Origin of the sequence: Rhizobium sp. ZW T2_16 (assembly GCF_044987325.1) — a bacterium.
GTDB classification, from domain to species: Bacteria; Pseudomonadota; Alphaproteobacteria; order Rhizobiales; family Rhizobiaceae; genus Neorhizobium; species Neorhizobium cellulosilyticum.
The window spans coordinates 338,076-1,133,193 of the sequence record NZ_JBJDRG010000001.1 but is presented as its reverse complement, the minus strand read 5'-3'; the positions used below and the strand labels follow the sequence as shown (position 1 = coordinate 1,133,193).

At 58.7% G+C, this 795,118-nt stretch carries 775 protein-coding genes, 4 tRNA genes, 2 other RNA genes and 3 pseudogenes (1 of these 784 running past the window's edge); 407 read left to right on the top strand and 377 right to left on the bottom strand.

The annotated features are described in order from the left end of the window. Positions 1 to 76: 76 nt before the first annotated feature. Positions 77 to 1,024, top strand: coding sequence for an ABC transporter permease (locus ACI3K0_RS05530; RefSeq protein ID WP_404945103.1), 948 nt, complete (start codon positions 77 to 79; stop codon positions 1,022 to 1,024). Next, positions 1,024 to 1,848 carry an ABC transporter permease gene (locus ACI3K0_RS05525; RefSeq protein ID WP_404945102.1) on the top strand — a complete coding sequence of 275 codons (825 nt, stop codon included), beginning with the start codon at positions 1,024 to 1,026 and terminating at the stop codon, positions 1,846 to 1,848. Before ACI3K0_RS05530 ends, ACI3K0_RS05525 begins: the two co-directional genes overlap by 1 nt. Positions 1,849 to 1,961: 113 nt before the next feature. On the opposite strand, the gene ACI3K0_RS05520 is transcribed toward ACI3K0_RS05525, so the two are convergent. Beyond that, complete coding sequence (locus ACI3K0_RS05520; protein WP_404945101.1) at positions 1,962 to 2,165, bottom strand: hypothetical protein; 204 nt, start codon at positions 2,163 to 2,165, stop codon at positions 1,962 to 1,964. Between the two features lie 13 nt (positions 2,166 to 2,178). On the opposite strand from ACI3K0_RS05520, the gene ACI3K0_RS05515 reads away from it, so the two are divergent. Both ACI3K0_RS05515 and ACI3K0_RS05510 read left to right on the top strand, forming a co-directional pair. After that, positions 2,179 to 2,523, top strand: a complete 345-nt coding sequence (locus tag ACI3K0_RS05515) for a DUF883 C-terminal domain-containing protein (RefSeq protein ID WP_206823882.1) — start codon at positions 2,179 to 2,181, stop codon at positions 2,521 to 2,523. A gap of 6 nt (positions 2,524 to 2,529) precedes the next feature. Further along, on the top strand, positions 2,530 to 2,979 hold the full coding sequence (locus tag ACI3K0_RS05510) for a hypothetical protein (RefSeq protein ID WP_404945100.1): 450 nt from the start codon (positions 2,530 to 2,532) through the stop codon (positions 2,977 to 2,979). Positions 2,980 to 3,307: 328 nt separating this feature from the next. Here the strand turns inward: ACI3K0_RS05510 and ACI3K0_RS05505 are convergent, their stop codons facing one another. Together ACI3K0_RS05505 and ACI3K0_RS05500 are read right to left on the bottom strand one after the other, a co-directional pair. Continuing rightward, positions 3,308 to 3,889, bottom strand: coding sequence for an RNA polymerase sigma factor (locus ACI3K0_RS05505; protein WP_148143172.1), 582 nt, complete (start codon positions 3,887 to 3,889; stop codon positions 3,308 to 3,310). Beyond that, positions 3,886 to 4,080: a NepR family anti-sigma factor gene (locus tag ACI3K0_RS05500; protein WP_148143174.1), complete on the bottom strand. Its 195-nt coding sequence runs from the start codon at positions 4,078 to 4,080 to the stop codon at positions 3,886 to 3,888. Before ACI3K0_RS05500 ends, ACI3K0_RS05505 begins: the two co-directional genes overlap by 4 nt. A gap of 165 nt (positions 4,081 to 4,245) precedes the next feature. On the opposite strand from ACI3K0_RS05500, the gene ACI3K0_RS05495 reads away from it, so the two are divergent. Beyond that, entirely contained in the window at positions 4,246 to 5,040 is a 795-nt protein-coding gene (locus ACI3K0_RS05495) for a response regulator (RefSeq protein ID WP_148143644.1), read from the top strand. 382 nt (positions 5,041 to 5,422) lie between these two features. Next, a complete protein-coding gene (locus ACI3K0_RS05490; RefSeq protein ID WP_404945099.1) occupies positions 5,423 to 6,364 on the top strand; it encodes a sensor histidine kinase in 942 nt (313 codons plus the stop codon). A 404-nt stretch (positions 6,365 to 6,768) separates the two neighbouring features. On the opposite strand, the gene ACI3K0_RS05485 is transcribed toward ACI3K0_RS05490, so the two are convergent. From ACI3K0_RS05485 to ACI3K0_RS05475, 3 genes are all read right to left on the bottom strand, one after another. Beyond that, complete coding sequence (locus ACI3K0_RS05485) at positions 6,769 to 7,695, bottom strand: ABC transporter permease (RefSeq protein ID WP_148143178.1); 927 nt, start codon at positions 7,693 to 7,695, stop codon at positions 6,769 to 6,771. Beyond that, the gene (locus ACI3K0_RS05480) at positions 7,688 to 8,698 is read right to left on the bottom strand and encodes an ABC transporter permease (protein ID WP_183820973.1); all 1,011 of its coding nucleotides are present in this window, start codon (positions 8,696 to 8,698) and stop codon (positions 7,688 to 7,690) included. The genes ACI3K0_RS05485 and ACI3K0_RS05480 overlap by 8 nt, the downstream gene beginning before the upstream one ends. A gap of 177 nt (positions 8,699 to 8,875) precedes the next feature. Then, positions 8,876 to 10,585, bottom strand: a complete 1,710-nt coding sequence (locus tag ACI3K0_RS05475; protein WP_206823338.1) for a peptide ABC transporter substrate-binding protein — start codon at positions 10,583 to 10,585, stop codon at positions 8,876 to 8,878. A 325-nt stretch (positions 10,586 to 10,910) separates the two neighbouring features. Between ACI3K0_RS05475 and ACI3K0_RS05470 the strand changes: the two genes are divergently transcribed. Together ACI3K0_RS05470 and ACI3K0_RS05465 are read left to right on the top strand one after the other, a co-directional pair. Then, positions 10,911 to 12,074: a M20 aminoacylase family protein gene (locus ACI3K0_RS05470; protein WP_404945098.1), complete on the top strand. Its 1,164-nt coding sequence runs from the start codon at positions 10,911 to 10,913 to the stop codon at positions 12,072 to 12,074. Between the two features lie 36 nt (positions 12,075 to 12,110). Next, the gene (locus ACI3K0_RS05465; RefSeq protein WP_404945097.1) at positions 12,111 to 13,958 is read left to right on the top strand and encodes an ABC transporter ATP-binding protein; all 1,848 of its coding nucleotides are present in this window, start codon (positions 12,111 to 12,113) and stop codon (positions 13,956 to 13,958) included. Positions 13,959 to 13,974: 16 nt separating this feature from the next. Here the strand turns inward: ACI3K0_RS05465 and ACI3K0_RS05460 are convergent, their stop codons facing one another. The 4 genes from ACI3K0_RS05460 to ACI3K0_RS05445 all read right to left on the bottom strand — a co-directional run bounded on the left by ACI3K0_RS05460 (position 13,975) and on the right by ACI3K0_RS05445 (position 16,502). Further along, a complete protein-coding gene (locus ACI3K0_RS05460; protein WP_148143187.1) occupies positions 13,975 to 14,574 on the bottom strand; it encodes a dual specificity protein phosphatase family protein in 600 nt (199 codons plus the stop codon). Between the two features lie 98 nt (positions 14,575 to 14,672). Continuing rightward, positions 14,673 to 14,918 carry a PilZ domain-containing protein gene (locus ACI3K0_RS05455; protein WP_404945096.1) on the bottom strand — a complete coding sequence of 82 codons (246 nt, stop codon included), beginning with the start codon at positions 14,916 to 14,918 and terminating at the stop codon, positions 14,673 to 14,675. Between the two features lie 136 nt (positions 14,919 to 15,054). Further along, positions 15,055 to 15,936: a methylated-DNA--[protein]-cysteine S-methyltransferase gene (locus ACI3K0_RS05450; RefSeq protein WP_404945095.1), complete on the bottom strand. Its 882-nt coding sequence runs from the start codon at positions 15,934 to 15,936 to the stop codon at positions 15,055 to 15,057. A gap of 68 nt (positions 15,937 to 16,004) precedes the next feature. Next, the gene (locus ACI3K0_RS05445) at positions 16,005 to 16,502 is read right to left on the bottom strand and encodes a DUF2244 domain-containing protein (RefSeq protein ID WP_148143192.1); all 498 of its coding nucleotides are present in this window, start codon (positions 16,500 to 16,502) and stop codon (positions 16,005 to 16,007) included. A 21-nt stretch (positions 16,503 to 16,523) separates the two neighbouring features. Here ACI3K0_RS05445 and nth point away from each other — a divergent pair, with 21 nt between their 5' ends. After that, positions 16,524 to 17,315: an endonuclease III gene (nth, locus tag ACI3K0_RS05440; protein WP_404945094.1), complete on the top strand. Its 792-nt coding sequence runs from the start codon at positions 16,524 to 16,526 to the stop codon at positions 17,313 to 17,315. On the opposite strand, the gene ACI3K0_RS05435 is transcribed toward nth, so the two are convergent. Then, positions 17,293 to 17,871 carry a TetR/AcrR family transcriptional regulator gene (locus ACI3K0_RS05435; protein ID WP_404945093.1) on the bottom strand — a complete coding sequence of 193 codons (579 nt, stop codon included), beginning with the start codon at positions 17,869 to 17,871 and terminating at the stop codon, positions 17,293 to 17,295. The genes nth and ACI3K0_RS05435 overlap by 23 nt on opposite strands. Positions 17,872 to 17,961: 90 nt before the next feature. Here ACI3K0_RS05435 and ACI3K0_RS05430 point away from each other — a divergent pair, with 90 nt between their 5' ends. After that, positions 17,962 to 18,387 carry a VOC family protein gene (locus tag ACI3K0_RS05430; protein WP_404945092.1) on the top strand — a complete coding sequence of 142 codons (426 nt, stop codon included), beginning with the start codon at positions 17,962 to 17,964 and terminating at the stop codon, positions 18,385 to 18,387. Here ACI3K0_RS05430 and ACI3K0_RS05425 read toward each other — a convergent pair. Beyond that, on the bottom strand, positions 18,384 to 19,097 hold the full coding sequence (locus ACI3K0_RS05425) for a sulfate transporter family protein (protein ID WP_404945091.1): 714 nt from the start codon (positions 19,095 to 19,097) through the stop codon (positions 18,384 to 18,386). The genes ACI3K0_RS05430 and ACI3K0_RS05425 overlap by 4 nt on opposite strands. 409 nt (positions 19,098 to 19,506) lie before the next feature. On the opposite strand from ACI3K0_RS05425, the gene ACI3K0_RS05420 reads away from it, so the two are divergent. Beyond that, positions 19,507 to 21,603 carry a methyl-accepting chemotaxis protein gene (locus ACI3K0_RS05420; RefSeq protein WP_404945090.1) on the top strand — a complete coding sequence of 699 codons (2,097 nt, stop codon included), beginning with the start codon at positions 19,507 to 19,509 and terminating at the stop codon, positions 21,601 to 21,603. Positions 21,604 to 21,681: 78 nt separating this feature from the next. Here the strand turns inward: ACI3K0_RS05420 and ACI3K0_RS05415 are convergent, their stop codons facing one another. Beyond that, positions 21,682 to 22,611 carry a LysR family transcriptional regulator gene (locus tag ACI3K0_RS05415; protein ID WP_404945089.1) on the bottom strand — a complete coding sequence of 310 codons (930 nt, stop codon included), beginning with the start codon at positions 22,609 to 22,611 and terminating at the stop codon, positions 21,682 to 21,684. A gap of 114 nt (positions 22,612 to 22,725) precedes the next feature. Between ACI3K0_RS05415 and ACI3K0_RS05410 the strand changes: the two genes are divergently transcribed. Next, a complete protein-coding gene (locus ACI3K0_RS05410) occupies positions 22,726 to 23,478 on the top strand; it encodes an SDR family NAD(P)-dependent oxidoreductase (RefSeq protein WP_404945088.1) in 753 nt (250 codons plus the stop codon). Positions 23,479 to 23,552: 74 nt separating this feature from the next. Next, positions 23,553 to 23,954, top strand: coding sequence for a nuclear transport factor 2 family protein (locus tag ACI3K0_RS05405; protein ID WP_404945087.1), 402 nt, complete (start codon positions 23,553 to 23,555; stop codon positions 23,952 to 23,954). A gap of 27 nt (positions 23,955 to 23,981) precedes the next feature. Here ACI3K0_RS05405 and ACI3K0_RS05400 read toward each other — a convergent pair whose 3' ends face one another. The 9 genes from ACI3K0_RS05400 to ACI3K0_RS05360 all read right to left on the bottom strand — a co-directional run bounded on the left by ACI3K0_RS05400 (position 23,982) and on the right by ACI3K0_RS05360 (position 34,350). Then, complete coding sequence (locus ACI3K0_RS05400) at positions 23,982 to 25,562, bottom strand: FGGY-family carbohydrate kinase (RefSeq protein ID WP_404945086.1); 1,581 nt, start codon at positions 25,560 to 25,562, stop codon at positions 23,982 to 23,984. 53 nt (positions 25,563 to 25,615) lie between these two features. Further along, positions 25,616 to 26,335: an HAD family hydrolase gene (locus ACI3K0_RS05395; RefSeq protein ID WP_404945085.1), complete on the bottom strand. Its 720-nt coding sequence runs from the start codon at positions 26,333 to 26,335 to the stop codon at positions 25,616 to 25,618. 20 nt (positions 26,336 to 26,355) lie between these two features. After that, on the bottom strand, positions 26,356 to 27,840 hold the full coding sequence (locus ACI3K0_RS05390) for a mannitol dehydrogenase family protein (protein WP_404945084.1): 1,485 nt from the start codon (positions 27,838 to 27,840) through the stop codon (positions 26,356 to 26,358). 45 nt (positions 27,841 to 27,885) lie between these two features. Then, positions 27,886 to 28,890 (bottom strand): ABC transporter ATP-binding protein, encoded by a 1,005-nt coding sequence (locus ACI3K0_RS05385; protein ID WP_404945083.1) that lies wholly within the window; start codon positions 28,888 to 28,890, stop codon positions 27,886 to 27,888. A gap of 12 nt (positions 28,891 to 28,902) precedes the next feature. Then, on the bottom strand, positions 28,903 to 29,727 hold the full coding sequence (locus ACI3K0_RS05380) for a carbohydrate ABC transporter permease (protein ID WP_183820989.1): 825 nt from the start codon (positions 29,725 to 29,727) through the stop codon (positions 28,903 to 28,905). A gap of 11 nt (positions 29,728 to 29,738) precedes the next feature. Then, positions 29,739 to 30,611 carry a carbohydrate ABC transporter permease gene (locus ACI3K0_RS05375; RefSeq protein ID WP_148143216.1) on the bottom strand — a complete coding sequence of 291 codons (873 nt, stop codon included), beginning with the start codon at positions 30,609 to 30,611 and terminating at the stop codon, positions 29,739 to 29,741. A gap of 203 nt (positions 30,612 to 30,814) precedes the next feature. Beyond that, positions 30,815 to 32,131, bottom strand: a complete 1,317-nt coding sequence (locus ACI3K0_RS05370) for a sugar ABC transporter substrate-binding protein (protein WP_183820991.1) — start codon at positions 32,129 to 32,131, stop codon at positions 30,815 to 30,817. A gap of 146 nt (positions 32,132 to 32,277) precedes the next feature. Further along, on the bottom strand, positions 32,278 to 33,231 hold the full coding sequence (locus ACI3K0_RS05365) for a sugar-binding transcriptional regulator (RefSeq protein WP_404945082.1): 954 nt from the start codon (positions 33,229 to 33,231) through the stop codon (positions 32,278 to 32,280). A 114-nt stretch (positions 33,232 to 33,345) separates the two neighbouring features. After that, positions 33,346 to 34,350, bottom strand: coding sequence for a sugar-binding transcriptional regulator (locus tag ACI3K0_RS05360; protein WP_404945081.1), 1,005 nt, complete (start codon positions 34,348 to 34,350; stop codon positions 33,346 to 33,348). A 198-nt stretch (positions 34,351 to 34,548) separates the two neighbouring features. Between ACI3K0_RS05360 and tal the strand changes: the two genes are divergently transcribed. The 3 genes from tal to ACI3K0_RS05345 all read left to right on the top strand — a co-directional run bounded on the left by tal (position 34,549) and on the right by ACI3K0_RS05345 (position 37,708). Next, positions 34,549 to 35,514, top strand: coding sequence for a transaldolase (tal, locus tag ACI3K0_RS05355; RefSeq protein WP_206823289.1), 966 nt, complete (start codon positions 34,549 to 34,551; stop codon positions 35,512 to 35,514). A gap of 194 nt (positions 35,515 to 35,708) precedes the next feature. Continuing rightward, positions 35,709 to 37,418, top strand: a complete 1,710-nt coding sequence (locus tag ACI3K0_RS05350; protein WP_404945080.1) for a methyl-accepting chemotaxis protein — start codon at positions 35,709 to 35,711, stop codon at positions 37,416 to 37,418. A 101-nt stretch (positions 37,419 to 37,519) separates the two neighbouring features. Beyond that, a complete protein-coding gene (locus ACI3K0_RS05345; RefSeq protein WP_404945079.1) occupies positions 37,520 to 37,708 on the top strand; it encodes a hypothetical protein in 189 nt (62 codons plus the stop codon). Positions 37,709 to 37,712: 4 nt separating this feature from the next. Here the strand turns inward: ACI3K0_RS05345 and ACI3K0_RS05340 are convergent, their stop codons facing one another. From ACI3K0_RS05340 to ACI3K0_RS05315, 6 genes are all read right to left on the bottom strand, one after another. Next, a complete protein-coding gene (locus tag ACI3K0_RS05340) occupies positions 37,713 to 39,008 on the bottom strand; it encodes an MFS transporter (RefSeq protein ID WP_404945078.1) in 1,296 nt (431 codons plus the stop codon). 92 nt (positions 39,009 to 39,100) lie between these two features. Then, a complete protein-coding gene (locus ACI3K0_RS05335; protein ID WP_404945077.1) occupies positions 39,101 to 39,502 on the bottom strand; it encodes a MarR family winged helix-turn-helix transcriptional regulator in 402 nt (133 codons plus the stop codon). A gap of 61 nt (positions 39,503 to 39,563) precedes the next feature. After that, positions 39,564 to 40,397, bottom strand: coding sequence for a metal ABC transporter permease (locus ACI3K0_RS05330; protein WP_404945076.1), 834 nt, complete (start codon positions 40,395 to 40,397; stop codon positions 39,564 to 39,566). Further along, positions 40,394 to 41,254 (bottom strand): metal ABC transporter permease, encoded by an 861-nt coding sequence (locus ACI3K0_RS05325; RefSeq protein WP_183821000.1) that lies wholly within the window; start codon positions 41,252 to 41,254, stop codon positions 40,394 to 40,396. Before ACI3K0_RS05325 ends, ACI3K0_RS05330 begins: the two co-directional genes overlap by 4 nt. Then, on the bottom strand, positions 41,235 to 42,146 hold the full coding sequence (locus ACI3K0_RS05320; RefSeq protein ID WP_404945075.1) for a manganese/iron ABC transporter ATP-binding protein: 912 nt from the start codon (positions 42,144 to 42,146) through the stop codon (positions 41,235 to 41,237). Before ACI3K0_RS05320 ends, ACI3K0_RS05325 begins: the two co-directional genes overlap by 20 nt. After that, complete coding sequence (locus ACI3K0_RS05315; RefSeq protein ID WP_404945074.1) at positions 42,143 to 43,042, bottom strand: metal ABC transporter substrate-binding protein; 900 nt, start codon at positions 43,040 to 43,042, stop codon at positions 42,143 to 42,145. The genes ACI3K0_RS05320 and ACI3K0_RS05315 overlap by 4 nt, the downstream gene beginning before the upstream one ends. A gap of 226 nt (positions 43,043 to 43,268) precedes the next feature. On the opposite strand from ACI3K0_RS05315, the gene ACI3K0_RS05310 reads away from it, so the two are divergent. The 3 genes from ACI3K0_RS05310 (at position 43,269) to ACI3K0_RS05300 (ending at position 45,134) form a co-directional block, all read left to right on the top strand. Then, positions 43,269 to 44,564, top strand: a complete 1,296-nt coding sequence (locus tag ACI3K0_RS05310) for a hypothetical protein (protein WP_404945073.1) — start codon at positions 43,269 to 43,271, stop codon at positions 44,562 to 44,564. A gap of 67 nt (positions 44,565 to 44,631) precedes the next feature. After that, positions 44,632 to 44,814, top strand: a complete 183-nt coding sequence (locus tag ACI3K0_RS05305; RefSeq protein ID WP_206823253.1) for a hypothetical protein — start codon at positions 44,632 to 44,634, stop codon at positions 44,812 to 44,814. After that, a complete protein-coding gene (locus ACI3K0_RS05300; protein WP_404945072.1) occupies positions 44,814 to 45,134 on the top strand; it encodes a hypothetical protein in 321 nt (106 codons plus the stop codon). Before ACI3K0_RS05305 ends, ACI3K0_RS05300 begins: the two co-directional genes overlap by 1 nt. 74 nt (positions 45,135 to 45,208) lie before the next feature. Here the strand turns inward: ACI3K0_RS05300 and lysS are convergent, their stop codons facing one another. From lysS to ACI3K0_RS05285, 3 genes are all read right to left on the bottom strand, one after another. Next, on the bottom strand, positions 45,209 to 46,708 hold the full coding sequence (lysS, locus tag ACI3K0_RS05295; protein ID WP_404945071.1) for a lysine--tRNA ligase: 1,500 nt from the start codon (positions 46,706 to 46,708) through the stop codon (positions 45,209 to 45,211). Between the two features lie 201 nt (positions 46,709 to 46,909). Then, entirely contained in the window at positions 46,910 to 48,367 is a 1,458-nt protein-coding gene (gene gltX / locus ACI3K0_RS05290) for a glutamate--tRNA ligase (RefSeq protein WP_404945070.1), read from the bottom strand. 126 nt (positions 48,368 to 48,493) lie between these two features. Then, positions 48,494 to 50,263, bottom strand: coding sequence for an SLC13 family permease (locus ACI3K0_RS05285; protein WP_404945069.1), 1,770 nt, complete (start codon positions 50,261 to 50,263; stop codon positions 48,494 to 48,496). 245 nt (positions 50,264 to 50,508) lie between these two features. Here ACI3K0_RS05285 and ACI3K0_RS05280 point away from each other — a divergent pair, with 245 nt between their 5' ends. The 4 genes from ACI3K0_RS05280 (at position 50,509) to ACI3K0_RS05265 (ending at position 54,194) form a co-directional block, all read left to right on the top strand. Continuing rightward, complete coding sequence (locus tag ACI3K0_RS05280) at positions 50,509 to 51,630, top strand: ABC transporter substrate-binding protein (protein ID WP_404945068.1); 1,122 nt, start codon at positions 50,509 to 50,511, stop codon at positions 51,628 to 51,630. 208 nt (positions 51,631 to 51,838) lie between these two features. Continuing rightward, the gene (locus ACI3K0_RS05275; protein ID WP_206823878.1) at positions 51,839 to 52,828 is read left to right on the top strand and encodes an iron ABC transporter permease; all 990 of its coding nucleotides are present in this window, start codon (positions 51,839 to 51,841) and stop codon (positions 52,826 to 52,828) included. Beyond that, positions 52,828 to 53,586 (top strand): ABC transporter ATP-binding protein, encoded by a 759-nt coding sequence (locus tag ACI3K0_RS05270; RefSeq protein WP_404945067.1) that lies wholly within the window; start codon positions 52,828 to 52,830, stop codon positions 53,584 to 53,586. Before ACI3K0_RS05275 ends, ACI3K0_RS05270 begins: the two co-directional genes overlap by 1 nt. Positions 53,587 to 53,651: 65 nt before the next feature. Next, on the top strand, positions 53,652 to 54,194 hold the full coding sequence (locus tag ACI3K0_RS05265; RefSeq protein ID WP_206823240.1) for a glutathione peroxidase: 543 nt from the start codon (positions 53,652 to 53,654) through the stop codon (positions 54,192 to 54,194). A gap of 41 nt (positions 54,195 to 54,235) precedes the next feature. Here the strand turns inward: ACI3K0_RS05265 and ACI3K0_RS05260 are convergent, their stop codons facing one another. Both ACI3K0_RS05260 and ACI3K0_RS05255 read right to left on the bottom strand, forming a co-directional pair. Next, on the bottom strand, positions 54,236 to 55,006 hold the full coding sequence (locus ACI3K0_RS05260) for a TerC family protein (protein WP_183821011.1): 771 nt from the start codon (positions 55,004 to 55,006) through the stop codon (positions 54,236 to 54,238). Positions 55,007 to 55,113: 107 nt separating this feature from the next. After that, positions 55,114 to 55,809 carry a TetR/AcrR family transcriptional regulator gene (locus tag ACI3K0_RS05255; RefSeq protein WP_148143251.1) on the bottom strand — a complete coding sequence of 232 codons (696 nt, stop codon included), beginning with the start codon at positions 55,807 to 55,809 and terminating at the stop codon, positions 55,114 to 55,116. A 133-nt stretch (positions 55,810 to 55,942) separates the two neighbouring features. On the opposite strand from ACI3K0_RS05255, the gene ACI3K0_RS05250 reads away from it, so the two are divergent. The 5 genes from ACI3K0_RS05250 (at position 55,943) to xylA (ending at position 62,893) form a co-directional block, all read left to right on the top strand. Next, entirely contained in the window at positions 55,943 to 57,148 is a 1,206-nt protein-coding gene (locus ACI3K0_RS05250; RefSeq protein ID WP_206823234.1) for an HlyD family secretion protein, read from the top strand. Positions 57,149 to 57,206: 58 nt separating this feature from the next. Next, positions 57,207 to 58,808 carry a DHA2 family efflux MFS transporter permease subunit gene (locus tag ACI3K0_RS05245; RefSeq protein ID WP_404945066.1) on the top strand — a complete coding sequence of 534 codons (1,602 nt, stop codon included), beginning with the start codon at positions 57,207 to 57,209 and terminating at the stop codon, positions 58,806 to 58,808. 148 nt (positions 58,809 to 58,956) lie between these two features. Then, on the top strand, positions 58,957 to 59,982 hold the full coding sequence (locus ACI3K0_RS05240; protein ID WP_404945065.1) for a LacI family DNA-binding transcriptional regulator: 1,026 nt from the start codon (positions 58,957 to 58,959) through the stop codon (positions 59,980 to 59,982). A 22-nt stretch (positions 59,983 to 60,004) separates the two neighbouring features. After that, positions 60,005 to 61,459: a xylulokinase gene (xylB, locus tag ACI3K0_RS05235; RefSeq protein ID WP_404945123.1), complete on the top strand. Its 1,455-nt coding sequence runs from the start codon at positions 60,005 to 60,007 to the stop codon at positions 61,457 to 61,459. A 123-nt stretch (positions 61,460 to 61,582) separates the two neighbouring features. Continuing rightward, positions 61,583 to 62,893: a xylose isomerase gene (gene xylA / locus ACI3K0_RS05230; protein ID WP_404945064.1), complete on the top strand. Its 1,311-nt coding sequence runs from the start codon at positions 61,583 to 61,585 to the stop codon at positions 62,891 to 62,893. Positions 62,894 to 63,441: 548 nt separating this feature from the next. On the opposite strand, the gene ACI3K0_RS05225 is transcribed toward xylA, so the two are convergent. Then, the gene (locus ACI3K0_RS05225; RefSeq protein ID WP_404945063.1) at positions 63,442 to 64,335 is read right to left on the bottom strand and encodes an aldo/keto reductase family oxidoreductase; all 894 of its coding nucleotides are present in this window, start codon (positions 64,333 to 64,335) and stop codon (positions 63,442 to 63,444) included. A gap of 135 nt (positions 64,336 to 64,470) precedes the next feature. Here ACI3K0_RS05225 and ACI3K0_RS05220 point away from each other — a divergent pair, with 135 nt between their 5' ends. The 8 genes from ACI3K0_RS05220 to ACI3K0_RS05185 all read left to right on the top strand — a co-directional run bounded on the left by ACI3K0_RS05220 (position 64,471) and on the right by ACI3K0_RS05185 (position 73,894). Next, complete coding sequence (locus ACI3K0_RS05220; RefSeq protein ID WP_404945062.1) at positions 64,471 to 65,367, top strand: LysR family transcriptional regulator; 897 nt, start codon at positions 64,471 to 64,473, stop codon at positions 65,365 to 65,367. A gap of 140 nt (positions 65,368 to 65,507) precedes the next feature. Then, complete coding sequence (locus tag ACI3K0_RS05215; RefSeq protein ID WP_404945061.1) at positions 65,508 to 65,849, top strand: DUF6665 family protein; 342 nt, start codon at positions 65,508 to 65,510, stop codon at positions 65,847 to 65,849. Positions 65,850 to 66,012: 163 nt separating this feature from the next. Then, positions 66,013 to 67,548, top strand: coding sequence for a sugar ABC transporter ATP-binding protein (locus ACI3K0_RS05210; protein ID WP_404945060.1), 1,536 nt, complete (start codon positions 66,013 to 66,015; stop codon positions 67,546 to 67,548). Then, positions 67,545 to 68,546, top strand: a complete 1,002-nt coding sequence (locus ACI3K0_RS05205; protein WP_404945059.1) for an ABC transporter permease — start codon at positions 67,545 to 67,547, stop codon at positions 68,544 to 68,546. The genes ACI3K0_RS05210 and ACI3K0_RS05205 overlap by 4 nt, the downstream gene beginning before the upstream one ends. Before the next feature lie 82 nt (positions 68,547 to 68,628). Next, positions 68,629 to 69,594 carry a substrate-binding domain-containing protein gene (locus tag ACI3K0_RS05200; protein WP_404945058.1) on the top strand — a complete coding sequence of 322 codons (966 nt, stop codon included), beginning with the start codon at positions 68,629 to 68,631 and terminating at the stop codon, positions 69,592 to 69,594. A gap of 79 nt (positions 69,595 to 69,673) precedes the next feature. Further along, positions 69,674 to 70,726 (top strand): sugar phosphate isomerase/epimerase family protein, encoded by a 1,053-nt coding sequence (locus tag ACI3K0_RS05195; RefSeq protein WP_404945057.1) that lies wholly within the window; start codon positions 69,674 to 69,676, stop codon positions 70,724 to 70,726. A gap of 228 nt (positions 70,727 to 70,954) precedes the next feature. Then, on the top strand, positions 70,955 to 72,127 hold the full coding sequence (locus ACI3K0_RS05190; RefSeq protein WP_404945056.1) for a Gfo/Idh/MocA family protein: 1,173 nt from the start codon (positions 70,955 to 70,957) through the stop codon (positions 72,125 to 72,127). Between the two features lie 171 nt (positions 72,128 to 72,298). Next, the gene (locus tag ACI3K0_RS05185; protein WP_404945055.1) at positions 72,299 to 73,894 is read left to right on the top strand and encodes an ABC-F family ATP-binding cassette domain-containing protein; all 1,596 of its coding nucleotides are present in this window, start codon (positions 72,299 to 72,301) and stop codon (positions 73,892 to 73,894) included. Between the two features lie 27 nt (positions 73,895 to 73,921). On the opposite strand, the gene ACI3K0_RS05180 is transcribed toward ACI3K0_RS05185, so the two are convergent. The 5 genes from ACI3K0_RS05180 to ACI3K0_RS05160 all read right to left on the bottom strand — a co-directional run bounded on the left by ACI3K0_RS05180 (position 73,922) and on the right by ACI3K0_RS05160 (position 79,387). Beyond that, positions 73,922 to 74,311 carry a DoxX family protein gene (locus ACI3K0_RS05180; RefSeq protein ID WP_404945054.1) on the bottom strand — a complete coding sequence of 130 codons (390 nt, stop codon included), beginning with the start codon at positions 74,309 to 74,311 and terminating at the stop codon, positions 73,922 to 73,924. Between the two features lie 97 nt (positions 74,312 to 74,408). Next, positions 74,409 to 75,332 (bottom strand): HD-GYP domain-containing protein, encoded by a 924-nt coding sequence (locus ACI3K0_RS05175; protein ID WP_404945053.1) that lies wholly within the window; start codon positions 75,330 to 75,332, stop codon positions 74,409 to 74,411. A 247-nt stretch (positions 75,333 to 75,579) separates the two neighbouring features. Beyond that, the gene (locus tag ACI3K0_RS05170) at positions 75,580 to 76,899 is read right to left on the bottom strand and encodes a c-type cytochrome (RefSeq protein WP_404945052.1); all 1,320 of its coding nucleotides are present in this window, start codon (positions 76,897 to 76,899) and stop codon (positions 75,580 to 75,582) included. An 11-nt stretch (positions 76,900 to 76,910) separates the two neighbouring features. Next, positions 76,911 to 78,680: a GMC family oxidoreductase gene (locus ACI3K0_RS05165; protein WP_404945051.1), complete on the bottom strand. Its 1,770-nt coding sequence runs from the start codon at positions 78,678 to 78,680 to the stop codon at positions 76,911 to 76,913. A gap of 5 nt (positions 78,681 to 78,685) precedes the next feature. Next, positions 78,686 to 79,387 carry a gluconate 2-dehydrogenase subunit 3 family protein gene (locus tag ACI3K0_RS05160; RefSeq protein WP_404945050.1) on the bottom strand — a complete coding sequence of 234 codons (702 nt, stop codon included), beginning with the start codon at positions 79,385 to 79,387 and terminating at the stop codon, positions 78,686 to 78,688. Between the two features lie 452 nt (positions 79,388 to 79,839). Between ACI3K0_RS05160 and ACI3K0_RS05155 the strand changes: the two genes are divergently transcribed. The 6 genes from ACI3K0_RS05155 (at position 79,840) to ACI3K0_RS05130 (ending at position 87,252) form a co-directional block, all read left to right on the top strand. Further along, on the top strand, positions 79,840 to 81,213 hold the full coding sequence (locus tag ACI3K0_RS05155; RefSeq protein WP_404945049.1) for a GH1 family beta-glucosidase: 1,374 nt from the start codon (positions 79,840 to 79,842) through the stop codon (positions 81,211 to 81,213). A 334-nt stretch (positions 81,214 to 81,547) separates the two neighbouring features. Next, entirely contained in the window at positions 81,548 to 82,582 is a 1,035-nt protein-coding gene (locus ACI3K0_RS05150) for a methionine ABC transporter ATP-binding protein (protein WP_404945122.1), read from the top strand. Beyond that, positions 82,572 to 83,240, top strand: coding sequence for a methionine ABC transporter permease (locus tag ACI3K0_RS05145; RefSeq protein ID WP_148143316.1), 669 nt, complete (start codon positions 82,572 to 82,574; stop codon positions 83,238 to 83,240). Before ACI3K0_RS05150 ends, ACI3K0_RS05145 begins: the two co-directional genes overlap by 11 nt. A 21-nt stretch (positions 83,241 to 83,261) precedes the next feature. Beyond that, entirely contained in the window at positions 83,262 to 84,041 is a 780-nt protein-coding gene (locus ACI3K0_RS05140) for a MetQ/NlpA family ABC transporter substrate-binding protein (protein ID WP_404945048.1), read from the top strand. Between the two features lie 86 nt (positions 84,042 to 84,127). Further along, positions 84,128 to 84,904 carry a MetQ/NlpA family ABC transporter substrate-binding protein gene (locus ACI3K0_RS05135; protein ID WP_148143321.1) on the top strand — a complete coding sequence of 259 codons (777 nt, stop codon included), beginning with the start codon at positions 84,128 to 84,130 and terminating at the stop codon, positions 84,902 to 84,904. Between the two features lie 149 nt (positions 84,905 to 85,053). After that, on the top strand, positions 85,054 to 87,252 hold the full coding sequence (locus ACI3K0_RS05130) for an EAL domain-containing protein (RefSeq protein WP_404945047.1): 2,199 nt from the start codon (positions 85,054 to 85,056) through the stop codon (positions 87,250 to 87,252). A 16-nt stretch (positions 87,253 to 87,268) separates the two neighbouring features. Here ACI3K0_RS05130 and ACI3K0_RS05125 read toward each other — a convergent pair whose 3' ends face one another. From ACI3K0_RS05125 to ACI3K0_RS05110, 4 genes are read right to left on the bottom strand one after another with little or no spacing between them, the layout of a single operon-like run. After that, a complete protein-coding gene (locus ACI3K0_RS05125; RefSeq protein ID WP_206823174.1) occupies positions 87,269 to 87,589 on the bottom strand; it encodes a low molecular weight protein tyrosine phosphatase family protein in 321 nt (106 codons plus the stop codon). A gap of 11 nt (positions 87,590 to 87,600) precedes the next feature. Continuing rightward, positions 87,601 to 88,557, bottom strand: a complete 957-nt coding sequence (locus tag ACI3K0_RS05120) for a rhodanese-related sulfurtransferase (RefSeq protein WP_148143329.1) — start codon at positions 88,555 to 88,557, stop codon at positions 87,601 to 87,603. A 17-nt stretch (positions 88,558 to 88,574) separates the two neighbouring features. Next, the gene (locus ACI3K0_RS05115) at positions 88,575 to 89,561 is read right to left on the bottom strand and encodes a CHAD domain-containing protein (protein WP_404945046.1); all 987 of its coding nucleotides are present in this window, start codon (positions 89,559 to 89,561) and stop codon (positions 88,575 to 88,577) included. Further along, a complete protein-coding gene (locus tag ACI3K0_RS05110) occupies positions 89,536 to 90,033 on the bottom strand; it encodes a CYTH domain-containing protein (protein ID WP_404945045.1) in 498 nt (165 codons plus the stop codon). Before ACI3K0_RS05110 ends, ACI3K0_RS05115 begins: the two co-directional genes overlap by 26 nt. Before the next feature lie 155 nt (positions 90,034 to 90,188). Here ACI3K0_RS05110 and ACI3K0_RS05105 point away from each other — a divergent pair, with 155 nt between their 5' ends. The 3 genes from ACI3K0_RS05105 to ACI3K0_RS05095 all read left to right on the top strand — a co-directional run bounded on the left by ACI3K0_RS05105 (position 90,189) and on the right by ACI3K0_RS05095 (position 92,037). Beyond that, entirely contained in the window at positions 90,189 to 90,827 is a 639-nt protein-coding gene (locus ACI3K0_RS05105; RefSeq protein ID WP_404945044.1) for a 2-dehydro-3-deoxy-phosphogluconate aldolase, read from the top strand. Positions 90,828 to 90,947: 120 nt separating this feature from the next. Beyond that, the gene (locus ACI3K0_RS05100; RefSeq protein ID WP_148143340.1) at positions 90,948 to 91,685 is read left to right on the top strand and encodes a tellurite resistance TerB family protein; all 738 of its coding nucleotides are present in this window, start codon (positions 90,948 to 90,950) and stop codon (positions 91,683 to 91,685) included. An 88-nt stretch (positions 91,686 to 91,773) separates the two neighbouring features. Continuing rightward, positions 91,774 to 92,037 carry a hypothetical protein gene (locus tag ACI3K0_RS05095; protein WP_404945043.1) on the top strand — a complete coding sequence of 88 codons (264 nt, stop codon included), beginning with the start codon at positions 91,774 to 91,776 and terminating at the stop codon, positions 92,035 to 92,037. 48 nt (positions 92,038 to 92,085) lie between these two features. Here ACI3K0_RS05095 and ACI3K0_RS05090 read toward each other — a convergent pair whose 3' ends face one another. Beyond that, entirely contained in the window at positions 92,086 to 92,397 is a 312-nt protein-coding gene (locus ACI3K0_RS05090; RefSeq protein WP_148143343.1) for a hypothetical protein, read from the bottom strand. 195 nt (positions 92,398 to 92,592) lie between these two features. Between ACI3K0_RS05090 and ACI3K0_RS05085 the strand changes: the two genes are divergently transcribed. Together ACI3K0_RS05085 and ACI3K0_RS05080 are read left to right on the top strand one after the other, a co-directional pair. Continuing rightward, a complete protein-coding gene (locus ACI3K0_RS05085) occupies positions 92,593 to 93,273 on the top strand; it encodes a GNAT family N-acetyltransferase (protein WP_404945042.1) in 681 nt (226 codons plus the stop codon). A 10-nt stretch (positions 93,274 to 93,283) separates the two neighbouring features. After that, a complete protein-coding gene (locus tag ACI3K0_RS05080) occupies positions 93,284 to 93,484 on the top strand; it encodes a hypothetical protein (protein ID WP_404945041.1) in 201 nt (66 codons plus the stop codon). A 2-nt stretch (positions 93,485 to 93,486) separates the two neighbouring features. Here the strand turns inward: ACI3K0_RS05080 and ACI3K0_RS05075 are convergent, their stop codons facing one another. From ACI3K0_RS05075 to ACI3K0_RS05065, 3 genes are all read right to left on the bottom strand, one after another. Next, positions 93,487 to 94,554 (bottom strand): nickel/cobalt transporter, encoded by a 1,068-nt coding sequence (locus ACI3K0_RS05075; protein ID WP_404945040.1) that lies wholly within the window; start codon positions 94,552 to 94,554, stop codon positions 93,487 to 93,489. After that, the gene (locus tag ACI3K0_RS05070) at positions 94,548 to 95,192 is read right to left on the bottom strand and encodes a DUF1007 family protein (protein WP_404945039.1); all 645 of its coding nucleotides are present in this window, start codon (positions 95,190 to 95,192) and stop codon (positions 94,548 to 94,550) included. The genes ACI3K0_RS05075 and ACI3K0_RS05070 overlap by 7 nt, the downstream gene beginning before the upstream one ends. A gap of 111 nt (positions 95,193 to 95,303) precedes the next feature. Continuing rightward, positions 95,304 to 96,197, bottom strand: a complete 894-nt coding sequence (locus ACI3K0_RS05065) for a LysR family transcriptional regulator (RefSeq protein WP_148143353.1) — start codon at positions 96,195 to 96,197, stop codon at positions 95,304 to 95,306. 546 nt (positions 96,198 to 96,743) lie between these two features. Between ACI3K0_RS05065 and odc2 the strand changes: the two genes are divergently transcribed. From odc2 to ACI3K0_RS05050, 3 genes are all read left to right on the top strand, one after another. Beyond that, positions 96,744 to 97,877 carry an ornithine/lysine decarboxylase gene (gene odc2 / locus ACI3K0_RS05060; RefSeq protein ID WP_312406639.1) on the top strand — a complete coding sequence of 378 codons (1,134 nt, stop codon included), beginning with the start codon at positions 96,744 to 96,746 and terminating at the stop codon, positions 97,875 to 97,877. Between the two features lie 110 nt (positions 97,878 to 97,987). Further along, positions 97,988 to 98,557 (top strand): GNAT family N-acetyltransferase, encoded by a 570-nt coding sequence (locus tag ACI3K0_RS05055; RefSeq protein WP_404945038.1) that lies wholly within the window; start codon positions 97,988 to 97,990, stop codon positions 98,555 to 98,557. Between the two features lie 296 nt (positions 98,558 to 98,853). Continuing rightward, positions 98,854 to 99,513 carry an OmpW/AlkL family protein gene (locus ACI3K0_RS05050; protein WP_404945121.1) on the top strand — a complete coding sequence of 220 codons (660 nt, stop codon included), beginning with the start codon at positions 98,854 to 98,856 and terminating at the stop codon, positions 99,511 to 99,513. A gap of 74 nt (positions 99,514 to 99,587) precedes the next feature. On the opposite strand, the gene ACI3K0_RS05045 is transcribed toward ACI3K0_RS05050, so the two are convergent. Both ACI3K0_RS05045 and ACI3K0_RS05040 read right to left on the bottom strand, forming a co-directional pair. Continuing rightward, a complete protein-coding gene (locus ACI3K0_RS05045) occupies positions 99,588 to 99,806 on the bottom strand; it encodes a 4-oxalocrotonate tautomerase family protein (protein WP_206823147.1) in 219 nt (72 codons plus the stop codon). A gap of 25 nt (positions 99,807 to 99,831) precedes the next feature. Continuing rightward, on the bottom strand, positions 99,832 to 100,572 hold the full coding sequence (locus tag ACI3K0_RS05040) for an SDR family oxidoreductase (RefSeq protein WP_404945037.1): 741 nt from the start codon (positions 100,570 to 100,572) through the stop codon (positions 99,832 to 99,834). Between the two features lie 97 nt (positions 100,573 to 100,669). On the opposite strand from ACI3K0_RS05040, the gene ACI3K0_RS05035 reads away from it, so the two are divergent. Together ACI3K0_RS05035 and ACI3K0_RS05030 are read left to right on the top strand one after the other, a co-directional pair. Then, positions 100,670 to 101,563 carry a LysR substrate-binding domain-containing protein gene (locus ACI3K0_RS05035; protein WP_404945036.1) on the top strand — a complete coding sequence of 298 codons (894 nt, stop codon included), beginning with the start codon at positions 100,670 to 100,672 and terminating at the stop codon, positions 101,561 to 101,563. A 99-nt stretch (positions 101,564 to 101,662) separates the two neighbouring features. Continuing rightward, positions 101,663 to 102,679, top strand: coding sequence for a serine hydrolase domain-containing protein (locus ACI3K0_RS05030; protein ID WP_404945035.1), 1,017 nt, complete (start codon positions 101,663 to 101,665; stop codon positions 102,677 to 102,679). Between the two features lie 274 nt (positions 102,680 to 102,953). Here ACI3K0_RS05030 and ACI3K0_RS05025 read toward each other — a convergent pair whose 3' ends face one another. The 5 genes from ACI3K0_RS05025 to ACI3K0_RS05005 form a co-directional block, all read right to left on the bottom strand. After that, the gene (locus tag ACI3K0_RS05025) at positions 102,954 to 103,940 is read right to left on the bottom strand and encodes a WD40 repeat domain-containing protein (RefSeq protein ID WP_404945034.1); all 987 of its coding nucleotides are present in this window, start codon (positions 103,938 to 103,940) and stop codon (positions 102,954 to 102,956) included. A gap of 97 nt (positions 103,941 to 104,037) precedes the next feature. Continuing rightward, positions 104,038 to 105,174, bottom strand: coding sequence for a CobW family GTP-binding protein (locus tag ACI3K0_RS05020; RefSeq protein ID WP_404945033.1), 1,137 nt, complete (start codon positions 105,172 to 105,174; stop codon positions 104,038 to 104,040). Between the two features lie 123 nt (positions 105,175 to 105,297). Beyond that, a complete protein-coding gene (locus tag ACI3K0_RS05015; RefSeq protein ID WP_404945032.1) occupies positions 105,298 to 105,696 on the bottom strand; it encodes a type II toxin-antitoxin system VapC family toxin in 399 nt (132 codons plus the stop codon). Continuing rightward, positions 105,693 to 105,950, bottom strand: a complete 258-nt coding sequence (locus ACI3K0_RS05010) for a type II toxin-antitoxin system Phd/YefM family antitoxin (RefSeq protein ID WP_183821052.1) — start codon at positions 105,948 to 105,950, stop codon at positions 105,693 to 105,695. Before ACI3K0_RS05010 ends, ACI3K0_RS05015 begins: the two co-directional genes overlap by 4 nt. Positions 105,951 to 106,008: 58 nt before the next feature. After that, entirely contained in the window at positions 106,009 to 106,800 is a 792-nt protein-coding gene (locus ACI3K0_RS05005) for a creatininase family protein (RefSeq protein WP_404945031.1), read from the bottom strand. Positions 106,801 to 106,882: 82 nt separating this feature from the next. Here ACI3K0_RS05005 and ACI3K0_RS05000 point away from each other — a divergent pair, with 82 nt between their 5' ends. Together ACI3K0_RS05000 and ACI3K0_RS04995 are read left to right on the top strand one after the other, a co-directional pair. Then, positions 106,883 to 107,377, top strand: coding sequence for a MarR family winged helix-turn-helix transcriptional regulator (locus ACI3K0_RS05000; RefSeq protein ID WP_148143372.1), 495 nt, complete (start codon positions 106,883 to 106,885; stop codon positions 107,375 to 107,377). Positions 107,378 to 107,496: 119 nt separating this feature from the next. Then, positions 107,497 to 108,540, top strand: a complete 1,044-nt coding sequence (locus tag ACI3K0_RS04995) for a LacI family DNA-binding transcriptional regulator (protein WP_404945030.1) — start codon at positions 107,497 to 107,499, stop codon at positions 108,538 to 108,540. Positions 108,541 to 108,547: 7 nt separating this feature from the next. Here ACI3K0_RS04995 and ACI3K0_RS04990 read toward each other — a convergent pair whose 3' ends face one another. Next, positions 108,548 to 109,324 carry a gamma-glutamyl-gamma-aminobutyrate hydrolase family protein gene (locus ACI3K0_RS04990; protein ID WP_404945120.1) on the bottom strand — a complete coding sequence of 259 codons (777 nt, stop codon included), beginning with the start codon at positions 109,322 to 109,324 and terminating at the stop codon, positions 108,548 to 108,550. A 231-nt stretch (positions 109,325 to 109,555) separates the two neighbouring features. Between ACI3K0_RS04990 and ACI3K0_RS04985 the strand changes: the two genes are divergently transcribed. Continuing rightward, entirely contained in the window at positions 109,556 to 109,696 is a 141-nt protein-coding gene (locus ACI3K0_RS04985; RefSeq protein WP_404945029.1) for a hypothetical protein, read from the top strand. 247 nt (positions 109,697 to 109,943) lie between these two features. Next, entirely contained in the window at positions 109,944 to 111,050 is a 1,107-nt protein-coding gene (locus tag ACI3K0_RS04980) for a TRAP transporter substrate-binding protein (protein ID WP_404945028.1), read from the top strand. 103 nt (positions 111,051 to 111,153) lie between these two features. On the opposite strand, the gene ACI3K0_RS04975 is transcribed toward ACI3K0_RS04980, so the two are convergent. Both ACI3K0_RS04975 and ACI3K0_RS04970 read right to left on the bottom strand, forming a co-directional pair. Continuing rightward, positions 111,154 to 112,638, bottom strand: coding sequence for a TRAP transporter large permease subunit (locus tag ACI3K0_RS04975; RefSeq protein ID WP_148143377.1), 1,485 nt, complete (start codon positions 112,636 to 112,638; stop codon positions 111,154 to 111,156). Positions 112,639 to 112,657: 19 nt separating this feature from the next. Next, entirely contained in the window at positions 112,658 to 113,197 is a 540-nt protein-coding gene (locus tag ACI3K0_RS04970) for a TRAP transporter small permease subunit (RefSeq protein ID WP_404945027.1), read from the bottom strand. Positions 113,198 to 113,528: 331 nt separating this feature from the next. On the opposite strand from ACI3K0_RS04970, the gene ACI3K0_RS04965 reads away from it, so the two are divergent. The 4 genes from ACI3K0_RS04965 (at position 113,529) to ACI3K0_RS04950 (ending at position 118,389) form a co-directional block, all read left to right on the top strand. Then, positions 113,529 to 115,850: a GGDEF domain-containing phosphodiesterase gene (locus ACI3K0_RS04965; RefSeq protein WP_148143381.1), complete on the top strand. Its 2,322-nt coding sequence runs from the start codon at positions 113,529 to 113,531 to the stop codon at positions 115,848 to 115,850. 172 nt (positions 115,851 to 116,022) lie between these two features. After that, positions 116,023 to 116,781 carry an N-acyl amino acid synthase FeeM domain-containing protein gene (locus ACI3K0_RS04960; protein ID WP_148143383.1) on the top strand — a complete coding sequence of 253 codons (759 nt, stop codon included), beginning with the start codon at positions 116,023 to 116,025 and terminating at the stop codon, positions 116,779 to 116,781. A 159-nt stretch (positions 116,782 to 116,940) separates the two neighbouring features. Further along, complete coding sequence (locus ACI3K0_RS04955; RefSeq protein WP_404945026.1) at positions 116,941 to 117,165, top strand: aa3-type cytochrome c oxidase subunit IV; 225 nt, start codon at positions 116,941 to 116,943, stop codon at positions 117,163 to 117,165. 201 nt (positions 117,166 to 117,366) lie between these two features. Then, on the top strand, positions 117,367 to 118,389 hold the full coding sequence (locus ACI3K0_RS04950; RefSeq protein WP_404945025.1) for an LLM class flavin-dependent oxidoreductase: 1,023 nt from the start codon (positions 117,367 to 117,369) through the stop codon (positions 118,387 to 118,389). Between the two features lie 93 nt (positions 118,390 to 118,482). Here ACI3K0_RS04950 and ACI3K0_RS04945 read toward each other — a convergent pair whose 3' ends face one another. After that, positions 118,483 to 119,319, bottom strand: a complete 837-nt coding sequence (locus ACI3K0_RS04945) for a tetratricopeptide repeat protein (RefSeq protein ID WP_404945119.1) — start codon at positions 119,317 to 119,319, stop codon at positions 118,483 to 118,485. Between the two features lie 178 nt (positions 119,320 to 119,497). Continuing rightward, positions 119,498 to 119,728 (bottom strand): 30S ribosomal protein S21, encoded by a 231-nt coding sequence (rpsU, locus tag ACI3K0_RS04940; protein WP_112457677.1) that lies wholly within the window; start codon positions 119,726 to 119,728, stop codon positions 119,498 to 119,500. Positions 119,729 to 120,105: 377 nt separating this feature from the next. On the opposite strand from rpsU, the gene ACI3K0_RS04935 reads away from it, so the two are divergent. From ACI3K0_RS04935 to ACI3K0_RS04905, 7 genes are all read left to right on the top strand, one after another. Further along, a complete protein-coding gene (locus ACI3K0_RS04935; protein ID WP_404945024.1) occupies positions 120,106 to 120,834 on the top strand; it encodes a hypothetical protein in 729 nt (242 codons plus the stop codon). 158 nt (positions 120,835 to 120,992) lie between these two features. Continuing rightward, a complete protein-coding gene (locus ACI3K0_RS04930) occupies positions 120,993 to 122,246 on the top strand; it encodes a sarcosine oxidase subunit beta family protein (RefSeq protein WP_404945023.1) in 1,254 nt (417 codons plus the stop codon). Between the two features lie 17 nt (positions 122,247 to 122,263). Then, positions 122,264 to 122,620, top strand: coding sequence for a sarcosine oxidase subunit delta (locus ACI3K0_RS04925; protein WP_183990610.1), 357 nt, complete (start codon positions 122,264 to 122,266; stop codon positions 122,618 to 122,620). Further along, the gene (locus ACI3K0_RS04920; protein ID WP_404945022.1) at positions 122,617 to 125,592 is read left to right on the top strand and encodes a sarcosine oxidase subunit alpha; all 2,976 of its coding nucleotides are present in this window, start codon (positions 122,617 to 122,619) and stop codon (positions 125,590 to 125,592) included. Before ACI3K0_RS04925 ends, ACI3K0_RS04920 begins: the two co-directional genes overlap by 4 nt. Continuing rightward, positions 125,585 to 126,157 (top strand): sarcosine oxidase subunit gamma, encoded by a 573-nt coding sequence (locus ACI3K0_RS04915; protein WP_404945021.1) that lies wholly within the window; start codon positions 125,585 to 125,587, stop codon positions 126,155 to 126,157. The genes ACI3K0_RS04920 and ACI3K0_RS04915 overlap by 8 nt, the downstream gene beginning before the upstream one ends. An 83-nt stretch (positions 126,158 to 126,240) precedes the next feature. After that, positions 126,241 to 126,546, top strand: a complete 306-nt coding sequence (locus tag ACI3K0_RS04910; RefSeq protein WP_183821063.1) for a hypothetical protein — start codon at positions 126,241 to 126,243, stop codon at positions 126,544 to 126,546. A 71-nt stretch (positions 126,547 to 126,617) separates the two neighbouring features. After that, positions 126,618 to 127,745 (top strand): zinc-dependent alcohol dehydrogenase family protein, encoded by a 1,128-nt coding sequence (locus ACI3K0_RS04905; RefSeq protein WP_404945020.1) that lies wholly within the window; start codon positions 126,618 to 126,620, stop codon positions 127,743 to 127,745. 98 nt (positions 127,746 to 127,843) lie between these two features. Here ACI3K0_RS04905 and ACI3K0_RS04900 read toward each other — a convergent pair whose 3' ends face one another. From ACI3K0_RS04900 to ACI3K0_RS04850, 11 genes are all read right to left on the bottom strand, one after another. Beyond that, entirely contained in the window at positions 127,844 to 128,329 is a 486-nt protein-coding gene (locus tag ACI3K0_RS04900; RefSeq protein WP_404945019.1) for a MaoC family dehydratase, read from the bottom strand. Positions 128,330 to 128,380: 51 nt separating this feature from the next. Further along, a complete protein-coding gene (glgX, locus tag ACI3K0_RS04895) occupies positions 128,381 to 130,330 on the bottom strand; it encodes a glycogen debranching protein GlgX (protein WP_404945018.1) in 1,950 nt (649 codons plus the stop codon). Between the two features lie 220 nt (positions 130,331 to 130,550). Then, positions 130,551 to 132,179: an alpha-D-glucose phosphate-specific phosphoglucomutase gene (locus tag ACI3K0_RS04890; protein ID WP_404945017.1), complete on the bottom strand. Its 1,629-nt coding sequence runs from the start codon at positions 132,177 to 132,179 to the stop codon at positions 130,551 to 130,553. A 2-nt stretch (positions 132,180 to 132,181) separates the two neighbouring features. Then, a complete protein-coding gene (glgA, locus tag ACI3K0_RS04885) occupies positions 132,182 to 133,639 on the bottom strand; it encodes a glycogen synthase GlgA (protein ID WP_404945016.1) in 1,458 nt (485 codons plus the stop codon). Further along, the gene (gene glgC, locus ACI3K0_RS04880) at positions 133,639 to 134,904 is read right to left on the bottom strand and encodes a glucose-1-phosphate adenylyltransferase (RefSeq protein WP_404945015.1); all 1,266 of its coding nucleotides are present in this window, start codon (positions 134,902 to 134,904) and stop codon (positions 133,639 to 133,641) included. Before glgC ends, glgA begins: the two co-directional genes overlap by 1 nt. Before the next feature lie 12 nt (positions 134,905 to 134,916). Beyond that, complete coding sequence (gene glgB, locus ACI3K0_RS04875) at positions 134,917 to 137,133, bottom strand: 1,4-alpha-glucan branching protein GlgB (RefSeq protein WP_148143411.1); 2,217 nt, start codon at positions 137,131 to 137,133, stop codon at positions 134,917 to 134,919. Beyond that, on the bottom strand, positions 137,133 to 139,595 hold the full coding sequence (locus tag ACI3K0_RS04870; protein WP_404945014.1) for a glycogen/starch/alpha-glucan phosphorylase: 2,463 nt from the start codon (positions 139,593 to 139,595) through the stop codon (positions 137,133 to 137,135). Before ACI3K0_RS04870 ends, glgB begins: the two co-directional genes overlap by 1 nt. Positions 139,596 to 139,800: 205 nt before the next feature. Next, complete coding sequence (locus tag ACI3K0_RS04865) at positions 139,801 to 141,054, bottom strand: pilus assembly protein TadG-related protein (RefSeq protein ID WP_404945013.1); 1,254 nt, start codon at positions 141,052 to 141,054, stop codon at positions 139,801 to 139,803. Between the two features lie 133 nt (positions 141,055 to 141,187). Continuing rightward, complete coding sequence (locus ACI3K0_RS04860; RefSeq protein WP_404945012.1) at positions 141,188 to 142,066, bottom strand: transglutaminase domain-containing protein; 879 nt, start codon at positions 142,064 to 142,066, stop codon at positions 141,188 to 141,190. A gap of 21 nt (positions 142,067 to 142,087) precedes the next feature. Continuing rightward, positions 142,088 to 144,478 carry a circularly permuted type 2 ATP-grasp protein gene (locus ACI3K0_RS04855; RefSeq protein ID WP_404945118.1) on the bottom strand — a complete coding sequence of 797 codons (2,391 nt, stop codon included), beginning with the start codon at positions 144,476 to 144,478 and terminating at the stop codon, positions 142,088 to 142,090. Positions 144,479 to 144,514: 36 nt separating this feature from the next. Next, positions 144,515 to 147,868 (bottom strand): DUF2126 domain-containing protein, encoded by a 3,354-nt coding sequence (locus ACI3K0_RS04850; RefSeq protein WP_404945011.1) that lies wholly within the window; start codon positions 147,866 to 147,868, stop codon positions 144,515 to 144,517. A gap of 350 nt (positions 147,869 to 148,218) precedes the next feature. Here ACI3K0_RS04850 and ACI3K0_RS04845 point away from each other — a divergent pair, with 350 nt between their 5' ends. Beyond that, complete coding sequence (locus ACI3K0_RS04845) at positions 148,219 to 150,024, top strand: ABC transporter ATP-binding protein/permease (protein WP_404945010.1); 1,806 nt, start codon at positions 148,219 to 148,221, stop codon at positions 150,022 to 150,024. Further along, positions 150,021 to 150,755: a DUF1003 domain-containing protein gene (locus tag ACI3K0_RS04840; protein ID WP_206823108.1), complete on the top strand. Its 735-nt coding sequence runs from the start codon at positions 150,021 to 150,023 to the stop codon at positions 150,753 to 150,755. The genes ACI3K0_RS04845 and ACI3K0_RS04840 overlap by 4 nt, the downstream gene beginning before the upstream one ends. A 4-nt stretch (positions 150,756 to 150,759) precedes the next feature. Here ACI3K0_RS04840 and ACI3K0_RS04835 read toward each other — a convergent pair whose 3' ends face one another. Next, on the bottom strand, positions 150,760 to 151,641 hold the full coding sequence (locus tag ACI3K0_RS04835) for a DMT family transporter (protein ID WP_353654149.1): 882 nt from the start codon (positions 151,639 to 151,641) through the stop codon (positions 150,760 to 150,762). Between the two features lie 114 nt (positions 151,642 to 151,755). Next, complete coding sequence (locus ACI3K0_RS04830) at positions 151,756 to 152,328, bottom strand: TetR/AcrR family transcriptional regulator (protein ID WP_206823106.1); 573 nt, start codon at positions 152,326 to 152,328, stop codon at positions 151,756 to 151,758. 138 nt (positions 152,329 to 152,466) lie between these two features. Here ACI3K0_RS04830 and ACI3K0_RS04825 point away from each other — a divergent pair, with 138 nt between their 5' ends. Next, complete coding sequence (locus tag ACI3K0_RS04825; RefSeq protein ID WP_206823101.1) at positions 152,467 to 153,024, top strand: DUF308 domain-containing protein; 558 nt, start codon at positions 152,467 to 152,469, stop codon at positions 153,022 to 153,024. On the opposite strand, the gene ACI3K0_RS04820 is transcribed toward ACI3K0_RS04825, so the two are convergent. Continuing rightward, a complete protein-coding gene (locus ACI3K0_RS04820; RefSeq protein WP_206823871.1) occupies positions 153,021 to 155,090 on the bottom strand; it encodes an ATP-dependent helicase in 2,070 nt (689 codons plus the stop codon). The genes ACI3K0_RS04825 and ACI3K0_RS04820 overlap by 4 nt on opposite strands. 438 nt (positions 155,091 to 155,528) lie before the next feature. Here ACI3K0_RS04820 and ACI3K0_RS04815 point away from each other — a divergent pair, with 438 nt between their 5' ends. The 4 genes from ACI3K0_RS04815 (at position 155,529) to ACI3K0_RS04800 (ending at position 159,450) form a co-directional block, all read left to right on the top strand. After that, positions 155,529 to 156,500 (top strand): iron ABC transporter substrate-binding protein, encoded by a 972-nt coding sequence (locus ACI3K0_RS04815; RefSeq protein WP_404945117.1) that lies wholly within the window; start codon positions 155,529 to 155,531, stop codon positions 156,498 to 156,500. A gap of 88 nt (positions 156,501 to 156,588) precedes the next feature. Continuing rightward, positions 156,589 to 158,157: an ABC transporter permease gene (locus ACI3K0_RS04810; RefSeq protein ID WP_404945009.1), complete on the top strand. Its 1,569-nt coding sequence runs from the start codon at positions 156,589 to 156,591 to the stop codon at positions 158,155 to 158,157. Next, the gene (locus ACI3K0_RS04805) at positions 158,154 to 159,203 is read left to right on the top strand and encodes an ABC transporter ATP-binding protein (RefSeq protein WP_404945008.1); all 1,050 of its coding nucleotides are present in this window, start codon (positions 158,154 to 158,156) and stop codon (positions 159,201 to 159,203) included. Before ACI3K0_RS04810 ends, ACI3K0_RS04805 begins: the two co-directional genes overlap by 4 nt. A gap of 73 nt (positions 159,204 to 159,276) precedes the next feature. Beyond that, positions 159,277 to 159,450: a DUF1328 domain-containing protein gene (locus ACI3K0_RS04800; protein ID WP_112457707.1), complete on the top strand. Its 174-nt coding sequence runs from the start codon at positions 159,277 to 159,279 to the stop codon at positions 159,448 to 159,450. A gap of 74 nt (positions 159,451 to 159,524) precedes the next feature. Here the strand turns inward: ACI3K0_RS04800 and ACI3K0_RS04795 are convergent, their stop codons facing one another. Then, positions 159,525 to 159,761 (bottom strand): hypothetical protein, encoded by a 237-nt coding sequence (locus tag ACI3K0_RS04795; RefSeq protein ID WP_183685251.1) that lies wholly within the window; start codon positions 159,759 to 159,761, stop codon positions 159,525 to 159,527. Positions 159,762 to 160,147: 386 nt separating this feature from the next. Between ACI3K0_RS04795 and ACI3K0_RS04790 the strand changes: the two genes are divergently transcribed. After that, a complete protein-coding gene (locus ACI3K0_RS04790; RefSeq protein ID WP_183821075.1) occupies positions 160,148 to 160,348 on the top strand; it encodes a hypothetical protein in 201 nt (66 codons plus the stop codon). Between the two features lie 129 nt (positions 160,349 to 160,477). Here the strand turns inward: ACI3K0_RS04790 and ACI3K0_RS04785 are convergent. Then, positions 160,478 to 160,552: transfer RNA gene (locus tag ACI3K0_RS04785), tRNA-Val, on the bottom strand. A gap of 216 nt (positions 160,553 to 160,768) precedes the next feature. Next, positions 160,769 to 161,134: a response regulator CpdR1 gene (gene cpdR1, locus ACI3K0_RS04780; RefSeq protein ID WP_112457710.1), complete on the bottom strand. Its 366-nt coding sequence runs from the start codon at positions 161,132 to 161,134 to the stop codon at positions 160,769 to 160,771. A gap of 180 nt (positions 161,135 to 161,314) precedes the next feature. On the opposite strand from cpdR1, the gene ACI3K0_RS04775 reads away from it, so the two are divergent. Both ACI3K0_RS04775 and hisN read left to right on the top strand, forming a co-directional pair. Next, positions 161,315 to 162,202, top strand: a complete 888-nt coding sequence (locus tag ACI3K0_RS04775) for an N-formylglutamate amidohydrolase (protein WP_404945007.1) — start codon at positions 161,315 to 161,317, stop codon at positions 162,200 to 162,202. Positions 162,203 to 162,542: 340 nt separating this feature from the next. After that, positions 162,543 to 163,319 (top strand): histidinol-phosphatase, encoded by a 777-nt coding sequence (gene hisN, locus ACI3K0_RS04770; protein ID WP_148143443.1) that lies wholly within the window; start codon positions 162,543 to 162,545, stop codon positions 163,317 to 163,319. Positions 163,320 to 163,328: 9 nt separating this feature from the next. On the opposite strand, the gene ACI3K0_RS04765 is transcribed toward hisN, so the two are convergent. Beyond that, positions 163,329 to 164,315, bottom strand: coding sequence for an alpha/beta hydrolase (locus ACI3K0_RS04765; RefSeq protein WP_148143445.1), 987 nt, complete (start codon positions 164,313 to 164,315; stop codon positions 163,329 to 163,331). A gap of 137 nt (positions 164,316 to 164,452) precedes the next feature. On the opposite strand from ACI3K0_RS04765, the gene aztD reads away from it, so the two are divergent. Further along, the gene (aztD, locus tag ACI3K0_RS04760) at positions 164,453 to 165,688 is read left to right on the top strand and encodes a zinc metallochaperone AztD (RefSeq protein WP_404945006.1); all 1,236 of its coding nucleotides are present in this window, start codon (positions 164,453 to 164,455) and stop codon (positions 165,686 to 165,688) included. A 398-nt stretch (positions 165,689 to 166,086) separates the two neighbouring features. Beyond that, positions 166,087 to 166,569: an Hsp20 family protein gene (locus ACI3K0_RS04755; RefSeq protein ID WP_148143449.1), complete on the top strand. Its 483-nt coding sequence runs from the start codon at positions 166,087 to 166,089 to the stop codon at positions 166,567 to 166,569. Between the two features lie 88 nt (positions 166,570 to 166,657). Here the strand turns inward: ACI3K0_RS04755 and ACI3K0_RS04750 are convergent, their stop codons facing one another. Next, on the bottom strand, positions 166,658 to 167,656 hold the full coding sequence (locus ACI3K0_RS04750; protein ID WP_404945005.1) for a bile acid:sodium symporter family protein: 999 nt from the start codon (positions 167,654 to 167,656) through the stop codon (positions 166,658 to 166,660). Between the two features lie 103 nt (positions 167,657 to 167,759). Here ACI3K0_RS04750 and ACI3K0_RS04745 point away from each other — a divergent pair, with 103 nt between their 5' ends. Beyond that, entirely contained in the window at positions 167,760 to 168,614 is an 855-nt protein-coding gene (locus ACI3K0_RS04745) for a LysR family transcriptional regulator (protein ID WP_148143454.1), read from the top strand. 15 nt (positions 168,615 to 168,629) lie between these two features. On the opposite strand, the gene ACI3K0_RS04740 is transcribed toward ACI3K0_RS04745, so the two are convergent. Next, positions 168,630 to 169,682, bottom strand: coding sequence for a low specificity L-threonine aldolase (locus ACI3K0_RS04740; RefSeq protein ID WP_404945004.1), 1,053 nt, complete (start codon positions 169,680 to 169,682; stop codon positions 168,630 to 168,632). Between the two features lie 464 nt (positions 169,683 to 170,146). On the opposite strand from ACI3K0_RS04740, the gene gltB reads away from it, so the two are divergent. The 4 genes from gltB (at position 170,147) to ACI3K0_RS04720 (ending at position 178,229) form a co-directional block, all read left to right on the top strand. Then, on the top strand, positions 170,147 to 174,874 hold the full coding sequence (gene gltB / locus ACI3K0_RS04735; RefSeq protein WP_404945003.1) for a glutamate synthase large subunit: 4,728 nt from the start codon (positions 170,147 to 170,149) through the stop codon (positions 174,872 to 174,874). Positions 174,875 to 174,879: 5 nt separating this feature from the next. Continuing rightward, positions 174,880 to 175,038: a hypothetical protein gene (locus ACI3K0_RS04730; RefSeq protein ID WP_404945002.1), complete on the top strand. Its 159-nt coding sequence runs from the start codon at positions 174,880 to 174,882 to the stop codon at positions 175,036 to 175,038. Positions 175,039 to 175,050: 12 nt separating this feature from the next. Continuing rightward, positions 175,051 to 176,505 carry a glutamate synthase subunit beta gene (locus ACI3K0_RS04725; RefSeq protein ID WP_148143458.1) on the top strand — a complete coding sequence of 485 codons (1,455 nt, stop codon included), beginning with the start codon at positions 175,051 to 175,053 and terminating at the stop codon, positions 176,503 to 176,505. A 218-nt stretch (positions 176,506 to 176,723) separates the two neighbouring features. Then, positions 176,724 to 178,229, top strand: a complete 1,506-nt coding sequence (locus tag ACI3K0_RS04720) for a DASS family sodium-coupled anion symporter (RefSeq protein WP_148143460.1) — start codon at positions 176,724 to 176,726, stop codon at positions 178,227 to 178,229. Between the two features lie 55 nt (positions 178,230 to 178,284). Here ACI3K0_RS04720 and ACI3K0_RS04715 read toward each other — a convergent pair whose 3' ends face one another. Both ACI3K0_RS04715 and ACI3K0_RS04710 read right to left on the bottom strand, forming a co-directional pair. Beyond that, on the bottom strand, positions 178,285 to 179,481 hold the full coding sequence (locus tag ACI3K0_RS04715) for a GDSL-type esterase/lipase family protein (protein ID WP_404945001.1): 1,197 nt from the start codon (positions 179,479 to 179,481) through the stop codon (positions 178,285 to 178,287). Between the two features lie 58 nt (positions 179,482 to 179,539). Then, positions 179,540 to 180,757, bottom strand: coding sequence for a lytic murein transglycosylase (locus ACI3K0_RS04710; RefSeq protein ID WP_148143464.1), 1,218 nt, complete (start codon positions 180,755 to 180,757; stop codon positions 179,540 to 179,542). A gap of 200 nt (positions 180,758 to 180,957) precedes the next feature. Between ACI3K0_RS04710 and galU the strand changes: the two genes are divergently transcribed. Next, positions 180,958 to 181,848, top strand: a complete 891-nt coding sequence (gene galU, locus ACI3K0_RS04705) for a UTP--glucose-1-phosphate uridylyltransferase GalU (protein WP_183821085.1) — start codon at positions 180,958 to 180,960, stop codon at positions 181,846 to 181,848. Positions 181,849 to 181,950: 102 nt separating this feature from the next. Here the strand turns inward: galU and ACI3K0_RS04700 are convergent, their stop codons facing one another. Continuing rightward, on the bottom strand, positions 181,951 to 183,234 hold the full coding sequence (locus ACI3K0_RS04700) for a sugar MFS transporter (RefSeq protein WP_286193988.1): 1,284 nt from the start codon (positions 183,232 to 183,234) through the stop codon (positions 181,951 to 181,953). A 373-nt stretch (positions 183,235 to 183,607) separates the two neighbouring features. Continuing rightward, a complete protein-coding gene (locus ACI3K0_RS04695) occupies positions 183,608 to 185,167 on the bottom strand; it encodes an outer membrane beta-barrel protein (RefSeq protein ID WP_404945000.1) in 1,560 nt (519 codons plus the stop codon). Between the two features lie 146 nt (positions 185,168 to 185,313). Between ACI3K0_RS04695 and ACI3K0_RS04690 the strand changes: the two genes are divergently transcribed. Together ACI3K0_RS04690 and ACI3K0_RS04685 are read left to right on the top strand one after the other, a co-directional pair. Then, on the top strand, positions 185,314 to 186,309 hold the full coding sequence (locus tag ACI3K0_RS04690) for an SIS domain-containing protein (RefSeq protein ID WP_148143472.1): 996 nt from the start codon (positions 185,314 to 185,316) through the stop codon (positions 186,307 to 186,309). A gap of 11 nt (positions 186,310 to 186,320) precedes the next feature. Then, complete coding sequence (locus tag ACI3K0_RS04685) at positions 186,321 to 186,686, top strand: DUF4440 domain-containing protein (RefSeq protein ID WP_404944999.1); 366 nt, start codon at positions 186,321 to 186,323, stop codon at positions 186,684 to 186,686. A 6-nt stretch (positions 186,687 to 186,692) separates the two neighbouring features. Here the strand turns inward: ACI3K0_RS04685 and ACI3K0_RS04680 are convergent, their stop codons facing one another. From ACI3K0_RS04680 to ACI3K0_RS04670, 3 genes are all read right to left on the bottom strand, one after another. Then, positions 186,693 to 186,974: an Atu4866 domain-containing protein gene (locus ACI3K0_RS04680; protein WP_394353634.1), complete on the bottom strand. Its 282-nt coding sequence runs from the start codon at positions 186,972 to 186,974 to the stop codon at positions 186,693 to 186,695. A gap of 77 nt (positions 186,975 to 187,051) precedes the next feature. Continuing rightward, positions 187,052 to 187,543, bottom strand: coding sequence for a carboxymuconolactone decarboxylase family protein (locus ACI3K0_RS04675; RefSeq protein WP_404944998.1), 492 nt, complete (start codon positions 187,541 to 187,543; stop codon positions 187,052 to 187,054). 47 nt (positions 187,544 to 187,590) lie between these two features. Beyond that, the gene (locus tag ACI3K0_RS04670) at positions 187,591 to 188,313 is read right to left on the bottom strand and encodes an SDR family oxidoreductase (RefSeq protein WP_404944997.1); all 723 of its coding nucleotides are present in this window, start codon (positions 188,311 to 188,313) and stop codon (positions 187,591 to 187,593) included. A gap of 111 nt (positions 188,314 to 188,424) precedes the next feature. Between ACI3K0_RS04670 and ACI3K0_RS04665 the strand changes: the two genes are divergently transcribed. From ACI3K0_RS04665 to ACI3K0_RS04625, 9 genes are all read left to right on the top strand, one after another. After that, positions 188,425 to 189,339: a LysR substrate-binding domain-containing protein gene (locus ACI3K0_RS04665; protein ID WP_404944996.1), complete on the top strand. Its 915-nt coding sequence runs from the start codon at positions 188,425 to 188,427 to the stop codon at positions 189,337 to 189,339. Positions 189,340 to 189,460: 121 nt separating this feature from the next. Continuing rightward, positions 189,461 to 190,624: an aminodeoxychorismate synthase component I gene (locus tag ACI3K0_RS04660; protein ID WP_404944995.1), complete on the top strand. Its 1,164-nt coding sequence runs from the start codon at positions 189,461 to 189,463 to the stop codon at positions 190,622 to 190,624. Next, positions 190,609 to 191,241 carry an aminotransferase class IV family protein gene (locus ACI3K0_RS04655; protein WP_404944994.1) on the top strand — a complete coding sequence of 211 codons (633 nt, stop codon included), beginning with the start codon at positions 190,609 to 190,611 and terminating at the stop codon, positions 191,239 to 191,241. Before ACI3K0_RS04660 ends, ACI3K0_RS04655 begins: the two co-directional genes overlap by 16 nt. 72 nt (positions 191,242 to 191,313) lie before the next feature. Then, positions 191,314 to 192,225 carry a heme-dependent oxidative N-demethylase family protein gene (locus ACI3K0_RS04650; protein ID WP_404944993.1) on the top strand — a complete coding sequence of 304 codons (912 nt, stop codon included), beginning with the start codon at positions 191,314 to 191,316 and terminating at the stop codon, positions 192,223 to 192,225. 153 nt (positions 192,226 to 192,378) lie between these two features. After that, positions 192,379 to 193,830: a homospermidine synthase gene (locus ACI3K0_RS04645; protein WP_206823076.1), complete on the top strand. Its 1,452-nt coding sequence runs from the start codon at positions 192,379 to 192,381 to the stop codon at positions 193,828 to 193,830. A 173-nt stretch (positions 193,831 to 194,003) separates the two neighbouring features. Next, positions 194,004 to 194,366, top strand: a complete 363-nt coding sequence (gene omp10, locus ACI3K0_RS04640) for an outer membrane lipoprotein Omp10 (protein ID WP_148143492.1) — start codon at positions 194,004 to 194,006, stop codon at positions 194,364 to 194,366. Between the two features lie 217 nt (positions 194,367 to 194,583). Continuing rightward, positions 194,584 to 196,497 carry a 5'-nucleotidase C-terminal domain-containing protein gene (locus ACI3K0_RS04635; RefSeq protein ID WP_404944992.1) on the top strand — a complete coding sequence of 638 codons (1,914 nt, stop codon included), beginning with the start codon at positions 194,584 to 194,586 and terminating at the stop codon, positions 196,495 to 196,497. Positions 196,498 to 196,668: 171 nt separating this feature from the next. Further along, the gene (hemH, locus tag ACI3K0_RS04630) at positions 196,669 to 197,703 is read left to right on the top strand and encodes a ferrochelatase (protein WP_404944991.1); all 1,035 of its coding nucleotides are present in this window, start codon (positions 196,669 to 196,671) and stop codon (positions 197,701 to 197,703) included. Between the two features lie 228 nt (positions 197,704 to 197,931). Next, the gene (locus ACI3K0_RS04625) at positions 197,932 to 198,621 is read left to right on the top strand and encodes an SDR family oxidoreductase (protein ID WP_404944990.1); all 690 of its coding nucleotides are present in this window, start codon (positions 197,932 to 197,934) and stop codon (positions 198,619 to 198,621) included. Positions 198,622 to 198,636: 15 nt separating this feature from the next. Here ACI3K0_RS04625 and queE read toward each other — a convergent pair whose 3' ends face one another. From queE to queC, 3 genes are read right to left on the bottom strand one after another with little or no spacing between them, the layout of a single operon-like run. After that, positions 198,637 to 199,371 carry a 7-carboxy-7-deazaguanine synthase QueE gene (gene queE, locus ACI3K0_RS04620; RefSeq protein ID WP_404944989.1) on the bottom strand — a complete coding sequence of 245 codons (735 nt, stop codon included), beginning with the start codon at positions 199,369 to 199,371 and terminating at the stop codon, positions 198,637 to 198,639. Then, positions 199,368 to 199,724, bottom strand: coding sequence for a 6-pyruvoyl trahydropterin synthase family protein (locus ACI3K0_RS04615; RefSeq protein WP_404944988.1), 357 nt, complete (start codon positions 199,722 to 199,724; stop codon positions 199,368 to 199,370). Before ACI3K0_RS04615 ends, queE begins: the two co-directional genes overlap by 4 nt. Beyond that, positions 199,724 to 200,449 (bottom strand): 7-cyano-7-deazaguanine synthase QueC, encoded by a 726-nt coding sequence (gene queC / locus ACI3K0_RS04610; protein ID WP_404944987.1) that lies wholly within the window; start codon positions 200,447 to 200,449, stop codon positions 199,724 to 199,726. The genes ACI3K0_RS04615 and queC overlap by 1 nt, the downstream gene beginning before the upstream one ends. Before the next feature lie 137 nt (positions 200,450 to 200,586). On the opposite strand from queC, the gene ACI3K0_RS04605 reads away from it, so the two are divergent. Then, the gene (locus tag ACI3K0_RS04605; protein WP_148143507.1) at positions 200,587 to 201,618 is read left to right on the top strand and encodes an SPFH domain-containing protein; all 1,032 of its coding nucleotides are present in this window, start codon (positions 200,587 to 200,589) and stop codon (positions 201,616 to 201,618) included. Between the two features lie 4 nt (positions 201,619 to 201,622). After that, positions 201,623 to 202,087 (top strand): NfeD family protein, encoded by a 465-nt coding sequence (locus ACI3K0_RS04600; protein WP_206823057.1) that lies wholly within the window; start codon positions 201,623 to 201,625, stop codon positions 202,085 to 202,087. A 58-nt stretch (positions 202,088 to 202,145) separates the two neighbouring features. Here ACI3K0_RS04600 and ACI3K0_RS04595 read toward each other — a convergent pair whose 3' ends face one another. Next, a complete protein-coding gene (locus ACI3K0_RS04595) occupies positions 202,146 to 204,008 on the bottom strand; it encodes a M3 family oligoendopeptidase (protein ID WP_404944986.1) in 1,863 nt (620 codons plus the stop codon). A gap of 178 nt (positions 204,009 to 204,186) precedes the next feature. Between ACI3K0_RS04595 and ACI3K0_RS04590 the strand changes: the two genes are divergently transcribed. Together ACI3K0_RS04590 and ACI3K0_RS04585 are read left to right on the top strand one after the other, a co-directional pair. Further along, complete coding sequence (locus tag ACI3K0_RS04590) at positions 204,187 to 205,767, top strand: sigma-54-dependent transcriptional regulator (protein ID WP_404944985.1); 1,581 nt, start codon at positions 204,187 to 204,189, stop codon at positions 205,765 to 205,767. 201 nt (positions 205,768 to 205,968) lie between these two features. Continuing rightward, a complete protein-coding gene (locus ACI3K0_RS04585) occupies positions 205,969 to 207,825 on the top strand; it encodes a DUF882 domain-containing protein (RefSeq protein ID WP_404944984.1) in 1,857 nt (618 codons plus the stop codon). A gap of 51 nt (positions 207,826 to 207,876) precedes the next feature. Here the strand turns inward: ACI3K0_RS04585 and ACI3K0_RS04580 are convergent, their stop codons facing one another. From ACI3K0_RS04580 to ACI3K0_RS04565, 4 genes are all read right to left on the bottom strand, one after another. Continuing rightward, positions 207,877 to 209,145 (bottom strand): flavin monoamine oxidase family protein, encoded by a 1,269-nt coding sequence (locus ACI3K0_RS04580; protein ID WP_404944983.1) that lies wholly within the window; start codon positions 209,143 to 209,145, stop codon positions 207,877 to 207,879. A gap of 83 nt (positions 209,146 to 209,228) precedes the next feature. Continuing rightward, on the bottom strand, positions 209,229 to 209,507 hold the full coding sequence (locus tag ACI3K0_RS04575; protein WP_112454363.1) for a DUF2312 domain-containing protein: 279 nt from the start codon (positions 209,505 to 209,507) through the stop codon (positions 209,229 to 209,231). A 93-nt stretch (positions 209,508 to 209,600) separates the two neighbouring features. Further along, entirely contained in the window at positions 209,601 to 209,909 is a 309-nt protein-coding gene (locus ACI3K0_RS04570; protein ID WP_206823047.1) for a DUF1244 domain-containing protein, read from the bottom strand. A gap of 24 nt (positions 209,910 to 209,933) precedes the next feature. Beyond that, positions 209,934 to 210,728 carry an N-formylglutamate amidohydrolase gene (locus ACI3K0_RS04565; RefSeq protein WP_206823866.1) on the bottom strand — a complete coding sequence of 265 codons (795 nt, stop codon included), beginning with the start codon at positions 210,726 to 210,728 and terminating at the stop codon, positions 209,934 to 209,936. Between the two features lie 322 nt (positions 210,729 to 211,050). On the opposite strand from ACI3K0_RS04565, the gene ACI3K0_RS04560 reads away from it, so the two are divergent. Both ACI3K0_RS04560 and pyk read left to right on the top strand, forming a co-directional pair. Next, complete coding sequence (locus ACI3K0_RS04560) at positions 211,051 to 211,434, top strand: DUF1036 domain-containing protein (protein WP_223218398.1); 384 nt, start codon at positions 211,051 to 211,053, stop codon at positions 211,432 to 211,434. Next, positions 211,434 to 212,873, top strand: a complete 1,440-nt coding sequence (pyk, locus tag ACI3K0_RS04555; protein ID WP_148143521.1) for a pyruvate kinase — start codon at positions 211,434 to 211,436, stop codon at positions 212,871 to 212,873. The genes ACI3K0_RS04560 and pyk overlap by 1 nt, the downstream gene beginning before the upstream one ends. A 123-nt stretch (positions 212,874 to 212,996) precedes the next feature. On the opposite strand, the gene ACI3K0_RS04550 is transcribed toward pyk, so the two are convergent. From ACI3K0_RS04550 to ACI3K0_RS04525, 6 genes are all read right to left on the bottom strand, one after another. Beyond that, the gene (locus tag ACI3K0_RS04550; RefSeq protein WP_404944982.1) at positions 212,997 to 214,037 is read right to left on the bottom strand and encodes an alpha/beta fold hydrolase; all 1,041 of its coding nucleotides are present in this window, start codon (positions 214,035 to 214,037) and stop codon (positions 212,997 to 212,999) included. Between the two features lie 22 nt (positions 214,038 to 214,059). Then, positions 214,060 to 214,692 (bottom strand): hypothetical protein, encoded by a 633-nt coding sequence (locus ACI3K0_RS04545; protein WP_404944981.1) that lies wholly within the window; start codon positions 214,690 to 214,692, stop codon positions 214,060 to 214,062. A gap of 92 nt (positions 214,693 to 214,784) precedes the next feature. Next, positions 214,785 to 214,910 carry a type B 50S ribosomal protein L36 gene (gene ykgO / locus ACI3K0_RS04540; protein ID WP_006726873.1) on the bottom strand — a complete coding sequence of 42 codons (126 nt, stop codon included), beginning with the start codon at positions 214,908 to 214,910 and terminating at the stop codon, positions 214,785 to 214,787. 129 nt (positions 214,911 to 215,039) lie between these two features. Further along, the gene (locus ACI3K0_RS04535; RefSeq protein ID WP_404944980.1) at positions 215,040 to 216,119 is read right to left on the bottom strand and encodes a 5-(carboxyamino)imidazole ribonucleotide synthase; all 1,080 of its coding nucleotides are present in this window, start codon (positions 216,117 to 216,119) and stop codon (positions 215,040 to 215,042) included. Then, a complete protein-coding gene (gene purE / locus ACI3K0_RS04530) occupies positions 216,116 to 216,610 on the bottom strand; it encodes a 5-(carboxyamino)imidazole ribonucleotide mutase (RefSeq protein ID WP_119941029.1) in 495 nt (164 codons plus the stop codon). Before purE ends, ACI3K0_RS04535 begins: the two co-directional genes overlap by 4 nt. A gap of 10 nt (positions 216,611 to 216,620) precedes the next feature. Beyond that, positions 216,621 to 216,824, bottom strand: coding sequence for a YdcH family protein (locus ACI3K0_RS04525; protein WP_112454343.1), 204 nt, complete (start codon positions 216,822 to 216,824; stop codon positions 216,621 to 216,623). A 229-nt stretch (positions 216,825 to 217,053) separates the two neighbouring features. On the opposite strand from ACI3K0_RS04525, the gene ACI3K0_RS04520 reads away from it, so the two are divergent. Continuing rightward, positions 217,054 to 217,230: a YdcH family protein gene (locus tag ACI3K0_RS04520; protein ID WP_148143532.1), complete on the top strand. Its 177-nt coding sequence runs from the start codon at positions 217,054 to 217,056 to the stop codon at positions 217,228 to 217,230. 149 nt (positions 217,231 to 217,379) lie between these two features. Here ACI3K0_RS04520 and ACI3K0_RS04515 read toward each other — a convergent pair whose 3' ends face one another. Beyond that, positions 217,380 to 218,147: a sulfite exporter TauE/SafE family protein gene (locus ACI3K0_RS04515; protein WP_404944979.1), complete on the bottom strand. Its 768-nt coding sequence runs from the start codon at positions 218,145 to 218,147 to the stop codon at positions 217,380 to 217,382. 128 nt (positions 218,148 to 218,275) lie between these two features. Between ACI3K0_RS04515 and ACI3K0_RS04510 the strand changes: the two genes are divergently transcribed. Beyond that, on the top strand, positions 218,276 to 218,929 hold the full coding sequence (locus tag ACI3K0_RS04510; RefSeq protein ID WP_206823039.1) for a thiamine phosphate synthase: 654 nt from the start codon (positions 218,276 to 218,278) through the stop codon (positions 218,927 to 218,929). A gap of 7 nt (positions 218,930 to 218,936) precedes the next feature. Further along, a complete protein-coding gene (locus ACI3K0_RS04505; RefSeq protein WP_246435700.1) occupies positions 218,937 to 220,016 on the top strand; it encodes a tetratricopeptide repeat protein in 1,080 nt (359 codons plus the stop codon). Here the strand turns inward: ACI3K0_RS04505 and ACI3K0_RS04500 are convergent. Next, positions 220,013 to 220,363 carry a DUF1648 domain-containing protein gene (locus tag ACI3K0_RS04500; protein ID WP_148143539.1) on the bottom strand — a complete coding sequence of 117 codons (351 nt, stop codon included), beginning with the start codon at positions 220,361 to 220,363 and terminating at the stop codon, positions 220,013 to 220,015. The genes ACI3K0_RS04505 and ACI3K0_RS04500 overlap by 4 nt on opposite strands. A gap of 182 nt (positions 220,364 to 220,545) precedes the next feature. On the opposite strand from ACI3K0_RS04500, the gene ACI3K0_RS04495 reads away from it, so the two are divergent. The 4 genes from ACI3K0_RS04495 to ACI3K0_RS04480 all read left to right on the top strand — a co-directional run bounded on the left by ACI3K0_RS04495 (position 220,546) and on the right by ACI3K0_RS04480 (position 223,769). After that, complete coding sequence (locus tag ACI3K0_RS04495) at positions 220,546 to 221,346, top strand: inositol monophosphatase family protein (RefSeq protein WP_148143541.1); 801 nt, start codon at positions 220,546 to 220,548, stop codon at positions 221,344 to 221,346. A 119-nt stretch (positions 221,347 to 221,465) separates the two neighbouring features. Beyond that, the gene (locus ACI3K0_RS04490) at positions 221,466 to 222,512 is read left to right on the top strand and encodes a flagellar motor protein MotA (protein WP_206823038.1); all 1,047 of its coding nucleotides are present in this window, start codon (positions 221,466 to 221,468) and stop codon (positions 222,510 to 222,512) included. A 3-nt stretch (positions 222,513 to 222,515) separates the two neighbouring features. Beyond that, positions 222,516 to 223,547 carry a peptidoglycan -binding protein gene (locus tag ACI3K0_RS04485; protein WP_404944978.1) on the top strand — a complete coding sequence of 344 codons (1,032 nt, stop codon included), beginning with the start codon at positions 222,516 to 222,518 and terminating at the stop codon, positions 223,545 to 223,547. 3 nt (positions 223,548 to 223,550) lie between these two features. Further along, positions 223,551 to 223,769, top strand: coding sequence for a hypothetical protein (locus ACI3K0_RS04480; RefSeq protein WP_404944977.1), 219 nt, complete (start codon positions 223,551 to 223,553; stop codon positions 223,767 to 223,769). 9 nt (positions 223,770 to 223,778) lie between these two features. Here the strand turns inward: ACI3K0_RS04480 and ACI3K0_RS04475 are convergent, their stop codons facing one another. Continuing rightward, complete coding sequence (locus ACI3K0_RS04475) at positions 223,779 to 225,035, bottom strand: glucoamylase family protein (protein WP_404944976.1); 1,257 nt, start codon at positions 225,033 to 225,035, stop codon at positions 223,779 to 223,781. A 23-nt stretch (positions 225,036 to 225,058) separates the two neighbouring features. Next, complete coding sequence (locus ACI3K0_RS04470) at positions 225,059 to 226,846, bottom strand: ABC transporter transmembrane domain-containing protein (RefSeq protein ID WP_404945116.1); 1,788 nt, start codon at positions 226,844 to 226,846, stop codon at positions 225,059 to 225,061. A 276-nt stretch (positions 226,847 to 227,122) separates the two neighbouring features. On the opposite strand from ACI3K0_RS04470, the gene rpmE reads away from it, so the two are divergent. Both rpmE and ACI3K0_RS04460 read left to right on the top strand, forming a co-directional pair. Continuing rightward, positions 227,123 to 227,344: a 50S ribosomal protein L31 gene (gene rpmE, locus ACI3K0_RS04465; RefSeq protein WP_112454588.1), complete on the top strand. Its 222-nt coding sequence runs from the start codon at positions 227,123 to 227,125 to the stop codon at positions 227,342 to 227,344. Positions 227,345 to 227,431: 87 nt separating this feature from the next. Beyond that, a complete protein-coding gene (locus ACI3K0_RS04460) occupies positions 227,432 to 227,962 on the top strand; it encodes an AAA family ATPase (RefSeq protein ID WP_286193986.1) in 531 nt (176 codons plus the stop codon). On the opposite strand, the gene ACI3K0_RS04455 is transcribed toward ACI3K0_RS04460, so the two are convergent. The 3 genes from ACI3K0_RS04455 to ACI3K0_RS04445 all read right to left on the bottom strand — a co-directional run bounded on the left by ACI3K0_RS04455 (position 227,963) and on the right by ACI3K0_RS04445 (position 230,368). Next, positions 227,963 to 228,475: a DUF1465 family protein gene (locus tag ACI3K0_RS04455; RefSeq protein ID WP_183821114.1), complete on the bottom strand. Its 513-nt coding sequence runs from the start codon at positions 228,473 to 228,475 to the stop codon at positions 227,963 to 227,965. Between the two features lie 427 nt (positions 228,476 to 228,902). Further along, the gene (locus ACI3K0_RS04450; protein WP_183821115.1) at positions 228,903 to 229,094 is read right to left on the bottom strand and encodes a DUF1192 domain-containing protein; all 192 of its coding nucleotides are present in this window, start codon (positions 229,092 to 229,094) and stop codon (positions 228,903 to 228,905) included. A gap of 2 nt (positions 229,095 to 229,096) precedes the next feature. Then, positions 229,097 to 230,368: an MFS transporter gene (locus ACI3K0_RS04445; RefSeq protein ID WP_404944975.1), complete on the bottom strand. Its 1,272-nt coding sequence runs from the start codon at positions 230,366 to 230,368 to the stop codon at positions 229,097 to 229,099. A 199-nt stretch (positions 230,369 to 230,567) separates the two neighbouring features. Between ACI3K0_RS04445 and ACI3K0_RS04440 the strand changes: the two genes are divergently transcribed. Next, a complete protein-coding gene (locus ACI3K0_RS04440; protein WP_183821117.1) occupies positions 230,568 to 230,729 on the top strand; it encodes a hypothetical protein in 162 nt (53 codons plus the stop codon). Here the strand turns inward: ACI3K0_RS04440 and ACI3K0_RS04435 are convergent, their stop codons facing one another. From ACI3K0_RS04435 to ACI3K0_RS04420, 4 genes are all read right to left on the bottom strand, one after another. After that, positions 230,730 to 231,647, bottom strand: coding sequence for a PhzF family phenazine biosynthesis protein (locus ACI3K0_RS04435; RefSeq protein WP_183821118.1), 918 nt, complete (start codon positions 231,645 to 231,647; stop codon positions 230,730 to 230,732). Between the two features lie 186 nt (positions 231,648 to 231,833). Beyond that, positions 231,834 to 232,859 (bottom strand): class I fructose-bisphosphate aldolase, encoded by a 1,026-nt coding sequence (locus ACI3K0_RS04430; protein ID WP_148143565.1) that lies wholly within the window; start codon positions 232,857 to 232,859, stop codon positions 231,834 to 231,836. Between the two features lie 197 nt (positions 232,860 to 233,056). Then, positions 233,057 to 234,259 (bottom strand): phosphoglycerate kinase, encoded by a 1,203-nt coding sequence (locus ACI3K0_RS04425; protein WP_148143568.1) that lies wholly within the window; start codon positions 234,257 to 234,259, stop codon positions 233,057 to 233,059. A gap of 135 nt (positions 234,260 to 234,394) precedes the next feature. Beyond that, entirely contained in the window at positions 234,395 to 236,218 is a 1,824-nt protein-coding gene (locus ACI3K0_RS04420; RefSeq protein ID WP_183821119.1) for a potassium/proton antiporter, read from the bottom strand. Between the two features lie 684 nt (positions 236,219 to 236,902). On the opposite strand from ACI3K0_RS04420, the gene ACI3K0_RS04415 reads away from it, so the two are divergent. The 3 genes from ACI3K0_RS04415 (at position 236,903) to ACI3K0_RS04405 (ending at position 238,682) form a co-directional block, all read left to right on the top strand. Continuing rightward, on the top strand, positions 236,903 to 237,532 hold the full coding sequence (locus ACI3K0_RS04415; RefSeq protein WP_183821120.1) for a GntR family transcriptional regulator: 630 nt from the start codon (positions 236,903 to 236,905) through the stop codon (positions 237,530 to 237,532). 119 nt (positions 237,533 to 237,651) lie between these two features. Next, positions 237,652 to 238,242 (top strand): biotin transporter BioY, encoded by a 591-nt coding sequence (locus ACI3K0_RS04410; protein ID WP_183821121.1) that lies wholly within the window; start codon positions 237,652 to 237,654, stop codon positions 238,240 to 238,242. Beyond that, positions 238,239 to 238,682 carry a DUF1284 domain-containing protein gene (locus ACI3K0_RS04405; protein WP_183821122.1) on the top strand — a complete coding sequence of 148 codons (444 nt, stop codon included), beginning with the start codon at positions 238,239 to 238,241 and terminating at the stop codon, positions 238,680 to 238,682. The genes ACI3K0_RS04410 and ACI3K0_RS04405 overlap by 4 nt, the downstream gene beginning before the upstream one ends. Positions 238,683 to 238,736: 54 nt before the next feature. Here the strand turns inward: ACI3K0_RS04405 and gap are convergent, their stop codons facing one another. Both gap and tkt read right to left on the bottom strand, forming a co-directional pair. After that, positions 238,737 to 239,747 (bottom strand): type I glyceraldehyde-3-phosphate dehydrogenase, encoded by a 1,011-nt coding sequence (gap, locus tag ACI3K0_RS04400; protein ID WP_148143578.1) that lies wholly within the window; start codon positions 239,745 to 239,747, stop codon positions 238,737 to 238,739. 82 nt (positions 239,748 to 239,829) lie between these two features. Further along, positions 239,830 to 241,803 (bottom strand): transketolase, encoded by a 1,974-nt coding sequence (tkt, locus tag ACI3K0_RS04395; RefSeq protein WP_404944974.1) that lies wholly within the window; start codon positions 241,801 to 241,803, stop codon positions 239,830 to 239,832. 323 nt (positions 241,804 to 242,126) lie between these two features. On the opposite strand from tkt, the gene ACI3K0_RS04390 reads away from it, so the two are divergent. The 11 genes from ACI3K0_RS04390 (at position 242,127) to ACI3K0_RS04340 (ending at position 250,498) form a co-directional block, all read left to right on the top strand. Beyond that, entirely contained in the window at positions 242,127 to 242,399 is a 273-nt protein-coding gene (locus ACI3K0_RS04390) for a DUF4164 domain-containing protein (RefSeq protein WP_148143582.1), read from the top strand. Between the two features lie 12 nt (positions 242,400 to 242,411). After that, positions 242,412 to 242,789, top strand: coding sequence for a cell division protein ZapA (locus tag ACI3K0_RS04385; protein ID WP_148143584.1), 378 nt, complete (start codon positions 242,412 to 242,414; stop codon positions 242,787 to 242,789). Positions 242,790 to 242,851: 62 nt separating this feature from the next. After that, positions 242,852 to 243,010, top strand: a non-coding RNA gene (gene ssrS / locus ACI3K0_RS04380) — 6S RNA. Positions 243,011 to 243,122: 112 nt separating this feature from the next. Further along, positions 243,123 to 244,622: an ATP-binding protein gene (locus ACI3K0_RS04375; RefSeq protein ID WP_246435706.1), complete on the top strand. Its 1,500-nt coding sequence runs from the start codon at positions 243,123 to 243,125 to the stop codon at positions 244,620 to 244,622. Then, entirely contained in the window at positions 244,619 to 245,062 is a 444-nt protein-coding gene (locus ACI3K0_RS04370; RefSeq protein WP_148143588.1) for a response regulator, read from the top strand. The genes ACI3K0_RS04375 and ACI3K0_RS04370 overlap by 4 nt, the downstream gene beginning before the upstream one ends. 9 nt (positions 245,063 to 245,071) lie before the next feature. Further along, a complete protein-coding gene (locus tag ACI3K0_RS04365) occupies positions 245,072 to 246,103 on the top strand; it encodes a sensor histidine kinase (protein WP_148143591.1) in 1,032 nt (343 codons plus the stop codon). A gap of 206 nt (positions 246,104 to 246,309) precedes the next feature. Further along, the gene (locus ACI3K0_RS04360) at positions 246,310 to 247,596 is read left to right on the top strand and encodes a hemolysin family protein (protein WP_183821124.1); all 1,287 of its coding nucleotides are present in this window, start codon (positions 246,310 to 246,312) and stop codon (positions 247,594 to 247,596) included. After that, on the top strand, positions 247,596 to 248,195 hold the full coding sequence (locus ACI3K0_RS04355) for a 5-formyltetrahydrofolate cyclo-ligase (RefSeq protein WP_183821125.1): 600 nt from the start codon (positions 247,596 to 247,598) through the stop codon (positions 248,193 to 248,195). The genes ACI3K0_RS04360 and ACI3K0_RS04355 overlap by 1 nt, the downstream gene beginning before the upstream one ends. A 2-nt stretch (positions 248,196 to 248,197) precedes the next feature. Next, positions 248,198 to 249,022 carry a TIGR00282 family metallophosphoesterase gene (locus ACI3K0_RS04350; protein WP_183821126.1) on the top strand — a complete coding sequence of 275 codons (825 nt, stop codon included), beginning with the start codon at positions 248,198 to 248,200 and terminating at the stop codon, positions 249,020 to 249,022. Positions 249,023 to 249,117: 95 nt separating this feature from the next. Next, a complete protein-coding gene (locus tag ACI3K0_RS04345; protein WP_404944973.1) occupies positions 249,118 to 249,477 on the top strand; it encodes a hypothetical protein in 360 nt (119 codons plus the stop codon). A 172-nt stretch (positions 249,478 to 249,649) separates the two neighbouring features. Beyond that, a complete protein-coding gene (locus tag ACI3K0_RS04340) occupies positions 249,650 to 250,498 on the top strand; it encodes an MBL fold metallo-hydrolase (RefSeq protein ID WP_183821128.1) in 849 nt (282 codons plus the stop codon). A 22-nt stretch (positions 250,499 to 250,520) separates the two neighbouring features. On the opposite strand, the gene ACI3K0_RS04335 is transcribed toward ACI3K0_RS04340, so the two are convergent. Further along, complete coding sequence (locus ACI3K0_RS04335) at positions 250,521 to 251,033, bottom strand: pyridoxamine 5'-phosphate oxidase family protein (protein ID WP_183821129.1); 513 nt, start codon at positions 251,031 to 251,033, stop codon at positions 250,521 to 250,523. Between the two features lie 169 nt (positions 251,034 to 251,202). Between ACI3K0_RS04335 and ACI3K0_RS04330 the strand changes: the two genes are divergently transcribed. Next, complete coding sequence (locus ACI3K0_RS04330) at positions 251,203 to 251,949, top strand: YebC/PmpR family DNA-binding transcriptional regulator (protein WP_183821130.1); 747 nt, start codon at positions 251,203 to 251,205, stop codon at positions 251,947 to 251,949. 63 nt (positions 251,950 to 252,012) lie between these two features. Here the strand turns inward: ACI3K0_RS04330 and ACI3K0_RS04325 are convergent, their stop codons facing one another. Beyond that, positions 252,013 to 253,008 (bottom strand): LLM class flavin-dependent oxidoreductase, encoded by a 996-nt coding sequence (locus tag ACI3K0_RS04325; protein WP_183821131.1) that lies wholly within the window; start codon positions 253,006 to 253,008, stop codon positions 252,013 to 252,015. 103 nt (positions 253,009 to 253,111) lie between these two features. Next, positions 253,112 to 254,482, bottom strand: coding sequence for a methyl-accepting chemotaxis protein (locus ACI3K0_RS04320; RefSeq protein WP_404944972.1), 1,371 nt, complete (start codon positions 254,480 to 254,482; stop codon positions 253,112 to 253,114). A gap of 181 nt (positions 254,483 to 254,663) precedes the next feature. Here ACI3K0_RS04320 and ruvC point away from each other — a divergent pair, with 181 nt between their 5' ends. The 8 genes from ruvC (at position 254,664) to ACI3K0_RS04280 (ending at position 258,836) form a co-directional block, all read left to right on the top strand. Next, on the top strand, positions 254,664 to 255,173 hold the full coding sequence (gene ruvC, locus ACI3K0_RS04315; RefSeq protein WP_183821133.1) for a crossover junction endodeoxyribonuclease RuvC: 510 nt from the start codon (positions 254,664 to 254,666) through the stop codon (positions 255,171 to 255,173). A 69-nt stretch (positions 255,174 to 255,242) separates the two neighbouring features. Next, complete coding sequence (locus ACI3K0_RS04310; RefSeq protein ID WP_183821134.1) at positions 255,243 to 255,494, top strand: AbrB/MazE/SpoVT family DNA-binding domain-containing protein; 252 nt, start codon at positions 255,243 to 255,245, stop codon at positions 255,492 to 255,494. A gap of 4 nt (positions 255,495 to 255,498) precedes the next feature. Beyond that, a complete protein-coding gene (locus ACI3K0_RS04305) occupies positions 255,499 to 255,930 on the top strand; it encodes a type II toxin-antitoxin system VapC family toxin (protein ID WP_183821135.1) in 432 nt (143 codons plus the stop codon). Continuing rightward, positions 255,927 to 256,541, top strand: coding sequence for a Holliday junction branch migration protein RuvA (gene ruvA, locus ACI3K0_RS04300; RefSeq protein WP_183821136.1), 615 nt, complete (start codon positions 255,927 to 255,929; stop codon positions 256,539 to 256,541). Before ACI3K0_RS04305 ends, ruvA begins: the two co-directional genes overlap by 4 nt. A 71-nt stretch (positions 256,542 to 256,612) precedes the next feature. Next, the gene (gene ruvB / locus ACI3K0_RS04295; RefSeq protein ID WP_183821137.1) at positions 256,613 to 257,653 is read left to right on the top strand and encodes a Holliday junction branch migration DNA helicase RuvB; all 1,041 of its coding nucleotides are present in this window, start codon (positions 256,613 to 256,615) and stop codon (positions 257,651 to 257,653) included. Positions 257,654 to 257,684: 31 nt separating this feature from the next. Beyond that, positions 257,685 to 258,173 carry an NUDIX hydrolase gene (locus ACI3K0_RS04290; protein ID WP_343062370.1) on the top strand — a complete coding sequence of 163 codons (489 nt, stop codon included), beginning with the start codon at positions 257,685 to 257,687 and terminating at the stop codon, positions 258,171 to 258,173. A 53-nt stretch (positions 258,174 to 258,226) separates the two neighbouring features. After that, a complete protein-coding gene (locus ACI3K0_RS04285; protein WP_183821139.1) occupies positions 258,227 to 258,448 on the top strand; it encodes a DUF2945 domain-containing protein in 222 nt (73 codons plus the stop codon). Further along, positions 258,441 to 258,836: a hypothetical protein gene (locus tag ACI3K0_RS04280; RefSeq protein WP_183821140.1), complete on the top strand. Its 396-nt coding sequence runs from the start codon at positions 258,441 to 258,443 to the stop codon at positions 258,834 to 258,836. The genes ACI3K0_RS04285 and ACI3K0_RS04280 overlap by 8 nt, the downstream gene beginning before the upstream one ends. Here the strand turns inward: ACI3K0_RS04280 and ACI3K0_RS04275 are convergent. The 3 genes from ACI3K0_RS04275 to ACI3K0_RS04265 form a co-directional block, all read right to left on the bottom strand. After that, the gene (locus ACI3K0_RS04275; RefSeq protein WP_404944971.1) at positions 258,830 to 259,711 is read right to left on the bottom strand and encodes an NAD-dependent epimerase/dehydratase family protein; all 882 of its coding nucleotides are present in this window, start codon (positions 259,709 to 259,711) and stop codon (positions 258,830 to 258,832) included. The two genes, ACI3K0_RS04280 and ACI3K0_RS04275, sit on opposite strands and share 7 nt — an antisense overlap. Continuing rightward, complete coding sequence (locus tag ACI3K0_RS04270) at positions 259,708 to 260,535, bottom strand: glycosyltransferase (protein WP_183821142.1); 828 nt, start codon at positions 260,533 to 260,535, stop codon at positions 259,708 to 259,710. Before ACI3K0_RS04270 ends, ACI3K0_RS04275 begins: the two co-directional genes overlap by 4 nt. Before the next feature lie 130 nt (positions 260,536 to 260,665). Next, entirely contained in the window at positions 260,666 to 261,886 is a 1,221-nt protein-coding gene (locus tag ACI3K0_RS04265) for an NAD-dependent epimerase/dehydratase family protein (protein WP_183821143.1), read from the bottom strand. 122 nt (positions 261,887 to 262,008) lie between these two features. Here ACI3K0_RS04265 and ybgC point away from each other — a divergent pair, with 122 nt between their 5' ends. Further along, the gene (ybgC, locus tag ACI3K0_RS04260; protein WP_183821144.1) at positions 262,009 to 262,458 is read left to right on the top strand and encodes a tol-pal system-associated acyl-CoA thioesterase; all 450 of its coding nucleotides are present in this window, start codon (positions 262,009 to 262,011) and stop codon (positions 262,456 to 262,458) included. A gap of 30 nt (positions 262,459 to 262,488) precedes the next feature. On the opposite strand, the gene ACI3K0_RS04255 is transcribed toward ybgC, so the two are convergent. Beyond that, positions 262,489 to 262,974: a hypothetical protein gene (locus tag ACI3K0_RS04255; RefSeq protein WP_183821145.1), complete on the bottom strand. Its 486-nt coding sequence runs from the start codon at positions 262,972 to 262,974 to the stop codon at positions 262,489 to 262,491. A gap of 444 nt (positions 262,975 to 263,418) precedes the next feature. Between ACI3K0_RS04255 and tolQ the strand changes: the two genes are divergently transcribed. The 9 genes from tolQ (at position 263,419) to glmM (ending at position 274,030) form a co-directional block, all read left to right on the top strand. Beyond that, positions 263,419 to 264,138, top strand: a complete 720-nt coding sequence (gene tolQ / locus ACI3K0_RS04250; protein WP_148145895.1) for a protein TolQ — start codon at positions 263,419 to 263,421, stop codon at positions 264,136 to 264,138. Between the two features lie 26 nt (positions 264,139 to 264,164). Next, positions 264,165 to 264,623, top strand: a complete 459-nt coding sequence (gene tolR, locus ACI3K0_RS04245) for a protein TolR (protein WP_148145893.1) — start codon at positions 264,165 to 264,167, stop codon at positions 264,621 to 264,623. A gap of 9 nt (positions 264,624 to 264,632) precedes the next feature. Beyond that, complete coding sequence (locus ACI3K0_RS04240) at positions 264,633 to 265,778, top strand: hypothetical protein (RefSeq protein ID WP_404944970.1); 1,146 nt, start codon at positions 264,633 to 264,635, stop codon at positions 265,776 to 265,778. 30 nt (positions 265,779 to 265,808) lie between these two features. Next, positions 265,809 to 267,116 (top strand): Tol-Pal system beta propeller repeat protein TolB, encoded by a 1,308-nt coding sequence (gene tolB, locus ACI3K0_RS04235; RefSeq protein WP_183821148.1) that lies wholly within the window; start codon positions 265,809 to 265,811, stop codon positions 267,114 to 267,116. 183 nt (positions 267,117 to 267,299) lie between these two features. Next, complete coding sequence (pal, locus tag ACI3K0_RS04230; RefSeq protein ID WP_148145888.1) at positions 267,300 to 267,833, top strand: peptidoglycan-associated lipoprotein Pal; 534 nt, start codon at positions 267,300 to 267,302, stop codon at positions 267,831 to 267,833. Between the two features lie 198 nt (positions 267,834 to 268,031). After that, positions 268,032 to 269,039 carry a tol-pal system protein YbgF gene (gene ybgF / locus ACI3K0_RS04225; RefSeq protein WP_183821149.1) on the top strand — a complete coding sequence of 336 codons (1,008 nt, stop codon included), beginning with the start codon at positions 268,032 to 268,034 and terminating at the stop codon, positions 269,037 to 269,039. A gap of 11 nt (positions 269,040 to 269,050) precedes the next feature. After that, positions 269,051 to 270,406, top strand: coding sequence for a tRNA lysidine(34) synthetase TilS (tilS, locus tag ACI3K0_RS04220; protein ID WP_183821150.1), 1,356 nt, complete (start codon positions 269,051 to 269,053; stop codon positions 270,404 to 270,406). Positions 270,407 to 270,508: 102 nt separating this feature from the next. Continuing rightward, the gene (gene ftsH, locus ACI3K0_RS04215; RefSeq protein ID WP_148145882.1) at positions 270,509 to 272,443 is read left to right on the top strand and encodes an ATP-dependent zinc metalloprotease FtsH; all 1,935 of its coding nucleotides are present in this window, start codon (positions 270,509 to 270,511) and stop codon (positions 272,441 to 272,443) included. A gap of 231 nt (positions 272,444 to 272,674) precedes the next feature. After that, the gene (gene glmM / locus ACI3K0_RS04210) at positions 272,675 to 274,030 is read left to right on the top strand and encodes a phosphoglucosamine mutase (RefSeq protein ID WP_183821151.1); all 1,356 of its coding nucleotides are present in this window, start codon (positions 272,675 to 272,677) and stop codon (positions 274,028 to 274,030) included. A 12-nt stretch (positions 274,031 to 274,042) separates the two neighbouring features. Here the strand turns inward: glmM and ACI3K0_RS04205 are convergent, their stop codons facing one another. Then, complete coding sequence (locus ACI3K0_RS04205) at positions 274,043 to 275,965, bottom strand: glycoside hydrolase family 15 protein (protein WP_246435708.1); 1,923 nt, start codon at positions 275,963 to 275,965, stop codon at positions 274,043 to 274,045. 142 nt (positions 275,966 to 276,107) lie between these two features. Here ACI3K0_RS04205 and ACI3K0_RS04200 point away from each other — a divergent pair, with 142 nt between their 5' ends. The 4 genes from ACI3K0_RS04200 (at position 276,108) to ACI3K0_RS04185 (ending at position 281,367) form a co-directional block, all read left to right on the top strand. After that, entirely contained in the window at positions 276,108 to 276,947 is an 840-nt protein-coding gene (locus tag ACI3K0_RS04200) for an outer membrane protein (RefSeq protein WP_148145879.1), read from the top strand. 200 nt (positions 276,948 to 277,147) lie between these two features. After that, positions 277,148 to 278,329 (top strand): phosphoserine transaminase, encoded by a 1,182-nt coding sequence (locus tag ACI3K0_RS04195; RefSeq protein WP_183821152.1) that lies wholly within the window; start codon positions 277,148 to 277,150, stop codon positions 278,327 to 278,329. Positions 278,330 to 278,407: 78 nt separating this feature from the next. Then, positions 278,408 to 280,003 carry a phosphoglycerate dehydrogenase gene (serA, locus tag ACI3K0_RS04190; protein ID WP_183821153.1) on the top strand — a complete coding sequence of 532 codons (1,596 nt, stop codon included), beginning with the start codon at positions 278,408 to 278,410 and terminating at the stop codon, positions 280,001 to 280,003. Positions 280,004 to 280,281: 278 nt separating this feature from the next. Beyond that, entirely contained in the window at positions 280,282 to 281,367 is a 1,086-nt protein-coding gene (locus tag ACI3K0_RS04185) for a Tim44 domain-containing protein (RefSeq protein WP_148145876.1), read from the top strand. A 9-nt stretch (positions 281,368 to 281,376) separates the two neighbouring features. Here the strand turns inward: ACI3K0_RS04185 and ACI3K0_RS04180 are convergent, their stop codons facing one another. After that, positions 281,377 to 281,811, bottom strand: coding sequence for a DUF1810 domain-containing protein (locus ACI3K0_RS04180; protein ID WP_404944969.1), 435 nt, complete (start codon positions 281,809 to 281,811; stop codon positions 281,377 to 281,379). Positions 281,812 to 281,909: 98 nt separating this feature from the next. On the opposite strand from ACI3K0_RS04180, the gene ACI3K0_RS04175 reads away from it, so the two are divergent. The 5 genes from ACI3K0_RS04175 (at position 281,910) to ACI3K0_RS04155 (ending at position 285,973) form a co-directional block, all read left to right on the top strand. After that, positions 281,910 to 283,031 carry a mechanosensitive ion channel family protein gene (locus tag ACI3K0_RS04175; RefSeq protein ID WP_404944968.1) on the top strand — a complete coding sequence of 374 codons (1,122 nt, stop codon included), beginning with the start codon at positions 281,910 to 281,912 and terminating at the stop codon, positions 283,029 to 283,031. Between the two features lie 135 nt (positions 283,032 to 283,166). Beyond that, positions 283,167 to 284,363: a tRNA 2-thiouridine(34) synthase MnmA gene (gene mnmA, locus ACI3K0_RS04170; RefSeq protein ID WP_404944967.1), complete on the top strand. Its 1,197-nt coding sequence runs from the start codon at positions 283,167 to 283,169 to the stop codon at positions 284,361 to 284,363. Between the two features lie 163 nt (positions 284,364 to 284,526). Continuing rightward, a tRNA-Met gene (locus tag ACI3K0_RS04165) sits at positions 284,527 to 284,603 on the top strand. A 62-nt stretch (positions 284,604 to 284,665) separates the two neighbouring features. Then, the gene (locus tag ACI3K0_RS04160) at positions 284,666 to 285,334 is read left to right on the top strand and encodes a pseudouridine synthase (protein WP_404944966.1); all 669 of its coding nucleotides are present in this window, start codon (positions 284,666 to 284,668) and stop codon (positions 285,332 to 285,334) included. Positions 285,335 to 285,346: 12 nt separating this feature from the next. Continuing rightward, positions 285,347 to 285,973: a class I SAM-dependent methyltransferase gene (locus ACI3K0_RS04155; protein WP_404944965.1), complete on the top strand. Its 627-nt coding sequence runs from the start codon at positions 285,347 to 285,349 to the stop codon at positions 285,971 to 285,973. Between the two features lie 36 nt (positions 285,974 to 286,009). Here the strand turns inward: ACI3K0_RS04155 and ACI3K0_RS04150 are convergent, their stop codons facing one another. Next, positions 286,010 to 287,371, bottom strand: a complete 1,362-nt coding sequence (locus ACI3K0_RS04150; protein WP_404944964.1) for an amidase — start codon at positions 287,369 to 287,371, stop codon at positions 286,010 to 286,012. A gap of 161 nt (positions 287,372 to 287,532) precedes the next feature. Here ACI3K0_RS04150 and ACI3K0_RS04145 point away from each other — a divergent pair, with 161 nt between their 5' ends. Together ACI3K0_RS04145 and ACI3K0_RS04140 are read left to right on the top strand one after the other, a co-directional pair. Further along, a complete protein-coding gene (locus tag ACI3K0_RS04145) occupies positions 287,533 to 287,829 on the top strand; it encodes a hypothetical protein (protein ID WP_404944963.1) in 297 nt (98 codons plus the stop codon). 138 nt (positions 287,830 to 287,967) lie between these two features. After that, positions 287,968 to 288,372, top strand: coding sequence for a DUF983 domain-containing protein (locus ACI3K0_RS04140; protein ID WP_404944962.1), 405 nt, complete (start codon positions 287,968 to 287,970; stop codon positions 288,370 to 288,372). Positions 288,373 to 288,757: 385 nt separating this feature from the next. Here ACI3K0_RS04140 and treY read toward each other — a convergent pair whose 3' ends face one another. From treY to ACI3K0_RS04115, 5 genes are all read right to left on the bottom strand, one after another. Then, positions 288,758 to 291,307, bottom strand: coding sequence for a malto-oligosyltrehalose synthase (treY, locus tag ACI3K0_RS04135; protein ID WP_404944961.1), 2,550 nt, complete (start codon positions 291,305 to 291,307; stop codon positions 288,758 to 288,760). Continuing rightward, positions 291,304 to 293,115, bottom strand: coding sequence for a malto-oligosyltrehalose trehalohydrolase (treZ, locus tag ACI3K0_RS04130; protein ID WP_404944960.1), 1,812 nt, complete (start codon positions 293,113 to 293,115; stop codon positions 291,304 to 291,306). The genes treY and treZ overlap by 4 nt, the downstream gene beginning before the upstream one ends. 294 nt (positions 293,116 to 293,409) lie before the next feature. Next, the gene (locus tag ACI3K0_RS04125; protein WP_183821159.1) at positions 293,410 to 294,168 is read right to left on the bottom strand and encodes a metallophosphoesterase; all 759 of its coding nucleotides are present in this window, start codon (positions 294,166 to 294,168) and stop codon (positions 293,410 to 293,412) included. Then, the gene (locus ACI3K0_RS04120; RefSeq protein WP_148145950.1) at positions 294,165 to 294,959 is read right to left on the bottom strand and encodes a nucleotidyltransferase family protein; all 795 of its coding nucleotides are present in this window, start codon (positions 294,957 to 294,959) and stop codon (positions 294,165 to 294,167) included. The genes ACI3K0_RS04125 and ACI3K0_RS04120 overlap by 4 nt, the downstream gene beginning before the upstream one ends. Positions 294,960 to 295,134: 175 nt before the next feature. Further along, a complete protein-coding gene (locus ACI3K0_RS04115) occupies positions 295,135 to 295,356 on the bottom strand; it encodes a hypothetical protein (protein ID WP_148145862.1) in 222 nt (73 codons plus the stop codon). Positions 295,357 to 295,508: 152 nt separating this feature from the next. Between ACI3K0_RS04115 and ACI3K0_RS04110 the strand changes: the two genes are divergently transcribed. Next, complete coding sequence (locus ACI3K0_RS04110; protein ID WP_148145861.1) at positions 295,509 to 295,697, top strand: DUF3008 family protein; 189 nt, start codon at positions 295,509 to 295,511, stop codon at positions 295,695 to 295,697. Positions 295,698 to 295,777: 80 nt separating this feature from the next. On the opposite strand, the gene hutX is transcribed toward ACI3K0_RS04110, so the two are convergent. Beyond that, on the bottom strand, positions 295,778 to 296,296 hold the full coding sequence (gene hutX, locus ACI3K0_RS04105; RefSeq protein WP_404944959.1) for a heme utilization cystosolic carrier protein HutX: 519 nt from the start codon (positions 296,294 to 296,296) through the stop codon (positions 295,778 to 295,780). A gap of 9 nt (positions 296,297 to 296,305) precedes the next feature. Beyond that, positions 296,306 to 296,653: an antibiotic biosynthesis monooxygenase family protein gene (locus ACI3K0_RS04100; protein ID WP_404944958.1), complete on the bottom strand. Its 348-nt coding sequence runs from the start codon at positions 296,651 to 296,653 to the stop codon at positions 296,306 to 296,308. Between the two features lie 218 nt (positions 296,654 to 296,871). Between ACI3K0_RS04100 and ACI3K0_RS04095 the strand changes: the two genes are divergently transcribed. Genes ACI3K0_RS04095 through ACI3K0_RS04085 form a run of 3 tightly spaced genes read left to right on the top strand, consistent with a single transcriptional unit; the run spans position 296,872 to position 299,566 of the window. Beyond that, complete coding sequence (locus ACI3K0_RS04095; RefSeq protein WP_404945115.1) at positions 296,872 to 297,702, top strand: hemin ABC transporter substrate-binding protein; 831 nt, start codon at positions 296,872 to 296,874, stop codon at positions 297,700 to 297,702. A gap of 14 nt (positions 297,703 to 297,716) precedes the next feature. Next, positions 297,717 to 298,787, top strand: a complete 1,071-nt coding sequence (locus ACI3K0_RS04090) for a FecCD family ABC transporter permease (RefSeq protein ID WP_404944957.1) — start codon at positions 297,717 to 297,719, stop codon at positions 298,785 to 298,787. Next, a complete protein-coding gene (locus ACI3K0_RS04085; RefSeq protein WP_206822978.1) occupies positions 298,784 to 299,566 on the top strand; it encodes a heme ABC transporter ATP-binding protein in 783 nt (260 codons plus the stop codon). The genes ACI3K0_RS04090 and ACI3K0_RS04085 overlap by 4 nt, the downstream gene beginning before the upstream one ends. Positions 299,567 to 299,568: 2 nt before the next feature. Here ACI3K0_RS04085 and ACI3K0_RS04080 read toward each other — a convergent pair whose 3' ends face one another. Next, complete coding sequence (locus ACI3K0_RS04080) at positions 299,569 to 299,925, bottom strand: YbaN family protein (RefSeq protein WP_404944956.1); 357 nt, start codon at positions 299,923 to 299,925, stop codon at positions 299,569 to 299,571. A 189-nt stretch (positions 299,926 to 300,114) separates the two neighbouring features. Here ACI3K0_RS04080 and galE point away from each other — a divergent pair, with 189 nt between their 5' ends. The 7 genes from galE to ACI3K0_RS04045 all read left to right on the top strand — a co-directional run bounded on the left by galE (position 300,115) and on the right by ACI3K0_RS04045 (position 307,604). Next, positions 300,115 to 301,104 carry a UDP-glucose 4-epimerase GalE gene (galE, locus tag ACI3K0_RS04075; RefSeq protein ID WP_148145854.1) on the top strand — a complete coding sequence of 330 codons (990 nt, stop codon included), beginning with the start codon at positions 300,115 to 300,117 and terminating at the stop codon, positions 301,102 to 301,104. A 13-nt stretch (positions 301,105 to 301,117) separates the two neighbouring features. Further along, positions 301,118 to 301,513 (top strand): VOC family protein, encoded by a 396-nt coding sequence (locus tag ACI3K0_RS04070; protein WP_183821164.1) that lies wholly within the window; start codon positions 301,118 to 301,120, stop codon positions 301,511 to 301,513. A gap of 12 nt (positions 301,514 to 301,525) precedes the next feature. Continuing rightward, positions 301,526 to 302,218, top strand: coding sequence for a uracil-DNA glycosylase (gene ung, locus ACI3K0_RS04065; protein WP_148145852.1), 693 nt, complete (start codon positions 301,526 to 301,528; stop codon positions 302,216 to 302,218). Between the two features lie 145 nt (positions 302,219 to 302,363). After that, a complete protein-coding gene (locus ACI3K0_RS04060; protein ID WP_206822971.1) occupies positions 302,364 to 303,293 on the top strand; it encodes a ring-cleaving dioxygenase in 930 nt (309 codons plus the stop codon). Positions 303,294 to 303,347: 54 nt separating this feature from the next. Continuing rightward, a complete protein-coding gene (locus ACI3K0_RS04055) occupies positions 303,348 to 303,968 on the top strand; it encodes an alpha/beta hydrolase (protein WP_206822969.1) in 621 nt (206 codons plus the stop codon). An 88-nt stretch (positions 303,969 to 304,056) separates the two neighbouring features. Continuing rightward, positions 304,057 to 305,481, top strand: a complete 1,425-nt coding sequence (locus ACI3K0_RS04050; RefSeq protein WP_404944955.1) for an aldehyde dehydrogenase family protein — start codon at positions 304,057 to 304,059, stop codon at positions 305,479 to 305,481. A gap of 206 nt (positions 305,482 to 305,687) precedes the next feature. Continuing rightward, positions 305,688 to 307,604: a diguanylate cyclase gene (locus ACI3K0_RS04045; RefSeq protein ID WP_404944954.1), complete on the top strand. Its 1,917-nt coding sequence runs from the start codon at positions 305,688 to 305,690 to the stop codon at positions 307,602 to 307,604. Between the two features lie 111 nt (positions 307,605 to 307,715). Here the strand turns inward: ACI3K0_RS04045 and ACI3K0_RS04040 are convergent, their stop codons facing one another. Continuing rightward, positions 307,716 to 308,285, bottom strand: a complete 570-nt coding sequence (locus ACI3K0_RS04040) for a transglycosylase SLT domain-containing protein (protein WP_148145949.1) — start codon at positions 308,283 to 308,285, stop codon at positions 307,716 to 307,718. Between the two features lie 214 nt (positions 308,286 to 308,499). On the opposite strand from ACI3K0_RS04040, the gene ACI3K0_RS04035 reads away from it, so the two are divergent. Both ACI3K0_RS04035 and ACI3K0_RS04030 read left to right on the top strand, forming a co-directional pair. Continuing rightward, positions 308,500 to 309,825 carry a DUF3422 family protein gene (locus tag ACI3K0_RS04035; RefSeq protein ID WP_404944953.1) on the top strand — a complete coding sequence of 442 codons (1,326 nt, stop codon included), beginning with the start codon at positions 308,500 to 308,502 and terminating at the stop codon, positions 309,823 to 309,825. A gap of 181 nt (positions 309,826 to 310,006) precedes the next feature. Then, a complete protein-coding gene (locus ACI3K0_RS04030) occupies positions 310,007 to 310,237 on the top strand; it encodes a hypothetical protein (protein ID WP_183821171.1) in 231 nt (76 codons plus the stop codon). 70 nt (positions 310,238 to 310,307) lie between these two features. Here the strand turns inward: ACI3K0_RS04030 and ACI3K0_RS04025 are convergent, their stop codons facing one another. Then, positions 310,308 to 311,195: a DMT family transporter gene (locus ACI3K0_RS04025; protein ID WP_404944952.1), complete on the bottom strand. Its 888-nt coding sequence runs from the start codon at positions 311,193 to 311,195 to the stop codon at positions 310,308 to 310,310. A gap of 273 nt (positions 311,196 to 311,468) precedes the next feature. On the opposite strand from ACI3K0_RS04025, the gene ACI3K0_RS04020 reads away from it, so the two are divergent. The 4 genes from ACI3K0_RS04020 to ACI3K0_RS04005 all read left to right on the top strand — a co-directional run bounded on the left by ACI3K0_RS04020 (position 311,469) and on the right by ACI3K0_RS04005 (position 317,258). After that, positions 311,469 to 312,767 (top strand): adenylosuccinate synthase, encoded by a 1,299-nt coding sequence (locus tag ACI3K0_RS04020; RefSeq protein WP_148145843.1) that lies wholly within the window; start codon positions 311,469 to 311,471, stop codon positions 312,765 to 312,767. A 58-nt stretch (positions 312,768 to 312,825) separates the two neighbouring features. Further along, on the top strand, positions 312,826 to 315,138 hold the full coding sequence (locus ACI3K0_RS04015) for a hypothetical protein (protein WP_404944951.1): 2,313 nt from the start codon (positions 312,826 to 312,828) through the stop codon (positions 315,136 to 315,138). Between the two features lie 151 nt (positions 315,139 to 315,289). Then, complete coding sequence (locus ACI3K0_RS04010; protein WP_404944950.1) at positions 315,290 to 315,733, top strand: DUF2946 family protein; 444 nt, start codon at positions 315,290 to 315,292, stop codon at positions 315,731 to 315,733. Positions 315,734 to 315,848: 115 nt separating this feature from the next. Continuing rightward, complete coding sequence (locus tag ACI3K0_RS04005; protein WP_404944949.1) at positions 315,849 to 317,258, top strand: PepSY-associated TM helix domain-containing protein; 1,410 nt, start codon at positions 315,849 to 315,851, stop codon at positions 317,256 to 317,258. Positions 317,259 to 317,337: 79 nt separating this feature from the next. Here the strand turns inward: ACI3K0_RS04005 and ACI3K0_RS04000 are convergent, their stop codons facing one another. The 7 genes from ACI3K0_RS04000 to ACI3K0_RS03970 form a co-directional block, all read right to left on the bottom strand. Then, positions 317,338 to 318,393: a 2,3-butanediol dehydrogenase gene (locus tag ACI3K0_RS04000; RefSeq protein WP_206822955.1), complete on the bottom strand. Its 1,056-nt coding sequence runs from the start codon at positions 318,391 to 318,393 to the stop codon at positions 317,338 to 317,340. 195 nt (positions 318,394 to 318,588) lie between these two features. Next, positions 318,589 to 319,491, bottom strand: coding sequence for an RNA polymerase sigma factor RpoH (gene rpoH / locus ACI3K0_RS03995; RefSeq protein WP_148145838.1), 903 nt, complete (start codon positions 319,489 to 319,491; stop codon positions 318,589 to 318,591). 196 nt (positions 319,492 to 319,687) lie between these two features. Further along, on the bottom strand, positions 319,688 to 320,473 hold the full coding sequence (locus tag ACI3K0_RS03990) for a class I SAM-dependent methyltransferase (protein ID WP_404944948.1): 786 nt from the start codon (positions 320,471 to 320,473) through the stop codon (positions 319,688 to 319,690). Between the two features lie 363 nt (positions 320,474 to 320,836). Beyond that, on the bottom strand, positions 320,837 to 321,142 hold the full coding sequence (locus tag ACI3K0_RS03985; protein WP_404944947.1) for a DUF1127 domain-containing protein: 306 nt from the start codon (positions 321,140 to 321,142) through the stop codon (positions 320,837 to 320,839). Between the two features lie 86 nt (positions 321,143 to 321,228). After that, a complete protein-coding gene (locus tag ACI3K0_RS03980; protein WP_206822950.1) occupies positions 321,229 to 321,402 on the bottom strand; it encodes a hypothetical protein in 174 nt (57 codons plus the stop codon). A gap of 119 nt (positions 321,403 to 321,521) precedes the next feature. Then, entirely contained in the window at positions 321,522 to 322,358 is an 837-nt protein-coding gene (locus ACI3K0_RS03975) for a helix-turn-helix transcriptional regulator (protein WP_404944946.1), read from the bottom strand. Between the two features lie 123 nt (positions 322,359 to 322,481). Further along, entirely contained in the window at positions 322,482 to 323,507 is a 1,026-nt protein-coding gene (locus ACI3K0_RS03970; protein WP_148145835.1) for an RluA family pseudouridine synthase, read from the bottom strand. A gap of 27 nt (positions 323,508 to 323,534) precedes the next feature. On the opposite strand from ACI3K0_RS03970, the gene ACI3K0_RS03965 reads away from it, so the two are divergent. After that, the gene (locus ACI3K0_RS03965; RefSeq protein ID WP_148145834.1) at positions 323,535 to 323,921 is read left to right on the top strand and encodes a hypothetical protein; all 387 of its coding nucleotides are present in this window, start codon (positions 323,535 to 323,537) and stop codon (positions 323,919 to 323,921) included. Then, entirely contained in the window at positions 323,921 to 324,742 is an 822-nt protein-coding gene (locus ACI3K0_RS03960) for an RNA methyltransferase (RefSeq protein ID WP_148145833.1), read from the top strand. Before ACI3K0_RS03965 ends, ACI3K0_RS03960 begins: the two co-directional genes overlap by 1 nt. A gap of 12 nt (positions 324,743 to 324,754) precedes the next feature. Here ACI3K0_RS03960 and ACI3K0_RS03955 read toward each other — a convergent pair whose 3' ends face one another. Both ACI3K0_RS03955 and ACI3K0_RS03950 read right to left on the bottom strand, forming a co-directional pair. Continuing rightward, complete coding sequence (locus ACI3K0_RS03955) at positions 324,755 to 325,894, bottom strand: hypothetical protein (RefSeq protein ID WP_404944945.1); 1,140 nt, start codon at positions 325,892 to 325,894, stop codon at positions 324,755 to 324,757. A 108-nt stretch (positions 325,895 to 326,002) separates the two neighbouring features. Further along, complete coding sequence (locus ACI3K0_RS03950) at positions 326,003 to 326,512, bottom strand: DUF1134 domain-containing protein (RefSeq protein WP_404945114.1); 510 nt, start codon at positions 326,510 to 326,512, stop codon at positions 326,003 to 326,005. A gap of 230 nt (positions 326,513 to 326,742) precedes the next feature. Here ACI3K0_RS03950 and ACI3K0_RS03945 point away from each other — a divergent pair, with 230 nt between their 5' ends. From ACI3K0_RS03945 to ACI3K0_RS03935, 3 genes are all read left to right on the top strand, one after another. Continuing rightward, positions 326,743 to 327,048, top strand: coding sequence for a hypothetical protein (locus ACI3K0_RS03945; RefSeq protein WP_404944944.1), 306 nt, complete (start codon positions 326,743 to 326,745; stop codon positions 327,046 to 327,048). Further along, the gene (gene chpT, locus ACI3K0_RS03940) at positions 327,021 to 327,668 is read left to right on the top strand and encodes a histidine phosphotransferase ChpT (RefSeq protein ID WP_148145830.1); all 648 of its coding nucleotides are present in this window, start codon (positions 327,021 to 327,023) and stop codon (positions 327,666 to 327,668) included. Before ACI3K0_RS03945 ends, chpT begins: the two co-directional genes overlap by 28 nt. 105 nt (positions 327,669 to 327,773) lie before the next feature. Continuing rightward, entirely contained in the window at positions 327,774 to 328,136 is a 363-nt protein-coding gene (locus ACI3K0_RS03935) for a PleD family two-component system response regulator (protein WP_148145829.1), read from the top strand. A gap of 147 nt (positions 328,137 to 328,283) precedes the next feature. Here the strand turns inward: ACI3K0_RS03935 and ctrA are convergent, their stop codons facing one another. Beyond that, on the bottom strand, positions 328,284 to 328,985 hold the full coding sequence (ctrA, locus tag ACI3K0_RS03930) for a response regulator transcription factor CtrA (protein ID WP_046794530.1): 702 nt from the start codon (positions 328,983 to 328,985) through the stop codon (positions 328,284 to 328,286). A gap of 422 nt (positions 328,986 to 329,407) precedes the next feature. Between ctrA and ACI3K0_RS03925 the strand changes: the two genes are divergently transcribed. Beyond that, the gene (locus ACI3K0_RS03925) at positions 329,408 to 329,758 is read left to right on the top strand and encodes a flagellar export protein FliJ (RefSeq protein ID WP_112454130.1); all 351 of its coding nucleotides are present in this window, start codon (positions 329,408 to 329,410) and stop codon (positions 329,756 to 329,758) included. A gap of 121 nt (positions 329,759 to 329,879) precedes the next feature. On the opposite strand, the gene ACI3K0_RS03920 is transcribed toward ACI3K0_RS03925, so the two are convergent. After that, a complete protein-coding gene (locus ACI3K0_RS03920) occupies positions 329,880 to 330,158 on the bottom strand; it encodes a GNAT family N-acetyltransferase (RefSeq protein WP_404944943.1) in 279 nt (92 codons plus the stop codon). A 111-nt stretch (positions 330,159 to 330,269) separates the two neighbouring features. Here ACI3K0_RS03920 and ACI3K0_RS03915 point away from each other — a divergent pair, with 111 nt between their 5' ends. After that, complete coding sequence (locus ACI3K0_RS03915; RefSeq protein WP_404944942.1) at positions 330,270 to 330,740, top strand: paraquat-inducible protein A; 471 nt, start codon at positions 330,270 to 330,272, stop codon at positions 330,738 to 330,740. A gap of 63 nt (positions 330,741 to 330,803) precedes the next feature. Here ACI3K0_RS03915 and ACI3K0_RS03910 read toward each other — a convergent pair whose 3' ends face one another. Together ACI3K0_RS03910 and ACI3K0_RS03905 are read right to left on the bottom strand one after the other, a co-directional pair. Beyond that, positions 330,804 to 331,079, bottom strand: a complete 276-nt coding sequence (locus tag ACI3K0_RS03910; protein ID WP_105414767.1) for a DUF1153 domain-containing protein — start codon at positions 331,077 to 331,079, stop codon at positions 330,804 to 330,806. Positions 331,080 to 331,322: 243 nt separating this feature from the next. Next, entirely contained in the window at positions 331,323 to 332,354 is a 1,032-nt protein-coding gene (locus ACI3K0_RS03905) for a DUF2793 domain-containing protein (RefSeq protein ID WP_404944941.1), read from the bottom strand. A gap of 273 nt (positions 332,355 to 332,627) precedes the next feature. Between ACI3K0_RS03905 and ACI3K0_RS03900 the strand changes: the two genes are divergently transcribed. From ACI3K0_RS03900 to ACI3K0_RS03845, 12 genes are all read left to right on the top strand, one after another. Beyond that, positions 332,628 to 333,881: a sarcosine oxidase subunit beta family protein gene (locus tag ACI3K0_RS03900; protein ID WP_404944940.1), complete on the top strand. Its 1,254-nt coding sequence runs from the start codon at positions 332,628 to 332,630 to the stop codon at positions 333,879 to 333,881. 8 nt (positions 333,882 to 333,889) lie between these two features. Beyond that, positions 333,890 to 334,162, top strand: coding sequence for a sarcosine oxidase subunit delta (locus tag ACI3K0_RS03895; protein WP_404944939.1), 273 nt, complete (start codon positions 333,890 to 333,892; stop codon positions 334,160 to 334,162). After that, the gene (locus ACI3K0_RS03890; protein WP_404944938.1) at positions 334,159 to 337,116 is read left to right on the top strand and encodes a sarcosine oxidase subunit alpha family protein; all 2,958 of its coding nucleotides are present in this window, start codon (positions 334,159 to 334,161) and stop codon (positions 337,114 to 337,116) included. Before ACI3K0_RS03895 ends, ACI3K0_RS03890 begins: the two co-directional genes overlap by 4 nt. A 6-nt stretch (positions 337,117 to 337,122) precedes the next feature. Beyond that, positions 337,123 to 337,674 carry a sarcosine oxidase subunit gamma gene (locus tag ACI3K0_RS03885; RefSeq protein ID WP_404944937.1) on the top strand — a complete coding sequence of 184 codons (552 nt, stop codon included), beginning with the start codon at positions 337,123 to 337,125 and terminating at the stop codon, positions 337,672 to 337,674. A gap of 173 nt (positions 337,675 to 337,847) precedes the next feature. Then, positions 337,848 to 340,274 (top strand): FAD-dependent oxidoreductase, encoded by a 2,427-nt coding sequence (locus ACI3K0_RS03880; protein ID WP_183821187.1) that lies wholly within the window; start codon positions 337,848 to 337,850, stop codon positions 340,272 to 340,274. A 267-nt stretch (positions 340,275 to 340,541) separates the two neighbouring features. Next, positions 340,542 to 341,444 (top strand): branched-chain amino acid ABC transporter permease, encoded by a 903-nt coding sequence (locus tag ACI3K0_RS03875; RefSeq protein ID WP_148145820.1) that lies wholly within the window; start codon positions 340,542 to 340,544, stop codon positions 341,442 to 341,444. Between the two features lie 37 nt (positions 341,445 to 341,481). Further along, positions 341,482 to 342,834, top strand: a complete 1,353-nt coding sequence (gene livM / locus ACI3K0_RS03870; RefSeq protein ID WP_404945113.1) for a high-affinity branched-chain amino acid ABC transporter permease LivM — start codon at positions 341,482 to 341,484, stop codon at positions 342,832 to 342,834. Next, on the top strand, positions 342,834 to 343,712 hold the full coding sequence (locus tag ACI3K0_RS03865) for an ABC transporter ATP-binding protein (RefSeq protein WP_148145818.1): 879 nt from the start codon (positions 342,834 to 342,836) through the stop codon (positions 343,710 to 343,712). The genes livM and ACI3K0_RS03865 overlap by 1 nt, the downstream gene beginning before the upstream one ends. Continuing rightward, entirely contained in the window at positions 343,712 to 344,440 is a 729-nt protein-coding gene (locus ACI3K0_RS03860) for an ABC transporter ATP-binding protein (protein WP_404944936.1), read from the top strand. The genes ACI3K0_RS03865 and ACI3K0_RS03860 overlap by 1 nt, the downstream gene beginning before the upstream one ends. Positions 344,441 to 344,479: 39 nt before the next feature. Continuing rightward, entirely contained in the window at positions 344,480 to 344,833 is a 354-nt protein-coding gene (locus ACI3K0_RS03855) for a DUF6867 family protein (protein ID WP_112454103.1), read from the top strand. 140 nt (positions 344,834 to 344,973) lie between these two features. Further along, positions 344,974 to 346,098 (top strand): branched-chain amino acid ABC transporter substrate-binding protein, encoded by a 1,125-nt coding sequence (locus tag ACI3K0_RS03850; protein ID WP_404944935.1) that lies wholly within the window; start codon positions 344,974 to 344,976, stop codon positions 346,096 to 346,098. A gap of 187 nt (positions 346,099 to 346,285) precedes the next feature. Continuing rightward, positions 346,286 to 346,786: a hypothetical protein gene (locus tag ACI3K0_RS03845; RefSeq protein WP_404944934.1), complete on the top strand. Its 501-nt coding sequence runs from the start codon at positions 346,286 to 346,288 to the stop codon at positions 346,784 to 346,786. A gap of 316 nt (positions 346,787 to 347,102) precedes the next feature. Here ACI3K0_RS03845 and ACI3K0_RS03840 read toward each other — a convergent pair whose 3' ends face one another. The 5 genes from ACI3K0_RS03840 to ACI3K0_RS03820 form a co-directional block, all read right to left on the bottom strand. Beyond that, positions 347,103 to 348,029, bottom strand: coding sequence for a response regulator (locus tag ACI3K0_RS03840; protein WP_206822936.1), 927 nt, complete (start codon positions 348,027 to 348,029; stop codon positions 347,103 to 347,105). Continuing rightward, positions 348,022 to 351,408 (bottom strand): ATP-binding protein, encoded by a 3,387-nt coding sequence (locus ACI3K0_RS03835; RefSeq protein WP_404944933.1) that lies wholly within the window; start codon positions 351,406 to 351,408, stop codon positions 348,022 to 348,024. The genes ACI3K0_RS03840 and ACI3K0_RS03835 overlap by 8 nt, the downstream gene beginning before the upstream one ends. 183 nt (positions 351,409 to 351,591) lie before the next feature. Next, positions 351,592 to 351,936, bottom strand: coding sequence for an SMR family transporter (locus ACI3K0_RS03830; protein ID WP_148145812.1), 345 nt, complete (start codon positions 351,934 to 351,936; stop codon positions 351,592 to 351,594). Positions 351,937 to 351,939: 3 nt separating this feature from the next. Beyond that, on the bottom strand, positions 351,940 to 352,500 hold the full coding sequence (locus ACI3K0_RS03825; protein ID WP_148145811.1) for a TetR/AcrR family transcriptional regulator: 561 nt from the start codon (positions 352,498 to 352,500) through the stop codon (positions 351,940 to 351,942). Positions 352,501 to 352,575: 75 nt separating this feature from the next. After that, a complete protein-coding gene (locus ACI3K0_RS03820; RefSeq protein WP_404944932.1) occupies positions 352,576 to 353,307 on the bottom strand; it encodes a DUF1194 domain-containing protein in 732 nt (243 codons plus the stop codon). Between the two features lie 254 nt (positions 353,308 to 353,561). Here ACI3K0_RS03820 and ACI3K0_RS03815 point away from each other — a divergent pair, with 254 nt between their 5' ends. From ACI3K0_RS03815 to ACI3K0_RS03725, 19 genes are all read left to right on the top strand, one after another. Next, the gene (locus ACI3K0_RS03815) at positions 353,562 to 355,454 is read left to right on the top strand and encodes a phosphatase PAP2 family protein (protein ID WP_404944931.1); all 1,893 of its coding nucleotides are present in this window, start codon (positions 353,562 to 353,564) and stop codon (positions 355,452 to 355,454) included. Positions 355,455 to 355,662: 208 nt separating this feature from the next. Continuing rightward, positions 355,663 to 356,952, top strand: a complete 1,290-nt coding sequence (gene urtA, locus ACI3K0_RS03810) for an urea ABC transporter substrate-binding protein (protein WP_404944930.1) — start codon at positions 355,663 to 355,665, stop codon at positions 356,950 to 356,952. A 188-nt stretch (positions 356,953 to 357,140) separates the two neighbouring features. Further along, positions 357,141 to 358,745, top strand: coding sequence for an urea ABC transporter permease subunit UrtB (gene urtB, locus ACI3K0_RS03805; protein WP_404944929.1), 1,605 nt, complete (start codon positions 357,141 to 357,143; stop codon positions 358,743 to 358,745). Beyond that, entirely contained in the window at positions 358,742 to 359,917 is a 1,176-nt protein-coding gene (gene urtC / locus ACI3K0_RS03800) for an urea ABC transporter permease subunit UrtC (RefSeq protein ID WP_404944928.1), read from the top strand. The genes urtB and urtC overlap by 4 nt, the downstream gene beginning before the upstream one ends. A gap of 4 nt (positions 359,918 to 359,921) precedes the next feature. Further along, positions 359,922 to 360,683: an urea ABC transporter ATP-binding protein UrtD gene (urtD, locus tag ACI3K0_RS03795; protein ID WP_206822923.1), complete on the top strand. Its 762-nt coding sequence runs from the start codon at positions 359,922 to 359,924 to the stop codon at positions 360,681 to 360,683. A 265-nt stretch (positions 360,684 to 360,948) separates the two neighbouring features. Next, complete coding sequence (gene urtE, locus ACI3K0_RS03790) at positions 360,949 to 361,644, top strand: urea ABC transporter ATP-binding subunit UrtE (protein ID WP_148145804.1); 696 nt, start codon at positions 360,949 to 360,951, stop codon at positions 361,642 to 361,644. A gap of 128 nt (positions 361,645 to 361,772) precedes the next feature. Further along, positions 361,773 to 363,005, top strand: coding sequence for an alpha/beta hydrolase family esterase (locus tag ACI3K0_RS03785; RefSeq protein WP_404944927.1), 1,233 nt, complete (start codon positions 361,773 to 361,775; stop codon positions 363,003 to 363,005). Further along, a complete protein-coding gene (locus tag ACI3K0_RS03780; protein WP_404944926.1) occupies positions 362,942 to 363,763 on the top strand; it encodes an urease accessory protein UreD in 822 nt (273 codons plus the stop codon). The genes ACI3K0_RS03785 and ACI3K0_RS03780 overlap by 64 nt, the downstream gene beginning before the upstream one ends. A gap of 33 nt (positions 363,764 to 363,796) precedes the next feature. Beyond that, complete coding sequence (locus tag ACI3K0_RS03775) at positions 363,797 to 364,099, top strand: urease subunit gamma (RefSeq protein WP_112454072.1); 303 nt, start codon at positions 363,797 to 363,799, stop codon at positions 364,097 to 364,099. A gap of 11 nt (positions 364,100 to 364,110) precedes the next feature. Continuing rightward, a complete protein-coding gene (locus ACI3K0_RS03770) occupies positions 364,111 to 364,374 on the top strand; it encodes a DUF1272 domain-containing protein (RefSeq protein WP_183821201.1) in 264 nt (87 codons plus the stop codon). Between the two features lie 11 nt (positions 364,375 to 364,385). After that, positions 364,386 to 364,691: an urease subunit beta gene (locus ACI3K0_RS03765; RefSeq protein ID WP_183821202.1), complete on the top strand. Its 306-nt coding sequence runs from the start codon at positions 364,386 to 364,388 to the stop codon at positions 364,689 to 364,691. Between the two features lies 1 nt (position 364,692). Then, positions 364,693 to 365,052, top strand: coding sequence for a GFA family protein (locus ACI3K0_RS03760; protein ID WP_183822299.1), 360 nt, complete (start codon positions 364,693 to 364,695; stop codon positions 365,050 to 365,052). 4 nt (positions 365,053 to 365,056) lie between these two features. Continuing rightward, on the top strand, positions 365,057 to 365,473 hold the full coding sequence (locus tag ACI3K0_RS03755; protein WP_183821203.1) for a lysozyme inhibitor LprI family protein: 417 nt from the start codon (positions 365,057 to 365,059) through the stop codon (positions 365,471 to 365,473). A gap of 71 nt (positions 365,474 to 365,544) precedes the next feature. After that, positions 365,545 to 367,254 (top strand): urease subunit alpha, encoded by a 1,710-nt coding sequence (ureC, locus tag ACI3K0_RS03750; protein ID WP_183821204.1) that lies wholly within the window; start codon positions 365,545 to 365,547, stop codon positions 367,252 to 367,254. An 11-nt stretch (positions 367,255 to 367,265) separates the two neighbouring features. Beyond that, positions 367,266 to 367,709 (top strand): GNAT family N-acetyltransferase, encoded by a 444-nt coding sequence (locus ACI3K0_RS03745; RefSeq protein WP_183821205.1) that lies wholly within the window; start codon positions 367,266 to 367,268, stop codon positions 367,707 to 367,709. 10 nt (positions 367,710 to 367,719) lie between these two features. Next, positions 367,720 to 368,391, top strand: a complete 672-nt coding sequence (locus ACI3K0_RS03740) for a TIGR02117 family protein (protein WP_183821206.1) — start codon at positions 367,720 to 367,722, stop codon at positions 368,389 to 368,391. Between the two features lie 175 nt (positions 368,392 to 368,566). After that, complete coding sequence (locus ACI3K0_RS03735) at positions 368,567 to 369,109, top strand: peroxiredoxin (RefSeq protein ID WP_183821207.1); 543 nt, start codon at positions 368,567 to 368,569, stop codon at positions 369,107 to 369,109. A 185-nt stretch (positions 369,110 to 369,294) separates the two neighbouring features. Further along, positions 369,295 to 369,813 carry an urease accessory protein UreE gene (gene ureE, locus ACI3K0_RS03730; RefSeq protein ID WP_183821208.1) on the top strand — a complete coding sequence of 173 codons (519 nt, stop codon included), beginning with the start codon at positions 369,295 to 369,297 and terminating at the stop codon, positions 369,811 to 369,813. 93 nt (positions 369,814 to 369,906) lie between these two features. After that, positions 369,907 to 370,539 carry an urease accessory protein UreF gene (locus ACI3K0_RS03725; protein WP_183822302.1) on the top strand — a complete coding sequence of 211 codons (633 nt, stop codon included), beginning with the start codon at positions 369,907 to 369,909 and terminating at the stop codon, positions 370,537 to 370,539. Positions 370,540 to 370,574: 35 nt separating this feature from the next. On the opposite strand, the gene ACI3K0_RS03720 is transcribed toward ACI3K0_RS03725, so the two are convergent. Continuing rightward, positions 370,575 to 370,766, bottom strand: coding sequence for a hypothetical protein (locus ACI3K0_RS03720; protein ID WP_183821209.1), 192 nt, complete (start codon positions 370,764 to 370,766; stop codon positions 370,575 to 370,577). Between the two features lie 289 nt (positions 370,767 to 371,055). Between ACI3K0_RS03720 and ureG the strand changes: the two genes are divergently transcribed. Further along, complete coding sequence (ureG, locus tag ACI3K0_RS03715) at positions 371,056 to 371,667, top strand: urease accessory protein UreG (RefSeq protein WP_148145792.1); 612 nt, start codon at positions 371,056 to 371,058, stop codon at positions 371,665 to 371,667. Between the two features lie 178 nt (positions 371,668 to 371,845). Here ureG and ACI3K0_RS03710 read toward each other — a convergent pair whose 3' ends face one another. The 11 genes from ACI3K0_RS03710 to ACI3K0_RS03660 form a co-directional block, all read right to left on the bottom strand. Further along, positions 371,846 to 372,529, bottom strand: a complete 684-nt coding sequence (locus ACI3K0_RS03710; protein WP_183821210.1) for a Crp/Fnr family transcriptional regulator — start codon at positions 372,527 to 372,529, stop codon at positions 371,846 to 371,848. 152 nt (positions 372,530 to 372,681) lie between these two features. Next, positions 372,682 to 376,020 carry an efflux RND transporter permease subunit gene (locus ACI3K0_RS03705; protein ID WP_404944925.1) on the bottom strand — a complete coding sequence of 1,113 codons (3,339 nt, stop codon included), beginning with the start codon at positions 376,018 to 376,020 and terminating at the stop codon, positions 372,682 to 372,684. Next, positions 376,017 to 377,228 (bottom strand): efflux RND transporter periplasmic adaptor subunit, encoded by a 1,212-nt coding sequence (locus ACI3K0_RS03700; RefSeq protein WP_183821212.1) that lies wholly within the window; start codon positions 377,226 to 377,228, stop codon positions 376,017 to 376,019. Before ACI3K0_RS03700 ends, ACI3K0_RS03705 begins: the two co-directional genes overlap by 4 nt. 300 nt (positions 377,229 to 377,528) lie before the next feature. Further along, positions 377,529 to 378,506 (bottom strand): ABC transporter substrate-binding protein, encoded by a 978-nt coding sequence (locus ACI3K0_RS03695; protein ID WP_148145788.1) that lies wholly within the window; start codon positions 378,504 to 378,506, stop codon positions 377,529 to 377,531. Between the two features lie 56 nt (positions 378,507 to 378,562). Continuing rightward, a complete protein-coding gene (locus tag ACI3K0_RS03690) occupies positions 378,563 to 379,690 on the bottom strand; it encodes an ABC transporter permease (RefSeq protein ID WP_404944924.1) in 1,128 nt (375 codons plus the stop codon). Next, complete coding sequence (locus ACI3K0_RS03685) at positions 379,687 to 380,586, bottom strand: ABC transporter permease (RefSeq protein WP_183821213.1); 900 nt, start codon at positions 380,584 to 380,586, stop codon at positions 379,687 to 379,689. Before ACI3K0_RS03685 ends, ACI3K0_RS03690 begins: the two co-directional genes overlap by 4 nt. Then, positions 380,586 to 380,921 carry a hypothetical protein gene (locus ACI3K0_RS03680; RefSeq protein ID WP_183821214.1) on the bottom strand — a complete coding sequence of 112 codons (336 nt, stop codon included), beginning with the start codon at positions 380,919 to 380,921 and terminating at the stop codon, positions 380,586 to 380,588. Before ACI3K0_RS03680 ends, ACI3K0_RS03685 begins: the two co-directional genes overlap by 1 nt. Positions 380,922 to 381,176: 255 nt before the next feature. Next, complete coding sequence (locus ACI3K0_RS03675) at positions 381,177 to 381,968, bottom strand: ABC transporter ATP-binding protein (RefSeq protein WP_183821215.1); 792 nt, start codon at positions 381,966 to 381,968, stop codon at positions 381,177 to 381,179. 7 nt (positions 381,969 to 381,975) lie between these two features. Next, positions 381,976 to 383,430, bottom strand: coding sequence for a dihydropyrimidinase (gene hydA / locus ACI3K0_RS03670; protein WP_183821216.1), 1,455 nt, complete (start codon positions 383,428 to 383,430; stop codon positions 381,976 to 381,978). A 112-nt stretch (positions 383,431 to 383,542) separates the two neighbouring features. Next, positions 383,543 to 384,019 carry a GNAT family N-acetyltransferase gene (locus tag ACI3K0_RS03665; protein WP_404944923.1) on the bottom strand — a complete coding sequence of 159 codons (477 nt, stop codon included), beginning with the start codon at positions 384,017 to 384,019 and terminating at the stop codon, positions 383,543 to 383,545. Further along, complete coding sequence (locus ACI3K0_RS03660; RefSeq protein WP_210303561.1) at positions 384,016 to 385,269, bottom strand: Zn-dependent hydrolase; 1,254 nt, start codon at positions 385,267 to 385,269, stop codon at positions 384,016 to 384,018. The genes ACI3K0_RS03665 and ACI3K0_RS03660 overlap by 4 nt, the downstream gene beginning before the upstream one ends. Positions 385,270 to 385,518: 249 nt before the next feature. On the opposite strand from ACI3K0_RS03660, the gene ACI3K0_RS03655 reads away from it, so the two are divergent. Continuing rightward, the gene (locus ACI3K0_RS03655; protein WP_183821218.1) at positions 385,519 to 386,157 is read left to right on the top strand and encodes a TetR family transcriptional regulator C-terminal domain-containing protein; all 639 of its coding nucleotides are present in this window, start codon (positions 385,519 to 385,521) and stop codon (positions 386,155 to 386,157) included. A gap of 79 nt (positions 386,158 to 386,236) precedes the next feature. Here ACI3K0_RS03655 and ACI3K0_RS03650 read toward each other — a convergent pair whose 3' ends face one another. Beyond that, positions 386,237 to 387,271, bottom strand: coding sequence for a glutamine synthetase beta-grasp domain-containing protein (locus ACI3K0_RS03650; RefSeq protein WP_148145780.1), 1,035 nt, complete (start codon positions 387,269 to 387,271; stop codon positions 386,237 to 386,239). 92 nt (positions 387,272 to 387,363) lie between these two features. On the opposite strand from ACI3K0_RS03650, the gene ACI3K0_RS03645 reads away from it, so the two are divergent. Continuing rightward, positions 387,364 to 387,636: a hypothetical protein gene (locus ACI3K0_RS03645; RefSeq protein WP_183821219.1), complete on the top strand. Its 273-nt coding sequence runs from the start codon at positions 387,364 to 387,366 to the stop codon at positions 387,634 to 387,636. Between the two features lie 52 nt (positions 387,637 to 387,688). Next, on the top strand, positions 387,689 to 387,880 hold the full coding sequence (locus ACI3K0_RS03640; protein ID WP_183685231.1) for a DUF2735 domain-containing protein: 192 nt from the start codon (positions 387,689 to 387,691) through the stop codon (positions 387,878 to 387,880). A 46-nt stretch (positions 387,881 to 387,926) separates the two neighbouring features. Here the strand turns inward: ACI3K0_RS03640 and ACI3K0_RS03635 are convergent, their stop codons facing one another. Next, a complete protein-coding gene (locus ACI3K0_RS03635; RefSeq protein ID WP_183821220.1) occupies positions 387,927 to 388,964 on the bottom strand; it encodes a YeiH family protein in 1,038 nt (345 codons plus the stop codon). Between the two features lie 114 nt (positions 388,965 to 389,078). Between ACI3K0_RS03635 and ACI3K0_RS03630 the strand changes: the two genes are divergently transcribed. Further along, on the top strand, positions 389,079 to 389,999 hold the full coding sequence (locus ACI3K0_RS03630; RefSeq protein WP_183821221.1) for a LysR family transcriptional regulator: 921 nt from the start codon (positions 389,079 to 389,081) through the stop codon (positions 389,997 to 389,999). Between the two features lie 68 nt (positions 390,000 to 390,067). Here the strand turns inward: ACI3K0_RS03630 and ACI3K0_RS03625 are convergent, their stop codons facing one another. From ACI3K0_RS03625 to ACI3K0_RS03615, 3 genes are all read right to left on the bottom strand, one after another. Next, complete coding sequence (locus tag ACI3K0_RS03625; RefSeq protein WP_148145775.1) at positions 390,068 to 390,688, bottom strand: acetate uptake transporter; 621 nt, start codon at positions 390,686 to 390,688, stop codon at positions 390,068 to 390,070. Positions 390,689 to 390,941: 253 nt separating this feature from the next. Beyond that, a complete protein-coding gene (locus ACI3K0_RS03620; RefSeq protein WP_148145774.1) occupies positions 390,942 to 392,849 on the bottom strand; it encodes a methyl-accepting chemotaxis protein in 1,908 nt (635 codons plus the stop codon). A 390-nt stretch (positions 392,850 to 393,239) separates the two neighbouring features. Further along, positions 393,240 to 393,644: a rhodanese-like domain-containing protein gene (locus ACI3K0_RS03615; RefSeq protein WP_183821222.1), complete on the bottom strand. Its 405-nt coding sequence runs from the start codon at positions 393,642 to 393,644 to the stop codon at positions 393,240 to 393,242. Between the two features lie 81 nt (positions 393,645 to 393,725). Between ACI3K0_RS03615 and ftrA the strand changes: the two genes are divergently transcribed. Beyond that, positions 393,726 to 394,727, top strand: a complete 1,002-nt coding sequence (gene ftrA, locus ACI3K0_RS03610; RefSeq protein ID WP_404945112.1) for a transcriptional regulator FtrA — start codon at positions 393,726 to 393,728, stop codon at positions 394,725 to 394,727. 42 nt (positions 394,728 to 394,769) lie between these two features. On the opposite strand, the gene preA is transcribed toward ftrA, so the two are convergent. Together preA and ACI3K0_RS03600 are read right to left on the bottom strand one after the other, a co-directional pair. After that, complete coding sequence (gene preA / locus ACI3K0_RS03605; RefSeq protein WP_183821223.1) at positions 394,770 to 396,083, bottom strand: NAD-dependent dihydropyrimidine dehydrogenase subunit PreA; 1,314 nt, start codon at positions 396,081 to 396,083, stop codon at positions 394,770 to 394,772. A gap of 15 nt (positions 396,084 to 396,098) precedes the next feature. Then, positions 396,099 to 397,460: an NAD(P)-dependent oxidoreductase gene (locus ACI3K0_RS03600; RefSeq protein WP_404944922.1), complete on the bottom strand. Its 1,362-nt coding sequence runs from the start codon at positions 397,458 to 397,460 to the stop codon at positions 396,099 to 396,101. Positions 397,461 to 397,682: 222 nt separating this feature from the next. On the opposite strand from ACI3K0_RS03600, the gene ACI3K0_RS03595 reads away from it, so the two are divergent. The 5 genes from ACI3K0_RS03595 (at position 397,683) to ACI3K0_RS03575 (ending at position 400,720) form a co-directional block, all read left to right on the top strand. Then, entirely contained in the window at positions 397,683 to 398,678 is a 996-nt protein-coding gene (locus ACI3K0_RS03595; RefSeq protein ID WP_183821225.1) for an MDR family oxidoreductase, read from the top strand. Between the two features lie 359 nt (positions 398,679 to 399,037). Then, the gene (locus ACI3K0_RS03590) at positions 399,038 to 399,463 is read left to right on the top strand and encodes a hypothetical protein (protein WP_183821226.1); all 426 of its coding nucleotides are present in this window, start codon (positions 399,038 to 399,040) and stop codon (positions 399,461 to 399,463) included. Between the two features lie 159 nt (positions 399,464 to 399,622). Then, on the top strand, positions 399,623 to 399,946 hold the full coding sequence (locus ACI3K0_RS03585) for a FliM/FliN family flagellar motor switch protein (RefSeq protein WP_148145768.1): 324 nt from the start codon (positions 399,623 to 399,625) through the stop codon (positions 399,944 to 399,946). 161 nt (positions 399,947 to 400,107) lie between these two features. Next, the gene (locus ACI3K0_RS03580) at positions 400,108 to 400,518 is read left to right on the top strand and encodes a DUF2325 domain-containing protein (protein ID WP_183821227.1); all 411 of its coding nucleotides are present in this window, start codon (positions 400,108 to 400,110) and stop codon (positions 400,516 to 400,518) included. Next, a complete protein-coding gene (locus ACI3K0_RS03575; RefSeq protein ID WP_183821228.1) occupies positions 400,499 to 400,720 on the top strand; it encodes a hypothetical protein in 222 nt (73 codons plus the stop codon). Before ACI3K0_RS03580 ends, ACI3K0_RS03575 begins: the two co-directional genes overlap by 20 nt. 22 nt (positions 400,721 to 400,742) lie before the next feature. Here the strand turns inward: ACI3K0_RS03575 and ACI3K0_RS03570 are convergent, their stop codons facing one another. The 4 genes from ACI3K0_RS03570 to ACI3K0_RS03555 form a co-directional block, all read right to left on the bottom strand. Then, on the bottom strand, positions 400,743 to 401,093 hold the full coding sequence (locus ACI3K0_RS03570) for a DUF423 domain-containing protein (protein ID WP_183821229.1): 351 nt from the start codon (positions 401,091 to 401,093) through the stop codon (positions 400,743 to 400,745). Positions 401,094 to 401,115: 22 nt separating this feature from the next. Continuing rightward, positions 401,116 to 401,505 carry a group II truncated hemoglobin gene (locus tag ACI3K0_RS03565; RefSeq protein WP_404945111.1) on the bottom strand — a complete coding sequence of 130 codons (390 nt, stop codon included), beginning with the start codon at positions 401,503 to 401,505 and terminating at the stop codon, positions 401,116 to 401,118. Positions 401,506 to 401,627: 122 nt separating this feature from the next. After that, positions 401,628 to 401,807: a hypothetical protein gene (locus ACI3K0_RS03560; RefSeq protein WP_404944921.1), complete on the bottom strand. Its 180-nt coding sequence runs from the start codon at positions 401,805 to 401,807 to the stop codon at positions 401,628 to 401,630. 86 nt (positions 401,808 to 401,893) lie between these two features. Next, on the bottom strand, positions 401,894 to 402,196 hold the full coding sequence (locus ACI3K0_RS03555; RefSeq protein ID WP_404944920.1) for a hypothetical protein: 303 nt from the start codon (positions 402,194 to 402,196) through the stop codon (positions 401,894 to 401,896). A gap of 423 nt (positions 402,197 to 402,619) precedes the next feature. On the opposite strand from ACI3K0_RS03555, the gene ACI3K0_RS03550 reads away from it, so the two are divergent. From ACI3K0_RS03550 to ACI3K0_RS03540, 3 genes are all read left to right on the top strand, one after another. Next, positions 402,620 to 403,342 (top strand): response regulator, encoded by a 723-nt coding sequence (locus ACI3K0_RS03550; protein WP_148145762.1) that lies wholly within the window; start codon positions 402,620 to 402,622, stop codon positions 403,340 to 403,342. A gap of 3 nt (positions 403,343 to 403,345) precedes the next feature. Further along, positions 403,346 to 404,713 (top strand): ATP-binding protein, encoded by a 1,368-nt coding sequence (locus ACI3K0_RS03545; protein WP_148145761.1) that lies wholly within the window; start codon positions 403,346 to 403,348, stop codon positions 404,711 to 404,713. A gap of 361 nt (positions 404,714 to 405,074) precedes the next feature. Further along, entirely contained in the window at positions 405,075 to 406,199 is a 1,125-nt protein-coding gene (locus tag ACI3K0_RS03540; RefSeq protein ID WP_404944919.1) for a porin, read from the top strand. 251 nt (positions 406,200 to 406,450) lie between these two features. Here the strand turns inward: ACI3K0_RS03540 and ACI3K0_RS03535 are convergent, their stop codons facing one another. Next, positions 406,451 to 407,338, bottom strand: a complete 888-nt coding sequence (locus tag ACI3K0_RS03535; RefSeq protein WP_183822312.1) for an AraC family transcriptional regulator — start codon at positions 407,336 to 407,338, stop codon at positions 406,451 to 406,453. 133 nt (positions 407,339 to 407,471) lie between these two features. Between ACI3K0_RS03535 and ACI3K0_RS03530 the strand changes: the two genes are divergently transcribed. The 5 genes from ACI3K0_RS03530 (at position 407,472) to ACI3K0_RS03510 (ending at position 410,504) form a co-directional block, all read left to right on the top strand. Continuing rightward, the gene (locus ACI3K0_RS03530) at positions 407,472 to 408,215 is read left to right on the top strand and encodes an SDR family NAD(P)-dependent oxidoreductase (protein ID WP_183821234.1); all 744 of its coding nucleotides are present in this window, start codon (positions 407,472 to 407,474) and stop codon (positions 408,213 to 408,215) included. Positions 408,216 to 408,231: 16 nt separating this feature from the next. After that, entirely contained in the window at positions 408,232 to 408,627 is a 396-nt protein-coding gene (locus tag ACI3K0_RS03525) for a VOC family protein (protein ID WP_183821235.1), read from the top strand. Position 408,628: 1 nt separating this feature from the next. After that, positions 408,629 to 409,609, top strand: coding sequence for a trans-acting enoyl reductase family protein (locus ACI3K0_RS03520; RefSeq protein WP_183821236.1), 981 nt, complete (start codon positions 408,629 to 408,631; stop codon positions 409,607 to 409,609). Between the two features lie 10 nt (positions 409,610 to 409,619). Beyond that, the gene (locus ACI3K0_RS03515) at positions 409,620 to 409,946 is read left to right on the top strand and encodes a nuclear transport factor 2 family protein (RefSeq protein WP_148145755.1); all 327 of its coding nucleotides are present in this window, start codon (positions 409,620 to 409,622) and stop codon (positions 409,944 to 409,946) included. Positions 409,947 to 410,033: 87 nt separating this feature from the next. Further along, positions 410,034 to 410,504, top strand: a complete 471-nt coding sequence (locus ACI3K0_RS03510; protein WP_404944918.1) for a nuclear transport factor 2 family protein — start codon at positions 410,034 to 410,036, stop codon at positions 410,502 to 410,504. Between the two features lie 68 nt (positions 410,505 to 410,572). On the opposite strand, the gene ACI3K0_RS03505 is transcribed toward ACI3K0_RS03510, so the two are convergent. Further along, positions 410,573 to 411,196, bottom strand: a complete 624-nt coding sequence (locus tag ACI3K0_RS03505; RefSeq protein ID WP_183821238.1) for a hypothetical protein — start codon at positions 411,194 to 411,196, stop codon at positions 410,573 to 410,575. 102 nt (positions 411,197 to 411,298) lie between these two features. Between ACI3K0_RS03505 and ACI3K0_RS03500 the strand changes: the two genes are divergently transcribed. From ACI3K0_RS03500 to arsH, 6 genes are read left to right on the top strand one after another with little or no spacing between them, the layout of a single operon-like run. Next, positions 411,299 to 411,652: a helix-turn-helix transcriptional regulator gene (locus ACI3K0_RS03500; protein ID WP_183821239.1), complete on the top strand. Its 354-nt coding sequence runs from the start codon at positions 411,299 to 411,301 to the stop codon at positions 411,650 to 411,652. Continuing rightward, positions 411,646 to 412,089 (top strand): arsenic resistance N-acetyltransferase ArsN2, encoded by a 444-nt coding sequence (gene arsN2 / locus ACI3K0_RS03495; RefSeq protein ID WP_183821240.1) that lies wholly within the window; start codon positions 411,646 to 411,648, stop codon positions 412,087 to 412,089. The genes ACI3K0_RS03500 and arsN2 overlap by 7 nt, the downstream gene beginning before the upstream one ends. A gap of 14 nt (positions 412,090 to 412,103) precedes the next feature. Beyond that, positions 412,104 to 412,631: an arsenate reductase ArsC gene (locus ACI3K0_RS03490; RefSeq protein WP_183821241.1), complete on the top strand. Its 528-nt coding sequence runs from the start codon at positions 412,104 to 412,106 to the stop codon at positions 412,629 to 412,631. After that, a complete protein-coding gene (gene arsB / locus ACI3K0_RS03485; RefSeq protein WP_183821242.1) occupies positions 412,631 to 413,689 on the top strand; it encodes an ACR3 family arsenite efflux transporter in 1,059 nt (352 codons plus the stop codon). The genes ACI3K0_RS03490 and arsB overlap by 1 nt, the downstream gene beginning before the upstream one ends. A 2-nt stretch (positions 413,690 to 413,691) precedes the next feature. Beyond that, on the top strand, positions 413,692 to 414,117 hold the full coding sequence (gene arsC, locus ACI3K0_RS03480; RefSeq protein ID WP_183821243.1) for an arsenate reductase (glutaredoxin): 426 nt from the start codon (positions 413,692 to 413,694) through the stop codon (positions 414,115 to 414,117). Beyond that, positions 414,095 to 414,820 carry an arsenical resistance protein ArsH gene (arsH, locus tag ACI3K0_RS03475; protein ID WP_183821244.1) on the top strand — a complete coding sequence of 242 codons (726 nt, stop codon included), beginning with the start codon at positions 414,095 to 414,097 and terminating at the stop codon, positions 414,818 to 414,820. The genes arsC and arsH overlap by 23 nt, the downstream gene beginning before the upstream one ends. A 4-nt stretch (positions 414,821 to 414,824) precedes the next feature. On the opposite strand, the gene arsK is transcribed toward arsH, so the two are convergent. Further along, a complete protein-coding gene (arsK, locus tag ACI3K0_RS03470) occupies positions 414,825 to 416,033 on the bottom strand; it encodes an arsenite efflux MFS transporter ArsK (protein WP_183821245.1) in 1,209 nt (402 codons plus the stop codon). Continuing rightward, positions 416,026 to 416,382 carry a helix-turn-helix transcriptional regulator gene (locus ACI3K0_RS03465; protein ID WP_183821246.1) on the bottom strand — a complete coding sequence of 119 codons (357 nt, stop codon included), beginning with the start codon at positions 416,380 to 416,382 and terminating at the stop codon, positions 416,026 to 416,028. The genes arsK and ACI3K0_RS03465 overlap by 8 nt, the downstream gene beginning before the upstream one ends. Before the next feature lie 43 nt (positions 416,383 to 416,425). Between ACI3K0_RS03465 and ACI3K0_RS03460 the strand changes: the two genes are divergently transcribed. Both ACI3K0_RS03460 and ACI3K0_RS03455 read left to right on the top strand, forming a co-directional pair. After that, complete coding sequence (locus ACI3K0_RS03460; protein WP_183821247.1) at positions 416,426 to 416,941, top strand: DUF6428 family protein; 516 nt, start codon at positions 416,426 to 416,428, stop codon at positions 416,939 to 416,941. 412 nt (positions 416,942 to 417,353) lie between these two features. Then, entirely contained in the window at positions 417,354 to 417,575 is a 222-nt protein-coding gene (locus tag ACI3K0_RS03455; RefSeq protein WP_183821248.1) for a GNAT family N-acetyltransferase, read from the top strand. 196 nt (positions 417,576 to 417,771) lie between these two features. Here the strand turns inward: ACI3K0_RS03455 and ACI3K0_RS03450 are convergent. Further along, positions 417,772 to 417,984 (bottom strand): annotated as a pseudogene (locus ACI3K0_RS03450) (SDR family oxidoreductase); the annotation flags it as partial. A 30-nt stretch (positions 417,985 to 418,014) separates the two neighbouring features. Then, a complete protein-coding gene (locus ACI3K0_RS03445) occupies positions 418,015 to 418,926 on the bottom strand; it encodes a LysR substrate-binding domain-containing protein (RefSeq protein WP_404944917.1) in 912 nt (303 codons plus the stop codon). A 117-nt stretch (positions 418,927 to 419,043) separates the two neighbouring features. On the opposite strand from ACI3K0_RS03445, the gene ACI3K0_RS03440 reads away from it, so the two are divergent. From ACI3K0_RS03440 to ACI3K0_RS03425, 4 genes are all read left to right on the top strand, one after another. Further along, the gene (locus ACI3K0_RS03440) at positions 419,044 to 419,748 is read left to right on the top strand and encodes an SDR family oxidoreductase (RefSeq protein ID WP_183821250.1); all 705 of its coding nucleotides are present in this window, start codon (positions 419,044 to 419,046) and stop codon (positions 419,746 to 419,748) included. Positions 419,749 to 419,815: 67 nt separating this feature from the next. Then, positions 419,816 to 420,100, top strand: coding sequence for a DUF1330 domain-containing protein (locus ACI3K0_RS03435; RefSeq protein WP_183821251.1), 285 nt, complete (start codon positions 419,816 to 419,818; stop codon positions 420,098 to 420,100). Positions 420,101 to 420,174: 74 nt separating this feature from the next. Further along, positions 420,175 to 420,759: a TetR/AcrR family transcriptional regulator gene (locus tag ACI3K0_RS03430; protein ID WP_404944916.1), complete on the top strand. Its 585-nt coding sequence runs from the start codon at positions 420,175 to 420,177 to the stop codon at positions 420,757 to 420,759. A gap of 27 nt (positions 420,760 to 420,786) precedes the next feature. Continuing rightward, positions 420,787 to 421,812 (top strand): NAD-dependent epimerase/dehydratase family protein, encoded by a 1,026-nt coding sequence (locus ACI3K0_RS03425; protein WP_404944915.1) that lies wholly within the window; start codon positions 420,787 to 420,789, stop codon positions 421,810 to 421,812. Here ACI3K0_RS03425 and ACI3K0_RS03420 read toward each other — a convergent pair. Continuing rightward, the gene (locus ACI3K0_RS03420) at positions 421,803 to 422,198 is read right to left on the bottom strand and encodes a MerR family transcriptional regulator (RefSeq protein ID WP_404944914.1); all 396 of its coding nucleotides are present in this window, start codon (positions 422,196 to 422,198) and stop codon (positions 421,803 to 421,805) included. The genes ACI3K0_RS03425 and ACI3K0_RS03420 overlap by 10 nt on opposite strands. 70 nt (positions 422,199 to 422,268) lie before the next feature. Between ACI3K0_RS03420 and ACI3K0_RS03415 the strand changes: the two genes are divergently transcribed. Then, positions 422,269 to 423,252, top strand: a complete 984-nt coding sequence (locus ACI3K0_RS03415) for an aldo/keto reductase (RefSeq protein WP_404944913.1) — start codon at positions 422,269 to 422,271, stop codon at positions 423,250 to 423,252. A 778-nt stretch (positions 423,253 to 424,030) separates the two neighbouring features. Here ACI3K0_RS03415 and ACI3K0_RS03410 read toward each other — a convergent pair. The 6 genes from ACI3K0_RS03410 to ACI3K0_RS03385 all read right to left on the bottom strand — a co-directional run bounded on the left by ACI3K0_RS03410 (position 424,031) and on the right by ACI3K0_RS03385 (position 432,494). Next, complete coding sequence (locus ACI3K0_RS03410) at positions 424,031 to 424,351, bottom strand: hypothetical protein (RefSeq protein ID WP_404944912.1); 321 nt, start codon at positions 424,349 to 424,351, stop codon at positions 424,031 to 424,033. Between the two features lie 573 nt (positions 424,352 to 424,924). Further along, complete coding sequence (locus tag ACI3K0_RS03405; RefSeq protein WP_404945110.1) at positions 424,925 to 425,008, bottom strand: hypothetical protein; 84 nt, start codon at positions 425,006 to 425,008, stop codon at positions 424,925 to 424,927. Between the two features lie 866 nt (positions 425,009 to 425,874). Continuing rightward, positions 425,875 to 427,011 carry a DNA adenine methylase gene (locus tag ACI3K0_RS03400; RefSeq protein ID WP_404944911.1) on the bottom strand — a complete coding sequence of 379 codons (1,137 nt, stop codon included), beginning with the start codon at positions 427,009 to 427,011 and terminating at the stop codon, positions 425,875 to 425,877. Beyond that, positions 427,008 to 428,258: a hypothetical protein gene (locus ACI3K0_RS03395; protein WP_404944910.1), complete on the bottom strand. Its 1,251-nt coding sequence runs from the start codon at positions 428,256 to 428,258 to the stop codon at positions 427,008 to 427,010. The genes ACI3K0_RS03400 and ACI3K0_RS03395 overlap by 4 nt, the downstream gene beginning before the upstream one ends. Continuing rightward, on the bottom strand, positions 428,259 to 429,803 hold the full coding sequence (locus tag ACI3K0_RS03390) for a DGQHR domain-containing protein (RefSeq protein ID WP_404944909.1): 1,545 nt from the start codon (positions 429,801 to 429,803) through the stop codon (positions 428,259 to 428,261). Between the two features lie 522 nt (positions 429,804 to 430,325). Further along, positions 430,326 to 432,494, bottom strand: coding sequence for a nuclease-related domain-containing protein (locus ACI3K0_RS03385; RefSeq protein ID WP_404944908.1), 2,169 nt, complete (start codon positions 432,492 to 432,494; stop codon positions 430,326 to 430,328). A gap of 253 nt (positions 432,495 to 432,747) precedes the next feature. Between ACI3K0_RS03385 and ACI3K0_RS03380 the strand changes: the two genes are divergently transcribed. Continuing rightward, on the top strand, positions 432,748 to 433,317 hold the full coding sequence (locus ACI3K0_RS03380; protein ID WP_404944907.1) for a tyrosine-type recombinase/integrase: 570 nt from the start codon (positions 432,748 to 432,750) through the stop codon (positions 433,315 to 433,317). A gap of 30 nt (positions 433,318 to 433,347) precedes the next feature. Here ACI3K0_RS03380 and ACI3K0_RS03375 read toward each other — a convergent pair whose 3' ends face one another. Then, complete coding sequence (locus tag ACI3K0_RS03375) at positions 433,348 to 433,773, bottom strand: DUF6626 family protein (protein WP_404944906.1); 426 nt, start codon at positions 433,771 to 433,773, stop codon at positions 433,348 to 433,350. 100 nt (positions 433,774 to 433,873) lie between these two features. Here ACI3K0_RS03375 and ACI3K0_RS03370 point away from each other — a divergent pair, with 100 nt between their 5' ends. From ACI3K0_RS03370 to ACI3K0_RS03355, 4 genes are all read left to right on the top strand, one after another. Next, the gene (locus ACI3K0_RS03370) at positions 433,874 to 434,341 is read left to right on the top strand and encodes a hypothetical protein (protein WP_404944905.1); all 468 of its coding nucleotides are present in this window, start codon (positions 433,874 to 433,876) and stop codon (positions 434,339 to 434,341) included. Positions 434,342 to 434,942: 601 nt separating this feature from the next. After that, positions 434,943 to 435,764 carry a hypothetical protein gene (locus tag ACI3K0_RS03365; RefSeq protein WP_404944904.1) on the top strand — a complete coding sequence of 274 codons (822 nt, stop codon included), beginning with the start codon at positions 434,943 to 434,945 and terminating at the stop codon, positions 435,762 to 435,764. Positions 435,765 to 435,819: 55 nt separating this feature from the next. Continuing rightward, positions 435,820 to 436,464, top strand: a complete 645-nt coding sequence (locus tag ACI3K0_RS03360) for a hypothetical protein (RefSeq protein WP_404944903.1) — start codon at positions 435,820 to 435,822, stop codon at positions 436,462 to 436,464. A 1,170-nt stretch (positions 436,465 to 437,634) separates the two neighbouring features. Beyond that, positions 437,635 to 437,883, top strand: a complete 249-nt coding sequence (locus tag ACI3K0_RS03355; protein WP_404944902.1) for a DUF982 domain-containing protein — start codon at positions 437,635 to 437,637, stop codon at positions 437,881 to 437,883. A 992-nt stretch (positions 437,884 to 438,875) separates the two neighbouring features. Here the strand turns inward: ACI3K0_RS03355 and ACI3K0_RS03350 are convergent. Next, positions 438,876 to 439,658 carry a DUF2958 domain-containing protein gene (locus tag ACI3K0_RS03350; protein WP_404944901.1) on the bottom strand — a complete coding sequence of 261 codons (783 nt, stop codon included), beginning with the start codon at positions 439,656 to 439,658 and terminating at the stop codon, positions 438,876 to 438,878. Between the two features lie 830 nt (positions 439,659 to 440,488). Between ACI3K0_RS03350 and ACI3K0_RS03345 the strand changes: the two genes are divergently transcribed. Together ACI3K0_RS03345 and ACI3K0_RS03340 are read left to right on the top strand one after the other, a co-directional pair. Next, positions 440,489 to 440,734: a DUF982 domain-containing protein gene (locus ACI3K0_RS03345; protein ID WP_404944900.1), complete on the top strand. Its 246-nt coding sequence runs from the start codon at positions 440,489 to 440,491 to the stop codon at positions 440,732 to 440,734. A 129-nt stretch (positions 440,735 to 440,863) separates the two neighbouring features. Next, positions 440,864 to 441,106: a hypothetical protein gene (locus tag ACI3K0_RS03340; RefSeq protein WP_404944899.1), complete on the top strand. Its 243-nt coding sequence runs from the start codon at positions 440,864 to 440,866 to the stop codon at positions 441,104 to 441,106. Between the two features lie 683 nt (positions 441,107 to 441,789). Here ACI3K0_RS03340 and ACI3K0_RS03335 read toward each other — a convergent pair. The 3 genes from ACI3K0_RS03335 to ACI3K0_RS03325 form a co-directional block, all read right to left on the bottom strand. Beyond that, positions 441,790 to 442,236 (bottom strand): hypothetical protein, encoded by a 447-nt coding sequence (locus ACI3K0_RS03335; RefSeq protein WP_404944898.1) that lies wholly within the window; start codon positions 442,234 to 442,236, stop codon positions 441,790 to 441,792. Positions 442,237 to 442,564: 328 nt separating this feature from the next. Beyond that, positions 442,565 to 442,849, bottom strand: coding sequence for a type II toxin-antitoxin system ParD family antitoxin (locus tag ACI3K0_RS03330; RefSeq protein WP_404944897.1), 285 nt, complete (start codon positions 442,847 to 442,849; stop codon positions 442,565 to 442,567). A gap of 49 nt (positions 442,850 to 442,898) precedes the next feature. Then, on the bottom strand, positions 442,899 to 443,426 hold the full coding sequence (locus ACI3K0_RS03325) for a flagellar hook-basal body complex protein (protein WP_404944896.1): 528 nt from the start codon (positions 443,424 to 443,426) through the stop codon (positions 442,899 to 442,901). Between the two features lie 101 nt (positions 443,427 to 443,527). Between ACI3K0_RS03325 and ACI3K0_RS03320 the strand changes: the two genes are divergently transcribed. Further along, complete coding sequence (locus ACI3K0_RS03320) at positions 443,528 to 445,087, top strand: flagellar hook-basal body complex protein (protein ID WP_404944895.1); 1,560 nt, start codon at positions 443,528 to 443,530, stop codon at positions 445,085 to 445,087. 49 nt (positions 445,088 to 445,136) lie between these two features. Continuing rightward, a complete protein-coding gene (locus ACI3K0_RS03315; protein WP_404944894.1) occupies positions 445,137 to 446,813 on the top strand; it encodes a recombinase family protein in 1,677 nt (558 codons plus the stop codon). Positions 446,814 to 446,836: 23 nt separating this feature from the next. On the opposite strand, the gene ACI3K0_RS03310 is transcribed toward ACI3K0_RS03315, so the two are convergent. Further along, positions 446,837 to 448,183, bottom strand: coding sequence for a tyrosine-type recombinase/integrase (locus tag ACI3K0_RS03310; protein WP_404944893.1), 1,347 nt, complete (start codon positions 448,181 to 448,183; stop codon positions 446,837 to 446,839). 203 nt (positions 448,184 to 448,386) lie between these two features. Further along, positions 448,387 to 448,463 (bottom strand) — tRNA-Arg (locus ACI3K0_RS03305). Between the two features lie 263 nt (positions 448,464 to 448,726). Here ACI3K0_RS03305 and ACI3K0_RS03300 point away from each other — a divergent pair. Further along, entirely contained in the window at positions 448,727 to 448,939 is a 213-nt protein-coding gene (locus tag ACI3K0_RS03300; protein ID WP_148145743.1) for a DUF3329 domain-containing protein, read from the top strand. A 17-nt stretch (positions 448,940 to 448,956) separates the two neighbouring features. On the opposite strand, the gene ACI3K0_RS03295 is transcribed toward ACI3K0_RS03300, so the two are convergent. The 4 genes from ACI3K0_RS03295 to ACI3K0_RS03280 form a co-directional block, all read right to left on the bottom strand. After that, positions 448,957 to 449,460 carry a hypothetical protein gene (locus ACI3K0_RS03295; RefSeq protein ID WP_183821269.1) on the bottom strand — a complete coding sequence of 168 codons (504 nt, stop codon included), beginning with the start codon at positions 449,458 to 449,460 and terminating at the stop codon, positions 448,957 to 448,959. Between the two features lie 65 nt (positions 449,461 to 449,525). Next, positions 449,526 to 450,347: a transglutaminase domain-containing protein gene (locus tag ACI3K0_RS03290; RefSeq protein WP_404944892.1), complete on the bottom strand. Its 822-nt coding sequence runs from the start codon at positions 450,345 to 450,347 to the stop codon at positions 449,526 to 449,528. A gap of 32 nt (positions 450,348 to 450,379) precedes the next feature. Continuing rightward, entirely contained in the window at positions 450,380 to 451,324 is a 945-nt protein-coding gene (locus ACI3K0_RS03285; RefSeq protein ID WP_183821271.1) for an alpha-E domain-containing protein, read from the bottom strand. Between the two features lie 12 nt (positions 451,325 to 451,336). Then, on the bottom strand, positions 451,337 to 452,746 hold the full coding sequence (locus ACI3K0_RS03280; protein ID WP_183685228.1) for a circularly permuted type 2 ATP-grasp protein: 1,410 nt from the start codon (positions 452,744 to 452,746) through the stop codon (positions 451,337 to 451,339). Between the two features lie 305 nt (positions 452,747 to 453,051). Between ACI3K0_RS03280 and ACI3K0_RS03275 the strand changes: the two genes are divergently transcribed. Beyond that, on the top strand, positions 453,052 to 453,960 hold the full coding sequence (locus ACI3K0_RS03275; protein ID WP_183822324.1) for a DMT family transporter: 909 nt from the start codon (positions 453,052 to 453,054) through the stop codon (positions 453,958 to 453,960). Here the strand turns inward: ACI3K0_RS03275 and ACI3K0_RS03270 are convergent. From ACI3K0_RS03270 to ACI3K0_RS03245, 6 genes are all read right to left on the bottom strand, one after another. Then, complete coding sequence (locus tag ACI3K0_RS03270; protein ID WP_404944891.1) at positions 453,932 to 454,480, bottom strand: hypothetical protein; 549 nt, start codon at positions 454,478 to 454,480, stop codon at positions 453,932 to 453,934. The two genes, ACI3K0_RS03275 and ACI3K0_RS03270, sit on opposite strands and share 29 nt — an antisense overlap. Before the next feature lie 85 nt (positions 454,481 to 454,565). Next, entirely contained in the window at positions 454,566 to 456,356 is a 1,791-nt protein-coding gene (locus ACI3K0_RS03265) for a DEAD/DEAH box helicase (protein WP_404944890.1), read from the bottom strand. A 321-nt stretch (positions 456,357 to 456,677) separates the two neighbouring features. Next, the gene (locus ACI3K0_RS03260) at positions 456,678 to 458,012 is read right to left on the bottom strand and encodes a solute carrier family 23 protein (protein ID WP_183821274.1); all 1,335 of its coding nucleotides are present in this window, start codon (positions 458,010 to 458,012) and stop codon (positions 456,678 to 456,680) included. 252 nt (positions 458,013 to 458,264) lie between these two features. After that, positions 458,265 to 459,626 carry a HAMP domain-containing sensor histidine kinase gene (locus tag ACI3K0_RS03255; protein ID WP_183821275.1) on the bottom strand — a complete coding sequence of 454 codons (1,362 nt, stop codon included), beginning with the start codon at positions 459,624 to 459,626 and terminating at the stop codon, positions 458,265 to 458,267. Next, positions 459,623 to 460,282, bottom strand: a complete 660-nt coding sequence (locus tag ACI3K0_RS03250) for a response regulator transcription factor (RefSeq protein ID WP_183821276.1) — start codon at positions 460,280 to 460,282, stop codon at positions 459,623 to 459,625. Before ACI3K0_RS03250 ends, ACI3K0_RS03255 begins: the two co-directional genes overlap by 4 nt. Before the next feature lie 5 nt (positions 460,283 to 460,287). Further along, on the bottom strand, positions 460,288 to 460,608 hold the full coding sequence (locus ACI3K0_RS03245) for a PepSY domain-containing protein (RefSeq protein WP_183821277.1): 321 nt from the start codon (positions 460,606 to 460,608) through the stop codon (positions 460,288 to 460,290). 135 nt (positions 460,609 to 460,743) lie between these two features. Between ACI3K0_RS03245 and ACI3K0_RS03240 the strand changes: the two genes are divergently transcribed. Further along, a complete protein-coding gene (locus ACI3K0_RS03240) occupies positions 460,744 to 461,034 on the top strand; it encodes a PepSY domain-containing protein (RefSeq protein WP_183821278.1) in 291 nt (96 codons plus the stop codon). Between the two features lie 72 nt (positions 461,035 to 461,106). Here the strand turns inward: ACI3K0_RS03240 and ACI3K0_RS03235 are convergent, their stop codons facing one another. Then, positions 461,107 to 461,454 (bottom strand): hypothetical protein, encoded by a 348-nt coding sequence (locus tag ACI3K0_RS03235; protein ID WP_183821279.1) that lies wholly within the window; start codon positions 461,452 to 461,454, stop codon positions 461,107 to 461,109. A 205-nt stretch (positions 461,455 to 461,659) separates the two neighbouring features. Further along, the gene (locus ACI3K0_RS03230; protein ID WP_404944889.1) at positions 461,660 to 463,249 is read right to left on the bottom strand and encodes a trimethylamine methyltransferase family protein; all 1,590 of its coding nucleotides are present in this window, start codon (positions 463,247 to 463,249) and stop codon (positions 461,660 to 461,662) included. Between the two features lie 268 nt (positions 463,250 to 463,517). Here ACI3K0_RS03230 and ACI3K0_RS03225 point away from each other — a divergent pair, with 268 nt between their 5' ends. Then, positions 463,518 to 467,156, top strand: a complete 3,639-nt coding sequence (locus tag ACI3K0_RS03225; protein WP_183822326.1) for a response regulator — start codon at positions 463,518 to 463,520, stop codon at positions 467,154 to 467,156. Positions 467,157 to 467,165: 9 nt separating this feature from the next. Here ACI3K0_RS03225 and ACI3K0_RS03220 read toward each other — a convergent pair whose 3' ends face one another. From ACI3K0_RS03220 to mnmD, 4 genes are all read right to left on the bottom strand, one after another. Continuing rightward, the gene (locus ACI3K0_RS03220; protein WP_206826869.1) at positions 467,166 to 468,302 is read right to left on the bottom strand and encodes an acyltransferase; all 1,137 of its coding nucleotides are present in this window, start codon (positions 468,300 to 468,302) and stop codon (positions 467,166 to 467,168) included. A 182-nt stretch (positions 468,303 to 468,484) separates the two neighbouring features. Beyond that, positions 468,485 to 469,054: an NADPH-dependent FMN reductase gene (locus tag ACI3K0_RS03215; RefSeq protein WP_183821282.1), complete on the bottom strand. Its 570-nt coding sequence runs from the start codon at positions 469,052 to 469,054 to the stop codon at positions 468,485 to 468,487. Positions 469,055 to 469,177: 123 nt separating this feature from the next. Next, positions 469,178 to 469,576: a hypothetical protein gene (locus ACI3K0_RS03210; protein ID WP_183821283.1), complete on the bottom strand. Its 399-nt coding sequence runs from the start codon at positions 469,574 to 469,576 to the stop codon at positions 469,178 to 469,180. Between the two features lie 83 nt (positions 469,577 to 469,659). Further along, positions 469,660 to 470,424, bottom strand: coding sequence for a tRNA (5-methylaminomethyl-2-thiouridine)(34)-methyltransferase MnmD (gene mnmD, locus ACI3K0_RS03205; RefSeq protein ID WP_183821284.1), 765 nt, complete (start codon positions 470,422 to 470,424; stop codon positions 469,660 to 469,662). On the opposite strand from mnmD, the gene ACI3K0_RS03200 reads away from it, so the two are divergent. Next, entirely contained in the window at positions 470,423 to 471,646 is a 1,224-nt protein-coding gene (locus ACI3K0_RS03200) for an FAD-binding oxidoreductase (protein WP_183821285.1), read from the top strand. The genes mnmD and ACI3K0_RS03200 overlap by 2 nt on opposite strands. Before the next feature lie 126 nt (positions 471,647 to 471,772). After that, positions 471,773 to 472,480, top strand: coding sequence for a DUF1045 domain-containing protein (locus ACI3K0_RS03195; RefSeq protein WP_183821286.1), 708 nt, complete (start codon positions 471,773 to 471,775; stop codon positions 472,478 to 472,480). 8 nt (positions 472,481 to 472,488) lie between these two features. Here the strand turns inward: ACI3K0_RS03195 and ACI3K0_RS03190 are convergent, their stop codons facing one another. Beyond that, positions 472,489 to 473,205: a TetR/AcrR family transcriptional regulator gene (locus ACI3K0_RS03190; RefSeq protein ID WP_183821287.1), complete on the bottom strand. Its 717-nt coding sequence runs from the start codon at positions 473,203 to 473,205 to the stop codon at positions 472,489 to 472,491. Between the two features lie 159 nt (positions 473,206 to 473,364). On the opposite strand from ACI3K0_RS03190, the gene ACI3K0_RS03185 reads away from it, so the two are divergent. The 10 genes from ACI3K0_RS03185 to ACI3K0_RS03140 all read left to right on the top strand — a co-directional run bounded on the left by ACI3K0_RS03185 (position 473,365) and on the right by ACI3K0_RS03140 (position 479,243). Beyond that, positions 473,365 to 474,318 carry a homocysteine S-methyltransferase family protein gene (locus tag ACI3K0_RS03185; protein WP_183821288.1) on the top strand — a complete coding sequence of 318 codons (954 nt, stop codon included), beginning with the start codon at positions 473,365 to 473,367 and terminating at the stop codon, positions 474,316 to 474,318. 13 nt (positions 474,319 to 474,331) lie between these two features. Next, positions 474,332 to 474,547: a hypothetical protein gene (locus ACI3K0_RS03180; protein ID WP_148145721.1), complete on the top strand. Its 216-nt coding sequence runs from the start codon at positions 474,332 to 474,334 to the stop codon at positions 474,545 to 474,547. An 88-nt stretch (positions 474,548 to 474,635) separates the two neighbouring features. Beyond that, positions 474,636 to 475,580 carry an allantoinase PuuE gene (gene puuE / locus ACI3K0_RS03175; RefSeq protein WP_210297826.1) on the top strand — a complete coding sequence of 315 codons (945 nt, stop codon included), beginning with the start codon at positions 474,636 to 474,638 and terminating at the stop codon, positions 475,578 to 475,580. Continuing rightward, positions 475,577 to 476,074 carry a 2-oxo-4-hydroxy-4-carboxy-5-ureidoimidazoline decarboxylase gene (gene uraD, locus ACI3K0_RS03170; protein WP_148145720.1) on the top strand — a complete coding sequence of 166 codons (498 nt, stop codon included), beginning with the start codon at positions 475,577 to 475,579 and terminating at the stop codon, positions 476,072 to 476,074. The genes puuE and uraD overlap by 4 nt, the downstream gene beginning before the upstream one ends. A 60-nt stretch (positions 476,075 to 476,134) precedes the next feature. Then, on the top strand, positions 476,135 to 476,428 hold the full coding sequence (locus ACI3K0_RS03165) for a nucleotidyltransferase family protein (protein WP_148145719.1): 294 nt from the start codon (positions 476,135 to 476,137) through the stop codon (positions 476,426 to 476,428). After that, positions 476,425 to 476,784: a DUF86 domain-containing protein gene (locus ACI3K0_RS03160; RefSeq protein WP_210303565.1), complete on the top strand. Its 360-nt coding sequence runs from the start codon at positions 476,425 to 476,427 to the stop codon at positions 476,782 to 476,784. Before ACI3K0_RS03165 ends, ACI3K0_RS03160 begins: the two co-directional genes overlap by 4 nt. Position 476,785: 1 nt before the next feature. Beyond that, positions 476,786 to 477,286 (top strand): ureidoglycolate lyase, encoded by a 501-nt coding sequence (locus ACI3K0_RS03155; protein ID WP_183822329.1) that lies wholly within the window; start codon positions 476,786 to 476,788, stop codon positions 477,284 to 477,286. Next, positions 477,283 to 477,639, top strand: a complete 357-nt coding sequence (gene uraH, locus ACI3K0_RS03150; protein ID WP_183821289.1) for a hydroxyisourate hydrolase — start codon at positions 477,283 to 477,285, stop codon at positions 477,637 to 477,639. Before ACI3K0_RS03155 ends, uraH begins: the two co-directional genes overlap by 4 nt. After that, on the top strand, positions 477,639 to 478,385 hold the full coding sequence (locus ACI3K0_RS03145; protein WP_183821290.1) for a metallophosphoesterase: 747 nt from the start codon (positions 477,639 to 477,641) through the stop codon (positions 478,383 to 478,385). The genes uraH and ACI3K0_RS03145 overlap by 1 nt, the downstream gene beginning before the upstream one ends. Before the next feature lie 93 nt (positions 478,386 to 478,478). Further along, positions 478,479 to 479,243, top strand: a complete 765-nt coding sequence (locus ACI3K0_RS03140) for a hypothetical protein (protein WP_183821291.1) — start codon at positions 478,479 to 478,481, stop codon at positions 479,241 to 479,243. Positions 479,244 to 479,250: 7 nt separating this feature from the next. Here the strand turns inward: ACI3K0_RS03140 and ACI3K0_RS03135 are convergent, their stop codons facing one another. Together ACI3K0_RS03135 and ACI3K0_RS03130 are read right to left on the bottom strand one after the other, a co-directional pair. After that, complete coding sequence (locus ACI3K0_RS03135; protein ID WP_404944888.1) at positions 479,251 to 480,183, bottom strand: lytic transglycosylase domain-containing protein; 933 nt, start codon at positions 480,181 to 480,183, stop codon at positions 479,251 to 479,253. Between the two features lie 54 nt (positions 480,184 to 480,237). Further along, a complete protein-coding gene (locus tag ACI3K0_RS03130) occupies positions 480,238 to 481,383 on the bottom strand; it encodes an L-lactate dehydrogenase (protein WP_404944887.1) in 1,146 nt (381 codons plus the stop codon). A 178-nt stretch (positions 481,384 to 481,561) separates the two neighbouring features. On the opposite strand from ACI3K0_RS03130, the gene ACI3K0_RS03125 reads away from it, so the two are divergent. Next, a complete protein-coding gene (locus tag ACI3K0_RS03125) occupies positions 481,562 to 481,807 on the top strand; it encodes a type II toxin-antitoxin system Phd/YefM family antitoxin (RefSeq protein ID WP_183821294.1) in 246 nt (81 codons plus the stop codon). Continuing rightward, positions 481,797 to 482,078, top strand: a pseudogene (locus ACI3K0_RS03120) (type II toxin-antitoxin system RelE/ParE family toxin). Before ACI3K0_RS03125 ends, ACI3K0_RS03120 begins: the two are co-directional and overlap by 11 nt. Before the next feature lie 3 nt (positions 482,079 to 482,081). Here ACI3K0_RS03120 and guaD read toward each other — a convergent pair. Together guaD and puuD are read right to left on the bottom strand one after the other, a co-directional pair. Continuing rightward, a complete protein-coding gene (guaD, locus tag ACI3K0_RS03115; RefSeq protein WP_183821296.1) occupies positions 482,082 to 483,392 on the bottom strand; it encodes a guanine deaminase in 1,311 nt (436 codons plus the stop codon). Between the two features lie 22 nt (positions 483,393 to 483,414). Next, positions 483,415 to 484,644 (bottom strand): urate hydroxylase PuuD, encoded by a 1,230-nt coding sequence (gene puuD, locus ACI3K0_RS03110; protein WP_183821297.1) that lies wholly within the window; start codon positions 484,642 to 484,644, stop codon positions 483,415 to 483,417. A 315-nt stretch (positions 484,645 to 484,959) separates the two neighbouring features. On the opposite strand from puuD, the gene ACI3K0_RS03105 reads away from it, so the two are divergent. Further along, the gene (locus tag ACI3K0_RS03105) at positions 484,960 to 485,418 is read left to right on the top strand and encodes a hypothetical protein (protein WP_183821298.1); all 459 of its coding nucleotides are present in this window, start codon (positions 484,960 to 484,962) and stop codon (positions 485,416 to 485,418) included. A gap of 18 nt (positions 485,419 to 485,436) precedes the next feature. Here the strand turns inward: ACI3K0_RS03105 and ACI3K0_RS03100 are convergent, their stop codons facing one another. Next, the gene (locus tag ACI3K0_RS03100; protein ID WP_183821299.1) at positions 485,437 to 486,924 is read right to left on the bottom strand and encodes a S10 family peptidase; all 1,488 of its coding nucleotides are present in this window, start codon (positions 486,922 to 486,924) and stop codon (positions 485,437 to 485,439) included. Between the two features lie 339 nt (positions 486,925 to 487,263). On the opposite strand from ACI3K0_RS03100, the gene ACI3K0_RS03095 reads away from it, so the two are divergent. Further along, on the top strand, positions 487,264 to 487,635 hold the full coding sequence (locus tag ACI3K0_RS03095) for a hypothetical protein (RefSeq protein ID WP_394353617.1): 372 nt from the start codon (positions 487,264 to 487,266) through the stop codon (positions 487,633 to 487,635). Positions 487,636 to 487,653: 18 nt separating this feature from the next. Here the strand turns inward: ACI3K0_RS03095 and ACI3K0_RS03090 are convergent, their stop codons facing one another. Continuing rightward, positions 487,654 to 488,550 (bottom strand): LysR substrate-binding domain-containing protein, encoded by an 897-nt coding sequence (locus ACI3K0_RS03090; RefSeq protein ID WP_206826892.1) that lies wholly within the window; start codon positions 488,548 to 488,550, stop codon positions 487,654 to 487,656. Positions 488,551 to 488,665: 115 nt separating this feature from the next. On the opposite strand from ACI3K0_RS03090, the gene ACI3K0_RS03085 reads away from it, so the two are divergent. Continuing rightward, entirely contained in the window at positions 488,666 to 488,902 is a 237-nt protein-coding gene (locus tag ACI3K0_RS03085; protein ID WP_183821301.1) for a hypothetical protein, read from the top strand. A gap of 13 nt (positions 488,903 to 488,915) precedes the next feature. Here the strand turns inward: ACI3K0_RS03085 and ACI3K0_RS03080 are convergent, their stop codons facing one another. Further along, entirely contained in the window at positions 488,916 to 489,860 is a 945-nt protein-coding gene (locus tag ACI3K0_RS03080; RefSeq protein ID WP_183821302.1) for a LysR substrate-binding domain-containing protein, read from the bottom strand. Between the two features lie 125 nt (positions 489,861 to 489,985). Here ACI3K0_RS03080 and ACI3K0_RS03075 point away from each other — a divergent pair, with 125 nt between their 5' ends. Next, the gene (locus ACI3K0_RS03075; RefSeq protein WP_148145706.1) at positions 489,986 to 490,240 is read left to right on the top strand and encodes a hypothetical protein; all 255 of its coding nucleotides are present in this window, start codon (positions 489,986 to 489,988) and stop codon (positions 490,238 to 490,240) included. Here the strand turns inward: ACI3K0_RS03075 and xdhC are convergent. Then, the gene (xdhC, locus tag ACI3K0_RS03070; RefSeq protein ID WP_183822336.1) at positions 490,214 to 491,068 is read right to left on the bottom strand and encodes a xanthine dehydrogenase accessory protein XdhC; all 855 of its coding nucleotides are present in this window, start codon (positions 491,066 to 491,068) and stop codon (positions 490,214 to 490,216) included. The two genes, ACI3K0_RS03075 and xdhC, sit on opposite strands and share 27 nt — an antisense overlap. Before the next feature lie 199 nt (positions 491,069 to 491,267). Between xdhC and ACI3K0_RS03065 the strand changes: the two genes are divergently transcribed. Further along, positions 491,268 to 492,212 (top strand): sensor domain-containing diguanylate cyclase, encoded by a 945-nt coding sequence (locus ACI3K0_RS03065; protein WP_183821303.1) that lies wholly within the window; start codon positions 491,268 to 491,270, stop codon positions 492,210 to 492,212. Between the two features lie 119 nt (positions 492,213 to 492,331). Here the strand turns inward: ACI3K0_RS03065 and ACI3K0_RS03060 are convergent, their stop codons facing one another. The 6 genes from ACI3K0_RS03060 to ACI3K0_RS03035 all read right to left on the bottom strand — a co-directional run bounded on the left by ACI3K0_RS03060 (position 492,332) and on the right by ACI3K0_RS03035 (position 499,201). Continuing rightward, positions 492,332 to 492,583, bottom strand: a complete 252-nt coding sequence (locus tag ACI3K0_RS03060; protein WP_183821304.1) for a hypothetical protein — start codon at positions 492,581 to 492,583, stop codon at positions 492,332 to 492,334. Between the two features lie 195 nt (positions 492,584 to 492,778). Further along, on the bottom strand, positions 492,779 to 493,279 hold the full coding sequence (locus tag ACI3K0_RS03055; RefSeq protein WP_394353632.1) for a GNAT family N-acetyltransferase: 501 nt from the start codon (positions 493,277 to 493,279) through the stop codon (positions 492,779 to 492,781). Positions 493,280 to 493,353: 74 nt separating this feature from the next. Then, positions 493,354 to 495,690, bottom strand: a complete 2,337-nt coding sequence (xdhB, locus tag ACI3K0_RS03050) for a xanthine dehydrogenase molybdopterin binding subunit (RefSeq protein WP_404944886.1) — start codon at positions 495,688 to 495,690, stop codon at positions 493,354 to 493,356. Position 495,691: 1 nt separating this feature from the next. After that, the gene (gene xdhA, locus ACI3K0_RS03045) at positions 495,692 to 497,164 is read right to left on the bottom strand and encodes a xanthine dehydrogenase small subunit (protein ID WP_183821307.1); all 1,473 of its coding nucleotides are present in this window, start codon (positions 497,162 to 497,164) and stop codon (positions 495,692 to 495,694) included. A gap of 207 nt (positions 497,165 to 497,371) precedes the next feature. Further along, on the bottom strand, positions 497,372 to 498,148 hold the full coding sequence (locus tag ACI3K0_RS03040; RefSeq protein ID WP_404944885.1) for a 3-hydroxybutyrate dehydrogenase: 777 nt from the start codon (positions 498,146 to 498,148) through the stop codon (positions 497,372 to 497,374). Between the two features lie 111 nt (positions 498,149 to 498,259). Beyond that, a complete protein-coding gene (locus ACI3K0_RS03035) occupies positions 498,260 to 499,201 on the bottom strand; it encodes a GGDEF domain-containing protein (RefSeq protein ID WP_183821309.1) in 942 nt (313 codons plus the stop codon). Between the two features lie 268 nt (positions 499,202 to 499,469). On the opposite strand from ACI3K0_RS03035, the gene ACI3K0_RS03030 reads away from it, so the two are divergent. Beyond that, positions 499,470 to 500,711, top strand: a complete 1,242-nt coding sequence (locus tag ACI3K0_RS03030) for a D-alanyl-D-alanine carboxypeptidase family protein (protein WP_183821310.1) — start codon at positions 499,470 to 499,472, stop codon at positions 500,709 to 500,711. Positions 500,712 to 500,715: 4 nt separating this feature from the next. Here the strand turns inward: ACI3K0_RS03030 and ACI3K0_RS03025 are convergent, their stop codons facing one another. From ACI3K0_RS03025 to ACI3K0_RS02980, 10 genes are all read right to left on the bottom strand, one after another. After that, positions 500,716 to 501,294 carry an SH3 domain-containing protein gene (locus ACI3K0_RS03025; protein WP_183821311.1) on the bottom strand — a complete coding sequence of 193 codons (579 nt, stop codon included), beginning with the start codon at positions 501,292 to 501,294 and terminating at the stop codon, positions 500,716 to 500,718. A gap of 43 nt (positions 501,295 to 501,337) precedes the next feature. Next, complete coding sequence (locus ACI3K0_RS03020) at positions 501,338 to 501,832, bottom strand: invasion associated locus B family protein (protein ID WP_148145695.1); 495 nt, start codon at positions 501,830 to 501,832, stop codon at positions 501,338 to 501,340. Positions 501,833 to 502,077: 245 nt separating this feature from the next. Continuing rightward, positions 502,078 to 502,608, bottom strand: a complete 531-nt coding sequence (locus tag ACI3K0_RS03015) for a hypothetical protein (protein ID WP_183821312.1) — start codon at positions 502,606 to 502,608, stop codon at positions 502,078 to 502,080. Beyond that, positions 502,605 to 503,123, bottom strand: a complete 519-nt coding sequence (locus tag ACI3K0_RS03010; protein ID WP_404944884.1) for a TadE/TadG family type IV pilus assembly protein — start codon at positions 503,121 to 503,123, stop codon at positions 502,605 to 502,607. Before ACI3K0_RS03010 ends, ACI3K0_RS03015 begins: the two co-directional genes overlap by 4 nt. Then, the gene (locus ACI3K0_RS03005) at positions 503,120 to 504,061 is read right to left on the bottom strand and encodes a hypothetical protein (protein WP_404944883.1); all 942 of its coding nucleotides are present in this window, start codon (positions 504,059 to 504,061) and stop codon (positions 503,120 to 503,122) included. Before ACI3K0_RS03005 ends, ACI3K0_RS03010 begins: the two co-directional genes overlap by 4 nt. Positions 504,062 to 504,063: 2 nt before the next feature. After that, on the bottom strand, positions 504,064 to 504,372 hold the full coding sequence (locus tag ACI3K0_RS03000; protein WP_404944882.1) for a TadE/TadG family type IV pilus assembly protein: 309 nt from the start codon (positions 504,370 to 504,372) through the stop codon (positions 504,064 to 504,066). 199 nt (positions 504,373 to 504,571) lie between these two features. Beyond that, on the bottom strand, positions 504,572 to 505,054 hold the full coding sequence (locus ACI3K0_RS02995; RefSeq protein WP_404944881.1) for a GFA family protein: 483 nt from the start codon (positions 505,052 to 505,054) through the stop codon (positions 504,572 to 504,574). 71 nt (positions 505,055 to 505,125) lie between these two features. Continuing rightward, a complete protein-coding gene (locus tag ACI3K0_RS02990; protein WP_404944880.1) occupies positions 505,126 to 505,833 on the bottom strand; it encodes a glutathione S-transferase N-terminal domain-containing protein in 708 nt (235 codons plus the stop codon). 29 nt (positions 505,834 to 505,862) lie between these two features. Then, the gene (locus ACI3K0_RS02985) at positions 505,863 to 506,222 is read right to left on the bottom strand and encodes a type II toxin-antitoxin system RelE/ParE family toxin (protein WP_404944879.1); all 360 of its coding nucleotides are present in this window, start codon (positions 506,220 to 506,222) and stop codon (positions 505,863 to 505,865) included. 5 nt (positions 506,223 to 506,227) lie between these two features. Then, positions 506,228 to 506,479, bottom strand: a complete 252-nt coding sequence (locus ACI3K0_RS02980; protein ID WP_206826922.1) for a transcriptional regulator — start codon at positions 506,477 to 506,479, stop codon at positions 506,228 to 506,230. A 126-nt stretch (positions 506,480 to 506,605) separates the two neighbouring features. Between ACI3K0_RS02980 and ACI3K0_RS02975 the strand changes: the two genes are divergently transcribed. Next, positions 506,606 to 506,998 (top strand): YciI family protein, encoded by a 393-nt coding sequence (locus ACI3K0_RS02975; RefSeq protein WP_404944878.1) that lies wholly within the window; start codon positions 506,606 to 506,608, stop codon positions 506,996 to 506,998. Then, entirely contained in the window at positions 506,995 to 508,248 is a 1,254-nt protein-coding gene (locus ACI3K0_RS02970) for an RNA polymerase sigma factor (RefSeq protein WP_404944877.1), read from the top strand. The genes ACI3K0_RS02975 and ACI3K0_RS02970 overlap by 4 nt, the downstream gene beginning before the upstream one ends. A gap of 12 nt (positions 508,249 to 508,260) precedes the next feature. Here the strand turns inward: ACI3K0_RS02970 and ACI3K0_RS02965 are convergent, their stop codons facing one another. After that, entirely contained in the window at positions 508,261 to 509,424 is a 1,164-nt protein-coding gene (locus ACI3K0_RS02965) for an ATP-binding protein (protein WP_183821318.1), read from the bottom strand. Further along, positions 509,421 to 510,113, bottom strand: coding sequence for a response regulator (locus ACI3K0_RS02960; protein ID WP_148145935.1), 693 nt, complete (start codon positions 510,111 to 510,113; stop codon positions 509,421 to 509,423). The genes ACI3K0_RS02965 and ACI3K0_RS02960 overlap by 4 nt, the downstream gene beginning before the upstream one ends. 192 nt (positions 510,114 to 510,305) lie before the next feature. Between ACI3K0_RS02960 and ACI3K0_RS02955 the strand changes: the two genes are divergently transcribed. After that, the gene (locus ACI3K0_RS02955) at positions 510,306 to 511,064 is read left to right on the top strand and encodes a phosphatase PAP2 family protein (RefSeq protein WP_404944876.1); all 759 of its coding nucleotides are present in this window, start codon (positions 510,306 to 510,308) and stop codon (positions 511,062 to 511,064) included. 65 nt (positions 511,065 to 511,129) lie between these two features. Here ACI3K0_RS02955 and ACI3K0_RS02950 read toward each other — a convergent pair whose 3' ends face one another. Next, positions 511,130 to 511,429: a DUF1905 domain-containing protein gene (locus tag ACI3K0_RS02950; protein WP_404944875.1), complete on the bottom strand. Its 300-nt coding sequence runs from the start codon at positions 511,427 to 511,429 to the stop codon at positions 511,130 to 511,132. Positions 511,430 to 511,559: 130 nt separating this feature from the next. Further along, positions 511,560 to 513,269 carry a malate dehydrogenase (quinone) gene (gene mqo / locus ACI3K0_RS02945; RefSeq protein ID WP_404944874.1) on the bottom strand — a complete coding sequence of 570 codons (1,710 nt, stop codon included), beginning with the start codon at positions 513,267 to 513,269 and terminating at the stop codon, positions 511,560 to 511,562. A 204-nt stretch (positions 513,270 to 513,473) separates the two neighbouring features. Between mqo and ACI3K0_RS02940 the strand changes: the two genes are divergently transcribed. From ACI3K0_RS02940 to ACI3K0_RS02925, 4 genes are all read left to right on the top strand, one after another. Beyond that, positions 513,474 to 514,499, top strand: a complete 1,026-nt coding sequence (locus ACI3K0_RS02940; RefSeq protein WP_404944873.1) for an ABC transporter substrate-binding protein — start codon at positions 513,474 to 513,476, stop codon at positions 514,497 to 514,499. Between the two features lie 17 nt (positions 514,500 to 514,516). After that, on the top strand, positions 514,517 to 515,548 hold the full coding sequence (locus ACI3K0_RS02935) for a FecCD family ABC transporter permease (protein ID WP_404945109.1): 1,032 nt from the start codon (positions 514,517 to 514,519) through the stop codon (positions 515,546 to 515,548). Next, entirely contained in the window at positions 515,545 to 516,306 is a 762-nt protein-coding gene (locus ACI3K0_RS02930) for an ABC transporter ATP-binding protein (RefSeq protein ID WP_404944872.1), read from the top strand. Before ACI3K0_RS02935 ends, ACI3K0_RS02930 begins: the two co-directional genes overlap by 4 nt. A 111-nt stretch (positions 516,307 to 516,417) precedes the next feature. Beyond that, positions 516,418 to 516,879, top strand: a complete 462-nt coding sequence (locus tag ACI3K0_RS02925; RefSeq protein WP_404944871.1) for an SRPBCC family protein — start codon at positions 516,418 to 516,420, stop codon at positions 516,877 to 516,879. Positions 516,880 to 516,947: 68 nt separating this feature from the next. On the opposite strand, the gene ACI3K0_RS02920 is transcribed toward ACI3K0_RS02925, so the two are convergent. Continuing rightward, entirely contained in the window at positions 516,948 to 518,489 is a 1,542-nt protein-coding gene (locus ACI3K0_RS02920; RefSeq protein ID WP_404944870.1) for a cation:proton antiporter, read from the bottom strand. Positions 518,490 to 518,681: 192 nt separating this feature from the next. On the opposite strand from ACI3K0_RS02920, the gene ACI3K0_RS02915 reads away from it, so the two are divergent. Then, on the top strand, positions 518,682 to 519,743 hold the full coding sequence (locus ACI3K0_RS02915; RefSeq protein ID WP_404944869.1) for an LLM class flavin-dependent oxidoreductase: 1,062 nt from the start codon (positions 518,682 to 518,684) through the stop codon (positions 519,741 to 519,743). 28 nt (positions 519,744 to 519,771) lie between these two features. Beyond that, entirely contained in the window at positions 519,772 to 520,527 is a 756-nt protein-coding gene (gene map, locus ACI3K0_RS02910; protein WP_148145679.1) for a type I methionyl aminopeptidase, read from the top strand. Between the two features lie 47 nt (positions 520,528 to 520,574). On the opposite strand, the gene ACI3K0_RS02905 is transcribed toward map, so the two are convergent. Next, positions 520,575 to 520,793 carry a hypothetical protein gene (locus ACI3K0_RS02905; protein ID WP_183821323.1) on the bottom strand — a complete coding sequence of 73 codons (219 nt, stop codon included), beginning with the start codon at positions 520,791 to 520,793 and terminating at the stop codon, positions 520,575 to 520,577. A gap of 195 nt (positions 520,794 to 520,988) precedes the next feature. Between ACI3K0_RS02905 and ACI3K0_RS02900 the strand changes: the two genes are divergently transcribed. Together ACI3K0_RS02900 and sbmA are read left to right on the top strand one after the other, a co-directional pair. Then, on the top strand, positions 520,989 to 522,167 hold the full coding sequence (locus ACI3K0_RS02900) for a YbfB/YjiJ family MFS transporter (protein WP_183821324.1): 1,179 nt from the start codon (positions 520,989 to 520,991) through the stop codon (positions 522,165 to 522,167). Positions 522,168 to 522,290: 123 nt separating this feature from the next. Further along, positions 522,291 to 523,565 carry a peptide antibiotic transporter SbmA gene (gene sbmA, locus ACI3K0_RS02895; protein WP_183821325.1) on the top strand — a complete coding sequence of 425 codons (1,275 nt, stop codon included), beginning with the start codon at positions 522,291 to 522,293 and terminating at the stop codon, positions 523,563 to 523,565. 435 nt (positions 523,566 to 524,000) lie between these two features. Here sbmA and ACI3K0_RS02890 read toward each other — a convergent pair whose 3' ends face one another. The 3 genes from ACI3K0_RS02890 to ACI3K0_RS02880 form a co-directional block, all read right to left on the bottom strand. Then, positions 524,001 to 524,360 carry a VanZ family protein gene (locus tag ACI3K0_RS02890; protein ID WP_183821326.1) on the bottom strand — a complete coding sequence of 120 codons (360 nt, stop codon included), beginning with the start codon at positions 524,358 to 524,360 and terminating at the stop codon, positions 524,001 to 524,003. 127 nt (positions 524,361 to 524,487) lie between these two features. Next, positions 524,488 to 525,492, bottom strand: a complete 1,005-nt coding sequence (locus tag ACI3K0_RS02885; RefSeq protein WP_183821327.1) for a polysaccharide deacetylase — start codon at positions 525,490 to 525,492, stop codon at positions 524,488 to 524,490. A gap of 115 nt (positions 525,493 to 525,607) precedes the next feature. After that, complete coding sequence (locus ACI3K0_RS02880; RefSeq protein ID WP_183835313.1) at positions 525,608 to 526,090, bottom strand: hypothetical protein; 483 nt, start codon at positions 526,088 to 526,090, stop codon at positions 525,608 to 525,610. A gap of 539 nt (positions 526,091 to 526,629) precedes the next feature. On the opposite strand from ACI3K0_RS02880, the gene ACI3K0_RS02875 reads away from it, so the two are divergent. Then, positions 526,630 to 527,301 carry a tetratricopeptide repeat protein gene (locus tag ACI3K0_RS02875; protein ID WP_404944868.1) on the top strand — a complete coding sequence of 224 codons (672 nt, stop codon included), beginning with the start codon at positions 526,630 to 526,632 and terminating at the stop codon, positions 527,299 to 527,301. A gap of 33 nt (positions 527,302 to 527,334) precedes the next feature. Continuing rightward, positions 527,335 to 528,762, top strand: a complete 1,428-nt coding sequence (gene der / locus ACI3K0_RS02870; protein ID WP_183821330.1) for a ribosome biogenesis GTPase Der — start codon at positions 527,335 to 527,337, stop codon at positions 528,760 to 528,762. Between the two features lie 325 nt (positions 528,763 to 529,087). Here der and ACI3K0_RS02865 read toward each other — a convergent pair whose 3' ends face one another. Then, positions 529,088 to 530,125: a glycosyltransferase family 1 protein gene (locus ACI3K0_RS02865; RefSeq protein WP_148145669.1), complete on the bottom strand. Its 1,038-nt coding sequence runs from the start codon at positions 530,123 to 530,125 to the stop codon at positions 529,088 to 529,090. Positions 530,126 to 530,360: 235 nt separating this feature from the next. Between ACI3K0_RS02865 and ACI3K0_RS02860 the strand changes: the two genes are divergently transcribed. After that, on the top strand, positions 530,361 to 530,924 hold the full coding sequence (locus ACI3K0_RS02860; RefSeq protein ID WP_343062204.1) for a dual specificity protein phosphatase family protein: 564 nt from the start codon (positions 530,361 to 530,363) through the stop codon (positions 530,922 to 530,924). Between the two features lie 27 nt (positions 530,925 to 530,951). Here the strand turns inward: ACI3K0_RS02860 and ACI3K0_RS02855 are convergent, their stop codons facing one another. Then, the gene (locus ACI3K0_RS02855; RefSeq protein ID WP_183821331.1) at positions 530,952 to 531,866 is read right to left on the bottom strand and encodes a sugar kinase; all 915 of its coding nucleotides are present in this window, start codon (positions 531,864 to 531,866) and stop codon (positions 530,952 to 530,954) included. Between the two features lie 146 nt (positions 531,867 to 532,012). Between ACI3K0_RS02855 and ACI3K0_RS02850 the strand changes: the two genes are divergently transcribed. Continuing rightward, positions 532,013 to 533,671 (top strand): alpha-glucosidase family protein, encoded by a 1,659-nt coding sequence (locus ACI3K0_RS02850; RefSeq protein ID WP_183821332.1) that lies wholly within the window; start codon positions 532,013 to 532,015, stop codon positions 533,669 to 533,671. A gap of 195 nt (positions 533,672 to 533,866) precedes the next feature. Here ACI3K0_RS02850 and ACI3K0_RS02845 read toward each other — a convergent pair whose 3' ends face one another. The 4 genes from ACI3K0_RS02845 to ACI3K0_RS02830 form a co-directional block, all read right to left on the bottom strand. Then, positions 533,867 to 535,108, bottom strand: a complete 1,242-nt coding sequence (locus tag ACI3K0_RS02845; RefSeq protein WP_183821333.1) for a saccharopine dehydrogenase family protein — start codon at positions 535,106 to 535,108, stop codon at positions 533,867 to 533,869. A 68-nt stretch (positions 535,109 to 535,176) separates the two neighbouring features. After that, entirely contained in the window at positions 535,177 to 536,274 is a 1,098-nt protein-coding gene (locus ACI3K0_RS02840) for a carboxynorspermidine decarboxylase (RefSeq protein WP_183821334.1), read from the bottom strand. 151 nt (positions 536,275 to 536,425) lie between these two features. Then, the gene (locus ACI3K0_RS02835; protein WP_183821335.1) at positions 536,426 to 536,959 is read right to left on the bottom strand and encodes an SRPBCC family protein; all 534 of its coding nucleotides are present in this window, start codon (positions 536,957 to 536,959) and stop codon (positions 536,426 to 536,428) included. Between the two features lie 21 nt (positions 536,960 to 536,980). Further along, positions 536,981 to 537,373 (bottom strand): helix-turn-helix transcriptional regulator, encoded by a 393-nt coding sequence (locus ACI3K0_RS02830; protein WP_183821336.1) that lies wholly within the window; start codon positions 537,371 to 537,373, stop codon positions 536,981 to 536,983. Positions 537,374 to 537,585: 212 nt separating this feature from the next. On the opposite strand from ACI3K0_RS02830, the gene ACI3K0_RS02825 reads away from it, so the two are divergent. Next, positions 537,586 to 538,428, top strand: coding sequence for an alpha/beta fold hydrolase (locus tag ACI3K0_RS02825; RefSeq protein ID WP_183821337.1), 843 nt, complete (start codon positions 537,586 to 537,588; stop codon positions 538,426 to 538,428). A 172-nt stretch (positions 538,429 to 538,600) separates the two neighbouring features. On the opposite strand, the gene ade is transcribed toward ACI3K0_RS02825, so the two are convergent. Together ade and ACI3K0_RS02815 are read right to left on the bottom strand one after the other, a co-directional pair. After that, complete coding sequence (ade, locus tag ACI3K0_RS02820; RefSeq protein ID WP_183821338.1) at positions 538,601 to 540,295, bottom strand: adenine deaminase; 1,695 nt, start codon at positions 540,293 to 540,295, stop codon at positions 538,601 to 538,603. A gap of 80 nt (positions 540,296 to 540,375) precedes the next feature. Next, positions 540,376 to 541,335: a threonine/serine dehydratase gene (locus ACI3K0_RS02815; protein WP_183821339.1), complete on the bottom strand. Its 960-nt coding sequence runs from the start codon at positions 541,333 to 541,335 to the stop codon at positions 540,376 to 540,378. Between the two features lie 98 nt (positions 541,336 to 541,433). On the opposite strand from ACI3K0_RS02815, the gene ACI3K0_RS02810 reads away from it, so the two are divergent. Continuing rightward, complete coding sequence (locus ACI3K0_RS02810; protein WP_183685215.1) at positions 541,434 to 541,895, top strand: Lrp/AsnC family transcriptional regulator; 462 nt, start codon at positions 541,434 to 541,436, stop codon at positions 541,893 to 541,895. 97 nt (positions 541,896 to 541,992) lie between these two features. Here the strand turns inward: ACI3K0_RS02810 and ACI3K0_RS02805 are convergent, their stop codons facing one another. The 6 genes from ACI3K0_RS02805 to ACI3K0_RS02780 all read right to left on the bottom strand — a co-directional run bounded on the left by ACI3K0_RS02805 (position 541,993) and on the right by ACI3K0_RS02780 (position 547,804). Further along, positions 541,993 to 543,096, bottom strand: coding sequence for a branched-chain amino acid ABC transporter substrate-binding protein (locus tag ACI3K0_RS02805; RefSeq protein WP_183821340.1), 1,104 nt, complete (start codon positions 543,094 to 543,096; stop codon positions 541,993 to 541,995). Between the two features lie 453 nt (positions 543,097 to 543,549). Then, on the bottom strand, positions 543,550 to 543,870 hold the full coding sequence (locus ACI3K0_RS02800; RefSeq protein ID WP_112456745.1) for a metalloregulator ArsR/SmtB family transcription factor: 321 nt from the start codon (positions 543,868 to 543,870) through the stop codon (positions 543,550 to 543,552). Positions 543,871 to 543,998: 128 nt separating this feature from the next. Continuing rightward, positions 543,999 to 544,715, bottom strand: coding sequence for a HugZ family protein (locus tag ACI3K0_RS02795; RefSeq protein ID WP_183821341.1), 717 nt, complete (start codon positions 544,713 to 544,715; stop codon positions 543,999 to 544,001). A gap of 132 nt (positions 544,716 to 544,847) precedes the next feature. Beyond that, a complete protein-coding gene (gene choV / locus ACI3K0_RS02790; RefSeq protein ID WP_183821342.1) occupies positions 544,848 to 545,921 on the bottom strand; it encodes a choline ABC transporter ATP-binding protein in 1,074 nt (357 codons plus the stop codon). Then, positions 545,918 to 546,778, bottom strand: a complete 861-nt coding sequence (gene choW / locus ACI3K0_RS02785; RefSeq protein WP_183685214.1) for a choline ABC transporter permease subunit — start codon at positions 546,776 to 546,778, stop codon at positions 545,918 to 545,920. The genes choV and choW overlap by 4 nt, the downstream gene beginning before the upstream one ends. A gap of 72 nt (positions 546,779 to 546,850) precedes the next feature. Next, positions 546,851 to 547,804 carry a choline ABC transporter substrate-binding protein gene (locus ACI3K0_RS02780; RefSeq protein WP_183821343.1) on the bottom strand — a complete coding sequence of 318 codons (954 nt, stop codon included), beginning with the start codon at positions 547,802 to 547,804 and terminating at the stop codon, positions 546,851 to 546,853. Between the two features lie 233 nt (positions 547,805 to 548,037). Here ACI3K0_RS02780 and ACI3K0_RS02775 point away from each other — a divergent pair, with 233 nt between their 5' ends. Beyond that, the gene (locus ACI3K0_RS02775; protein WP_148145653.1) at positions 548,038 to 548,751 is read left to right on the top strand and encodes a L,D-transpeptidase; all 714 of its coding nucleotides are present in this window, start codon (positions 548,038 to 548,040) and stop codon (positions 548,749 to 548,751) included. Between the two features lie 101 nt (positions 548,752 to 548,852). Next, complete coding sequence (locus tag ACI3K0_RS02770) at positions 548,853 to 549,194, top strand: YciI family protein (RefSeq protein WP_183821344.1); 342 nt, start codon at positions 548,853 to 548,855, stop codon at positions 549,192 to 549,194. A gap of 11 nt (positions 549,195 to 549,205) precedes the next feature. On the opposite strand, the gene ACI3K0_RS02765 is transcribed toward ACI3K0_RS02770, so the two are convergent. Then, positions 549,206 to 550,033, bottom strand: a complete 828-nt coding sequence (locus tag ACI3K0_RS02765) for an oxidoreductase (protein WP_183821345.1) — start codon at positions 550,031 to 550,033, stop codon at positions 549,206 to 549,208. Between the two features lie 92 nt (positions 550,034 to 550,125). Between ACI3K0_RS02765 and ACI3K0_RS02760 the strand changes: the two genes are divergently transcribed. Further along, positions 550,126 to 551,034 (top strand): AraC family transcriptional regulator N-terminal domain-containing protein, encoded by a 909-nt coding sequence (locus ACI3K0_RS02760; protein WP_404944867.1) that lies wholly within the window; start codon positions 550,126 to 550,128, stop codon positions 551,032 to 551,034. Positions 551,035 to 551,044: 10 nt separating this feature from the next. Here the strand turns inward: ACI3K0_RS02760 and ACI3K0_RS02755 are convergent, their stop codons facing one another. After that, entirely contained in the window at positions 551,045 to 552,076 is a 1,032-nt protein-coding gene (locus tag ACI3K0_RS02755) for a trans-3-hydroxy-L-proline dehydratase (RefSeq protein WP_183821347.1), read from the bottom strand. A gap of 123 nt (positions 552,077 to 552,199) precedes the next feature. On the opposite strand from ACI3K0_RS02755, the gene ACI3K0_RS02750 reads away from it, so the two are divergent. Then, positions 552,200 to 552,727: an AAA family ATPase gene (locus ACI3K0_RS02750; RefSeq protein ID WP_183821348.1), complete on the top strand. Its 528-nt coding sequence runs from the start codon at positions 552,200 to 552,202 to the stop codon at positions 552,725 to 552,727. Positions 552,728 to 552,733: 6 nt separating this feature from the next. On the opposite strand, the gene ACI3K0_RS02745 is transcribed toward ACI3K0_RS02750, so the two are convergent. After that, the gene (locus ACI3K0_RS02745) at positions 552,734 to 553,261 is read right to left on the bottom strand and encodes an NUDIX hydrolase (protein WP_183821349.1); all 528 of its coding nucleotides are present in this window, start codon (positions 553,259 to 553,261) and stop codon (positions 552,734 to 552,736) included. A 104-nt stretch (positions 553,262 to 553,365) separates the two neighbouring features. On the opposite strand from ACI3K0_RS02745, the gene ACI3K0_RS02740 reads away from it, so the two are divergent. The 6 genes from ACI3K0_RS02740 to ACI3K0_RS02715 all read left to right on the top strand — a co-directional run bounded on the left by ACI3K0_RS02740 (position 553,366) and on the right by ACI3K0_RS02715 (position 558,560). After that, the gene (locus tag ACI3K0_RS02740; protein WP_183821350.1) at positions 553,366 to 554,010 is read left to right on the top strand and encodes a DUF47 domain-containing protein; all 645 of its coding nucleotides are present in this window, start codon (positions 553,366 to 553,368) and stop codon (positions 554,008 to 554,010) included. Further along, a complete protein-coding gene (locus ACI3K0_RS02735) occupies positions 554,010 to 555,014 on the top strand; it encodes an inorganic phosphate transporter (protein WP_183821351.1) in 1,005 nt (334 codons plus the stop codon). Before ACI3K0_RS02740 ends, ACI3K0_RS02735 begins: the two co-directional genes overlap by 1 nt. A gap of 83 nt (positions 555,015 to 555,097) precedes the next feature. Beyond that, positions 555,098 to 555,679: a thymidine kinase gene (locus ACI3K0_RS02730; RefSeq protein WP_148145645.1), complete on the top strand. Its 582-nt coding sequence runs from the start codon at positions 555,098 to 555,100 to the stop codon at positions 555,677 to 555,679. 129 nt (positions 555,680 to 555,808) lie between these two features. Then, a complete protein-coding gene (locus tag ACI3K0_RS02725; RefSeq protein ID WP_148145644.1) occupies positions 555,809 to 556,258 on the top strand; it encodes a pseudoazurin in 450 nt (149 codons plus the stop codon). Positions 556,259 to 556,390: 132 nt separating this feature from the next. After that, entirely contained in the window at positions 556,391 to 557,254 is an 864-nt protein-coding gene (locus ACI3K0_RS02720) for a hypothetical protein (protein ID WP_183821352.1), read from the top strand. Between the two features lie 142 nt (positions 557,255 to 557,396). Further along, positions 557,397 to 558,560, top strand: coding sequence for a DUF2333 family protein (locus ACI3K0_RS02715; protein ID WP_148145642.1), 1,164 nt, complete (start codon positions 557,397 to 557,399; stop codon positions 558,558 to 558,560). A gap of 116 nt (positions 558,561 to 558,676) precedes the next feature. On the opposite strand, the gene ACI3K0_RS02710 is transcribed toward ACI3K0_RS02715, so the two are convergent. The 4 genes from ACI3K0_RS02710 to ACI3K0_RS02695 all read right to left on the bottom strand — a co-directional run bounded on the left by ACI3K0_RS02710 (position 558,677) and on the right by ACI3K0_RS02695 (position 562,233). After that, positions 558,677 to 559,147, bottom strand: coding sequence for a diguanylate cyclase (locus tag ACI3K0_RS02710; RefSeq protein ID WP_183821353.1), 471 nt, complete (start codon positions 559,145 to 559,147; stop codon positions 558,677 to 558,679). Between the two features lie 33 nt (positions 559,148 to 559,180). After that, a complete protein-coding gene (locus tag ACI3K0_RS02705; protein ID WP_343062206.1) occupies positions 559,181 to 559,882 on the bottom strand; it encodes a LuxR C-terminal-related transcriptional regulator in 702 nt (233 codons plus the stop codon). 361 nt (positions 559,883 to 560,243) lie between these two features. Next, the gene (locus tag ACI3K0_RS02700; RefSeq protein WP_183821354.1) at positions 560,244 to 561,578 is read right to left on the bottom strand and encodes a diguanylate cyclase; all 1,335 of its coding nucleotides are present in this window, start codon (positions 561,576 to 561,578) and stop codon (positions 560,244 to 560,246) included. A 121-nt stretch (positions 561,579 to 561,699) separates the two neighbouring features. Further along, positions 561,700 to 562,233 carry a TIGR00645 family protein gene (locus ACI3K0_RS02695; protein ID WP_183685211.1) on the bottom strand — a complete coding sequence of 178 codons (534 nt, stop codon included), beginning with the start codon at positions 562,231 to 562,233 and terminating at the stop codon, positions 561,700 to 561,702. Positions 562,234 to 562,525: 292 nt separating this feature from the next. Here ACI3K0_RS02695 and ACI3K0_RS02690 point away from each other — a divergent pair, with 292 nt between their 5' ends. The 3 genes from ACI3K0_RS02690 (at position 562,526) to ACI3K0_RS02680 (ending at position 567,049) form a co-directional block, all read left to right on the top strand. Continuing rightward, complete coding sequence (locus tag ACI3K0_RS02690; protein WP_404944866.1) at positions 562,526 to 564,748, top strand: TonB-dependent hemoglobin/transferrin/lactoferrin family receptor; 2,223 nt, start codon at positions 562,526 to 562,528, stop codon at positions 564,746 to 564,748. A gap of 167 nt (positions 564,749 to 564,915) precedes the next feature. Then, the gene (locus ACI3K0_RS02685; protein ID WP_183821356.1) at positions 564,916 to 566,595 is read left to right on the top strand and encodes a formate--tetrahydrofolate ligase; all 1,680 of its coding nucleotides are present in this window, start codon (positions 564,916 to 564,918) and stop codon (positions 566,593 to 566,595) included. Between the two features lie 142 nt (positions 566,596 to 566,737). Continuing rightward, positions 566,738 to 567,049, top strand: coding sequence for a hypothetical protein (locus tag ACI3K0_RS02680; RefSeq protein ID WP_183821357.1), 312 nt, complete (start codon positions 566,738 to 566,740; stop codon positions 567,047 to 567,049). 6 nt (positions 567,050 to 567,055) lie between these two features. On the opposite strand, the gene ACI3K0_RS02675 is transcribed toward ACI3K0_RS02680, so the two are convergent. After that, positions 567,056 to 568,321, bottom strand: a complete 1,266-nt coding sequence (locus ACI3K0_RS02675; protein ID WP_404944865.1) for an extensin family protein — start codon at positions 568,319 to 568,321, stop codon at positions 567,056 to 567,058. Positions 568,322 to 568,647: 326 nt separating this feature from the next. On the opposite strand from ACI3K0_RS02675, the gene ACI3K0_RS02670 reads away from it, so the two are divergent. Continuing rightward, positions 568,648 to 570,837, top strand: a complete 2,190-nt coding sequence (locus tag ACI3K0_RS02670) for an anthranilate synthase (RefSeq protein WP_183821359.1) — start codon at positions 568,648 to 568,650, stop codon at positions 570,835 to 570,837. A 1-nt stretch (position 570,838) separates the two neighbouring features. Beyond that, positions 570,839 to 571,339, top strand: a complete 501-nt coding sequence (locus tag ACI3K0_RS02665; RefSeq protein ID WP_404944864.1) for a GNAT family N-acetyltransferase — start codon at positions 570,839 to 570,841, stop codon at positions 571,337 to 571,339. A gap of 48 nt (positions 571,340 to 571,387) precedes the next feature. Here the strand turns inward: ACI3K0_RS02665 and ACI3K0_RS02660 are convergent, their stop codons facing one another. The 3 genes from ACI3K0_RS02660 to ACI3K0_RS02650 are packed head-to-tail and all read right to left on the bottom strand — an operon-like array spanning position 571,388 to position 573,078. Then, positions 571,388 to 571,861: a cupin domain-containing protein gene (locus ACI3K0_RS02660; RefSeq protein ID WP_404944863.1), complete on the bottom strand. Its 474-nt coding sequence runs from the start codon at positions 571,859 to 571,861 to the stop codon at positions 571,388 to 571,390. Between the two features lie 48 nt (positions 571,862 to 571,909). Further along, positions 571,910 to 572,590, bottom strand: coding sequence for a GNAT family N-acetyltransferase (locus ACI3K0_RS02655; protein WP_404944862.1), 681 nt, complete (start codon positions 572,588 to 572,590; stop codon positions 571,910 to 571,912). After that, the gene (locus ACI3K0_RS02650) at positions 572,587 to 573,078 is read right to left on the bottom strand and encodes a MarR family winged helix-turn-helix transcriptional regulator (protein ID WP_183821363.1); all 492 of its coding nucleotides are present in this window, start codon (positions 573,076 to 573,078) and stop codon (positions 572,587 to 572,589) included. The genes ACI3K0_RS02655 and ACI3K0_RS02650 overlap by 4 nt, the downstream gene beginning before the upstream one ends. 229 nt (positions 573,079 to 573,307) lie before the next feature. On the opposite strand from ACI3K0_RS02650, the gene ACI3K0_RS02645 reads away from it, so the two are divergent. Then, entirely contained in the window at positions 573,308 to 574,267 is a 960-nt protein-coding gene (locus ACI3K0_RS02645) for a cation diffusion facilitator family transporter (protein ID WP_404944861.1), read from the top strand. Then, positions 574,264 to 574,728 carry a preQ(1) synthase gene (gene queF / locus ACI3K0_RS02640; protein ID WP_404944860.1) on the top strand — a complete coding sequence of 155 codons (465 nt, stop codon included), beginning with the start codon at positions 574,264 to 574,266 and terminating at the stop codon, positions 574,726 to 574,728. The genes ACI3K0_RS02645 and queF overlap by 4 nt, the downstream gene beginning before the upstream one ends. 160 nt (positions 574,729 to 574,888) lie before the next feature. Here queF and ACI3K0_RS02635 read toward each other — a convergent pair whose 3' ends face one another. Beyond that, positions 574,889 to 575,725, bottom strand: a complete 837-nt coding sequence (locus tag ACI3K0_RS02635) for a DUF2076 domain-containing protein (protein WP_404944859.1) — start codon at positions 575,723 to 575,725, stop codon at positions 574,889 to 574,891. A gap of 151 nt (positions 575,726 to 575,876) precedes the next feature. Beyond that, entirely contained in the window at positions 575,877 to 576,464 is a 588-nt protein-coding gene (locus ACI3K0_RS02630; protein WP_183821366.1) for a HupE/UreJ family protein, read from the bottom strand. A gap of 178 nt (positions 576,465 to 576,642) precedes the next feature. On the opposite strand from ACI3K0_RS02630, the gene ACI3K0_RS02625 reads away from it, so the two are divergent. Next, positions 576,643 to 577,272 (top strand): ATP-dependent Clp protease proteolytic subunit, encoded by a 630-nt coding sequence (locus ACI3K0_RS02625; RefSeq protein ID WP_246435729.1) that lies wholly within the window; start codon positions 576,643 to 576,645, stop codon positions 577,270 to 577,272. 133 nt (positions 577,273 to 577,405) lie between these two features. Here the strand turns inward: ACI3K0_RS02625 and ACI3K0_RS02620 are convergent, their stop codons facing one another. Then, positions 577,406 to 580,081 carry an EAL domain-containing protein gene (locus tag ACI3K0_RS02620; RefSeq protein WP_183821367.1) on the bottom strand — a complete coding sequence of 892 codons (2,676 nt, stop codon included), beginning with the start codon at positions 580,079 to 580,081 and terminating at the stop codon, positions 577,406 to 577,408. Positions 580,082 to 580,305: 224 nt separating this feature from the next. On the opposite strand from ACI3K0_RS02620, the gene ACI3K0_RS02615 reads away from it, so the two are divergent. From ACI3K0_RS02615 to leuA, 5 genes are all read left to right on the top strand, one after another. Next, the gene (locus ACI3K0_RS02615; RefSeq protein WP_148145624.1) at positions 580,306 to 580,989 is read left to right on the top strand and encodes a helix-turn-helix domain-containing protein; all 684 of its coding nucleotides are present in this window, start codon (positions 580,306 to 580,308) and stop codon (positions 580,987 to 580,989) included. Positions 580,990 to 581,109: 120 nt separating this feature from the next. Further along, positions 581,110 to 581,955, top strand: coding sequence for a class I SAM-dependent methyltransferase (locus tag ACI3K0_RS02610; RefSeq protein WP_183821368.1), 846 nt, complete (start codon positions 581,110 to 581,112; stop codon positions 581,953 to 581,955). A 264-nt stretch (positions 581,956 to 582,219) separates the two neighbouring features. Then, entirely contained in the window at positions 582,220 to 583,656 is a 1,437-nt protein-coding gene (locus ACI3K0_RS02605) for a family 16 glycosylhydrolase (protein ID WP_183821369.1), read from the top strand. A gap of 110 nt (positions 583,657 to 583,766) precedes the next feature. Continuing rightward, complete coding sequence (locus tag ACI3K0_RS02600; RefSeq protein ID WP_183821370.1) at positions 583,767 to 584,948, top strand: benzoate/H(+) symporter BenE family transporter; 1,182 nt, start codon at positions 583,767 to 583,769, stop codon at positions 584,946 to 584,948. Positions 584,949 to 585,301: 353 nt separating this feature from the next. Next, on the top strand, positions 585,302 to 587,014 hold the full coding sequence (gene leuA / locus ACI3K0_RS02595; protein WP_404944858.1) for a 2-isopropylmalate synthase: 1,713 nt from the start codon (positions 585,302 to 585,304) through the stop codon (positions 587,012 to 587,014). Between the two features lie 76 nt (positions 587,015 to 587,090). On the opposite strand, the gene ACI3K0_RS02590 is transcribed toward leuA, so the two are convergent. The 3 genes from ACI3K0_RS02590 to ACI3K0_RS02580 all read right to left on the bottom strand — a co-directional run bounded on the left by ACI3K0_RS02590 (position 587,091) and on the right by ACI3K0_RS02580 (position 589,475). Next, the gene (locus ACI3K0_RS02590) at positions 587,091 to 587,945 is read right to left on the bottom strand and encodes an anti-sigma factor family protein (protein ID WP_404944857.1); all 855 of its coding nucleotides are present in this window, start codon (positions 587,943 to 587,945) and stop codon (positions 587,091 to 587,093) included. Continuing rightward, a complete protein-coding gene (locus tag ACI3K0_RS02585) occupies positions 587,942 to 588,424 on the bottom strand; it encodes a sigma factor-like helix-turn-helix DNA-binding protein (protein ID WP_404944856.1) in 483 nt (160 codons plus the stop codon). Before ACI3K0_RS02585 ends, ACI3K0_RS02590 begins: the two co-directional genes overlap by 4 nt. Positions 588,425 to 588,515: 91 nt before the next feature. Continuing rightward, a complete protein-coding gene (locus ACI3K0_RS02580; protein ID WP_404945108.1) occupies positions 588,516 to 589,475 on the bottom strand; it encodes a metallophosphoesterase family protein in 960 nt (319 codons plus the stop codon). Positions 589,476 to 589,540: 65 nt separating this feature from the next. Here ACI3K0_RS02580 and ACI3K0_RS02575 point away from each other — a divergent pair, with 65 nt between their 5' ends. Beyond that, a complete protein-coding gene (locus ACI3K0_RS02575) occupies positions 589,541 to 590,029 on the top strand; it encodes an NUDIX domain-containing protein (RefSeq protein WP_404944855.1) in 489 nt (162 codons plus the stop codon). Between the two features lie 75 nt (positions 590,030 to 590,104). Here the strand turns inward: ACI3K0_RS02575 and ACI3K0_RS02570 are convergent, their stop codons facing one another. Both ACI3K0_RS02570 and ACI3K0_RS02565 read right to left on the bottom strand, forming a co-directional pair. After that, positions 590,105 to 590,554, bottom strand: a complete 450-nt coding sequence (locus ACI3K0_RS02570) for a hypothetical protein (protein WP_148145616.1) — start codon at positions 590,552 to 590,554, stop codon at positions 590,105 to 590,107. A 188-nt stretch (positions 590,555 to 590,742) separates the two neighbouring features. Continuing rightward, on the bottom strand, positions 590,743 to 591,726 hold the full coding sequence (locus ACI3K0_RS02565; RefSeq protein ID WP_404944854.1) for a glutathione S-transferase family protein: 984 nt from the start codon (positions 591,724 to 591,726) through the stop codon (positions 590,743 to 590,745). Positions 591,727 to 592,026: 300 nt separating this feature from the next. Between ACI3K0_RS02565 and ACI3K0_RS02560 the strand changes: the two genes are divergently transcribed. Further along, a complete protein-coding gene (locus ACI3K0_RS02560; protein ID WP_148145926.1) occupies positions 592,027 to 592,527 on the top strand; it encodes a GNAT family N-acetyltransferase in 501 nt (166 codons plus the stop codon). A 70-nt stretch (positions 592,528 to 592,597) separates the two neighbouring features. Further along, positions 592,598 to 593,911 carry an MFS transporter gene (locus tag ACI3K0_RS02555; protein ID WP_404944853.1) on the top strand — a complete coding sequence of 438 codons (1,314 nt, stop codon included), beginning with the start codon at positions 592,598 to 592,600 and terminating at the stop codon, positions 593,909 to 593,911. A 42-nt stretch (positions 593,912 to 593,953) separates the two neighbouring features. Here ACI3K0_RS02555 and ACI3K0_RS02550 read toward each other — a convergent pair whose 3' ends face one another. Continuing rightward, positions 593,954 to 594,928: an MBL fold metallo-hydrolase gene (locus ACI3K0_RS02550; RefSeq protein ID WP_183821373.1), complete on the bottom strand. Its 975-nt coding sequence runs from the start codon at positions 594,926 to 594,928 to the stop codon at positions 593,954 to 593,956. 93 nt (positions 594,929 to 595,021) lie between these two features. On the opposite strand from ACI3K0_RS02550, the gene ACI3K0_RS02545 reads away from it, so the two are divergent. Beyond that, on the top strand, positions 595,022 to 596,008 hold the full coding sequence (locus tag ACI3K0_RS02545; RefSeq protein ID WP_183821374.1) for a LysR family transcriptional regulator: 987 nt from the start codon (positions 595,022 to 595,024) through the stop codon (positions 596,006 to 596,008). Positions 596,009 to 596,011: 3 nt separating this feature from the next. On the opposite strand, the gene ACI3K0_RS02540 is transcribed toward ACI3K0_RS02545, so the two are convergent. From ACI3K0_RS02540 to ACI3K0_RS02515, 6 genes are read right to left on the bottom strand one after another with little or no spacing between them, the layout of a single operon-like run. After that, a complete protein-coding gene (locus ACI3K0_RS02540) occupies positions 596,012 to 596,425 on the bottom strand; it encodes a GNAT family N-acetyltransferase (RefSeq protein WP_404944852.1) in 414 nt (137 codons plus the stop codon). 38 nt (positions 596,426 to 596,463) lie between these two features. Continuing rightward, the gene (locus tag ACI3K0_RS02535; RefSeq protein WP_404944851.1) at positions 596,464 to 596,883 is read right to left on the bottom strand and encodes a GNAT family N-acetyltransferase; all 420 of its coding nucleotides are present in this window, start codon (positions 596,881 to 596,883) and stop codon (positions 596,464 to 596,466) included. Further along, the gene (locus ACI3K0_RS02530; RefSeq protein ID WP_183821377.1) at positions 596,883 to 598,949 is read right to left on the bottom strand and encodes a hypothetical protein; all 2,067 of its coding nucleotides are present in this window, start codon (positions 598,947 to 598,949) and stop codon (positions 596,883 to 596,885) included. The genes ACI3K0_RS02535 and ACI3K0_RS02530 overlap by 1 nt, the downstream gene beginning before the upstream one ends. A 12-nt stretch (positions 598,950 to 598,961) precedes the next feature. Next, positions 598,962 to 601,805: a DUF4159 domain-containing protein gene (locus ACI3K0_RS02525; RefSeq protein ID WP_404944850.1), complete on the bottom strand. Its 2,844-nt coding sequence runs from the start codon at positions 601,803 to 601,805 to the stop codon at positions 598,962 to 598,964. Next, positions 601,802 to 602,719, bottom strand: coding sequence for a DUF58 domain-containing protein (locus ACI3K0_RS02520; RefSeq protein WP_183821379.1), 918 nt, complete (start codon positions 602,717 to 602,719; stop codon positions 601,802 to 601,804). Before ACI3K0_RS02520 ends, ACI3K0_RS02525 begins: the two co-directional genes overlap by 4 nt. Before the next feature lie 39 nt (positions 602,720 to 602,758). After that, on the bottom strand, positions 602,759 to 603,772 hold the full coding sequence (locus ACI3K0_RS02515; protein WP_183821380.1) for a MoxR family ATPase: 1,014 nt from the start codon (positions 603,770 to 603,772) through the stop codon (positions 602,759 to 602,761). Between the two features lie 195 nt (positions 603,773 to 603,967). Between ACI3K0_RS02515 and ACI3K0_RS02510 the strand changes: the two genes are divergently transcribed. Genes ACI3K0_RS02510 through ACI3K0_RS02500 form a run of 3 tightly spaced genes read left to right on the top strand, consistent with a single transcriptional unit; the run spans position 603,968 to position 606,497 of the window. Then, positions 603,968 to 604,591: a DUF1285 domain-containing protein gene (locus tag ACI3K0_RS02510; RefSeq protein WP_183821381.1), complete on the top strand. Its 624-nt coding sequence runs from the start codon at positions 603,968 to 603,970 to the stop codon at positions 604,589 to 604,591. After that, positions 604,588 to 605,238, top strand: a complete 651-nt coding sequence (locus tag ACI3K0_RS02505) for a CoA pyrophosphatase (RefSeq protein ID WP_183821382.1) — start codon at positions 604,588 to 604,590, stop codon at positions 605,236 to 605,238. Before ACI3K0_RS02510 ends, ACI3K0_RS02505 begins: the two co-directional genes overlap by 4 nt. Then, a complete protein-coding gene (locus ACI3K0_RS02500; RefSeq protein ID WP_183821383.1) occupies positions 605,235 to 606,497 on the top strand; it encodes a CCA tRNA nucleotidyltransferase in 1,263 nt (420 codons plus the stop codon). The genes ACI3K0_RS02505 and ACI3K0_RS02500 overlap by 4 nt, the downstream gene beginning before the upstream one ends. A 61-nt stretch (positions 606,498 to 606,558) precedes the next feature. Here ACI3K0_RS02500 and ACI3K0_RS02495 read toward each other — a convergent pair whose 3' ends face one another. From ACI3K0_RS02495 to hemF, 3 genes are all read right to left on the bottom strand, one after another. Next, the gene (locus ACI3K0_RS02495; RefSeq protein WP_148145602.1) at positions 606,559 to 606,747 is read right to left on the bottom strand and encodes a DUF1059 domain-containing protein; all 189 of its coding nucleotides are present in this window, start codon (positions 606,745 to 606,747) and stop codon (positions 606,559 to 606,561) included. Positions 606,748 to 606,857: 110 nt separating this feature from the next. Further along, entirely contained in the window at positions 606,858 to 607,130 is a 273-nt protein-coding gene (locus ACI3K0_RS02490) for a hypothetical protein (RefSeq protein WP_183821384.1), read from the bottom strand. A 127-nt stretch (positions 607,131 to 607,257) separates the two neighbouring features. Then, on the bottom strand, positions 607,258 to 608,172 hold the full coding sequence (gene hemF / locus ACI3K0_RS02485) for an oxygen-dependent coproporphyrinogen oxidase (RefSeq protein ID WP_148145925.1): 915 nt from the start codon (positions 608,170 to 608,172) through the stop codon (positions 607,258 to 607,260). Positions 608,173 to 608,351: 179 nt separating this feature from the next. Here hemF and ACI3K0_RS02480 point away from each other — a divergent pair, with 179 nt between their 5' ends. Further along, on the top strand, positions 608,352 to 608,609 hold the full coding sequence (locus ACI3K0_RS02480; protein WP_183821385.1) for a hypothetical protein: 258 nt from the start codon (positions 608,352 to 608,354) through the stop codon (positions 608,607 to 608,609). Between the two features lie 24 nt (positions 608,610 to 608,633). Here ACI3K0_RS02480 and ACI3K0_RS02475 read toward each other — a convergent pair whose 3' ends face one another. Both ACI3K0_RS02475 and ACI3K0_RS02470 read right to left on the bottom strand, forming a co-directional pair. Then, the gene (locus tag ACI3K0_RS02475) at positions 608,634 to 610,286 is read right to left on the bottom strand and encodes a Na/Pi cotransporter family protein (protein WP_183821386.1); all 1,653 of its coding nucleotides are present in this window, start codon (positions 610,284 to 610,286) and stop codon (positions 608,634 to 608,636) included. A gap of 126 nt (positions 610,287 to 610,412) precedes the next feature. Then, on the bottom strand, positions 610,413 to 610,877 hold the full coding sequence (locus ACI3K0_RS02470) for a tRNA (cytidine(34)-2'-O)-methyltransferase (protein ID WP_183821387.1): 465 nt from the start codon (positions 610,875 to 610,877) through the stop codon (positions 610,413 to 610,415). Positions 610,878 to 611,234: 357 nt separating this feature from the next. Here ACI3K0_RS02470 and ACI3K0_RS02465 point away from each other — a divergent pair, with 357 nt between their 5' ends. The 3 genes from ACI3K0_RS02465 to ACI3K0_RS02455 all read left to right on the top strand — a co-directional run bounded on the left by ACI3K0_RS02465 (position 611,235) and on the right by ACI3K0_RS02455 (position 617,227). After that, on the top strand, positions 611,235 to 613,088 hold the full coding sequence (locus tag ACI3K0_RS02465) for an ABC transporter ATP-binding protein (protein WP_183821388.1): 1,854 nt from the start codon (positions 611,235 to 611,237) through the stop codon (positions 613,086 to 613,088). Between the two features lie 210 nt (positions 613,089 to 613,298). Beyond that, entirely contained in the window at positions 613,299 to 615,230 is a 1,932-nt protein-coding gene (locus tag ACI3K0_RS02460; RefSeq protein ID WP_394353615.1) for a methyl-accepting chemotaxis protein, read from the top strand. Between the two features lie 131 nt (positions 615,231 to 615,361). Continuing rightward, positions 615,362 to 617,227 (top strand): ABC transporter ATP-binding protein, encoded by a 1,866-nt coding sequence (locus ACI3K0_RS02455; RefSeq protein WP_246435732.1) that lies wholly within the window; start codon positions 615,362 to 615,364, stop codon positions 617,225 to 617,227. Between the two features lie 4 nt (positions 617,228 to 617,231). On the opposite strand, the gene ACI3K0_RS02450 is transcribed toward ACI3K0_RS02455, so the two are convergent. Continuing rightward, positions 617,232 to 618,176 (bottom strand): endonuclease/exonuclease/phosphatase family protein, encoded by a 945-nt coding sequence (locus ACI3K0_RS02450; RefSeq protein WP_183821391.1) that lies wholly within the window; start codon positions 618,174 to 618,176, stop codon positions 617,232 to 617,234. A 378-nt stretch (positions 618,177 to 618,554) separates the two neighbouring features. Between ACI3K0_RS02450 and petA the strand changes: the two genes are divergently transcribed. From petA to ACI3K0_RS02430, 4 genes are all read left to right on the top strand, one after another. Further along, the gene (gene petA, locus ACI3K0_RS02445; RefSeq protein WP_148147486.1) at positions 618,555 to 619,133 is read left to right on the top strand and encodes a ubiquinol-cytochrome c reductase iron-sulfur subunit; all 579 of its coding nucleotides are present in this window, start codon (positions 618,555 to 618,557) and stop codon (positions 619,131 to 619,133) included. Between the two features lie 11 nt (positions 619,134 to 619,144). After that, positions 619,145 to 620,479: a cytochrome b N-terminal domain-containing protein gene (locus ACI3K0_RS02440; protein ID WP_183821392.1), complete on the top strand. Its 1,335-nt coding sequence runs from the start codon at positions 619,145 to 619,147 to the stop codon at positions 620,477 to 620,479. Between the two features lie 20 nt (positions 620,480 to 620,499). Further along, on the top strand, positions 620,500 to 621,381 hold the full coding sequence (locus ACI3K0_RS02435; protein ID WP_148147488.1) for a cytochrome c1: 882 nt from the start codon (positions 620,500 to 620,502) through the stop codon (positions 621,379 to 621,381). Positions 621,382 to 621,563: 182 nt separating this feature from the next. Beyond that, positions 621,564 to 622,109: an adenine phosphoribosyltransferase gene (locus tag ACI3K0_RS02430; RefSeq protein ID WP_148147489.1), complete on the top strand. Its 546-nt coding sequence runs from the start codon at positions 621,564 to 621,566 to the stop codon at positions 622,107 to 622,109. A gap of 37 nt (positions 622,110 to 622,146) precedes the next feature. On the opposite strand, the gene ACI3K0_RS02425 is transcribed toward ACI3K0_RS02430, so the two are convergent. Further along, positions 622,147 to 622,560 carry an NUDIX domain-containing protein gene (locus tag ACI3K0_RS02425; protein WP_183821393.1) on the bottom strand — a complete coding sequence of 138 codons (414 nt, stop codon included), beginning with the start codon at positions 622,558 to 622,560 and terminating at the stop codon, positions 622,147 to 622,149. Beyond that, positions 622,557 to 623,378, bottom strand: a complete 822-nt coding sequence (locus ACI3K0_RS02420) for an arginase family protein (protein ID WP_183821394.1) — start codon at positions 623,376 to 623,378, stop codon at positions 622,557 to 622,559. Before ACI3K0_RS02420 ends, ACI3K0_RS02425 begins: the two co-directional genes overlap by 4 nt. 205 nt (positions 623,379 to 623,583) lie before the next feature. Here ACI3K0_RS02420 and ACI3K0_RS02415 point away from each other — a divergent pair, with 205 nt between their 5' ends. After that, positions 623,584 to 624,195, top strand: coding sequence for a LysE family translocator (locus tag ACI3K0_RS02415; RefSeq protein WP_148147492.1), 612 nt, complete (start codon positions 623,584 to 623,586; stop codon positions 624,193 to 624,195). Here ACI3K0_RS02415 and ACI3K0_RS02410 read toward each other — a convergent pair. The 3 genes from ACI3K0_RS02410 to ychF all read right to left on the bottom strand — a co-directional run bounded on the left by ACI3K0_RS02410 (position 624,192) and on the right by ychF (position 626,303). After that, positions 624,192 to 624,659, bottom strand: a complete 468-nt coding sequence (locus ACI3K0_RS02410) for a MaoC family dehydratase (RefSeq protein ID WP_148147493.1) — start codon at positions 624,657 to 624,659, stop codon at positions 624,192 to 624,194. The two genes, ACI3K0_RS02415 and ACI3K0_RS02410, sit on opposite strands and share 4 nt — an antisense overlap. Beyond that, positions 624,656 to 625,129 (bottom strand): MaoC family dehydratase, encoded by a 474-nt coding sequence (locus ACI3K0_RS02405; protein ID WP_148147494.1) that lies wholly within the window; start codon positions 625,127 to 625,129, stop codon positions 624,656 to 624,658. The genes ACI3K0_RS02410 and ACI3K0_RS02405 overlap by 4 nt, the downstream gene beginning before the upstream one ends. Positions 625,130 to 625,199: 70 nt before the next feature. Further along, on the bottom strand, positions 625,200 to 626,303 hold the full coding sequence (ychF, locus tag ACI3K0_RS02400; RefSeq protein ID WP_148147495.1) for a redox-regulated ATPase YchF: 1,104 nt from the start codon (positions 626,301 to 626,303) through the stop codon (positions 625,200 to 625,202). 181 nt (positions 626,304 to 626,484) lie between these two features. Here ychF and clpS point away from each other — a divergent pair, with 181 nt between their 5' ends. Next, positions 626,485 to 626,793, top strand: coding sequence for an ATP-dependent Clp protease adapter ClpS (gene clpS / locus ACI3K0_RS02395; protein WP_148147496.1), 309 nt, complete (start codon positions 626,485 to 626,487; stop codon positions 626,791 to 626,793). Between the two features lie 10 nt (positions 626,794 to 626,803). On the opposite strand, the gene ACI3K0_RS02390 is transcribed toward clpS, so the two are convergent. From ACI3K0_RS02390 to ACI3K0_RS02370, 5 genes are all read right to left on the bottom strand, one after another. Beyond that, complete coding sequence (locus tag ACI3K0_RS02390; protein ID WP_394353630.1) at positions 626,804 to 627,682, bottom strand: oxygenase MpaB family protein; 879 nt, start codon at positions 627,680 to 627,682, stop codon at positions 626,804 to 626,806. Positions 627,683 to 627,833: 151 nt separating this feature from the next. Next, positions 627,834 to 628,562, bottom strand: a complete 729-nt coding sequence (pth, locus tag ACI3K0_RS02385; RefSeq protein WP_183821396.1) for an aminoacyl-tRNA hydrolase — start codon at positions 628,560 to 628,562, stop codon at positions 627,834 to 627,836. Positions 628,563 to 628,629: 67 nt separating this feature from the next. Beyond that, the gene (locus tag ACI3K0_RS02380; RefSeq protein ID WP_148147499.1) at positions 628,630 to 629,367 is read right to left on the bottom strand and encodes an ABC transporter substrate-binding protein; all 738 of its coding nucleotides are present in this window, start codon (positions 629,365 to 629,367) and stop codon (positions 628,630 to 628,632) included. A 158-nt stretch (positions 629,368 to 629,525) separates the two neighbouring features. After that, positions 629,526 to 631,901 carry an EAL domain-containing protein gene (locus ACI3K0_RS02375; RefSeq protein WP_183821397.1) on the bottom strand — a complete coding sequence of 792 codons (2,376 nt, stop codon included), beginning with the start codon at positions 631,899 to 631,901 and terminating at the stop codon, positions 629,526 to 629,528. Positions 631,902 to 632,094: 193 nt separating this feature from the next. Next, complete coding sequence (locus tag ACI3K0_RS02370) at positions 632,095 to 632,703, bottom strand: 50S ribosomal protein L25/general stress protein Ctc (protein WP_148147501.1); 609 nt, start codon at positions 632,701 to 632,703, stop codon at positions 632,095 to 632,097. Positions 632,704 to 633,068: 365 nt separating this feature from the next. Between ACI3K0_RS02370 and ACI3K0_RS02365 the strand changes: the two genes are divergently transcribed. After that, positions 633,069 to 635,846, top strand: coding sequence for an EAL domain-containing protein (locus ACI3K0_RS02365; RefSeq protein WP_183821398.1), 2,778 nt, complete (start codon positions 633,069 to 633,071; stop codon positions 635,844 to 635,846). Positions 635,847 to 635,877: 31 nt separating this feature from the next. Here the strand turns inward: ACI3K0_RS02365 and ACI3K0_RS02360 are convergent, their stop codons facing one another. The 8 genes from ACI3K0_RS02360 to lgt form a co-directional block, all read right to left on the bottom strand. Further along, positions 635,878 to 636,135, bottom strand: a complete 258-nt coding sequence (locus ACI3K0_RS02360; RefSeq protein ID WP_183821399.1) for a hypothetical protein — start codon at positions 636,133 to 636,135, stop codon at positions 635,878 to 635,880. A 107-nt stretch (positions 636,136 to 636,242) separates the two neighbouring features. Further along, on the bottom strand, positions 636,243 to 636,695 hold the full coding sequence (locus ACI3K0_RS02355) for a Kazal-type serine protease inhibitor domain-containing protein (protein WP_404944849.1): 453 nt from the start codon (positions 636,693 to 636,695) through the stop codon (positions 636,243 to 636,245). A gap of 114 nt (positions 636,696 to 636,809) precedes the next feature. After that, positions 636,810 to 637,742, bottom strand: coding sequence for a ribose-phosphate pyrophosphokinase (locus ACI3K0_RS02350; protein WP_148147504.1), 933 nt, complete (start codon positions 637,740 to 637,742; stop codon positions 636,810 to 636,812). A 128-nt stretch (positions 637,743 to 637,870) separates the two neighbouring features. Beyond that, positions 637,871 to 638,656, bottom strand: a complete 786-nt coding sequence (locus tag ACI3K0_RS02345) for a hypothetical protein (protein WP_343062209.1) — start codon at positions 638,654 to 638,656, stop codon at positions 637,871 to 637,873. A gap of 80 nt (positions 638,657 to 638,736) precedes the next feature. Next, the gene (locus ACI3K0_RS02340) at positions 638,737 to 639,888 is read right to left on the bottom strand and encodes a Xaa-Pro peptidase family protein (protein WP_148147506.1); all 1,152 of its coding nucleotides are present in this window, start codon (positions 639,886 to 639,888) and stop codon (positions 638,737 to 638,739) included. A gap of 1 nt (position 639,889) precedes the next feature. After that, on the bottom strand, positions 639,890 to 640,687 hold the full coding sequence (pgeF, locus tag ACI3K0_RS02335; protein ID WP_148147507.1) for a peptidoglycan editing factor PgeF: 798 nt from the start codon (positions 640,685 to 640,687) through the stop codon (positions 639,890 to 639,892). Positions 640,688 to 640,820: 133 nt separating this feature from the next. Continuing rightward, the gene (locus ACI3K0_RS02330; RefSeq protein ID WP_183821401.1) at positions 640,821 to 641,933 is read right to left on the bottom strand and encodes a class I SAM-dependent methyltransferase; all 1,113 of its coding nucleotides are present in this window, start codon (positions 641,931 to 641,933) and stop codon (positions 640,821 to 640,823) included. 15 nt (positions 641,934 to 641,948) lie between these two features. Next, on the bottom strand, positions 641,949 to 642,800 hold the full coding sequence (lgt, locus tag ACI3K0_RS02325; protein ID WP_183821402.1) for a prolipoprotein diacylglyceryl transferase: 852 nt from the start codon (positions 642,798 to 642,800) through the stop codon (positions 641,949 to 641,951). A 189-nt stretch (positions 642,801 to 642,989) separates the two neighbouring features. Here lgt and ACI3K0_RS02320 point away from each other — a divergent pair, with 189 nt between their 5' ends. From ACI3K0_RS02320 to ACI3K0_RS02305, 4 genes are all read left to right on the top strand, one after another. Further along, a complete protein-coding gene (locus ACI3K0_RS02320; RefSeq protein WP_183821403.1) occupies positions 642,990 to 643,250 on the top strand; it encodes an accessory factor UbiK family protein in 261 nt (86 codons plus the stop codon). A gap of 445 nt (positions 643,251 to 643,695) precedes the next feature. Beyond that, positions 643,696 to 644,196, top strand: coding sequence for a YbjN domain-containing protein (locus tag ACI3K0_RS02315; protein ID WP_112456667.1), 501 nt, complete (start codon positions 643,696 to 643,698; stop codon positions 644,194 to 644,196). Between the two features lie 2 nt (positions 644,197 to 644,198). Continuing rightward, entirely contained in the window at positions 644,199 to 645,014 is an 816-nt protein-coding gene (proC, locus tag ACI3K0_RS02310) for a pyrroline-5-carboxylate reductase (RefSeq protein ID WP_183821404.1), read from the top strand. Positions 645,015 to 645,032: 18 nt separating this feature from the next. Next, on the top strand, positions 645,033 to 645,374 hold the full coding sequence (locus ACI3K0_RS02305; RefSeq protein ID WP_183821405.1) for a tRNA-binding protein: 342 nt from the start codon (positions 645,033 to 645,035) through the stop codon (positions 645,372 to 645,374). A 59-nt stretch (positions 645,375 to 645,433) separates the two neighbouring features. Here the strand turns inward: ACI3K0_RS02305 and ACI3K0_RS02300 are convergent, their stop codons facing one another. The 4 genes from ACI3K0_RS02300 to ACI3K0_RS02285 are packed head-to-tail and all read right to left on the bottom strand — an operon-like array spanning position 645,434 to position 648,487. After that, entirely contained in the window at positions 645,434 to 645,913 is a 480-nt protein-coding gene (locus ACI3K0_RS02300) for a GNAT family N-acetyltransferase (RefSeq protein WP_343062210.1), read from the bottom strand. After that, entirely contained in the window at positions 645,910 to 647,289 is a 1,380-nt protein-coding gene (locus ACI3K0_RS02295) for an ATP-binding protein (protein WP_148147512.1), read from the bottom strand. Before ACI3K0_RS02295 ends, ACI3K0_RS02300 begins: the two co-directional genes overlap by 4 nt. Before the next feature lie 31 nt (positions 647,290 to 647,320). Then, a complete protein-coding gene (locus ACI3K0_RS02290) occupies positions 647,321 to 648,016 on the bottom strand; it encodes a response regulator (RefSeq protein ID WP_148147513.1) in 696 nt (231 codons plus the stop codon). 9 nt (positions 648,017 to 648,025) lie between these two features. Continuing rightward, positions 648,026 to 648,487, bottom strand: a complete 462-nt coding sequence (locus tag ACI3K0_RS02285; RefSeq protein WP_183685845.1) for a MarR family transcriptional regulator — start codon at positions 648,485 to 648,487, stop codon at positions 648,026 to 648,028. Between the two features lie 279 nt (positions 648,488 to 648,766). Here ACI3K0_RS02285 and ACI3K0_RS02280 point away from each other — a divergent pair, with 279 nt between their 5' ends. Both ACI3K0_RS02280 and ACI3K0_RS02275 read left to right on the top strand, forming a co-directional pair. Continuing rightward, the gene (locus ACI3K0_RS02280; RefSeq protein WP_148147514.1) at positions 648,767 to 648,949 is read left to right on the top strand and encodes a hypothetical protein; all 183 of its coding nucleotides are present in this window, start codon (positions 648,767 to 648,769) and stop codon (positions 648,947 to 648,949) included. 70 nt (positions 648,950 to 649,019) lie between these two features. After that, positions 649,020 to 649,676, top strand: coding sequence for an MBL fold metallo-hydrolase (locus tag ACI3K0_RS02275; RefSeq protein WP_183821406.1), 657 nt, complete (start codon positions 649,020 to 649,022; stop codon positions 649,674 to 649,676). 160 nt (positions 649,677 to 649,836) lie between these two features. On the opposite strand, the gene ACI3K0_RS02270 is transcribed toward ACI3K0_RS02275, so the two are convergent. Next, positions 649,837 to 650,052 carry a cold-shock protein gene (locus tag ACI3K0_RS02270; protein ID WP_112456660.1) on the bottom strand — a complete coding sequence of 72 codons (216 nt, stop codon included), beginning with the start codon at positions 650,050 to 650,052 and terminating at the stop codon, positions 649,837 to 649,839. A gap of 734 nt (positions 650,053 to 650,786) precedes the next feature. On the opposite strand from ACI3K0_RS02270, the gene ACI3K0_RS02265 reads away from it, so the two are divergent. Beyond that, on the top strand, positions 650,787 to 651,989 hold the full coding sequence (locus ACI3K0_RS02265) for a pyridoxal phosphate-dependent aminotransferase (RefSeq protein WP_148147516.1): 1,203 nt from the start codon (positions 650,787 to 650,789) through the stop codon (positions 651,987 to 651,989). Positions 651,990 to 652,061: 72 nt separating this feature from the next. On the opposite strand, the gene ACI3K0_RS02260 is transcribed toward ACI3K0_RS02265, so the two are convergent. The 6 genes and pseudogenes from ACI3K0_RS02260 to ACI3K0_RS02235 form a co-directional block, all read right to left on the bottom strand. Next, a complete protein-coding gene (locus ACI3K0_RS02260; protein WP_404944848.1) occupies positions 652,062 to 654,527 on the bottom strand; it encodes a TonB-dependent hemoglobin/transferrin/lactoferrin family receptor in 2,466 nt (821 codons plus the stop codon). 111 nt (positions 654,528 to 654,638) lie between these two features. Further along, positions 654,639 to 654,887: a hypothetical protein gene (locus ACI3K0_RS02255; RefSeq protein ID WP_404945124.1), complete on the bottom strand. Its 249-nt coding sequence runs from the start codon at positions 654,885 to 654,887 to the stop codon at positions 654,639 to 654,641. 162 nt (positions 654,888 to 655,049) lie between these two features. Then, a pseudogene (locus ACI3K0_RS02250) lies at positions 655,050 to 655,538 on the bottom strand (FecR family protein); the annotation flags it as partial. Between the two features lie 56 nt (positions 655,539 to 655,594). After that, positions 655,595 to 656,383, bottom strand: a complete 789-nt coding sequence (locus ACI3K0_RS02245) for an RNA polymerase sigma factor (RefSeq protein WP_404944847.1) — start codon at positions 656,381 to 656,383, stop codon at positions 655,595 to 655,597. After that, entirely contained in the window at positions 656,322 to 657,548 is a 1,227-nt protein-coding gene (locus ACI3K0_RS02240; RefSeq protein ID WP_404944846.1) for a PQQ-dependent sugar dehydrogenase, read from the bottom strand. The genes ACI3K0_RS02245 and ACI3K0_RS02240 overlap by 62 nt, the downstream gene beginning before the upstream one ends. A 165-nt stretch (positions 657,549 to 657,713) precedes the next feature. Then, positions 657,714 to 658,856: a calcium:proton antiporter gene (locus tag ACI3K0_RS02235; protein WP_183821411.1), complete on the bottom strand. Its 1,143-nt coding sequence runs from the start codon at positions 658,854 to 658,856 to the stop codon at positions 657,714 to 657,716. 219 nt (positions 658,857 to 659,075) lie between these two features. On the opposite strand from ACI3K0_RS02235, the gene ACI3K0_RS02230 reads away from it, so the two are divergent. Beyond that, positions 659,076 to 659,342 (top strand): DUF2188 domain-containing protein, encoded by a 267-nt coding sequence (locus ACI3K0_RS02230; protein WP_112505080.1) that lies wholly within the window; start codon positions 659,076 to 659,078, stop codon positions 659,340 to 659,342. Positions 659,343 to 659,426: 84 nt separating this feature from the next. Here ACI3K0_RS02230 and ACI3K0_RS02225 read toward each other — a convergent pair whose 3' ends face one another. The 4 genes from ACI3K0_RS02225 to trxB form a co-directional block, all read right to left on the bottom strand. Next, on the bottom strand, positions 659,427 to 660,548 hold the full coding sequence (locus ACI3K0_RS02225; protein WP_148147522.1) for an alkene reductase: 1,122 nt from the start codon (positions 660,546 to 660,548) through the stop codon (positions 659,427 to 659,429). A gap of 46 nt (positions 660,549 to 660,594) precedes the next feature. Further along, positions 660,595 to 660,891: an ArsR family transcriptional regulator gene (locus ACI3K0_RS02220; RefSeq protein ID WP_148147669.1), complete on the bottom strand. Its 297-nt coding sequence runs from the start codon at positions 660,889 to 660,891 to the stop codon at positions 660,595 to 660,597. Between the two features lie 556 nt (positions 660,892 to 661,447). After that, positions 661,448 to 662,350, bottom strand: a complete 903-nt coding sequence (locus ACI3K0_RS02215) for a LysR family transcriptional regulator VtlR (protein ID WP_148147523.1) — start codon at positions 662,348 to 662,350, stop codon at positions 661,448 to 661,450. 2 nt (positions 662,351 to 662,352) lie between these two features. Next, positions 662,353 to 663,327, bottom strand: a complete 975-nt coding sequence (gene trxB, locus ACI3K0_RS02210) for a thioredoxin-disulfide reductase (protein ID WP_183821412.1) — start codon at positions 663,325 to 663,327, stop codon at positions 662,353 to 662,355. Positions 663,328 to 663,644: 317 nt separating this feature from the next. Here trxB and ACI3K0_RS02205 point away from each other — a divergent pair, with 317 nt between their 5' ends. Genes ACI3K0_RS02205 through ACI3K0_RS02190 form a run of 4 tightly spaced genes read left to right on the top strand, consistent with a single transcriptional unit; the run spans position 663,645 to position 666,901 of the window. Then, entirely contained in the window at positions 663,645 to 664,112 is a 468-nt protein-coding gene (locus ACI3K0_RS02205; protein WP_148147525.1) for an Lrp/AsnC family transcriptional regulator, read from the top strand. A 52-nt stretch (positions 664,113 to 664,164) separates the two neighbouring features. Continuing rightward, positions 664,165 to 665,004, top strand: a complete 840-nt coding sequence (locus tag ACI3K0_RS02200) for a glycosyltransferase family A protein (RefSeq protein WP_183821413.1) — start codon at positions 664,165 to 664,167, stop codon at positions 665,002 to 665,004. A gap of 44 nt (positions 665,005 to 665,048) precedes the next feature. Continuing rightward, on the top strand, positions 665,049 to 665,966 hold the full coding sequence (locus tag ACI3K0_RS02195; protein ID WP_183821414.1) for a glycosyl transferase: 918 nt from the start codon (positions 665,049 to 665,051) through the stop codon (positions 665,964 to 665,966). Between the two features lie 23 nt (positions 665,967 to 665,989). After that, on the top strand, positions 665,990 to 666,901 hold the full coding sequence (locus ACI3K0_RS02190; RefSeq protein WP_183821415.1) for a glycosyltransferase family 92 protein: 912 nt from the start codon (positions 665,990 to 665,992) through the stop codon (positions 666,899 to 666,901). Positions 666,902 to 666,926: 25 nt separating this feature from the next. Here ACI3K0_RS02190 and ACI3K0_RS02185 read toward each other — a convergent pair whose 3' ends face one another. Together ACI3K0_RS02185 and greA are read right to left on the bottom strand one after the other, a co-directional pair. Continuing rightward, complete coding sequence (locus ACI3K0_RS02185) at positions 666,927 to 668,018, bottom strand: glycosyltransferase family 4 protein (protein WP_343062212.1); 1,092 nt, start codon at positions 668,016 to 668,018, stop codon at positions 666,927 to 666,929. A 5-nt stretch (positions 668,019 to 668,023) separates the two neighbouring features. Continuing rightward, positions 668,024 to 668,500 carry a transcription elongation factor GreA gene (gene greA / locus ACI3K0_RS02180; RefSeq protein WP_148147529.1) on the bottom strand — a complete coding sequence of 159 codons (477 nt, stop codon included), beginning with the start codon at positions 668,498 to 668,500 and terminating at the stop codon, positions 668,024 to 668,026. A 241-nt stretch (positions 668,501 to 668,741) separates the two neighbouring features. Here greA and ACI3K0_RS02175 point away from each other — a divergent pair, with 241 nt between their 5' ends. Continuing rightward, on the top strand, positions 668,742 to 669,974 hold the full coding sequence (locus tag ACI3K0_RS02175; protein WP_183821416.1) for a putative DNA modification/repair radical SAM protein: 1,233 nt from the start codon (positions 668,742 to 668,744) through the stop codon (positions 669,972 to 669,974). Then, positions 669,974 to 671,422, top strand: a complete 1,449-nt coding sequence (locus tag ACI3K0_RS02170; RefSeq protein WP_183822372.1) for a UdgX family uracil-DNA binding protein — start codon at positions 669,974 to 669,976, stop codon at positions 671,420 to 671,422. Before ACI3K0_RS02175 ends, ACI3K0_RS02170 begins: the two co-directional genes overlap by 1 nt. Before the next feature lie 395 nt (positions 671,423 to 671,817). Here the strand turns inward: ACI3K0_RS02170 and ACI3K0_RS02165 are convergent, their stop codons facing one another. The 3 genes from ACI3K0_RS02165 to carB form a co-directional block, all read right to left on the bottom strand. Continuing rightward, a complete protein-coding gene (locus ACI3K0_RS02165) occupies positions 671,818 to 672,666 on the bottom strand; it encodes a phospholipase effector Tle1 domain-containing protein (protein ID WP_404944845.1) in 849 nt (282 codons plus the stop codon). Positions 672,667 to 672,779: 113 nt separating this feature from the next. Next, positions 672,780 to 673,238, bottom strand: coding sequence for an SRPBCC domain-containing protein (locus ACI3K0_RS02160; protein WP_183821417.1), 459 nt, complete (start codon positions 673,236 to 673,238; stop codon positions 672,780 to 672,782). A 103-nt stretch (positions 673,239 to 673,341) separates the two neighbouring features. Continuing rightward, positions 673,342 to 676,824, bottom strand: coding sequence for a carbamoyl-phosphate synthase large subunit (gene carB / locus ACI3K0_RS02155; RefSeq protein ID WP_183821418.1), 3,483 nt, complete (start codon positions 676,822 to 676,824; stop codon positions 673,342 to 673,344). A 205-nt stretch (positions 676,825 to 677,029) separates the two neighbouring features. Here carB and ACI3K0_RS02150 point away from each other — a divergent pair, with 205 nt between their 5' ends. The 3 genes from ACI3K0_RS02150 (at position 677,030) to ACI3K0_RS02140 (ending at position 680,552) form a co-directional block, all read left to right on the top strand. Continuing rightward, positions 677,030 to 678,190, top strand: a complete 1,161-nt coding sequence (locus ACI3K0_RS02150; protein ID WP_404944844.1) for a phosphatase PAP2 family protein — start codon at positions 677,030 to 677,032, stop codon at positions 678,188 to 678,190. A 155-nt stretch (positions 678,191 to 678,345) separates the two neighbouring features. After that, the gene (locus tag ACI3K0_RS02145) at positions 678,346 to 679,557 is read left to right on the top strand and encodes an MFS transporter (protein WP_148147535.1); all 1,212 of its coding nucleotides are present in this window, start codon (positions 678,346 to 678,348) and stop codon (positions 679,555 to 679,557) included. 89 nt (positions 679,558 to 679,646) lie between these two features. Then, complete coding sequence (locus ACI3K0_RS02140) at positions 679,647 to 680,552, top strand: neutral zinc metallopeptidase (protein ID WP_183821420.1); 906 nt, start codon at positions 679,647 to 679,649, stop codon at positions 680,550 to 680,552. Between the two features lie 422 nt (positions 680,553 to 680,974). Here ACI3K0_RS02140 and ACI3K0_RS02135 read toward each other — a convergent pair whose 3' ends face one another. Both ACI3K0_RS02135 and ACI3K0_RS02130 read right to left on the bottom strand, forming a co-directional pair. Next, complete coding sequence (locus ACI3K0_RS02135; RefSeq protein ID WP_183821421.1) at positions 680,975 to 682,753, bottom strand: diguanylate cyclase; 1,779 nt, start codon at positions 682,751 to 682,753, stop codon at positions 680,975 to 680,977. A 187-nt stretch (positions 682,754 to 682,940) separates the two neighbouring features. Next, positions 682,941 to 683,420, bottom strand: a complete 480-nt coding sequence (locus tag ACI3K0_RS02130; protein ID WP_183821422.1) for a DUF2938 domain-containing protein — start codon at positions 683,418 to 683,420, stop codon at positions 682,941 to 682,943. 164 nt (positions 683,421 to 683,584) lie between these two features. On the opposite strand from ACI3K0_RS02130, the gene ACI3K0_RS02125 reads away from it, so the two are divergent. Both ACI3K0_RS02125 and ACI3K0_RS02120 read left to right on the top strand, forming a co-directional pair. Further along, a complete protein-coding gene (locus tag ACI3K0_RS02125; protein WP_404944843.1) occupies positions 683,585 to 684,832 on the top strand; it encodes a TCR/Tet family MFS transporter in 1,248 nt (415 codons plus the stop codon). Positions 684,833 to 684,959: 127 nt separating this feature from the next. After that, positions 684,960 to 686,357 carry an MATE family efflux transporter gene (locus ACI3K0_RS02120; RefSeq protein WP_148147540.1) on the top strand — a complete coding sequence of 466 codons (1,398 nt, stop codon included), beginning with the start codon at positions 684,960 to 684,962 and terminating at the stop codon, positions 686,355 to 686,357. A 36-nt stretch (positions 686,358 to 686,393) separates the two neighbouring features. Here the strand turns inward: ACI3K0_RS02120 and carA are convergent, their stop codons facing one another. Next, the gene (carA, locus tag ACI3K0_RS02115; RefSeq protein ID WP_148147541.1) at positions 686,394 to 687,599 is read right to left on the bottom strand and encodes a glutamine-hydrolyzing carbamoyl-phosphate synthase small subunit; all 1,206 of its coding nucleotides are present in this window, start codon (positions 687,597 to 687,599) and stop codon (positions 686,394 to 686,396) included. 302 nt (positions 687,600 to 687,901) lie between these two features. On the opposite strand from carA, the gene ACI3K0_RS02110 reads away from it, so the two are divergent. The 4 genes from ACI3K0_RS02110 (at position 687,902) to ACI3K0_RS02095 (ending at position 694,445) form a co-directional block, all read left to right on the top strand. Beyond that, complete coding sequence (locus ACI3K0_RS02110) at positions 687,902 to 688,354, top strand: GatB/YqeY domain-containing protein (RefSeq protein WP_183821424.1); 453 nt, start codon at positions 687,902 to 687,904, stop codon at positions 688,352 to 688,354. A gap of 132 nt (positions 688,355 to 688,486) precedes the next feature. Beyond that, a complete protein-coding gene (gene dnaG, locus ACI3K0_RS02105) occupies positions 688,487 to 690,505 on the top strand; it encodes a DNA primase (protein WP_148147543.1) in 2,019 nt (672 codons plus the stop codon). Positions 690,506 to 690,986: 481 nt separating this feature from the next. Next, a complete protein-coding gene (rpoD, locus tag ACI3K0_RS02100; RefSeq protein WP_148147544.1) occupies positions 690,987 to 693,047 on the top strand; it encodes an RNA polymerase sigma factor RpoD in 2,061 nt (686 codons plus the stop codon). Between the two features lie 114 nt (positions 693,048 to 693,161). Then, a complete protein-coding gene (locus tag ACI3K0_RS02095; protein WP_183821425.1) occupies positions 693,162 to 694,445 on the top strand; it encodes a DUF930 domain-containing protein in 1,284 nt (427 codons plus the stop codon). 8 nt (positions 694,446 to 694,453) lie between these two features. Here the strand turns inward: ACI3K0_RS02095 and ACI3K0_RS02090 are convergent, their stop codons facing one another. From ACI3K0_RS02090 to ACI3K0_RS02075, 4 genes are all read right to left on the bottom strand, one after another. Next, entirely contained in the window at positions 694,454 to 694,678 is a 225-nt protein-coding gene (locus ACI3K0_RS02090; RefSeq protein ID WP_183821426.1) for a hypothetical protein, read from the bottom strand. A gap of 305 nt (positions 694,679 to 694,983) precedes the next feature. Next, complete coding sequence (locus ACI3K0_RS02085; RefSeq protein ID WP_183821427.1) at positions 694,984 to 695,274, bottom strand: hypothetical protein; 291 nt, start codon at positions 695,272 to 695,274, stop codon at positions 694,984 to 694,986. A gap of 695 nt (positions 695,275 to 695,969) precedes the next feature. Beyond that, a complete protein-coding gene (locus tag ACI3K0_RS02080; protein WP_183821428.1) occupies positions 695,970 to 696,479 on the bottom strand; it encodes a hypothetical protein in 510 nt (169 codons plus the stop codon). Continuing rightward, positions 696,476 to 696,775: a DNA-binding transcriptional regulator gene (locus tag ACI3K0_RS02075; RefSeq protein WP_246435736.1), complete on the bottom strand. Its 300-nt coding sequence runs from the start codon at positions 696,773 to 696,775 to the stop codon at positions 696,476 to 696,478. Before ACI3K0_RS02075 ends, ACI3K0_RS02080 begins: the two co-directional genes overlap by 4 nt. Here ACI3K0_RS02075 and ACI3K0_RS02070 point away from each other — a divergent pair. Continuing rightward, positions 696,774 to 697,163 carry a hypothetical protein gene (locus ACI3K0_RS02070; protein ID WP_183821429.1) on the top strand — a complete coding sequence of 130 codons (390 nt, stop codon included), beginning with the start codon at positions 696,774 to 696,776 and terminating at the stop codon, positions 697,161 to 697,163. The genes ACI3K0_RS02075 and ACI3K0_RS02070 overlap by 2 nt on opposite strands. Positions 697,164 to 697,223: 60 nt before the next feature. Here ACI3K0_RS02070 and ACI3K0_RS02065 read toward each other — a convergent pair. Then, positions 697,224 to 697,299 (bottom strand) — tRNA-Ile (locus tag ACI3K0_RS02065). Positions 697,300 to 697,515: 216 nt separating this feature from the next. Between ACI3K0_RS02065 and ACI3K0_RS02060 the strand changes: the two genes are divergently transcribed. Then, complete coding sequence (locus ACI3K0_RS02060; protein WP_404944842.1) at positions 697,516 to 698,259, top strand: SIMPL domain-containing protein; 744 nt, start codon at positions 697,516 to 697,518, stop codon at positions 698,257 to 698,259. Positions 698,260 to 698,354: 95 nt separating this feature from the next. Here the strand turns inward: ACI3K0_RS02060 and ACI3K0_RS02055 are convergent, their stop codons facing one another. Both ACI3K0_RS02055 and ACI3K0_RS02050 read right to left on the bottom strand, forming a co-directional pair. Next, on the bottom strand, positions 698,355 to 698,708 hold the full coding sequence (locus ACI3K0_RS02055; protein WP_148147551.1) for a hypothetical protein: 354 nt from the start codon (positions 698,706 to 698,708) through the stop codon (positions 698,355 to 698,357). 134 nt (positions 698,709 to 698,842) lie between these two features. Beyond that, positions 698,843 to 699,265: a secondary thiamine-phosphate synthase enzyme YjbQ gene (locus tag ACI3K0_RS02050; protein ID WP_404944841.1), complete on the bottom strand. Its 423-nt coding sequence runs from the start codon at positions 699,263 to 699,265 to the stop codon at positions 698,843 to 698,845. Between the two features lie 241 nt (positions 699,266 to 699,506). On the opposite strand from ACI3K0_RS02050, the gene ACI3K0_RS02045 reads away from it, so the two are divergent. Further along, complete coding sequence (locus tag ACI3K0_RS02045) at positions 699,507 to 700,232, top strand: phosphatase PAP2 family protein (protein ID WP_148147553.1); 726 nt, start codon at positions 699,507 to 699,509, stop codon at positions 700,230 to 700,232. Positions 700,233 to 700,315: 83 nt separating this feature from the next. After that, positions 700,316 to 701,104: an SDR family oxidoreductase gene (locus ACI3K0_RS02040; RefSeq protein WP_183821432.1), complete on the top strand. Its 789-nt coding sequence runs from the start codon at positions 700,316 to 700,318 to the stop codon at positions 701,102 to 701,104. A 36-nt stretch (positions 701,105 to 701,140) separates the two neighbouring features. Here ACI3K0_RS02040 and ACI3K0_RS02035 read toward each other — a convergent pair whose 3' ends face one another. The 3 genes from ACI3K0_RS02035 to ACI3K0_RS02025 are packed head-to-tail and all read right to left on the bottom strand — an operon-like array spanning position 701,141 to position 704,501. Further along, positions 701,141 to 702,352, bottom strand: a complete 1,212-nt coding sequence (locus ACI3K0_RS02035) for a cyclopropane-fatty-acyl-phospholipid synthase family protein (protein WP_183821433.1) — start codon at positions 702,350 to 702,352, stop codon at positions 701,141 to 701,143. Further along, positions 702,352 to 703,149 (bottom strand): DUF1365 domain-containing protein, encoded by a 798-nt coding sequence (locus ACI3K0_RS02030; RefSeq protein WP_183821434.1) that lies wholly within the window; start codon positions 703,147 to 703,149, stop codon positions 702,352 to 702,354. Before ACI3K0_RS02030 ends, ACI3K0_RS02035 begins: the two co-directional genes overlap by 1 nt. Then, a complete protein-coding gene (locus ACI3K0_RS02025; RefSeq protein WP_183821435.1) occupies positions 703,146 to 704,501 on the bottom strand; it encodes an NAD(P)/FAD-dependent oxidoreductase in 1,356 nt (451 codons plus the stop codon). The genes ACI3K0_RS02030 and ACI3K0_RS02025 overlap by 4 nt, the downstream gene beginning before the upstream one ends. A 78-nt stretch (positions 704,502 to 704,579) precedes the next feature. Between ACI3K0_RS02025 and ACI3K0_RS02020 the strand changes: the two genes are divergently transcribed. Genes ACI3K0_RS02020 through ACI3K0_RS02010 form a run of 3 tightly spaced genes read left to right on the top strand, consistent with a single transcriptional unit; the run spans position 704,580 to position 706,366 of the window. Next, positions 704,580 to 705,293 carry a sigma-70 family RNA polymerase sigma factor gene (locus tag ACI3K0_RS02020; protein ID WP_404944840.1) on the top strand — a complete coding sequence of 238 codons (714 nt, stop codon included), beginning with the start codon at positions 704,580 to 704,582 and terminating at the stop codon, positions 705,291 to 705,293. Further along, positions 705,290 to 705,949 (top strand): ChrR family anti-sigma-E factor, encoded by a 660-nt coding sequence (locus tag ACI3K0_RS02015; protein WP_183821436.1) that lies wholly within the window; start codon positions 705,290 to 705,292, stop codon positions 705,947 to 705,949. The genes ACI3K0_RS02020 and ACI3K0_RS02015 overlap by 4 nt, the downstream gene beginning before the upstream one ends. Positions 705,950 to 705,958: 9 nt before the next feature. Beyond that, the gene (locus ACI3K0_RS02010; protein ID WP_183821437.1) at positions 705,959 to 706,366 is read left to right on the top strand and encodes a DUF2177 family protein; all 408 of its coding nucleotides are present in this window, start codon (positions 705,959 to 705,961) and stop codon (positions 706,364 to 706,366) included. Positions 706,367 to 706,453: 87 nt separating this feature from the next. Here ACI3K0_RS02010 and ACI3K0_RS02005 read toward each other — a convergent pair whose 3' ends face one another. Beyond that, the gene (locus ACI3K0_RS02005) at positions 706,454 to 706,843 is read right to left on the bottom strand and encodes a response regulator (RefSeq protein WP_148147560.1); all 390 of its coding nucleotides are present in this window, start codon (positions 706,841 to 706,843) and stop codon (positions 706,454 to 706,456) included. A gap of 114 nt (positions 706,844 to 706,957) precedes the next feature. Beyond that, entirely contained in the window at positions 706,958 to 707,890 is a 933-nt protein-coding gene (locus ACI3K0_RS02000; RefSeq protein ID WP_183821438.1) for a DnaJ C-terminal domain-containing protein, read from the bottom strand. Between the two features lie 418 nt (positions 707,891 to 708,308). Here ACI3K0_RS02000 and ACI3K0_RS01995 point away from each other — a divergent pair, with 418 nt between their 5' ends. Then, a complete protein-coding gene (locus tag ACI3K0_RS01995; protein WP_148147562.1) occupies positions 708,309 to 709,028 on the top strand; it encodes a Crp/Fnr family transcriptional regulator in 720 nt (239 codons plus the stop codon). Here ACI3K0_RS01995 and ACI3K0_RS01990 read toward each other — a convergent pair. Further along, positions 709,025 to 709,369 (bottom strand): response regulator, encoded by a 345-nt coding sequence (locus ACI3K0_RS01990; RefSeq protein WP_183821439.1) that lies wholly within the window; start codon positions 709,367 to 709,369, stop codon positions 709,025 to 709,027. The genes ACI3K0_RS01995 and ACI3K0_RS01990 overlap by 4 nt on opposite strands. Positions 709,370 to 709,588: 219 nt before the next feature. Between ACI3K0_RS01990 and ACI3K0_RS01985 the strand changes: the two genes are divergently transcribed. Continuing rightward, a complete protein-coding gene (locus tag ACI3K0_RS01985) occupies positions 709,589 to 710,305 on the top strand; it encodes a Crp/Fnr family transcriptional regulator (protein WP_183821440.1) in 717 nt (238 codons plus the stop codon). Positions 710,306 to 710,392: 87 nt separating this feature from the next. On the opposite strand, the gene pepT is transcribed toward ACI3K0_RS01985, so the two are convergent. From pepT to ACI3K0_RS01945, 8 genes are all read right to left on the bottom strand, one after another. Continuing rightward, positions 710,393 to 711,628, bottom strand: coding sequence for a peptidase T (pepT, locus tag ACI3K0_RS01980; protein WP_183821441.1), 1,236 nt, complete (start codon positions 711,626 to 711,628; stop codon positions 710,393 to 710,395). A 149-nt stretch (positions 711,629 to 711,777) separates the two neighbouring features. Continuing rightward, complete coding sequence (locus ACI3K0_RS01975) at positions 711,778 to 713,058, bottom strand: TRAP transporter large permease (RefSeq protein ID WP_148147566.1); 1,281 nt, start codon at positions 713,056 to 713,058, stop codon at positions 711,778 to 711,780. Further along, positions 713,058 to 713,579 (bottom strand): TRAP transporter small permease, encoded by a 522-nt coding sequence (locus ACI3K0_RS01970; protein ID WP_148147567.1) that lies wholly within the window; start codon positions 713,577 to 713,579, stop codon positions 713,058 to 713,060. Before ACI3K0_RS01970 ends, ACI3K0_RS01975 begins: the two co-directional genes overlap by 1 nt. An 81-nt stretch (positions 713,580 to 713,660) precedes the next feature. Then, on the bottom strand, positions 713,661 to 714,647 hold the full coding sequence (locus tag ACI3K0_RS01965) for a TRAP transporter substrate-binding protein (protein ID WP_183821442.1): 987 nt from the start codon (positions 714,645 to 714,647) through the stop codon (positions 713,661 to 713,663). A 52-nt stretch (positions 714,648 to 714,699) separates the two neighbouring features. After that, positions 714,700 to 715,581: an amidohydrolase family protein gene (locus ACI3K0_RS01960; RefSeq protein WP_183821443.1), complete on the bottom strand. Its 882-nt coding sequence runs from the start codon at positions 715,579 to 715,581 to the stop codon at positions 714,700 to 714,702. Next, positions 715,581 to 716,729 carry a mandelate racemase/muconate lactonizing enzyme family protein gene (locus ACI3K0_RS01955; RefSeq protein WP_183821444.1) on the bottom strand — a complete coding sequence of 383 codons (1,149 nt, stop codon included), beginning with the start codon at positions 716,727 to 716,729 and terminating at the stop codon, positions 715,581 to 715,583. Before ACI3K0_RS01955 ends, ACI3K0_RS01960 begins: the two co-directional genes overlap by 1 nt. 5 nt (positions 716,730 to 716,734) lie before the next feature. Continuing rightward, positions 716,735 to 717,646: a 5-dehydro-4-deoxyglucarate dehydratase gene (gene kdgD, locus ACI3K0_RS01950; protein WP_404944839.1), complete on the bottom strand. Its 912-nt coding sequence runs from the start codon at positions 717,644 to 717,646 to the stop codon at positions 716,735 to 716,737. A 73-nt stretch (positions 717,647 to 717,719) separates the two neighbouring features. Continuing rightward, complete coding sequence (locus ACI3K0_RS01945) at positions 717,720 to 718,472, bottom strand: FadR/GntR family transcriptional regulator (protein WP_148147572.1); 753 nt, start codon at positions 718,470 to 718,472, stop codon at positions 717,720 to 717,722. Between the two features lie 172 nt (positions 718,473 to 718,644). Between ACI3K0_RS01945 and ACI3K0_RS01940 the strand changes: the two genes are divergently transcribed. The 5 genes from ACI3K0_RS01940 (at position 718,645) to ACI3K0_RS01920 (ending at position 723,886) form a co-directional block, all read left to right on the top strand. Further along, the gene (locus ACI3K0_RS01940; RefSeq protein ID WP_343062214.1) at positions 718,645 to 719,340 is read left to right on the top strand and encodes a DUF922 domain-containing protein; all 696 of its coding nucleotides are present in this window, start codon (positions 718,645 to 718,647) and stop codon (positions 719,338 to 719,340) included. A gap of 110 nt (positions 719,341 to 719,450) precedes the next feature. Then, positions 719,451 to 720,599 carry a M20 family metallopeptidase gene (locus ACI3K0_RS01935; RefSeq protein ID WP_183821446.1) on the top strand — a complete coding sequence of 383 codons (1,149 nt, stop codon included), beginning with the start codon at positions 719,451 to 719,453 and terminating at the stop codon, positions 720,597 to 720,599. Positions 720,600 to 720,679: 80 nt separating this feature from the next. Continuing rightward, complete coding sequence (locus ACI3K0_RS01930) at positions 720,680 to 722,236, top strand: VOC family protein (RefSeq protein WP_183821447.1); 1,557 nt, start codon at positions 720,680 to 720,682, stop codon at positions 722,234 to 722,236. Continuing rightward, the gene (locus ACI3K0_RS01925) at positions 722,236 to 723,180 is read left to right on the top strand and encodes an ROK family protein (RefSeq protein WP_404945107.1); all 945 of its coding nucleotides are present in this window, start codon (positions 722,236 to 722,238) and stop codon (positions 723,178 to 723,180) included. Before ACI3K0_RS01930 ends, ACI3K0_RS01925 begins: the two co-directional genes overlap by 1 nt. Next, complete coding sequence (locus ACI3K0_RS01920) at positions 723,164 to 723,886, top strand: copper homeostasis protein CutC (RefSeq protein WP_183821449.1); 723 nt, start codon at positions 723,164 to 723,166, stop codon at positions 723,884 to 723,886. The genes ACI3K0_RS01925 and ACI3K0_RS01920 overlap by 17 nt, the downstream gene beginning before the upstream one ends. 21 nt (positions 723,887 to 723,907) lie before the next feature. On the opposite strand, the gene ACI3K0_RS01915 is transcribed toward ACI3K0_RS01920, so the two are convergent. After that, entirely contained in the window at positions 723,908 to 725,170 is a 1,263-nt protein-coding gene (locus ACI3K0_RS01915; protein WP_183821450.1) for an AGE family epimerase/isomerase, read from the bottom strand. Positions 725,171 to 725,374: 204 nt separating this feature from the next. On the opposite strand from ACI3K0_RS01915, the gene metH reads away from it, so the two are divergent. Beyond that, positions 725,375 to 729,151: a methionine synthase gene (gene metH, locus ACI3K0_RS01910; protein ID WP_183821451.1), complete on the top strand. Its 3,777-nt coding sequence runs from the start codon at positions 725,375 to 725,377 to the stop codon at positions 729,149 to 729,151. A gap of 170 nt (positions 729,152 to 729,321) precedes the next feature. On the opposite strand, the gene ACI3K0_RS01905 is transcribed toward metH, so the two are convergent. The 6 genes from ACI3K0_RS01905 to ACI3K0_RS01880 all read right to left on the bottom strand — a co-directional run bounded on the left by ACI3K0_RS01905 (position 729,322) and on the right by ACI3K0_RS01880 (position 736,137). Continuing rightward, positions 729,322 to 730,380, bottom strand: a complete 1,059-nt coding sequence (locus ACI3K0_RS01905) for an acyltransferase (protein WP_183821452.1) — start codon at positions 730,378 to 730,380, stop codon at positions 729,322 to 729,324. 316 nt (positions 730,381 to 730,696) lie between these two features. Next, positions 730,697 to 732,046 carry an MFS transporter gene (locus ACI3K0_RS01900; RefSeq protein WP_183821453.1) on the bottom strand — a complete coding sequence of 450 codons (1,350 nt, stop codon included), beginning with the start codon at positions 732,044 to 732,046 and terminating at the stop codon, positions 730,697 to 730,699. A gap of 169 nt (positions 732,047 to 732,215) precedes the next feature. After that, positions 732,216 to 733,277, bottom strand: coding sequence for an ABC transporter ATP-binding protein (locus ACI3K0_RS01895; RefSeq protein WP_183821454.1), 1,062 nt, complete (start codon positions 733,275 to 733,277; stop codon positions 732,216 to 732,218). A gap of 12 nt (positions 733,278 to 733,289) precedes the next feature. Then, positions 733,290 to 734,081: an ABC transporter permease gene (locus ACI3K0_RS01890; RefSeq protein ID WP_183821455.1), complete on the bottom strand. Its 792-nt coding sequence runs from the start codon at positions 734,079 to 734,081 to the stop codon at positions 733,290 to 733,292. Positions 734,082 to 734,092: 11 nt separating this feature from the next. Next, entirely contained in the window at positions 734,093 to 734,968 is an 876-nt protein-coding gene (locus ACI3K0_RS01885; protein ID WP_148147582.1) for an ABC transporter permease subunit, read from the bottom strand. 65 nt (positions 734,969 to 735,033) lie between these two features. Then, entirely contained in the window at positions 735,034 to 736,137 is a 1,104-nt protein-coding gene (locus tag ACI3K0_RS01880) for an ABC transporter substrate-binding protein (protein WP_148147583.1), read from the bottom strand. A 525-nt stretch (positions 736,138 to 736,662) separates the two neighbouring features. Between ACI3K0_RS01880 and ACI3K0_RS01875 the strand changes: the two genes are divergently transcribed. Together ACI3K0_RS01875 and ACI3K0_RS01870 are read left to right on the top strand one after the other, a co-directional pair. Then, positions 736,663 to 738,162 (top strand): amino acid permease, encoded by a 1,500-nt coding sequence (locus ACI3K0_RS01875; protein WP_183821456.1) that lies wholly within the window; start codon positions 736,663 to 736,665, stop codon positions 738,160 to 738,162. Positions 738,163 to 738,365: 203 nt separating this feature from the next. Next, positions 738,366 to 739,082 carry an AAA family ATPase gene (locus ACI3K0_RS01870; RefSeq protein WP_404944838.1) on the top strand — a complete coding sequence of 239 codons (717 nt, stop codon included), beginning with the start codon at positions 738,366 to 738,368 and terminating at the stop codon, positions 739,080 to 739,082. An 84-nt stretch (positions 739,083 to 739,166) separates the two neighbouring features. Here ACI3K0_RS01870 and ACI3K0_RS01865 read toward each other — a convergent pair whose 3' ends face one another. After that, on the bottom strand, positions 739,167 to 740,588 hold the full coding sequence (locus ACI3K0_RS01865; RefSeq protein ID WP_183821457.1) for a L,D-transpeptidase: 1,422 nt from the start codon (positions 740,586 to 740,588) through the stop codon (positions 739,167 to 739,169). A 163-nt stretch (positions 740,589 to 740,751) separates the two neighbouring features. On the opposite strand from ACI3K0_RS01865, the gene ACI3K0_RS01860 reads away from it, so the two are divergent. From ACI3K0_RS01860 to ACI3K0_RS01845, 4 genes are all read left to right on the top strand, one after another. After that, a complete protein-coding gene (locus ACI3K0_RS01860) occupies positions 740,752 to 741,591 on the top strand; it encodes a DUF4432 family protein (protein ID WP_183821458.1) in 840 nt (279 codons plus the stop codon). A 72-nt stretch (positions 741,592 to 741,663) separates the two neighbouring features. Next, positions 741,664 to 742,002, top strand: coding sequence for a TIGR01244 family sulfur transferase (locus tag ACI3K0_RS01855; protein WP_148147588.1), 339 nt, complete (start codon positions 741,664 to 741,666; stop codon positions 742,000 to 742,002). A 69-nt stretch (positions 742,003 to 742,071) separates the two neighbouring features. Then, entirely contained in the window at positions 742,072 to 742,413 is a 342-nt protein-coding gene (locus ACI3K0_RS01850; protein WP_112457847.1) for a RidA family protein, read from the top strand. Positions 742,414 to 742,428: 15 nt separating this feature from the next. Beyond that, entirely contained in the window at positions 742,429 to 742,788 is a 360-nt protein-coding gene (locus ACI3K0_RS01845; protein ID WP_183821459.1) for a hypothetical protein, read from the top strand. A gap of 92 nt (positions 742,789 to 742,880) precedes the next feature. Here the strand turns inward: ACI3K0_RS01845 and ACI3K0_RS01840 are convergent, their stop codons facing one another. The 5 genes from ACI3K0_RS01840 to ACI3K0_RS01820 form a co-directional block, all read right to left on the bottom strand. Next, a complete protein-coding gene (locus ACI3K0_RS01840) occupies positions 742,881 to 743,003 on the bottom strand; it encodes a hypothetical protein (RefSeq protein WP_280518259.1) in 123 nt (40 codons plus the stop codon). A gap of 65 nt (positions 743,004 to 743,068) precedes the next feature. Then, complete coding sequence (locus tag ACI3K0_RS01835; protein ID WP_183821460.1) at positions 743,069 to 744,742, bottom strand: thiamine pyrophosphate-binding protein; 1,674 nt, start codon at positions 744,740 to 744,742, stop codon at positions 743,069 to 743,071. Further along, positions 744,697 to 745,938 carry a CaiB/BaiF CoA-transferase family protein gene (locus ACI3K0_RS01830; RefSeq protein WP_183821461.1) on the bottom strand — a complete coding sequence of 414 codons (1,242 nt, stop codon included), beginning with the start codon at positions 745,936 to 745,938 and terminating at the stop codon, positions 744,697 to 744,699. Before ACI3K0_RS01830 ends, ACI3K0_RS01835 begins: the two co-directional genes overlap by 46 nt. A gap of 2 nt (positions 745,939 to 745,940) precedes the next feature. Further along, positions 745,941 to 746,888: a DMT family transporter gene (locus ACI3K0_RS01825; protein WP_343062216.1), complete on the bottom strand. Its 948-nt coding sequence runs from the start codon at positions 746,886 to 746,888 to the stop codon at positions 745,941 to 745,943. 72 nt (positions 746,889 to 746,960) lie between these two features. After that, positions 746,961 to 747,914: an alpha/beta fold hydrolase gene (locus ACI3K0_RS01820; RefSeq protein ID WP_404944837.1), complete on the bottom strand. Its 954-nt coding sequence runs from the start codon at positions 747,912 to 747,914 to the stop codon at positions 746,961 to 746,963. A gap of 90 nt (positions 747,915 to 748,004) precedes the next feature. Between ACI3K0_RS01820 and ettA the strand changes: the two genes are divergently transcribed. From ettA to metF, 3 genes are all read left to right on the top strand, one after another. Beyond that, positions 748,005 to 749,654: an energy-dependent translational throttle protein EttA gene (ettA, locus tag ACI3K0_RS01815; protein ID WP_148147594.1), complete on the top strand. Its 1,650-nt coding sequence runs from the start codon at positions 748,005 to 748,007 to the stop codon at positions 749,652 to 749,654. Between the two features lie 131 nt (positions 749,655 to 749,785). Beyond that, positions 749,786 to 750,781, top strand: a complete 996-nt coding sequence (locus tag ACI3K0_RS01810) for a metalloregulator ArsR/SmtB family transcription factor (RefSeq protein WP_148147595.1) — start codon at positions 749,786 to 749,788, stop codon at positions 750,779 to 750,781. Between the two features lie 7 nt (positions 750,782 to 750,788). Beyond that, entirely contained in the window at positions 750,789 to 751,679 is an 891-nt protein-coding gene (gene metF / locus ACI3K0_RS01805) for a methylenetetrahydrofolate reductase [NAD(P)H] (protein WP_148147596.1), read from the top strand. Positions 751,680 to 752,103: 424 nt separating this feature from the next. Here the strand turns inward: metF and ACI3K0_RS01800 are convergent, their stop codons facing one another. From ACI3K0_RS01800 to ACI3K0_RS01780, 5 genes are all read right to left on the bottom strand, one after another. Then, entirely contained in the window at positions 752,104 to 753,018 is a 915-nt protein-coding gene (locus tag ACI3K0_RS01800; RefSeq protein WP_183821466.1) for a DMT family transporter, read from the bottom strand. 95 nt (positions 753,019 to 753,113) lie between these two features. Beyond that, positions 753,114 to 754,328, bottom strand: coding sequence for a lytic murein transglycosylase (locus tag ACI3K0_RS01795; RefSeq protein ID WP_404944836.1), 1,215 nt, complete (start codon positions 754,326 to 754,328; stop codon positions 753,114 to 753,116). 163 nt (positions 754,329 to 754,491) lie between these two features. After that, positions 754,492 to 755,274 (bottom strand): GH25 family lysozyme, encoded by a 783-nt coding sequence (locus tag ACI3K0_RS01790; protein WP_148147676.1) that lies wholly within the window; start codon positions 755,272 to 755,274, stop codon positions 754,492 to 754,494. Positions 755,275 to 755,405: 131 nt separating this feature from the next. Next, positions 755,406 to 756,023 (bottom strand): class I SAM-dependent methyltransferase, encoded by a 618-nt coding sequence (locus tag ACI3K0_RS01785; RefSeq protein WP_246435824.1) that lies wholly within the window; start codon positions 756,021 to 756,023, stop codon positions 755,406 to 755,408. A gap of 35 nt (positions 756,024 to 756,058) precedes the next feature. Further along, positions 756,059 to 757,309 (bottom strand): DUF3419 family protein, encoded by a 1,251-nt coding sequence (locus tag ACI3K0_RS01780; RefSeq protein WP_404944835.1) that lies wholly within the window; start codon positions 757,307 to 757,309, stop codon positions 756,059 to 756,061. A gap of 165 nt (positions 757,310 to 757,474) precedes the next feature. On the opposite strand from ACI3K0_RS01780, the gene ACI3K0_RS01775 reads away from it, so the two are divergent. After that, positions 757,475 to 758,815 (top strand): serine hydrolase, encoded by a 1,341-nt coding sequence (locus ACI3K0_RS01775; RefSeq protein WP_343062217.1) that lies wholly within the window; start codon positions 757,475 to 757,477, stop codon positions 758,813 to 758,815. A gap of 3 nt (positions 758,816 to 758,818) precedes the next feature. Here the strand turns inward: ACI3K0_RS01775 and ACI3K0_RS01770 are convergent, their stop codons facing one another. From ACI3K0_RS01770 to ACI3K0_RS01760, 3 genes are all read right to left on the bottom strand, one after another. Then, the gene (locus tag ACI3K0_RS01770; protein ID WP_246435739.1) at positions 758,819 to 759,769 is read right to left on the bottom strand and encodes a lytic transglycosylase domain-containing protein; all 951 of its coding nucleotides are present in this window, start codon (positions 759,767 to 759,769) and stop codon (positions 758,819 to 758,821) included. A 160-nt stretch (positions 759,770 to 759,929) separates the two neighbouring features. Then, positions 759,930 to 760,565 carry a hypothetical protein gene (locus ACI3K0_RS01765; protein ID WP_183821469.1) on the bottom strand — a complete coding sequence of 212 codons (636 nt, stop codon included), beginning with the start codon at positions 760,563 to 760,565 and terminating at the stop codon, positions 759,930 to 759,932. Between the two features lie 40 nt (positions 760,566 to 760,605). Then, the gene (locus ACI3K0_RS01760) at positions 760,606 to 761,817 is read right to left on the bottom strand and encodes a pyrophosphate--fructose-6-phosphate 1-phosphotransferase (protein WP_183821470.1); all 1,212 of its coding nucleotides are present in this window, start codon (positions 761,815 to 761,817) and stop codon (positions 760,606 to 760,608) included. Between the two features lie 354 nt (positions 761,818 to 762,171). Here ACI3K0_RS01760 and ACI3K0_RS01755 point away from each other — a divergent pair, with 354 nt between their 5' ends. The 15 genes from ACI3K0_RS01755 (at position 762,172) to murB (ending at position 778,897) form a co-directional block, all read left to right on the top strand. Continuing rightward, entirely contained in the window at positions 762,172 to 762,915 is a 744-nt protein-coding gene (locus ACI3K0_RS01755; RefSeq protein ID WP_183821471.1) for a DnaJ family molecular chaperone, read from the top strand. Continuing rightward, positions 762,912 to 763,685 (top strand): N-acetylmuramoyl-L-alanine amidase, encoded by a 774-nt coding sequence (locus ACI3K0_RS01750; RefSeq protein ID WP_183685868.1) that lies wholly within the window; start codon positions 762,912 to 762,914, stop codon positions 763,683 to 763,685. Before ACI3K0_RS01755 ends, ACI3K0_RS01750 begins: the two co-directional genes overlap by 4 nt. Before the next feature lie 247 nt (positions 763,686 to 763,932). Then, positions 763,933 to 764,568: a lytic transglycosylase domain-containing protein gene (locus tag ACI3K0_RS01745; RefSeq protein ID WP_183821472.1), complete on the top strand. Its 636-nt coding sequence runs from the start codon at positions 763,933 to 763,935 to the stop codon at positions 764,566 to 764,568. A gap of 100 nt (positions 764,569 to 764,668) precedes the next feature. Continuing rightward, positions 764,669 to 765,071, top strand: an RNA gene (gene rnpB, locus ACI3K0_RS01740) — RNase P RNA component class A. 403 nt (positions 765,072 to 765,474) lie between these two features. Next, positions 765,475 to 766,500: a 16S rRNA (cytosine(1402)-N(4))-methyltransferase RsmH gene (rsmH, locus tag ACI3K0_RS01735; protein WP_183821473.1), complete on the top strand. Its 1,026-nt coding sequence runs from the start codon at positions 765,475 to 765,477 to the stop codon at positions 766,498 to 766,500. Between the two features lie 2 nt (positions 766,501 to 766,502). Further along, a complete protein-coding gene (locus ACI3K0_RS01730) occupies positions 766,503 to 766,967 on the top strand; it encodes a hypothetical protein (protein ID WP_148147606.1) in 465 nt (154 codons plus the stop codon). Further along, on the top strand, positions 766,967 to 768,712 hold the full coding sequence (locus ACI3K0_RS01725; RefSeq protein ID WP_183821474.1) for a penicillin-binding protein 2: 1,746 nt from the start codon (positions 766,967 to 766,969) through the stop codon (positions 768,710 to 768,712). The genes ACI3K0_RS01730 and ACI3K0_RS01725 overlap by 1 nt, the downstream gene beginning before the upstream one ends. Before the next feature lie 56 nt (positions 768,713 to 768,768). Continuing rightward, the gene (locus ACI3K0_RS01720) at positions 768,769 to 770,229 is read left to right on the top strand and encodes a UDP-N-acetylmuramoyl-L-alanyl-D-glutamate--2,6-diaminopimelate ligase (protein WP_404944834.1); all 1,461 of its coding nucleotides are present in this window, start codon (positions 768,769 to 768,771) and stop codon (positions 770,227 to 770,229) included. Next, positions 770,226 to 771,659: a UDP-N-acetylmuramoylalanyl-D-glutamyl-2,6-diaminopimelate--D-alanyl-D-alanine ligase gene (locus tag ACI3K0_RS01715; RefSeq protein ID WP_183821476.1), complete on the top strand. Its 1,434-nt coding sequence runs from the start codon at positions 770,226 to 770,228 to the stop codon at positions 771,657 to 771,659. The genes ACI3K0_RS01720 and ACI3K0_RS01715 overlap by 4 nt, the downstream gene beginning before the upstream one ends. 28 nt (positions 771,660 to 771,687) lie before the next feature. Beyond that, positions 771,688 to 772,788 carry a phospho-N-acetylmuramoyl-pentapeptide-transferase gene (gene mraY, locus ACI3K0_RS01710; protein WP_148147610.1) on the top strand — a complete coding sequence of 367 codons (1,101 nt, stop codon included), beginning with the start codon at positions 771,688 to 771,690 and terminating at the stop codon, positions 772,786 to 772,788. Between the two features lie 16 nt (positions 772,789 to 772,804). Continuing rightward, on the top strand, positions 772,805 to 774,211 hold the full coding sequence (gene murD, locus ACI3K0_RS01705) for a UDP-N-acetylmuramoyl-L-alanine--D-glutamate ligase (RefSeq protein WP_183821477.1): 1,407 nt from the start codon (positions 772,805 to 772,807) through the stop codon (positions 774,209 to 774,211). 4 nt (positions 774,212 to 774,215) lie between these two features. Next, the gene (gene ftsW, locus ACI3K0_RS01700) at positions 774,216 to 775,370 is read left to right on the top strand and encodes a putative lipid II flippase FtsW (protein WP_148147612.1); all 1,155 of its coding nucleotides are present in this window, start codon (positions 774,216 to 774,218) and stop codon (positions 775,368 to 775,370) included. Positions 775,371 to 775,374: 4 nt separating this feature from the next. After that, positions 775,375 to 776,514 carry an undecaprenyldiphospho-muramoylpentapeptide beta-N-acetylglucosaminyltransferase gene (gene murG / locus ACI3K0_RS01695; RefSeq protein ID WP_183821478.1) on the top strand — a complete coding sequence of 380 codons (1,140 nt, stop codon included), beginning with the start codon at positions 775,375 to 775,377 and terminating at the stop codon, positions 776,512 to 776,514. Next, positions 776,511 to 777,920: a UDP-N-acetylmuramate--L-alanine ligase gene (gene murC, locus ACI3K0_RS01690; RefSeq protein WP_148147614.1), complete on the top strand. Its 1,410-nt coding sequence runs from the start codon at positions 776,511 to 776,513 to the stop codon at positions 777,918 to 777,920. Before murG ends, murC begins: the two co-directional genes overlap by 4 nt. Positions 777,921 to 777,922: 2 nt before the next feature. Beyond that, a complete protein-coding gene (gene murB / locus ACI3K0_RS01685; RefSeq protein ID WP_148147615.1) occupies positions 777,923 to 778,897 on the top strand; it encodes a UDP-N-acetylmuramate dehydrogenase in 975 nt (324 codons plus the stop codon). Positions 778,898 to 779,261: 364 nt separating this feature from the next. Here the strand turns inward: murB and ACI3K0_RS01680 are convergent, their stop codons facing one another. Beyond that, a complete protein-coding gene (locus ACI3K0_RS01680; protein WP_183821479.1) occupies positions 779,262 to 780,566 on the bottom strand; it encodes an MFS transporter in 1,305 nt (434 codons plus the stop codon). A gap of 384 nt (positions 780,567 to 780,950) precedes the next feature. Between ACI3K0_RS01680 and ACI3K0_RS01675 the strand changes: the two genes are divergently transcribed. The 8 genes from ACI3K0_RS01675 (at position 780,951) to ligA (ending at position 792,283) form a co-directional block, all read left to right on the top strand. After that, positions 780,951 to 781,877, top strand: a complete 927-nt coding sequence (locus ACI3K0_RS01675) for a D-alanine--D-alanine ligase (protein ID WP_183821480.1) — start codon at positions 780,951 to 780,953, stop codon at positions 781,875 to 781,877. Between the two features lie 8 nt (positions 781,878 to 781,885). After that, positions 781,886 to 782,797 carry a cell division protein FtsQ/DivIB gene (locus ACI3K0_RS01670; protein ID WP_148147680.1) on the top strand — a complete coding sequence of 304 codons (912 nt, stop codon included), beginning with the start codon at positions 781,886 to 781,888 and terminating at the stop codon, positions 782,795 to 782,797. Further along, positions 782,794 to 784,125, top strand: coding sequence for a cell division protein FtsA (ftsA, locus tag ACI3K0_RS01665; RefSeq protein ID WP_148147618.1), 1,332 nt, complete (start codon positions 782,794 to 782,796; stop codon positions 784,123 to 784,125). The genes ACI3K0_RS01670 and ftsA overlap by 4 nt, the downstream gene beginning before the upstream one ends. A gap of 89 nt (positions 784,126 to 784,214) precedes the next feature. Beyond that, on the top strand, positions 784,215 to 785,969 hold the full coding sequence (gene ftsZ, locus ACI3K0_RS01660; RefSeq protein ID WP_183821481.1) for a cell division protein FtsZ: 1,755 nt from the start codon (positions 784,215 to 784,217) through the stop codon (positions 785,967 to 785,969). Between the two features lie 307 nt (positions 785,970 to 786,276). Further along, on the top strand, positions 786,277 to 787,236 hold the full coding sequence (lpxC, locus tag ACI3K0_RS01655) for a UDP-3-O-acyl-N-acetylglucosamine deacetylase (RefSeq protein ID WP_183821482.1): 960 nt from the start codon (positions 786,277 to 786,279) through the stop codon (positions 787,234 to 787,236). A 216-nt stretch (positions 787,237 to 787,452) separates the two neighbouring features. Beyond that, positions 787,453 to 788,295 (top strand): outer membrane protein assembly factor BamD, encoded by an 843-nt coding sequence (locus ACI3K0_RS01650; protein WP_148147621.1) that lies wholly within the window; start codon positions 787,453 to 787,455, stop codon positions 788,293 to 788,295. A gap of 27 nt (positions 788,296 to 788,322) precedes the next feature. Further along, a complete protein-coding gene (recN, locus tag ACI3K0_RS01645; RefSeq protein WP_183821483.1) occupies positions 788,323 to 789,996 on the top strand; it encodes a DNA repair protein RecN in 1,674 nt (557 codons plus the stop codon). Positions 789,997 to 790,117: 121 nt separating this feature from the next. Beyond that, positions 790,118 to 792,283 carry an NAD-dependent DNA ligase LigA gene (gene ligA, locus ACI3K0_RS01640; RefSeq protein ID WP_183821484.1) on the top strand — a complete coding sequence of 722 codons (2,166 nt, stop codon included), beginning with the start codon at positions 790,118 to 790,120 and terminating at the stop codon, positions 792,281 to 792,283. Positions 792,284 to 792,286: 3 nt separating this feature from the next. On the opposite strand, the gene ACI3K0_RS01635 is transcribed toward ligA, so the two are convergent. After that, positions 792,287 to 792,826 (bottom strand): GNAT family N-acetyltransferase, encoded by a 540-nt coding sequence (locus ACI3K0_RS01635; RefSeq protein WP_183821485.1) that lies wholly within the window; start codon positions 792,824 to 792,826, stop codon positions 792,287 to 792,289. A 273-nt stretch (positions 792,827 to 793,099) separates the two neighbouring features. Here ACI3K0_RS01635 and ACI3K0_RS01630 point away from each other — a divergent pair, with 273 nt between their 5' ends. Together ACI3K0_RS01630 and ACI3K0_RS01625 are read left to right on the top strand one after the other, a co-directional pair. Further along, positions 793,100 to 793,711: a 3'-5' exonuclease gene (locus ACI3K0_RS01630; RefSeq protein WP_246435740.1), complete on the top strand. Its 612-nt coding sequence runs from the start codon at positions 793,100 to 793,102 to the stop codon at positions 793,709 to 793,711. A gap of 76 nt (positions 793,712 to 793,787) precedes the next feature. Then, positions 793,788 to 794,297 carry a CreA family protein gene (locus ACI3K0_RS01625; RefSeq protein WP_404944833.1) on the top strand — a complete coding sequence of 170 codons (510 nt, stop codon included), beginning with the start codon at positions 793,788 to 793,790 and terminating at the stop codon, positions 794,295 to 794,297. Between the two features lie 74 nt (positions 794,298 to 794,371). On the opposite strand, the gene ACI3K0_RS01620 is transcribed toward ACI3K0_RS01625, so the two are convergent. Together ACI3K0_RS01620 and ACI3K0_RS01615 are read right to left on the bottom strand one after the other, a co-directional pair. Further along, positions 794,372 to 794,701, bottom strand: coding sequence for a hypothetical protein (locus ACI3K0_RS01620; RefSeq protein WP_183821488.1), 330 nt, complete (start codon positions 794,699 to 794,701; stop codon positions 794,372 to 794,374). A 251-nt stretch (positions 794,702 to 794,952) separates the two neighbouring features. Beyond that, positions 794,953 to 795,118, bottom strand: partial view of a chemotaxis protein CheW gene (locus tag ACI3K0_RS01615; protein ID WP_112503741.1) — the 3' portion only. 302 nt of this gene lie beyond the right edge of the window; the window shows 166 of its 468 coding nt (coding positions 303-468); its start codon lies off the right edge, out of view — the gene reads right to left on this strand; its stop codon occupies positions 794,953 to 794,955.

Below are 795,118 nucleotides of genomic sequence, written 5' to 3'. Positions count from 1 at the left end.
GGGGAGGGTTGGGAGGGGTCCTATTTCCACATGCGGCTGCTCTGCCCTTGTGGTTGAGATCGGGAGCATATGGCTCATGATCTCCATCCTCATCCGTCGCATTGTCAGCCTGATCGTCACGCTGCTCGTCGTCTCGCTATTGATCTTCACCGTTATGAACCTTCTGCCGGGTGATCCGGCGGCGATCATGCTCGGGACTTCGGCGACGCCGGAGACGCTTTCGGCGCTCAGGGCACAGATGGGGCTGGATGAACCGCTCGTCGTTCGATATCTCGCCTGGCTTGCCGGTGTTCTGCAGGGGGATCTCGGGCAGTCCTATACGTATGGCGTGCCGGTTGCGGGGCTGATTGTCGAGCGGTTGACGGTGACGCTGCCTTTAGCCCTGATGGCAGTGGTGATGTCGGTTGCGATTGCGGTGCCGCTCGGCGTGGCGGCGGCGCGGCGGCATAATGGATTGTTCGATTATCTTGCTGGCGCCTTTTCCTATATTTCCATCGCGGTGCCGGCCTTCTGGGTGGGGTTGCTGCTGATCATTGCGTTTTCGACCAAGCTCGGCTGGATGCCGGCCGGCGGGTTTCCGGGCTGGGATGCGGGGCTTGGGGTGGGACTTGCCGCATTGCTGATGCCGGCCATTGCGCTGGCGCTGCCGCAGGCAGGTGTGCTGACGCGGGTGGCGCGCAGCGCGGTGCTGGACGTGATGGGCGAGGATTTCGTTCGCACCGCCCGAGCCAAGGGCTTGAGCGACAAGGCGGCTGTCTGGCAGCATGCGCTGCCGAATGCACTGATCCCGGTCGTGACCATGATCGGGTTGCAGTTCACTTTCCTGATTGCAGGCGCGGTGCTGGTGGAAAACGTTTTTAACCTGCCGGGCCTGGGGCGGCTGGCACTGCAGGCTCTGTCGCAACGCGATATCATCGTGATGCAGGATGTGGTGCTGTTCTTTTCCGCGCTCGTGATCGTGATGAATTTCCTCGTCGATCTCGCATATCTGGTGATCGACCCGAGACTGCGGGTGGCGACGTGATGGCCGGGATCTTTCGTCGTCCCGTGCTGCTGATCGGGCTTGTCGTGACGCTGGCGCTTGTCGGCGTGGCGCTTCTTTCGCTCGTCTGGACGCCGTCCTTGCCGTCGAAGATGAATATTGTGCAGCGGTTGAAGCCGCCGCTCGGGCCGGGCGGTTTGCTAGGCACGGATCAGTTCGGCCGCGACGTCGCCTCGATGCTGATGGTAGGGGCGTGGAATTCGCTCTCGACCTCGTTCCTGGCCGTTGCGATCGGTGCGACGGTCGGGTCTGCGGTCGGTGTTATCGTGGCGATGCGGCGCGGGTGGCTGGAGCTGATCGTGATGCGCGGCTGCGACATCATCTTTGCGGTACCGCCCATTCTGTCGGCGATGATGCTCGGCGCCTTTCTCGGCTCGGGCCGGTTTACGGCGATCATTGCGATCGCGGTGTTCATGGTGCCGGTCTTTGCGCGGCTGACATTGGCCGGGGCGAAACAGATCTGGGCGCGGGATTATGTGACGGCGGCGGTCGGGATCGGCCGGTCGAAGGCGAAGATCACGCTCGTGCATATCCTGCCGAATATTTCCAACCAGATCATCGTACAGGTGACGATACAGCTCGGTCTGGCAATTTTGACAGAGGCCGGGCTCTCGTTTCTGGGGCTCGGCATGCCGCCGCCGGCGCCGACCTGGGGGCGGATGCTCGCAGACAGCCAGACGTTTTTCGGCCAGGCGCCGTGGCTTGCCATCCTGCCGGGCATGGCAATCGCGGTTGCCGTTCTAGGCCTGAACATGCTCGGAGACGGGCTACGCGACATGCTCGATCCGAAAACCAACGCGGGCTGAGACTTTCTCAGTTTTTGCCGTTCATGATTGGAACAAACCCACACCTCTGACGTTGTTCGCGTGCAGTCATTGGCATGCAGGTTTTGTCTTGCCTTGAACCATGGGTAGGGGAGTTATCGATTGAACGACGTTGCAGAAAAGCCAAAGGCGACGAGATCGCGTAGAAAGCTATCCGCCCAGCCGGCTGAGGCATCCGCCACCGTGACTTCGTCCAAGGCCGCGCCGAGGCGTGCGGCTAATGCTCCCGAAAAGGCGACAGCAAATCGTGCCTCGCGCAAAGCCAAAGCATTGCCTGCAGCCAAAACGAACGTGATCAAACAGGAGACCGTCATGCCAGCATCGACCTCGACGACGACGACCGAATTTCCGCGCACCGGTTCTGCAGCTTCGACCAAGGATATCGAACTGCAGCTGGAGCAGCTGCGTGAAGATATCGCGGCGCTGGCAAAGACAGTTGCAGCTGTCGGCAACGAAAAGGCTTCTGAGATGAAGAGCAAGGCGAAGCGTGCCGCAGCCGACGCGAGTGACGCGTCCTACCAGATCGCCGAGGCCGCAAAGAACCAGGCGTTGACCTGGGAGCGTGATCTCGAAGGCCAGATCCGTGCCAATCCGATCCAGTCGGTTGCGATTGCGGCCGGCGTCGGTTTCCTGTTTGCGCTCCTCTCGCGCCGCTGATCCTCGATGCTGACAGCACTGGGGCCGCTGATCGCATCCTTCATCGCAATGGATGTGGCAGCGATGAAACGAAAGATCAGGCGCAACGCGATCCTTTACGGGATCGCGGCTGCGTTTTTGTGGACTGCCTACGGTTTGCTCGTGGCTGCACTCGCCATTCATCTCGGTGAACGATGGGGGCTTGCTGTTGCGATGCTGGTCATTGCTGGCGGCATGATCGTCATGGCACTGTTCATCATTGCCATCGTGATGATGCTCAACGCTGCCGAAGAGCGGCGCAAGAGGCGTGAGGCGGCTGCCAACAGTCAGCGGGCTCTTGCAATGACCGCGGCTGTTTCGGCGTTGCCGTTTCTGATGAAGTCGAAACCGTTGATGCTGCTTGCCGTTGCGGGGGGCCTTGGTTTTCTTGCGACGAAGGGTGGCGGGTCGAGGCAGGGGCCACCGCCGTCGGAGTAAGGTTTTCGCAGGGTTTGTGAAATGAAAGGCCGCTCGGAAATTTCGGGCGGCCTTTTGTTTTGGGTGATGGTTTCGGCAGGGGGGAGTTTGCGGCTTGCCTGGAGTTTACCCGCTTGCCCCTCATCCTAACCCTCTCCCCGCTTGCGGAGTGAGGGTGATATGCAGCGTTCGAGAGCGGTGGAGAAGCTTTGCTACTTATGTCCTTCTCCCCGTCTGCGGGGAGAAGGTTTCGGCAGGCGGATCAGGTGCAATTGTCGCCGCAAGAAGGCCGGTAGAAAAAGAAAAGGCCGCTCGGGGCGGCCTTTCTTAGATACTTGGTGGCAGGCTTTTAGCTGCCGAACGCTCTTGCAGTGATTGCGGCATCACCCGCATCCGGGCCGTAGTCGCTTTCGCCGGAAACGCCGAGCAGTTCCTGCAGACGGGTGCGGGCGCGCGAGACGCGGCTCTTGATCGTGCCGACGGCGCAGCCGCAGATTTCAGCGGCTTCCTCATAGGCAAAACCGGCAGCGCCAACGAGCACGATTGCTTCGCGCTGGTCTTCCGGAAGCTTGTCGAGCGCCTGGCGGAAGTCCTGAAGGTCGAGACGGCCATATTGTTCGGGATGAACGGAAAAACGTTCGGAAAACAGCCCGTCACTGTCCTGCACTTCGCGGCCACGCTTGCGCATCTGGCTGTAGAACTCATTGCGAAGGATGGTGAACAGCCACGCACGCATGTTGGTGCCTGCCGTGAAGCTCTTCTGGTTCGCCCAGGCCTTCATGATCGTATCCTGAACGAGGTCGTCCGCCTTGTCGTGGCGACCGGTCAGGGACACGGCAAAGGCACGCAGGTTGGGTAGCGACGCGAGCAGGTCTCGCTTGAAGACGCGGTCATCCGCATCTGCCTTGGTGGATTCAGCCTGTGCGCTCATTTTGCATCCACCGCCTTGGCGTTTGTTTTTTGAGCGTTTTCAGCAGCTTCCAACCGTTCGAGGAGATCGAGAAAGCGATCCGGAATGCCTTCTTCCTGCACGGCATCATAAAACTCCTTCAACTTCCGCGAGATGGAAGCATTCGGAGCTATGGTTCCTGGCTTGATTTGTGAGGTTTCGGCTGTGGTCATATCATGATTTTTTCTGATCTCGTCACTCATAACGCGGGCGCCTGCTATCAAATTGTCGGGTGGAAAATGCCCGAGTTTAAAAAAAGTTCCGTCTTGCGGAACTTATTTTGCATCGCCACGTTAAACTCAAGTCAATTGCCCAACAGGGTCCAGGGGAGAATTTGCATGTCACTCACCACGCGCGTTGCGTCACACCTTCCTTACCTGCGTCGGTATGCCCGAGCGGTAACCGGATCGCAGACGTCAGGAGACGCTTATGTGGCCGCCGTTCTTGAAGCGCTGATCGCCGATGTTTCCATCTTTCCGGAAAGCTCAAAGGATCGCGTTTCGCTTTATAAACTATTCGTCGCGATTTTTGGTTCCACATCCATAGAGATCAGGCCGATCGAATCCCCGTTCGCGTGGGAACAGCGTGCGGCTGTCAATCTATCGAACATTCCTTCCCAGGCACGTCATGCTTTCCTGCTGATTTCCGTCGAGGGCTTTACGCCTGAGGAAGCTGCAGAGGTGCTGGATGTCAGTGTAGCTGAAGTCAACAAGCTGCTCGACGAAGCATCCCGCGAAATCTCGCGACAGGTGGCGACCGATATCATGATCATCGAGGACGAGCCGCTGATCGCGCTCGACATCGAACAGATGGTCCAGGATCTCGGCCACCGCGTGACAGGAATTGCCCGCACCCACAAAGAGGCGGTGTCGCTGTTCCAGTCGTCGCAGCCGAAGATGGTGCTTGCCGATATCCAGCTGGCCGATGGCAGTTCTGGCATCGACGCGGTCAACGAGATTCTCAAGACGTCCAGCGTGCCGGTCATTTTCATCACGGCCTTCCCAGAACGGCTGCTGACCGGCGAACGGCCTGAGCCTGCCTTCCTCGTTACCAAGCCGTTCAATCCGGATATGGTGAAAGCATTGATCAGCCAGGCGCTGTTCTTCAACGAGGCGGTGAAGGCGGCTGCGTGAGCGGCTCGATCTTTTGATCTTTATGCTTCAGGAACAAAATTATCAGGATAGTGTTGTGGCAAGTCGGCTCACGCGGCATGGCACCCCTTGTTTTAGTTGTCCTGTGCCTATTCTTAATGATGGTCTGACATTGCAGGTTCCGGTGCTTTAGGCACCGGACCAGCGCGTACGAAGTAAAGGCACCTGTCCGTCTTCATCACGCGAAGCATTTGGACATGTTCGATTGCCGTGGCAGCCGGGCGGTCCTAAGAGAGAAACACGAGCATCTGGCGCTGCCATTGGGGCGTTACAGGATGAAGCGGTAGATGGAGTGGCAAGATTGGCGCATCCGCTGACATGGCAGCACGCTGGTCAGAGTGATGACAAGCTGCGGGAATTTTTCATGCCCGCGCTCATCGACCTTGGCGCGAGTATCATTATTCAGAACAAGGCGCTGGACTATCTCTACTTCGCCAATTTACCCGAGGTATGGGCTCCTGAAGATATTCTGAGCCCTTCGGATGCTGCGCTCTTCGGTGATGAAGTTGCAGCAAAGCTGCTCATCCTAAAACAAGGCATGGCGGAAAGCGGCAAAAAAGGGCACATCGAGGTTACTGTCGGTTCCGACCAGATCTTCGAATTTCGCGTTCAGGCAGTAGAGTTCCAATCCGGTGGGCTGCATCTCGTTACGACGATCATCGATCGTTCGGAAGAACGGCATCGCGAGAGGCTGTTGCGCGCGTTGTTGCGCGAGGTGAGCCATCGCTCGAAGAACCTGCTCGCGATCATCCAGAGTATCGCGCTGCAAACAGCGCGTTATTCGGGCTCGCTCGATCTTTTTCTCCATAAGTTCCGGGGTCGGCTTTATTCGCTTTCGCAAAGCCAGGACCTGATCACCGATTCCAGCTGGCGTGGCGCCTATCTGTTCGATCTGGTGCGACAACAGACGGAGAAATATATGCCGGATAACCGGCATATGGTGAAAATCTCTGGCGACAATGTGCTGCTTTCGCCCAATGCCTCGCTGCATCTGGGGCTGGCGCTGCATGAGCTGGTCGTCAATGCCGTGAGCCACGGTTCGATGTTGCGCAACGGAAAGCCGATCGACATCACTTCGACGCGGGTGAATGCCGACGGACATGATTACCTTGAGCTAAACTGGGAAGAGATGTTGAGCGGCTCCAGCGATCGGGATGCCACGGAGGAAGGGCTGAAGGCTCATTTCGGCAGCACGGTTCTGGAACGTGTCGTGCCAGCTTCCGTCAACGGCAAGGCTCAATATGTGATCTCCAGTCAGGGCATCAGCTACAAGCTGCGTTTTCCGCTTGATCACGGCGGCGAGTGACGCCGGGCCAATTTCAAGAATTCTTCCGGGAGTAATCAAACGGGAGCATCGCCCAGAGCGCGTCGCAATCTTTCAGATTCGCTTGCCGCGCTTTAGCTCTTTGTTTTTAAGCATGTCTCCCAAAACCGGTGACCATTTTCGGAATACATGCTGTAGGCGAAGGCATGTCGCCAAAACAGATCCGGCTCGGTTTCCTTGGGAAACCGAGCCGGCTCGTCTCTTCGAGGGGGATTGAAGAGTTTGTCCGAAAGCTTTTGTAGGGCGGGGGACGGGGGGTCGCCTTCGGACACTCGAATAACGGACGACGAAAAAGAAGGTTCCAATTTTTTCACGAAAAATTCTGCATCTTCATAACAGCCAACGGCGGCTTGCGCCGCCGTTGGCTGTTTGAGGCATCGACTTTCTCAACGCTTGACGGCGCGGGGATCCAGCGCGTCGCGGATCGCGTCGCCCATGTAGTTGACGCTCAGAACCGTCAGGGAGATGGCAAGGCCCGGCCAGAGCACGCGCGAGGGCGTTAGCTGCAGAAAGTTCGCGCCATCGAACAGCAGCCGGCCCCAGGTCGGAAAGTCCGATGGGAAGCCGAGGCCAAGGAAGGAGAGCGACGATTCCGTGATGATGGCCGAGGCGATTCCGAGGGTTGCCGAGACCATGATCGAGGAGAGCACGTTCGGGAGAATGTGCCTCAGCACGATGCGGTATTCACGCATGCCGCTCGATTTTGCCGCCAGAACGAACTCCTGGCTTTTGACGGCAAGAACGTCGCCGCGGACGATGCGGGCGGTATGCATCCAGCTGGTAATGCCGATGACCACCACGATCAGGATGAAGATGCCGGTCTCGGGGCCGAAGGCAGCGCGCAGCGTATCGCGGAACAGAAGCAGGATGACGAGCAGCAGCGGCAAGAGCGGCAGCGCCAGGAAAAGGTCGGTCAGGCGCATCAGCGGGCCGTCGAGGCGGCGGAAATAACCCGACAGGACGCCGACCAGCGTGCCGAGGAAGAGTGCAAGCAGCATGGCGGTGATACCGACTGCGAGCGAGATGCGCCCTCCGGCCAGAACTTGTGCCAGCATGTCCTTGCCGAGATTGTCGGTGCCGAAGGGATGCGCCAACGACGGCCACTGGTTCTTGTCGCGGATATTGATCTGGTTTGGCGCGACGCGGTGGATGTAGGGGCCGACATAGACGGCGAGCACGATGAAGGTGAAGACGACGAGACCGGCAACGCCGCCCTTGTGGGCGCGAAACTGTTTCCACATGTCGGCGAATGCCGAGCGGGCCGGAGTGGAGGCTGTCACCGGTGCAGACGAGGTCACGGTTGCGTCAGTCATAACGGATCCTCGGGTCAAGAATGCCGTAAAGCACGTCGGCAATCAGGTTGAAGAGGACGATCAGCACCGCGAAAATGAAGGTGAGCGTCTGCACGAGCGGGATATCCGCGCCCTGAACGGCGGTTATCAGCAACTGGCCCAGCCCGTTCACACGAAAAATCTGTTCGGTAATGATGGCACCGGAAAAGATGGTCGGCACGCCGAGGGCAATGACGGTGACGACCGGAATGAGGCTGTTGCGCAGTACATGGACGAGCAGCACGGCCTTTTCCTTCACGCCCTTGGCGCGGGCGGTGCGGACATAATCCTGATGCAGGTTGTCGAGCATCGAGGCGCGAACGAAACGGGCGATCTGCGAGGCGTTATAGAGCGACAGAACGGCGACCGGCAGAACCATCTGCTTTACCTGCGCAACGAAGCTGGAAAAGTCCGTGACCCGCAGGTTGGTATCGTAGACCGAAGGAAACCACTGCAGATAGGAAGAGAAAATGACCACCAGCAGCACGCCGGTGAAGAAGGTCGGGACCGAATAACCGACCATCGAGATGAAGGTGCCGACCTGGTCGAAGATCGAATACTGCTTGTAGGCCGAAATGACACCGATCGGAATGGCGATCAGGATGCCGAAGACATAAGCGAGGCCAACGACCCAGAGCGTCTGAGGCAGGCGCTGGACGATGAGATCGACGACCGGGCTGCGTGTTGCCCAGGAAAGCACCCGCATGCGTTCGCCATCGCCAAACTGCCAGCCGGTGAGACTTTCAATTATGTTGAGCGGCTCGTTGATGAAAAACTGATGCAGCCAGGCCAGATAACGGAAGAAGAAGGGTTGATCGAGACCCAGCGAGGCGCGGATCTGCTCGCGCACTTCCGGCGGGATCGTCAGCGGCAGGTCGCCGGTCGGATCGTTCGGGGCCAGATCAAGAAGCGCGAAAATGACGAAGCTGATCACCAGCAAGGTCGGTATTGCGAAGAACAATCGTCGCAATGTGAATGTGAACATCTGGAATTTTCTCCGGCTGCACATCCTTAGGCCATGGCTGCGGGCGACCGACTGCATGGGCTATGGGGCGCAGAATTATGTATGCTGGCAAACCTGCCCCGCCGGAGGGCAGGGCGGGCTTTGATCTTCTCGCAGAAGGACAAAGCCGGGCGGATTTCAGCTCACCCGGCCTTGCAATTACTTCTTGCGATACCAGTCAGCGACGTTCCAGAGCTGGCTGTCCCACGAATTCATCCTGACGCCATCCAGCGAAACGGCGAAAGCGGAGAGGTCGCCGCGGTGAACGAGCGGGATATGAGCGCCTTCTTCCGTCAGCATGTCGTTCAGCTGCTTGGCAAGCTCGGCGCGCTTTTCCGGGTCTGCGGTCTTGGAGAGGACGCCGACCATCTTGTCATATTCCGGGTTGCAATAACGCGGGATGTTCTGACCCTGCCAGCCGTTGGACGGGCCGGGCATCTGGTTGCACAGCCATTCCGCCAGATATTTTTCCGGGTCGGTACCGTCGAAGTTGTTCGTGTACATCTCGACGTCGGCATAGAATTTCTGGAACGTATCCGGGCTTGCCGGGTCACCGCCGAAGAAGACCGATGCGGAGGCGTTGCGCAGTTCCGCACCGACACCGATTTCGGCCCACATGGACTTGACCAGTTCCTGGGTCGCCTGGCGGACCGAGTTGGTCGAGGTGGAATAGAGGAAGTTAAGTTTGACGCCTTCCTTGGCGCGGATGCCGTCCGAACCCTTTACCCAGCCTGCATCATCGAGCAGCTTGTTGGCGGCTTCGAGGTCCTGCTTCAGGCACCAGCTGTCATTCTTGGTCGAAGCGACAGCTTCCGGTGCCGGAACGATATTGCAGGTGGCCTTGCCGGCAGCGCCGTAACCGGCCTCAACGATGATATCGCGGTCAATGGCGAGCGAGAGGGCACGGCGCACTGCCGGGTCCTTCAAGGCCGGATGCGGACCTGCTTCCGTGGTGGAGCGCTTATCGCCAAGAGCCGGATCGGGGTTCGTCCAGTTGAGATTGATGCGCTCGACATTCGTGCCGAAGGCCGATTCAAGCCGGCCTTTACCAGCGGCCAGCATCGTCTGCAGCACTTCCGGCTCGACCATGGTGTTCCAGGCATAGTCATATTCGCCGGTTTCCAGCACGGCACGGGCGGCCGATGCAGCATCGCCACCACCCTTGAGGGTGACCGAAGCAAAGGCGGGCTTGGCCGGATCCCGGTAATTCGGATTGGCCTTGAAGGTGATCACGTCGTTCGGCTTGAAGTCGGCGACGACGAAGGCGCCGGTGCCGATCGGGCCGAAATTGGCAGCGGTGCAGCCGGGCGCCTTGGCGCCGACGCAATCGGCGAACTGCTTGGCCTGGATGATCGGCGACTGAGAGCCGACAAAGGCGGAATAGGGGTAGGGTTTCGGTTCGGTGAAGGTGACCTTGACGGTGTGCGGGTCTATGGCTTCGACGTCCTTGACGCCTTCATACTGTGCCTTCTGGGCGCAGCCGCCGTCCGGCGCCGTGCAGTATTTCCAGGTGAAGATCACGTCTTCTGCAGTGAAGGGAGAGCCGTCCGACCATTTGACGTCAGGCTTCAGCTTCCAGGTCAGGCTCAGCAGATCCTTGGCCAGGCCGCCGTTTTCCAAAGTCGGAATTTCGGTTGCCAGATAAGCGACCAGCTTTCCGTTTTCGTCGGTACGGGCCAGAGGTTCGATGACCATCGAAGACGCGAAGACTTCTTTCGTGCCGCCGGACAGGAACGGGTTCATGGTGGAGACGGCCTGCCAGAACAGGATCTTCAGGTCACCATCCGTGCCGCGCTCGGCATGTGCCGTGGCACTTGAAAGCGCCATGGCGGCAACCGTGCCGGCCAACAGAAGTTTCAATCTATGCATGCTGCTGTTCCCCTTTGTGGTTCTCTTTACGAGTTTTGGTGATTGGTGGCGGGCGGTTCCGGTCGGGGCTCCCTGGTTGCGGCTTTTTAGCCTGTCAACCTTCCCGACGGGTGCCAATGCTGCTGCCCGAAAGCTTTGTGTTCAGTCTATTTATGACACGTCCATTCCTTCACGTCTGGCGTGTTTGACCAAATTTTGAGCCATCAAAGCACAAGCCTATTTTTCGTTCAAGAGCGAAAATTGAAGCTTGCAAAAGCTTGCATAAGCGTCGCAATATCCGCTTCAACCCGCATGGGAACTTGAGAAAAATCAACGAGGTGCCGGAATGCCAGTGATCAATCGCGTAGCCGAGATGCAGGAACAGGTCGCCGAATGGCGTCGCCATCTGCACCAGAATCCGGAGCTGCTTTACGACGTTCACGAGACATCACGCTTTGTTGCGGAGAAGCTTAACTCCTTCGGGTGCGACGTGGTCGAAACCGGCATCGGCAAGACCGGTGTCGTCGGCATCATCAAGGGTAAACACGGTGATGGACCGGTGATCGGGTTCCGCGCCGACATGGATGCGCTGCCGATCTTTGAGACCTCTGGCAAGCCGTGGGCATCGAAGACGCCGGGCAAGGCACATTCATGCGGCCATGACGGCCACACGGCCATGCTTCTCGGGGCTGCCCAGTATCTGGCCGAGACGCGCAACTTCAAGGGATCTGTTGCGGTGATCTTCCAGCCGGCCGAAGAGGGCGGTGCTGGAGCGCTGGCGATGATTGAAGACGGTTTCATCGACAAGTTCGGCATCAACGAAGTCTACGGCATGCATAACGAGCCGCGGCTTGCCGTCGGCAATTTCGCCATCCGCAAGGGCGGCATCATGGCGGCGGCCGACGTGTTCGAGATCACCGTCAACGGTCGCGGCAGCCACGCCGCACAGCCGCATAACTCGATCGATCCGGTGCTTGCCGCATCGCATATCGTGATTGCGCTGCAGTCGATCGTCTCACGCGAGACCGACCCGTTGAAGTCGCTGGTCGTCACCGTTGCGGCGATCCATGGCGGGGAAGCCAACAACGTCATTCCCGATACGGTGAAGCTTGTCGGCACGGTGCGCACGCTTCTGCCGGAAACACGCGACTTTGCCCAGACGCGCCTGACAGCCGTTGCCGAGACGACGGCGATTGCGCATGGGGCGACTGCCGAAGTCGTCTATCGTCGCGGATATCCGGTGACTTTCAATCACGAGGCGGAGACCGAATTCGCCATCGACATTGCCGGCAAGGTGGCCGGGCCGAAGGCAGTGAACGGCAACGTCAACCCGCATATGGGCGCCGAGGATTTCTCCTACATGCTGGAACAGCGTCCCGGCGCGTTCATCTTCATCGGCAATGGCGATACGGCCAGCCTGCACAATGCGGCCTATGACTTCAACGACGAGGCGATCCCCTATGGTGTGAGCTATTGGGTGACGCTGGCGGAAACCGCGCTCGCGGCCTGATCCGGGCAAGATCATCGAGATAAAAAGGGGAACCCGATGCTGCTTTCCGGAAATGATATGGAACATGGGGGCGGTTCCGTCGCTCCGGTTCTCTCCGTTCGAAACCTGTCGACCTCGTTTCGCGTCGGCGACGAGTGGAAGACCGTGGTGCGCAACATCTCGTTCGATGTCGCACCGCGGGAAACGGTGGCGATCGTCGGGGAATCGGGTTCCGGCAAGTCCGTCACCTCGCTGTCGATCATGCGATTGCTGCCGAAAAAGACGAGCCGGATCGAGGGACAGGTGTTTCTGCAGGGCAAGGAGCTGGTTTCCCTGCCCGAGGAACAGATGCGCCGGGTGCGCGGCAACGATATCTCGATGATCTTCCAGGAGCCGATGACGTCGCTCAATCCGATCTTTCCGATCGGAAAGCAGATCGCCGAGGCGTTGACGGTTCATACGGATATTTCCAAGGCGGAGGCGAAAGCCGAAGTTTTGCGGCTTCTGGAAAAGGTCCGGATTCCGAACGCCAAGGGCCGGTTCGACGAATATCCGCACCAGTTTTCCGGCGGCATGCGCCAGCGCGTGATGATCGCCATGGCGCTGGCATCGAAACCCAAGCTGCTGATCGCCGACGAGCCGACGACGGCGCTCGACGTGACGATCCAGGGGCAGATCCTCGACCTGATCAAGCAGTTGCAGGACGAGGAGGGCATGTCGGTTCTGTTCATCACCCATGACATGGGCGTGGTGGCGGAAGTGGCCGACCGGACGATCGTGATGTTCCGTGGCGACCAGGTGGAGACGGGTGCGACCGCCGATATCTTTCATCGCGGCAAGCATCCGTATACGCGGGCGCTGCTCTCTGCAGTGCCACGGCTGGGGTCGATGGGCGAGCGCAAACTGCCGCTGCGGTTTCCGATCATCGACGTCAAGACCGGCGAACAGCAGAAGCTCGCCGACGTCACCGACACGGTGGCGAAGGGAAAGACGCCGATCCTCGAAGTTCGTGACCTGACAACGCGTTTCGACATCCATTCAGGTCTGCTCGGTCGCAAAACCGGTGCCGTGCATGCAGTGGAAAACGTGTCTTTCAGCCTGCAGGAGGGCGAGACGCTGTCGCTTGTCGGAGAATCCGGTTGCGGAAAGTCGACGACCGGTCGTTCGGTAACGCGGTTAATCAACCCGACAAGCGGCAATGTCGTGCTTGATGGCTACGAAGTGATGAAGCTCGATCAGCCTTCGCTTCGCCGCATGCGCCGGTCGGTTCAGATGATCTTTCAGGATCCGTTCGCATCGCTCAATCCGCGTATGAGCATCGGCTCTGCGGTGATGGAGCCGTTTGTCGAGCATGCCCTCGGCACGAAGGCCCAGGCGCGTGACAAGGCGGCGGCACTGCTTGAAAAGGTCGGATTGTCAGCTGACATGATGAAGCGTTTTCCGCACGAGTTTTCCGGCGGCCAGCGGCAGCGTATCGCGATTGCGCGTGCGCTGATGCTCGATCCGAAAGTGATTGTCGCGGACGAGGCAGTATCGGCGCTCGACGTCTCGATCAAAGCGCAGGCGTGCAATCTGCTGCTCGACCTGCAGCAGAGCCTGAAGCTCGCCTATCTGTTCATTTCCCACGACATGGCTGTGGTTGAGCGAGTGAGCCACCGGGTGGCGGTGATGTATCTCGGCGAGATCGTCGAGATAGGGCCGCGGGCTGCTGTGTTCGAAAACCCGCAGCATCCTTATACGAAAAAGCTGATGTCGGCGGTTCCCGTGCCGGACCCTGCACGCCGGTCGATCAAGCGCAACATGGCGACCGACGAGATCAAGAGCCCCGTGCGCTCGGTGGATTATGTGCCGCCGGTGCGGCAATACCGTGAGGTCTCCGAGGGGCATATCGTGCAGGTGGCATAAAAGGAACGATGTCTTTTCAGATGGGGGCCGTGAACGGTTCCCGGGAAAGGCCGTAGTGGCGCTCCAGCATTTCCCATGTCCTGTCCATGGCATAGGCTTTTGAGACGAGCGGCAGGCCGACATGGCCGAAATAAAGCGACAGTTGCTGTTCCGCCTTTTCGGTGGGGACGCCGGCTATCTGATGGCTGTAGATAACGGATACGAGGCCTGTGCGGTCGGCACCTGCCTGGCAGTGGATCAGGATCGGTTTCGGCGCATCTTTCAGCAAGGCGACGAGCTGGTCCGCCTGTTCTGCTGTGAGCTCTCTGGAGGACACCATGCGGAAGTCGATATGCTTTATTCCAAGCCGCTGCGTTGTCGCCACTTCATCGGTGTACCATGCGGCGTTTTTGGAGGGGCCGCGCAGGTTAACGATGGTGCGGATACCGTAATTGCGCGCATATTCCTCGATCTGGCCGGCTGTCGGTTGGGCTGACCGGTAGAGTTCACCGGCGATGACGGTGTGGAAGTTGCCGGAAAGCTGAAGGAAGCCCAGATAGGCGCCGATGCTGAGCGCCGCGATACCAATGGCTGCCGCTCCGTTGCGAAGCCACTTCCGCTTGAATGTAACTGCCATTCGCCGATCCACCTTGCTGAACAGGACAGATTTCATCTGTCGTTGTCCGGTGGCATCTGCCTTTAAGCTGACTGTCACCTGAAGACGGGACTTCGATGTCAGTTGGTGCGGAACTCGACGCCGATTGCGTTGATGCGGCGCCAGCGGACGTCACATTCGAACTGGCGTCCATCGGAAAGCTGGAGTGTGAAGTTCTCAGGGACGGACATGGCGCTTTCGGTCCGGATCATCGCGCCGCCTTCCGACATTTCCTTGACGATTCCGTCAAAAGCCGAACGATGATCGTTGAACAGGATTTTTGCGCCGAGGAAGGCCCTCGATCGCGGAAATTTACGTTCTTGCACCCGGCTGGATCTCCAAGGTTCGATTGGAAATCCTGTAGCGTTCCGAGCCAATGTCGGAAAACCCCGCAAAAAACCCCGTAACTTCTTCGGGTAGATTGGCAGATGAGGTTTCTGATAGCCGTTCAGAATCGGGGCATTACGCTCCGCCCGTTTCCCAGCCGAGCATGGCGCGCTTGCGGGTGAGGCCCCAATGATAGCCGGTCAGGGCGCCATTCTTCGCCACTGCGCGATGGCAGGGGACGACGAAGGAGATCGGGTTGGCGCCGACGGCTGCTCCGACCGCCCGGCTTGCGGACGGCTGGCCGATATCGTTGGCGACATCCGAATAGGTGACGGCCTTGCCGTAAGGGATCTTCAGCAGGCTCTGCCAGACGCGCATCTGGAAGTCGGTACCGATCAGTACGACCCGCAGGGGGCGGTCGCATAGCCATTTCGAGCGGTCGAAAACGCGGCCGACATAGGGTTCGGTTGCGGCCTTGTCCTCTACATAGGTTGCGTTTGGCCAACGGCGGGTCATGTCGTCCAGCGCCTCCTGCTCGCCGCCCTGATCGGCAAAGGCGAGGCCGGAGAGGCCGCGATCGGTGGCCATGACGAGCGCCAGACCGAATGGGGAGGGGTGAAAGCCGTAGCGGATCGTCAGGCCACCACCCTTGGCCTTCCATTCGCCGGGCGACATCGCCTCATGGGTGACGAAGAGATCATGCAGGCGGCCGGGGCCGGAAAGGCCAACCTCATAGGAGGTTTCCAGAAGCGGCAAGCCTTCGGTGCCGAGCAGGCGCTTGGCATGGTCGATCGTCACCGCCTGCAGAAAGGCTTTCGGAGACAGGCCGGCCCAGCGGGTGAAAAGCTTCTGCAGCTGGGTCGGCGACTGGCCGATCTCGGCAGCGATAGTCTCCAGCGATGGCTGGTCGCGGTAATCGAGGGTGATCATCTCGATCACCCGGCGCACGGTCTCGTAATCAGAGCCTTCCGGCGTCACGTCGATCGCGGGCGTTGAAAACTGAGCGAGAGCATTCATGGTCTGTCTCCTTTCGCTCATATTTGCATTCTCCGCTTCATCGATACCACCCGTTTCTTGCGGCTTTCTCACAGGCGGCGGGTTACGGTTGCGAGCGCATTGCGGAAGGCGTTGGCAAAGCTCTCCCGGTCATCCGGATTGAGAAAGGAGCCGACATCCGTCGCCCGACCCTCGCCGCTGACGAACATGGAGGTGATGCCGAATTCCTCGTGCCGGTTGATGCGGAAACGCGCCCAGAAGGGATTGAAACGATGCTCGATCATCCTGCCTGTCGGGGAGAATTTGCGGATCAGGATATGGGTTTGCGATACGCTGACTTCCTCGCGCTGGCGGCCTGAACGGTAGCTCATCTTCAGCGCGAAATAGAGAAGCAGGAAATCCGCCCCGAGAAACAGGCCGATCGGCCAGGCGCCGGTTACGGTGAAGAAGATGCCGTAAAAGGCGCAGACGGCGCCGGAGAGCGCAAGCACCAGCTTGAATCCCGTTCGCCCCAGCGACCGGTAGGGTGTGAGTTCGGCGGCAAAGACAGGCCGCTCCTCCACTATGTGCGCGTTGCTTTCCGTCATGGGGCGTGACTATACAGGCTGATGGCCATTTCCAAATCCCGATCCAGCACCGCTTCCTTGCAAAAGTCAAATCGGACGCCTGCAAAGACGGGTGCGACGAAGACGAAACGCTTCAAATCCGCCTATTCGAAGGACGAGATGGTGGAGATCTTTCGCCGCTTCTCGATCCAGCGGCCGGAGCCAAAGGGCGAGCTCGAGCATGTGAACCCGTTCACGCTTGTAGTTGCGGTGGCGCTATCGGCGCAGGCGACCGATGCCGGGGTCAACAAGGCGACGCGGGCGCTGTTTAAAATCGCCGATACCCCGGAAAAGATGCTGGCGCTCGGTGAAGAGGGCGTGATTTCCCATATCAAGACGATCGGGCTTTATCGCAACAAGGCGAAGAACGTCATCGCGCTCTGTCGCATGCTGATCGACGAATTCGGCAGCCAAGTGCCAAAGACGCGTGAGGAGCTGGTACGGCTGCCGGGTGTCGGGCGCAAGACCGCCAATGTGGTGATGTCGATGGCCTTCGGCATTCCGACGCTTGCTGTCGATACGCATGTCTTCCGTATCGGTAATCGCTGCCTGATGGCACCTGGAAAGACACCGGATGAGGTGGAGGAGCAGTTTCTCAAGGTCATTCCGGAACAATATCTCTTCCATGCCCATCACTGGCTGATCCTGCATGGGCGCTATACCTGCAAGGCACGCAAGCCGGAATGCGAGCATTGCGTCATCGCCGATCTCTGTCGCTCGCCGGAAAAGACGTTCGACATACCGGCACCGCTGGCGGAACTGCCGCCTCAGATCATCGGCGGCGCTGCGCAGTGAGGCTGTCCAACAGGGCCGCGATTGCAGCTTCGTAATCGGCGCGCTTTCCGCCGCAATCGATCGCGATTGCGGCTTTCTCAAAGGCCGACGAAATCAGCGATGTCAGCGGGTCGAGAAGCTTGAGGTTTTCCGAGCCTGCAAGCAGATGCGAGAGGCCGACTTTCAGGCCCTCTTCGGCCGGGTCTTCTCCTTCACCGCTATCGATCGCATGCTGCGCCGGGGCTTCTTTCAAGAGCAGCCGTGTGCGGCCCGGCACTGCCATCGCATCGAAATAGGCGGATGCACCCTGCAACAGCGCCTCGCCTGCCGACGAGGCATCCACCGAGCGGGCGTCGATATCGGCTGCTACATCCTTGGCTTCGCGTTCGATCACGGCCCAGAACAGCGCCTTTTTGTCTGCAAAGTGATGGTAGAGCGCGCCGCGCGTGACCTCAGCTGCGGCGACGATGTCCGGGGTTGCCGTTTCGGCATAGCCCTTTTCGACGAACAAGGTCCGTGCGGCATCCAGAAGGGCGGTGCGGGTGGCATCGGTGCGTTCGCGGTTGCTGCGCGGCATGCGACTATCCTCCATTTACATACAGACAGAATGTATTTATAAGAAAACATACAGGCTGAATGTATCTTGGATTTCAACGGAGGAAAAGAGATGAAAGCAGTCAGCTATTATCCCGTCATCATGACCAAGGACGTCACAGGGACGGCGGCGTTCTATATCCGGCATTTCGGCTTCGAAGCGCTGTTTACCGCCGACTGGTATGTTCACCTGCAATCGAAGGAGAGCGAGCATGTGACGCTCGCCATTCTCGACGGCAGCCATGACACGATCCCGGAAGGTGCGCGCGGCCAAGTGTCAGGCCTGTTGCTGAATTTCGAAGTCGAAGATGTCGATGCTGTCTATGAACGGCTGAAGGCGGCGGGGCTGCCGATAAGGCTGGATCTCCGCGACGAGGATTTCGGCCAGCGGCATTTCATTACCGCCGATCCGAATGGGGTGCTGGTCGATATCATCAAGCCGATCCCGCCGATTGGGGAATTCGCCGCGCAGTATGATGTGTCGGCACTTCCGGGCTAGATTTTGAAGCCTGGATCACGCTTGGCCAATGCCTTGTGCAAATGCACCATCAGTCCGGCGGCAAAGAGCGGAGTCAAAAGGTTGACGAACGGGATCGCCAGGAAACCGGCGATCAGCATGCCGGCAAGCAGAACCGTGGAAGCGTGTTTTGCGCGGAATGCGCGGGCCTCTTCCGGTGAGCGAAAACGCATGGCGGCAAATTCAAAGAATTCGCGGCCAAGCAGGTAGCCGTTGACCATGAAGAAGGCGATCAGGTTGACGCCCGGAATGAAGAGGAGAAGAAGCGCGATAAAGTTGAAGACGATGACGACGCCCAGGAACTTTATCGAACCGGCAATCGCCTGACCGAGCGGCAGTTCCTTGCCGGGTGGATCATTCGGGTAATCGCGTTTTTCAACGACGGCTGCGACATCATCGAGAAACAGGCCGGCGATCAGCGCGGTGATCGGGGCGATCAGAAGCGCCAATCCGAGCGCTAGGCCGATGCTGGCGGCAATCGCTGCAATCAGCGTCAGCCAGCCGGTCCATTCCGGCATTGTCGGCAGAAAGGCTGCAAACCACGGCCAGACGTAATAGGCGAAAGTCTCCCTGAGCGCGAACCACAGGCCGACGAGGATGAGCAGGGTGAGCCCCAGCATCTTCCAGAAGGCGGAGCGGGTTTCCGAGGCGAAAAGGTTGACGAGCGCAAGGCGAGCGGCGTCGAGGATCATGAATGGTCTCCGGCGGTTGGCCGGTCAGATGTAGGTGGCGATGCGTGGCGCGACAAGCAGTCCTGCGGCATGACGTCATGGTTGTCTTAAAACATGTGGGGATAGATCGCTTATCCAAGTAAAAGTATGACTAAATGCGGAGTTTGTACCGTCTATTCTTGCGGGCATTCGTAGTTTTGAGCAATTTTGCGATGTATGCTCTTTCGTTGCAATCTTCGCGAGCGCTTTATGGGTTATCCATTTTTAATCAAAGTTTAGATTTCTGTTTTATTCGTGCCGATGCTTGCGGTTTCGGCCGCGTCACGGTCGCATGATGCGTCCCGCCTTCGCCTCGCGGCATGTCTCCCCCATTCAGAACCATGCCAACGATCAGCCGGGTCCACCGGCGTTCATCAGAGGAACACCCCGTTTGACCAAAAGATCAAACCTCATGACGCGCATCCTGCTTGCCGCGTCGCTGCTTGTCGCGGCTGCCTTCGGCGCCTTTTCGATCTACATCGATAGCCTCCAGCGCGATGGCGTTGCCCAGTCCGTTTCACACAACATAGAATCCACCGGCAAACAGGCATCGCAGAGCATTGCCAACTGGCTCAACGGCCGCTTCATGTTGACTGACTCCGTCGCCAAGGCCATGGAGAAGAGCACGGACGTCGCCTCACGCTCTGCCATCCTGCAGAACGAGGTCCTTGCCGACCAGTTCGTCTCCACCTATTTCGGCGGTGAAGCCGATGGCGAGATGACGCAGTGGCCGAACCTGCCCTTGCCGGCCGGTTATGACCCGCGCCAGCGCGGCTGGTACAAGCAGACGGTTGCCGCAAAGGCAGCGGTGCTGACCGAACCTTATGTTTCCGCATCCGACAAAAAGCTGATGATCACGGCCGCCGTTCCGGTGAACAAGGATGGCAAGTTTGTCGGCGTTGCCGCCAGCGATTTTTCGCTAGACACGCTGGTATCGGCGATCAAGTCGGTCGATGCTGGTCCTGGGGGCCATGCCTTCCTCGTCAACAAGGCAGGCAAGATCCTGATCCATCCCGACGCGGCCTTCGTCAATAAGACGCTTGCCGACCTCTTCCCGACGGATACGCCGAGCATCGGTTCGCAGGTTGCGGAAACCGCAATCGGCGACAAGGGCAAGCTGGTCAGCTTTGTGCCGGTCAGTGGTCTTCCGGGTGCCGACTGGAGCCTCGGTTTCGTTGTCGACAAGGACAATGCCTATGCGGCGACGCGCGAATTCCGCCTCGCTGCCGCGATTGCGACGCTGCTTGCCGTTGTCGCCATGATGGTTTTCCTGGCGACATTGCTTAGCCGGATCGTTATCTCGCCGGTGACCGCGATGACGGCTGCCATGGAAAAGCTTGCGAGCGGTAATCTCGACACGACCATTCCCGGCCAGGACCGCCGCGACCAGATCGGCTCCATGGCCGCAGCCGTCGCCGTGTTCCGCACGAATGCGATCGAGCGCCTGCGCCTCGAAGGGGATGCACAGGAGACGCGTACGCTTTCTGAGCGTGAGCGCGGCGAACGCGAGCGGGTTGCCGCCCGCAACGCAGCGGATGTGCGCTTTGCCGTGGATGAACTGGCGAAGGGCCTGTCGCATCTTTCCGATGGCGACCTACAATACCGCATCAATTCGCCTTTCGTGGCCGAACTCGACCGATTGCGCGAAGACTTCAACACCTCGATCGGCAAGCTGAACAGCGCGCTGACTAGGGTGGGCGACAATGCTCGTAATATCGATGCCGGCGCTTCCGAGATCCGCCATGCGGCCGACGATCTGGCCCGACGTACGGAGCAGCAGGCCGCCTCTGTCGAGGAGACCGCTGCGGCGCTTGAAGAGATCACCACGACGGTGCGTGACAGTGCCCATCGCGCCGAGGAAGTCGGCCGCCTCGTCAACCGCACCCGCTCGAATGCCGAGAATTCCGGCGGCATCGTGCGTGAAGCGGTGCGCACCATGGAAGACATCGAACGGTCGTCTTCGGAGATCTCCAAGATCATCGGCGTCATCGACGAGATCGCCTTCCAGACCAACCTGCTTGCACTGAATGCTGGTGTCGAGGCAGCGCGTGCCGGTGAAGCGGGCAAGGGCTTTGCCGTCGTCGCGCAGGAAGTGCGCGAACTGGCGCAGCGTTCCGCCCAGGCCGCCAAGGAGATCAAGGAACTGATCAACGCATCCGGCAATCTGGTTCAGCAGGGCGTGATGCGGGTTGGCGAGACAGGCACCAGGCTGGAGGCCATCGTTGCCGAAGTGCAGGAGATCAACGGCCACATCCAGGCGATCGTAACGGCAACCCGCGAGCAGTCGACGGGCCTGAACGAGATCAACACCGCCGTCAACACGATGGACCAGGGCACGCAGCAGAACGCGGCGATGGTCGAGGAACAGACGGCCGCCAGCCATGGCCTTGCAGCCGAAGCGACGGCTCTGAAGACCCTGCTTTCGCAGTTCCGTCTTGGTGGGGTGGCCACTTCGAGCGAGCGCGGAAGCTATAGCCGCGCTGCCTGAGCGGCAGCAGTTTCATCCGTAAACATGAATGAGGCGGCCCATCGGTCGCCTCATTTGCTTTGATGGCCATACGCGATGTCACGCAGCGGGCAGGCGGTTGCGAAATCGCGGGTCATCCAGTGCATCTTTCGGAAAATTCGCAGCCAGGTGATCGATGAATTTCCGAACCGCCGGCGGCAGGCCGCGACGGGTGGTGAAGACCAGATGCACGATGCCGGTAATGCCGCGCCAGGCGGGCAGGATGCGGACAAGCGTTCCATCTTCCAGCGCCTGGCGGCAGGTGTGGTCGGGCAGGATGGCGACGCCGAGACCCGCAATTGCGGCGGCGCGGACTGCGGAAAAATCGGCGCAGCCCATGCGCGGGGCGTGGCGGAAAATGTGCTTTCTGCCGTCCTCGGTTTCCAAATGCCATTCCAGTTCGCTTGCATCGTCGCTCGTTGCCAGTGTCGGCAATGAGGCGAGCTGTTCGATATCGGCGATCCGGCTGGCGAGTTGCGGGCTTGCGACGAGGATGCGGACGGACTGGCCGAGCGAACGCATGGTCAGCGAGGCGTCGCTGTCGATCGTGGTGCGGACGCGCAGTGCGATATCGATCCGTTCCTCGATGAGATCGACCGGCCGGTCGAGTGCCACGAGCTGCAGCTGGACCTTCGGGTGACGGTCGAGGAATGTGTTGACCAGGCCTGATATCGGTTCGACCAGGCCGGTCGGGCAACTGAAGCGGACGAGGCCTTCCGGTTCCGATTTTGCTTCCGCCACCAGCGCCTGTGCAAGCTCCGCCTCGGCAAGCATCGCCTTGCAGCGCTGATAAAAGACCTGCCCGACATCCGTTACCCGAAAGCGGCGGCTCGATCGTTCGATCAGGCGCACGCCAAGCCGTGTCTCCAGTCCTGCCACGCGGCGGCTGAGCTTGGATTTCGGTTCGCGCAGCGCGCGCCCCGCGGGAGCGAAGCCGCCATGGGTTACCACTTCGGCGAAATAGACGAGGTCATTCAGATCAAGCCGCATTATCGTTCTCCAAATGGAACGATGAGTGTCAATATTGCCGACTTTCGATTGCAGCGTTCCGAATGCATCTTTCATCCAGCGGAAAACAAACCGCAAGATCAAAGGAGAAAGACAATGGCTGCAAGATTTGAAAACAAGGTCGTCATCGTTACCGGCGGTACGAGCGGTATCGGGCTTGCCACTGCCAAGGCGTTTGCCGGCGAGGGTGCTTCGGTGTTCATTACCGGCCGCCGACAGGAAGCACTCGATGCCGCGGTGAAGGCAGTTGGTGGCCGGGTGACCGGCGTGCGGGGCGACATGGGCAAGCTTGAAGATATCGACAGGCTTTATGACGCCGTGCAGCAGAAGCACGGGCATATCGATGTCGTTTTCGCCAATGCCGGCGGCGGTGAATTCGCAGCGCTTGGCTCGATCACCGAAGAGCATTACCAGTCGACCTTTGACAGCAACGTCAAGGGCGTGCTGTTTACCGTGCAGAAGGCGCTGCCGCTGATGCGCGATGGCGGCTCGATCGTGCTGACGTCGTCGACCACCAGCATTTCGGGCACGCCTGCCTTCAGCGTCTATTCCGCCACCAAGGCTGCGATCCGCAGCTTTGCCCGTAACTGGATCCTCGACCTGAAGGACCGGCATATTCGCGTCAATGCGGTCAGCCCCGGGGTCACGGATACGGCCGGCCTGAACGAGCTGTTCGGTGGCGGTGATCAGGCGCAGGGTACGAAGGATTATCTCGCCGGCCTCATCCCAGCAGGTCGCGTCGGCCAGCCGGAAGAGATCGCCAAGGCCGTGTTGTTCCTCGCCTCCGATGATGCAAGCTTCGTCAATGGCGTCGAGCTGTTTGTCGATGGTGGCCAGGTGCAGATCTAATACGATCGAATTTCTACGTTGAAGCTCATCCGCGCGTCCTCAAGGGCGCGTGGCTTTCCTCAAGGAGACTTATGATGACCTACGACATTGCCACACTGCTGAAGCGCAATCTGCAGGAGGTTTTCGGTGAGGCGGACGATGCGCGCCGCCAGGCGGTTGCGGCTGAGATTTTTGCGTCGGATGCAGAATTTCACGAACCGCACGGAGTTTTTCGTGGCCCTGCAGAGATCGCCCGAATTGCGGGCGTTATCCGGGCGTCGCATCCGGATTTCCAGTATCAAGAACTTGGTCCGGCCGAGGTGCTTCATGAAACCGCGGGCAGAGTGCGGTGGGTTTCCGGTGCGCCCGGCCAGCCACCAGCCTATACGGGGACCGACTTCATTATCGCACGCGACGGGCTGATCAACGGGCTTTACCTGTTTTTCGATCCGCTGCCGGGCGAGGGAGATGTGTCGCAGGACAAGACGCGGAGGTAACCGGTCCTGCTTCAGCCATGTGACGGCTCAGGCCATTTCCCGCAATTCCTCACGGTGGCGGACCATGGTGAGGAAACGCCGGTAATCGCGGTCATAAGCTGCCTTGCGGGCCGGATCGGGGAGATATTCGGTGCCGCCTGCCTGCATCGCCGAGCCTGCGGCAAACAGGGATGAGTGCAGGCCGCCGGCGACGGCGGCGGTCATCGCGGTGCCGAGCAGGACTGCATCATTCGTCTGCGGCACCACCACCCGGCAGCCGGTGACATCGGCATAAAGCTCGACGAGCAGCGGATTGTTCACATGGCCGCCGGTGACATGCAGGGTTTCGAACCGATAACCGAAGCCGACCATGGTATCGAGGATATGGCGGATGCCGAGCGCGATCGCCACGCAGCTGCGCCAGTAGCGGCGGCACAGTCCATCGAAGGATGTGTCGAGGGTAAGCCCTGTAATGACGCCGCGCACATGCGGATCGGCGAGCGGCGAGCGATTGCCGTGGAAATCCGGCAGGATATGCAGGTTGGGGGCGATATCGCCGTCCGTCTCGGCGCGCAGCTCGGCAATGCGGGCGATGATGCGGCCATGCAGGTCGGTGGTCGGTTCGCCACCGGCGGCATGCATCTGGACGATATGATCGAGAAGCGCGCCTGCCGCCGACTGGCCGCCTTCGACCAGCCAGTGTTCGGGAAGTACAGCCTCGTAATAAGGCCCCCAGAGGCTGCGACCCGGTTTCGGATCGCGCGAGAAGGCGACGATGCAGCTGGAGGTTCCGCCGATGAGTGCGACGCTGGTTTCGAGGTTTGCGTCGCTGGCGGCTCCGGCCAATGCGCCGAAGGCACCGGCATAGGCGTCGATCAGGCCGGGGGATACTTCGACTTCGATATCGAGGCCAAGCTCGGCCGCGGCTTGTTTCGACAACCTGCCAACGCTTGTGCCGACCTCGGCGGTGCCTTCCGGCAGGCCGGCTTTTTCTTTCAGATCTTCGAGGCCGGCAAGTTTCAGGTAGTCGCTTTTCCAACCAGGCGTCTCATGCGCCAGATAGTTCCATTTGGCCGTGACAGTGCAGCGGGAGCGCTCAGTCGATCCGGTCGCCTTCCAGGTGAGGAAGTCGGCCAGATCGAAGATGAAACCGGATTTTTCCCAGCTTTCCGGCCGGTTCTCCTTCAGCCATTTCAGTTTCGGCATTTCCATTTCGGGCGACAGCGAGCCACCGGAGAAATCCAGAACATGGTGGCCGGAAGCGGAGAGTTCGTCGGCTTCGCGGATGGCGCGGTGGTCGTGCCAGACGATCGTATCCTGTTCAGGGAGACCGGAGGTGGAGACGGAGAGCGGCTTGCCGTTCCGGTCGCGCATGACGAGCGAACAGGTGGCGTCGAAGCCGATCGCGGCGATACTTGAAGGCTTGATGCCGGCGTCGGTCATCGCTGCTTTCACGGCATGGCAGGTGGCGGCCCAGATATCTTCGGAGGAATGTTCGGCATGGCCTTCCTTGGGGCGGAACATCCGGATCGGGTGTTTGGCCTTGGCAAGCATTCGGCCACTGCTGTCGAAAACGCCGGCACGCGCGCTGGTCGTGCCGATATCGACCGCAACGAGATGGTCACGCATCCAGATCTGTTTCCTGTCCCTGTACCGCTCGCGGCAAAATCTTCCTCACGGTGTCAAATTGCCCGCTGGGAAGATGTCGCTCCGCGACCCTCCATGTGGTTTTTTACAAGGTGGAGCAAATCCGGCATGTCGTCAAATATGAGATCCGGCGAAAGTGCGTCGATCCGTTCACGATATCCCGGAACGCAGGCATGCGATCCGCCGGTAAAGGCGAAAACCGACATGCCGGCACGCTGTGCGGCCTCGATGCCGGCGGGGCTGTCCTCGATGACGATGCAGTTTTCCGGCGCGATGCTCATTTGCCCTGCAGCGTAGAGGAAAAGGTCGGGTGCAGGCTTGCCGTTCTTGACCATGGAAGCACTGAAAATATGCGGCTCCAGCTTGTCGAGAATACCGGTGATGCTGAGCGACAGGCCTATGCGTTCCGGCTGGCTGGAGGAGGCGACACAGCGGGGAAGGTTGAGAAGCGCGAGCGCATCGAGCGTCTTGGCAATGCCTTGGATCGGTTTGAGGTCGGTCTTGAAGAGGTCGTAGAGATCAAGACGCAGGGTTTCGAGAAATTCGGGCCCGGTGTGGAAGTCGTATTCCTCGTCCATCACTTGCCGCATGGTGGCGAGGCTGCGGCCGAGGAAGCGCTGATAGGCTTCCTCCTCGGCCATGTCGATGCCGTGGCGGTTCAAGGCTTCGACCAGAACCCGGACCGAAAGCGGTTCGCTGTCGACGAGCACCCCGTCGCAGTCGAAAATCACCAGTGGTCCACTGTTCAGGCTCATCTTATCCGCCACGTTTCACCTCACTCCTGAACCAGCTTGTCGTCGAGATAGAGCTGCAGGGTTTTTGCAGTTCCTTCGCTCCATAGCGTCTTCAGGGCATGGGCGAAACGCTTGCGGAACAGTTCGTTGCCGGAAACTTCGCCGAAGATTTCGTCGAAGACGAGGAAGGCAGCCGGATCGTCCTTGGCCTTGATGGCTGCTGCCTGCAGCTTTTCGGCGCTCGCATCGTTGAAGACGATCTTGCGGCCGCTGTCGGACGTGCCGGCGAAGTAACGGCACCAGAGCGCCGAGACCAGCGACAGGCCGACGATATCCTTGCCCTGGGCGAGGCGATCGCGGGTCGAGGGCAGGATGAATTTCGGCTGACGGTTGGAGCCGTCCTGCGCCAGGCGCGGAATGGTGTCGCCGATCTTCGGATTGAGGAAACGGCGCTCGATCAGGTCGAAATACTCGTCGAGATTGGTATCCGGCACTGGCGGTACGATCGGGATGATCTCTTCCTTTTCCAGCTTGGCGAGGAAGGCGCGGATCAGCGGGTGTTCCATCGACTCGTGGACGAAATGGATGTCGAGCAATTCACCCGGATAGGCGATCGTCGCGTGCCCGCCGTTGAGGATGCGGATCTTCATCAGCTCGTAAGGAGCGACGTCGGAGACGAACTGGACGCCGACCTCTTCCAGTGCCGGACGGCCGGCGGGGAAATTGTCTTCCATGACCCACTGCTTGAACTCTTCGCAGAAGACCGGCCAGTTGTCGTCGATGTTGAAGTCGTTTTTCAGGATGTCGACTTCGCGCTGGCCGGTGGCCGGGGTGATGCGGTCGACCATCGAATTCGGGAAGGCGACGTTTTCATGGATCCAGTCGGCAAAGGCCGGGTCGGACATTTTTGCGAGGCCGATGACGGTGTTTTCGGTGACGTGGCCGTTACCCGGAATGTTGTCGCAGGACATGATGGTGAAGGGCTGCACGCCACGCTCGCGGCGCAGTTTCAGGCCGGCGAGGATGAGGCCGAAGACTGTCTTGGGCGCTGCCGGGTTCTTGCCGTCCTCGACCATGGCCGGATGGGCCGGGTTGAAGTGGCCGGCCGCATCGATGAAGTAGCCGCCTTCGGTGATCGTCATGGACACGATACGGATCGTCGGATCTGCAAGCTTCTCGATCAGCGCATCCTTCTGGTCGGGTGCAATGATGTCGATCATCGGCGCGGTGACGCGGGCGCCGGTCTTGTTATTGTCCTGCTCGACGACTGTGGTCAGGTAATCCTGAGCCTTCAGCTTGTCGCGCATGGCGGCATCCGATGGCAGAACGCCGGCGCCGATCAGCGCCCAGTCATGGCCCTTGCCGGTGTTGAACAGGTCATCGAGGTAGACGGCCTGATGGGCGCGATGGAAATTGCCGACGCCGAAATGAATGATGCCCGGCGTCAGGCCTTTCGGATCGTAATTGGGCACGCCAGCGGTCGCAGCGGCATCCTTGAGGCTTGCCAACGAAAGCTTCACAGTCATTTTCTCATACTCCGGTTGGCCTGTCTGTCAGGCCGGTAGGATCAATCAGGCCCGAATTGCCAGGCCCTTGTCGTCGAAACGATGCAGTTTGGTTTCATCCGGCGTCAGGTAGACGGTATCGCCGTGGCGGGCGCCGAACTCGCCGCTGGCGCGGGCCGTCATCTGGCCGATGCCGTCGACATCGAGATGCAGGAAGGTGTCGGCGCCGAGATGTTCGGCAACGGTGACGCGGCCCTTCCAGGTGCCGCTCTCCTTGGACAGCGTCAGATGTTCGGGACGGATGCCGGCGGTGGTTGCGCCCTTGGACTTGGCGTAGTCGCCGGTGATCAGGTTCATCCGCGGCGAGCCGATGAAGCCCGCCACGAACAGGTTGCGCGGCGTCAGATACAGTTCCATCGGGGAGCCGACCTGCTCGATATTGCCGCGATTGAGCACGACGATCTTGTCGGCCATGGTCATGGCTTCGATCTGGTCGTGGGTGACGTAGATCATCGTCGTCTTCAGCTGGTTGTGAAGATCGCTGATTTCGAGGCGCATCGTGCCGCGCAGCGCCGCATCTAGGTTGGAGAGCGGCTCGTCGAAGAGGAAGGCAGACGGTTCGCGGACAATGGCACGGCCGATCGCGACACGCTGGCGCTGACCGCCGGAAAGCTGCGAGGGGCGGCGTTCCAGATAATCGGTGAGGTTCAAGACCTTTGCGGCGGCCTCGACCTTCTTGTCGATCGCCGACTGTTCCATCTTCGCCATCTTCAGCGGGAAGGCGATGTTCTTGCGCACGCTCATATGCGGATAAAGCGCATAGGACTGGAAGACCATGGCGAGGCCGCGGGCGGCGGGGGCCGCTTCGGTCACGTCCTTGCCGTCGATGGTGATCGTGCCGCCGGTCAGGTCTTCCAGGCCTGCGATGAGGCGCAAGAGGGTGGATTTGCCGCTGCCCGAGGGGCCGACGAAGACGACGAACTCGCCATTCTTGATTTCCAGATCGACGGAAGGAATGACCTTGGCTTCGCCAAAGTGCTTCTGGACGTTCTTGAGGGTAATGCTGCCCATGAGACGATTTCCTTACTTAACCGCGCCAAACGTGAGGCCGCGAACGAGTTGCTTCTGGCTGAACCAGCCGAGGATGAGGATCGGCGCAATCGCCATGGTCGAGGCTGCCGAGAGCTTTGCCCAGAACAGACCCTGTGGTGAGGAGAAGGAGGCGATGAAGGCCGTCAGCGGCGCCGCATTGGTGGTCGTCAGCTGAATGGTCCAGAACGCTTCGTTCCAGGCAAGGATGATGTTCAAGAGCAGGGTCGAGGCAATGCCCGGAACCGCCATCGGGGTCAGCACATAGACGATCTCTTTCCAGAGGCTGGCACCATCCATGCGCGCGGCTTCGAGGATCTCGCCCGGAATTTCGCGGAAGTATGTGTAGAGCATCCAGATCACGATCGGCAGGTTGATCAGCGTCAGCATGATGGTCAGGCCGACGCGGCTGTCGAGCAGGCCGAAGGTGCGGAAGATGATGAAGATCGGCAGAAGAACCGCAACCGACGGCATCATCTTGGTCGAGAGCATCCACATCAGGATGTCCTTGGTCCGCTTGGTCGGCGCAAATGCCATGGCCCAGGCGGAAGGGATGGCGATGATCAGCGCCAGAATGGTGGAGCCGACCGAGAGGATCACCGAGTTCATGAACGGCTTGAAGTAATCGCGCTGCGTCTGAACGGTGATGTAGTTCTCGAACGTGCCGGACGGGATGAGCGAGAAGCCGGCGATGGCCTCCTGCTCGGTCTTCAGGCTGGTGATGACGGCGTAGAGGATCGGAAAGAAGATGAGCAGCGCCACGACCCAGGCGGCAACGCTCCAGCCGATCTTAGCTCCGGTGGAAACTGAACGAGCCATGATCTTCTCTCCTACTTGTCCAGGTTCTTGCCGACGGCGCGCATCAGGAAGATGGCGACGATATTGGCGAGAACGACTGCGATGATACCGCCTGCCGCACCGCCGCCGACGTCGTAACCGAGACGTGCCGTGCGGTAGATGAGGAAGGTGAGGTTGGTCGATGCGTAACCCGGACCGCCATTGGTGGTGACGAGGATTTCCGCATAGATGCCGAGCAGGAAGATCGTCTGGATCAGGATGACGACGGTGACGGCGCGCGAAAGATGCGGGATCGTCAGGTAGATGAAGCGGTTAAAGAAGTTGGCGCCGTCCATTTCGGCAGCTTCACGCTGCTCGCTGTCGAGCGACTGGAGCGCGGTGAGCAGGATCAGGGTGGCAAACGGCAGCCACTGCCAGGCGACGATGATGATAACCGAGAAGAGTGGAAACTGGGCGAACCAGTCGATCGGCTGCACGCCGAAGAACTTGGCGATATCGGCAAATACGCCATAACCCGGATGCATGATCATGTTCTTCCAGATCAAAGCTGCAACCGGCGGCATGACGAAGAAGGGCGAGATGACAAGGATGCGCACGATGCCCTGGCCGAAGATCGGCTGGTCGATCAGAAGCGCAATCGCGGTGCCGCCGATAACGGTGATGGCAAGCACGCCGAGAACCAGCAGAAGCGTATTCCAGATCGACTGGAAGAAGGCCGGGTCGGTGTAGAAATACTGGTAATTGAAGAAGCCTGCGAACGAGACATTCATCGGTGTCAGCAGGTTGTAGTTCTGGAACGAGTAGTACAGCGTCATTGCGAGCGGTACGGCCATCCAGATCAGAAGCACGACGACGGAGGGCGCCATCATAAGGCGTGCCAACGTCCTGGTATTCTGCGTTGCCATCTTAAAAACCCTCCCCGGAGCATTGCGCTCTCATTGCAGGCGTTAGCGCTCTTGACGAACGTCAGCCTGGAAGCACGATCTTGTTTTTATAGGGTAGCTTGCGGATACGACGAGAGGCGCAGCTTCTGGTCGTTCAGGTTTCCGCTTGAGGCGGGCTGCCCGGCAAAAGAGCCGGACAACCCTTATCCTTGGGAGGAAATCCCTTACTTGATGTAGCCGGCGCGGGTCATGTCGCGGGTTGCCGTTGCCTGAGCGGCGGCAAGCGCGTCGTCGACCGTGGACTGGCCGGCGATGACAGCCGAGAAGAGCTGCCCGACAGTGGTGCCGAGAGCCTGGAATTCAGGGATCGCGACGAACTGGCCACCGGTGTAAGGCACCGGCTTGACGGTCGGCTTGGTGATGTCGGCAGCGTCCATGGCAGCAAGCGTCGGCGCGGCGAAGGCTGCTTCCTTCTGGTAGTCCGCGTTCTTGTAGAGCGAGGTGCGCGTACCCGGAGGAACGTTTGCCCAGCCTTCCTTAGATGCGACGAGTGCCGTGTATTCCTTGCTCGTTGCCCAGGAGATGAACTTCTGCGCGGCTTCAGCCTTCTGCGAGGATGCCGGAACGGCTAGGTTCCAGGACCACAGCCAGTTGCCGTGGTTCTTCACGCCTTCCTTGGACGGGAAGATCGCGTAACCGACCTTGTCGGCAACCTTACTATCCTTCGGGTTCGATACGAAGGATGCAGCGACGGTCGCGTCGATCCACATGCCACACTTGCCCTGCTGGAACAGCGTCAGGTTTTCGTTGAAACCGTTCGAAGACGCACCGGCCGGGCCGGCTTCCTTCATCAGGTCGGCATAGAACTGCAGCGAAGCCTTCCATTCCGGCTGATCGAACTGGGGCTTCCAGTTCTCGTCGAACCAGCGGCCGCCGAAGGAGTTGTTGAGCGCAGACACGAAGGCCATGTTTTCGCCCCAACCGGCCTTGCCGCGAAGGCACATGCCCGAGACGTCATTGCCACGATCGGTGATCTTCTTCGCCGCATCGGCGATGAATTCCCAGGTCGGGCTTTCCGGCATCTTGAGGCCGGCCTTTTCGAACAGGTCCTTGCGGTACATGATCATGGCGGATTCGCCGTAGAACGGAGCCGCGTAAAGCTTGCTGTCAACGGACAGACCGCCGCGGATCGCCGGCAGAAGGTCGTCCATGTCATACTTGTCGCCGAGGCCGTCGAGCGGCAGGAGCCACTTCTGCTTGGCCCAGATCGGAACTTCGTAGTTGCCGATGGTGACGATGTCGTACTGACCGCCATTGGCAGCGATGTCCGTGGTGACGCGTTCGCGAAGAACGTTTTCCTCGAGCGTGACCCAGTTTACCTGGATGTCCGGGTTCGCCTTGGTGAACTCCGAGGTCAGGCCCTGCATGCGGACCATGTCGCCGTTGTTGACGGTTGCGATTGTGAGGGTTTCAGCCGATGCGGCGGTGGCAACAAAAGCCATGGCCGAGCAGGCGCCCAGCAAAAAAGTCTTCAATGTCATATCTTCCTCCCGAGAAGATGATTGCGAGCATTCGCTTTGCTCGTGGGCAATTACTTATCAGGACTTGATGGAAGTCAACACGGATTCGTCGCTGCACTGCGATTGAACCGTTTTAAGCGCTTGAATTTGAACGTAAAAATTTTTGCTCACAGGCGGAGCAACTGCTCAGCGGACGCTTCATCGGTGATGATGCCGTTGATCAGCTTGCCCCGAAGCGCTGCCGCGATGGCCTTGATCTTGCGCTGTCCTTTCGCGATTCCAATCACCGCGCTCGTGTAGCGGGACGGGATCGGGACGCTGGCGACGCGTTCGTTGACGGCGTTGTCCAGAAGTCGGCCCTGCTGGTCGTAGACCCATCCGCAGATTTCGCCCGCGGCACCGCTTTCGACGAGGCTCTGCATTTCTTCACGGCCGAGGAAACCGTCGACACAGAGAGGGCCGTCGACGCCCAGTTCGCCGATGCCGACGAAGGTGGCGGCTGCCTCCGCACCGAGCGCCAGCGTCGAACGGACAAGCGCTTGGTCGTGCAAAGTCTCGCGCTCTTCGGCCGAGGAACAGAGGACGGGAAGCGGCATGGGAAAATGGCGTGCCTTGATGGCATCCGCCATCGAGAAGATGACGTTGTAGAAGGCGGCGGAACCGTCAGGCCCGATATTGCCGGTGAGCGACACGATACGATGCTGCGGGCATTCCATCGGCGGCAGCTGATCGACCGCTGCCTTCAGCGTGCGGCCTGTGCCAACCGCAAGCACGATCGGCTCCGGCCGTCTGAGCCAGCGCTCTATCTCCGCGGCGGCTGCCTCTGCAATGCCTATCGTCGATGATGCTCCGGATGTATCGCTCGGCACGACTTCCGCGTGGCGCAGGCCGTATTTTTCCTTGAGCTTTTCGGCCAGTTCCAGGCAGGCGGCGATCGGATGGTCGAGCCTGACCTTGATCAGGCGCTCTGCCACCGCGAGCGAGACGAGACGCTGCGCCGATTGCCGGGAAATGCCCATGGCGGCCGCTATTTCGTCCTGGGTGCGACCGGCGACGTAATAGAGCCAGCCAGCCCTCGCCGCATCATCCAGCCGTCCCTGGGTGTCAGACCGTTTTGCCATGGCAGAAATCTCCTCCTCCAATTTGCTGCCATTTTTTCCGAGTGTCTGTCAAACGGTTGGCAGACCTGTTTCCGGCGCGTCCCATGAAAAGCTGTTTTTGCGGGATCGTGCCGGCTAGTCGGTTTCAGGCGTGGCTGTATCCTCTTCAGCCAGTCGCAGCAGCTCCTTTGCCGCCGTTTCGTCGGTGATCAGCGTGTTGCAGCCGATACGGCGGATGGTGGCGCGGATGGCGACCGCGCGGTGGGAACCGCCTGACGAGAGCACGATATGTCTCGCTTTTTTCAGTGTATCGAGATCGACCGACATGACCCGTTCGTTCAGCGCCTGATCGACGGAATGACCTTCCTCGTTCAGGAAGTTGAACATGGTATCGCAGACACAGCCTGACGCGATCAGGCGGTCCAACTCCTTCTTCGAAATGAAGCCTTCCGAGAGCGAGGTAGAATGCGGGCCGATATCGCCGCAGCTGACGACGGCAAGATCGAGATTCTCGGCAAGGTTGTAGATGGTGTCGAGGCCGCATTTATCGATCAGGGCACGCTTGGTGGCGACCGTATCGACGAGAAGAGGGGCGAGGAACATGTAGCATTCGGCGCCCAACTGTCCGGCAAAACGCCAGGTGAAATCGATCGGGTTCGTCTGGTGAACGGCGACGATGCCGCCGAGCAGGGAGACGACCTTGACGTTGTTATGGCGCGCGGGGCGGAAGCTGGAGAGGGAGGCGGTCATGGTGCGGCCCCAGCCGACGCCGATGGTCATGTCGTCCTGAATGACATCTGACAAGAACTGCCCGAGCGCCAGGCCGACGGCGCCTGCAAGCGCATCGGCACTGCTATCACGCGGGGTCGGGACGACGACCGCCTCATCCAGCCCGTAGGCCTTTTCCAGCCGGATTGCGAGTTCGACGCAGCTTTCGACGCCTTCAGAGATCCAGATCTGCACTTCGGAGCGCTTCATGGCTTCATCGAGCATGCGGATCACGGTCGAGCGGCTGACGCCGAGTTTTTCCGCGACGTCCTTCTGGGTCAGGCCCTGATTGTAGTAAAGCCATGCGGCGCGAAGCCTCTGGGAGGTCGCGTCGGAATAGGTCGTATGGCTCTCGCGTCTTAATCTGGCCAAGGCGCTCAATCCTCCCGAAATGCGGAATATGCAATTCCTGCGCGTCTGGTCATGATATCGTCTTCATTGGAACATATGTCAATTGAGAAGGACAAATGTCTTGACTTCTTTACCTTCCGCGGATGTTATCTAAATAACATGCCAGAGGAGCAAAATCGGTGCCTCCAGCACCGACAGCCATCAGTGAGGACCATTCGGATGACGTCAAAACTAGAGCAACTTCGTTCCATGACCACCGTCGTCGCCGACACCGGCGATATTGAAGCCGTTGCCCGCCTGAAGCCGGTCGATTGCACCACCAACCCTTCGATCGTTCTGAAGGCGATCGGTACCTCGATCTTTGCCGACAAGGTGAAGGAAGGCGTTGCCTGGGGCCGCAAACAGGGCGGCAATAACGACGCGATTGCGGTTGCCGTAGCCGATCGTCTGGCGATCGATGTCGGTGCTGCACTGGCCGGGATCGTTCCGGGTCGCGTCTCGACCGAAGTCGACGCCGACCTTTCCTTCGATACCGAAGCCTCGATCAAGAAGGCGCATGACATCATCGCTGCCTACAAGGCGCGTGGCATCGAGCGCGAGCGTATTCTGATCAAGCTTGCTTCCACCTGGGAAGGTATCAAGGCTGCTGAAGTGCTGCAGGCCGAAGGCATCGATTGCAACCTGACGCTGCTGTTCAGCCATGCCCAGGCCGTTGCCTGCGCGGATGCCAAGGCATTCCTGATCTCGCCCTTCGTCGGCCGTATTCTCGACTGGTACAAGAAGTCGACCGGTCAGGACTACACAGCTGAAACCGATCCGGGCGTCGTTTCGGTCCGTTCGATCTACAACTACTACAAGGCAAACGGCATCTCCACGATCGTCATGGGTGCCTCCTTCCGCAACACGGGCGAGATCGAAGCGCTGGCCGGTTGCGACCGTCTGACGATCGCGCCGAACCTGCTCGATGAGCTGGACAAGGCCGAAGGCACGCTGGAGCGCAAGCTTTCGCCGGAGAAGTTCGAAGCCGTCGCCCCGATCAAGATGGACGAGAAGACCTTCCGCTGGATGCTGAACGAGGACCAGATGGCGACCGAAAAGCTCTCGGACGGCATTCGTCTCTTCAACAAGGATCTGATTGCGCTTCGCAACCTTGTCAGCAAGGAACTGCAGCTCGCTGCCGCCTGATCACAAGAACCACCGCCAACATAGCAGAAAGGCTCGCCGCGAGGCGGGCCTTTTTCATGGCGAACAGCCTTCTGATTGCGGGAGGCGTAGTGCTATTGAACACCGTAAAGTTGAATTCGATCAAGTGCTTAATTAACTTAAACTTTATTAAAGGTGGATAGCCTTCCGGCAAAATTAGCCAAGCGGAGATATCCATGGTCGGTTTGCCTTTCGGCCACATGCAGTCCAACGCAGCCCTTGTCGAGGCGCTCAATCGCTCACAGGCGATCATCGAGTTCGACCTCAACGGCATCATCCTGACAGCCAACGAGAATTTCTGCCGGACGGTCGGCTATTCGCTGTCCGAGATCGTCGGCAAGCACCACCGCATCTTTGTCGATCCGACGGACGCCGCGTCGAAGGGCTATGCGGATTTCTGGGCGGGGCTGGCGAAGGGCAAGTTCGACCAGGGCAAATACAAGCGTTTCGGCAAGGGCGGTCGCGAGGTCTGGATCGAGGCTTCCTACAATCCGCTTTTCAAGGGCAACAAACCCTACAAGGTGGTGAAGATCGCCACGGACATCACGGCATCGCGCAAGGATGCGCTGGAAAACCGCGGCAAGCTGGAGGCGCTGTCTCGGGCGCAAGCGGTGATCGAATTCACGCCGGAAGGCGAGATCATCACGGCGAACGAGAATTTCCTCCACGCGCTGGGCTACCAACTGGGCGAGATCGTCGGGCGGAATCATTCGATGTTCTGCGAGCCGGATTATGCGCGCTCCGCTGAATACAAGCAATTTTGGCACGAGCTTCGCGCAGGCCGGTTCTCCACGGGGCAGTTTACCCGGGTCAACAGACAAGGTGAGCCGATCTATATCCAGGCGTCCTACAATCCGATCATCGACGACAGCGGCCGCGTGTTCAAGGTGGTGAAATTTGCCACGGATGTTTCCGAGCGCATGACCGTGGTGAAGGAGCTGGGCGCAGGGCTCGGGCGTCTTGCCGACTGCAATATCCGCCAGACGATCGATGTTCCGTTCAGCTCCGAGTTCGAGCCCCTGCGGCGGGACTTCAACGCCTCCATCGGCGCGTTTCAGGAAACGCTGATGGGCGTGCTGAGACAGACCGGCATGCTGAACGGCTCCAGCCAGGAGATGCATGAGGCTGCCGATCAGATGTCTGCCCGCACCAAGGAGCAGGCGGTATCGCTTGAGGAGGCCTCTGCGGCATTGGAGCAAGTGACCTCGACCATCCGCGCATCGTCTGCCAACACCGTCGAGACGCGCAAGCTGGTGAAGAATGCATTGGAGGCTGCAACGGCTTCGTCCACAGTCGTCAAGGAAACCATCACGGCGATGAAGCGGATCGAGGATGCGTCGGGCGAGATCACCAAGATTATCGGCGTGATTGACGAGATCGCATTCCAGACCAATCTCCTGGCGCTCAATGCCGGCGTGGAGGCCGCACGGGCGGGTGAGGCGGGCAAGGGGTTTGCCGTCGTCGCGCAGGAAGTGCGAGAGCTTGCCCAGCGCTCGGCAACTGCCGCCAAGGAGATCAAGACGCTGATCGACAAGTCGGGCCGCGAGGTGACGGAAGGCGTGCGGCTGGTGGACGAGACCGGTTCGGCGCTGCATGAGATCGAGACATTCGTCGCGTCGATCGACAGCAATGTTCAGTCATTGGCGACGGCTGCGCAGGAGCAGGCAACCGGCCTTTCGGAGATCAACAGCACGGTTTCGCAGCTCGACCGCATGACCCAGCAGAATGCGGTCATGGTGGAAAAGACGACGACGATCAGCCGGTCGCTGGCGGCGGGTGCAGCGCAGCTTGTCGAACTCGTCAATCACTTCAAGCTCAACCGGCGTAATCGCATCCGCGAACCGGAGGCTGCGGCCGGCCAGGCTGGTTCGAAACGGGCGGCTTGATACGTCCTTTGACAAGGCCGACATATTTTGAAACGAAACGGAAATCAGCCGGTGATGTTGATCGGTAGATTCAATCCGAGGAAACAGGATTGGAGATACAGATGATGGATGCGTTTCACGCCTATTCGGGCTTGCTCAGCGCTTCGGCGATGGTGTTGCTGCTGACGATAATCGTGGCGTTTTATGTCAGTCTGACGCTGGAGGCCTTCAAGAATTCCAAGGACAGCCGGATTGAAGCGACAGTGCTTCGGCGGGGAGGGGCCGGCATGGATTGCCGGCCCGGAGTCTGAGTAGTCAGGCCGGTTGGGATAGCGGGGCAGGGCTTGCCGGCTTCCGGAGCAGCATGACCGAGACTGCGGCGAGCATGCACATGACGCCTGCGATCTGCAGGGCGGGCATATAGGTGTCGTAGTCGCTCTTGAACCAGCCGGCGCCGAAGGCTGCGGTTGCGGCTCCCAACTGGTGACCGGTGAAGACCCAGCCGAAAACCAGGCCGGCCTTTTCGCGGCCGAAGCTTTCCGCGGCAAGCTTGACTGTCGGCGGTACGGTTGCCACCCAATCGAGACCGTAAAAGATCGCGAAGACGGAGAGTTCGAGCGTGCTGAAACCGGACATGGACAGGTAGATCAGCGACAGGCCGCGCAATCCGTAGAACCAGAAAAGCAGGATGCGGTTGTCGTAACGGTCGGAAAGCCAGCCGGCAAAGATCGTGCCGATGAAATCGAAGATGCCGATAACGGCAAGCGTGCCGGCGGCGGTGACTGCCGCCATGCCGAAATCACCGCAGATCGAGATCCAGTGCGTCTGGATCAGGCCATTGGTTGACAGGCCGCAGACGAAGAAGGTGCCGAACAGAACCCAGAAGACCGGGTTGCCGGAAACACTTTTCAGGGTGACGAGCGGGGACAGGAGCGTGGCGAGAAGCTTGTGATCCTGCTTCGGAGCCTTGTTGACGGCGGTTTCGCCATAGGCGGGCAGGCCGACATCGGACGGGTGGTCACGCATCAGGAGCAGGACGAGAACGAAGGTCGTGGCCAAGACGGCGACGGTCAGCGTGAGGGCAGTGCGCCATCCATAGGCTTCGGTCAGGGCTGCGAGTATGGGCAGGAAGACGAGCTGGCCGGTGGCGTTGCTTGCCGTCATCAAGCCGATGAGGAGGCCGCGGCGCTTGGAAAACCAGCGGCTGGCGACGGTTGCGCCAAGGACCAGAGCTGTCATGCCGGTGCCGACGCCGATGACGACGCCCCAGAGCAGCAGCAATTGCCAGACCTCGGTCATGAAGAAGGAGGCGACAATGCCGAACATGATCATGCCCAGTGCCGTCGAGACGACCTGACGGACGCCGAAATGGTTCATGAAGGCGGCGGCGAAAGGTCCGAGCAGGCCGAAAAGCACGAGGCGAACGGCCATGGCGGTGGAGATATCGGCGATATCCCAGCCGAATTCCTGGTGCAGCGGCTGGATCATCACGCCGGCCGAACCCATGGCGCCGGCAGTTGCCAGCATGGTCAGGAAGGTGGTGGCTGCAACGACCCATCCGTAATGCAGTTTTCTCGCCGCCATCCAGCCGGCAACGCCTGTCGATATCATCCTAGTTCCCTTCGTTTGCTGCCGGTGTGAGGCTGCCTTTTGTGGGTATTTGCCCGCATTCGCGGGTAGATACCCGTATCCTGTTCAAAAAATCAGAGTTCTGCGAGGAGGTCCTGCAACTGCCGGGCTTTTTCGTGTCCGAGGCGTGCCTCTATGTCGTCCTGCACGCCATCCCAGAGGGGTGCGCCTTTTTCCAGTATTTCGCGGCCTTTCGGTGCGATGGTCAGCACAGCCTCGCGCTGATCCTCGCCATGGCCGATGGCGATCAGTTTCATCCGTTCCAGCACCTTGGCGTTGCGGCCGACGGTCGAGCGGTCGAGCTCGACCTTGTGCGCCAGATCGGTCAGCGATACCGGCTCCATACGCCGGATGTTTCGAAGCAGGCTGAACTGGCCGATATTGACGCCAAGCGGTGCCAGCGCCTCGTCATAATAGGACGAAACCTTGCGGGTCGCCTTGCGCAACAGGATGCAGTGGCATGTATCGTTCGACATCTTGATGCGTGTGTATACCCGGATTTTCCGTCGCGCAAGCGGGTATATGCCCGCGACCTGATCAGGCCGCGGCGCGGGAGGCGAGCATGGTGCGAATGAAGGTGACGATGAAGGTAATCGTCATCAAAAGCACGATGGTGGGGGCGGGGGCGCTATCGAGGAAGAAGCTGAGATAGATGCCACCGAGGGAGCAGCCGAGCGCCACTGCAACCGCCGTCAACAGCATGGCGGTGAAACGGCGGGTCAGCAGGAAGGCGATGGCGCCGGGGGCGATCAGGAGGGCCACCGACAGGATGATGCCGATCGCCTTCAACGCCCCGACGACCGTCAACGACAGGACGGCGAGCAGGCCGTAATGCAGCAGGCGGGTCGGCAGGCCGATCGCCTTGGCATGCTGTTCGTCGAAGGCGTGCACCAGCAAGTCCTTGCGGAAGATGACGAGGAATATGGTCGCGGCGATGGCGATCACTGTCGTCTCGATCAGATCCTGCGGCAGGATGCCGAGCATGTCGCCGAACAGGATGTGATCGAGATGCACATCGGCCTGGACATTGACGTAGAGCACGAGGCCGAGGCCGAACATGCCGGAAAAGACGATGCCGAGCACAGTGTCTTCCTTGATGCGGCTGTTTTCCTTGAGGAAACCGGTTGCCAGCGCGCAGACCATGCCGGCGATGAAGGCACCGATGGAGAAGGGGATTGCCAGCATATAGGCGATGACGACGCCTGGTAGCACGGCGTGGGAGACCGCGTCGCCCATCAGCGACCAGCCCTTGAGGATGAGGAAGCAGGAGAGGATCGCCATCGGCAGCGCGATCATCAGCGTTACCGCAAAGGCGGTGCGCATGAAGTCGATCTGGAAGGGGAAAAGCAGGAGGTCGATCGTGTCGCTCATATCGCTTCCTCCAGCGATGCCTTTACCCGGCGGCGGGCGGCGAGCATGCCGTGCTTGGGTGCAAAAACGAAAGCGATAAGGAATATGGCCGTCTGCAGCACGACGATGATGCCGCCGGTTGCGCCATCGAGGAAGTAGGAAAGATAGGCACCGAGGAAGCTGGTGGCGGCACCGATGCCGAGTGCGAGCAGAATGACGCGCTGGAACCGGTCGGTGAGCAGATAGGCGGTGGCACCCGGAGTAACGACCATGGCGATGACCAGGAAGGCGCCAACGGTCTGCATGGCGGCGACTGTGGAGGCGGCGAGAAGGGCGAAAAACATCACCTTCAGCGCATCGGGCTTGAGGCCGATGGTGCGGGCGTGGTTTTCATCGAAGAAGGCGACCATCAGGTCCTTCCACTTCAAGGTCAGGACGATGAGGCTGACGGTGCCGATGATGACGAGTTGCAGTGTATCGCCGGGGCTGATGGCGAGAACATTGCCCATGACGATGGTCTGGATATCGACCGAGGTCGGCGAGAGCGACACCATGAACAGGCCAAGCCCGAAAAAGGAGGTGAAGATCAGGCCGATGATGGCGTCTTCCTTCAGTCGGGTACGCTGGTTCAGGAACAGCATGGCAAGTGCCGCAAGGCCGCCGGACATGAAGGCGCCGATGGAAAAGGGGAGGCCGAGCATATAGGCGCCGGCGACACCTGGGACGATCGAATGCGAGAGTGCATCGCCGATCAGCGACCAGCCTTTCAGCATCAGATAGGCGGAGAGAAAACCACAGACGCCGCCGACCAAAGCCGAGACCCAGATGGCGTTCAGCATGTAGCCGTAGGTGAAGGGTTCAAGAAGCGTCTGGAGCATCGACGCCGTCCTTCTTCTTCTTTTTCACCTTTGTTTTTTCCGTGCCGTTCCCATAGGTGACGAAGGGGCGTTCGTCATCGGTGATGACCTTGACGCGGCGCGGATCGGCATCGTCATGCAGGTCGGCACCGCCGAGGATGAAATGGCGCAGCACGCCTCCGAATGCCTTTTCCAGATTGGCCTCGTTGAACGTGTCGGCCGTCTTGCCATAGGCGATGACGGTGCCCTTGACGAAAACCGTGCGGTCGCAGAAATCCGGCACGCTGCCGAGATTGTGGGTGGAGACCAGCATGACACGGCCTTCGTCGCGCAGGGCCTTGAGCAATGTGATGATTTGCTCCTCGGTCGTCACGTCGACGCCGGTGAAGGGCTCGTCGAGCAGGATGACCTGGCCTTCCTGGGCGAGCGCGCGGGCAAGGAAAACCCGCTTGCGCTGGCCGCCGGAAAGCTCGCCGATCTGGCGCTTGCGGTATTCCAGCATGTTCACCCGCTTCAGCGCCTCGGTGACCATGTCGTGGTCGCGGCGCGACGGGATGCGGAGGAAATTCATGTGGCCGTAGCGGCCCATCATCACCACGTCCTCGACCAGAACCGGGAAGTCCCAATCGACTTCTTCAGACTGCGGCACATAGGCGACGAGGTTCTTTTTCAAAGCCTCACGGGCGGGCATTCCAAGGATTTCAACCGAGCCTTCGGTCAGCTTGACGAAGCCCATGATGGCCTTGAACAGCGTCGACTTGCCGGCGCCGTTAACGCCGACAAGTGCGGTAATCGTGCCCTTCGGCACTTCGAAACTGGCATGTTTCAGCGCCGTATGGCCGTTGCGATAAGCGACGCTGACATTGTCGAGCCTGATGCCGGTAGCTACCGGCTTGGTCTTACCCATCCTCATTGCGCGAGACCTTTTGCGATGGTTTCGGAGGTGATGCGCAGGAGGTCGAGATAGGTTGGAACCGGGCCGTCGGCTTCGCTGAGCGAGTCGACGTAGAGAACTCCACCATAGGTCGCGCCGGTTTCGGAGGCGACCTGCTTGGCCGGCTTGTCGGAGACGGTGCTTTCGGAAAAGATCACCTTCACATCATGCTCGCGCATTGCATCGATGACGGCGCGGACCTGTTGCGGCGTGCCCTGGCTGTCGGCATTGACCGGCCAGAGATAAAGCTCCTTGAGGCCGAAATCGCGAGCGAGATAGGAAAACGCGCCTTCGCTGGTGACGAGCCAACGGTGATTCTGCGGCAGTCTTGCCAGCTCATCGCGGATCGGCTGAACCTCGGCCCGTATCTTGTCCGTATAGGCCTTGGCATTTGCGGCATAGGTTTCGGCATTGGCCGGGTCGATCTCGGTCAGGCCCTTGCGGATGTTTTCGACATAGATGACGGCATTTTCGGGCGACATCCAGGAATGCGGGTTGGGCTTGCCCTGATAGGCGCCCCCGGCAATCGACATGGGGGTGACGCCATCCGAAACGGTGACGTTTTTCACATCTCCGAGATTTCTGAGGAAGCGTTCGAACCAGAGTTCGAGGTTGAGGCCGTTGCGCAGAACCAGATCGGCGTCACGGGCGCGCAGGAGGTCGCGCGGCGTCGGCTGATAATTGTGGATCTCGGCGCCGGGCTTGGTGATGCTTTCGACATCGGCCGCATCGCCTGCGACGTTCTTCGCCATGTCGGCGATGATGGTGAAGGTGGTGACGACCTTGGGCTTTTCCTCAGCCGCAGCGGCGAAGGGCAGGGAGATCAGGCCGGCAAGGAGGCCGGTGCCGAGGCATGCAATTCTCAAAAACGACATTCGTGATCCGTTATTGCTGTTGCAAATCATTCGCAATTTAATCTAGCGGCAAAAATCCAGCTGTCAACGCTGTTGCAAATCATTCGCAATAAGCACGGAGTCCCGCTTTGGAACGGCGGCCTGACAAATCCGCTTAAAGTTTCTTCAATAAGATTGGGCGAATATGCCCTCATTGTTCCATGACTTGTATTGCGTAACTGGAGTTGACTATGCCGGGTGTTGGCGAATGAAGATCCGGCTGTCGAAGAAATTCATCTTCCTTCTCAGCGGCGCGTTGGTTCTTTGTGGCGCGAGCGGCTCGGCAGCGGTGCTGATCGGAACCGACAAGATCCTTGGCCCATCCTATAAAGATATAAACGGCCTGACCTGTACGACGCTGCAGACGCAGAAGATGCGCCGCGACGGCAGCATATGGGTGCGCAAATATGTAACCAGCGACCAGGCCGGTGACGGCATTTCGCGGCTGAAGACGGCCTTGCGCGTGGCACGGGCGGTGCAGGAAAAGGAAAAGGCCGGTCTCGTGCAGGTCGCGATGATCGACAGCGCCGGCCCCAAGGATACCGCGGACATGCGCGGCCGCGCGATTGCCGCGCAGGTCGTCTACATTCCAAACCCTGCCAAGATCCCGGCAGGTGGGCAGACCGAGAATTACTCCGCCTATTACCTCGATGGCGCACCGAGCGCCAGCGGCCATTTCTACGGCATGCGGGTCGATCTTCCGCTGGAGGATATCGAGCATCTCGACGCGCATCTGACCGACAAGGCAGACTGCATCGACCCGTCCTTGCCAGAGGGCAGCGAAGCAGCCAAGGTCGAACCAAAGGCGTCCGGACATGGGGCCCCTGCCGCTGGCGGCGAGAAGGCTTCTGGCCATGGTGCAGCGCCGGCGGCAGAAGGTGCCATCGCCGAAAGCGAAGCAAAAAGCGAAGAGGTCGCCGCCGTTGAAAGCGGTGGTTTCCTCAGTTCGATTACCGGCATGGTTTTCGGTGCGAAGGAAGAAGCTTCTGCCGGTCATGAGGCAGGTCAGGGCGAGGAAAAGGCTGCTCCTGCAGCAGCCGCGCCTTCCGGTGAAAACCATGGCGCGCAGGCTGCAAAGACAGACACTTCCTCCACTGACAAGCCTGCCGCAGAAAAAAGCTTTTTCGATCAGGCAAAGAGCATGATCCTTGGCAGTTCTGCCGATGAGCCAGCCGCTCCCGCGCAGAAGGAAGCCAAGGCTGATGCAGCGGATGAAGCCAAGCAGGCCTCAGAACCTGCGCGTGAGCCGAGAACAACGGCCGAGGGTGGCAAGGGTTGGTCGAAGTCGGATGCGGCTGACGAGGTTCATTCCGGGACTGCAGCTGGCGGTGAAGGCCAGCCGAAGGCTACTACTGAGGCTGCGCAAGCAGAAGCTCATGCGGAAGGACCGCAGTCTGCGGCTTCCGGTGCAAGCGCAGCCGATACGGCCGGTGCCGCATGGCTGGAAAAATTCAGGGCGCAACAGGCAGCGCCTGCGGCGAATGCTGCACCGCCAGCGGATTGACGGGCCCCCCTGTACCTTCAAACGGCTGGCGCCTGATCGTTAAGGCCGCGGCTGTGGTGAGGGACATATGGCAAAACGGGACAAGCGCAGCCGCCAAACAGCTGAAATAGAACTCTATCTGCGCCAAGTCGCTAGGCCTGCGCAAAAGGGGCAGGAGCCTGACGATCGTCGATATGATCGTGATGCGGAGCGCCAACTGCGCAAGCTTTTGCCCGAGGCGTTAAATGCACTTCTGAAAGAAGAGCGATAATGACCAACGTCACATATCTGAACCTGCCCATGGCTTTGCTTGGGCGATGGAGAGCAGAGTGGGATAGTGATGACGGCCGCTCTGAGTATCACATCTTTGTTCGTGATGGCCGCGTGGCTGTGGAGGCAATCGACTATGTTGATCGGGAAGCTTATGTCATCTCGAACATAGTCTGCGACAGCAAGAGTGTAGCGTTTGATACGCTGATGCGCTCGACCGGCCGTAAAGGCCATCTCGTTCTGGAGGTGAAATCAGCCAGCCGAGTTGATCTGACTTTCACCTTTACCAACACTTGCGCTGCAGTCAGATGTGAGGACTGATGCCTTTGTTTGATTAGCTGTCTAATCAGGACTGCCTCCCTCCCATAGAGCGGAAGGAGGCAGAGTTTCGTTCCTCAGTCCGCCTTGGCCTTGCGGGCCGGGAAGAGGATGACGTCGCGGATCGACGGGGCGTTGGTCAGAAGCATGACGAGGCGGTCGACGCCGATGCCGAGGCCACCGGCCGGGGGCATGCCCTGGTCGATCGCGTCGAGGAACTCGTCGTCCAGCTGCTTGTCCTTCTCGCCGCGGGCATGGGCCTGTTCGAGCTGCTCGACCATGCGCTTGCGCTGCTCTTCCGGGTCGTTCAGTTCGGAGAAGGCATTGCCTACTTCCCAGGCGTTGCAATAGGTCTCGAAGCGTTCGACGAGGCGCGGCTCGCCCGGAACTTCCTTGGCAAACGGCGAGATGTCCTTCGGGAAGTGGGTGACGTGGCTCGGCTGGATCAGCGTGCCCTCGACCTTTTCTTCAAAGATGAAGGCAAGGCATTCGCCCCAGGTCCAGTCCTTCTCGACCTCGAAACCAGCGGCCTTTGCTGCGGCGCGGGCCTCCTCGTCGGTCTTGATCGACAGGAAGTCGATCCCGGTCGCTTCCTTGACCGCGTCGGGCATCGGCACGCGCTTGAACGGGCCCTTGAAGGAGATCTGCTTGTCGCCGAAGGTGACGTCCGGGGTGCCGTGGATCGAAACGGCGAGCGTTTCGAACAGGCGCTCGACGAGGTCCATGACGTCCTCGTAATCGGCATAGGCCCAGTAGCATTCCATCATGGTGAATTCGGGATTGTGCCGGGTAGAGACGCCTTCGTTGCGGAAGTTGCGGTTGATCTCGAACACCTTGTCGGAAAGGCCCGAGACCAGCGTGCGCTTCAGGAAAAGTTCCGGCGCGATGCGCAGGTACATGTCCATCTTCAGCGTGTTGTGGAAGGTCTTGAACGGATCGGCAGTGGCGCCGCCATAAACCGTCTGCAGCATCGGAGTTTCGACTTCCAAGAAGCCGTCGTTTTCCATGAAGTGGCGGATGCCGGAAACGATCTTCGAGCGCTGCTGAAAGCGCAGCTTCGATTCTTCGTTGCTCATGATGTCGAGGTGGCGCTTGCGATAACGGATCTCGATATCGGCAATGCCGTTCCACTTCTCCGGCATCGGCAGAAGCGACTTGGTCAGCATGGTGATCTGCTGCGCGTTGATCGACAGCTCGCCGCGCTTGGTGCGGCGCACGGTGCCGGTGACGCCGATGATGTCGCCGAGATCGATCAGCGGCAGCATGTTGCGCGCTTCTTCCGGCGTGACGTCCTTGTGGGAGAAGATCTGGATCTTGCCAGAAGCGTCATGGATATCCATGAACATGCCGGAATTGCGCGAGGAATAGACGCGGCCGGCGACCGTGACGACGTCCTGAGTTTCCGTGTCCGGCTCCAGCGCCTCGTATTTCGCAGCCAGTTCCGCATTGGTCATGGTGCGATGGAAATGTGCCGGATAGACATCGCCGATGGTCTCGCGCAGCTTGGCAAGCTTTTGTGCGCGCACTTCGGTGACGTCGGAGGAGAGGGCGGTTTCGGTCTTTGTCGTGTCGGTCATATTCTAGTTCCTGTGACGGCTTGTGGCCTTGTGCCGTGTGACTGCCCCTCACCCTAACCCTCTCCCCGCAGGCGGGGCGAGGGGACGTGCCACGCTCGACGTTTGAGGGTGGCTGCAGAGTTTGCCTCTTGCGTCCTTCTCCCCGTCCTTACGGGGAGAAGGTGCCGGCAGGCGGATGAGGGGCCGGCACTATTTCCTAATTTACTTCCCGTCGCCGACCATTGAGGCGACGACCGTTGCTGCGATCTTCAGGCGCTGGCGAACGACGGAGCGGCCGAGAATGGCCATGCTATCGAACAGCGGCAGCGAGCGGGACGAGCCGGACATGGCGATGAAGAGCGGCGGGGTGACGACGCGGAGTTTCTTTTCCAGCTTGTCGGCAACGGCGCGCAGTTCCGCGTCGATCGCTTCCACGTTCCACTCGACCATCTTTTCGATGTCGGCCTGGACCGTGTTGATGATCAGCAGTGTATCTTCCGGCGAGGTCTTCAGGCCGGCGAAGGATGCCGGCGTCAGGCCGACATCGGCGGCGAGCAGGAAGCCTGCAAGGTTCGGCAGGTCGCCGAGCTTGGTGATGCGGCTCTGCGAGTGCAGCAGGCCCTGCTTAAGGCGATCGTTTTCCATTGCCCATTCGAGCGTGCGGGCGACGAATTCCTCCGGCGTCAGCTTTTCGCGCAGCCAGCGGCCGTTCAGCCATTCGAGCTTTTGCAGGTCGAAGATGGCGCCCGCCTTGGACAAGGCTTCCGGATCAAATTTTCCGGCCAGTTCTTCCATGGTCAGCAGTTCTTCGCCTTCGGCGATCTGCACGAAGAAGAGGCCAAGGAAGTTCATCAGGGCTTCCGGCAGGTAGCCGAGCGCCGAGTAGTAGCTGATCGAGGTCGGGTTCTTGCGCTTGGAGAGCTTGGACTTGTCGGCATTGCGCATCAGCGACAGGTGCATCCAGACCGGCGCTTCCCAGCCGAAATAACGGTAAAGCAGGATGTGCTTCGGCACCGATGCCAGCCACTCCTCGCCGCGGGCGACGTGGGTGATCTTCATCAGGTGGTCGTCGATGACGTTTGCCATGTGATAGGTCGGCATGCCGTCGCCCTTGATGAGCACCTGCATGTCAACACTGTCCCACGGGATCGAGACGTCGCCATAAACGCCGTCGGTAAAGTCGCAGCAGCCCTCGGTCGGGATTTTCATGCGAACGACGGAGCTTTCGCCGGCGGCCATCTTCGAAGTGACTTCTTCCGCAGTCAGATGCAGGCAGAGACCGTCGTATTTCGGTGGCTTGCCGGCGGCGCGCTGGCCTTCGCGCATCTGCTCAAGCCGCTCGGGCGTGCAGAAGCAGCGGAAGGCATGGCCCTTGTCGAGCAGGTCCTGTGCGAAAGGCTGGTACATGTCCTTGCGCTCGGACTGGCGGTAGGGGCCGTAGGGGCCGCCGACATCCGGGCCTTCCGACCATTTCAGACCCGTCCATTTCAGTGCATCCAGAACCCGTTCCTCGAATTCGAGCGTCGAGCGGGTGGCATCGGTATCCTCGATGCGCAGGATGAATTCGCCGCCGTTCTTCTTTGCGAAGAGGTAGTTGAAAAGGGCGATATAGGCGGTGCCGACATGCGGCTCGCCTGTGGGCGAGGGAGCGATGCGGACGCGTGGGGTCGGGTTGATCATTGTGCTGCTCTATTTCGCGGCGCAACTGGATGCGCCAAGCCTGTTCCGGGAATAGGGATTGGGGCAGGCTTAGGCCATATTCAGGCCGAAGCGTCAAGGTTTTTGGGAAGGTGACGCCCCTCGGGGCTAGGCGACCGGCCAAACATAGAGCAGGGCCGGAATGCTGACGAGGATGATGAGGAAGGACAGGGGCAGGCCGAGGCGGGGGTAATCGGAGAATTTGTAACCGCCCGGACCGAAAACCAGCGTGTTGCACTGGTGGCCGACGGGGGTGAGGAAATCGCAGCCTGCGCCGATCGCAACCGCCATCAGGAAGGCCTCGGGCTTGAAGCCGAGACTGGTGGCAAAGCTTGCCGCGATCGGTCCCATGACAAGCACGGTCGCAGCATTGTTGAGGAAGGGGGTAACCGCCATGGCGGTTATGAGGATGAGGCCAAGGGCACCCCAGGCGGGCAGGGTTGCCGCGACCTCGCCGAGCCAGCCGGCGATCAGGTCGCTGCCGCCTGTCGTGCGAAGGCTGTCGGAGACGGGAATGAGCGCTGCCAGCATGACGAGGATCGGCCCGTCGACAGACTTGTAGAAATCGGTGAGCGGTATGCAGCGGAAGACGACCATGCCGAGGGCGGCGGCGAAAAAGGCGACCGGAACCGGAGCAAAGCCGACGGCGGTAGCGGCCATGGCGAGCGCAAGGATGATGAGCGGAATGAAGGCGCGGCGGCGGGTGCCGAGCAGCACTTCCCGCTGGGCGAGTGGCAGGAGGGAGAAATCCTGCATGATGGTGGGCATGGTCTTTCGCGAGCCCTGCAGCACGATCACGTCGCCGGCCGCAAGCGTCAGGCTGCCGAGGCGCTCCTTCAAGCGTTCGCCGTGGCGGCTGATCGCCAGAAGATTGACGCCGCGTGTATAGGAGAGCGCCAGTTCCTTGGCGGACAGGCCTTTCAGAGGCGATTCCTGGCTGATGATCGCCTCGACCGATATGATGTCGCCCTGCGCCTGTTCGCCGGTCAGCGGCTTGCCGGACAATTGCAGCTTGGCGTTCGAGACAATGCGGTCCAGCGCCTTGGATGGGCCTTCGAGCATCACGATGTCGTTTTCCCGCAGGCTCAGGTCCGGGAAGGGCGCCATGCGGGCGGTGCCGCGCAGCACGGCATTGGCAATCACTTCGCCATCGCCGAGTTTCAGCAGTTCGCCCAGCCGTTTTTCGAGCACGGTGGATTGCGCCGTCACCATCACTTCCGAGGTGTAGTTCTTGATCTCGACGGCTTCCTCGATCGAGTGGTTTTCCTTCGTGCGGCTGGGCACCAGCCAGTGGAAAAAGAGCAGGAAGGTGATGCCGATGAGACAGAGGATGACACCCATCGGGGTGAAGTCGAACATGGTGAAGGACTGGCCGGTCAGCTCTTCGCGGATGCGTGAGACGACGATATTGGGCGAGGTGCCGATTTGCGTCATCAGCCCGCCGAGCAGCGCCGAAAAAGCCATCGGCATCAGGTATTTCGACGGCGAGGCACCGGATTTCTTGGCGAACTGGAAGGCGACCGGCATCATGATGGCGAGCGCGCCAATATTCTTGATGAAGGCGGAGAGAACCGCCACGACGATCATCAACAGCGCGAGCTGGGTGTGCAGCGTGTCGAGATTCGGGAAGAACTTCTTGATCGCCAGATCGACGATACCTGAGCGCGCCACACCTGCGGAGACAACCAGAGCGCTACCGACAATGATGACGATGTCATCGGAAAAGCCGGAAAATGCCTGGTCGGTCGGCACGACACCGAGAGCCACGGCCAGAACCAGCGCGCAACAGGCGACCACATCATAGCGAAACCGATCCCAGATGAACACTGCCATCATCGCGGCGATGACGGCGAAGGCGAGGATCTGCTGGGTTGTCATGCGGCTCCGGGGGGTATGCGTACGGCGAGGTGGGCGGTTTCGAGTGACGCAATAATGCCCGAGAGGCCTTATCGTTTCAAACGCGGATGCGAGATATCGCCGATTTGTACAATTCTACTGCGAATTGGGTGGGGTCGTCAGGATCTGTCCATTTTTCAAGTAAAAGTTGATTGTTTTGGTCATGAAATAGGCGTAGGTCCGCAACCGGGAGGAGATCTGATGCAACGGACACACAGAGGACACCCATGAGACCGATCGTATTTTCCGCCTTTGCCCTTGCGCTTGGTGCATCCACCGCGTTTGCCACCGACTATCCGGCAACGATCACCGATGTCGCGGGACGCACTGTGACGATCGCCAAGAAGCCCGAGCGGATCATTCTGCAGGATGGTCGCGACATGCTGACCGTTGCATTGCTCGATCGTGACAACCCGTATGCGCGTGTCGTCGGCTGGAGCTCCAATTTCGTCAAGTCGGATCCGGGCACTGCCAAGCTGATGGACCAGGCTTTCGGCAAGGCGCCGCCGGTGATGAGCCTGTCCGAGGACGGTGAAACCGATCTGGAAGCGGTCATTGCGGCCAAGCCTGATGTTGTCGTCGCTCAGATGCGGGCGCAAAAATCCTTCAAGGAAGGCGGTATCGAGGACAAGCTGAAGGCGCTCGATATCCCGGTCGTCTATCTGGACGTGATGGAAGAGCCGGTCGGCCACACGACGGAAAGCGTCGAAGTGCTCGGCAAGGTCATGGATCGCGAGAAGGAGGCTGGCGAATACGTGTCCTTCTACAAGCAGCACCTCGACCACCTGAACGACGTCATCGCCAGACAGACCGTGTTTCCGAACGTCTTCGTCGAAGCGAAGGCCGGCAACAAGGGCGACGGGTGCTGCTTCACGCATGGCGATACCGGCTTCGGCAAGCTGGTGACCTCGCTGAAGGGCAACAATATCGGCTCGAAGTTGCTGCCGGGCCAGACGGGTACCGTGTCGCTCGAGGCGCTGCTCGGCTCCAACCCGCCGGATGTCTACATCATGTCCGGTTCGCAGTGGACGAACCCGGAGAACTCGGCGGCTCCGTTCGGCTACAACGTCACGCCGCAGCAGGTTTCCGCAGCACTCGGCAAGCTGGAGCAGCGCGACGGCTTTGCCGCGATGAAGGCGGTGCGGGATGGCCGCGTCTACGGTCTCTATCACCAGTTCTACAACCACCCGTATAACATCGTCGGCCTCGAATACATGGCGAGTTTCATGTATCCGGAAGCCTTCAAGGATCTAGATCCCGCCGCAACCTATGCGACGCTGATCAAGACCTTCACCAAGATCCCCGATGCACCTGTCGTGCTCGGCGCGAGCGCGCCGGTAACGCAGTAATCTTTTGGAGCAGCTTCGCTTGATCTTTGAAACGCGAGGCTGCTCCATCTATCTGTTTCCAAGCAATTCCTGATGCAAGACCGGTTCTTTGGCATGCTGGAATTGCTCTCAAGCACCGGAGCATCGTGTGACTATTGCCGAACACAATCCGCCAGTCCTGCTGGCGGAGGCGGAGCGTGCCTATCATGGCAAAATCCGCGTGAAAGTGATGATGCTGATCGTTCTTGCCGTGGCACTTTGCGCCGCTGCAGTGATCGATGTCTGTGTCGGGTCTTCCGGTCTGTCGCCGAGCGACGTTCTGGCCGCGATCTTTGCGCCGGAGACTGTCAGCCGAGGGACGCATGCGATCGTCGTCGACGTGCGGCTGCCCTATTCGCTGATGGCCTTGCTTGTCGGCGCGTCACTGTCGCTTGCCGGTGCCGAGATGCAGACCATTCTCGACAACCCGCTGGCGAGCCCATTCACGCTCGGCGTGTCGTCTGCCGCATCCTTCGGCGCGGCGCTTGCCATCGTGCTGCAGCTCGGTATTCCCGGCTTGCCGCCGGAGTGGTTCATTCCCGCCAATGCCTTCATCTTCGCCTTCGGTTCGGTCCTGTTGCTGCAGGCGCTTTCCGGCCTGCGCGGTGCGGGTGTCGAGACGCTCGTGCTGTTCGGCATTGCGCTCGTTTTCATCTTCAATGCGCTGGTTGCCATTATGCAGTTTGTTGCTTCCGCCGAGGCGCTGCAGCAGCTCGTCTTCTGGAGCATGGGGAGCCTCACCCGCTCGACCTGGACGAAGCTGCAAATCATGGCGCTGGTCATGGCCTGCGTCGTGCCTTTCTCGATGGCTGCCTGCTGGAAGCTGACGGCGTTGAGGCTCGGTGAGGATCGGGCGCGTTCCTTCGGCATCGACGTGACGCGGCTGCGCTTCTTCTCGCTGCTGCGTGTCAGCATTCTGGCGGCCACCTCTGTCTCCTTCGTCGGCACGATCGGGTTCATCGGGCTTGTCGGCCCGCATCTCGCCCGGCTTCTGGTCGGCGAGGATCATCGTTTTTTCCTGCCGGCAAGCATGCTGTGCGGCGCGCTGGTCATGGCGCTCGCATCGGCCGCCAGCAAGATCATCGTGCCGGGCGTGCTGATCCCGGTCGGTATCGTCACCTCGCTGATTGGCGTGCCGTTCTTCCTTGCCCTGATTTTCAGCACGAAGGGGAAGGCGTAATGCTCTCGGTGGAAAAACTCTCTGCCGGTTACGGCAAAAAGCCGGTTCTGACGGATGTCGACATTTCCGCGATGCCGGCCGGGACGATTACGGCGTTTCTCGGCCAGAACGGCGCCGGCAAGTCGACGCTGCTGCGTTCACTCGCCGGCCTGCATAAGGCGGGTGGGATGCTGCATCTGGATGGTGCCGACATCACGCGGCAATCGCCGGCTCAGCGCGCACGGGCGATCACCTATATGCCGCAATCCCTGCCGCAGCGGGTGGCGCTGACGGTGCTGGAGGCAACGATCGGGGCACTTCGCGCCTCGTCGCGCGATCCGGATGCGGTCAAGCGCTCCCTTGCCGTTCTTGATCGGCTCGGCATCAGCAATCTTGCCATGGCGCAGCTGGACTCGCTCTCCGGCGGCCAGCGGCAGCTGGCCAGCCTTGCGCAGGCGCTGGTGCGCAAGCCGCGCGTGCTGCTGCTCGACGAGCCGACCTCGGCGCTCGACGTTGCCCATCAGATCCGCGTCATGCGCACGATCCGCGAGATTACCGAGGAACAGGGGATCATCTCTATCGCAGTCCTGCACGATCTCGGTCTCGCATGCCGCTGGTGTGACCGGCTGGTTCTCCTATCGGGTGGGCGCGTCGTCTCCGACGGAGAACCGCAACATGCTCTGACGCCCGATGTTCTCAATCAGGTCTATGGGGTTACTGGCCGTATCGAGCGCTGTTCGCGCGGATTTATCCAGGTGCTGATCGACGAAGTGGCATGAGTGATGGACAAGCCGGACGCGCGTATTAAGCTGGCGGGCATCTGCATTGCCTTGAGGAGTTTTCCATGACCGAGATTCTTTCCATTCCCGTCAAGCGTACTGACGGGAGCGAGACAACGCTTGCCAGCTACAAGGGGCAGGTCATGCTGGTCGTGAACGTCGCTTCCAAATGCGGGCTGACCAAGCAGTATGAAGGTCTGGAAAAGCTCTATGAGGACAAGAAGGACAAGGGGTTTGTCATCACGGCCTTCCCGGCCAACAATTTCAAGGGTCAGGAACCCGGCACGGATGCCGAGATCGTCGAATTCTGCCAGCTGACCTATGACGTGAAATTCCCGATCTTCTCGAAGATTTCGGTGAAGGGCGAGGACAAGCATCCGCTCTACAAGGCGCTCACCGGCTCAGGCGTCGCGACGACCGGCGACGGCCCGATGAAGGAACGGCTGAGAGGTCATGGAATGGAGGTTGCCGATGACGCGGAGATCGTCTGGAATTTCGAGAAATTCCTGATCGGCCGCGACGGCAAAGTGGTTGGGCGTTTTGCGCCGGATGTGACTGCCGATGACAGCCGGTTGGTCGAGGCTCTCGATCGCGAACTGGCAAAATAGCGGGAATAAAAAAGGGCGCCTCAGGCGCCCTTTTCCATGGATCAATGCAGTTTGGTGCCTCCGCCTTTGGCCTTGTTTTTGGCCTTGGCGTTTCTGGACCACATGTTGAGCATCTCGACCAGAGCCGAGAAAGCCATGGCGGCGTAGATGTAGCCCTTCGGCACATGGACGCCGAAACCTTCTGCGATCAGTGTCGCACCGATCATCAGCAGGAAGCCGAGCGCCAGCATGACGATGGTCGGGTTACGCTCGATGAAGTTGGCGAGCGGGGTGGCTGCAAGCAGCATGACGGTGACGGCTGCGACGACGGCGACGATCATGATCGGCAGGTGCGGCGTCATGCCAACTGCGGTGATGATGCTGTCGATCGAGAAGACGAGGTCGAGGATGAGGATCTGCACGATCGCGGTGCTGAAGCTCATCTTCACAACTTCCGCGCCGGCGCCGACCAGATCTTCCTTGTGGTCAATCGTATCGACCGAGTGATGGATTTCCTTGGTCGCCTTGTAGACGAGGAAGAGACCACCTGCGATGAGGATCAGATCCTTCCAGGAGAAGGGCTGTCCGAACACCTCGAAAATCGGGTTGGTCAGCTGGACGATCCAGGCGATCGTGCCGAGCAGGCCGAGGCGCATGATAAGGGCCAGACCGATACCGATCTTGCGTGCCTTTTCGCGATGCTCAGGCGGCAGCTTGTTGGTCAGGATGGAAATGAAGATCAGGTTGTCGATGCCGAGCACGACTTCCATGACCACGAGTGTTACGAGCGCTACCCAGGCCCCCGGGTCTGCTAAGAGCGCTGCTATGTCCATCCATGTCTCCTGTTTTCAATCAAAGGCGGTAAATGCCCGCCGCATTTGGGGGCTTTCAGCCTAAAAACAAGAGGAGGTTGCGCCTATCAAGCGACAATTTGACTAGTTCAGACGACCTTGGCGATCACGGATTTGTTATCCGATGCATAAGCTGCCATGAAAACGCGGATGGCGCCGCGTATAACACGTTCAATCTCCTGTCGCGACGGTGGCTCTGGCATCGTGCCGAAAAGGCGGAATTTGAAGAAGCTGCCGCTGACGAGATCGAGAAACTGGCCGGCGGCGAGATCGAGATCGTCGATCTCCAGCGTGCCGGCGGCGACGCCCTGACCCAGATAATCGTGCAGGACCGTTCTCAGATTCTGTGGGCCGCGGAAAAAACGGGAACAGAGATCGGGCATGCGTTCACGAACCCCGAGCACCGTGCGCATCGCGGTGACTACCTTTTCGTCGGTCATGTGTTCGAGAAAGGTGACGCCGAATTCGTAAAGGCCCTTTTCGATATTTTCGCTTTTGGCCAACACAGTCCTCATGGAGCCGAGAAAGGCCTCGCGTTCCATCTCTACCATCGCGACGAAGAGGTCTTCCTTATTGGCAAAATAGACATAGATCGTCCCTTTTGAGACGCCTGCCTCCCGGGTAATGTCATTCATGCTTGCTGCATCAAAACCCATGCGCATGAAAACACGCTTGGCACCGTCGAGGATCTGCTCGCGCTTTACGGGGTCCTCGCCCGCTGCAAAGCGGCCGGATACCTTCACGGTTTCCTTAAGCAAGACCTTTTTTAACCCTTTCGGCGTCATTTTTTCCATTTCCAACTTTTTTCGAACCGGTTGGTTCGATCTGGACTTGATATGTGGCAAAGAAGGCTCTATGTCAACGCTCCGAACTGATCGGTTCGATTGGTTTCAACCTCCTTCAACGACGGTTATACCCATGACGGCTTCTAAAAATGCCGGCGCTCTGCGCACAGTAAAAAGCGATGACATCGACGTGAGCAAGACGCAGGAGCAGGGCGATGCAAGCCCTGCTGCGGCTGAGGCTAGTCCGGCTGCGCCGGCACAGTCGCAGGCTCCTGCCCAGACGGCAGATGCACCGAAGAAAAAGAAGCGCGGTTTCGTGCTTCCGGTTGTCGTGCTTGCGCTTCTCGCCGGTGGTGCGTGGTATGGCTATGAATGGTGGACCACCGGCCGTTTCATGGTGTCGACCGATGACGCCTATATTGAAGGCGACATCGCCACGATTTCTCCGAAGGTCACGGCTTTCGTTGCCAAGGTGAATGTGGTTGCCAACCAACAGGTGAAGGCAGGCGACGTATTGGCCACGCTTGACAATGGTGACTATCAGAACGCGCTCGATCAGGCCAACGCGGCGATCGAGACCGAAAAGCTGTCACTCTCGCGCATCGATGCGCAGGTCGAAGGTGCGGAAGCCAGTCTTGCGCAGGCACAGGCTTCGAAGGTTGCGCTCGAAGCCGCCGTTCGTGGCGCAGAGATAACCCAGAAGCGCCAACAGGAACTTGCCACCAAGTCGGTCGGCACGGCTGCCGATCTCGATAGCGCCAATGTGGCTCTTGATCAGGCTCATGCCAATCTTGTCGGTGGCGAGGCGGCGATCAAGTCGGCCCAGGCCAATATCACCATCCTCGAAGCGCAGCGCAACGAAGCTGAAAGCTCTATCCGAACGCTGGAACTGCAGCGTGACAAGGCGGCCCGCGATCTCTCGTTCACGGTGCTCAAGGCTCCTTATGACGGCGTTGTCGGTAACCGCTCGGTTCAGGAAGGCGATCTCGTTTCGCCCGGCCAGCGGCTGATGGCGCTGGTTCCGACCCGCCAGCTCTATATCGACGCCAACTTCAAGGAGACCCAGATCCAGCATCTGGAGCCGGGCTCCAAGGTGAAGGTGCATGTCGATGCCTATGGCGACGACCCGATCACCGGCACGGTGGAATCGATCTCGCCGGCTTCCGGTTCGGTCTTCTCGCTGCTGCCGCCGGAAAACGCGACGGGTAACTTCACCAAGATCATCCAGCGCGTTCCGGTTCGTATCGCACTGCCGCAGGATGCTCTCGACACGGGTCGCCTTCGGGCTGGCTTAAGTGTCGTGGTCGATGTCGATACGCGCACTGCGCCGAAGAACTAACAGCCGATTGTCCGGCTCCTCGTCAAACAGGCCCTGAGCGAAGGGCGGAGGTGGTCCCATGGCTGGGAGCGCAACAACAACTGCAGGATCAGTGCCGGCCGCTTCCATGCCGGCAGACGAGCCAATGGATCGGAGAAAGCTGATTGCTTTCTTCGCAATGGTGCTCGGCATGTTCATGTCGATCCTCGATATCCAGATCGTCTCGGCTTCGTTGTCTGAAATCCAGGCGGGCTTGTCCGCCGGTTCGGACGAGATCGGCTGGGTACAGACATCCTATCTGATCGCGGAGGTCATCATGATCCCGCTTTCGGGTACGCTCGCGCGGATCATCTCGACACGCTATCTCTTCGCCGCTTCCGCTGCCGGTTTTACGGTTGCAAGCGCGCTCTGCGCCACGGCGACGAATATCGATCAGATGATCGTTTATCGCGCCATTCAGGGCTTTATCGGCGGGGGTATGATCCCGTCGGTATTTGCGGCTGCCTTCACCATTTTCCCGCCGTCAAAACGCGCCATCGTCTCGCCTATCATCGGTCTTATCGCGACGCTTGCGCCGACCATTGGCCCGACTGTCGGCGGTTATCTCTCCCATGCTTTTTCGTGGCACTGGCTGTTTCTGGTCAATATCGTTCCGGGCATCATAGTCACGATCGTTGCGTGGAACTTCATCGACTTCGACAAGCCTGAACTATCGCTTTTCAAGAAGTTCGACTGGTGGGGACTGGCCTCGATGGGCGTGTTCCTCGGGGCGCTGGAATATGTGCTGGAAGAGGGGAATTCCAACGACTGGTTTAACGACCACCTGATCGTCATCGGCGCGATCGCTTCGGCTGTCGGCGCCATGGTTTTCTTCTATCGGGCTTTCACGGTCGAGTTCCCGGTGGTGGACCTGACGGCTTTCGCCAATCGAAACTTTGCGCTGGGCTCGATTTTCTCCTTCGTGATGGGGATCGGGCTTTACGGGCTGACCTATATCTACCCGGTCTATTTGAGCCGCGTGCGTGATTATGACAGCCTGATGATCGGCGAGACGATGTTCGTCTCCGGTCTGGCGATGTTCTTCACTGCGCCGATCGCGGGCAAGCTATCGACTATCATGGACCTGAGGGCGATGATGGTGCTTGGCTTCGTCAGCTTCGGCGCAGGCACCTATATCATGACCGGGATCACTGTGGACTGGGATTTCTACGAGCTGTTCATCCCGCAGATCCTGCGCGGTTTCGGCCTGATGATGTGCATGGTGCCGATCAACAACATCGCGCTCGGCACGCTGCCGCCGGCCCGTATCCGCGGAGCGTCGGGCCTTTTCAACCTGACACGTAACCTCGGTGGCGCCGTGGGGCTGGCCATCATCAGCACCGTGCTGTCCAATCGTCAGGACGTGCATTACGAGCGGCTGCGCGAGCATCTCGACTGGGGCAATCCGACCGCTGTAGACCAGTTGAACAGCATGACCTCCAATCTCAACGCAGCCGGACTGGATGGTGCCACCGGCGCAATCCGGCAGATGGTCAATCTTGTTACGCAGCAGGCCGTCGTCATGTCGTTCAGCGACGTCTTCCTGATCCTCACCGTGCTGTTCGGATTGATGGTGCTGGGTGTCGCGATGATCGAGAAACCTTCGCCGCAGATCACAGGGCGAAGTGGCGGCGGTCACTGAGCGTTCAGCGAAAATTTCAGGAAACCACCGCCGAAGAGGGGCCGTTACCGCAGGGTGACGGCCCCTTTTCGGTTTCGTTTCCCGATCGCCGTGATTTTCTGATTTACGTACCTCAAAAACTGAGATAGGACGCTTCACGGAGGAATTCATGAAGCCCACCGTCCATGATATCGCGCGTAGCGCAGGCGTCAGCCTAGCGACGGTCGATCGCGTTCTCAATGGTCGGCCCGGTGTGAGGCATGTTACCCGCGAGCGCGTCGAGCAAGCGATCTCCAGTCTGGGCTACGTGCGCGATGTGGCGGCGGCCAATCTGGCCAAAGGACGGACCTATTCCTTCGTCTTCGTGCTGCCGAATTACGACAATTCCTTCATGATCGGGATCCGTGACGAGGTTCATGCCGCAATTTCGCGGTCTGGCGCGGAACGCACCCAAATCCGTATCGTGGAAGTGCCCCCCTTCGATGCCGCGGCCTTGGCGGACGCCCTCAATCGTATCGTTCCCGACAGGCCTGATGGTGTTGCCTTCGTCGCCGTCGAGGGGCACGAAGTGCATGCCGCAGTGGCAGGGCTGAAGGATGCCGGCATTGCGGTCGTCACTCTGGTATCCGATCTTCCCGGATCGGAAAGGGACCATTTCGCCGGTATCGACAATCATGCGGCGGGACGCACGGCCGCCAATTTGCTCGGCCGGTTCACCGGTGGGCGCGACGGCCGGATCGCCGTCATTGCCGGGTCCATGCTGGTGCGCGACCATCGTGAACGTCTGGAAGGTTTTCTGGCGGTCATGGGCGAGAGTTTTGCGCGGCTCGATGTACTACCGGTGATGGAAGCGCGGGATAATCCGGCGCTTACGGCCGAAGTCGTTTCGGCAGCGTTGGGACGTTATCCCGATATTATTGGCCTTTACAGTCTTGGGGCGGGTAATCGCGGGATGGTGCATGCACTGCGCGAGGTCGCCCGCGACGCGCGGCCTGTGGTCGTTGCGCATGAGTTGACCGCAACGACGCGTGCAGCACTTTCTCATGATCTCATTGATGCCGTGCTCAATCAGGATGCCGGCCACGAGGTTCGCAGTGCGATCCGCGTGCTGAAGGGCAAGGTTGAGGGCTTGTCGGTGATTGCCGCGCAGGAGCGTATCCGTATCGACATATTCCTGAAGGACAACATGCCCTGAAGGCAGGATGAAAGGACAATACATGTATCTCGGTCTCGATCTCGGCACCTCCGGCGTCAAAGCGATGCTGATCGACGGCGACCAGAAAATCATCGGCTCGGCGAGCGGTGCGCTTGAGGTTTCGCGCCCGCATTCCGGTTGGTCTGAGCAGGATCCGGCGCATTGGGTTCGTGCCTGCGAAGAGGCGATTGCCGGCCTCAAGGCCGCGCATCCGGCGGAGCTTTCGGCGGTGAAGGGCATCGGTCTTTCCGGCCAGATGCATGGCGCGACATTGCTCGATGCCGAGGATAATGTGCTGCGGCCGTGTATTTTGTGGAACGACACGCGTTCCTTCCATGAGGCGGCAGAACTAGATGCCGATCCGCGTTTCCGTGCGATCACCGGCAACATCGTGTTTCCCGGCTTTACCGCGCCGAAGCTGGCCTGGGTCAAGAAAAACGAGCCGGAGATCTTTGCCAAGGTCTCCAAGGTGCTTTTGCCGAAGGATTATCTGCGTCTCTGGCTGACGGGCGAGTACATTTCCGAGATGTCGGATTCGGCCGGTACTTCCTGGCTCGATACGGGCGCGCGCAAATGGTCTCCAGAGCTGCTTGCGGCGACCGATCTTTCTGAAGCTCAAATGCCGTTGCTGGTCGAAGGGACCGATCAGGCGGGCAAGCTGCGCGGTGAGCTGAAGTCCAAATGGGGTATTTCCGGCGATGTGGTTGTGGCCGGTGGGGCAGGCGACAACGCCGCTTCGGCCTGCGGCATGGGTACGGTGAAGGAAGGCCAGGCTTTTGTGTCGCTCGGCACGTCCGGCGTGCTGTTTGCTGCCAACGGCTCCTACCTGCCGAAGCCGGAAAGCGCCGTTCACGCCTTCTGCCACGCGCTGCCGAAGACATGGCACCAGATGGGTGTCATCCTGTCGGCGGCCGATGCAATCAACTGGCATGCGAAGGTGATGGGCAAATCGGCTGCAGAACTGTCCGGCGAACTCGGCGATACGCTGAAGGCGCCGACCGGCCTGACCTTCCTGCCTTATCTTTCCGGTGAGCGCACGCCGCATAATGATGCGGTTATCCGTGGTGCGTTTATCTGCCTCGAACACGAGTCGAACCGCGCCGTGCTGACGCAGGCGGTGCTTGAAGGCGTGACCTTCGCGATCCGCGACAATCTCGAGGCGCTGAAATCCGCTGGAACCTCGATTTCCCGCGTGACGGCGATCGGCGGTGGTTCGCGCTCGCGTTACTGGCTGTCCTCGATCGCAACCTCGCTTGGCGTTCCGGTCGATATCCCGGCCGATGGCGATTTCGGTGCGGCCTTCGGTGCTGCTCGCCTCGGTCTGATTGCGGCAACCGGTGCCGATCCGGTTTCGGTCTGCTCTGCCCCGAAGACGGAGGCGACGATCGAGCCGGTGACGGCGCTGTCTGATGCCTATGAGGCTGCCTATTCGCGTTATCGCGCCGCCTATCCGGCAATCCGGGCGATTGCCGGTTGATCTGATCAGGGAGAGGGAAGCCTCTCCCTAAAGACCGGGCCGGGATGAGTGTATTTTTCGGCCTACAATGAGGTACGTACCTCAATCTAAGTTTAGAGAAGGCTTTCCAAGGAGGAAACACATATGGGTACAGGATTTTTCGGGGATATTTCCAAGATCAAATACGAGGGGCCGGACAGCACCAATCCGCTGGCCTATCGCTTCTACAACCCAGATGAAGTAGTTGCGGGCAAGCGGATGGAAGATCATCTGCGCTTTGCGATCGCCTATTGGCACTCGTTTGCCTGGGAGGGCGGAGACCCCTTTGGTGGACGCACGTTCGACCGTCCGTGGTATGACGGGGAGATGGACAAGGCCAAGCTGAAGGCGGATGTCGCCTTCGAGATGTTCTCGCTGCTCGGCGCACCCTATTACTGCTTCCACGATGCCGACGTGCGCCCGGAAGGCAAGACGTTTGCGGAGAACACCAAGAACCTCAACGAGATCGTCGATTACTTCGCAAAGAAGCAGGAAGAGACCGGCGTAAAACTGCTCTGGGGCACGGCGAACCTGTTCTCCAACCGCCGCTTCATGTCCGGCGCCTCGACCAATCCGGATCCGGATGTGTTTGCCTATTCGGCTGCGACCATCAAGACCTGCATGGACGCCACGATGAAGCTCGGCGGCGAGAACTATGTTCTGTGGGGTGGTCGCGAAGGTTACGAGACGCTGCTCAATACCGACCTGAAGCGCGAATTCGACCAGATGGCGCGGATGCTGCATCTCGTCGTCGAATACAAATACAAGATCGGCTTCAAGGGCCAGATCCTGGTCGAGCCGAAGCCGCAGGAGCCGACCAAGCATCAGTATGACTATGACGTCGCGACCGTTTACGGCTTCCTGAAGAAGTACGGTCTGGAAAACGAAGTGAAGATGAATATCGAGCAGGGCCACGCGATCCTTGCCGGCCACACGTTCGAGCATGAGCTGGCGCTCGCTGCCGCACACGGCATCTTCGGTTCGATCGACATGAACCGCAACGACTACCAGTCCGGCTGGGATACCGACCAGTTCCCCAACAATGTGCCGGAAATGGCGCTGGCCTATTATCAGGTTCTGCTGGCAGGCGGGTTTACCACCGGCGGTACGAACTTCGATAGCAAGCTGCGCCGCCAGTCGATCGATCCGGCTGACCTATTGATCGGCCATATCGGCGGCATGGATTGCTGCGCCCGAGGACTGAAGGCTGCTGCCAAAATGGTGGAAGACGGTGCGCTGTCGAAGCCGCTCAGCGATCGCTATGCGAAGTGGGACAGTGCGGATGCGCAGAAGATGCTGCGCGGCGAGTTTAAGCTCGAAGAGATCGCCGCCAAGGTCGAACGCGAAAACATCAGTCCGGAACCGAAGTCGGGTCGTCAGGAATATCTGGAAAACGTCGTCAATCGGTATGTCTGATCTCAGTTGAACAGTCGCAAAAGATCTACATGGCCCGGCAGTTTTCCGCCGGGCCATATTTCGTTCTAGACAGACCGAACGTCAGCAGTTGCGATAACAGCGTTGCTGTACAATATTGAAAGCTCTTCTCGACCCAAACTTCAGTGAGTGGCTGATGAGATCGGTTAGAAGCTTTCCCGATTTCGGAGCCTTGTTCAAAGGAGCCGACCATGAGAAAAGCTGTTGCCTTATTCCTGATCGTATTCCTTGGTCTCGTGCAGCCTGCGGGCGCATTCACCCTGGATGCTATACCGGGTAGCCTGATATATCCGACACAGCCGAAGACGAAGCTGAAGAAGGCGCCAGTCGGCAGCCTCCTGACGCATGAGTTCCAAAGAGATGGATTCAGTTACACCGAGACTTATCGTGTCGGACCCAAACGGGAGTTGCAGCTTTTGAGCCGCAAACAGCGTAGCGGGACGCGATAGGTCAGGAGGCCGTCATATTTAAAACGCGGAAAGCCACTTGCCGGAGAGACGCCGCACCCGTCGAGGCGCGGCGTTGTTTTCTCAGGCTGCCTTCTTGCCGGCGATACCATCCAGTTCGCTCAAGGCGTCTTCCGGCAGTTTCAGTTCACCGGCGGCAAGGTTCTCCTTCAGGTGACCCAGCGAAGACGTGCCGGGGATCAGAAGGATGTTCGGCGAGCGCTGCAGCAGCCAGGCAAGTGCGACCTGCATCGGCGTGGCGTTCAGGCGTGCCGCGACATCCGAAAGTGTCGAGGACTGCAGCGGCGAGAAACCTCCGAGCGGGAAGAAAGGCACGTATGCGGTGCCTTCCGCGGCCAGCTGATCGATAAACGCATCGTCTTCGCGGTGGGCGAGATTGTACTGGTTCTGGACACAGACGATCTCGGTGATTCTGCGCGCCTCAGCGATCTGGGTGGGCGTGACGTTCGAGACGCCGATATGGCGGATGAGTCCCTGACGCTGGAGATCGGCCAGAACCGTCACCTGTTCCTCGATCGATCCTTCCGCCGGGCCGTGAATACCGTGCATCGAGCGGAAGTTGACGATGTCGATGACGTCGAGGCCGAGATTGCGGAGGTTGTCGTGGACGGCGGCGATCAGCTCCTCCTTCGACATGGCCGGCAGCCATTCGGCATTCGGGCCGCGTTTGGCTGAAACCTTGGTGACGATCGTGAGATTGTCCGGATAGGGATGCAGCGCTTCACGAATGATCTGGTTAGTCACATGCGGGCCGTAGAAATCACTGGTGTCGATATGGTCGACGCCGGCCTCGATGGCGGCACGCAAAACGGCGACAGCGGCGGCGCGATCCTTCGGCGGGCCGAAGACGCCCGGGCCGGCAAGCTGCATTGCACCGTAGCCGATGCGCTTGACCGTGTGGCTGCCCATCTTGAACGTGCCGGATTTCGCGAGGTCGAATGTGCTCTGATCGGACATGGGGATGCTCCTTTTGCTGATCGCCGGTTGTTTGCGATCTTCGGTGAAATGGAAATAGCGCGAGGACGTTCCCTTTATAAGTCTGCACAATTCGGATAGTCTGTACGTTGAAACGGACAATCGAAAGCAGGCTTCATGGGCGTGGAAATCAGCGATCTGCAGGGCTTCCTCACCGTGGCACGGGCCGGTGGATTTCGCGAGGGCGCACGCATCAGCGGCGGCAGCGCATCGGGATTGAGCGATGCGGTGCGGCGGCTGGAAACCCAGCTCGGCGTGCGCCTGCTCAATCGGACGACGCGCAGCGTGGCGACGACCGAGGCGGGGCAGGGGCTCATCGATCGGCTGGCGCCGGCGCTGGCGGAAATGGAAGCGGCGCTCGATGTCGTCAACGGGTTTCGCGAGCGGCCTGCGGGTGTGCTGAAGCTGAACGTGCCGGTCAGTGCGGCGCGGTTGGTGTTGCCGTCGATCGTGCCACGGTTTCTGGCGGCCTATCCGGACATTCGGCTGGAACTGATGATCGAGGATAGTTTTGTCGACGTGATTGCCGCCGGCTGCGATGCCGGTATCCGTTACGACGAGCGACTGGCGCAGGACATGATCGCGGTGCCGATAGGACCGCGTACGCAACGTTTTGCCGCGGTTGCCTCGAAGGATTATCTCGACCGGCGCGGTCGGCCCGCGCATCCGCGCGATCTGATGCAGCATTCCTGTATCCGCAACCGTTTCGCCAGCGGTTCAATGCCGGATTGGGAATTCGAGCGGGACGGCGAGACGGTACTGATCGATCCGCCTGCCGTGCTGATCGTGCAGACGGGCGGCGGCGTCGATCTTGCTGTCGATTGCGCCAAGGCGGGGGCGGGTATCGTCACGCTGTTCGAGGATTGGCTGCGCCCGCATATCGACAGCGGGGCGCTGGAACCGGTGCTGGAGGACTGGTGGCCGGAATTTTCCGGGCCATTTCTCTATTATCCCGGTCGCCGGCTGGTGCCGGCGCCGCTCAGAGCTTTTATCGATTTCATCAAGGCAGCTTGAGCAGGGATGGCGCGCAACTTTCGCGTTCAACTTTTCATAACGTAGAGTTGAAGTCTGGCTCGGGCGGCGTTTTGACATGGCGCATTATCGGGGAGCCAATTGGTCGGCTAGAACCTCCCGGCAAACATAAGGAGATCTTCATGTCAGTTCGTGCACCGCAATTCTTCGGTTCGCCATCGCTTCAGAGCGGATTGAGCGCCCTGGAATACGAGATTGCCGAGGAGCGTGCGAGCGCACTTGGACGAAACGGACGGCAGGTAGAAGCCAGCCTTGAAAAGCTTCGTAAATGGGATGCAGATCATGCCGGCAAGGTTGAGGCAAAGCGCCTTGATCTGGTGCAGGACGCCGCCGAAGCCGTCTGGGGGCTTTTTGTCCAACGGGAATTGTGCGGTTTGAGCAATGGTCCCGATGTCGCGAAGGATTATCAGATCCCCGGCGAGGTGATGGCCAAGGTCGGGACCTTCAGACGTTCGGCGTCATGACGCAGAGTTGACGTTCAATTCTGCTTTACGTACCTCATATCTTTGGATAGCCTGAAATACAGGGAGGATTTCAGGTGCACCACATCGCTTGCGAGGAGGCAGGCGTTGGGGGCGTGTCGCATGGCGACCGTTTCACGACGCTCGTGAATTTGAGGTTGGGTGGATGACTATATCCCCCGTACCCGCTGATTCATCCATAAGTCCGCCGCTGCTTGATGCAAGCGGCCTGTCGAAGACGTTCGGGATCATCGAGGTCCTGAAGGATATTTCGTTGACCGTTCGCGCCGGCGAGGTTCATGCGATCATCGGTGAGAACGGCGCCGGCAAATCCACGCTGATGAAGATCCTTGCCGGCAATCATCAGCCGACGCGTGGCGAGATCAATATCGATGGCACTGCGGTTAGTTTCTCCGGTCCGGTGGATGCGGAAAACCATGGCATAGTGCTGGTGCATCAGGAGATACTGCTCGCGCCCGACCTGACGGTGGCGCAGAACATCTATCTCGGTCGTGAGCTGAGGAAGGGGCTGGTCGTCGATGATCAGGCCATGCGTTCTGGCGCACGGCAGGCGATCGTCGATCTCGGTGGGTATATAGACCCGGATACGATCGTGTCGCGGCTTTCCATCGCTCAACGCCAGCTGGTGCAGATCGCCCGCGTGCTTTTGGTCCCGCACCGGATCGTCATCTTCGACGAACCGACCGCATCACTGACGCCTCATGAAACAGAGGCATTGCTGAAGGTCATCCGTGATATCCGCGCCAAGGGTGTCGGCGTGCTCTACATTTCTCATCGTCTGCCGGAGGTGAAGGAGATTGCCGACCGGGTCACCGTTCTGCGTGACGGGAGGCTTGTCGGTTCACATGATGCCGCGGACCTTCAGCCGGCGGACATGGCACGGCTGATGGTGGGGCGCGATGTGGCGAAGCTTTATCCCGACCGGCACGCAGCCGAGGTGCGGCAAGCGGTACTCGAGGTCGAAGGGCTCGACGTTCCGGGTTTTGCGCGGGATGCCGCCTTTACCCTCAGAAAGGGCGAGATCCTCGGTTTCGCCGGGCTGATCGGCGCGGGGCGCACCGAGCTGATGGAAGGGCTGGTTGGCTTGCGCCCGGCCAAGGGCAAGGTGGTGCTGAATGGCCATCCGGTCTCATTCACCGACGTACATTCGAGCCTGAAAGCCGGTGTCGCCTATCTTTCCGAGGACCGGAAGGGCAAGGGGCTGTTGCTCACCAAGGATCTTCGGGTCAACCTGACGCTTGCCTCGCTTGGAAAATTCATTCGCGGCCTGCAGATCGACAGGAAGCGTGAGGCCGAAGCGCTCGACAAGGCGATCAAGGATTTCGATATCCGGACGGGGACGAAAAACATTCTTGCCGGACAGCTTTCCGGCGGAAACCAGCAGAAACTCCTGCTTGCCAAGATGATGATGCTCGACCCGCAGGTTGTTATCATCGACGAGCCGACCCGCGGCATCGATATCGGCAACAAGGAACAGATTTACAAATTCATCGCGGCCTTGGCCGAAGAGGGGCGGTCGATCATCGTCGTTTCCTCCGAGATGCCGGAACTGATCGGCATTTGCGACCGCATTCTGGTGATGCGGGCGGGCAGGATTGTCGGCGAGGTTCAGGGAGAGAACATGACCGAAAACGAGATCGTTGAGCTTGCCACGGGCGTGAATGCGGGGGCGGTGGCATGAGCGCGGCGACGACCGATACGGCCAAGGTGCCGAAGACATCGCGGGATTGGGACATGGCGGCGATTGCGCCATTCGTGGCGCTCGCCCTGCTTCTGGTGCTTGGATATTTCGCCAATCCGAATTTCGTCTCCGTCGCCAACCTGACCAATGTCATCACCCGCAGCGCCTTCATTGCGATCATCGCGCTCGGCGCGACCTATGTGATCTCGTCCGGCGGGCTCGACCTTTCCGTCGGGGCCATGGTCGCTTTCGTGGCGAGCCTGATGATCCTGTTCATGAATACCGGTGCGATCGGCGATCCGATGCTGATGCTGGTTGCCGCGATGCTGGTGGCGCTGGGTCTCGGTGCCGCCTGCGGGCTGGCGAACGGGCTGATCACCACCGTCGGCAGAATAGAACCTTTCATTGCCACGCTCGGAACCATGGGCATCTATCGCGGCCTGACGACCTGGCTCAGCCAGGGCGGTTCGATCACGGTGCGGGACCGCGAGCTGCAGCAGCTTTATCGTCCGGTTTATTTCGGCGATGTCTTCGGTGTTCCGATCCCGATCATCGTCATCTTCGCCACCGCAGCACTGGCAGCCTTCGTGCTTTATCGCACTCGTTACGGCCGGCACCTGATCGCCGTCGGCTCGAACGAGGAAGTGGCCCGGTATTCGGGCATATCGGTGCAGAAGGTGCGCACCATTGCCTATATCGTGCAGGGGCTTTGCGTCGCGGTTGCGGTGATCATCTATGTGCCGCGCCTCGGCTCCACTTCGGCGACGACGGGCATTCTTTGGGAACTGCAGGCAATCACGGCGGTCGTTGTTGGCGGCACGGCATTGAGGGGCGGTGTCGGGCGGATCTGGGGCACGGTCTGCGGGGCGTTCATCCTCGAGATTGTCGGCAATATCATGCTGCTTTCCAACTTCGTCAGCGAATATCTGATCGGCGCAATCCAGGGGGCGATCATCATCATCGCCATGCTGGTGCAGCGGTCGCTGATGCGGAAGTGAGGAGGCATTCGAGAATAGGCCGGGCCATCTGGGGTAGGTCCGGTCAGGAGGAGATCACCCCTTAAAACTTGGGAGAGAGAACATGCACAAGAGATTATTGGGCTATGCCGCAGCGGCGCTGACGGCATTTGCCGTGGCGGTGCCGGCGACGACTTTTGCCCAGGAGGCAAAGAAGGTGACGATCGGCGTTTCCATTCCTGCCGCCGACCACGGCTGGACGGCTGGCGTTGTGTTCCATGCCGAACGTGTCGCCAAGCTTCTGATGGCCGAGCACAAGGGCTTGAACGTCATCGTCAAGACGTCGGCCGATCCGGCAAGCCAGGCGAATGCAGTGCAGGATCTGGCGGTGCAGGGCATTGATGCACTGGTCATCCTGCCGACCGATCCGGATCAGCTCGTATCGGCCATCCAGCAGGTGAAGGACGACGGCAAGTTCGTGGCGCTGGTCGACCGCGCGCCTTCCGTCAACGACAACACGATCCGCGATCTCTATGTCGCCGGTAACAACCCGGCGCTCGGCGAAGTCGCCGGCCAATACATCGCCAAGACGACGCCGGAAGCCGAAGTCGTCATCATTCGCGGCCTGCCGATCCCGATCGACCAGCAGCGTCAGGACGGTTTTGACAAGGGCATTGCCGGCTCGAAGGTGAAGGTTCTCGATCGCCAGTACGGCAACTGGAGCCGCGACGACGCATTCCGCGTGATGCAGGACTATCTCACCAAATACCCCAAGATCGACGTAGTGTGGTGCCAGGATGACGACATGGCTGTCGGCGTGCTGGAAGCCATCGAGCAGGCCAAGCGCACCGACATCAAATATGTCATCGGCGGCGCCGGTTCGAAGGACATGATCAAGAAGGTCATGGATGGCGACAAGATGATGCCGGTCAACGTGCTCTATCCGCCGGCCATGGTGGCGACCGCCATGGAACTGACGGCCGGCAATTTCTATGACCAGGTTCCGGTGAGCGGCAACTACATCCTGGATGCCACGCTGATCACCAAGGATAATGCGGAGAGCTTCTACTTCGCCGACTCGCCGTTCTGATCGGCCTTTTCGAGCGCGCACGGTTGTCAGCCTGCGCGCTCGTACCATGTTCTGAATTGTATAAGCGGAGGAATTTTTCATGAAGACGATCAAGGGACCCGGCATCTTTCTCGGGCAGTTCGCGGGTGATTCAGCGCCGTTCAATACCTGGGACGGGATCACCAAATGGGCGGCGGACAAGGGATATATCGGCGTGCAGGTGCCGACCTGGGCGAGCCAGCTGATCGACTTGAAAAAAGCTTCGACCTCCAAGGATTATTGCGACGAACTGGCCGGCAAGGCGCGGGAAAACGGTGTCGAGATCACCGAACTCTCCACCCATCTTCAGGGCCAGCTGGTGGCCGTGCATCCGGCCTATGACGAAGTGTTCGACGGCTTTGCCGCCCCGGAAGTGCGCGGCAATCCGAAGGCGCGGCAGGAATGGGCGGTCGAACAGGTCAAGATGGCGATCACCGCCTCAAGGCATCTAGGCATCAAGGCGCATGCGACCTTTTCCGGCGCGCTTGTCTGGCCCTATCTCTATCCGTTCCCGCAGCGCCCGGCCGGGCTGGTGGAAACCGCTTTCGATGAGCTGGCGAAACGCTGGACACCGATTTTGAACCATGCCGACGAAAATGGCGTCGATGTTTGCTACGAGATCCATCCGAGCGAAGATCTGCATGACGGCATCACCTTCGAGATGTTCCTGGAACGGGTGAAAAACCATCCGCGCGCCAACATGCTCTACGACCCATCGCATTATGTGCTGCAGTGCCTCGATTATCTCGACAACATCGATATCTACAAGGACCGGATCAAGATGTTCCACGTCAAGGATGCGGAATTCAATCCGACCGGCCGGCAGGGCGTTTATGGCGGTTTCCAGAGCTGGGTCAACCGCGCCGGCCGCTTCCGCTCACCGGGTGACGGGCAGGTGGATTTTGGCGCGATCTTCTCCAAGATGGCCGCCAACGATTTCGACGGCTGGGCCGTGGTCGAGTGGGAATGCGCGCTGAAACACCCGGAAGATGGAGCGCGGGAAGGGGCGGAATTCGTCAAGGCGCATATCATCTGCGTCACCGAACACGCGTTCGACGATTTTGCCGCGGGCGGTACGGACGAGGCGGCCAACAGGCGGATGTTGGGGTTGTAAGGGGAAGTTGGCTTTATCGGCTGATGCATGCCCTAAGTTACCAATTTCAAGATGCCCCTCACCCTAACCCTCTCCCCGTAATGACGGGGAGAGGGGACGTGGCCCACGATGTCTCCTCGATTGAGGCAAGGCGGTGCGGCATCGTCCTTCTCCCCGCGAGCGGGGAGAAGGTGGCGGCAGCCGGATGAGGGGCAACCACCGCGGCAGAACATTTCAAGGAGAATTTTCATGGCAATCGAAGGAAAACAGGAAGATACGCGCGAGCCGCGTATCCGGCTCGGCATGGTGGGTGGAGGTTCTGGCGCTTTCATCGGTGCTGTTCATCGCATGGCAGCAAGGCTAGACGACCAGTTCGAGCTTGTTGCAGGGGCGCTGTCGTCAACCCCGGAGAAGGCTCAGGCCTCCGGTAGGGAACTCGGGCTCGATGCGTCGCGCACCTATGGTTCCTACAAGGATATGGCGATCCGTGAAGCGCGGCTGAAGGATGGCATCGAGGCGGTATCGATCGTCACGCCCAATCATGTGCATTACGAAGCGGCGCGGGAGTTCTTGAAACGCGGCATCCATGTGATCTGCGACAAGCCGCTGACCTCCAATCTGGTTGACGCCAAGAAGCTGAAGAAGCTTGCCGACGAAAGCGATGCGCTGTTCATCCTGACGCATAACTATACCGGTTATCCGATGGTGCGGCAGGCGCGCGAGATGATCGCCAATGGTGATCTCGGCAAGCTGCGTGTGGTGCAGGTTGAATATGCACAGGACTGGCTGACCGAGGCGGCCGAACAGACCGGCGCAAAACAGGCGGTGTGGCGTACGGACCCGGCGCAATCCGGTGCCGGCGGCTCGACGGGCGACATCGGCACGCATGCCTATAATCTCGCTTCCTTCGTAACCGGTTTGACCCTGGAGAGCCTTGCGGCCGATCTCGACAGTTTCGTGCCGGGCCGCAGACTGGATGACAATGCGCATGTGATGCTGCGTTTTGCCGAAGGCGCGAAGGGCATGCTCTGGTGCAGTCAGGTGGCGCCAGGCAACGAGAACGGGCTGAAGCTGCGCGTCTATGGCGAAAAGGGCGGGCTGGAATGGGCGCAGGAGAACCCGAATTATCTCTGGTTCACGCCGTTCGGTGACCAGAAACGGTTGATCACCCGCAATGGCGCGGGAGCAGGGGCCGCGGCGGGGCGCGTCTCGCGCATCCCGTCGGGTCATCCCGAAGGCTATCTGGAAGCTTTCGCAACGATCTACACGGAGGCCGCGCGTGCCATCCATGCGAAGAAGAAGGGTACGAAGCTCGACAAGGCGGTGATCTATCCGACCGTGGATGACGGGGTGAAGGGTGTCACTTTCGTTGAGGCCTGCGTTGCGTCTTCGAAACGGAACGGCGCTTGGGTCAAGCTCTGATTGTGCTCGGACTCGGATGGCAGGACTTACCGGTTCTGCCATTCGCCTTGCTTTGGTCGGTTTCAGCCGATAGATGACTGATCGTCAGCAATACCAACAGGATGTGTGCCGCAATGGATTTCATCTCGATCGCAACGCCGCTTTGCCTTGCAATCCAGGGAAATCATATCCATGCCTGCTTCCATCACACTTTCCAATCTTACGTGGTCCACGCCTGACGGCCGCAATCTTTTCTCCAATATCGATCTGAGCTTTTCGGCTGAACGCGCCGGGCTTGTCGGCCGCAATGGCGTCGGCAAAACGACTATCCTGAAGCTCATCGCCGGGCAGATTCAGCCGCAGACCGGCTCTATTTCCGTTCATGGCAGCATCGGCATGATGCGCCAGAGCGTGCAGCTCGATGATGACCAGACGATCGCGGATCTCTTCGACGCAACTGCCGATCTTGCGCTGCTGAAAAGGGCGGTTGCCGGTGACGCAACTATCGAGGAGATAGGTATCGTCGATTGGTTCGTCGAGGAACGTATTGCCTCCGCACTTTCCGATGCCGGTCTCGATGTGAGGCCGGAGACTCATCTTTCATCCCTTTCCGGTGGGCAGCGCACTCGGGCGGGACTTGCCGCGCTTATCTTTCGCCAGCCGGATTTTCTGCTGCTGGACGAGCCGACCAACAATCTCGACAGGGACGGGCGTAATGCCGTTATCGATCTTCTGTCGCGCTGGAGGGCCGGGGCGATCGTGGTCAGCCATGACCGTGAGCTTCTCGACGGCATGGATGCGATCATCGAACTGACGACGCTTGGCGCCAGGCGGTATGGAGGCAACTGGAGCCGGTTTCGGGAGCGCAAGGCGCTGGAACTGGCGGCAGCCGAACATGATCTGGCGGATGCGGAAAAGACATTCGACGAGATCGCCCGCACTGCCCAGGTTCAGGCAGAACGAAAAGCGCGCAGCGATAGTACCGGCAAGCGCAAAGCCGACCGGGGCGATATGCCCCGTATCGTGGCGGGCGGGTTGAAGATGCAAAGCGAGGCCACCAGTGGCGAGAATGCCCGGCTGGCGGCTCGGCGCAAGCAGCAGGCATCCGAGGTGGTCGCGCAAGCGCGACAGAGGATCGAAATCCTGCAGCCGTTTTCGGCGCATATCGCTTCGACCGGGCTTCCTGCGGCCAAGAGCATGTTGCGGCTCGATCATGTGAGCGTCGGCTATGGCGAAGGGGCGCCCGTTCTGTCGGACATCTCTTTCGATCTGGTCGGGCCGGAGCGAGTTGCCATCGTCGGGTCCAACGGCTCCGGCAAGACGACGCTGATCCGGGCAATTACAGCGGCGATTGCGCCATCCGAGGGCACGGTGTCCATCTTCACGGATTATGCATTGCTTGATCAGACCGTCAGCCTGCTCGATGCGGGAATGACGATCCGGGACAATTTTCGCCGTCTCAATCTGGATGCCGACGAGAATACTTGCAGGGCGGCTTTGGCCCGCTTCATGTTTCGGGCGGACGCGGCATTGCAGGTGGTCTCAACGCTTTCCGGCGGGCAGTTGCTGAGGACGGGGCTGGCTTGCGTGCTCGGCGGGAAAAATCCTCCGCCATTGCTCATTCTGGACGAGCCGACCAATCATCTGGATCTCGATTCCATCGCGACGGTGGAGCGCGGACTTTCGGCCTATGACGGAGCGCTTCTGGTCATCAGCCATGACGAGGTGTTTCTGGATGCGATCGGCATCACGCGCAGGCTGGAGTTGTCTGCGCGAACAAAAGGCTGAGGGGGGGCCTCAGCCTTTTCGACGTTCTTACTTGCTCTGCATCTTGGCATCGACGCTGAGCGGGCCAGGACCGGCGGCGAAGATATAGAGGAAGATGAAGCAGAACAGGATGGCCGCTACGCCGCCGTTTTGCGCCGGATAGATGCCGCGCGGAAAATGGCCGATGAAATAGGCGAAGGCCATCAGGCCGGAAAGCACGAAGGCTGCATAACGGGTCTTGAAGCCGATAAGTACGCAGAAGCCGAGCACCAGTTCCAGCATGCCGGCGATCCAGGACATCGAACCTACCGGCGGCACGCTCTGGGCAGCCGGGAAATGCAGAATCTTTTGGGTGCCGTAGCTGAACAGGACCAATGCCGAAATGGCACGGAGCAGGCTCAGGAAATACGGCTGGGAGCGGTCAAGGTTTTGCAACATGGGTGTTTCCATTTGATTCGAATGGAACGCTTCATCCTTCGCCAAATATTGCAGCGCAACACAACTCGGTTGAAATCGTCGTGATCAGTCGGAAATCTCAACGAAACATTGAACCCAGTCGCAGAACGAGCTTGCGATCGAAGAGATTGGATTTGTCGTACATCCAGGTTAGGGCTTCTGTCGTTGACCAAGCCTTCTTGTAGGGGCGTACGGTAGTCAGCGCGTCGAAGACATCGCAGACGGTGCAGATGCGAACAGCGGTGCCGATCTGTTCGGCCTTCAGGCCAAGCGGATAACCGCTCCCATCCAGTGCCTCGTGATGCAGGCGGCAGACATCGAGGATGAGATCCGACACGCCGCCGAGCTTCTTCATGTGGCGATAGCCAATCTCGGGATGGTTGCGGATCACACGCTTTTCGGCAGCGTTCAGTTCGCCCGGCTTATTGAGAATAGCATTGGGGATAAGCAGCTTGCCTAAATCGTGCAAAATGCCGGCTCGGCCGATCTCGTCGACCAAGGCTTCGTCGAATTCCAGCAGGACCGCCATCTGCGCCATCAGGCCGGCAACGGAGACCGAATGTAGATAGGTTCCCTTGTCTTTGGTTTTCAAGCGTGTGACCTGCATGAAGAGGTCGGGGGCGGCTTCGACGGCCCGGCGCGCCGAGGCTGCCGATTGGGTGATCTGCTCCATGTCGACCCTGCCGGAGACCATGTCCGTCACGCCTTGGCGCATGGTGGTCATGGCGTAGTCTACCGCCCTGTCGGTATGGGTTGCCGTTGGCTTGTCGAGTGAAGCAAGTTTCGCATAACGCGGCGGCGCGCGTTCGAGGAGAGCTGTTGCGTCGATACGGCTTTTCTGGCGACTGACAAGGATGTCTGTAGCGGAGGAGTGGAGGATCGCCTTCATATCCTCTTCGGAGTCGAGCATGAACCGCCGCCGGGAGAACTCACTGCTCGGGCATTCGACCGATTCTATAAAAAGGCCGGGCTGGACAAGATTTTTCGGTAATCGAAGTATCACGCCACTCAATTCCTCGAATTGTGAGGATATTTGGCGCTATCGAGAATGAATAAATCACCTATTTGGGTGATGCCGCGGCTTTATTTTTGCCTGTTGGTGAAGAGTTTATTAGCGGAGGTTGCGGTTTCGTCGTGGGTGAATCCGAATCCTTCACTTCAGATGCTTTCTCTCGTCTCTGTGATGGGAAACAGTTGCGTGACGCTAGGTGAATAGCTCCGCCACCTTAAGATGGCGGAGCCGGATGCAATCAGTGCGTTGCCGCGTCGCGAACAGCCTTGACATCGGCCGCCGAAACGCCCGGTGCCTTGTTGTGCCAGCCTTGTCGCAGGAAGGTTGCGAGAGCCGCGACCTCTTCGTCTGACAGGCGCTGGTCATAACCCTGCATGCGCAGCTTCATCGGACGGTCTGCCGTGGAGGGCAGTTCCGCACCGTGGAGGATGACGCTGATCAGGCCCTTTGGAGACATCGCGGTGACGAGCGAGTTGCCGTCGAGTTCCGGAAAAGTCTCGCCGGCGCCCTTGCCATTGACGATATGGCAGGCCGCACAGTTGTCGAGATAGAGGCGGGGGCCGAGCGGCATATCCGGCTTGGCGTCCGTCAGCAGCTTTTCCGTCTCGGTTACCTCAGGCTTTGCGGAAGCGGCCGAAGCATTTGCCGGTCCAGTCCCGATCTTCTTGAGGTAGGTGGCGATCGCCATGTTGTCCTCATGCGTGAGGTACTGGAGCGAATCGCGCACGACCAGCATCATTTCGCCGGTTGCAGAAGAATGGGCGTTACGGGCAGTCGCCAGGTAGGCCGCGGTCTGCTCGGTGGTCCATTTCTGCGGGCCGCTTTCCGGACCACGAAGGTCAGGAGCGGTGTAACCGTCGATCTCGCCGCCGGTCAGGAAAGCCTTCGACGAGCTGTCGATGCCGTCCTGCGACATGAACAGTGTGCGCGGGCTGTGGCAGGCGGCACAGTGGGCTGCACCTTCAACCAGATATTTGCCGCGGTTGAACTGCTCGTCCTGACCTTCTTCCGGCTTGAAACCGGCCTGATAGCTGGCTGCCAGCCAGTTCCAGGCGCGCAGACCGAAACGCATGTTGAACGGGAAGGAGAGCTTGGTTTCCTCGACCTTGTTGGAAACCGGCTGCACCTCATGCATGAAGTAGTCGTAGAGAGCCACGACATCTTCTTCCGTCAGCTTGCGATAGTTCTCGTACGGCATGGCCGGATAGAGATGCGTGCCGTTCGGAGCAACGCCATCGTAAAGGGCCGTACGAAAATCGTCGAGCGACCAGTTGCCGATGCCGGTTTCCTTGTCCGGGGTGATGTTGGTGGTCCAGATCGTGCCCATCGGGCTCTGGATGGCACGGCCACCGGCAAAGGGCTTGCCGCCCTCGGACGTGTGGCAGGCCATGCAGTCGCCGGCGCGCATGACATATTCACCCTGGCCCTTTGCCGGCTTGAAGTCGGCGGCTAGCTGGGTGACCGGGCCGGTGCGCTGCACCGGCACGAAGATGAAGGCGAGAAGGGCGGCGATGCCCAGAACGACGAGGACGCCGAGAACGCGAATAAGCTTTTTCATCGTTTCTCTCCTCACACCAACGGACGCGGATTGGGCAGGTAGTCCTTGCGGATGGCGTGGGCGGCCCAATAGGCGAGGCCACCGACCATGCCGGTCGGGTTGTACTGCGTGTTCTGCGGGAAGGTGTTGGCACCCATGACGAACAGGTTATGGCAATCCCAGGACTGCAGGTAACGATTGAGAACCGAGGTTTTTGGATCGTCGCCGGTCACCGTGCCGCCGGTGTTGTGGGTGGTCTGGTAAGGACGGACGTCGAACATGGCGCCTTCCTTCTTGAAACCTTCCTGCAGCGTCGTCGGGTTCATCGACTTGGCGACAGGCTCCATCTTCTGCTTCATGAACTGCGTCTGGCGGATCTCGTTCGGATGCCAGTTATAGGTCATGCGCAGCATCGGACGGCCGTGGCGGTCCTTGTAGGTCGGGTCGAGGTCGAGATAGTGACCGCGATAGGACATGACGGAGCCGTGGGCGCCGATGTTCATCGCATGGCCGTACCACTCGCCGATGCCCTTTTTCCAGCCTGCGCCCCAGGAGGGCGTGCCTGCCGGCAGCGGCATGGTGTGACCGGGCTGACCGTTGGTCTGACCTGCACGCCAATAGGCGCCACCGACGAAACCTTCCTTGGCGAAATCGATATTGTCGATGCCGAAATCGTCGATGCAGAAGCCGTTGGCGCCGGTGCCGATGAACGGGTTGAAGTTCTCGTCCTTGAAGAACAGCGTGTAACCGCCGGTGATCTGGTAGGCGTAGTTACGGCCGACGACACCTTCGTTGGTGTTGGGGTCGTAAGGCTGGCCGATGCCCGATACGAGCATCAGGTGGACGTTGTTCAGCGCAAACGCGGTCAGGATGACCAGATCGGCCGGCTGGAAAACTTCTTCGCCGGTCTTGTGGTCGAAATAGGTGACGCCGGTGACGGTCTTGCCATCGGTCGACTTTTCGACGCGCAGCACTTCCGAATTGACGCGGTATTCAAAGTTCTTCTTGCGCTTCAGGGCATCGATGATTGCCGTCTGCGGGGAAGATTTCGAATAGTTGTAGCAGCCGTAACGCTCGCAGAAACCACAGTGGTTACACGGCCCCATCTGCATGTTGTATTCGTTGACATAGTCCTTGGAGGCAATGCCGCCCGGCGAGGGGAACGGGTGGTAACCGGCAGCCTTGGCGGCGTCGCGGAATTTGACGCCATCCCAGGTCGAAGGCATGGCCGGCATCGGGTATTCGTCGGAGCGGGGTGCCTCGAACGGGTTGCCGCCCTCGACGATCTTGCCGTTGATATTGCCGGCCGTGCCGGAAATGCCGGCGACCTTCTCGAAGCGGTCGAAATGCGGCTCCAGTTCCTCATAGGTCATCGGATAGTCCTGGATCGTCATGTCTTCCGTCATGACGTCTGCGCCGAATTTTTCGGTCACATAGGACTTCAGGCGATATTCCGACTGCATCGGACGCCAGTTGAGGCCGTTCCAGTGGGTGCCTGCGCCACCGACGCCGGTGCCGAGCAGGAAGGTACCGAGGCTGCGGTAAGGCAGAGCCTCCTCATCCAGCGAACGGCGGATGGTGACCGTCGTATTGGCCGGCTTTTCCATCATGCCGTAACGGATGCCGTATTTCAGCTCGTCGATCATGTTGGGGTACTGGAAATCGGGAACGGTCGCCTGATCGTGGCCCCGCTCCAGCGCCAGAACCTCGAGGCCTTCATTGGCCAGTTCGATGCCCATGATCGCGCCGGTCCAGCCGAAGCCGACGAGAACGACGTCTTTTTTCTTTTCTGTCCGTGCCATGGTGCTTAACCCCTTTCGCCGGAAATGGAGACGGGGCCGAGCGGATATTTCACGTTATGCTTGCCGACCCATTCCTTGTAGGAGCCGCGGGCGCCCGGGAAGCCGATATATTTCCACGCCGCCATGCCATGGTTGCCGCCATACATCGGGTCGGAGAAATACCCTTCCTTGGTGTTGGCGAGCAGGATGCCGAAGAACTCGCGCAGTTCCGGCTTGATCTTCATCTCGTCCTTCTGGAGCGAGGTCAGCGCCTTGTCCTGGGTTTCCGCATCCAGTTCGGCAAAGATCTTGCCGTGGGTGGTCTTGCACCAGTCGTCGAACAGCGGGATCGCCTGCTGGTAGATTTCCAGCGGTGCCAAGGGCGTTTGCCAGCCGCGCAGCGGGCTGGCCGCCGGCTGATAGGGACCGACCATGTACCAGTCGGACGCCTTGCCGTAATCGCCGGCGAGCTGCTTGTCGATGAAGACGGGAACGCGTGTTTCGATAGCGCCGGGGCCTTCGCCGTCCGACGGGATCAATCTCGCTACCGCTGCCATCACGAAAGCCCACTCACTGGGCTTGAGACAGTCCGGTTGGTATTCTGTGAGGGCGACGGGTTCTGGTTTCTGTTCGGCCTTGGCCGGAACGGCGATACCGGCAATAGCGGCAGTCGCCGCCGAGGCTTTCAGGAAACCTCGACGGGACGGCAGGCCCGGAATATCTCTCATTGTTCACTCCTTCGTGGCTGAGGGGGACAGCCATTGAAATTCATGTGAGGCCTCCGAGACGGGAGAGCGTCACTATGACACCCGCGCTCTATCGTCGCAGGATTGGAGGTTCAAGGATCGAAAGGCTAAACTTTGCCCGATTTTCGCCTGAATTGAGAATGTTTTTCTATATATGAATATTGATCGCTAAAATTGCATGTATTATCGATTGTATTTTGGAATTTTCCACTCATCTTGACGGCTAAATATCTATTTCTGCGTGTGTGTTGATAGGCATCTGCGAGTCTTTGGAGGCGGAGGTGAGCTACCTGCAGCTGTCCGTGCGGGTCTCCTTGCGCGGCATCGTTGCCCCTGCAAAGCGCCGCAATATCTGTTATTGAGGTCGGCGATATCGGGACGGGAGTTCTGATTTTCGTCATCCGACGCGCCATCATAAAGAGGACAGCCTGCTCATGACCGATCCGAAGATTTTCGCGGCGCGTTTCCCCGGTGACTTTCTCTTCGGTGTGGCGACTGCCGCCTTCCAGATCGAAGGCGCGACCAAGGTCGACGGGCGCAAACCATCGATCTGGGATGCATTCTCCAACATGCCGGGGAGGGTGTTCAACCGTGACAACGGCGATGTCGCCTGTAACCACTACAATCGCCTGGAAGAGGATCTCGATCTGATCAAGGAAATGGGTGTCGAGGCCTATCGGTTTTCGATTGCCTGGCCGCGCATCATTCCGGAAGGTACCGGCCGCATCAACGAAAAGGGTCTGGATTTCTATGATCGGCTGGTCGATGGCTGCAAGGCGCGGGGTATCAAGACCTATGCAACGCTCTATCACTGGGATCTGCCGCTTGCCCTGATGGGAGATGGGGGCTGGACGGCACGGTCCACCGCTTACGCTTTCCAGCGTTACGCAAAGGTCGTCATGGCCCGGCTTGGTGACCGGCTGGACGCTGTCGCGACGTTCAACGAGCCGTGGTGCTCCGTCTGGCTATCGCATCTTTATGGCGTCCACGCGCCGGGCGAGCGAAACATGGAGGCGGCACTCGCCGCCATGCACACGACCAATCTGGCACATGGTCTCGCCGTCGAAGCCATTCGGCATGTGACACCGAATGTGCCGGTCGGGCTGGTGCTCAACGCCCATTCCGTCATTCCCGGTTCCGAAACCCCCGAGGACAAGGCTGCGGCCGAGCGGGCCTTTGATTTCCATAACGGGGCCTTTTTCGGCCCGGTGTTCAAGGGGGAATATCCCGCATCCCTCATCGAGGCGCTCGGCAGCCAGATGCCGAAAATCGAGGAGGGCGATCTTTCGATCATCAGCCAGAAACTCGACTGGTGGGGGCTCAACTATTACACACCGATGCGTGTGACCAACGATTCCGCGGAGGAGGCGATCTACCCCGCCACGCAGGGAGCGCCCTTCGTCAGCCAGAAGGTGACGGATATCGGTTGGGAAATCTACGCGCCGGCGATGAAGTCGCTGGTGGAGGATCTTTACCGTCATTACGACCTGCCGGACTGCTACGTGACCGAGAACGGTGCTGCCTATAATGTGGGGCCGCAGAAGGGCGAGATCGATGACCAGCCGCGACTGGATTATTATGTCGAACATCTCTCGGTCGTGGCGGATCTCGTTTCGGACGGTTATCCGGTGAAGGGTTATTTCGCCTGGAGCCTGATGGACAATTTCGAATGGGCTGAAGGTTACCGCATGCGCTTCGGTCTCGTTTACGTCGACTACGAGACCCAGGAACGGACGATCAAAAAGAGCGGAAAATGGTATCGCGAACTGGCGTCGCAATTTCCCGGCGGAAATCATCGGGTGGCTTGATAAAAGCCAGACGTAATAGGGGCTTAGGAAGAGTTTTTCGCTCGCTCGCCAATAATTGAAATTCCATCCCTAGGAATTAGGGTAGGGCCGGGGCATTGATCTGCCACCAACAAGGCTGCTAGGCCTTTTCCAAGAGAAAGCCGATCGAAATGCTCCGGAAAGTCACCTGTCATCGAATGTGCCGTCTGGGCGCGTGATCGAGCGGTATTCTCGCCGCCAAGAATGACCTGACTTAACTCGTGAGTTTCAAATGACCATCCAACATGCCGCGACAACTGTCGCGCCGTCCGTCCGAGCGGAGGGAATAGACCAGGGGGCGTCTTCCGGCACTCCCATGGTTTCCTTCGAGGGCGTTACGAAGCGCTTCGGCGGTACGGGCGGCCAGCCCGCTTTCACGGCCCTTGACGGGATCGATTTCACCGTTGCACACGGCGCGATCACCGGCATTATCGGCCGCTCGGGCGCCGGCAAGTCGACGCTTATTCGTCTGGTCAACGGGCTTGAAAAGCCGACCTCCGGCAAGGTCATCGTTGATGGTACGGAAGTCGGCGGTCTGCCGGAATCAGGCCTGCGGGATCTGCGCCGCCAGATCGGCATGATCTTCCAGCACTTCAATCTTCTGTCGTCGCGCACGGCCTATGACAATGTCGCGCTGCCGCTGGAAATTGCTGGCGTCGATGCCAGGACGATCAAGGCCAAGGTCGGGCCGCTGCTCGATCTGGTCGGTCTCGGCGACAAGGCCCGCAGCTATCCTTCCGAACTCTCGGGCGGCCAGAAGCAGCGTGTAGGCATCGCCCGCGCGCTGGCGACCGATCCGAAGCTTCTGCTTTCTGACGAAGCTACTTCGGCACTCGACCCGGAAACGACGCAGTCGATCCTCGAGCTTCTGAAGCGCATCAATGCCGAGCTTGGCCTGACCGTGCTTCTCATCACCCATGAGATGGAAGTGGTGAAGACGATCGCGACCGATGTTGCGGTGATCGACAAGGGCCTGATCGTCGAATCGGGCCGGGTCTTCGATGTCTATGCCAGCCCGAAACATGATACGACACGGACGCTGCTTGCATCATCCCTGGCGCTGCCTGAATGGCTGCGGACAGGTATCAAGCATTCGCCTTCGGCCGGAGACCGGGCGCTGGTGAGGCTCGTTTTCTTCGGGGAGACCGCCTTCCAACCGCTGACGGCGCGGCTCGTCGCCGAACTCGGTTCGGACGTCAATATTCTTGCCGGCGGGATCGAGGAAATCGGCGGCAAGCCGTTCGGCTCACTGGTCGTATCCTATTCCGCCGATCCTGCGGTTATCGAGCGGGCCAATCGCTTCTATGCCGAAACCGGCCTTTCCACGGAGGTGCTCGGCTATGTCTCCTGATATGCTTCTCAACCTGCTGCTTAAGGCGCTTGGCCAGACCCTGCAGATGGTTGCCGCGGCCGGCGTGATCGGTTCGCTGATCGGACTGCCGATCGGCATCTTCCTTGCTACCAGCGGCCGGGGTGAGCTTTTCCCGGCTCCGGCTATCAACCGCATTGTCGGCCTGATCATCAACGCGGCGCGCTCCACTCCCTTCATCATTCTCGTCGTGGCGATCATTCCGTTCACGCGGCTGATTACAGGTACGTCGATCGGTACCTATGCGGCGATCGTGCCGCTGACGATCGCGACCATTCCCTTCTTCGCGCGCCTCGTCGAAGCTGCAATCCGCGAGATCGACAAGGGGCTGATCGAGGCTGCGCGTGCCATGGGCGCGACACCGACGCAGATCGTCTTCAAGGTGCTTCTGGCGGAAGCCCGACCTTCGCTGATGGCGGCGCTCACCATGACCCTGGTCAGCCTGATCGGTTATTCGGCAATGGTCGGTGCCGTTGGTGGCGGCGGTCTCGGCGACCTTGGTATTCGCTACGGCTACCAGCGCTTCATGCCGGAAATGATGCTCGCCGTTGTCGTCGTGCTGATCGTACTCGTCCAGCTCGTCCAGAGTGCTGGCGATGCACTGGCCCGCCGTTTCGATAAACGTAACCGCAAGAACTGAGTGTTTCAGAGGGACAAGATAATGAAGAAACTGATTGTTGCGGCCACTCTTGCCGCTCTCTTCTCCACCGGTGCGGCGCTTGCCGAAACCAAGAAGGTCGGCGTGACGCCCGGTCCGCATGCGCAGATCGTCGAGAAGGTGAAGGAAGTCGCCGCCAAGAAGGGACTTGAACTCGATGTCGTTGAGTTCTCCGATTATGTCGTGCCGAACCAGGCGCTGTCGGATGGCGATATCGACATCAACTCGTTCCAGCACCAGCCTTATCTGGACAACCAGGTGAAGGAGCGGAAGCTCGATCTCGTGAGCGTGGCGAAGTCGGTCAACTTCCCGATGGCCGGTTACTCGAAGAAGATCAAGGCTCTGTCCGAGCTGAAGGACGGCGCATCGATTGCCATCCCGAACGACCCGAGCAACGGTGCGCGCGCGCTTCTGCTGCTGGCCGACCAGAAGCTGATCACGCTCAAGGACGGTATCGGCGTGAAGGCCTCGGTTGCCGACATTACCGAGAACCCGAAGAAGCTCAACATCGTCGAACTGGATGCCGCCCAGCTGCCGCGCTCGCTCGATGACGTCGATCTCGCCGCCATCACCACCAATTACGCGCTTGCCGCCGGCCTCAACCCGAAGACGGACGGGATTTTCCAGGAAAGCACCAAGGCGCCTTATGTCGGCGTCATCGCTGTTCGCGCCAAGGATAAGGATGCCGACTGGGTGAAGACCTTCGTCGAGAGCTATCACAGCGCGGAAGTGTCGGCCTTCATCGAAGAGAAGTTCAAGGGCGCGATCACCCCGACCTGGTAAGCACCAACGAATTGCGTTTCCGGCCACCTCCCAAGATACGAGGCCGGGAACGCCATAAACCCAATAAAATCGTGAGGAAACATCCAATGAAGAAGCTCGTACTCGCTGCCGCATTTGCGCTTGCTGCCGCAAGCTCCGCACTTGCCGAAGACATCAAGGTCGGCGTCACGCCGGGTGAACACGCCAATATCATGGAAAAGGTTGCCGCCGTCGCCAAGACCAAGGGCCTCAACATCGATATCATCGAGTTCTCCGACTATGTCGTGCCGAACCAGGCGCTGAACGACGGCGACATCCAGGCCAACTCGTTCCAGCACCAGCCCTATCTCGACAACCAGATCGCCGACCGCAAGTTCGATCTCGTTGCCATCGGCAAGACGATCACCACTCCGATGGGCGTCTATTCCAAGAAGGTGAAGAGCCTTGACGAGCTGAAGGACGGCGACACCGTCGCCATCCCGAACGACCCGACCAATGGCGGCCGCGCGCTGCTGGTTCTGGCGTCGAAGGGCCTGATCAAGTTCAAGCCGGATGCCGGCATCAAGGTTACGCCTTCGGACATTATCGAGAACCCGAAGAAGATCGAATTCTCCGAACTGGACGCTGCCCAGCTGCCGCGTTCGCTCGATGACGTCGATGCTGCCGTCATCAACACGAACTACGCCATGGAAGCCGGCCTGAACCCGAAGAAGGATGCGATCGCCATCGAAGGCGAAAAGTCGCCCTACGCCAACATCATCGTAGTACGCTCCGCCGACAAGGACGCTCCCTGGGCCAAGACGCTGGTCGAAGCCTATCACGACGAAAGCATCCGCAAGTTCATCAATGATGAATACAAGGGTGCGCTGATCCCGTCCTGGTAATCTGCTGCGAAGCAAAATATTGATCTGTTACAGCCCCTTACGCGAGAGAACGCGTAAGGGGCTTCTTTTTGAAGTGGTATCTTCCACTTCAATCTTAACTGTATCTGAAGGAATACTCGCGATAAACTTCTGGTTTAGAGAGGGGTTCTATGGGGCTGTTATCATTCCGTTTCCGACGCCCCGTGAACGTTGGGCGCAAGTCCGCCGTGACTTCGATGCTCGGCGCCTTCGCCCTTGTCGTTTTTCTCGTCACCGTTTTCATTCTCACAGCTGTCAACCGGATCACTGACCACACCAACAATCTCGATGAGCAGCGGTCGCGTGCGACCACCAGCGGTGCCGTTCGGACCTTTCAGGATCAGCTTCATGCGACGCTGAACGACTATGCGGCCTGGGACGATGCGGCGAATTTCGTTTATGCGCCGGACGGGCAGGACTGGATCGTCAGTAATTTCGGCGACATGACCGTTAACAGCGATCTTTTCGACGTTGCGATGCTGCTGGACACCCATCGCAATGTTCTGATGGCCTATCAGGACGGTCATCCGGTCGATTGGGCGCCCGGCGACTATTTCGATTCATCGCTCTGGACACTTTTCGACAAGGCGCAGTCGGCCGGCCCGGAGAGCGTGCCGGAGGCGATCGGATTTATCGCTACCAGCAAGGGTGTTTCGGCGATCGGTGTAGCTCTTATCCGCGAGAAGTCGGGTGCTATCGACGTGTCTCCGGAAAACCGGCGCTATCTGGTTTTCGCACGCCATCTGAATGACGAGAAGGTTGCGGCACTCGGGGAGACTTATGTCATCGGCGGGTTGCATTTCGTCGGTGCAGATGAGGCGCTGCCCAATGCAGTCGAGATTCGCAACGTGCATGGTCGGCTTCTGGCAAAGCTTGGCTGGACGCCGCGCAAGCCGGGGGACATCAGCTATCTTCAGGTCCGCTCACTGGTTTACAGCGCGGTGGCCATGGTCGGGCTTTTCTTCCTGCTTCTGCTGGTTGCCGGAACGAATACTCTCAATCGACTGAAAGCTGATGAGGCCTCGGCGCGCCGTCTTGCGATGACCGATAGGCTGAGCGGTCTGCTCAACCGTACGGGGTTCTTCATGGCTCTCGATGACATGGTGGAGGAAGGCGCGCGCAGCGGGCAGAGCGTGACTATGCTTTATCTCGATCTCGACGGGTTCAAGGAAGTCAACGATGCCTATGGGCATGGTACCGGCGACACGCTGATCCGCAGCGTTGCGGCAGGGCTGAGGATCCTCGTGGGCGACGGGGCAGTGCTTGCCCGGGTCGGCGGAGACGAGTTTGCCATCGCAGTTCTTTCGGACGATCCGGGCCGTGAAACGGCGATGCTATGCGAGCGCATTCTCGGCTTTTTCGAGGAGCCCTTTACCATCGGTGAGCGGGTGGCCGTGATCGGGACGAGCATCGGCATCGCGATATCCGAGCGCGGCAGCGTTAATGGTGGAGAACTGGTCCGGCGCGCGGACATGGCGATGTATCGGGCCAAGGACAGCGGGCGCAGCCGCTTTGAGTATTACACGCCGGACATGGATGCCGAGCGGGAGGAGCGCCACAGGCTCGAAATTGACCTCAGGATCGCCATCGAACGGCAGGAGCTGACCGTTGTCTATCAGCCGGTGGTCTCTGCTCAGGATGGCAGGATCGTCGGGGTGGAGGCGCTGGCCCGCTGGAACCGCAGGGGCTATGGCGCGGTCTCCCCGGATGTCTTCATTCCGATCGCCGAAACCTCCGGCCTGATCGATCAGCTCGGTCTCTTTGTGTTGCATCGTGCCTGCGAGACGGTGAAACGCTGGCCAGGCCTCAAGCTGTCGGTCAACATCTCTCCGGGGCAATTCCGCGACCCTGCATTTCCGCAGAACGTTGCCTACGTACTTCGCCAGACCAAAGCCAGCCCCGCAGACATCACGTTGGAAATGACCGAAGGCTATTTCATCCAGAATGCCGACCGGGCGAAAACCTCGATGGCCGAGCTGCGGCGACTGGGCGTTCATATCGCACTCGACGATTTCGGTGCCGGCTTCTCGAGCGTCGGTTATCTTCGCCAGTTCGGTTTCGACCGCATGAAGATCGACAAATCGCTGATCCATGCGCTCGATCAGGAACGGAGCGCGGTCGACCTTCTGCATGCGACGGTAGCGCTTGCGCGCTCGCTGGATATCCCAGTCACCGCCGAAGGTGTTGAGACGGATGCCCAGGTGCTGCAATTGCGGCTGACCGGCTGTGACCAGTTGCAGGGCTACCTGTTCGGTCAACCGATGTCGGCCGACGATATCGATGCCGTTTTTCGGCGCGATGAGCGCAGGGCGATATTTTCGCTGAGGTGAGGTTATTCCTCGCCATTCATAGATGCCGCGGAACCTTGGCTTTGAGAAGCTCCACGAGCCTTGGATCCATGAACTGATAGTCATCGGGAATGTCAAGGCAGACGATGCGTGTGCCGTTCAGCGCGGCCCGGTATCGCGATTGAAGCTTGGCGCGGTGGGCGCGCTCCATCACGAAAATGATGTCGGCCCATTCGACGAGCTCGTGGGAAAGCGGGTTTTCGGCGTCGTTATTGGTCCCCGCCGAAGATGTCTCGACACCTGGCCAGTCGGCGAAGACCTGTTCTGCTGTCGGGCTGCGCAGCTTGTTCTGGCTGCAGACGAACAACACGTTTTTCACCGACCGGTCTCTCAGCTGCCGATATGCTTGACGCCACGCTTCTTGGCGAGGGCGATCTGGTGCTGCCGCTGGCGGTAGCGCAGGCGGTCGGCTTCGCTGCGCGTGTCGTAGCAGTTGGAGCAGGAGACGCCTTCCTCGTATTTAGGAGAGGTGATCTCTTCTGCGGTGATCGGGTTGCGGCAGGCGTGGCAAAGCTTGTGATTGCCCTCTTTCAGGCCATGCTCGACCGAGACGCGTTCATCGAAGACGAAGCAGGCGCCTTCCCACAGGCTTTCCTCTTCCGGCACTTCCTCGAGATATTTGAGGATGCCACCCTTCAAGTGATAGACCTCCTCGAAGCCTTCTTCCTTCATGAAGGCCGTCGCCTTTTCGCAGCGGATGCCTCCGGTGCAATACATGGCGATCTTCGGCTTGTTGTGCAGGCCGGTATTGTTGCGCACCCAGTCCGGAAACTCGCGGAAGGTCTTCGTATTCGGATCGACGGCACCCTTGAAGATGCCGATCGCGGTTTCGTAGTCGTTGCGCGTGTCGATCAGGATCGTCTCGGGATCGGAAATCAGCGCGTTCCAGTCCTTCGGATCGACATAGGTGCCGACGATTTTGTTGGGGTCGATATCCTCGACGCCCATGGTGACGATCTCTTTCTTCGGCCGAACCTTCATGCGCAGGAAAGGCATCTTCGATGCGCGGCTTTCCTTGTGCTCCAGATTGGCGAATTCCGGCTGGGCGCGCAGATGGGCGAGCAGGCGGGCGATCGCATCGTCGGTGCCGGCAACGGTGCCGTTGATGCCTTCGCGGGCAATCAGCAAAGTACCCTTGATGCCGTTCTCGTCACAGAAAGCCTGAAGCGGCTCACGAAAATCCTCAAAACGCTCGAAACGGGCGAAGTGATACAGCGCCGCAACGAGGAAGCCATTGGTTGTTCCGTCGGTCGCCTGGGACCGAGATGTGATCTGATTGTCTGTCATGGGGCTCAAATACAGCGCTATCGCGCGCCACGCAACGCGGATTCTTCCTCGGCCTTTCGAGGTTCAGCCGTGTTCCTGTTGGTCTTGCCGGAGCTGGTTCCCGCCGCTCTCTCCCAAAGGAGTGCGATCAGGGCGGCCTCTTCCTTCGGTGTCTCTGCCAGCAGGCCTTGAGCCTTTTCCATCGCATCGCGCCGCAGCGTCTGCTGGCGATTGATGATTGCCGCGAGCAGGCGTGCAAGCCTGTCGCCACTGCCGAACAGGCTGGGCTCCTTGTCCGCCAATTCGGTCAGAACCGAGAGATCGTGCTCGTGGCCCAGAAGATCCACGAGCGTCTTGCATTCGTTCTGTTTCGCCTGCATCGCAGAGGGCCAGATCTCACGCAGAAGCGACAGGTGCATCCAATAGGCCTGGCCGCTCTTGCGCAGCTCGTGATAGCTTTCGGCGCCGCCCTGCTTCTCGCATTCGCGCACCGCGGCATGGGCTTTCGCCAGCTGCTTCCTCCAGGCCTTTCCAAGGTGCTTTGCCGTCTTGCGCGGGGTATCTGAAAGGTTCAGGGCATCGAGCGCATCGATCGCTTCGCGGCAACCCTCGATCGCTGAGGTGATCTTGGCGGGAAGGTCATGTTCTTCCGCAGCGATGCGATCCCTGCGGGCGGTGAGTGTCGTTCGTGCCGTTTCGAGCGCGGTTTTTTCTTCGGGAGAGGCCGCGAAGTCTGCCAGATAGGTTACGGTTTCGACAAGGGCGGTCGCATCGCGTACGGACGAGAGTTGCCGGGCGATATCGCGGATCCTGGCATTCTCCTGCCTGCGGAAATCAGGAGCATCCGGCTGGATGAGCCGGTAGAGGGAACGAACACGCTTGAAGCGCTTGCGGGCGTCGTGAATGGCTTCGTGCGGGCCGTCGGGCTGATCCTCGAGATAGCTGATCGCTTTCGAAAGCTGCTGCCGGGCGACGGAACAGAATTCGGCGGTGAAGGGTTCAGACGGCCGTAAACGGTAAGCCATGCACGAGTTCCTCGCTCAGGTCTTCAACTGCCATGTTGACGTTCGAATAACGCCGGTCACCGGTGATTTCCTTGCCTATCCAGTCGGGGAGGGGTGGCCGGTCCTTTTCGCTGGCAATCTCGACCTCTGCCACGACCAGACCGGCATAGGCGCCGGCATAGACGTCCACCTCCCAGGTATAGCCTTCATAAGGAACGAAGTAGCGGGTCTTTTCCAGAACGACGCCGAGGGCTTGCTCTGCCATTTCCTTGGCATCGGCAAGCGGAACGTCATATTCGAACTCGTCGCGGGCGAAGAGGTCGCGGCCGATCTTGATCGTCAGTTTCGCCCTTTCGCCATCCATGATGCGAACACGAACGGAACGATCCTTGCCGGAAGAAATGTAAGCCTGCAGGAAGCTGGAGGATGACGAGGCGCCGGAGCGCCAGCCGTCGGTACTGACCAGATACTTCCGCTCGATTTCCTTCGCCATGTCATCTACACCTGTCTTGGAACATCGGCAGCAACCTAGTGCAAACATGACGATTGGAAAATGCGTTCTGTCGCACCGCCCGGTTTTTTCTCGACAATGACCGTGCCGACGTTTATTTCCGGGCCATATTTTCAATCGTTTCAGGGAGAACGTGCATGGCTAGCAAAACCGAGAAAGTCCTTTCCATCCTCAAATTGCAGCCGGTCGTTCCGGTGCTGATCGTCGATGACGCCAAGTCGGCAGTTGATCTAGCCAAGGCACTTGTTGCCGGCGGCCTGCGAGCCATCGAAATCACCTTGCGCACGCCGGCGGCACTCGATGCCATCAAGGCGGTTGCTGCCGAAGTCGAAGGCGCCAATGTCGGTGCCGGCACCATTTTGAACTCGAAGGATTACGAAGCTGCCGTCAAGGCCGGCTCCACCTTCATCGTCTCGCCGGGCGTCGCACCGAGCGTTCTTGCCGCCGCCAAGGATTCTGCCGTTCCGCTTCTGCCGGGCACGGCAACGCCGAGCGAAGTCATGACGCTGCGCGAAGCCGGTTATGACGTGATGAAGTTCTTCCCGGCGGAGCAGGCTGGCGGTGCCGCCATGCTGAATGCCTGGTCCTCGCCGCTTGCAGGTACGTTCTTCTGCCCGACCGGTGGTATCTCGCTGAAGAATGCCAAGGATTACCTGTCGCTGCCGAACGTCGTGTGCGTCGGTGGCTCCTGGGTTGCTCCGAAGGAACTGGTTGCTGCAGGCGACTGGGCCGGCATCACCAAGCTCGCATCGGAAGCCTTCGCACTGAAGGGTTGAGATCACCGGGATTTTTCCCCGGAGCGTTCTGACAATTTCGTTATCGATGACGCGGGAAAATTGTTTTCCCGCGTTTTCGTTCCTATCTCCCACTCGAAATTCAACCGATAGGAGATATCGATGTTCGACGCGAAAAAGCTTCTCGACCAGTTCCTCGGGTCACAGGTTCCCGGGCGCTCGGGAAGCGGCAAATCCGGATCCGCCTCGGGATGGGCCGGGCAGGTCACGGACATCGCCAAGAATAATCCTCTGAAGACTGCGGGTATCGCGGCCGCCATTCTCGGCACCAAGACAGGCCGCAAGCTTGCCGGCAATGCGGTGACGATCGGCGGTATCGCGGCTGTCGCGGGCCTGGGATATCTCGCCTACAAGAATTACAAGTCGGGGCAGTCGCCGCAGACAGCGCCGCAACCGCAGCCGAGTGCAGCCGAGCCGATTGCGCTGCCGCCGCCGGATTCCCCCTTCAGCCTCCAGTCGCCACAGCTTTCCAATGATTTCGCGTTGACGCTCGTCCGGGCGATGATCGCTGCCGCCAAGGCTGACGGCCATATCGACCAAGCCGAGCGCGCCAACATCATGGAAAAGATCCATGCTGTCGATCTCGGGGCGGAAGCCGAAGCCTTCATTGCCGAGGAACTCGCCAATCCGGTCGATATCGACGATCTGGTGGCTGCTGCACGTACCGAGGAGCAGAAGGTCGAACTCTATACCGCAACAAGGCTGACGATCGATCCGGATACGAGAGCGGAGCGCGGTTATCTTGATATGCTTGCCGGCCGTCTCAATCTGCCCGACGCCTTGATCGACCATATCGACGCCACGGTTTCGTCGGCCAAGGTTGCGTCTCCGGCAGTTTAAAGAAGACACGGAAGACGCGTATCGGTTGTGTTTTGTCGGAACAATCCTTGCTCCAGACGCTTTTGTCGGCATTGAAAGGAGAAAGACGATGATGGAAACCGAGAAAATTCCGACCGATATCTGGCTGAAAGTGATGTGCGCGCTGATGATCAATGCCGTGCTCTTCGGTGTCGGCGTTATCACCGTTCTTTCGGTGCCGACCTTTGCCGATCAGGCGAAATATCTGATCCCCGTCGTGATCGTAGCGAGCTTCGTGATCACTCCCTTGCTATGCGGCTTTGTCGCTCGTCGCATGCGGATCAGAAACTGGAAGGCAGGCCAGTGGCGCGAAGGGGATCTGATATCCGGATAACCTAGATTGACAGGAACGGGGGCCGGCTCAGACCGGCTCCCTTGCCGGTCAGCCGTCTGCCCCGCCGATGCGGCGGCGGAAAAGGCCTTCAAGCTTTTTCCAGATGCTTTCGGGTTCGGGTGAGCCGATCATAAGGCGGCCTTCGCGGGTGATCGAGACTACCGCTCCCGTCGACCATTCTCCGCCATGATCGATGGTTATGAGCTTGTTGCGCGCCGCATCCTGAAAGAACGTTTCCGCCTCCAGAAATTCATATTCATCTTCGGAAAGACAGAGGCGTCCCGAGCTTTCGGCGACATGGCCCAGCAATGTCAGCAGGCGAGGGTCTGTCGGAGACTTTTGCGGCAGGTTTACGGGCATCTTTTGCACCCCAAAATCTCAGCCGAATTTAAATCCATCCTGGACCAACAACAATATATCTGCCGAGCCAAATATTGATTGATGATAAATTGGGGCGAGGCACTCGCCCTCCGGCTCCACGCTCAGTGGCAGGTGTGGCATTGCCTTTGGGAGATCCCTGACTTAATCGTCGGGTAGCGAAACAAGGCTATTCCGATGCACGATCTGAAAACCTATAAAGTTGCAGCTCCCAAGCCCGTTACCTTGACTGGCCGGTTCGTCACGCTCGAACCCTATGATCGCGACACGCATCTGCAGGCGCTCTGGGAAGCTCTGGGCGGCGAGGGGATCAACGATCTGATCCGGTATTTCCCCAACGAGGATTATGCCACGGCGGGCGAGTTCGGCGCATGGATTGAGGGTGCACAAGCCAATCTCAGCTTCATCACGCTAGTGGCGCGGGAAAATGCGACCGGCGAGGTCGTCGGGATGGCGAGCTATATGCGGCCCGATCCAAAGAATGGAGTCGTTGAAGTCGGCTCAGTGGCACATGGCGAGGCGATGAAGCGTTCGCCGATGGCGACCGAACTGCATTACCTGATGGCGAAGCATGTCTTCGAGGATCTCGGCTATCGCCGTTACGAATGGAAGTGCCATAACGAAAACGAGCCGAGCAAAAGAACTGCTATCCGTTATGGCTTCACCTTCGAAGGTGTGTTCCGCCAGCATGTGATTTCCCGCGGCGCAAACCGCGATACGGCATGGTTCTCGATGATCGACAGCGAGTGGCCTGTAATCAACGCGGCATTCGAAGCCTGGCTTGCGCCGGAGAATTTTGATGCCGACGGTGGCCAGAAGCGCCGGCTGGAGGATATCCGCGCCGAAATCGGCAGCTGAGGGTATGAGCATGAAGCCGGAGACGAGATCGCAGATGATTGCCGCGGCGCTGATCATGATCGGCGCCGTCGCGGTCATCTATTTCCTGCCGTCTCTGGTGCTCTGGATCGGCCAGTATTCGCCGGCGCTTGCCTTTATCGTCGGCGCGATCCTGCTGCTCGGTTTCTTCTGGATTTTCTGGCTGAGGGCGCGGTATCAGCGTCGGCGTTGACGTTACGCCTGTAGCGACGCGCCTAGCAGCGAGAGCCCCACCAGCAGAACGAAAAGCGCGCCGCCGATCTCGATCGCATGGCCGACGCGGCGGCCTGTTTTTGAACCGGGTCCAGCAACCTTGAGAGCTATATCCTTGGCGCCGACCGCGAGTGAGGCGAGGATCGTAACGGTGATCGCCGTGCCGAGCGACATTGCCAGCACCGACAGGATGCCGCCGAGATAAAGGCCGTTCAGCAGCGAAAAACTCATGACGAGAATGGCGCCGGAGCAGGGGCGCAGGCCGACTGCGATGATCGCCGACCAGGCTTCCTTGAGACTGAAATCCTTGCCGTCCAGCATTTTCGGATCGGGCATGTGGCTGACACCGCAGGCCTCGCAATAGTCGCCGTCGCCTTCATAGTCATGGTCGTCGACTTCGACTGCCTTGAAATTCAGGCCGGTAGAGCTGCGGCTTGCGGCGGGTCCATCGAACAGTGTGCCGGTTGCGGGGTCGGCGTCCGGGACACGCACGACCCGTAGTTTCAGCGCGCGAAGCTTTTTCACCAACAGCCAGGCGCCGAAGAGGGCGACCATGGCGAAGCTTGCGACTTCCATCGCCCATGTCGCCTTTGTCATGGTGATGCCCGAGCCGCGCAGGACGACGAAGGCGGCGCCGACGACGAGGATCGCGACCAGCCCCTGGAGAAGCGCCGAGATAAACGAGATGGCAACGCCGCGGCGCAGTTCCACTTCATTGGCGATCATGTAGGAGGAAATGACCGCCTTGCCGTGACCGGGGCCGGCGGCGTGGAAGACGCCATAGGCGAAGGATAGGCCGATCAGGCCTGCCAAGGCGGAAGGGTCTTCCCGCATCGCTTTCAGCGAGCCGGTCAGGGCGCGATAAAAGGATTGCTGGTAGTAATTGATCCAGCTGAGATAGGGTGCGAACGGCCCGCCGACAGAGAATGAAGGTTCCGCCGATCCGACCCCCAGGGGCGACTGGGCGTGAACGGCGGTGGCGAGATAGAGGCTGGCAAAGGCCGCAGCGGCAAAGGCTGCCGCCACACCGAGCCTTGGAGATTTCAGCATGTCAGCTCCAGACGGGTCGCAAACATTTTCGACATGTCGGTTCCGGTCGGATCGTTGAAGAATGCGTCGGTCAGCGAGGCGCTGTTTTGGGAGAGGACCTCGTCGGGATCCGGACGGATGACTTTGTGCTGGCATTTGGCGAAGGCGGGGCCTTCGGCCACCAGGTCCTTGTCGGTCGGAAAGTCGATCGCGGTATACATGGTCGGGTCGTAGATACCGAACGTCAGTCTGCCCTTGAGCGGCATCGGCTTGTCCGGTTTGACCGAGAAGAAGACGAGGATCTGCCCATCCTTGAAGGTGACGCGGATCACGTCCGGTTTTTGCACGCCGACAGTTGCGCCATTCACCGTCAAAGTGGTGAAGTAGTGGTAGTCGCCAAGCGAGGTGCGCATCGTCTCGCCGAGTTCCGCCAGCTCGCTTTCGTCCAGTTTCAGATCGGTGTTCTTGTCGAAATCCAGCAACACGCTGGACGAGAAGACCTCGTCGAAACGCCAGACATTGCGCAGCTCCTGCACCATGCCATCCGGCCCGCCGATTACTTCCAGCCGCGATTCGACAAAGATATGGGGGTGGGCCGAGGCGGCATAAGGCAGTGTGCAGGCTGCAAGGGCAGTGATGATCGCAAGTCTTTTTTTCATTCGGTCCGGCGCCCTATATTCGTCCCGTGTCATCTGGTCAGCCTGCTGTGCCGTTGAAATGGGACGGAATTTCGACTCACATGTTACACAATTACTGTGACATCTACTGCGTCATCGCGCCTGGCGGAACCAGTTGGCTAGGTAATCGACGAAGCTTCTGACCTTGGCTGGCAGATAGCGACGATGCGGATAAACGGCGTAGATGCCGCGATCCTTGATGATGTAGTCATCGAAAAGCGTGACGAGCTCGCCGGACTGGATATAGGCGTTGGCGATGAAATCCGGGATGATCGCGACGCCGAGCCCCGCGCGAGCGGCCCGCAATGTCGCCTGCGGGCTGTTGACCTCGATCGGGCCTGACACGCCGACGGATAAAGTCGAGCCGTCCTTTTCGACGAAACGGATATTGTTGTGCCCGCGCGTGTTGGTATCGATGATAAAAGGGACATTGCTCAACTGCTGCGGATGTTCCAGCGGGCCGTATTGCGCGACGATATCTGCGGTCGCGACGGCATGTACACGGAAATCATTGAGCTTTTTTGCGATCATGCCGGAATCTTCCAGACGGGTGATGCGGATGGCCAGATCGAAATTTTCCTCGATCAGATCGACGAACCGGTCGTCCGCGACGATTTCCAGCTGAACATCGGGATGAGCCTTGGCAAAATCGATCAGCGACTGGCCGACATCGGCGTCGATGAAAGTGCGCGGCACGGAAACGCGCAATCGGCCCTTGAGGTCCGCATTGCCTTCGCGCACCAGGTCGGCGAGGTTGTCGATCTCCTTCAATATGTCCGAGGCGCTGCGATAATAGGTGTGGCCTGCTTCGGTGAGAGAGAACTGCCGTGTCGTGCGGTTCAACAGCAGCGCACCGAGATCATCCTCAAGCTCGCGGACATATTTGGAAAGAAGCGCCTTGGAGCGGCCGGTACGGCGCGCGGCGGCGGAAAAACCCTCGGCTTCGACCACATCGATGAAGGCGCGCATGCGGGTGAGGGTGTCCAAGGGATGTCTCCTGAATATTGAACGAAAGCGGCTGCTTCGTTCGATGTTTATGGACCAATGTAAAAATATGGTCGAGCGTAAAAAATCTCTTGATTATGACTGCGAATATTCTTATTTCCCGCTTTGCCCAAAGTCGCACGTGCCCATGGGTGTCCGCCGACCCTCGAATTGAGATTTATCTCTAAGGTGAGGTCATCGGTAAGGTACCTGGAACTAACCCCTCCAGTCGCTATTCCGGCCAACCGGAAAATGCGAGGACATCTGAAGCAACGACGGTGCGGGCCTTTCTAGTCTCTGCAGGCTTTCCATCAGCCTGCAATTCTGAAGAGGCACACCATCATTGCCGGAAGTGCGGTAGGGACAACCCTCCAATCCAAGGCAGACAAAGCCGGATCAAAGCTCGTGGCAGGGCGTTGGTCTACATATCGCGCGGTAAAGCGTGCTCACGGTACCAGTGTCTCCAACTACTGGCACCGAGCGCATTCTTATCCGTCCTTTGTCCTCCGGTTCGCAGCCGGAGCTTTGAGATTTCGAAGGGACTGACCCATGACCACTGCTCGCATCCTCGACTTCATCAAGACCCGACGTCCGGAAGGTCCGTGCCTCGTTGTCGATCTCGATGTCGTTCGCGACAATTTCCATGCGTTCCGTCATGCCCTGCCGGACAGCGCCATCTACTACGCGGTCAAGGCAAACCCGGAACCGGCAATCCTCAAGCTGCTCGCCTCTCTCGGCTCGAGCTTCGATTGCGCTTCCGTCGCCGAAATCCAGATGGCTCTCGACGCCGGTGCAACTGCCGACCGCATCTCCTTCGGCAACACGATCAAGAAGGAACGCGACATCGCCCGTGCACACGCACTCGGCGTCGGTCTCTTCGCTGTCGACAGCCATGAGGAAGTCGAAAAGATTTCCCGCGCTGCGCCGGGTGCGAAGGTATTCTGCCGCGTTCTGACCGATGGCGAAGGCGCCGAATGGCCGCTGTCGCGCAAGTTCGGCTGCGTGCCGCAGATGGCCGTCGATGTTCTCGTCTACGCTCACCAGATGGGTCTCGAAAGCTACGGCGTGTCCTTCCATGTCGGCTCGCAGATGACCAAGGTCGATGCTTGGGATTCGGCTCTGGCCGATGCCAAGCGCGTCTTCGCATCGCTGGCCAAGCAGGGCATCGTCCTGCAGATGGTCAACATGGGCGGCGGCTTCCCGACCAAGTACCTGCGCGACATCCCGAAGGCCGAGGAATACGGCCAGGCGATCTCCAACTCGCTGCGCAAGCACTTCGGCAACAACCTGCCGAAGACGATCATCGAGCCGGGTCGCGGCATGGTCGGCAATGCAGGCGTCATCAAGGCGGAAGTCGTGCTCGTTTCGCGCAAGTCGGACAATGACAACCACCGCTGGGTCTTCCTCGACATCGGCAAGTTCGGCGGTCTCGCTGAAACCATGGACGAGGCTATCCGTTACCCGATCCGCACCGAGCGTGACGGCGACGAGATGGAGCCTTGCGTTCTGGCCGGCCCGACCTGCGATTCGGCTGACGTGATGTATGAGAAGAACATGTATCCGCTGCCGATTTCCCTTTCGATCGGCGACGATGTTCTGATCGAAGGCACCGGCGCCTACACGACGACCTATTCGGCCGTCGCCTTCAACGGCTTCGAGCCGCTCAAGGCATACGTTATCTAAGGCACTTCTGCCGACAGTTTCGCGGTTCCCGAACCTCCAGCCGGGGGCCGCAAATCCACAACGAAACCTCGATACCGTCTGAAACGGTTTTAAGTGCGGGAGGCCCAAAGATGGCCACTGTTCTTGATTCTGTCCGCGCATTCTTTGCGCCGAGCCAAACCTACACGATCGACATGGAAAACCCGGCCGATGTGGTCGCGCGTGAAAGCCTGCTCGATCGCGCCATGGGCGCTGACCGCCGCAAGAAGTCGTCTGAAAAGATCCGCCGCAACCGCCTCCCGGCGGAAGGTCTGGCGCTGGTCGCCCGCGATGGCGACGGCCACCTGATCGGTACGGTTCGCCTGTGGAACATCGAGGCGGGCATTTCGCCGGAAGGCAATCCGATCGAGGCGCTGTTGCTCGGCCCGCTCGCGGTCTCCGCGGATCAGGAAGGCAAGGGCATCGGTGGGGCGCTGATGCGTGCCGCCATTGCAGAGGCGCATAACCGTGGCCATGGAGCCATCCTGCTGGTCGGCGACGCTCCCTATTATGAGAGATTCGGCTTTTTTGCCGAAAAGACTGCGCATCTCGTCATGCCAGGCCCTTTTCAGCGCGACCGTTTTCTGGCGCTGGAACTGAAGGCAGGCTGGCTTGAAGGTGCAGCGGGCATGATCGTTGCGAGCGGTCGCAAGCTGGCCTGAAATAGAATTGTTCAGCAAAAAGGCCTCGTGGCCACTCCGATCATCCCGAAGCCCCGCCTCCAGTTCCGGAGGCGGGGCTTTTCCTTTGCGGAATCCCGTGGAACGAGAGGAAATCAGCGGCGCATCGCCACTGCGTCATTTAGGCAACAATCGCCGCCTCCTTGATTAGTGGATGAGCACACTTGATCTCGATCAAGTGTCTGCAACTGCACGAGTTTTAGACCTTTTCCAGAAGATTTAGGCAGGCTGGAAGGAGAGGTTTTATGACAATCAGCAGCAGGAACTATGCGCGTTGGATGGTGGGGATCAGCGCGGGCTTTTTCGCATTCGGGGCCGCAGCCGCGGACATCGCGCCCGCCCAGGTCGCGCCCGTTGCAGAAGAAGCGATTTCTTCTCCGAGCCCGTGGCAGATCCGCGTACGCGCACTTGGCGTCATCACCAAGGATAGCGGTTCGGTTGATCAGAGCAGCGCTTACGGGCTGGAATATAGCGATACAGTCATTCCGGAACTGGATATCAGCTACTTCTTCACCGACAACATTGCCGCAGAACTGATCCTCGGCACGACCTATGCCAAGATCAACACGACCGGTGCTGCAGATCTGGATGTGGGCAAGGCCTGGCTTCTGCCGCCGACGCTGACGCTGCAGTATCACTTTACCGATTTCGGCGCGTTCAAGCCGTATGTCGGTGCGGGCATCAATTACTCGATGTTCTACAATCAGTCCGACAAGGGTGGCTTCAAGAACCTCGACGTCAAGAATGACTTCGGCTGGGCTCTGCAGGCCGGTTTCGACTACATGCTCGACGAGCATTGGGGGATCAATTTCGACGTGAAGAAGATCTTCCTCGAAACGGATTGGAAAGTTGATAACAGCCCGCTGGGTGTTCCGCTTTCGGGCAAAGCCAAGATCGATCCGTGGCTGATCGGTGCAGGTGTGACCTACCGCTTCTGATAGAAGAAAAGGGCGGGGGTATTAGTGCGGCGCGATTTTATCGCGCCGCCTTTTTTATTTTCAGTCGAGAGTGTTCAGGTCCCGGCCGGTGCGCGATAGGCTTCAGGAATGACGAAAATCTCGTCGGCACGGCCATAGCCCCCATCCTTGACTTCCTCGATCAGCACCATCGTGTGGGGGCGGGCGGCCTCGCTCATGTATTCGACCAGCATATCGGTCGTACGGTGCACGATCTCTCGCTTCTGGGCCTTGGTCAGTGCGCCTTCCGGGGTCTTGATATTGACGAACGGCATCGGGGTTTTCCTTCCTATTCGTTTTTCAGATCATGCCGCCATTGGCGCGCAGGATCTGGCCGTTGACCCAGCCGCTTTCCGTGCTTGCCAGGAACGAGACGACAGAGGCGATATCGTCAGGCTGTCCAAGGCGACCGAGCGGGATGTTGCGTATGATGTTCTGGACCAGCTCTTCCGACTTGCCGGTCATGAACAATTCGGTTTCCACCGGGCCGGGAGCGACGGCATTGACGGTGATGCCGCGTTTGCCGAGTTCCTTGGAGGCAACATGGGTCATGGCTTCGACGCCTGCCTTGCTGGCGGCATAGGGGCCGTAACCTGGACCGTACATGCCGACGACGCTGGACGAGAAATTGATGATCCGGCCGCCCTCGCGCAGCCGCTTGCCGGCCTCGCGAATGCCGTAGAATGTGCCGGTGAGGTTAATGGTGATGTGCCGGTCGAATTCGGCGTCATCCGTCTCCATCAGCGGAGACAGCTTCATGACGCCGGCATTGTTGACGAGGATATCGACGCCGCCGAAACTTTTCTCTGCCGCGTCGAAGAGCGCTGTGACGCCAGCTGATGTGCCGACATCCGCCTTGACGGCGATAGCCTTGCCGCCAGCTGTTTCGATTTCGCGGACGACGTCATCGGCTGCAGACTGGCTCGATGCGTAATTGACGACGACGGCAAGTCCATCCTTGGCGAGGCGCAGAGCCAGAGCCTTGCCGATCCCCTTGGAGGCGCCGGTGATGATTGCTACGCGGTTCGTGTTGTCGGTCATGGTAATTCTCCTTTTCTGATCGTGAAAATATGCTGATCTCCAGGGAGAACAATGGCGCCCGTTTGACATGACAATTTGTATGTGATGAACAATTACCATGGACAGATTATTGCGCATGCAGCTTTTCGTGCGGGTGGTGGAACGGGGCAGCTTTCTTGCGGCCGCCGCCGATCTGGGGCTCGCCCGCTCCACCGCCACTCAGGCGATCAAGGCGCTGGAGGCCGATGTCGGCGCGCGACTGCTCGAGCGGACAACGCGGCATGTGGCGGTGACGCTGGATGGTAGCGCATTTTATCAGCGTTGCTTGTCGATCCTTGCCGATGTGGATGAGGCGGAGGCGATCTTTCGGAATGCGAAGCCGCAGGGCATTCTGCGGGTGGATGGGCATCCGATGCTGACCCAGACCTTTCTTCTGCCGCATCTGAGGTCGTTTCTCGATCGCTATCCGTTGCTGGAGATCCAGTTCGGGCAGAGCGATCGGTTCGTCGATCTCGTGCGCGAGGGCATCGATTGCGTGATCCGGGCGGGAGAAGTGAGCGACAGTTCGCTGATCATGCGCAGGCTCGGCTCGATCTGCGAGATGACCTGCGCCAGCCCCGATTACGTCAAGGTTCGTGGTATGCCGAAAACGCCGGACGAGCTGGATGGGCATCAGGCAGTCGGCTTCATTTCTTCACGCACCGGGCAGATCATGCCGCTCGAATTCATGGTGGGGGAAGCCGTGCGTTATGTGACTTTGCCGGCGCGTGTCACGGCCAATAATTCCGATACGGTCATGGACCTTGCCCGCCGGGGTTTTGGCCTGATGCAGGCACCGCGCTATCACCTACAGCGGCATGTCGAGGAGGGCACACTGGTGGAGGTACTGCCGGATTTCCCGCCGCCGCCGACACCGCTCTCCGCTCTTTATCCGCAAAACCGCCAGCTCTCGCCGCGCGTGCGGGTATTTATTGATTGGGTGGCGAAGATATTTGCCGAAGCGGACATCTGAGGAAGCGCAAAGCCCGGAACGTCTCACAGGGGTTCATTTCGGCGTGAGGCTGCAGGTTCTGCCTTATTGCGGCAATCGCATTGCCCTATCTCTCAAACCATGATCACACGCCGTTCCGCACTCCTGTCCGCTCCATTCCTGTTTGCCGCCGGTCGCTCATTTGCGCAGCAGCCGGTGCCGCAACCGCCCGAGACACTGAAAACTGTTCTCGATCAAGCCGCCGGGCTTGAACCGCTGAAGGTGGTTCTGGTCTATCGCAACGGAGAGCCGCTGGCCGAGCGAGCTTTCAATGGACGTTCGCTTAACGCTTCGACCAACATCAAGTCGGCGTCGAAATCGATCATTTCCTGCCTTGTCGGTATCGCCATCGACCGCAAGCTTCTGGAAGGGACCGAGCAGAAGATCGCGCCGATCCTGGAAGCCGATCTGCCGCGCAATCCCGACCCACGCCTTAACGAAGTCACGATCGGCAATCTGCTTTCGATGCAGGCGGGGCTGTCGCGGATGTCGGGGCCGAATTACGGGCGTTGGGTGGCAAGCCCGAACTGGGTGCGTTTTGCTCTGTCGGAAACGTTCGATGGCGAGCCGGGCGGCGAAATGCTGTATTCCACCGCATCAACGCATCTCCTTTCTGCCATTCTTACCCGTGTAGGGTCCAAGTCGACCTTGGCGCTGGCGCGCGACTGGCTGGAGCCTGTCGATGGTTTCAGGATCGGTGCCTGGGAGCGTGATCCGCAGGGCATCTATCTGGGTGGAAACCAGATGGCGATGTCCGCCCGCTCGCTGATGGCTTTTGGTGAGCTTTACCGCAATGGCGGCAAGACCGGGGAGGGGCGGCAGGTCGTTTCGCAAGGCTGGATCGACCAGTCTTGGATGCCACGCACCAATTCCCGTTTCTCGGGCGATGCCTATGGCTATGGGTGGTTCATGCGGGAGATCGGCGGGGAAGAGGTCAAGTTCGGATGGGGTTATGGCGGGCAGATGGTCTATGTCATCCCGTCACTCGCCATGACGGTGGTGATGACGTCGAATGAAAGCGGCCCGTCTGCGCGTAATGGTTATCGTGACCAGTTGCATGATCTTCTGGCGGATATTATCCGCGTCACGCCTGTCTGATCGCCAATCGACAGATCAATATCGAATAAAAGCCGGAATATTAGGGTTACCTGTTCATCATGCAGCGGGCATTCCATTGCATTATCGGCGCCTAATATTAAGAGTGAATTCACAACCAAAGCGAGTAAACTGGCTGCGGTTGGTTTTCGAATTCCTCTCCGGGAGCAACACCGGCCTCACGTCATTAGCGTGGGCCGACGCTTTCCCGTGGGGTGGGTGGGGGAAGTATGGAGCCCCCACCCATTCTTTGCTGTTACTCTGGCCCTGTGAGGAGTTATGCGCTGATGTCGATCACACCGCAGTCGCCAGCTTCAGATGAGAAGGAGAGCAGCTTGCCGCTGGCGCTCCAGCTCAAGCCGGTAATCGCGCCCTTGCCCGGGCGTCGCAGCAGCGCTTCCTTCTCGTCGGCGATCCTCACACCAAGGATCATGCCGTCGATGAAGCCGATGGCGAGAACTTCTTCCGCAGGGTGGAAAGCGACCTGGGTGACCATGATATTGGCGCGGGTGCCGAGTTCCATCGGGGCCTTGCCCATCGGGCCGTCCTTCGATGAGAAGGGCCAGACGATGGCGGCGGGTGCACCCGAGGAGGCGAGCCACTTGCCCTTTACCGACCAGGACAGTGATTTCACCTTGGCGGGATAACCGGTCATGCGCATGTGGCGGTTTTCGCCGGCCTTGCCGTCGAGCTTCCAGCCATGCAGCGCGTTTTCCTGCATCGTGGTGACGAGGAAGCGGCCGTCCGGCGAGAAGGTGACGCCGGTATGGGCACCTTTCCAGTCCAGATCGGCTGCCGGTGCGTTGGTGCCGACCCAGTGCAGCGAGACGCCATTATAGCGGGCGGCGGCGATCCGGAGGCCCTTGTTGGCGAAGGCGATGCCCTCGACACTTCGCTCCTCGGTGAATTCCTTGACCGAACCATCGCCCTGTCGCACGACGCTCGTCTTGCCGACGGCATAGGCAACGGCATTCTGCGGACCGCCAGCGATGACGCTGATCCATTTGCGCGGTACTTCTGCAAGTACGGTCGTTTCGCCATCATGGCCGATGCGCACAACCTTGCCGTCTTCGCCGCCCGAAAGCAGGGTGGCGCTGAAGGGATCGCGAATGCAGGTCAGAAGCCCCTGATGCGCCTCGGTCACCTTTTCGCCGCCATCGAGACGATGAATGCTGCCGGCAGCGGTGGCAAAAAAGGGAATGTCGCCCAGGAAATGCGTGGAGACGACGTGGCCTTCAATATCGAGCGGTGCAACTGTCGGCATCAGACGGCCATCATTCGAGACATTGGTTCACTATCCATATGGTTTTCGGGCGCCGTTTCCGACGCCCGTTTTTCTATATTGAAATCTGCAGCCGATGTCAGGCCGGTGTCTTGGCGGTCGCCTGGCAGGCGAGGAAGCTCTGCTCGATCTTGGCGAAATCCAGATTGCGGCCGATGAAGACGAGGCGGCTTTCGCGCTTCTCGCCATCCTTCCACGGACGCTGGTGATCGCCTTCGACGATCATGTGAACGCCCTGGATGACATAACGCTCATCATCACCGGCAAAGGCGATAATGCCCTTCAGGCGCAGGATGTTCGGGCCTTCCGTCTGGGTGATCTTCTGGACCCAGGGGAAGAAGCGATCCGGGTTCATTTCGCCGCCGCGCAGCGAGATCGACTTCACCGTGATGTCGTGGATCGGCGACATGGAATCATGATGGCCATGGTGGTGGCCGTGATCATGGTGATGATGATCGTGGTCATGATCATGATGGTGGTGATCATGGCCGTGGTGATGGTGGTCATGATCGCAGTCCGGACCGCAGACGTGATCCTCGTGGTCATGATCGAGGAAGTGCGGGTCGTTTTCGAGTGCGCGCTCCAGATTGAATGCGCCTTGATCAAGCACGCGGGAGAGATCGACGCCGGAGCGGCTGGTCTTGTAGATGCGAGCCGTCGGATTGATGGCGCGTACGACATCCTCGACGATCGCCAGTTCTTCCGGCGTGACGAGATCGGTCTTGTTGATGAGAACGACGTCGGCAAAAGCGATCTGGTCTTCGGCCTCACGGCTGTCCTTCAGGCGCAGCGGCAGATGCTTGGCATCGACCAGCGCGACCACGGCGTCGAGTTCGGTCTTGGCGCGAACGTCGTCATCCATGAAGAAGGTCTGGGCAACCGGGACGGGATCGGCAAGACCGGTCGTCTCGACGATGATGCCGTCGAAACGGCCCGGACGGCGCATCAGGCCTTCGACCACGCGGATCAGGTCGCCGCGCACCGTGCAGCAGACGCAGCCATTGTTCATCTCGTAAATCTCTTCGTCCGACTCGACGATCAGGTCGTTGTCGATGCCGATCTCGCCGAATTCGTTGACGATGACGGCGTATTTCTTGCCGTGGCTTTCGGAGAGAATGCGGTTGAGAAGCGTCGTCTTGCCGGCGCCGAGATATCCGGTCAGCACGGTAACGGGAATGGGCTTTGCTGCTGGAGCTTCGGTGGTCTGGTCGGTCATAGGGAAACCTCGAAGGTTAACGGCTTGCGCCGAATGGCATTGGCACGGGGCGCCAGAAATCGTCCGCTCCATATAAGGGTAAGGCCGAGCGAGTTCAAAGGGTTTCGATGTTATAAAATCACGTCAGGAAACGGATCGAGATATAGCAGATGTGATGTCGGTCCGGGCGAAGTCATCTCCTATATAGAGGAGAGGACATTCGAACTCGTTGGCGGTGGCATAGGCAAAACAGTCGCCGAAATTGAGAGAAGCTTTATGGAAGCCCTTGCCCCATCGAGCGTAGGCCACGGCCGCCCTTTCTGCTCTGATGTCGTCGAGCTCTATTACGGTCAGAGGAAGTCGATCGATAAGGGACGTCAGACCTGATAAGCAGTCTTTTCCTCGCGCTACGATCAATGCTTCAGTCAAGGTTGCCGCGTTGATGAGCACTTGGGTTTGATCTGCGAGAACCTCCCGACATGCAAGAGCTTCCGGTTCGTTATTTACGATCGCGATCAAAGCGGACGTATCTATAACGATCATTCGGGAAGGCCGTCCTCGCCATAAAGAAAATCCTGGCTTCGTGCAGCTGAGGTTCGGTCAGACGATTTTTTCGGTGCCATTGCCCTGATTTCATCGATGAGGGCGCGGCGTTCTTCTGGAGATGAGGGCGGTTTCAATGGCACGATCTGGGCCACTTTTTGACCGCGGCGCGTCAATACCACTTCTTCACCGGCCTCGGCTCGATGAAGAAGTTCGGTGAGACTCGCTTTGGCATCGCTTACGGAGATTTCCATCGATACTTTCCATAATGGTCCATGTATATGGTCTAGTATGGCTGTTGCTTGGAAAATCTCAAGATAATTCGTCGACGTCAAACTTTGCCACATCCTCCAGCAGTTCGATAATCCCCTTCACCGTATGGGCGACAAGCTGTTCGCCGCGCTCCGCAGTTGCTGCCGACGCATTGCCGGCGACGCCGATGGGGTTGAGATCCGACATTTTCCAGCCGAAGGCATGCGGTCCGTAAGCGCGTAGATGGGTGAAATCTCGGGCGAACTCGGACTGTCTGGAGGTGAAGGGTTGGGCTTTTGCCATATCTACCCTATCCGGCCATAACGCCAGCATGACGGAGGTCTCGATGTCGCCGCCGTGTATGTCGATCGCCTTGTCTTGCGGGCTGATCCAGCCCTGTGGCTGGCCGAAACGTGTCCAGCTTGTGGCGACTGCGAGCATGCCGAACCTGATGCGGGCCTCAGTCGCGACGATCGTCATCAGCGGCGAATTTCCGCCATGGGCGTTCAGCATGACGAACTTTTTGATACCTTGATTATTCATCTCTTCGGCAATGCCGAGCCAGCGGTTGACGGCTTTGTCGAAGGCAAGGGTCCGGGTGCCGGCGACATGCATATGTTCGACCGAATAGCCAACGGGTTCAGTAGGGAGAAATGTGATGGGGAGCGTCGGCGGAAGCGCCGGGATGAGTCGCTGCACGAGACCCTCCGCAATCAGCGTATCGGTGTCGAAAGGCAGGTGCGGACCATGCTGTTCGTGGGCGCCCAGGGGCAATACCGCGATCCAGTCGCGTCTTTCTGTGGACTCAAGTGTCTGATCATTGTCACAAAAGCGCGGTTTGGGATGCGACATCTGGCGGTGGTTTCCCGGTTTCGTTATGGATAGCGCGCATTACTATAGTGGCGACCTTCACCAAGCAAAGCGGGCAGGACCGATGAGCAAGAAAAAGGGCGAGAAGAAAGCGAAGTCCGGCAAGAAGAAGGAGCTTGCAGCTCTTTCGGCGGCTGATCTCGCACCGGCGATCACCCAGGCCGCCCGCTCGGTTCGTACTGCGCTCAGCCGCAGCATTTCCGATAGCGGCCTTTATGCCGGCCAGGACGGGGTTATCCTCGCACTCTCGGAAGACGACGGGCAGACGCCCGGTCAGCTGGCCGCGCGGCTCGGCGTGAAAGCGCCGACCATGACCCGCACGATCGGGCGCATGGAGGCGCAAGGTTTCGTCGAGCGCAGGGCTGATGGCCATGACGGACGGCTCACCAAGGTTCATCTCACGGAAAATGGCCTGAAGAGCGTTGAGTCGATCGGGCAATCCGTTGCCGATTGCGGCGCGATGGCCGTGCGAGGTTTTTCCGAAAAGGAGGTGCGCACGCTTTTGAAGCTGCTGAGGGCTGTGGAACACAACCTGCAGCCGGAAGCCGACGAAGACTGACGGGCCTCCGGCCCATTCCCCGGCTATTGTGCTTGCAAATTAAATTGTTTATTTAAAAATTTTAGTTTGCAAGGCCGGCGCCAGAAACCGGCTTTCAAGAAAAGCAATCCGGAGGGGTTATGGCGCAGAAGGTGAAGCTTTCTACGATTGCAGACAGCCTTGGGCTTTCGACTGCAACAATCTCATTGGCACTCAGGGACAGCCCGCTCGTCGCAGCTGATACGCGCGAGAAGATCAAAGAGCAGGCACGCGCACTCGGTTATATCTACAATCGTCGCGCTGCCAGCCTCAGAACGTCGCGTTCCGGCATTATCGGCGTTGTCGTGCATGACGTGATGAACCCGTTTTACGGCGAAATCCTCAAGGCGATCGAGACAGAACTCGACCGTAGCAGCCACACATTCATTCTCTCCAACCATTACGACTCGGTCGAGAAGCAGCGCACCTTTATCGAGACGCTGCTGCAACTCGGCGGTGACGGCGTTATCATGTCGCCGGCGATCGGCACGCCGGTCGAGGATATCAGGCTTGCGGAACAGAACGGCATGCCGGCCATTCTGGTTGCCCGTACGATGGATGGCGTCGACCTGCCGACCTATCGTGGCGACGACAGCTACGGCATCTCGCTTGCAACAAATCACCTGATCGGACTTGGTCACCGGGTGATCGCGATGATCGGCGGTACGGACCAGACCTCCACCGGTCGCGACCGTTACCAGGGTTATGTCGACGCGCTGCGCAAGGCCAACATCGATGTCGATCCAAGCCTGCGCATTCCGGGTCCGCGTACCATGCAGGGCGGGTTCGAGGCCGCTGTGAATTTCCTCTCTCTGCCGCAAAAGCCGACGGCGGCCGTCTGCTGGAACGATCTCGTGGCGATCGGACTGATGAACGGCATCGCCCGTGCAGGGCTCATTCCCGGACAGGATATTTCCGTCACCGGTTATGACGATCTGGAGCAGGCGTCGATTTCGACGCCGTCTCTGACCACCGTTTCCAACCAGCAGGCGGATGTCGGCCGGCTTGCGGCACGTGCGCTGCTTGACCGTCTGGCCGGAAGCCACGAGCCGGATGGCCTGCATCTGATCAAGCCGGAAATGCGCATCCGCCAGTCGACATCGCCTTACAAGCCGCTTCGGGATCTCGCCAAGGCAGAGGCTTGATTCGGCCTTATGCCGCCGCGCCTTCGAGGGTCGCCTTGCGGGCAGCATAGGCGCGAACGGCATCGCCGAAAGCTTCGAAAAGGGCGCGGGACGGTGAATCTGTTTCCGCCCAGTATTCCGGGTGCCATTGCACGCCGACGGCAAAATTCTTCGCATCGATAACTGAGACGGCTTCGACCGTGCCGTCCTCGGCGCGGGCTTCCACCTGCAGTCTCGGCGCCGTTTCGGAAATTGCCTGGCGGTGTAGCGAGTTTACCTGCACTTCGCCTGCTGTTCCGAGATAACGGGCGATGCAGGATCCTTCCGCGATAATAACCGGCTGGCGGATGGCATACATGCCGTCGCGTTCCGAAACATCGGGCTTGCGATGATCCCAGATGCCTGGCTGATCCTGGATTTCACTTGCCAGCGTTCCGCCGAGGGCAACATTCAGTTCCTGGATGCCCCGGCAGATAGCGAGAAGCGGAATGCCGCGTTCAATGGCGCGGCGAATGAGTGGCAGCGAGGTCGCGTCGCGGCCGTGATCGAACGGCCCGTCGGCGTCGGTTGCCTCTTTGCCGTAAAGCGAAGGGTGGACGTTGCTGACTGCTCCGGAAATCAACACGCCATCGACTCTGTCGAGAATGGCATCGGCATCATTGCCTGTTTCGAAAGCCGGCACGATGAAGGACATGACGTCGGCGACTTTCAGCGCAGCCGACACATACTGGTTCGGGGCGGCGTGCCAGATGGCACCTTCGATGTCACGAATATCGGCAGGGACGGCGACGATGGATTTCGGCAGATGAGAGGCCATGGTGGTTCCGAATTGATGGGACGAAGCCAGAGAAACAGAGAACGCCTCCAATTGCTAGAGGAATTGAGGTGGCAAAACCAGTCGCAGTGTGACGAGAAATAGATGCAAGGATCTATGGTGTCACCGACCAAATTATCTTCTCATTTCTTGAGTTATGTCATGAAGCGATCTGCTCTTCGGGAGGAGGTTACAGGTGGTCCAATCAAAAGGAGACCTCTCATGTTTGCCGCTCTTTCGCCCTATGTCGCTGGCCTTGTCATTCTCTGGTGGCTGGCCGGTGCCTACGTCATTCCACGCGATTTCATTCGTGTGCAGCGGAACAAGCGTGCTGCAGAGAGTGAGAAGTTCCTCCACGGGTAAGTATATCCATTATGGAGCTTTCTTGATAAATCTGTGGCTGCCGAAATAATGGGCATATCCTGCTGAAAACAATTTATAATTAGAGTTTCGAACACTACAGACGAAAGTCTAATTCGTTATTGGCACTTCAACCCCTCGTTTGCGTTTCCCCTCGCTTGCAAGCCTTTAGGCAACATGTTTACCTCATCGATGATGTCCGGCGGATTGGAGGATGCGCCGGAAGTCGATCGTGATCGGGAGGATATTCATGGATCGTCGTCAGTTCTTCAAGAAAGCTGCAGTCACCGGAGCGGGCGCGCTTGCCGCCGGATCTCTGGCTGCACCTGCAATCGCTCAGGCCAATCCCAAGATTACATGGCGTCTCACGTCGTCGTTTCCGAAATCGCTCGATACGATCTATGGCGGCGCGGACGACATTTCCAAGCATGTCGCGGCGGCTACGGATGGCAACTTTACCATCCAGCCTTTCGCCGCCGGCGAAATCGTACCCGGCTTGCAGGCGGCTGACGCAGTCACGTCCGGCACGGTCGAAATGTGTCACACCTGCTCGTATTATTTCGTCGGCAAGGATCCGACATTTGCGATCGGTACGGCAATTCCGTTCGGCATGAATGCGCGCTTGACCAATTCCTGGTTCTACCAGGGTAACGGCAACACGCTGATGAACGAGTTCTATGCCAAGCACAACATTTACGGTCTGCCGGCCGGCAATACCGGGGCGCAGATGGGTGGCTGGTTCCGCAAGGAAATCAACACCGTCGACGACTTCAAGGGCGTAAAGATGCGCATTGCCGGGATTGCCGGCAAGGTGCTCGAGAAACTCGGAGCCGTGCCGCAGCAGATCGCCGGCGGCGATATCTATCCGGCCCTCGAAAAAGGCACGATCGATGCTGCCGAGTGGGTGGGGCCTTACGACGACCACAAGCTCGGCTTCTTCAAGGTGGCGAAATATTATTATTATCCGGCGTTCTGGGAAGGCGGGCCGACGATCCACTCCTTCATCAACCTCGGCAAATGGAACAATCTGCCGAAGCAGTATCAGGCGGCGCTGACCGATGCCTGCGCGTTTGCCAATACCAACATGATGGCGAAATACGACCAGAAAAACCCGACCGCGATCAAGCAGATCGTCTCGCAAGGCACGACGCTGCGGCCCTTCAGCCAGGATATCCTTGAAGCGTGCTACAACGCCGCGCTCGAAGTCTACAAAGAGATCTCGGCAACGAATGCGGACTTCAAGAAGGTCTATGAGGATCAGGTCGCTTTCAAGAAGGAGGGGTACTTGTGGATGCAGTTGTCGGAATACACGTTCGACACGTTCATGATGATCCAGCAGCGTAACGGCAAGCTCTGATCATCGGCCTCTGATTTTAAGAATAAAGAAACCCCGGAGCTAGGCTTCGGGGTTTCTGCGTTCCGGATAAGAAAAGGCCCGGTTCGATGCCGGGCCTTTGATATCAGTTGAATTTCGGTGGTTCGGACAGATTGGGAGCAGCAGGCTGGGCCGGCGCGCCGTCCATGGGCGGCAGGCCGAAGTTCGGCATGCCATTTCCGCCGCTGTCATTGCCAAAGCCCGGAACCTCGATCTTGATCGTGTTCAAATCCACATCCGGTGCCTTGTCCAGCCAGTAGGTGACGGATTCGGGCCAGAAGATGATGATGGCGACGAGGATGAGCTGCATGCCGAGCCATGGGATCGCACCTAGATAGATATCCTTGGTCTTGACGGTCTTCGGCGCGATCGAGCGCAGGTAGAAGAGTGCAAAGCCGAAGGGCGGGTGCATGAAGCTCGTCTGCATGTTGACGCAGAGCAGGACGCCGAACCAGATCAGGTCGATGCCGAGCGACTGGGCGACGGGCGCCAGAAGCGGCAGGACGATGAAGGCGATTTCGAAGAAATCGAGGAAGAACGCCAGGAAGAAGATGAAGATGTTTACGAAGATCAGGAAGCCGAGCGCGCCGCCTGGAATGTGAGAGAGCAGATGCTCGATCCACAGGCCGCCATCCATGCCCTGGAACACAAGGCTGAAGCAGGTCGCGCCGACCAGGATGAAGACCACCATGGAGGTGATTGTCATGGTGGAATGCATGGCCTGCTTGATCAGATCCCAGGTCAGGCGGCGATGCAGGGCGGCAAGTACCATGGCGCCGACAACGCCGAGTGCGCCAGCTTCCGTCGGAGTTGCAAGACCGAGGAACAGCGTGCCCAGCACGAGGAAGATCAGCACGACCGACGGCACCATGCCCCAGAGGACACGCATGACGAGGGCTGCATTCAACTCGCCGCGCGCCTCCGGTGGCAGAGGCGGGACATCCTTCGGGCGCACGATCGACAGGACGAAGATGAAGCCGAGGAAGATCAGGACCTGGAGGATCGAGGGCCCGATCGCGCCGAGATACATGTCGCCGACCGAACGGCCGAGCTGGTCTGCAAGCACGATGAGAACGAGAGACGGCGGGATGACCTGGGTAATCGTGCCTGACGCAGCAATAACGCCGGTCGCGAGCCGGGGATTATAGCCGTATTTCAGCATGATCGGCAGCGAGATCACGCCCATGGTGATGACTGATGCCGCGACGGTGCCAGTAATTGCACCGAGTATGGCGCCGACGATGATCACCGCATAGGCAAGGCCGCCCGGAATGGCGCCGAACAGCTTGCCCGTGCCCTCCAGCAGATCCTCCGCCAGGCCGCAGCGCTCGAGGATTGCCCCCATGAAGGTGAAGAACGGGATGGCAAGCAACAGGTCGTTGGAGACGATGCCGAAAATGCGCAACGGCAGCGCCTGCAGGAAAGCGAATTCGAAGTGGCCGGTGGCAATGCCGAGCAGACCGAAAAACAGGCCGACTGCCGACAGAGAGAAGGCGACGGGAAAACCGTAGAGCATGAAGATGATCATGCCCAGGAACATGGCTGGCGGCATTATGCCGAATGCGAACATGGCTTAATCCCCCGGTGCCTTATTGAAGCGGTTTTTCGTAGGTCGTGTCGACCTCAAGGGTGCCCGTAAGCCCCGCGATCCGCTTGATCAATTCGGATAACCCCTGCAGCGCGAGCAGCACGAAACCTGCGACAATCACAAGCTTGACAGGCCAGCGAAGAAGGCCGCCGGCGTTGGAGGACATCTCGCCCTGCTGGAAGGAGAGAGAGAAAAACGGCCAGGAAAGCCATGCGAGATAGAGGCAGGCCGGAATGAGGAAGATGATCAGGCCTAGAGTATCGATCCACAGCCGCGTGCGATCCGAAACGGCGCCATAGATAAGGTCCACGCGTACGTGTTCATTCAGGCGCAACGTATGCGAGGCGCCGATCAGTACGATGAAAGCGAAGAGATACCACTGGATCTCAAGCCAGCCATTCGAGCTGTAGTTGAACATGTAACGGATGAAGGCGTTGCCCGCGCTGATCAAACAGCAGGCCAGCACGAGGTAACCGGAAAATTTTCCCAGCACTTCGCTCAAGCGGTCTATCAGGCCGCTAAACCGTAATAACAGTCTCATTCGTTCCCACTCCCAACAGGTCCTTTTATCCCGCCTGTTCTTTGGTGGCGATGTAAACGAAGGTCTAAGGAAAGAAAAGCGGAAACGACTAACGCGAATTGGCGGCGGCTCTCAAGGCGGCGGCTCCGAAATGCTTCTGGCGTCGATCCTTGCGCTGAGAAACGTTGTTTTCGGTATCTCGAATATGGCGCTCTTGCTTTACGTTTCGTTGAACACGTTTGGATGTTCACCCCCCAAAGTCGAAGGGGTTAAACTGAGCAACAATCAAATCTTAAAAGATTTTCTTCAGTGTCGCGCGAAAGCCAAGGGAATGAGACCCGGTGGAGACCCGATGAAGGATTTGGAAGCGAAGACGCTACCGACAGAGCTGTATCTGCCGTTCGTCGAATCGCTATTCAAGAACCGTGGAACATTATGGACTGGAATGGTTGTCCATATCCTGTCCTGCGCGATCATTTTTGCTACGACCGGTTCCCGATTCTATCTCCTCATGATCGCGGTGTTCATCACCGTATTCGGCTATCGCATCTACTGGTTCCGCCGGTTCAGCCTGATCGACCACAGCCAGCTTTCCAAGAGCGAAATCGAAGCGTGGGAATCTCGCTATGTTCACGGCGCGGCTGCCACCGCATTCGTGCTCGGCATTGGTAGTGCCTATGCGGTGCTTGTGCTCAAGGATATGCTGGCGGCATTCATGTGCATCGCCGTCACGATGGCCTCGATGGTCTCCATCGTTGGCCGAAATTACGGTTCCGCCCGTGCGGTCGCGCTCCAGACAATCGGCTGCTGCCTGCCTCTGGTGCTTGCATGCCTGTTGACGGGAGACATCTATCTCGCCCTGATCTCGCTTTTCCTGATCCCGTTCGGGTTGACGACGCAATCCATGGCGAAGGGCGTGCGGGAATTCCTCTACGAAAATGTGCTGGCCTCGCGGGAAATGACGCGGATCGCCGACCAGCTCGATATAGCACTCACTACAATGACCCACGCCTTGATCATGCTCGATGCAGATGGCCGTGTGCAGGTAATCAATCGTCGTGCCTGCGAGCTTCTTGATCTGCCGGACGCGGACGAGCTGAAGGGGGCCGCATTCATCACCGTCTTGAGACGGAGCGGCCAGTCGCTTTCGGATGATATCCTGAAAAAGATAGGACAGCTGTCTGCGGGGCAGGCGGGCAAGACGCTCCTGTGTTTAAAGGAAACCGTCTATCTCGAATTCTCGCTCAGCCACCGCACCGACGGTGGCGTCGTCATGTTGTTCGAAGATGTCAGCGCGCGCGTGGCAGCCGAAGAAAAGATCCTGCATCTGGTGCGCTACGATACGCTGACGGGATTGCCGACGCGCGGCTACTTCGCCGAGCTTGCGGCGCGGCATCTCAGAGAGGCCAATACCGACCTCTTTGCTGCCTTTGTCATCTTTGACGTCGACGGGTTCAAGCATGTCAACGATATGCAAGGCCATGTTGTCGGCGATCGACTTCTTGCCGCGATATCCGACCGGCTTGTGCATGAAGCGGGCGAGGAGATCATCGTCGGCCGGTTGGTCGGCGACGAATTCGTAATTTTTGCCACCGGAAGGGATCGCGCTGCTCTGGAAGTTCGTATCAACGGCATCCAGACCGAAATTCAGGGAAGCTATCGTGTCGACAGGCTCGACCTGCCGGTATTCGTAAATGCCGGCGGAGTGATTCTCGAAGGTCAGGACTTCGACATGGAAGCCTGGCAGATCAAGGCGGATCTGGCTCTCAACGACGCAAAGTCGGTTGGCAACGGAACGTTGACGATGTTCCGGCCGGAAATGGACGCCCGTTATGTGGCGGAACAGCGGCTGAAGGCCGATTTGCGTCTGGCTATAGAGCAGGGAGACCTGACCGTCGTTTACCAGCCGATGTATCGTCCGGACGGCTCTGAGATGGAATGCTGCGAGGCATTGGTTCGCTGGTCGCATCCGGAGCGCGGCTTTATCGGTCCCAACATTTTCATTCCGATGGCCGAGAGCATGGGGCTGATTTCCGAGATCACCAGGTTCGTCCTCGAACGTGCCTGTGCGGATTGTGTTTCTTGGCAGAACGGGATCTCTGTTTCGGTCAACCTCTCCATCCACGATCTCCGTGGTGGTCAGATCGTGCCGCTGGTGGCAGACATACTGGCACGTTCCAAGCTCGATCCGACGCGCCTGCACCTGGAAGTCACCGAAAGCTGCTTTATGGACGAACCCGTGGTTGTCAGCACGACCCTCGGCAGGTTGCGCGCAAGCGGCGTGACGATCGCTATCGATGATTTCGGCACGGGGTTCTCAAGCCTCAGCTATCTCGATTCCCTGCCCATCGATATCGTCAAGATCGATCGTGCCTTCGTGCGAGATATCGGCACCGAGTCGCGTCGCCTGAAGCTCCTCAGCGGTATCGTGCATCTGTCGCGCGAACTCGATCTCAGGATCGTTGTCGAAGGCGTGGAGACGTTCGAGCAGCTTGAACTGGTCAAGAAGCACCGGTTTGCAGATCTCATTCAGGGTTACATTTTCTCCCCGCCCATCCCTGCAAATGCGATTGCGGAACTCAGCCAGAAGACCGCTTCTGCCCGCAAGCTTGCCAGCCGACAAAATCGCCGCGACAAGGGCGCAGAACCGCGCGCTTTCGGTACCGCGGGCTGATCAATCCTCTCATCTCATCGCAAATGAACCGACTAATGTAGGCTGTTCTGAAATGCTACGGTTAACCTGTTGTTAACCATAAGTTTTAAAAGACTGTTAATCATGATCTTCGTCATTGCGATCACGCCCCGTTTCAGGGTTAATCAATCGTTAATAGCGATGGGTAGCCCAAATGTCAGTGGTTCAGAGTTTTTCAGACAAAGCATTTTCCGAAAAACTGCTCTCGGCACTCGACCATATCGAGTATCGACGCATTGAGGGACACGAGGATTTCGAGGATGTGGCGCGCTTGCGCTACAAGGCCTACAAGGCCCAGAACGTGTTGCCTGTCGGGGCGAGCCATCTCCTGGATGAAATCGATTTCGTCCCGCATGCCTATGTCTTCGGTATCTATTACTACGAAGAGCTGATCTCGACGGTACGGGTACATCACGTCACGTCGGAGCATCGGACCTGCCAGTCGGTCGGCGTCTTTCCCGATGCGGTGAACAATCTGCTTGATGCAGGGCTGACATTCATCGATCCGGCCCGTTTTGCCGTCGATCCGGATATTGTCGGTGAATTGCCGGCCATTCCCTACATCACGCTTCGCCCGTCTATCATGGCGGCCATTCACTTCGATGCCGACCGGGTTCTGCAGCACATCCGGCCGCCGCATGCAGCCTTCTACCGGCGGGTCTTCCTCGCAGACACGATCGTGCCGCCGACGATTGCTCCCATATATGGGTTCGAGCTGACGCTACTGGCATCCAGGGTTCGCGAAGTGCGTCCGCAGCTGATGCGCCGCTTCCCGCTTTTCCAATCGGAAGCCTATGAGCGGCGCCTGATGTTTGCCGAGCGGCCGATGGTTCTGTCGCCACCGCTAACGGTGCTGCCAACAGCGCGGTTTGCCAGCAGGCCGACTTCGCCGGAAATGGCATTTCTTCGCTGATTTCGCTTGGGCAGCGCCTCCGCTAACTGATCTCGCAAGCCATTGCACTCGACGGTTGTTCGTGTATTCCTGATATAGCCCGATACTTAAGCGGGCCGCAGGGAGAGTTGGGCTATCAGATCAACGGTAGCCGGATATGCGGACACCAGGGAGAGGCTCATGGACGATCATCACAATGGACCAGTAGAGATTGGCGCGCCGATGGATCACATGGCGCATGAGCAAACTTACGAGTCATTTCTGGCGGCTGCCAAGTGGGGGGCGATGACCATTGCCGCCTTGCTGATTGCCATGGCTGGTGGCTTCTTTGGTGGCCTTGGGCTGATCGGCGGTTTGGTCCTGTTCATCATTCTCAACATTATCGGCGTTTTTCTGCTGCGATAGAGGCTTGCTGGCCCCGTTGATCCAGCCGGCATGCGGGTCGTCCTGATATTGGAAGAGGCGTCGGGCGATGGCTTCGTCTCGTCGTTCAATATCAATGAACAATCCGTTTCGGCCAAGCCGGCACTCGCGGACTAACAGAAGTTACTCCGGCATGCCATGTAAGCGTCAATATCATTTCACACGCTTATGCCGGAGTGCCTCATGAAGAAGATCGGATTTCTCTCTTTCGGCCATTGGACGCCGTCACCCCAGTCGCAGACCCGCTCGGCTGGCGATACGCTTCTGCAGTCGATTGACCTTGCCGTTGCTGCTGAAGAGCTGGGTGCCGACGGCGCCTATTTCCGCGTTCACCATTTCGCCCGGCAGCTTGCTTCGCCTTTTCCGCTGCTTGCGGCCGTTGGTGCCAGGACCAGCAAAATCGAGATCGGTACTGGCGTTATCGACATGCGCTACGAGAACCCGCTTTACATGGCGGAAGATGCCGGCGCCGCCGATCTCATTTCGAAGGGTCGTTTGCAGCTGGGTATCAGCCGCGGTTCGCCTGAGCAGGTCATCGATGGATGGCGCTATTTCGGTTATGAACCGGAAGAGGGAAAGACGGACGCGGATATGGGGCGCCGCCATGCCGAAGTCTTCCTTGACGTATTGAGAGGACAAGGTTTTGCCAAGCCCAATCCGCGTCCGATGTTCCCCAATCCTCCGGGCATGCTTCGGCTTGAACCGCATTCGGAAGGTCTGCGTGAGCGTATCTGGTGGGGTGCCGGTTCGAATGCGACCGCCATATGGGCCGCGCAGAAGGGGATGAACCTGCAGAGCTCGACCTTAAAGGATGACGAGACCGGCGAGGCGTTCCACATCCAGCAGGCCAAGCAGATTCGCGCCTATCGTGAGGCATGGAAGGAGGCCGGCCATGACCGTGAGCCCCGTGTTTCGGTCAGCCGCAGTATCTTTGCTCTGGTTGATGATCGCGACCGGGCCTATTTCGGTCGCGGTGGCAAGGAAGAGGATTCCATCGGCTTCATCGACGAGAAGACGCGGGCGATCTTCGGTAAGTCCTATGCTGCAGAGCCGGATCTCTTGATCGAGGAACTGCGCAAGGACGAGGCAATTGCCGAGGCTGATACGCTGCTGTTGACCGTGCCAAACCAATTGGGTGTCGAATACAACGCCCATGTGATCGAGGCCATCCTGAAGCATGTTGCCCCGGCTCTCGGCTGGCGCTGAAGCTCATTCGATCAGTCCAGAATTAACAATGCCGCTCGAAAGCTTCGGGCGGCATTATTGTTTTAGGGTCTCAAAGATTAGACGTCCTGCATGTCAGGCGCCGCCGCCGCTACGGGTGCGCGCTGCGCCATCGACGGCTGGCTTGTAGTTCGGGTCGAGCCGGACGGCGTGCGAATAGGACTTGTAAGCGCGAGCGCGGTCACCGCGGCGCTCGTAAACCAGTGCCTGGTTGGCCCAGGATTCGGCGATCTTGTCGTTTAGTTCGATCGCACGGTTGAAGTCGGCGAAGGCATTGTCGTCGTCGTTCAGAGCGACATAGGAAATGCCGCGGCCGTTATAGGGTTCCGGCGCGCTTGACGACAGCGAAATGGCTTTGGAGAAATCCTCGATCGCCTGGGCATGCTGACCGCGGACCTGATAGATCAGGCCGCGATTGTGATAGGCACGACCATCGGTCGTATCCAGCTGAATCGCTTTGTTGAAGTCGTTGAACGCTTCGTCGTTGCGGCCGGCCTGGCGATAGATATTGCCACGGCCGATATAGGCGACGTCATAATTCGGGTTGATCTGCAGCGCGCGGTTATAATCGTTGGCCGCATCGACCGGCTTGCCCATGTTGCGATAGACGAGCCCCCGGTTGGCATAGGCCTGATAGAACTGCGGATTGAGTTGGATGGCGCGGTTGAAATCGTCCACTGCGCGCTTGAATTCGCCGGCGCGACCATAAGCGGAGCCGCGGCTGTTGTAACCTTCCGGGTCGGATGGGTTCGACTGGATGACCGATGAAAGCGAGGCGATGTTTTCCTGCGAGCCTTGCGCGCGATCGACGCGAATAACGTCAGTTGTCGTTGGCCCCGTAGCGCATCCCGCCAAGCTCGCCATACCGACGAGCACGCCTGTAATCAGGGTGCGAGAGCGTAGTGTGGTCATGAGCGGCAGGGTGGAAGATTCGATTCCATCGGTAGCAACGGAAGTCTTGGCGGCCATCAGGCGCAGGTCCTTGTATCGGCAGGTTTGAGTCTCAATCGACCCGGTGCAATGAAAAAAGCGGCGGCGCCTAAGTCGCCCCCGCTCCATAATCACATAAAAGCGTCGAAAAGACGGCCGATTAACGAGCCGGACGCGGCGTGGACGGCAGCAGGCCTTCGCGCTGCATGCGCTTGCGAGCCAGCTTGCGAACGCGACGAACAGCTTCAGCCTTTTCGCGAGCGCGCTTTTCAGACGGCTTTTCGTAGTAATCGCGCATTTTCATTTCGCGGAAAACACCTTCGCGCTGCAGCTTCTTCTTGAGAGCGCGGAGAGCCTGATCAACGTTGTTGTCGCGGACAAGTACCTGCACGTGAAATCCCGTTCCTTTGGTTTGTTGTTCGCCTCAGTCACTGTCTGATTTCAAGGCGAAAAAATAGTGATGCCCGGCGAAAGGCCGTGCGATTGGTGAAGGCAGATAACAGATGAGTCTGCGGAAGTCCATATATGCCGACGCCGTTAATGTGAAAAATGGATGCAAGCTTCTCCGGATGCTTCAAAGCGCCTCTTCGGTCACGAGGCGCGCCCACCGTCTCAGTGTATCTATTTTGATGTGTTTATAAAATAGAAAACCATAGGTTGCGTTTCCGTTTTTGCTGATGCAGACTTCGCTTGCGTCAGGGCGCGCAGCAATTCGCATGTCATTTCATCATGAAGGGGAGGCTGGCTCGGCCAGCCCAGGGGCGAAGCATGTTCAGAAACATCATATGTGCGGGGTTGTTTGTCGGTCTTGCCGGTTGTTCGCCGAATATGGCGGTCAAGCCGGTTCAATTCGGGGAAACCAAGGGTGTGGTCAGCGGGGCAAACTTGAGGCTGGTCACGGAGAGACGGCGATCAGCCTATCCGAGCGTGGTATGCAGCGAGCCTAGTCCGGACTATGCCGTAGCATTCGGATCCAACCGGACGCTTAAGGTCACGCCGCCGGCGGGGTCGTCACGTTCTACTGTAGAGACCGGATCCGAGACTTCCGAATTTGTCCTTGAAGGGGAGGGGCGCGCTGAGGCGGTACTTGCGCTGAGGGACGGCCTCTACACTGCATGCCAGAGCTATGCCAACGGCATTATCGGGAAGGATGCCTATGCCATCATCCTCAGTCAGTATGGTAATCTGCTCCTTGGTCTTGTGGGCAAGGCTGGGGCCGGCGCGGTGCCTGCCTCCGGCCCCAATGCGGCGATGTCTGCCATGACTGTTGCGTGCATCAGCGGTCACGATGGATCGCGGCCGGGCTCAACCTCCAATTCGCTGCTTACGCATCAATTCTGCTCCAAGGTATTGCGGGCCGCGCTCGCGCGGTCGGGTCCCTCTGCCGGCGTCACCGTCAACCCGACGAAAAAAGATGATCCGGTCAAAGCCAAGCCCGGCGGGAAAAGTCCCGATAAAGGGGCGGATGGCGAGAAAAAGGCTGAAGCTGCGAGATAACCCTTATCCTTGCGCGGCATTTTCCGTTGTGTCGAAACAATCCTCCGATGCGTCGCAATATGGCCATTGCGGCGCATATTGATTTGCGATGGGTATCATCCTACCCAAGTCTCTGATGGTCGGATGACCAACGGAACCGAGCAAGGAAGAGGGGCGCGATGCGCAAATATTCGGTTTTCGCCATAGCCCGCGAGGCAATGCGTGCCCACAAGGGCTGGGAAGCGCAGTGGACGTCTCCAGAACCCCGTTCGAGCTATGATGTGATCATCGTCGGTGCTGGTGGCCATGGTCTGGGAGCCGCTTATTATCTTGCCAAGGAGCACGGCATCACCAATATCGCGGTGATCGAAAAGGGCTGGCTCGGCGGCGGCAATACCGGCCGCAACACGACAATCATCCGCTCCAATTATCTCTATGAAGAGAGCATGGACATCTACGAGCATTCCCTGAAACTTTGGGAAGGCCTGAGCCAGGATCTCAATTACAACGTCATGTATTCGCCGCGCGGCGTGATGATGCTGTCACACAACATCCATGACCAGCAGTCGTTCAAGCGGCATATCAATGCCAATCGTCTTTACGGTATCGACAACGAGTGGATGACGCCGGAACAGGCAAAGGCTTTCGTGCCGGTTCTCGATATTTCCAAGACCGCGCGTTATCCGATCAACGGTGCGGCGCTGCAGCGCCGCGGCGGCACGGCCCGGCATGATGCGGTTGCCTGGGGGTTTGCGCGCGCTGCAGCGGATCGCGGTGTTCACATCATCCAGAATTGCGAGGTCACGGGCATTCCTCGCGGGCCAGGCGGTGAGGTTCAGGGTGTCGAGACATCCAAGGGCTTTATCGGAGCGAAGAAAATCGGCGTATCGGCCGCCGGCCACTCGTCTGTCGTGATGGAGATGGCGGGCGTGCGCGTACCGCTTGCTTCCAATCCGCTGCAGGCTTTGGTGTCCGAGCCGATGAAGCCGATCTTTCCGTGCGTGGTCATGTCCAATACCGTGCATGCGTACATTTCGCAGTCCGACAAGGGCGAACTGGTGATCGGTGCCGGTACAGACCAGTACAATTCCTATAGCCAGACCGGCGGGCTGCAGATCATCACGCATACGCTGGATGCCATCTGCGAGCTCTTCCCGATGTTTCGCCGGGTGAAGATGATGCGTCAGTGGGGCGGGATTACCGACAACACGCCGGATCGCTCGCCGATCCAGGGTGTGACGCCGGTTTCGGGCCTGTTCGTCAATTGCGGTTGGGGTACCGGCGGTTTCAAGGCAACGCCGGGCTCGGCCAATCTCTTCGCTCATCTGATTGCCAAGGGCGAGCCGCACAAGCTGGCCGCTGGCCTGACGCTTGACCGGTTCCGCACCGGCCGCCTGATCGACGAAGCGGCAGCTGCCGCCGTGGCTCATTGATTGATAGGGGATAGACGATGCTTTTGATCCACTGCCCCTATTGCGAGGAAGATCGCTCGGAGTTGGAGTTTCGCTGGGCCGGCGAGGCGCATGTCGTGCGGCCGGAAAATATCGCGGCGATTTCGGACGAGGAGTTCGCCGAATTCTTCTTCCTGCGCAACAACGAAAAAGGCCTCACTTATGAACGGTGGCGGCATATCCACGGCTGCGGCCGTTTCTTTAACGCGGCGCGCGATACGGTGAGCGACAGGTTTTTGATGACATACAAGGCTGGCTTGCCGAAGCAGCCGGTGCCGGTGGCTGAGAAATTCGCCGCAATCGCCGAGGAAAAGTCCGTGGAAACCTGGGAACAGACGGAAGGAGACGCGAGATGAGCGCTTCCTCCAATTCCGGCGCATTCCGCATCAAGGGTGCGGGCCGCCTGACGCCTGCCCGCACGGCCCGCTTCACCTTCGATGGCAAGAGCTATACGGCGCTCGAGGGCGACACGGTTGCCGCGGCACTTCTGGCGCATGGCGTGCATCTGCTCGGTCGTTCGTTCAAATATCACCGCCCGCGCGGCATCCTGACTGCTGGCCCGGAAGAGCCGAATGCGCTTCTCGACGTCTCGCGTGATGCGGCCCGCCGTCAGCCTAATGTGCGTGCCACGGTGCAGGAAGTGTTCGACGGTGCGAAGATTGCTTCGCAAAACCGCTGGCCATCGCTGAAATACGATATCGGCGCCGCCAATGATGTGCTTTCGCCGTTCTTTGCCGCCGGCTTCTACTACAAGACCTTCATGTGGCCGAAGGAGGCCTGGCACAAGATCTACGAACCGATCATCCGTCGCTCGGCGGGGCTCGGCGTTTCGCCGACGGAGGACGATCCGGATCATTATGCCAGCCGTTATGTGCATTGTGATGTCCTGATCGCCGGTGCTGGTGTGGCGGGCTTGACGGCGGCACTGTCTGCTGCTGCGACGGGTAAAAAGATCATTCTCGTCGATGAGCAGCCGGAAGTCGGCGGGGCGCTGCATTACGACGCTTCGACGACGATCGACGGGCAGAACGGTTATGATTGGGCGCAGGCGACGGCTGCCAAGCTGAAGGCCATGCCGAATGTCACGGTGCTGACCCGCACGACCGTGTTCGGTTATTACAATCACGGTTTTCTTGGTCTCGTCGAACGGGTCACAGACCATGTCGCCAAGCCAACCAAGGATGCGCCGCGCGAACGCTTGTGGCAGGTGCGGACGAAAAAGGTGATCCTCGCGACCGGCTCGATCGAGCGGCACATGGTGTTCGCCAACAATGACCGGCCGGGCATCATGCTGGCATCTGCGGCGCGCAGTTTTCTCAACCATCACGGCGTGACGGTTGGCCATAATGTCGGCGTCTACACCGCTCATGATTCCGCCTATGAAGCGGCCTTCGACCTGAAGCGTGCCGGGGTTTCCATCGCCGCGATCGTCGATAGCCGCGACAAGCCAGGCGAGGCGGTGCTGGCTGAAGCCCGCAAGCTCGGTATTGATGTTCTGTCGGGCTATGCTGTCGTCGACACGTCGGGTCGTCTGCGGATCAATTCGATGACGGTTGCCCGCAACGGCAATTTCGATCGCCGCAAGATCAAGGTGGATGCGCTGATTGTCTCCGCAGGCTGGACGCCGTCCGTGCACCTGTTCTCGCAGTCGCGCGGGAAGCTGAAATTCGACGAGGCTAATCAGCGTTTCGTGCCGGATGTTTACGCGCAGAATTCAGTGTCGGCAGGTGGCTGCAACGGTACGGATAATCTCGCCGAGCTGATCGACGAAGCAATCACGGCAGGCGGTGGCAGGATAGCGCTTTCCGGCGAGAACCGGTTTGAATGGACAGGCGGCATGATCGGTGCGGCTGAAGGAGCCGGCCCGGACCATGCCGTAAAGGCATTCGTTGACTTCCAGCATGACGTGACAGCCAAGGACATTCGTCTTGCCGTCCGCGAAGGCATGCATTCGATCGAGCATATCAAGCGCTTCACCACCAATGGCATGGCCTCAGATCAGGGCAAGCTGTCCAACATGCATGGTCTGGCAATCGCTTCGGAGATGCTCGGCAGACCGATCCCGCAGGTGGGTCTCACCACATTCCGCGCGCCCTATACGCCGGTGACCTATGGCACGCTGATCAACCATTCGCGCGGCGAGTTGTTCGATCCGGCGCGAAAGACGCCGATGCATGCGTTCGAAGAGGCGGAAGGTGCCGAGTTCGAGGATGTCGGCAACTGGAAACGCGCCTGGTATTTCCCCAAGCGCGGCGAGGATATGCACACGGCCGTTAGCCGCGAATGCAAGACGGTGCGCGATGTCGCCGGCATTTTCGATGCCTCGACGCTCGGCAAGATCGAAGTGGTCGGGCCGGATGCGGCAGCGTTTCTCAATCTGCTTTATACAAACGCCTGGGATACGCTGAAGCCGGGAAAATGCCGTTACGGCATCATGACCCGCGAGGACGGCTTCATCTATGACGACGGCGTCGTCGGGCGTCTGGCGGAAGACCGTTTTCATGTGACGACCACGACCGGCGGTGCGCCGCGGGTGCTGAACCACATGGAAGACTATCTGCAGACGGAATTCCCGCATCTGAAGGTGTGGCTGACCTCGACGACCGAACAATGGGCGGTGATCGCGGTGCAGGGGCCGAAGGCGCGAGAGATCATCGAGCCTTTCGTCAAGGGGCAGGATCTTTCCAACGAGGCCTTCTCGCATATGAGCGTTGCCGAGTGCACGGTCATGGGCGTTCCGGCGCGGCTGTTCCGCGTATCGTTCACCGGCGAGGTGGGTTACGAAATCAACGTGCCTGCCGATTACGGCGCAGCAGTGTGGAAGGCGATATGGGAACGGGCGCAAAGCATGGGTGCCTGCCTCTACGGCACCGAGACCATGCATATTCTGCGCGCCGAGAAGGGCTATCTCATCGTCGGGCAGGATACGGACGGAACGGTGACGCCGGATGACGCGGGTTATGGCTGGGCCGTCTCCAAGAAGAAGACGGACTTTGTCGGTATCCGTGGCCTGAAGCGTCCCGACCTCGTGCGCGAAGGCCGCAAGCAACTCGTCGGGATTCTGACCAAGGACCCGAAGGAAGTGCTGGAGGAGGGCGGGCAGATCGTTGCCGATCCGAACCAGCCGAAACCGATGACTATGCTCGGTCACGTCACCTCGTCCTACTGGTCGGAAAATCTCGGCCGCTCGATCGCGATCGCGCTGGTTGCCGGGGGACGGTCGAGGATGGGCGAGACGCTTTATGTGCCGATGGCCGACAAGACGATTGCCGTCGAAGTGACTGACATGGTGTTCTTCGACAAGGAAGGAGGCCGGATCAATGGCTGAGCTTGATTCCAATATCGCAACCCGCAGCCTTCCACTTTCCGGTGTTCACGGCGGTTCTGCCGCTGTGCGGCTGGAGCCGGCGCAACCTGCCGAGCGGATCAATCTGCGTGTAGGCGCCGAGGATGTGTCTGCATTGTCTGCAGCACTTGGCCTCGACCTGCCGGTGAAGCCGAAGACGTCCTCCTCTGCTAACGGGCGCACCGCGCTATGGATCGGGCCGGATGAGTGGCTGGTGTTTGCAGACGGCGGCGGTAGCATCGGAAGCAGCCTCACACAGGCTGCCGCGAGTTCGGGCGTGTTGCATTCGGCGACCGATATCTCGCATCGAAACACAGCTATCCTTGTGTCTGGTCCGGGGGCTGCCGCTACGCTCAACGCCGGTTGCGCGCTGGATCTCTCGCTCGATGCTTTCCCGATCGGCGCCTGCTCGCGCACGCTGTTCGGCAAGGTGGAAATCGTGCTGCTCAGGACCGCGGAGAATACGTTCCAGGTAGAAGTCTGGCGGTCGTTCTCCGATTACGCTTTTGCTCTTCTGGCTGAAGGCGCGAGAGACGCCGCGCTCTGAATATCCGGTCTTCGACCATAGCCTAACTTGATCTTGGCTTATCGATATCGCACCCTCCCGGGTCAAAACGGGAGGGTTTTTCTATGCCGGAGACTCAATGGATCGTGCTTGGGCTGGCGGCGGCGATTGCCGGCGGTGCCATTGCTGCCAAACTGGCGGGTGTCGAACTCTGGAAGGGGCTGCTTGTCGGTGGGGCCGCAGCATTGGCCGCGCTTCTGGCGTCTTTCGCGCCGGGCATCGATCGTGATCTCTCCATGCCGATTGCGGCGCTGATTGCGTCCGGCATTGCCGGTACGACCGTAGGGCTCAGTGCTTCGCGAACCGCTCCAATCCTGATCGGTGCTGCCGTTCCGCCACTTCTCGGCATGATGATGCTGGATCTGAGTTGACAGGTGTATTGCTATTGCAGCCGCTGCCATCTGGCGGCTAGTCTCTTCAGGCAAAACTCTGGGAGGAGTTCGTGAAGATACGTGCAGCCGTCCTGCGGCAATCGCCTGTCATACCGCCTTTTGCAATAAGCAGGCCGCTTTCCATAGAAGAACTTGATCTCGATCCGCCTGGGCGTGAAGAGGTGCTGGTGCGCATCGGTGCGGCGGGGCTTTGCCATTCCGACCTTTCCGTCATCAATGGTGACCGCCCGCGGCCCATGCCGATGGTGCTTGGCCATGAGGCATCCGGTGTCGTCGAAGCCGTCGGTCCGGGCGTACATGATCTGGTGCCGGGCGATCATGTGGTGATGAGTTTCGTACCGATTTGCGGCCATTGCCTTGCCTGCGCCGAGGGCCGTCCGGCACTTTGTGTGCCGGGGGCCGAGGCGAATGGCAGGGGCGTGCTGCTATCGGGAGAGCGGCGGCTGATTTGCGATGAGGTTCCTGTCAATCACCACCTCGGCGTATCCGGTTTTGCCACGCATGCGGTTATCTCCCGTCACTCGGCAATAAAGATCGATCGTGATTTGCCCCTGGCGGAAGCTGCATTGTTCGGTTGTGCGGTGCTGACGGGAGTGGGGGCGGTCGTCAATACCTGCAAGATACAGGCAGGTCAGAGCGTTGCCGTGGTCGGTCTCGGCGGCGTCGGACTCGCTGCCGTGCTCGGCGCGCTTGCGAGTGGCGCGGAGCGGGTGATTGCCGTTGATCTTGCTGCGGAAAAACTGGAGGTCGCCCTTAAACTCGGTGCTACGGATGTTTTTCTGGCGGGCGATGTGGATGTAATCGAAAAGATTCGCGAGGCAACCGGCGGCGGCGTCGATCATGCGCTTGAGATGGCAGGCTCGACCCGGGCCTTCGATCTCGCATATCGCATTACGCGCCGGGGAGGGACGACAGCCACAGCCGGTCTTGCCAATCCTGTCAGTCAGTTCGCCATTCCGGCGGTCAGTCTTGTGGCCGAAGAACGGCGAGTGCTTGGTAGCTATCTTGGTGGATGCGTGCCCGCCCGGGATATACCCCGCTTTATTGCCCTTTACCGACGTGGAAAGCTGCCGGTGGACAGGTTGCTGTCATCAACCGGGCCGCTGGAGAAGATCAATGAGGCTTTCGACCTACTGCATGAAGGCAAGGTCATCCGCCACGTCATTACCTTTGATTAGAGCAATTCCAGCAAAAGTGGGAACCGGTTTTGTGTCCGGAATTGCGTCAAAACAAAGAGATAGAGCCGTTTCGCGTTTCGAAGAAAGGCGGAAAGGCTCTAGACGCCTTCCGGCCTATCCTTAGGGTCGAACTGCACGATGGTGATCCAGGTGGCGGTCAGTGCTGGTTTCTTCTCGTTTTCGATCTCGATCGAAACTTCATAGGTGGTCATCAGCAAGCCGCCGCCCCGGAAACGGCAGTCGGACAGGGTAAAGTGGCCACGCACACGTGCGCCGCATTTGACCGGCGACATGAAGCGGACACGATCGAAGCCGTAATTTATGCCCATGGTCTGCTCGCGGATCTTTGGCACGGTGCCGAAGTTCATCGCGGAAAGAAGGGACAGCGTGAGAAAGCCGTGTGCGATCGTGCCGCCAAACGGACTCTCGGCCGCCGCCCGCTCTGGGTCCACATGAATAAACTGGTGATCGAGCGTCGCATCGGCGAACTGGTTGATCATCGTCTGATCGACGGTGATCCAGTCCGAAACGCCGAGTTCCTGGCCCACAAGTCCTGGCACGTCGGCCAGCGAAATCTCACGCATGCAACACACCGCTTTGTCGTCGTTTTAAGCTATTGCCCGTGGGCCGCAACATTACCCTTTCAGGCAGAAGCTGACGGAGCGGGAAGGAAGGAGGTTCGTCCAAGGCTTATCCGAAAGCAGATCCTGCCAGCCGCTGCCGGGCAGAATAAACTCAACATCTTCATGGCCCCGGTTGAAGAGGATTGCAAGACGAGTCGAGCTGTCCGATGAGCGATCGTCTGTCGCAACGATCATGCCTATCAGCCGGTTCTCGGCATTTTCCCAATCGGATACCTGCATGGGAAGGCCAGAGGGGGCCAACCATTCAATATCGCCGTTTCCGGCGAAGAAATCCGTTTCGGAAAACACCGAGAATCGCCTGCGGATACCGGCAAGCCATGTCGTATGCCGCACCAGTTCTGTATCCGGCTCCTGCCAGTCCATCCATGTAATCTCGTTATCCTGGCAATAGGCATTATTGTTGCCGCGCTGCGACCGACCGGTTTCGTCGCCCATGGTGAGCATGATGGTGCCGCGACTGGCAAACAGCGTGGACAGAAGTGCGCGGACATCACGACGACGGCGTTCCTGTACTGCAGGATCAGCGGTCAGGCCTTCCGCTCCGTTGTTCCAGGAGTAGTTTTCGTTATGGCCGTCGCGGCTATCCTCGCCATTGGCATCGTTGTGCTTGTGGTCGTGGGAGACGAGGTCGAACAGGGTGAACCCATCATGGGCTGCGAGGAAATTGACACTGCGTGTGCGGCCAGATTTTTCAAAGATGTCCGATGATCCGGCAAGGCGGGTGGCGAGCGCACCTGTCATCCATTGGTCGCCGCGCCAGTAGCGGCGCATGTCGTCGCGGGCGCAGTCGTTCCATTCGATGAAGGGCGCGGGGAAATTGCCGAGCTGGTAGCCGCCGGGGCCTATATCCCAGGGTTCGGCGATCACTATACGATCCTTCAGCAGATCATCGGACAACAGTGCCGTCAGCGTTTCCCCATTCGGATCGAAACCCTCTGCCGTGCGACCCATAACCGGCGCGAGGTCGAAGCGAAAGCCATCGACGCCGGCATGCCGAACGAAATGACGCAATGTGTCGACGATCAACTGTCGGACGACCGGATGATCCGCGGCGACCGTGTTGCCGGTGCCGGCGTCGTTGACCAGCTCGCCCGGATCATTCGGCAGATGGCGGTAATAGGCCAAATTGTCGAGACCGCGCATAGAAAGCGTTGCGCCGTATCGGTCGCTTTCGCCTGTGTGGTTGAATACGAGATCGAGGATCACGCCAATGCCGGCTGCGTGCAGTTTCGTGACGGTTTCACGCAACTCCACCATGCCACCGGGGCAGAGGCGTGGATCGAGCGCCATGAAGGCGACCGGATTGTAACCCCAGCCATTGGTGAGGCCGAGAGGTGGAAGATGGCGCTCATCGATCCATGCGGTGATCGGCATGAGTTCGATCGCATCGACACCGATCTGTTTCAAGTGTGCGATAATACTGGGATGGGCGAGGGCTGCGACCGTGCCGCGGATCTCTTCCGGAATATCGGGATGCAGGATGGTGAAGGGTTTTACCGCGATCTCGTAAACGAAGCCGCCGGGGGGCAGGAGCGGAGCCGAGATTTCGGCTTCGAGGTTTTGCGTGACGATAGCTCGAGGCACAAGGTTCGTGGTGTCGATCTCATAGGTCGCAAGGTCGTGATCTGTCTGGAAAGGGCGATCGAGTTCTTTGGCATAAGGATCGACGAGCAGTTTTGCCGGATCGAACCATAGTCCTTTATCCGGATCATAGGGGCCGTAGGCGCGGTAGCCGTAACGCTGGCCGTGTTCAACGCCTTCGATCGAGACGCGGTGGACATCGTCGGTGCCGCGGAGCATGTCGTGACGAACCGTCTCATCACCGCTCTCATCATCGAACAGACAGAGTTGGATTTTTTCAGCGGACGAGGACCAAACGGCGAAATCCACGCCGGTCGAGGTGAGGGTTGCGCCGAGTTTCGGTGTCACTGTTGGGGGCATGTGACACCCCCCTCTGCCCTGCCGGGCATCTCCCCCATAAGGGGGGAGATCAGCTGGAGGCGCGATCCCTGTGTTGCTTTAACAAAGAATGCTGCAATTGATGCTTTGGAGATGGTCGAGGCGTTGCCACGAGTAATCTCCCCCCTCGTGGGGGAGATGCCCGGCAGGGCAGAGGGGGGTAAATTCATCTGCGATCTCCGGGCTTATATGGTCAGGCGGCTTACGTGATCACCGTTGGTGCATCGCGGCCGGAGCGCTTCTTCAGGTCGGAGATCTCGTCGGCGACGGCGATCAGGTCGGCGAGCGCTTCCTGGGTGTCGATGCCGTGTTTGGCCGGATCGGGCTCATAACGTTCGACATAGACGCGGATCGTTGCGCCCGAAGTGCCGGTGCCCGAGAGACGGAAAACGACACGACTACCACCTTCGAAGAGGACGCGGATGCCCTGGTTCTTCGAAACGGAACCGTCGATCGGATCGTGATAGGCAAAGTCATCCGCAGCGGCCACCTTCAGCGCACCGAAGCTCTGGCCCGGCAGGTCGCCAAGCTTTTCGCGCAGCGCGGTCATCATGCCGTTCGCCGCATCCGAATCCACTTCCTCGTAGTCGTGGCGGGAGTAGTAATTACGGCCGTATTCGGCCCAGTGGCTCTTGACGATCTCGGCGACACTTTCGTTGCGGCCGGCCATGATGTTCAGCCAGAAGAGCACGGCCCAGAGGCCGTCTTTTTCACGTACATGGTCGGAGCCGGTGCCGAAGCTCTCCTCGCCGCAGACGGTCGCCTTGCCGGCGTCGAGCAGGTTACCGAAGAATTTCCAGCCTGTCGGGGTCTCGTACATGCCGATGCCGAGCTTTTCGGCCACGCGGTCGGCGGCAGCACTGGTCGGCATGGAGCGGGCGATGCCGGCGATACCTTTCGCATAGCCCGGTGCGAGTGTTGCGTTCGCGGCGATGATTGCGAGGCTGTCCGACGGGGTGACGAACATGCCCTTGCCGACGATCATGTTGCGGTCGCCATCGCCATCGGAGGCGGCGCCGAAATGCGGGCCGTCCTTGCTCATCACATCGTCATAAAGTTCCTTGGCATGGACGAGGTTCGGGTCCGGGTGATGACCGCCGAAATCCGGCAGAGGGGTTGCGTTGCGGACCGAGCCTTCCGGTGCGCCGAGGCGGTTTTCGAGGATCTCCGTGGCGTAGGGGCCGGTGACGGCGCCCATGCTGTCGATGACCACACGTACGCCGCTGGCAATCAGCGCGCGGATGGCGCCGAAGTCGAAGAGCTGTTCCATCAGTTCGGCATAGTCGGCGACCGGATCGATGACCTCGACCGCCATGCCGGCCACTTTGAAGGTGCCGGTCTTGTCGAGGTCGAGATCCGCCGTGTCGGCGATCTTGTAAGTGTCGATTACCTTGGAGCGGGCGTAGATGGCGTCGGTGATCTTTTCCGGTGCCGGGCCGCCATTGCCGATATTGTATTTGATGCCGAAATCTTCGGTCGGGCCGCCGGGATTATGGCTGGCGGAAAGAACGATACCGCCGAAGGCGTGATACTTGCGGATGATATTGGATGCGGCGGGGGTCGACAGGATCCCGCCCTGGCCGACCATGACCTTGCCGAAGCCGGCAGCCGCGGCCATCTTGATCGCCTTCTGGATGACTTCGCGGTTATAATAACGTCCGTCGCCGCCGATCACCAGCGTCTTGCCGTCAAAGCCTTCCAGGCTGTCGAAAATGGATTGGATGAAATTTTCCGCATAGTTCGGCTGGGCGAAGACCGGAACCTTCTTGCGCAGGCCGGACGTGCCAGGCTTCTGGTCCTGGTAGGGGGTGGTCGCGACGGTCTTGATCATTCTCAAATACCTTTTCTTTCAAGGATCTCGGAAAAGAGCGCGGCGTAAAGGCCTGCGCTGCGGTTCCACGAAACATCCGATTTCATGCCCTGCTTCTGGATCACAGTCCATACCTTCTCGTCCTTATAAAGGCGGATGGCGCGACGGATCGCACGGGCAAGATTGTCGGTGGTGATCGGGCCGAAGGATACGCCGGTCGCGGCATTTGCCGCGAGACCTGCATGGCTCGCATCGATTACCGTGTCGTTGAGGCCGCCGACGCGGGCGACGATCGGCACGCAGCCGTAACGCAGGCCATAAAGCTGGGTGAGGCCACATGGTTCGAAGCGGGACGGGATGATGATCGCATCACAGCCCGCCTGCATCAGGTGGGAAAGCGGCTCATCATAGGCGGCAATCACGCCGATCCGGCCGGGATGGCGCAGTGCGGCGGCGTGAAAGGCATCTTCGAGCGTCTTGTCGCCGGAACCGAGGACTGCCAGCGTGGCGCCGTGAGAAACGAGATCGTCCAGCGCTTCGGCAAGAAGATCCATGCCTTTCTGTTCGGTCAATCGCGAAACGACACAGAAAAGCGGGGCATCGTCGATATCCAGGGCAAACCGTTCGGCAACAAGCCGCTTGTTTTGCGCCCGTTCCTTCAGCGTCGATGCGGAATAGGTGCTATCGAGAAGCGCGTCGGTTTCCGGATTCCAGACCTCGGTATCTATGCCGTTGACAATGCCGGTCAGATCCTCGGAGCGATGATGCAGCAGACCTTCGAGACCCATGCCGTATTCGGGTGTCAATATTTCTTCCGCATAGGAGGGGCTTACCGTGGAGATTTCCCAGCTTGCCTGCAGGCCGGCTTTCAGAAAACCGACCTTGCCGTAATATTCGATACCGTCGATCGAAAAGGCGTGTGGTGGCAGTTCCAGTGCAGGAAAAATCTCGGCGTCGAACACGCCCTGGAAAGCGATGTTATGGATGGTGATGACGCTCGGAACTTCCGGTTCTTCGGCGTAGCGCATATAGGCGGGCAGCATGGCCGCTTGCCAGTCGTGCACATGCACGAGATCGGGCCGCCAGCCGCCAGGATCGCTGGTCAGTCCATGTTGGGCGATGATCGCACCGGCCTTGGACAGGGCCGCAAAACGGCGCCAGTTGTCTTCATAGTCCTTGCCGGTTGCGTCGAGATATGGGCCGCCCTGGCGGTCGAACAGTTCAGGGCAGTCGAGGATCAGCAGGTCGAGGCCCTTGTGGTTTATTTCGAGGATGCGGGCCTCCGCGCCGAGCAGATCCGGAAAGGTGCGACGTAGAACGGCGTCCTGAGCGATCCGCATGACGGCCGGGTATCCGGGCATCAGCGTCTTGACCGTAATCCCCCGCTTGCCCAGCGCAATGGGAAGCGCGCCGGCCACATCGGCCAGCCCACCCGTCTTCACCAGAGGATAGACTTCTGAAGCGACCGAGAGGACCTGCATCACAGATCCAACTTGTCGATCATTTTCTGGGTAATAAGGCAGATACCGCTTTCTGTGCGGCGGAAGCGTTTCGCGTCGAGTTCGGGATCCTCGCCGACGATCAGCCCTTCAGGGATGGTTACACCGTGATCGATGACGACATCGCGGAGCTGGGCGCGCCGCCCGATCCTGACATTCGGCAGCACGACCGCGCCTTCGAGCTTCGAATAGGAATTGGCGCGAACGCCGGTGAAGAGCAGGCTCTTGTTCAGCGATGAGCCGGAAATGATGCAGTCGCCGGAAATGACCGAGGACGTTGCCGAACCGCGACGATTTTCGTCGTCATGGACGAATTTTGCCGGTGCGGTGAGTTCCGCGTAGGTCCAGATCGGCCAAGACTTGTCGTAAAGGTCAAGGCCGGGAACGATTTCGGTCAGGTCGATATTGGCCTGCCAATAGGCATCGATCGTGCCGGCATCCCGCCAATAGGGTTCGCGCTCGTAGTCGGAGCGGACGCAGCTGTCGGCAAAACGGTGAGCGACGGCCTTACCGTGTTCGACGATATAGGGAATGATGTCCTTGCCGAAGTCACGGCTGGAGCCGGGGACTTCTGCATCACGCTTCAGGGCGTCGATCAGAAACTTGGTGTGGAAAACGTAGATGCCCATCGAAGCGAGCGCGAAATCCGGCTTGCCGGGAATTCCCGGCGGATCGGCCGGCTTCTCGACGAAATCGATGATCTCGTCCTTCTCGTTGACATGCATGACACCGAAGCCGGTTGCTTCCATGCGCGGCACTTCCAGGCAGCCGACGGTGACGTCGGCGCCGGAATTGACGTGCTGCTGCAGCATCAATTCGTAGTCCATCTTGTAGACATGGTCGCCGGCGAGGATGACCATATATTCGGTCGCATAACCCTCGATTATATCGATGTTCTGGTAGACCGCGTCGGCCGTGCCTTCATACCATTGCGTTTCCGAAACGCGCTGGGAGGCGGGCAGGATGTCGAAGCTCTCGTTGCGCTCGGGGCGGAAGAAGTTCCAGCCGCGCTGCATGTGGCGGATCAGCGAGTGGGCCTTGTACTGGGTGGCGACGCCGATGCGGCGGATGCCGGAATTCAGCGCGTTGGAGAGAGCGAAATCGATGATGCGGGCCTTGCCGCCGAAATAGACGGCGGGCTTGGCGCGCCGATCTGTCAGTTCCTTGAGGCGGCTGCCACGTCCGCCGGCCAGAACATAGGCCATGGCGTCGCGAGACAGAGGCTGGACACGTTGCTTGTCGTTCATTGTTCTCCTCCCCTATGCGTTGTTTTCGAGTTCCAGCATGATTGTCGCCAACGGTGGCAAAGTCACGTCCGCCCAGATGCTTCCTCCCGCATCCACGGCCTGAACCTTGCCGCCATTGCCCTTGCCGCTGCCGCCGTAGATCTCGGCGTCGGTATTCAAGACTTCCCGCCATTTACCGGCATGCGGCAGGGGAAGCCTGTAGTTTGCGCGATAGACGGGCGTGAAATTGGTGATGACCGCGACCGGCTTTTCACCCGGCGCCATGCGCAGCCATGCGAAGACGGAGTTGTCCGCATCGTCGACGACCAGCCAGCGGAAACCTTCACCCTCGCAATCGCGGGCGTGCAGCGCGGGTTTGGAGCGGTAACAGAAATTGAGATCACGCACGAGGCGGCGCATGCCTTGGTGCGGGTGATAGGCGAGAAGGTTCCAGTCGAGAGACTTGCTTTCGCTCCACTCCGCCCATTGGGCGAATTCCTGTCCCATGAAGAGCAGCTTCTTGCCCGGATAACCCCACATGAAGCCGTAATAGGCTCTGAGGTTGGCGAATTTCTGCCAGTCGTCACCGGCCATCTTGGCAATCAACGAGCCTTTGCCGTGGACCACTTCATCATGGCTGAGCGGCAGCACGAAGTTTTCCGCGAAGGCGTAAACGAGGCCGAAGGTGATGGCGTTGTGATGGTGCTTGCGGTGGATTGGCTCGCGCGCGAGATAGCTCAGCGTGTCGTGCATGAAGCCCATGTTCCACTTGAAGCCGAAACCAAGCCCGCCTTCATGCACCGGCGCCGAGACCTTCGGCCAGGAGGTGCTTTCCTCGGCGATTGTCATCACACCCGGATGCGTGCCGTAGGAGAGTGAATTCATCTTCTGCAGGAAACGGACGGATTCGAGGTTCTCTCGCCCACCATATTCATTCGGAATCCATTCGCCTTCGCGGCGCGAATAATCGAGATAGAGCATCGAGGCGACGGCATCGACGCGCAGGCCGTCGAGATGGTATTTTTCCGCCCAGTAGAGTGCGTTGTTGATCAGGTAGGACAGAACCTCGACGCGACCGAAATTGTAGATCGCAGTGTTCCAGTCGGGGTGATAGCCCTGACGCGGATCGGCATGTTCATAAAGTGCCGTGCCGTCGAAATCGCGCAGACCGTGGGCGTCGGTCGGAAAATGCGCAGGCACCCAGTCGAGAATGACGCCGATGCCGACCTTGTGGCAGCCGTTGACGAAACGGGCAAAGCCTTCCGGCTCGCCGAAACGGGCGGAGGGTGCATAAAGTCCGGTTGTCTGATAGCCCCATGACGGGTCATACGGATGTTCGGTGATCGGCAGAAACTCGATATGGGTGAAGCCCATGTCGACACAGTAAGGGATGAGGCGCGAGGCGAGTTCATCCCAGGAGAGAAACGATCCGTCGTCGCGGCGCTGCCATGATCCTGCATGCACTTCGTAGATGGTGATCGGCTGTCGGCGATGATCGGCCTTTTCCCAGAATTCCCGGTGAGCCTGATCTTCCCATACCTGGGCCAGTTCCGGGGATGTTACCGAGGCAGTCTTCGGTCGCATCTCGGCTCGCCGTGCAAACGGGTCTGCCTTCAAGGGCTGCAGCTTGCCATCCTTGCCGATGATCTCGAATTTGTACGCGGCACCAGCGCGAACGTCGGGCGCAAAGATTTCCCAGATGCCGGTATCCTGGCGCAGCCGCATCACATGCCGGCGGCCATCCCAGTTGTTGAATTCGCCAACGACAGAGACACGCCGGGCATTTGGTGCCCAGACAGCGAAATGAAAGCCCTCGACACCCTCATGCTTGAGCGGATGGGCGCCCATCTTGTCGAAGAGCCTCAAATGCGAGCCTTCGCGTAACAGATAGTCATCCATCGGGCCGAGAACCGGCCCGAAGGAGTAGGGATCGGTCACGGCCCATTCCACGTCACCGCGCTGGGCGCGGTAACGGATGGGCTGGAGTTGGCCCGCGTCGACGAGGCCTTCGAAATAACCCGCCTCATGACGGCAGGTCAGTTCGCCGAGTTCCGCGCCGCTGAGCGAAAGCACGGTCACCTCTTCGGCACCGGGAATGAAGCAACGGGCACGATATTTTTCGCCGAGCTTGTGAAGCCCAAGCACGGCGAAAGGATTTGCATGCCTACCTGCCAATATCGCCTCGATCTCGGACAACGGGATTTCTCCAGGAGCTCTCCCGTCATCGAGCGCACTCGGCGATTTTGTCATCAGGCTCTCCAGATTTCCGACGCGTACTGGCGGATTGTGCGGTCCGAGGAGAACCATCCCATCCGGGCGGTATTGCGAATTGTCTTTGAATACCAGGATTTAGGGTCTGACCAGATTTGGTCAACCGTGCGCTGTGCCGCAGCATAGGCATCGAAGTCGGCGGCGACCATGAACCAGTCATGGTTATAGATGCCGTCGATCAATTCCTGGAAGCGCGAACGGTCGTCCGGTGAGAAGACGCCGGAAGCGATGGCGTTCAACGCCTGCACCAGTTCGGGCGATTGCTCGATCACGGCACGAGGATTGTGCCCTTCCGAGCGCACCTTCGCCACTTCGTCGGCGGTCAGGCCGAATATGACGATATTGTCGTCGCCAACATGTTCGCGCATCTCGACATTCGCGCCGTCGAGCGTGCCGATCGTCAGCGCGCCGTTCAGGGCGAATTTCATGTTGCCGGTGCCGGAGGCTTCCATCCCAGCGGTCGAAATCTGCTCTGAAAGGTCGGCGGCGGGCACGATCGTTTCCGCCAGCGAGACATTGTAATTCGGCACGAAGACGACCTTGAGCAGGCCGCGCACCGAAGGGTCGTTATTGATCACACGGGCAACGTCGTTCGCCAGCTTGATGATAAGCTTGGCGTTGTGATAGCTCGGCGCCGCTTTGCCGGCGAAGAGTTTTACCCGCGGCACCCAGTCCAGTTCCGGATGGGAGCGGATCTGGTCATAAAGCGCGACGGCTTCGATGATGTTCAGAAGTTGGCGCTTGTATTCGTGGATGCGCTTGATCTGGATATCGAACAGTGCCGACGGATCGAGCCTGATGCCCATGCGGCTGCCGACGAGATTGGTGAGCGTCACCTTGTTCGCCCGCTTCACGGCGGCAAATTTCTCCTGGAAGCTTGCATCGTCGGCGAACTTGTCGAGTTCGACCAGCGCTTCGGTATCGTCGAGGAACTTGTCGCCGATCGCATCGCGGATCAGCGAGGTTAGGCCGGGATTGCACTGCATCAGCCAGCGGCGAGGGGTAATGCCGTTGGTCTTGTTGTTGATGCGGGTCGGGTAAAGCGTGTGCAGATCGGCAAAGACGGTGACCTTCATCAGGTCGGTATGCAGCGCCGAGACGCCGTTGATCGAATGGGAGCCGACAAAGGCGAGGTTGCCCATGCGCACCCGCCGTTCGCCGCCTTCGTCGATCAGCGAAATGGCGCGGACCTGCGTGTCGGAGAACCGCTTTTCCTTGCGGGCTTCGAGCAGGATCTTGGCGTTGATCGCGTAGACGATCTGCATGTGGCGCGGCAGAAGGCGCTCGAAGAGCGGCACCGGCCAGGTTTCCAGAGCTTCGGGCAGAAGGGTGTGGTTGGTGTAGGAGAAGGTCTGCCTGACGATTTCCCAGGAGACATCGAAATCCATGCCGTGGATGTCGACGAGAAGTCGCATCAGTTCGCCGATCGAGACGGCCGGATGCGTGTCGTTGAGCTGGATCGAAACCTTCTCGTGCAGGTTGGTGAAATCCGGATATTGCTGGAGATGGCGGCGCAGGATGTCCTGCAGCGATGCCGACGAGAAGAAGAATTCCTGGCGTAGGCGCAGTTCCTGCCCGGCCGGGTTTGCGTCGGCGGGATAGAGGACGCGGGTGAGCGATTCCGCCTTGTTGCTCTCGCGCAGCGCGCCGATATGGTCGCCGGCATTAAAGGCATCAAGTAGGATCGGGTCGATCGGCTGAGCCGACCAGAGGCGCAAGGTATTGACGCGATTACCGCGCCAGCCGACGATTGGGGTATCATAGGCCATGGCGATGACGCGTTCGGCCGGCTTCCACACGTAACGAGGCAAATCCTCGTAGCCGCCGATGGTTTCCACCGATCCGCCGAAGCCGATTTCGTAGGAGCTCTCGCGGCGTTCAAACTCCCAGGGGTTGCCGTGGGCAAGCCAGGTTTCGGGCAACTCGACCTGCCAGCCGTCGGCCATCTGCTGACGAAACAGGCCATGGATATAACGGATGCCGTAGCCATACGCCGGAATATCGACCGTTGCCATACTCTCCATGAAACAGGCAGCAAGGCGGCCAAGGCCGCCATTGCCGAGTGCGGCGTCCGGTTCCAGACCGGCAATCACCGACACGTCGACGCCGAGCGAGGACAGCGCGTCGCGAATCTCCTGCATCAGGCCGAGATTGCTGACGGCATCGCGCATCAGGCGGCCGATCAGGAATTCCAGCGATAGATAATAAACGCGCTTCTGCCCTGTCCGGTAGGCCTGGCGCGTACTCTCCATCCATCTGTCGATAATTCTGTCCCGGACAACCAATATGGTTGCCGTCAGCCAGTCATGCGGCTTGGCCACCTTGGCATCCTTGCCGATGCGGTAGGTCAGGCGCTCAATGATTTCTTCCGCCATGATTTCAGGGCGTGACGAGCGCGGGGCGGGATAGGGAATTTCGACGGGGGGAGTTGTGTTGTTCATATAGTCGCCAATTGTTCTCGGTTGAGCGGGTGGAGGAATGTCCGATTCAGTCGATATGGCAGAATGTTACCGGCACAGTTATGCATCGTTGTGAACGGCATGCAACGGCGGAATTGAAGATGGTTGCCGGAGGGTAACTGCATATCCTTGCAGCAGAACGCAAAAAGCCCCGCGGAGGGCGAGGCTTTGCTGCAGTGTCGGCCCATCAGTTGGTCAAGCGGACAGTCTGCTTGGCGGCTTTATCGGCGATGTCACCGAAGGCAGCCACGAGGGAATTCATATCGTCCGGGCTGTAGTAATAATCGCTGGATGTCGCACAGGCACTCAGCAGGCTCTTACCATTATCCGGCGCCATGAAAGCTACCGTGAAGATCATAATGCCGTCTTTCTTGGCGTCAGAGCATTTGGTGCGAACAGCCTTGTCCAGATCGGGATTCCAGTCGCTGCTTCCTCCAGTCATCTCACCATCTGTCATGAGGACGATGTAACGATTGAAGGTATCGTTTTTCTTCGATTTGTGAGCGTCCGCTTCAGTCGAATTGGCTTTCTTCAACGCATCCAAAGCGAGTTGCATCGCACCATTTGCATCGGTTCCACCTGTCGGAACATTTGGCAAATTCTGAACGTATGTCGAGGCCGCTGCCGTACCCCAGGCAATCGACGATGCCTTTTGAGTTTCATCCGTGTATGAAACCGCGCCAACTCGGACCAGTGTTGATGTCGAGTTTGCCGAAGAGATAGAGCTGTCTGCCTTTTTTAGAGAATCGAAGAGAGCGTTTGCCGCAGTTTTCAACGCTTCGATTTTGCGAACGTAGCAGGGGCTCGACGGTGACAGGTAATCTTTATATCTCCAATTCTCAGCCGTGTAGTTTACGCAGCTTGTTCCCTTGCCTTTGCTTGTCGACGTCACGAATGACATCGAGCCTGAGCGGTCCAGTGCCAGATACATGGAAATTCCGGTGCGGGTGTCGTTGCCATCCGTGCCGGTGGTCGAGGTTGCATTAATACCGATGCTCATCGACTTGCCGGCGAAGATGCCGGTGATCGGATTGAGGTTTAGCGCATAAAGCGTGTCGAGCTTTACGGTATAGGTGGGTTTTGCACTGCCGCTAGTGTTTTCTGTCGCTGTGGCGGTAGTCGCAGCACGGAGTTTGGTTTCGGCTGCAGTCTTCTCGTCCGTTGTCGTGGCGTCAGCCAAACCGGAGGCTATGATCTGGGCGACGAAATAATCCTTCGTAAGCTTTTCCGCCTGTGCCTTCGTATAGCCTTGCTGCGACATTGCGGATGCGCCCGCAAGCGATGCGGCGTCAGCTATGCTTTGAAGGTTAGTTTTCACCTGCATGGCATTGGTGAAATCGATGGCGAAACCGGCCGCGCCACACAGCAACGGCAGCATCAGCGCCGTCATCATCCCAAAGTTACCGCCGCGATCGTCTGCAAAACGCTTGAAAATGGTCATGATGGCCGCCGTCCCTGACTGCGACCGGCACATTCGGTCGCTCTAATGGACTATTGCGGCAAAAGCTCTGCAGGATGACTTAAGTAAAATGTTTGCATTTTAGTGACCAGCCAGAATCAGCACCAAAACGGGTCTATTTGACCGGAATTACGTCAACGGCCTGATCGGCCTTCTGATTTCCGTAACCTTTAAGCACTCCGATGACCGGTGCGACATCGGAATAATCACGTCCGTAACCGACGACGATGTGGTCGCTGCCGGCTGGAATATTGTTGGTCGGGTCGAGTTCGACATAGCCCAGTGCATCGCCGCACCAGACGCGTACCCACGCATGCATGGCGTCGGCCCCTTCAAGCCGTTCCTTGCCAGGCGGCGGGATGGTACGCAGGAAGCCGGAGACGTACCCGGCCGGTATGCCGAGGCTGCGCAGCGCCACGATCATCACATGGGCGAAATCCTGGCAGACGCCGCGTTTCAGCTTGAAGGCTTGCTTTGGCGTGGTATCGACCGTCGTTGCCTCGGCATCGTATTTGAAATCCTTATGGATGCGGGTGCAGAGTGCGGCGGCGATCTCGCGCACCGTCTGTCCATGTTTCACTGCTTCGCGCGCGTAAGCCGCAATTGCCGGTTCCGCCGGTAATCTGGGGCTGGAGCCGGTAAAATGATGCGGCGAGGACGGGTCGACGGACCAGACTTCGGCCAGTTCCGTGCGCAATACGTCGAGCGTCGGGGAAAGATCCGCCTGCATGGTCGGCGCCTCTACCATGACACGGGCCTGCATGCGGATGTCCAGTCGGTCATGTGGGGCGCGGACTAGAACCGAAGTCGCCTGCTGGCCGAAGAAATCGATGAAGGTGACCCTTTCGTCGGTTGCCGGCGAGACGGTGACCGAGCCTGCGATCAGGCGCTGGCGATCTGGCAGCGACAGCGGCAGAAGCCGGATGACATGGCGAGCACCGGAGGCTGGCACATCATAGGCATAACCCATGTGCAGAGAGAGGTCGTAGAGCATTCGTCGTTCCTCCCCTTCAACTCAACTGCAATAGGTCCGGCCGAGAAGATCGGAGAGGTTCTCCAGATCCTTTTCCAGCCTGCGATAGACATCCTCGTTCATCGTCTCCGGTGTCATCACCGCCAGCCCGGAATGAAGGCGCATGGCCTCGCGATAGAAGGGCGACATCTGGCCGTTTTCGAAGGCGTTGGGCAGTTTTTCCACTTCAGTGCGGATCTCGTTCAGCTGGAACAGGATCGAGCGCGGGTTGAGCGGATCGAGCGCGAGCAGATCGTTGACCGTGAGACGCGCCGTGTTGACGTTGTAGCGGCGGCGGTGAGTCATGACGCTGTCGCCAATCTCCAGCAGCATGTCGAGCGAACCGTCGGGCGCATCCGGGCCGGAAAGATGGGCAAGCATGCGCGTCATGTGCAGGCCGCGTTCCAGATGGCGGCCGATGGACAGGAAGCGCCATCCGGTGAAGCGATACATGTTTTCATGCACGAGACCGGCAAAACCGGCGAGCTTGCGCAGAAGAATGGTTGCGGCGTGAGCTGCGTCATCACCCGGTTGAGCCGCTTCATGAAAGCGCTTGGCGGTCTTGGCCAGATCGGTCAGCGCCAGCCAGCCATCCGGCGAGAAACGATCGCGGATATTGCTGGCGGAGTAGATGGCGCTGTTGATGTTGGCAAGCAGCGGTTCGGGCACGGCCTTGACCATGTCCATATCGACCGACTTCAGATAGCGGGTTACATCGGCAAGCAGAGGCGCGTTCGGATCCGCCGATTCCGCGTAGCGCAGGTGCCAGGAACGCAGGATGCGCAGTGCTCCTTCGGCCCGTTCGATATAGCGGCCGAGCCAATAGAGGTTGTCGGCGGCCCGGCTCGGCAGCGAGCCCGGCATGTTGCGGGTAAAACTCTCTTCCGGTGGCAGCAGCGTCGATTTCGATACCGGCTTGTCGGAGACGATCCAGACATCGGCTGCCGCACCACCCGACTGCATGGCGATCGCGGCGACATCGTCGCCGGTGCCGATACGGGCAAAGCCGCCGGGCATGATTTCCCAGCCGTTTTCGGTGCGGGCTGCGAAGACGCGCAGCGACATCGGCCGTGGTGTAAGCTTGCCGTCGACCCAGGTCGGCGTCGTTGACAGGGTCACGACTTCCTGGCCGACGAGTTTCCCGCCTTCGCTGGCCAGCCAGTCGCCGACCGCGTCCTTCGCGGTTTCGCGCAGCGACGAGCCGAGTACGGACTGGCTGTTGTCGTCAAAGAAGGGCAAGCGGGAATAGGCAGGGCCGATCACCATGCGCTCGATATTCTTCGCCACATGCTCACGCTCAGATTGCTGGCCGCACCACCATGTGGCGATCGACGGCAGGATCGGGTCTTCGCCGAGCAGGCGACGGCAGATGGTCGGCGCGAAGGCGAGAAGCGCACGGGTTTCCAGAATGCCTGAGCCGAGAGCGTTCACCAGGGTCAGCGAGCCGGAGCGGAGTGCCTGCACCATGCCCGGCGTACCGATATGCGAGTTCTGGTCGAGCTCCAGCGGATCGGCATAGGAGGCATCGAGGCGGCGCCAGAGCACGCCGACCGGTTTGAGGCCGGCGACGGTGCGAACCATGACGCGGTTGTTGACGACGGTCAGATCCTCGCCTTCGAGCAGCATGAAGCCGAGATAACGAGCGATATAGGCGTGTTCGAAATAGGTTTCGTTGGCGGGGCCGGGCGAGAGGACGGCGATCCTGTCATCCGGATATTGCTTGCGCGATTGAAGCGCATCGCGGAAGGCGCCGAAGAAGGAGGCGAGGCGATGGACGTGGGTTTCGCCATAGATGTCGGAGAAGGCGCGGGTGGTGGCGACGCGGTTTTCCAGCGCGAAACCTGCGCCTGAAGGCGCCTGGGTGCGGTCTGCCAGAACCCACCAGTTGCCATCCGGGCCACGGCCAATCTCGAAGGAGCAGAAATGCAGGTAGTGGCCGCCGACCGGCTTTACGCTCACGAGCGGACGCAGGAATTCGGGATTGGCGGCAATCAGTTGCGGTGGAAGAAAACCTTCCTGTACCAGCCGGTTTTCACCATAGATATCGGCAATCATCGCCTCGAGCAGGTCGGCACGCTGCTGCAGGCCGCGAGAGATATTTTGCCACTCGTCTTCCTGAATCAGGACCGGGATATGTGAGAGCGGCCAGTTGCGCTCGCCGGTGCCGGCGGGACCGGTACCACCATAGGTGCGGTAGAAGACGCCGGCATCGCGCAGATAACGGTCGGCGCGGGCAAAACGCTCGTAAAGATCGCCTTCCGAAAGACGGCTCAGATGGGCGATGAGATTCTGCCAGACGGGTTTGATCTCGCCCTTGGCATCGAGCATCTCGTCGGCCACGCCGGGGAGCGCGGCATAACCGAGGATCGGATCGTGTTCGATCTCCTCATCCATGCGTCGTTCGCTCGCCGTGCCAGTCGTCAAATCGCGTCATACTCCTTGCGGCCGGCGGAGATCGAGCGTCAGGGGGAATTCGGGCGAAGGCGTCTCCGGCAAAAGGGGATAAAATCCCGCCGTGTGACCCCAGGGCTCGAACCGCGCCAGACGCCGCGCTTCCGCCTCGTTGCCGTTCACCGGGAAGGTCTCATAATTGCGGCCGCCCGGATGCGCAACATGATATCTGCAGCCGCCAATCGCGCGGCCAGACCATGTATCATAAATGTCGAATGTGAGCGGTGTATTAACCGGCAATACGGGGTGCAGGCCGGACCTCGGCTGCCATGCCTTGAAACGCACACCGGCGACCGAGACTCCGGACTGGGTGGTTTCTCTCAAAGGTACCGCGCGGCCGTTGCAGCTGACGGTGTAGCGAGACGGATTGGAGGTTTCGAGCCTGACCTGCAGGCGCTCGACGGATGAGTCGACGTAACGGACTGTGCCGCCGATAGCGCCCTGTTCGCCCATGACATGCCAGGGTTCAAGCGCCTGCCTGAGTTCCAGTTTGGCACCTTCGTATTCCACCTCGCCGAAGAAGGGGAAGCGGAATTCCAGCTGCGCCTCGAACCATTCGGGCCTGAGGTCAAAACCGTTTTCGCGCAGGTCCTGCAGCACATCCATGAAATCGGCCCAGATGTAGTGGCCAAGCATGAAGCGGTCCGCGAGGGCCGTGCCCCAGCGGGTAAACTTGCCCTGCAAAGGGTTCTTCCAGAAACGAGCGATCAGCGCTCGGACGAGAAGCTGCTGGGCAAGCGACATGCGGGCGTTCGGCGGCATCTCGAAACCGCGGAACTCGACAAGGCCGAGACGGCCGGTCGGGCCATCGGGCGAAAACAGCTTGTCGATGCAGATTTCCGAACGATGGGTGTTGCCGGTGACGTCGGTCAGCAGGTTGCGGAACAGACGGTCGACCAGCCATGGCAGTGGCGGTACGCCTTGACCGGGAGCGGGAACCTGCGCCAGCGCAATCTCCAGCTCGTAAAGACTATCGTGTCGGGCTTCGTCGAGCCGCGGTGCCTGCGAAGTCGGGCCGATGAAGAGGCCGGAGAAGAGATAGGACAGCGACGGGTGGCGCTGCCAGTGCAGGACCAGGCTCTTCAAAAGGTCGGGGCGGCGCAGGAACGGGCTGTCATTCGGATTGGCACCGCCGACCACGACATGGTTGCCCCCGCCGGTGCCGGTGTGGCGGCCGTCGATCATGAACTTGTCGGCGCCGAGGCGGCTCTGGCGAGCCTCCTCATAGATCGCGGTGGTGATGTCTACGGTTTCCTTCCAGCTTGAGGCCGGATGGATGTTCACCTCGATGACGCCGGGATCGGGGGCGACGCGGATGACGTTGATGCGCTCGTCATGCGGCGGTGCGTAGCCCTCGATATGGACCGGCAGGGTCAGCTTGGCGGCGGCATTTTCGGCGGCTGCAATCAGTTCGAGATAGTCCTCGATCTTCTCGACAGGCGGCATGAAGACACAAAGCCGTCCATCGCGCGGCTCGACGGAAATTGCCGTGCGGACCGCGCCGCCAATCTCACCCAGCGTCTGCTCGATACGGCCAAGATTGGTCGGGTCGCCCGCCTTGAAGGAGGATTCCGGCATGGCCCGACCTTGCGATGGATGCCCGGCGGGTACGAACGTATCCGGCAATGCGCCGCGGGGGATCGACGGGTCGGCCTCATGAATATAGGGAAACTGGGATGGCGGAATATAGGGCAGGGTGCCGAGCGGCAGGCGATAACCGACCGGGCTGTCGCCGGGAACAAGGAAGATGCGGCCTCGGCGGGTGCGCCATTTTTCGCTGATCCAGCGACGACTGACAGGCGCCCCGCTAGCCTGTGCATTCCATGCCTGTACGGGAAGCACATGGCCGGTAGGTTTGGTCAGGCCGCGCTCAAAGACGCGGGCGATACGATTGCGCTCTTCCGGATCCTTGAGCTTCGAATTGGAGGGATCGACATTATCCGGAAGCGAGCCTTCCTTGATGATCCACTCCGCCGGGTCTTCATAGGCCGGCACCACCATTTCGGCTGCGATGCCGAGTTCGCCGGCCAATGCCGTCAGAAACTTTTCTGAATCATCCTCGCTGGCGCCATGGTCGCCGCCTTCCTGTGCCACGAGGTTCGGGTCATTCCAGATCGGCTTGCCGTCCTTGCGCCAGTAGAGCGAGAAGGTCCAGCGGGGAAGGCTTTCGCCGGGATACCACTTGCCCTGACCATAATGGAGAAAGCCGCCCGGGGCGAATTTTTCACGCAGGCGGCGGATCAGGATATCGGCCTTTTCGCGCTTGGTCGGGCCAACGGCATCCGTGTTCCATTCCTCCGACTCGAAATCGTCGATGGAAACGAAGGTCGGCTCGCCGCCCATGGTGAGGCGGACGTCCTGTGATGACAGGACGCGGTCCACCTGTTCTCCGAGATCGTTCAGCGCGTCCCAGCTTTCGTCGGAAAACGGCTTGGTGATGCGCGGGTGTTCGGCGACGCGGGTGACGTTCATAGCGAAGTCGAACGAGGTGTTCGCTTCACCGAAGTAGCCGCCGGAAATCGGCGCGGCGTTACGGTAATGCGGCGTTGCGGCCAGCGGAATATGGCTCTCACCGGTCAGTAGGCCGGAGGTCGGGTCGAGGCCGACCCAGCCGGCGCCGGGGAGATAGACCTCGCACCAGGCGTGAAGGTCGGTGAAATCCACCTCGGTGCCGGACGGGCCGTCGAGGGCTTTCAGGTCCGGGGTGAGCTGAATGAGATAGCCGGAGACGAAACGTGTGGCGAAGCCGAGATTGCGCAGGATCTGGACGAGCAGCCAGCTCGTGTCGCGGCAGGAGCCGAGTGCTGCCGTCAGCGTTTCCTCCGGCGTCTGGACGCCGGGTTCCATGCGGATGACGTAACTGATGGCCTGCTGCAGGCGCGCATTGATGCCGACGATCATGTCGACCGTTGGCTGGTCCGGCGACATGTCGAAATGCTTCAGATATTCGACCAGGGCAGGGCCGGGTGGCTCGGGGATCATGTAGATCGAGAGGTCCTCGATCAGGTCTTCAGGATATTTGAACGGCCATCTGGTGGCCTCTTCCTCGACAAAAAAATCGAAGGGATTGTAGACCGTCATGTCGGCGACAAGATCGACCTCGATCTTGAATTCCGTTACCGGGTCCGGGAAAACGAACCGCGCGAGATAGTTGCCGTAGGGATCCTGCTGCAGGTTTACAAAATGGTTTTCCGGCGTGACCTTCAGCGAATGCGACAGCACTTTCGTGCGCGAATGGGCGGCGGGTTTCAGGCGGATGATCTGGGGTCCGAGGCGGACGGGCTTGTCGTATTTGTAATGGGTGAGATGATAGATGCTTGCCTTGATCGACATGCTGTCCCTTCGAATGCCCTTATCCGGGCGCTCCCGTTTTCCCCTTTCGGGGCGTTCCCGCGGATGCTGTTTTTCGGCCTCGTTCAGCGGGCCGGTGCATCACTATTGCAACTAAGTTTGTGCAATGCAGAAGAAGAAAGCAAGGACGATTGCGCGGTTATCTCTCGGATGGAATAGGGCGAGCTCGATTTATTGGAGGGCGTTCTTCCGAATCGTTACGACAATTCCCGATATAAGGTGATGACAATCGGAAACCGAAGGTGAAGCCTCTTCGCCTGTACAACCCTTTACCGCATGGTAAGTCTGCAGGAAGCATAGAGTCATGACATTGCGAGAGGAGACAGTCGCAGATGTCTAAAGCGGCCGCAGCAGCATCCGAACCTTACGAACTTCCGCTTTCCGGCCAACTTCGCATGATGATTGGGGCATTCTGGGCTTCACCGGTGCGTCGTCATCTTCTTCTGCTGGCGGCCGCGTTGCTGATCATCATTATTGCCACAACCTATGCGACCTATCGTCTGAACGAGTGGAACGGGCCTTTCTACGACTCGTTGGAACGGCGTGATATGGCCGGGTTCCTTCAGCAGCTCGGCGTATTCGCCATTATTGCGATTTCACTCACATTGCTCAATGTCATCCAGACATGGCTCAACCAGACCACTGCGCTGAAAATGCGCGAGGGGTTGGCGCGTGATCTTGCCAATGTCTGGCTGACGCCTGGGCGGGCGCTGAAGCTTGCGGGTGCGGGATCGATCGCCAACAATCCTGACCAGCGATTGCACGAGGATACCCGCATCCTGGCGGAGAACACTACTGCGTTGGCTATCGGTCTGGTCAATTCAACCATCCTGCTCGGTAGCTTTATCGGCGTGCTCTGGGCAATCTCGACGGATTTCGGCTTCAATATCGCTGGTCATCACGTCGTCATTCCCGGTTACATGCTCTGGGCAACCATCCTTTATGCGCTGACCGGTTCAGTACTCAGCAATGTCGTCGGCAGCATGCTGGCAAGGCTCAATGCCGATCGTTATGCCCGCGAGGCGGATCTTCGCTCCGCGCTGGTCCGTGCCAATGAGAACCTGAAGCCGATCACGCTTGCCCGGGGCGAGCCGAGCGAGCTTGCCCGGGTGCAGGATGCGATCGGCGGCGTGCTCGCCATGCTGCGCAAGCTTGCCTGGGCGCTGACCAATCTCACATGGGTCTCGTCCGGTTTCGGCTGGCTGGCGCTTGTGGCGCCGATCATCATTGCCTCGCCGATGTATTTTTCCGGCGAACTGACATTCGGCGGTTTGATGATGGCGGTTGGGGCGTTTAACCAGGTGAATACGGCGTTGCGCTGGTATGTGCAGAATTTCAGCGTCATCGCCGACTGGCGGGCCACACTCGCCCGCGTTTCCTTCTTCCGCAATGCGCTGCTGATGGCCGATACACCTGCAAAGGAGGGCCAAATCATCAACTACCAGCATGGCGTAGAAGGCGATGGGGTTTCTGTGACGGGTGTCGAGGTTTATGGCGAGCCGGACAAGGCAGCCGACGGGCACGGCATCAAACTGAAAGAAAATGGGTTCACGGTCGAACCCGGAGAGCGGGTGATGGTCAATGGAGATCCGGGTACGGATCGCCATCTATTCTTCCAGGCGCTGGCCGGGATATGGCCCTGGGGTAAAGGCGAAATCCGGCTGCCACAGGCAGAAAGGATGATCCTGATGCCCCAGGAAGGCTATCTGCCGACTGCGAAGCTGCGTGAGGTCATTACCTACCCATCAGGTATTCCCGATGTTACCGACGAGGCGTTGAAGGCTGCTCTGCTGCAAGTGGGCCTCGATCGTTATGTCGGACAACTGGACAAGGTAGAGCGCTGGGATCGGGTCCTCGACAAGGAGGAGGAGGCGGCGTTGCAGGTGGCGAATGCCGTTCTGCGCAAACCGGACTGGCTCGTCATGGACGACGTCCTGGAAGGGTTGGAACCGGAGGTGCGCGTGCAACTGATCGGTGTTCTCGAAGGCCTTGAGGGCACGACCCTCATCTATGTCGGTCGCTCGGAAGACTTCGCCAATCGGTTCAAGCCGAAGATCTACCATGTTGCGCCGCTTCATCCGAACGGGGGGAATGGAAATGTGCTAGACAGCGCCCCAAACGACGGTGAAACTGCATGAATAATCACTCCTCGCTCGCCAAAAACGGACAGGCCAAGACTGGACAATGTATCGTCTGCGGCCGGACCTTTCCGCTGTCCAAGCTGCACAAGGCCGGCAGTCTCAGGCCGCATCTCTACGAGATGATTGCCGAGGAGGTTAAAGACTGCGCTCCCACCAGTCTGATCTGCGACGAGGATCTTGCGCGCTTTCGGCGCCGCTATGTCGAGCAGCTTCTGGAAGAGGAGCGTGGCGAGCTTTCCGATCTCGACCGACATGTTCTGGACAGTTTCGAGAAGGGCACGCTGACGGTGCAAACGGACTCTGCCGCGGCAGCGGACAGGAAGTCCAGCTTCGGGGAGCGTGTTGCCGACAAGGTGGCTTCCTTCGGCGGTTCGTGGACTTTCATCCTGTCCTTTATCGCCGTTCTGGTGATCTGGATGGCGATGAATGTCGTCGGCGTTTTTGCCAGGCCTTTCGACCCGTATCCGTTCATTCTTCTCAATCTCGTTCTCTCCTGCCTTGCCGCTCTGCAGGCGCCGGTCATCATGATGAGCCAGAAACGGCAGGAGGAGAAGGACAGGCTTCGCGCCGAGAACGACTACATGATCAATCTGCGCGCCGAACTTGAAATCCGGCAATTGCACGAGAAGATTGACCACCAGATGGCCAAGCAATGGGAACGGCTAGCGGAGTTGCAGCAGATCCAGATCGAACTTCTGGAAAAGCGCGACGACCCGAGACATGGATGAACCTCTAATTCGGTGTCTGTGGGATGCGACCGGCGTTCGGCCGGCGCAGGTTGAAGAGGTTGCCGGTCAGGATAAGTGCCGCGCCGACCGCCATTAGGGCGTCTACCCCTTCGGAATACATGAAATAGCCAATTACGGCCGAGAGCGGCACGCGCAGATAGTCCATCGGCATCGCCACCGTCGCATCGGCGTGGGAAAGCGCCTTGGCCAGGCAGAAATGTGCGAAAGTTCCGGTAAATGCGATGATGAAGATCCACGGCCAGACACCGGCTGACGGCCAGGTCCAGACGCGCAGCGCCGGGATGAGGCCGATGATCGACTGGATGATCAGCATCCAGAAGATGATCTTCGTGGCACTGTCCGTTCGCGTCAGGAACTTCGTTGCGATGAACGAGACGGCAAAGAAGAAGGCCGCACCCAGCACGACCAGATGACCGGGATCAAGCGGCACCGCGCCCGGCTTGATGATCAGCAGCACGCCGACGAGGCCGAAGCCGATTGCAACGCATTTGCGCCAGGTCAGGCGTTCGCCCAAGAACGCCGCTGCCATCAGCGCCGCCCAGATCGGTGCGGTGAATTCGATGGCGATCACCTGAGCCAGCGGGATCATGGTGATCCCTATCAACCAGGTGAACTGGCCGACATAATGGGCGATGTTACGGGCGATATGAGCCGGCAGGATGCGTGTGCGCATGGCCTTGAAGCCGCCCTCACGATACACGAACGGGAGAAGCATGACGAAGGCGATGACCGAACGCATTTCCATCGCCTGGAAAACGTCGATCTCACGCGTGACCTCTCGCCCGGAAACCGCCATGAGCAGGAAGAGGGCAATTGATGCCATCATCCATCCGGCTGCCTTTGCGATCGATTGTGTATTCTCCACCCGTATTCCTCCTGCGGCATGCTCGTTCCGGCAATGCCCTATAGGGTTTCAGTGGCTAATGGAAATGGCCTTTTCGCCACAGAGGAAGGCATCGTTCGAGGGCGGAGGAAACTCCTACGCCGAAAGCCGTCGCAGCTGCGAACCGATGATGGCGACAAATATCTCAGGTTTGCCGAGTGCCCGTGCTGAAAGCATCGCGCCATGGACGCATGCCATGAGTATCTGCGCTTCTTCCTCCGGCGTTCCGCTCAATCTGAACTGTCCCTGCTCAGTGCCGGCCTTCAGGACGGAGGTCAGCCAATGGCCCAGATTTTCGAAATGCCGTCTGACATGCAAGGCGACCTCTTCCGGCAAAAGCTCCATTTCGCTTGCCAGCATCGCGCAAACGCAGAAAGGCTCCGAAGCTTCGACGATGCAGGATCGCCAGTGTTGGAAATAAGCCTGTAATTGGTCGGCCGGGTTTGGGAGATTGGCGGAAACAGCATTCAGGCCATCTTCCGCCTGTTTTGCATATCGTTGCAGCAGGACGGACGCGAGATGCGCCTTGGTAGGAAAATGGTGATGAATGCTCGCCTTGCGAATACCGACCGCGGTTGAAATATCGGCATAGCTGAAGCCGTTATAGCCGCCGGCCACGATCAGCGCCTGCGCTGTGTCGAGAATTTTTTCCGAAGTCGTCTGTTCCATAAAGCTGCCTACCTCCCAGTCGGAAGGCCGTCAAGAATTGCGGGCTGCTATGCTCGCAAAGTTGTGAGGGCCGGTTCGGATTGACTCTTTTCAATCTATCTACCTATTAGTAGGTAGGCAGTAAATTAGGATCTTACCGTGTCTGTTCAATCCCCCACGCAGTCGAGCTGGCTGCGATCCTATTATTTCGTACGCGCGCTCTTTTCGATCGCGTGGATTGGCGCTGCAGTTCTGGCTCAAGGCCAGATCGCGGCGGCATCGCTGCTACTGGTGATTTACCCGGCCTGGGATGCGATCGCCAATCTTGCCGATGCCCGCGCCAATGGCGGGCTTGCGGCCAACCGGTCGCAAATGCTGAATGTCGTTGCCAGCAGCATCATGACGGTGGTGGTCATCTTCGCGGTGATGAAGAGCAGTTATGCCGTACTTGCAGTCTTCGGCCTCTGGGCAATCCTGTCCGGGCTGCTGCAGCTTTATACCGGTGTGCGGCGCTGGCGGATTGCCGGGGCCCAATGGGTGATGATCCTCAGCGGCGCACAATCCACGCTCGCAGGCGGGTTTATGATCAGCCGTTCGGTGGCCGATGCCGTGCCGACCATTCTCGATATCGTCCCTTATGTCGGCTTCGGCGCCTTCTACTTCCTGCTGTCCGGCCTGTGGCTGACCGTAGCAGCCTACAGGCAGGCAAAGGCCTAACGCCACATGCCACGCATGCGGGCCGTGACGTCTATTCGCACCTGTTGACGATGCTGCCGTTCGGCATCCGACATGGGGGCGACCACCGGCCAGGCGGAGGTTTCGAAGAACTGCAGCAGTGTTGCCGGAATGAAGCGGGTGCGGGCGGCATAGACATGCCGGTCGCCCTGCGAATGCTGTCCATGAACGAAGAAGCGCTGCGGTGTGATGACGTGGAGATGATCCTTGGCGCGGGTCATCGCCACGTAAAGCAGGCGGCGTTCCTCCTCGATCTCGGCCGTCGATCCGACGCCGAGATCGGATGGGATGCAACCGTCGACGCAGTTCAGCAGGAAGACCGAGCGCCATTCCTGTCCTTTGGCCGAGTGAATGGTCGAGAGGATCATGTAATCCTCATCGAGCAGCGGCACACCAGCCTGATCGCTGGTCGCATCCGGCGGATCAAGCGTCAGTTCGGTGAGGAACCGTTCGCGCGAGGCGTAACCCGAGGCGATCTGTTCGAGTTGCAGAAGGTCCGCCTTGCGGGTCTCCGCATCTTCATGGACGCGTTCGAGATGCGGCTGGTACCATTCGCGCGCCGTGCCGATTTCCGCCGGCCAGCCTTCGTTTTTGCGGATGGCGGTCAGCATTTCGATGAAGGCAGGCCAGTCTGCTCCGGAACGGGGCGGGGCGGGGATTTCCTGCAGGGCCGCGAGCGGCTCCGGATCGGTCGCGATTGCATCGAGGATCTTGCCGGCAGTTTGCGGACCGATGCCGGGGATGAGCTGCATCAGCCGGAAACCGGCAACGCGGTCGCGCGGGTTCTGGGCGAAACGCAGCGCCGCCAGCATGTCCTTCACATGGGCGCTGTCCAAAAACTTCAAGCCGCCGAATTTGACGAAGGGAATGTTGCGGCGGGTGAGTTCCACTTCCAGCGGGCCGGAATGGTGCGAGGCGCGAAACAGCACGGCCTGCTGTTTGAGCGTCATGCCGGTCTCGCGGTTTTCCAGCACCTTTTCGACAATGTAATTGGCCTGCTCCGTCTCGTCCTTGACGGCAACGAGGCGAGGGCGCTCTTCCGACTGGCGGTCGGTCCAGAGGTTCTTGGTAAAGCGTTCGCGCGCAAGCTCGATCACGCCGTTTGCCGCAGCAAGGATAGTGTTCGTCGACCGATAATTGCGGTCCAGCGTGACGATATTGGCCGGCGGATCGAATGTATTGGGGAAGTCGAGAATGTTGCGGATCGTCGCGGCGCGGAAGGAATAGATGGACTGCGCATCATCACCGACGACGGTCAGGCCGCGGCCGCCGGGTTTCAGGCCCATCAGGATCGAGGATTGCAGCCGGTTAGTATCCTGATATTCATCGACCATGACGTGGTCGAAGCGGGCGCCAACATCCTCGGCGATAGACGGTTCGCTCATCATCTGCGCCCAGTAGAGCAGCAGGTCGTCGTAATCGAGGACGTTCTGGGTCTGCTTGGCTTCCACATAGGATGCGAAGAGTTCGCGCAGCTGTTTTTCCCAGGCCTGGCACCATGGGAACGAGGTTTTCAGTACTTCGTCGAGCGGTGTTTCGGAATTGACCGCACGGGAGTAGATGGCGAGGCAGGTGCCCTTGGTCGGGAACCGGCTTTCCATCTTGGAGAAACCCAGCTCGTGGCGCACGAGGTTCATCAGGTCGGCGGAATCTTCCCGGTCGTGAATGGTGAAATCCGGGTCGAGGCCGATCTGGTAGGCATAGATGCGCAACAAGCGCGAGCCGATGCCGTGAAACGTGCCGGCCCAGGCGAGCGCATCGGACATGATGCCGCCATTCGCGCCCATAACCTGCTTGCAGATGCGTTCGACACGGCGGCCCATTTCGGTGGCCGCGCGGCGGGAAAAGGTCATCAGCAGAATGCGGCGCGGATCGGCGCCCGAGACGATCAGGTGGGCAACGCGATGTGCGAGCGTGTTGGTCTTGCCTGAGCCGGCACCGGCGATCACCAGAAGCGGACCGGCAGGACCGCCATTCGGGACGTCCGAACCATGCTCGACCGCACGGCGCTGGGCGTCATTCAGTTTTTCCAGATAGGCGACCGACATCAAATTCCGCACGTTGTTCCCGATGTGTTCGTTAGCTGTAACTGATTCGCTCGGGAACAGGCATATGGTGCTGTGGAGAGAGGAGGTAGTGGTGAAGGCAGGATTGGGATGAGCGGCGTTCAGGTGTCTGTCAGGGTCAAGGCGCAATCGGGGCCGGCATCGATCAGACCAGGGACGCACCGCTACAAGCCAGTTTGTTTTTTCACCAGCCAACCTTCATTCCGCTAGATTTTTTTAGCTGATCGAGATGTTTCGATCGGATGTTTATCTTTTTGTTTTTATTGTTTTAATAGTGATTTGTTGTGTCGATTTCTCTGGATTAAACTTGACCAGCCTTGTCCTGTTTGGATATGAGAACACCGTGAGTTTTCCACGGAGGCGATCTTGAAAACTTCTTCTTTCCTGGCAGGCGTAGCGCCCGCCTTTTCCGTTTTTGCTATTTCCGTCCTGTCTCTTTCGTCGCCGGCATCAGCCCAGGTGGCTGACAGCCTCACCATTTACAACGCCCAGCACGAAGGGCTGACCAAGGAATGGGTGGACGCCTTTACCGAAGAGACTGGTATCGTCGTGACCGTTCGCAATGGTGGCGACATGGAAATCGCCAACCAGATCGTACAGGAGGGGGCAAACTCTCCGGCAGACGTATTCCTCACCGAGAACTCGCCGGCGATGGCGCTGGTGGATGGCAAGGGCCTGTTCGAGCCAATCGACAAGGCCACGCTCGATCAGGTGCCGGAACAGTTTCGCCCGGCGAATGGCCATTGGACGGGCATTGCCGCTCGCTCCACGGTCTTTGCCTACGACAAGACGAAGCTCTCTGAAGACAAGCTGCCGAAATCGCTGCTGGATCTGGCCAAGCCTGAATGGAAGGGTCGTTGGGCAGCATCTCCGTCGGGTGCCGATTTCCAGGCGATCGTCGGTGCCCTGCTGCAGTTGAAGGGCGAAGAAGCGACTGCGGCATGGCTGAAGGGCATGAAGGAAAACTTCACCTCCATCCGCGGCAACTCGACGGCGATGAAGGCGGTCAATGCCGGCCAAATCGAAGGCGCGGTGATCTATCACTATTATTATTTCAGTGACCAGGCGAAGACCGGCGAGAACAGCAAGAACGTCTCGCTGCACTATTTCAAGAACCAGGATCCGGGCGCTTTCGTCTCGATTTCGGGCGGTGGCATTCTCGCATCCTCCAAGCACAAGCAGCAGGCGCAGGCTTTCCTCAAATGGGTTGCCGGCAAGGGCGGCCAGAAGATCCTGCGTGACGGCACCTCGTTCGAATATGCCGTCGACAAGGACGAAGCCTCCAACACGGCGCTTGTGCCGCTCGCCGACTTGCAGGCGCCCAAGGTCGAGCCGACCGAGCTTAACAATGCCAAGGTTACCGACATGCTGACGGCCGCCGGCATTCTCTAAGAGCTGGTGCCTTTCCTGAGCCTATAATTCCAGTTAAAGGGAGAGGTCGCAGATGCATCTGCGACCTCTCGTCATATTCAGGTAATCCATGACGTCTTTCGCCGACAGCAAGCCGCTTTCCATGCCACTTCCCCGTCTCCAGTCGGGAAAGCGCGGAACGTTTGTTTTGGCCGTCATCATCGCGTTTCTGGCGCTGCTGCCGCTCGGTTTCGTTTTCTGGGCAACCGCCGTAACGGGCTGGGAAACCGCGTCGCAGATGATCTTTAGGCCGCGTGTCGGCGAGTTGATGACCAATACGCTGCTGCTGGTGCTGTTTACCGTGCCGCTTGCAACCCTGCTCGCCACCTCGCTTGCATGGCTGACGGAACGCAGCGACCTGCCGTTTGCGAGGGGATGGTCGGCGCTCTGCGTTGCGCCGCTCGCCATTCCCGCCTTCGTCCATTCCTATGCCTGGATCGGCATGTGGCCGGGTTTCCACGGATTGCCTGCCGGTATCGCGATTTCCGTCACGGCCTATTTTCCGTTTCTCTATCTGCCGATTTCGGCGGCGCTCAGGCTTCTCGATCCGGCGCTCGAAGACCAGGCCGCTTCGCTCGGCCTTTCCGATGCGGCCGTTTTTCGCCGTGTGGTGCTGCCGCAATTGAGGCTGTCCATTCTCGGTGGCGGATTGCTGGTCGGCTTACATCTTCTGGCCGAATACGGCCTCTATGCGATGATCCGCTTCGACACGTTTACAACCGCGATCGTCGACCAGTTCCAGTCGACCTATAACGGCGTGGCGGCGAACATGCTGGCTCTGGTGCTGGTTTTATGCTGCCTCGTCCTGCTCGGTTTCGATGCGGGCTTGAGAGGCCGTCGGCGTTATGCCCGCATCGGCTCCGGCGTGGCGAGGAAGGCGAGGAAAGTCTCTCTCGGCCGCTGGCGTTATGTCTGCGTGCTGTTGCCAATTGCAGCGGTCGCTTTTGCGCTGGGGATCCCGGCCGTTACCCTCTCGCATTGGCTGATCGCCGGCGGCGGGGAAATCTGGCGGATGAACGAAATCGGCCTGGCGCTTGCCCAGACGCTCGTGATCTGTGTGGTAGGCGGGCTTGCAACGACGCTTGCAGCGCTTCCCATCGCCTGGCTTTCGGTTCGCCGCCCCAGTCGCGGAAGCCGGATCATCGAGGGGTGTTATTATCTCGCCAGTTCGATGCCAGGCGTGGTCGTGGCGCTGGCGCTGGTGACGATCACGGTCAGGGTGGCGCTGCCGCTTTACCAGACGGTTGCAACGATCGTGCTTGCCTATGTCATCATGTTCCTGCCACGCGCACTTGTCAGTCTTCGCGCCAGCATCGCGCAGGTGCCGGCGGAGCTTGAACAGGCGGCTGCGAGTCTCGGACGCTCGCCGGCCAACGCGCTCTGGTCGACCACCGTCAGGCTGGCGGCGCCAGGGGCCGCAGCAGCAGTGGCGCTCTCATCACTCGGCATCATGAACGAACTGACCGCAACGCAGATGCTGGCGCCGAACGGTATCCGCACGCTTGCCATGGCCTTCTGGGCGCTGACCAGCGAGATCGACTATGCCGGTGCCGCACCCTATGCGCTGCTGATGATCCTGTTCTCGCTGCCGATGACGGCACTTCTCCACCATCAATCGAAAAAGATCGCCGGCCGATGAGTTTTGTAGAGATCCAGAGACTACGCAAGAACTTTGGGCCTGTAGTGGCTCTCGACGGGATCGATCTTACCGTCGAGCGTGGCAGCCGCACTGTCGTCGTCGGGCCTTCCGGTTGCGGCAAGACCACGCTGTTGCGCCTGATTGCCGGTTTCGAGGTGGCGGATGCGGGCCGTATCGTTATCGGTGGCGATACTCTGGCCGATGGTGTGAGTGCAATGCCGGCACATAAGCGCAATATCGGCATCGTCGCGCAGGACGGGTGCCTGTTTCCGCATCTGACCGTTGCCGGTAACATCGTCTTCGGCATGACGGAAGAGCAGTCGGCGAGGCAGCGAAGGGCCGCGGAATTGATGGAAATGGTCGGGCTGGAGCGTTCAATGCTGGTGCGGCGGCCGGACGAGCTTTCCGGCGGGCAGCAGCAGCGCGTGGCGCTAGCGCGCGCGCTTGCCCGCAAACCGCGACTGATGCTGCTCGATGAGCCCTTCTCGGCGCTCGATACGGGCCTTCGGGCTCAGACGCGCAAGGCGATCGGCAACGTGTTGAAAGAGGAGGGGATCGCGACGCTGCTCGTCACTCACGATCAGGCCGAAGCGCTGCTCTTTGCCGATCAGCTAGCGGTGATGCGGGGAGGCATTCTCGTGCAATCCGGCCGGCCGCGTGATGTCTATTCGCGCCCGATCGACCCGGCCACAGCCGCGTTTCTCGGCGAAGCGATCGTCCTGCCGGCCGAGATCGCGGATGGATATGCTCATTGCGTGCTGGGGCGGCTGCCGCTTGCTGCCTCCGTGGCTCCCGCGCGGCAGGTGACGATCATGCTGCGGCCAGAGCAGATCAGCGTCACCGAGCCGGGTGAAAGGGCCTGTGAACGGGAAATTCGCGGACGCGTGGTCGAGGCCGGTTTCCGCGGCTCGACCAGCGATCTGCGCATCGTTCTACGCGAAAACGAGAATATCGTCCTCAACATCGAAGTGCCGAGTTCAGTCGACGTGATCGCAGGTCAGGAAATTGCTCTGCGTGTCTCGGGAGCCGCGCACGTATTCAGCTGATTTTGTTCCAGAGACGGGAACCGGGAACATTGGCAAAACGTTATCCGGCCATCGCAATCAAGGACACAAATCCATGCTGAAATGGGCGCTCATTTTCCTCGTCATTTCCCTGATATCGGGTTTCCTCGGCTTTTCGGGAGTTTCCGCCGCGACGGCAGGCATCGCCAAGATCCTGTTCTTCCTGTTCCTGGTTATCTTCCTGATATTCCTCGTGCTTGCACTTATGGCGGGCAGTGCGATCATGTGATCGCTTGAAAGCCTTAAACGATGAAGCCGCCCTTGCGGGCGGCTTTGACGTGTTCCGGCGAAGCTATATGGACTTCATCGTCCCGGGTGTTTCTGGGCGAAGACGAGCAACTGCCAGACGACCGGCCCCAGAAGCGAATGTTCGTGATGGCTTTTCGGGATGGTTGCCCCCTTGTCGACGACAATCTCGTCACCACAGGCCCGACAGCGATAGATGCCGGCATTGGTGACGGGCTGTCCAGGCTTGTAGTCCTGGTCGAAGGCCCACGAATTGGCCTGAACGAGGCGGTCAGAATATTTGTACTGTGCCATCCTGCTTCTCTCGGATCGATGCCTTTGGTCGACGCAAGACTGCCCAAAACAAGTGACCAAACAGTAATTTAGGTCTGAGGCATTGCAGATTTTTTGCCTTTTGGCAGGTTTCGACAAAGATTTCTTCGCTGCAGGATTGCATGAGCATTCGGCATTGTAATCCAGGGTGAATATACGCGGCCTGATTTGTTATCCTTCAGCGGAATGGGGCGGGCCTTCTGGTTCTGTCAGGGAGAGCAGGAACGAGGTGCAGGCTATGACGACCTGATCTGTCCTGAAGCAACATGGTTGCGCTCTGCGCCGAGGCTTTCATCTGTCCAGACCCATTAAGAAGGCGATTTGTCGACAGGCGCGGAACGTGTACTGACGTCTGCAGGAGATAGTCGATGAACGTCAGTAATCCCGTCGAAGGCGATAAGCAGCCGCCGAAGCGAAAGCCGATATGGCCATGGCTGGTTATGCTGGTTCTCACGCTCGCGATAATTTACACCCATCATCGAATATCTTTGATCATCGATGACCTGGCGCAGATGGCGAGAGATTTTATCCAGTTGCTACGATGGATTCTGGCAAAGCTGGAGGGCTAATCGGAAGGTAGGAAAAACTGGCCGGAGCGGACTTTCCGAGTTGGTTCAGCCGAACCCAGCGGCGCTATTCGTGCGTCTTCCAGAAATGCAAAAGGCCTTGTCATTACAAGGCCTTGCTGAAAGTTCGGATGGTGGGCGTGACAGGGATTGAACCTGTGACCCCTACGATGTCAACGTAGTGCTCTCCCGCTGAGCTACACGCCCATCCGATGTCGGCGCATAGACCATACCGTGATCGGGGCGTCAACTGGTTTTTTGGAAGAAATGCGAAGCTTTTTTGACGGGCCTGCATTTCCGGGATTTTTGTGCCTGTGGATGATTGAAGGCGGGATTGGGGGGGGCGGTTATGTGCCGATCCCAAAACACAAAAGGCGCCCGATTGGGCGCCTCGATCGTTCGTCTGATTCCGAAAAAAATGATTCAGGCTGCAGCGAGCATCTTGTTCACTTCGTCGACGAGGTCACGAAGGTGGAAAGGCTTCGACAGGACCTTGGCGTCCTTTGGGGCCTTCGAATCGGAATTCAGGGCAACGGCGGCAAAGCCGGTGATGAACATCACCTTGAGGTCCGGATCGAGTTCGGTGGCGCGGCGGGCGAGCTCGATGCCATCCATCTCCGGCATGACGATGTCGGTCAGCAGAAGAGAGAAGGGCTCTTCGCGAAGTCGATCATAGGCGCTTGCGCCATTGTCGAAAGAGGCGACCTTATATCCCGCCTTTTCCAGTGCCTTCACCAGAAAACGGCGCATATCGTTGTCGTCTTCGGCGAGAAGGATTTTCTGTATCATCGTCGGGACCGTATCCGTGCATGCCTGAGGTTGTATGAGCCTTCCATAATGCCGGCTTACGGTAAATTTCCGTTTAACCGACGCGGAACGGCGTTTGGTGGGCTATACATAGTATGGACTTGGCGTCGGGCAACTGGCAACATGCCACATCAGACTTGTTCGTGACATGGTAAAGGCAGGATGGATCAGTCGACGGGAGATTTTCAGGAATTCGAAGTCAGAGAACCCGCGTTGCAGACCATTCCATTCGTCTTCAATTCACCGCATAGCGGCAACCATTTTCCTGTGGATTTCCTCGCGAGCAGCCATCTGGACTCGCTTTCGATCCGGCGCTCTGCCGATCACTACGTCGATGAGCTTTTTGCCGATGCCCCTGAACTGGGAGCTCCGCTTCTCGTTGCACACTTTCCGCGTGCATATCTCGATGTCAACCGCGAACCGTACGAATTGGACCCGCGGATGTTCGACGGGCCACTGCCGCCCTATGTGAATATAGGGTCGATGAGGGTTGCAGGTGGTCTCGGGACGATTCCGCGGATCGTTGCGGAGAACATGGAGATTTACCGCAAACGACTTTCCGTCGATGAGGGATTGTCCCGTATCGAGGCGATTTATAAACCTTACCACGCCTGCCTGCGAAAACTGATCGCGCGTACCCATGCTCGGTTCGGCATCGGCATCCTGATCGACTGCCATTCGATGCCGGGCAATGTCCGTCTCTCCGGTTCGGATGTGCGGCCGGATTTCATTATTGGTGATCGTTACGGAACGAGTGCGTCGGCCGAGCTTTCGCGCGCAGCGCTGCAGTTCTTCGATGACATGGGTTTTTCCGCCGTGCGCAACAAGCCATATGCGGGCGGGTTCATTACCGAGCATTACGGTCGGCCGGTTCGCGGGCTGCATGCGCTGCAGATCGAGATCAATCGTGGCCTTTATGTCGATGAGGTGACGCTGGAGAAGAAGGCGGAGTTCCCGCTTGTTGCTGCAGCGCTTTCTACCTTCATGCGGCAGATGGCGGAGTTGGTTGGTGACTTTGCCGACGATGCGGGTGCACTCGCGGCGGAATAGCCGCTTTTCCCTTGGCTCCAGAGAGCAATCCTGACTTTGCGCCTTTGTGCCGGCTTTGGCTGTCATGTGGGCAAAAAAAACCGCGCTCATCGCGCGGCTAAGTCTAGGGAGGAAACACCCAAGGAGGGTATTTACAGTCAAAGACTGTGCTTATGAAAATACGGCCGCATATGCACATTTGTCAAGCAGATTTTTGATGTGATTAAATTTGCGTCATTTTTGGGCTTTTTGATTAACTGGGTGGCAATGAAAGCGGTTTTCTTTGGCAGAAGGACGCCTTAAGAAGGATTTGACCTGCCTACGCTCAACGTTTTCACGCCACAAACCCAAGGATTTGCCGATGTTGCCTGACCGCGATTTCTTCGATGCGCTTGCCGATGCCGCCAAGGGTGAGACGCTGCCGCGGTTTCGCACCGGAATTTCCGTCGTCAACAAACTGGCCGGCGGTTTCGATCCGGTAACAGAAGGTGACCGCGCAGCTGAAACGGCTATCCGTGCGCTGATTGAAGAGCGTTTTCCCGAACATGGCATACTTGGCGAGGAGCATGAAAGCATCGGGCTCGATCGCGAGCATGTCTGGGTGATCGATCCGATCGACGGAACGCGGGCGTTCATTTCCGGCCTGCCTGTCTGGGGCACGCTGATCGGTTTCCGCTCCAATGGACGCGCGACCATGGGGATGATGGACCAGCCGTTCATTGGCGAGCGTTATTTCGCCGATGGCAATCGTTCGTGGTATTCGGGGCCGGACGGCGAGCGGCAGATTTCGGTGCGTGACTGCGGATCGCTTTCCGATGCCATCCTGTTCACGACCTCGCCGCATATCTTTCAGGGGGATGACCTGAAGCGCTATCGGGCCGTCGAGGAGAAGGTGCGGCTGTTTCGGTATGGCTGCGATTGTTATGCCTATGCGCTGCTTGCGGCGGGGCATGTCGATCTCGTCGTCGAAAATAGCCTGCAGCCGTATGATGTCGGGGCGCTGATCCCGATCATCGAACAGGCCGGCGGTATCATCACGACCTGGGACGGTGGCCGACCGGAGAATGGCGGCAATATCATCGCAGCCGGCTCGAAGGCCGTTTACGAGCAGGCTATGGCGTTGCTCGACGGGCGGTGATCAAGATCGTCAGGCGGCGGTTTCTGCCATTTCCAGCCCGCCATCGAGGCCGGGCATGAAGGTCTCGATCGCATCCATGGCCTGGGCGCGATAGATATCCTTCTCCTGAAACAGTTCGTGCCGGCCACCGGTGACGGGGATGAGCTGTCCGGCACGAAAATTCCGCGACAGATTTTCCTGCAGGCGGTAGGGCACGACGCCGTCGAGAACGGGTGCGAGGATCAATGTCGGGATGGTGATTTCCATCAGGTGCGACTGCAGTGATACGCGGGAGGCTGCTTTCAGCGTTTCGTGCACCCAGCGCGCCGTGGGAGCGCCGACAGTCAGGTCTTCGAAACTGCGATAAAGTTCGAGATTACGTTCGAAACGCTTCCGGTCTCCCGTCAGGCCATTGCCCTCGAAGGGGATCAGTCGTCGGTCGCCGCCGAGCTGTACGCCACCGAAGCCGGTCCAGGACATCAGTCGCGCCAGAGGGCGGGCGAATTTTTCCGATGCGGGCTGACCATGGAAGCCGACATAGGGGGATGCGAGCGCCATCCTGCTGATACGGTTCGACAGGCGCGGTGCGACTGAGAGGGCAATCAGCGCGCCGGTGGAATGGGCGACAAGGAAGAAGGGCAGGCGGGCATCCGGCAGAACGACCTGTTCCAGAAAGATCTCGAGATCCTTCTCGTAATCGGAAAAGCGCCGGACATGCCCTTTCCTGGCATCTTTCTTCAGCCGGTCGGATCCGCCTTGCCCGCGCAGGTCATATGTTGCGACCCACAGGCCCATCGCGTTCAGATGGCGGATGGTCTCGAAATATTTCTCGATGAACTCGTTGCGACCCTGCAGCAAAACGATGGTGCCGCGTGCCGGCACGATATCCGAGCGGAACAGGCCGTAGCGGATTTTCACGCCGCGATGGCCGGCAAAATAGCCCGCGGAGTAATTGTCCGGCGCAGGGTTTTCCGGCGTGGGGCGAAGGATGTCGTGGCTGATCTGGTTCTCGCTCATGAATTCAGCGTTAGGCGAGTGCGGCTGCAGGTCAAGCAAAATCGCGTCTTCCAGAATTATGCGTGGAGTGTGGGTGGACATGGGTGACGTAACTGTATAACGCATCATATGTAATGTTATTACATATAGGAGAGGTTATGTCCCATTTGTTGCGTGTTGCCGGATTTACGGCGACCCTTCTCGCCTCGAGCGCGGTGTTTGGATCCGTTGCATTTGCAGAGGAAAAGGATGCGGAGACGTGGCGGTTGTTCGTTGCCGATCACACTCTGCCAGTGGTGCGCGCCATCGATCTTTCGTCCGGCAAGGAGATCGGCAAGTTCGATCTGGAAGGATATGCAGCGCTTTCAGTGAGTGACAGCGGGCGGACGGTTTTCGCCGTTCAGGGTGACGAGAATATCGTTCATGCCTTCTCAACCGGAATTGCGCTGTCGGATCATGGCGAGCATCGCGATATCGAAATCAACGAACCGAAACTGGTCTCGACGGTGATCAGGGGGCAGAAGCCCGGCCATGTCGTCACCCATGGTGATCAGGTCGCCGTTTTCTACGATCGGGAAGCGAAGTTCGATCTGGTCAGCGAAGAGGCGCTTGCGGATGGCGATGCCAAGCTGAAGGCCTTCGACACGATCGCAGCCCATCATGGTGTCGCCGTTCCTGTCGGCAATCATTTCCTCGTTTCGGTGCCGAATACCGAGGTGGCGGTGAAGGAGGGCGAATTGCCGCCGCGTCTCGGCCTGCGTGTCGTCGATGCCGATGGCAAGCAGGTGGGCGAGGTCGCGACCTGCACCGGCCTGCATGGCGAGGCAAGCTCTGCGCGGCTTGTCGCCTTCGGTTGCGAAGAAGGCGTTCTCGTTGCGCGGCCGGGCGGCATGGATGGGCCGAAGCTTGAGATGCTCGGCTATGGCAAGGACCTGCCGAAGGGAAAGGTGTCGACGCTACTGGGCGGAAAATCGATGCAGTTCTTTCTCGGCAATTACGGTGAGGACAATATCGTGCTTGTCGATCCGGACAGCGCTGAGGAGGCTTATCGCCTGATCGAGCTGCCGACGCGACGTGTCGACTTCGCGCTCGATCCTGCCGATCCGCATAGCGCCTATGTGCTGACCGAAGACGGCAAGCTGCATCTCATCGATGTGGTGAAGGGGGAGATCGTCAAGAGCGAGACGGTAACCGAGCCTTACAGCAAGGATGGCCACTGGCGCGATCCCCGTCCGCGGCTGGCTGTTGCTGATGGTCAGATCGCCGTCACCGATCCGCGCAAGAGCCTCGTTCGCGTTGTCGATGGGGACAACCTGAAGGAGGTGCGGACCATCACCGTGGAAGGTAAGCCCTTCGCCATCGTGGCGGCCGGCGGATCTGGCGCGGTGCACTGAGCCACACCATTTCCCGTCAGGGTGAGCGTTGGTCCGGCTGACGCTCACCTCGTTGCGAGGTGAGAAAAGAGGGCCGGAACCGGCGACACGGGGATGACAGCGCGGTTCCGGCAAGGCTGACCGAAGCGACGGGACGAATATGCTTCGGTCCAAGGAGGCATGCCGCCTTCCAGAACCTTGCTTCTAGCAATATGGGGCTGAACCTCAGCAAAACCTGCTGTTCATGCGGTGTTCATTGGCAAAACGGCTGTGACGTATCGGGGTCTTGAAGGGCGTGGCTGCAATTCCCATCTTCACTCTGCAGGCGCCGAAAGGGTCTGCTCAACGGGGTCCTCATCGCCATTACGGGATGTTGACACCCAAGTGAAAACCGCAACGTCGCTTCAATGGAGGACATTATGCGTCACGTCGATTTTTCCCCGCTTTACCGCTCCACCGTCGGTTTCGACCGGCTTTTCAATCTTCTCGACAATCGCAACTTTGGCGATCAGGGGCAGAGCTATCCGCCCTATAACATCGAGCGGACCGGTGAAAATACCTATCGCATCACCATGGCTGTCGCCGGTTTCGACGAAAAGGAACTTTCGATCGAATTCCAGGCCCATGCACTCACCGTGAAGGGTGAAAAGGCCGAAGAAGATGGTGCTGACCAGAACGAGTTTCTCTATCGCGGTATCGCCAAGCGCGCCTTCGAGCGACGCTTCCAGCTTGCCGATCACGTCGAAGTCGAAACCGCTTCGCTGAAGAACGGATTGCTTCATATCGACCTCGTCCGGAATATTCCGGAAGCGATGAAGCCCCGCCGTATCTCGATTGCAGCTGAAGCCGGCGACACGACCAAAACGATCGAAGCCCAGGTCGCTCCGCAGCAGGTGAACTAACGCTTTCGTCTCTGATCCTCCCATCAAGGACCGCAAGCCGCCGCCCCTTCCTTTCGCGAGGAGGGGGCGTTTTTGTATCCGGGCCTGGTTAAGCCGCTGCCGGTTCCGCCTTCAGTTCCTTTGCTTTCAGGCGGTCCGCATATTTCTGCGCCAGCACTGCACAGGTCATCAGCTGGATCTGGTGGAAGAGCATGATCGGCAGAACGATCGCGCCGATCGATGCGGAATTGCCGGAAAAGATTGCATTTGCCATCGGCACGCCTGATGCCAGCGACTTCTTCGAACCGCAGAAGGTGATGGTGATCTCGTCTTCCTTGCTGAATCCGAGCAGTCTGCTGCCGAACATCGTGATGCAGAGTACGGCGGCCAGCAGGACGATATCGAGGCCAATGACGACGGCGATATCGGTGAGCGAGAAGGTTTTCCATATGCCTTCGATGACGGCCGTCGAGAAGGCGAGATAGACCACCATCAGGATCGAGCCGCGATCAAACGGCATCAGCAACTTCTTCTTCGAGCGGATCCAGTTGCCGATCCAGGGCTGCAGGAGCTGGCCGAGGACGAAGGGGGCGAGTAGCTGCAGCGCGATCTTTTCCAGAGCATCAAGCGAAACCCCGCCGCCGCCCGTCGTCGACAGAAGCAATGCGATGAGGGCAGGGGTCAGGAACATGCCGAGAATGTTGGAGCCAGATGCTGCGACGATGGCGGCCGGAACGTTGCCTCCGGCCATTGAGGTGAAGGCGATCGATGACTGCACGGTAGACGGCAAAACGCAAAGGAACAGCATGCCGAGATAAAGCGGTGCCGGCAGTATGCTTTCGGGAATGAAACCTAGGGCAAGCCCGAGAAGCGGGAAGATGGCGAATGTGGTGAGCACGATCGTCAGGTGCAGGCGCCAGTGCAGTACGCCGGCGACAACCGTGTCGCGGGCAAGGCGTGCGCCATGCAGGAAGAAGAGAAGGCCGATGGCGATATCCGTCGCAATGGCGAACCAGTCTGCCCAAGTGCCGTAAATGGGAAAGAATGACGCAAGGATCACGGTTCCCAGCAGCATCATCGTATATAGATCGGGCAGAAAGCGCTTCATCACATGCTCCGCGGGCCTTGGCCCTCAAGGGTGGGTAGATTGCGGTTTCTATTATCGTAAAGTAGAATGCAAACACTAACAGTTATCATGAAGCGCGATAGCAATGCTGAACCTTCATCATCTCGACAGTTTTCTCATGCTGCAGCAGACGGGCAGTTTTACCGAGGCTGCGGCTAGGCTCGGTGTCGGGCAGTCGACCGTAACGCAGCATATTCAGCGGCTGGAAAAATCGCTGGGACGCCAGTTGGTGTTTCGCGACACACATCAGGTGAGGCTGACGGCGGATGGCGAGGCGCTTGTCGGTTATGCGCGGGGGATGCTGGATCTCAATGGTCAGGTCCTGTCGCTTTTCGGTGAAAGCCGGCTGCGCGGGCGGCTGAGGCTCGGTGTGTCCGAGGATGTGGTCGCCAACCGGTTGACGGGGATATTGGAGGATTTCATTCGCCTCCATCCGCTGGTCGATCTGGAGCTGACTGTTGCGCTGTCGGCGGTGCTCAACCAGATGCAGGATGCCGGCGATCTGGATCTGGTGCTCGCCAAGCGGCATGTCGGCGAAACGCATGGCAAGCTTCTGTACCGCGAGCCGTTGGTCTGGCTTGCGCGTGATCCGCACTTCGCTCCGGCCAGGGATGCGGTTCTGCCGCTGATCGCATTTCCGCCGCCCTCCATTACCCGACGGGTGGTGCAGGAGGCGCTGGATCGGGAGAAGCTTGCGTGGCGCGTCGTCTGTACCTGCGGCAGCCTGAGCGGGCTGACCGCTGCGGCGCGCGCCGGCATGGGCGTGATGGTGCAGCCGCGCAGCATGGTGCCTGAGGGCCTGCGTGAGATTGCCGGTGACCGCCTGCCGCGGCTTGAAGACGTGGAGTTCGTGCTGATCCCGCGGCGTGGCGCCGATGCGGTGATGGTTGAGGCCCTGTCGAGCCTGATTGCGGCACGCATCGTGCCGCAATCGATTTAAGCGTCGAATCCGATCTTACGCAGAAGCGCAGATCGACAGGAACTGGTCGACATCCTCTTCGGTCGTAGCAAAAGAGGTGACCATGCGGATGAGAGCTTCATCCTTGCCGACTTTTTCCGGCATGTCGCGCGGTTCCAGCCAGTCGTAGAATTTCGCGCCCTGTTCGGCTGCAGCCTTGGCTGAGGCTTTGGGCAGGACGGCGAAGACTTCATTTGCTTCGGTCGGCCATGCCAGGCGTGCGCTGTTGAGCGAGCTAAAGCCTGTGCGCAGGCGATCAGCCATCGTATTGGCATGCTTGGCCAGGCCTAACCACAGATCATCCTGGAGATACGCTTCGAACTGTGCGGCGATAAAGCGCGACTTGGAGAAAAGCTGGGCGGTGCGCTTGCGCAGAAATGCGAAGTCCTTGGCGAGCTGTGGGTCGAAGAATACGATGGCTTCGGCGCACCAGCAGCCGTTCTTTGTGCCGCCGAAAGAGAGCACGTCTACGCCGCGCTTCCAGGTCATTTCCGCCGGCGTGCAGCCGAGTGAAACCAGAGCATTGGCAAAGCGCGCGCCGTCCATGTGCAGCGGCAAACCATTTTGCTTGGCGATTTTCGAGATCGTGTCGATTTCGTCGAGCGTATAGATGGTGCCGACTTCCGTTGCCTGGGTCATGGTGACGGCGGCGGCGCGGCCATGGTGGACGGCGTCCTGAGGGTAGCGCGCAATCCGCTCCAGAAGGTTTTCCGGAAGCATCTTGCCGGCCGGGCCCTCGACACCAACCATGCGCATGCCGGAGAAGAAGTCCGGGGCGCCGCATTCGTCTTCGATCACATGCGCTTCGGTGTGGCAGAAGGTCAGGCCGCCGGGGCGGGCGATGCTGGCAAGCGAGAGCGAATTGGCGGCCGTGCCGGTGGCGACAAAAAAGACCGCGACCTCTTTTTCAAAGATCTCGTTGAAGCGCTGCTCGATGGAGCGGTCGAGTTCGCTCGTTCCATAGGCTGCGGCGAAACGAGTCGATTCCTTCGACAGGCGTTCGTTGATGGCAGGATGGGCTCCTGCCCAATTGTCGGAGGCGAAGAACATGAATTGACACCTTGGGGTGGTTGGGAGGTGCCGGGAGATTAAGACTTTTTCGCATTCGTGCAACGGCAAAGCCTGTCTCCGACGGGTGGACCTATTCGCATGGCAATGAAAGGGTTTATCGGATCGGCTTTGCGCAATTAAATTACTCAAACCCCTTTGTTTTGCGTAATGGACTGTCGCGTCGCGTGCAGATTTTTGCAGACACGCCCTTGTGAGAAAGTTAAAATCATGCGATATCAGATTGAGAAATAGGTCAGCTTTTCTGTCCTAATTTGTTCGGCGATCAGCTTTGAACTCGTGTCCAGCCGCCGAATTTGACGCCGATCTGGTTTGAGCTTTGAGCCGTTACAGGTTCTTAGCCCGATTCTGGAGCGGCGCCGTTGCGTGACTGGTGATGGCTCTGTCATCTCCAGGATTTGATGGGGTGCCACCTTGCTCGCTGAAGATAGCGGCCAACAGGAGGAATGACGATGACGAAGAAGGTTCTAGATCAGCACTGTCCCACCGACATGGCCTCGGCGAAAGCCGGACAGGGCGTGCCTTTCGTCGCGTCAGGCATTCCTGCCGCCCAAGGCCTTTATGATCCGCGCAACGAGCATGATGCCTGCGGCGTCGGCTTCATTGCCAATATGAAGGGCCAGAAGTCTCACCAGATCGTCAAGGACGGCCTGTTCATCCTGGAAAACCTGACGCATCGCGGTGCTGTCGGTGCCGACCCTCTGATGGGTGATGGCGCGGGTATTCTTGTGCAGATCCCTGATCGTTTCTTCCGTGAAGAAATGGCAAAGCAGGGCATAACGCTGCCGAAGGCCGGTGAATATGCCGTTGGTCATTTCTTCCTGCCGCGCGATGCCGAGCAGATCGAGCATTTCAAGAAGGTCATCATCGATGTGATCGCCGAAGAGGGGCAGCAGTTCCTCGGCTTCCGCGATGTGCCGGTCGATAATTCCTCGCTCTCCAAGGCGCCGGATATTGCCGCCACCGAGCCCTATCATCTGCAGGTCTTTATCGGTGCGGGGCGCGATGCCGCGACCAATGCCGAATTCGAGCGCCAGCTCTTCCTCGTCCGCAAGGTGATTTCCAACCGCATCTACGACCAGTTCGGTGGTCAGGAGACCGGCTTCTACCCGGTTTCGCTGTCGTCCTCGACGATCGTCTACAAGGGCATGTTCCTCGCTTATCAGGTCGGCGCCTATTATAAGGACTTGGCAGATCCGCGTTTCGAGACGGCCGTGGCGCTGGTTCACCAGCGTTTCTCGACCAACACTTTCCCGTCCTGGAAGCTGGCGCACCCGTATCGCATGGTCGCGCATAACGGCGAAATCAACACGCTGCGCTCCAACGTCAACTGGATGGCCGCACGTCAGGCTTCCGTGTCCTCGCCGCTTTTTGGTGAACACATCTCCAAGCTCTGGCCGATCTCCTATGAAGGCCAGTCGGATACGGCCTGCTTCGACAACGCGCTCGAATTCCTGCTTCGCGGCGGTTATTCGCTGGCGCATGCGATGATGATGCTGATCCCGGAAGCATGGGCCGGTAACCAGTCCATGTCGAAGGAGCGCAAGGCGTTCTACGAATATCACGCTGCCCTGATGGAGCCGTGGGACGGTCCGGCTGCCGTCTGCTTTACTGATGGCAAGCAGATTGGCGCGACGCTTGACCGTAACGGCCTGCGTCCGGCCCGGTATCTCGTCACCGATGACGACCGCGTCATTCTCGCATCCGAAGCGGGCACGTTGCCGGTGCCGGAAGAGAAGATCATCAAGAAGTGGCGCCTCCAGCCGGGCAAGATGCTGCTGATCGACATGGAGAAGGGCCAGATCATCTCCGACGAGGAGCTGAAGACGACGCTTGCGACCCGTCACCCTTACGAAAAGTGGCTGGACCGCACGCAGCTCATCCTCGAAGATTTGAAGCCTGTGGAGCCGCGCGCGCTGCGCCGTGACGTTTCGCTGCTCGATCGCCAGCAGGCCTTCGGTTACACGACCGAGGACACGAAGATCCTGATGTCGCCGATGGCGACGACCGGTCAGGAAGCCGTCGGTTCGATGGGCACCGATACGCCGATCTCGGCGATGTCGGACAAGTCGAAGCTGCTCTATACCTATTTCAAGCAGAACTTCGCGCAGGTGACGAACCCGCCGATCGATCCGATCCGCGAAGAACTCGTCATGAGCCTCGTGTCCTTCATCGGTCCGCGCCCGAACATTCTCGACCATGAAGGCATGGCGAATGCCAAGCGTCTGGAAGTGCGCCAGCCGATCCTGACCAATGGCGATCTGGAAAAAATCCGCTCGATCGGTCACACGGAAGATCGCTTCGACACCAAGACGCTCGATTTCACCTATGACATCGAGCGCGGCGCCGAAGGCATGCCGGAAATGCTCGATCGTCTCTGCGAACGCGCAGAGGCTGCGGTCAAGGGCGGCTACAACATCATCGTGCTGTCCGACCGCCAGATTGGCCCTGACCGTATCGCGATCCCGGCGCTTCTGGCGACGGCTGCCGTGCATCACCACCTGATCCGCAAGGGGCTTCGCACCTCGGTCGGTCTCGTCGTTGAATCCGGCGAGCCGCGCGAGATCCATCACTTCTGTCTTCTGGCCGGTTACGGTGCGGAAGCGATCAACCCCTATCTCGCGTTCGACACGCTGACCGACATGCATATGCGCGGCGAATTCCCCAAGGAAGTCGACGCCGGCGAGATGGTCTATCGCTATATCAAGGCGGTCGGTAAGGGCATCCTCAAGGTCATGTCCAAGATGGGCATTTCGACCTACCAGTCTTATTGCGGCGGTCAGATCTTTGACGCCGTCGGCCTGAACTCCGAGCTGGTCAATCAGTATTTCTTCGGTACCGCGACGTCGATCGAAGGCATCGGCCTCACCGAAATCGCCGAGGAAACCGTCAGCCGCCATGCATCGGCCTTCGGCAAGGACCCGGTTCTGGCCTCGTCGCTCGATATCGGCGGCGAGTATGCCTACCGCATGCGCGGCGAAAGCCATGCCTGGACGCCGGATGTGGTGGCGACCCTGCAGCACGCCGTGCGCGGCAACAGCCAGGATCGCTACCGCGAGTTCGCCCAGATGGTGAACGAGAGCGCGGTTCGGATGAACACGATCCGCGGCCTGTTCAAGATCAAGTCGGCGGAAGCGCTTGGCCGCAAGCCTGTGTCGCTCGATGAGGTCGAACCGGCTGTCGATATCGTCAAGCGGTTCTCGACGGGCGCGATGTCCTTCGGCTCGATTTCCCGCGAAGCGCATACGACGCTTGCGATCGCCATGAACCGGATCGGCGGCAAGTCGAACACGGGTGAAGGCGGTGAAGAGAGCGATCGCTATCTTCCGCTGCCGGACGGTTCGATGAACCCCGAGCGTTCGGCAATCAAGCAGATCGCGTCCGGCCGCTTCGGTGTGACGACCGAATATCTGGTCAATGCCGACATGCTGCAGATCAAGGTGGCGCAGGGTGCGAAGCCCGGCGAAGGTGGGCAGCTGCCCGGCCACAAGGTCGATGCGACCGTCGCCAAGACTCGTCACTCGACGCCGGGCGTGGGCCTCATTTCGCCACCGCCGCACCATGACATCTATTCGATCGAAGATCTGGCACAGCTGATCTACGACCTGAAGAACGTCAACCCGACCTCGGATATCTCGGTCAAGCTCGTCTCCGAAGTCGGCGTCGGCACGGTTGCCGCCGGTGTGGCCAAGGCACGTGCGGACCATATCACGGTCGCAGGCTTCGACGGGGGCACGGGTGCATCGCCGCTCACCTCGCTGAAACATGCCGGTTCGCCTTGGGAAATCGGCCTTGCGGAAACCCAGCAGACGCTGGTGCTGAACGGCCTGCGTTCGCGCATCGCCCTGCAGGTGGATGGCGGCCTGAAGACTGGCCGTGACGTCATCATCGGCGCGCTGCTCGGTGCCGACGAATTCGGTTTCGCGACGGCTCCGGTCATCGCTGCCGGCTGCATCATGATGCGCAAGTGCCACCTGAACACTTGCCCGGTCGGCGTTGCCACGCAGGACCCGGTTCTGCGCAAGCGCTTCAAGGGTACGCCGGAGCACGTGATCAACTACTTCTTCTTCGTTGCCGAAGAAGTACGCGAGATCCTGGCATCGCTCGGCTTTACCAAGTTCGACGAGATCATCGGCCTGTCCGACCTGCTCGAGAAGGACGACATGCTGGCGCACTGGAAGTCTCAGGGTCTCGATTTCTCCAAGATCTTCCACAAGGTAGAAGCTCCGAAGAGCGCTACCTACTGGACCGAGCGTCAGAAGCATCCGATCGACGACATTCTCGACCGCAAGATGATCGAGAAGTCGCAGGCAGCCCTTGAAAGCAAGGAGCCGGTTGTCTTCGAAGTGCCGATCAAGAACGTCGACCGTTCTGCCGGCGCGATGCTTTCGGGTGAGCTTGCCAAGCGCTGGGGCCAGAAGGGTCTGAAGGACGACACGATCCATGTGACGCTGACGGGTACCGCCGGCCAGTCCTTCGGCGCCTTCCTTGCGCGCGGCATCACCTTTGATCTGGTTGGTGACGGCAACGACTATGTCGGCAAGGGCTTGTCCGGTGGCCGGATCATTGTGCGTCCGCCGGAAAACTCGAAGATCGTTGCCGAAAACTCGATCATCGTCGGCAATACGGTACTTTACGGCGCGACGACCGGTGAGTGCTATTTCCGCGGCGTTGCCGGTGAGCGTTTCTCGGTGCGCAATTCCGGGGCGATCGCGGTTGTCGAAGGCGTGGGTGACCATGGCTGCGAATACATGACCGGCGGCATTGTCGTCGTTCTCGGCGAAACGGGTCGCAACTTTGCGGCCGGCATGTCGGGCGGCGTCGCTTACGTGCTGGACGAGAAGGGCGATTTCGCCAAGCGCTGCAACATGGCGATGGTCGAGCTCGAGCCGGTTCCGGAAGAAGACGACATGCTGGAGAAGCTGCACCATCACGGCGGCGATATCATGCACAAGGGACGTGTCGACGTTTCCGAGGACATGACGCGTCACGACGAGGAGCGTCTCTACCAGCTGATCTCCAACCACATGCATTACACCGGTTCGACCCGCGCCAAGGATATCCTTGATCGCTGGAGCGAGTTCCGGCCAAAGTTCCGCAAGGTCATGCCGGTCGAATATCGCCGCGCGCTGGTCGAGATGGAACGCATGCGGATGGGCGTGGCTGCGGAGTAAGCCACATGGCTCTCGTTCATCGACTGGTTTCGGTGGGCATCGCGGTCGCTGTGTCAGCGGCCGCATTCTTCGCGAGCGGCAATGTCGCAATAGAGTTTATCGTGCTGGGGGCGGTTATGGGTTTCGCCTACTGGTACTGGGGTCCTTCGGGTACCCTGCTTTGAAGAGGGAATGACATGGGCAAGGTAACGGGTTTCATGGAAATCGACCGGCAGGTGGCGAAGTACCAGCCTGCGTCGGATCGTATCCGCCATTTCCGCGAATTCACCATTCCGATGTCGGATGCGGAAGTAACCAAACAGGCTGCCCGCTGCATGGACTGTGGCATCCCCTATTGCCATGGCCCGACCGGCTGTCCCGTGCATAACCAGATCCCGGACTGGAACGATCTGGTCTATAACAACAAGTGGGAAGAGGCGATCCGCAACCTCCATTCCACCAACAATTTCCCGGAATTCACCGGCCGCGTCTGTCCCGCGCCGTGCGAGGAAGCCTGCACGCTGAATCTCGAGGATGCGCCGGTTGCGATCAAGACGGTTGAACAGGCGATTGCCGACAAGGCCTACGAGCTTGGTTATATCGTGCCGCATCCGGCAACGGTGAAGACCGGCAAGAAGGTTGCCGTTATCGGTTCGGGTCCCGCTGGCATGGCGGCTGCACAGCAGCTTGCCCGCGCCGGTCATGAAGTTCATGTCTATGAGCGCGAGAGCAAGGCCGGCGGCCTGCTGCGTTACGGCATTCCGGACTTCAAGATGGAGAAGAACTTCATCGATCGCCGCGTCGAGCAGATGACCGGCGAAGGCGTTACTTTCCATTACGGCGTCAATATCGGCGTCGACAAGAAGGTCGAAGAACTGACCGCCGAACACGATGCCGTCGTCTATTGCGGTGGTTCGGAAACTCCGCGTCCGGCCGGCATCCCCGGCGCTGACCTGCATGGTGTCTATGATGCCATGCCGTATCTTGTGCAGCAGAACCGTCGCATCGGCCGCGAGAATATCGACAGTGTCGCCTGGGCGGCCGAACCGATCCTCGCCGGTGCCAAGCATGTCGTCGTTGTCGGCGGTGGCGATACGGCGTCAGACTGCGTCGGTACGGCTTTCCGTCAGGGTGCCGTCAAGGTAACCCAGCTCGACATCCGTCCGCAGCCGCCGGAAAAGGAAGACAAGCTTGCTGTCTGGCCCTTTTGGGCGACCAAGATGCGCACTTCTTCCTCTCAGGCTGAGGGCGCTGTCCGCGAGTTTCAGGTCGCGACACTCGAATTCATCGGCGAAGACGGACAGTTGACCGGCGTGCGTTGCTGCGAAGTCGACGAACGCCGCAAGCCGATTGCCGGAACCGATTTCATCATTAAGGCCGATCTCGCCTTCATCGCCATCGGATTCTCGGGCCCGCTGAAGGAAGGCGTGCTGAGCGAACTCGACGGAAAGCTCGATATCAATGTCGACCGTCGTGGCTCGACCAATGTCGTTGCCAACGAGCGCGACTACAAGACTTCGGTCGACAAGCTGTGGACGGCAGGTGACGTGCGCCGCGGTCAGTCGCTGGTCGTCTGGGCGATCCGCGAGGGCCGTCAGGCGGCCCGCGCCATCGATGAAGCTTTGATGGGAAGCTCTCTGCTGCCGCGCTGATATCGGCCTTCGAGCATTTTCAAGTCATCATGATCGAACCAGAGCCGCTACCTTCCCGAAAACCGGGTAGGTGGCGGTTTTGTTTTGTCTGTATCTCATGGTGCCGTCACAATTTTGCAAATTTGACCAACGTCAAGGGGAGGGTGGCCGGATCGTGTAACGCCTTGTTCGAGGGGCCTTGATAAACATCAAGGCTCTGGACACCCGAGGACAAGTTAATGCGCTTCAGTATTCCGGCTATTCTAAGTTATTTCAGGGACATGGTTCCGTTCCGAATCATTCCGGCGATCATCACGACGGTTTTTTTGTTCACCCTTCTGGCTATCCCGGCCCCTGCTGGGCTGGATGAAAACGGCTGGAAGATGCTGGCCATCTTCCTGACCACGATCCTGGCGATCATCCTCAAGGTCATGCCGATCGGCGTGATGGCGCTGATGGCGATCGTCATCGTCTCGCTGATGCAGGTGACATCGCCGAATTCTAAGGGCGCCGTTGCCGATGCGCTCAGCAGCTTCGCCAACCCGCTGATTTGGCTGATCGTCATTGCGGTCCTGATCTCGCTGGGTTTGAGGAAGACCGGTCTGGGGCGTCGCCTCGGCCTCGGTTTCATCGCGCTTCTCGGAAAGCGGACGATCGGCATCGGTTACGGTCTGGTTTTCTGCGAGTTGATCCTAGCGCCGTTTACACCGAGCAACACCGCACGTGGCGGCGGCATCATCCACCCGATCATGAAGTCGATCGCCAATGCCTTCGATTCGGATCCGGCAAAAGGGACGCAGGGCAAGGTCGGCACCTATCTGGCGCTGGTGAACTATCACGCCAACCCGATTTCGTCGGCGATGTTCGTCACCGCGACCGCGCCTAACCCGCTGGTGCTCGAATATATCGCGAAGTCGACCGGCGGCGCGATGCAACTGACCTGGGTTACCTGGGCGCTGGCCATGTTCGTGCCGGGTCTGGTCGCGCTCGTGGTCATGCCGCTCGTGCTCTACATGATCTCGCCGCCTGAGCTTAAGCGCACGCCGGATGCCGTTTCGTATGCCAGGAAGGAATTGGCGGCGATGGGGCCTCTGTCGGGCAAGGAAATGGTGATGATCGGCACTTTCGTCATGCTGCTGATCCTTTGGGCCAACGTTCCGGCGATGATCTTCGGACCTGCCTTCACGCTCGACCCGACCGTGGTCGCAGTGCTCGGTCTCTTCGCTCTCCTGATCACCGGCACGATCAACTGGGATGATGTGCTGTCGGAAAAAAGCGCCTGGGATACGCTCATCTGGTTCGGTGCGCTCGTCATGATGGCCGACCAGTTGAACAAACTTGGTGTGATCGGCTGGTTCTCGAACGGCATGAAGGACATGATCTCGCATGCAGACTTGAGCTGGCAGATGACGGCCGCGATCCTCGTGCTGATCTTCACCTTCGCCCACTACATGTTCGCCAGCACCACCGCGCATGTCAGCGCCATGATGCTTGCCTTCCTCACCGTCGGCGTCATGCTGATCCCGGCAGAATACCATGCCGTCTTCCTGTTGATGATGGCAGCCTCGTCGTCGATCATGATGACGCTGACCCACTATGCGACAGGCACATCGCCGATCATCTTTGGCAGCGGTTACATCACCATGGGCAAGTGGTGGGGCGTGGGCTTCATCATGTGCCTGGTCAATCTCGTCATCTTCGCCGCGGTCGGCGCAGTGTGGTGGAGAGCGCTCGGCTACTGGTGATCCGTCAGCACCGTGCGAGACTGGACATTACAGGCGCCGTAAATGGCGCCTGTTCTTATTGTGTCTTCGAGATCTTGTAGTTGTCGATGCGGCCTGCGGGAGCCGGGTCCATTTCGCCGCGCTTGACCAATCGCTCGCGCGGGGACTGGGTGAGGCTGTTTGTCCTCGGGACCGCTCCTAGCAGTTCCTTGCCGCCGTCGAGGTCGGGGTCGGATAGGCTGATCGGCAGCGCGGGGAGCGTCTTGTTGGGATCCACCGGCAGATTGAGGTCCGGCAGTGTGCCGGGTCCCAGGTTCACCAGTTCCGGGCTTGCCATGTCGCCCAGGTGGCGGCGGGCAAGCTTCTCGACATAGAAGGCCAGTTTCTGCTTGCCGGCTTCGGTAAAGGTAATGCCATCTGCTCCACGCAGACGGACCTGCTGGCCGTTCACGTCGGAGCCGGTCAGGATGAACTTGCCGTCCTCGTCGACGAAACCATCCCAGATGTCGACGAATTCGCCGCCCACGTCTTCCGTGCGTGCACGGTAGATGGCGTTGAGCTTGGCGGCATCCGCCATCATCGACGGCGACTGGAAAGAGGGCAGGCCGACCCAGAGCAGCGGCAGCCGGCGGCTGGTCACGATGCGAGCGACCTCCGATACGCGTCGCCGATATTCGGCAAACCACGCGTCTGTCGGGAATTTTTCCCTTGCCCCCGAGGTCATCTGCTGGCGATCGTTGGCGCCGATCATGACGACGACCATCGCCGGCTTGGCCTCGGTGATGATGCCCGGAAGCTCCTTCAGCCAATCGTAATGATCGTCTCGAACGAGGCCCGAAGAGCCGTCGCTTCGGGTGAATACGGCGACGCCGGGAGATGCTTCAAATGTGGTCTCAAGCTGACCGCCGATATTGCCGGCGAAGAAATCACCGACCACGAGGATCTTGCGGGCATCTTCCAGTTTCGCGACCGGATCGGGTTTAGGCGGTGCAAGTGGGATCGGAGGCCGTGGAGCGGGCGGTCTTGCAGCGCTTCGGTTGCGCTCCCGTCGCGGAGCCGTCTCGATGATCGAGCCGTCACGTCGGTTATAGCGGACCGGAGGCTCTTCCCGTTCGTAACGGGGCCCGCCGAAAAGCAGATCAAACAGGTTCCGGCGTCTTACCGGTTCCTGTGCTCCGGCCGAAACGGGAAAGCTGCCGGCCAAGAGAGCAACCGTCAGCACGCCGCAACCAACGCGCTGAACAAGGTTTTTCTTCATGGGGTCAATAAACATCGTTACGAATCCCGACGGGCTATCATGATCACAAATCTTGCGCCCGCTGGATCACATGTCAACGCAGGGCGCGCAGCAGCGATTGCGATGGCTCGCCGTCTTGGTTCATGCCCAGTCTTTTCTGAATCGCGGAAATCGCGGCCTTGGAGCCGGAGCCGAAATTGCCATCGACTTCGCCGTCATAATAGCCAAGTTCCTTCATGCGGCTCTGCAGTTCAAATTTTTCCCTGATATCGAGCGTGCCTTGTGGGCGCGGCCATGACTGTTGCATGCCGCCATAACCCGCGATCTCGTCGGCAAGAAGCCCGACGGCCAGAGCGTAGCTGTCTGCCGCGTTGTACTTCTTGATGGTGTAGAAGTTTTTCATCATCAGGAAGGCTGGTCCGTTTGAACCGCCCATCAGCTTCAGCGTCGCACGATCCGTACCGCGCGGGAAACCCTTGCCGTTAGGGCGCACAAAGCCGAGTGCGGCCCATTGGGCAAGCGTCTTCGTCTGGCCTTCGTATCTGCCAGCGCCCGATGGAAGAACGGCCTCGTAACCCCATGTCTTGCCGGTAGTCCAGCCGTTCTGGGCGAGAAGGTTGGCGGAGGTTGCCAATGCATCGGGGATAGAGTGCCAGATATCGCGCTTGCCGTTGCCATCAGCATCAACCGCGTAAAGCAGGTAGCTCGTAGGAATGAACTGCGTATGGCCCATGGCGCCGGCCCAGGAGCCAGTCAGCTGCTTTGGCGTCACGTCACCTGCCTGCAGGATCTTCAGGGCGGCGATCAGCTGGGTACGGGCGAATTTTGCTCGCTTTGGATCCGCCCACGCGAGTGTGGCCAGTGCCTGTGGCACGTGATGCAGCCGTTCCGGCTTTTCCAAGACTGCGCCGTAATTGGATTCCATGGACCAGATGGCGAGCAGGATGTTCTTGTCAACGCCGAAATGGCGCTCAATGGCGTTCAGCGTGGCGCCATGGCGAGCGGCCATCTGCCGACCGATCTGGACGGTGTAGGGATTGACGCGGCTATCCAGATATTCCCAGATCTGCGATTTGAACTCGGGCTGGTACTGGGCCTTCTGTAAAGCCTCCGGGTCCGGTTCATTGATGCCGGCAAAAGCCTTCTGGTATGTCGAACGCGTGATGCCACTTTTGGCTGCGGTCTCGTAGAAATCTGCAACCCATCTCTTGAAGCCCGCATCGGCCTGAGCATTTAATGGCATCATGGCCGTCGCGAGACCGGCTGCAAGCAGGAGGGCGAAGCTACGTGAGCGGGTGCGGAATCTGGTCATCGGCAGTCGTATCCATTCCTTCATGCGCCGTTCATGGCGTGTCTGGTATGCGGCTCAACGATGTCTTAACGTAATAGAGTCAACAAATTCTTTACCATAGATCACGGGTTCGTGGGAGCCTTTTGCGAAACAGTAGCAATTGCACACTACAACCCCGAAGGTTTCATATCCGCACAATGAAGTGCATTCAGGAGGCATGAGTGTCTGAACAGCGTAAGATCCGCAAAGCAGTTTTCCCGGTGGCCGGACTCGGCACGCGTTTCCTTCCGGCGACCAAAGCCGTTCCGAAGGAAATGCTGACTGTGGTCGACAAGCCGGTCATTCAGTATGTGGTGGACGAAGCGGCTGAGGCCGGCATCGAGCATTTCGTTTTCGTCACAGGTCGCGGCAAGGGTGTCATCGAAGACTATTTCGATATCCAGTTCGAACTGGAGCAGATGCTGCGCGAGCGCAACAAGAATGCCGAACTGACGCTTCTTTCGCATATCCTGCCTAAGGCCGGCACGGCGAGCTTCACTCGCCAGCAGGTTCCGCTCGGTCTCGGCCATGCCGTGTGGTGCGCCCGTGACATCGTTGGCGACGAGCCTTTTGCAGTGCTGCTGCCCGACATGATCATGTCATCGGAAAAGAGCTGCCTAAGGGGCATGGTCGAGCTTTACGAACAGACTGGTGGCAATGTTCTCGCCGTCGAGGAATGCGATCCGGAACAGGCGCATAAATACGGGATCGTCGGCAAGGGCGCTTCCGTCGGCAATGGTGGTTTCAAGATCACCGAGATGGTCGAGAAGCCGGCCAAGGGCACCGCACCTTCCAACTTCTTCATCAACGGTCGCTACATCCTGCAGCCTGAGATCTTCAAGATTCTGGAGACCCAGGAGCGCGGCGCCGGCAATGAGATCCAGCTGACCGATGGCATGCTGGCCTTGGCGAAGGATCAGGACTTCGCCGCCTATCCGTTCACTGGCGAGACCTATGACTGCGGCGCCAAGGACGGCTTCATTCTGGCAAATCTCGCTTTTGCCCTGCAGCGCCCGGATATCCGCCCGGCCATCGAAGGCCCGCTCAAGGCGCTTGCTGCCAAGCTGAAGTAATCCCGGCGAAAAATACTTCAAAGAAAAAGCCCCCGCGAGATGTCGCGGGGGCTTTTTCGTTTGTCGAATGGCGGGGCAGAAGCCCCGCCAGCATCTTCGCTATCAGACGGCCTTGTGGCCCTTGATGCCGTAATAGAAGATGTAGATGTAGCAAAGGACCGGCATCAGGAAGGCGAGGTGGATACCGATCGTATCGGCAAGAGCGCCCATGATAACCGGAACGATCGCACCGCCGACGATGGCCAGGCAAAGGATGCCCGAGCCCTGGCTGGTGTGACGGCCAAGACCTTTCAGCGCAAGGCTGAAGATTGTCGGGAACATGATCGAGTTGAACAGGCCGATCGCGAGAACAGCCCACATGGCCAGCTTGCCGCCGGCAAAGACCGTTACCAGGAGAAGAACAGCTGCCAGAACGGCATTGAAGGCAAGTGCCTTGCCGTCCTCGATGTAACGCATGGCATAGGCGCCGATGAAGCGTCCAACCATTGCGCCGCCCCAGAAGTAAGCCACATAGTGAGCTGCTTCTGCTTCCGGCAGGTTGGCGATGGTCGGCTCGGCAAGGTAGTTCACCAGGAAGCTACCGATCGAAACTTCGCCGCCGACATAAACGAAAATGCCGATCGCGCCGAGAACGAGGTGGCGGTAGGACCATGCGGAGGCGCGTTCGCCACCTTCGGTTTCAACGGCTTCCTCTTCGATCTGCGGCAGCTTCAAGGCTGCGAAGATTGCCGAAAGCACGAGGAAGGCAATCGCCAGAAGCATGTAAGGGAAGCGAACTGCATCGGCTTCTTCCAGGCGCAGCGTTTCCAGTTGTTGACCGGTAGCGGTGGCGATGTCGCCGGTTGCTGCCGACAGTATCAGGAAGGCGCCGAACAATGGAGCAACGGTCGTGCCGAGCGCGTTGAATGCCTGAGTGAGCGTCAGGCGGCTGGCTGCTGTTTCCGGTGCGCCGAGTTCGGTGACGTACGGGTTCGCGGCGACCTGAAGGACTGTTACGCCGGATGCGAGAATGAAGAGCGCACCGAGGAACAGGCCGTAGACGCGGTAGGCGGCTGCCGGGATGAAGAGGGCGCAGCCGATCGCGGCGATCAGCAGGCCAACGACGATACCCCATTTATAGGTGATGCGCTTAACCAGCGCACCCGCTGGCAGCGATACGATGAAATAGGCACCGAAGAAGCAAAGCTGAATGAGCATCGACTGCGTGTAGTTCAGCGAGAAGACGTTCTTCAGATGCGGAATGAGAATGTCGTTCAGGCAGGTGATAAAGCCCCACATGAAGAACAGCGACGTCAGTGCAATAAGAGCGAACTGATAATTGTTGGCGCCGGCCTTGGAAGACTTCGTGCTTCCGGCCTTTGTGCCGTTGTTGGTAAGACTAGCCAATTTGAAACCTCAAACTTGCGCCATGCGGCAATGCTGCATTGCGGCAAAAATATGCCGAATGGGCCGCTATATGCTGCATCTGCTAACAGATGAAAGAGGTGGGGATCAGGAAACAGCGATATTTCACAGTTCACTTCCGGCTTGATATTGCTGGGCAGCCTTTTAACCATTGCATTTCAAGCATGGGAAACATGATGTCTAAATGTTTGCGCGAAACATTTGTTCATAGGCTTCGAGATTGCGACAAGATGCGACAACTTGTCGTTATGCCATAATTCGTCTGTTGAGCTTTTGCTCATTCTATAGGCAAACTCCAGTTATGGGAGTTGCGACGTATGCTCATCATGCATCACGCCTGTTCACGGAAATGTGATTATCGCCGCAGGGTCAGCCCTATGCCAGCGCGAAGAATGTCCTGATCGGAGCCGCCCCCGGTCGTTGTTTCGTATTCTACGTCGCCGGTCATATCCAGATATCGATTGATACTCCATGTCAGGCCTGCTCCGGTAATCCAGGTGACATTGTTGTTGCCGGATCCCTGAAAATCGCGAAGCGTCGCACTTCCCGTCAGGCGGGCGACGAGATGATCACGCATCTGGTGAGCGAGAGCGGAACTCAGCTGATACTCCGCCCACCCGCCTTGGCCTGCTGCAGTCGAATCCTGGACAGTGCTGCGAAGCCCGATATTGATGTCAGTGCCACGGCGCGGTGACCAGCTGACGTTGCCGTCTGCGGTAAAGGCGTCCACCGCATCCAGCCGGGAGTCCTCATAGGCCACGCGTTGATATCCGCCTGCCAACTCTCCGCGCAGTTTTTCACCGAAATCGAACGCGACGCCGGCGCGTGCTGCATAATTGTCGGAAGAGCGTTCATAACCGGCGCTGTCGCGTCGGCGGTCGTAGGACGTATGCCCAAGTGCCACTTCGGCGAAAGGAATGATTGCCGGCGAAAGCTCGTATCCAAGGCGTAGACGTCCGTCGATGCCGGTGCGGTCTCGATCCTTCATGCTGAAGACGGAGCCATCGGACAGTTTCGCATCCGTATACACATTGCGGCTGGCACCGATGGCCGCCAGGCCGTGGACGCGCCCCACCTCACGTTCTATCGAGGCCTCGGTCTCGAATTGATGGACGCCTGCCTGTTCGGAGGCATTGCCGACTGCGTTGGGGTCCGCGACATCCTCGCGTTCGAAACTGTAATTTCCGGTAATATGTGCAACTGTATCGTCGGCAAGATCCAGCCGAAGATCGGCGCCGATCCGTGCGTTCGGATCGGCGTTGTTCTGGCTACCGTTCAAATTGCGTTCGTAGACGCCCTGACCGGTAATCGTCAGTGCGTGGCGAGACCAGTCGGAGGTCAATGTGCCGCGTATGCCAGTTGCAAGATAATTGCGTGTTTCCTTCGAGCCGTGATCGCGGATCACTTCCGTATTGATGCTCTGATTGACGGATGGACGGAGAACGAACGTGCCCAGACGCATGCCGGGCGCGTCAGCGCCCTCGCGGTACCGTTCTTCCCATTGTGTCCGGTCCAGAGGCCCCGGGTCGTCATCTGCCGGCTGGTCGTATTGCTGATTCAGATCCTGTTCGACAGGTTGGTTCAGGTCATCATTCTCAGCGGTATTTTCCGGCCGGGCAGGTCGTTGCGTCGCTGGAATAGCGGTGGGATCATAAAGGTGGGACGCGCCCTGATCGATATCATCCTGCGTTGTCGGTGTCGGCCATGTCGCCGTTGGGGCACCGCCCGTAACACTTGTGGTTCCTGCTGTTCCGAACTGGCTGTCCGGAAGGCCGGGCAGGGGAGTGGTGTTGCTTGAAAAAACACTCTGAGCATAAGCCGGATGGACGCCGGACACAGCAGCCACTGCGACGACAAAGCCTAAAGCCGTCCGCCGCCCGCGTCGAGCCGTACCTGTCAGAAGCGTTTTTTTCATCGAATGCCCGGCAACCATAAATGCTTACCCAAATGTAAATCACTGTGGTTAAGGATTGGTTGAAATAGCCGGCCGGTAGTGGATGGACAAAGGACCGCGCCGAAAGCCGATGGACTTGAGGCGGAAAAGGGACTAATCCTGCCGCCATGATCAAGCGCGCATTACAACTTGTCGAACATGACGTCGTCGATTCCGCCTTGCGGACAATTGCTTTCGGACAACAAGGGCTTAGCGCTCTTGAGGAGACTCTGAAGGATAGCCTTGGGCCAGCCTTTCGACAGGCTGTGGAGACAATTGGCGCAATCGATGGTCGAGTGGTGATCACCGGTGTCGGCAAGAGCGGGCATATCGGCCGCAAGATTTCGGCGAGCCTTGCCTCGACCGGTACGCCGTCTTTCTTCGTTCATCCCGTCGAGGCAAATCATGGCGATCTCGGCATGATTGCGCCCGGCGATGTGGTGCTGGCCTTGTCGTGGAGTGGCGAGACTGCCGAGTTGCAGGGTATCGTCTCCTTCACCCGTCGCTTCTCCGTTCCCCTGATCGCGCTGACCTCGGGCGAAACATCGACGCTTGCGCGTGAAGCAGACATCGTGCTGTTGCTGCCGAAGGCGCAGGAGGCATGCCCGCATGGATTGGCGCCCACAACGTCTACGCTGATGCAGCTCGCACTCGGCGATGCGCTTGCCGTGGCCCTGCTTGAGGCGCGTGGGTTCTCTGCAGCTGATTTTCGCGTCTATCATCCGGGCGGCAAGCTTGGCGCTATGCTATCTCATGTCAGCGACCTGATGCATACGGGAGATCGCCTGCCGTTGGTGAACAAGGGCGCGTCGATGCCTGATGCGATCCGCGAGCTTTCTGCCAAGCGGTTCGGCTGTGTCGGCGTGATTGATGATGAGGGACGTATCTGCGGCGTCCTGACTGATGGCGACATCGCCCGTCATCTCGATGGCAATCTCGGTACGATGATCGTTGACGAAGTCATGACGGCCAACCCGAAAACGGTCGGCAAGACGACACTTGCGACGGCTGCCATGGCGCTTCTCAACAAGCACAGTATCGGTGCTCTTCTGGTGGTCGACGAGGAAAAGCGACCGATCGGTATCGTGCATTTCCACGATCTGTTGCGGGTCGGAGTGGCCTGAGGTCGGACTCGTTGCTGGATCTTCAAGCCCATCTTCATGCTCTCGAGGTGGCGCTTCAGACGAAGGAGGTGCGGTCTTCAAGGGCGCGTCTGCTTGAGATCCTCGCGCCGGATTTTCGTGAATTCGGCCGCTCTGGCCGGTCTTATGGTCTTGTGGAAATCCTTGCAGGTCTGACGACTGAGGTGACGGTCGCAAAAACGGCCATCGAGGATTTCGCCATATCGCTTCTGAGCGAGGAAATTGTGCTCGCGACCTATCGCGGTATCCGCTTCAATGATGACGGGATCGAACTGCGGACCAATCGCAGTTCGATCTGGCGCCTGGAAAAGGATGGTCGCTGGCGCATGGTTTTTCACCAGGGCACGCCAGCGGCCTGAGCGTCTTCATTTCTCCCGGTAGAATATCATGCCGCCGTGATGCAGGACGTCTTTTTCCACGAATGTCCCGTCGGCGGTAAAGCCGGTATCGTCCCAGTAATCAATATGAGCGCCGGTCACGACATAACGGCCCTGATATGCGCTCTTCCTGTTTCCCCGGGCCTCGTCATAACGACCGGTGGGCAAGAGCTCCTGGCGTATCCGGCCATCGCCGGTTACCCACATGCCGAGATAGGGGTGGTTTTGGGCTTGCGCCTGAGTGCTCATGCTATTCTCTGCTTTTGCCATATGGACAACCGCGCCAAGCGAGGTGGCGGTGGCGATGATAATGCCGACAATGACGGCAAGGGGGTTGTTCAAGATCCTCATGGACGAGCCTCACCGTTTTCCACTTCGTTCACGGCGCGTCTTTCCTCGAATAGCTGCGAAAGCGTCTGTGATGCGGCAATCGCCTTGGGAAAGCCAGCAGGGACCGTGACCATGTAGATGAGTTCCTTCAGTTCTTCTTCGGTCGCACCGATATTGAGCGCATAGCCCGCGTGGACACGCATCATGGCCGTCTCCCCGATGGCTGCGAAGGCTGCCACCGCCGCCAGCTGCCGCGTCCGGTTATCGAGGCCGGGGCGCGCCCAGACATCACCCAGTGCATAAGCCTCGGTTGCCTCCGCAAGGAACGGGAATTCCTGCCGCATGGCTTCCAGATTGGGCTGGGTCTTCCCGTTGTTGAGTTCGCGGATTACGGCTGCGCCGCGTTCACGCCTTTCCTCGGTCGTCTGTCCGAATGCCGGTTGTGAGGCAAGCCCCAGAAGGGCAATTGCGCCGGTAGTGGCGACATGGGATCTGATCTTTTGAAGCATCACTATCTCCTCAATGATTGCGTGATCGGGTCCAGTCCGGATGGGGATCAGTAGGAAGAGCGTGTCGGGCGCACGACGATCTCGTTGACGTCGACATCCTCGGGCTGCTCGATGGCGAAGCGCACCGCGCGGGCGATTGCATCAGGCTTGAGGGCGATGGCCCGGTAGGTCTTCATGCCTTCCGCGGCAACCGGATCGGTGATCGTGCTGGCCAGCTCGCTTTCCACCACGCCGGGATGGATGCAGGTGACGCGCAGCCTGTCGTTTTCCTGCCGTAACCCATCCGAAATGGCCCGCACGGCGAATTTCGTGGCGCAATAGACGGCCGCCGTCGGCACGACCTGGAGTGCACCGATCGAGGCTATGTTGATGATGTGGCCCGAGCCGCGTTCCGTCATCTCGGGAAGGACGGCAGCCACGCCGTGAAGAACGCCCTTGATGTTGACATCGACCATGCGGTCCCATTCGTCGACCTTCATCGAGGCCATGGGTGACAAGGGCATGATGCCGGCATTGTTGACGATGACGTCGACGCGGCCGAATTCTCTTCTTGCAGCGTCGGCAAAGGCTGCGACATCGGCGCGGTTCGTCACGTCGAGCCTGCGGGTCATGACTTTGCCGCCGTTCTGGCGGATTTCATCGGCCAGTTCTTCGAGACGTTCGGTACGTCGCGCGCCGAGCACCACAGTTGCTCCGGCCTTTGCCAGTTCACGCGCAATTCCTGCTCCGATGCCGCTGGAAGCGCCGGTGATGAGAACAACCTTTTCCATGACATTTCCTTCCATGTTTGCCGCTTGATTGCGGTTGCCAGAAAGGTAGTCGCAGTGCATTGTTGCGATAAGTCGCTTAGTGTTTTCCAGTTTGGTAAGTGAAGCTAACCAATGTTGCCTGACTTCAATGCCCTTGCCGCTTTCGTTATCGTTGCCGAGGAGAAGAGTTTTCGCGCTGCGGCGGATCGGCTGGGCGTCACGCGCTCGGCAGTCAGCCAGACGATCCGCAAGCTGGAGGAAGCACTTGGTATTGCTGTGGTTTCGCGCACCACCCGCAGCGTTGCCCTGACCGAAGCGGGCGAGCGGCTTTATGCGGAAGTGGCGCCGGCATTTTCCGGTATGCAGTCAGCTATCGAGACGGCAGCAAGCCTGCGGGACAGGCCGCGCGGGCAATTGCGGCTTGCAGTCTCGTCCATCGCCGAGAGTTTTCTGTCCGGGCCGATGCTTGCTTCCTTTGCGGAAAGCAATCCTGAGGTCAGGCTGCATGTCACGGTCACCGACGAGGAATTCGATATCGTCGAGGAGGGCTATGATGCCGGCGTGAGGCTAGGGGAGGTGATTGCCCAGGACATGATCGCGGTTCCGGTATCGGGCGAGCAGCGCCAGCTTGCCGTCGCATCGCCGGACTATATCAAGCGCTTCGGGGTGCCCGCTCATCCGCGCGAACTGACCGAGCGCCGCTGCATCGGCTGGCGCAAGGCCCCCAACCTGCCGGCTTATCGCTGGGAATTCGAGGAAGACGGGCGGGAAATTTCCGTCGCAGTCAACGATGCGATCACGACGACCGACATGGCGTTGATGATCAAGCTCGCGGTCGCCGGCGCCGGCATCAGCTTCGGCATGGAGGACAGTTTTCGGGCAGCCATCGAACGCGGAGAGCTTGTGCCGGTTCTCGAACGGTTCTGCCCTCAATTTCCGGGTTTCTATCTGTATTATCCCAGCCGCCGCAACATGGCGCCGAAACTGCGTGCGCTGGTGGATCACCTGCGTGGTTTTCGCCAGAGCCAAATGCTTTCAAACGGATGAGATGCGGCAGTGGATTTCGCAGTCCGCGCTTCAAACTGTGCGACGGCGGTGTTATGGCGCGTGAGATCCGCAATGCTGGCGGGATCAGGGAACAGGCAGGGAGCGGTCGCGACTAAGGGACATGGATCGGAATTCTTCTCCCTATATTCTGTTTCGTGATGATCTTGCCGAACGGCAGCTTCTGTTTGCGTCTCCGGTCGAGCTGGTTGTCGCGCGCAGTGTCGATGAGGTCATTCCGGCTTTGCTGCGGCTGGAAGAATGCAGGGCTTCCGGCAAGTGGCTTGCCGGTTATCTCGCTTACGAGGCCGGTTATGCTTTCGAGGAAAAACTTCGAGCGCTTGTGCTGGAGGGGCGTGAGACGCCGCTTGTCTGCATGGGCGTGTTTGATGGACCGGTCGAGGATGGCGATCTCCGGCTGAAGCCGCCGGTAGGGCTCAAGTCCGACGCGACCTTGAGCGAGCCGCATGCGGCCTGGAACGAAGAGAGTTATGCCGCCCGTTTTTCCGTCCTGCATGATCACCTGCGCAAGGGAGACTGTTTTCAGGGCAATCTCACCATGCCGATAGAAGCGCATTGGCCGGGGGATGCGCGGGAGCTGTTCTGGTCGCTGATCGCGCGCCAGCCGGTCCGTTACGGAGCGCTTGCCGAGCTTGGCGGTCCCGCCATCGTCTCGCGGTCGCCGGAATTGTTCTTCTCCGTCGACGAGAATGGCTGGATCGAGACCCATCCGATGAAGGGGACGGCCGCACGCGGCGCTACGCCCGAGGAAGACGAGGCGATCAAGCAGCAGATGCTGGCGGATGAAAAGACGCTGGCGGAAAACCGGATGATCGTCGATCTGTTGCGAAACGATATCTCGCATGTCAGCGAGGCGGGCACGCTTTTGGTGCCGAAACTGTTCGACATCGAGACCTATCCGACCGTGCACCAGATGGTGAGCCATGTCCGCGCCCGGCTTTTGCCGGATGCGGGTCTGCCGGAGATCATGCGGGCGCTGTTTCCCTGCGGGTCGATCACCGGTGCGCCGAAGCTTTCCGCCATGACGATCCTGCAAAAGCTGGAAAGGGTGCCGCGGGATGTCTATTGCGGCGCGATCGGCTGGTGCGATCCGGCGGGGCCGATGCGATTTTCGGTGGCTATCCGCACTATCAGCCTTTTTTCCGGCGGAAGGGCGGTTTTCAATGTCGGCGGCGGTATCGTCTTCGATTCGATGCCGCAGGCGGAATATGAAGAGTGCCTGTTGAAGGCCAGGTTTGCGGTGGGAGACCAATGGATTTCTCGTTGATCGAGACGATGCGCTGGACGCCCGAGGACGGGTTCGTCCGTCTGGAGCAGCATTTGCGCCGTCTCAGCCGTTCCGCGGATGCGCTCGGCTTTCGCCAGCCGCAGGATGCACGCAAAGCGCTCGATGACGCCGTCGATGGCGAGGAACCGCTGCGTGTCCGGCTCGTCATGTCGTTTCGCGGCAAGATAGAGGTGACGACCGCGCCCTTTGTTATCCAGTCTCCGGAGACCGTCTGGAAAGTCAGGATCGGGGCGACGAAGCTGAGGTCTGACGATCCGCTCTATCGTCATAAGACCTCACGGCGCGAGCCTTATGAAGCCGCGCGTGCCGAGTTTTCCGCTGACGAGGCCGACGAAGTGCTTTTGACCAACGAGCGCGGCGAGATGTGCGAGGGCACGATCACCAACCTGTTCGTTGAGGATCTGGAGGGCATGCTCATGACCCCGCCGATCACCAGCGGCATCCTGCCCGGCGTGCTGCGCGCCGACCTGATCCGCGAGCGTCGCGCCAAGGGGGCGGTTCTGAAACCTGCCGATTTGCAGGAGGCAATGACGGCCGGGCGAAAGATTTTCGTCGGTAATTCGCTTCGCGGGCTTATTCGGGCCGAGTTGCTCTGATCTGTTCCAAAGCGCTTGAAAAGACGCGGTCTTAAAACGACACTGCGGCAAACAGGAGACGTCGCGGATCCGATGCCTGCCCCTATAGCCCCGACCTACACACCTTACGACGGTTCGTCGAAACCCTTCACGATCGGTCTTTTGCAACTGGAACCTGAGCGCTGGATCGAGCCCGATGGCGATCTAGCAGAGCAGGTATTGCTGAAACGCAATCTGGTGGCGGAGCATGGCGAGCTTGTGCTGCGCGCCGAGGCGGGTACGCAGGAGGCACAGCAGGAAGTTCTCGATCTCCTGATCGACTATCTGCCGCACTATCATCCGGAGAATTACCGTCTGGTTGGCAATGATGTGCGCATCGCGGGCCTCGATCCGGATATTGCGGATCAAGAGATGATGCCGCTGCATCGGGCCGGACTGCTGGTGCAGGACGATCTGGTGATCATGCGCAAAGGCGAAAACGGATGGCGAATTGCCGCGGCATTTCTGGCCTTCCCATCGTCCTGGCGGCTATCGGAGAAATTCGGCCTGTCGATGGATGAGGTGCATGCACCGGTGCCGGGTTTCGAAGGCGGCAGCCGCAATGCCGGGCTGATCAACCGGATGTTCGACAATCTCTCCGCGGACCGGATCGTGGTTCGCTGGAACTGGTCGGTGAACTGGTCGCATGCGCTGTATCACCCGGATGCGAAATCGGCAGAGGAGAAGCGCGGGGTTTCTGCAGACAGGGCCGTCATCCGGGTGGAGCGTCAGACACTACGCAAGCTGCCGGTTTCGGGCGATATCCTTTTCACCATTCGTATCTATCTCGATCCGGTTTCAGTCATTCTTGCGCAGCCGAATGCAGTGGAACTTGCAGCCTCGATGGCGGAGCAGCTGGAAGCGATGTCGGATGTAGAGGTCGCCTACAAGGGGCTGACGGAAAAGCGCGTCGAGCTTGTCGGTTTGCTGCGCCGAACGGAGCCGGTTAAGACTTTGGCAGAATAGTATGCTGTCCTTGTCGCGATCCCGGCACAAGCCCTTTATTGTGACTGATTTTTGTGATCTAGGGCCGCGCATCAGAACAGCGTCACACTCGCTGATTATGCGTGAAGCCAGGCTGCGGTTTGCATAGAGCAGTCGATTTTTAGGGAGTATGACATGTCGGATACCAACTACCCGGTCCATGCTGAAATTACCGGCCCGATCGTGATGATCGGCTTCGGTTCGATCGGTCGCGGCACGCTGCCGCTGATCGAGCGCCATTTCAAGTTCGACAAGAGCCGGATGGTGGTCATCGACCCGCGCGAAGAACCTTCCGACATGGAAATTCTTGCCAAGCACGGTGTTCGCCACATCAAGGAACACGTCACCAAGGACAATTACAAGACGCTTCTCAAGCCATTGCTGGACGACGGCAAGGGCGGGCAGGGTTTTTGCGTCAACCTATCGGTCGATACTGGTTCGCTTGACCTGATGAAGCTCTGCCGCAAGCTCGATGTTCTTTACATCGATACGGTCGTCGAGCCGTGGCTTGGCTTCTATTTCGACAAGAGCCTGAAGAATTCAGACCGCACCAACTATGCGCTGCGCGAAACCGTGCGCCATGAGAAGAAGAAGAACCCGGGCGGCACGACGGCTGTTTCCACCTGCGGCGCAAACCCGGGCATGGTCTCCTGGTTCGTCAAGCAGGCGCTGGTCAACCTCGCCAACGATACGGGCCTGAAGTTCGACGAGCCGGATCAGAACGATCGCGAAGGCTGGGCCAAGCTGATGAAGAAGCTCGGCGTCAAGGGCGTACATATTGCCGAGCGCGATACGCAGCGCACCAAGCATCCGAAGCCGCTCAACGTGTTCTGGAACACATGGTCTGTCGAAGGCTTCATCTCGGAAGGTCTGCAGCCGGCCGAACTCGGCTGGGGCACCCATGAAAACTGGATGCCGAAAAACGCCAAGAAGCACAAGAAGGGCTGCAAGGCCGCCATCTATCTGGAGCAGCCGGGCGCCAATACCCGCGTTCGCACCTGGTGCCCGACGCCCGGCCCGCAATACGGTTTCCTCGTCACCCATAACGAGTCGATCTCGATTGCCGATTACTTCACGGTCGAGAAGGACGGCGAAGTCGTCTACCGCCCGACCTGCCACTATGCCTATCACCCGGCCAATGACGCCGTGCTTTCGCTGCACGAGATGTTCGGCAATGGCGGCAACCAGCAGCCGGTCCTCCACGTTCTCAACGAGGACGAGCTTGAGGATGGCGTCGATGAACTCGGCGTGCTGCTCTACGGCCACGAAAAGAACGCCTACTGGTTCGGTTCGCGCCTGTCGCTGGAAGAAACCCGCCGCATCGCGCCTTACCAGAACGCCACCGGTCTGCAGGTGACGTCGGCTGTTCTTGCCGGCATGGTATGGGCGTTGGAAAATCCGAAGGCAGGCATCGTCGAGGCCGACGAGGTGGATTACAAGCGCTGCCTCGAAGTGCAGACGCCTTACCTTGGCCCGGTCGAAGGTCATTACACCGACTGGACCCCGCTCGAAGGTCGTCCGGGTCTCTTCCCTGAAGATATCGACGAGAAGGATGCCTGGCAGTTCAAGAACATTCTGGTGCGGTAAGCACTGGCTTGTTGCCGATCTTTTTGTGTATTTTGGAAACGCCCGCGCAAAAGCGGGCGTTTTCTGTAGAGACAGAATGTCCCGACACTGTACAAGCTGGCGGCTTGCCATAGATGAAGCGGGACGCCATGGTCCTTGTTACGTATGACCGAGCGAATCGCGGGAGATAAATCATGAAACTGAAAATGGGCTTTGCGCTGATCGCAGCTGCCAGTCTGAGTGCTTGCGTGTCCTCGCCGCCGCCACGGCAGATGGCTGCGGCCCCGCAGCCGCAGGGCGTCGAAGGAAGCTGGGTCGATCCGAACGGCATCGTCTCGACCTTCCAGGCGGGGACGTTCAATACCCGCGCCAGTGACAGCAACGCGCTGCTGGCATCCGGTACCTATACGACGCTTTCGCCAACGCTGGTTGAGATCAACATGACCTCTCTGGTGCGCAAGACCCAGTCGCGCGTCAACTGCTCGCTCGTGAGCACCAGCCAGCTCAACTGCACCCAGGATAGCGGCGCGCAGTTCTCGCTGACGCGACGCATCTGATTTTAGCGCACAACATTCGAAGTCTCTTGAGAACCCTGCGCAAGCGGGGTTTTCGCGTTATGGAGGCAAAATGATGCAGTGCGCTCTTGTCATATTTGCCTTGAAACCGATTTTGCTTGGTGAAAGCATGCAGTGCACAATCACTGTCACGCTGAAAAGTTAAGACAATCGGGAACAGCCGTGCGTTCTGCACGGTGATTAAACAAGGAGAGAAATGATGATGAAGACTATGGGATTAGGGCTGTTGACCGCATCGGTCATGGCCTTGTCGAGTGGTGTGGCGTTTGCCGACTACGAACTCAATATCCTGCACATCAACGATTTCCACTCCCGTATCGAATCCGTCAACAAATTCGATTCCACTTGCTCGGCCGAAGAAGAAGGCAAGGGTGAGTGCTTTGGCGGTGCAGCCCGCCTGCTGACCGCGATCAACCAGACGCGCGATGCGATGAAGGCCGACAACAAGAATGTCCTGCTACTCAATGCCGGCGACAACTTCCAGGGCTCGCTGTTCTACACGACCTACAAGGGCGCCGTCGAAGCCGAAGTCCTGAATGCTATGAAGTTCGACGCGATGACCGTCGGCAACCATGAATTCGACGATTCGGACGATGTTCTCGCCACATTCCTCGACAAGATCCAGTTCCCGGTTGTGACCGCAAACGTCGTTGCTTCCGCAGCTTCCAAGGTCGGTGACCGCATCAAACCCCATATCGTTCTCGAAGTCGGTGGCCAGAAGATCGGTATCGTTGGTGCCGTGACCAACGACACGCCGGAAATCGCAAATCCCGGTCCGAACATCACCATTGCCGACGATATCGCCAAGATCACCGAAGCCGTACAGGCGGTGAAGGCAGAGGGCGTGACCAAGATTATCGCGCTTACTCATGTCGGTTATCCGCGTGACCTCGCCTACATCGCCAAAATCCCGGATGTCGACGTCGTTGTCGGCGGCCACACGCACACGCTTCTTTCGAACACCGTCAAGGGTGCCGCCGGTCCTTATCCGACCTGGGTGGATAATCCGGGCGGCTACAAGGTTCCGGTCGTGCAGGCCTTCCAGTACAGCCGTTACCTGGGCGACCTGAAGATCGTGTTCGACGACAACGGCGTGGTCAAGTCGGCCGAAGGCGAACCAATCCCGGTCGATGTCAAGTTCCAGCCGAATGCGGACATGGTCAAACGCGTCGACGAGTTGAAGGCGCCGATCGACGAGCTGAAGAAGAAGGTCGTCGGCTCGACCGAAACGGCGATCGAGGGCGACCGCAAGATTTGCCGCGCAGCCGAATGCTCGATGGGCAACCTGCTTGCCGACGCCCAGCTCGATCGCGTCAAGGATCAGGGCATCACCATCTCCATCCAGAACGGCGGTGGTCTGCGCGCCTCCATCGATTCAGGCGAAGTGACGATGGGTGAAGTGCTGACCGTTCTTCCCTTCCAGAACACGATCGCCACCTTCCAGCTCAAGGGCTCCGACATCGTCGTCGCGCTTGAAAACGGCGTCAGCCAGATCGATGATGGCGCAGGCCGCTTCCCGCAGGTCGCAGGCATGAAGTTCTCCTTCGACAAGTCGAAGCCGGTCGGCTCGCGCATCAGCGACGTGCAGGTCAAGGAAGGCGAAGCCTTCGTGGCGATCGATCCGAACAAGGTCTATGGCGTCGTCACCAACAACTATGTTCGTGGTGGCGGTGACGGGTTCAAGATCTTTGCGACTGCTGCGCAAAACGCCTATGACTTCGGTCCCAACCTTGAGCAGGCGGTTGCCGATTATCTTACGGCTCACAATCCCTACAAGCCTTACACGGATGGACGCATCACCGACCTGACGCCGGCTGGCTACACGCCGCCTCCGCCGCCGGCCCCGGCTGCTGCTCCGGCTGCTCCTGCACCGGCAACCACTGCCCAGGCTCCCGCTGCAACGGCTCCGGCCGCAGTCGAAGCGCAGGGGCAGACAACTCCGCCGGCTGCGGGTCCGAGCAAGTACACGGTCGTAAAGGGCGACTCGCTGTGGAAGATCGCTGAAAGCACTTATGGTGACGGCGAGCGCTGGACCGAAATTGCTAAGGCCAACAGCCTGCGTCATCCGAACCTCATCCAGGTCGGCGCAGAGCTGGAACTGCCGGCCAAGTGAGGTTCTTGATCCCGGTCAAGGCCGGGATTGATAAACTAAATCATTGGATCGGGACAAATTGTCTCAGCGACGATTGCGGCTCGGGGTTTCCCGAGCCGTTTTTTGTTTCTAAATGATCCGCAGCCCGTCGATCGCCGTAATGGTTTCGGTTCGCATATCTGGAAAGCTTTCATGAGCACGTCTTCTGCCTCCATGCCCGCATCCCATCCGTCCGTTTCCTTTGGCAAGGTCGGCGTGCTGCTGGTCAATCTCGGCACGCCCGATGGTACCGACTACTGGTCGATGCGGCGTTATCTCGCCGAATTCCTGTCCGATAGCCGCGTCATCGAATGGTCGAAGCTCTACTGGTATCCTATCCTCTACGGTATCGTGCTCAACAAACGCCCTCAGAAGGTCGGCAAGGCCTATGAGGAGATCTGGAACAAGGATCTCAACGAAAGCTATCTGCGCACCTATACCCGCAATCAGGGTGAGCTGATGGCCGAGCGGCTGAAGGATCTGCCGAATGTCGTGGTCGACTGGGGCATGCGCTACGGCAATCCGTCGATCGCTTCGAAGATCGATGACCTGAAGGCGCAAGGCTGCGACCGGATCGTGCTTTTCCCGCTTTACCCGCAATATGCGGCAGCGACGACCGCGACCGTCAACGACAAGGCGTTCGAGCACCTGATGAAGATGCGCTGGCAGCCTGCCGTGCGCACGGTGCCGACCTATCACGACGATCCAGTCTATATCGAAGCGCTCGCCAATTCGGTACGCCAGACGCTTTCTACGCTCGACTGGGAACCGCAACTCCTGATCACCTCGTTCCACGGCATCCCGCAGTCCTATTTCAAGGCCGGCGATCCTTATCAGTGTTTCTGCCAGAAGACGGCGCGGCTGTTGCGCGAAAAACTCGGCTATCGCGAGGATCAGTTACGGATCACCTTCCAGTCGCGTTTCGGCCCGGAAGAATGGCTTCAGCCCTATACGGACAAGACGATGGAAGGGCTGGCGGCAGAGGGCATCAAGCGTGTCGCCATCATGAACCCGGGCTTCGTTTCGGATTGTCTTGAGACGCTGGAAGAAATCGCCGGCGAGGCGGGTGAAATCTTCATGCATAACGGCGGCGAGAAATTTGTTCACATCCCCTGTCTGAACGACAGCAAGGGCGGCATGGATGTGCTGGAAACGGTTGTGCGGCGGGAGCTGCAGGGCTGGGTTTGATTGGTAGAGTGCGCTCTTAGAGAGAGCCTCTGCCCCTCACCCTAACCCTCTCCCCCCAAGCGGGGAGAGGGGACGTGCCCTGCCTGATGCTCGAGAGGGACGGAGGCATTGCGGCTCGCGTCCTTCTCCCCGTCATTACGGGGAGAAGGTGCCGGCAGGCGGATGAGGGGCAGCGCCAACGCTCAAGATGACGCTTACAGCGAAGCCAGTTAGCCAAAGGAATATCCCATGAAAAAGGCAATCATCACCGGCGGAGCAGGGCTGATCGGGGCTGGAATTTGCGAGGCGCTGGTTGCCCGTGGTTTCGAGGTTGCCTCTTTCGACCTCTCCGGCAAGACCCACGCTGTCGAGGGTGTTCGTGCCCTCGAATGTGATGTTGCAGACGAAGCCTCAGTCGAGATCGCGGTTGCCGAACTCGGCTGGGACCGGCTCGATCTGCTGGTCAACAATGCTGGTGCCACAGGCGGGGCGCTCGGCACCTCCATCCTCGAGATGTCCTATCTCGACTGGCGCCGTGTGATCGACAGCCATTTGACCGGCGCCTTTTTGATGACGCGGGCCGTCGTGCCGTTGATGAAAACCGGCGGATCGGTGGTCAACATGGCTTCCACCCGCGCCTTCATGTCCGAGCCGAATTCGGAAGCCTATGCGGCGTCCAAGGGCGGGCTGGTGGCGCTGACCCATGCGCTCGCGGTCAGCCTTGGTCCGACGATCCGGGTCAATGCGATCGCTCCGGGCTGGATCACCAACGAGATAAATCTGAGCCATGAGGACGAGGCACAGCATCCCGCCGGCCGCGTCGGGCGACCGAAGGATATTGCCGATGCCGTGCTTTATCTCGACGGTGCCGGTTTCGTCACTGGTCAGGTGCTGACCGTCGATGGAGGCATGACGAAGAAGATGATCTACGCCGAGTAGGTATCTGGGGCGCCGTCAGACGCCCCGCTTGTTGCCCCAGAGCAGAACGTGAAGCTGCGGCAAAACCGTTGCCGAAAACCAGCGGTCAGCCGTCACCTTGTCGACCAGCCACAACATCCGGTCCATGATGCCGTCGAGATCGATGCGGGCATCGTCGTCTTCCGGCGGCGGCGGCGTGTGGTTGCCGGGCTGCAGATAGACGGGCAGTTCCGGAAAGCGCAGCGACGCTTCCCTGGCGAAGGCATAATCGGCATCGTCGAAAATGACGAATTTGAGCGCGATGCGCGGCGCTTTTCCCGCCGCTTCAAGACAGTCGGCCAAAACGTCCCAATCCGTTTCCATTCCGCTCGAAGGCGGTTTGGGCGAGAGCACGAGCACGTCAAGATCAGCAAACCAGTCGCGGGCGATGCTGCCCTGGGTTTCGATGGCGAAACGGTAGCCGTCGTTCTTGCCCCGCCGGATCAGGGATTTCAGTGGCTGGATGGCCGGATTGCCGCCCGAAAGCGACACCATCAGTGGCATTCCGCCCGAAAGTTCCCGCACTTCCTGCCAGATCGCGTCGGCCTCCATCGGTGTCCAGTCTTGGCGATAGGCGCTGTCGACGGCATGCAGAGTATCGCACCACGAGCAGCGATAATCGCAGCCGCCGGTGCGCACGAAAACGGTCGGCTGGCCGATCAGCATGCCTTCGCCCTGAATGGTCGGGCCGAAGATCTCGCTGATCCGGATCGTTTCTGCGGATGCGGTCATGGTCTGTACTCAGCCCAGGTCTTGGGCGTTTCGCTGACCTTGACGGCCGAAGTTTCGGGCAGGCGTTCCTTGCACCAGTCGTAAAAATGCTTTGCCAGATATTCCGACGTTACGCTGTCGTGGCCCAGAACCTCGTTCAGGTGCCGGTGATCGAATTCGTCATCGATATAGCGCTTCAGCGGTGCCAGTTCGTGATAGTCGCGAACGAACCCATCCTCGTTCAGGTCGGCGCAGGCGAGTTCGACCACGACGATGTAGTTATGGCCGTTCAGGCGGGCGCATTGATGGTCTGCCGGCAGATGCGACAGCTGGTGAGAAGCGGAGAAGTGGAATTCCTTGGTGATGCGATACATCAGCGGACCTCCTCTGCCTTAAATTCCGGGGCCTTGAAACCTTCGGTCGCGGCCTTCCAGAAATCCGGGTCTTCGTAATCGGTCGGGTCGGTGACACCGGCGAGGTGGAAGGCTTCGCGGCGTTCGACACAGGTGCCGCAGCGGCCGCAATGGCGATCTCCGCCCTTGTAGCACGACCATGTCTCGACGAAGGGCGTGCCGCGCCTTGCGCCATCTGTGACGATGTCGGCCTTGGAGCCTGTGACATAAGGAGCGAGCAGTTTTACCGAGGCGTAGCCGTCCAGTGCGTGGCGCTGCATCGTGTCGAAACTGTCGATGAAGCCGGGGCGGCAGTCGGGATAGATGAAATGGTCGCCGCCATGCACGGCGATCGCCACAGCATCGGCGTTTCGGGCGGCTGCAACGCCGAAAGCAATCGTCAGCATGATTGCGTTACGGTTTGGCACGACGGTAATGCGCATCGTCTCTTCGGCATAATGGCCGTCGGGAACGTCGACATCATCGGTCAGCGCCGAGCCGGTGAGCTGGCTGCCGATGGCGCGCATGTCGATGATCTGGTGGAAAACGCCGAGGCGTTCCGCTGCCGCCGCGGCAAATTCCAGCTCCTTCCTGTGGCGTTGGCCGTAGTCGAAGGAGATGAGGCCCATGAGCTCGCCCTTGGCGGCGATGTTGTGGGCAAGCGAAACGGAATCCAGTCCGCCGGAGCAGACGACGATAGTCTTCATGATTGGTGTCCTTGTTTTATCCGGGTAGGCTGCGACCGGTCTTCGGGTGCCTTCTAGACTACCTTCCTGTGCTTGTGAATGGTGCTGTGGTTGAATAGGATTGCCGCGATTTTAAGCAATTCATAAGGGAGGCTCTTATGGGCTTGGGTGGTTTCGATATTTTCGTCATCGTTGTGGTGATCCTCGCGATCCTGCTCCTCTTTGCATTGGTGAAGACGGTACCGCAGGGTTACGCTTATACGGTCGAGCGTTTCGGCCGTTACACGCGTACGCTTCAGCCGGGGTTGAACATTCTCACACCGTTCATCGAACGCATCGGCGCGAAGATGAACGTGATGGAACAGGTGCTCGACATTCCGACACAGGAAGTCATCACCAAGGACAATGCCAGCGTGGCCGCCGATGCCGTGGCCTTCTACCAGGTGCTCAATCCGGCGCAGGCGGCCTATCAGATCGCCAATCTGGAAAATGCTATCCAGAACATCACGATGACCAATATCCGCTCGGTCATGGGCTCCATGGATCTCGACGAATTGCTGTCGAACCGTGATGTCATCAACGACAAGCTGTTGCGCGTGGTCGACGAGGCAGTGCACCCGTGGGGCATCAAGGTCACCCGTATCGAGATCAAGGACATCCAGCCACCGAAGGATCTGGTGGAATCCATGGCGCGGCAGATGAAGGCGGAACGCGAAAAACGTGCGCTGGTGCTCGAAGCCGAAGGTGCGCGTAACGCGCAGATCCTTCGGGCGGAAGGTGCAAAGCAGGCTGCAGTTCTTCAGGCCGAAGGCGAGCGCGAAGCGGCGTTCCGCGAGGCAGAAGCACGCGAGCGTCTGGCCGAAGCCGAAGCGAGGGCGACTCAGTTCGTCTCGGAAGCCATTGCTGCCGGTGACGTGCAGGCGATCAACTACTTCGTTGCGCAGAAATACACAGAGGCGCTGGTGGAGATCGGCAAGGCCAACAATTCCAAGATCGTGCTGATGCCGCTCGAAGCTTCGTCGCTGATTGGCTCGCTCGGCGGCATCGGCGCCATCGCCAAGGAAGTATTCGGCGACGGCAATGGCCCGGCACCGTCCACTCCTCGTACTCAACAGCCACGTCCGGCGCGCAGCACGCCGACGGTAACCGCCGTGGTGCCGCCATTCACCCCGCCGACCTCCGAGAGGTGATGTGATGGTGGTTGAACTCTGGAACAGTCTCGGTCCCTGGGGCTGGTGGATTGTCGGTATTGCGCTGCTGGTGCTGGAACTGCTGGTACCCGGCGTATTCCTGATCTGGATAGGTGCCGCTGCCGTGGTGCTCGGCGCGCTGTCGCTGGCACTCTGGGACGCCGAATTCTGGGGCTGGCATGTCCAGCTTCTGCTGTTTGCCGTTCTGTCGGTCCTGTTCGCGGTGATCGGCCGGCGGATTTATAACGGCAAACGTACGACAAGCGACGAGCCCTGGCTCAACCGTCGCGGCGAAAGCCTCATCGGTCGCACGGCGACGCTTTCCGAACCTATTCAGGAAGGGCGCGGACGGATCAGGCTCGATGATACGATGTGGTCGGTCATGGGCCCGGATCTGCCGGTCGGCTCCCGCGTCCGCGTCGTCGCTTCGAGCGGGCGGGACCTGACGGTTGAACCGGTGGTAAGGTAGACATTCACTTCAAAAAGAAAACGGCCGGGTCTCCCCGGCCGTTTGTCATTTCAGGCCCTCAGCCCAGTTCCTTATCCAGCGCTTCCAGTTCGTCGATCAGGCCTTCGATCATCGACAGGCCCTTTGACCAGAAGGTCGGGTCGGTAGCGTCGAGGCCGAAGGGTTTGAGGAGTTCGGAATGGTGCTTGGTGCCGCCGGCCTTCAGAAGCTCGAAATACTTGTCCTGGAAGCCGGGCGCAGCGTTCTGGTAGACGGCGTAGAGCGAGTTCACCAGGCAGTCGCCGAAGGCATAGGCATAGACATAGAAGGGCGAGTGGATGAAGTGGGGGATATAGGTCCACCAGCTTTCATAACCTTCCGAAATCTTGATCGCCGGGCCGAGGCTTTCGCCCTGAACCGACAGCCAAAGCTCGCCGATCTGCTGCGATGTCAGCTCGCCTTCCTTGCGGGCCATGTGGACCTTGCGCTCGAACTGGTAGAAGGCGATCTGGCGCACGACCGTGTTGATCATGTCCTCGACCTTCTGGGCGAGCATCGCCTTGCGCTCACGCTTGTCCTTGGTTTTCTCCAGAAGCGTGCGAAAAGTCAGCATTTCGCCGAAGACGGAGGCGGTTTCGGCAAGCGTCAGCGGCGTCTGGCACATCAGTGCGCCCTGTCCACCGGCGAGAACCTGATGCACGCCATGGCCGAGTTCGTGGGCAAGCGTCATCACGTCGCGCGGTTTGCCGAGATAGTTAACCAGAACATAAGGGTGGGCAGACGGCACGGTCGGATGAGCAAAGGCTCCGGGCGCCTTGCCGGGACGCGACGGCGCGTCGATCCATTCTTCTGCAAAGAAGCGGCCGGCGATATCGGCCATTTCCGGCGCAAAGGCACCATAAGCGGAAAGCACGGTCTCCTTCGCGGTTTCCCACGGAATGACCGCCTTCGGCATTTCCGGCAGCGGTGCGTTGCGGTCCCAGTAGTTCAGCTGGTCCACGCCGAGCCATTTTGCCTTCATCGCATAATAGCGGTGCGACAGGCGCGGATAGGCATCCTGAACGGCGGCGGCCAGCGCATCGACCACGTCACGCTCGACACGGTTGGCAAGGTGGCGGCTGTCGGCGATATCCTCGAAGCCGCGCCAGCGGTCGGAAATATCCTTGTCCTTGGCGAGCGTGTTGGTGATCAGGGTGAAGACACGCAGGTTGTCGCTAAAGGTTTTCGACAGGGCACTTGCGGCCTTGGCGCGGATGGCCGGATCGGCCTCCTGCAGCATGTTGAGCGTGACTTCGAGCGGCTGCTTTTCGCCGTCGATATCGAAGCGCAGTTCCGCCATGGTCTCGTCGAACAGGCGGTTGAAGGCAGAAGCCGAGGTCATCGATTTTTCGAGGAACAGCTGTTCCAGCTTGTCATCCAGCTGAAAGGGCTTGTCCTTGCGCAGGTCGACGATCCAGGGGCGATAATGGCCAGCCGTCGGATCGCGATCCATGCAGGCATCCATCACGGCGTCGTCGACGCGGTTTAGTTCCAGCGCTAAGAACAGAAGGTGCGACGAGATATCAGTGAGTTTCGACTGCACGTCACCGAAGAATTTGCCGTTGGCCGGGTCGGACGTATCGGAAAAGTAGGTGAGGCCGGCGAATGAGCCGATCTTGCCGAGGAGATCGTCGAGCGCTTCGTATTCCTTGAGCGCTTCGCCGATACCGCCTGCGCCGGTCTTCGTCGCTGCCTCGGCCAGCTTGCCCTTCCACTTGTTTTCAAAAGCGAGCGCGTCTGTTTCGGATTGCTTCAGGTCGGCTGTAAAGGCCGGTGCATCCTTGGCGGCATAGAGATCGGAAAGCTTCCAGACGGGCAGGAGACCAAGCGCGGGATCCGTTGCGCCGCCACCGGCCGCCGGTGCGGCATGTGCAATTTCAGACAGCGCTATGCGATTTTTCATGGTCTTTCCTTCCCTCAACCGGGTACTCGAATGGGTGCCAGATGGGTAGCATTTCAACCCTTCTGCCGCCACCCGTCCGTTTTCCGTTCAGACTGTTAAAATGTGAGCTTTTCTCAAAAGGGGATGTTCAAGCCTATCTGGCACAACTTCCAGCATAAGAGCCCGCAAAGGGTGCACGATGAACGTTGCCGGGAGTTCACAAATGTCTGCTCATATCCTTGTCGTCGATGACGATCCCATTCAGCGCCGCCTTCTGAAGAATGCAGTCGAGCGGCAAGGTTATGTCGCGCATCTGGCCGAAAACGGGAAGGTCGCGCTGGATTTCCTCAGTCGCACCAGCGGCGATGTCAATGTCATCGTACTCGACCTGATGATGCCGGAAATGGACGGGCTTTCCTTCCTCGCCGCACTGCGCGAGATGGGCGTCCAGACCCCGGTCATCGTGCAGACCGGACAGGGCAGCATCGAATATGTCGTCCAGGCCATGCGGGCAGGGGCTTTCGATTTCGTCGTCAAGCCGGTCTCGCCGGAACGGATCGCGACCTCCATCGCCAACGCATTGAAGCTCGATTATCGCGAGGGCAAGGCCAAGGTTGGCCGCCGTCGCGCCGGTGTCGTCGGTTTCAACGACATCGTCTCGGCAAGCCCTGACATGCTGCGTGTCATCGATCTGGCGCAGCGCGCGGCTCATTCCAATATCCCTGTCGTGCTCGAAGGTGAATCCGGCGTCGGCAAGGAAATGATCGCCCGCGCAATTCAGTCGGGCAGCGATCGTGCCGGCAAGCCGTTCATCACCGTCAACTGTGGAGCGATCCCGGCCAATCTGGTCGAGAGCATCCTTTTCGGTCACGAAAAAGGTGCGTTTACCGGAGCGACAGAGCGTCACACAGGCAAGTTCGTCGAGGCCGATGGTGGCACGCTTTTCCTGGATGAAATCGGGGATCTGCCGCTCGAAGTTCAGGTCAAACTGCTGCGCGCGGTCCAGTCGGGCGAGATCGAAACGGTCGGCGCTGGCCGCGTTCACAAGGTCAATGTGCGGCTGATTTCGGCCACCAACAAAGACCTGATCGAGGAGGTTCGCGCCGGGCGTTTCCGCGAGGATCTCTATTATCGCCTCAACGTTTTCCCGATCACAATTCCGGCTCTGCGTCGCCGCAAGGAAGACATTCCGCATCTGGTGCGCGTCTTCGCCGAGCGCTTTTCGCTGGAGCAGAAGCTGCCGCAGAACCTCAATGTCAGCGCCGGTGCGCTGGCGCTGCTGACGGCTTACGACTGGCCGGGCAATATCCGTCAGCTCGAAAACGCCATCTTCCGGGCCATCGTGCTTGCGGAAGGTGATGAGCTTACAGAGCTTGATTTCCCGCAGATTGCGGCCCAGGTGCCGGAATTCCGCACTCCCGAACTGGTCGCGACTGCCACGACACAAATGTCTGCTCCTTCATCGGTCCTACGCCCGATCATCGAAGATCTGGGCTTCCCGCAGCCGATGCTGCCGCCTCGTACCACACGGCCGGATCCACGCGCGCTTCTGGCTGCCGCCTACCCGGCATCGGACAATGTCATCGTCAGCACCGACGACACGGGTGAGGTGAGAAAACTTGCCGATGTGGAAGAGGAACTGATTCGTTTCGCGCTGAAGTTCTACCGCGGCCAGATGAGCCAGGTGGCGCGAAAACTCGGCATCGGTCGTTCGACGCTTTACCGCAAGCTGAAGGATTACGGTATCGATCCGGATGACCCACTCAAGGAAGCAGCCTGATTAGAGAGTGTTAATTTTCAGGCAAGGAAGCGATGGCAATTTCTGTCAATCTCTCTTTAGCACATCATTGACTATAAGAGAGATGCTTGTACATGTGTGGCAGATTTGCCATCGTGTGACCGCAATTGTCAGCCAAATGGGACAACGAGGGACGTTGTCTGCAGGACGGGGATCGCTTTGCCTGATTTGAATGCAAAAGAAATGCCTTCGGGCACAGGCGTTCATCGCCTCGTCCTAAAGGCCTTTCAATCGCTGACCAGGCGTGCCGCTCAAGGTGCGGCACTTGCTGTCGTTGCCGCTTCCATCTGGTCTGTGCATGTGTCCGAGGCGGCTGCGGAAAACCGCAGCCTCAAGCTCTATTTCATCCATACCGGCGAAAAGGCCGAGATTACGTTCAAGCGTAACGGCCGCTTCGATCCCAAGGGTCTCCAGCAGATCAACAACTTCCTGCGCGACTGGCGCAAGAACGAGCCGACAAAGATGGACCCGCGTCTTTTCGATCTCGTCTGGGAAGTCTATCGGCGCAGTGGCGCAAAAGATTACATCCACGTCGTCTCTGCCTATCGTTCGCCGACCACCAACGGCATGCTGCGCGGTCGCTCGCGCAATACCGGCGTGGCGAAGAACAGCCAGCACATGCTCGGCAAGGCCATGGATTTCTACATTCCCGGCGTGAAGCTTGCGACGCTGCGTGCGCTCGCGATGCAGATGCAGGTCGGTGGCGTCGGCTTCTATCCGACATCCGGTTCACCTTTCGTGCATCTGGACGTCGGTGGCGTGCGTGCATGGCCGCGTATGTCGCGCCAGGAGCTGGTGCAGATTTTCCCGAAGGGCAATACGCTGCATCTTCCGGCAGATGGTCAGCCGCTTCCAGGCTATGATCAGGCGCTCGCAGATTACAAGAAACGTGTCGGTTCAAGCTCGATCGAGATCGCATCGACGGCCGGCGGCGCGCCCGCTGCTGAACGCAAGCGCCGCGGCTTCCTCGCAACTCTCTTTGGCGGCGGTGCCGACGAAGAAGAGGATAATGGTGAAAGCAGCACGCCAGCCATTGCGTCGCCGCGGCCCTCCGCGCCTGCAAGCCGGCCGGCTGATGCAGAGGACGAAGCACCTGCCGCCGCTCCGCTGCCGGGTGTGATGGTCGCTTCGGCCCAGCCTCAGCAGGCGCCGCAGCCGGAGAATATCACGGCGCCGGTTCCCGCTTCACGCCCAGCCTTCCGCCAGGACGGCCCGGGTGCACTTGCAACTGCTCTCTATTCGCAACAGCGTAATCCTGCCCAGGAGGCGCTTGCGCTTCAGGCCGCTGCGGCTGTTAACAGCAGGCCTCAAGGTGAAAGCTTCGAAGATCTGACGAAATACGCCGTTCCGGTGCCGACCTTGCTCGGTTCGCGCGGGACGAAGGCTGATGCCGACACATCAAACATGATGGCGTCGCTGGGCGATGTTCCGCCTTCGCTGCAGGATGTGTCGGGCGTACCGCTTCCTGCTCACCGTCCGGCTGTCGCGCAGGTTGCCGCAATGGTGCCAGCTCCGCAACCGGCGGAACGGGCAAGGGAAAATGAGCAAGCCTTGACGCCTGAACTGGTCGCAGCCCTTTCCCGCAGTGTCGATGATGATCGCAGAGCAGCGGCCGGTATTCGTGCTGTCAGCGATGAGGCCGGTGCTACTCCGGCACCTTTGCATTCTCAGGCGCGCAAGCCGACGGAAGTTGCAGCACTACCGAAAAAGGTTATCCAGGCACCTTCGGCTTCCGGTCATTTCGGCGATGGTTTCGATACGCCCAAGTGGGTCGCTGCAGCAGCTTCCGCAGTGCCGACCAAGGGTGGCCGATCGACGAAGCCTGACCTAGCACCGGCTTCCGGCAACCTGACCAAGGATACGCTGGAGAAATGGGCGCTGGACAACAAGCGCTCGGGCGACGTGGTTTCGATGAAGGCGCCGCGGGTGGTGACCCGCACGCTGAACAGCGAATATTCGGCGGCCTATGCGAGCGAGGGCTTCAAGCCGGTTGCTGCCGCAGTGAAGATCGATCCCAATCGTTTCAGCGGCTCCAACTGATCCCCGTTTTGAAGCTGATTGATGCTCGGCTAGGCTTACCCGAGCTGAAGTCTATTCTCTGTCTTTCAAGATAGACTGCGCAGCCAGTTTTCCGGCGACGATCGCACCCTCGATATATCCAGGGAAAGACGGCGACAGCTCCGAACAGGCAAAATGCAGGCGCGGCAGTCCCTTGAGCAGGATCTCTTCCGCATCCGTGGCCTCAAGGTCGGTGATGACGTCGCTATAGGCACCATCGCTCCAAGCATCGTTGACCCAATCGCGAATGCAGACGGAAACCGGTTCGTGACCTTTCCCTCCCAATGCGGCGCTGAGTTCTGACGTGACGAAGTTCGCCAGCTCGGTCTGCGGTCGCTTGTGCCATTCCGAGGCCAGCGGTCCGCCAAGAAAGACGACGATGCCGAAATAATCGTCATGGCTGGCGTCGCAGGCGTAGATGCCCTGCGGATCGCTCCACATGACCGACCCGCTCAGTCCCTTGTCGCGCCAGAATGGTGTCCTGTAGCCGATCTGCAGCTTGATCGCACAACCCGGCTCCCAGGCAGAAAGTGCCCTTTCGAGTTCAGCTGGAAGCGGTGGCGATATTTCTATTCTTCGCGCCATGACGGGCGGTACGGCAATGATCACATGTCCTGCAGTGAGCGCACGTCCCTCGACATCCACTTCAACCTCATCTTCCATGATGGTGATAGAGGTGGCGGGGGCGGATAGTCTCAGTCGGTCATCGAGGCCCGCCGCTAAACGGTCGGCCAGCGCGTGCATGGTGTCACGCATGAACATCTCAAGTTCGGGATAGATATTGGTAATCCGCCGGTCGTTCGAGACGAGATAGGCAAGCGCCACGTCTTCCGGCGCGCGGCACCACAACCCCTTGATCAGTCTTCGGAAGGAGCCGGTGACGTCCGAAGGCATGTCGGTCTGGCCGTCGATCCATTGCCCCACGGTCAGACCCGAGAATGTAGGATCGGCGAGATCGATGGAGCGCATTCGCTCGCGCAACTGCTCCACGCCGTTCCAGATGGCATCACCTTGTTCGGGTGGAATGGCGGGGCGATAGGATTGTTCTCCATCGACATGAGAGAAAACGGTGCGTGCTCCGAAGCGCTGCGCCGTCTCGACCAGATGGGTCATGTCACGGCATAGGAACTGGCCGCCGGTATCGATGCGTGTCCCGTTTGGCAAATATTCCGATTCCACCCGGCCGCCGACGCGGTTGCGGGCCTCGACCACGATGACATCAAGGCCGGCCGCCATCAGGTCCGTGGCCGCGGTAAGGCCGGTAAAGCCTGCGCCGATAACGATGACGTCGTGATCTGCCATTGGAAACTCGCGCGAAGGGAGATTTGCTGCATCAGGCGCAAAAGAAAAAGCCCGCCTTCAAAGGGCGGGCTTTGAAAAGCGGATCAGGCGGCTTCTTCCTCGTCGGTGCCGGCGCCCGGGATCATGCCGAGGGCGCTGAGGTAGGTGTCGAGGATCAGGTCCTCTTCCATGCGCTCCTGGTCATCCTTCTTGCGAAGGGCGATGACCTTTTTCATGATCTTGGTGTCGTAGCCCATCGACTTCGCTTCGCCATAGACGTCCTTGATGTCGTCTGCGATCGTCTTCTTTTCTTCTTCAAGTCGTTCAATGCGCTCTACAAAAGCGCGGAGCTGGTCGCGGGCGACGCCATGAGCATCAGACATCGGTGTCTCCTGATAATGGAAATCTCTATTGGATAGTGGTCAAGTGCCGAAAAGCAGGCGCAAGGTCAAGCCTAATCAATCGCCAATGCCAATTCAGCCATGCGGCGGCTTGTTGATCTCGAATGCGGCTTTTTGAGCGTCGCTTGCTTCCATCTGGTGAAGGTTCTTCCAGTCTTCATAAGGCATGCCGTAGACGATCTCGCGGGAAGCCTCTTTTGAAAGGTCCAGTCCTGCCTCGGTCGCTGCATCGCGATACCAGTTGGACAGACAGTTCCGGCAAAAGCCTGCCAGATTCATCATGTCGATATTCTGGACGTCGCTCCGTTCACGCAGATGCTGGACGAGCCGGCGAAATGCCGCCGCTTCAAGCTCGGTTTGTTGTTGTTTGCTGAGTTCGGTCATGGGAACGTCTCCTGACTGCTCTCGTCACACGGCGGGGTAGGGGCCGGTACGCGACGGGAAAATCCTGTATTCATGCAATTTGGGGTCTGCGTTGAGCGAGGTAAAGATCGGCGCAAGCCTTGCCGCCCAGGCATCCATGCCTGCATCATCGCCGATCAGGTCCTGCCTCACTTCCAGAAGCGTGTGCGGAATGCCGGGGATCATGCAGTGGCGATACATCGTGTCGCCCTTCAAGGCGCCATCATAAGGCTCGTTGTCGCCGATAACGATATCGCCCGGTTCGCGAAGTTTTGACAGAAGTGGCAAGACTGCCCTGTCGTCGCTGTCCCATAACACTGCTGCATGCCAGGGCCTTGCGAAATCCTTCCAGTAGGGAGTGAAGGAATGTATTGAAAGCACCAGAGGCGCCCGGCCGGATGTCGAGGCCTTGGCTATCGTCTGTTCGACGGCGCGGTGATAAGGCCGGTGGTAGGTGTCGAGGCGGGTTTGCCATTCTTCATCGGTAATGGGGTGATTGCCGGGAATGATCGCGCCGTCGGAAATCTTCATGATCAGGGTCGGATCGTCCTCGCCACGGTTCGGATCGATCAATAGGCGCGAGAAGCAACCGAGCACTGCCGGCACGCCGAGCATGGCGGCAAGCCTGCGTGTCAGGCCCTCGACGCCGATATCGAAAGCGATGTGCCTGAGAAAGGCGCTGTCGGGTAGGCCAAGACTGCCATATTTCGAAGGAAGGCGGTTCATGGCGTGATCTGCGAGAAGCACCATGCCTGTGTCATAGTTGCCGTCTATGATTTCGAACGATTGGAAATTCTGCATGCTCACGTACATTTCAAACGATTATGTTGTGAGTTTGGTGATCGCATGACAGCCGTTTTGGCGCAAGAGAGGCGGCCTGTGCTTGTCAAAAAGCAAGCCCGTGCAGGGGGATGAAACAAATTTAAGCAAGCGTAGCGGCAGGGCGACGCAATCAACCACAGCTTCGTTGACTTTCTGCCCGTTGCGCGCGAGAAAGTGCCTCCACGATAACCATGGAGACCTGACGGAAACCGTGCCGATAAAATCGATTAAAATCTATCTTCGTTCGCTCCTTTCCGTTCCGGCGGGTGCTTTTGCTGTTTGCGCAAGCGCACCGCTTCTCATGGCTTCTCCGGCTCATGCTGATTTTCGTGTCTGTAATGGCACGCAGAATCTTGTCGGGGTGGCAATCGGTTATCGTGCCCAGGATGGTTGGAATACCGAAGGTTGGTGGCAGGTTCCTGCTTCTACCTGCGCTACTCTGATCGAAGGGGAACTGCAGTCACGATACTATTATCTTTATGCCGAGGATGCCGCCCGCGGAGGGCGGTGGACCGGAAATATCAATATGTGCGTCGCCGAGAATGAATTCAAAATTGTCGGCGTCAATGATTGTTTCACCCGTGGCCACCAGCGCATGGGTTTCAAAGAGTATGATACGGGTCGTCAGGGAAGCTGGATGGTCCAGCTGTCCGACACGCCCGGTACGCAAGAAGGCCAGAATTGATGAGGCGTAACCGCAAAGTAAAGATCCTTGCCACGCTCGGTCCGGCATCGTCGGAAGAGGCAATGATCCAGAAGCTCCACGAAGCAGGCGCTGACCTCTTCCGTATCAACATGAGCCATGCCAGCCATGAAATGATGCGTACCCTGATCGAGCGCATCCGCTCGGTCGAGAAGAAGTCGGGTCGCCCGATCGGTATTCTCTGTGACTTGCAGGGACCGAAGCTTCGCGTCGGCAAATTTGCCAACACCAAAGTAACACTGACCCCGGGTCAGACATTCACGCTCGACAACAATGAAGCGCCGGGTGACGAAAACCGCGTCTACCTTCCGCATCCGGAAATCCTCGAAGCGGTCAAGGCCGGCGATCGCCTGCTGATCGACGATGGCAAGCTGGCTCTGAAGGCTGTCGAAGCCGACGGCAAGAAGATCGTCTGCACCGTTGTTGCCGGCACCAGCATTTCCGACCGCAAGGGCGTCAGCCTGCCCGACACGATCCTGACCGTCGGCGTTCTGACCGACAAGGACCGCGCCGACCTCGATGCCGTTCTTGCCACCGAAGATGCCGACTGGGTTGCGCTGTCCTTCGTGCAGCGTCCGGAAGACCTGGCGGAAGTCCGCAAGATTGCTCGCGGCCGTGTCGGCATCATGTCGAAGATCGAAAAGCCGCAGGCTATCGAACGCATCGACGAGATCATCGAGCTTTCCGACGCCGTCATGGTTGCCCGTGGTGACCTTGGTGTTGAAATGCCGATCGAAATGGTTCCCGGTATCCAGAAGCAGCTGACTCGCGCCTGCCGCCGTGCAGGCAAGCCGGTCGTGGTTGCCACCCAGATGCTGGAATCGATGATCACGGCTCCGGTTCCGACCCGCGCGGAAGTCTCCGACGTGTCGATCGCCGTCTTCGAAGGCGCCGATGCCGTCATGCTGTCGGCCGAATCCGCTTCCGGTCAGTATCCGGTCGAAGCTGTCTCGATGATGGCGTCCATCGCCCGTCAGGTCGAGCAGGATCCGCTTTATCCGAGCATCATTTACGCACAGCGCGCAACGCCGGAAGCCACTGGCTCCGACGCGATCTCGCTTGCTGCACGCCAGATTGCCGAAACGCTCAAGGCTGCCGCGATCGTCACCTACACCCAGTCCGGCACGACCGGTCTGCGCGCCTCGCGCGAGCGTCCGAATGTTCCGATCCTGGCGCTGTCCCCGAATGTCAAGACGGCCCGCCGCCTTGCTGTCTGCTGGGGCCTGCACTGCGTCGTAACCGAGGATGCAAGCGATCTGGAAGACATGGTGAACCGCGCTGCGCGCATCACCGTTTCGGAAGAGTTCGGCAAGCCCGGCGACCGCGTCATCATCTCGGCCGGCGTTCCGCTCGGCACGCCCGGTTCGACGAACATGCTGCGTATCGCTTATATCGGCGCTGACGGCCAGACCGGCGCATAATCGGCTGACACAATTTGCAATTACCAGACGGCCGGAGCGATCCGGCCGTTTGTCGTTTTGCAATGGGCGTGGAGCAGCAAAGGCGGTCTGTAAGCGCAATCAGTGCGCCAGAGCGGTGACGCTTCACTTTCTTTCGATCGCCATTCCCAATGTTGTCTCGCTCGTAGTTCCCGACTGGGTCAGCCGCGCCTCAGCCATGCGTGCCAATGCCTGCAAGTCGCGGTCCATGCCTGCGATCTTTTCCATTGCGGCGATTGCCACGTCGGGCACCACATAGTCCGGCTTGTGGCCGAGGCCATGGATCTTCACCAGTTCGGAACCGGCTATATCACGCGCAAGCCCTTGGGAATGGATCTCTTCGAGCACGATCGGGTCGCTGTCGCCGGTGATGACAATGGTTGGTGCCGTAATCTCTTTATAACGTGGTGAGATGCGCGTGACATAGTCGTGCAGATTGGCGACGTCGACCGCGTTGTTGCGGAAGTTTTCAGGCCTCAGCACCAGTGCGGGTGCGCCCTTCTCGACATAGCGGTCACGACGGAGGTTGGGGCTGAAGACGGACCTCGTTGCGCCATCCAGCAGAACAAGGCCTGCGGGCAGGCTGATGAGGCGGGTGAACCAGAAGCCCAGATAGGGAGCGGCCGAAATCCTGTAGTACCAGTCCACGCCGCCAGGCCAGGGATGGGTTGCCGGTGCGAGAAACAGCAATCCGGCCGTCTTTTCGGGATGGAAGACGGCAAAGCTTGCAGTAATCGCCCCGCCGAAGGAGTGGCCGACGATGATGGCGCGCTCCATGCCCTTCATATCCATCACGCGGCTGATGGCTACCGCCTGTCCGTCCGGAAAGCCGTTCTCGGGCCTTCCGCGCTCCGAATAGCCATGTCCAGGCCTGTCGATGAAGAGAAGCTCCGCACGGCCTTCCAGGAGCTTGCGGAAGGCCGTTTCCTGGTCCCGCAGGTTGCCGCTTGCTCCATGGATGAAGACGATCGGGGGCAGGGCGGGATTTGGCGGTGCAGGAATGTGCAGGGCGTTGATCCTGTAGCCGCCGACATCGATCAGTTCGCCATGGCGCGGAAACTGCCGCTCAATCTGGCGGCTTTTCCACGCGGTAAAGCTGAAGGCCGCGGCGACAAGAATGGCTACAAGGGCAAGCGGCAGAATCATTGGAGAATAACCTGGGAAAGGCTCAAGTTCTGTTCCCGGCGATCTTTTCCGAGAGTTTCGAGACGGCTTCCTGTGCCTTCCGATCTGCTGGATAGACGTTGAGATAGCGCTCCCAGGCCTTCAGCGCCATATCGTCATCGCCGGCTTCCGTCAGTATTCCCGCTAAGCCGGCAAGAGCGCCGAAGTGGCGCGGTTCACGCTTCAAGACTTCGGCAATATCGGCCATCGCCTTGCGCTGATCCCCCATCGTGTAGTGAAGTGTAGCACGCCTGTTCCAGCCCTCCGTGAAAGCAGGATCGAGAAGGGTTACACGGTCGAGGAAGTCCAGCGCGGCGGCGTTCTTCTTTTCCTTGATGGCGTCTTCGGACCACTGCATCAGAAGGTTGACCGTGGCGCTGCCGGAATCGTTCATCTCGGCAATGACCTGGCTGGCAATACCCTTGGCCTTTTCAGGATCGCGCTCGCGTTTCAGCACCTCGAACAATGTGTCGAGCGGTTTTGCAGCTGCGGTCGTGGGGGCGGCTGATTCTGCTGCGGGGGTGGCCGGTTGCGGAACGGCTTGTGCAGGAGGGGCGGCTTGAGGCGCCTGTGCATGAGCAACAGGGGCGAGAGCGGCCAAAGCCAGAATAGGTGTGCTCAAAAGCAAATAGCGCATCCGGATAAGTTAATCCGGATGCGCCGAAGGTCAAAGCCGAATTGTCGCGCTATCGACAATTTGATTGCCGGCGAGAAACTCGCCTGCAGCAATCAGCCCTGGCGGGCCTTGAAGCGCGGGTTCTGCTTGTTGATGATGTAGATGCGGCCCTTACGGCGAACCAGACGGTTGTCGCGGTGACGAGCCTTCAGCGCCTTAAGCGAGTTCTTGATCTTCATTGTACTGGTCCAGCAGTCTGTGGGCTCATAGAGCCGCTTGTCTCTAACAATCGAAAGCGCGCCGCCTAGTCCCTAGAGATAGGGGCGCGCCTCAGGTTGGGGTGCAGATAACCCGAGGCTTTCTCCATGTCAACCTTGTGACGAGGTTTTCCGGCCTTTCAATTCGGTGACATGGCCCATTTTACGGCCCGGACGGGCTTCCGTCTTGCCGTAAAGATGGACAAGCACATCCTTGGTTGCCAGCCATTGCGGCAGCGTCAGAATGTCGTCGCCGATCAGGTTGGTCATCACGCAATCGGAATGCCTGTCCGGGTCACCGAGCCCAAGACCGGCAACCGCGCGCATATGCTGCTCGAACTGCGAGATGACGCAGGCAGCCTCCGTCCAGTGGCCGGAATTGTGGACGCGCGGGGCAATCTCGTTGGCTATCAGCGTGCCATCGGCCATGGCGAAGAATTCCATGCCGATAACGCCGACGTAACCGAGCGCTGCGAGCAGCTTTTCGGCCGCAGCACGGGCGGTTGCCGCTGTCTCGGCCGGGATGTTTGCCGGCAGGGTCGACGTATGCAGTATGCCGTTGCGGTGGACATTCTCTGCCGGGTCGTAGCACCGAATCGTGCCGTCCTTGGCACGGGCGGCGATGATCGAGATCTCGCGCTCGAATGGAACGAAGCTTTCGAGAATCAGGGGCACGGAACCGAGCGCTTCATACGCGCCTGCGGGTGAGTCGTTGGCTGAGCGGAAAACGCGCTGGCCCTTGCCGTCGTAACCCATGCGACAGGTCTTCAGCACGCCCTTGCCACCGAAGTCGACCAAAGCTGCTTCGAGCTCCTGCTGGCTGTTGACCGCATGGAAACGGGCCGTCTCGATGCCGCAGTCGTTGAGGAAGTGCTTTTCCGTCAGTCGGTCCTGCGCGACTTCAAGTGCCTTGGATGGCGGGTAGACGGGAACCGAGCGCTCCAGCGTCTGGGCGGCCGAAACCGGCACGTTCTCGAATTCGTAGGTGACGATATCGCAGCGTCTGGCCAGTTCCGCGAGAGCGGCAGGATCATCATAGGCTGCGGTGATCTGCTCGTTGGCGACCTGAGCTGCGGGACAATCGGCCTGCGGTTCCAGAATGATGATGGTGAGGTTCAGCCTTGCGGCTGCCATTGCAAGCATGCGGCCGAGCTGGCCGCCGCCGATAATGCCGATCGTCTGCGCCTTCATGCTTCGTCCATCGGGTATTCGGCTACTGCGGCACTCTGGCGGGCGCGCCATTCGTCCAGGCGATAGGCGATGTCCTCGTCGGAGAGGGCAAGCACGGCCGCTGCAAGCAGGGCCGCATTGACCGCACCGGCGCGACCGATGGCGAGCGTGCCGACGGGAATGCCGGCCGGCATCTGGACGATCGACAGAAGGCTGTCCTGGCCGGAAAGCGCCTTGGACTGGACCGGAACGCCGAAGACCGGCAGCGGCGTCATCGAGGCGGCCATGCCGGGCAAGTGGGCAGCGCCGCCGGCACCGGCGATGATGACCTGAAAGCCCTCGTCACGCGCGCCCTTGGCGAAATTGAACAGGCGTTCGGGCGTCCGGTGTGCCGAAATGATGCGTGCCTCGTAGTCGATTTCGAGGGCATCGAGGGTTTCGGCGGCGTTCTTCATGGTCTCCCAGTCAGACTGGCTTCCCATGATGATGGCGACGGGCGGTGTCTCGGCCATTTGAGCGTTCCTAGGCAATTATGTCGGGCAGGATCTGATCTTCGATCTGGGTCATCTTGTCTTTTATGGCGAGCTTTTTCTTCTTCATGCGCTGCACGCGCAACGCATCGCAGCCCACCTTTATCATGGCGTTGATCGCGGCGTCGTAGTCTTCATGCTCCTGCCGGAGCTTTGCCAGCGCCAGCCGGTTGTCCGCCTGTTCCTGATCGGCCATGTCTTAAAGTCCCCATATCGATCCGGGCTTGTGACCCGGCCCAGCTTAATGCGCAAGCTCCTATCACCAAACCGCGTTAACGGGAAGTTCGCCAACGTCACGAATTTGCCGCGCTCTTGTCACGAAAACACCTTCGACAAACAGCTCAGATCGTGTCACACTTCCGTCGTAAACCTGAAGCTTCGGCCGATGGAGTGGCCGGAGCAGGCAATAGGGAAGGACATGCCACATGACCATCCAGGCTCATATAGCATCGCTTGAAAAGAAGCACGGCGATCTCGAGGAGGAGCTCCAGGCGATTCTTTCGTCTCCTTCATCTGACGATCGGGAAATCGCCGATCTGAAGCGTCGTAAGCTGCGTATCAAAGACCAAATGCAGCGCCTCAAGGCGTCTACACGCCACTAAGGCAAGCTAATAGAGCCATAGCCGCGGATCTCGATTTGGATATGATCCGATAGCGGCGCAAAACCCAATTTTCAGTTCTGGTCGTGGTTCATGCGGGCTGCGGCCAGAATTGTTTCCGGAGCCTGGTTTTATCCCCAATCCGGGCCTGTTCAGAACGGGAGGCCATCCCATAGCAGCTTGAGGCCGGCAAGAAAGGCGAGGCCATAGGTCATCGGGTAAAAGGTTTCGGCCTTGAGATGCTTGACGACGGCCGCTCCCATTATTGTCGAGACGAGTGCTACAGGCAGAAGCGTTGCCGACAGGGTCAGGTTCTGCGTATCCAACGCACCCAGAAAGAAATAGGGTATCACCTTCACCGCATTGACGATGGCGAAGAAGCGGATGCTCGCGCCGGTGTAGTTTTTCGGATCAAGCTGCATCGGCAGGACATAGATTTGGAACGGCGGGCCCCCGGCATGGGCAACAAAGCTGGCGTAACCCGAAAGCGATCCCCAGAATGTTGCGGCGACCGGGCGATGCGGGAGAGGGGCAACGATTTCGCCCCGGCGCCCATAGACCTGCCAGAAATAGCGGGCGGCGAACAGAATGGTCGCGGAAGCGATCACCACTTTCAGCGCATTGTCGGAGACATAGGCCGACGTCGCCCAACCGAGGGCGATGCCGATCACACCGCCGGGCATGATCATCAGCAGTGTTTTCGGGTCATTGTATTTGCGCCAGGACCACAGCGCGACAGCATCCATCAGAATAAGGATCGGCAGGAAAATTGCGGCTGCCTGGACCGGCTCGACCGCAAGCGACATGATCGGTACGCCCATCAAGCCGATCGCGCCGCCGATGCCGCCTTTCGACAGACCGACAAGCATGACTGCCGGAACTGCGGCGAGGAAGAACGACAGGCTGGGAAAATCTATCATCGGCGGTTACTGTCGAGGGTGTTGATCCTGCAATCCGTCCGGTCTATCGAATTGTCCGAATAAAACCAGAGCGGAACGTGCTGAAGCGGTACGTCTTCGCTTCAAGGCGAGAATGATCGGATAAGAACATGACAGAACCGGACAACCGCTGCCGCATCGTGCTGATCGTACCGGATGATGCCGATGCCGATCACCAGGCCAAACTTCTAACGGAGGCCATGTCGGGTGGCGATGTCGCATCGGTCATCCTCCCGCAATACGGGCTGGACGATCAGGCATTCCAGAAGCGGGCGGAAGTGCTGGTGCAGATCATCCAGAATGCCGGAGCCGCCGCCATCATTTCCGGTGACAGCCGGGTTGCCGGTCGCGCCAAGGCCGATGGTCTTCACATGTCGGGTTCGCTCGAGGAATTGGGTGAGGCGATCGAGAAGTTCACGCCGAAGATGATTGTCGGAGCCGGCGGTGCGGCGGAACGGCATACTGCGCTCGAGATTGGCGAATTGAGGCCGGACTATATTTTCTTCGGCCGTTTCGATGGCGACATCAAGCCGGAAGCTCATCCGAAGAACGTTGCGCTTGCTGAGTGGTGGGCGTCGATGATCGAGATCCCCTGCATCACTATGGGCGGCAACGATGCCGAATCGGTTGTCGCCGTCGCCGAGAGCGGAGCCGAATTCGTGGCGTTGCGCGATGCCGTTTTTGCCAGTGGTGATGGCCCCGCTGCAGCCGTTGCCAAGGCCAATGCGTTGCTGGACGAAAAAGCGCCACGGTTTGAGGGTTGATGGTCGCATGCCATCGACGAAAAAACTGTATCGCAATCCGGTCAAAGTCTTCACTGCACTGCTCGTTTCTGTGGCTGCGGTCACATCTGTGCATGCCCAGTCCAATCAGGCGGTGACCCGGCCGGTCGGGCCGGAAGCAGGCAAGATGGAGCGGCAGCAGCAGCCTGATGGCTTGGTGCCGTCGGGCGGCGTCGAGCTTTACAGGCGAATGGGTGCTGCATTGCCAGCGCCACCTGAGGAAAAAACTTATAGCGGCAAGGTCGATGAGGCTTATGGCGCCTATCAGCGCGGCATGTATGTCGAGGCGATGAAGCTTGCGCTTGAACGGGCGCAGCAGGGCGATGCAGCGGCGCAGACATTGGTTGCAGAGATGATGACGAAGGGGCAGGGGATCGCGCGCGACCCCAAGGGCGCTGCCTTCTGGTATGGTCAGGCCGCCGAAGGAGGCGATGCCGCAGCAATGTTCCAGTATGCGCTGCTGTTGATGACGGGACGCGATGTTCCGGCCGATAAAAAGAAGGCCGATGATTTCATGCGTCGCGCGGCGGAAGCCGGGAATTCGGCGGCCCAGTTCAACTGGGGCCAGATCCTTATTTCCGACAATCCCGGCGAAAAGGGAATGCAGCTGGCACTGCCGTTTTATGAAAAATCCGCCAGCCAGGGCGTAGCCGATGCGCAATATGCCGTGGCCCAGCTCTACATGGCGCTTCGCGAAGTTGCACCGACCAAGAAGGCGCAGGCGCGTGACTGGATGCTGCGTTCCGCCAAGGCGGGTTATGACACCGCCCAGCTGGACATGGGCATCTGGTATGTAAACGGCGTCGGCGGCGAGCGTGACTACGACAAGGGGTTCGAGTGGTTGAGGATTGCCGCGATGCGCGGCAATGTGGTCGCCCAGAACAAGCTTGCCTATCTCTATATCAATGCGCTCGGCACGCGACCCAACCCCGTGGAAGCCGCCAAGTGGTACGTGCTCTCCCGGCGCGCCGGCCTGCAGGATGCCGGGCTTGAGGATTTCTATCTCGGCATTAACGAAGACCAGCAGAAGCAGGCGATCGATGCCGCCAACAAGTTCCGGCGGAATTAGCCCTGTAGCGCCTGTAATGCAAAGAGCGCGCCGCGGATGATGAAGCCGTGGGCCACGGCCAGCGCCAGAATAACAAACAGCCAGATGGCGGTGTAGAGACCGGGGCGATCAAGCGCCTTGGGATTGATGGACGGCGACACGACAAAGACGGCGACCGCAAACAGCATCGCGCCGGGCAGCAGGAAAAGAGCGATCGTCGGGCGCGCGAAATTATCCGGATTTCCGGAGAAGTCGAAGTGGATCGGCAGCATAGTCTCGGCCGGCAATGCGGCCCATAGGCCCAGCGACAAAAAGGTCATGGTGATGAGCATGCCGAGGCTGATAAAAAGAGGGATGGGCATGCGCATGGGGCTGTCTCCTGTATGAGGTCTGCCCTCCTTTCGCAGGCTGGGCCGCGAATGACAACACTGCCGTGCGACCGCATGACTTGAATTTACCGGCAATTTGTGGTCTTGAAGCCGCCCAATCAACAAAATCAGTATCGCCCGCTCTCCCGGTCATCCGGATTCCGGGGCTCAAGGATTCCGAAATGGCCCGTTCAGCGCTTCTCAATGTCATGGTGCAGGCTGCCTTGAAGGCAGGCAAATCGCTTACCAGAGATTTTGGTGAGGTGCAGAATCTGCAGGTTTCCGTAAAGGGACCGAGCGACTTCGTTTCGCAGGCCGACCTGAAAGCTGAAAAGATCGTCCGTGACGAGCTGATGAAGGCTCGCCCGACCTATGGCTTCCTCGGTGAAGAGGGTGGCGAAGAAAAGGGCACCGACGGTGCGCATCGCTGGATCGTCGATCCGCTCGATGGCACGACCAACTTCCTCCACGGCATTCCGCAGTTTGCAGTCTCGATCGCGCTCGAGCGCAATGGCGAGATCGTTGCCGGTGTCGTGTTCAATCCGGCAGTGGATGAACTCTATACGGCGGAAAAGGGCGGCGGTGCGTTCCTCAACGACCGCCGTATCCGTGTCGCTGCCCGTCGGGTGCTGTCCGATTGCGTCATCGGCTGCGGCATTCCGCATCTGGGCCGTGGCAACCACGGCAAGTTCCTCGTCGAACTGCGTCATGTCATGGGTGAAGTCGCAGGCGTTCGCCGTGCGGGTGCGGCGGCTCTCGATCTTGCTTATGTCGCTGCCGGTCGTCTTGACGGTTTTTGGGAAGCCGAGCTTTCTCCGTGGGATATGGCTGCCGGCCTGCTGCTCATTCGCGAAGCCGGCGGCTTCGTTTCCGACATGAAGGGCGCGCAGAACATGTTCGAGGCCCGCAATGTGATCGCTGGCAACGAACTGATCCGTAATGCACTGGTCGAAGTCGTCAATCGTCCGGTGCCGAGCCGCTGAGGCAATAGGGAATTCAGTGCGCGCTATTGGATAGCGCACTGTTTTCCAATGCTTGCGCACTTCAATTCGTCGCAATTTTACACTAGCCTCCGCTCAATTTAGCGGAGTCGAGGCGTATTATGGCGAATGCGACAGTGGATGATCTGGACGAGTCGGAAACCGGCCGCGGCGGCTATAAACACAAGCTCTCCAATCCTGCGTCGTTCCTCTGGACGATGCTCATTTTTCTCGCGCTTGTCGGCTTCGTCGCGTCGATCCTCTACCGACAGGCGGCGCACGCGTTCCAGACCAATCCGGGCCTGAACGGGCTGATCCTCGGCGTTCTGGCAATCGGTATCCTGCTCGTCTTCGTGCAGGTGATCAGTCTTGCGCGGGAAGTCGGCTGGTTCAATTCCTTCCGGGCCGCCGGCGGCAATGCCGACAAGGTGGGCCGCGAACCGCGCCTGCTCGCCCCGATGCGCACCCTGATCGGTCGCCGCCGCAAGGTGGCGCTATCGACTGTCGCCTATCGCTCCATCCTCGATTCGATCGGCACGCGACTGGACGAATCGCGCGATACTTCGCGCTATCTCATAGGCCTTCTGGTTTTCCTCGGCCTGCTTGGCACGTTCTGGGGTCTGATCGAAACGATCGGTTCGATCAGCGACGTCATCGGTGCGCTTGATCCGTCGTCGGGCGGCTCGAACGACATTCTGAGCGCAATCAAGAGCGGGCTGGCCCAGCCGCTCGCCGGCATGGGCACGGCGTTTTCGTCCTCGCTGCTCGGCCTTTCCGGTTCGCTGATTCTAGGCTTTCTCGATCTGCAGGCCGGCCGCGCACAGAACCGCTTCTATACGGAACTCGAAAACTGGCTCTCTTCGGTAACCGACGTTGGTTACGACGGGCCGATCGCCAATGGCGATAACGGCGCCGCAGACGAGTTGAAGGCTCTGACCGCTGAATTGCGCAAGCTTGCCGCCGTCCAGGCCAAGGCCGGGCGTGACGGTGCCGAGAGCGAGCGTTCGATGGCTGCCATGGCCAATCTGGCGGAAGGTATTCAGGGGCTCGTGAAGAACATGCGCAACGAGCAGCAGATGCTGCGTGACTGGATCGAGGCGCAGCAGGAAGAATCCAAGGCGATGCGCCGCACGCTTGACCGGCTTTCCGACAAGATCGGGGGGAAATAAGCGATGGCGCTCGCCAAGAACCGCCGTCGCGAACGCACAGTCGATTTCTGGCCGGGCTTCGTGGATGCGCTGTCCACTCTTCTCATGGCGATCATGTTCCTGCTGACGGTCTTCGTGCTGGCGCAGTTTCTGCTCAGCCGCGAGATCACCGGTCGCGACGAGGTGTTGAACCGCCTAAACAGCCAGATCGCAGAGCTGACAAACCTGTTGGCGCTGGAAAAGAGCGGCAATCAGGATCTCGAAGATCAGCTTGCCAACCTTCAATCCTCGTTGGCTGCAGTGGAAAGCGATCGCTCGCGTCTGCAGCAGCTTTTGAATGACGGCGCCGGCAGCAGTGCGGCCGCCAATGCAAAAGTCGGTGAGCTAACCAGCGAGTTGAACAGCCAGCAGCAGATCAGCCAGCGCGCGGCAAGTCAGATCGAACTTCTTAACCAGCAGATCGCAGCATTGCGCGCACAGATTGCAGCGGTGGAGCAGGCGCTACAGGCATCGGAAGCCAAGGATGCGACCTCGCAGGCGCAGATCTCGGATCTCGGCCGCCGCCTGAATGTTGCCCTCGCTGCCCGCGTGCAGGAACTCAACCGCTATCGCTCCGACTTCTTCGGCCGTTTGCGTGAAATCCTCTCGGATCGCGAAAATATCCGGATCGTCGGCGATCGTTTCGTCTTTCAGTCGGAAGTGCTGTTTCCGGTCGGTGGCAGCGAGCTGGATGATGCCGGGCATGGTGAAATGGACAAGCTGGCAATGGCCCTGCTTGAGCTTGCCAAGGAAATACCGGCGGAAATCAACTGGGTGCTCAGGGTCGACGGCCATACCGATAATTCGCCGCTCTCCGGTGCGGGGCGTTATCGCGACAACTGGGAGCTTTCATCCGCCCGCGCAACTTCGGTTGTGAAGTATCTGATTTCGAAGGGTGTCCCGGCTAACCGGCTTGTCGCTGCCGGCTTCGGCGAATTCCAGCCGATCGCTCCGGGCGATACGCCAGAAGCGAAGTCTCAGAACCGCCGTATCGAATTGAAGCTGACGGAACGCTGATCGATGGTTGCGCAAAAACGAGATATCAACGCCCTGATCAAGGCGGTGGCTGATACGCCACGCCGTGACAATAGCACCTACCATCAGGTAATTGCCGAAGCGCGCGAAATGTTTGATCAGGCCGAAGCAGCGCTCGGCGGACCGGTCAGGATGAAGACGAAGACCAAGCTGAAGCCGAACGGCAAATATGTGGTGAAATGGGTATTCGAGCGGGCCGAATAGGCCCTGTCCTCATGCCGTATAGTGGCTTGAGGTGAAGCCGAGGCGCTCCAGTCCGCGCCGCACTTCAGGCGCCTTCATGAACAGGCTCCACAAAAGGCCGGAGCGGTGGTTCTCTATCATGGCGATGAGCGGACCCTGGTCTATGGCGATATAGGTTGGCGCGAGCCAGTCTATTGCCGGGGCAAAGGCATCGACGAAACCGAACGATCCGAACAGCTTTCCATGCTCGTAGCGGATCATGGCGCGCAGGGCCTCTTCGGCCTCCGCCGGCTGAAAGGGGAAGCTCGACAGTGCCGCGGTCGGGGCGATGGCGCCCGTGTCTGACGTCGGAGAGTTGGCGTTGTAGCCATTCGGCGCCTCCGAAGCCGTCAGGCCCCAGACATCGTATTGCTTATAGGCCGGGATGCTGAGGCAGTAGTCCCGGTTGATCTTCGTATGCGCCGCGGCCTGCTGCCAATAATCGGCATAGCGGTCCGACAGTCCGCGCGGATCAAGTGCGCAGAAGGAATATTGGGAGAGGAACAGCGGGCCACCAAGAGGCTCACCGAGGGGAAGTTCGGTGCCGAAATAGCTTTCGCCGTTTTTCATCGCGCCGGAGCGCGCCCAGCCTTCATGGTAACTTTCCGGCTTGATCGGATGCGTGTCAGAACCAGCCGCCAGCACATAGGCCGAGAGCGCTTCGTTCCAGCCCTTGATCGGAAGGTTCATGGTCCAGTTGTGGATCGGGCTCCAGTGCCAGTAAAGCGGACCATCGTCCTTGCCGCGTGTGAACCAGTCCCACTCGACTTCGTCGAACAGCCGCGTGACAGTTGCCCGCAGAGCCAGCTCGGTTTCCGATGCGCCGGTGAAATATTCTCGCGCGCAGATCAGGCCCTGAAACAGGAGGGCGGTTTCCACAAGGTCGCCGGCATCGTCATATTGCGAAAACTGGACGGTCTCGCTGGTGGCACCATCGACCATGTGGGGGAAGGCGCCGTGATAGCGGGTTGCGAGGTTCAGGCGGTCCAGAATGAGGCTGATCCGCTCCAGCGCCTCATCGCGGGTCACCCATTGCCGCTCTGCCGCAACAAGGATCGCCATCAGCCCGAAACCGGTGCCGCTGATGGAGATCATGTTGGTGGCAATCGCGCCGTTTACCCAGCGCTTGTCATAGGTGAGCTTGCTATCTGCATGCGCGCCTTCCCAGAAATACAGGAAGGTCTGATACTGAACACTGTCCAGCAATTGCTCGAGCGGGGCATTCGGGTCCAGTGGCTCGACAATCATGCAGTCTCAATCCTGTTTATCGGTCAGATAGCGCTTACGCTGCGCTGTTCCAGATCATGGAACTGCAGGCGCGCCAGCTTGGCGTAAAGTCCACCCTTGGCGACTAGGCTCTGATGGGTTCCTTCCTCGACAACGCGACCGTCCTCAAGCACGAGAATTCTGTCAGCCTTGAGGACGGTTGCCAGGCGATGGGCGATGACGAGCGTCGTGCGGTTTTCCATCAGCCCGTCAAGCGCGCGCTGTACCAGAGTTTCGCTTTCGGCATCGAGCGCGGAGGTCGCCTCATCCAGAAGCAGGACGGGCGCATTCTTCAGGATCGCCCGGGCAATCGCGATACGCTGCCGCTGGCCGCCGGAAAGGGTGATGCCGCGTTCGCCGGCCATGGTGTCATAGCCCTGGTCGAGCTTGCCGATGAACTCGTCAGCCTGGGCGGAAATGGCCGCGGCACGGACGGCCTCGCGGCTAGCACCCGGCATGCCGAAGGCGATGTTGTCGTGGATCGATGCGGCAAAGATCGTCACGTCCTGCGGCACGATTGCCAGGCGCGAGCGGATGTCTTCGATGCAAGCATCGCGAAGATCGACGCCGTCCAGTTTCACCGATCCGGTCTGTGGGTCGTAGAACCGCATAAGAAGCGAGAATATCGTGCTTTTGCCGGCACCCGACGGGCCGACGATGGCGATCGTTTCACCGGCTTTGACATTGAAGGACAGGCTGTTCAGCGTAATCGCGCTGACACGGGCCGGATAGGCGAAGGAGACCTGATCGAACTCGACTTCGCCACGGGCCGGTGAAGGCAGGGTAACCGGTTGTTCCGGGTCCTGAACGGCCGGGATTTCGTGCAGAAGTTCGGTCAGCCGTTCGGCGGCGCCACCGGCGGCGGAAAGCTCGCCCCAGACTTCCGAGAGCTGGCCGAGCGAGCTTGCGGCGATCACCGAATAAAGCACGAACTGGCCAAGCGTGCCGGCACTCATCTCGCCGGCAAGAACGCTCTGCGCGCCATACCACAAGACGCCGACGATCGAGCCGAAGACGAGGAGAATGGCAAAGCCGGTTAGAAGTGCGCGCGAACGGATCGCGACGCGGGCGGCGTCATAGGCATTCTCGACAGCAGAGGCATAACGCACGCCTGCCATCTCTTCGCCGCCGAAGGCCTGAACGGTGCGGGTCGCCGCCACGGTCTCCGATGCGAAAGCCGAGCTTTCTGCCAGCGTGTCCTGTGCGGCGCGGGAGCGGCGACGCACATTGCGGCCAAAACCGACGATCGGAAAGACGATGACCGGAATGGCGCCGAGCACCATGACGGAAAGCCACGGGCTGGTATAGATCATCATGCCCATGGCGCCGAGACAGAGAATGGTGTTGCGCAAAGCCTGGGAGGCGGCCGAACCGAAGGCGGACTTGATCTGGGTCGTGTCGGCTGTCAGGCGCGAGACGATCTCCCCCGATTGGTTGACGTCGAAGAACGATGCGGAAAGGCGGGTGACATGGGCGAAGACTTCGCGCCTCAGGTCGGCCACCACGCGTTCACCGATGGTGATCACGTAGTAATACCGCATGGCACTGGCCAGCGCCAAGAGGATGGCAAGGATCAGCAGCATGCCGAAATAGTTGTTTATGAAATGGCCGTCGGAAGACGCGAATCCATGATCGACCATGCGCCGGACGGCGAGCGGAAGAGCAAGTGTTGTCGCGGCCGCCAGAACCAGAAAGAAAAGAGCCGAAGCAACCAGCCTTCGATAACGGGAAAGATAGGGGATCAGTCGGGCGAGGGGCTTGAGGCTGCGATTCTTCTTTTCGGTCTCAGACATGTCTGCCACGGGAACTCCTGCTTGCGCATCGTCATTTTCACAATACGCGAACTCTAATATTTCAACGCACGCTGCCCGCCATTGATGTCGGACAAAGAACGCTGTAGAGGCCCTCTTATCTTGGCCTTGCGGGTACTTGTGCTAGTCGCGACCTTCCTGTATAGGCTCCGCATCGAATTGGGAAGCCGTGACCGTGCTGGTCTACGGCTTCATTGATTAAAGAGGGTCGGTGATCGCAAATGCGGCATGGAGACCCCGCAGAGCAGGAATATCGACATGAAGGCTGACATTCATCCCGAATACCACAAGATCAAGGTCGTCATGACCGATGGCACCGAGTACGAAACCTTCTCCACCTGGGGTTCGGCCGGTGACACGATGAACCTTGAAATCGACCCGAAGTCCCATCCGGCATGGACTGGTGGCAACCAGCAGCTGATGGACCGTGGTGGTCGCGTTTCCAAGTTCAACAAGCGTTTCGGCGGCCTCGGCCTCTAATAGCCTTAACGTTGGCGGACCAAAAAAAGCCTGGCGAAAGCCGGGCTTTTTTCGTTTGGTGTCATGGCAGGGCTCAAGGGGAGTGCCATGATAAAAGACAAGCAATATGAGGCCCTTCGCCGGGTAGTGATCATGGGAAATGGCGGTTCGGGCAAGACATGGCTCGCCCGCAAGCTGTCGTTATACCTCGACCGCGCTCCCGTGCATCTCGATGATGTCTACTGGCAACCCGGCCCGCATGGCGACGGCATTGCCCGTGACAAGGCGATCGTCATCGAAGAAGTGCGGGAATTGTCGCTGACCTCAGGATGGATCATCGAAGGCGTCTATGGCTGGCTGGTCAATGTCATCCTGCCGCGCGCGACGACACTGGTGTTTCTCGATCTGCCGGAAGACGAATGCATCGCCAATATCAGGGCGAGGGGCAAACAGCGCGGAGAAAGCGACGAGAGCTTCGCAGAATTGCTCGATTGGGTGTCGAAGTATCGGGAGCGGAAAAACAACTGGAATTCGTTCGAAAGTCATTTGCGGATGTTCGAAGAGTTTCCCAACGAAAAAGTGCGGCTGAGAAGCCGCACTGAAATTCTTGAATATCTGGAGCAACTGGCTGATCGATGATCAGTTGCCGAAGGCCGTCTGCAGTAGGTTCAACTGCGAGCGGACGCTGTTTTCGTTGTCCGGAACGGCAACTGCGTCAGACGGACGATAGATCTCGCGATCGAGAAGGGCCACGCGGTTTTGCAGGCGCAAAGAGCGCTCGACGAGATCGCGGAAACCTTCCGGAAGTTCGTTCCAGCCCGGTGCGTTGCGGTCGACGTTGAAACCGTCAAGGCGAACCTTGTTCTTTTCGGCGAGAACCTGATCCTTCGACATTTCGCCATTGTTTACGGCGCGCTGCAGCAGCAGCCAAGAGGCCATCTGCATGAGGCGGGTCGTCAGGCGCATGGATTCAGCGGCGTAAAGAACCGAGGCGATACGCGGCAGGACCTTCGATGCGGCACGACCCGTTCCGTCGAGATAGGTCGCGGTCTCTTCCACCAGGGACATGCCCTCGGAGTAAAGTGTCTTGAACTGCGAGGAATTCGCTGCGCGACCGGCGAAATTGACGGTATTCAGACCCTGTTCTTGCATGAATGTCATCCTGCTAACGCAACCACGATGAGGCAATGGCGGGATGTAGCGAAAGGTTCCATCGCCGCCCTCATTGACTTGAACATGATCTTTATAATTGAAATCCGCAAGGCGTTTATTAAGGAAAGGTTAATACCCACAAGAAGCGGTAAACCGATGCGGATGTTCTTGTTTTGGAACACATTTTCGGAAACTGCAAGAGAGCCTGCGAGGCGTCTCTACACGGCCGAGTAAAGCAGTTTTGCGACGTACCAAAAAAGAAGAGCCGCGGAAAGGCGGCTCTCAAGGTAAAACAGGGAGAAATCAGACCATTCGCCGGGTGGTGAAACTGTCTGAGTCCAGGAAGCCTGGACGGTCTTATAATGTCTGTTAATGATTAATATCCACTTAAAATCCCCAGGCTTTACTTGGGCATTTTCGGATCGTCTCACTTCTTGAAGAAGTTGTCGGCCGCCATCCGGCCGGCCTGTTTCTTCTGCTTGTCGGTTTCCAGCCGCGCGATTTCCTCTCTGAGGAGATCGATTCGAGCATCGAGATCGCCCACCGAAAGCATGGAAAGATCCGAGCCGATCTCATGGGCGAGCTTCTTGGCCGGCCGGTCGTCGTCGAAAAATGTCATCCTCAGTTCCTCCGGTCTTCTGTCGTGCCTTCCGCCTGCGCTGCACGCGGGTCGAGCGCCAGGCTTTCCGGGGTCGTCATCGGCGATGTTGCGGCCGGAGCGACCGTATAGGCATCACGATGCTCTGCCGGTACCGGTGCCCGCTGTCGGCTGCGGATGATGGCATAGGCCGTGATCAGGATATGCGCGATCGCGGTGACGAGGAAGAGCGCATAAGGTCCGGCCCAGGTCATGACCGGGCCGCCGAGTGTCGGGCCGATGATAGTGCCGATGCCGTAGAGCAGGAGCAGGCCGCCGGAAACCTTGACGAAGTCCTCGGGCGAGGCGAAGTCGTTGGCATGGGCAACCGCGATCGGATAGAGCGCGTTCGCCGCGGCACCGTAGATCGAGACCAGCACGATGATCCCGTAGGCGTCAGTCGGCCGCACCATGGCGACAACCAGTCCCGCCAGTGCTGCAGCGGCGGAAAGACCTGCCAGCACGTAGCGACGGTCCATGCGATCGGAGAGGCGGCCCGCCGGAAACTGCATGATCGCGCCGGCAAAGATGGTGATCGTCACCATTGCGGCGACTGCCCCTTGAGAGAGGCCGGCGCGGTTTGCGAACACAGCGGCCAGAGTGCCGTAGGCGCCATTGGCAATGCCGATCAGCAGAATGCCGACGAAGGAGATCGGCGAGTTTTTGAACAGCCCCTTCAGATCCAGCTTGGCGCGTTTGAGCGGCTGGGGAGAGGCGGCTTTTGAGAGCGTCGTGGGCAGCGCTGCGATGCTGTAGAGAATGCCGCAGATCATGAAGAGCGTCGTCGTTGTCACGTCCGAAAAGGGGACCAGCATCTGGCCGCCGACGACGCCGAAGAGCGTGATGGAAATGTAGAAGGAAAAGATCGTGCCCCGGCTTTCCGGTGTTGCGCGCTCGTTCAGCCAGCTTTCGATGATCATCGAGGTGCCGGCGGTGCAGAAGCCGGTGATGGCTCTCAACGTCAGCCATGCCGTCTGATCGACCAGCAGGCCGGTCAGAAGCACGTTCAGGCAGATCAGCGCGAGGAAGCCGGAAAAGGCGCGGACATGGCCGATCCGTCGCACCACGTTCGGTGCAACAAAGCAGCCGATGACAAAACCCGCAGCCCAGGTCGTGCCGAGCAGGCCAAGCGTCTCGTTGGAATAGCCTTCGAGAGAGCCCCTCAAGGGCAGGAGCAGGCCCTGGAGGCCGTTGCCAAGGAATAGAAAAAGGGTTCCGGATAAAAGGGCGAGGACGGGAAGCAGGTTTCGTCTCATCGTCTCACAAATGGGTTCGTGTCAAACAATCAATGGCACATTTCCCTGCCGTCAGACGTGTTGCGCCTTGCCGCAGGGAACGGTAACGAGGGACGGGGCTCGCTGTTGATTTGCTTGCCCCTCCCAAAGCCTATCTGTGGTGGAGTTTAAAAATGTCTACCCTGTGGCGAGACGCGAAAAGATCGCAGCAGGGCGAACAATGACAAAAGCAATCTCCATCCTGCTCATGCTTGGCATGGTCGTTCAGATCATAAGGCCGCTGGGCTTTCCCGGCCTCAAGCGTCGCATGGACTTCTGGAAAATTGCTGTGCTTGCTTTTGTGATCTGGACCATTGCGCTGCTCGCGCGGGAGTTCTTCTGATCAGCATTCGATGCTGCCGCGCATGACGAAGACAGAGCGGCCGCTGATCCGCACATCGGTTACCTTGCCATGTTGCTTGGTAACATCGAGTTCGATGATGCTCCTGCGGCCCATCTCCACGCCCTGCTCGATTGTCAGTTGGGTGTTGATATCCGCCTCGGGCATGTTGGCGACCAGATATGCGCCGAGCGCACCGGATGCACTGCCGGTTGCAGGATCTTCCGGAACATCGTCAAGTGGAGCGAACATGCGTGCACGGATATGGTCCGGCCGCGACGGACCGCGGACATAGAGAAATACTGAAAATCCGAGGCCGTCGCCGGGATGACGGGCGACTGTTTCCCGGAAGGCAGCAAGATCCGGCAGGGCGCGACCAAGGGCGTCTAGGCCATCCAGTTCGGCAAGGACGAAGCCGAGACCGACAGAGGCAAAGACCGGCTGGTGCCGATCGGTGCGGACATTTTCCGTTTCGATAGCGACGCAGCGCGCCACAAGCTCTGCTGCAACCGTCTCTCCGATCTCGAGCGATCTCGGGGCGCGGATCGAGGCGGCGGCGACCTTGCCATCTTCGCGCTTCAATTGGACCTCGACGAGGCCGGCTTTTTCCTCGAAACGAAGGCTGTCGCCGATGGCTTTGCCGAACAGGCTCGTCTCCTGGCCAAGAACGTAAGCGGTGCCGACATTGGGATGGCCGGCGAAGGGAACTTCCAGCGTCGGCGTAAAGATACGGACATGGGCGCTGTTGGCCGGATCTTCTGGCGGCAGCACGAATGTGCTTTCGGAATAGCCGAATTCGGTGGCGATCTCGTGCATCTGCTGCGTGGTCAGTCCGCGTGCATCGGTGATGACGGCAAGCGGGTTGCCGGTGAAGCGTTCGGCAGTGAAAACATCGACGGTGACGAATTCGACTTTGGGCATGGCATCCTCCAAGGGTGAGGGACGATGCTTAAGCGGCTGCGATGCGGCTCACCAGTCAAACTTTGTTATGGTATCAATCAACGGAAAAACCGCGCCGTTGCCGACGCGGTTTTCTCCCTCCCTGCAGCATCCGCGCCAAATCAAGGCTGCGGACCGGCTGCAACGATTTCGGTGAAAAGGCTTGGCTTACGCAGCCTTTTCAAGATCCTTCTTCCATGTGCCCTTGGCGGCGAGCGTGTTCATTTCGGCGCGGTGCGCAAAGGCGCGCTGGCCGGCTGCAACATTCTCGGACTTGCCACCCCATGCCTTAAGAGCGGTTTCCTGCAGCGCGCGGCCATAGGAATAGGTGAGCTTCCAGGGCAGATCGTAACCGGCAACCATGGCTGAGAGGTGCGCCGTTGCTTCTTCCGAGGTCTGGCCGCCGGACAGAAAGGCGATGCCCGGTACGGAAGCAGGAACGGTGGCCTTCAGAACCTTGACGGTGCGTGCGGCGACTTCTTCCACCGAAGCCTTGCGGGCCTTGATGCCATCAATGACCATGTTCGGCTTCAGGATCATGCCTTCGAGATCGACGCGGGCGTCGAACAGGTCGGCGAAGACGGTCTGCAGTACGTGCTGGGTAACTTCGGCGCAACGGTCGATGTCATGGTCGCCGGGAGTGCCGTCCATCATCACTTCCGGCTCGACGATCGGCACGATGTCAGCCTGCTGGCAGAGCGCTGCATAACGAGCGAGAGACTGCGAGTTGGCCTTGATCGAACCCCAGCTCGGACGTTGGTCACCGATGGTGATGACGCCGCGCCACTTGGCGAAACGGGCACCGGCTTCACGATATTTGCGGAGGCGTTCATAAAGGCCATCGAGACCTTCAGTAATGAATTCGTGCGGGTGAAGCGCCATCGGCTTCGCGCCGATATCAACCTTGATGCCAGGAATCGAGCCGGCTGCGGTCATGATGTCGACGAACGGAGTGCCGTCGGCTGCCTTCTGGTAGAGGGTTTCTTCATAGAGGATGACACCGGAAATGCAGTTCTTCATCGCTGCTTCGGTGCGGAAGAGCATCTCGCGGTAGTCACGGCGGCTCTCTTCGGTAGACTCGATCCCGATGCTATCGAAGCGCTTTTTGATCGTCCCGGTGGACTCGTCGGCGGCCAGAAGGCCCTTGCCGTTCGATACCATCTTGAGTGCAATATCTTCCAGACGTTCGGTCATTTGTCGATCTCCAACACTTGATATCTGAGGCGATAACAGATGTAGGGCGGAAGTAAATCCACGGCTAAATATTTGAAACGATTGAATTCAATTCAATCGTTTAAAACATCTAAAAAATTTAAAGGGGTCTTGAAACGCGAATGCGCGGAGCCATGTCCGCGCACTCTGGTTGTGGTCAAGCTGTGGATAAACAGCAATCAGGCCGTCTTGGACAGAACTGCCACGCCGGGCAGTTCCTTACCTTCCATCCATTCAAGGAAAGCGCCGCCTGCCGTCGAGATGTAGGTGAAGTCGTCGGCAACGCCCGCATGGTTCAAGGCTGCGACCGTGTCACCGCCACCTGCAACGGATGTCAGCTTGCCGGCCTTGGTCTGTGCCGCTGCGAACTTTGCTGCCGAAACGGTTGCTGCGTCGAAGGGTGTGATTTCGAAGGCGCCGAGCGGGCCATTCCAGACGAGCGTAGAGGCCTTGCCGATCCATTCGTTGATGGCTTCGACCGACTTCGGGCCGACATCGAGGGCCATGGCATCGGCCGGGATGGCGTCGATGGCGACGATCTCGTTTGCTGCATTGGCCTTGAACTCGCGGGCAACGACAGCATCGACGGGGAGGACGATGGCGCAACCGGCGCTTTCGGCTTCAGCCATGATTGCCTTGGCGGTTTCGCCGAGATCATGTTCGCAGAGCGACTTGCCGACATTGATGCCCTTTGCCGCGATAAAGGTATTGGCCATGCCGCCGCCGATGACGAGCGCGTCGACCTTCTTTACCAGGTTCTGCAACAGGTCGATCTTGGTCGATACCTTTGCACCACCAACGATGGCAACTGTCGGGCGAACCGGTGCGCCAAGACCCTTTTCCAGCGCCTCAAGCTCGGCCTGCATGGTGCGGCCAGCATAGGCGGGCAGATGGTGCGCGAGGCCTTCGGTCGATGCGTGAGCGCGGTGAGCGGCAGAGAAGGCGTCGTTGACGTAGATGTCGCCGTTTGCGGCAAGCGCTTCGGTAAACTCGGCGTCGTTCTTTTCCTCGCCCTTGTGGAAGCGGGTGTTTTCCAGAAGCAGGATGTCGCCGTCCTTCATCGATGCGACGGCCTTTTCGGCGTCGGGGCCGATGCAATCGGCGGCGAAGAGGATCTTGGTGCCGAGCACTTCGTTGATGGCCGGGACGATCAGCGAGAGAGACATGTCGGCGACAGGCTCACCCTTTGGGCGACCGAAATGGGCAAGCAGGATGACCTTGGCGCCTTTTTTCGACAGTTCAAGGATGGTCGGGGCAACACGCTCGATGCGGGTCTTGTCGGTTACCTTACCGTCGGCAACCGGTACGTTGAGATCGACGCGTACGAGAACGCGCTTGCCCGCTGGGTTGCTGATATCGTCAATAGTCTTGAATGCCGGCATGGGCTAATCCACTCCTTGAGTGCTGAAATGGGACCGAGTGCCCTGAAGCGCCCGGCCGCTGAAACTGGCGGACCATACTATGGTTGCGGCCCGACGCAAGGGCGCCAAGAGCCGCAGTGGTCTCTCAAGTATAGCCTATCGCCTTTGGGTGGGCACCGGCTTTCCGCGGTATTTGCGGATGAGGTCACGCACGCGATGCGCGATCTCTCGCATGTTGATGAAGATCGGCAGGTTGATGGTCGGTTCGACCGGTTCCAGTGAAACGCCGATCGAACGGATGTGGTTTAACTCGTCGACTTCGCGGACGATCAGGACGATCGAGCCGAAGCGCATGCGGTCGGCATATTCCGCCTTGCCGCCGAGGCGTGCGATCAGCAGTTCGCCGACCGTCATGGAATGTTCGGCGGGAGACAGAAGGCCCGGACCATAGGCGGCGTCGAGTTCTTTCGCGGGGCGGGCGGGGGAGATGGCGAAGGCGCCGAAAAATTCCTCGTCATTGTCATCCACCGGCGCGCGGGCCGCAAACAGGCGGTCGAGCAGTTTGGTGTAGGTCGGGGCGACGAAGAGATAGACCTGATCGCCCTCCCGCAGCCGTCCGGCATATTGATAACGCATGCTCTTTGCGTCGCGGATGACGAGCGAAGGCATGGCCCAGCGGGGAATGCGCTCGCCGCGCATGATCGGGCTGTCCTTGATGACCTTGTAGGAGATCAGTTCGTGCTGGGCAGCGCCCGGCAGATCGAGCTCGATCTTGTCGACCGCGCCCATGCGCGGCGGAATGATGAGGCCAAGTTTTGTCGCGACCGGCTTGATCGTCCAGCCCTGCAGGCAGAGCGATACGAGGACGATGATGAAGGCGACATTGAAGAAGAGTTCGCCATTCTCGACGCCGCTCAGGAGTGGCATTATCGCGAGCAGGATCGATACCGCGCCGCGCAGGCCGACCCAGGCGACAAAGCCGATTTCCTGCTGAGTGAAATCGAAGGGCAGCAGGCTCAGCCAAACCGCGATGGGCCGGGCGACGAAGATGAGGAAGAGTGCAAGGCCGATCGCCGGCAGAAGAATGGCCGGGAACTGTGATGGTGTGGCGAGCAGGCCGAGAACGAGGAACATGATGATCTGGGCAAGCCAGGTCAGCCCCTCGTTGAAACGCATGATCTGCTGCTTGGCGTACATCTTGCGATTTCCGGCATACATGCCGGCGACATAAACGGCGAGAAAGCCGCTGCCGCCCATGGCGCCGGTGAAGGCGAAGACGAGCAGGGCGAGTGTCAGTACGAAGATCGGCGCGAGGCCGCGGTCTGAGGTGAAGCGGTTGAGGATCGCCACGATCATCATGCCACCGAGCAGGCCGAAGACGAGGCCGAGCCCCATTTCCTCGAAGAAGGTGAAGAAGAAATGCAGGTCGATGCCGGAGAGGCGCTGGCCGGTGCCGATCAACTCGGCAATTGCGATGGTCAGGAAGATCGCCATCGGATCGTTGGTGCCGGATTCGACTTCGAGCGTCGAGCGTACCTTGTCGCGGATATTGATGCCGCCGATGCGCAGAAGAAAGAAGACGGCGGCAGCATCGGTCGAGGCAACGATCGAACCGAGCAGCAGTCCTTCCAGCCAGTCGAGATTCAGAAAAAGGGCTGCGGCAAAGGCGAAGATGCCGGAGGTCAGAAGCACGCCGACCGTGGCCAGCGTGATTGCCGGTACTGCAGCGATCTTGAAGGAGTGAATGGGAGTGATGAAGCCGGAATCGAACAGGATAACGGCCAATGCCAGCGATCCCAGCATGAAGGTGAAGGGATAGTTGGAGAATTGTATTCCGAGGCCATCGACGCCGGCGAGAAGGCCGATCGACAGGAAGACGAGAAGCAGCGGTGCGCCGAAGCGGAAGGCGAGAAGGCTGGAGAAGGCGGAAACCAGCACAAGCAGTGTGCCGATCAACAATACGATATAAAACGCCTCCAAAGACCCCGACCTCTTCGTTTGCCGCTTGCTCCCTTCCCGGGCAGCACGTGCTGGTCGCGAAACCGGTTTTCGGTCGCGGGGCATCTGTCGGGGCGGGGGCAGATCCGGCGCGAGCCGGAGCGAATCGTCACTCTCAGCAATAGGCAGGAACAAATCCGGCAAGAGAAGGGCAGGGTGGAAAAAAGACGGTCTTACCCCTTGGTGCTTTCAGCTTTTCAGAGAACGGAGAGCCCACGCAAATGCGGAACCTCGATTGGGTAGATAAGGCGGCTCCGCATTCGCGTGGCCTTCGGCTGGTATCGGGACTTCCGGTCCTACGGGTGATCTTCTCGCCTCGCTGCATGTGGTTACCCACACTTGGACGGCTCAACCGAACCCGGCATGGCTGCCGGGGGGGGGCTTGATAGGAGGGGCCGGTTTTGACGCCGGACGCTCCATGCGTTTCGCCCCTCTCGTCCTTGCCGCACGTAATGGGGCAAGGACGAGAGCGCCGGCCGCCGCCTGCCCGCGAACGTCTCGCGAAACGCTCCGGCGATGGAGGCGGGCGGATTGTAGATGCAGGTCGGGAGCGCGGGGATGATTGATGCGCTAAAGTATTGAATACGTGCGCAAGGATGGCGCTCACGTCCACATGGTGGTGGTTCAGCGCTCGACGGCTACGTCGTCATCAATTATCTATAATTCATGACGACAGCCAAATCAGACACGATTGCCTCGCGTATCAGTCGAGAGCTTGCCGAGCGCATCGTTACCGGCGTGATTGCCGCCGGTGCACGGCTTCGGCAAGATCATATTGCCGAAGAATTCGGGGCCAGCCATGTGCCGGTGCGTGAGGCGTTTCGGCGGCTGGAGGCGCAGGGCCTGGTTGTCAGCGAGCCGCGCCGGGGGGTGAGGGTTGCGGGCTTCAGTCTCGACGAGGTAAAAGAGGTGGCCGAAATGCGCGCCGCCCTGGAAGTGCTGGCTTTGCGCCATGCCGCGCCTCATTTGACAAGGGCCATTCTCGATGCGGCCGAGGCTGCGAACCATGCCGGTGAAAAGGCTGTCGACGTGCAGGCGTGGGATGAGGCAAATCGGAGCTTTCATCGCCTAATCCTCAGCCCTTGCGGCATGCCGCGCCTGTTGAAGTCCATCGAAGACCTGCAGGTGGTCGGTGCCCGATTGCTGTTTTCCGGATGGCGGGCCGAGTGGGAAGCGCCAACGGACCGGGATCATCGCGCCATTCTCTCCGCGCTTAGGGCCGGAGATGTGGATCAGGCGGCTGCGGTGCTTGCGCGGCATGTGCAGTGGGTCGGCCCTAACCCCCGCAAAAGCTAAAATTCCTTCGCAATTTCAAGGCGTTTTGCTGGCTGTGAATTTCATGGCTTGTCAATTCGTGTGGTCTGTGGACTCATTATCTATAGATTCCTGAAATTATCTATAATTTGGAGATCCGCATGAACTACGCTTCTACCCGCACTGCCAAGCCTGCCTTCAGCCCGCTTGATCTGCAGAATGCTCCGCTCGTCCTGCGTGGCCTGGCTATCGTGCTTGGCACTGGGATACTTGCCGCATCTTCCTACGTCGCGGTGCCGATGATCCCCGTGCCAATCACCATGCAGACCCTGGCTGTCACGCTGATCGGTGCGCTTTACGGCTGGCGTCTGGGGGCGGCGACGGTTGTCGCATGGCTTGCCGAGGCTGCCATGGGCATGCCGGTTCTGGCCAACGGGGCAGGCGGGCTTCATGTTTTCGTCGGGCCGACGTCCGGTTATCTGTTTTCCTTCCCCGTCATCGCAGCCGTCACGGGCTTTTTGGCGGAGAAGGGTTGGAACGGTCATCGCCCGGTTCTGGCGTTCGTGGCGATGATGATCGCCAATCTTCTGTGCCTTGTTATCGGCGGTGTCGTTCTGGCCTTCATGATCGGGGCGCAGAAGGCTTTTCTGTTCGGAGTGCTGCCGTTCCTCGTCGGCGCCGGGTTGAAATCCGCGCTCGGCGCGGCGATCCTGCGTCTGCTGGCGCGAGGCAGGACCAAGCCTGCTGCATGACGGTTCGGCTGAGACCGCATCATCTCCTTTGCCTGCTCACATATGTGGGCAAAGGATACACGCCGGGTTTTGTCGCCAACTACGATCGTATCGCCAAACGGCTATCGAGCGGCGAGGATGTTCTCGTCGTCGACGGTCCGGACGACATTTGCGCAGCACTTTTGTGCGAGCCTGAACCGCATTGTTTTCGTGACAGCGTGCGTGTCCGTGATGCGCAGGCGGCGGCGGATATCGGGGATCTGCTGGAGATGCGCTTGTCGGCGGGTGCGCGGATCGATCTGCATCCGGGGGTGCTTGCTAGAATGCGAAAAGCCTTTGCCGAGGGACAATCGCGGAAAGCCTGTCGCGGCTGCGAATGGTACGATCTCTGCAGCGGTATCGCCAATGATGGTTATGGTACGGTGCGGGTGAGGGCGACTATCGAGACGACGTGTCTCTGATGCAATAAAAAAGGGGCGCTCGAGGCGCCCCTTTCTTCATTCGTATCGGCTCGATCAGATGAGCTTTGCCATTGCTACGGAGGTGTCGGCCATGCGGTTGGAGAAGCCCCATTCGTTGTCGTACCAAGACAGAACGCGGACGAAGTTGCCTTCCAGCACCTTGGTCTGGTCGATCGCGAAGATCGAGGAATGGCTGTCGTGGTTGAAGTCGCGGGAAACCAGCGGCTCTTCGGTGTAGCCGAGGATGCCCTTCAGCTTGCCGTTTGCAGCAGCCTTGATGGCTTCGCTGATTTCGGCAACCGTGGTGTTCTTCTTGGCAACGAACTTGAAGTCGACAACCGAGACGTTCGGGGTCGGCACGCGGATCGAGGTGCCGTCGAGGCGGCCCTTGAGGTGCGGCAGAACGAGACCAACTGCCTTTGCGGCGCCGGTCGAGGTCGGGATCATGGACAGGGCTGCAGCGCGGGCGCGGTACAGGTCCTTGTGCATGGTGTCGAGCGTCGGCTGGTCACCCGTGTAGGAATGGATTGTGGTCATGAAGCCGTGGTCGATACCGACAGCGTCATCCAGCGTCTTGACGACCGGAACCAGGCAGTTCGTGGTGCACGACGCGTTGGAGATGACCAGATGGTCCTTGGTCAGGGCGTCATGGTTGACGCCGAAGACGACGGTCAGGTCTGCGCCGTCGGACGGAGCCGAAACGATGACGCGCTTTGCGCCGGCGGTCAGATGCAGGGCAGCCTTTTCACGGGAGGTGAAGATACCGGTGCATTCGAGCGCGATGTCGACGCCGAGTTCCTTGTGCGGCAGGGTTGCCGGATCCTTGATCGCGGTAACCTTGATCGGCTTGCCGCCGCCAACGGTGATGGTATCGCCGTCAACTTTCACTTCGGCCGGGAATTTGCCGTGGATCGAGTCGTAGCGGAGCAGATGGGCATTGGTTTCAACCGGGCCAAGGTCGTTGATGGCAACGACTTCGATATCGGTGCGACCCGATTCGACGATGGCGCGGAGGACGTTGCGGCCGATACGGCCGAAGCCGTTGATGGCAACCTTTACAGTCATATGAGCTTTACTCCCTGATAATGGGGCTACGTTCTAACGCGGGTTGTGACTGCCCTACTTTGATCTAGGGCAGTCGGTAGCATTAAATTTTTGCTTCGGCGGCAGCGACGACAGCGTCAGCCGTGATGCCGAAGTGCTTGAAGACATCCTTGGCCGGGCCGGAAGCGCCAAAGCCCTTCATGCCGATGAATGTGCCTTCCGGACCGATGAAGGCATCCCAGCCTTCGCGAACGCCGGCTTCGACGGCGATCTTGACCGGGGACTTGCCGATGATTTCCGCGCGGTAGGCATCCGGCTGTTCGAAGAAGAGTTCTGTCGAGGGAACCGAGACGACGCGAACGGTCGTGCCCTTTTCACCGAGCGTCTTTGCCGCAGCTACTGCCAGTTCGACTTCCGAGCCGGATGCGAAGATCGTGACCTTAGCATCGGCATTGCCGGAGAGTGTGTAGGCGCCCTTGGCCGAACGGTTCTCTTCCGAATATTCGGTGCGAACGGTGGTGAGGTTCTGGCGGGTGAGGGCAAGACCCGACGGACGATCCTTGGTCGAGACGGCGATCTGCCAGCATTCGGCAGTTTCGACGGCATCGGCCGGGCGGAACATCATCAGGTTCGGGATGGCGCGCAGCGAGGCCATCTGTTCGACCGGCTGGTGGGTCGGGCCGTCTTCGCCGACGCCGATCGAATCATGCGTCAGGACGTGGATGACGCGGATACCCATCAGGGATGCCAGGCGGATCGGCGGGCGGCAATAATCCGAGAAGATCATGAAGCCGCCGCCGTAAGGGATCAGGCCGCCATGCAGCGCGATGCCGTTCATGGCCGACGCCATGCCGTGCTCGCGGATGCCCCAGTGCATATAGCGACCGGAGAAATCCGTCGGCGTGACGGAGATCATCTGGCTGGTCTTGGTGTTGTTCGACGGCGTCAGGTCGGCGGAGCCGCCGAGCGTTTCCGGCAGGAAGCCGTTGATGATTTCAAGCGCGTCTTCGGAAGCCTTGCGGGTTGCGACCGTCGGCTTGGTTTCGGCGAGCTTCTTCTTGTAGTCGCTGATCGCAGCGTCGAAGCCTGCTGGTAGATCACCGGCGAAGCGGCGATCGAACTCGGCCTTCTTGGCGGACTTTTCGAGGCGGCCTTCCCATGCCTTGACGGCGTCTGCCGAGCGGGTGCCGGCGGCGCGCCATTCGGACAGGACATCGTTCGGGACGACGAAGGGTTCGTATTCCCAGTTCAGCGCCTTGCGAGTTGCAGCGATTTCTTCCGCACCGAGCGGGGAGCCGTGAACCTTGTGGCTGCCGGCCTTGTTCGGAGAGCCGAAGCCGATCACCGTCTTGCAGGCGATAAAGGTTGGCTTATCGGACTTGTGGGCTTCTTCAATCGCGGCGGCAATGGCTGCCTGATCATGGCCGTCGATTTCGATCGTGTGCCAGTGAACGGCCTTGAAGCGGGCGATCTGGTCGGTTGAGTCCGACAGCGAAACGGCGCCGTCGATGGTGATCGAGTTGTTGTCCCAGAAGAGGACGAGCTTGTTGAGCTTCAGGTGGCCGGCAAGCGCGATGGCTTCGTGGGAGATGCCTTCCATCAGGCAGCCATCGCCGTTGATCACGTATGTATAGTGATCCTGCAGGTCGGCGCCGAATTCGTCGCGCAGCTTGCGTTCGGCAATCGCCATGCCGACGGCATTGGCGATGCCCTGGCCGAGCGGACCGGTGGTGGTCTCGATGCCGGTGGCGTGACCGTATTCCGGATGACCGGCGGTCTTGGAGCCGAGCTGGCGAAAGCCCTTCAGGTCCTCGACGGTCATGTCTTCATAACCGGTCAAATACAGCAGCGAATAAAGAAGCATCGAACCGTGGCCGGCCGACAGCACGAAGCGATCGCGGTCCGGCCAGTGCGGTTTCGTCGGGTCGAACTTCAAATATTTGGAGAACAGGACCGTTGCCACGTCGGCCATGCCCATCGGCATGCCCGGGTGGCCGGAATTCGCCTTTTCGACGGCATCCATGGCAAGGAAACGGATCGCATTCGCCATCCGGTCGTTTTGTTCGCGAGAAGTCATGGCTAATCCACTGTATCCGAGTGTCGGTCAGAGGCCCGTTTGGAGGGCCATTTGAGGGAGCGCCTGATCCTTATCAGGTGGCGCGCGCAAGTCAACAAATGTGGGGCTATAGCTATTACATATTGAGCAGGTTTGCGACAGGTCGCCGTTTGTTTGGGCAGATGTGTGCAAAAACGATATAAGGTGATTGATCCACAAGTCGATGACGCACAGAGGGTGGTGGTTTGTTGACCGGCTTTCAAGCGGTGCTTAATCTGTTTTACCTAATGGCGAGGTTTGGCTGCACGATTCGGTCTTCTTCGCATTCTCACGGGATATGATGGATGCCGGCAGAAAAGACGGTTGAGGTGGCGCTTTCGGAACTGCGCGCAGCGGTGGGCAGTCTCGAAAATGCCGTGGATGCCCGTATCGAACGTCAGCGCGAGAGCCGCGACGTCGATAGCGAAGTTCGTCGCGTCCATGCAGATCGTGCCCGTCTGGCACAGGAGCTCGATCAGTCGCAATTTCGCGCCAATCGGCTGGAAGAAGTCAATCGCGAAGTATCGCGTCGACTGGTGACGGCTATGGAAACGATCCGCGCCGTGCTTGATCGTTGACGGGAGAATTTGATGGCTCAGATTACAGTCACGATCGATGGCAAGGCCTATCGCATGGCCTGCGAGGAGGGGCAGGAAGATCACCTGACCCAGCTTGCCGACCGGCTGGACCGCTATGTCGGCCACCTCAAGGGGCAGTTCGGCGAAATCGGCGATCTGAGGATCACCGTCATGGCCGGCATCATGATCATGGACGAACTGTCCGAAATGACGCGTAAGGTTTCGGCTCTCGAGGCGGAACTGGCTTCCCTGCGGTCCAATCGCGACGGATCTATCGAGGTGCAACAGCGCAACGAGCAGGTGCTGGTCTCTACGATCGGCGAGCTTGCTGCGCGGATCGAAGGGCTTGCGGCAAAGCTCAACGGGCGCACACCTGCCGAGATCAATTGATACTTACAAAAATTCGATCCCTGGCTACTGGCGCTGCCCGAGGATCGCACATATATTCTGGTCGCGTTCTGCGCTTCCCGACAGGAACCACAATCCCTGGGGCCATACTCGATCCAAAGGGAGCTGTCCCTGACCAGGCCCGTGGGCTTGGACATATGGCGCCCACCTACGTTTGTAGGCACCCAGGATCGTAAAACTCCATCGGTCGCCGTGGATCGCGCTTTCCTTTTTTAGATTGTCGTTGATGCAGTCCGGCGCTTGCCGGATATGCATTGACAATGCCGGCGTTGCGGCCAAGTTCATTCCGTCCAATTCAATCGACGGTTCCTCTTCATGCTCTTTGCCAATAACAAGTTTGCCCGGTCTTCGCTCTTCATGCTTTTGATCGGTGCTGGACTTCTCGTTGCTATCGTCCTGTCGTCCTTCTTCCTTGCAGGCATGACGCGGACCTATTTCGACGAAGTGACTAAGCTGAGGGCGGTGCGCTCTGTCGCGGCTGACATGCTGGTTCTGCTGAATTCTGCTGAGTCGAGCCAGCGCGGTTATCTTCTGGTGCAAAACGAGGCCTTTCTCGAGCCATACCAAAAGGCGCTCGAAGCGTTGCCGAGTCAGGTCGAGCGGCTGGAGCGCGTTTCCAAAAATCAGAATACGGTCAACGTGCCGCTTGAGGATATCCGTCGCCTGATCGCTGAAAAGGTGACGGAGATGCAGTCGACGCTCAATCTTGCCAGCGAGGGCAAGGTGGCGGATGCCGTTGCCATCGTGCGCAATGAGTCCGGCTTCGTCGTCATGCAGCAGCTTCGGCAGGCGATCGGCGATGTCGTGCAGGAACTGGACGGGCATCTGATCAACGGTATCGGCGAAATCCGCGAAAGCGCGGGATCGCTGCAATATGTGACACTTGGCGGCGGACTGCTGATCATCCTGGTCGTCGGCGGCGCAATTGCCGTCGTGATGCAGCATGTGCGTGAACTCGCTCATGCCCGGGCGGAGGTCGAGGAGCTGAATGTCGGGCTTGAGGAACGCGTCAACGAGCGCACCGAAGACCTGATACAGGCCAATCGTGAAATCCAGCGTTACGCCTATATCGTCTCCCATGACCTGAGGGCTCCTCTCGTCAATATCATGGGCTTTACCAGCGAACTCGATGCGTCTCTCAAGTCGATCAGCGCCTATGTGCTGGCCGATGAGGCGCGCCCAAGCGAAGACGAGGTGCGCGAGGCGCGGCTTGCCGTCGAGGAGGATCTGCCGGAGGCGATCGGGTTCATCCGGTCATCGACCAAGAAGATGGATGCCCTGATCAACGCCATCCTGAAGATTTCGCGCGATGGCCGCCGCGAGCTGAAACCTGAACGCATCGATCTCGGCGAAATGCTGGAGACGACGGCCGCAAGCGTTCATCACCAGGTCAGCGATTCCGGCGGCGAGGTAAGCATCTCCGTGGGCGCAGCCCGTGGTCTTTTGACTGACCGGTTCTCCATGGAGCAGATTTTCGGCAACCTGTTCGACAATGCGGTAAAGTACAAACATCCGGAGCGACCGCTCAACCTTTCCGTGAAGGCATTCCCGATGGGGCGCAGTGCCGTCCGGATAGAGGTGGCGGACAATGGTCGCGGGATCGCGCCGGAAGACCATGAACGCGTCTTCGAACTTTTTCGCCGGGCCGGGGTGCAGGACAAGCCGGGCGAGGGGATCGGGCTTGCGCATGTGCGCTCGTTAGTCAGAAATTTAGGCGGGGAAATTACTGTGACCTCCACATTGGGGGGAGGATCGACATTTGTCATCCGTCTGCCCATGGATCTGTCCCAGTATGTTAGGAGTAGCGGGCCATGAAAGCTGCCGGCAAGGAAGTCACCATCGTCATGATCGAAGATGACGAAGGGCATGCCCGCCTGATCGAAAAAAATGTGCGCCGGGCCGGCGTCAGCAACGATATCGTGCCTTTTACCAATGGTACCGATGCGCTCGATTTCATTCTCGGTGCCGACCGCTCGGGCATGGCCAGCAGCGATCGGCATCTTCTTATCCTTCTCGATCTCAATCTGCCGGATATGTCGGGTATTGACATCCTTGAGAAGGTGAAGTCCAACCCTCATGCAAAACGACTGCCCGTGGTGATCCTCACGACGACGGACGACGAGCGTGAAATTCAGCGCTGTTACGATCTCGGCGCGAATGTCTACATTACCAAGCCAGTGGATTACGATAGTTTTGCACACGCCATTCGACAGCTGGGTCTGTTCTTTTCGGTGATGCAGATACCCGGACAATGATGAGAAGATATGCCGCGAACGATCCTTTATGTTGACGACGATGTCGCTCTGGCCCGTCTCGCGGAACGCCATCTCGGACGCGCCGGTTACAATGTCGTCACTGCCGTCGACGGGGAAAGCGCCATGGCGGCGTTCGAAAAGGGCGGGATCGATGCGATCGTTCTAGACCACTATCTCCGCGCCGAGACCGGTATGGATATCTTCCATCGCCTGCAGGGGCGTGGCTGTTCGGCGCCGGTCATTTACGTCACCGGTTCCAGCGAAGCGACGATCGCCATCGAGGCAATGAAGAACGGCGCATCCGATTATGTCATCAAGACCGTCGGCGACGAGTTCCTGCCGCTGATGCAGAATGCGATCGGCCAGGCGATCTCGACCGCAGATCTGTGGCGCGAGAAGGAAAAGGCCGACCAGGAAATCCGCATCGGCAAGGAACGAGCCGAAATCCTGCTGGCGGAGGTCAATCACCGCGTAGCAAACAGTCTAGCTCTGGTCGCGGCGATGATCCGACTCCAGGCCGGAAGCAGCAAGAACGAGGACGTGAAGGCAGCGCTTGCCGAGACACAGGCTCGGATTGCGGCAATCGCCGGCATGCACCGTAGCCTCTACACATCCGATGACGTGCGGCAGGTGGAGATGGACAAATATCTCGGCACGCTGGTCAACGAGGTGCAAGGAACGGTCACCGACCGTCAGGGGGCGACCATCCATCTATCGGCCGACGAGGTAATGTTGACGTCGGATCGCGCAGTTTCCGTCGGCATGATCGTCACCGAGCTTCTGACCAATGCGTTGAAATATGCTTATGAGCCGGGAACTGATGGCGAAGTGCGCGTCCTTCTGACACGCCAGCCGGATGACAAGGCGTTGCTCGCTGTCGAGGATGACGGGATCGGCTGGAAAGAAGGCGACGTCGTCAGGGGAACCGGTCTTGGAAGCCGGATCGTGAAGTCAATGGCGTCCACGCTCGGATCGGCCATTCAATATGTCGAGCGGCCAAAAGGCACACGTGCGGAGATGACGATCGATCTCTCTATTTGATCGGCGGCAGACATCAGTTGTTCCAGCCATTGCAATAGACGCAAGCCGACCTTATGATTTCTGCTCACAGGTGAAGGTGCGCAGTTCCGAGAACCGGCTGACGGTTTTCCGAACTGCGCGCGAGATCACATCATGAAATCAACGGCAGCCGCCGCAAGCGGTCAACGTTTTGTGCGCAGGATATTGTCCCAGCCTAAGAGCACCTTTTGTTAACCGAAATCCTTATCGTCGTTGCACTCACCATATTGAATGGTGTTCTTGCGATGTCGGAACTTGCCGTCGTTTCATCCCGCCCCATCCGTCTCAAGGTTATGGCAGAGCAGGGAAATCGCGGTGCGGCCACAGCCATCAAGCTTGCCGAAGACCCAGGTCGTTTTCTCTCTTCCGTTCAGATCGGCATCACGCTGGTTGGTGTTCTTTCCGGCGCATTTTCAGGCGCAACCCTCGGTACGCGCCTGACCTCATGGCTCGAGGCACAGGGCATGGCCGAGAACCTTGCCGACTGGCTTGGTGTCGGCGGTGTCGTTGTCGTCATCACCTATATGTCGCTTATCCTCGGCGAACTGGTGCCGAAGCAGATTGCGCTTCGCGCGCCAGAATCTGTTGCCGCCCGCGTCGCGCCTGCGATGAAGCTCGTGGCGATGATCGGCGCGCCCATCGTCTGGTTTCTCGATATTTCCGGCCGCTTCGTGCTGGCCATACTCGGTCAGAAGGGCGAGTCCGAAGACAAGGTGACGGACGAGGAAATCCGCACCGTTCTTGCTGAAGCGCAGAGCGCCGGCGTCATCGAAAGCGGTGAGTCCGAGATGATTTCCGGCGTCATGCGCCTGGCCGACCGCACCGCCCGCGGCCTGATGACGCCGCGCCGCGATGTCGAGGTGATCGATACCGAGGACGAACCGGAGGAAATCCGCGCCCAGCTTCGCGCCACGACACGCTCCCGCCTTCCGGTTCGCAAGGGCAGTTCCGACGAGATCATCGGCGTTCTGTTCGTCAAGGACGCCTATGATTTCATGGCCGGCGGAAAGCAGTTCGATGTTCAGCTTGTTATGCGTGAGGCTCCCGTTGTCTCCGATCTGACTGGCGCTCTCGACGTCATCCAGGCGCTCAGGAAGGCACCGGCGCATATGGTGCTTGTCTATGACGAGTACGGTCATTTCGAAGGCATCATCAGCTCAGGCGACGTGCTGGAGGCAATCACCGGTGTGTTCCAGGAAGACGCGACCGAAGAGCCTGCAATCGTGGTGCGGGACGATGGTTCTTACCTGATCGCCGGCTGGATGCCGGTGGATGAGTTCGGGGCGCAGATGGGGATCTCGATCGAGGAGGATCCGGGTTACGAGACCGTTGCCGGTTTCGTGCTTGACGAATTGAAGCACCTGCCGGAACTCGGCGAAAGCTTCACGACGCATGGCTGGACCTTCGAGGTCGTCGATCTTGACGGTCGGCGTATCGACAAGCTGCTGGTCTCGCGCTCGGGCGACAAGGCCTGATGGCCGGCCAATCGATCAAGGCGTCGCTGCGGGCCGAAAGGCTCGCGGCGCGCGATGCGCTCAGTGCTGCGGAGCGCGTGGAGAAAAGCCTGTCGCTGGCATCGCATGGCATGGCGGCGATCGATCTCAACGACGGAACGCTCGTGTCCGGCTTCCTGCCGATCCGCTCCGAGGTGGATGTCCGTCCTCTTATGGATCTCCTGAGACAACGCGGGGCGCGGATTTGCGTGCCCGTTGTACTCGACAAGGAAATCATCGTTTTTCGCGAGCTGACACCCGGCGCCGAGCTTGTCGCGGGCGTCTTCGGCACGGTCGGGCCGGGGTTGGACGCGGCCGAACTCGACCCCGAGATCATGCTGGTGCCACTTGCGGCGTTCGACCGCAGAGGCCACCGGATCGGTTATGGTGGCGGTTATTATGATCGCGCAATTTACCGTTTGCAGCAAAAAGGCTGCAATCCACGGCTGATCGGCATTGCATTCGACTGCCAGGAAGTGGCATCAGTTCCCGAAGAACCTCATGATATAAGGCTTCACGGGATCCTGACGGAAAGCGGCTTTCGCGATCTGTCCGATGAGGCCATTGTAAAGATTGGATAGGAATGCGCCTTCTCTTTCTAGGTGACATGGTCGGCAAGACCGGCCGCACGACCGTATGGGAAAAACTGCCGGGACTGATTTCCGACCTGAAGCTCGATTTCGTCATCGTCAATGGCGAGAACGCAGCCGGCGGCTTCGGCATTACCGAGGACATCTTTCTTGAGACGATCAATGCCGGTGCCGATGTCGTCACGACCGGCAATCACGTCTGGGACCAGAAAGAAGCGGTGACCTTTGCCGGTCGCCACGACCAGTTCCTGCGGCCCGCGAACTATCCTGCCGGCACGCCGGGCAAGGGGTCGGGTCTCTATTATGCCCGAAACGGTGCGCGCATCCTCGTTGCCAACATCATGGGCCGGGTGTTCATGCATCCGGAACTCGACGATCCCTTCAAGAGCGCCGAGGCAATCCTCGATGCTGCTCCGTTGAAGGAGCAGGCCGACGCGATCATCTTCGATTTCCACGCAGAAGCGACCAGCGAGAAGCAGTGCTTTGGGCATTTCGTCGACGGGCGCGCCTCGCTCGTTGTCGGCACGCATACCCATGTGCCGACCGCCGATTGCCAGATCCTGAACGGCGGCACCGGCTATATGTCGGATGCCGGCATGTGCGGCGACTACGACTCGTCTCTGGGAATGGAGAAGGAAGAGCCGCTCAACCGCTTCATCTCGAAAATGCCTAAGGGCCGGTTCGAGGCGGCGCATGGACCGGCGACGCTTTGCGGTCTCGGTATCGAGATTTCGGACTCGACCGGGCTTGCGGAGAAGATCGAACCTCTGCGGATCGGGCCGCGGCTGGCGGAAACCATTCCCAGCTTCTGGCGTTGATTGGGGAACTGCGGTTCCCATGCTATTATTCCGGCATGTGATCTCCTGACCCGGCGCTTGTGCCGGGCAGGGCGGCATCTGATGGAGGGCATAGCATGGTTGACCCGGTTACCCGCGTTTCTTCGACGTCAGCATCCGCCGCGACTTTGGTCGATAGCAGCGTGGTCAGCCGGGCTGAGCCTGATAATGTCTGGGCAGCCCACCGGCAGGATCAGATCAATGCCGACCTTGCGACCATGAAGCGTTTTCGTGAGCAGCAGGACGAGGCCGGAAGCGAAGAAGAGCCTTCCGCGTCTCTCGATGATCGGCACCCGCACCGCCGACAGGACGCGACTGCTTCGGAAACACTCGACGAGCAGGCAGATGACGCAAGATTGTCGGGTGAAAGCGAGCGTATCGGAACGCGGAATTACGATGACGGGACGCCATTCGGGCATCGCACACTGATCATCTGATCCGGTTTCGTGTGGGACCGTGTTCGGGAGCGCCTTGTGTCGGATCGAACTCAACCTTTGGCCGAATGACGGAATTGTGAGGCGCGGATCGGCAATGTCTGCTGGACCGATCCGCATGCTTGCCCCATCCTTTTCCCCGGAATGAGCATGAACGCGTTTTCCGGAGTGTGGCATGAAGCTGCGAACTCTCGCATTCGGTTTTTCGGCCTTTCTTCTTTCAGCATTCTCTTCGGCCTACGCACAGGAAGGCCTTCCTGTCAGCCAATGTCAGGCAATCGCTCAGAAACTGCCGCATGTGCGGTTTGCGAGCTTCAGCCCGCCGGGTGTTCAGCTAGCGCAGGCGGGCAAGGCGTTGACGCTCGCCGAGCGGGAAGAGGTGAGGATCACCTTCGTCGGGCATTCTACCTATTTCATCGAGACGCCGGGCGGTATCGGGATTGCGACGGACTACAGCGGTGTCTATCGGCCTGACAGATTGCCGGACGTGGTGACGATGAACCGCGCGCATTCCACTCATTACTCTCTGACGCCCGATCCAGGGATTGAGATGGTGCTGCATGGGTGGAGCGATGTGCCGGGTGAAAAGGCTAAACATCAGGAGATGATTGGAGATGTCTATATCCGCAATGTCGTCTCCGACATCCGCAACTGGGGCGGCGGTATAGAGGAGAACGGCAATTCTATCTTCATCTTCGAGGTTGCGGGCCTGTGCATAGGCCATCTGGGGCATCTGCATTTTGAATTGAACGAGGCGCAATATACGGAGATCGGGCGTCTCGATATCCTGATGGTGCCTGTCGACGGTGGTTTGACCATGGGGGCGGACAGCATGAGCCGCGTCGTGCAACGGCTGCGGTCTTCGCTGATCCTTCCGATGCACCGTTTCGGGCCGCCGCTGGATACGTTCCTCGCGATGTTCGACGGGAAGTTCGACATCGCCTATGCGAAGGAAAAAACGCTCAGGGTATCGATTCGGTCTCTGCCCAAGAAACCGACGATCCTAGTGCCGCAGGGGCTTTAACGGCCCCCGCGGCTAAATCAGACTAATGGATTGCCGAGAAGGTGAGGTGCTGCTTGACGCCTACTTCCGGCATCTTCTCGTCGGTCATGTTGGCCTTGGCGATCTCCCAGCCGAATTTCAGCGTGCTGTTGGTCGAGGCCCAGATTTCGGCATCATCTACCTTGAAGGCGAGCATGGTGAGAAGCGGATCGTCCTTGCCCTGCTCGTACCAGGCGGCGGTTACGGCGCTCCAGTATTCGTCGCGCTTTGCGGCATCGAGGCGGACTTCGATCGGGCCCGACAGGCAAGCGTGATAGTCATGGTTCTTGCCGGTGACGCAGAAATGCGCCCGGCCGCCAGCGCCGATGGCGCGCACGAGATCCGTATCCGTCTTGGTAAAGAACCAGATCGTATTGGTCTTGGTATCGACATTCGGCGCCATCGGCTGGAAATGCATGTGTGTGCCTTCCAGACCAAGCATGCCGGCATGGACGCCATTGATCTCGTCCCACATCTGGCGTTCGGGTGCTTCGCGGGCTTCGGTGAGGCTTGCCATTCCTGCGTCTCCTTTGTTGTTTTCGATAGGTCAAACGGAGCTGCAAAGGCTTTGTTCCGGCCCATTTCGTTGAGGCGGGGACGCTTGGGTAATCGAAATGCCTTGAATGGCGGGCGCTTCGAAATTATAAGGCGCCCATTCCAAAACCGGTTAAAGTATCAGGGGTGCCATGGCTGGCCATTCACAGTTCAAAAACATCATGCACCGCAAGGGCAAGCAGGACGGCATCCGTTCGAAGATGTTCTCCAAGCTCGCACGCGAAATCACCGTTGCTGCCAAGACAGGTCTTCCCGACCCGACGATGAACGCTGCGCTTCGCCTTGCCGTGCAGAACGCCAAGGCACAGTCGATGCCGAAGGATAACATCGACCGTGCGATCAAGAAGGCTTCCGGTGCTGACGCCGAGAACTACGATTCCGTGCGTTACGAAGGCTACGGCCCGGGCGGCACGGCCGTCATCGTCGAGGCGCTGACTGACAACCGCAACCGCACCGCATCCAACGTCCGCTCCATCTTCACCAAGGCCGGCGGTGCGCTTGGTGAAACCGGTTCGGTTTCCTTCTCATTCGATCACGTCGGCGAAATCACCTATAAGCTTTCCGTCGGCGATGCGGACAAGGTGATGGAAGCGGCTATCGAAGCCGGTGCCGATGACGTTGAGACGGACGAAGAAGGCCACACGATCTATTGCGGTTTCGAGGACATGAACGAAGTGTCCAAGGCACTGGAAGCCGTTCTCGGCGAAGCCGAGACGGTCAAGGCGATCTGGAAGGCACACAACACGATCGAAGTCGATGAGGAAAAGGCGCAGTCGCTGATGAAGCTCATCGGCAACCTGGAAGACGATGACGACGTGCAGAACGTCTATTCGAACTTCGAAGTGTCGGACGAGGTGATGGCCAAACTCTCGGCCTGATTGTTCTTCAGAATCTGGAAACTGCAACGGGCCGGTTTATGCCGGCCCGTTTTTCGTTGCGCGTCACGCTTTTTCCATCATCGGCAGGCTGGCAAACAGCTCGACCGAATGCAAACGAGCGTCGATGTCGTGGATCGGCATGGAGACGATCAGTTCGTCAGCGCCGGTTTCCGCGAGAAAGTCTTTCAGCTTTGCCTCAATGGTCGGCACCGAGCCGACTGCGGCGTAACGCAGCGTGTGCTCGACGCTCATCTTTTCCATCGGTGTCCAGAAGCCATCCATGCTGTCCAACGGCCTGGGGAAGCGGGTGCGGACATTCTTGCGCAGGTTGACGAATTGCTGCTGCGACGAGGTGAACAGACGTTCGGCTTCTTCATCGGTGTCTGCGGCGACGCCCATGACCCCAACCATGACATAGGGCTTTTCCAGTTCAGCGGACGGTTGGAAGCGTTCGCGATAGATCGCAATCGCATCCAGCAGCATGTCGGGGGCGAAGTGGGAAGCGAAGGCATAGGGCAGGCCGAGCGCCGCCGCGAGATGGGCGCTGTAGAGGCTGGAGCCGAGGAGCCAGATCGGTACATTGGCCTCGGTGCCGGGGACAGCAATGATCGCCTGGTTCTCGATCGGCGTGCCGAGCAGGTGCTTCAGTTCGACGATGTCCTGCGGAAAGTTCTCGGCACCGGCATCCATGTTGCGTCGAAGCGCGCTGGCGGTGCGCATGTCGGTGCCGGGAGCGCGGCCGAGGCCGAGATCGACACGGCCGGGCAACAGCGCTTCCAGCGTACCGAACTGTTCAGCAATCACGAGAGGGGAATGGTTGGGCAGCATGACGCCACCGGAGCCGACGCGGATTTTCTTCGTGGCGGCGCCGACATGGGCGATAACGATCGAGGTCGCAGCGCTGGCTATACCGGGCATGCCATGGTGTTCGGCAAGCCAGACACGCTTGTATCCCTGCTCTTCGGCCTTGATTGCCATGCGGCGAGATTGATCGAGCGCATCGCGCACCGAGTAGCCTTCGCCGACCGGCGAAAGGTCAAGTATCGAGAACGGAATCATGGATCTACCTTGGAAAGGAACAATTCTGTCGTTCCTATCTAGGGAGCCGGAACCGCCGATGCGACCCTTTCGCGCAGAAAAGCATGAGCAGGCGGTTCCGCTTTTACGTCTTCACTAACTTCAGATGGCTGCGGTGGTGGGGCGGGCTGGTGTCTGGCGGTGTGTGGTCATCGTGAAGAACGGTGATATGGATGAAGCGTCCGCAATGCCTATTGATCACCGCAAGCTCCTGCGCCATGCGTTCGAGCGCCGTCTCCAGCATATGGTCGAGCGAGCGGCGCTGGCTGGCATGCTTGAGTGACCCGTCCAGAATGACGCCGCTGCGGGCAACGATATCTGACGACATCGTCGAAGCTTCCGAGATTAACGTGAGCTTGTCGCCGATCGTCTCGAAACTCTCGTGCAGATGCTGTTCCTGCTGCAGGATACGACCTGTTTGTGTGCGCGCTTGCTTGAGGCAGAGAGTGACGTCGCGTTCCAGAAGCGAAGCCTGCTTTGCTGCTGCCGCGCTTGTTTCGGCCATATCGCGCAACTCGGCTGCGAAAGCCGGCAGCGTTTCCTGGGGGCCGGCCATGTTTGCTGCCGCAACGCTGGCGCTGACGGAAAGCATGTTGGTGCGGAATGCCATGTCGCGCATCAGCGCAGCGATGTCTCCAACCTGTTTCTCTGAGCCGCGCATGCTTTCGGATGCCTCTATTTCCTGCGAAACGGTTTCGCGGCTCTGTTGCCAATAGGTCTTGGCATTGGCGGCGATTGTGGCGATCTCTCTCAACGCCGCATCCTGCTCGCGCAGGAGATCCGCGATATCACGCAGGCCATTGCCGGCAACCGAAAGAGCGGGAACTTCATCCGGTATCATCGAACGCTGCTGCGTCAGCCGGATACGCGCCTCGGCGCATTCTCCATGCAGGGTGCTCGCCGAAGTGATGATGGTTGTCAGGCTTTCGTTGAGCGAATTGACTGCCTTGTTGAAATCACCGCGCAATCCTTCGAAGCCATCCGAGAAGGGAGTGTCGAGAGTGACGGAAAGGTCGCCTGTCGCGAGGCGGCGCAAACCGGCATCCAAGGCGCTGAGCGCTTCTTCCGAAGCCTTCTGGCGATCGTTGCCTGCTATTCCATGCTCCTGGTCAATGGTCCTCAACCCAACTAGGCGGGGGGTGGCCGGATTGACGCGTTCAGGAGAAATTTTTGGTTCTGAAGATTTTGGCAGCGGGCCTAAACCGGATGCGATAGCCTTTTCAGGTGCGGCACCGAGCATCAGTCTGGTCGAGACCGGTCGTATCTCATGAGCGCCGGCAATGCGGGTGGCCATCATAGCCGTCGCCATTGAGAAACCAATGACGCCCGCTGCCAGAAGTGCTGTCATGGCGGGGGACATTCCCGGAGAAAAAGTGGATGCGATCACTGCCAGCAGGCCATTCTGCACTAGCAGAAGAGCCGTGATCTTCATGAACAAGCTTTGGCGTTGAGACATCGCCCTCTCTCCCTCTCGTATCATTCGAGAACACCCAGAACGCGGAAAAGCCGCCGTCGTTGCAAAGGTCATATCAGTAGAGCGACATATGGTTAGCGGCGCGTTAACCAGTTGAAATGCGATGTTTCTGTTTTGTTCATATTTCGATGGCTATCAAGGGCGGGTGAAGGTAGGGTGAGACATGGCAGACATCATTCGAATCATCGGCATCGATCCCGGACTTCGACGCACGGGCTGGGGTGTCATCGACACGATCGGCAACAGCCTGAAGTTCGTCGCCTCAGGTACGGTGACTTCGGATGGGGATCTGGATCTCGCTTCGCGCCTGTGCCAGCTGCATGACGGGCTTGCCGAGATCGTGCATGCCTACAAGCCGGATGAGGCTGCAGTCGAGCAGACTTTCGTTAACAAGGATGCGGTCGCGACGTTGAAGCTTGGCCAAGCCCGCGGCGTCGTGATGCTAGTGCCTGCTCGTGCCGGACTGCCTGTTTCGGAATACGCGCCGAATGCCGTGAAAAAATCGGTGATCGGCGTCGGCCACGGCGATAAGAAACAGATCCACATGATGCTGAAGATCCTGATGCCCAAGGTCGAGTTCAAGGGTGACGATGCTGCTGATGCTCTCGCCATTGCCATCTGCCACGCCCATAACCGTGGCGGGAACCGTATGCGTCAAGCGTTGGCCGGATAACCGCTCAATAGGTTTGTTCTTGACTTGTTCTCTAGGTAAGATATTTTCTTACTCAAAGGAGAGCAGTTCATGCGTGTGACATCGAAAGGGCAGGTAACCATACCACGGGATCTTCGCGAGCTGGTCGGCATAGAGCCTAACAGCGAGGTGATCTTCGGTTTGGAAGGTGGCGTGATTACCCTGACACCCAAGCATGGAACCACCGCAGACGCGGACCGTGCGCGGCTTGATCGTTTCATCGCCACGCTTGAAGAACTGGGCGGGACTGGTGACCAGGCCATCGATGCCGACGAATTGATGCGTATAACACGCGATCGATAACAGCATGGCAACGCTCATCGATACCAATATTCTCGTTGACCTTGCCGTGGGAGATCCGCATTGGCTCGAGTGGTCGCGTCGGCAGCTGCTTGCGGCGATGGCGCGCGGCAGCGTGGTGATCAACCAGATCATCTTTTCGGAATTCTCCTACCGATACGATGAGCTGGAAACCGTGGATGCGCTTTTGCCGCGCAACCAGTTTATCCGTGAGAACCTGCCTTGGTCTGCGGCATTCGCAGCCTCTTATGCCTTTCGCCGATATGGGTCGGCAGGCGGACAGCGTGATCGCGTATTGCCGGATTTCCTCATCGGCGCGCATGCGACGATCCGTGGGTATACATTGCTGACGCGTGATCCGTCCGGCTATCGCCGCTATTTTCCGGGTATCGATCTGATCGCGCCCGACACGCACCCTCTTTCAGGAAAACAGACATGATCGGCAAGCTTAAAGGCACTATCGACGAGATCAGAACGGACCATGTGCTCGTTGACGTGCATGGTGTCTGTTACGAAGCCTTCTGTTCGTCGCGCACGCTGTCGCGGCTGAATGTCGGCGAGGCGGCGATCCTGTTTATCGAGACCTATGTGCGCGAGGATCAGCTGAAGCTGTTCGGTTTCGTCTCGGCGCTGGAACGCGAATGGTTCGGTCTGTTGCAGAGCGTACAGGGCGTCGGTTCGAAGGTGGCGCTTGCCGTTCTTTCGACGTTGACACCGGGTGAGCTCGCCAATGCGATCGCGCTGCAGGACAAGACCGCGGTTTCGCGTGCGCCGGGTGTCGGCCCCAAGGTGGCGGTGCGCATTGTCACCGAATTGAAGAACAAAGCGCCGGCCTTTGCGGGTGAAGCCTCCGCCAATATCGGCCTGAAGCAGGAAATTGGCGAGGGCGTCGCCTCCGCACCTATCTCCGATGCCGTTTCGGCGCTGACCAATCTCGGTTATTCGCGCGATCAGGCGGCCAATGCTGTGGCTGCGGCGCTGAAAACTGCAGGTGAGGAGGCGGACAGCGCGAAGCTGATCCGGCTGGGGCTAAAGGAGCTCTCACGTTAACGGCTATCGCGGCTGCGTATTTTGTCCATGTCGTGTATTGACTGGATAACTGGTTCGAACGGAAATACCTTATGACTGACGAAACCCGCCTCATCTCGCCGGAAAAGCGGGGCGAAGATCTTGATACGGCTTTGCGCCCCCAATCGCTGGACGAGTTTACCGGACAGGCAGAAGCCCGCGCCAATCTGAAGATCTTTATCGAGGCGGCGAAGAACCGTGGCGAGGCGCTGGACCACGTTCTTTTCGTCGGCCCGCCGGGACTAGGCAAAACGACGCTGGCGCAGATCATGGCGAAGGAGCTCGGGGTCAATTTTCGCTCGACCTCCGGCCCGGTCATTGCCAAGGCGGGAGATCTTGCGGCGCTTTTGACCAATCTCGAAGAACGCGACGTTCTGTTCATCGATGAAATCCATAGGCTAAACCCGGCGGTCGAGGAAATTCTTTATCCTGCCATGGAGGACTTTCAGCTCGACCTGATCATCGGCGAGGGGCCGGCGGCGCGTTCGGTGAAGATCGATCTTTCTAAATTCACGCTGGTTGCTGCCACCACCCGTATAGGCCTTCTGACCACGCCGCTGCGCGATCGATTTGGTATTCCGGTGCGCCTGTCCTTCTATACCGTAGAGGAGCTGGAGGGCATCGTGCGGCGCGGGGCGCGGTTGATGGGGCTCAAGATGACGGATGACGGCGCTCGTGAAATTGCCCGCCGTGCCCGTGGAACGCCGCGTATCGCCGGTCGCCTCCTGCGCCGCGTGCGCGATTTTGCCGAGGTGGCGCGTGCCGAAGCGGTGACGAAGGAAATTGCCGATGAGGCGCTTGTCCGTCTGAATGTCGACCATGCCGGTTTCGACCAGCTCGACAAGCGTTACCTCAACATGATCGCGGTGAATTTTGCCGGCGGGCCGGTCGGGATCGAGACGATCGCGGCGGGCTTGTCGGAGCCGCGAGATGCGATCGAGGATATTATCGAGCCCTACATGATCCAGCAGGGTTTCATCCAGCGTACGCCGCGCGGGCGAGTGCTCACCGCCGTAGCCTGGAAACATCTCGGCCTGCAGCCGCCCAAGGATATGGAAGCGGCACAGTTCCGCATGAGTTTGGAAGATGATTAAGAAAGACAAGCCGCAGGATCTGCGTATCCGCATGAAATTCAAGCCTAAGCGTATCTTTCAGATGCGCATTGCCGGCCTGGCGTTTCGCGATGGGCATGTGCTCGTCCATCGTGCGGTTCACGAGCCCTTCTGGACTTTTCCCGGTGGCCGGGCGGAAGTGGGGGAGACATCCGAGGAGACGCTCAAGCGGGAGATGGTCGAGGAACTTGGCGTGATAGCCGATATCGGCCCGTTGCTTTGGGTGGCGGAGAACTTTTTTCATTACGAAGGCAAGGACTGGCACGAACTCGGCTTTTATTACCGGATGGAACTGCCGGAAAGCTTTCCGTTTCATCCGAGCGATATCGTGCATCGTGTAGTCGATACGCATGAACTTGAGTTCAAATGGGTTCCGGCGACCAGGGATGCGCTAAAGGCTCTCGATATCCCACCCTACTTCATCGCCGAAGAGATCGAAAATCTGCCGACTTCGCCGCGTCATGTCGTTCAACGGGATGGCGACCTCGATCTGAAGAGCTGATTTCGGAACATCATGCGGCTCCTCGAGTTTCCCAAGGGAGAAAGGAGCCATGCATGCAGAAAATCCAAGTCGGAAATGAAGTCGAATGGAAATGGGGTCGCTCCAAGGCAGAGGGTAAGGTCACCCAGAAATTCACCGAGGACGTGGAGCGCCGGATCAAGGGAAAGACGATCAAGCGCAAGGCGGACGACACGGAACCGGCATTCCTGATCAAACAGGATGATGGCGACCGCGTTCTGAAAAGTCAGTCGGAGGTGAAGAAGAGCCATGGCTGATAAGGATTTCGACAATCGTCCGCCGGCGGACGTTGCGGCTGCTGCTGAAAAGGGGCTGAAACTCAGGGCTAAGTTCCGGCGCGGCGGCACCACTGTTGGCATTGCGCGCGCCCGCGATCTCCAGCATCGCAAGTCGCTCTCCGATCTTACCGTCAAGAGAATGGTCAGCTATTTCGCCCGCCACAAGGTCGACAAGCGCGCCGAGAATTTTGGTGATGATGAAGAGCCTTCCACCGGGTACATCGCGTGGCTCCTATGGGGCGGCGATGCCGGGCAGAAATGGGCGGAAGAGCAGGCCAAGGCCATCGAGGCGAAGAAAAGAGAGAAACAGCCGAGCCGTCATGGCCGAGACGGCAATGTCCAGCGGCATGCTTCACATCATCAGTGATCATCCTCAATCTGGTGAGCCAGTATCGCCATGGTTTCGTCGAACCGCCGCATTCCTCCGGGCCGCCAGCCCATGCGGCGGATCTTTTCGGTAGCCATTGCGTTCGCAGAGAGTGCCGCGAAGGCAACCAGCTGGGCCGAAAGCCCCAGTCTTTCCATGATTGTTCGCGTATCGACTGTGACGTCCGAGATGTTGAAGCTCTGCGCACTTATCGAAGAAGCATCCATTGTCAGCATGAGCTGGACAGCCTGGGCGACATCTGCTCCATGGACCTCCGTGCCTGCACGTGGCGCAACCGGTTTGCCGACAAGCGTATCGGCGATGAGATCATCCCATTTATTTGGACGGAATTCTCCATAGATGCCGGTGGCGCGCAGCGATGCGGTGACGAAATCCTGGCCGGATAAGGTGCTCAGCGCATGCTCACAAGCGAGCTTGATCTCGCCGTAAAGGGATGTCGGTGAGAGCGCCAGCTCTTCCGTGAGGACCGTGCCTATTTCGAGACCATCATAAACGGCGCGGCTGGAGAGAAATACGGTTCGCTGCACGCCTGCTTTTTTTGCCGTTTCGAAGAGTTTGACCGATCCGTCGAGATTTAGACGCCGGAAACGCTTCGGATCCGTGCCTTCACCACCCCGGTATTTTCCCGGAAGGTGATCGAAAGCTGCATGGATAAAAGCGTCGATGCCTTCGAATGTGCTGGACTGATTGAGTTTGGGATCAAGGTGCAGCGGACGGAAATCAGCCGGCTGTGAGAAGAAACCTGCCGGAGGCGGTTTGCGGGCGCCAACTGTCACGGCATATCCTGCCGACAGAAGGCCTTCGACGATATAGCGGCCGACAAGACCTGTGCCGCCGGAAACCAGCACCCTCACGCCGCATCTCCGGGATTGGAGAGCTGTGGGCCGGGTAGGGTGCTGGTATCGGGGATGTTCCTGCCGTCATGAAAGGCATGCCAGAGGTCGATCAGAGCGTGTAACTGATCGGATTTTGGATGATTTGCCTCCCACGGCTTTTCATACTGGTAATGAAGGATGGCGACGCTTTTCCAATCCCACAGGGCAGGCATGGTGAACCAGACGTATTGCAGCATGTTCATGGTGACCGGCAGGCCGTGCCAGTCGGGAAAGAAGCTTTCGAGAAAGGTCTGGTCGGTCCGCCGCCAGAAGGCGTCGGGTTGGTCGAGGGCTGCAAGCATGCGCTCGAAGGTTTCGGCGGACGGTTTTGCAACAAAGACGCCGGAATTGAGCCGGTGGAAATCAGCAAGGCTCTCGTAGACATTCGGGGCTGCGGAAAATTCCGGATAATCGAACAGCTTGTCGATGTTCTTTAACACGATCACGTCTGCATCAAGGAAAACGATAGTGCCGTATTCCTTGAGTTGCCAGAGCCGAAGCTTGCAGAAATTGTCGAGCGGCGTGTGGAAGTCGGGTTTGCGGCCCTTTGTGAAAGGGGCGGCACCATGCAGGTTCTTGCGGGCATGCCGCTCGTTGAAGCCGTCAGACAGGGGAAGGTGCGAGACTTCGATGGTTCGGCAGCCGAGCGTCCTGAGATTGCCCAGCGCCTCAGGCGAAACCGCACCCGTATGCAAAATGACGATGTCAGCCGTGGTGCCGGTCCGGTGCAGCGAGTGGACCAGTGCGGTCGCGCCCATGATGTAATCTGCATTGGTCACGAGGGTGACGAAGGCGTTCCGCATGGCTTGTTGTGGTCCTGTTCGCGTGCCGCGCACGTCATGCTCGGGCCTGTCCCGAGCATCTATCGCCTTGGCAGGATTGTACATCGTCCTCGGGTTTAACCCGAGGACGAGGGGGACGAAATACGGTTTCCTAGGAAACCGACTTCAGCCGCTTGCCTTCCGGGTCGCGTTCGACGGTGGCGGCGATGTCCTTGGTCCAGGCGGAGACGGCTGGAACGCGGCTGCGATCAACGCGATAGGCGTATTTCTTCGCAACGTCGACGATCTCGGACAGCAGACCTTCGCCGAGCGTTGTCGGCTTGAGGCCGAGTTCGATGAACTTCTCGTTCTTCACCACGAGATCGTTTTCCGGTGCTTCCTTGCGCGGATTTGGCAGCCAGGCGATCTTTGCGCCGGTCATCTTCGAGATCATCTCGGCCAGATCACGGACACGGTGGGTTTCGGTCATCTGGTTGAAGATTTCGACGCGGCCACCGCGGGCAGGGGGATTGTTGAGGGCGATCTCGATGCAGCGAACCGAATCCTGAACATGGATGAAGGCGCGGGTCTGGCCTCCGGTGCCATGTACGGTAAGCGGATACCCGATTGCCGCCTGGATGAGAAAACGATTCAAGACCGTCCCGTAATCCCCATCATAATCAAAGCGATTTATCAGTTGCTCATGGATGCGCGTCTCGGCCGTATGGGTGCCCCAGACGATGCCCTGATGCAGGTCGGTGATCCGCATGCGGTCGTTCTTGGCGTAGAATTGGAAGAGAAGCTGATCCAGGCACTTGGTCATGTGATAGATCGAGCCGGGATTGGACGGGTAGAGAATTTCCTGGGATACCGTCTCGCCGCTCATCGTCTCGATGCCGACCGGCAGATAGCCTTCGGGGATGGCTGCGCCGACCGTCGAATAGCCATAGACGCCCATCGTGCCGAGATGGACGAGGTGGGTGTCGAGATCGAGTTCGACCAGTGCATTCAGGAGATTGTGCGTGGCGTTGACGTTGTTGTTGACCGTGTAGTTCTTGTGGCGGTCGCTCTTCATCGAATAGGGGGCTGCGCGCTGTTCGGCAAAATGCACGATCGCATCCGGGCGATGCTCGGCAAGCCAGTTCTTCAGGAGTTCGTAGTCCTTGGCGAGATCGATGAGATTGAAATGGATGCGGCGGCCGGTCTCCGCGTGCCAGATGCGGGTGCGCTCCTGGATACTGTCCATCGGGGTAAGAGACTGCACGCCGAGTTCCGTATCGATCCAGCGGCGGGAAAGATTGTCGAGAATATGGACTTCATGGCCCGCATGGGACAGGTGAAGGGATGTTGGCCATCCGATGAAACCGTCGCCGCCCATGACTGCAATCTTCATAAAAAATCTCCGGTGGTGTTCTAAACTTTTCCTGATAGGGAGGAAATATGACGCCCTTTAAATGGTGGTGCAGAGTGCTCCCAATATCCAGATGGCGATAAGGTTTTTCCAAGGCAAGCCTCATGAGCAGTGATAATTTTCTTCTTTCCGGCGAATTGACCGATCACGGACACCGGCTCGTACAACGCGTCTATTACGAGGACACGGACTTTTCCGGCGTCGTCTATCACGCGCGTTACCTGCACTTCCTCGAAAGGGGCCGGACCGACTATCTGCGCTGCCTGGGATGCGAGCAGAGCGCGCTTCTGGTTGCCGATGAGGAAGGTCTCGTGTTCGTGGTCCACCGGATGGAAATCGACTTCAAGCAACCAGCGCGGATGGATGATGTCCTGACGATTACGACAGCGACGGAAAAGGCGGGTGGCGCCAAGATGGTGCTCAGTCAGGAAATCCGCCGTGGCGACACGCTGCTGATCGCCGCCAAAGTGGTGATCGCAGTGATCAACAAGCATGGGCGACCCCGGCGGTTGCCGGAGACGATTGCAGATAAGTTTCTGGGGCATGGCGCGTAGTGCGCCACGCCTGACGTATAGATCTTGCGGTCAGGGGCGGAGAATAAGGCCGCTCTTGGTCATCCTCTTCATGCCTGGCTTAAGCTCGGCCGGGCATTTTCCGGCATAGGTCACCTTGGCATTGGCATGGAGAGTATTGGTCTTGCCGAGCGCATTCACGAACTGCGTGACTGATTCGAAGCTGTAGCCGGTCTTGAAGTCTCCCGAAAACGTGACCTGCAATTTGGCCTCGGTCTTTTCGGTCAGCTTGCAGGTCGCGTCGATCTTGCCTGATGATTTGCGGGTGCTGGAGTTCGTGACCTTGCACTCATTGGCGAAATTATCCCAGACGTCGGTATCGAGAAAGTCGTTCCTGGCCTCTTCGATGCACATCGACCAGTCCGCGAACGGATTGTCTTCGGCCTTGAGCAGCCACAGGCCGGCTGTTCTCGGAGGGATATCCTTGGCGGCCGCGGGTGAAATCAGAAACACGGACAGGAGAGCGGCACCGATCAGGGTGCGTTTGAAAACAAGCATTTATTCCTCTTTGAAAATGTTCTCCGCCAAGTTGCGCGAGGTCGCCTCAAGGCGGGATGGTGATGGTCGGACGGATAGCCAAGGCATCTGCCGTGCTCAAGCTGCCGGTGGTTGCATGCCGGCATATCTCGCGCTCACCCTGCCGGAATGGCCGGCTAGTGGTGGCGAAAACAATCATCATTTGCGGATTTGTCGAGTCGTTTCAGGAGGATGGGGTGCGCAATTGTAACGCATTATTAACGATAATGTTGTCTTACTCAGGACCGAGGAATTTGTGCAACGCACGCCTTCCTTTGACCAAATTTGAAGGCGAGAAGCCAAGCAGAAAACTCAGGACATCTTGGGGTTAGGGCTGCGCTCTCGGTGGTCAGACAGATATTCGCGAGCATGCGCTTTGGAACCCGCCCGGTCACCATGCCGGGCGTTTGGATTCGGGGATAGTTGATGGAACAGGTAGCTTTGGAAGCCGCAACGCACGACGTCAGTCTGCTGGCGTTGTTTATGCAGGCGGGGCTTCTCGTCAAGCTGGTCATGATCGGTTTGCTCGGGGCGTCGGTCTGGACCTGGGCGATCGTGCTCGACAAGTATGTAAGCTTCTCCAAGGCGCGGAAGCAGTTCGATCAGTTCGAGCAGGTCTTCTGGTCGGGCCAGTCGCTGGAAGAGCTCTACCGCACGCTCGGTGAGCGTCAAAACAATGGTCTCGCTGCCATCTTCGTTGCCGCCATGCGCGAATGGAAAAAGAGCTTCGAGCGCGGCGCACGGTCGCCGATCGGCCTGCAGATGCGTATCGACCGTGCGATGGACGTGACCATGGCACGCGAAGGCGAAGCCTATGAGGCACGCCTCGGATCGCTGGCAACGATCGGTTCGGCCGGTCCGTTCATTGGCCTCTTCGGTACGGTCGTCGGTATCATGACATCGTTCCAGGCGATTGCCGGTTCGAAGTCGACCAACCTTGCAGTTGTTGCTCCCGGTATTGCCGAAGCTTTGCTTGCAACCGCGATCGGCCTTGTCGCCGCTATCCCGGCTGTTATCGCTTACAACAAGTTCATGGCCGAAGCTGGCAAGCTGCATTCCCGCATGGAAGGTTTTGCCGACGAATTTTCGGCCATCCTGTCTCGTCAGATCGACGAAAAGCTGCAGCCGCGCCAGGCCGCGCAATAAGCCGCGCGACGAAGGAGAGCTAGATCATGGGCATGTCTGCCGGAGGAGCGAATGCATCGGGTGGCGGTCGCCGCGGACGTCGTGGTCGCCGCCGTGGCGGTGCCATCAGCGAAATCAACGTGACGCCGCTCGTCGACGTCATGCTGGTGCTTCTGATCATTTTCATGGTCGCGGCTCCGATGATGACCGTAGGCGTGCCGATCGACCTGCCGGAAACGCAGGCGAAGGCGATGAACTCCGATACCCAGCCGATCACCATTTCCGTGAATCCGGCAGGTGAAATCTACCTGCAGGAAACGCCGATCGTGATCGACGAAGTCGTTCCGAAGCTCGAGGCGATTGCCACGACCGGTTATAACGAGCGCATTTATGTGCGTGGCGACACAGCTGCCGCCTATGGCGTCGTGATGAAGGTCATGGCCCGCATTTCTGCTGCCGGTTATAAGAATATCGGCCTCGTTACCCTTCAGGAACAGGACAGGTAATCGAGTGCCATGAAGGGAAGTCTCGGCACATCGCTGGTTCTTCACACGCTGGTTCTGACCTGGGCGATGGTTTCGCTCAGTGCGCCGGCGCCCATGACCGTGGCCGATGTCGAGGCCCTGCCCGTCGACATCGTGCCGATCGAAGACGTCACCCATATGATGCAGGGTGACAAGAAGGCGCCGATGACGGAAAAGCCTTCGGTCAAGGAAACAAAAAACCAGAAGATCATCGAGAACGCCGAGAATGCAGGCGAAAACGATGTCGACCTGAAGGCACCGCCGACACCTTCCAAGAAGCCGACACAAGTGGAAGCTGCAGCCGCGCCGAAACCAACGGAACGCCCGACGCCGACACCAACGCCCGAGCAGAACGAAGTCAAGGATATCGCGCCGGAAGAGACCGCGCCGAAGCCGACCGAGGTCGCCGCGCTGCCACAGCCGAAGCCGGAGCCGACGCCGCCGAAGCCCGAGCCCACTCCGAAGCCGGAGCCGACACCTGCCCCCGCCGAGACCCAGGCGGAGGAAATTCCGCTGCCTTCCTCCATTCCGTTGCCGGCCTCCAAGCCGAAGCCGGAACCGCCGAAGGAGCAGGCAAAGCCGGTTGAAAAGCCAGTCGAGAAGCCGGTCGAGAAAAAACCGGAAACGAAGCCCGCCGAGACTGCAAAGCCGACCGACAAGAAGGAAGGCAAAAAGCAGGAGACTGCAAAGTCATCTTCTTCGCAGAAGAGCGACTTCAACGCCGACGAGATCGCTTCGCTGCTGAACAAGCAGGAATCATCCGGTGGTGGTGCGAAGCGCTCGACTTCGCCGGCATCCACGGGCAGCACCAAACCCTCCACGGGCGCGAAGCTCAGCCTCAGCGAGATGGACGCGTTGCGCGGCCAGATCCAGAACAACTGGTCGACCATCGCCGGCATCGAAGGATTGCAGGGCATGGTGATCCGGGTGACGTTCCGTCTCGACAAGTCCGGCATGATCGTCGGCGAGCCAGAGGTGACATCGACCGGCGGTTCCTCGATGGCACGCAGGACGATGGAAGGTGGCGCGTTGCGCGCGGTGTTGAAGTCGCAGCCTTTCAAGGGCCTGCCGGCCGAGAAATACGACGCCTGGAGCGAAGTCGCCGTCAATTTCGACCCCAGTGATCTGGGGCTCTAGAGAATCAAATAGCTGAAAGGCTTTAGCGATATGATCAGACGTTCCCTCATCGGTATCATGATGGCGATTGCCGGAATGGCGATGACGTTTTCCGCGCCAGCCCATGCGGCGGTGGAAATCAACATCAACAAGGGCAATGTCCAGCCATTGCCGATCGCGATCACGGACTTCCAGTCCAATAATGATCTTGGCGCACAGATTGCCCAGGTGGTTGCAGCCGACCTGCAGCGTTCGGGCCTGTTTGCCCCGGTGAACAAGGCTGCCTTCATCGAGAAGATTTCCGATCCGAACAAGGCACCACGTTTCCAGGACTGGACGGCAATCAACGCCCAGGCGCTCGTCGTCGGTCGCGTCACCCGCGAAGCCGATGGTCGTCTGCGCGCCGAGTTTCGCCTGTGGGATACCTATGCCGGCCAACAGATGACCGGCCAGCAATTTTTCACCCAGCCGGACAACTGGCGGCGTCTCGCCCATATCATCGCCGACGCGATCTACGAGCGCATTACCGGTGAAAAGGGCTATTTCGACACCCGCGTCGTGTTCGTCTCGGAAAGCGGTCCGAAGACCGCCCGCCAGCGCCAGCTTGCGATCATGGACCAGGACGGTTTCAACGTCCGCATGTTGACCAACACCAAGGATCTGGTGCTGACGCCGCGCTTCTCGCCGAGCCGTCAGGAAGTCACCTACATGTCGTTTGAAGGCAATCAGCCGCGCGTCTATCTGCTGCAGCTGGAAACCGGACAGCGCGAAGTGGTCGGCAATTTCCCGGGCATGACGTTCTCGCCGCGCTTCTCTCCCGATGGCCAGAAGGTCATCATGAGCCTGCAGCAGGAAGGCAATGCCAATATCTATACTATGGACCTGCGCTCGCGAACGACGACGCGCCTGACCTCGACGGCCGCAATCGATACGGCACCTTCCTATTCGCCGGACGGTCAGAGAATCACTTTCGAAAGCGACCGTGGTGGCCGTCAGCAGATCTACGTGATGAACGCCGACGGTTCGGGACAGAACCGTATTTCCTTCGGTGACGGTTCGTATTCGACACCGGTCTGGTCGCCGCGCGGCGATCTGATCGCCTTCACCAAACAGTCGGGCGGAAAATTCTCGATCGGTGTGATGAAGCCGGACGGTTCGGGCGAACGTATCCTGACGTCGGGCTTCCACAACGAAGGTCCGACCTGGGCGCCGAATGGCCGCGTGCTGATGTTCTTCCGCCAGGGAGCAGGTGCCGGTGGTCCGCAGCTCTATTCGATCGACCTGACCGGTTACAATGAACAGATGGTCAAGACGCCGTCTTACGGGTCCGACCCGGCGTGGTCGCCGCTCTTGGAATAGGTTGTGTGAACAGGTGCAATCAAGAGTGAGGCGATCTCGCCTCTTTTCCGCCCCAATCCCGGCAGAATGGGGCGGTTACGGGACACCGGAAGGTTTGGTTAACCATAGCCATTTGAATATGGTTAACTCAATTAGGTTAGAGTCTGGCAACTCTGAATTTCATGATCCAAGGAGAGATCGGCCATGAGCCGCACTTATACCCCGGCGATGAGCCGCATGCAGACCCTCGCTCGCAATCCAGCCGTCATCGCACTCACGCTGGCGCTCGCACTTGCTGGCTGCGCCAACAAGAAGAACCTGCCCAACAGCGCAGGTGAACTTGGCCTCGGCGGTGCAGGCTCGGCAACCCCCGGCTCGACCCAGGACTTCACGGTCAACGTTGGCGACCGTATCTTCTTCGATACCGACTCAACCTCGATCCGCGCGGACGCCCAGCAGACGCTCGACCGTCAGGCTCAGTGGCTCGGCCGTTACCCGAACTACGCGATCACCGTCGAAGGCCATGCCGACGAACGCGGTACCCGCGAATACAACCTGGCTCTCGGCGCACGCCGTGCCGCTGCCACCAAGGAATATCTTGCATCGCGCGGCGTTCCGGCAAACCGCATGAAGACGATCTCCTACGGTAAGGAACGTCCGGTCGCCGTTTGCGACGACATCTCCTGCTGGTCGCAGAATCGCCGAGCTGTTACCGTTCTCGGCGGCGCTGGCATGTAATCTTGGCAGAGGCTTCGGCCTCGGCGAAGATGACAATTACGTTAGAAAAGGTGGTCTTTCGGCCACCTTTTTTGTTTTTCCTTAGTTTGGCCCCGATTCCCTAGATTTTGAATGATGGCTTGGTTGCTTTTTGCCGGCAGGTAAGAAAAATCCGTCTCGCGTCATCCCGACGCAAATCAGAGAAGCAGGACGAACGACATGAAGAAAATTGTCTTGGCAGCAATGCTAGGGCTGGCGGCAATGACAGGCCCCGCCGGGGCATTCCAACTGTCTCTGCCGAAACTCTTCCAGGGCGAGCAGAGCGCTCCGCAACAGGCAAAGCCCGAACAAGGCGAAATCATCCTGGCGCAGAGCAATGATGCCGTTCGTAACCAGCAACTCCAGGAAGAACTCCGGCAGCTTAACGGCCGGATCGAGGAAATGAGCTATCAGCTGCTGCAGATGCAGGAGCAACTGCGCAAAACGCAGGAAGATAACGAATTCCGCTTCCAGGAGCTGGAGAAGAAGAAGAGAAGCGATTTGGGCGACACGACCGGGCAACCGGCCGTGGCGTCCAGCCGCCCTTCCTCATCCACCCCGCCTCAGTCTTCCGGAGGTGATGATGTCGCTCGCGCCATCGAGGCGCCATCCGACATCGGTACAGGTGGTCAGCAGAGCAGTAGCGCGCCGGCTCCAACGACGCTTGGCTCAATGGAGTTTGATCAGAACGGTAATCCGGTCGGCGCCAGCCGCAACGACAGTGCCCGCAATTCATCCGCGCTTCCTGGGGTCGACACGGGATCGCCCCGTGCAGGCAAGGACCCTCAGAAAACAGCGTCGCTCGGCAGTGAAAGCGATGCCTACAAGATTGCTTATGATCACGTATTGACTGGCGATTACCAGCTCGCCGAAACGGAGTTTTCCACCTACATCTCTTCCTATCCCAAGAGCGCTCGGCTTGCGGATGCCAATTTCTGGCTCGGCGAGGCGCAGTATTCGCAGGCCAAGTATAACGACGCTGCCAAGACGTTCCTCAATGCACACCAGACATACGGAAAATCGCCCAAGGCTCCGGAAATGCTTCTGAAGCTCGGCATGTCGCTTGCGGCTCTGGATAACAATGAGACTGCCTGCGCGACGCTCAAGGAAGTGCCGCGCCGTTACCCAACTGCTGCCAAGGCCGTGCTTTCGAAAGTCAGCAGTGAGCAGAAGCGCCTCGGCTGCTAGCGAACCGCGCGATGACCGTCGTCCAAGGCTGGCCGATCTCACCACAGGAGGCGGTGCAATCGCTTCTCGAGCGTCTGGTAAGGCCAACCCGTATTCTTGTGGCGGTCTCGGGGGGAAGTGATTCGATAGGCCTGCTTCTTGGGCTTCACGGTGCACTTGCTGCCGATAAGGAAGCGCGACATGAGCTTGTCGCGGCAACGATCGATCACGAATTGAGGGGCGAATCTGCTGACGAAGCCAAGGCTGTGGCACGTCAATGCAAGGAAATGTCTATCCCTCACCGGACCCTCCGCTGGTCAGGCGAAAAGCCCAAGTCCGGAATCTCTGCTGCAGCAAGGGAAGCGCGTTATTTCCTGCTGATGGAGGCTGCCGATGTGCTCGAAGCCGATATCATCGTTACCGGGCACACGCTGGACGACCAGCTGGAAACGATCGCGATGCGGGCTGTCCGCAGCGAGGCGAATGCCAATCTTGGGCTCGCGGGCATGGCGGAGGCCGTTTTGCTCGATCGACGCCGCTGGCTGTTGCGCCCGTTTCTTGCGACGCGGCGCGAGGCCATACGGGAATTCCTGCGCCGGTCGGGTAGGGGATGGATCGACGATCCAAGCAATATCGACCGACACTATGAGCGCGTGCGGGTGAGACAGGACCTTTCGGATCATTCCGCCCAGGCGCTGGAGACAATCCAGCCAGCCGCTCGCCGCCGCAGCCAGTTGGCCGAAGAGGCTGCCGGACTTGCCCGCCGCCATCTGACCGTTGTGCACGGCGTCCTCGCTCAGCTCGCTCCGGAAGTGCTCAACGAGGATGCCGAGACGTTACGGCATCTGCTGGCGAGCCTTGCTGCCATTATCGGTGGACGCCAACACCTGCCGGCCGCAGCAACAATGGAACGCGTCATGACGATGCTTGATCGGCGCAGCATGGGGCGCATGACGGCTGGGCGCGTGATCTTCGACCTGAGGCGGGAAGGCCTTTATATGCATCGCGAAAATCGCGACCTGATTTCCGTTAATATTCCGGGCGGAACAACCGGGATTTGGGACGGCCGCTACCGGATCAGCAACCGGACAGATCAGGTTGTCGAGGTCGGTCCGAGGGTTTCGGAGCGTGCCGTGGCCATGGTCATGTTCCCCGATGCGCCTCCTGCTATCTCGATGCGTGCCATGGGGGTAATGCCGCAGATTGAAATCGACCCGCCGTCATTGACCGAAATCGATAAAGAGAGCGTGATCACCCAGGCGGTTCTTGCCCCATATGACCGTTTTTTGCCGCAGTTTGATCTTATTCTAGGTTGTGAACTCGGGCTTTTGTTCGGATGTGATGAGTTTCCCGCCGCTCCAATTAAGGTTTTCGAGCGGAAAAGCTAAACGGCAGGGCTGCCTTGCCTTGGCAAGGGCGTAACGCAACCTTATGTTATGCGCAAGAAAGGCGGCCGCTTCAGCGGCTGCAATGGCAGTCCGGGGAGTTCGATGAACCCAAACTTTCGTAATTTTGCCCTCTGGGCTATCATAGCCCTCTTGCTGATCGCATTGTTCAGCATGTTCCAGACGGCGCCTTCACAAACCAGTTCCCGCGAAGTTTCTTATTCGCAGTTCCTTAAGGACGTGGATTCTGGTCGTGTGCGCGACGTCGTGGTGACGGGCAACCGTGTGATGGGTACACTTGCCGAAAATGGCCAGAGCTTCCAGACGTATTCGCCTGTAATCGACGACTCGCTGATGTCGCGTCTGCAGGAGAAGAATGTCAACATCGTCGCTCGGCCGGAAACGGACGGTTCTTCAGGTTTCCTGAGCTATCTCGGCACTTTGCTGCCAATGTTGCTCATCCTCGGTGTCTGGTTGTTCTTCATGCGCCAGATGCAGGGTGGATCGCGCGGCGCAATGGGATTTGGCAAATCCAAGGCCAAACTTCTGACGGAGGCGCATGGCCGTGTGACGTTTGAAGACGTTGCCGGTGTTGACGAGGCCAAGCAGGATCTAGAGGAAATCGTCGAATTCCTGCGTGACCCGCAGAAGTTCCAGCGCCTGGGCGGTCGAATTCCGCGCGGCGTTCTGCTTGTCGGCCCTCCGGGTACCGGTAAGACGCTGCTCGCCCGTTCTGTTGCCGGCGAAGCGAATGTGCCGTTCTTCACCATCTCTGGTTCGGACTTCGTTGAAATGTTCGTCGGTGTCGGTGCATCCCGTGTGCGCGACATGTTCGAACAGGCGAAGAAGAATGCACCGTGCATCATCTTCATCGACGAAATCGACGCCGTCGGCCGCCATCGTGGCGCAGGCCTTGGCGGCGGTAACGACGAACGCGAACAGACGCTCAACCAGTTGCTCGTCGAGATGGACGGTTTCGAAGCAAACGAAGGTATCATCCTGATCGCCGCTACCAACCGTCCCGACGTTCTCGATCCGGCTCTGCTGCGTCCGGGCCGTTTCGACCGCCAGGTCGTGGTGCCGAACCCGGACATCGTCGGTCGTGAGCGCATCCTCAAGGTGCATGCTCGCAACGTGCCTTTGGCGCCGAATGTCGATCTCAAGGTTCTCGCTCGTGGTACGCCCGGCTTCTCCGGTGCCGACCTTATGAACCTGGTCAACGAAGCTGCCCTGATGGCTGCGCGCCGTAACAAGCGTCTTGTCACCATGGCCGAATTCGAAGACGCCAAGGACAAGATCATGATGGGCGCGGAGCGTCGCTCGTCTGCCATGACCGAAGCCGAAAAGAAGCTTACCGCCTATCACGAAGCCGGCCACGCTATCACGGCGCTCAAGGTCGCGGTTGCCGATCCGCTGCACAAGGCGACGATCATTCCGCGCGGCCGTGCGCTCGGCATGGTCATGCAGCTGCCGGAAGGCGACCGCTATTCGATGAGCTACAAGTGGATGGTGTCGCGCCTGACCATCATGATGGGCGGTCGCGTTGCCGAAGAACTGACGTTCGGCAAGGAAAACATCACGTCTGGCGCATCATCGGATATCGAGCAGGCCACCAAGCTTGCCCGCGCCATGGTCACCCAGTGGGGCTTTTCCGACATCCTCGGTCAGGTTGCCTATGGTGAAAACCAGCAGGAGGTCTTCCTCGGTCATTCGGTTTCGCAGTCCAAGAACGTCTCGGAGGCAACCGCCCAGAAGATCGACCAGGAAGTGCGTCGTCTCATCGATGAAGCGTATACCGAGGCACGCCAGATCCTCACCGACCATCATGACGGGTTCGTCGCGATCGCCGAAGGCCTGCTGGAGTATGAGACGCTGACCGGCGAAGAGATCAAGGCTCTGCTTCGGGGCGAAAAGCCGGCGCGCGATCTCGGTGACGATTCGACACCAAGCCGTGGTTCGGCAGTGCCCTCGACTGGTAGCAAGAAAGATGAGCCGAAGGGTGGAGAACCCGAAGCAGGTCTTGAGCCACAGCCGCACTAAGGCCGCTCACATTACTTAACAAGACCGCCGTGGACCCGTCTGCGGCGGTCTTTTATGTTAACGATGACTTATCCGGTCACGCGATATGATCGGCTTTGACGCTAATTTACGTGCTTGCGCCACTCGCCTGTGGCAATAGCCAGACATACGCCGATCCGAAGTGATGCGGCAGCGGGCGCTAAATTGATTTTGCCCGCAGCGCATCGATCGCGCGACGACGAAGGAGATTACATGGCACGCCGCTATTTTGGTACCGATGGTATCCGCGGACATTCGAACGTCTTCCCGATGACGCCCGATCTGGCGATGCGGGTAGGCATTGCAGTGGGCACGATCTTCCGCAACGGCAGCCACCGCCACCGCGTCGTGATCGGCAAGGACACGCGCCTTTCGGGTTACATGTTGGAAAATGCCATGGTGGCGGGTTTTACCGCTGCTGGCCTCGACGTTTTTCTGCTCGGCCCGATCCCGACGCCCGCCGTTGCCATGCTGACGCGCTCGCTGCGCGCGGATGTCGGTGTGATGATCTCCGCTTCGCATAATCCTTTCGAGGACAATGGCATCAAGCTCTTCGGCCCGGATGGCTACAAGCTTTCCGACGAACTGGAGATGCGCATCGAGGATCTGCTCGACAGCGATCTGCACGCCCAGCTTGCCAAATCCGCCGATATCGGCCGGGCGAAGCGCGTCGAGGGCGATATCTATCGCTATATCGAGCAGGCCAAACGCACACTGCCGCGTGACGTGACGCTTCATGGTCTTCGCATCGCCATCGATTGCGCCAACGGTGCGGCTTACAAGGTCGCTCCTCTGGCTCTTTGGGAGCTTGGCGCTGATGTCGTGACGATCGGCAACGAGCCGAATGGCACCAACATCAATCTCGGCTGCGGATCGACCAGCCCGGAAGCGCTGCAGAAGAAGGTGCATGAAGTGCGCGCCGATATCGGTATCGCCCTGGATGGCGATGCGGACCGTGTGATCATCGTCGACGAGAATGGCGAGATCATCGACGGCGACCAGCTGATGGCCGTGATCGCTGAAAGCTGGGCACAGGACCAGCGTCTGACGGGTGGTGGTATCGTTGCCACCGTCATGTCGAATCTGGGCCTTGAGCGTTTCCTTGGCGACAACGGGCTGACACTTGCGCGCACCAAGGTCGGTGACCGCTATGTCGTCGAGCACATGCGTAACCACGATTTCAACGTCGGCGGCGAGCAGTCCGGCCATATCGTATTGTCGGATTTCGGCACGACGGGCGACGGTCTTGTCGCTGCGCTTCAGATTCTCGCCTGCGTGAAGAAGCTCGGGCGGCCTGTCAGCGAAGTCTGCCGCCGCTTCGAGCCGGTTCCGCAGCTTCTGAAGAACGTCCGTTTCTCCGGCGGCAAGCCGCTCGAGGACAGCATCGTTCGTCAGGCTATCGCCGATGCGGAAACCGAACTTGGTTCCAAGGGCCGTCTCGTCATTCGTCCGTCCGGCACCGAGCCGCTGATCCGGGTGATGGCGGAAGGTGACGATCGCGCCCAGGTCGAAAAGATCGTCAATGGTCTAATCGACGTGATCGGCAATGTCAGGTCGGAAGCGGCCTGACGCTTCCGGCAGCTAAGGCCGCCACTCCCGAAATTTGCCGTCCAGAGCGCCGTCGAGATAAAAGGCGGCGCTTATCAGGGCGAGATGGGTGAGGGCCTGGGGGAAGTTTCCGAGGAACTCCCCGCGCGGATCGAATTCTTCGGCATAAAGCTGCAGGTGATTGCCGAAGAGCAGCAGCTTTTCCATATTGATCTCGGCTTCCTGCAGTCTGCCAGCACGGGCCAGGCATTCGACAAACCAGAATGAACACGCGCCGAAAAAACCTTCTCGCCCTTCCAGTGCATCCTGCCATTTGTAGCGCATGACGAGGCTGTCATCGGCGAGTTCGCGGGAGATCGCGTCGAGCGTCGCCAGCCATTTGGGATCGGTGGCGCTAATGAAGCGGACAAGCGGCATCATCAGCATCGAGGCATCCAGTTCCTCGCCGCCTTTGGCATGGACAAAGTGACCATGCTTTTCGTTCCAGAAGTTCGCCCAGATGTCTTCTGTAATCGCATTGCGGGCCTCGATCCACTTGCCGAAAGGAGCGGCAAGCGAACGTTTCTGTGCAAGGCGCAAAGCGCGATCGACGGCGACCCAACACATAAGCCGGGAATGCAGGTGTTCCTGCGGTTCACTGCGCGCTTCCCATATTCCAGCATCGGGTTCCTGCCAGACCTCGCAGACATGATCGACGACGTTGCGGACGTTCAGCCAGTTCTCGTGCGAGATGGAGCCGCCATATTTGTTGCTGATATAGATGGAGTCGAGCAGTTCACCGTAGATATCGAGCTGCACCTGGCCGGCGGCGTCATTGCCGATCCTGACGGGTCTGGCACCTCCATATCCGGAGAGATGATCCAGTGATTCTTCACGTGCGACCCTTGAGCCGTCGAGATTATACATGATCTGTACATTGCCGTCGGAGCGGTCGGTCCGTTCGCTGATCCAGCGGCCGAAGGCATTGGCTTCATCCAGGTAGCCGAGCCGCATCAGGGCGTAGATCGAGAAGGAAGCGTCGCGGATCCATGTGGCGCGGTAATCCCAATTACGCTCGCCGCCCGGAGCCTCCGGCAAGCCGAAGGTTCCTGCCGCGGCGATGGAGCCGTATTCGGCCGAGGTCAGCATCTTCAACGCGAGAGCAGACCGGGTGACGGATGAGCGCCAGCGGCCGCGATAGGTCGACTTCTTTGCCCAGCCCTGCCAGTAGCCGGTCGTCTCCTCAAGGAGAGCGTCGATGGCTTCCGTATTCGGCGCATGGCGTGTTTCATCACCATCCAGCGTAAAGTCGATGGTTTCCCCACCCTGCAAGGTAAACTCCGCAAACGCGGCTCCTTGCCTGGTATGAAAATCTACTGCACCCGACAGGCGGAGGGTGAAGTCGCCGCAATGAAAGAAGATATGGCCTTTTCCGGTCTTCACCTTCGGCGTGCTTAGGGCGTAGTCGAATCGCGGCCAGCACTTCAGTTTGAACGCGACCTTTCCTCGCGTGACGGTGACGCGCCTCACGAGTGATGAAGGCTCATCCGGGCCGTGCGGCAGCGGCATGAAATCGACGATCTCGGCACTGTTGCTCGTGCCGAGCCAGCGGGTCAGAAGGACATTGCTTTCCGGGACATACATCTGCAGGCGACGGGCGCCCTCGATCTGCGGCGTCAGTTCGAATGCGCCGCCCTTTTCCGGATCAAGCAGGGAGGCGAAGACGCTCGGGCTGTCAAGATTCGGCCAGCACAGGTAATCGATCGTGCAATCCTTGGCGACGAGTGCGATCGTGCGCATATTTCCAATGGCGCCATGCTCGGAGATGGGGCGGGGGACATCGACTGTGTTTACGATCGATTTGCCCGCATCGTCTTTCAAATGCTTCAAGGCCGGTCCTTTCGTGTTGAGCATGTCAACGCCGGAAAAGAACATCGGCTCCATCACTGGGATGCTGAACTTTGCGTGAAGCGCCAAGTAACGCTTCTGTCGCGTAACGAAGCATATCGGTAAACATCTATGGTTAAGTGGGGCTTAACCTTTATCATTCATTCTCCATGCCAAATAAGGTGGTCGTGCAGGTGGCACGCCATGCATGATGAAGCTTGGAGAAGCGAACATGAAGATGCGCCTTGCAGCGACGGTTGCTGCCGCCATGCTGTCGGCTGGCGTTGCCCAGTCGGCAGATCTCTACCAGCCCCAGCCCGCACCGCTCATGGACGCACCGGAAGTCACGGTGCAGGAAGCGAGCGGCTGGTATCTGCGTGGCGATGTGGGATATTCGTTCAACCGGCTGCGTGGCGCAAACTTCTACCAGGGCGGTTCCTCGGCAAACGAGGTGGATTTCGAATCCACGGATATCGATGACAGCTTCCTGATCGGCGGCGGCGTCGGTTACCAGATCAACAACTATCTCCGCACCGACCTGACGCTCGACTACCTGTCGAAGACCGATTTCCGCGGTTCGACTTCCGGCGGCTGCGGCACGATCCCGGGCAATTGCGTCTCGGACGATCGTTCATCCTTCTCGGCCTACAGCCTGATGGCCAACGTCTATGTCGATCTCGGCACCTACGCCTATTTCACGCCATATGTCGGTGCTGGCTTCGGCGCTTCATACGTGAAGTGGGACAAGCTGCGGAACACCTCCTGCTCGGTCACCGACCCGACGGATTGCGATCCCTCGTCGGATCATGATGGCAAGGGTAAATGGCGTGCGACCGCTGCCCTGATGGCAGGTGCCACGATCGATGTCACCTGTAACCTCAAGGCGGATGTTGGCTATCGCTTCCGTTACATCGACGGCGGCAACATGTTCGGTTACGCCAATTCTGGCGGTCCAGGCCGCGACAAGGGCATCTACAGCCACGAGGCCCGCGTCGGCGCCCGCTACATGTTCAACAACAATTGTGAACAGGCGACTTACGAGCCTGAACCTCAGCCGATCGTCTACAAGTAAGATCAGCGCATGTTGCCAAAGCCGCCTTCGGGCGGCTTTTTTGCGTTTTTGCCTGCCTGTCGATGTGATCACGGCATTTGCGACGAAGATTTTCTTCAAGCGGCGAAACGACCCGCTTGACTGTGAAAGCAGGGAAATATATCCACGACGGCGGGACACCTCTCCCCAACGAGAGGCTAATTACCTGGAAGGGTATCTATATGGCCAATGTCGCCGCGAAGCCGGATGTGCGTCCGGATAACACCCATTTTTCTTCTGGCCCTTGCGCCAAGCGTCCCGGTTGGTCGCTTGAAGCGCTTTCCGATGCCCCGCTCGGTCGTTCGCACCGCGCCAAGGTTGGCAAGGACAAGCTGGCACAGGCCATCAATCTCACCCGCGAAATTCTGAACGTACCAGCGGATTACCGCATCGGCATCGTTCCCGCATCCGATACCGGTGCCGTCGAAATGGCGCTCTGGTCGCTGCTCGGCGAGCGCGGCGTCGACATGCTGGCCTGGGAAAGCTTTGGCGCCGGCTGGGTCACCGATGTCGTCAAGCAGCTGAAGCTCAAGGATGTTCGCAAGTTCGAGGCCGATTACGGTCTCCTTCCGAACCTCAATGAAGTCGATTTCGACCGTGACGTCGTCTTTACCTGGAACGGCACGACGTCCGGCGTCCGCGTTCCGAACGCCGACTTCATTCCGGCAGATCGCAAGGGCCTGACCATCTGCGACGCCACCTCTGCCGCCTTTGCGCAGGATCTGGATTTCGCCAAGCTCGACGTCGTCACCTTCTCCTGGCAGAAGGTTCTCGGCGGTGAGGGCGGTCACGGCATGATCATTCTGTCGCCGCGCGCTGTCAAACGCCTGACGACTTATGTCCCGGCTTGGCCGTTGCCGAAAATTTTCCGCATGACCTCGGGCGGCAAGCTTTCCGAAGGCATCTTCAAGGGCGAAACGATCAACACGCCGTCGATGCTCTGCGTCGAGGACTATATCGATGCGCTCAACTGGGCAAAGACGGTCGGTGGTCTTAAGGGGCTGATCGCCCGTGCGGATGCAAACGCCAAGGTTATCTTCGACTTCGTCAAGGCAAACGACTGGATCGCCAATCTGGCGCAGGTCGACGAGACCCGCTCCAACACCTCCGTGTGCCTGAAAATCGTCGATGCCGAAGTCGCTGCTCTCGATGCCGACGCTCAGGCTGCTTTTGCCAAGGGCGTGACCTCGATCCTCGAAAAGGAAGGCGTCGCTCTCGACGTCGGCGCTTACCGAGACGCTCCGTCTGGTCTTCGCATCTGGGCCGGCGCCACGATCGAGGAGGCCGACATGAAGGCCTTGATGCCGTGGCTGGCCTACGCGTTCGAAACGCAGAAGGCCACACTTTCTAAGGCTGCTGCCTGATCCGATTTCCGGTGTCGCTATAGCGGCACCGTTTCATCCCGCATTCAGAGACTGAACCCTTTATCAGGAGCCCAGACCATGGCACCTCGCGTACTCGTATCCGACGAACTGTCGGAAACCGCCGTCCAGATTTTCCGCGATCGCGGTGTTGAAGTCGATTTCCAGCCAAAGCTCGGCAAGGACAAGGACAAGCTGGCCGAGATCATCGGCAACTACGATGGTCTCGCCATCCGCTCGGCCACCAAGGCGTCCGAGAAGCTGATCGCGGCTGCGACCAACCTCAAGGTCATCGGCCGCGCCGGCATCGGTGTCGACAACGTCGATATCCCGGCCGCTTCCAAGCGCGGTATCATCGTCATGAACACCCCGTTCGGCAACTCGATCACGACGGCGGAACATGCCATCGCGTTGATGTTCGCCGTTGCCCGCCAGCTGCCGCAGGCCGACGCATCGACCCAGGCCGGCAAGTGGGAAAAGTCGAAGTTCATGGGTGTCGAAATCACCGGCAAGACGCTCGGCGTCATCGGCGCCGGCAATATCGGCGGCATCGTCTGCAAGAAGGCCATTGGCCTTGGCATGAACGTGATTGCCTATGACCCCTTCCTGTCTGCCGAGCGTGCACAGGAAATGGGCGTCGAGAAAGTGGAACTGGACGAACTGCTGCCGCGTGCCGACTTCATCACATTGCATGTGCCGATGACCGACAAGACCCGCGGCATTCTTGGCAAGGAAAACCTCGCAAAGACGAAACCCGGCGTTCGCATCATCAACTGCGCCCGCGGCGGTCTCGTCGATGAGGCAGCGCTTGCCGAAGCCATCAAGTCCGGTCATGTCGCCGGTGCCGGTTTTGACGTGTTCGAGGTCGAGCCTGCCACCGAGAGCCCGCTCTTCGGCCTGCCGAACGTCGTCTGCACGCCGCATCTTGGTGCTTCGACCACGGAAGCGCAGGAGAACGTTGCCCTTCAGGTCGCCGAACAGATGTCGGATTACCTCGTCAAGGGTGCAGTATCGAACGCCATCAACATGCCGTCGATCACCGCCGAAGAAGCGCCGATCCTGAAGCCGTTCATTCGTCTCGCCGACGTTCTCGGTGCCTTCGTCGGCCAGGTTTCGGATGATCCGATCAAGGAAATCGAAATTCTGTTCGATGGCCAGACGGCCAACATGAATACGCGCGCATTGACGTCTGCCTTGCTGGCCGGCCTGATCCGCAATCAGGTGGCCGACGTCAACATGGTTTCTGCCCCGATCATGATCAAGGAAAAGGGAATCGTCCTTTCCGAAGTCAAGCGTGACAAGACCGGCGTTTACGACGGTTACATCAAGCTGACGGTCAAGACCGACAAGCAGACCCGTTCGGTTGCCGGCACCGTGTTCTCGGATGGCAAGCCGCGCTTCATCCAGATCAAGGGTATCAACATGGACGCCGATGTCGGCGCCAACATGGTCTACATCTCCAACACCGACGTTCCCGGCATGATCGGCTTCATGGGCACGACGCTTGGTAATGCCGGCGTCAACATCGCCAACTTCCAGCTCGGTCGCGAGAAGGAAGCCGGTGATGCCATCGCGCTGCTTTATGTCGATGCACCGGTTTCGGAAGATGTGCTTGCGCAGCTGACGGCAAACCCGGCAATCCGCCAGGCTCGCCCGCTGGTGTTCAACGTCGAGTAAGCCATCATTCGGTGGGGCGTATTGCCCTGCCTTTTCCTCCCAAGGAAGATGCAGAACGGGTCTGGTGCGATAAGCGCCGGGCCCGTTTTGTTTCGTCTGACGATTATGTGATCACTTTACTGCTAAAAACGCCCCTTGGTTGTATTTCCGTCAATTGGCTCTTGTCCTGAACTTTTGTAACTACTAAAGCGGGAAAAAGTGGACAGGCTACTGAAAACTGCGCCACGGCTCCCCATATCAGGGTCACGGACCGCATAGGGCGGCCAGAGGAGAAATTGATGTTGTTCAAGCTTCGGCGTTTCCAGAAACTCTTCGCGATCGCAGCGATCGGAATGGCAGTTTCGCTAACAGCCGTCGATTTCGCGGAAGCGCGTCGCGCCGGCGGTGGTTCCAGCTTCGGCAGCCGTGGTACGCGTACCTTTGCGGCACCACCGGCCACGAATACGGCTCCGGGTGCAGCAGGCGGCATCAACCGCTCGATGACCCCGAATACACAGCAGAATGCGGCAAGCCCAGCTAACGGCATGGGCGCGCAGGCAGCTCAGCAGCAGCGTCGCCCCGGCATGTTCGGCGGTATGTTCGGCGGCATTCTGGGTGGTCTCGCTCTCGGCGGCCTGTTCGGCATGCTGATGGGTGGTGGTTTCGGTGGAATGGCAGGCTTCTTCGGCATGCTGTTGCAGATCGCGCTGATCGCTGGTCTCGCCATGCTGGCCTTCCGTTTCTTCGCTCGTCGTCAGCAGCAGCAGGCTGCCGGTCCGGCCGCTAATGCCCGCGCTTATGGCGATGGCGGCAATGGTGGCAAGGACGGTTTTGGCCAGAGCCAGAACAACGCCTATGAGGCACCGCAGCAGAACCAGGGCGGTTTCCAGATCCCGAAGATCGGTTCTGGCGCGGGGGCCGCAGCTTTCGGTGGCGGCCAGCAGGCGGTTCAGCGCCAGGCTGGTCCGGATACGGATGAAGTTGGCATCACCAATCGCGACCTCAGCCAGTTCGAAAAGCTGCTGACCGAGGTGCAGGGTGCCTATGCGGACGAAAACTATGCCAAGCTTCGTGACCTCACGACGCCGGAAGCGATGTCCTACCTTGCCGAAGAGCTGGGTGAAAACGCAACCAATGGCGTGAAGAACGAGGTTCGCGACGTGACCCTGCTGCAGGGTGACCTTGCCGAGGCATGGCGCGAAAACGGCCAGGAATATGCGACCGTCGCAATGCGCTATTCCTCGATCGACTTCCTGCGCGACCGCAACACGGGCGAAGTTGCCGAAGGCAATCCGAACGAAATCACCGAAACGGTGGAAGTCTGGACCTTCGTGCGCAAGCCGGCCAATGATTGGAAGCTTTCTGCAATCCAGTCCGCTGCATAAACGCGGCGCCTAAAGTTTGAGGAGTTCGGCGGTCCTGCCGTCGTGCTCACCCTGGTAAAAGATATGAAGGGCTCGCTCGTAAGGCGAGCCCTTTTCGCTGACCAGATGAAAGAGCGTCATCGAACTTCTGAATTTCATATCATCCGTCGCGCCGAGGATATCACCTGCGCTGCGCCCTTCATGCCCGAGCATGGCTGCCGTACATTCGCCGAGCCGCCAGCCGAGCAGGGGATGTTCGAGATAGGCGATGGCTTCCGCCCGCGAGCGTATGGCGAAGCGCTGCGATGTGGCAGATACGCCCAAGCCGCTGATTTGCGGGAATATATACCACATCCAATGGCTGCGCTTCTGTCCGTCGCGCAGCTCCGCGATCACCTGATTATAGATGGATGCCTGCGCCTCGACGAAGCGAGTCAGATCGAAAGGAACAAATTGTTCGTTCATGAAACGCTCCTCACCCCAATTGCGGCATGAAGTCGGAGAAAGATGATATTTTTGCGGCCGCACTTTTCTATGTTGCGCTGCACCCTAACTGAACTCCGATGAACCAGTTTATCGCAGAGTTTCGCCAATATACAGATTGGCTGCCGAACTGGATGGTGAGCCTCGGTGTGCTGGCTGCCGCCATCGCGATCGGCCTTGCCATGCATCGGCTGGCATTCCGGATTCTAACACGCCTGGTCGAGAATAAGGATCTGTTCTGGCGTTCTCTTGTGTCCAGGGGAACTCGGCCGCTCAGGCTTGCCATCCTCACGGCCACGCTATCCTTTGCTGCCACGGTCGCGCCACTTGCCGCGCGCCCTGCCGAGATTATCCGGCATCTCCTTCTGATCGCCTTCATCCTCGTTGTCGGCTGGTCGGCAAAGGCGGCATTGCATATCTGGATGACCGTTTATCTGCGCCGTTTCAAACTGGATGCGGAAGACAATCTGCTTGCACGCACCCACGTGACGCAGTCACGTATCGCGGAGCGTATTGCAGGGGCTATGATCATCGTGCTGACGATCGCCGCCATGCTGATGACCTTCCCGGCGGTGCAACAATATGGTGTCAGCGTGCTGGCGTCGGCCGGTGTCGCCGGTATCGTTCTCGGTCTCGCGCTGCAGCCGATGTTGAAGAACATCTTTGCCGGCATCCAGCTTGCGATTACCCAGCCGATCCGTATCGACGATGCGCTGATCGTCGAAGGCGAGTGGGGCAATGTCGAGGAGATCACCTCGACCTATGTCGTGGTCAAGCTGTGGGACTGGCGGCGGATGATCCTGCCGCTCTCCTATTTCATCGAGAACCCTTTCCAGAACTGGACGCGTGAAAGCTCGGCGCTGATTGGGACCGTGATGATCTATCTCGATTACACGATCCCGGTTTCTGTTGTCCGTTCAAAGGTAGAGGAGATCACGGCTGCCTCTAAACTCTGGGACAGGAAGGTCGTGGCGGTTCAGGTGACGGATTTTCGGGAAAACGTCATGGAAGTCCGTATTCTTGCCTCTGCCAGCAGTGCGCCAAAGGTCTTCGATATCCGCTGCGAGGTGCGCGAAAAGCTTATCGAGTTCATCCAACGGGAATATCCGCAGGCACTGCCGAAGGTGCGGACCGACCGGCCGCTGGACGGCAATGGCGTTGCCCCCGTGCATGCTGCACATCAGGCCGCATTACAGTCCTGATTTGCTGGTGCTTGCATGCGGAAAGAATAGTTTCTATATCCGGTCGACATTGCCCGGCAGGCGGCCGATCCCGCCTCGGGCGCAACGTGCCGCTGATAGATGCGGCGCATAAGATATTGCAGCGAGAGTTGTCCCGTGAATACGCTGGATTTTGACAAGAAGCCGGAAGATACGCGCGTGGTCGTCGCCATGTCGGGTGGCGTGGATTCCTCTGTCGTGGCCGGGCTTTTGAAACAACAGGGCTATGATGTTTTAGGCATCACGCTGCAGCTTTACGATCATGGGGCTGCGGTTCACCGCGCCGGTTCGTGCTGCGCCGGTCAGGATATCGACGATGCGCGCCGCGTCTGCGAAACGCTCGGCATTCCTCATTACGTGCTGGATTACGAAAAGCGGTTCCGTGAGACGGTGATCAATCCGTTCGCCGAAGCCTATGCGATGGGCGAGACGCCGGTTCCCTGCGTTGCCTGCAACCAGACTGTCAAGTTTGCCGATCTTCTGGCAACCGCTCAGGAACTCGGTGCCGATGCGCTGGCGACCGGCCACTATATCCGCTCGGCCGCCAATCCGACTGCCGATAACCCGAACCGCCGTGCGCTCTATCGCCCGATCGACAGCGACCGCGACCAGAGCTGGTTCCTGTTTGCGACGACCCAGGAGCAGATCGACTACCTGCGGTTTCCGCTCGGCGGCATGTCGAAGGCACAGGTGCGCGAGCTTGCTGAAGAGATGGGACTCGTCGTTGCCAAGAAGGCCGACAGCCAGGACATTTGCTTCGTGCCTGCCGGCAAATATGCCGACATCATCAACAAGGTTAAGCCGAACGCGGCGCTTGCCGGCGATATCGTGCACATGGACGGGCGTGTGCTCGGTCGCCACGAGGGGATCGTTCACTACACGATCGGTCAGCGCAAGGGCTTGGGCGTCGCCACAGGCGAGCCGCTTTATGTCGTCTATCTCGATGCCCGTTCGCGTCGTGTCATCGTCGGACCGAAGGAAGCGCTCGATACGCATCGCGTCTATCTGCGCGATATGAACTGGCTCGGCGATTCGTCACTCGAAAGCGATGCGCGCGAAGGCTTCGCGTGTTTCGCCAAGGTTCGTTCCACCCGCCCGCCGACACCGGCCACGCTGCATGTGGATGAGCGCGGTGTCTATGTCGATCTATCGATCGGCGAAGCGGGTGTTGCACCGGGCCAGGCCTGCGTTCTTTATTCGGCACCCGGTGCCGATGCGCGGGTTTATGGCGGTGGTTTCATCGAACGCTCGGAGCGTGCGGAAGAGGCGGAAGCTTCGCTGAAGCAACTTCTTGCACAGCCGGTTGCGGCCTGATCTCCAAGAGTTCCCTACTTCTCAAGGGCGGGGAACTGGATGAAAACGGAGGTTTGAAACTCCTTTGTTTTTCTCCTGTCATATGCTTGACAAGGTTCGCGGCCTGCCTTTATAAGCCGCTCATTCCTCGGAGCGGATGCTTTAAAAGCAGCTTCGTTGGTGTGGCTGGGTAGCTCAGTTGGTGAGAGCGCAGGATTCATAACCCTGAGGTCGGCGGTTCAATTCCGCCCCCCGCTACCAATTTTCTCCAAGCTGTAAGTTTTTGATTTTACGGCTCGCATTTCCCGGATGGCTCCATCGTGATGACTGCGCTTTCCGATGTCTCTCCGATCTATCATCCGCCGCTCGATCCCTATCTGACCATCCTGCACCGTGACCGGGATTTTCTGGTCTGCGACAAGCCGAGCGGTCTTCTTTCCGTTCCCGGCCGCCATCCGGCGCTCAGCGATAGTCTTTTGACACGGGTGCAGAAGGAGTTTCCCAAGGCACTGATCGTCCATCGGCTCGACAAGGATACGTCCGGCATCGTGCTGATGTCGCTGAACCGCAAGGCGCATGCGTTCGTCGCAGCGCAGTTTGAGGCGCGGGAGACGAAAAAGTCCTATGTCGCGGAAGTCTGGGGCAGGGTCGAGGGCGAGGAGGGCGTAATCGATCTGCCGCTTGCGATCGACCCTGACAACAAGCCGCGTCACCGGGTCGATCACGAAAACGGCAAGCCTGCGCTGACGCGATGGCAGGTTATCGGGCATGGCGAGAACAGGACGCGGCTTCGCTTGTTTCCGATGACCGGGCGGACCCATCAGTTGCGGGTGCATATGAAGGCACTCGGCCATGTTATTCTCGGCGACGAGTTTTACGCGGAGGGCGAGGCGCTGGCTGCTGCCGACCGTCTGATGCTCCATGCCGAAGAGCTGAGCTTCCGCAAGCCCGATGGCTCGGATGTGACTTTCACGGCGCCAACCCCGTTCTGAGATCGTTTAATCGTGCAGAAATTCGAAAAATCCGATCTGGTTGTCGATTTTGTCGGTGGGGCGGTAGGTCACCGGTTCCGCTCCAATGAGGGGCGCAAGCAGGGATTGGCGAAGGCTGTCGGATTTTCAGGCAACACGGCGCCGGACGTCGTGGATGCGACCGCGGGTCTCGGCCGCGATGCGTTTCTCCTGGCATCGCTTGGTGCACATGTGACGCTGATCGAGCGTTCCGAGACGATGCATGCTCTTCTTGCAGAGGGACTGGAACGAGCGCAAGCGGAAGGCGGGCGTCATGCGGAGACAGTTGCCCGTATGACGCTGATCCATGGCGATTCCAGCACTCTGCTTGCGCAATTGAAGCCGCAGATCATCCTCATCGACCCGATGCATCCGCCGCGCGACAAGACGGCTTTGGTGAAGAAGGAGATGCGTTTGATCCGGGAGATCGTCGGTGACGACCCGGACTCTCTGGAGCTGATGAAGGTCGCGCTGGAGAGCGCACAAAAAAGGGTGGTTCTGAAATGGCCCCTGCGCGCCGATCCGATGCCGGGCATTCGCAAGCCCAGCCATCAGATCATCGGGAAAAGCACCCGGTATGATGTCTTCGTGACTGCGAAGGCGGTCGGAGATATGGCGTAAGGCATGTGCTGGAGGGGCTTTACCCCTCCAAGCCTATTATCCCCGGATCACATCCTCGTATCGAAGCGCTGCGGTGAGCAGCTTTTCGTCATCTCCGGCAACGCCCGAGAGAAGCAAGCCGACCGGCATTCCTGCATCGCCGGCGCCGCAGGGAATGGAAACGCCGCACCAGTCGAGGAAATTGCCAAAGCCGGTATTGCGCAATGTCTTGCCATTGGCGGCAAAGAAGAGGTCGTCCTCGGCGAGCAGCGGATCGATGGCCGGTGCTACATGGGCGACTGAGGGGAAGGCCACCAGGCGCCCGGCAAGCAGTTGTTCTGTTTCCACGGTCAGTTGGCGGCGGATATCGAGTATGTCGATATAATCCGCCATACTCGTTTTCTGACCGAGTTTGATGCGGGCAACGACGCGCGGGTCGATCTGATCGGCAATGGCGCCCGTCAGCCGTTCGCGGTGCAGGGCAAAGGCTTCCGCCGTGACGAGCGCGCCGCGGGCCTTGACGAGATCGCTGATCGCATCGAATGCCGGGATACGAATGCGTTCGATACGGGCACCGGCTTTTTCGAGGCGGGCAAGGGCGGTTTCGAAAGCGTCAATGACGCCCGGTTCGGCGCCGTCGAATACGCCGTTTTCCGGCACGACGATATCAAGCCTTGCGTCCGTGGCGCGGGTGATCTCCGGCCGGGTAGCGCCACGCATGGCGGCATCGACCCAGATGGCATCCTGGACAGTGCGGCAGAGCGGGCCGAGGCAATCGAGGCTCTTTGCCAGCGGGAATACGCCATCCATCGAATAACGGCCGCGGCTTGCCTTGTAACCGACGATGCCGTTGAAGGCGGCAGGGATGCGGATAGAGCCGCCGGTATCGGTGCCGATTGCGACCGGAACGAGGCCTGCCGCAACCGCAACCGCGGAACCGGAGGACGAGCCGCCGGAGACGCGCGGGACATCGGTGCTTTTCGGGTTATGCGGCGTGCCGTAATGCGGGTTGATGCCGATGCCGGAAAAGGCGAATTCGCTCATGTTGGTTCGGCCGATCGCGACCATACCGGACTGCCGCACGAGTTCGACCACAGCGGCATCCTTCGTCGCCGGCGCATTGGTCGACAGCACGGTCGACCCTGCCGTCGTTGACAGTCCCTCGATGTCGAACAGATCCTTCCAGGCGATCGGGATGCCGTCGAGCAAGCCGAGTGAACGGCCGTCTGCGACACGCTTGGCAGCGGCCGCTGCTTCTTCCATCGCGCGGTCTTTCAAGAGCGATATGAAAACGGATTTGTCGGCGTGGCGATCGATGGCATCGAAAACGGCCTCGGCGATTTCCACGGGACTCATGACGCCCGAGTGAATCAACATCGACAATTCGGCAACGGACATGCCGGAAACAGGTCTTCTCACGAATGCTTCCTTAAATGGGCTGGCTTTGTTTGAATGGCTTGCTCAAAGATGTAGCCGATATCTCCGGCAAGGGTAGCGGAATTATCCGCAGAGCCCTATTTCCATCGTCATAGTCAAAGAGAGGGATCGCTTTGCCGATCCTTCCGTTCAAGGATGACGCCATGAAACCGGCTCTTGTCTTATCCATCCTGGCGCTCGCTCTTGCGGGCTGCTCGGCCTCGGCCACCACTGTCGGCTACAGCTTCAACAGCGGGCCTGGCCTTTCTCCGATACCCGGCAGCATCACCTATGGCGGCCAGCCGCGCACGAGGCTTACCAAATCGCCTGTCGGCAGCACGTTCTCGCATGAATTCACCAACCAGGTGGGTCGCGAGGTGCATGAAACCTATATGATCCAGCCTGATCGCAGCCTGAAGATCGTTGACCGGTACGTAAAGCGCGAGCGAATCTGGGATTAACCCCCAATCAGGGTTGCATTTTTGATGAGTGCATCTTTTGAGATGGGCAGATTGACGCGCTACATCTTGCTACCTTGATGATTGCTAATGTTCAGCGCTAGGCATTCTTCAGATGAATTTCGAGAGGAAGCCGGATCCATGGGACATGAAGCGCACTGGCCGACACTTTCGCCGTCTAATACAGGGTTACGTGGTCGCTGCCCGCGCTGCGGGCAGGGCCATTTATTCGAGGGCTTCCTTTCGATGAAGCCGAGTTGCGAGGTCTGCGGTCTGGACTACGGGTTTGCCGACCCTGCCGATGGACCAGCTTTTTTCGTGGTATGTTTTGCCTGCGTGCCGAGCGTGGCGCTGGCGGTCCTGATCGAGGCTATCTACCAGCCGCCGTTTTGGATGCATTTCTTCACCTCGCTTCCGTTTCTGCTTTTGACCTGCATCCTGCCGCTCAGACCGCTCAAAGGCTGGCTGCTGTCCAACCAATATTTTGACAAGGCAGAGCACGGAAAGCTCGATCGAAATTCGGGCTTGAGGCGGGATGGGCCATAACTTTTCCGCCATTTGCGTTCGTCTGAAAATGACGCCCGACAGCGTGTCGATGCGGGAACCTTTTGGGGTTGCGACCGTTCACTTTTGCGACATCAAAAGGAGAACGTCATGAACAGTATCATTTGGTTGGTCGGAGCAGTCGTGATCGTCATCGCGGTTCTCAATCTTGTCGGTTTTGCGTGACCGGGAGCATGTCGCTTTACGGTTTCAAACCTATCAGGAGAACATCATGAACAGCATTGTCTGGCTCGTTGGAGCCGTCGTCATCGTCCTCGCAATTCTTTCGTTTTTCGGGCTTCGTTAAGCCCGACACAAAGATTTAGCGAGACAGAAAACCGCTGGGCTGAAAAGTCCGGCGGTTTCTTCTTGTGAGATCTCCAGGGTCTCATTCTGCCAGCAGAACTGCGAAAGGATGATCGGAAAATGCCCAGTTGACCGAAGCATCACCGGAAAAATCAAAGATACGGCCCGAAAAAATATCCCGGTAGCGCCGTCCTGCAAGCGGTGGCGGTAATACGACACGCGTCGCGGCCCAGTGGGCGGAGCGGGATGATGCCAGATCCTGCAATGCCTCAAGAACATGGCGTGGTGTCACAACCAGCAAGGCATTGCGATCATTATGCCGCGCGAAAGCGACAATGTTCTTCGCGCGTACGCCGTTCACTTCCAGCGGGATATACTCGCCGTTACGGAAGAGATCGGGTAGGGTGCGGCGGAGCCTCAATATCTTGCCGATAATCTGCTGTTTGAAGTGACCGCTCAACCATCCCTCTTCGGCGGATGTATCTAGCTCTCCAGCTTCCGAAAACTGTTCCGACAGGCTTTCGAAATCCGGTTCGCGCCGGTTGTCAGGATCAACCAGCGACAGGTCGCAGGTCTCGCTGCCCTGATAGACATCAGGCACGCCGGGAGCCGTCAGCTTGATGATTGTCTGGGAAATTGAGTTGACGCTGCCAGCGCGGAAAAATGGGCGGAGAGTGGAGGCGAAGTCCACGAGGAAGACGTCGTTTTCGGGTGAGAGCATCGCATGGATGTAGTTCTTAACGGCTGCCTCGTAATGCGTTTTGCCATCCGCCCAATTGGTTCGCAGCTTTGCCTCGCGGATTGCCTTTTCGGCATATGCCTGAAAACGTTCCTCCAGTTTGGCAAGGCCCATGGCGTCATCCGGCGCCAGGTCGGCTGGCCAGACGCCAGCCAATGCCTGATACAGCATCCATTCCACGGCGGGCTCCGGAGCTGGCCAGTCGTCAAGATGGGTTACGGAAGCACTGTTGGCCCGCCGCCAACGTTCGACTGCGTCAGCCCAGATCTTCGGCGCTTCACTCAATGCATAAAGCCGTGCGCGAGCGTCTTCGCCCCGCTTGGTATCGTGGGTGGAGGTGCCTGAAAGCGCATCCGGCTGGCGCTTCTGCCGCTCGATCATCTGTTCGTGGAAACGGTCCAGCGAAAACTCTCGCGGCAGAGGTTCAGCACCGACCTCATTGAGAGCAATCAAAGCGTGGTGTCGGAAGAAGAGCGTATCTTCCACTGACTTCGCCATCAACGGCCCGGTCAATTGCTGGAAGCGGGTGCGGAATGTCGAGGCCTTGTGTGAAAGCTGGGGCGCGAGGTCGCTGTTCAGGATCTTTGCCAGGAACGGAAGGGCGGAAAGATCTGCTGTCGTCTTGCTGCGCCGGATATCGGTTGCGACCTTTTCCAGCATCTGACGGCCTTCGGGGGGCATGCCATCGGCGGTGCCGTAGGTGCGATACACGGGGAAGGCCACCAGCAGTTCCCTGAGCCCGGCCCTGAGCGCCTCCGATGAAATAGCGGCTGCCTCCGGCCGTTCTTCAAGTATTGATTCAGCAAGCTTCACGAGGGTTGCAACTTCGCCCGCGAAGTTGTTGTCAACCATCAGCAATTTGGCTGCGCGCAGCTCATCTGCCATGTCCGGAGACGCCCCGGTCAATGCCGCATAAGCCGCATGAAGCTGGGTTAACCGTTCGCCGTCCACAAGGGCGTCGCTTAGGGTCGCAATGAACTCGTATCCTGTCGTGCCGGAGACAGGCCAGTCGGGCGCAAGATCCTCTCCTTCGCCAAGGATCTTTTCGACCGTGATGTAACAGTCCTGCCCGGCTTCCTGTCGAAGGCGTTCGAGATAGGCTTTGGGATCGGCAAGTCCATCGATATGGTCGACGCGCAGGCCATCGACGGCGCCTGAGCGAACCAGCTGAAGGATCAGGCGATGCGTGTCGTCGAAGACATCGTCATCCTCGACGCGGATACCTGCGAGCCCGGTGATCTCAAAAAATCGACGATAGGAAAGATCGCGTGATGCATCCCGCCAGGACATCAGCCGATAGGGCTGCCGGTGATGGAGATCGGCAATGACGCCTTTGTCTGCAATCTGCAGCACTCCCTTTTCGCTGCCGGCGCAGGTTTCCGGGCTCAGGGGGTAGAAAGTCTCGAAATAGGCGAGGGCCGGTCTGCCCGTCTTCGGGTCAGGTTTGAGTGCGATTTCACCTGCCTCAAGCACCGCTTCGAACGTGTCACCAAGGAAGGGCAGGGTGAGGCGGCGTGACCAGTCGATATCGAAATGACGGGCGTAGCGGCTCTGTTCTCCATTTTCGATGACGTCGCGCCACCAGGGATTTTCCAGCGACGCCGCCATATGGTTCGGCACAATGTCGAGGATCAGGCCGAGGCCTTCCTGCTTCAGAGCCGCCACCATGCGGTCGAAACCTTCGCGCCCGCCGATCGCCGGATCGATCTCGTTGGCGTCCGTCACGTCATAACCGTGGGTTGATCCGGTCGTGGCGGTGAAGATCGGCGAGGCATAGAGATGACTTATGCCCAGGCGCTTGAGATAAGGCACGAGCGCTGCGGCGCGATCGAAGGTCATGCCATTGCGGAACTGGATGCGGTAGGTCGCGGTCGGGATCATGCGGCGGCTCATGCTTTTTCGAAACTGACGATGATGGAATTGTGGGAAAGTTCGCTAAGGCGCTCCGGATGATCCTTCTTCGGAAAAGCATAGATCGGTCTGCCTGGCATTTCGGGGAGCGGTCTTGCTGCATCACCGATGTTGAGCGCGATCGCGAGCCTGCCCTTGGGGTAATCCCAGGAGACGGCTAGATATCCGGTACCGGTCTCGATCACCTTGCCGGTGCCGCCTTTCGCGGTTGCCAGCAACGGGACGATGATCTCCTGCCGAAGTTTCAGCAGTTCCCTGGTGAACTCGAACCATTCCCGGCCTTTGGGTGATCCAAGTTTCTCCCAGTCGAGTTTTGACCTTTCGAATGTCTTTTTCGCGTTCGGGTCCGGCACCTTTTCGCCGTGACCCGCATGGCCTTCGAATTCTCTTGCCCGTCCTTCGCGAACGGCCTTTGCCAGATCGCCGTGAAAATCGGTGAAGAATAGGAATGGGTTGGTCTCGCCATATTCCTCTCCCATGAAGATCAGCGGGATATGCGGCGACAGTAGAAGATTGGCGAGCAGAATTTTCGTGCGCGTGTCGCCGGCAAGCGAGATCAGGCGTTCGCCTTGCGCGCGGTTGCCGGTCTGGTCGTGGTTCTGGATGAAATCGACGAAGGTTACAGGCGGCTGACTGGTGCTGTCGACGCCGCGCTTTTTGCCCGATTGCGGCGAGACCTCGCCCTGATAGGCAAAGCCTTCCGCCAGGCAACGGGCGACAAGCGTTTCCGGGCTCTCGGCGAAATCCCCGTAATAGGCATGGGTCTCGCCGGTGGCGAAGACATGCACGGCGTTGTGAAAATCGTCGTTCCATTCCCCGGTGAAAAGCGGTGCCGAACCGTCCTCGTCGCGTGGATGCAGGAAGGTGACGTTGCGGCAGTCTTCGGTTGTCAGGTGGATGGGGCGGTCGGTAATCTCAGCGCGGATGCGCTCGGCGATCTCGATCAGGACATATTTGTCGGACGGATCCTCGATCTGGTCGACTGCATCGAAGCGAAGGCCATCGAGATGATACTCTTCCAGCCAGTAGAGCGGTGCCTCCGCGATATAGCGGCGGGCGGCATCGACATCATAGGCGATGCCGGCGCCCCAGGGTGTCATGCGATCCTTGTGGAAGAAGTCGGGTGCCAGAAGGGGGAGATAGTTACCTTCTGGGCCGAAGTGGTTGAGCACGATATCGAGCACAACGGAAATGCCATGCCGGTGGGCGGCATCAACGAAGGCCTTGAAGTCTTCCGGCGGGCCATAGGCCGAATGGGGTGCGTAAAGCAGGACGCCATCGTAACCCCAACCGTGTTTGCCCCCAAACTGGGAGAGGGGCATGACCTCGATCATCGTGATGCCGAGATCGGCCAGATAAGGCAGTTTGTCGATCGCAGCGTGGAATGTGCCCTCCGGCGTGAACGTGCCGAAATGCAGTTCGTAGACGACGGTTTCTTCCCAGGGGCGGCCCGTCCACTCGGTATCCTGCCAATCGTAATTGGTTGGGTCGATGACCAGCGACGGGCCGTTGACGTCATCCTTCTGGGCGCGGGAGGCGGGATCGGGAACCACGGTGCCGTCTGCGAGAACGAAGTTATATTCGGAGCCGGCAGAGACACCGGTCGCGAGAATCTCGAACCAGCCGTCACGGCTCGCGCTCATTTCGGTGTCTTCACCGTCAAGGCGCAGGCTCACCGCCTTCTGGCCGGGTGCCCACAGCCGGAAACGCACTTCGCCGAGAGCGACATATTCCGCTCCCCAAGTCTTTGGAAAAACTCGAAACTCTTCGGCGGAATGTAAGTCCGTCATACGATCCGGTCCTTCGCTGGTGAACGAGACCGGCAAACGGGTGAAGAGGCTTACAGTTCCATGGATGGCGTAAGGGGGGCGCGATTTTCGGTGTAGTCTGGAGATTACAGGTGGCGGCTGCCCCTTACCCTAACCCTCTCCCCCGCATGCGGGGAGAGGGAACGTGTCATACTCGGTTTTGGCGAGGACGGAGAGCTGCAGCTGTGCCTTTATCCCCGTCATAACGGGGAGAGGGTGCCGGCAGGCGGATGAGAGGCTGCCGCCGATCCGGATCGCGGGTGCGGCATCAATCATTCACAACTCGAGCAGCGCATACGCCTTACCGGTTGGCTTCTCTATGTGGGAGGCGACGTTATAGACCGGCGCACCGCCGGGAGTTTTGCCCTCGTAGGTGCCACGATGGGCGTGGCCGTGAACGACGGCTGTTACCGGGAAGCGATCGATTGTCTCGGCTAGGCGGGAAGAGCCGAGGAAGGGGAAGATTTCAGGCGGCTCGCCTTCGACTGTCTGCTGGATGGGCGCATAATGCAGCACCACCAAGGCACGTTCGGACTTCACCTGGCGCAGCGCGTTTTCCAGCCGCATCGTTTCCTCGACGCTTTCCGCCACCATCGCCTTGATCGCCGGTTCGCCGAAGGAGCCGAGCATGTAACGGCCGAAACCGCCGGCAAAACCTTTGACACCGGCGAAACCGACGCCGTTGATCTCGATCGCGGAGCCTTCGAGAAGATGCACGCCGGCATCCTTGATGATGGCTTTCACCTCATCCACATGGCCGCATTCATAATCGTGATTGCCCAAAACGGCGACCATCGGAATGGAGCAGGAGCGAAGGTCAGCCGCAAGCAACTCCGCCTCTTTCGGCTTGCCGAGATCGGTCAGATCACCGGTCAGCACGAGAATGTCGGCCTCCTGCGAAATTTCCGCAAAAAGCTCCTTGTATGAAGGAGAGCCATGTTCCTTGACATGAAGATCTCCCATTGCCGCGACGCGCTGCTTGACGTTGGCCTTTTTCCGGGCGGTGGTGTCCTGGTTATCGGGCGCCTTGCTCATGCCGGGCCTCCTTTTCTGGTTTCCTCGTCAACGCCTTCGCGCAGATCACCTTCGCCACCGACATCGGCAAAACCCCATTCCTTGACGTCGATCTCGAAATCGACGCGGCTGAACATGCGACCGCGGCAAATTTTCATCTGGGGCAGGGGCAGTTCGCGCTGGGCCTTCAGACGGTCGAGCAGTTCATCGAGCAACCAGTCAGGCACCTTGTCGCGCTCGGTCGGGTAGATCCAGCGGAAGTTGAGGAGGTGGATGAGTAGAACCTCCCAATGCACTTCCATGTAGTTGAGCAGCTTTTCCCAATCGATCTGGTCATGAGCGCGCAGGATCATGTGGACCACGTCGCCGCCGTCGTAACGATGGCGAAGCTGCACGAAACATTTCGACCAGATCAGCTCGGTCGGGGCAATGATGCGCACCTTGTGGCCGTTCATTTCGATCTGGCGGGCGTTTTCGAACCAGCTGTCGCTGATCGGCATCGTGCCGTTGGAAGCGGCGAAGATGACATCGCAGAAATGCCGGCCCTTCTTGATCTTGCCAAGCCACCGGTCGTCCTCCACTTCGATCTCGTAACCCTTCTCCTTGAAGTGGGCGAGGATGCGGGCGTAGTCACCTGCCTTGCAAAAGATATCCAGGTCCTTGGTGGGGCGGGTAATGCCGGTATAGGCGCTGATCGCAAATGTTCCCGCCAGAAGGAATGGTATGTGGCAGGCGACCAGATCCTCCAGCGCTTCAGAAACAAAGGATTCTGCGTCCGGGTCAGCAAGCGTGGGCGCAGCTTTCACCTCCATCCCCTGCATCAGATGCAGGGGATGGCTGCCGCGCTCGCGTTCACTTGCCGTAATATTGTTTTCGGTCGTCGGCTCCGGCTTTTTCGTCGGTATCGTGTCGGCGTCCATGGCGTGTCTCCAATTCTCCCAGGTGACTAGCAACACCCGAGAAGCGACGGAGGTTCCGTTTAGCTCGTCAGTCGGCCTCAGGGTTGTCGGCATTTGCCATGGGGCTTGGGCGACCATCTGGCTGGTCGCCGTCTTCGCGTTGATCCGCATCCTCCAGATCTGTTTCGACAAGGTAGGCGTCCCTGTTGCCGAGGCGTGCAGCCTCTTTCAGCGCTTCGGGATTGGTGGTGTCGAGCTGCTCGCGTTCGATGTCCGTTGCAATAGGCTTATTCGGATTTGCAGTGTTCATGGTCGTTTCCTTCCCGTTGAGTGTGCCAACTACAGGTGTGCCGCAGGCTCTCTGAGAAACCCTTGGCGAATGCAGAGGTTCCGCGCTTGTCGATTGGAACGAAAATCGCAGTCGGCGTGTTGGAAATGGAGATAATCCCAAGGAGGAGAAACATGCCGGCGAAATCGAAGGCACAGCAGAAGGCAGCGGGCGCAGCCCTTGCGGCCAAGCGCGGCGATGCAAAGAAAAGCGATCTCAAGGGCGCTTCGAAAGAAATGGAAAAATCGATGAGCGAGAAGCAGCTGGAGGAGTTTGCTTCGACCAAGCATAAGAGCAAACCCGAACACGTCGCGCATCGCTGAATTGCATATTTCCGGTCCGAACCCGGACTTCCCGGAAAGGCGGGTGCTTCAGCAGGCACCCGCCTTTTCCTTTTTGTCGATCAGGCGTAGCTGGCGCGCAATGCGTCGAATTTTGCCAGCTGTTCGGGGAGCAGTTCGCGTGCCTCGTCGCGCTTGACGAAGACCTTGAACATTGGTGCGCCCTTGGCATTCATGAACCAAATGGAACAGGAGCGCCGGCCGTGGAAGGCGCGATCGACAAAAATGATCGAGGCGCAGTTGTCCTTCTTGATGTGACCGCCGATCGGGCTGTCGCCATGAATGTTGAACCAGCCATGGCCTTCCGAACCGACCGGCAATTCGCCATCGATTTCGGCCACAACATCCTCGGTGTGGACGAGGAAGAGGACGATGCCCCAGGTGGTCAGCTCGTTCCAGATGTCGAGAAAGCTCTCTTTCGGCGCAATGACGGCCGAACCCTCGGGCAGAATTTCAAGAATCTCGGCGGGGGTAACGTCTGCAGCGGCAGCGATCGACTCGACGATGCCGTCGGGCTTTTCGGCGAGTGCAGCCAGAGCCCGTTCGCGACGGTCAGCTGTGATTTCGGATACGGCGTTCATCGATGATCCTCAGGCCGCGTCGGCGGCGCGTAAGCCGTTCTTGTCTTCGTGGATGATGACTTCGAAACCCTCGAAATGCGGGCCGGAGAGATATTCCACCTTGCCGCGGTTGTTGCCGGCATTGGCATGGGCTGCGCGGAATTGTTCGGAAGTCGTCCAGGCCTTGAAATGCTCGAATGTTTCCCAGACCGTGTGGGACGCGTAAAGCGAATGGTCTTCGGCCTTGGGGCCTTTCAGCATGTGGAATTCGATATAACCTGGCAGTTCCGCAAGGCGGCCCTGACGGTCACGCCAGATCGCTTCGAATGCTTCTTCGAAGCCCGGAACGACGCGAAAACGGTTCATTGCGATATACATGAAAACTTCCCTCACTTAAGTTTCATTTGCCAGTCAAGATATCTGCCGGCCCTCCCCTTGAAAAGCCAAAAAAACTTGCGTAGTCAACTCAAGTTATTGAAATTTGCAGCGCTGCCCAATCCTGCTTTCATTAGATGTGCGGCAACGCCAAGGGGTGGATCACAATGGTTTCCTGTTCCAAATTCGGGCGTCTTATTGCAATCTTTCTGCTGGGATCGATGATAAGCGCGGGCGGCGTTCTTGCTGCCGACAAGGGCAATCCCGAAGCAAAACGCATCGTCTCGGTCGGCGGAACGATCACCGAAATCCTTTATGACCTCGGTGCTCAGGACCGTATCGTGGCGCGCGACTCGACCAGCTTTTATCCGGCTGACGCCAATTCCAAGCCAGATGTCGGCTATATGCGCCAGCTTTCGGCGGAGGGTATTCTGGGGCAGAAACCAGACCTGATCCTGATGGAAGAAGGCTCCGGCCCGCCGCCGGTGCTGGAGATCCTGAAGGCCAGCGAGGTACCGATGGTCGTGATCCCGACACCTCCGAAGGCGGACAAGATCGGTCAAAAGATCCGTGACGTCGGTGCGGCCGTCGGATTGTCCGACAAGGCGGAGGTGCTGGCGGCGAAAACCGAGGATGGCTTGAAGGCGGTTGCAGCCGATGTGGCCAAGATCAGCGGCGGCAAGAAGAAGGTTCTCTTCGTTCTGTCTATTTCGAATGGCCGCCTGATGGCTGGCGGCGCCGACACCGAAGCGGGTGCGATCATCGAGATGGCAGGCGGCGTCAATGCCGCGCCGACGATCAACGGTTACAAGCCGCTTTCCGATGAGGCGGTGATTGCTGCAGCACCGGATGTAATTCTGTCGATGTCGCGTGGCGATCATTCGATTACGCCGGAACAGATGTTCGCTCTTCCCTCGATGCAGACGACGCCGGCTGCGGCAAACAAGGGGCTGGTTTCGATGGATGGTCTGATGCTGCTGGGCTTCGGTCCTCGCACACCGGAAGCTGCGCGGGCACTGGCAGCCAAAATCTATCCGGGCGTAATCAACTGATGAAGGCGCTCGCCATGCCCTTTCGCCGGACGGGTGAGGGAGACCGGACGTCTCAGGGCGTGCTGGTGCTCTTTCTGCTGGCTGTCCTGCTCGTCTTTTCCTGCCTGCTCTCGCTGCATGTCGGGCCAACAGGTGTGGGTTTGCGAGATCTTTTCTCCTATCTCGCCGGCAATGGTGACAGCCTGACAACACAGGAACGGGTGATCCTCGAAGCGGTGCGCCTGCCGCGCACGGCGCTCGGGTTGCTGATTGGTGCGGGGCTCGCGGTTTCCGGCGCGATGATGCAGGGCCTGTTTCGAAATCCGCTCGCCGATCCTGGCATTGTCGGGGTAACGTCGGGAGCGGGACTTGCCGCCGTCTGCGCCATCGTGCTCGGAGGCGGCGTGCTCGCACCTATAGCCGTAGTGCTTGGCAATCAGTTTTTGCCACTGATGGCATTTTTCGGCGGACTGCTGGTCACGTGGGCTCTTTACGCGATCGCCACGCGCGACGGACGTACATCGACCACCGCGCTTATTCTCTGCGGTATCGCGATTGGCGCGCTTGCAGGAGCTTTCATGGGGCTTCTGATCGTCATGGCAGATGACCGGCAGCTGCGCGATATTACCTTCTGGAGCCTTGGCTCTCTAGGTGGCGCTACCTACGGCCGCGTGCTTTCGATCCTGCCTTTCATTGTTTTCGTCATGGGGATCATTCCTTTCGTCGCCAAAGGTCTCGATGCGTTGATTCTCGGCGATGCGGCGGCCTTTCACATGGGCATTCCGGTTCAGCGGTTGAAGAAAATTGTTATTGTGGCCGTGGCTGCCGCCTGTGGCTCTACCGTGGCCGTAGCCGGATCTATCGGATTTGTGGGCATCGTTGTGCCGCATCTGCTCAGGCTTGCGATGGGGCCGTCCCATCGTTTCCTTTTGCCGGGATCAGCATTGGGGGGAGGAGCATTGCTCCTGATCGCGGACAGTGTTGCGCGCACCGTCGCAGCACCTGCTGAACTGCCGATCGGTGTCATTACCGCACTGTTCGGCGCACCTGTCTTCCTGTTCCTGCTGATCGGCAAGAATGGTATCGGCGCGCGGGATCTGCCATGATCATTGCCGATAAGGTCACCGTCAGCCGTTCAGGTCGCAAGCTGATCGACGACATCTCGATCGAGCTGAAGCCCGGCCAGTTTACCGTCGTCATCGGCCCGAACGGAGCCGGCAAATCGACGTTGATGAAGGTATTGTCGGGCGAGATGCAGCCGGATAGCGGTCTTGTCTCGTATTATGGGACGAGCGTCGATCTCTGCCAGCCGGCCGATCTTGCCAGACGCCGTGCAGTGCTGCCACAGGCGACGCAGCTTGCTTTTCCGTTTACGGCACTGGAGATTGCGCGCATGGGCGCGGTTGCGCATGGCGCACTCAATCCCGGCGAAGAAGCGCGCAAGGCCCTGTCGCGCGTGGGGCTGAGAGGCTTCGAGAGCCGTCCTTATCCGTCAATGTCGGGCGGCGAGCAACAGCGGGTGCAGTTTGCCCGCGCGCTCGCACAGGTGCCGCAGGCCGTCGTCGATGGCGTGCCGCGAGCGCTGTTTCTCGACGAGCCGACGGCAAGCCTCGATCTCGGCCATCAGATTTCGGTGCTCGAGACTGCTCGGGATTTTGCGTCAGCCGGCGGCATGGTGCTTGCCATCCTGCACGATCTCAATCTAGCGGCGGAATTTGCCGATCATCTGGTGGTGCTGCATCACGGCCGCGTGGTCGCGGAAGGCGCCTGCCATGAGACAGTGAGCGACGACATCATTGCTTCGGTCTATGGCATTGCGGGTGCCGTCGGTCGCGTGCCTGCGGCGCATATTCCCTATGTTCTGCCGCAGTCGCGGAACCGGTGATTTTAGGCGCTCGGCCTTGTGATCATAAAAAACGCGGGGCCGATCATAAGGGCTGCGACGAGTATGGCCAGCCATGCCGAAGGGTGGGAGCCAAACCAGAAACCGGCATAACTCAGAGCCATGAGCGAGATCGCCGTGATTTTCGCGCGCCGTGAAATCGCGCCGCGCTCACGCCAGTTTTTCAGCGGCGGGCCGAATGTGTTGTGGTTCATCAGCCAGGCCTCAAGCTTCGGCGAGGAGCGCGCGAAACAGGCGACGGCCAGCAACAGAAAAGGCGTCGTCGGCAAAACGGGCAGAAATGCACCGACCACGCCGAGTGCCACAAAGAACCAGCCGAGACAAAGAAAGACGTAACGCATGAAGGGCCTATGGCGAAAACCTGAACAGGATAGACAAGTTTGCTTGCCGCGTCCTCATGTAAAGAGGTCAACTCGGCCCGACAAGATCGCACCGCAATTTTTAGCTGCTGTGCATGTGCAGCATGCGCCCTTCCCATTTGATCCCGGGGAGCTATATTGCCGCCGGCTTCAACAACCTTTGAGGACATGATGTCGAAGAAGAAAGTGCTTGTGGTGGGCGGTGCCGGTTATATCGGCTCCCATACGTGTCTGGTACTGGCTGAAAGAGGTTACGAGCCCGTCGTTTTCGACAATCTCTCGAATGGACACGCGGAATTCGTCCGCTGGGGCGAGCTCGAACAGGGCGATATCCGTGACCATGCGCGACTGGATGAAGTGTTTGCAAAACACAAGCCCGAAGCGGTTCTGCATTTCGCGGCTCTCATCGAAGTAGGGGAATCGGTCAAGAACCCGGTCGGTTTCTACGACAACAACGTGGTCGGCGCGCTGACGCTGATGTCGGCTGCGATTCAGGCCGGTGTGAAGGCCTTCGTCTTCTCCTCCACCTGCGCGACCTATGGTCTGCCGGTTCAGGTGCCGATGGACGAGAGCCATGGCCAAGCGCCGATCAACCCCTATGGCCGCACGAAGTACATTATCGAGCAGGCGTTGAAGGATTACGGCCAGTATATGGACCTGAAATCGGTCATGCTGCGATATTTCAATGCCGCAGGCGCTGATTTCGAGGGCCGGATCGGTGAGTGGCATACGCCGGAAACCCATGCGATCCCGCTCGCCATCGAAGCAGCCCTCGGCCGTCGTCAGGGCTTTAAGGTGTTCGGCGACGATTACGACACGCGCGATGGCACCTGTGTGCGCGACTATATCCATGTTCTCGACCTCGCCGATGCGCATGTGCGCGCCGTCGACTATCTGCTGGCTGGTGGCGACATGGTTGAGCTCAACTTGGGCACCGGCACCGGCACGACAGTGAAAGAGCTGCTTGCGGCAATTTCGGACGTTTCCGGCAAGCCGTTCCCGGTGGAGTATGTCGGCCGTCGCGAGGGCGATTCCACCTCGCTCGTAGCCAATAACGACAAGGCGCGCGAAGTCCTGGGCTGGGAGCCGCAATATACGCTCAACGACATTATCAAATCAGCCTGGGACTGGCATAAGCGCTCGAACCACGTGATGAGTTAAGGAAAACATAGCCATGGCCAAGATGGTCCATTCGATGATCCGTGTTCTAGAAGAGACGCGGTCAGTCGATTTCTATGACAAGGCCTTTGGTCTGAAAGTCGCCAGCCGCGTGCCCTTCGACGGCTTCACGCTGATCTATCTCTCGAACCCGGAAACCGGGTTCGAGCTGGAGCTGACCGTCAATGCAGGGCGCGAGCAAGCCTATGATCTCGGAAACGGTTACGGCCATCTGGCCGTGACGGTCGAGGATATCGAGGCCGAATATACGCGCTTCACTGATCTGAGCCTCACCGTCGGCAAGCTCGTCGAGATGCCGCATGAGGGCAAGCCGTTTGCGCGCTTCTTCTTCGTAACAGATCCGGATGGCTACAAGACGGAAGTCATCCAGCGTGGCGGACGTTTCCAGTAAAGGGTGAATGGCATGGCTGAAGGTGAGATCAAGCTGGAAGAGAGCTGGAAATTCGCTCTGGAGGGCGAGTTCGCAGACCCGTACATGGCTGATCTCAAACGTTTTCTCGTCTCCGAAAAACAGGCGGGAAAACGAATCTTCCCAAAGGGTTCCGAGTATTTTCGCGCGCTAGACCTTACCCCGCTCGATGAGGTGAAGGTGGTCATTCTCGGTCAGGACCCGTATCACGGGTTTGGCCAGGCGCATGGTTTGTGCTTTTCGGTGCAGCCGGGGGTGAAGACGCCGCCTTCGCTCGTCAATATCTACAAGGAAATGCAGGCCGATCTCGGCATTCCGCCGGCAAAACATGGCTTCCTCGAAAGCTGGGCCGAACAGGGCGTGCTTCTCCTGAACAGCGTACTTACCGTGGAGGAAGGCAAGGCGGCCGCCCATCAGGGCCAGGGCTGGGAAAAATTCACCGATGCCGTCATTCGCACGGTGAACGACGAATGCGACGGGATCGTCTTCATTCTCTGGGGTTCCTACGCGCAGAAGAAAGCGTCCTTCGTCGATCAGGAGCGGCATCTGGTGTTGAAATCCGCGCATCCATCGCCGCTTTCTGCCCATAACGGCTTTCTCGGCTCGCGCCCGTTTTCCAAGACCAACGAGTATCTGCAGTCGATCGGTAAGGATCCTGTCGATTGGCAATTGCCAGAAACCGTCTGATCAGTGAACGGTACGCATTCTTCGTCAACGATAAGCGAACAATCCGTTCGGATGTGTTTATCTATCCAATCTGCGTCTGATCGACCAAATATCACCCCATGAACAGCGGGCCGCGAGGCGGCTCCACAGGAACAAGGGGTTTGATATGATTACCCAGATCAGGGGCCTGCACCACGTCACGTCGATGGCCGCGAGTGCCTCCACCAACAATAAATTCTTCACCGACACGCTCGGCCTGCGCCGGGTCAAGAAGACCGTCAATTTCGACGCGCCGGATGTCTATCATCTCTACTACGGGGACGAAGTCGGCACACCGGGTTCGGTGATGACTTACTTTCCCTTCCCGCATATCGCACAGGGACGTCCCGGCACCGGCGAAGTGGGTACGACCGTGTTTTCCGTGCCTGAAGGTTCTCTCGGTTACTGGACCGATCGGCTGACCAAGGCTGGTGCCGATGGGTTGAAGGCCGATGATGCTTTCGGTGAGAAGCGACTGCATTTTGCCGGCCCCGATGGCGACGGTTTTGCGCTTGTCGAAGTCAGGGATGACAATCGTGCGCCCTGGATCGGCAATGGTGTCGGTGCAGAGGAGGCAATCCGTGGGTTCCACTCCGCCTCGATGCGTCTTCGTGATGATGGCTCAACGGCCGAGCTTCTGAAGTTCATGGGCTATGAGCAGGTCGATGCCAGGGATGGCGTTACCCGCTTCGGCGTTCCGGGCGGCAATGGTGCCGACTTCATCGACGTCGAGACGATGCCGAATATTTCGAGCGCGCGTCTCGGGGCCGGTTCGGTGCATCACATCGCCTTTGCCGTCGACAACCGCGAAAAGCAGCTCGAAGTCCGCAAGGCTCTGATGGATACCGGTTATCAGGTCACCCCGGTAATCGACCGGGATTATTTCTGGGCGATCTACTTCCGCACGCCGGGTGGCGTGCTGTTCGAGATCGCCACCAACGAGCCGGGCTTCGACCGCGATGAAGACACCGCGCATCTCGGCGAAGCTCTGAAGCTGCCGACCCAGCACGAGCATCTGCGCAAGGCGCTCGAAGAACATCTGGAACCGATTGCCTAAGATTATTTCAGGGCAGGGCGTTTGCGTCCTGCCACCGTCATTCAGGAGATTTCAATGGGTTACGACAGCTATCTGCATCGGGTGCGCCCCGGTGCGCCCGGATCGCCGATCCTGTTCGTCTTTCACGGTACGGGCGGCGACGAAAACCAGTTCTTCGATTTCGGTAGCCGCCTTCTGCCTGGCGCTACTGTGGTCTCGCCGCGCGGCGACGTTTCCGAACATGGTGCTGCGCGCTTTTTCCGGCGCAAGGCTGAAGGTGTCTATGACTGCGACGACCTGGCGCGTGCCACGGAGCGGATGGGCGACTTCATTACCGCCAATCGCGAGCGTTACGAGTCCTCAACCGTGCTTGGCCTCGGCTTCTCCAACGGCGCGAACATCCTCGCCAACATTATGATCGAGAAACCCGGCCTTATCGAAGCCGGTGTGCTGATGCATCCGCTGATCCCGTTCCAGCCGGCCGAGCGCAAAGTGGCAGAAAAGGCGCATGTTCTGATTACGGCTGGCGAGCGTGATCCGATCTGCCCGGTGCCCGCAACACTTGAGCTCGGCGAATATTTCAAGCGGCAGGGCGATGCTGTGACGTTCGAATGGCACGCAGGCGGCCATGAGATCCGGCCGAACGAGATCGAGGCGATCAAGGCATTCCTCGCTCCCTATGGCGGACAGGCCTGATATTTCAAAGTCTGCTCTCCGGGCTTGCGGAAGCGCATGGTGTTGGCCGATAGTGCCTTCTTCATAGCGCGCAAGCCCGGAGGACGGCATGAGCAATCACCTGAAATTCTTCATCAATGGCGAATGGGTGGAGCCGGTGGTCCCCGTCGCACTCGATGTCATCGATCCCTCGACGGAAGAGCCCTTCACGCAGATCGCACTCGGCTCCAAGGCCGATGTCGACAAGGCTGTCGCTGCTGCCAAAGCTGCGTTTCCGGTATTTTCGAGATGGACGCAGAGCGAGCGGCTTACGCTCTTGAAACGAATTCTCTGGGAATATGAAAAACGTGCCGAGGATATCGCCCAGGCAGTCAGCCGCGAGATGGGCGCGCCGATTGCGTTCGCTCGCAATTCCCAAGTCGCAGCCGGCCATGGCCATCTGAGTGCAACGATCACTGCGCTCGAAACCTACAAGTTCACCGAGGATCGCGGTACGACGCGTATCGTCAAGGAACCTATCGGCGTCGTGGCGCTGATTACGCCATGGAACTGGCCGCTCAACCAGATTACCTGCAAGGTCGGTCCGGCGATTGCCACCGGCTGCACGATGGTGCTCAAACCCTCCGAGATCGCACCGATCTCCGGCGTTATCTTCGCCGAGGTGATGGAGGCGGCGGGGGTGCCGAAGGGCGTGTTCAACATGGTCAATGGTACCGGCCCGGATGTGGGGCAGGTGATGGCGGGCCATCCGGATGTCGACATGGTGTCCTTCACCGGCTCGACGCGTGCCGGCATCATTGTGGCGAAGACGGCCGCCGACACTGTCAAGCGCGTGGCGCAGGAACTTGGCGGCAAGTCCGCAAACATCATTCTGCCTGATGCTGATCTCAAACAGGCCGTGGCCGATGGGGTCTCCGGTTGTTTCGGCAATTCCGGCCAGTCCTGCGATGCGCCGACGCGCATGCTGGTGCCGCGTGCCTGGCATGAAGAGGCGCTCAACGTTGCACGAGAGGCTGCCGAGAAGCTGGTCACCGGCGATCCTCAAGCTGAGGGAACTGATCTTGGTCCGGTTGTCAGCAAGGTGCAGTTCGACAAGATTCAGCGTCTGATCGAGGCAGGTATTTCGGAAGGCGCTACGCTGGTCACCGGCGGTCCGGGGCGACCGGAGAACCTGAACCGCGGCTATTATATTCGCCCGACCGTGTTCGGTAACGTCAACAATAACATGACGATCGCGCGGGAAGAGATTTTCGGTCCGGTTCTGTCGATCCTGCCTTATGACGGCGAGGAAGAGGCAATCGAGATCGCCAACGATACGCCCTATGGTCTTGCCGCCTATGTGCAGGGCGAGCCGGAACATGCGAGGAAGATCGCGCCGTACTTGAGGGCCGGGTCGGTTTATCTGAATTATCCCGATTGGGATCTGTTTTCTTCCTTCGGCGGCTACAAGCAGTCCGGCAACGGGCGCGAATATGCCGACTGGGGCATTCACGACTTCCTCGAGATCAAGAGCGTCGTCGGTTACGGCAATTGAAGGCTGCTGTCCGCGGGCGGCTTTGCCGCTCGCGGGGATATTCTCGCCGGGTCCGGCGCTCAGGCCGATAAAACTGAGTAAGTTTCTGTTAACTCTGGTTAAAGCTTTTCCCTCCGGCGTCGATCTCCGCTAATCCAACCTTATGGGGGAAACCGTACAATGGGTCGGACAGAAGCCAGCATGATGCTGGTGCGAGGGTTGAAGATTTGAACAGTCTCTGGGTTGGATTGCTTGCGAATATGGCGGTGGTGGCGCTGGTCATATCGCTCTGGTCCAACATTCGCCTGCCGGTTTTCGGTCAGAAAGAATCCATTCGGGGATGGGCTTTCGGTATCCTGTTCGGCCTTGGGGCGATCAGCCTGATGTTGATCCCGTTCCAGCTCGGCTCAGGTTTCTTTATCGATCTGAGGATGACGATGATCGGGACCTCTGCGTTTATCGGTGGGCCTCTTGCGGGTATCGTGACCACGATCATAGCGGCGGCTTTCCGCGTTTATCTTGGTGGAGCAGGGGCTACGATCGGACTGGTCGGAATAGCATTCGCCTGCGCTGCCGGACTTGTCGGTTGGCGTTTGAAGACGAAGGATGCGCCGTCTCTCAAGGCGAGCGTGCTGTTTTCACTGGTAATGGCGATTGGCGCGATGGCGCCGGGTTTTGTCTACGCCCTCTATCAGGATATCGATACCGGCCCTCAGATTCGTTTGCCTTACATGACGCTTGTTTTCGTGGCGACCTTGATGGCTTGTGTCGCGCTTGCCAACGAGATCAGGCGGCGGGAGACGGAGGCGCGAAATCACATGTACCGCCATGTCATCAACAGCCTGCCGGAGGCGCTGAACGTGAAGGATCGTGAAGGCCGGTTCATCATGGCGAACCCGGCCACCGCCACCCTGATGCAGGCGGAGAATGCCGATGCTCTGATCGGAAAGACAGACTTCGATTTCTTCTGCCAGGAAGTGGCCGCAGCTTTTCGTGCCGACGAGGAAAAGGCGTTGAAGGCTGGAACCGCGATAGTCGAAGAGCAGATGCTTGCCCGAATGGATGGCAGCCGGTCTTATCTTTCCACGCTCAAGGCCCCGTTCACCGACATTGATGGTAATATCATCGGGCTCATCACCCATAGCCGCGATACGACCGACAAGAAGCTGCTTGAGGCAGCCCTTACACAGAGCGACAGGCGTGCTGCCGAAGCTCTGTCCAGCATTTCCGATGGTCTCGTGATGTTCGACAAGGATCTCACGCTCGTCTTTTGTAATGAGCGCTACCGGGCAATGTTTTCCGTTACCGCCGATCTGCGCGTTCCCGGCACGCCGGCAGCCGCCATTCTTTATGCTTCGATTGCTCGCGGCGAACTCGTCGGGATACCTCAGGAGCAGGTCGCGCAGTGGGTGGATATCGCGCTTGGCCGGTTGAAACAGGGCGGCACTGTTCAGTTTCCGCTTGCCGACGGACGCTGGATCGAATCCCGTACGCGTCCGACGCCGGAAGGGGCCTGTTTCGTCATCTGCTCCGACATTACGGCCGCCAAACAGCATGAACTGGAGCTGCAGAACCTGAATGACAGGCTTTCCGTGCTTGCCGAGACCGATAGTCTGACCGGGCTTTTGAACCGCCGCGCTTTCGATGCGGTGATGGCCGAGGAGCTCGATCGGGTTGCGCGTGGCGAAGGATCGCTCGCACTTCTGATGATCGATGTCGATTACTTCAAACGCTTCAACGATACCTATGGCCATGGAGCGGGCGATTCCTGCCTCAAGACAGTCGCCGATTGCCTGAGAGCGGCAGCCCGCCGGACCAGTGACCGGGCCGCCCGTTATGGTGGAGAGGAACTCGCACTGGTTCTGCCGGATATCGATGAAGCGGCGGCACTGAAGATTGCGGAGGAGTTCTGCGAGCGATTGAGAGGGCTGCGCATTCCTCATACGGGAAGCGACAAGGGTATCGTGACTGTCAGCATCGGTGTTGCCACGCTTGGGTCTGGTTCAGGGCCGACGGATGCAGTGCGCCTCATTGCTCGCGCTGACGAGGCGCTTTACACGGCAAAGCGTGATGGGCGGGATGGTGTCAGGATCTGGGAACCCAGCCGGCCGCGCATCGTCCATTCCGATAATGCGCGGTCCTGATTATCTTCGGATGTGAGGCAGGTGTTGCGAGAAAGAGCGGGCTGCCCTTTCTCCAGATACGCCGTCGTGTGATCGAAGGGTTCGCAAGCCCGTTTGGCTCCGCCTTCATGCTCAGTATCCGCAACCCTTCAACTGTGCTGCGTAACGTGCTGCCATTCCTGCCGATTTCTGAGCGGTCTGCCTCAGGCTGCCGCTAAAATTGCCGCGGTCATATCCCGCATGTCCGGCGTAGTAGGCGAGGTAAAGATTGTAAGCGTCGTTTCGGGCAACGCCGTTCCGTGCCGCAGTCTGGTTATGATACCAGGCAACGAAACGGATCGCATCGCCGAAGTCATTGCGGCGAGCTGCCCAGCGACCGGTGGCACGCTGATAGGTGGCCCAGGTGCCATCGAGGGCTTGCGCGTAACCATAGGCCGATGATGCCCGCTTGCCGGGGATGAAGCCGAGGAACCATTTGCGGGGCGGACGGGCATTGGCCCGGAAGCTTGATTCGACGTAGATCGTCGCCATCAGGATCGGTACGGGCACGCCGTATTCGCGCTCTGCGGCACGCGCTTGTCGCTCCCAATTGTTGAAGAAACCGTCGCGCTGCTCGAAAATCGCGCAGGCGTTGCTAATCCTGCTGGGTGCGCTGGCGCAGCCGGCGAGAGTGAGGAGCGCGATGAAAAACGCAATACGCATCGCAGAAACACGGGTCATGCCCGATAGATGACTCTTAAGATTTAATGAAAAGTTTAAGGATCGCATGTTCCCCGAAGTTGTGAGCAGCATGGTCCTTGCAAGGATGCTTTGAACAGCGGATTCTGCGGCAAAGCGCCACGTCGTGCAGTCACGCGCATTTGATAATAGTCAAGCATGAAGGTGGGTTTTGAAAAGCCCGATTGGGGAAGCATGCATGTCCAAGCGCAGTTTTTCGTTTCCGGTCGCTGATGTAAGAGCGCGAGCGCTCGGTGAAATCCATGCGCGACCCTACACGCTGCTGCCGCTACCACGGGTTATCTTCCAACTGGCGTTCCTTACGGAAGCCAATCTGTCCGCAGACCACTCCATCCTTGCTGAGCTTTCTCTGGGGCAGGGCGTGCCTGCACCGTCTCCCGATACCAGCCACCACACGATGAGTTGGGGCAGCGGCACGCTGCGCTGGGAACGACATACGGAATTTTCGACCTATTTCTGGGACACGCCTGCGCCGGCGACATTCGGAGGCGAAATTGCGGTCAACCCGTTCGGCGCGAGCTTTGCCGCGCCTGGTCCGTTTATTTCCGGTGTCCGTATCGAGGTTCGGCCTGCGGGCGACGATATGTCGGATATTACCTCCCGTTTCGATCCGACGAGCCTCTGCCAGAGTATGGTGGCCGACAATCAGGCAACGCTGATCACCGATTTCCGGCAGGATGGCGATGGGCTGACGAAGTTTTTAGTGCTTGATCATGGCATGACCGATGCTGCGCGTGGCATGCTCGTCCAGCGTATTCTCGATATTGAGACCTATCGCACGCTGGCGATGATGGGATTGCCGATGGCGCAGAGCCTTTCACCGGAAATCAGGCAGTTCGAGGCCCGGTTTACCGCAATCACGCAACGCATGAAGCAGCATGCGCGTGACGAGGCGGACGAGATGCTTGTGGAAATCACCACGCTTGCGGCGGAGCTGGAAGCCAATGCCGCGCTCAGCCTTTACCGGTTCGGCGCAAGCCGCGCCTATAACGACATCGTTCTCGACCGTGTGGGCATGTTGGCGGAAAAGGCTCTGCCCGGCAGTGAGACGCTGGGCGCCTTTCTCCATCGCCGTCTGGCGCCGGCCATGCGAACCTGCCAGTCGGTCGAAGAGCGGCAAATGAACCTGTCCCGCAAGCTGACCCGTGCTACGGCGCTGCTGCGTAGCTGGATCGATGTCGATCTGCAAAAGTTCAATACCGAGATACTTGCTTCGATGGACAAGCGGTCGCATCTGCAATTGCGTCTGCAGCAAACCGTCGAAGGTCTGTCGGTTGCTGCAATTTCCTATTATGTGATCGGGCTGGTCGGTTATCTTGCGAAGTCGTTGCACTATGTCGGGCTGGCGATCATGCCGGAGGTACTGACCGGGGCTTCCGTGCCTATCGTTGTGATAGCGATATGGCTGCTCGTTCGACGTATCCGCAACAGGCATGATGACGATGGTGGCCGCAAGCTCAACTGGCGTCAACGTCGTGCGGATGGGCGTGATGCCGAAAAATGACCGGTTGCCTATTTTGTTTTCTGCCTGACGGGTGATCTTTCCTGTGCCAAGCCGGGAAAAAGAGCCATTTCAGTAAAATTGCATCTTTCCATTTAAGTCCGCCGAAAAGTTGTCCCGCCTAAAGTCGTGCCAGAACGAAACGCGATGGCCAGAGAGCCGTCCGTAAAACAGGGTTCAGGCAATGATCAGGAAGCTTATTATTTCGGCGGCTGTTCTGGCCGCACTTATCCACGGCAAGGAAGCCAGTGCTGCTGGCCCAGGCGGCTTTGCACGCGAACTTGCATCCGTTGTCGTCAAACAGGCCGAAGTGGACCATGCGATTACCGACGTGGATGTCTATTTCGACATGTTTGGCTCAGATGAAGCCAAGTCGATAGCCGTGCAGGATTGCTTCGACTGCATCGACATCTAGTACTCGCGGATGGTCGGCGCTGATTGTCAGCGGGTGTTGCGCCTGTCTCTATTTCGACATTTGCCGGACCTCAGGTGAGGGCCGGCTTTCCGCGTTCGGCTATGGCTATGCCGCCAAGCGCCAGGACCAGCGCAATGACATGGAACAGCTGTAACTGCTCGCCGAGAAGCATGACCGAGAGAAGCGTACCGAAGACGGGCACGAGATTGATGAACAGCCCGGCGCGGTTGGCGCCAATGTCCGTCACGCCTCTGATATAGAGGACCTGAGCCACGAGTGAGGCAAATACGGCCGTGTAGAGCGCCACCATCCAGCCCGTCATATCCGGCCAGATCATGCCGCCACTCGAATATTCCCAGCCTGCGAGCGGAATGCTGAAGACAAGCGCAAATAGCGCCGGCACTGCCATCAGGCTTTTCCAGCTGATCGGCGGGCGCCATCTGAGCGCAATCGTGTACAAGGCGTAAGCGGCGATCGCTATGATCATGATCGCGTCACCGAAGTTGACCGTCAGGGTGACGAGCGTGGCGAAATCCCCGTGAGCTGCAGTCAACAGACTACCGATTGCGGTCAGGCTGAAACCGACGATCTGGAGCCAGGACACTTTCGTTCTGAACAACGCGAAATTCAGGATGAAGATGAGGACGGGAATCAGCGTCTGCTCGACTGTGACGTTGATCGCGCTTGTATAGGTTACGGCTGTGTAGAGCACCGCGTTGAAGACGACATAGCCCACGATGCCGAGGAAGCCGAGAACGGGAATATTCGCGCGGATCACCGGCCAGTCCCGGCGCAAATCCTTCAGCGAGATAGCGAAGATGATGACGACGGCAAAGAACCAGCGCCAGAAGGTCAGCATCATCGGGCTGATATGGCCGATCGCAAGCTTGCCTGCGACTGCATTGCCGCCCCAGCATAGCGTGGCGATGACGAGAAACAGATAGGCTTGGCGATGCACGTTGCCTCCTAGACACGCCGCCCTGCCGACGCCAGTATGCTCTTACGATTTGGCAAATAGCGTGCGGTTTTGGCCTTTGTCACGCAAAAACCTTGTCGCAGTCACAAACAGGTCGCTTTCCTCACGCCAAGGCATTATAGATGCGCGCGTTTGTGGAGCCGTTGGCCGTGACCGACCGGCTTCGAGAAAAAGAACTTGTGTAAGGCTCGCTGTCGATCGAGGTCATAGACCGGCATCGTCGAGCGGGTTTCGTCCAAAGGGCAGGAAGCAGATATGACGAACTGTGTCGTAGTGGGTTCGCAATGGGGTGATGAGGGCAAGGGCAAAATTGTCGACTGGCTCTCGGAGCGCGCCGACATCGTTGTGCGTTACCAGGGTGGCCATAATGCCGGCCATACGCTCGTCATCGATGGCGTCAGCTACAAGCTGTCGCTCCTGCCTTCCGGCGTCGTTCGTCCAGGCAAGATGGCTGTCATCGGTAATGGCGTCGTCGTCGATCCGCATGCGCTGATTGCCGAAATGGGCCGGCTTGCTGCCCAGGGTGTGACCGTAACACCCGAAAACCTGCGAATCGCTGAAAATGCCACGCTGATCCTGTCGCTCCATCGCGAGCTTGACGGTATGCGTGAAGATGCGGCCTCCAACAGCGGCACCAAGATCGGCACGACCCGTCGCGGCATCGGCCCGGCATACGAAGACAAGGTCGGCCGCCGCGCCATCCGCGTCATGGATCTGGCCGACCGCGATGCGCTGGAAGCCAAGGTCGAGCGTATCCTCACCCATCACAATGCCCTGCGTCGTGGTTTCGGTGCTCCGGAAGTCGAGCACAAGGACATCATGGAGGAACTGACCTCCATCGCCGATACGGTCCTGCCGTTCATGGACAGCGTCTGGCAGTTGCTGGACAAGGAGCGCCGCAAGGGTTCACGCATCCTGTTCGAGGGTGCGCAGGGCTCGCTGCTCGATATCGACCACGGTACCTATCCGTTTGTCACCTCGTCCAATACCGTTGCTGGCCAGGCCGCTGCCGGTTCCGGCATGGGCCCGGGTTCGCTCGGTTATATCCTCGGCATCACCAAGGCTTACACGACACGCGTCGGCGAAGGCCCGTTCCCAACGGAACTGACGGACGAAATCGGACAGTTTCTTGGGGAAAAAGGTCATGAATTCGGCACCGTGACGGGCCGCAAGCGCCGTTGCGGCTGGTTCGATGCTGCTCTTGTGCGCCAGTCGGTTGCAACCAACGGCATTACCGGCATCGCGCTGACCAAGCTCGACGTTCTCGATGGTCTCGAAGAGCTGAAGATCTGCGTCGGCTACATGCTTGACGGCCAGAAAATCGATTATTTGCCGGCTTCGCAGGCCGCTCAGGCGCGTGTCGAGCCGATCTACATCACGCTCGAAGGCTGGAAGGAATCGACGGTCGGCGCCCGCACCTGGGCCGAGCTTCCTGCCCAGGCGATCAAGTATGTGCGCCAGGTCGAAGAGCTTATCGGCGCCCCGGTTGCACTGTTGTCCACAAGCCCGGAACGCGACGACACGATACTTGTGACCGACCCGTTTGAAGATTAATGTCAAGAATTGATTATCCATTCGGCCGGCCGATGCCGGCTACCATGAGAAAGTGCTGATGGCTGATTTTGTAGCGGTGATCCGCCGCGCTGTTGACGGTTTGGCGACCAACACGCCCGAGGCGCGCACGCGGGTTTATGAAAAGGCCCGCGGTGCCGTCCAGCGCCAGCTTGAGAACATGAAGCCTCGTCCGCCGGAGGAAATGCTGCGGCGGCAGATGGACAAGCTGGAAGCGGCCATCATCGAGGTCGAGACCGAGCATGAGGAAGCGCTTCCGGCTGAGCCGGACGTAGCTGTCGCTCCTGCGCCGGTGCCTTATGAGGCGCCGGAACCGGTCGAGGAGTATGCCGAAGAGCCCGCAGCAGCCGCGGAACAACAGCACGCGGACGAGCTTGCCGCTTCGCATTCTCTTGCCGAACCCTATAGGGAAGAGGAACCTGCCGAGGCAGAAACCGTAGCCGAACCATATCGCGAGCCGGAAACGCATTGGGAAGAAGCGCCACATTCCGAGGCCGCAGCGAAATCGGCAGAGCACGACTGGCGGGAAGCCGCCGAAGAGCCTGTGGCCGAGCGTTACGGCGATTGGCGTGACGACGTTCCCGAGGAAAAGGCCGAATATCCGCAGCAGGTCGCTGTCGAGGAGACGACCTATAGTCCTGAAGCCGATTCGCGCGAGGAAGCCTCTCCATTCGCCGAAGAACGCCATGAAACGCATTCCTTTGCGGAACGTGACTCTGCTTCCGCTGAATGGCAGGTAGAACCGCAGGCGCCGACGCAGGATTACGTCGCACCGGAAACCGTATCTGCGGACCACACGACATGGGCCGCCCCGGAACGGGAGCCGGTTCACCAGGCCGAAGAACCTCGTGCAGACTCGGCGTGGAACGAGGTCGACGACCTTACCCGCCATCTCGATGCCGGACATCGCAGCGCGCCGGTTGCCGCCCATTTCGGGGAGGAGATGCATGTCTCCGCCGAGCCGGTCCGCATGCCGCCAGCGACAGATATGCCGCAGACATCCCGGCCGGCGGACGAAGTCGACGAAGACCCGTTCGCAGCCTATGTGAACGCGCAGCCTTCCGCGCCCGTGGAGCAGCCGAAACAGGCTCAGGCACAGCCGCAGTCGCAGCAGGATGAGCAGCGTGACCCGTGGAGCGATCTGGAAGATCTGATCGGCTACACGAAGGATGCACCTTCTTCGGAGCAGAAGCCGCAAAAGGCGGCCGATGAAGATGATTTCAGCGATCTGCTGTCGCCGCCGGCCAAGCCCTATCGGGTGACGCCGGTTCGCAAGCGCAACTATGCCGGCATGATTCTCGGGCTTCTCGGCCTCATCATCATCGGCGGTGGCGCTTATGGTGCCTGGATGTATCGCGACAAGCTCAACGACATGGTTGGCGGTCTGATGCCGTCGGGCTCCAGCACGACCGAAACGGCTCAGCAAACGCCTGCTGCCAGCGCGCCGGCAAATTCCGGTACTGCCGCACAGCCGCCCGCTGCCCAGCCGCAGCCGAGCGCATCAACGCCTGCGCAACCACAGACGACCACGCCGCCGCCGGCTGACGGTTCGTCGACCGCGACGAAGTTCACGCAGAGGCTTCTCGAAAACGGAAGCGAAGTCGATGCAGGCCCGGGTGATGCGGGTAGCCTCGCGCAAAATGCCGAGGGACAGTCTGTTGCCCAGTTGAATGCGCCGCCGGCCGATCCCGCACCTGCAGCACCTTCGACCACCGGTACGGCAACTCCTCCTGCCGGAACTGCGGCACCGGCAACGCCCGGCGCGTCGGCGACCGAAGTGCCTGCTGCTGCCGGCGAGAAGATGTTCCTTTACGAGGAGCGTATCGGGCAATCCGCGCCAACAGCTATCGAAGGTAGTGTCTCCTGGTCTCTCCAGCGTGAGCCGGGCCAGAATGGGGGACCGGCGGAACCCGTGGTCCAGGGCCGTATCACAATTCCGGGTCGTGGTCTGACAGCCCTTCTGACCGTCAAGAAGAACAGCGATTCGTCCCTGCCGGCGAGCCATCTGATCGAGATCGTCTTCGCAGTCCCACCGGACTTTGAAGGCGGTGCCATCGACAGCGTTCTGCGGATTGCGATGAAGCAGACCGAGCAGGATCGTGGAAACGCACTGGTTGCGGTTCCGGCGAAGATCACCGACGATTTCCACATGATCGCGCTCAATGACTTCCCGGATGCGCAGAGGACCAACCTTGAACTCCTGAGATCACGAAACTGGATCGACATCCCGCTTGCCTATCGCAACGGTCGCCGCGCTCTGCTGACCCTGCAGAAGGGACCTGATGGCGTGAAGGCTTTCGACGAGGCGATCCGCGAGTGGAGCCAGAACACGAGTGGTCAGACCGGCCAGTAAGTGTCGCTCAATGAAATCCAAAGGCCCGCGGGTTTGAAAACCTTGCGGGCCTTTTTTCTTTTTATGGGTTGCGGGCCGGCCAAATGTCGCGCGGCGATATGCGCTAATGTCGCATTGACAATCATCAGCTTCGCGGTGATGAGGTTCAGCCATGCGCTTCCTTCGGAAACTTATCAGAGACGGATTTTGCGGCGGCCCGCTGGCCGCTCTGATCGGCGTGCTGATGGCGCTGCAAGCCCTGATCGGAGGCTTCGGCACCGGTGCGATGGCATTTGCCTCCCCCGCGGAAATGGTTATCTGTTCCACCGAGAGTGCCGACGGTCATTCGCAGCATGCGGTTGATCCGCATGCCGGCCATGGCGGGATGCATGGTTCGGGTGAGCCGAAAAACGCCAAACATGCCAAGGATTGCTGTCTGACCGCCTGCCAGGTGGCGGCTGCGGTCCATGTCGGTATTCCGTCCAAGGCGCCGGCACCGGTCGGGCGCATCGCGATCGACGCGGCGACGCTTGTTTCCGTAGTCGAGGCGTCCGTCACCCCGCGGAAGCTCGGCCTTAGCGGCGATGCAAGAGGCCCGCCGATCCTTCCAGTCTGACGTCACGTTTCCCGCCGGTTTCTACCGGCTGTCGTCCTATTGGAGATCATCATGACCTTTTCCCGGATAGTTCTTCCGGCGTCGCTGTGCGCAGCGTCCTTTTTGGGAGGCGCATATGCAGGCTGAGCCCGCGCAACCGTCCTTTGCCGCCATCAGGCAGTTCATCACGCGCCTTCACTTCTATGTCGGCCTGTTCGTCGGGCCTTTCCTGCTTGTTGCTGCGGTAACCGGCACGCTTTACGTGCTCACGCCGCAGATCGAGAGCATGCTTTACAGCGATCAGCTAGTCGCGCGCACTGCCGGCCCCGAGCATCCGCTGTCGGAGCAGATCGCGGCGGCAAGGGCATCGATCGGAGAGGCGCCGCGGCTGTTTGCCGTGAGGCCCGCGACCGCGCCTGGGCTGACAACGCGGGTGATGTTCACCCAGCCTGATCTGGGGGAATCCGAAACCCGCACTGTGTTCGTCGATCCGGCATCGCTGGCGGTTCAGGGCGAGTTGATCACCTATGGTACGAGCGGCATCCTGCCGTTACGCATCACGCTCGATTACCTGCATCGCAACCTGCTGCTCGGTGATATCGGACGGCATTACAGCGAGCTTGCCGCATCCTGGTTGTGGTTCTCGATCCTCGGGGGCCTGCTGCTGTGGTATTGGCAGCGAAGCGTGGCGCGTCCCAAGGCTGCCAAGGTCAGTGGCTGGCAGCGTTCGCGCAGGCTCCATACGCTGATCGGCCTGTGGACGGCGCTGGGCCTGCTGTTTCTCTCCGCAACCGGGCTTACCTGGTCGCGCTGGGCGGGTGGCAATATCGATACGTTCCGCAACGAAGTCGGCTGGATCACGCCGGCCATCACCACGGCGCTCAATCCGCAGGCGGAAGAGCCGGTTCTGGGCGAGCATGCGGCGCACGGCATGGGTGCGGCGGTCGAGACGGCACCGCCGGTTTCCGAAGCGGATATGGTTGCCCGTTTTGATCGAGTGGTCAGCTCAGCTCGCGCAGTCGGTATCGATTCGCCGATGATCGAGATCCGGCCGCCGCGCACCGTTGGCCAGGCATTCCGTGTCAGCGAGTATGATCGCAGCTGGCCGACGCAGGTGGATACGATCGCCGTCGATCCCTCCAATTTCAACGTCACGAGCCGGGCGGATTTCGAAGCGTTTCCGATCGTCGCCAAGCTGATCCGTTGGGGGATCGATGCCCATATGGGCGTGCTGTTCGGTGTTGCCAATCAGCTCTTGATGGCGGTGCTCGGCCTCGCGCTGACAGCGATGATCATCTACGGCTACCGCATGTGGTGGCTGCGCCGTCCCGCGCCCGGCGCATCGGCACGAACGCTGATCCGCAGCTTTTCCTACCTGCCGCCCGTCGCCAAGATCACGGCGCTTGCGGTGGCTCTTGTCTTCGGTATCGCCCTGCCGGTGATGGGTGTCAGCCTGCTGGTCTTCCTGTTGATCGATTTCTTCCGTGCGGCGCTTGCGGAGATGATGGCGGCCGAACGGCGCAACATGCCGCCGGGCATGCGCTGAGGCGAAGAGCTGCAACAAAAAAACAAGCCCGCGGTGATCGCCGCGGGCTTGTCGTTTATCTAAGCGATTTTGGGACCGATCAATCGGGGGAGCGAACCAGAATCTTGATCTGGCTCTTTTCCGCAACCAGCGTATCGAACCCTTGGGCAACGATATCGTCCAGTTCGATGCGCTTGGTCACCAGTTTCTCGGCGGAGAAATAGCCCTGGACCATGAGGTTCATGACGGCCGGGAAGACGTCGCGATAGGCGATCGTGCCCTTCAGGCTCTTTTCCTTCAGGACCACCGTGTTGGGCTGGAAGGGGGCTTCCTTTTCCCAGATCGAGACGATGACCGTCTCGCCCTCATAGCGGGTCGCGTCGATGCATTGCTGAAGGACGGCAGGCACGCCGGTGACTTCGAACGTGACATCAACGCCGCCGGGCGTCAGTTCGCGGATCCGCTGGGCTGCGTTTTCCTTGGACGGGTCGATTATGCTGGTGGCGCCGAGTTCGATCGCCTTGGCGCCACGCTGCGGAGAAAGCTCGACGACATGGATGGCGGAAGCGCCTGCCACCTTCAGGGCTTCGACCACGAGCAAGCCGATCGGGCCGGCGCCGAAGACGGCTGCGGTGCCGCCAGCCTTTAGGCTGGAAATGCGCACGGCATGCAGGGCGACCGCTGCCGGCTCGACGAGAGCGCCCTGTTCGTAAGACAGCCCCTCGGGCATCTTGTGGACCCAGCGCTCGCCCACCGTCGTGTAGCCGGCAAAACCGCCGCCGCCACCGGAAAGGCCGTGGAAGCCGAGATTGTCGCAGAGATTGTATTTGCCGTGGAAGCAGGCATCACACTTGCCGCAGGCGAGGATCGGCTCGACCACGACGCGGTCGCCCGGCTTGACGCGCTCGACACCTTCGCCGATTTCGGACACTTCGCCGGAGAATTCGTGGCCCATGATGATCGGGGCGACGTCGTGGCTGACCGGATGCGGAGCCTTGACCGGCACGAAGATCGGGCCTGCCACATATTCATGCAGGTCGCTGCCGCAGATGCCGGCCCATTTGACCTTGATCTTCACCTGTCCTGCTGCGGGCTTCGGCTCGCTGACTTCCTCGACGCGAATATCCTTGGCGCTGTACCAGCGTGCTGCTTTCATTGCTTATTCTCCTCTAGGCTCTGACTTGCGCAGTCAGTCGGTTCTATCGGGGAAGCATGCGGAACTTGATGCACGACAGCGTGAGGGAAACTCGAAACCTGGTCAAAGTGTCGCAGCTTTGAGACAGGTGCGGATACAAAAAAGCCGCAACCATTTGGCCGCGGCTTTTCTAAATTAGTCTTTATTTTTGGATGATTAGGCGTCGACCACGCGCAGGGCCTGGGCCTGTGCGAGGGCTTCCTTCTGAACGGCGTCCTGCACCTTTTCGAAGGCACGGACTTCGATCTGGCGGACGCGCTCGCGGCTGATGTCGAATTCCGACGACAGCTCTTCCAGCGTGATCGGATCCTCGGTCAGGCGGCGGGCCTCGAAGATGCGGCGTTCACGATCGTTCAGCACGCTCAACGCCTTCGCCAGCATCCGGCGGCGCGTGTCCAGCTCGTCCTGCTCGATCAGCACGTCTTCCTGGCTGTCCGAGTCATCCACCAGCCAATCCTGCCACTGGCCGGCTTCGCCCTCGGAGGCGCGGATAGGCGCGTTCAGCGATGCGTCGCCGGAAAGCCGGCGGTTCATCGAGATGACTTCTTCCTCGGATACATTCAGCTTGGTGGCGATCTCTGCGACCTGATCAGGCTTCAGATCGCCTTCATCAATCGCCTGAATCTTGCCCTTGAGGCGGCGCAGGTTGAAGAACAGGCGCTTCTGGTTGGCGGTAGTGCCCATCTTCACCAGCGACCACGAGCGCAGGATGTATTCCTGGATCGAGGCCTTGATCCACCACATGGCGTAGGTGGCAAGGCGGAAGCCGCGTTCAGCGTCGAATTTCTTCACGGCCTGCATCAGGCCGACATTGCCCTCGGAGACCACTTCGCCGATCGGCAGGCCGTAGCCGCGATAACCCATGGCGATCTTTGCCACGAGACGAAGGTGGCTGGTCACCAGCTTGTGGGCGGCATCACGGTCACCATGCTCGGCGTAACGCTTCGCAAGCATGTATTCCTGCTGGGGCTCCAGCATGGGGAACTTGCGGATTTCGTCGAGATAACGATTGAGGCCGGCTTCCCCGGCGGTAATGGAAGGCAAAGTATTGCGGGCCATAAAGCACCCCTTTCCAAACGTTGTCGGCTCCCTCAGACGTCTATTGTCCCTGCTTGAAGGCGAACCGAATATGGCGCGGATCGTTCCCGATCCCGCACCAATGCAGGTATCAAGTAAGTACGGCGGAACAGTGATTCAAGATATCACGAAGGCGTTATATCATTACGTTTTGGTAATGCTTCTGCGCCTTTTCGGGTCACCGATAGACCCGTTCCGAAAGGGCTCTCATTCCTGACCTGACCATCATTTCATAGACCATGCGGCGGGCTATCGGATTGTGCAATCTTACTGCCTTGGAGCCGAGGAAGTCGGTTTCGACGTGATCGAAGGCGCGAAGGTCGGCGGCATCATCGATGATGCGGCGATAGAAATCGTGAAACTGCTTGCGGCACACATAGGTCTTGTACTTGGTCATGCAGAAGGTTGCGAGTTCGTGCTGTCGTTCCCGCAGAAAGTCGGTCACGCCGACGGTCACTTCCGGCCATGCCGGATTGAACGTGTCGTCGAACGCGATGATTCCGTGCGGAGCGAGCGTGCTGAGCGCCAGCATGCTGTCAGCGCTCACATGATGCAGCATATGTCCGCCGTCAATGCTGAAGAAGCGCGTATGGCCGATCTTGCCGACGATCTCGTCTGGCTGAAGCTGCGTGCTATCGCCGCTGATGACCAGATCCTGATCCACCGGCAGGTTCAGCCTCTCTCCATTGTCGATGAAACGCCGATATTGCGTATCCGTTTCTCCCGCCTTCTGCTCTATGTCGAACAGGTCGATCGCGAGGATCTTTTCGGTGCTGCCGCAGACTTTTTTGAAGAGAAAGTAAGAGCGTCCGTAAAACACGCCGATCTCGGCAATGCCGCCGCTCAAGCCATGTGCGCTTTGCGCCTGCAGCAAGGCCATGAAAACAAGCGCATCGGGCGGATCGATATAGCCCTCGACGGTTTGCAGGTCCTTGAAGATGAATTTCCGGATATCTCCGTTCATATCGCTGGTCCTCTACCGTTCGTAGGGCTGCCCCGGTGAGGCGAATGTGATAAGGAAAGTCGATGCGGACGGATGATCTATGAAGTCCTGATTTCCCTGATGTTCTTGCTGCTCTGCAGCAAAAATGATTGACTCTGGTCTTTATTGCCTGTTTTCAAGGAATCTTCCTCGGTCTAGGCATTCCAAATAAGTACATTATTTTCATAAATTGGAAATGTATTATTTTAATATTGTGTTTATGCAGTTGTTTCAGCCGCTGGTTGCTTTTATCTCTCTGGATACATCGAATTCGGCCGTGCATCGATTTTCAGATGCACGGCCGCCCAATCGGTGGGTGGTTTGGTTGGCATGAACGTATCCGGGCTAGAGGCAGCATTTTTCCACATCATGTGCGCTGCTTCGGCGATAGCGGCTATAGCCGCCCCAGGCCTGGCAGCGGGAAAGGCCGATATCCTTGAGCTGTTCGTCATTCAGGTCCATCAGCGCAAATGCGGTGCGGCGCCGATTGAGCCATGCGGCGATCCTGCCAATGGGATTGGTGAAGAGGTTTTCCTTCTTCGCCGACTCCGATGAGACGCTTGTATTGCCGTCCGCGTCGGGCGGCAGATCGAAGGCATAGTCTATCGGTTCCGGTGCGCGGCCAAAGGCCGCCCGGTTTTCATTCTTCATGATATCCTCCTGGGGTGTCGGCCTTATCTTTTCTGGCCGGGAAGGGGCGGCTGTTCAGCCGCTCCCGTTATTGCCATGCCCGAGGCTCAGCGGCCGGTATGGGCTCCTGTCGATGCGGCTGCGCGTGCTGCAGCTTCCGCTTCACGAAGAACGGTGGCGCATTCCTCGCAGCATACTTCGACGGTCTTTCCGCCTATCCGGACGGCGATGCGGGTGTCATCCAGTTCGCAATCGCACACGGCGCAGGTATTGTCCTTCATCTCATCTCTCCGGTGTTTGGTTTCGATACGCTGAGGAAACACCCATCAGGGATTTTGCGCTGTCAGAATCTTTAGCGATCTGCACTTCGGCGCCGCTGAAACGGTCATGTCGGCGACAGTCAGCGCAGTCCGGCAAAACGCTGGAATTCGGCCGGCGTGCGGCCATAGGCTTGCCGGAAGGCAGAGGAAAAATGGCTGTGGCTGGAGAAGCCGAGATCGAGCCCGAGCTCGGTCAGGTCGTCATAGCTGCCGAGCAGGTCGAGCGCGCGGGCAAGCCGGAGGCGCAACTGGTAGCGATAAAGTGGCATGCCTTCCACCTTGCGGAAGACCTGGGTGAGATAGACGGGCGACACACCGGTCTCGTTGGCAATCTCCGACAATGTCCAGCGTCGCGCGAGGTCGGAGGAAAGCAGTAGCTTGGTGCGGTTGACGAGTTTCTGGGTGCTGAAACCGGGTGTCGGGGGACGTGCGGTCCGCTCGCCGACGGAGCGGCGTACAAGTGTGAGCGCCAGAGCCTCGCCTTCCAGCGGTTCGGCGATACGGTTGAGCAGGCTATGCCGTAAGAGGGCCACTTGCGCCTGTGCGCGGGCATCGATGCCGAGGCGCTGCTTGTTGAAGGCGAATTTTTCTCCCGCGCGGCGATGGAGGGCGGGGACCACTTCGTCGAACAAGGCTTCCGGCAGGCCGACGCTGATCGAGCAGTCGCCACCTTCTACCGGGTGGCTGATTCGATAGACATCGCCCTTGTTGAAGAACAGGACCTGGCTGGCCTCGGCCACCGCCTCGTCATCGCCAATATGGCGCATGAAGACGCCGCGATAGGGGAAGACGAGGCATGTGTTGCTGGCTGTCTCTTCCTCACTCATATGCCGGCATGCGCCGTCGCAAACGACATCCCAAACCGTGACGAGCTCGGTCTCCAGCAGTTTGGTCGATTGCATATGGCTCACGGACATGGCGACAGGGCATTCCCCCGGTAATCATCGCCGAGATATACCCTTGTTCGTGTTTTGTTTCCATCCCCAAAAATGGGGCGTAATCCTTGGCGACGAGGTTGCGCCCGCTTCGCAAGTTTTGTCTTAGCCGCGCAAAGCTTCGACCAGTGCCGCCATGTCGTCTGGCATCGGTGCTTCGAATTCCATGATCTCGCCGGTGCGGGGATGTTCAAAGGCCAGCAGGAAGGCGTGCAGGGCCTGGCGCGGGAAGGCGGCGACGACGCTTCTTACCGGTTCGGGCAGACGGTTCGCCTTGGTGCGGAAGCCGCCGGAATATTCCGGATCGCCGACTAGCGGATTGCCGACATGCGCCATGTGAACACGGATCTGGTGGGTGCGGCCCGTTTCAAGCCTGCATTCGATCAGGGAGGCAAGCGCTGTGGCGTCAGGCGTTTCCTGAAAGCGCTCCATCACCTCGTAATGGGTGACCGCATGACGGGCGTCGGCGGAATCCTCCCGCTTGACCGCGCGCTTGGTGCGGTCGCCCGTGGCGCGGCCGAGCGGCGCGTCGATCGTGCCCTTCAACTGGCTCGGGCGGCCCCAGACGACGGCCTGATAGGCGCGTTCCAGATCTCCCGAACGGCCGTGATCGGCGAATTGCTCGGCGAGATGGCGGTGGGCGATGTCGTTCTTGGCGGCAACCATGACGCCGCTCGTCTCCTTGTCGAGGCGATGAACGATGCCGGGACGCTTGACGCCACCGATGCCGGAAAGGCTTGCACCGCAATGGTGGATGAGCGCGTTGACCAGCGTGCCGGTCCAGTTGCCGGCGCCTGGATGGACGACTAGGCCGGCCGGCTTGGCGATGACGATCAGGTCGTCATCCTCATAGAGAACTTCAAGCGGAATATCCTCGCCCTTGGGCTCCGGATCCTCGGGTTCAGGCTGGACGAGTTCGATCACGTCGCCGGGCTGAATCTTCTTCTTCGGCTCGGTCACGACCTTTCCGTTGATCGTGACCGCACCTTCCTCGATGAGCGCCTTGATGCGGTTGCGGGACAATTCTCCGTCAACCTGTGCCGTCAGCCAGGCATCCAGCCTTCCGCCGTCGTCCTCTCCGGCATTCAGGACTTTCCTTGGCAGCCCGGCTTCGCTAAAGGTCTCGCTCATTCAATCATTCCGTTCAAAGGACAGTCCATGCCGCAGCCCGATCTCGAGGACAAGGAACAGCCACTCGATCCGGCCATGGAGCGTATCCGCCAGAAGATGGTGCGCCTGCAGCTCATTTCGGGCGGTATCTTGGTGGTGTGCTTTATGGCGGTCATTGCCGCCATTGTCTACAAGATCTCCCAGCGCCCGGAAGCGCCTGCGATTGCCGCTACTTCCGGTGGTTTCTCCGTTCCTGCCGATCAGCCGCTTGCCGTAACCGCGGCCCTGCCGCCCGGCTTCGATATCCAGCAGGTTTCGCTTTCGGGTAGCCAGGTGCTGTTTTACGGTGCCCTGAACGGCACTCCGAAACTCTTCATCTTCGATCTCTCCGTCGGTCGCGTGATCGCCGACGTGACCGTTGGCCAGGGGCGGTGATGAATGTGATCCGCATTGAAAATGCGGATGATGCCCGCATCGACGAGTTCCGCTCCATTCGCGAACGGGATCTCGTCGGAAGGCATGGACGTTTCATCGCCGAGGGAACGGTAGTGCTGCGCATGCTGGCGGCGGCGCATAAGCGCGGTGGCGAGTTTTTAGCCGAGAAAATCCTCATTCTTGAAAACCGGCTTGCCGGGGTGGCCGACATTCTGGTCGATTTTCCCGCCGAGGTGCCCATCTATGTCGCCGACAGCGCGGTGCTGGACGGTATCGTCGGCTTTCACCTGCATCGTGGTATCCTTGCTGTCGGCAAACGGGTGAGGGACGTGCAGGCTTCGGAACTGCTTGCTTCGTTGCCGGACCGTGCGCTTGTGGCGGCCGCGATCGGCATATCCAATCACGACAATATCGGTTCGATCTTTCGCAATGCGGCAGCTTTCGGTGTCAGCGCCGTACTGCTAGACGAAAGCTGTTGCGATCCGCTTTATCGCAAGTCCCTGAGGGTGTCGGTCGGTGCCGTTTTGCAGGTTCCTTACGCGCGGGGCGGAACGACACTGGAGTTGGTGTCTGGTCTTTTCGAGAACGGCTTTTCCGTGTGGGGGCTTTCTCCTGCCGGTCGAACGGAAATCCGCAAGGTTCAACCGCAGCCGCGGATGGCGCTTTTGACCGGAAGCGAGGGAAATGGCCTGCCCTCGGCGTTGATGGAAAAAATCGAGACGGCCAGCATCGCTCAGGCGCCAGGTCTCGACAGTCTCAATGCAGCGACAGCAACAGGTATTGCGCTTTATCAAATTGCCAGTGCCCAAGGGGGCATCTGACCGATCCCAGGCTTATTGATTTGTTGTCGATCTGCTGGTCGTTTCGAGCAGCGAGCGGACGCGTGTCGCGAGGCTCCGGCGTTCGTCTCCCGCAGGCTTGCCGGCAATCATGGCATTGATCGGCGATGATTTGCCCTCGGAGAGCGAAGTCATGGCCACCATGTTGGCGGCTATCGTTGCCATTTCCTCGCGCAATACGTCGTCGTTAGTGGTCGTCTTGGCATTCGCCACGCGCTCCGAAAGCGCCGTCGCACGGTTTCGCGAATCACCGGCAAGCTGGGTAATGCGGGCTTGCGTATCGTCATCCGATTTTGCCGGAGGGGCCTTTGTCGAGGGCTTGGCGGGTGTTTCCTTTGCAACTGCCAAGGCCGGCTTTATCTCGCTCTTGACCGTCATCTTTTCACGCAAGCGGGCCAGCTCCTCGTTGCGACGCTCCAGCGCCGTTTCCTTGTCGGTCCTCAGGGACACTTCCTTGGTGAGTTTGTCTTCCAGCTTCGTAGAACGGTATTCCTCGTTGGCAAGGCGCGTTTCGGCTTCCTTGGCCCTTGCCGTCTGGATACGGACATCCTTGCGAAGAGTATCACGTTCCTCTCGCAGAGCACTGATGCGGAATTTCAGGTTCTCGACTTCGGTCTCTCGGGTCGAAAGGTCTATCCGGGTATTGTCCCGCTTGGATACGAGAAGCTCGATCTCCTGTTTCAATTCCTGGATATCTATATCCTTGCCGATGCTCTGTTCTTCCGAGGCCTCCAGCGCGGCCTTCAATTCGGCGATATAGCTTTCTTCCTGACGCAACTGCGATTTCAAGTCTGCGGCAGCAACATCCAGATTTTCGGCAACGGCTTTCAGTTCGATATTGTCGGCAGTGAGCCTGCGCACTTCGTCCCTGAGGTTGTCGCCCTGCAACGTCAGAGAGACGATCTTGTCCTTCTCCTGCACCAGTTCCTGCTTGGTGCGCGCATTTTCTGCTGCGTAGACGGCGCGCGCCATGTCGCGCTGGGCCCGGACTTCCTGCGGGCTGATCGGTACCGTGGCCCTGATGCGGTTTTCGGTGAAGACAACGATGCGGCGATGAATTGCAGGCGCAACCAGCATCGCGATCAGTAGGGCGCTCAGGAAGCCAAGGCCAAAAAGCAGAGCAAATTCGATCACGACGGGGCCGTCTTGGTGTGTATGTGCAGGGATGCACGTTTAAGCATGCAGATCAGAAAGCGGCAAGCACGCAGTTTGTCGTCAACTCGCCTCAACCCACAAGGAAAATCAGAAGGGGTTCCAGGTGGGCGAGCGGGTCAGCTTCAGATAGCCGATATTGACGCCCAGGCGTGCGCCAACACCCGTCCTGATCGGAACGAGGATGACGTTTTCGTTGCGCAGCACGGTCATGCCGACGCCTGCGACGACAAATGCGGAGCCGGATACGCCGCCGAACCGGGCATAAAGCGAATCAACCGATGGGAGATCGTAAACGAGCATCATCACGCGCGTGCCCTGACCACCATAGTCGATGCCAAGCGACGGGCCCTGCCAGAAGCTCGGGTGCTGGCCGGCATTCTTGGTGTAAAGCTGGCCTTCCCCATAGGTGAGGCCGGCGATGAAGGCGCCGGAGCCTTCCTGGCCGAGGATGTAACCATTCGGCAGACCGAATTTCTGGAAGGCGTTTTCCACCACCTTCGCCAGTCCGCCGCTGGTCGAGCCGAAGAAGCCGTGACCTGCATCGACGACTTCCTGCAGCGAATACTGGTTGCTGTTTTGCTGCGCGGTAGCCGGCATGGCGCAAAGCCAGACAGTCGCAAACGCAGCGATCAGGGCATTCAGGCGAAGGGCGAGAGCGGAGACGTGGAGGCGGCGCATGTTCAGGTCCGTTTTTAATTCGTCCGTAAGGCGTAGCATCATGCTTCAGCGCGTACCATTCTGGCGAGATGATATTAACAACCAGTTAAGCATTTCAAATACTAAGATGTTGATATCTTTAAGGATGGGTACTGCTACGCATCGCTGACGTGACTTTTGCCATTCTTCCGGCAACCGTCTCCGACCCGTTACTGCAGCATGATTGGCTCGCTGAACTTGTCATTGTTGAGGCGTTGCCCGCCGTCATGGATGAAGCACAGATTGCCGAAATGGGACAATTCGACAATCTTTGTCATCTTCTTGAGCGTGGGCTTAATGGTCAATTTACCAAACGTAGTGTCATTATGCCGGCCTTATCGTTCCATCCCCGCACAACCTTGCCATGGCAAAAAGCGGCGGTTGGCGCCAGATGCATCAGGAGAACAGCATGCCGAAAAACCCCAATCTCACCCTGAGCGGTCCGGATCTGGCGGCACTCCTGTGCAGCCGTGTCTGCCATGACGTGATCTCGCCGGTCGGTGCAATCAACAATGGTCTCGAGCTCCTCGACGAGGGGGCTGCCGATGCCGACGCGCTCGATCTCATCCGCACTTCGGCGCTTAACGCCTCGGTACGTTTGAAGTTCGCCCGGCTTGCCTTCGGTGCTTCCGGTTCTGTTGGCGCATCTATCGATACCGGTGAAGCTGAAAAGGCTGCCAAGGATTTCGCTGCGGCAGAAAAGAAGACTGAGGTTACCTGGAGCGGTCCGCGGGCGATCATCCCGAAAAACCGGGTCAAGCTGCTGCTTAACCTGTTTCTCGTGGCCTATGCCGGCATCCCGCGCGGGGGTTCGGTGGAGGTCGAGCTTGAGAACCCCGAAACGGACGCCCGTTTCACAATCACGGTCAAAGGCCGGATGATGCGGGTTCCGGCCAAGTTCGTCGAGATCTGCACCGGCGTTCTGGAAGAGGCTGTCGATGCTCACACGATCCAGCCTTATTATACGGTTCTGCTGGCTGAAGAATGCGGCATGGATCTGAAGCACGTCGTTTCCGAAGACAAGATCAGCTTCATTGCGGAAATGGCGACCGAATAAGCTTAGGCGAGGGCGCCCCTTCGGGCGCGCGTAACGTTTCGTTAGCCGCGATCCGCTATATCTGCAGGGTCTACCGCCGTGGCGGTCGCTGAAGGGGAGCGGGTTATGCAACGTCTGATGATCGCAGATAGTACTGATATTGTGCGGAAAGTCGGCAAGCGTATTCTTTCCGAACTGGGATTTCTTGTCGCTGAAGCGGGCGATTCTCGCGATGCGCTGAGAGGCTGCCAGACCGAACTGCCGAATTTCATGATCGTCGATGCGAGCCTCGACGGGGCGCTGGACCTGATTGCGGCCGTGCGTGCGCTACCCAACGGAAAGAGCGTTAAGATTTTCTACTGCGTCATTGAGGCCGATCTGAAGCGGATGATGGCAGGCAAGCGGGCAGGGGCCGACGATTTCCTGCTGAAGCCATTCGACCGCAAGATCCTCACTTCGGTGTTTTCTCCTTACGCTGCCGCAGCCTGATCGCGGCCGAAGTTCTGACGTCCAGGTTTGAACGGCGACCTCGGTCGCCGTTTTTTGTTGGGTGCACTTAACATGCCTAAGGCGGACAAAATAAAACCCGCCTGGCGCACCAAGCGGGTTTTAAGGCAAAGGGGAATGCCGTAGGCGTCAGGCCGTTTCGGCGTATTCCGCACCATCCGGCTCGCGAAGCACGTAGCCGCGGCCCCAGACGGTTTCGATGTAGTTTGCGCCACCGGCAGCGTTTGCAAGCTTCTTACGCAGCTTGCAGATGAAGACGTCGATGATCTTCAGTTCCGGCTCGTCCATGCCACCGTAAAGGTGGTTCAGGAACATTTCCTTGGTGAGCGTGGTACCCTTGCGGAGCGAAAGCAGCTCCAGCATCTGGTATTCCTTGCCCGTCAGGTGAACGCGCTGGCCGCCGACTTCGACGGTCTTGGCGTCGAGGTTCACGATCAGTTCGCCGGTGATGATGATCGACTGGGCGTGACCCTTGGAGCGACGGACGATCGCATGAATGCGAGCAACCAGTTCGTCCTTGTGGAACGGCTTGGTCATGTAGTCGTCGGCGCCGAAGCCGAGACCGCGTACCTTGTCCTCGATGCCGGCCATGCCGGACAGGATGAGGATCGGCGTCTTGACCTTGGACAGACGGAGCGTCCGCAGAACTTCATAACCCGACATGTCGGGCAAGTTCAGGTCAAGAAGAATGATGTCATAGTCGTATAGTTTGCCAAGATCGACGCCCTCTTCACCAAGATCAGTGGTGTAGACGTTGAAGCTTTCCGATTTCAGCATCAGCTCGATGCTCTGCGCTGTCGCGCTGTCATCTTCGATGAGTAGAACCCGCATATTTTTCCCCTTTACCGCCGCGCAAGGTTACCTTTTGCCCCCTCACTCGTTACGGATCCAGACTGTGCCTGATTTGGAAGCTGCCACCAAATGGTTAACAAACTGTGACCTGATTTGGCAAGGTGCATCAATTTATTAAGCAAAATAAGTAGCAGCCTGTTTTCCTTTACGGATTGGACATCACCATGTTGAATCAGCGAACGAGGAAGTTTCGCTAAGTGATTCTTGCGGCTGACACATTGCCGCTGTCCAATTCGGACTTGGTATTTACCGACCCTTAAACGATCGTCTTTATCATTAATGATGCCCGTAAACGAAAAGTTAATGCCGCGTCAAATTTATTAACGCGTCAGAAATTTTTTGATCTGCAGTGTAACAGGCAGATCACGGGCCGGGGTGTTGGTATCCACGGAGTATTGCGTATGAAGTCGCGTGACAGCCTTGTTCGCCTGAAGGGATTTCAGGTTAACGAAAAGCGTCGTCAGCTGCAGCAGTTGCAGATGATGATGGCAGAATTCGAACGGATGGCGAAGGAACTGGAACACCAGATCACGCTTGAAGAGAAAAAGTCCGGGATCACCGATCCGGGTCATTTCGCTTATCCGACCTTTGCAAAGGCCGCACGGCAGCGGGCGGATAACCTGCAGGTCTCGATTCGAGAACTGAAGGTTCAGCAGGATAGTGCCGAACTGGCACTGGAAGAGGCGGAGGCGGAACTCGCCAAGGCTTCGGCGCTCGAAGAGCGTGACGGCGGGATGCGCGCCCGCGCCTAACGCGCGGATGCATCGAGGAGCTGAAGAGGGCGACCCGCAAGGGGCGGCGCCCTTTTTCCATTTTCTGTACGGCTGCAGATCGTTCAGCCGATCGTCTTCTGCTTCGAAGTGAAGCGATGATTTATTTGATGACGTCCTGCCATTCGGGGTAGCGCTCGACCTGGGCCTTGAAGAAGGGGCAAAGCGGAATGATCTTCCAGCCGCCCTGGCGTGCATCATCAACCGCGAATTTTGCCAGAGCCTGACCGACGCCCCTGCCGCGCAGGGCATCCGGAACGCCGGTGTGATCGATGATGATCAGTTGCGGCGAGGTGCGGGAATAGGTCATCTCGGCCTCATGTCCCTCGACACTTGCGGCATAACGTCCACCCGATGTTTTCTCTTCGCGGCTGATTTCCATTTTGTTGCTCCTGTCGCATTCACATGTCGGCTTGGAGCATAAACCGATTTGCGCCATGTTATGAAGCTCAGCTTTCGACTTCAGTTTCGAGGCGTCTTTCAGGGAGTTTGCTTGAGCCGGATTGTACCGTTTTCGATACTGGGTCTGTCGGCAGTGCTGCTCGCATTCGGCGTGAGCCTGCCGATCATGCGGTTCGATCAGCTTTACTTTTTCAGCAGCGAGCCATCACTGCTGCAGCTTGTCGGAGAGTTGTGGGGAGATGGGAATTTCGGGCTGGCCATTGCTGTCGGCGTTTTTTCGCTCGCGTTTCCAGCAGTCAAGCTGATCGCTCTCGGGCTTGAGGTCGCGGCCGGCGAGGGGAGGTCGCAATTGCTTAGCCAAGCGATGCCGCATCTTGCCAGATGGTCGATGATGGACGTGATGCTTGTCGCGATCGTCATCTTCGCGGCGAAGACGAGCGGCGTTGCGACTGCCGTCACGCTTCCCGGTTTCTGGTGTTATGCGGCGTCCGCCGTGATTGCGGCCATCTTTCCCTCTGTGGTCAAACTGGGAAAGACGGATCGGCAATCAGGAAATGGATAAAACAAAGGATGCCGCGACCTTGATCACGGCACCCGGATAAGGGTGGCTTTTCGCCGGATGCGCCTAGTGGCGGTACTGCTGGATACGCGTCGTACGCAGGCCGGCAAGGCCATGATCGTTGATCGACGACTGCCAGGAGAGGAATTCTTCGACGGTAAGCGTATAACGGTCGCAGGCTTCCTCCAAGCTCAACAAGCCACCGCGAACAGCCGCGACAACCTCAGCCTTACGACGGATAACCCAGCGGCGCGTATTGGCCGGGGGAAGGTCCGCAATCGTAAGCGGGCTGCCATCGGGGCCGATGACATATTTAACTCGTGGACGGATCATTTCGGTCATTGGAACTCTCTACACAACACAAGACCACGCCGGAGAGCCTAGTCCGGCAGTTTTAACATTTGACTAAACAGGTTCCGCAAATGTGACCTAACTCGCAAAGGTCGTATTTTTTCTGTGCCTTAGCCCTCAACCCCCTGCAAAATAAGGCTTGCGGGGGAGGGGGAGAGGGCGAGAAAGTCGAATTGATCGTGTCGGGCTGTGCGAATTTGGCACGGGCCTGTATCATTTTTTGAAGTTTTTTCGCTAAATCATTGCGACTGAAAGGATAGTTCCTGTTAGTCCGGCATTGAGCGTGGCGGAACCTGTATGGCTGAATGTCAGCGTATCCCCTTGTTGCAACTGGGCGATAGCGGAAGACGACAATGTCGTGGAATTCCCGGCCGCGCCGGCAAGCGTCAGCAAGCCTGGACTACCATTGCGCGAAACCGTCACGCCATAGGCGGCGGCCGCCGCTGCCATAGAAAGCGTGAGGGCTATAAGATAAAGGCCGGTTGCGGGTATGACGATCGCGTTGCCTCCGCCCGCAACAGCCGCTCCGAGCGTAAAGCCGCCCCGGTTCAAGGCGAAGTCCGACATGCCGCTCTGTTGTCCCGAGGTCGGCGTGAAAGTCGTTCCGCTGCGATAGAGCCTGGCTGCAGGCTGGTTGGGCATGGTGACGCGGCCGGCGCCGTCGATGACTAGGCCGGCCTTCCAGTCTGAGCCCTCGCTGACCTTGATGGAGAAATTGGTGTCTCCTGCCAACCCCATTTCCGCATGGCCCGTCCAGCCGGACTGGAAAAGCAGCGTGGCCGTATCGATTGCCGACGCCTTGTTGATCTTCAGCCGATGGCTGTCGCCTGCATGATTGAACAGGCTGGCGGGAGAGGAGAGGGAGAGCCTGTTGGTGCTGTCGGCTGTGGCAGAGACGCCAATCGTCACGACGCCGGCGTTTTCGGGTAGGGGCATGTCCTGCCATGCCGATCCGTTGAAGACCTTCAGCCTGCCGCCTGTCTCGAACCATGCGCGCCAGCCGATGCCCGGCTTTGCAAAGGCCCAATAGCCATCCTGCCAGATGGCGATCTGGCCGATACGACCGCTCCACGCATCCGTGGCGTCAGTTGCGACTACGAAGCGATTTCCGGGCTCAGGCGTTTCCGGAGGGTTGGCGCTTTCGCCGATCACGGAAAGCTGAACGATCGCATCCAGCACCAGGAGGGCCTCGTTATAGGTGACGTGTTTCTGTGCCTGCGAGGGCATTATGAAGGGCATGTCGAGATTGGTGGTGCGGTCGCTCATGGTCATCTCCGGAAATCGTGTCTGCCGGATTTTATGGCCGTGCCGGTGATGCGGGGACGAAGTTGAGGCCAAGCTATTGAAACCGCTTGCGCGACCTTGCTATTCATCCCCGCGGTCTGCTTCGAGGGACTGCAAAGGGGGCCTGCGTCCTATCGGCGCAAGAACCTGATGATGCAGGGAAAGCTGTCGCAAACGGAACTGTTGGTGTCCTCATTGCGCTTGTCCTTATCCCCGCATATGCGAAGGTGGACCGGACATGAACGGGACGGATGGATGCGATATTCGGCATATTCGATCATCAAGCAGGCGCTTTCGGGCAACCGGCTGTGGAAACCGACCTGGCGTGAGCCGGAGCCGAAATCGCATTACGATGTGATCATTGTCGGTGGCGGCGGGCATGGTCTGGCGACGGCCTATTACCTTGCCAAGGAATTCGGCATCACCAATATCGCGGTGCTGGAAAAGGGTTATATCGGCTCAGGCAATGTTGGGCGCAACACGACGATCATCCGCTCCAATTATCTGCTCGAAGGCAATATCCCGTTCTACGAGTTTTCGCTGAAGCTGTGGGAAGGCCTCGAGCAGGATTTCAACTACAATGCCATGGTCAGCCAGCGCGGCGTGATGATGCTGGCGCATTCCGACGGGCAGCGCGATGCCTATGCGCGGCGCGGCAACGCCATGCGCATGCATGGGGTCGATGCGGAACTGCTGGATCGCAAGCAGCTTCAGGCATTGATGCCCTATCTCAATTACGACCATGCGCGTTTCCCGATCCTTGCCGGCCTGTTGCAGAAGCGCGGCGGAACGGTGCGGCACGATGCGGTCGCCTGGGGTTATGCACGCGGCGCAGATATGCGCGGCGTCGACATCATCCAGCATTGCGAGGTAAATGCCATCCGCCGCGACGAGCAGGGGCGGGCGACGGGCGTCGACACAAACAAGGGCTTTATCGGCTGCAACAAGCTGGCGCTGGCGACGGCCGGCCATTCCTCCGAGACCGCGCGAATGGCGGGGCTTGAACTGCCGATCGAGACCCATGTGCTTCAGGCTTTCGTCTCCGAAGGGATCAAGCCGGCGATTGATCATGTGATCGTCTATGGCGCCGGGCATTTCTACATCTCGCAGTCCGACAAGGGAGGCTTGGTCTTCGGTGCGGATATCGATTATTATTCGTCCTACGCCCAGCGCGGCAATCTTGCGACCGTCGAGCATACGATGGAGGAGGGCGTCTCGCTTATCCCCGGCCTGTCCCGCGGCAAGGTTCTGCGCTCATGGGGTGGGGTGATGGACATGTCGATGGATGGTTCGCCGATCATCGACCGGACGCCGATCGACAATCTCTACCTCAATGCGGGATGGTGTTACGGCGGGTTCAAGGCGACGCCCGCCTCGGGCTTCTGTTTCGCTCACCTGATCGCCAAGAACGAGAGCCATCATGTTTCGCGCTTCCTGCGGCTCGACCGCTTCGAGCGCGGCCACACAATCGATGAAGCGGGCAAAGGCCCCCAGCCGAACATTCACTGAGATAGTCCATGGCAAGCCTGATTACCTGTCCGCATTGCGGCACCAGACCCAAGGAAGAGTTTTCCATTCGCGGCGCGGCGCTTGAACGGCCGCATCCCGCCGCAAGCGAAGAGGACTGGCACGCCTATGTCTATCTGCGGGAAAACCCGAAAGGCCGGTACCAGGAATACTGGCACCACGCCGGTGGCTGTCGCCGCTTTGTGATCGTCGACCGTGATAACGTGAGCCATGACGTGTTCGGCGTTGTCGATGCCGCAGCGATCGGGGGGATGAGCGAATGACCTCTCATCGTCTCGGATCCGCCGGCCGGGTCAATCGCGGCCAGCCGCTGACATTCACGTTCGACGGCAAGACCTACAAGGGTTTCGAGGGAGACACGCTCGCGTCTGCCCTGCTTGCCAACGACCAGATGCTGATGGGCCGCAGCTTCAAATATCACCGTCCACGCGGACCGGTGACGGCCGGTTCTGCCGAACCCAATGCACTGATGACGATCGGGTCCGGCGCTCGTGCCGAACCGAATGTGCGGGCGACCGTTGCCGAGCTTTACGACGGGCTGACGGCCGTCAGTCAGAATCGCTGGCCTTCGTTGTCGTTCGATATCGGGGCGATAAACGGTCTGTTTTCGCCGATGCTCGGTGCGGGTTTCTACTACAAGACCTTCATGTGGCCGGCAGCGCTTTGGGAAAAGCTCTACGAGCCGGTCATCCGTCGCGCCGCCGGCCTCGGCAAGCTGACGATGCAGGCCGATCCGGACCGCTACGAGAAATCCTGGGCGCATTGCGATCTGCTGGTCATCGGATCCGGTCCGGCCGGGCTGATGGCGGCGCTGGCAGCAGGGCGTGCAGGTGCTCGCGTTATCCTCGCGGACGAAGGTTTTCGGCTTGGCGGATCGCTTTTGTCGGAAAGCGCATCTATCGGCGGCGCTGCTGCTGCCGACTTTGCCAAGTCGATGATTGAGGAACTGGCGGCACTTGCGAATGTCACGCTGATGTCGCGCACGACCGTATTCGGCTGGTATGACGATATGGTTTTCGGTGCCGTCGAGCGGGTGCAGAAACATGTTTCGACGCCATCGCCCGACCTGCCGATGGAACGGCTCTGGCGCATCGTCGCCAAGCGCGCCATCCTGGCTTCCGGCTCGGAAGAGCGGCCGCTGGTTTTCGGCGGCAACGACAAGCCGGGCGTGATGACGGCGAGCGCCATGCGCTCCTACGCCAACCGTTACGGTGTGGCAGCGGGCGGCAAGGTGGCCGTCTTCACCAATGGCGGATCGGGTTATCGCACAGCAGTCGATCTGGTGACCGCCGGTGTCGATGTGACGGCGATCATTGATGCGCGCGCGCAGTCTGCTGATGCCGTGCCGGATGGTGTGCGGGTGATCCGCAATGGCGGTGTCGTCGGCACCAAGGGCGGTAATCGCATCGATGCGCTGATTGCCGAACGTTCGGGTTTTCAGGAGGAGATCTCCTGCGATGCGCTCGCGATCTCGGGCGGCTGGTCGCCGGTCGTGCATCTGATGTGCCAGCGCGGCGCAAAGCCCATCTGGTCTGACGAAGCCCAGGCCTTCATGGCGCCGGATGTCGGATCGGCTTTCATCGCCGCCGGTTCTGCCGCAGGGGCCGAGACGATTTCTGCCTGCCTGAAGGATGGGGCCGGTAAAGCCACAGCGCTTGCGCGCGAACTCGGCTTTGCCGCCTACGAGGTGAACATCCCCGAGGTGGAAGGCGAATATGATCCGGCCTTTGCGCCGGTCTGGTACGTGCCGGGCGCAAAAGACAAGGCTTTTGTCGATTTCCAGAACGATGTGGCGGTCAGCGACCTCGGGCTCGCCCAGCGCGAAGGGTTCCGCCATATTGAGCACACCAAGCGCTATACGACCGCCGGCATGGCGACCGATCAGGGCAAGCTTGGCGGCGTCAACACGGTCGGCATCGTTGCCGGCATGCGCGGCGTCTCGCCGGCCGAGATCGGCACCACGACCTTTCGGCCGTTCTACACGCCGGTTTCCTTCGGAGCTTTGGCTGGAACAGCGCGCGGCGAGCACGCGGCTCCGGTTCGCACCTCGCCCTTGCATGACTGGGCGAAAAAGAATGGGGCCACTTTCGTCGAAGCCGGCTTGTGGCATCGCTCCGCCTGGTTTGCGCGGACGGGGGAGAATAGCTGGCGCGAAAGCGTCGACCGCGAGGTCAAGAATGTCCGCAGTAATGCCGGGCTTTGCGATGTCTCGACGCTCGGCAAGATCGAGATTTTCGGCACCCACGCGGCGGAATTCCTCAACCGTATCTATTGCAACAATTTCCTCAAGCTGCCGGTCGGCAGGGCGCGGTACGGCCTGATGCTGCGCGAGGACGGGATGATCTTCGACGACGGCACCACGAGCCGCCTTGCCGAGAACCACTATGTGATGACCTCGACGACGGCCTATGCGGCAGAAGTGATGGGGCATCTGGAATTTGCGTCGCAGACCTTCTGGCCTGACCTCGACGTTCGTTTTGTCTCCACGACCGACCATTGGGCGCAGATGTCGCTCGCCGGGCCCCGCGCCCGGACGATCATGAGCCGGGTGGTGGAAGACGATATTTCCGATGTTGCCTTCCCTTATCTTGCCGCCAGGACAGTGACGCTTCGCGGCGGGCTGAAGGCGCGGCTGTTCCGTATCTCCTTCTCAGGCGAACTGGCTTATGAGCTTGCCGTTCCGGCCGGTTACGGCGAGGCGGTTGCGGACGCGATCATGGAGGCGGGCAAGGGTGAGGGGATCTGCGCCTATGGCGTCGAGGCACTCAATGTCCTGCGCATCGAGAAGGGTTTTGTCACCCATAGCGAGATGGATGGCCGCACGACGCCGGACGATCTCGGCCTTGGCCGGATGATGGCGCTGCAAAAGCCGGATTTCATCGGCAAGCGGCAGTCGAGCCGTTTCGGCCTCACCGCTGCCGACCGGTTGCAGCTCGTGGGCTTGAGGCCGTTGGAAAAGCTCGATGAATTTTTGGCCGGCGCGCATCTGCTGAAGGAAGACGTGCCGCCATCGATGGCAAGCGACCAGGGCTGGGTGTCCTCGGTCTGCCACTCGCCGACGCTCGGTCACACGATCGGCCTTGCCATGCTGAAATCTGGCCGGGAACGCTATGGCGAAACCATCGTCGTGTGGGATGGATTGCGTGGGAAAGAGGTGCTGGCGCAAGTCTGTCCGCCCGTCTTCGTCGATCCCGATAACCGCAAGCTTCAGGGGTAAGCCATCATGTCGCTCACTCTCTATCACCGGCATGTGCTGGAAGATTATCTCGCAGGCTTCGAGGCCAAGGCCAATCCGAACCATCTGTCCGTCATCCGCCGTCCGGCGATTTTTTCGGTGTTGGCGCATCGCGGCAATGAGGCTTCCGTCAAGCAAGCGCTGAATTCGATCGAGGGTGCTCTGCTGCATGACTGCGCGCCGGGTGAGTGGCTGGTCGTCTCGACGGCGTCAGGCGCTGCTGTGGTCGAGAACCTTCTCGGTGAAATCACAGGTGCTTCGGCTGTCGATCAGAGCGATGGCCGGGTGCTGCTTAGGATTTCCGGCCCGAATGTGCGCAAGATCCTGGCGAAATGCGTGGCGGTGGATCTGCATCCCGATGCATTTTCCATCGGCGCTTCGGCCAACATGCTCTGCTGCCACGTGGTTGCCAATCTGGCGCGCACCGGAGCCGAGGCGTTCGAGATTATCGTGCCGCGTTCCTTCGCAGGCTCGGTATTCGAGGAAATGATGGAGATGGGCCGCGAGTTCGCGCTGACTGCCGCTTTTGCGGAGTGGTGAGGCGGATCGTCAGTCAGAGTGATGACTGATGACGCTCACTGGATAAGTATTTTTCGCTAAGCGACATTGGGCTTCGCAGAACGGTCTACTGAGCCGTTCTGATTGTCATTAGGCTGCGGTGAGTTGCAGCATTCAACGCATGACGAAAGTCCTGCTCTCACCGGAGAATTTGAATGAAGAGCCATGCCCGGATTGTGGTGATCGGCGGCGGTGTCGTCGGCTGTTCCGTCCTCTACCATCTGACGAAATTCGGCTGGACGGACGTGGTTCTGGTCGAGCGGTCCGAGCTTACTTCCGGTTCCACCTGGCATGCGGCTGGCGGCATGCACACGATCAACGGTGACCCCAACGTCGCCAAGCTGCAGAAATACACGGTCGAGCTCTACAAGGAGATCGAGGCCTATTCCGGCCAGGATATCGGCCTGCACATGACGTCGGGCCTGATGTTGGCAGCGACCAATGAGCGGTTCGACTGGTTCAAGTCGCTACTCGCCAAGGGGAAATATGCCGGCGGCGAGGCGCGGCTCGTGTCGGTGGAAGAGGCGCATGAGATGATGCCGCTTCTCGATCCCAAGGAATTCGTCGGCGCCGTCTTCGATCCGCATGAGGGCCATCTCGATCCTTACGGCACGACACACGCCTATGCGAAATCGGCGAAGAAGAACGGGGCGGAAATCTATCTCCACACCAAGGTGGAGGAGCTCATCCAGCTGCCGGACGGCATGTGGCGGGTGGTGACGGACAAGGGGGAGATTCGAGCCGAGCACGTCGTCAACGCTGCGGGGCTCTGGGCGCGTGAGGTTGGCCGCATGGTCGGGCTGGAACTGCCGGTGCTTGCCATGGAACATATGTATCTGATCACCGAGGACATGCCTGAGGTGATCGAGTTCAACCAAAAGTCCGGTCGCGAGCTGATGCATTGCGTCGATTTTGACGGCGAGATTTATATTCGCCAGGAACGCAACGGCATGCTGATGGGCACCTATGAAAAGGACTGCTGCCCGTGGTCGCCGATCGAGACGCCGTGGACCTTCGGGCACGAGTTGCTGGCCGAGGATATCGAGCGGATTTCCGGTGAGCTTGAGGTCGGCTTCCGGCACTTTCCGGCCTTCAATACTGCCGGGATCAAGACGATCATCAACGGCCCCTTCACCTTTTCGCCGGATGGCAATCCGCTGGTCGGGCCGGTGCGCGGCATGACGAATTTCTGGTCTGCCTGCGCGGTGATGGCCGGCTTCTCCCAGGGTGGTGGCGTCGGGCTGGCGTTGGCGCAATGGATCATCAACGGAGATCCGGGCTTCGACGTCTTCGCCATGGATGTCTGCCGTTACGGCGACTATGCGACGCTCGGTTATACCAATGCCAAGGTACGAGAAAACTATTCGCGCCGCTTCTCGATCCGTTATCCGAACGAGGAGCTGCCGGGCGCCCGCCCGCTGCTGACGACGCCGATCTGCGACAAGCTGAAGGCTGCTGGTGCCGTGTTCGGCGCATCCTACGGGCTGGAAACACCGTTGTGGTTTGCCCCGGAAGGTGTCGAAGACGCTTTCTCCTGGCGGCGCTCGACCGATTTTGACCATGTCGGAAACGAAGCAAAGGCGGTGCGTGCTTCCGTCGGCATGATGGAAACCTCGGGTTTCGCCAAATACCTGATCGCAGGTGGGGGCGCGCGGAGCTGGCTGGATCGCATGCTTGCCGGCCGTATTCCGCCGGAAGGGTGCATGGCGCTGACGCCGATGCTGAACGAGGCGGGCAAGCTGATCGGCGATTTCACGCTTGCTGCGCTGGAGGATGAGGAATTCCTGCTGATCGGCTCCGGCATTGCCGAGGATTATCACATGCGCTGGTTTGAGCAGCATCTGCCCGAAGATGGTTCGGTCGGGGTGGAGGCGCTCAATCTCGGCCTGCTGGGCCTCTCGGTTGCCGGGCCGAAGGCACGCGAGGTGCTGCAGAAGCTGACGCATCTCGACCTATCGGATAGAGCCTTTCCCTTTATGTCGGTGCGCGAGATCGATCTCGGCATGGCGCCGGTCATTCTCGGCCGGGTCACGTATACCGGTGATCTCGGCTATGAAATCTGGATGAAGCCGGAATATCAGCGCTATCTGTTCGATGCGTTGATGGAGGCGGGTGCGGAGTTCGGCATTTCGCTTTTCGGCCTGCGGGCGCTCAACGCTCTTCGCGTCGAGAAATCCTTCGGCAGCTGGTCGCGGGAATATCGTCCGCTCTACGGGCCGGCGGAGGCGGGGCTTGGCCGTTTCATCTCCTATAGCAAACCGGCCGATTTCATAGGCAAAGAGGCGGTGCTCGACGAAAAGCTTACCGGCGGCGCATTGAGGCTCATCACCCTGATCGTTGATGCCGTGGATGCCGACGTCATCGGCGACGAGCCGATCTCGCTTGATGGAGAGGTGAGGGGATGGGTGACTTCGGGCGGTTATGCTCATGCATCCGGAGTCTCGGTCGCCATGGGCTACGTGCCGAAGGCGATCGCCGAGGTGGTGAATGGATGGCAGATTGAGATTCTGGGAGAAATGCTACCGGCGCGCCTGCAGCCTGTGCCGCTGTTTGACGCAAACGGGTCGCGAATGCGCTCTTGATAGTTGTAAACTCTATAGAAAATCACTGGTTGGATAGGGCGTTATTGCACGCCGAAAACGCTCATTTTCTGTGAGGTTCATGCCGCATTTCTGGCATTCCTGAGTGTATTTGCGCCATCCTGGGCAAAAGCTCGTGAAAATTGATCTGCCTCTTTCTTTTGCACTTCACATTTTTAACGAAACGGATAGGAATCAAAAAAATTGAAGATCTCATCAGGTCTTTGAAAGAATGGTGCGGCCGCAAAGGACCGCATTAGGGGAAACTATATGGAATACTTTATCCAGCAGCTCATCAACGGGCTGACTCTCGGATCCATCTATGGCCTCGTGGCAATCGGCTATACGATGGTTTACGGTATCATCGGCATGATCAACTTCGCCCATGGCGATATTTTCATGCTCGGCGGCTTCGCTGCCCTCATAATCTTCCTGATCCTGACATCCTTCTTTGCCGGCATTCCGGTAGCGCTGTTGCTGCTGCTGATGCTGCTGGTTGGTATGCTGATGACGGGCCTGTGGAACTGGACGATCGAGCGCGTGGCCTACCGGCCGTTGCGCGGATCCTTCCGCCTTGCGCCGCTGATTACGGCGATCGGTATGTCGATCGCCCTGTCGAACTTCATCCAGGTGACGCAGGGACCGCGCAACAAGCCGATCCCACCGCTTGTCACCGACACCTATCACCTCGGCGCGATTACCATTTCGCTGAAGCAGATCCTGATCGTGGTGATTACCTCGATCCTGCTGTTCGCCTTCTGGTACATCGTCAACAAGACACCGCTCGGCCGCGCCCAGCGCGCTACCGAACAGGACCGCAAGATGGCGGCACTACTCGGCGTCGATGTCGACAAGACGATCTCGATAACCTTCATCATGGGTGCAGCACTCGCGGCGGTCGCCGGGGCGATGTACCTGATGTATTACGGTGTCGCATCCTTCAACGACGGATTCATTCCGGGCGTAAAGGCTTTTACCGCGGCCGTTCTCGGTGGTATCGGCTCGCTGCCGGGCGCTGTTCTCGGCGGGCTTCTGATCGGCCTGATCGAAAGCCTGTGGTCGGCCTATTTCTCGATTGCCTACAAGGATGTGGCGACCTTCGCCATCCTTGCTATCGTGCTGATCTTCAAGCCGACCGGCATTCTCGGTCGTCCGGAAGTGGAGAAGGTCTGACATGGCTTACACCACTGAAAACAACCAGTCCGGCCTGATGGCAAAGGCCGTCAAGGAAGGCATTTTCGCGGGCCTGATCGCGTTCGGCATGTTCCTGCTGTTCGTCGGCATCGAGACCTATCAGGACATCAACAACCAGCTGGTCTGGCGGACGCGCTGGGGGCTGCTTGCGGTCTTCGTCGCGGTCGCCGCGATCGGCCGCTTCGTGACGGTCGGTTTCATCAAGCCGCATCTCGACAGCCGCAAGCTCGCCAAGGCGAAGAGCGGCGTTCTGGAGATCTCGGACGAGAAGGGCTTCTTCCGCACGCATTTCCTCAAGATCGCGCTGATCTTCCTGCTCTGCTATCCGTTCCTGGCAATGCTCATCTTCGGCCGTCAGGGCTCGCTGAAATATGTCGACAACTTTGGCATCCAGATCCTCATCTACGTGATGCTCGCCTGGGGCCTCAACATCGTCGTCGGCCTCGCGGGCCTGCTCGATCTGGGTTATGTCGCCTTCTACGCGGTCGGCGCCTATTCCTACGCGCTGCTGTCGGCCCATTTCGGCTTCTCCTTCTGGCTGCTCCTGCCGATGGCCGGTATCTTGGCCGCTCTCTGGGGCATCATCCTCGGTTTCCCGGTTCTGCGGCTGCGAGGAGACTATCTTGCGATCGTGACGCTCGCCTTCGGTGAAATCATCCGCCTCGTGCTGATCAACTGGACGGATGTCACCCGCGGCACGTTCGGCATCTCGGGCATCGAGAAGGCAACCTTCTTCGGCATCTGGTCCTTCGACGCAGGCACGCCGAACAATTTTGCCAAGGCCTGGGGTCTGCCGACCTCGTCGGTCTATTACAAGATGTTCCTGTTCTACATCATTCTGGCACTCTGCATGCTGACGGCATACGTCACCATTCGCCTGCGGCGCATGCCGATCGGCCGCGCCTGGGAAGCACTGCGTGAGGACGAGATCGCCTGCCGTTCGCTCGGCATCAACACCGTCACCACCAAGCTGACGGCGTTCGCCACGGGCGCAATGTTCGGCGGTTTCGCCGGCTCGTTCTTCGCTGCCCGCCAGGGGTTCGTCTCTCCGGAAAGCTTCGTCTTCCTGGAATCGGCGGTCATCCTCGCCATCGTGGTCTTGGGCGGCATGGGTTCGCTCACCGGTATCGCCATTGCGGCGGTGGTCATGGTCGGCGGTACCGAGCTGCTGCGCGAAATGGAATTCCTTAAGCACATCTTCGGACCGGACTTCACGCCGGAACTCTACCGCATGCTGCTCTTCGGTCTGGCGATGATCATCGTCATGCTGTTCAAGCCGCGCGGCTTTGTCGGCACCCGTGAGCCAACCGCCTTCCTGAAGGAGAGAAAAGCTGTCTCCGGCAGCTTCACCAAGGAAGGCCACGGCTGATGACGACCGGGACCATGACAATGACAAAAGACGCTATCCTCAAGGTCGAACACCTGTCGATGAAGTTCGGCGGCCTGATGGCCATCAACGACTTCTCGTTCGAAGCCAAGCGCGGCGAAATCACCGCACTGATCGGTCCGAACGGTGCCGGCAAGACCACGGTGTTCAACTGCATCACCGGCTTCTACAAGCCCACCATGGGCATGATCACGCTGTCACGCGACAACGGCAAGGAGTTCCTGCTGGAGCGCCTGCGCGATTTCGAGATCAACAAGGTCGCGGGTGTCTCCCGCACCTTCCAGAACATCCGGCTGTTTTCCGGCCTGACGGTTCTGGAAAACCTGCTGGTCGCGCAGCACAACGTGCTGATGAAGGCTTCGGGCTTCACGATCCTCGGTCTTCTCGGCTTGCCGACCTACAAGAACGCCGCGAAGGCTGCGATCGAGAAGGCGCAATACTGGCTGGAAATGGCCGATCTCGTTGATCGTGCCGACGATCCGGCAGGCGATCTTTCCTATGGCGCGCAGCGCCGCCTGGAAATCGCCCGCGCCATGTGCACCGGGCCGGAACTTCTGTGTCTGGACGAACCGGCCGCCGGTCTCAACCCGAAGGAATCTCTGACGCTCAATACGCTGTTACGCGCCATCCGCGACCAAGGCACGTCACTGCTCCTGATCGAGCACGACATGTCAGTCGTCATGGAGATTTCCGACCATGTCGTCGTTCTGGAATATGGTCAGAAGATCTCCGACGGTACGCCGGATCATGTGAAAAACGACCCGAAGGTCATCGCAGCCTATCTCGGCGTCGAGGATGATGAAGTTGAAGAAATCGAGGAAAAGCTGGACAAGGGCATTATCGAAGAGGGGACCGTCTGATGGCCGGTGAAACCCTCCTGAAAGTCCAGGGTGTCGAAACCTATTACGGCAATATCCGCGCGCTCTCGGGTGTCGATGTCGAGGTCAACAAGGGCGAGATCGTCAGCCTGATCGGCGCCAACGGTGCCGGCAAGTCGACGCTGATGATGACCATCTGCGGGGCACCGCAGGCCAAGACCGGCCAGGTCATATTCGACGGCGAGGATATCACCAAACTGCCGACGCATCTGATAGCACGCAAACGCATCGCCCAGTCTCCGGAAGGGCGTCGCATCTTTCCGCGCATGACAGTGTTGGAAAACCTGCAGATGGGCGCCAATCTCGACAACCTGAAATATTTCAAGGAAGACGTCGAGAAGGTTTTCGTGATGTTCCCGCGCCTGAAGGAACGCCAGAGCCAGCGCGGCGGCACGCTTTCGGGCGGCGAGCAGCAGATGCTCTCCATCGGCCGCGCGCTGATGTCCCGCCCGAAACTGCTGCTTCTGGACGAGCCGTCGCTCGGTCTTGCTCCGCTGATCGTCAAGGGCATTTTCGAGGCGATCAAGAAGCTCAACAAGGAGGAGGGGCTGACCGTCTTCCTCGTGGAGCAGAACGCATTCGCGGCGCTGAAACTGTCGGACCGCGCCTATGTCATGGTCAACGGCAAGGTGACGATGAGCGGCTCCGGCAAGGAGCTTCTCGCCAATCCGGAAGTCCGTGCCGCCTACCTCGAAGGAGGCCGGCATTGAGCGCGATCACCATCTTTACGGCCAGCGGGGTATACTGACATGCAGGGCCTGTTTTTCGAAACCGATACGGTGGTCCGCTATTTCCTGCGCGGCATCGTGCTTTTGCTCGGCTTCTGGACCGCCTGGCGGTCCGGCAAGGCTGCGGCCGAGGGCTGGAACGGCTATCGCGAAGTCGTGATCTATGCGGTCCTGCTCACCGTCGCCATGCAGTTCCTGCATTATGCGCTGTTCCAGGGGCCGTTCATCAACGCCTTCTACTTCATTCTGGACCTCATTCTCCTGTTCGGCTTTGCCCTTGCGGGTTTCCGCATCCGCCGCACCCGGCAGATGGTCCAGAACTACTACTGGCTCTACGAGCCGACCTCAGCTTTCTCATGGAAGAAGAAAGATTGACACCAGAACAGTTCTGAATTCAGATCGGTTTTGGCAAAGATAAATACACCAAAAGGTGGAACAGCTTCCGGCACAATAATGGTGGGTATTGTGTCGGACCCCAAAAAACCTCTCACCTCATAATAACTGGGAGTTATTCTATGAAGAAGTCTCTTCTTTCCGCAGTTGCGCTGTCGGCCATGGTCGCCTTCGGTGGCAATGCATGGGCTGATATCGTCATCGCCGTCGGTGGTCCGCTGACCGGTCCGAACGCAGCCTTCGGTGCACAGCTGCAGAAGGGTGCCGAACAGGCTATCGCCGACATCAATGCTGCTGGCGGCATCAACGGCGAAAAGCTGACGATCGCGCTCGGCGACGACGTCTCCGACGCCAAGCAGGGTGTATCTGTCGCCAACAAGTTCGTTGCCGACGGCGTCAAATACGTGGTCGGTCACTTCAACTCGGGCGTTTCGATCCCGGCTTCGGAAGTCTATGCCGAAAACGGCATCCTCGAAATCACCCCTGCTGCGACCAACCCGGTCTTCACCGAGCGCGGCCTGTGGAACACGTTCCGCACCTGCGGCCGTGACGACCAGCAGGGTGGCGTTGCCGGCAAGTATCTTGCCGAAAAGTTTGCCGATGCCAAGATCGCCATCATCGACGACAAGACGCCTTACGGCCAGGGTCTCGCTGAAGAAACCAAGAAGGCTTACAACGCCCTCGGCAAGAAGGAAGTCGTCCGCGAAGGTGTCAACACCGGCGACAAGGACTTCTCCGCCCTCATCTCCAAGATGAAGGAAGCTGGCGTTTCGATCATCTATTGGGGCGGTCTGCACACCGAAGCCGGCCTGATCATCCGCCAGGCCAAGGACGCAGGCCTCAAGGCAACGCTCGTGTCTGGTGACGGTATCGTCTCCAACGAACTTGCCTCGATCGCCGGCGATGCCGTCGAAGGCACGCTCAACACCTTCGGCCCCGACCCGACGCTGATCCCGGAAAACAAGGCACTGGTCGAGAAGTTCAAGGCCGCCGGCTTCAACCCGGAAGCCTACACGCTCTACTCCTACGCCGCCGTCCAGATCATTGCCGAAGGCATCAAGGCTGCCGGAAGCGCGGACGATGCCGAGGTCGTTGCCAAAATCCTGCACGAAAAGGGTCCGTTCAAGACCGTTCTCGGCGACATCGCCTTCGACGAAAAGGGCGACCCCAAGCTTCCGGGCTACGTGATGTACGAATGGAAGAAGGGTCCGGACGGCAAGTACAGCTACTTCCAGCAGGGCAGCTAAGCTCCAGCGATATATGATGCTTCATGGAAAAGCCCGGTTTCGACCGGGCTTTTCTCGTTTCCAGGTAAGCAATCGTTCTGTTACCCCCAAAAAAACGGGGCCAATTCTTAATAGGTCATAAACTGTAATTTACGAATTTCTTATATTTCAAATAAGTGATCTGAGAATGTTTCAGAAAAGGATTCGCATGTTCCCGCTGAATACTGAACTCAGTGCTGCATTTTTATCTTGTGGGATGGCTTTTTTCAGTTGGGATCTGGCTGAAGATCGGTTCTACGGCGACGTTGCCTTGGCGGAGCTCTTCGATATTGACGCGAGCGTCATGGCTGCGGGGCTACCAATCCTGTCGCTGATCGAGCGAATATCCGTTGAAGACCGCAGTAGGGTCGCTGCATCCATTCATCGAGCAATTACCAGCGGCCTTGTCTATCAGGAGCAATACCGCATCAATCACGGCAAACGAGGCGCCGTGGATGTGCTTTCCGTCGGTCGTTGTCTCAGGGATGATGCAGGGATCCCGTTCATCTACAACGGCACGATCATGGAAATTTCGAGCAGCGTCGCCTCTTGCATTCCCGACCCGCTTGCCAGTCACTGCAGGTCGGCGCTTGAGCTTGCACAGAAACGAGGCAATGATCTTGCTGCGCGTTATCTTTCTTCAGCGCTGAAGGTCAGCGGTGCCGCTTGAGCGGGAACGGGCGGGAATTTCGCCAGCTTCGCGATTACGTCAAAAATCTTGGCTTCCTTTTCGGAGGCCGACAAGTGTCGTCGGTTGCTGTCCTGTTTCAACGTCTTTACGAGGTTGAGGAGGGAGGCGATGGAAGAGTTGCTATCGTCAGATGTCATCAGCTCGACCTTGTGGGTACCGTGATTCTCTATCCGCTTCGCTGCGGCGCAACAACGAACGTCAGATTGCAATTAGGAATATAATATATTCTATTTGGAGAATGTAACTATGGCGTACATTTTTCCGAGGTTCGCGTGGGTGCCAAGGTCAGGCGTATTCAGCTGTCCTCATGCAGGACATGTGCTGCCCTCACTGCCGCCGATGCCCGGTTTTCCACGCCAAGCTTGACGTAAATCTGCTCCAGGTGCTTGTTGACCGTGCGTGCAGAGAGGCCAAGAATTTCGCCGATGTCGCGGTTTGATTTGCCTTTGGCGATCCAGAGGAGGACGTCGGATTCCCTTGCCGTCAGCGGGAAATGCTGGCGCAGGACTTCAGCGCCGGGCCGGCGATTATTCGCCGTCAGCCGGAACAGGAATTCATCGGCACTCAGGCCTCCCAGATAGGAGAGCTGCAGGCCCTTCTCGTCGCCGTCTTCTAGCGAGAAGGCGGCATCGCGCGAAAAGCCTGGACGATCGCGCTCAGCCATCCATGTCGCAATGCGCCCGGCAATCAGTTCCAAACCGTCATCGCGGTTGGTGGCGGCATTGATCAGCCGGGTTGCCTGTGGCGTCGACCATTGAATGCTGCCGTCAGCCCTGACGGCAAGCAGGTGCCGGCCGGCGGCATCGAGTGCAACTCGGGCGCTCTGAGCAGAACGGGCATTGGTGAGATGAACGCGGATGCGGGCTCTGAGTTCATCGATGTTAATGGGCTTGGTCAGATAGTCGACGCCGCCTGATCCGAGCGCGTGGACGACATGCTCCGTCTCGGTGAGGCCGGTCATGAAAATCACCGGTACCTGTGCCACACCGGCATTGGTTTTTAGCCGGCGGCAGGTTTCGAACCCGTCCATGCCGGGCATGACTGCATCGAGAAGAATGAGATCGGGCGTGATCTTGTCGACGATATTGAGCGCCGACAGACCCGATGTTGCGATCAGTACGGAGAAGCCGGATTGCTCCAGTGCTTCCGTTAGAAAGCCGAGCGCATCGGGGCTGTCATCGACCAGGAGAACGATGTCGCGGGGCGTTGTGGTGTCAGCCATCGCTTATCTCCTCCTTGTCCAGGCGTTCCAGAAACTTCATGTAGCCGGCCATGTCGAAGGCCTTGAGATAGAGACCAAGCTCGTCCGCGAAGGGGCGATTGGTCTCGTCAGCGGCAAGATCGGCAAGCTTGGCTTCTATACCCCGCACGTAACCAATCTCTCCAAGGCGCAGCAAGTCCTGCAGATGGCTCGTCCCCGGACTTATGACCGGTTTTTTCGCCGCAGCGATGGGCAAGGGCGGTGTTTCGCCCTCATAGACCCAGGAGAGCCCGAGATGCGAGGCGAGCTTGTCGGCGAGCCGGCGCAGATTAACCGGCTTGGAGAGCGTATCGTCATGGCCTTCGCCCGCAGCATCGGCCGTCGTTCCGTCGCCGATATTGGCCGAGAGCATGATGATCGGTGCATTCTGCCCTTCATCACGCAGGCGGGTGACGAGCTGCCAGCCGCTCATGCCAGGCATGGAAATGTCGATCAGGAATATGTCGGGCTTCACCCCTTCGATCAGCGTCAGGCATTCCGGGCCGCCGGCAGCGGTCAGCACGACGAAATCCATGGGAGCCAGCACTTCCCGCATCAGGTCACGGTGATCCTGGTTGTCATCAACGACAACCACGGTTCGGCGCGGGCCGGTGTAGGAGACGATCTTGCGCTCGGTGGCGGGTGTGGTGTTCGGCCGCTCGACGGCAGACAGCATCAGTCTCACGCGGAAGGTCGAGCCTTCGTCCTTGACGCTCTTGACCGAGATCTCGCCGCCAAGGGTGTTGGTGAGAAGCTGGGTGATGGTCAGGCCGAGGCCCAACCCCGGCATCGGCCTCACGCTTTCCGCCTCGCCGCGCTGGAACGGTTCGTAGATCCGGCCGAGGTCCTTTTCGGCAATGCCGCGCCCGGTATCGGAGATGGTGAAGGTCGCGACTTGACTGCGGTAGGCGATCTCGAAACGCACCTTGCCTTCGTCGGTGAATTTTATCGCATTGGACAGAAGGTTGACCAAAATCTGCCGCAAGCGCTTTTCGTCGGTGCGGACATAGTGCGGCAATGAGGCCGCGCGGATGTGCTCGAATTCCAGACCCTTGGCCTGAGCCTGAAGGCCAAACATCTCGACGATCTGGTCTAGAAAATCCTGGATATTGATCTCGTTGGAATAGACCTGCAGGCGGCCCGCCTCGATTTTCGATATGTCGAGAAGGCCGTCTATCAGGCCCGAAAGATGGTCCGCCGAACGCTTGATGACCTTGATCGCCGACTGGCGCGGGGCAGGGATGGTCTCGTCACGCTCGAGGATCTGGGCGTAACCGAGCACGGCGTTGAGCGGCGTGCGCAATTCGTGGCTGAGGCCGACGACATAACGGCTCTTGGCGCGGTTGGCTGCCTCTGCCGTTTCCTTGGCGTCCTGGAGTGCTGCGTCGGTCTTCTTGTGGGCGGAAATTTCTTTCAGGAGCAACGTGTTCTGGCGCGAGGATTCCTCTTCCGCCACGACTCGGCTGTCATGGGCGAGCACGTAGAACCACGAGACGATGCCGGCGATGATGGCGAAGACGAAAAAGACGATGGAGATCGTGCCGTAGATGATTTCCGCATTGGCCGGTGCCGCTTCGCCCGCCTGATAGGCGACCATGGCAAGAATCGAGCCGATCAACGAGATCGAGACCACGGCTGTCGTTGCATAACGTCCGAGCCGTGTGGTCAGCTTGTCGATGATCCGGTCGGACAGGAAAGTCCGGGCGACCGTTCCGACCTGGGTGTTGAGGCGCGCATGCGGCTTGCACATGTCGTGGCAGCGGCTGTCGAGCGAGCAGCAGAGCGAGCAGATGGGCGCCGCGTAGGCCGGACACCAGGCCATGTCCTCGTGTTCAAAAGGATGTTCACAGACCGAACAGGTGATCGAGCCGAGCGTCTTCCAGCTTTGGCGCGGTTTGCGGGCCAGATAATATTTGCCGCGGGTGGCGAAGGCGATCGCCGGGGAGATTACGAAAGCGGACAAGGTAACATAGGTCGCGAGCGACACCATCAGCTCGCCAAATGCACCGAAATGTGCGGCAAGCGCAATCGTCGTGGCGCCGAACATGGCGCCAAGGCCGACCGGATTGATGTCGTAGAGATGGGCGCGCTTGAATTCGATGCCGGGAGGGGAAAGGCCGAGCTGTTTGTTGATGAACAGGTCGGCGGAGATCGTGCAGAGCCAGCTCATGGCGACGATCGAGAAAATGCCGAGCGTTTCCTCCAGCAGCCGGTAGATACCGAGTTCCATCAACAAAAGCGCGATGGCGACGTTGAAGACCAGCCAGACGACGCGGCCCGGGTGGCTGTGGGTCAGCCGCGAGAAGAAATTCGACCAGGCGAGCGACCCGGCATAGGCGTTCATCACGTTGATCTTCAACTGCGAAACGACGACGAAGGCGGCCATCAGCAGCAGTGCCGCCGTCTCGTTGGGGATCATGTAGCCGAAGGCTGCCAGATACATGTGCGCCGGATCGGCTGCCTCGTTTGCGGGGACAGCCGTCGACAGGGTCAATACGGCGAGGAAGGAGCCGGCCAGAAGTTTCGGCACGCCCACCACCACCCAGCCGGGGCCGGCGAGGAAGACGGCGAACTTATGCCGCCATTTGCGCATGCCCTCGGGAGGAAGGAAGCGAAGGAAGTCGACTTGCTCGCCGATCTGCGGCATCAGCGCCAGAATGACAGCTGATGCTGCTCCGAATTCCACGAGGTCGAAGGGGGCAGTGCCGCCGATCTCGCCATTGGAATGCCCGATCCCGGCAAAGGCGCGCCAGAGATCGAATTTCTCCCAATCGAGAAAAGCGATGAAGATGAAGGGCAGGACGTTGAGAACGATCCAGAAGGGCTGGGTCAGGAGCTGAAAGCGTGAGATCAGTTGCACGCCGTATATGACGAGCGGGATCACCACGATTGCGCTGATGATGTAACCGAGCCAGAGGGGAATGCCGAAGGCGAGTTCGAGTGCGCCCGTCATGATGGATGCCTCGATGGCAAACAGCATGAAGGTGAAGCTGGCATAGATCAGCGAGGTGATCGTCGAGCCGATATAACCGAAGGATGCGCCGCGGGTGAGAAGATCGATATCGACCCCGTGGCGGATCGCGTAACGGCTGATCGGCAGGCCGACGAGCAGCATTACGACCGCCGCTGCCATGATGGCGAAAAAGGCGTTGGTCGTGCCGTAGGAGAGGGTGATTGCACCACCGATCGCCTCCAGCGCCAGGAAGGAGATCGCGCCGATTGCCGTATGCGAGATACGGCTGGACGAAAACCGGCGCGCGCTCTTGGCGGTAAAGCGAAGGGCGTAATCTTCCAATGTCTGGTTGGCGACCCAGCGGTTATATTCCCGCCGGACCGGAATGATCCGCTGCCGCGCTGCCATGCCTTGTTTTTGATCCCTTGGGAGGAGTGATCGTCAAAAAGGCACTTTCGATGTTGGATCGCGGTTTTGCAACCGAATTGACGCGGTTAGAGCCTTTCGGCTGCCGGAATTGCTAAATCGCTCTATTCTTTATTTCCACGCAGTTCCGGACGCAAAACCGGTGCCCACTTTTACTGGCATTGCTCAGTGCGCAACCGTCTTCGAAAAGACGTTGACGATGACAACGCCGGCGATGATGAAGCCGAGACCGATCATTGCTGCCATGTCGAGGCTCTGGCGAAAGACGATCAGGCCGACTGCCGAGATCAGCACGATGCCGAGACCGCTCCAGATCGCATAGGCGATGCCGACCGGCAGCACGCGCAGCGTGATCGACAACAGATAGAAGGCCGCGCCGTAACACAGAGCCATGCCGAGTGTCGGCAGGATGCGGGTGAACTGCTGGCTCTGCTGCAGAAGTGTTGTGCCGACGACTTCCAGTGCGATGGCGGAGAGTAGAGAGCCGTAGGTGATAAGGGCGGGATTCACGTCTTATGTCTTTCGTGTCATTGATATGAGTTGTTCGATCAGGGCGTCCTGGCCTGTCGCCTCGACGCCCGAATATTCCAGAAGGCCGGCAAGCCAGAGGCCATCGGCGGCATAACGGGCAATGCCCAGTTCAGGTCCGGCATCCGTTTCTGCGTGTCGTGCAAGCCGGGACGCGTACCAGTCGGACCACATCGCCTTCATCTCGGGATCCGTCAGCGAAGAGAGGGGAAGCGCGTTCCAGTTGCTCGCGCCCTGGCTCTCGGCATTGGCAAAGGCCCGGATGTAAGCGCGCGTGAAACGGCCATAGGCGTCCCGGTCGTCTTCCAGAAGCGCATCGATCTGGGCGTCCAGTTGCTCCAGAAGATCGTGAAAAACGGCCTGAACGAGCGCCTGCTTGTTGGGGAAATGGTGCAGCAATCCGCCCTTCGTCACATGCGCAGCATCCGCAACTGCCTGCAGTGTTACTGCAGGCAGACCCTGTTCCTGCGAGATCTGGGCGGCGCAATCCAAGAGTGCGCGACGCACGATTTCCGGCTGTTTCTTGCGTTCGTGAGCTTCAGTCATAGCTAAACATACCAGATGGTCGGTTTGTTTTGCAAGTCGTCGAACGATCACATGTTTTCGTCGTCACTCATCGATTCAATGGGGCGCAGAAGAGGGGTGGGCAACACTTGCAACAAATCTCGGCGACAGTTCGCGTTTCAGCTTCTGACGGATAGCAGCCGCGTAATCGTCCTGACTTCTGATTGTCATTGTGAAGCCGCCGGTGCCGCGTATGACATCCTGCGCATAATATGCGGCAAGACCGTCATCATCATCGGCGATCGCAAGAGCGTTGATCGTCACGCCCATCCTAATCGTCCGTAGGCGGGCCTGATAGAGCGTCGCCCTGACGCGCTGTTTCGGCAGCATCGTCTCGCGGCCGTCGCCGGACAGATTGATGATCAAGCGCCGCGCACAGACGCCGGGCTCGGACAACTTGTCGAGGGCGGACCAGAGGCCGCTGCCGATATTGGTGGCGCCAAAGACGTGCCGTTCGTTTCGCTCCAGTCCCTGGGCAAAACCTTCTGCTCCCACTCCGTCATAGACCACGAACCAGCCGAGATCTTCGGTCGGAAACTCGCCGTCACCCCAGAACACCGCGGAAAGCATCACCGTACCGGCATCTTTCAAGGCCGACACGACGCCATCATCCCTGAGGGCTGCCGCTATCGCCGATTTCTGAAACCGATATTCGCTGTCGGTAACGCTGCCCGATCCGTCGATCGCCAGTACCAGTGCGACATCGGCGCATATTGGCTGAGCCGATGCGACGCTACCGCATGCCGAAAGCAGCAGCGTCAGCGACGCCGCTTTCCCCCATCGAGACATTTCGTTGCCCTCCAACCCCGCTCGATTGGAGTATTTTAGCACATCTTTAAATTCTGGACATGAAGAAATGCGGAGCGGCGGAATACGGTGGTCGGCAGATCTCTACCAAACACCCCGCCGAACTTGCATCCGGTGATACACCTATCTTGATATGGCGATGGAATTGAGCCGGTGAAAGCCGTGTTGCCGCAACATACATGTCACAAAGTCGCGCTAGTTAGCTGATATCCTTTCATGTTTTTAGAGGTTTTACAGTGTCTGTTTCGATCAGGTTTCGCGGTGCAACGGCGCTTCTCACCGTGCTGCTCCTTTCGCCATCCATAGTTTTGGCGGAAACACGAGCGGCACCCTATGTGGATACAGGCGCCAGCAACAAGCGCGGCGATGCCTGTTTTGCGACCAAGGACACGAATGCCGCTGTCCATGTTCTATCCGGTTTTCTTGAAGTCTGGACACCGCGTTCGGCTTTTGTCGATGCAGGGGTGGAAGCGCCTGCGAAGGGTGATTGCCCTGCAATCAGCAAGTCTGACTGGGATGGCATTCCGTACAGCGCCACCGACGGTACGATTGTCAATCAGGCGATGCACAGGGCCAATATCGATTATGTGGTGAAAATCACGCGCGGCCGCACCGCCGAACAAGCATTTGCCGCGTATCTCGATGATCGCCGCGGCAAGAACGCCAGCATTGTCGATGGCCTCGGTCCCCTGGCCGAAGCCTGGAGAGAGGGCGCCAGGCAGACGACGACGATTACCGATGTCGCCGCAGACGCGACCACGGTCAAGCATGATGACGATGGCAACAATCGCGGCCTGGGAAGCAAGCCTGACGAGAAGGCCAAGACTGCGGCCAATCCCGATCTCGGCCTGGCTGTCGATTTCATCAACATGGCAAGCGAAGAAGCTTCGACGGAGCCCGCTAAACGTTATTTCAAATATGCTCGCCCCTATCGCTGGAGCAACGATGTCGTGGTGCTGCCGACGCTGGAGCCGGCCAAAAGCCAAAAGCCTGCCGAAGATGGCGGTTTCCCGAGCGGCCATACGGCAGAAGCCTGGCGCGACGCGATTGCGATGGCCTATCTCGTGCCGCAGCGTTACCAGGAAATGCTTACGCGGGCCGCTGTGATGGGCGACAATCGTATCATCGCCGGCATGCATTCGCCCTTCGATGTGATCGGCGGCCGGGTGCTGGCAACGGCGCAGGTCACCTACAATCTCAACAGGTCGCAGAATGCGGATCTGAAAAAGCAGGCTTATGATCAGGCACAAACCTGGCTGAGCGCAAAGGTCGGTGTGGAAAGCGCAAGCGAATTGGCACGGTTCGCCCAGTCACAGCCGGTATCCAGTGATCGCTTCGCGGATCGCGCCGTCAATGCCGCCCTGATCGAAAAGACGACGACCTACGGCCTGCCAGCAATCCATCCGATCGACCAGCCGGCCCGCGTGCCAGAGGGGGCGGAGGTGCTGCTCGAAACGCGCTTGCCTTATCTCGACGCCGATCAGCGCCGTGACGTGTTACGCACCACCGAGATCCGTTCCGGCTTTGCCGTTCTCGATGACGAAGAAGGCTATGGCCGCCTCAACCTTTTTGCTGCCGCCGATGGTTATGGCGCATTCGATGCGATGACCACGGTGACGATGACAGCCGGGAAGGGTGGCTTCAACAAGATCGATACCTGGAAAAACGACATTTCCGGCAAGGGTGGCCTGACGAAACGCGGTGATGGCACCTTGGGCCTCTCCGGCACCAACACTTATGGTGGCGGCACCATGGTCGAAGCCGGCCTGCTGGTTGCCTCTTCGCAGTCGGCGTTCGGCACCGGCAATCTCGAGATCGCCGGCGGTGAAGTTGTCATGGCCGCACAACAGCCGGTTCTTCTGGGCGGAACTTTCAGGCAGGCCGATGCGGGCCAGCTGACGCTGGTCGTCGAAGGCGGCAAGCCTGTCGTGGCAATCAAGGGGGCGGCACAACTTGGCGGTTCGCTTGTGCTGCGGATGACCGAGGATAACCTGCCGAAGGCTGGCGAAAGCATTCAACTGATCAAGGCAGGCTCGCTTTCCGGAGCCTTCTCGAAGGTTGAGATCAATGGCGTCGAAGGTAATGTCGAATACACGCCGGACGGTGTGATCCTGACCGTTGGCAAGTAATGCTCCGGTAAACCGAACGGACTGATCCGATCGCCGCGACCGCAAGGATTGCGGCGATCGACGTCCCGCCGCAACCTGCTACCACTTTCCCCCTCTGCATACGTCATTTTGCGTATGTGGTTTTGGGCTGTCGCACCCGATAGTCCCCTCAGGCAACGGTCAACGTCACCGTTGTGCCAACAAACCAAAAAAGAGGGGGTTTGATCCTATGAGCTTCAAGGCGAAACTGGGCGGAGCGCTGCTGGCTGCCGCACTTTCCACCACGGCCTTCCACGGCGCATTTGCAGCCGACGATACGATCAAGATCGGCGTTCTTCATTCGCTCTCCGGCACGATGGCGATTTCCGAAACGACGTTGAAAGACGCCATGCTGATGCTCGTCGAAGAGCAGAACAAGAAGGGCGGCGTGCTTGGAAGGAAGCTCGAAGCCGTTGTCGTCGATCCGGCCTCCGACTGGCCGCTGTTTGCCGAAAAAGCCCGTCAGCTGATCTCCCAGGACAAGGTCGCCGCCGTCTTCGGTTGCTGGACCTCGTCTTCGCGCAAGTCGGTGCTGCCGGTCTTCGAGGAGCTGAACTCGATCCTGTTTTATCCCGTCCAGTACGAGGGTGAAGAATCCTCGCGCAACATCTTCTATACCGGTGCCGCTCCGAACCAGCAGGCCATTCCGGCCGTCGACTATCTCGCTTCGACCGAAGGTGTCGAGCGCTGGGTTCTCGCCGGTACCGACTACGTCTACCCGCAGACGACCAACAAGATCCTGAAGGCCTACCTGATGTCCAAGGGCGTCAAGGAAGAGGACATCATGGTCAACTACACGCCGTTCGGTCATTCCGACTGGCAGACGATCGTCTCCGACATCAAGAAATTCGGCTCGGCCGGCAAGAAGACTGCCGTCGTCTCGACCATCAACGGTGACGCCAACGTGCCGTTCTACAAGGAACTCGGCAACCAGGGCATCAAGGCTGAAGACATCCCGGTCGTCGCCTTCTCCGTCGGCGAAGAAGAGCTTGCCGGTCTCGACACCACACCGCTGGTCGGTCATCTCGCTGCCTGGAACTACTTCCAGTCCGTCGATGCGCCGGTCAATGCCGAGTTCATCAAGACCTGGCATGCCTATACCAAGAACGACAAGCGCGTAACCAACGACCCGATGGAAGCCGCTTATATCGGCTTCAACGCCTGGGTAAAGGCCGTCGAGGCTGCCGGCACGACCGACACCGACGCAGTTCTCGACTCGATCATCGGCGTCGCCGTCCCGAACCTCTCGGGCGGCACCTCCACCGTCATGCCGAACCACCACATCACCAAGCCGGTGCTGATCGGTGAAATCCAGGCCGACGGTCAGTTCGACATCGTGCAGGAAACGCCTGCCGTCGTTGGCGACGAGTGGTCTGATTACCTGCCGGACTCCAAGGACCTGATCTCCGATTGGCGCAAGCCGATGTCCTGCGGCAACTTCAACGTCGCCACCGGTAAATGCGGCGGCAAGGGTAGCTGATCTCTCACCGCTCGGGGCAAAGACCCCTCCCAACCCTCCCCACAAGGGGGAGGGCTTAACCTAGCCGCCCCGTCGTAGTTCACCTGAGCCGAGGCGGATGCCGCGAGTTTTCTCCCCCCTTGTGGGGGAGATGGCCGGCAGGCCAGAGGGGGAAGACGCCCCCGCCACGCCATCCGGGGGACAGACACATGCTTATCCGTTTCATCACACTGATCTTTCTGGTCCTTGCATCCGCGGCGACATCCTTCGCGAAAGGCAGCGACCCCAAACCGCTGTTTGACCAGCTGGCGGACGCCAATTTCAACCAGGCGGAAACGCTTGTCGGGGAGATCGCTGCGACCGGGGATCCGCGCGTGGTGCCGGCGCTGAACGCCTTTTCCGAGGGTGACCTTTATTTCCGCAAGTCCGATAAGGCAGTCTTTTCCGCCAAATCTGCCGGTTCTCAGCTTGAGCTGATCGACCCGGTTACCGGTGAGAGCGCCGGCCAGGTGGCAAAAGGTGCGGTCACCAAGATCAAGGTCAACAACAATCTGCGCCGCGCTATCCGCGCGGCTCTCGGCGGCCTGACGCTAATGAGCCCGGATCGTGGTGCGCGCCTTTCCGCCGCCGATGCGATCCTGCGCTCCCCAAGTGCCGAAGCTCTCGAACTCGTCGAGGCCGCACTTGCCAAGGAAACCGACACGGAAGTGAAGGCCCGCATGGAAGAAGCGCGTGCGGTGTCGCTTCTTTCCTCCGATCGCTCGATCGATGAAAAGCGCGCGGCAATCGAAACTATTTCCGGCCTCGGTGCGAGCGGCCTCGGTGTGCTGAATTCCGTTTCTTCATCCATCGATCCCAGCCTGAAGCCGGATCTCGACAAGGCGATCGCCTCGATCCAGAACGCACAGCAACTCTGGAACCTCGCCCAGAATGTCTGGTACGGAATGTCGCTCGGCTCGGTTCTGCTGCTGGCCGCGATCGGCCTTGCCATCACCTTCGGCGTGATGGGCATTATCAACATGGCGCATGGCGAAATGGTCATGCTCGGCGCCTATTCCACTTTCATGGTGCAGGAAGTGATCCGTGAGAACGCGCCCAGCCTGTTCGACTGGTCGCTGGCAATCGCGCTGCCCGTCGCCTTCCTCGTCACCGGCGCCGTCGGTTTCGTCATCGAGCGCGGTGTCATCCGCTTTCTCTATGGTCGGCCGCTCGAAACGCTGCTCGCCACCTGGGGCGTGTCGCTGATCCTGCAGCAGGCGATCCGCACGATCTTCGGTCCGACCAATCAGGAAGTCGGTAATCCGTCGTGGATGTCCGGTTCCTTTCCGCTCGGCGGCATGACAATCACTTATAACCGCATGTGGATCATCGTCTTTTCGCTGACGATCTTTTTCGCGCTGCTCTTCGTGATGAAAAAGACGGCCTACGGCCTCAACATGCGCGCCGTCACCCAGAACCGCCGCATGGCATCCTCGATGGGTATTCGCACGCCTTGGGTCGACGCGCTGACCTTCGCTCTTGGTTCGGGTATCGCGGGGATTGCCGGCGTGGCGCTTTCCCAGATCGACAACGTCTCGCCGAACCTCGGCCAGAGCTACATCATCGACAGTTTCATGGTCGTGGTCTTTGGCGGGGTCGGCAATCTCTGGGGCACGCTGGTGGGTGCCTTGTCGCTTGGCATCCTCAACAAGTTCCTCGAGCCCTCCGTCGGGGCAGTGCTCGGAAAGATCCTCGTGCTGGTCCTCATCATCCTCTTCATCCAGAAACGTCCGCGCGGCCTGTTCGCGCTCAAGGGAAGGGCGGTGGAAGCATGATTTCCGGCTTCATTCTTCGTGCACTCGAAGGCAGGATCGTCGTCGCTGTCGGTATTCTTCTCGCCGTCGCCATCATCGTGCCGGCGCTCAACCTGCTGACCCCGCCGGACAGCGCGCTGCATATCCCGACCTATGCCATGGCGCTGATGGGCAAGTATCTCTGCTATGCGCTGCTCGCCTTGGCACTCGATCTCGTCTGGGGTTATTGCGGCATTCTCTCGCTCGGCCACGGTGCCTTTTTCGCGCTCGGCGGTTATGCGATGGGCATGTATCTGATGCGCCAGATCGGTTCGCGCGGCGTCTACGGCAATCCCGACCTACCGGATTTCATGGTCTTCCTCAACTGGAAGGAACTGCCGTGGTTCTGGTACGGGTTCGACATGTTCCCGTTTGCGATGGCCATGGTGCTGATCGTGCCGGGCCTGCTCGCCTTCGTCTTCGGCTGGTTCGCGTTTCGCTCAAGGGTCAACGGTGTCTATCTGTCGATCATCACCCAGGCGATGACCTATGCGCTGATGCTCGCCTTCTTCCGCAACGACATGGGTTTCGGCGGTAATAACGGCCTGACCGACTTCAAGGATATCCTTGGCTTCCAGGTGCAGGCGGGCGGTACGCGGGCCGTGCTCTTCGCCATGTCGGCGATCATGCTGGCGCTCTGCCTGATCGTCGCCTCGGCCATAACACGGTCGAAATTCGGCAAGGTTCTGGTGGGTGTGCGCGATGCGGAAAGCCGGGTGCGCTTTCTCGGTTTCCGCGTCGAGAACATCAAGCTGTTCACCTTCGTCGTCTCGGCCATGTTCGCCGGCATTGCCGGTGCGCTGTTCGTGCCGCAGGTCGGCATCATCAATCCGGGGGAATTTGCGCCTGCCAACTCGATCGAAGTCGTCGTTTGGACCGCCGTCGGCGGACGCGGCACCCTGATCGGCCCGATCATTGGCGCGATCCTCGTCAATGCGGGCAAGAGCTATTTTACCGGCGCATTCCCTGAATTCTGGCTGTTTGCTCTTGGTGGGCTGTTCATCGCCGTCACGCTGTTCCTGCCTAAAGGCATTGTCGGCACTATCCAGCATGGCTGGAACGCCCGCAAGGCGATGAAGGCTGCGGCAGATGCGGAAAAGGGCAGGAATGCCGGCGCTGCGCCGGTCACGCAACAGGCTCAGGCAGCGGAGTGAAACGATGAACACGATTGCCGAAACCAGAAGCAAAAGCCTGCTTTATCTCGAAGACGTTTCCGTCTCCTTCGACGGGTTCAAGGCGATCAATTCGCTGTCGCTGGTGGTTGAGCCGGGCGAGCTTCGCGCCATCATCGGCCCAAACGGCGCGGGCAAAACGACGATGATGGATATCATCACCGGCAAGACCCGACCGGATACGGGTAAGGTGATCTTCGAGGATACGATCGACCTGACGAAAAAGGACGAAGCCGATATCGCCCAGCTCGGCATCGGCCGCAAGTTTCAGAAGCCGACGGTGTTCGAAAGCCATACGGTCTGGGACAATCTGGAGCTGGCGCTCAACCGCTCCCGCGGCGTGTTTGCCACGCTGTTCTACACGCTGAGCGCCGACGACAAGGCGCGGATCGAGGAAATCCTCTCGACGATCCGCCTGACCCATCGCGCCCACGAATATGCTGCCAATCTTTCCCACGGTCAGAAACAGTGGCTGGAGATCGGCATGCTGCTGGCCCAGGAGCCGAAGCTGCTTCTCGTCGACGAGCCGGTGGCCGGCATGACGGATGCAGAAACAGCCGAGACGGCAATCCTGTTGCGCGAGATCGCCAAGACCCGCTCGGTCGTCGTGGTCGAGCACGACATGGGCTTCATCCGCGATCTCGGGGTGAAGGTGACGTGTCTGGCGGAAGGTTCGGTTCTGGCGGAAGGTTCGATCGATTTCGTCTCCAGCGATCCGAAGGTGATCGAGAATTATCTGGGGCGGTGATGGAGAGCGCAATGGTCTTGATACCCCCCTCTGGCCTGCCGGCCATCTCCCCCACAAGGGGGGAGATCGGCTGGGAGCGATCCTTCTGCCTCAAGCACGCATCTCTTCCGGTTTGGATTTCATCGCGGGATGATGTCTCGCCTCCACTCGACCTTCAAAGGGGGGCGAGTGGTCGCCTTCCTCCGATCTCCCTCCTTGTGGGGGAGATGCCCGGCAGGGCAGAGGGGGGTAATGCCATCCTCCTGAGCAAACAGGGAGGCTCCCCATGCTGACAGTCAACAACGTCAATCTCCACTACGGCGCAGCGCAAGCCCTTCGCGGGGTCTCCGTCAATGCCGAAATGGGCAAGATCACCTGCGTGCTCGGCCGTAACGGCGTCGGCAAATCCTCGCTCTTGCGCGCCGTCACCGGCCAGCATCCGGTCTCCGGCGGCACGATCAGCTTTCAGGGGGAAGTGCTGAACGGGCTTGCGCCTTATTCCCGGGCCAAACACGGTATCGGTTATGTACCGCAAGGGCGCGAGATATTTCCGCTTCTGACCGTTCAGGAAAACCTGCAGAGCGGTTATGCGCCGCTGGCGCGCAAGGATCGATATATTCCCGACGAGATCTTCTCGCTGTTTCCGGTGCTCAAAACCATGCTTGGCCGCCGAGGCGGCGACCTGTCAGGCGGACAGCAGCAGCAGCTGGCGATCGGCCGGGCCATGGTCACGCGACCGAAAATCCTCGTTCTCGACGAGCCCACCGAGGGTATCCAGCCCTCTATCATAAAGGATATCGGCCGTGCGATCCGCTATTTGCGCGATTCAACCGGCATGGCGATCCTGCTGGTCGAGCAGTATCTGGACTTCTGCCGCGAGCTTGCCGACCAAGTCTACATCATGGATCGCGGCGAGATCGTGCATGAAGGCCCTGCCGAAACCTTGGATACGGCAGAAGCAAGGCGGCATCTAACAGTTTAATGGTGAATGTTTGCATTGCTTCTATTGATGCAGGGCATATGAATGCTTCAACAGGTGTGCTAGATGAACCGCAGATGAACGACATCTCCGAACATCGTTGACAACCCGCACCCCATGATGAGGCGCTGATGGTCTTTGCATGCATTCCTGGTCACCGTTCCCGCTCCGCTCTTGTTCGCCTGACCGCGACTGGAGCGTTTTTCCTGGCCGCCGGCTCTGCTTTTGCCGGCTGTGGCCAGTCCATGGCGCCGGGGCGCCACCAGATGACGATCGAGAGCGACGGTGTTGACCGTCAGGCCGTCTATTATGTTCCGTCTTCCTATACCGGCCGCGACAAGGTTGCCGTCGTGTTCGATTTTCACGGCAGCAACAGCAATCCGGATGGGCAGCTGAACCGATCGTCCTGGGACAAGGTTGCCGAGAAGAACGGTTTCATTGCCGTGGCGCTGCAGGGCAGCCTGCCGGGCAAGACGCCGGGCACCTACGCCTGGAACGTGCCTTTCGTGCAGGTGAGCAAGGCCATCATTCCGACCGGCGCGCAGGGCGGTCTCGACGAGATCGCCTTTATCGACGATGCCGTCGATGAGGTGAAGGAGGATTTCTGCGTCGACCCGAACCGCATCTTTGCTTCCGGTTATTCCGGCGGCGGGCGAATGCTGTCGGCTTATGTCTGCTCGGGACAGGATGATTTTGCCGGTGCCGGTTTCGTCAATTCGCTGCGTGCCGGCCGCCCGGTCGAGGTTGATGGCAAATGGGGGCCGGACAAGGCCAATTGCAATCCGGCCAAGCCTATCTCCATCGTCGCCTTCGCCGGCGAAAAGGATGCACAGAACCCCTATGCGGGTGGCGGTTCCGCCTATTGGCAATATGGTTTCAACACGGCGATCCAGCGCTGGAATGATCTCGACGGCTGCAAGGGCAATGGCGACCCTAAAACCGTCGATGGCGTGACCTATACGATGTACGGGACCTGCAAGAACGGCGCGCGGATTGCAACTTACGTCTTCGAAAAGGGCACGCATGACTGGCCGAAGCCGCTTGCTGCCAAGGAAGCCGTCATGGCTGCCGCCAAGGATGGTGCTGCGAGCGTGACTAAGGTTTCAGCCGTGGTACCGGCCAAACAGCCAGCCTTCGACGCCAATGTTGATCCGGCTTTCCGGATGTGGGACTTCTTCGGCAAGGCCGACGCGACGGATGTGGTTGCGACTGTCACTCCCGCCAAGCCGGCTGCGTCTGCGAAGTCTGGCATGGCCATTGCTTCTGACTGCGCAACACAGGCGGAACTTGAAGGTACATCGTGCAGCAATCCTCAGTCGAACACTATGCGCCGCAGCGGGCAAGGGGTTCAGGGCGCCTTGTAACCAAGGCTTTTGACGGGCGTACACGGCTCGACGAGTTCTTCCAGGAAGGCTGCGCAAAAATTCGCCTTCCGGAAACCTTTTCGCCTGAAATGGAGGCGATTCTCATCAATACGTCAGGGGGGCTGACGGGCGGCGACGTGATCGATTGGTCCGTCGCCGCTGCGGCTTCCACCAGGCTTTCGGTCGCCACCCAGGCGAACGAGAAGATCTACAAGGCGTCCTCCGGCACCGCCTCGGTTTCCACCCATATCACCGTCGGCGACAATGCTTCCGTTCATTGGCTTCCGCAGGAGACCATCCTGTTCGACCGGGCATCACTCAGTCGCCGCCTTGATGTCGATCTTGCCGAAAGCGCTGAATTTCTCGCCGTCGAAGCCGTGCTTCTGGGGCGCCGCGCGATGGGCGAGGCGGTCGCCAACGGATTTTTCCGCGATCGCTGGCGGGTGCGCCGCAATGCTCAGTTGATCCACGCCGAGGAGATGCGCTTCGAGGGCGAGATTGCGCAAATGGCGCAGGCCGCGGCCGTGCTTTCCGGCCAGGTCGCCTTCGCCACACTTTTCCATACGGGGCCTTTGAGCGAATCCATGCTGCCCAAGTTGAGGGAGTGCATCGGCAATGCCGGTGGTGCGAGTTACTGGAACGGCAAGCTGATCGCGCGGATCGCCGCACCCACGGGCTTCGATTTGAGAAAAATCCTGGTACCGGCAATTTCCGTATTGCGTAACGGCGCGCCAGTGCCGAAAGTCTGGCATATCTGATTTGCCCTATCCGAAGTCGATTGCGGGATTTCCATGAACCTGACCCCACGCGAAAAAGACAAGCTGCTGATTTCCATGGCGGCAATGGTTGCCCGTCGCCGCCTGGAGCGCGGCGTCAAGCTCAACTATCCCGAAGCGATCGCGCTGATCACGGACTATGTCGTCGAGGGTGCCCGTGACGGCCGTTCGGTTGCGGACCTGATGGAGGCCGGCGCGCATGTCATCTCCCGCGATCAGGTGATGGAAGGCATTCCGGAAATGATCCATGACGTGCAGGTGGAGGCGACCTTTCCGGACGGCACCAAGCTGGTGACCGTGCACGAACCGATCCGCTGAGGAGCCTAGCCATGGCACTGGAACTACGCCCCAACTGCGAATGCTGCGACAAGGATCTTAATCCCGACAGCCGCGAGGCGATGATCTGCACGTTTGAGTGCACATTCTGTGCGGATTGCGCGGCGGATGTGCTTGGTGGGATCTGCCCGAACTGCTCGGGAGAACTGGTGAGGCGCCCGATCCGTCCGGCGGCGGCACTGGTTCGTAACCCCGCATCGACGGTGCGTGTCTTGAAGGCGGAGGGTTGTATCCCCCAAACCGCTTTAACAGCCTGAGGAGCTGATTCATGATTCCTGGTGAAGTCATTGCCGCAAAAGGCGAAATCGAGCTCAATGCCGGCGCGCCGACGATATCCATCGAAGTTTCCAATACCGGTGACCGCCCGGTGCAGGTCGGCAGCCACTATCATTTCTTCGAGACCAATAATGGTCTATCCTTCGATCGCGACAAGGCGCACGGCATGCGGCTCGATATACCTGCTGGAACCGCTGTGCGCTTCGAGCCGGGCCAGACCCGATCCGTCACGCTGATCCCGCTTTCGGGTGCGCGACGGGTCTATGGTTTCCAGCAGAAGATTATGGGAGGACTCTGACATGGCGACCAAACATTATCTCGGCAGCTGCCAGTGCGGCGCGGTCTCCTACGAAGTCGAGGCGGATCTCGACCAGACGGTCACCTGTAACTGCTCGCGCTGCCAGCGACTGGGCATTGTTCTCGCCTTCGCGCCACGTGGTGCATTTTCGCTGACGTCGGGCGAGGGGAACCTTACCGAATACAGGTTCAACACGAAGAAGCTGCAGCATCTGTTCTGCAAGACCTGCGGCATCGAGAGTTTTGCCTATGGGGACTCGCCGAAGGATGGTTCGCCCATGGTGGCGATCAACGTCAACTGCCTGGAAAGCGTCAATCCACGGGCTTTGACGTCGCATCACTACGACGGGGCTGCGGCCTGAGCCGATGCTGAAACTCGCCCTCTTGCCGTTGCTGTGTGGATGCGTGCTTCTTCTCGATGCACCGACATCCGCGCAACAGCCGCGACCGGATTGCAAGGAGCCGCAAACGCAGGCGGATATGACGATCTGCGCCGGCCTTGATCTTGCCGATGCGGATACGGCGTTGAACGCGCAGTATCAGGTGACACGCAAGGCGCTGAAGGAGCGGGATACCGGGGTCTCCACTGAGCTGAAGGGCGGTGAAGAGGCTTTGATCAAGGCGCAGCGCGCCTGGCTCTCCTATCGCGACGCCCAATGTGCTTCCGTCGGGTTTCAGGCGCGCGGCGGCTCGATGGAGCCGATGCTTGTCTCCAGTTGCGAGGCCGATCTGACGCGCAAGCGTACGGCCGAGCTTAAGGCGCTTGTCGATAACATGCTGTAATTTTTGGAATGGCTCGTCGCCATCCAGGTGAAATGTCCGAACTCATATTGCCCGAAGGATTGAGGTAATTCATGTCCTACAAGATGTCCCGCGCCGCTTATGCCTCGATGTTCGGTCCGACCACCGGCGACAAGGTGCGGCTTGCCGATACCGAATTGTTCATCGAGGTGGAGCGCGATTTCACCACCTATGGCGAAGAGGTGAAATTCGGCGGCGGCAAGGTCATTCGCGACGGCATGGGGCAGAGCCAGGCGACACGCGCCGAAGGGGCGGTCGATACCGTCATCACCAATGCGCTGATCGTCGATCATAGCGGCATCTATAAGGCCGATGTGGGCTTGAAGAACGGCCGTATCCACGCGATCGGCAAAGCTGGTAATCCGGATACGCAGCCGGGCGTGACGATCATCGTCGGCCCGTCGACGGAAGCGATCGCCGGCGAAGGCAAGATCCTGACGGCCGGTGGCATGGATGCACATATCCACTATATCTGCCCGCAGCAGATCGAAGAGGCGCTGATGAGCGGTGTCACCACCATGCTTGGTGGCGGTTCCGGCCCGGCGCATGGAACGCTGGCAACGACCTGTACAGGTGCGTGGCATATCGAGCGGATGATCGAAAGTTTTGACGCCTTCCCGATGAACCTCGCACTTGCCGGCAAGGGTAATGCCTCGCTTCCGGCACCGCTCGAAGAAATGATCCTCGCGGGTGCTTCGTCGCTGAAACTGCATGAGGACTGGGGCACGACACCGGCTGCTATCGACAACTGCCTGACGGTAGCCGACGCGTTCGACGTGCAGGTGATGATCCATACCGATACACTGAACGAAAGCGGTTTTGTCGAAGACACGGTCGCCGCCATCAAGGGTCGCACGATCCATGCCTTCCATACGGAAGGGGCGGGCGGCGGGCATGCGCCCGATATCATCAAGGTCTGCGGCAATCCGAACGTCATTCCGTCTTCGACCAACCCCACGCGGCCCTATACGGTCAACACGCTGGCCGAGCATCTCGACATGCTGATGGTTTGCCATCACCTGTCGCCATCGATCCCGGAAGACATTGCATTTGCCGAAAGCCGTATCCGCAAGGAGACGATCGCGGCGGAAGACATTCTGCACGATATCGGCGCCTTCTCGATCATCTCTTCCGACAGCCAGGCCATGGGCCGCGTCGGGGAAGTCGCGATCCGCACCTGGCAGACAGCCGACAAGATGAAGCGCCAGCGGGGTCCTTTGAAGGACGAGACCGGCGACAACGACAATTTCCGCGTCAAGCGCTACATTGCCAAATACACGATCAACCCGGCGATCGCGCATGGTGTGTCCCACGAGATCGGTTCGGTCGAAGTGGGAAAACGCGCCGACCTCGTGCTGTGGAGCCCGGCCTTCTTCGGCGCGAAGCCGGAAATGGTGCTGCTCGGCGGTTCGATTGCCGCTGCGCCGATGGGCGATCCGAATGCTTCGATCCCGACGCCGCAGCCGATGCATTACCGGCCGATGTTTGCGGCCTATGGCAAGCTCAGGACCAATTCATCGGTCACCTTCGTTTCGCAGGCCTCGCTCGATGGCGGTCTGGCGCAGCGGCTTGGCGTCGCCAAGAAGCTGGTTGCGGTGAAGAACGTGCGCGGCGGCATCGGCAAGGCGTCGATGATCCACAATTCGGCAACGCCGCATGTGGAAGTCGATCCGGAAACTTATGAGGTTCGCGCCGACGGCGAGTTGCTCACCTGCAAACCGGCAACGGTGCTGCCGATGGCGCAGCGGTATTTCCTGTTCTGAAGGGAGATGGAATGAGCCTCTCCATCCGGGGATGCGCTGCGGCCGACATTGCCGAGTGGGCCAGGCTGCGACACGCATTATGGCCGGATGGACCGGTTGAAGAGCATCGAGCCGAGATTGCTGCCGCTCTGTCGGACGGTGTTTTGCGGGGCTATCTTGCAGTTGACGAACAGGGGCAGGGGATCGGCTTTGCCGAAGTCTCCATTCGGCGTTACGCCAATGGCAGCACGCAATCTCCAGTGCCGTTTCTGGAGGGGATCTGGATTGTGCCGGAGCATCGGCAGCAAAAGATCGGGCGTTTGCTGATCGAGCGGATTTCGGCGGATTGTGCGGCGGAAGGCTTTGTCGAACTCTGCTCGGATGCCGAGATTGACAATCTCGCATCTCGTCATGCGCATGAGAGTTGGGGTTTTGCCGAGACGGAGCGGGTGGTGTATTTCCGCAAGGCCCTTTGAGTTGTTCGGCATGAGATTTATCCTCCGAATATCGATAGCTGTCGTCGCCGTTGTTGTGTTCGCGGCGGCGGCGGGCACATTCGTGCCGCGACCGCTGTTTGCACTGGACCGATCAGGTTCCTCTGCCGAAACCCGGCGCATTCTGTTGCTCTCCAATCCCATTCACACGGATATCGTCATTCCTCTCGACGAGGAAACACGTGCCGACTACGCGTTTCTCGAAGCGTCCGGCATTCCGATTGCTGATCCGGTCGCGCAGTGGTTGGTGTTGGGCTGGGGAGGTCGCGCATTTTATCTTGAGACGCCGACCTGGAGTGACCTGAAGCCGATGCCGGTGTTTCGGGCGCTGACCATTGATCGCTCGGTAATGCATGTGGACGTGGCAGGGAGCATGGATGAAACGCATCCGGCTATACGCTCCTTCAATATGCGACCGGCAGAATTTCAAACTCTCTCGAACTTCATCAAAGCGAGTTTTGTAAGGGATCGCGGTGAGATCGTGGCCATTCCCGATGCAGGCTACGGAGTTTATGACCAGTTCTTCGAGGCTCATGGCTCATTCAACGCGCTCCTCGGCTGCAATACCTGGACAGCCCAGGCGCTTCGTTCCGCGGGCATTCGCACAGGCTGGTGGAACCCGTTGCCTCAGACGCTGGGTCTGTCTCTGAGACTCTTCAACTGAAAACAAAGTTCACCCTTGGCGATCTCGTTCACTCGCTCCAAGCCCTGCTTTCTGTGAATAGCAGGTTTGCGTTGCGTCAATTTTCGCCTGACTTTGCTGCATCGCAAGAGAAATGCGGTTAAGGGAGTGCATCTGCCTCTTACCGGGGCGAATATTCATTCTCATGGAGGCATTGATGCTGGGCAAAAAGGTTCCGCAAGTCACTTTCCGCACCCGCGTACGCGACGAGGCCGTTGGCGGCCCGAACCCCTTCCGTTGGCAGGACGTTACCTCGGACGATTATTTCGCCGGAAAGCGCGTCGTGCTCTTCTCGCTGCCGGGCGCGTTCACGCCGACCTGCTCGACCTACCAGCTTCCCGATTTCGAAAAGCTGTTTTCCGATTTCCAGGCTGAAGGCATCGACGCGATCTACTGCATGTCGGTCAACGATGCTTTCGTCATGAATGCATGGGCCAAGAGCCAGAATCTTGAAAACGTCACCGTCATTCCGGACGGTTCGGGCGAATTCACCCGCAAGATGGGCATGCTGGTTGCCAAGGATAATCTTGGCTTCGGCATGCGCTCGTGGCGTTATGGCGCGATCGTCAACGACGGCGTCGTCGAACAGTGGTTCGAAGAAGAAGGCTATTCCGATAATTGCGAGAGCGATCCCTATGGTGCGTCCTCGCCGCAGAACATTCTTGAGAACCTCAAGGCCCTGAAGATCGCTGCCGAATAAGCGGCGAAAGACTTCTGCCAATAGGAAGCCCGGTCTCGCGCCGGGCTTTTTGTTGTCCAGCCGCAACTAAGCCTTGTGCGGCAGGCCGGCTTTGGCAATGATGTCTTTTGCACATGTCTCCCAACACCGGTGACCACTTTCGGTAGACATGCGTCAAGAGTTTGCATTTCAACGGGTTATCCATCATGCAGCACATCCATTCCTATCGCCCTGCCGGCGAAATTTCCGACCCGCCGATTGACACCGTCAGCCTGCCGCACGATCTGCGTCACCTGCGCCGCAAGCTGCTGCATCTTTCGAATGGCGATATGGTGATGCTCGATCTCAAGGAAGCCGTTCTTTTCCATAACGGCGACCGTCTGGTGCTCGACAACGGTGACACGGTGGAAGTACAGGCGGCACCGGAAAAGCTTTTCGAGGTCAAGGCGCGCGACACACTGCATCTGATCGAACTCGCATGGCATCTCGGTAATCGGCATCTTTCCGCCCAGATCGAGGAAGGCCGTATCCTGATCCTGCGCGATCATGTGATCCGCTCCATGCTGCAGGGGCTGGGCGCCAGCGTCAGCGATGTCGAGGAACCGTTCCAGCCGGCTCGCGGCGCCTATCACGCGCATGGTTCCCATGGCAGCCATTCGGATGATCATGGGCATTCCCACGACCACGACCATTCCCATGGTCACGACCATCATCATCATGACTGATCGCATATCGTGACAGAGCATCCGCGGCCGGGCGACCCGGCGACAGAGGGGACGATTGGCGGAGCAGTGGACACGAGGGCCTTGCTGCGGCTGATGGCCTGGCTTTCGCCGGCCTTTCCGATTGGCGGCTTCGCCTGGTCCGGCGGGCTGGAGCGTGCTGTCGAAGATGGGCTGGTCAGAAATGCCCAGGGTCTTGAGGACTGGCTGTCGACCGTGCTTCAGCATGGTTCGCTGTGGAACGATGCCGTGCTGTTCTGCGAAGCATGGCGCCAGGCCGATAAACAAGGCCCGCTTGCAGAGGTAGCGGCTCTCGGACTGGCGCTGGCGGGTTCGGCCGAGCGCTTCAACGAGACGCTGTCACTTGGAAAGGCTTTCATTGCTGCAGCTTCGGCATGGCCGCATCCGGTCTTCGAACGGCTTCCGGCCAATGTGCCATTTCCCGTGGCTGTCGGAGCAGTGGCTGCGGGTCATGGCTTGCCTTCTGCGCCGGCGCTTGCCGCATTCCTTCACGCAGCCGTATCGCAGGCCGTTTCGGCCGGAATCCGGCTGAGCGTTGCCGGTCAGGCGGAAGGGGTTGCGATCATTGCGAGGCTCGAAGCCCGGATAGAAGATCTTTCGCTCAGAGCGGCTTCAACCGGCCTCGAAGACTTGGGTGGCGCGGCCGTACAGGCCGAAATAGCGTCTCTTCGTCACGAAACGCAGCATTCCCGGCTTTTTCGATCCTGAAATGCCGGAATTGCATTGTCGTTGGGCAGTTTAGTTCAGGCGTCCTGTGCGATGAGAAGGATCTGGTCGTCAATCGCGTCTGCCAGCGACAGGACAACCTCGGTTCTGTCAAAGCCGTAGGATTCCAGCATTTTCAACATGCTGGAAAGAGCAGCCTCTGCCGCCTTGTGGCAGTCGTGTTGTTTTTCCAATACTTCAGATGTGGATGCAGTCGTTTGATAATCCATTCTGATTTCCCCGTTTCCCAGTTCAGGTAAGGTCTCAGCATGCGATATTAAATTGCAACTACAATACGTATTATGACGGTCTTATCTCGCTACCACAATTTGTGTAATGAGTTTTCTACAGGTATCTAGGGATATACTTAATTCACAAATCTGCGTTGAATGTTTACTTTTGTGATACCCGGCCGCTCGTGGCTGCCGACTGATGAAGCCGCAGGTGGGGCATCCACTTTCCGATTGCGCTGATTTCCCGCGGCATTATTGTGATCTCATCATACCGAAAGGACATTTCATGAAATCGGCAAACGGTCCCCTTCGTGTCGGCATCGGTGGGCCGGTTGGATCCGGCAAGACGCATTTGACGGAAAAACTCTGTAAGGCGATGCGGGACGAATTCTCCGTCGCGGTCGTTACCAACGATATTTACACCAAAGAGGATGCAGATGCGCTGGTGCGGATGCAGGCGCTTTCCTCGGATCGTATCGTGGGCGTCGAGACAGGTGGTTGTCCGCACACGGCGATCCGCGAAGATGCGACGATCAATCTCCAGGCGATTGCGGGTCTCAACGAACGTTTTCCGGATTTGGATGTCGTGTTCATCGAGTCTGGCGGAGACAATCTCGCAGCTACCTTCTCTCCGGATCTGGCGGACATCACGATCTATGTCATCTCCACTTGTCAGGGTGAGGAAATACCGCGCAAAGGCGGCCCTGGCATTACCCGATCTGATCTGCTGGTGATCAACAAGAAGGATCTGGCGCCTTATGTCGGCGTCGACATGGATGTGATGGACCGGGATGCCAGCCGCATGCGGGAAATGAAGCCTCATGTCTTCACCGACCTGAAACGCGGCGAGGGGGTCGGCCATATCGTGGAATTCCTGAAGGTCCAGGGCGGACTTTAAAGCCGGCCTATAACCGGAAAAGAAAAAGGCCGGCGGTCTAATGACCCGCCGGCCTCGCCTGTCGCCGGACACCCCTGTGGCAACAGGCCGCTGCGAAGGCTGCGTCGTCTCGCGCGCCTTCGAGCCTGTAGCAATTCCGCCTTTCTTCGAAACGCGAAACTGCTCAATGTTTTATGCTTCAGATATTTCTGAGCGCCTGAACGTCTCCGACCTGGATGATGCGTCCCCTGACTGTCACGCCGACGCGGCGCAGGCTGGAAAAGGCGCGAGAGAGCGCTTCCGGCGCAAGGCCGAGCATGCCGGCAAGCAGGCTCTTCTGGAATGGCAGGCGGATCGAGGCGGAGCCTCCGTCAACCGGGCAGCGGCTGAGGATGTAGTTGGCGACCCGCTGCGGTGCGGTGAAAAGACGGTCGTTGGCGATGCAATCCATCGTACCGACGAGATGCCGGGATATGGCGGCAATCAGTGCCTTGGCGATTTCTGGATCCTGCTGGGCAAGGTCACGCACGGCCTGCATGTCGAAGCGGGCGAGCGTTGCCGGCTCGGCCGTCTGGGCGTTGCAAAGATAAACGTTGTCGCTGAACAGAAGATGCTCTGCAAATGTGTCGCCCGGGGCGCAGACCATGATGTCGGCTTCGCGACCTTCACGGCTCAGCCGGAAAAGCCGGACATAACCGTTGAGAACGCAATAGAAGGCGTCGGCTGTTTCGCCTTCGCGCATCACGAATTTGCGGGCCGGAAGCGTGCTGATCGTCATCATGGACATCAGCCGGACAAGGGCACTGTTGCCCAGCCCTGCCAGAAACGGTGCCTTCATGAGCACTGCCCGGTCTCGATTGCTGAGTTTCAGACTGCTGTTCATCTCGCTATCTCTTCCCTTTTTTGCGAACACTGCCAAATCCTTGAGAAGCAGGATAGCGTGTGAGGCAAAGAGGGATTTGATACTGATCAATCAATCACGCAATTCGGAGCCTTGTCTGACAATCGGACCGGGGAGATTGCCTCCATCAGGCGTCATTCGGCTGCCATAGGTGGCAACCGAAGCACACGCTGGCCTGCCTGTGCTCCGGGGTGGGAGCCGGAAGCCGTTGTTTTCTCATTGTTTTCCAAGCGGTTTAGCCGTTCTTCCAACTCCGAAAGACTGCGACGATTTTGTCGGGTATGGTGGGCGACTTCTTCCGATGACATCAAATCCTCTTCTTCCTTCTTTCCGACGAAGCGGCCGAAGAGCTTGCCGAGCAGGCGCGACAGATCGTCCATGATGAGGAAGAAGGAGGGAACGACGAGAAGCGAGAGCACCGTCGAGACGATGATGCCGCCGATGACGGCGATCGCCATGGGCGCACGGAAGGAGCCGCCTTCGCCGACCCCCATGGCGGATGGCAGCATGCCGGCCGACATGGCGATCGAGGTCATGATGATCGGCCTTGCGCGCTTGCGGCCGGCCTCGACCATGGCGTGGACGCGCTCCAACCCGTGCCGCTTCATCTCGATCGCAAAATCGACGAGCAGGATGGCGTTCTTCGTGACGATGCCCATCAGCATCAGGATGCCGATGAGGACGGGCATGGAGAGCGCATTCTGTGTCGCGATCAGCGCCACTGCCACGCCGCCGATGGCGAGCGGCAGGGAGAATAGGATGGTGAAAGGCTGGATGACATCCTTGAACAACAGGATCAGGACGACGAGAACAAGCATCAGGCCCATCAGCATCGCATTGCCGAAGCTTTGCGTCATTTCGGCCTGGACCTTGGCGTCACCGCTTTCCGCCAGACGCACCGTCGGCGGTAGCTCAGTCTCGTCGACGATCCGCTTGAACTCGGCGGTTGAGGTGTCGAGCGCCGTGCCGAAGGGAACGTCGGAGCCGATCGCCACGACGCGGTTGCGGTCGTTACGCTTGATTGAGCTTGGACCTTCCGAATAGTCGATATCGGCAACGCTGTAGAGCGGCACCATCGTGCCGGACGATGTCTTGACCTTAAGATTGCGGATCGACTGCAGGTCGCGGCGCGTGTCGAGCGATGTCTGCACGCGGATCGGGATCTGGCGGCTGTCGAGCGAGATTTTTGCGAGGTTGGCGTCGATATCGCCAATCGTTGCGACGCGTACGGTTTCGGAGATCTGCTGCGGGGTGATGCCGAGGCGGGAGGCTTCTGCCATGCGCGGACGGATCTGCAGTTCGGGACGGGGCAGGGCGCCTTCCGACGAGACGTTGACCAGGATCGGCGAGGCTCGTAGCCTGGATTCCAACAGGCTCACGGCATTGTTCAGGTCTTCCTCGTTCGAAGAGAGGAAGTTGAACGAAAGTTCGCGTTCGGCCCGGTCGTTGACCTTGGAGATACGTACGTCGGGGATCGAGCGTACGGCGGCGAAGATATCCTTCTCCACATCCCATTGCGCGCGCGTGCGGCCATGTTCGGGCAGTTTGGGCAACAGGTCGCCGATCAGCGGGAGAGAGCCAAGGCCTTTGTTGACCAAGGTCTTCACCAGCGAATGGTCGATATTCTGCAGGATGATTCGGACGGTTGCCCGGCGCAGTTCGAGATCGCCCTTCGGCGAGGCGCCGCCCAGCGTGAAGACGCTTTCGACGCCGTCGATACCCTTCACCGCATCGTAGACGCTGGTGGAGACCGCATCCGTCTCTTCGAGCGTCGCGTTCGGCGGCAGTTCGAGAGACAGGACCACGCGGGAACTGTCATCCGGCGGCAGAAAGCTGCCCGGCACCTTGCTCAGAAGGAACAGCGAACCGCCCAGGAATGCAACAGCTGCGACCATGGTCGCGTAACGCCAGTACCATTTTCGGGTCGTGGCGGTGACGACGCGGGTATAGGTCTTCATCAGCCTTCCGTCGTTGTCTTGGTGGTCGTCTTCGCGCCCGTCTTCGGCGCGCATCAGATAGGCGGCCATCAGCGGTGTGATCAGGCGCGCCACCGCGAGTGAGAAGAACACCGAGAAGGCGACGGTCAGGCCGAACTGGATGAAATATTGGCCCGGAATGCCGGGCATGAAGGAGACGGGGACGAAGACGGCGATGATGGTGAAGCTGGTGGCGATCACCGCAAGGCCGATTTCGTCGGCCGCCTCAAGCGCCGCCCGATAGGGCGTCTTGCCCATCTTGATATGGCGGGCAATGTTCTCGATCTCGACGATCGCGTCGTCGACGAGGATACCTGTTGCCAATGTCAAAGCGAGGAACGAGACGAGGTTCAGCGAGAACCCCATCATGTGCATGATCCAGAAGGTCGGAATGGCGGACAGCGGGAGGGCGACTGCCGCAATCAAGGTCGCACGCCAGTTTCGCAGGAAAAGGAAGACGACGATGACGGCGAGGATCGAACCTTCCATCAGCGTGTGCAGCGCCGCCTCGTAATTGCCATAGGTGAAATAGACCGAGTCATCGACCATCTCGATCGTGACATCGGGATGCGCCTTGCGGATGCCGTCCAGGCCTTCGGCAACGGTTTCCGCCACAGAGACTTCGCTTGCACCCTTGGCGCGGAAGACGGCGAAGGTGACCGACGGCGTGCCGTTGAAGCGCGAGAAGGATTTCTGCTCCTCATAGGTATCGGTCACCCGCCCGAGTTCTGAGAGTTTTACGAAGCGGCCGTTCGAGAGCGCGATGTTGGTATCGGCAAGTTGCTGGACATTGCGAGCGTCGCCGAGCGTGCGGATCGTCTGCTCGTTGCCGGCGACCTGACCCCGGCCCGAGCCGAGATCGACATTGGTGCCCTTGATCTGCGTATTCACGTCTGCCGCGGTGATGCCGTAGGCGTCGAGCTTTGCCGGGTTGAGGGCGACGCGCACTTCCCGGTCCGCCCCGCCGTAGCGGTCGATACGACCGATACCGGGCTTGCCCTGAAGGTCGCGGGTGATCGTGTCGTCGACGAACCAGGACAGCTCCTCCAGCGTCATGTTGGGCGAGGAGACGGCGAAGGTCTGGATCGCCTGTCCTTCGACATCGACCTTGGTGACGATCGGTTCCTCGATGCCGGCAGGCAGGTCGCTGCGGATCTTGTCGATCTGGTCCTTGGTGTCCTGCACCGCCTCTTCTGTGGGCTTTTCGATGCGGAAGACGATCGTCGTGAGCGACTGGCCGTCGGTCACGGTCGACTGGATCTCGTCGATGCCGCTGATCGAGGCGACTGCGTCCTCGATCTCCTTCGTCACCTGCATTTCGAGTTCAGCCGGTGATGCGCCGCTCTGAACCACCGTCACAGAGACGACGGGAACGTCGATATTCGGGAAACGGGTGATCGGCAGGGCGAAGAAGGATTGCAGGCCGACATAGAGCAGCAGGCCGAAGGCAAGCAGGGGAGCGATCGGGTTGCGGATAGACCAGGCGGAAAAGTTCATTGCGAAGCCTCCGTGCCCTTGGTGGCTGCCGCCTTTTCCGGAACCGGTGCGATATGATCGCCGTCTCGGACGAAAGCGCCGGCCTTGGCGACGACGACATCGCCGGGCTGCAGGCCGTTCAAGACCTGAATGAAGCCGCCGTCCTGGAAGCCGATTTCGATCTTGACCTGCTTGACGACGCCGCCTTCCACCTTGCGGGCAAAGGACCCTTCGCGGCCTGTCGTTACGGCGGAGAGCGGAAGGGCGAGCGTATCTGCCTGATTCACGACGATTGCCGCGCGCCCATACATGCCGGCGCGCGCGCCGCTATCGGGGTCGATCTCGATATGGACGAGGCCGAGCCTGGTTGTCTGGTCGACAGTCGGGGAGACCAGCCGCACACGGCCCTCGATCTCCCGCTGGCCGCCGGCGACGGTCACCAGTGCCTTCTGACCGAGTTTGACCTTCTGAATGTCGGATTCGGAGATGTCGGCAACCAGCTCGATCGCGCCGTCCTTGATGATGGTGAAAAGCGGATCGCCGTTGCCGGACGCGATGGCGCCGACCTTGGCATTCTTTGCCGAGATGACACCGGCAACGGGCGCCTTTACGCCGGTGCGGGCGAGCTGCAGTTCGACATCGGCAAGCTGGGCGTCAATGACGTGGACATCGGCTTCTCCCACCGTCACCGCCTGGCGGGCGGCATTCAGCCGGGCGCGTGCGACATCGACCTGGGCATTCGCCTGTTCAAGCTGAGAGACCGTGCTCGTGCCGCTCTCGTTGAGCTTTTTCGTGCGGTCGCGTTGTTTGACTGCGTCATCGAGGTTTGCTTCGGCCTCGATCACCTGAGCCTGGTATTGCGCGACCGATGCTTCGGCCTTGGCCTTGTTTGCCTGATACTGGCTCTTCTGGAGCAGCAACGCATCGTCGTTCAGGGTGGCCAGAACCGCGTTGGCTTCGACCTCGTCGGAGACATCAACATTGATCGTCTTCACCGAGAGGCCCTCGACAAGCGGCTGCACGTAGATCTCGTCTATGGGACGTATGGTGCCGGTTGCGATGATCCGGTCTGTCAGCGATTTCTTCAAGGCCTCGGTCACGATGATCGACGGGAGCTTTGCTTCCGCGGCGGCAGGCTGGCCGGTTTGCTGTGCCGCAAGCGGTGAGGCTGCGACGGAGGAAAGCAGCAGAACGAGGGCGGGGATCGATTTCGACAAGCTATGCGGCATGCGGCAAATCCACTGTTTGGAGGAACGGGCATGCGCCGACCATCGGCATCCCTCGAGTCATACTTCCTCCCTGTATGACGCGGGACCAAAGCTTCATCCGACACTTCTTTCTGGTTCAACCGAAAAAAGTCGGCGTCGGCTTCGGCAGCTACCTTTACGTGTTCATTCTCAGACGATCAATCCATGCAGGCAGTGACGGGTTGACATGTCCTGATGGCAAAAAAATGCCCGACTAGGAAGCCGGGCAGGAAGAAGTATCAGAGACTTTTGTTGCTGGATTATTTCAGCATGATTTCATCATTATTTCAGGGCTGCGCTAGTGATATCGGCCGTGTAGGCCCCTTCCGGGGCCTTGCTGATGATCTTCTGGTCGGTCAGCGCCTTCACCGTGCGTTCGTAAGTCGCCATGTCGAGCTTGCCATCGCCGATCAGCTTGGCGACTTCGCCCATCATCCGTTTCTGGTGGTTTTCGTCCTGGCCGCCATTTTCCATCACGATCTCGGCGGCTTCATCCGGATTGTCGATGGCGTATTTCCAGCCCTTCATCGAGGCACGGACGAACTTAACCATGTTCTCCTTGAACTTTTCGTCCTTCAGCTTGGTATCGAGGACATAAAGCCCGTCTTCCAGGAGATCGTTGCCGAGCGCCGTGTAGTTGAAGACGACAAGGTCGTTCGCCTTGAAACCGGCATCGATTGCCTGCCAATATTCGTTATAGGTCATGACCGAGATACAGTTTGCCTGTTTCTGGACGAGCGGCTGCACGTCGAAGCTCTGTTTCAGCACGGTCACGCCATCCGTGCCGCCTTCGGTCTTCAAGCCCAGCTTGTTCATCCAGGCGAAGAACGGATATTCGTTGCCGAAGAACCAGACGCCGAGCGTCTTGCCTTTGAAGTCGGCTTCGGTCTTTACCGGGCCGTCCTTGGGGCAGATCAGTTCGAGGCCGGACTTCTGGAACGGCTGGGCGATGTTGATCAGCGGTACGCCCTTTTCACGGGCGACCAGTGCGCCGCCCATCCAGTCGACGATGACATCTGCGCCGCCGCCGGCAATCACCTGTTCCGGTGCGATATCCGGGCCGCCCGGCTTGATCGTGACGTCGAGGCCTTCTTCCTCGTAGAACCCCTTGTCCTTGGCGACGAAATATCCGCCGAACTGGCCCTGAGCCACCCATTTCAGCTGCAGCGTCAGTTTGTCTGCGGCCATTGCTTGGGCCGCCGAAAGCGCCACGGTGGTTCCGATTGCGCCGGCCATCAATGCCTTCATGATCTTTTTCATTGCTGCTACCCTCTCTTTTCCGCCCTTGCGATGTTACGCCAAGCGGTTCGTTGCGCCTAACCCCCACGGTTAGACGGATGCCAGAATGTCAGTGCCCGCTCTCCCAGCGCGACCACACCATAAAAGATCGATCCGACAATCGCTGCAACCGTGATTTCGGCCCAGACCATGTCGACATTCATGCGACCGATTTCGGTTGAGATACGGAAGCCCATGCCGACGATCGGCGTGCCGAAGAATTCCGCAACGATCGCGCCGATCAGCGCCAGCGTCGAATTGATCTTGAGCGCGTTGAAGATGAAGGGCATGGCAGCGGGAAGCCTGAGCTTTGTCAGCGTCTGCCAGTAATCCGATGCGTAGGAGCGCATCAGGTCGCGTTCCATCGAGCCTGCTGCACTTAAGCCGGCGATGGTGTTCACCAGCATGGGGAAAAAGGTCATGACGATGACGACGGCAGCCTTGGACTGCCAGTCGAAGCCGAACCACATGACCATGATCGGCGCGACACCGATGATCGGCAGCGCCGACATGAGATTGGCGATCGGCAACAAGCCGCGGCGGAAAAACGCGATGCGATCGGCAAGGATCGCTACCGCAAAGCCGGATGCGCAGCCGACAAGATAACCGAAGATGACGGCCTTGAAGACGGTCTGCTGCACATCCGCCCAGAGCGTCGGGATAGACGACGCAAACCGGGCGCCGATGGCGGATGGCGGTGGCAGGATGATGAAGGGGATGCCAAGCCCGCGGGTTGCCGCTTCCCAGAGGATGAGGATCCAGGCGCCGAAGATTGCCGGGATGATGAGGCGTAGGAGGCTGTCTATCGCCCTGGAGCGAATCCGGAGTTCGGAGAGGATGCTGACGCAGCGCCAAGCCAGCAGCCAGTTGGCCGTGAGGATGAGGAAGAAGGCCGTAGAGGCCATTCCCTCGTTTCCGGCAAGGCGTGAGATCAGCAGACCGGTAGAGAAATGAGCGCAGACGAGGAGGGTCACTGCGACGAAGACGGGCGGCAGGGAAAGGAGGGAGACGACGGTTGCGCCGATCGTCAGGACGAAGATGGAGAACATCCGGATCGGCTTGTAGGCAATCGGTGCTTCGGCTGAGAGGAGGGGCAAGGTTGCCAGTGCCGCAAGGATAAGGGCGAGTGCCAACCAGGATTGCCAGGAGCGTTTCAGGATCGTCATGCCTGCCTCCTTTCCGGCTTTGCACCCATCGCCCGTTCAACGAGCTTGCCGATCAGTGCGACGATGGCGACCAGAAGGGCTGCAAGCACCGAGCCTGCTATCAGGGCTGCCCAGATGTCTATCGTCTGGCTGTAATAGGCGCCGGCGAGCAGTTTGGAGCCGATGCCTGCCACAGCCCCTGTCGGCAGTTCGCCGACAATCGCGCCGACGAGGCTGGCTGCGATCGCCACTTTCATCGAGGTGAACAGGAAAGGCACGGAGGCGGGGACGCGAAGCTTCCAGAACGTCAGGGCGACGCTGGCATTATAGGTGCGCATCAGGTCGAGCTGAATGAGTTCCGGCGAGCGCAGGCCCTTCACCATGCCGACCGCGACGGGGAAGAAGGAAAGATAGGTCGAGATCAGCGCCTTGGGCAGAAGGCCTGTGATGTTGACCGCGCCGAGCACGACGATGACCATCGGGGCGATGGCGAGGATCGGTACCATTTGCGAGGCGATGATCCAGGGCATCAGGCTGCGATCCAGCGCCTTTACATGGACGATGCCGACGGCAATCAGGATGCCGAGAAGCGTGCCTAGCGTGAAGCCAACGGCGGTGGACGATAGCGTGACCCAGGCGTGGTAGACGAGGCTGCGGTTGGAGGTGACCTTTCTGAGAAACGTGTTTTCGAAGACGTTCGAGGCGACCTGATGCGGAGCCGGCAAGGTCGGCTTCGGTTGCGACATCGTCTTTTCGAGGAATTCGATCGCCGTCGAGGTGACGTTGGCGCGGCGGTCGAGATCGCGCTGGAATGGCGCGTTCATGAAATAGGCGCCGACATACCAGATGGCAATGATGACAAGCACGATCACCGTGACGGGCATGATCCGGTGCTGGATGAGGTGTTCCCGTCCCATCAGCTTTTCGCTCCGACCGGAAACAGCATCAGCACCATGGCGACGACGCCGAGGCCAACGCCCGCAAGCTGGGTGGCGGTCAGGCGTTCACCGAAAATGGCGAAAGCGATGACATTGATCAGCAGCAGCTGGGCAATCGCCGATGCAGAGATCGCCAGCCCCAGTCCGCCTTCACGCATCAGCTTCACCATCATCAGGTTGCCGACACAGTAGAGCGAAAGCGACAGGAGCAGAAGGAGCATGTTGCTGGAGGTGATGTAGGCGCGAGAGGCGGTGGCGGCCGCGAGGAAGGTTGCCATGGCGCCGCTGAGCCAGAGGAGGAAGGTAGGGGTCATGGGGCTGCTCCCGTCAGATATATTATGCTGCCGATTGTGTTCTTGCCCCGAACCTTACCCCCCTCTGCCCTGCCGGGCATCTCCCCCACAAGGGGGGAGATCGGCTGGGCTTTCACTCGCCACTCCATCGGAATCCTTTGAATACCGCGCGGTGTCGTTTTGGGGCAGTGAGCCCGCCGCTTGTGATCTCCCCCCTTGTGGCGAAGATGCCCGGCAGGGCAGAGGGGGGTATCTCTCGCTGACGTGCGGGAAAGATCACTCCTCATAACTATGCCCCGCTCTCAAACCTTCCCGGACCCTATGGGCAATCGCGAGAAACTCCGGTGTCTCGCGGATTTCCAGCGGGCGGTCTTTTGGCAGTGTCGAGGTGATGACATCCGTTACCCGGCCTGGGCGGGGGGACATGACGACGATCTTGGTCGACAGGTAGACGGCTTCGGGGATCGAGTGGGTGACGAAGCAGATCGTCTTTTCCGTGCGTGCCCAGAGTTTCAGAAGCTGTTCGTTCAAATGGTCGCGAACGATTTCGTCCAGTGCGCCAAAAGGTTCGTCCATCAGCAGGAGATCGGCGTCGAAGGCCAGAGCTCTCGCGATCGAGGCGCGTTGCTGCATGCCGCCGGAGAGCTGCCACGGGTATTTTTTGCCGAAGCCTGCAAGATTGACGAGATCGAGGGTGCGGTCAATGCGTTCCTTCCGCTGCGCTGCCGAGTAATTCATGATCTCCAGCGGCAGCGCGATATTCTTTTCGATCGTGCGCCAGGGATAAAGCGCCGGTGCCTGGAAGACATAGCCATAGGACCGCGACTTTCGGGCGTTTTCCGGCGTCATGCCGTTGACGGTGATTTCGCCCGAAGTGGCGCTTTCGAGATCGGCGATGACGCGCAGGAATGTCGTCTTGCCGCAGCCGGACGGGCCGATGAAGGAGACGAAATCGCCCCGCTTCACCTCCAGATCGACATCGGACAGAGCATGGACCGGCCCGTCGCTCGTCTCGAAAGTCAGGCCGAGTTTTTTCGCGGAAACGACGGAGAAATTGTTCTCAGCCATGTCACGATCACACCCCGCTTGCCGGGATCCCCGTTCGTTCGACCTTGCGCGGTGCGGTTAGGTCCTTCCAGGTGGAGAGCGCCTTGCTGACCGCCGGATAGGGCTCGCGGGCGACGAACTGGCCGTGGCCTTCGCGGCTCCTGATCGTACCCTCCTCGACGACGACGACACCGCGCGACAGCGTGTAGCGCGGCAGGCCGGTGACTTGCTTGCCCTCGAAGACGTTGTAATCGATCGCCGACTGCTGGGTTTTGGCCGAGATCGTCTTCGACTTTTTCGGATCGAGTACGACAAGATCGGCATCGGCACCGACGAGGATCGCGCCCTTTCTCGGGTAGAGATTGAGGATTTTCGCGATATTGGTCGAGGTGACGGCGACGAATTCGTTCATGGTGATGCGGCCGGTGGCGACGCCGTAGGTCCAAAGCATCGGCAGGCGATCTTCCAGACCGCCTGTGCCGTTCGGGATCTTTCTGAAATCGCCGACGCCATAGCGTTTCTGGTCGGTGGTGAAGGCGCAATGGTCGGTCGCGACACATTGCAGCGAACCGGAGGCGAGGCCGGCCCAGAGTGAGTCCTGATGCTGCTTGTTGCGGAAGGGAGGCGACATGACGCGGCGGGCAGAGTGATCCCAATCCTTGTCGAAATATTCGCTTTCATCGAGCGTCAGGTGCTGGATCAGCGGTTCGCCATAGACCCGCATGCCATTCTGGCGCGCCCGACGGATCGCCTCATGCGCCTGTTCGCAGGAGGTATGGACGACATAGAGCGGCACGCCTGCCATGTCGGCGATGATGATGGCGCGGTTTGTGGCTTCGCCCTCGACGGAAGCGGGGCGTGAATAGGCGTGGGCTTCCGGGCCGTTATTGCCTTCGTCCATCAATTTCTGCTGCATGGCGGCAACGACATCGCCGTTTTCGGCATGGACGAGGGGCAGCGCGCCAAGCTCGGCGCAGCGCGAGAACGAGGCGAACATCTCGTCATCGTTGACCATCAGCGAGCCCTTGTAGGCCATGAAGTGCTTGAAGGTGTTGATGCCTTTTTCCTGAACGACGGTCTGCATCTCGTTGAAGACCTGCTCGCTCCACCAGGTGACTGCCATATGGAAGGAATAGTCGCAGTGCGCGCGGGTCGCCTTGTTGTCCCAGCGCTTCAGGGCATCCAGCATGGACTGGCCGGGATCGGGAAGACAGAAATCGACCACCATGGTCGTGCCGCCGGCAAGGGCTGCGCGGGTGCCGCTATCGAAATCGTCGGCGGAATAGGTGCCCATGAAGGGCATTTCGAGGTGAACATGCGGATCGATGCCGCCCGGCATGACATAGCAGCCGGTGGCGTCGAGCGTTTCGTCGCCCGCAAGGTCCGGGCCGATCTCGACGATCTTTCCGCCGTCTATCTTCAAATCCGCCTTGTAGGTCAGGTCGGCGGTAACGATGGTTCCGTTCTTGACTACTGTGGCCATGGTTGTTCCCCTTATCGTGTGCCGCAGTCAATCGCCCGAGATCGAGGACCTCAGGGACTGAACATCTCGGGTGGTGATCGTTTTATTTTCGGTTTCGATGCGAAGAAGGCGCTCATTGCGCAGCCTCCCGCTGTTTGAGATCCTTCGTCATGAACAGGCTGTGCGGATTTTCCTCGTAATCCGCAAACGGGCCACAAGATTGGTAGCCGAGCGCTTCGTACAGCCGAACGGCTTCGACATTCAGCGGGCCGGTTTCGAGATAGAGACGGATGACATTGCGCGAAGCTGCCTGCATCTCGAGTTCGGCCATAATCTTCCGGCCGATGCCGTGGCCGCGTGCATCATCATGGACGAAGATGCGTTTCAGTTCGGCACTGCCATCCGTGAACCATTTGATGCCGCCACAGCCGACCGCCTTGCCGTCCAGTCTTGCGACCAGGAAGGAAATGTCGGGCTGGCACAATGCGTCGAGATCCACGGCGAAATTGCCTTCGGGCGGATAAAGCGATGCCATGTAGTCGTCGGAAAGCCCGATCAGGGCGGCGACGTCAGGCTGTTTCGGCTGCTCAATGGCAATCGTGACGGTCACTCGACGATCTCCGCCGTCTCGACAACCGCGTGGAAGAGCACGTCGCAGCCGGCGGCGGCCCAGTCCTTCGAGATTTCCTCGGCCTCGTTATGCGACAGTCCGTCGACGCAGGGGCAGAAGATCATCGTGGTCGGGGCAAGCTTTGCAGCCCAGCAAGCGTCGTGGCCGGCGCCGGAAATGATGTCCATGTGGCTGTAGCCGAGCTTTTCGGCCGCACCGCGCACGCGACCGACCAGCGTCGGGTCGAAGGTGACCGGATCAAAATGGCCGACTGCTTCGACCGAGCAGCCGACGCCGAGGGCTTCGCAGACTTCCGTCGCTGCTGCCTCGATCTTTGCGCGCATGCGGTCGAGCTTTTCCTGGCTCGGCGTGCGCAGGTCGACGGTGAAGACGACCTTGCCGGGGAGGACATTGCGGGAGTTCGGGGTGAAAAAGGCCTGGCCGACGCCTGCGACAGCGCCGGGCTGTTCGGCCATGGCGATCTCCTGCACCTTCTCCATGATACGGCCAAAGGCGAGGCCGGCGTTGACGCGCATCGCCATCGGGGTGGAGCCGGTATGGGCTTCCTTGCCGGTTAGCGTGAATTCCAGCCACCAAAGGCCCTGACAATGGGTGACCACGCCGATCTGCTTGTCTTCAGCTTCGAGGATCGGGCCCTGTTCGATATGATATTCGAAATAGGCGTGCATCTTTCGGGCGCCGACTTCCTCATCGCCCAGCCAGCCGATGCGCTTCAGCTCATCACCATAGGTCTTGCCTTCGGGATCCTTGCGACCATAGGCATAATCGATCGTATGGACGCCGGCAAAAACGCCGGATGCGAGCATGGCAGGCGCAAAACGCGCGCCTTCCTCGTTTGCCCAATTGGTGACGACGATCGGGTGTTTCGTCTTGATGCCGAGGTCGTTTATCGAGCGGACGACTTCAAGACCGGCCAGAACGCCGAGCACGCCGTCGAACTTGCCTCCGGTCGGCTGGGTGTCGAGATGGGAGCCGATATAGACGGGCAGGGCATCCGGGTCAGAGCCGGGGCGGGTGGCGAACATCGTGCCCATCTTGTCGACGCCGACCGTCATGCCGGCCGCTTCACACCAGCGCTGGAAAAGGTGGCGGCCTTCGCCATCGGCATCCGTCAGGGTCTGACGATTGTTGCCGCCGGCAATGCCGGGACCGATCTTTGCCATATCCATCAACATGTCCCAGAGACGGTCGCCGTTGACGCGCAAGTTCTCGCCCGGTGCTGCCACCATTTTGAAATTCCTTATCTGTTTATGCTCTGCTGACCGGCAGCAAATCTGTTCGTTCCCATGGGCCTCATCCGGTCTTGAATCCGGAAGATCGGCATTGCGTTTGAGCCGCTTGTCGCCGATAATTTAACCGCTTGGTAAAAGCTTACAATTTCCCCAGCAGCACTCAAGCTGAAAATCGTCCCACTTCAGATGTTTTGAAGAATTTGGCGATGGGGACCCACGATGGCAGCCACAGGGACACAATACTGAATGGCCATTTCCAGAGCGGCGAAGACACAGCGGCGCACGCGTATCCAGGAGGAGAAGGAAGAGCTGATCCTCGAGGCGGCTCTCGACGTGTTTTCGCAGAACGGTTTTCGCGGCTCGACGATCGACCAGATCGCCGAGGCGGCCGGCATGTCGAAGCCCAATCTTCTTTATTATTTCCGTACCAAGGAAGCAATCCACCGGCAGTTGATCGACCGGGTTCTGACCACATGGCTGGAGCCGCTCAGGGTGTTTGACGCGGATGGCGACCCGGAAAGCGAGATCCGCTCCTATATTCGTCGCAAGCTGGAAATGGCGCGCGACTTTCCCCGCGAGAGCCGGCTGTTCGCCAATGAAATCCTGCAGGGCGCGCCGCGGATCGAGGATGAGCTGAAAGGGCCGTTGAAAGCGCTGGTGGACGAAAAGGCCGGTGTGATCCGTGCCTGGTCGCGTGCCGGCAAGATCGCCAGATGCGACCCCTATCATCTGATCTTCTCGATCTGGTCGACGACACAGCATTATGCCGACTTCGATGTACAGGTAAGGGCGGTGCTGGGCCAGGCGCATTCCGGCGAGGGGCGGTTCGAGGATGCTGCGAGGTTTCTGGAGCAGTTGTTCATGGATGGGTTGCGGGTGCGGTAGTCTGCAATCTCCGTCACCACCAAAAACGAAAACGCCGGCTTGAAGCCGGCGTTTCCGTTTATCCTTGGGAGGACTTTTATTAGGCAGCAGCCGACTTTGCGGTCGGTACTTCCGAGATCGTCTTCAGAACCTGGGAAGCGATCTGGTAAGGGCAGCCCTGGGAGTTCGGACGACGGTCTTCGAGGTAGCCCTTGTAGCCGTTGTTGACGAAGGAATGCGGAACGCGGATCGAAGCGCCACGGTCAGCAACGCCGTAGGAGAACTTGTTCCACGGAGCGGTTTCGTGCTTGCCGGTCAGACGCAGATGGTTGTCCGGGCCGTAAACGTCGATGTGGTCCTGCAGGTTCGTTTCGAACTGAGCCATGAGGGCTTCGAAATATTCCTTGCCGCCAACTTCGCGCATGTACTTGGTCGAGAAGTTGCAGTGCATGCCCGAGCCGTTCCAGTCGGTGTCGCCGAGCGGCTTGCAGTGGAATTCAACGTCGATGCCGTACTGTTCGCAAAGGCGGAGCAGGAGGTAACGAGCCATCCAGATCTGGTCGGCGGCGCGCTTGGAGCCCTTGCCGAAAATCTGGAATTCCCACTGGCCCTTGGCCACTTCGGCATTGATGCCTTCGTGGTTGATGCCGGCTTCGAGGCACAGATCGAGATGCTCTTCAACGATTTCGCGAGCAACCGAGCCGACGTTCTTGTAACCGACGCCCGTGTAATAAGGACCCTGCGGAGCCGGGTAACCCTGTTCCGGGAAGCCGAGCGGACGGCCGTCCTGGTAGAAGAAATATTCCTGTTCGAAACCGAACCAGGCATCTTCGTCGTCGAGGATGGTTGCACGGCTGTTGGACGAATGCGGAGTGACGCCATCCGGCATCATGACTTCGCACATGACGAGCGCGCCGTTGGTGCGGGCCGGATCCGGGTAGATTGCGACAGGCTTCAGGACGCAATCAGACGAACGGCCTTCGGCCTGCATCGTTGAGGAACCGTCAAAGCCCCAAAGCGGAAGCTGCTCGAGCGTCGGGAAAGAATCGAATTCCTTGATCTGCGTCTTGCCGCGCAGGTTCGGGACGGGAGTGTAGCCGTCCAGCCAGATGTACTCGAGCTTATACTTGGTCATGTTTTGTCTCTCAGGCCGTAGTGTTCATCGTTGAGCCAATCCGAGGACGCCTTTCATCAAGGTCAGCATCCCGGGCTTAAACAAATGAATGCATGCTGCGTGCCAGTTTGCGCCTGCGTGAGCCGGCGGCGATGAAAAAAATGTCACTGCCGCTCAAATGGGCCGTTTTCGATAAGCCGTCTTGTTTGGATTTGCTTAATAAACAAGCCGAATTCGAAGATAGACTCCCTCATCCGGAACTCAGGAGGGTGCGTCAACGTTTATTCGGGTTAACGGCGTGCGGCGTTGTGCAAAGTTATTTGATTACAATCTCCGCTGGCGGAAATCATCGGAATGATGTAAAATGCAGCAATTGGATTAAATAATAGGCAGAATATGTGCCTGTCCAATGTGATGCAGTCTTTCAGGAGGCGATTGATGGCAGGCATCCATCGTGAAACAGCAAAAATTTATGAGTTTCCCCTGATGCAGCGGAGACGTCTCGATAACGGGCTGACAGCGCCGGCTTCTTCCAAGGAGGTGATTTTCTCCGTGGTGGATACTTGCTGGTATCACGGCGAGGCCATTCGTGAGGATGAGCACGCGCACGACACGCCCAAACCCTGCTGACCCGGATTTCCAAAGTGTTCGAAGCCACCCGCTCGCGGGTGGCTGATCAGAAGCCGAAGAGCTTCAGTGCGGCATAGCCGAAGGCTGCGATGAAAATCCAGCCGAATGCGCCCAGCGCCAGCGGTCGCCATCCCTCAGCACGCAGTTTGCCGATATTTGCCTGCAGTCCCATTGCAGCAAGCGCCATGGACAGCAGGAAGTTGGTCAGCATCACGATGTGGCGGCTCATGTCGGCCGGGATAGAAACAGCACTATTCACCAGCATCATCGCAATAAAGCCCAGGACGAACCACGGCATGGGTGTCGAGACGCGCTGGCCTTCGCCCGTGTCTGCGCCTGCGTCCGAACGCATCGCGATCGCCAGCGTCATGATCAGCGGCGCGAGCAGGACGACGCGTGTCAGCTTGGAAATCGTGCCGAACTGGCCGGCCACATCACCCGCCTGAAACGATGCCGCGACGACCTGCGCAACTTCGTGAATGGTTGCGCCCGACCAGAGGCCATAGGCGCGTTCGTCCAGACCTAGCGGTACGGCCAGCAGCGGGTAGGCGATCATCGAAATCGAACCGAAGAGGGTGACGCAGGCCACGGCATAAGCGACATGTTCCTGCCTGCCGCGCACGACGGTATTGGCGGCGATGACGGCCGATGCGCCACAGACCGAGGTTCCGGCCGCAATCAGATCCGTCAATTGACGGTCGACGCCCATCAGCCTGCCGGCCAGGCGCATTGCGAGGAAAGTCGCCACCAGCGTCAGCGTCACCATGATGAGGGCCGAGCCGCCGAGCGACAGGATCTGGGTTACCGTGACCTGCAGGCCAAGCAGAATGATGCCTGCTCTCAAGATGCGCTTCAGCGAGAACTGGATGCCGGTTTCGACGATCTGCGGCAGGGCGATGGTATTGCGGATAAGCATGCCGAGGATGATGGAGAGAATGAGCGGACTGAGGGCCATCCAGCCGGTTGCGGACCTGATCGCCAGCGCTACTGCAGCGGTCGTTGCCGTCAGCGCAAGACCGGGCAGAAGCGGCTTCAGTCCGGATAGCGATGAGTAAGGGCGTTCTGCCCAATCTGAAAACGACATCGATAAAATTCCACAAAATCACGGGATTCTCGAATGTCATTCTCCATTTCGTAAAAGAACAAATCCAACTCATAAGTTTTGTGGTATTGTTCGATAAAATCGAATGGTTTGCTGATGACGCTGGAACAATTGAAGATATTTCTGGAGGTTGCGCGGCTTGAGCATGTGACGCGCGCAGCAGAAACGCTCCATCTCACGCAGTCGGCTGTAAGTGCCGCGATCTCGGCGCTGGAAGCCCGCCATGGCGTTATTCTGTTCAACCGGGTCGGACGGCGTATCGGACTAACGGAAGCGGGCCGTCTTTTCGTCGATGAGGCGCGGGCGGTGATGGAGCGGGTGCGGGCGGCCGAGCTGGCGCTTGCCGATCTCGGTGGCTCTGCTTCCGGCGTTCTGCGCGTCCATGCTAGCCAGACGGTGGCGAGCTATTGGCTTCCCTCCCGGCTGGTTGCCTATCACGAGCGTTTTCCGCGCGTCGACCTGCGGCTGATCGTCGGCAATACGCAGGGTGCCGTTGAGGCGGTAGTGAGAGGTGAGGCGGATCTTGCCGTGGTCGAGGGGGAGGTCGTGGTTCCTGACCTGCAGCGCTCGACCGTGGCGGAGGATCGACTTGTGCTCGTCGTCGGCCGTCGCCATGCCTGGGCGGATGGGCGAAAACTTGTGGCGAGTGATCTTCTGGAAACCAACTGGATCATGCGCGAAGCCGGGTCGGGAACGAGAGCCGCCTTCGAGAGCCAGCTTTCTAGCCTCGGTCTCGATCCGCAGGCGCTTTCCGTCGTGCTTGAAATGCCGTCAAACGAGGCGGCGATGGCGGCGGTGGAGGCGGGGCTTTCTGCGACCGTGCTTTCCAGCCGTGCAACGCAGTTTCACTCGATGGCCGGGCGGCTGCATGTGGTGGATTTTCCCATGCCGCTACGGCGATTTTCCGCCGCCTATCATTCCGAGCGGCATGTGACGCGCGCTTTGCGCTCGATGCTGGATCTTCTCGATGAGGATTTTGGAGACGAGGGGCTGGCAGGCGTCGCCGGCGCCGGATGATACAAAAATGGCCCCGTCCTTGAAAAAAGACGAGGCCGTGCAATGTCGGTAGTCTCGGTGGATCTTGTTTAGATCATCGGCTTGCCGACCGGCAGCACGTCACGGCCGAAGGCGTCCTTGTAAATCTGGTGCGCCATGACATAGAGCGCCAGCGCGCCGCAGACCATCAGTTCGTAACCGGCGATGACGTTGAAGACATGCGGTCCGAAATGGCCGATGACGAGCAGAACGAAGCCGATGAACAGGGTGATGAAGACCAGGCCGAGGCCAGTGCTGGCGCGCATCGCGCCGGGGGTCATGATGGCGGTATAGATTGCCCAGATGACTAGGAACCAGCCGAGATCGGTTTCGCTGACTGCGAAGAGGCCCATCGCATTGCCGATCTGGATCAGGCAAAGGGCGATCCAGAAGCAGCCATAGGCGGTGAATGCGCTATAGCCGAAATTGTTGCCGATCTTGCCTTCATGCAGGCCGGCGATCAGCTGGGCCAGGCCGCCGAAGATCAGGCCCATCCAGATGACCGGTCCAAGCGATGCCCAGCCGACATTGTGGAACTGAAGGACAATGGTGGTCATGCCGAAGCCGGCGAGGCCGACGACGGCGGGATTGCCGTGGCCGCCATGCGAGGCTGCCGCGTGTTCGGTTGGTGTTGCTGTGCTGGTGGAGGACGGAGGGACGTTCGCGTTCATCTGAGATCCATGGTTGGGGTGGCTGTGTTCAACATGCTGCCACCCTCCTCATGTGTGCAGCGCGCATTAGGGTGCGCTGACTAGCGCGGCGTTTGCCGAGTGAGAGTGATCTCGATCAAGTGCGGCGGTTGGTCTCATCCGATAGTTGTCTTTTGCAATTTCTGTTGGCGGCTGGTGCTATGGAGGATGTGGTTTGCCACAACGAAAAAAGCCCGGCATTGCCGGGCTTTCTCATGTCTGATGCGTGATGCCGTCAGGCTGCGTAGCGCATGCCGCGAGCGGGGGCGGCTTCCGCGCCGCCGAGCTTGAAGCTCGACAGGATCTGCTGCAACTGGCGGCTTTCCTCTGCGAGCGTTTCGCTGGCTGCAGTGGTCTCTTCGACCATGGCCGCGTTCTTCTGGGTCATCTGGTCCATGTGGTTGACCGAGGAATTGATCTCGGCGAGCGCCGTTGCCTGTTCGCGGGCGGCAGTTGCGATCGATTCCACATGCTCGTTGACCTTGTTGACGAGGCCTTCGATCTCAAGCAGCGCGTCGCCGGTCGAACGGACGAGCGACACGCCGCCTTCGACTTCGGCAGCAGACGCGCTGATCAGGGTCTTGATTTCCTTGGCGGCGTTTGCAGAGCGCTGTGCCAGTTCACGGACTTCCTGTGCGACGACGGCAAAGCCACGACCGGCTTCACCGGCACGGGCAGCCTCGACGCCGGCATTGAGCGCGAGCAGGTTGGTCTGGAAGGCGATTTCGTCGATCACGCCGATGATCTGGCTGATCTTGCTGGATGAATCCTCGATGCGGCCCATGGCGGTGACGGCCGAGCGGACGATGTCGCCGGACTTCGTGGCGCTCTGCTTGGTGGCATGCACCATGTCGCGGGCCTCAGTGGCGCGGGAAGATGCGGCGCGGACGGTCGCGGTGATCTCGTCGAGAGCGGCTGCGGTCTCTTCAAGTGCGGCTGCCTGCTGTTCCGTGCGCTTCGACAGATCGTTAGCGGCCGACGACAGTTCGGCGGAGTTGTTGTTGATCGTGCCGGCTGCGCCGCGGACATTGTTCATCGTGCCGCGCAGGCGCACCATCGTATTATTGACGTTGGTCTGCAGTTCGGCGAACGCGCCCTGGAACTGGCCGTTCATGCTTTGCGTCAGGTCGGCATCGGCGAGCGCGGCGATAACGCGGCGGACTTCGGTGGTGGCGGCGTCGACGCTTCCGACCAACTCATTGACGCCCGAGGCGAAGCGGTTGAGATCTTCGTTCTGGTAGTCCTTGGAGATGCGGCCGGAGAAATCGCCGGCGACGGCGGAGGCAACGACGGTGGAGATGCTCGACTGCAGGTCGCTGCTGTTGCGATGCAGGGCGGCTTCCTGGGCCTTGAGTTCGTTCATGGCGAGCGCATTGGTGCGGAAGACTTCGACCGCGCGGGCCATCTCGCCGATCTCGTCCTTGCGGGCGGCATCAATCTTGAGGTTGTCGAGTTCGCCATTGGCGAGGCGGGTCATGGCCTGGGTCAGCGAACGGATCGGGCTGACGATGCCGCGGGTCGCAACCATCAGGCTGATTGCAGCGCCGATGACGATGAAGATGATGGCGGAGATTGCCGAAATCAGGATGGCGGTCGTCGAGGAGGCGACGGCGGCTTCGCGCGCTTCGGCCAGCGACTTGCCGGAATAGGTGCTGTAGACCTTGACCGTGTCCGTGACGGCCTTCTGGCCATCCAGTGCGGCCTTCAGTCCGCCGGTGATCGCGGCCGTATCTGCCGGGTTCTTTTCGGCGATATCGACCATGCCGCGGATCGAAGTGAAATAGCTGTCGAGAGCGCCGCGGATCGCCTTCAGCTGATCCTTTTCGGCGGCATCGGCGGTGGCTTCGATCTTTGGCAGGCGGGCGAGCATTTCGCCGGCGCGTTTTTCGGCATCCGCGCGAAAATCCTTCGCCTTGTCCGGCGCTGCCGCCAGCTGGTAGGTCATGCGGCTGATGGCAATGATATCGACGCGCAGGTCCATCGCCTCGCGGGCGACTTCCTCGCGGGCGCCGACGGAAATCATTGCTTTCTGAAGGCCGAACAGGCCAGACGCCGCAACGCCCGCAATAATCAGGGAAGAAAGGCCCATCACGACGGTGACTAGACCGAGTTTCTTCGAAATAGCCATATCTCGAAATGCCATAATGCACACCATTTAGTTTGCCCAACACATCAGCTCGCTGCCGTCTTACGAGACGTGTCAGGATGCTGCGCTAAAATATTGTCAGGGTTGAACTAATTGTGAGTTAAAATGCTCTCGATGCTGCATTATTTGCTTGCAGGCTCATTATGCTGTTGTAGTTATTTTTTGAGCAAAACACCGAATATAGGGCATTTGCTCGTAAAAGATGTGGCTAAAATTCATTGTTTGCCCGACACTTCATCTCCGGCGAGTACAACGGAGTGGATGACTTGCTGCAGTGCAGCATAGGGTTGATTTTTTTATTCGGTCCGCTGGGATTCTGTTCGATCTTCCTGCTTTTTGTCAGGAAACGGCTGCCGGCACTGCAACTCCGCAGCCGTTCCTTCCTTGTCATGCCGCTGTAGCGGCCTCATAGACGAAGCCTTCATCGGCCCAACCCGTCATGCCGCCGATCATCACCTTGACCGAAAGGCCGAGGCGGGAGAGGCGCAGCGCGGCCTTGTCCGCGCCGTTGCAATGAGGCCCGGCGCAATAGACGACAAACAACGTATCCGCCGGCCATTGCGACATCTTATGTGCGGTCATCTTGCCGTGGGGCAGATTGAGCGCGCGCGGAACATGCGCCTGGGCGAAGAGTGCGGGAGCGCGCACATCGAGCAGGACGAAATCGACCGTGCCCGAAGCGAAAGAGGCATGCACATCCCAGCAATCCGCTTCAAAGGCGAGCTTGCGGGAAAAGTGTTCGGCGGCATCCTGCGGGGCGGTGGCGGGGAAATCCGAGACGGGGCTTGGCATGACGCGATCCTTTCCTTGTGTCGCTGAGGCTGTGTTGCGGGGGATCATGCCTGATGATAGAGATGGCTGAAATTGGCCATTGTGACTTGCAGCGTAAAAAAAATGCCAAAGCAACTTACTCACCGGACAAGCGGTCCGCATGTCGTCACCCTTGTCTATGACGGGCTCTGCACCTTCGAATTCGGCATCGCCCATGAGGTCTTCGGTCTGGCGCGACCGGAAATGGGGGAGGGCTGGTATCAGTTCTCCGTCGCGGGCGTGGAGCCGGGGCCGTTGCGCGCCGCCGGTGGCTTGACTGTTTCCGTCGATGCCGGGCTGGAGGTTCTGGAGAAGGCCGACCTCATCATCGTTCCAGGTTGGCGCGGGATCGGCGAGCCGGTGCCGGCGCCGCTGATCGAGGCGCTGCAGGCGGCGCATCGGCGGGGAGCGCGGGTGATGTCGCTCTGTTCGGGCGTTGCGGTTCTGGCTGCGGCCGGCTTGCTATCTGGACGGCGGGCCACAACGCATTGGCGGTATGTTGACGCGATCGCCGAGGCCTATCCCGATGCCGCCTTCGATGCTGATGTTCTCTATATGGATGAGGGCAATACGCTGACAGCTGCAGGAAGCGCTGCCGGCATCGATCTTTGCCTGCATGTGGTGCGCGGCGATTTCGGTGTCGAGGCGGCCAACAGCGTTGCCCGCCGGCTTGTCGTACCGCCGCATCGCGAAGGAGGGCAGGCGCAGTTCATCGCCTCACCGGTGCCGCAACAGAGAGAAGGTCTCAGGCTTGGGCCGCTGATCGAATGGATGCGCGAGCGGCTTTGCGAGGAACAGTCGATCCGGATGCTGGCGGAACGGGCCGGGATGAGCATGCGCACCTTCCAGCGCCGTTTCGAGGCAGCGACCGGCGACAGCGTGGGGGAGTGGCTAGTGAAAGAGCGCGTGAGGCTGGCGCGCGAGTTGCTCGAAAAACGGGTTTCATCCTCGCTGGACGATATCGCAATCGCCTGCGGTTTCGGCACACAGGCCACCTTGCGCCATCATTTCCGCAAGCGGCTGGGCACAAGCCCGGCAGCTTACCGGAAGACATTCGGGCAATAGAAGGTCGGTCGAACTGAGGGCGACCGACCTTCTTCTCTAATCCTATTCCGCCGCCTGTCGCGCCATCGGGTTGTTGGGATGGCTTGTCCAGTTGGCGTAGTTGGGATCGACTGGCCGGCCGGTGCGTTTGTCGAGGGTGCCGGCGGGGAGCGCTTCCATGGTGATGCAGTTCTCCACCGGACAGACGTTGACGCAGAGGTTGCAGCCGACGCAATCCTCTTCCTTCACCTCGAAATGCCTGACGCCGTCGACCATCGCGGTGATCGCCTGGTGTGATGTGTCCTCGCAGGCGATGTGACAGCGGCCGCATTTGATGCAGGCGTCCTGATCGATATGCGCCTTGGCGATGTAGTTGAGGTTGAGATACTGCCAGTCGGTGACGTTCTGCACCGCGCGGCCGGTGATGTCGTCCAGGGTTTGATGGCCCTTCGTGTCCATCCAGTTGGACAGGCCTGTGATCATCTCCTCGACGATCTTGAAGCCGTAAGTCATGGCCGCGGTGCAGACCTGCACATTGCCTGCGCCGAGCGCCAGGAATTCGGCCGCATCACGCCATGTCGTCACGCCGCCGATGCCGGAGATCGGCAGGCCGTAGGTTTCCGGATCGCGGGCGATCTCGGCGACCATGTTGAGCGCGATCGGCTTGACCGCCGGGCCGCAATAGCCGCCGTGGCTGCCCTTGCCGTTGATCGACGGGTTGGGCGAAAAGCTGTCGAGATCGACCGAGACGATCGAGGAGATCGTGTTGATCAGCGACACGGCATCGGTACCGCCGCGCTTTGCTGCACGGGCAGGGTGCCGGATGTCGGTGATGTTCGGTGTCAGCTTGGTAATGACCGGCATGCGGGTATACTGCTTGCACCAGCGCACCACCATCTCGATATATTCCGGCACCTGACCGACGGCGGAGCCCATGCCACGCTCCGACATGCCGTGAGGACAGCCGAAGTTCAGCTCGATGCCGTCGACTTCCGTCTCTTCCACCAGCGGCAGGATCGCCTTCCAGGCGTTTTCCTCGCAAGGAACCATGATCGAGGCGACGATCGCCCTATCCGGCCAGTTCTTCTTCACCTGCTTCATCTCGATGAGATTGGTGTAGAGGTCGCGGTCGGTGATCAGTTCAATATTGTTGAGGCCCAAAAGCCTGCGGTCTGCGCCCCAAATCGCGCCATAGCGCGGGCCGTTGACGTTGACGACCGGCGGTCCCTGTTCGCCGAGCGTCTTCCAGACAACGCCGCCCCAGCCGGCCTTGAAGGCGCGCTCGACGTTGTAGGCCTTGTCGGTCGGCGGTGCCGAGGCGAGCCAGAACGGGTTGGGGGATTTGATGCCGATGAAATTGTTGCGGATATCAGCCATGGTTCAACTCTCCCCTCAGGCCACTGCACTGGCCGGTTGAGAACCGGCGGCAAGCATGCGGTTGATGCTTTCGGCGGCGTCGCGCCCTTGAGCGACGGCCGAGACGGTGAGGTCTTCGCCGTGGCCGATACAGTCGCCGCCGGCCCAGACGTTTTCAATCGATGTACGGCCCTGAACGTCAACGACAATCTTGCCTTTCTCGAACTGCAGGGCGCCGAGGCCGGTGGCTGAGAAGGCCTGGCCGATGGCCTTGAAGATCTGGTCGGCAGCGATGATGCCGGTCTCGCCGGTGCCGGCAAGCTTGCCGTCAGTCATCGCGGTATATTCGACCTCGATGCCGGCGACCTTTCCGTCCTTGCCGATGATCGATTTCGGCGCCAGCCAGTGGCGGATGATGACGCCTTTAGAGGCCGCGAGATCCTGTTCGTATTCCGAGGCGTTCATGCTTTCCTTGCCACGGCGATAACAGATCGTCACTTCTTCTGCGCCGAGCAGCTTTGCCTGGATCGCTGCATCGATGGCGGTCATGCCGCCACCGAGCACGACGACACGGCGTCCGACCGGGATCGTTGCCTTGTCTTCAGCCTGACGAAGCGCTGCAATGAAATCGACCGCATCTTCCACACCGGACAGGTCTTCACCCTCAATGCCGAGGCCGTTGACGCCGGACAGGCCCATGCCGAGGAAGACGGCGTCATATTCTTCGCTCAGGTCGGACAGCGAGGAATCGCGACCGAGAGCCTTGCCGTGTTCGATGGTGATGCCGCCGATGGCGGTGACGTAATCCACTTCGCGCTGGGCGAAATCATCGACCGCCTTGTAAGTGGCGATGCCGTATTCATTGAGGCCGCCGGACTTTTCGCGGGCTTCGAGAATGGTCACCTCGTGGCCGTTGACCGCCAAACGGTGTGCCGCGGCAAGGCCTGCGGGACCTGCGCCGACCACCGCGATCTTCTTGCCGCTCGGGGCCTTGCGCTCGAAGAACTGCCGTCCTGTCTCCATGGCGATGTCGGTTGCGTAACGTTGCAGCCTGCCGATCTCGACCGGACGGTCCTCGGCCGTGTTGCGGACGCAAACGTCCTCGCACAGCGTTTCGGTGGGACAGACGCGGGCACACATGCCGCCGAGAATATTCTGGGCGAAGATGGTCTGTGCAGATCCGAGCGGGTTGCCAGTCGATATCTGCCGGATGAAAAGCGGGATATCGATGGCGGTGGGACAGGCCGTCATGCACGGTGCGTCATAACAGAAGTAACAGCGGTCTGCTGCCACCAGTGCCTCATGCTTGTCGAGGCGCGGGTGAAGGTCGGAAAAATTCGATGCGTATTCGTTGGTCGAGAGCCTGCCGGCCTCGATCCCGCTTCCCAGTCGCTCCATCCGAGTTCCCTCATTATATGGTTATGGACAACTATTGGGCAGATCGTAACACGGCTCAAAATTTTATCAAACGGTAAAATTTTTGCCGGCAAGCTTGCCGATGATGCACCATGCGGCGGATCGCTGGGGATCCGGTTCCGACGATCGTGACCTGTATCAATAGCCGGAACCCGCGGCGGCCCTAAATACCGTTCCGTAGATCAAAGCAATTGGAGTGACGAAATGGTTGAAACGTTCAGAGCGATGGTCATCGACACTGTCGACGGCAAGCCGGCCGCGGGCTTTCGGGAGGTTTCCCTCAAAGACTTGCCCGACAACGATGTCCTCGTCGAGATCGCCTACTCGACGCTGAACTACAAGGACGGGCTGGCAATCACCGGCAAAGGTCGTATTGCTCGCCGCACGCCGTTGATCGCCGGTATCGATATTTCCGGCACGGTCGTCGAGTCACGGTCGGCAGAATGGAAGCCGGGCGACAAGGTGATCGTGAACGGTTGGGGCCTTTCGGAAACCGAACCGGGCGCATATGGGCGCTATCAGCGGGTGAAGGCCGAATGGCTGATCCCGCTACCGGATGCATTTTCCCTGCAGCAGGCGATGGCGATCGGAACCGCGGGTTACACGTCGGCGCTTTGCGTCGATGCGCTTGAAAAATGGGGCGCAATCAAGCCGGGTGAGGGCGAAGTGCTGGTGACCGGCGCTGCCGGTGGCGTCGGATCGGTGGCGATCGCGCTGCTTTCCGCCCGCGGCTACAAGGTCACCGCCTCGACGGGTCGGCCCGAAACCCATCCCTATCTTGAATCGCTCGGTGCGACGAATTTCATCGATCGCGCCGAATTGCAGCAGAAGGGCGGACCGCTGCAGAAGGAACGCTGGACTGGCGGCGTCGACAGCGTCGGTTCGACCACGCTTGCCAATGCGCTGGCGCAGACCGCGCGGGGTGGCGCTATCGCTGCTTGTGGTCTGGCGGGTGGTGCGGATCTTCCGGGGACCGTTCTGCCGCATATCCTGCGTAGCGTTGCCCTGATCGGGGTGGACTCGGTCATGGCACCGAAGGAGCAGCGTCTTTCGGCATGGAGCAGGCTGGCGCGTGACCTCGACAAGACCAAGCTCGACGCCATCACGACTGTCGAGCCGATGTCGAAACTGCCGGAACTTGCGCAGGCCATCATCGACGGCCAGATCAGAGGCCGTGTCGTCATCGACGTCACCGCCTAGGGGGCTCGGCGTTTCTATCTTTGCGGTCCTTCGCTGGACTGTGAGGGCATGATCCAAGGGTAATCGGCCGCCTGCCATGCGGGCGGCCTTGCCGCGGAGCGCAAGTCATAAAGCTTGCGGTTGCCCGCATCGGGACAGGCGTCTCTGCCTCCCGTTTTCCGTCAAGCCACCGGCTTGTCGACAGTTTCCAGCCCTCCGATAAGCATTTTCACTATTCACGACGGCCTCCCATCGCGGGCAGACCTACTCTTTTGTGAATGTGCCAAGTATCTGAAATACCCCTTAAATCTGATAATTGAACGTGTTTTCCCAGTTCGGTACGGTGTTAAGATTGTTTTAACCATTTCCGGGTCGCCATCATGTTGGAGAACAGCAAGCCTCGCCATTATCTTGCGCAGTTCTATGGGGCGAACGACAATCCGCACGTCCGATATCGCAGGACTAACATTATCGCGCGTGCCGTTTATCCGAATGGCGGAGTGAAGTCCTTTTCCAGCCTGCAGGTCCGGATTGTCGGGATATGCGAGACCGGTGCTCTCATTCAGACCGGGGCGGTGGAGTTTCTGCCAGACCACTTCTATCTCTGTCTTGGCGAGAACGAGGTCATCTTCACCTGTGCCAAGCGGAACGTAATGAAGGATAAGATGGTCCTTGTGTTTTCGCAGGCGGAAGACACGTTTTTTATCAATTCCCTGGCCAAGGGCGGATTACCGCTGACGACACTGAAGCGCATGCGCGCTTCCACCGTTGTACGGACACGTACGATGCGCAGCGGGCATTCTTAATCGGTTTCGTGATCACCTGTCGTGTTTGCGTCTTTATGATCCGTCAACTGTGGAAGTTAACGACTCGTTAAGGACGGCTGTCTGTCCGGGGCGAATGCGGGGGGCGCAGCGTTTATTTTCGAGTGAGTCGCGCCCCACACATTTCAGAAGGTGACCATTATGATCAACGACCTTGCCGGCAAGCCGTCTCCAGTATTTCCAGAATTTCCGGTGTCGGAGGAAAGCTCAATGCAGCCGGCTCCCTCTCGCGCCCGCCTTGGTGAAATTCCCGTTGAAGTTCAGGTTGTCATCGGTAGGGCGAAGGTTTCTGTCGCTCAATTGGCAGCAGCCAAGCAGGGATCATGGTTCAGGCTCGACAAACGCTTTGGTGAGCCTGTCGAGATTCAGGTGAACGGAAAGACGATCGGCCATGGCGAAATCGTGTCCGACGACCGCGACAATTTTGTCGGTATCCGCATGACGTCGGTCGAGAACCGCCTCTAAGAGACGTTGGAGGGGCGATCTGTGGCTGCTTCCAATGCCGTTCAGATGGCTGAATAAATATGAGTATGATCCTCACGTTTAATCTTTACTCTGATAGTCAACTTATCTAAGGTGCCGCTCACCGAAGGTTCCCGAGACGAGAATCGATCAGGCGAGGCGTGATGGCGAAGAAGCAGAAACGGAAGAATGGCGGCGCAAGCGAGGCGGTACCTGCAACCCAGCAGGCGAAACCGGATCGTGATGCGATCGATGTCCGCAGCTTCCTTTATGTTGGTGGCCGTGACTGTCAGGTCGCTCATCTGCGTGAAATCGCGACTCGTCACGGGGCCGAACTGATCCATCATGACGGTGGCCTGCGTGAGGCCGTCTCCCGTATCGATACCGTGCTTCCCTCCGTCGACTGCGTGTTCTGCCCCATCGACTGTATCAGCCACGATGCGTGTCTGAGGGTGAAGACCGGCTGCAAGAAGTTCGGCGTCACCTTCGTCCCGCTGCGCAACGGCTCGAAATCGAGTCTTGAACGTGCGCTCCAGACGATGAAGGAAAAAAACGATGAGAGACGAGCGTCCTGATCCCAGCCTGTTTATCGGCCTGCACAAGCTGGCGGAGCAGAATGGCGAGGGACTGGTGCCGGAGCTTTACGAAATTCTGGCAAGCCGCAGCCGTGACGACCGGAGTGATGACAATGTCATCCGTTTTCCCGCCCATGCCACTGTAAGCCCGACGACCGTACCGTCATGGGAGGCGGGCAAGGTGCTGTTGTTCCGCCGGTAAAATCGGCGGACGACATGAGGTGTCAGGTGCGGCGGCCAAGAAAGGCGCCTGCCGCTACCAATAGCCAGCCGAGCATCATCAACGAGCCCCCTGCCGGTGCCGCGAATGGAAAAAGCCTGTCTCCGAGATAATGCCGCGACACGAGATCGCCGGCAAACAGGATTGTCCCCAAACCAAGGGTGAGGGCGGAAAGCGTTGCCGTCCTGAATGTTGCGTGACCAAGATAAAGCGCCAGCAGAACCGGCGCGTGGGCAAGGCACATGGTGGAGGCATTGCCAAGGAAATGCGTGTCGCCGCCATGGCTTGATGCGGCTGCGAGCGCCACGCCGGACAGACCCATCAAGCCGCTGACGAAGACAATCAACGGGCGCATTTTCGCTAAATTTTCCAAGAGCCTATTCCCTGTTCTGCATGTGATGGCCAAGGCGCTCGATCGGCGGCCAGATGATGTCGCGTAGTTTTGGATTTTCAATGGTTTCGTCCAGCGCGCGGCTGAAGCATAAAAGCCATTCGTCGCGTTCGGCCGGCCCTATTGCTGCGCCGAAGTGGCGGGAGCGTAGTCGCGGATGGCCATACTTCTCGACATAGACGGGAGGACCGCCGAGATATCCCGTCAGGTATTCATAAAGCTTTGCTTCACTGTCCTGGAGATTCTCTGGATGGATCGCACGGCAATTGCGTGCCTCGGGCAAAATGTCCATCAAATCGTAAAAACGCTTCACCAACGCTTTTACCGCCACATCGCCGCCGATCGCTTCATAAAGAGTGATGGTCCCGCCCGTCATCATGCCCATCCCGCATTACCCTCACGCGGTGTTAACCGGCGGGAGAGGGGCGGGCAAGTGGATTAACCGTTTCGCTCACATGGGAAAGCGGACGCCTGGGAAACGACGACACTGCTTTTGGTTCATTCCGGCCCGGAATCGGTGTCCTTGCTGTCCTTTGCAGGCAGAGATCCTGTGCCCGGTGTCTTATCGTGGTCCGTCAGGCTATCCTTGGCGTGAGGTCCGGCTTCCGGGTGGCGTCCGGTCCCTGCGTAGGCACTGCCACGTTCAATCGCTTCGCGCGCGTCTCTGTCTTCTGCCATTGTGGCCTCCATTTTGTTGGGAGGAAAACGACTGCCGGGGCGGTCTGTTCCGCTAGGTGACAAACGCTGTTGCGCAGATGAGGTAACTAGCGTCCGTGGCTGATGGTGATCGGCGTGATCCGGCGGCTGTAGATGTCGAGGCTACCATCTTCCAGGACGCGATAACGCTCTTCGACGCGGCTTCCGAAGCTGTTGAAAAACTCGTGGGTGAAAGTATAGCCGACAGGCATGTTTCCAAACCGGGCTTTGGCTTTCCCGCCATACGTGAGGCTGCCGGCGATAGGTGCTATGCCGGGTCCATAATCTATTGCACGAAATTCGGGGTTGCCCGTGGAGTTGCAGGCGGTCAGCGTTGCTGCCGCAAGAGCTATGACAAGCAATTGTTTCATTGAACAGCTTCCTTCGCTGGGTGCGGCTTTTGCGATGAACAGAAACCCGTAATACGGGATTTAGTTCAAGCCGAAGGACAAAGGAAGTCAGTTGCCTGTGTGGAGGGGGAGGTTGGAAGCGCAACCGAGTGGTGTCCTGACTGGAGGTCGAGAATAAACCGGCGGTTCCGGTTGCGCTTCCAAAACAAGGAGCTGTGAAAGGTGGTTCTTTTCACGGCGTCAACATCAACGGAGAATTCGACGCTACCGTTGACCGGGTAAGAATTTCGAACTCTTCGACGAAATCCTTATAGCGAATGTTTGTCTCCGGATTATCCCTGACAAAAGCCAGAATGGTATCGGTTTGTCGCAGTCGAAGTATCTGCGACGTGCCGTTACAAAAATCCTGATGCGTGGCGATCTGGCATCGGATAAATCGCTACCATGGCAAGCTCTCCTAATATCCTGATTGTCGACGACCACGCCCAGACCCGTGATGCCCTGAGGCTCTACCTGGAGAAGGTAGGCATGCGGGCGGTTGCGGTCGACAGCGGCAAGGAAATGGACAGGGTCCTGACGTCCGGAGGGTTCGATCTGATCGTTCTCGACGTCATGTTGCCGGGCGAGGACGGATTGGCGATTTGCCATCGGCTCAGAGCCACAAGCAAGATTCCAATCCTGATGCTGAGTGCGCTCAACGAGGAGACGGACCGTATCATCGGCCTTGAGCTCGGAGCGGACGACTATCTCGCAAAACCGTTCAATCCGCGCGAAGTTGTGGCGCGCATCAAGGCGATCCTGCGGCGTTACGAGCCGTCGGCGCCTTCGCTCGGAGGGGAGCATGGGGGTCAGGTGCTTCGTTTCGGTAACTGGTCCCTTCAGATTGATCGCCGTTGCCTCGTCGACGAGGACGGTGTGGAAACACCGCTCACCGTTGCCGACTTTCAGTTGCTGATGGCGTTTCTCGAGCGACCAAGGGTCATCCTGTCACGGGAGAGGTTGCTTGAGCTGACTTCGGCGCGCAGCGCAGGCCCGTTCGATCGCGCCATCGACAATCAGGTCAGCCGATTGCGGCGAAAGATCGAACAGAGTAAGGATCGTCCCGAACTCATCATCACCGTGCGCGGAGGCGGCTACTGCCTCGTTGCGGATGTGACCAAGGTCTGAAACATGAAAATCGGCGTTCCCCAAAGCGTTCGAGGACAGCTTATCCTGCTGCTCCTCGGCTGTCTGCTTGCGGCGCAGATACTCAGCATTTCCTATTTCATGCATGACAAGAACAAGCAGATTCTTGGTTATCGGGCTTTCGATGCAGTCGAGCGACTGCTCAGTACCGCAAAATTGCTGAGGACCTTGCCTGCAGCTGACGATGAAGCGATCATCAAAACCCCCTCAGAATGGGGCATGCAGTTTACGATTACCGATGCGGCTCCACAGGTGCGTGATGAGCTGCTGCCCTCTGATGACATTGCAATCTTTCTCAAGAACAAATTCGGTGTAACCGTCGGGGATGGTTTCATCCTTGCTGCAACAGAAATTGCGCCGAGCCATGAAATAATGGGCCACGCCAGCAAGCCCGGCCGTAATTTGGTGCTTCTGGCTTCCATCACCCTGGATGACGGCCGGTGGCTTACTGCGCGTGACGTGATGCGCCTGCCAAAGACATGGGCATGGCAACTCATGGCAACAATCCTTGTAACGATCCTGATCGTCGTGGCGGTCGTGTGGATCATCGTTGCAAAGATCACCACGCCGCTTCAGCATCTGTCCAACGCCGCCGACAATCTTGGTCGAGGCGAAAGCCCACAGCCCATCTCGGCTTCCGGTCCTTCCGAGCTTAGAAAGCTCACTCATGCCTTCAACGACATGGCGGCGCGCCTTACCAGATTGCTCAACGAGCGCGCCAAGATGCTCGGGGCGATCGGCCACGATCTGAAATCTCCGATCACTGCGATGCGGTTGAGGATCGAGCTTCTCGATGACGGTGATTCCAAGGATCGGCTTGGCGTGTGTCTCGATGAGATCCAGGAACTGGTTGATGGCGCGCTCTCGCTTTCCCGCGGCTATGACACCACGGAGACGGAAACCGTATTTCAGTTCGAAGATCTGATGCAGGAGCTGATTGCGGACCTGGTCGTCGCAGGAGGCGACATTACTCTCGTCAATCCACACCGGTTCTTTATCCATGGCCGCCGGGGCGCCTTGAAGCGTGCTGTTCGCAATGTCGTGGAAAATGCCCTGCGTTACGGCTACCGGGCGAGGATTTTCGTTCGTCCGGCAATGGGAGACGTATGTCTCCTTATCGATGATGACGGCCCGGGCATTCCCGAGGCGGACCGGACCCGCGTCTTCAACCCGTTTGTTCGCCTTGAAGAATCTCGCTGCAGGGATACCGGCGGAAGCGGCCTCGGCCTTGCCTTGGCCAAGTCGATCATTGACGCCCACCAGGGCAAGATCCGTTACGAGGAAGCCGATTCGGGCGGCGCTCGCGCTGTTATCATGCTACCGCGATTGATGGACCAGGCAGGCGCTGCATAAGCCCTGTTTCGCAGTGTTTCTGCGTCTTTGGCAGCTTTTTCCACCAATCTCGGCATCGGGAATCAGGCCGCTATGCGTGGTCGGAATACGAGATAAAGGCCTCCGCGTCTTTGTCGCAGAAACATGGCCGCTTCCCGTCGTTGATACGGTTTGATTACCATCACATTACGTACGGTTACAAACCGATGCGGCTAGGCAACATCCTTGATCACGGCACTCCGTTCTCGCCCTGACGGCAAGTGCTGCTGCTTTCACCTCCCGGCAGCCCCTCGTATTCATTGCTCACCGAATATGCCTTCGGTTTTTCAATTTGGTGGGTGGGGGCTCCGAGCCGCGGTCCATCATCTCAATGGAGATCATAATGAACATCAAGAGCCTCCTTCTCGGCTCCGCTGCAGCTCTCGCAGCAGTATCCGGCGCGCAGGCCGCCGATGCGATCGTCGCGGCAGAGCCCGAGCCGATGGAATATGTCCGCGTTTGTGACGCCTTCGGTACCGGCTACTTCTACATCCCGGGCACCGAAACCTGCCTGAAGATCGGCGGTTATGTTCGCGTTCAGTTGGACGGCCGCAGCGATGACGACTTTGGTGGTGACGCTGGTTATCGCACCAACACCCGCGCTCAGGTTCGCCTCGAAGCCAAGACCGACACCGAATACGGTGCGCTCACCTCGCGCATCACGCTTCGCGCCAACAACAACTCGTCGAACAGCTATTCGGTATCGATTCCTGATGGCGCCGGTGGCACTGACACCTACACCGCATCGCAGGGCAACAGCGACTTCTTCCTGGAAGAAACCTACATCGAGCTGGGCGGCTTCCGCGTCGGTTACTTCTACAACTACTTCGACACCGGACTTCCGGGCGAAACCGTTCTGGCTGACGACCGTCCGTACAACAACGGTGGCGAAGGCGCTGACACGCTGAACAACTCCGTCCGTTACACCTATGACGGCGGCGCTTTCTCGGTTTACGGTCAGGTTGACGCGTTCAACTCGCAGGCCGGCTACAAGACCGACGATGCAGGCAATGCTGACGAAATCGGCATCAACGGCGTCATCACCGGCAAGTTTGGTGGCGTAACCCTCGACTTCTTCGCTGGTTACGACTTCGACAACGAAAATGCTGCTCTCGCTTCCACGCTGACTGCAGACCTCGGCCCGGGCTCGCTTGGCGTCTTCGCTGCCTACGCCTTCGGCCAGAACCGTTACTTCGACGCTGCCGAGTGGACGATTGGTGCAGAATACGCCATCAAGGTCACCGACAAGTTCACCATCGCACCGGGCGCCCAGTACTGGGATAACATCACGCTCGACAACGACGGCGACTTCCAGGATGGCGATGCATGGCGCGTTGGTCTGACGGCTGACTACGCCATCACCCAGAACCTCGCTGCCAAGGCAACGATCAACTACACCGACGTTGATAACGGCACCGACTCCGCTGACAAGTGGGACGGCTTCCTGCGTCTGCAGCGCTCGTTCTAATTCGACCGCTTATTCTAAGCGAAAGCCCGGAGCAATCCGGGCTTTTTGCGTTTGGACACTTACTGGGAAACAGGTCTTGCGACAGCCGGAAATTTGTCGACTGCCTTGACGAGGTCAATCATTTCGCCCGCTGAAAACCTTGGGTAATCTCAGTGAGAGCTGCCTATCGATCGATATCCTTGATGTGATCTGTCGTGAGGCAAGTGCCTGCTACGTGCGGGCACTGCCGACTTCGACAAGCGGATGATCGACTATGCGACGTGCAGATCCCGCATGGCCTTTGCCAGATCCTTCGAGGGCGGGAGCCCAAACAGCCTGGCGTATTCACGGCTGAACTGGTTCGGGCTTTCGTATCCCACCCCGAACGAGATCGATGTCGCATTTCCTTGGCCCGCAATGAGTTGCGAACGCGCGTGCAGAAGGCGTACGCGCTTCTGATATTGGAGCGGGCTAAGCGCCGTCACGGCCTTGAAGTGACGATGGAATGCCGACACACTCAAGGCGGCCATCTCCGCAAGCGCTTCAACTCTGATCGGCTCGGCAAAATTCTGTCGGATCCAGTCGATCGCCACGCTGATGCGCGAGAGTGCAGTGTCAGGCGTTGCTATGTCGCGCAACATCCAGCCAAGTGGCCCCTGCAGGACGCGGAATAGGATCTCGCGCTCGTAGGCGGGAGATAGCACCGTGATTTCGTCGGGACGATCCATCAGCTTGAGCATGCGGATCCAGGCGTCGAGAAAATCCTCGTTGACCGGGGCGACCGAGAACCCTGATCCGAACAGTTCGCTGCAGGCCCTCACCGGAAGGTCGCGGATCAACGCGCCGACAATGGTGGGATCGAGCGTCAGGCTGACGGCGAGATAGGGTTCGCCAGTAGCTGCAGGATGGACTGATCCCACGGCCGGGAGATCGACGGACATCACGAAGTAGGTTGCCGGGTCGTAGTGGAAGGTCCTCTCACCCACAGTCATCGTCTTCGATCCGCTCAGGATTAGGTTGACCATCGGATCATAGACGGCGGCAAGCTGATGTTCGGGGATTTCACCCTGCACCATAGCCACCCGCGGGATGCCCGTCTCGGTGCGCTTGTTCTCGGCCCTAGCGGCCAGTGTGCGTAATTCCTGCAATTTCTTTTCCATGACCCGACCCTGGCAGAGCATGGAGGGACGCACAAGGGCAAGGCAGGAATAGGCAAGTTTCAGAGAGGAATAGGTGAGCGGCGGACGAGGCAGGGGCATAGCTTCAAGTCATGCCAAATGCATGGAGAAACAGATGAAGATCGTCATCGTCACTGGAAGCAGCCGTGGCCTCGGGGCCAGCACCGCCCTCAAGTGCGCAGAGCGCGGCATGGGGGTAATCGTCACCTACAATAGCAACCTGGCGAAAGCTGATGAGGTCGTCGGCGCAATCACAGCGAAGGGCGGCAAGGCCATCGCTCTGAAGCTCGATGTTGCTGACAGCCGCTCGTTCGAGGAATTCCACGATGCGGTCAAGGCATCGCTTGAGACGGTCTGGGGCAGGACGACATTCGACTTCCTGGTCAACAATGCCGGCTACGGCCTCTATGCCCCGTTCTCCCAGGTGACGCAGGAGCAGTTCGACGGTCTCTTCAACGTCCATCTCAAGGGGCCGTTCTTCCTGACCCAGGCTCTTCTCCCGCTGATGGAAGACGGGGGCCACATCATCAACCTGACAAGCGCCACCAGTCGCGTCGCGACCGCCGGCGTGTCGCCGTATGCCTCGTTCAAGGGTGGCCTGGAAGTTTTGACCCGTTACATGGCCAAGGAATTAGGTGAGCGTCGGATCAGGGCGAATTCGGTTGCTCCCGGCGCCATCCGCACCGAACTTGGTGGCGGCTTGAATGACGAATTCGAAGCCATGCTCGCTGCCCAGACCGCGCTCGGGCGCGTCGGCGAGCCGGAGGAGATCGGTGGCGTGATCGCCAGCCTCCTTTCTGAAGAGAGCCGCTGGATCAACGCCCAGAATATCGAAGTGGCAGGCGGCTACATCATTTAAGCAAAAGGAGAGCCGCATGCTCGATCACGTCTTCATCTCGGTCAGCGACATCAATCGTTCGATCGCCTTCTATGAAGTGGCACTAGCGCCCCTGGGAATCGTCCATGCCGTCGACTACGATGGCAGAGACGGACCTCCCGGCCATCCCGATCTCAAGGGGTTCGGCGTGAACGGTCGGGTGTTCTTCTGGCTCCGCGAGGGCATCGTCGAAGGCCGCGCCGCCCATATCGGCTTTGTTGCCGATGGGACGGCACAGGTAGATACCGCCCATGCCGCAGCGATGGCGGCAGGTGCCATCGAGATCCATCCGCCCGGACCACAGCTTCATTACGACCCCCGATATTACGCGGCGCAGGTCCGTGATCCGGACGGCTACTCACTCGAATTCGTCTACAAGGAATGGCAGCACTAAAATGACAAAACTGATGATCTACGGTGCGACGGGTTATACGGGCCGCATGGTGGCGGAGCATGCGACTAGGGCTGGAACGCCTGTTGTCTTGGGTGGGCGAAGCAAAAAGCCACTTGCTGACCTGGCCGCGAAGCTCGGCGTCGAATATCGCGTGTTCGCTCTCGATGACGACGCACTGATCGACCGCTCGCTGACGGATGTCGCCGTCATCGTGAATGCTGCAGGCCCCTTCCTGCGCACGGCGAAGCCGATGATGGAAGCATCCATCCGCAACGGCGTGCATTATATCGACACCGCGGCCGAGCTCGACAGCTACCGCCTCGCAGAACAACTGGGTGCCGAGGCGGTGGCTGCAGGCGTGACGCTTCTGCCGGGCGGTGGGGGCAGCGTGGCGATGTTGGGAAGCCTTGCCGGTCATGCGGTCGCGAGGGTCAAGAATCCCCGCAGCATTCGGATCGCGATGCATGTCGCGGGCGGCATGTCACGGGGATCCGCCATCACCGCGACCGAGAACATTTCGGCTGAAACCCTGGCTCGCGTCGATGGCGAGCTTGTGGCTGTCGCCAACAGCATCCAGAAGCTCGACTTCGGACAGGGGGCTGTCGACAGTTTCCAGGTCACGCTTCCAGATCTCATCACCATCTGGAGAGCCACGGGCGTCTCGAATATCGAGACCTTCGTGCATGTGACAGGCGGAGGATTTCCCCAAGGCGATCTGTCGGCTCTTCCAGACGGCCCGACCGAGGAGGAACGTCGGGAAAACCGTTACAAGGCCGTCGCCGAGGTGACGGATGCTGATGGCGTCGTCGTCCGGTCGATCCTTGATACGGTCAACGGATACTCATTCACGGCAATCGCGGTTGCGGAGGCTGGCCGCCGTGTTCTCAACGGGGAGGCGCGTCCGGGATTCCAGACACCTGCGGAGCTGTTCGGCGATGGTTTCGCCGAGACAATCGCCGACACGACGATCATCGATGTCTGAGGAGCAAATCATGCAGAAGCTCGTCGAAAACTTCATCCGGACCGCAAACGCTTTCGACATCGAGCGCACACTGTCCCTGTTCGCGACCGACGCGGTGATAGACGATGTTTCCGTTGGCAGCGCTTTCAAGGGCAGGGATGGTGTCCGCCTTTATCTCGAACGCTTTTTTGTCGGCTACAGCACCAGAACCAAGCTGCTGGCGATCGAGGAAGAGGACAGTTCCAACGCGCTTGTCCGGGTCGACTTCACGGGCGACTTCGGCCACGAGATCGGGATCCTCAAGATCGTCGTGGGACAGGATGGCCTGATCACCCGCATCGATGCCGATCTCGAGTAGTCGACCCTCAAGGATCCCTCGCCACGACCGCTATTGCCGCGGATGGCTTGCATTCAGCGAGCCTCCGGCCTGAAAAGGACCATGTTCATGACGACTTCACCTTCATTTGCCCAACAGACCGCCGACAAGCTCGCTGTTGTCGAGGCCCTGCATCGTTTCGCCGCCGGCATCGATCTTCGCGACAAGGAGCTTCTTGCGTCCTCGCTGTCGGAGAACGCGGTTTCGGACTTTCGCCCGGCTGCCGCAAAGGCAGGATTCGAGTATCCGGTTATCGAAGGGAGGGAGACCATCGTATCCGCGCTCTTGACTTCCCTCAGCACTCTGGACAAGACGCATTCCATCAGCAATCCGCGCGTGACCATCATTGGCGACATTGCCTGTGTGGATGTGCTCGTTGAAGCACAGCACGTTCTCCGGAACGACGGAACCCGCCACTATCTGATGAAGAACCGTTACGATGTCGAACTGGCTCGAAGCGGCGACATCTGGGTGATCACTCGGAACACGGTAGATAATGTCTGGCGATCCGGCGACCTCGCTGTCCTGTCGGCGATATAGTCGGACTGGTCTGATGAGACCATGTTCATTCTTGATGAGGCGCGGGAATTTTTCCCTTGAGCGGAGCGCTATTTGAGGAAGCCTTCAGCATCGAACTCGTCCCATCCGCGCAATGGCGACGGGTTCGATCCATCCTTGCGCGTCCCCTTCTTCTTCCCTTTCCGAAGCGATCTCGTGAGCTTCGCTTTCATGGCCGACTGACGGCGTTTCTCGGCCGCCGCAGCTATATCGTGCTCGCGCCATTCATCCACGGCACCGCGGTCGAGGATGTCCACTACCACGGCCGGATCGAATACGTGGAAGGTGATCTGACGAGCGCGGCCACGCAGCTTCACGGTTCGCGTGCCTGCTGAGGGGAGGCGACCATCCTCCAGCCAGCGCCGCCGTTCCGAGGTAGAGATCGCCAGGATGTCTTCTATCTCCCGGGGGATGACGGGAAGAGCTTCCATCTCGGCGAGCATCTCGGTTGTCGATGCGGAGGTTGCGCGGAAGATCGCTCTCGATGTCTCAGGCATCGCCAGCGTCAGAATTCCGCCTTCGAGATCCAGCGCCTTCCGAACCGCGAACGGAAGACGGGCGCGGATTTCCTGGAGGATGCCCTTGGCGCGCACCGCTGATCCGATCGTCATCGACGTTGGCAGTGACCACGTCTTCATCAGTTCCGGTTCCGCGCTTTCTTTCTTCTTTGCCATCCTCATCAGATGGATGCTGCGCGCCCTCACGTCAACGGCGGGTCAGCAAGGAGCGCCATATCCGAGGATTGACAATGATATTATATCTATTATTCTGGATATATGGAAAATAACTCTGCGATCGCGGCGCTCGCTGCACTGGCCCAGAACACCCGCCTTGAGACCTTCCGGTTGCTGGTGAGGCACGAACCCGACGGCATTCCCGCAGGCGAACTCGCGCGGTTACTTGACGTACCGCAGAATACGATGTCGGCCCATCTCGCAACGCTTTCGCGGGCTGGACTCGTCAAGAGCGAGCGGCTGAGCAGATCCATCATCTACCGGGCAGATCTGGATGGTCTGCGTGACCTGACGCTGTTCCTGCTCAAGGACTGCTGCGGCGGCTCGATAGAACTCTGCGCACCGCTTATCGCGGAGCTGACGCCGTGTTGCAACCCGGAGGCGAAACCATGTTGAATCCTGTCTCGCTCGAACCAGTGTCCGGTTCCGATGATGATCTCTGCGACGCACTCGCCACAGCGCAGCTTCCGACAGAAGATATCCATGAGGCGGGACGGACATTCTTCAAAGCCCGTTCTGATGGTGTGGAGGTGATCGGCTTCTCCGGGATAGAGCAGTGCGCGAGCGACTTTCTTCTGCGTTCGGTAGTCGTGCTTTCCGGACATCGCGGTCGGGGCTTCGGGAAGGCCATCGTCGAGCAGACCCTTCGAGGTCTGGATCGCAATGGCGACGTCTATCTCGCGACCACCACTGCTGCGCCATTCTTCTCGACTATCGGGTTCTCCGAAGTTCCGCGGGAGAGCGTGCCTCCGGCAGTTCTCGACACCCGCCAGCTTTCCTCCATCTGCCCATCGTCGGCGACCATCATGAAGCTCCAAAGGCCTCCGACCTAAAACGGACAACGACCATGACTGAAAAGACCTACAACGTGCTCTTCCTGTGCACGGGCAATTCCGCTCGCTCTATTCTCGCTGAATCCATCCTCAACAAGGAAGGCGGCGGGCGCTTCAAGGCCTATTCAGCCGGCAGCCAGCCGAAAGGCGAGGTAAACCCTCATGCCTTGGCGGAGCTGACCGTCTTGGGGTATCCGGCAACTGGCTTCTCGTCCAAGAGCTGGGATGTCTTCGCGGAACCCGATGCGCCCGAGATGGACTTCGTCTTCACCGTCTGCGACAGCGCCGCGGGCGAGGCCTGCCCGGTCTGGATCGGGCATCCGATGACGGCGCACTGGGGTGTCGAGGATCCTGCTGCCGCGGTCGGATCCGAGGTCGAGATCCAACGCGCCTTTGCGCAGGCCGCCCGCTTCCTGAAGAACCGCATCTCAGCCTTCATCAACCTGCCGATCACCTCGATCGATCGGATGGCTCTTGAGACGAGGCTCCGGCAGATCGGTGCGATGGAGGGCTCGACCTCGCCGCAAGGGAAGGCATCCTGATGTCCACTTTCGAACGATACCTGACCGTCTGGGTCTTCCTCTGCATCGCCGTCGGTGTGGGTCTCGGCCATCTCATGCCCGGCTTTTTCCAGATCGTCGGGTCCGCCGAGATCGCCAAGGTGAACATCCCAGTCGCCATCCTGATCTGGCTGATGATCATCCCGATGCTGCTGAAGATCGATTTCCGGTCGCTCACGCAGGTTGGTTCCTACTGGCGCGGGATCGGTGTGACGCTGTTCATCAACTGGGCGGTCAAGCCGTTCTCGATGGCGTTTCTGGGATGGCTGTTCGTCGGCTGGTTCTTCCGACCCTATCTGCCAGCGGATCAGATCGACTCCTACATCGCAGGCCTGATCATCCTTGCCGCGGCTCCATGTACCGCCATGGTTTTCGTCTGGAGCAACCTGACGCGCGGAGAGCCGATGTTCACGCTCTCTCAGGTAGCACTGAACGACGCGATCATGGTCATCGCCTTCGCGCCGATCGTCGGTCTGCTGCTCGGTCTTTCCGCGATCACTGTGCCGTGGGCAACGCTTGCCTTGTCCGTTGCCCTCTACATTGTCGTGCCCGTCATCATTGCGCAGGTGCTTCGAAGCCGTCTAATCGCAGACGGAACCACCTGGGCGCTCGACAGCCTGCTTGCCAAGCTTCAACCGATGTCGCTTGTCGCATTGCTAGCCACCCTCGTGCTTCTCTTTGCATTCCAGGGCGAGCAGATCATCGCGCAGCCGACCATCATCGCTCTGCTCGCGGTTCCGATTCTGATCCAGGTCTACTTCAACTCGGGTCTCGCCTACCTCCTGAACCGGATGTCGGGAGAACGCCATTGCGTCGCCGGACCGTCCGCACTCATCGGTGCCAGCAACTTCTTCGAATTGGCAGTCGCCGCCGCCATCAGCCTGTTCGGATTTCAATCGGGCGCGGCGCTCGCCACCGTCGTCGGAGTTCTGATCGAGGTCCCGGTGATGCTGTCCGTCGTCTGGATCGTGAACCGTTCCAAGGGCTGGTACGAGGCATCGCCCGCCGTCGCAAAAACAACCGCTACCGAAAGGACATGATCATGGATGTCACCATCTACCACAACCCGGCCTGCGGCACGTCTCGCAACACGCTGGCGCTGATCCGCGCCGCCGGGATCGAGCCCACCGTCATCGAGTATCTCCAGAACCCGCCGACGCGGGACCGGCTCGCGAAGATGATCTCCGACGCTGGCATGACCATTCGCGAGGCGATCCGGGAGAAGGGCACGCCCTATGCCGAGCTTGGTCTCGACAATCCCGACCTGACCGACGAGCAATTGCTGGATGCGATGATCGTGACACCGATCCTCATTAACCGTCCGCTCGTTGTCACCCCGCTTGGCACCAGGCTTGCCCGGCCTTCGGAGGCAGTTCTCGACATCCTGCCCGCCGACGCATTCACGGGGCCCTTCACCAAGGAAGACGGTGAGCAGGTCCTCGACAATGAAGGAAAGCGCATTGCCTGATACATTCCCCGCACTGAACGACCAGCACATCCAGCCGATCGACATCGCATCCCTGCGGCCCGCCTTCTCCACGCACAAGCCACGGATACTGATCCTCTACGGATCGCTCCGGGAGGTGTCATACAGTCGTCTGCTCGCATTCGAAGTCCACCGTCTGCTCGAACGTATGGGATGCGAGGTTCGAATCTTCGATCCGGCGGGACTGCCGCTACCGGACGAGGCGCCTGTCAGCCATCCGAAGGTTCAGGAACTTCGCGAACTGACCCAGTGGTCTGAAGGCCATGTCTGGATCAGCCCGGAACGGCATGGTGCGATGACCGGGATCATGAAATCGCAGATCGACTGGATCCCGCTGTCGGTCGGTTCCGTGCGGCCGACGCAGGGCAAGACGCTGGCGGTGATGGAAGTTTCCGGCGGCAGTCAGTCCTTCAACGCCGTCAATCAGTTGCGCATTCTCGGGCGCTGGATGCGGATGATCACCATCCCCAACCAGAGCAGCGTGGCGAAGGCGTTCCAGGAATTCGGTGTCGATGGTCGCATGAAGCCGTCGTCCTATTACGACCGTGTCGTCGACGTCTGTGAGGAACTGGTGAAGTTCACCATCATGACCCGCGATGCCTCCACCTACCTGACCGACCGCTACAGCGAGCGGAAGGAAGAGGCGGCCGAACTGGAGAAGCGGGTTTCGCTGAAATCGATCTGACGAACTAGACCGTTGCGGTGTCTGGCCGCCGACAGGATACCGCCACCGCAACGAATGCCGCGATGCTGACGGCACCGAGACATGCGTTTCCAATGAGCGACAGGCTCAGGCCCAGGTTCTCCATCGCCGCCGCGAACGCGAAGGGCGCTCCGGCTCCGAGCGCCAGTCGAGCGGCCGCCATCTTGCCCGTGATCGTGCCATACCCATCTGATCCAAACAGATAGAGCGGCAGGCTTCCCTGCGCGATGCTGTTGATGCCGGAACCGAGCCCGAGGCAGATTGCGAACGCGACAGCGCCCGGCAACCAGTCACCCGTCGCCAGCAGGATCAGAATGCCGAAAACGATCAGCGCCGCGGACAGGACGGCGAGTGCCGGCGGCGACAGGTTCTTTCCGAAGACCATGTTGATAAGGCGGCTCGCGACTTGTGCCGGACCGAACAGGGATCCGATCACCACTGCCGCGGCATCCAGCCCGATCGACCCAAGCATCGGCACCATATGCGCGAGGATTGCGGCAAGCGTGAATCCGAGAAGCGCGAAGGCAAATGACACCATGATCATGCCTCGGCGACGGGCATCGTGGGGGATTGCCCCGATGACCGCCTCGCGAGGCCGGGCGGCCGCATCCGCATTCGATCCGGTCTTGCCGACGCGCATGATCCAGAAATGCAGAGGCATACAGAGGAACAGATTCAGCGCTGCGAAAACCAGATAGATCTCACGCCACGACATCCATCCGGAAAGTGCGGCCGAGATCGGCCAGAAGATGGTTGATGCGAAGCCTCCGATCAGGGTGAGATAGGTAATGCTCCGGGAGGCCGAACGGGGATCGCTCTCGACCAATGTGGCGAATGCCGCCTGATACTGCACCATCCCGGATGACACCTCGAGCAGGATGATGGCTATGGCGAATACGGCGACCGAGGGCGACCAGGCGCACAGAGCGAGCGTCAACGCGGCAAGAACCGAGCCTAGCGTCATGATGGCGGCGGCGCCGATCCGATCCATCTGCTTGCCCAGGTAAGTGGCCGACAGGCCACCGATGAACAGCGAGACGGAAAAGACCCCAAACACCTGGGCAAGCGAGAGGCCCAGATCTACGGCCATGCCAGGAGCGAGAATGCTGAAGCTGTAATAGAGAGTGCCGTAGCCAATGATCTGAGTGATGCCGAGAGCGGAGACGATACCCGCGCGAACCTGTCGACTATGCACTTGCTACCTCATCATCCGGGATGCAGCAGCCGTCACTCTTCTCGACATTCTCACGGATCGCAGGGTGTCCGGCGCAGCAGTCTTCCATCAGGAACTTCACGAGACCGGCGAGTGTCTCGTAGCTGGCGCTGTAGATGATGGAGCGGGATTCCCTACGCTGCGAGATCAGCCCGGAACGCTCCAGCTCCTTGAGGTGAAACGACACGTTCGTTGCCGAAACACCCATGCGCTCCGCGATCACACCTGCTGCCAATCCCTCAGGGCCTGCGACGACCAGCGCGCGGACGATCCCAAGGCGGGTCTCTTGGGAGAGGGCGGCAAATGACGAAAGAGCTTGACGTTCGTCCATACTTCAATATTCCTTGAATAATTGGATAGAAGGGATAGCGCACATGAACGCGATCGACAAGGCAGTTTCTTCTGACATCACGCTCGGCCACCTTCTCGACGTTCTCGCAGTCGCGCCGGATGCGCCACTGGTGTTCACCTATGACGGCAACCCCATTCGGCCGGGATACCATGTCACCGAAGTGAAGGCCGGGCAGTTCTCGGCGCTCGACTGCGGCGCCAATCCGGAAGCCTGGTCCGAGATCTTCGTCCAGCTCTGGGATATCGACGAGGATGGCCGGACACACATGCCAGCGGGCAAGTTCTCTGCGATCATCCGTAAAGTCTCCGATCATGTCCGGCTCGAGCCAAGTGCCAAGCTCACGTTCGAAGTCAGTGACGGCGTGCGGCCGATGGCTCTCTACTGCGCCGCCACGCCGCGCCTTGATGCCGGAACATACCTGGTGAACTTGCAGGCTAGGCCAGCGAGCTGCAAGCCACGGGATCGCTGGCTGGCTGAGGAGCAGGCAAAATCAGCCTGTTGTGGGCCATCCGATAGCGCTTCGAAGTGTTGCCCGTAGACCGCTGGTAGCACAGCCAGCCGGAATCAAGGACTTGATGGGATACGGGCTTACGTGGCCGGGCAGTGATCCGGCTAGGTCAACCGTCTCTGATCGACAGCAATCCATGTGGCACCCCATATCGGATCCGTGTTCAATCGTGATTTCAAGTAGATCATCAGGGAGCTGAAGCATGGAGATGGAAGTCGCGCCGCAGGACGATAGCTTCCTGATGTTCGAGACCGTTTTCCGCAAGCACGGTGACCTCCCTGAGGTGCTCAACTTTTCTGTTCAGTTGAAGAGATACCGTTTCGATTCAGAATCGGGGGGCAATGCTTGCCGAACTCAAGGGGTTCATAGCCCAGCCAGGCTACATTCCCGAACCGGATGACGGGTGGTACTTCGATGTTTTGACATGAGAAGTCAGCACGCAATGAACGCATTCCATGTCCTTGCCGACGAGCATGCCTTGCTGAAGAAGGCATTGGATACACCTGATCTCGATTATCTCGGGGCGGTAGCCCACCTCGAGCGTGTCTGGGTAAGCGAGCCGATGCGGGGGCGCGGTATCGCGCTCCGACTGTTGAGAGAAGCCAATCAGGTACTTGCTCGATACGGTCTTCTGATCGTGTTGAAGTCGCATCCCGACGGCTAAAAGGTTCCGAATGCTGCGTGCCTGAAACTTGCCTCGTACTATCAGAGCGATAAGCGGCTTGGACTGCGAGCGGTGTCGAAGAGGAAATTTCCAGGGTGGCTGGTCGCGATCTGGGACGAGCCGATCGTCAACACCGACGACCAGCTCTTCCTGCATGAAGACGACGAAACGGTCGAGCTTGATGCTTAGCCTACCGCTAGTAGCATACTCCTCGAACGCCGCCCGCCGCGCTTATGGATTCGCCCGTGATCCAGTACGAATCCTCGGATGCTAGGAATACGGCGACGGTTGCTATGTCCTCCGGCTCGCCGAAGCGGTCAAGCGATATCCCGGCGATCAGCTTTTCTCCGAGTTCGCCCGCGAAGTTGCCGTCCGTAGCTGGCGTGTTCGTGTGGCCAAGCAGGATGCAGTTGAGCCTCCATCGCCCGTAAGTTTGCGATCAGTTTTCATCTGGCTCCGTAGATGTCACTGACATCATCCAGGCCTTTACTGCCTCCATCGCGGCCGATTTCCGATGTTTCGGCCAGACTAGGTAAAAGTCCGAGGGGCCGCGAAGTTTGACCTTGTCGATCTGGACAAGGCGATCTCCCTGCAGATCGTTGGCCACGAAATGGCGGGTGGCAAGGACGATGCCCTGACCCGCGATCGCGGCATCGATGGCGTGGGATGTCTGATTGAAGCTGATGCGCCGGAATGCAGGCATCTCGATCTGACCAGACATCCCGAACTGCCGCTCGATGAATTCCGGCCAGAAATTGTGCGTGTCCTGCAGAAGTGCATATCCGGATAGCTCTGCGAGGGTTCTCGGCACGCCGCGATCCCGAAGGAGCATGGGGCTGCAGGCGGCGATGATCTCCTGCTCGAACAGCAATTCCGAAGCAAGTCCCGGCCCGAATGGCTGGTGCCCGTATCGCACGGCAAGATCGACGCCATCCACCTGGAAATTCGAGATGCGGTCGGTCGCTACGATATGGATGTCGAGGTCCGGATGTTTCGCCGTCAGATCCGGCAGGCGGGGGATCAGCCACTTCGATGCGAAGGTCGGTGTCGTGCTGATCGCGAGTCTTACGGGTTGAGGCTTCAGGTCGCCCGTGGCGCGTGCGATGATCTCAAACGCCCGGCTGATATCGGCGATGTAGGCGCGGCCTTCGTCTGTGAGGGCCAGGGTTCGGGGCATTCGCTCGAACAGTTGCAGGCCCAGTTCCGCTTCCAGCCCGCGCACCTGTTGCGCCACTGCGCCCTGGGTAACGCCGAGCTCTTCCGCCGCCAGCCGAAAGTTTAGGTGGCGTGCCGCAGCTTCGAAAGCCTTCAGGCCATTGAGAGAAGGTAGCCTTCCGAGTGCCCTGGTCATTCAGTAGATTTTCTATCGTCAAAATTCAGGAGAACTGATTGGCGTCTTCGATCTTCGCAATGATATCTCTCGTCTCAGTGGTAATCAATCAATGCATCGACGAGAAGGACGACCGCCATGACAATAGAAAAAGTCGCCATCATCACGGCTGGTGGCAGTGGAATGGGTGCCGAGGCCGCCAAGCGGCTTGCGGCTGACGGCTTCAAAGTGGCGATCCTGTCGTCTTCCGAAAAAGGCGAGGCTCTGGCAGCCGAACTCGGCGGTATTGGTGTGACGGGTTCCAACCAGTCGAATGACGACCTGAAGCGGCTTGTCGATGCCACGATGGAGAAATGGGGGCGGATCGACGCGCTGGTCAACAGTGCAGGCCATGGTCCGCGCGCTGCCATCACCGAGATCACCGACGAGCAGTGGCATACGGGCCTTGATGTCTACCTGATGAACGTCATCCGTGCGGTGCGGCTGGTCACGCCGATCATGCAGGCGCAGAAATCGGGTGTGATCGTCAATATCTCCACCGCCTGGGCCTTCGAGCCGACCCCGATGTTCCCGACCTCGGCCGTGTTCCGTGCCGGGCTTGCCTCCTATATCAAGATCTATGCCGACACCTATGCGGCCGACAATATTCGCATGAACAACGTGCTGCCCGGCTGGATCGACAGCCTGCCCGGTACCGAGGAACGTCGCGAAATGGTGCCGATGAAGCGCTACGGCACCAGCGCCGAGGTGGCCGCGACCATTTCCTTCCTTGTCTCGGAAGGGGCCGGTTACATCACCGGCCAAAACCTCAAGGTCGATGGCGGCCTGACACGGTCGGTCTGAGGACCTAACAGATACAGCGGTTTCCATGCAGGGACCGCTGTATCTCGCATTCAAAGGATAGCTGGATATGCCCGGATATTGGATCGTCAAAGGCGGCGATGTTGAGGACGTGGAGGCTCTTGCGGCATATAACGCGATCTTCTCGGTTATCGCCGTGCGATATGGGGTGGAGATTATCGCCGGCAGATCACGGGTCGAGACCGTCGAAGGGCGGCATTTCCCGCGGCAGTTCATCCTGAAGTTCGACAGCTACGAGACAGCAAGGGCTTGTTACGACGACCCGGAGTATCAGGAATCCCTCACGCTTGCGGCTCGGGCATATTCGCGGGAATTGTCCATTCTGGAAGGATAGAGTTCGGTCCACCGGCTTGACATCGTTTAATTCGATTATTTATAACCATCTGGTTGGAAATAATTGGTGAGACGATGGGCAGGAAACGAGTTATCGATCAGCAGGCGGTTCTTGATGCCGCGGAACGTGTCGTGGGGCGCGATGGCGCCGCCAATCTGACGATCGATGCGGTCGCCAGGGAGGCGGGTGTCAACAAGGCGAGCGTGCTCTACGACCATAAGTCGAAGCAGGCTCTGATCGAGGCCATCGTCGACCGCGCGTTCGAGCGCGACAATGCCCATCACTCGGGAATAGAGCGGCAGATCGATGCCCCCGAAGATCGGGCCATCAGGGGGCGAATCCTTGCCGCATCCGCGCCGCTACCCGAAGAGTTCAAGGCGGTTGCGCTGAACCTCAGCGCCGCGCTTGCGCTCGATGCGGGATTGCGCGGTAAGATGCAGCAAAACCAGGCCCGGACAATCGCCCGCATCGAGGAAACCTCCCCATCACCACGCGGGGCGCTCCTGGCCTATCTGGCTCTCGAAGGGCTGAAGTTCCTCGAACATCTCGATTTCCATCATTTCGAGCGTGAAGACCGTGATCGGATCCTTCGCGAGATCAACTGGCTCGTCACAGTGCATCCGGAAGAGACCGATCTTCCTGTTGCCGGGACGAGCTGACACTCCCAATACCATCAGGTGAATGACATGACAGACAGCACTGCCGCCCCTGCCGCGGCCACGGATAAACGCGCCCCGTTCCAGCGCATCTTCCTGACAGGAGGGAGCGGTTATGTCGGCCGCAACCTGATCAGCCATTTTGTCGCCCGCGGCGTCACGGTCACGGCACTGGCCCGCAGTGACGCGTCGGCGGAACGGGTTCTCGCACTCGGAGCGATCCCGTTCCGAGGCGATCTTTTCGATTCCGCCCTGGCCGCCGCAATGGCAGGCTGCGATGCTCTGGTCCACGCCGCGGCCGATACCGATCATGGTCCCGCGACCGAGGCGCAGCGCCGCATCAATGAGGACGGCGCGCGCGCCGTGCTTGATGCCGCGCGCGTTGCCGGCATCGCCAAGGTCATCCATCTCAGCACGGAATCGGTGCTGGCCACGGGCAGGCCGCTGGTCAATGTGGACGAGACCATGCCTTTGCCGCGAAATCCCGCAGGCGGATATTCGCGTACCAAGGCAGAGGCCGAGCGGATCGCGCTTGCCGCCAATGCTCCAGATCTCTCCGTCGTCGTCTTGCGCCCGCGCTTCGTCTGGGGGCGTGACGACACGACGGCACTGCCAATGCTCATGGACGCGGTCCGCTCTGGAAAGTTCGCCTGGATTTCCGGCGGAACCTATCTGACCTCAACGACCCATATCGCCAATCTCTGCCATGCCGTCGAATTGGCGCTTGGCAAGGGGCAGGGCGGTGAGGTGTATTTCATCTCGGATGGAGACCCGTTGCCGTTCCGCACCATGGTCTCGGCCCTCATCGAAACGCAGGGGTACGCGGTGCCGGAGAAGACCGTGCCACGTTTCGTCGTTCGTGCCGTTGCGGCAATCGGGGACCTGCTTGGGGCAATCTCCCGTGGCCGGATCGTGCCGCCGCTCACGCTTCAGACCTATGCGACCTCCGCCGTCGAAGTGTCGTTCGAGATCGGCAAGGCCCGGCGCGAATTGGGCTATGTACCCGTCATGTCAAGGGAAGAGGGGCTGGCCGAATTGCGAGCCCATCAGCACTGATAGTCTTCAAGGCGGGGCGCACCTTGCGGCTTTCCCGCCTTGATCCAGTCCACCTTGCCACGCAGGAAGGACAGGGCCGCATCCAGTGCGGCTTTTCGTTCTTCCAGGCGGGCGATCTGCAACTGTAAGACCTCGATCGTGCGTTCCGGCGAATGCTCGCCGGCACGATATTCCTCATTGAGTTCCAGGATCTCACTGAGCGAATAGCCCAGCGTCTGCTGCAGGCGGATCATGCGGGCGGCCGTCACGTCTTCCTTCCGGAACACCTGGTAGGGGTTCGATCCGCCCTTGGCACTGCGCTCGGGCTTCAGCAGACCTTTGGTGATGTAGAAGCGGATCGTATCGACCGGCAGATCCGCGGCTCTGGCAAATTCCGAAATGAGCATGATTTAACCTTTGACCATGGACTGTACTCCATACTTATAAGAGATGCTTGTCAAGATATGGAGAACCGGAATGACAAGCGAAATCATCACCATGCCGCAGGTGCAACTCGGACGGGGCGGCCCAATGGTCGGTGCCCAGGGACTGGGCTGCATGGGCATGAGCGAATTCTATGGCGAGATCGACGAGACCGAATCCCGGGCAACGCTGGAACGGGCATTGGAACTCGGTGTCACCATGTTCGACACTGCGGACATGTATGGGGTCGGCGCCAACGAGGAATTCCTCGCCCCCTTCCTCGCCGCTCATCGTGACGAGGTCATCATCGGCACCAAGTTCGGTTATGCGAGGTCGCCCGAAAATCCCAACGACTGGAGCCTCGACAATCGTCCCGAATTCATCCGGGCCGCAGTGGATCGCTCGCTGAAGCGGCTTGGGGTCGATGTCATCGACCTCTACTACATGCACCGCCGCGATGGCGTAACGCCTTTGGAGGAATCCGTCGGCGCGATGGCCGATCTGGTGACATCAGGCAAGGTGAAATGGCTCGGACTTTCAGCCGTCAGTGCCGAAGAACTGCGCACCGCCCATGCCATCCACCCGATCGCCGCCCTCCAGTCGGAATGGTCGATCTTCACTCGTGACATCGAGACGGAGATCGTTCCGGTCGCCGTGGAACTTGGGGTGACGATCGTGCCTTATTCGCCGCTCGGTCGCGGCATGCTGACGGGCCAGGCATTCGCCGGAGCCTTGACCGGTGACGATGCACGTCAGAATTTCCCGCGCTTTTCCCCGGAGAACCGCGAAGCCAACATGCGCCTTGTCGCCAAGATCGAGGAGATCGCATCCACCAAGGGTGTGACATCCGCCCAGCTTGCCCTCGCATGGCTTTACGCGCAGTCCAGCAGGTTGGGCGCAAAGACGGTTCCGATCCCCGGAACGCGCAAGCGCGCCCGTCTCGCTGAAAACGTCACGGCGGTCTCCATCAATCTTGGTGCTGACGAGATGAATATGCTGGAGCCGCTTGCGGCGGCCGTGCATGGGATTGCCGTTTAGAGAAGGGACGTTTCAATGCCATCCGCTTCGGAGTTCAACATGAAGCTGAAAATCCTTCTGCTGGTCATCCTGGCATCTTTCTGTCGGCCTGCCACACGACCCGCATGGGGCAGAGCATGGGGTTTCCCTCGCCAGAAGAGCGCCGGTTCTGATTCCGTATAGCCCCACCAAAAGCTCCGCCAGAATTCTTCGATCCTTGTTCTGGTGGGGCCTGCGGTACTACCTTCGCCTCAGATCTCGGCGACTTCGCACTCATTTGAGCTCTGACAACATGAAGTTATCGTCATGCTAGTTATCAGCGATGCCGAAGCAATCGTTCCCGCTTGCGTCGTTCTCCGACCGCGATACGTGTGGTCTTGGCTGGCTGGAATCCGGATTTTGCTAGAGCCTCGGCAAGCGTCGGCTTCTTATGTCGGAAGAGAGCGGCGATCCCCCTAATAAAGATGCCTATTTCATGACTTTCGGACGAGGTTGCGATGCGGACGGTCGCTATTCTGAGAAGCCGGCAATAAATGGCGCACCCGACAGGATTCGAACCTGTGACCTTTGGAATCGGAATTGGATAGTTATGGTTGTAAGCAATTGGTCTTATTAGCTTGAATCTATGAGCGTGCTATTGTTGTGCTTTTTGTATCGCTTTCAGATTTAGCCGCTAGTCTGAGTTTCGCGTGTGTTTAAGCGAGTATATTAGCAGCAGCCCGCCAGGGCGGCAGGTGAGAGGTTACGATGCTCGGACACGACTTAAACAGACGATCCCAGCTGAATCAGCAGGCTAAGATTACTGTCGCAATTTCTGAAAATTGTCAGCATTCCACAAGCCAAGTAAACAGATGGCAGCGATAAGTGCAGCCTGGGCAGCCCAGTAATTTTCAACTTGTGCTAAGCAGTTTTTGTCTGCAAGCTGGCAATAACCTTCGACCTGAGCTGCTTTCATTGTTATTTCAGCACTCAATAGCCAATTAATTCCGCTCCACAAACCCGCAAATGACCCAATCAAGCCAACTGTAAACTTGACAAAATTTAGCCACCATTCAGAGAATTTTCGTGCAGCTAGGACGCAAAACACAGCTAAAAAAATCGTTAAAGTAATCCAATACATCGCGAGACCCTCTCGGCGTAATTCCTGGCAGTCGGCTTAGGAAAGATAGGTTTAAATTTTGAAAATGTCTGACTGCAAGGAATGTGATGATCACGCGATCCGGGCAGATCAGCTGCCTATGGAGCGGCATCATCTTCTGGCGGAGGAAGCAATTCTGAAGCGACGCGGAAGAATTCAGCATTGCTTTCGAAGCGCGTTCAGGCATATCAGGTTATCGTGGTTGCTCCACCCTATCGACAGCGAAATGTCCTTGTTTCGTGCTATAACCGGTGAGGAAGAAGCCGCTACTGGCCTTATGTTAGCACTTATGCAACAGCGGTATCCTGGTGCGACGAAGCTAAATCCCAAGGATCATCGGCACAAGGCGGCAATCACGCCTTACCTAGATGCGGTGAACAATATGATGGCCTCGGTCCAGGCACCCGCGCCCCGGTTGAGTCTTTCGGCAGGGAAACGTGCACAAATATCTCTCTCCATCGACTTGTTTGCACTTGGCTTGGCCGATAAGCCAACCTTCGCCACGCCCGACCATCCGTTCAATTTCGCGATGAAGAAAAACGGCGATGAAGACGTTTACCTCTTCGAAGACGAGCTTCGGGAAATCGCTAGCTTCGCAGGGGCTGCCAGCATCAAGCAGGCGGTGGCCGAGAGAGCCAACTTGAGAAATCGTCTCCTTTATGCGTCGGACCAAGGAATTCCCAACGTTGAGTTTCCAGACAATACACTTTTGCTCTACCGCGACCGAATATATCGGATCTGTGTCATTGCAATTGGAATACTTCAAACAAAACAGCATCAGCTTTTTGCCGCTCAAAACCTCCAAGCATTCCTTTTTATGCTCGACCATGTAGTCGAAGACCCGATAGAATATAATTTAGAAATGCGCCCCTCCGGCCTGTTCAGATCTATTGTACAGCAGCAGGCGGGTGAGTAGTGTGCAGCTTTGGCATTTCGCGGCTTAGTTGAGGCTGAAGGATAGATGCTTCCTATGTCAAGGGCTGCGCGGCGCCACCATGTCAGCCCCAAGCTTAGTCTGGCAACGTATGGAGTGAAAACATCTTCGCCGGTGTATTGGCCCCATAGACAATAGTAAGGGAAGGCTTTTGGAAAAAATAGGAGCGTGGATCTCAGATTATGGCGCACAAATTAGCATTATTATTCCACTGATTACGTTATCGGGCTCGACGGTCGCCTATATAATTAAATTGTTCTTGGATTTGGCCGATCGTCGTCAGAGGCAATTTCTTGATTTGGTTGGCCTACTTGATCAGCCAGGTACGTTGGCGGGTAAATTAGCCGCGGTATATCAGTTAAGCCGATATCGCAGGAGAGCAGACAGAGAGTTTTTGATCCGCTTCTTCGATAATCGCGACACTATTATATCTGGAACATCGGCTGACGTCCTGAAGGACGAAATGAGGATTGCAGCCCAGAAACTCAAATGCAGATAAAGGTGTCATCCCGTAGCAAGCTGTATGCTCAGTCTGATATTAGCGAGAAAACATTGGCCTTCCGCAACACCTTTAACGAGGCGAAAGGCGTAAAATAAGCTCGTGCGTATCATGTCGAGCTATTCTATTCTTCGTATTTCCGCCAAGTGTCGAAAATCGTGAAGAAACCTTCTCAAGATCGATATGAAAATGCTTTTCGGCGATGATTTTTACTGCTTCTCCGCTCAACCCATTAGACGCTATTCCAGCTGGAAATGTGACGATGGCAGATGCGCCCTTTTCGGCAAGAGTATTCAGCAATAGATCGAAAGCTCGCCCTGATTTGGTCGTGATGCTGAAATCAGAGTGAGGGCGCTCACTTGGAGGAGGGTATCTACCAGCTCCCTCGGCGGCCCCAGCTGAGCCACGAGCAACAGTCTCGAGTACATGGTAGAAGCGGCTGTAGTGCACACCTGAATAGGGCGGATCTAGAAAGGCCAAATCACCCGGTTGCGCTAACTCCGCGACTTGTAATGCGTCGCCGCAAATCGCTTGTCCTTTTCTCAGAGCATATTTTGAGCAGATCTCGGCCGCCGAGCTTTTTGCCAAAGCGACCACGTCACGACGCCATGCCTCGAGTAGAAAACGGCCTGCGGTGTCGTTAGCTTTAAATGGCTGAGCAGTGTGCCCTGGCGAAGCCGATGCGCGGCTAGCGGTTTGTATTAGCGATGCCAGCGCCACGCTTTTCAGAATGTCCTCGTCTGGGAGGGTCTGCCGGAGAGCGTCAAGCCATATCGATTGCAAGGGTGACAAATAGTATCCGCCGTAACTAAGCGAGATCGGCAAAGCTTTGGCAGTTGCACATAAAGCACGAGCATTCTCCGATGCTATCTCGATTGGCAATTCGCCTAGTCGAGATTGAAGTGCCTGAGCATCTCGAAAGATGCTTTCCTCAATTAAGCGGGACGAAGCGCGCTCGATCCAACTTTCGATCCAGGTTAGGTCAATGATGGGGGACGTGCGGGATAGTATGGCTGAGGCCAGTGTGGTCGAGTAAAGCTGTAGATCCGATGCAACGACTTCAACAGGATGTCTTTGTGCCACATGCCAAGCTACCGCAGCGGACCCCGTGAATAGGTCGAGAACTCGTCTAGCGCCGTCAATGGCCCCCTCAAGCGTCTCGCCAAGGCCGTTTTTGAGCATGGCGCGCTTGGAGCCCATATATTTCATTTAATTAACGCCCACAGGACAGATCGATCGGTCTCCCATATCCTATTGAAACTCGGCATATCAAGTCGGGCAAAAGCATATGGTGTTGCGGGCGCAGGATCGACCAAATCCTCTAGTGCAATTTCGACATCCGACCACAAATCCGACAGTTCATCCGGTGGCGCTGAGTGATCATAGAAACCACGTTCGGAACCGAACTTGGGCCACCAGAATTGCAGGTCATCGATCGTATTAAGGCCAGCGGCTTCGAAATTCTGATTGTTCATCTGTGTGGCAAGTCGCAGGAGCAGGAGCGCGCGGCTTAATACTGCCTCGGGACGGGCTGGAGGCGTATGGTCACTAGCTAACACGAAGATCGGATGTATTGACCGCTTCAATGGTGCGGTTACGAACTTCCATTCGAAATGCCGGCGAAGCCGTGGATCCAGACTGTTATATTGCGTTTTATAGTGAGGCAGATACGTATCGCCTGATTTACGGATTTGATCCCGCAGCAGGTTCTTCAGCAGGTAGACTTCCAGAGAGTTTCCAACCGGCGCGATAGCTTCCCATATCGTTTTCGCTAATTCGAACCCCTTGGAAAGAGAGGTCGGCAACTCCGTCAGGTCATTCACGCCATAACTCGAGATGTTGCGAGTGGCGCGGTCTTGATGACCCTTCCCAAGGTCATATCCCCATGACCTTATCAGTTGCGTTCCAAGTTGCGCTGAGGGCAGCACTGGAAAAAATGTCTTGATGGCGCTTTCAAGCGATACACCACCAATTTTTAATGCAGCCATCATTACTTCGAACGAGCCGTTAAAGCCGGCCCATTGGGTCAAGGCATTCCAAATTTCTTCATGGGTACTCTGACCTTCCCACGCACGGACGTCCCCGGCTGCATCAACGTAAAAATGATATTTCTTTCCAATGCACACTCCTTGGCTGGCAAGAATGGAGAGTCCTGCGCGTAGTTCCGCATAATATGCTAAATGGCGGCAAGTATGAGCATGACCCGAGAACAAGGCACGCATAGCTTGCGATAGATAACTCCATCCGTCAGCGCAATGGAGCGGCCCACGAATTGATGCAAGCGCAATTTTTTCTGCCGGCGACAGTGTGCTTAACCTGGCCGGGAGCTCGCCGTCTTGACGAGGATGAGCAACGTTGAGCCATGAATTCCGTCCGCTGGCTTTGAGTGTTGCAAAATAGTTAACGACTTCCGCGCTTGATGGCGAAGTAGGCTGAGCGGCTAGTGTTGTAGCCATTTAGTTACCAGAATTTAGGTGCAACCACTCGGTCGCTAGCTGTGCGACGGGGCTAGCCGACTGCTGAAGATGGCGTGCGAGCTCGCTTCTAATTACTACATAACCACCGCTACCGCGAAATGCCCGCTTCTTGAGCTTTTCGTCATCTGGTAGATTGGGGGCGTCAGCGGACTGCCAATCGTATGAACTGGCCGCCTTGGCGAACTCGTCAATATACGAGAAAATTTTGTGGCTCTTGAGCGCGCTGACGGCAAGGTCGATGTGAAGATTTTCCGTTTCGCTGCCGATCGTTTCGTAATCGGGCTCTATTTCGAAATAGCTACGATCCTTGTGGGCCAAGATATAAAATAAGTCATTAGAGAGCGCGAGTATCCCGCGCACGCCTTGGTCTTGGTTAAGTATTGTCTTCGACCCTGTAAAAGCGTCAGTATCTTCAACTTTTACAAGGTTGCCTTGATTGTTTGGGTTAACGAGCTGTCGAACCCAACCGTGATCAGAATTTACTACCCAGTAGCGCAAGCGATCCCATAGGCAGATTAGGAATGCGGCCTGCAGCGGTCGAGCCCACGACAGTGGTCCTTTCTTCGCTACATCGGCGACAAACAACCCTTTGTTGGCTGTGGCACCCTTTCTACCATAGGAGAGGTAAGTACTTGATAGTGCTGCGACCCAGCTATTCTGAGATACTCGCGTTCCCGCTGGCATGTCTGCGCGTGGCAAGCCAAGCATATTGATACGCTTATGCCACGGGCTTCCTGGGTATTGATTTAGTAGGTCAGTTAACTCTTGGGCCCGGGCCTCACGGTAAACTTTAAGCTCAGAAAATGTTTCAAGCCAGTCTTGGGAGCGCAGCAGCGGATAGAGATCAAACGCGTGGCTTGGATTTATCTTTTTGGGCGAAACATTGATGGACCAGAAAAGATAAGCCTGCCAGCCGATATCCAATCCGCGAAAAGCCACAACGGGCAGTTCGAAGTCGTCCGGCAACTTGTTGCCGTACTCATCCTCTCCGAATGCCCACAATCTGTGTTGACCGTCAATTACTTCAAAAGGCTCCAGGCCATTCGGCTCGCTGGGACGCCAATTTGTCTCACCATCGCCAATCGGCAACGTCAGATCGACCTCGTTACCACTAGAGTTAGAGAAAGAGATCTCATCTGCTTCCAACAGCGTTTTACCTCGACGTTCCTCGCCAGCATTTATAATATTGATGACGATGGCTGTCGGAAGCCAGCCGGGTTTTCGGAGCTTTTCGTTATCTGCAGTCTGCTGCTTTTTGGGCAGGCTGCTGTGAGGATATCCCGTACGAACAAAATCGCGAATTTCGACGGAGCGTTCAGGGTTGTGCTTGCGCTGAAGGCCCTCTGCTCCATCATCGTCATGTACGCGATGATATACGCCGCTTAGGGATCTCAATTTTACTGCCGACATGGAAAATAGGTAGGCGAATGGCTCAGGCTTCGCACGGCGGCTTTCTTCAGAAAATTCAAAATGATCCCACTCAGGCAACCATTGATGAAACCTTAGCGCTTTTACTTTCGTCATCAAAATCTCCACCTCGTCAACAGCTATCTCGCTATCGCGAAGGACGTCCACTCGAATATTGCTCTGGTTGTAGTCTCGCTAGAAAATTCACAACATAATATGAAATTCTAGTCGCAATTGGAAAATTTCCTTCAAGCGATTTGCCGCCCGGTCAGAATGGCTTCAGCCAGATCGACATAATAGGGCCATTCGTTGCTCAAACACTTTTTAGGTACCTCCGGACGGTAGCTCGATCGACGTCAATTCGGCACATCTGAATTGGCACATCACAAAATTCGCAGTTTGTGATGTTGCGGGGTGTGATTCCCGCTTTAGGCCTGAGGCGTGCAGAACTATTGAAGCATGCCGCAGATCGGGTTGGAAGCTGCCCGTCCGGTTTTCTAGCCGGACGGAGGAAAGCGAGCCAAAGTCCGCCCCTTTACGCGCCGCCGCGCCGGTCATTCCAATTGCCAAGATCGACCGGAATTTAGACGATTTCTGTGGGTGGGGACGCTCAATGCGTCTGTTTGTTTAAGTTGCTATTCAACCCGTTTCGCCAGTTACATCGGCGTCATGGGCTGCAGAGCTTTCCTGAGTAGGCGATGACGTATACTCTTGATGCTGGCGTTCAGCAAAATTGCCTTCACCGACCCTCCTTTCTTGAAAGGTAGAGTTGAAGATGGAGGCGACAGTTTCAGAATTCGTGGCTTCAGTCCTATCTTCTACCCATGAGTAAACGAGGGACAACAATCCATCGACAGGCCTCTCGGTTCGCACGCAGTCAACAATGACATACCAGCGCTCCCGGCGCTGATCATATTTGTGTTTTCGGCCGATCATCTCTGCCGATGTGCACGTAGGCTCACTGAAGTCTGATGTCACAGCGTAAGTTAGGCCGCCTGTGCCAGTAAGTATGGAGAACGCCTTAATAGCTTTGCGCGTGCGCCGCACCTCGTTTCGGATCGCCAGAATGGTTTTGGACAAGTCCTCCAAGGCCGCTTGCGAGAAATCGTAGAGGTCCACCACGATCGAGGAAAGTTGCGGATCAGCATGTTTCAAAAATTGTAGCAGCTCTGAGATCGCCGGGATCGAAAGCCGTTCTAGGACACCTGCCGGTCGAGCCACGGAAATACCGAAATCGGCGGCCAACATGAAGTCATCAACAACGGTCGCAAAGTCCCGGTCCAGTGTCATGCCATCTACATCTGGAGGAAGCGCTAGCTTGGCTTGGATGTGATAGCCCAGATAATTGTACTCGCTATCGGACATCACCGTCTCAAAAACCTGCGCTCTACATTGCAGATAGAAAAGCAAGTCTATCGGCGCTGGCAGGGTACGGGCCACGCAATCGAGCACACCTATATCCCATATGACGGGCGCACTGCCTGGGCTTCGCTCGAGCAGACTGTGTGAAAGCAGCGTTGATGATGGAAATGGATCACTCAGTATCACAACCGGAAATATGCGCGGCAGATGGGGCAGATCCACATTTTTGCCGTCGGTGCTGATACAGCGCGCGCCGCGTTGAATGAGGTTCCCGCAACTCAATGCCTGTTCATAGGGGGCCTGTATTGCTCCCGTGAAATCTGCGTTCAAAGCATCCAGATCACCTGCACGAGCTTTCATCGTCACGCGCTTGGATTTTGCCTGCACGATGAGAACAAATTCGCCGTAAATGACGAGTACATCGATCTCGCCGGCACGGTCTTTTGAGCCATGATGGAGGATCACGTTTTCAAATACATGATCCGCACCGAAGACTGACCGGAGGATTTGGGCCGTTGTCTGCTCAAGGAAAGCACCGCGGTGGGCTGCCTGGGTGTTCAGATAAGCCTTGTCGAGACCCATCCAGTAGAATGGACTTTCATAAAGGCTCTCGACCAATCGAAATTGGTTAGCGACGTATAGGTGTTGGCCCATGTCGATGAGAGGAGCGATCGCGACAGCGTTCACTGCGAACGGATCGGTGAAGCATTTGTTCGCACAGTTGATGGGTGTCGCAAACTTGCCGATATAGGCATCAACCTTCGAGCCAAACCGTTTGCGCAGATCAGACTTTTCTATCAGGAGACTATTTGTCAGATCGCCATTTCCGAAAATCTGGCCTACTCCACGAAGGTGCCCGATCGCCGACATCTGAGCATTAATGCGATTCAATATGAAGGTTGTGATGTCGATAATTGGCCGGATGGATACGCCGGCGTTTCGCAGTAGCCACGTGGCATCATCCCGGTATCTAACGCGCGTAAACTTCAGCAATTGGTGCGTGTAAAAATTCTCAGCACCATAGTAGATAGCCTCCCGCGCCAGCGGACCAACGTGGTCATGCCCATCCGCGAATGTTCGTGTGACCGAATCAAAGGCGGGTATCGCATCAACCAAAATGCGGTCGTGCAATTCTCGGAGCAAAGTGTCCGTCCTCTCCACAAAATCACCATCAAACGCGACGGTCGAATAGGTGTGATGACTTGGCGATTGCACCATGAGTCCCACTAGCAGCATCAATTCATTCTTGTTTAGACGCGACGTAGACCAACGATATTCAGGATCGTTTGTAACTCTACCGTCCCTCTGGTCGTAAGTGATCACCCAATCGCGGTAAACGAGGCCGGAAATCTCGTGGAGAGCGCCTTCGCTTTGGGCGAGATCCTTCAAATCCGCGAATATTGCGGTGAATGCCCTTGGCTCTGGGCGTTGTCGATCGTTGTTCATGCTTCCCCCCGGCATCAACAGAGTGCCGCGTGCGAACTCCATGTACGCTTATAACGCTGGCCGCAATTGGCGCATAGCGACTTTGCCAGCCAAACCTTGGACCTCATAAAACACGCATTTTCTTAGGTTCCGGCCGTCTCACCCCCTGAGCTATTGGATTTGCTTGGAAATTTTCAGGTGAAATCTGCGCTCGCTCTTTTCCCCATTCGGCAACATAACGAAAAGCAACGACAACAGCTTTTTGTGAGGTTCCATGAAGCAAGCACGCGTTCTGACGGATGCAGAATTCAAGCGGCTGATGGCCGTAGTGTCGCAGAGGAAACATGCGACGCGAGACAAGCTGGCGATCCTACTTTCGCATTTCGCCGGGTTGCGTGTAGGCGAAATCGCCGCGCTGAAAGTCTCCGACATTATTGACGGCGATGGAACGCCTCGTGAGCAGCTACGCCTGAGCGCCGAGATCACGAAAGGCGGCCACGCCCGCGTTGTCTTCCTCAATGACAGGCTGCGTCGGGAGATCGTCCGATATCAGGTCGAATGCCTCGGTGAGCGAGGGGCTGATTGCCCGTTGCTGATTACACAGAAGAAGACCGCATTTTCCGCCAATACCCTCTGTCAGCTCATGGCGCAGATTTACGGAACCGCTGGTCTGGATGGGGCAACTTCACACAGTGGTCGGCGCTGGTTTATCACCCGCCTTGCACATTCCGGTGTCAGTCCCAAGGTCATCATGACGCTTGCTGGCCACAAGAACCTCACGACCACGCAACGCTACATAGATGTGCGAGACGACATGATGAAGGCCGCGGTCGATCTTCTATAGACCGTAACAGAACCTCGTTTACCTGCGGAATCAACCGGCACCCCGTACCGCGTGATCGCGACGGTGCGGTCGCAAGATAGAAACCCAACGGTCAAAGAATGCCGGATTATCTACGGCTATAGTTTTTTGTGCCACCGGATCAGCGATTTCCTCATCGCAGCACTCGGTACCCATCCATGCAATCAGGTCGAGGCGATGCATTTGGCGCAGTTCCTCTTGTTCCAACTGAGCCTTGAGAATTTCAATCCGTGTGCCGTCAATTGTCAGATCGGCCCTCAATCTCGCCCCGAGATAATCGATCACGTCTTGGGAGGCATGGCGTTCACGGGTCTTCATGGATGTCAGGTAACTGGGGGCCTTTCCCAACATCCGCTCTGAAAACTCGGCCTTGGTGTTCACCAGTCCCACGCGCTGCATGCGCTCACATACCTGTTCCAGAAATTCGATAACGCTCATTCCGTCTCCTTTTCAATATTTCCATCGTCCGCACGGCCCGATGCTGCTTTTGCATAAATATTTATTGAAAAAGCTGCTGTGAGAGCAGCGGGAGAGAAATATGAGCCAACCTTCACATGACCATAGAAATGCGCTGCGATCGGCACACATCGAACTGATCGAAAGCTTCAATCCCAATGCCTTCGTCACGCTTGCGTTGAACAAGACGAGCAGTGTCGAAGAGGTCACGCGGCTGATCGGCAAGTTTTGCGGCATGATGGACCGAAAGCTACTTGGACATAAATGGCATCGGCTGCCAGCATCCGACAGAAGTGACGGGATATTTTTCATCGAGCATACCCGCACCAATATCCATGCTCACGGTATCATCCGTTTTCCCACATCCGACTTCTTAGATCTCGCTAGAAAGACGATTTTGACATGGAACTGCCTCACCGAGGCCGGAACTGTAGATTTTCAAGTGATTACCGACTTGGAGCGCTTAGGCAGATATTGCACCAAAGAAATGCCGAACTTCTTGTATGACAGCGATCAAATGGTGTTGCTGCGCCAATTCATGCCGAACTGAGCGGCTACGGCAAAACAATCTTTCCGCGACGAACCGTGTGGCCACGCTTACGTTGCATCGTGCGGAAGGTAGGAACATCGATGCTCCTTCACAGAGGCGCAATTGTTCCTTGCCACTAAATTGGAACAGAAAATGAAATACATGAAATCAACAAAAACATAGATCTTCAGACTAACAGAAATGCACCATCACTCCGCTGCACTTCTCCCGCCCCAAACATCTCTGCGCTGCTTAACCAGTCCAAACACGCTTCACGATTCGTGAAGCCCTCTCCTTAACCCTTAAATACGCCCTCATTTAATCCCCTGAAACCAAACAATACTCAGAAACTGAACCCGGGTTCATCATCCGCATTAGGATCCGTTCAAGCGAAACATTCATGCGGAAAACCTAACGATAACAGCGTTCACCCTATCTTGGTGAAAATGCGAGTAACTATCTTATTTTGTTGATTTTGCTTCGCCATGAGAGCAAATGCGTAGGTGTTCTGATCAAGAGCGCCATGACGGTTCGTTTCGAACAGTTGATTTTTTGGTCGGCCCCTCTGGGGCTGGGGCATCGTGCCCGCAACCATGAACCCAACTTTTGAAAGGAATTCAACATGACGAAACTTGCAAATGAACGCTCTTTGACAACTGAAGAACTGGTCCGGGACGGCGTCTCCGGTGCCCTTAAAATTTTCCAGAACGAGGGAACTCGTCTGGAGGATCGGATCAGGGTGGCGGATACGCAGAAGGGCTACTTGCTGGCGCTTTCCGCTGCTCTTGTTAAGCAGATTGAGGTGTCAGATGAGTTTAAGAAGCAGTTTTACGACGTCATGGCGGAAAAGAACATTACAGTTCCCAAATCCGGTAAAACCGGTGCGCCTGCCAATGAGTATCTCTATTATCTCCGAACGCTGTTCGGGGAAGAAAAAGATAAAAAGTGGGTTCCTAATCGAACCTACGAGAATTGGGCACGTCCGCTGCGGTACCTCGTATCGCTGGATGTGACTGAGGTTTCGGAATTCCGCGACAAGATCGATACTGCGGAAGCTGTCAAAGGCAGCAAAACTCTCCGTCGTATCGAAGCCCTTAGGACACTCGACATGGTGGACACCACGCATAAGGGGCGAACAGGGAAAATCAGCGGCAGCGCTGAGATACCGTTGTCACTACTGCGGGTGAAGCCAGTCGCAACCCTCAAGGTTGCGCCTGACACCATCCACCTGAACGAAGACCACATCGGTTTGGCCATCGTTCATTACAGGGATGGCGGTTTGCATCTCTTGTTCGGCTCAAACGACGAGGATGAGATCAAACGTATCGCCGTCGCATCCTACTCGGCCCAGAAAGAACGGCTCCATGCCGCAGCGAAGGAAAGCTCTCCTGAGAGCGGCCCAGCAACTGCGGGTAGTGCCGATGATGAAATGAGAGCCGCATGATGAGAGGGGATCTTCGGATCCCCTTTTTTCGTGCGTTCCAACAAGGGAGCGAAAAATGGCAACAAATGATTTCTTCATCGAACAATTGGAGCACCGTATCGGATATCTGGAAGAGCATCCAGACCATCTCTATTCGGCTGGCGCCATGCAGGTTCTGCTTGGTGACCAATATGAAGCCTATGCCAGCGGGGCCGATGTGTCGCTGCAAAGCACGGCGGCCAATCTGAGCGATTCCGCGGAGGATTGGTCGAGGCGGGCCAATAAACTGCTCGTCGAGGTGAACCGTGCCCTTAATCTCGGGCACGTCACCATCGAACCCGCGACATCAGCGCAACAACAACGTGCTGAAGCGTTTCGGGACAGGGCCGAACAACTGATGGACCAGTACGACAACAATATTCGTGGTACTGCGGATGAGGGTGGATTTTCGGAACCTGCTTTTGAATATTTGGGTCCCGAAGATCGCTACTATGAGGCCCAGCGATTGCTGGAATATTGGGTTATTCCCCTCAGGCAGCAAAACACCCCCGGTATCGATAAACGCGACTATCTGCGTCATCTTCAGTCAGAGAGCCTCAGGGCCGAACTTGATGCCCTGACACAGGCGCCCGCAACAACTCAATCGCAACAGGCTTCGCCTAGATCACACCCAAATCTCGTCCTTGCTAGGAGATTTGGCGCACGAAGACTGTTGGATTGAGCGGGCCTTTGACAAAGACAAACCGGCTTCACGATTCGTGAAGCCGGTTTTTGCGTCTCAGTTTTCTGCCGTCATAAAAGTCGTAGGCACCCCAGATCACTCCCTAGCAGCGGGCTGCCTTTCGTTGAAAGGTCGCCGTGTGTCAATCCTCAGCCAGTATCGTCTTTTCGTAAGCGGTGTTTTCCTTGCACATTGACCAAGCGCGGCGGGCTGTTCTGAGGACTACCGCTGTGATTTTGACGGCAGGAATGCGCCCAGGGCAATCAACACCGTAACTTTGCGCCGCTTGCGGTCTGACTAGGTTGTCGTAAGCAAGTTTTATTTTATCGAGTCGATTATAGAACCTTCTGAGAAATTCATCCGAGAAGTCTGTGACCCACAACGAGGACGTCAGCCCCACAGTTGGGCAAGCCATAGTCAGACTGGGAACGCTCTTCGCGTTTTTCTCGGCTATCGTCTACGCCTTCTGCTGCATGTTCACGCAAACGGCGGCGTTTGAAAGATTGACGGCGTATGCTGCGACATATCCCTACGAGCGAAGCTGTGACCCAAGTGGAAATTTCATTTCATCTGGGCCGAAAAATTGTGTCGATCTTAGTAGATATGTTTTCTTCAATGGCCCTGTGATGAAGGCGTACCGAAGGGCCTGTAATGGAAAGCCCGAAGCGGTCCTCACCTTCGAGGTCGGCAAAATCACTCGAACTGAATTTGCCTCGGTGAAAAAACATCTTGAGTGGCGCGCTAAATTTGGCAGCAACACGCCTTGCTGATTAGATCATAGAGATAGTGGCCGTGAGAACCTCCAATGTGGTCTCCATGGAGAAACTCCCGTTGCTCGTCCATGGATAGGCGATCACAGATCAGGGCGGCGAAGACAACGTGGGAGCGGAACACCGGTTTCCTCTTTTCTATGCGTTGCGACTGGCAAGTCAGCCAATTAGGCTGCCGTGATACGGCCCTCTCGTTTTGGCTGGCGCCGACAGGCTTCAAGTTCGGTGATCACATCAGTGCATTGACGCATGCCCCGTTACTTCGAAGGCTGCATCGCTAAACCCGGACTCTCAGATGCAAATACGTTGTTTTGCGCAGAACGGTCGAAGGTCAAAAAATGTACGGTGGCATGGTTATTGCGACGTGCGACAAGACAACCACAGCGGAGGGAGTTCTGTTTTGAAACAGAGCATAATTCATGCTTTCAAGCCTGTCAGACTGCAGCATAATGGAAGAAAATGCGACATTTGTTCTGTGCAAGACGCTGCACAGGAACTGCTTATCGAGTGGCCTATCGATGACGGAGAGTATTTTTACGAGGCGGTTAAAGCCTGCCTCGATTGCCTTGAGGAGGAAATTCCGACCGAGGTTGCAAGGTCTGCATTTGTTCAGGCTGCTTTAGAAGCTGGTATCCAGGTTGAACAATAGCGGGACCGATCAAAGCCCGGCTGCAGGAGGCCGCATGAACAAGCCCAAAGAACCTGGACATGTCGAAGACCGGCGGTTGACCTGGAAGGAAGCTCTACTTCCTGTACTCTTTATCCCGGCCGCTGTCCTCGTCTTACCGCCTCTGATCTTTCTAACGACGCTTGTGATTCCTCAGTCGTGGCTTATCGATCTGTGTGGAAGCGCTTGCACACCACACGGACTGGAATTCATCCGAAGATTCTATTCTGATTGAATGACTGAGAAAAACCGTCAATTCCGTATTGAACTGTCAGCAGGCTGATCGTTTGTCGCCTCGTCCAGTGGGCGTTCTGCCGGTCTATTCAGAGCTTTGATGATCACTTTGACCTGCTTGCGTGAAAGTCCCATGATTACGCAGCTTTCTCTGCACGTCTCATCAATAGCCGTGTCCGTGACGGACCACGATTTGTCCCCATCCTGTTGCATCGCATAGCGCGGCGGGTAGTGTTCCATAGTTAGCGCTCCAATTTCCGACCAACAAATTCAGATCTGGCGGGTTCCTATGTCCCGCAGTCAAAAGCAGGAAGAGAAGGAACCTGGTAATACGGCTCAGATTTCCTTCGCCATATATCTTGCTAGCCTCATGGAGACTTCTTGAATATGGCTGGACAAATGTGAGCATTACTCAACTTGGTTAACGAGGAGTTAACTACCCCTCCAGGCGGCGGGTATCGGCGTTGCCAGATCTAGCACTCGTCACAGCTTGACCAATCGTTATCGTGCGCTTCGCGAAGGGTTTAGAAGTGACGAGGCGATTTCGAAATTATCTGCTTGTTCTGCTCATATCGGTCGCGGTGTGGGCGGCCATTATCTGCGCTTTGCTCTGGCTGTGGTGAAGAGAGCTTGGGCTGACCGTCTCTCTTCGATCTATCAGCGATCTCAGTGTGCCAGATTTCCCTCATTCGCAGCCACCGAATGTTTCGGGGACAACCGAGTTGAGCTTTGCTTCTTCGCTATGGTCCCAGGTCGTAGTCGTCATAGATCGAGCGCGAAAGCGGATCAAAGGCGATATTCGATTGCCTTGCGAGAAGCTCCATCAGCCGCAATGCTTGTGCCTGCGGCTGCGGCAAATGCAGGCGCGGTGAACTCGCTTCGATTGGCAAATTGCTTAAATCGATTTTGCTGACCACTTGTCCGGCGATGCTGGCGGCTTTCAAGAAATGGCTTAACGTGCTGGACGTCGAAAAATGCGGATCTCGGACAAGCTCAATGCCCAGCATGGGACGCAACGCGATGATGTCTGAAATCCATAAAGGCTGGAATCTCGGTTCGCCGGATAGATTGTGGAGGGCATCGACGGCGTGGCCACACAGCCTACTGCGAGTTAGAAGGATTTCTATGTCGCCATTGGGATCGCAAAGCCGTGCAACCGGCGGGAAGTTTGCTTTTGGCCGCGAATGCCAGAGTAAGCGGTGCAGCAATGTATTCGGGAACATTTCTTTGTATCGCCCCGGCCGGTCCATCTCCAGCACACGGAAATCCTTTCCCTCCGCAACGTCGAAGAGGATTTTCGCACGCCATGATGCCGGGGAGAGATAGTTCCGTGTGGAAACGATGCCGTCCGTTTCATAGCGAAGGAAAAGAGGATTTTGCTTTTTGATCAACCGTAATGGCTCGTTGCCGACGAAAAGCTCGTTCAAGCATAATAGGGTGAGGTCACGGCGCAGCGCAGATGAAATAAAATGCGGCTGCGTTTGATTGATAAGGTTGGGTTCGTCATTCGCGCTGTCGTTCATATGTTGCCCTGTTGATTACAGGGCAAACAAACAGCCTTTTCAGAAAAAGAGCGAGTGAAGACAAACCCTTAGCTGCAGCCTAACCTAGCGGCGGCATTCGTACGCTTATCACCCCTGCGGTGCCCGTATCGGGTCATACAGCGCGATCGCGGCTATCCGATGCGCTATGCAGCATGAGAGCCCAAAGGCGTGCATACGGGGCTGATTGATGCGTCGTTGCTGTAACGCGAGACGGGCATATAATCCATCGGATTATATGCCCGTTGCCGCCCTGTCCCGATGGGCGGCATCAAAAGGCCTGACAGCTACTGGTTTAGTTTCCGCTCCACTGCAGTCAGGATTTTGTCGAAGGACGATGGCTTGGAAATCCAGATAAAATCGGGAGGGAGGCTTGCGGTTACCTGTGCTTCGATCGGCACGCCCTTATAAACAATCATGATTGAGCCTGTTGCCGACAATCTGTCGAAAAGGGTTCGGCTCGTGGGATTATTGCTTCGGAATTGATGATCGCAGCTGTTGGTGGAGCCACTTAACGGCAAATGCCACGTTCGGGGCGCAAAGTGGAGTGAAGCCGCTGTCGCGAAATCCATCGTCCAACTCAAGGGCGATCAAGGGTTCATTTTCGACAAACAGAATTGTTCCACGCGACATGTGCTACAGATATTAGTCATCGCTTTACAACACAACTCGAATTGACCGGCGAACATCCCGCCAGAAAGGGCGCGCTTCCCAATCAATCGTCCGAAACTCAATGGGCAGGCACTGCAGCGAGCGTTCAGTTTCTGTTCATGCCTAATCGACTGTGATCAGTGCCTGAACATGAGGCACCCATGACAACTTTGAACTTCTCCGAGCCTGTTGTTTTCCTGCGGGAGGATACAGCCAAATCGGTCGCAACCGTGCTTGAGGCCGCAACGTGTTTGATGACTGGTTGGCCGGCAATAACGGGAAACAGCTTTGCCGACTCTCTCACCATATCGTTAGCGGCACTCGAAGGTCGGGACGTTGGGGTGGACGTAGTTCGTGAGGCTTTTATCCTTGCCGTGGTCGAAGCTGGCTATTCGATATACACATAAAGGGGTGCCGATTTTCCAAATCCTCTTAGCCCCCGCCCCAAGGTTCCCTATGCCCTTGAGCAAATGGCTATTGCGCGTACCTAGCCGGTTCGAGAAAATGTGACTTTCTCGTCAACGGATCCGTCCGTTATGACTGTGGAACATCATCGAAACGAGGAGGAAAGCATGTGTGGAGACACCGCTCGAAAAATCGCCTCTGATAATATGATCTCCAACAACCAAATCGAAATCGGCTGCGCCTATATGACGGAGAAGATAACCTCCGCAAAGGTTGCCGGAGAGCCTGTTCCATTTTTGGCCTATCGAAACCTGCGCATCTTCACGGCGGCTTTGAGGATACGACTCCATCTCGCATCCGCCTCGAAGCCTTGACCTGATCGCGAGTACCCGAGAAAGCGCCGCCAAAAATAATTGACAATCCTCATGTTTTTCATGAGGTTCGTATCTGATTGAGAATCGCATTCTAGCGAAAAGACTAGAAGGAGACGGAGATGCGCGCTCAAATTAATCCGCCGTCGGAGCACGGACGGGACCTAGGGCTTATCGCAGAGTGCCGCTTCGCTCTTGAGCCATCTGTGCTCAGATTACTTGACGCGGCTGAAGATGCTGGATGGGACCGCTCGACCGTGGTCACTGCTCTTGCAACATTTTTGGCTGAGATCCCTGGCGGCAAGTCCTCCGCCCGCTATCCTGTTTCCTGATCGGCTTTGCTGCCGAAATCTTCGCTGCCAAGATTCTTGTAGGCCCAGAAGCGCTAACTGGCCCGGCTAGCGACAAAGCCTTTTTTCAATCCTTCCAATGTGGATAGCGTAATGGTGTATGAGTGGAATGCTGCGAAGGCACGGAGAGCATATTTCATAAAATCTGCACTCTTCGGTCTCGTGATCATTACAGTAACGGCAATCATCATCGGCGCGGCCCTTGTCATGGGAATAATTTAGGATGGCTGCGTGAATACGGGCCTTATTGATGCGTTCCGGCCGGAACGCAGGAAGGGCATATAATCCATCGGATTATATGCCCGTTGCAAAACATTCGCGAATTTAAAGTGGGTTTTAACCCGTCTTGCGCAACTGCTTACTGCGTTCGACTGCAGCTTTCGCCAACTGCGCATCCAGTTCCCCCGCCCGAACGGCCTCGGCAAGAGTATCGATAATGCCGGGAAGACCGGCAATCTCACCGACCTCGATAGCATTCTTGTCCTTGGCGAACTCGATTGCCTTACCGGCATACCGGATCGCGAAGAAAATCTTGCCGCTGCCATCCGCGAACCAACCTTGACGAACGCGCTTCGGCTTCTCCACCTCGACACGCTGTCCCTCCGCATTCTTCTGACGAACAATATGTGTTGCCGTGAACGGCTGACCGGCGATCTTGGCTTCAGCCATGCGCTTCTGTTCGAGCAAGCCAGCCACAGCCTTCTCCCTTGCTCGCGCGATAGGATCACCCGACATCGTAGATGCCGAAACTGCTGCAAGTTTCAGATTCTTGAGATGAGACATGCCAACATCCTTTCGTGAGTGTCTTCCATGCCTCTGAAAATAAAGCCTTTTCTAAGAAAGAGCGACTAAAGAGTTTGTTGCCTCTTGCTGATTAGCAATCCATATCGGCGAACGAGATCAAGCAGCGTTTCCGTCATGTCCGATCCGGTCTAGAACATGCGGCAGTCAGGACATTTTGCTGCAACTGATCCACGGCGGCAATCGACAGATACTGCTTCTCTCGTCCGATCGATGTGATTATCGAGCAAAGATCGCGGAAGAGCTGATTGCGTAGAAAATTCGCGCCGCGTTGACATTAGCGGCGGGGGCGCAGGACCAACATGCGATCCTATCGGGCGGTATAATCAAAATCCTTATAGTTTATTTCAATCGTATTAGATGTCGTGCCGCCAGCTTCGGTCGAGATCAGCCAAGAGCCTTCAGACGCGATGCGCTCAAGTTCACGTAATGCATCAACGCGCTCGGCTTCCTCTAAGCGTTGCTGTAGCCAGACGCGTACAGCGTCACTCACGGCTTCGCTGATCGTGGAAAACTCCCCGGACTTAACGCGTTCTTCGATGGCCTGCATTTGCTCGCGTGTCAGGCTAATACTGACGTTTTCGGCATTCTGCATAACAGATTCCTTTAAAATCGATTTGTAAGCGGCAACCTGAGGCCGTTTATCAGCGGACGAGATCAAGCAGCGATCCCATCATGTCTGATCCGGTCTGAAACACCTTTGAATTTGCGGTATAGCTCCGCTGTGCCTCAATGATCTCGGTCAACTCTGAGGCCAGATCGACGTTAGACGTTTCAAGCGCGCCGGATACGATTGAACCGAAACCGGATTGCCCTCCATACCCAAGCGTCACAACTCCTGACGAAGCCGTAGTCCTATAGGCATTTCCTGAGAGGACGGCCAAATTATCGGGGCTTTCGACCGATGCGAGCGCTATGCGATACAGAGCCTCAAGATCTCCGTTGCCGTATTGCGCATAGATCGTTCCATCTTCGGTAATCGAATATCCTATGGTGGCACTTGCGGCACTGCCGTTGACGCTCGCGCTACCAATTACAAAATCAGTCGCCAATTGCGTCGTGCTAGATAAATTTATTGTAAATTCATCACCGTTTGGAATTTCAAAAGTTATATTGGAGTCTCCACCAAGTTTTCCTGTCTGCGTATCAAAATACAGTAATGTTATGTCCATTTACGCCAACGGAATTTCGCTCAGTTATTGTGTGCGTAACGTTTCGCGCAAGGAATCGTTTCTAGCGTCATCAGCAGAAATAAGACTCTGAGAGGCATGAAATGAGTTTGTTCGGCACTATGAAGACCGCTGTTTCCGGCATGAACGCGCAATCAAATCGGCTCTCGGCCGTGGGCGACAACATCGCGAATTCCACCACAACAGCATACAAGGGCGCGTTGGTGTCTTTCTCGTCACTTGTCCTGCCATCCACCTCAGGAAGCTATAATTCAGGTGGGGTTTCGAGCAGCACCAATTATTCGATCAGTGAGCAGGGCGCTCTGACATACACTACTTCGAAGAGTGACCTGGCAATCCAAGGCGAAGGTTTCTTCGTCGTTCAAGATCCAAGTGGCGCGATAGTCCTCACACGCGCCGGCGACTTCACGCCCGATGAAGAAGGTTATCTGGTCAACTCCGCCGGATACACATTGCTTGGTGCGCCTTATGATGGAAGCGCGTCTCCCACCGTCGTCGTGAACAGCTATGACGGCTTGGAGCCCGTGAGAGTCGGCTCGGGAGGGCTATCTGCGTCTGCATCGACGAGAGGAACACTCGTCGCAAATCTTCCGTACGGCGCCGATCCTGTCGGAGGCGTTCGTGTCAATGTTCCGCCATCCGAGAACAGCCCATACAGCGGCTACACCTACAAGATGTCCTATGCTGACGAAACGGGAAACACAGACGTCTATTACACCAAGCTCAGCGAAAACACGTGGGAGGTCACCGTCTATGTGGATTACAGCGGCGCATCCACCGGCTTTCCCTATGACATGTCCAGTGGCGATGTCGTAACGGCGACAACCACCCTGACTTTCGATCCAGATACCGGTAAGATTGTTGACGGTGACACCAAGCTCTATCCCGACGCGAGCGATCCTTATTATCTGGACTTTTCCGGCCTCAAACAGCAGGCCGGTGCATCAAGCTCGATGCTCACTGTGGATTTCACCGCGAACATGCCGTCGGATGCCCCACAGATTGATATAGCAGGCGGCGATCAACCTGCGTCGGCGAATGTCCTCGATGCCGCATACACTATGCAGCAATCTGTCTCCGGTCTTCCGGGGCTTCCCTATGGAACGGCTTTTGACGTCTACTATACCAAGACGGATGATCTAACATGGGAAGTAGCTGTCTATGATGCCGCCGATGCCACTGCAGGTGGTTTTCCGTACGGCGCTGCGGGAAGCGCTCCCCTTGCTTCTCTTGTCCTCACCTACGATCCTTCGTCTGGCGCGTTAACAAGCGGCGGATCGACGGACATCGTTCTCGGCGGTGGTGAAACCCTGACACTCGATTTTACAGGTTCGGTATCTATTCCTGATCTTACCGCTGGATGGGAGGATGGTGTCAATGTCTCGTTCAACCTTCCGGCGAGTGCTCCCGCAGTCCGACCGTCGCTGATCAATGCAACACCGGCAGATAACGTGGCATCCAGCACATTCACCAACAAAACCTCGCTGGCAGCCTATGACTCCTACGGCGGATTGGTGCTGCTGGACGTGTATTACACAAAGGGCGAAGACGGCGTTTGGGAAGTGTCCGTCTTCAACAATGCGGATGCCACGAACGGCGGCTTTCCCTATGCTAGCGCCCCGCTAGCCACAACCTTACACTAATGTAGCCCATTACGCCGGCCTCCTGCGCGCTCGTGCCCAGCACCATCCAGTGCTAGCAGCGCATGAAAAGGAGAAGCCATTGCAAGACAGCCATCCTGGAGCAGCGGGGTCTGCCCCCATCAGGGCCTATTCATACGTGCGGATGAGTACGCATAAGCAATTGCGCGGAGACAGCATGCGCCGACAATTGGAGCGCTCCCGCCAGTTCGCAGACGAATATGGCCTGCTGCTCGACGACAGCCTGCGTGACATTGGTGTCAGCGCATGGAAGGGCAAGAATTTCAGAAGCGGTGCGCTTGGCCGATTTCTCGAAATGGCGGAAAGAGGCGACATCGCCAAAGGAAGCTACCTTCTGATCGAGAGCCTCGACCGGCTTTCACGCGAGGCAGTACCGGACGCTCTGACCTTATTTATGGCGATCATCAACGCCGGTATCATCATCGTCACATTGGGGGATGACAGGCAAATCTACAGCCGGGAGAGCCTGAAGGGTGACTGGACAAAGCTTATTATCGGCTTAGCCGTCATGTCGCGGGGGCATGAAGAAAGCCAGACGAAAAGCGAGCGCATCAGTCTGGCGAATAAGCGTAAACGTGAAAGGGCTCGTGAGGGCCAAGAAAAGATCACCGGCAGGACACCGGCGTGGATCGATGCCAAGCGCATCGAAGGACAGCGGTACGAGTTTTCGCTTAACGACCATGCCAAAACGGTGAAGTTGATTTTCGAGCTCGCCGCCGATGGCCTCGGCACGACCGGGATCGCCAAGCGGCTCAACGCTGATAGCGTGCCGACTTTCAAGAGCAACAACGGTTGGTTTCAGAGCAGCATCAAAAACGTGCTGTCCAAGCAAGACGTCATCGGCATTTTCCAGCCGCACCGGATGGAGGATGGCAAACGTATCCCCGATGGCGATCCTATCGCGAACTATTTTCCCGCTGCTATCGACAACGAACTTTACCTTCGCGTCCAATCGGTGCGCAGCCTCAGTGGCAAGGCCGGACGCAAGGGAAAGACGTTCGGCAATCTATTTTCGGGGATCTGTAGTTGCGCGCATTGCGGGGGATCGATGAGTATCAAGACGAGTCTCATCGGTAGCGGCAATGTCCGGTATCTGGCCTGCAACAATCACGTTCGCGGTCGGCGATGCGAGGACGGACGCAAGAACTTCCGATACGACCTTTTGGAGAAAGCCGTTATCACCCATGTGCCGGAGATCGGCCTGGCTAATGCCGTGGTGTTACAAGACAAATCACCGGCTTTGAAAGTACTGGACGAACAGATTGCCGCGCTCACAGTCGAACTGGAGACCGTGAAGAAAAAGGAAGAACGGCTGTCGCTTGCTATCGAGACTGCCGATGAACCTTTGGAACGGGTTCTTGAACAATTGAAGCTGCGTCAGGACGAAAGGCGGTCACTGGCGGAAGAGCTGCGCGATTGCAAAAGACGTCAGGTTTCGGCTCAGGGATATCGATCGGAAACCATTCAAGATAGTGCTGGCCTTTCCTGGCTGCGCAATGCTTGGGAAAGCGCCAATGACGAGGACGAACGGTTTCAACTTCGCGCCAAGGCTCACGCCGCCATTCGTGAAGTCGTCTACGATATTTTGTTCGACAGCTTCGATGACACCGCCATCCTTGTCGTAGCCAACGGCATCAGCGCCTACAAATTCCGCCAGGGAGAACTGCTCGCGAGCTTCGATATCTCAATGCTCCAAAAAGTTCGCTAGCGAACTTTTCGGTGATCGGAAAATCAAAACCGAACTTCATCGGGCACAAGACGCCCCTTGATGTCCTCCGTCGCGACATGCGCGTAGTGCCTCTCGATCATTTCTAGCGATGTGCGCGTGTTCAAGGCCACATCGTAGATAGATTTTCCCGCGATAAGCATTTGTGAGATGTAGTAGTGCCGGAGCGAATAGGTTGACCGCCGTTTCCCGCGATAGTCGAGTTCAAGGTTGGCGGCTTTCAATAGCTCATTGAAGCCATTCCTAAAGGACTTGATGGCTACGCCTTTGGCGTCTGCAAATACTGGATCGCTGTCTTCCGGCTCGCGGCCGACTTCCGTTTCGAACATCTCCCATAGCATCGAAAATGCTCCGATGGCTGCCGGGAAGGGGAATGCTGTGCCGTGTTTTCCCTTTCCGCGAAGTTGAAGTTTAATCTCCTTCTGCCCGATTGGTTGATTGAGTGTCGCTCTGAAACCGAGGACGTTCCCCCACAGAAGATTCTTTGCTTCCGTGGGCCTCATGCCAGAAAGGGCCATGATCTCGATGTAACAATAGAGACGGATGCGGTCAGCCTTGATGTTCTTCGGCGGGGTCTTTTGTGTTTGAACCCATTCGCGCCCGTCCTTGGCCTTGATGCGGTTAGTTTTCGGTCGCAGTTCGGAAATTCGCTCAATCGCCATAGTGAGCAACTTTTCATATTCGTCGCGCGTGAAGCCGGGGCGCTGGTTGTCGATCCTCTTCCTGACGAGTGGCGCGGGGATAACGATAGGCTGGCAATAGCCCCAACGCACTGCCTGCTGAAACAGGCCACGAATAATGACCATTTCTCCTTTCATCGTGGAAAGTGCGGCAATCTTGCGCGGAGCGGGGCGGCTGAAAATGCGGCCATCCTCTCTTTCGCAGCGGATTTTCTCGATGTCCGATCCAGGCCCTGACGTCCAGTAGGTCTTTCGCCATTCGAGATAGCGTTCGAGATCCGGCGGTGTGATCTTGTCGATGGGCTTGTCCTGAAAATAGCCGATGAGAAAGCGCCGAATCTTCGGGGGCCAGAAATAGGCATGATCCGAGCTACGTTCCTTTCGCTTTGCTTCGGCTTCAATTTTCGTGATGAATTCCTCGGCTACATCGCAAAAGGCATGGTCGACGATGCTCATGCCGTGTTTCAGGCGATAGTTTTGCTCGTGCCAGATCTCGTTGGCGAGTCGGTAGGCTTCGTCGTGATCCGCCGTACCTAGTGACTTCCTGATCTGCTTGCCGTCCATCGTGTAGCGCATGGACCAGTTGGTGCGATCACGCTGGAAGAGAACAAAGGGCTCGTTTCGCTTTTGCGGGGATTCGGAATTTGCGGAATGACTGACGCGCTGCAGCAAGGAACATGGTCTCCAATGGTGTTACTACGGTAGGCAGGGCGCGCTAAAACTGTGCTAACACGCAATCCTGCCGCGATTTCGCAGCACTGAAAACATAGAGTTTTTTTGGATACAGTAAGCGTTGTGCTAACGCTGTGCTAGTGTAATTCCGATCCTTTAGAGATCAAGAATAAAAATAAAATCCAATGATTTCAATGAGATTTTGGCGCACCCGGCAGGATTCGAACCTGCGACCTTTGGAATCGGAATCCAACACTCTATCCAGCTGAGCTACGGGTGCTAACCGTGATGACGATGACTCGTCAGTGTCCGATGGGTGGTTCTTAGCCTAGCTCGGCAAAGGCTTCAATGCCAATCGCGCCATGGATGACGGAAAAATCGATGCTGAGGTGAGCGTCGATGCGGAATGTGAATATTGACGGTGAACGTGAGCAGGAATCGTGCCTGTGAAGAGAGTTTGTCTGCTAGTGATCTTGCATTTTTCCCTGTCAACCCGGATACCCCGTGAAAGCCGAGTGTGTCCGGTCGGAGGAGGCAATTTATATGATCGATCCTAACCATCCATTTTATGATGCGCTCTGGCGCCGAGTGCTTATCCCGGCCGTATGTTTCGTCTGGGTCGGAATCGAGCTTTATGCCGGCGAGGCGGTATGGGCCGGGATCGTCGCCATCGTCGGCTTGTTTGCCACCTACAAGCTGTTCTTTGACCGGAAGGCCTCACAGGATGTGAAGCCGAGGGAGCGGCCAGAGGATTGACCCTCCGCAAAAGCCGTTTACTTGCGCCAGTAAAGAGCGTTTAGGGCCTGATCGATCAAAAGATTGGCGGTTTTCATCCTGATCGTAGCATTGTCGCGAAATTCCGCATCTATCCGATCCGGATGATTGAGCTTGGCAAATTTCCGGCGTTTTTCGTTGAGCGATGCCTCATTATCCAGTGAGGAAATTGCCAGGTCCTCGGCAATTTCCGCTTCCGTCAGGCGATTGAGATGCGCTGGCATAACGGGTTTTTCCGGCGGTGGCGCAGCCTCTTCATCCGTCGCCGCGCCTGAGTTCAGTGTCACGCGGTCAGGCTCGCTTGCGGGCCAATCGGCAAGATAGTCGAAATAGCTACCCGCATCTGCTTTTGCAGATTCCGGGCGACCATCGGGCGTCAGAAAACCGGCGCCAAGACCGCGAATGCGGAAATCCGCCGTATCGGGTACCGTATCCTCTTCGTCTCGCTGTTCTTCCTTCAGCCGGGTCAGGACCGACTGGAATATAGACTGCCCTAACAGCATGCACCCTCCGGTCCAGAAATCTCATTCTGGCAGGCGGACATGGCGCCGGGCTTGCGTTCGTCCATTCAGGACTGCGTCTGGCTTTGTTCCTGGCTCGGTTTGACCGTCAGGCTTACCGTGAGGTTTTCCCCGGCCGGTCCGATCCGCATGCCGGAAACCGGAGCGCAGTCTCGGTAGCAGAGGCCCGACGCGATGCGGACATAACGGTCATCAGGGCAGACATTGTTGGCGGCATCGAAGCCAACCCAGCCGAGGCCTGGGACATGGGCTTCCGCCCACGCATGGGTTGCCACTTGTTCCGGCCTATCCTCCATCAAAAGATAACCTGAAACATAACGGGCCGGAATGCCGGAAAACCTCGCGGCTGAAATGAAGATATGGGCGTGGTCCTGGCAGACGCCGGTCTTTGCCGCCAGCGCCTCTTCGGCCGTCGTTTCGGTCGTGGTGGTGCCGGGATTGTAGGCGACCGCCTCGTGGATTGCGTCCATCAGCGCATGCATCTGCGCCAGTTCGCTGTCGCCTTTCACGTTTTTCGCCAGATCCTTGACCAGCTTGCCGGGCTTGGTGCGGCCGGTGTCGCGCAGGTAAAGCCAGAGCGGGGTGCAGCCGAGATGGGCGCCGAAGACGCCCGCCTTGTCGAGCGTATCGACCTCGCCTGTGGCGGTGATGCGGATCACATGTTCCGCGCCCTCCACCGAAACAAGATCGACATGATTGCCGTATTGGTCGAAATACCCCGTCTCGATCTTGGCGCCGTCGACCTTCACACTCCAGTTCAGCACCTTTTGCGTCGGCCCGCTGATCGGGGTCAGCCGCAGGCGCTGCAGCAGATAGGGAACGGGTTCGTCATAGAGATATTCTGTCGTATGCGAAATCTTCAGCCGCATGGGTGGTCCTTCGGGTCGAGCGGTTGGGCTGATTACTGATAAAAGCGGTAGCCGTCGGAAATCTCGGCGCTGAGCTGGTTGTTGCGGTAGACGAAGTCTTCGAGGAATTCGTGCAGGCCCTGGTCCATGATCTCGGTGACTGAGCCGCGCTTGAGCATGGTCCGGATCGCATCGGCCGTGTCATGCGCCGTCAGCCGCTCGCCGCCGTAATCTTCCGACAGGTAATGCAGGTTGCTGACGATCTTCTCGTAACAATAGGCAAGCGAGCGCGGCATCTGCACCTGCAGGATCAGCATATCGGCGATGTTTGAGGCCTGGTATTCGCCGTCATAGACCCAGCCGTAGGAGCGATGGGCCGAGACAGATCGTAGGATCGATTCCCACTGGAAATTGTCGAGCGCCGAACCGACCTGACTGACAGAGGGCAGGAGCACGTAATATTTGACGTCGAGAATGCGGGCGGTGTTGTCGGCCCGTTCGATGAATGTGCCGATGCGGGCGAAATTGTAGATTTCGTTTCTGAGCATCGAGCCGTGAAATGCGCCGCGGATGAGACCGCAGCGATGTTTTATGACGCCGATCAGCTCGGGCAGGTCGGCAGCCTTGGGCTTGCGCGACATGCGGGCCTTGAGGTCGATCCACGCCTCGTTGGTCGCTTCCCAGGTCTCGCGCGTCAGGGCAGTTCTTACCATGCGGGCGTTGTTGCGGCCCGCCTCGATGCAGGACATGACGCTCGACAGGTTGGTACGGTCGCGCAGCAGATAATCGACCGCATCGGCGGCCGTCATCTTGTCGTGGACCTCGGAATAGGCCTCGCGCACCCCCGCACTTTCGAGCACGCCGTGCCAGTCCTCATCCGAGGAGCCGGCGCGGGTCAGCGATACGCGCAGGCCGGCATCGACGAGACGGGCGATGTTTTCGGCGCGCTCGATGTAACGGAACATCCAGTAGAGGCCGTTTGCAGTTCTTCCCAGCATTCTTCTACGCCCTCAATCTTCCAGAACCCAGGTGTCCTTGGTGCCGCCGCCCTGGCTGGAATTGACCACCAGCGAGCCTTGCTTGATCGCCACGCGGGTGAGACCGCCCGGAATGATCTTCACCTTGTCGGAAACCAGAACATAGGGCCGCAGATCGACGTGGCGCGGGGCGATGCCCTTGTTGACGAAGATCGGCACGGTGGACAGAGCCAGCGTCGGCTGGGCGATGTAGTTGGACGGGCGTGCGCTGAGCTTTTCGGCAAAGTCGGAGCGTTCCTTTTTTGTCGCCGTCGGCCCCACCAGCATGCCGTATCCGCCTGACCCGTGAACTTCCTTGATCACTAGGTCCGCGATATTTTCCAGCACGTATTTGAGGCTGGCCGGCTCGGAACAGCGCCAGGTCGGCACGTTTTCAAGAAGCGCCTTGCGACCCGTGTAGAATTCGACGATTTCCGGCATGTAGGAATAGATCGCCTTGTCGTCGCAGATGCCGGTTCCCGGTGCATTGGCGATCGTGACATTGCCGGCGCGGTAGACATCCATGATGCCGGGAATGCCCAGCGCCGAATCCGGGCGGAAGGTGAGAGGGTCGAGGAAATCGTCGTCGACACGGCGATAAAGAACGTCGATCGCCTCGTAACCGCGGGTGGTGCGCATCTGCACCTTGCCGTCGAGCACGCGCAGATCCGAACCCTCCACCAGTTCGACGCCCATCTGGTCGGCGAGGAAGGAGTGTTCGTAGTAGGCGGAATTGTAGATGCCGGGAGTGAGCACGGCAACGCGCGGCTTGCCCTTGCAGCCGGGAGGGGCGACAGCCGCGAGCGACTGGCGAAGCAGGCGCGGATAATCCTCGACCCGCTGCACCTTGTTCAAGGTGAACAGTTCGGGGAACATCTGCATCATCGTCTCGCGGTTCTCCAGCATGTAGGAGACACCGGAGGGCGTGCGTGCATTGTCTTCCAGAACGTAGAACTGGTCTTCGCCGGTGCGCACGATGTCGGTGCCGACGATATGGGTATAAACGCCACCCGGTGGCTTGAAGCCGATCATCTCGGGCAGGAAGGCGACGTTCTTCTCGATCAGTTCGCGCGGGATGCGGCCTGCCTTGATGATCTCCTGCTTGTGGTAGATGTCGTCGAGAAAGGCGTTGAGCGCCAGAACCCGCTGCTCGATGCCCTGGGCCAGCTTGCGCCATTCGCGAGCGGAGATGATGCGGGGAATGATGTCGAAGGGGATGAGTTTTTCTGAACTGTCCGCGTGGCCGTAGACTGCGAAGGTGATGCCGGTCTTGCGAAAAATGTTTTCCGCATCCTGAGTCTTGCGGATCAGATGTGCGGTGTCCTGCGCCGCGTACCACTCGTGGTAGTCTTTATATGGTGGGCGCGGAAGGTTCTCCGCAGTTAACATTTCATCAAATGCCAAAGAAGCGTTCCCCTTTTTTTGGCCATAAGAATACAACGCAGAGGGCAATGCAAGAACCATGCGCAGTTGCCGAAGATAAAATCGAAACTCCACTTGGCGCTTAGGAAATAGGGTATTTGAGGCTGCCGCCCAGAGCTGAAACCGATAGGTCAAGATTTGCTAACATTCGTCAAATCAATGTGTTGCCCGTTAAAGCGCCAAGTGCTCACGGGATGATCAACGTCATTGACGATTGCCGTCAGATTTTCTGCTTTGACCGGGAAATATTGTCCGCCTATGGGAACTAACCTCTTTGACGGAAGCCAATCATGCTTGACCGCCTCGCGCCGGCGATATTTGCCTTTCTATGGTCCACGGGCTGGATCGTTGCGAAATATGCGGCCATGCATGCCGACCCGATCACCTTTCTCGCCGTGCGCCATGCTCTCGCGGCGTGTGCCTTTGCCGGCCTCTGTCTGCTGATCGGGGCAAAGTGGCCCAAGAGCGGGGTGGGATTCGGCAAGGCCATTCTCTCCGGCGTGTTTCTGCACGGGCTTTATCTTGCCGGTGTCTGGTATGCGATCGGGCAGGGGGTGCCGTCGGGCCTGTCCGGCATCATCGCCGGGCTGCAACCGTTGTTGACTGCATTGGCAGCCACCTTCCTGCTTGGCGAACGGCTTTCTTCTCGCCAGCGCATCGGCCTCGGGCTCGGCTTTGCCGGCATACTGATCGCGATTTCACCGCAGCTTCTGGCCAGCCTTGCTGCCGGGCTGACGGGGCTCGGCATTCCACTGATCATCAATCTCGTCGCCATGACATCGGTGACCTACGGAACCATCTATCAGAAGCAGCATCTGCAGCAGGCAGACCTGATGGCGACGGCGACGCTGCAGTTCGTCGGCGCCTTGATCGTCACCCTGCCGATCGCCCTTCTGACAGAGGACATGCGTTTCGACTGGACATGGCAGGCGATCGCGTCGATGGCATGGTCGGTGATCGGCATTTCGATGGGGGCGGTGTTCCTGCTGCTTCGGCTCATTCGGCACGGACAGGTCTCGCGCGCGGCATCGCTGATCTATCTGATGCCGCCCATGGTGGCTATCGAGGCCGCGATCCTGTTCGGCGAACCGCTGACCTTGCCGGTGGTGGTTGGCACGGCGATCGTGGTTACGGGGGTGTATCTGGTGAACCGGAAGGCCGCCAATTTCAAAAAGGAAACAACTTGGCGCGGGTAATGCCAGCTTTGGTAAACGTGTCGAGCAGGTCTGCTTGTCGATCGTGAGTTAAAGCGCGTAGGGGGATAGGGTCCCAAATTGCTCCTCTCCGCAAGATCAGAAGGATACTGTCGTTCATTGCCCAAGATCTGAAATCCTGCAGGGGAACGCGCCAAAGTGAAACGCCTTGTTCGAAGGTAATGGTGTCGTTGTTCCAACTAAGTTCTATAGGCTTGTTTGCTTGAAACCGAGCCTTGAAATTGCGCAATGCCGCCCGTGAGGCGATGAAACCAGCCGCCAAGCTCAAAAGGGCAATGCTCAGAGGAACGCGGACAATTCTCATCAGCATCTGCATGTTGAGGTCATCATACATCAGCTCAGCGTAAGCGCTGATAAGGACGATCAAAATCAGGCAGGATATCAAGTAAACTCGATTGCCCCATTTTGTTCGTCGCCAGAGGCGGTGGGCGCTCAGGATATCTTTGTCTGATAGGTTGTATCTTATCAATTTCGCCCCTTTGGTTGTGGTCCTTATGCTCACCTAGGAGGCTCTATGATCAAAGTAAAGCCGCCTGAGGCAAGACCCGAGGCGGCTTCAATGCTTATTTGTATTTTAGATTTGCAGCTTACGCCGGACGGCGCTTGCGGCCTTGAAAACCGCCGCCGCGCTGTTCGTCGCCACGAGCAGGGCCGGGATTGCCGAAGCGGACGGGGCCGCGACCTTCGCCCTGGCTGGTCTTCTGCGGGGTATGGCGGTTCTGGCCACCGGTCTTTGCCGGAGCCTGCGCACCATCGGTCGCACCTGCCTGATGCTGCTGGCGCTGTTTGCCGGCTTCGTGGGCGCCGTGGGCGGCGCGGTCACGATTGCCGCCATTGTTCGGCTGACGCTGGCCCTGGCCCTGGTGACCACGGTTCTGGCCGCCGCCGCGCTTCTGCTGCTCGCCACGGTTCGGACGGAAGTCCGAGGTCGCTACCAGATCGTTGTCGCCTTCGGAGCGCGGAGCCTCCTCGTTGCGGCGCTGGCCACGAAACTCTTCGTTGCGGCGGTTGTCGCGCTGCGGACGATTGTTGGAGCCACCACGATGTTCCTGGCGCTCTGCGCGCTCTTCCGAAGCACCTTCTGCGCCTTCCGCGAAGAACGGCTTGCGGGCCGGGCGCTCGCGGCGCTTGGACTTGCCGCCTTCGCCGTTGCCACCAGCGTTGCCGCGAGCGTTTCCACTGCGGGCCTTGTTGCCGCCGCGGCTGTTGTTGTTGCCGTTGCCGCGAACGGGACGGTTGAGCGCTTCCGGGCGCTCGCCGGATGCGGACTTGATCTCGATGCCCATCAGCTTTTCGATGTCGCGCAGGAGCAGCGTTTCATCCGGGGCGCAGAACGCGATCGCGATGCCGTCACGGCCCGCACGTGCCGTACGACCGATGCGGTGAACATAGGCATCCGGCACTTCCGGCAGGTCGTAGTTATAGACGTGGCTGACGGCCGGAATGTCGATGCCGCGGGCGGCAACGTCGGTGGCGATCAGTGTCTTGATCTCGCCGTCACGGAAACCCTTCAGTGCCCGCTCGCGCTGGCCCTGGCTCTTGTTGCCGTGGATGGAGGCGACAGAGAAGCCGATATTGTCGAGATGCTTCATCAGCTTCTCGGCAGTGTGCTTGGTGCGCATGAAGACGATCGAGCGGCCATCCGGATTTTCGAGCAGCGACTTGCGCAGAATTTCCGTCTTGTCGCCCTTGCCGGCGACGAAATGGACATACTGTTCGACCTTGTCGGCAGCCTTGCCCGGAGGCGTGACTTCGACCTTGACCGGATCGGTGAGGAAGTCGGCAGCGAGATCGGCGATCGCCTTCGGCATGGTCGCCGAGAAAAGCATGGTCTGGCGCTTCTTCGGCACCATCTTGGAGATCTTGCGCAGGTCATGCACGAAGCCCAGGTCGAGCATCTGGTCGGCTTCGTCGAGAACGAGGAAGCGAACGGTCGTCAGGCCGATGGCGCGGCGGGCGACGAGATCGAGCAGGCGGCCGGGCGTGGCAACCAGAATGTCGGTGCCTTTTTCCAGCTGCAGCTGCTGCTTGTTGATCGAAACGCCGCCGACGACGAGATTGATCTTCAGCGGACGGCCCTTGGCGAAGGACTTCAGGCTGGCGGCGATCTGGTTTACCAGTTCGCGCGTCGGCGCAAGGATCAGCGAACGGGTCGTGCGGTTGTCGGGACGCGTGCCATCGGCAAGCAGGCGCTCGATCAGCGGCAGGCCGAAAGCGGCTGTTTTGCCGGTGCCTGTCTGGGCAAGGCCGATCAGGTCGCGGCCTTCAAGAAGAAGAGGGATAGCCTGCGCCTGGATCGGCGTCGGGGTTTCAATGCCAAGCGCGGTCAGCGTGGCGACGATCTGCTTGGAGACACCAAGAGATTCAAAATTCGTCAAAGCGAATACCTTTCGGGGCGCCAGAAAACGACATGCCTGCATGGCACCATGCCATGTGGGCTGTTTCTGGCGTCAAGAACCCCGCGTGATTTGGGAACTTGTGTGTTGGAAATTGCTTCCCAGCGCTTGAACCCTGAGTGTCAGGGCGATCTATCTGTGCGCCTTGTTCCTTCTTTGCGATCTTTGTTGTCGCAGGGCCAACTCACGCGGCAGCCGGAAGGTGAAAGCATGAGCGGCATTTGGTGGATTTGCCGAGAAAAGTCAAGGATATTTCGCAAATGCGAAGCGCAGGCCAGCCATGCGGCCTGCGCTTTAGTCTCGTCAGGCCTGTTGATCCGGCTTGTTTGCAGCCTTGGTCAGGCCAAGCGCGTGATAGAGCACGATCGCGCCGATCGTAGCGGTGCCGATGCCGTCGAGCGTGAAGCCCGCGACATCGAGCTTGAAGTTGCCGGCGCCGAGAACCAGCGCCACACCGACGGTAATCAGGTTGCGCGGCTCGGAAAAGTCGACCTTGTTTTCCACCCAGATACGGCCGGCAGTGGCGGCGATTAGGCCGAAAACGACGATCGACAGACCGCCGAGAACAGGCCCCGGAATGGTCTGGATCAGCGCGCCGAACTTCGGCGAGAAGCCGAGCAGGATGGCGACGAAGGCGGCGACGAGGAAGACCAGCGTCGAAAAGATGCGGGTGACCGCCATGACGCCCATGTTTTCGGCGTAGGTCGTCATGCCGGTGCCGCCGAAGAAACCGGAGAAGATCGTTGCGACACCGTCACCGATGAAGGCGCGGCCGAGATAGGGGTCGAGATTGCGGCCGGTCATGGCGCCGATCGCCTTGATATGCCCGAGGTTTTCGGCAACCAGGATGACGACGACCGGGGCGATCAGGGTGATCGCGGAGGCCGAGAAGACCGGTGCGGTGAAGGTCGGCAAACCGAACCATGCGGCGGCAGAGACGCCGGAGAAGTCGATCGGCGTGCCATAACCCATTCCGTTGGCCAGCACGAGATAGAGGATATAGGCGAAAGCGCCGCCGAGAAGGATCGGTAGGCGGCGGGTCATGCCGGGAGCGTAGACGGCGACGAGGCCGACAGCCGCGACGGTAGCAATCGCTACCCAGCGCGACAGCTGGCTGCCGTCGGGCGCCGTCGCACCGGTGCCGGATGCGCTAGCGATCGCGATCGGTGCGAGCACGAGGCCGATTGCGGCGACGATCGCGCCGGTCAGGACCGGTGGCATCAGACGCTCGATCCAACGGTGGCCGGCCATCATGACGATGATACCGATCAGGGCGTAAAGCGCACCGGCTGCGATGATGCCGCCCAGCGCCAAGGCGATATTCGGGTTAGGCGCGCCGGCTGCGGCCGCAGTTGCAACCAGAACCGGGCCGATGAAGGCGAAGGAGGACCCGAGATAGCTCGGCACGCGGCCACCGACGGCGATGAAGAAGATGAGTGTCGAAAGGCCGGAAAACAGGATCGATACGTTCGGATCGAAACCCATGATCATCGGGGCAAGCACGGTCGAGCCGAACATCGCCACCACATGCTGGAAGCCCAGCACCACCGTCGGCCCAGCCGGCAGACGTTCGTCGGGCAGGATGCGCCCTTCCGTCTTCAGCCGCCAACGCGGAAAATACCCACCCGTCTCGCTCATGTCTCGCCCTATCCCTGTTGCGTCCCGCCAAGCGACCCGACACGTTTCCGGTGCCGTGCTTTTTCGATTTATAGTCTCATAAGGCGGGAATGAATTTTGCCTGTCGCGCGGGCACGGGATCGCCGCTGTTGCTTCGATGGATCGTGCCGGCTCGCAAAAAGCCTCGTTAACGCTATCATTGGCCGATGTCATCGGCGGGCAAGTGGTTTCCCACAGCGCTGATGCCTTTGAAGGCGGAAATCCTGTCGCAGTTCAAAAGGCGATGGTGACCTGTAACCCGGCTTGCCGCCGGTTTTCGATCGACAGGGTCAATCCGTAGACGGTGCAGATTTCCTTGACGATGGAGAGGCCGAGACCTGTTCCCGGCACCTGTTCGTCGAGGCGTACGCCGCGTTCGGTCATGCTGCGGATCTTTTCGGGATCGACGCCGGGACCGTCGTCGGCTACGGTCAGTCGGCGGTTTTTCCAGGTGATAGTCACTTCGCCTGCGGCCCATTTGACGGCGTTTTCGACGATATTACCGATCATCTCGCGAAGGTCATGCGGATCGAGAGGAACGTCTGCCGGCTCGCCGATCTCGACATTCCATGTCAGCGCTTCACCTTCCGGCGTTCGTTTCAGCGTGCGGACGATCTGGTCGGTGATCTTTTCCATGTCGGCATCGGATTGGCGCAGTTCGGCATTGGCGACGATGCGGCTTCTTGCCAGTTCCGCCTCGACATGGGCGCGCATCAGCGCCACCAGCCGGTCGATCTCGTCGGCCATCCCGGTCTCGCCCTTCTGGCGCAGCGTCAGTGCGTCGTTGGAGAGCACCGTCAGCGGTGTTTTCAGCCCATGTGCCAGATCGCCGGCGCGGGCGCGGGCCTTGGCGATTGCCTGAGCCTGGGCGTCGAGGAGGCGGTTGACCGATGTTTCGACGGGCTCGAATTCCTTCGGCAAAACGCCTTCCAGCCGGCCGCCGCGTCGTTCGCGGATACGGTCGAGGCCGGTGGTCAGTGCTGCCAGCGGCTTCAGGCCGAAGACGACCTGGATCAGCGACGCGCCGATCAGGAAAAGTGCGAGGCCTGCGAGATAGGGCAGGATGTCGAAGGCGAAGCGATAACCGGCTTCCTGCAAGGGTTTGCGATCTGCCGCGACGATGATCTGCAGGGTCTTCAGGCCTGCGGGCGTCGGCACCATGATCTGGCGCTGCTGGGCGGTCAGCGTCGCGCCGTCCGGCCCGGCCATGTCGTAGCGAAGAACCCGCCCGTCGCTCGGCAGATCGGCAGGTGAAGTAAGCGTATAATCCCAAAGCGAGTGGGAACGCAGGCGGGCAGGGGAGGTGTCGTCGCCGATCTGCCAGTAGAGCCCGCCATAGGCATCCTCGAAACGCTTGTCGAAGAAGCCGGCCGGGCGTTCGGGTGTGCCATCGGCGGCAAAACGCAGCGAGGCGGCGAGATTGTTGATATGGCCGGTCAGTTCCGCATCGAGCCGGCGTTCCAGATTGGCGGAAAAGACCGAGACCATAAACAGGCAGGCCAAGGCAAGCGCCGCCGGGACCGTGACCAGCGAGACGATCAGAAAACGGTTGCGGATCGAGAGCGGACGGCGCCCGGCCTTGATGTCTTCGCTCATGTGGTGCCGATCCGGTAGCCGTAGCCGCGGCGGGTGACAATGACTTCCCTGCCGAATTTCTTGCGCAGCCGGGCGACGAGAACCTCGACCGAATTGCTCTCTCGCTCGAAATCCTGTGCGTAGAGTTGCTCGGTCAATTCCATCTGCGAGACATGCCGCTCTGCATTGGCCATCAGAAAATGCAGGCAGCGATATTCGAGCGGCGTCAGTTCCACGGGCAGGCCGTCGACCGAAGCACTCTTTGCGCGCGGATCGAGCTTCAGCCTGCCTGCCTGCATCACTGGAGCCGCTTTGCCCTGCGAGCGGCGGATGATGGCGCGCAGGCGGGCCAGAAGCTCGGGCATCTGGAAGGGTTTTGCCAGGTAATCGTCGGCGCCGGCATCGATGCCCTCGACGCGCTCTTCCCAGTTGCCGCGGGCAGTCAGGATGAGAACGGGCAGTTCCCGCTCAGTGGCGCGCCAGCGTTTGAGAACCGACAGGCCATCGAGTTCGGGCAGGCCGAGATCGAGAATGACGGCGGCGAATTCTTCTGCGTCACCGCGGAACCAGCCGCTCTCGCCGTCACGTTCATGCTCGACCAGATAGCCGGCATGTTCGAGATGGCGGGTGACGTCGCGGGCGATCAACGGGTCGTCTTCAACAAGCAGGATACGCATGGCAATCAATCGTCGTCATCGTCATTATCGACATCGAGAACGCGGCCATCCCTGGCGTCCATCTCGATTTCGACAAGTCGACCATTACTCCTCAGCACCTTGAATTCGTAGATGAAACGCCCGTCGTCTTCATCCAGCTTGACGCGGATGATCTCGCCCGGAAACGCGCGCCGCACTTCCTCCTGCAAGGCGGAAAGCGGCATGACCTCACCGCGGTTCACGGCATCGCGCAAGCGGTCAAGATCATGGTTGTCATCGCCCTTCGAAGGCGGGGCCGTAAAGACCAGAGCAGACAGAAGGGCGAGGGCAGTGAGGCGTTTCAACATCCGCTTCTTCTAACACGGGTTTGCTGAAATTTAGCTGACATCGCCTGTCAGTTATCGCTCAGCGCTAATTTCGTAAGGTCTCACCATCGGTTAGGCAAGGATGCCTCGGCCGGATCAGTTCGAAAGGAACCCGTCATGAAAAGCATTATCCTTGCCGCCGTTGCTCTCTCTTCCGTCGGCTTTGCCTCTGTCGCCCATGCGGATGACGATGATCGTCGCCGTTGCGGCAATGTGCCGATCGCCGACTGGATGAGCGAAGCGGATTTGCGCAACAGGATCGCGCCGCTTGGTCTGGAAATCCGCGATATCAATATCGATGACGGTTGCTATGAGGTCGAGGCCCGCAACAAGGATGGCCGCAAGATGGAAATCAAGTTCCACCCGCAATCCGGCGAACAGGTGTGGATCGACGGCGACGACGATTGATCGCGTAGAATAGATAAAAGAAAAAGGCGGCGGTTCTTTCACCGCCGCCTTCAGCATCTCTGACTTCAGATATTAATAGCAGACGCGGGCGCGATAAGCTTCGCCATATTCGTTTTCCACCCATTCGAGATGGCAACGCGGCGGCGGCGGGGCCGGCTCGTAGTAAGCAGGGCGGTAAACGACCCGCGGCGGCGGCGGTGCGTATTCGTATTGCGGCTCGACATATACCGGTCGCTGCGAACCGGAAATGATTGCGCCTCCGATAAGACCGCCGGCAAGACCTGCGGCGGCGCCGATCAGGACGTCGTCGCCGTGATGATGGCGGTCGCGCGCTTCTGCGGCAGGTGCGGTCGCGGCAAGTGCGCCTGCGACGGACAGGGCGACGAGGCTCGCGGAAACTGTTTTCTTCATGAACGTCATGATCGTGGTCCTTTCCCTCTGGTTCGTTCCAAGGGCACGTTCATAAGATGGTGCTCAATCTCGGCAGATTGATGGAAGGAAACAGGACTTAGTCTGAACGCCTGTTCACACTCGATCATCCAGAGGTTGATTTTTGCCGTTGACGCGCAACCCCTGTCTCGCTTTGTGGCGAGATTGCGGCGACGCTGCGCCGGTTTGAAGGCGTTCAGAAATCGGTTGTCACACCGCCTTCAGCCTTGCGCCTGGTCACGAAAGAATCGAGTTCTTCTCCTATTGCGGGATCAAGTGCCGGCTGCTGGTAATTGGTCAGTGCTTCCTTGTAGATCCGGTTGGCATGGTCATAGGTGGTCGGCCTGCCTGCCTCGGTCCACGTTTCGAAATTGCGCCAATCTGAAAGGATAGGCGAATAGAAGGCTGTTTCGTAACGTGCGAGTGTATGCGGGGTGCCGAAGTAATGGCCGCCGGGGCCGACATCGCGCACCGCATCTAGCGCCAGGGCGTCGGCGCTTACGTCGAGCGGCGTCAGGAATTCCGCCACCATCTGCAACATGTCGACGTCGAGAATTAATTTCTCGAAGGATGCCGTCAGTCCGCCTTCCGTCCAGCCCGCGGAGTGAAGCACGAAGTTGCCGCCCCCTTGCGTCAGCGCCCAGAGCGACATGGAGCTTTCGTATGCCGCCTGTGCATCGAGCGTATTGGCGGCATTGGTGTTGGACGTCCGGTAAGGAATGCCGTAGCGGCGGGCCAGTTGCCCACCGGCAATCACCGCCTTCATATATTCCGGGGTGCCGAAAGCGGGTGCACCGGTCTTCATGTCGACATTGGACGTGAAGCCGCCATACATGACGGGTGCGCCCTTTCGCACCATCTGGGTGAAGGCGATGCCAGCCAGCGCCTCGGCATTCTGCTGCACCAGAGCGCCGGCGATCGTTACCGGCGCCATGGCGCCCGCCAGCGTGAACGGCGTCATGATGACGACCTGGCCGCGCGACGACATTTCGATGATCCCTTGAAGCATCGGCCCGTCGAGACGGAGCGGGGAGGATGAGTTGATGACGGTGAAAAGCGATGGCTCCGTCGCCATCTGCTCCATCGATATGCCTCTTCCGATACGGGCAATTTCAAGTGCATCGAGATTGCGCTGTGCGCCAAGCGAATAACAATGAAAGACCTTGTCGGTCAGTTTCACCAGATCGGACAGGCAGTCGAGGTGACGAACCGAAGCATGAATGTCGATCGGCTCGACCGGATAACCGCCGGTCGTGTGGATGATGTCGTAATGCTGCGCGAGTTTGATCAGCTTGCGAAAGTCTTCCTGATTGCCGGCGCGGCGACCACCCTCGCGATCGGCAACGAAAGGGGCGGAAGCGACCTGCGCGAAGACCAGGTTATTGCCGCCGATGCTGACATTCCGCTGCGGATTTCGGGCATGCATGGTGAAGCTTGACGGCGCGGATGCGATCAGTTCCTCGATCAGGCCACGGTCGAAACGCACCCGGTTGGAGCCGGGCGTAACATCTGCTCCCGCCATCTTCATCCGCTCACGCGCTTCCGGCAGGATGATGTCCATACCGATTTCCTCAAGCACAATCAGCGAGGCGCTGTGAATGTCTTCAATCGCTTCGGGCGAGAGGATACTAGTCTTGTCTATCGTGTTGACCAGGTTGCGGTATTTTGTCCCGCTCAGGCCTGAGCGGAGGCGTTCGCCACCTCTGCCGCCGCTGCGGCGGCGTCTTTCACCGCTCGTCGGGCCAGCATCTGCTTCAGCAGGAGAAGGCGTCGTAATCTCGCTCATGACTATCCCATCTGCGGCGGTCCTTTCGCAGACTGTGTCAAATTCCCTTCACGGTTGCCCTCGCCATTTGCGACGATGTGCCGCCTCTTCCAGGACATCACGCCGCTCCGGCGAAAATTCTGCAATCGCTACATGAAAATCCGGGTATCGACTTGTGGTAAAAACGCGTTGTTAACACTCGCCATGGTGTTATCGTCGCCATCACGGCCGCAGTGAATCGGCCCAAAAAATTGCCCGGGAACATAATAAGGGACAGCAGCGCTTGGATATGCACAGCGACTTGCTCGACAAAGCCTGTGCGCGGATCCAGGATCTGCTGCAACCGGCCTATATCAAGGATAGCGCGCTGCGCTATGTGGCGGTCAATCTCGCCTATGCGGAACTTTTCGATGCTAGTCCGGAGGATTTCGTCGACGGCGCCAGCAACACTCTGACGGGCACTGTCGATGCCGGCGACCGCAAGGAGAAGGAAAGTCGGACTATTGTTTTCGGCAGCGACGAGGTCGCGCGGTTGTTCGATGCCGCCGGTGCGCTTTTATATGAAGTTCATATCGAGCGCTTTCTGACCGAAAACGACCATACCTATCTGTTCGGCACTATCGAGGCGATTGCGCCGAAGGCGGAGCTTTCCTCCGGCACGGCCAAGATCGTCCCATTGCGCGTTGCAGGCGGCACTTCGCCCATGTTCGACAACAAACTTCTCGACGATGCCCTCGACATGTTGGAAATGGGCATCGGCATCTACGACCGCAACGACGTGTTGCTCTATTGCAATTCGCAGCTTACCGAATATGGCCGCACGCTGGATATCGATCTGCAGGTCGGGATGAGCCTGCCCCAGATCCTGGGGCAGGCCTACGACCGCCGCCGAAAGATCTATCAGTCGGACGATCAGGTTCTTGCGCTGGGCCGGGACGGATGGCTCGCAGAGCAGATCAAACCTTTCCGGCAGCCCTATCATGAAAGCATCGATCATCTCGCCGACGGGCGCTGGCTTCGATCGGTCAACAAACGGCTGGAAAACGGTGTTCTGATCGCGATCCGCCAGGACGTCACCGATTTCAAGGAGCAGGAAATGCTGCTCCGCAATCAGGTGGCGGAAACGGAGCTGTTCCGCGCCATCCTCGAGGACCTACCGACGCCGGTCTTCGTGCGCAATGCCAGGCATGAACTGACCTATGCCAACCATGCCTATGAGCGGATGCTCGGCGACAGCCGGGACCGCTATATAGGCCAGACGGAAGCGCAGATGTTTCCCTGGGCCGCCGAACGTTTCTGGGACGAAAATGCCCGGGTTCTGGATGGCGAGAATATCGACAAGTCCGAGGACATGACCTTTCCGGACGGATCGGTCATTCCGGTCCTGACCCGTCTCCGCTCTATCCAGACCGAGGATGGCAGTAACTATCTTCTCTGCTCGCGGACGGATGTCTCGCAGATCAGCGAGGCGCAGGCGAAGGCGGAGAAGGTCAGCCGGGACCTGCAGACTATTCTCGACGCCCTTCCTGTCGGCGTCGCCATCCTGACGGATCAGTTCGATTTCGAATATGCCAATCCCGCTTTCGGGGAGTTCTGGGATACGAAGCGGAGCTTCAACCTCTCCGGCCGTTCCTACCGCGACTTCCTTCTGTTCCTTTTCGAGAGCGGCGTGTTTGCCGATTTCGGTTCCGATTTCGAAGCGATCTACGAGCAGCGAATTGCAGCGCTGACGGAGGACGGGCATCCGCCGCTGGAGATCCGCTCTCTTACCGGCAGGCAGGTGCTGATTTCGCCGTCGCGGCTTTCTGACGGCAAGCTCCTTCTCAGTTATACTGACATCACCGTCATGCGTAAGCGTGATGCGGAAATCCAGGAGGCGCGGGCGGCGCTTGAGCGTCACGGCGCGCTGATGCGCGATGCGACCAGCGCGATGTCGCAAGGGCTGCTCATCCTGCATGATGGAGAGGTCGAGCTTTCCAACGATGCGCTTGCCGCCATGCTGGAAATGCCCGCTGAGATGGTTTCTCCCGGCGCGCAGTGGCGCGATCTGTTCCGTTATTGTGTCCGTCGCGGCGATCTCGGTGCGAGTGGTGAAGCGCTTGGAACTTTCCGGTCGCTGGAAGAGAACATGGCTGCGGGCCGGCCGTTCTATGCCTCGTTCAAGATCGAGAACCGCAAATGGGTTCAGGTCGAAGCGCGGCAGACCGACAGCGACCATTGGCTTGCCGTCTTCACCGACGTTACCGACGTCAAGGCGCGCGAAGAGGACCTGACGCGGCTGCTGCAGCGCGCCGAGGCGGCCGATCGTGCCAAGTCGGAATTCCTCGCCAATATGAGCCATGAAATCCGCACGCCGATGAATGGCGTGCTCGGCATGGCGGAACTGCTGGCCAAATCCAATCTCGACACGCGGCAGAAAACCTTCATCGACATCATCGTCAAATCCGGCAATGCGCTTTTGACGATCATCAACGACATCCTCGATTTCTCGAAGATCGATGCCGGGCAGATGAAGCTTAGAAAGGCGCCATTCGATCCGGTGGAGGCGATCGAAGATGTGGCCACGCTGCTTTCGTCCGCTGCCGCCGACAAGGATATCGAACTCATCGTGCGCGGTGATGCTTCCGTGCGGGAAACTGTGCTCGGCGATGCCGGGCGCTTCCGCCAGATCGTCACCAATCTCGTCGGCAATGCGGTGAAGTTTACCGAGAAGGGGCATGTCTTCATCGACCTGAAGTCGGAACCCGTGGGAGCTTCTGACCTGATGCTGACGATCCGGATCGAGGACACCGGGCTCGGCATTCCGGACGAAAAGCTTGCCTCGGTGTTCGAAAAATTTTCGCAGGTCGATACGTCCTCGACGCGGCGGCACGAAGGCACGGGTCTGGGGCTTGCGATCACGTCGGGTCTCGTCGAACTGTTCGGCGGCTCGGTCAATGTCGAAAGCGAACTCGGACGCGGCTCGGTGTTTACCGTGAGCCTGCCGTTCCCGGTCGTCGCGGAGCGCAAGACGGAAACCGTGCTGCCGGTCAATACGAGCGGCGCGCGCGTGCTGATTGTCGACGACAATGCCGTCAATCGCCGCATCCTTTCCGAACAGCTTTCCATGTGGGGTTTCGATACGGTCGCGGCGGAAAGCGGTGCCGAGGGGTTGGCCGTCCTTGCCGAGGCAACGCGCCTCGGGATCACGGTCGATGCGATCGTGCTCGACTATCACATGCCGGAAATGAACGGGCTTGATTTCGCCAAGTCGCTGCGTGGAGACAATCGCTTCGACCGCACAGGCATCATCTTCCTGACCTCGATGGACATGGCAAATGACGAAAGCATGTTTGCCAGCCTGCAGATCCATGCGCATCTTATGAAGCCGGCGCGGGCCAACCTTCTGCGCAGCACTGTCATCGACGTGGTGCGATCGGTCAGAAGCCGGCGGCAGATGGAGGCAACTGTCGTTGCAGAGGCTATCGCGCCGATTGCAAGTCCTCAGTTGGTGACTGGTGCAAAGTCGACGCCTCCCGTTCAGGCCATGCCGTCGCTCGACGTATTGGTGGCCGAGGATAACGAGGTCAACCAGATCGTCTTCACCCAGATCCTGCAGACTACCGGCTGGTTGTTCCAAATCGTCAAGAATGGTGCGGAAGCGGTCGACGCCTGGCAGGCGCATGATCCGGCGATCATCCTCATGGATGTCTCCATGCCGGTGATGAACGGTCATCAGGCGACGCAGAAGATCCGCGAACTGGAGGAGCGCACCGGCACCCACACGCCGATCATCGGTGTGACCGCGCATGCGCTGGAAAGCGACCGCGAGCTCTGCTTCCAGGCCGGCATGGATGACTATCTGTCGAAGCCGATCAGCCCGGAAGCGCTCGAAGACAAGATCCGCACCTGGATCGGCGGCGCGCGGCTTTCAACGCAATCGCGCTGAGAGAGATGATCAGGCCGCGGCGGTCCGTGGCCGGGTCAGGCTTCTGCCGATCTTCGACCCCTGCATTTCGATCAGACTGTAACCAATCGCCGCCACTGCATAGGTGAGGGGGAGGGTGATGACCAACGTCACCAGCCATCGTGTCGTATCGCTCATTTCGAAATTCCGGATCAGGAAGGCTACGACCGGCTGCATGATCAGCAGGTGGGCGAGATAGGCTCCGAAGGAGAGTTCGCCGAGCGTGTGGAAGAGCCGGTTGCCGAGCTGATTTGAGATCGTCTCCGCCACGCCGGAGATCGCCGACGGTAGGCGGTGTGCATGGACAAGCGCGAAAAAGATGGCGACCAGTGCCAGACGGACGATTTCGTGCATCGGGTTCATCACGCCGCCGACCGGAATGAGCACGAACAGGCAGGCGAGCGCCGCATAGGCAAAGGCACGCCGATTGCTCAAGTCGAGCGCTGCCGCGAGCAACATGCCGGCGGCAAAGACATGCATCTTGAGCGGCAGGAAAGTCGGCATCGGGAAATGATAGCCGATCCTTGTGACGACATAGACGGTGGCGATGCCGGCCGCGACGACACCGATCATGGATCTGACCCAGCCGAGCCGGCCGACGATGATCATGATGAAGGGAAGGGCCGCATAGAACTGCATTTCCAGCCCGATGCTCCAGTCCGGCAGTGCCGTCCGATAGCCGTATGTCGGGCTGAGGCCGAAAAGGAAGCTCAGGTGCAGCAGGTAGTTCGTGAGGCTGTCGTCGATATAGCGGGCTGCTGGCTGTGGCGGAACGGCATTGAAGGCGTCGATCGTCGAGCGGGCGTCATAGATCATCGGGCCGAGCGCCAATGCTGCGAAAAGCATGACGTAATAGAGCGGGGCGATGCGGAAGAAGCGCCTGATCCAGAAGGCGGACCATGTGCCCGGCGCCTCCCAAGGCTCCTTCTTCTTCCGAAGCTGATAGTGAAACACCATCAGGAAGCCGGAGAGCATGACGAACAGGTCGACGCCGAGGTCGGGATCGCCAATGATGGGTATGCGGAAACCCGTCAGAATGTGAGCGTGTCCGACCAGCACCCAGAGTGCTGCCAGGCCGCGTAAGCCATCCAGGCATGCGATACGGTATCCCTGCTCGGCTTTCGCCATAAGATCGTCTCCCGTTGGCATCGGCTACCCCAGCCTCATAGCCTGAAAATGTTGCAGTGCGACAAAAAGGAAAGGGATGTGGCCTCAATATGGCTCCGGTCTGCAGAACCTAACAAAACAATCAAAAAGGGGAGCCGGATGTGACGGCTCCCCTTCGCATTTCTCTGCAGCTTTCAAGCGGCTCAGCCCTGGCGGCCAGCCTTCAGGGCCGTTGCCCACGTTGCCAGCTGGTCGAGTGCTGCGTTCAGGCCCTCGTTCATCGGGGCGGTCGGGTTGAATACCTTCTGCTCGTCGATGAAGTTGGTGAAGAAGGGGATCGGAACCGTCTGTGGGATCGGCATCATGTTGAGATTGGAGATCAGCATGCGCAGTTCCTGGGCGGCACGAAGGCCGCCGGAGACGTGGGCGTAGCTCAGTACGCCGGCAGGCTTGAACGACCATTCGAGCGACAGAACCTGCAGTGCGTTGATCAGCGCGGCATTGGGGTAATAGTCATATTCCGGCGTCAGGAACAGATAGGCGTCGGCGGATGCGACGCTTTCGGCCCAGCGCTTGGTATGCTCATGCTGGTATTTCTGCATGCGCGGATGGTTCGGCTCATCGAGAAGCGGCAGGTTGAAATCGGCGAGATCGACGAGCTCGACTTCGAACTTGCCGTGTGTCTTTGCGTGTTCGGCGGCCCATTTGCCAATGGCCGGGCCCGCACGGCCGGGACGGGTGCTGCCGATGATCACGTTAAGCTTCAATGACATGCTGAAATTCCTATGTTGAACACAGGCATCTGTTTGACCCCTGCGGCACAAGGATGCAGGTGCTCATTGCGAATAGCTGCTATGTGCGGGTGCAGGGGCTATGCGGAATTCCAACGCTGGCCGTCAGATGGCCTCGTCGAATGCGTCTGCCTCGCTTTGGGTCGCGAAGTTGAATGTGACGAGTTCGCTTTCATCATCCTGACGGATGCCAACCGCCGTTACGATCAGCCGAGCAATCTCGTCCTGCGCTTCGCTTGCCGACCGGGACGGTTTCACGGCCTTTTCGATAGCCGCTGCGAATACTTCGCTGATCAGACCGAGGCGCATATTGTGCTTCATGATGATATCCCGGTCCTCAAGGATCGCCACCTGTTCAGCCTGCGGGATACCGGCATTGTCCATTGCAGTCAGCGTGGCATTGGTCGCGAGTTTGATCGGGCCTTCCTGAAGCCAGCGATCGACCATCTGGTGGAACTGACGCATGCGGGCAGCGGGAATTGTTTTCTGTACAGTGATCGACATCTGCGTTCCTTTGTCGGTTTTCAGTCAAACCGATATGCGCTCTTCGGATAGAGGATCGGTTGCGGAATTTCGAGTTTCCGGGATCAGTCGACCGCGGACGAGAGATTGGGCCGCGTGCCGCAGAGCATTTCGCGCTTGCCGGCAAAACCGGAACGGCGTTCGACGATGAAGCCGGCGGCGCCGAGGTTGCGACGGACGAAGCCCGCAGCGGCATAGGTGGCGAAGCCGCCGCCCGGTCTGGTGCGATCAAACAGCGCCTGCATCAGTTCGGGCGACCACATGGCGGGATTGCGTGACGGGGCGAAGCCATCGAGGAACCACGCATCGAAATCAGGCTCCGACGCCGTGACGCCATCGAATGCTGCGCCGCAGACAACGGTCAGGCGCGTCTGTTCGTCGAGCGCAAATGTGACATGACCGGTCGGCTCATCCGGCCATGCCGCAACAAGCGCCTGCCGCTCAGCATCGATTTGTGGCCAGCGGGAGAGCGCGCGATCGATCTCGTCGCGCTTCATCGGGTAAAGTTCGAACGAGGTGAAGTGCAGATGCGTGCCCGGCTTGCGCGTGAGTTTCCACTGCCGCCAGGTCTCACAGAAATTCAGGCCGGTGCCGAAACCGAGTTCGCCGATACGAAATCCATCTCCGGTCGGAGACATTGTCTCCCATCGCTCCGGCAGGCCGTTGCCGGAAAGGAAGACGTGGCCGCATTCCAGCCGCCCGTCGGTGCGGCAATAAAAGTGATCGCCAAATTCCTGGGAATACGGCATATCGCCTTCGTGCCAGTCGAGTGTCTGGAATGCCGGGCTTTCGCCCTCAACTGTCTTCAATTCGGGATCATTGTCGCTCATGAGCAATGCGGATAATCCGGCTGGCGCCGGCGGTCAATCTGGAGAGCGGACTATCGGTTCTGCGCGTGGCGCGGCAACCCTTCCGGCCTTTGCCGATCTGGTCATCCTCGGCGGCGGCATCATGGGCCTGTGGGCCGCGGTAAAGGCCGAGCGGCTTGGCATCCGCACCGTGCTCGTCGACAGCGGAAAACTCGGCCACGGCACGAGCGGCGGGCTGCTCGGTGCGCTGATGCCGCATATGCCGGACAAGTGGAACGACAAGAAACAGTTCCAGTTCGACGCGCTGCTTTCCCTCGAGGACGAGGTGGCGCAAATCGAGGCCGATACGGGGCTTTCATGCGGTTATCGCCGCACCGGTCGCCTGATCCCATTGCCGAAATCGCATCTGCGGGCGATCGCGTTTCGCCATTCCGAAGACGCGGCCACGCACTGGGATCAGGCCGGTCGTCGCTTTCACTGGCATGTTGCCGACCAGACACCGCATCCCGGCTGGCCGGATGCCTCGTTCTGCGAGGCCGGCATTGTGCACGATACTTTTGCCGCCAGGGTCTCGCCGCGCAAGCTGACCGAGGCGCTTGGCGCAAGCCTCAATGCCGGCCGTCACGTTACCGTGGTGGAGGGGCTTTCAGCCTCGCGCATCGACGGCGCATCGAGCCGTGTGGAATTTGCCGATGGAACGAGCATCGCCTTCGGTGCCTGCATTGTCGCCGCCGGCCATCAGGCTTTTCCGCTGATCGAGGGCTTGTCCGATCCGCTGCCACAACCGATCGGCCAGCCGGTCAAGGGACAGGCGGCACTGCTGAGGGCCGGGGCCGATCCGGACCTGCCGCTTCTTTATCTCAATGGTCTCTATCTCGTGCCGCATGACAATGGCGATATCGCGCTCGGCAGCACCAGCGAGGAGGCTTTTGACGAACCGTACTCCACCGATCATCAGCTTGAGGATCTCGTTGCAAAGGCGAGGGCGCTCGTGCCGTCGCTCAGCGATGCTCCGGTTGTGGAACGATGGGCCGGCCTGCGCCCAAAGGCGATCGATCGCGACCCGATGGTCGGGCCGCATCCGGACAACGCGAACGTGATCGCGCTGACGGGGGGCTTCAAGGTCAGTTTCGGGGTGGCGCATCTTCTGGCCGCGGCTGCGCTTGATGCCGTTTCCGGCAGGATAATGCCGGTTCCTGCATCGTTTTTGCTGGAGAACCACCTTTCGGTCGCTTCGCGCTAAACGCGAATCTTCTTCATCTTCGTCGTTAATCTGTCACGCAAATCGCATAGGTCCCTGATCAGGGACTGAATAAGCAAATGCGTAATTAAACAGGGCGGTTGACAGGGATGCACGAGAAGGTGACGCATGCGCTATGCCATATATTTCACGCCACCGGCACATGATCCGCTGACGCTCGCCGCGTCGCAATGGCTCGGCCGTAACGCCTTTTCCGGAGACGCTACCGAGCCGCCTGCCATTCGTGGCGTCGGTCTTCACGAGATCTCCTTTCACACCGCCATCCCGCGCCGCAGCGGGTTTCACGCTGCATTGAAGGCACCCTTCCGGCTTGCGCCCGAGATCAGCGAGCCCATGCTGCTGCGGCACCTGATGCGGTTTGCAGGCTCTCACGAGCCATTCCAGCTGCCACCACTGGAAGTGGCAAGGCTCGGCAATTTCTTCGGCCTCGTGCCGGAAATTCCCTGTGAACGGATGCGACTGTTTGCCTGCGCAGTCGTGCAGGAGTTCGACGTATTTCGCGCACCGTTGTCGGATGCGGAATTCGAGCGCAGCGATCCGGGCGATCTCTCGGCTCCGCAATTCGCCAATCTCTATCGCTGGGGCCATCCTTACGTAATGGACGAGTTCCGTTTCCACATGGCGCTGACGGGGCCGCTCCTGCCGCGCGACAGCACCTTTATCGAACCGGCACTGAGAGATTATTTCTCGCCCTATCTGACAAAGCCGGTCGAGGTCGCCAACCTGGCGCTGTTCGTCGAAGAAGAGCCGGGTGCGCCGCTTCAGGTTCATTCGCTGCACCCGATGGGCCGTGTGGCAGCCCGCAAGATCGCCTGAGTACTGCTTCAGGCTGGCCGATCCGGCTGTTGCTGGCTGAACAGCAGTTTGATGAAGGTGCGGTAGCTCAGGATCTGCCGCTCCAGATGGGTCGGATCGTTCAGGACCTTGGACATGATGATGGCACCATCGAAGGTGCATGACAGCATGTTGGCGAGATCCTTCAGTTCTATCGGCTCCTGCGGCGGGTGCACCGCGGCGATCTCTTCCAGATAACCGAGGAAGCGCCTGTTCCATGAGGCAACAGAGCTGGCGTTAAGCATGTGGATCTCGCGATCGAACAATCGCTCCTGATAACAGATAGAAGCGATGATGCAGCCAGGATGCACGCCCGGCAGGTCGCGCGCCAGTTCCGACAGCAGTTTGAGGCCAATCAGGAAAGCCTGTAGCGGATCATCCGCGAGTTCTCGCCCGCGGTCGAAAATGTCGTCGAAGAGGCGGTCGTTCTCGGTCACGTAGCGGCGCAGCATCTCGCGGGCGAGTTCGTTCTTGTCGTGGAAGTGGTAGAAAAAACCGCTCTTGGTGATACCGGCTTCAGCGATGACTTCTTCGATCGAGGTCGCGGCAAAGCCCTTGGACAGCACGGATATCTGCGCGACCTCGAGGATTCGCTCGCGAGTTGCTTCACCCTTTTTCGGTACGCGGGCGTAGGAAAACTGTACCGGAGGTACGGTTTTTGCGCCATCCAGGCCTTGCCCGGCCAAATCCTCGGTCTTTCGGGACATGGTATCCCCCTGAGCGAGCTCACGTTTTCGATATGTTGCCGTGCTGTACCGCAAGCCGCGTAGATCAAAGCGTCCACCGGGCGCAAAACAAACGGGCAAGCTGCAGCTTCGGGACATGCCTGTTTTCGCGCCGCGGCGATCATATCACAGGAGATGACGATGAAAAACGATCGCCAACGCCTGCCGCATCTGGGGCAAGAGATATATCTGACCGATGGCGGGCTGGAGACGACGCTGATCTTCCACCGTGGTCTGGAACTGCCGTTTTTCGCGTCCTTCCCGCTCATCGATGATGCCAGCGGGCGCGCCGAGCTGGATGCTTATTATGAGGCCTATCTATCGCTCGCACGGAAGTATGGGCGGGGTTTCCTGCTCGATACACCGACCTGGCGGGCCAACCCGGACTGGGCGGCAAAGCTCGGATATGATCTTGCTGCACTCTGGGCGCTCAATATTCGCTCCGTCGACTATGTCGCTGGCTTGCGGGAAAAATGGCAAAGGCCGGGTATGCCCATTCTGCTCAACGGCGTGATCGGGCCGCGGGGAGACGCCTACAAGCAGGGCCGGATGTCCGTGGCCGAGGCGGAGGATTATCACGCCCATCAGATCGATGCCTTTGCCGAAACACCGGTTGATATGCTGAGCGCCATGACGATCAACACGACCGAAGAGGCGATCGGTATCGTGCGGGCTGCCAGGGAGACAGGGCTGCCCGTCGTGATCTCTTTCACGGTCGAGACCAATGGAAGGCTCGCAAACGGCATGTCCTTGCGGGAAGCGATCGAGATGACGGATGACATGACCGCAAATGGTCCCGCCTATTACATGGTCAACTGCGCCCACCCCGTCCACTTCGAACAGGCTTTCGTCGACGGTGATACCTGGCTGCACAGGATCGGCGGTGTGCGCGCCAATGCCTCTTCCAAGAGCCATGCAGAGCTGGACGAGGCGACTGAAATCGATATCGGCGATCCTCAGGAGCTCGGTCGACATTACCGCAGCCTGAGAGCACGTTATCCGTCGATGTGCGTATTGGGTGGCTGCTGTGGCACCGATCACCGGCACGTGGCAGCTATCTGCGAGGCCTGCATGCCACGAGCGGCGGCCGAATGAAGGAGAAGGTTCCATGTCTATATTTGCATTCCCTCCGGCACTATCCACGGCATTCTCTGCCCTGACGCATATTCACTGGCGTGGGCATCACGAGCTCGACATGTCCGCCGAACCGACCGTCGGGCGGCCGCCATTCGCGTCTAAGCTGGAATTCGACGAATATATGCTGCGCGATATAGGTCTCGGCGACGGGGGCTATCACGAGTGGCAGGATGATCGCCTCAACTGATCAACTCGGCTGATCACGGGGACAAGTTTGCATCTCGACATCTGCGGAACCGGTGCGCTACCGTTGCCGTAAATAATCGAGGTGGAACATGCCAATAACCATAAAAGACTACCCGCGCGATCTCGTCGGCTACGGCCGAAACAGTCCCGATCCGAAATGGCCCGGCGGCGCCAATGTCGCCGTGCAGTTCGTCATCAACTATGAAGAGGGTGGTGAAAGCTCGATCCTCGACGGCGATGCGGCTTCCGAAAACCTGTTGTCCGAGATCGTCGGCGCGGCTCCTTGGCCCGGTCAGCGCAATCTCAATATGGAATCGATCTACGAATACGGGTCGCGCGCGGGTTTCTGGCGGTTATTCCGGCTGTTTAACGAACTGAAGATGCAATGCACTGTCTATGGCGTGACACTTGCCATGGCGCGCAATCCGGAAGCGGTCGCCGCGATGAAGGAAGCAGGCTGGGAGATTGCCAGTCACGGTTACCGCTGGCTGGAATACAAGGATTTTCCGATCGACAAGGAGCGTGAGCACATCCTCGAAGCTGTGCGCCTGCACACCGAGCTTGTCGGCGAGCGGCCATACGGCATGTACCAGGGCAAGCCGTCCGACAATACACTGAAGCTTGTGATGGAAGAGGGCGGGTTTCTCTATTCCTCCGACAGCTATGCGGACGATCTGCCCTATTGGGTGCCGGGCAGCGATGGCAAGCCGTTCCTGATCATTCCCTATACGCTCGAGACCAACGACATGCGGTTTGCCACGCCGCAGGGGTTCAATTCCGGCGATCAGTTCTTCGCCTATCTCAAGGATGCCTTCGACACGCTTTACCGCGAGGGCGAGGAAGGCAGCCCGAAGATGATGTCGGTCGGCCTGCATTGCCGTCTCGTGGGGCGTCCGGGCCGTATCGCGGCGCTGCGCCGGTTCATGGAATATGTCGCGTCGCACGACAAGGTCTGGGTTCCGCAGCGTATCGAGATCGCAAAACACTGGCATGAGCACCACAAGCCGGCTCACCGGCCTGCAGGTGCCGCATGACGGCAAGAGGGGATTTCATCGCGACCTTCGGCGGCGTGTTCGAGCATTCGCCTTTCATAGCGGAACGCGCCTATGATGCCGGCCTTATCTTCGTGCCTTTGACCGCGAAGGGCGTGCATGCGGCGATGGTCTCGGAGTTTCGCAAGGCGGGCGCAGGAGAACGGCTTGCCGTGCTGCGCTCGCATCCCGATCTGGCGGGCAGGCTTGCGATCGCCGGCGAGCTGACCGAAGACAGCAAACAGGAACAGGCCGGCGCCGGCCTCGACCGATTGAGCGCCGAAGAGCACGCCCGCTTCACGACCCTGAATGCCGCCTATACGACGAAATTTGGATTTCCGTTCATCATTGCGGTGAAAGGGCTGAACAAGGACGATATTCTGGCAGCTTTCGAGACGCGCATATCCAACAGCGCCGAGGAAGAGTTCGCGACCGCCTGCGCGCAGGTGGAGCGGATCGCGCATCTGCGATTGCTGGCGCTTTTACCCCAAGGGTGAGGGGCACGCTTTCTTCCACATTCGCTGTCGCCTATAGTGGTGATGACAGGAGTAGTGCCGATGCGACCGTCGGAAGTGCTTGAAAAGAACCGCGAGGCGATCCGCGAAGCGACGAAACGCTTCAATGCGGCGAACCCGCGCGTCTTCGGCTCGGTCGCCCGCGGCGAGGATGGGCCTGATAGCGATATCGATATCCTCGTCGATGCCTTGCCGGGAAGCACGCTTTTCAGCCTTGGCGGGCTCCAATACGAGCTGGAGCAGATGTTTGGCGGGATCAAGGTGGACTTGCTCACACCGGGTGATCTGCCGGCCATGATACGATCCCGCGTGCTCGCTGAGGCGAAGCCTTTATGACAGACAAAACACGCTTGTATCTGCATCAAATGCGGACTGCCGCGGCGGATGCCTGTCGCTTTGTTGAAGGCGTGGATCGCGAAGCTTTTCTGAATGATCTGATGATTCAGAGAGCTGTGGGCATGAGCATACTCATGCTTGGTGAAGCCGTTGTCCGCATGGCCCGGGAAAATCCCGAATTTCTCAAAGAACATCCCGAAGTGCCGTGGTCCGAGATCCAGGGCCTGCGCAATCGTATAGCACACGGCTATTTTGAAATAGATCTCAACATAGTCTGGGAGACAGTGCGTGTCTCGCTCCCTGACTTTTTGGAAAAGCTGCAAGTCGTTGAAAATTGGCATGCGCAAGGCGAATGAATTGACCGAAATTCTCGAAATCCTGCCTCTCACCCAAGAAGCCTTCGCGCCCTATGGCGATGTCATCGAGGCCGATCCTTCGAAGATGCGGCTGATCAATAATGGTACGACGGAGCGTTATCATGCGCTGGCAAAGCCGGTGGTGGTCGGCGCGCCCGAGCGGCTGATCTTCAATATCTTTCGTGGCCAGCCGCGGCAGTTTCCCTACGAAGTCGGCATGATGGAGCGGCATCCCTTTGGCAGCCAGAGTTTCGCGCCGCTTTCCGGCCGACCGTTTCTCGTCGGCGTGTCGGATGATGTGGATGGCAAACCGGGGAGGCCGAGAATATTTCTGGCTGCGGCGCATCAGGGGGTGAACTATTTCCCCAATACCTGGCATCATCCGCTGATGGCGCTCGGCGGGGTCAGCGATTTCCTCGTTGTCGACCGTGACAATACCGCCGCCAATCTCGAAGAGTTCTTTTTCGAGATGCCCTATCAGATTTCGGAGCCAAGCCTATGACCGGTCTCACCACTCATGTGCTCGATACGGCAAGCGGCAAGCCGGCCGAAGGGCTTGTGATCGAGCTTTACCGGATCGAGGGAGCCACGCGGACGACGGTCAAGTCGATGAAGACCAATGCGGATGGGCGGGTCGATGGCGGACCTATCCTGATCGGAGAGACTTTTGTCGCCGGAACCTATGAGCTGGTTTTCCATGCGGGCGATTATCTGCGTGCCCAAGGCATCACTCTTGCCGAGCCGGCTTTTCTTGACGTTATTCCGATCCGTTTCGGCATTTCCGATATCACGGCGCATTATCATGTGCCCTTGCTCATCTCACCTTACGGCTATTCCACCTATAGGGGCAGTTGATGCGTTTTGCTGCGATCGCCGATGTTCATGGAAATCGTGCGGCTCTGAAAGCCGTGCTTGATGACATCTCTGCGCTCGGCATTCGCGACATCGTCAATCTCGGCGATTGTTTCAGCGGGCCGCTTGAGGCGGATCAGACAGGCGCGCTTCTGTTGCTGCTCGACCTGAAGGCTGAGCGAACAGTACGTGGCAATCACGATCGCTACCTTGTCGAGAAGACTGCCGATCAACTGGAGGCGTCGGACGCGCATGCGCATCGCCAGATGTCGCCCCGGCATTTCGACTGGCTGCGCAAACTGCCGTTCAGCATGATCTGGCGAGATGAGGTTTTCCTCTGCCATGCGACGCCTAAAGACGACAATCTTTATTGGCTGGAGACGGTCTCGCCGCAGGGGCATGTCACCTTGCGCCCTCAAGATGAGATCGAGGTGCTGGCGGAGGGCATCGAGCAGTCGCTCATTCTCTGCGGCCACAGTCATATTGCGCGCATGGTGTCGCTGTCCGACGGTCGGCTGATCGTCAATCCCGGCAGCGTCGGCCAACCTGCCTATGACGATGACGCGCCTTTCTACCACAAGGTGGAAACCGGCCACGCCATGGCTTCTTATGCGGTGATCGAGAAGACGGGGCACGGCTGGGCGCCGCTTTTCCGCAACGTACCCTATGACCACATGGCAATGTCGAGGCTTGCTGCCGCCAATGGCCGGGCTGAATGGGCAAGCGCGCTAGCAACAGGACGTGTGTAAAACATCCTGATGATCCGGACACGGCTATTTCTGGAAACCATTCGGCAAGGCTTCCTGCCGATACTCCTATCCGATTCGACAGGAGATGATTCCATGGCCCCATCGCGCGCAAAATCAGGCTCGAAACGCAAGAGCAGCAGACGTGCGCCGTCGCGGTCTGGATCCTCGTTCTGGCCGTGGATGGCTGCGCTCGTCGCGATCGGTGGCGGCATTGCGCTTTACGACAATTTTTCACCGGCCCGGAAGTTCGTCGCCAGCCTGACGACAGATAAGCCAGCTCACACGACCACACGGGAAGAGACGCGGGAAAAGGTGGCTGTGGCCAAGCCGCAGCCCGCACCATCACATCGCAGTGTCACTCCCGTTCCACCACGTCCGGTCGGACCGCCGGATCAGACCCAGACAGCCGCAATCATTCCACCGGCGCCGGTCGGCAAGCCGGGTCTGGAGGTTGCCTCCCTGTCTGCTGCTGCTCCGAAATCCGGTGAAAGCCTTGCTGGCGGCTATCAAGGCAAATTCTTTCTCTGTGGCACGGCCAAGCAGGACGATTGCGTGGTGACCGCTGACCGCTTCGTTTTCCACGGCCAGAAAATTCGTCTTGTCGGCATTGAGGTCCCGGATATCAAAAAGCCCCGTTGCGAGGCTGAGCGGATCAAGGCCAGTGATGCGAAACTTCGGGTGCGGGCCTTCCTCGATTCCGGCCCGTTCGAACTCGTCACCTGGCAGGGCAACAATTCCGCGGTTGACGGGCATCAGCTGCGCGACGTGACCCGCAACGGCCGGTCGCTCGCCGACGTGCTGGTCAATGAAGGTCTCGCCAAACGCCCGGGAGCCGGCAAAGGCGGCTGGTGCGGCTGACGGGGCCCTATCTGTTTTTGAAGACGGTGCAGGCACCGCCTGCAGCCTTGATCGCGGCGCAGAGTTTCGTCGCCTCCTGCCGCGTCTCGCGGCCGATCCTTGCGGCATAACGGGGGCGATATCCGAAATTGCCGCCGCGTTGCCTGACGATCAGCGCCCGCTCCTCATTCAGCGGTGCCGGCAGGTCAAGGATCGCGCGGGTGAACAGGCGGTCGACGACGGCGGGGCGATGATGTGCCGCCAGCTGAACGCCCCACGGCGCCCAGTCGGCGGAGGTGGTCAGTACCGGTTCCGTCATCCGACGTGTTGAAGCCAGTGTCGTGCAGGCCTCAAGAAAGGATTGCTGCTTGTCGAGAGGTGGAGCCGCGATTTCCGGCGGGTCGTCACGCCATGTCTCGATCAGCGTGCCGGTAATGGCAAAGACATAGTCGCGTGTCTCGATCGGCAGTCTTTCGGAAGCGAGAAAGCGAGAAAAGCCATTCTCTCCCGCGTTATAGGCTGCAGCCGCAAAGCCGAGATTGCCGAAACGGATGCTCATTTCTTTTAAGTAGGCGGCGGAAGCATCCAGCGCGTCGAGGACATGAAAACTGTTGCCGAGGCCGCGGATCCTTGCCGTCGATGGCATGAACTGGGCGATACCTTCCGCTCCCTTATGGCTGACGGCTTCCGGGCGGAACAGGCTTTCCCGCCAGATAAGACGCGCGAAAAATTCAGGTGGAATGGCGTGGCTATTGGCCGATCTCTCGATCGCGCTGCAAAGATCGGCATTGAAGAAGTCCTTGCGGATGCAGGTCGGCTTGCCGCCGACAGATCGCTCGTAGAGGCAAGCCGATTCTTCGCGCTTGGTGGTCTCGGCTTTTTCGGACGCAATACCGCTCCCTGCGCCGAGCATGGCCAGAGTTGTCGCCGCCACCGCAAATGACTGCAAAAAGCCGCCCATTTAGCCCCCGCCGCATGTGGAGGCATCCTAACCGGCTTTCCGCATTATCCCAAATCAGAAGGGAGAGGAGGCGATGATATTCGTGCCGCAATCCTTGATGTCGCGCTTGCCGCACAGAGCCATGGTGATGTCCATCTCCTTGCTGATGATTTCGAGCGCCGTCGTCACGCCCGGCTTGCCCATCGCGCCGAGGCCGTAGAGGAAGGGGCGGCCGATATAGGTGCCCTTTGCGCCGAGCGCCACGGCCTTCAGCACATCCTGTCCGGAGCGGATGCCGCCATCGAAATGCACTTCCATCCGGTCGCCGACCGCATCGACGATCTTTGGCAGCATGGAGATCGAGGAGGGAGCGCCGTCGAGCTGCCTGCCGCCATGGTTGGAGACGATCAGGGCGTCAGCGCCCGTATCGGCGGCGGCGCGGGCGTCTTCCTCGTCCAGAATGCCCTTGATGATCAGCTTGCCGCCCCATAGGTCCTTGATCCAGCGGATATCGTCCCAGGAAAGCCGCGGATCGAACTGTTCCGCCGTCCAGGCTGAGAGCGAGGAGAGGTCGGAGACATTGCTTGCATGGCCGACGATATTGCCGAAGCCGCGGCGTTTGGTCTGCAACATGTCCAGGCACCAGAACGGTTTGGTGGCCAGCTGGAAGGCGCTGTTCAGCGTCCATTTCGGCGGGGCGGAAAGACCGTTGCGGAGGTCCTTGTGGCGCTGACCCAAAATCTGCAGGTCGGCGGTGACAACCAGCGCTCCGCATCCGGCGGCCTTGGCGCGGCCGATCAGGCGCTCGATGAAGCCGCGATCCTTCATCACGTAAAGCTGGAACCAGAAGGGCTTCGAGGTGACCGATTTCACATCCTCGATCGAGCATATGCTCATGGTCGAGAGCGTGAAGGGCACGCCGAATTCTTCCGCAGCCTTGGCCGCCAGCATTTCGCCATCGGCATGCTGCATGCCGGTCAAGCCCGTCGGTGCGAGCGCGACAGGCATCGAGACATCCTGGCCGACCATGGTGGTCGCCAGCGAGCGGTTGGTCATGTCGACCAGCACGCGCTGACGCAGCTTGATCTTGGAAAAATCGTCCTCGTTGGCGCGGTAGGTGCCTTCAGTCCATGCGCCGCTATCGGCATAATCGAAGAACATTTTCGGCACCCGACGACGGGCCATTGTCTTCAGATCGGCGATGGTAAGCGGCTTGGACATGATAATCGGTTCCTCCTGAAATTGATTTCAGACAGGTAGCATATCGATGCCCGGAGGAAACTGGAATTCGAGCCTTCAGGCATTTTTTGCGGTGCTCGCCGAGAGGTTTCAAATCTGATAAGAGTCCCAATATCGGTACGATATATAGTGCTTAATATAGCTCCAATGAGGTGAGACGATGCAGCGTGTCGAAGCGGAAATGGCAGTCAGCGTATCGGATCTGAAGAAGAATCCGAGTGCGGTGATTGATGGAGCAGCGGGCGGTGCGGTGGCCATTCTCAACCATAACCGGGTTATGGCCTATATGGTGCCGGCCGATACCTATGAAGCCCTGATAGACGCCTTGGATGACCAGGCACTTGTCGAGATTGCCAAGGCGCGCGCCGGTGAAAAGGGTGTGCCGGTCGATCTCGATGACCTATAGGCTCGAATTTCTGCCGGTAGCGCGGAAGGAGTGGGACAAGCTCGGCGCGACCGTGAGGGAGCAGTTCAAACGAAAGCTCTCCGAACGGCTGCAGCGACCGAAAGTGCAGGCCGACGCGTTGCGCGGCCTGCCGGATCACTACAAGATAAAGCTTCGATCCGCCGGATATTGACTGGTTTATCGTATCGAGGATGAGCGGATAACCGTCGTTGTCGTTGCGGTTGGGCGTCGCGAGCATTCCGAGGTCTACAAGAGCGCCAAGACGCGATAGCTATCAAAGCGTATTCTTCATCGCCTTGCCGGCCACGTAGGTTTCCACCACGGCGCGGTCGTCGCCCATGGTCTGCAGCAGGAAGAGTTCTTCCGGCAGCGTGCTTATCGTTTCCATCCGCAGCTTCATCGCCGGCGTGGAGGCTGCATCGAGGATGACGAGGTCGGACACGGAGCCCAGATCCAGCGTGCCGATATCGGTTTCCATCGATAGCGCCTCGGCATTGCCCCTGGTCATCATGTAGAAGCTTTCGAGCGGGTTCAGCCGCTCGCCCAATATCTGCTGGATCTTGTAGGCCTCGTCCATGGTTCTCAGCATCGAATAGCTGGAGCCGCCGCCGATGTCGGTGGCGACCGCGATGCGCACCGGCTTTTCACGGCGTGTCAGCGGTCGCAGCGGAAACAGGCCGGAGCCGATGAAGAGGTTCGAGGTCGGGCAATGGACGGCGATGCTGCCAGTTTCCGACAGGACATCCATTTCCCGCTCCGACAGGTGGATTGCGTGGCCGAGCAGGGTCTTGTTTCCGAGCAAGCCATACCGGGCATAGATATCCGTATAGTCCTTTGCCTCCGGGTAGAGTTCGCAGGTATAGCGGATTTCCTCCCGGTTTTCCGACAGATGCGTCTGGATGAAAAGGTCCGGAAATTCCTGCGCCAGCGCCTGCGTGGCCGACATCTGTTCCGGTGTCGAGGTGATGGCGAAGCGTGGGGTGATGGCAACGTGGCAGCGGCCCTTGCCGTGCCATTGTTCGATCACCGCGCGGGTCTCGTCATAGCCCATTTCCGGTGTGTCGAGCAGGCCCTGCGGGGCGTTGCGGTCCATCATCACCTTGCCGCCGACCATGCACATGTTGCGCTTGATGGCTTCGGCAAAAAAGGCGTCGGCGGAGGTCTTGTGGACGGAGCAATAGGCGACGGCCGTCGTCGTGCCATGGCGCAGAAACTCGTCGTAGAAATGCGTGGCGATGCGCGTCGCATGCTCGCTTTCGACGAAGCGGCATTCCTCCGGGAATGTATAGGTGTTGAGCCACTCCAACAGGTTCGCAGCGTAGGAGGCGATGACCTGCATCTGCGGAAAATGCACATGGGTGTCGATGAAGCCCGGCAGGATCAGATGTGGCCGATGGTCGATCTCGACCACATCCTCCGGCGCGGCGGCCTTCACCCTGGCATAATCCCCCACCGCGGTGATCTTTCCGTCGGCATTGACCAGCAGGCCACCGTCATGCTCGTAAAGATAGCTGTCGCTATCGGTCAGAGACTGAGGCGCGCGCTTGAAGGACAGGAGGCGTCCGCGGATGAGGGTGTCTGTCATGTGAACCTTGGGTCGGTGAACTCTATTGCGAGGCGATGGCGCTTTCATACCATGCAACCAGCAGCTTGCGCTCGTCCGGCGTCAGATCGGTTATATTGCCGGGCGGCATGGCGTGGCTTCGTCCTGCCTGGATATAGATTTCCCGCGCATGGCTGGCAATCTCCGCGTCGGTTTCGAGTTTCACCGACTTGGGCGTGAAGGGAACGCCGTCCCAGACGGGCTCTGCTGCATGGCACATGGAGCAGCGCGCCATGACGACATCGCGGGCGGCCTCGAAATGGGCGTTGGAGGCGAATTTCTGGCTCACGGGTGACAATGCCGTTTCGGTCTCGCCGGTCAGCAGTTTCGGCACCGTCGACAACCAGATGATCAGAATGAAGAGGATCACCGTCACCAGCCATGTCCAGGTCGGCTTGCCCTTCCTGGCATGGGTGGTGTTGAACCAGTGCCGGATGCTGACGCCCATCAGGAAGACCAGCGAGGCGATCACCCAGTTGAAATGGGTGGCGAAGGCCAGCGGATAATGGTTCGACAGCATGAAAAAGATCACCGGCAGAACAAGGTAGTTGTTGTGCAGTGACCGCTGCTTGGCAATGCGGCCGTATTTGGCATCCGGCGTGCGGCCGGCGATCAGGTCGGCGACGACGATCTTCTGGTTGGGAATGATGATGAAAAACACGTTGGCCGACATGATCGTCGCGGTAAACGCGCCTAGATGCAGAAAGGCGGCGCGGCCGGTGAAGACCTGCGTATACCCCCAGGCCATGATGACCAGCAGGATATAAAGCAGGATCATCAGACCCCAGGTATTGTTGCCGAGCTTCGACTTGCAGAGCTGGTCGTAGAACAGCCAGCCGATCGAGAGCGAAGCCAGCGACAGACAGATGGCCTGCCAGTTTTCCAGTTCCATCACCGTGCGGTCGACGAGGAAAAGTTCGGCGCCGCCATAATAGACGATGCAGAGCAGAAGGAAGCCGGAAAGCCAGGTGAAATAGCTCTCGTATTTGAACCAGGTCAGGTGCTCCGGCATCTGGGCCGGTGCGACCAGATATTTCTGGATATGGTAGAAGCCGCCGCCATGGACCTGCCATTCCTCGCCATAGGCGCCCGGCGGCAGATGCGGTCGTTTTACCAGCCCCAGATCGAGTGCGATGAAATAGAAAGACGAGCCGATCCAGGCGACCGCGGTGACGACGTGCAGCCAGCGCACGGCAAAACTCAGCCATTCCCAGGCTATGGCATATTCATACATTGGGTTGTTCCCGTTCTTTTTGTTCCCGACTCGTGAGTGTGAGGAAAAAAACGAGAGGAGGGAAGGGGCAGGAGGACGCAGGGAGGACATATGACCCGTGTCGTTGCACGAGACAAGCAAAGATCTAAAAGCAGGTGACCAACAAGCCTTAGCCGGCGGCTAAAAGCATGAGGCAAGCTCCTTTGGAAAACGATGCTAAAAAATCGAAGCCTCGGTGCGCAATAGAGAACACCATTTCGCCTTTCGATTGGCCCCGTTTCTCTAGGCGATCTACTGACGGCGAACAGAAACTCCGATCTTGCTGGATTTCAAGCTATGGATATCAAGGAAACACCGGATTTGTGGGTGCTGCGCGAAAAACGCCGGCTGCGCATACCGGATATCAGGCAGGTGGCAGCCGATTGCTCCGCAAACATGCAGAAAAATATGATTGAGGAGGGGTTGGAAATCGATGGTCCATGGCTGTTCATATCCTACAATCTTCCCAAGGACGGAAAGACGTTTTTCGACTGGGAAATATGCTGTCCGATAAAGATGCCTGCAGATTATCATGGTAAGGTCGAACTCATCCATCTTGAACCGATCATGGTGGCAAGCCGGGTTTATCAAGGATCTCTGAGGACGCTTTTTACCCAAGGTTATGCGCCGCTCATCGCCGAGCTGGATAGGTCGCGCTACATCTATTCCGGCGAAAGTCGCGAAATCTATCATGGCTGGAATGGTGCCGGCAGTTCATATCACAGAATAGAAATCCAGTTCGGACTGGCGCGCTGACCGCAGCCCCATGCCTGCTCAATCCGGTGCGGCATCGGCGCCGATATAAAACGACCGCATGTCCTCGTTTGCTTGCCGCCGCGAGCCGGGATCGCTGTAGAACATATGGCCGCCGCGATAGAGTTTCAGTTCGGTGCGTCCTCTGGCGAGCTGTTCGGGCAGATGGTCCAGAATGAATTTCGAGACGCCATAGGGTGTCAGGATGTCGCTGTAGCCGTGCAGGACAGAGAGCCTGAAAGATGGGATGACCGAGAGCAGGTCACGGATGTCGTCGGATGCCGAGGCATTCGACCGGCGGCCGTCCCAGTCCCATTGGCGGTTAACTTCGCCGTTCAGCAGCGTATAGGTCATGTCGGTTTCGAAGCGCAGGTCGTTCCTCGCGTAGGCGGCGAAGAGTGCGCCATAGGCACGTGTATATCCGTCCAGAATATTGTCGTCATTGGTAACGTTCGAGCGTTCCGGATAGGCGTCCGCCACCATGTCCGATGCATCATAAAGGCTGACGATCCGGCCGTCCCCGGCAGCCTCCGTCCGATATGCCGAACTGACGAAACCGCGGCTGCGGGCAACGATATCGACCGGCAGTCCAGTCAGGGCCGAAACGCGTGCGTAAAGCGCCTCTGCTTCAGTTCCGGATGGTGCGGGGCCTGCAAGCGAGACGAGATAGGTACTCATCGCATAGGTTTCGGCGGACTGAACCTTCTCTGCCGAGAATTCTCCCTTGCGTTCAAGCTCGGCGGCTGCCAGCGATGGCAGTTGCAGGGCTGCGGTGACTGGATCGGTATCCGCGGCCATCAGGAAGCGGCCATCGATCATCGGCGAGACCATGACAATGCCGGAGACCAGAATGCCCTGGCTGTCCTTCAGGGCCTTCGCCACCTTCGCAGCGCGGAAGCCGCCGTAGCTTTCCCCGGCAAGATATTTTGGAGAGGAGAGACGGTTGTTCTTCTGGGTGTAGAGGGCGATGAACTTGGCCAGGCTCTCGGCATCCTGCCTTACGCCATAAAAGGCGCTCTGTGCGTCGGGTGCAGCCCGGCTCCATCCGGTGCCGACCGGATCGATGAAGACGAGGTCGGTGAAGCCGAGCCAGCTTTCCGGATTGTCTTGAAGCGCCGGCGTCGTGCCGTCCTCCCTGGCGCTGCCGAGATTGGCGACCTTGGGTCCCATCAGACCGAGATGCAGATAGGCTGAGGCCGCACCCGGGCCGCCATTGAAAGCGAAGGTGACGGGGCGGGGCGTTTTCGCGTCCGGAACGGTATAGGCCGTGTAGAAAATCCTGGCGTTTCTTGCGCCGGTCTGGCCGAACAGGTCCATGGTTCCGGCGGTCGCCCTGTAGCGGAGATCGCCGCTCGGCGTCTTCAGCAGGTGCTCGGTGGTGGAATCTGCCGGGATGAGGTCGAAGATCGATCGCCCTGTGGCAGGGCTTCCTGCATCTTGGGCGTGCGCAGGGCCGGCAATGATTGCCAGCAGAACAAGGCCAAGGATCGCGCGGCTGCGGACTGACATGGCAAATCCTCCCTTCCGGATGTTGGCGAAGGATAGGCGATGTCGCCGATCACCGGAACTCAACTCTTGCTCAGTTCGTCGTCGAATTGAACAAGAGCTTCGCCCCCGCCAGATGGTTTCTGTTCCCGCTTTGGAACCGGTCGATGTGACAGGGCGTTGATCGGCGGCCCCAGTGTGCCTTCGAAGTCGCCAAACAAGATAATTGTGCGTTGCACCAATTTGGGGCTTAGCCGGCTAAGGCGACTCGGGTATTGTAGCAGTTGCGAATTCAACCGGCAGTGCCGGGTATTGCGTCCGTCACGCTGCCGGGGATGACATCCATCAACGGAGAACAGGCTGATGCCCAAACACAGGCGATGCATTTCTACAGGTGTGATGATTGCGTTCTTCTCCGGTGCCGGGGCGCTTCCCGCCGCTGCTCACGAAGCCCACAGTCCCATGGGCGTAAAATGGAAATATGACGGTTACTGCTGCAACGGCGACAGCAAGAGCGGCGACTGCCAGATGATCTCGACGCGGAACGTCAAGATCACCAATCAGGGTTACGAAATATCGCTCGGTCCCGGAGATCACAGGCTGATCACGCGGCCGCATCACTTCACGATGCCGCAGAGCGAGGCGCGTCGGTCGAAAGATGAGGAATATCACCTCTGCCTCTATCCGACCGAAGATACGCTGCGCTGTTTCTATGCACCCGACATGAGCTACTGATGTTGCCCGCGGCGGTGATCAGTCGCGAAATGTCGGCATCATCCTGCGCATGAAATCCCGGAAGGCGCTGATCTTTTTCGAGTGTCGACGTGTCTCGGGATAGGCGAACCAGTAATCGCTGCCGTCCGTTGCCCTCAAGTCAAAGGGTTGGATCAGGCGGCCAAGCGCCACGTCATCGGCATAAAACTCCGGTTTGAGGATTGCGACGCCCTGGCCGGCGATCGCAGCTGCCGCCTCGATGGTCTGGGCGCCGAAGCGGCTTATCGGTCGGCCGTGAAGCTCTTCCTCGGGCAGGCCTGCCGCGGCGAACCAGTGCGACCACCAGACATCGCCGGGATCGATGATCCTGAGCTTCAGGATATCTGCCGGCTCATGAACGCCACCGATTGTTTCCGCCAAAGCCGGGCTCAGCATCGGGGTGAAATCGCTCTTCATCAGGAAATGTGATTTCAGGCCCGGCCACTTGCCGCTGCCGCTGCGGATCGCAATATCGGCTTCGGTGCGGGTGAAATCCACCATTTCCTGCGAGGTTTCCAGTCTGACCGCAATCCCCGGATTTTCGAGCTGGAAGGTGCCGAGATGATGTGCCAGCCAGCGCACTGCGAAGGTCGCCGTCGTGTGAATGATCAAAGTGCTGTCGGACTGATTCTTGGTGCCGGCAAGGGCCTCGTCGATCATTTCGAAGGCCGCGGTGATCTTTGGGGCAAGCCTTGCGCCGGCATCCGTCAGCATCACCTGCCGCGGCCGACGCAGGAAAAACTGCTCTCCCAATGTGTCTTCCAGAAGCTTGATCTGATAGCTGACGGCCGTCTGCGTCAGCCCGAGTTCCTCGCCTGCACGGGTGAAGCTCATGTGCCGCGCCGCCGCTTCGAAGACGCGCAGGCTGTTCAGCGGAAATTGCTTCGACATCTTCATGGATCAAATCTCTTTATGTATGCAGACGGATGTTTCGTTGGAAATACATCATAATCCGGCGCATCTTCCAATCATAGACATCAGTTGAATGATGGTGAGACAAGGAGATGCGACCATGGCCAATGGTTTGCTGACTGGCTTTCTGCGCCTTAAAGACAGAAGTGAAAGTCTGGCGGTTGTGTTTTTCGGTATCCGCGCCGGTGCGACCAATCATGTCGATGAGGAGGCTTTGAGCGAGCATGATCTGCGGGATTTGGGCATGCTTGACGGACGGGTGTCGCCAAGCACGGTCGATCGATACGGCCGGTCGCGCGCCTGGGATATGATCGAGCGCGTGCCGCATTCGCTTTGAGGCGAACAACGGGTCAGGCGGTTGCGGGGCGCGCTTCGGGAAGCAAGGTTTGCAGAGCGTGGTCCGCGAGATCGGTTGCCATGGTCTCTTCGATCCATTGCCTGAATGCCTGGATCTTCCGCATGTTGCGCCTTGCGGCCGGATAGGCCAGCCAATAGGTCTTGCCGTCGCCGGCGGACAGGTCGAAGGGCTGGATCAGACGCCCCGACGAAAGATCGTCACGAAAGAAAAAGGGACTGAGCATCGCCACGCCATGGCCGGATATCGCCGCCCTGGCTTCGATATCCTGTGCGCCGAGCGCATCAAGGCTTGTCGGACGGATCGAGGCTGGGCTGATCTTGGCACTTTCGAACCAGTCCAGCCAGGCGCCGTCGATTTCGGAGATCCAGGGTAATTTCAGGAGGTCCGCCGGTTCATGGATTCCCCCGATGCTGGCAGCAAGTTCTGGAGATAGCATGGGAGAATAGCGAAGGCGCATGATCGGATGGCAGACGAGGTTTTCGGGCGGCTTGGCCGAAATTCTGATGGTGATGTCCGGTACCGTGCCCTGCTTTTCCGAAGCGTCCATCATGCGCAGTAGGCGCACGCCGATATTGGGGTGGCGTGCGCGAAAACCGGCGAGGCGAGGTGATAGCCAGTGAGACGCAAATGTTGGCGGAGAGTGGATGTCAAGCGTGGCATCGATGGTGTGCCGGGCCGCCTGCATCGCCTCTGCCAGCAGGTCGAAAGCTTCGGCCACTTTCGGCAGTAGATGTGTGCCGGTCTCGGTCAGTTGCAGAGCCCGCGGTTTGCGGATGAAGACTGTGTCGCCGAGATGTTCCTCGAGAAGCTTGATCTGGTAGCTGACGGCTGTCTGCGTCATGCCGAGTTCTTCTGCTGCCCGGGTGAAATTCTGCAGCCGTGCGACCGCCTCGAAGACCCGCAGGGCATTCAACGGAAGCTGGCGCGACAGTTTCATCTCGTGTGCCTTCAGCGATAAGCTGTCTTTATCGCGGCCGACTGTATTCGAATTGGAAAACTCCCGCAATCGGCGGCATTGCTGGATCCATCAAGACAGTTTCAACAACCGATGTGGAGCAGAACATGCCGTCCGCAAACGCGAATTCTTTGCCTGTTACAGAGGCTCCGCCATCGTTCTCCCGCCCCGCTTTCCCGCAACGTCTTCGCATGCATCTTGCCGGCTTCATCCGTCGCCTGTTGAGGGCCAACAGCAGAGTTGCGCCGACGCTGCCGGAAGAGCTGCATGGCGATATCGGTTTCCAACCGCCATTGCCGGAACGCGGCGAGGCTTTCTGGCAAGACAGGCGGCGTTCAATCGGCCGCGATCTGCCGCTCTGAAAGTGTTGCCGGTGCCGACAGCGGCAGGTGTTGCAGCAATTCTGCGGCAACGAGGGCAGCGATCACTTGCGGACGCTTGTCTCTGATGGCGGAACCGCCGATCGGCAGGACAAGCCGGGACATCATCGCGGCGGTCTCCTGTTTTCTTGTCTCCTCGCCTTGCTGGCGTTGCAGCCAGTGGGAGAAGGTCGCCCGTTTGGTGGCAGAACCGATCATCCCGACATAATTCAGGTCCTGCCTCGCCAGGGCGCGTTCGGCGATCAGGAAATCCAGCGCGTGATCGTGGGTGAGAATAACCGCCGCGCCACCGGCCGGAATGTCATCCACGAACGCTTCCGGCATGGCCGTGAGGCGCGCTGTCACTCCCGAGGACAGGCCTTCCAGCGCCTGTCTGCGCGTCTCGACGACTGTTACGGCAAAGGGCAGGGGCATAAGCGCGGTTGCGAGCGCAAGGCCGACATGGCCTGCACCAAACAGATAGACCGCCGTGCGCTCGTCCCGCTCACGCAACAGCCGATGCTCCAGCGCCTCGGCAATCGCTGGCGTCACGAGAGAGAAGCGGAGTTTCGTGCGGCCGCCGCAACATTGACCGATCTCCGGGCCGAGCGGAATGTCCATGATTGTTTCGCCGCCGCCCCTCAGGATCGCGCGGGCATTGTCGATCGCCATGTATTCAAACTGGCCGCCGCCGATCGTGCCCCAGATCTCGAAGTCCGCAACAAGCATGTAGGTGCCAGCTTCTCGCGGCGTCGAGCCTCTCGTCTCGACTACGTCGACGAGAACCGATCCGTTGCGCGCGAAAAAGCTGGAGAGGGAGTGTTCGCTCATGAAGGAGAACATAGCATCATCGCGACTGACTGCATCGTGCATTTTTTCTTCGCAATTATTGCGGGAAACATCTGTATTGCCGGTCATAACGCGGGAAATTCTATTAAAAATATATCAGTAATTTCGCCTTAGATGTTTGCCGGCGCAAACTTGATTTTTGATAAATGCTGCGCGTCCTACAAGTATACGACGGGATACTATGACCAAGAGAGCATCGATTGCCTCGCTGATTCCAGCCTCCCAGGATATCTACAGGAAAATCGTCTTTGAGATCGCCGATGGCATTATCGGCATCGATGACCATGGCATCATTCGCCTCTGTAATCCTGCCACCGAAAGCATCTTCGGTTGGCAAAGCGGAGAACTACTGGACAAGCCTCTGGAAGTCCTGCTGCCGGAACGGGTTCACGGCTTTCACCAAAGACTTGTGGCCGGGTTTCAGGCGGGAAATACCGAGGCCCGCTATATGGGGCAGCGAAGTGCGACCATTGTCGGCTGCCGTAAGGACGGCACGGAAATCAATCTCGGCATCACCATCCTGAGAACGTCTGCTGCCGGTGCGCCGATGATGGTGGCCGTCATCCGGGATATTTCCGATCACGTCCGTTACCAGAACGATCTCAAGCGGTTGGCCGAAACCGACAGTCTGAGCGGCCTTCTCAATCGCCGGGCGTTTCGCGCAAGTGTGTTGCAAAGCGTGAGCGCCAATGTCGCCAAGTTTTCCTCGATGGCGATCTTCGACCTCGATGGCTTCAAGAGCGTCAATGATCGCTTCGGTCACGACGCCGGAGACGACGTCATTGTCCGTTTTTCGGAGGTTCTTCGCACTTCCATCCGCGCCACGGATGTTGCTGGACGCTGGGGCGGAGAGGAATTCGTGCTGTTCCTGCCTAACCTGAAAGCCAATGAAGCAATCGCGATTGTCGAGCGCATCAGGGCCAATTTTACCAGCGTGGACTTCAATTGGGACGGCCACCTCGCGGCGAATTTCACCGTCAGTGCTGGACTGGCGTTTGCCGAGCCCGGGTTTGCAGACTTTTCCGACATGATCGCATCGGCGGACAAGGCGCTCTACGATGCGAAGCGCGGCGGTCGTGACAAACTGGTTTCGATCGAGATGCAGCAGGAAGCCCTAGCATCCTAAACGAGGTTCTGCCTCGGCATTTATCAATGTGAAGGCCGGCGGTGGGAGGAGCCGCCGGCCTTCTGCAATCCGATCCCTTTCGAGGAGGGGACGGGGAGGCAAGGATCAGATTGCTGTTTTTAGCTCGGGCTGCCCGCGAGTGCCGCAAGCTGCGAGAGCATGACTTCCATATTGTGGTTGTCCTGCTTGAGTGCGTTCAGCAGATTGTCGGCTTCGTTGCCCGCGGCGACGTAGCGATCGGCCTGCTTCATCAGGATCTGTTCGATCGTGGGGATCGGCCCCGGCAGATAGTGCACCCGGCCCGGTGCGGTATCCCCGTTGAAGGCAGGTCGGGCGACAGGCGGCATTTGCTGCAACGAGACAGGGATCATCTTTCGGACCTCTTTCATGCGGTGAACCGAGGATCATCAGGTTCCTCGGCTTCGCATCTTCAATGGGTCCATCATACCGGAGCGCCTGTTATCCGATATTGTGTTGATGTTTATCGTGGATATACGTTGGTATGGGTGTTGCAACCGAAAAGGCACGTTTTCGTGCAGCTATCCTTCCGAATATGTAGCTGTCTGTCACTGTTTTACTGCGAAAGCCGGTGAAAAGGTCAGCACTCCATGGGGCGCATGGCCCGAAAGCGTGAGATGCTGCACATAGATATCCGGCACGCCTTCATGGGTCAGCCGTCCGTCGCTGACAAAGCCGACGCCCTGATAGACCGCCTGATCTCCGACCAGGGCACAGCCTTTGGCGCCTAGCGCCTTCAACTTATGGATCCCTTCTCGGATCAGCGCGTGGCCGATACCCTGTTTCTGCCGGTCAGCTCTCACAGAAATCGGCCCAAGCCCGAACCAGTCGTCGTAATGGCCGTCGATCGTGACGGGTGAAAAGGCGACATGGCCGATGATCTCGTGATTGTCTTCCGCCACCAGTGAAAGCGTCAGGTCACCGCGAGCGCGAAGCGCCCGGATGATCGCCGCTTCGGTTCCTGAACTGTAGGACATGGGCGCGAATGCGGCCTGCGTCAGGTCGTGGATCACGTCTTCGTCGCCCGCACGTTCGGCACGAATGGTGATGGTCATGTTGCCTCCTCGATATTTCGCTCCTCACCCATAAAAATAGGCCCCGGCAGCGAAATATCGAAGCGTTTTTATAAGGCTTTCATCCGTTCCACCGCCATAAGCACCCGCTCCGGTGTCGCAGGGGTGTCGAGGCGTGGGCAGATGGCGTAATCGGCAACGCTTGCGACCGCCATGGAGATCGCCTCCAGAACCGAGATCGCCAGCATGAAGGGCGGCTCTCCCACCGCCTTGGAACGGCCGATCGTCGGTTCCGCATTTTCCGACCATTCGGCGAGCTTCACATTGAAGATTTTCGGCCGGTCGGAAGCAAGCGGGATCTTGTATGTGGAGGGAGCGTGGGTGCGTAAGCGTCCCTTGGCGTCCCACCACAGTTCTTCCGTCGTCAGCCAGCCCATGCCCTGAACGAAGGCGCCTTCGATCTGGCCGATATCCAGCGCCGGATTTAGCGACTTTCCGACGTCGTTGAGGATGTCGGTGCGCTCGACGATATATTCGCCTGTCAGCGTGTCGATCGAGACTTCCGAGACGGCTGCGCCATAGGCGAAATAATAGAAGGGATGGCCACGGCCAGCGGCGCGGTCCCAGTGGATCTTCGGCGTCTTGTAGAACCCGGCGGCCGACAGTTGCACCCGGTCGAAATATGCGGCCTTGATGAAGGTGTCGAAGGGGACGATCTCGTTGCCGATCTTTACCCGGTTGGGCAGGAACTCGATCCGGTCGCGATTGACCTGCCATTGCCGTGCGGCGAATTCGATCAGCCTTTCCTTGATCTGGCGGCAGGCGTCATAGGCCGCCATGCCGTTTAGGTCCGAGCCGGACGAGGCGGCTGTTGCCGAGGTATTGGGCACCTTGCCGGTCGTCGTCGCGGTGATTTTTACCCTGTCGATATCGACCTGGAAACAATCGGCCACGACCTGCGCCACCTTGGTATAGAGGCCCTGGCCCATTTCGGTGCCGCCATGGTTCAGGTGGATGGAACCGTCCGAATAGACATGCACCAACGCGCCTGCCTGATTGTATGCGGTCAACGTAAATGAGATGCCGAATTTCACTGGCGTCAGCGCGATGCCCTTGCGGATGACCGGGCTTGTCTCGTTGAATTTCAGGATCGCCTCGCGGCGTTTCTTGTAGTCGGATGAGGCTACAAGCTCATCGACGATGCGGGCGATCACATTGTCATGGATATCCTGATAATAGGGCGTGACGGTGCGGCCCGATCCGCGTTGTCCATAAAAGTTCAGCTTGCGGATTTCGAGCGGATCCTTGCCGACCGCATAGGCGATCTCCTCGATGATCCGTTCCCCGCCGAGCAAGCCCTGCGGCCCACCGAAACCGCGAAAGGCTGTGTTGGAGACGGTATGGGTCTTCAAAGGCTGCGAGGTGAGGCGCACATGCGGGTAGAAATAGCTACTGTCTGCATGAAAGAGGGCGCGGTCGGTGACCGGGCCGGAGAGATCGGCGGAATAACCGCAACGCGCGGCATAGGTCGCGTCGACCGCGTGGATCCTGCCTTTCTCATCGAAGGCGACGTCGTAATCGACGCGGAAATCGTGCCGCTTGCCGGTGATCGACATATCTTCATCGCGGTCAGGGCGGAATTTTACCGCCCGGTTCAATTTCTTCGCCGCGACGGCGGCGAGAGCCGCAAATTGGTTGCTCTGGGTTTCCTTGCCGCCGAAGCCGCCACCCATGCGCCGGGTTTTGACCTCAACCGCGTGATTGGAAACGCCCAGTATATGCGCCACCATGTGCTGCACCTCGCTCGGATGCTGGGTGGATGACCAGACCGTCACGTCCTCGTCTTCGCCGGGAATGGCAAAGGCTATATGGCTTTCGAGATAAAAGTGCTCCTGACCGCCGATATTCATCGAGGCCTGAATTCGAAGGGGCGGTTTCTCGATTTCGGTTTCAGGCTCACCGCGCCTGAGCGTCATCGGTTCGGTGACAAGAGGCGCGCCGTTCTCCCGCGCACTGTCGATATCCGTCCAATGGGGGAGGTCGCTGTACTCGATCTTCGCAAGCCTTGCTGCACGGCGGGCCTCGTCACGGGTCTCGGCAAATACGGCAAAGATCGGCTGGCCATGGAACTGGACGAGATCGGTTGCCAGCAGCGGTTCGTCATGCTTGCCGGTTGAGGCGACGTCGTTTGCGCCGGGAATGTCTTCGGCGGTCATCACCCAGACAACACCGGGGGCGGCGCGGACGGCATCGAGATCGATCGAAAGGATTTTCGCATGCGCCCTGTCGGCAAGGCCAAGCCCTCCATGCAGCGTGCCTGCCGGTTCGGGAATATCGTCAATATATTCGGCGGTTCCGGTCACATGCTTATGTGCTGAATCATGTTTGCGCGACACATGCATCGGCCCGTCGATCGCAGGCTTCATCTCAAAGGAGGTCTTGTCCATCCTACACCTCCTCCATCTCGAAGCGCTGCAATTGTGCAGGAGCCCCTGCCGTCTCCAGGAAGAAGCGGGTGAGCAGGTTCCTGGCCGTCAGGCTGCGATACTGCGCACTTGCACGCCAGTCGGTCAGCGGCTGGTAATCCTGATCGAAGGCCTCGCCAGCGGCGGCGATCGTCTCCCATCGCCAGGGCTTGCCGATCAGCGCCTGTTCGACATGGACCGCCCGTTTCGGGGTTGCCGCCATGCCGCCGAAGGCGATGCGGATATTGTCCACATGGCCGTCCATGTCGAGCGTCAGGTTGAAGGCGCCACACAGTGCGGAAATATCCTCGTCGCGGCGCTTGGAAATCTTGTACACGGCGAAATGGGCGTTTTCCGGCGGGCGCGGCACGCTGATCTTCTCGACGAATTCACCGGCCATGCGGTCCTGTTTGCCATAGTCCAGAAAATAGCTTTCGAGCGGCATGGTGCGGCGGCCGGAATGGGAGCGCAGCGTCAGTTGGCTGCCGAGTGCAATCAGCGGCGGCGGCGTGTCGCCGATCGGCGAGCCGTTGGCGATGTTGCCGCCGATCGTGCCGGCGTTCCTCACCTGCTGGCCACCAATACGATCTATCAGCGCGCCAAATGCGGGGATGACCGCTTCTAGAAAACCATGCGCCTCGGAGTAGCTCACGCCTGCGCCGATGGTGATGCCGCTCTGCTCGACGGTGATGGTCTGCAGCTCGGGGAGGTGATTGATGAAGATGACCGGGTCGAGCCTGCGCATCTGCTTCGTCACCCATAGGCCGACATCGGTCGCGCCTGCGACGATTGTGGCTTGCGGTTCATCTGCCAGCGCCTCGGCAAAAGCTTCGAGTGATGCGGGGATGATTGAGCGCGCTCCGTCCTTTTCGATGACGACGGTCTCCATGGCCGAGCGGATCGACCAGAGCTTTGCCATGATCTCGGTGCGGTCACGTTCCAACGGGTCGAAGAGCGAGCTCGGCCGCGCCTTCGCCACCTGTTCGGCCGCCTTGACGATCGGCTCGTAACCCGTGCAGCGACAGAGATTGCCCTGCAGCGCGCTTTCGATTTCGGCCCGGCTCGGATTTTCGTTGGAAAGCCAAAGGCCGTAAAGCGACATGACGAAGCCCGGCGTGCAGAAGCCGCATTGCGAGCCGTGACAGTCGACCATCGCCTGCTGTACCGGATGCAGGGTTCCGTCCGATGCCGCCAGATGCTCGATCGTCACGATATGGGTGCCGTGCATGGAGCCGAGGAGCCTGATACAGGCGTTGACGCCTTCGTAGCGCAGGCCGGTTTCAGTCAGGCGGCCGACCAGCACGGTGCAGGCACCGCAATCGCCTTCGGCGCATCCTTCCTTCGTCCCCGTCAACCGCCGCGTCAGGCGGAGATGATCCAGAAGCGTGTCCGTGGGTGAGAAATCTCCAAGGGTCACGTCTTCCCCGTTGAGGATGAAGCGGATGGCTGAATTCATCGGTCTCCTTCGTCCGCCGTTGCCGGCTCCCAGTCAAGAATCACCCGGTCGCCATTTTGGCTGTTCGCGGGCCGATTAGTTTACCCTCATTCCTGTGCTTGTCACAGAAATCCAGCAGCGTCGCGTCTGCGGCGCAAAAGAGTCTTTTTCACGCAAAGGACTTCGCGTGGCTGGATTCCTGTCACAAGGACAGGAATGAGGGGCAGCTTACTGCGCCGTCCAGCCGCCGTCGATGGAGATGTGTGTGCCCGTGATGCTCCTTGCCGCATCGCTGGCGAGATAGATCGCAGCGGCCGCCACTTCGTCTATTCCGACGAATTCCTTGGTCGCCTGCAGCCGCAGCATCACCTCGTCCCTGACCTTTTCCTCGCTGATGCCTTTTTCGCGTGCCTGATCGGGAATCTGCCTTTCGACGAGCGGCGTCAGCACGAAGCCGGGGCAGATCGCGTTGACGGTGATGTTTTCCTGCGCAAGCTCCAGCGCCGCCGTCTTGGTCAGGCCCATGATGCCATGCTTGGCGGCCACATAAGCCGACTTGAACGGGGAGGCGACGAGGCCGTGGGCGGAGGCGACGTTGATGATCCGGCCCTTGCCTGCGGTTTTCATCAGCGGGATTGCATGGCGCATCGTGTGGAAGGCCGATGACAGGAGAATGGCGATCAGCTGATCCCATTTTTCCGGCGGAAACTCCTCGATCCTCGCGACATGCTGGATCCCTGCATTGTTGACCAGAACATCGAGCGTGCCGAAGCTGTCGCGTGCCGTCAGGATCAGGTCTTCGATATCGACCGGTTTCGTCATGTCGGCGGGATGGTATAGGACCGTGCCGGAGCCCGCCGCATCGAGCGACGAACGGATCGCCTCGATCTCGTCCTTGTCACCGAACCCGTTGATGACGACATTGTCGCCCGCGGCCGCAAATGCCTTTGCAATGCCGAGGCCTATTCCGCTGGTGGAGCCGGTGATAACCACGGATCTGTTCATGCTGTTCCTCCCAAGAACGCCTAGAGCGCGGTGTCTCCCTCACCGCGCCGGAACGTTATGCGCAAAGTCGCTAATCTGGCAACGGTCAGTTGCCAGACGGCGTGCAGAGCGTCAGAGGATGTGTTTACCGTTGACCGGAGACGCGGCCTTTGCCGGTGCCAGTTTTGCGGATGCGATTGCTTCTTCGGTATTGGTGTCGTGTGCACGTCTGATGCAGTTTCGGCCATCACGCTTGGCTTCGTAGAGGGCGAAATCGGCTCGCAATAGCATGTCCGGCAGCCGGTCGCCGGGACCGGCGGCGCAGATGCCGAAGCTTGCCGTCATCCGGCCTTGGCGCAATGGCGGTACGGTGGTTGCCGCCAGTGCCGTGCGCAGCCGTTCGCCGATCGCTTCCGCATCGTCGAGCGAGGTTCGCGGCAAGAGAATACAGAATTCCTCGCCGCCGATACGCGCTGCAAGATCATAGGGGCGAAGGCAGGTTCTGACGATTTCGCCGGTTGCCACCAGTACCCGGTCGCCGGTCTCGTGGCCGTGGCCGTCGTTGATACCCTTGAAGCGGTCGAGGTCCAGCACGATGATCGACAACGGCTCTCCCTGCCGTTCGGCGCGTGCCAGCTCTTCGGCGGCGCGTTCGTTCAGCCAGCGGCGGTTGCCGAGGCCTGTCTGGAGGTCGGTCATGGCCTGGTGGCGCAGCTTGTTCATAAGCGTTTCGGTTTCCGCCACCATGGCCGTCACCGTCGATGCCAGAAGGCCGATCTCGTCCTTGCGATCTATCTGCATACGGACAGGAGTGCCGTTGGCGCGGTAGATCTTGATTGCCTGCGCCAGCTGGCTGAGCGGGCGGATCATCCACCAGAGGCTCAGGAGGCATATCGTCGTTCCCGCCACCGTGGCGGCGAGAAGCAGAAGCAGGACCGGTTCGGGCTCTGCCCCATTGCCCCCCGCAAGATAGACGATGAACACCAGTAGCGGTACGTGCACGGACACGAAGCAAATCGCGAAGACCTTGATGGTCAGAGACGTTTGCACCATGCGGGTCAGCCTCGAAGACATCGGAATCATTCCGAGCTTTCCTCCTCTGGAGATTGGATTCGGGGGCAAGCTAGAAAGTTGGCTTTAAAATTCAGGTTAACCATTTCGTTAAAATGCAAACATTCACAGCCCTTGTCGTATTATGATACGGGATCAGTATTTTGCGACTGAAACGAGTTGTGGGCGAGCAGATTAACCATAGGTCAAGAACTTGATTTAATTTCGGATCAGGTCATTTTCGCACCATGTTGGGTCAGTATTCATGGGCCGCAGTAACGAGGGGGAGCAAATGCTTCTAATCCGGCGGATCATGGCGTTCGTGTTTATGGCAGGCGCCTTTCTTTCAATCAGCCGGACGGCCGAGGCCGGTTATGCGCATTACATCTATGATGTGCAGAGCGGGAAGGTGCTTGCCTCGCAGAATGCTGAGGCCATCAATCATCCGGCCTCGCTGACGAAAATGATGACCCTCTATTTGACCTTTGAGGCTTTGCGCACCGGCCGTCTTCGCTGGGACGACAGGATCGTCATGACGAAGAATGCTGCGTCGAAAATTCCCTTTAAACTCGGCGTACCGGCAGGCCAGACGATTACCGTGCGCGAGGCGGTCTATGGAATGGCAATCCGCTCCGCCAATGACGCGGCTGCCGCCATGGGCGATCATCTCGGCGGTTCGGAAGAACGTTTCGGCGTGCTGATGACGAAAAAGGCGCGCCAGCTCGGCATGCGCAATACTGTTTTTCGAAATGCATCGGGACTGCCGGACAATGCGCAGGTGACGACGGCGCGCGACATGGCGGTGCTGGCGCTTTCGCTCATCCGTGATTACCCGCGGGAATACAAGATCTTCTCGCAGCGCTCCTTCAGCTTTCGCGGGCGCACGATCAAAGGGCATAACAACCTGATGTATCGCTATCCGGGCATGGATGGCATCAAGACCGGCTTCGTCAACGCATCGGGCTACAATCTCGCCAGCGCCGTCGTGGTCAACGGGCGGCGTTATATCGGCGTCGTGCTTGGTGGCAATACGGCGCGCCAGCGCGACAACCGCATGGCGGAACTGCTCGATCAGGCTTTGCCGGGCGGCGGTCTTCCAGGTGTTGCTGTCGCGACTTCGGGCCAGCAGAAACGTCCTGCCGAGGGCGTTGCGGCCTTCACCTCCAATGCGCCGACACCTCGACCGCGCACCGAAATCATTCTTGGCGGGACAACGGCGAACGCTGCAAGCGTTACGCCTTACGCCACGGTTCCGCAGGCTGCACCGATACAAAACGTCATCCAGCAGGGCGGGCCGCTTTGGGATATCCAGATCGCTGCGGCTGGAAGCCAGGCCGCAGCCACGGGTGCGCTCAATTCGGCATTGCCGCTGCTTGCCGATTTCGGCCAGATCGCACCAAGCGTCCAGGGATCGAGTTCGGGTGGCCGTGAAGTTTTTCGCGCCCGCCTGACAGGATTTGTCGATCGAGACGCTGCCGCGCGAGCCTGCTCGGTTCTGCAGAACCGGTCAATCGACTGCTTCGTCGTGCGCTAGCAGGTTACTCCACCCTCTCGTGCGGATAGACGCCCCAGAGATCCGCCTGGGCGACGTAACCTGACAGGCGACGTGTCTGCAGCGACACATCGCACCATGAACCGTCGCAGTTGCGGATGTTCAATCGCACGGATGGGGCGAGTTCGGCGATCACCGAAGCCGACGGGCGAGGTGCGTCATGCAGTTTGACGGATTTTGCCATCCACGGGCCGACCACGGCCGTGCGTCTGCCTGACAGGAGAGGCGCAAACATCCAGCCGCTGGTTCCGTCCTGATCCCTGACCTGCCGCCAGTTGCCATATTCCTCGATGATCTCGAGCGGCAATCCACGGGCCGAATAGACCCAGTTGGTCGCATAATCCGTCGACGGGCCGACGCGCATATGGGCATTTGCGGATTTGATCGATGCAAAGCGGGGGACGGGGTAACCCGTCACCCTGCCGGTTCTGAACCCTGCACCAAGACTGCCGGCCGCACTTGCAGACTGTACTTCGCTGGCTTCTATCCTGGCTGCAAGAGGCAGGCAGAGCGCAGCCGCCAGCGTGACGGCGACAAGGCCGCGGCGAATTCCTGTCCGTGTCATACTGGCGTGCAGCTCCGTTCTGCTGATGCTCAAGCCGGTGTCATCAGCGGCACTTGCTCACTTCCTGCAGTGCAGCGGTCACGCCGCTGAGCGAATAGGTGTAGTTGGTGGCGGTGCCTCGGCCGGAGGTTGCCTGTACCGTCATCCGGCTTCCGCCACGCATCGCATTGACCAATACCGGCTCACGGCTCTGGTCGCGCACCCAGGCTGTGTTGTCGCGAGGAGCAAGGTCGAACCTCTCGCTATCCACGGCAACCGTGACATCCGAACCTTGTCTCAGCGCATAGCCCATGATCGCCTGCGGCATGTAGGATTGGCCCTGCGGCGAGATCAGGAAGAAATTGTCGCCGTGATTGACGCTGGAGGGTGCGGAACTGGTTGGAACCGACAGGGCATAACAGCTGGTGCGGCCATTGTTGCTATAGGAATATACGCCCCAGGCTTCGAACTGCTTGATCCGGGTGGGCTGTGCCGCACTGGCGGCGGCTGCCGAGACGAGGGTGAGGGCGAGTGCAAGAGCTGCAGTTTTGGTGCGCATGATATCTCCACAAAAAAACACGAACAGACCCGGGAGATGGGCCTAGCAAATTGAGAGGCCATACAAGGCTTCCACGGTTAGCGAGAGGTTAATTTGTGTGTCAATTCGATGATGCGTGCGGTCACAAAGGGGTGACCGCAGTTTGTGTGGAAGATGGTAATTTATTGTTTTTATATGTAAATTATGCGCATTCGTAATTGCGGCAAGCGTTTTCGCGCAGTCGTTGCCAGTGATTGTGATGCCGATCAGGAGCCTTTGACGACCGCGGTGAAGCGAGGCCGTGTGAAGGCGTTTTCCGAATAGGTGACGGTTCCGAAGCCGAACAGGGCGGAGAACGCGGTATATTGCGTTATGCCCTCAACGAAAATGATCGAGTCACCGGAAGGGATGGTTGGCAAGGTGGTCGTGTCCAGCTTCTGTGTGGGCAGCAGAGCCGTCGTGCCTGCCTTTTTCGTCCAGTCAGCGGTGTATTTTCCATTCTTCCAGATGACGCTGGTGATGCGCAGCGCGTTCGGCATGGACTTGTCTGCCTGTAACGCGGCAAAGGTGCCATAGGTCTTGGTGAAGAAGGTATCGTCCATCGTCATCTGGCGCGCAACAATATCCGCCACGATGCCATTTGCCTCGACGATCCGGTTATAGGAGCGCAGCAGGTCATAGAGCGTCGTTGCGCCTAGAAACAGCAGGATGATGATCGGAACTGTCAGGGCGAATTCGATACCGGACGTGCCGGCCTCGTTCGACAGGAGGCGCTTTGCGTAAAACTGTCTGGTCATATCGGCTCGTTGACGAAGGCGAAGCTGGAGGTGAGGCGCATGGCGCCGGTATTGTCTTTCGGCACGGAAAGCCCGTAGCCGATCCCCGGAATCATCGGATCGACGACAAAACAGGCACGGGCGAAGACAAGCTGCGAGGTCTGCCCGGCCTGATAGGTGGTGACCGGATCGATCGCCACGCTTCGGTCGACGCAAGGCGTGTCTGAGGTGGGGAAGTCCGCTGCTGTATCGATCGGCGTCAGTTCCAGCCGCAGCGCTTTCTCGCAATTGGCCAGGATGAAGGCTTCGGCACAGACCTTTTGCTTGTACTGGGTGTAGCTCATCGAGGTCGTGCCGATCTGCACGGCGCGTGATGCGCGGCTGAGACCACGGTCGAGCATGATCGACTGCGTCATGATCCAGCCGGCCTCAAGCACAGAAAACAGGAGAGCCAGAACGAGCGGTACCAGCAGCGCAAATTCAACGGCGGCACTGCCGCTCTGGTCGGCGAGGTGAAGACGAAGCCGGCGGGTCACTGGGTCAGTCTCAGCTTCTTGATCGAAATGGAGATCGATTTGAAGGCATCGGTGATGTTCGAGCCGGATGTCGGGTAGTAGTGCGCGGGGCTGGTGGCGCAGTTGGTCATCTGCGTTGTCGCATTGCCTGACACTTCAAAACCGATGGTGAAGATGGTGACACCTTTCGACTTGGCCGTGGTGCAGACATTGGCAAGGCGCGTCGCGTTGGTGGAGGAGGAGGATATTTCCTTGTTGTCCGGCTTCTGGGTTACTGGGCGGCTGTAATCCTTCGGCCGAAACTGCTCGGTAATCGCTCCATCGGTCATCAGAACGATGACTTTCATCGTATCGCCATCGTTGAAGGCCGCGGGACGGTTGGCAAATTTGCTGTCCATTTTTCCGGCCGCCAGGACCGCTGCAAAGACGGTCTTGGCTGAGGGGTTGAGCAGCGTATAGCCCCATTGCATGGCATTCTGAGTGCCGGTGCCGTCATGCATTTCGAGTGCATCGATCTTGGCCTTCAAAGCGGTAGCATCATTGGAGAGATAGGTGATCGAGGTGCTTTCCATCGGGCACCACCAGGGCCGCATGTCGGTTCTGCCGAAATTCCAGTGGGTAAAATGTGGCACCTGGGCGGCGCCCTTGAAGACCATCGGGTCGGCGCCATAGGCGGCATTCGTCTCGCCGAGCTCGAAGCAGGAGGAGTTGGAGTGGTCGCGCTTGCCGCCCAGCTTGTCGAACACCGCTGCACCGACATTCACATGGCCGGCGTAAGGCACGATGCTGATCGTCGTGTATTCCTTGGTGTCGTCGGTCAGCATCTGGTCGATGAAGGCTTTTGCCGCCGTTCTCAGGTTCTTGATCCGGTTGTTGCTGATCATCGAGCCGGACATATCGAGCATCAGCGACATCTCGATATTCTGCTTGGCTTCCTGCGCAGTCGAGACGGCACTCACCGTCAGCTTGTCAACGCCGACGACGTGATAAAGGACGTGTCGATCGTATAGCTGGCGGAGGCCTTGACGATGCGCTGGTTGAGGCTGTTCTGCCGCTCGAAATCGAGATTGACTTCATTGGCATAGCTCAGGTTTTTCAGGTAGTCTTGAAGCACGGCCTTGGCCTCGCGGGTCTGCGTCAGCGAGGCGGCTGCGAGCACGCCCCGATCTAGCCCATCCTGAAGCTCGACGCGGATCGTCTCATAACGGGCGACATCGACGCCCGCTCCGCCGAGCGCGATCAGCGGCACCATAGCCAAGCCAAAGATCATGCCCACGTTTCCGCGCGCATCCGCACGGAAAGCCTGAAACCGACGCCAGATCATGAATGCCCCCATCAAATCGTGGAGGATATTCGCGTCCTATAATTTACAAACTCGTGAATAACGCGCCGGGCCCGCAGGCAAATATTAGGGCTTGGTTTCTGACGAGTTACTGAATATTAGGCTTAATATATATCCATAAACATTGTCATATTTCTGTGTTGCTGCCGTCCGCATTGTTCCATTGTGCGAATTCCCTCATCAGCCCTTCGAAGGCATAGAGCGGCGGGAATTCGGGATAGCCGTGCATCGCACCGCTCTGTGCCCAGGGGAATTTCGTCGAGGTGTAGGTTTCAACGAAGGGGGCGAACCATGAGGCATCGTCGAGCATGGTTGGACGCAAGTTGACGAAAAAGTCCATGCCGACCATGCGGGTGAAGATCCAGCTCTTGCAGCGCGGGCAGTGGTAGTGGTGGATGTCATCGCCATGCGCACCGCCGATTACCGGTTCGCCGGCGGTCACTTCGAAACCGGCGGTGGGGATTGCTGCCGAGCAGGAGAAGGCACTGGCGCTCATCTTCTGGCAGCCCCTGCAATGGCAGGCCATGGTGATCATTGGCGGGGCAGTGATCTTTACACGCACCTCGCCGCAGCGGCAGGAGCCTTCGGCGGGCAGTTTCATCTGTGGCATGGCTATCTCCTCCATCTTGGGTGAAGGAGATAGCGCAGGGCGGTTGTGAAGTCAGCCGTTCTCAGAGGATATCAGGCGGGGCGTTTCGGGATTTCCAGGCCACGCTGCACGGCCGGACGAGAAAGCCCAAGTTCCAGCCATTTCGGCACGTTCTTCAGCTCGTCATAGGCGATAAGCTCGCCGGCGCCGTAGAAACCGATCAGGTTGCGCACCCAGCCGAGCATGGAAATATCGGCGATCGTGTATTCGTCACCCATGATCCAGTCGCGACCTTCCAGCCGCGTTTCGAGCACACGGATCAGCCGGGCGCTTTCCTTGGCGTAGCGGTCGCGTGGGCGCTTGTCCTCAATGTCCTTGCCTGCGAATTTGTGGAAGAAACCGAGCTGACCGAACATCGGGCCGATGCCACCCATCTGGAACATCACCCACTGGATCGTCTCGTAGCGTTTTGCCGGATCTGCAGGCAGAAGCTTACCGGTCTTTTCCGCCAGATAGATCAGGATCGCGCCGCTTTCGAATAGCGCCAGCGGTTTGCCGTCCGGACCGTTCGGGTCGAGGATGGCCGGGATCTTGCCGTTGGGATTGAGCGACAGATATTCTGGCTCCCAAGTCTCGTCGGCACCGATATTGATGAAATGCGGCTCATAGGCCAGCCCGGTTTCCTCCAGCATGATGGACACTTTCACGCCGTTCGGCGTCGGGGTCGAATAAAGCTGCAGCACGTCCGAATCCTTCGGCGGCCATTTGGAGGTGATCGGGAAGGCGGAGAGATCGGTCATGGGCAGTTTCCTCACATGTCATTCGAGCTTCAAGACTCATTGGTGTCCTGAGGGGAGATGCGTAATAAATCCTCTGCCAATCTCACCGGCAAATCCATTCGTTCATGCAGAATGCTGATGACACCGATGCGACCGCCCGAGAGTTGGCGGAAGATAATATAGTGATGCTTGTAGCGGCTGAACCAGACGTCGATAGTGAGATCTTTGGGAGCGGACAGCGATGACGGCAGGCGACGCCAGAGGGACTTCTGTCGGGAGATTCTTTCGAGATGGCGATGCAGGCCGATGATATAGGTCTCGGCTTGTGCCTCTCCCCAGGTCGAGACCGTGTCCCGCCAAATTTGGTCCTGAGCCGCGTCTGCCGTAACGTAGAAAAGATAGGCGGCCATCCAATCTAGGCCCGCTTGTTACGGCGAATGACGTCTGCCGCAGATACCTCTCTGAATTCGCTTTCATCCGCCCGCAATCCGGGTTCGATGTGCTGTTTTAGCCAGTCCCAGGCTTCATCGTTTTTCTGGAGATCCTTGCGGATCAGCGCCCGAATATACTCACTGGCATTCTCATACAGTCCATTCTCGCCTGTCTGCTGGCGGATGTGATCCTGGAGCTTGCCCGTTACACGGACGTGAATGCTTTCCGAAGCCATTGCTTGTCCCTTCATTATCGCCCCACTGTCGCAGATATTGCCAATAAATGCGACGCCTAGTTTTTCTGATGCATGCTGTCGGATCGGCGGTTACCTTCTCGTCTTCCAAGGGAGAAGGAGAGTAATATGCTGTATGCCATCCTGTGCTACGCCCATGAGGAAACCGTCTTTGCCTGGTCGAAGGAAGAGGAGGCTTCCGTCATGGAGAGGCTTCATGCGGTGCAGGAGCCGCTGGCGAAGGCCGGCAAGCTTGGCCCGGTCGGGCGGCTGATGCCGACAACGGCGGCGACCACGGTCAGGAAGGGCAAGGACGAGCCATTGGTGCTCGACGGCCCATTTGCCGAGACGAAGGAAGTGCTGCTCGGCTTCTATACGGCCGAGTTCGAAAGTCTGGATGAGGCCGTCGCCTTCTCGAAGGAATTGTCGGAGGTCAATCCGGGCTCCAGTTCTTATGAAATCCGGCCCTTCTACGTCTTCCATCCGAACGAGATCAAAGCGGCGGAAGGCGGATCGTCATGACGGATTTGGCCTATATCGAACTGGCGCTGACGGCGGCGCGGCCGCAGGCGCTTGGCGCTCTTCTGCGCTATTTCCGTGACCTCGATACGGCGGAGGAGGCGTTTCAGGAGGCCTGCCTTCGCGCAATCCGCACATGGCCCGACAAGGGGCCACCGCGCGATCCTGCCGCATGGCTGATCTTTGTCGGGCGCAATAGCGGCGTCGACCAGATCCGCAAGCGGGCGAAAAACGAGCCGTTGCCGGAAGAGGCGGCGTTTTCCGATCTCTCCGATGCCGAAGAAGATATCGCCGACCGGCTCGACAACGCGCATTACCGCGACGATATCCTGCGGCTGATGTTCATCTGCTGTCATCCGGACCTGCCGAACACCCAGCAGATCGCGCTGGCACTTCGGATCGTTTCAGGGCTGACCGTACAGCAGATCGCCCGTACCTTCCTCGTCTCGGAAAGCGCCATGGAGCAGCGGATTACCCGCGCCAAGGGGCGGGTGGCGAAGGCCGGCATTGCCTTCGAAACCCCGGATACCCATGAGCGCGCCGAGCGGCTGAAGACGGTCACGTCGATGATCTATCTCGTGTTCAACGAGGGGTATTCGGCAGGCATCACCAATCCGGAGAGCGCTGCCTTCTGCGATGAGGCGATAAGACTTGTCCGGCTGCTGCTGCGGATCTTTCCAGCCGAGCCCGAGGTCATGGGGCTGACCGCACTGATGCTGCTGCAGCATTCGCGTGCCGGGGCCCGGTTCGACGAACAAGGCCAGATCGTGCTGCTCGAAGATCAGGACCGCAGCCGCTGGGACAGGCAACTGATCATTGAAGCGCTCGCCATGCTCGACAAGGCGATCCGCCATCGCAAGCCCGGCCCGTATCAGGTCCAGGCGGCGATCTCGGCGCTGCATGCCCGCGCAAGCCAATCGGCCGAGACCGACTGGGGCGAGATCACACTGCTTTACGAGCTGCTCGAAAAGCTCGCGCCATCACCTGTCATCACACTCAACCGGGCCGTTGCCTTGTCCAAGCTCAAGGGGCCGGATGTGGCGCTGGACCTGATCGCGCCGCTTGCGGAGAAGCTCGACGGATATTTTTATTTCCACGGTGTGCGCGGCGCCTTGCTGATGCAGACCGGCAGGAGCGGGGAGGCGCGAATTGCCTTCGACCGGGCGATCACGCTCGCCAATTCGCCAGCCGAATGCGCCCATATTCGCCAGCAGCTGGACAAGCTGAACACGCCAGCGGCCGGGACCGTCTAGTCGAGCTCTCTATCAAGGACGCAGGTGGATGGTAACCATAGCGCCTCCGCCTTGCCGATTTTCGAGTTCCAGATACCCGCCGTGAGCGACTGCAATGGCTTTTACAACTGAAAGGCCCAGCCCCGTGCCGCCCGTTTCGCGTGACCGGGACGGATCACCTCTCCAAAATGGATTGACGGCAACCGCCTCCATATCCTCCGGAAAACCGGGGCCTCGATCAAGCACGCGGATGATTACGCTTTCGTCCGGCAGTCGCTCTGTCTCACAACGCAGCCAACCGCCGGTTTCAGCATAGCGGCTTACGTTTTCCATGAGCGCCAGAACGGCCTGACGAATCCGTGAGGGGTCTGCGGATATGGGGGCGGGGTGCAGGCCTGTTTCGACCTCCAACCTGCTGGCGTCAAGCATGGGCTTGGCCGCCGAGAGAACGTTCTCCACGATTTCCGCCACATCGAGAATCTGGCGTTGCATCACGAGTTGCTGACCGATAGCCAGCGACAGGGTGCGCAAGTCTTCCACAATCTTCCCCAGACCTTCCACCTGAAGCAGAAGATCGGCCAAGATTTTTCGATCCAATGGAAAAACGCCGTCGAGCATGCCCTGCAACGCGCCTTGCAGGATGGTAAGCGGTGTACGCAGCTCGTGCGCAACCGCCATGTTGTTGAAATGTAGTCTTTCTTCCATCCTTTCGAGGCTTGTCGCCAGCGCGTTGAATGTCTCGACAAGGCTTGATACTTCGGAAGTCCCGCTCGATGACGCAGAGACGCGAGCTGAAAAATCGCCAGACTTGAGGGCTTCGGCGGCAATCGTCAGATCTTCCAGTGGGCGTGCGATCCGTCTCGCCAGAAAGATGCCGATAACGGCGCAGACCAGGGCCGAAAGCAGGCCGCATATCAGAGCTGCAATCTGAATTTTGAAATCCGCCGGAGCTGCCTGCGCGTCAAAATATTCAACAAGGGTCTTGAGGGAGGCCTCATCCGGAACCCGACCCTCATTCAATATTCTGTATGCGGCCGCTGCTTCCGGCGGAAGACCATCGTTAATGCTCTCGTCTAGGTATTTGGAATACGATGTGACGCCGAGATAGGCGATGCCGACGCTCAGCATGAGCATTGTTGCAATCACAATCGCAGTAAGGGTGGCGAGCGGCAGGGCGCTGTATTTTCTCATATTCATTGGGGATCGGATAAACGATAGCCGACACCGCGCACGGCAGGGAAGAAACCAGTTTCTCCGATCTCTTCCAACTTGCGTCGAAGGTTGGAAATATGGGTGTCTACAGTCCGCACAAGCGCGTCACTTTCAGGCAAGCATGCGTCAAGGATATCGGCACGTCCGAATGCTTGGGTCGGGTGACGGATCATGTGTGCGAGAATCCGGAATTCGCTGAGCGTCAGGGACAAGGGGACTCGCTGCCCGCCCCGGTTGATGAAGACCGCGTAGCTGCCGAAATCTACCTCTATCGTACGGAAACGGCGAATGGCGTCCTGCCGCTCTCCCAAAACTCGCCGCAGAACAGCCTTGACCCGCGCAACGACTTCCTGCGGGTTGAACGGTTTCACAACGTAATCGTCGGCACCCAAATGTAATCCGCTCAAGCGATCAATGTCGTCTGCAAGAGCCGTGACCATGATGACCGGCGTCGAACTCGTCTGTCGAAGGCGGGCCAGCACACCAAACCCATCTATTCTGGGAATGCGTACGTCTAGCAATACAATGTCTGGCTTCAGAAGTGCGTGATGCTGCAGGGCGGTTTCACCGTCAGCGGCCTGCACGGTTCTGAAGCCCTCACGCAGCAGATATCCTTCAATTATCTTTGCTATTGCCGGCTCATCCTCGACGATGAGAACAAGATTGTTATTCATTTTAACGCCTTGCGGCCATTCATCTATTTCACATTGCGCCGCCAATACGTCGGACAATATGGGCTTCCGTAATTGCGGACAATCCTCAGACGGACGGATAACCGATTCCGGACAGGTCCTTGATCCGATCTTCGCCGTTTCTTGACACTCGGGTTCCACCTAGCCGCTGTCCCACAGTCAGGAGAGACCGGCATGCGAAGAACAGAAAACAGCTACTTGTCCGTAGCGTCCGATGACCGGTGGCGGTACGCCCCCCGAACAGGCGTCAATCGAGCGTTGACCGTCATCGCCAGGTCGATAATCTGCGTTAGCTTTGTTTTCATGATATTTCCGACGATCGATCTGGCTGTGTCGCGCTGGTTTGCCAATGGCGCGGTCTTCTTTCTGACGGAACAACCGGTTTTGAAAGGTCTGAGGGATTTCAGCCGCCAGAGCCTGATCTGCATTATCATTGCAATGCTGCTACTTATCGGCTTGCACATCTTCCTGCCAAGACGATACCGGTTCTGCCAACCCCACAAACCACTCTTCGTTCTCCTGAGCTTTTTCGTTGGCCCGATCATCGTTGTTGAAATCCTGAAAGTCTTAATCGGTCGAGCGCGTCCTCGAGATTTGGTCGAATTCGGCGGGAACGCGGACTTTACGCCAGTATTACAGTTTTCCGCCGCATGTGTTCGTAACTGCTCCTTCCCATCCGGAGAGGCTGCTGCTGCTGCTGCTGCGCTTTCCCTTCTGGTGCTCGTTCCTGCAAAGCTGCGCCGGATCGCGGCGATTGTTCTGGCGCCGTGTCTTTTGTTTATTGCATTTAATCGCGTTCTCTTCGGCGCGCATTTCCTTTCAGATGTCGTCTTCGGCTGGCTTCTCACAATGCTGGCGATGGTCTGGATTTGGAGATGGATGGAAGCGCGGGCGAAAGACATCGACAAATTCTTCGCGAGGACACGATCTTAGCAGGCGAAGAAGGTGCCAGAGCTGTATGAAAGGTCCCTTTGACGGAAAGGTTCTGTGTGGGATGTTCAGCGCTTCGGCGGACGCAGCGTCATCACGACCGAGATGATGTCGCCGGCGGTAATGCCGGTTTTCTTCCGAACGGCATCCTTCAAGGGCAGGAAATAGGTGCCGTCCTTGGCGAAGAGTGCCGTGTAGAATTCGGTACCGGAGATCTTAACGTCTACCGGGATCATGCCCCAGCCATAGGTGAGGAGCTTTGACAGGCGGGCGATTTCGTCGGCCTCATACTTCGGTAGCGGGGCGAAGAAGAAAGGGGCGGGGCCGCGCCAGTGGATGACCTCGGCTTCGAACTGGATCGCCTTCATGGGCCGCCTTTTTATCGGTGTTTGCCGTTCATCGGTCTCTGGCGGTGAAAGGTAGTGTTGTGGAGCCGGAAAGCAAAACGGCCCCGCGTGAGCGGAGCCGTTTCCAGTCTCTTTCGAGATATGCCGCGGCTTAGAGGGCGATATCCGGAACTTTCTTGACTTCGCCGGCCGGGGCGGTCGCTGCCGGCTGGCCGTAGGCTGCCGGGTCGATCGTCGGAGCCTTGATGGCGAGCTGCAGGCGATCTTCGGTTGCTGCCCATTCGCGGACCAGCATGTCCGGGTTCTCGTTGAGCTTCTTACCGTAGCTCGGAACGATCGTGTGCAGCTTGTCCTGCCATTGCTGGGTCTTGAGCTTTTCGGCAAAGACCTTCTTCAGCACGTCGAGCATGATCGGCGCTGCGGTCGAAGCACCCGGAGATGCGCCGAGCAGGGCCGCAATCGTGCCGTCTTCGGCAGCGACGATCTCTGTGCCGAGCTTCAGCACGCCGCCCTTTTCTGCATCCTTCTTGATGATCTGGACGCGCTGACCGGCCTGCCAGAAGCGCCAATCTTCAGCCTTGGCGTTCGGGAAATACTTGCGCAGTTCGGCCAGACGGTCGTCGTCGGACATCATCAGCTGGCCGGCGAGATACTGGACCAGCGCAAACTCGTCGGTGCCTACTTTGGCCATCGGCCAGATGTTGTCGAGCGTGATCGTCGAGGGCAGGTCGAACAGCGAACCGTCCTTGAGGAACTTGGTCGAGAAGGTGGCGAAAGGTCCGAACAGGATGTGGCGCTTGCCGTCGAAGACGCGGGTATCGAGATGCGGGACCGACATCGGCGGAGCACCGGTTTCCGCCTGGCCATAGGCCTTGGCGAGGTGCTGGTTGACGATTTCCGGATTGTCGCAGACGAGGAAGGAGCCGCCGACCGGGAAACCGGCATAATCGTCGCCTTCCGGAATGCCGGACATCTGCAGCAGCGGAAGCGCGCCGCCGCCTGCGCCGAGGAAGACGAACTTCGCCTTGATCGAACCGGCCGAACCGCTCTTGGTATCGTCGAAGAAGACGGTCCAGGTGCCGTCCTCACTCTTCTCGATCGCGGTGACTTCCGAGTTGGTGTGCAGTTTGAACGTGTCGCGGCTTTTCAGCGATGCGACATATTGCGTGGTGATCTCGCCGAAGTTGACGTCGGTGCCGAGCGGGCTCCAGGTGGCGGCGAGCTTCTGGGCCGGGTCGCGGCCTTCGATCATCAGCGGAACCCATTTGGCAATCTCTGCCTGATCGGTCGAGAACTGCATGCCGGCAAACAGCGGGCTCGCCTTCAGCGCTTCGAAGCGCTTGCCGAGAAATTCGATATTCTCGTCACCCCAGACAAAGCTCATGTGCGGGGTGGAGTTGATGAAGGAGCGCGGGTCCTTCAGAACGCCGGCATCGATCTGGTGCGCCAGGAACTGGCGGGTGATCTGGAACTGCTCGTTGATGCCGACGGCGCGGGCGATCTGGACGTTGCCGTTCGAATCTTCCGGCGTGTAGTTCAACTCGGCAAGAGCGGAGTGGCCGGTGCCGGCATTGTTCCAGCCGTTGGAGCTTTCCATCGCCACGTTGTCGAGGCGCTCGATCATTTCGATCTGCCAGGTCGGCTCAAGTTCGGAGAGAAGCACGCCGAGCGTGGCGCTCATGATGCCGCCGCCGACGAGAAGGACGTCGACCGTCTTGTCGGAGCTTGCCTGTGCCCAGGCGGGGATTGCAGTGGTGCTGACGACGGCCGCACCGCCGGCTGCTGAACCGAGAAGCTGGCGACGGCTCAGGTTGAGACCGCTTGCAGAGGCTTTGGATGGGGTGTTCTTGCTGGAAGGCAACGGGAACCTCAAAACTGTTTGTTGCTCCTCCCGGCGCGGTGAATAAGGGAAATATGTTTTAGCGACAAGTGGGCGATGCGGCATTTTGTCAGGATGGCGCAGTGTCGCAGTAAAAAAGATGATGAAAACGGTCTTGTTTCAATTCCGGCTCGTGGATATAGCGCGGGGGCGCATTGTCGCGCCACTAACTCAGGAAACACCGTCGTGACTGTATCCAAGTCCATTCTGGCCGTATCCGGCTTCTGCGCGGGTCTGAGCCTGCTTGCCATGAGCCCGGCCAATGCCGCCACTACCTATCCACTGACGATCGACAATTGCGGTGCATCGGTTACCTTCAACAAGGCTCCGGAGCGGGCAGTCGGTCTGGGCCAGAACAGCGCGGAAATCCTGCTGCTGCTCGGCCTCGAGGACAAGATGGTCGGCACGGCATTCTGGCCGAGCAAGGTGCTGCCGCAGCTTGAGGCCGCCAATGCGAAGGTCAAGCTTCTGACCGTCGAATTCCCGACCTTCGAGAGCATTCTGGCGCAGAACCCGGATTTCGTCGCCGCCGCGCTGCCGAGTTTGATCGGTCCGACTAGCAAGGTTGCCAAGCGCGAGGATTTCGACAAGGTCGGCGTGCCGTCCTACATCTCGCCGAGCACATGCCTCTCCACCGAAAAAGTGAAGAACGAATATGGCAGCCGAGAGCATCTGTGGAACATGGACCTGCTCTACAAGGAAATCTCCGAGCTTTCGCAGATCTTTGACGTTACGGATCGCGGCCAGGCCCTGATCGACGATTTCAAGAAGCGCGAGGCCGACTTGCGCGCCAGCGTTTCCAAGGACGGCAAGAAGCTCTCCTACGTCTTCTGGTTCTCCAGCCCGTCGCCGACCGCTGACGCCTATCTCGGCGGCAAGAACGGTGCGTCCGGTTTCATCGCCGATGTGCTTGGCGGCGAAAGTGCGATCAAGACCGAAGCGGAATGGCCGACGCTCGGCTGGGAAAGCATCATTGCCACCAATCCCGACGTCATCGTCGTTGCCAATCTCGACCGCAACCGCTGGGAACTCGACAAGCCGGAAGCCAAGATCAAGTTCCTGACCACCGATCCGGCCGTCAGCCAGATCCAGGCCGTCAAGAATAAGGCTTTGGTCGTGATGGACGGTCAGGCGATGAACCCGACCGTGCGCACCATTTATGGAGCTGAACAGGTGGCCGAACAGCTCAAGGCACTTGGTCTCCTGAAGTGAGCGAGGATCGCCGTTCGATACATTCCCAGGGCCAGCAGTTCGTCGTGTTTTCGGCACTGTTGCTGGTCTCGCTTGCGGCGATCGCGCTGGTCGTCGGTGTCAGTGTCGGGATAGGCGATCTGCCGATCCCGCTGTCGACCACCTACGCGGCGATAAGCAATCGGCTGGGCTGGACGGCGATCGAACTCAACCGCATCCATGAGACGGTGATCTGGGATTACCGTCTCAGCCGCGCGCTGGTCGCGGCTTTCTGCGGCGCGGGACTGGCTCTGTCCGGCGCGATCATGCAGTCGCTGCTGCGCAATCCACTGGCGGAGCCTTATGTGCTTGGCATTTCCGCCGGCGCCTCGACAGGGGCGGTGGCGATCGTCATTCTCGGGCTGGGTGCCGGTACGGTGTCGTTGTCTGCCGGTGCATTCGCGGGCGCCTTTGCTGCCTTCTTCTTCGTGGCGCTGTTGTCCAACGGCACGCGGGGCGGGGCGGATCGCACCATTCTTGCCGGTGTCGCAGCCTCGCAGCTTTTCAATGCTGCAACTTCCTATATCGTCACGACATCCGGCAATGCGCAGCAGGCGCGCGACGTGATGTTTTGGCTGCTCGGCAGTTTCGGCGGCGTGCGCTGGCCGGAATTCATGCTGGTCTCGGTCGTCGTCGGTATCTGTCTGATCGTCTGCCTGTGTTATGCGCGGGTGCTCGATGCCTTTGCCTTCGGGGATGAGGCGGCCGCCTCGCTCGGCGTCAATGTCGCCTGGGCGCGGATCATTCTTTTTGCGCTCACCGCCATGATGACGGCGACGATCGTCTCTATGGTCGGCACGATCGGTTTCGTCGGCCTTGTCGTGCCGCATGTGGCGCGGTTCGTCGTCGGGCCGCTGCATATCCGGCTGCTGCCGGCCTGTGCGGTCGTCGGGGCGATCTTCATGGTGCTGGCTGATATCGCCTCGAGGGCGCTGATCCCGCAGCAGGTCCTGCCGATCGGTGTCGTCACCGCACTCGTCGGCGTGCCATTCTTTGCGGTTATCCTCTATCGTTTCCAGAGGGTGTCATGAGCATCAGGACCGAAAATCTCACCTGGAAGATCGGTGCCAAGACCATTCTCGATAGCGTCTCCTTCGAAGCGCAGCCCGGCCAGATGCTCGGGCTTCTGGGGCCGAACGGTTCCGGCAAAACTTCGCTTCTACGGCTGCTTGCAGGGCTGAAGAAGCCGCATTCGGGCAGCGTCACGCTCGAAGGCCGGGATATCAAAAGTATCGGCCGCCGCGCGATGGCGCAGCGTGTCGCCTTCGTCGAACAGCATGCGACGACCAATTCCAATCTCAAGGTCATCGATGTGGTGAAGCTCGGGCGGTTTCCGCATCGCTCGATGTTTTCCGGCTGGTCCAAGGCGGATGACGATGCGGTAGCGCAGGCACTGGAGCGTGCCGGCATGATCGAGAAGCGCCACGACCGTTGGCAGAGCCTTTCCGGTGGCGAGAAGCAGCGGGCACATATCGCCCGTGCGCTGGCGCAATCGCCGCAGGAGCTCATTCTCGACGAGCCGACAAACCATCTCGACATCCAGCACCAGATCAGCCTGATGCGTTTGGTTTCCAGCCTGCCGGTGACGAGCATCATCGCCCTGCACGACCTCAATCACGCGGCGATGTTCTGCGACCGGCTGATTGTCATGCAAAAGGGCAGGATCGTCGCGTCGGGTGCGCCGGAAGAGATCGTGACGCAGGAACTGCTGCGCGACGTCTTCTCGGTCGATGCACGGGTGGAGACTTCGCCGCATCACGCGCGACCGCATATCCATTATCTGCGATAGTCATTGAGGGCCGGAGAAAAAATCTCAGGCCCTGTCGGTTTCCTGTCTTCTCCTTCGTCCTAGGTTCACCATCCGATGCGATGAACAGGATTTCAGAAGGGAGACAGAACCATGACCGCCAGCTACGCGCTGCAGCTTACCCGCGAATTCGACGTATCCGCCGAAAAGCTATTCAAGGTCTGGACTACGCCGGAGCGGTTCGGCGAGTGGTTCTGCCCGCTTCCGTGGAAGGTGACTGAGGCACGCTCGGACCTTCGCCCGGGCGGTGAGAGTTTTGTGCTGATGGAAGGCCCGAACGGCGAGAAGATCCCCAATCCGGGCGTCTATCTGGAGATCGTTCCGGGCCGCAAGCTGGTCTTCACCGATGCCTACACCGCCGGATGGGTGCCGTCGGAAAAACCGTTCATGACCGGCATTCTCGAATTCGAGGATCTGGGCAACGGGCGCTCGCGCTATACCGCGACTGCGGTTCACTGGAACGAAGAGGATATGAAGGCGCATCAGCAAATGGGCTTCGAAGAAGGCTGGGGCATCGTTGCCGACCAGATGGCCGAAGTGGCGAAGACGATCTGAGGAATTCGGAATCGTTTCAAATGGATATCCCGGCAGGCTGACAAAATGATTCAGTCGCCGGGTTCTTCTCAGATTTCCTGGATCCGGCGATCCTCTTCCGGCAGGACGGAAAGTTCGCGCCAGTCGATCTCCTCAAGGAAGAGATTGTATTCATCGACGGTGAGCTTGTTGTCTTCGCGCAATTGTTCGAGAGCTTCGCGCTGGGCATTGATCGCGTCGAGCGCCAGACGGCGATAGGTTGCGAGCGCGGTTGCGCCTTCCGCATGCAGGTTGCCGTGCTTTTCCAGCTTGAAATTGTTGCGCAGCATCTCCGCTTCCGGTCCGGTGGCGTTTTCGAGCTTCATGAAACCGGCTCGGGCGATATGGGCGCGCAGCTTGGTTACTTCGCGCAGGCTTTGCGCCGTGCGGTCGAGGTCCAGCCATCTGATCAGCGGAATAAGCGTCAGGCCCTGCGCCACGAGCGTTGCCAGAACGACGGCGAAGGCGGCGAGTACGACCATGTCACGCTGGGGGAAGTCTGCCGGCAGGGCAAAGGCTGTGGCGAGCGTGACGAGGCCGCGCATGCCGCACCAGCCGGCAAGCACCGCCTGTTTCATGGTCGCCGGTTCGGGCCGGCCGGCACGGCGGGCGTAATAGGCATGGATGCGGTTGAAGCCGATGCAGACGATCAGCCTGACCATGATGACGGTGACGACGACGAGGCCGGCAAAGGTTATGGCATCGCCCAGATGGCCGGGCTCCATGTCGGACAGGATAGCGCGCGCCTGCATGCCCATCAGCAGGAAGGCCATGACGTTCAGCACGAAGACGGCAGCACTCCAGACCGCATAGGACTGCACCCGCATGCGGGCCGACGAACGCGCCTCAGACATCTGGGCGAGCGTCATGCCGCAGGCAACGACGGCGAGGACGGCGGAGAGATGCAATCTGGTGGCGATGATCCAGAGCAGAAAGGTCTGGGCAAACTGCATGACATTGCCACCGAGCGTGCCGCTGACGGACAGTGTGAGGCGGCGGATCAGGCGGGCGGCGATAATGCCGAAGATGATGCCGCCAGGGACTGCGAGCGCCAGATGCAGCCCGACTTCTGTATCGAGATGACCGGCCGACTGGATCGCCAGCGCTGCATCGAAGATGAGCAGGGCGGCGGCATCGTTGAACAGGCTTTCGCCGCGCAGGATCGTGTCGGTTTCGCGTGGAATGGACACGGCGGAGAGCATTGCTGTTGCCGCTGCCGCATCCGGCGGGGCGACGATCGCGCCGAGCACCACGGCCGCCGCAATCGGCAGGCCGGCAAAGGTGGAACCGACCCAGGCGACGGATGCGGCGGTGACGATGACGCCACCGATGGCGAAGGCGACGAGCGGCAGCCAGAAGCGCTTTGCCGTGCCGAGCGGGAAATCGAAAGCTGCATCGAGAAGGGCAGGCGCAATGAACAGGGCCAGTGCGGTTGCCGGGTCGATATTGATCACCGGCGTGCCCGGAATGAGCGCTACGGCCGCTCCCGCCAGCGCCAGCATGGAGGGATAGGGCATCCTCAGCCGCCGCGACACCTGCAACAGCATGATCGCCACGAGGATCAGGACGAGAAGGCTTTCGAAGAAGCTCATGTCATCTCCCGACTGAGCGAATAGGGGCAGGCGCTTAACTTGATGATTGTCAGTGATCTGGCACCTGAACTTAGGCCAGCTATCGAATTTGTCGAACGGTAAGTTCGATGGTTTGCGGTTTGCGCTTGGAGCCACCGCTCTCTATCTGATGCGTAGAAACATTCCAGCTTTGTCCAGATGACAGGATCTTCCATGGAACTCGGGCTTCATACATTCGGCGATATGGACGCGGCTGCGCTCGACAAGGGTGTCGAGGGCGCAAGACGGCTGAAAAATCTTCTTGAGGAGATCAAGCTTGCCGATGAGGTGGGGCTCGACGTCTTCGGGTTGGGAGAGCATCACCGTCCCGATTATGTGATCTCGTCGCCTTCGACGGTGCTTGCTGCAGCGGCCGCGATCACCAGAAATATCCGGCTGACCAGTTCCGTCACGGTCTTGAGCTCCGACGATCCAGTTCGGGTATTCCAGCAGTTTTCGACCGTCGACCTGATTTCCGGCGGGCGCGCCGAGATCATGGCCGGGCGCGGGTCGTTCATCGAATCCTTCCCGCTGTTCGGTTACGATCTGGGAGACTATGACGAACTCTTCACCGAAAACCTCGACCTGCTGCTCAAGCTTCGCGACGAGGAAGTCGTTACCTGGAAGGGGCAGATGCGGGCGCCGATCAACGGGCATGGCGTCTATCCACGGCCGTTGCAGGAACAGTTGCCGGTCTGGATCGCGGTCGGCGGCACACCGCAATCGGTCGTGCGCGCCGGTTCGCTCGGCCTGCCATTGGCAATCGCGATCATCGGCGGCGAATATCCGCGCTTCAAGCCGTTTGCCGATCTCTATCGCGAAGCAGGCGAGAATGCCGGCCACGATCCGGCGAAGCTGAAGACGAGCATCAATGTCCACGGTTTCATTGCCGATACGACGCAGGCCGCGGCAGACCAGTTCTACGGTCCGCAGTCCGAGGTGATGAACCGGCTTGGCCGCGAACGGGGCTGGGGCCCGACGAGCCGGGCACATTTCGATCAGGCTCGCTCTGCGCTTGGCAATCTTTTCGTCGGCGAGCCGGAACTGGTGGCCGAAAAGATCATTGCCGCCCACAGCGTGTTCAAGATGGACCGGTTCCTGCTGCAGATGGCGATCGGGCTTATGCCGCACGACCAGATCATGCGCGGCATCGAGCTTTACGGCACGAAGGTGGCGCCGATCGTCAGAAAGGAATTGACCGGATCGGCTGAGCGGGCCACATCGCAGGCGAACTAAAAAGACGAAGACAAGGAAACGACCCGCAATGGTAATCTCCAGTGAAGATGAACTCGACAAGCTGAAAGCGATCGGCCGGCTCTGCGCCCAGGCGATGGAGACGATGGCGAAGTCACTGGAGCCGGGGATCACCACCAAGGAACTGGACGATATCGGCCGCAAGCTGCTTGAGGACAATGGTGCACAATCGGCGCCGGAGACCTGCTACCAGTTTCCCGGCGCGACCTGCATCAGCGTCAACGAAGAGGTGGCGCATGGTATTCCGGGTGGCCGGGTGATCAAGGCGGGCGATCTCGTCAATATCGACGTTTCGGCCGTGAAGGACGGTTTCTTCGGCGATTGCGGCGCATCCTATGCGGTGCCGCCGGTTCGCCGCGAGATCGAAAAGCTTTGCCGCGACGGCAAGCGCGCGCTCTGGACCGGGTTGCAGCAGGTCAAGGCCGGCAACAAGATCGCAGGTATCGGCAATGCGATCGGCGCGTTTGCCAAGAAGAACCGCTATACGCTGATCACCAATCTTTCCAGCCACGGCATTGGCCTGACCCTGCATGACGAGCCGAAGGAAATCCCGACCTGGCCGGAAAAGAGCGAGCGCCGGATCATGGAAGAGGGCCTGGTCTTCACCGTCGAGCCGTTTCTTTCGCTCGGCGGCACATGGGCGGAAGATGGCGACAACGATGATCCGTGGACGCTCTACAGCGACCCGAACGCCCCGACCGTGCAATACGAACACACGATCGTCGCGACCAAGAGCGGGCCGCTTATCCTGACATTGGCGAATTAAGGATTGTCATAAGCCGGTCGCGGCGAAAGCGGCGACCGGAAACGCTTTTAGCGAACGCAGGATTCGGCGCGATTGGCCGCCTCGATAGCGCAATAGAAGGCGCTCACACGCTCTTCGCCTAGATTATCGATCGAGCGGCGCGCATGAATGCGAGCGGCACTTTCCATCAGTTGAGCGAATGCGGCATTGCCGATCAGGTCCGCCTTGCGCAGCTGCGCGATCAGCGGGTCCACCAGCACTTCCGATACGGTCAGGTCACGATCCATTTTGCGCCTCCCGTCTGTTGATTTGGCACGAAGCAGACAATGACGATCATTCGTGTCAACAACAAGACAAATGACCGCATGCGGCGCACCAATTCGTTACTGCACCTGCTTTTCGCGTAGAATCATTCAAAATATTCCGACAACGATGAATAATGCTGATTTGTGCGGCCTATGTTGCGCTGCCATAAGCAGGCCATGGACACGACCGCTCGCTTGAACCTTCGTCTCGTCGGCCTTTCCGGCGCAATCGCCATGGCTGCGGCCATGGGCTTCGGCCGCTTCTTCTACACGCCGGTCCTGCCGGGCATGATTGCAGGGATTCCGATTTCGTCGGCCGATGCGGGTTATATCGCCGCGGGCAATTTTGCCGGATATCTGGCCGGCGCGATTTTGGCGGGGCAGGGCTGGGCGGCCGGGCGTGAAAGAATGATCGCTTTGTCCTCGCTGATGGCGACCGCGATCCTGCTGGCGGCGATGGCGCTCACCACCTCGGTACCGGCATTCGTGGCGATTCGCTTCCTCGCAGGCCTGGCAAGCGCGCTGGCGATGATCCTGACCTCGTCGATCGTGCTTCCCTTTGCACGCAACTGCGGCAGCCGAGGGCATGTTGTGAATTTCCTGCATTTCGGCGGGGTGGGGGCGGGGATAGCACTGTCCTCGGCGCTGGCGCTGATCGTCAATACATCGGCGGGTGATGCGGCGCATGGCTGGCGGATCAACTGGCTGGCGGGTGCCGCGATCACACTTGCGGCGGTGCTTGTCGTGCAATGGATGCTGCCGCGCCCGCATGGCATGACGGAGCGTCGGGTGGAGCCTGCGCTCAGATGGAAGCTGCCGCTGGTGCTGCTGACGACGTCCTATGGCCTGTTCGGCTTCGGTTATGTGATTACCGCGACATTCCTGGTGACGATCGCAAGGCAGGGCGATGCGGGGCCGGTGATCGAATTTCTCGCATGGTTCGTGACCGGCTGTGCCGCTGCCGTGTCACTTCTCGTCTGGCATCCGCTGGCAGTCCGTGCCGGGCTTGCCAGATCCTACACGGTGGCGATGACGGTGCTTGCTATCGGTGTTGTCTGTTCGGTTCTTCTGCCACCGACCGCCGGTGCGCTGTTTGGCGGATTGCTGCTCGGCGCAACCTTCATGGTGATTACCGCCTACGGGTTGCAGCTGGGCGGCAAGCTTGCGCCTGAAAGCCCGCGCCGGGCGCTTGCCGCAATGACGGCGGCTTTCGGCGTCGGGCAGATCGTTGGCCCGCTGGTGGCCGGCTGGGCTGCCGAAAAGAGCGGCAGTTTCGCGCTTCCGACGCTGATCGCGACGGGCGTGCTCGTCGTCTGCGTCGTGTTGGCGGCAATCGTGGCGAAACGTATTCCTTGAGTAGGAACGTGGTTACAAATGCGTAACAAAGCGGTGCGGCCATTGCCGCATCCACGCGATTGCCATAATTTCGCGCCCTAACACCGCACCCCGCAGCTCCGAACTCAGGAAAGCATCCGCTCCGTGTTCCATTCCTTCTTTCCAAGACCGAAATTCTTCTTCATTTCCGCGGCACTCTGGTCCTTCGTTGCCATTCTCGCCTGGTATTTCATTTTCGCAGGGATAGGCGACCGGGCGGGCTTCGGCCTGCCGGAAGGGGCTTCCGAGCCCTATGATCTGACCTATTTCATCATGCCTTCCAACCTCTACTTCTATGCGTATTTTGCGATCTGCCTGCTCATCTTCGGCGCGGCATGGTCGTTCATCGCCAAGGATAATCCGTGGATCGCTTGGTCGGTGTGGGGCTCGCTGCTGATCATCGCGGTCACCTATTTCGGTGTGCAGGTGTCGGTCGTGATCAACAACTGGCGCAGGCCTTTCGGCGATACGCTGATGAACGCGCTCTCGGGCAAGGGGGGAACTGCCTGGGATTTCTACAGCCTGATGATCATCTTCGCCCAGGTTGCCTTCGTCAGCATGTTCGTCTCGATCCTGACGGACTTTTTCACCAGCCACTACATTTTCCGCTGGCGCACCGCGATGAACGATTTCTACATGTCCAAGTGGGAACAGTTGCGGCATATTGAAGGTGCCTCGCAGCGTGTGCAGGAAGACACGATGCGGTTTTCCTCCACGCTTGAAGGACTGGGCATCAGCCTGATCAATTCGGTCATGACGCTTGTCGTCTTCCTGCCGATCCTGTTCGGCCTTTCCGGATATGTGACGGAATTGCCGATCATCGGTGCCATTCCGCATGCGCTGTTCTGGCTGGCTATCTTCTGGGCGGCTTTCGGTACTGTGCTACTGGCAACAGTCGGTATCAAGCTGCCGGGCCTGAACTTCCGCAACCAGCGCGTCGAAGCCGCCTATCGCAAGGAACTCGTTTATGGCGAGGATCATGCCGACCGCGCACAGCCTCTTACAGTGAAGGAACTTTATGCCAATGTGCGCACGAACTATTTCCGCATGTACTGGCACTATCTGTATTTCAACGTCGCCCGCTATTTCTACATCCAGGCGGATGCGCTGTTCCTGCTATTCATGCTGGTCCCGACCATCGTCGCAGGCAAGATCACCTACGGTATCTACCAGCAGATCGCCACGGCCTTCGGTCAGGTTTCGAATTCTTTCCAGTATCTGGTGAATTCCTGGACGACGATTATTGAACTTCTGTCGATTCACAAGCGCCTGAAGGCGTTCGAGGCGGCGATCGACGGTGGTCCGCTGCCGGATATCGACCAGCGCTATCTGGAGCGCGAAGCCGAAGGCGGCGAGATGGCGGCGAACAGGCCGACCTGATCCTCCGTCATAGAAAGCACGCAGTTTTGGCCGCGCCGGATTTATCGATCCGGCGCGGTTCTGCGTTTCGGGGATCGCGTTGGCCTGATGATCGAGAGTGGCCGGTGCGATCTGCCCGTGTTGGGAATGAGGCAGGCAGATATTCGATTGCATTGAGTGGTTCAGGTTTTGCCTGCCCCGACCGCTTCCGATGGCTTTTGGAGGACTTGTCAGGCTCTCCGCTCACACGGTCTGCGACCATCACCGGAACCTGGCTCTTCGAACCCGTTGAGGAGGCCGGTTCGCGTTCCCGGTTTCCCATCCGATGATGGCCCGATTATCGTGCCGGTTTTAGGGGCGGGGACGAGGCGGGGATGAAAAAGACGTAAGCGATTGAAATTTGGAATGCCGGAACGCCTGATCGCGGCATTTATCCACGGTTGGGTGGAAGATTGGTCAGGCCGCGACGGGTGCGCGAAAACGGGCAATCATGCGGTTGAGCGTCCAGCCCATCAGGCAGCCGATAGCAGCGCCTGCGGCCTTGACCACTGCATCGTCGAGATGGGCATGCCGGGTCGGCGACAGGTATTGCAGCAATTCGATGCCTCCGGCGCCGAGGATGACGAGGATGCCGCAAAGCAGCCATTGCCGCGGGTAGGCCAGCATGAAAAGCAGCGCCATGGCGGCAAATGCACCAGCGCGATCGATGTCCACCGAGGCGAAATCCTGCGGGCGCAGGCGTATCGGCGAGACCGTTGCAAAGATGATGGCCGCGAGCGCCAGCCATGGCAGAAGCTTGATCAGGCGTGACGTCATCAATCGTGTCATGAAATTGTAATACCGTGCGCAGGAGATGGTCGGAAGCGGCGTAAGCTACCGAGACTAGGGACAAGAGATAAATATCGTGTGAGCGGCAATTTTGCGGCAGTGCAGCAAATAGCGATTATCCGGCGGAATTGCTGGCGTTTGCCGGTGACGAATGGCGCTCGCCCAGCATGCGGATCGCTTCCGTATAGCTGACGCAGGCGACATCGGTCTGGTTGCAGACTTCCGAGGCGAGCCGTTCCATCGCCCGCCAATAGGCGCCGGCATTCATCTCGACGAAATGCAGGCCGATCTGCATGGGAATGCGATCTCCGTCATACTGCTTGTCGAATGCGGCGCGGAAGGCGGAATAGGCACGTTCCTCGAATTCCGCCGAGCGGCTGGGATTGTCGATGCCGGCCGAGTGGCGGACGAAGAGATTGTAGTCCATGGCGATGATCGGCCGCTGTTGCGGACCTTCGGGGATCAGCGGCAGGCCGAAGCGGATAAGGTCGCCTTTGGTCTCCGGCATCATTGGTCCCTTGGTGACGAGGCTTGCGTCATACTGGAAGCCCGTCTTCTTCTCCGCCTCCGTCATGCCAGCGCTGGTGGAGAAATAGGGCGCGCGGAAACCGCGAATGTCGTTGTCGATGAAGTCGCGCCAGCCCTGCGGCTCGTCGGACGATGCGCCGATCGCTTTCCATGCGTTGGTCATCACGTCGTGGAAACTGGTCATCTCGTGCCGCCATTCGGCCTCGGACCAGTCCTTGCCGTCGAAATGGCCGCAGGTGTGGCTCGATATGTCGTGGCCTTCCTGATGCGCCTGCCAGATATGGCCGAGACGTTCCTTCGCCTCGGGAATATCTTGGGCAAAACCGATATTGGAGCGGCCGGCTTTTTTGTCCGGCCCCTGATACCGGGCCTTGTCTGCGCGTGGGATGACCAGCGTGCAGGAAAGAAAATAGGTGAAATGGGCGTTGTTGTTGCGGGCAAAATCGCGGCTACGCTGCCAAAGGGCATTCGAGCCCGCACCGTCAAAGGAGATCATCAGCAACTGCTTTGGCCTTTGCCCCATATCTTGCGCCATTGCACCTGTCGATAAGGTGAGTGCGGCAAGCAGGGTGGCCAAGGGTCGAAGACGCATCACTATTTCCTGATTCTACGAATGAACTGGCAATATCCGAGTGCTCTTGACCAGCGAATAAGGCGAAGCTTTGATTGCCTACACAGAGGATGCCGCTTATCTGCAATCAACGGCATCAGAACCGCAGCCGAAGCCCGATCGTCAAATACTGGACGCCACCATCTGCATCGCTGACCAAACCATAGCCACCGGAGCGATGATGGAAGCGGATGACAAGCTCTCTCGACTTGTTCTCAGGTAATGCGAAGGTGATTTCCGGGGCGAGATAATGCAGCAGCCGGTCGCCGCGATCATTGCCTGCGCGAGCCTTTTCCTCCTGTGAAATACCGCTGGCGTAGTTGAGGCCGGTGGAGGCAGCTATGGTCGTGTAGATGTAATCGTTCCAGGGGAAATCGCTGTAGCGGAGAAACAGGGCCGCCCACACTTCGGATTCGTGCATGCTGCCAAACCGCTTGCCGACACCGAGTTCGGTTTCGATCGCAAAACGTTCCCGCCAGAAGCTCGCGACCGTACGGGATGCGGACAGGCCGACGAAACCGCTGTCGCCGTAATCCCAGTTTAAAGGGGAGAGATCACCTCGGAGAAAGATGTCCTCCATGGGTGTTTCGACAAACTTGCCCCCGAAAACCATAACGGCACACTTGTCGTCGCAGGGGCCGGTGATGCCGTACCACTGCCAATCTAACCAATCTCCGGCCTCTGCAGATAGTGGACACATAAACATAGCCAGTGTGGCAAAAGCCAGAGCTGCGTAAACTCTTTGCATCGAGCCGACCTCCCGAGTCTCCTCTGAGCGATCGCAATGACGAGATGCAGTCTGTCGGAACGAAGGCGGCAATAAGAGCTAAACACTGGCCGTCATGTCCAGAGATGCATGTCATTGCGCGAAATTTCGCCTTCGAAAGCATACGCTAATTGATTGTGGCGGCAAGGGGCAGAGTAACGCGTCCGTGATCGGTGGGTTTCGAGCTTTATCAGTGCGTTGCTTCAATAAGCTTCCTCGTTTTGCATGGGGGGCCTTACATCCTAAGGAAAATAGGCTAGAAGGCGCTTTCCCGACCAATTGTTTGCCTCAGGCGGAGCTTTGGCCGGACGACCGACCCAGGATTGGCCCCTTGACGCGGGCCGGAGACTTCGATGGCGCATAACGACGACAGTTTTTTCCGTGAAGTGAACGAAGAGCTTCGCTCAGACCAGCTGAAGAACGCCTGGAGGCGTTACGGCCGGATCGCGATTGGTGTCGCGGTGGCGATCGTCATCGGTACGGCCGCCTGGCGCGGTTATGAATATTGGGACAACCATGCCTCTTCGCAGTCTGGCGACCGCTTCATCGCGGCTCTGACGCTTGCTTCGGAAGGCAAGAACGACGAGGCGCTTTCAGCCCTCGCTGCAATCGAGAAGGATGGCACGGGCGCCTATCCGGTACTCGCAAAGATGCGCGCAGCTTCCGTGCAGCAGGCCAAGGGTGATGCGGCTGCTGCCGTCGAGATCTACCGCCAAGTTGGAAACGACAATGCAGCGCCACAGGCTGTCCGCGATCTCGCCAAGATGCGCGCCGCCTTCATTCTGGTCGATACCGGCACTTACGAGCAGGTTGCGGCCGAAGCGGAAATCCTTTCGGCGCAGGGCCATGTTCTGGCCAATTCCGCACGCGAAGCGCTCGGCCTTTCCGCCTACAAGGCCGGAAACATGTCGCAGGCCAAGCAGTGGTTCCAGCAAATCGTAAACGATGCGGGCGCGCCTCGCAATGTTGTCAACCGCGCGCAAATCATGCTCGACAATATCGCCGCCACCGGCAAGGCGCCCTAATTCCGTTGCGGATAAGGGCTTGAGGAAAACACTATGAGCTTCACCGTCGCCATCGTCGGACGTCCGAATGTCGGCAAGTCCACGCTTTTCAACCGTCTGGTTGGCAAGAAGCTGGCGCTTGTCGATGACACGCCGGGTGTTACCCGCGACCGCCGTCCGGGCGATGCGAAGCTCGTTGACCTGCGTTTCACCATCATCGATACGGCGGGTCTGGAAGAGGCCGGTGCCGATACGCTCGAAGGCCGCATGCGCGCCCAGACGGAAGCCGCGATCGACGAGGCGGATCTGACGCTGTTCGTCGTCGATGCCAAGTCCGGACTGACACCGCTCGACAAGACTTTCGGCGAGCTTTTGCGCCGCTCCGGCAAGCCGGTCGTGCTGGTTGCCAACAAGTCCGAAGCCAAGGGATCGGATGGCGGCTTCTACGATGCTTTCACGCTCGGCCTTGGCGAGCCGGTTCCGATTTCCGCCGAACACGGCCAGGGCATGATCGATCTGCGCGACGCAATCGTCGAGGCGATCGGCCGGGAAAGAGCGTTCCCGGAAGACGGTGACGACTTCGAGGCGATCACGGATGTCGACGTCAGGGATTCCGTTCTCGGCGACGAGGCTGACGATGATGCCGAATATGACGAGACCAAGCCGCTGCGCGTCGCCATTATCGGCCGCCCGAATGCCGGAAAGTCGACGCTGATCAACCGGTTCCTCGGCGAAGACCGGCTCCTGACCGGGCCGGAAGCGGGGATTACCCGCGATTCGATCTCGGTCGAATGGGACTGGCGTGGCCGCACGATCAAGATGTTCGATACCGCCGGGATGCGTCGCAAGGCGCGGGTGACTGAAAAACTCGAAAAGCTGTCCGTCGCAGATTCGCTTCGGTCGATCCGCTTTGCCGAAACCGTCGTCATCGTCTTCGATGCGACGATCCCGTTCGAAAAACAGGACCTGCAGCTCGCCGACCTCGTTTTGCGCGAAGGCCGTGCCGCCGTGCTCGCGTTCAACAAGTGGGACCTGATCGAAGATCCGCAGGCGGTTCTGGCCGAGTTGCGCGAAAAGACCGAACGGCTCTTGCCGCAGGCGCGCGGCCTGCGTGCCGTGCCGATTTCCGGCCAGACGGGCTATGGCCTCGACAAGCTGATGCAGGAAATCGTCGCCACCGACAAGGTTTGGAACAAGCGCATCTCGACGGCCAAGCTCAATAAATGGCTGGAAGGAACGCAGGTCCAGCATCCGCCACCGGCAGTTTCCGGCCGCCGTCTGAAGCTGAAATACATGACCCAGGTTAAGGCGCGCCCGCCGGCCTTCATGGTGTCCTGCACACGTCCAGATGCGTTGCCGGAAAGCTATATCCGCTACATGATCAACGGATTGCGCAATGATTTCCAGATGCCGGGCGTACCGATCCGCATCCATTTCAAGGCAGGTGACAACCCGTTCGAGAACCGCAGGAAGAAGCGCTAAGCTTCTTCACTGGCGGATCTGAACCGCTCCCGATATCGCTGAGGTCAACCATCAGGGCGTCAGCTTGCACTTTTTAGTAAATCGTGATGCACTGCATCTCTGGCTTGTGCGGTTGGAGGACCTGCAAGCCGGATTTCGGTCGGGCTACCTTGCAGCGCCGATTCATGATCGGGAGGGTCATCATGATTGCAGTGGGTCTCGTCGTGGCTATCTGTCTTGGTGTCGGCAGTGTTTTCTATTTTCGCCAGCGTGACGGGAATGGCGGCTGAACCGCTGTAATCCTGAAACTCGTTGAAGTGCCTATCGCATCTGCGATGATGGCAGTTCATTCCGCTGCGGGCAACGCACGGTTGGCCTGGGCTTTGAGGACATTGCCGAGAAACTGTTTCGAGGCCGCTTCCCAGGTGTAGCTGCGGGCAAGCCGGCTTGCGTCCTCGCGACGGCAACCGAGTGCTCTCAGGCATGCGGCCTTGAGATCGTCATCCAGCGCACCTGCGCCGGAACCTTGCTCGATGATGTCGACCGGTCCCATGACCGGATAGGCTGCGACGGGAACGCCGCTCGCCAGCGCTTCGAGAATGGTGTTGCCAAACGTATCGGTCCTGGACGGGAAAACGAACACGTCCGCCTGGGCATAGGCGCGGGCGAGATCCTCACCGGTCTTCATGCCGGTAAAGAGGACGTTCGGATAACGTTTCTTCAGTTCAGCCAGGGCTGGGCCATCACCGACCACGACCTTCGAGCCGGGCAGGTCGAGATCGAGGAAGGCGGGAAGGTTTTTCTCGACCGCAACGCGGCCGACGGTCAGGAAAATAGGGCGAGGGAGGTCGAAGGGACGTTCCTCGAGGTTCATCGGGTGAAACGTGGTCTGGTCGATGCCACGGCTCCAGCGCAGGAGATTGCGGATGCCTATCCTCGAAAGTTCACGCTCGAGGCTTGCGGTCGCGACCATGCAGCCATTGCCGGCATTGTGGAACCAGCGGACAAAAGCCTGCATCCAGCGGATCGGAACCGGAAAGCGAGCTGCCACATATTCGGGAAAGCGGGTGTGGTAGCTGGTTGAAAAGGGCATGCCATTCTTCAGGCACCAGCGGCGGGCCATCAGTCCGAGCGGCCCCTCGGTCGCGATATGCACGGCGGTCGGCAGGGTCTTTTCGATTGCGCCAGCGACCTGCGCAAAGGTGGTGACCGAAAGCCGGATTTCTGGATAGGTGGGGCAGGGGATATTGTGAAAATCCTTCGGCGTGACCATGACCACCTCTACGCCCATGCGGGTCAGTTCGCGGTTGGTGTTCTCGATCGAGCGGACGACGCCGTTTACCTGCGGGTACCATGCATCTGTCACGATGGTAATTCTGGTCATGCGTGGCCCAAAGCCTCGTTGCCGATCCGGTGGTCGCTTCCTTGGCGACTCGCGCGAAAGGATGCGGTTACAGCCCTCTATCGGCAAAGTTCATGACAGGCGGATGAAGCATGCCCTGAAGGTCGTTGCATGGCGCTCCTCATCGCCTTCTCATCTGGTTAAACGACACGCACCGTCATTTCGTGTTTGCAGTGCGGCAGGTGAAGTCTTATCTCAGCGGCATATGATGTTGTGAGTGACTTTAGTGACCCTGCGTTTGATCAAGATTGCCGCTGCCGTTCTTATCGCCCCGATTGCCGCTATCGGCATCCATATGGGCGTCAACCAGATGATCGGTAATTTCCATGAAGTCATTCCGGGCGAGCTTTACCGCTCAGGCCAGCCGGGTGACGCGCAGATTGATAAAGCGGCGACGCGATACGGCGTCAAGACGATCATAAACCTGCGCAATGAGCGCCGCGGGGATTGGTATGAGGAAGAGAAGGCGTCGGCCGAAGAGAACGGCGTAACGCTGATCGATTTTCCGCTAAGCTCCGGAAGATTCGTGCCGGTCGAGCAGAGCGAACGGCTGGCCGAAATCATGAGGACGGCAGAAAAGCCGATCCTGATACACTGCGAACACGGCGCCAACCGCACCGGGCTTGCATCGGCAATCTATGTCGGTGCGGTTGCCAAGCGTAGCGAGCTTTTCTCCGAACTGCAGCTTTCACCCTATTACGGGCATATCCCGATCCGCGGCATCGGCCGTTATGCGATGTACCAGTCCTGGGACGAGTTCGAAGAGACGATCGGTTTCTGACCGTCTCTTCTTCTCTATTGGTCTTCGTTACTTCGGCAGCAGATTCGGGCTGATCAGTGCGCCGTGATGGCAGATGACGGTGGATGCGACAGCGGCACCATATGCGGCTGCTTCTGACGGCGTGCCGCCCTTGGCGAGACTGGCCAGAAAACTGCCGTTGAAGCTGTCGCCGGCGCTTGTCGTGTCGACGACCTTGTCGACCTTGACCGACGGGACATGGACGACGGGCGTGGAGCCGAATGCAAGCGTAACACCACCTGGGCCATCCTTGACCACGACGTTCTCGACACCCAGTGCCTTGTAGCGGGCAATCGTTGCGGCCACGTCCTTGTCGCCGAAATGAACGGCTTCGTCATCGAAGCTCGGCAATACGAGCGTCGAGGCGCGGGCGCCGTCTTCGATCGTCTTCAGCATATAGTTCTTGTTTGACCACAGGCGCGGGCGAATGTTCGGGTCGAAGACGACCGTCTTGCCGGATGCCTTGGCACGGCGGGCCTCCGCGAGAAGCGTATCGACTGCTTCCGGTGCCAGAATGCCAAGCGTGATGCCGGAGAAATAGATGATCTGAGCACTCTCCATCGCGGCACGCAGGTGATCGGCGTCGTCGGCCAGCTTTTTTGCTGCAGCGGTGTCGCGCCAGTAGCTGAAGGTGCGCTCGCCGTCCTTCAATGTGATGAGGTAGAGACCGGGCGTCTTGCCAGCAATGCGCAGGATTTGGCTGGTGCCGATACCGGCGCCGTCCATCATGGCGAGCATTTCATTCGACATCGGATCATCGCCGACTGCGGTGAAATAGTCGATCGACCAGTCTGAAGGGAAGCAGGCGCGGGCATACCAGGCCGTGTTCAACGTATCGCCGGCAAAGCCCTTGCGCAGCAGGCCTTCACCCGCCTGCGACAGTTCCACCATGCATTCGCCAATAGAAAGAAGTCTGCCTGCCAAAATATCGTCCCTCCGGTAAAGTCCTGTGGTCGCATAAGCTTTCGCACCGTGTCTGACAAGTCCGTGCGGGGGGCTCAATACGCGTTGTCTTTTGTCGCAGGGGCTCTAGGTTGGGGCTGGAACATCGCATAAGGGAGCATGATCGTATGGCGACGGAAGTGCAGAAGAAAGCCGTAGGCGCAGGCACGGACTGGTGGCGCGGGGCGGTGATCTACCAGATCTATCCGCGTTCATTCCAGGACACGACCGGCGACGGACTAGGCGATATCAAGGGCATTACCCGACGTCTGGCCCATGTCGCCTCGCTTGGCGTCGATGCAATCTGGCTGTCGCCCTTCTTCACCTCGCCGATGGCCGATATGGGCTATGACGTTTCCGATTATTGCAATGTCGACCCGATGTTCGGCACACTTGCCGATTTCGACGAGATGATCGACGAAGCGCACCGGCTGGGCCTGAAGGTCATCATCGACCAGGTAATCTCCCACACATCCGACCGGCATCCGTGGTTCATCGAAAGCCGCACCAGTCGCACCAATCCCAAAGCCGACTGGTTCGTCTGGGCCGACCCGAAGCCCGACGGCACAGCGCCGACCAACTGGCTCTCCATCTTCGGCGGGCCGGGCTGGGAATGGGATGGCGTGCGCAAGCAATATTACATGCATAATTTCCTGATTTCGCAGCCGGATCTCAACTTCCACAATCCCGAGGTTCAGGACGCGCTGCTGGATACGGTGAAATTCTGGCTCGATCGTCGGGTGGACGGGTTCCGGCTCGATACGGTGAACTATTATTTCCACGACAAGCAACTGCGGAACAACCCGCCGATGGTCTATGACACCGATGGCGCGGGCATGGAGACCGATACCAATCCGTATTCGATGCAGAACCATCTCTACGACAAGACGCAGCCGGAAAATATCGCTTTCCTGAAGCGCCTTCGGGCATTGCTCGATACCTATGATGACCGGATGACCGTGGGTGAGGTGGGTGATGGACCCCGCTCGCTGAAAACCCTTGCGGAATATACGACCGGCAGCGACAAGCTGCATATGTGCTACACGTTCGACTTTCTGGGCCCTGCCTTCGATGCGGGTTACATCCGCAAGATCATGACGACGGTGGCGGACACGGTGAGCGAAGGCTGGGTCTGCTGGGCTTTTTCCAATCACGATGTCATCCGTCACGTCACCCGTTTCATCGAGACGCCTGAGGAACAGGATCGGGTCGCCAAGCTGTCGATCAGCCTGATTTCGGTCTTGCGCGGTTCGATCTGCCTATATCAGGGCGAGGAACTGGGGCTGACCGAAGCGGAGCTTGCCTTCGAGGATCTGCGCGATCCCTATGGCATCCGCTTCTGGCCGGCCTTCAAGGGCCGCGACGGATGCCGTACGCCGATGGTGTGGGAGGCAAAGGCTCCTCATGCGGGCTTTACCGGGGGTTCCACGACATGGTTGCCGGTGCCGAATGAGCATGCCGCCCGCGCGGTCGATGTGCAGGAGAGGCTGGCGACATCCGTGCTCGCTCACTACCGGGCGACGCTCGCCTTCCGCAAGGCGCATGCGTCGCTCGTCGATGGCGACATGGCGTTCATCGAGACCAACCAGGATCTGCTGGCCTTCACACGCGAGAAGGACGGGGAGCGGCTGTTGTTCGTGTTCAACCTGACACGCGAGAGGCAGAAGTTCACGCTGCCGGCACGGTTCGCTTCCGTGACGCCGCTGGACATGCCGGGGTTCGTGTCGCGGCTGGAGAACGAGGCGGTGGTGCTGGATGCAGTGGACGTGTTCTGCGCACGGGTTTGAAGGCTAACTTGGAGGGCGGGCGCCAGTTTGCCACGCTCTTATCCTCGGGCTTGTCCTGAGGATAAGAGCGCATCACCAGAACTGGGACGGCAGTAGATCCTCGGGACAAGCCCGAGGATGACGACCTATCAAATGGAAAGGCCCGCGAGCGATCGCGGGCCTTTGTTATTTTATCATTCAGGCAATCGCCGAATCTCAGTCGAAATGCAGTTCGCGCTCGCCCTGTTCGTCGCGGATGCAGGTCTGCAGGCCGATCTTGTTCAGGATGTTGAGGAACGGGCGCGGGGCCAGTTCTTCGACGTTTGCCATCTTCTTCACATCCCATTCGCCGGTGGCGACTAGCATTGCTGCTGCGACCGGGGGAACGCCGGCGGTGTAGGAAATGCCCTGGGAGCCGACTTCGTTAAAGGCTTCCTTGTGGTCGGCGACGTTGTAGATGAACACCGTGCGTTCCTTGCCGTCCTTCAAACCCTTGACGAAGTCACCGATGCAGGTCTTGCCTTCGTATTCCGGCGCCAGCGACGACGGATCGGGCAGGCAGGCTTTTACGACCTTGAGCGGAACGACTTCGTCACCATTGGCGAGCTTCACCGGCTGCTCGGAGAGAAGGCCGATGTTTTTGAGAACGGTGAATACGTTGATATAGTGATCGCCAAAGCCCATCCAGAAGCGCACATCGGCGCCTTCCATGTTCTTGGCCAGCGAATGCACTTCGTCATGGCCGCAGAGATAGGCGCGACGCGTGCCGACGACCGGCAGGTCGTAGTCCTTGCCAATTTCGAACATCTTGTTGACGTTCCATTCGCCGCCCTGCCACGAATAAACGACGCCCGTGAATTCGCGGAAATTGATTTCCGGGTCGAAATTGGTGGCGAAATACTTGCCGTGGCTGCCGGCATTGATGTCGACGATATCGACGTCGGTGACGGTGTCGAGATACTCGTCCTTGGCGAGGCGCGCGTAGGCGTTGACGACGCCCGGATCAAAGCCGGCGCCGAGGATGGCGGTGATGCCCTTTTCCTTGCATTCGGCAGCACGCTTCCACTCGTAGTTACCGTACCACGGCGGGGTCTCGCAGATTTTGTTCGGCTCTTCGTGGATGGCGGTGTCGATATAGGCGACGCCGGTATCCATGCAGGCGCGCAGCACCGACATGTTCAAGAAAGCGGTGCCGACGTTGATGACGATCTGGCTGCCAGTCTTGGTGATGAGCGCCTTGGTGGCTTCGATGTCGAGAGCATCGAGAGCGTGACCTTCGAGCACTCCAGCCTGCTTCATCGCCTTCTTTTCGTGAACCGAAGCGATGATGGCGTCGCATTTCGACTTGGTGCGCGATGCGATATGGATGTCACCGAGGACATCGTTGTTCTGCGCACACTTGTGGGCAACGACCTGTGCGACGCCGCCGGCGCCTATGATGAGCACGTTCTTTTTCATTCTGGGGACCACTCCTTGCGTCCAATCGTCAGACGAGTCTTTACCTGTGGGCCTTTGGCCCTTTCTGATCAGGAAAGGCTCTGTTCGTAGTCCGTGTAGTCAAACTCACGGACCGTCCTGAGGCTGCCATCCAGTTCCCGGATGGCGATTGCCGGCATTTTCACGCCGTTAAACCAGTTTTTCTTGACCATCGTGTAGCCGGCAGCATCCTGGAACGAGATGCGGTCGCCGACCTTTACTTCTTCGGGGAAATCGAATTCCCCGAAGATGTCTCCGGCAAGGCATGACTTGCCGCAGACCATCGCACGATGGGGTCCCTGGTTGGGGTGAACCTTGGCATTCTCACGATAGATCAGGAGATCCAGCATGTGCGCTTCGATGGAACTATCCACCACGACTAGGTTCTTGCCGTTGTAAAGCGTGTCGAGGACGGTGGTTTCCAGCGTCGTCGATCTGGTGATCGAGGCTTCGCCCGGCTCCAGATAGACCTGGACGCCATATTCGCCCGAAAAACGCTTGAGGCGCTCGGCAAACTGGTCGACCGGGTAATCATCGCCGGTGAAATGGATGCCGCCGCCGAGCGAGACCCATTCGGCCTTTTTCAAAAGCGGTGCAAATTTTTGCTCGATATCGCCGAGCATGCGGTCGAACAGGGCAAAATCCTTGTTCTCGCAGTTGTTGTGGATCATGAAGCCGGTGATCATGTCCATGACCGGTTCGACCTTGGCCAGATCCCATTCGCCCAGCCGCGAGAAGGGGCGGGCGGGGTCGGCGAGGTCAAAGGACGATGAGGATACGCCGGGGTTGAGGCGCAGGCCGCGGGTGATGCCCGACGACTGGCTCTCGAAACGCTGCAGTTGGCCAATCGAGTTGAAGATGATCTTGTCGGCGTGCGACACCACCTCGTCGATCTCGTAATCGGCATAGGCGACCGAATATGCGTGGGTTTCCTTGCCGAAACGCTCGTGGCCGAGGCGGACTTCGTTGAGCGACGAGGAGGTCGTGCCGTCCATGTAGTCGCGCATGAAATCGAAGACGGACCAGGTGGCGAAGCATTTCAGCGCCAGTAACGCCTTGGCGCCCGACTTCTCACGTACAGTGGCAATCCGTTCCATGTTCTGGAGCAGCTTGGACTTGTCGATGAGGTAGTAGGGAGTCTGCAGCATTTCGCGTGATCGGCCTTCTTACGGTTCTTCTAAAACTTGAAGGGGCCTATTGCCTGACGCAGATGACATCTTCAAGACCCTATGGCTTTTCGGGGTAAAGAAAAGCCCCGCAGCGAGGCTGCGGGGCTTGGTGTTTTCTAATTTCTACGTTTCATTCGGGGATAAGCCGTTCGTATTCCTCACGCAGTTTCAGCCAGCCCTGCCAGAAAGGTTCCGGTTTGCGGCCGGAGGCTTTGGCGGCAAGAATATCGAGATGCATGTGCCAGCCGGCGCCGACCATGGTCATGTTTTTGCGGTCGGAAATGCGCTTGTGGACGAGGGTGAGAAGGACGTCCGAACCTATCGCCTTCAACTCGATCGCCACTTCGCCGCGGGGCGGCCAGGTGAAGGCCAAGCGGTGGGGGGCATCGAAGAGGAGGATATCGCTGGTCATCCGCTGTTCTTCCGGAAAACCTTCCGGGCGTGCCTCCGCTCCATCGGTCAATTCATCGTTACGCCAGACGAGTTCGAATGTGCCGCCGGGTGTTTCCGGCATGATGCCGGAGGCAAGCCATTGGCGGCGCAAATCGCTATCGGTCAGGTAATCCCAGATCCTCTCGATCGGGCCGGGCAGCTTACGCTGAATGGTGATCTCGGCAGGTGCCGTCACGGTTCCATATTTTTCCAATAGATTCATGCTGTTCATCGGTCTTCTCCCAGTTTTGATTCAGGTGTCATTTCCAGGTTTCGATGGGGGCATCTTGGCGTTTTGATCGGCTGCGGCCTTGCGAGCGTCGTCCTGCTTCAGCAGGTGCTCCAGCGCATCCAGACGAGTCGTCCAGAAATGTTCGTAGAAAGAGAGCCATTCATGTGCGGTGGCGAGCGGACCGGGATCAAGCCGGCAGAGATGGGTGCGGCCCTGGATTTCCCGCCGCACCAGACCGGCGCCTTCCAGCACCTTGATATGTTTCGATGCGGCCGCAAGCGACATGGCGTGCGGTTCTGCCAGCTGCCCGACCGTGCGTTCGCCTCGCGTCAACTCGCGCAGCATATGGCGACGGGTGGCGTCGCTCAGCGCATGGAAGACGGTGTCGATCTTGTGAGTGTATAATTCAACCATGTGGTTGAATGTGTGCCTCTTTATTTTGATTGTCAACCGATTGGTTTAATATTTGCGAAGTAGAGGAACTGAGTTCGCATTTCAGCCCTTTGTCCCAATTCCCAAAGTCGACAAGCCGTCATATCGTGGCGCCGCGCCGGGGGCTGGGACAGCCACGTGCCGCATCCAAAAGACTTCGCATGCATTTTGCCAGATCAACTTGAGGGAAAATCATGAGCAGCAGTTTCATCACCACCAAGGACGGCACGCAGATCTTTTACAAGGACTGGGGATCGAAGGACGCCCAGCCGATCGTCTTCCATCATGGCTGGCCGTTGTCCGCCGATGACTGGGATGCGCAGATGCTGTTCTTCCTTCACGAGGGATATCGAGTAATCGCGCATGACCGGCGCGGGCACGGGCGTTCCAGCCAGACGGAAACCGGTAACGAGATGAACACCTATGCCGCCGACATGGCGGAACTTGCGGCGCATCTCGACTTGAAGGGCGCAATCCATGTCGGCCATTCGACCGGAGGCGGGGAGGTGACGCGCTATGTCGCCAAGTTCGGCCAGCCGCAGGGCCGTGTTGCCAAGGCAGTGCTGATCGGGGCGGTGCCGCCGATCATGGTGAAAAGCGACAAGAACCCCGGCGGGTTGCCGCTCGAAGTGTTCGACGGGTTCCGCAAAGCGCAGGCGGCGAACCGGGCGCAGTTCTTCCTCGATATCCCGACCGGCCCTTTCTACGGCTATAACCGGCCGGCAGCGGAGGTTTCCGAAGGGGTGATCCGCAACTGGTGGCGGCAGGGTATGATGGGTGGCACCAAGGCCCATTACGACTGCATCAAGGCGTTTTCGGAAACGGATTTTACGGAAGACCTCAAGGTGATCGATGTTCCGGTGCTGGTCATGCACGGGACGGATGACCAGATCGTGCCGTTCGAGGATTCCGCGCCGCTCTCGTCCAAGCTTCTGAAGAACGGGGTGCTGAAAGTCTATGACGGGCTGCCGCATGGTATGGCGACGACCCATGCGGATATCATCAATGCCGATCTGCTGGCGTTTTTTAAGGGGTAGGCGGACGCTGCTGTGGTTTGCCCCTCACCCTAACCCTCTCCCCGTAATGACGGGGAGAGGGGACGTGGCCGATTTCGGCACTGAGGTTGCGGCTGGTGTCCTTCTCCCCGCTTGCGGGGAGAAGGTGCCGGCAGGCGGATGAGGGGCTTTGGGTGAGGCGAATTTGGGCCCCTTAAATCAGCTGGAACTTGTCGACATCGACCATGCCCCTGTCCGAAATCTTCAGGTGCGGGATCACGGGCAAGGGCAAAAACGCCACCTGCAGGAAAGGTTCTTCCAGAGTCGTTCCAAGAGCATAGGCGTGTTTTCTCAAGTCGTGCAGGGTGTCGCGAACCCACTCATACGGTTCGAGGCTCATCAGGCCGGCAATTGGGAGTGCGATCTCGCCGGTGACCCTGCCGTCCTCGACGACGACGAAGCCGCCGTTGATTTCTCCCAGCCGGTTGGCGGCGAGCGCCATGTCGTCTTCGGATACGCCGACGACGCAGATATTGTGGCTGTCATGGCCGACTGTGGAGGCGATCGCGCCCTTCTTCAGGCCAAAGCCCTGGACGAAGCCGTTGGCGTGGTTGCCGTTCTTGCCGTGGCGCTCGATGACGGCGACCTTGATGATGTCGCGATCAAGATCGACGCCTGCCTGGTTTCCGGCGGCGGGAAGGCGGTAGCGGCGGTGTTCGGTGATGATTTTTCCGGGCATGACGCCGATGACCGGGGTTTCCGATTCCGAATAGGGGACGCCGAACTGCATGGCCTGGACGGGACGCGCCTTGACGCTATCAAGGCCGACCGGGGCGATCGGCTTGCGGGTGGCGAAGAGCTCGTCGGTCACGCGGCGGCCGGCGGAGAAAACGATCTCTGCCTTGCAGTTTTCGAGCGTGTCGACAATGACGAGATCGGCGCGCCAGCCGGGCGCGACGAGGCCGCGATCGGTGAGGCCAAAGGCTTTTGCTGCCGAGATCGAGGCGGCGCGATAGATTGCAAGCGGTTCGACGCCCGCCTTGATCGCTGTGCGGATCATGTAGTCGAGATGGCCCTGTTCGGCGATATCGAGCGGATTGCGGTCGTCGGTGCAAAGCGCCAGATAGGGCGACAAGCGCTCGGTGATGATCGGCATCAGGGCTTCGAGATCCTTGGAGACCGAGCCTTCGCGGACAAGCACGTGCATGCCCTTGCGGATTTTTTCGAGCGCTTCTTCGGCGGTGGTGCTCTCGTGTTCGGTGCGGATGCCTGCGGCAAGATAGCCGTTCAGATCATTTCCACGCAGAAGCGGGGCGTGGCCGTCGATGTGATCGCCGTAAAAGGCATCGAGCTTGGCGAGGCAGATTGGATCCTTATGGATGACGCCCGGAAAATTCATGAACTCGGCAAGGCCGATGACTTTTGGATGATCGCGGAAGGGCAGGAGCTTTTCGATTGGCAGATCGGCGCCGGCGGTTTCCAGATGCGTGGCTGGTACGCAGGAGGAAAGCTGGACGCGGATATCCATGATCGTTTCGAGAGATGAATCGAGGAAATAGCGGATGCCTTCTTCACCGATGACATTAGCGATCTCGTGCGGATCGCAGATCGCGGTCGTCACGCCATAGGGCAGGACGCAGCGGTCGAATTCGTGGGGCGTGACGAGAGAGCTTTCGATATGCAGATGCGTATCGATGAAGCCGGGGACGACGATCTTTCCGGAAATGTCGATCTCGGTCTTGCCGGTGTAATCGCCGCAAGTGCCGACAATACGATCGCCGCAGATGGCGATGTCGGAGGCGACAAGCTCACCGGTGACGAGATCGAAGAATTTGCCGCCTTTCAGCACGATATCCGCGGGCTCGCGGCCGGTGCCCTGATCGATGAGGGTTTCGAGGCGCGTGGTCATGGGGTGCTCCTGGCAGTTTCGATTCCCCCTACTTAGCCCTTCAATGTGAAAACGGGGAGAGGGAACCGGAAATACCCTGTTTATGGCGCAGTGACCCTGACATTGCCGCCGCAGAGTATCGTGGCGACGGTCTTTCCCTTGAGGCTGACGCCGTTCTCGATCAGGCCTGCAAGGCCGGCAACGCCTGCCTCTTCGACGACGAGGCCATAATGGGTGAGAGAGAAATCCCGCGCACTGCGGATCGCCTCCTCGCTGACGGCCCAGACCTCATCGACCGTCGTCCTCATGCAATCCAATGCATAGGGCACGCATTCGCGCACGGCGATGCCGTCGGCGGCGGTATCGGCCGTTTCTGTCGAGACGATCCGGCCGGTTTCCCACGACTGTTTCATTGCCGGCGCATTGGAAGCGACGATGCCGATCACTTTGCAGGCTGGTGCCTTGGCCTTGATCCATGTGCCGATGCCGGTCAGCAGTGCGCCATTGCCGAGCGGGACGATGATGGCGTCGAGGGCGACGCCTTCTTGCGACAGGCGTTCGGTGATTTCCAGCGCGATCGTGCCGGCACCATCGGCGATGGTGCGCAGGGCGCCGTCTTCGACGAAGGGGCAGCCGTGTCGGTCGGCATAGGCGCGGGCGGCAGCCTTGGCGGCATCGAAATCATCGCCTTCGAGCCGCACTTCCGCTCCGAGCCGGCGCATAGCCTCCACCTTGCCGGGATTGGCAGTGGTGGCGGAGAAGATCACCACCTTGCGACCGCGGGCGCGGCCGGCATAAGCGAGGCCCTGGCCGAAATTGCCGGCCGAGGCGGAAACGACCGGATGATCGCTAGGCTGCTCGCTCTGCATCCACCAGTCGGTGCCGCGGCCCTTGAAGGAGCGGATAGGGTTGAGCGTTTCCACCTTGGCGAACAGCCGCAGGCCGAGTTCGGCATTGGCCGGCTGCTGTTCGATCAGCGGGCTGTTGGTAAAAACCGGATCAATGGCGCGGAAGGCGGCCAGAATGCCGTCGGCGGAGGGAGCGAGCTGTTGTTGAGTCATTTCAAAAGCATGGCAAGGAAAAGCTGGCGTTATTCCTGAATATATCGGAGCATGCGGAAATATCTCCCGATTACCGATTTGAGATGGGAAAATTACCCATGGCGTTGACCAAGGCGGACCGCAATATCCTCAGGCTGATGCAGCAGGACGCTACCATCACGCTGAGCGAGCTCGCCGAGCAGGTAGGACTGTCGCCGTCCTCGGCACAGAGGCGGCTGCAGAAGCTGCGCGAGGACAAGGTGATCCTGCGCGATGTTTCGATTGTCGATCCGAAGAAAGTCGGCGGCGCTGTCTCGATGCTGGTCGAGGTGGAACTGGAGCGTGACCGGCCCGAGCTTCTGCCGCCTTTCCAGCGCTGGGTGGCGGAGACGCCGGAGGTGCAGGAGGCTTGGGGCACGTCCGGGCGAGGGGATTATACGCTTGTGATTCTTGCTCAGTCGGTGGATCACTTCGATGCGCTGGCCGACCGGATGATGGAGCTCAATCCGAATATCCGCAAATTCACCACCAGCGTGGTGCTGAAGACGCTGAAACGCGGGTTGGTCGTGCCGGTGGAGTGATGTCGCAGGGGGCTGATGGGGTTTCCCTGTGGCGGTGATGAACCTCAAACGAAAACGGGCGCCCGAAGGCGCCCGCTGAGTGTTTTTTTGGATACGATTACTCGGCGGCGACGATCTTGCCGCCTTCCCACTTGTAGAGCGAGAAGCTCTGCGAGGTGAGGTCGCCGGTTTCGCCGTAGGTGAGCTGGCCGATGGCGGTCGGGATGGCGGAGCCGTCCTTCAGGGCTGCGGTCACGGCTTCTGCGTCTTCGGCGGTCTTTGCCTTTTCGATGCCGGCCTTGATGACCTGGACAGCGGCGTAGGCATTCAACGTAAAGGCTTCGGCCGGGATGTTCTTGGCGGCGAGCGAATCTGCTGCTGCCTTCGAATCCGGGCTCTTCAGCGCGTCGGATGCGTTGGTAAACAGCGTGCCGGCTGCCGCTTCGTTGCCGATCGTCCAGTATTCGGAGTTCGACAGGCCGTCGCCGCCGATGATCTGGGCATTGAGCGAGAGATCACGCAGCTGGCGGGCCAGAAGTCCGCCTTCCGGATGGTAGCCGCCAAAATAGATCACATCGACTTTTTCCGACTTCAGGCGGGCGGTCAGCGCGCCGAAATCCTTGTCGCCGGGGGTAACGGCTTCGTTGACCACTTCGGTGGTGCCGCCTGCGTTCAGGGTTGCCTTGAAGGCGTCTGCGAGGCCCTTACCGTAAGCGCCCTTGTCGTTGATGATGGCGACGCGCTTGTCCTTGAGCTTGTCGAGCACGTATTTGGCGGCAACTTCGGCCTGCTGGTCATCGCGGCCGCAGGTGCGCAGAACGTTTGCGAGGTCACGCTTGGTGAGATCCGGCGCGGTTGCGGTCGGGGTGACCATGAGTATGCCGTTTTCGGCAAGGACGTCGGAAACGGGAATGGAAACGCCCGAGGTGACCGGGCCGACGACGAAGTGAATGCCTTCGCCGACGATCTGGTTGGCGGCAGAAACGCCCTGCTTCGGTTCGCCGGCGTCGTCGGCCAGTTTCAGCACGACCTTTTCGCCAAGAATGCCGCCTGCCTTGTTGATGTCGTCAACGGCCGTCTGCGCGCCATTCTTGACCTGATCACCGTAAGCGGCGACCGGGCCGGTCAGCGGTGCGATGAGGCCGATGGTGATGTCGGCATGAGCGAGCGGTGCAAAGGCCAGCGAGGCAGCAAGTGCTGCCGTGATTGTCTTCAATGTCATGTCTGTCTCCTTGGGGCATCGGCAGAATTCTTTGGCGGGCCTCCCTGGCCGCCGTTCACGACGTTCGGCGCGTCCTGCCGCAGCCGCAAACGCGGCGTGCAGGATTGGACGTACAAAACCTCGGCCTCACCGCGGCCATGTTTGGCTCGCGCATCCGGCAGCAATTTTTGTAGAAATCTTGAGGCCGTCGCGCAAGAAGATAACCGAAACTGCGACACTTCGGTGGGGATATTTCAAGGCGAGGTTGAAGAGATGCGGGGATGACCTGCGTCTGCAAATTCAGCACTGCTCGCAGGGCGCTGTTGGATCTCGCCACGAAGCGACGCCGGAGATCAAGCGATGCCCGGTGTATTCGATATCAATCAGACAATCCCTTGTTGTGCGATCTTGATGCACAAAAGCAAAAAAGCCCGGGTGTTGCCCGGGCATCTTTTTTAGACCGATCCAAAAGGATTATGCAGCTGCGGAGGTTTTCCGCTCGGCGGCAATGTAGATGTCCTCAAGACTGTCGAGGATCTTCAGCACCGATTCCGAAGAGCTGGAATAATAGATCGTCTGTGCGTCGCGCCTGGTCTTTACCAGCTTTTGTGCGCGAAGCTTTGAGAGATGCTGTGACAAGGCAGACTGGCTCAAGCCGACGCGCGTCGCCAGTGCACCCACTGCCACCTCTCCCTTAACCAGGCAGCAGAGAATCATCAGCCGCTTGGGGTTGGCCATTGCCGACAGCAGGCCCGCTGCTGCGTTTGAATGCTCAGAAAGTGCTACCTTATCCATAAGTTCTCTTCACCTCGTCTCCAAAGTGGCCGCGCAATTCACCAAATATTCTTATCCGGTGATGTTAGGCGGCACAGGCGGAATTTGTACATCCCCTAAATTTCGGGTAGTTCAAGCTACATTTTAGTTTATTTGCAGATATAATGTATGACGTCTTCCGGCAAGTCTAGTCGATGCTGAAACTCGTGCCGGACGAGTACATCGCTCGAAACGAGGTCAATCCCGGCGGGATCAACCAATCCGAATCTCCAATTCTTGTCTCCAAGCCCCAGGCGATGCGCAAAATTCGCAGCTTCCAAAGGCTTTTCTGCCAGTTCGTTCTGCAGTTTCAGCCACGATGATTCGTCTGCCGAGAGCGGAAAAAGCAAATCTTCGCCACCCAATGCATAGGCGCGCCCGAAGCCTCCGTTCAGCGACGCTTGAACGGGAACCAATCGGTAAAACCTGAAATCAGGAAAATCGACGTAAAGTTGCGCCTTGGCATGGCGTCTCAGGAAACGCGCGCGAATCCTTTGATGGATTACGCTGTCCCTGGCAACCGGCTGGGCCTCGCAGAAAACGGTAATACGGGCATGGGCCAGCGGATCACCCTTACCCGGTTCGCCTGCAAGCAGTGAGCAACGAGAATCGTCCTTCAGGCCTTTGGTGTGGCCCGAGAGGGCAGAAACGAGCACGACCGGAACACCATCGAGATCGATGGCCGTCAATGCCCTGCTCACGGATGGAAAGCCGGTTACCGGATCAAGAACACCGAGTGACATGTAGCGTGCACTGCGCAGAAGCGTGCGAGCAAGCTCGCGTGCCTCGTCATCTGTCGGGCGCAATAACTGGGCCTGTTCGGCCATCCGTCACTCTCTGGTTGAATTTCGAGGTTTGAATTTTGATAATGCTTTATTTTCATATCATTTAATTCACTGCCGCAAAAGAGGCCTTGCCGCGTCAAGTTTGCGCACCATCTACTTGCGGTTAACGTTCATCTATCCACGGTTGTCGCGCAGCCGATGCCGTGTGAGGCCGGTGACAACATCATCGGCGGTTATCGAGCCGACCACGCTGCCGTTATCAACGATGGCGATGGTGCCGCGCTGACGAGCCAGCCCATCCATGATGTCGATGAGAGGCGTATCCGGAGAGGCGGAAGCGGAGATCGGGACCGTGCTTGCCACGGCCGAGACGCCTTTCGTCATGATGTCGCCCGCCGTCAGCATGCTGATCGGGTTCATGTGGCGGACGAAATCGGCGACGTAATCATCAGCCGGATCGCGGACAATTTCCTGCGGCGTGCCGCACTGGATGATCTGGCCGCCTTCCATGATGGCGATGCGATTGCCGATGCGGAAGGCTTCGTCTAGGTCGTGGCTGACGAAGAGGATGGTCTTTTTCAACCTGTGCTGGAATTCCAGCAACTCATCCTGAAGTTTTGTGCGGATCAGCGGGTCTAGTGCCGAAAAGGGCTCGTCCATCAACAGGATGGGAGCGCCGGTGGCGAAGGCACGGGCTAGGCCGACTCGCTGCTGCATGCCGCCTGAAAGCTCTCCGACGCGTCGGTCCGCCCATTGGCTGAGGCCGACCAGTTCAAGCTGTTCACCGATTCGCCGCTTGCGCTCCGTTTCCGATACACCCGCAAGTTCGAGGCCGAAGCCGACATTTTCGGCAACCGACCGCCACGGCAGAAGTCCGAACTGCTGGAAGACCATGGAGACCGTGTGCATGCGCAGTTCGCGCAGTGTTCGGGCGTTGGCCCTGTAGGGATCGACCGGGCCGGCGGGTGTCGCGACGCTGACGTTGCCGCGCACCACGGGAGCAAGGCCATTGACTGCGCGCAGAAGCGTGGACTTGCCAGAGCCGGAAAGTCCCATCAGGACGAGGATTTCTCCTTCGCGGATCGACAGGGAGGCATTGGAGACGCCGACGACGATGCCGGTCTGAGCACTGATCTCGTCGCGGCTTCGGCCAGCATCGAGCAGCGGCAGCGCGGCTTTCGGCTCGTTGCCGAACACGATGTCGACATTGCTGAATGTGACGCAGTCTCGGGTCGAGGTGACGGTCATGGCGCATCTGCCTTTCCGCTCTTGAACAGGCGATCGAGGATGATGGCGAGGATGACGATGCAGAGCCCGGCTTCGAAGCCACGGGCGATGTTGACCGTGTTGAGCGCCCGCACGACCGGCACGCCCAAGCCATTTGCACCGACAAGCGCGGAAATGACGACCATGGACAGGGACAGCATGATGGTCTGGGTCAGGCCCGCCATGATCTGCGGCATCGCGTAGGGGAGTTCCACCTTGCGCAGCACCTGGCCGGATGTGGCGCCGAATGCGACGGCCGCTTCGGTAAGCGCCCCCGGCGTGGAAATGATGCCGAGGCGGGTAAGCCGGATCGGTGCGGGAATGGCGAAGATGACGGTGGCAATCAGGCCCGGCACCATGCCGAGGCCGAAAAGGATGAGTGCGGGGATGAGATAGACGAAGGTCGGGATGGTCTGCATCAGGTCGAGGACCGGGCGCATGCCCTGATAAATCCATTCACGCCGTGCCGCTGCGATGCCGAGCGGTATGCCGATCGCCATGCTGACTACGGTGGCCGCCAGCACGAGCGCCAGCGTCTCTGTCGTTTCCTTCCAGTAGCCGAGATTGTAGATCAGCAACAAGCCGAGACAGGTGAAGGCTGCGACGCCGAATGAGCGGCGCAGGCCGTAGGCAAGGGCGGTGAAGATCGCGATGAGCAGAAACGGGTGCGGATATTGCAGCACCGCCAGAAGCGCGTCGATCACCTTCGACAGAATATGCGACAGCCAGTCGAAAAACCAGCTTGCATTGCCCGTCAGCCAGTCGACGGCATTTTTCGCCCAATTGCCCAGGCGCAGCTTTCCACTCGAGTCAACGAGCCAGTCGGGTAGCCAGTTCACGTCCGGTACCACCTCAAAATATTAAACGGGCAGGGGACAAGGGCCGGAGAACCGGCCCTTGCCGTCGAACGATCAGAGACCGAGTTCTGCCTTGACGGCATCAAGGCCCGGCTTGCCGTCCTTGGTCGTGACACCGGCCAGCCATGGCTCGATCGCTGCGCCATTGGCCTTCAGCCAGTCGGTCGCAGCGACTTCCGGCTCTTCTGCGTCATTCAGGATGCCGCCCATGATCTCGTTTTCCATCGGCAGCGAGAATTTCAGGTTCTTGATGAAGGTGCCAACATTGGGGCATTCCTCGGTGAAGCCGGAGCGCACGTTTGTATAGACTTCCGCACCACCGAAATTCGGACCGAACACGTCATCGCCGCCGGTCAGATAGGTCAGCTTGAAATTGGCGTTCATCGGATGCGGTTCCCAGCCGAGGAAGACGACCGGTTCGCCGGCCTTGTCGGCACGGGCGACCTGGGCGAGCATGCCCTGCTCGGAGGATTCCACCACTTCCAGCTTTTTCAGGCCGAACGTGTCCTTCTCGATCATGCCAAGGATCAGGCGGTTGCCGTCATTGCCCGGCTCGATGCCGTAGATCTTGCCGCCGAGAGCGTCTGCATGAGCGGCGATATCCTTGAAATCCTTGATGCCGAGTTCGGCGCCTTTGGCATTGGTGGCAAGCGTATATTTCGCGCCGGTGAGATTAGGCCCGAAAGATTCGACCGACTTTTCGGTCAGGAACGGACGGACGTCGGCTTCCTGCGTCGGCATCCAGTTGCCGAGGAAGACGTCGATATCCTTGTTCTTCAGCGACGAATAGGTGACGGGCACGGACAGGACCTTGATGTCTGTCTGGTAGCCCAGTGCCTTCAGGAGAACGGAGGCGGTTGCGGTGGTTGCCGTGATGTCTGTCCAGCCGACATCGGAGAAGCGGACGGTGCCACAGGCGGCCGGCTCGGCAGCGGATGCGCTGGCAGCAAAACCGGATAGAGCGGCAGAGACGGCGACGGTGAAGGCCAGCGATTTATGGATGCGCATGAAGTGCTCCCGTTCTTTCTTGTTCCCGGCCATTATCAATAACTTCCTGTTGCAAGCAAGCATGCGCGTTTACGCCGCAGGACACAGGTCATTTGCGACATTCAGTCCGGTATCGGCAAAATTGTCACGATGAGGCGCTTGCTAAGCCCGATGCCCCGGTTGTGACTTGATCTAACTCATGTCAAGGCGGATAGAAGCTGATCGTTATCTGCTCAATCCCGGAAACAACATTGATGCCCACTTCTTTTTCCCTGTCGCGGCGGAGCTTCGTGCTTGGTTCCGTCTCCATGACGGCGGCACTGGCCGGCTGTAGCACCACGAGCCAGCCGAATGTCGTTCCGGTCGCCGCGCAACGGCCGATCGGTCCTCCCGATGAGGCAGAGCTGCAGGCCCGTTATGCGGCTGTGGAAGACGGTGGATACCAGCTTCCGGCAATACCGTATCAGCAGATCGACCCGAAATATTACCGGCAGCGAGTTATCGATCCGACAGGCGAAAAGCCGAACACGATCGTCGTCGATACCCCCAACCGATTCCTTTATGTCGTAGAGCCGGGTGGTACGGCGATGCGTTATGGCGTCAGCATCGGCCGCGATGGTTTTATGTGGGAAGGCGAGGGCGTCATCCAATGGCGGCAGCCCTGGCCGCGGTGGAAGGTGCCGGACGAGATGGTTGCCCGCCAGCCGTCGCTGGCGCGCTATTCGGTCAAGGCCGGCGGCATGGAGCCCGGCATCAAGAACCCGCTCGGTGCGCGCGCGCTCTATATCTTCAAGGATGGTCAGGACACGCTTTACCGCCTGCATGGCTCGCCGGAATGGAAGTCGATCGGCACGGCGGCATCATCCGGTTGCGTGCGCTTCGTCAACCAGGATATTCTCGACCTCTATACCCGCGTTCCCTACCATGCCCGTATCGTCGTGCATCAGGGCTCGCTCCGGACGGCCTGACGTCCGAAATTTTAAGGCAGCGTGTCGGATTTTAATCCGGCCGCTCGTCCTCCGCGTGAAAGGAAGGCAGAGTGCCTTCCGCTCTGCTGGAGGAGAAGATCATGACACGTTACCTGGTCGCCATTCACCACCCCGACGATTACGATCCCGCCGCCCTGGAAGACGAGGCGATGCATCGCGATATTGATGTGCTCAATGAAGAGATGGTTGCGGCCGGCATCCGGTTGTTCGTCGGCGGCCTCCATCCGGTCGCTGTTGCGAAATCGTTGAAAGCCAGGCCAGGCGGCAAGGTCGAAATCACCGATGGGCCTTATCTGAAGACACGCGAACATGTCGGCGGCTTCTGGGTGCTTGAAGCGGCCGACATGGATGAAGCGCTCGAATGGGGACGCAAGGCGGCTATCGCCTGCAGGGCGCCGGTCGAGGTGCGCGCGTTTCATTGACGCGGAGACGGTCAGCCATCGGTGGAGATCGTCACTGCCTTCCACTCGTCGATCTCCTGCTGCAGGCGGGTGATGCGCTCGGAGACAAATTTCAGCGCATCGCTGCCAAGCAGCAATTGCGGTGGCGGTGCATCGGACTGGATCAGGGTGAGGATACCGGCGGCAAGCTTGGCCGGGTCGCCCAGTTGCCTGCCGCTTTTTTCCTGTCGGGCCTGGCGGATCGGGTCGAACAGCGCGTCATAGTCATCAATCGACCTCTCGGTGCGGATCATCGAGCGACCGGCCCAGTCGGTACGGAATGAGCCGGGGCAGAGTGTCGTGACATGCACGCCGAATGGCGCCATTTCCGCACGCATGACTTCCGAAATGCCCTGAAGAGCGAACTTGCTGCCGCAATAATAACCTATGCCGGGCATGGTGATCATGCCGCCCATGGAGGTGACGTTGACGATGAAACCGCGGCGTCTCTGACGGAAGCGCGGCAGGAAGGCTTTGGCGACGGCGACTGCGCCGAAGACGTTGACGTCGAACTGGTGCCGCATCTCTTCAATCGGCGATTCCTCCAGCACGCCTTCGTGGCCGTAACCGGCATTGTTGATGAGAACATCCACGGGGCCGTGATCTTTTTCAGCCTGTTCGACGATCATGGGTATGCGGTCGAAATCGGTGACATCGCAGAGCGTGGTGTGAATGCCCGGCAGTTGCGCGACGAGGCTCGCTCGCGATGCTTCGGATCGGACGGTGCCGATGACGGTGTGGCCTGCGGCGCGGGCGGCGGCTGCAATGGCAAGGCCGAAACCCGAATTAGCTCCAGTGATGAAGAATATCCTGTTCGTCATGGGATGTGTCCTCGATTGTTCGTGGACTTGGCAAATAATAGGGTGGGCTGATATATTCGACGGCGATTTCTCTGAGAAAATTGTCAATTCCTATGAATAAGCATGTGGGTACCACCGGCAGACGGAGATTGGTCGAGCTTGCCGAAAGGCTGGCGCCGCGCCATGGCTACAATGCCACGAGACTTGCAGGCGTCAGGCTGCTGCGCAGTGAAGCCGTGCTTGAGGACGTGCCGGTACTCTATCGGCCCGGAGCGGTGTTCGTGTTGCAGGGACGCAAGCAGGGGGTGCTCGATGATCAGGTCTACCTGTATGACGAGGAGCATTATCTTGCCGTCTCGATGCCGGTTCCGTTCAGGATGCGGTCGATTGCCAGCAGCGAGCGTCCGCTTCTGGCCGTTTATGTCGAGTTCGACATGGCGCTTGCCGCAGAAATCGCGGCGCAGGTCACGGCGCATGGCAATATCGGGGCAAGCCGGCCGCGAAGCCTGATCTCAAGCCGGATGGATGCCGGCATCGCGGACGTGTTGTTGAGGTTGCTGACGGCGCTTGGAGATCCTGTAGAGGCTGCCGTTCTGGGGAGCGGCATTCTTCGCGAGCTTCATTACCGCGTGCTTGTCGGCCCGCAGGGCGGCGCGATGATCGCTGCTCTGCAGCAGGACGGGGCAGCAGGACGCGTTGTCCGAAGCCTCAAATTTCTCAGGGAGAACTACGGCGCAGGCATCTCTGTCGTAGACCTGGCGAGCAATGCCGGGATGAGCGTGCCGTCCTACCATAGCCATTTCAAGGAGCTGACCGGGAGCAGCCCGATACAATATGTCAAGGCGATGCGGTTGCACGAGGCGAGGCTGATGATTGCGCGCCGCGGCAAGATCACCGACGTGGCCACATCGGTCGGATACGCGAGCACCTCGCAATTTGCGAGAGATTTCCGGCGACATTTCGGGCGCACCGCGTCTGAGGAAATGAAGTGGGTTCGCCATCATCTGGGTGAGGTGGAGTAAGGACGATTGCCTATGTGAGCATCGGCCAGGTATCGGAAAGCTTGTAGCCGCCGGGGAAGGGGTCGGAGGGATCGAGCATCAGTTGAGAGGTGCCGCTTATCCAGGCACGGCCGGTGATCGAGGGGATGATGGCCTTGTTCCCGGCGATTTCCGTTTCCCTGACGATCTTTCCGACGAAGCGTGTGCCGATGATCGAGATGCCGGTAAAGGTTTCGCCTTCCTTCATCTGGCCGCGTGCGTGAAGCAGGGCCATGCGTGCCGAGACGGCAGTGCCGGTCGGAGAGCGGTCGATCTTGCCGGGCTGGATGGCGACAACGGATTTCGCGGTAAGCTGGCCGTCCTCATGGTAGGCCTTGCCGGCGAAAAGGCAGAAGGAGATGTGGTTCCAGCCGGTGTCTTCCGGATGCGAAAAGCCCAGCTGCCGGTTTGCCTCATTGGTGATCCTGATGCCGGTTTCGGCGATCAGCCGGGCATTTTCTGGAATGAGATCGATGCCGATCTCATCGGGATCCACGACAACAAAACTGTCGCCGCCATAAGCGGTATCGACCGTGATGGTTCCGAGGCCCGGGACGTCGAGCGATGCGTCGAGCTTCTGGGCGAAACTCTTGACGTTGGTGACGGTGATGCGCTCGGCCTTGCCGTTTGCGCATTCGGCCTCGACCTCGACCAAGCCGGCTGGCGCTTCCAAAACCATTTTCGTAATGGGTTCGGTCATCGGGATGATGCCGCTGTCGAGCAGGACGGTTGCGACGCAGATGGAGTTCGAGCCGGACATGGGCGGCGTGTCTTCCGGCTCCATGATGATCCAGCCCATCTGGGCTTTAGGGTTCTTTGGCGGCACGAGAAGGTTGACGTGGCGAAAGACGCCGCCGCGCGGTTCGTTGAGAACGAAATTCCGCAAGGTCTGGTCTTTTGCGATAAAGCGCGACTGTTCCCAGACCGTATCGCCCGGAGGCGGCGCCACGCCGCCGACGATGACATCACCGACTTCGCCTTCTGCGTGACAGGTGACGATGTGGATGATTTTGGATGAACGCATTGCTTTGTCCTTGGAGATGTCGGGTCGCTTTTCGGAAGAGCTTTGCTTGACGGCGCCGCACTTTCCGCATTCGCAAATATGCTAACCAGCAATTGCTGGTGCGACAACGCATGGAGGATTTGCATGGACCGGTTCGTGGTGATTTCCGGATGTTCGGGTGGGGGAAAGTCCACGCTTCTGGCGGAGCTCGGTGCTCGTGGATTTTCCGTGGTGGAGGAGCCGGGACGGCGGATCGTAAGGCAGGAAATGCAAGGCGAGGGGAGAGCGCTGCCCTGGGTGGATCTTGCTGCCTTTGCGCGGCTGGCGATCGATATGGCGGTTGCCGACAGGCGGGCTGCTGCCGGGAATACAGGCTGGACGTTTTTCGATCGCGGGCTGATCGATGCCGCCGTCGCATTGGAACAGGTGACCGGAGAGCCTATGGCCGAGCGATGGAATGAGATCCATCCGTATCATCCGGCGGTTTTCATGACGCCGCCATGGCCGGAAATTTATGAAGGAGATGCCGAGCGGCAGCATTCGCTGGATGATGCGGTTGCGGAATATGAACGCCTTGCCGCAGCTTATCCCAAACTCGGCTATAAGGTGATGGTCCTGCCGAAGGTCTCTGTTGTCGAGCGTGCCGATTTCGTCCTTTCCGCTCTCGGTTGAGCGGCGCTATTTCTTCTTCGGCTTGAAGTCGATGATCAGCGATTTGAGTTCGACTTCCCGGACGCGATATGCGGCTTCACTGGGTGAAAGCCAGACAATCTCACGCTGGCCACGTTCCTTGAAATCCTTTTCCACCTCCGCCACTTCGACCTGAAAAACGTCGACCACACAGGGCGCAACATCGCCATTGTCCAGCCATTTGAGATAGGTGTAGCGGCCAACCGGCTTTTTTCGCGCTCGCCCGCGCACACCTGCTTCCTGCCAGGCTTCGATCTCTGCCGCCTCATGCGGTTGTTTCTTCTTCATCGGCCAGCCCTTGGGAATTACCCAACGGCCGCTGTCCCGCGACGTGATGACAAGGATCTCGATGGCGTTGCCATCACCCGCCCAGCGAAAGCAGAGCGCGCCGTATTGCTGGCGAAACTCACCGCTGAAAAGCTTCTCCGGCATCTGTGCGAGTTGCTGCAACAGTGTCCGCGGCTTCGGGCTCTGTTTGGTGTTTTGCGACTTCTTGTCTTTGGTGACAGGTTTCATGCCCGTTTAAATGCCGATTTTTGCGGTTGATTCCAGCCGTCCGATGGCTTTTATGACAGTTTTGTGACGGCCCTGATGTTGGTGCCGCAGCAGGGATTATTGCCATGATGAGTATTTTCCGGAAGTTGATGCCGCGCGAAGACAAGTTCTTCGACATGTTTTCCGAACATTCGCGGACCGTCGTAGAGGCGGCCGAGGCGCTGGGCGAGCTTCTCAACGGAAAGGATGTCGATGCGAATTGCGAGCGTATCGTCATGCTCGAGGATCGTGCGGACGATATTACGCGCGACGTTCTGCTTGCAGTCCGTCGCAGCTTCATCACGCCATTCGATCGCGGTGACATCAAGGATCTCATTCAGTCGATGGATGATGCGATCGACATGATGCACAAGACGGTGAAGACCATTCGACTGTTCGAGCAGTCCGAATTCGATCCCCTGATGCGGCAGATGGGCGAAGAGGTCGTCAAGGCGGCGCATCTGGTTGCGGAAGCCATCCCGCTGCTCGACAAGCTCGGCGCCAATGCGCAGCGGCTCAGCGCCATTGCAGAAGAGGTGATGCGTGTCGAAGGCCGCTCAGACGATCTGCATGACCAGGGGCTGAAGGATCTGTTCCAGCGGCACGGTGCTTCCGGCAATGCCATGGCCTACATGATCGGCAGCGAGATCTACGGCGAACTCGAAAAGGTTGTCGACCGCTTCGAGGATGTTGCCAATGAAATCAGCGGTATCGTGATCGAGAACGTCTGATGGACCTGACACTTGCCTTTCCGCTGCTGGTCGGACTGATCGGCATTGCGCTGTTTTTCGATTTTCTCAATGGCCTGCATGATGCGGCGAACTCGATCGCGACGATCGTTTCGACGCGGGTGTTGAGGCCGCAATACGCCGTTGCCTGGGCGGCCTTCTTCAATTTCATCGCCTTCATGTTCTTCGGCCTGCATGTGGCCGAAACGCTTGGAACCGGCATCATCGATCCGGGCATCGTCTCGCCTGTGGTCATCTTTGCGGCGCTGATGGGGGCGATCATCTGGAATATCGTCACCTGGATTTTCGGCATTCCCTCCAGTTCCTCCCATGCACTGGTCGGCGGGTTGATCGGCGCCGGGATCGCCAAGGTGGGCGTTTCCTCGATCGTCTGGAGCGGCTTTCTGAAAACTGCCGGGGCGATTTTCATGTCGCCGGCAATCGGGTTCTTTCTGGCGCTGGTTCTGGTGCTTGCCGTGTCATGGGCCTTTGTGCGTCAGACACCGTTTGCCGTCGACCGTACCTTCCGCATCATGCAGTTCATTTCGGCCTCGCTTTATTCGCTCGGCCATGGCGGCAATGATGCGCAGAAGACGATGGGCATCATCGCGGTGCTTCTGTTCAGCCAGGGCTATCTCGGGTCCGAGTTCTACGTGCCTTTCTGGGTGGTCATCACCTGCCAGTCGGCCATGGCGCTCGGCACGCTGTTCGGCGGCTGGAAGATCGTTCACACGATGGGATCGAAAATCACGCGGCTCAACCCGATGCAGGGGTTTTGCGCCGAGACGGGAGGGGCGCTGACGTTGTTCGGTGCGACATGGCTCGGCATTCCGGTTTCGACCACGCACACGATCACCGGCGCGATCGTCGGTGTCGGGGCGGCTCGGCGCGTATCTGCGGTACGCTGGGGGCTTGCCGGCAATATCGTGATTGCCTGGATCGTGACCATGCCGGCTGCCGCCCTGATCTCGTATCTGACCTATCAGGTCGTGGATCTGTTCGCTTAAACCTCGCGAGGCGATCGCAAATATCTGTGGTTATCCGGCGGCCTGTCTTTCGCTTGCCGCCGGAGGGTAAGAAAACGCCAGCCATGGCCAAGCTCTATTTCCATTACGCGACGATGAACGCCGGCAAGTCGACGATGCTCTTGCAGGCCTCCTACAATTATCGGGAACGCGGCATGCGCACGGTGATCTTTATCGCTGCGCTGGATGAGCGAGCCGGCAAGGGTAAGGTCGCTTCACGCATAGGGCTTTCTTCCGAAGCTATCCCCTTTGGCCAGAACGATGATCTTTTTACGGCCATCGCTGACATGCACACTCAGGAACCGATTGCCTGCGTTTTCGTCGACGAGGCACAGTTTCTTTCGGCAGAGCAGGTATGGCAACTGGCGCGGGTCTCGGACCGGGTCGGTATTCCCGTCATGGCCTATGGTTTGCGCACCGATTTTCAGGGCAAGCTGTTTCCGGGGTCGTATGAACTGCTGGCGATTGCCGACGAGTTGCGGGAAGTCCGAACCATTTGCCATTGTGGCCGCAAGGCGACGATGGTCGTCAGGGTGGACGGGGCAGGCGAGGTGATCCGCGAGGGCGCTCAGGTCGAGGTGGGCGGCAATGAGAAATACGTTTCACTTTGCCGGCGGCATTGGGAAGAAAAGATGCGCTGCGACTAAGCCCTCGGCGCCAGCCCCCTAAAAAAACGGGGAGGCTTCGTTCTATTGACCAATGTCAAAGCGCCAAAGTCCTGCAGCGGTAAAACGCACTCATCGCGGTCGTGCCGCGGACCCTCGCAGGAGAATTCGATGATCAGAACGATACTGAAGACCGCCACGCTGGCTGCTGGCGCGGTTCTGCTGGCCTTGCCGGCACTGTCCGCCGAAATCGAGATCAAGATGCTCAACAAGGGCTCTGACGGTCAGGCAATGGTCTTCGAACCGGCCGCCGTGAAGGCCGCTCCGGGCGATACGATCAAGTTTGTCTCTGTCGACAAGGGGCACGATGCGGCTTCCATGCCAGGTCTGGTTCCGGAAGGTGTGGCCGATATCAAGGGCAAGATCAGCCAAGATCTGGTTGTGACCGTCGATCAGGCCGGGGCCTATGTCTTCAAGTGCACGCCACATTTCGGCATGGGCATGATTGCGCTCGTTGTCGTCGGTGACGCACCATCCAACATTGACGCAGTCAAGGCCGCCAAGATGCCGAAGAAGGCAAAGGAACGCCTCGACGCCGAGATTGCAAAGCTCGGTCTCTGAGCTTGCCGTTTTTCAAACCAGAACTTTTCATCACCTAAGCATTACCCTTTTTATCACCTAGTTATTATTGCAGGGCCGCTGTCGTCAAAATGCGCAGCGGCCCTATTTCTTTCTCCGGGTAGGGAGGAAGAGATGAAGGTAGAGAGTTCCACTCGCTTCGAGGACACGGTGGCCGAAATTCGCGCCGGTCTGAAAGCTGTCGTTGAAGCCGGCACGCATTTGCTGGCAGTGATCCCCGGGCCGATGAGCACGCCGCGGCTGCTGCAAGGCGACGCTTTTGACGAACTTGGCGCGCGACGCTTGGCACTGCTTATGCTGCAGAAAAGCGTCTATCCCGAACTCGCTGCACATGTGGCAGAGATCGGCGCTGCCGTCGACGAGCAGCGGGCAATTTTCAACGACAGGGAAACCCCGCTGGCGAGTGACCTGTTTCTCGGCTTGTTTTCCAGAAAGGCAATGCGCCGCCGGATCGAAAGGCGAGCAGCGAGAGCCGGTGGGGTCGAGCGGTTGCGGACGATCCTTGGCCGGGCGGACAGGCTGGCGGGGCTTGTCGAGACGCATCGCCAGACCGTGATCGGCCAGCGGATAGCGGCTGAAGACGCGCTGACAATGCTCGCAGCTTTCAAGGTGAGTGACGTGGCGGGAGTGTCAGCGAGGCTCGGCGAAGGGAATGAAGGCGCAAGCGAATACGGTCCGGCTTTCGAAAGCATGATTGGCCTGGTCGATCCGGTTTCGCGTGCCTTTAATAGCGGTGTGCGTGATCTGAACCTGCTTTTGCAGAAGCTTGGCTTCGATATCGAGAACCTTCTCGATCTCTATTCGGTCATGCTTTCCTTCGATGGCGAAAGGGAAGCGCATAGCCTTTCGCCTGATGCCTATCCGCACCTTTCCAGGCCGGTCTGGCGCCTCGGAAACGGTCTTTTGCCGGGCGCGAGGCTCGATCGCAGCCGGCAGAGGACCGATATCGCATTTGCCAAGCGTTTCGAGGATGCCTGAAATATCGGCTGTGAAGCCTTCAGAAACGGGAGTGCGACGTTATCCCTTTCGAATTTGTTCCAGTCCTGCCTATGGCAAGTGTTGTACTCGATGGATCGGCATCATATGTCAGCGATGACCGATCGGCTTCCAGGAGGACTAGATGCGCGACCAGATCACCGGATTCTTCAAAGGCGTGGCTGCTGCCATCGGGCGTGGCGTCCGGATATTGGTCGCGTGGTTGATTTGGCCGCTGATGGCGGCGCATGGCTGGTATCGGGGACGCCGTCTCTGGGTGAAGGGTCCGATTGCGATCTTCGCAGTGCTGCTCGTTGCCTTATACGGTTATTTCATCTGGCAGACGCAGGTCTGGCGCGGCTTCGATCCGAATTTCGTTGACACCTATCGATGGAACGAGCGCAACATGCCTGCCGGCCAGGAGTTGCCTGTACCCGGTGTCGAGGCTCAAGCGCAGGCGCAGACTGCCGGCACGTCCGGTATAGCTGCCGCCAAGCAATGCCAGACATCCGCTATCGCGGATGCGGCGGCCGATCTTACCGACATGAACGTCAACCAGAATGCGTGGATATCCTCCATGCTTCTCTACCGTCTCGGCTTTTTCGGGATGGACTGGGACCATACGCCTTTCCTCGATAACAAGGCGTCGTTCCAGCGCGGCGTGAACCAGGCCGTGCGCCGCACCTCGGTGGAGCTGGTCGATACGCTGGCGCGGATGCGGGGAACTTCTGGCGTCAATACCAATCTTCAGGATGCGCGCAGCAATCTGCAGTTCGACGAATATTCCTGGTATTTCGGATTGAGCCCGTTTGGCCCGAAGACGCCGACGCCGAGCTATTATCGGGCGGCGATCAACAGCCTGCACAAGTTCAACACCGAGCTGGGCAACTGCTCGGCAACATTCGACAGCCGCGCCGACAATCTCGTGCAGTTCATTGACCGTGTGGCGAACGATCTCGGCGGCACGTCTGCCATCCTTCGCGAGCGTTCGGAAAACTATAACGGCGGTTGGTTCGACACGCGGGCGGATGACCGTTTCTGGTTCGCCTATGGGCAGATTTACGGCTATTATGCAATTCTGTCTGCTGCCGGCGCTGATTTCTCGCAGGTCATTCGCGAGCGTAATCTCGCTCCGTTGTGGACCGACATGCTGAAACAGATGCAGGCAGCGCTGCGCATCCAGCCGGCCATCATTTCAAACGGTGCCGAAGATGGCTGGATCATGCCGACCCATCTTGCGGTGATGGGCTTTTATACCTTACGGGTCCGCTCCAATCTGGTGGAGATCCGGCTTGTGCTCGACCGCTAAAGCTTGTCGCGAATCTTCCAGATTCGCTTGTCATGGTTTCGCTCTTTGCGTTTACCGCATGTCTTTATCCCGAAAGCGGTGACCACTTTCGGGAGACATGCTGCAAATCAAGGTTGTCAGCCCTTGAGAAGATCTTCGTCGGGGATGAAACCGATCGTCGTACTTGCCTGTGGGAAGAGTTCGTATGTCATGCCGATGACGTCACCCTGTCCCGCACCGTCTGCGCGGAATTTTCCGACGCTGCGGACGAACTTGAAGTTCGTGGGGCCTGTCTTTACCCGATAGAGATTGTGGAAGGTCAGTTGCGAAGCGCTCGCGCGCTCAAAAGTTTCCATCATCACCGTCAGGTCATCGGGATGGATGGCCGCACTGAGCCTGACAAGATCAAGTGGTCCGTCGCAATGTGTAATTCCGAAAATCTGGCAGTATTCGATCGTGCCGAATAGATGGCCGCTGTCGACGTTGAAGCGCCAGAAGCCGCAGAGGCGAAACGAGCCGACAAGTTCCAGAACTTCCCTATCGCTCAAGCCGACAAGCTGGTGTTGGGCCTCGTAAGGTTTGCGCGAATGCTCGATCCAGGATGCCAATTTCAGTTTTTCTCCAGCCGGGGCTGCTTTGATCTATGCAATAAGCCTAAGTCTGAGAGCCTTCGCTACAAGCTGGGTGCGGTTGACACAATCGAGTTTTTTGATGGCGTTGGTCATGTAGGCGTTTACCGTGTGATCGGACAAGGTGAGTATTTGGCCGATCTCGACCGAGGTCTTGCCCTGAGCTGTCCAGCGCACCACTTCGAGTTCGCGAACTGTGAGGGGAGAGGGCGTTGCCTTGCGTTCGTTGCGCCTGATCTTTTCGAACATGTCGAACGAATGCAGGGTGATCATGCCGATCTCGTTGAGCTCGACCTGGGTGAGGCGAGGGCGGGCGCCATCAAAGCGCATGATGAAGCGCTCGCCTTCAAGCGAATGAAGTGTCATTGCGACACTGGTGATCAATCCGTAGCGCCGCTGAAGATCTTCGATAGCGCTGTCGACAGGGAAGGGACGAGATTGAAGCGGATCCCCAATAGACCAGCAGAACGGTAACTTCGACTGGATGATGATATCGGCAAGAGCGCATTTTTCGAGCAGGCGCTTGCGGTCGAATTCCGCAAAATACGGCTCAGGAATGCTGCTTTGCACAATCATACGAGACAGCAGCTTTTCGTCGGGATTATTCAGCGACAGCAATGTGATGTGCTGCAAACTGAATTCATGCGTAACCCGTCGCAAGGCCAAGAATAGACCTTCTTGCGAATGGGCCGCAGATATCTCGCTGCTCAGCACCGACTGCCGTTCGTGAGTTATCATCAGTTTTTCGGGTTCAAAGGAGCTATGTTATTGTTAATAAATATACTACTTACGTTTAATAGCCAGCGGAAAGTCGTCTAAATCCCACCAGTTAACAACTTTTATGACATGTGGTCATGTTGTTTATTTGATTTCAGTCACTTATGGGCAAATGCCGCGCACGGCAAAATAAGCTCGCGGCCGCTTTTCTTAACGTAAAGCCGGAAAGCTGCGCTTCGCCGAGTGTTCTGAAGCGATGGCTTGCTGCAATGCATCGAGCATTCTGCATGAGGTGTGGAAGGCATCACGCAAGAAGCCGATGCCCGTGGCCAAGGGATCAATGCGGTCCCACGTCAACCTAGCCGCCCGCGGAAGCAATCGCATTGATCGCCTCCGGGATCGTGAGCGTGGAGTAAACCCGATTTCTTCCATTTGCCTTTGCCAGATAAAGAAGCTGGTCGGCTGCATTGAGCTGGTTCTCAAAGGTTTCACCCGGCTCGAATTCGACGACGCCGATGGATATTGTCGCTGATATGGAACGGTTACCGACCTCGATCACACGCTCTTCGATCCTTTTGCGCAGTTCTTCGCAGAAGGAGTGTGCCTGAAACGCGTCCAGCTGGCTCAGGCATATGGCGAATTCCTCGCCGCCGATGCGGGCAGGCATGTGCTTTGCCGGAATGCACATGTCAGCCATGACGAGCGAAATCGCCTGCAAGACGGCGTCGCCGGCATCATGGCCGTAGGTGTCGTTCACGGTCTTGAAGTGGTCGATATCGAGAAGGGCGATCGAGCCTTGCGTGGCGTCTCTGCCATGCTGGCGCATGGTCGAGAAGAAATGGCGCCGGTTGGCGAGGCCGGTGAGATAATCCTGTTCCGCCAGGCGCCGGAGATGATTGAGCTGTGTCAGTGTCTCGACATTGTTGTCGATGCGGCATTTGAGCTCTTCATGGACGAAAGGCCGATAGATGAAATCCGACGCTCCGGCTTTCAGGAAGCTCGCAGACAGAAGCCGATCCGACGAGGACGAAATGCCGATGATGCGCAACTGTTCGGAATTACGCGTCTGGCGAATACGGCGGGTCAGCTCGTATCCGTCCATGTCTGCCATGTGGTGGTCGGTGATGACGAGATCGATCGTCTCGTCGCTCGTCAGAATTTCAAGTGCCTGCCTGCCCGAGCGCGCTTCCAGAACGTGGAAATTCTGACGGCTGAGGATTTCGACGAGTTCCGAACGGGCGGCGCGGGCGTCATCGACAACAAGTATCTTATGGGCGCTGTTGGCAAGGATACGGCTGACGGTCTGCACAACCTTGTCTACCGTTTTTGTGCCGTCCTTGACGATATAGTCGACGATCTTTTTCCTGGTGCAGCGCTCCCTTGTGTCCGCATCGAACATTGCCGTGAAGACGATTGTCGGGATTTCCTCTTGCAGCAACATGTCGAGGATTTCGCCATTGGGGGCATCGGGGAGGTTGAGGCCGGTCAGGGCAAGCAGGAACGTGCCTTCGGCGATGTTCTTGCGGGCCGCCGAGAGGGAGCCGCAGCGTGTGACGGTGGCCCCTGTTTCCTCTTCCAGTCTTTGGGTGAGCAAGGTCGAGAGCGCGACGGAATCCTCGACGAGAAGTATCCTTTCCCCCTGCTTCAATCGCAGCCCGTTAATGGAAAGCAAATTCTCGCGGCCAACCGTCATGTCTTTCTCCAGTGCAGTCTATGCATCGGATAAGCGACATGGATTACGAATCAATTATTCAGTTCGAGACTTTGCTCCTGCGGCGGTACTTCTGCCCGTGGCGAAAGGCCGCGAAAGTACATTAAAGATGCGCTTCGTGCTTGCCTTCGTTCTTGTCGGCCTTGGTGGCGGCCATGATCCGTTCCAGCCAGCCGAGCATAACGGCGGAGACGACGAAGGCAAGATGGATGATCGTATACCACATCAGCTGCCCATCGGTGTATTGAGCGGCATTGAGAAAGATCTGCAACAGGTGGATCGAGGAGATCGCGACGATCGAGGATGCGACCTTGATCTTGAGGCTACCGGCATCGAGCTTACCGAGGAAGGAAACGTCCGCTTCAGCCTCATCGAAGCGGCTGACGAAGTTCTCGTAACCCGAAATCATCACCATGACGATAAGACTTGCGACGAGCGCTGCGTCGATAAGGCCGAGCATGGCGAGGATCATTTCGGCTTCACCAAGCGTGAAGACGTTCTGGGCGACCTTCCAGAACTTGAAGGCGAAGGAAAGCGCATAGACTGCCAGCGCGGCGACCAGGCCCATGTAAAAGACGACCAGCAGCCAGCGGCTTGAGAGGATGATCTTCTCGACCAGCAGTTCCAGCGATTTCATCAAGTGCGCTCCGGCTTAATCAGGGGTGCTTCACATAATAGGCCGGAGGTAGTTCCGGCAAGACCGGATACGCCGTGCTTTGTTGCATTTTAATCACTTGGAGTGGATCACAGAAACATGATTCATAGAGTCATGTTTTAATAATTGACAACGATAGTCATGTTTTCTAATGGCATGAATAAGGCAGATTTCAGCTGCCCGCCACATTTTCGACAGATTTTAAATTGGTCCGCCGTTTCCATCGTGCTTTCGTGCGAGGGGTGATGACGTGCGGCCATATAAAGGGATAGCTATGGCCAGCCGGCGTCTTCGATCGATCCTTACCACCTGCACTGCTCTCGCGCTGCTTTCGATGGCTGCAGAAGCATCGGCGCAGCAGGCCGCGACCACGGAGCAGAACGGGACAACATTGAGGCCTATCACGCTTAAGGGAAAGCGCGTGAAGGCAGGGGATCCTGCTGAAAGCAACCCGTTGGCAAGCACGACTACGGCGGATGATATTGCGAAGAGGGATATAGGCAGCCTCAAGGATCTGGGTAACACGACAGAGCCTGGCGTAGACTTTGCCGAAGCCCGACCCGGTAAGCCTGGCGGCCTGTTCATCCGCGGTCTCGGCGGTCCCCGTGTCGTCACCCTCGTCGACAATATTCCGATCGCCTATTTCGAAAACTTCGCTCGTGCAGCCCAGGCGACTAGCACATTGAGCAGCAGTAGTGCGAACTTCGATTTCTCCGCATTGTCCAGCGTTGATGTCATCCGTGGCGCTGATTCCAGTCGCATTGGTTCTGGTGCGCTTGGTGGAGCGCTATCGCTTCACACACTTGAACCCGAGGATCTGATCGGTCCAGAAAAGGACTGGGGCGGTCTCGCCAAGGCGACGTATTCTGGCGATGACAGAAGCATCGGTGGATCCATTGCTGTTGCAAAGAAGATCGAGAACACCTCCATCTTGTTCCAGGGAGCGTACAAGCGCGGTCATGAATTGGACAACAAAGGGGAGAGCAATGTATTTGGTTCTGCACGAACCAAGCCCAATCCCGCGGACGTCAATCAAAGCAACCTGATGGTGAAATTGCGCCAGGATCTCGAGGGCGGCCATCGTATCGGCATAACGGCCGAGCGCTATCTCTCGAAGACCGATACGGACCTGAAGACGCTTTGGGGGACCTATATGCCCAGAGAGTATGCGGGTGACGACGATCGTGAGCGCGATCGCGTGTCAATCGACTACGAATATGAAGCTACTGCTGCTGACGCCCTGATTGATCGTGCCAACCTCTCCGTTTATTGGCAGCGCACGGCGCAGATGTCTCGTTCGGGAGATCAGCGCGCTAACGGAAGCACGTACATTCGTAAAGATTCCATGCAGAACAATGCCTACGGTATTGTCGGCGGTGCAGAGAGCAATTTTGATAGTGGTGGTCTCAACCATACGCTTCGGTTCGGAGGCGCAGCTTCCATCTCCTATTTTGATCAATATCTCTATGCCAATACCGGCGGATCCTCTTCCGCCTCGCAGTCTGACATTCCTGAAGTTACTGGTAAGCATATCGGCCTTTATGCAGAAGACGAGATTGCCTTCGGCGATGGCAGCTTCAAGCTGACACCCGGTATCCGCTTCGATGCTTTCCGGTATGATCCGAAGGGATCGACCAACAGCAACCCTGCCTATGATACGTTCGGCACTCCCGGCAGCAATGATGGTGCGCGCTTCTCGCCGAAGTTGCTGGCGACTTACGATCTGAGCCCAGAGGTTCAACTTTTTGCTCAGTGGTCGATGGCCTACCGGGCGCCTACAATGAACGAACTCTACCTGAACTTTTCGAATGCCAGCTTTGGCTACGCCGTTTTGGGGAATCCAGATCTAAAGCCTGAGATCAGCAACGGGTTTGAAGCCGGAGCCACCTACCAGTCGGGTGACCTTACCGGCAAGCTTACTGTGTTCCATAACAGGTATAAGAATTTCATCGAGCAGCAGACAGAACCCAATACGGCAAATCCGGCATTTCCCGGTGGCTCTGGTACCTATTTCATCTACCGAAACGTGCCGAATGTGCGCATTACCGGTATTGAAGCGAAGGCGAGAAAGGATTTTGCGAATGGTTTCTTCGGAACAGCATCTCTGGCCTACGCCTATGGCGTTGATGTTGACACAAACGATCTCATTCGAACCGTCGCGCCTTTCAAGTCCGTTGTCAGCTTTGGTTATGCCAGCGAAACATGGGGTAGCGAGCTGACGGGGATCTTTGCGGCTGGAATGCGTGATGACGGCGACAGCGCCACCTTCGATGCGCCGGGATATGGCGTCGCCAACCTGACTGCATGGTGGGAGCCGGAGCAGACGAACGGTCTCCGTATCCAGGCCGGTGTCTACAACCTCTTCGACAAGAAATATTGGAATGCCGTCGGTGTACGCGACGTCAATCCTGGATCTTCGTCATCGACCAATCAGCCCGTGGATTTTTATACTGAAGCCGGCCGATCGTTCAAAATCTCTCTGACCCAGCGGTTCTAACAGCCGTTTTTTCAAAATCTCCAGTCGAGGGCGGTGCGAGTGATCGTATCGCCCTTTTTCTTTTGGATCGGCGGTTGACGCCGAAAACCGGCTATTCACAGTGCGGGCGGGCTTCGGTAAAGCATGCCACACAAAATGTTCCTATCAGTCGCCAAGAGGGAAGCCACATGGCAGATGTGAAATCGGATATCGAAATTGCCCGAGCGGCGAAAAAGCAGCCGATCATTGCCATCGGCGAAAAGCTCCGGATTTCGTCCGACGATATCATTCCATATGGTCATGACAAGGCGAAGATCAGCGCCGATTTCATTGCCTCACTTGAGGGCAAAAGAGACGGCAAGTTGATCCTCGTTACGGCAATCAACCCGACGCCGGCAGGCGAAGGGAAAACGACGACGACAGTTGGTCTTGGCGACGGACTGAACCGGATCGGAAAAAAGGCGGTCATCTGCGTGCGCGAGCCGTCGCTCGGCCCCTGTTTCGGCGTCAAGGGCGGGGCGGCCGGCGGCGGCTATGCGCAGGTCGTGCCGATGGAGGATATCAATCTCCATTTCACCGGCGATTTCCATGCGATCACGTCTGCGCATAATCTGCTTTCGGCGATGATCGACAATCACGTCTATTGGGGCAACGAGCTCAATATCGATATCCGTCGCATCACCTGGCGGCGGGTGATGGACATGAACGACCGGGCGCTGCGCGAAATCGTCATGTCGCTCGGCGGTGCGAAAAACGGGTATCCGCGCGAAGGCGGCTTCGACATCACGGTTGCCTCCGAAGTCATGGCTATCCTGTGTCTTGCCGAAAACCTCAGCGATCTCGAGCGCCGGCTCGGCCAGATCGTCATCGGTTATCGCTTCGACCGCTCACCGGTCTATGCGCGTGACCTGAAGGCCGACAAGGCGATGGCGGTGCTCCTGAAAGACGCGATGCAGCCGAACATGGTGCAGACGCTGGAAAACAATCCGGCACTCGTGCATGGCGGTCCGTTCGCCAATATCGCTCATGGCTGCAACTCTGTGATCGCTACCAAGGCGGCGCTCAAGCTTGGCGATTACGTCGTGACGGAAGCCGGTTTCGGGGCGGATCTCGGGGCGGAGAAATTCTTCGACATCAAGTGCCGTCAGGCGGGCCTGAAACCCGATGCGGCCGTCATCGTCGCGACCATCCGGGCGCTGAAGATGAATGGCGGGGTGAGGAAGGAAGATCTTTCTGCCGAGAATATCGAGGCGCTGGTGCGCGGGTGCGCCAATCTCGGCCGGCATGTCGCCAATGTGCGCAAGTTCGGCGTACCGGTGGTCGTCGCCATCAATCACTTCATTTCGGATACGGATGCCGAGATCGCCGCGATCAAGGATTATGTCGACAGGCTGGGCGCCGATGCGATCGTCTGCCGCCATTGGGCAGAAGGGTCGGCGGGTATCGAGGAACTGGCCTACAAGGTGGTCGAGCTCGCCGATGGCGGACAGGCAAAGTTCCAGCCGCTTTATCCGGACGAGACGCCGCTGTTCGACAAGATCCAGACGGTCGCATCGAAAATCTATCATGCGGGCGAGGTGACTGCCGACAAGGCGGTGCGGGATCAACTGAAGGCGTGGGAGGAGCAGGGTTATGGCAATCTGCCGGTCTGCATCGCCAAGACCCAGTATTCCTTCTCTACCGATCCGACCCTTCGTGGCGCGCCGGAGGGGCATGTCGTGCATGTTCGCGAGGTGAGGCTTTCCGCCGGTGCGGGCTTTATCGTGGCGATCACCGGCGAAATCATGACCATGCCCGGTCTGCCGCGGTCGCCATCCGCCGAACGGATCTTTCTCAATGACGAGGGGCAGATCGAGGGCCTGTTCTGATAATATTGTTCAGGTCGATTGCCGTTTGAAACGAATATATCAAGCTGTGGGAAATCATCGCGGGAACCTGAGCTTGAATTTGGAATTGATGATGCGCAGGATGGGCAAAACCGATCCTCGTTCATTTCGTGCGGAGAGTTTCATGTCGATCGTATTTGGGAAATATTCTCTGTCCATCGCCGCAGTCATGGTGTTTGGCGCTGCCGCTGTATTGCCGGCCGGTGCGGCCGATCTCGTTCGGGGCTATTATCCACCGACGGCAAAAAGCCAGCGGCATTATGTTCGCACCGCTTATGCCAATGAGGAATGCGGTCTGTTGAAGGTCACGCAATCCGGATATTCGCGGATCGTCCGCATATGTTCGCCGGTGCTCGATCTGAGGCCTGCTCCGACGAGAGGCACTTCGAGCGGCGATGCCGGCAATGGATCGTCCTTCACTGTTACGCAGCAGTAAGCCCCTTTACCGGCAATAGCGATAACCACCGTTTCGCTCGAGGATGTCCAAGTGAAGATGGTCTTCGTGCGATGCGTCACTGCCCGGTGACAGGACGGTGGTGAAGTGCAGGCATGCTCCGGCAGTGGCGGTGCGCTGGAATGCGCCTTCCAGCGTCGAATCTTCCGTTCTCGGTTTCATCTCGATCTTTTCGCCATTGTCGAGCTTGAAGGCTGCAACATCATAGGCGTTGCCGCGAGCGTGTTCGGAAATCTTTCCGGTTGATGCACTGTTTCTTAAACGGCACTGGTAGGTAGAGCCGGGTACGAGGCCGACGATCTTGCGGCCCGGCATGGCGATGGTCATGGCGGGCTGGACCGTGTCTTTCAGCCAGTGGGCCATGGTAAGCGCCGTCTTGCAGCGCATGGTCGCGCCGCCGAGATCGACGCCGGGCAAGACTTCCGCCACATCGATCGGATGCTCGATGCCGCAGCCATTGCCGTCGTCGATAGGATCGTTGGTTCCGAATTTTGCACCGATCGCCTTCAGGTCAGCAAGGCAAGCCTGCAGCTCCTGTGGATCCTCTTTTACAAGAGGCGGGGGAGGCGGTGTCTCGGCCTTTTCCGTTTCGCCTGCCTCATCCTGCTTGCCGTCAGGTTCTGTTTCAGCCTGAGCGGGTTGTTTCTCTGCTGGCTTCTCCGGTGATCCGGGTTCGGCGCCGTCCGATCTGGCGGCCGCGGTGTCGGTTTCGGGCTTGGGAAGCGGTGTGGGAACCTCGGCCTCGCGCGTCGGTTCGGTGGCGGTCGAGGGTTGTTCGACGACTGGGGGCTTGGTTTGGTCTTCGGTCTCCGGCTTTGCAGGTGAAGAAGCGGCTTTCTCGTCGGGCTTGGCGAGGTCGGACTGCGCCGGTTTGTTTTCAGCGCTATTCGTCTCGGGTGGCGCTGCCTGTTCTTCGGACTTCCGGTTTTCGGCCTCGCCCAGTTTGTCCGCAGGCAAAGGCGTCTCGGGCGTCGCCTGCTGTGCGGTTTCGGCCGGTTTTTGAATGGGTAAGGGAACGGATGCGAGCGGTGGCGGTTTGGGGATGGCATTGCGCGACGTGTTGCGGCTACGGGTTCTCGCCTTCTCCCTGGTCGAAGACTGTTTGCGAATGCCGGTATCCTTGAGGAAGCGGTCGATGACGTTGACCTCGACGATTTCGGCGCTCCTGCCCGGCAGGGCCGGCCGTTCGGGCGGTAAGGCTGCACCAAGCATGAGAGGTGCGGCAAGCGCGATGAGTAAGGTTGACCGCTTCATTCCCTGTCTGTCCTCCGGGCCGGTTCTGCACTGTGCTTCGGCGCAACGGATGCCGGGCGAGAGGGGCAACGCGGATCGACCTGTTTTGGTCGCATCACAGGACAATATTTTTGTGCTTGCGCGGTATGTCCTGCCACGCTAACAATTCCGCCCATGACGATTTCGATGAACAACAACGGTAACTGGTGGTGGGCACGCTAACGCGGCCTTGACCAGTCATGTCCATCGACAAGACCAGACCAAGCCGCCCGAGAACCGAGGCGGCTTTTTTATTGGCCGCTTTGCGGGAACCGGGCGAACCAGATCGAAGAGGCAAGGGCATTACAATGGTGACGATCATTCGCGAGGACGGTTCCGAGACCTACGAGACGCGAGGCGGCATAACCGTCAGCCGGGCTCGCCGTCCGGCGGAATATGCAACGGCAATCTCGTCTTATGTCGACAGGCTGGACGAGCGCCGCGGTGCTGTCTTCTCGTCGAACTATGAATATCCGGGCCGTTACACGCGCTGGGACACGGCGATCGTCGACCCGCCGCTCGGGATCACCTGCAATGGCCGCAAGGTGTGGATCGAGGCCTATAACGAGCGTGGCGAAGTCCTGCTCGGCTTCGTTGCCGACAGGCTCGCCGGTGTCGAGGACCTGACGCTTGGCGAGCGGACAACCCGCCGCCTCGACCTCACAGTTAACCAGCCCTCTCGCGTGTTTACCGAGGAAGAACGTTCGAAGATGCCGACGGTGTTTACCGTTTTGCGCGCAATCGTCGATCTTTTCTATTCCGAAGCCGACTCTGCGATTGGCCTGTTCGGCGCCTTTGGCTACGATCTTGCCTTCCAGTTCGACGCGATCAAGCTTGCCATGCAGCGGCCGGAAGACCAGCGCGACATGGTTCTGTTCCTTCCCGACGAGATCCTCGTCGTCGACCACCATGCGGCCAAGGCCTGGATCGACCGCTACGATTTCGCCACGGGTGGAGTGACGACCGAGGGCAAGGGCCAGGACATCGCGCCCGATCCGTTCGTGCGCACGACGGTGACGCCGCCGAAGGGCGATCACAAGCCGGGTGAATATGCCAAGCTCGTCACCGAGGCGAAGGAGAGCTTTCGTCGCGGCGATCTGTTCGAAGTGGTTCCCGGCCAGAAATTCATGGAACGGTGCGACAGCAAACCTTCGGAGATTTCCAACCGGCTGAAGGCTATCAACCCGTCGCCCTATTCCTTCTTCATCAATCTCGGCAACCAGGAATATCTGATCGGCGCATCGCCGGAAATGTTCGTGCGCGTGTCGGGCCGCCGGATCGAGACCTGCCCGATTTCCGGGACGATCAAGCGCGGCGAAGATGCGATTTCCGATAGCGAGCAGATCCTCAAGCTGTTGAATTCGAAGAAGGACGAGTCGGAGCTGACGATGTGCTCCGACGTCGACAGAAACGACAAGAGCCGCGTCTGCGAGCCGGGTTCGGTAAAGGTGATCGGTCGCCGGCAGATCGAGATGTATTCGCGGCTCATCCACACCGTCGACCATATCGAGGGCCGCCTTCGGCCGGACATGGATGCGTTCGACGGGTTCCTCTCCCACGCATGGGCCGTCACCGTGACCGGTGCGCCGAAACTGTGGGCGATGCGCTTCATCGAAAGCCACGAGCGCAGCCCGCGCGCATGGTATGGTGGGGCGATCGGCATGGTCGGCTTCAATGGCGACATGAATACGGGCCTGACGCTCAGGACCATTCGCGTCAAGGACGGGATTGCCGAAGTGCGCGCCGGGGCGACATTGCTCAACGATTCGAACCCTGAAGAGGAAGAAGCAGAAACCGAACTGAAGGCATCGGCCATGATTTCAGCCATTCGCGATGCGCGCGCCGGCAATTCCGGCAAGGTTTCCCGCGATGTTGCCCGTGTGGGCGAGGGGGTGAAGATCCTGCTCGTCGACCACGAGGACAGTTTTGTTCATACGCTCGCCAACTATTTCCGCCAGACGGGGGCGACGGTTTCCACCGTGCGCACGCCAGTGCCGGACGAGGTGTTCGACCGGATCGATCCCGATCTCGTCGTGCTGTCGCCCGGACCGGGCAATCCGAAGGATTTCGACTGCAAGGCGACGATCAAGGCGGCGCGGGCGAAGAACCTGCCGATTTTTGGTGTGTGCCTTGGCCTGCAGGCGCTGGCTGAAGCTTATGGCGGTCAGCTTCGGCACCTCGCCATTCCAATGCACGGCAAGCCGTCGCGTATAAGAGTGCTGGAGCCGGGGATCGTCTTCTCCGGCCTTTCGAAGGAAGTGACGGTCGGCCGTTATCATTCGATCTTTGCCGATCCGGCGACGCTCGACCGCGATTTCATCATCACCGCGGAAAGCGAGGATGGCACGATCATGGGCATAGAGCATGCCAAGGAACCGATCGCTGCCGTGCAATTCCACCCGGAATCGATCATGACGCTCGGCGGCGATGCCGGGATGCGGATGATCGAGAATGTCGTGGCGCATCTGGCGCGCAAGCGTGAGACGAAGGCGGCTTGATATGACTGATGCAATCCGTATCGAGCCGATACGGGAAGATCATGTCGAGGGGTTTCGCGATGCCCTCGACATCGTGGCGAGTGAACGGAAATACCTGATCTTTCTCGAGGCACCGCCGATCGAGGCGATGCTGGCCTTCGTTAGGGGCAATATCGCCGGCGGTCATCCGCACATGGTGGCCGTGGCGGACGGCAAGGTCGTAGGATGGTGCGATATAAGGCGTGGGAGCCGGGATGCCGAGGCGCATTGCGGCACGCTCGGCATGGGCATCATTCCCGGTTATCGCGACCGTGGGCTCGGCAGGCGGCTGATTACCGCCGTGCTCGATGCCGCAAGGGCGGCTGGCCTGCATCGGGTGGAGCTCAACGCACACGCGGACAATTTTCGTGCCATCGCTCTTTACGAGCGGGTGGGCTTCGAGCACGAGGGAATTGCCCGCCATGCGGTCAGGATCGACGGGCATTATATCGACAGCGTCAAAATGGCGTTGCTCTTCGAGTGACAGTAACTCGGCGGCCTGATGATGTTTCGTTGTTGGGCCGGACTTGGCTCAGCCAGGTGACAGGCCCATGGCGCGCGTGGTCTCGTTGAAGATGCCGAGGCGCGCCTCGATGACCGCGATCTTTTCCGGCGTATCGGCACAGGACGTTTCAATGTCGATGAACAGCTGCTCGTAGCCGCCCGGTGTCACTATGGCAAACATCTGGCCCGGCTCGTTGCTTATGTTTTTCCAGCTGTGCCGGACGTGGGGTGGCAGGGCCACCACCGTGCCGGGTGGCGCATCGAACTCTTCCTCGCCGCACTGAAAGAGGTAGTGGCCGCGGACTACGCGGAAAATCTCGGTTTCGCGCGTGTGCATATGCGGAGCAGGACCTTGGCCGGGCGGCGTAAAGGTTTCCCACATGCCAAAGGCGCCGTTGGTTTCGGCTGCCGTGGCATGAATGACGATCTTCGCGCCGAACGGTGTTTTTGCTATCCGCTCATCGTCCGGGCGAGACACGATCGCCGTCTGAAAGATCGACATGCCTGCCTCCTTTGCTCGTGCCTCTTTTATCATGGAGCTGACTGGCGGTTAATCCTTGCGTTTGACGACCCGAAAATTCATGTCGCTGCGGATGGCAAAGCCGAGCGAGCGGTAGAGGCCGACAGCGCCTTCGTTGTGCTTGTAGGCATGGAGATAAACGGTTTCTCCGCCGGCAGAAATCTCGCCGGCGACGAAGCGCAGCATCAGTTTGCCGAGACCCTTGCCCTGGCAGTCCGGGTGGACGCAGAGGCCGCTCAATTCGGCAAAGCCAGGCTGGCGCATGCGCTGGCCGCCCATGGCGACGAGCCTGCCATCGATGCTGATACCCCAGAAGGTGCCGAGCGACTGCGCCTTCAGCGTGAAGGGGCCGGGCTTGGTCAGCGTCGCAAGCGCCAGCATATCGGCTGCATCCTCTTCGCCCAGTTTTACGATGCGAGGGTCTTCGATACGCTCGAACGGCTTGTCGGCCAGCATCTGCACCAGCGTGGCATCGATGATGGTCTCAAAACCGGGAAGGGCGGGGATCGGCCCCGCTTCTACGAGAGCCATGTTTTCGCTGGCCAACGGCAGGACCGTGATTGCGGCGATGCTTTCCGACGTATCGTCCTGCATCGCGGCGAAGGGCACGATTGAGGGGGCGTAACGTTTGGCGCGCGGGGTGCCTTCGGCGAAGGCCGAATGGACGGTGGCCAGTGCGTTCCAGGCTGGGCGATCGAGGAGATGGGTCATTTCGTTTCCTTGTCTTTATTCATGCGCTCGATCAGCGGGCGGTGCTTGAGGCCGTCTTCGATGGATGCGAGTTGCTCCAGGAAGGAGCCGTCGAGATCGGTGCAAAGGTTTCTGACGGCGGCTTCGACGCCCGGCCAGACCTCGCGGGTGGAATAGTCGACGAGATCCTGTCCTGCCTTGGTCAGCGAGACCTGCTTGCGGCGCTGGTCTCCATCGCTGACGGACAGGTCGAGCAATCCTGCCTCCGCCAACTGGCCGATCGTGCGCGTGGCGCCCGGCTGCGATATGCCAATGACATCGGCAAGTTCCCCGACCGTCAGCGGCCCGTTGCGGTCGATCGCTGCAAGAAAGGGATAATGTGCTGCAGGCAAATCGATGCCATGCTGCTGCATGATCAGCTGGGTATTGGCCTGCACCATTTCCCCGAGGCGGCGAAGCCTCGTTCCCAAGGTAAGGTAACCGAAGTCTTTGACGATGTCGTGAGGCATGCATACCTCTCCATAATATTGTATAACGCATTATATAAATGGTTATGTTTTCTTGCAAGGAGATTTGATCCTGAAAGCGCTTTGACAAAACCGACGCTCTGCGGCATATGCTCACTCATCCGAAACCGCTGCTGCGAGACCGCTCGCCGTGGCGGTTTCGTCGTTTCAGGGCATGGCTTCTGCAAGTCATTCTCACCAGCAAAAAGGCGTCTGGATAATGGCGCAGCGAATGAAGGACAAACCGGTGAACACGGCGCTTAACAAAGATCGAGCCATCATCGAGCGGCTCGCATTCTGGGGTATTCCCATCTCGATCGGGGTGATGGGGCTCAAGATGCTGGCTTGGTGGGTGACGGGTTCCGTGGCGCTGCTTTCCGACGGCATGGAATCGCTGGTCAATGTCACGGCCGCATTCATTGCGTATTTCGTCATCCGATACGCGCAGCGGCCGGCCGATCACGACCACCAGTTCGGCCATCATAAGGCGGAATATATCTCGGCGGTTGTCGAGGGTGTGTTGATCATCGTTGCTGCTATCCTGATCATTCAGGAGGCCTGGGGTGCACTCTTCTCGCCGGAAGTCATGCAGGCACCATGGCTGGGGCTTGCGATCAACGCCGTCGCGGGCGTCATCAACGCCATCTGGGCGACGATCCTGATTCGGGTCGGGACGGCACATCGTTCTCCAGCACTGGCGGCTGATGGTCATCACATCATGTCGGACGTGGTGACGTCGGCGGGTGTCTTTGTCGGTCTGATCCTCGCGGTTGTTACCGGTTACGCGATCCTCGATCCGCTGCTGGCCATTCTCGTTGCGATCAACATTCTCTGGCAGGGATACAAGGTGATCTCGCATTCACTTGGCGGGTTGATGGACAAGGCGCTGGAGCCGGATGAAGAAGCGGCGGTGCGCGATGCGATCACGGCGCATTCGGCTGGTGCGCTCGGGGTTCATGACCTCAGATCCCGGCGGGCAGGAGCGGCCGCCTTCATCGATTTTCATCTGGTTGTACCGGCTTCGATGACGGTAGGCGAGGCACATGATATCTGCGACCGCTTGGAAGATGCGATCAAAGAGGCTATTCCCGGCGCCACACTGGCCATTCATGTGGAGCCCGAAGGTGAGCGCGCCCATGGACAGAAGGTCGAAGTCGAAGGACATACAAGCCTGGAAGGAATGGGCGAATGACGATGACGGATGTCAGCGGGCTGTCGCAGCTCGGAAAACAGGTAGACGCACCGAAGAGCCCGGAAGACGCCGTGCTGGAGCGTGTGCCGAACAGCAACCAGGGCATGGATTACGTGACGCGCTTCACCGCGCCGGAATTCACTTCGCTCTGCCCGATGACCGGCCAGCCGGATTTCGCCCATATCGTCATCGACTATATTCCCGATGCCTATCTGGTCGAATCCAAGTCGCTGAAGCTGTTTCTGACCTCGTTCCGCAATCACGGCGCCTTCCACGAGGATTGCTCGGTCTATATCGCCAAGCGGCTGGTCGAATTGCTTCAGCCGAAATGGCTGAGGATCGGCGCTTACTGGTATCCGCGCGGTGGCATTCCGATCGACGTGTTCTGGCAGACGGGCGCCGTGCCGGAAGGCGTGTGGCTGCCGGATCAGGGCGTACCGACCTATCGCGGACGTGGGTGAAGAACGGTCCGGGGCAGCCGGAGCAATCGATCCAGTGAATCGATTGCAGTGACGAACGCACCGAGCCAAAGCGAGGGGCTGGGATAGGCTGCCGCATTGGCGGAATAAGAAAGCGCCGGAGCATCACTGCCCGGCGCTTTCTCGTTGGTGGCTTCATCGATCAAACGTCGAAGCTATCGTCGTTACTGTCGAAGTCGCCATTGTCCTGATCGGCATCGTCATTCGAATAGCCGGCCTGCTGCCAGGCGTCGTTGTCATTGTCGTTGGTGCCATCGTCCGACTTGTCCGATGCCTCGCGTATCGCGTCGTCGCCATAATAGTTGTTGACGACGGTCTCCTCGACTGCCAGCTGCTCGGAGGCACCGAAGGAGCTGGCGCCGGAGAGCGGGTTGCCGAGACCTGCGCCCGCCATGTGGTTGCTGAAAATGCCTGACAACGAATTGGCAAGCAGCATGCCGCCGGCGACCCCGGCTGCGGTGCCGAGTGCGCCGGTGAGAAAGCTGCTGCCGGCTGACGGTCCGCGGGAGGGGCCGCTGCTCCATGGCCCGTATGGTTGAGGGGCGGATGCCTGTGCGCCATAGGGTGGAGGAGGAGCGCGGTAACCATCGTCATAACCGCGAGGGCCTTCGTATGTCGGACGAGCGCCCCACGGACCGGAGGTTGGAGCGGACGATTGCTGGACTGGCGCCTGGGCACGAGATTGCTGCGATCCGAAGATCGAGCTGAGGAAGCCTCCGCCCTGTTCCGCCTGGCGATTTTCTCCCTGCGCGGCTTCCAGCTCATGGACGCGGTCTTCCAGCTCCCGGATACGGTTGGATGCCGCTTCCAGCCCCTTTTCCTGAACAACAACCGCCTGGGCCAGGTAATAGGTCGCGTAGGGCTGTTTGCGGGTTTCCTGATCGATCAAGTCTTCCGCATCCCGATCCCGCGGTGTTGCCGAGGCGGTACGGACGCGTTCGAACAGAGAATTGAGAAGCTGGCGTTCTTCCGGTGACATTCTTGCCTCCTTGGGCATTTGGGCTGTCCAAGGAGGTAAGCGGCGATTGCGGCATTTCAAATCGCCGCAAGATTAAATCTCGGTAATGCGCAACTCTCTGTTTGGTGCGATTGCGAAGGCAGAACAGGGTTCAACCTTTGCCGGAATTGCTTCAGCCCCCAAATGCGAGCGACAGGCCGAGAAGGGCGGTGATGCCGCCGAGAATGCGGGCGACATAAGGGCTGAAACGCGAGATGCCGAGGCCTGCGGCAATGCCGGCGAGGTGCAAAAACGCAGTTGCAATGACAAAGCCGGCGCCGAACTGGAATGCGCCTGCAGAACCGAGTTCACCGCCATGGGCATGGCCGTGGAAAAGAGCGAAGACGGCGACGATTGCAGCACAAACGGCTGTCGGCAGGCGAACGGCGATGGCGACAACTAGGCCGAGGGCGATGACGGAGGCCAAGATCGCGGGTTCTACGAAGGGAAGTTCAATGCCCAACAATGCGAGGGCAAAGCCGATCGCCATCGTGCCGACGAATGCCGAGGGAACGATCCAGAGCGCCTTCCTGTTGCCACCTTGAGAAATCTGGGCAGCCCAAAGTCCGACCGCGACCATAACGAGGATGTGGTCCATGCCGAAAAGCGGGTGCGAGAAGCCGGCCATGAAGGAGCCGTGCTCTTCCGGATTGAGATGGGCAAAGGCGGGTGCTGTCGCTGTGGCAAAAATGGCGGCGGAGAGCGAAAGGCGTCTAAACATTATGGTCCCCTCAGATTCTGTCTGACTTTAAAATATGATCGAAGATAGGGCGCAGAGCTTTCCGATGTCCACCACAATTGCCAACTGGTCGCCGAAGGTTTCTACGTCATTCACCTTATAGGCGGCCTTAGTCGTGGCTTGCTGCCACTCTCCATTGTTTTGTGGCCGCGAACACATTATGTCCGATGTTATGAATCCCATGCAGGAGACACTGACTGTGCTGAACGACGAAGACGACAACGACGACAAGACCAAGGAATTGCCGCTCGGCAAGGAAACAGAGGCGAATCTTTTCAAGTCGCGCTCGATCTTCATCTACGGTCCGATTACCCAGGAACTGGCGCAGAAGGTCAACACGCAGCTCGTTGCGCTCTCCGCAGCCAGCGACGAAGATATTCGCATCTATGTGAACTCCCCCGGCGGCCACGTCGAATCGGGCGATTCCATCCATGACATGATCAAGTTCATCAAGCCGAAGGTCTGGGTTATCGGAACCGGCTGGGTGGCTTCCGCAGGCGCGCTGATCTATGCAGCCGCGGCGAAGGAACGCCGTATCTCGCTGCCGAACACGCGCTTCCTCATCCATCAACCGTCCGGCGGCACGCGCGGCATGGCATCCGATATCGAGATCCAGGCACGCGAAATCGTCAAGATGAACGAGCGCCTGATCAAGATCTTTGCCAAGGCCACCGGCCAGACCGAAGAGAAGATCGCCAAGGACATCGACCGCGATTACTGGCTCTCTGCAGAGGAAGCCGTCTCCTACGGTCTGGTCTCGAAGATCGTCACATCTCAGAGCGAAATCTGAGATAGCGCTTCGGATCATTGAAACAGAAAGCCCCGCCAGCTTGCCGCTGGCGGGGCTTTTGTGTTCAAGGTTTGCAAATCTTTCATCTTGCAAGATTGGAGCCGGAGGGCGCCTAAATGGCTTGCCTGCACGGTTACCCGTCGGCACATTGCCGCGCTTGCCAGTTTTCGACGAAGGTTATGAACTCGGCAGCGGCAAGGGGCTTGGAAAAAGCGTAACCCTGCAAGACGTGGCATCCGAGGCCGCGCAGGATTTCAATATGTTTGCCGGTCTCCACGCCCTCGGCAACAATCTCGATATCCTGCGACCTTCCGATTTCGATGATGGAGGCGACAAGTCTGCGCTGGGATGCAGAATCCTCGATCGGCGAGATCAATTTGCGGTCTATCTTCAATCGCTTCGGCCCCAGCTCGATCAGGCTCACGATCGAGGCGTGACCGGTGCCAAAGTCGTCGATTTCGATGTCGATACCGAGCGACTTAAGCCGAGTGATTGCCGTACGCAGGTCTTCATCGTGGTCATCGAATGAGATGGATTCCAGAAGCTCGAAAGACAGGCTGCCCGGAGAAAACTGCAGGTCTGCCAGCCGGTCGAACATGCGGCCGTCCTTTATTCTCTGCGCCGATATGTTGACCGAAAGATGCGGCACATCCAGACCGAGCGCCTTCCAGCGAACGGACTGGAAGAGCGCCTTTTCAAGAATCACAGCATCAAGATCGGCTGCGCGATTCAGGCTTTCGGCAATATCGAGAAAGCGATCAGGTGCAAGAGTGCCGCGTTGCGGGTGTTGCCATCGCGCGAGTGCCTCGACGCCGACGATCTGCAACGTCCGTGCATCAAACTGGGGTTGGAAATAAGGGACGATCTGATCGTGCTCCAGTGCCGTCAGGAACTCGTCCGACATCGTTTTACGAAGCACCGCAGCCATACGCAGTTCGTCGGAAAAGATCTCGAAGCGGTTGCGCCCGCGTTTCTTGGCTTCGTAGAGCGCAATGTCCGCATTGACGAGAAGTTCGCGAGGCTCCTCCATCGATGCCGTCTGGCAGGATATTCCTGCGCTGCAGCCGATACGGCACTTGTGGCCGCCGATTTCGATCGGCCGGGCAAGTGACCTGACGATTGCCTGCGCAAGTTCGCGCGATCGACGTTCGACGCAAGGGCCGCTGGTGGCGATGACGAATTCGTCACCGCCTACGCGTGAGGCGAATTCATCCGGTGTGACAAGGTCGAGGAGGCGTGCTGTCGTCTGCCTCAAAACCTCGTCACCAGCGGCGTGGCCGAACGTGTCGTTGACTTCCTTGAAACGGTCGAGGTCCACGTGGATGAAGGCCAATCGATGGCTCTTTTCCGCCTTGCCGCTACCTGCTTCCATGAACTGGTCCAGAAATCGCCGGTTGGGGAGGCCGGTCAGGGCATCATGGAGAGATTGATGTTCAAGCGTCCGCCGCGTTGCTCTGAGCTGGGCATTCTGTTCTTCTGCACGAGAACGCGCCTCGCGCAATTCTGCTTGCAGCAGCATATCCTTGGTCACATCCCAATTCGCACCCACGATCCGCATTTCGCGGCCTGCCGTGCTATAGACCCTGCCATTTGCACGGATGTATCTTATCTCTCCGGTCGGAGACACGATGCGGAATTGAGTTATGTAAGGAACGCCTTCGGCCACCGTCTGGAGCAGTTCTTCCTGTGCGGCTTGAATGTCGTCCGGGTGGATCGCTTTTTTCCAGTCTTCATAGAAAAATGCGTCCCGATCCGGTGAGCCATAGTACATTTCGCGCATCCGACGATCCCAGATAAGCTTTCCGGATTCGGGATGATATTCCCACACGCCAATGCCGGAGGAGTCGAGGGCAAGGCCGAGGCGATGTGAGACTTCCTCCAGTTCCTCCTCACTCTGCTGCAGTATGATGAGATTACGGTGCCGCTGCCTCATCAGCAAACCAGCCCATATCAGCGGCGCAATGATGCCGATGGCAACCATGGCGGCGTAGATCCGGGATACGAAAATTGCCGGTGGTTCCTGAAGCCATCCCCCTTTGGGGACCGCGGCAAGGTACCATGTGTCGTATCCGAGTTCGATGCGCGTACGCACCGCGTCGTCGACGAAGACTGCGGGATCGCCCACAAAGACATCCTTGACGGAGGGTTGCGGTCGGCGCGCGATAGCTATGTTGAGCGTCTGTTGGTCGGAGTTTATATTGCTGTCCCGATACAAGCGCTCGGCATCGATCACGGCCGAGACAACACCCCAGAAATGACCGTTTCCAATAGAAAATACCGGATAGCGTGCCAGCAGGCCGTGCCCGCCCTGCATGAGCTTCACCGGACCTGCAATTGTGGTCTTGCGCCGTTTTATGGCTTCGAAAACAGAGCCGGACTGTTTCGGGTTGGCGTTATAGTCCTGCCCGATCAATTGCTTGTTTTCATCGAATGGATAAACGTTCTGCACCACGAGGTTTGGAGCCGCTACGACGTTTCGCAATTGCGACGGGACACTGAAGATACGTTCAGACAGGGCGCTGAATTGCGCTTGGGTCATATTCGGATTGGCGGCGATTGCTGCAACAAGTCCCTGAATGAGGTTTACGTTGCCGTGAATTTGTGTTTCCAGGCGAGCGGAAACCTGCGCAAGGCGCTCGGAGGCAACAAGTCTTTGTTCTGCCAGAAAGCGCTCATGCTCTTCGTTGTCCGATTGAACAAATCCGATGGCGACTGCAGCAATGACAACGATTGCGGGAATAAAATAGCTCAGGCCAAAAGCCTTCTGGATCGGCCGCATCGATTTGTCCGAATGAGAAAAAGTAGCCATCGAATATTCCGGTCTCATGATGGCAAAGAGTTGCAGAGAAACTTTAATATTATGCTTTTCTAACCGTCATTTGGCGTGAAATATGGTCACTTTACTGTAGACTGAATATCGCTTCAGTGATTGTCTGCATCCATTCCGTGTTTTGTTTTTCGCTGCGCGCTACAGTTTATGGACTGGACCGTGCAAACCCAGAGGCGCATACTTTCCTGCCGGGAGGTTTGGCGATGAAGGACGACGGATACAATCAGTTTTGCCCGATCGCCAAAGCCTGCGAACTTATCGAGCCGCGCTGGACATTGCTGCTGCTTTCCGAAATGTGGTCCGGCTCAACGCATTTCAACGAAATCCGCCGCGGCGTGCCCGGTATGTCGCCGACGCTGATGTCCAAGCGACTTAAGCAAATGGAGGTGAGCGGGCTGGTGACCCGCTCGGCAAACGAGCGGACCGGCGAGATCACCTATATCACCACCAGGATTGCAGACGAACTTGGCCCTATCGTTCGGGAGCTTGGTCGCTGGGCACACCGGAATGTCGACGCCGATGTGACGCTCGAAAATCTCGATGCGCGGCTTTTGATGTGGAATATGCGCCGCAAGATCGATGCCGAAGCGCTGCCCAAGCGCAGGCGCAGCGTTATCGAGTTCAATTACCCCGAGTTGCCTCGGGAGGAACGTCACTATTGGCTGGTCAACAAGCCGGGGCAGCCGATCGACCTTTGCCTGATCGATCCGGGTTACGACGTCGATCTCTATGTCACCGCCGAACTGAAGGCGATGACGGCGGCGTGGATGGGGCTTTCGGGCCTGAAGGCGGAGATTGAACAGGGGCGAATTTCATTGATCGGCGACGCAGACATCGCCTCGCGGATTGATGACTGGATGGTGCGCAGTTCTTTTGCCACCTGCTGATCCGGTGCATTTTCTGTATCGGGTCCGGTTCATTTTCTACACTGGAGCAACCGGCATAGACTGAAGCATCCTCCAATTATTGCCCGCGTCATCGGGCTCTTCGACATGGGAGGAAAGACAATGCAGACAGCAAATCTGGACCTTGCGCATCCCGCCGCGCCAGCGGGAGCGGATTTCAACGCGGTCAAGGCGCGCCAGCAAGGCGCCTGGGCTTCGGGCAATTACGCGGTCGTCGGCACGACCCTGCAGATCGTCGGCGAGAGGCTTTGCGAGGCGCTTGATCTGAGGGCCGGCGAAACGGTGCTGGATGTCGCTGCCGGAAACGGCAATGCGACGCTCGCAGCGGCACGGCGTTGGTGCATCGTCAGCTCGACCGATTACGTGCCGACGCTTCTGGAACAGGGCAGGCGGCGCGCCGAGGCGGAAGGGCTCAGCGTCAATTTTCAGACGGCCGATGCCGAGGCGCTACCCTTTGCCGATAATCACTTCGATGTCGTGCTTTCCACGTTCGGGGTGATGTTCACGCCGGACCAGGAAAAAGCGGCTTCTGAATTGCTGAGGGTTTGCCGCAGGGGAGGGCGTATTGGTCTTGCGAACTGGACGCCGGACAGTTTTATCGGGCAGGTGTTCAAGACGATCGGGCGGCACGTGCTGCCTCCGGCAGGCCTGCGCCCACCGTCGCTATGGGGGACAACCGATCGATTGAACGAACTGTTCGGGTCTGTGGCAGGCGTTTCCGCAAGCCGGGAGACTTTCGTCTTCCGCTACCGTTCTCCAGGCCACTGGGTCGAGGTGTTCCGCACCTGGTACGGGCCGGTACACAAGGCTTTCAGTGCCTTACCAACAGAGAAGCAGGCCGTTCTGGAAAGAGACCTGCTTGACCTCATCGAAAGCTTCAATCGGGCTGAGGATGGGACGATGGTAGTACCCAGTGACTATCTCGAGGTCATCATCGCGAAGCGTTGATGACCGGCGGGCCGGCGTCTGCAAACGAGGATGCAGGCGTTTACGGCGCCGTGTGCCGATTGCGGTGCACGGCGCCGGCCAGCTGTTCCAATTGCGCACAGGTGTTTCAATTCGATAAGAAAAGGCTGCCTGTTAGGCCGGGCTTAACTGTGTAGCCCGTTTGTCCGGGAAAATGACGCGTTATTGAAAATCTGAGCGGGTGAGGCTGTTAGGCTGTGGGTGGGAGGAACTTGGAGGATAGCCACTCAAACAGGAGCAGTTTCAATGACGAACTCCATTTCGAATGCGCTTGGTGTCGCACTTTATTACAGCGCAGGCTCGACAGCCTGGTTTTCCGCAACGGGCTCCGGACCGATCCAGTACGGGACCGCAGGCAATGACTCCATGTGGGGCGACAGTTCCGTCAACGTCACGATGACGGGTGGAACCGGTGACGACATCTACTATCTCTATTCCAGCATCAATCGGGCTGAGGAAAAGCCTGGCGAAGGTGTGGACACGATTGATACCTGGATGAGTTACACTCTTCCGGAGAATTTCGAGAATCTGCGGGTAACCGGCGACAACCGTTATGCTTTCGGTAATTCCGCCGACAATATCATCCGAGGCGGATCGACCCGCCAGACGATCGATGGCGGGGCAGGAAACGATGTGCTGATCGGTGGCGGTGGCGCCGATACGTTTATTATTTCCAAGGGCAACGGGACCGATCTCATTACCGACTTCAGCGGCGATGATACGATCCGGCTCGATGGTTACGGCGTCACGTCATTCGATCAGCTGATCAGTCAATCCTCCCAGCAGGGGACGAATCTCTGGCTCAATCTGGGCAATGGCGAAAGCGTCGTCTTGGCCAATACGACAGCTGACGATCTCAGCGCCGACCAGTTCGAACTCAACCTCGATCGATCGAACCTGACGCTCACCTTCAACGACGACTTCAATTCGCTTTCCCTGTACGATGGTCAGGACGGTGTGTGGGAAGCGAAATACTGGTGGGCGCCTGAAAAGGGGGCTTCGCTGCATACCAATGGCGAGCAGCAATGGTACGTCAATCCTCTATACGGACCGACAGCGTCAGCAAATCCGTTCTCGGTGACAGACGGCGTTTTGACGATCCGGGCAGAACAGACTCCCGATGCGCTTTCCGGCGAAGTCGAAGGTTACGACTACACGTCCGGCATGCTGACGACCCATGCGTCCTTCGCGCAGACCTACGGCTATTTCGAAATCCGCGCCGACATGCCGGACGAGCAGGGGGCATGGCCCGCCTTCTGGCTGTTGCCCGAGGACGGTTCGTGGCCGCCGGAACTGGACGTGATCGAAATGCGCGGACAAGACCCGAATACCTTGATCCTTTCGGCTCATTCGAACGAAACCGGTAAGCAGACTTCGGTCATCAACAACGTTGCGGTGGCCGATACGGAAGGGTTTCACACCTACGGTTTGTTGTGGGACGAGGATCACATCACCTGGTATTTCGACGATGTAGCGGTGGCGCAGACGGATACTCCCGACGACATGCACGATCCGATGTACATGATCGTCAACCTGGCGATCGGCGGCATGGCGGGCACACCTTCGGATGGGCTGCCCGACGGGTCAGAAATGAACATCGACTATATCCGCGCCTATTCGCTCGATGACCTAGAGGCAACGAATGCCGGATCCGCTGCACAAACCAGCGAGTGGCTTCTCTGACCGTGTTTGTCTTCGGCGAACGGTTTTGACGTGACGAGGCTTGCAAGGGGCTGAGGATTTTGATCTGCAGGGATCAGATTTTCACCCTTTACCAGGCCTTTCGGATACCCATGCTCAAGGACTTTTCTCCCTCGACGCTGACGATGGGGCTGCTGACAGCCTTTGTCGGTTTCGTCAGCTCCTTTGCCGTCATCATGCAGGGCCTTCAGGCGATGGGCGCATCGCCTGAAGAGATTGCGTCGGCGCTGCTGGCCGTCTGCATTGCGCAAAGCGTGCTCACGGTGTTTTTTTCGCTTCGCCACCGGATGCCGATCATGATGGCCTGGACAACACCCGGCGGTGCGCTTCTGGCGGCGACCGGCGCGATCGAGGGCGGGTTTCCTGCGGCGGTCGGGGCCTTCGTGCTTTGCGGCGTGATGATCACGCTTTCCGGCCTGTTCCGGCCGCTCGGGCAGATGATCCGCAAGATCCCGGCGCCGATTGCCAATGCGATGCTGGCCGGCATTCTGTTGAGCCTTTGCCTTGCGCCGGTGAAGGCCGTCGCCTTCAATGCTGCGCTCGGGCTTCCGATCGTGCTGACCTGGATGGTCGTGGTCTCGCGCTGGCGGCTCTGGGCGGTGCCGGCGGCGCTCGGTGCCTTCGCGCTTGTGCTGGTCTTCGGCGTCGATCTGCCCGATGACGTGTTCGGCCAGATTGGCGCTGCGATCCATCCGAACCTGATCTGGGTGCCGCCTCTCTTCACCTGGCACGGATTTATCTCGGTGGGGTTGCCGCTGTTCATCGTCACCATGGCATCGCAGAATATTCCGGGCATCGCGATCCTGAAGGCACATCACTATGAGCCGCCGCCGGGACCGCTGTTCGCCTCGACCGGCATATTCTCGACCATCATCGCTTTCTTCGGTAGCGTGCCGGTGAACCTTGCGGCAATCACGGCGGCGATGTGCGCCAGCGAGGACGCGCATCCCGACCCCAAGCGGCGCTATTGGGCAGCCGTTATCGGCGGAGCGACCTATACGGTGCTCGGGCTGATCGCCGGGGGGATTATCGCCTTCGTCTCGATGGCACCACCGATTCTGTTGCAGGCGGTCGCGGGCCTCGGATTGATCGGCGCATTTTCGAATGCAGCCTTTGCTGCATGGCGCGAGCCCGAGACCCGCGAAGCCGCTGCGATCACCTTCCTCGTCACTGCTTCGGGCGCCACATTTGCCGGGATTTCCGGGGCTTTCTGGGGGCTTGTGGCCGGTGCCGTGATGATCGGCCTTTCTAAGGTGATGAAGAAATCCGCCTGACCGGAGGCGTACCGGAAGCGCGAAAGCCGTTCTTGCCGGATGGCTGATGTATCGCTATACATCTCCCCATGACCATGACAGGCGCGATCATGTTTGACCGTTTTGCCGCCCGCAGCACCGCTGCCGGGGCAACGGTTTTCGCGCCTCTCTCGCTTCTTAGCCTCGACCTTACACTCGGTTGCCGGGTCCGTTGAGGAGCGCCCGGCGGCCGAAAAGCCAGCCGGCGTAAGTGCTCCTCGCATCAAATCCCAGATAATGAAACCGGACCACAAGAGGTCCAAAATCCGCAGTCGGATGGTCGAGAACGGCATCGAGCCAAAATGCTCCTGCGGATGCGAGTGAAGGACGAAGACATGGACAACAAGATTTCCGCATCGGTAAAAGGCATGCAGTCCGCAGGCGTGAAGTATCGCGCCTATCCGACGATCAACATTCCGGACCGCACTTGGCCGTCGAAGGCGATCGAGAAGGCGCCGATCTGGTGTTCGGTCGACCTGCGCGATGGCAACCAGTCGCTGGTCAACCCGATGGGGCATGACCGCAAGGCGCGGATGTTCAAGCTGCTGCTCGACATGGGCTTCAAGGAAATCGAGATCGGCTTCCCGTCCGCATCGCAGACCGATTTCGATTTCGCCCGCTGGTGCGTGGAAGAGGGCGGCGTACCGGAGGACGTGTCGCTGCAGGTGCTGGTGCAGTGCCGGCCGGAGCTGATCACCCGCACGTTCGAATCGCTGGAAGGCGCGCACAAGCCGATCATCCATTTCTACAACTCGACGTCCGAACTGCAGCGCCGGGTGGTGTTCGGCAAGGATGTGCACGGTATCAAGCAGATTGCCGTCGATGCCGCAAAGATGATCACCGACATGGCGGCGAAGGCCGGCGGCGGTTATCGTTTCGAATATTCCCCGGAAAGCTTTACCGGTACCGAGCTGGATGTGGCTCTGGAGATCTGCAATGCGGTGATCGAGGTGGTGAAGCCGACGGCCGACAACAAGCTGATCCTCAACCTGCCGTCGACCGTGGAAATGGCGACGCCGAACATCTATGCCGACCAGATCGAATGGATGTGCCGCAATATCGACAACCGTGAGAACGTCATCATCTCGGTTCATCCGCATAACGACCGCGGTACCGGCATTGCCGCGACCGAGTTGGCATTGATGGCGGGTGCGGATCGCGTCGAAGGCACGCTGTTCGGCAATGGCGAGCGCACCGGCAATGTCGACGTCGTGACGCTGGCGCTGAACATGTTCACGCAGGGCATCGATCCGGAACTGGATTGCTCCGATATCGAGCGGATCAAGGAGGTCTACGAATATTCCAACGAGATGGTCATTCCTGAACGCCATCCTTACGTCGGCGAGCTGGTCTATACCGCGTTTTCCGGCTCGCACCAGGATGCGATCAACAAGGGGATGAAGGCGATCAAGGTGGCCAACCATCCGGTATGGGAAGTGCCCTACCTGCCGATCGACCCGCAGGATGTCGGTCGTTCCTATGAGGCGATCATCCGCATCAACTCGCAATCGGGCAAGGGGGGGATCGCCTATATCCTGAGCCAGGATTACGGCCTGAACCTGCCGCGCAACCTGCAGGTGGAATTCCGCGAGGACATCCAGCGGATCACCGATGAAGAGGGCAAGGAACTGTCTTCGAAGCGCATCCACGAGCGCTTTATGGAGCGTTATGTGGAGCAGTCTGGTGCGCGTCTGAAGTTCGTCGATCACCACACATATCCGTCCGAGCCTCACCACAAGGGCGTGCGGGTCGTTGCGGCGGAGATTATCGACAATGGCGAGACCAAGCGCATCGAAGGCAAGGGAACCGGGCCGATCGACGGGTTCATCAATGCGCTGTCGATCTATCTCGGCATCGACCTGTCGGTGAATGATTATTCCGAGCACTCGCTGCAGCACGGCTCGAACGCTTCGGCTATCGCCTATGTCGAGATGCAGCATCCGGGTGGCAAGCTGTTCGGTGCCGGCGTCAACACGAATATCGTCACGGCCTCGCTCGATGCGATCGTTTCCGCGGCAAACCGGGTGTTGGAGGAGGGGGCTCGCTAAGCCCTCTCGTTCCGCATTAAATCAAAAGGCCGCTGCGGTTTCCCGCAGCGGCCTTTTTGTTGAGCTTGAATGGTCGTCAGATGAGACCGGCAGCCTTTGCGGCGATCTCGTCGAGATCGGCGGCCGAAGACGGAGCGACGATCACATAGGTCGCAAGCGGGGTGCTCCAGGATACGAGGCTGGTGTCGAGGCGGATGTCCTCAATCGGCTTGGTCGTTTCTGGCCGCGCTCTTGAGAAGGTCAAGGCCAGAATGTCGCCTTCATTGTCGCCGGTGGTGCGGCGATAGAAAAGTACGCCGGTCGGGGTGTTTTCAGCGGTGACCAGACGTGCGCCGACGAAGGCAAGCCCGCTATCGGTGAGGTCCGGAATGCGGAAGCCGACGCCGGTGCCGGTGGTCAGCCATTCAAGGATATCGGCCGGCCTGTCCGCGCCGATTTCCACCAGCCGGTTCTGCTGGCGGCTGTAGAGGCGGAAATGGGAAACGATATCGTCCAACCAGTCGCGTTGCTGGAATGCCGGGCTTGCCAATGCTTGCGGCGCGTGAGAGCCATCCGGTCGAGCGCCGATCATGTAGCCCAGGCTGCCGCCAACCAAGAGCGTCAGGGCGCAGGCCGACAGAGCCTGCAGGCCCGAAGGACGAAAGGCCCGGTTGCGGCGGGAGGATCCCGGAAGCCGTACCGCCTTGCGGGGAAGGGGGGCGTTCTTGATGCTGCGGACGAGATCGAGCGGCACCGGCTCCTTGAGCATTTCTTCGAGAAGAAGTCGGCCGGTCTGGCTGCCGCGTTTCAAATCGTCGTGCAGTGCGCGGGCATGCGGATCGTTGACGAGCAGGGATTCGATATCCTGACGCTCCGTATCAGACACCTGGCTATCGACAAACGCGGAAAGACGACGTTCCATCGCCGATGGCTCCTTATTTGCCATAGTCACGCTCTCTTTTCCGCAAAACCAGGCGGTTGGGAGGAAAGTGCCAATCGTGCGGCACAAAGGCGTGATGAGACCAGTTCCGGCGTGACGCCGAGGATCGATGCTGCCTCAGAATAATCGAAACCTTCGACATCAACGAGAAGTAGCGTACTTGCCAGACCCTCAGGCATGCCGAGGAACGCCTTGGATTCACAGCCGCTAACGCCAGTTGCTTCGGCATTCTGCTTTGAGAGCGGTTCCTGGCGGTTGCGTTTGCGAAGCTCGTCGCTCCAGCCGATCCTGATCTGATTGAACACCCAGCTTTCCAACCGGCATTCGCCTTTCCAGTGATGGCTTTTGAGAATGACGCGGGCAGAGACTTCGCGCAGGAGAGTGTCCGCTGCATTCGCATCTCCGGTCAGCGTCTGGGCGAACCGCCGCAGCCGCGGCAGCAAAGCCACAAGGTCACGACGGATATCGGTTGAAACTGCTGGCGGATTCATCAGAGGAATATGGCCTTTTTGCTCTCATTCGAATGAATGCGTGAAGGTACTAACTATGAATCGATTGTGACGATTCTGCAACAAGCATCTCCTAACCTTGCAGAACTCTTGCTGCTTCCTCCACCGAGAACTGTAACGGTGCCTCACCGTAAAAGATCTTGGTCTCGTCGAGATGGATGCTGTCGCCGCTTTCGGTCAGTCCATAACGCTCGCAACTGAGGTTCCATGCTCCCGCCTTGCCGGACAGGTTGAAGAGGTTGTAGGCGGCGCGCGGCTTGTGTCCGCCGGGACCTTGCGAGGCCGAGGCGATGCCGACGACAGGCACCGGTCGATCATGGGTCTTCAGCCAGTAGACAGTGTTGAGATGTGTATGCCCATGCAGGATGAGTTCGGCGCCGCCGGTCGAAATGGCCGCGGCAAAGCGTCGGATGCCGATCATGCGTTTATGCGAGGAGGCAGCTCCCTGGATCGGTGGGTGATGGATCAGGACGACGCGGAACAGGCCTTCCTCGCCGGCCTTTTTCAAAAGATTGACTGTCTCGCGGGCCTGTCTGGGGCTGAAAAAGCCAGACGCGGAGAAGGGAGGCGTGGCGTTCGATGTCGAGCAGCCGATGATAGCCAGCGGCCCGCGCTGGCGATAGGTTGGGAATATATGGTCGTCTTTCGGCCACTCGCCCGGGTCATCATCGCTTTTGATGAACGGGTACCAGGCCGCGACCGATTTATCATGGGCACCGGGTACATAAGCGTCGTGGTTCCCGGGGACGACGGTCGTGTCTTCCGGATCTCCGATCGTGTCCAACCATTCCCTTGCCAGTCGGGTCTCGATCTTGGTCGCAAGATTGACCAGATCACCGGTGATGAAGAGCTGATCGGGATGGCGGGTCTTGAGATCGCTCAGCAAAAGATCGAGTGTATTGACGAACAGATGATTGCGCCGGTTTCGATGCCAGTTGATGAAGCCGGTGATACGCTTGGACATGAGTTCCCGAACCGACAGTTTCGGCAGTGGTCCCAGATGGATGTCGGAAATATGGGCGAATTTGAACATGGCCCAGACATAACGCACGAAACGGAAATTCGTTATGAAATTTACGCGAGCGGAGCGGAGAGCAGATGGGCGCTACCGGCATAGCTGAGATCGGGACATGGCGGACGCGTATCGTGGTCTGGCTGCTGCATCGTTTTTTCCTTGTTTCCCGCGGGATGACGATGGGTGTTCGCGCAGCCTGCTTCAACGCGCAGGGCGAAATTTTTCTGGTGCGTCATACCTATGTTCCGGGCTGGTATCTGCCGGGTGGCGGGATGGAACATCGCGAAACGGCGCTTGAGGCTTTGGTCAAGGAATTGCGAGAGGAGGGCAATCTGGTAATGACCGAAAAGCCCGATCTCGTGAACGTCTATTACAACCGCAGAGCCAGCAAGCGCGACCATGTGCTGTTTTACAGGGTCAATGTCGAGCAGACGGCACCGCGCCCGCCTGACCGGGAGATTGCCGAAAGCGGGTTCTTTGCGCTGGACGCGCTGCCGGAGGACGTGACGGATGCGACGCTCAGGCGGCTGCGAGAGTTGAGCGGAGAGGCCGAGCGCGGGGATTTCTGGTGACGGGCCTGATTATCCGCCGCCTCGGAGCGGTTGTCCGAGACGGTGGGTGATGATGTTGTGGGCTTGCGATTGGCGTCAGCTTTTCAGAGCCGTATTGCACAGGCTCCAGTAACCACCACCTTTCTGGATCCACTTGAGGTCGCCGAGCGTGCCGTCGTCTTTGTTCTTGTGATAGGTGTCGACGCAGGTCTTGAGCCGGGCCTTGGCAGGCGTCTCGCTCGAATATTTCTTGTCGATCGCATTCGGGAAAACGACGCTCTTCGGGGCCTTGGTTGTTGCCTTTGCCGGCTCCTTCTCTGTCGTCGCGGCAACTTCCTTGTCGTCGGCTGCGTCTTCGGCGGCAGCGTCTGCGCCGCAGAACTTGGCGCGGTAGTCGTTCCATTTGACGTCCTTGGCGGAACCGTCAGCCTTGGCGGCCTGATACTTGACGCTGCATTCCTTCATTGTGAGTGCGGACGCCGGCGTCACGAAAGCTGCAGAGGCGAGCAGAGCAAAGGATGCAAGAATGATGGTGCGATTGGTCATTGGGGCCTCCAGGTGCATAATTGCGATCGGGGACTATGAACCGGCCATTTGCGTTGTCAATAAATCTCTAAATTAGTAAAATTCAATCCAGTTTTGCGGCCCGGCCCATGTCGACGGTCTCTCAAGGCGAATATCTTTGTCGCGGCCAGGCGACCGGTCGGTGATGTTGGTGAAGACTACGGAGCGTTTCAGCCCCCAAGTCTCTCGCGACCATGAGCTGCCTCGAGATCCAGTGCTGGTCCGACAGGAACGATGCCGGTCGGATTGATGGTCTTGTGGCTGCCGTAGTAGTGGCCTTTGATATGGGCGAGGTTGCAAGTCTCGGCGATGCCGGGATGCTGATAAAGATCCCGCAAATATCCGGAAAGGTTCGGATAATCGGCAATGCGGCGAATGTTGCACTTGAAGTGGCCGACATAGACGGGATCGAAGCGCAAAAGCGTGGTGAACAGGCGCCAGTCGGCTTCGGTAATCTTGTCGCCGAACAGATAGCGGCTTGTTTCGAGGCGCCGATCCAGCGTGTCGAGCGTTTCGAACAGCGACGTGACGGCTTCCTCGTAGGCTTCCTGTGACGTCGCAAATCCCGCCTTGTAGACGCCGTTGTTGACCCGGTCGTAGACGATCGCGTTGAGCGCGTCGATTTCCTCGTGCAAGTCGGCGGGATAGAAATCGAGGTCCGAGCCGGTCAGGCCATCGAAGGCGCTGTTCATCATGCGGATGATTTCGGCGCTTTCATTCGAGACGATGGTATTCTGCTGCTTATCCCACAGAACTGGTACGGTCACGCGGCCGGAATAATGCGGATCGGCTTTGAGATAGACCTGATAGAGATAATCGGTGCCGAAGAGATCGTCGCCGGTTGCCCCGTCGCGGTTCTTGAATTCCCAGCCGTTTTCCAGCATCAGGTAATCGACCACCGAAACGGATATGAGGTCTTCAAGCTTCTTGAGCTTGCGGAAGATCAACGTGCGGTGTGCCCAGGGGCAGGCGTATGAAACGTAGAGATGATAACGTCCGGCTTCGGCCTTGAAACCGCCTTTACCGGATGGGCCAGCTGCGCCATCCGCAGTGACCCAGTTGCGAAACTGCGATTGCGATCGCTCGAAACGCCCCTTGGTTGCCTTCGTATCGTACCAGACATCCTGCCATTTGCCGTCAACGAGCCTGCCCATGGCGCTCTCCTTCTTGTTTCCCGGATAGATACGGCAAGGGCTTGAGATTGCGAGACGCAATTTTTCGAACAGTGCGTTTTTGCATTGGACGGGTGAAAAAAATCCTGCTAGTTGGCTTTTCACATTTTTGTGGGATACCTCAATTACATGACCGAAGCACGGGCACTGCGACGACGCTGAAGATCGACCAAGACGCCAGACGAGGCGTCATCGACTTCGCATGTCCTGTCCGCTCATTTTTACGGCTTCGGTTCTCCCATGTCTTCATCTGCCTCTCTGCACCTTGTCGCCCGGAAATCTCTGGCAAAGCACGATCTCGTCTATCTGACGGAAGACGCATCGCATGATGCGGCGATCGAGCTGATCAATGAGGAAGCTTTCGGGCCAGGCCGTCATGTGCGCGCCGCCGCGCGGATCCGCGAGCAGGGGCCGCATGACCGGTCGCTTTCCTTCATTTGTGCCGATGACGGCGAGACGATTGCTTCCGTTCGCATGACCCCGGTTCTGGCCGGCACGGTGAAGGGTCACATGCTCGGGCCGCTTGCCGTGCGGCCGACACACAAGAACATGGGCATCGGCCGGGAGTTGGTGCGGATCGCGATCGAAGCGGCAAAGCGCAAGGGTTCCGAAGGCGTGATCCTGATCGGCGATCCGCCCTATTACATGCCGCTCGGCTTCGAGAAGGTGGCCTATGACGCGCTGGCGTTTCCGGGGCCGGTCGATCCGGCGCGGGTGCTCGTCGTGCCGCTTGCCGAGGATGTGCATTCTCAGCTCAAAGGCGACATCTGCTGGCGTAAATAACGTAAATCAACTATGCATCTCGCATCGCCGGTAAATAGGGGAACCGGTGCCTCATGAAGAAGGCAGTGGGATGAGAGCAATTACGGTGGACGAGGCGCTCGACCGCGCCGGCGCTGGACGATACCAGCGTAGACTGATCGGGGTTTTTGGCCTCGTCTGGGCGGCCGATGCGATGCAGGTACTAGCTGTCGGGTTTACCGCGGCATCGATCGCCGCCAGCTTCGGGTTGACCATTCCCGAAGCCTTGCAGACCGGCAGCGTTTTCTTTCTCGGCATGTTTCTCGGTGCAATAGGATTCGGCCGCTTGGCGGACCGGATCGGCCGTCGTAATGTGCTGATCATCACCGTTTCCTGCGATGCGTTATTCGGCCTGCTTTCAGTTTTCGCACCCGACTTCACCATTCTCCTGATCCTCCGGTTCCTGACAGGCATTGCCGTCGGAGGCACGCTTCCGGTCGATTACGCGATGATGTCGGAATTCCTGCCGGCGAAAAATCGTGGACGCTGGCTGGTGGCGCTGGAAGGGTTCTGGGCGATCGGCACGTTGATTGTGGCACTTACTGCATGGATCGCGAGCGTTGCGGGCATGGCCGATGCCTGGCGTCTTATTTTTGCCGTGACCGCGCTGCCGGCGCTGATCGGGATCGGGATGCGTGTTCTCATCCCGGAATCGCCTATCTATCTTTTGCGCAGGGGCCGAAATGCAGAAGCGCGAGAGGTGATGGACCGGATACTGACCGTCAATAACGGCAAGGGGCTCGCCGATGACGAAGAGATTGCCCCGCCGATGGCATTGGCGCGCGAAGGCATTTTCTCGCCCGCCTTGCGCCGAACCAGTGTCATCATCCTCGCCATCTGGTTTCTGGTGTCTGTCTCCTATTACGGCATTTTCACCTGGATGCCGGCGAAGCTCGCAAGCGAGGGCTTCGGCTTCGTTCGCGGTTACGGTTTTCTGGTTCTGGTGGCACTTGCACAGATTCCCGGTTACGCACTGGCGGCCTACGGTGTCGAAAAATGGGGCCGCAAGCCGACGCTGACGGGTTTCTGTATCCTGTCTGCTGCCGGGTGCCTGCTTTTTGTACTCGGCTCCGGTTCTGTCGTCATCGGAACCTCGCTGCTCCTCATGAGCTTTGCGCTGCTTGGCACATGGGGCGCGCTTTACGCCTATACGCCGGAACTCTTCCCGACACGCTCGCGCGCCACTGGCATGGGGGCGGCCGGCGCGATGGCGCGTCTGGGCGGTCTGCTTGCACCTTCGGCGATGGTCTATGTGGTCAGCCACGGGTTCGGCCTGACGATCGGCATTTTTGCCGCTCTTCTTGCCTTGGCGGCCGTGGCGGCATTGATGATCCGGGTCGAGACGCGTGACGTCTCGCTCTCATGACGATTTCAGGCACCGCCTTGTCCGGCGGTGCCTGAATTACATTCAGTAATTGGCGCTGTAGAGCAGCGGTACCCAGTCGTAATTGGTCTCGTCCCGCCGAACGTGGCCGATGCCTGGGAAAGCGTGGTGAGCACCGGCGACCATATATTTCTGGTCAGCCGCTTCGGCAAAGGCAATCGCACGCGTAGCGGCCGCCTGTTTCTGGTCGACATCGAACTCGACAGTGATCTCAGGCCGATCATATTGCAGCACGTCGCCATGGGCGATATCGCCCCAAAAGACGATCTTCTCGCCCTTGCTTTCAATCGCTATGGCGCTGTGACCCGGCGTGTGGCCCTTGCGCAGGACGGATGTGAAGCCCGGAACGGGAGCAGCGTCATCCGCAAAGGTTTCGAATTTTCCCGCCGCGATATAGGGGCCGACGGCTGCCTCTGCCTGTGCGATCTGTGGGCCGATACCCAGATCGGATTTCGCCGCAGCATCTGCTTTCAGCCAGAAGTTTGCCTCGCGCTCGTTGACGTGAAGGACGGCATTTTCGAATATGCGCTTGCCGTTCCTCGACAGGCCGCCGGAATGGTCGGCGTGGATATGGGTGAGGATGACATCATCGATTTCGCTCGCCTTGTAACCGGCCGCTTCTATGTTGGCGACGAGCTTGCCGAGCGATGGGCCCATCAGATCGCCGGTACCGGCATCGATCAGGACAAGGCGTTCGCCTGTGTTGACGAGAAAGGCATTCACAGAGGTTTCCGTCGGGTTTTTCTGGAAGTAACCGGCGAGATAGGCCTCGGCATCCTTCTCTTCTATGCCTTCATAGATCCTGGCCATGGGAAGCGCCACTGTGCCGTCCGACAGGGCGGTGACTTCGTAGTCGCCGAGCTTCAGGCGGTAGTAACCTGCCGCCTGCCTTCCGACGATTGGTGCTTTGGCCAGAACAGCCGAGGGAAGGGCGGCGATGGCACCGGCGGCGAATGTCAGGCTGGCTGAGGTTTTGAGGAGAGCGCGGCGGGTCTGCATGGAAGAACTCCAGGTTGGTATGACAGGGTGGTCTTGAACTGACCTGGAGAGCACGTATGTATCGTTGTATCAGCAAACAAATCGATGCGGCTCATGACTACTATCGATCATTTCAATCTGCGCTCTTTCGACCTCAACCTGCTCGTCGCCTTTGACGCTTTGATATCCGAGGGTAGCGTTACCAAGGCAGCGAAGCGGTTGAAGATCCAGCAGCCGGCGATGAGCCATTCGCTTTCGACCTTGCGTGTTCTGCTTCAGGACGAGTTGTTCATTCGCGTCGGTCAGGTGATGCAGCCGACATCACGCGCGCGAAGCCTTGCGGTGCCGGTGCGTCAGGCGTTGAAACAGGCACAGCTGGCGCTGAGCGGCGGGGATGCGTTCGATCCGTCAACAGAAGAGCGGACATTCCGTATTGCCATGTCGCCCGAGGTGGAACTGCTGCTGATACCCGACCTTACGGCCCGTCTGCGGCGGCTTGCTCCGGGCATCCGGGTTTTGGCGCGGGTGTTTCCGTATGAGGCGATGGATCCGTCACTCGAGGATGGCAGCATCGATCTTGCGGTCGGCTGTACCTATACGCAAACGAGCCGACGGTCTTTCGAGACACTTTACAAGACCGAATTTGCCTGCTGCCACAATCCCGATCTGCTGACGCTGTCCAAGACTGTCGGCTTGGAAGCCTATCTTGCGGCAGAACATGCAACGATTTCCCAGAACGAGACGCTGCAGGGCTGCATAAAGGACGCGCTGGAAATTGCCGGTGTCGAACTCAATGTCGTTACCGCGGCACCCGGTTATATGTCGGTTCTCTCCGCGGCGCAGAGCAGTCCGCTGATTGCGACCGTGCCGAGCCGGATTGCCGAGCGTTACGCGCCACTGCTCGGTCTGGATGTCAGTCCGCTGCCGGTATCTCTGAGTTTTCCGCCGGTCAACATGGTCTGGGCAAACCATGCGGATGGAGATCCTGCCAATGCATGGCTGCGGCAGCAGATCCGCGATGTCTTTGCCTCCTCCGGTGTTCTTGACGACGACAGAAAACGTGCCTCGCAAATGGCGGAGCCGGAGTTGGAAACCGCCTAGATTTCAGAACATTTTGGCGAGCCATGTCACCACATGACCGCCGGAGAGCGCGTCGAGTTTGCCGATCTCTGTGTAACCGAGCTTCCGATAGAGGCTGAGCGCTTCCGGGTTCATCGTGTCGATATAACCACCGATACAGCCACGCTTGCGGGCCTCGTCCTCGGACATGGTCAGCATGCGGGTGGCAAGTCCCTGACCGCGCAGGTCTTCCGGGATGTAGAGCATCGAGACATAAAGCCAGCCGCGGCCGGTATAGCCGACGAGGCCGCCGCTGATTTCGCCACTGTCATCGTAAAGCGGGATTGTCAGTTCGCGGCGGTTACTTTCGCCGAAGGTGGCGATGTTGAAGGCGCGCAGTTTCTGCAGGATTGCGTCTTCCTCCAACGGCGCGATGCCTTCGGTCACTTTCAGTTCCATTCGGATGCACTCCTCCCAAAGAGGAGCGCATCGATAAACTAAAGGGCCTTTTTAAGGAAGGTGCGGGTGCGCTCGCCGACAAAGGCGGGCAGTTCTCCAAAGATCTCGTAGCCCTGGCGCTGATAGGCTTTGAGCGCCTGCGGGTTGAACGTGTCGATCCAGGCACCCCGGCACCCGCGACGACGGGCTTCGGTTTCCGCCTGCTGGAGAAGTGTTGCGGCCATGCCCTGACCACGCAGCAGTTCGGGAATGAACAGCAACTGGGTGAACAGCCAGCCCCAGGAGGTGTAGCCCGAAAGGCCGCCGATGGTCTGACCCTGTTCATCTCGGATGAGAACGGCAAGAGGCATGCGATCTGAAGGGCCAACCGTGGCTTCGTTATAGGCGGTCAGGCTTTTGAGAATGACATCCAGATCCTCGCCGATTGGCGAAGCGGTCACTTCGATATGCGGCCGCATCACCGTCCCTCGCGCCACCACATGGCAGCGACCGCAAAGAGGAGCGCCGAGAGGCCGGCGAAACCGGCAAACAGCGGCAGGCTGTTGACGCCGCGCAGGACGCTCTCGTCGGTCATGCGGATCGACATGCGGTTGGGATTGCTAACGCGGATTTCGCCACGGACCGGCAGGATATCCGGCAGAGTGATGTTTTCGCCTGAGGCGACGCGGGTAACGAGGCCGTGGGTCTTTTCCGCATAGGGCCTCAAGGTTTCCTCAGTCGAGATCATTGCCTTGAATTCAGGCGCATCGACGGCGCCGACATGCACGAGCGTCGAGAACTCGCCGTTCGACACCTGGAAGAGGCCGACCTCATCCATGCGGCGTTCGAAGCGGTACTGCCCCGGTTCTGCCTGAGTCATGGCGATGGTCTCACTGCGGCCTGACGGGAAGCGGACGGTTGCCGGGCCAGGATCGTCACCGATCGTCTGGCGCGTGGCCTCCAGCGTGCGACCGGAGGAGCGGGCGGTGAGCGCTTCTTCCTCGAGTTCCGGCTCCTTCATCAGCCAGTGGGCGATGCGGCGATAAAGCGCCACATGCGGGCCGCCGCCTTCGAAACCGCGTGCCCAGAGCCAGCCCTGATCGGACAAGAGCATGGCGACGCGGCCCTGGCCCTGACGGTTGAGGACGAGAAGCGGACGGTTGCCGTCGCCTTCCATCACCGTCTGGCCGCGCGGCTGGTCGACATCGATGGTGCGGAACCAGCGGCCCCAGGCGGGCGGTGTCTGGCCGGAACTGTCGAGGCCGCGGGTGACGGGGTGCTTCTGTCCGATTTCGGAGAGATGCGGGTAAAAACCTGCGCTATGGATCTCACCCGTCGGTGAGGCGGGGAGAACCTGTTCGAGCGGGGTAAGCGCGATCGAATCCTCGCTTGCATGTTCGGGGCCAGCGGCGATCAGCAGCGCGCCGCCATTCTGCACATATTGCGAGATGTAATCGTAATAGAGGATCGGCAACACGCCACGATGCTTGTAGCGGTCGAAGATGATCAGGTCGAAATCCTTGATCTTCTCGACGAAAAGCTCGCGGGTCGGGAAGGCGATCAGCGACAGTTCGTTGATCGGCGTGCCGTCCTGCTTTTCCGGCGGGCGCAGAATGGTGAAGTGGACGAGATCGACCGAGGCGTCGGATTTCAACAGGTTGCGCCAGGCGCGCTCGCCGGCATGGGGTTCGCCTGAGACCAGCAGGACGCGCAGGTTCTGGCGGATGCCGTCGATGACATGGACGGCGCGATTGTTGGCGGTCGTCACTTCGCCCGGAAGCTCATCGACGGAAAATTCCATGACATTGTTGCCGGCGCGCGGAACGGTGAAGGGGAAGGGTGTATTGGCGCCCGGCGAGGCGCGGAACGTGGCGATCTGGTCGCCGTTCATGCGCACGGTCACCTGGGCCGGTGTGTTGGTGGCGCGGCCGTCATCGACGACGCGCAGGGTCAGTTCCTGCTCCTCGTTGACGATACCGAAGCGCGGGGCGCGGACGACTTCCACGCGGCGGTCGAACTCGTCCGGTTGTCCGGTGATCAGACCGTGGACGGGGGCGTTGAAGCCAAGCTCCTGATTGGTGCCGGGCAGATCGTGAATCTGGCCATCGGTGACGAAGACTGCGGCACCAAGCCGGGCCGGTGGCACGTCGGACACGGCGGAGCGAAGCGCCGTGTAGAGGCGGGTCGAGGGCGTGTCGCTATCCGGGTCGTCCGCGACTTCGACAATGCGGGTCTCGATATTCGGGTAGCGGGCAAAGCGGTCACGAAGTTCGGCCAGCGCCTCGTCGGTCTGCTGCTTGCGCTCATCGGTTTGCTGGCTCTGGGAGCGGTCTACGACGATCGGCACGATGGTCGAGAGCTGTTCGCGGTCTTCCTGAAGCAGTGTCGGGTTGGCAAGCGCCAGGAGCAGGAAGGCGAGCGCCAGCATGCGCAGGCTTGAACCACGGACGCGGCGCCAGAAGGCAAGCGCGCAGAGGGCGAGTGCAAGGGCACCAAGTCCGATCAGGACAGGCCACGGGAAGAAGGGCGAAAACTCAAGGGTCATCGATGCTCTTTCCTACTGGCCAAGCCGTTCGAGAAGGGCAGGGACGTGCACCTGGTCGGCCTTGTAGTTGCCGGTCAGCATGTACATCATGATGTTGACGCCGGCGCGGTAGGCGTATTCGCGCTGCATGTCGTCCGGGGGAACGGTCGGCAGGACCGGTGCTCCCTGCTGGTCGACAGCCCAGGCACCGGCCAGATCATTGCCGGTGATCATGATCGGCGAGACGCCGTCGCCGCCCGAGGAGACCTGGTTGGCGCTGTTGCGCGCGTCCTGACGTGCCTCGACCCAAAGAGCGCTGCCATTGTAGCGGCCCGGAAAATTCGTCAGCAGATAGAATGACCGTGCAAGGACATGGTTTTCCGGAACGGGTTCGAGTGGCGGAATGTCGATATTGGCAAGAATTTGCTGCAGCCGTTCGCCATTCGGCGTGCTGCCGCCACCGCCAAGCGAGGAATACTGGTCGCGGGTATCGAAGAGCACGGTGCCGCCGTTGCGCATATAGGCGTCGATGCGCGAGATGGCGGCCTGCGAGGGCATCGGCGCATTGGCGGAAACCGGCCAGTAGATGATCGGATAGAAGGACAGTTCGTCCCTGGTGATATCCAGACCGACGGGTGCGCCGGGCTCCAGCGTCGTCCGATAGGTGAGGAACTCGGTCAGACCCGCAAGCCCCTGTTCGGAAATGCGATCGACATCGGCTTCGCCGGTCGTGACATAGGCGAGATGGGTCGTGTCGAGATGTTCGAGGATCTGTTCGTCGCCGGCCTTCGCACCGCTACCTTCCGGCATTTCCTGTGCGGAAACCGGGTGAGGCTGGAATGCGATGAGGCCGAAGGCGATTGCGGCAATTCCTGTTGCTGCAGCACCGGAGCGGCGTCGTGATCCCTTGGGCAGGCGCGAGAAGGCTCCGTTGATGAAAAGCACGATCAGGCTGTCGAGAATGAGCATGGCGAAGGCTGCCGCGAAAAGAGCGGGGCGCAGCGAGACGGCTTCGCCGCCGGCCAGACCTTCACGGGTGACAGCGCGACCGATCGGGGTGGGATCGAAGGCTGCGAGTTCTGCGCCGGGCGGCAAAAGGTTGACCGCGGAAAAGCCGTCTTCGGTGCCGTAGAGGCCCGGAGGATGATCGAAAGTGGCGGATGGCGTTTCGCCGGCGCGGATCATGATCGGGCGCACCCCACTGGTTTCGGTCGACAGCAGGCCGTCGGCAGTCAGCAGGCGATAGGCGGGCAGCGTCGCGGCTGCGTTTTCCGAACCTGCCGATGCGGTGGTTGCACCGCCGGCACGGGCCATCTGGACGACACGGCGAAGCATTTCGACGAAATTGCCGGAGAGCGGCAGATTCGACCATGTGGCTTCGGCGCTGGTGTGGAAGAGCACGAGGCGACCGGCATCGACATCACGGGTGGTAACGAGCGGCGTGCCATCGGCAAGGCTTGCCCAGGTGCGTTCGGCAAGATCCGGAGTCGGTTCGGCAAGAACCTGGCGGGTAACGGTAATGTCGGTTGCGCGGGGCATGCCGGCGAAGGGGCCGATAGTGGGGAAATCCGCCAGCGACTGCGGTTCCGACCAGGACATGGCACCGCCAAGCGCTCGTTCGCCCTGGCGCAGTCTCACAGGAACAAGCGGGTCATCGGCGGGGGCGGCCGCAAGGCGTGGACCGGCGAAGCGGATCAGCGTGCCGCCGCGGGCGATCCAGCGTTCCAGCGGTTCATAGGTCTCGGCCGGAAGACGACCGACATCTGCCATGATGATGGCGGACGGATTGTTTTCCAGGATTTGCGGGATTGCGACCGCAAGGTCCGCCGTATTCGTCTGGATGATATCGGCATAGGGCGAAAGTGCCCGGTTGATATAATAGAGCGGCTGCAGGAGCGGCTGGAAATCGCTGCCGCTCTCGCCGGAAATCAGCGCGATGCGGCGGCGCTTGAAACCGTCGTCGAGCAGATGGGTGGCGCCGGCAGTGGCGAGACCCTCGACGCTCAGCCGGGCGAAATCGTTGCGCAGTTCGAAGGGAGCCGAAATCTCAGCCGTCGCGGTGCCGGAACCGGCTGCAAAATCGACCGTACCGGAGGCGAGCGAGCGGCCTTGCTGGTCGAGTGCATTGACTGTCAGCTGTTGCGGAGCGGCGGTATCGAGGCGGGTTGCGGTGACGGCCATCGTCTCGGAATTGTTGGTGGCGCCGGTAAGCGCGACCGCGCCGCGGCCGTCGCCCTGATAGAGACGAACGTCATTGGGTGCGAAGGAGGCAAGGGCCGTCATCGCGTCACCATCGCCAGGGGCTGCAATGCCGTCGGAGATCAGGGCAACCGTGCCGAGCGGGTTGCCGTCGAGCGCTTCCTGCAGGGTGCGGATTGCGCGCAGGCGATCAGGAACGAGTGGTTTCGGTTCTGCTGCAGCAAGCTTGTCGCGAGCGGCAGACGCGGTGCCTGCGGTGGGCTCGTTGTCCGTGTCGGCGGTGAAGGTTACAGAGACAGGCACATCGGCGCTTTCGGCCTCGTCGATCAGCATGTTGGCCGTCTCGAGGCGGCGTTCCCAGTCGACCGAACTCGACCAGCCATTGTCGATGACAAGCGCGAGCGGGCCATTGGCATTGAGCGAGCTGGCGCGGGGGTTCATGACTGGATCGGCAATCGCGAGAATGACGGCGGCTGCAAGCAGCATGCGCAGAAGCGTCAGCCACCAGGGGCTCTGGGCCGGGGTTTCCTCGCGCTTCAGGACGGTTGCGAGGATGCGAAGCGGTGGAAAGACCTCGGCTTTCGGGCGTGGTGGGGTGAGGCGCAGCAGCCACCAGATGACCGGCAACGAGAGAAGACCAAAAAGGATCAGCGGATTGGCGAAAGCAAGCGCGTTCATGTGCGGCCTCCCGGAAATGCCGCGGGCATGCCTGACAGCTGGCTGTGAACGGCGACGAGTGCTTCGGAGGCGAGATGATCAGTGCGGTGGAAGGTGAAGCTCCAGCCAAGGTGGCGCAGGCCATCGCCGAGCGCTTCGCGGCGGGCGAGATAGGCACGCTGGTAATCCTCACGGATCATTTCTGCGCGGCCGGAGGTTAGTTTTTCGCCTGTTTCCGGATCGGTGAATTCGGTACGGCCGGTATAGGGGAAGGTCTCTTCAGCCGGGTCGGCGACCTCGATCACGTGTCCGCGCAGGCCGCGTTTTCCAAGCGGCGAGATGCGTGACATGACGCTGTCGGCATCATCGAGAAAATCGCCGATCAGAACGATATCGCTCTGGCCGCGGATCATCGCGGTTTCCGGCAGGCCGGTAGTGAGGGGAGCATGCATGATGGCGGTCGCCAACCGCTCCGCAGCGTTGCGGGCCGAGACCGGTTCCATGATGCCGGGACATCCTATCCGTTCGCCGGACCGGGCGAGGATTTCGGCAAGCGCCAGCATCAGAACAAGCGCGCGGCTTTCCTTGGAGACCATGGCGTAGGTCGACTTGTACATCATCGACGGCGACATGTCGGCCCACAGCCAGATCGTGTGGGCTGCTTCCCATTCGCGGTCGCGTACATAGGTATGGTCATCGCGAGCGGAGCGGCGCCAGTCGATGCGCGACAGGCTTTCACCTTCGGCATAAGGCCGGAACTGCCAGAAGTTTTCGCCCATGCCGCGTTTGCGCCGGCCATGCCAGCCGGCGATCACCGTATTGGCGATGCGCTTTGCTTCCACCATACAGTCGGGCACGAGTGCTGCACGCGCCTGGGCGCGGGAGAGGACTTCGCTGCTGGGTGTCTGCTCGACGATCTGGCCGATTGATGCCACGCATTGTCCTTTCAAGGAGGCGAATATTCCCGAGGGAAATTATCCGCGGGCCTGCTTTACCAATCCGGCGATCACGTCGCGCACCGACATGCCTTCGGCACGGGCGGCGAAATTCAATGCCATGCGGTGTTCGAGAACCGGTTCCGCCAGCGCATAGACATCGTCGAGCGAGGGGGCGAGGCGGCCCTGATAGAGCGCGCGGGCGCGGGCGGTCAGCATCAGCGACTGGCCGGCGCGTGGGCCGGGACCCCAGGCGACGTGGCGGTCGGTATCGGCATTGCCATGACCAGGGCGGGCCGAGCGGACGAGCGACAGGATCGCGTCGACCACCTTGTCCGATACCGGCATCTGGCGGATCAGCATCTGGATTTCCTGCAGGCGGGCGCTATCGATGACGCCGCGGGGCTTGGCTTCGGCAAGACCGGTCGTGCCAAGCAGGATCTGCCGTTCGGCATCAAGGTCAGGGTAGAGGACATCGACCTGCAGCAGGAAGCGGTCGAGCTGGGCTTCCGGCAATGGGTAGGTGCCTTCCTGTTCCAGCGGGTTCTGAGTTGCCAGAACATGGAACGGGGCGGGGAGATCGAAACGCTGGCCGGCGACGGTGATGTGATATTCCTGCATGGACTGCAGCAGCGCCGACTGGGTGCGCGGCGAGGCGCGGTTGATTTCGTCAGCCATAAGCAGCTGGGCGAAGATCGGGCCCTTGATGAAGCGGAAGGAGCGGCGACCGGTTTCGTCCGTATCCATGACTTCCGAGCCGAGAATATCGGACGGCATCAGGTCGGGAGTGAACTGAATACGGTTGGAATCGAGGCCGAGAACCGTGCCGAGCGTGGTGACGAGCTTTGTCTTGGCAAGGCCGGGCACGCCGACGAGCAGGGCGTGGCCGCCGGACAGGACGGCGAGGAGCGTGTTTTCCACCACCCGTTCCTGGCCGAAAATGACCTTGGCGATTTCCTCGCGGACGGCGGCTATATCGGACAGCGCCTTTTCGGCGGCAGCGACGATTGCCTTCTCGTCAAGAACGGCCTCGGTTGGATTCATCACGCCCATGTCGTTCCCCATAATCAAGGTCGATATTCATACGCCGGTCGGGTGCTTGCCCTCAGCACGAGTCGTTGCACCGCAGCAAGTACATTAGCCTCAGAAACTATTACCCGAAATAAGGCTGACAAGCTCGTTCCGAATGACTATCTCGTGAGGAATGATCGCGACGGTCAACGATTAATTTCGAACCGGGACTGAATGATGGCAGCAGAGACGATAAATTCGGCGCCCGACGCCGCCGGCCTTGCGGCCCTGATTTCGCGCGCTGCCGAGCAATCGGGAGGCAAAAATCGCGGATTGCCGCCGGTGGACAAGTGGAATCCGCCTTTCTGCGGCGATCTAGACATGGAAATCCGGGCTGACGGTACCTGGTTCTACATGGGAACGCCCATTGGTCGGGCGTCGCTTGTGCGGCTGTTTTCGACAGTATTGCGCAAGGATGACGACGGCAGAACCTATCTCGTCACGCCTGTGGAAAAGGTCGGAATCCGCGTCGTCGATGCGCCGTTCGTGGCGGTCGAGATGCAGGCGGGGGAGCAAAATGGCGCTCCGCTGATCACATTTCGCACCAATGTCGGGGATGTTGTCGAAGTCGATGCGGCCCATCCTCTGAGGTTCGATATTGTTGGCGAAGAGCGGCAGTTGAAGCCGTATGTGCTTGTTCGCAGACGGCTGGAGGCGTTGGTCTCACGGGCGATGATGTATGAGCTGGTCGCGCTTGGGGAGACTGTCACGATCGATGGGACCGAGATGTTTGCCGTTCGCTCAGGGGGCGAGGTCTTTCCGATCATGCGTGCGGACGAACTGGAGCGGCTGGCATCATGAGTGACCTGACCATGGACGAGACGGCACCGTTTTCAGCCGGAGAATTCCGTCGTCGCGCTCTGCATCAAAGCGGCAGGCCGCTCGATGCGGCCTGGGGTGATCATGGTGATCATCGGCTCAATCCGCAATTCGTAAACTTGGCGCGTGACCTCGAGCTGCGCGATGCGGCGGTGCTGGTGCCGGTCATCGATGATGGAAACGAGGCGAAGATCATCCTGACGCAGCGGACGGCAAGCCTGCGCAAACATTCGGGCCAGATCGCTTTTCCGGGCGGAGCCATAGATCCCGAAGACAGTTCGCCCGAGCAGGCGGCGCTGCGCGAGGCGCGTGAGGAGATCGGGCTTGATCCCAGTTTTGTCGAGCCATTGGCGCGACTGCCGAATTATTATGCCCCATCGGGGTTTCGCATCACGCCCGTGCTTTCCCTAGTCAGGCGCGGTTTCGAGCTGACGCTCAACCCGACCGAGGTGGACGATGTGTTCGAGGTGCCGCTGTCGTTTCTGATGAACGCGGCGAACCATCAGCAGGGCAGCCGCCAGTTCGATGGCACGGAGCGGCATTTCTATCTGATGCGCTACGAGGACCGGGATATTTGGGGGATTACCGCCGGTATCCTCCGCACGCTTTATGAAAGGCTTTATGCATGACTTCTGTGGCTGGCGAGACCTGGTTTCAGGACACGGCCCTGGGCCAAGTGATGGCGCTGTTGAATTCCGATGGCGGCGAGGCGCGGGTCGCAGGCGGCGCCGTGCGCAATGCGCTGATGGGGCTTGCTGTCGCCGATGTCGATATCGCGACGACGCTTAGGCCAGAAATGGTGGTCGAGCGGGCAAAGGCTGCCGGTATCAAGGCGGTACCGACAGGTATCGAGCATGGCACGGTGACGCTGGTCGTCGACGGCCGCGGCTTCGAGGTGACGACGCTGAGACGGGATGTCGAGACCAACGGACGCCATGCCGTGGTCGAGTTCGGCACCGACTGGACGGCGGATGCCGAACGGCGCGACCTGACGATCAATGCGCTTTATGCGGATGCCAAGGGCGAGGTGATCGATCTCGTCGAGGGGCTGAAGGATATAGAGACGCGCACGGTGCGTTTCATCGGTGACGCCAGCCAGCGGATCGCGGAGGATCATCTGCGTATCCTGCGGTTCTTCCGGTTCTTTGCCTATTACGGTTCGGGTCGGCCGGATGCGGATGGCTTGCGTGCCTGCGCGCGCGCCAAGGACATGCTTTCGAGCCTTTCGGCCGAGCGCGTCTGGACCGAAACGAAGAAACTGCTCGGGGCACCCGATCCGTCACGGGCGATGCTCTGGATGCGACAGGCCGGCGTTTTGACGGCAATCCTGCCGGAGACGGAAAAATGGGGCATTGACGGCATTCACGCTCTCGTCGCTGCTGAACGGGCGATCGGCTGGAAGCCAGAGCCGCTGTTGCGGCTGGCGGCGATCGTGCCGCCAGATGTCGAGCGGCTCGAAGCGCTTGCAAAGCGGCTGAGATTGTCGAATGCCGACGCGTTGAAGCTGCAACAATGGGCGGCAACGCCCATGCCACCGGATGAGGTAACGGATGTCGGTTTCGCACGGCTTCTCTACCGGCATGACCGGCTTGGCATGATATTCCGATTGAAACTGGCGCTTGCTTCGACCAGGGCGGTCGCCGAGGGCGATCCGGTGGCTATGCGCAAGAGCGCGAGGCTTTCTCAGCTTCTGTCCAAGGCAGAAAAATACCAGAAACCGGTCTTTCCGCTTTCGGGGGGCGATGTAATCGCTGCGGGCGTTCCGGCTGGAAAACGGGTTGGCGAGATACTCAAAGAGCTTGAGGAGTTCTGGATCAGCCGCAACTTTTTGCCCGAGCGGCCCGAACTGGCCGCCCGGTTGGCGAATATGGCCAGCGGCCAAAGCTAACCGCTAAGCCTTCAAGCAAGTCGCCGTCGCCAAGTCGCTGCACCATCTTGCGCGGCCTGTTTCAGGCTGGCGCGATCTCCTCGTTGCGGATACGTGCCTTGATGTTTTCCACCATGTTTTCGCGGATTATCTGTTCACCGTGATCGCTTCGCATATGCGCGACGGCGCGGCGCACGATCTCCGCGTCTTCTTCCGCGCGCGTGTGCCACTGGCAGCCGGGCACAAGCGTACCGCATTCAAAAAGCCGCATGGCCTTTACCTCCCTATGGTTGATGTCGGCCGCCCCGCATCGGGCGACCGAGAATAAACCGTCAGAATGCGTTGAGGTTCCGAAGCAAGGTCTCTGGTCAAGGACCAGAGCTAATCCCGGATGGCCCAGGACTGGAAAACCGAACCCGCTGGCGGGTTGACGGGCATCGACGGGGTCTCATCGGTTGCCGATGCATCCGGCTTAAAGCCGGCCAACTGGCGCTTCACCTGCGCAATGCAGAAGGAAAGAGGGAGTTCACCCCCGCTTTTTACCCGCATCTCCATTGCGAGACGGTCAATGAGTTCGGACTTGCTTGGTGTTTTGGAGTTTGCGTCGCCTTCAACGGGGGCGACGGATCGAGGCATGCTATTCGATGTAGTCATCGGATACTCCTCCCAGTGTATTTTCACAAACTAACACCGGGAGAGACGATTCGTGTATGACATTTATCAAATGTACGATGCCGTACGAAAAAAAGTTCGTGAGCGCTCGTGATCACGCTGGCTGTGGTTACGGCCAGCGTACCGCCGGGGGCAGGGAAGAGAGGATCGATTCCACATTCCCGCCCGTCTTCAATCCGAAGATCGTGCCGCGGTCGTAAAGCAGGTTGAATTCCACATAACGGCCCCGGCGTACCAGCTGTTCGTCACGCTGTTCTTCCGTCCAGGGGTTGTTGAAATTGGCTCGCACGATGCGCGGATAAACGAGGTTGAAGGCGCGTCCGACATCCTGAACAAAGGCGAAATCGGCATTCCAGCCGCCCTTGTCTTCCGAGGACTGCAGCCAGTCGAAAAAGATGCCGCCGATGCCACGTGGTTCGTTGCGGTGTTTCAGGAAGAAATACTCGTCGCACCATGCCTTGTAGCGCGGGTATTCAGCGACGGCCTCATGGCGTCTGCAGGTGATCTCCATGGCGCGGTGGAAGAGCTGGGTATCCGGGTCTTCCTGCGTGCGGCGGTCGTTCAACATCGGGGTGAGATCGGCGCCGCCACCGAACCAGTTGCTGGAGGTCACGACCATACGAGTGTTCATGTGAACGGTCGGGACATTGGGGTTGACCGGATGGGCAATCAGCGAAATGCCGGACGCCCAAAAACGGGGGTCTTCCTCCGCGCCGGGGATCTGGTTGCGGAAGTCCGGTGAAAATTCGCCATGGACGGTGGAGGTATGGACGCCGACTTTTTCGAAGACGCGGCCTTCCATCATCGACATGCGGCCGCCGCCGCCTTCGCCTTCATGGCGCAGCCAGTCCTTGCCGACGAATGCTCCGGGGGGCTGGTCAGAAAGAGAGCCTGTCAATTCGTGCTCAAGCGCTTCGAACGAGGCGCAAATCGTATCGCGCAGGTTTTCGAACCACGCACGGGCTGCCTGCTTCTTATCTTCGATATCCTCGGGCAGGCCTTTCGGCAGGTTCGGTCGTTCCATCATGCGTCCTCTCGTCATTGTGCGGTCGATTCGGCTCCTCTTTCCCCGCCATACCAGCAATGGCTTTAATGGGCCATTCTACCAGCCATTTCGAGGCTTCTCATCCATTGAAAATCGGACTCGCAAAACGTGCGAACCACGCTTATCTTCGTTTATTAGCAAGGTGCGGAGAGGCTTTCATGGCGAAATTCACACCACCGCCGCTCGACGGCTTGAAGCGGCGTATCGATCGCCACCGGCAGCATATGGCTGGCCAGCGCTCGGGCATGTTCGTGCGCGAAACCTACCAGATGTCGCGGATCGACGCGCGCGAAAAGGCGCGAGAATGGTTTGAGGAATTTCCCAAGGCTGCCTACTGGACCGAGGTGGAAAGCTGGCGGCAACTGGAGGGTGACCAGATCGAGTTCACCATGCGGCGCCTGCCGAGCGCGGACTAACCACATACGGTGCTAATCTTGATCTCAGGATCGTTTTTCCGCCTGCCTCAGTCTGCTTTCGATGAGCGAGCCGCTTTCATCCAGAATGGGATGAGCAACCGAGACGATGTGGGCGTTGATGCGTTTGAGATCGCGCAGCATGTCGAGATGTATCGAGCTCGTCTGCAGGCTTTCAAGCCTGCCTGCTCTGAGACGTTCGAGATGGCTTTCCGCTGAGCGTTTTTCCAGCCGCCGGACATCGACCTTTATCTCCATCAGTCGCCTTGCAAGGTTGACGTCGCCGGTGACGAAGACCGTCTGGGCGGTGCGCAGATTGTCGATCGTGAGATCAAAGAGATCGGCCAATTCCTTATAGCCGTCATCGGAGAATTTCAGGCCCTTTTCGATCTTCTTGCCCAGTTGGTCGCAGAGACCCTTTTCGATGATATCGCCCATATGTTCGAGGTTGATGGCGTAGTCGATGATGGCGATCGAACGTCGGGCATTGTCGTCGCCCAGTCCCTTTTGTCCCAGTTTCGACAGATAGAGTTTCACGTCCTGCTGCAGCCTGTCGACACGGCCTTCGAGGAGGGCGATCTCCTTCAAGGGCGCAAGATCGTTGTGCTTGAAGGCATTTTCGGTGCGGATCAGCATGCGTTCGATCTGATCGCCGACACCCAGAACTTCACGCGTCGCATTGGCGAGTGCGCGGATGGGATCATCCAGTTCGTCCGGATCGAGGAATTGCGGGCCTGTTTCCTTCTCTGGCTCCTCAGGGATCAGGCGGGTCATGAGATCCGAGATCAGGCCGCCGAAGGGCCAGGCGATGATTGCCAGAAGAAGGTTGAAGGCGAGATGCGCGTCGACCGGGAGTTTTTCGGGCGAGATCGGCAATGTCTGCAGAAGATCAGCGGCTATGCCGGCAAGCGGGAGAGCAAGAACGCAGCCGATGGCGCGGACAAGCAGGTTACCGCGCGTGATGCGGCGTGCTTCGGGCGGGCTGGTCAGCGTAGCGACCACGGGAGGGATCGCGCCGCCGAGATTTGCCCCGAGAATGAGGACGACGACCAGTCCCGGCGAGGCAATGCCGCTCGATGCCAGCGACAGGACCAGAATGACGATCGCGAGGCTTGACGAGGATACGAAGGCGAGAGCGGCGGAGAAGAGGAGTGCAACCAGCCAGCTGGAATCGAGCAGGTTCAGAAATGCTGCAAGTGCTGGCGATTGCCGCATCGGTTCAGTCGCCAGCCCAAGAACCTGGAGCGACAGAAGCATCAGGCCGATACCGATCAGCGCCGTACCGAAGCCTTTTCGAGCAGCAGAGCCGTTGCGCAACAAGATCACTCCGACGAGCAGCAGCAGCGGCGCAAAGACCTCGGTTCCTGCCGCGACCAGCCAGGCGGTGACGGCCGTGCCGATATTGGCGCCGAGCAGTACGATCTGCGCCATGCGCGGATTGACCAGACCGCGTTCGGCAAAGGAGGCGGTCATCAGCGCGGTGGCGGTGGAGCTTTGCAGGGCGATCGTTGCAACGAGGCCGGAGAGGAGGGAGCGGGGACCGCTTCTCGTACTGTTGGCAAGCCCGGTTCTCAGCCGAGCGCCAAAGGCGCGGGTCACACCTTCCTTTACCTGTGCAAGGCCGAAGAGAAGCAGTGCGACCGCACCCAGGATATTGATGACGACGAGCGTCGATTGCACTCCAAACTCCCCGAAATGATCATGGAAAACAGAGGGCGATTCCGTTGCCGGCTAATGAATGATAGACCTTTTCCGCACGTGATCAAGCCACCGCGCGCGACAGATTTTTGGGTTTTCGCGAAGCGCCTATGGTTGCCAGGATGTCTGGCGCATGGCTTCCCCGGCAATCATCGCAGCGGACATCGCCACATTGATGGAGCGTTGCCCTTCCACCATCGGGATCAGGATACGGCCTTCTACCGCATCGTGAACGTTTTCCGGCACACCGGCGCTTTCTCGGCCGAAAAGCAGGATGTCGTTCAGCCGATAGGCAAATTGTGTATAGGGCTCGGGCGATTTCGTCGTTGCAAGCACAAGCCTGCGTCCGCTCGACCTGCGCCATTCATCGAACTGAGCCCAGTTGACGTGGCGGGTGAGTGAGACCGCCGACAGATAATCCATCCCGGCGCGTTTCAGGTTGCGATCGGAAATATCGAACCCTGCGGGCTCGATGATGTCGACGCCGAGGCCAAGGCAGGCGGCAAGGCGCAGGATCGTGCCGGTATTGCCGGGAATGTCAGGCTGGTAAAGGGCGATGCGCAGGTCGGTCATGCCCTTTGATTAGCGGAGATGATGCTTGCCGCTCAAGTCCTTTCAGCCGTTCGGATGCGGGGATGCGGCTGATTGGGTCTTTTCAATTTTGCCGCGAGCGTGTAGAAGGGCGGCCTGTTTAACGCCCATTACGGAGGCCTACATGGATATGACCGTGCTCTCGCGCCTCCGTCAGTCGGATACTCGTCTGGCCTGAGGCGTTTCGCGGTTCACGCAAAGTCTCTTCTTCACTGATCCGCTTTTTCTGATCCGTTCGTGGCCGCTTGAGGCCATGCCTGATTTTTCTCTCAGTGTCGCAGCCGGGCAGCTTTTCGTCGCCGGATCGCCTGAGAGACGTCCGTCTGCCGGAGCTTATTGATGTTTTCGTGGTTTGAACGCCGTCTCAATCCTTATCCCGACGACCAACCGACATTGCCGCCCAAGGGGCTTTTGGCATTCTGCTGGCATTATACCAAGCCAGCTTGGCCGTGGCTGCTTTTGCTTGGCAGCTGCTCACTGATCATCGCCGTGGCGGAAGTGTTGCTTTATCAATTCCTCGGCAATATCGTCGACTGGCTGGCCTCAGCCGATCGCCAGACCTTCCTTAGCGATGAGGGCGGCAAGCTGATCTGGATGGCTGTGCTGGTGCTCGTCGGCCTGCCGCTTGCCGGGGCCGTCCACACGGTGACCATGCACCAGGTGCTTGCGGGCAATTATCCGATGATCGCGCGCTGGCAGATGCACCGCTTCCTGCTGCGGCATTCCATGGCCTTCTTTGCCAACGAATTTGCCGGCCGCGTATCGACCAAGGTGATGCAGACCTCGCTTGCCGTGCGCGAAGCGACGATGAAGATCATCGACGTCTTCGTTTACGCGATCGGCTTTTTCGTCTCGATGCTGGCGCTTGTCGTTGCCGTCGAGTGGCGGCTGGTGCTGCCGCTGATCCTGTGGTTCGTGTTCTATGTGCTGATCCTGCGCTACTTTATTCCCAGGCTGCGCAAGCTTTCGAGCGAGCAGGCCGATGCGCGCTCAATGATGACCGGGCGGATTGTCGACAGCTATACGAATATCGGCACGGTAAAGCTGTTTTCCCATGCCGGCCGCGAGGAGAGCTATGCTAAGGAAGGAATGAACGAGTTCCTTGGTACGGTTCATAGGCAGATGCGCCAGATCAGCCTCTTGAACATCTTCGTCGATCTCAACAATGCGCTCACCGTGTTTGCCGTTGCCGGTCTCGGGATCTGGCTGTGGATGGGGGGCGGCGTCAGCGTCGGTTCGATCGCGGTTGCCATCGGCCTTGCGATGCGCATCAACGGCATGTCGCAATGGATCATGTGGGAAGTAACCGCGCTGTTCGAGGCTATCGGCACGGTCTATGACGGCATGAACATGATGACCAAGCCGCATGATGTGACGGACGCCAATGGCGCTCGCCCGCTTGCGACCAAGAAGGGTCACATCCTCTATGAAAACGTCCGCTTCCATTACGGGAAGAGCAAAGGCGTGATCGATGGACTGACGCTCGACATTGCTGCCGGCCAGAAGGTCGGCCTGGTTGGGCGTTCAGGCGCCGGCAAGACGACGCTGATGAACCTGCTTCTGCGCTTCTACGATCTGGAAGGCGGCAGGATCACCATCGATGGTCAGGACATTTCGTCGGTGACGCAGGATAGTTTGCGCGGCATGATCGGCGTGGTGACGCAGGATACATCGCTGCTGCATCGTTCCATCCGCGACAACATCGCCTATGGCCGTCCGGATGCGACCGATGCCGAGATCATCCAGGCGGCAAAACGGGCAAATGCCTTCGAGTTCATCGAGGGGCTGTCCGACCTGCAGGGGCGTACCGGTCTCGATGCGCATGTGGGTGAGCGGGGCGTGAAGCTTTCTGGCGGCCAGCGCCAGCGTATCGCAATTGCCCGCGTGTTCCTCAAGGATGCGCCGATCCTGGTGCTCGACGAGGCGACATCGGCACTCGATTCCGAGGTCGAAGCTGCGATCCAGGAAAACCTGTTCGCGTTGATGGAAGGCAAAACGGTGATCGCGATCGCGCATCGGCTGTCGACGCTAACCGAAATGGACCGCCTGATCGTGCTGGACAAGGGGCGCATCGTGGAGACCGGAACCCATGAGCAACTGGCGTCCGGCGGTGGTATCTATGCCGATCTCTGGCACCGCCAGTCCGGCGGTTTCCTGGGCGATCAATCGACGGAAGAAGAGGCGGCGGAGTAATCCGCCGTTTCCTTTTTATGGGGCTCGCGGGCGAAGCCGCTGCGACATAATGCGTAAGGACAAATACACGCCCAGTTCTTTTTAGGGGTATTCGTTGTCGCACTTTTTTCGATGCTATCAATTAGCATCGGCTGGTAAGCCTTTGTTTATCTGTAACTGTCAGGGATGCGTATGGTGCATGGCACCATTGCGTATTGTTGATGGTTTGAGATGATGAACACGATAAAAATCAAATTTCTTCTACCCGCCCTTTTCGGTATCACCGTTCTCATCCTTATTGTTCAGGGCGCATTGGGCATGCGATCGGTCGCTCAGATCGAGACGCAGGCGGACACGATCGGCCGCCGCATGGAGCGCGCTCTCCTGATCGCCAATATGGACCGTGTATTGTCCGATGTCCGGCAGCTTTATCTGATGACGCTTGCCGCGCCGAATGCCGCCGAGAAAAAGCAGATGATCGAGCGGCTTCAGGCGGCCAATAAAGTGCGTGCCGAAGCTTTCGACAATTACGAGCAGGGCATCACTATCCCGGCTGCGAAGGAAAAATACGCGGCCCTTCAGAAGCTCGTTGCCGATTATGACGCCATGGGCGCTCAGTTCGTCCAGCTGGTCAGCTCGTCGCGAGTTTACGAAGCCAGGGATATGATTGCCCAGATGGTGCCGAAGGGTGCCGAGGCTAGCGATGTGCTCAAGGGCCTGATCGATGACAACAAGGTTCGCAGCGTCGAGGACGGCCGGATCACCAAGGAGATGGCGCAGTTCGTCTATGTCTCGACGATCATCGGCGTTCTCTTTGCCGTTGCGATCGCTATCGGCGCAGCCATGCTCAGCCTTTTCCGCGTGACGCGCCCGATTACGGAAATCACCGATTCCATGCAGTCCCTGGCTGCGGGCAACAATCAGATCACCATTCCTTATGCCGGTCGCGCGGATGAAATCGGCGACATGGCAGCTGCTGTTGCCGTTTTCCGCGACAATGCGCTGGAGCGGGTTCGTCTTGAGGAACAGACCGAAGCCAACCGCTCGATGGGCGAGCGGGAGCGGATCGCCAACGAAGAGCGAAAGGCGCGTGAGGCGGCCGAAGTGTCGTTTGCCGTGGAGGCTCTGGCAGGCGGTCTGAAGAACCTTTCCGATGGTAACATGACGGTTCGTCTCGATCAGCAGTTCGCCGGTCAGTTGGATCAGTTGCGTGTCAACTTCAACGAATCGGTCGGCAAGCTGCAGACCGCACTGCGTTCGGTCGGCGACAATGCGCGAATGATCGATGCAGGTGCGAACGAAATCCGTTCTGCGGCCGACGATCTTTCCAAACGCACCGAACAGCAGGCGGCTTCCGTCGAGCAAACCGCTGCGGCGCTGGAGGAGGTGACGACGGCGGTGAAGGATTCGGCTGTGCGTGCCGGTGAAGCAGGCAAGTTGGTCGATCAGACGCGCGTCGGCGCCGAGCGCTCCGGCGAGGTCGTTCGCCAGGCCGTTGCCGCGATGGAAGCGATCGAGCAGTCCTCTGCAGAGATCGGCAATATTATCGGCGTGATCGACGACATCGCCTTCCAGACGAACCTGCTTGCTCTCAACGCCGGTGTCGAGGCCGCACGTGCCGGTGAAGCCGGCAAGGGCTTTGCTGTCGTGGCACAGGAAGTCCGCGAGCTTGCCCAGCGTTCTGCCAATGCCGCCCGCGAGATTAAGTCTCTCATCACCAAGTCCGGCGAAAAGGTGCGGGACGGCGTGACGCTGGTCGGTGAGACCGGCAAGGCGCTGGAGACGATCGTTTCCGAAGTGCAGCGGATCAACACCAATGTCGGCTCGATCGTGGTTTCGGCCCGCGAGCAGTCCACCGGTCTTTCCGAGATCAGTACTTCGGTTCATCACATGGACCAGGGCACGCAGCAGAACGCAGCGATGGTGGAGCAGACGACGGCGGCAAGCCACAGCCTTGCAACCCAGGCCGCGGCGCTGACCGAATTGCTGGCGCAGTTCAATCTCGGTGAAGGCACAAGGGCCGCCGGAACTGCGCCGAGCGCAGCCACACCTGCATCGCGCCCGGCCGTTTCACCTGCTCGTGCTCTTGGCAACCGGATCGCTTCGGCGTTCGGTGGCGGTTCCTCCGCTGCGGCTGTGAAGCAGGAATGGTCGGAATTCTAAGTTTCGCCTGACAAAATATGAACAAACGGCGGCTTCGGCCGCCGTTTGCGTGTCCGGCTCCCGGATATCCTTGCCGAAATGTAATCTCGGTGCCCTTTGCCGCATTGCGGAACCGGCATATATCCGTTGCCATGGCCATTACCCAGTTCTTCCGTTTTTTCGAGACACGTATTCGCCCCTTTGCCGAAAAGGGAGACCTGCGGCCGCCGGAAGGAACGATTGCCTTCATCTGGTTCTATGTACGGCAGGCCAAGACGCCATTTCTCGCCATGCTGGTTCTCGGTGGGCTGACGGCTGCTATCGAGGCAGCGCTGTTCTGGTTTGTCGGCCGTCTCGTCGATATTCTGGCCAGCATCGATCGCGCGCAGGGATGGGACGGTCTTCTGGCCGCGCATGGCTGGGAACTTGGCGGGATGCTGGTACTGATTGGCGTCGTACGCTTCCTGGTGACGTTGGCGACCGCGCTTGTCGATCAGCAGATCATCACGCCGGGGTTCTATAATCTGGTTCGCTGGCAGTCCTATCAGCACGTGGCGCGGCAATCCCTGTCCTTCTTCCAGAACGATTTTGCCGGACGGATCGTGACAAAGGTCTGGTCCGGCGGGCAGGCGGCGGGTGACCTTGTGACCTCGCTGATGGAAAGTGTCTGGTTCGTCTGCATCTATTCGGCGTCGATGCTGATGCTGGTCGGCGGACTCGATTGGCGGCTGGCGGTGCTGGTGCTGGCCTGGGTGGCGATCTTTGCCGCGCTCGCACGTTATTTCGTGCCGCGTATCCGCTACCATTCGAAGGAGACGGCGGAGGCTGCCTCGATGCTATCGGGCCGGATGGTCGACGCCTATAGCAATATCCAGACGCTGCGCCTGTTCGGTCGCGACGAGGCGAATGACCGCTACATGCGAGAGGGCTTCAACACGTTTCAGTCGACGACGCTGATGTTTACTCGGTTCATCACCGGCGTTCGGGCATCTATGGCGCTGCTATCGGGTGTGATGATCACGTCGATGGCGGCGCTTTGCATCCATCTCTGGCTGCAGGGCAATATCAGCGCTGGTGCGGTCGCCTTCACGCTGGCACTGGTGCTGCGGCTGAATTTCCTGCTTGGTCGCCTGATGACGCAGTTCAACGGGATCATGCGCAATTTCGGCACGGTACAGAACGCGGCCGAGCTGATTTCTCAGCCAATCGGGTTGACCGATGTGCCCAGCGCGCAGGCGCTCAAGGTCGAGCGGCCGCAGATCCGGTTCAATGACGTCAGTTTCCACTATGGAAAAGACAAGGGCGTCATCGATCATCTGAATCTGACCGTTCGTGCGGGTGAAAAGGTCGGCATTATCGGCCGGTCGGGAGCGGGCAAGTCGACGCTCGTCAATCTGCTCCTGCGGTTCTACGACCTGGAAGGCGGCCGGATCGAGATCGATGGCCAGGATATTTCCAAGGTCAGCCAGGAAACGCTGAGAGCACAGATAGGCATGGTCACTCAGGACACGTCGCTGCTGCATCGCTCTATCCGCGACAACATTCTTTTCGGCCGCCCGGATGCATCCGATGCGCAACTGCTTGCCGCGTCCGAAAAGGCGCAGGCGGACGAATTCATCGCCAATCTGGTGGACCAGCGCGGGCGCAGAGGTTTCGATGCGCATGTGGGCGAACGTGGCGTGAAGCTTTCGGGCGGGCAGAGGCAAAGGATCGCGATTGCCCGCGTCATGCTCAAGGATGCGCCGATCCTCATTCTCGACGAGGCGACCTCGGCGCTCGATTCAGAGGTGGAGGCCGCAATCCAAGCGAGCCTCGACGGTCTCATGCAAGGCAAGACAGTGCTTGCCATTGCCCATCGTCTATCAACAATTGCCATGCTCGACCGCTTGATCGTGATGGACAAGGGGCGGATCGTGGAAGAGGGGACGCATAGCGAACTGGTTTCCGCAGGCGGCCTTTATGCCGAACTCTGGTCACGCCAGACAGGCGGCTTTCTTGCCGCCGATGCCGCACAATAGGTCTTCACTGGTTGCTGATGACGAGATCTGCCATCAGTCCTGCATGATTTGACCCATAAGCGCTTGGCAGAGTGGAGATCGATCTGATCTTCAACGGCGCCCGGACATAGACATGGTCGATCGGCAGTCCGAACTTGCCGAGGCTGACAGGCCATGTCGGTGGTTCATATGATGCAGTTCTAAGCCCCGTCCAAGTAAAGAAGCTGCGGATATTGGGAGCCAGTGACGAGGCGTTGAAATCACCCGAAAGGACAAGCGGGCCTTGCATCTTTTCCATGGCGAGGGTGGCTTGCACCAGCTCTACGGTCTGGAATTCATCGAAATAGGGTTTGGTCGTGTGGATACCGGCAATATTGACCTTGTGTCCTCTGATTTCCGTTTCGGCCAGAATGAAGCGGTCGCTGAAGAGTGTGCTCAGGCTTCGGATCGTTCCTCGCTCGAGCGGTGTCTTCGACAACATCAGCTGATCGCATCCGGCGGTCAGAACACCGCAGCCAATATGGTAGGGATAGCTCGAGCCAAGCAATGAGAGGTGCGCCTCAAGTGGTTCGGCTTCCATGATGTTGACGACATCGGCGCCCGAATTGGCGATCATCCTCGCAATCGCTTCCCCGTTTTCCTCATTTTCCTTGAGGATGTTGAAGGAGAGCAGGCTGAAGCTCGGGGCATTGGCGTCGTTTTCCATCGCCATCCCTGTGTATTCCCGCCCCATGATTACGGCATGGCCGGCAAGGGCCAGCGATCCGGCGAGCAGAAGCAGGGAGACGATGTTGCGGTGGAGAGCTAGCGCAAAAAGCATGCTCAGGCTGCATGCCACGGCCGCGTGTAATTGGAGGCTGTGAAGCGTGGCGAACATCCAGTGTGGATGCGGGTATCGCGTGCCGATTGCCAGCATTACGAGCGACACGATGACGCAGATTGCAACGGAAAGGATCTTTCTTGAGGTCATGATCGGGTCCGAAGCTTCACTTGATTGATGAATTAGCACGCGCAAATGTCTCTTGCAACGCAACATGTTTGCTTCTCATGGCTGCGAAATGCGCTTGATCCAAATCAAGTTCCTCATTGATATCGCAGGTTAAATCATGGCCGCTGCATAGTGTCGCAAGACAATGTTGCAGTGCCCTGTCGATTACATGCCAAAATAGAAATCGTGTTCCTTCATCCGGTCGTAGGCCTTGCCAAGCGGCAAGTTTATCTGCGATCAAATCAAAGATCGCACTAGCTTGCTGGGGAATCGGTGTTCGATCTATGGTGACGGAGGTTGACCACAGCCAGGAGGAGGCATGCGGATGACAGGGACATTGCATGAGAGGATGGTTGAACCGTGAGTGAGCATAATCCAAGTGAAGGAACGGTGAGCGAACCCACGCGCCGCGATTTCCTCTATCTGACGACCGGCATGGCCGGCGCTGTGGGTGCTGCGGCCGTTGCATGGCCATTTATCGACCAGATGCGCCCGGATGCGTCGACACTGGCACTCGCCTCGATCGAGGTGAATGTCGCAGCGCTGCAACCAGGCATGTCGCTGACCGTCAAATGGCGCGGCAAGCCGGTGTTCATTCGCAACCGCACGCCCAAGGAACTAGAAGAAGCCAATGCCGTTCAACTGTCCGACCTGAAGGATCCCGTCGCCCGCAACGCCAATATCGCGGCGGATGCAGAGGCGACCGGCCTCGACCGGTCTGCCGGCGAAGGCAAGGAAAACTGGATCGTGATGATCGGCTCCTGCACCCATCTCGGTTGTGTTCCGCTTGGCCAGTCCGGCGATTTCAACGGATGGTTCTGTCCCTGCCATGGCTCGCATTACGATACTGCGGGCCGCATCCGAAAAGGTCCTGCACCGCAGAACCTTGCAATTCCGACATTCGCATTCGCAAGCGATACCGTGATCAGGATCGGGTGAGGGGCTGACATATGAGTGGACATTCGTCTTATCAACCGTCGACGGGGATCGAACGGTGGATCGACCAGCGGCTGCCTTTGCCGCGCATGGTGTATGACAGCTTCGTCGCCTATCCGGTGCCGCGAAACCTGAATTACGCCTATACATTCGGTGCGATGCTCTCGGTGATGCTGATCGTGCAGATCCTGAGTGGCGTCGTGCTGGCAATGCATTACACAGCCTCGACGGCCGAAGCTTTCGTCTCGGTTGAAAAGATCATGCGCGACGTCAATCATGGTTGGCTGCTGCGGTATATGCATTCCAACGGTGCATCCTTCTTCTTCATCGCGGTTTATCTGCATATTGCCCGCGGTCTCTATTACGGTTCATACAAGGCGCCGCGCGAAATCCTCTGGATTCTTGGTGTCGTCATCTATCTGCTGATGATGGCGACCGGCTTCATGGGCTATGTGCTTCCCTGGGGACAGATGTCTTTCTGGGGCGCAACGGTCATCACCGGTTTCTTCACCGCCTTCCCGTTGGTCGGCGAGTGGATCCAGCAGTTCCTGCTCGGCGGCTTTGCCGTCGATCAGCCGACGCTGAACCGGTTTTTCTCGCTTCACTACCTCTTGCCGTTCATGATCGCCGGCGTCGTCGTGCTGCACGTCTGGGCGCTGCATGTCACCGGCCAGACGAACCCGACTGGTGTCGAGGTGAAGTCGAAGACCGATACGGTGCCTTTCACGCCCTATGCGACGCTGAAAGACGCGTTCGGCGTGTCGGTCTTCCTGATCGTCTATGCCTGGTTCATCTTCTATATGCCGAACTATCTCGGCCATCCGGACAACTACATCCCGGCCGACGCCCTGAAGACTCCGGCGCATATCGTGCCCGAATGGTACTACCTGCCATTCTACGCGATGCTGCGTGCGATCACCTTCAATGTTGGACCGATTGACAGCAAGCTCGGCGGCGTGCTCGTCATGTTCGGTTCGATCATCATCCTGTTCTTCCTGCCCTGGCTTGATACGTCAAAGGTCAGATCGGCCGTCTACCGTCCCTGGTACAAGCTGTTCTTCTGGATCTTCGTTGCCAACTCGATCTTCCTCGGCTGGCTCGGTGCCATGCCGGCGGAAGGTGGCGGGCTCATCGCGCTGCTGTTCGGCGGCGATCTGAAGGGCAATTACGTCGGTTATTCGCAGCTGGGAACGCTCTATTACTTCGGCTTCTTCCTGGTGATCATGCCGCTTCTCGGCCTGTTCGAAACGCCACGGCGAATTCCGAACTCGATCACCGAAGCGGTGCTGGAGCAGAAGAGCAAGAAGGCAGGCTCGGATACGACCGAACCGGCCAAGGCCACGGCGTGAGCGCGGAGAGGGATCGACACATGAAAAAGCTTGCTACAAGCCTTCTCTCCCTGGCGCTTCTGGCCGGATTGGGCATCGCCCAGGCCAATGCTCAGGAAAACCACGAGGCCGCCGGGGCCGAAGCCCATGCGGAGGGTGCTACACCGCATTATCCGATCCACCATCCAAAGAATGTAAAATGGAGCTTTGCCGGACCTTTCGGCCATTACGACAAGCAGCAGCTTCAGCGTGGTTTGAAGGTCTATACGGAAGTCTGTTCCGCCTGCCATTCTATGGAGCTGGTGCCTTTCCGGACGCTGGGCGATCTCGGATATTCGGAAGCACAGGTGAAAGCCTTTGCCGCCAACTATCAGATCCAGGACGGACCGAATGACGATGGCGAAATGTTCGAACGTGCCGGTGTGCCGTCCGACCATTTTCCGTCTCCGTTCCCCAACCACCAGGCCGCCGCGGCGGCCAATAACGGGGCTGCACCGCCGGACTTCTCGCTGCTCGGCAAGGCACGCGGTATCACGCGCGGCTTCCCGCAATTCGTCGTCGATATCTTCACCCAGTATCAGGAAGGCGGCCCCGACTATATCTACTCGCTGATCACCGGCTATCAGGAGCCGCCAGCGGGTGTGGAAGTGCCGGAAGGTGGGCATTACAATCCCTATTTCGCCAATGCCGCCTCGCTTGCCATGGCCCCGCCGATCGCAGACGATCAGGTGACCTATGACGACGGCTCGCCGCAGACGGTGGACCAGTATGCCAAGGACATTGCTGCCTTCCTGATGTGGGCTGCGGAGCCGCATCTGGAAGAACGCAAGCGGACCGGTTTCATGGTCATGGTATTTCTGGTGATCTTCAGCGGGCTCATTTACCTGACGAAGAAGTCGGTCTATGCCAATAAGGAACATTGATCCGAAGCCGGGTCAAAGATAGAGAAGGCGGCTTCGGCCGCCTTTTTCATGTGCGCATCTTCAACAGGCCGCTCGTTCGACTGGTACGGAAAGATCCTGCCGCAAGACGACGGAGCTTTTTACGCAATTCCGGATGCAAAACCGGTTCCCACTTTTGCTGGAATTGCTTTAACAGGGTTATCATGACTGCCTCGACCAAAGACATTCTCGCCGCTGCGATCCGGTCCATTCCGGATTATCCCAAGCCCGGCATCATCTTTCGCGATATCACCACGTTGCTCGGTGATGCGGCGGCCTTCCGTCTGGCGGTGGATGAACTGGTCAAACCCTACGAAGGAATGGGCGTCGACAAGATCGCCGGCATGGAAGCGCGTGGCTTCATTTTGGGCGGCGCGATGGCACATCAGCTTTCGGCTGGTTTCGTGCCGATCCGCAAGAAGGGCAAGCTGCCCTATCGCACGGTCAGCATGGCCTATGCGCTGGAATACGGTACCGACGAGATGGAAATCCATGTCGATGCGGTAAAGCCTGGCGAAAAAGTGATCCTCTGCGACGACCTGATCGCGACCGGCGGTACTGCTGTCGGCGCCGTCAAGCTGCTGCGCCAGATCGGTGCGGAAGTCGTCTCCGCCTGCTTCGTCATCGACCTGCCGGATCTCGGCGGTCGCAAGAACCTCGAAGCGCTTGGCGTCGAGGTTCGCACATTGGCCGAGTTTTCCGGCCACTGACCTTTTGCAGGCCATGGCATAGTTCAAGCGCGTCGGGCTAACCCCCGGCGCGTTTTTGCAGATAAGCGGGCAGGATGTGGTGCTCGGTTAGTTCTGCCATAACAACGTCGCCCGGTTTCTCCGGATCTATCCAGCGCAGTTCCTCGATCTCGGCGGAACTGGCGATATGGGCATCTCCGCTCTCGATCAGAAAGACATCGGCGGACACGGTAAAACCCGCTTCATTGGCTGCGGGTGCCTCGAAATGGCCAAGCGGGTGCAGGTCGTCGAGCGATGCGTGCAGACCTATTTCCTCCACGAGTTCGCGCAGAAGAGCGGATGCCGGGCTTTCCTGTGGCTCGATCTTGCCTCCGGGCTGCATGAAGGCCGTGGTTGCCCGTTTGCGAACGAGAAGCGTTAAGCCATCGGTGCGGATGATAACGGCGGCTGCGATGCGGATTGTCTGCGTCATGTGGTCGAGCTTTCGAACAATAGCGGTGAGACGATATTCGCGATGAAATCCAGGACTTTCTCATCTTTCGACCATTCGCCGGACGCTTCGAATTCCGCGAGTTCGATGCCTAGGATCCGGTGTGTTGGAAGAGCGGAGAAAATTTCCCGGAGCGTATCGGGCAAGAGACCATCGGCAATCGCGTAGGCGGCCGGAATATGTCCGGGTTCAAGTACGTCCCAGTCGACATGGATACATATCTCCCGATCGCCGATTTCGGAAAGTATCGCCTGCGGCGTCGCGGTTGATGGGGGAATGATGCGCAGCCCGGCCTGTTTCATCAGGTCGGATTCGGCGGGATCGATATCTCTTCCGCCGACGACGATGACATTTTTCGGATCGATACCGCTGCCGTGGCCGCTCTCCCACATGCCGCAGGCTGCTGCCAGAACCATGCCGCCGAGATAACCGCTTTCCGTCGTGAAAGGCGTGTTGAAGTCTCCATGGGCATCGATCCAGAGGACGACCGCTTCCGGATGTGCCCGTGCTGCGACCGGCAGAGAGGCAAGGCTGGCGGCGCAGGTGTTGGCGACCATGAGTGGGCGATTGCCGCGATCGATCGTTTGCGAGATCGCCTGCCGTAACTCCGCCAGTGTGACGTTGGCCTCGGCAAGTGCCAAAGACCAATGGTCATCGCGTGCCGGTGAAATCTGGCCGATCTCGAGTGGTGCAAGTCCGGTGAGGCTGGAAACCAACTTTGCCGTCAATGCGGCTCCGGGAATGGCACCCGATGTCCGGTCGGCGATGCGTCCCTGCGAGACGATAAGTTCAAATGTCATGACAACCCAGGCTGATGATGCGGGAAGGAGGTTTTGCGCGGCCCTGCGGAGAAGAATAGTTCGTGATATTCTGTTGGATATAGCGATAGCCGTGCTTATGGCAAACTCAATTTTGACGCTGTTCCGGTTCTTCTGTTCCCCCAAATCCTTGGGGTTGTGAGAGAAGGCGGCGTTGATAGTCTTTCATTTTCCGAGGGAGAATCAGATGGACGTCACTGCGCTTGCCGGCTTTGCTGCCGCATTTCTCTTCTTCGCGGCCAGTCCCGGTCCGGATAACGTGACGATCGTTGCCCGTACCGTCGCACAGGGCGCCTTGTCGGGGATAGCCTATGGGGCAGGGACGTGCACCGGCATTCTCATGTTTCTGGCGCTGGCGGTTTTCGGCCTGTCGGTCGTCGCCAGCGAGATGGGTGTCGTTATGACTGTCCTGCGCTATGGCGGCGCGATCTATCTCGTGTGGACGGGGATCAGGCTCTGGATGGCTGAACCGGTGGTGCCGGCGCTTACGCCACAGGCGAATGGAAGCCTGTTCGGCGCCTATCTGACCGGCGTGGTTCTCAATCTTGGCAATCCCAAGATGCCGCTGTTCTATATCGCGCTGTTGCCGAATGTTGTCGGTACCGGGTTAGCCGTTGCTGATGGCGTGATGCTGGCCATGATCATTCTCGCCGTGGAAGTCGTCGTCGTGGGCGGGCATGTGGCGCTTGCCAGCCGCGCACGGCATGCGCTTCGCAATCCCCTTATCGTGCGGCGGGCCAATCGCGCTGCGGGGGCAGTGATGATCGGCGCAGGCGCTGCCGTGGTCGTTGCACGTTAATCGAATTCCAGAACGGTGCTCTCGAAGCGCAGAACGGTTTCGCCCTTCTGGTTGACGCCCTGATTGGCCGTCAGGTTGATCGACGTTCCTGGCCGCGACATCAGTGGGCGGCTTTCAATGAGCGTGACTGAATAGGTGATCGTATCGCCGGCATAAACGGGCTTCAGCCATTGCAGTTTCTTGAAACCGGGCGAGGGGCCGAGTTTTGGAGGTTCGATGCCTTCGGCTAGAAGCCGGGCATGTTCCTTGGCCCAGTAGGCGATAAACATCTTCATCCAGCCTGCGCAGGTATGCCATCCGGATGCGCACAGGCCGCCAAAGACAAAGTTCTTTGCTGCTTCCGGATCGGTATGAAAGGGCTGGGGATCGTATTTCTTTGCGAAGGCTATGATGTCTTCTGCGGTGAAGAGAAGCGAGCCGGTGACGACCGTCTGGCCGGGTAGGGAGACGTCGGCGAGTTTCATGCCCTGTCTCCGGCGGTTACTGTTTCGTCGGCAGGGCGGGCGCGGAACATGATCGGGTTTTCGCCGCGCATGACGATTTCGTCGTTCTGGTTGATGACCTCGTGGAGAAATTTGACGAGGCCGAGACCGGGGCGCGAGCGAAGCGGACGTGCCTCGATCACCGTCGAGCGGCCGGAGAGCGTATCTCCCGCAAGAACGGGCTTTTTCCATTCCATGAATTCGATGCCGGGAGAGCCTTCCGACGAAGACTTCGCCAGCCAGCCGTCATACATCATGCGCATGAAGAGGCTTGCCGTGTGCCAGCCCGATGCCGCCAGTCCGCCGAGAATGCTGGCCTTGCCGGCCTCTTCGTCAAGATGCATCGGCTGCGGATCGAATTCGCTGGCGAATTCGATGATTGCCGCCGCATCGAGCGTGCATGACGCAAGCGGCAGAACGCGGCCGGGGGTGAAATCCTCGAGGTAAAGCATGGTGCGCCTCGGCAATGGAGAATGAGGCTACGGTCGGGAAACTCCCGGCCGTAGCGCATGGTTTTCGATCTTAGGTGTTGAAGCGGAAGTGGATGACGTCGCCATCGTTGACGACATATTCCTTGCCTTCGTCGCGGCCCTTGCCTGCTTCCTTGGCGCCGACTTCGCCCTTATAGGCGATGTAATCGTCGTAGGAGATGGTGAAGGCGCGGATGAAACCGCGTTCGAAATCGGTATGGATGACGCCAGCGGCCTGCGGTGCCTTGGTGCCGCGACGGATCGTCCAGGCACGGCATTCCTTCGGGCCGACGGTGAAATAGGTGATCAGGTCGAGCAGGTGGTAACCTGCGCGGATCAGGCGGTCGAGGCCGGCTTCTTCAAGGCCAAGTGCGCCGAGGAACTCCTTGGCTTCCTCATCGGGAAGCTGGGCGACTTCGGATTCGATCGCGGCCGAGATGATGACGCATTCGGCGCCCTGAGCCTTTGCCATTTCGGCGACGGCCTTGGTGTGCTCGTTGCCATCGACAGCATCGCCTTCGGCGACGTTGCAGACATAAAGGACCGGATGCGAGGTCAGGAGGTTGAGGCTCTTGAGGATCTCGATCTCTTCCGGTGCCAGCGTCTTCAGGAGAATACGGGCCGGCTTGCCTTCGTTCAGAAGCTTGATGACTTCTTCCATCACCGGCAACTGGGCGATCGATTCCTTGTCCTTGCCGGTGGCTCGCTTGCGGGTCTGTTCGACGCGGCGCTCCAGGCTTTCGAGGTCGGCGAGCATCAGCTCGGTCTCGATCGTGTCGGCGTCGCCAACCGGGTTGATCTTGCCCTCGACATGGGTGATGTCGTCATCTTCGAAGCAGCGCAGCACGTGGACGACGGCGTCGACTTCGCGGATATTGGCAAGGAACTTATTGCCCAGGCCTTCGCCCTTCGATGCACCGCGCACGAGGCCGGCGATGTCGACGAAGGAGATGCGGGTCGGGATGATTTCCTTCGAACCGGCGATCGTCGCAAGCTTCTGCATGCGCGCATCCGGAACAGCAACTTCACCGGTGTTCGGCTCGATCGTGCAGAACGGATAGTTCGCAGCCTGCGCGGCAGCCGTCTTTGTCAGTGCGTTGAAAAGGGTGGACTTGCCGACATTGGGCAGTCCGACGATACCGCATTTAAAGCCCATCGGGGATGAAACCTATCGTTTAACTGAGTTTGCAGTGGCTATGGGGGAAAGTGCCCTGCGGGTCAAGGCTTGCGATATTCTGCATCCGTCTCAGGAGACGCTATGGCTTGAAATCTTCCTGCTGCGGCGCAAGATAACTCATATGCCCGATTGAGGCTTTCCTCACATGGAGGTCAAGCTGATGGCCGAAGATACGGTTCTCGCCCCGAAAACGAAATCGAAACCAAAGCTGGAGCGGCCCAAGCTCTACAAAGTCATATTGCTGAACGACGACTACACGCCGCGTGGGTTTGTTACGATGGTACTTAAGGCCGTTTTCCGTATGAGCGAGGAGACGGGCTTGCGGGTGATGATGACCGCTCACCGGCTTGGTTCCTGTGTGGTCGTCGTCTGCGCAAAGGATATTGCCGAAACGAAGGCCAAGGAGGCGGTGGATCTCGCGAAGGAAGCGGGCTATCCGCTGATGTTCACCACCGAGCCGGAGGAGTAACTTCTCCCGGCTATTGTGTAATCGGCCGATAGAGGAAATCATCGGGCAGACCCAGCCTTCGGCAAGCCTGGACCGGTGGAGAGAATTTGAGCACCAGTCTATCGGCCGTGCGGGCGGCAATTTTCACGGTGGCGCGTTCGAGATGCGTCAATGACCATTTGCGGCCAAGCTCCAGCCGCTGCCTGATCCACTCCGGCAGGATCTCGATGGCCGCCTTGAGCAGGAGCAATTGTAGCGGGCGTGCCGGCCCTGGAAGGGCTGAGACCGTGCGCATGATGTAGAGAAATTCGCCGATGATGGGTGATGGTTCAAGCCGCGAGCCCTTGGAAGCGAAGAGCAGGTCGAGTTCCATCTGGGATGCAGGCGCGCCACGTGCGCCGTAAAGCTCTGCGGCTGGTCGTGCCTCGCGGAACAGGGAATCGCGTTCATCTGCGGACAATGGCCGCACAAATCGGTGATATGCCTGCATGAAGCCGAAGCCGGTGGTCGCCTGCACCCAATCCAGCAGCTCGCGATCGTTGGCGTTGTAAGCCTCACCATTGCTGGTGCGCCCATCCACCCTGCTGTGGCGCCGTACGACGCCGGCAATCATCGCTTCAGCCTGGCTGCGGGCGCCATAGACTGTGACCATGGCCGCCAGACCTGTTCGCTGGAGGCGTGTCAGTGCATCGTGTCGGAAAGTGCTGTGCTGCCAGACGCCGTCACGAACCTTGGGTTCTGCAAATTCCAGCAGGACGGCGGCAATTCCGCCGATGAACAAGGAGATCTGATTCTTGAAGATACGCCAGGAGACCGAGTCCGCAGCCGTCAGTGCCGCTTCCCCTTTTGGGGTAGAGAAGTCGATGGTCGGACCTGCACTGTTGATAAGCCGTGCGGTCGTGCGATCTATCCGGTCATGCAGCAGGCCGGGAAGAGGCAGGGGGCAGTGTGATGAAACATCGAGAACTCCTTTTCGCGGGAAAGCGGAAAAGGGACATTTGTTCCAGTTTATATGATTTATTGTCGTATTTTAGGGCCGTTTCAAGTGCGCGCGCTTCAACTCAATTTTCCTTGCCTCCGAACATCTTCTTCAGCATTTCGGCCATCGGGCCAGATGTCGGCAGGTTCGGCTTTCCGCCATTACGAGCCTGACGGATGTGGGATTGGCCCGCCGGTTTTGGGGGCTGCGGCTGTTTTGCCGCCGGTTTTTCCGGCTCCGGCTTGCCGCCTACGGCAAGCGTCAGCTTGTTCATCAACTGCGAGTCCTCGCCTTTGACCAGCATCCCGGCATTGTCGGCGATCGCGTTCATCAGCGGTTCCAGCCAGACCTTGTCAGACTTGGCGAAATCTCCCAGGACATGTCCGTGCACCAGTTCCTTGTTTCCAGGGTGACCGATGCCGATGCGCAGCCGGCGATAATCCTTGCCGCAATGGGCGTCGAGCGATTTGATGCCGTTGTGCCCGCCGTGGCCTCCGGCTGTCTTGAGCCGCGTTCTTCCCGGTGGCAGATCGAGTTCATCGTAGATCGCGACGATATTTGCCGGCGTCAGCTTGTAGAAGCGCATGGCCTCGCCAACGGCCTCGCCCGAGAGGTTCATGAAGGTCTGCGGCTTCATCAACAGAACCTTCTCGCCATCGATCTCGCCTTCCGAGATCACTGCCTTGAACTTCTTCGACCAAGGCGAAAAGCCCGCACGTCGCTGAATGGCGTCGACAGCCATGAAACCGACATTGTGGCGGTTGCCTGCGTATTGCGCTCCGGGATTGCCAAGGCCAGCAATGATCAACATTGAAACTCTCCGTCTTTCTGCGCTCTGTCACCACCGCGAAATGACGGCACTGTCAATGTCTATGTGTCTATTTTTCCCACAAGCGGAGGGGCTTCAGTCCGTAGCGCCGGAGAATTTCATCCTGGCCTTTTTCGCGGATGAGTGCATCCAGTCCATCCTGCATGCGGGTGATCATGTCATCGGGCATCTGCTTGTTGCAGGCCATGCCAAAGTGACTTTCCGAAAAGGGCAGAGCGATTTCCACCGGCTTTCCCTCGAGTTTTAGCCTTTCAAAGATGTTGTCCGACATCGGCATCATGTCAACGCGTCGCTCCAGGAGCTTGTTGAGCGTGATTTCGAAATCCGAGCTCAGATCGATCGAGGGAAAACCCCGTTCGCGCAACAGGGTCTCCGTGAAGTCCGCGCGGTGCGTGCCTATTGTGTAGCGCTTGGCTTCGTCGAGTGTGCTTGCCGTAACACTCGACCCCTTAAGGCGTACCAGTACATGCCGGCTGATGCTTAAGGGGGTCACCCATTTGAACCGGTCTTCCCGTTCTGGAATACGCGCAGCGGAAAAGGCGCAGTGCATGGGCAAAGTCTCGGCCAGGGTGATTGCTCTTGCCCAAGGCATTATCTCCATGGTGAACGGAATACCTGCCTTCCCCATCAGAGCGGCGACCTGTTCTACACTGGACCCGCTATATGTTCCGTCTGCGTTACGATAGATGAACGGAGGATATGATTCAGTCGTGAGCGTCACCGCAGTCTGGGCAAGGGCGGGTGCTGTCGCTCCGAGCATGCCGATCAGTGCAATCATCATCTTCATCGCGGGCCTCCGAAATGTTACTGGAAGCGTCGTGCCTCGAAGCTTGAGGCGCTCTGTCATATGCGCTCTGTACGCTTCATGTCTCAATATCACCGCTTGTTCCTACACATGCACAACTGCGCAGTTGGCATGCATATCTAATTGTGACATTTCCCCGTTCAGCTGGCGAGCGATGCCTTGCTGGGATGTCCAGAAAAATCTGCCAGCAAGTCATTGATTTCGCGAGGCCTAGAGAAGTGGTAGCCCTGTGCGTAGTCGACGCCGATCTGCATCAGCTGTTGCCGCTGCTGCGCAGTTTCGACGCCTTCCGCCACGACCTTACACTGCATCTGATGCGAAATGGTCGTAATGCCTTCGATCAGCATCCTGCTTTTTCGCTCCAAATCGCTGTCACCACCAAGGAGCGACTGAACGAAGGATTGATCAATTTTGACGATATCGACAGGGAACCGGTTCAGATAGCTAAGAGATGAATAGCCGGTGCCGAAATCGTCCAAGGCGATGCGGCAACCGAGATCGTGCAGCTCGGAAAGAGTTCTGCGAATCTCCGGGTCGTCATGCATCAATACAGCCTCGGTGATTTCGATCACAAGGCGGGCCGGCAGGATTCCCCCTTCACCCAGCATTCTGGTCAGGCGCGCGGGAAGGCAGCGTTCGAATTGCAAGGGCGAAAAGTTCACGGCGACATATGTGTCGCCAAGGCCAGGAAGGCGAGAAACGCGATTGAGATTGGCGATTGCATCTTCAAGAATAAGATTGCCGATCGCGGCAATCGATCCGTTTTCTTCCGCAACGCTGACTAGCGGACCCGGGGGAAGCAAGCCCTTGCGAGGGTGGCGAAGACGCATGAGTGCTTCGAACCCGACCGGTATGCCAGTTGCCATGCCTACGATCGGCTGAAAATGCGCTTCGAACCAGTTGGCTGCAATTCCTACTTCGATGTCGCTTTCAATTTCGGCTTTTTCCCTGGTTCTTGTCAGGATAGCGGGATCGTAGACTCTGGCGCCGTTCTTACCGTCACGTTTGCGGGCATACATGGCCAGATCGGATTTCTGCAGCAGGTCGGCGGCAGTCGCTGCGTGTTGCGGATAAAAGGCGACACCCACGCTGGCGCTCAGCCTTATGCCGGTTCCTTCGATACGAAACGGCGATTCGAACATGTCGATAATCTGCTGGCACAGATCAGCACTGCGGCTTTCGGCGTCCGGGCCGGCGATTACGATGGCGAATTCGTCGCCGCCAAGTCTGGAGACTGTATCTGTGTCGTGCAGCATGGGTTGCAGCCTTACAACGAACTCCTGCAGAACGAGGTCGCCCGCTGCGTGCCCATGATTGTCGTTGATCGCCTTGAAGCGATCGAGGTCGACGAAGAGGCAGGCGAGCTGGGTCGCCATCCGGTCGGCTTCGACGATATGACGGTCCAGAGCGGCTTCGAAACCCTGCCTGTTCAGCAGTCCTGTCAAATGGTCGGTTATCGCCTGCTGATGGTTGCGGAATTCGGATTGCTTTAGTTCGGTGACGTCGGTCATGACACTCAACGAGCCGGCAAGATGGGTGGTGGTTGCGCCAAGATCAGCTTCGGCGATCAGGACATCAAGGATGCGGCCGTTCTTGCACAGGAAGCGTACGGTAATTTCTATCGTAACGCATTGGGCCGCTGTGTGCCTTCTGCGATTTTCAAAAGAAGCCCGGTCTGGGGCGAAAAGGAAATCCGAAAAATGCTGTCCGATAACTTCTTCTCGCTGGTAGCCTGTGGCCAATAGCCAGTAGTCGCTCACGGCAGCCACTGTGTCGCCCGCGGTCAATGAGAACAGCATTGCCGGCGTGAGGTTGTAAATTTCGATCGTCTGCTGATGGGCTCGCTTCAGTTCCTTTTCCTCGCGCTCCAGAAGGAACTGCATCTCGTTGAAACTCTTTGCCAATCTCCCCATCTCATCGGCGGAGCGCCAGTCGACGTGGTGTCGCGAGCCAAGTCTGCGGGTGGCCTCGATTGCGGCTGTCAGACGTGTCAAAGGGCGAACGACCATGATCCTGTTGCCGAAAACGGCAGCGCCGAACACAGTCAGGATAGCGATGATGAAAATGGATATGAACGCAAACTCGATCTGATGCAGGCCCGAGAACCAATTGGCAACCGGGACGTAGATCGTCAAAGTGCCGACTTCACGAGGTCCCTGCAGGGATCGATAGATCACCGTCTGGCTGCGCGCTTCGAGAGTATTGAGTTCTGGCGCTCCGGCAACGGCTTCGAAGACGTTGAGCTTGCCCGTGGTGTCATTGATCTGAACGGCGTGGACCATCTGATCAAGCAGCATCATTTGCGCGACCTGGCTGATGCTGTCCAGATCCAGGTCCCATAGCGGTTTTCCGAGTGCCTGGGTGTTGCTGTTCATCACGACATCAACATGCTCACCGATGCTCTGGGAAGCCTGTTGGGACGAAAGGGCGAGGAAAAGCGTAAAAAGCGGAGCCACGACGACGAGAAGCGCGCCAGATATTATGGCAATGAAACGACTCTCAACAGAATGAGTCATTTGTTTTCCCCGGCCCAATATTGTTCTTTTTAAAATACCACCCCGTATTTCCCCACTATCCTTCCACCCAAATGTTTAAACTTCCCTGACACGTTCTCCCAAATATTTGCCGAAATGCATGAGTTGCGTGCCGTGACGAAAACAAAAAAGCCCGCCGAAGGGCGGGCTTTCTGTCTCAATCGAAGAATATCTATTATTCTTCGGAAGGAGCAGCAACTTCTTCTTCAGCAACACCAGCAGCCGGAGCTACGAGCGTGGCGATGGTGAAGTCGCGGTCGGTGATGACCGGGCGCACGCCCTTTGGCAGCTTGACGGCCGAGATGTGCATGCTGTCGCCGATCTTGGCACCGTCGAGGTCGACGGTGATGAATTCCGGGATGGCGTTGGCCGGGCAGTGGAACTCAACCGTGTGACGGACGATGTTCAGGACGCCGCCCTGCTTGATCGCGGACTTGTCTTCGTTGACGAAGTGAACCGGAACGTCGACGGTAACTTCGGTGTTGCCGGAGACGCGCAGGAAGTCGACGTGCATGGTGAAGTCACGCACCGGATCCAGCTGGTAGTCCTTCGGCAGGACGGTGTACTTCTTGCCATCGAGATCGATGGTTGCAATCGTCGTCATGAAGCCGCCGGCGTGAATACGCTTGGTGACCTCATTGGTGTTGAGGGCGATTGAAATCGGGGCCTGCTTGTCACCGTAGATGACAGCGGGAATAAAACCGTTGCGGCGAAGTTCGCGGGAGGACCCCTTACCTACCCGTTCGCGCGCCTCGGCCTTGAGCTCGTAAGATTCCTGGCTCATGGCATTTCCTTTCGAGGTTATTTGGAGAGTTCAGTCGATCAAAAATGGTCATTCTGAACCGGAAGGCGTAAAACGCACTTCATCCGCATTGCCTCCAAGGGTGTCTACGCGGACGCGCCCCTATAGTACAATGCCCCCTGTGACGCAAGGGTTTCGTGAATATGACAACGTGTTGTATTATTGTGGTCGCACAGCTACCTGTTGCGGGATATTTGCTCGCTGTTGATCCTAGGTAGGCCCCTCTTGCAAGATTGTTAAGTAAATTTCTTCTGGTTCAGCCGAAAACTGCAAACTGAGCCAGTAAGTATCGGATTTGTTAAATATACGACGTCGAAAAGCATCATCGATCTCAAGGAATGAAATTGATGTATGGCGTCGTCACTTGCCTGGTGCAGGAACACAATCTGAAGCTCGTGCTTGTGGCCGGCATGCTTTGCTTTCTGGCAAACCTTGCAACGGTGTCATTCATCGGTCGGGCACGGGAAACAAATCGTGCTGCGCGTATAACCTGGGCCGCGGTTGCTGCAGGAGCCGGAGGATTCGGCATATGGGCAACGCACTTTGTCGCAATGCTCGCCTATGATCCGGGGCATACTTTCCGCTTCGACTTTGCACTGACGCTGGTTTCACTGGGGCTGGCTTTCATGGCCACCTTTGCCGCGGCCGCCATCATTCTCATCATTCCGACGCGTTCCGCGGCTGCAGGGGCGGGTGTTGTGTTCGGTGCGGGAATTTCCTGCATGCACTTCACCGGGATGTCTGCCATCGAGTTTGCCGGCGCGATTGTCTGGGATCGTTCGCTGGTGGTTGCCGCGATTGCTGTGGCCATACTTATGGCGCCGATAGGCTTTGTCATTGCGCTATCGAGAGGCGCAAAGGCCGTCGTCCTGGCTGCGGGCATTTTGTCGCTGGCGATTGTATGCATGCACTTTATCGCCATGGGAGCGGCAACTTTCGTTCCTGATCTGTCCATGGCAATCGAAGTTGGCTCGATGTCAAAGCCGCTGATGTTATCGACGATCGTCGTCGTGTCCTTGTCGCTCATCGGGTCGGGGGCGACAGCCGCGATCGTTTCGAGCCGCGCCGCGCGATCGTCCAAGGCCAGCGAGAGGAACTTCCAGCTGCTCGTTCGTGGCGTGACCGATTATGCGATTTACATGCTGGATCCAGCAGGCATCGTGACGAACTGGAATGCCGGTGCCGAGCGTGCAAAGGGATACGCCGCAAAGGAAATTATTGGCCAGAGTTTCGCGCGTTTCTATTCGCGTGATGATCAGGCTGCGGGGATGCCCCAACTGGCCTTGTCAACGGCGCGCGAGAGCGGTCGTTTCGAAGCAGAAGGAAAGCGATACAGAAAAGACGGTACGTGGTTCTGGGCGCATATCGTAATCCAGCCGGTCCGTGATGAGGACGGCGTGCTGATCGGTTACGCCAAGATCACGCGCGATATAACCCGACAGAAACAAGACAGTGACCGCATCGCTCAGGTCACACAAAATCTGGATCTTGCGCTGGAAAACATGAGCCAGGGCATCTGCCTTTTCGACCGTCACGAAAGGCTGATACTTTGCAATGGACGTTATCGCGAGATGTTCAAGTTTCCGAAAGGCTTCGTTACGCCTGGGATCAGTTACTGGGACATCGTGCGCAAGGGTTATGAGATGTCCTACTTCGACCCGCAAGATGCTCTGACGCGTGCGCAAAAACACTACAATCGCTATATGTCTGCAGTGAGATCAGGGCAGCGTGGCATCGTGCACCGCACGGCCGGTGGACAGACATTTCGCATTGGACTGAACGTGCTCACCGACGGGGGCTGGGTTTCGACCTTCGAGGATATCAGTGAACAGGTTCGCTCCGAGGAGCAGATCGCCTTCATGGCTCGTCACGACAGCCTGACGCAACTTCCCAACAGAGCCGCTTTCATGAGCCATCTGGAAAGCGAGGTTCTGCATGCGGAGAGTTCCGGCCATCGGCTGGCGGTGATCGGTATCGATCTGAACAGGTTCAAGCAGATCAACGACCAGTTGGGACATGGCGTTGGCGATGCCGTGCTCAAGGAAATTTCCCGCCGCATGCTCAGGGTCATCGGGGCCAATCAGATCTTTGCTCGTTTCGGCGGCGACGAATTTGTGGCGGCCATGCGATATGACGAGATCGGCGAAGTCGGTGTGTTGCTGGATCGCATGATGAGCGAATTCAACCGCCCCATGGATGTCGAGGGACATCGCCTGAGCACCGGTGCGAGCATGGGCGTTGCACTCTATCCGAATGACGGACAGTTGCCGGAGGCGCTCATTGCCAACGCCGATCTTGCGATGTATCGCGCCAAAGGATCGCTATCCGGCCAAGTCTGCTTCTACGACGTGGAAATGGATGAGGCCGCCCGTGACCGCACCAAGATGGCGAAGGAGCTTTGGGTCGCCATCGAGGAGAAGCAGCTTTACCTGAATTATCAGGTCCAGAAGTCTGTTTCCACGGGAGAGATCACCGGTTACGAGGTGCTGCTGCGCTGGCGTCATCCGGAGCGAGGCCTCGTTTCTCCTGCAGATTTCATACCTGTTGCGGAGGAATGCGGCGCCATCCTGCCCATCGGTGAATGGGTGCTTCGCGAGGCTTGCCGTGAGGCGGCCGGCTGGCCCGTCGCACACAAGATTGCAGTCAATCTTTCGCCTGTGCAGATCGCACACACGGACATGCCGGCGCTCGTCCATCGGGTTCTGATCGAGACGGGATTGAAACCTGGCCGCCTGGAACTGGAGATTACCGAGAGTTCGATTTTCAGCGACAAGCAGCGGGCGCTGCATGCGCTGCGGGCAATCAAGGCGCTCGGTGTCTCCATCGCCATCGATGATTTCGGCACCGGCTATTCGTCATTGGAGACGCTTCAGTCCTTCCCGTTCGACAAGATCAAGCTCGACCGCAGCTTTCTGGCCGATGTCGAGAGAAGCGAGGAAGCGAAGGCAATGGTCCGGGCCATTCTGGCTCTGGGACAGGGATTGCGCATTCCGGTTCTTGCCGAAGGCGTCGAGACGTCGGTCCAGCTGGATATCCTCAGGCAGGAAGGTTGCCATGAGGCGCAGGGCTATCTTCTTGGGCGACCCATGCCGATCGACAAGCAAAACCTCACCGAGGCGGCCTGACCGTCTCGGGTGACGGACTGAGGCTTCGGCATCAGCGGCGGGCTTCGCCGCCCGGTGCGTAGACCGACTTTTGCTCGAAGCGGAACTTGAAGCCGCAATCGCTGCAGCGGATCATGTGCTTGCGCGGGTCGGTGGAGGCAAATTCGGTGCGAAAACCTTTAGGGAGCTCATCGACACGGAAATCCCGGTTGGCGGCGCGCTTGTCATCGATTTCGGAAACTTCGGCAAAACCGGTATTGCCGCACTGGGAACATTCGAGCTTTCGGGAATAGCGGTCGCGGGCGGCCATGCAGGACTCCTTGGATATACCGGACCTACATAGTCAACGTGTTTGCCGAATGCAAAACGCCGGGACGATTGCCCCGGCGTTTTGCTGCTGTCTTCCAGCGATTTTTATCAGCGGCGGCATTCGCCGGATGAAATGATCCCGAAGCCGGCGTTGTTTGCCTCGCAGGCATTGGGGAAAGTCTGGTTGCGGCCGCCGCGCTGGCCGCAGACGGGTCGGTATTCGCGGGTGCAGATGCCGCCGGGCTGAGGGCGGCCTGGATTGCCCGGCCTGTCCCAATCGGGACGGTCGGGTCTGCCGGGGGCTCTGCATTCGCCGGAACCGACGACACGGAAGCCGCGCGCATTTGCCTGGCAGGAATTGCCGAAGGTTTCCAGTCGTCCGCCTCTTTCGCCGCAAACCGGGCGATAGTCCATGGTGCACATCTGCGGGCCGCGGTCGGGGCGGGGAGGTGGGTAATATCCTCCCGGGCCGGAGGGCGGGCCACCTTCGACGCAGGCCGAAAGAAGCGGTAGCAGTATAAGAAGCGGCAGCTTTGCCATATGGGTCGATATGAATGACATTCGTGATTCCTCCCCGTTGAATTGAAATCAACCTAAAACATCGGGCCGAAAATCGATATCGACTTTCGGCCCGAGTGAAATATTCGGATATTTACGTGTGACTGCTGGAAGCAATCAATCGAACAGGCTGGAAACGGAGGATTCCATTGCCGTGCGGTTAATCGCTTCGCCGAGAAGCTGCGCCGTCGAGATGACGCGAATGTTCGGGGCGGATTGAACTGCCGTCGTCGGCTGGATCGAGTCGGTGATGACCAGTTCCTTCAGCTTCGACGAGGAAATACGGGTGACTGCGCCGCCGGACAGAACGCCATGGGTGATATAGGCGGTGACGCTGGTGGCGCCGTTCTTCAGCAGGGCTTCAGCCGCATTGCAAAGCGTACCGCCGGAATCGACGATATCGTCGATCAGCAGACAGTCCTTGCCGGTCACGTCACCGATGACGTTCATGACTTCCGATTCACCGGCACGTTCACGACGCTTGTCGACGATGGCGAGCTGGCAATCGAGACGCTTGGCGAGCGAACGGGCACGCACCACGCCGCCGACGTCGGGCGAAACGACCATGACGTTGTTCAGGTCGTAGTTTTCCTTCACATCGCGCGCCAGGATCGGCACGGCGTAGAGGTTGTCCGTCGGAATATCAAAGAAACCCTGGATCTGGCCTGCATGCAGGTCGAGGGTCAGAACGCGGTCGGCGCCTGCCTCGGTGATCAGGTTGGCGACGAGCTTGGCCGAGATCGGTGTGCGCGGACCTGCCTTGCGATCCTGTCTTGCATAACCGAAATAGGGAAGCACCGCCGTGATGCGCCGTGCGGACGCTCGCCGGAACGCATCGATCATGATGAGCAATTCCATCAGGTGATCGTTGGTCGGGAACGACGTGGACTGGATGACGAAAACATCCTCGCCGCGCACGTTTTCCTGAATTTCTACGAAGATTTCCTGGTCTGCAAAACGCCTTACACTGGCTTTTCCGACTGGGACATTGAGATAGCTGCAGATCGCGTCGGCCAGATGCCGGTTCGAATTGCCTGCGAAAACCTTCATTTCGGTCCGCCTGTATTGAAGCTGGATGGGGGCCTTTTACCGCCGCTGCCCTTGAATGCAAGAGCGTTTTCCAAATGCACACGCAATTTTATGAATGAACTGTGACTTGAGGCCCTAAAAAGCCCTTTTCACAGTCGCGATGCCGTTTGCCGCCAGTCGAGATAACCCGATATGGTCTTGTCCGCAATCGACTGCATGACGGATGCCGGTATTGCCGCCCAGGGATCCGGTCCTCGTGCGGAAAGTGTTTCCTGCCCCTGCATCCGGTGTAGCCGCGCGCCGCCATTGTCGAGAACGTCCCAGACATAGACGACCGTCACCTTGCCATCATCGGAGAGGGTGGAGAAATAGCCCTTCAGGATGTGTTCGGTGTTGGTATCTGAAGAAGATTTAATGCGTACACCGCTTGTACGAGCGGCGACTGCAAGCTGGCGCGAGAGAGGTGTGACGGCTTCGACCGGAGCGCCGATGATTGGAAGGAAACGGATCGTTCCAGCGCTTTCAGCCGATGTCGATGGCAATTCCGCCTGATGTGCCGTGGAGGCGATCGGTGGGCTGCCGGAGGAAGGCGTCTCTATCTGGCCGTTGGCGACTTGGCCTTGCCATTCCGGCGGTGGGCCTGATGAGGAAGGCGAAATGGCCTCGCCGTCGTCCAGAGCTCGGGCCTGGCTATCCAAGGTATTGCCCTGTCTATGGGCATAGATATTCGAGGCAGGTGGAGCGGATTGAATCGGCGAGGCGTTATAGGTTCCGACCATTCGATCGGTATCGGCCTGGGTGACCGGGCTGGAGGTTCTCTCCGTTCCGCCACCGATATCGACCTGCGGCGTCAGGGCATCGGTCGTATTGCAGGCTGAAAGCGCGAGCGAGAAGGCAAGAGTTGCAGCGATATGCCATGATCCCGATCGCTGCACCCATTTACCTCTCTAATCCCCGCCTGCTTACGAGCTTAGAGGTGGGGTTTCGGATGTGTCAATTGCGGGAAATGGTGCAGTCAGCAGACGATCAGGTCGAGGCCTCTTCGTGATAGCGGTTCCGGCGCACCTTCGGTCGTCAGATAGGTGTGACCGAGCGTCATTGCCGTGCCGCTGTCGGAATCCATGATGATCATGTGGACAAAGAGTGTCATGTCGGGAAGTATTTCCTGCTGGTTGCCGACATGGAACATCTGCTGCTCCATCCAAGACGGCGAGAAGCGGGCACCGAGCGAGTAACCGCAGGCGTTCAGCCGGTGGCGGGAAAGGCCGCGTTCATCAAGGATGCGGGCATGGGTGTCGAAGACATCGCCGAAGGTGTGGCCGGGGCGAAGCACTTCCTCGATCGCCTGGATGGTTTCCAGGCAGGCCTTGTAGAGCTCGCGGTGGCGGAGCGACGGCTCGCCGATCACGACCGTACGCATCATGGCTGCATGATAATGCGCGGAGGCACCGGCCCATTCGAGCGTCAGCTGGTCATTGGCTTCGAGCTTGCGCCGGCCGGCCTTGTACCTGCACAGAAGCGCATCCTCGCCGGAGCCGATGATGAATTCGTTGGCCGGATAATCGCCGCCACCGGAAAATACCGCGCCCTGCATTGCGGCCAGAATGTCTGCCTCATCTCCGCCGGCCTTGATCAAGGGAAGGGCCGCATCCAACGCATCGTCTGCCAGTTCGGCTGCATGCCTTGCATAGGCGATTTCGGCCGGGCTTTTGATCAGGCGCAGGCCGCCGACGAGATAGGAGGCGTCGATCAATTGACCGAACGTGGAAAGCTGGTTGTCTATGAGGCGGGCGACGCGGCCGGTCATGCCATGCGTATCGTATTCAATGCCGATTTTTGCTCCGAGCAGATCCATGTCGCTCAGGAGGTTCTTCAGGTCGAGCGTAGGGTCGGCATTCACCCGATCGACCCAGATGGAAATATTCTCGATGATCGAAGTCTGGCGTGCCTGACGCAGATCTGCCGACCGTGTCAGCAGCGTCATGGACCCGTCCGCCTTGACGATCAGCGTTTGGAAAAAGCAATAGCCGAACGTGTCATAGCCGGTGAGCCAGTACATGCTTTCCTGAGCGAAGAGCAGCACTGCATCGAGCTTCTGCTCCTGCATCTCGGCGAGAAGCCGGTTCAGGCGGGCGGAATATTCGTCGCGTTCGAAGTGCAAGGCCATATCAATCCTCCCGGATCGTGATCGCTGAAATCTGGCGGCCGTAGTCCGGCTCTTTTGCGTGAGTAGTGCGTCGATAGGAAAAGAAACGCTCGGCGTCCGGATAGGTGTCCAGGTTCAGGTTTTCTGCCTTTACGCCTGCATCGGTGAGACGCTTGATGGTCATTGACGGAAGGTCGAACATCGCATGGTGCTGCTTCACCGAGGGGGAAAAGAAGATTTCGTAGGAAGGGTTGGCAGATTTGAAATTGGAAACGAACTCTGGTCCCACCTCGTAGCTCTTTGGTCCGATCGATGGGCCGAGAACAGCGGTAATGCGGCCGCGATCCGCGCCGAGCGAGACCATGGCTTCGATGGTGTTTTCGAGCACGCCGTGGAGCGCACCTTTCCATCCCGCATGGGCGGCACCGATCACGCCGGCTTCAGCATCTGCAAACAGGATCGGGCCGCAGTCGGCCGACAATACGCCAAGCACGATGCCCGGAAGATTGGTCACCATCGCATCGGCCTTGGGCCTTTCGCTCGCTGCCGATTGCTCGTCGACGATCACGACATCGGGAGAGTGGACCTGATGAACAGTCGCCAGCCGCTCCAGCGGCAGGTCGAACCATGCTGCAACACGGGCACGATTCTCAATGACCCTGTCGCGGTCGTCATCGGAGCCTATCCCGACATTCAGGCCTGCATAGATGCCTTCGGAAACGCCGCCCTTGCGGGTGAAAAAGCCGTGCCGGATGCGTGAGCCTGCCCGTTCGCGTAGCAATTCGCTTTCGATCGGCAGCGGCAGGTCGTTATTCGGCATAAGCGTCCATCCTGTTGATTTTACGAGATAATGCACGCGAATGCGGCTGTTTGCGCCGGCGAGAGTGGCGCAGAAGACGCCAATCTGTCAATGCGGTTCGGCTAAAGCGCGTTTGCGCGCCAGGCCTTGATGATCAGTCAACCGGGCGGAACGGCATGAGTTTCAGGGCCGGGCTCGAAACGGCGATGACCTTGAAGAGTTCGCCCATCTTTCCCGCACCTTCTCCCGCCAGGCGATCGACCGCGGCGCCGATGAGGCGTTGCTCGGGGGGATCCTTATCGCGGGCAAGAGCCGTGGCGCGTTCGGCAAGGCCGAGGCCGTAGAGAAATTCGCCCTGACGCAGACCCCCATTAAGATGAACGCCGCTTGCGAGAGCCACCTTGGCAAGGTCTTCGAAATCAACATGGCTGGTGAGATCCGCTTCGCCGGGATGGGCGAATGGCGGGTCGAACTCGTGGTTCATCACGGCCTGCAGTGTATCGCCGAAGCCGGTGACCATGTGGCCGTAATCGATAATCAAGGCGGTGCCGCCGTGTTGCCCAAGGCGCTCGCAGAGGGTCTGCATGACAGCCTGGCGGGCAGGGGCGACTTCGAAGATCGTACCGTCCGGAACCGCGCCGGTATGAGACGGAAGAAGTACCGGATCGACTGTCGCGACACCGGCCGCGAATGCGAGCTCATCATTGATATCCAGGCCGATCAGCCGCTCGCGGAAACCGGTCGGCGTCTTGATGAACTGGCGGATCGGGATGGCGTCGAACAGCTCGTTTGCGGCGATCAGGCAGAAACCTTCCGGGACATCCTCGAAACTGTCGTGCCAGTTGATCATCGTTGAATAGGCTTCGAGCGTCACTCGCTGGACGCCACGTAGGCGCTCGCTGGTTTCCACCAGATGCACGGTCATCCGCTCGAACAGGGCGGGCGAGATCCGTTTGATGACGCGCAGCATGTCGGCCATCATCGTGCCGCGGCCGGGGCCGATCTCGACGAGGCGGACATTTTCTGGCGTGCCGTGCTGCTGCCAGGCATGGACCATGAAGATGCCGACCATCTCGCCGAACAGTTGGCTGATTTCCGGCGCGGTGATGAAATCGCCGTGACGGCCGAAGGGTTCGCGGGTGCGGTAATAACCGTATTCAGGATCGGCGAGGCAAAGCGCGAAATAATCCGTAACGGTGATGGGACCGTTTGTCCGGATCAGATTCTTGATCTTTTCGGCCAGGGGAGTGGTGTTGGAGGTGCTCATGGCAGACTCGATCCCTCATGCCTTGGCGGTACGGGCCGCAACCAGCGCCCGAAGAGCAGCCCAAAGACCAATCAGCACCATCGGGGATGAAAGGACCATGCCCATGGTCAGCCAGTTCGTGCCAAGAAGATAACCCAGCTGCGCGTCCGGTTCGCGGAAAAACTCGACGAAAATGCGCGACAAACCGTAACCCATAACAAAGATGCCTGCGATAAGGCCCGGCTTCTTGAAAGCCTTGATGCCGAAGATCAGAGAGGCAAGCAGGAGGAGAAGGAGAATTCCTTCCAGTGCGGCTTCATAAAGCTGGCTCGGATGCCGGGCAAACGGGCCGCCGGTGGGAAAAACAATCGCCCAAGGTGCCGAACTCAATCGCCCCCAGAGTTCGCCATTGATGAAATTAGCGATACGACCGAAAAGCAGGCCAATCGGTACGACGGCAGCGATGATGTCAAACATGCTCCAGACGGGGATCACGTTCTTGCGAGCAAACAGGATCATCGCAACGATCGCGCCCATCAGGCCGCCATGGAAGGACATGCCGCCATTCCAGATCTGGATAATGCGGATCGGGTTTTCCAGCATGACAGGCAGGTCGTAGAACAAGACATAACCGGTGCGGCCACCGACCACGATACCTACGGCAATCCAGACGAGGAAGTCGTCCAGATGCGTCTTTGTCATTGGTGCGGCATCGCCTTTCCACAGCGTCGGCCGGTCGATCAGCTTGCGGGCATAAAGCCAGCCGATCATGATGCCGGCGACATAGGCAAGGCCATACCAGTGAACGGCAAGAGGCCCGATGGCAAATGCTACCGGATCGATATCTGGAAACGGCAGAATGGCGAGAAAATTCAAGGCTTCGTACAATGTTTGTTCCCGGTTTGACCGACCTTGGCGGACCATGGCCTTACCAAAAGTGGCGGTCAAGCCGGAATCGTGCAACCGGTTACCACAGTAGTGGATGGAGCTTGCAAGAGACCGCCGCTGGCCCTACTTTCTTGTCATGGACTTAATGATATGCCGGGGCATTTCCGCCGGCTTCAAGGAGATGACGACATGTCGACCGGGACCAATCGTATTTTCGACGACTTCGCAAAGATCATGACCGACGCAGCGGGCGCTGCCCAGGGTGTTCGCAAGGAGATGGAAACTGCCTTTCATGCGCAGGCCGATCGTTTCCTCAACAGCATGGACGTGGTCAAGCGCGAGGAATTCGAGGCAGTGCGCGAGATGGCTGCTCGCGCTCGCGACGAGAATGACGCGCTGAAGGCCCGTATCGAAGCGCTCGAGGCTAAGCTGGCTTCCCAGCAAGGCTGATTGCAGAGCTGCCCGTCTTCCAGAATCGTTTCGGCCTCTCATGTCCGCATGGGAGGCCGATTCGTATCTGTCATTAACTTTTCCGTGCCGAGTCGGGACGATGTCCCCTCGTGGTGAGGTGTGAATGTCCTCAAAAAACTCCCCCCTGTGGACACTTCCGAAAAAGCTAAGCGACAGAGTCAGTTACCCATCTCCGCTGATCTCCGATACGAACCAACCGAGTGCGTAACCCACCGAAATAATGGGGGGAGGGGGTAGAAGCTAGAAGTGGTCTAGCTACACTGATTTTAAATGATGATTCGAAACGGACTGGTAAGCTCCAGGCAGGGTTACAGCGTTAATCTGGCGGCGCCGTAAGATCATCGGGAGTGTTGTTTCCGGTTAATTGTTTCGCGTGTTGGCGTATCTCGCAACGTCGCATTCATTCCGGTCGAAAAGGTGCCGCATGAGCCTGATGGAATTGGAAATTGAACGTCAATCGAATCCGGTCGACATGATCGAATTCGTCGCTGCGTCCAACGACTGGACGTTTGAACGCTCCGGCGAAGACGAAATCGCCATGACCGTGGAAGGCCGCTGGACCGACTACCACGTGTCATTTTCCTGGATGGAGGATTTCGAGGCGCTGCATCTGGCCTGTGCCTTCGATCTCAAGATCCCCGATACGCGCATGAACGAGATCCTCCGCCTGCTGTCGCATGTGAACGGCCAGACGCTGATGGGCCATTTCGATCTGTGGCGTCAGGAGGATGTGATCATTTTCCGTCAGTCGCTGCTTCTGGCCGGCGGTGCTGAACCAACCAATCAGCAGGTGGAAGTGTTGCTTTCCAGCGCGCTGGATGCCTGTGAGAGCTATTATCAGGCATTCCAGTTCGTCGTCTGGTCGGGCATGGAAGCCAAGGCTGCCATGGATGCGGTTCTTTTCGAAACCGTCGGCGAGTGCTGAAAATGGTAGCTGGCAGCGGATCGATCGTGCTCGTCGGCGCCGGCAATATGGGCGGCGCCATGCTGTCCGGCTGGCTGGACAAGGGCGTTGCAGGCAACCGGATCACAGTCGTCGATCCGTCTCCTTCGGAGAAAATGCAGGCGAAAATTTCGGCAGCAGGCGCAAAACATGCGACATCGCTGCCCGAAGGCATGATCGCCGACATCCTTTTCCTGGCGGTCAAGCCACAGATGATGGATACGGTTCTGCCGCCCTTGAAAACAACCGTCGGCGGCAAGACGGTTATCGTTTCCGTCGCGGCAGGCAAGACACTCAACTATCTTCAAAGCCATCTCGGTGATGCCGCCATGGTCCGTGCAATGCCGAATACCCCGGCGATGATCGGCCGCGGCGTGACTGGCGCTTTCGCCAATCAGCGTGTCAGTGATCAGCAGCGTCAGGCTGTCGATGAATTGCTCAGGGTCAGCGGACCCGTTGAATGGGTCGCAACCGAAGCCGACATCGACGCCGTGACGGCGGTGTCGGGCAGTGGGCCTGCATATGTATTCTATCTCGTCGAGTGCATGGCAGAGGCGGGTCGCAAGTTGGGCCTGCCGGCGGACCTCGCCATGCGGCTTGCGCGGGAGACCGTCTCGGGGGCTGGTGAGTTGTTGAACCAGTCCCCGGAGGACGCGTCTCAGCTTCGCAAGAACGTCACGTCGCCGGGTGGCACGACGGCTGCAGCACTTTCCGTGCTGATGGCGGATGACGGTATACAGCCGATCTTCGACAAGGCGATTGCCGCCGCACGCACACGGGCCGAAGAACTGGGCAGCTGAGCAGATAAGGTAGCAGGCATGGCAGACGAGATTACATACGGGGATTTCGAAAAGGTCGATATCCGGGTTGGAACCATCGTCGAGGCCGAACCCTTTCCGGAAGCTCGCAAGCCTGCTTACAAGCTGAAGATCGATTTCGGTCCCGAGATTGGTGTGAAGAAATCATCTGCGCAGATCACCGTGCACTACACGGTGGATCAGCTAATCGGTCGTCAGGTTCTCGGTGTCGTGAATTTTCCGCCGCGCCAGATTGGTCCGGTTCGTTCCGAAGTGCTCACCCTGGGCTTCGAAGACGATAATGGGGCGATCGTGCTTGCCTCGGTTACGCAGGGTGTTCCGAACGGGCGCAAGATGATGTGAGCTGGCGACGGAAGCTCCGCTAATTCACATTTCGTTTTCATGTAAATTGCGGCGCCTCATTATGTTTCCGTGCGTGCTGCAAGACGCCGCATCTGAAAACCTGTCTTAGATTGCTCAAATCCAGCAGCGAGATAGAAGTCCAAAATCTCGCGCCGTTTCGAGCCAGTCATCAGCATCACCTTATAACAATTGGCCTTCCATGCTGCGTCCGCGGCATGTTGGAGGATCTGTTTGCCAAAACCTCGATTTCGAAAACCGCGGTGTGTGACGACATTCTCGATCAGGCCATATGATCGACCGCCTCGCGCGAGGTTGGGGATAACGACAAGCGTGCATGATGTCGCCAATACGCCGTCTGCCAAACCAATAACAATCATGCTGCCCGCATAGGCTTGAAACCGTTCAAAGACGTCATGCGCCAATTCGAGGTGGGGCCTATCATCCCCTTCGGCCAGATGTTGATACAGTTCGATCAGGGCAGGTAGATCGCTCTGATCTGCTTGCCTGATGTCCAGGACCGTCTCATCCAAATCGTTCACGCCGGTATCCGCACGATCGCCCGCAAGCCGCCGCTCGGGCTTTCTCCCAGTGTGACGTTGCCGCCGTGCGCGCGGGCGATGTCGCGGGCGATGGCAAGGCCGAGGCCGGTGCCGGAACTGTCCAGATTCCGAGCCTCATCTAGCCGGTAGAAGGGTTTGAAAACCTCCTCGCGTGATTCCGCCGGTATGCCTGGGCCGTCATCGTCCAAAGTCAGGGTAAGCCACTTGGCGCTATGCTTTGCGTGAATGTGCAGCGTTTTGGCATAACGCTCGGCGTTGGATACCAGATTGCCTGTAAGTCGGGTAAAGGCATTCGGCCTAACCGCGATTTCATCCTCGCCGTCGATTTCGTACGTCAGCTTGCGGCCGCGCAACTCAAAGTCATTTCGGAAACGCTCCAGCAATTCGCTGAGATTTAGCGTACCAAAGTCTTCCTCTGCCTCGCCCTTGGCGAAGGCCAGGTAGCCTTCCAGCATGGACTGCATGTCGTTGACGTCTTCGGTCATGCCGGAGAGTTCCGGTTTGTCGCCGGCAAGCGCCAGTTGCAGCTTGAACCGGGTGAGGATGGTGCGCAGGTCGTGGCTGATGCCGGCGAGCATGGCGGTGCGCTGTTCCATCTGCCGTTCGATGCGCTCGCGCATCTGGATGAAGGCGAGGCCGGCGCGGCGAACCTCGTCTGCGCCACGGGGTGAAAAGCCTTCCGTCTTCTGGCCCTTGCCGAAGCTTTCGGCTGCATTGGCGAGTGAAAGAATGGGGCGGATCTGGCCGCGCAGAAACAGAATGGAGATCAGGACAAGGACTAGCGCAATGCTGACCATCCAGACCAGGAAGATGTGGGTGTTGGAGGCGTAGGTAGACCCACGGCGAACAAAAACCCTGAGTACGCGCTGATCAAGTTTGATGCGGATCTCGACGAGTTTGCTGTCGCCGACCGTATCTAGCCAGAACGGCATCTTGATCTGTTGGGTGATCTGGTCGGTCAATATGCCATCCAGTATCGAAAAGAAGGGCCGTGGCCGGGGCGGCGGCAATTGCCCGTTCTCCTCCACAGCGATCGTCAGGTCCAGTGTCTGGTCTGCTATCCGCGTGATTTCATTGTAGTTGCTGTCTTGCGGATAGCTGCGAATGACCTCGATAATGGCCGCAATATCACGGACGGTGCCATCCGAAAGGCGCTCGGTGACCATGCGCCAGTGCCGTTCCATGAAAACGGCTGCGACCGCGGTCTGCAGTAACAACATGGGCAGGATAACGATCAGCAGCGAGCGGGTATAAAGCCCCGTCGGCAGCCAACGTCGCAGCCAGCGCGTTAGTGGACGCCAGCCCGGAATGCTGAGCGCTGCCGCGTTCTGTCTCAGCGTGTCGAAAAACGCCATTGCTTCTCCATTGCCGACCGTTCCAGGTCGACTAGTCGATGCTCAGCCTGTAGCCGATGCCTCTAACCGTCTGAAGATAGACCGGATTGGCCGGATCGTCTTCTATCTTCCGCCTGAGGCGATTTATCTGCACGTCGATCGTTCGCTCCCCGACATCGGAATCATCACCGATCAGTTCATGGCGCGGGATGGTATCTCCAGCGCGCATGGCAAACATGAGCATGATTTCCTGTTCCCGGTCCGTCAGTCGAATGGTTTCAGCCGCTCGACGCAGTTCCTTGCGGGATATGGAGAAAGTGAACGGTCCGAAGATCACCTGCTCGATCTTGGGTGTCTCGGACGCGCTGCGGCGCAGAATATTGTTGATGCGCAGAACCAGTTCGCGCGGGTCGAAAGGTTTTGCCAGATAGTCATCGGCACCGGCTTCCAGCCCTTCGATGCGGGCATCCGCCTCGACGCGCGCCGTCAGCAGGATAACCGGGATCGTCTTCTTTTCGTAAAGTGACTTCGTCAGAGACAAACCGGATTCACCCGGCATCATGACATCCAGAATGATCAGGTCGAAATGCAGACCTTCCAGCTTGCGCCGCGCTTCCGCCGCATCGCCTGCGATGGTAACGCGAAAGCCCTGTTCCGCAAGATAACGGTTGAGCAGGTCGCGGATGCGCTTGTCGTCATCGACGATCAGCAGGTGAGGTGCATCATCTGTCGGCGGTGTTCTCGTCATAAGGGCATCCTACACATCATCGGCGGGCGGCAGGCTTTCGTCGCGGCCTCGCATTTTCTTCAGGAATTCCTTCACTGCCTCGCGATTGCCCGGCGTCAGGTCTTCCATGGCATGGGCGATGCGCAATGATTGCGGCTCCGATAGGGCAAGCGACAATTCCCGGCCGGCCAAGGTGGGGTAGAGCCGCCGCTCGCGCCTGTCCTTCGCTCCCGCCATCTGGCGAATGTAACCGGAATCGATGAGGTGCTTCAGGACGCGCGAGAGACTTTGCTTGGTAATCTGCAGCGTTTCCAGAAGGTCGCTTACCATCAAGCCGGGATGGCGGCTGACGAAATATACGACGCGGTGATGCGCCCGACCCATGCCTATCCTTGCCAGAATGGCATCCGGATCGGAAATGAAATCGCGATAGGCGAAAAAGAACAATTCGATAGTCTCGAAGTCGATCCGGCTTTCATCGACTGCCGGCATTGGCAGCTGGTCTTTCCTGACGGGTTTGGCCGCCATTGATCGAGACACGTTCAGTTCCTTTCTACGGTGCGGCGTGGAATGCCGCGCCACATACCCCTGCGATTGTAATGCGTCGTGCTCGATAAAGCGCGATCGGCTTGAACAATCAACAGAATTTGTGTGATTTCGACCGAGATACTCTGCGAACGGCGTCGATCCTATCAGCTTCGGTTTACACGGAGCGATGGAACCTTATGGCGTGCCCCTCATTAAAACAGCCAGAGACCTTGGAGAGTTTTAATGCAGACATATTCAGCCTTGCCGCCGATCACGATCGACAGACCCCAGCCGCATCCGCTACGGGCTGTGTTCGTAACGGTGATTGCCCTAAAGCTCGTGGTATGCGCTTTTCTTCTGGCCAACGCATCGCTCGCTCCTCCGGTAGCGGCTGACACACGCTACATGGTTGCTGCCGACGAGTGAATTTCTGGCTGCTTTCTGTTGCTGCAGGCGATATATCCGGCAAGGCGTAATCAAGCCAAGGTCGGAGATCATGGGAAAACTTCAAGCCGGGATCATTCCCGTCACTCCGTTTCAGCAGAACTGTACAGTCTTCTTCGACGATGAGACCCGCGAAGGCGTGGTGGTGGATCCCGGCGGCGACGTATCGCTGATAGAGCAGACGGTGCGTGAGAATGGGTTGTCGATCAAAGAGATATGGATCACCCACGGACATATCGATCACGCTGGCGGAGCAGACGAACTTCGCGAAATCCTGAATGTGGAGGTCATCGGACCACACGTGGACGATCTGCCTTTACTCGAAAGGCTGGAGACGCAGGCTCAGTCTTTTGGTGTCAGGATGGAGGCGCGTAATCTTGTTCCGGACCGCTGGCTGTCCGAGGGAGATATTGTGTCTTTTGGCGAGCATGTTTTCGAAATCTATCATTGCCCTGGACATGCGCCCGGGCACGTCATCTTCTTCAACCGCGCACAGCGCTTCGCGCATCTGGGGGACGTGCTTTTCAATGGCTCGGTAGGACGGACGGATCTGCCGGGGGGCGATCATCAGACCCTTCTCAATTCGATCAGGGAAAAAGTCCTGCCGCTTGGCGACGATGTCGGTTTCCTGTGTGGTCACGGTCCAGGGGGACGTATTGGCGAAGAGCGCAGAAACAATCCCTATCTGCAGGATATGTATTCGATCTAGGAATAGGGGCCGGGCGCCACATTCTACAATCTTCGAATGCGCGAGATCACGTCGAGATTACTGCGTTTTACAAGGAGTGTGAGGCGCAGGATCTAAATCTATGGCATAAAAAAACCCGGCAAGACTGCCGGGCTCCAACTTGGGTCAAAGCCTCACAGGCTTAGCCGTCGATCTGCAGGTTAACGGCCTTAGGGCCTTTCCCGCGGCGATCCGGCTCCGTGTCGAAGCTTACTTTCTGATTTTCGGAAAGACCGGACAGGCCAGACGCCTGGACGGCAGAAATGTGGACGAAGATATCGGCGCCGCCATTATCTGGCTTGATGAAGCCGAAGCCCTTGTCGGTATTGAAGAATTTTACAGTGCCAGTTTCGGCCATGCAGCAGGTCCTTTTCTTTCTGTCCGTGTTCAGCGGCGGACAGCACAACACTATTGCCCCCAAAGGGGGCGGCGGCAGGCAGTTTTAAGAAAGGGTCCCTGTGTTACCGCGGAGAATGGCAGGAATAGATTTTTTCAAATTGCCCCCAAGTTCCCCGCCCGAAGTTTTGGCGACTTCGGATCGCATTATTATAGGTCTTCCCATGCTCGTAAATTGCCCGAACGGGGGCAGATTGCTGTGTTTATAGGGAATTGGCAAGAAAAAGTTTTGCGAAACTGCGCCGTGAAGTTGAAAAGGCATTGCCTCGGAAGCCGTTGGAACGTAGGCGTTTTTGACGGGTGGACAGCTTTGGCGCTATGAAATCCATCCAACCATCATTGATTGTATTCAACAATGTGCGGGTTTGGCACAGTGAGTGGATTGCGACTGGTGGATCCATCTTGCCCGATGGAAGCGTCTCGACACCGTTTGCTGATCGGTTACCCGCTCATAAATTGGCCGCATTTTGGGATGTGCAATTCCCTTTCTTCCGGTTTTGCACGGGGAGCAACAATAGGTTGCGCCTGTGGGTCACCCGGCATTAACCACCACGATGGTGGCCTGATTGAGTGTTCACGGAGTTTGATAGGTCGTATTCAAGCTTTCCGCTTGAAAGAGCGGGCCTCATTCGACATACAACTTCGGGCGATTTTTTTGACCTTCGCCGCGTTGCAACAGCTCTCAGGACCTCGATTATGGCCTTTCTTGCCGATGCCCTCTCCCGTGTAAAGCCGTCCGCCACCATCGCCGTTTCTCAGAAAGCGCGCGAGCTGAAAGCGAAAGGCCGGGACGTCATCGGTCTTGGAGCCGGCGAGCCGGATTTTGACACGCCTGACAACGTCAAGCAGGCGGCGATCGACGCGATCAACCGCGGCGAGACGAAGTACACGCCGGTTTCTGGTATTCCGGAACTGCGCAAGGCCATTGCCGCGAAGTTCAAGCGTGAAAACGGCCTCGACTACGATTGGCAGCAGACGATCGTCGGTACCGGCGGCAAGCAGATTCTTTTCAATGCCTTCATGGCAACACTTAATCCGGGTGATGAAGTTGTCATCCCGGCTCCCTACTGGGTTTCCTATCCTGAAATGGTGGCGCTGTGCGGCGGTACGCCGGTTGCCATTTCGACAAGCCAAGAAAACGATTTCAAGCTCACGGCTGAAGAGCTGGAAAGCGCCATTACCCCGAAGACGAAGTGGTTCATCTTCAATTCGCCGTCCAACCCGACGGGCGCTGCCTATAGCGCGGCCGAACTGAAGGCTTTGACCGACGTGCTGCTCAAGCATCCGCATGTCTGGATCCTGACCGACGACATGTACGAGCATCTCACCTTCGGTGACTTCAAATTTGCAACGCCGGTGGAAGTCGAGCCGAAGCTCTATGATCGCACGCTGACGATGAATGGTGTGTCGAAGGCTTATGCAATGACCGGTTGGCGTATCGGTTATGCAGCCGGCCCGCTGCCGTTGATCAAGGCCATGGACATGATCCAGGGCCAGCAGACCTCGGGTGCATCGTCGATTGCCCAGTGGGCGGCCGTCGAGGCGCTGAATGGCCCGCAGGACTTCGTCGCCAAGAACAAGGCGATCTTTGAGGGCCGCCGCGATCTCGTCGTGTCGATGCTGAACCAGGCCACCGGCATTGTTTGCCCGAAGCCGGAAGGTGCCTTCTACGTTTATCCGTCCTGCGCAGGCCTGATCGGCAAGACGGCTCCGTCGGGCAAGGTTATCGAGACGGACGAGGATTTCGTTTCCGAACTTCTGGAATCGGAAGGCGTTGCCGTCGTTCATGGTTCGGCCTTCGGCCTTGGTCCCAACTTCCGCATTTCCTATGCGACTTCGGAAGAGCTGCTGGAAGAAGCCTGCAAGCGCATCCAGCGCTTCTGCGCTGCCTGCCGGTAATCGCTGACTACCTTTTACGAAAAAGCCCGCTGGAAACGGCGGGCTTTTTTGCGTTTGCGATCTGCGACGGCTTCAGAAGCGACGACTGAGCGAAATCTTGAAGTTACGGCCAGGCATGGCGGTAATGCCATCGTTTAGATAAGGCTCGTATTTCTTGTCAAAGATATTCTCGATCGCGGCGTGCAGCTCGGTATCTTTCATGAAACCTTGCTTCGGCGTCCAGTCAAGGAAGATGCCATGCACCGCATAGCCGGGGCTTTCGGGCCGGGCGTAGGTGGAACCCATGAATTGCCGGATAGGTGTCTTGTCCTGCGCCTTCACAAAGGTGCCGGTCCAGCCAAAGGACAGGTCGTGATCGGGCATTTTAATGCCGAATGTAAGGTCGGCCGTAGTCGGGGCCAGATCGTTTACATAGGTCCTTGGTCCGCGAATGTCGTTGACGGCGCCATGCCGAGTACCTGTCATCATCGAGAAGCCGAGATCCGCGAACATCCAGTCGGTGTCATAGTGTGCCTGGATCTCAAGGCCGGTCGTGTAATAGGCGGGCACGTTCCAGTACCAGTCCACCCCATCGGCACCCATGCCTGACAGATTTCGGCTGCCGAAACGCCGCGCTACCGGATTGGTCACGTGGTTGTTGAAGACGGCGACCCGCGTGGAGAGCGTATCTCCGGATGTGATCACGTCATCAAAGTTGAAATCGACGCCAAGATTGATTGTGTTGTTTCGTTCAGCCTGCAGTTCCCGGCTGGTTGCCGGTGCTGAGCTGAGTGCGCTCTGGTTGGAATATAGTTCGTCGATGTTGGGCGCGCGCATGGCATAAGCCCAATCGGCGAACAAGCGTATATTCGGCGTCGCAGTCCAAGCCAGGCTTACAGCCGGAGTGAAGCCATGATGATCGACTGCCGAAAAATCGTGGCCGGCTGCCGGATTGTTGTAACGCGGAGCAGCGTTAGGAACGCCTTCCGAGCGCACCCAGTCGAAGCGCAATCCCGGTGTCAGGGTCAGGCTATCGGTCAGGTTGATCGTATCGCGGATAAAAGCGGAAGCGGTGTCCTGCGTGCCTTCTGGCATGAAATAGGGCGCGTAATGCCCATAATTATAGTCTGGTTTTGTACTGTTGGCGATGTCGAACATGGAGATATCACGCTTGTGAGCGTTGTATTGCAGGCCATAGTTGATGCTGTGCAGCATTCCGCCCAGAGTGAGATCCGAGGTGTTTTCCAGTTCCAGATGAATGTCGGAGTAAGCTGCGTCGTTTTCCAGTCCGCCAACGGAAGCAGATGGACTTTGATCGCCCGGGCGGGTCGCGTGCTGGCGCGTTGAGGAGTAGCTCGCCATGAAATGAGGATTCCAGAGTGCGCTGTCACCGGTATACTTATAGTCGAAAGTTGTGGTCAGATCCTTGAGTTCACGCCAAGCCAACCGGCGCCTAACCGCTTCCTGATAACCGTATTTTTTGATGTCGCTTGCATTGACTTCGAGTTGTCCGCGGATAGCCGCGACCGGTCCCCAGTTGTTGCTCTCACCATAGAGCAGCGATGTCTTGATCTCGTGGCCGTCGAATTCCGCGCCGAATTTGCCCATGCCTGAGGCGAGCTTCTCATCGGAGAACAGATACCGCTCGCCCCCGCCGATCCGCATGTCATCGCCCTTGCGCCACGTCAGAGAGAGGATGCCGTCATAGGTAACCGGGGTTCCGAAATCCGAGCGACCGTAGAGTGCGCCGGTTTCCAGGAACTGCCTGTTGGCCGTCTGGTAGGCGGTCTTGCCGTAGAAACCCCAGGTCTGGCCGGGCTTCAGCATATCGGCCGCATCCTTGCTTTCCATTCGAATGGTGCCGCCGAAGCCGCCGTTGCCGTAACGCACAGATGTGGCGCCCTTGTCTATCTCGACGCGCTTCAGAAGTTCAGGTTCAACGAAGATCGTGCCCTGATCGTATTTTTCGAAATTCTTCGGAGCACCGTCGAGCAGGACGCGTGTATCGGTCTGGCGGGAGAAGCCACGGATGGAGATGGTCTGCCCCTGAAGCCGCACGCCGCCGCCCATGGAGACACCTGGCGTGTGTTTTATGAGTTCGGGAATGCTGGCAGCCTGTATTCTCGCCATCGATGCCTGGTCGATCACTGATTTGCTCGGGTCCCCGTCGCCATAATAGCGGCTGCCGGTGAGAATGATCGGCTCCAGAGCCGTCTGTTCGCCAGATGTTGCATCCGCTCTGCCTGCCTTACTCAAAGTCACCATTGACGTGCCAGAGTAGCGATATGAGATGCCGGTGCCGACCAGGAGGCGAGATAGCGCCGCCTCCACGGTCAAGTTTCCAGAAATGCTCGCTGTCGAGACGCCCTGTGTTACCGAAGCGTCGAAAGCGATCTGTAGCCCCGCCTGTGCCGCGAGAGCATTGAGTGCTCTGGTCAATGTACCGGCAGGAATATCAATTGAAACGGTGGCGACTTGCTGGGCGCGTGTCGCCTCGACCGTCGAAAATAGTGCGGCACCGCTCAAAAGTACGGCAAGTAGCCGGCGCTGTCTGTACATGCTGCTGTGTGTCGTCGAATGTGTCATAGTCCCCCGGACCTGTCCGTTGAAATGTACTTCTGCGCGGTTGACGGGCGGGGACGCGCTTTTGGGACAGGGCCAAGAAAAAAATTACCGTCGCAGGACCGCGAGGTAGGGACCGAGCCGGGTAATCCGGATGCCGATCGCGTTTGCAAAGGCGTCAAGGGCCGCATCGGGATGCGCCAGATCAAGGCTTCCCGAAATCCTTCTGTCGGCGAGATCGGACTGCGCGATCACTATCCTGCCTGGAATGTAGCGATCGATCTGCTCCACCACCAAAGACAGCGGGGTGTTGTCAAAAACGATCCTGCCCTGCCTCCAGGCGGTCGCGGTGTCCATATCTGCCGCCTCTGCGACTTGAAGACGGCCATCGGGATCGTAGGAAATCTGCTCACCTTCGTGGAGCCGATGCGCCCGATCGCCGTTTTCGGAGGCGACCATGACGGCGTGCTCGGTGACGACCACCATTGTTTCCCGCTTCGTGAGGTTGATATCGAAGGCAGTGCCGAGTGCGGTTGTCGTGCCTTTGCCCGCTTTCACGACGAAAGGGCGCGTCTGATCTGCTGCGACCTCGAAAAAGGCTTCGCCGCGCAAGAGGGTTATCCTGCGCTCGTTTGGCAGGAGATGGATGGCTATTGCGGATTCGGCATTCATCTCGACCTTGGAGCCGTCCGCCAGCGTTACGATTTGTTTTTGGCCCGTGCCTGTCATGACATCTGCGCGCAAGCGCATTGGCCCATCAGCCAAGGTGAAAGCTATAGACCCAGCTATAACCAAAAGCAGACCCGCTACGACATTGCGTGGGCGCAACAGCGGTTTGTGGGCTGCGTTTCGAGTGAAGTCCAGATCATTGCTCAGAAGATGGCTGGCATCGCCCATGGCGCGGCGCGCGCGGTCAAAAATCTGGCCTCTGGCTGGATCCTCATTCAGCCAATGTTGAAATCGCTCCTGCAGCGCTGCATCATCCGGATCCTCCTGAAGTCGCAACATCCAGTCGACCGCCTGCGCGCGAAGTTTCTTTTCGTTTGCCTTTGTGTCCGTCATGCCTAGAGCGCATCTTCCAATCGATCCAAGCAATGGAGATAGGCTTTTCGCAGGTGGCGGTCCACCATGTTACGGCTGATTTTCATGCGCTCGGCAATCTCGTCGGCCGAGAGCTTGCCGACACGGCTTGCGATGAAGACGCGTCGCCGCTGCAACGACATTTCCATGATCGCCGCTTTCAATATGCCCAGCCGATGTTCAAGATCCATCGCATGGTCTGGCGAGGCGATTGATGCGCCGACGGCCAGAGCCTCCTGCTCGGTTCCTGAGAACAGGCAGGCTTCGAAGCGTTCCCGCCGAAATCGGTCGATGCCGAGATTGATGCAGGCGCGTATCAGGAAGGCTTTCAGCGACGCCTTGTTTTCGAGAGCGGCGTCCTTCTGGCGCAGACGAATGTAAAGGTCGTGGACGATCTCCTGTATGTTTGCAGGATTGTGGCCCCGCCGTCGCACGCTTCCGCAAAGCTCGTCGTAATAAGCAAGAATAGCCCGATCCAGCAGCGGGTTTTCACCGGCCGAAGAGGCATGTTCGCTAGCAGAGGAGGCGCGAAAATGCGCTGTCATGAGAAACTCGGATACGAAAGCCGAAGGGTGAGCACCGTCTCTTAGATGACGGGAAAACCTATTGCAATAAATATGATGATTTTTATCATGTTTATCGTCGACCGACGTATGATGACGATCATGTCGACATCGGGCGGCCTGATCCCGCCCGATGTCGAGGCAATGCCTAAGCCTTTGTAAGCTTGATGATCGTGGATTTTCCACCGCCCCGTTGTTCGGTAACGGCATAAACTGCCCCGTCCGGCCCAACCTTCACGTCGCGGATGCGGGCGTTGAGCGGTACGCGTTCTTCATAAGCGACCTTGTCACCATTCATGTGCAAAACGACGACGCCCTGGCTGACCAGCCCTCCAACCAGGAAGGCATTCTTCCATTCGGGAATGGCGTCGCCGTCATAAAAGGCCATGCCCGAGGGGCCGATTACCGGGTCCCAGTAGTAAACCGGTTGCTCGGTTTCTGCTTTTTCCGTAATGCCGCTGCCAACCGCGTTTCCGTTATATTCAACGCCGTAGGTGACTTCCGGCCAGCCATAGTTCTTGCCGGCCTCCGGCCTGTTCAGTTCGTCGCCGCCGCGTGGGCCGTGTTCGACGGTCCAGAGGCGTCCCTGAGCGTCCAGAGTGGCGGACTGCATGTTGCGGTGGCCGAGGCTCCAGATTTCCGGCTGGGCGCCATCCGTATTGATGAAGGGGTTGTCTGGAAGGGCCTTGCCGCTCGTGTCAATCCGGAAGACCTTTCCAAGCCCGCTGCCGAGCTCCTGGGCTTGCACGCGTGGCTGGCGATCTGAGCGTTCTCCAACCGTTACGTAAAGCTCGTTGTTCGGGCCGAATGTGAGGCGCGAACCGAAATGCGAGCGTCCGTCGTAACTCGGTGTCTGACGGAAGATGACACTCACGTCTTCAAGCTTGCCGCCGCCCTTATCGTCGGCCACCAGTTTCGCCGAGGCGACAGATGTGCCGTTTCCGTCCTCGCGTGGTTCCGAGAAGGAAAAGAAGATCATGCCTGACGTTGCATAATCCGGTGCGAGTGCGACATCGAGCAGTCCGCCCTGACCTCCAAACGCCACTTCGGGGACACCCGCGATTGCCGGACCGGCGTCGCCTTCCTGAGAGATGATATGCATGGCACCCTGTTTGGCGGTGACCAGCATGCGCCCATCGGGCAGGAACTCCATCGCCCACAGATGCGGCAGATCATCCGCAAAAACTTCGGTGCTGATCTTCGGCATTGTTGCCGGTTGCGGTGCGCGCGTCTGATTTTCGAAGGATGGCTTTTGGTCCGGGGCGTTGGCGCGGCCCGTTTCTGCGGGCTGGCCAGTGGTCTGGGCGAGAGTTGGAGTGGAGATGAGTGCAGATGTTATAGCCGTGCAGGCCAGCATGAGGGTGAGGCGTTTCATTCTATCTCCCTTTGAAATGAACTCCTGGATGGAGATAGGCGTTTGCGCCGAAAGGGCCGAACACATGTCGATCAAGTTTAGTTTATGACGCCGGCGGCAAGGGTGAGGAATTGATGGATTGAATCCGGAAACCTTTTCAGGTGTTTGATACTGCTGTTGTTTTCGTCATAAGCCTAGGAAAGTCAGCATGACGAACGTGGCGAAGAGCACGAAATGCGTCATGCCTTCGATCGCGTTCGTCTGCCCGTCATTGAGGTTGATCGCCGCAACAATGAGAGTGATTGCGACCATGACCGTCTGGACCGGTGTCATCGCCATCAGGAAAGGCTGACCGGTGTAAAGCGCAATGGCCTCCATGACCGGTACGGTCAGGATGACGGTGGAGAGAGATGCGCCCATGGCGATGTTGACGACCGATTGCATGCGGTTCTTGAGCGCCGCGCGCAGTGCAGTCAGAATTTCGGGTGCCGCCGAAATCGAGGCGACGACAACAGCCATCAGGGCAGGTGGGGCGCCTGTTCCTTCCAACCCTTCATTCATGAAGGCTGACATGAATTCGGCGAGAACGCCGATAATCAGGACGCCGACCAGGATGATGGCGATGGAGAGGGTGGCAGATTCCTGTTCTTCTTCGGTCTCCGCAGCCGGCTTGGGCTGGGCATGCGTGGATGCGGCAGCAGAGCCGACACTGGAAGCGGCTGCAGCCGTGGCCTGGCCGCGATAGCTATAGCTGAAGAAATAGCTGTGGGTGCCGACCTGCATCTTGAGGAACAGCGCATAAAGGGCCACCATCGCAAAGATGGTGAAGGCGGAATAATAGTGCCATTTGGCTTCCGGAATGAATTCCGGGACGATCATGGATATGCCCATGGCCGTCAGGATCATGGCACTGTAGGTACGGCTCGAATCGTCGTTATAGGGCTGCTCCCCGTGCCTCAAGCCGCCGAGCAGAGCCGCGAGCCCGAGAATGCCGTTGATATCGAGCATCACTGCCGAATAGATCGTATCACGCACCAAGGTCGGCGAGCTACTGCTTCCCATCATGATTGCAAGGATAAGCACCTCCACGGCAACTGCGGAAAGGGTGAGGATCATCGTGCCGTAAGGGTCACCGACCTTATGTGCCAGGACCTCCGCATGGTGGGCCACACGGGTGGAGGCCATGACAATCACGACGATAAGCGCGCAGGCCGCGATCATCGACACGAATTGTCCTTGCTCCAGCAGTGTGTGTTCGAACAGGTAGGAGAGGATCGCAAATCCGAATGCGATAAGAAGAAAGCTCTCCTGTTTCAAAATTGCCGTCATCTTGAATGCGCTCCTGTTCGTGCTGATGATCTAACGCTGCAGTGCAGCGCATCAAGAACCCTTTGATAAGAGGGTGAGCATTTGCGCTATTTGGACGATAATGCCATTATTTCTTCTGTGGCCTGGAACTCTGTTGCGGTCTTTTGCATCTTCACCACGGTGCCGCAGGCGGACAGATGTGCGATGTGTCGTGATGTGGCCACGCGTTAAGGAGGATTTATGACCAAGGTCGTTTACAAGATCGTGCCGCATGACGGCGGTTGGGCCTATCGTCTCGGCGATGTTTTCTCCGAGACTTTTCCAAGCCGCTCAGATGCTATGCAGGCTGCGCGCATCGTGGCGGCGGAACAGCAGGTCGGCGGCGAACCGGAAGAGATCAGCTGGCAGGACGACAAGGGTGTCTGGCACAGTGAACACAGCGACGGAGGCGATCGCCCGGAGGCTGAGGTTCAGGATGGTGATGGCGAGCAGGCAGGTGCGCGCTAGCTCGCGTGTGATCGTCGTGAATTCGGGTTCGCCCATGACAGAAAAAGGGCCGCGTTAAGCGGCCCCCGGTTTCGTTGATTAGTTTCAGGCAGCCGTATCGAGGTTGGGATAATCGGTATAGCCTTTGGCGCCACCGCCGTAGAGGGTGGCCTTGTCCAGCTCGTTGAGCTCAGCGTTCGTTTGGAAGCGCTCTACGAGATCCGGGTTGGCGATGAACAGCTTGCCGAAAGCCACTGCATCGGCATATCCGCTTTCCACGGCCTGCTCGGCTGCGGCCTTGTCGTAGCCATTATTGACCAGCCATGCTCCTGACCCACCGGCTTTGCGATAGATATCCTTCAATTCCTGATAATTGAACGGCTTGCCGCCCTGGGTGAAATCGCGATCTCCGCCCGTTGCGCCTTCTATGACGTGAATGAAGGAAAGGCCGCGCGAGCCGAGTTCCTTGATCAGGTGGTTGAATACGGCCTGTGGCTGGCTCTCTGTGATACCGTTTGCAGGCGTGACCGGGGAGAGGCGGATGCCGACCCGGCCGGCGCCGATTTCCTTGGCCACGGCGTCGACAACTTCCAGCGCGAAGCGAACGCGATTCTCGATCGAGCCGCCGTATTCGTCCGTACGCTGGTTGGCGCCGTCCTTGAGGAACTGGTCGATAAGGTAGCCGTTTGCTCCATGGATTTCCACGCCGTCAAAGCCGGCATCGATTGCAGCGCGTGCGCCCTTTGCATAATCGGCGACAATTCCGGAAATTTCGGCGATCTCCAACGCACGCGGAGCCGAAGTCTCGGCGAAGGCGCCATTTCCATTTTCATCGATGATGTACGTCTTGCCGCCAGCCGGGATTGCCGAAGGGGCGACGGGTGCTGCGCCATTCGGCTGCAGCGAAACGTGCGATACGCGGCCGACATGCCAGATCTGCGTGACGATCTTTCCGCCCTTCTTGTGAACGGCGTCGGTTACTTTTTTCCAACCGGCGACGGCTTCCGGGAGATAAAGGCCCGGCACGTCAGCGTAACCCTGGCCCTGTTGTGTGACCGGCGTGCCTTCGGTGATCAGAAGGCCGGCAGAGGCGCGCTGTTCGTAATAGGCTGCGTTGAGATCGTTCGGGATTGCCTTGGGCGAGCGGTTGCGCGTGAGCGGCGCCATGACGATCCTGTTGGCCAGCTGGATGTCACCAAACTTCACCGGGTCGAAGAGTGTGGTCATTGTGAAAGTCCTTTTACGTTTGGCATAGGGGAGGAGGGAAGCTGGATCAGAGTGTCGATTTCAGCTCATTCAGGAAGGAAGCGATATTTTCTTCGTCGCGGCTGTAGAATGCCCACTGGCCGATGCGGTTCGTCTTCAGCAGTCCTGCCTTTTCGAGCGTGGCGAGGTGGGCAGAAACCGTCGATTGCGACAGGCCGCATTTCTTTTCGAACTGGTTGGCGCAGATGCCCATTTCCAGCGGGTGAGCCTGGTCGCAGAAATGCTGTTCAGGTTCTCGCATCCATTCCAGAAACGACACCCGTACCGGGTGAGCCAATGCCTTCAGAATCTCTGTCTTGTCTATCATCATCGTGTATCGCCTCCAGTCGATATATAGATCGTATTTTTCCGATTTAAAGAGGCAAAAAAATCGGGCCAACGGATTTCTCCGCGGCCCGTCAAGTGTGAAGGTCAAAAAACCTCCAGAGGGGAACAGTCGACGCGGATGGCGGGAAACCATCGTGCCATCGACTGATATCAATATGGGGTTGCACACTGCTCCACACAAGGGGCTTGGTGAAGATATTAAACGCAGAGAGATGATTATTGCTGCAGCAGATTGGCGCAGCTTTGTGCGGTTAGCGACAAAAGGGCAAAAAAAGAGGGCCACCGGATCGCTCCAGGGCCCTTTGAAGTGTGAAGGTCAAAAATGAACCTCCAGAGGGGAACAGCTGCTGCGGTGGAACTGGGAGGAAAGCCACCATGTGCATCAGCTGAGTGCGATATGATGGTTTTTTGTGCATTGCGCAATCATATTTTGTGCAAGACTGCCATGCTTTAGGCGCATGGCTTTGTCTTAAAACTTGCATAAATGCAAGAGTCGGGCAGCAACGCGTTGGATTTGCTTTGTATGCCGGGTTTTAGAAGTTCCAGTTTCTGGCTTTTGTGACGATAAAGTCGCGGAAGGCCTTAAGCTTCGCCGCGTTCTTCATTTCATCCGGATAGCAGAAATATGTGTCGAAGGTCGGAATGTCGGCATTGATGGCCAGCTGAATCAGCCCGGGATCCCGTCCAACGATATAATCCGGCAAAACGGCGATGCCGATGCCGAGCAGGCAGGCCCGCTTGATTGAGGTCTGGCTGTTGATCTGCAGATGCGGGGCGCGCGTGTTATCAGAGTTGCGGCCAGCATATTCGAGCCAGTTCACATCGAGGAGATAGTTCGGCGCGGGTTCGCCGAAGGTGATGATCCGATGGTTGTCGAGATCTTCGACGGTTTGTGGCTCACCGAAGCGGTTGATGTAGGACGGTGCCGCATAGACATGCATATGCACAGTGAAGAGCTTGCGCTGGATCAGATCGGATTGCTGCGGCTGGCGAAGCCGGATGGCGCAATCGGCATGGCGCATGTTGACGTCGACTTCCTCGTTGTCGAGAATCAGCTGCACAGACATTTCCGGGTAAAGCTGCAGGAATTCCTGCACCTTGTCAGTCAGCCAGCCCTGGCCGAGGCCGACCGTGGTGGTGACGCGCAGCTTGCCGGAAGGCTTGTCCGTCGTTTCCGTCAACTGAACCTTGACGGTTTCGAGCTTGAGCAGGACATCGTGGGCGGTGCGATAGAGCAGTTCGCCCTGTTCGGTCAGGATCAGGCCGCGGGCATGGCGGTGAAACAGCTTTACGCCCACGTCCTGTTCAAGGGCGCTGACCTGGCGGCTGATCGCCGACTGGGACAAATGCAGCTTGTCGGCGGCATGCGTGAATGAACCGGCTTCGGCTGCCGCATGAAAAATGCGCAATTTATCCCAGTCTAAAGGAACGCCCATGCTTACTCCGCAGCTATGGAGACCGGCTGGATGCCGGCCAGGTAACGCTCGGCCTCAAGAGCGGCCATGCAGCCCATTCCGGCCGCGGTGATCGCCTGCCGGAAGGTGTCGTCGGTCACGTCGCCGGCGGCAAAGATGCCAGGCACGTCTGTTGCAGTCGAATCGGGCGCGGTCCAGAGATAGCCGCCTGCCTTCATCTTGAGCTTGTCCTTGAACAGTTCCGTTGCCGGCGCATGGCCGATGGCGACGAAGACGCCGTCGATCGGCTGTTCGGTGATTGCGCCGGTCAGCGTGTTGCGCAGCTTGACGCCTTCCACGGAGGGCGGAAGCGGCGGCTTGGCAGGCTTGCCGGTAATCTCGTGGATCTCGGTATTCCACAGGACCTTGACATTGGGGCGCTGGAAGAGGCGCTCGCGCAGGATTTTTTCCGATCGGAACTCGTCACGGCGATGCACGACGGTGACCGACTTGGCGATATTCGACAGATAAAGCGCTTCCTCGACTGCCGAGTTTCCGCCGCCGACCACGATCACATCCTTGTTGCGATAGAAGAAGCCGTCGCAGGTAGCGCAGGCCGATACGCCAAAGCCCTGGAAATGCTGTTCGCTTTCAATGCCCAGCCATTTTGCCTTCGCGCCGGTCGCAATGATGATCGTGTCCGCAGTCCAGACCGTTCCGGAATCGGTTTTGACGGTGAAGGGGCGGGCAGTCGTCTCGACTTCGGTCACGAGGTCGTTGACGATCTCTGCACCCACATGGGTTGCCTGCTTGAGCATCTGCTCCATCAGCCAGGGGCCTTGGATGGGATCGCCGAATCCCGGATAGTTCTCTACATCCGTGGTGATCATCAACTGGCCGCCCTGTTCCATGCCGGCGATCAAGACCGGCTTCAGCATGGCACGTGCTGCATAGATGGCTGCGGTGTATCCGGCGGGGCCTGAACCGATGATCAGCACTTCCGTGTGACGAGCGGACATGAATATTTCCTTTCAAGCGCGGATATGAACTACGCCCCATATAGGAAGGGCGTTTTTGTTCTGCCGCTTTTTGACTGTCATCTAATGTCGATCCATGCGTCAGTGCAAGGGCAGGCTTGCATTAACAACAGGACAGTTGGTCGCGAGCGTATGGCGTCGAGAACCGGATTTGGCATGCGGATTGTAACAACTTCTCCAAATATCCCTGCGAACTTTGCCTGCGACATCTGGTGCGCGGTTCCGCGGGGCTGTATTTGCTTACGCCTTGCGTTAAACGCTGTTTCGATTAAAAGCCATCCCATCCAAGGGGGAATACCGTGCTCCGCGCCGATCTCGATGCCATCGATATAAAGATTCTGAAGGAGCTCCAGCAGGACGGGCGCATCACCAATGTGGAGCTCGCCGAACGTGTCGGCATTTCCGCACCACCCTGTCTTCGGCGTGTGCGCAAGCTGGAAGAGGCCGGTATCATCGAGGGGTATCACGCGCTCCTGAACGGCCAGAAACTCGGCTTCGACCTTACTGCCTTCTGTATGGTCGGATTGAAGCGTCAGTCGGATGCCGACCTCAAGGGATTTGCCTCCACGGTGCAGCAGTGGCCGCTGGTGCGGGAGGCTTGGATGGTGAATGGAGACAGCGATTTTCTGTTGCGCTGTACCGCAGAGAACCTGACGCAATTCCAGGACTTCGTTATCGAGGTGCTGACTGCTGACGAACATGTCGATACGGTGAGGACGATGCTGACCATCCGGCAGGTAAAGCAACTCGGCCTAGTGGAAGTTTAAGACCTTACCGCCTTCCTTTTCACCAGAGAGATGCGGCTCGAAACCCGCGGGTATGAAAATGCTGACGTCTAAGAACACCCTGATCTGCATATTCTCATACAATATGGGTGCTACGCTCGAGCGCTGCATCCAGTCTGCACAGAAGATGTGTGCGGGGTTCGAGATGATCCTGATCGACGATGCGAGCGAAGATCCAGTAACTGTCGAGCTGCTCAAGACGAAGCGGCAACTTTTCCGCGACATAATCATTTCCAAAGAACCAAAGCAGGGGAAGAGGCACGGAAATCTTTATCTGAACATTGAGAAGGCCTGTCGCTATGCCACACAGGCCGGCTTCGAATTCCTGATGATGATTCAGGATGACATGCAGTTCGTGCGCCCGTTGGATGATAATATCGGCAGGCAGTATCGAGATCTTTTCAATAGCGGTGAAAAGGTATTGCAGGTTGATCCTCGCTTCTTGCGGCAAGGAGACTATGAGGTTTTAAGGGAAAGGTGTGCCTATCGTTACGGCCCCCGAACATCTTATGCGGATGTCGGTATCGTTCATTTGCAACGCTTTAACGATCTGGAATGGCAATTTCTCGAGGGGGAGCGAGCCAACAAGGAGAGACTTGCGGACCTTGGCTATGAACGCCTGTTTCCTTTTGCGCCGATTGCAATGCATGTTCCGTTTCCGCGAATTTATCGTAGCGGGCGAGGGCGCTTCCGGGTGTTTCCGTTCAATCGCGGAAGATACGGGTTTGAGTATATGACGGAGCAAGAAATTGCGGCAATGGATGCCCGTCCTGTTGAAACTGTACCGCTCTTTCGAACTTTCTTGCGCCCAAAAAACATGCGGCTCAGCAGGCTTCTCTATCGTCTTCGAAAAGACAACAAGATCTTTACTTAGCATTTCAGATAGGTCGGGAACCGAGAAGATAAGATCCGCGCGCAATGGCCAAACGCACAAATCGCCCCTTGATCCGATCGATCGTGAAAATTGGCACCAGGCTTTTTCTCGGTAGCGACAGGGCGCATTTTCAAGACCATATCCCTGGTCTCGCCATAACTTCAATACAGTCAAATCGCGCGATCGTTTACCGGGGGCGCCAGGTCGGCATTCTTCAGTCGCACGAGATTCTTGGTCATGGTCAGGCTGCGGTTTATGTGGTCGGATCGGCTCCTTCGATCGATACATGCGATATCGCGAAGGTAGAGCCGGGCTCGGCAATACTCTTGAATGGCGCAGCTCATCTGCTTGGCAGCAAGATCCCGCAACCTCTTGCTATCGCTGTTGAAGACGAGCGCTTTATCTGGCGCCATTTCGAGCTCTTGCAGAAGAATGTGCTCGTTAATTCAATCTGTTTGTTCTCGGTGCAGGTGATCCGCGCAATATGCGAACATGACCCGTCTTGGCTTTCGGACAAACGAATTATTCTAATCGACAGTATATCGAGGCCCTATGGTTCTCGCAGACGTTCGGATGCCGAGTTGTCCCAGCTGAATTTCGTCACGATGGGCGACAATGGACTTGGTGGTATTTCTTCTGCACCCGATAGAGGGGTGTTCCAAGGTGGATCGGTCGCGATATCGGCCATGCAATTCCTTATTGCGTGCCGGCCAAAGTTGATCGGATTATTCGGTATTGATATTTCGAATGCCGAATCGCCTCGCTTTTATGAAACAAAAGATGATACCGCGTTTAGCGGCATAGCACTGGCTGAAGCTCGTATTCTTGGGCATTTTGCCACGGCTTTGGACGTCTGTGCGAAACAAGGTATTTCGGTAGAATGCTACTCGGAAAAGTCTGCCTTGCTGGCTGCAGGGTATCGGTATAGCGATCGATTTTCGCTGACACATCATGATCGCTGATATGGCGACACTATAGAGTTGATATGCGCTTCTTCAAAAAGAAACACCCTTACACGAAGCAGTTGACGATCACGCCTCCCGAGCCCGATCCGGGCCGTGCTGGTGTCGCCATCGTCACGTGTGTCAAGAACGAAGCGCGGTATATTGCCGAGTGGATCGAATTCCACCGCGCAGTTGGTGTCGTACATTTCTATATTTATGATGACGGTTGCGAAGATGATACGATCCCAATCGCGCGGGAAATACTTGGCTCGTCAGCCCTGACAGTCGTTCCATGGAAGGGGCGGCTAATCGATACGCCGACGCAGAACCTTCTGAATAGTCAGGCCATAGCTTTTGCACATAGCATTCTGAACTTCGGTGGTCAGTATGCGCGCATGGCCTTTATCGACGTAGACGAGTTTCTGCTGCCGAAAATTGGCAATACATTGGACGAGGCGCTGGAGGGGGCGAAGGGTTTCCCGAATATTTCCCTGCCCTGGCACATGTTCGGTACAAGCGGGCACAAGGCTAGGCCCGCCGGATCTCTCCTGCGGAATTATACAGTTCGTGGTGCAAATCCGCTATCGACGAAGAAGAATGCTAGCAACTTCAAATGCATCGTCGATCCATGCGCAGTCTCAGAAGTGAGTATTCATCATTTTTCGACCGGAGCTTTCGGCGAGAATACGTCCAATGATCGGGGCGAAGTCTTTTCAAGGAAGGGAAGAAAAGGACCTGCCTTCTACTCCTCGGACTTCATTCAGCTTAATCACTATTACAGCAAGTCCGAGCAGGATTTGAGGGAGAAGATTGAGAGAGGGCCAGCTTCGCCGGCATCGCGTCAGAGATATGAAGATCGCGTTCTATCTGCCGTCAGGAACATCGAATCCGAGACGGTGGTGGACACAGCGATGATCGAGTTTCTGGATCGCCGAGAGATACTTCCCGCATAGTTTAAGGCCATAGCGCCGAAGCAGGTCAGGTCAGAAATCTCTGATAAACCTCGCCAAGCCTGCGAACTTCACCCTCGATGCTGAAGTTCGTCTTGGCGTGGTGGAGGGCGCGGGTGGCTGCCTGCTGGCGGCGGGCATCATCGTAGATGAATTCGGCGGTTGCCGAGATCATCGCATCGAGGTCGGCGATGATGATCTTGCCGGTTTCCTCGTTGCCTGTAACGATCAACTCCGGAAACGCGCCGACATCGGTGGCGACAACCGGAACGGCGGCTGCCATCGCTTCCAGAGGAGTAAGCCCAAATCCTTCCCAGCGTTGCGGAGCAACGAAGAGATCGAGCGCGCGATACCAGTCATTGATATTTGCATGCTCGCCGACGAACAGGATACGGTCGGTAAGGCCAGCCTTGGCGACTTTGCCGATCAGTTGCTTTTCGTAGTCGAGATGCGGGCCTGTGGCGCGGCCGGCGACGATGGCTCTCCAGTCTGGCCGAGAGGGCAGAAGCGAAATCATCGTATCCACGAAGAGATCCGTGCCCTTCTGATGGCGGACGCGGCCGAAGCAGCCGACAAATTTCCTGTCCGGATCAAGACCCAGCGCGACGCGGGCGGCGGTTTTGTCTTTTGCCGGCGAAAAGCGCTCAGTATCGATACCGTGCATAACGACAGTGTTTGGTACGTCCAGATAGGCGGCGGTGCGCCCGCTGGTTGCCACGACGGCATCCATCTTCGAAATAAGCCATCTGGTCCAGCCGGTATGCCGGCGCTGTGAAGCCGACGTGAAGACGATCTTCAGCGGCATGCGAAGGATATCACGTAGAATAATGGCGGGCAGCATCTCGACATTGCGGCGTGCGTGCCAAACGCGCATTTTTCCGCTTCGTGGACGGCTCCAGAGCCGAAGCAGATCACGAAAGCGGATATGCGGGATGGTATCCGGCAGGCCCGGTCCAAGAGCCGCCACCTTGTAGCCAAGGGCGCGTTGAACAGGAACCAGCTGGATGATCGTACTTGTGACGCCGGACAGCCGCCGCTTGAAGTTAGGTGCTATGACCTCGACTTCACCGATATCGACGACTGCCGGATTGTGATGGATGTTATTCTGGCCCTCGGCCACGGCGATCAGCCCCAGGAAACGGAAAGGATCTCGTAGGCCTTGGAGCCGCCAGGCGCAACGACTTCGATTGATTCGCCTGCTTCCTTGCCGATCATGGCGCGGGCGATCGGGGAGGAGATCGAGATGCGACCGGCCTTCACGTCGGCTTCCTGATCGCCGACGATCTGGTAGGTCTTTTCCTCTTCGGTATCTTCGTCGACCAGTTTTACAGTGGCGCCGAACTTGACCTTGGAGCCGGACATCTTGGAAAGGTCGATGACTTCTGCGCGGGCTGTCAGGTCTTCCAGCTCGGTAATGCGCCCTTCGTTGTGGCTCTGGGCTTCCTTGGCAGCGTGATACTCAGCGTTTTCCGAAAGGTCGCCATGGGCGCGCGCTTCCGCAATCGCTTCGATGATACGGGGACGCTCCTCCTGCTGCCTCCAGCGCAGTTCTTCCTGCAGCTGGACAAAGCCGTTCTGCGTCATCGGTACCTTTTCAACCATTTTCTTGTCCTTCAGGGGCGTGCCCGCGGATGCCGCGAACACAAAAAGAAACAGGTTCCGGAGCGTAAACTTCGGAACCATCGCAACGTCAAAATGTAGGGTCACTATATCAGAATTTCGATGTCCCTTACGAGGAATTTCGAAACCATGCCATATCTCCCGCGTGCCGCATGTGATGTGAACCGCGCCCGTTTGTCAATCTCTTGACAGTGGCGATAGGAACATATAGTGAACATACGCAATGAAGAAATCGCTGAAAGAACGATTGGCGATCCTTTCGGATGCCGCAAAATATGATGCTTCCTGCGCGTCGAGCGGGACCGTGAGGCGTGATTCGTCGGCAAGCGGAGGGCTCGGTTCGACCGAAGGATCGGGTATCTGCCATGCCTATGCGCCTGATGGACGCTGTATCTCGCTTCTGAAGATCCTGCTTACCAACTTCTGCATTTACGACTGTGCCTACTGCATCAATCGTTCTTCCAGCAATGTGGAGCGTGCACGTTTTACGCCGGAAGAAGTGATCTGGCTTACGCTCGAATTTTACCGCCGCAACTATATCGAGGGGCTTTTTCTGTCTTCGGGGATCATCCGCTCCTCCGATCACACCATGGAGGAGATGGTGCGGATCGCCAGGGAGTTGCGGACGATCCATAACTTCCGCGGGTACATCCATCTGAAGTCTATCCCTGAAGCTTCTGCTCATCTGATCGAGGAGGCGGGGCTTTATGCGGATCGTCTTTCGATCAATATCGAATTGCCGACCGACGCCGGGATCGGGAAATTTGCACCGGAGAAGCAGCCGGCGAACATCCGTCGCTCAATGGGGAATCTGCGACTGAAGATCGAGGAAATGGCTGAGCCGACATTGCAGACCAAGCGACGGCGCAAATTCGCACCGGCGGGGCAGAGCACGCAGATGATCGTCGGGGCGGATGGTGCCTGCGATGCCACGATCCTTGGGACCAGTGCCAGGCTTTACGGAAGTTATGGATTGAAGCGTGTCTATTATTCGGCCTTCAGTCCCATCCCGGATTCGTCGAAAAAGCTGCCGCTGATCAAGCCGCCATTGATGCGTGAACACCGGCTCTACCAGGCCGACTGGCTCTATCGTTTCTACGGGTTCGACATTGAGGAAATTACGTCGGGACGTGATGGTGGAATGCTCGATCTCGATCTCGATCCAAAACTTGCCTGGGCATTGTCTCATCGCGATCGGTTCCCAGTCGATGTCAATCGTGCAGATCGCGAGATGTTGCTCAGGGTTCCGGGTTTAGGCACCAAAGCGGTCAACGGCATTCTGTCGTCTCGGCGGTTCCGAAAACTCAGGCTGGATGATCTGAAGCGACTGAACGTGTCGCTCCGGAAGATACAACCCTTTGTCATCTGTGACGGCTGGACGCCACACCGGCTGGTCGACCGGTCTGATCTTCGCGCCATGTTTCAACCCAAGCCGGAGCAACTGTCGCTGTTATGATGTTTCGCTATTCCTTGCGGGGGCGGGGCGATCTTGATGAATGGCGGGATGCGGCCCGGGGTTTCATGATGGCCGGAATTACGCCTGAATTCATCGAATGGCGGACGATGGACGATGCTGACGGCCTGTTCGGCTTCGACGACAACAGACTTCCGCAGCCGGCAAATCCGCCACCGAAAATCAGTGTGCAGCCTTCTTTCATCCGGTTGGCCGAGGCTGTTCTCTGCCATTCCGATCCAACCCGATTTGCACTTCTCTATCGGCTGCTGTTCAGGCTTTTCCATTCGCACGGTCTGCTCAACATGGCGACCGATCGTGATGTGGCCGCGGCGCGTCAGCTCGCGAAGTCGGTGGGGCGTGACTATCACAAGATGACGGCTTTCGTGCGCTTCAAGGAAATTCCGCTGGCGGAGGGGAAGGTGGGGCGGCGGCGCTTCGTGGCGTGGTTCGAGCCGGATCACTTCATCGTCGCTCGTGTGGCGCCCTTCTTTCAACGGCGATTTACCGACATGGACTGGTTGATTGCCACGCCCAAGGGGTCGGCTTCCTGGGATGGCGACGAATTGAAGGTGAACGACGATCCTGCACCAAGGCCAGATCTGCGTGATGAGATCGATGATCTTTGGCGCACCTATTATGCTTCCATCTTCAATCCGGCGCGATTGAAGGTGAAGATGATGATGGCCGAGATGCCGAAGAAATACTGGAAGAACCTGCCCGAGGCGGAACTCATTCCCGGCATGATCGCCAAAGCAGAGGCAGATGTGCTTGAAATGGCCGTCAAGCAGGCGAGCGAGCCTTTGCCGTTCCATCATCGCATACAGGAGGCCGCGGCGAGGGTGCCGACACAGCCCCTTCCTGCTGTGGGAACACTCGCTGCGGTCAGCGAAGCTGCACGCTCCTGCACGCGTTGCGACATCCATTGCCTAGCAACCCAGACAGTGTTTGGAGAAGGGCCAGCGAATGCAGATGTGATGGTGGTCGGCGAACAGCCCGGCGACCATGAAGATCTGGCGGGGAGGCCGTTTGTAGGTCCTGCTGGAACGCTATTCGATGAGGCGCTGAAGCTCGCTGGGATTGAGCGCGACAGGCTTTATGTGACCAATGCAGTGAAGCATTTCAAATATCAGCCACGTGGGAAAAGGCGTATCCACCAGAAGCCTAATATGGGGGAGGTTCGGCAATGCCGCTGGTGGCTGCGCCAAGAACTGGAACTGGTAAAACCGAAACTTATCATTGCAATGGGGGCGACGGCACTCTTCGCTTTGACCGACATGCGGCAGAAGCTGGCAGATGTTCGCAGCGAGCCAATCGCAATGGAAGAAGGCAAGACGCTATTCGTTACCGTTCATCCATCCTACCTACTGCGTATTGTTGATGAGGATTTGAAAGAGAAAGAGATTGCCCGTTTTCGCGAGGATTTCGCGTCGGTGAAACGGCTCATGTGAGCTGCAATCAGGTTATCAACAGGCGCATGCTGCATTGCGGTATCGTTTCGGAGCGTAAATGGTGCAATGCGAGACATAGCGGCGAGAAAATCCAGCCGTTGGTTTTTACCTTTTAACGTTCCCGTCGAGTGCTTCAAGACAGGTGGAAAATTCACCCTTAGCGTTGTTCCCGGACCAACCCCTGGAGGTGCCGCCCGATGACGAGGCGGGTCGCAAGTCTGATCATGTCAGTCTGCGTTGCTTTTGCGATGTGGACGACGCTGGCGGTCGCGTCACTTCTGATGTGGAAATTCCTCCGGGATTATTCCGGATGAATGGGTCCATGATGGGCCAGGCCGCCTTTGCGAAAGTGGAGGCGGCCAATCGCCGGTCAGTCAGCTCGGGAGAGGTATCCATCAATCCACAAAGAATGGGTCTTTCGGTAGATTGGGCGGATTATAACCGCCGCCCTCCATACGGATGCGTACCGAACTGTGCAGCATGGCTCTCTCTGGAATAAAACGACGATCCCGGAACGGGATATAAATCGAGCGACTATCGCCCCGCTTGCGCCATGAGTTTTCAGGTACGCGACGAGGAAGATACTCCAGCGGTTTCCAGCCGAGGCTCATGGAATCGTGCAGGTCTGCTGTTGCGTTCAGGCTGACATATCTGTTGCTACGTTGTCCTTTGACAATATCTTCAACGGTTTGGGTTCGATAAAGCAAGCCCGTTGGTTCGGTCTCTCTGATCATCCATTCGAGTGGAATCTTGACTTGACCGCTGTCCGGCTCAGGATAGCCGCCGCCGACATCGCCATGCACGCCCGCAAACCAGGTGTTGTAGGCATAATCCAGGAGGTTGAGATGCTGACGGCTCATCAGGCCGAGCGCGTGGATGAAGCCAGCTAAAACCCTTGCGGAATACGCTCCGCGGCTAAATCCGAATATGTAAATGCGGTCACGATCCGTGTGACTGCCATTCGTGTCTTTTGTCCCAGGATCGTAATTCTCGATGAGAAAACGGTAAGCTTCCTTGATGTTCTGGTCCATGCCCCAGCCAGTGGCCAGTCCCCAGATCTCGATCGTATTGCGATAAACCTTCGACCAGGCATTGCTGGCGCCGAATGTGCCTACGCCGGGATCGTAATAGACGATCTGCTGTTCCGACCGCTCCAGCGCTCCAAAGAGGCGCAGAATATTGGTGCGATCCGCTGAAATCTCGTTCGATGTGCCATCGAACAGAATGACGATGTTCTTCGACATGAAATCCCCTCAACTTAGTTAAATCAAGTTAGGGTGCATTTTATTTATTTGCAACTGAAGGTTTTGTTTTTGGTCGCTACATGCCTTGCATGTATCGCCGTATAGCTTTGGTATCAGCGGCGCTTTTTTATGGTCGAGAGCACGGTTTCCAGCCGGTCTAAATTCTGCTCATTGGCGGCAGAGAGAAATTTCTCGATATCGCGATTGTCCTGGGTGTCTTCGAAGGACATGCGCCAGGTAAGGCGTGTTCCGTTTTCATCGTCGTGGTAGCCGATCTCAAGGCCGAATGCGTGCATCGGTCCGTGATGAAACGCAGCAATACGCTCATCCTGCAGGATCTCGTCGAACGTCCAATGATTCTCGAAGTCGGTGTCGCTGGAGGATGTCATGACGATCACCCATGTGCCGCCATCGACGAAGTCGAATTTCTCGATGCGGTTGGTGAAGCCGTGTGGTCCCCACCACTTTTCCAAGAGTGTCTTATCTGAAAAAGCTCTGAACAGCGTGGCGCGGTCCGTGGCGAAGACACGTTCGTTTTCGATGACAAGCGAGCGGTTCACATGATCGACCATGGTCTTCCTCCGTACCTACATCGGTTAGTCAAGTCACCGACCAGGTAGATAGCGGAGCGAAAAAGAGCCGGTCAACAGGAATGCTGGCCGGCTCGTATATTGCTCAGAAGTAGGCCTGCAGCGGGCGAACTTCGAGATTGCCGGCTTTCAGCGCCTTGATTGCCATGGCTGCGGCTTCGGCACCTGCCATGGTCGTGTAATAAGGCACCTTTTGCATCAGGGTGGCGCGGCGCAGCGATTTCGAGTCGGAGATCGCCTTGTTTCCGTCGGTCGTGTTGATGACCAACTGGACCTGACGGTTACGAATGGCATCCTCGATATGCGGACGGCCTTCCAGTACCTTGTTGATCTTGGTGGCCTCGATACCGTTTTCTGCCAGGAAGCGCTGGGTGCCACCGGTCGCGAGAACCTTGAAGCCGATTTCGGTAAGGATCTTGATTGCCGGCAGTACGCGATCCTTGTCAGAATCGCGGACGGAAACGAACACCGTCCCTTCGCGCGGCAGTTCCACGCCGGCGCCGAGCTGCGATTTGGCGAATGCCAGCGCGAAGTCGGTGTCAAGGCCGATGACTTCACCGGTCGAGCGCATTTCCGGGCCGAGCAGCGTGTCGACGCCGGGGAAACGCGCGAACGGGAAGACAGCTTCCTTGACGGCGATATGCTTGAGGTTGCGCGGATCCGGCTTGGTGCCGTAGGCGCTGAACAACGGATCGAGCTTTTCGCCTGCCATGGCGCGGGCTGCGATCTTGGCAATCGGTGCACCGATCGTCTTCGCCACGAAGGGGACCGTACGCGAGGCGCGCGGGTTGACTTCGAGAACGTAGACCGTGCCATCCTTGATGGCGAACTGGACGTTCATCAGGCCGACGACATTGAGCGCTTTGGCCATTGCCTTGGCCTGGCGTTCCAGCTCGTCGATCATTGCTCCGGAAAGCGTGCGCGGCGGCAGCGAGCAGGCACTATCACCCGAATGGATACCGGCTTCCTCGATATGCTCCATGATGCCGGCGATGAAGACGTCCGTGCCGTCGCAGAGGCAGTCGACGTCGACTTCGATCGCGTTCGACAGATAGCTGTCGAAGAGGAGCGGGTTCTTGCCGAGCAGGGTGTTGATCTGGCCGGTCTTGTCATTCGGGTAACGCTGCTTGATGTCTTCCGGAACAAGTTCGGGAACCGTGTCGAGCAGGTAGGTCTGCAGCTGGCTTTCCGAATGCAGGATCTGCATGGCGCGGCCACCCAGAACATAGGAGGGGCGCACGACCAGCGGGAAGCCGATCTCGGAGGCGACGGTGCGGGCCTGTTCGACCGAATAGGCGATGCCGTTGTTCGGCTGCGTCAGGTCAAGCTTCATCAGCAGCTTCTGGAAGCGGTCGCGGTCTTCGGCCAGGTCGATCATGTCGGGCGCGGTGCCGAGGATCGGGATGCCGTTCTTTTCCAGCGCTTCGGCAAGCTTCAGTGGGGTCTGGCCGCCGAACTGGACGATAACGCCGACGACTTCGCCCTTTTCCTGTTCTGCCCGAAGGATCTCGATCACGTCTTCGGCCGTCAGCGGTTCGAAGTAGAGGCGATCGGACGTGTCGTAGTCGGTCGAGACGGTTTCCGGGTTGCAGTTGATCATGATCGCTTCATAGCCTGCATCCTTCAGCGCGAAGGCGGCGTGGCAGCAGCAATAATCGAACTCGATGCCCTGGCCGATACGGTTCGGGCCACCGCCGAGGATGACGACCTTCTTGGCGGTGGAGACTTCAGCTTCCGAGCGCAGTTCACCGACGAAAGGCGTCTCGTAGGTCGAGTACATATAGGCGGTCGGCGAAGCAAATTCGGCGGCGCAGGTGTCAATACGCTTGAAGACCGGGCGTACGTTGAGTGCGTTACGATGTTCGGCGACTTCCTTCGGGCGCTTGTGGGTGAGCGAGGCGAGGCGGGCGTCGGAGAAGCCCATGGCCTTCAGCATGCGCAGGTTTTCGGCATCCGCCGGCAGGCCATGCTCGCGAATGCGAGCTTCCATGTCGACGATCGCCTTCAACTGGGCGATGAACCACGGGTCGATCTTGCAAGCTTCGTGGACTTCGTTTTCGGTCATGCCGAGGCGCAGCGCCTGGGCGACCTGGCGCAGACGGTCCGGCGTCGGGGTGCCGATCACAGCGCGGATGGCATTGTGGTCGTCACCTTCGCCAAGGCCGGGGATCTCGATCTCGTCGAGGCCGGTCAGGCCGGTTTCCATACCGCGCAGGGCCTTCTGCAGCGATTCAGCAAAAGTACGGCCGATCGCCATGACTTCGCCGACAGACTTCATCGCGGTGGTCAGGACCGGCGAGGCACCCGGGAATTTTTCGAAGGCGAAACGCGGGATCTTGGTGACGACATAGTCGATGGACGGTTCGAACGAGGCCGGCGTCGCGCCGCCGGTGATGTCGTTGTCCAGTTCGTCGAGCGTGTAGCCGATGGCGAGCTTAGCCGCGACCTTGGCGATCGGGAAGCCGGTGGCCTTCGAAGCCAGAGCCGACGAGCGCGAGACGCGCGGGTTCATTTCGATGACGACGAGACGGCCGTCAGCCGGGTTGACGGCGAACTGTACGTTCGAGCCGCCGGTTTCAACGCCGATCTCGCGCAGGACCGCGATCGAGGCGTTACGCATGATCTGGTATTCCTTGTCGGTCAGCGTCAGGGCCGGCGCGACGGTGATCGAGTCGCCCGTGTGGACGCCCATCGGGTCGATGTTTTCAATCGAGCAGATGATGATGCAGTTATCCGCCTTGTCGCGGATGACTTCCATTTCATACTCTTTCCAGCCGAGGACCGATTCTTCAATCAGCACTTCGGTAGTCGGCGAGGCGTCGAGGCCGGAGCCGACGATCTCGAAGAATTCCGAGCGGTTGTAGGCAATGCCGCCGCCGGTGCCGCCGAGGGTGAAGGACGGGCGGATGATGGCGGGCAGGCCGACGACGTCGAGCGCCTGGGCGCCGATCGCCATGGCATGTGCCATGTAGCGCTGCTTGCGGTCGCTCTCACCTAGATTCCACTGGTTTTCAAGCGCATCAAGCGCCTTATCCAGTTCGGCGCCGGAAAGCTTGCCCTTCAGTTCCGCGCGGGCAGCCTCGTGCTTCTTGCGGTCGGCATCCTTGATTTCTGTGGCGTTGGCGAGCATCGACTTCGGTGTCTCGAGGCCGATCTTTGCCATCGCCTCACGGAAGAGGGCGCGATCTTCGGCCTTGTCGATGGCTTCCGGCTTGGCGCCGATCATTTCGACATTGTAGCGATCAAGCACGCCCATCCGCTTCAGGGACAGCGCGGTGTTGAGCGCGGTCTGGCCACCCATGGTCGGCAGCAGTGCGTCCGGGCGTTCCTTGGCGATGATCTTGGCAACGACTTCCGGCGTGATCGGCTCGACGTAAGTTGCGTCGGCGAGGCCCGGATCGGTCATGATGGTTGCCGGGTTGGAATTGACCAGGATGACCCGGTAGCCTTCTTCCCTCAGCGCCTTGCAGGCCTGGGTGCCGGAATAGTCGAACTCACATGCCTGACCGATAACGATCGGACCCGCGCCGATGATGAGGATCGATTTGATATCTTGGCGCTTTGGCATGGTCTCTATCCGCTCTTTGTCTGCGCGAAAAACCGGCACGGGGCGTGGGTAGCTCCGGTCGGGTCACGTGCGCATCATTTTTCTGGCTAGACGCGGCTTATAGGCAAATGTGCGGCCTATGAGAACCCCATAAATCGGCAAATCGACAGGAATCGTGGTGGATTGAAGCCGCGGGTATAATCGAAAGTTAATTACTCGGGAATACTTGAGTCTCCGGGGTATTTTCAGAATTCTGGATTGTTTTTTGACTGGGGGCCAAGTCATGTCTGCAGGATATCTGCGATCAATTCCGATTTTGACTGCTGTTGATGTGCTCAAGCGCCTGCGTTCCGATGCTTATTTCTATATTATAACGTTATTATACACTTTGCTCGCCATCTATTTGGCGTGGTTTGGTGGCTTTTTTCCTATGTTGTCGCACGATCTCTACTTTGGTCAGTGGACAAAGGTGTTTCTGATCGTCATGCCGGTGATCGCGATCTCCTTCGACTTGTTTTGGCTGGTGCATCGCTTCGATCGCCGGCGTAGACTGGCTTTCCGTCGGATTTTTTCGGCGAAGAGAATGGCTGGGCTGATTTCCGGCGTCTTGCTGCTGGGAGGACTGATGTTCTTTCAAGGCAGCTTCACGTCAATCAAGAACATGTTGCCTGCCTTGCGAGGTGGGTTCATCGATGATCGTGCTCAAGCGGATATAGATGCGTGGCTGCATTTCGGCGTCGATCCCTGGATCTTGCTCCATTCGGTGCTTGGGCAGGACTGGGCCAGGAGCGTCATCGAATTCAACTACAACGTTCTCTGGTTCATTCTGTGCTTCGGCGCCCTGTTCTTCGTTGCCACGTCGCCATCGGCTGACGGGATCAGAAAACGTTATCTGCTGCTTTTCGCTTTCGTCTGGATCGGCTGCGGCAATATTCTCGCGGGGCTGTTTCTGTCGGCAGGGCCGGCCTTCTATGGTGCGGTCGTCGGCGACCAGGCACGGTTCGCCGGCCTCATCGCTTTCTTGAGCCGAGGCGACGGAGGGAGTTCTGCTGCCGAATACCAGACCTATCTTTGGGCACTGCATGAGAGGGGCAGCGCCGGTTTGGGCAGCGGTATTTCCGCCTTTCCGAGCATTCATGTCGGCCTGATCACGCTGAATGCGCTTTTCCTCAACGGCTACTCCCGCCGTCTCGGTGTGGTCGCCTTCGCCTATGTCGCATTCATCCAGATCAGTTCAGTTTATCTCGGCTGGCATTACGCGATTGATGGTTATGTCTCGATGACTATGGTTGTCGCAGCATATTACGCTTTGATGGCGTTCCTGAAGCGTCGGTGGGAGCGGACGCATCCCACTGTGACCGTTCCTTCATTGCCGGTTGCGTCATAGCGGCTTTCTTGCCGGAAGACGTATTACGTAACCGTACCGCTCGTGGCATGGCTGGCATGGACAGCCGAACTCACCGGTACTATTCCTGCCGTTCATCAAGAACACATGCGGCAGGAACTTCGGACGGCAGCGTCCGCTGGCCGGGAGAGAATTTCATGGCTGATGCAACATCAAAGCCGACAGCAAGCGCTGCGGCAGAAAAGACAGTGCTGCCGATCATTCTGGCGGCGAGTTTCTGCCATATGCTCAACGACATCATGCAGTCGATGATCTCGGCTATCTATCCGATGCTGAAGGCGGACTTCCATCTGGACTTCTGGCAGATCGGCATCCTGACACTTGCATTCCAGTGCACCGCTTCGCTGCTTCAGCCGGTCATCGGGATTGTCACGGACAAGAAGCCCTATCCCTATTCGTTGCCGGTCGGCATGGCATCGACCTTCTTCGGCTTGCTCCTGCTTGCATGGGCGCCGACCTACGGAATTCTGGTGGCTGCTGCCGGTCTTGTGGGCATCGGTTCGGCCGTCTTCCACCCGGAGGCCTCGCGTGTCGCGCGGCTAGCCGCGGGCGGGCGTTACGGTTTTGCGCAGGCAACCTTCCAGGTCGGCGGCAATTTCGGCCAGTCGATCGGGCCGCTGCTTGCCGCCTTCATCATCGTGCCGATGGGGCAGGGCAGTGTCGGATGGTTCTCCGCCATGGCGCTTCTCGGCATCATCGTCCTGACCTGGATCGCCCGCTGGTACAAGGCGCATATGGCCGCCAACAAAGGAAAGAAGAAGGCTCTCGGCGCCCATAACCTGTCGAAGAACACGGTCGTCATCGCGCTTGTCGTGCTGACCATCCTGACCTTCTCGAAGAACGCCTATATGGCGTCGATCAGCAGCTATTACACCTTCTTTGCGATCGAGCGGTTCGGCGTTTCGGTGCAGATGTCGCAGATCATGCTGTTCGTATTCCTCGGTGCAGTGGCACTCGGCACCGTTGTCGGCGGTCCGATCGGCGACCGGTTCGGCTCGAAAGTGGTGATCTGGGTCTCGATCCTTGGCGTGTTGCCGTTCACGCTCGCCATGCCTTACGCAAACCTGCCGCTGACGATCATCCTCTCGGCTATCATCGGCTTCATCATGGCCTCATCCTTCCCGGCGATCATCGTGATGGCGCAGGAGCTGGTGCCCGGTCGTGTCGGCATGATTGCCGGCATCTTCTTCGGTATCGCCTTCGGTGTCGGTGGTATCGCGGCGGCAGTGCTCGGCGTGCTGGCGGATAGCCACGGGATCATCTTCGTCTACGGCGTCTGCTCGTTCCTGCCGGCGATCGGATTGCTGACGGTGTTTTTGCCGAGCAAGAAGCAGCTGCAGGTGGCGTGAGGGCATTTCGCCAATCCCTCATCGCCTTTCCTCGCCGTTGCGCTATATTGTCCTTTCTTAATACATGAAGCCGTCGAGGAGTGGGCAATATGGAATGGAAGGGTCGCCGGCAGTCGGACAATGTCGAGGATCAGCGCGGGGCTTCCATGGGAGGGAGCCCGTTCGGTCGCGGCGGGATGCGTATCCCGATCGGGGGCGGTCGAAGAGGCGGCGGTGGCCTCAGCATCGGCGGCATTGTCGTCGTGCTGATCATCTGCTGGATCACCGGCATCAACCCGCTGACGCTGCTTTCAGGCGGCGATATCGGCTTTGATGGCGATGGCAGCTCGCAGCAGACGCAACAGGGCACGCCGGCCAATGACGAGATGACCGCCTTCGTGCGCACGGTTCTCGCCGATACTGAAGACACATGGTCGGAAATCTTCAAGTCTTCCGGACAGGCATATCAGGATCCGACACTTGTGCTCTTTTCGGGCCAGGTGCGGTCGGCCTGCGGCTTTGCCTCATCGGCGTCTGGACCGTTTTATTGCCCGGGAGACCGCAAGCTCTACCTCGACACGACATTTTTCAACGAACTCTCGCAGCGCTTCGGTGCTTCCGGCGATTTCGCCGAAGCTTATGTGATCGCGCATGAAGTCGGCCATCACGTTCAAAACCTGATCGGCGTGCTGCCGAAGTTCAACCAGATGCGCCAGCGGATGAGCGAGACCGAGGCAAACCAGATGTCTGTACGCGTCGAGCTGCAGGCGGATTGCTTTGCCGGCGTGTGGGGCAAGCGCACTGATCAGAAGGGCTTTCTCAGCCAGGGCGACCTCGAGGAGGCGCTCAATGCCGCGCAGCAGATCGGTGACGATACGCTGCAGAAGCGGACGCAAGGGTATGTCGTGCCGGAAAGCTTCAACCACGGTACCTCCGCCCAGCGGATGCGCTGGTTCAAGCGCGGTTTCGACAGCGGCGACATGAATTCCTGCGATACGTTTTCGGGGGATGTCTGAGGGGCTGCAGACACATATTTTCACGCAGCAGATGCGGCCCTGCCGGGTGGCCGGCGGGGTGATTTCTATGCGGGAGTGGGGGCAGGCGTCGTCTGTAATGGTTTGGTGGTAGGCATTTGCCTGCCCCGACCGTTTGCTGCTTTCCGTGCGAGACTTGTCAATTCCCGTCTTTCCGGCATTCGCGGCCATCATCGAAAACCGGGTTCAGACCCGTTTTAGGACTTCCGGTTCGCGAACCCGGTTTCCCGCCCGATGACGTGATGATTGTAGCGGATGCTTGCGAGGCGAGGATGAAAAACGCGCTGCATTTCCGCAAAAGACTGAAATTGCCGGCATGTTTTTTCGCCGAAACCGAAATGATCCCCGATCAGGTCAGTTAGGGTTATGCTTTTCGGTTCGGTTGCCGGATGTGGCGTCAGACGTCATTGCTGATCAAGAGTGCCGTCCTGGATCCACCGGTTGCGACCATTCCTCTTGGCTGAAAGCAAGGCGCGGTCTGCCCGTTCCAATACGGTCGATATGGTGCCGGCTTGCGGGGATGTCGAAATGCCAAGAGAAATGGTGACGGGATCGAGCAGGCGTCCACGATATGACACGGGGGAGCTTTCGACGGATTGCCTCAACTGCTCGGCGATCTTCTCGGCATCTTCCGCGGTCAATCCCGGCAAAAGGACGGTGAATTCCTCGCCGCCGAACCGAAACACGTCGCCCTTGCCGGTCACGACTTCCGACAGAATACGCGCGACATATTGCATGACAGCATCCCCGGCATCATGACCGAACTGATCGTTGAAGCGCTTGAAGTGGTCGATATCGATCATCAGGCATGCAAGCGAGGCGCCGGGGTCTTCGACAAGCCGATTGAGTGCCTCATCGAGAGAGCGGCGGTTCATCAGTCCCGTCAGCGCATCGCGTTTCGCCATGCCAACAAGGCGTTGCCGAAGCTGCAGGTTGGCGACCGCAAGGCCGACGTTTTCCGCCAGCAGCTCGAAATAGAGGCGATCGGCAGGTGAGGCGTGATTGTGGACAGACGTTTCGAGATAGAGGAGCCCCACGATCTCTCCCAGCGCAGTGAGCGGGATGCAAAGATTGCTGTTTTCGGCCATGTGGATGTGGTGGCAGATGACGTCGTCACCATCAGGCTCGCTGAAATGCGGACGGCCACGCCGCAGCGCCCAGCAATCGTCGATCGAAAAATGCAGTTCGGATGCGGCGGGATCAGACCACTGTCCCAAGGAGTGAAGGGTCGATCCCTGTTCCTTCAGGATGAACAGGTGGCCGGCGGCATCCGGAAAAATCTGCGGCATGAAGCGCGAGACGACATCCGAAAGTTCCTCCTGGTTCTGGCAGGCCTGCACCCGATGCATCATCTGCAACATCAGGTCCTTCATGCGCTGATCCTTGCGGCGTTCGGCGTCGAGGCGCTCCCTTTCCAGGCCATTGTTGCGGAAAATCTGGATGGCGTGGTTCATTTCGCCGATCTCATCCCGCCTTCCGTCGTCCAGAACCTCGACATCGTAATCCTGGCGTGCCAGCCGGGTGACGACGTTGCTCATCCTGATCAGCGGCAGCGCCACGCGCCGGCTCAGGACAAAATAAAGCACCGCCAGAAACATCAGCGCCGTCAAAACCAGCATGGATTTCGCGATGTTGCCGAAGAAGTCGCTTCGGGCCTTGGCTGCATCAACCGCGACCTGCGAACGTGCGGTAACACTGGCTCTCACCGCTTCGACTTGCTTCAAAAGCTCTGTGTGCAGGCGATAATGCTCGTCACCAAATAGAGTCTGCTGAGCGTCATTCTGCCGGCCAGCACGATAGGCGCTGATGGCTTCCTTTTCGATCGCGTCGATAGCATCTGCCGCATTTCGGATGCGGTCGAACATCGTCTTTTCTTCCGGCGAGAGGCCGAGGCTGGACAGCTTTGCGATACTGCCTTCAAGATGTCCTTCCTGATCGTCATCCACGTAGAACCGTGCCAGATGCTGTTCATCGCCGCGCATCACATAAAGGCGCGCCTCGTCTGTGCGGCTCTCGGCGATGACCGCCAGTTCTTCCGCCAGATCATCCAACTCAAGATGTTGCTGGATCGCCGTGCGCTCCTGCGACGCGCTTCTCGCGGACAATATGAAGGTGGAGGCCGATATGGCCGTGAGAACGAGGGTTACCGCATAGGCAAGATGTGTGATCGTACTCAGTCGCATCCTGAACCGCCATCTGTTCGCCGACGCAGAATGTTTCACAACGTCGGGCAAGGGTATTGCGCGCCCATTTTAATTCGTCGTGATAAACGGGAAGTCAACGATTGCAGATCTACCTGAGATGGTGCGGCGGATCAGCACCTCGTTGCCGTCATCTCATGCGGTTCAAACGACGGCGTTCAGTCGGATATCAGCGGATCAGCAGCGCCGTTGCGTATAGTCCGAGTGCGAAAACCGTGTGGGCGACGAAGTTCAGCAGCCTTACCTTCTTCGGGTTAGGCGCTTTCGATGCCGCCCAGCCGAGGCCCATGCCGGGCTGCATCAGGAACCAGCCAGCGCCGATCGTCACGATGCCGAGAACCCAGGCGGGCAGGAACGTTGGGGAGCGCATCCAGTCCGGTCCCATGATCAGGACAAGAATGACACCGTAAAGGATGCCGACGGCATAGTGGCCGATCCAGCCAAGTGCCAGTTCATGACGATAAGGTTCTGCGGTTGCAATGCTGTCGTGGAAGACCTTGCCCTTTGCCAGATGCCGGAACCAGCGGCCTGCGGGCGCCCAGTTCGGCTTGGGCTGCTGGTAGACGAAATGCAGGACAAGCGCCCAGATATCCATAAGCACCGTTGCCCCGATGCCGATCAATATGCCCTGCCAAATCAACTCAATCATTACGCTCGCCCCCTGATTGCCGAAGGATATAGGCGCGATTCCGTCATCGCCCGCATCAGAAATTTTGAGATGTTCCTGTATTGTTCCGATTTTCTTTTTCCGTTATGTAGTCGTCCCGGCGATCCGATCGTCTTTTCCAGGTGAGATGTTGAGAGAGGCATTCGATGCTCGAACCTAAATCCGTGCGCCGTGGCCTATTTCTCGTCTTCGTCATTCTGTTTCTGGATGTCATCGGTATCGCGATTATCATGCCGGTCCTGCCGGCCTTCCTGCAGGAACTGACAGGGGATGATGTCAGCGCTGCTGCGATCGACGGTGGTTGGCTTCTGCTGATTTATTCGGCGATGCAGTTCCTCTTTGCGCCGCTGATCGGCAATTTGTCCGATCGCTTCGGGCGTCGGCCGATCCTGCTCATCTCGGTGCTGACCTTTGCCATCGACAATCTTATCTGCGCCGCCGCGACCAGTTTCTGGATGCTTTTCATCGGCCGTGCGCTGGCCGGATTTTCAGGCGGCAGTTTTGCCACCTGTTCCGCCTATATCGCCGATATCAGTAACGACCGCACGCGGGCACGCAATTTTGGCCTGATCGGCATCGCCTTCGGGGTTGGCTTCACGATCGGGCCTGTGATCGGCGGCCTGTTGGGAGAATTCGGACCGCGTGTACCGTTTCTGGGGGCGGGTCTGCTGTCTCTCGCCAACTTTGTCGCGGCATGGTTCCTGCTGCCGGAAACACTAGAGCGGCACAATCGGCGGGCTTTCGACTGGCGACGTGCCAATCCGCTTGGGGCGCTGCGCCAGATGCGCCACTATTCCGGTGTCGGCTGGATATTGCTGGTGATGTTTCTCTACTGGCTTTCTCACGCCGTTTATCCGTCCGTCTGGTCCTTCGTCTCGACCTATCGCTACGGCTGGAGCGAGGCGCAGATCGGATTGTCGCTCGGCCTGTTCGGCATTTGCGCGGCGCTGGTCATGGTGTTTGTCCTGCCTCGCCTCATTCCGGTTCTCGGCGAGTGGCGAACGAGCGTGCTCGGGATCTGTTTTTCCTGTCTCGGTCTCGCCGGCTATGCCTTCTCCTGGGAAGGCTGGATGGTCTATGCCGTCATCCTGTTGACGACGATCGAGAATGTTGCCGATCCCGCGCTGCGCAGCATCGCCTCGGCCAAGGTGCCGCCGTCGGCGCAAGGGGAATTGCAGGGTGCGATGACGAGCATGACCAGTCTCACGACCATTATCGGGCCGGCCATATTCACCCAGCTTTTCAGCAGGTTCACCGGGGAGGGCGCGATCGTCGAATTTGCCGGTGCGCCCTACCTGATGGCGGCCATCTTCATGGCGTGCGCAGCGATCGTGTTCGTTGCGCGCATATCGCGAGATACCTCTGCCGCTCGCGCGATCCATCAGGTTTCGTGAAGTAAGTCGCACAAAAACTGCTGGATGGACCACCAGCCTTGCCCGGAAAACCTGCCGCCTTTATAGGCAAAGTGCTGCGCCGCTGACCATTTTCTGGAAGCGGCCTTTTCTTTTATCGAGGTTTGAAATGTCGAGTTCGCTCAACACGGTCGCAATCGAAAGCCGGGAAAGCTCGTGGGCGGGACATCTGCGCGCCACGTTTGCTCTTGGGATCCCGCTTGTCGGCGCGCAGCTGGCGCAGATGGCGATCCATACGACCGACGTCATCCTCGTTGGCTGGCTCGGTACCACGGAGCTTGCGTCCGTCGTTATCGCGACACAGGCGTTTTTCATTGTCTTCATCTTCGGCACGGGCTTTACCAGCGCCGTCATTCCGCTCGTTGCGCAGGCCCTCGGCCATAATGACAAGGTGGGTGTCAGGCGTGCGGTTCGCATGGGGCTTTGGGTCGTCATCGCCTATTGCGCCCTGATGGCGCCGATCCTCTGGTTTTCCGAGCCGATCCTGCTTGCGCTCGGCCAGGCGCCGGATGTGGCGGCGAATGCCCAGGGTTATCTGCGCATCGCGCAATGGGGCATGTTCCCGGCGCTCGGCCTGTTCGCGATCCGCAGCTTCGTGACCGGGCTCGAGAAGGGCAGCATCGTTCTCTATGTCACGCTCGGAATGTTCGCGATGAACTTCGTGGTGGCCTATCTGACGATCTTCGGCCATTTCGGCGCACCTCGGCTTGGTATCTACGGTGCAGCCCTTGCGGCCGTCTGCGCCAATCTTACCGGCTTCATCATCATCATCGCCTATGTGCAGATGCATGAAGCGACACGAGCCTACGAGATATTCGTGCGTTTCTGGCGCCCTGACTGGCCGATCATTCGCGAGGTACTTGTCCTCGGTCTTCCGATCAGCTTCACCATTCTCGCCGAAACCAGCCTGTTTGCGGCCGCATCGCTGCTGATGGGAATGATCGGCAAGCTGGAGCTTGCGGCCCATGGTATCGCGCTTCAACTGGCGTCGATCGCCTTCATGATCCCGCTGGGGCTGGCGCAGGTGGCGACCGTTCGTGTCGGACTTGCAAACGGTCGCGGTGATGATCTCGGGGTGAAACGGGCAGGGATCGCGGTTCTTGTCGTCAGCGTCGTTTTCGCGATCGTTGGCAGCATTCTTTATGCGGCGTTCCCGTTCTTCTGGGGGGGGCTGTTTCTGGATACGACTCAACACGATGCCGCTGCCGTGCTGGCGCTTGCCGCGCCGCTGATCGTGATTGCCGGGGCATTTCAGTTGGTTGATGGTCTGCAGGCAGTCGGCGCCGGGCTGCTGCGCGGTCTCAAGGATACGAAAATCCCGATGATCCTTGCGCTGATCGCCTATTGGCCGATCGGTTTCGTCTGCGCCTATGTCTTTGCCTTCCCGCTCGGTCTCGGCGGCAAGGGTGTCTGGTTCGGCTTCGTGCTGGGACTTGCCGCTGCCGCTATCTTCCTATGCGTTCGTTTCTGGATGCTGGTGAAGCGCCAAAAAGAAATGGCCCGCTGAAAGCGGGCCATTTGAAAGTCTCAGGAAAACTGACGATCAGCGTTCGGCGAGAGCCGGTTCGCCCTTCTTTTCGCGCACCAGATTGATGAAGCGGCGGAAGAGATAGTGGCTGTCCTGCGGGCCCGGCGAAGCTTCCGGGTGGTGCTGGACGGAGAAGACCGGCTTGCCGGAGAGGCGCAGGCCGCAATTGGTGCCGTCGAACAGCGAGATGTGAGTCTCTTCAACGCCTTGCGGCAGTGACTTCGAGTCGACTGCGAAGCCGTGGTTCATCGAAACGATTTCGACCTTGCCCGTCGTGTGGTCTTTGACCGGGTGGTTGGCGCCGTGATGGCCCTGATGCATCTTTTCGGTCTTGGCGCCGAGTGCGAGGCCGAGCATCTGGTGACCGAGGCAGATGCCGAAGGTCGGGATGTCGGTCTTGATGATCTCCTGGATCACCGGCACGGCGTATTCGCCGGTTGCAGCCGGATCGCCCGGGCCGTTCGACAGGAAGATGCCGTCCGGCTTCAGCGCCAGAATGTCTTCGGCGGAAGTCTGGGCCGGGACGATCGTGACCTTGCAATCAAGGCCGGTGAACAGGCGCAGGATGTTGCGCTTGACGCCGTAGTCGATGCAGACGACGTGGTACTTCGCGTCTTCGGCCTTCAGTTCGCTATAGCCTTCGTTCCAGACCCAGGGCTTTTCAGTCCACTGCGAGGACTGGCCGGATGTGGCTTCCTTGGCGAGGTCAAGGCCTTCCAGGCCGCTCCATGCCTTGGCTTCGGCTTTGAGCGCCTCGATGTCGAAGACGCCATTCGGGTCGTGGGCGATAACGGCATTCGGTGCGCCGTGTTCGCGGATCCAGGCGGTCAGCGCGCGGGTGTCGATGCCGGACAGGCCGATGACGCCGCGGCTCTTCAGCCAGCCATCGAGGTCCTTGGCTGCACGGTAGTTGGACGGGTCGGTGATGTCGGCCTTGAAGATCGTGCCGACGGCGCCGCGGCGTGCAGCCGGCGTCAGGTCTTCGATATCTTGGTCATTGGTGCCGATATTGCCGATATGCGGGAAGGTAAAGGTGACGATCTGGCCGAGATAGGATGGGTCCGTGAGGATTTCTTCGTAGCCGGTGAGCGCCGTGTTGAACACGACTTCCGCCGGAACCTTGCCGGTCGCGCCGATGCCGGTGCCTTCGATGACAGTGCCATCCGCAAGAACGAGGAGGGCGGTGGGCTTCTTAGGTGTCCAGGGAGCGGAGCCGGTCATGTCTATCCTTCTGACCCATCGTTCCCGTCTCGGCGAAGACAGGCTGCAGGGGTTCATGTTGTCGCAGAAAAGTGCGCAAGCGTCATCGCCGGCGGCTCTTCAATCCAAATGTCGTGCAGGTGCGGGAAAATAAACAAAGGCTAAGGCGCGGTCAATGTCATCCGTTAAAGAATCACCCTCAATCGCCGCGGTTAGGTGGGAAAAGATTGATCGCCCCCGTCGCCTGATCTATCACCGCCTTCAACGGCCCTCATTTGGGCGCTGCGGGACGTGTCGGCCCGCCATGACGGAGAATACTTCAGATGATGCGCGAAAAGCTCACCGAATCCATGAAGGAAGCCATGAAGGCGAAGGACAGCCGCCGGCTTTCCACCGTTCGCCTGATCCAGAGCGCGGTCAAGGATCGCGACATCGCCAATCGCGGCGTCGGCAAGGATGCTGCTACCGACGATGAAATCCTGCAGATCCTGCAAAAGATGGTGAAGCAGCGCGAAGAGTCGGCCAAGATCTATCAGGATGCGGGCCGCGCCGAGCTTGCCAGCCAGGAGCGCGAAGAAATCGATGTGCTCAAGACGTTCATGCCGGAGCAGCTTTCCGACGAGAAGGTCGGCGAGATCGTTGCGGCCGTCGTCGCCGAGATCGGCGCTGCCGGGATGAAGGACATGGGCAAGGTCATGGCCATCCTGCGCGAGCGTTATGCCGGCCAGATGGATTTCGCCAAGGCTTCCGGCGTCATCAAGGCGAAGCTGAGCTAAGGGCGGCGTTGCCGTATCAAGGTATCGCGGCGCCTGTGGGCGCCGCAATCGTTTTTACAAAGGGCTGTGAATACCGGGCAAGAAACATCTTGGCCGTGGTGCAGCCCGTGACTTCCGCCTATATGAGTAGACATGCGCTTTTCAAACACGTTCCTAGACGAGATACGCGACCGCGTGCTGATCTCCACCGTGATCGGCAGACGTGTGACGTGGGATCGGCGCAAGACGAATGTGTCACGCGGGGACTATTGGGCCTGCTGCCCCTTTCACGGCGAGAAAAGCCCGAGCTTTCATTGCGAGGACCGCAAGGGTCGGTATCACTGCTTCGGTTGCGGTGTATCGGGTGACCATTTCCGTTTCCTGACAGATCTTGAAGGGCTGAACTTTCCTGAAGCCGTTCAGCAGATCGCCGATCTTGCCGGCGTTGCCATGCCGCAGCCCGATCCGCAGATGGAGAAGCGCGAGAAGGAACGGACCTCGCTGCAGGACGTCATGGAAATGGCGACGCTCTATTTTCAGGATCAGTTGCAGAGCGCCAATGGCGCCAAGGCGCGGGCTTATCTTCGTGATCGCGGATTGACCGGTCGGACGATCGAGACGTTCCGTCTGGGCTATGCGCCCGAAAGCCGCAACGCCCTTAAAGAGTATCTTGCGGGGAAGGGCGTGCCGAAGGAGCAGATCGAGGCTTGCGGTCTTGTTCGCCACGGGTCGGATATTCCTGTCTCCTACGACTATTTCCGTGATCGCATCATGTTCCCGATCCTGTCGTCGCGCGAGAAGGTTATTGCCTTCGGCGGCCGTGCCATGGCTGCGGATGCGATGGCGAAATACATGAACTCGCCGGATACCGAACTCTTTCACAAGGGACAGGTGCTCTACAATTTTGCGCGTGCAAGACGGGCAGCGCAGGCGGCAGGTGACCGGAAGCAGAGCGGCGCGCTGATTGCCGTCGAAGGCTATATGGACGTGATCGCGCTTTATCAGGCGGGCGTCGAAAATGCTGTCGCGCCGCTCGGCACGGCGCTGACGGAAAACCAGCTCGATCTTCTCTGGAAGGTAAGTCCGCAGCCGGTACTCTGCTTCGATGGCGATGGCGCCGGTATCCGCGCGGCCAATCGTGCGGCTGATCTTGCCTTGCCGGCGATCAAGCCCGGAAAATCGGTCAGTTTCGCGCTTCTTCCCGATGGCAAGGATCCGGACGATCTGGTGAAAAACGAGGGCAGGGAGCCATTCGACAGGGTTCTGTCGGAGGCGCGACCGCTTGTCGACATGATCTGGCAGCGGGAGACCGCGGGCTCCGTCTTCGATACGCCTGAGCGGCGGGCTGAACTCGATGCCCGGTTGAAGCAGATCATCTCGGTGATCGGCGATGAGAGTGTGCGCTATCACTACCAGCAGGATATTCGCGGCAGGCTCGGTTCCTTTTTCAGCCAGTCGGGCGGGGCAGGTGGTGAGCGTCGCCAGAATTTTCAGCGCAACAACAATGCCGGACCGGGGCGCAAGGGTGGGCGCGGCGGAGCGCCGCAGGGTGGATCGGTCGTGGCCGGCGCGATGATCGAAAGCGGCACGGCCGGAAGCGCCCGGCTGAACCAGATGCTGAAGCTTTCGTCCCAGGCGCGCCCTGCGTTGCGCGAAACCGTGCTGGCGCTGACGATCGCAAACCATCCGCAATTGCTGCTTGACGAATATGACGAGATTTCGTCTGTCGATTTCGAAAACAAGGATCTGCAGCGGTTTTGGTCATCGCTGCTCTCGATTGTCGGTCAACTCGGGACAAAGCTCTCTGTTGAGGCGGTTCGTGAAGGGCTTGTCGCTGAAGGATTTTCCGATCTGCTTTCGGCCATGACCCAACAGGTGCGCAATGCCCGGCTCTGGACGGCGACGGAGGAGGCCGACCCGCAGGATGCCTTGCACGCTTATCGGCAGACACGGGCGCTGCATTCGCGCAACAAGGAACTGCGCTTGCAGAAAATGGAACTGCGGCGCGAAATCGAGGAATTGACCGCTGACGAGGAGGAGCGCGGCGAAATTCTCTTGAGGGCGCTTTTGGAGATCCAGAACGAAATCACCCGGCTTGAGGCGCAGGAGGCAATCATTGACGGTTTCGGCGTTCTTTCCGGGCGGGTCAAAGGCGCTGCGGTCAGCCATTGATTGTCAGGAAGACTGTGGAGGCGGTAATAGCTGATGCAAAATTGCCGAGGTTTGCTGATTTATCCAGTTTTTTGCTCTGACGCGGTTTCGAACGCTTGCGTTTTGATCAACCCTTGTCTTATGGGAAAACCTGCCTACATATTCGACGAAACTGGTGAACATGCCTGGAACGGGCAGGTGTAACGCGTCTTTTTCCAATTTTCCGGTGTAAATGTCGGGGAAAAGCTTGACGGATCGTTAATTTGTGGGAATCACCATTTCAAGGCAAGTTAGGCGGATTAGGGCAGTTGTGTCGGTGCTACCGGCAATCCGAGACATATGGTCTTTGCAAGGCCGTCGTCTGTGGTAATTCGGAATTAAAGGTCATTCCGTTACGAGTGGGCAAGTGATTCGCGGTTAGGGTATGAAGCCTTCAACCGCCAGCCATCAACGTGGCCCATCTGGTGCGGCGCAGTGGCGTTCAGGGAAAGTGACGAAATACATGGCAACAAAAGTCAAAGAAAACGAAGAAGCCGAGAACGAACGCGAAGCCTCGCATGACGGTCCGCTTCTCGATCTTTCTGATGACGCGGTCAAGAAGATGATCAAGGCCGCGAAAAAACGCGGCTATGTGACCATGGACGAGCTGAATTCGGTTCTGCCTTCGGAGGAAGTAACCTCCGAGCAGATCGAAGACACGATGGCGATGCTGTCCGACATGGGCATCAACGTGGTCGAGGACGAGGAGGCCGAGGACGGCGCCAGTCGCGACGACGATGACAGCTCCGATGGCGACGACAACGAAAGCGAAAGTGGCGAACTGACAACGTCCGGTGGCACCGCCGTCGCGACTGTCAAGAAGAAAGAGCCGACCGACCGAACCGACGATCCGGTGCGCATGTATCTGCGCGAGATGGGATCGGTCGAGCTTCTGTCGCGCGAAGGCGAAATCGCGATTGCGAAGCGCATCGAGGCCGGCCGCGAAACCATGATCGGTGGCCTCTGCGAAAGCCCGCTGACCTTCCAGGCATTGATCATCTGGCGCGACGAACTCAACGAGGGCACGACGCTGCTGCGCGAGATCATCGATCTCGAAACGACCTATTCCGGTCCGGAAGCCAAGGCGGCGCCGCAGTTCCAGAGCCCGGAAAAGATCGAGGCCGACCGCAAGGCTGCCGAAGAGAAGGAAAAGAGCCGCAAGGCCCGCATGTCTGCTGCCAATGACGACGATATCACGTCGGTCGGCGGCGATATGCCGATGGAGGAAGAGGAAGAGGACGACGATGAGTCGAGCCTGTCCCTTGCTGCCATGGAAGCGGAACTGCGTCCGCAGGTCATGGAAACGCTCGACCTGATCGCCGACACCTACAAGAAGCTGCGCAAGCTTCAGGACCAGCAGGTTGAGGCGCATCTCTCCTGTTCGGGCACGCTGTCCTCCGGCCAGGAGAAGCGCTACAAGGAACTGAAGGACGAGCTGATCACGGCAGTTAAGTCACTGTCGCTCAACCAGAACCGCGTCGATTCTTTGGTCGAGCAGCTCTACGACATTTCCAAGCGCCTGATGCAGAATGAAGGTCGTCTGCTGCGTCTTGCCGAATCCTATGGCGTCAAGCGCGACAGCTTCCTTGAGCAGTATCAGGGTGCCGAGCTCGATCCGAACTGGATGGAATCGATCGGCAATCTTGCAGCCAAGGGCTGGAAGGAATTCGCCAAGGCCGAGACCCGCACGATTTCGGATATCCGTTCGGAGATCCAGAATCTTGCGACTGAAACCGGCATTTCCGTTGCCGAATTCCGTCGCATCGTGTCGATGGTGCAGAAGGGCGAGCGTGAAGCGCGTATCGCCAAGAAGGAAATGGTCGAAGCCAACCTTCGCCTCGTCATCTCGATCGCGAAAAAGTACACGAACCGCGGCCTGCAGTTCCTCGACCTCATTCAGGAAGGCAATATCGGCCTGATGAAGGCTGTCGACAAGTTCGAGTATCGCCGCGGTTACAAGTTCTCGACCTATGCGACCTGGTGGATCAGGCAGGCGATCACCCGTTCGATCGCCGACCAGGCCCGCACGATCCGTATTCCGGTGCACATGATCGAAACGATCAACAAGATCGTTCGTACCTCGCGCCAGATGCTGCACGAGATCGGCCGCGAGCCGACGCCGGAAGAACTGGCTGAAAAGCTGGCGATGCCGCTCGAAAAGGTCCGCAAGGTGCTGAAGATCGCCAAGGAGCCGATCTCGCTCGAAACCCCGGTGGGTGACGAAGAAGATTCGCATCTCGGTGACTTCATCGAGGACAAGAACGCGCTTCTGCCGATCGACGCCGCCATCCAGGCGAACCTGCGCGAGACGACGACCCGCGTTCTGGCCTCGCTCACCCCGCGTGAAGAACGCGTGCTGCGCATGCGTTTCGGCATCGGCATGAACACGGACCATACGCTGGAAGAAGTCGGCCAGCAGTTCTCGGTTACCCGTGAACGTATCCGTCAGATCGAAGCCAAGGCGCTCCGGAAACTCAAGCATCCGAGCCGCTCCAGGAAGCTCAGGAGCTTCCTGGACAGCTAGCCCTGGGGCAAGCTCCGGTCGTTCCTCGGCAGCTAAGGCTTTCGGAACGGTCTTCAACTTATCGGCATATTGCCCGGCAGATGAAAGTCTGCCGGGCTTTTTGTTGTTCGCCATGTGCCGCAGGGACTTCATACCGCCGTTCTTTCATCCTACATCGGTGGCATGCAGGAAGGATCGCAGAAGCCACGTCACAAGCTTTATGGAGGCATTGCCGCCTCTGTCGCCCTGCATGTCATCATTGCGGTGGCTCTCTTCGTGCGACTTCCTGCCGCCGAAATGCAGCCACCTCAGGAAGAAAGCGTTTCGGTCGAGATCGTACCGCCGCCGGAAGAGCAGCCGGACGAGGAAAAGCCAGCGGAGCAGGAGCAGGCGTTGAACCTGACTATGCCGGAGCAGAAGCCGGAAGAGCAGCAGGCGCCGCCGCCACCAGAGCCAGAAAACACGCCCACCGAGGAGGCCAAGGCCGAGCCGCCTCCACCTCCGCCTCCGCCAGCACCGGAAGAAAAGGTGGAAGCCGAACAGCCGCCACCTGCAGAGCCGCAGCCACCGACTGAAGAGCAGGCGAACGAGGAGCCGCCACAGGCGCCGCCATCCGAGCCCGCCCCCGCGGACCAGCCGCAGAACAACGAGCCTCAGGAGGCGAATGGGCGCCCGCTACCGGTTCTTCGCCCCGTGTTCGAGTTCGGAGAAAACAGCAAGGGATCGGGCGTTTCTACCGACGGCAATGCAGCCGAGGAGGGGGAGGTTGCGAAAGCCGAGGATCGGGATCCCGAAATCCCGCCAGAGGCAGCCGAAGAGACGAGCGAGGCAGCGGCAAGCGAAGCCAAACCTGAGGCCAAGGCCGAAACCGGGGCAGCTGCGCCGGCGCTGCCGCAAGATGTTGCGCCGCCTTCTCTTGAAACGGCCCATGCAGATCCGCTCGCAACCAGCGATGACGGCACGATCGAAGGCATCCTTGCCGATATTGCGGCAGAGCCGGTGGAGAAGCCGCCAGAAAAGGAAAAGCCTGTCGAGGATGAAGCTTCGAAGGCCAAGCCAATGAAGGAGGCCAAGCGCTTGTTCTCGCAGACGGATACGTCAGATGCCTCGGCGACGACGGCGATGGCCAATATTCCGCGCGGTGTGCGGGCGAGCCAGCTCTGCACCACGGAATTAAGGGAACAGTTGCGGCATGGTTCTCCTGCCTATCAGCCGGAAATTCTGCCGTCCTATTCGCTGCCGCAGGGAAACGTTCTCGATATCCGCAGCGCGGCCTTCCGGGCCGGTGCGCAATGGTATGACGTGCGTTTTCGCTGCGAGATTGACGACGGCGCGACGAAGGTGGTGTCCTTCGGCCTCGAAGTCGGCGGCGCGGTGCCACATAACCAGTGGAAGGCCAGGCGGTTTCCCGAGTTCTGATCTACCGCTTATCGGGTCTCTGCCTTGTCGAGCATCTGGATCAGCTCACGGATGACATCCAACGCTTCGTTCAGCACAACCAGTATTTCATCCGAGGGGATTGAATCGAGATTTTCAATTGCATCGGTAAGCTTTGCCACGATGTCCGTACTGAGTGTTGTTGCGTCTGCTGCCATGCCGAACCCTCTGCCTGCTGATTGCAACCGAAGGAAAGTGTCATGCATGGTGCTCAAGTCAATGGTTCCGGCGTCTCATATCGCTTGAAAGCCGTCAGAAGGATCCCATCAAGGCGATGAGGAACTGCCGTATCGCGCTTTAAATCAAATGTCCTGAGGTCGACTTAGCCGCCGGCCTGTAGGAGGGCTATTCTAATACGCTTGAAAGCTGACCGAAGGAATACGGCAGGGGCGGCCGGACCCGAAATGTTGCCCCTGTGGCTGGGCGGGTTGCGTATTGATAATCCTGGTAGATCTGCCGCGGCAGACATATCTGAAGCGGACTGGTATGTCTCGCACTCAGTCGACGACCGCGTAAATCCTCATTCACCTTTGAAGAAGCGCCACGCATCGAAAACCGCCATCGATATTGTCGCGGCGGCTACGAGGAAGGCTAATATCGCCTCCCGCCGGGCGAGTGTGATCCTGGTCTCGACTCTCTTTCCATCCCAATAGAGTTCGCCCGAAGCCTCGTGCACACCAAACAAGGCTAAGCCGTCTATGGATATTGGAACGACTCCTGCCGGCCATTCTGCAGGCGGCTTGGCGTCCGAGATTTTATTGGCACGCAGGTTGTCCCATGGCATGTCTATTTTTTCTTTATTCTTGGCCATGGCCCCCATCATCGTCAGTCGGATCTTCGATGGAATTGATTTATCATAGCAAAATCAGACAAGCTATTCGTAACAGATGCCGAGTGCGCAGAACGAATCGGGTTAACTACAGACCAGTTCAAGGTGGCGCTTCATGCGGCAACGCGGGCCGGCTTTCCGGCAAAGGATCTGCTGTTCGCTGATCGCAGATATTGGCCGGCGGTGAAGGCTTGGCTCGATCGACGGTATGGTCTTTCGGACAGGGAGTTCGGTGGACCGTATGCGCCTGACGGCAAGGAGAACTGGAAGTAGAAAAGGCCAGGGACTCCAAAACCCCGGCGTGATCTGCATAAGCGCTTATGCGGTTCTTCGTAGGAAAGGTCGGATAATCCGGCAGACTTCGCCCTTTTGTAAAGTACGCTTATCGCTGCGTCGACCAACCTGGCAGGGTTCAATCGTCGTCGTCGAAGTCATCATCCGTCAACAGCATCATGGATCGCTTGCTTATCCTGACAATCATCGAGCGCTCATGCTTGAATATCATCGGCTGCGCGAACTGCCATTTGATTGTGATATCCAAAGTCTGGGCTTCGACACGATGAAAGCGACTGGCGCATACCGGAAGAACCGCTCCCATATGATGAACGAACCGGTGATGATCGCAACGATCGCTCCGAATCCTTGGAATGCTTCCCACATCGATAATCTCCGATGTTTTAACGCTGTTTATCGTCGGCGTAGCTCAGGCGGTTTCGGTTTCGCTCGACCAAATATTCCGTGATTGTGGGTACACGTTTCTGGTCCATATGCATGTATGGCGCAAAGCTGTTTTCCAGCTCCTGGCTCATTTGTAGAAGTGATCGCAATTCTCGATGGGCCTCGGAGACGTGGTGCTGTCTTTCGGGGCCAACTTCGAGGCCGTCGAAGCTCAATGCGTGGGTCGACATGTTGATCGCGGCAGCGTGGATCTGGCCGAGCAGCTGATGAACGTCCGGACCGAAGAGAAATTGAGCCTCGCCACGAGTTCGGTGAAAGCTGGCGATCAGAAGCGTATCGAGGTGCACCCCCTTCGAGAGGGCGGCATGAAGGAAGGCTTCGACCGATTTATAAACTGACCAGCGTCGATCAAATAGGTCGAGCATTACCTTTTGGTGCGCCGTGCGCCACTGCATGAAAGCAACGGTAAGCACTAGGCCGCTGATAATCGTTGTTGCCCAAGCGTTCATTGCTTCAGCCTCACGCCTGGTCCACCGTCGACGATGGCGCCATCATCAAGGAAGGATACGCCGCCAGCCTTAAGCGCTGCTTTGATGCCGGCCAGATTGTTTGGGCTCGGTACGCTCCGGCCTTTCTCGAAATCTCGGACGGTGCTTTCTCCCAAGTTGGATGCCTGGGCCAATTCAGTTTGTGACCAGTCCAGCAGGCCGCGTGCAGCCCTTGGTTGTTCCTTGGTAATCATCTCGTTCCCCATCAACGATATCCGTTTATGGTCAACGAATATCGTTAATGGAGATTTGATCATGCCGAACACCACCGTTCCGGCCGCCGCCGAAGGATTGCCTACCGATACGATTGTGAGTAACCGGATCCGTGAGTTGATGCGAGAAATCAGCGAGCTTCTCGACCGCGCCGGTTCGGGTAGGACATCCTTTGTGACGATCCATGCTGCCGGCAGTGGCCGTGCGAACCATATCGATCTCGATCTGATCGAGCCGACGGTTTCTTCGCTCTTGCTGCAGGGCGTCGACACTCAGGGTGAGGCGAAGGGCTACATCGACCTCGTTGGCCATGCGGTGGAGGGAATTGAACCAAACCAGGAAGCGAACGCTCTTCAGTATGTGCTGTCAGCGATTCGTAAGTCGGTCGATCGTGCGCAGGAAGCGGTTGAGCGCGCACGGATGCAAATCTAGCTGATGTTGCCCGAAAATGCCTCTCGAATATGAGTGTTTGTGCGGAAAGGCTGGAAAATATGGTGGGCCCGGAGGGACTCGAACCCCCAACCAAGCGGTTATGAGCCGCCGGCTCTAACCATTGAGCTACAGGCCCTGCCGGTGAGGGCAGTGGTTCGACGCAATGGTTCGTCTCACCTTGGTGCCCGCTCTAACGCAATTCTTCACCGGTCACAAGCGGTTGCCGCAATAGCTTCACAATGAACCTGCAGGTATGGTTCTGTAATGTCAACGAATTGCCTCGTTCCCATCACTTTCAGCCTGCTGCAGGCTGGGTGGGTCGAAATTTAGAGAAGAACACAAGGAAGAACCGATGAAGCCTTTCACCCGTTTTGCTTATGCCGCACTCCTCGTGCCCATGGTGCTTTCCGGTCCCTTGTCCAGTAGCGTTTTGGCTCAGGAAAGCAAACCGCGCGAAGCTCAGATCAACGTATCAGGCGAGGGGGAGACCGCCGTCGCTCCCGATATGGCCATCCTTTCCCTGACCGTGCTGCAGCAGGCTGAGACCGCCGAAGCGGCCCTCACTGCCAACAATGCCGCCATGCGCAATGTAGTCGGTGCGCTGCGTGAACGCGGGGTCGAGGAAAAAGATATCCAGACAAGCGAGTTCCAGATTTTTCCACGCCACGAGCAGACGGATGCAAAAGATGGAAACTCGGATCCCGGCAAGATCGTCGGGTATCAGGTCAGCAACGCCCTGACCGTTCGGGTGCGTGATCTCTCAAAACTCGGGGCGCTCCTTGATCAGTCGGTCAAGCTGGGCGTCAATGAAGGAGGGCAGATCAGCTTCACCAACGATAATCCAGAAGCTGCTTTGACCGAGGCTCGCAAGAAAGCCGTCGCTCAGGCACTTGCCAAGGCAAAGACTTTGACGGAGGCCGCAGGTGTCAAGCTTGGCCGTATCATCGAGATGAGCGAAAATTCGGTGCGTCCTATGGCGCAGCCTATGATGCGGATGGCGATGGCAAAGGAAATGGCCGGGGATTCCGTTCCTGTAGCAGCCGGAGAAAGCACCTATACGGTAACTGTCAATGTGACCTTCGCCTTGCAGCAGTAAGCTGACTGAAGGTCGCATGTCCCCCCCCAAAAAAAGCCCGGTCGCACATGCGGCCGGGCTTTTTGGTTTTGCAGATCACGGTTCGGGCTGATGCCCTAGCGGCGAATTACCGGGCATCCGCGTTCGTTGGCGAAGACCACGCGGTCACGGCCATGCCGGTCGCGACCCACGACGACGATGGCGCGGCGGGAGGCATCGACAATCCGGGCGCGCCGCAGCCCCATGCGCTCGGCCTTATCGAGCGCACGCCCTGGGGAGCAGCCGGGGCGGTCATGATGGCGGCGCCAATCGCGGCCCCGATCGTCATGTCTTTCGTAATATTGCACGTATATGCCGTTTCCATTGGGGCCGAAGCCTCGTTCGGAGGCGGCCGCTGTGGACGCGGTGGCGGAAATACCGCTCAGGGCGACGATTGCGGCAAGTCCGATCCTGGTGAGCAAACTGGTCATGGGAGATCCTCCGGTTGCAGCCGTTTTTCTTTTCGCCATGTCAGGCGATGACCGGATATTATGTCTCAAAGCCTGAACGCATCCCCAAGGGTACGTTCAGGCTGGGTTCAGCGCGGCAACGGGTGATCCGGGTGTCAGGCTGAAAGATGGAGAACAATTTCGCGGCGATGTGGCTGGTCGCGATGTTCAAAAAGATAGATGCCTTGCCATGTGCCGAGCATCAGGCGGCCCCCATTCACCGGGATGCCTATCGATACTGCTGTCAGTGCAGCCTTGATATGAGCCGGCATGTCATCCGGCCCCTCGGTCGTGTGACCGACCCAGCTCATGTCCGGATGGATGGAGGGAGGGACCAGTCGGCCGAAAAAGCTTTTCAGATCCCTCTGGACGTCGGGATCGGCGTTTTCCTGTATGAGCAAGGAACATGACGTATGCCTGACAAACACTGTCAGTAGCCCTTGGCCGACATGATGGTTGCGAACGAAGGCGTCAGCCTGGTCCGTGAATTCGTACAGGCCCTGGCCGTGGGTGGATACGGAAAGCATGGTTTGCGGCATCAAATCCTCCGTTTTTCCGCCCGATCATCTTTTAGCTGATCTCGTGTTCTCCATGTAGAGGAGAGGCATGCATCCGTTTTCAGGTCGAGGGTTACCAGAATCAGCGCAAGCGGGTTAGCGTAGGCCAGATGATCGTCAGGACCTACCAAACGTCAATATGGGCGGAATGGCCTGTCAAATTCTTGCGTGATAGCGCTTATCCCCTATCTAGACTGGAGGTTCAACAAGCCTGCGAGAGAGCATGCCACTGCATCAGCAATTCAGTCGTCGTTTCATCGATCGTTTCATGACTTTCGAGCCGATAAGCCTTATCATCTTCGCCTTGATGGCAGGCGGGATTTTTGCCTTCCTGACGCTGACGGGAGAGGTGCTTGAGGGAGATACACATGCGTTCGACGAGGAAATTCTGCTTGCACTGAGGCAGGCAACCGATCTTGCAGTGCCGATCGCTCCTTCCTGGGTGACGCATGCCGTGGGTGATATTACCGCGCTTGGCGGGGTTACGGTGCTTTCGCTGATGACTGTTCTCGCTGTCGTCTACCTTTTACTCGCGCGCCAAACGGCAATTGCGATATTCATGTTTCTTTCGATCGCCGGCGGGTGGGTTGTGAGCAGCGCTCTCAAGCTCGGTGTTGCGCGGCCTCGCCCGGATATCGTTCCGCATCTGGTCGAGGTTCATGACATGAGCTTTCCGAGCGGCCATGCGATGCTTTCGGCTGTCACCTATCTGACCCTCGCAGCACTTCTTTCCCGTGCGCAACAATATCGCTCCACGCGGATATTCCTTCTGGCTACGGGGATCCTGCTGACGTTCATGATAGGTTTGTCGCGCCTCTATCTTGGCGTTCATTACCCAACCGATGTGCTGGGTGGTTGGTGTGCCGGTGCCGCCTGGGCTGCCGGTTGTTGGCTGCTGGCACGCCGCTTCATTGAACGAGAGCCGAAAAACTCCATCTCCATCCGCTGAAATTTCTCATTATGCAAATCCACATTGTTGGGATCCAATAGTCGCAGCCCTGCGTATCAAGCATGAGCTCGATAGAGGATGCCATGGCTGAAACGATAACAGGAAGACGCCTTGCCTGGATTACCGGTGCGAGTTCGGGCATAGGGCGCGCGGTCGCGCTGAAGCTGGCGGACCGAGGCTGGCAGGTGGCGGTCAGTGCGCGTTCCGGCGCCAAGCTCGAGGCGCTTGCGGCGGAGCGGCCGGGGCTTATCCATGCCTATCTTCTCGATATCACCGAAGGGGAATCGGTGAGGGATGCGGCGCTGAATATCGAGCAGTCACTCGGGCCTATCGATCTCGCGCTATTTTCCGCCGGCGGATATGTGCGTGAAAGCGCGCGCCGGTTCGATGCCGAAAAGCTGGCTGAACTGTTCAATCTGAATGTCGTCGGTACCGGGCATGCGCTTCAAGCGGTGATGGCGCCGATGATTGCTCGGCGTCGCGGACATATTGCGGTGGTTGCCTCGGTGGCCGGTTATATCGGCCTGCCGGGTGGTGGAGTTTATGGCGCAACGAAATCGGCGCTGATTACCCTTTGCGAAGCGTTGCGGCCGCAGCTTGAACGGGAAGGGGTGGTACTACAGGTCATCAATCCCGGCTTTGTCGATACGCCGATGACGAAGACGAACGATTTTCCGATGCCCTTCCTAATCAAGGAAGACGAGGCGGCCGACGCCATCATCAAGGGGCTTGAGAGTCGGCGATTCGAGATCGTCTTTCCGTGGAAGATGAAGGTGGCGATGAAGCTGCTTGCCGCTTTGCCTTATCCGCTCAGCCTTGCCGTGACACGCAGGATGCTTCGCAAGGAGGATGCCATCGATTCAAAAAGATAGAGCGTCCTTTGTGCGTCCATTCGGACGCACGGCGCTCTAGCGAGCAAGCCTGAACTGCACGACATCGAGGCGGCCGGTGCGAAATCCGGCGGCGCAATATTGCAGGTAATAGTGCCACATGCGGAAGAAGCGTTCGTCAAAGCCGTGGGACATTATGCGCTGCCAGTTCTCTCTGAACGCCTTGTCCCACAAAAGCAGGGTGCGCTCGTAATCGCGGCCGAAGCAGAAGCGATCCTCGACCGAAAATTCTGAGGCTCGTGCGGTGGCTTCGAACGCCATGATGCTAGGCAGCATGCCGCCTGGGAAGATGTAGGCCTGAATGAAGTCCGCATGGCTTCGGTAATGGGCGAACCGTTCTTCGGCGATCGTGATGACCTGAACGAGAGCCTGTCCCTTCGGAGAAAGCAGGGATCTGACCCGGTCAAAATAGGTTTGCCAGTTCTCTTCGCCGACCGCCTCGAACATCTCGATCGAGACGATCTTTGTGAATGTGCCTTCGCAGTCGCGATAATCTTCCAGACGGATATCGGCGCGGTCTTCGAAGCCTGCCTGCCTCAGCCGCGTTTCGGTAAAGGCGGCCTGTTCCTTGGAGAGCGTCAGCCCGGTGACGCGGCACCCGGTTGCGCGGATCGCCTCTTCGGCAAAGCCGCCCCAGCCGCAGCCGATCTCGAGCACATGATCATCCTTGCCGATCTTCAGTTCCTTGATGATGCGGCGGTATTTGGTTTTCTGCGCATCGGCCAGGTTTTCGCGCGGGTTGGAGAAAATGGCGGAAGAATAGGTCATGGTTTCATCGAGCCACTGCCCGTAGAATGCATTGCCGAGGTCGTAGTGGTAGGCAATGTTGCGGCGACTGCCGGCCTTCGAATTGCGGTTCAGCCGATGGCGGATGCGCGCGACGAAGGCGGCAAGTGGGCTCGCCTTCATGATGCCCTGCCAGCGAGCCTCGTTGGCGATTGCCAGATCCATCACTGCGCCGAGATCCGGAGTTTCCCATTCGCCTTCGAGATAGGACGTGGCAAAGCCGAGACTGCCGCCCGTCGCCAGTCGGCGAAGCGGGCGCATCGTCCTGAATTCGATCGTGGCTGTCGGACCGCTTGCCTCTCCAACGAAACGCGCTTCACGGCCGCTCGGAAACCGCAGCGCCAGTTGCCCTACTACCAAGCGATTGGCCCATCGGCAGAGAATTCTTTCAAGAAACGAAAAGGACGGCAACGGCAGTTCAAGCTTGTGGTCGACATCCGACATCAGCGGGTCTCCGTCCGTGGGGTATGGGCTACGATGGTCGAGGCTCTGGGTGAGGCTGCGCGCGCATGACGATGAACGGGCACCCGCTTCAGCCACAGGCGCAGCGCCTCCCAATGGATGGCGGCCGTTACCTTGAACGTCATCAGCGGATATCTGAAAAAGGCCATCGCCAAGCCGCGGTCGGTGAGGGGTGACTGCCTGCCCTGGAACATCGCATAGAGAAACATGCCGTCAGCGTCGGATTCCTTGATGGCGATCCGCACCTGCTCTGCAGGTATCCTTACCGAGAAATCGTAGCGGCAATCCATCGGCACGAAGGGCGAGACGTATAAATCCTTCGTACAGGAATGGCTTATCTGGCCGCCGTCCTCGCCAGCGGCTGGAATGATATAGGCGTGGCGTTCGTGGAAGGTGTTGCAGACTTCGTAGATGACTGCGCGCAATTCGCTCTGACGATCGTAGCAGAAATAGACGGTGAGGGGATTGAAGACGTAACCGAAAATGCGGGGGTAGCAGAGAACCCTTATGCTCAGGTGATCCGTATTTATTCCGGCATCCAAGAGTTGGCTCGCAACCCATGTCTTGAGGCCGCCCGATACGCCGTCGCCATGGTCCTTTTCCCAGAAGCTGAACAGGCCCCGCCGGTTGACGCCGAAAAGGCGCAGCGACCTGTCCAGCGTGGGAAGTTCGTCGAGATCGAGCAACAGCGAAAAGACGCTGTAGCGCAGGTTATGCTTTTTCGGCCTTAGCCTCGTGTGGACGACAGCGCCGGCATAGATGCTGGAGGTCTGGCTCATTCGGCAGCCTCGCGGAATTCCTCGATCCTGATGCGGCCGGATTCGTTTTCGACGCTCCATGGGCGGCGGTCACCTCCGAGCGCCTCGGCGACGGCGAGCCCCGATTGAAGGCCATCCTCGTGGAAGCCGCTGCCGAAATAGGCGCCGCAGAACCATGTGCGGTTGCGGCCTTGAAGCTGCCAAAGGTCGTTCTGGGCTTTCAGGGCGCGCGTGTCGAAGCGCGGGTGGGTATAGTCATAGGTGCCGTGGATCAATGTCGGCTGCGGTTGCCGGTTTGGGTTGAGCGTGAGGAAGAGAGACCGGTCTGTGCCGAGCTTCTGAAGCCTGTTCATCCAGTAAGTGACGCAGAGCTGCTGATCGCCGTTGCCTTCCGTGCCGCTCAGATAGTTCCAGCTCGACCAGACATTGCGGTGTTTCGGCATCAAGGCCGGATCGCTGTGCAGGACCGCCTTGTTGCGGGTGTAACCGAACGCGCCAAGCAGATCCCGTTCGTGGTCGTCGGCATCTGTCAGCATGTTGAGGGCTTCATCCGCATGGGCTGCGATCACCACATCATCGAATTCGTCCGAATGGCCGTGCGTGTCGGTCATCGTCACGCCGTTTGCGGCGCGGCGGATCGAGGCAATCGGAGTGGAAAGCCGGATCGTTCCATTGAAATCTGCGGTCAGGCGCATGACATATTCCCTGCTTCCGCCTTCGACGGTGCGCCATTGCGGCCTGCCGGAGAGAAGCAAAAGGCCATGGTTGATGAAGAAGCGCAGGAAGGCGTGCAGGGGATAATCATGCATTTCCTTGGCTGTCGTCGACCAGATGGCGGCTCCCATCGGCATCAGGTGATCGTTGATGAAGGTCGCGGAGTAGCCTGCCTGACGGAGATAGTCACCGAGCGTGATCTCCTGCATATCCGGCTGATTCAGAAGGGCGGGGGACTGCTTGTAGAATTTGAGAACGTCGCGCAACATGGACCAGAAGCGGGGCCGGACGATGTTTCGTTTCTGCCCGAGAAGTCCTTTCAGGCCGGTGCCGCTATATTCGAACCCGCCATTATCCATGGATGCTGCAAACGACATGTCCGAAGCGATCGTCGGCACGTTCAGATGTTCGAACAAGGCCACGAGGTTTGGATAATTGGTTTCATTATAGACGATGAAGCCGGTATCGACTGCGACGCTGCGGCCCTCTATTTCGACATTCACGGTATTGGCATGACCACCCAGCCGGTCAGAGGCTTCATAAAGGGTGACATTATTGCTTTTCGACAATAGCCATGCGCAGGACAGGCCGCTGATGCCTGAGCCGATGACTGCGATCCTTTTCGCTTCCCGTCCGAAATTCCCAGTCAAAGGCGTCATCCCAGCATCCTCGCTCTCGTCTGCAATCCAATACGAACTAGGGCGGCAATCGGATCTCTGCAAAAACTCACAAAGGGTGTGATCCACATCTGGAAGTCTTTCGTAAAGCTTGCCATGAACTTGAGCTCACCTATCTCGCTTGATAAATGGCAAATATACCGACCGTCGCCTATACGGCTGGCGGGACTAGCAGCGCGTGGGCTCGGGATGAACAATAAAAACTCCGGTGGCTCGGACGCCGAGGATCTCGCGAAGGCCGAGATGGTGCGGCTCCTTTCCATCGTCGGACGGGACCGCAGCGCAGATGCGTTCGAAGCTATATTCCGGTTTTATGCACCACGCATCCGCAGCTTCATGGCAGCCAAAACCAAAGACAGGCAAGCTGCCGAAGAGTTGATGCAGGAAACCATGACTGCTGTGTGGAACAAGGCCGGACAATTCGATCCTGCTCGCGGCAACGTGTCTGCTTGGATCTATACAATCGCGCGCAATGTGCGCATCGATGCCTACAGGCGCAAACGCCCGGAATTCGACATGAATGATCCGGCGTTCGTTGCTGACGACGTCGCCCCAGCCGATCAGGAGTTCCAGCAGATTCAGGAAGCGCAGTTGTTGCGCGGTGCGATGGCGACCTTGCCGGAGGAGCAACTGGACGTGCTGCGACGGGCCTTCTTCGATGAGGCTTCGCATTCGACGATCGCGCGCGATCTCGGTGTTCCGCTCGGAACCGTGAAATCACGCATCAGGCTGGCATTCGAGAAACTACGTTCCTCGCTGGAGGGACGGCTATGAACGTGAAGCATCATTTGAGCGACGAGTTTCTGATCGAATATGCCGCGGGAAGCCTTTCGGAAGGTTGGAGCCTTGCTGTGGCGAGCCATCTGGCGCTTTGCCCCGAATGTCGCCGTCGCCTTCATGCGATGGAAGGGGCTGCGGGAGCGCTTTTGGATAAGGCAGACGAAAGCGCCAACGAAGACGAGGCCTGGGCACGCTTCAAGGCACGGGCGGCTGATATCAAGGTCGAGGAAATCAAGCTTGAGGCTCCAAGGGCTACAAAGCAGACAGTCGTGCTTCCGGAGCCACTTCGATCCTATGTCGGTGGCGACCTTGCAGACCTCAAATGGCGAGCGCTCGGGCGTGGTGCCTATCAGATCCTGATCGATACGAAGGATAAGAACACGCAGGTGAGGCTGCTGCGAATTCCGGCCGGAAAGCCGGTGCCGGAGCACACCCATGAGGGACGCGAGCTGACTCTGGTGCTGGCGGGAAGTTTCCACGATGGCGAAGAGCTGTTCGCCCGCGGGGATATAGAGGAAGCCGACGGCGATCTGCTGCATACACCCAAGGCGACAGAGGGAGAGGATTGCATCTGCCTCGCCGTGACCGAAGCGCCGCTCAAATTCTCGAGCTGGATTGTGCGGCTGGTGCAGCCGATCCTGAAAATCTGAGAGGACGAGATGACCTATCTGCTCGCCTATATGGGAACTGTGGTCGCCTTCCTCGGTCTGGATTTTATCTGGCTCGGCACGGTCGCCACGGGTTTTTACCGCAGCCGGATCGGCAGCCTTCTGCTTGACCAACCTAACTTCGTAGTCGCCGGTATTTTCTATCTCTTCTATGTTGCCGGTATCGTCTACTTCGCAGTTCAGCCGGCGCTGGTGTCCGGAAACTGGACTACAGCAGCCATTGCAGGTGCCATTCTCGGCCTGATTGCCTACGGCACTTACGACATGACGAACCTTGCTACTCTGAAGAACTGGTCACCGATGGTGAGTGCCGTCGACATGGCCTGGGGGACGGTTCTTACCTCGTTTTCGGCGGTCGTCGGCTATTGGGTGGCGCAGAAGTTTTCCAGTGGCATCTGAATGTCGCCGATCGGCGACATGGGCGCGTGCTCAACGGCGAAGCATATTGCTGGGCCATTTTTGAGCGAGATATCCGTGATGCTGTGATCAAGCAGTGCTGCTTGCGCCAAACGTCTCTGCGACCAACCGGTTGAGCTTTTGGGGATGCCAAGGCTTGGGAAGCATGGGCAGGCCTTTCAGCCTGCTCTTGAGTTCCGGCAGTTCGGCATGGCTGCTGCAGATGATAACCGGAACGTCCCGTTCCCGAAGCATCTCGATGACCGGAACTGACAGTTCGCCATGGAGATTGAGATCGACGATGGCGCCCGCCAGATCATTGCGCGGGATTGCATCCATCGCGTCGGCGATCCTGCCGAAAGGGCCTATGATGTTGTGGCCGGTTTGGAGCAGATGGTCTTCCATGTCCATCGCCAGAAGAAGATCGTCCTCCAGTAGGAGGATGTTCGGATAGTCGTTCAGATCATCGGCTTCCGTCATTTTACCTTTACAGTGTGATATAAGGACCAGGGCAAGATGACACCTAGTCCAAATATTTCAAGCGTGGCTTTCGTCTTACACGACGTTTGACAGACTTATAAAGTTCCACCTTACTTAAAGGTTAAGATGTTTGCGCGGATCTTCGTTGGGCTTTTCCGGCAAGTTCTCCATCAATGCTGCAAGGTCAGGATCCGGTTTTTCCGATAGGACGATCTTCACCGTCGCCAGCAGGTCACCATATCCACCGCTGGGCTTCGGGGCACCCTTACCCTTAAGACGCAGCGTCGTGCCGGTATTGGTGTTGGGCTTTAGCGTTACATTCAGGTAACCTCCGGGCGTCGGTACCTTGATCTTGCCGCCGAGCACCGCCTCGCGAATGGTGATCGGGATTTCCACGCGGATATCATCGCCGTCGCGCTTAAAGAACGGGTGCGGTTTGATCTTGATCTCGATGAGGGCGTCGCCATCCTGACCTTTTGGCGCGCCTTTGCCTCCCTTGCCGCGCAGGCGCAAGACCTGGCCGTCGCGCGTGCCTGCGGGGATCTTTACATCAAGCGATGAACCGGTGCCGAAGGAGACCGGTGCGGTCGTGCCGTTGATGGCGTCGAGGAAGGGGACTTCCATTGTGTAGTGGACGTCTGCCCCCTTCGAGCGAAACTGCCCGCCGCCGAATTGCGAGCCTGTCTGACCTCCGCGGCGGGACATGAAGCTTTCGAAAATATCCTCGAAACCGCCGAATTGCGAAAAGCCGCCTTCGTCGAAAAAGGCTTCTCCGCCATTGGCGCCGGCATATTCGCGATGCTGCTGGAATGGAGCGCGTTCGACGCCATTGATGTCGATCTCGCCACGGTCGAAGCGGGCGCGCTTTTCCTCATCGCCGAGGATTTCGTTGGCGGCGGATATCTCCTTGAAGATGTCCTCGGCCTTCTGATCTCCGGGGTTCAGATCGGGGTGATATTTCTTGGCGAGCTTTCGAAAGGCGCTCTGGATGTCCTTCTGCGACGCATCCTGCTTCACGCCCAAAATTTCATATGGATTCTGTCTCATCACTACCTCCAGACGCAAAACATGAGTTGAAACCAAAGCCGTTTCGGGGAGCCGAGGGCACGGTTTCAGGCGGCTTTGCAGCGGTCCGATCCGTCATCGGACAAGGGTAATGGACGGCGCTCCGCTTTATCCGGCGGGCACTAAAGGGGATCATGCCTTCGTCGCACCATATCCTCATCAAGCAACATGGTCGGTAGAAGCTGCGGAATTCATCGTGCCGGTCCCAATCAGGCAACCGGCAATCATGAGGTGGTGTTTCCAAATGGGAACTTCAAGGGAGGGTTACCGTTACCAATGCGCCCGCCGGGGTGAGGAATACGCAGCGATGACCAGTTCTGAAGGTTCAGACTGAGGACGCGCGAACCGCCCGAAACGGTGGTGAACTGGACGCAACAAAGAGGACAAGGAAAAGATGGACATGAAAAACCAGAACAAGCTCCTGGCGCTTCTCTCTCACGATGACTATGCCGCCCTCGAACCTGTCTTGGAACGAATTGATCTTCCGCAAGGCTTTGTGCTGTCGGCGCCGGGCGAACCGCTCGAATACTGCTATTTCCCGTTTTCCGGCGTGATCTCCACTGTCGTGACATCCCCGTCTGGCAAGCGCACGGAGATCGGGCTTCTGGGCCGCGAGGGCGTGTCACCGTCTTCCGTTGCGCTGGGCGCGGCGGATGCACCCTATCTCGTCGTCATGCAGGTGCCGGGACATGGCGTGCGCGTGCCGATTGCCGTGATGCGCAGGATGATGGAAGTCTCGCCTGGCTTGAAGCGGCTTTTGACGCGCTGGGCGCATGTGGCGATGAGCCAAGCCGCTTTCACGGCGCTGTCGAATGCCATCCATCCTGTCGATGAGCGGCTGGCGCGCTGGATCCTGATGTGCCACGACCGTGTGGATGGCGATGCGATCGACCTGACGCACGAATTCCTGGCGATCATGCTGTCGGTACGCCGACCGAGCGTGACGGTGGCGCTACATGTGCTGGAAGGCAAGCAACTGATCTATTCGCATCGCGGCACGATCATTGTTCGTGACCGCAAGGCGCTGGAGCAGTTTGCTGCGGATTCCTATGGCGGTGCCGAGCGGGAATATGAACGCATGTTCGGCGATATCGAGGATATCACCCGCAAATCGGCTTAAGTGATTGCAAGCCGGGTTCTGATCCGGTCGGCCAGGGCGTCCGGATCGCTCGGCTTGCTCATCCATTCGCTGCCTTCGAAAAGCTCCGCATTCCATTCCGGCGGCTTTTCGCTGCCGGTATAGATCATGAAGGGGATGCTGTTTTTCTGCAGGCTGACAAGGACTGGCTGGCTGTCGCCGTCGTTAAGGTAGAGGTCCAGCAGTACGAAGTCGGGTGAGGATTGTTCAAGCCAAGCCATCGCTTCTTTTTGGGAGCGCAGCGTGACAAAGTTGCTCATGCCTTTGTCGACCAGCGCTTCCTCGATGTCGAGGGAGATCAGCGGCTGGTCTTCCAGCAACAATATGAGCTTGTCTGCCAAATCGAATCTATTCCCCTTCAAGATACTGATTAGTTAAACGGTTTTTGCGCGCGTGTGCCCCTTTGTCTGATACCGTACCGAGGGGGTCCGGCGGGTTGTGTCGCGAATTTTATGGCCATAGATGGAAATCGTTCAAATCAAGCGGAGACTTCTCGTTCAGAGGAAGCCGAACAGGCCATGTTCTCCTATCAAGGATGAGCGATGGCTGACATTCGGCAAACGGCGGTCCGTAACAATTTGCTTCGGCTGATGAGCCCTACGAGCTTCTCCGCAATTGCCGCCCATCTGAAGCCGGTGGACCTGCCGCGCGGTTTCGAGCTCTCGGAACCGCATGAGGCTGCGGAATATGCCTATTTCCCAGAGACGGGCATTGCCTCGATCGTCGCCCGCTCACCGCAAGGGCAGCATGCCGAGATCGGTATTTTTGGCCGTGACGGGATGACGCCGGCGGCAGTCGTGCTTGATGCGGGGTCCGATCCGTTTTCGATCTTCATGCAGGTTCAGGGTGACGGTTTCCGCATCTCGACCGAGCTTTTGAAATCGCTGCTCGATCAGGATGGCGATCTCAAGAACCTGCTTGGGCGCTATGTTCAGGCGCTTTCGGTTCAGGGGGCGTTTACCTCGCTCTCCAACGCCGTCCACCATATCGACGAACGGCTGGCGCGGTGGATATTGATGTGCCACGACCGCACCGATGGCGACGAGATCAGCCTGACGCATGAGTTCCTGTCGATCATGCTGGCGGTCCGGCGTCCGAGCGTGACGACGGCGCTGCATGTGCTTGAGGGCCGCAAGCTGATCTATTCCGAACGTGGCATGATCATCGTGCGCGACAGGCCGGCGCTCGAACAGTTCGCGGCCGATGCCTACGGCGAAAGCGAGCGGGAATATTTTCGGCTGCTTGGACCTTACAACTGATCACAAGAGCCTAAGCAGTCAGCAATAGGGCGCCAATCCGTTTCCGAATTGACGCCCAGAAAGCGATCCAGAAAGCCTGCCGGCTTATCAGGCGCGCTCTTCCCAGAGCTTGGCCAGTTCGACGATCGTCTTCACGGCCTTTTCCATGTCCTGGCTGCTGACCCATTCGATCGGCGAGTGGAAGGCGTGGCCGCCGGCGAAGATGTTTGGGCAGGGCAGGCCCATGAAGGAGAGACGTGCACCGTCGGTGCCGCCGCGAATGCTGCCGCGTACCGGCGACATGCCGGCCCGGCGGATCGCCTCGATGGCGTTGTCGACGATCTCGGGGTGATGGTCGAGCACTTCCTTCATGTTGCGATACTGCTCGGTGATCTTCAGCGTATGAGACGAACCGGGATAGTCGGCCATGACTTCTGCGATGATGGTTTCGAGCAGCTTTGCCTTTTCTTTCAACCCTTCTGTCCTGAAATCGCGCAGAATGAGGCTGATCTTGGCGCCTTCCATCGTACCGGAGACGGAGGTCGGATGGATGAAACCGTCGCGGCCCTTTGTCGTTTCAGGCGTCATGTCCTTCGGCAGTTTGGCGATGATGTTTCCGGCGATGCGGATGGCGTTTTCCATTTTGCCAAAGGCGAAGCCCGGATGGATCGCGACGCCCTTGATCAGGATGTCGGCGCTATCGGCCGAGAACGTCTCGTCCTCGATTGTGCCGGCCGTCTCGCCGTCGAGCGTGTAGCCGAAATCGGCTCCGAGTTTCTGCAGGTCGACCTTGGCGACGCCGCGGGCGATTTCCTCGTCGGGCGTGAAGAGGATGCGGATCGTGCCATGCTTGATATCGGGATTGGCGAGCAGATATTCGGCAGCGGTCATGATCTCGGCAAGGCCGGCCTTGTCGTCGGCGCCCAGCAGCGTCGTGCCGTCGGAGGTGATGACGTCGTGGCCGATCTGGTTCTTCAGTTCCGGATGTTCGGACGTCTTGATGGTGCGGCTCTTGTCGCCCGGCAGCGTGATGTCGCCGCCCTGGTAATTCTGGATCACCTGCGGCTTGACGTTGGTGCCGGAAAAATCCGGTGCGGTGTCCATGTGGGCGCAGAAACAGATGACCGGGACGTTGTTCTTGCCGGTGTTCGAGGGGATGGTCGCGTAGACGTAACCGTGTTCATCGAGTTCGGCATCCTTCACACCGATCGCCTGCAACTCACCGACCAGAAGCCGGCCGAGATCGAGCTGCTTGGCTGTCGATGGCTGGGTGAGTGAAGAGGCGTCGGACTGGGTGTCGAGCACGACGTAACGGAGGAAACGGCTGGTAACGGTATCGGTCATGATGAAATCCGGATGGGACAAATGAGTATAATGCGGCTGACCATAGACCTCGGCGCGCGTGTCGTGAACCGCAATTTCTTGCATAAGAATGACGCCCGAAATGAAAGATCCCGCCGAAGCGGGATCTGGGTCTCGGATGGTGTCGCATCCTATCGGAACAGGCTCGGTAGCCAGAGCGACAAAGCGGGGATGTATGTCACCGCAAGGAGAACTGCGAGGCTGGCGCCGAAGAAGGGCCAGATCGTGCGCATCGCCTCGCGGATGGATATGCCGCCGACGGCACAACTGACGAAGAGCACGGTTCCGACAGGTGGCGTGTTCAACCCGATGCCGGCATTGAGGATCATCACGACGCCGAAATGGACCGGATCGATGCCGAAGGCCTTGACCACCGGAAGCAGGATCGGGGTAGCGATGATGACCATCGGCGCCATGTCCATGAAGGTGCCGAGGATCAGAAGGATGACGTTGATCATCAGGAGCACGATGATCGGATTATCCGAGATGGCGCTGATCGCGGCGATGATCAGTGTCTGCACCTGCAGGAAGGCCATCAGCCAGCCGAAGGAGGCAGCGGTGCCGATGACCAGCAGGACCATGGCCGTGGTGCGGACAGCGCCCATGACGGCCTCGACGAAGCCTGCCCAATCCAGCTCCCGGTAGACGAGCATGGCAACCAGGAAGGCGTAGAGGACAGCGATGCAGGAGCTTTCCGTTGCGGTGAAGACGCCGGAGCGCACGCCGCCGAAGATGATGGCGATCAGCAGGATGCCGGGGAGGGAGGCTGCCAGATAATAACCGAGGCGGCGGAAGCCGGGGAAGGCGTCGGCCGGATAACCCCGTCTGACGGCGACCCACCATGCGGTGAACATCAGTGCTGCGGCGAGAAGCAGGCCGGGGATGATACCGGCGGTGAAGAGATCGGCGACCGAGACATTGCCGCCGGCGGCGATCGAATAAAGGATCATGTTGTGCGACGGCGGGATCATCAGGGCGATGATGGCCGCATTGGCGGTGACGTTGACCGCATAATCCCGATCATAGCCGCGCTTGGCCATTTGCGGGATCATCAGGCCGCCGACGGCCGAGGCATCGGCCACGGCCGAACCGGAAATGCCACCGAACAGGGTCGAGGCGACGACATTGACCTGACCGAGGCCGCCACGCATGTGCCCGACCAGACCGGCCGCAAAGCGGATCAGTCTAGCAGCGATGCCGCCGCGCACCATCAGGTCGCCGGCGAAAATGAAGAACGGGATCGCCATCATGGCAAAGACGTTCATGCCGGAATTCATCTGCTGGAAGACGACGATCGGCGGCAGACCGAGATAAAGCACCGTCGCGAAAGAGGCGATGCCGAGGCAGAACGCAATCGGCATGCCGATGATCATCAGGAAAGTGAAGGAAGCGAAAAGGATCGTATAGGCCATTACGCAGCCTCCTGGACAAGCACGTCGGCCGCGATTTCCTCGCCGATTGCGACATCGATGAAACGTTCAAGCGCAAAGATCGCGATCATCGCACCGCCGGCGATCATCGGGAAGAAATCTGTGCCGCCCGGCCAGCCAAGCACAGGGATTCGGGCAGTCCATGTGCCGGCTGCCAGAAGGGTCGAATAATAGGCCATGCCGATACCGAAGAGCACGATAAGGCCGAGGCTCAGAAGGTCCATGGCCTTCTGGATGTTGGGCGGCATCATGTAACGGACGATGTCTAGTCCCAGATGGACGCTTTCGCGCACACCGACGGCGGCGCCAAGCATGATGAACCAGGACATCAGGTAGAGCGATAATGGCTCCGACCATGCCGGGGAGTCATTGAGTACGTAGCGGCCGAAGATCTGCCAGCCGACGATCAGCGTCATGGCGATCATGCCTATGCCGGCGATCCAGAGTGATAAGCGGCTGACAACACCCAGCGCGGGTCTTATCGCCTGCATGAATTTTCGCATTGTTCCGTTCCTCCTCCTTCCGGACTTTGCGCCGGATATGCAAAAGCCGGCCTCGAGGGAGGCCGGCTTTCATTTTTGCGATTATTGAACTGCCTGGATTTCTTCCAGCAGCGCCTTCATGCTCGCGTCGGTAACGAACTTGTCGTAGACCGGCTTCATCGCGGCGGAGAACTCGTCCTTGTTGACGTTGATGACGTTGACGCCGCCGGCGCGGACCTTTTCTTCCGAGGTCTTTTCGCGGGCGGTCCAGAGTTCGCGCATCTTCACGACCGAGTCCTTGGCTGCCTGACGGACGATCTTCTGGTCGTCCGGTGTCAGCTTGTCCCAGGAGACCTTGGACATGACCAGGATTTCCGGGTTCATCGAGTGCTGGGTCAGCGTGTAGTTCTTCGCCACTTCGTAATGACGGGCGGACTCGTAGGACGGCCAGTTGTTTTCCGCGCCATCGACCACACCGGTTTCGAGCGAGGAATAGACTTCGCCCATCGGCATCGGCGTCGGGTTGGCGCCGAAGGCCTGCATCATTGCGATCCAGAGGTCGGACTGCTGGACACGGATCTTCAGGCCCTTGAGGTCGGCCAGTTTTTCGACGGGCTTCTTGGTCGTGTAGAATGAGCGGGCGCCACTGTCATAGTAGGCCAAGCCGATCAGGCCGTGGGGTTCGAAGGCAGCCAGGATCTTGTCGCCGATCGGGCCGTCGACGACCTTATGCATATGGTCGGTCGAGCGGAACAGGAAGGGCAGGCCGAGGACGACCGTTTCCGGGATCAGGTTGTTGAACGGTGCCGCATTGACGCGGTTCATGTCGATGACACCGAAACGAGTCTGCTCGATCGTGTCCTTTTCGCCGCCGAGCATCGAGTTGTTCATCACCTGGATGGCGATACGGCCGCCGGTGCGTTCCTTGACGAGATCGCCCATATATTTGACCGCATCGACGGTCGGATAACCGTCCGGATGGATGTCGGCCGAGCGCAACGTGACCTGCTGCGCGTAAGCGAGCGGTGCGGCAGTCGTCGCAGCAAGTGCGAGCGTCAGCGCCAGCCCGAGAGCTTTCGTGATTTTCATGTTTTCCTCCTCCAAAGAAACCGGTGCCTCCACGCACCGGTTGTTCAAAATATCAACTCGTTGATGCACTCCATTCCTGCAGACCGAAAAGCGTCTGCGGGTTCTCTATCAGGGCTAGATGCCGAGCGTTTTCGTTCGGCAGCCAGCCAAGTACGGTATCGGTCAAGGCCGCGTCATCCGGGTAATCCGCCTGTTCGCGGGCCAGATTGTGCGGCCAGTTCGTGCCCCAGACAATCCGTTCCGGAGCGTAGTTTGCTATCTCGCGCGCAACAGCTGCGATATCGGCGTAATCGGGACCGCCCGTTTTCGATGATTCATAGACGCCGGCGAACTTGAACCAGCAGTTTCCTGCGTCGATCAGGCGTTTGACGGCTGAGATCTCTTCACTGTCGGGCGTGACGCCGGAAAAGAATTTACCGTGGTGGTCGAAAACCCAGCGGGATTTCAGGTTTGCCAGGCGTGCTTCGTGGTGAAGTATATTGCTGCCGTCGAACTGCACGGCCAGCATCCAGCCGTGGGCGGCTGCTTTTGCATCGACCGTTTCGAGTTCCTTGAGATCAACGGCACCGCCCGGCAGATCCATGATGCGGGCGCCGACAATGCCGGCCTCTGAAAGGCGGACCATCTCGGCATCATTGGTAGTGCCATCGATGATGCCGACACCGCGGGCGACATCGCCCATGATGTCGAGGCAGGCAACCAGATTGGAGTTATCCCGCTGATGCGCATTGCCTTGCGTGATGATGACCCGATCGATGCCGAGCCATTGCATGAGCTGGCGATATTGATCGGGATCGGGCAGGGCGCCGGCCGGAAGGCCCGGTCCGCCGGGTAGGGACGGATACCCCGGCAGATACATATGCATCTGTGTGTCGACCGCACCCTGCGGCAGCTTGATCTTCGGAGCCTTGCCGGCGAGGGTGCGAACGAGCATCAGGCCGCTCCCTTGTCGTCGGGCATACGGAACTCCTTCAGTGCATCGCGGTCGATCTCGATGCCCAGGCCGGGGCCGTTCGGGATCTGCACCACGCCGCCCTTGTGTTCGATCGGCGTCTTGACGATCGCCTGACGGAAGGGATTGTGAGTGCGATCGAATTCGAGGATCGGGTCGATCGGATTGACGCGGACAGGGCTTGGCACCATCGCGGCCATGAATTGCAGGGCCGCCGCGATATGGATGGCGGTACCCCAGACGTGGGGAACGACGCGGATGCCGTGAAGCGCTGCAAGGTCCGCAACGCGCTTGGCTTCGGTAAAGCCGCCAACGCCTGCCAGATCCGGCTGGACGATATCGATGGCGCGAGTTTCGATCGGCTCACGCATGCCCCAGCGAGTATGCCATGTCTCGCCACCGGCAACCGGGATCGGCTGCTTGGCGCGAACTTCGCGATAGGCGGCAAGCTGTTCGGGCACGACAGGTTCTTCGAACCAATCGATACCGTATTGCGCAGCGGCGTTGCCGAGGCGGATCGCCTCTACTGCATCGTAACCGTGGTTGGCATCGATCATCAGCCGCATGTCGGGTCCGGCTGTCTCGCGGACGGCACGGATGACGCGCAAGTCTTCCTCGACGCCGAAGCCGATTTTGATCTTGGTGGCGTGAAAGCCTTCCGCTCTATAGCGGGCAACGTCGGTGGCATTGTCCTCGACGCGGTCGACGCCGTCACGCTTGAAGCTGCCCGTTGCGTAAGCCTTGATGCTCTCGCGGAAACGCCCGCCGAGAAGGATGGAGATGGGCGCGTTGAAATGCTTGCCCTTGATATCCCAGAGCGCCATGTCGATGCCGGAAAGGGCGGTGACGGTCAGGCCGCGCTGGCCCTGGTCACGAAGCGCATTGTAGAGCTTGGCCCAGATCTTTTCCGTCTCGAGCGGATTTTCGCCGATCAGCCAGTTGGAATAGGCCTGAACGACTGCGGCATTGGGACGGGCAGGGCCGAGGCATTCGCCCCAGCCCACGGTGCCGTCGTCGCACTCGATCTCAACCAATATGTGAGCCCGGCGATCGAAGCGCATGGACGCGCTTTCGAAAGCCACATCGAGCCGGTGTTCAAGAAGGTGAGTGCGAACCGACGCTATTTTCATCCGGCTTACCTCTTGTGGTTGCCGATGAGCTTCAGGAGCATCTGCTCCTCTTCCGCCGTCAGGTCGTCGAGCGGCGGGCGGACCTTGCCGGCATCGAAGCCCTGCAGGCGCACACCGGCCTTAATGGCAGCGACTGCATAACCCTTGCGGCGGGCACGAAGAGCCATGAAGGGGTAGAAGAAGTCCCTCAGGATTTCTTCGCAACGGGCACGGTTGCCTGCGCGAAGCTCCTTGTAGAATTCGACAGCAAGACCGGGAACGAAGTTGAAGACGGCCGACGAATAGGTGGTGAAACCGGCGCCGAGATAGGCTTCGGCAAACAGTTCCGCAGTCGGCATGCCGCCGAGATACATAAGACGGTCGCCCACCGTGGCGGTAACCTGACGGACGAGACCGATATCGCCGGTGCCGTCCTTGAAGCCGATCAGGTTCGGGCACTCGTCGCAAAGGCGCTTCAGCGTGTCGACCTGCAGGACGGAGTTGTCACGGTTATAGACCATGACGCCGATGCCGACAGACTGGCAGATTTTCTTGACGTGCTGATAGAGGCCTTCCTGCGGCGCATCGATCAGGTAGTGCGGCAAAAGAAGAATGCCATCGGCACCGGCCTTTTCGACTGCCTTTGCCATTTCGACGCCGACACGGGTGCCGAATCCGCAACCGGAAACGATCGCGGTATTGCTGTTGCCGGCCGCTTCCTTGGCGGATTTCACAATGGTCGGCACTTCATCAGGAGAGAGCGAAAAGAACTCGCCGGTGCCACCGGCGGCAAAAAGAACCGGCGCTTCGAAACCGGACAGCCATTCGATGTGGCGCTGGTAGCTATCCTGTTTGAACTCCCCCTCGTCGTCGAAATGGGTAACAGGAAAGGACAATAGGCCGGCGCCGAGCGCCGCCTTGATTTCTTCAGGCGTCATAATGGAATTTCCTCTTGAATGTCTCCTCCAGACAGAAATTGTCGTACAGGTTGGCGGAATTTATGTCAACAAGTTATCTGACATCTTCTCGCTGCGCGCGAAGAAGGTTCCTGTAGCGCAACTGGCTTCCGCGCAGATGCCGGCGCATCGCTTCACGGGCCTTTTCCTCATCTCCTTCGGAAATGGCGGTAACGATCGCATGGTGTTCGTCGACAAGCAGGTTGATATAATCCATCTGCTCTTCCGCCGTTTCGTCGCCGCGCAGGGCAGCGCGAGGGATGACGTTCTTGCCGATCATTGTCAGAAATTCGCGGAAGCGCGGATTGTTTGTCGCGTCGGCGATGGAGAGGTGAAGAGCGAAGTCGGCCTCGCTTGTCGGCTGATGCGCCTCCAGACAGGAGCGCACGGCATAATGACGCTCGAATATCACCTCTTCCTGTGCAGGCGAGCGCCGCAGAGCCGCCATTCCAGCTGATTCGACCTCAACGGCGGTCCTCAATTCAAGCAGCTCGATCATCGAGGAAACGCGCGCGAGATCGATATGGCCGAGGGACAGGTTGAATGGCGGCGGTGTCGGGGTCGCCTGGAGAACGAAGACGCCGGCACCCTGGCGAGCCTCCACAAGGCGATCGGACCGCAAGGCGGCAAGGGCTTCACGCACCACTGTCCGGCTGACCCCATGCGCCAGTGTCAGTTGCGCCTCGCTTGGAAGTTTGGAGCCTGGCGGGAATTGTCCCTCGGCGATCGCCTGGCGCAGCGTGTCGCTCAATTGCGTTGCGCGCGTCTTCGGGGAGGCGATCAGATCCGTGTTGAGTTCTTCGCTCATGGATGCGTTTCCTTCCTGGGAGATTATAGTTCCCGGAGTTTTCCGGGTTCGATCGCTTATTAGCTTCCTACTTTAACATGTATGACAAGTTTGTCTGTTTGTCACCCATTCGCAGAGGTGTGTTTTGAGGCTGATTTATCGCATAGGCCGCAACGGGGCGACATAAGCCGGAATGACGCGGTTCGCGGACATGGCTTCCAATGACGTGTGGTGTGTTGAAAACGGTGGCGCGTCGCTCTACCACGGCAGGGTACAGATGCTGGAGTTTGCAGTGAGAAGAATGCTCGTAAGTTTTTTAGCCGGGAGTTTCCTGTTCGTTGCGCCGTCTTTGGCTGCTGCTCAATGGGCACCGGTCGAGCAGGTGAAGACGTATACGGTCAGCGGCTCCACCGGTATCGAGCTTTATTCCCAGATCGGCGAGAAGGGGCCGCTTGTCGGCGGCCAGATGCGGACGATTGCGCATACGGATTTCAAGCTGCTCTGGTCCCGCAATTACCAGCCCCAGCCGGATGGTTCATGCAAGCTGGTCTCGGCACGGCCAAGCTTGACGCTGATCTACACCCTGCCGAAGGCCGGCAAGATGCCGGGCGCCCTGAAGACGAAATGGGATACATTTGCCGAAGGCGTGCGCCGCCATGAGCGGGTGCATGGCGACATGATCGTGGAGATGGTCAGGGAGATCGAGGCGGTGAGCGTCGGGCTTACTGCTGCGGATGATCCGAAATGCCAGAAGATAAGGCAGGACCTTACCGCAAGGCTCGGCGAGATTTCGAAACGCAATCGCGAGCGGCACCGGGACTATGACAAGCTGGAGATGAACAATGGCGGCAATGTCCATCAACTCATTCTCAAACTGGTGAACGAATAGAATTCATTGTTACTTAAATGGTGAACAGTCCGATCGTCGTTATGAAGCGTTGCCCGTGACGGGATCGTGGTTATAGTCCCCACGCTCGCAGAACATAGCAGGGGATTTCAATGACCAATTCCGTTTCGGCCGCCGATATTGACGACAAGGCTCTATTGCAGGAACTCGTGGCATGGGTGGAGATCGAAACACCGTCTCATGATGCGCATGCCGTCAACCGGCTGGTCGATCGGGTGGGAGGATTGGCGAAATCCGCTTCGCTGGATGTGGAGCGCTTGCCCGGAACGCTTGGACTTGGCGATATTCTGACAGTGCGCTCGCCGCGGGCTGAAGGCAGCAATGAAAAGAGTGTGCTGGTACTGGCACATTTCGACACCGTGCATGCGCATGGGGTGATCGCCAAGCAATTGCCTTTGAGGCGGGACGGCGACAAGCTTTATGGTCCCGGCATCTACGATATGAAATCCGGCGCGCTGATGGCGCTCGAAGCGTTGAAGATTGCGGTCGCCAGGGGCAGCCGCATGCCGGTCGATCTGGTCTTCGTGCCGGACGAGGAGATCGGCAGCCTGTCGTCGCGCGCCTATATGGAAAGGCTGGCGGCAAGCGCTGGTTATACGCTGGTTGTCGAGCCGGCGCGTGATGGCGGCAAGATCGTCATCGCCCGCAAGGGTGTCGCGATGTACGATATCACCATCCGGGGACGGGCTTCGCATGCCGGCACTCGGCCCCAGGATGGACGCAGCGCAATCCGGGCCGCGGCGCGGCTTGTCCTTGACCTTGAGGCACTTAATGACGCCGAGCGCGGCATCACCGTGTCGGTGGGGACGATCCAGGGCGGCACGGGCCGCAATACAATTCCGGCGGAATGCCGGATGCAGGTCGATGTGCGCGTGCCGGACGACAAGGCCGCTGCCGAGATCACTGCCGGAATTGAGGCCATGAAGCCGGTCGATCCGGATATCACATTCGAGATCACCGGCCAGATGAACCGGCCGCCCTTTGCGCAATCTGCAGACGGCGTGAAGCTGTTCGATACCGCGGCCGAGATTGCCGCAAAGCTCGGGATTACCTTGGAAGGCGTGGTGACAGGCGGCGGCTCGGACGGCAATTTTACCGCTGCGCTCGGCGTGCCGACGCTGGACGGTCTCGGTGCGGACGGGGCGGGGGCGCATACATTCGACGAGCATATTTTCGTTAGCAGCCTTGCGCCGCGCACCGCGCTGCTTGCCAACCTGATGATGTCGCTCGAACCCAAGTGAGCTGCTTAGGTGCAATCGCGCCGGAGGCCACAATCGAAACACGATCGGGCAAAAGCCCGGACACCCAAGGCTAAAAGATCATGACCAGCGGTATTCATCACCTGACGGCCATTACCCGGAAAATCCAGGACAATGTGGATTTCTACGTCGGTTTCCTCGGCTTGCGCCTCGTCAAGCGTACGGCCGGTTTCGAGGATGCGCAGCAGCTGCACCTGTTTTATGGAGACGGTGCTGCAACGCCAGGTTCGCTGGTCACATTTCTGGCCTGGGAAGACGGTTCGCTTGGACGCGTCGGGCATGGCGCGCCGAGCGAGATCAGCTTTGCCATCGATCGCGAAGCGATCGGTTTCTGGCTGACACGGGCGCTGCAATGCAATGTGAAGATGACCGGGCCGACACAGGAGTTCGGCGAACCGGTTCTGAGGCTGACCGATCCGGACGGGATCATCGTCAAGCTTGTCGGTGTAGATGACTATGGCGACTGGGTCTGGTGGAAGGACGGCGGCATTGCGAGAGCGGATGCCATCCGTGGCATTCGCGGGGCGTCCATCTTGTCTGAAAAGGCGGATGAAACCGCTGCGTTTCTCGAGCGACATACGGGCTTTGTGGTCGGAGCGGTGGAGGGCGCGAGCCAGCGACTGGTGTCCGAAAGCGGGCAGATTATCGATGTGCGCAATGCCGGCGGGTTCTGGACGGCGGCACCCGGAACCGGAACGATCGACCATGTGGCGGTGAGGGCGAAAAGCCAGCAAGCCGTCGACGATCTGCACAAGGCGCTTCAAGCCGAGAATGCAGGTGATATCAATGTGCATGACCGGCATTATTTCTACTCCCTCTATGTGCGCGAGCCGGGCGGCACGCTGATCGAGGTTGCGACCGACGATCCTGGCTTTACTGCGGATGAGACGGTAGAGGCGCTCGGGACGGGATTTTTCATCCCCAAACACTACAAGGCGGATCACGAGGCGTTGAAGGTGATGCTGCCGCAATTCGGCCTGCCGGGCGAGGAGAGGGTGATCTATCGCGACCTGCCTTTCGTGCATCGCATCCACATGCCGGAAGATTGGGATGGCTCGACACTGGTTCTGCTTCACGGCAGCGGGGCGAACGAGACGGCGATGCTGCCGCTCGGCCGCAAGGTCGCGCCGAATGCCATGCTGATCGGCCTGCGCGGTCGTTCGACGGATGAAGGGTCTCCGCGTTTCTTCCGCCGTTTCAGCCAGACGACATTCGACCAGAAGGAAATCGCATCCGAGGTCGAGGCTTTTGTCGCCTTCATCGAGGATATCGGACCTGCCTATGGTGTCGATCCGGAGCGGCTGACCTTCCTTGGTTACTCCAATGGCGGCAACATGCTGGGCGCGACGATGCAGCTTCGGCCGGACGCGATCCGAAAGGCGGTGCTGTTGCGCTCCATGAACGTGCTGGAAGAACGGCCGGTGGTCGATCTGTCAGCGGTACAGATTCTCTCGATCAGCGCCATCGATGATTTCTACGGTCCGCTTGCGGGTGAACTGGAGGACAGGCTGAACGTTGTGGGTGCGCAGCTGACGGCGAAGGTGCTTGATGCCAATCATGGACTTGGAGCGGAAGACGAGGTGATCGTTCGCGACTGGCTGCAGGAACGGACTGCGTGATGCAGAGCGCAGCGGTGCTCTGTGCCGATATCGGCGGATCGTTCATCAAGTTCGGCCTCTCCCGCAAGCCGGGAGAGGTGGAGGAGCTTGCGCGCGTGCCTGTGCCGAAATCTGATTGGCGCGAGCTTGCCGAGGCCCTGCGAAGTCTGGCGAATGATTTGGATGCAAGCGGCGTCTTGCCGCTCGGCTTGTCAACAGCAGGACTGGTCGATCCGGTTACGGGCAAGGGGCTTTCGGCGAATATCCCGTGCCTGACGGGCCTGCCGATTGCCGAGGCGATTTCTCAAGCGACGGGGCGTTCGGTCTTTGCGGCAAACGATGCGGATTGCCTGACGCTGGCTGAGGCGAATGACGGTGTCGGGCGCGGTCATTCGATCGTGTTCTGCATCATCATCGGCACGGGGATCGGCGGCGGGATTGCCGTCGATGGCCGCATATTGCCGGGCGCCGGTGGCGTGACCGGCGAATGGGGGCATGGCCCGGCTCTGAATACGAGCGTCGAGATCGGCGCTCGGCTGGTTCACGTTCCGCGGTTTTCCTGCGGCTGCGGACAGTCGGGATGCGTCGATACGATCGGCGGGGCGCGGGGGATCGAGAAGTTGCACACGCTGTTTCACGGCGAAGAGCGCAGCAGCCATCGGATCATCGAGGACTGGCAGGCAGGAGAAACCAAGGCCGGCGAAACGATCGAGGCCTATCTGCAGCTTGTTGCCGATCCGCTGGCGGTCGCGATCAATACGGTCGGGCCGTCGATCGTGCCGGTTGGCGGCGGGCTTGCCTCGGCCGGGGCATTGATTGCAGCGCTGGACGAGGCGGTTCGGGCACGCATCCTGAACCGGTTGGATTGGCCACTGCTGGTGCCGGCGATCCGCCGCGAGGATGGCGGGCTTATCGGTGCAGCCGTGCTGGCACGCCAGGGAGTGGCCGATGCCCGTGCTGCTTGAAGTCTGTGTCGACAGTGCTGAAGGGCTGGAAGCCGCCGTTGCCGGTGGCGCGCAGCGGATCGAACTCTGCTCGGCACTAGATGTCGGCGGACTTACGCCGTCGAAAGGATTGATGGCGCTGGCTGCGAAAATGCCGGTGCCGGTCTATGCGATGATCCGGCCGAGGGCAGGGGATTTCATCTTCGATGCCGCCTCGCGGGATGTGATGCTGGCGGATATCGATACTGCGCGGAATAGCGGGCTCACGGGCGTCGTGCTTGGAGCAAGCCTTTCCGATGGTCGGCTGGATGTGGATCTGCTGACTTTGCTTGTGGAGCGGTCGCGCGGCATGGGACGGACGTTGCACCGTGCTTTCGATCTGGTGCCGGATGCGGATGAGGCGCTGGAGCAGGTAATCGGCCTCGGCTTCGAGCGCATTCTAACTTCAGGGTTCGCGGTCAAGGCGGCGGATGGGATGGGTGTGCTTCGCCAGCTTGCCGATCAGTCGGCCGGGCGAATTGCGATCATGGCCGGGAGCGGGATTACGCCTGCCAATGTGGCGCATATCGTTGCTGGAACCGGTGTTGCTGAGGTTCACGCTTCGTGTCGCCTGCCGGTGACTTTTGTCGATGAGGCGCTTGTCGGCTTCGGTTTTGTGGCCCGGCAGCAATACCGGACCAGCTCGGTGGTGGTGGGAGAGATGCGGGAGACGCTGGCGGCGCTTTGAGCGCGCGCCGCCAGAAACTGTTTAAACAGAAATACCGCCGCTCGTTTCGCCGATCATCTTCGTCAGGCTGCCGTCTGCCGGATAGAGCGGGATGAGGCAGGCCTGGAAGGCGTGGTAGATATCGCCCTTGCCGGGGAAGAGTGTATGAGCCGGGACGAGATCTTCCGTCAGTTCCTCGTGCCAGCCGCCGTTTTTGTGGTCGATGAAGCGGTTTGCAATGGTGCTCCAGATCAGGCGATAGCTGTCCTCGAAGAAGGGATCGTGCGGCAGATGCTGGTTGATGAAGTGAGCGGCACCTGCAGCCTCGCACATCGGCCACCAGAGCTTGTTGGGCTTGGCTGGCTTGTTATCCCAGTCGAGTGTGTAGAAGAAGCCACCCTTCTGCTTGTCCCACCCTAGTGACATGGCCTGAACGAACAGGTTCTTGGCGGCATCCGGCATCCAGGCGTGTTTCTTATCTCCGAGCGCCCAGAGTTGCAGTGTGAGGCGTGCCCATTCCAGTGCATGGCCGGGCGTGGTGCCGGCCGGGCGGAACATTTCGTCCGGGTGATAATAATCCTTGTTCAGGTTCCAGTTCGTGTCGAAATGTTCGCCGACACGGAAGCCGGTCGCGCCGGCAAGGCGGCGGATGATCAGGTCGGCAATGGCTTCCGCCTTGTCGAGATAATGCTGTTCGCCGGTTGCCTCATAGGCTGCCATCAGCGCTTCCGTGAGGTGCATGTTGGAGTTCTGGCCGCGATAGGTGCCGCCGTCGATCGGCCCCCAGTTTGCGGTGAATTCTTCGGCTATGGCGCCATGCTGCTTTTCCCAGAAGCGGGTTTCGAGCACTTCGGTAATATCCGCCAGCATCTTGTCGGCGAGAGGGTGCCCAACAACCTTGGCGGAGGAGGCGGCAAGCAGGACGAAGGCGTGGCCGTAACCTTGCTTGTTGGTGTCGGCGGGGCCGTCATCGTTCATGGACCAGACGTAACCACCGTTTTTCTGATCTCGATGACCGTTCCAGAGAAAATTCATGCCGTGGTCGATCAGGTCTCCGGCACCCGGGCGCCCGAGCATGTAGGCGATCGAATAGCAGTGGACCATGCGCGCCGAAGCGTGGATGCCGCGGATTGCATTGGCGTTTGGAAGCGGGCGGCCTTCGTCGTCCAGATCGTAGAAGCCGCCCTTGGGGTTGATGGCACGATATTGGAAGAAGTCCATCAGGCTCTCTGCCTGATCGAGCAGCCAGCGGCGATGATAGGTTAGATCGCTCCAGAATTTCGACGTCTGACCTGTATCGCTCATGCTTCTTCTCCCTTGTGCCTCAACACTTTACTTAAAGGCTATAGTCATTGCGGCCATAGCTGTCATCGGCGAATCTGGCATAAATCGGACCGTTGGCCGTTGCGACAAATCCGACAGCGATTGCGACGTATGTGCTGGACTTCACATAAAGGTATCTTTATATGATTATGGATATTGCCTTGATCTCTATCAGGAGTGTCTGCCTTGTTCGATGAACTGTTCGGTCCCGAAGGTGCTCGCCGTAATGGCGCAGAAATTCTGGAAGCTCTCAAAAAAGCCGCCAGTGAGCGCATTCTCGTGATCGACGGTGCCATGGGTACGCAGATCCAGGGGCTGGGTTACAACGAGGATCATTTTCGTGGTGAGCGCTTTATCGGCTGCGCCTGCCATCAGCAGGGCAATAACGACCTGCTGATCCTGACGCAGCCGCAGGCGATTGAGGACATCCATTATCGTTATGCGATGGCTGGTGCCGATATTCTCGAAACCAACACGTTTTCGTCTACACGTATTGCGCAGGCGGATTACGAGATGGAAGGCGCGGTTTATGACATGAACCGCGACGGTGCTCGACTCGCCCGCCGTGCTGCAATCCGCGCCGAAAAAGAAGATGGCCGTCGCCGTTTCGTCGCAGGCGCTATAGGCCCGACCAACCGCACCGCTTCGATTTCGCCCGACGTCAACAATCCCGGTTATCGCGCCGTGTCCTTCGATGATTTGCGTATCGCCTATGGCGAGCAGATCGACGGACTGATCGATGGCGGTGCCGACATCATCCTGATCGAGACGATCTTCGATACGCTGAACGCCAAGGCTGCGATCTTTGCCTGCGAAGAGCGTTTCGAGGCGAAGGGCGTGCATCTGCCGGTGATGATCTCCGGCACGATCACCGACCGTTCCGGCCGCACGCTGTCGGGGCAGACGCCTTCCGCCTTCTGGAACTCGGTCAACCATGCCAATCCATTCACCATCGGTCTGAACTGCGCGCTCGGCGCTGACGCGATGCGGCCGCATCTGCAGGAACTATCTGCCGTTTCCGATACGTTCATCTGCGCCTACCCGAATGCCGGCCTGCCGAACGAATTCGGCCAATATGACGAAACGCCGGAGATGATGGCGCGCCAGGTGGAGGGATTTGCCCGCGAAGGCCTCGTCAATGTGGTCGGCGGCTGCTGCGGCTCGACGCCGGACCATATTCGCGCAATTGCGGAAGCCGTGGCCAAATATCCGCCGCGGGCGCTTCCCGAACACGTGCCGTTCATGTCGCTGTCGGGGCTCGAGCCTTTTGTGCTGACCAAGGACATTCCCTTCGTCAACGTGGGCGAGCGCACCAACGTCACCGGCTCGGCGAAATTCCGCAAGTTGATCACCAATGCCGATTATACGGCAGCATTGGCTGTCGCGCGCGACCAGGTGGAAAACGGTGCGCAGGTCATCGACATCAATATGGATGAAGGCCTGATCGACTCGGAAAAGGCGATGGTCGAATTCATCAACCTGATCGCCGCAGAGCCGGATATCGCCCGTGTGCCGGTGATGATCGACTCGTCTAAATTCGAGATCATCGAGGCTGGCCTTAAATGCGTGCAGGGCAAGGCGATCGTCAACTCGATCTCGCTGAAGGAAGGCGAGGAGAAGTTTCTGGCGCATGCCAAAATCGTGCGCAACTATGGTGCTGCCGTCGTCGTCATGGCGTTCGACGAGACGGGGCAGGCGGACAGCTATGAGCGCAAGGTCGAGATCTGCACTCGCGCCTACAAGATCCTGACCGAACAGGCGGGTTTCCCGCCGGAAGACATCATTTTCGACCCGAACGTGTTTGCCGTCGCAACCGGTATCGAGGAGCACAACAATTACGGCGTCGACTTTATCGAGGCGACGCGGACTATCCGCGAAAGAATGCCGCTCGTGCATATCTCGGGCGGTGTCTCCAACCTGTCCTTCTCCTTCCGCGGCAACGAGCCGGTACGTGAGGCGATGCATGCCGTGTTCCTCTACCATGCCATTCAGGCAGGGATGGACATGGGCATCGTCAATGCCGGCCAGCTGGCGATTTACGAGAATATCGATCCGGAACTGCGCGAGGCCTGCGAGGACGTCGTACTGAACCGCCGTGCCGATGGCACCGAGCGGCTGCTTGAGGTCGCAGAGCGGTTCCGTGGCGGACCGGGCAAGGAAGCCAAGGTTCAGGATCTCGCCTGGCGCGAAAAGCCGGTCGAAGAGCGTCTGTCGCATGCTCTCGTGAACGGCATCACCGACTATATCGAGGCAGATACGGAAGAGGCCCGGCAAAAGGCGGAGCGTCCGCTGCATGTTATCGAAGGCCCATTGATGGCCGGTATGAACGTGGTCGGCGACCTGTTCGGTTCGGGCAAAATGTTCCTGCCGCAGGTGGTGAAATCGGCCCGCGTCATGAAGCAGGCGGTGGCCGTGCTGCTCCCGTACATGGAAGAAGAGAAACGCCTGAATGGCGGCGACGAGCGCAAGTCGGCCGGCAAGGTGCTGATGGCGACCGTCAAGGGTGACGTACATGACATCGGCAAGAACATCGTCGGCGTCGTGCTTGCCTGCAACAATTACGAGATCATCGATCTTGGCGTAATGGTGCCGGCGACGAAAATCCTCGAGACGGCCGTGGCCGAGAAGGTCGATATCATCGGGCTTTCCGGTCTGATCACGCCGTCGCTCGACGAGATGGTGCATGTGGCGGCCGAAATGGAACGCCAGGGTTTTGATGTTCCGCTTCTGATCGGCGGGGCGACGACCAGCCGCGTCCATACGGCAGTGAAGATTCATCCGCGTTACGAAAAGGGGCAGGCGATCTATGTGACCGATGCCAGCCGTGCGGTGGGTGTTGTATCGGCATTGCTGTCGGAAGAGCAGAAGCCGGCCTATGTCGAGGGCATCCGTGGCGAATATGCGAAAGTTGCCGAGGCGCATGCCCGCAATGAACGCGAGAAATTGCGCCTGCCGATTGCCCGTGCCCGTGCCAATGCGGAGAAGGTGGATTGGGCCGCCTATGAGCCTGTTAAGCCGCAGTTCACCGGCACAAAGGTGTTCGAGACCTATGATCTTGAGGAACTGGCACAGTATATCGACTGGACGCCGTTCTTCCAGACATGGGAGCTGAAGGGGCGTTATCCGGCGATCCTCGAGGACGAGAAGCAGGGCGAGGCAGCGCGTCAGCTGTGGAGCGATGCCCAGGCGATGCTGAAGAAGATCATCGCGGAAAAGTGGTTCCGTCCGCGGGCGGTCATTGGCTTCTGGCCGGCAAATTCGATCGGCGACGATATTCGCCTGTTTACCGACGAAAAACGCTCCGAGGACCTTGGTACTTTCTATACCCTGCGCCAGCAGCTTTCGAAGCGCGATGGCCGGCCGAATGTGGCGCTGTCGGATTTCGTGGCACCCGTCGATAGCGGCAAGGCGGATTATGTCGGTGGCTTTGTTGTCACTGCCGGCATCGAGGAAGTGGCGATCGCCGAGCGGTTCGAACGGGCAAATGACGATTATTCCTCGATCCTGGTCAAGGCGCTGGCAGACCGTTTTGCGGAGGCGTTCGCCGAACGCATGCACCAACGCGTCCGCAAGGAATTCTGGGGTTATGCTTCAGATGAGGCATTCAGTAACGACGAGCTGATTCACGAGGAATATGCGGGCATTCGTCCAGCACCCGGTTATCCGGCCCAGCCGGATCACACTGAAAAGGCTACCTTGTTCTCATTGCTCGATGCGACGAATGCGACCGGTGTTGAGCTTACTGAAAGCTATGCCATGTGGCCGGGTTCGTCGGTCTCGGGCATCTATATCGGCCATCCTGCCAGCTACTATTTTGGTGTCGCAAAGGTCGAGCGCGATCAGGTCGAAGATTATGCGTCGCGCAAGGGGATGGCGATTGAAGAGGTCGAGCGCTGGCTGGGACCGGTCTTGAACTATGTGCCCGGCGGTGCGGCTGCGGAAGCTGTTGAGGACGCCGCTTAACGGTTGAACAAAAAAGCGATTTGTCGGGAGGGCTCGATGAGCCTTCCGACATCTCTGTTGATTGATCGGCCAAATATGTTCCGTCAGCCATAACAGGCATGGTTGGTGCTGGTTTCGGCTATCGCCGGCACGTCTGCAGTTGTGGCTTTCTGCGCGTGGCTCATAAGCTTTCAGGCAGGGCTTTTTACTGTTGGCGCGTTTGCGCGCCTGAGCGCGGCCATGACGGGCAATTCGATCCTGATTGTGACCAGGTAGCAGATCGCTATTATGATGGGGGCCAGGATTGCCGCTTCCAGCAGGCCTCCCTGCGATTTTGTTATCATGACGAAAATACCGTTCAACCAGCAGAACAGTGGGTAGTGCAGAGTGTAGATCGGATACGAAAGTGTTCCGCTGAACGTGGCGGCTGCTTTCAGTCTTGACGGCAGCTGCTGTTTGGCGCCGAGGACGACAAGTATCGGTGATACGATAATCGTCCAGATCGTCGCATACCGACCCATCGGTATCGGCAGGATGACCAAAAGTGCAGTCATCAAAAGAAGCGCGACGAATAGTCTGCGACCCAAAACGCCAGGGTCCCAATCTTTGGTCAACAGATTGGCGGCCAGAATGCCGACGAAGAACGAGCATATTACCCGCGGGAAACCCAGCCAGAAATTCGCAGTCGTATCACCACCAAAGCCATAATAAAGGCAGGCGCCAGAAAGAGGAATTAGGATGGCGCAGGTGATCAGATAGAACCTTCGAGGGAGCGTGATTAGGAGGGCCGCCCAGGCTATATTCACGAAAATCTCGAAAAACAGCGAGAATTGTGGTCCATTCAAAGGGAATACCTGAGGGCCGCCGATAGAGACGGGCGCATCCATATAGGGCACGGAAATCAACGACAAACTGGCTGCTTCCAGTACCATGGAGATGGTTGGGGCGTCAGATGACAGAAATCCCTTTGCGACGAGATAGCTGGCACTCGCGAATGTCGCGAGCATGATCATTGGCCACAGTCGCAGCACCCTCACTCGCAGAAAGGGCAACAAGTCGGAGGAGGAACCTATTTTGTGCTGGTACGCCACGACCATTACGAAGCCGCTGAGGCAGAAGAAGAAATCGACGGCTATACCGGCATTGGGAAGTAGCCAGGGTATGTTCAACCAATGTGCTAAATGAAATAAAAGAACGCCAGTGGCGGCCATGAAACGCAATGCATCCAAGACTTCATAATGATTTCTCATGGAATTCTCGCGTCTTGCGGTGGTGCTTTTGTATTTTTATTTTATATTTCTATATTATTTTCGCGGTCAATTTAGATGAAGTATATTTTGAGTTTTTTCTGTTGATAATATTCACTGCAGGATGAGCGATCAGAACTTCGTATCTTCCAATGAAGCTGGACGTTATCTGAGCCAGTCATAGTCCAGCCGCGGCCTCTCTTGAGGACGGCGGTGCAGTAGTCTTTTCTGCCAGACTTGGTTTCCGATGATCACATAGAAAAAGCCGGAAAGTTTTGTTTTCCGGCTTTTCCTTTTCATATCGCATTCGGTTTTGCGATCAGGCTTTAGCCAACCGCGCTGTCAGTTCCTCGATGCCGGCTTCGGACTCGACCTTGTCGCCGTGCAGCATAAGGTAAATGCCGATACCGACCGTCAATGCCGCGATGAACAGCAGGTACCAGGCATGCGCCATAGGGTTGATGGCAAGCGCGGTGGTGACACCAATCGGAGTGAGGCCGCCGAATATGGCGTAGGACACGTTGTAGGAGAAGGACAGGCCTGTGAAACGGACGCGGGCCGGGAAAGCACGAACCATAACATAGGGCACTGCGCCAACCAGGCCTACCGCCAGACCCATGACCGCATAAAGCGCGAACATGAGGGTGATCGACGTGGCCGCGAAGCTGTAGAAGGCCCACGTGGCTGCTCCAAAGACGACACCGGCGATCGTGAAGAAACGCCCCGAACCAATGCGATCGACAATGCTGCCGGCCGCTGATGTGGCGAAGATCAAGAAGAGGGTGCCGAAGCTTGTGGCAGCAAGCGATTGCTGGGCGGTGTAGCCGTAGATTTTCTGCAGCAAGGTTGCTGTCATCAGGGTCGTGACGACGATTGCTGCCGACAGGATCCAGGTGAGCAGCATGGAGATGACGACGCCGCGCAGATGGTCACGCAGGACCGTCTTCAGCGGCAGTTCCGGAGCAAGCGCACGGCTGGCCTTCATCTCGGCGAAGATCGGCGTTTCCTGCAGCCAGCGACGCATCCAGACAGAGAGGAGGCCGAAAATGCCGCCGATGAAAAACGGAATGCGCCATGCGCCATCGGCGATCGCTTCCGGCGTGAAGACCGTGTTGATTACGGTTGCAATGGACGAGCCGAGCAGAATGCCGAATGAAAGACCTGATGTCAGAAAGCCGCAGGCAAAGCCGACACGGCGGAAGGGGACGTGTTCGGCCACGAAGGTCCATGCACCTGGAACCTCGCCGCCGATGGCTGCACCTTGCAGGATGCGCATCAACACGAGAAGGATGGGGGCGAGGACGCCGATCGTCGCATAGGTCGGCATGACAGCCATGCCGAGCGTCGACAGCGCCATCAAGAGGATCGAAAAGGCAAAGACCTTTTTGCGGCCGAACATGTCGCCGAAATGGGCAAGCACGATGCCGCCGAGCGGGCGAACGAGATAACCGGCTGCGAAAATACCGAAGGTCTGGATCAGCACCAGCCATTCCGGCATGTCCGGCGGAAAGAACAGTTTGCCGATCACCGTCGCGAAAAAGACGAAGATGATGAAATCATAGAATTCCAGGGCGCCGCCGAGGGCCGCGAGGCCGAGGGTTCTGAAATCCTGAGAGGTAAGACGGCGCGGTGCGGCTCTCGAAGGAGCCGATGAGGTAATCGAAGACATTGTATTCAACTGAAGGTACGGGGTGGGCTCCCGCTCAGGGAGATAGCGCCAACCGGAATGCGGCATGGGAGGCCGCATATCAAGGTTCAAAGGCCGTTTTTCCGGTCATTCCACTAGTATGGCGATGCAGTTTGGCAACAGGACTGATGCCGCCAACGAGCGCCGTTGATCAGTCCTTGATCAATAACAGGTCGCTTGCCGCAAAGCGCAGGGTGACGGTTTCGCCCGGCTGCGGAAGGACCTTGTCCGGGGCGTTGAACATGTCGAAGGAAATCTGGTTGCCCCCGACGCCGAATTTCGTGCGAACGACCGAACCGAGGAAGTGAGACGAGACGACTGTTCCTGTGAGGGCGGTATCGCCTTTGGCGCTTTCTGCCAACGAACCCGCTTCCGGCCGCAGGGCGACGGAGACTTTTTCTCCAGATTTCAGAGCGCCGATAGGCTCGCGTAGAGTGATGACGTTTTCGCCGATACGGATCGTATTGGCAGCCGGGTCGGCTACTGCCGCGTCGATGATATTGAGCGTGCCGACGAATGAGGCGACGAAACGTGTGGAGGGGCGATTGTAGATATCCGATGGCGTGCCGATCTGATCGGCACGGCCGGCATTCATGACGACGATACGATCGGATATGGACAATGCCTCTTCCTGATCGTGCGTGACGAAGACGGTGGTGATGCCAAGCTGGCGCTGAATCTGGCGGATTTCTTCGCGCAGCGATACGCGGATTTTTGCGTCAAGCGCAGAAAGCGGTTCGTCGAGCAGCAAAACCTGGGGTTTGGGAGCCAGCGCCCGCGCAAGGGCCACGCGTTGCTGCTGGCCTCCAGACATCTGATAGGGGTAGCGGTCGGCAAGGTGCTCAAGATGGATGAGCTTCAACATCTCCTTCACCCGCGCCTCTATCTCAGCCTTCGGCTGGCCTGCGACCTTGAGGCCGAAGGCGACGTTGTCGAAAACATTCATGTTGGGGAAGAGCGCGTAAGCCTGGAAAACCATGCCGATATTGCGCTGGCTGGTTTTCAGGCCCGACTGGTTCTTGCCGTTGATGGTTATCGTGCCGTCGCTCGGGGTTTCGAAACCGGCGATCATTCTGAGGATCGTCGTTTTGCCGCAGCCGGACGGGCCGAGAAAGGAGATGAATTCTCCCTTGTCGATCGACATGTTGAAATCCTTGACGACCTGGGTCTGGCCGAAACTCTTCTTGAGACTGTCGAGGACGAGGAAGGACATGGGCGGAATTCCTTAGGCGCGGCGGGCCGGCGCCATCTTGCTGATACGGGAGACGAGCTGAATGAGGCCCATGGAAAGCCAGGTCATGGCGAAGGCGATGACGGCGAGCGCGGACGGCTCGTAAGCCTTGTTGGCGCCGACGAGCTGCAGATATGGACCGAAGGCCGGGCGATTGAGGAGAGCTGCCATGGTGAACTCGCCCATGACGATCGCAAACGTGATGAATGCGCCCGACAGGACACCCGACATGACATTCGGGAAAATGCAGCGGAACAATATGGTTGGCCATTTTGCGCCGAGAATTTCGGCGGCCTCGGTCAGGGTGCGCACGTCGATCGTGCGCATCGCGGTGTCGACCGAGCGATACATGTAGGGCAGCGACAGGGTGATGTAGGACATTACAAGAAGCACGTTGGTGCCGAATGTCGACCCGGTGAACGGGATGTAGGACGAGGAATTGTAGAGGCGCAAGTAACCGAAGACGATGACGATCGCCGGAATGACGAGAGGCATGAGGGTGACAAACTCGACCACCGGGCGCATCTGCGGCAAGCGAAGACGGACCCAATAGGCCGTCGGTACAACAAGCAGCATGCCGAAGGCTATGGTGAACAGCGCCATCAGAATGGAAAAGCCGAAGGTCTGCTGAAACTGGACATCGGAAAAGACCGATCCATAGGCGTCGAAGGAATATTCACCGCGACGCATGCGCAACGAGAATTCAAATGTACCGAGCAGCGGAACGAAAAAGTAGATCACCCCGATAGCGATAGCGAGCCAGGCGAAGAATTTCGTCATCTTCATCTCTGTCGCCCTCACTTCTGCCAGCGTTCGGCGCGCATGCGCAGCCAGATATAGAGAATGTTCGACAGGCCGGTGATGACGATCATGCCAAGCGCCAGCGCATAACCCAGGTTCGGGTTATGCAACACGTCGCCGCGGATCTGCGCATAAAGAAGGATAGGCACGATATTGAGAGAGGAGCCGGTCAATGCATAGGCGGTGGCAATGGCACCGAAAGCATTGGCGAAGAGAAGCAGGCTGGTGCCGAGCAGGCTTGGCCAGAGGATCGGGAAGGCGACCATCCGCCAGTATTGCCAGGTTGACGCGCCGAGAATTTCGGAGGCCTCGCGCCACTCCTTCTTCAGGCCGTCGAGAGCCGGGGTCAGGATCAGAACCATCAGCGGGATCTGGAAGAACATGTAGGTGACGGTCAAACCGACGAAGGACAGGAGATTGAAACCGGTCGAATACAGATTGAAGCCGAACCAGTCGCGCAGGAATACCGTGACGAGGCCGGTGCGGCCGAGCGTGGCAATGAAGGCAAAAGCAAGCGGCACGCCGGCAAAATTCGAGGCGACGCCGGAAAATGTCAAAAGGCCGGAGCGAATCCAGGAGGGCAGGCCGCCGAGCACGATTGCCCAGGCGAGGAAAAAGCCGATCAGCGCGCCGCCGAGCGAAGAGGCAAACGAGACCTTGATCGAAATCCAGTAGGCCGAGAGGATTGTCGGTGTGAAAAGGTCAGCGATATTCTTGAAGGTGAACTGACCGTCCGGCGTGAAAAAAGCTCCCATCACGAGATAAAGCGTCGGAACGATCAGAAACATCAGCGCGAAAATCATGAACGGCGCGATGCCGAGCCAATCGATGACGGTGCGTCTGTCGATGAAGGACGATGATGCCGTTGTCATGAAATAGCGCTTCTGTGGGAGACGAAAGAAAGCCTCCCCGCCGACAGACGGGGAGGCGAGATGCATTACTGAACGTTGGCGCCGACGACCGAATCCCACTTGGTGGTGATGGCGGTCTTGCCTGCGGCCTGTTCGTCGAGAGTCGGGAACTTGGCCTTCTCGTAAGCTGCTGCCGGCGGCAGTGCGTCGAGCATTTCCTTCGGGATCTTGTTGTTCTTCGCAAGATCGTTGAAGCGGATCGGGTGGCAATATCCCTTCAGATAACCGAGCTGGCCTTCGTCGGAATAGATATATTCCATCCACAGCTTGGCTGCGTTCGGGTGCGGTGCGAAGGCCGAGATTGCCTGGACATATACGCCGGCGACAACACCGGTCTCCGGAACGACGACTTCGAGCGGCGGGTTGCCCTTCAGCGTGTCGCGCCAGGAGAGGCCGTTATAGTCCCAGGCGATGACGATCGGGGTGGAGCCCTGAGCGAGCGAGGCGGACTTGCCGATGACAGGCACGAAATTGCCAGCCTTGTTGATCTCCGAGAACAGCTTCAGGCCGGCTTCGCCAGCCTTGGTGGCATCGGTTTCGCCGCCGGCAAGACCGGCTGCGTAGACGGCCTGTACGGCCTGGTTGGAGCCGCGCGGGTCACCTGCGAGCGCAACCGAATTGGCATAGTCGGACTTGGTGAGGTCCTTCCAGTCCTTCGGGACTTCCTTGACGATGTCGGTGTTCACGACGAAGGAGAGAACGCCGTAATAGTCGCCATACCAGTGGCCGTCGGCATCCTTTGCGTCAGCCGGGATAGAATCCCAGGTGGAGACCTTGTAGGGCTGGATCAGGCCTTCGGCCTTGGAAGATGGGCCGAAGGAGAGGCCGACGTCGATGACGTCAGGCGCCTGCGGACCGGTATTGCCCTTGTTGGCCTTGATCGCTTCGATTTCGTCGCCAGAGCTTGCGTCCGGGTTCAGTTCGTTGACTTCGATGCCGTACTTCTTCTTGAAGCCGGCAATGATGTCACCGTAACCGCACCAGCTGTGGGGTAGCGCAATGGTCGTCAGCGAACCTTCCTTCTTGGCGGCTGCGATCAGTTCGGCGCTCGGCTCGGCAAAAGCGAAGCTTGTGGATGCGACGACTGCGGCGGTCGTCAGCGAAAGCAGGCGATGAGCGTTCTTGAGCACGGATGTCCTCCTGAGGTTTGATCGTGTCGGCGGCAACTCGTAGTGCGGTATCGTGAACTGTATGTGACAGTCGATTGCCGGATCATCAGGCCATAAGCTCCAGCTTTCAAAGCATTTTTTTCGCGATCGTCAAAAACGGCGGGGCTGCGGCTGTGGATAACCGGGTCGGGACGTCGTGGATGGAACACGTAAGGCGCAATTTGGCCAGATGCAGGATGAAGTTCCATTTGACGACAACTTGAAAGTGAAGAATGATTGCATCAATCTTTCGTTTACGGTGTCCGGTGGTCCTCTGAATGGCCGCGTCTGCCTCGTGATTTCGGAGGATGATGCATTTCAACAGATCGGTCGAGGGATCGCGACTGGTCTGAAACACGGTAGGGCCATCTGGCAATAACCGAACAAGATCCTCCTGGGAGTCGTCAAAGCTGTGCGGTCCGGACACCGAAATATCGGGTCTTGACGGTCTATGGGCATATCCGGCCGCTGGGGCAGGAGCCCTTTGCTTTGAGCAGGAGAAGGGGAATGGAAAGTTCATCTGCTGGCGTCAGCTACAAGAAGGCTGATGCATCCTATTTCGATAAGCGCGGTCTGTCGCGTTATGCCGGTGTCTGGTCGCTTTGGGCGCTCGGGGTCGGTGCTGTTATTTCCGGGCATTTCTCGGGCTGGAACTTCGGTTTTGCGACCGGCGGCTGGGGTGGCATGCTGGTGGCAGGCATGATCATCGCGGTCATGTATCTCGGCCTGACATTTTCGATCGCGGAAATGAGCCCGGCGCTGCCGCATACTGGGGCGGCCTACTCCTTTGCCCGCACTGCGATGGGGCCGTGGGGCGGATTTCTCACCGGCCTTTGTGAAAACGTTGAATATGTGCTGACGCCGGCGGTCATTGTCACCTTCATCACGGCTTATGTGAACTCGATCCTTGGTCTCGATCCAGCCTATTCACCGCTTCTGTGGATATTGTTCTATGGCGTATTCCTGGCGCTGAATGTTTTCGGCCTGGAACTTTCGTTCAAGGTAACATTGGTTATCACGCTGATTTCTCTGGCTGTGCTGGTGTTCTTCTGGATTAGCGCCATTCCGAACATGGATTTCTCCCGTTGGGCGCTGAATATCGGTGTTGGACCGGATGGCTCGGCGATCGAATTGCCCGAAGGTAACGGCGACTGGTTCCCATTCGGTTTTTCGGGTGTTCTTGCGACGCTGCCCTTTGCCGTGTGGCTGTTTCTTGCCATCGAGCAACTGCCGCTGGCGGCGGAAGAGTCCGTCGATCCGAAGCGTGACATGCCCAAGGGGATCATTCTCGGCATTATTACCCTGATGGTCTCGGCCTTCATGATCGTGCTTCTCAATCCGTCATTGCCGGGTGTCGGGGCCTTCCATCTGGGTTCGGCGCTCGAGCCGCTGCTTGATGGCTTCAAGGCCGTTTATGGTGACAGCGGTGTCGTCATCCTCGGGCTCGTGGCGCTGACCGGCCTGATCGCCAGCTTCCACACGATCCTCTACGCGCAAGGCCGGCAAATCTATTCGCTTTCGCGTGCCGGTTATTTCCCGACTGCGCTCTCAGTTACTCATCCAGTCTACAAAACGCCCTATGTGGCGATGATGGCCGGTGCTGCCGTTGGGCTTGCAGTCATGTTGGTCATCTGGTTCGCGCTGGGCGCGGAGCAGGGCGGGACGGTGATCGGCGCAGTGCTCCTGAACATGGCCGTTTTCGGAGCGATGTTCTCCTACATCATGCAGGGGATCTCCTTCATCATCCTGCGCAAGAAGTTGCCGAATATCGAGCGGCCGTTCCGCTCGCCGCTTGGCATCCCCGGTGCTGCTCTGACAATCGGTATTGCCGTCGTCACGCTGATCTATCAGGTCCAGGATCCGAATTTCTTCAAGGGTGTGGTCTGGGTCGTCGTGTGGTTCGCCGTGGCGATCGCCTATTTCGCCATCGTCGGTCGCCATCGGCTGATTCTCTCCCCGGAGGAAGAGTTTGCCATGGGGCACAAGGAGGCGGCGTCGCTCGCCTGATCAGGAAGGGCAAGAAAACGGGGCGATCGCTGTTTGGTGTCGCCCCGTTGATACCCGAATGCATCAGTTTACGGTGATGCAGCCGTGTCAGGCTGCGAATTAACTGCTGATTAACCATCTTTGGAAAAGATGTAGCTGAGAAGGCCCCATGCTTCGGGGATGCCAGCAGAGCGATGCGGCTCGTCACCTCCAAGGAATGGAAAATGCCAGTCATATCTTTCGCCAATGCCAAGGGCGGAGCCGGGAAAACGACCGCAGCGCTGCTGCTGGCGACCGAGCTTGCCCATCAGGGATTTCGTATCACGATCATAGATGCCGATCCGCAGCGCTGGATCAGCCAGTGGCAGGAGACCTCCGGTGAGGTCCGCAATATCGAGGTGATCTCGGAGGTTACCGTTGCGTCACTTCACTGCCACTTGCGGGAAATGGCCTCCGCTACCGACTATTTCATCATCGACCTTGCAGGCGCGCGCGATGCGTTGGTGACAACGGCGCTCGGGCTTTCTGACCATGTGTTTATCCCGGTGCAGGGTTCGGCGATGGATGCCAAGGGGGCTGCGCAAATCCTCGACCTTCTGGCGATGATGAAGGAGAAGGGCAGGCTGGATATTGCGCATTCGGTCGTATTGACGCGAGTAACGTCGATGGTCACGACCAAGGCGCTGCTTGCCATCAAAGGCTTGCTGGCGGCCAAGGGTGTGAATGTGCTTACAACGCCGATCGGCGAGCGGACCGCTTTCAAGGAGTTGTTTGAGAGCGGCGGTACGCTTTACAGCATGGATCCGTCGAAGGTCAGCAATGTCGAAAAGGCGAAGGATAACGTTCGCGCCTATGCATCTGAAGTTCTGCGGCTGATGCCGACCAGAATGACCCGCACTGCAGTCGCTCAGCTGATCGGGCTCGGCCGGGGCGTCGCCTGATACATCTCCATACACTCTCTGATATGAATATGGCCGGCGAAAGCCGGCCATTGTCGTTCGGGACGTTTGTATGCCTTGGTCTGTTTATTCGACGAACTGGACTGTCGTTCCCGGCTTGACCATCTTTGCAAGCTCGGTCGCATCCCAATTGGTGAGGCGCACGCAGCCGTGGCTGTTGGTCTTGCCGATCTTCGACGGTTCCGGCGTGCCGTGAATGCCGTAAGTGGGCTTGGAAAGTGCAATCCAGACCGTACCGACCGGACCATTCGGACCCGGCGGGATCTGCAGGATCTGAGTGTTGTTGCCCTGGGTGAAGTTGATCTTCGGATTGTAGGTATATCCCGGATCAAGCGCGATACGCTGCACCGTATGGTCGCCTGATGGCGACGGCGTGTCCGAAGATCCGATAGTTGCCGGATAGGCGGCGATCAGATTGCCGTCGGCACCATAAGCGAAGACCTGCTTGCGCCCCTTGTCGGCGATGATGCGCGTCACCTGACCTGTCTTCGGCTGGCCAGGATTGATGACCTTGACGATCGTGCCGGGGATGGTGAAGTCGGCGTTCGGGTTGAGGGCCTTCAGATACCCTTCGTCCATATGAAACTGTTCAGCCAGCTTTTCCGTAACCGAGGTAAATGACATGGCTGGCAGCGCGGCCTTATGGGCGTAGTCTTCCGGAATGGCGGCGACGTATGGACCTGCAGCGTCCGATGCGGTGATCGTATAGTCGACGATCGGCAGTCCACCCGAATAGGTGAGGCGCTGCATGATATCCTCGGAATTGTTAGGATCGAGCGTTTCGCCCGTCATTTCCTGCCAGGCTGCAATCGCCTTGTTGACGTTATCGCCAAGGTGGCCGTCGATAACGCCGGGCGAAATGCCTTCGCGGTCGAGAAATACCTGCAGCGCCGCGATCTCGGCCTGCGGTTTTTTCGTGACCGTGATGACCGGCTTGTTCGGGTGCAGATTATCTGCCGGTGGCATGCTCTGGTTCGGCTCAAGCGATGCTTCTTCCGAATAGCCCTGATCGATGCCCGGCAATTCCTGCTGCTCGAGCGGCATGCGGGTGACTGAGCCGCCGATGGAGCCGGTTACCGATCCCGGCTCTTCCGGGCGATATTGACGATAATCCTGGTATCCGCCCTGATTGTCGTAACGCGAGGTATTGGCTCCTGCCTGACGGCGATTATCATAACCTCGCGGTGCAGGCGGATACTCCTCATAACGCTGCCGATTGCCACCCTGACGCATTTCCGTGGCGATGATATTGCCGTAACGGTCGAGATAGACCCGCCGGCCTGCGCCGTCGCGACTGAGATACATGTCCCGCTGGTTGGGCATGTAGTCGAGGATCGCGCCATCGGGTGCGACCAGAACGGGTCTGTCGGAATATTGCGCGTAACGCGACTGCGCTGCCGCAGGAACGACCGAGATCGCCAGAGCCGCAAGGCTGATGCTGAAAAGGACGGAGCGCTTCACGTTCTCACCGATTATACTGTTGCACATTCATGTAATCGGGAATGTGGGTGCTTGGTTCCCGTTTGCTATGTGCATTGACTGACAAGCTAATTTTGACGCTTGTATGGAAAAATCCCAGTTTGCAATGAATGAATCATTAAATTCCGCTCACCTTGGGTAAACGCGTTGTGAGCATCAGGAGGAAATGTGGATGAAAACCTTTACGGCGGCCCTCGGACCGAAGCTTGAGCTCGACGAGAGCTCTGTTCTGGATATCGGAAAATGCTTTGTTCACGACACTGATATCGCTCCCGGCCGTGCGATCCCCGACGATGGTGATTCGCGTATCGACCATTCGCTGGAAGGGTTTCTGTTTACGTGCGGGCCGGACCATATCCGCCATCCGGAAGCGATTGCCGGCGACGCGGATGGCCGGAAATATCCGCTGCATGGTTCCTATTCTTCCCACCCGGCCGAGATTCTGTTCTGGGATATGCAGGGGGAGGAGGCCGAATGTCGTGCCCGTGTGGCCGTTAAAACGGCGGATGGCGGCGAGGCGCTGCTCGAACGTCATTGGAGGATCGATGGCGCAACCGGCGAAGTCTGCCTGCAGGACAAGGTGACCAATACCGGAACCAAGCCGATGGCGCGAGTGCATATGTACCACATGAATATCGGCGCATGGCTGTTCGATGATGGCGTGCACCTGACCGGCGCCATGCTGGACGGCGGCCAGCTGCGCTGGGATTTCGGACCTGAACCGGGCAGCGTGTTTTGCGTGCCGGCAAACCGTGAGGGCGATGAGTGGGCGGAAGTGGCGCTTGGCCCTATCGCGTCGCTCGGTGGCTCGACATTGAAGGTGCGCTTCAAGACCGACGGCCTGCCTTATCTGCAGGTGTGGAGAAACCAGAAGTCGCCGGCGCATGTGCTTGGAATTGAACCGGTATCGCATCGAATGGCGGGCCGCGAGGAACTGGCCAAGACAGGCGAGTTGCAATGGCTTCAGCCCGGCGAGAGCGCAGACTATGCGCTGCGCTTCGCCTTCGTCTGAGATGCGACTATGTGCCGTTGACGCTCGTCAAGCCACCGCGTAATGCTGGCGCCACAAAAATGGAGGTTGCCCATGGATATCCGCCAGATCAACGACGAGTATTCCGTCTCCGGTCAGATCACCGTTGAGGAACTGGACGAGGTAAAGGCGCTCGGCTTCAAGTCTCTCGTCTGCAATCGTCCTGACGAGGAAGAGCCCGGTCAGCCGCATTATGCGGAAATCGAAGCTCGCGCGAAGGAACTCGGCCTCGAAATCCGTCACATTCCGGTCGGCCGCATGGGCCTGACGCCGGAGGGCGTGACCGAGATGGCCGATGCGCTGGAAGATTTTCAAAAGCCGATGCTCGGCTTTTGCCGGTCCGGCGCGCGCTCGACCGCCATCTACGAACAGGCCCAGCGTTTCAAGGGCTGACCCGTTTTTCGCGCGCGGTGTGACCTTCACTCCGCGCTTTTTCCAAGCTCAGCATTCAGGAGCATTCCCATGAGCATCAAGCGCATCGAGCCCGGCGCCCGCATGAGCGGCGCGGTCGTACACGGCAACACCGTTTATCTCGCCGGCCAGGTTGGCGAAGGCGAAACCGTTACCGACCAGTGCAAGGACGCGCTGGCTGAAGTCGATCGTCTGCTGGCCGCGAGCGGCTCCGACAAGTCGAAGATCCTGCAGACGATCATCTATCTCTCCGACATGTCGACCTTCGGCGAAATGAATGCCGTCTGGGAAGCCTGGATTGATCCGGCCAACCCGCCGGCCCGCGCCACGAGCGAAGCTGCTCTGGCCGCTCCGAAGTACAAGGTCGAGTTCATCGTAACCGCTGCAATCTGATAAAGAGCGCCACGGATGCTGAAAGTACCTCTGCTTACGATTTGCATCGCCAGTAGCCTGCTGGCATCCGTGGCGCACTCTCAAACTCTGCCTTCCGTGCCCCAGGGTTCGGAACTGGATGTTGCCGCTCAAGCCATGATTTATGCGCGGGCTTGCGATATTCGCTACAAGCGTCCGTCGATGGTGTGGGATTCGAAGTCGCTGTTTCTGAAATATGCGCGCGGGACGTCATCCAATCCGCAGGCGGAAACGGAGAAAGCCTTCAAGGCTGCCCAGCGAACAGCAACGCGGGCCTATGCATTGTCCGACAAGCAGATCACTGTCGATTTTTGTACGCGGTTGTCCGCCGTCTTCAAGCGCGAACTCGGCCTCTGATTGCCGACCGCTCGGTAATCGAGCAAGCTCTCTTTATCCCAGAAAATGAAAAAGGGGCCGGAAGATCCAGCCCCTTTTCGTGTATCTGTTAATCATGCTTCGCCCGGCGTCATGCCGAAAAGATAAAAGGCTGCAAGAGCGATTGCGATGAGGAAGATGACGGCCACGAAGGTCGACATGCCTCCCAGTGCTTTTCGTTTTGTTTCATTTGCCATGCCGCATCAACGACATGAACAGACTTTGGTTCCTGACTTTTTGAGCAAATGCTCAAATCTGGGCCTTAGGCTTTGTTGCGGATCTGAGTCAGTGTTTTCGCTGGCGTAATTGCTTCCGGATCGAGCCGGACCTCAATGATTGCCGCTTTGCCGCTTTCACGGGCGCGCAGATAGGCCGGTCCGAAATCCTCTGTCCTTTCGACCAGTTCGCCATGGCCGCCGAAGGCTTTGGCGTAGGCGACGAAATTCGGATTGACCAGATCTGTGCCGCTGACGCGGCCCGGATATTCCCGCTCCTGGTGCATACGGATCGTGCCATAGATGCCGTTATTGACCAGCACGGTGATGATCGGCAGTCCATAGCGGACGGCGGTGATGAACTCCTGCCCATGCATCATGAAGCAGCCATCACCGGCAAAGCAGACGACTTCGCGCTCGGGAAACAGCTGTTTGGCGGCGACCGCTGCCGGCAGGCCATAGCCCATGGAGCCGGAGGTCGGAGCGGACTGGGTGTTGTATTTCTGGAAGCGATGGAAGCGGTGCAGCCAGGTGGCATAGTTTCCTGCGCCATTTGTGAAGATCGCATCGTCGGGGACGTTATCTTCAATCCAGGACATGATCGGCCCCATATGGACCTCGCCGGGACCGGTCTCCGGCGGCGTCGACCATTTGAGATAGGCGTCGTGCATGGCCGACTTTCGCTCGGCCCAAAGCGGCAGGGCCGGAGGTTCGAGGTCCTTGATCGCCGAGACAAATTCTGCCGGGCCGGCGCAGATTGCAAGGTCCGGGCGATACATGCGGCCGATCTCTTCCGGATCAGGGAAGACATGGACGAGCTTTTGGCTCGGGTAGGGAATATCGATCAGCGTGTAGCTGGATGACGGCATTTCCGACATGCGGCTGCCGATCAGGATGAGGAGGTCGCTGTCCTTGACCTCCTTGGCCAGGGACGGATTGATGCCGATGCCGACGTCGCCCGCATAGGAGGGATGAAGGTGGTCGAACAGCATCTGGCGGCGGAAGGAGCAGCCGACCGGCAGCTTGAAGCGGCTGGCGAATTCCTGGAAATCCGCCACTGCCTGCTCATTCCAGCGTGTACCGCCGAGGATGACCATCGGGCGCTGGGATGCTTTCAACAGTTTCTCGAACTCGTCGATCTGCTGTTTTCCGGGATGGCTTTCGACACGCGTATAGGAGCGAGCCTGCGGTGCCTCGACCTCTTCGACCAGCATGTCTTCCGGCAGCGTCAGCACCACCGGACCGGGGCGGCCGGACGTAGCGACGGAAAAAGCGCGGGTGACGAATTCCGGAATGCGGCGGGCATCATCGATCTCGCCGACCCATTTGGCGAATTCGGTGAAGGCACGTCGATATTCAACTTCCTGGAAGGCTTCGCGCTCCTTCATGTCGCGGCCGATCTGGCCGACGAAGAGGATCACGGGGATCGAATCCTGCTTGGCGACATGCAGGCCGGCAGAGGCGTTGGTGGCGCCGGGGCCTCTCGTCACCATGCAGATGCCCGGTTCGCCCGAAAGCCTGCCCCAAGTGTCGGCCATCATTGCTGCGCCGCCTTCCTGGCGGCAGACGAGGACGTCGATACCGCTCTCATAAAGCGCATCGAGCACGGCGAGGTAGCTTTCGCCTGGCACACAGGAAACCCGTTTGACGCCGTTCGCCTTCAGCGCCTCGACGATCAGCTGGCCGCCGGTCCTTTTGGTGGTTTCCCCGTTTCTTTCCATTGACTGCTTTCCTCCTCGATTGCATTCAGTTCTGCCAGAATTTCATCCGTATGCTCGCCAACCTTGGGGCTCGGACGGTGATAGGCAAGCGGTGTCTCGGACAACACGATCGGGCTCCTCACGCCCGGAATGATCGTGCCATCAGCCGCTTCGAGATCGATGCGCAGACCGCGCGCCTTGACCTGCGGGTCTTCGAACATTTCTCCGATCGAGTTGATCGGGCCGACCGGTACGGCATTCTCGCCGCAGGCGGCCAGAAGATCGGCCTTGGACCATTTCGTCGTCTCGGCGGTGAGCAGGCTGCGAACCTCGATGCGGTGGGCGACGCGGGCCTTGTTGGTTGCGTAGCGCTCGTCATCGGCCACATGCTCGATGCCGAGAATGCGGCAGAAGCGGCGGAACTGGCCGTCATTGCCGACTGCGAGGATGATGTGGCCGTCGTGGACTGGGATTACCTCGTAGGGCGATATGTTCGGGTGGGCATTGCCGAGTTTCACCGGCGGGATGCCGGAAATCAGGTAGTTCATGTTCTGGTTGGCGAGAACCGAGGACATGACATCAAGCAGGGCCATGTCCACCTGTTGGCCTTCCCCGGTTTTCATCGCATGGATCAGCGCGCCCTGAATGGCGGTGACGGCATAGATGCCGGTAAAGATGTCGGCGATTGCGACGCCAGCCTTCATTGGCTGGCCGTCCGGTTCGCCGGTGATCGACATGAAGCCGGACATGCCCTGGACAATGTAATCGTAGCCGGCAAGGCTGGCATAGGGGCCGTCCTGACCGAAGCCGGTAATCGAGCAGTAGACGAGTTTCGGATTGACCTTCTTCAGGCTCTCGTAATCAAGGCCGTATTTCTTCAGTCCGCCGAGCTTGAAGTTTTCGATCAGGACATCGGACTGCGCGGCGAGGCGGCGGATGATCGCCTGTCCTTCTTCCGTCTTCAGGTCTACGGCGATCGAGCGCTTGCCGCGATTGGTGGAATGGTAATAGGCGGCTGACAGGTTTTCGCCATCGGCGCTTTCGACGAACGGAGGTCCCCAGACGCGGGTATCGTCGCCGCCTTCCGGGTTTTCGACCTTGATGACGTCCGCCCCCATATCCGCCAGCATCTGGCCTGCCCAGGGGCCGGCAAGGACGCGGGCGAGTTCGAGGACGCGGATGCCGGCAAGCGGCGGCTTTTTGGAGGCGATGTCCATGGTCAGGGGGCTACCGATGTCGTTTCGCTTGTGGTGACGGGTCTGATCGAGGCGACGCGGCGTTCGCGCCAGATGATGTAGAGGCCGGAGCCGATGATGATCGAGATACCGAGCCATTTGATCGGATCCGGAAAATCACCGAAGACCAGCCAGCCGAAAAGTGTGGCAGAGACAATCTCGAAATACTGGATCGGGGCGAGCACGGAGGCGGGGGCGGCCCGATAGGCGTAAACGCTCAGCAGACCAGAAAGGGCGGCGAAAACGCCAACGCCAGCCATCCACATGAAGGTGGTGATGCCGGGCAGCGAGGGTGCAAGGAAGCCGATATCGGCAGCGTCTCCGACGAAAAGCAGGACGGCGCAGATCGGGATACCCCAGAGCGCCATCTGGAACTGCATCGCGAAGGGTTCCTCCCGATGCGCCAATGCGCGTGTCATCATGGCAAAGATGGCGACGCAGAAGGCGGTGACGACCGGCAGGAGTGCGACATAACCAATCTCCTGAAAGCTCGGGCGAATGACGATCATTGCGCCTATGAACCCGACGCCACAGGCGGTGTAACGGCGCCAACCCACGGTTTCTTTCAGGAAGATGCTCGACAGGATGGTGAGAATGATAGGCTCGACAAAGAAGATCGCGATCGCGTCTGCGACCGGCATGACTGCCAGCGTGGCGACGAAGCAGACCATGGATATGGTGATCACTCCGGCCCGGATCGCGTGATAAAAACTCATGCGCCAGGAAAAGGAGCGCCACGACCCTGCCCAGAGCACGAATGGTAGCATGCACAGGCCTTGAAAGACGAAGCGGGCCGCGGTGATCATGGTCGGGGAGGCGGTGGTGGTCGCAAGCTTGGAAAACACGTCGATCAGCGGCGCGACCAACATGGCCAGGATCATCAGGCCGAGGCCGGTGGTGATGCTGGCGGTGTGCGCTATTGGGCGTGACATGGCAGGTGATGCACTCATGATTTCGATATAATGGACTGCGACATTCTGCGCACATGAAGAAAAGTCATGAACTCATTCCGCAGCTGTTCTGATTGGCTGGATTATACGGGTAGCCCAATCGGCAAATTCGGCCGTGGCTTCGGTGCGCATCGTGTCGTTGAGAGTTTCGTGGCGGGCATTGGGCCAAAAGCGCGTCATGACATTGTTGAAGCCATGTTTGCGTAGGTGACCTGAAAGCCAAAGGATGGCCCGGCCTTTATCTGTTGCGGGATCCTCTCCGCCACCGAGCAGATGAATGGGCAGGTCTTTTGGCAACCGATCGACGAGTTTCGGGGCGCGGAAGGTCATCTCGAAAAGGTCGAGCCAGAGCGAGACGCTGGCGTCGAAACCGCAGAGCGGATCGGCGACATAGGCGTCGACTTCCGCCGGATCGTGGCTCAGCCAGTCGAAGGCCGTGCGGTGGCCGGGGATGCTGTCACCCCATGCGCCGAAGGTGAGGCGAGGGAGCATGCCGCTCGGCGTGTCCGATCCTTTTAGCGCGCGCTCTGCAAGTAGAAGCCCTTGAGCAGCGCGGCCGGCCATGCCCGGATTGAAGTTGGAATTCCAGATGGCGATACCGGCGAAATCGCGAGGGTGATCGACTGCGGCGTTGAGCGCGATCAGGCCACCCATGGAGTGGCCGAACAGGATGACGGGCAGGTCGGGGTGATCGGCGAGGGCTCGGGTGCGCACGGCCATCAGGTCGTCAATGACGAGGCGTATGCCGTCCTTCGATGCGAAACGACCGATCGGTGCGTCAGGCGCAACCGTCCTGCCATGACCGCGATGGTCCCAAGCGTAAACGTGAAAACCGTTCCGCGCCATCGCCTCGGCAAAGGAACGGTAACGTGTCGAATGCTCCGCCAAACCATGGGAGATCAGCAGTATCGCCTTTGCGTCGCCTTGGGCGGTGGCGTGGCGATAGGCGATCCCGGCACCCGTCGGGCTGGGGAAAGTGTGCGTTTCCCACCCAAAATCCAAGCTCATTTCAAAACCTCCCCCGCTCTTCGCATTGCCCCGAGGCGCGTCTTCGCCTACATAGCGGCAAAACCTCTTTCCCCCGGAGCTTAATTATCGATGGCACGTCAGTTCATCTATCACATGTCGGGACTGAACAAGTCCTATGGCGCCAAGAAGATCCTTGAGAACGTCAACCTGTCCTTCTATCCCGACGCCAAGATCGGTATTCTCGGCCCGAACGGTGCCGGTAAGTCGACGGTTCTGCGCATCATTGCCGGTCAGGACAAGGAATATACCGGTGAAGCCTGGCTCGCCGAAGGTGCGACCGTCGGTTACCTGGAGCAGGAGCCGAAGCTCGATCCCAACAAGACCGCGTTCGAAAACGTCATGGAAGGCGTGGCCGACAAGCAGGCCGTGCTGGACCGCTACAACGAACTGATGATGAACTATTCCGACGAGACGGCGGACGAGGGTGCCAAGCTCCAGGACATCATCGACAGCCAGAACCTCTGGGACCTCGAACAGCAGGTCGAGATGGCGATGGAAGCGCTGCGCTGCCCGCCGAAGGACGCCGCCGTCGACAACCTGTCGGGTGGTGAACGCCGCCGTATCGCGCTCTGCCGCCTGCTGTTGTCGCAGCCGGACCTGCTGCTGCTCGACGAACCGACCAACCATCTCGACGCCGAAACGATCGCATGGCTTGAAAAGCACCTGCGTGACTATCCGGGCGCCGTGATGATGATTACCCACGACCGCTACTTCCTCGACAATGTTACCGGCTGGATCCTCGAGCTCGACCGTGGTCGTGGCATCCCGTACGAAGGCAACTATTCCGCCTACCTGACCGCCAAGGCCAAGCGCATGCAGCAGGAAGCTCGCGAAGAGGCTGGTCGCCAGAAGGCGTTGTCGCGCGAACAGGAATGGATCGCATCCAGCCCGAAGGCTCGTCAGGCCAAGTCGAAGGCCCGTATCAAGTCTTACGAACAGCTGGTCGATGCGGCTGAAAACATTCGGCCGACCGATGCGCAGATCATCATTCCGGTCTCCGAGCGTCTCGGCAACGTGGTCATTGAACTGGAAGGCATCAAGAAGGGCTTTGACGGCCGCACGCTGATCAACGACCTGTCGCTGAAGCTGCCGCCGGGCGGTATCGTCGGCATTATCGGCCCGAACGGCGCCGGCAAGTCGACGCTGTTCAAGATGATCACAGGCCAGGAAACTCCGGACGAGGGATCCATCCGTATCGGTGAAACCGTTCATCTCGGTTATGTCGACCAGAGCCGTGATGCTCTCGACGGCAACAAGACCGTTTGGGAAGAAATTTCCGGTGGCGCGGAAGTCATCAAGCTCGGCAAGTTCGACATGAACTCCCGTGCTTATTGCGGCGCGTTCAACTTCAAGGGTGGCGACCAGCAGCAGAAAGTCGGCAATCTCTCGGGTGGTCAGCGCAACCGCGTTCACCTTGCCAAGATGCTGAAGGCCGGCGGTAACGTTCTTCTCCTCGACGAACCGACCAACGACCTCGATACGGAAACGCTTGGCGCTCTTGAAAGTGCGCTGGAAGCCTTTGCCGGCTGCGCTATCATCATCAGCCACGATCGCATGTTCCTCGACCGTCTGGCCACGCATATCCTTGCCTTCGAAGGTGACGGTCATGTCGAGTGGTTCGAAGGCAACTTCGAAGACTACGAACAGGACAAGGTTCGTCGACTTGGTCCTGATGCGCTGAACCCGGGCAGCCAGGCCTACAAGCGCCTGACGCGCTAAGGCGCTTCAGTCACTCCCGTGAATTCAAAGGGCGGCTTTGCCGCCCTTTTTGCAAACGCCAGACGGCGGCTTGCATCCTCTCTGCATTCGATATAAAGATATCTTTATATCTTGATTGCCGGGAAACGCGTATGTCGCTAGCACTCGATACTTTGGTTGACGTTTTGAAGACGGTCGGGGAGCCGACACGCTTCCGGCTGCTCGCTTTGTTGGCAAAGGGCGACCTGACGGTAACCGACCTGACCGAAATTCTCGGGCAGTCGCAACCGCGTATCTCCCGCCACTTGAAGCTTCTCAACGAAGACGCGTTGATCGACCGCTATCAGGAAGGAGCCTGGGCTTACTTCCGCCTGACGCAGGACGGTCCGGCTGCTGCTCTGGTCAAGACTTTGCTTGCTGCTTCGGCCAATGATGACCCTGTTCTGGTTCGCGATGGCGAACGGCTTTCTGCCGTCAAGCATCAACGGGCTGAACGTGCCCAGGCCTATTTCAGCCGCAACGCTTCTGAATGGGATGAACTTCGCCGTCTCCATGCAAGCGATTCGGCTGTCGAGCAGGCGCTTTTACGGCTGGTCGGTCCTTCCCCCATCGATTCCCTGCTCGATCTTGGAACGGGCACGGGGTGGATACTGAAACTGCTTGCTCCTCATTACCGCCGTGCGATTGGCGTCGATGCAAGCCGCGATATGTTGGCGGTCGCGCGCGCCAACCTGGACAAGGCCGGCATATTGAAAGCGTCCGTGCGTCATGCGGATATTCTCAACCTATCGCTTGATGGACAGGATTTCGACCTCGTCACGATTCACCAGGTACTGCATTTCCTCGACCAGCCTGAACTTGCGATCGCAGAGGCAGCCCGTATCCTGCGGCCAGGCGGCAGGTTGCTGATCGTTGACCTTGCACCACACAAGCTTGAACATTTGCGCGAAGAGCATGCCCATGTACGCCTTGGCTTCTCACATGAGGCTATTGGCGACTGGTTGGAAAAGACCGGGCTCGATATCGAAAAAGCCATCGATATTGCGCCCGAACAAGATGACGGTCTCACTGTCACGATATGGCTGGCAAAGGATCGCCGTCTCCTGATGGCCGATGCTGAGCCAGCGGAAGCAATTTCGGTATTTTAGGAAGAATATGATGAACGAGACCACGACACGCCCGCGATTCGATATTTCTTTCGAATTCTTCCCGCCGAAATCCGAGGAGATGGAGGCGCAGTTGTTCGAGACCGTCGATCGTCTGGCGCTCTTTCAGCCGGAATTCGTCACCGTGACCTATGGGGCAGGTGGCTCCACAAAAGAGCCTACGCTCTCAGCTGTCACCGGGATCATCGACAAGACCAACCTGGCGACTGCCGCACACCTGACCTGCGTTGATGCTTCCAAGGATGAAGTACGCTCGGTCGTCGAGGAATATCGCGCTGCAGGAGTGCGCAGGATCGTTGCGCTCAGAGGTGATCCGACCGCTGGCATCGGTACAACCTATCTGCCGCATGCAGACGGCTTTCAGCGGACGGCGGATCTGGTGCAGGCGTTGGCGGAATACGGCGATTTCGACATTTCCGTTTCAGCCTATCCGGAAAAGCATCCCGAAAGCCGCAATATGGCTGCGGATATCTCGGTCTTGAAGCAGAAGGCCGATGCCGGCGCTCACCGTGCGCTCACCCAATTCTTCTTCGATAATGAGGTCTTCTTCCGCTACATGGATGAGGTTGCTGCAGCCGGTGTTACCATTCCGGTCATTCCCGGCATCATGCCCATCCAGAACCTGACGCAGCTCAAGCGCTTTTCGAAACGCTGCGGCGCGACCATTCCCGGTTTTCTCGATGAGCGGTTCGAGGGGCTGGACGACAACCCGGATGATCGGGCCAAGGTCGCCGCCGAAGTCGCCGCCGAACAGATCGAAGAACTCGGCCGCAATGGTTTCAACCACATTCATCTCTACACGATGAACCGTTCGCCGCTCGTTTCCGCTGTGCTGGATAATATCGGCTACAAGCCGGGAATGCGTAAGGCTGCGGCTTGAAGCTTGGACTGGAATAAATGAAAGGCGCATGTTCCGGGGAACATGCGCCTTTCGAAATTCAGGTCCATATCAAACGTTCATGGATGCAAGATACGACCGGTAGTCTTTTGGCCTAGATGAAGAGCATCGAGGCTATGAATGCAAATGCAGCACCGACTACCAGGAGATTGAGGGGGTATGTACGTCCCATGTCTGCCTCCTTGCGTTGACGGTCCGATTTTATGTCGGTTCCGTGTCAAATGGAAAGCGGAATTTTGTGCTGCGACGCAGTGATCAAGCCGCGTTAGGATTTTGTTATCAATCTATCTTTTTGATAATAAATGAAATAATAGAATTTAACGAAGCTTTCCTATGCGTTAAATTCATCTATTTGTCTGTTAATGAACGTTATTTTCCGTGAGTGGAAAGGCTCTTTTGCACCGCTTCAAACAGTCTTTTTGCGCATGCGAAGGATTCGTCCGTCGAGCAGAACGAGGCCGAAACCGATTACTGCCATTCCAGCCAGGTCGGTCATCGCGAGGCGTTCTCCGAGGAAGATGGCTCCCAGCAGAATAGCGCTCGGCGGCACCAGCAGAGTGACAAGCGAAGTATTGGTTGCCCCCGCGATCGAGAGGATCCTGAAGAAGATCAGGTAGCCAAGTGCGGTCGAAAGAAGAGCCAGCGCGATGATGGCCGCGATCGTGTGAGTGGAGGGTGTCGCCAGCGTCCAGGGCTGGTCGGCAATCAGCGAGATCGGCAGCATGATGAGGCTGGAGGCAGTCAGCTGGCCGGCGGCCGTCACCGGGGCTGGAATGCCGCGAAAACGCTTGCCATAGGTTCCGGCTAAGCCATAGGAGATCGCCGCCATGACTGGAAGGATGAGTGCCCAGAGCGGGGCGGCGCTGGCTGTCATCGCACTCGGGCCGATCAGGATGCAGGTGCCGGCAAGGCCTGCGGCGCAGCCGGCAAGCTTGGCACCGGTAAGCTTTTCGTCCGAGGTCCACTGATTGGCAATGATCACCGTCCAGATCGGCGTGGTGGCGTTGAGGATGGAGGCGAGGCCCGCGCCGATCTCGGTCTGGCCGAAGAAGATCAGCGTATGGGGCAGGGCGTTGTTGATCAAGCCGAGGATAAGGAACGAGCGCCAGTGCTGTTTCAGGATCGAATAAGTGCCGAAGCGTCCATGCAAATAGATGTGCAGCGCGAGAGCAGCGATGCCGAGGCGCAGCAGAACCAGCGTGAAGGGCGGCACTTCATGGACCGCGATGCGGGCAAAGAAGAAGGAACCACCCCAGAGAAGACCGAGAAGGAAGAGCAGGGCCCAGGCGAGTGGGGTCAATCGAGGTGTCGCTGATGTCATCCGGATGCTCTTCTCGCGCTGATTGAGATGCAGAAGATAAAACGGGCGGCGATCAGATCGCCACCCGTTTCGTGTCATGGGGTCAATTTCTTACCTTAAAGCGCCTGAAGCAGGGCCTGCGTCGGCCAGCCATCGGCAGGCATGCCGAGGCGCGCCTGTTCCTTCTGGACCGCCTGACGCGTACCGGAGCCGAGAATGCCATCGATCTTGCCGACATCGTGGCCGTGAGCATCAAGCTTGGTCTGCAGCTGCTTCATGGCCTCTACGTCGAGGCCCTGTTCCGGAGTTGTCTTCTGGTAGGGCGGTGCGCCGGTCAGACGAGTGGCGAAATAGGCGGCGGAGGTCGTGTAGATGAACGACTGATTCCACTGCAGGTAGATGCCGAAATTCGGGTAAGTAAGGAAGGCCGGTCCCTTGCGGCCCTGGGGCAGTATGAGAGCTGCCGGCAGGTTGCCGAATTTCGTGTCACCATCACGCGGGGTGACACCGTAGGAGAACCACTCGCTGGCCGGGATTTCGTTGCCGAGGCCGGATTTCTCGAAGGGCAGATTTTCCGGCAACGTGACTTCCTGGATCCAGGGCTCGCCCTTCTTCCATCCCATGCTCTGGATGAATTTCGCGGCCGTCAGAACCGCATCCGGTGCGCTGCCCTTGACGTCGATATGGCCGCTGTTGTCGCCATCGACGCCTTGAGCGATGATGTCTTCCGGTAGCATCTGGACCTGGCCAATCTCACCAGCCCATGCACCGGTATTGGTCGACGGGTTGAGGTCGCCGTGCTGCACCATCTCGATCAGGGCGATCAGCTGCGGGCGGAAGAGTTCCGGGCGGCGGCAGTCATGGGAGAGCGTGACGAGCGCGTTGCGAGTGTTGAAATCGCCCTGGACGGCGCCGAAGTCGGTTTCCATCCCCCAGAAGGCGGTGATCACGCCTGCGGGCACGCCGAACTCGTTTTCCGCACGTGAGAAAACATCGGCGAGCTGCTTGAGTTTCTGGCGGCCGATATCGAGGCGAGCCTGGCTGACCGTGCGCTGAGAAAACTCAAGAAAAGTCTGACGGAAAACGCCCTGGGCGCGGTCACGGCTCAGAACCTTCTGGTCGATCTGCGCGCCAGCGAGGGCTTCGTCCACCGCCGAGGCCGGAATGCCCTTGGAGATTGCTTCCTGCTTCACGCCCGCGAGAAACGCGGTCAGGTCGCCACCGCAGGCAGGGGCGGGTGACGTGGAAGGCGTCTGGGCGAATGCGGGGGCGGTCAGCCCTCCGGCAATAAGGGCTGCAAGAACAAAGCTACGGCTGTCGAGAAATGACATAGGGCGATCCTGGCGATCTGTGGCGTGTACGGGGATGATCAATGTAGAAATATGTGCCGCACGTACCCGTGAGCGCGGCGGCAGCCGGCTATTTAGCGCAGTCGCATTCACATTGCCAGTGATAGGTATGGAGACAGCGCTACGATCTCACCGGGACTGACAGTCAGTCGTTTGCAGCGGCGACCCAGGTGTTCCAGTTTCTTGCGCTGCCGGAAAAGACGTTGATGTCCGTTTCACCCCTTATGCCCGGTACGACGCCGGTAGCGGTATATTGCCAGAAGGCCCATTTGCGACCGGTATAGATTTCGCCTGGATGCGCTGCCACCGAGCGGACCCAGAAGTGATAGTCGTTGAATGCGCCGACGAGGTTGTCGCGGTGGAAATCGACCGATGTGTAGATGATCGGTTTGCGGCCATAATGGGCTTCGATACGGGCCATGAAGCGCCGCATCACGTCACGCACCGTTGCTGCATCCGGCCTCAGCTTGCAGGTCGGCGAGGCGGGGTTCCATTCCATGTCCAGAACCGGCGGAAGCATGTTGGCTTCCTTTGGTACATTGGCAATGAACCAGTCGGCCTGATCTTCCGGTGTCGAACAGAAATAGTAGAAATGATAGGCGGAATGCGGGATGCCGGCGCGTGCAGCACCTTGCCAATGGGTTCTGAACGCCGGATCGATGCGGTCCTTGCCTTCGGTTCCCTTGATGAAGACGAAGGCGACGTCGGATTTCCTGACTGTCTGCCAGTCGATGTCCGTGCCGTTCCATTTCGACAGGTCGATGCCGTGGACTTCGTGCCGACCGGGGTGATCGCGGCCGAAATTCTGCGGGTCATTGTCCTTGAACTTCGTGCCGCTGATCGAGGCCGTGTCCATGAGGTCGCTGGTGGACGTGCAGGAACTGGCCAGCACGGCGGTCAGAAGAAGGGCGAGAAGCGTGCGCGGCATAAGGAATCCGGTCTGTGCTGCAGCTAAGCCGCTATCGGCCGGAATCAGGCCGCGCGGCATTCGAGCGTTCCGTTTACCATAGTGCCGCCGGGATTGCGTAAGGCGAAATGATCGGCCGGATAACGAGTGCGTCAGCCTCGCTTGCGGATCACTGCGTGCCAGGCGTAACCGCGCCCGATATCCTCGAAAGTCATGGCGGCATTGGCTGCGTCGAGCCTGGCCTGAAGGACTTCGTGAAGATTGGCCCGCGGGGTGACGTGAAAGCGGCGCAGCCAGGTTTGAAGCATGCCGCGGAACCAGCCGGGCAGGCGCTCCTGCTGGCCGAAATCGACGATGTGCAGCGAGCCTTTCGGATTGAGGGCAGCCAGTGCCGTGGTGATTGCCTCCTCCCAGGCCGGGATCATCGAGACGGCGTAGGAAATCATGATGCGGTCGAAGCCGCTGACACCGAAGTCCTGCGGGCGGAAGGTCGTGGCGTCGGCGACGATCAGGGTCGGTTGCTGTGCGTCGCCGGCCAGATTGGCGCGTGCGGTCTGCAGCATCTCGGCGGATATGTCGAGGCCATAGAGCTTCGCCGTCGGGTAATGGCGGCGGGTCAGGACCAGATTGCGGCCGGTGCCGCAGCCGACTTCCAGAATGCTTGTCCCGTCGGTCGCGTTCAGGCCTGCAATCGTTCTGTCCCGGCCGAAAAGGTAATATTTCCGCGTGAGGTCGTAGATGTGCCGCTGGTAGCGGTACATGCGGTCCATGTGGGCGGCGTGAGCTTCCGTCGTTGCGCCGGCGCTCACTGGCCGGCCTTCACGTAAATGTGGAAGCCGCCATAGATGGCGGAGCGGTCCTGCAGGTTCAGTTCGGCGGAGCGTTCGCCAAGATAGGTCCATTCCTGCCTAAGCGTATCGGAAATGCGGCCTTCGATGACGCTCTTTTCGGCGGCAGTGCGGAAGATGACCCGGGCGCCAGGAGCTGCGGTGCGGTTGATTTCGCTCCAGAGCGCATTCAGCTGATCGTCGGTCATCCAGTCCTCGGCGTCGAGCAGCACGAAACGATCGACCGAGCCGGCCGGCTTGCGCGCCAGAAGGACGGTGACGCTCTCATGGTGGACCGTGACGCGATCGGTATTCTGCCGGATCGCCTTGTAATTTTCCGCACGCAGATAATCGGGCAGGCTGCCTTCTTCCGGGCGCGGATAACGGCGTGCGAAGGCCTGCCAGGCGAAATAATTGTCATTCATCGGGAAGTGGCAGGCGAGCTTTTCAAGCCGCTCGCGCAAGACCGGTGCAATCGAGCCATTCGGTGCGAGGCTCGCGAGCTCGTCATATTGCTGGGGCGGGATGCCGAGGCCGAAGAGCGAGCTTTTGCGGCTGGTGATGAAGCGGATCAGCGGGCGGTCGAAGAGCGGTGCAATGTTGGCGTCGAAGAACTGGCGCTGTTCGCGCAGCGAGCGTGCCTCGGCAAATTCCTTCAGATCGACCCCATGGAGACGGGCGATTACGTGGCCAATGGCGATGAAGCGGCCAAGCAGGCCAGTGCGATAGATGTTTCTGTTGAAGACCTCGACGCGCCGACGACCGGTCAGTGAGCGCTTCTGCCAGTAGGCTCGCGTCTGTTCGTCCAGGTTGCGGGCGATATGGGTATCAAACGCCGAACTATTGGACTTCAGGCCGTCCATTCCGAGGTAGCGGACAACGTCGGCATGCGCCGGCAGATGTTTGAAGGCTGCAAGCTTCAGGCGGTTGAGAGCGATGTGGTGACGATTGAGATCGACAACATCTATGCTCTTCGGCGAGCGGGACAGGTAGGCCAGCATGTTGCAGCCGCCAGAGCCGATGGTGACGATCGAATGCCCTTCCGACAGTTTCATCGCGTCCATGTCGACTGCCGGGTCTTCCCAAATCTGAGGGTATACGAGGCCGGAGAAGAGGAGGCCGAACAGGCGTTCGGAAAGGCCGTGCGGCGACAGGGCCTTGTGCTGGAGGAGGGCGTCCTTGAGCTTGCGGTTGCGCTGCAAGCCACGTTCTTCGACGATATCTGCCATGACCAAATCCTGCCTCATCATGAGTTTCGAGGCGTTTAGCCGCTTCGTGCAACAGCTTCGTGACGCGCATTGTGACTTGCCTCATCGTGAACGCGTTCCGCAACAATGAGCCTTCCCCTCGGTCGCGGATTTTGCTTGCATGCCGCAGACAGAATGGAGGCGCTGGTGCTGAAGGTAATTTTTCGTCGGCTTGCGGTGTTCCTGCTCATCGTGGCGATCGGCATCGGCCTGTGGATCTATTTCATTCCGCCCAATCTGCTGCGCGTCGGCAGCGGTTATGCGGCCAAGATCGTGTGCTCCAACGTCTTCATTGCGGGGCGTGATCCCGATGTCATTCTGGAGCAGGATGTTCAGGCGCCGGGCCATCCGCTCTTGCGGTTGATGGGCATTGCGATCGACCGTGACGGTAAACGCGTCAATGCTGCCCTGCTGGGATCGATTGCGCCGAGTGAGGCAGTTTACCGCGAGGGAACGGGATGCACCGTCGGGCCGGTTGGAAGTGTTCAGTCGGCAGGCAATGCTACTAGGCCAGTTCCAGAGAGTGATCCCGAGGCGCTGTGGCCTGAAGGGGATAAAGCCGATTCGGAAGAAACGCTTGTCTCAATACTTTCAGACACTGCTTTAACCGGGCCGGGCATGCGTGCGGTGGTGATCGTCAGTCATGGCAAAATCGTTGCCGAAACCTATGGCGAAGGTTTTTCGAAAGATATGCCGCTTCTCGGTTGGTCGATGACCAAGACCGTGAATGCCGCGATCATCGGGCGACTGATGAAGGAAGGGCGCTTGTCGCTCGACGAGAAGAACCTGTTTCCGGAGTGGAGGGATGATCGGCGCGCACTGATCCGTGTTTCCGATCTCATGGGTATGGAGAGCGGACTGGCTTTCAACGAGAATTACGGCACGGTGGCCGATGTCACGCGCATGCTGTTTCTTGAGCCGGACATGGCGCGTTTCGTCGAAAGCCTGCCGCTCGAAGACGAGATCGGCTCCCGCTTCACCTATTCATCCGGGACGTCCGTGCTGCTTTCCAGGATCTGGATGGATCGCATCGGCAATCGTGATGAAGTGCTCGCCTATCCCTCGCGGGCGATCTTCGAACCGTTGGGCATGACGTCGGCGATCATGGAGAGCGATGCGGCGGGCACGTTTGTCGGCAGTTCGTATATGTATGCGACTGCCCGCGATTGGGCACGGTTCGGGCTGTTTCTGGCGCGCGACGGTGTGTGGGAGGGGGCGCGCCTGTTGCCGGAAGGCTTCGTGGCGCAGATGCATGAGGCTAACAGAAGTTCGGGCGGCCGCTATTCGAAAATGCAGACGTGGCTGCCGAAGCCTGGGGCCGGTCTGCCATCGGATGCATTCGTCATCAGCGGGCATGACGGGCAAAATGTCTTTGTCATTCCGTCAGTGGATCTGGTAATCGTGAGGTTGGGCCTAACGCCAAGATCGCAGGGCTACGATGCGAGTGTGCTAGCATCGGAAGTGGTGAAACGGGTAAACGCCGATTAGCCGTTATTTCTGCAGGACGTGGAGCATGTCCTTGCGCTTGGCATCGTAATAATAACCGCGCGCATAAAGCCGGATTGCGTTGTCGTTCTGGTTGTCGGCGACGAGCCAAGCGCCGCGGAGATATTTGATCGCGTATTTCAAGTTGGTTTCGGCATCGAGAAGGCCTTCTGGTGGTCCCTCGTAACCCATCGATTTGGCCGTCGAATACTTGATCTGCATGAGACCCCAATAACCGTTCTTGTGATAGGCCTTGGGGTCATATTTGCTTTCGCGGTGCACGACGCGGTGCACCAGCGATTCCGGTACACCATACAGGCCGGCATAACGGTGGATAAGCTTTTTCAAGTTCGAAGGGGCGTCCGTCGCGGTTTCCGGCATCGGCTCGCCTGGAGCCGGTGGGAACTCCATCCGGTTGTCGATCGCCGAAACTGCGGCGACTGCTTTCGGCTGGGCTGCGTAAGCAAGCGTAGTCGTCGGCACCTGCGGGCGCGGGATCGGAATGACCGATTGCAGCGCGACCATGTCCGGCGTCAGTTCTGGTTCGTCAAGCGCGATGGCCTGAGCTGCTGCCGGTTGGATCTGTCCCGATTGGACTGCCGGAGCGAGCGGAGGGGAAACAAGGCGGGCACCCTTGGCGGTGCTATGCGCCACTGGCTGAGCAGAGGCGACGACAACAGGCATCGATGCGGCAGTCGAGCTCGTTTGCATGGCAACGAATGGCGCCATGGTCGGAGATGACATGGCTGCGGTCTGAACGTTGGCTGCGTCCGACACAGTCGGTACGGGAACCGGGAGGCGGCTTGTCTTGACGAGCGTAACTGTGCTGTCAGGACCTCCTTCTGCGATCGCCGAAGATGCATCGGCAGTCTGCTGAACGGATTGGTCCTGCGTCTCGTTCGACGCCACGTTGTTGCTGTGGTCAACGCTGGAACATGCAGCCAATGCGGAAGACATGGCAATAACCACGGCTGCCTTACGGCCCACAAATCGCATCATTGCCATCGGGTCGCTTTCATTAAAAATCGTTGCCCAGAACGTTAACAAGACCAGTGAAACTCGACCTCAATTAACTCATTCGAAAGAGATCGACAAGCCACCAGCCGGTCGCAGATGATCATGCGGCGATGCGCCGATATCCGGCAGTGACCGCACGACGGGCTATGAAACGTGTTCCGGGCTTGTAGGGAGCCTTGCTGCGGGCCTTGGAAACGCGGCGTTTCCGAGTGAAACTGGCGGGAAGTGTGGCATGGGCAAGCGCCCCTATCATCGCCGAAGCGGCCAGTGCAGAAATCATGTTTATATACTGTTCCTGTGGCGCGCGCGCGGGATCAAAAAACTGGACGGCAATTGCTGCCGTGAGCGCAAAGTAACGCGTGCTCCTGAACGTTGTCAGAACGAAATAACCGAATATGCGCATGGGACGCGTTTCGGGAAGGTTGTCGTTGTCGGCAGTCCCATAGCGGAGCCGAGGATCCTGGTAGGCGTAGAGGACATGCAGCATCAGGTAGGACAGCCCTATCCATGAAAGAGCGCCGATTGCTGCTGGCCAAAGGAAAGTGATCAGAAAAACGCCGGCGACGACCAGAACGCCTCCAAGAACAAAGGATAGAACGAAGGCCGGGATCGTCACGAATGCGCTTGTTCTTCCCCATGAAGCGGAGAACGCTGCAGTGAGCGATGCAATGGGATGCGGCATAAGAAGGATAGCAACCGTCGTTGCCGCAAAAGCGAGCCATGTTTCTATGGTCATCATCACCCTCCCGGATGCCACAGCATCCGTCATTTTTCCATCAGGCGGGCTCGAAAGACTGCCCAATGGACTCCATTACATCGCCGAACCATCTTGCCGTCATATCAAAAGGTTTACCACCCTTGATGCGCGGAAATTCGATCGTTCTAAGCTTCCCATTCTGGTCTTCGTCATGTCCTGTCACGCCGGAGATCCGGTTTAATGCACTTTCAACAGCGAGATCGACCATTCCCTGGATCAGTCGAAGATCATCGCCGTTTGCAGCTGCAGACCTGGCGAAATAGCCGGACTTCTGCACCAATGATCGTTCCGCATCGATCCGCGCCGCAAACTGCTTCTGGAACCAGCCTCCGACATTGATCGTATCCAGTTTGACGTGACCGAACGCATCACGGGCAACATTTTCGCCGGCAGCCTCGCGTTCGGCAACGATTGCGTCCAAACAGGCGCCCTCGGAAACAAAGACCGTCGCAAAGCCGCGCTTGTCCATGACTTCCCTCAAACGAGCCGCTTCCTTTTGCGCATCAAAGGCCATTTCGGGAAGATATACGCCGTCGATGCCCTTCATTTCCTCATTCATGAGGAAGCCTTCGACATAGTTGTTGGAACTGCTTTTCTGGATATAGGCGCGTGCCGTTGCTGCGGTAAGCCAACCGCAATGGCGACCCATGACCTCATGGATGATGAGGGTACGCGGCGCCGCCGTCTGTTCATTCGAAACATTGTCGAAAAATGCTGCGCCAACTTCCGCTGCTGTCCAGGCGCCCAGCGACTGGCGAATGGGAACGATATCATTGTCGACCGTCTTCGGCAGGCCAACTACGGTGAGGTCGTAACCGTTTGCGGCTAGATATGCTGCGAGATCGGCAGCTACGGTGTTGGTATCATCGCCGCCAATAGTGTGAAGCACGGTGATGCCATCTTCGGCAAGCTGCTCTGCTGCAACTGCCAGAGGGTTCTGGCCTTCTTTGATCAGGCCCCGCTTCACGCAGTCTGCGGCATTTGTCAGTTTGACGCGGCTGTTGCCGATCGGCGAGCCGCCATAACGGTGGAGCAGATGCGCATTCTCTCGCATCTCCGCTGTGATTTCGATTCGGTCCGAGAGAAGAACCCCTTGGTATCCGGAGCGATAGGCGATCAGTTCAGCATCCGGAGCGACATCGGTGTAACGTTGAATGAGGCCTCCCACAGCCGATGATAGGCAGGGAGCAAGACCGCCTGCCGTCAACATTGCTACTTTCTCTCTGGCCATGGTTCCTCCGTCGCGTGTAAACGCTTCCCCTGCATTTCTCCGGCGGTATGGATGCGATAGAGGGCAGACGGTGTAAAGTGCATTTCTTCGCCTATTCCGTCGCGCGCCTTGTTTTTCGGTGGGTAATAATTCCGTGTTTTCAAACGGATGCGTCGATAAAGCTGCGCTGCATCACATATGGCGGAGGTTGGTGCGCAGCGGATGGCTTTGAAGGGGGGCTGATTTCAGATGCCATGAAAGCGGTCGGCCTGACCTCGGAGCCAGCTCATTGTTCGAATAACATGAACATAGTTTAATCTGGTGGTGAACGCCCGATCCGTTGCATTTTTTGGTGTTATCTGGTCATTTAGGCGGATGATATTCGATTTTTCCTGTCTGCAGATTTCCTCCTTGTGGGAGCGGCTTATCGGCGCGATCGGCGATGCCGCCGGTAGCGCGCTGGGGCGCGTGGTGGAGGCTATCCGCACGCTTTTCGAGGGGGATTCCGAGACCCGCCGGCAGGTTTCCTTCTCCGTTGCCATCATCGCGCTGTCCGCGAAGATGGCCAAAGCAGATGGAATCGTCACCGAAGCGGAAGTGAAGGCGTTCCAGCAAATCTTCGATTTTCCGGATGAAGAAGCCCGCAACGTCGCGCGTTTATACAATCTCGCGCGTCAGGACGTGGCCGGTTATGAGGCCTATGCGTCCAAGCTCTCAAACCTTTGCAGTTCGGGAGCTGCCGAGAACTGCCCGATGCTCGAGAGCGTCGTGGATGGGCTTTTCCATATCGCCAAGGCGGATGGCCTGGTGCATGAGAAGGAGCTTCTGTTCCTCGGCCGTATTGCGGAAATCTTCCGGATAGATGACGAACATTTCCGCCGAATCATGGCGCGGCACGTGCATCTCGATGGTCGGGATCCGTATCTGGTGCTCGGCGTTTCCCCCGAGGATGATTTCGCTGCGATCCGCAAGCAATACCGCCTTCTTGTCTCCGAACATCATCCGGACCGTTTGATTGCGCGGGGCGTGCCTGCCACGCTTCACGCTGCCGCAAACGAGCGGATGGCTGCGCTGAACGCGGCTTATAAGGCGATCGAGAAAGAGCGTCGCGCAGCATGAGTGATTTCGTTGCGGACTATGCGGCAGCATCTGTCCGGCCGTCTCCCAATCACGGGGAGCGAGTTTCCGGCCGTCAACCTGATGCAATCATCCTTCACTATACCGGCATGCCGGACGCCGATCAGGCACTGAACTGGCTCTGTAACGAGGAGAGCCAAGTTTCCAGCCATTACTTCGTTCATGAGGACGGGCGTGTGATCCAGCTCGTGCCGGAGACGCGGCGTGCATGGCATGCAGGAAAAAGTGCTTGGGCGGGAGAGGTCGATATCAATTCCTGTTCGATCGGTATCGAGATCGCCAATCCCGGGCATCCGGGCGGGCTTCCGATGTTTCCTGCCGACCAGATCGAAGCGGTGGTTCAATTGTGTCTGGATTGCGGCGAGCGGTGGTCCATAAGGCCGGAACGGGTGCTCGGTCACTCCGATGTCGCGCCAATCCGCAAGGTTGATCCGGGCGAGAATTTTCCGTGGAAGCGGCTGTATGATGCGGGTGTTGGTCATTGGGTCGACGCAAGTCCGATTGCCGGCGGGCGGTTCTTCCAGTTGGGCGAGGCGGGGCAGCCCATCGAGGCGCTGCAATCGATGCTATCCTTCTACGGCTACGATCTTGAGATAACAGGCAATTTCTGCGACCGCACCAAGGGTGTGCTGGAAGCGTTTCAGCGGCATTTTCGTCCGGCGCTGGTCGATGGAATAGCCGATTTCTCCACGATCGATACCTTGCACCGATTGCTGACCTCGTTGCCGAAATATAGCCAGGTAGAAATCTGATCTCCTGAGAGTTGTAAGGTAGTAAAATCGTCGTTTTGCTGCGCTGCCACAGACTTTCCTTAATAACCGGGTTTAAGCAGTGGCTCGCGCAATCGCCTTGTAGGCGGGGATTGCAAAGAAAAACGAACGGGTTTCGTCAACGGTTGCATCGTCTTTCCGGCATTGCTTCCGAAGGATCGGCATGTGCCGGCCGCGAGCCTTTCAGGTCCATGAGTTGAAGGACCTTACCCGGAGACTGACTTACTTCATGAGAATGCTGGCTATTGCAGCCGCAGCGGGCGTGATTGCGCTTGCTGCGGGTACGGATTTCGTGCGCGCCGAAGACGGTGGGGAGACGACGAACTCTACAGAAAAACAGGTCATCAAGCCCTGGGAAACGCGCGAAACCACCATGCAGGCCAAGACGCCGGAAGATCAGCGTGCGCTTCGCCAGTCGCGTTACGAGGGTTTGATTCGTCAATATGCCGATCAATACGGCGTTCCGACCGAGCTGGCGATGGCTGTCGTGCGGATCGAAAGCAATTTCCAGCCGATGGCAAAGGGAAGCGCGGGAGAGATCGGCCTGATGCAGATCAAGCCTGCAACGGCCAAGCTGATGGGGTACAGGGGGCGTGCCTCCGGTCTCTATGATCCTGAAACCAACATCCGCTATGGTATGAAATATCTCGCCGGCGCGCATGAGCTCGGTGATGGAAAGCTCTGCCGGACCATCCTCAAATACAATGCCGGCCATGGGGCAAAGCGCATGAACCCGGTGTCGCAGCGTTATTGCAAAAAGGTCGAGACGGTGATCGCCTCGATGGACCGTGCAAAGCCGGTAGAGGACGTATTATATGCGACGGTGGCGCTGGATTATGGCCGCACTTACCCGTTGATGTTCTGATTCCAGAAAGCGGGCGAAGTGCTTCGATTGTAAGTCATTCGGACGGATTCTTTGCTCTGTGCTGTGGCGTTTGCGGATCAAACCGTTTATGGAGCCGGTGCCAGTTGGCCGGGCAGCCGCGCTTTACCAATGTCGAAAGACGGTAGGGTGAGGAAAGTCCGGGCTCCACGGAAACACGGTGCCGGATAACGTCCGGCGGGGGCGACCCTAGGGAAAGTGCCACAGAAAGCAAACCGCCTCGCTATATGCGGGGTAAGGGTGAAAGGGTGGGGTAAGAGCCCACCGCGCATCTGGTGACAGCGGCGGCAAGGTAAACCCCACCGGGAGCAAGACCGAATAGGGATGACGCGGGGCGCCAAAAGCGCCTACAGCCTGTTTCTGGGCCAGTCATCCGGGTGGGTTGCGTGAGGCGATGTGCAAGCATCGTCCCAGATGAATGGCTGCCACGTTCCGGTGCTTGCATCGGAGCCATACAGAACCCGGCTTACAGGCCAACTGGCGAATCTGACCTGATAATGCGGCGGTGATGTAACGTCTTCTTCTCGCTGTCAGCGTCCGGCTGCTCTCCCGTTCTTCGAGAAAGTGGAGAGTTTCCATTATTTCAATGGCTTAATCGATGTTTATCCGACGTTTTTGAGTGCCTCTCTCCGATCGCAAAACCCGCCTTGGTAATGTTTTGTTAAACTTAACGGGTCATAAATAAATGCATGTAGGAAGGGGTTTTTAAGGCTCGTTCCGTGGGCGTCTCTTTGGTCGATCGTTCTTTCATTTTTCTCTGCTGCGAGGGGCGATGTTTGCCTTGGTAATCGGTTGTCTCGGTTCCTTGCGGATGGTCGTGAATTGAAGGTGGGCTTTCCGGCGGAAGGGGCTGTTGTTTTTCTGCTCTAATTGCAGTGAGAGTGCAGTATGGCGAATGGGTCTGATGGTGCTGAGGTCGAGACCGAAACTGGGTCTGCGCGCCATATCCCGGTTATGCTTGGGGAAGTGGTTGCTGCGCTTCAGCCTGAAGCGGGCAAGGTCATTCTCGATGGCACTTTTGGTGCAGGCGGATATACGTCCGCGCTTCTTTCTGCCGGTTCTTCGGTAATTGCTCTCGATCGCGATCCGACTGCGATCTCTGCAGGTCAGGCGCTGGTTCAGAAGAGCGAGGGACGGCTGTCCCTCATCCATTCCGAGTTCTCCCGTCTTGCGGAGTATGTTCCCGATGGCGGTTTGGATGGTGTCGTCTTTGATATCGGCGTGTCGTCGATGCAGATCGATGAGGCTGAACGCGGCTTTTCGTTTCAGCGCAATGGGCCGCTCGATATGCGTATGTCGTCTTCGGGTGTTTCCGCCGCTGATGTCGTCAATCGGGCCAAGGTCGGTGACCTTATTCGGATTTTCGGATTTCTCGGTGAAGAAAAGCATCCTGGGCGTATTGCTCGCGCCATCGAAAAGCGGCGTGCAACGCAGTTGTTCGAAACAACGCGCGATCTCGCCAATCTGATCGAGAGCGTCAATCCGCGCAAAGCCAAGGATAAGATTCATCCGGCAACTCGTGTCTTTCAGGCGCTTCGGATTTTCGTGAATGACGAGCTTGGGGAACTGGCTCGTGCGCTTTTTGCCGCCGAGCGGTCGCTTAAGCCGGGCGGTCGTCTGGTTGTCGTAACGTTTCATTCTCTCGAAGATCGGATCGTGAAGCAATTTTTCTCCGATCGTTCCGGCAAGGCTTCCGGCTCGCGACATATGCCGGCGGTCGAGGTTCGTTCCGCTGTTTTCGAATTTCCGGGCAAGCAGATGATTGCCGCTAGCGAGGCCGAGGCTGAGGTCAATCCGCGTGCACGGTCCGCCAAGCTACGTATGGGCGTTCGTACCGAAGCCAGGCCTGGTGCTGACGACTTGTCTATTTTCTCGCTGCCTGATCTGGCCAGCCTTGCGACCATGGGAGCCTGAGGATGCTGAGGAGTTTCGATCTCGTGCTGATCGGCGTGATGACCACGATGGCGGTCGTTACCTACACGATCAAGCATCGAGCGGACGAAAAGCTGAGCGAAGTTCGCCGGCTCGAGGCTGAGATCAGGCTTGAACGCGACACGATCGATCTTCTGAAGGCCGATTGGGCTCTCGTGACGCAGCCGAACCGCCTGCAGCCATTGATCAAGAATTACGATTCGGAGCTTGGTCTTGTTCCCACGCAGCCGACACAGCTCGCAATGCCAAAGGAGCTGCCCATGCACAGATCGCAACTCCCGCAGCCCGATACGACGATTGAGGATATTATCGCCGGCAAGAACGGTGAGGTAGCTGCGGCTCTCAAGGGAGTGGAGCAGGCGAAGGCAACGCCGGCTCCCAAGGTTCCATTGCCGCTGCCTCGAGGATGGGCGCCGGATAATATGTCCACTGGCTCGGTGAGGCGCTGATGTCTTTTCTTTCTAAAGTTATGGTGGTCAAACGCCGGGCGCATTTTTCGTCTGACCGCAAGGGCAGGTCTGCCGTCGGCGGTGCTGCATTTGAAGGAACGCGCAAGAAGAAATCGGCGCAGGCGCGTAATCGCGTTGGTCTGCTGATCGCAGGTTTCGCCGTGGTTTACGTCGTGATCGGCGGCCGTCTTACGCAGTATGGTATGGCCCAGCCGGAGACGACCTCAAGCATCCTGCCTGCGGACCGCCTGCTGGCTTCGCGTCCGGATATCGTCGATCGCAACGGCGCGATCCTTGCGACGGATATTCGCACCGTCTCTCTGTTTGCCGAGCCGCACAAGATTGTCGACGCCGATGAAGTGGTCGAGAAGCTTTCAACCGTGTTGACGGATCTCGACGTCAAGTCGACCTATTCCAGGCTCAAGTCCAATTCCCGTTTCCAGTGGCTTCGTCGCCAGTTGACCCCGAAGCAGCAGAGCCAAATTCTTGCGCTCGGTATTCCTGGTATCGGTTTCAGGCCCGAGAAGCGCCGCTTCTATCCGGGTGGACGTACTGCCGCACATATCGTCGGTTACGTGAATATCGACAACCGCGGCGTTGCCGGCATGGAGCGTTACGTCGATAGCCAGGGACTTGCAGACCTTGCCTCTGTCGGCATGACGTCGAACCAGCCGTTGGAGCCGGTCAAGCTTTCCATCGATCTCAGGGTTCAGGCAATCGTGCAGGACGTGGTTTCTGCGTCGATCGGCAAATATAAGGCAATCGGCGCCGGCGCGGTGGTCATCGATGTTCATACCGGTGAAGTTCTCGGCATGGCTTCAGCGCCGGACTTCGATCCGAACGATCCGGCCGCCGGCGGCGAGGAGGGATGGTTCAACCGTATGTCGAACGGCACGTTTGAGATGGGCTCGACCTTCAAATCGTTCACGCTGGCAATGGGTCTCGACGACGGCAAGATGAACCTCAACAGTACATTCGATGCCCGCTTCCCGATCCGCATTGGTGGTTTCACGATCAAGGATTTCCACGGCAAGGGACGCATGCTCAGCGTTCCTGAAATTTTCCAGTATTCGTCGAATATCGGGACTGCGAAGATCGCTGATGCGGTCGGTATCGACGGACACAAGGACTTCTTGACCAGGCTGGGACTTCTCTCAAGGATGAAGACCGAGCTGCCCGAAGTGGCCATGCCAAGCCAGCCACGCCAGTGGAAGAAGATCAACTCGATCACGATCTCCTTCGGTCACGGTGTTTCCACGACACCACTGCAGACGGCTGTGGCGGGGGCTGCCCTGGTCAACGGAGGTAAACTCCTCGCGCCGACCTTCCTGCCGCGAACGCAGGATGAGGCGGATCAGGTGGCGACCCAAGTGCTGAAGCCTTCGACCAGCCGCGACATGCGTTATCTGTTCGAATGGAATGGTGCCAACGGTTCTGGTCGCAATGCACGGGTCGATGGCTTTGATGTTGGTGGCAAGACGGGTACAGCAGACAAGGTGGTCAACGGGCGTTATTCCCACGACAAAAACTTCAATGCCTTCCTGTCAGCCTTCCCGATGGGTAATCCGCAATATGTCGTTCTGAGCTTCAGCGACGAGCCGAAGACAGACAAGGGCAATGGTGCAGCGCTTGCCGCCACGTCGGCCGCGCCAATGGTCAAGGAGATCATCAGCCGGGCTGCTCCCATTCTCGGTGTAAAGCCGAAATTCGGCAATGACGGTTCTGCCCTGCTTGTGTCTTATTGAGCGACAACAACTCGAGCGGCGATTCGTGAGCGCCGCTCGAAAGATGGAACAGACTGATGAAACTGCGCGATCTTGCCGGTCCGGATTTTCCGGAAGTTAACGACCTTCTCGCTGGTCCTCTCGGAGACCTCGAGATTACCGGGATTTCCTTGGACAGCCGCAAGATCATGCCGGGCATGCTGTTTGCCGCTCTGGCGGGCGTGAAGGCCGACGGACAGGGCTTTATCGGCAATGCTGCCGCGCGTGGCGCCGTGGTCGCGGTGTCGGCTCATCCGGCCGAGGCCGATATTCCGGTTATCGTCGTTTCCAATCCACGCCGTTTCGTTGCGCTGGCTGCGGCCAGGTTCTTTGGCAAGCAGCCCGAGACGATGGTGGCCGTGACCGGTACGGCGGGCAAGACATCGGTTGCGTCATTCGTTCGGCAGATCTGGGCGAAGGCCGGGTTGAGTGCGGCACAGATCGGTACGACCGGCGTCATTTCGCCGAGCCGCAATGATTACGGATCGCTGACGACGCCCGATCCGGTGGAGTTGCAGAAGCTTCTTGCCGAACTGGCGGATGAAGGTGTTACGCATGCAGCAATGGAAGCGTCGAGCCACGGGCTCGACCAGTCGCGTCTGGATGGCGTCAGGCTTTCCGCTGCTGCCTTCACCAATCTTGGTCGCGACCATATGGATTACCATCCGACGGTCGAGGACTATATGGCCGCCAAGATGCGGCTGTTCGACACGCTGATGCCGAAGGGTTCTCCGGCCGTCATTTTTGCCGACGATTCCTGGTCCGGGGAAGCAATCCGGGTTGCCAAGGCGTCCGGCCTCGATGTGCGGACGGTTGGGCGCAAGGGCGATTATCTCTGCATTAAGCGCGTCGAGCATTTCCGCCACAAGCAGATGGCCGAAGTGCATCACAACGGCCAGATTTTCGAGATCGACATTCCGCTTGCCGGTGATTTCCAGCTGGCCAATGCGCTGGTAGCGGCAGGTCTGGCTATTTCGACAGGTGTAGAGGCAAAGACCGCCTTCAAGGCGCTTGAGACGCTGACCGGCGCTGCTGGCCGTCTGGAACTCGTCGGTCATACGAAGGATGGCGCGCTTGCCTATGTCGATTATGCCCACAAGCCGGATGCGCTGGAAAAGGTGCTGACCGCGGTGCGGCCGTTCACCAGCGGCAAGGTGCTCGTCGTGTTCGGTTGCGGCGGTGATCGCGACAAGGGCAAGAGACCAATCATGGGTGAGATTGCCACGCGCCTTGCCGATGTCGTTGTCGTGACCGACGATAATCCGCGCTCCGAGGTTCCGGAAGTCATCCGCTCCGAGATCATGGCTGCAGCACTGGGCGCGATCGAGATCGGCGACCGGGCAAGTGCCATCCGTCATGCGGTGAACCTGCTCAAATCGGGCGATACGCTGATCGTAGCCGGCAAGGGGCACGAGGAGGGGCAGACGATTGGAACGACGGTGTTGCCGTTCTCTGATCATGTCGAAATACGCCGTGCATTGGAGGAGAGGGTATCGTGAGCTTTCTTTGGACATCGCAAGAGATGGCGACCATCATGGAAGGTCGCCCTATCGGGACGCTTCCGGAGGGCATCACTGGCATTTCGATCGACAGCCGTTCCATCGGTACGGGGGAAGCCTTTTTCGCGATCAAGGGCGACCGCGTGGACGGTCATGACTATGCGAGCATCGCCGTTGCCAATGGCGCCCCGCTGATCGTCGTCAGCGAAGGAAAGCTTCCCGCGCTCGGTAGGCTGACCGTGCCGATGATCGTGGTGGAGGATGTGCTGGCGGCGCTCGGCAAGCTGGCCGTGGCGTCCCGCGCACGCAGCCGTGCACGCATCATTGCAGTGACTGGATCGGTGGGCAAGACGACAACCAAGGAAATGCTGCGCCAGATGCTTGCTCCATCGGGCCAGGTGCATGCGGCCGTTGCATCCTTCAACAATCACTGGGGCGTGCCGCTGACGCTGGCGCGCATGCCGGCAGATACCGATTTTGGCGTCTTCGAGATCGGCATGAACCATGCCGGCGAGATCACGCCGCTGGTGCAGATGGTCAAGCCGCATGTGGCGATCATCACCACGATTGCGGCAGCCCATCTCGGCCATTTCAAGGATCTGGAAGAGATTGCTGCAGCCAAGGCCGAGATCTTCGACGGTGTTGTCGAGGGCGGCGTTGCAGTGCTCAACCGCGATATCAAGCAGTTCGAGTTTCTGGCGGAGCGTGCAAATCAGGCCGGCGTGGCGCGGATCTGCAGTTTCGGCCAGCATGCCAAGGCGGATTTCCGTCTGGCGGATTTCGAGGGGGACGGCGAGGGATCGACGATCTGGGCCGTTCTTGACGGCGAAACTCGTGAAGTCAGGATCGGAGCACCTGGACGACATATCGCCGAGAATGCAGTCGCAGCACTCGGCGCTTGCGATCTTGTCGGCGCCGATCTCGATCAGGCGATCGAAGTGCTTGCGAGCCTCAAGTCCGTCAAGGGCAGAGGTGAACGTCACCGCCTTGCGATCGGCGAGGGCTATCTGACGCTGATCGACGAAAGCTATAATGCAAACCCCGCCTCGATGCGGGCGGCAATCGCCTTGCTTGCCTCGACCACGCCGGACCTTTCCGGCCGGCGGATTGCGATCCTTGGCGACATGCTAGAGATGGGCGAGTTTTCCGCGCAGTTGCACGAGGAACTGACCGGGCCGCTGCTTGCCGCCGGGATCGAGCATGTCTGGCTTGCCGGCGCGGAGATGTCGGTATTGCGCGACGCGCTTCCGGAAAGTGTTCAGGTGGAATATCGGGAACAGACGTCGGAACTCGTCGACTATGTCGTGCGCTCAGTCAGGCCCGGCGATGTGGTCATGGTTAAGTCGTCGCTCGGCATCGGTTTCGGCAAGATCGTTGCCGGTCTGCTTGACAACTATCCGGCATTCTCCGACACGGACCATCAACTTTGAATTTTAGCGGCTTCGGGAAAGGGCCTTCATGCTGATCTGGCTTGTCGAACTGTCGGACAAACTGCAGTTTTTCAATTTGTTCCGATACATCACCTTCCGGACTGGCGCAGCCCTGTTTACCTCGGCCCTGATCGTCTTCCTGTTCGGCCCGCGGATGATCGCGTCATTGCGTGTGCGCCAGGGCAAGGGCCAGCCTATCCGTGCTGACGGTCCGCAGACACACTTCAAGAAGGCCGGCACGCCGACCATGGGTGGTCTGATGATTCTCGCCGGCATCGTCGGCGGCTCGCTGCTATGGGCCGACCTTTCCAACGTCTATGTCGTGGCGACGCTGCTGGTAACACTCGGTTTCGGCGCCATCGGCTTTTATGACGATTACCTGAAGGTCACCAAGCAGTCGGACAAGGGCTTTTCCGGCAAGGCCCGTCTCGGCATCGAGTTCCTGATCGCAGGCATCGCCGTCTTCTTCATGATGCGCATGGCAATGCACGCCCAGACATCCAATCCGGGCCTTGCGACATCTGTCGCTTTCCCCTTCGTCAAGGAATATGTCCTCAATATCGGCTTCTTTTTCATCCTGTTCGGCGGCTTCGTCATCGTGGCTGCCGGCAATGCGGTGAACCTGACCGATGGTCTCGATGGTCTCGCAATCGTGCCGGTGATGATCGCGGCTGCATCCTTCGGCGTCATCGCCTATCTCGCCGGTAATGCAGTCTTCGCCAACTACCTGCAGATCAATTTCGTGCCTGGTACCGGCGAACTTGCCGTCATTCTCGGTGCGGTCATCGGGGCGGGATTGGGCTTCCTATGGTTCAACGCACCGCCAGCCGCCATCTTCATGGGTGACACCGGATCGCTGGCGCTTGGCGGCCTGATCGGCTCGGTGGCGGTCGCCACCAAACACGAGATCGTCATGGCGATCATCGGCGGCCTCTTTGTCATGGAAACCTTGTCGGTGATCATTCAGGTCGGCTTCTTCAAGTTGACCGGCAAGCGGGTGTTCCTGATGGCGCCCATTCACCACCATTTCGAAAAGCTGGGCTGGACGGAAAGTCAGGTCGTGATCCGCTTCTGGATCATCGCCGTTGGCCTTGCAATGCTCGGACTTTCGACACTCAAGCTTCGGTAATTTCGGTTATAATGCGATGATCCCGGTTACGACTTTCAAGGGTAGAAATGTAGCACTGTTCGGGCTCGGCGGATCGGGTCTCGCGACAGCGCAGGCGCTTGTCGCTGGCGGTGCGAATGTTACCGCCTGGGACGACAACCCTGAAAGCGTAACAAGGGCGTCGCAGGCCGGCATCAATGTTGCGGATCTGAGGGGGATAGATTGGACGAAGCAGGATGCTTTCGTGCTTTCACCGGGCGTGCCGCTGACCCATCCTAAGCCGCATTGGACTGTCGATCTTGCAAAGGCTGCCGGTGTCGAGATCATCGGAGACGTGGAGCTTTTCGTGCGCGAGCGCCGCGCCCATGCGCCGGATAGTCCGTTCATCGCGATTACCGGCACCAACGGCAAATCGACGACTACGGCTCTTATCGCGCATATCCTGAAGGAGAGCGGTCGCGATACCCAACTTGGCGGCAATATCGGCACCGCGGTCCTGACGCTGGACGAGCCAAAGGTGGGGCGGTTCTATGTCGTGGAGTGCTCTTCCTACCAGATCGATCTTGCGCCGACCCTCAATCCGACCGCAGGCATCCTACTCAACCTGACGCCCGATCATCTCGATCGGCATGGCACGATGCAGCATTATGCCGATGTGAAGGAACGCCTCGTTGCCGGCAGCGAGACAGCGATCATCGGCGTCGACGACAGCTTCTGCACTCTGATCGCCGACCGTGTCGAGCGGGCGGGTGTTTCCGTGAAGCGGATATCGAAGCGTAGCCCTGTCGCTGACGGGATCTACGCGGAGGGCACAAAGCTCGTGCTTGCGCATGGTGGGGCGAGCGAACTGTTCGTCGATCTCGATGGCATTCCGACGCTGAAAGGCGCGCATAACGCACAGAATGCGGCTGCTGCAGTGGCAGCCTGCCTGGCTGTGGGTCTTACGCCGACCGAGATTGTTCAGGGGCTGAAGTCCTTTCCCGGCCTCAAGCACCGGATGCAGCCGGTTGGCCGCCGCGGCCATGTCGTGTTCGTCAACGATTCCAAGGCAACTAATGCGGAGGCTGCGGCACCTGCGCTGTCGAGCTATGACCGCATCTACTGGATCGCCGGTGGATTGCCGAAAGAAGGGGGCATCACAAGCCTCGCACCACTTTTCTCTCATATAGTAAAAGCTTATTTGATCGGAGAGGCTGCGCCGGCATTTGCGGCCACATTGGGCGAAAGCGTGCGCTACGAAATCTCCGGCACGCTGGATCAGGCCGTCGGCCATGCATCCGCTGATGCCGATGGCGATGCAATCGATTCGGCGGTGATGCTCTCGCCGGCATGTGCAAGCTTCGATCAATTCAAGAATTTCGAGGTCCGCGGAGATGCTTTCGTGCAACTCGTGGCCGACCTGCAGGACGTGACAATGCTGGTCGATACCGGAAACAGGAGCTGAGACTATGGTAAGCCGCGCAGACCGAGGGCCGCTCGCAGACTGGTTCTGGACGATCGACCGCTATTTTCTTGCAGCCTTCATCCTGTTGATGGGACTGGGATTCATGCTGTCCTTCGCCGCTTCGCCCGCGGTTGCGGAGCGTATTGGCCTCGACAGTTTCCATTTCGTCGAGCGGCACGCGATGTTCATCATCCCGTCCCTGATCGTGATGTTCGGCCTGTCCTTTCTCAGCCCGCGACAGGTGCGACGAACGGCCATCATTCTTCTAGCCGTCTCGCTGGTGCTAATGGTTCTGGCGCTGTTTTTCGGCGTCGAGGTCAAGGGGGCGCGTCGCTGGATCGGCGTCGGTATCTTCTCGATCCAGCCTTCCGAATTCATGAAGCCAGCCTTCGTGATCGTTTGCGCCTGGTTGTTTTCCGAACATGCGCGGCAGCCGGAAATACCCGGCAATCTCTTCGCGATCATCCTGTTCGGCATCGTGGCAGCACTTCTGGTCGCCCAGCCCGACCTTGGCCAGACGATCCTCACCAGCGTCGTCTGGGGCGGTATGTTCTTTATGGCAGGCATGCCGTGGATCTGGATTTTCCTGCTTGGCGGCGTTGGCGCAGGTGGTCTCGTGGCGGCCTATTACATGCTGCCGCACGTGACGGCGCGTTTCGACAAATTCTTGACCGGCGAAGGCGACCGCTTTCAGATCGAGACGGCGCATGAGGCGATCGTGCGTGGCGGCTGGTTCGGCCAGGGGCCGGGCGAGGGGATCGTAAAGCGTATCCTGCCGGACAGCCATACCGACTTCGTCTTCTCAGTCGCCGCGGAAGAATTCGGCATCGTGTTCTGCATGGCGCTGGTGCTGATCTTCGGCTTCATCGTGCTGCGCGGACTTAACCATGCCTTCAAGGAACGCAACGACTTCAACCGTTTTGCCGTCGCAGGTCTCGTTCTTTTGATCGGTATCCAGTCGATGATCAATATCGGTGTGAACCTCGAACTGATGCCGGCCAAGGGCATGACGCTCCCGCTGATTTCCTATGGCGGTTCGTCGCAGGTCGCGATCTGCATCACTGCCGGTTTCATCCTGGCGTTGACTCGTCACCGGCCCGAAAAGCGGGCACAGGAGCGGAGCCTGTTTCGGGCTGCGCATGGCGTTCCCGCGGAGTGAGTAAATGAATAAGGGCACGATCGTTCTTGCCGCCGGGGGAACCGGCGGTCATCTGTTTCCTGCAGAAGCTCTCGGACATGAGCTTCGCAATCGTGGTTATGCAGTTCATCTCGTGACGGACAGCCGCGCCGAACGCTTTGCGGGAAAATTCCCCGCCGACGAAATCCATATCGTGCCCTCCGCCACCTTCGCGTCCAAGAACCCGGTTGCCATGGCCAGGACCGCGTGGACGCTCTGGAGGGGACTTCGTACGGCGCGAAAGCTGATGGCGCGTCTTCGTCCGCTGGCTGTCGTCGGTTTCGGTGGCTATCCGACCGTGCCGCCTCTTCTGGCATCCACGGGCCTTGGAATTCCGACGTTGATCCATGAGCAGAACGCGGTCATGGGGCGCGCTAACAAGGCGCTGGCAAAGCGCGTTCAGGCAATCGCAGGCGGGTTTCTTCCGGAAGGCAGAGGCGAGCATGCGGCCAAGATCGTCGTAACGGGCAATCCCGTGCGCCCGCCGGTTCTGGATGCCGCCAAGATCCCCTATCTCGCATCGCGCGGCGAGGTATCGTTCCGTCTTGTCGTTTTCGGCGGCAGCCAAGGTGCCCAGTTCTTCTCCTCGGCCGTGCCGACGGCGATCAGCCTTCTGGAGCCAGCGCTGAGGGAGCGTCTCGTCGTGACCCAGCAGGCGCGCAAGGAGGACAAGGATCGCGTCACTTCCTGCTTTGCCAAGCTCAATGCCCCTGCAGATATTGCCCCGTTCTTTACCGATATGGCCGATCGGCTGGCCGAGGCGCATCTGGTCATCTGCCGATCCGGTGCCTCTACGGTCAGTGAGCTTTCGGTTATCGGTCGCCCGTCGATCCTCGTGCCGTATCCCTACGCGCTCGATCACGATCAGGCCGCGAACGCCGCGGCTCTGGTTGCCGAGGGCGGTGCGCAGGTCGTGGCGCAGTCTGATCTTTCGCCGGAAAAGCTGTCGGCACTGTTGGCTTCCGCAATGAACGAGCCTGATCGTCTTGAGACGATGGCGGCGGATGCGAAGAAGGCGGGTAAGCCAAACGCGACCGAAGATCTGGCTGATCTCGTCATTGCTATTGCAGAAAAGTGCCCGATCGCCGAATACAAGAATAAGAAAAAGAGTGGAGTTCAGGCATGAAGATGCCCAAGGCCATCGGCCTCGTACATTTCATCGGCATCGGCGGCATCGGCATGAGCGGTATCGCCGAAGTGCTGCACAATCTCGGACACAAGGTGCAAGGTTCCGACCAGTCGGACAGTGCCAACGTCCAGCGCCTTCGCGACAAGGGGATCGAGGTTTTCGTCGGCCACGAAGCCAACAATCTCGGTGATGCCGAAGTCGTGGTCGTTTCGACTGCGATCAAGAAGACCAATCCGGAGCTGATCGCTGCGCGCGAAAAATCGCTGCCGATCGTGCGTCGTGCCGAGATGCTGGCTGAGCTGATGCGCTTTCGTAACGCGATCGCCATCGGCGGCACGCATGGCAAGACCACGACCACGTCGATGGTTGCCACGCTGCTTGAAGCCGGCGGGCTCGATCCGACAGTGATCAATGGCGGGATCATCAACGCCTACGGCACCAATGCCCGCATGGGCGAGGGCGAGTGGATGGTGGTCGAGGCCGACGAATCGGACGGCACCTTCCTGAAGCTGCCGGCGGAAGTCGCGGTCGTCACCAATATCGACCCGGAACACCTGGACCATTACGGTAATTTTGATGCCGTTCGTGCAGCCTTCCGCCAGTTCGTCGAGAACGTGCCGTTCTACGGTTTCGGCGTTCTTTGCATCGATCATCCCGAGGTTCAGGCGCTGGTCAGCAAGATCGAGGACCGCAAGGTCGTCACCTATGGCGAAAACCCGCAGGCCGATGCACGCTTTTCTAATATCCGCATGGATGGAACGAAGGCGACTTTCGATGTCGAAATACGCCGTCGCCGTACCGGCCGGGTATTCAATTTCAAGGACCTGACCCTGCCCATGCCGGGCCGGCACAATATTTCCAATGCCACGGCGGCGATTGCAGTCGCCAACCGGCTGGGTATTTCGGAAGAGGATATCCGCAAGGGGCTTGCTGCGTTCGGTGGCGTGAAACGCCGCTTCACGCTTACGGGAACCTGGAATGATGTGCAGGTATTCGACGACTACGGGCACCATCCGGTCGAGATCAAGGCGGTGCTGAGAGCTGCACGCGAGGCCTGCAAGGGGCGGATCATCGCGGTACACCAGCCGCATCGCTATTCACGCCTTTCGAGCCTTTTCGAGGATTTCGCGACCTGCTTCAACGACGCGGACAGCATTATCCTTGCACCGGTCTATGCTGCGGGCGAAGATCCGATTGAAGGTGTCAATTCGGAGACGCTGGTCTCGCACATCCGTGCGGGCGGCCACCGCGACGCGCGCTATATGGCGTCGCCGGCTGAACTGGCACATATTGTTTCAGGCATTGCGAAACCAGGTGATTTCGTGGTTCTTCTGGGAGCGGGTAATATTACACAGTGGGCGGCGTCATTGCCGAGGGAACTGGAAAGCATATCAGGACAGTAAGTATGAAGCAGGTAGATGGGGAAAAGCTGCTGGCCTCGCTCGGGGAGGGCGTGAACCAGTTGCGCGGGCGTCTTACACCGGACGCATCGATGGAAAGGGTAACCTGGTTCCAGGCGGGCGGTCTGGCGGAACTGATGTTCCAGCCGCATGACGTGGACGATCTGATAACCTTCCTGAAACTGTTGCCGGCCGAAGTGCCGCTGACGGTTGTCGGCGTTGGGTCCAATCTGCTTGTTCGCGATGGGGGCATCCCGGGCGTTGTCATCCGCCTCTCCGCCAAGGGATTTGGCCAGGTCGAACTTGTCGGCGAAAACCGCATTCGCGCCGGTGCGATCTGCCCGGACAAGCATATTGCCGCGATGGCCATGGATAACGGTATCGGCGGCTTTGCCTTTTATTACGGTATTCCTGGCTCGATCGGCGGCGCCTTGCGGATGAATGCCGGCGCTAACGGGGGGGAGACTTCCCAGCGCGTGATCGAGGTCCATGCTGTTGATCGGCAGGGCAACAAGCACGTGCTCTCCAAGGAAGACATGGGCTATACCTATCGACATACGGCAGCCTCCAAGGATCTGATCTTCACGCATGCCGTATTCGAAGGGTATCCGGAAGATCGGGCCAAGATCCGAGCCGAGATGGATGCCGTCCGCCAGCATCGCGAAACAGTGCAGCCGATCAAGGAAAAGACCGGCGGTTCCACGTTCAAGAACCCGCCAGATCACTCCGCATGGAAGCTGATCGATGATGCCGGCTGCCGTGGCCTGATGAACGGCGGCGCGCAGATGTCGTCGCTTCATTGCAACTTCATGATCAATATCGGCCATGCGACCGGTTACGATCTCGAATATCTCGGGGAGATGGTGCGTCAGCGCGTGTTCGAACATGCCGGCATCAAGTTAGAATGGGAAATCAAGCGGCTGGGCATTTTCATGCCCGGGCGTGAGGTCAAGCCTTTCCAGGGCGCGACCACGGAGTAACCGGCCGCTCGGTCCGTTCAGGAGGCGTAAACAATGCCTTTCCACCTGAACGGACCAAGCCTCTGGCTAATTCTCCGGATTGGCCTTCGATGGCTTGGCGACTTCTGGTTGCTGACCTCGGCGCCTCGCTGTTTTGGAGCGTTGATCAGATAAGCGCCCCCTTATTTTTCTCTCTATTTTGCCGTTCCTGATTGCTGATGCAGATTGGATTACCGTTATTCTGAACGCACGGGGTAATCGCATCCAAGATGTGCATCCATTCCGGAAACAATCTAATATCCGGCAATATCCAGACAAGAAAAAGCCCGCGAGGCCAATGGCTTCGCGGGCTTTTCTTATGATCTGATTCCGATCCGGTTAAGGATCAGACTTCTTCCTTGCCTGACAGGAAGATGCAGGCAAGCGTGATTAGAGCGGCAACAAGCAGGTAGTAGCCGACATAGGCCATGCCGTAGTTAGCCTGCAGGTAGGTGGCGATATAGGGGGCCAGGGAGGCGCCAAATATGCCAGCCATGTTGAAGGTGATCGACGAGCCGGTATAGCGCACCGTGGTCGGAAATGGTGCGGCCAGCGCCGTACCGATCAGGCCGTAAGTCATGCCCATGAGGACCATGGCCAGAATCACGAACAGGAAGATCATGCCTTCGCCGTTGGTCATCAAGGCCGGCAGGAGGAACGAGAAGGCTGCAATCAGCGCGCTGGTGAGGATCAGCATCTCGCGTCGGCCGTAACGCTCTGCGAGCTTGCCGATCACGACGATGAAGATACCGAAGACAACGGAGCCGAGAAGCTGCACTTCCAGCGCATCCAGGAACGGCATCTTCAGGACCTTGACGTTGTAGGACAGAAGATAGGCCGTGCCGATGTAGAACAGCACGAAAGTGGCAAGTGCTACGAATGTGCCGAGCACGAGGCTGCGCTTGTGCTTGCGGAAGAGTTCCGCGACCGGCACTTCGACGCGTTCATGGCTGTCGATTGCCTTCTGGAAGGCAGGGGTCTCGGTAATCGAAAGGCGAACCCAAAGGCCGACAGCGACCAGTATTATCGATGCGATGAAGGGAACGCGCCAGCCCCAGCTGAGCAGCGCTTCCTGCGACATGAAATGCAGGAGGATCCAGAATACGCCGGATGACAGGAACAGGCCCAGCGGGGCGCCGAGCTGCGGGAACATGCCGTACCAGCTGCGCTTGCCCGGAGGAGCGTTTTCGGTGGCCAGTAGAACCGCGCCACCCCATTCGCCGCCGAGACCGAAGCCCTGGCCGAAACGGCAAAGCGCCAGAAGCAGCGGTGCGACGACACCAATCTGTTCATAGGTCGGCAGAAGGCCGATCACGACCGTGGAAACACCCATGGTCAACAATGCGGCTACCAGCGTCGTCTTGCGGCCGATACGATCACCGTAATGGCCGAACACGATCGCGCCGAGCGGGCGTGCAAAGAATGCGATGGAGAAGGTTGCGAAAGATGCGAGAAGCGCGCTCGTGGGGTCGCTGCCGGGGAAGAACAGCGTCGGGAACACCAGGACGGCGGCGGTCGCATAAACATAAAAATCGAAAAACTCGATCGTCGTGCCGACCACGCTGGCCGTCAGGACTTGTGCAGGAGAGTTCGTTGCAACAGGCGCTAACGGCTCAGCAGACGGCGAAGCGGAGGGCGTCGCGTTAGTCATACTGATTCCAGTTCAGAAAAGGTTTTTTATATGGCTCTTGGGAGGGCCGCATGCGCAGTATCGTAATTTTATGGCGACCGAAACCCTTTCTGTCGCAATAAATGCAAAAAAAACAGGTCTTGCGAAGAATCATGCGACGAGCTGAGACGTCCCGTAGGAAAGGGAGTGCGCCGTGATCTGTGATTTCCTCAAGTGTCGCGTTAACTATTTCCTTCGTAATTTTATCCTTTGTTTTCAGTGTATTGGGTTGCCTCGTTAAGCAAAGTAAACGATTTGTTAACCATTTTGCTGCACCAATGAGGGACGAGTTCGGTGAGAGTCGCTGGCCGCAAGAGGCGGGAGAGGTTCGAAATCCGGGAATTGTTCTTTTTCAAGAGGTGATGGATGAGTGGCAAGCACGTGGCTGTTCTGATGGGAGGGTTTTCCTCCGAGCGGCCTGTCAGCCTGTCGTCCGGCAACGCTTGTGCGGATGCGCTTGAGGGCGAAGGTTATCGGGTGACGCGTGTCGACGTCGGGCGTGATGTCGGTTCGGTGCTGGCTGGTCTTCGGCCCGATGTTGCATTTAACGCTCTTCATGGTCCCTTCGGTGAAGACGGGACTATCCAGGGTGTGCTCGAATACCTGGAAATTCCTTACACGCATTCGGGTGTGCTGGCCTCTGCGTTGGCCATGGATAAGGCCCAGGCAAAGCATGTTGCCAAGGCTGCAGGCGTGCCTGTTGCCGATGCGCTTGTTATGGATCGCAAGGATTTCACCAATGTTCATCCCATGCCTGCGCCCTATGTGGTCAAGCCGGTTCGTGAGGGGTCTTCTTTCGGTGTTGTGATCGTTCGTGAGGATCAGTCCCATCCGCCGCAGATCGTGACGTCGCCTGAATGGCGCTACGGCGACGAGGTGATGGTTGAGCGTTATGTCTATGGTCGTGAACTGACCTGTGGGGTCATAAATGGTCAGGCTCTCGGTGTCACGGAAGTCGTCCCGACTGGTCCGGGATTCTACGATTACGACGCCAAGTATGTTGCCGGTGGTTCAAAACACGTCATTCCGGCGCAGATTTCACCGAATATTTACCAAAAAATACAAGCATGGGCGGTCAAGGCGCACGAGGCTATCGGTTGCCGTGGCGTGAGTCGCTCCGACTTTCGCTTCGATGATCGGTTCTCCGGTGAAGGTGAAGTCATCTGGCTTGAGGTCAATACCCAGCCTGGAATGACCCCGACATCTCTCGTGCCTGAAATGGCTGCTCATGCGGGTTATTCCTTCGGTGAGCTTGTTCGCTGGATGGTGGAGGACGCTTCTTGTCTACGGTGATCGGCAAAATGGCTGGTGGATCGCATCGTCGCGCTGCTTCCGGCGTGGTGGGCGCTGACGATCGTCGCGTTTTGCCGCGGCCACTGCGTCGCGTCGTGCGCTTTGCGGTCAGTCTTGCCACCGGCAGGATCGATATTCCGGCGCATGCCGGCACGCTATCCACCTTCGCGTTTTTCGCGGCCGTAGGTCTCTATGGCATGTCTCTCGGTGGTCACGGTCATGTTGTGGCCCAGTCCACAACTGCTGCGGTCGGATTCGCGATCGAAGACGTTCGGGTCTCGGGTAACGATCAGACTTCGGAAATCGACATTCTTCAGCTTCTCGGTCTCGATGGCACGACGTCACTGGTTGCGCTGGATATCGATGCCGCAAGGCGCAAGCTGTCCGAGCTGCCTTGGGTCGAATATGCGGAAGTGCGCAAGGTTTATCCGCGCACGATCGAGGTCATGCTCAAGGAGCGCAAGGCTTTCGCCATCTGGCAGCACGGATCCGAACTGTCGCTGATCGAAAAGAACGGATCGGTTATCGCGCCACTCAAGGACAACAAGTTTGCCTCCTTGCCCCTGTTCGTCGGTCGTGATGCAGAGATTGCTGCCGCATCCTTCGCGCAGGAAATGGACAAGTGGCCTGAGATTGCAAGCCGCGTGCGGGCCTATGTCCGGGTTTCCAGCCGCCGTTGGGATCTGCATCTCGATAACGGCATCGTTCTCAAACTTCCGGAAGAGCGTATCCCGTCTGCTCTGGCTCTCTTGTCCAAACTGGAAAAAGAGCAGGGTGTGCTGGAGCGCGATGTCGCTGCGGTAGACCTTCGTCTTGAAGATCGCACAACCATTCAATTGACTTCCGCTGCGGTGGAGCGTCGTGAGCAAGCGCTCGACGCTCGTACCAAGGCCCTGAAAAAAGCTGGAGCGAAATCGTGAATATGTTCGGTTCCTCCCAATTCGGTATGCCGCGTATGAAGCCCCTGTCATCGAAGCGCAGCCACGTCGTGTCGGTTCTGGATATCGGATCGACCAAGGTCGTGTGCATGATTGCCCGCCTCACTCCGCGCCAGGAAAGCCAAATCCTTCCGGGCCGCACGCATCACATCGAGATCATCGGCATCGGCCATCAGCGTTCACGTGGTGTGAAGTCAGGTGTGATCGCCGACCTCGATGCAGCCGAAAGCGTTATCCGGCTTGCCGTCGACGCTGCCGAGCGCATGGCTGGCCTCACCGTCGACAGCCTGATCGTCAACGTTTCCGCCGGCCGTCTGGCAAGCGATGTCTATACTGCGACCATCGATCTTGGTGGCCAGGAAGTCGAGAATTCCGATCTTCGCAAGGTTCTGGTGGCGGCAAGCAACCAGTCGCAGCGGCATGATCGCGCCATCCTTCACTCGCTGCCCACCGGCTTCTCGCTGGATGGCGAGCGCGGCATCCGTGATCCGCTGTCGATGTATGGCGATGAACTGGGTGTCGACATGCATTTCGTCACCGCTGAACGCATCACGCTGAAAAACCTCGAGCTTTGCGTCAATCGTGCGCATCTATCGGTCGAGGGCATGGTGGCTACACCTTATGCCAGCGGTCTTGCTGCCCTGGTCGACGACGAAGTAGAACTCGGCTGCGCAGCCATCGACATGGGCGGCGGCACGACGACGATCTCCGTTTTCTGCGAAGGCAAGCTCGTTCATACGGATGCAATCGGTCTTGGTGGCCATCATGTCACAACTGATCTGGCGCGAGGCCTATCGACTCGGATAGAAGATGCCGAGCGCATGAAAGTCGTACATGGTTCGGCACTCGCCAATGGTGGCGATGAACGTGACGTGATCTCCGTACCGCCGATCGGCGAGGATGATCGCGATCAGCCGACCCAGGTGCCGCGCTCGCTGGTTACCCGTATCGTTGGCGCCCGCATCGAAGAGACGCTGGAGCTTATTCGTGACCGCATCCAGAAGTCGGGTTTCAGCCCGATTGTCGGAAAGCGTGTTGTCTTGACGGGTGGCGCCAGCCAGCTGACCGGCCTGCCGGAAACGGCACGGCGGATTCTCGCCCGCAATGTTCGCATCGGTCGTCCGATGGGTGTCTCCGGTCTTCCGGCGGCAGCCAAGGGACCGGCGTTCTCCACCGCAGTGGGACTGATCATCTATCCGCAGGTGGCGGATATGGAAACGCATGCATCGCAGGGCGGCCTCATCGGTTCGTTCGGCAACGGAACCGGTCGTCTGGCCCGCATGGGACAGTGGCTGAAAGAGAGTTTTTGACAGGGAAGACAGCCCCTGACCTGTCAAAGTGAATTGGAAAAGAATTGGTCAGCTCGGCGACGCGACCAAAAGCAGAAGGAAAAGGTACAATGACGATCAAGCTGAACAAGCCTGACATCACCGAGCTGAAGCCTCGGATCACTGTTTTCGGCGTGGGTGGCGGCGGCGGTAACGCCGTCAACAACATGATCACTGCCGGGCTCGAAGGCGTCGATTTCGTCGTAGCCAATACCGATGCCCAGGCGCTGACCATGACCAAGGCCGAACGCATCATCCAGATGGGTGTGCAGGTCACCGAAGGTCTCGGCGCCGGTTCGCAGCCGGAAGTCGGCCGTGCTGCCGCCGAGGAATGCCTCGACGAGATCATCGATCATCTCAACGGCACCCACATGTGCTTCGTGACCGCAGGCATGGGCGGTGGTACCGGTACCGGTGCTGCTCCGGTCGTTGCGCAGGCTGCCCGCAACAAAGGCATCCTGACCGTCGGCGTCGTCACCAAGCCGTTCCACTTCGAAGGCGGTCGCCGCATGCGTCTGGCCGAGCAGGGTATTCAGGAACTGCAGAAGTCGGTCGACACGCTGATCGTCATTCCGAATCAGAACCTGTTCCGTATCGCCAATGACAAGACGACCTTTGCCGACGCATTCGCGATGGCCGACCAGGTTCTCTATTCGGGCGTTGCCTGCATCACCGACCTGATGGTCAAGGAAGGCCTGATCAACCTCGACTTCGCTGACGTTCGCTCTGTCATGCGCGAGATGGGCCGTGCAATGATGGGTACGGGCGAAGCTTCCGGTTCGGGCCGCGCTCTGCAGGCTGCCGAAGCCGCGATCGCCAACCCGCTGCTCGACGAGACCTCGATGAAGGGCGCTCAGGGCCTGCTGATCTCGATCACCGGTGGTCGCGACCTTACTCTCTTCGAAGTCGACGAAGCGGCTACCCGTATTCGCGAAGAAGTCGATCCGGATGCCAACATCATCCTCGGTGCGACCTTCGATGAAGCACTTGAAGGCCTCATCCGCGTCTCCGTCGTTGCAACCGGTATCGATCGCGCTCATGGCGAAGTCGACCTGCGTGCCGCTGAAATGCGCGCCGCTCAGAAGCCGATTATCCGTCCTTCCGCGGCCGTTGCTCCGGCTCCGGCCGCAGCTCAGCCTGTCATGATGCAGGCCCCCCAGGCACCGAAGGCTGCCGACCCGATCGCAGAGACTATCCGCCAGGCGGAAGCTGAAATGGAACAGGTTCTTGCAATCCCGACGCCCGTTGCTCCGGCACCACAGCCGCAGCAGGACGAGTTCCGTCCGCAGAGCCGTCTCTTCGCAGCTCCGGTTGCAGAAGCTCCGGCTCCCGCACCGGTCATGACCCGTCCGGTTCAGCCGGCACCTCAGCCGGCTCCGGCTTACCATCAGCCGGCGTCCGCCGCTGCACCGGTTATGAGCCAGCCGGCTCCTCGCATGGCACAGCCGGTTCAGCATGAGCCTGTTTATCGCGAACCTGTCATGGAGCCGGTTCGCATGCCGAAGGTGGAAGATTTTCCGCCGGTCGTGAAGGCTGAGATGGAACATCGCGCCCAGGCGACGGCCCATGTTCAGGAAGAGCGTGGACCGATGGGCCTCCTGAAGCGGATCACCAATTCGCTCGGTCGCCGGGAAGAGGAAGAGCAGGTTCAGTCGGACATGACGGCTTCGGCTCCTGTTCCCCAGCGTCGTCCGCTTTCGGCAGAAGCCAGCCTCTATGCCCCGCGTCGCGGCAATCTCGATGACCGTGGGCGTGTTGCTCCGCAGGCGAGCCACGAGGACGATCAGCTCGAAATTCCGGCCTTCCTGCGCCGCCAGTCGAACTGAGTTAACGGCGTATAACAAAGTTGAAGAGGCCCGGGTGATCAGCATCCGGGCCTTTTTAAGTTGAGCATATTAACTGTGGAAAAATAACCTTTCCAATCAGATGTTTACGCGATGAAAAGTATGTCGCGGCCAAGGATGGTGACGTTGTTAGAAAACCGTAACAATCCGAAACGAACAGTGATTTGGAAACAGCGTAGAGCATGCGTATTTAGACGCTGACAGAGTTGGAACAATTCGTTCGTTTCAACGGAATGCGAATACGGACCTGCTGATCACGGGTGCGACGGAATCAAGAAGGCTTACGTTAATGACAATTGGATTGCTCGGATTTCAGGCAACGATTGCTGCTCCGGTTACGTTGAGCGGCATCGGTGTGCATTCCGGAGCGCCGGTGATGATTACGTTCCAGCCGGCGGAAGCCGGAACCGGTATTGTGTTCAGCCGTAATCTCGAAGACGGCACTTCGGTCGAATATCGTGCCGTGTCGTCGCAGGTCGGCCCGACGGATCTCTGCACCGTGCTCGGCGTGTCGCCAGTCAAGTGGGTTGCGACCATCGAGCATGTCATGGCTGCGCTCTATGCGATGGGCATCGACAACATCATCGTCGAAGTCGATGGTGCCGAAATGCCGATCATGGACGGCAGCTCCTATCCCTTCATCGAGGCGATCGAACAGGTCGGCACGGTCAATCTCGGGATCAAGCGTCGTTACATTCGCGTCATCAAGCCGGTGCGAATCGAATCAGGCGCATCCTGGTCCGAGTTCCGCCCCTATGACGGCACCCGATTCGAAGTGGAAATCGATTTCCCGTCTTCGTTGATTGGTCGTCAGAGCTGGAAGGGTGACCTGAGTGCTGCAACTTTCAAGTCCGAGCTTTCGCGCGCCCGCACCTTCGGCTTCATGCGTGATGTCGAGCGTCTGTGGGCTGCAGGTTATGCACTTGGGTCTTCGCTGGAAAACTCGGTCGTGATTTCCGACGATGAAACTGTCGTGAACGTCGAAGGCCTGCGTTACGCCAAGGATGAGTTCGTTCGTCACAAGACGCTGGATGCCGTTGGCGATCTGGCTCTTGCAGGAGCGCAGTTTATTGGTTGCTACCGCTCCTATCGCGGCGGACACAAGATGAATGCAAATGCGCTGAAGGCTCTTCTGAGCGACTCGACCGCCTATGAAGTGGTCGAGGCCCCGTCTTCTGTTGCCACACGTGTTCGTGCTGGTGAGTTCGTTCCCGTCAGCATGACGGAATGTGCTCCCTGGTTTGCCTGAATTTTATAATCTCCGTCAGACTGGCCGTTCCGCAAGGAGCGGCCTTTTTCTTTTCATAAAAGGCACTTGCTGGCCGCGATCGCCACAAAAATGCATTAATGCCGACCCATTGCGTTGCCCTGACCATGCTTTTATGGCTAGTACGCCGCTGGGCACGAGTAGTTTCACGCGGGGACGATCAGGGACTGTCGGATGGCTGATGGAAAGTCTGTAGAAATGCGTAGCTTTACGAGGATCGGCCTCCTGGCGATTGCACTCATCGGGACCGGGGTTGGCTTGGCTTCATGCCAATCCGACAAGGACATCGATATAACGAAGCTTGGCTTCGAAGCCGAGTCCCCGGAGATATTGTATAATCAGGGCCTTGCGAACATGAAGGCCGGCAACATGGCCGAAGCTGGGCGCAAGTTCGACGCTATCGACAAGCAGAACCCGTTTACCGAATGGGGCCGCAAGGCGCTTGTGATGAGCACTTTCGTCAAGCAGCGCATGGGCCGTAACGACGATGCGATCTCGGTCGGTAACCGTTATCTCAGCCAGTATCCGAAGTCGCAGGACTCGGCCTATGTCCAGTATCTGGTTGGCCTTTCGTATTCCAAGCAGATTTCCGACGTGACGCAGGACCAGAAGGCCGCGGCAAATACGATCGCTGCGATGAGCAAGGTCGTAAACGATTATCCGAACTCGGAATATGTCGAGGACGCGCAGGCGAAGATTCGATTCGCGCGCGACCAGATGGCCGGCAAGGAAATGCAGATCGGCCGTTATTATCTCGAGCGTAAAGAATACCTTGCCGCCATCCAGCGTTTTCGCAATGTTGTCGAAACCTATCCCAACACCAATCAGGTGGAAGAGGCTTTGGCGCGTCTGACCGAGACCTATTATCGTATGGGCATCGTAGAAGAGGCGCAGACGGCTGCAGCGGTGCTTGGACGGAACTATCCGGACAGCCAGTGGTATGCCGATAGCTACAAGCTGCTGCATTCGGGTGGTGTCGAGCCGCGCGAAAACAGGGGGTCCTGGATTTCGCGCGCCGGTGCCAAGCTCATCGGCGCCTGAGAGACCAGAGGTCAATAACGAGGCTACATGCTGATCCAGTTGTCGATCCGCGATATCGTTCTGATCGAGCGGCTCGATCTCGGTTTCGAGGCCGGGCTCTCGGTGCTGACGGGTGAAACCGGCGCCGGGAAGTCCATCCTGCTCGATAGTCTTTCGCTGGCACTTGGTGGTCGTGGTGACGGTGGTCTCGTGCGCCATGGCGAAGACAAAGGGCAGGTAACGGCCGTCTTCGATGTGCCGGGCCAGCACGCTGCACGAAAACTCCTCAAGGAAAACGGCATCGATGACGATGGCGATCTGATCTTCCGCAGGATCCAGTCGGCGGACGGGCGCACGCGCGCGTCGATCAACGACCAGCCGGTCAGCGTGCAGTTGATGCGGCAGGTCGGCCAGGTGCTCGTGGAAATCCACGGCCAGCATGACGACCGCGCCCTGATCGACACGAATGCACACCGCATGCTGCTCGATGCCTTTGCGGGCTTGTCCGACGAGGTGCAGCAAGTCAGCGGTCTCTATCGCACATGGCGTGATGCCGAGCGTGCTTTCAAGGCGCACCGCGCCAAGGTGGAAGCTGCGGCCCGCGAGGCCGATTATATCCGTGCCTCGGTCGAAGAGCTGGAAGCGCTTTCGCCGCGCGACGGCGAAGAGGAAGAGCTCGCCGAACATCGCTCGAAGATGCAAAAGTCCGAGCGAATTGCCGGTGACATTTCCGAGGCTTCAGAATTCCTCAACGGCAATGCCTCACCAGTCCCGATGATTGCGTCCATGGTGCGCCGTCTGGAACGCAAGAGCCATGAGGCGCCAGGTCTTCTGGAAGAGACTGTGGAGCTTCTGGATCAGGCGCTCAATCATCTCTCGAATGCGCAGATGGAGGTCGAGGCGGCGCTTCGGCGCACTGAGTTCGATCCGCGTGAACTGGAGCGCGTCGAGGAGCGGCTTTTCGCTCTGCGCGCCGCTGGCCGCAAATATTCTGTCGCCGTGGTCGATCTGCCGGCGCTGGCCGAAAAGATGGTGGCTGATCTCGCCGATCTCGATGCCGGTGAAGAGAAGCTCGGGCAGTTGGAGAAGATCGCTGCCGCTGCCAAGGAAGAGTTCGATCGCGCAGCCGCTGTGCTTTCAGATAAGCGCAAGGCTGGTGCCGAATCGCTTGCTGCCGCCGTCATGGCCGAACTGCCGGCATTGAAGCTTGAGCGTGCACGCTTCATGGTCGAGGTTACCGCCGATCCCGAGACGGCTGCTGCCGAGGGGATTGATACGGTCGAATTCCACGTGCAGACCAACCCGGGCACGCGCCCCGGCCCGATCATGAAGGTGGCTTCGGGTGGCGAGCTTTCCCGTTTCCTGCTGGCGCTGAAGGTGGCTCTTGCCGACCGCGGTTCGGCACCGACTTTGGTATTTGACGAGATCGATACGGGTGTCGGCGGCGCGGTGGCCGACGCCATCGGTCAGCGTCTGAAACGGTTGTCATCGACGGTCCAGGTTCTTTCCGTTACGCATGCGCCGCAGGTGGCGGCACGCGCCGCGACGCATCTCCTGATCTCGAAGGGACCGGCGGCCGACGGTTCCGAAAAGATCGCTACGCGCGTTGCGACCATGGCTCCTGAACATCGCGCCGAGGAGATTGCCAGGATGCTCTCCGGTGCTTCTGTGACTGACGAGGCTAGGGCTGCTGCCGCGGCGCTTTTATCCGGCAGCGGCTAACACCGGCTTTCGATATTTGACGGCCTCAAGATCGTGGCGTGTTTTCCACTCTCCGAGATGACGTGGTTCTTCCAATCCATGGTGATTGCACTAGAAAAGCGGTGAAGATGGAGATTCCCGCATGGCCGCCGATCAGACCCCAATCGAAACGCTGACCGAACAGACGGCTGCTGCCGAACTGGAGCGGCTGGCGAAAGAGCTGGCCCATCACGACGAACTGTACCACGCCAAGGATGCGCCGGAGATTTCCGACGCCGAGTACGATGCACTGAAGCGTCGAAACCTTGCCATCGAAGAGCGCTTTCCGCAGCTTATCCGCTCGGATAGTCCTTCGATCACTGTCGGTGCCGCACCACTCGCCACCTTTGCTCCGATCACCCATGCCCGGCCGATGCTGTCTCTCGACAACACGTTTTCCGACGAGGATGTGCGCGATTTCGTCAATTCGGTCTATCGTTTCCTCGGACAGCTGCCAGATAACTCGATCGCCTTTACAGCCGAACCGAAGATCGACGGCTTATCCATGTCGATCCGCTACGAAGAAGGTGTTCTCGTCAATGCTGCCACGCGCGGCGACGGGACGACAGGTGAAAACGTCACCGCCAATGTGAAGACGATCAAGGAAATCCCTCAGCGCCTGCCCAAGGGCGTACCAGCAGTCGTCGAGGTGCGTGGTGAGGTCTATATGGCCAAGAGCGACTTTCTGGCGCTCAACGCAGAGATGGAGGCGCAGGGCAAGCAGCTTTACGTCAATCCGCGCAACACCGCGGCAGGCTCCTTGCGACAACTAGATGCCAAGGTGACCGAAAGTCGTAAACTGAAATTCTTCGCCTATGCCTGGGGGGAGATTTCCGAGCCAAACGACTTGCCGAAGAGCCAGTACGAGATGGTGCAGACCTTCAAGGGTTGGGGCTTTCCGGTGAACCCGCTGATGAAGCGGCTGAATTCGGTCGATGACGTTCTGGCGCATTATCACGAGATCGGCCTTGCCCGCCCTGAACTCGATTACGATATCGACGGCGTCGTCTACAAGGTCGATCGGCTTGATCTGCAGGCCCGCCTCGGTTTTCGCTCGCGTTCGCCGCGCTGGGCAACCGCACATAAGTTCCCGGCGGAGCAGGCGTTCACTACCGTCGAGAATATCGATATCCAGGTTGGCCGAACCGGTGCGTTGACGCCGGTTGCGCGACTGACGCCGATTACTGTCGGCGGTGTGGTTGTCACCAATGCGACGCTGCACAATGCCGATTACATCGAAGGTATCGGCAATTCCGGCGAGCGCATCCGTGAGGAAGAGCACGATATCCGCATCGGCGATACAGTCATTGTCCAGCGGGCAGGGGATGTCATCCCGCAGGTGCTTGACGTGGTGATGGAGAAGCGCCCGGCTGATGCGAAGAAATACGAGTTTCCTACCAAATGCCCGGTTTGCGGCAGTCATGCGGTACGCGAGAAAAATGAAAAGACCGGCAAGCTCGATTCGGTCACACGCTGCACCGGCGGTTTCGTCTGCCGTGCGCAGGCAACCGAACACCTGAAACATTTCGTCTCGCGCAATGCCTTCGATATCGAGGGGCTGGGCACGAAGCAGGTGGACTTCTTCTTCAAGAGCGAAGATCCTGCACTGCAGGTTCGCACTGCGCCCGACATATTCACGCTGAAGAAGCGGCAGGAATCTTCGCCGTTGATAAAGCTCGAAAACATCGAGGGTTTTGGCAGGGTCAGCGTCAGAAAACTGTTCGATGCGATCGATGAACGCCGTTCGATAGCGCTCAATCGCTTCATCTATGCACTCGGTATCCGCCATGTCGGCGAGACGACAGCAAAACTGCTTGCCCGCCATTACGGCACTTATGAAGCATTCGATCGGGCGATGAAGGATGCGTCATCACTGACCGGTGACGCGTGGCAGGACCTGAACAATATCGAGGGCATTGGTGAGATCGTCGCCCGCGCCATCGTCGAATTCTTCAAGGAGCCTCGCAATCTCGATGTCATCAATCGATTGCTCGAAGAGGTGACGCCGCAGGCTGCGGAGCAGGTTGCAGCGTCCGACAGCCCGGTGGCGGGCAAGACGGTCGTATTCACCGGTTCGCTAGAGCGGTTTACACGCGACGAAGCCAAGGCTCGTGCTGAAGGCCTTGGGGCGAAGGTGGCCGGTTCCGTATCGAAGAAGACCGACTATGTCGTCGCTGGCCCCGGCGCCGGTTCCAAGCTCGACAAGGCTCGGGAACTCGGCGTCGAAGTGATGACGGAGGATGAGTGGCTCACCTTTATCGGTGGCTGATCGTCAGGTTTTGATCCGTGCCATGCAATAGGCATCGACATAGCTGCCGTCTCGAAAAGCGAATTCCTTCATGAGGCCTTCGGTGACGAACCCGTTCTTCTCATAGAGACGGATGGCTGGTTCGTTGTCCGTATAGACCGTCAGTTCGACGCGACGCAGGTTGAACCAGTTGTCGGCAAGGGCGAGGACTTCTCCTATTAGCGCTCGGCCGATCCCCTTGCCGACATAGGCATCGTGAACACCCATGCCGATACTTCCGACGTGGACACGACGATTGGAGAGCCGCGTCAATCCGGCATCGCCGACAATCTTGCCGTCGAGGAGAGCGATCAGGCTCGTGGCGTTTGCCGGCTGACTTTCAATACCCTTGCGGATTTCATCCGGCGTGTGGTGCGGGGTGCGCAGCGTGCCGTACCGATAGCCCGGGAGATTGTGCAGCGTCACTATTCCTTCGGCATCTGACGGCCGTCTTGCCCGTATGACGAGGTTTTGGGGCCAGGCTGCATCTTTCGCCAATGGTGGAGGATTTTCAAGTTCGCTCATGTCGCTCTCTTTGGTTTGCCCAAGCAGAGCGGAACGATGCCGACCCTGCCATCATGAGGCAGGGTGGTGGACGGATGCCGGCTAACGCGCCAAACCCGCCACTCGCCCTGCAGGGCGAATGGTCACGGTCATATGGGTAAGGGCGATATAGCTGATCATGATCCGGATTTGGCCATGAATGTGGAAACAGGTCAAGCTGCCACATATGCGGCTCTTTGCCGAATCGCGTTGTCCGGCCTAAAAGCGACGCAGTCGTCCAACCGGAATTTCAGCTTGAAGACCATCGCGATCGATTTCGAAACCGCCAACGAGCAGCGTGGAAGCGCCTGTTCGGTAGGGCTTGCGTGGATCGAAAATGGCAGGGTGGTTCGCGTCGAAGAACGTTTGATCCGGCCGAAGGACATGCGGTTTTCGTCTTTCAACATCGGCATCCACGGCATTCGCCCAGAGCAGGTCGAGGATGCCGGTGAATTTCCGGAAGTGATGGACGAATTTGCCGACGATTTTGCCGGTGCGACGATGATCGCTCATAATGCGGCATTCGACTTCAGTGTCTGGCGCGCCTGTCTCGATCAATACCGCCAGTCTTATCCGGAGCTTTCCTATCTCTGCAGCGTCAAGATGGCTCAGAAGGTGTGGCCTCATCTGATCTCGCACAAGCTGAATATCCTGGCGCAGCATCTCGGGCTGAATTTCCTTCACCATAACGCGGCAGAGGATGCCGCCATCTGTGCCGAGGCCACGATCGCGATCGCATCGACGTTGAACCTGTCCGAAATCCGCGATGTTCCCGCTGCGATCGGGATGAAAGCCGGCCGGCTGTTCTCCAGCGGTTACGAAGCGTGTACTCTGCCCAAACGGTCTGCTGTTTTGATCGGCAGGTGAATAATCCGCAGCCGTCTTGCAAGCTGTCTGCAGCACCTTATCTCTGATCGCGGATCGTTGACCGGAGATTTGCCTCATGCCCCGCCTGAACCGCCGCATTGTCTCATTCGTTTCTGCCATTGCTATTCTGACCGGGCTTGCGGCTGCGCCGGCTGTCGCAGAAGTGGTTGGCAAGGTCGGCGTTGACTGGATCGGCAATGATATCATCGTCGAAGCTGTGCCTGATCCGCAGGTGAAAGGTGTCACCTGCCACGTCACCTATTTCGATCGCAGTGTGATCGACCGGTTGAAGAACGGGAACTGGTTCGAAGATCCGTCGAACAATTCCATCGCTTGCCGTCAGACCGGGCTGATCGAGATCGGCGACATCGAGCTCGATAAGGGTGGCGAGGAAGTGTTTCGTCAGGGACGGTCGCTGATCTGGAAGGACCTGCTGGTCAAGCGCATTTATGACAAGACCAATGACACGCTGATCTATCTGGCGCATTCGCGTCAGGTGGTGGAAGGTTCTGCCAAGATGGCGATTTCCACGGTGCCGCTTTACGGCCAGCAGATAAACTGGACGAAGGGCAAACCAGCTCCTTGAAACCGTGCCCCAAATCACATGAGAAAAGCCGGGCGTGACATGCACGTCCAGCTTTTTGTTTGACCGAATTTTCGTTAGCGGATGTACACGACCTTGCCGCCATCTGCGGCTGTCTGGATCGCGATGACGTTGGCCAGTTCGACATTCTGCATTGTTAGCGCATCAGCCAAACCCGGGTCGGATTGCAACTCCGCCTGAGCATTCTGGATCACGTCCGGGCTCGGATTGCTTACAGACTGAGGCAGGCGGCTGCCATTGCCAGAACTCGGATCATTGGTCACATCTACCACTGTGACACCGGCAGTCGATGTGGCAGGATTCTGCATATCCATCGTCTGGGCAGACGCACCGGCTGCGAAGGCGGAAGCGGAAATAAGTGCGGCAAGTGCAATAGCCTTTTTCATGGCAATTCTCCTTGTTGTCGTTTTCTTTCACGCGACGAAGAACATTTCTTCGTTGCATCGTGTCTGAGTTGACAAGCACCAAACCGCCTAGCTTCCCGGAAGGTTTCATAAAAATAATTATATTTTGCAATAACTTGCTGTTCCATCACATGCGAGTGAGACACGAACTTCTGAAGTGATCCGAAACAGAAAACGCCCGGCGTGATTGTTCACGCCAGGCGTTCTTGCAAACTGTAGACCGGTTAAGGAACTCAGGCGGCTTCGCGCGATAGTTCGTCGGCGATGACAGTGTCGAGGTTCAGGAAGCAGACCATGGTCTTTTCCAGGGCAACGATACCGCGGCAGAAGTCGCGCTGGGCTTCAGGAATGATTTCCGGCGCCGGCTGTAGGTCTTCGCTCTTGATGGTCATCATGTCG

Coding starts and splice junctions, on each gene's coding strand:
- ACI3K0_RS05530 (WP_404945103.1), top strand. CDS start 77: ATGATCTCCATCCTCATCCGTCGCATTGTCAGCCTGATCGTCACGCTG.
- ACI3K0_RS05525 (WP_404945102.1), top strand. CDS start 1,024: ATGGCCGGGATCTTTCGTCGTCCCGTGCTGCTGATCGGGCTTGTCGTG.
- ACI3K0_RS05515 (WP_206823882.1), top strand. CDS start 2,179: ATGCCAGCATCGACCTCGACGACGACGACCGAATTTCCGCGCACCGGT.
- ACI3K0_RS05510 (WP_404945100.1), top strand. CDS start 2,530: ATGCTGACAGCACTGGGGCCGCTGATCGCATCCTTCATCGCAATGGAT.
- ACI3K0_RS05505 (WP_148143172.1), bottom strand. CDS start 3,889: ATGAGCGCACAGGCTGAATCCACCAAGGCAGATGCGGATGACCGCGTC.
- ACI3K0_RS05500 (WP_148143174.1), bottom strand. CDS start 4,080: ATGACCACAGCCGAAACCTCACAAATCAAGCCAGGAACCATAGCTCCG.
- ACI3K0_RS05495 (WP_148143644.1), top strand. CDS start 4,246: ATGTCACTCACCACGCGCGTTGCGTCACACCTTCCTTACCTGCGTCGG.
- ACI3K0_RS05490 (WP_404945099.1), top strand. CDS start 5,423: ATGCCCGCGCTCATCGACCTTGGCGCGAGTATCATTATTCAGAACAAG.
- ACI3K0_RS05485 (WP_148143178.1), bottom strand. CDS start 7,695: ATGACTGACGCAACCGTGACCTCGTCTGCACCGGTGACAGCCTCCACT.
- ACI3K0_RS05480 (WP_183820973.1), bottom strand. CDS start 8,698: ATGTTCACATTCACATTGCGACGATTGTTCTTCGCAATACCGACCTTG.
- ACI3K0_RS05475 (WP_206823338.1), bottom strand. CDS start 10,585: ATGCATAGATTGAAACTTCTGTTGGCCGGCACGGTTGCCGCCATGGCG.
- ACI3K0_RS05470 (WP_404945098.1), top strand. CDS start 10,911: ATGCCAGTGATCAATCGCGTAGCCGAGATGCAGGAACAGGTCGCCGAA.
- ACI3K0_RS05465 (WP_404945097.1), top strand. CDS start 12,111: ATGCTGCTTTCCGGAAATGATATGGAACATGGGGGCGGTTCCGTCGCT.
- ACI3K0_RS05460 (WP_148143187.1), bottom strand. CDS start 14,574: ATGGCAGTTACATTCAAGCGGAAGTGGCTTCGCAACGGAGCGGCAGCC.
- ACI3K0_RS05450 (WP_404945095.1), bottom strand. CDS start 15,936: ATGAATGCTCTCGCTCAGTTTTCAACGCCCGCGATCGACGTGACGCCG.
- ACI3K0_RS05445 (WP_148143192.1), bottom strand. CDS start 16,502: ATGACGGAAAGCAACGCGCACATAGTGGAGGAGCGGCCTGTCTTTGCC.
- nth (WP_404945094.1), top strand. CDS start 16,524: ATGGCCATTTCCAAATCCCGATCCAGCACCGCTTCCTTGCAAAAGTCA.
- ACI3K0_RS05435 (WP_404945093.1), bottom strand. CDS start 17,871: ATGCCGCGCAGCAACCGCGAACGCACCGATGCCACCCGCACCGCCCTT.
- ACI3K0_RS05430 (WP_404945092.1), top strand. CDS start 17,962: ATGAAAGCAGTCAGCTATTATCCCGTCATCATGACCAAGGACGTCACA.
- ACI3K0_RS05425 (WP_404945091.1), bottom strand. CDS start 19,097: ATGATCCTCGACGCCGCTCGCCTTGCGCTCGTCAACCTTTTCGCCTCG.
- ACI3K0_RS05415 (WP_404945089.1), bottom strand. CDS start 22,611: ATGCGGCTTGATCTGAATGACCTCGTCTATTTCGCCGAAGTGGTAACC.
- ACI3K0_RS05410 (WP_404945088.1), top strand. CDS start 22,726: ATGGCTGCAAGATTTGAAAACAAGGTCGTCATCGTTACCGGCGGTACG.
- ACI3K0_RS05405 (WP_404945087.1), top strand. CDS start 23,553: ATGACCTACGACATTGCCACACTGCTGAAGCGCAATCTGCAGGAGGTT.
- ACI3K0_RS05400 (WP_404945086.1), bottom strand. CDS start 25,562: ATGCGTGACCATCTCGTTGCGGTCGATATCGGCACGACCAGCGCGCGT.
- ACI3K0_RS05395 (WP_404945085.1), bottom strand. CDS start 26,335: ATGAGCCTGAACAGTGGACCACTGGTGATTTTCGACTGCGACGGGGTG.
- ACI3K0_RS05390 (WP_404945084.1), bottom strand. CDS start 27,840: ATGACTGTGAAGCTTTCGTTGGCAAGCCTCAAGGATGCCGCTGCGACC.
- ACI3K0_RS05385 (WP_404945083.1), bottom strand. CDS start 28,890: ATGGGCAGCATTACCCTCAAGAACGTCCAGAAGCACTTTGGCGAAGCC.
- ACI3K0_RS05380 (WP_183820989.1), bottom strand. CDS start 29,727: ATGGCTCGTTCAGTTTCCACCGGAGCTAAGATCGGCTGGAGCGTTGCC.
- ACI3K0_RS05375 (WP_148143216.1), bottom strand. CDS start 30,611: ATGGCAACGCAGAATACCAGGACGTTGGCACGCCTTATGATGGCGCCC.
- ACI3K0_RS05370 (WP_183820991.1), bottom strand. CDS start 32,131: ATGACATTGAAGACTTTTTTGCTGGGCGCCTGCTCGGCCATGGCTTTT.
- ACI3K0_RS05365 (WP_404945082.1), bottom strand. CDS start 33,231: ATGGCAAAACGGTCTGACACCCAGGGACGGCTGGATGATGCGGCGAGG.
- tal (WP_206823289.1), top strand. CDS start 34,549: ATGACGTCAAAACTAGAGCAACTTCGTTCCATGACCACCGTCGTCGCC.
- ACI3K0_RS05350 (WP_404945080.1), top strand. CDS start 35,709: ATGGTCGGTTTGCCTTTCGGCCACATGCAGTCCAACGCAGCCCTTGTC.
- ACI3K0_RS05345 (WP_404945079.1), top strand. CDS start 37,520: ATGATGGATGCGTTTCACGCCTATTCGGGCTTGCTCAGCGCTTCGGCG.
- ACI3K0_RS05340 (WP_404945078.1), bottom strand. CDS start 39,008: ATGATATCGACAGGCGTTGCCGGCTGGATGGCGGCGAGAAAACTGCAT.
- ACI3K0_RS05335 (WP_404945077.1), bottom strand. CDS start 39,502: ATGTCGAACGATACATGCCACTGCATCCTGTTGCGCAAGGCGACCCGC.
- ACI3K0_RS05330 (WP_404945076.1), bottom strand. CDS start 40,397: ATGAGCGACACGATCGACCTCCTGCTTTTCCCCTTCCAGATCGACTTC.
- ACI3K0_RS05325 (WP_183821000.1), bottom strand. CDS start 41,254: ATGCTCCAGACGCTTCTTGAACCCTTCACCTACGGCTACATGCTGAAC.
- ACI3K0_RS05320 (WP_404945075.1), bottom strand. CDS start 42,146: ATGAGGATGGGTAAGACCAAGCCGGTAGCTACCGGCATCAGGCTCGAC.
- ACI3K0_RS05315 (WP_404945074.1), bottom strand. CDS start 43,042: ATGTCGTTTTTGAGAATTGCATGCCTCGGCACCGGCCTCCTTGCCGGC.
- ACI3K0_RS05310 (WP_404945073.1), top strand. CDS start 43,269: ATGAAGATCCGGCTGTCGAAGAAATTCATCTTCCTTCTCAGCGGCGCG.
- ACI3K0_RS05305 (WP_206823253.1), top strand. CDS start 44,632: ATGGCAAAACGGGACAAGCGCAGCCGCCAAACAGCTGAAATAGAACTC.
- ACI3K0_RS05300 (WP_404945072.1), top strand. CDS start 44,814: ATGACCAACGTCACATATCTGAACCTGCCCATGGCTTTGCTTGGGCGA.
- lysS (WP_404945071.1), bottom strand. CDS start 46,708: ATGACCGACACGACAAAGACCGAAACCGCCCTCTCCTCCGACGTCACC.
- gltX (WP_404945070.1), bottom strand. CDS start 48,367: ATGATCAACCCGACCCCACGCGTCCGCATCGCTCCCTCGCCCACAGGC.
- ACI3K0_RS05285 (WP_404945069.1), bottom strand. CDS start 50,263: ATGACAACCCAGCAGATCCTCGCCTTCGCCGTCATCGCCGCGATGATG.
- ACI3K0_RS05280 (WP_404945068.1), top strand. CDS start 50,509: ATGAGACCGATCGTATTTTCCGCCTTTGCCCTTGCGCTTGGTGCATCC.
- ACI3K0_RS05275 (WP_206823878.1), top strand. CDS start 51,839: ATGATGCTGATCGTTCTTGCCGTGGCACTTTGCGCCGCTGCAGTGATC.
- ACI3K0_RS05270 (WP_404945067.1), top strand. CDS start 52,828: ATGCTCTCGGTGGAAAAACTCTCTGCCGGTTACGGCAAAAAGCCGGTT.
- ACI3K0_RS05265 (WP_206823240.1), top strand. CDS start 53,652: ATGACCGAGATTCTTTCCATTCCCGTCAAGCGTACTGACGGGAGCGAG.
- ACI3K0_RS05260 (WP_183821011.1), bottom strand. CDS start 55,006: ATGGACATAGCAGCGCTCTTAGCAGACCCGGGGGCCTGGGTAGCGCTC.
- ACI3K0_RS05255 (WP_148143251.1), bottom strand. CDS start 55,809: ATGACGCCGAAAGGGTTAAAAAAGGTCTTGCTTAAGGAAACCGTGAAG.
- ACI3K0_RS05250 (WP_206823234.1), top strand. CDS start 55,943: ATGACGGCTTCTAAAAATGCCGGCGCTCTGCGCACAGTAAAAAGCGAT.
- ACI3K0_RS05245 (WP_404945066.1), top strand. CDS start 57,207: ATGGCTGGGAGCGCAACAACAACTGCAGGATCAGTGCCGGCCGCTTCC.
- ACI3K0_RS05240 (WP_404945065.1), top strand. CDS start 58,957: ATGAAGCCCACCGTCCATGATATCGCGCGTAGCGCAGGCGTCAGCCTA.
- xylB (WP_404945123.1), top strand. CDS start 60,005: ATGTATCTCGGTCTCGATCTCGGCACCTCCGGCGTCAAAGCGATGCTG.
- xylA (WP_404945064.1), top strand. CDS start 61,583: ATGGGTACAGGATTTTTCGGGGATATTTCCAAGATCAAATACGAGGGG.
- ACI3K0_RS05225 (WP_404945063.1), bottom strand. CDS start 64,335: ATGTCCGATCAGAGCACATTCGACCTCGCGAAATCCGGCACGTTCAAG.
- ACI3K0_RS05220 (WP_404945062.1), top strand. CDS start 64,471: ATGGGCGTGGAAATCAGCGATCTGCAGGGCTTCCTCACCGTGGCACGG.
- ACI3K0_RS05215 (WP_404945061.1), top strand. CDS start 65,508: ATGTCAGTTCGTGCACCGCAATTCTTCGGTTCGCCATCGCTTCAGAGC.
- ACI3K0_RS05210 (WP_404945060.1), top strand. CDS start 66,013: ATGACTATATCCCCCGTACCCGCTGATTCATCCATAAGTCCGCCGCTG.
- ACI3K0_RS05205 (WP_404945059.1), top strand. CDS start 67,545: ATGAGCGCGGCGACGACCGATACGGCCAAGGTGCCGAAGACATCGCGG.
- ACI3K0_RS05200 (WP_404945058.1), top strand. CDS start 68,629: ATGCACAAGAGATTATTGGGCTATGCCGCAGCGGCGCTGACGGCATTT.
- ACI3K0_RS05195 (WP_404945057.1), top strand. CDS start 69,674: ATGAAGACGATCAAGGGACCCGGCATCTTTCTCGGGCAGTTCGCGGGT.
- ACI3K0_RS05190 (WP_404945056.1), top strand. CDS start 70,955: ATGGCAATCGAAGGAAAACAGGAAGATACGCGCGAGCCGCGTATCCGG.
- ACI3K0_RS05185 (WP_404945055.1), top strand. CDS start 72,299: ATGCCTGCTTCCATCACACTTTCCAATCTTACGTGGTCCACGCCTGAC.
- ACI3K0_RS05180 (WP_404945054.1), bottom strand. CDS start 74,311: ATGTTGCAAAACCTTGACCGCTCCCAGCCGTATTTCCTGAGCCTGCTC.
- ACI3K0_RS05170 (WP_404945052.1), bottom strand. CDS start 76,899: ATGAAAAAGCTTATTCGCGTTCTCGGCGTCCTCGTCGTTCTGGGCATC.
- ACI3K0_RS05165 (WP_404945051.1), bottom strand. CDS start 78,680: ATGGCACGGACAGAAAAGAAAAAAGACGTCGTTCTCGTCGGCTTCGGC.
- ACI3K0_RS05160 (WP_404945050.1), bottom strand. CDS start 79,387: ATGAGAGATATTCCGGGCCTGCCGTCCCGTCGAGGTTTCCTGAAAGCC.
- ACI3K0_RS05155 (WP_404945049.1), top strand. CDS start 79,840: ATGACCGATCCGAAGATTTTCGCGGCGCGTTTCCCCGGTGACTTTCTC.
- ACI3K0_RS05150 (WP_404945122.1), top strand. CDS start 81,548: ATGGTTTCCTTCGAGGGCGTTACGAAGCGCTTCGGCGGTACGGGCGGC.
- ACI3K0_RS05145 (WP_148143316.1), top strand. CDS start 82,572: ATGTCTCCTGATATGCTTCTCAACCTGCTGCTTAAGGCGCTTGGCCAG.
- ACI3K0_RS05140 (WP_404945048.1), top strand. CDS start 83,262: ATGAAGAAACTGATTGTTGCGGCCACTCTTGCCGCTCTCTTCTCCACC.
- ACI3K0_RS05135 (WP_148143321.1), top strand. CDS start 84,128: ATGAAGAAGCTCGTACTCGCTGCCGCATTTGCGCTTGCTGCCGCAAGC.
- ACI3K0_RS05130 (WP_404945047.1), top strand. CDS start 85,054: ATGGGGCTGTTATCATTCCGTTTCCGACGCCCCGTGAACGTTGGGCGC.
- ACI3K0_RS05120 (WP_148143329.1), bottom strand. CDS start 88,557: ATGACAGACAATCAGATCACATCTCGGTCCCAGGCGACCGACGGAACA.
- ACI3K0_RS05115 (WP_404945046.1), bottom strand. CDS start 89,561: ATGGCTTACCGTTTACGGCCGTCTGAACCCTTCACCGCCGAATTCTGT.
- ACI3K0_RS05110 (WP_404945045.1), bottom strand. CDS start 90,033: ATGGCGAAGGAAATCGAGCGGAAGTATCTGGTCAGTACCGACGGCTGG.
- ACI3K0_RS05105 (WP_404945044.1), top strand. CDS start 90,189: ATGGCTAGCAAAACCGAGAAAGTCCTTTCCATCCTCAAATTGCAGCCG.
- ACI3K0_RS05100 (WP_148143340.1), top strand. CDS start 90,948: ATGTTCGACGCGAAAAAGCTTCTCGACCAGTTCCTCGGGTCACAGGTT.
- ACI3K0_RS05095 (WP_404945043.1), top strand. CDS start 91,774: ATGATGGAAACCGAGAAAATTCCGACCGATATCTGGCTGAAAGTGATG.
- ACI3K0_RS05090 (WP_148143343.1), bottom strand. CDS start 92,397: ATGCCCGTAAACCTGCCGCAAAAGTCTCCGACAGACCCTCGCCTGCTG.
- ACI3K0_RS05085 (WP_404945042.1), top strand. CDS start 92,593: ATGCACGATCTGAAAACCTATAAAGTTGCAGCTCCCAAGCCCGTTACC.
- ACI3K0_RS05080 (WP_404945041.1), top strand. CDS start 93,284: ATGAAGCCGGAGACGAGATCGCAGATGATTGCCGCGGCGCTGATCATG.
- ACI3K0_RS05075 (WP_404945040.1), bottom strand. CDS start 94,554: ATGCTGAAATCTCCAAGGCTCGGTGTGGCGGCAGCCTTTGCCGCTGCG.
- ACI3K0_RS05070 (WP_404945039.1), bottom strand. CDS start 95,192: ATGAAAAAAAGACTTGCGATCATCACTGCCCTTGCAGCCTGCACACTG.
- odc2 (WP_312406639.1), top strand. CDS start 96,744: ATGACCACTGCTCGCATCCTCGACTTCATCAAGACCCGACGTCCGGAA.
- ACI3K0_RS05055 (WP_404945038.1), top strand. CDS start 97,988: ATGGCCACTGTTCTTGATTCTGTCCGCGCATTCTTTGCGCCGAGCCAA.
- ACI3K0_RS05050 (WP_404945121.1), top strand. CDS start 98,854: ATGGTGGGGATCAGCGCGGGCTTTTTCGCATTCGGGGCCGCAGCCGCG.
- ACI3K0_RS05045 (WP_206823147.1), bottom strand. CDS start 99,806: ATGCCGTTCGTCAATATCAAGACCCCGGAAGGCGCACTGACCAAGGCC.
- ACI3K0_RS05040 (WP_404945037.1), bottom strand. CDS start 100,572: ATGACCGACAACACGAACCGCGTAGCAATCATCACCGGCGCCTCCAAG.
- ACI3K0_RS05035 (WP_404945036.1), top strand. CDS start 100,670: ATGGACAGATTATTGCGCATGCAGCTTTTCGTGCGGGTGGTGGAACGG.
- ACI3K0_RS05030 (WP_404945035.1), top strand. CDS start 101,663: ATGATCACACGCCGTTCCGCACTCCTGTCCGCTCCATTCCTGTTTGCC.
- ACI3K0_RS05025 (WP_404945034.1), bottom strand. CDS start 103,940: ATGCCGACAGTTGCACCGCTCGATATTGAAGGCCACGTCGTCTCCACG.
- ACI3K0_RS05020 (WP_404945033.1), bottom strand. CDS start 105,174: ATGACCGACCAGACCACCGAAGCTCCAGCAGCAAAGCCCATTCCCGTT.
- ACI3K0_RS05015 (WP_404945032.1), bottom strand. CDS start 105,696: ATGATCGTTATAGATACGTCCGCTTTGATCGCGATCGTAAATAACGAA.
- ACI3K0_RS05010 (WP_183821052.1), bottom strand. CDS start 105,950: ATGGAAATCTCCGTAAGCGATGCCAAAGCGAGTCTCACCGAACTTCTT.
- ACI3K0_RS05005 (WP_404945031.1), bottom strand. CDS start 106,800: ATGTCGCATCCCAAACCGCGCTTTTGTGACAATGATCAGACACTTGAG.
- ACI3K0_RS05000 (WP_148143372.1), top strand. CDS start 106,883: ATGAGCAAGAAAAAGGGCGAGAAGAAAGCGAAGTCCGGCAAGAAGAAG.
- ACI3K0_RS04995 (WP_404945030.1), top strand. CDS start 107,497: ATGGCGCAGAAGGTGAAGCTTTCTACGATTGCAGACAGCCTTGGGCTT.
- ACI3K0_RS04985 (WP_404945029.1), top strand. CDS start 109,556: ATGTTTGCCGCTCTTTCGCCCTATGTCGCTGGCCTTGTCATTCTCTGG.
- ACI3K0_RS04980 (WP_404945028.1), top strand. CDS start 109,944: ATGGATCGTCGTCAGTTCTTCAAGAAAGCTGCAGTCACCGGAGCGGGC.
- ACI3K0_RS04975 (WP_148143377.1), bottom strand. CDS start 112,638: ATGTTCGCATTCGGCATAATGCCGCCAGCCATGTTCCTGGGCATGATC.
- ACI3K0_RS04970 (WP_404945027.1), bottom strand. CDS start 113,197: ATGAGACTGTTATTACGGTTTAGCGGCCTGATAGACCGCTTGAGCGAA.
- ACI3K0_RS04965 (WP_148143381.1), top strand. CDS start 113,529: ATGAAGGATTTGGAAGCGAAGACGCTACCGACAGAGCTGTATCTGCCG.
- ACI3K0_RS04960 (WP_148143383.1), top strand. CDS start 116,023: ATGTCAGTGGTTCAGAGTTTTTCAGACAAAGCATTTTCCGAAAAACTG.
- ACI3K0_RS04955 (WP_404945026.1), top strand. CDS start 116,941: ATGGACGATCATCACAATGGACCAGTAGAGATTGGCGCGCCGATGGAT.
- ACI3K0_RS04950 (WP_404945025.1), top strand. CDS start 117,367: ATGAAGAAGATCGGATTTCTCTCTTTCGGCCATTGGACGCCGTCACCC.
- ACI3K0_RS04945 (WP_404945119.1), bottom strand. CDS start 119,319: ATGACCACACTACGCTCTCGCACCCTGATTACAGGCGTGCTCGTCGGT.
- ACI3K0_RS04935 (WP_404945024.1), top strand. CDS start 120,106: ATGTTCAGAAACATCATATGTGCGGGGTTGTTTGTCGGTCTTGCCGGT.
- ACI3K0_RS04930 (WP_404945023.1), top strand. CDS start 120,993: ATGCGCAAATATTCGGTTTTCGCCATAGCCCGCGAGGCAATGCGTGCC.
- ACI3K0_RS04925 (WP_183990610.1), top strand. CDS start 122,264: ATGCTTTTGATCCACTGCCCCTATTGCGAGGAAGATCGCTCGGAGTTG.
- ACI3K0_RS04920 (WP_404945022.1), top strand. CDS start 122,617: ATGAGCGCTTCCTCCAATTCCGGCGCATTCCGCATCAAGGGTGCGGGC.
- ACI3K0_RS04915 (WP_404945021.1), top strand. CDS start 125,585: ATGGCTGAGCTTGATTCCAATATCGCAACCCGCAGCCTTCCACTTTCC.
- ACI3K0_RS04910 (WP_183821063.1), top strand. CDS start 126,241: ATGCCGGAGACTCAATGGATCGTGCTTGGGCTGGCGGCGGCGATTGCC.
- ACI3K0_RS04900 (WP_404945019.1), bottom strand. CDS start 128,329: ATGCGTGAGATTTCGCTGGCCGACGTGCCAGGACTTGTGGGCCAGGAA.
- glgX (WP_404945018.1), bottom strand. CDS start 130,330: ATGCCCCCAACAGTGACACCGAAACTCGGCGCAACCCTCACCTCGACC.
- ACI3K0_RS04890 (WP_404945017.1), bottom strand. CDS start 132,179: ATGATCAAGACCGTCGCGACCACCCCCTACCAGGACCAGAAGCCTGGC.
- glgA (WP_404945016.1), bottom strand. CDS start 133,639: ATGCAGGTCCTCTCGGTCGCTTCAGAAGTCTATCCTCTGGTGAAGACG.
- glgC (WP_404945015.1), bottom strand. CDS start 134,904: ATGAACGACAAGCAACGTGTCCAGCCTCTGTCTCGCGACGCCATGGCC.
- glgB (WP_148143411.1), bottom strand. CDS start 137,133: ATGACAAAATCGCCGAGTGCGCTCGATGACGGGAGAGCTCCTGGAGAA.
- ACI3K0_RS04870 (WP_404945014.1), bottom strand. CDS start 139,595: ATGAACAACACAACTCCCCCCGTCGAAATTCCCTATCCCGCCCCGCGC.
- ACI3K0_RS04865 (WP_404945013.1), bottom strand. CDS start 141,054: ATGACCATTTTCAAGCGTTTTGCAGACGATCGCGGCGGTAACTTTGGG.
- ACI3K0_RS04860 (WP_404945012.1), bottom strand. CDS start 142,066: ATGCTCTACGACCTCTCTCTGCACATGGGTTATGCCTATGATGTGCCA.
- ACI3K0_RS04855 (WP_404945118.1), bottom strand. CDS start 144,478: ATGGATGAGGAGATCGAACACGATCCGATCCTCGGTTATGCCGCGCTC.
- ACI3K0_RS04850 (WP_404945011.1), bottom strand. CDS start 147,868: ATGTCGATCAAGGCAAGCATCTATCATCTCACCCATTACAAATACGAC.
- ACI3K0_RS04845 (WP_404945010.1), top strand. CDS start 148,219: ATGTCTAAAGCGGCCGCAGCAGCATCCGAACCTTACGAACTTCCGCTT.
- ACI3K0_RS04840 (WP_206823108.1), top strand. CDS start 150,021: ATGAATAATCACTCCTCGCTCGCCAAAAACGGACAGGCCAAGACTGGA.
- ACI3K0_RS04830 (WP_206823106.1), bottom strand. CDS start 152,328: ATGGAACAGACGACTTCGGAAAAAATTCTCGACACAGCGCAGGCGCTG.
- ACI3K0_RS04820 (WP_206823871.1), bottom strand. CDS start 155,090: ATGTCGGTCGCCTATCTGGAAAAACTGAATGACGCCCAGCGCCGTGCG.
- ACI3K0_RS04810 (WP_404945009.1), top strand. CDS start 156,589: ATGACGTCTTTCGCCGACAGCAAGCCGCTTTCCATGCCACTTCCCCGT.
- ACI3K0_RS04805 (WP_404945008.1), top strand. CDS start 158,154: ATGAGTTTTGTAGAGATCCAGAGACTACGCAAGAACTTTGGGCCTGTA.
- ACI3K0_RS04800 (WP_112457707.1), top strand. CDS start 159,277: ATGCTGAAATGGGCGCTCATTTTCCTCGTCATTTCCCTGATATCGGGT.
- ACI3K0_RS04795 (WP_183685251.1), bottom strand. CDS start 159,761: ATGGCACAGTACAAATATTCTGACCGCCTCGTTCAGGCCAATTCGTGG.
- ACI3K0_RS04790 (WP_183821075.1), top strand. CDS start 160,148: ATGAACGTCAGTAATCCCGTCGAAGGCGATAAGCAGCCGCCGAAGCGA.
- cpdR1 (WP_112457710.1), bottom strand. CDS start 161,134: ATGATACAGAAAATCCTTCTCGCCGAAGACGACAACGATATGCGCCGT.
- ACI3K0_RS04775 (WP_404945007.1), top strand. CDS start 161,315: ATGGATCAGTCGACGGGAGATTTTCAGGAATTCGAAGTCAGAGAACCC.
- hisN (WP_148143443.1), top strand. CDS start 162,543: ATGTTGCCTGACCGCGATTTCTTCGATGCGCTTGCCGATGCCGCCAAG.
- ACI3K0_RS04765 (WP_148143445.1), bottom strand. CDS start 164,315: ATGAGCGAGAACCAGATCAGCCACGACATCCTTCGCCCCACGCCGGAA.
- aztD (WP_404945006.1), top strand. CDS start 164,453: ATGTCCCATTTGTTGCGTGTTGCCGGATTTACGGCGACCCTTCTCGCC.
- ACI3K0_RS04755 (WP_148143449.1), top strand. CDS start 166,087: ATGCGTCACGTCGATTTTTCCCCGCTTTACCGCTCCACCGTCGGTTTC.
- ACI3K0_RS04750 (WP_404945005.1), bottom strand. CDS start 167,656: ATGAAGCGCTTTCTGCCCGATCTATATACGATGATGCTGCTGGGAACC.
- ACI3K0_RS04745 (WP_148143454.1), top strand. CDS start 167,760: ATGCTGAACCTTCATCATCTCGACAGTTTTCTCATGCTGCAGCAGACG.
- ACI3K0_RS04740 (WP_404945004.1), bottom strand. CDS start 169,682: ATGTTCTTCGCCTCCGACAATTGGGCAGGAGCCCATCCTGCCATCAAC.
- gltB (WP_404945003.1), top strand. CDS start 170,147: ATGACGATGACGAAGAAGGTTCTAGATCAGCACTGTCCCACCGACATG.
- ACI3K0_RS04730 (WP_404945002.1), top strand. CDS start 174,880: ATGGCTCTCGTTCATCGACTGGTTTCGGTGGGCATCGCGGTCGCTGTG.
- ACI3K0_RS04725 (WP_148143458.1), top strand. CDS start 175,051: ATGGGCAAGGTAACGGGTTTCATGGAAATCGACCGGCAGGTGGCGAAG.
- ACI3K0_RS04720 (WP_148143460.1), top strand. CDS start 176,724: ATGCGCTTCAGTATTCCGGCTATTCTAAGTTATTTCAGGGACATGGTT.
- ACI3K0_RS04715 (WP_404945001.1), bottom strand. CDS start 179,481: ATGTTTATTGACCCCATGAAGAAAAACCTTGTTCAGCGCGTTGGTTGC.
- ACI3K0_RS04710 (WP_148143464.1), bottom strand. CDS start 180,757: ATGACCAGATTCCGCACCCGCTCACGTAGCTTCGCCCTCCTGCTTGCA.
- ACI3K0_RS04695 (WP_404945000.1), bottom strand. CDS start 185,167: ATGAAAAAAACGCTTCTGACAGGTACGGCTCGACGCGGGCGGCGGACG.
- ACI3K0_RS04690 (WP_148143472.1), top strand. CDS start 185,314: ATGATCAAGCGCGCATTACAACTTGTCGAACATGACGTCGTCGATTCC.
- ACI3K0_RS04680 (WP_394353634.1), bottom strand. CDS start 186,974: ATGGCAAAAGCAGAGAATAGCATGAGCACTCAGGCGCAAGCCCAAAAC.
- ACI3K0_RS04675 (WP_404944998.1), bottom strand. CDS start 187,543: ATGCTTCAAAAGATCAGATCCCATGTCGCCACTACCGGCGCAATTGCC.
- ACI3K0_RS04670 (WP_404944997.1), bottom strand. CDS start 188,313: ATGGAAAAGGTTGTTCTCATCACCGGCGCTTCCAGCGGCATCGGAGCA.
- ACI3K0_RS04665 (WP_404944996.1), top strand. CDS start 188,425: ATGTTGCCTGACTTCAATGCCCTTGCCGCTTTCGTTATCGTTGCCGAG.
- ACI3K0_RS04660 (WP_404944995.1), top strand. CDS start 189,461: ATGGATCGGAATTCTTCTCCCTATATTCTGTTTCGTGATGATCTTGCC.
- ACI3K0_RS04655 (WP_404944994.1), top strand. CDS start 190,609: ATGGATTTCTCGTTGATCGAGACGATGCGCTGGACGCCCGAGGACGGG.
- ACI3K0_RS04650 (WP_404944993.1), top strand. CDS start 191,314: ATGCCTGCCCCTATAGCCCCGACCTACACACCTTACGACGGTTCGTCG.
- ACI3K0_RS04645 (WP_206823076.1), top strand. CDS start 192,379: ATGTCGGATACCAACTACCCGGTCCATGCTGAAATTACCGGCCCGATC.
- omp10 (WP_148143492.1), top strand. CDS start 194,004: ATGAAACTGAAAATGGGCTTTGCGCTGATCGCAGCTGCCAGTCTGAGT.
- ACI3K0_RS04635 (WP_404944992.1), top strand. CDS start 194,584: ATGATGAAGACTATGGGATTAGGGCTGTTGACCGCATCGGTCATGGCC.
- hemH (WP_404944991.1), top strand. CDS start 196,669: ATGAGCACGTCTTCTGCCTCCATGCCCGCATCCCATCCGTCCGTTTCC.
- ACI3K0_RS04625 (WP_404944990.1), top strand. CDS start 197,932: ATGAAAAAGGCAATCATCACCGGCGGAGCAGGGCTGATCGGGGCTGGA.
- queE (WP_404944989.1), bottom strand. CDS start 199,371: ATGACCGCATCCGCAGAAACGATCCGGATCAGCGAGATCTTCGGCCCG.
- ACI3K0_RS04615 (WP_404944988.1), bottom strand. CDS start 199,724: ATGTATCGCATCACCAAGGAATTCCACTTCTCCGCTTCTCACCAGCTG.
- queC (WP_404944987.1), bottom strand. CDS start 200,449: ATGAAGACTATCGTCGTCTGCTCCGGCGGACTGGATTCCGTTTCGCTT.
- ACI3K0_RS04605 (WP_148143507.1), top strand. CDS start 200,587: ATGGGCTTGGGTGGTTTCGATATTTTCGTCATCGTTGTGGTGATCCTC.
- ACI3K0_RS04600 (WP_206823057.1), top strand. CDS start 201,623: ATGGTGGTTGAACTCTGGAACAGTCTCGGTCCCTGGGGCTGGTGGATT.
- ACI3K0_RS04595 (WP_404944986.1), bottom strand. CDS start 204,008: ATGAAAAATCGCATAGCGCTGTCTGAAATTGCACATGCCGCACCGGCG.
- ACI3K0_RS04590 (WP_404944985.1), top strand. CDS start 204,187: ATGAACGTTGCCGGGAGTTCACAAATGTCTGCTCATATCCTTGTCGTC.
- ACI3K0_RS04585 (WP_404944984.1), top strand. CDS start 205,969: ATGCCTTCGGGCACAGGCGTTCATCGCCTCGTCCTAAAGGCCTTTCAA.
- ACI3K0_RS04580 (WP_404944983.1), bottom strand. CDS start 209,145: ATGGCAGATCACGACGTCATCGTTATCGGCGCAGGCTTTACCGGCCTT.
- ACI3K0_RS04575 (WP_112454363.1), bottom strand. CDS start 209,507: ATGTCTGATGCTCATGGCGTCGCCCGCGACCAGCTCCGCGCTTTTGTA.
- ACI3K0_RS04570 (WP_206823047.1), bottom strand. CDS start 209,909: ATGACCGAACTCAGCAAACAACAACAAACCGAGCTTGAAGCGGCGGCA.
- ACI3K0_RS04565 (WP_206823866.1), bottom strand. CDS start 210,728: ATGCAGAATTTCCAATCGTTCGAAATCATAGACGGCAACTATGACACA.
- ACI3K0_RS04560 (WP_223218398.1), top strand. CDS start 211,051: ATGGCTTCTCCGGCTCATGCTGATTTTCGTGTCTGTAATGGCACGCAG.
- pyk (WP_148143521.1), top strand. CDS start 211,434: ATGAGGCGTAACCGCAAAGTAAAGATCCTTGCCACGCTCGGTCCGGCA.
- ACI3K0_RS04550 (WP_404944982.1), bottom strand. CDS start 214,037: ATGATTCTGCCGCTTGCCCTTGTAGCCATTCTTGTCGCCGCGGCCTTC.
- ACI3K0_RS04545 (WP_404944981.1), bottom strand. CDS start 214,692: ATGCGCTATTTGCTTTTGAGCACACCTATTCTGGCTTTGGCCGCTCTC.
- ykgO (WP_006726873.1), bottom strand. CDS start 214,910: ATGAAGATCAAGAACTCGCTTAAGGCGCTGAAGGCTCGTCACCGCGAC.
- ACI3K0_RS04535 (WP_404944980.1), bottom strand. CDS start 216,119: ATGAAGGCGCAGACGATCGGCATTATCGGCGGCGGCCAGCTCGGCCGC.
- purE (WP_119941029.1), bottom strand. CDS start 216,610: ATGGCCGAGACACCGCCCGTCGCCATCATCATGGGAAGCCAGTCTGAC.
- ACI3K0_RS04525 (WP_112454343.1), bottom strand. CDS start 216,824: ATGGCCGATCAGGAACAGGCGGACAACCGGCTGGCGCTGGCAAAGCTC.
- ACI3K0_RS04520 (WP_148143532.1), top strand. CDS start 217,054: ATGACCATCCAGGCTCATATAGCATCGCTTGAAAAGAAGCACGGCGAT.
- ACI3K0_RS04515 (WP_404944979.1), bottom strand. CDS start 218,147: ATGATAGATTTTCCCAGCCTGTCGTTCTTCCTCGCCGCAGTTCCGGCA.
- ACI3K0_RS04510 (WP_206823039.1), top strand. CDS start 218,276: ATGACAGAACCGGACAACCGCTGCCGCATCGTGCTGATCGTACCGGAT.
- ACI3K0_RS04505 (WP_246435700.1), top strand. CDS start 218,937: ATGCCATCGACGAAAAAACTGTATCGCAATCCGGTCAAAGTCTTCACT.
- ACI3K0_RS04500 (WP_148143539.1), bottom strand. CDS start 220,363: ATGCGCATGCCCATCCCTCTTTTTATCAGCCTCGGCATGCTCATCACC.
- ACI3K0_RS04495 (WP_148143541.1), top strand. CDS start 220,546: ATGGCCCGTTCAGCGCTTCTCAATGTCATGGTGCAGGCTGCCTTGAAG.
- ACI3K0_RS04490 (WP_206823038.1), top strand. CDS start 221,466: ATGGCGAATGCGACAGTGGATGATCTGGACGAGTCGGAAACCGGCCGC.
- ACI3K0_RS04485 (WP_404944978.1), top strand. CDS start 222,516: ATGGCGCTCGCCAAGAACCGCCGTCGCGAACGCACAGTCGATTTCTGG.
- ACI3K0_RS04480 (WP_404944977.1), top strand. CDS start 223,551: ATGGTTGCGCAAAAACGAGATATCAACGCCCTGATCAAGGCGGTGGCT.
- ACI3K0_RS04475 (WP_404944976.1), bottom strand. CDS start 225,035: ATGATTGTCGAGCCACTGGACCCGAATGCCCCGCTCGAGCAATTGCTG.
- ACI3K0_RS04470 (WP_404945116.1), bottom strand. CDS start 226,846: ATGTCTGAGACCGAAAAGAAGAATCGCAGCCTCAAGCCCCTCGCCCGA.
- rpmE (WP_112454588.1), top strand. CDS start 227,123: ATGAAGGCTGACATTCATCCCGAATACCACAAGATCAAGGTCGTCATG.
- ACI3K0_RS04460 (WP_286193986.1), top strand. CDS start 227,432: ATGATAAAAGACAAGCAATATGAGGCCCTTCGCCGGGTAGTGATCATG.
- ACI3K0_RS04455 (WP_183821114.1), bottom strand. CDS start 228,475: ATGCAAGAACAGGGTCTGAATACCGTCAATTTCGCCGGTCGCGCAGCG.
- ACI3K0_RS04450 (WP_183821115.1), bottom strand. CDS start 229,094: ATGACATTTTTCGACGACGACCGGCCGGCCAAGAAGCTCGCCCATGAG.
- ACI3K0_RS04445 (WP_404944975.1), bottom strand. CDS start 230,368: ATGAGACGAAACCTGCTTCCCGTCCTCGCCCTTTTATCCGGAACCCTT.
- ACI3K0_RS04440 (WP_183821117.1), top strand. CDS start 230,568: ATGACAAAAGCAATCTCCATCCTGCTCATGCTTGGCATGGTCGTTCAG.
- ACI3K0_RS04435 (WP_183821118.1), bottom strand. CDS start 231,647: ATGCCCAAAGTCGAATTCGTCACCGTCGATGTTTTCACTGCCGAACGC.
- ACI3K0_RS04430 (WP_148143565.1), bottom strand. CDS start 232,859: ATGACCGAACGTCTGGAAGATATTGCACTCAAGATGGTATCGAACGGC.
- ACI3K0_RS04425 (WP_148143568.1), bottom strand. CDS start 234,259: ATGCCGGCATTCAAGACTATTGACGATATCAGCAACCCAGCGGGCAAG.
- ACI3K0_RS04415 (WP_183821120.1), top strand. CDS start 236,903: ATGACGACAGCCAAATCAGACACGATTGCCTCGCGTATCAGTCGAGAG.
- ACI3K0_RS04410 (WP_183821121.1), top strand. CDS start 237,652: ATGAACTACGCTTCTACCCGCACTGCCAAGCCTGCCTTCAGCCCGCTT.
- ACI3K0_RS04405 (WP_183821122.1), top strand. CDS start 238,239: ATGACGGTTCGGCTGAGACCGCATCATCTCCTTTGCCTGCTCACATAT.
- gap (WP_148143578.1), bottom strand. CDS start 239,747: ATGACTGTAAAGGTTGCCATCAACGGCTTCGGCCGTATCGGCCGCAAC.
- tkt (WP_404944974.1), bottom strand. CDS start 241,803: ATGACTTCTCGCGAACAAAACGACCGGATGGCGAATGCGATCCGTTTC.
- ACI3K0_RS04390 (WP_148143582.1), top strand. CDS start 242,127: ATGCCGGCAGAAAAGACGGTTGAGGTGGCGCTTTCGGAACTGCGCGCA.
- ACI3K0_RS04385 (WP_148143584.1), top strand. CDS start 242,412: ATGGCTCAGATTACAGTCACGATCGATGGCAAGGCCTATCGCATGGCC.
- ACI3K0_RS04375 (WP_246435706.1), top strand. CDS start 243,123: ATGCTCTTTGCCAATAACAAGTTTGCCCGGTCTTCGCTCTTCATGCTT.
- ACI3K0_RS04370 (WP_148143588.1), top strand. CDS start 244,619: ATGAAAGCTGCCGGCAAGGAAGTCACCATCGTCATGATCGAAGATGAC.
- ACI3K0_RS04365 (WP_148143591.1), top strand. CDS start 245,072: ATGCCGCGAACGATCCTTTATGTTGACGACGATGTCGCTCTGGCCCGT.
- ACI3K0_RS04355 (WP_183821125.1), top strand. CDS start 247,596: ATGGCCGGCCAATCGATCAAGGCGTCGCTGCGGGCCGAAAGGCTCGCG.
- ACI3K0_RS04350 (WP_183821126.1), top strand. CDS start 248,198: ATGCGCCTTCTCTTTCTAGGTGACATGGTCGGCAAGACCGGCCGCACG.
- ACI3K0_RS04345 (WP_404944973.1), top strand. CDS start 249,118: ATGGTTGACCCGGTTACCCGCGTTTCTTCGACGTCAGCATCCGCCGCG.
- ACI3K0_RS04340 (WP_183821128.1), top strand. CDS start 249,650: ATGAAGCTGCGAACTCTCGCATTCGGTTTTTCGGCCTTTCTTCTTTCA.
- ACI3K0_RS04335 (WP_183821129.1), bottom strand. CDS start 251,033: ATGGCAAGCCTCACCGAAGCCCGCGAAGCACCCGAACGCCAGATGTGG.
- ACI3K0_RS04330 (WP_183821130.1), top strand. CDS start 251,203: ATGGCTGGCCATTCACAGTTCAAAAACATCATGCACCGCAAGGGCAAG.
- ACI3K0_RS04325 (WP_183821131.1), bottom strand. CDS start 253,008: ATGATTCCGTTCTCGATACTTGACCTTTCGCCGGTCGGCGAAGGCTAC.
- ACI3K0_RS04320 (WP_404944972.1), bottom strand. CDS start 254,482: ATGTCTCAACGCCAAAGCTTGTTCATGAAGATCACGGCTCTTCTGCTA.
- ruvC (WP_183821133.1), top strand. CDS start 254,664: ATGGCAGACATCATTCGAATCATCGGCATCGATCCCGGACTTCGACGC.
- ACI3K0_RS04310 (WP_183821134.1), top strand. CDS start 255,243: ATGCGTGTGACATCGAAAGGGCAGGTAACCATACCACGGGATCTTCGC.
- ACI3K0_RS04305 (WP_183821135.1), top strand. CDS start 255,499: ATGGCAACGCTCATCGATACCAATATTCTCGTTGACCTTGCCGTGGGA.
- ruvA (WP_183821136.1), top strand. CDS start 255,927: ATGATCGGCAAGCTTAAAGGCACTATCGACGAGATCAGAACGGACCAT.
- ruvB (WP_183821137.1), top strand. CDS start 256,613: ATGACTGACGAAACCCGCCTCATCTCGCCGGAAAAGCGGGGCGAAGAT.
- ACI3K0_RS04290 (WP_343062370.1), top strand. CDS start 257,685: ATGAAATTCAAGCCTAAGCGTATCTTTCAGATGCGCATTGCCGGCCTG.
- ACI3K0_RS04285 (WP_183821139.1), top strand. CDS start 258,227: ATGCAGAAAATCCAAGTCGGAAATGAAGTCGAATGGAAATGGGGTCGC.
- ACI3K0_RS04280 (WP_183821140.1), top strand. CDS start 258,441: ATGGCTGATAAGGATTTCGACAATCGTCCGCCGGCGGACGTTGCGGCT.
- ACI3K0_RS04270 (WP_183821142.1), bottom strand. CDS start 260,535: ATGCGGAACGCCTTCGTCACCCTCGTGACCAATGCAGATTACATCATG.
- ACI3K0_RS04265 (WP_183821143.1), bottom strand. CDS start 261,886: ATGAAGATTGCAGTCATGGGCGGCGACGGTTTCATCGGATGGCCAACA.
- ybgC (WP_183821144.1), top strand. CDS start 262,009: ATGAGCAGTGATAATTTTCTTCTTTCCGGCGAATTGACCGATCACGGA.
- ACI3K0_RS04255 (WP_183821145.1), bottom strand. CDS start 262,974: ATGCTTGTTTTCAAACGCACCCTGATCGGTGCCGCTCTCCTGTCCGTG.
- tolQ (WP_148145895.1), top strand. CDS start 263,419: ATGGAACAGGTAGCTTTGGAAGCCGCAACGCACGACGTCAGTCTGCTG.
- tolR (WP_148145893.1), top strand. CDS start 264,165: ATGGGCATGTCTGCCGGAGGAGCGAATGCATCGGGTGGCGGTCGCCGC.
- ACI3K0_RS04240 (WP_404944970.1), top strand. CDS start 264,633: ATGAAGGGAAGTCTCGGCACATCGCTGGTTCTTCACACGCTGGTTCTG.
- tolB (WP_183821148.1), top strand. CDS start 265,809: ATGATCAGACGTTCCCTCATCGGTATCATGATGGCGATTGCCGGAATG.
- pal (WP_148145888.1), top strand. CDS start 267,300: ATGAGCCGCACTTATACCCCGGCGATGAGCCGCATGCAGACCCTCGCT.
- ybgF (WP_183821149.1), top strand. CDS start 268,032: ATGAAGAAAATTGTCTTGGCAGCAATGCTAGGGCTGGCGGCAATGACA.
- tilS (WP_183821150.1), top strand. CDS start 269,051: ATGACCGTCGTCCAAGGCTGGCCGATCTCACCACAGGAGGCGGTGCAA.
- ftsH (WP_148145882.1), top strand. CDS start 270,509: ATGAACCCAAACTTTCGTAATTTTGCCCTCTGGGCTATCATAGCCCTC.
- glmM (WP_183821151.1), top strand. CDS start 272,675: ATGGCACGCCGCTATTTTGGTACCGATGGTATCCGCGGACATTCGAAC.
- ACI3K0_RS04200 (WP_148145879.1), top strand. CDS start 276,108: ATGAAGATGCGCCTTGCAGCGACGGTTGCTGCCGCCATGCTGTCGGCT.
- ACI3K0_RS04195 (WP_183821152.1), top strand. CDS start 277,148: ATGGCCAATGTCGCCGCGAAGCCGGATGTGCGTCCGGATAACACCCAT.
- serA (WP_183821153.1), top strand. CDS start 278,408: ATGGCACCTCGCGTACTCGTATCCGACGAACTGTCGGAAACCGCCGTC.
- ACI3K0_RS04185 (WP_148145876.1), top strand. CDS start 280,282: ATGTTGTTCAAGCTTCGGCGTTTCCAGAAACTCTTCGCGATCGCAGCG.
- ACI3K0_RS04180 (WP_404944969.1), bottom strand. CDS start 281,811: ATGAACGAACAATTTGTTCCTTTCGATCTGACTCGCTTCGTCGAGGCG.
- ACI3K0_RS04175 (WP_404944968.1), top strand. CDS start 281,910: ATGAACCAGTTTATCGCAGAGTTTCGCCAATATACAGATTGGCTGCCG.
- ACI3K0_RS04160 (WP_404944966.1), top strand. CDS start 284,666: ATGACTGCGCTTTCCGATGTCTCTCCGATCTATCATCCGCCGCTCGAT.
- ACI3K0_RS04145 (WP_404944963.1), top strand. CDS start 287,533: ATGAAACCGGCTCTTGTCTTATCCATCCTGGCGCTCGCTCTTGCGGGC.
- ACI3K0_RS04140 (WP_404944962.1), top strand. CDS start 287,968: ATGGGACATGAAGCGCACTGGCCGACACTTTCGCCGTCTAATACAGGG.
- treY (WP_404944961.1), bottom strand. CDS start 291,307: ATGAGCCGCCGCATGATCCCGACCGCGACCTACCGCATCCAGTTCCGC.
- treZ (WP_404944960.1), bottom strand. CDS start 293,115: ATGACGGACTTACATTCCGCCGAAGAGTTTCGAGTTTTTCCAAAGACT.
- ACI3K0_RS04125 (WP_183821159.1), bottom strand. CDS start 294,168: ATGAGCAAGGCGCCCGATAACCAGGACACCACCGCCCGGAAAAAGGCC.
- ACI3K0_RS04120 (WP_148145950.1), bottom strand. CDS start 294,959: ATGGAGGTGAAAGCTGCGCCCACGCTTGCTGACCCGGACGCAGAATCC.
- ACI3K0_RS04115 (WP_148145862.1), bottom strand. CDS start 295,356: ATGAACACTGCAAATCCGAATAAGCCTATTGCAACGGACATCGAACGC.
- ACI3K0_RS04110 (WP_148145861.1), top strand. CDS start 295,509: ATGCCGGCGAAATCGAAGGCACAGCAGAAGGCAGCGGGCGCAGCCCTT.
- hutX (WP_404944959.1), bottom strand. CDS start 296,296: ATGAACGCCGTATCCGAAATCACAGCTGACCGTCGCGAACGGGCTCTG.
- ACI3K0_RS04100 (WP_404944958.1), bottom strand. CDS start 296,653: ATGTATATCGCAATGAACCGTTTTCGCGTCGTTCCGGGCTTCGAAGAA.
- ACI3K0_RS04095 (WP_404945115.1), top strand. CDS start 296,872: ATGATAAGCGCGGGCGGCGTTCTTGCTGCCGACAAGGGCAATCCCGAA.
- ACI3K0_RS04090 (WP_404944957.1), top strand. CDS start 297,717: ATGCCCTTTCGCCGGACGGGTGAGGGAGACCGGACGTCTCAGGGCGTG.
- ACI3K0_RS04085 (WP_206822978.1), top strand. CDS start 298,784: ATGATCATTGCCGATAAGGTCACCGTCAGCCGTTCAGGTCGCAAGCTG.
- ACI3K0_RS04080 (WP_404944956.1), bottom strand. CDS start 299,925: ATGCGTTACGTCTTTCTTTGTCTCGGCTGGTTCTTTGTGGCACTCGGC.
- galE (WP_148145854.1), top strand. CDS start 300,115: ATGTCGAAGAAGAAAGTGCTTGTGGTGGGCGGTGCCGGTTATATCGGC.
- ACI3K0_RS04070 (WP_183821164.1), top strand. CDS start 301,118: ATGGCCAAGATGGTCCATTCGATGATCCGTGTTCTAGAAGAGACGCGG.
- ung (WP_148145852.1), top strand. CDS start 301,526: ATGGCTGAAGGTGAGATCAAGCTGGAAGAGAGCTGGAAATTCGCTCTG.
- ACI3K0_RS04060 (WP_206822971.1), top strand. CDS start 302,364: ATGATTACCCAGATCAGGGGCCTGCACCACGTCACGTCGATGGCCGCG.
- ACI3K0_RS04055 (WP_206822969.1), top strand. CDS start 303,348: ATGGGTTACGACAGCTATCTGCATCGGGTGCGCCCCGGTGCGCCCGGA.
- ACI3K0_RS04050 (WP_404944955.1), top strand. CDS start 304,057: ATGAGCAATCACCTGAAATTCTTCATCAATGGCGAATGGGTGGAGCCG.
- ACI3K0_RS04040 (WP_148145949.1), bottom strand. CDS start 308,285: ATGCGTATTGCGTTTTTCATCGCGCTCCTCACTCTCGCCGGCTGCGCC.
- ACI3K0_RS04035 (WP_404944953.1), top strand. CDS start 308,500: ATGTCCAAGCGCAGTTTTTCGTTTCCGGTCGCTGATGTAAGAGCGCGA.
- ACI3K0_RS04030 (WP_183821171.1), top strand. CDS start 310,007: ATGATCAGGAAGCTTATTATTTCGGCGGCTGTTCTGGCCGCACTTATC.
- ACI3K0_RS04020 (WP_148145843.1), top strand. CDS start 311,469: ATGACGAACTGTGTCGTAGTGGGTTCGCAATGGGGTGATGAGGGCAAG.
- ACI3K0_RS04015 (WP_404944951.1), top strand. CDS start 312,826: ATGGCTGATTTTGTAGCGGTGATCCGCCGCGCTGTTGACGGTTTGGCG.
- ACI3K0_RS04010 (WP_404944950.1), top strand. CDS start 315,290: ATGCGCTTCCTTCGGAAACTTATCAGAGACGGATTTTGCGGCGGCCCG.
- ACI3K0_RS04005 (WP_404944949.1), top strand. CDS start 315,849: ATGCAGGCTGAGCCCGCGCAACCGTCCTTTGCCGCCATCAGGCAGTTC.
- ACI3K0_RS04000 (WP_206822955.1), bottom strand. CDS start 318,393: ATGAAAGCAGCACGCTGGTACAGCGCCAAGGATATTCGCGTCGAGGAA.
- rpoH (WP_148145838.1), bottom strand. CDS start 319,491: ATGGCCCGCAATACTTTGCCTTCCATTACCGCCGGGGAAGCCGGCCTC.
- ACI3K0_RS03990 (WP_404944948.1), bottom strand. CDS start 320,473: ATGAACGGAGATATCCGGAAATTCATCTTCAAGGACCTGCAAACCGTC.
- ACI3K0_RS03985 (WP_404944947.1), bottom strand. CDS start 321,142: ATGAAGAATGAAAACCGGGCGGCCTTTGGCCGCGCACCGGAACCGATA.
- ACI3K0_RS03980 (WP_206822950.1), bottom strand. CDS start 321,402: ATGAAGGACAATACCTGCGCCGTGTGCGATTGCGAACTGGATGACACC.
- ACI3K0_RS03975 (WP_404944946.1), bottom strand. CDS start 322,358: ATGTCCGTGAGCCATATGCAATCGACCAAACTGCTGGAGACCGAGCTC.
- ACI3K0_RS03970 (WP_148145835.1), bottom strand. CDS start 323,507: ATGAGCGAGACCTTTAGCGAAGCCGGGCTGCCAAGGAAAGTCCTGAAT.
- ACI3K0_RS03965 (WP_148145834.1), top strand. CDS start 323,535: ATGCCGCAGCCCGATCTCGAGGACAAGGAACAGCCACTCGATCCGGCC.
- ACI3K0_RS03960 (WP_148145833.1), top strand. CDS start 323,921: ATGAATGTGATCCGCATTGAAAATGCGGATGATGCCCGCATCGACGAG.
- ACI3K0_RS03950 (WP_404945114.1), bottom strand. CDS start 326,512: ATGCCGGCTACCGCGCAGCAAAACAGCAACCAGTATTCGCTGCAGGAA.
- chpT (WP_148145830.1), top strand. CDS start 327,021: ATGCCGAAAAACCCCAATCTCACCCTGAGCGGTCCGGATCTGGCGGCA.
- ACI3K0_RS03935 (WP_148145829.1), top strand. CDS start 327,774: ATGCAACGTCTGATGATCGCAGATAGTACTGATATTGTGCGGAAAGTC.
- ctrA (WP_046794530.1), bottom strand. CDS start 328,985: ATGCGGGTTCTACTCATCGAAGATGACAGCGCGACAGCGCAGAGCATC.
- ACI3K0_RS03925 (WP_112454130.1), top strand. CDS start 329,408: ATGAAGTCGCGTGACAGCCTTGTTCGCCTGAAGGGATTTCAGGTTAAC.
- ACI3K0_RS03920 (WP_404944943.1), bottom strand. CDS start 330,158: ATGGAAATCAGCCGCGAAGAGAAAACATCGGGTGGACGTTATGCCGCA.
- ACI3K0_RS03910 (WP_105414767.1), bottom strand. CDS start 331,079: ATGACCGAAATGATCCGTCCACGAGTTAAATATGTCATCGGCCCCGAT.
- ACI3K0_RS03905 (WP_404944941.1), bottom strand. CDS start 332,354: ATGAGCGACCGCACCACCAATCTCGACATGCCCTTCATAATGCCCTCG.
- ACI3K0_RS03900 (WP_404944940.1), top strand. CDS start 332,628: ATGCGATATTCGGCATATTCGATCATCAAGCAGGCGCTTTCGGGCAAC.
- ACI3K0_RS03895 (WP_404944939.1), top strand. CDS start 333,890: ATGGCAAGCCTGATTACCTGTCCGCATTGCGGCACCAGACCCAAGGAA.
- ACI3K0_RS03890 (WP_404944938.1), top strand. CDS start 334,159: ATGACCTCTCATCGTCTCGGATCCGCCGGCCGGGTCAATCGCGGCCAG.
- ACI3K0_RS03885 (WP_404944937.1), top strand. CDS start 337,123: ATGTCGCTCACTCTCTATCACCGGCATGTGCTGGAAGATTATCTCGCA.
- ACI3K0_RS03880 (WP_183821187.1), top strand. CDS start 337,848: ATGAAGAGCCATGCCCGGATTGTGGTGATCGGCGGCGGTGTCGTCGGC.
- ACI3K0_RS03875 (WP_148145820.1), top strand. CDS start 340,542: ATGGAATACTTTATCCAGCAGCTCATCAACGGGCTGACTCTCGGATCC.
- livM (WP_404945113.1), top strand. CDS start 341,482: ATGGCAAAGGCCGTCAAGGAAGGCATTTTCGCGGGCCTGATCGCGTTC.
- ACI3K0_RS03865 (WP_148145818.1), top strand. CDS start 342,834: ATGACGACCGGGACCATGACAATGACAAAAGACGCTATCCTCAAGGTC.
- ACI3K0_RS03860 (WP_404944936.1), top strand. CDS start 343,712: ATGGCCGGTGAAACCCTCCTGAAAGTCCAGGGTGTCGAAACCTATTAC.
- ACI3K0_RS03855 (WP_112454103.1), top strand. CDS start 344,480: ATGCAGGGCCTGTTTTTCGAAACCGATACGGTGGTCCGCTATTTCCTG.
- ACI3K0_RS03850 (WP_404944935.1), top strand. CDS start 344,974: ATGAAGAAGTCTCTTCTTTCCGCAGTTGCGCTGTCGGCCATGGTCGCC.
- ACI3K0_RS03845 (WP_404944934.1), top strand. CDS start 346,286: ATGTTCCCGCTGAATACTGAACTCAGTGCTGCATTTTTATCTTGTGGG.
- ACI3K0_RS03840 (WP_206822936.1), bottom strand. CDS start 348,029: ATGGCTGACACCACAACGCCCCGCGACATCGTTCTCCTGGTCGATGAC.
- ACI3K0_RS03835 (WP_404944933.1), bottom strand. CDS start 351,408: ATGGCAGCGCGGCAGCGGATCATTCCGGTCCGGCGGGAATATAACCGC.
- ACI3K0_RS03825 (WP_148145811.1), bottom strand. CDS start 352,500: ATGACTGAAGCTCACGAACGCAAGAAACAGCCGGAAATCGTGCGTCGC.
- ACI3K0_RS03820 (WP_404944932.1), bottom strand. CDS start 353,307: ATGTCTCGATGGGGGAAAGCGGCGTCGCTGACGCTGCTGCTTTCGGCA.
- urtA (WP_404944930.1), top strand. CDS start 355,663: ATGAGCTTCAAGGCGAAACTGGGCGGAGCGCTGCTGGCTGCCGCACTT.
- urtB (WP_404944929.1), top strand. CDS start 357,141: ATGCTTATCCGTTTCATCACACTGATCTTTCTGGTCCTTGCATCCGCG.
- urtC (WP_404944928.1), top strand. CDS start 358,742: ATGATTTCCGGCTTCATTCTTCGTGCACTCGAAGGCAGGATCGTCGTC.
- urtD (WP_206822923.1), top strand. CDS start 359,922: ATGAACACGATTGCCGAAACCAGAAGCAAAAGCCTGCTTTATCTCGAA.
- urtE (WP_148145804.1), top strand. CDS start 360,949: ATGCTGACAGTCAACAACGTCAATCTCCACTACGGCGCAGCGCAAGCC.
- ACI3K0_RS03785 (WP_404944927.1), top strand. CDS start 361,773: ATGGTCTTTGCATGCATTCCTGGTCACCGTTCCCGCTCCGCTCTTGTT.
- ACI3K0_RS03775 (WP_112454072.1), top strand. CDS start 363,797: ATGAACCTGACCCCACGCGAAAAAGACAAGCTGCTGATTTCCATGGCG.
- ACI3K0_RS03770 (WP_183821201.1), top strand. CDS start 364,111: ATGGCACTGGAACTACGCCCCAACTGCGAATGCTGCGACAAGGATCTT.
- ACI3K0_RS03765 (WP_183821202.1), top strand. CDS start 364,386: ATGATTCCTGGTGAAGTCATTGCCGCAAAAGGCGAAATCGAGCTCAAT.
- ACI3K0_RS03760 (WP_183822299.1), top strand. CDS start 364,693: ATGGCGACCAAACATTATCTCGGCAGCTGCCAGTGCGGCGCGGTCTCC.
- ACI3K0_RS03755 (WP_183821203.1), top strand. CDS start 365,057: ATGCTGAAACTCGCCCTCTTGCCGTTGCTGTGTGGATGCGTGCTTCTT.
- ureC (WP_183821204.1), top strand. CDS start 365,545: ATGTCCTACAAGATGTCCCGCGCCGCTTATGCCTCGATGTTCGGTCCG.
- ACI3K0_RS03745 (WP_183821205.1), top strand. CDS start 367,266: ATGAGCCTCTCCATCCGGGGATGCGCTGCGGCCGACATTGCCGAGTGG.
- ACI3K0_RS03740 (WP_183821206.1), top strand. CDS start 367,720: ATGAGATTTATCCTCCGAATATCGATAGCTGTCGTCGCCGTTGTTGTG.
- ACI3K0_RS03735 (WP_183821207.1), top strand. CDS start 368,567: ATGCTGGGCAAAAAGGTTCCGCAAGTCACTTTCCGCACCCGCGTACGC.
- ureE (WP_183821208.1), top strand. CDS start 369,295: ATGCAGCACATCCATTCCTATCGCCCTGCCGGCGAAATTTCCGACCCG.
- ACI3K0_RS03725 (WP_183822302.1), top strand. CDS start 369,907: ATGGCCTGGCTTTCGCCGGCCTTTCCGATTGGCGGCTTCGCCTGGTCC.
- ACI3K0_RS03720 (WP_183821209.1), bottom strand. CDS start 370,766: ATGGATTATCAAACGACTGCATCCACATCTGAAGTATTGGAAAAACAA.
- ureG (WP_148145792.1), top strand. CDS start 371,056: ATGAAATCGGCAAACGGTCCCCTTCGTGTCGGCATCGGTGGGCCGGTT.
- ACI3K0_RS03710 (WP_183821210.1), bottom strand. CDS start 372,529: ATGAACAGCAGTCTGAAACTCAGCAATCGAGACCGGGCAGTGCTCATG.
- ACI3K0_RS03705 (WP_404944925.1), bottom strand. CDS start 376,020: ATGAACTTTTCCGCCTGGTCTATCCGCAACCCGATCGCTCCCCTGCTT.
- ACI3K0_RS03700 (WP_183821212.1), bottom strand. CDS start 377,228: ATGCCGCATAGCTTGTCGAAATCGATCCCCGCCCTCGTTCTGCTGCTT.
- ACI3K0_RS03695 (WP_148145788.1), bottom strand. CDS start 378,506: ATGAAAAAGATCATGAAGGCATTGATGGCCGGCGCAATCGGAACCACC.
- ACI3K0_RS03690 (WP_404944924.1), bottom strand. CDS start 379,690: ATGACGATCCTGAAACGCTCCTGGCAATCCTGGTTGGCACTCGCCCTT.
- ACI3K0_RS03685 (WP_183821213.1), bottom strand. CDS start 380,586: ATGGGACGGGAACACCTCATCCAGCACCGGATCATGCCCGTCACGGTG.
- ACI3K0_RS03680 (WP_183821214.1), bottom strand. CDS start 380,921: ATGACCCCTACCTTCCTCCTCTGGCTCAGCGGCGCCATGGCAACCTTC.
- ACI3K0_RS03675 (WP_183821215.1), bottom strand. CDS start 381,968: ATGGCTGAGAACAATTTCTCCGTCGTTTCCGCGAAAAAACTCGGCCTG.
- hydA (WP_183821216.1), bottom strand. CDS start 383,430: ATGGCCACAGTAGTCAAGAACGGAACCATCGTTACCGCCGACCTGACC.
- ACI3K0_RS03660 (WP_210303561.1), bottom strand. CDS start 385,269: ATGGTGGCAGCACCGGGCGAGAACTTGCGCGTCAACGGCGACCGTCTC.
- ACI3K0_RS03655 (WP_183821218.1), top strand. CDS start 385,519: ATGGCCATTTCCAGAGCGGCGAAGACACAGCGGCGCACGCGTATCCAG.
- ACI3K0_RS03650 (WP_148145780.1), bottom strand. CDS start 387,271: ATGACCAAGTATAAGCTCGAGTACATCTGGCTGGACGGCTACACTCCC.
- ACI3K0_RS03645 (WP_183821219.1), top strand. CDS start 387,364: ATGCTGCGTGCCAGTTTGCGCCTGCGTGAGCCGGCGGCGATGAAAAAA.
- ACI3K0_RS03640 (WP_183685231.1), top strand. CDS start 387,689: ATGGCAGGCATCCATCGTGAAACAGCAAAAATTTATGAGTTTCCCCTG.
- ACI3K0_RS03635 (WP_183821220.1), bottom strand. CDS start 388,964: ATGTCGTTTTCAGATTGGGCAGAACGCCCTTACTCATCGCTATCCGGA.
- ACI3K0_RS03630 (WP_183821221.1), top strand. CDS start 389,079: ATGACGCTGGAACAATTGAAGATATTTCTGGAGGTTGCGCGGCTTGAG.
- ACI3K0_RS03625 (WP_148145775.1), bottom strand. CDS start 390,688: ATGAACGCGAACGTCCCTCCGTCCTCCACCAGCACAGCAACACCAACC.
- ACI3K0_RS03620 (WP_148145774.1), bottom strand. CDS start 392,849: ATGGCATTTCGAGATATGGCTATTTCGAAGAAACTCGGTCTAGTCACC.
- ACI3K0_RS03615 (WP_183821222.1), bottom strand. CDS start 393,644: ATGCCAAGCCCCGTCTCGGATTTCCCCGCCACCGCCCCGCAGGATGCC.
- preA (WP_183821223.1), bottom strand. CDS start 396,083: ATGGCTGATATCCGCAACAATTTCATCGGCATCAAATCCCCCAACCCG.
- ACI3K0_RS03600 (WP_404944922.1), bottom strand. CDS start 397,460: ATGGAGCGACTGGGAAGCGGGATCGAGGCCGGCAGGCTCTCGACCAAC.
- ACI3K0_RS03595 (WP_183821225.1), top strand. CDS start 397,683: ATGGTTGAAACGTTCAGAGCGATGGTCATCGACACTGTCGACGGCAAG.
- ACI3K0_RS03590 (WP_183821226.1), top strand. CDS start 399,038: ATGTTGGAGAACAGCAAGCCTCGCCATTATCTTGCGCAGTTCTATGGG.
- ACI3K0_RS03585 (WP_148145768.1), top strand. CDS start 399,623: ATGATCAACGACCTTGCCGGCAAGCCGTCTCCAGTATTTCCAGAATTT.
- ACI3K0_RS03580 (WP_183821227.1), top strand. CDS start 400,108: ATGGCGAAGAAGCAGAAACGGAAGAATGGCGGCGCAAGCGAGGCGGTA.
- ACI3K0_RS03575 (WP_183821228.1), top strand. CDS start 400,499: ATGAGAGACGAGCGTCCTGATCCCAGCCTGTTTATCGGCCTGCACAAG.
- ACI3K0_RS03570 (WP_183821229.1), bottom strand. CDS start 401,093: ATGCGCCCGTTGATTGTCTTCGTCAGCGGCTTGATGGGTCTGTCCGGC.
- ACI3K0_RS03565 (WP_404945111.1), bottom strand. CDS start 401,505: ATGACGGGCGGGACCATCACTCTTTATGAAGCGATCGGCGGCGATGTG.
- ACI3K0_RS03560 (WP_404944921.1), bottom strand. CDS start 401,807: ATGGCAGAAGACAGAGACGCGCGCGAAGCGATTGAACGTGGCAGTGCC.
- ACI3K0_RS03555 (WP_404944920.1), bottom strand. CDS start 402,196: ATGAAACAATTGCTTGTCATAGCTCTTGCGGCAGCAACGCTGACCGCC.
- ACI3K0_RS03550 (WP_148145762.1), top strand. CDS start 402,620: ATGGCAAGCTCTCCTAATATCCTGATTGTCGACGACCACGCCCAGACC.
- ACI3K0_RS03545 (WP_148145761.1), top strand. CDS start 403,346: ATGAAAATCGGCGTTCCCCAAAGCGTTCGAGGACAGCTTATCCTGCTG.
- ACI3K0_RS03540 (WP_404944919.1), top strand. CDS start 405,075: ATGAACATCAAGAGCCTCCTTCTCGGCTCCGCTGCAGCTCTCGCAGCA.
- ACI3K0_RS03535 (WP_183822312.1), bottom strand. CDS start 407,338: ATGGAAAAGAAATTGCAGGAATTACGCACACTGGCCGCTAGGGCCGAG.
- ACI3K0_RS03530 (WP_183821234.1), top strand. CDS start 407,472: ATGAAGATCGTCATCGTCACTGGAAGCAGCCGTGGCCTCGGGGCCAGC.
- ACI3K0_RS03525 (WP_183821235.1), top strand. CDS start 408,232: ATGCTCGATCACGTCTTCATCTCGGTCAGCGACATCAATCGTTCGATC.
- ACI3K0_RS03520 (WP_183821236.1), top strand. CDS start 408,629: ATGACAAAACTGATGATCTACGGTGCGACGGGTTATACGGGCCGCATG.
- ACI3K0_RS03515 (WP_148145755.1), top strand. CDS start 409,620: ATGCAGAAGCTCGTCGAAAACTTCATCCGGACCGCAAACGCTTTCGAC.
- ACI3K0_RS03510 (WP_404944918.1), top strand. CDS start 410,034: ATGACGACTTCACCTTCATTTGCCCAACAGACCGCCGACAAGCTCGCT.
- ACI3K0_RS03505 (WP_183821238.1), bottom strand. CDS start 411,196: ATGGCAAAGAAGAAAGAAAGCGCGGAACCGGAACTGATGAAGACGTGG.
- ACI3K0_RS03500 (WP_183821239.1), top strand. CDS start 411,299: ATGGAAAATAACTCTGCGATCGCGGCGCTCGCTGCACTGGCCCAGAAC.
- arsN2 (WP_183821240.1), top strand. CDS start 411,646: ATGTTGAATCCTGTCTCGCTCGAACCAGTGTCCGGTTCCGATGATGAT.
- ACI3K0_RS03490 (WP_183821241.1), top strand. CDS start 412,104: ATGACTGAAAAGACCTACAACGTGCTCTTCCTGTGCACGGGCAATTCC.
- arsB (WP_183821242.1), top strand. CDS start 412,631: ATGTCCACTTTCGAACGATACCTGACCGTCTGGGTCTTCCTCTGCATC.
- arsC (WP_183821243.1), top strand. CDS start 413,692: ATGGATGTCACCATCTACCACAACCCGGCCTGCGGCACGTCTCGCAAC.
- arsH (WP_183821244.1), top strand. CDS start 414,095: ATGAAGGAAAGCGCATTGCCTGATACATTCCCCGCACTGAACGACCAG.
- ACI3K0_RS03465 (WP_183821246.1), bottom strand. CDS start 416,382: ATGGACGAACGTCAAGCTCTTTCGTCATTTGCCGCCCTCTCCCAAGAG.
- ACI3K0_RS03460 (WP_183821247.1), top strand. CDS start 416,426: ATGAACGCGATCGACAAGGCAGTTTCTTCTGACATCACGCTCGGCCAC.
- ACI3K0_RS03455 (WP_183821248.1), top strand. CDS start 417,354: ATGAACGCATTCCATGTCCTTGCCGACGAGCATGCCTTGCTGAAGAAG.
- ACI3K0_RS03445 (WP_404944917.1), bottom strand. CDS start 418,926: ATGACCAGGGCACTCGGAAGGCTACCTTCTCTCAATGGCCTGAAGGCT.
- ACI3K0_RS03440 (WP_183821250.1), top strand. CDS start 419,044: ATGACAATAGAAAAAGTCGCCATCATCACGGCTGGTGGCAGTGGAATG.
- ACI3K0_RS03435 (WP_183821251.1), top strand. CDS start 419,816: ATGCCCGGATATTGGATCGTCAAAGGCGGCGATGTTGAGGACGTGGAG.
- ACI3K0_RS03430 (WP_404944916.1), top strand. CDS start 420,175: ATGGGCAGGAAACGAGTTATCGATCAGCAGGCGGTTCTTGATGCCGCG.
- ACI3K0_RS03425 (WP_404944915.1), top strand. CDS start 420,787: ATGACAGACAGCACTGCCGCCCCTGCCGCGGCCACGGATAAACGCGCC.
- ACI3K0_RS03420 (WP_404944914.1), bottom strand. CDS start 422,198: ATGCTCATTTCGGAATTTGCCAGAGCCGCGGATCTGCCGGTCGATACG.
- ACI3K0_RS03415 (WP_404944913.1), top strand. CDS start 422,269: ATGACAAGCGAAATCATCACCATGCCGCAGGTGCAACTCGGACGGGGC.
- ACI3K0_RS03410 (WP_404944912.1), bottom strand. CDS start 424,351: ATGTATTGGATTACTTTAACGATTTTTTTAGCTGTGTTTTGCGTCCTA.
- ACI3K0_RS03400 (WP_404944911.1), bottom strand. CDS start 427,011: ATGAAATATATGGGCTCCAAGCGCGCCATGCTCAAAAACGGCCTTGGC.
- ACI3K0_RS03395 (WP_404944910.1), bottom strand. CDS start 428,258: ATGGCTACAACACTAGCCGCTCAGCCTACTTCGCCATCAAGCGCGGAA.
- ACI3K0_RS03390 (WP_404944909.1), bottom strand. CDS start 429,803: ATGACGAAAGTAAAAGCGCTAAGGTTTCATCAATGGTTGCCTGAGTGG.
- ACI3K0_RS03385 (WP_404944908.1), bottom strand. CDS start 432,494: ATGAACAACGATCGACAACGCCCAGAGCCAAGGGCATTCACCGCAATA.
- ACI3K0_RS03380 (WP_404944907.1), top strand. CDS start 432,748: ATGAAGCAAGCACGCGTTCTGACGGATGCAGAATTCAAGCGGCTGATG.
- ACI3K0_RS03375 (WP_404944906.1), bottom strand. CDS start 433,773: ATGAGCGTTATCGAATTTCTGGAACAGGTATGTGAGCGCATGCAGCGC.
- ACI3K0_RS03370 (WP_404944905.1), top strand. CDS start 433,874: ATGAGCCAACCTTCACATGACCATAGAAATGCGCTGCGATCGGCACAC.
- ACI3K0_RS03365 (WP_404944904.1), top strand. CDS start 434,943: ATGACGAAACTTGCAAATGAACGCTCTTTGACAACTGAAGAACTGGTC.
- ACI3K0_RS03360 (WP_404944903.1), top strand. CDS start 435,820: ATGGCAACAAATGATTTCTTCATCGAACAATTGGAGCACCGTATCGGA.
- ACI3K0_RS03350 (WP_404944901.1), bottom strand. CDS start 439,658: ATGAACGACAGCGCGAATGACGAACCCAACCTTATCAATCAAACGCAG.
- ACI3K0_RS03345 (WP_404944900.1), top strand. CDS start 440,489: ATGACAACTTTGAACTTCTCCGAGCCTGTTGTTTTCCTGCGGGAGGAT.
- ACI3K0_RS03340 (WP_404944899.1), top strand. CDS start 440,864: ATGACTGTGGAACATCATCGAAACGAGGAGGAAAGCATGTGTGGAGAC.
- ACI3K0_RS03335 (WP_404944898.1), bottom strand. CDS start 442,236: ATGTCTCATCTCAAGAATCTGAAACTTGCAGCAGTTTCGGCATCTACG.
- ACI3K0_RS03330 (WP_404944897.1), bottom strand. CDS start 442,849: ATGCAGAATGCCGAAAACGTCAGTATTAGCCTGACACGCGAGCAAATG.
- ACI3K0_RS03325 (WP_404944896.1), bottom strand. CDS start 443,426: ATGGACATAACATTACTGTATTTTGATACGCAGACAGGAAAACTTGGT.
- ACI3K0_RS03320 (WP_404944895.1), top strand. CDS start 443,528: ATGAGTTTGTTCGGCACTATGAAGACCGCTGTTTCCGGCATGAACGCG.
- ACI3K0_RS03300 (WP_148145743.1), top strand. CDS start 448,727: ATGATCGATCCTAACCATCCATTTTATGATGCGCTCTGGCGCCGAGTG.
- ACI3K0_RS03295 (WP_183821269.1), bottom strand. CDS start 449,460: ATGCTGTTAGGGCAGTCTATATTCCAGTCGGTCCTGACCCGGCTGAAG.
- ACI3K0_RS03290 (WP_404944892.1), bottom strand. CDS start 450,347: ATGCGGCTGAAGATTTCGCATACGACAGAATATCTCTATGACGAACCC.
- ACI3K0_RS03285 (WP_183821271.1), bottom strand. CDS start 451,324: ATGCTGGGAAGAACTGCAAACGGCCTCTACTGGATGTTCCGTTACATC.
- ACI3K0_RS03260 (WP_183821274.1), bottom strand. CDS start 458,012: ATGAGCGAGACGGGTGGGTATTTTCCGCGTTGGCGGCTGAAGACGGAA.
- ACI3K0_RS03255 (WP_183821275.1), bottom strand. CDS start 459,626: ATGAGCGAAGACATCAAGGCCGGGCGCCGTCCGCTCTCGATCCGCAAC.
- ACI3K0_RS03250 (WP_183821276.1), bottom strand. CDS start 460,282: ATGCGTATCCTGCTTGTTGAAGACGACCCGTTGATCGCCCGCGACGTC.
- ACI3K0_RS03245 (WP_183821277.1), bottom strand. CDS start 460,608: ATGTTGAAACGCCTCACTGCCCTCGCCCTTCTGTCTGCTCTGGTCTTT.
- ACI3K0_RS03240 (WP_183821278.1), top strand. CDS start 460,744: ATGAAAAGCATTATCCTTGCCGCCGTTGCTCTCTCTTCCGTCGGCTTT.
- ACI3K0_RS03235 (WP_183821279.1), bottom strand. CDS start 461,454: ATGACGTTCATGAAGAAAACAGTTTCCGCGAGCCTCGTCGCCCTGTCC.
- ACI3K0_RS03230 (WP_404944889.1), bottom strand. CDS start 463,249: ATGAGCGAGATTACGACGCCTTCTCCTGCTGAAGCAGATGCTGGCCCG.
- ACI3K0_RS03225 (WP_183822326.1), top strand. CDS start 463,518: ATGCACAGCGACTTGCTCGACAAAGCCTGTGCGCGGATCCAGGATCTG.
- ACI3K0_RS03220 (WP_206826869.1), bottom strand. CDS start 468,302: ATGGCGAAAGCCGAGCAGGGATACCGTATCGCATGCCTGGATGGCTTA.
- ACI3K0_RS03215 (WP_183821282.1), bottom strand. CDS start 469,054: ATGTCATTGAAGCTTAACGTGATCATCGGCAGCACCCGTCCCGGCCGT.
- ACI3K0_RS03210 (WP_183821283.1), bottom strand. CDS start 469,576: ATGTCGATCACTGTACAGAAAACAATTCCCGCTGCCCGCATGCGTCAG.
- ACI3K0_RS03200 (WP_183821285.1), top strand. CDS start 470,423: ATGAGCAATGCGGATAATCCGGCTGGCGCCGGCGGTCAATCTGGAGAG.
- mnmD (WP_183821284.1), bottom strand. CDS start 470,424: ATGAGCGACAATGATCCCGAATTGAAGACAGTTGAGGGCGAAAGCCCG.
- ACI3K0_RS03195 (WP_183821286.1), top strand. CDS start 471,773: ATGCGCTATGCCATATATTTCACGCCACCGGCACATGATCCGCTGACG.
- ACI3K0_RS03190 (WP_183821287.1), bottom strand. CDS start 473,205: ATGTCCCGAAAGACCGAGGATTTGGCCGGGCAAGGCCTGGATGGCGCA.
- ACI3K0_RS03185 (WP_183821288.1), top strand. CDS start 473,365: ATGAAAAACGATCGCCAACGCCTGCCGCATCTGGGGCAAGAGATATAT.
- ACI3K0_RS03180 (WP_148145721.1), top strand. CDS start 474,332: ATGTCTATATTTGCATTCCCTCCGGCACTATCCACGGCATTCTCTGCC.
- puuE (WP_210297826.1), top strand. CDS start 474,636: ATGCCAATAACCATAAAAGACTACCCGCGCGATCTCGTCGGCTACGGC.
- uraD (WP_148145720.1), top strand. CDS start 475,577: ATGACGGCAAGAGGGGATTTCATCGCGACCTTCGGCGGCGTGTTCGAG.
- ACI3K0_RS03165 (WP_148145719.1), top strand. CDS start 476,135: ATGCGACCGTCGGAAGTGCTTGAAAAGAACCGCGAGGCGATCCGCGAA.
- ACI3K0_RS03160 (WP_210303565.1), top strand. CDS start 476,425: ATGACAGACAAAACACGCTTGTATCTGCATCAAATGCGGACTGCCGCG.
- uraH (WP_183821289.1), top strand. CDS start 477,283: ATGACCGGTCTCACCACTCATGTGCTCGATACGGCAAGCGGCAAGCCG.
- ACI3K0_RS03145 (WP_183821290.1), top strand. CDS start 477,639: ATGCGTTTTGCTGCGATCGCCGATGTTCATGGAAATCGTGCGGCTCTG.
- ACI3K0_RS03140 (WP_183821291.1), top strand. CDS start 478,479: ATGGCCCCATCGCGCGCAAAATCAGGCTCGAAACGCAAGAGCAGCAGA.
- ACI3K0_RS03135 (WP_404944888.1), bottom strand. CDS start 480,183: ATGGGCGGCTTTTTGCAGTCATTTGCGGTGGCGGCGACAACTCTGGCC.
- ACI3K0_RS03130 (WP_404944887.1), bottom strand. CDS start 481,383: ATGTCCAAGCCGCTTACCATCGCCGATCTGAAGACAATGGCCCGTCGT.
- ACI3K0_RS03125 (WP_183821294.1), top strand. CDS start 481,562: ATGCAGCGTGTCGAAGCGGAAATGGCAGTCAGCGTATCGGATCTGAAG.
- guaD (WP_183821296.1), bottom strand. CDS start 483,392: ATGACAGACACCCTCATCCGCGGACGCCTCCTGTCCTTCAAGCGCGCG.
- puuD (WP_183821297.1), bottom strand. CDS start 484,644: ATGTATGAATATGCCATAGCCTGGGAATGGCTGAGTTTTGCCGTGCGC.
- ACI3K0_RS03105 (WP_183821298.1), top strand. CDS start 484,960: ATGGATATCAAGGAAACACCGGATTTGTGGGTGCTGCGCGAAAAACGC.
- ACI3K0_RS03100 (WP_183821299.1), bottom strand. CDS start 486,924: ATGTCAGTCCGCAGCCGCGCGATCCTTGGCCTTGTTCTGCTGGCAATC.
- ACI3K0_RS03095 (WP_394353617.1), top strand. CDS start 487,264: ATGCCCAAACACAGGCGATGCATTTCTACAGGTGTGATGATTGCGTTC.
- ACI3K0_RS03090 (WP_206826892.1), bottom strand. CDS start 488,550: ATGAAGATGTCGAAGCAATTTCCGCTGAACAGCCTGCGCGTCTTCGAA.
- ACI3K0_RS03085 (WP_183821301.1), top strand. CDS start 488,666: ATGGCCAATGGTTTGCTGACTGGCTTTCTGCGCCTTAAAGACAGAAGT.
- ACI3K0_RS03080 (WP_183821302.1), bottom strand. CDS start 489,860: ATGAAACTGTCGCGCCAGCTTCCGTTGAATGCCCTGCGGGTCTTCGAG.
- ACI3K0_RS03075 (WP_148145706.1), top strand. CDS start 489,986: ATGCCGTCCGCAAACGCGAATTCTTTGCCTGTTACAGAGGCTCCGCCA.
- xdhC (WP_183822336.1), bottom strand. CDS start 491,068: ATGAGCGAACACTCCCTCTCCAGCTTTTTCGCGCGCAACGGATCGGTT.
- ACI3K0_RS03065 (WP_183821303.1), top strand. CDS start 491,268: ATGACCAAGAGAGCATCGATTGCCTCGCTGATTCCAGCCTCCCAGGAT.
- ACI3K0_RS03060 (WP_183821304.1), bottom strand. CDS start 492,583: ATGATCCCTGTCTCGTTGCAGCAAATGCCGCCTGTCGCCCGACCTGCC.
- xdhB (WP_404944886.1), bottom strand. CDS start 495,690: ATGGACAAGACCTCCTTTGAGATGAAGCCTGCGATCGACGGGCCGATG.
- xdhA (WP_183821307.1), bottom strand. CDS start 497,164: ATGAATTCAGCCATCCGCTTCATCCTCAACGGGGAAGACGTGACCCTT.
- ACI3K0_RS03040 (WP_404944885.1), bottom strand. CDS start 498,148: ATGAACAGATCCGTGGTTATCACCGGCTCCACCAGCGGAATAGGCCTC.
- ACI3K0_RS03035 (WP_183821309.1), bottom strand. CDS start 499,201: ATGTCTTCGAGGCTGACCCGCATGGTGCAAACGTCTCTGACCATCAAG.
- ACI3K0_RS03030 (WP_183821310.1), top strand. CDS start 499,470: ATGCTTCTAATCCGGCGGATCATGGCGTTCGTGTTTATGGCAGGCGCC.
- ACI3K0_RS03025 (WP_183821311.1), bottom strand. CDS start 501,294: ATGACACGGACAGGAATTCGCCGCGGCCTTGTCGCCGTCACGCTGGCG.
- ACI3K0_RS03020 (WP_148145695.1), bottom strand. CDS start 501,832: ATGCGCACCAAAACTGCAGCTCTTGCACTCGCCCTCACCCTCGTCTCG.
- ACI3K0_RS03015 (WP_183821312.1), bottom strand. CDS start 502,608: ATGACCAGACAGTTTTACGCAAAGCGCCTCCTGTCGAACGAGGCCGGC.
- ACI3K0_RS03000 (WP_404944882.1), bottom strand. CDS start 504,372: ATGATCTTTGGCTTGGCTATGGTGCCGCTGATCGCGCTCGGCGGAGCG.
- ACI3K0_RS02995 (WP_404944881.1), bottom strand. CDS start 505,054: ATGCCACAGATGAAACTGCCCGCCGAAGGCTCCTGCCGCTGCGGCGAG.
- ACI3K0_RS02990 (WP_404944880.1), bottom strand. CDS start 505,833: ATGACCGATCTCTCCGCCTTCCCGATCACCTCCAAATGGCCGCCGAAG.
- ACI3K0_RS02985 (WP_404944879.1), bottom strand. CDS start 506,222: ATGGCCGCCTATCTTTTCTACGTTACGGCAGACGCGGCTCAGGACCAA.
- ACI3K0_RS02980 (WP_206826922.1), bottom strand. CDS start 506,479: ATGGCTTCGGAAAGCATTCACGTCCGTGTAACGGGCAAGCTCCAGGAT.
- ACI3K0_RS02975 (WP_404944878.1), top strand. CDS start 506,606: ATGCTGTATGCCATCCTGTGCTACGCCCATGAGGAAACCGTCTTTGCC.
- ACI3K0_RS02970 (WP_404944877.1), top strand. CDS start 506,995: ATGACGGATTTGGCCTATATCGAACTGGCGCTGACGGCGGCGCGGCCG.
- ACI3K0_RS02965 (WP_183821318.1), bottom strand. CDS start 509,424: ATGAATATGAGAAAATACAGCGCCCTGCCGCTCGCCACCCTTACTGCG.
- ACI3K0_RS02960 (WP_148145935.1), bottom strand. CDS start 510,113: ATGAATAACAATCTTGTTCTCATCGTCGAGGATGAGCCGGCAATAGCA.
- ACI3K0_RS02955 (WP_404944876.1), top strand. CDS start 510,306: ATGCGAAGAACAGAAAACAGCTACTTGTCCGTAGCGTCCGATGACCGG.
- ACI3K0_RS02950 (WP_404944875.1), bottom strand. CDS start 511,429: ATGAAGGCGATCCAGTTCGAAGCCGAGGTCATCCACTGGCGCGGCCCC.
- ACI3K0_RS02930 (WP_404944872.1), top strand. CDS start 515,545: ATGAGCATCAGGACCGAAAATCTCACCTGGAAGATCGGTGCCAAGACC.
- ACI3K0_RS02925 (WP_404944871.1), top strand. CDS start 516,418: ATGACCGCCAGCTACGCGCTGCAGCTTACCCGCGAATTCGACGTATCC.
- ACI3K0_RS02920 (WP_404944870.1), bottom strand. CDS start 518,489: ATGAGCTTCTTCGAAAGCCTTCTCGTCCTGATCCTCGTGGCGATCATG.
- ACI3K0_RS02915 (WP_404944869.1), top strand. CDS start 518,682: ATGGAACTCGGGCTTCATACATTCGGCGATATGGACGCGGCTGCGCTC.
- map (WP_148145679.1), top strand. CDS start 519,772: ATGGTAATCTCCAGTGAAGATGAACTCGACAAGCTGAAAGCGATCGGC.
- ACI3K0_RS02905 (WP_183821323.1), bottom strand. CDS start 520,793: ATGGATCGTGACCTGACCGTATCGGAAGTGCTGGTGGACCCGCTGATC.
- ACI3K0_RS02900 (WP_183821324.1), top strand. CDS start 520,989: ATGGACACGACCGCTCGCTTGAACCTTCGTCTCGTCGGCCTTTCCGGC.
- ACI3K0_RS02890 (WP_183821326.1), bottom strand. CDS start 524,360: ATGACGTCACGCCTGATCAAGCTTCTGCCATGGCTGGCGCTCGCGGCC.
- ACI3K0_RS02885 (WP_183821327.1), bottom strand. CDS start 525,492: ATGCGTCTTCGACCCTTGGCCACCCTGCTTGCCGCACTCACCTTATCG.
- ACI3K0_RS02880 (WP_183835313.1), bottom strand. CDS start 526,090: ATGGAGGACATCTTTCTCCGAGGTGATCTCTCCCCTTTAAACTGGGAT.
- ACI3K0_RS02875 (WP_404944868.1), top strand. CDS start 526,630: ATGGCGCATAACGACGACAGTTTTTTCCGTGAAGTGAACGAAGAGCTT.
- der (WP_183821330.1), top strand. CDS start 527,335: ATGAGCTTCACCGTCGCCATCGTCGGACGTCCGAATGTCGGCAAGTCC.
- ACI3K0_RS02865 (WP_148145669.1), bottom strand. CDS start 530,125: ATGACCAGAATTACCATCGTGACAGATGCATGGTACCCGCAGGTAAAC.
- ACI3K0_RS02850 (WP_183821332.1), top strand. CDS start 532,013: ATGGCGACGGAAGTGCAGAAGAAAGCCGTAGGCGCAGGCACGGACTGG.
- ACI3K0_RS02845 (WP_183821333.1), bottom strand. CDS start 535,108: ATGAAAAAGAACGTGCTCATCATAGGCGCCGGCGGCGTCGCACAGGTC.
- ACI3K0_RS02840 (WP_183821334.1), bottom strand. CDS start 536,274: ATGCTGCAGACTCCCTACTACCTCATCGACAAGTCCAAGCTGCTCCAG.
- ACI3K0_RS02835 (WP_183821335.1), bottom strand. CDS start 536,959: ATGAACAGCATGAATCTATTGGAAAAATATGGAACCGTGACGGCACCT.
- ACI3K0_RS02830 (WP_183821336.1), bottom strand. CDS start 537,373: ATGGTTGAATTATACACTCACAAGATCGACACCGTCTTCCATGCGCTG.
- ACI3K0_RS02825 (WP_183821337.1), top strand. CDS start 537,586: ATGAGCAGCAGTTTCATCACCACCAAGGACGGCACGCAGATCTTTTAC.
- ade (WP_183821338.1), bottom strand. CDS start 540,295: ATGACCACGCGCCTCGAAACCCTCATCGATCAGGGCACCGGCCGCGAG.
- ACI3K0_RS02815 (WP_183821339.1), bottom strand. CDS start 541,335: ATGACTCAACAACAGCTCGCTCCCTCCGCCGACGGCATTCTGGCCGCC.
- ACI3K0_RS02810 (WP_183685215.1), top strand. CDS start 541,434: ATGGCGTTGACCAAGGCGGACCGCAATATCCTCAGGCTGATGCAGCAG.
- ACI3K0_RS02805 (WP_183821340.1), bottom strand. CDS start 543,096: ATGACATTGAAGACAATCACGGCAGCACTTGCTGCCTCGCTGGCCTTT.
- ACI3K0_RS02800 (WP_112456745.1), bottom strand. CDS start 543,870: ATGGATAAGGTAGCACTTTCTGAGCATTCAAACGCAGCAGCGGGCCTG.
- ACI3K0_RS02795 (WP_183821341.1), bottom strand. CDS start 544,715: ATGGCCGAACAGGCCCAGTTATTGCGCCCGACAGATGACGAGGCACGC.
- choV (WP_183821342.1), bottom strand. CDS start 545,921: ATGACCGTCACCTCGACCCGAGACTGCGTCACATTCAGCAATGTCGAC.
- ACI3K0_RS02780 (WP_183821343.1), bottom strand. CDS start 547,804: ATGCGCATCCATAAATCGCTGGCCTTCACCGTCGCCGTCTCTGCCGCT.
- ACI3K0_RS02775 (WP_148145653.1), top strand. CDS start 548,038: ATGCCCACTTCTTTTTCCCTGTCGCGGCGGAGCTTCGTGCTTGGTTCC.
- ACI3K0_RS02770 (WP_183821344.1), top strand. CDS start 548,853: ATGACACGTTACCTGGTCGCCATTCACCACCCCGACGATTACGATCCC.
- ACI3K0_RS02765 (WP_183821345.1), bottom strand. CDS start 550,033: ATGACGAACAGGATATTCTTCATCACTGGAGCTAATTCGGGTTTCGGC.
- ACI3K0_RS02760 (WP_404944867.1), top strand. CDS start 550,126: ATGAATAAGCATGTGGGTACCACCGGCAGACGGAGATTGGTCGAGCTT.
- ACI3K0_RS02755 (WP_183821347.1), bottom strand. CDS start 552,076: ATGCGTTCATCCAAAATCATCCACATCGTCACCTGTCACGCAGAAGGC.
- ACI3K0_RS02750 (WP_183821348.1), top strand. CDS start 552,200: ATGGACCGGTTCGTGGTGATTTCCGGATGTTCGGGTGGGGGAAAGTCC.
- ACI3K0_RS02745 (WP_183821349.1), bottom strand. CDS start 553,261: ATGAAACCTGTCACCAAAGACAAGAAGTCGCAAAACACCAAACAGAGC.
- ACI3K0_RS02740 (WP_183821350.1), top strand. CDS start 553,366: ATGATGAGTATTTTCCGGAAGTTGATGCCGCGCGAAGACAAGTTCTTC.
- ACI3K0_RS02735 (WP_183821351.1), top strand. CDS start 554,010: ATGGACCTGACACTTGCCTTTCCGCTGCTGGTCGGACTGATCGGCATT.
- ACI3K0_RS02730 (WP_148145645.1), top strand. CDS start 555,098: ATGGCCAAGCTCTATTTCCATTACGCGACGATGAACGCCGGCAAGTCG.
- ACI3K0_RS02725 (WP_148145644.1), top strand. CDS start 555,809: ATGATCAGAACGATACTGAAGACCGCCACGCTGGCTGCTGGCGCGGTT.
- ACI3K0_RS02720 (WP_183821352.1), top strand. CDS start 556,391: ATGAAGGTAGAGAGTTCCACTCGCTTCGAGGACACGGTGGCCGAAATT.
- ACI3K0_RS02715 (WP_148145642.1), top strand. CDS start 557,397: ATGCGCGACCAGATCACCGGATTCTTCAAAGGCGTGGCTGCTGCCATC.
- ACI3K0_RS02700 (WP_183821354.1), bottom strand. CDS start 561,578: ATGACGGTTGGCCGCGAGAATTTGCTTTCCATTAACGGGCTGCGATTG.
- ACI3K0_RS02695 (WP_183685211.1), bottom strand. CDS start 562,233: ATGAAATCGCTGGAACTGCTGGTCGAGAAGATCATCCTCTCAAGCCGC.
- ACI3K0_RS02690 (WP_404944866.1), top strand. CDS start 562,526: ATGGCCAGCCGGCGTCTTCGATCGATCCTTACCACCTGCACTGCTCTC.
- ACI3K0_RS02685 (WP_183821356.1), top strand. CDS start 564,916: ATGGCAGATGTGAAATCGGATATCGAAATTGCCCGAGCGGCGAAAAAG.
- ACI3K0_RS02680 (WP_183821357.1), top strand. CDS start 566,738: ATGTCGATCGTATTTGGGAAATATTCTCTGTCCATCGCCGCAGTCATG.
- ACI3K0_RS02675 (WP_404944865.1), bottom strand. CDS start 568,321: ATGAAGCGGTCAACCTTACTCATCGCGCTTGCCGCACCTCTCATGCTT.
- ACI3K0_RS02670 (WP_183821359.1), top strand. CDS start 568,648: ATGGTGACGATCATTCGCGAGGACGGTTCCGAGACCTACGAGACGCGA.
- ACI3K0_RS02665 (WP_404944864.1), top strand. CDS start 570,839: ATGACTGATGCAATCCGTATCGAGCCGATACGGGAAGATCATGTCGAG.
- ACI3K0_RS02660 (WP_404944863.1), bottom strand. CDS start 571,861: ATGTCGATCTTTCAGACGGCGATCGTGTCTCGCCCGGACGATGAGCGG.
- ACI3K0_RS02655 (WP_404944862.1), bottom strand. CDS start 572,590: ATGACCCATCTCCTCGATCGCCCAGCCTGGAACGCACTGGCCACCGTC.
- ACI3K0_RS02650 (WP_183821363.1), bottom strand. CDS start 573,078: ATGCCTCACGACATCGTCAAAGACTTCGGTTACCTTACCTTGGGAACG.
- ACI3K0_RS02645 (WP_404944861.1), top strand. CDS start 573,308: ATGAAGGACAAACCGGTGAACACGGCGCTTAACAAAGATCGAGCCATC.
- queF (WP_404944860.1), top strand. CDS start 574,264: ATGACGATGACGGATGTCAGCGGGCTGTCGCAGCTCGGAAAACAGGTA.
- ACI3K0_RS02635 (WP_404944859.1), bottom strand. CDS start 575,725: ATGTCACCGGAAGAACGCCAGCTTCTCAATTCTCTGTTCGAACGCGTC.
- ACI3K0_RS02630 (WP_183821366.1), bottom strand. CDS start 576,464: ATGTTTAGACGCCTTTCGCTCTCCGCCGCCATTTTTGCCACAGCGACA.
- ACI3K0_RS02625 (WP_246435729.1), top strand. CDS start 576,643: ATGTCCGATGTTATGAATCCCATGCAGGAGACACTGACTGTGCTGAAC.
- ACI3K0_RS02620 (WP_183821367.1), bottom strand. CDS start 580,081: ATGGCTACTTTTTCTCATTCGGACAAATCGATGCGGCCGATCCAGAAG.
- ACI3K0_RS02615 (WP_148145624.1), top strand. CDS start 580,306: ATGAAGGACGACGGATACAATCAGTTTTGCCCGATCGCCAAAGCCTGC.
- ACI3K0_RS02610 (WP_183821368.1), top strand. CDS start 581,110: ATGCAGACAGCAAATCTGGACCTTGCGCATCCCGCCGCGCCAGCGGGA.
- ACI3K0_RS02605 (WP_183821369.1), top strand. CDS start 582,220: ATGACGAACTCCATTTCGAATGCGCTTGGTGTCGCACTTTATTACAGC.
- ACI3K0_RS02600 (WP_183821370.1), top strand. CDS start 583,767: ATGCTCAAGGACTTTTCTCCCTCGACGCTGACGATGGGGCTGCTGACA.
- leuA (WP_404944858.1), top strand. CDS start 585,302: ATGGACAACAAGATTTCCGCATCGGTAAAAGGCATGCAGTCCGCAGGC.
- ACI3K0_RS02585 (WP_404944856.1), bottom strand. CDS start 588,424: ATGAATCCGCCAGCAGTTTCAACCGATATCCGTCGTGACCTTGTGGCT.
- ACI3K0_RS02580 (WP_404945108.1), bottom strand. CDS start 589,475: ATGTTCAAATTCGCCCATATTTCCGACATCCATCTGGGACCACTGCCG.
- ACI3K0_RS02575 (WP_404944855.1), top strand. CDS start 589,541: ATGGGCGCTACCGGCATAGCTGAGATCGGGACATGGCGGACGCGTATC.
- ACI3K0_RS02570 (WP_148145616.1), bottom strand. CDS start 590,554: ATGACCAATCGCACCATCATTCTTGCATCCTTTGCTCTGCTCGCCTCT.
- ACI3K0_RS02565 (WP_404944854.1), bottom strand. CDS start 591,726: ATGGGCAGGCTCGTTGACGGCAAATGGCAGGATGTCTGGTACGATACG.
- ACI3K0_RS02555 (WP_404944853.1), top strand. CDS start 592,598: ATGAGAGCAATTACGGTGGACGAGGCGCTCGACCGCGCCGGCGCTGGA.
- ACI3K0_RS02550 (WP_183821373.1), bottom strand. CDS start 594,928: ATGCAGACCCGCCGCGCTCTCCTCAAAACCTCAGCCAGCCTGACATTC.
- ACI3K0_RS02545 (WP_183821374.1), top strand. CDS start 595,022: ATGACTACTATCGATCATTTCAATCTGCGCTCTTTCGACCTCAACCTG.
- ACI3K0_RS02540 (WP_404944852.1), bottom strand. CDS start 596,425: ATGGAACTGAAAGTGACCGAAGGCATCGCGCCGTTGGAGGAAGACGCA.
- ACI3K0_RS02535 (WP_404944851.1), bottom strand. CDS start 596,883: ATGCGGCCGCATATCGAAGTGACCGCTTCGCCAATCGGCGAGGATCTG.
- ACI3K0_RS02530 (WP_183821377.1), bottom strand. CDS start 598,949: ATGACCCTTGAGTTTTCGCCCTTCTTCCCGTGGCCTGTCCTGATCGGA.
- ACI3K0_RS02525 (WP_404944850.1), bottom strand. CDS start 601,805: ATGAACGCGCTTGCTTTCGCCAATCCGCTGATCCTTTTTGGTCTTCTC.
- ACI3K0_RS02515 (WP_183821380.1), bottom strand. CDS start 603,772: ATGGGCGTGATGAATCCAACCGAGGCCGTTCTTGACGAGAAGGCAATC.
- ACI3K0_RS02510 (WP_183821381.1), top strand. CDS start 603,968: ATGGCAGCAGAGACGATAAATTCGGCGCCCGACGCCGCCGGCCTTGCG.
- ACI3K0_RS02505 (WP_183821382.1), top strand. CDS start 604,588: ATGAGTGACCTGACCATGGACGAGACGGCACCGTTTTCAGCCGGAGAA.
- ACI3K0_RS02500 (WP_183821383.1), top strand. CDS start 605,235: ATGACTTCTGTGGCTGGCGAGACCTGGTTTCAGGACACGGCCCTGGGC.
- ACI3K0_RS02495 (WP_148145602.1), bottom strand. CDS start 606,747: ATGCGGCTTTTTGAATGCGGTACGCTTGTGCCCGGCTGCCAGTGGCAC.
- ACI3K0_RS02490 (WP_183821384.1), bottom strand. CDS start 607,130: ATGACTACATCGAATAGCATGCCTCGATCCGTCGCCCCCGTTGAAGGC.
- hemF (WP_148145925.1), bottom strand. CDS start 608,172: ATGGAACGACCGAACCTGCCGAAAGGCCTGCCCGAGGATATCGAAGAT.
- ACI3K0_RS02480 (WP_183821385.1), top strand. CDS start 608,352: ATGGCGAAATTCACACCACCGCCGCTCGACGGCTTGAAGCGGCGTATC.
- ACI3K0_RS02470 (WP_183821387.1), bottom strand. CDS start 610,877: ATGACCGACCTGCGCATCGCCCTTTACCAGCCTGACATTCCCGGCAAT.
- ACI3K0_RS02465 (WP_183821388.1), top strand. CDS start 611,235: ATGTTTTCGTGGTTTGAACGCCGTCTCAATCCTTATCCCGACGACCAA.
- ACI3K0_RS02460 (WP_394353615.1), top strand. CDS start 613,299: ATGATGAACACGATAAAAATCAAATTTCTTCTACCCGCCCTTTTCGGT.
- ACI3K0_RS02455 (WP_246435732.1), top strand. CDS start 615,362: ATGGCCATTACCCAGTTCTTCCGTTTTTTCGAGACACGTATTCGCCCC.
- ACI3K0_RS02450 (WP_183821391.1), bottom strand. CDS start 618,176: ATGACCTCAAGAAAGATCCTTTCCGTTGCAATCTGCGTCATCGTGTCG.
- ACI3K0_RS02440 (WP_183821392.1), top strand. CDS start 619,145: ATGAGTGGACATTCGTCTTATCAACCGTCGACGGGGATCGAACGGTGG.
- ACI3K0_RS02435 (WP_148147488.1), top strand. CDS start 620,500: ATGAAAAAGCTTGCTACAAGCCTTCTCTCCCTGGCGCTTCTGGCCGGA.
- ACI3K0_RS02430 (WP_148147489.1), top strand. CDS start 621,564: ATGACTGCCTCGACCAAAGACATTCTCGCCGCTGCGATCCGGTCCATT.
- ACI3K0_RS02425 (WP_183821393.1), bottom strand. CDS start 622,560: ATGACGCAGACAATCCGCATCGCAGCCGCCGTTATCATCCGCACCGAT.
- ACI3K0_RS02420 (WP_183821394.1), bottom strand. CDS start 623,378: ATGACATTTGAACTTATCGTCTCGCAGGGACGCATCGCCGACCGGACA.
- ACI3K0_RS02415 (WP_148147492.1), top strand. CDS start 623,584: ATGGACGTCACTGCGCTTGCCGGCTTTGCTGCCGCATTTCTCTTCTTC.
- ACI3K0_RS02410 (WP_148147493.1), bottom strand. CDS start 624,659: ATGAAACTCGCCGACGTCTCCCTACCCGGCCAGACGGTCGTCACCGGC.
- ACI3K0_RS02405 (WP_148147494.1), bottom strand. CDS start 625,129: ATGCTTTACCTCGAGGATTTCACCCCCGGCCGCGTTCTGCCGCTTGCG.
- ychF (WP_148147495.1), bottom strand. CDS start 626,303: ATGGGCTTTAAATGCGGTATCGTCGGACTGCCCAATGTCGGCAAGTCC.
- clpS (WP_148147496.1), top strand. CDS start 626,485: ATGGCCGAAGATACGGTTCTCGCCCCGAAAACGAAATCGAAACCAAAG.
- pth (WP_183821396.1), bottom strand. CDS start 628,562: ATGTTGATCATTGCTGGCCTTGGCAATCCCGGAGCGCAATACGCAGGC.
- ACI3K0_RS02380 (WP_148147499.1), bottom strand. CDS start 629,367: ATGAAGATGATGATTGCACTGATCGGCATGCTCGGAGCGACAGCACCC.
- ACI3K0_RS02375 (WP_183821397.1), bottom strand. CDS start 631,901: ATGACTCATTCTGTTGAGAGTCGTTTCATTGCCATAATATCTGGCGCG.
- ACI3K0_RS02370 (WP_148147501.1), bottom strand. CDS start 632,703: ATGAGCCAGGAATCTTACGAGCTCAAGGCCGAGGCGCGCGAACGGGTA.
- ACI3K0_RS02365 (WP_183821398.1), top strand. CDS start 633,069: ATGTATGGCGTCGTCACTTGCCTGGTGCAGGAACACAATCTGAAGCTC.
- ACI3K0_RS02360 (WP_183821399.1), bottom strand. CDS start 636,135: ATGGCCGCCCGCGACCGCTATTCCCGAAAGCTCGAATGTTCCCAGTGC.
- ACI3K0_RS02355 (WP_404944849.1), bottom strand. CDS start 636,695: ATGTCATTCATATCGACCCATATGGCAAAGCTGCCGCTTCTTATACTG.
- ACI3K0_RS02350 (WP_148147504.1), bottom strand. CDS start 637,742: ATGAAGGTTTTCGCAGGCAATTCGAACCGGCATCTGGCCGACGCGATC.
- ACI3K0_RS02340 (WP_148147506.1), bottom strand. CDS start 639,888: ATGGCCTTGCACTTCGAACGCGACGAATATTCCGCCCGCCTGAACCGG.
- pgeF (WP_148147507.1), bottom strand. CDS start 640,687: ATGCCGAATAACGACCTGCCGCTGCCGATCGAAAGCGAATTGCTACGC.
- ACI3K0_RS02330 (WP_183821401.1), bottom strand. CDS start 641,933: ATGAGCACCTCCAACACCACTCCCCTGGCCGAAAAGATCAAGAATCTG.
- ACI3K0_RS02320 (WP_183821403.1), top strand. CDS start 642,990: ATGTCGACCGGGACCAATCGTATTTTCGACGACTTCGCAAAGATCATG.
- ACI3K0_RS02315 (WP_112456667.1), top strand. CDS start 643,696: ATGAGCCTGATGGAATTGGAAATTGAACGTCAATCGAATCCGGTCGAC.
- proC (WP_183821404.1), top strand. CDS start 644,199: ATGGTAGCTGGCAGCGGATCGATCGTGCTCGTCGGCGCCGGCAATATG.
- ACI3K0_RS02305 (WP_183821405.1), top strand. CDS start 645,033: ATGGCAGACGAGATTACATACGGGGATTTCGAAAAGGTCGATATCCGG.
- ACI3K0_RS02295 (WP_148147512.1), bottom strand. CDS start 647,289: ATGGCGTTTTTCGACACGCTGAGACAGAACGCGGCAGCGCTCAGCATT.
- ACI3K0_RS02290 (WP_148147513.1), bottom strand. CDS start 648,016: ATGACGAGAACACCGCCGACAGATGATGCACCTCACCTGCTGATCGTC.
- ACI3K0_RS02285 (WP_183685845.1), bottom strand. CDS start 648,487: ATGCCGGCAGTCGATGAAAGCCGGATCGACTTCGAGACTATCGAATTG.
- ACI3K0_RS02280 (WP_148147514.1), top strand. CDS start 648,767: ATGCAGACATATTCAGCCTTGCCGCCGATCACGATCGACAGACCCCAG.
- ACI3K0_RS02275 (WP_183821406.1), top strand. CDS start 649,020: ATGGGAAAACTTCAAGCCGGGATCATTCCCGTCACTCCGTTTCAGCAG.
- ACI3K0_RS02270 (WP_112456660.1), bottom strand. CDS start 650,052: ATGGCCGAAACTGGCACTGTAAAATTCTTCAATACCGACAAGGGCTTC.
- ACI3K0_RS02265 (WP_148147516.1), top strand. CDS start 650,787: ATGGCCTTTCTTGCCGATGCCCTCTCCCGTGTAAAGCCGTCCGCCACC.
- ACI3K0_RS02260 (WP_404944848.1), bottom strand. CDS start 654,527: ATGTACAGACAGCGCCGGCTACTTGCCGTACTTTTGAGCGGTGCCGCA.
- ACI3K0_RS02255 (WP_404945124.1), bottom strand. CDS start 654,887: ATGGACACCGCGACCGCCTGGAGGCAGGGCAGGATCGTTTTTGACAAC.
- ACI3K0_RS02245 (WP_404944847.1), bottom strand. CDS start 656,383: ATGCCGTTACCGAACAACGGGGCGGTGGAAAATCCACGATCATCAAGC.
- ACI3K0_RS02240 (WP_404944846.1), bottom strand. CDS start 657,548: ATGAAACGCCTCACCCTCATGCTGGCCTGCACGGCTATAACATCTGCA.
- ACI3K0_RS02235 (WP_183821411.1), bottom strand. CDS start 658,856: ATGACGGCAATTTTGAAACAGGAGAGCTTTCTTCTTATCGCATTCGGA.
- ACI3K0_RS02230 (WP_112505080.1), top strand. CDS start 659,076: ATGACCAAGGTCGTTTACAAGATCGTGCCGCATGACGGCGGTTGGGCC.
- ACI3K0_RS02225 (WP_148147522.1), bottom strand. CDS start 660,548: ATGACCACACTCTTCGACCCGGTGAAGTTTGGTGACATCCAGCTGGCC.
- ACI3K0_RS02215 (WP_148147523.1), bottom strand. CDS start 662,350: ATGGGCGTTCCTTTAGACTGGGATAAATTGCGCATTTTTCATGCGGCA.
- trxB (WP_183821412.1), bottom strand. CDS start 663,327: ATGTCCGCTCGTCACACGGAAGTGCTGATCATCGGTTCAGGCCCCGCC.
- ACI3K0_RS02200 (WP_183821413.1), top strand. CDS start 664,165: ATGAAAATGCTGACGTCTAAGAACACCCTGATCTGCATATTCTCATAC.
- ACI3K0_RS02195 (WP_183821414.1), top strand. CDS start 665,049: ATGGCCAAACGCACAAATCGCCCCTTGATCCGATCGATCGTGAAAATT.
- ACI3K0_RS02190 (WP_183821415.1), top strand. CDS start 665,990: ATGCGCTTCTTCAAAAAGAAACACCCTTACACGAAGCAGTTGACGATC.
- greA (WP_148147529.1), bottom strand. CDS start 668,500: ATGGTTGAAAAGGTACCGATGACGCAGAACGGCTTTGTCCAGCTGCAG.
- ACI3K0_RS02175 (WP_183821416.1), top strand. CDS start 668,742: ATGAAGAAATCGCTGAAAGAACGATTGGCGATCCTTTCGGATGCCGCA.
- ACI3K0_RS02170 (WP_183822372.1), top strand. CDS start 669,974: ATGTTTCGCTATTCCTTGCGGGGGCGGGGCGATCTTGATGAATGGCGG.
- ACI3K0_RS02165 (WP_404944845.1), bottom strand. CDS start 672,666: ATGTCGAAGAACATCGTCATTCTGTTCGATGGCACATCGAACGAGATT.
- ACI3K0_RS02160 (WP_183821417.1), bottom strand. CDS start 673,238: ATGGTCGATCATGTGAACCGCTCGCTTGTCATCGAAAACGAACGTGTC.
- carB (WP_183821418.1), bottom strand. CDS start 676,824: ATGCCAAAGCGCCAAGATATCAAATCGATCCTCATCATCGGCGCGGGT.
- ACI3K0_RS02145 (WP_148147535.1), top strand. CDS start 678,346: ATGGCTGATGCAACATCAAAGCCGACAGCAAGCGCTGCGGCAGAAAAG.
- ACI3K0_RS02140 (WP_183821420.1), top strand. CDS start 679,647: ATGGAATGGAAGGGTCGCCGGCAGTCGGACAATGTCGAGGATCAGCGC.
- ACI3K0_RS02135 (WP_183821421.1), bottom strand. CDS start 682,753: ATGCGACTGAGTACGATCACACATCTTGCCTATGCGGTAACCCTCGTT.
- ACI3K0_RS02130 (WP_183821422.1), bottom strand. CDS start 683,420: ATGATTGAGTTGATTTGGCAGGGCATATTGATCGGCATCGGGGCAACG.
- ACI3K0_RS02125 (WP_404944843.1), top strand. CDS start 683,585: ATGCTCGAACCTAAATCCGTGCGCCGTGGCCTATTTCTCGTCTTCGTC.
- ACI3K0_RS02120 (WP_148147540.1), top strand. CDS start 684,960: ATGTCGAGTTCGCTCAACACGGTCGCAATCGAAAGCCGGGAAAGCTCG.
- carA (WP_148147541.1), bottom strand. CDS start 687,599: ATGACCGGCTCCGCTCCCTGGACACCTAAGAAGCCCACCGCCCTCCTC.
- ACI3K0_RS02110 (WP_183821424.1), top strand. CDS start 687,902: ATGATGCGCGAAAAGCTCACCGAATCCATGAAGGAAGCCATGAAGGCG.
- dnaG (WP_148147543.1), top strand. CDS start 688,487: ATGCGCTTTTCAAACACGTTCCTAGACGAGATACGCGACCGCGTGCTG.
- rpoD (WP_148147544.1), top strand. CDS start 690,987: ATGGCAACAAAAGTCAAAGAAAACGAAGAAGCCGAGAACGAACGCGAA.
- ACI3K0_RS02085 (WP_183821427.1), bottom strand. CDS start 695,274: ATGGCCAAGAATAAAGAAAAAATAGACATGCCATGGGACAACCTGCGT.
- ACI3K0_RS02080 (WP_183821428.1), bottom strand. CDS start 696,479: ATGAACGCTTGGGCAACAACGATTATCAGCGGCCTAGTGCTTACCGTT.
- ACI3K0_RS02070 (WP_183821429.1), top strand. CDS start 696,774: ATGCCGAACACCACCGTTCCGGCCGCCGCCGAAGGATTGCCTACCGAT.
- ACI3K0_RS02075 (WP_246435736.1), bottom strand. CDS start 696,775: ATGATCAAATCTCCATTAACGATATTCGTTGACCATAAACGGATATCG.
- ACI3K0_RS02060 (WP_404944842.1), top strand. CDS start 697,516: ATGAAGCCTTTCACCCGTTTTGCTTATGCCGCACTCCTCGTGCCCATG.
- ACI3K0_RS02055 (WP_148147551.1), bottom strand. CDS start 698,708: ATGACCAGTTTGCTCACCAGGATCGGACTTGCCGCAATCGTCGCCCTG.
- ACI3K0_RS02050 (WP_404944841.1), bottom strand. CDS start 699,265: ATGCCGCAAACCATGCTTTCCGTATCCACCCACGGCCAGGGCCTGTAC.
- ACI3K0_RS02045 (WP_148147553.1), top strand. CDS start 699,507: ATGCCACTGCATCAGCAATTCAGTCGTCGTTTCATCGATCGTTTCATG.
- ACI3K0_RS02040 (WP_183821432.1), top strand. CDS start 700,316: ATGGCTGAAACGATAACAGGAAGACGCCTTGCCTGGATTACCGGTGCG.
- ACI3K0_RS02035 (WP_183821433.1), bottom strand. CDS start 702,352: ATGTCGGATGTCGACCACAAGCTTGAACTGCCGTTGCCGTCCTTTTCG.
- ACI3K0_RS02030 (WP_183821434.1), bottom strand. CDS start 703,149: ATGAGCCAGACCTCCAGCATCTATGCCGGCGCTGTCGTCCACACGAGG.
- ACI3K0_RS02025 (WP_183821435.1), bottom strand. CDS start 704,501: ATGACGCCTTTGACTGGGAATTTCGGACGGGAAGCGAAAAGGATCGCA.
- ACI3K0_RS02015 (WP_183821436.1), top strand. CDS start 705,290: ATGAACGTGAAGCATCATTTGAGCGACGAGTTTCTGATCGAATATGCC.
- ACI3K0_RS02010 (WP_183821437.1), top strand. CDS start 705,959: ATGACCTATCTGCTCGCCTATATGGGAACTGTGGTCGCCTTCCTCGGT.
- ACI3K0_RS02005 (WP_148147560.1), bottom strand. CDS start 706,843: ATGACGGAAGCCGATGATCTGAACGACTATCCGAACATCCTCCTACTG.
- ACI3K0_RS02000 (WP_183821438.1), bottom strand. CDS start 707,890: ATGAGACAGAATCCATATGAAATTTTGGGCGTGAAGCAGGATGCGTCG.
- ACI3K0_RS01995 (WP_148147562.1), top strand. CDS start 708,309: ATGAAAAACCAGAACAAGCTCCTGGCGCTTCTCTCTCACGATGACTAT.
- ACI3K0_RS01985 (WP_183821440.1), top strand. CDS start 709,589: ATGGCTGACATTCGGCAAACGGCGGTCCGTAACAATTTGCTTCGGCTG.
- pepT (WP_183821441.1), bottom strand. CDS start 711,628: ATGACCGATACCGTTACCAGCCGTTTCCTCCGTTACGTCGTGCTCGAC.
- ACI3K0_RS01975 (WP_148147566.1), bottom strand. CDS start 713,058: ATGGCCTATACGATCCTTTTCGCTTCCTTCACTTTCCTGATGATCATC.
- ACI3K0_RS01970 (WP_148147567.1), bottom strand. CDS start 713,579: ATGCGAAAATTCATGCAGGCGATAAGACCCGCGCTGGGTGTTGTCAGC.
- ACI3K0_RS01965 (WP_183821442.1), bottom strand. CDS start 714,647: ATGAAAATCACGAAAGCTCTCGGGCTGGCGCTGACGCTCGCACTTGCT.
- ACI3K0_RS01960 (WP_183821443.1), bottom strand. CDS start 715,581: ATGCTCGTTCGCACCCTCGCCGGCAAGGCTCCGAAGATCAAGCTGCCG.
- ACI3K0_RS01955 (WP_183821444.1), bottom strand. CDS start 716,729: ATGAAAATAGCGTCGGTTCGCACTCACCTTCTTGAACACCGGCTCGAT.
- kdgD (WP_404944839.1), bottom strand. CDS start 717,646: ATGACGCCTGAAGAAATCAAGGCGGCGCTCGGCGCCGGCCTATTGTCC.
- ACI3K0_RS01945 (WP_148147572.1), bottom strand. CDS start 718,472: ATGAGCGAAGAACTCAACACGGATCTGATCGCCTCCCCGAAGACGCGC.
- ACI3K0_RS01940 (WP_343062214.1), top strand. CDS start 718,645: ATGACGCGGTTCGCGGACATGGCTTCCAATGACGTGTGGTGTGTTGAA.
- ACI3K0_RS01935 (WP_183821446.1), top strand. CDS start 719,451: ATGACCAATTCCGTTTCGGCCGCCGATATTGACGACAAGGCTCTATTG.
- ACI3K0_RS01930 (WP_183821447.1), top strand. CDS start 720,680: ATGACCAGCGGTATTCATCACCTGACGGCCATTACCCGGAAAATCCAG.
- ACI3K0_RS01925 (WP_404945107.1), top strand. CDS start 722,236: ATGCAGAGCGCAGCGGTGCTCTGTGCCGATATCGGCGGATCGTTCATC.
- ACI3K0_RS01920 (WP_183821449.1), top strand. CDS start 723,164: ATGCCCGTGCTGCTTGAAGTCTGTGTCGACAGTGCTGAAGGGCTGGAA.
- ACI3K0_RS01915 (WP_183821450.1), bottom strand. CDS start 725,170: ATGAGCGATACAGGTCAGACGTCGAAATTCTGGAGCGATCTAACCTAT.
- ACI3K0_RS01905 (WP_183821452.1), bottom strand. CDS start 730,380: ATGAGAAATCATTATGAAGTCTTGGATGCATTGCGTTTCATGGCCGCC.
- ACI3K0_RS01900 (WP_183821453.1), bottom strand. CDS start 732,046: ATGTCTTCGATTACCTCATCGGCTCCTTCGAGAGCCGCACCGCGCCGT.
- ACI3K0_RS01895 (WP_183821454.1), bottom strand. CDS start 733,277: ATGTCCTTCCTCGTCCTCGACAGTCTCAAGAAGAGTTTCGGCCAGACC.
- ACI3K0_RS01890 (WP_183821455.1), bottom strand. CDS start 734,081: ATGAAGATGACGAAATTCTTCGCCTGGCTCGCTATCGCTATCGGGGTG.
- ACI3K0_RS01885 (WP_148147582.1), bottom strand. CDS start 734,968: ATGACAACGGCATCATCGTCCTTCATCGACAGACGCACCGTCATCGAT.
- ACI3K0_RS01875 (WP_183821456.1), top strand. CDS start 736,663: ATGGAAAGTTCATCTGCTGGCGTCAGCTACAAGAAGGCTGATGCATCC.
- ACI3K0_RS01870 (WP_404944838.1), top strand. CDS start 738,366: ATGCCAGTCATATCTTTCGCCAATGCCAAGGGCGGAGCCGGGAAAACG.
- ACI3K0_RS01865 (WP_183821457.1), bottom strand. CDS start 740,588: ATGTGCAACAGTATAATCGGTGAGAACGTGAAGCGCTCCGTCCTTTTC.
- ACI3K0_RS01860 (WP_183821458.1), top strand. CDS start 740,752: ATGAAAACCTTTACGGCGGCCCTCGGACCGAAGCTTGAGCTCGACGAG.
- ACI3K0_RS01855 (WP_148147588.1), top strand. CDS start 741,664: ATGGATATCCGCCAGATCAACGACGAGTATTCCGTCTCCGGTCAGATC.
- ACI3K0_RS01850 (WP_112457847.1), top strand. CDS start 742,072: ATGAGCATCAAGCGCATCGAGCCCGGCGCCCGCATGAGCGGCGCGGTC.
- ACI3K0_RS01845 (WP_183821459.1), top strand. CDS start 742,429: ATGCTGAAAGTACCTCTGCTTACGATTTGCATCGCCAGTAGCCTGCTG.
- ACI3K0_RS01840 (WP_280518259.1), bottom strand. CDS start 743,003: ATGGCAAATGAAACAAAACGAAAAGCACTGGGAGGCATGTCGACCTTC.
- ACI3K0_RS01835 (WP_183821460.1), bottom strand. CDS start 744,742: ATGGAAAGAAACGGGGAAACCACCAAAAGGACCGGCGGCCAGCTGATC.
- ACI3K0_RS01830 (WP_183821461.1), bottom strand. CDS start 745,938: ATGGACATCGCCTCCAAAAAGCCGCCGCTTGCCGGCATCCGCGTCCTC.
- ACI3K0_RS01825 (WP_343062216.1), bottom strand. CDS start 746,888: ATGTCACGCCCAATAGCGCACACCGCCAGCATCACCACCGGCCTCGGC.
- ACI3K0_RS01820 (WP_404944837.1), bottom strand. CDS start 747,914: ATGAGCTTGGATTTTGGGTGGGAAACGCACACTTTCCCCAGCCCGACG.
- ettA (WP_148147594.1), top strand. CDS start 748,005: ATGGCACGTCAGTTCATCTATCACATGTCGGGACTGAACAAGTCCTAT.
- ACI3K0_RS01810 (WP_148147595.1), top strand. CDS start 749,786: ATGTCGCTAGCACTCGATACTTTGGTTGACGTTTTGAAGACGGTCGGG.
- metF (WP_148147596.1), top strand. CDS start 750,789: ATGATGAACGAGACCACGACACGCCCGCGATTCGATATTTCTTTCGAA.
- ACI3K0_RS01800 (WP_183821466.1), bottom strand. CDS start 753,018: ATGACATCAGCGACACCTCGATTGACCCCACTCGCCTGGGCCCTGCTC.
- ACI3K0_RS01795 (WP_404944836.1), bottom strand. CDS start 754,328: ATGTCATTTCTCGACAGCCGTAGCTTTGTTCTTGCAGCCCTTATTGCC.
- ACI3K0_RS01790 (WP_148147676.1), bottom strand. CDS start 755,274: ATGCCGCGCACGCTTCTCGCCCTTCTTCTGACCGCCGTGCTGGCCAGT.
- ACI3K0_RS01785 (WP_246435824.1), bottom strand. CDS start 756,023: ATGGACCGCATGTACCGCTACCAGCGGCACATCTACGACCTCACGCGG.
- ACI3K0_RS01780 (WP_404944835.1), bottom strand. CDS start 757,309: ATGGCAGATATCGTCGAAGAACGTGGCTTGCAGCGCAACCGCAAGCTC.
- ACI3K0_RS01770 (WP_246435739.1), bottom strand. CDS start 759,769: ATGTCTTCCGCATTGGCTGCATGTTCCAGCGTTGACCACAGCAACAAC.
- ACI3K0_RS01765 (WP_183821469.1), bottom strand. CDS start 760,565: ATGACCATAGAAACATGGCTCGCTTTTGCGGCAACGACGGTTGCTATC.
- ACI3K0_RS01760 (WP_183821470.1), bottom strand. CDS start 761,817: ATGGCCAGAGAGAAAGTAGCAATGTTGACGGCAGGCGGTCTTGCTCCC.
- ACI3K0_RS01755 (WP_183821471.1), top strand. CDS start 762,172: ATGATATTCGATTTTTCCTGTCTGCAGATTTCCTCCTTGTGGGAGCGG.
- ACI3K0_RS01750 (WP_183685868.1), top strand. CDS start 762,912: ATGAGTGATTTCGTTGCGGACTATGCGGCAGCATCTGTCCGGCCGTCT.
- ACI3K0_RS01745 (WP_183821472.1), top strand. CDS start 763,933: ATGAGAATGCTGGCTATTGCAGCCGCAGCGGGCGTGATTGCGCTTGCT.
- rsmH (WP_183821473.1), top strand. CDS start 765,475: ATGGCGAATGGGTCTGATGGTGCTGAGGTCGAGACCGAAACTGGGTCT.
- ACI3K0_RS01730 (WP_148147606.1), top strand. CDS start 766,503: ATGCTGAGGAGTTTCGATCTCGTGCTGATCGGCGTGATGACCACGATG.
- ACI3K0_RS01725 (WP_183821474.1), top strand. CDS start 766,967: ATGTCTTTTCTTTCTAAAGTTATGGTGGTCAAACGCCGGGCGCATTTT.
- ACI3K0_RS01720 (WP_404944834.1), top strand. CDS start 768,769: ATGAAACTGCGCGATCTTGCCGGTCCGGATTTTCCGGAAGTTAACGAC.
- mraY (WP_148147610.1), top strand. CDS start 771,688: ATGCTGATCTGGCTTGTCGAACTGTCGGACAAACTGCAGTTTTTCAAT.
- murD (WP_183821477.1), top strand. CDS start 772,805: ATGATCCCGGTTACGACTTTCAAGGGTAGAAATGTAGCACTGTTCGGG.
- ftsW (WP_148147612.1), top strand. CDS start 774,216: ATGGTAAGCCGCGCAGACCGAGGGCCGCTCGCAGACTGGTTCTGGACG.
- murG (WP_183821478.1), top strand. CDS start 775,375: ATGAATAAGGGCACGATCGTTCTTGCCGCCGGGGGAACCGGCGGTCAT.
- murC (WP_148147614.1), top strand. CDS start 776,511: ATGAAGATGCCCAAGGCCATCGGCCTCGTACATTTCATCGGCATCGGC.
- murB (WP_148147615.1), top strand. CDS start 777,923: ATGAAGCAGGTAGATGGGGAAAAGCTGCTGGCCTCGCTCGGGGAGGGC.
- ACI3K0_RS01680 (WP_183821479.1), bottom strand. CDS start 780,566: ATGACTAACGCGACGCCCTCCGCTTCGCCGTCTGCTGAGCCGTTAGCG.
- ACI3K0_RS01675 (WP_183821480.1), top strand. CDS start 780,951: ATGAGTGGCAAGCACGTGGCTGTTCTGATGGGAGGGTTTTCCTCCGAG.
- ACI3K0_RS01670 (WP_148147680.1), top strand. CDS start 781,886: ATGGCTGGTGGATCGCATCGTCGCGCTGCTTCCGGCGTGGTGGGCGCT.
- ftsZ (WP_183821481.1), top strand. CDS start 784,215: ATGACGATCAAGCTGAACAAGCCTGACATCACCGAGCTGAAGCCTCGG.
- lpxC (WP_183821482.1), top strand. CDS start 786,277: ATGACAATTGGATTGCTCGGATTTCAGGCAACGATTGCTGCTCCGGTT.
- ACI3K0_RS01650 (WP_148147621.1), top strand. CDS start 787,453: ATGCGTAGCTTTACGAGGATCGGCCTCCTGGCGATTGCACTCATCGGG.
- recN (WP_183821483.1), top strand. CDS start 788,323: ATGCTGATCCAGTTGTCGATCCGCGATATCGTTCTGATCGAGCGGCTC.
- ligA (WP_183821484.1), top strand. CDS start 790,118: ATGGCCGCCGATCAGACCCCAATCGAAACGCTGACCGAACAGACGGCT.
- ACI3K0_RS01635 (WP_183821485.1), bottom strand. CDS start 792,826: ATGAGCGAACTTGAAAATCCTCCACCATTGGCGAAAGATGCAGCCTGG.
- ACI3K0_RS01625 (WP_404944833.1), top strand. CDS start 793,788: ATGCCCCGCCTGAACCGCCGCATTGTCTCATTCGTTTCTGCCATTGCT.
- ACI3K0_RS01620 (WP_183821488.1), bottom strand. CDS start 794,701: ATGAAAAAGGCTATTGCACTTGCCGCACTTATTTCCGCTTCCGCCTTC.